The organism is Mycobacterium branderi (genome assembly GCF_010728725.1).
In the GTDB taxonomy this organism is placed as follows: domain Bacteria; phylum Actinomycetota; class Actinomycetes; order Mycobacteriales; family Mycobacteriaceae; genus Mycobacterium; species Mycobacterium branderi.
In genome coordinates, this window is the sequence record NZ_AP022606.1 from 4,357,028 (window position 1) to 5,115,366 (window position 758,339).

General features: G+C 67.2%; 763 protein-coding genes, 7 tRNA genes and 20 pseudogenes (1 of these 790 cut by a window edge). 265 read left to right on the forward strand and 525 right to left on the reverse strand.

Annotation, left to right across the window (positions count from 1 at the left end; genetic code table 11):
- Nucleotides 1-303: the 5' portion of a carboxymuconolactone decarboxylase family protein gene (locus G6N47_RS21015; protein ID WP_083132928.1), read on the reverse strand. Its footprint begins 261 nt before the window's first position; 303 of the gene's 564 nt are visible here — the first part of the coding sequence; its start codon is at nt 301-303; its stop codon lies beyond the left edge, outside the window.
- A pseudogene (locus tag G6N47_RS21020) lies at nt 300-1,401 on the reverse strand (zinc-dependent alcohol dehydrogenase). Before G6N47_RS21020 ends, G6N47_RS21015 begins: the two are co-directional and overlap by 4 nt.
- Before the next feature lie 197 nt (nt 1,402-1,598).
- Between G6N47_RS21020 and G6N47_RS21025 the strand changes: the two are divergent.
- Complete coding sequence (locus tag G6N47_RS21025) at nt 1,599-2,339, forward strand: hypothetical protein (protein WP_083132929.1); 741 nt, start codon at nt 1,599-1,601, stop codon at nt 2,337-2,339.
- A 10-nt stretch (nt 2,340-2,349) separates the two neighbouring features.
- On the opposite strand, the gene G6N47_RS21030 is transcribed toward G6N47_RS21025, so the two are convergent.
- Nucleotides 2,350-2,721 carry a hypothetical protein gene (locus G6N47_RS21030; RefSeq protein ID WP_139799604.1) on the reverse strand — a complete coding sequence of 124 codons (372 nt, stop codon included), beginning with the start codon at nt 2,719-2,721 and terminating at the stop codon, nt 2,350-2,352.
- Between the two features lie 211 nt (nt 2,722-2,932).
- Here G6N47_RS21030 and G6N47_RS21035 point away from each other — a divergent pair, with 211 nt between their 5' ends.
- Nucleotides 2,933-3,268: a hemophore-related protein gene (locus G6N47_RS21035; protein ID WP_083132931.1), complete on the forward strand. Its 336-nt coding sequence runs from the start codon at nt 2,933-2,935 to the stop codon at nt 3,266-3,268.
- Nucleotides 3,269-3,298: 30 nt separating this feature from the next.
- On the forward strand, nt 3,299-3,511 hold the full coding sequence (locus G6N47_RS21040) for a dodecin (protein WP_083132932.1): 213 nt from the start codon (nt 3,299-3,301) through the stop codon (nt 3,509-3,511).
- On the opposite strand, the gene lipL is transcribed toward G6N47_RS21040, so the two are convergent.
- Genes lipL through mutA form a run of 4 tightly spaced genes read right to left on the reverse strand, consistent with a single transcriptional unit; the run spans nt 3,508 to nt 9,904 of the window.
- A complete protein-coding gene (lipL, locus tag G6N47_RS21045; RefSeq protein WP_083132933.1) occupies nt 3,508-4,773 on the reverse strand; it encodes an esterase/beta-lactamase LipL in 1,266 nt (421 codons plus the stop codon). The genes G6N47_RS21040 and lipL overlap by 4 nt on opposite strands.
- Before the next feature lie 52 nt (nt 4,774-4,825).
- The gene (meaB, locus tag G6N47_RS21050; RefSeq protein WP_083132934.1) at nt 4,826-5,815 is read right to left on the reverse strand and encodes a methylmalonyl Co-A mutase-associated GTPase MeaB; all 990 of its coding nucleotides are present in this window, start codon (nt 5,813-5,815) and stop codon (nt 4,826-4,828) included.
- A 4-nt stretch (nt 5,816-5,819) separates the two neighbouring features.
- Complete coding sequence (scpA, locus tag G6N47_RS21055; protein WP_083132935.1) at nt 5,820-8,069, reverse strand: methylmalonyl-CoA mutase; 2,250 nt, start codon at nt 8,067-8,069, stop codon at nt 5,820-5,822.
- Between the two features lie 5 nt (nt 8,070-8,074).
- Complete coding sequence (gene mutA / locus G6N47_RS21060) at nt 8,075-9,904, reverse strand: methylmalonyl-CoA mutase small subunit (RefSeq protein WP_083132936.1); 1,830 nt, start codon at nt 9,902-9,904, stop codon at nt 8,075-8,077.
- Between the two features lie 157 nt (nt 9,905-10,061).
- Between mutA and G6N47_RS21065 the strand changes: the two genes are divergently transcribed.
- Nucleotides 10,062-10,823 carry a TVP38/TMEM64 family protein gene (locus G6N47_RS21065; protein WP_083132957.1) on the forward strand — a complete coding sequence of 254 codons (762 nt, stop codon included), beginning with the start codon at nt 10,062-10,064 and terminating at the stop codon, nt 10,821-10,823.
- Here G6N47_RS21065 and G6N47_RS21070 read toward each other — a convergent pair whose 3' ends face one another.
- Nucleotides 10,824-12,266 carry a sensor histidine kinase gene (locus tag G6N47_RS21070; RefSeq protein ID WP_163659710.1) on the reverse strand — a complete coding sequence of 481 codons (1,443 nt, stop codon included), beginning with the start codon at nt 12,264-12,266 and terminating at the stop codon, nt 10,824-10,826.
- Nucleotides 12,263-12,952: a response regulator transcription factor gene (locus G6N47_RS21075; protein ID WP_083134598.1), complete on the reverse strand. Its 690-nt coding sequence runs from the start codon at nt 12,950-12,952 to the stop codon at nt 12,263-12,265. The genes G6N47_RS21070 and G6N47_RS21075 overlap by 4 nt, the downstream gene beginning before the upstream one ends.
- Nucleotides 12,953-13,177: 225 nt before the next feature.
- Here G6N47_RS21075 and G6N47_RS21080 point away from each other — a divergent pair, with 225 nt between their 5' ends.
- The gene (locus tag G6N47_RS21080) at nt 13,178-13,513 is read left to right on the forward strand and encodes a hypothetical protein (RefSeq protein WP_232080262.1); all 336 of its coding nucleotides are present in this window, start codon (nt 13,178-13,180) and stop codon (nt 13,511-13,513) included.
- A 29-nt stretch (nt 13,514-13,542) separates the two neighbouring features.
- On the opposite strand, the gene G6N47_RS21085 is transcribed toward G6N47_RS21080, so the two are convergent.
- Both G6N47_RS21085 and G6N47_RS21090 read right to left on the reverse strand, forming a co-directional pair.
- Nucleotides 13,543-15,126 carry a DUF7159 family protein gene (locus G6N47_RS21085; RefSeq protein ID WP_163659713.1) on the reverse strand — a complete coding sequence of 528 codons (1,584 nt, stop codon included), beginning with the start codon at nt 15,124-15,126 and terminating at the stop codon, nt 13,543-13,545.
- A gap of 112 nt (nt 15,127-15,238) precedes the next feature.
- Nucleotides 15,239-15,625 (reverse strand): hypothetical protein, encoded by a 387-nt coding sequence (locus G6N47_RS21090; RefSeq protein WP_139799748.1) that lies wholly within the window; start codon nt 15,623-15,625, stop codon nt 15,239-15,241.
- A gap of 137 nt (nt 15,626-15,762) precedes the next feature.
- On the opposite strand from G6N47_RS21090, the gene G6N47_RS21095 reads away from it, so the two are divergent.
- The 5 genes from G6N47_RS21095 (at nt 15,763) to G6N47_RS21115 (ending at nt 18,570) form a co-directional block, all read left to right on the forward strand.
- Nucleotides 15,763-16,071: a helix-turn-helix transcriptional regulator gene (locus G6N47_RS21095; protein ID WP_083134596.1), complete on the forward strand. Its 309-nt coding sequence runs from the start codon at nt 15,763-15,765 to the stop codon at nt 16,069-16,071.
- Between the two features lie 24 nt (nt 16,072-16,095).
- Nucleotides 16,096-16,845 carry a hypothetical protein gene (locus G6N47_RS21100; protein ID WP_083134595.1) on the forward strand — a complete coding sequence of 250 codons (750 nt, stop codon included), beginning with the start codon at nt 16,096-16,098 and terminating at the stop codon, nt 16,843-16,845.
- A gap of 66 nt (nt 16,846-16,911) precedes the next feature.
- Nucleotides 16,912-17,523 carry a TetR/AcrR family transcriptional regulator gene (locus G6N47_RS21105; RefSeq protein WP_083134594.1) on the forward strand — a complete coding sequence of 204 codons (612 nt, stop codon included), beginning with the start codon at nt 16,912-16,914 and terminating at the stop codon, nt 17,521-17,523.
- A 25-nt stretch (nt 17,524-17,548) separates the two neighbouring features.
- Nucleotides 17,549-18,022 carry a nitroreductase family deazaflavin-dependent oxidoreductase gene (locus G6N47_RS21110; protein WP_083134593.1) on the forward strand — a complete coding sequence of 158 codons (474 nt, stop codon included), beginning with the start codon at nt 17,549-17,551 and terminating at the stop codon, nt 18,020-18,022.
- A complete protein-coding gene (locus tag G6N47_RS21115; RefSeq protein ID WP_083134592.1) occupies nt 18,019-18,570 on the forward strand; it encodes a hypothetical protein in 552 nt (183 codons plus the stop codon). Before G6N47_RS21110 ends, G6N47_RS21115 begins: the two co-directional genes overlap by 4 nt.
- On the opposite strand, the gene G6N47_RS21120 is transcribed toward G6N47_RS21115, so the two are convergent.
- The 3 genes from G6N47_RS21120 to G6N47_RS21130 are packed head-to-tail and all read right to left on the reverse strand — an operon-like array spanning nt 18,567 to nt 20,519.
- The gene (locus G6N47_RS21120) at nt 18,567-18,917 is read right to left on the reverse strand and encodes a DoxX family protein (RefSeq protein ID WP_083134591.1); all 351 of its coding nucleotides are present in this window, start codon (nt 18,915-18,917) and stop codon (nt 18,567-18,569) included. The two genes, G6N47_RS21115 and G6N47_RS21120, sit on opposite strands and share 4 nt — an antisense overlap.
- A gap of 9 nt (nt 18,918-18,926) precedes the next feature.
- Nucleotides 18,927-20,069, reverse strand: a complete 1,143-nt coding sequence (locus G6N47_RS21125) for an SPFH domain-containing protein (protein WP_083134610.1) — start codon at nt 20,067-20,069, stop codon at nt 18,927-18,929.
- A gap of 15 nt (nt 20,070-20,084) precedes the next feature.
- A complete protein-coding gene (locus G6N47_RS21130) occupies nt 20,085-20,519 on the reverse strand; it encodes an NfeD family protein (RefSeq protein WP_083134590.1) in 435 nt (144 codons plus the stop codon).
- A gap of 58 nt (nt 20,520-20,577) precedes the next feature.
- Between G6N47_RS21130 and G6N47_RS21135 the strand changes: the two genes are divergently transcribed.
- Nucleotides 20,578-21,432 carry a hypothetical protein gene (locus tag G6N47_RS21135; RefSeq protein WP_083134609.1) on the forward strand — a complete coding sequence of 285 codons (855 nt, stop codon included), beginning with the start codon at nt 20,578-20,580 and terminating at the stop codon, nt 21,430-21,432.
- On the opposite strand, the gene G6N47_RS21140 is transcribed toward G6N47_RS21135, so the two are convergent.
- From G6N47_RS21140 to G6N47_RS21180, 9 genes are all read right to left on the reverse strand, one after another.
- Nucleotides 21,398-22,444, reverse strand: coding sequence for a ferrochelatase (locus G6N47_RS21140; protein ID WP_083134589.1), 1,047 nt, complete (start codon nt 22,442-22,444; stop codon nt 21,398-21,400). The two genes, G6N47_RS21135 and G6N47_RS21140, sit on opposite strands and share 35 nt — an antisense overlap.
- On the reverse strand, nt 22,444-23,253 hold the full coding sequence (inhA, locus tag G6N47_RS21145) for an NADH-dependent enoyl-ACP reductase InhA (RefSeq protein ID WP_083134588.1): 810 nt from the start codon (nt 23,251-23,253) through the stop codon (nt 22,444-22,446). The genes G6N47_RS21140 and inhA overlap by 1 nt, the downstream gene beginning before the upstream one ends.
- 16 nt (nt 23,254-23,269) lie before the next feature.
- Nucleotides 23,270-24,022, reverse strand: a complete 753-nt coding sequence (fabG1, locus tag G6N47_RS21150; protein ID WP_083134587.1) for a 3-oxoacyl-ACP reductase FabG1 — start codon at nt 24,020-24,022, stop codon at nt 23,270-23,272.
- Between the two features lie 87 nt (nt 24,023-24,109).
- Nucleotides 24,110-25,117 (reverse strand): VWA domain-containing protein, encoded by a 1,008-nt coding sequence (locus tag G6N47_RS21155; protein ID WP_083134586.1) that lies wholly within the window; start codon nt 25,115-25,117, stop codon nt 24,110-24,112.
- A complete protein-coding gene (locus G6N47_RS21160) occupies nt 25,114-26,067 on the reverse strand; it encodes a DUF58 domain-containing protein (RefSeq protein WP_139799747.1) in 954 nt (317 codons plus the stop codon). Before G6N47_RS21160 ends, G6N47_RS21155 begins: the two co-directional genes overlap by 4 nt.
- Nucleotides 26,064-27,188 (reverse strand): chaperone MoxR1, encoded by a 1,125-nt coding sequence (gene moxR1, locus G6N47_RS21165; protein WP_083134585.1) that lies wholly within the window; start codon nt 27,186-27,188, stop codon nt 26,064-26,066. Before moxR1 ends, G6N47_RS21160 begins: the two co-directional genes overlap by 4 nt.
- A 102-nt stretch (nt 27,189-27,290) precedes the next feature.
- Nucleotides 27,291-27,989: an NlpC/P60 family peptidoglycan endopeptidase RipB gene (gene ripB, locus G6N47_RS21170; protein WP_083134584.1), complete on the reverse strand. Its 699-nt coding sequence runs from the start codon at nt 27,987-27,989 to the stop codon at nt 27,291-27,293.
- A 14-nt stretch (nt 27,990-28,003) separates the two neighbouring features.
- The gene (ripA, locus tag G6N47_RS21175) at nt 28,004-29,410 is read right to left on the reverse strand and encodes an NlpC/P60 family peptidoglycan endopeptidase RipA (protein ID WP_083134583.1); all 1,407 of its coding nucleotides are present in this window, start codon (nt 29,408-29,410) and stop codon (nt 28,004-28,006) included.
- Between the two features lie 225 nt (nt 29,411-29,635).
- Nucleotides 29,636-30,217 carry an Rv1476 family membrane protein gene (locus tag G6N47_RS21180; RefSeq protein ID WP_372517553.1) on the reverse strand — a complete coding sequence of 194 codons (582 nt, stop codon included), beginning with the start codon at nt 30,215-30,217 and terminating at the stop codon, nt 29,636-29,638.
- 176 nt (nt 30,218-30,393) lie between these two features.
- On the opposite strand from G6N47_RS21180, the gene G6N47_RS21185 reads away from it, so the two are divergent.
- Nucleotides 30,394-33,204: an aconitate hydratase gene (locus tag G6N47_RS21185; RefSeq protein ID WP_163659715.1), complete on the forward strand. Its 2,811-nt coding sequence runs from the start codon at nt 30,394-30,396 to the stop codon at nt 33,202-33,204.
- A gap of 7 nt (nt 33,205-33,211) precedes the next feature.
- Entirely contained in the window at nt 33,212-33,775 is a 564-nt protein-coding gene (locus G6N47_RS21190) for a TetR/AcrR family transcriptional regulator (RefSeq protein ID WP_083134582.1), read from the forward strand.
- Between the two features lie 76 nt (nt 33,776-33,851).
- On the opposite strand, the gene G6N47_RS21195 is transcribed toward G6N47_RS21190, so the two are convergent.
- The 5 genes from G6N47_RS21195 to G6N47_RS21215 all read right to left on the reverse strand — a co-directional run bounded on the left by G6N47_RS21195 (nt 33,852) and on the right by G6N47_RS21215 (nt 37,831).
- Nucleotides 33,852-34,046: a helix-turn-helix domain-containing protein gene (locus tag G6N47_RS21195; protein ID WP_083134581.1), complete on the reverse strand. Its 195-nt coding sequence runs from the start codon at nt 34,044-34,046 to the stop codon at nt 33,852-33,854.
- Between the two features lie 91 nt (nt 34,047-34,137).
- Nucleotides 34,138-35,766, reverse strand: a complete 1,629-nt coding sequence (locus G6N47_RS21200; RefSeq protein WP_083134605.1) for an ABC-F family ATP-binding cassette domain-containing protein — start codon at nt 35,764-35,766, stop codon at nt 34,138-34,140.
- Between the two features lie 18 nt (nt 35,767-35,784).
- Nucleotides 35,785-36,594: an enoyl-CoA hydratase gene (locus G6N47_RS21205; RefSeq protein WP_083134580.1), complete on the reverse strand. Its 810-nt coding sequence runs from the start codon at nt 36,592-36,594 to the stop codon at nt 35,785-35,787.
- Between the two features lie 17 nt (nt 36,595-36,611).
- Entirely contained in the window at nt 36,612-36,977 is a 366-nt protein-coding gene (gene trxA, locus G6N47_RS21210; RefSeq protein WP_083134579.1) for a thioredoxin, read from the reverse strand.
- Nucleotides 36,978-37,018: 41 nt separating this feature from the next.
- The gene (locus G6N47_RS21215) at nt 37,019-37,831 is read right to left on the reverse strand and encodes an MBL fold metallo-hydrolase (RefSeq protein ID WP_083134578.1); all 813 of its coding nucleotides are present in this window, start codon (nt 37,829-37,831) and stop codon (nt 37,019-37,021) included.
- A gap of 59 nt (nt 37,832-37,890) precedes the next feature.
- Here G6N47_RS21215 and G6N47_RS21220 point away from each other — a divergent pair, with 59 nt between their 5' ends.
- Nucleotides 37,891-38,643 (forward strand): hypothetical protein, encoded by a 753-nt coding sequence (locus G6N47_RS21220; protein WP_139799745.1) that lies wholly within the window; start codon nt 37,891-37,893, stop codon nt 38,641-38,643.
- Nucleotides 38,644-38,665: 22 nt separating this feature from the next.
- On the opposite strand, the gene G6N47_RS21225 is transcribed toward G6N47_RS21220, so the two are convergent.
- Nucleotides 38,666-39,811, reverse strand: a complete 1,146-nt coding sequence (locus G6N47_RS21225; protein ID WP_083134577.1) for an acyl-CoA dehydrogenase family protein — start codon at nt 39,809-39,811, stop codon at nt 38,666-38,668.
- Entirely contained in the window at nt 39,811-41,298 is a 1,488-nt protein-coding gene (locus G6N47_RS21230) for a carotenoid oxygenase family protein (protein ID WP_197945486.1), read from the reverse strand. Before G6N47_RS21230 ends, G6N47_RS21225 begins: the two co-directional genes overlap by 1 nt.
- A gap of 23 nt (nt 41,299-41,321) precedes the next feature.
- Between G6N47_RS21230 and G6N47_RS21235 the strand changes: the two genes are divergently transcribed.
- Nucleotides 41,322-42,059 carry a FadR/GntR family transcriptional regulator gene (locus G6N47_RS21235; RefSeq protein ID WP_083134576.1) on the forward strand — a complete coding sequence of 246 codons (738 nt, stop codon included), beginning with the start codon at nt 41,322-41,324 and terminating at the stop codon, nt 42,057-42,059.
- Nucleotides 42,060-42,238: 179 nt separating this feature from the next.
- A complete protein-coding gene (locus G6N47_RS21240; protein WP_232080376.1) occupies nt 42,239-44,137 on the forward strand; it encodes a glycoside hydrolase family 15 protein in 1,899 nt (632 codons plus the stop codon).
- A gap of 3 nt (nt 44,138-44,140) precedes the next feature.
- Here the strand turns inward: G6N47_RS21240 and zwf (G6N47_RS21245) are convergent, their stop codons facing one another.
- From zwf (G6N47_RS21245) to G6N47_RS21280, 8 genes are read right to left on the reverse strand one after another with little or no spacing between them, the layout of a single operon-like run.
- Nucleotides 44,141-45,610 (reverse strand): glucose-6-phosphate dehydrogenase, encoded by a 1,470-nt coding sequence (gene zwf, locus G6N47_RS21245; RefSeq protein WP_083134574.1) that lies wholly within the window; start codon nt 45,608-45,610, stop codon nt 44,141-44,143.
- 49 nt (nt 45,611-45,659) lie between these two features.
- Nucleotides 45,660-46,007, reverse strand: a complete 348-nt coding sequence (locus G6N47_RS21250; protein ID WP_139799744.1) for a metal-sulfur cluster assembly factor — start codon at nt 46,005-46,007, stop codon at nt 45,660-45,662.
- A complete protein-coding gene (gene sufU, locus G6N47_RS21255) occupies nt 45,982-46,437 on the reverse strand; it encodes a Fe-S cluster assembly sulfur transfer protein SufU (RefSeq protein ID WP_139799750.1) in 456 nt (151 codons plus the stop codon). Before sufU ends, G6N47_RS21250 begins: the two co-directional genes overlap by 26 nt.
- A gap of 18 nt (nt 46,438-46,455) precedes the next feature.
- Nucleotides 46,456-47,697 (reverse strand): cysteine desulfurase, encoded by a 1,242-nt coding sequence (locus G6N47_RS21260; RefSeq protein WP_083134571.1) that lies wholly within the window; start codon nt 47,695-47,697, stop codon nt 46,456-46,458.
- A gap of 3 nt (nt 47,698-47,700) precedes the next feature.
- Nucleotides 47,701-48,480, reverse strand: coding sequence for a Fe-S cluster assembly ATPase SufC (gene sufC / locus G6N47_RS21265; protein WP_083134570.1), 780 nt, complete (start codon nt 48,478-48,480; stop codon nt 47,701-47,703).
- Nucleotides 48,477-49,658: a Fe-S cluster assembly protein SufD gene (sufD, locus tag G6N47_RS21270; RefSeq protein ID WP_083134569.1), complete on the reverse strand. Its 1,182-nt coding sequence runs from the start codon at nt 49,656-49,658 to the stop codon at nt 48,477-48,479. Before sufD ends, sufC begins: the two co-directional genes overlap by 4 nt.
- Entirely contained in the window at nt 49,658-52,180 is a 2,523-nt protein-coding gene (gene sufB, locus G6N47_RS21275; protein ID WP_083134568.1) for an intein-containing Fe-S cluster assembly protein SufB, read from the reverse strand. The genes sufD and sufB overlap by 1 nt, the downstream gene beginning before the upstream one ends.
- Complete coding sequence (locus G6N47_RS21280) at nt 52,181-52,981, reverse strand: helix-turn-helix transcriptional regulator (RefSeq protein ID WP_083134567.1); 801 nt, start codon at nt 52,979-52,981, stop codon at nt 52,181-52,183.
- A gap of 34 nt (nt 52,982-53,015) precedes the next feature.
- Between G6N47_RS21280 and mptB the strand changes: the two genes are divergently transcribed.
- The 4 genes from mptB to G6N47_RS21300 are packed head-to-tail and all read left to right on the forward strand — an operon-like array spanning nt 53,016 to nt 57,434.
- Nucleotides 53,016-54,716 carry a polyprenol phosphomannose-dependent alpha 1,6 mannosyltransferase MptB gene (gene mptB / locus G6N47_RS21285; RefSeq protein WP_083134566.1) on the forward strand — a complete coding sequence of 567 codons (1,701 nt, stop codon included), beginning with the start codon at nt 53,016-53,018 and terminating at the stop codon, nt 54,714-54,716.
- Nucleotides 54,717-54,736: 20 nt separating this feature from the next.
- On the forward strand, nt 54,737-55,645 hold the full coding sequence (locus G6N47_RS21290) for an ABC transporter ATP-binding protein (protein WP_083134601.1): 909 nt from the start codon (nt 54,737-54,739) through the stop codon (nt 55,643-55,645).
- Complete coding sequence (locus tag G6N47_RS21295) at nt 55,642-56,418, forward strand: ABC transporter permease (RefSeq protein WP_083134565.1); 777 nt, start codon at nt 55,642-55,644, stop codon at nt 56,416-56,418. Before G6N47_RS21290 ends, G6N47_RS21295 begins: the two co-directional genes overlap by 4 nt.
- 59 nt (nt 56,419-56,477) lie before the next feature.
- Nucleotides 56,478-57,434, forward strand: coding sequence for a COX15/CtaA family protein (locus G6N47_RS21300; protein WP_083134564.1), 957 nt, complete (start codon nt 56,478-56,480; stop codon nt 57,432-57,434).
- On the opposite strand, the gene G6N47_RS21305 is transcribed toward G6N47_RS21300, so the two are convergent.
- On the reverse strand, nt 57,384-58,034 hold the full coding sequence (locus G6N47_RS21305; protein WP_083134563.1) for an ATP-grasp domain-containing protein: 651 nt from the start codon (nt 58,032-58,034) through the stop codon (nt 57,384-57,386). The genes G6N47_RS21300 and G6N47_RS21305 overlap by 51 nt on opposite strands.
- Nucleotides 58,035-58,065: 31 nt before the next feature.
- Between G6N47_RS21305 and G6N47_RS21310 the strand changes: the two genes are divergently transcribed.
- Nucleotides 58,066-59,043 (forward strand): quinone oxidoreductase family protein, encoded by a 978-nt coding sequence (locus G6N47_RS21310; protein WP_083134600.1) that lies wholly within the window; start codon nt 58,066-58,068, stop codon nt 59,041-59,043.
- Here G6N47_RS21310 and G6N47_RS21315 read toward each other — a convergent pair.
- From G6N47_RS21315 to G6N47_RS21345, 7 genes are all read right to left on the reverse strand, one after another.
- A complete protein-coding gene (locus tag G6N47_RS21315; protein WP_083134602.1) occupies nt 59,040-60,503 on the reverse strand; it encodes a PPE family protein in 1,464 nt (487 codons plus the stop codon). The two genes, G6N47_RS21310 and G6N47_RS21315, sit on opposite strands and share 4 nt — an antisense overlap.
- Before the next feature lie 179 nt (nt 60,504-60,682).
- Nucleotides 60,683-60,973, reverse strand: coding sequence for a WXG100 family type VII secretion target (locus tag G6N47_RS21320; protein WP_083134562.1), 291 nt, complete (start codon nt 60,971-60,973; stop codon nt 60,683-60,685).
- A complete protein-coding gene (gene esxG, locus G6N47_RS21325) occupies nt 60,973-61,269 on the reverse strand; it encodes a type VII secretion system protein EsxG (protein WP_083134599.1) in 297 nt (98 codons plus the stop codon). Before esxG ends, G6N47_RS21320 begins: the two co-directional genes overlap by 1 nt.
- Before the next feature lie 3 nt (nt 61,270-61,272).
- A complete protein-coding gene (locus G6N47_RS21330) occupies nt 61,273-62,835 on the reverse strand; it encodes a PPE family protein (RefSeq protein ID WP_179966408.1) in 1,563 nt (520 codons plus the stop codon).
- A gap of 2 nt (nt 62,836-62,837) precedes the next feature.
- Nucleotides 62,838-63,146, reverse strand: coding sequence for a PE family protein (locus G6N47_RS21335; protein ID WP_083134453.1), 309 nt, complete (start codon nt 63,144-63,146; stop codon nt 62,838-62,840).
- Between the two features lie 113 nt (nt 63,147-63,259).
- Nucleotides 63,260-64,735: a PPE family protein gene (locus G6N47_RS21340; protein WP_083134452.1), complete on the reverse strand. Its 1,476-nt coding sequence runs from the start codon at nt 64,733-64,735 to the stop codon at nt 63,260-63,262.
- Between the two features lie 45 nt (nt 64,736-64,780).
- Nucleotides 64,781-65,695: a heme o synthase gene (locus tag G6N47_RS21345; RefSeq protein ID WP_083134451.1), complete on the reverse strand. Its 915-nt coding sequence runs from the start codon at nt 65,693-65,695 to the stop codon at nt 64,781-64,783.
- 207 nt (nt 65,696-65,902) lie between these two features.
- On the opposite strand from G6N47_RS21345, the gene tkt reads away from it, so the two are divergent.
- From tkt to G6N47_RS21375, 6 genes are all read left to right on the forward strand, one after another.
- Nucleotides 65,903-67,990, forward strand: a complete 2,088-nt coding sequence (gene tkt, locus G6N47_RS21350; protein WP_083134450.1) for a transketolase — start codon at nt 65,903-65,905, stop codon at nt 67,988-67,990.
- Nucleotides 67,991-68,006: 16 nt separating this feature from the next.
- Nucleotides 68,007-69,125, forward strand: a complete 1,119-nt coding sequence (gene tal / locus G6N47_RS21355; RefSeq protein ID WP_083134449.1) for a transaldolase — start codon at nt 68,007-68,009, stop codon at nt 69,123-69,125.
- A 98-nt stretch (nt 69,126-69,223) separates the two neighbouring features.
- Complete coding sequence (gene zwf / locus G6N47_RS21360) at nt 69,224-70,729, forward strand: glucose-6-phosphate dehydrogenase (protein WP_083134456.1); 1,506 nt, start codon at nt 69,224-69,226, stop codon at nt 70,727-70,729.
- Entirely contained in the window at nt 70,726-71,637 is a 912-nt protein-coding gene (gene opcA / locus G6N47_RS21365) for a glucose-6-phosphate dehydrogenase assembly protein OpcA (RefSeq protein WP_139799722.1), read from the forward strand. Before zwf (G6N47_RS21360) ends, opcA begins: the two co-directional genes overlap by 4 nt.
- Nucleotides 71,634-72,380 (forward strand): 6-phosphogluconolactonase, encoded by a 747-nt coding sequence (pgl, locus tag G6N47_RS21370; protein WP_083134447.1) that lies wholly within the window; start codon nt 71,634-71,636, stop codon nt 72,378-72,380. The genes opcA and pgl overlap by 4 nt, the downstream gene beginning before the upstream one ends.
- 176 nt (nt 72,381-72,556) lie before the next feature.
- Nucleotides 72,557-72,949 carry an ATPase gene (locus G6N47_RS21375; RefSeq protein ID WP_083134446.1) on the forward strand — a complete coding sequence of 131 codons (393 nt, stop codon included), beginning with the start codon at nt 72,557-72,559 and terminating at the stop codon, nt 72,947-72,949.
- 2 nt (nt 72,950-72,951) lie between these two features.
- Here the strand turns inward: G6N47_RS21375 and secG are convergent, their stop codons facing one another.
- From secG to G6N47_RS21430, 12 genes and pseudogenes are all read right to left on the reverse strand, one after another.
- Nucleotides 72,952-73,185 carry a preprotein translocase subunit SecG gene (gene secG, locus G6N47_RS21380; RefSeq protein WP_045377679.1) on the reverse strand — a complete coding sequence of 78 codons (234 nt, stop codon included), beginning with the start codon at nt 73,183-73,185 and terminating at the stop codon, nt 72,952-72,954.
- 40 nt (nt 73,186-73,225) lie between these two features.
- Nucleotides 73,226-73,354 (reverse strand): annotated as a pseudogene (locus tag G6N47_RS30460) (questin oxidase family protein); the annotation flags it as partial.
- A gap of 510 nt (nt 73,355-73,864) precedes the next feature.
- Nucleotides 73,865-74,254: pseudogene (locus G6N47_RS30210) on the reverse strand (questin oxidase family protein); the annotation flags it as partial.
- A gap of 53 nt (nt 74,255-74,307) precedes the next feature.
- A complete protein-coding gene (gene tpiA / locus G6N47_RS21390; protein ID WP_083134444.1) occupies nt 74,308-75,093 on the reverse strand; it encodes a triose-phosphate isomerase in 786 nt (261 codons plus the stop codon).
- Complete coding sequence (locus G6N47_RS21395) at nt 75,090-76,295, reverse strand: phosphoglycerate kinase (protein WP_083134443.1); 1,206 nt, start codon at nt 76,293-76,295, stop codon at nt 75,090-75,092. Before G6N47_RS21395 ends, tpiA begins: the two co-directional genes overlap by 4 nt.
- A gap of 3 nt (nt 76,296-76,298) precedes the next feature.
- Complete coding sequence (gene gap, locus G6N47_RS21400; RefSeq protein WP_083134442.1) at nt 76,299-77,321, reverse strand: type I glyceraldehyde-3-phosphate dehydrogenase; 1,023 nt, start codon at nt 77,319-77,321, stop codon at nt 76,299-76,301.
- A 54-nt stretch (nt 77,322-77,375) separates the two neighbouring features.
- Entirely contained in the window at nt 77,376-78,809 is a 1,434-nt protein-coding gene (locus G6N47_RS21405) for a phytoene desaturase family protein (RefSeq protein ID WP_083134441.1), read from the reverse strand.
- Between the two features lie 106 nt (nt 78,810-78,915).
- Nucleotides 78,916-80,652 carry a DUF3556 domain-containing protein gene (locus tag G6N47_RS21410; RefSeq protein ID WP_083134440.1) on the reverse strand — a complete coding sequence of 579 codons (1,737 nt, stop codon included), beginning with the start codon at nt 80,650-80,652 and terminating at the stop codon, nt 78,916-78,918.
- Between the two features lie 17 nt (nt 80,653-80,669).
- Nucleotides 80,670-82,136, reverse strand: a complete 1,467-nt coding sequence (locus G6N47_RS21415) for a class I adenylate-forming enzyme family protein (RefSeq protein WP_083134439.1) — start codon at nt 82,134-82,136, stop codon at nt 80,670-80,672.
- Between the two features lie 121 nt (nt 82,137-82,257).
- Nucleotides 82,258-83,508, reverse strand: coding sequence for a PucR family transcriptional regulator (locus G6N47_RS21420; RefSeq protein ID WP_083134438.1), 1,251 nt, complete (start codon nt 83,506-83,508; stop codon nt 82,258-82,260).
- A 53-nt stretch (nt 83,509-83,561) separates the two neighbouring features.
- Nucleotides 83,562-85,067 (reverse strand): WS/DGAT/MGAT family O-acyltransferase, encoded by a 1,506-nt coding sequence (locus G6N47_RS21425; protein WP_083134437.1) that lies wholly within the window; start codon nt 85,065-85,067, stop codon nt 83,562-83,564.
- Between the two features lie 13 nt (nt 85,068-85,080).
- Nucleotides 85,081-86,607 (reverse strand): long-chain-fatty-acid--CoA ligase, encoded by a 1,527-nt coding sequence (locus G6N47_RS21430; RefSeq protein ID WP_083134436.1) that lies wholly within the window; start codon nt 86,605-86,607, stop codon nt 85,081-85,083.
- A 309-nt stretch (nt 86,608-86,916) separates the two neighbouring features.
- On the opposite strand from G6N47_RS21430, the gene G6N47_RS21435 reads away from it, so the two are divergent.
- The gene (locus G6N47_RS21435) at nt 86,917-87,399 is read left to right on the forward strand and encodes a QsdR family transcriptional regulator (protein WP_232080378.1); all 483 of its coding nucleotides are present in this window, start codon (nt 86,917-86,919) and stop codon (nt 87,397-87,399) included.
- Between the two features lie 122 nt (nt 87,400-87,521).
- Here G6N47_RS21435 and G6N47_RS21440 read toward each other — a convergent pair whose 3' ends face one another.
- From G6N47_RS21440 to G6N47_RS21480, 9 genes are all read right to left on the reverse strand, one after another.
- Nucleotides 87,522-87,887, reverse strand: a complete 366-nt coding sequence (locus G6N47_RS21440; RefSeq protein WP_139799721.1) for a hypothetical protein — start codon at nt 87,885-87,887, stop codon at nt 87,522-87,524.
- 50 nt (nt 87,888-87,937) lie between these two features.
- On the reverse strand, nt 87,938-88,915 hold the full coding sequence (gene whiA, locus G6N47_RS21445; RefSeq protein WP_139799724.1) for a DNA-binding protein WhiA: 978 nt from the start codon (nt 88,913-88,915) through the stop codon (nt 87,938-87,940).
- Entirely contained in the window at nt 88,912-89,967 is a 1,056-nt protein-coding gene (gene yvcK / locus G6N47_RS21450) for a uridine diphosphate-N-acetylglucosamine-binding protein YvcK (RefSeq protein ID WP_083134434.1), read from the reverse strand. Before yvcK ends, whiA begins: the two co-directional genes overlap by 4 nt.
- 48 nt (nt 89,968-90,015) lie before the next feature.
- Nucleotides 90,016-90,924, reverse strand: a complete 909-nt coding sequence (rapZ, locus tag G6N47_RS21455; RefSeq protein WP_083134433.1) for an RNase adapter RapZ — start codon at nt 90,922-90,924, stop codon at nt 90,016-90,018.
- Nucleotides 90,921-92,831 carry an excinuclease ABC subunit UvrC gene (gene uvrC, locus G6N47_RS21460; RefSeq protein ID WP_083134432.1) on the reverse strand — a complete coding sequence of 637 codons (1,911 nt, stop codon included), beginning with the start codon at nt 92,829-92,831 and terminating at the stop codon, nt 90,921-90,923. Before uvrC ends, rapZ begins: the two co-directional genes overlap by 4 nt.
- Before the next feature lie 69 nt (nt 92,832-92,900).
- Entirely contained in the window at nt 92,901-93,362 is a 462-nt protein-coding gene (locus G6N47_RS21465) for a PH domain-containing protein (protein WP_083134431.1), read from the reverse strand.
- The gene (gene ribH / locus G6N47_RS21470; RefSeq protein WP_083134430.1) at nt 93,359-93,841 is read right to left on the reverse strand and encodes a 6,7-dimethyl-8-ribityllumazine synthase; all 483 of its coding nucleotides are present in this window, start codon (nt 93,839-93,841) and stop codon (nt 93,359-93,361) included. Before ribH ends, G6N47_RS21465 begins: the two co-directional genes overlap by 4 nt.
- A 93-nt stretch (nt 93,842-93,934) precedes the next feature.
- Nucleotides 93,935-95,212 carry a bifunctional 3,4-dihydroxy-2-butanone-4-phosphate synthase/GTP cyclohydrolase II gene (locus G6N47_RS21475; RefSeq protein WP_083134429.1) on the reverse strand — a complete coding sequence of 426 codons (1,278 nt, stop codon included), beginning with the start codon at nt 95,210-95,212 and terminating at the stop codon, nt 93,935-93,937.
- 91 nt (nt 95,213-95,303) lie between these two features.
- On the reverse strand, nt 95,304-95,903 hold the full coding sequence (locus G6N47_RS21480; RefSeq protein ID WP_083134428.1) for a riboflavin synthase: 600 nt from the start codon (nt 95,901-95,903) through the stop codon (nt 95,304-95,306).
- 70 nt (nt 95,904-95,973) lie between these two features.
- Between G6N47_RS21480 and G6N47_RS21485 the strand changes: the two are divergent.
- Nucleotides 95,974-96,687 (forward strand): annotated as a pseudogene (locus tag G6N47_RS21485) (LppX_LprAFG lipoprotein).
- 4 nt (nt 96,688-96,691) lie between these two features.
- A complete protein-coding gene (locus G6N47_RS21490; RefSeq protein ID WP_083134427.1) occupies nt 96,692-98,224 on the forward strand; it encodes an MFS transporter in 1,533 nt (510 codons plus the stop codon).
- Nucleotides 98,225-98,227: 3 nt separating this feature from the next.
- Here the strand turns inward: G6N47_RS21490 and ribD are convergent, their stop codons facing one another.
- The 5 genes from ribD to G6N47_RS21515 form a co-directional block, all read right to left on the reverse strand.
- Nucleotides 98,228-99,247: a bifunctional diaminohydroxyphosphoribosylaminopyrimidine deaminase/5-amino-6-(5-phosphoribosylamino)uracil reductase RibD gene (ribD, locus tag G6N47_RS21495; protein ID WP_083134426.1), complete on the reverse strand. Its 1,020-nt coding sequence runs from the start codon at nt 99,245-99,247 to the stop codon at nt 98,228-98,230.
- Complete coding sequence (rpe, locus tag G6N47_RS21500; protein WP_083134425.1) at nt 99,244-99,924, reverse strand: ribulose-phosphate 3-epimerase; 681 nt, start codon at nt 99,922-99,924, stop codon at nt 99,244-99,246. The genes ribD and rpe overlap by 4 nt, the downstream gene beginning before the upstream one ends.
- Nucleotides 99,925-99,929: 5 nt before the next feature.
- Entirely contained in the window at nt 99,930-101,276 is a 1,347-nt protein-coding gene (locus G6N47_RS21505; protein WP_083134424.1) for an RsmB/NOP family class I SAM-dependent RNA methyltransferase, read from the reverse strand.
- On the reverse strand, nt 101,273-102,199 hold the full coding sequence (fmt, locus tag G6N47_RS21510) for a methionyl-tRNA formyltransferase (protein ID WP_083134423.1): 927 nt from the start codon (nt 102,197-102,199) through the stop codon (nt 101,273-101,275). The genes G6N47_RS21505 and fmt overlap by 4 nt, the downstream gene beginning before the upstream one ends.
- 80 nt (nt 102,200-102,279) lie before the next feature.
- On the reverse strand, nt 102,280-104,232 hold the full coding sequence (locus tag G6N47_RS21515; protein ID WP_083134422.1) for an aconitate hydratase: 1,953 nt from the start codon (nt 104,230-104,232) through the stop codon (nt 102,280-102,282).
- Nucleotides 104,233-104,317: 85 nt separating this feature from the next.
- On the opposite strand from G6N47_RS21515, the gene G6N47_RS21520 reads away from it, so the two are divergent.
- A complete protein-coding gene (locus tag G6N47_RS21520) occupies nt 104,318-104,554 on the forward strand; it encodes an antitoxin (protein ID WP_083134421.1) in 237 nt (78 codons plus the stop codon).
- Complete coding sequence (locus G6N47_RS21525) at nt 104,547-104,897, forward strand: type II toxin-antitoxin system PemK/MazF family toxin (RefSeq protein ID WP_083134420.1); 351 nt, start codon at nt 104,547-104,549, stop codon at nt 104,895-104,897. The genes G6N47_RS21520 and G6N47_RS21525 overlap by 8 nt, the downstream gene beginning before the upstream one ends.
- 69 nt (nt 104,898-104,966) lie before the next feature.
- Here G6N47_RS21525 and G6N47_RS21530 read toward each other — a convergent pair whose 3' ends face one another.
- From G6N47_RS21530 to G6N47_RS21540, 3 genes are all read right to left on the reverse strand, one after another.
- Complete coding sequence (locus G6N47_RS21530) at nt 104,967-106,385, reverse strand: cytochrome P450 (protein WP_083134419.1); 1,419 nt, start codon at nt 106,383-106,385, stop codon at nt 104,967-104,969.
- Nucleotides 106,386-106,501: 116 nt separating this feature from the next.
- The gene (locus G6N47_RS21535; protein WP_083134454.1) at nt 106,502-108,433 is read right to left on the reverse strand and encodes a primosomal protein N'; all 1,932 of its coding nucleotides are present in this window, start codon (nt 108,431-108,433) and stop codon (nt 106,502-106,504) included.
- Between the two features lie 50 nt (nt 108,434-108,483).
- Nucleotides 108,484-109,197, reverse strand: a complete 714-nt coding sequence (locus G6N47_RS21540) for a lysoplasmalogenase (protein WP_083134418.1) — start codon at nt 109,195-109,197, stop codon at nt 108,484-108,486.
- Here G6N47_RS21540 and G6N47_RS21545 point away from each other — a divergent pair.
- The 3 genes from G6N47_RS21545 to G6N47_RS21555 all read left to right on the forward strand — a co-directional run bounded on the left by G6N47_RS21545 (nt 109,196) and on the right by G6N47_RS21555 (nt 111,449).
- A complete protein-coding gene (locus G6N47_RS21545) occupies nt 109,196-110,134 on the forward strand; it encodes an alpha/beta hydrolase (RefSeq protein ID WP_083134417.1) in 939 nt (312 codons plus the stop codon). The two genes, G6N47_RS21540 and G6N47_RS21545, sit on opposite strands and share 2 nt — an antisense overlap.
- Complete coding sequence (locus G6N47_RS21550) at nt 110,131-111,066, forward strand: alpha/beta hydrolase (RefSeq protein WP_083134416.1); 936 nt, start codon at nt 110,131-110,133, stop codon at nt 111,064-111,066. Before G6N47_RS21545 ends, G6N47_RS21550 begins: the two co-directional genes overlap by 4 nt.
- Nucleotides 111,067-111,164: 98 nt before the next feature.
- The gene (locus tag G6N47_RS21555; protein ID WP_083134415.1) at nt 111,165-111,449 is read left to right on the forward strand and encodes a hypothetical protein; all 285 of its coding nucleotides are present in this window, start codon (nt 111,165-111,167) and stop codon (nt 111,447-111,449) included.
- Nucleotides 111,450-111,458: 9 nt separating this feature from the next.
- On the opposite strand, the gene G6N47_RS21560 is transcribed toward G6N47_RS21555, so the two are convergent.
- Nucleotides 111,459-112,484, reverse strand: coding sequence for an AraC family transcriptional regulator (locus G6N47_RS21560; RefSeq protein WP_179966409.1), 1,026 nt, complete (start codon nt 112,482-112,484; stop codon nt 111,459-111,461).
- Between the two features lie 76 nt (nt 112,485-112,560).
- On the opposite strand from G6N47_RS21560, the gene G6N47_RS21565 reads away from it, so the two are divergent.
- Both G6N47_RS21565 and G6N47_RS21570 read left to right on the forward strand, forming a co-directional pair.
- Complete coding sequence (locus G6N47_RS21565; RefSeq protein ID WP_083134413.1) at nt 112,561-113,928, forward strand: cytochrome P450; 1,368 nt, start codon at nt 112,561-112,563, stop codon at nt 113,926-113,928.
- Nucleotides 113,925-115,400: a flavin-containing monooxygenase gene (locus G6N47_RS21570; protein ID WP_083134412.1), complete on the forward strand. Its 1,476-nt coding sequence runs from the start codon at nt 113,925-113,927 to the stop codon at nt 115,398-115,400. The genes G6N47_RS21565 and G6N47_RS21570 overlap by 4 nt, the downstream gene beginning before the upstream one ends.
- A 39-nt stretch (nt 115,401-115,439) precedes the next feature.
- Here the strand turns inward: G6N47_RS21570 and metK are convergent, their stop codons facing one another.
- From metK to mihF, 5 genes are all read right to left on the reverse strand, one after another.
- Entirely contained in the window at nt 115,440-116,651 is a 1,212-nt protein-coding gene (gene metK / locus G6N47_RS21575) for a methionine adenosyltransferase (protein WP_083134411.1), read from the reverse strand.
- 90 nt (nt 116,652-116,741) lie between these two features.
- On the reverse strand, nt 116,742-117,998 hold the full coding sequence (gene coaBC, locus G6N47_RS21580) for a bifunctional phosphopantothenoylcysteine decarboxylase/phosphopantothenate--cysteine ligase CoaBC (protein ID WP_083134410.1): 1,257 nt from the start codon (nt 117,996-117,998) through the stop codon (nt 116,742-116,744).
- 19 nt (nt 117,999-118,017) lie between these two features.
- On the reverse strand, nt 118,018-118,341 hold the full coding sequence (gene rpoZ, locus G6N47_RS21585) for a DNA-directed RNA polymerase subunit omega (RefSeq protein ID WP_062538747.1): 324 nt from the start codon (nt 118,339-118,341) through the stop codon (nt 118,018-118,020).
- 67 nt (nt 118,342-118,408) lie between these two features.
- Nucleotides 118,409-119,020 carry a guanylate kinase gene (gene gmk / locus G6N47_RS21590; protein WP_139799720.1) on the reverse strand — a complete coding sequence of 204 codons (612 nt, stop codon included), beginning with the start codon at nt 119,018-119,020 and terminating at the stop codon, nt 118,409-118,411.
- 8 nt (nt 119,021-119,028) lie between these two features.
- Nucleotides 119,029-119,346: an integration host factor, actinobacterial type gene (gene mihF / locus G6N47_RS21595; protein ID WP_003932123.1), complete on the reverse strand. Its 318-nt coding sequence runs from the start codon at nt 119,344-119,346 to the stop codon at nt 119,029-119,031.
- A 497-nt stretch (nt 119,347-119,843) separates the two neighbouring features.
- Here mihF and G6N47_RS21600 point away from each other — a divergent pair, with 497 nt between their 5' ends.
- Nucleotides 119,844-120,263 carry a TOBE domain-containing protein gene (locus tag G6N47_RS21600; RefSeq protein ID WP_083133491.1) on the forward strand — a complete coding sequence of 140 codons (420 nt, stop codon included), beginning with the start codon at nt 119,844-119,846 and terminating at the stop codon, nt 120,261-120,263.
- A 155-nt stretch (nt 120,264-120,418) separates the two neighbouring features.
- Complete coding sequence (locus G6N47_RS21605) at nt 120,419-120,682, forward strand: hypothetical protein (protein ID WP_139799643.1); 264 nt, start codon at nt 120,419-120,421, stop codon at nt 120,680-120,682.
- Between the two features lie 7 nt (nt 120,683-120,689).
- On the opposite strand, the gene pyrF is transcribed toward G6N47_RS21605, so the two are convergent.
- Genes pyrF through pyrR form a run of 7 tightly spaced genes read right to left on the reverse strand, consistent with a single transcriptional unit; the run spans nt 120,690 to nt 129,287 of the window.
- The gene (gene pyrF / locus G6N47_RS21610; protein ID WP_083133489.1) at nt 120,690-121,517 is read right to left on the reverse strand and encodes an orotidine-5'-phosphate decarboxylase; all 828 of its coding nucleotides are present in this window, start codon (nt 121,515-121,517) and stop codon (nt 120,690-120,692) included.
- Between the two features lie 2 nt (nt 121,518-121,519).
- Nucleotides 121,520-124,867 (reverse strand): carbamoyl-phosphate synthase large subunit, encoded by a 3,348-nt coding sequence (gene carB, locus G6N47_RS21615; protein ID WP_083133488.1) that lies wholly within the window; start codon nt 124,865-124,867, stop codon nt 121,520-121,522.
- Nucleotides 124,867-125,994 (reverse strand): glutamine-hydrolyzing carbamoyl-phosphate synthase small subunit, encoded by a 1,128-nt coding sequence (gene carA, locus G6N47_RS21620; protein WP_083133487.1) that lies wholly within the window; start codon nt 125,992-125,994, stop codon nt 124,867-124,869. The genes carB and carA overlap by 1 nt, the downstream gene beginning before the upstream one ends.
- Complete coding sequence (locus tag G6N47_RS21625; protein ID WP_083133486.1) at nt 125,994-126,494, reverse strand: PH-like domain-containing protein; 501 nt, start codon at nt 126,492-126,494, stop codon at nt 125,994-125,996. Before G6N47_RS21625 ends, carA begins: the two co-directional genes overlap by 1 nt.
- Complete coding sequence (locus G6N47_RS21630) at nt 126,491-127,783, reverse strand: dihydroorotase (RefSeq protein WP_083133485.1); 1,293 nt, start codon at nt 127,781-127,783, stop codon at nt 126,491-126,493. The genes G6N47_RS21625 and G6N47_RS21630 overlap by 4 nt, the downstream gene beginning before the upstream one ends.
- Nucleotides 127,780-128,727 (reverse strand): aspartate carbamoyltransferase catalytic subunit, encoded by a 948-nt coding sequence (locus G6N47_RS21635; RefSeq protein WP_083133484.1) that lies wholly within the window; start codon nt 128,725-128,727, stop codon nt 127,780-127,782. The genes G6N47_RS21630 and G6N47_RS21635 overlap by 4 nt, the downstream gene beginning before the upstream one ends.
- Entirely contained in the window at nt 128,724-129,287 is a 564-nt protein-coding gene (gene pyrR, locus G6N47_RS21640) for a bifunctional pyr operon transcriptional regulator/uracil phosphoribosyltransferase PyrR (RefSeq protein WP_083133483.1), read from the reverse strand. Before pyrR ends, G6N47_RS21635 begins: the two co-directional genes overlap by 4 nt.
- 133 nt (nt 129,288-129,420) lie before the next feature.
- Between pyrR and G6N47_RS21645 the strand changes: the two genes are divergently transcribed.
- Together G6N47_RS21645 and G6N47_RS21650 are read left to right on the forward strand one after the other, a co-directional pair.
- Nucleotides 129,421-130,710, forward strand: a complete 1,290-nt coding sequence (locus G6N47_RS21645; protein WP_083133482.1) for an HNH endonuclease — start codon at nt 129,421-129,423, stop codon at nt 130,708-130,710.
- A 37-nt stretch (nt 130,711-130,747) separates the two neighbouring features.
- A complete protein-coding gene (locus G6N47_RS21650) occupies nt 130,748-131,953 on the forward strand; it encodes a serine hydrolase domain-containing protein (protein ID WP_179966410.1) in 1,206 nt (401 codons plus the stop codon).
- Nucleotides 131,954-131,955: 2 nt separating this feature from the next.
- Here the strand turns inward: G6N47_RS21650 and G6N47_RS21655 are convergent, their stop codons facing one another.
- From G6N47_RS21655 to G6N47_RS21740, 18 genes and pseudogenes are all read right to left on the reverse strand, one after another.
- A complete protein-coding gene (locus G6N47_RS21655) occupies nt 131,956-133,095 on the reverse strand; it encodes an acyl-CoA dehydrogenase family protein (protein ID WP_083133480.1) in 1,140 nt (379 codons plus the stop codon).
- 109 nt (nt 133,096-133,204) lie between these two features.
- Nucleotides 133,205-133,771 carry a TetR/AcrR family transcriptional regulator gene (locus tag G6N47_RS21660; RefSeq protein WP_372517481.1) on the reverse strand — a complete coding sequence of 189 codons (567 nt, stop codon included), beginning with the start codon at nt 133,769-133,771 and terminating at the stop codon, nt 133,205-133,207.
- A gap of 56 nt (nt 133,772-133,827) precedes the next feature.
- The gene (locus G6N47_RS21665; protein WP_083133479.1) at nt 133,828-136,515 is read right to left on the reverse strand and encodes a fumarate reductase/succinate dehydrogenase flavoprotein subunit; all 2,688 of its coding nucleotides are present in this window, start codon (nt 136,513-136,515) and stop codon (nt 133,828-133,830) included.
- A complete protein-coding gene (locus G6N47_RS21670) occupies nt 136,512-137,252 on the reverse strand; it encodes an ABC transporter ATP-binding protein (RefSeq protein WP_083133478.1) in 741 nt (246 codons plus the stop codon). The genes G6N47_RS21665 and G6N47_RS21670 overlap by 4 nt, the downstream gene beginning before the upstream one ends.
- Nucleotides 137,249-138,097 carry an ABC transporter permease gene (locus tag G6N47_RS21675; RefSeq protein ID WP_083133477.1) on the reverse strand — a complete coding sequence of 283 codons (849 nt, stop codon included), beginning with the start codon at nt 138,095-138,097 and terminating at the stop codon, nt 137,249-137,251. The genes G6N47_RS21670 and G6N47_RS21675 overlap by 4 nt, the downstream gene beginning before the upstream one ends.
- On the reverse strand, nt 138,094-139,437 hold the full coding sequence (locus G6N47_RS21680; protein WP_083133476.1) for an ABC transporter substrate-binding protein: 1,344 nt from the start codon (nt 139,435-139,437) through the stop codon (nt 138,094-138,096). Before G6N47_RS21680 ends, G6N47_RS21675 begins: the two co-directional genes overlap by 4 nt.
- A gap of 11 nt (nt 139,438-139,448) precedes the next feature.
- Nucleotides 139,449-139,676 (reverse strand): 4Fe-4S dicluster domain-containing protein, encoded by a 228-nt coding sequence (locus tag G6N47_RS21685; protein ID WP_083133475.1) that lies wholly within the window; start codon nt 139,674-139,676, stop codon nt 139,449-139,451.
- Nucleotides 139,673-140,416 (reverse strand): GntR family transcriptional regulator, encoded by a 744-nt coding sequence (locus G6N47_RS21690; protein WP_083133474.1) that lies wholly within the window; start codon nt 140,414-140,416, stop codon nt 139,673-139,675. Before G6N47_RS21690 ends, G6N47_RS21685 begins: the two co-directional genes overlap by 4 nt.
- 196 nt (nt 140,417-140,612) lie before the next feature.
- On the reverse strand, nt 140,613-141,050 hold the full coding sequence (locus tag G6N47_RS21695) for a GreA/GreB family elongation factor (protein WP_083133512.1): 438 nt from the start codon (nt 141,048-141,050) through the stop codon (nt 140,613-140,615).
- An 11-nt stretch (nt 141,051-141,061) separates the two neighbouring features.
- Nucleotides 141,062-141,304: pseudogene (locus G6N47_RS21700) on the reverse strand (GreA/GreB family elongation factor); the annotation flags it as partial.
- Nucleotides 141,305-141,441: 137 nt separating this feature from the next.
- Complete coding sequence (locus G6N47_RS21705) at nt 141,442-142,707, reverse strand: NAD(P)/FAD-dependent oxidoreductase (RefSeq protein WP_083133472.1); 1,266 nt, start codon at nt 142,705-142,707, stop codon at nt 141,442-141,444.
- A gap of 129 nt (nt 142,708-142,836) precedes the next feature.
- Nucleotides 142,837-143,469, reverse strand: a complete 633-nt coding sequence (locus tag G6N47_RS21710; protein ID WP_083133471.1) for an Rv1733c family protein — start codon at nt 143,467-143,469, stop codon at nt 142,837-142,839.
- A 91-nt stretch (nt 143,470-143,560) separates the two neighbouring features.
- Nucleotides 143,561-145,084, reverse strand: coding sequence for a PucR family transcriptional regulator (locus G6N47_RS21715; RefSeq protein WP_083133470.1), 1,524 nt, complete (start codon nt 145,082-145,084; stop codon nt 143,561-143,563).
- A 13-nt stretch (nt 145,085-145,097) separates the two neighbouring features.
- A complete protein-coding gene (locus G6N47_RS21720) occupies nt 145,098-147,890 on the reverse strand; it encodes an aminotransferase class I/II-fold pyridoxal phosphate-dependent enzyme (RefSeq protein ID WP_083133469.1) in 2,793 nt (930 codons plus the stop codon).
- Between the two features lie 27 nt (nt 147,891-147,917).
- Nucleotides 147,918-148,292, reverse strand: a complete 375-nt coding sequence (locus G6N47_RS21725; RefSeq protein WP_083133468.1) for an antitermination protein NusB — start codon at nt 148,290-148,292, stop codon at nt 147,918-147,920.
- On the reverse strand, nt 148,289-148,771 hold the full coding sequence (gene nusB, locus G6N47_RS21730) for a transcription antitermination factor NusB (protein WP_083133467.1): 483 nt from the start codon (nt 148,769-148,771) through the stop codon (nt 148,289-148,291). The genes G6N47_RS21725 and nusB overlap by 4 nt, the downstream gene beginning before the upstream one ends.
- On the reverse strand, nt 148,764-149,321 hold the full coding sequence (gene efp / locus G6N47_RS21735; protein ID WP_083133466.1) for an elongation factor P: 558 nt from the start codon (nt 149,319-149,321) through the stop codon (nt 148,764-148,766). The genes nusB and efp overlap by 8 nt, the downstream gene beginning before the upstream one ends.
- 15 nt (nt 149,322-149,336) lie before the next feature.
- The gene (locus G6N47_RS21740) at nt 149,337-150,419 is read right to left on the reverse strand and encodes a M24 family metallopeptidase (RefSeq protein WP_083133465.1); all 1,083 of its coding nucleotides are present in this window, start codon (nt 150,417-150,419) and stop codon (nt 149,337-149,339) included.
- Nucleotides 150,420-150,453: 34 nt separating this feature from the next.
- On the opposite strand from G6N47_RS21740, the gene G6N47_RS21745 reads away from it, so the two are divergent.
- The gene (locus G6N47_RS21745; protein WP_083133464.1) at nt 150,454-151,140 is read left to right on the forward strand and encodes a B-4DMT family transporter; all 687 of its coding nucleotides are present in this window, start codon (nt 150,454-150,456) and stop codon (nt 151,138-151,140) included.
- Between the two features lie 51 nt (nt 151,141-151,191).
- Here the strand turns inward: G6N47_RS21745 and aroQ are convergent, their stop codons facing one another.
- From aroQ to G6N47_RS21795, 10 genes are all read right to left on the reverse strand, one after another.
- Entirely contained in the window at nt 151,192-151,617 is a 426-nt protein-coding gene (aroQ, locus tag G6N47_RS21750) for a type II 3-dehydroquinate dehydratase (RefSeq protein ID WP_083133463.1), read from the reverse strand.
- A complete protein-coding gene (gene aroB, locus G6N47_RS21755; protein WP_083133462.1) occupies nt 151,614-152,699 on the reverse strand; it encodes a 3-dehydroquinate synthase in 1,086 nt (361 codons plus the stop codon). Before aroB ends, aroQ begins: the two co-directional genes overlap by 4 nt.
- Before the next feature lie 49 nt (nt 152,700-152,748).
- Nucleotides 152,749-153,366, reverse strand: a complete 618-nt coding sequence (locus G6N47_RS21760) for a shikimate kinase (protein WP_083133461.1) — start codon at nt 153,364-153,366, stop codon at nt 152,749-152,751.
- Nucleotides 153,366-154,571 (reverse strand): chorismate synthase, encoded by a 1,206-nt coding sequence (gene aroC / locus G6N47_RS21765; protein ID WP_163659819.1) that lies wholly within the window; start codon nt 154,569-154,571, stop codon nt 153,366-153,368. The genes G6N47_RS21760 and aroC overlap by 1 nt, the downstream gene beginning before the upstream one ends.
- A gap of 84 nt (nt 154,572-154,655) precedes the next feature.
- Nucleotides 154,656-155,063, reverse strand: a complete 408-nt coding sequence (locus G6N47_RS21770; RefSeq protein ID WP_083133459.1) for a prepilin peptidase — start codon at nt 155,061-155,063, stop codon at nt 154,656-154,658.
- Nucleotides 155,064-155,073: 10 nt separating this feature from the next.
- Nucleotides 155,074-155,853 (reverse strand): shikimate dehydrogenase, encoded by a 780-nt coding sequence (locus tag G6N47_RS21775; RefSeq protein WP_232080380.1) that lies wholly within the window; start codon nt 155,851-155,853, stop codon nt 155,074-155,076.
- A complete protein-coding gene (locus G6N47_RS29820) occupies nt 155,840-157,039 on the reverse strand; it encodes an endolytic transglycosylase MltG (RefSeq protein ID WP_232080381.1) in 1,200 nt (399 codons plus the stop codon). Before G6N47_RS29820 ends, G6N47_RS21775 begins: the two co-directional genes overlap by 14 nt.
- Before the next feature lie 82 nt (nt 157,040-157,121).
- Nucleotides 157,122-157,616, reverse strand: a complete 495-nt coding sequence (gene ruvX, locus G6N47_RS21785; RefSeq protein WP_083133457.1) for a Holliday junction resolvase RuvX — start codon at nt 157,614-157,616, stop codon at nt 157,122-157,124.
- Complete coding sequence (gene alaS, locus G6N47_RS21790) at nt 157,617-160,313, reverse strand: alanine--tRNA ligase (protein WP_083133456.1); 2,697 nt, start codon at nt 160,311-160,313, stop codon at nt 157,617-157,619.
- Between the two features lie 58 nt (nt 160,314-160,371).
- Nucleotides 160,372-160,761, reverse strand: coding sequence for a secondary thiamine-phosphate synthase enzyme YjbQ (locus G6N47_RS21795; RefSeq protein WP_179966465.1), 390 nt, complete (start codon nt 160,759-160,761; stop codon nt 160,372-160,374).
- A gap of 164 nt (nt 160,762-160,925) precedes the next feature.
- Here G6N47_RS21795 and G6N47_RS21800 point away from each other — a divergent pair, with 164 nt between their 5' ends.
- Together G6N47_RS21800 and G6N47_RS21805 are read left to right on the forward strand one after the other, a co-directional pair.
- Nucleotides 160,926-161,552, forward strand: a complete 627-nt coding sequence (locus G6N47_RS21800; protein WP_083133454.1) for an antibiotic biosynthesis monooxygenase — start codon at nt 160,926-160,928, stop codon at nt 161,550-161,552.
- Nucleotides 161,553-161,693: 141 nt separating this feature from the next.
- Entirely contained in the window at nt 161,694-162,317 is a 624-nt protein-coding gene (locus G6N47_RS21805; RefSeq protein ID WP_083133453.1) for a hypothetical protein, read from the forward strand.
- Here the strand turns inward: G6N47_RS21805 and G6N47_RS21810 are convergent, their stop codons facing one another.
- From G6N47_RS21810 to G6N47_RS21825, 4 genes are read right to left on the reverse strand one after another with little or no spacing between them, the layout of a single operon-like run.
- Entirely contained in the window at nt 162,318-162,653 is a 336-nt protein-coding gene (locus G6N47_RS21810) for a hypothetical protein (RefSeq protein WP_083133452.1), read from the reverse strand. It abuts the gene before it with no gap.
- Entirely contained in the window at nt 162,650-163,558 is a 909-nt protein-coding gene (locus G6N47_RS21815; protein ID WP_083133451.1) for an HpcH/HpaI aldolase/citrate lyase family protein, read from the reverse strand. Before G6N47_RS21815 ends, G6N47_RS21810 begins: the two co-directional genes overlap by 4 nt.
- An 18-nt stretch (nt 163,559-163,576) precedes the next feature.
- Nucleotides 163,577-164,761, reverse strand: coding sequence for a CaiB/BaiF CoA transferase family protein (locus G6N47_RS21820; RefSeq protein ID WP_083133510.1), 1,185 nt, complete (start codon nt 164,759-164,761; stop codon nt 163,577-163,579).
- Nucleotides 164,761-166,107 carry an LLM class flavin-dependent oxidoreductase gene (locus G6N47_RS21825; protein ID WP_083133450.1) on the reverse strand — a complete coding sequence of 449 codons (1,347 nt, stop codon included), beginning with the start codon at nt 166,105-166,107 and terminating at the stop codon, nt 164,761-164,763. Before G6N47_RS21825 ends, G6N47_RS21820 begins: the two co-directional genes overlap by 1 nt.
- Before the next feature lie 69 nt (nt 166,108-166,176).
- On the opposite strand from G6N47_RS21825, the gene G6N47_RS21830 reads away from it, so the two are divergent.
- On the forward strand, nt 166,177-166,818 hold the full coding sequence (locus G6N47_RS21830) for a GntR family transcriptional regulator (RefSeq protein ID WP_083133509.1): 642 nt from the start codon (nt 166,177-166,179) through the stop codon (nt 166,816-166,818).
- Here G6N47_RS21830 and G6N47_RS21835 read toward each other — a convergent pair.
- Nucleotides 166,815-168,155, reverse strand: coding sequence for a replication-associated recombination protein A (locus G6N47_RS21835; protein ID WP_139799640.1), 1,341 nt, complete (start codon nt 168,153-168,155; stop codon nt 166,815-166,817). The genes G6N47_RS21830 and G6N47_RS21835 overlap by 4 nt on opposite strands.
- 58 nt (nt 168,156-168,213) lie before the next feature.
- On the opposite strand from G6N47_RS21835, the gene G6N47_RS21840 reads away from it, so the two are divergent.
- Complete coding sequence (locus tag G6N47_RS21840; protein WP_083133449.1) at nt 168,214-168,624, forward strand: DoxX family protein; 411 nt, start codon at nt 168,214-168,216, stop codon at nt 168,622-168,624.
- A gap of 76 nt (nt 168,625-168,700) precedes the next feature.
- Complete coding sequence (locus G6N47_RS21845; RefSeq protein ID WP_083133448.1) at nt 168,701-169,669, forward strand: hypothetical protein; 969 nt, start codon at nt 168,701-168,703, stop codon at nt 169,667-169,669.
- Here the strand turns inward: G6N47_RS21845 and G6N47_RS21850 are convergent.
- Nucleotides 169,666-170,487, reverse strand: a complete 822-nt coding sequence (locus tag G6N47_RS21850) for a DUF3097 domain-containing protein (RefSeq protein ID WP_083133447.1) — start codon at nt 170,485-170,487, stop codon at nt 169,666-169,668. The two genes, G6N47_RS21845 and G6N47_RS21850, sit on opposite strands and share 4 nt — an antisense overlap.
- 229 nt (nt 170,488-170,716) lie before the next feature.
- Between G6N47_RS21850 and G6N47_RS21855 the strand changes: the two genes are divergently transcribed.
- The 5 genes from G6N47_RS21855 (at nt 170,717) to G6N47_RS21875 (ending at nt 173,143) form a co-directional block, all read left to right on the forward strand.
- Complete coding sequence (locus tag G6N47_RS21855; protein ID WP_083133507.1) at nt 170,717-171,205, forward strand: LGFP repeat-containing protein; 489 nt, start codon at nt 170,717-170,719, stop codon at nt 171,203-171,205.
- 63 nt (nt 171,206-171,268) lie between these two features.
- Complete coding sequence (locus G6N47_RS21860; protein WP_083133446.1) at nt 171,269-171,676, forward strand: ankyrin repeat domain-containing protein; 408 nt, start codon at nt 171,269-171,271, stop codon at nt 171,674-171,676.
- Nucleotides 171,669-171,896, forward strand: a complete 228-nt coding sequence (locus G6N47_RS21865) for a transcriptional repressor (protein WP_083133445.1) — start codon at nt 171,669-171,671, stop codon at nt 171,894-171,896. Before G6N47_RS21860 ends, G6N47_RS21865 begins: the two co-directional genes overlap by 8 nt.
- A 71-nt stretch (nt 171,897-171,967) precedes the next feature.
- Nucleotides 171,968-172,357, forward strand: coding sequence for an MmcQ/YjbR family DNA-binding protein (locus G6N47_RS21870; protein ID WP_083133444.1), 390 nt, complete (start codon nt 171,968-171,970; stop codon nt 172,355-172,357).
- Between the two features lie 342 nt (nt 172,358-172,699).
- Nucleotides 172,700-173,143, forward strand: coding sequence for a transglycosylase family protein (locus tag G6N47_RS21875; RefSeq protein ID WP_083133443.1), 444 nt, complete (start codon nt 172,700-172,702; stop codon nt 173,141-173,143).
- A gap of 67 nt (nt 173,144-173,210) precedes the next feature.
- On the opposite strand, the gene G6N47_RS21880 is transcribed toward G6N47_RS21875, so the two are convergent.
- A complete protein-coding gene (locus G6N47_RS21880; RefSeq protein WP_083133442.1) occupies nt 173,211-173,624 on the reverse strand; it encodes a PaaI family thioesterase in 414 nt (137 codons plus the stop codon).
- Nucleotides 173,611-175,461 (reverse strand): aspartate--tRNA ligase, encoded by a 1,851-nt coding sequence (gene aspS, locus G6N47_RS21885; RefSeq protein WP_139799639.1) that lies wholly within the window; start codon nt 175,459-175,461, stop codon nt 173,611-173,613. The genes G6N47_RS21880 and aspS overlap by 14 nt, the downstream gene beginning before the upstream one ends.
- Here aspS and G6N47_RS21890 point away from each other — a divergent pair.
- Genes G6N47_RS21890 through ypfJ form a run of 3 tightly spaced genes read left to right on the forward strand, consistent with a single transcriptional unit; the run spans nt 175,460 to nt 177,826 of the window.
- Complete coding sequence (locus tag G6N47_RS21890; RefSeq protein WP_083133440.1) at nt 175,460-176,341, forward strand: oxidoreductase; 882 nt, start codon at nt 175,460-175,462, stop codon at nt 176,339-176,341. The genes aspS and G6N47_RS21890 overlap by 2 nt on opposite strands.
- Nucleotides 176,342-176,388: 47 nt before the next feature.
- The gene (locus G6N47_RS21895) at nt 176,389-176,913 is read left to right on the forward strand and encodes an SRPBCC family protein (protein ID WP_083133506.1); all 525 of its coding nucleotides are present in this window, start codon (nt 176,389-176,391) and stop codon (nt 176,911-176,913) included.
- A gap of 34 nt (nt 176,914-176,947) precedes the next feature.
- Nucleotides 176,948-177,826, forward strand: coding sequence for a KPN_02809 family neutral zinc metallopeptidase (ypfJ, locus tag G6N47_RS21900; RefSeq protein WP_083133439.1), 879 nt, complete (start codon nt 176,948-176,950; stop codon nt 177,824-177,826).
- A gap of 6 nt (nt 177,827-177,832) precedes the next feature.
- On the opposite strand, the gene G6N47_RS21905 is transcribed toward ypfJ, so the two are convergent.
- Genes G6N47_RS21905 through G6N47_RS21915 form a run of 3 tightly spaced genes read right to left on the reverse strand, consistent with a single transcriptional unit; the run spans nt 177,833 to nt 180,545 of the window.
- Entirely contained in the window at nt 177,833-178,843 is a 1,011-nt protein-coding gene (locus G6N47_RS21905; RefSeq protein ID WP_083133438.1) for an Rv2578c family radical SAM protein, read from the reverse strand.
- A 30-nt stretch (nt 178,844-178,873) separates the two neighbouring features.
- Nucleotides 178,874-179,749 (reverse strand): dihydrodipicolinate synthase family protein, encoded by an 876-nt coding sequence (locus G6N47_RS21910; RefSeq protein ID WP_083133437.1) that lies wholly within the window; start codon nt 179,747-179,749, stop codon nt 178,874-178,876.
- A 10-nt stretch (nt 179,750-179,759) separates the two neighbouring features.
- Nucleotides 179,760-180,545, reverse strand: coding sequence for an aldolase (locus G6N47_RS21915; protein WP_083133436.1), 786 nt, complete (start codon nt 180,543-180,545; stop codon nt 179,760-179,762).
- 53 nt (nt 180,546-180,598) lie between these two features.
- Between G6N47_RS21915 and G6N47_RS21920 the strand changes: the two genes are divergently transcribed.
- On the forward strand, nt 180,599-182,149 hold the full coding sequence (locus tag G6N47_RS21920) for a purple acid phosphatase family protein (protein WP_083133435.1): 1,551 nt from the start codon (nt 180,599-180,601) through the stop codon (nt 182,147-182,149).
- A 57-nt stretch (nt 182,150-182,206) separates the two neighbouring features.
- Nucleotides 182,207-183,415, forward strand: coding sequence for an acyl-CoA dehydrogenase family protein (locus G6N47_RS21925; RefSeq protein ID WP_083133434.1), 1,209 nt, complete (start codon nt 182,207-182,209; stop codon nt 183,413-183,415).
- Nucleotides 183,416-183,454: 39 nt separating this feature from the next.
- Here G6N47_RS21925 and hisS read toward each other — a convergent pair whose 3' ends face one another.
- Nucleotides 183,455-184,717 carry a histidine--tRNA ligase gene (gene hisS / locus G6N47_RS21930; protein WP_083133433.1) on the reverse strand — a complete coding sequence of 421 codons (1,263 nt, stop codon included), beginning with the start codon at nt 184,715-184,717 and terminating at the stop codon, nt 183,455-183,457.
- Complete coding sequence (locus G6N47_RS21935) at nt 184,714-185,376, reverse strand: MBL fold metallo-hydrolase (RefSeq protein ID WP_083133432.1); 663 nt, start codon at nt 185,374-185,376, stop codon at nt 184,714-184,716. The genes hisS and G6N47_RS21935 overlap by 4 nt, the downstream gene beginning before the upstream one ends.
- 66 nt (nt 185,377-185,442) lie before the next feature.
- On the opposite strand from G6N47_RS21935, the gene G6N47_RS21940 reads away from it, so the two are divergent.
- Nucleotides 185,443-186,327: a peptidylprolyl isomerase gene (locus G6N47_RS21940; RefSeq protein WP_083133431.1), complete on the forward strand. Its 885-nt coding sequence runs from the start codon at nt 185,443-185,445 to the stop codon at nt 186,325-186,327.
- Nucleotides 186,328-186,345: 18 nt separating this feature from the next.
- Here G6N47_RS21940 and G6N47_RS21945 read toward each other — a convergent pair whose 3' ends face one another.
- The 9 genes from G6N47_RS21945 to G6N47_RS21985 all read right to left on the reverse strand — a co-directional run bounded on the left by G6N47_RS21945 (nt 186,346) and on the right by G6N47_RS21985 (nt 197,192).
- Nucleotides 186,346-187,086, reverse strand: a complete 741-nt coding sequence (locus G6N47_RS21945) for a hypothetical protein (protein WP_083133430.1) — start codon at nt 187,084-187,086, stop codon at nt 186,346-186,348.
- A 29-nt stretch (nt 187,087-187,115) separates the two neighbouring features.
- Nucleotides 187,116-187,424, reverse strand: coding sequence for a hypothetical protein (locus G6N47_RS21950; RefSeq protein WP_083133429.1), 309 nt, complete (start codon nt 187,422-187,424; stop codon nt 187,116-187,118).
- A gap of 419 nt (nt 187,425-187,843) precedes the next feature.
- Nucleotides 187,844-190,201, reverse strand: coding sequence for a RelA/SpoT family protein (locus G6N47_RS21955; RefSeq protein WP_083133505.1), 2,358 nt, complete (start codon nt 190,199-190,201; stop codon nt 187,844-187,846).
- A 93-nt stretch (nt 190,202-190,294) separates the two neighbouring features.
- Entirely contained in the window at nt 190,295-190,810 is a 516-nt protein-coding gene (locus tag G6N47_RS21960) for an adenine phosphoribosyltransferase (RefSeq protein ID WP_083133504.1), read from the reverse strand.
- The gene (locus G6N47_RS21965) at nt 190,810-192,453 is read right to left on the reverse strand and encodes an ABC transporter substrate-binding protein (protein ID WP_083133428.1); all 1,644 of its coding nucleotides are present in this window, start codon (nt 192,451-192,453) and stop codon (nt 190,810-190,812) included. Before G6N47_RS21965 ends, G6N47_RS21960 begins: the two co-directional genes overlap by 1 nt.
- Before the next feature lie 4 nt (nt 192,454-192,457).
- A complete protein-coding gene (secF, locus tag G6N47_RS21970; protein WP_083133427.1) occupies nt 192,458-193,669 on the reverse strand; it encodes a protein translocase subunit SecF in 1,212 nt (403 codons plus the stop codon).
- Nucleotides 193,666-195,372, reverse strand: coding sequence for a protein translocase subunit SecD (secD, locus tag G6N47_RS21975; protein WP_083133426.1), 1,707 nt, complete (start codon nt 195,370-195,372; stop codon nt 193,666-193,668). The genes secF and secD overlap by 4 nt, the downstream gene beginning before the upstream one ends.
- Nucleotides 195,373-195,437: 65 nt before the next feature.
- The gene (gene yajC, locus G6N47_RS21980) at nt 195,438-195,776 is read right to left on the reverse strand and encodes a preprotein translocase subunit YajC (protein ID WP_083133425.1); all 339 of its coding nucleotides are present in this window, start codon (nt 195,774-195,776) and stop codon (nt 195,438-195,440) included.
- 15 nt (nt 195,777-195,791) lie between these two features.
- Nucleotides 195,792-197,192 carry a serine/threonine-protein kinase gene (locus G6N47_RS21985; protein WP_083133424.1) on the reverse strand — a complete coding sequence of 467 codons (1,401 nt, stop codon included), beginning with the start codon at nt 197,190-197,192 and terminating at the stop codon, nt 195,792-195,794.
- Between the two features lie 62 nt (nt 197,193-197,254).
- Here G6N47_RS21985 and G6N47_RS21990 point away from each other — a divergent pair, with 62 nt between their 5' ends.
- The 5 genes from G6N47_RS21990 (at nt 197,255) to car (ending at nt 204,305) form a co-directional block, all read left to right on the forward strand.
- Complete coding sequence (locus G6N47_RS21990; protein ID WP_083133423.1) at nt 197,255-198,403, forward strand: amidohydrolase family protein; 1,149 nt, start codon at nt 197,255-197,257, stop codon at nt 198,401-198,403.
- A gap of 2 nt (nt 198,404-198,405) precedes the next feature.
- Nucleotides 198,406-199,077 carry a nitroreductase family protein gene (locus G6N47_RS21995; RefSeq protein WP_083133422.1) on the forward strand — a complete coding sequence of 224 codons (672 nt, stop codon included), beginning with the start codon at nt 198,406-198,408 and terminating at the stop codon, nt 199,075-199,077.
- Nucleotides 199,078-199,135: 58 nt separating this feature from the next.
- Nucleotides 199,136-199,375 carry a hypothetical protein gene (locus G6N47_RS22000; RefSeq protein WP_083133421.1) on the forward strand — a complete coding sequence of 80 codons (240 nt, stop codon included), beginning with the start codon at nt 199,136-199,138 and terminating at the stop codon, nt 199,373-199,375.
- 38 nt (nt 199,376-199,413) lie between these two features.
- The gene (gabT, locus tag G6N47_RS22005) at nt 199,414-200,733 is read left to right on the forward strand and encodes a 4-aminobutyrate--2-oxoglutarate transaminase (protein ID WP_083133420.1); all 1,320 of its coding nucleotides are present in this window, start codon (nt 199,414-199,416) and stop codon (nt 200,731-200,733) included.
- A 125-nt stretch (nt 200,734-200,858) separates the two neighbouring features.
- Nucleotides 200,859-204,305 (forward strand): carboxylic acid reductase, encoded by a 3,447-nt coding sequence (car, locus tag G6N47_RS22010; protein ID WP_083133419.1) that lies wholly within the window; start codon nt 200,859-200,861, stop codon nt 204,303-204,305.
- 60 nt (nt 204,306-204,365) lie between these two features.
- Here the strand turns inward: car and G6N47_RS22015 are convergent, their stop codons facing one another.
- From G6N47_RS22015 to thrS, 16 genes are all read right to left on the reverse strand, one after another.
- On the reverse strand, nt 204,366-204,983 hold the full coding sequence (locus G6N47_RS22015) for a hypothetical protein (RefSeq protein WP_083133503.1): 618 nt from the start codon (nt 204,981-204,983) through the stop codon (nt 204,366-204,368).
- 116 nt (nt 204,984-205,099) lie between these two features.
- Entirely contained in the window at nt 205,100-205,471 is a 372-nt protein-coding gene (locus tag G6N47_RS22020) for a DUF1304 domain-containing protein (RefSeq protein WP_372517505.1), read from the reverse strand.
- An 11-nt stretch (nt 205,472-205,482) separates the two neighbouring features.
- The gene (gene ruvB, locus G6N47_RS22025) at nt 205,483-206,529 is read right to left on the reverse strand and encodes a Holliday junction branch migration DNA helicase RuvB (protein ID WP_083133417.1); all 1,047 of its coding nucleotides are present in this window, start codon (nt 206,527-206,529) and stop codon (nt 205,483-205,485) included.
- Nucleotides 206,526-207,104, reverse strand: a complete 579-nt coding sequence (gene ruvA / locus G6N47_RS22030; RefSeq protein ID WP_083133416.1) for a Holliday junction branch migration protein RuvA — start codon at nt 207,102-207,104, stop codon at nt 206,526-206,528. The genes ruvB and ruvA overlap by 4 nt, the downstream gene beginning before the upstream one ends.
- Complete coding sequence (gene ruvC, locus G6N47_RS22035) at nt 207,101-207,655, reverse strand: crossover junction endodeoxyribonuclease RuvC (protein WP_083133415.1); 555 nt, start codon at nt 207,653-207,655, stop codon at nt 207,101-207,103. Before ruvC ends, ruvA begins: the two co-directional genes overlap by 4 nt.
- 90 nt (nt 207,656-207,745) lie before the next feature.
- Nucleotides 207,746-208,498: a YebC/PmpR family DNA-binding transcriptional regulator gene (locus G6N47_RS22040; RefSeq protein WP_083133414.1), complete on the reverse strand. Its 753-nt coding sequence runs from the start codon at nt 208,496-208,498 to the stop codon at nt 207,746-207,748.
- 46 nt (nt 208,499-208,544) lie between these two features.
- Nucleotides 208,545-209,894, reverse strand: coding sequence for an ABC1 kinase family protein (locus G6N47_RS22045; protein ID WP_083133502.1), 1,350 nt, complete (start codon nt 209,892-209,894; stop codon nt 208,545-208,547).
- 37 nt (nt 209,895-209,931) lie between these two features.
- Nucleotides 209,932-210,543, reverse strand: a complete 612-nt coding sequence (gene pdxT / locus G6N47_RS22050) for a pyridoxal 5'-phosphate synthase glutaminase subunit PdxT (RefSeq protein WP_083133501.1) — start codon at nt 210,541-210,543, stop codon at nt 209,932-209,934.
- A 34-nt stretch (nt 210,544-210,577) separates the two neighbouring features.
- On the reverse strand, nt 210,578-211,417 hold the full coding sequence (gene tesB / locus G6N47_RS22055; protein ID WP_083133413.1) for an acyl-CoA thioesterase II: 840 nt from the start codon (nt 211,415-211,417) through the stop codon (nt 210,578-210,580).
- Between the two features lie 9 nt (nt 211,418-211,426).
- Nucleotides 211,427-212,320, reverse strand: a complete 894-nt coding sequence (gene pdxS, locus G6N47_RS22060; RefSeq protein WP_264007056.1) for a pyridoxal 5'-phosphate synthase lyase subunit PdxS — start codon at nt 212,318-212,320, stop codon at nt 211,427-211,429.
- Between the two features lie 70 nt (nt 212,321-212,390).
- Nucleotides 212,391-213,404, reverse strand: a complete 1,014-nt coding sequence (locus tag G6N47_RS22065; RefSeq protein WP_083133412.1) for an NUDIX hydrolase — start codon at nt 213,402-213,404, stop codon at nt 212,391-212,393.
- Nucleotides 213,404-214,528, reverse strand: coding sequence for a glycosyltransferase family 4 protein (locus G6N47_RS22070; RefSeq protein WP_083133411.1), 1,125 nt, complete (start codon nt 214,526-214,528; stop codon nt 213,404-213,406). Before G6N47_RS22070 ends, G6N47_RS22065 begins: the two co-directional genes overlap by 1 nt.
- Nucleotides 214,528-215,478: a phosphatidylinositol mannoside acyltransferase gene (locus G6N47_RS22075; RefSeq protein WP_083133410.1), complete on the reverse strand. Its 951-nt coding sequence runs from the start codon at nt 215,476-215,478 to the stop codon at nt 214,528-214,530. Before G6N47_RS22075 ends, G6N47_RS22070 begins: the two co-directional genes overlap by 1 nt.
- A complete protein-coding gene (pgsA, locus tag G6N47_RS22080) occupies nt 215,475-216,122 on the reverse strand; it encodes a phosphatidylinositol phosphate synthase (RefSeq protein ID WP_083133499.1) in 648 nt (215 codons plus the stop codon). The genes G6N47_RS22075 and pgsA (G6N47_RS22080) overlap by 4 nt, the downstream gene beginning before the upstream one ends.
- On the reverse strand, nt 216,119-216,670 hold the full coding sequence (locus tag G6N47_RS22085; protein WP_083133409.1) for an HIT family protein: 552 nt from the start codon (nt 216,668-216,670) through the stop codon (nt 216,119-216,121). The genes pgsA (G6N47_RS22080) and G6N47_RS22085 overlap by 4 nt, the downstream gene beginning before the upstream one ends.
- A complete protein-coding gene (thrS, locus tag G6N47_RS22090) occupies nt 216,663-218,696 on the reverse strand; it encodes a threonine--tRNA ligase (RefSeq protein ID WP_083133408.1) in 2,034 nt (677 codons plus the stop codon). Before thrS ends, G6N47_RS22085 begins: the two co-directional genes overlap by 8 nt.
- Nucleotides 218,697-218,799: 103 nt before the next feature.
- On the opposite strand from thrS, the gene G6N47_RS22095 reads away from it, so the two are divergent.
- The gene (locus G6N47_RS22095) at nt 218,800-220,443 is read left to right on the forward strand and encodes a Na+/H+ antiporter (RefSeq protein WP_232080264.1); all 1,644 of its coding nucleotides are present in this window, start codon (nt 218,800-218,802) and stop codon (nt 220,441-220,443) included.
- Between the two features lie 5 nt (nt 220,444-220,448).
- Here G6N47_RS22095 and G6N47_RS22100 read toward each other — a convergent pair whose 3' ends face one another.
- Nucleotides 220,449-221,072: a PaaI family thioesterase gene (locus G6N47_RS22100; RefSeq protein ID WP_139799638.1), complete on the reverse strand. Its 624-nt coding sequence runs from the start codon at nt 221,070-221,072 to the stop codon at nt 220,449-220,451.
- 19 nt (nt 221,073-221,091) lie between these two features.
- Nucleotides 221,092-221,952 (reverse strand): aldo/keto reductase, encoded by an 861-nt coding sequence (locus G6N47_RS22105; protein WP_264007057.1) that lies wholly within the window; start codon nt 221,950-221,952, stop codon nt 221,092-221,094.
- A 33-nt stretch (nt 221,953-221,985) separates the two neighbouring features.
- On the opposite strand from G6N47_RS22105, the gene G6N47_RS22110 reads away from it, so the two are divergent.
- Nucleotides 221,986-222,483, forward strand: coding sequence for a DUF1990 family protein (locus tag G6N47_RS22110; RefSeq protein ID WP_083133496.1), 498 nt, complete (start codon nt 221,986-221,988; stop codon nt 222,481-222,483).
- Here the strand turns inward: G6N47_RS22110 and G6N47_RS22115 are convergent.
- The gene (locus tag G6N47_RS22115) at nt 222,465-222,893 is read right to left on the reverse strand and encodes an Rv2617c family stress response/phage resistance protein (protein WP_083133406.1); all 429 of its coding nucleotides are present in this window, start codon (nt 222,891-222,893) and stop codon (nt 222,465-222,467) included. The two genes, G6N47_RS22110 and G6N47_RS22115, sit on opposite strands and share 19 nt — an antisense overlap.
- Nucleotides 222,894-222,983: 90 nt before the next feature.
- On the opposite strand from G6N47_RS22115, the gene G6N47_RS22120 reads away from it, so the two are divergent.
- A complete protein-coding gene (locus G6N47_RS22120) occupies nt 222,984-223,673 on the forward strand; it encodes a helix-turn-helix transcriptional regulator (RefSeq protein ID WP_083133405.1) in 690 nt (229 codons plus the stop codon).
- 74 nt (nt 223,674-223,747) lie between these two features.
- On the opposite strand, the gene G6N47_RS22125 is transcribed toward G6N47_RS22120, so the two are convergent.
- From G6N47_RS22125 to fdxA, 5 genes are read right to left on the reverse strand one after another with little or no spacing between them, the layout of a single operon-like run.
- Nucleotides 223,748-224,689, reverse strand: a complete 942-nt coding sequence (locus tag G6N47_RS22125) for an NAD(P)H-dependent flavin oxidoreductase (protein WP_083133404.1) — start codon at nt 224,687-224,689, stop codon at nt 223,748-223,750.
- Between the two features lie 3 nt (nt 224,690-224,692).
- Nucleotides 224,693-225,025 (reverse strand): cupin domain-containing protein, encoded by a 333-nt coding sequence (locus G6N47_RS22130; protein WP_062539202.1) that lies wholly within the window; start codon nt 225,023-225,025, stop codon nt 224,693-224,695.
- Nucleotides 225,025-225,450, reverse strand: a complete 426-nt coding sequence (locus G6N47_RS22135; RefSeq protein ID WP_083133403.1) for a hypothetical protein — start codon at nt 225,448-225,450, stop codon at nt 225,025-225,027. The genes G6N47_RS22130 and G6N47_RS22135 overlap by 1 nt, the downstream gene beginning before the upstream one ends.
- Nucleotides 225,447-226,076, reverse strand: coding sequence for a helix-turn-helix transcriptional regulator (locus G6N47_RS22140; protein ID WP_083133402.1), 630 nt, complete (start codon nt 226,074-226,076; stop codon nt 225,447-225,449). Before G6N47_RS22140 ends, G6N47_RS22135 begins: the two co-directional genes overlap by 4 nt.
- Nucleotides 226,073-226,411 (reverse strand): ferredoxin, encoded by a 339-nt coding sequence (gene fdxA, locus G6N47_RS22145; RefSeq protein WP_083133401.1) that lies wholly within the window; start codon nt 226,409-226,411, stop codon nt 226,073-226,075. The genes G6N47_RS22140 and fdxA overlap by 4 nt, the downstream gene beginning before the upstream one ends.
- 54 nt (nt 226,412-226,465) lie before the next feature.
- On the opposite strand from fdxA, the gene G6N47_RS22150 reads away from it, so the two are divergent.
- Entirely contained in the window at nt 226,466-227,062 is a 597-nt protein-coding gene (locus tag G6N47_RS22150) for a DUF2249 domain-containing protein (RefSeq protein WP_083133400.1), read from the forward strand.
- Between the two features lie 3 nt (nt 227,063-227,065).
- On the opposite strand, the gene pcaC is transcribed toward G6N47_RS22150, so the two are convergent.
- Genes pcaC through pcaH form a run of 5 tightly spaced genes read right to left on the reverse strand, consistent with a single transcriptional unit; the run spans nt 227,066 to nt 230,707 of the window.
- Nucleotides 227,066-227,419 (reverse strand): 4-carboxymuconolactone decarboxylase, encoded by a 354-nt coding sequence (gene pcaC, locus G6N47_RS22155; protein WP_083133495.1) that lies wholly within the window; start codon nt 227,417-227,419, stop codon nt 227,066-227,068.
- 28 nt (nt 227,420-227,447) lie between these two features.
- Nucleotides 227,448-228,227, reverse strand: a complete 780-nt coding sequence (locus G6N47_RS22160) for an alpha/beta fold hydrolase (protein WP_083133399.1) — start codon at nt 228,225-228,227, stop codon at nt 227,448-227,450.
- The gene (locus tag G6N47_RS22165) at nt 228,224-229,444 is read right to left on the reverse strand and encodes a lyase family protein (RefSeq protein WP_083133398.1); all 1,221 of its coding nucleotides are present in this window, start codon (nt 229,442-229,444) and stop codon (nt 228,224-228,226) included. The genes G6N47_RS22160 and G6N47_RS22165 overlap by 4 nt, the downstream gene beginning before the upstream one ends.
- The gene (gene pcaG, locus G6N47_RS22170) at nt 229,441-229,974 is read right to left on the reverse strand and encodes a protocatechuate 3,4-dioxygenase subunit alpha (RefSeq protein WP_083133397.1); all 534 of its coding nucleotides are present in this window, start codon (nt 229,972-229,974) and stop codon (nt 229,441-229,443) included. The genes G6N47_RS22165 and pcaG overlap by 4 nt, the downstream gene beginning before the upstream one ends.
- A complete protein-coding gene (pcaH, locus tag G6N47_RS22175) occupies nt 229,967-230,707 on the reverse strand; it encodes a protocatechuate 3,4-dioxygenase subunit beta (protein ID WP_083133396.1) in 741 nt (246 codons plus the stop codon). The genes pcaG and pcaH overlap by 8 nt, the downstream gene beginning before the upstream one ends.
- Nucleotides 230,708-230,731: 24 nt before the next feature.
- Between pcaH and G6N47_RS22180 the strand changes: the two genes are divergently transcribed.
- On the forward strand, nt 230,732-231,493 hold the full coding sequence (locus tag G6N47_RS22180; RefSeq protein ID WP_083133395.1) for a class I SAM-dependent methyltransferase: 762 nt from the start codon (nt 230,732-230,734) through the stop codon (nt 231,491-231,493).
- 13 nt (nt 231,494-231,506) lie between these two features.
- Here G6N47_RS22180 and G6N47_RS22185 read toward each other — a convergent pair whose 3' ends face one another.
- On the reverse strand, nt 231,507-231,992 hold the full coding sequence (locus G6N47_RS22185) for a hemerythrin domain-containing protein (RefSeq protein WP_083133394.1): 486 nt from the start codon (nt 231,990-231,992) through the stop codon (nt 231,507-231,509).
- Entirely contained in the window at nt 231,989-232,924 is a 936-nt protein-coding gene (locus G6N47_RS22190) for a Rieske 2Fe-2S domain-containing protein (RefSeq protein ID WP_372517482.1), read from the reverse strand. The genes G6N47_RS22185 and G6N47_RS22190 overlap by 4 nt, the downstream gene beginning before the upstream one ends.
- A 307-nt stretch (nt 232,925-233,231) precedes the next feature.
- Between G6N47_RS22190 and G6N47_RS22195 the strand changes: the two genes are divergently transcribed.
- The 5 genes from G6N47_RS22195 to G6N47_RS22215 are packed head-to-tail and all read left to right on the forward strand — an operon-like array spanning nt 233,232 to nt 236,800.
- A complete protein-coding gene (locus G6N47_RS22195; RefSeq protein WP_083133393.1) occupies nt 233,232-234,560 on the forward strand; it encodes an aromatic ring-hydroxylating dioxygenase subunit alpha in 1,329 nt (442 codons plus the stop codon).
- The gene (locus tag G6N47_RS22200; protein ID WP_083133392.1) at nt 234,557-235,072 is read left to right on the forward strand and encodes a 3-phenylpropionate/cinnamic acid dioxygenase subunit beta; all 516 of its coding nucleotides are present in this window, start codon (nt 234,557-234,559) and stop codon (nt 235,070-235,072) included. Before G6N47_RS22195 ends, G6N47_RS22200 begins: the two co-directional genes overlap by 4 nt.
- Nucleotides 235,069-235,281, forward strand: coding sequence for a dihydrodiol dehydrogenase (locus G6N47_RS22205; RefSeq protein WP_139799637.1), 213 nt, complete (start codon nt 235,069-235,071; stop codon nt 235,279-235,281). Before G6N47_RS22200 ends, G6N47_RS22205 begins: the two co-directional genes overlap by 4 nt.
- Nucleotides 235,278-236,060, forward strand: a complete 783-nt coding sequence (gene hcaB, locus G6N47_RS22210) for a 3-(cis-5,6-dihydroxycyclohexa-1,3-dien-1-yl)propanoate dehydrogenase (RefSeq protein WP_083133391.1) — start codon at nt 235,278-235,280, stop codon at nt 236,058-236,060. Before G6N47_RS22205 ends, hcaB begins: the two co-directional genes overlap by 4 nt.
- Nucleotides 236,057-236,800: a class II aldolase/adducin family protein gene (locus G6N47_RS22215; protein WP_083133390.1), complete on the forward strand. Its 744-nt coding sequence runs from the start codon at nt 236,057-236,059 to the stop codon at nt 236,798-236,800. Before hcaB ends, G6N47_RS22215 begins: the two co-directional genes overlap by 4 nt.
- 72 nt (nt 236,801-236,872) lie before the next feature.
- Here G6N47_RS22215 and G6N47_RS22220 read toward each other — a convergent pair whose 3' ends face one another.
- Nucleotides 236,873-237,640 carry an IclR family transcriptional regulator gene (locus tag G6N47_RS22220; RefSeq protein ID WP_083133388.1) on the reverse strand — a complete coding sequence of 256 codons (768 nt, stop codon included), beginning with the start codon at nt 237,638-237,640 and terminating at the stop codon, nt 236,873-236,875.
- 32 nt (nt 237,641-237,672) lie between these two features.
- On the opposite strand from G6N47_RS22220, the gene G6N47_RS22225 reads away from it, so the two are divergent.
- The 3 genes from G6N47_RS22225 (at nt 237,673) to G6N47_RS22235 (ending at nt 239,609) form a co-directional block, all read left to right on the forward strand.
- Nucleotides 237,673-238,323 carry a hypothetical protein gene (locus G6N47_RS22225; RefSeq protein WP_083133387.1) on the forward strand — a complete coding sequence of 217 codons (651 nt, stop codon included), beginning with the start codon at nt 237,673-237,675 and terminating at the stop codon, nt 238,321-238,323.
- A 37-nt stretch (nt 238,324-238,360) separates the two neighbouring features.
- Complete coding sequence (locus G6N47_RS22230) at nt 238,361-239,017, forward strand: DedA family protein (protein ID WP_083133386.1); 657 nt, start codon at nt 238,361-238,363, stop codon at nt 239,015-239,017.
- Between the two features lie 157 nt (nt 239,018-239,174).
- Nucleotides 239,175-239,609, forward strand: coding sequence for an anti-sigma factor antagonist (locus G6N47_RS22235; protein ID WP_139799636.1), 435 nt, complete (start codon nt 239,175-239,177; stop codon nt 239,607-239,609).
- An 11-nt stretch (nt 239,610-239,620) separates the two neighbouring features.
- On the opposite strand, the gene G6N47_RS22240 is transcribed toward G6N47_RS22235, so the two are convergent.
- The 3 genes from G6N47_RS22240 to G6N47_RS22250 are packed head-to-tail and all read right to left on the reverse strand — an operon-like array spanning nt 239,621 to nt 241,036.
- Nucleotides 239,621-240,247, reverse strand: coding sequence for a maleylpyruvate isomerase family mycothiol-dependent enzyme (locus G6N47_RS22240; RefSeq protein WP_083133385.1), 627 nt, complete (start codon nt 240,245-240,247; stop codon nt 239,621-239,623).
- The gene (locus G6N47_RS22245; RefSeq protein WP_083133384.1) at nt 240,244-240,729 is read right to left on the reverse strand and encodes an SRPBCC family protein; all 486 of its coding nucleotides are present in this window, start codon (nt 240,727-240,729) and stop codon (nt 240,244-240,246) included. Before G6N47_RS22245 ends, G6N47_RS22240 begins: the two co-directional genes overlap by 4 nt.
- Nucleotides 240,719-241,036 carry an ArsR/SmtB family transcription factor gene (locus tag G6N47_RS22250; protein ID WP_083133383.1) on the reverse strand — a complete coding sequence of 106 codons (318 nt, stop codon included), beginning with the start codon at nt 241,034-241,036 and terminating at the stop codon, nt 240,719-240,721. Before G6N47_RS22250 ends, G6N47_RS22245 begins: the two co-directional genes overlap by 11 nt.
- Before the next feature lie 89 nt (nt 241,037-241,125).
- Between G6N47_RS22250 and G6N47_RS22255 the strand changes: the two genes are divergently transcribed.
- Nucleotides 241,126-242,136 carry an SDR family oxidoreductase gene (locus G6N47_RS22255; protein WP_083133382.1) on the forward strand — a complete coding sequence of 337 codons (1,011 nt, stop codon included), beginning with the start codon at nt 241,126-241,128 and terminating at the stop codon, nt 242,134-242,136.
- A gap of 88 nt (nt 242,137-242,224) precedes the next feature.
- A complete protein-coding gene (locus G6N47_RS22260; protein WP_163659719.1) occupies nt 242,225-243,595 on the forward strand; it encodes a 13E12 repeat family protein in 1,371 nt (456 codons plus the stop codon).
- Between the two features lie 18 nt (nt 243,596-243,613).
- Here G6N47_RS22260 and G6N47_RS22265 read toward each other — a convergent pair whose 3' ends face one another.
- From G6N47_RS22265 to G6N47_RS22275, 3 genes are read right to left on the reverse strand one after another with little or no spacing between them, the layout of a single operon-like run.
- Entirely contained in the window at nt 243,614-244,270 is a 657-nt protein-coding gene (locus tag G6N47_RS22265; RefSeq protein ID WP_083132484.1) for a UdgX family uracil-DNA binding protein, read from the reverse strand.
- A complete protein-coding gene (locus G6N47_RS22270; protein WP_083132483.1) occupies nt 244,270-245,226 on the reverse strand; it encodes a TIGR03557 family F420-dependent LLM class oxidoreductase in 957 nt (318 codons plus the stop codon). The genes G6N47_RS22265 and G6N47_RS22270 overlap by 1 nt, the downstream gene beginning before the upstream one ends.
- A gap of 3 nt (nt 245,227-245,229) precedes the next feature.
- On the reverse strand, nt 245,230-245,790 hold the full coding sequence (locus tag G6N47_RS22275) for a hemerythrin domain-containing protein (protein ID WP_083132482.1): 561 nt from the start codon (nt 245,788-245,790) through the stop codon (nt 245,230-245,232).
- A gap of 127 nt (nt 245,791-245,917) precedes the next feature.
- Here G6N47_RS22275 and G6N47_RS22280 point away from each other — a divergent pair, with 127 nt between their 5' ends.
- The gene (locus tag G6N47_RS22280; RefSeq protein WP_083132481.1) at nt 245,918-246,949 is read left to right on the forward strand and encodes a YncE family protein; all 1,032 of its coding nucleotides are present in this window, start codon (nt 245,918-245,920) and stop codon (nt 246,947-246,949) included.
- 7 nt (nt 246,950-246,956) lie between these two features.
- Nucleotides 246,957-247,349, forward strand: coding sequence for a hypothetical protein (locus G6N47_RS22285; RefSeq protein ID WP_083132480.1), 393 nt, complete (start codon nt 246,957-246,959; stop codon nt 247,347-247,349).
- On the opposite strand, the gene G6N47_RS22290 is transcribed toward G6N47_RS22285, so the two are convergent.
- Genes G6N47_RS22290 through G6N47_RS22300 form a run of 3 tightly spaced genes read right to left on the reverse strand, consistent with a single transcriptional unit; the run spans nt 247,261 to nt 249,538 of the window.
- Nucleotides 247,261-247,569: a hypothetical protein gene (locus tag G6N47_RS22290; protein WP_083132479.1), complete on the reverse strand. Its 309-nt coding sequence runs from the start codon at nt 247,567-247,569 to the stop codon at nt 247,261-247,263. The genes G6N47_RS22285 and G6N47_RS22290 overlap by 89 nt on opposite strands.
- Complete coding sequence (locus tag G6N47_RS22295; protein WP_083132504.1) at nt 247,566-249,056, reverse strand: molybdopterin-dependent oxidoreductase; 1,491 nt, start codon at nt 249,054-249,056, stop codon at nt 247,566-247,568. Before G6N47_RS22295 ends, G6N47_RS22290 begins: the two co-directional genes overlap by 4 nt.
- Entirely contained in the window at nt 249,053-249,538 is a 486-nt protein-coding gene (locus tag G6N47_RS22300; RefSeq protein WP_083132478.1) for an oxidoreductase, read from the reverse strand. Before G6N47_RS22300 ends, G6N47_RS22295 begins: the two co-directional genes overlap by 4 nt.
- A 113-nt stretch (nt 249,539-249,651) precedes the next feature.
- Here G6N47_RS22300 and G6N47_RS22305 point away from each other — a divergent pair, with 113 nt between their 5' ends.
- On the forward strand, nt 249,652-251,619 hold the full coding sequence (locus tag G6N47_RS22305; protein ID WP_163659721.1) for a SpoIIE family protein phosphatase: 1,968 nt from the start codon (nt 249,652-249,654) through the stop codon (nt 251,617-251,619).
- Nucleotides 251,620-251,629: 10 nt separating this feature from the next.
- Here G6N47_RS22305 and G6N47_RS22310 read toward each other — a convergent pair whose 3' ends face one another.
- Nucleotides 251,630-253,399, reverse strand: coding sequence for a glycoside hydrolase family 15 protein (locus tag G6N47_RS22310; RefSeq protein ID WP_083132476.1), 1,770 nt, complete (start codon nt 253,397-253,399; stop codon nt 251,630-251,632).
- A gap of 44 nt (nt 253,400-253,443) precedes the next feature.
- Here G6N47_RS22310 and G6N47_RS22315 point away from each other — a divergent pair, with 44 nt between their 5' ends.
- The 4 genes from G6N47_RS22315 to G6N47_RS22330 all read left to right on the forward strand — a co-directional run bounded on the left by G6N47_RS22315 (nt 253,444) and on the right by G6N47_RS22330 (nt 257,091).
- Entirely contained in the window at nt 253,444-254,550 is a 1,107-nt protein-coding gene (locus tag G6N47_RS22315; protein ID WP_083132475.1) for an enolase C-terminal domain-like protein, read from the forward strand.
- Between the two features lie 134 nt (nt 254,551-254,684).
- Nucleotides 254,685-256,403: a DUF7159 family protein gene (locus G6N47_RS22320; protein WP_083132474.1), complete on the forward strand. Its 1,719-nt coding sequence runs from the start codon at nt 254,685-254,687 to the stop codon at nt 256,401-256,403.
- Nucleotides 256,404-256,447: 44 nt separating this feature from the next.
- Nucleotides 256,448-256,705, forward strand: a complete 258-nt coding sequence (locus G6N47_RS22325) for a ribbon-helix-helix domain-containing protein (protein ID WP_083132473.1) — start codon at nt 256,448-256,450, stop codon at nt 256,703-256,705.
- On the forward strand, nt 256,702-257,091 hold the full coding sequence (locus G6N47_RS22330) for a type II toxin-antitoxin system VapC family toxin (RefSeq protein WP_083132503.1): 390 nt from the start codon (nt 256,702-256,704) through the stop codon (nt 257,089-257,091). The genes G6N47_RS22325 and G6N47_RS22330 overlap by 4 nt, the downstream gene beginning before the upstream one ends.
- Nucleotides 257,092-257,113: 22 nt before the next feature.
- Here G6N47_RS22330 and G6N47_RS22335 read toward each other — a convergent pair.
- A tRNA-Val gene (locus G6N47_RS22335) sits at nt 257,114-257,188 on the reverse strand.
- A gap of 169 nt (nt 257,189-257,357) precedes the next feature.
- Here G6N47_RS22335 and G6N47_RS22340 point away from each other — a divergent pair.
- The 3 genes from G6N47_RS22340 to G6N47_RS22350 all read left to right on the forward strand — a co-directional run bounded on the left by G6N47_RS22340 (nt 257,358) and on the right by G6N47_RS22350 (nt 257,623).
- Nucleotides 257,358-257,430, forward strand: a tRNA-Gly gene (locus tag G6N47_RS22340).
- Between the two features lie 29 nt (nt 257,431-257,459).
- Nucleotides 257,460-257,533: transfer RNA gene (locus tag G6N47_RS22345), tRNA-Cys, on the forward strand.
- A gap of 15 nt (nt 257,534-257,548) precedes the next feature.
- Nucleotides 257,549-257,623, forward strand: a tRNA-Val gene (locus tag G6N47_RS22350).
- A gap of 198 nt (nt 257,624-257,821) precedes the next feature.
- On the opposite strand, the gene G6N47_RS22355 is transcribed toward G6N47_RS22350, so the two are convergent.
- The 4 genes from G6N47_RS22355 to G6N47_RS30215 all read right to left on the reverse strand — a co-directional run bounded on the left by G6N47_RS22355 (nt 257,822) and on the right by G6N47_RS30215 (nt 262,758).
- Nucleotides 257,822-260,794, reverse strand: coding sequence for an Eco57I restriction-modification methylase domain-containing protein (locus tag G6N47_RS22355; RefSeq protein ID WP_083132472.1), 2,973 nt, complete (start codon nt 260,792-260,794; stop codon nt 257,822-257,824).
- A 537-nt stretch (nt 260,795-261,331) separates the two neighbouring features.
- Entirely contained in the window at nt 261,332-261,631 is a 300-nt protein-coding gene (locus G6N47_RS22360) for a hypothetical protein (RefSeq protein ID WP_083132471.1), read from the reverse strand.
- Nucleotides 261,632-261,670: 39 nt separating this feature from the next.
- Nucleotides 261,671-261,955, reverse strand: a complete 285-nt coding sequence (locus tag G6N47_RS22365; protein ID WP_083132470.1) for a hypothetical protein — start codon at nt 261,953-261,955, stop codon at nt 261,671-261,673.
- Nucleotides 261,952-262,758, reverse strand: a complete 807-nt coding sequence (locus tag G6N47_RS30215) for a WXG100 family type VII secretion target (protein WP_083132469.1) — start codon at nt 262,756-262,758, stop codon at nt 261,952-261,954. The genes G6N47_RS22365 and G6N47_RS30215 overlap by 4 nt, the downstream gene beginning before the upstream one ends.
- A gap of 745 nt (nt 262,759-263,503) precedes the next feature.
- On the opposite strand from G6N47_RS30215, the gene G6N47_RS22375 reads away from it, so the two are divergent.
- Nucleotides 263,504-264,265 (forward strand): hypothetical protein, encoded by a 762-nt coding sequence (locus G6N47_RS22375; RefSeq protein WP_139799555.1) that lies wholly within the window; start codon nt 263,504-263,506, stop codon nt 264,263-264,265.
- A 360-nt stretch (nt 264,266-264,625) separates the two neighbouring features.
- Here the strand turns inward: G6N47_RS22375 and G6N47_RS22380 are convergent, their stop codons facing one another.
- The 4 genes from G6N47_RS22380 to G6N47_RS29830 form a co-directional block, all read right to left on the reverse strand.
- A complete protein-coding gene (locus G6N47_RS22380; protein ID WP_232080265.1) occupies nt 264,626-265,342 on the reverse strand; it encodes a hypothetical protein in 717 nt (238 codons plus the stop codon).
- Between the two features lie 154 nt (nt 265,343-265,496).
- Nucleotides 265,497-265,808, reverse strand: coding sequence for a hypothetical protein (locus tag G6N47_RS22385; protein WP_083132465.1), 312 nt, complete (start codon nt 265,806-265,808; stop codon nt 265,497-265,499).
- A gap of 431 nt (nt 265,809-266,239) precedes the next feature.
- The gene (locus G6N47_RS22390; RefSeq protein ID WP_232080266.1) at nt 266,240-267,295 is read right to left on the reverse strand and encodes a GH25 family lysozyme; all 1,056 of its coding nucleotides are present in this window, start codon (nt 267,293-267,295) and stop codon (nt 266,240-266,242) included.
- 18 nt (nt 267,296-267,313) lie between these two features.
- Nucleotides 267,314-267,496, reverse strand: coding sequence for a hypothetical protein (locus G6N47_RS29830; protein WP_232080267.1), 183 nt, complete (start codon nt 267,494-267,496; stop codon nt 267,314-267,316).
- A gap of 83 nt (nt 267,497-267,579) precedes the next feature.
- On the opposite strand from G6N47_RS29830, the gene G6N47_RS22395 reads away from it, so the two are divergent.
- Nucleotides 267,580-267,969, forward strand: coding sequence for a DUF732 domain-containing protein (locus tag G6N47_RS22395; RefSeq protein WP_197945487.1), 390 nt, complete (start codon nt 267,580-267,582; stop codon nt 267,967-267,969).
- A 5-nt stretch (nt 267,970-267,974) separates the two neighbouring features.
- Here G6N47_RS22395 and G6N47_RS22400 read toward each other — a convergent pair whose 3' ends face one another.
- A complete protein-coding gene (locus G6N47_RS22400; protein WP_083132464.1) occupies nt 267,975-268,664 on the reverse strand; it encodes a cupin domain-containing protein in 690 nt (229 codons plus the stop codon).
- A 51-nt stretch (nt 268,665-268,715) separates the two neighbouring features.
- Nucleotides 268,716-269,129: a DUF732 domain-containing protein gene (locus G6N47_RS22405; RefSeq protein ID WP_372517483.1), complete on the reverse strand. Its 414-nt coding sequence runs from the start codon at nt 269,127-269,129 to the stop codon at nt 268,716-268,718.
- Nucleotides 269,130-269,151: 22 nt separating this feature from the next.
- Here G6N47_RS22405 and G6N47_RS22410 point away from each other — a divergent pair, with 22 nt between their 5' ends.
- Genes G6N47_RS22410 through G6N47_RS22420 form a run of 3 tightly spaced genes read left to right on the forward strand, consistent with a single transcriptional unit; the run spans nt 269,152 to nt 270,879 of the window.
- Complete coding sequence (locus G6N47_RS22410) at nt 269,152-269,865, forward strand: Clp protease N-terminal domain-containing protein (RefSeq protein WP_083132463.1); 714 nt, start codon at nt 269,152-269,154, stop codon at nt 269,863-269,865.
- A 46-nt stretch (nt 269,866-269,911) separates the two neighbouring features.
- On the forward strand, nt 269,912-270,418 hold the full coding sequence (locus G6N47_RS22415; RefSeq protein WP_083132462.1) for a hypothetical protein: 507 nt from the start codon (nt 269,912-269,914) through the stop codon (nt 270,416-270,418).
- Entirely contained in the window at nt 270,406-270,879 is a 474-nt protein-coding gene (locus G6N47_RS22420; protein ID WP_139799554.1) for a GNAT family N-acetyltransferase, read from the forward strand. Before G6N47_RS22415 ends, G6N47_RS22420 begins: the two co-directional genes overlap by 13 nt.
- Here the strand turns inward: G6N47_RS22420 and zapE are convergent.
- Complete coding sequence (gene zapE, locus G6N47_RS22425) at nt 270,860-271,915, reverse strand: cell division protein ZapE (protein WP_083132461.1); 1,056 nt, start codon at nt 271,913-271,915, stop codon at nt 270,860-270,862. The genes G6N47_RS22420 and zapE overlap by 20 nt on opposite strands.
- Between zapE and G6N47_RS22430 the strand changes: the two genes are divergently transcribed.
- From G6N47_RS22430 to msrB, 4 genes are all read left to right on the forward strand, one after another.
- Nucleotides 271,914-272,657: a pyrimidine reductase family protein gene (locus G6N47_RS22430; protein WP_083132460.1), complete on the forward strand. Its 744-nt coding sequence runs from the start codon at nt 271,914-271,916 to the stop codon at nt 272,655-272,657. The two genes, zapE and G6N47_RS22430, sit on opposite strands and share 2 nt — an antisense overlap.
- Before the next feature lie 72 nt (nt 272,658-272,729).
- The gene (locus G6N47_RS22435; protein WP_083132459.1) at nt 272,730-274,289 is read left to right on the forward strand and encodes an alpha/beta fold hydrolase; all 1,560 of its coding nucleotides are present in this window, start codon (nt 272,730-272,732) and stop codon (nt 274,287-274,289) included.
- Nucleotides 274,290-274,301: 12 nt separating this feature from the next.
- Nucleotides 274,302-275,540: an arabinofuranan 3-O-arabinosyltransferase gene (gene aftC / locus G6N47_RS22440; protein ID WP_083132458.1), complete on the forward strand. Its 1,239-nt coding sequence runs from the start codon at nt 274,302-274,304 to the stop codon at nt 275,538-275,540.
- Nucleotides 275,537-275,971 (forward strand): peptide-methionine (R)-S-oxide reductase MsrB, encoded by a 435-nt coding sequence (gene msrB / locus G6N47_RS22445; RefSeq protein WP_083132457.1) that lies wholly within the window; start codon nt 275,537-275,539, stop codon nt 275,969-275,971. The genes aftC and msrB overlap by 4 nt, the downstream gene beginning before the upstream one ends.
- A 30-nt stretch (nt 275,972-276,001) precedes the next feature.
- Here the strand turns inward: msrB and G6N47_RS22450 are convergent, their stop codons facing one another.
- The 4 genes from G6N47_RS22450 to hemE are packed head-to-tail and all read right to left on the reverse strand — an operon-like array spanning nt 276,002 to nt 279,834.
- Complete coding sequence (locus G6N47_RS22450) at nt 276,002-276,754, reverse strand: class I SAM-dependent methyltransferase (RefSeq protein ID WP_083132456.1); 753 nt, start codon at nt 276,752-276,754, stop codon at nt 276,002-276,004.
- The gene (gene hemQ / locus G6N47_RS22455; protein ID WP_083132455.1) at nt 276,751-277,446 is read right to left on the reverse strand and encodes a hydrogen peroxide-dependent heme synthase; all 696 of its coding nucleotides are present in this window, start codon (nt 277,444-277,446) and stop codon (nt 276,751-276,753) included. Before hemQ ends, G6N47_RS22450 begins: the two co-directional genes overlap by 4 nt.
- Nucleotides 277,447-277,450: 4 nt before the next feature.
- On the reverse strand, nt 277,451-278,791 hold the full coding sequence (locus G6N47_RS22460; protein WP_083132454.1) for a protoporphyrinogen oxidase: 1,341 nt from the start codon (nt 278,789-278,791) through the stop codon (nt 277,451-277,453).
- On the reverse strand, nt 278,785-279,834 hold the full coding sequence (gene hemE, locus G6N47_RS22465; protein WP_083132453.1) for a uroporphyrinogen decarboxylase: 1,050 nt from the start codon (nt 279,832-279,834) through the stop codon (nt 278,785-278,787). Before hemE ends, G6N47_RS22460 begins: the two co-directional genes overlap by 7 nt.
- A 77-nt stretch (nt 279,835-279,911) precedes the next feature.
- Here hemE and G6N47_RS22470 point away from each other — a divergent pair, with 77 nt between their 5' ends.
- The 6 genes and pseudogenes from G6N47_RS22470 to G6N47_RS22495 all read left to right on the forward strand — a co-directional run bounded on the left by G6N47_RS22470 (nt 279,912) and on the right by G6N47_RS22495 (nt 285,545).
- Complete coding sequence (locus G6N47_RS22470; RefSeq protein ID WP_083132452.1) at nt 279,912-280,370, forward strand: hypothetical protein; 459 nt, start codon at nt 279,912-279,914, stop codon at nt 280,368-280,370.
- Nucleotides 280,371-280,372: 2 nt separating this feature from the next.
- A complete protein-coding gene (locus G6N47_RS22475) occupies nt 280,373-281,110 on the forward strand; it encodes a gluconate 2-dehydrogenase subunit 3 family protein (RefSeq protein WP_083132451.1) in 738 nt (245 codons plus the stop codon).
- A complete protein-coding gene (locus tag G6N47_RS22480; RefSeq protein ID WP_083132450.1) occupies nt 281,103-282,785 on the forward strand; it encodes a GMC family oxidoreductase in 1,683 nt (560 codons plus the stop codon). The genes G6N47_RS22475 and G6N47_RS22480 overlap by 8 nt, the downstream gene beginning before the upstream one ends.
- Nucleotides 282,786-282,795: 10 nt before the next feature.
- Nucleotides 282,796-283,617: an enoyl-CoA hydratase/isomerase family protein gene (locus tag G6N47_RS22485; RefSeq protein ID WP_083132449.1), complete on the forward strand. Its 822-nt coding sequence runs from the start codon at nt 282,796-282,798 to the stop codon at nt 283,615-283,617.
- 62 nt (nt 283,618-283,679) lie between these two features.
- Nucleotides 283,680-284,308 (forward strand): annotated as a pseudogene (locus G6N47_RS22490) (DUF3000 domain-containing protein).
- 1 nt (nt 284,309) lies between these two features.
- Nucleotides 284,310-285,545 (forward strand): HRDC domain-containing protein, encoded by a 1,236-nt coding sequence (locus G6N47_RS22495; RefSeq protein WP_083132447.1) that lies wholly within the window; start codon nt 284,310-284,312, stop codon nt 285,543-285,545.
- Nucleotides 285,546-285,552: 7 nt separating this feature from the next.
- Here G6N47_RS22495 and dxs read toward each other — a convergent pair whose 3' ends face one another.
- The gene (dxs, locus tag G6N47_RS22500) at nt 285,553-287,466 is read right to left on the reverse strand and encodes a 1-deoxy-D-xylulose-5-phosphate synthase (protein WP_083132446.1); all 1,914 of its coding nucleotides are present in this window, start codon (nt 287,464-287,466) and stop codon (nt 285,553-285,555) included.
- Between the two features lie 164 nt (nt 287,467-287,630).
- Between dxs and G6N47_RS22505 the strand changes: the two genes are divergently transcribed.
- On the forward strand, nt 287,631-288,920 hold the full coding sequence (locus G6N47_RS22505; RefSeq protein WP_083132445.1) for an ArsB/NhaD family transporter: 1,290 nt from the start codon (nt 287,631-287,633) through the stop codon (nt 288,918-288,920).
- Nucleotides 288,921-288,968: 48 nt separating this feature from the next.
- Here G6N47_RS22505 and G6N47_RS22510 read toward each other — a convergent pair whose 3' ends face one another.
- Nucleotides 288,969-290,156 carry a class I SAM-dependent RNA methyltransferase gene (locus tag G6N47_RS22510; protein ID WP_083132444.1) on the reverse strand — a complete coding sequence of 396 codons (1,188 nt, stop codon included), beginning with the start codon at nt 290,154-290,156 and terminating at the stop codon, nt 288,969-288,971.
- Nucleotides 290,153-292,147, reverse strand: a complete 1,995-nt coding sequence (locus G6N47_RS22515; protein WP_083132443.1) for an APC family permease — start codon at nt 292,145-292,147, stop codon at nt 290,153-290,155. Before G6N47_RS22515 ends, G6N47_RS22510 begins: the two co-directional genes overlap by 4 nt.
- A 132-nt stretch (nt 292,148-292,279) precedes the next feature.
- Here G6N47_RS22515 and G6N47_RS22520 point away from each other — a divergent pair, with 132 nt between their 5' ends.
- Both G6N47_RS22520 and G6N47_RS22525 read left to right on the forward strand, forming a co-directional pair.
- Nucleotides 292,280-292,951, forward strand: a complete 672-nt coding sequence (locus G6N47_RS22520; protein WP_139799553.1) for a potassium channel family protein — start codon at nt 292,280-292,282, stop codon at nt 292,949-292,951.
- Entirely contained in the window at nt 292,948-293,610 is a 663-nt protein-coding gene (locus G6N47_RS22525; RefSeq protein ID WP_083132441.1) for a potassium channel family protein, read from the forward strand. The genes G6N47_RS22520 and G6N47_RS22525 overlap by 4 nt, the downstream gene beginning before the upstream one ends.
- Here the strand turns inward: G6N47_RS22525 and G6N47_RS22530 are convergent.
- Together G6N47_RS22530 and G6N47_RS29835 are read right to left on the reverse strand one after the other, a co-directional pair.
- A complete protein-coding gene (locus G6N47_RS22530; protein ID WP_139799552.1) occupies nt 293,561-294,211 on the reverse strand; it encodes a DUF3159 domain-containing protein in 651 nt (216 codons plus the stop codon). The two genes, G6N47_RS22525 and G6N47_RS22530, sit on opposite strands and share 50 nt — an antisense overlap.
- Nucleotides 294,208-294,579, reverse strand: a complete 372-nt coding sequence (locus tag G6N47_RS29835) for an OB-fold nucleic acid binding domain-containing protein (RefSeq protein ID WP_045382367.1) — start codon at nt 294,577-294,579, stop codon at nt 294,208-294,210. The genes G6N47_RS22530 and G6N47_RS29835 overlap by 4 nt, the downstream gene beginning before the upstream one ends.
- Before the next feature lie 138 nt (nt 294,580-294,717).
- Between G6N47_RS29835 and G6N47_RS22540 the strand changes: the two genes are divergently transcribed.
- Nucleotides 294,718-295,419: an alpha/beta fold hydrolase gene (locus G6N47_RS22540; protein WP_083132439.1), complete on the forward strand. Its 702-nt coding sequence runs from the start codon at nt 294,718-294,720 to the stop codon at nt 295,417-295,419.
- Here G6N47_RS22540 and G6N47_RS22545 read toward each other — a convergent pair.
- Together G6N47_RS22545 and dut are read right to left on the reverse strand one after the other, a co-directional pair.
- Entirely contained in the window at nt 295,416-296,144 is a 729-nt protein-coding gene (locus G6N47_RS22545) for a DUF3710 domain-containing protein (protein ID WP_083132499.1), read from the reverse strand. The genes G6N47_RS22540 and G6N47_RS22545 overlap by 4 nt on opposite strands.
- Nucleotides 296,144-296,608 carry a dUTP diphosphatase gene (gene dut, locus G6N47_RS22550; RefSeq protein ID WP_083132438.1) on the reverse strand — a complete coding sequence of 155 codons (465 nt, stop codon included), beginning with the start codon at nt 296,606-296,608 and terminating at the stop codon, nt 296,144-296,146. Before dut ends, G6N47_RS22545 begins: the two co-directional genes overlap by 1 nt.
- A gap of 25 nt (nt 296,609-296,633) precedes the next feature.
- Between dut and G6N47_RS22555 the strand changes: the two genes are divergently transcribed.
- Nucleotides 296,634-297,110, forward strand: coding sequence for a DUF3093 domain-containing protein (locus G6N47_RS22555; protein WP_083132437.1), 477 nt, complete (start codon nt 296,634-296,636; stop codon nt 297,108-297,110).
- Nucleotides 297,111-297,116: 6 nt separating this feature from the next.
- On the opposite strand, the gene G6N47_RS22560 is transcribed toward G6N47_RS22555, so the two are convergent.
- The gene (locus G6N47_RS22560) at nt 297,117-297,419 is read right to left on the reverse strand and encodes a DUF4193 domain-containing protein (protein ID WP_045382353.1); all 303 of its coding nucleotides are present in this window, start codon (nt 297,417-297,419) and stop codon (nt 297,117-297,119) included.
- Between the two features lie 230 nt (nt 297,420-297,649).
- Here G6N47_RS22560 and cei point away from each other — a divergent pair, with 230 nt between their 5' ends.
- The gene (gene cei / locus G6N47_RS22565; RefSeq protein WP_083132436.1) at nt 297,650-298,297 is read left to right on the forward strand and encodes an envelope integrity protein Cei; all 648 of its coding nucleotides are present in this window, start codon (nt 297,650-297,652) and stop codon (nt 298,295-298,297) included.
- Between the two features lie 2 nt (nt 298,298-298,299).
- Here cei and G6N47_RS22570 read toward each other — a convergent pair whose 3' ends face one another.
- Nucleotides 298,300-299,163 (reverse strand): inositol monophosphatase family protein, encoded by an 864-nt coding sequence (locus G6N47_RS22570; protein WP_083132435.1) that lies wholly within the window; start codon nt 299,161-299,163, stop codon nt 298,300-298,302.
- 91 nt (nt 299,164-299,254) lie between these two features.
- On the opposite strand from G6N47_RS22570, the gene ppgK reads away from it, so the two are divergent.
- From ppgK to G6N47_RS22585, 3 genes are all read left to right on the forward strand, one after another.
- Complete coding sequence (gene ppgK, locus G6N47_RS22575) at nt 299,255-300,025, forward strand: polyphosphate--glucose phosphotransferase (protein WP_083132434.1); 771 nt, start codon at nt 299,255-299,257, stop codon at nt 300,023-300,025.
- 188 nt (nt 300,026-300,213) lie between these two features.
- A complete protein-coding gene (locus tag G6N47_RS22580) occupies nt 300,214-301,773 on the forward strand; it encodes an RNA polymerase sigma factor (RefSeq protein WP_083132433.1) in 1,560 nt (519 codons plus the stop codon).
- Between the two features lie 34 nt (nt 301,774-301,807).
- A complete protein-coding gene (locus G6N47_RS22585) occupies nt 301,808-302,215 on the forward strand; it encodes a RidA family protein (RefSeq protein ID WP_083132432.1) in 408 nt (135 codons plus the stop codon).
- Here G6N47_RS22585 and G6N47_RS22590 read toward each other — a convergent pair.
- Complete coding sequence (locus G6N47_RS22590) at nt 302,164-302,505, reverse strand: DUF952 domain-containing protein (protein ID WP_083132498.1); 342 nt, start codon at nt 302,503-302,505, stop codon at nt 302,164-302,166. The two genes, G6N47_RS22585 and G6N47_RS22590, sit on opposite strands and share 52 nt — an antisense overlap.
- Nucleotides 302,506-302,652: 147 nt before the next feature.
- Between G6N47_RS22590 and G6N47_RS22595 the strand changes: the two genes are divergently transcribed.
- A complete protein-coding gene (locus tag G6N47_RS22595; RefSeq protein WP_083132431.1) occupies nt 302,653-302,847 on the forward strand; it encodes a DUF7455 domain-containing protein in 195 nt (64 codons plus the stop codon).
- A gap of 63 nt (nt 302,848-302,910) precedes the next feature.
- A complete protein-coding gene (locus G6N47_RS22600; protein WP_083132430.1) occupies nt 302,911-303,888 on the forward strand; it encodes a YihY/virulence factor BrkB family protein in 978 nt (325 codons plus the stop codon).
- Here the strand turns inward: G6N47_RS22600 and G6N47_RS22605 are convergent.
- The gene (locus G6N47_RS22605) at nt 303,875-304,114 is read right to left on the reverse strand and encodes a DUF3039 domain-containing protein (RefSeq protein ID WP_083132429.1); all 240 of its coding nucleotides are present in this window, start codon (nt 304,112-304,114) and stop codon (nt 303,875-303,877) included. The genes G6N47_RS22600 and G6N47_RS22605 overlap by 14 nt on opposite strands.
- 43 nt (nt 304,115-304,157) lie before the next feature.
- On the opposite strand from G6N47_RS22605, the gene G6N47_RS22610 reads away from it, so the two are divergent.
- The 3 genes from G6N47_RS22610 to G6N47_RS22620 all read left to right on the forward strand — a co-directional run bounded on the left by G6N47_RS22610 (nt 304,158) and on the right by G6N47_RS22620 (nt 306,493).
- Nucleotides 304,158-304,574, forward strand: a complete 417-nt coding sequence (locus G6N47_RS22610; protein WP_083132497.1) for a DUF3099 domain-containing protein — start codon at nt 304,158-304,160, stop codon at nt 304,572-304,574.
- 119 nt (nt 304,575-304,693) lie between these two features.
- Nucleotides 304,694-305,683, forward strand: a complete 990-nt coding sequence (gene sigB / locus G6N47_RS22615) for a sigma-70 family RNA polymerase sigma factor SigB (protein WP_081968238.1) — start codon at nt 304,694-304,696, stop codon at nt 305,681-305,683.
- 123 nt (nt 305,684-305,806) lie between these two features.
- Nucleotides 305,807-306,493, forward strand: a complete 687-nt coding sequence (locus tag G6N47_RS22620; protein WP_083132428.1) for a metal-dependent transcriptional regulator — start codon at nt 305,807-305,809, stop codon at nt 306,491-306,493.
- Nucleotides 306,494-306,498: 5 nt separating this feature from the next.
- Here G6N47_RS22620 and G6N47_RS22625 read toward each other — a convergent pair whose 3' ends face one another.
- Nucleotides 306,499-307,545 (reverse strand): DUF4192 domain-containing protein, encoded by a 1,047-nt coding sequence (locus tag G6N47_RS22625; RefSeq protein WP_083132427.1) that lies wholly within the window; start codon nt 307,543-307,545, stop codon nt 306,499-306,501.
- 146 nt (nt 307,546-307,691) lie between these two features.
- Between G6N47_RS22625 and sthA the strand changes: the two genes are divergently transcribed.
- Nucleotides 307,692-309,098 carry a Si-specific NAD(P)(+) transhydrogenase gene (gene sthA, locus G6N47_RS22630; RefSeq protein WP_139799550.1) on the forward strand — a complete coding sequence of 469 codons (1,407 nt, stop codon included), beginning with the start codon at nt 307,692-307,694 and terminating at the stop codon, nt 309,096-309,098.
- Here the strand turns inward: sthA and G6N47_RS22635 are convergent.
- Nucleotides 309,095-309,874, reverse strand: coding sequence for a trypsin-like serine peptidase (locus G6N47_RS22635; protein WP_083132425.1), 780 nt, complete (start codon nt 309,872-309,874; stop codon nt 309,095-309,097). The genes sthA and G6N47_RS22635 overlap by 4 nt on opposite strands.
- Nucleotides 309,875-310,012: 138 nt before the next feature.
- Between G6N47_RS22635 and G6N47_RS22640 the strand changes: the two genes are divergently transcribed.
- The 3 genes from G6N47_RS22640 to G6N47_RS22650 are packed head-to-tail and all read left to right on the forward strand — an operon-like array spanning nt 310,013 to nt 312,750.
- Nucleotides 310,013-310,990: a proteasome assembly chaperone family protein gene (locus tag G6N47_RS22640; RefSeq protein WP_083132424.1), complete on the forward strand. Its 978-nt coding sequence runs from the start codon at nt 310,013-310,015 to the stop codon at nt 310,988-310,990.
- A 36-nt stretch (nt 310,991-311,026) separates the two neighbouring features.
- A complete protein-coding gene (locus tag G6N47_RS22645) occupies nt 311,027-312,037 on the forward strand; it encodes an alpha/beta fold hydrolase (protein ID WP_083132496.1) in 1,011 nt (336 codons plus the stop codon).
- 26 nt (nt 312,038-312,063) lie between these two features.
- Nucleotides 312,064-312,750 (forward strand): PhzF family phenazine biosynthesis protein, encoded by a 687-nt coding sequence (locus tag G6N47_RS22650; protein ID WP_083132423.1) that lies wholly within the window; start codon nt 312,064-312,066, stop codon nt 312,748-312,750.
- Here G6N47_RS22650 and G6N47_RS22655 read toward each other — a convergent pair.
- The 3 genes from G6N47_RS22655 to G6N47_RS22665 form a co-directional block, all read right to left on the reverse strand.
- Nucleotides 312,747-313,232, reverse strand: coding sequence for a peroxynitrite isomerase (locus tag G6N47_RS22655; protein WP_083132422.1), 486 nt, complete (start codon nt 313,230-313,232; stop codon nt 312,747-312,749). The genes G6N47_RS22650 and G6N47_RS22655 overlap by 4 nt on opposite strands.
- A 33-nt stretch (nt 313,233-313,265) precedes the next feature.
- Nucleotides 313,266-313,730, reverse strand: coding sequence for a transcriptional regulator NrdR (nrdR, locus tag G6N47_RS22660; protein ID WP_045382293.1), 465 nt, complete (start codon nt 313,728-313,730; stop codon nt 313,266-313,268).
- 89 nt (nt 313,731-313,819) lie between these two features.
- A complete protein-coding gene (locus G6N47_RS22665) occupies nt 313,820-314,290 on the reverse strand; it encodes a LysM peptidoglycan-binding domain-containing protein (protein ID WP_083132421.1) in 471 nt (156 codons plus the stop codon).
- Nucleotides 314,291-314,489: 199 nt separating this feature from the next.
- Here G6N47_RS22665 and lexA point away from each other — a divergent pair, with 199 nt between their 5' ends.
- Nucleotides 314,490-315,176, forward strand: a complete 687-nt coding sequence (lexA, locus tag G6N47_RS22670; RefSeq protein ID WP_083132420.1) for a transcriptional repressor LexA — start codon at nt 314,490-314,492, stop codon at nt 315,174-315,176.
- 5 nt (nt 315,177-315,181) lie between these two features.
- On the opposite strand, the gene G6N47_RS22675 is transcribed toward lexA, so the two are convergent.
- A complete protein-coding gene (locus G6N47_RS22675; protein ID WP_083132419.1) occupies nt 315,182-317,131 on the reverse strand; it encodes a sunset domain-containing protein in 1,950 nt (649 codons plus the stop codon).
- A 210-nt stretch (nt 317,132-317,341) separates the two neighbouring features.
- On the opposite strand from G6N47_RS22675, the gene G6N47_RS22680 reads away from it, so the two are divergent.
- Complete coding sequence (locus tag G6N47_RS22680; protein WP_083132418.1) at nt 317,342-318,532, forward strand: TerC/Alx family metal homeostasis membrane protein; 1,191 nt, start codon at nt 317,342-317,344, stop codon at nt 318,530-318,532.
- Here the strand turns inward: G6N47_RS22680 and G6N47_RS22685 are convergent.
- From G6N47_RS22685 to G6N47_RS22720, 8 genes are all read right to left on the reverse strand, one after another.
- Complete coding sequence (locus G6N47_RS22685; RefSeq protein WP_083132417.1) at nt 318,529-319,689, reverse strand: acyl-CoA dehydrogenase family protein; 1,161 nt, start codon at nt 319,687-319,689, stop codon at nt 318,529-318,531. The two genes, G6N47_RS22680 and G6N47_RS22685, sit on opposite strands and share 4 nt — an antisense overlap.
- An 86-nt stretch (nt 319,690-319,775) precedes the next feature.
- The gene (locus G6N47_RS22690; protein ID WP_083132495.1) at nt 319,776-321,029 is read right to left on the reverse strand and encodes a DEAD/DEAH box helicase; all 1,254 of its coding nucleotides are present in this window, start codon (nt 321,027-321,029) and stop codon (nt 319,776-319,778) included.
- A 278-nt stretch (nt 321,030-321,307) separates the two neighbouring features.
- Nucleotides 321,308-322,729, reverse strand: a complete 1,422-nt coding sequence (hflX, locus tag G6N47_RS22695; protein ID WP_083132416.1) for a GTPase HflX — start codon at nt 322,727-322,729, stop codon at nt 321,308-321,310.
- Between the two features lie 45 nt (nt 322,730-322,774).
- Complete coding sequence (dapF, locus tag G6N47_RS22700) at nt 322,775-323,647, reverse strand: diaminopimelate epimerase (RefSeq protein WP_083132415.1); 873 nt, start codon at nt 323,645-323,647, stop codon at nt 322,775-322,777.
- A 4-nt stretch (nt 323,648-323,651) separates the two neighbouring features.
- Nucleotides 323,652-324,560 (reverse strand): tRNA (adenosine(37)-N6)-dimethylallyltransferase MiaA, encoded by a 909-nt coding sequence (gene miaA / locus G6N47_RS22705; RefSeq protein WP_083132414.1) that lies wholly within the window; start codon nt 324,558-324,560, stop codon nt 323,652-323,654.
- Nucleotides 324,557-325,243: a class III extradiol ring-cleavage dioxygenase family protein gene (locus G6N47_RS22710; RefSeq protein WP_083132413.1), complete on the reverse strand. Its 687-nt coding sequence runs from the start codon at nt 325,241-325,243 to the stop codon at nt 324,557-324,559. Before G6N47_RS22710 ends, miaA begins: the two co-directional genes overlap by 4 nt.
- Before the next feature lies 1 nt (nt 325,244).
- Nucleotides 325,245-326,162 carry a DMT family transporter gene (locus G6N47_RS22715; RefSeq protein WP_083132412.1) on the reverse strand — a complete coding sequence of 306 codons (918 nt, stop codon included), beginning with the start codon at nt 326,160-326,162 and terminating at the stop codon, nt 325,245-325,247.
- 10 nt (nt 326,163-326,172) lie between these two features.
- Nucleotides 326,173-327,120: a DMT family transporter gene (locus G6N47_RS22720; protein WP_083132494.1), complete on the reverse strand. Its 948-nt coding sequence runs from the start codon at nt 327,118-327,120 to the stop codon at nt 326,173-326,175.
- Nucleotides 327,121-327,490: 370 nt separating this feature from the next.
- Here G6N47_RS22720 and G6N47_RS22725 point away from each other — a divergent pair, with 370 nt between their 5' ends.
- On the forward strand, nt 327,491-328,807 hold the full coding sequence (locus G6N47_RS22725; protein ID WP_083132411.1) for a DUF349 domain-containing protein: 1,317 nt from the start codon (nt 327,491-327,493) through the stop codon (nt 328,805-328,807).
- Nucleotides 328,808-328,810: 3 nt separating this feature from the next.
- Here the strand turns inward: G6N47_RS22725 and G6N47_RS22730 are convergent, their stop codons facing one another.
- Nucleotides 328,811-329,389, reverse strand: coding sequence for an Rv2732c family membrane protein (locus tag G6N47_RS22730; protein WP_083132410.1), 579 nt, complete (start codon nt 329,387-329,389; stop codon nt 328,811-328,813).
- Nucleotides 329,386-330,837 carry a tRNA (N6-isopentenyl adenosine(37)-C2)-methylthiotransferase MiaB gene (gene miaB / locus G6N47_RS22735; protein WP_083132409.1) on the reverse strand — a complete coding sequence of 484 codons (1,452 nt, stop codon included), beginning with the start codon at nt 330,835-330,837 and terminating at the stop codon, nt 329,386-329,388. The genes G6N47_RS22730 and miaB overlap by 4 nt, the downstream gene beginning before the upstream one ends.
- 54 nt (nt 330,838-330,891) lie before the next feature.
- On the opposite strand from miaB, the gene G6N47_RS22740 reads away from it, so the two are divergent.
- The 4 genes from G6N47_RS22740 to G6N47_RS22755 are packed head-to-tail and all read left to right on the forward strand — an operon-like array spanning nt 330,892 to nt 333,979.
- Nucleotides 330,892-331,620: an amino acid ABC transporter ATP-binding protein gene (locus tag G6N47_RS22740; RefSeq protein WP_169717267.1), complete on the forward strand. Its 729-nt coding sequence runs from the start codon at nt 330,892-330,894 to the stop codon at nt 331,618-331,620.
- A 9-nt stretch (nt 331,621-331,629) separates the two neighbouring features.
- Entirely contained in the window at nt 331,630-332,418 is a 789-nt protein-coding gene (locus G6N47_RS22745; RefSeq protein WP_083132407.1) for a glutamate ABC transporter substrate-binding protein, read from the forward strand.
- Entirely contained in the window at nt 332,415-333,095 is a 681-nt protein-coding gene (locus G6N47_RS22750; RefSeq protein WP_083132406.1) for an amino acid ABC transporter permease, read from the forward strand. The genes G6N47_RS22745 and G6N47_RS22750 overlap by 4 nt, the downstream gene beginning before the upstream one ends.
- The gene (locus G6N47_RS22755; RefSeq protein ID WP_139799548.1) at nt 333,092-333,979 is read left to right on the forward strand and encodes an amino acid ABC transporter permease; all 888 of its coding nucleotides are present in this window, start codon (nt 333,092-333,094) and stop codon (nt 333,977-333,979) included. The genes G6N47_RS22750 and G6N47_RS22755 overlap by 4 nt, the downstream gene beginning before the upstream one ends.
- On the opposite strand, the gene recX is transcribed toward G6N47_RS22755, so the two are convergent.
- From recX to G6N47_RS22795, 9 genes and pseudogenes are all read right to left on the reverse strand, one after another.
- Complete coding sequence (gene recX / locus G6N47_RS22760) at nt 333,976-334,509, reverse strand: recombination regulator RecX (RefSeq protein ID WP_083132405.1); 534 nt, start codon at nt 334,507-334,509, stop codon at nt 333,976-333,978. The two genes, G6N47_RS22755 and recX, sit on opposite strands and share 4 nt — an antisense overlap.
- Nucleotides 334,475-336,607, reverse strand: a complete 2,133-nt coding sequence (gene recA / locus G6N47_RS22765; protein WP_083132404.1) for an intein-containing recombinase RecA — start codon at nt 336,605-336,607, stop codon at nt 334,475-334,477. The genes recX and recA overlap by 35 nt, the downstream gene beginning before the upstream one ends.
- Nucleotides 336,608-336,769: 162 nt before the next feature.
- A complete protein-coding gene (locus G6N47_RS30365; RefSeq protein ID WP_083132403.1) occupies nt 336,770-337,471 on the reverse strand; it encodes a Clp protease N-terminal domain-containing protein in 702 nt (233 codons plus the stop codon).
- Nucleotides 337,472-337,494: 23 nt separating this feature from the next.
- Complete coding sequence (locus tag G6N47_RS22775; protein ID WP_083132402.1) at nt 337,495-338,667, reverse strand: PPE family protein; 1,173 nt, start codon at nt 338,665-338,667, stop codon at nt 337,495-337,497.
- Between the two features lie 33 nt (nt 338,668-338,700).
- Nucleotides 338,701-339,219, reverse strand: coding sequence for a PE/PPE C-terminal domain-containing protein (locus G6N47_RS30220; RefSeq protein ID WP_308206240.1), 519 nt, complete (start codon nt 339,217-339,219; stop codon nt 338,701-338,703).
- A gap of 18 nt (nt 339,220-339,237) precedes the next feature.
- Nucleotides 339,238-339,534, reverse strand: a pseudogene (locus G6N47_RS29850) (PE family protein); the annotation flags it as partial.
- Nucleotides 339,522-339,812: a PE family protein gene (locus G6N47_RS22785; protein WP_083132400.1), complete on the reverse strand. Its 291-nt coding sequence runs from the start codon at nt 339,810-339,812 to the stop codon at nt 339,522-339,524. The gene G6N47_RS22785 and the pseudogene G6N47_RS29850, both read right to left, overlap by 13 nt.
- A gap of 158 nt (nt 339,813-339,970) precedes the next feature.
- Complete coding sequence (locus G6N47_RS22790) at nt 339,971-340,165, reverse strand: DUF3046 domain-containing protein (protein ID WP_083132399.1); 195 nt, start codon at nt 340,163-340,165, stop codon at nt 339,971-339,973.
- 10 nt (nt 340,166-340,175) lie between these two features.
- Nucleotides 340,176-341,342 carry a glycosyltransferase gene (locus tag G6N47_RS22795; protein WP_083132398.1) on the reverse strand — a complete coding sequence of 389 codons (1,167 nt, stop codon included), beginning with the start codon at nt 341,340-341,342 and terminating at the stop codon, nt 340,176-340,178.
- Nucleotides 341,343-341,439: 97 nt separating this feature from the next.
- Between G6N47_RS22795 and G6N47_RS22800 the strand changes: the two genes are divergently transcribed.
- Together G6N47_RS22800 and G6N47_RS22805 are read left to right on the forward strand one after the other, a co-directional pair.
- The gene (locus G6N47_RS22800) at nt 341,440-341,862 is read left to right on the forward strand and encodes a limonene-1,2-epoxide hydrolase (RefSeq protein ID WP_083132397.1); all 423 of its coding nucleotides are present in this window, start codon (nt 341,440-341,442) and stop codon (nt 341,860-341,862) included.
- 8 nt (nt 341,863-341,870) lie between these two features.
- A complete protein-coding gene (locus G6N47_RS22805) occupies nt 341,871-342,281 on the forward strand; it encodes a DUF5313 domain-containing protein (RefSeq protein ID WP_083132396.1) in 411 nt (136 codons plus the stop codon).
- On the opposite strand, the gene pspM is transcribed toward G6N47_RS22805, so the two are convergent.
- From pspM to pgsA (G6N47_RS22825), 4 genes are all read right to left on the reverse strand, one after another.
- The gene (gene pspM / locus G6N47_RS22810) at nt 342,278-343,108 is read right to left on the reverse strand and encodes a phage shock envelope stress response protein PspM (RefSeq protein WP_083132395.1); all 831 of its coding nucleotides are present in this window, start codon (nt 343,106-343,108) and stop codon (nt 342,278-342,280) included. The genes G6N47_RS22805 and pspM overlap by 4 nt on opposite strands.
- A gap of 2 nt (nt 343,109-343,110) precedes the next feature.
- Nucleotides 343,111-343,926: a phage shock protein PspA gene (gene pspA, locus G6N47_RS22815; RefSeq protein ID WP_083132394.1), complete on the reverse strand. Its 816-nt coding sequence runs from the start codon at nt 343,924-343,926 to the stop codon at nt 343,111-343,113.
- Nucleotides 343,927-344,011: 85 nt separating this feature from the next.
- Nucleotides 344,012-344,338, reverse strand: coding sequence for a transcriptional regulator ClgR (clgR, locus tag G6N47_RS22820; protein ID WP_083132393.1), 327 nt, complete (start codon nt 344,336-344,338; stop codon nt 344,012-344,014).
- 80 nt (nt 344,339-344,418) lie between these two features.
- Complete coding sequence (pgsA, locus tag G6N47_RS22825; RefSeq protein WP_197945488.1) at nt 344,419-345,015, reverse strand: CDP-diacylglycerol--glycerol-3-phosphate 3-phosphatidyltransferase; 597 nt, start codon at nt 345,013-345,015, stop codon at nt 344,419-344,421.
- A 47-nt stretch (nt 345,016-345,062) separates the two neighbouring features.
- On the opposite strand from pgsA (G6N47_RS22825), the gene G6N47_RS22830 reads away from it, so the two are divergent.
- Nucleotides 345,063-345,560 carry an amino-acid N-acetyltransferase gene (locus tag G6N47_RS22830; protein WP_083132391.1) on the forward strand — a complete coding sequence of 166 codons (498 nt, stop codon included), beginning with the start codon at nt 345,063-345,065 and terminating at the stop codon, nt 345,558-345,560.
- Nucleotides 345,561-345,580: 20 nt separating this feature from the next.
- Here the strand turns inward: G6N47_RS22830 and G6N47_RS22835 are convergent, their stop codons facing one another.
- Nucleotides 345,581-346,930, reverse strand: a complete 1,350-nt coding sequence (locus G6N47_RS22835) for a sugar porter family MFS transporter (protein WP_083132492.1) — start codon at nt 346,928-346,930, stop codon at nt 345,581-345,583.
- 393 nt (nt 346,931-347,323) lie between these two features.
- Nucleotides 347,324-349,783: an FtsK/SpoIIIE family DNA translocase gene (locus G6N47_RS22840; RefSeq protein ID WP_139799547.1), complete on the reverse strand. Its 2,460-nt coding sequence runs from the start codon at nt 349,781-349,783 to the stop codon at nt 347,324-347,326.
- Between the two features lie 236 nt (nt 349,784-350,019).
- Between G6N47_RS22840 and G6N47_RS22845 the strand changes: the two genes are divergently transcribed.
- Genes G6N47_RS22845 through G6N47_RS22855 form a run of 3 tightly spaced genes read left to right on the forward strand, consistent with a single transcriptional unit; the run spans nt 350,020 to nt 352,030 of the window.
- Nucleotides 350,020-350,334, forward strand: coding sequence for a putative quinol monooxygenase (locus G6N47_RS22845; RefSeq protein ID WP_083132389.1), 315 nt, complete (start codon nt 350,020-350,022; stop codon nt 350,332-350,334).
- Nucleotides 350,334-351,155 carry a mycofactocin-coupled SDR family oxidoreductase gene (locus G6N47_RS22850; RefSeq protein WP_083132388.1) on the forward strand — a complete coding sequence of 274 codons (822 nt, stop codon included), beginning with the start codon at nt 350,334-350,336 and terminating at the stop codon, nt 351,153-351,155. The genes G6N47_RS22845 and G6N47_RS22850 overlap by 1 nt, the downstream gene beginning before the upstream one ends.
- Before the next feature lie 2 nt (nt 351,156-351,157).
- Complete coding sequence (locus tag G6N47_RS22855) at nt 351,158-352,030, forward strand: SAM-dependent methyltransferase (protein ID WP_083132387.1); 873 nt, start codon at nt 351,158-351,160, stop codon at nt 352,028-352,030.
- A 15-nt stretch (nt 352,031-352,045) separates the two neighbouring features.
- On the opposite strand, the gene G6N47_RS22860 is transcribed toward G6N47_RS22855, so the two are convergent.
- The 3 genes from G6N47_RS22860 to thyX are packed head-to-tail and all read right to left on the reverse strand — an operon-like array spanning nt 352,046 to nt 355,420.
- Nucleotides 352,046-353,722, reverse strand: coding sequence for a ribonuclease J (locus G6N47_RS22860; RefSeq protein ID WP_083132386.1), 1,677 nt, complete (start codon nt 353,720-353,722; stop codon nt 352,046-352,048).
- 7 nt (nt 353,723-353,729) lie between these two features.
- On the reverse strand, nt 353,730-354,632 hold the full coding sequence (gene dapA / locus G6N47_RS22865) for a 4-hydroxy-tetrahydrodipicolinate synthase (RefSeq protein ID WP_083132385.1): 903 nt from the start codon (nt 354,630-354,632) through the stop codon (nt 353,730-353,732).
- A gap of 23 nt (nt 354,633-354,655) precedes the next feature.
- Complete coding sequence (thyX, locus tag G6N47_RS22870) at nt 354,656-355,420, reverse strand: FAD-dependent thymidylate synthase (RefSeq protein ID WP_083132491.1); 765 nt, start codon at nt 355,418-355,420, stop codon at nt 354,656-354,658.
- Between the two features lie 70 nt (nt 355,421-355,490).
- On the opposite strand from thyX, the gene G6N47_RS22875 reads away from it, so the two are divergent.
- Nucleotides 355,491-356,447 (forward strand): dipeptidase, encoded by a 957-nt coding sequence (locus G6N47_RS22875; RefSeq protein WP_083132384.1) that lies wholly within the window; start codon nt 355,491-355,493, stop codon nt 356,445-356,447.
- Nucleotides 356,448-356,484: 37 nt separating this feature from the next.
- Here the strand turns inward: G6N47_RS22875 and G6N47_RS22880 are convergent, their stop codons facing one another.
- The 4 genes from G6N47_RS22880 to G6N47_RS22895 form a co-directional block, all read right to left on the reverse strand.
- On the reverse strand, nt 356,485-357,345 hold the full coding sequence (locus G6N47_RS22880; RefSeq protein WP_163659723.1) for a cupin-like domain-containing protein: 861 nt from the start codon (nt 357,343-357,345) through the stop codon (nt 356,485-356,487).
- Between the two features lie 260 nt (nt 357,346-357,605).
- Complete coding sequence (locus tag G6N47_RS22885) at nt 357,606-358,340, reverse strand: DivIVA domain-containing protein (RefSeq protein WP_083132382.1); 735 nt, start codon at nt 358,338-358,340, stop codon at nt 357,606-357,608.
- 84 nt (nt 358,341-358,424) lie between these two features.
- Nucleotides 358,425-358,904: a dihydrofolate reductase gene (locus G6N47_RS22890; protein WP_083132381.1), complete on the reverse strand. Its 480-nt coding sequence runs from the start codon at nt 358,902-358,904 to the stop codon at nt 358,425-358,427.
- Complete coding sequence (locus tag G6N47_RS22895; RefSeq protein ID WP_083132380.1) at nt 358,901-359,701, reverse strand: thymidylate synthase; 801 nt, start codon at nt 359,699-359,701, stop codon at nt 358,901-358,903. Before G6N47_RS22895 ends, G6N47_RS22890 begins: the two co-directional genes overlap by 4 nt.
- A gap of 41 nt (nt 359,702-359,742) precedes the next feature.
- Between G6N47_RS22895 and G6N47_RS22900 the strand changes: the two genes are divergently transcribed.
- Together G6N47_RS22900 and G6N47_RS22905 are read left to right on the forward strand one after the other, a co-directional pair.
- Nucleotides 359,743-360,477 (forward strand): dienelactone hydrolase family protein, encoded by a 735-nt coding sequence (locus G6N47_RS22900; RefSeq protein ID WP_083132379.1) that lies wholly within the window; start codon nt 359,743-359,745, stop codon nt 360,475-360,477.
- A gap of 11 nt (nt 360,478-360,488) precedes the next feature.
- Nucleotides 360,489-361,502, forward strand: coding sequence for a TIGR03617 family F420-dependent LLM class oxidoreductase (locus G6N47_RS22905; protein ID WP_083132378.1), 1,014 nt, complete (start codon nt 360,489-360,491; stop codon nt 361,500-361,502).
- Nucleotides 361,503-361,511: 9 nt separating this feature from the next.
- Here G6N47_RS22905 and G6N47_RS22910 read toward each other — a convergent pair whose 3' ends face one another.
- From G6N47_RS22910 to dapB, 10 genes are read right to left on the reverse strand one after another with little or no spacing between them, the layout of a single operon-like run.
- On the reverse strand, nt 361,512-361,970 hold the full coding sequence (locus tag G6N47_RS22910) for a DUF3237 domain-containing protein (RefSeq protein WP_139799546.1): 459 nt from the start codon (nt 361,968-361,970) through the stop codon (nt 361,512-361,514).
- Between the two features lie 24 nt (nt 361,971-361,994).
- Nucleotides 361,995-362,759 (reverse strand): SDR family oxidoreductase, encoded by a 765-nt coding sequence (locus G6N47_RS22915; RefSeq protein ID WP_083132377.1) that lies wholly within the window; start codon nt 362,757-362,759, stop codon nt 361,995-361,997.
- Nucleotides 362,756-363,976 (reverse strand): acyl-CoA dehydrogenase family protein, encoded by a 1,221-nt coding sequence (locus G6N47_RS22920; RefSeq protein WP_083132376.1) that lies wholly within the window; start codon nt 363,974-363,976, stop codon nt 362,756-362,758. The genes G6N47_RS22915 and G6N47_RS22920 overlap by 4 nt, the downstream gene beginning before the upstream one ends.
- A gap of 11 nt (nt 363,977-363,987) precedes the next feature.
- Nucleotides 363,988-364,800 carry an SDR family oxidoreductase gene (locus G6N47_RS22925; protein WP_083132375.1) on the reverse strand — a complete coding sequence of 271 codons (813 nt, stop codon included), beginning with the start codon at nt 364,798-364,800 and terminating at the stop codon, nt 363,988-363,990.
- Between the two features lie 52 nt (nt 364,801-364,852).
- A complete protein-coding gene (locus G6N47_RS22930; RefSeq protein ID WP_179966411.1) occupies nt 364,853-365,524 on the reverse strand; it encodes a TetR/AcrR family transcriptional regulator in 672 nt (223 codons plus the stop codon).
- Nucleotides 365,525-365,549: 25 nt separating this feature from the next.
- Nucleotides 365,550-368,750 (reverse strand): acetyl-CoA carboxylase family protein, encoded by a 3,201-nt coding sequence (locus G6N47_RS22935; protein WP_163659725.1) that lies wholly within the window; start codon nt 368,748-368,750, stop codon nt 365,550-365,552.
- Nucleotides 368,747-370,264 (reverse strand): class I adenylate-forming enzyme family protein, encoded by a 1,518-nt coding sequence (locus tag G6N47_RS22940; RefSeq protein WP_083132489.1) that lies wholly within the window; start codon nt 370,262-370,264, stop codon nt 368,747-368,749. Before G6N47_RS22940 ends, G6N47_RS22935 begins: the two co-directional genes overlap by 4 nt.
- Before the next feature lie 12 nt (nt 370,265-370,276).
- Entirely contained in the window at nt 370,277-370,732 is a 456-nt protein-coding gene (locus G6N47_RS22945) for a flavodoxin family protein (protein ID WP_083132373.1), read from the reverse strand.
- Complete coding sequence (locus tag G6N47_RS22950) at nt 370,729-371,184, reverse strand: tetratricopeptide repeat protein (RefSeq protein ID WP_083132372.1); 456 nt, start codon at nt 371,182-371,184, stop codon at nt 370,729-370,731. The genes G6N47_RS22945 and G6N47_RS22950 overlap by 4 nt, the downstream gene beginning before the upstream one ends.
- A complete protein-coding gene (dapB, locus tag G6N47_RS22955; RefSeq protein ID WP_083132371.1) occupies nt 371,181-371,918 on the reverse strand; it encodes a 4-hydroxy-tetrahydrodipicolinate reductase in 738 nt (245 codons plus the stop codon). Before dapB ends, G6N47_RS22950 begins: the two co-directional genes overlap by 4 nt.
- A gap of 147 nt (nt 371,919-372,065) precedes the next feature.
- Here dapB and G6N47_RS22960 point away from each other — a divergent pair.
- A pseudogene (locus G6N47_RS22960) lies at nt 372,066-373,406 on the forward strand (HNH endonuclease signature motif containing protein); the annotation flags it as partial.
- Between the two features lie 252 nt (nt 373,407-373,658).
- Here G6N47_RS22960 and G6N47_RS22965 read toward each other — a convergent pair.
- The 4 genes from G6N47_RS22965 to G6N47_RS22980 are packed head-to-tail and all read right to left on the reverse strand — an operon-like array spanning nt 373,659 to nt 376,530.
- Complete coding sequence (locus G6N47_RS22965; RefSeq protein WP_083132369.1) at nt 373,659-373,877, reverse strand: hypothetical protein; 219 nt, start codon at nt 373,875-373,877, stop codon at nt 373,659-373,661.
- Nucleotides 373,878-373,917: 40 nt separating this feature from the next.
- Nucleotides 373,918-374,388, reverse strand: coding sequence for an SRPBCC family protein (locus G6N47_RS22970; RefSeq protein ID WP_083132368.1), 471 nt, complete (start codon nt 374,386-374,388; stop codon nt 373,918-373,920).
- Complete coding sequence (locus G6N47_RS22975; RefSeq protein WP_083132367.1) at nt 374,381-376,009, reverse strand: AMP-binding protein; 1,629 nt, start codon at nt 376,007-376,009, stop codon at nt 374,381-374,383. Before G6N47_RS22975 ends, G6N47_RS22970 begins: the two co-directional genes overlap by 8 nt.
- Nucleotides 376,010-376,014: 5 nt before the next feature.
- A complete protein-coding gene (locus tag G6N47_RS22980; RefSeq protein WP_083132366.1) occupies nt 376,015-376,530 on the reverse strand; it encodes an HTH-type transcriptional regulator AldR in 516 nt (171 codons plus the stop codon).
- Nucleotides 376,531-376,610: 80 nt separating this feature from the next.
- Between G6N47_RS22980 and ald the strand changes: the two genes are divergently transcribed.
- On the forward strand, nt 376,611-377,729 hold the full coding sequence (gene ald / locus G6N47_RS22985) for an alanine dehydrogenase (RefSeq protein WP_083132487.1): 1,119 nt from the start codon (nt 376,611-376,613) through the stop codon (nt 377,727-377,729).
- On the opposite strand, the gene G6N47_RS22990 is transcribed toward ald, so the two are convergent.
- The 6 genes from G6N47_RS22990 to G6N47_RS23015 form a co-directional block, all read right to left on the reverse strand.
- Nucleotides 377,718-378,734, reverse strand: coding sequence for a nitronate monooxygenase (locus G6N47_RS22990; protein WP_083132365.1), 1,017 nt, complete (start codon nt 378,732-378,734; stop codon nt 377,718-377,720). The two genes, ald and G6N47_RS22990, sit on opposite strands and share 12 nt — an antisense overlap.
- Before the next feature lie 4 nt (nt 378,735-378,738).
- Complete coding sequence (locus G6N47_RS22995; protein WP_083132364.1) at nt 378,739-380,085, reverse strand: M16 family metallopeptidase; 1,347 nt, start codon at nt 380,083-380,085, stop codon at nt 378,739-378,741.
- A complete protein-coding gene (locus G6N47_RS23000; RefSeq protein WP_083132363.1) occupies nt 380,063-382,339 on the reverse strand; it encodes a polyribonucleotide nucleotidyltransferase in 2,277 nt (758 codons plus the stop codon). The genes G6N47_RS22995 and G6N47_RS23000 overlap by 23 nt, the downstream gene beginning before the upstream one ends.
- A 359-nt stretch (nt 382,340-382,698) precedes the next feature.
- A complete protein-coding gene (gene lppU, locus G6N47_RS23005) occupies nt 382,699-383,205 on the reverse strand; it encodes an LppU family putative lipoprotein (protein ID WP_083132362.1) in 507 nt (168 codons plus the stop codon).
- Nucleotides 383,206-383,218: 13 nt separating this feature from the next.
- Nucleotides 383,219-383,488 (reverse strand): 30S ribosomal protein S15, encoded by a 270-nt coding sequence (rpsO, locus tag G6N47_RS23010; RefSeq protein WP_045383077.1) that lies wholly within the window; start codon nt 383,486-383,488, stop codon nt 383,219-383,221.
- A gap of 97 nt (nt 383,489-383,585) precedes the next feature.
- Nucleotides 383,586-384,560 (reverse strand): bifunctional riboflavin kinase/FAD synthetase, encoded by a 975-nt coding sequence (locus tag G6N47_RS23015; RefSeq protein ID WP_083132361.1) that lies wholly within the window; start codon nt 384,558-384,560, stop codon nt 383,586-383,588.
- A gap of 38 nt (nt 384,561-384,598) precedes the next feature.
- Here G6N47_RS23015 and mntR point away from each other — a divergent pair, with 38 nt between their 5' ends.
- A complete protein-coding gene (mntR, locus tag G6N47_RS23020) occupies nt 384,599-385,294 on the forward strand; it encodes a manganese-binding transcriptional regulator MntR (protein ID WP_083132360.1) in 696 nt (231 codons plus the stop codon).
- On the opposite strand, the gene G6N47_RS23025 is transcribed toward mntR, so the two are convergent.
- Genes G6N47_RS23025 through G6N47_RS23035 form a run of 3 tightly spaced genes read right to left on the reverse strand, consistent with a single transcriptional unit; the run spans nt 385,291 to nt 389,269 of the window.
- A complete protein-coding gene (locus G6N47_RS23025) occupies nt 385,291-386,598 on the reverse strand; it encodes an FAD-dependent oxidoreductase (protein WP_083132359.1) in 1,308 nt (435 codons plus the stop codon). The two genes, mntR and G6N47_RS23025, sit on opposite strands and share 4 nt — an antisense overlap.
- Entirely contained in the window at nt 386,595-388,385 is a 1,791-nt protein-coding gene (locus G6N47_RS23030; RefSeq protein WP_083132358.1) for an FAD-dependent oxidoreductase, read from the reverse strand. The genes G6N47_RS23025 and G6N47_RS23030 overlap by 4 nt, the downstream gene beginning before the upstream one ends.
- A complete protein-coding gene (locus G6N47_RS23035) occupies nt 388,382-389,269 on the reverse strand; it encodes an AurF N-oxygenase family protein (RefSeq protein WP_083132357.1) in 888 nt (295 codons plus the stop codon). The genes G6N47_RS23030 and G6N47_RS23035 overlap by 4 nt, the downstream gene beginning before the upstream one ends.
- Nucleotides 389,270-389,322: 53 nt before the next feature.
- On the opposite strand from G6N47_RS23035, the gene G6N47_RS23040 reads away from it, so the two are divergent.
- Nucleotides 389,323-389,937 carry a TetR/AcrR family transcriptional regulator gene (locus G6N47_RS23040; RefSeq protein ID WP_139799545.1) on the forward strand — a complete coding sequence of 205 codons (615 nt, stop codon included), beginning with the start codon at nt 389,323-389,325 and terminating at the stop codon, nt 389,935-389,937.
- A gap of 33 nt (nt 389,938-389,970) precedes the next feature.
- Here G6N47_RS23040 and G6N47_RS30370 read toward each other — a convergent pair whose 3' ends face one another.
- From G6N47_RS30370 to G6N47_RS23115, 16 genes and pseudogenes are all read right to left on the reverse strand, one after another.
- Entirely contained in the window at nt 389,971-391,425 is a 1,455-nt protein-coding gene (locus tag G6N47_RS30370; RefSeq protein ID WP_372517506.1) for a flavin-containing monooxygenase, read from the reverse strand.
- Between the two features lie 186 nt (nt 391,426-391,611).
- Nucleotides 391,612-392,325 (reverse strand): annotated as a pseudogene (locus G6N47_RS30375) (SDR family NAD(P)-dependent oxidoreductase); the annotation flags it as partial.
- 21 nt (nt 392,326-392,346) lie between these two features.
- Nucleotides 392,347-392,961 (reverse strand): TetR/AcrR family transcriptional regulator, encoded by a 615-nt coding sequence (locus tag G6N47_RS23050; protein ID WP_163659726.1) that lies wholly within the window; start codon nt 392,959-392,961, stop codon nt 392,347-392,349.
- A 19-nt stretch (nt 392,962-392,980) separates the two neighbouring features.
- Nucleotides 392,981-393,841 carry an SDR family oxidoreductase gene (locus G6N47_RS23055; RefSeq protein WP_083132353.1) on the reverse strand — a complete coding sequence of 287 codons (861 nt, stop codon included), beginning with the start codon at nt 393,839-393,841 and terminating at the stop codon, nt 392,981-392,983.
- Nucleotides 393,842-393,844: 3 nt separating this feature from the next.
- A complete protein-coding gene (locus tag G6N47_RS23060; RefSeq protein ID WP_083132352.1) occupies nt 393,845-395,644 on the reverse strand; it encodes an AMP-dependent synthetase/ligase in 1,800 nt (599 codons plus the stop codon).
- Nucleotides 395,645-395,666: 22 nt separating this feature from the next.
- Nucleotides 395,667-396,524, reverse strand: a complete 858-nt coding sequence (locus G6N47_RS23065) for an alpha/beta fold hydrolase (protein ID WP_083132351.1) — start codon at nt 396,522-396,524, stop codon at nt 395,667-395,669.
- Nucleotides 396,521-397,750, reverse strand: coding sequence for an acyl-CoA dehydrogenase family protein (locus tag G6N47_RS23070; RefSeq protein WP_083132350.1), 1,230 nt, complete (start codon nt 397,748-397,750; stop codon nt 396,521-396,523). Before G6N47_RS23070 ends, G6N47_RS23065 begins: the two co-directional genes overlap by 4 nt.
- 49 nt (nt 397,751-397,799) lie before the next feature.
- Entirely contained in the window at nt 397,800-398,666 is an 867-nt protein-coding gene (locus G6N47_RS23075; RefSeq protein ID WP_083132349.1) for an SDR family oxidoreductase, read from the reverse strand.
- On the reverse strand, nt 398,666-399,532 hold the full coding sequence (locus G6N47_RS23080) for a MaoC/PaaZ C-terminal domain-containing protein (RefSeq protein ID WP_083132348.1): 867 nt from the start codon (nt 399,530-399,532) through the stop codon (nt 398,666-398,668). The genes G6N47_RS23075 and G6N47_RS23080 overlap by 1 nt, the downstream gene beginning before the upstream one ends.
- Nucleotides 399,529-399,966, reverse strand: coding sequence for a type II toxin-antitoxin system Rv0910 family toxin (locus G6N47_RS23085; RefSeq protein WP_083132347.1), 438 nt, complete (start codon nt 399,964-399,966; stop codon nt 399,529-399,531). Before G6N47_RS23085 ends, G6N47_RS23080 begins: the two co-directional genes overlap by 4 nt.
- Before the next feature lie 2 nt (nt 399,967-399,968).
- Nucleotides 399,969-401,159 (reverse strand): lipid-transfer protein, encoded by a 1,191-nt coding sequence (locus G6N47_RS23090; RefSeq protein WP_083132346.1) that lies wholly within the window; start codon nt 401,157-401,159, stop codon nt 399,969-399,971.
- A gap of 89 nt (nt 401,160-401,248) precedes the next feature.
- Nucleotides 401,249-401,827 carry a TetR/AcrR family transcriptional regulator gene (locus G6N47_RS23095; protein WP_083132345.1) on the reverse strand — a complete coding sequence of 193 codons (579 nt, stop codon included), beginning with the start codon at nt 401,825-401,827 and terminating at the stop codon, nt 401,249-401,251.
- Between the two features lie 128 nt (nt 401,828-401,955).
- On the reverse strand, nt 401,956-403,146 hold the full coding sequence (locus tag G6N47_RS23100) for a lipid-transfer protein (RefSeq protein WP_083132486.1): 1,191 nt from the start codon (nt 403,144-403,146) through the stop codon (nt 401,956-401,958).
- 21 nt (nt 403,147-403,167) lie between these two features.
- Complete coding sequence (gene truB, locus G6N47_RS23105; RefSeq protein ID WP_083132344.1) at nt 403,168-404,046, reverse strand: tRNA pseudouridine(55) synthase TruB; 879 nt, start codon at nt 404,044-404,046, stop codon at nt 403,168-403,170.
- Nucleotides 404,043-404,720, reverse strand: coding sequence for a 4'-phosphopantetheinyl transferase PptT (gene pptT / locus G6N47_RS23110; protein ID WP_083132343.1), 678 nt, complete (start codon nt 404,718-404,720; stop codon nt 404,043-404,045). The genes truB and pptT overlap by 4 nt, the downstream gene beginning before the upstream one ends.
- Nucleotides 404,717-405,676: a metallophosphoesterase family protein gene (locus G6N47_RS23115; protein ID WP_083132342.1), complete on the reverse strand. Its 960-nt coding sequence runs from the start codon at nt 405,674-405,676 to the stop codon at nt 404,717-404,719. Before G6N47_RS23115 ends, pptT begins: the two co-directional genes overlap by 4 nt.
- 64 nt (nt 405,677-405,740) lie before the next feature.
- Here G6N47_RS23115 and G6N47_RS23120 point away from each other — a divergent pair, with 64 nt between their 5' ends.
- Both G6N47_RS23120 and G6N47_RS23125 read left to right on the forward strand, forming a co-directional pair.
- Nucleotides 405,741-406,334, forward strand: coding sequence for a DUF3558 domain-containing protein (locus G6N47_RS23120; RefSeq protein ID WP_083132341.1), 594 nt, complete (start codon nt 405,741-405,743; stop codon nt 406,332-406,334).
- 37 nt (nt 406,335-406,371) lie between these two features.
- Complete coding sequence (locus G6N47_RS23125) at nt 406,372-408,030, forward strand: CocE/NonD family hydrolase (RefSeq protein ID WP_083132340.1); 1,659 nt, start codon at nt 406,372-406,374, stop codon at nt 408,028-408,030.
- On the opposite strand, the gene G6N47_RS23130 is transcribed toward G6N47_RS23125, so the two are convergent.
- Nucleotides 407,989-408,534, reverse strand: coding sequence for a DUF1802 family protein (locus G6N47_RS23130; protein ID WP_083132339.1), 546 nt, complete (start codon nt 408,532-408,534; stop codon nt 407,989-407,991). The genes G6N47_RS23125 and G6N47_RS23130 overlap by 42 nt on opposite strands.
- Nucleotides 408,531-408,779, reverse strand: coding sequence for a DUF2277 family protein (locus G6N47_RS23135; protein ID WP_083132338.1), 249 nt, complete (start codon nt 408,777-408,779; stop codon nt 408,531-408,533). Before G6N47_RS23135 ends, G6N47_RS23130 begins: the two co-directional genes overlap by 4 nt.
- A 36-nt stretch (nt 408,780-408,815) precedes the next feature.
- Between G6N47_RS23135 and G6N47_RS23140 the strand changes: the two genes are divergently transcribed.
- Entirely contained in the window at nt 408,816-409,562 is a 747-nt protein-coding gene (locus G6N47_RS23140) for an enoyl-CoA hydratase (RefSeq protein WP_083132337.1), read from the forward strand.
- A 343-nt stretch (nt 409,563-409,905) separates the two neighbouring features.
- Here the strand turns inward: G6N47_RS23140 and G6N47_RS23145 are convergent, their stop codons facing one another.
- Together G6N47_RS23145 and G6N47_RS23150 are read right to left on the reverse strand one after the other, a co-directional pair.
- Nucleotides 409,906-410,637, reverse strand: coding sequence for a DUF5642 family protein (locus G6N47_RS23145; RefSeq protein WP_163659728.1), 732 nt, complete (start codon nt 410,635-410,637; stop codon nt 409,906-409,908).
- Between the two features lie 112 nt (nt 410,638-410,749).
- Nucleotides 410,750-410,983, reverse strand: a complete 234-nt coding sequence (locus G6N47_RS23150; RefSeq protein WP_083132336.1) for a hypothetical protein — start codon at nt 410,981-410,983, stop codon at nt 410,750-410,752.
- 420 nt (nt 410,984-411,403) lie between these two features.
- Here G6N47_RS23150 and G6N47_RS23155 point away from each other — a divergent pair, with 420 nt between their 5' ends.
- On the forward strand, nt 411,404-411,730 hold the full coding sequence (locus G6N47_RS23155; RefSeq protein WP_083132335.1) for a hypothetical protein: 327 nt from the start codon (nt 411,404-411,406) through the stop codon (nt 411,728-411,730).
- A 12-nt stretch (nt 411,731-411,742) separates the two neighbouring features.
- On the opposite strand, the gene G6N47_RS23160 is transcribed toward G6N47_RS23155, so the two are convergent.
- The 8 genes from G6N47_RS23160 to rimP all read right to left on the reverse strand — a co-directional run bounded on the left by G6N47_RS23160 (nt 411,743) and on the right by rimP (nt 419,856).
- Nucleotides 411,743-412,312, reverse strand: coding sequence for a sugar O-acetyltransferase (locus G6N47_RS23160; RefSeq protein WP_083132334.1), 570 nt, complete (start codon nt 412,310-412,312; stop codon nt 411,743-411,745).
- A gap of 6 nt (nt 412,313-412,318) precedes the next feature.
- Nucleotides 412,319-413,638: an MATE family efflux transporter gene (locus G6N47_RS23165; protein WP_083132333.1), complete on the reverse strand. Its 1,320-nt coding sequence runs from the start codon at nt 413,636-413,638 to the stop codon at nt 412,319-412,321.
- On the reverse strand, nt 413,635-414,630 hold the full coding sequence (locus G6N47_RS23170) for a DHH family phosphoesterase (protein ID WP_083132332.1): 996 nt from the start codon (nt 414,628-414,630) through the stop codon (nt 413,635-413,637). Before G6N47_RS23170 ends, G6N47_RS23165 begins: the two co-directional genes overlap by 4 nt.
- The gene (rbfA, locus tag G6N47_RS23175; protein WP_083132331.1) at nt 414,605-415,087 is read right to left on the reverse strand and encodes a 30S ribosome-binding factor RbfA; all 483 of its coding nucleotides are present in this window, start codon (nt 415,085-415,087) and stop codon (nt 414,605-414,607) included. The genes G6N47_RS23170 and rbfA overlap by 26 nt, the downstream gene beginning before the upstream one ends.
- A gap of 2 nt (nt 415,088-415,089) precedes the next feature.
- Complete coding sequence (infB, locus tag G6N47_RS23180) at nt 415,090-417,768, reverse strand: translation initiation factor IF-2 (protein WP_163659730.1); 2,679 nt, start codon at nt 417,766-417,768, stop codon at nt 415,090-415,092.
- Between the two features lie 66 nt (nt 417,769-417,834).
- Nucleotides 417,835-418,113: a YlxR family protein gene (locus G6N47_RS23185; protein ID WP_276036512.1), complete on the reverse strand. Its 279-nt coding sequence runs from the start codon at nt 418,111-418,113 to the stop codon at nt 417,835-417,837.
- A gap of 134 nt (nt 418,114-418,247) precedes the next feature.
- On the reverse strand, nt 418,248-419,291 hold the full coding sequence (gene nusA / locus G6N47_RS23190; RefSeq protein WP_083129383.1) for a transcription termination factor NusA: 1,044 nt from the start codon (nt 419,289-419,291) through the stop codon (nt 418,248-418,250).
- Between the two features lie 49 nt (nt 419,292-419,340).
- Nucleotides 419,341-419,856 carry a ribosome maturation factor RimP gene (gene rimP / locus G6N47_RS23195; RefSeq protein WP_083129384.1) on the reverse strand — a complete coding sequence of 172 codons (516 nt, stop codon included), beginning with the start codon at nt 419,854-419,856 and terminating at the stop codon, nt 419,341-419,343.
- Between the two features lie 161 nt (nt 419,857-420,017).
- Between rimP and G6N47_RS23200 the strand changes: the two genes are divergently transcribed.
- Nucleotides 420,018-420,515 (forward strand): hypothetical protein, encoded by a 498-nt coding sequence (locus G6N47_RS23200; protein WP_232080385.1) that lies wholly within the window; start codon nt 420,018-420,020, stop codon nt 420,513-420,515.
- Nucleotides 420,512-420,946 carry a ferritin-like domain-containing protein gene (locus G6N47_RS23205; RefSeq protein WP_083129386.1) on the forward strand — a complete coding sequence of 145 codons (435 nt, stop codon included), beginning with the start codon at nt 420,512-420,514 and terminating at the stop codon, nt 420,944-420,946. The genes G6N47_RS23200 and G6N47_RS23205 overlap by 4 nt, the downstream gene beginning before the upstream one ends.
- A 20-nt stretch (nt 420,947-420,966) precedes the next feature.
- Here the strand turns inward: G6N47_RS23205 and G6N47_RS23210 are convergent, their stop codons facing one another.
- The 8 genes from G6N47_RS23210 to mqo form a co-directional block, all read right to left on the reverse strand.
- Nucleotides 420,967-422,715, reverse strand: coding sequence for a proline--tRNA ligase (locus G6N47_RS23210; RefSeq protein WP_083129387.1), 1,749 nt, complete (start codon nt 422,713-422,715; stop codon nt 420,967-420,969).
- 101 nt (nt 422,716-422,816) lie between these two features.
- On the reverse strand, nt 422,817-424,421 hold the full coding sequence (locus G6N47_RS23215) for an MFS transporter (protein WP_083129388.1): 1,605 nt from the start codon (nt 424,419-424,421) through the stop codon (nt 422,817-422,819).
- A gap of 33 nt (nt 424,422-424,454) precedes the next feature.
- Nucleotides 424,455-425,651 (reverse strand): uroporphyrinogen-III C-methyltransferase, encoded by a 1,197-nt coding sequence (gene cobA, locus G6N47_RS23220; RefSeq protein ID WP_083129389.1) that lies wholly within the window; start codon nt 425,649-425,651, stop codon nt 424,455-424,457.
- The gene (locus G6N47_RS23225) at nt 425,648-427,006 is read right to left on the reverse strand and encodes a cobyrinate a,c-diamide synthase (protein WP_083129390.1); all 1,359 of its coding nucleotides are present in this window, start codon (nt 427,004-427,006) and stop codon (nt 425,648-425,650) included. Before G6N47_RS23225 ends, cobA begins: the two co-directional genes overlap by 4 nt.
- 31 nt (nt 427,007-427,037) lie before the next feature.
- On the reverse strand, nt 427,038-427,652 hold the full coding sequence (gene cobO, locus G6N47_RS23230; RefSeq protein ID WP_083129391.1) for a cob(I)yrinic acid a,c-diamide adenosyltransferase: 615 nt from the start codon (nt 427,650-427,652) through the stop codon (nt 427,038-427,040).
- 1 nt (nt 427,653) lies between these two features.
- Nucleotides 427,654-429,459, reverse strand: a complete 1,806-nt coding sequence (locus G6N47_RS23235) for a magnesium chelatase subunit D family protein (protein ID WP_083129392.1) — start codon at nt 429,457-429,459, stop codon at nt 427,654-427,656.
- Entirely contained in the window at nt 429,456-429,983 is a 528-nt protein-coding gene (locus G6N47_RS23240) for a GNAT family N-acetyltransferase (protein WP_083129393.1), read from the reverse strand. The genes G6N47_RS23235 and G6N47_RS23240 overlap by 4 nt, the downstream gene beginning before the upstream one ends.
- A complete protein-coding gene (gene mqo / locus G6N47_RS23245) occupies nt 429,980-431,437 on the reverse strand; it encodes a malate dehydrogenase (quinone) (RefSeq protein ID WP_083129394.1) in 1,458 nt (485 codons plus the stop codon). Before mqo ends, G6N47_RS23240 begins: the two co-directional genes overlap by 4 nt.
- 60 nt (nt 431,438-431,497) lie before the next feature.
- Here mqo and G6N47_RS23250 point away from each other — a divergent pair, with 60 nt between their 5' ends.
- Both G6N47_RS23250 and mtr read left to right on the forward strand, forming a co-directional pair.
- Nucleotides 431,498-432,493 carry an alpha/beta hydrolase gene (locus tag G6N47_RS23250; protein ID WP_083129395.1) on the forward strand — a complete coding sequence of 332 codons (996 nt, stop codon included), beginning with the start codon at nt 431,498-431,500 and terminating at the stop codon, nt 432,491-432,493.
- A gap of 12 nt (nt 432,494-432,505) precedes the next feature.
- Complete coding sequence (gene mtr / locus G6N47_RS23255; protein WP_083130413.1) at nt 432,506-433,885, forward strand: mycothione reductase; 1,380 nt, start codon at nt 432,506-432,508, stop codon at nt 433,883-433,885.
- On the opposite strand, the gene G6N47_RS23260 is transcribed toward mtr, so the two are convergent.
- Complete coding sequence (locus G6N47_RS23260) at nt 433,868-434,395, reverse strand: Fur family transcriptional regulator (protein ID WP_083129396.1); 528 nt, start codon at nt 434,393-434,395, stop codon at nt 433,868-433,870. The two genes, mtr and G6N47_RS23260, sit on opposite strands and share 18 nt — an antisense overlap.
- Between G6N47_RS23260 and G6N47_RS23265 the strand changes: the two genes are divergently transcribed.
- Nucleotides 434,394-435,515: an alkaline phosphatase family protein gene (locus G6N47_RS23265; RefSeq protein WP_083130414.1), complete on the forward strand. Its 1,122-nt coding sequence runs from the start codon at nt 434,394-434,396 to the stop codon at nt 435,513-435,515. The genes G6N47_RS23260 and G6N47_RS23265 overlap by 2 nt on opposite strands.
- A 215-nt stretch (nt 435,516-435,730) precedes the next feature.
- Here G6N47_RS23265 and G6N47_RS23270 read toward each other — a convergent pair whose 3' ends face one another.
- The 3 genes from G6N47_RS23270 to G6N47_RS23280 all read right to left on the reverse strand — a co-directional run bounded on the left by G6N47_RS23270 (nt 435,731) and on the right by G6N47_RS23280 (nt 437,433).
- Nucleotides 435,731-435,973, reverse strand: coding sequence for a DUF6400 family protein (locus tag G6N47_RS23270; protein WP_083129398.1), 243 nt, complete (start codon nt 435,971-435,973; stop codon nt 435,731-435,733).
- Between the two features lie 114 nt (nt 435,974-436,087).
- Nucleotides 436,088-437,185, reverse strand: a complete 1,098-nt coding sequence (locus G6N47_RS23275) for a hypothetical protein (RefSeq protein WP_083129399.1) — start codon at nt 437,183-437,185, stop codon at nt 436,088-436,090.
- Complete coding sequence (locus G6N47_RS23280) at nt 437,167-437,433, reverse strand: sortase family protein (RefSeq protein ID WP_139799266.1); 267 nt, start codon at nt 437,431-437,433, stop codon at nt 437,167-437,169. The genes G6N47_RS23275 and G6N47_RS23280 overlap by 19 nt, the downstream gene beginning before the upstream one ends.
- 88 nt (nt 437,434-437,521) lie before the next feature.
- Between G6N47_RS23280 and G6N47_RS23285 the strand changes: the two genes are divergently transcribed.
- The 22 genes from G6N47_RS23285 to G6N47_RS23385 all read left to right on the forward strand — a co-directional run bounded on the left by G6N47_RS23285 (nt 437,522) and on the right by G6N47_RS23385 (nt 457,585).
- A complete protein-coding gene (locus G6N47_RS23285; protein WP_083129401.1) occupies nt 437,522-437,857 on the forward strand; it encodes a hydrogenase maturation nickel metallochaperone HypA/HybF in 336 nt (111 codons plus the stop codon).
- Nucleotides 437,858-437,869: 12 nt separating this feature from the next.
- Nucleotides 437,870-438,631 (forward strand): hydrogenase nickel incorporation protein HypB, encoded by a 762-nt coding sequence (gene hypB / locus G6N47_RS23290; protein WP_083129402.1) that lies wholly within the window; start codon nt 437,870-437,872, stop codon nt 438,629-438,631.
- 289 nt (nt 438,632-438,920) lie between these two features.
- Complete coding sequence (locus G6N47_RS23295) at nt 438,921-439,976, forward strand: NADH-quinone oxidoreductase subunit B family protein (protein ID WP_083129403.1); 1,056 nt, start codon at nt 438,921-438,923, stop codon at nt 439,974-439,976.
- Between the two features lie 34 nt (nt 439,977-440,010).
- A complete protein-coding gene (locus G6N47_RS23300) occupies nt 440,011-441,810 on the forward strand; it encodes a nickel-dependent hydrogenase large subunit (RefSeq protein WP_083129404.1) in 1,800 nt (599 codons plus the stop codon).
- A gap of 3 nt (nt 441,811-441,813) precedes the next feature.
- On the forward strand, nt 441,814-442,698 hold the full coding sequence (locus tag G6N47_RS23305; RefSeq protein ID WP_083129405.1) for a NifU family protein: 885 nt from the start codon (nt 441,814-441,816) through the stop codon (nt 442,696-442,698).
- Complete coding sequence (locus tag G6N47_RS23310) at nt 442,695-443,321, forward strand: DUF5947 family protein (protein ID WP_083129406.1); 627 nt, start codon at nt 442,695-442,697, stop codon at nt 443,319-443,321. The genes G6N47_RS23305 and G6N47_RS23310 overlap by 4 nt, the downstream gene beginning before the upstream one ends.
- Nucleotides 443,318-443,974, forward strand: coding sequence for a DUF6084 family protein (locus G6N47_RS23315; RefSeq protein WP_083129407.1), 657 nt, complete (start codon nt 443,318-443,320; stop codon nt 443,972-443,974). The genes G6N47_RS23310 and G6N47_RS23315 overlap by 4 nt, the downstream gene beginning before the upstream one ends.
- Complete coding sequence (locus G6N47_RS23320) at nt 443,971-445,317, forward strand: hypothetical protein (protein WP_083129408.1); 1,347 nt, start codon at nt 443,971-443,973, stop codon at nt 445,315-445,317. Before G6N47_RS23315 ends, G6N47_RS23320 begins: the two co-directional genes overlap by 4 nt.
- The gene (locus G6N47_RS30380) at nt 445,305-445,424 is read left to right on the forward strand and encodes a DUF6893 family small protein (RefSeq protein ID WP_372517484.1); all 120 of its coding nucleotides are present in this window, start codon (nt 445,305-445,307) and stop codon (nt 445,422-445,424) included. The genes G6N47_RS23320 and G6N47_RS30380 overlap by 13 nt, the downstream gene beginning before the upstream one ends.
- Before the next feature lie 7 nt (nt 445,425-445,431).
- Nucleotides 445,432-445,914: a hydrogenase maturation protease gene (locus G6N47_RS23325; protein WP_083129409.1), complete on the forward strand. Its 483-nt coding sequence runs from the start codon at nt 445,432-445,434 to the stop codon at nt 445,912-445,914.
- Between the two features lie 3 nt (nt 445,915-445,917).
- Nucleotides 445,918-446,163, forward strand: coding sequence for a HypC/HybG/HupF family hydrogenase formation chaperone (locus tag G6N47_RS23330; RefSeq protein ID WP_083129410.1), 246 nt, complete (start codon nt 445,918-445,920; stop codon nt 446,161-446,163).
- Nucleotides 446,160-448,460, forward strand: coding sequence for a carbamoyltransferase HypF (gene hypF / locus G6N47_RS23335; protein ID WP_083129411.1), 2,301 nt, complete (start codon nt 446,160-446,162; stop codon nt 448,458-448,460). The genes G6N47_RS23330 and hypF overlap by 4 nt, the downstream gene beginning before the upstream one ends.
- Nucleotides 448,457-449,173, forward strand: coding sequence for a HypC/HybG/HupF family hydrogenase formation chaperone (locus G6N47_RS23340; RefSeq protein ID WP_083129412.1), 717 nt, complete (start codon nt 448,457-448,459; stop codon nt 449,171-449,173). The genes hypF and G6N47_RS23340 overlap by 4 nt, the downstream gene beginning before the upstream one ends.
- Entirely contained in the window at nt 449,173-449,835 is a 663-nt protein-coding gene (locus tag G6N47_RS23345; RefSeq protein WP_083129413.1) for a D-sedoheptulose-7-phosphate isomerase, read from the forward strand. Before G6N47_RS23340 ends, G6N47_RS23345 begins: the two co-directional genes overlap by 1 nt.
- On the forward strand, nt 449,835-450,947 hold the full coding sequence (hypE, locus tag G6N47_RS23350; protein WP_083129414.1) for a hydrogenase expression/formation protein HypE: 1,113 nt from the start codon (nt 449,835-449,837) through the stop codon (nt 450,945-450,947). The genes G6N47_RS23345 and hypE overlap by 1 nt, the downstream gene beginning before the upstream one ends.
- An 18-nt stretch (nt 450,948-450,965) precedes the next feature.
- Entirely contained in the window at nt 450,966-451,238 is a 273-nt protein-coding gene (locus tag G6N47_RS23355; protein WP_083129415.1) for a HypC/HybG/HupF family hydrogenase formation chaperone, read from the forward strand.
- Between the two features lie 8 nt (nt 451,239-451,246).
- Nucleotides 451,247-452,380, forward strand: a complete 1,134-nt coding sequence (hypD, locus tag G6N47_RS23360) for a hydrogenase formation protein HypD (RefSeq protein ID WP_083129416.1) — start codon at nt 451,247-451,249, stop codon at nt 452,378-452,380.
- Nucleotides 452,377-453,120 (forward strand): DUF6390 family protein, encoded by a 744-nt coding sequence (locus tag G6N47_RS23365; RefSeq protein WP_264007062.1) that lies wholly within the window; start codon nt 452,377-452,379, stop codon nt 453,118-453,120. The genes hypD and G6N47_RS23365 overlap by 4 nt, the downstream gene beginning before the upstream one ends.
- Nucleotides 453,121-453,230: 110 nt before the next feature.
- Entirely contained in the window at nt 453,231-454,508 is a 1,278-nt protein-coding gene (locus G6N47_RS23370) for an ATP-binding protein (protein ID WP_083129417.1), read from the forward strand.
- 122 nt (nt 454,509-454,630) lie between these two features.
- On the forward strand, nt 454,631-455,746 hold the full coding sequence (gene nicT, locus G6N47_RS23375) for a Nickel transporter NicT (protein ID WP_083129418.1): 1,116 nt from the start codon (nt 454,631-454,633) through the stop codon (nt 455,744-455,746).
- Between the two features lie 112 nt (nt 455,747-455,858).
- Complete coding sequence (locus tag G6N47_RS23380; protein WP_083129419.1) at nt 455,859-456,302, forward strand: hypothetical protein; 444 nt, start codon at nt 455,859-455,861, stop codon at nt 456,300-456,302.
- A 203-nt stretch (nt 456,303-456,505) separates the two neighbouring features.
- Nucleotides 456,506-457,585 carry a PPE family protein gene (locus G6N47_RS23385; protein WP_083129420.1) on the forward strand — a complete coding sequence of 360 codons (1,080 nt, stop codon included), beginning with the start codon at nt 456,506-456,508 and terminating at the stop codon, nt 457,583-457,585.
- A gap of 7 nt (nt 457,586-457,592) precedes the next feature.
- Here G6N47_RS23385 and G6N47_RS23390 read toward each other — a convergent pair whose 3' ends face one another.
- The 11 genes from G6N47_RS23390 to dxr form a co-directional block, all read right to left on the reverse strand.
- Nucleotides 457,593-458,366 (reverse strand): 3-oxoacyl-ACP reductase, encoded by a 774-nt coding sequence (locus G6N47_RS23390; RefSeq protein WP_083129421.1) that lies wholly within the window; start codon nt 458,364-458,366, stop codon nt 457,593-457,595.
- Nucleotides 458,363-459,076: a gamma-glutamyl-gamma-aminobutyrate hydrolase family protein gene (locus G6N47_RS23395; protein ID WP_232080386.1), complete on the reverse strand. Its 714-nt coding sequence runs from the start codon at nt 459,074-459,076 to the stop codon at nt 458,363-458,365. The genes G6N47_RS23390 and G6N47_RS23395 overlap by 4 nt, the downstream gene beginning before the upstream one ends.
- A 54-nt stretch (nt 459,077-459,130) precedes the next feature.
- Nucleotides 459,131-459,682, reverse strand: coding sequence for an alpha/beta fold hydrolase (locus G6N47_RS23400; protein ID WP_083130417.1), 552 nt, complete (start codon nt 459,680-459,682; stop codon nt 459,131-459,133).
- Between the two features lie 179 nt (nt 459,683-459,861).
- On the reverse strand, nt 459,862-461,364 hold the full coding sequence (locus G6N47_RS23405) for a cobyric acid synthase (protein ID WP_139799267.1): 1,503 nt from the start codon (nt 461,362-461,364) through the stop codon (nt 459,862-459,864).
- Between the two features lie 67 nt (nt 461,365-461,431).
- Nucleotides 461,432-462,289 carry a type I methionyl aminopeptidase gene (gene map / locus G6N47_RS23410; RefSeq protein WP_083129423.1) on the reverse strand — a complete coding sequence of 286 codons (858 nt, stop codon included), beginning with the start codon at nt 462,287-462,289 and terminating at the stop codon, nt 461,432-461,434.
- A 72-nt stretch (nt 462,290-462,361) separates the two neighbouring features.
- The gene (locus G6N47_RS23415) at nt 462,362-462,937 is read right to left on the reverse strand and encodes a DUF1707 SHOCT-like domain-containing protein (protein WP_083129424.1); all 576 of its coding nucleotides are present in this window, start codon (nt 462,935-462,937) and stop codon (nt 462,362-462,364) included.
- Between the two features lie 29 nt (nt 462,938-462,966).
- Nucleotides 462,967-464,778, reverse strand: a complete 1,812-nt coding sequence (locus G6N47_RS23420) for a penicillin-binding transpeptidase domain-containing protein (protein ID WP_083129425.1) — start codon at nt 464,776-464,778, stop codon at nt 462,967-462,969.
- A 126-nt stretch (nt 464,779-464,904) separates the two neighbouring features.
- Nucleotides 464,905-465,759, reverse strand: coding sequence for a GNAT family N-acetyltransferase (locus G6N47_RS23425; RefSeq protein ID WP_083129426.1), 855 nt, complete (start codon nt 465,757-465,759; stop codon nt 464,905-464,907).
- A 30-nt stretch (nt 465,760-465,789) separates the two neighbouring features.
- Nucleotides 465,790-466,935, reverse strand: a complete 1,146-nt coding sequence (ispG, locus tag G6N47_RS23430) for a flavodoxin-dependent (E)-4-hydroxy-3-methylbut-2-enyl-diphosphate synthase (RefSeq protein WP_083129427.1) — start codon at nt 466,933-466,935, stop codon at nt 465,790-465,792.
- Nucleotides 466,936-466,994: 59 nt separating this feature from the next.
- Nucleotides 466,995-468,203 carry a M50 family metallopeptidase gene (locus tag G6N47_RS23435; protein WP_083129428.1) on the reverse strand — a complete coding sequence of 403 codons (1,209 nt, stop codon included), beginning with the start codon at nt 468,201-468,203 and terminating at the stop codon, nt 466,995-466,997.
- A complete protein-coding gene (gene dxr / locus G6N47_RS23440; protein WP_232080387.1) occupies nt 468,200-469,360 on the reverse strand; it encodes a 1-deoxy-D-xylulose-5-phosphate reductoisomerase in 1,161 nt (386 codons plus the stop codon). Before dxr ends, G6N47_RS23435 begins: the two co-directional genes overlap by 4 nt.
- A 103-nt stretch (nt 469,361-469,463) precedes the next feature.
- Between dxr and G6N47_RS23445 the strand changes: the two genes are divergently transcribed.
- Nucleotides 469,464-469,718 (forward strand): DUF2631 domain-containing protein, encoded by a 255-nt coding sequence (locus tag G6N47_RS23445; protein WP_083129430.1) that lies wholly within the window; start codon nt 469,464-469,466, stop codon nt 469,716-469,718.
- Here the strand turns inward: G6N47_RS23445 and G6N47_RS23450 are convergent.
- The 9 genes from G6N47_RS23450 to G6N47_RS23490 all read right to left on the reverse strand — a co-directional run bounded on the left by G6N47_RS23450 (nt 469,711) and on the right by G6N47_RS23490 (nt 477,415).
- A complete protein-coding gene (locus G6N47_RS23450; RefSeq protein ID WP_083129431.1) occupies nt 469,711-470,460 on the reverse strand; it encodes a DUF4097 family beta strand repeat-containing protein in 750 nt (249 codons plus the stop codon). The genes G6N47_RS23445 and G6N47_RS23450 overlap by 8 nt on opposite strands.
- Before the next feature lie 20 nt (nt 470,461-470,480).
- Nucleotides 470,481-470,939 carry a toxin-antitoxin system HicB family antitoxin gene (locus G6N47_RS23455; protein WP_083129432.1) on the reverse strand — a complete coding sequence of 153 codons (459 nt, stop codon included), beginning with the start codon at nt 470,937-470,939 and terminating at the stop codon, nt 470,481-470,483.
- Nucleotides 470,940-470,970: 31 nt separating this feature from the next.
- Nucleotides 470,971-471,831 carry a cytochrome c biogenesis CcdA family protein gene (locus G6N47_RS23460; protein WP_083129433.1) on the reverse strand — a complete coding sequence of 287 codons (861 nt, stop codon included), beginning with the start codon at nt 471,829-471,831 and terminating at the stop codon, nt 470,971-470,973.
- A gap of 3 nt (nt 471,832-471,834) precedes the next feature.
- Entirely contained in the window at nt 471,835-472,329 is a 495-nt protein-coding gene (locus G6N47_RS23465; protein WP_083129434.1) for a protein disulfide oxidoreductase, read from the reverse strand.
- 71 nt (nt 472,330-472,400) lie between these two features.
- A complete protein-coding gene (gene rlmN / locus G6N47_RS23470) occupies nt 472,401-473,489 on the reverse strand; it encodes a 23S rRNA (adenine(2503)-C(2))-methyltransferase RlmN (protein ID WP_083129435.1) in 1,089 nt (362 codons plus the stop codon).
- Nucleotides 473,486-474,376 carry a phosphatidate cytidylyltransferase gene (locus G6N47_RS23475; protein WP_232080270.1) on the reverse strand — a complete coding sequence of 297 codons (891 nt, stop codon included), beginning with the start codon at nt 474,374-474,376 and terminating at the stop codon, nt 473,486-473,488. Before G6N47_RS23475 ends, rlmN begins: the two co-directional genes overlap by 4 nt.
- Nucleotides 474,377-474,398: 22 nt before the next feature.
- A complete protein-coding gene (frr, locus tag G6N47_RS23480; protein WP_083129437.1) occupies nt 474,399-474,956 on the reverse strand; it encodes a ribosome recycling factor in 558 nt (185 codons plus the stop codon).
- Nucleotides 474,957-475,021: 65 nt separating this feature from the next.
- Entirely contained in the window at nt 475,022-475,813 is a 792-nt protein-coding gene (gene pyrH, locus G6N47_RS23485) for a UMP kinase (RefSeq protein WP_083129438.1), read from the reverse strand.
- Nucleotides 475,814-475,927: 114 nt separating this feature from the next.
- On the reverse strand, nt 475,928-477,415 hold the full coding sequence (locus G6N47_RS23490; protein WP_372517507.1) for an FAD-dependent oxidoreductase: 1,488 nt from the start codon (nt 477,413-477,415) through the stop codon (nt 475,928-475,930).
- Between the two features lie 186 nt (nt 477,416-477,601).
- On the opposite strand from G6N47_RS23490, the gene mbp1 reads away from it, so the two are divergent.
- Together mbp1 and G6N47_RS23500 are read left to right on the forward strand one after the other, a co-directional pair.
- Nucleotides 477,602-477,844 (forward strand): microaggregate-binding protein 1, encoded by a 243-nt coding sequence (mbp1, locus tag G6N47_RS23495; protein ID WP_083129439.1) that lies wholly within the window; start codon nt 477,602-477,604, stop codon nt 477,842-477,844.
- Nucleotides 477,845-477,978: 134 nt separating this feature from the next.
- Nucleotides 477,979-478,692 carry a winged helix-turn-helix domain-containing protein gene (locus G6N47_RS23500; protein ID WP_179966468.1) on the forward strand — a complete coding sequence of 238 codons (714 nt, stop codon included), beginning with the start codon at nt 477,979-477,981 and terminating at the stop codon, nt 478,690-478,692.
- Here G6N47_RS23500 and G6N47_RS23505 read toward each other — a convergent pair whose 3' ends face one another.
- Together G6N47_RS23505 and G6N47_RS23510 are read right to left on the reverse strand one after the other, a co-directional pair.
- Complete coding sequence (locus tag G6N47_RS23505) at nt 478,693-479,628, reverse strand: lysophospholipid acyltransferase family protein (RefSeq protein ID WP_083129441.1); 936 nt, start codon at nt 479,626-479,628, stop codon at nt 478,693-478,695.
- Nucleotides 479,629-479,697: 69 nt separating this feature from the next.
- Nucleotides 479,698-480,195 carry an MPT63 family protein gene (locus G6N47_RS23510; protein WP_083129442.1) on the reverse strand — a complete coding sequence of 166 codons (498 nt, stop codon included), beginning with the start codon at nt 480,193-480,195 and terminating at the stop codon, nt 479,698-479,700.
- A gap of 221 nt (nt 480,196-480,416) precedes the next feature.
- On the opposite strand from G6N47_RS23510, the gene G6N47_RS23515 reads away from it, so the two are divergent.
- The 4 genes from G6N47_RS23515 (at nt 480,417) to G6N47_RS23525 (ending at nt 483,059) form a co-directional block, all read left to right on the forward strand.
- Complete coding sequence (locus tag G6N47_RS23515) at nt 480,417-480,758, forward strand: DUF3140 domain-containing protein (protein ID WP_083129443.1); 342 nt, start codon at nt 480,417-480,419, stop codon at nt 480,756-480,758.
- Nucleotides 480,758-480,931: a hypothetical protein gene (locus G6N47_RS29235; RefSeq protein ID WP_169717225.1), complete on the forward strand. Its 174-nt coding sequence runs from the start codon at nt 480,758-480,760 to the stop codon at nt 480,929-480,931. Before G6N47_RS23515 ends, G6N47_RS29235 begins: the two co-directional genes overlap by 1 nt.
- Before the next feature lie 9 nt (nt 480,932-480,940).
- On the forward strand, nt 480,941-481,780 hold the full coding sequence (locus G6N47_RS23520) for a glucose 1-dehydrogenase (RefSeq protein WP_083129444.1): 840 nt from the start codon (nt 480,941-480,943) through the stop codon (nt 481,778-481,780).
- Nucleotides 481,781-481,898: 118 nt separating this feature from the next.
- The gene (locus G6N47_RS23525; protein WP_083129445.1) at nt 481,899-483,059 is read left to right on the forward strand and encodes a glycoside hydrolase 5 family protein; all 1,161 of its coding nucleotides are present in this window, start codon (nt 481,899-481,901) and stop codon (nt 483,057-483,059) included.
- An 81-nt stretch (nt 483,060-483,140) separates the two neighbouring features.
- Here the strand turns inward: G6N47_RS23525 and G6N47_RS23530 are convergent, their stop codons facing one another.
- Entirely contained in the window at nt 483,141-484,319 is a 1,179-nt protein-coding gene (locus tag G6N47_RS23530) for an RNA-guided endonuclease InsQ/TnpB family protein (protein ID WP_232080271.1), read from the reverse strand.
- Complete coding sequence (locus tag G6N47_RS23535; protein ID WP_083129447.1) at nt 484,316-484,630, reverse strand: transposase; 315 nt, start codon at nt 484,628-484,630, stop codon at nt 484,316-484,318. The genes G6N47_RS23530 and G6N47_RS23535 overlap by 4 nt, the downstream gene beginning before the upstream one ends.
- A 512-nt stretch (nt 484,631-485,142) precedes the next feature.
- On the opposite strand from G6N47_RS23535, the gene G6N47_RS23540 reads away from it, so the two are divergent.
- Nucleotides 485,143-485,562, forward strand: a complete 420-nt coding sequence (locus G6N47_RS23540; protein ID WP_139799268.1) for an anti-sigma factor antagonist — start codon at nt 485,143-485,145, stop codon at nt 485,560-485,562.
- A gap of 2 nt (nt 485,563-485,564) precedes the next feature.
- On the opposite strand, the gene G6N47_RS23545 is transcribed toward G6N47_RS23540, so the two are convergent.
- Entirely contained in the window at nt 485,565-486,509 is a 945-nt protein-coding gene (locus G6N47_RS23545; RefSeq protein WP_083130420.1) for an esterase family protein, read from the reverse strand.
- A 371-nt stretch (nt 486,510-486,880) separates the two neighbouring features.
- Here G6N47_RS23545 and G6N47_RS23550 point away from each other — a divergent pair, with 371 nt between their 5' ends.
- The gene (locus G6N47_RS23550) at nt 486,881-487,636 is read left to right on the forward strand and encodes a cutinase family protein (protein WP_083129448.1); all 756 of its coding nucleotides are present in this window, start codon (nt 486,881-486,883) and stop codon (nt 487,634-487,636) included.
- Between the two features lie 304 nt (nt 487,637-487,940).
- On the opposite strand, the gene G6N47_RS23555 is transcribed toward G6N47_RS23550, so the two are convergent.
- On the reverse strand, nt 487,941-489,179 hold the full coding sequence (locus tag G6N47_RS23555) for a GNAT family N-acetyltransferase (RefSeq protein ID WP_083130421.1): 1,239 nt from the start codon (nt 489,177-489,179) through the stop codon (nt 487,941-487,943).
- 164 nt (nt 489,180-489,343) lie between these two features.
- On the opposite strand from G6N47_RS23555, the gene G6N47_RS23560 reads away from it, so the two are divergent.
- Nucleotides 489,344-491,662: an MMPL family transporter gene (locus G6N47_RS23560; protein ID WP_083129449.1), complete on the forward strand. Its 2,319-nt coding sequence runs from the start codon at nt 489,344-489,346 to the stop codon at nt 491,660-491,662.
- Here G6N47_RS23560 and G6N47_RS23565 read toward each other — a convergent pair.
- Nucleotides 491,642-492,553, reverse strand: a complete 912-nt coding sequence (locus G6N47_RS23565) for a DMT family transporter (RefSeq protein WP_083129450.1) — start codon at nt 492,551-492,553, stop codon at nt 491,642-491,644. The two genes, G6N47_RS23560 and G6N47_RS23565, sit on opposite strands and share 21 nt — an antisense overlap.
- Nucleotides 492,554-492,620: 67 nt before the next feature.
- Here G6N47_RS23565 and G6N47_RS23570 point away from each other — a divergent pair, with 67 nt between their 5' ends.
- Nucleotides 492,621-494,057: an RtcB family protein gene (locus tag G6N47_RS23570; protein ID WP_083129451.1), complete on the forward strand. Its 1,437-nt coding sequence runs from the start codon at nt 492,621-492,623 to the stop codon at nt 494,055-494,057.
- 2 nt (nt 494,058-494,059) lie between these two features.
- On the forward strand, nt 494,060-494,476 hold the full coding sequence (locus tag G6N47_RS23575) for an archease (RefSeq protein WP_139799269.1): 417 nt from the start codon (nt 494,060-494,062) through the stop codon (nt 494,474-494,476).
- 8 nt (nt 494,477-494,484) lie between these two features.
- Here the strand turns inward: G6N47_RS23575 and G6N47_RS23580 are convergent, their stop codons facing one another.
- The 4 genes from G6N47_RS23580 to G6N47_RS23595 form a co-directional block, all read right to left on the reverse strand.
- Complete coding sequence (locus tag G6N47_RS23580; protein ID WP_083129453.1) at nt 494,485-497,373, reverse strand: MMPL/RND family transporter; 2,889 nt, start codon at nt 497,371-497,373, stop codon at nt 494,485-494,487.
- The gene (locus G6N47_RS23585) at nt 497,370-497,792 is read right to left on the reverse strand and encodes an MmpS family transport accessory protein (protein WP_179966413.1); all 423 of its coding nucleotides are present in this window, start codon (nt 497,790-497,792) and stop codon (nt 497,370-497,372) included. Before G6N47_RS23585 ends, G6N47_RS23580 begins: the two co-directional genes overlap by 4 nt.
- A 191-nt stretch (nt 497,793-497,983) precedes the next feature.
- Complete coding sequence (locus G6N47_RS23590; protein ID WP_083129455.1) at nt 497,984-499,453, reverse strand: flavin-containing monooxygenase; 1,470 nt, start codon at nt 499,451-499,453, stop codon at nt 497,984-497,986.
- 157 nt (nt 499,454-499,610) lie between these two features.
- The gene (locus tag G6N47_RS23595) at nt 499,611-499,973 is read right to left on the reverse strand and encodes an ArsR/SmtB family transcription factor (RefSeq protein ID WP_083129456.1); all 363 of its coding nucleotides are present in this window, start codon (nt 499,971-499,973) and stop codon (nt 499,611-499,613) included.
- A gap of 94 nt (nt 499,974-500,067) precedes the next feature.
- Between G6N47_RS23595 and G6N47_RS23600 the strand changes: the two are divergent.
- The 3 genes and pseudogenes from G6N47_RS23600 to G6N47_RS23610 all read left to right on the forward strand — a co-directional run.
- Nucleotides 500,068-502,043: pseudogene (locus G6N47_RS23600) on the forward strand (heavy metal translocating P-type ATPase); the annotation flags it as partial.
- 195 nt (nt 502,044-502,238) lie between these two features.
- The gene (locus tag G6N47_RS23605) at nt 502,239-502,493 is read left to right on the forward strand and encodes a hypothetical protein (RefSeq protein ID WP_083129457.1); all 255 of its coding nucleotides are present in this window, start codon (nt 502,239-502,241) and stop codon (nt 502,491-502,493) included.
- Between the two features lie 2 nt (nt 502,494-502,495).
- Nucleotides 502,496-502,867 (forward strand): hypothetical protein, encoded by a 372-nt coding sequence (locus G6N47_RS23610; RefSeq protein ID WP_083129458.1) that lies wholly within the window; start codon nt 502,496-502,498, stop codon nt 502,865-502,867.
- A gap of 105 nt (nt 502,868-502,972) precedes the next feature.
- On the opposite strand, the gene G6N47_RS23615 is transcribed toward G6N47_RS23610, so the two are convergent.
- The 9 genes from G6N47_RS23615 to G6N47_RS23655 are packed head-to-tail and all read right to left on the reverse strand — an operon-like array spanning nt 502,973 to nt 508,078.
- On the reverse strand, nt 502,973-504,769 hold the full coding sequence (locus tag G6N47_RS23615) for a complex I subunit 5 family protein (protein ID WP_197945489.1): 1,797 nt from the start codon (nt 504,767-504,769) through the stop codon (nt 502,973-502,975).
- A gap of 7 nt (nt 504,770-504,776) precedes the next feature.
- Nucleotides 504,777-505,127 carry a sodium:proton antiporter gene (locus G6N47_RS23620; protein WP_083129459.1) on the reverse strand — a complete coding sequence of 117 codons (351 nt, stop codon included), beginning with the start codon at nt 505,125-505,127 and terminating at the stop codon, nt 504,777-504,779.
- On the reverse strand, nt 505,124-505,867 hold the full coding sequence (locus G6N47_RS23625; protein WP_083129460.1) for an MnhB domain-containing protein: 744 nt from the start codon (nt 505,865-505,867) through the stop codon (nt 505,124-505,126). Before G6N47_RS23625 ends, G6N47_RS23620 begins: the two co-directional genes overlap by 4 nt.
- Nucleotides 505,864-506,124 carry a Na(+)/H(+) antiporter subunit B gene (locus G6N47_RS23630; RefSeq protein ID WP_083129461.1) on the reverse strand — a complete coding sequence of 87 codons (261 nt, stop codon included), beginning with the start codon at nt 506,122-506,124 and terminating at the stop codon, nt 505,864-505,866. The genes G6N47_RS23625 and G6N47_RS23630 overlap by 4 nt, the downstream gene beginning before the upstream one ends.
- Complete coding sequence (locus G6N47_RS23635; RefSeq protein ID WP_083129462.1) at nt 506,121-506,414, reverse strand: monovalent cation/H(+) antiporter subunit G; 294 nt, start codon at nt 506,412-506,414, stop codon at nt 506,121-506,123. Before G6N47_RS23635 ends, G6N47_RS23630 begins: the two co-directional genes overlap by 4 nt.
- Nucleotides 506,411-506,665, reverse strand: a complete 255-nt coding sequence (locus G6N47_RS23640) for an MrpF/PhaF family protein (RefSeq protein ID WP_083129463.1) — start codon at nt 506,663-506,665, stop codon at nt 506,411-506,413. Before G6N47_RS23640 ends, G6N47_RS23635 begins: the two co-directional genes overlap by 4 nt.
- On the reverse strand, nt 506,662-507,132 hold the full coding sequence (locus G6N47_RS23645) for a hypothetical protein (protein WP_083129464.1): 471 nt from the start codon (nt 507,130-507,132) through the stop codon (nt 506,662-506,664). The genes G6N47_RS23640 and G6N47_RS23645 overlap by 4 nt, the downstream gene beginning before the upstream one ends.
- Nucleotides 507,116-507,529: a ChaB family protein gene (locus G6N47_RS23650; protein ID WP_083129465.1), complete on the reverse strand. Its 414-nt coding sequence runs from the start codon at nt 507,527-507,529 to the stop codon at nt 507,116-507,118. Before G6N47_RS23650 ends, G6N47_RS23645 begins: the two co-directional genes overlap by 17 nt.
- An 18-nt stretch (nt 507,530-507,547) precedes the next feature.
- Nucleotides 507,548-508,078 (reverse strand): DUF1360 domain-containing protein, encoded by a 531-nt coding sequence (locus G6N47_RS23655; RefSeq protein WP_372517485.1) that lies wholly within the window; start codon nt 508,076-508,078, stop codon nt 507,548-507,550.
- A 129-nt stretch (nt 508,079-508,207) separates the two neighbouring features.
- Here G6N47_RS23655 and G6N47_RS23660 point away from each other — a divergent pair, with 129 nt between their 5' ends.
- Nucleotides 508,208-508,891: an HAD family hydrolase gene (locus G6N47_RS23660; protein WP_083130424.1), complete on the forward strand. Its 684-nt coding sequence runs from the start codon at nt 508,208-508,210 to the stop codon at nt 508,889-508,891.
- Here G6N47_RS23660 and G6N47_RS23665 read toward each other — a convergent pair.
- On the reverse strand, nt 508,888-509,586 hold the full coding sequence (locus tag G6N47_RS23665) for a class I SAM-dependent methyltransferase (protein ID WP_083129466.1): 699 nt from the start codon (nt 509,584-509,586) through the stop codon (nt 508,888-508,890). The genes G6N47_RS23660 and G6N47_RS23665 overlap by 4 nt on opposite strands.
- A 46-nt stretch (nt 509,587-509,632) precedes the next feature.
- Here G6N47_RS23665 and G6N47_RS23670 point away from each other — a divergent pair, with 46 nt between their 5' ends.
- The gene (locus G6N47_RS23670) at nt 509,633-510,058 is read left to right on the forward strand and encodes a MarR family winged helix-turn-helix transcriptional regulator (protein ID WP_179966414.1); all 426 of its coding nucleotides are present in this window, start codon (nt 509,633-509,635) and stop codon (nt 510,056-510,058) included.
- Nucleotides 510,059-510,104: 46 nt separating this feature from the next.
- On the opposite strand, the gene G6N47_RS23675 is transcribed toward G6N47_RS23670, so the two are convergent.
- From G6N47_RS23675 to rpsB, 3 genes are read right to left on the reverse strand one after another with little or no spacing between them, the layout of a single operon-like run.
- Nucleotides 510,105-511,511, reverse strand: coding sequence for an amidase (locus G6N47_RS23675; RefSeq protein WP_083129468.1), 1,407 nt, complete (start codon nt 511,509-511,511; stop codon nt 510,105-510,107).
- Between the two features lie 10 nt (nt 511,512-511,521).
- Nucleotides 511,522-512,337: a translation elongation factor Ts gene (gene tsf, locus G6N47_RS23680; protein WP_083129469.1), complete on the reverse strand. Its 816-nt coding sequence runs from the start codon at nt 512,335-512,337 to the stop codon at nt 511,522-511,524.
- A gap of 3 nt (nt 512,338-512,340) precedes the next feature.
- The gene (rpsB, locus tag G6N47_RS23685) at nt 512,341-513,168 is read right to left on the reverse strand and encodes a 30S ribosomal protein S2 (RefSeq protein WP_083129470.1); all 828 of its coding nucleotides are present in this window, start codon (nt 513,166-513,168) and stop codon (nt 512,341-512,343) included.
- 268 nt (nt 513,169-513,436) lie between these two features.
- Between rpsB and G6N47_RS23690 the strand changes: the two are divergent.
- Nucleotides 513,437-513,880: pseudogene (locus tag G6N47_RS23690) on the forward strand (M23 family metallopeptidase); the annotation flags it as partial.
- A 71-nt stretch (nt 513,881-513,951) separates the two neighbouring features.
- Here the strand turns inward: G6N47_RS23690 and G6N47_RS23695 are convergent.
- The 8 genes and pseudogenes from G6N47_RS23695 to G6N47_RS23730 form a co-directional block, all read right to left on the reverse strand.
- On the reverse strand, nt 513,952-514,854 hold the full coding sequence (locus G6N47_RS23695; protein WP_083129472.1) for a tyrosine recombinase XerC: 903 nt from the start codon (nt 514,852-514,854) through the stop codon (nt 513,952-513,954).
- Between the two features lie 32 nt (nt 514,855-514,886).
- On the reverse strand, nt 514,887-516,047 hold the full coding sequence (locus G6N47_RS23700) for a lactate 2-monooxygenase (RefSeq protein ID WP_083129473.1): 1,161 nt from the start codon (nt 516,045-516,047) through the stop codon (nt 514,887-514,889).
- A gap of 23 nt (nt 516,048-516,070) precedes the next feature.
- Complete coding sequence (locus G6N47_RS23705; protein ID WP_083129474.1) at nt 516,071-516,916, reverse strand: siderophore-interacting protein; 846 nt, start codon at nt 516,914-516,916, stop codon at nt 516,071-516,073.
- An 8-nt stretch (nt 516,917-516,924) separates the two neighbouring features.
- Entirely contained in the window at nt 516,925-518,067 is a 1,143-nt protein-coding gene (gene dprA / locus G6N47_RS23710; protein ID WP_083129475.1) for a DNA-processing protein DprA, read from the reverse strand.
- A pseudogene (locus G6N47_RS23715) lies at nt 518,064-518,564 on the reverse strand (magnesium chelatase subunit ChlI family protein); the annotation flags it as partial. The pseudogene G6N47_RS23715 and the gene dprA, both read right to left, overlap by 4 nt.
- A gap of 121 nt (nt 518,565-518,685) precedes the next feature.
- Entirely contained in the window at nt 518,686-519,234 is a 549-nt protein-coding gene (locus G6N47_RS23720) for a hypothetical protein (RefSeq protein ID WP_083129476.1), read from the reverse strand.
- 55 nt (nt 519,235-519,289) lie between these two features.
- Nucleotides 519,290-519,928 carry a class I SAM-dependent methyltransferase gene (locus G6N47_RS23725; protein ID WP_083129477.1) on the reverse strand — a complete coding sequence of 213 codons (639 nt, stop codon included), beginning with the start codon at nt 519,926-519,928 and terminating at the stop codon, nt 519,290-519,292.
- Nucleotides 519,929-519,957: 29 nt separating this feature from the next.
- Complete coding sequence (locus G6N47_RS23730; RefSeq protein WP_083129478.1) at nt 519,958-520,560, reverse strand: methyltransferase family protein; 603 nt, start codon at nt 520,558-520,560, stop codon at nt 519,958-519,960.
- Nucleotides 520,561-520,675: 115 nt separating this feature from the next.
- On the opposite strand from G6N47_RS23730, the gene G6N47_RS23735 reads away from it, so the two are divergent.
- Together G6N47_RS23735 and G6N47_RS23740 are read left to right on the forward strand one after the other, a co-directional pair.
- Nucleotides 520,676-521,047, forward strand: coding sequence for an ArsR/SmtB family transcription factor (locus G6N47_RS23735; protein WP_083129479.1), 372 nt, complete (start codon nt 520,676-520,678; stop codon nt 521,045-521,047).
- Nucleotides 521,044-523,050 carry a heavy metal translocating P-type ATPase gene (locus G6N47_RS23740; protein ID WP_083129480.1) on the forward strand — a complete coding sequence of 669 codons (2,007 nt, stop codon included), beginning with the start codon at nt 521,044-521,046 and terminating at the stop codon, nt 523,048-523,050. Before G6N47_RS23735 ends, G6N47_RS23740 begins: the two co-directional genes overlap by 4 nt.
- A 133-nt stretch (nt 523,051-523,183) precedes the next feature.
- Here the strand turns inward: G6N47_RS23740 and G6N47_RS23745 are convergent, their stop codons facing one another.
- From G6N47_RS23745 to G6N47_RS23765, 5 genes and pseudogenes are all read right to left on the reverse strand, one after another.
- On the reverse strand, nt 523,184-523,603 hold the full coding sequence (locus G6N47_RS23745) for an arsenate-mycothiol transferase ArsC (protein ID WP_083129481.1): 420 nt from the start codon (nt 523,601-523,603) through the stop codon (nt 523,184-523,186).
- 25 nt (nt 523,604-523,628) lie between these two features.
- Nucleotides 523,629-524,102, reverse strand: a complete 474-nt coding sequence (locus G6N47_RS23750) for a GNAT family N-acetyltransferase (protein ID WP_139799270.1) — start codon at nt 524,100-524,102, stop codon at nt 523,629-523,631.
- 58 nt (nt 524,103-524,160) lie between these two features.
- On the reverse strand, nt 524,161-524,829 hold the full coding sequence (locus tag G6N47_RS23755) for an arsenate reductase ArsC (protein WP_083129483.1): 669 nt from the start codon (nt 524,827-524,829) through the stop codon (nt 524,161-524,163).
- Between the two features lie 41 nt (nt 524,830-524,870).
- A pseudogene (arsB, locus tag G6N47_RS23760) lies at nt 524,871-525,944 on the reverse strand (ACR3 family arsenite efflux transporter); the annotation flags it as partial.
- The gene (locus G6N47_RS23765; RefSeq protein ID WP_083129485.1) at nt 525,941-526,324 is read right to left on the reverse strand and encodes an ArsR/SmtB family transcription factor; all 384 of its coding nucleotides are present in this window, start codon (nt 526,322-526,324) and stop codon (nt 525,941-525,943) included. The gene G6N47_RS23765 and the pseudogene arsB, both read right to left, overlap by 4 nt.
- 168 nt (nt 526,325-526,492) lie before the next feature.
- On the opposite strand from G6N47_RS23765, the gene G6N47_RS23770 reads away from it, so the two are divergent.
- A complete protein-coding gene (locus G6N47_RS23770; protein WP_083129486.1) occupies nt 526,493-527,320 on the forward strand; it encodes a sulfite exporter TauE/SafE family protein in 828 nt (275 codons plus the stop codon).
- Between the two features lie 120 nt (nt 527,321-527,440).
- Here G6N47_RS23770 and G6N47_RS23775 read toward each other — a convergent pair whose 3' ends face one another.
- Complete coding sequence (locus G6N47_RS23775; protein ID WP_083129487.1) at nt 527,441-527,929, reverse strand: ArsI/CadI family heavy metal resistance metalloenzyme; 489 nt, start codon at nt 527,927-527,929, stop codon at nt 527,441-527,443.
- A gap of 100 nt (nt 527,930-528,029) precedes the next feature.
- On the opposite strand from G6N47_RS23775, the gene G6N47_RS23780 reads away from it, so the two are divergent.
- Entirely contained in the window at nt 528,030-528,389 is a 360-nt protein-coding gene (locus G6N47_RS23780; RefSeq protein WP_083129488.1) for an Rv2640c family ArsR-like transcriptional regulator, read from the forward strand.
- A gap of 30 nt (nt 528,390-528,419) precedes the next feature.
- Here G6N47_RS23780 and G6N47_RS23785 read toward each other — a convergent pair whose 3' ends face one another.
- The 12 genes and pseudogenes from G6N47_RS23785 to arsM form a co-directional block, all read right to left on the reverse strand.
- Nucleotides 528,420-528,830: a hypothetical protein gene (locus tag G6N47_RS23785; protein WP_083129489.1), complete on the reverse strand. Its 411-nt coding sequence runs from the start codon at nt 528,828-528,830 to the stop codon at nt 528,420-528,422.
- The gene (locus tag G6N47_RS23790; protein ID WP_083129490.1) at nt 528,827-529,357 is read right to left on the reverse strand and encodes a hypothetical protein; all 531 of its coding nucleotides are present in this window, start codon (nt 529,355-529,357) and stop codon (nt 528,827-528,829) included. Before G6N47_RS23790 ends, G6N47_RS23785 begins: the two co-directional genes overlap by 4 nt.
- An 8-nt stretch (nt 529,358-529,365) precedes the next feature.
- On the reverse strand, nt 529,366-530,895 hold the full coding sequence (locus G6N47_RS23795; protein WP_083129491.1) for a hypothetical protein: 1,530 nt from the start codon (nt 530,893-530,895) through the stop codon (nt 529,366-529,368).
- Nucleotides 530,892-532,613, reverse strand: a complete 1,722-nt coding sequence (locus tag G6N47_RS23800; protein WP_139799271.1) for a hypothetical protein — start codon at nt 532,611-532,613, stop codon at nt 530,892-530,894. Before G6N47_RS23800 ends, G6N47_RS23795 begins: the two co-directional genes overlap by 4 nt.
- 83 nt (nt 532,614-532,696) lie before the next feature.
- The gene (locus tag G6N47_RS23805) at nt 532,697-534,169 is read right to left on the reverse strand and encodes a tyrosine-type recombinase/integrase (RefSeq protein WP_083129493.1); all 1,473 of its coding nucleotides are present in this window, start codon (nt 534,167-534,169) and stop codon (nt 532,697-532,699) included.
- 76 nt (nt 534,170-534,245) lie between these two features.
- Nucleotides 534,246-535,280 (reverse strand): annotated as a pseudogene (locus tag G6N47_RS23810) (YifB family Mg chelatase-like AAA ATPase); the annotation flags it as partial.
- Nucleotides 535,280-535,507 (reverse strand): annotated as a pseudogene (locus tag G6N47_RS23815) (YraN family protein); the annotation flags it as partial. The pseudogenes G6N47_RS23810 and G6N47_RS23815, both read right to left, overlap by 1 nt.
- Nucleotides 535,508-535,840: 333 nt before the next feature.
- A complete protein-coding gene (locus tag G6N47_RS23820; protein ID WP_232080273.1) occupies nt 535,841-537,037 on the reverse strand; it encodes a hypothetical protein in 1,197 nt (398 codons plus the stop codon).
- Nucleotides 537,038-538,131: 1,094 nt separating this feature from the next.
- Complete coding sequence (locus G6N47_RS23825) at nt 538,132-538,461, reverse strand: helix-turn-helix domain-containing protein (RefSeq protein ID WP_003875083.1); 330 nt, start codon at nt 538,459-538,461, stop codon at nt 538,132-538,134.
- Nucleotides 538,458-539,543 (reverse strand): tyrosine-type recombinase/integrase, encoded by a 1,086-nt coding sequence (locus G6N47_RS23830; protein WP_083129496.1) that lies wholly within the window; start codon nt 539,541-539,543, stop codon nt 538,458-538,460. The genes G6N47_RS23825 and G6N47_RS23830 overlap by 4 nt, the downstream gene beginning before the upstream one ends.
- 195 nt (nt 539,544-539,738) lie before the next feature.
- Nucleotides 539,739-539,876 (reverse strand): annotated as a pseudogene (locus G6N47_RS29855) (YraN family protein); the annotation flags it as partial.
- A gap of 77 nt (nt 539,877-539,953) precedes the next feature.
- Nucleotides 539,954-540,727 carry an arsenite methyltransferase gene (gene arsM, locus G6N47_RS23840; RefSeq protein WP_083129498.1) on the reverse strand — a complete coding sequence of 258 codons (774 nt, stop codon included), beginning with the start codon at nt 540,725-540,727 and terminating at the stop codon, nt 539,954-539,956.
- 56 nt (nt 540,728-540,783) lie between these two features.
- On the opposite strand from arsM, the gene G6N47_RS23845 reads away from it, so the two are divergent.
- Both G6N47_RS23845 and G6N47_RS23850 read left to right on the forward strand, forming a co-directional pair.
- Nucleotides 540,784-541,140, forward strand: coding sequence for an ArsR/SmtB family transcription factor (locus tag G6N47_RS23845; protein WP_083129499.1), 357 nt, complete (start codon nt 540,784-540,786; stop codon nt 541,138-541,140).
- 85 nt (nt 541,141-541,225) lie between these two features.
- Entirely contained in the window at nt 541,226-541,993 is a 768-nt protein-coding gene (locus tag G6N47_RS23850) for a GAF and ANTAR domain-containing protein (RefSeq protein ID WP_083129500.1), read from the forward strand.
- 8 nt (nt 541,994-542,001) lie between these two features.
- Here the strand turns inward: G6N47_RS23850 and G6N47_RS23855 are convergent, their stop codons facing one another.
- The 4 genes from G6N47_RS23855 to rplS are packed head-to-tail and all read right to left on the reverse strand — an operon-like array spanning nt 542,002 to nt 544,293.
- Entirely contained in the window at nt 542,002-542,307 is a 306-nt protein-coding gene (locus G6N47_RS23855; protein WP_012393608.1) for a DUF2469 domain-containing protein, read from the reverse strand.
- Nucleotides 542,308-542,310: 3 nt separating this feature from the next.
- A complete protein-coding gene (locus G6N47_RS23860) occupies nt 542,311-543,051 on the reverse strand; it encodes a ribonuclease HII (RefSeq protein WP_083129501.1) in 741 nt (246 codons plus the stop codon).
- Nucleotides 543,052-543,053: 2 nt separating this feature from the next.
- Entirely contained in the window at nt 543,054-543,908 is an 855-nt protein-coding gene (gene lepB / locus G6N47_RS23865) for a signal peptidase I (RefSeq protein ID WP_083129502.1), read from the reverse strand.
- Nucleotides 543,909-543,951: 43 nt separating this feature from the next.
- The gene (rplS, locus tag G6N47_RS23870; RefSeq protein ID WP_083129503.1) at nt 543,952-544,293 is read right to left on the reverse strand and encodes a 50S ribosomal protein L19; all 342 of its coding nucleotides are present in this window, start codon (nt 544,291-544,293) and stop codon (nt 543,952-543,954) included.
- A 347-nt stretch (nt 544,294-544,640) separates the two neighbouring features.
- On the opposite strand from rplS, the gene G6N47_RS23875 reads away from it, so the two are divergent.
- Entirely contained in the window at nt 544,641-545,561 is a 921-nt protein-coding gene (locus G6N47_RS23875) for a serine hydrolase (protein WP_083129504.1), read from the forward strand.
- 9 nt (nt 545,562-545,570) lie between these two features.
- Here G6N47_RS23875 and trmD read toward each other — a convergent pair whose 3' ends face one another.
- The 5 genes from trmD to G6N47_RS23900 form a co-directional block, all read right to left on the reverse strand.
- Nucleotides 545,571-546,248: a tRNA (guanosine(37)-N1)-methyltransferase TrmD gene (trmD, locus tag G6N47_RS23880; RefSeq protein WP_083129505.1), complete on the reverse strand. Its 678-nt coding sequence runs from the start codon at nt 546,246-546,248 to the stop codon at nt 545,571-545,573.
- Nucleotides 546,248-546,769 carry a ribosome maturation factor RimM gene (gene rimM, locus G6N47_RS23885; RefSeq protein ID WP_083129506.1) on the reverse strand — a complete coding sequence of 174 codons (522 nt, stop codon included), beginning with the start codon at nt 546,767-546,769 and terminating at the stop codon, nt 546,248-546,250. Before rimM ends, trmD begins: the two co-directional genes overlap by 1 nt.
- A 13-nt stretch (nt 546,770-546,782) precedes the next feature.
- A complete protein-coding gene (locus G6N47_RS23890) occupies nt 546,783-547,025 on the reverse strand; it encodes an RNA-binding protein (protein WP_003878715.1) in 243 nt (80 codons plus the stop codon).
- A 7-nt stretch (nt 547,026-547,032) separates the two neighbouring features.
- Nucleotides 547,033-547,503, reverse strand: a complete 471-nt coding sequence (rpsP, locus tag G6N47_RS23895) for a 30S ribosomal protein S16 (protein WP_083129507.1) — start codon at nt 547,501-547,503, stop codon at nt 547,033-547,035.
- A 211-nt stretch (nt 547,504-547,714) separates the two neighbouring features.
- On the reverse strand, nt 547,715-548,131 hold the full coding sequence (locus G6N47_RS23900; RefSeq protein ID WP_083129508.1) for a nuclear transport factor 2 family protein: 417 nt from the start codon (nt 548,129-548,131) through the stop codon (nt 547,715-547,717).
- 20 nt (nt 548,132-548,151) lie between these two features.
- On the opposite strand from G6N47_RS23900, the gene G6N47_RS23905 reads away from it, so the two are divergent.
- Both G6N47_RS23905 and G6N47_RS23910 read left to right on the forward strand, forming a co-directional pair.
- Nucleotides 548,152-549,018: a D-alanyl-D-alanine carboxypeptidase family protein gene (locus G6N47_RS23905; RefSeq protein WP_083129509.1), complete on the forward strand. Its 867-nt coding sequence runs from the start codon at nt 548,152-548,154 to the stop codon at nt 549,016-549,018.
- A 179-nt stretch (nt 549,019-549,197) separates the two neighbouring features.
- Nucleotides 549,198-549,584 carry an STAS domain-containing protein gene (locus tag G6N47_RS23910; RefSeq protein WP_232080274.1) on the forward strand — a complete coding sequence of 129 codons (387 nt, stop codon included), beginning with the start codon at nt 549,198-549,200 and terminating at the stop codon, nt 549,582-549,584.
- A 21-nt stretch (nt 549,585-549,605) separates the two neighbouring features.
- On the opposite strand, the pseudogene G6N47_RS23915 reads toward G6N47_RS23910, so the two are convergent.
- The 6 genes and pseudogenes from G6N47_RS23915 to G6N47_RS23940 all read right to left on the reverse strand — a co-directional run.
- A pseudogene (locus tag G6N47_RS23915) lies at nt 549,606-550,178 on the reverse strand (TetR/AcrR family transcriptional regulator); the annotation flags it as partial.
- A 2-nt stretch (nt 550,179-550,180) separates the two neighbouring features.
- Nucleotides 550,181-551,956, reverse strand: a complete 1,776-nt coding sequence (locus tag G6N47_RS23920) for an N-acyl-D-amino-acid deacylase family protein (RefSeq protein WP_083129511.1) — start codon at nt 551,954-551,956, stop codon at nt 550,181-550,183.
- Nucleotides 551,957-552,009: 53 nt separating this feature from the next.
- Nucleotides 552,010-553,611, reverse strand: coding sequence for a serine/threonine-protein kinase (locus G6N47_RS23925; protein ID WP_083129512.1), 1,602 nt, complete (start codon nt 553,609-553,611; stop codon nt 552,010-552,012).
- 37 nt (nt 553,612-553,648) lie between these two features.
- Entirely contained in the window at nt 553,649-554,716 is a 1,068-nt protein-coding gene (locus G6N47_RS23930) for a metal-dependent hydrolase family protein (protein ID WP_083129513.1), read from the reverse strand.
- Nucleotides 554,717-554,720: 4 nt separating this feature from the next.
- On the reverse strand, nt 554,721-556,253 hold the full coding sequence (ffh, locus tag G6N47_RS23935) for a signal recognition particle protein (protein ID WP_083129514.1): 1,533 nt from the start codon (nt 556,251-556,253) through the stop codon (nt 554,721-554,723).
- 169 nt (nt 556,254-556,422) lie between these two features.
- A complete protein-coding gene (locus G6N47_RS23940) occupies nt 556,423-557,631 on the reverse strand; it encodes a class I SAM-dependent methyltransferase (RefSeq protein WP_083129515.1) in 1,209 nt (402 codons plus the stop codon).
- Nucleotides 557,632-558,066: 435 nt separating this feature from the next.
- Between G6N47_RS23940 and G6N47_RS23945 the strand changes: the two genes are divergently transcribed.
- Both G6N47_RS23945 and G6N47_RS23950 read left to right on the forward strand, forming a co-directional pair.
- Nucleotides 558,067-558,966, forward strand: a complete 900-nt coding sequence (locus tag G6N47_RS23945) for a PPE family protein, SVP subgroup (protein WP_083129516.1) — start codon at nt 558,067-558,069, stop codon at nt 558,964-558,966.
- 69 nt (nt 558,967-559,035) lie between these two features.
- Nucleotides 559,036-560,238: a PPE family protein gene (locus G6N47_RS23950; RefSeq protein WP_083129517.1), complete on the forward strand. Its 1,203-nt coding sequence runs from the start codon at nt 559,036-559,038 to the stop codon at nt 560,236-560,238.
- Between the two features lie 67 nt (nt 560,239-560,305).
- On the opposite strand, the gene G6N47_RS23955 is transcribed toward G6N47_RS23950, so the two are convergent.
- From G6N47_RS23955 to sepIVA, 12 genes are all read right to left on the reverse strand, one after another.
- Complete coding sequence (locus G6N47_RS23955) at nt 560,306-560,584, reverse strand: PE family protein (RefSeq protein ID WP_232080275.1); 279 nt, start codon at nt 560,582-560,584, stop codon at nt 560,306-560,308.
- A 277-nt stretch (nt 560,585-560,861) separates the two neighbouring features.
- A complete protein-coding gene (locus G6N47_RS23960) occupies nt 560,862-563,309 on the reverse strand; it encodes a [protein-PII] uridylyltransferase (protein ID WP_083129519.1) in 2,448 nt (815 codons plus the stop codon).
- A gap of 36 nt (nt 563,310-563,345) precedes the next feature.
- The gene (locus G6N47_RS23965; RefSeq protein WP_232080389.1) at nt 563,346-563,666 is read right to left on the reverse strand and encodes a P-II family nitrogen regulator; all 321 of its coding nucleotides are present in this window, start codon (nt 563,664-563,666) and stop codon (nt 563,346-563,348) included.
- On the reverse strand, nt 563,554-565,074 hold the full coding sequence (locus G6N47_RS23970) for an ammonium transporter (protein WP_179966416.1): 1,521 nt from the start codon (nt 565,072-565,074) through the stop codon (nt 563,554-563,556). The genes G6N47_RS23965 and G6N47_RS23970 overlap by 113 nt, the downstream gene beginning before the upstream one ends.
- Before the next feature lie 107 nt (nt 565,075-565,181).
- On the reverse strand, nt 565,182-566,411 hold the full coding sequence (gene ftsY, locus G6N47_RS23975; protein ID WP_083129521.1) for a signal recognition particle-docking protein FtsY: 1,230 nt from the start codon (nt 566,409-566,411) through the stop codon (nt 565,182-565,184).
- 115 nt (nt 566,412-566,526) lie between these two features.
- Nucleotides 566,527-570,114, reverse strand: a complete 3,588-nt coding sequence (gene smc, locus G6N47_RS23980) for a chromosome segregation protein SMC (protein ID WP_083129522.1) — start codon at nt 570,112-570,114, stop codon at nt 566,527-566,529.
- An 11-nt stretch (nt 570,115-570,125) separates the two neighbouring features.
- Nucleotides 570,126-570,401, reverse strand: a complete 276-nt coding sequence (locus G6N47_RS23985) for an acylphosphatase (RefSeq protein ID WP_083129523.1) — start codon at nt 570,399-570,401, stop codon at nt 570,126-570,128.
- Entirely contained in the window at nt 570,394-570,801 is a 408-nt protein-coding gene (locus G6N47_RS23990; protein ID WP_083129524.1) for an OsmC family protein, read from the reverse strand. The genes G6N47_RS23985 and G6N47_RS23990 overlap by 8 nt, the downstream gene beginning before the upstream one ends.
- 10 nt (nt 570,802-570,811) lie before the next feature.
- Nucleotides 570,812-571,663, reverse strand: a complete 852-nt coding sequence (gene mutM, locus G6N47_RS23995) for a DNA-formamidopyrimidine glycosylase (protein ID WP_083129525.1) — start codon at nt 571,661-571,663, stop codon at nt 570,812-570,814.
- Nucleotides 571,656-572,336: a ribonuclease III gene (gene rnc / locus G6N47_RS24000; protein WP_083129526.1), complete on the reverse strand. Its 681-nt coding sequence runs from the start codon at nt 572,334-572,336 to the stop codon at nt 571,656-571,658. The genes mutM and rnc overlap by 8 nt, the downstream gene beginning before the upstream one ends.
- A complete protein-coding gene (locus tag G6N47_RS24005; RefSeq protein WP_083129527.1) occupies nt 572,333-572,914 on the reverse strand; it encodes a YceD family protein in 582 nt (193 codons plus the stop codon). The genes rnc and G6N47_RS24005 overlap by 4 nt, the downstream gene beginning before the upstream one ends.
- 47 nt (nt 572,915-572,961) lie before the next feature.
- The gene (gene sepIVA, locus G6N47_RS24010; protein WP_083129528.1) at nt 572,962-573,699 is read right to left on the reverse strand and encodes a cell division protein SepIVA; all 738 of its coding nucleotides are present in this window, start codon (nt 573,697-573,699) and stop codon (nt 572,962-572,964) included.
- Between the two features lie 169 nt (nt 573,700-573,868).
- Here sepIVA and G6N47_RS24015 point away from each other — a divergent pair, with 169 nt between their 5' ends.
- Together G6N47_RS24015 and G6N47_RS24020 are read left to right on the forward strand one after the other, a co-directional pair.
- Entirely contained in the window at nt 573,869-575,026 is a 1,158-nt protein-coding gene (locus G6N47_RS24015) for a permease (RefSeq protein ID WP_083129529.1), read from the forward strand.
- A gap of 150 nt (nt 575,027-575,176) precedes the next feature.
- Complete coding sequence (locus G6N47_RS24020) at nt 575,177-576,538, forward strand: 13E12 repeat family protein (RefSeq protein WP_083129530.1); 1,362 nt, start codon at nt 575,177-575,179, stop codon at nt 576,536-576,538.
- Nucleotides 576,539-576,542: 4 nt separating this feature from the next.
- On the opposite strand, the gene coaD is transcribed toward G6N47_RS24020, so the two are convergent.
- From coaD to G6N47_RS24050, 6 genes are read right to left on the reverse strand one after another with little or no spacing between them, the layout of a single operon-like run.
- On the reverse strand, nt 576,543-577,025 hold the full coding sequence (gene coaD, locus G6N47_RS24025) for a pantetheine-phosphate adenylyltransferase (RefSeq protein WP_083129531.1): 483 nt from the start codon (nt 577,023-577,025) through the stop codon (nt 576,543-576,545).
- Between the two features lie 14 nt (nt 577,026-577,039).
- Nucleotides 577,040-577,603 (reverse strand): 16S rRNA (guanine(966)-N(2))-methyltransferase RsmD, encoded by a 564-nt coding sequence (gene rsmD, locus G6N47_RS24030; protein WP_083129532.1) that lies wholly within the window; start codon nt 577,601-577,603, stop codon nt 577,040-577,042.
- Nucleotides 577,600-580,983 (reverse strand): pyruvate carboxylase, encoded by a 3,384-nt coding sequence (locus G6N47_RS24035; protein WP_083129533.1) that lies wholly within the window; start codon nt 580,981-580,983, stop codon nt 577,600-577,602. The genes rsmD and G6N47_RS24035 overlap by 4 nt, the downstream gene beginning before the upstream one ends.
- A 12-nt stretch (nt 580,984-580,995) precedes the next feature.
- On the reverse strand, nt 580,996-581,583 hold the full coding sequence (locus tag G6N47_RS24040; protein WP_083130425.1) for a vitamin K epoxide reductase family protein: 588 nt from the start codon (nt 581,581-581,583) through the stop codon (nt 580,996-580,998).
- A 35-nt stretch (nt 581,584-581,618) separates the two neighbouring features.
- Nucleotides 581,619-582,371 carry a DsbA family protein gene (locus G6N47_RS24045; protein ID WP_083129534.1) on the reverse strand — a complete coding sequence of 251 codons (753 nt, stop codon included), beginning with the start codon at nt 582,369-582,371 and terminating at the stop codon, nt 581,619-581,621.
- 40 nt (nt 582,372-582,411) lie between these two features.
- Nucleotides 582,412-583,497, reverse strand: a complete 1,086-nt coding sequence (locus tag G6N47_RS24050; protein ID WP_083129535.1) for an alpha/beta hydrolase — start codon at nt 583,495-583,497, stop codon at nt 582,412-582,414.
- Between G6N47_RS24050 and G6N47_RS24055 the strand changes: the two genes are divergently transcribed.
- Both G6N47_RS24055 and G6N47_RS24060 read left to right on the forward strand, forming a co-directional pair.
- On the forward strand, nt 583,496-584,329 hold the full coding sequence (locus G6N47_RS24055) for an aldo/keto reductase (RefSeq protein ID WP_083129536.1): 834 nt from the start codon (nt 583,496-583,498) through the stop codon (nt 584,327-584,329). The genes G6N47_RS24050 and G6N47_RS24055 overlap by 2 nt on opposite strands.
- Entirely contained in the window at nt 584,330-585,169 is an 840-nt protein-coding gene (locus G6N47_RS24060; protein ID WP_083129537.1) for an aldo/keto reductase, read from the forward strand.
- An 11-nt stretch (nt 585,170-585,180) separates the two neighbouring features.
- Here G6N47_RS24060 and G6N47_RS24065 read toward each other — a convergent pair whose 3' ends face one another.
- Genes G6N47_RS24065 through G6N47_RS24075 form a run of 3 tightly spaced genes read right to left on the reverse strand, consistent with a single transcriptional unit; the run spans nt 585,181 to nt 589,756 of the window.
- Nucleotides 585,181-585,894, reverse strand: coding sequence for an HNH endonuclease family protein (locus G6N47_RS24065; RefSeq protein WP_083129538.1), 714 nt, complete (start codon nt 585,892-585,894; stop codon nt 585,181-585,183).
- The gene (gene recG, locus G6N47_RS24070; RefSeq protein ID WP_083129539.1) at nt 585,891-588,113 is read right to left on the reverse strand and encodes an ATP-dependent DNA helicase RecG; all 2,223 of its coding nucleotides are present in this window, start codon (nt 588,111-588,113) and stop codon (nt 585,891-585,893) included. Before recG ends, G6N47_RS24065 begins: the two co-directional genes overlap by 4 nt.
- Nucleotides 588,114-588,115: 2 nt before the next feature.
- Complete coding sequence (locus G6N47_RS24075) at nt 588,116-589,756, reverse strand: DAK2 domain-containing protein (RefSeq protein WP_276036619.1); 1,641 nt, start codon at nt 589,754-589,756, stop codon at nt 588,116-588,118.
- A gap of 218 nt (nt 589,757-589,974) precedes the next feature.
- Between G6N47_RS24075 and rpmB the strand changes: the two genes are divergently transcribed.
- Nucleotides 589,975-590,169 carry a 50S ribosomal protein L28 gene (gene rpmB, locus G6N47_RS24080; RefSeq protein ID WP_045380948.1) on the forward strand — a complete coding sequence of 65 codons (195 nt, stop codon included), beginning with the start codon at nt 589,975-589,977 and terminating at the stop codon, nt 590,167-590,169.
- Here the strand turns inward: rpmB and G6N47_RS24085 are convergent.
- The 3 genes from G6N47_RS24085 to G6N47_RS24095 are packed head-to-tail and all read right to left on the reverse strand — an operon-like array spanning nt 590,166 to nt 592,091.
- Nucleotides 590,166-590,849, reverse strand: a complete 684-nt coding sequence (locus G6N47_RS24085) for a uracil-DNA glycosylase (RefSeq protein WP_083129541.1) — start codon at nt 590,847-590,849, stop codon at nt 590,166-590,168. The two genes, rpmB and G6N47_RS24085, sit on opposite strands and share 4 nt — an antisense overlap.
- A complete protein-coding gene (locus tag G6N47_RS24090) occupies nt 590,846-591,136 on the reverse strand; it encodes a DUF1330 domain-containing protein (protein ID WP_083129542.1) in 291 nt (96 codons plus the stop codon). The genes G6N47_RS24085 and G6N47_RS24090 overlap by 4 nt, the downstream gene beginning before the upstream one ends.
- Before the next feature lie 4 nt (nt 591,137-591,140).
- Nucleotides 591,141-592,091 (reverse strand): thiamine-phosphate kinase, encoded by a 951-nt coding sequence (locus G6N47_RS24095; RefSeq protein ID WP_264007066.1) that lies wholly within the window; start codon nt 592,089-592,091, stop codon nt 591,141-591,143.
- Nucleotides 592,092-592,141: 50 nt separating this feature from the next.
- Between G6N47_RS24095 and G6N47_RS24100 the strand changes: the two genes are divergently transcribed.
- Nucleotides 592,142-592,666 (forward strand): DUF3515 domain-containing protein, encoded by a 525-nt coding sequence (locus G6N47_RS24100; protein WP_083129543.1) that lies wholly within the window; start codon nt 592,142-592,144, stop codon nt 592,664-592,666.
- A gap of 61 nt (nt 592,667-592,727) precedes the next feature.
- Here G6N47_RS24100 and G6N47_RS24105 read toward each other — a convergent pair whose 3' ends face one another.
- Both G6N47_RS24105 and G6N47_RS24110 read right to left on the reverse strand, forming a co-directional pair.
- Nucleotides 592,728-593,837: a D-alanine--D-alanine ligase family protein gene (locus G6N47_RS24105; protein WP_083129544.1), complete on the reverse strand. Its 1,110-nt coding sequence runs from the start codon at nt 593,835-593,837 to the stop codon at nt 592,728-592,730.
- Between the two features lie 44 nt (nt 593,838-593,881).
- Nucleotides 593,882-594,883: an NAD(P)H-dependent glycerol-3-phosphate dehydrogenase gene (locus tag G6N47_RS24110; RefSeq protein WP_083129545.1), complete on the reverse strand. Its 1,002-nt coding sequence runs from the start codon at nt 594,881-594,883 to the stop codon at nt 593,882-593,884.
- Nucleotides 594,884-594,925: 42 nt separating this feature from the next.
- Between G6N47_RS24110 and cofC the strand changes: the two genes are divergently transcribed.
- The 3 genes from cofC (at nt 594,926) to mutT1 (ending at nt 598,840) form a co-directional block, all read left to right on the forward strand.
- A complete protein-coding gene (cofC, locus tag G6N47_RS24115; RefSeq protein ID WP_083129546.1) occupies nt 594,926-595,570 on the forward strand; it encodes a 2-phospho-L-lactate guanylyltransferase in 645 nt (214 codons plus the stop codon).
- 66 nt (nt 595,571-595,636) lie between these two features.
- On the forward strand, nt 595,637-597,841 hold the full coding sequence (locus G6N47_RS24120; protein ID WP_179966417.1) for an RNA degradosome polyphosphate kinase: 2,205 nt from the start codon (nt 595,637-595,639) through the stop codon (nt 597,839-597,841).
- A 60-nt stretch (nt 597,842-597,901) separates the two neighbouring features.
- On the forward strand, nt 597,902-598,840 hold the full coding sequence (gene mutT1, locus G6N47_RS24125; RefSeq protein WP_372517486.1) for an 8-oxo-(d)GTP phosphatase MutT1: 939 nt from the start codon (nt 597,902-597,904) through the stop codon (nt 598,838-598,840).
- Nucleotides 598,841-598,905: 65 nt separating this feature from the next.
- Here the strand turns inward: mutT1 and G6N47_RS24130 are convergent, their stop codons facing one another.
- From G6N47_RS24130 to leuC, 3 genes are all read right to left on the reverse strand, one after another.
- Nucleotides 598,906-599,526, reverse strand: a complete 621-nt coding sequence (locus tag G6N47_RS24130) for an HU family DNA-binding protein (protein WP_083129549.1) — start codon at nt 599,524-599,526, stop codon at nt 598,906-598,908.
- Nucleotides 599,527-599,725: 199 nt separating this feature from the next.
- Nucleotides 599,726-600,322: a 3-isopropylmalate dehydratase small subunit gene (gene leuD, locus G6N47_RS24135; protein WP_083129550.1), complete on the reverse strand. Its 597-nt coding sequence runs from the start codon at nt 600,320-600,322 to the stop codon at nt 599,726-599,728.
- 16 nt (nt 600,323-600,338) lie between these two features.
- Entirely contained in the window at nt 600,339-601,751 is a 1,413-nt protein-coding gene (gene leuC / locus G6N47_RS24140) for a 3-isopropylmalate dehydratase large subunit (protein WP_232080276.1), read from the reverse strand.
- A 24-nt stretch (nt 601,752-601,775) separates the two neighbouring features.
- On the opposite strand from leuC, the gene G6N47_RS24145 reads away from it, so the two are divergent.
- The gene (locus G6N47_RS24145; RefSeq protein ID WP_083129552.1) at nt 601,776-602,477 is read left to right on the forward strand and encodes an IclR family transcriptional regulator; all 702 of its coding nucleotides are present in this window, start codon (nt 601,776-601,778) and stop codon (nt 602,475-602,477) included.
- An 82-nt stretch (nt 602,478-602,559) separates the two neighbouring features.
- Nucleotides 602,560-603,060: a PPOX class F420-dependent oxidoreductase gene (locus G6N47_RS24150; RefSeq protein WP_083129553.1), complete on the forward strand. Its 501-nt coding sequence runs from the start codon at nt 602,560-602,562 to the stop codon at nt 603,058-603,060.
- A 24-nt stretch (nt 603,061-603,084) separates the two neighbouring features.
- Here the strand turns inward: G6N47_RS24150 and G6N47_RS24155 are convergent.
- From G6N47_RS24155 to G6N47_RS24175, 5 genes are all read right to left on the reverse strand, one after another.
- A tRNA-Glu gene (locus G6N47_RS24155) sits at nt 603,085-603,157 on the reverse strand.
- A gap of 72 nt (nt 603,158-603,229) precedes the next feature.
- A tRNA-Gln gene (locus G6N47_RS24160) sits at nt 603,230-603,301 on the reverse strand.
- A gap of 91 nt (nt 603,302-603,392) precedes the next feature.
- Nucleotides 603,393-604,847, reverse strand: coding sequence for a glutamate--tRNA ligase (gene gltX / locus G6N47_RS24165; RefSeq protein WP_083129554.1), 1,455 nt, complete (start codon nt 604,845-604,847; stop codon nt 603,393-603,395).
- Nucleotides 604,844-605,638, reverse strand: coding sequence for a fumarylacetoacetate hydrolase family protein (locus G6N47_RS24170; RefSeq protein ID WP_083129555.1), 795 nt, complete (start codon nt 605,636-605,638; stop codon nt 604,844-604,846). Before G6N47_RS24170 ends, gltX begins: the two co-directional genes overlap by 4 nt.
- A gap of 10 nt (nt 605,639-605,648) precedes the next feature.
- Nucleotides 605,649-606,272: a TetR/AcrR family transcriptional regulator gene (locus G6N47_RS24175; RefSeq protein ID WP_083129556.1), complete on the reverse strand. Its 624-nt coding sequence runs from the start codon at nt 606,270-606,272 to the stop codon at nt 605,649-605,651.
- Nucleotides 606,273-606,360: 88 nt separating this feature from the next.
- On the opposite strand from G6N47_RS24175, the gene G6N47_RS24180 reads away from it, so the two are divergent.
- Both G6N47_RS24180 and G6N47_RS24185 read left to right on the forward strand, forming a co-directional pair.
- Nucleotides 606,361-607,572, forward strand: coding sequence for an oxygenase MpaB family protein (locus G6N47_RS24180; RefSeq protein WP_083129557.1), 1,212 nt, complete (start codon nt 606,361-606,363; stop codon nt 607,570-607,572).
- Nucleotides 607,573-607,664: 92 nt separating this feature from the next.
- Nucleotides 607,665-608,684 (forward strand): annotated as a pseudogene (locus G6N47_RS24185) (MFS transporter); the annotation flags it as partial.
- A 133-nt stretch (nt 608,685-608,817) separates the two neighbouring features.
- On the opposite strand, the gene G6N47_RS24190 reads toward G6N47_RS24185, so the two are convergent.
- Complete coding sequence (locus G6N47_RS24190; RefSeq protein WP_083129558.1) at nt 608,818-609,828, reverse strand: 3-isopropylmalate dehydrogenase; 1,011 nt, start codon at nt 609,826-609,828, stop codon at nt 608,818-608,820.
- 49 nt (nt 609,829-609,877) lie between these two features.
- Nucleotides 609,878-611,464 (reverse strand): phosphoglycerate dehydrogenase, encoded by a 1,587-nt coding sequence (gene serA / locus G6N47_RS24195; RefSeq protein WP_083129559.1) that lies wholly within the window; start codon nt 611,462-611,464, stop codon nt 609,878-609,880.
- Nucleotides 611,465-611,654: 190 nt separating this feature from the next.
- Between serA and G6N47_RS24200 the strand changes: the two genes are divergently transcribed.
- Entirely contained in the window at nt 611,655-612,113 is a 459-nt protein-coding gene (locus G6N47_RS24200; protein ID WP_308206241.1) for a DUF4262 domain-containing protein, read from the forward strand.
- 25 nt (nt 612,114-612,138) lie between these two features.
- Nucleotides 612,139-613,569, forward strand: coding sequence for a phytoene desaturase family protein (locus tag G6N47_RS24205; protein WP_083129561.1), 1,431 nt, complete (start codon nt 612,139-612,141; stop codon nt 613,567-613,569).
- A 73-nt stretch (nt 613,570-613,642) separates the two neighbouring features.
- Here G6N47_RS24205 and ilvC read toward each other — a convergent pair whose 3' ends face one another.
- The 3 genes from ilvC to G6N47_RS24220 are packed head-to-tail and all read right to left on the reverse strand — an operon-like array spanning nt 613,643 to nt 617,005.
- A complete protein-coding gene (gene ilvC / locus G6N47_RS24210; RefSeq protein ID WP_139799357.1) occupies nt 613,643-614,644 on the reverse strand; it encodes a ketol-acid reductoisomerase in 1,002 nt (333 codons plus the stop codon).
- A gap of 31 nt (nt 614,645-614,675) precedes the next feature.
- Nucleotides 614,676-615,182 carry an acetolactate synthase small subunit gene (gene ilvN, locus G6N47_RS24215; protein ID WP_083129563.1) on the reverse strand — a complete coding sequence of 169 codons (507 nt, stop codon included), beginning with the start codon at nt 615,180-615,182 and terminating at the stop codon, nt 614,676-614,678.
- Nucleotides 615,182-617,005, reverse strand: coding sequence for an acetolactate synthase large subunit (locus G6N47_RS24220; protein WP_083129564.1), 1,824 nt, complete (start codon nt 617,003-617,005; stop codon nt 615,182-615,184). Before G6N47_RS24220 ends, ilvN begins: the two co-directional genes overlap by 1 nt.
- A gap of 320 nt (nt 617,006-617,325) precedes the next feature.
- On the opposite strand from G6N47_RS24220, the gene G6N47_RS24225 reads away from it, so the two are divergent.
- Nucleotides 617,326-617,667 carry a PH domain-containing protein gene (locus tag G6N47_RS24225; RefSeq protein WP_083130427.1) on the forward strand — a complete coding sequence of 114 codons (342 nt, stop codon included), beginning with the start codon at nt 617,326-617,328 and terminating at the stop codon, nt 617,665-617,667.
- Here the strand turns inward: G6N47_RS24225 and G6N47_RS24230 are convergent.
- The gene (locus G6N47_RS24230; protein WP_083129565.1) at nt 617,664-618,506 is read right to left on the reverse strand and encodes a DoxX family protein; all 843 of its coding nucleotides are present in this window, start codon (nt 618,504-618,506) and stop codon (nt 617,664-617,666) included. The genes G6N47_RS24225 and G6N47_RS24230 overlap by 4 nt on opposite strands.
- An 80-nt stretch (nt 618,507-618,586) precedes the next feature.
- Nucleotides 618,587-619,420 (reverse strand): DoxX family membrane protein, encoded by an 834-nt coding sequence (locus G6N47_RS29860; protein ID WP_083129566.1) that lies wholly within the window; start codon nt 619,418-619,420, stop codon nt 618,587-618,589.
- A gap of 126 nt (nt 619,421-619,546) precedes the next feature.
- On the opposite strand from G6N47_RS29860, the gene G6N47_RS24240 reads away from it, so the two are divergent.
- Nucleotides 619,547-620,680, forward strand: coding sequence for a PQQ-dependent sugar dehydrogenase (locus tag G6N47_RS24240; protein WP_163659732.1), 1,134 nt, complete (start codon nt 619,547-619,549; stop codon nt 620,678-620,680).
- 75 nt (nt 620,681-620,755) lie between these two features.
- Here the strand turns inward: G6N47_RS24240 and G6N47_RS24245 are convergent, their stop codons facing one another.
- The 4 genes from G6N47_RS24245 to G6N47_RS24260 are packed head-to-tail and all read right to left on the reverse strand — an operon-like array spanning nt 620,756 to nt 623,391.
- Nucleotides 620,756-621,211: a flavin reductase family protein gene (locus G6N47_RS24245; protein ID WP_179966470.1), complete on the reverse strand. Its 456-nt coding sequence runs from the start codon at nt 621,209-621,211 to the stop codon at nt 620,756-620,758.
- A gap of 41 nt (nt 621,212-621,252) precedes the next feature.
- Entirely contained in the window at nt 621,253-622,179 is a 927-nt protein-coding gene (locus tag G6N47_RS24250; protein ID WP_083129569.1) for a S1C family serine protease, read from the reverse strand.
- Nucleotides 622,180-622,230: 51 nt separating this feature from the next.
- On the reverse strand, nt 622,231-622,941 hold the full coding sequence (locus G6N47_RS24255; RefSeq protein WP_083129570.1) for a TetR/AcrR family transcriptional regulator: 711 nt from the start codon (nt 622,939-622,941) through the stop codon (nt 622,231-622,233).
- A gap of 12 nt (nt 622,942-622,953) precedes the next feature.
- Nucleotides 622,954-623,391, reverse strand: a complete 438-nt coding sequence (locus G6N47_RS24260; protein WP_083129571.1) for a hypothetical protein — start codon at nt 623,389-623,391, stop codon at nt 622,954-622,956.
- Between the two features lie 172 nt (nt 623,392-623,563).
- On the opposite strand from G6N47_RS24260, the gene G6N47_RS24265 reads away from it, so the two are divergent.
- Nucleotides 623,564-624,724 (forward strand): NAD(P)/FAD-dependent oxidoreductase, encoded by a 1,161-nt coding sequence (locus tag G6N47_RS24265; protein ID WP_083129572.1) that lies wholly within the window; start codon nt 623,564-623,566, stop codon nt 624,722-624,724.
- Nucleotides 624,721-625,614, forward strand: coding sequence for an RNA polymerase sigma-70 factor (locus tag G6N47_RS24270; RefSeq protein WP_083129573.1), 894 nt, complete (start codon nt 624,721-624,723; stop codon nt 625,612-625,614). The genes G6N47_RS24265 and G6N47_RS24270 overlap by 4 nt, the downstream gene beginning before the upstream one ends.
- Here the strand turns inward: G6N47_RS24270 and gatB are convergent.
- The 6 genes from gatB to gatC form a co-directional block, all read right to left on the reverse strand.
- Complete coding sequence (gatB, locus tag G6N47_RS24275; RefSeq protein WP_083129574.1) at nt 625,611-627,119, reverse strand: Asp-tRNA(Asn)/Glu-tRNA(Gln) amidotransferase subunit GatB; 1,509 nt, start codon at nt 627,117-627,119, stop codon at nt 625,611-625,613. The genes G6N47_RS24270 and gatB overlap by 4 nt on opposite strands.
- 4 nt (nt 627,120-627,123) lie before the next feature.
- The gene (locus G6N47_RS24280) at nt 627,124-627,477 is read right to left on the reverse strand and encodes a hypothetical protein (RefSeq protein WP_139799274.1); all 354 of its coding nucleotides are present in this window, start codon (nt 627,475-627,477) and stop codon (nt 627,124-627,126) included.
- 33 nt (nt 627,478-627,510) lie between these two features.
- Entirely contained in the window at nt 627,511-628,518 is a 1,008-nt protein-coding gene (locus G6N47_RS24285) for a MinD/ParA family ATP-binding protein (RefSeq protein ID WP_139799275.1), read from the reverse strand.
- Nucleotides 628,519-628,617: 99 nt separating this feature from the next.
- Nucleotides 628,618-629,649 carry an ATP-dependent 6-phosphofructokinase gene (locus G6N47_RS24290; RefSeq protein WP_083129576.1) on the reverse strand — a complete coding sequence of 344 codons (1,032 nt, stop codon included), beginning with the start codon at nt 629,647-629,649 and terminating at the stop codon, nt 628,618-628,620.
- 42 nt (nt 629,650-629,691) lie between these two features.
- Nucleotides 629,692-631,164: an Asp-tRNA(Asn)/Glu-tRNA(Gln) amidotransferase subunit GatA gene (gene gatA / locus G6N47_RS24295; protein ID WP_083129577.1), complete on the reverse strand. Its 1,473-nt coding sequence runs from the start codon at nt 631,162-631,164 to the stop codon at nt 629,692-629,694.
- A complete protein-coding gene (gene gatC / locus G6N47_RS24300; RefSeq protein WP_083129578.1) occupies nt 631,161-631,460 on the reverse strand; it encodes an Asp-tRNA(Asn)/Glu-tRNA(Gln) amidotransferase subunit GatC in 300 nt (99 codons plus the stop codon). Before gatC ends, gatA begins: the two co-directional genes overlap by 4 nt.
- Nucleotides 631,461-631,581: 121 nt before the next feature.
- Between gatC and G6N47_RS24305 the strand changes: the two genes are divergently transcribed.
- Nucleotides 631,582-632,241 carry an ACT domain-containing protein gene (locus tag G6N47_RS24305; protein WP_139799276.1) on the forward strand — a complete coding sequence of 220 codons (660 nt, stop codon included), beginning with the start codon at nt 631,582-631,584 and terminating at the stop codon, nt 632,239-632,241.
- Nucleotide 632,242: 1 nt separating this feature from the next.
- On the opposite strand, the gene G6N47_RS24310 is transcribed toward G6N47_RS24305, so the two are convergent.
- The 11 genes from G6N47_RS24310 to G6N47_RS24360 all read right to left on the reverse strand — a co-directional run bounded on the left by G6N47_RS24310 (nt 632,243) and on the right by G6N47_RS24360 (nt 643,078).
- Nucleotides 632,243-633,301, reverse strand: coding sequence for a hypothetical protein (locus G6N47_RS24310; RefSeq protein ID WP_139799277.1), 1,059 nt, complete (start codon nt 633,299-633,301; stop codon nt 632,243-632,245).
- Nucleotides 633,298-634,362, reverse strand: a complete 1,065-nt coding sequence (locus G6N47_RS24315; protein ID WP_083129580.1) for a vWA domain-containing protein — start codon at nt 634,360-634,362, stop codon at nt 633,298-633,300. The genes G6N47_RS24310 and G6N47_RS24315 overlap by 4 nt, the downstream gene beginning before the upstream one ends.
- Nucleotides 634,359-635,450 (reverse strand): vWA domain-containing protein, encoded by a 1,092-nt coding sequence (locus tag G6N47_RS24320; protein ID WP_083129581.1) that lies wholly within the window; start codon nt 635,448-635,450, stop codon nt 634,359-634,361. Before G6N47_RS24320 ends, G6N47_RS24315 begins: the two co-directional genes overlap by 4 nt.
- Entirely contained in the window at nt 635,441-635,917 is a 477-nt protein-coding gene (locus tag G6N47_RS24325) for a hypothetical protein (protein ID WP_083129582.1), read from the reverse strand. Before G6N47_RS24325 ends, G6N47_RS24320 begins: the two co-directional genes overlap by 10 nt.
- Nucleotides 635,907-636,779, reverse strand: a complete 873-nt coding sequence (locus G6N47_RS24330; RefSeq protein ID WP_083129583.1) for a DUF58 domain-containing protein — start codon at nt 636,777-636,779, stop codon at nt 635,907-635,909. Before G6N47_RS24330 ends, G6N47_RS24325 begins: the two co-directional genes overlap by 11 nt.
- A gap of 5 nt (nt 636,780-636,784) precedes the next feature.
- Nucleotides 636,785-637,792, reverse strand: coding sequence for an AAA family ATPase (locus G6N47_RS24335; RefSeq protein WP_083129584.1), 1,008 nt, complete (start codon nt 637,790-637,792; stop codon nt 636,785-636,787).
- A 2-nt stretch (nt 637,793-637,794) separates the two neighbouring features.
- Nucleotides 637,795-638,976 (reverse strand): Rv0361 family membrane protein, encoded by a 1,182-nt coding sequence (locus G6N47_RS24340; RefSeq protein WP_083129585.1) that lies wholly within the window; start codon nt 638,974-638,976, stop codon nt 637,795-637,797.
- Nucleotides 638,977-639,099: 123 nt separating this feature from the next.
- Nucleotides 639,100-641,187 carry an NAD-dependent DNA ligase LigA gene (gene ligA, locus G6N47_RS24345; protein ID WP_083129586.1) on the reverse strand — a complete coding sequence of 696 codons (2,088 nt, stop codon included), beginning with the start codon at nt 641,185-641,187 and terminating at the stop codon, nt 639,100-639,102.
- Between the two features lie 19 nt (nt 641,188-641,206).
- Nucleotides 641,207-641,512: an ArsR/SmtB family transcription factor gene (locus G6N47_RS24350; protein ID WP_139799278.1), complete on the reverse strand. Its 306-nt coding sequence runs from the start codon at nt 641,510-641,512 to the stop codon at nt 641,207-641,209.
- On the reverse strand, nt 641,509-641,997 hold the full coding sequence (locus G6N47_RS24355) for an SRPBCC family protein (protein WP_083129587.1): 489 nt from the start codon (nt 641,995-641,997) through the stop codon (nt 641,509-641,511). Before G6N47_RS24355 ends, G6N47_RS24350 begins: the two co-directional genes overlap by 4 nt.
- A 67-nt stretch (nt 641,998-642,064) precedes the next feature.
- Entirely contained in the window at nt 642,065-643,078 is a 1,014-nt protein-coding gene (locus G6N47_RS24360) for a uroporphyrinogen decarboxylase/cobalamine-independent methonine synthase family protein (protein WP_083129588.1), read from the reverse strand.
- A gap of 36 nt (nt 643,079-643,114) precedes the next feature.
- On the opposite strand from G6N47_RS24360, the gene G6N47_RS24365 reads away from it, so the two are divergent.
- Nucleotides 643,115-643,738 (forward strand): sensor domain-containing protein, encoded by a 624-nt coding sequence (locus tag G6N47_RS24365; protein ID WP_139799279.1) that lies wholly within the window; start codon nt 643,115-643,117, stop codon nt 643,736-643,738.
- A 51-nt stretch (nt 643,739-643,789) separates the two neighbouring features.
- Here the strand turns inward: G6N47_RS24365 and mnmA are convergent, their stop codons facing one another.
- From mnmA to G6N47_RS24380, 3 genes are read right to left on the reverse strand one after another with little or no spacing between them, the layout of a single operon-like run.
- On the reverse strand, nt 643,790-644,869 hold the full coding sequence (mnmA, locus tag G6N47_RS24370) for a tRNA 2-thiouridine(34) synthase MnmA (protein ID WP_083129589.1): 1,080 nt from the start codon (nt 644,867-644,869) through the stop codon (nt 643,790-643,792).
- Nucleotides 644,866-646,044 carry a cysteine desulfurase family protein gene (locus G6N47_RS24375; RefSeq protein ID WP_083129590.1) on the reverse strand — a complete coding sequence of 393 codons (1,179 nt, stop codon included), beginning with the start codon at nt 646,042-646,044 and terminating at the stop codon, nt 644,866-644,868. Before G6N47_RS24375 ends, mnmA begins: the two co-directional genes overlap by 4 nt.
- Before the next feature lie 21 nt (nt 646,045-646,065).
- Nucleotides 646,066-646,704 carry a TetR/AcrR family transcriptional regulator gene (locus G6N47_RS24380; RefSeq protein WP_169717226.1) on the reverse strand — a complete coding sequence of 213 codons (639 nt, stop codon included), beginning with the start codon at nt 646,702-646,704 and terminating at the stop codon, nt 646,066-646,068.
- Between the two features lie 69 nt (nt 646,705-646,773).
- On the opposite strand from G6N47_RS24380, the gene G6N47_RS24385 reads away from it, so the two are divergent.
- A complete protein-coding gene (locus G6N47_RS24385) occupies nt 646,774-647,613 on the forward strand; it encodes a metal-dependent hydrolase (protein ID WP_083129591.1) in 840 nt (279 codons plus the stop codon).
- Here G6N47_RS24385 and G6N47_RS24390 read toward each other — a convergent pair.
- The 4 genes from G6N47_RS24390 to G6N47_RS24405 all read right to left on the reverse strand — a co-directional run bounded on the left by G6N47_RS24390 (nt 647,592) and on the right by G6N47_RS24405 (nt 651,208).
- Nucleotides 647,592-648,443: a lysophospholipid acyltransferase family protein gene (locus G6N47_RS24390; protein WP_083129592.1), complete on the reverse strand. Its 852-nt coding sequence runs from the start codon at nt 648,441-648,443 to the stop codon at nt 647,592-647,594. The two genes, G6N47_RS24385 and G6N47_RS24390, sit on opposite strands and share 22 nt — an antisense overlap.
- On the reverse strand, nt 648,443-649,264 hold the full coding sequence (locus tag G6N47_RS24395) for a GNAT family N-acetyltransferase (protein ID WP_083130432.1): 822 nt from the start codon (nt 649,262-649,264) through the stop codon (nt 648,443-648,445). Before G6N47_RS24395 ends, G6N47_RS24390 begins: the two co-directional genes overlap by 1 nt.
- Nucleotides 649,265-649,417: 153 nt before the next feature.
- Nucleotides 649,418-650,374, reverse strand: a complete 957-nt coding sequence (locus G6N47_RS24400) for an electron transfer flavoprotein subunit alpha/FixB family protein (protein ID WP_083129593.1) — start codon at nt 650,372-650,374, stop codon at nt 649,418-649,420.
- A gap of 33 nt (nt 650,375-650,407) precedes the next feature.
- A complete protein-coding gene (locus G6N47_RS24405) occupies nt 650,408-651,208 on the reverse strand; it encodes an electron transfer flavoprotein subunit beta/FixA family protein (RefSeq protein ID WP_083129594.1) in 801 nt (266 codons plus the stop codon).
- 206 nt (nt 651,209-651,414) lie between these two features.
- Between G6N47_RS24405 and G6N47_RS24410 the strand changes: the two genes are divergently transcribed.
- The 3 genes from G6N47_RS24410 to G6N47_RS24420 all read left to right on the forward strand — a co-directional run bounded on the left by G6N47_RS24410 (nt 651,415) and on the right by G6N47_RS24420 (nt 655,029).
- A complete protein-coding gene (locus tag G6N47_RS24410; RefSeq protein ID WP_083129595.1) occupies nt 651,415-652,191 on the forward strand; it encodes a class I SAM-dependent methyltransferase in 777 nt (258 codons plus the stop codon).
- 17 nt (nt 652,192-652,208) lie between these two features.
- Nucleotides 652,209-653,711 carry a 1,4-alpha-glucan branching protein domain-containing protein gene (locus G6N47_RS24415; RefSeq protein ID WP_083130433.1) on the forward strand — a complete coding sequence of 501 codons (1,503 nt, stop codon included), beginning with the start codon at nt 652,209-652,211 and terminating at the stop codon, nt 653,709-653,711.
- Between the two features lie 94 nt (nt 653,712-653,805).
- Nucleotides 653,806-655,029, forward strand: coding sequence for a glycosyltransferase family 4 protein (locus G6N47_RS24420; protein ID WP_083129596.1), 1,224 nt, complete (start codon nt 653,806-653,808; stop codon nt 655,027-655,029).
- 1 nt (nt 655,030) lies between these two features.
- On the opposite strand, the gene G6N47_RS24425 is transcribed toward G6N47_RS24420, so the two are convergent.
- Nucleotides 655,031-655,513, reverse strand: coding sequence for a MarR family winged helix-turn-helix transcriptional regulator (locus G6N47_RS24425; RefSeq protein WP_372517487.1), 483 nt, complete (start codon nt 655,511-655,513; stop codon nt 655,031-655,033).
- A 67-nt stretch (nt 655,514-655,580) separates the two neighbouring features.
- Between G6N47_RS24425 and G6N47_RS24430 the strand changes: the two genes are divergently transcribed.
- Genes G6N47_RS24430 through G6N47_RS24440 form a run of 3 tightly spaced genes read left to right on the forward strand, consistent with a single transcriptional unit; the run spans nt 655,581 to nt 659,463 of the window.
- The gene (locus G6N47_RS24430) at nt 655,581-657,626 is read left to right on the forward strand and encodes an MMPL family transporter (RefSeq protein ID WP_083130434.1); all 2,046 of its coding nucleotides are present in this window, start codon (nt 655,581-655,583) and stop codon (nt 657,624-657,626) included.
- 16 nt (nt 657,627-657,642) lie between these two features.
- The gene (locus tag G6N47_RS24435) at nt 657,643-658,122 is read left to right on the forward strand and encodes a TspO/MBR family protein (RefSeq protein ID WP_083129598.1); all 480 of its coding nucleotides are present in this window, start codon (nt 657,643-657,645) and stop codon (nt 658,120-658,122) included.
- A complete protein-coding gene (locus G6N47_RS24440) occupies nt 658,123-659,463 on the forward strand; it encodes a cryptochrome/photolyase family protein (protein ID WP_083129599.1) in 1,341 nt (446 codons plus the stop codon). It begins immediately after the preceding gene.
- Here G6N47_RS24440 and G6N47_RS24445 read toward each other — a convergent pair.
- Nucleotides 659,460-660,197, reverse strand: a complete 738-nt coding sequence (locus G6N47_RS24445; RefSeq protein WP_083129600.1) for an acyltransferase — start codon at nt 660,195-660,197, stop codon at nt 659,460-659,462. The genes G6N47_RS24440 and G6N47_RS24445 overlap by 4 nt on opposite strands.
- Nucleotides 660,198-660,351: 154 nt before the next feature.
- Between G6N47_RS24445 and G6N47_RS24450 the strand changes: the two genes are divergently transcribed.
- On the forward strand, nt 660,352-661,611 hold the full coding sequence (locus tag G6N47_RS24450; RefSeq protein ID WP_232080390.1) for a PQQ-binding-like beta-propeller repeat protein: 1,260 nt from the start codon (nt 660,352-660,354) through the stop codon (nt 661,609-661,611).
- On the opposite strand, the gene G6N47_RS24455 is transcribed toward G6N47_RS24450, so the two are convergent.
- The 8 genes from G6N47_RS24455 to ctaD form a co-directional block, all read right to left on the reverse strand.
- The gene (locus G6N47_RS24455) at nt 661,608-662,303 is read right to left on the reverse strand and encodes an esterase (protein WP_083129602.1); all 696 of its coding nucleotides are present in this window, start codon (nt 662,301-662,303) and stop codon (nt 661,608-661,610) included. The two genes, G6N47_RS24450 and G6N47_RS24455, sit on opposite strands and share 4 nt — an antisense overlap.
- Nucleotides 662,304-662,369: 66 nt before the next feature.
- A complete protein-coding gene (locus G6N47_RS24460; RefSeq protein WP_083130435.1) occupies nt 662,370-663,515 on the reverse strand; it encodes a class I SAM-dependent methyltransferase in 1,146 nt (381 codons plus the stop codon).
- Complete coding sequence (locus G6N47_RS24465; protein WP_083129603.1) at nt 663,512-664,480, reverse strand: class I SAM-dependent methyltransferase; 969 nt, start codon at nt 664,478-664,480, stop codon at nt 663,512-663,514. Before G6N47_RS24465 ends, G6N47_RS24460 begins: the two co-directional genes overlap by 4 nt.
- The gene (locus G6N47_RS24470; protein WP_139799281.1) at nt 664,467-665,222 is read right to left on the reverse strand and encodes an enoyl-CoA hydratase; all 756 of its coding nucleotides are present in this window, start codon (nt 665,220-665,222) and stop codon (nt 664,467-664,469) included. The genes G6N47_RS24465 and G6N47_RS24470 overlap by 14 nt, the downstream gene beginning before the upstream one ends.
- Complete coding sequence (locus tag G6N47_RS24475; protein WP_083129604.1) at nt 665,213-666,007, reverse strand: NUDIX hydrolase; 795 nt, start codon at nt 666,005-666,007, stop codon at nt 665,213-665,215. The genes G6N47_RS24470 and G6N47_RS24475 overlap by 10 nt, the downstream gene beginning before the upstream one ends.
- Nucleotides 666,004-666,846: an ABC transporter ATP-binding protein gene (locus G6N47_RS24480; RefSeq protein WP_083129605.1), complete on the reverse strand. Its 843-nt coding sequence runs from the start codon at nt 666,844-666,846 to the stop codon at nt 666,004-666,006. Before G6N47_RS24480 ends, G6N47_RS24475 begins: the two co-directional genes overlap by 4 nt.
- Nucleotides 666,847-666,876: 30 nt before the next feature.
- Nucleotides 666,877-668,103, reverse strand: coding sequence for a phosphoserine phosphatase SerB (serB, locus tag G6N47_RS24485; RefSeq protein WP_163659830.1), 1,227 nt, complete (start codon nt 668,101-668,103; stop codon nt 666,877-666,879).
- Between the two features lie 19 nt (nt 668,104-668,122).
- On the reverse strand, nt 668,123-669,868 hold the full coding sequence (gene ctaD, locus G6N47_RS24490; RefSeq protein WP_083130437.1) for an aa3-type cytochrome oxidase subunit I: 1,746 nt from the start codon (nt 669,866-669,868) through the stop codon (nt 668,123-668,125).
- 140 nt (nt 669,869-670,008) lie between these two features.
- On the opposite strand from ctaD, the gene G6N47_RS24495 reads away from it, so the two are divergent.
- Complete coding sequence (locus G6N47_RS24495) at nt 670,009-671,103, forward strand: iron-siderophore ABC transporter substrate-binding protein (protein ID WP_083129607.1); 1,095 nt, start codon at nt 670,009-670,011, stop codon at nt 671,101-671,103.
- Between the two features lie 111 nt (nt 671,104-671,214).
- A complete protein-coding gene (locus G6N47_RS24500; RefSeq protein ID WP_083129608.1) occupies nt 671,215-672,258 on the forward strand; it encodes an NAD(P)-dependent alcohol dehydrogenase in 1,044 nt (347 codons plus the stop codon).
- On the opposite strand, the gene G6N47_RS24505 is transcribed toward G6N47_RS24500, so the two are convergent.
- Entirely contained in the window at nt 672,247-672,591 is a 345-nt protein-coding gene (locus tag G6N47_RS24505) for a DUF3349 domain-containing protein (RefSeq protein ID WP_083129609.1), read from the reverse strand. The genes G6N47_RS24500 and G6N47_RS24505 overlap by 12 nt on opposite strands.
- 125 nt (nt 672,592-672,716) lie before the next feature.
- Between G6N47_RS24505 and G6N47_RS24510 the strand changes: the two genes are divergently transcribed.
- On the forward strand, nt 672,717-672,998 hold the full coding sequence (locus G6N47_RS24510) for a hypothetical protein (protein WP_232080277.1): 282 nt from the start codon (nt 672,717-672,719) through the stop codon (nt 672,996-672,998).
- A gap of 3 nt (nt 672,999-673,001) precedes the next feature.
- Here G6N47_RS24510 and nrdF read toward each other — a convergent pair whose 3' ends face one another.
- From nrdF to G6N47_RS24545, 7 genes are all read right to left on the reverse strand, one after another.
- Nucleotides 673,002-673,976 carry a class 1b ribonucleoside-diphosphate reductase subunit beta gene (gene nrdF, locus G6N47_RS24515; protein ID WP_099539517.1) on the reverse strand — a complete coding sequence of 325 codons (975 nt, stop codon included), beginning with the start codon at nt 673,974-673,976 and terminating at the stop codon, nt 673,002-673,004.
- A 111-nt stretch (nt 673,977-674,087) separates the two neighbouring features.
- Nucleotides 674,088-675,605, reverse strand: a complete 1,518-nt coding sequence (locus tag G6N47_RS24520) for a flavin-containing monooxygenase (protein ID WP_083129611.1) — start codon at nt 675,603-675,605, stop codon at nt 674,088-674,090.
- A gap of 43 nt (nt 675,606-675,648) precedes the next feature.
- Entirely contained in the window at nt 675,649-676,383 is a 735-nt protein-coding gene (locus G6N47_RS24525) for a TetR/AcrR family transcriptional regulator (RefSeq protein ID WP_083130438.1), read from the reverse strand.
- Between the two features lie 118 nt (nt 676,384-676,501).
- A complete protein-coding gene (gene nrdE / locus G6N47_RS24530; RefSeq protein WP_083129612.1) occupies nt 676,502-678,670 on the reverse strand; it encodes a class 1b ribonucleoside-diphosphate reductase subunit alpha in 2,169 nt (722 codons plus the stop codon).
- On the reverse strand, nt 678,637-679,086 hold the full coding sequence (gene nrdI / locus G6N47_RS24535) for a class Ib ribonucleoside-diphosphate reductase assembly flavoprotein NrdI (protein ID WP_083129613.1): 450 nt from the start codon (nt 679,084-679,086) through the stop codon (nt 678,637-678,639). Before nrdI ends, nrdE begins: the two co-directional genes overlap by 34 nt.
- Before the next feature lie 9 nt (nt 679,087-679,095).
- Nucleotides 679,096-679,335, reverse strand: coding sequence for a redoxin NrdH (locus tag G6N47_RS24540; RefSeq protein ID WP_083129614.1), 240 nt, complete (start codon nt 679,333-679,335; stop codon nt 679,096-679,098).
- A gap of 413 nt (nt 679,336-679,748) precedes the next feature.
- Nucleotides 679,749-680,276, reverse strand: coding sequence for an NAD(P)H-dependent oxidoreductase (locus G6N47_RS24545; RefSeq protein WP_083130440.1), 528 nt, complete (start codon nt 680,274-680,276; stop codon nt 679,749-679,751).
- Between the two features lie 108 nt (nt 680,277-680,384).
- On the opposite strand from G6N47_RS24545, the gene G6N47_RS24550 reads away from it, so the two are divergent.
- Nucleotides 680,385-680,984 (forward strand): TetR/AcrR family transcriptional regulator, encoded by a 600-nt coding sequence (locus G6N47_RS24550; protein ID WP_083130439.1) that lies wholly within the window; start codon nt 680,385-680,387, stop codon nt 680,982-680,984.
- Entirely contained in the window at nt 680,981-682,009 is a 1,029-nt protein-coding gene (locus G6N47_RS24555; RefSeq protein WP_083129615.1) for a DNA polymerase IV, read from the forward strand. The genes G6N47_RS24550 and G6N47_RS24555 overlap by 4 nt, the downstream gene beginning before the upstream one ends.
- A gap of 57 nt (nt 682,010-682,066) precedes the next feature.
- On the opposite strand, the gene G6N47_RS24560 is transcribed toward G6N47_RS24555, so the two are convergent.
- Both G6N47_RS24560 and G6N47_RS24565 read right to left on the reverse strand, forming a co-directional pair.
- Nucleotides 682,067-682,924 (reverse strand): SDR family oxidoreductase, encoded by an 858-nt coding sequence (locus G6N47_RS24560; protein ID WP_083129616.1) that lies wholly within the window; start codon nt 682,922-682,924, stop codon nt 682,067-682,069.
- A gap of 82 nt (nt 682,925-683,006) precedes the next feature.
- Nucleotides 683,007-683,666, reverse strand: a complete 660-nt coding sequence (locus tag G6N47_RS24565; RefSeq protein WP_232080278.1) for a TetR/AcrR family transcriptional regulator — start codon at nt 683,664-683,666, stop codon at nt 683,007-683,009.
- Nucleotides 683,667-683,772: 106 nt separating this feature from the next.
- Between G6N47_RS24565 and G6N47_RS24570 the strand changes: the two are divergent.
- Together G6N47_RS24570 and G6N47_RS24575 are read left to right on the forward strand one after the other, a co-directional pair.
- A pseudogene (locus G6N47_RS24570) lies at nt 683,773-685,250 on the forward strand (cytochrome P450).
- 75 nt (nt 685,251-685,325) lie between these two features.
- Nucleotides 685,326-686,801, forward strand: a complete 1,476-nt coding sequence (locus G6N47_RS24575) for a cytochrome P450 (protein WP_083129617.1) — start codon at nt 685,326-685,328, stop codon at nt 686,799-686,801.
- 3 nt (nt 686,802-686,804) lie between these two features.
- Here G6N47_RS24575 and G6N47_RS24580 read toward each other — a convergent pair whose 3' ends face one another.
- The 4 genes from G6N47_RS24580 to G6N47_RS24595 all read right to left on the reverse strand — a co-directional run bounded on the left by G6N47_RS24580 (nt 686,805) and on the right by G6N47_RS24595 (nt 690,443).
- Nucleotides 686,805-687,278, reverse strand: a complete 474-nt coding sequence (locus G6N47_RS24580) for a 2-isopropylmalate synthase (protein ID WP_083129618.1) — start codon at nt 687,276-687,278, stop codon at nt 686,805-686,807.
- Nucleotides 687,279-687,440: 162 nt separating this feature from the next.
- Nucleotides 687,441-687,839 (reverse strand): DUF302 domain-containing protein, encoded by a 399-nt coding sequence (locus tag G6N47_RS24585; RefSeq protein WP_083129619.1) that lies wholly within the window; start codon nt 687,837-687,839, stop codon nt 687,441-687,443.
- A gap of 56 nt (nt 687,840-687,895) precedes the next feature.
- Nucleotides 687,896-689,272: a FadR/GntR family transcriptional regulator gene (locus tag G6N47_RS24590; protein ID WP_083129620.1), complete on the reverse strand. Its 1,377-nt coding sequence runs from the start codon at nt 689,270-689,272 to the stop codon at nt 687,896-687,898.
- A 22-nt stretch (nt 689,273-689,294) separates the two neighbouring features.
- Nucleotides 689,295-690,443 carry a thiolase family protein gene (locus G6N47_RS24595; protein WP_083129621.1) on the reverse strand — a complete coding sequence of 383 codons (1,149 nt, stop codon included), beginning with the start codon at nt 690,441-690,443 and terminating at the stop codon, nt 689,295-689,297.
- Between the two features lie 23 nt (nt 690,444-690,466).
- Between G6N47_RS24595 and G6N47_RS24600 the strand changes: the two genes are divergently transcribed.
- On the forward strand, nt 690,467-690,790 hold the full coding sequence (locus tag G6N47_RS24600; protein ID WP_083129622.1) for a Zn-ribbon domain-containing OB-fold protein: 324 nt from the start codon (nt 690,467-690,469) through the stop codon (nt 690,788-690,790).
- Here the strand turns inward: G6N47_RS24600 and G6N47_RS24605 are convergent.
- Together G6N47_RS24605 and G6N47_RS24610 are read right to left on the reverse strand one after the other, a co-directional pair.
- Nucleotides 690,783-692,939, reverse strand: a complete 2,157-nt coding sequence (locus G6N47_RS24605) for an acyl-CoA dehydrogenase (protein WP_083129623.1) — start codon at nt 692,937-692,939, stop codon at nt 690,783-690,785. The two genes, G6N47_RS24600 and G6N47_RS24605, sit on opposite strands and share 8 nt — an antisense overlap.
- 126 nt (nt 692,940-693,065) lie before the next feature.
- The gene (locus tag G6N47_RS24610) at nt 693,066-693,830 is read right to left on the reverse strand and encodes an SDR family NAD(P)-dependent oxidoreductase (RefSeq protein ID WP_083129624.1); all 765 of its coding nucleotides are present in this window, start codon (nt 693,828-693,830) and stop codon (nt 693,066-693,068) included.
- Between the two features lie 85 nt (nt 693,831-693,915).
- Here G6N47_RS24610 and G6N47_RS24615 point away from each other — a divergent pair, with 85 nt between their 5' ends.
- From G6N47_RS24615 to G6N47_RS24625, 3 genes and pseudogenes are all read left to right on the forward strand, one after another.
- Nucleotides 693,916-695,451 (forward strand): ATP-dependent DNA ligase, encoded by a 1,536-nt coding sequence (locus tag G6N47_RS24615; protein WP_083129625.1) that lies wholly within the window; start codon nt 693,916-693,918, stop codon nt 695,449-695,451.
- A complete protein-coding gene (locus G6N47_RS24620; RefSeq protein WP_083129626.1) occupies nt 695,448-697,730 on the forward strand; it encodes a carbon starvation CstA family protein in 2,283 nt (760 codons plus the stop codon). The genes G6N47_RS24615 and G6N47_RS24620 overlap by 4 nt, the downstream gene beginning before the upstream one ends.
- Nucleotides 697,731-697,797: 67 nt before the next feature.
- Nucleotides 697,798-698,868 (forward strand): annotated as a pseudogene (locus G6N47_RS24625) (phosphatase PAP2 family protein); the annotation flags it as partial.
- Here the strand turns inward: G6N47_RS24625 and G6N47_RS24630 are convergent.
- From G6N47_RS24630 to G6N47_RS24645, 4 genes are read right to left on the reverse strand one after another with little or no spacing between them, the layout of a single operon-like run.
- Nucleotides 698,863-699,798, reverse strand: coding sequence for a D-2-hydroxyacid dehydrogenase family protein (locus G6N47_RS24630; RefSeq protein ID WP_197945490.1), 936 nt, complete (start codon nt 699,796-699,798; stop codon nt 698,863-698,865). The pseudogene G6N47_RS24625 and the gene G6N47_RS24630 sit on opposite strands and share 6 nt — an antisense overlap.
- Complete coding sequence (locus G6N47_RS24635; RefSeq protein ID WP_083129628.1) at nt 699,795-700,214, reverse strand: VOC family protein; 420 nt, start codon at nt 700,212-700,214, stop codon at nt 699,795-699,797. Before G6N47_RS24635 ends, G6N47_RS24630 begins: the two co-directional genes overlap by 4 nt.
- Before the next feature lie 46 nt (nt 700,215-700,260).
- Nucleotides 700,261-700,680, reverse strand: coding sequence for a VOC family protein (locus G6N47_RS24640; protein ID WP_083129629.1), 420 nt, complete (start codon nt 700,678-700,680; stop codon nt 700,261-700,263).
- A gap of 5 nt (nt 700,681-700,685) precedes the next feature.
- A complete protein-coding gene (locus tag G6N47_RS24645; RefSeq protein ID WP_232080279.1) occupies nt 700,686-701,135 on the reverse strand; it encodes a helix-turn-helix transcriptional regulator in 450 nt (149 codons plus the stop codon).
- Between the two features lie 63 nt (nt 701,136-701,198).
- On the opposite strand from G6N47_RS24645, the gene G6N47_RS24650 reads away from it, so the two are divergent.
- Nucleotides 701,199-702,083 (forward strand): NAD(P)-dependent oxidoreductase, encoded by an 885-nt coding sequence (locus G6N47_RS24650; RefSeq protein ID WP_083129630.1) that lies wholly within the window; start codon nt 701,199-701,201, stop codon nt 702,081-702,083.
- Nucleotides 702,084-702,158: 75 nt separating this feature from the next.
- Here G6N47_RS24650 and G6N47_RS24655 read toward each other — a convergent pair.
- From G6N47_RS24655 to pgm, 4 genes are all read right to left on the reverse strand, one after another.
- Nucleotides 702,159-702,231 (reverse strand) — tRNA-Ala (locus G6N47_RS24655).
- 62 nt (nt 702,232-702,293) lie between these two features.
- Nucleotides 702,294-703,535 carry an NAD(P)/FAD-dependent oxidoreductase gene (locus G6N47_RS24660; protein ID WP_232080280.1) on the reverse strand — a complete coding sequence of 414 codons (1,242 nt, stop codon included), beginning with the start codon at nt 703,533-703,535 and terminating at the stop codon, nt 702,294-702,296.
- 30 nt (nt 703,536-703,565) lie between these two features.
- Nucleotides 703,566-704,807 carry an MFS transporter gene (locus tag G6N47_RS24665; protein WP_443677616.1) on the reverse strand — a complete coding sequence of 414 codons (1,242 nt, stop codon included), beginning with the start codon at nt 704,805-704,807 and terminating at the stop codon, nt 703,566-703,568.
- Entirely contained in the window at nt 704,807-706,441 is a 1,635-nt protein-coding gene (gene pgm / locus G6N47_RS24670) for a phosphoglucomutase (alpha-D-glucose-1,6-bisphosphate-dependent) (RefSeq protein WP_083129632.1), read from the reverse strand. The genes G6N47_RS24665 and pgm overlap by 1 nt, the downstream gene beginning before the upstream one ends.
- 38 nt (nt 706,442-706,479) lie before the next feature.
- Between pgm and crcB (G6N47_RS24675) the strand changes: the two genes are divergently transcribed.
- The 3 genes from crcB (G6N47_RS24675) to G6N47_RS24685 are packed head-to-tail and all read left to right on the forward strand — an operon-like array spanning nt 706,480 to nt 708,307.
- Nucleotides 706,480-706,875 (forward strand): fluoride efflux transporter CrcB, encoded by a 396-nt coding sequence (gene crcB / locus G6N47_RS24675; RefSeq protein WP_083129633.1) that lies wholly within the window; start codon nt 706,480-706,482, stop codon nt 706,873-706,875.
- On the forward strand, nt 706,875-707,231 hold the full coding sequence (gene crcB / locus G6N47_RS24680; RefSeq protein WP_083129634.1) for a fluoride efflux transporter CrcB: 357 nt from the start codon (nt 706,875-706,877) through the stop codon (nt 707,229-707,231). The genes crcB (G6N47_RS24675) and crcB (G6N47_RS24680) overlap by 1 nt, the downstream gene beginning before the upstream one ends.
- The gene (locus G6N47_RS24685; RefSeq protein ID WP_083129635.1) at nt 707,228-708,307 is read left to right on the forward strand and encodes a DUF190 domain-containing protein; all 1,080 of its coding nucleotides are present in this window, start codon (nt 707,228-707,230) and stop codon (nt 708,305-708,307) included. The genes crcB (G6N47_RS24680) and G6N47_RS24685 overlap by 4 nt, the downstream gene beginning before the upstream one ends.
- A gap of 12 nt (nt 708,308-708,319) precedes the next feature.
- Here the strand turns inward: G6N47_RS24685 and G6N47_RS24690 are convergent, their stop codons facing one another.
- The gene (locus G6N47_RS24690) at nt 708,320-708,673 is read right to left on the reverse strand and encodes a DUF488 domain-containing protein (RefSeq protein ID WP_083129636.1); all 354 of its coding nucleotides are present in this window, start codon (nt 708,671-708,673) and stop codon (nt 708,320-708,322) included.
- A gap of 83 nt (nt 708,674-708,756) precedes the next feature.
- Between G6N47_RS24690 and G6N47_RS24695 the strand changes: the two genes are divergently transcribed.
- Nucleotides 708,757-709,011, forward strand: coding sequence for a HigA family addiction module antitoxin (locus G6N47_RS24695; protein WP_083130444.1), 255 nt, complete (start codon nt 708,757-708,759; stop codon nt 709,009-709,011).
- 115 nt (nt 709,012-709,126) lie between these two features.
- On the opposite strand, the gene G6N47_RS24700 is transcribed toward G6N47_RS24695, so the two are convergent.
- From G6N47_RS24700 to G6N47_RS24715, 4 genes are read right to left on the reverse strand one after another with little or no spacing between them, the layout of a single operon-like run.
- Complete coding sequence (locus G6N47_RS24700) at nt 709,127-710,689, reverse strand: adenylate/guanylate cyclase domain-containing protein (RefSeq protein ID WP_083129637.1); 1,563 nt, start codon at nt 710,687-710,689, stop codon at nt 709,127-709,129.
- A 31-nt stretch (nt 710,690-710,720) separates the two neighbouring features.
- Nucleotides 710,721-711,551, reverse strand: coding sequence for an LLM class F420-dependent oxidoreductase (locus tag G6N47_RS24705; protein ID WP_083129638.1), 831 nt, complete (start codon nt 711,549-711,551; stop codon nt 710,721-710,723).
- A 56-nt stretch (nt 711,552-711,607) separates the two neighbouring features.
- Nucleotides 711,608-711,997, reverse strand: a complete 390-nt coding sequence (locus G6N47_RS24710) for a DUF4267 domain-containing protein (RefSeq protein WP_083129639.1) — start codon at nt 711,995-711,997, stop codon at nt 711,608-711,610.
- Between the two features lie 5 nt (nt 711,998-712,002).
- The gene (locus G6N47_RS24715; protein ID WP_083129640.1) at nt 712,003-713,763 is read right to left on the reverse strand and encodes an N-acyl-D-amino-acid deacylase family protein; all 1,761 of its coding nucleotides are present in this window, start codon (nt 713,761-713,763) and stop codon (nt 712,003-712,005) included.
- A gap of 78 nt (nt 713,764-713,841) precedes the next feature.
- On the opposite strand from G6N47_RS24715, the gene G6N47_RS24720 reads away from it, so the two are divergent.
- The 5 genes from G6N47_RS24720 to G6N47_RS24740 all read left to right on the forward strand — a co-directional run bounded on the left by G6N47_RS24720 (nt 713,842) and on the right by G6N47_RS24740 (nt 729,393).
- Nucleotides 713,842-715,167: an aromatic ring-hydroxylating oxygenase subunit alpha gene (locus G6N47_RS24720; protein WP_083129641.1), complete on the forward strand. Its 1,326-nt coding sequence runs from the start codon at nt 713,842-713,844 to the stop codon at nt 715,165-715,167.
- Nucleotides 715,164-715,766: a TetR/AcrR family transcriptional regulator gene (locus tag G6N47_RS24725; protein ID WP_232080282.1), complete on the forward strand. Its 603-nt coding sequence runs from the start codon at nt 715,164-715,166 to the stop codon at nt 715,764-715,766. The genes G6N47_RS24720 and G6N47_RS24725 overlap by 4 nt, the downstream gene beginning before the upstream one ends.
- A 114-nt stretch (nt 715,767-715,880) precedes the next feature.
- Complete coding sequence (locus tag G6N47_RS24730; RefSeq protein ID WP_083130445.1) at nt 715,881-716,540, forward strand: DUF1906 domain-containing protein; 660 nt, start codon at nt 715,881-715,883, stop codon at nt 716,538-716,540.
- Nucleotides 716,541-716,556: 16 nt separating this feature from the next.
- The gene (locus tag G6N47_RS24735; protein ID WP_139799282.1) at nt 716,557-717,339 is read left to right on the forward strand and encodes an enoyl-CoA hydratase; all 783 of its coding nucleotides are present in this window, start codon (nt 716,557-716,559) and stop codon (nt 717,337-717,339) included.
- Between the two features lie 72 nt (nt 717,340-717,411).
- Nucleotides 717,412-729,393, forward strand: a complete 11,982-nt coding sequence (locus G6N47_RS24740; RefSeq protein WP_083129643.1) for a BTAD domain-containing putative transcriptional regulator — start codon at nt 717,412-717,414, stop codon at nt 729,391-729,393.
- A gap of 26 nt (nt 729,394-729,419) precedes the next feature.
- Here the strand turns inward: G6N47_RS24740 and G6N47_RS24745 are convergent, their stop codons facing one another.
- Both G6N47_RS24745 and G6N47_RS24750 read right to left on the reverse strand, forming a co-directional pair.
- Nucleotides 729,420-730,646 carry a type II toxin-antitoxin system HipA family toxin gene (locus G6N47_RS24745; protein WP_083129644.1) on the reverse strand — a complete coding sequence of 409 codons (1,227 nt, stop codon included), beginning with the start codon at nt 730,644-730,646 and terminating at the stop codon, nt 729,420-729,422.
- Nucleotides 730,646-730,852: a helix-turn-helix domain-containing protein gene (locus G6N47_RS24750; RefSeq protein WP_179966419.1), complete on the reverse strand. Its 207-nt coding sequence runs from the start codon at nt 730,850-730,852 to the stop codon at nt 730,646-730,648. Before G6N47_RS24750 ends, G6N47_RS24745 begins: the two co-directional genes overlap by 1 nt.
- 523 nt (nt 730,853-731,375) lie before the next feature.
- Here G6N47_RS24750 and G6N47_RS24755 point away from each other — a divergent pair.
- The 8 genes from G6N47_RS24755 to G6N47_RS24790 all read left to right on the forward strand — a co-directional run bounded on the left by G6N47_RS24755 (nt 731,376) and on the right by G6N47_RS24790 (nt 738,268).
- Nucleotides 731,376-732,287, forward strand: a complete 912-nt coding sequence (locus G6N47_RS24755) for a histidine phosphatase family protein (RefSeq protein WP_372517508.1) — start codon at nt 731,376-731,378, stop codon at nt 732,285-732,287.
- A 41-nt stretch (nt 732,288-732,328) separates the two neighbouring features.
- Nucleotides 732,329-733,471, forward strand: a complete 1,143-nt coding sequence (locus tag G6N47_RS24760) for an acyl-CoA dehydrogenase family protein (protein ID WP_083129647.1) — start codon at nt 732,329-732,331, stop codon at nt 733,469-733,471.
- Entirely contained in the window at nt 733,468-734,484 is a 1,017-nt protein-coding gene (locus G6N47_RS24765) for an acyl-CoA dehydrogenase family protein (protein ID WP_083129648.1), read from the forward strand. Before G6N47_RS24760 ends, G6N47_RS24765 begins: the two co-directional genes overlap by 4 nt.
- Complete coding sequence (locus tag G6N47_RS24770) at nt 734,481-735,245, forward strand: alpha/beta fold hydrolase (protein ID WP_083129649.1); 765 nt, start codon at nt 734,481-734,483, stop codon at nt 735,243-735,245. The genes G6N47_RS24765 and G6N47_RS24770 overlap by 4 nt, the downstream gene beginning before the upstream one ends.
- Complete coding sequence (locus tag G6N47_RS24775; RefSeq protein WP_083129650.1) at nt 735,242-736,003, forward strand: enoyl-CoA hydratase/isomerase family protein; 762 nt, start codon at nt 735,242-735,244, stop codon at nt 736,001-736,003. Before G6N47_RS24770 ends, G6N47_RS24775 begins: the two co-directional genes overlap by 4 nt.
- 77 nt (nt 736,004-736,080) lie before the next feature.
- Nucleotides 736,081-736,704 (forward strand): N-acetylmuramoyl-L-alanine amidase, encoded by a 624-nt coding sequence (locus G6N47_RS24780; protein ID WP_264007091.1) that lies wholly within the window; start codon nt 736,081-736,083, stop codon nt 736,702-736,704.
- 74 nt (nt 736,705-736,778) lie between these two features.
- Complete coding sequence (locus tag G6N47_RS24785) at nt 736,779-737,360, forward strand: dihydrofolate reductase family protein (protein WP_083129652.1); 582 nt, start codon at nt 736,779-736,781, stop codon at nt 737,358-737,360.
- A 383-nt stretch (nt 737,361-737,743) separates the two neighbouring features.
- Complete coding sequence (locus G6N47_RS24790) at nt 737,744-738,268, forward strand: hypothetical protein (protein WP_083129653.1); 525 nt, start codon at nt 737,744-737,746, stop codon at nt 738,266-738,268.
- A gap of 247 nt (nt 738,269-738,515) precedes the next feature.
- Here the strand turns inward: G6N47_RS24790 and G6N47_RS24795 are convergent, their stop codons facing one another.
- Complete coding sequence (locus G6N47_RS24795; RefSeq protein ID WP_139799283.1) at nt 738,516-738,752, reverse strand: hypothetical protein; 237 nt, start codon at nt 738,750-738,752, stop codon at nt 738,516-738,518.
- A gap of 623 nt (nt 738,753-739,375) precedes the next feature.
- Between G6N47_RS24795 and G6N47_RS24800 the strand changes: the two genes are divergently transcribed.
- Nucleotides 739,376-741,496, forward strand: coding sequence for an AAA family ATPase (locus G6N47_RS24800; protein ID WP_139799284.1), 2,121 nt, complete (start codon nt 739,376-739,378; stop codon nt 741,494-741,496).
- A 129-nt stretch (nt 741,497-741,625) separates the two neighbouring features.
- Complete coding sequence (locus G6N47_RS24805) at nt 741,626-742,261, forward strand: hypothetical protein (protein ID WP_083129656.1); 636 nt, start codon at nt 741,626-741,628, stop codon at nt 742,259-742,261.
- Between the two features lie 122 nt (nt 742,262-742,383).
- On the opposite strand, the gene G6N47_RS24810 is transcribed toward G6N47_RS24805, so the two are convergent.
- Both G6N47_RS24810 and G6N47_RS24815 read right to left on the reverse strand, forming a co-directional pair.
- The gene (locus G6N47_RS24810) at nt 742,384-743,031 is read right to left on the reverse strand and encodes a hypothetical protein (protein WP_083129657.1); all 648 of its coding nucleotides are present in this window, start codon (nt 743,029-743,031) and stop codon (nt 742,384-742,386) included.
- Nucleotides 743,032-743,210: 179 nt separating this feature from the next.
- Nucleotides 743,211-743,711 (reverse strand): DUF732 domain-containing protein, encoded by a 501-nt coding sequence (locus G6N47_RS24815; RefSeq protein ID WP_083129658.1) that lies wholly within the window; start codon nt 743,709-743,711, stop codon nt 743,211-743,213.
- 980 nt (nt 743,712-744,691) lie between these two features.
- On the opposite strand from G6N47_RS24815, the gene G6N47_RS30385 reads away from it, so the two are divergent.
- The 3 genes from G6N47_RS30385 (at nt 744,692) to G6N47_RS24830 (ending at nt 746,063) form a co-directional block, all read left to right on the forward strand.
- Nucleotides 744,692-744,898 (forward strand): DUF732 domain-containing protein, encoded by a 207-nt coding sequence (locus tag G6N47_RS30385; RefSeq protein WP_372517488.1) that lies wholly within the window; start codon nt 744,692-744,694, stop codon nt 744,896-744,898.
- Between the two features lie 131 nt (nt 744,899-745,029).
- Nucleotides 745,030-745,437: a hypothetical protein gene (locus G6N47_RS24825; protein ID WP_139799285.1), complete on the forward strand. Its 408-nt coding sequence runs from the start codon at nt 745,030-745,032 to the stop codon at nt 745,435-745,437.
- Nucleotides 745,434-746,063, forward strand: coding sequence for a hypothetical protein (locus G6N47_RS24830; protein WP_083129661.1), 630 nt, complete (start codon nt 745,434-745,436; stop codon nt 746,061-746,063). The genes G6N47_RS24825 and G6N47_RS24830 overlap by 4 nt, the downstream gene beginning before the upstream one ends.
- Nucleotides 746,064-746,258: 195 nt before the next feature.
- Here G6N47_RS24830 and G6N47_RS30090 read toward each other — a convergent pair whose 3' ends face one another.
- The 19 genes from G6N47_RS30090 to G6N47_RS24920 form a co-directional block, all read right to left on the reverse strand.
- On the reverse strand, nt 746,259-747,344 hold the full coding sequence (locus G6N47_RS30090; protein ID WP_163659736.1) for a PPE family protein: 1,086 nt from the start codon (nt 747,342-747,344) through the stop codon (nt 746,259-746,261).
- Nucleotides 747,272-747,514, reverse strand: coding sequence for a DUF7427 family protein (locus tag G6N47_RS24840; RefSeq protein ID WP_163659738.1), 243 nt, complete (start codon nt 747,512-747,514; stop codon nt 747,272-747,274). The genes G6N47_RS30090 and G6N47_RS24840 overlap by 73 nt, the downstream gene beginning before the upstream one ends.
- Before the next feature lie 55 nt (nt 747,515-747,569).
- A complete protein-coding gene (locus G6N47_RS24845) occupies nt 747,570-747,719 on the reverse strand; it encodes a hypothetical protein (RefSeq protein ID WP_163659477.1) in 150 nt (49 codons plus the stop codon).
- 9 nt (nt 747,720-747,728) lie between these two features.
- Nucleotides 747,729-748,064 carry a DUF2746 domain-containing protein gene (locus G6N47_RS24850; protein ID WP_083129664.1) on the reverse strand — a complete coding sequence of 112 codons (336 nt, stop codon included), beginning with the start codon at nt 748,062-748,064 and terminating at the stop codon, nt 747,729-747,731.
- Nucleotides 748,064-748,291: a hypothetical protein gene (locus G6N47_RS24855; RefSeq protein ID WP_083129665.1), complete on the reverse strand. Its 228-nt coding sequence runs from the start codon at nt 748,289-748,291 to the stop codon at nt 748,064-748,066. Before G6N47_RS24855 ends, G6N47_RS24850 begins: the two co-directional genes overlap by 1 nt.
- Nucleotides 748,269-749,309 carry a PE-PPE domain-containing protein gene (locus G6N47_RS24860; protein ID WP_163659740.1) on the reverse strand — a complete coding sequence of 347 codons (1,041 nt, stop codon included), beginning with the start codon at nt 749,307-749,309 and terminating at the stop codon, nt 748,269-748,271. Before G6N47_RS24860 ends, G6N47_RS24855 begins: the two co-directional genes overlap by 23 nt.
- Nucleotides 749,306-749,641, reverse strand: a complete 336-nt coding sequence (locus G6N47_RS24865; RefSeq protein WP_083129667.1) for a hypothetical protein — start codon at nt 749,639-749,641, stop codon at nt 749,306-749,308. The genes G6N47_RS24860 and G6N47_RS24865 overlap by 4 nt, the downstream gene beginning before the upstream one ends.
- Nucleotides 749,641-750,318 (reverse strand): glycoside hydrolase family 25 domain-containing protein, encoded by a 678-nt coding sequence (locus G6N47_RS29870; protein ID WP_232080284.1) that lies wholly within the window; start codon nt 750,316-750,318, stop codon nt 749,641-749,643. The genes G6N47_RS24865 and G6N47_RS29870 overlap by 1 nt, the downstream gene beginning before the upstream one ends.
- Entirely contained in the window at nt 750,209-750,856 is a 648-nt protein-coding gene (locus G6N47_RS30225) for a C40 family peptidase (RefSeq protein ID WP_163659742.1), read from the reverse strand. Before G6N47_RS30225 ends, G6N47_RS29870 begins: the two co-directional genes overlap by 110 nt.
- A 124-nt stretch (nt 750,857-750,980) precedes the next feature.
- Nucleotides 750,981-751,730, reverse strand: a complete 750-nt coding sequence (locus G6N47_RS24880; protein ID WP_232080285.1) for a hypothetical protein — start codon at nt 751,728-751,730, stop codon at nt 750,981-750,983.
- A 9-nt stretch (nt 751,731-751,739) separates the two neighbouring features.
- Complete coding sequence (locus tag G6N47_RS24885) at nt 751,740-751,997, reverse strand: hypothetical protein (protein WP_003921248.1); 258 nt, start codon at nt 751,995-751,997, stop codon at nt 751,740-751,742.
- Nucleotides 751,997-752,545 (reverse strand): phospholipase D-like domain-containing protein, encoded by a 549-nt coding sequence (locus G6N47_RS24890; RefSeq protein WP_083129670.1) that lies wholly within the window; start codon nt 752,543-752,545, stop codon nt 751,997-751,999. Before G6N47_RS24890 ends, G6N47_RS24885 begins: the two co-directional genes overlap by 1 nt.
- Nucleotides 752,546-752,662: 117 nt before the next feature.
- Nucleotides 752,663-753,091 carry a hypothetical protein gene (locus tag G6N47_RS24895; protein ID WP_083129671.1) on the reverse strand — a complete coding sequence of 143 codons (429 nt, stop codon included), beginning with the start codon at nt 753,089-753,091 and terminating at the stop codon, nt 752,663-752,665.
- A 71-nt stretch (nt 753,092-753,162) separates the two neighbouring features.
- Nucleotides 753,163-754,287: a glycine-rich domain-containing protein gene (locus G6N47_RS30095; RefSeq protein ID WP_163659482.1), complete on the reverse strand. Its 1,125-nt coding sequence runs from the start codon at nt 754,285-754,287 to the stop codon at nt 753,163-753,165.
- Nucleotides 754,284-755,954, reverse strand: coding sequence for a glycine-rich domain-containing protein (locus G6N47_RS24905; protein WP_456299304.1), 1,671 nt, complete (start codon nt 755,952-755,954; stop codon nt 754,284-754,286). The genes G6N47_RS30095 and G6N47_RS24905 overlap by 4 nt, the downstream gene beginning before the upstream one ends.
- Before the next feature lie 74 nt (nt 755,955-756,028).
- Nucleotides 756,029-756,646 carry a hypothetical protein gene (locus tag G6N47_RS30465; RefSeq protein ID WP_456299302.1) on the reverse strand — a complete coding sequence of 206 codons (618 nt, stop codon included), beginning with the start codon at nt 756,644-756,646 and terminating at the stop codon, nt 756,029-756,031.
- A complete protein-coding gene (locus G6N47_RS24910) occupies nt 756,643-757,083 on the reverse strand; it encodes a hypothetical protein (RefSeq protein ID WP_163659746.1) in 441 nt (146 codons plus the stop codon). Before G6N47_RS24910 ends, G6N47_RS30465 begins: the two co-directional genes overlap by 4 nt.
- Nucleotides 756,990-757,742, reverse strand: a complete 753-nt coding sequence (locus G6N47_RS24915) for a hypothetical protein (RefSeq protein ID WP_163659748.1) — start codon at nt 757,740-757,742, stop codon at nt 756,990-756,992. Before G6N47_RS24915 ends, G6N47_RS24910 begins: the two co-directional genes overlap by 94 nt.
- Before the next feature lie 14 nt (nt 757,743-757,756).
- Nucleotides 757,757-758,050: a hypothetical protein gene (locus tag G6N47_RS24920; RefSeq protein WP_163659750.1), complete on the reverse strand. Its 294-nt coding sequence runs from the start codon at nt 758,048-758,050 to the stop codon at nt 757,757-757,759.
- An 86-nt stretch (nt 758,051-758,136) separates the two neighbouring features.
- Here G6N47_RS24920 and G6N47_RS29895 point away from each other — a divergent pair.
- Nucleotides 758,137-758,339: hypothetical protein (locus G6N47_RS29895; protein WP_232080286.1), on the forward strand; the 203-nt coding region annotated here is incomplete at its 3' end.

Sequence of the window (758,339 nt, forward strand, 5' to 3'; positions counted from 1 at the left end):
CACACCCAGCAGATCGTCGGGAGACACCCCGAGGCCCTGCGCCACGCGCCAATGCTGCGTCCACTCGTATTCGCAGGCGGTGAGCCAGCCGATCCGCATGATCGCCAGCTCGCGCAGCCGCGAGTCGAGCGCGCCGTGCCACAGCATGGTCGCCAGCAGATCGTTGAGTCCACGCGCCAGGCCGGGGTGGTTGAGCAGCACCCGGAAGATGTTGAGCTCGGCCATGTAATTGGGCACGCCCGCTTCGTCGGCGGCGGCCATGGCCTCGTCGACGGGCAGCAGGGGGACGCGAGGTTTGGTCATGGGATCAGCACTCCGTGGACTGGCGGGACAGCGTCGCGCTCGCCTGCCATGGTGGCGAGCAGGTCTTCGGCATCGTCGAGGCCAACGCAGCGGCGTGGCAGAGTCGCGAACGGATAGCGGCCGGACGCCAGCAGATCAAGCGCCGCCCGGTAGGCGATGGCGTCGACGCCGAGGGCCCCCAGCACCCGTAACTCCTTGGCCACCAGCGTGTCAGGTGAAAAGCCCGGGGCGCCAACACCGAATCCGCGAGTGCCGGCGACGACGACGGTTCCGGCGGGACGGGCGAGCGCGATCGCCTGTGCGAATGCCGATGGCGCCCGGGCCGTGACGTCGACGACGACATCGGCCAGCGCGCCGGCGGCTTGCTTCAGCGCGCGCACCGGATCGTCGACTCCGACGTCGACGGCCAGGTCGGCGCCGAACTTCGGCGCCAGCGCCAACCTCCCCGCATCGCGCGAACCCCGGCCGGTCACCATCACAAAACCCGCGCCGGCCTCTTTGGCGGCCGCCGCCGCGCACAGCCCGCGGATGCCCGGGCCCAGCACCGCCACCACGTCGCCCGATCTCGTTCCCGGAACCGTTGTGGCCCAGCGTATTCCGGCACCCAGCGGGTTGAACAACGTGGCGACGACCGGGTCGAGGCCGGCCGGCACCGGCAGCACCATCGAGTCCGATGCCAGGTATTGGTATTCGGCATAGCCGCCCCACAGCCCGGGCTCGCGGTCGACCGGAATGAACCCGTACATGTCGGCCAGTCCATGCTTTTCGCAACGCCGGTACTCCCCCGCTCGGCACGCCGGACACGCACGGCAGGACTGGAATACCTCGACGGCCACCAGGTCACCGGCGGCCACCCCCCCAGCGTTGCGCCGCTCGTGGCCCGATCGCCTCGACGGTCCCGACAGTCTCGTGACCGGGAACGAATGCGAACCCGCCGAACAGCACCCCGGTGTACTGCTCGTGGTCGGTGCCGCACAGCCCGCAGGCGGCCACCCGAATCAGTGCGTCGTCGTCGCCAAGCGCCGGCACCGGAAGCTCCCGGCCGGTCAGGTGCCGCGGCGCTTCCAGCACCAACGCCCGCGCCACCGCTTGCGACATACCGGCACACTAAAGACTTGTTGACTGATGCGTCAATCAAACACCGCCTCGGCCGGATCTGTTGGTCATTGCCGAATTCGCGTGACGGGCCGGGCGTTACCATGACCTGGACGTCTGCACCGCGTGCTGCGCAACCGCGACGGCCACGAGGAGGGAATTCCCGACAATGCTGAACGAGACCGCGTAAAGCTCCTCCGATGACTCTCGGCATCCTCATCCTCGTCACACTGTGCTCCATCTCATGGAGCCTCTGGATCCGGCGAGTGACCTGGCACTGCCGGTGGGAGGTGGCCGCCACCCTCAACATTGCGTTGCAAGGATGCGCGGTGCTACTCATGTCACCGCCGGTATCGGCGACGCTCGGAATCGCCTTGCACGACCTCACCGGCAAATGGAACCTCGAGGACTACCTCGGGCACGACTGCTACATCGTCGCGGCATCGGCAATCGTCTACAACGCTCTGGGCCGGCTCGCCGACGACGACACCCTGCAGTCGTCGTTCAAGCAGTTCGTCGAACGACCGGCCACGTTGTGTATCCCGTTGCTGCTGGCCACCTTTTCGCTCGGCAACGGCAGCAAGGTCTACCGGCCGGACTTCTTCGCGGTGCCCACCGACTTCTGGCTGACCATGTACTGGCTGCTGTTGTGCGGGACGCTGGCGTACCTGCTCGGCTACGGCATGCGGGCACTGCTGGTGCTGCGCACAGACCCTCGATCCCGACGCATCGCCAATGTGTATCTGGTGGCTTCGGCCTGCGGGATCATGGCCTGCGTCGTGCGGATCGCTACCGCATTGGTGCCGTCGCTGCAAACCCCGTCGGGCGTGGGCCTGGTGTGGCTGTTTGCGTGTGCCTGCGGGGCGGTATTCGCGTTGGCCTCGGCACACGCCTGGCGAGAAAAGGCCAGGTGGTTTCAGCGCCCGGTGGCGCGCCGATAAGCTCGCTCTCTTACAGCGGAGGCGCGTCCGAGCGGGGCGTCATTTCGGAAACCTTTTTGCGCGTCTTGGGAGAACTCTTCACGTCGGTGGTCACCGACGCCGCGTGTACCCGGTGGTCTCCGCGAAGTTCCGCGGCCAGCGACAAGACTTCCTCGGGCTCGATCAATCTGTAGCGGGCCAGCAGCTCGGCCCGGTTGACGCCGAGGTTGCCCGCGGCCTTCCGCAGGTTGTCCGCGGTGATGAGGGTGCCCTTGTCCAGCTGGTCATAGTAGGTGGATCGGGGCAGCTCCATCGCCGTCCACAGCTCCTCCTTACTCAACGATCGGCCAGCCATGTACGAGAGCACTGTGGCCAGATCTTTACCCGTGTCGTCGGGGAGCATTGCCGGATCATATCCGATTCTGCGGATTTAAAAACCGCCGTGAACCACAGGCCGCTGCCGCAGTGGACGCGCGCGTTGGGAGTGGTTGTCCGACAACTCGACTCCGGGCCTGTAACGCACACACTGGTAGCCTCGATAAAAGACGTAACCGTTCGCTTGATGCCGTCACCGTCGAACCTCGACGGTGCACTACTGGGAAAGGTGCCCACACATGGTCACACTGTCGTTGAGCAGACTCGCCACCGTTGTCGGGGGCGTGGCGTTGTCTTTGGCCGCCGCGGCCGGTGTCGCATCCGCAGATCCGCTGGATCCGGCCGTGAACACCACCTGCACCTACCCGCAAGTGGTGTCGGCGCTCAATGCGCAAGACCCGGCAGCCGCGGCGCAGTTCAACTCGTCGCCGATCGCGCAGTCCGCGTTGCGGCGATTCCTCGCCTCGCCCCCGCCGCAGCGCCAGCAGATGATCCAGCAGTTGCAGGGCTCACCACAGGCTCAGCAATACCTGGGAACCATCGCGCAGGTCGCCACCACCTGTAACAACTACTGAGCCGGTCGACACGGCCTCAAAGGAGGCGCCGTGAGCAGCCACACCTACCGGGTGATCGAGATTGTCGGAACCTCGCCCGACAGTGTCGACGCGGCGATTCGCAATGGACTGGCGCGCGCAGCGGAGACCACCCGCAACCTTGACTGGTTCGAGGTGCAATCGGTGCGCGGTCACCTGGAAAAGGGCAGCGTCGCCCATTTCCAGGTGACGATGAAAGTCGGCTTCCGGCTGGAGGATGCCTAGCCCGCAACGGCTCCCGACTCGGGGAACGGCGCCCCGAAGGCGGCGACTCTTTCGAACCCGTCCTTGCGGGCCTGGGCCGCACCCCGCCGCAGCAAGGTGCCGGTAGCGACGAATCCGGCGTGGTCCACGAGCACAAACGGCGACAGCAAGCGGTTGTGCACGAATGCGAACGCCAATCCGCTTGCCGGATCGGCCCATCCGATCGAGCCGCCCAGCCCGGCATGGCCAAATCCGGGCATCAGGTTGAATGGCACGCTGTGGTAGCCCAGATGGAATGACAAGGGCATCCCGATATTGCGGTCCAACCGCAGGCTGTGCCGACCGGTCAACCCGGCGACCAATTCGCGGGACAGGAATCGAGTGTCGTCGATCTCGCCGCCGTTGGCGATCGCGCCGTACATCTTCGCCAGGGCCCGGGCCGTCACCACCCCGTTCACCGCGGGAAGCTCACCGTCGAGCAACGGAATATCGCCCTGCACAACGGCTCTCGCTCCGGGGAAATACATGGCGCCCATTCCGGCGGACAGCTCCAGCGCGGCGATCCTGGGAGCGACCGCGTTGAACAGCGGGTTGGGGATGGTGCTTTGCGGCATGATGATCTGTGCGGGCCGGGTCGGCGCGTCAGCCGGGGGCCGGCCCAGATGCAGACCGTCGGTGTCCAGTGGCTCCGCCAACTCCTCCCGGAACAGTTGGCGCATGCCCTTGCCGGTGACAGCGCGAGCCAGTCCCGACATCAGCCAGCCATAGGTCAGCGCGTGGTAGGCGGGTTTGCCGAGCAGCTTTCCGGGAGGTGCCGCCGCTAGCCGCGATTCCATCAGTTCGTGATCCAGCAAGTCTTCCTTGCTGGCGCCGTGCAACGCGGAGAGCCCGGCCCGGTGTCGCATCACTTGGCGCACCGTGATGTCCGATTTGCCGTTCGCGGCGAACTCCGGCCAGTACTCGGCAACCGGCGCCTCGTAGTCGATCAGGCCCCGGTCGGCGAGCCGGTGGATGACGGTGGATGCCATGCCCTTGGTCGCCGAGAACACCATCGGGGCGGTATCGGCCGACCATGGCACCTGGCCGCGCCGGTCAGCCCACCCGGTCCAGACGTCGACGACGGGCTCGCCGTCGAGATACACCGCCAGTGCACCGCCGCCGAATCGACGCCCGGGGAACATGCTGGCAAAGCTGCGGACAGCGCAGGCAAAGTGTGGATCCGCGGCGCCACGGACGCCGTCCGGTAGCATCGACCGCCGGTTGCCCACGACTTCGAGCCTCATATCACCGAATCTACCGACCTCGTCCGCAAACAATTGTGAAGTTATCCTTCCGTTAGCCTGATGCAACCTTAAGTATTTGCTGAGCGGCCATCGCCGGCGTCAATTCCCCCTCGATCACCTGCCGCTCCACCTCGGCGCGGATCTTGCGCACCGCCGGGTTGGACAACACCCGCTCGAGCACGGTGTCGCGAACCATCTGCCAGGTCCAGTCGACCTGTTGTGCGCGCCTACGCTTCTCGAATTCACCGGCATCGGTCAGCACCCGACGATGACGCTCGACGGTGTCCCACAGTTCGCCCAGACCCGTGCCCTCCAACGCGCTCATCGTGAGAACCGGTGGCCGCCAAAGCGTCTCGCGCGGGTAGATCAGCCTGATCGCGCCGGACAGCTCACGGGCTGCCGAGCGCGCCTCCGGCAGATGGTCGCCGTCGGCCTTGTTGACCACGACGACGTCGGCGAGCTCGAGTACGCCTTTTTTGATGCCCTGCAACTGATCTCCGGTGCGCGCCAGGGTCAGGAAGACAAAGGTGTCGACCATGTGGGCAACCGCGACCTCGGATTGGCCGACGCCGACGGTCTCGACGAGGATCACGTCGAATCCGGCGGCCTCTAGCAGCACAATGGTTTCCCTCGTCGCTTTGGCCACCCCACCCAAGGTTCCCGATGTCGGCGACGGGCGGATGTAGGCGTCGGGATGGGTTGCCAGCCGCGGCATCCGGGTCTTGTCGCCGAGGATCGAACCGCCGGTGCGAGTCGACGACGGGTCCACGGCAAGCACCGCCACCCGGTGGCCGCGCTCGATCAGATACATGCCGAGCGCCTCGATCGCGGTGGACTTGCCCACCCCGGGAACGCCGGTAATGCCGACATGATGGGCGTTTCCGGCGTCGGGCATCAACGCGAGCAGCAACTGCTGGGCTTGCTGTCGGTGATCGGCACGAGTGGATTCGACCAGTGTGATGGCTCGCGGCAGTGCGGCCCGATCGCCGCTGCGAACAGCAGCCGCGAGTTCGTCGACGCTGTCGCTGTTCTCGGTTGCCATGTAGCTAAAGGGTGTACCCCAACCGCTCGGCGAGCTTGTGCAGCAAGCCGATTGCGGCGTCGGCGATGACCGTTCCCGGCGGGAAGATCGCGGTGGCCCCGGCGGCATAAAGCTCGTCGAAGTCGCCGGGCGGGATGACCCCGCCGACCACGATCATGATGTCGGGCCGGCCCACCTCGGCCAGCGCATCCCGAAGCGCGGGCACGAGCGTCAGATGACCGGCGGCCAGCGAGGACACCCCGACCACGTGCACGTCGTTGTCGGCGGCCTGCCGCGCGACTTCTTCGGGGGTGGAGAACAGCGACCCGACGTCGACGTCGAATCCGATGTCCGCGAACGCCGTCGCGATCACCTTCTGCCCACGGTCGTGGCCGTCTTGCCCCATCTTGGCCACCAGGATGCGGGGCCGCCGGCCGTCGGCCTCGGCGAACTTCTCGACGAGTTCGGTGGCCTTGGATATGGTGCTCACCTTTCCGGCTTCTTCACGGTAAACCCCGGCGATAGTGCGGATCTCGGCTTGATGACGTCCGTACACCTTTTCCAGCGCGTCGGAGATTTCGCCGACGGTGGCCTTGGCCCGTGCCGCGTTGATGGCCAACGCCAACAGGTTGTTGCCCAGTCCGTCTTGGCCGGCGGTACCGTGCGCCGCGGCGGCGCGGGTCAGCTCGGCCAGCGCACGGTCGACGGCATCCTGGTCCCGATTTGCCCGCAGCTCTTGGAGTTTCGCGAGCTGCTCGGCTCGCACCCGGCTGTTCTCGACCTTGAGCACCTCGATCTCGTGGTCCTCGTCGACCTGGTACTTGTTGACGCCGATCACCGGCTGCCGCCCGGAGTCGATGCGGGCCTGGGTGCGCGCGGCCGCTTCCTCGATGCGCAGCTTGGGAATCCCGTCGTCGATCGCCTGGGCCATCCCGCCGTGCTCGCCGACCTCGGCGATGTGCTTTCGGGCTCGCTGGGCGAGCTGGTGGGTCAGCCACTCGACGTAATAGGAGCCGGCCCACGGGTCGATGGGCCTGGTGGTGCCCGACTCCTGCTGCAGCACCAACTGCGTGTTGCGGGCGATGCGCGCCGAGAAGTCGGTGGGCAGGGCCAGCGCCTCGTCGAGCGCGTTGGTGTGCAGCGACTGGGTGTGGCCCTGGGTGGCGGCCATCGCCTCGATGCAGGTGCGCGCCACGTTGTTGAAGACATCCTGTGCAGTCAACGACCACCCGGACGTCTGCGAATGTGTACGCAGGGAAAGCGATTTCGGGTTCTTGGGGTGGAACTGGCTGACCAGCTCGCTCCACAGCAGACGTCCGGCGCGCAGCTTGGCGACCTCCATGAAGAAGTTCATCCCGATGCCCCAGAAGAACGACAGCCGCGGTGCGAACTTGTCGATGTCCAGTCCGGCGTCCAGACCGGCCTTGATGTAGTCGACGCCGTCGGCCAGGGTGTAGGCCAACTCCAAATCGGCTGTGGCACCGGCCTCTTGGATGTGATAGCCGGAGATGGAGATCGAGTTGAACTTGGGCATCTTCGCACTGGTGTAGCCGAAGATGTCGGAGATGATCCGCATCGACGGCTTGGGCGGATAGATGTAGGTGTTGCGCACCATGAACTCTTTGAGGATGTCGTTCTGGATGGTGCCGGCCAGCTTCTCCGGCGGCACCCCCTGCTCCTCGGCGGCCACCACATACAGCGCCAGGATCGGCAGCACGGCACCGTTCATGGTCATCGACACGCTGACGCTGGACAGGTCGATACCGTCGAACAGCTGACGCATGTCCAGGATGGAATCGATTGCGACGCCGGCCATTCCGACGTCGCCCTGCACCCGGGGATGGTCGGAGTCGTACCCGCGGTGAGTGGCCAAATCGAAAGCCACCGACAAACCCTTCTGGCCGGCGGCGAGGTTGCGCCGGTAGAACGCGTTGGATTCGGCGGCCGTGGAGAATCCGGCGTATTGACGGATGGTCCACGGCTGGTTGACGTACATCGTCGGGTACGGCCCGCGGATGAACGGCGGCTCACCGGGGAAGCTGTCCAGCGGGTAGCCCTCGGCGACGACGGCGTCGCGGTCGGCGCCGATGTAGAGGGGTTTGACGACAATGCCTTCCGGCGTGTGCCAGTCGAGTTGGTCCGGGGTGTATCCGTGCGCGGACGCGGCGGCGGCGACGTGCTTGTCGACGGCGGCTTCGGTGGCAGGCTCGGCGGCGCGCTCGCCGTGCAGCGGGACATCGGCGAAACTGCCGACAGCGGACTTGGTTGAAGTCATGGTGGCTAGGCTCCCAACCGGGTCAGCAGAGTCGACAACGCTTCTACTGCATTGATTTTCGCGGTCAGATATTCATCGGGCCGGTGCGCCGCACCTTCCACGGCCTTCTCCGGCCCGGCCAGGTAGACCCGCTCCACCCCGGCGTTTCGGGCGGCCTCGACGACCTCCGCGGCTTCCGCGGCGTAGCGCTTGTCGGTCCCGCAGATGACCGCGATGCGCGGTGATCCGGCCTCCGAGACGGCTTGCGCGACGCTCGTGGCCTCGACCGGACCGGGTTTGACGGCCTCGATGCCGCCGGACGCCAGCAGGTTGGCGGCAAACGTCGCGCGGATGTTGTGCTCGGCCAACGGCCCCAGCGGTAGCAGCAGAACCTGCGGGCGCGCGCCGGTGCGCTCCAGGTAGGCATCCGAGCGATCCCGCAGCGCCTCGAAGCCTGCGGCGTAACGCTTGATCGTCGATGACGAATCCGCTTGCGGCAGCGGGGGTTCAGCGAGGTTGGGGTATTCGTTGACGCCGGTGACGGCGGTGCGGCGGTGCGCTATGTCGTCACTGCGGCGCGCGGCGACCTCGGCGACCTGCTCGGTGACGTAGTCGCGGGCGTCGACGAATCCGCCGCGGGACTCGATGGCCTGAAAATGCCGCCAGGCCTGCTGGGCCAGCGCTTCGGTGAGGTCTTCGACAAACCAGGATCCGCCCGCGGGATCGAGCACCCGCCCGATGTGCGACTCTTCCAGCAGCAACAGCTGCGTGTTGCGGGCGATGCGGCGCGAGAAGCTCATCGACATTCCCGGGAACCCGCCGGGGATCGCCACATCGAAGGGCAACACCAGTACGGTGTCGGCGCCACCCACTCCCGCGGCGAAGGCGGCGAGCGTGGTGCGCAGCATGTTCACCCATGGATCGCGCTGGGTCATCATCGGCAGCGAGGTCTCGGCGTGGATGGTGGCCGCACCTCCGGCTGGTTCGCCGACGACTTCGGCGACCCGCGCCCACAGTTGTCGCGCTGCCCGAAACTTGGCGATCGTCATGAACTGGTCGTCGTCGGCGGCGAACCGGAAACTGATCTGCCGCAACGCTTTTTCGATCGCCAGGCCCGACTCGTCGAGAACCCGCAGATACGCCACCGCCGCCGCGATGCTGCCGCCGAGCTCCCATGCTGCGTTGGCACCGAGGTTGTGAAAGGCGGGGCCGTCCACGGTGATCGCCCGAACACCTTGCCTACCGGCCACTTTGGCGGCGACTGCGGTCACGTCGTCGAGCGACGGGGCGTTGCCTCCGCGCAGCGGCGCGGTCAGCGGATCGGCGCCCAGGTCGACGGACAGCGTCGCACCGTTGTCCAGCTGGGTGAGCAGTTTGAGCAGGATGTCCGCAGCCGCGGCGTAGTCGGCGCCGGCGTCGACGATGATCGGCACGAGGTCGAGGTACACCCCGGCCAACAGCTGCTCGAGCCGCGCCGGCGATTGGCCGACCCGAAGCACCAGGGCGCTGACCCCATTGCTCAGCGCGCCCAGCACCGCCGCGTTGTCGTCGGCGCCGTTGCCGGGGAACGCCTCGGCGACCTTCCAGCCGGAGTTGACGTCGCGCAGCGCGTCGGCGCCGCGGACGAACGGCCACTCGCCGGGCAGCGGTGGCTCGGGCAGGGCGTCGAAGGCGGTGTAGAGCGCCCGGATGGCGAAGCCCTCGTAGGTGGGGGTGTCCAGCAGCCGCTCCGGTTCGGGACCGAGTTCGGCGGCGTCGCGTCGTGTGCTCTTGGCCAGCACGCCGGCCACCGCCTCGCGCCAGCGGGCCCGGCCCTGCCCCAGGTCGGCGGGCTCGGCGGACACATCAACAGACACCGGCGTCTCCTGTTGTCGCAGCAGGCGGCAGCCCCCAGGTCGGGACTCGCACTTGCTAACCAGGCTAATTGATGGGCCTGGGGACCCTGGAGGCGGTGGGGAAACGCCAAGTGCGCGCAACGGGTTGTTCACCGAAGGCCACGTAAGCTTGGATCTCGTGACGGCCTCCGCCACCAGGAAAATCGCCGATACGTTGCGCGGCCTGGCTTCCGCCGTCGTCGCGACCGCCCGGCAGGTTCCCAGGCGGCGGATCTTCGTGACGGCCGGGGCGGTGGCTGTGGTCGTGGCGGTCGCGCTGCTCGTCCCGCTGCCCACCGCGGTACAGCTGCGCGACTGGGCCACCTCGGTGGGGCCGTGGTTCCCGCTGGCGTTTTTGGCAACCCACATCGTCGTGACCGTGCTGCCTTTCCCGCGTACCGCGTTCACCCTGGCGGCCGGGCTGCTGTTCGGGCCGGTGCTGGGTGTGGCGCTGGCGGTCATCGCCAGCACAACGAGCGCGGTGATTGCGCTGGTGCTGGTCCGCGCGGCCGGCTGGCAGCTGAGTCGGCTGGTCCGCCACCAGGCCGTCGAGAGGTTGGATGCGCGGCTGCGTGACCGCGGGTGGCCGGCGGTCATGTCGCTGCGGTTGATTCCCGCTGTGCCGTTTTCGGTGCTGAACTACGCCGTCGGCGCGTCGGCCGTGCGGGTCCTGCCCTACACGCTGGCCACGCTCGCGGGGGTGTTTCCCGGGACGGCCGCGGTCGTGATCCTGGGTGATGCGTTGACCGGCGACGTCAGCCCCCTGCTGTTTCTGGTGTCGCTGTGTACGGGAATCGTGGGGCTGTCGCTGCTGGCCTACGAGATCCGTCATCACCGCCGGCACCACCGCGCACAGTTGGCGGAGGCCGAAGAGGCCGCAGAGCCCGCTGTGACCGGCTGACTACCGGGCAAGCGGCAGCGTCAGCCGGAATCGAGCGCCACCGTCGTGGGGCTCGCAGGTTAAGTCGCCGCCGTGAGCGCGAGCCAGTGCCCGCGCGATCGGCAGTCCCAGACCGGCGCCGCCGTGGTCGCGAGCGCGGGCGGTATCGAGGCGCACCAGCCGTTCGAAGATGCGCTCGCGTTCGTCGTCGGGAATCCCGGGGCCGGTGTCGGTGACGGTGACTTGGGCTGTCGTGTCGCGTGTTTGGACGTCGACGGTGATGCGGCCGCCGGGCGGGGTGTGCCGCCGGGCGTTGTCGAGGAGGTTGGACAGGATCTGCGCCACCCGCGTGGGATCGGCGCGAACGGACAGCCCGTCAACGCCGGTGCGGGTGATGGTCAGCTGCGGCGCCAGCATGGCGGCCCGATCGACTTCCGCGTCGACGACCGCGGGGAGGTCGGCGTCCTGCACGTTCAGCGGCAGGCCGGCGTCGATCCGGCTCAGGTCGAGCATGTCGGCGACCAGCCGACCCGCGCGCCGGGCGTCGGAGAGCAGCAGCGTCGCGCGGTGATATTGAGCCTCGGGATCGGCTTGCTCCTGGTTTGCGTTGCTCGCGAGCTGCTCGGCGGCCGCCTGGATCCCGGCGATCGGGGTGCGCAACTCGTGAGCGGCGTCGACGAGAAAGCGCCGGGTTGCCGTCTCGGCGCGCTGCGCGGCTTCCGCGGCCCGTTGGGCGCGCTGTTCGGAGGCTTCCAACGCATCCAGCATGCCGTCGAAAGCGCTTGCCGCCCGGCCTAATTCGGTGTCGACCCGATCCGGGTGAAGCCGTCGGCCACGATTGCCGGTGGTGATGTCTTTGGCCAGCCCGGTCAGCCGGTCCAGCGGCCGCAGCGCCGCCCGGCTGGCCGCCACCAGCAGCAGCGCCGCGACGAGCAGCGTGGCCATTCCGGCGCCGATCATCAGCTGCCGCAGTTGCCGCGTCACCTGGGTGGTCTGCGTGGTGTCGGCAACCAGGATCACCCGTCCGCCGGTCGGCAACGGATGCACGACCACGGTGGCGGTGGCATCCGGCGGTGGCGGCGGCGGAGGCGGAGGCGGGCCGCCGAACGGCGGCGGTGGCGGTGGCGGTGGGGGTAGGGGCGGCACTGTCGGGCCGGCGGCGGTATCCGGGCTGATCGCCGGGTCGCCGTAGGTGGCGCCGTCGGCGGTGACCAGCAGCGCCCGCACGCTGCCGCCGGTGAGCTCGGCGGCCAGCTGAGCCGGTGGCGTGTGTGCCGCGGCCAGCGCGTCGGCGCGGGCGGTGGCCGCGACCAGCCGGTCGTGCAGGTTGCGCCGCGCCTGAACGCCGACCGTCACGTCGATGGTGATGCCCAATATCAGCAGCAGCACGGCCAACAGCGCCAGCACGATGATCGTCACCCGGCGCTGCAGCGACGGCGTGGGCGTCGAGGCCTCGGCCGTCATGAGCGCTGCGGCTGCAGGCGGTAGCCGATGCCGCGGACGGTGTGCAGGATTCGCGGCCCGTGCGCCTCGAGCTTGCGGCGCAGCCCACTGATGTGCACCTGGACCAGGTTGGGGTCATAGGCGTCGTACCGCCACACCGCGTTGAGAATCTGCCCGGCGCTGACGATCCGGCCGCGCTGCTCGACGAGGTAGGCCAGCAGCCGCAGTTCGGTGGCGGTCAGGTCCAGCCGGTGACCATCGCGCGCGGCCACCCCGGCGTCGACGTCGAGCATCAGATCGCCGAGCTGCACCACCTGGGGCAGCCGGCCTCGGCGCCGCAGGACCGCACCGACCCGTGACACCAACTCGGCCAGCTCGAACGGCTTGACCACGTAGTCGTCGGCGCCGCCGTCGAGGCCGCGCAGCCGGTCCGGTAGCCCGTCGCGGGCGGTGATCAGCACGATGCCGGCCTTCCCCCACTGGAGAATGACGTCGATGAGCGCGAACCCGTCGCGGCCCGGCAGCATCACATCCAGCACCACGAGGTCGGGCCGAAACCCGTCGAGAACCTGCTCGAGATCGGTGCCGTCGGAGCGGGCTTCGGTGTGGTAGCCGGCGTCGGACAGGGCCTCGCTGACCATCTCACGGATGGTTTCGGAGTCTTCGACCACCAGCACACGCGGTATGCCGACACTGAACTCCGCCATGCTTCATTCTTAACGCGGCATATCTGAGATCAGGCTGAAGAAACGATGACCGAGGGCTTCTTCAGGTTCGCTTCAACTTCGCTGCCTAGCGTCACGGCCATGAACGCCGAAGAGAATCAGAACGCAACTCCCGAACCGGAAAGCTCGCCGCCGGCGGCCGAACCCGTTGCGGCCCAGCCTCGCCGACGATCGAGCGGGGTATCGGCGCAACGCCATACTGTCGTCGTGGCAGCGGTCGCAGGCGTGGCCGGGATCATCGTGGGGGCGCTGCTGACCGCCGCGGTCATCGCCATCACCTGGACTCCGATGCCTCCCCCGCCGGGTTGGCAGACCAGCGCCGACGCGCCACTGCGGCCACCGCCGCCGCCGTTCCCGCCGCACGCCGGGCCTCCTGGGCCTCCGCCCGCGGCGATACCGCCCGCGCCGCCACCGCCCCAAGCCCCGGGCGGGCCGCATCCGCGCCACGGCGAGCCGCCGCAGCACCCGCCTTTGCCGGGCGAGCCAGCACCTCCGCCGCCACCGCCGGGTGTGCCCGCCCCGCCGCCTCCACCTCCGGCGTAAGTCTCAGGGCGGCAAAGGTTTTCGGCGGGTCAGTGGCCGCGGCCGCCGAACCCGCCGTGGCCACCGCCGAACCCGCCGAATCCCCCGCCAATACCGCCGAAGCCGCCATGGTCGCCGCCGCCGCGACCACCGCCGTGATCACCGCCGCCGGGGAACCATCCGCCTCCGCCGCCGGGCTGCCAGCCTCCCCCGCCGCGGTTGCCGCCGCCGGGTTGCCAGCCGCCTCGGTCACGATCGCCGCCGCCCGGCTGCCAGCCACCCCGGTCACGGTCGCCGCCGCCCGGCTGCCACGGCGGGCTGTTACGGGGCGGAGTGAAGATCCCCGGCAGTTGCGGGATAACCGGCGCCACGGGCACCGGTACCGGCACAGGGACGGGCGCAGGAGCCGCGGGCGGCGGAGCCGGGGCCGCCGGCTCAGGTGCCGGTGCGGGTGGTGCCTGCGGCGCCGGCGCCGGGGCTTGCGGAGCTGGTGGCGCAGCCGCCGGGACTTGGACGGGCGCCGAAGCGACGGGTGCCGGTGCTGGCGCCGCGGGCGCCTCCGGAGCAGGCGCCTCGACAGGGGTCTGCTGCGCCTCGGGCGCCGGCTGCTCGACCTTGTTCGGCGGCGCCGCTGGAGGTGCCGGAACCTCGGCCTTGGGAGCCGGCGCCGGCATCTGCTCGGCCGGTACGACGAGGTTTCCCCCGGAGCCCGGCCGCTGACTGACGGCCGGGCGGACCGCGATTGCCAGCGAAATGACCAACGCCAACACCCCGACGAAGAAGACCATCATCACGCTGAGAGCCACCAGGAACGGCTTTCGCCCGTGTTCGGTCTCGCCGAAATGGGCGTAGGAGTCATCGAAGTCCGAAAGGTCTGCTGCGGCAAAGGGATCCACCACTCCGGCCGTCGTCCAGTCGGGAACCTGCGCATAGGCGACGGCTGCGGTCGACGAGGCGAACAGCGGCGCATTCGCCGCAGCCAGCGCCGCGCCGCGGGCCAACGCCGTCTCCGGCTCCTCGGGCGCGTTGACCGGAAGCGGCGTCGCGGTCTCCAGCTGGGGCTTGATCGCCGTGACGTCGACCCCGCAACCGACGACGAACACTCCGTCAGGGCGCGATTGCAGCGCCTCGAGGCCCGCCATCATGTCGGCCAACTCGGTCGGCGCATCGGCGCCAGCCAGCGGTTGGCGGCGCACCTCGGTGACCGAACCGTCGGCAGAGTCGACGATCGCCAGCGTCGCCGTATCCGGTTCGAGGAAAAGCAGCCCGGTGTGGGCGTATCCGACAGCGCTGCCGACCGACTGGGCCAGTGCCGCCGCCGCCAGGAAGGCCGAGACCAGCATGACGTTCTCGACCTTGTGCGTGGCCAGCGCGTCGCGCAAAGCGGCAGCTTCAGCGGGGTTGGTCCAGGTCACACCGGTCGACGCCAGGCGGTAATCGCCTTCCGCCGCGCTTTCGCGGGTACCCAGGATTGCGGCGATCACCTGATCGGCTACACCGGCATTTGCCGCGCGCGAATCGGCAGAGACCTCGAAGCCGTCTTCGTCGACGGTGACCCCGTCGGCGTTTTCCCCCTCGACCAGCACCATGCGGACCGTCGTCGGCGCCATCGACACACCGAGGACGATGTCCACTACGCCTCCTGCACGAGTTTGCTTGCCCCTCAGCCCCGGACGTCACGACCACGTCACAACATAGAGCCGCTAATTACCACCATAGCGACCGCGTCAGGGTTCGCCACTCGGCTCAGTCGTAGCGAATCAGCTCGGGGCCTTCCTCGAATTGCAGTGAGCGGCAGGCCGGACAACGCGCCGGCGCATCGAGCGTGATCTTGCCTCCGCACTCACACCACCCGGCGAGCGCTTCGACACCGGCCCAATAGTCCGTCGCCGAAATGGGCTCGACGTCAACGTATTCCCGGACGAGCTCGTCGTGCTTGGCGCTGGCCACGCAGTGCGGCGTCGTCGAGCCCTTGAGGTAACGCAGGTGAAGGTCGCCCAACTCGTCGAACCCGATGGCGCGTGTTCTCCCGCACTCTCCGCAGCGCAACAGGTGGAAGAAGAAACCGCCGCCGTGGCTGACGGTGAACGTCTTCCCGCATTCGAGGCACTGCGCTGCGTTAGCAGCTCCCATGTGAAGGAACCTCCAGGTGACCACGGATCTTGTCATGAACAAAAGTCCGTCAAAGTAGACCACAGGCGGCCGACATGGCATGTCGGCTTTGCGATGAGGCATATCGAGTTCATAGAAAAGGGCTAAAGTGCCAGGACATGGAAGACCGCGATAAAGACCCGGCGGTAGTACTGCCCTATCTGGTCGGCCGGCCACTCGCCGCGACCGAGGTCTACGAGGCTTTCGGTTACCGCAAGTCCGCGTACTACAAGGCCGCTCGCGAGGGCAGGCTGATCAGCGCCGACAACCTGATCAAGGTGGCCAACTACTTCGGCCTCAACCCAGTCGACCTCCAGGTTCGCTACGGCTTGATCAAGCCCGAAGCCGTCACCGAATACGTGCAGTCAGACCCCGGCCTGCCGAAGCTGCGCGATCTTCGCCCGGACCCCAACAAGCCGCCCGTCTAGTCGCCTTCCGGACGTATCGAGTCGATGCTGGCCGCCCTGATCAGCGCCACCCTCGTCGCCATCGTCTACAGCCTGTGGGTCCGTCGCCACACTTGGCAATCACGGTGGGAGGCGGGCGCCACCCTCAACATCGCGCTTCAAGGCTGCGCCGTGGTGTTCATGTCGCCTTGGGCATCGGCCACGTTCGGCCCGCCGCTGCACCTGATCTTCGGGCTGTGGAACGTCGAGGATCTCCTGGGCCACCTGTGCTTGATCGTCGCGGTGGCAGCCATCATCGACCACGCGCTGGCACGGCTCACCGACGAAGAAAAAGTTCAGGGATTGTTGCACCGGCACGTCGGAAGGCCAGTCCGCCTGGGCGTGCCGATGCTGATCGCGGTCTTCGTCGTCGCCGACGAGGCCTACCACCCTGACCTGTTCCCGGCCCACGTCAGTACCGTCTGGCTGGGCGCCTACTGGCTGGTGCTGGGCAGCCTGCTCATCTACCTGCTGAGCTACGCGGCCAGGTTGCTGCTCATTCTGCGGCACGATCCGCGCTCGAGGTCGACCGTGGATCTCTACTTGATCTCTGCCGGATTCGGCATGGCGGCCAACATGATTCAGATGGCAACAGCGTGGGCGGGCATCGACGTCACGCTGCCGGTCTGGCTATGCGGCTGCCTGGGCGTAATGGGTTTTGCGTACGCCTCGGCCCGGTCCTGGCGCAGCAAGGTCAACTGGTTCACGCCCGGCGATCGGTTACCGCCGCAACCACTTCCGCCTCAACCGTCGTGAGCCCCGCGGCTGCGCGTTGCGCGACGCCGCCTTGCGCGGACTAAACAAACGTTTACAATACTAAACGTGCATTCACCACTGCCGGATGACCGGACGGCGCGCGCCCGCATCCGCGACGAAGCACTGCGACTGTTCGCCGAACGCGGTCCCGACGCCGTCACGATGCGCGATATCGCGGCCGCCGCTCGAGTGTCACCGGCGTTGCTGATCCGGCACTACGGCTCCAAGGAGGGCTTGGTGGCGGCGGTGGACGATCACGTCGTCGCAAGCCTGGAGGCGGTGCTGGGCGAAATGGCCACGAGCACAGCCACTTCCGGATTGGACCCGGCATCGGTTCCCGGCATGCTCGACGGCCTGGCCAGGCACCTGCCGCCCGACTCGGCGATCCCGGCATACCTGAGCCGGATGCTGATCGGCGGCGGTGCGACCGGATCGGCGCTGTTCGAGCGGCTTCACCGCGTCAGCCGGGACACGCTCGACGCCATGGTCGCGGCCGACACCGCCAGCGCCGGCACAGATCCCGCTGTGCGCGCGGCCGTCTTGATGGTCAACGACCTGGCAGTGCTCACCCTGCGTCCGCGGCTGACCGAGCTGCTCGGCTTCGACCCGCTGTCGGCCGACGGCATTCAGCGCTGGGCCGCAGAGGTTTTCGCGATCTACCGCGACGGGCTCGCGTGATCCGCCACAACGAAACGGAGGCAACATGTCGATGGCAACCGGAGCCGCAGGATTGCTGCGATCGCGTCGGCTGGTACGCGCGCCCATCTGGATCTACAAGGCGCGCGCCGGGGCGGTGCTGGGGTCGCGGTTGCTGATGCTCGAACACATCGGCCGCAAATCCGGCGCCCGGCGCTACGTCGTGCTCGAGGTCCTCGATCACCCGGCGCCGGACCGCTACGTGGTGGCCGCCGGGTTCGGCGACAACGCGCAGTGGTTCCGCAATGTTCGGGCGAACCCGCGGGTGCGGGTCTACGCCGGAAGCCGCGCGCCCGCGGCGGCGACAGCGCGCGTGCTCACCCAGGATGAGGCCGATAAGACGCTCGCGGGCTACATCAACCGCCATCCCCGCGCGTGGGCCGGCTTCAAGGGCGTTCTCGAGAAAACGCTCGGACGTCCGATCACCGAGACCAATACACCGCTGCCGATGGTCGAGCTGCGGCTCGACTTCCCGTCATGACAAGCGTCGGCTTGGTGCGCACGTTCTTCGGACCGCCGCGCACCCGCAGCGAAAGCATCGTCGGCGTCGTGGTCGGCGCACTGCTCATCGCATTGCTGGCCGGCTATATCCGGCACGTGGGCGGCTGGCGCGGTTGGTCGGTGGCGCAGATCGTGGTCCTGGCCGTCATGGTTTTCGATCTGGTCGGCGGGATCATGACCACCTCGAGCGCGACCGCCAACCGGTGGTATCACCGCCCCGGTCTCGCCGCCCGGCGGTTCCGCGTCGCGTTCGTGATTGCCCACGCTCTGCTGTATCTGGCTCCCACCGCGCTACTTTTCGACACCGGCTGGGCATGGGCTGCCGTGAACGCCACGCTGCTGATAAGCATCGGCGCGGCAGTCGAATTCGCGCCCGCGGATCTCAAGCGGCTCGCTGCGCTGGGATTGACCCTGGCCGCAGTGCTGGTGAACCTGATCTGGCTGCCAGTGCAGCCCGCACTGGCCTGGATTCCGTTGTTCCTCTTCGTCAAGGTCCTGGCGTGTTTCCTGGTGCCGGCGCGCGACTAATCGGGGCCCTTCACCGTCAGCGCCGCGTATGTCACCAAAAACGACGCCGCCGGAACGGCATTCACTACTCGGTCCCGAACACGGATGTGCGCTCCGACGGCGAGAACGAAATACAGCGTCAGCATCGCGGTGGTAAGCCGGGCCAGCACGGGAAACCTGCTGACCGACAGCAAACCGATGACCGAGGCTGCCTTGGACACCGGAAGGATCCAGCGGATGTCCTGCGGAACACCCAGCGTGTCAAGGGATTTCGCGATGTACGGCACCGGAATCGCACACGCTACCGCATCACCGGCCTGGAAAGCGGCCAGCGCCGCATACGTTTTGGGAGAAGTCAGTGCGCTCATCACCACGCCTTATTGAGTCAGCTCGGAGGGCGCACCGAGCACTCCCTCGACCGGCTTGCGCGCGTCGGCTTCTGCCTTGGCCACCGCCTGCACGATCGCCGGGTCGGTTTCGGTGGAGAACCAATCCGCGACCTCGTCGCTGTCGTCCTCGGGCTTGGGCAGGTCTTCCTCGACCGGCGACGGCTGATACCGGAACACTCCGTCCTCGCCGGGCGCGCCCAGCAGTTTGGTGAAACCCTGTAGCGCCGAACCGAAGTCGCTGGGCACCACCCACACCTTGTTGGCTTCGCCCTGGGCCATCTTCGGCAGAACCTGCAGATACTGATAGGCCAGCAGCTCCGGAGTCGGCCGGCCCGCCTTGATGGCGGCGAACGTCTTCTCGATCGCCTTCGCCTGGCCCTGCGCCTGCAGATAGGCCGCCGCCCGTTCCCCTTGCGCACGCAGCATTCGCGACTGCCGGTCGGCCTCCGCAGCCAGAATCGCGGCTTGCTTGGCACCCTCGGCGGCAAGGATTTCGGCCTGCTTCTGACCTTCGGCCTGCTTGATCGCCGATTCCCGTTGGCCTTCCGCGGTCAGGATCATTGCCCGCTTCTCCCGGTCGGCCTTCATCTGCTTTTCCATCGATGCCTGGATCGACGGCGGCGGGTCGATGCTGCGCAACTCGACGCGAGCAACCCGCAGCCCCCAGCGACCTGTGGCCTCGTCCAGCACGCCGCGCAGCTGGCGGTTGATCACCTCGCGCGAAGTCAACGTCTGCTCCAGGGTCATGCCGCCGACCACGTTGCGCAGCGTGGTGGTCGTCAGCTGCTCGACACCGACGATGTAGTTGCTGATCTCGTAGACCGCGGCCTGCGGATTGGTGACCTGGAAGTAGACCACGGTGTCGATGTTGAGGGTCAGGTTGTCCTCGGTGATCACCGGCTGCGGCGGGAACGACACCACCCTTTCGCGCAGATCCACCCGGGCGCGGATGCGGTCGATGAACGGCACCAGGAGGGTCAGCTGCCCGCTGACCGTGCGGCTGTAGCGGCCCAGCCGTTCGATGACCGCGGCCTCGGCCTGCGGGATCAGCGCAATCGATTTGGCCACTACGATGGCGGCGAATATCACCAGGACGGCCAGGAAAACCAGACCGGCGGCGGCACCTTGCATCATGAACTCCTCTATTTAGACGTTCTTCCACACCACCGCGGTGGCACCGTCGATGTGCACGACGGTCACCAGCTCGCCGGGTTCGTACACGTCGACGTCGTTGAGCGGGCGGGCGGTCCAGATTTGGCCGTCCAACTTGACCTGACCCTCGTCGCGTGCGACCCGGTCGAGGACCAGCGCGTTCTTGCCTTCCAGCGCTTCCACGCCGGTCCGCGCACCCACCGCCGGCGTGAGCCGTCGCCGCAGCGCAGGCCGGACCAGCACCAAGAGCAGCACCGAGACCACGAGGAAAACCGCGCCGTCGGCCCAGATCGGCAAATTCAGCAGCCAGCTGCTGCCCGCCGCGGCAAGGGCGCCGCCCCCCAGCATCAGCAAGAACATATCGCCGGTCAGTGCCTCCGCACCGGCAAGACCCAGCGCGACGATCAGCCAGATCAGGGCGGCAGGCATGTCGCCAGAATATCGCGTGATCCGCCTCGATCGCGCCGAACAACTACACTGCGAGTTCATGTGGTGCCCCAGCGCAACGCTCTCGGTATGGGCCAACGCATGGCTGGCCGGCCAGGCAGCCCCCGACGACGTTCTCGACGCGTTAACCTGTTGGGCCCCAACGCAATCCGTCACTGCGTACGACGCGGTGGCGGCGGGTCACACCGGTCTGCCGTGGCCTGATGTCGACGACGCTGGTGTGGTGTCGCTGCTGCAGACTCTGCGCACCGCGGCAGGCAGGACGGGGATCCCGGCGCCCTCGGTGAGCCTGGTGTTGCCGGTGCCCGGCGACGTCCGCGGGCTGGCGGCGGGCACCCGGTTCGAGCAGGAGGCCCTGGCGGCGGGCGAGGCGGTGCTGGTCTTCGATCCCCACGATTCCGCCGTCGCCGTCGGACTGGTCCCCGAGTTCAGATACGACGACCACGACGACACGGCGGAACCGGAATTGACCGCGTTGTCGTGGACGGTTTACTCGCTGCCGGATGTGACCGCAGTCGACGAGCATCAGCTCGGTGAAGCCGAATACGAACTGCGGTCGGCGGTACGGTCGGCCGCAGAAATACTCAGCGCGGTCGGGCTCGGCTTGTCCGGCGCCGACGTCGACGATCCGCGCGGCCTCGTCGAGCAGCTGCTCGAATCCATGCGCCACCACCGGATTCCCGACCATGCGCCCAACCGCGCCGTGCGGGTGCTGGAAACCGCCGCACACGTCGACGCGATCATTACGGTCGGCGCAGGGCTGACACCCATTGCTACACAGTCGTCGTCGCAGACGCAGATCGCCAATGATGCGCTGCGGCCATTGGCCGCGGTGGTGCGCTCGGCCCGGATGGCCGCTGTCAGCGCGATTCTGCGGTCGGCCTGGCGGGGCTGAGCCCCGCAGGCGAAGACCATTCGGCCACGCAGTGCGGCGGCCCGCACGGCGCGCCGTTGACGCTGGCCCCACAGCCCGGCACCGGGTCCGGCCCGACCACCCGAGCGGGCTCGCGGCCCTCGCGCAGCTCGTCGATCAAATCGACTGCCAGCCGGGCGAATCGGCGGTCGGCGTTGGGCGTAGCGGCCCGCGCGAACGCGATCCCCGCCTTGTCGGCCTGTGAGCGCAGCTCGTGGTCGAGATCCCACACCACCTCGATGTGGTCGGCGACAAAGCCGATCGGACACACGATCACCGCACCGGTGAGCGTCGAAAGATGGTCGGCGACATCGGGTTCCAGCCACGGGATCTGCGGGGGTCCCGACCGTGACTGCCACACCAGGTCGTAATCCCGGTATCCGGCGGCCGTTGCCACCAGCCTTGCGGCGTATGCGACTTGGCTGCTGTACAGCCGGGGACCGCAGCGCTGATCGGCTGCCACCGGGATGGAGTGCGCGGTGAACACCAAACGGGCGCCCGCCGGCACCGTTTTTGCGGCGGCGGCGACGGCGTCGGCAAACATCTCGACGAACAGCGGATGATCGAAGTAGGGCCGCAGTTTCACCAATTCCGGTGCATCCTCGCCGGCATGGCGACGGGCCCGGGCGATGTCCTCGACGTATTGGGTACAGCTGGAATAGCCACTCCACGCCGATGTGCTGAACACCGCCGCACGCCGAATTCCGTTGTCGCGCATGGTCGCGACGACGTCTTCGACATACGGTTGCCAGTTCCGGTTACCGAAATACACCGGCAGGCTGCCGCCGAGTTCGGCGTGCAGTTCGGTGACCAGTGCGCGGTTGATGCCGTTGATCGGCGACACCCCGCCGAAGTGCAGGTAGTGCTCGGCGACCTCGTCGAGGCGTTCCGGCGGGACGCCCCGGCCGCGGGTCACGTTCTCCAGAAAGGGCCGCACCTGCTCGGGGCCTTCGGGCCCGCCGAAGGACAGCAGCAGGACCGCGTCGAAGTCCATCAGAGCAACTGGTTGTGCGCCCCGCCGTCGGCGAAGATGATGTCGCCGGTGGTGGCCGGCAGCCAGTCGGACAGCACCGCGCACACCGTCTTGGCGACCGGGGTGGCGTCCTTCATGTCCCAGCCGATCGGCGCCCGCTGGTCCCAGCCCTGCTCGAGCAGCTCCATCTGCTTGCCGGCTTCTTCACCGAGCGCGCCGCCGACGATCGCGCTCATCGCCAGCGTCCGAATCGGCCCGGCGGCAACAAGGTTGGAGCGCACACCGTACGGGCCGGCTTCGCGTGCCACGAACCGGTTCACCGACTCCAGCGCGCTCTTGGCCACCGTCATCCAGTTGTAGGCCGGCATCGCGCGGGTGGGGTCGAAATCCATCCCGACGATCGCGCCGCCGCGATTCATGATCGGCAACAACGCCTTGGCCAGCGACGCGTACGAATACGCCGAAATGTGAATACCTTTGGAGACATCCTCATACGGCGCCTCGAAGAACGGATTGATGCCCATCCCGCTGGGCGGCATGTAACCGATCGAATGCACCACGCCGTCAAGCTGATTGCCCTCGCCGATCACCTCGAGCACCCGCTCGGCCAGCGTGTCGAGGTGCTTCTCGTTTTGCACGTCCAGCTCGACCAGCGGCGGCTTTTCGGGCAGCCGGTCGAGGATCCGCTCGATCAGCCGCAGCCGGTCGAACCCGGTGCAGACCAGCTGCGCGCCCTGCTCCTGGGCGACCCGGGCGATGTGGAACGCGATCGACGCATCGGTGATGATCCCGGTGACCAGGATGCGTTTGCCTTCGAGAAGTCCTGCCATGTCCGTCCTTTGTGTCCTAGTGACCCATGCCCATGCCGCCGTCGACCGGGATCACCGCGCCTGAGATGTACGAGGCGTCCTCAGAGGCGAGAAAGCTGACCACGCCGGCAACCTCGGCGGCGGTGCCAACCCGCTTCGCCGGGATGAATTCCAGTGCCCCCGCCTGAATCCGCTCGTCCAGCGCGCGGGTCATATCGGTGTCGATGTAGCCCGGGGCCACCACATTCGCGGTCACGTTGGCCTTCGACAGCTCGCGAGCAATCGAGCGGGCCATACCGATCAGACCGGCCTTGGAGGCCGCGTAATTGGCCTGGTTGCCGATGCCCCACGTGCCGGAGACCGAACCGATGAAGATCATTCGGCCGAACCGCTTTCGCTGCATGCTGCGCGACGCCCGCTGGGCCACCCGGAACGCCCCGGTGAGGTTGGCGTCGATGACCTTCTGGAACTTCTCTTCGGTCATCCGCATGAGGAATGCATCCGCGGCCAGGCCGGCGTTGGACACCAGCACCTCGACCGGGCCCTGGTGTTCCTCGACCTCCTTGTAGGCGCGATCGACGGCGTCGTTGTCGGTGACGTCACACTCGACGCCGAACAATCCCTCGGGCGCCCCGGATCCGCGATGCGTGACAGCCACCTTGTGGCCGTCGGCAGCCAAACGCCGCGCGATCGCGAGCCCGATCCCGCGATTTCCTCCCGTGACCAGCACCGATCGCGATACGAAGGGCGGCTTGCCTGCGTGAGTGGTTTCTGTGGCTGTCTCAGTCACCCCGACAACCTATCGCATCGCCGAGTGGCCACTTATGACACGTCTTTTCGACGGAAGCGTGCATTAAGTGGCCACTCGGCGACCACACTAAGTAGGTAATCTGCGGTTGATCAGCACCGCGGCCAGAGCGGCCAACGCCAGGATCAGCGAACCGAGCCGCAGCCAGCCGACGCTGGCGTCACCGCGGATGGTCTCGTACCCGATCTGCTGCTGCAACGACGCGTAGACCTCTTTGAGCTGCTGCAGATTCGACGCGTTGTAGTGGTTGCCGCCGGAGAGTTCGGCGACCTTCTTCATCGTGGTGTCGTCGACGGGCACCGGTTGGCGCTGGCCGTTGATGTCGACGAACCCGTACGGGGTGCCGAACGAAATGGTCGAGATCGGCACGCCCTGGTCCTTGGCGGTGCGTGCGGCGGTGAACGCCCCCTTGGGATTGTCCGGGTTGGTCGGCACCGTCTCCTTGCCGTCGGAGAACAACACGATGCGCGCCGGCGGCGGGGTGTCGCCGCCGCCGATCACCGCGCCGACGGTGGCGATGGCCTGCAATGCGGTGAAGATGCCTTCGCCGGTGGCGGTTCGGTCGGCGAACTGCAGCTTGTCCAGCGCGGCCTTGGTGGCCTCCCGGTTGGTGGTCGGCTGCACAAGCACCGTCGCGGTGCCCGCGTAAGCGATCAGGCCCAAGTTGATGCCGGGCGTCAGCTCGCCGGCGAACTCCTTGGCAGCCACCTGTGCGGCCACCATCCGGTTGGGTTCAACGTCCGTCGCGCGCATCGACTGCGACACGTCGATCACCAGCATCACCACCGCGCGGTTGCGCGGGATCCGCACATCGTGCGTCGGCCCGGCCATCGCGATGGTCAGCAGTACCAACGACAGTGTCAACAGAATCGCCGCGAGATGCCGCCACCGGGTGGGCTGTTTGGGCGCAACGCTTTCCAGCAGTTCCATGTTGGCGAACCGCAGCATCCGCCGCTGCCGGGCCACCTGCGCGATGATGTAGAGCGCGACGATGCCGAGAACGACCAGGAAGAACAGAAACCACCACGCGTGAGCGAACCCGGTGAGCGTCATCGGGCCGAGCAACGGCAAATTCATTGGCGCCCCGCCAATGCGCCGCGTCGACGAGATTCCACGAAGCGGACGATGTCGCCGATCCAGTCGCGGTCGGTGCGCAACGACATCAGCGGCGCCCCGCAGCTGCGGAAGGTGCGCTTGACGTCTGCGCGATGGGCGGCCGCCGCTTTGCCGAAGTCGTCACGCAGCTGTTCGTCGATGGTGAACTCGCGGGTGACACCGGATTCGGCGTCCTGCAGGATGACGTCGCCCACGTCCGGCAGCTCGACATCGCGGGGGTCGAGCACCTCGATGCCCAGCACTTCGTGGCGGGCGGCGATCGCGCGCAGCGGCCGCTGCCAGTTGATCGGGCCGAGGAAATCGCTGATGATCACCGCCATCCCGCGACGGCGCTCGGGGCGGCGCAGCGCGTCGATCGATGCCGCCAGATCGCCGCGCACCCCGACCGGCGCCTTGGGCGCGGTGGCGATGGCGCGCAACAAGGTCTGCTCATGCTGGCGTCCGGACCGGGCTGGTACCCGGATCCGTTGTGCCCCATTGTCGATCAGCGCGCCGAGCCGGTTGCCGCCGCCGCTGTTGAGAAATGTGATCGCGGCCGCGGCGGCCACCGCCAGGTCGCGTTTTTCGCAGACGCTGGTGCCGAAGTCCAGGCTGGCCGACATGTCGACCACCAACCAGGTCTCGAGCTCCCGGTCGGCGATCATCTGCCGCACATGCGGGTGGGTGGTGCGCGCGGTGACTGCCCAGTCCATCCGGCGCACGTCGTCACCGGGCACATACTCGCGCGACTCCCCCGGCTCCGAGCCCGGACCCGGGATCAGGCCCAGGTGATCGCCGTGCAGGAGGCCGTCGAGCTTGCGTTTGATGGTGAGTTCGAGGGTGCGCAGCGCCGCCGACAGCTTCGGGTCGCCGATCTCCCCGCGCTGCATCGACGGCGGATGTACCACCGCCGGCGTTTTGGACTCCGTCACCGACCGCTAGCCGCGGCCGTGGCGCCTTGCATCACCGGTGGCACCGAATGTCCTTGCTGCGGAACGGCATTCACTTGCGGCATGGCGACCGTCTGCAGGACCCGGTTGATCACGATCTCCGGCGAGATCTCGTCGGCCAGCGCGTCGTAGGTGAGCACCAGCCGGTGCCGCAGCACGTCGGGAATGACCTCGATGACGTCCTGCGGAATCACGTAGTCGCGGCCACGCACCAGCGCCAGCGACCGAGCGGCGGCGATGATGCCCAGCGACGCACGCGGGGATGCGCCGAACGCGATCCAGCTCTTGACGTCGTTCATCCCGAGCTGCTCGGGGTGGCGGGTGGCGGTGACGACGCGAACCACGTAGTCGACCAGCGCGTGATGCACGAAGTTGTTGGCCGCGATTTCCTGCAGCCGCAGCAGGTCAGAAGTGTTGAGGATCTGCTTGGGCTCCGGCGGACGCACACCCATCCGGTAGATGATCTCGCGCTCTTCCTCGGGAGAGGGGTAGCCCACGTTGATCTTGAACAGGAAGCGGTCGCGCTGCGCCTCCGGCAGCGGGTAGACGCCCTCGTGCTCGATCGGGTTCTGGGTTGCCATCACCAGGAACGGGCTGGGCAGCGGGAAGGTCTTGCCGCCGATAGAAACGTGGCGTTCCTGCATGACCTCCAGCAGCGCCGACTGCACCTTGGCCGGCGCGCGGTTGATCTCGTCGGCCAGCAGGAAGTTGACCACCACCGGGCCCAGCTCGGTGTCGAACTCCTCCTTGCCCTGCCGGTAGATGCGCGTACCGATGATGTCTGTGGGCACCAGGTCGGGCGTGAACTGGATGCGAGCGAACGTCCCGCCGACCACCCGGGCGAACGTCTCCACGGCCAGGGTCTTGGCCACACCCGGCACGCCCTCGAGCAGTACGTGGCCCTTGGACAGCAGGCCGACCAGCATCCGCTCGACGAGCTGATCCTGGCCGACGATGATGCGCTTGACCTCGAAGATCGCCCGTTCCAGGGTGTGTACCTCGGCGGCCAGTCCGTTGCCACCGTCCGCCGACGACGCATGCGCCGGCGTCGTCGGCGGCCCGCTCGGGCCGGAGTACCCGCTGGCGCCACCTGCTGATGTCATCGATACAACCCTTCCACAGCTCTCCACACGGGGCAGCGGCGTGCCCTCGTCCAACTATTCCAGGCCGCCCGGATTCCGTCGACGCGGGCGGCGCCCGGCGAGTCAGTACTCGATGATCCGGGTGACAAACGGCGTCATGCCGGGCGTGCGCACCGGGCTGACCGTGACCTTGCCGGCGATGCTGGACGCCTCCAGCATCTGACCGTTGCCCAGATACATGGTGACGTGCTGGCCGCCGCCCGGGCCGTAGAAGATCAGGTCGCCGCGTTTGGCCTGCGACGGCGGGACGTGCCGGCCGGCGTTGTACTGGTCGCCGGAAAACCGCGGGATCAGTACGCCGACGCCGGCGAAGGCGTAGCGCATCAGGCCCGAACAGTCGAAGCCGACGGTGTCGGCGCCCGAGTCCACACCCTTGCTGGGCCCGTTGGGGGTGCCGCCACCCCACGAATACGGCACCCCCATCTGCGACGACGCCCGGCGGATCACATATTCGACGGCCTGGCGGCCATAGACCCGCGGAATCCGGCCCGGGGTGGTGTTGGTGTTGTTGCCACCCAGGTTGATCCCGAGCCCGCCGAGGAACTGCCGCCCCAGATCCATCGTGGTCTGGGTGGCCTGGGCGGTGGCGTTCAGCGAGGCATTGGCGATGGCGACCGGATCCCCCGGGGCGCCGGCGCTGATCACCGGCGGTAGCGTCGGGTCCCAGGCGCCGTCCTCGGCAACGGCCGGGCAGGCCAGGCCGAGCACCAGCCCGATCACCGCCAACGTCATCCCGATCAGACGCGAAATCGTCTGGCGCATAGGTCCTTTCACGGTCAGTACTCGATGTAGCGGACCACGTAGGGCGTCATGCCACTGGTGCGAACCGGCGCGACCCTGACCTTCAAACCGACATCCGGCGCCTCGAGCATCTGGCCGTCGCCGAGGTAGATCGTGACGTGCTGGCTGCCGCCCGGCCCGTAGAAGATGACGTCACCCCGGCGCATCTGCGACGACGGGATCTTGCGGCCGAGGTTGTACTGCGAACCTGAGTAGTGCGGCAGTTTGATGCCCACGCCGGCGAACGAATACAGCACCAGCCCCGAGCAGTCGAAACCGACGGTGTCCGACCCGGAGCCGATTCCGCGACTCGGCCCCGCCGCGTTACCCCCGCCCCAGGAGTACGGCACGCCCAACTGCGACAACCCGCGGCGAATCACATATTCGGAGGCCTGCCGTCCGTAGACGCGCGGGATCCGGCCGTTGGTGATGCCGGTGTCGTCGGGCTTGAGGATGCCCATCTGTTGGAGGAATTTCTTCCCCATGTTGGCGGTGACCTGCGATGAGGTCGCCGAAATGCCCAGGATCGTGTTGATGACGGCGATCGGGTCGCCGGGGACGTTGGCGCTGGGCACCATCGGCAGGGTCGGGTCCCACTCGCCGTCCCACTGCCCGGGGTTGTGAGCGCGCGGCGCTCCCGGGGCGCCGCCGGGATCCCACCGGTCTCCAGGGGAAGACGCCGCCCGCGGGCCGGTGCCGGTTCCGCCCCCCGGCGCCGACCAACTGCGGGCGGCGTCAAGCCTGGCCCGGGCCGCGTCGCGCTCGGCGCCCAGGCGGTTGACTTCTTGCTGCTGTTCGGCGAACGTGCGATGCGCGTTGGTCAGCGCCGCCACCGCCGCGTCCTGGCTGGCCCGCGCCTCCGCGGCAGCCTTGTCGGCTTTCTGCTTGGCCAACCGCGCCGCAGACTCCTTGTTCACCTGCTCGGTGCGGGCCCGCTGCAGGTTCTCCATCACTCGCTGGGAGCTGGCGGATAGGGTCCTGCCCGCGGTGGCGGTGGCAATGATGTCGTCCGGGCCGGCGGCGGTCAGATAACTGTCAGAGGGGCCGTTGATGTAGGTCGCCGCCGCGAACCTGTCGAAGCGCTGCTGCGCCGCAGCGATTGCCGCGTTGGCGTCCTTGACGCCCTGCTGGCTGACTTCGACGTCATGTTGGGCGGCGGCGACGTTGTCGCGCGCCGTTTCCACGTCGACCAGCGCCTTGTTGACGCTTTCCTGTTCGGTCTTGATTGCGGCGCTGAGGTCCTGCAGACGCTGGTTGGCCTTTGCGACGTCGGCGATCAGCCCGCCCAGCGTGTCCGGCCCCGCGCCCGGATCCGCCGTCGCGAGCCCCGGCGTGCACAACACCATGAGCACACAGAGGCTTGCGGCCAAGCGAGAAAGCGAGCCGCGGCGGAAGCGTCTCATTAGTCTCCTATGGCTCAACGCGGGACGGTCGGCGTCGGCCCCAGTGGCACTGGAAGCGCGATCAGAGCGGAAGCATCAATTGCACCGTAAGTCACAGGAGTCTCTATTGAAACTTTAGTAACAAATTACAGGTCTGTAATTGAAATGATTGTGACCCAATGGTGACCTGGGCAGTTTGCTACCAGGGGAATATGCAGCGCGATAGCCGCGCCGGCTTGTAGCGAGCTAGCTGCTCTGTTCGACGTCCTCAGCCGACGTCTCAGCGTCTTCGGCCGCGGTTGCTGAGCGCCTGGCCCGCAGTTGCAGGATCCGGGTGCCGACGGCAGCCGCCGCCACCACGATCAACAGCACGATGGTGAAGGCTGTCCAGGGAAACTGCGGGGTGTTGAGCTGGTGCAGGAAATTCTGCGCCGAGACCACGGGGTTGCCGGTCTTGGCGTTGTCCTCGCCGATCTCCAGCGTGGAGCGGGGGAAATGCGTGCTGTACGAGCCGACGTGCGAGGGGCTGAGCACCAGAACCGTGGCGTCGGGATGGTCGGACCCCACCACAGTGGCGACGTCGCGCAGCGGCGGGTCGTTGGGCGGGTTCTGGTCGAGCACGACGATCTTGAGGTCGATGCCGTCAGCGCGAGCCTGGTTGACCACCTGCCGCAGTCCCGGGGCGACGTCCGGCGGCGCGCTGACTCCTTCGAAGTCGACCTGCGCCCGGACCAACGCCAGACACTGATCGGGAGGGGTCGACGGGTCGAGGCCGACGGTGCCGCAGATCTCGCCCGGGATGTAGGACGGCGCTTGCGGGGTAGTCACGGATCAAGACCGTACCGCCTCTCCTGATCGCCTGACAGCACGGTGGCAACAGGACAAGACTGAGGCGCGTGGGCGGGCGCCAGAATGCAGGACAAGCGTACTGTTAAAGTGGCAACCGGCCGCCGGCACAGCCCGTCGGCGGGTCGCCGCCAAAGAACTACATCTCGGGAGTTGATGTGAGCAACAAGGATTCGGTGAATTCGTTCCAAGCCCGCAACACCTTGAAGGTCGGCGACAACAGTTATCAGATCTATCGCCTCGACGCAGTGCCCGGCACCGAGAAACTCCCCTACAGTCTCAAGGTCCTCGCCGAGAACCTGCTGCGCAACGAGGACGGCAGCAACATCACCAAGGACCACATCGGCGCCATCGCCAACTGGGATCCCAAGGCGGAGCCCAGCATCGAAATCCAGTACACCCCCGCCCGGGTGGTGATGCAGGACTTCACCGGTGTGCCGTGCATCGTCGACCTGGCCACCATGCGCGAGGCCGTCGCCGAGCTGGGCGGCAATCCCGAGAAGGTCAACCCGCTGGCCCCCGCCGATCTGGTGATCGACCACTCGGTGATCGCGGACCTGTTCGGCCGCGCCGACGCCTTCGAGCGCAACGTCGAGATCGAGTACCAGCGCAACGGCGAGCGCTACCAGTTCCTGCGGTGGGGGCAGGGCGCCTTCTCCGACTTCAAGGTGGTGCCGCCGGGAACCGGGATCGTGCACCAGGTCAACATCGAATACCTGGCCAGCGTGGTGATGGAACGCGACGGCGTGGCGTACCCGGACACCTGTGTGGGCACCGACTCGCACACCACGATGGTCAACGGCCTGGGCGTATTGGGTTGGGGCGTGGGCGGTATCGAGGCCGAGGCCGCAATGCTCGGGCAGCCGGTGTCGATGCTGATCCCGCGGGTGGTCGGTTTCAAGCTGACCGGTGAGATCCAGCCGGGTGTGACGGCCACCGACGTCGTTTTGACTGTCACCGAGATGCTGCGCAAGCACGGCGTCGTCGGCAAATTCGTCGAGTTCTACGGCGAGGGCGTGGCCGAGGTGCCACTGGCCAACCGCGCGACGCTGGGCAACATGAGTCCCGAATTCGGTTCTACCGCAGCTATTTTCCCGATCGACCAGGAGACCATCGATTACCTGCGGTTCACCGGTCGCAGCGACAAGCAGCTTGCTCTGGTCGAGGCCTACGCCAAGGAACAGGGCCTGTGGCACGACCCGGCGCACGAGCCGGCGTTCTCCGAGTACCTCGAGCTGAACCTGTCCGATGTGGTGCCCTCGATCGCCGGACCGAAGCGCCCGCAGGACCGCATCGCGCTCTCCGATGCGAAATCGGCGTTCCGCCAGACACTTCCGACCTACGTCGGCGACGACCCGCAGAAGACGGAGTACTCCAAGCTCGACGAGGTAGTCGACGAGACGTTCCCGGCCAGCGACCCGGGGCAGGTGTCGAACGGTCACGCTGACGACCATGTGCATTCCGCCGCCGCACACGCGAAGGGTCGCACCAGCAACCCGGTGACGGTCAAGTCCAAGGAACTCGGTGAGTTCGTGCTCGACCACGGCGCGGTGGTGATCGCGGCGGTCACGTCGTGCACCAACACCTCCAACCCCGAGGTGATGCTGGGCGCGGCGCTGCTGGCGCGCAACGCCGTCGAAAAGGGGCTGACCTCCAAGCCGTGGGTGAAGACCACGATGGCGCCCGGCTCGCAGGTGGTGCACGACTACTACGAAAAGGCCGGGCTGTGGCCGTATCTGGAGAAGCTCGGCTTCTACCTGGTCGGCTACGGCTGCACCACGTGCATCGGCAACTCGGGCCCGTTGCCCGAGGAGATCTCGAAAGTGATCAACGACAACGACCTTTCGGTCGCCGCCGTGCTGTCGGGCAACCGCAACTTCGAGGGCCGGATCAACCCGGACGTGAAGATGAACTACCTGGCATCGCCGCCGCTGGTGGTCGCCTACGCGCTGGCCGGCACCATGGACTTCGACTTCGACTCGCAGCCGTTGGGTACAGACAAAGACGGCAACGACGTGTTCCTGCGTGACATCTGGCCATCGCAGAAGGACGTGTCCGACACCATCGCGTCGGCGATCAACCAAGAGATGTTCACCAAGAACTACGCCGACGTGTTCAAGGGCGACGAGCGGTGGCGCAACCTGCCGACCCCGAGCGGCAACACCTTTGAGTGGGCCCCGGATTCGACCTATGTGCGCAAGCCGCCGTATTTCGAGGGGATGTCGGCCGAGCCGCAGCCGGTCAGCGACATCACCGGCGCGCGGGTGCTCGCCCTGCTCGGCGACTCGGTGACCACCGACCACATCTCGCCGGCCGGCAGCATCAAGCCGGGCACCCCGGCGGCGCAGTACCTCGACGAGCACGGCGTGGCGCGCAAGGACTACAACTCCTACGGCTCACGCCGCGGCAACCACGAGGTGATGATCCGCGGCACGTTCGCCAACATCCGGCTGCGCAATTTGTTGCTCGACGACGTGGCCGGGGGATACACCCGCGACTTCACCCAGGATGGCGGCCCGCAGGCGTTCATCTACGACGCCGCGCAAAACTATGCGGCGCAAAACATTCCGCTGGTGGTGCTGGGCGGCAAGGAATACGGCTCGGGCTCGTCGCGGGACTGGGCGGCCAAGGGCACGATGCTGCTGGGCGTGCGGGCGGTGATCGCCGAGTCGTTCGAGCGTATCCACCGCTCCAACCTGATCGGCATGGGCGTGATCCCGCTGCAGTTCCCCGAGGGCAAGTCGGTCGAGTCGCTGGGGCTCGACGGCACCGAGGTGTTCGACATCACCGGGATCGAGGCGCTCAACGACGGCAAGACGCCGAAGACCGTTCATGTCAAGGCGTCCAAAGACGGGAGTAAGCCGGTCGAGTTCGACGCAGTGGTGCGCATCGACACACCGGGCGAGGCGGACTACTACCGCAACGGCGGCATCCTGCAGTACGTGCTGCGCAACATGCTGAAGTCCTAGGGCGCGTGTGCCGAAGGTCAGCCAGGACCATCTGGCGGCCCGGCGCCGTCAAATCCTCGACGGCGCCCGCCGCTGCTTCGCCGAGTACGGCTATGACAAGGCGACGGTGCGGCGGCTCGAAAAGGCAATCGGGTTGTCACGCGGCGCGATCTTTCACCACTTTCGCGACAAGGACACGCTGTTCTTCGAGCTGGCCCGCGAGGATGCCGAGCGGATGGCGGCTGTCGCGTCGCGGGAGGGCCTGATCCAGGTGATGCGCGACTTGCTCGCCGCACCAGACCAATTCGATTGGCTCGTCACACGTTTGGAGATCGCCCGCAAGCTGCGCAACGATCCCGCGTTCAGCCGCGGGTGGACCGAGCGCTCGGCGGAGCTGGCGGCGGCGACGACGGATCGGCTACGCCGGCAGAAGCAGGCGGGGCGGCTGCGCGACGATGTGCCGAGTGACGTGCTGCAGTGCTACCTGGACCTGGTGCTGGACGGGCTGGTGGCCCGGCTGGCGTCCGGCGAAGACCCGCAACGCCTTACCGCCGTCTTGGATCTCGTCGAAGGTTCTGTGCGGCAGGGTTAGCCCTCGCCGACTGTGAATTTCACGACGCGACACGCCGGTGCCGCGTCGGCAGATTCACACTCGGCGGGGCAGCGGCTTACCGCGCGGTGCGGGTTCGGTGGTTGGGCCCGCCCCGGCTGCGCATCGACGTTCCCGATTCGCGAAGCATGCTGTGAATCGACCCGTACGATCTGCCGGTGGACGCCACCAGGTTACGGATGCTGGCTCCGCCCTCGTACGCATGGCGCAACTCGGCCAACAACTGTTCGCGCGGTTTCTTCGATTTCCTCATCGGCGCCTCCCCGCTTCACTAGGAACCGAACCCCTCCCGGCTAAGCGTAGGAAGCGACCGTCGGCGTCGGAGGAATTTCGCGAAATCGCTGTCAGGCCAACTCGATGAGATCCCGATACTCGTCGGACCAATGGTCTTCGGTGCCGTCCGGCAGCAGCACGACGCGTTGCGGGTCGAGCGCCTCGGCCGCTCCGGGATCATGCGTCACCAGTACCACCGCGCCGGTATAACTGCGCAGCGCGTCGAGCACTTGTTCGCGAGAAGCGGGGTCGAGATTGTTGGTGGGTTCGTCGAGCAGCAAGACATTCGCCGTCGACGCCACCAGACCGGCCAGCGCCAGCCGCGTCTTTTCGCCACCGGACAGCGTGCCGGCGAACTGGTCGAGTTGCGGGCCGCTGAACATGAATGCGCCGAGCAGCCCGCGCAAGTCCTGCTCACCGGAATCGGGTGCGGCGTGGCGGATGTTCTGCCACACCGTCGCGGCATCGTCGAGGGTGTCGTGTTCTTGTGCGAAATAGCCAAGTTTCACACCATGTCCGGGTACCAGCGCTCCGGCGTCGGGCTGTTCCACGCCGGCCAGCAGCCGCAGCAGCGTCGTCTTGCCCGCGCCGTTGAGTCCCAGCACCACCACCCGCGAGCCGCGGTCGATGGCCAAATCGACGCCGGTGAACACCTCCAGTGACCCGTAGGTCTTGGTCAATCCTTTGGCCACCAGCGGTGTGCGTCCGCACGCCGCGGGCGTCGGGAATTTGATCCGGGCCACCTTGTCGGCCACCCGTTCTTCCTCCAGGGCAGCCATCATCCGGTCGGCGCGGCGCAGCATGTTCTGCGCCGCAACGGCTTTGGTGGCCTTGGCGCCCAGCTTGGCAGCCTGGGTACGCAACGCGGCGGCCTTGCGCTCGGCGTTGGCACGTTCCCGCCGGCGGCGCTGCTCGTCGGTGGCGCGAGCATCGAGATACTTTTGCCAACCCATGTTGTAGACGTCGACCTCACCGCGCACGGCGTCGAGGAACCACACCCGGTTGACGACATCGGCCAGCAGATCGACGTTGTGGCTGATGACCACCAGCCCGCCGGCGTGGCCGCGCAGGAAATCCCGCAGCCAGCCCAGCGAATCGGCGTCGAGATGGTTGGTGGGCTCGTCGAGCAGCAGCGTGGTCGCCGAGCCGGCGCCGGTGTCGGACGCCGCGAACAGGATGCGCGCCAGCTCCACCCGGCGTCGCTGGCCGCCCGACAACGTGCGCAGCGGCTGGGTCAAGACCCGTTCGGGCAAACCGAGACTCGCGCAGATCCGGCCTGCTTCGCTTTCGGCGCCGTAGCCGCCGAGTGCGGCGAATCGCTCCTCGAGCTGGCCGTAGCGGCGCACCGCACGGTCACGCGCGTCGTCGTCGGCGACCTCGGCCATCAGCGCCTGCTGCTTTTCCAAATCGGTGAGCAACGTGTCCAACCCCCGCGCGGACAGCACCCGGTCGCGGGCCAGCACGTCGAGGTCGCCCTCTTTGGGATCCTGCGGCAGATAACCGATCTCGCCGGTGCGAGTCACCGACCCGGCATAGGGCTCGGCTTCGCCGGCCAGGATGCGCAGTGTCGTCGTCTTGCCGGCGCCGTTGCGGCCGACCAGCCCGATGCGATCGCCGGGCTGGATCCGCAGTGCCGCGCCGTCGACGGAGAGCAGCGTGCGCGCGCCAGCGCGGACCTCGAGGTCCGTTGCCGTGATCACGGTCACTCTCCTTGTGGGTTACTTGTCGTCGGTGAACACCGGCGGGCGTTTCTCTGCGCGCGCGGCGACCGCTTCCTCGAAGTTGGCGGTGAGCAGACGAACAAAGAGCTGTCCCAGGCCTTCGGCCTGCATGTGCCCTTCCAGGCTAGCGGCGTCCAGTCCAGTCCATAGTGTGCGTTTGGTCAACTCGATTCCAGGCCGGGAGAACGCGGCGATCCGCTCGGCCATCGCGTAACACGTGTCCAGCAGTTGGTCGTCTTGAACTTGGCGCGAAACCAAGCCGATCCGTTCGGCTTCCTCGGCGTCGACGTCGCGGCCGGTGAGCATGAGCTCGAAGGCCCGCGACGAACCGATGGCCCGCGGCAGCAGGTAGCTCAGCCCGAGTTCGCTGGCCGTCAACCCGTTGTTGATGCCTGCCGCGCGAAAGTAGGCGCCGGATGCGGCGATCCGGATGTCACAGGCCAGCGCCAGGCACAGCCCGCCGCCGATCGCGGCGCCGTTGACGGCGGCGATCACCGGTTGATGCAGCCGGCGCAGCGCCAGGATGACGTCGTCGAGAATCTCCATCGAGCGCAGCGCGTAAGTCGGCCGGGTCAGCCCCGCGACGTGCGGCACCTCCCCCGCCGACTTGTGGTCGGCGCCCGACGAGAAACCCCGGCCCGCGCCGGTCAGCACGACGACCCGCACCGAGTTGTCGTAGGTGATCTTTTCCAGCGCCGCCTTGAGCGGGACCATGACGTCGAATGCCATGGAGTTCATCCGCTCGGGCCGGTTGAGGGTGATCAGCGCGACAGATGGCCGCGGATGTTCAACGAGGACATAATTCACCCGTCGAAGGTAACGGGTCAGGACTGACCGTCGACCTCCTGCGCGGCGATCGCGGCGTCGATGTCGAAGTCCTTCACCTTTTGCACCAGTTCTTCCAGCGCGGCCGGCGGCAGCGCGCCAGGCTGGTTGAACACCAGCTTGCCCTTCTTGAACGCCATCAATGTGGGGATGGACCGGATGTCGGCAGCCGCGGCGAGCTGCTGCTCGGCCTCGGTGTCGACCTTGGCGAAGACGACGTCGGGGTGTTTGTCCGACGACGCCGCGAACGTCGGCGCAAACGCCCGGCACGGGCCGCACCAGGACGCCCAGAAGTCGACGAGAACGATGTCGTTGCCGTTGATGGTGTCGTTGAACTCTTCTGCAGTGAGGTCTCGAGTAGTCACCCTTTGCCCAACGTCGCGAGCCGCTTTGGTGTTCCGGGGGGTCAGGTCAGGTAGTCGTAGTCGCCGCGGACCCACGCGGCGTGCCGCGCCGCCGATCGCCGGACCGCGGCCTGGCCGTCGCTGTCGATCGCATTGGTGAACAGACCGTAGATGCGGTCGAACCGCAGCTCGGCCAGCGTGTCGGCCATCCGCAGCACCACCGCCGCCGACAGCGGCAGCCGGTTGGGGTAGCTGCGCAGGAAGCCGACCGTGCGCCGGTCAGGGTTGGGGAAGACGGTGTCGCCGACCAGCAGCACGCCGCGGCCGTCGGCGCCGTCGCTCCAGCAGGCGACCGCACTGCCGGGGAAATGACCGCCGACGCGGACCACCGACAGCGACGGCGTCAGCTCCAGCGTGTCCGACCAGTGCCGGATCACCGGATCGGGGCGCATCACCCACTCGGCGTCGGCGGCGTTGACGTACACCGGCACACCGCCGAGCCGGTGACTCCACTCCACTTGCGCGCCGTACATGTGCGGATGGCTGGCGACGATCCCGACGACCGGGCCGTGTTCTGTCACGGCGGCGATTGCGGCGTCGTCGACAAAACCCGACGGATCCCACAACACGTTGCCGCCCTTGGTGCACACCAGCTTTCCCACTTGGCCGATACCCAATGCCGGCGAGCTGCCGATACCCACCAAGCCGTCCTCGATCACGGTGACCTCGGAACGCATCCCCTCGGCGGCAAGCTCCTCCAGCGTCGCCCACTGCTGACCTTCGCGGGGCACCCACTGCCGCTCGTCGGCGCAGATCGCGCAGAGCTCCGATGCGGTCGCATGCTCCACACCGCAGGTCCGGCACAGCCAGAACATGGCACTACTCTATTCACGCGGATTCGACCCTCACAGCGGCTTCATAGCCGATTGCCAGCATGACGGGGTCCACTGGTGCAGTGGGGTTCACCGCCGTGCCCAAACATCGACTCACCCTCGCGCTTGTCGCGGTGGCCGGTGCCACGACTCTGGCCGTCGCCGCATGCGGCGGCTCCGAGAACGGAACCGCAGCCAAATCCAGCACCTCGTCGAGCGCGACGGCAAGCGCGACACCTTCGGCGTCCAAGCCCCCGCCTCCCATCGGTCACGATCACGTCGAAGGCATGGTTAAAGCGGTGTCTGGCGACACGATCGAGCTCACGCAGCGTGATCGGACCGCGGCGAGAGTCGACTTCACACCGACGACGACGATCACCGAGCTGGGTCCTGCGCAGCTGGCCGACGTCACCCCGGGCAGCTGTGTCGACGTCGAGCCCACTGCACAGGCCGCGCAGTCAGTGACCATCAGCCCATCGGAAGGCGGTAACTGCCCACCACCACCGCCCGGCGAGCCGGCCACCGGTATGTCCGGGACGGTCAAAACGGTTACGGGCAACACCATCGGCGTCGACAGCACCGACGCCGCGGGCAAGACCACGCACACCGACGTCAACGTCACCGACTCGACCACCTACCAAAAGCATGCGGTCACCGATGCGCAAGCGATCCAGAACGGTAAGTGTCTAGCAGCGCAAGGCACTAGGGACGGCGGCGTGTTGCACGCGGACAGCATCGACCTCGAACCGTGCCCGGCGATGGGTGGGCCCCACCACCACTTCCACATCCCCCGCCTGCCGCACCATCACCACTAGCGATTGACCGTCCGTTTCGCGGTCAATACGACTTCGGCAACCCGAGGCTGTGCTGGGCGATGTGGTTGAGGATCATCTCGCGGGTGATCGGCACGGTCTTGAACAGGCGGACGAACTCGTACATGTTGGACAACGCGACCTCGCGGGTGAACCCGCTGCCGCCGTGCACCTCGATGGCCGCGTCGACGCAGCGGATCGCCGCGTCGGCGGCCAGGAATTTGGCCATGTTGCTGGCCTCCCCAGCGTCGGTTCCGGCGTCGTAGCTCTCGGCGGCGTGCCGGGTCATCAGCCGGGCCGACTCCAGCGCAATCTTGGCTTCGGCCAACGGATGTGCCACGCCCTGATGCGCGCCGATCGGCACCTGCCACACCCGCCGCTCGCGGGCGTAGGTGACCGCCTTGTCCAGCGCGTAGCGGCTGACGCCGTTGCAGATCGCCGCGATGATCACCCGTTCGGGGTTCATGCCGTCGAACGCGACGCGCAGCCCGTTGCCTTCGCCGCCGACGAGCCGGTCCGCCGGGACCGCCACGTTGTCGAAGAACACCGTGAACGACTTGTCGGTGATCTCGAAAGTCATTGGGATGCGGTGCATGTCGATGCCGGGCGTATCGCGGTCGACCAGGAACAGCGACAGCTGCGCACGACCACGCGCATCGGTGCCGGTGCGGGTGACGACCAGCAGGGCGTCGGCCTGGTCGGCGGCGGTGATGAAGGTCTTCTGTCCGCTGATGTAGTACTTGTCGCCGTCGCGGCGCGCGGTGGTGGCGAGCTGATGCGAGTTGGAGCCCGCGTCGGGTTCGGTGATTGCGAACGCGATCTTCAGCGTTCCGGCGGCCATCGGCGCCAGCCACGCTCGCTTCTGCTCGTCGGTGGCGTGCCGCGCCAGGAGACTGCCGACGATGCCCGGCGAGATCATCAGCATGATCTGCGGACAGCCCGCGGCGGCAGCTTCCTCGGCGACCATGTTCATGGCGGACAGCCCCATTCCGCCGCCGCCGTATTCTTCGGGCAGGTTCACGCCGACGAATCCGCCGGCGGCCAGCGCGTCCCACAGCTCGGTGGGATGCTGCAGAGTCTCGCTGCAGTGGGTGAAGTAGTCGTTGCCGAAGCCGGCGACGATGCCGTGCACCGACGCGCGTAACTCGGCTTCTTCGAAGGCGTTGAGCATCAACGGAAGTCCATCCAGTGTCCGTGTGGGGTGAAGCCCAGCAAAAACGGGATCTCGATGCGGCACACGGGTCCGGCGGTGATGTCGTCGGTGTCGAAAATGACGTATTCGCCGAGGTTTTCGGTCCACCGCGACACCGGCACCATCAAATAGCCGTCGCCTTCCGGCGCGTCGGGTGTACGGGGCACAAAAGTAGGCTCCATCACGACCGCCGGGCGGTCGTGGCGCAGCCGGTACTCCTGCTCGTCGCCGGTGTGCAAGTCGCGCACCACCAGGCTGTGCATGCGCATGCCGTTGCCCTTGGCGTCGCCGCCGATCAGGTAACCCCAGCGGTGCCCGCGCCCGTAGAAGCGTTCGTCGACCTTGGGCAGCTCGCAGGGGCGGTCGTCGAGCAGCTCGGATTTCACGCTGCCGGTGGACAAGTCCACCGTCCAGCGGCCGAGCGTGCTGCGCGCCAGGTTGAAGAACAACGCGACGTCCTTGCCCTCGAAGCGGTCGATGTCGAGCGGAAACGGCGGCCGCTCGAAGATCGGTGCGTCCAGGGTCAGCGTGTTCTCGGTGACGTCCGCGGCCAGCGTGTGCATCATGTACTGCGGCTCGATTTCCGCTATGATCCAGTGGATTTCGCCGTACTCGACGTCGTCGCGGGGCACCAGCGCCAGGATGGTCGGCAGTTCCGGGTTCCACCCGTGGACCGGCAGACCACGCTCGATCCGGTCTGGGTCGAAGACGAATCCCTGGAACGGCAACACCATCCACTGCGGGGTGAGCCACATGTCGTGGACCTCCGAGGAATACGGCGCATCCCACAGTTCGCGTGAGGCGACCGCGCCGTCAGGGTGCACCACGTGCACGGTGACATACGGTTTGCGGTTGCTGTAGGCCCAGCCATACAAGGTGCCGTTGTCCCACTTCGGGTGTGCGGTGAACGCCGCATCGCCATAGCCGGCCGGGTCGAAGATGCCGCGGGACAACTGCGGCGACCACGGCACGATCCCCCGGGTTTCCAGCGAGATCGGGTCCAGCGCGACGGGCGGGCTGCCCTGCTCGCCCGACGCGAGGATTTCGCCGCCGAACGGAAAGCAGTTGATGTTGTTGGTGCCCTGAGGAATTCCGCGCGTATACTCGTTGGACACCGCCGCACCGAAGCCGATGTTGCGCCAGTCGGTCCACTCCCCGTCAGTCCAGCAGAACATTCCGCGCCCGTGCCGGTCTTCCAGCAGGTACTTGGGTGTGCGGATCCAGCGGTTGCGGAAGTCGGCGCGCCCGCCCTCGAACGTCAGGCCCTGCACCATGCCGTCCATTGCCAGCAGGCCATTGCCGCCCTGTTTGGTCGGCCGTTTGAACGTCGGGCCCACGCGGTAGAAGCCGCCGCACAATTCGGAGGGGATCTCGCCGAAGGTCACCACACAGTCTTCGACGGTCGCCTCGAACCGCATCGGCCGAAACGCGCCGCGCAACACCGCGACATCGGGCACCATGACCATGGCGACTTAGTATACTAAGTTGCGTGACCACAGCCAAGGCTTCCCGCGCGCCCGACCTGGTAGCCGCCACCCTGCGTCGCCGGATTCTGTCCGGCGAGCTGACCCCCGGCGACTGCCTGCCGCCGGAAGCCGAGCTGGTCAGCCAGCTGGGCGCCAGCCGCGAGACCGTCCGCATGGCTCTGCGGCTGCTCGACGCCGAGGGTCTCACCACGACCAGTCAGGGCCGCAGCGGAGTGCGTATCCGCCACCCCGAACCCGAGCGGGTCGCCCGTTCACTGGTGCAGCTGCTCACCCTCACCGGTGCGACGTGGGGTGACCTGCTGGCATTCCGCAAGATGCTCGAGCCGGCCGCCGCGGCACACGTCGCCGAGTACGCCTCCGCCGACGAACGAGGCGCGCTCGCCGCCGTCGCCGATCGCGGCATCGCCCGCGACGGCACCGGCTATCACGAATTTCACGAACTGCTGGTACAGGCAAGCGGAAATCCTTTGCTGACAACGGTTTTGGCGGCTGTCGAGCAGGCTGTCCGGTGGGCGGCCGCCGAGCAGGACATCACCCAATTCGACCGCGACGAAGCCGCCAAGTCGCATCGCGCGATCGCCAAAGCGATCAGCGACCACGACCCGCGTCGTGCCGAACACCGAATGCGCCGGCATCTCGACGCCGCTCTCAAGCACGTCGAGGCGTCCGGACTGCTTGGCGCGCCGATGATCCCGCCGTCGCGCTGGCGCGGCGAAAACAGCGACCTGCCCTGGCGTTAATAGACCTGTGCCCAACAGTCTGTGCTGGTCAGACGCACGAATCCGCAGACAGGCCAGGCTCGGCGGACGATGATGTGCAGATGGGCAGCACCACGAAGTCGGCGCCGAAGCACCCAAAGGCCGACAAGAAACACGTCCGCTTGCAACCGAACGACGAGCCGGGCGCACTCGACGTCGTCATGTCGACCCGCAGTCCGTTCCCGCCGATCGACGAGTACGCGTTCCTATCCGATTGCGAGAACACCTGTCTGATCGCCCCGAACGGCGCGGTGGAGTGGATGTGCCTGCCGCGCCCGGATTCACCGAGCGTCTTCGGCGCCATCCTCGACCGCAGTGCCGGGCATTTCCGCGTTGGCCCGTATGGCCAAAACGTCCCGTCGCTGCGGGTCTACCGGCCCGGCGGACTGATCGTCGAGACGACGTGGCAGACCGAGACCGGCTGGCTGACCGTCCACGACGCGCTGGTCATGGGCGCGTGGCACAACACCGACAAGCGCTCGAAGACGCATCGGCGCGCGCCGACCGACTGGGATGCCGAGCACATCCTGCTGCGGGTGATCAAGTGCGTAAGCGGCACGGTGGAAGTCGAGGTGAGTTGCGAACCGGCCTTCGGCTATCACCGCAACGAAGCCAAATGGGCCTACACCGGGCAGGTTTACGAGGAGGCGACGGCGACCTGCGCCGGCGGCGACGGCGATTCCTACCCGACGCTCAAACTGACCACGAACCTGCGACTGGGCATCGAAGGGCCGGAGGCCAATGCCCGTACCCGGATGGTCGAGGGCGACGAGGCTTTCGTCGCGCTGTCGTGGTCGCCGCTGCCGGCGCCGCGAACCCAGGAGGAAGCGGCCAAGAAGATGTGGCAGACCTCCGAATGCTGGCGGCAGTGGATCACCATCGGCAAGTTTCCCGATCACCCATGGCGCGGTTATCTGCAGCAGAGCGCGCTGGCGTTGAAGGGCCTGACCTATGCGCCCACCGGCGCGCTGATGGCGGCGTCAACCACGTCGCTGCCGGAAACGCCTGGAGGCGTACGGAATTGGGATTATCGCTACGCCTGGGTGCGCGATTCGACGTTTGCCTTGTGGGGTTTGCATTCGCTTGGCCTGGACCGGGAAGCCAACAACTTCTTCCATTTCCTGTCGGACGCCGCGGTCGACGAGGACGGCAACGCGCAGACGCTTCAGGTGATGTACGGAGTGGGCGGCGAGAAGACGCTCACGGAGGAGGAGCTGCCGCACCTGTCCGGATACGACGGCGCGCGACCGGTGCGGATCGGCAACGGCGCCTACAACCAGCGCCAGCACGACGTCTGGGGCACCATGCTCGACTCGGTGTATCTGCATGTGCGGCCCCGCGCACACGTGCCGGAACGGCTGTGGCCCATCCTGAAGCGACAGGTCGAAGAAGCGATTGAAAACTGGCGGCTGCCCGACCGCGGGATCTGGGAAGTGCGGGGCGAGCCGCAGCACTTCGTGTCCTCCAAGGTGTTCTGCTGGGCCGCACTCGACCGCGGCGCGAAATTGGCCGCGATGCACAACGAAAAGGAATATGCCACAAAGTGGAGCAGCATCGCCGACGAAATCAAGGCGGACGTGCTGGCCCACGGCGTCGACGAACGTGGAGTGTTCACGCAGCGCTACGGTGATCCCGCGCTCGACGCGTCGGCGTTGATGATTCCGCTGCTTCGTTTCTTGCCGCCGGAGGACCCGCGGGTGCGTGCGACCGTGCTCGCGATCGCCGACGAACTGACCGTCGACGGATTGGTATTGCGGTACAAGGTTGAGGAGACCGACGACGGGCTCGTGGGCGAAGAGGGGACGTTCACGATCTGCTCGTTCTGGCTGGTGTCGGCATTGGTGGAGATCGGCGAACTGACCCGGGCCAAGCAGCTATGCGAACGCCTGCTGGCATTCGCCAGTCCGCTCAAGCTCTACGCGGAGGAAATCGACACTCGCACCGGACGTCATCTGGGCAACTTCCCGCAGGCGTTCACCCATCTGGCGCTGATCAACGCCGTCGTGCACATCATCCGCGCCGAGCAGGACATGTTGTCCACTGGCGAGTTCGCTTACTAGCTTTCAGTCCTTGCCACGCCAGACGCGCTCGAAGGGCAGCCGCCACGCCCGCGGCGCGATCAGCTGGTGGATGGCGTTGGGTCCCCACGAGCCCGGGTCGTAACTGCGCACCGGCGGCGGGTCTTCCAGCAGCGGCTCGGATACTTCCCACAAGCGCTCGATGCCCTCTGCGGTGGTGTAGAGGGTCCGGTCGCCGTGCATGGCGTCGAGGATGAGTCGCTCGTAGGCTTCGAGCACCTCTTCGGCGTGACCGGTCTCCTGCATGGCGAACTGCAGGCTCAGCTTGTCCAGCTTCATTCCCGGACCGGGCCGCTTGCCGTAGAACGACAGCGACATCTTCGCCACGTCCGCCAGGTCGAACGTCAAATGATCCGGACCATGTTGTCCCACACCGGATCCCGGGGGGAACATGCTCTTCGGCGGCTCGTGGAACGCGATCGAGATGATTCGCTGTCCCTCCGCCATGGCCTTGCCGGTGCGCAGATAGAACGGCACCCCCGCCCAGCGCCAGTTGTCGATTTCGCATTTGAGCGCGATGAACGTCTCGGTGTCCGACTCCGGCGAAACGCCGGGTTCGTCCCGATAGCCTTTGTACTGTCCACGCACCACCTGGTCGGGATCCAGTGGGCGCATCGAGCGGAATACCTTGTTCTTCTCGTCGGTGATTGCAAGGGGCGCCAGCGCGGTAGGTGGCTCCATCGCGACGAACGCCAGAATCTGGAACAGGTGAGTGACCACCATGTCCCGGAAGGCGCCCGTCGATTCGTAAAACTTCGCGCGCCCCTCGAGGGTGAGTCTCTCCGGCACGTCGATTTGAATGTGGTCGATGAAATTCCGGTTCCAGATCGGTTCGAACAACCCGTTAGCGAAGCGGAATGCGAGGATGTTCTGCGCGGGCTCCTTGCCGAGGAAATGGTCGATCCGGAAGATGCGTTCTTCGTCGAATCGCTTGTGAATGGCCGCGTTCAGTTCTTGCGCGCTCTGCAAATCGGTGCCGAACGGCTTCTCCATGATCACCCGGGAGTGCTCTACCAGATCCGCCTGGTAGAGCGTTTCTAGTACGGCCATTGCCGCCGACGGCGGCACGCTCAAATAGTGCAGCAGCCGGGCGTTACCGCCGAGGGTCTCGAGCTGCTCGCGCACGGCTTTCGCGAGGCCTTCCGGGCCGGCGTCTTGGGGCACGTACACCAAGTTCTGGGTGAATTGCTCCAACTGGTCGTCGCTGGCTTTGCGTCTGGCGAACTCGCGGCAGGCCTTGTCGGCCAGGGTGCGAAAGCCGTCGTTGTCGAGATCGTCCAGCGACGTACCGACGATGCGGATTTCCGGAGCGAGGTTCGAACGGGACAGGTGGTAAAGGCCGGGCAGCAGCTTACGGCGCGCTAAATCGCCTGTGGCACCGAACAAGACGACGACATGAGGCTCTGCCCGTTTGCCCGTCTCCTTGGCCCCCCGGCCCTTTGCGGGATCGGTCACAGCCCGATCGTAGCCACCGCGGGGTGTGCGGCGAGGAGAAAACGGCGGTTCAGACCGTGAAGCCGAGCGCGCGCAGCTGGTCGCGGCCGTCGTCGGTGATCTTGTCCGGGCCCCACGGCGGGTTCCACACCCAGTTGATCCGCAGCTCGTCGACGAGACCGGCGCCGATCAGCGCGGTCCGCGACTGGTCTTCGATGACGTCGGTCAGCGGGCAGGCCGGCGACGTCAGCGTCATGTCGATCAGCGCGACGGTGCCCTCCTCCCCCTCTTCCAGGTTCAGGCCGTAGACCAGTCCCAGGTCGACGACGTTGATGCCCAGTTCGGGGTCGACGACGTCGCGCATCGCCTCCTCGATGTCGGCGAGCAGCTCGTTATCCGGTGCGGCGGTCATCTGCAACCTCCTCTGCACTGGCCTGAGCCAGTGCGTCTTTAAACGCCATCCAACCGAGCAGCGCGCATTTCACCCGGGCCGGGTACTTGGCGACCCCGGCGAACGCGACGCCGTCGCCCAGGATCTCCTCGTCACCTTCCACGTTGCCACGCGAGGACACCATCTCGGTGAACGCCGCGACGGTTTTGATCGCCTGGCCGACGCTTTGGCCGATCACCTGCTCGGTGAGCACCGACGTGGCGGCCTGGCTGATCGAGCAGCCCTGCCCGTCGTACGAGACGTCGGCGATGTGCTCACCGTCGTCGGACAGCGCCACTCGCAGCGTCACCTCGTCGCCGCAGACCGGGTTGACGTGGTGCACCTCGGCGCCGAACGGCTCGCGCAGCCCCCGGTGCTGCGGATGCTTGTAGTGATCCAGGATCACGTCCTGATACATCTGCTCGAGGCGCACTGCTCACTCTCCCCCGAAGAACTCCAGTGCCCGCCGCACACCGGCCACCAGCCGGTCCACCTCGTCGAGCGTGTTGTACACCCCGAACGACGCCCGCGCGGTGGCGGCCAGCCCGAAGCGGCGGTGCAGCGGCAGGGCGCAGTGGTGCCCGACCCGCACCGCGACACCCTCGTCGTCGAGCACCTGGCCCACGTCGTGCGCATGCACGCCGTCGACAACAAACGACACCGGTGATCCCCGATTCTCCATCGAGGTCGGCCCGATGATCCGCACGCCGTCGATGCCGGAGAGACCCTCGATCGCGGCAGCGGTCAACTGACGTTCGTGGATTTCCAGAGCGTCCATGCCGATGTCGCCGAGATAGCGTGCGGCCGCGGCCAATCCGACGACCTGCGAGGTCATCGGGGTGCCCGCCTCGAAGCGCTGAGGCGGTGGCGCGTAAGTGGACGCCTCCATCGCGACGTTCTCGATCATCGACCCGCCGGTCAGAAACGGCGGCATCGCGGCGAGCAGCTCGCGGCGACCGTAGAGCACACCGATCCCGTTGGGGCCCAGCATCTTATGGCCGGAAAACGCGGCGAAGTCGACGTCGAGCGCATGGAAGTCGACCGGTTCGTGCGGCACCGACTGGCAGGCGTCCAGCACGGTCAGCGCACCGACCGCTTTAGCCCGCTCGACCAGTTCGGCCACCGGCGCCCGCGCGCCGGTGACGTTCGAATGATGGCTGAAGGCCACCACTTTGACGTTTTGGTCCAGTTGCAGGGAGTCGAGATCGATACGGCCGTCGTCAGTCACGCCGTACCAGCGCAAGGTGGCGCCGGTGCGCCGGGCCAGTTCCTGCCACGGCACCAGGTTGGCGTGATGTTCGAGCTCGGTGGTGACGATGACGTCTCCCGGCCCGACGGCATGCTCGAAGCGGTTGTCGCCCAACGTATAAGACAACAGGTTGAGCGCCTCGGTGGCATTCTTGGTGAACACCAGCTCGTCGGGGTGCGCGCCGACGAATGCCGCGATGTCGGCGCGGCCCTGCTCGTAGGCGTCGGTGGCCTCTTCCATCAGCTGGTGGGCACCGCGATGCACCGCGCCGTTGGAGGTGACCAGGAACTCGCGTTCGGCGTCGAGAACCTGTACCGGGCGCTGCGAGGTGGCGCCGGAATCCAAGTAGGCCAACTGCTTTCCGCCCCGCATCACGCGCTTGAGGATCGGGAAGTCGGCGCGGATCGCAGCAACGTCGAGTGGGGCCACCTGTTATGCCCCCGTGGCCGCCGCTTGCGTCTGGGTGAAGCGCACGTATCCCTGCTCTTCAAGCTCGTCGGCCAGCTCCGGTCCGCCTGACTCGATGATCTTGCCGCCGACGAACACGTGCACGAATTGCGGATGGATGTAGCGCAGGATGCGGGTGTAGTGCGTGATCAACAGGATGCCGCCGTGGACTTCCTCGGCGTAGCGGTTGACGCCCTCGCTCACGACCCTTAAGGCATCGACGTCCAGGCCGGAGTCGGTCTCGTCAAGGATCGCGATCTTGGGCTTCAGCAGACCGAGCTGCAAGATCTCGTGACGCTTCTTCTCACCACCGGAAAAGCCTTCGTTGACACTGCGTTCGGCGAAGGCCTGGTCGATGTCGAGGGCCTCCATCGCGGCCTTGACCTCTTTGACCCAGTGCCGCAGCTTGGGTGCCTCGCCGCGTACCGCGGTGGCCGCGCTGCGCAGGAAGTTCGACATCGACACGCCCGGCACCTCGACGGGGTACTGCATCGCCAAAAACAGTCCGGCCCTGGCGCGTTCGTCGACGCTCATGTCCAGGACGCTTTCGCCGTCGAGGGTGATAGACCCGGACGTCACCGTGTACTTCGGGTGCCCGGCGATCGCGTACGACAGGGTGGATTTGCCGGATCCGTTGGGGCCCATCACTGCGTGGGTCTCACCGGAGCGCACGGTCAGGTTGACGCCGTTGAGAATGGGGATCTCTTGGCCGTCCGCCTGGTTTTCTACGCTGACGTGCAGGTCTTTGATTTCCAGAGTGGTCATGATGTCTTCGCTGTGTTTCTTTCTGAAATGGCCAGTTCGTGTTCGATGGCGTTGGTCAGGCGCTCGCGCACCTCGGGGACTGCGATCTTGGCGATGATCTCGTTGAAGAAACCACGAACCACCAAGCGGCGGGCCTGCTCTTCGGGGATGCCGCGGGAGCGTAGGTAGAACAGTTGCTCGTCGTCGAATCGTCCGGTGGCGCTGGCGTGTCCGGCGCCGACGATTTCGCCGGTCTCGATTTCGAGGTTGGGCACCGAGTCGGCGCGCGCGCCGTCGGTGAGCACCAGGTTGCGGTTCACCTCGAAGGTGTCGGTGCCGGTGGCTTCGGCGCGAATCAGCACGTCGCCCACCCAGACGGTGTGTGCGTCGGGCAGGTTCGAGTCCGGAACTCCTTGCAGCGCACCCTTGTACAGCGCGTTGGACTTGCAGTCCGGGTGAGCGTGGTCGACCAGCAGCCGGGACTCGAGGTGCTGGCCGTCGTCGGCGAAGTACAGGCCGAGAAGCTCGGCATCGCCACCCGGCGCGGCGAATCGGACATTGGCCGACATCCGCACCAGCTCACCGCCCAGGGTGACGGCGACGTGCCGCAGCACCGCGTCCTTGCCCAACGCGGCGTGGTGCATGCTGACGTGCACGGCGTCATCGGCCCAGTCGGCGATCCACACCACCGTGAGCCGGGCGGCGTCGCCGACGACGAATTCGACGTTGTCGGCGTAGGTTCCGCTGCCGCGGTGATCGACGACGACGACGGCTTCGGCGAGTTCTTCCACCCGGATCTGCAGGTGGCCGTAGGCGGTTGCGCCCTCACCGGGACCCTCGATCGCGATGTCCACTGGCTCGGCGGCGTTGACGGTAACCACAGTGGCCGAGTTGAACGACGAAAACGCCTGCGCGGCAACCCGGTCGGCGGGCGCTCCGGCTTGGCCGAGTCGTTGGTCGCCGCGCCGCACCGTTTCCACGGTTACCCCGGGACGTTCGGCGACGGTGACCTTGGCGATGCCGGTGGCCGGCGCCGACCCGTCGTGCAGACCGCGCAGGCGTCGCAGCGGGGTGAACCGCCAGATCTCATCGCGGCCGTGCGGCACCTCGAAGGCGTCGACGTCGAACGAGGTGAAGACCTCGCCCTTGTTGGCTGCGGTCAGGGCCGAACCCTCGACCGCTTCGGTCAGATTCGTCACTAGCCGACCGCGCCTTCCATCTGCAGCTCGATCAGCCGGTTGAGCTCCAGGGCGTATTCCATCGGCAGTTCCTTGGCGATCGGCTCCACGAAGCCGCGCACCACCATCGCCATCGCCTCGTCCTCGGTCAGGCCGCGGCTCATCAGGTAGAACAGCTGGTTCTCGCTGACCTTGGACACGGTGGCCTCGTGGCCCATCGTGACGTCGTCCTCGCGGATGTCGACATACGGGTAGGTGTCACTGCGGCTGACCGTATCGACCAGCAGCGCATCGCATTTCACGCTGGAGCGCGATCCGTGTGCGCCCTTGTTGACCTGGACCAGGCCGCGGTAGGACGCCCGGCCGCCGCCGCGGGCCACCGACTTGGACACGATGTTGCTCGACGTGTTCGGCGCCAGGTGCAGCATCTTCGCGCCGGTGTCCTGGTGCTGGCCCTCGCCGGCGAACGCGACTGAGAGCACCTCGCCCTTGGCGTGCTCGCCCGTCATCCAGACCGCCGGGTACTTCATCGTGACCTTGGAGCCGATGTTGCCGTCGATCCACTCCATCGTGGCGCCGGCTTCGGCGCGGGCACGCTTGGTGACCAGGTTGTAGACGTTGTTCGACCAGTTCTGGATCGTGGTGTAACGCACGCGAGCATGCGGTTTGACGATGATCTCCACCACCGCCGAGTGCAGCGAGTCCGACTTGTAGATCGGGGCCGTGCAGTTGTGCACCGCAAAGCCATACGCGAGATAGCTATCGGGCTTCTCGACGTCGAGGTTGTACACCGGCTCATGCGCCTCGCGCACCGACCGCCTCTTGATTGGCACGGCGAAGTAGTCGCCGCAATCGCGTGCTTGCTTCGGTCCATGGCCGCCCTCGGTCCACTGCACCTGATAGATGTCCTTGCGAGTAACGTTGCGGCCCATAATCACGCCGGGACCAGCGGGGCGACGCAGTTCGACGGTCGCGTAGTGACCCAACCGTGCCAGGATCGACTGCAGCTGGAACGCCCAGATACGCGACGTCGTATGTACGCGCTTCCACAGCGCACCACCACGCCGCGTGACGTTGCCATCGCCGTTGACATAGGCGTCGACAAGCTCGCGCAGAAACGTCTCGTCCTGGCGCATCAGGGTGTCGGACAGCTTCTTGTTCGCCGAACCGGACCCGACGTGCTGACGCATCGCCGCGTATCCAGCCTTGGTATAGACGAGGACCCGTGCGGAATGCTTGTGCTCTTCGATAAGCACGGAGCCCGTCGTTTCGTACAACGACTTGCACGCCTGCTGCACCTCTTCGACGTAGTCGAACTCGTTGCTGTTAAACGAGAAGACAAGCGATTCAGCATGATTGGTGAGACAAGCGTGACCCTCGGCCAGGTAGTAACCAGCCAGCCGTGCGAACTCAAGCGGCAGAACCGTCTTGTGCGGGATCGGCTTCGGCTTCGGGTAGACCAAGAAGTCGCCCTCGTTGACGTCTTTAGCCGCAATCCAGCGCGGTTCGGCACATTTCAGCTTCGCGCTGTTCACCTCGGGCTGCCAACCATTGCGGGGCTGACGTCGTACCAGGACTTCATCGCGCGGAATAACGAGCAGCGGATGCTCCGCCGTCACGCTGAACTTGTTGGCGGGCGACATCGGCGTGAAGCTGAACAGTTCGCCGTTAAGGTCGCGCATTTGCACAGCTGTCACCCGATGCGGCCGCCCATCGTGACCCTGGACGCAGTCGCCGACCCGGATCGACTCGATCGGTCGCAAGTCGCCGTCAGCGGTGGTAATCAGCTCACCGGCCGGCAGGCAGCCCTCGACGTAGTGCACATAGGCGCCCTCGTCGGCGATGATTAGGGTTCGCTCGAATTGGCCCATGTTCTCAGTGTTGATCCGGAAGTAGGCCTGCAGCGGAATGTCGACGTGCACACCCGGCGGCACGTAAATAAAGGAACCGCCACTCCATACTGCCGTATTCAATGCAGAAAACTTATTATCGCCCGCCGGAATTACAGTTCCAAAATATTCCTTGAAAATATCTGGGTACTCCCGCAAACCAGTATCAGTGTCTAAGAATATGACCCCTTGGGCCTCTAAATCCTCTCTGATCTGGTGGTAAACAACTTCTGACTCATACTGAGCCGCTACTCCAGCAACTAATCTTTGCTTTTCCGCTTCCGGAATTCCAAGTTTGTCGTAAGTATTCCTGATATCCTCTGGCAAATCATCCCAAGTTGCCGCCTGCTTTTCGGTGGAGCGCACGAAGTACTTGATGTTGTCGAAGTCGATGCCCTCGAGGTTGGAGCCCCACTTCGGCATCGGCTTGCGCTCGAAGATCCGCAGCGCCTTGAGCCGGTTCTGCAGCATCCATTCCGGCTCGTTCTTCTTGGCCGAAATGTCGCGCACCACAGCCTCGGACAGGCCACGCTGCGCGCTTGCGCCGGCGATGTCGGAGTCGGCCCAGCCGTAGCCGTACCGGCCCAGCGAAGCGATGGCCTCTTCCTGGGACAGGGGTTCACCTATCGGGCGAACCTCGGGGGTGGTCGTCATCTACGACGCTCCTTGCTTGCTCGTGGTGGCTTCGACGCGGGCTGTGCGCCGAAGGGTCGGTAGCTTCTCGGGGTTCAGCGGGACGTGCGTGGTGCAGGCGCAGTCGCCGTTGACGATCGTCGCCAGCCGTTGCACGTGGGTCCCAAGCACCTCGGCCATGGCCTGCTGCTCGGTTTCGCACAACTCCGGAAACTCCTCGGCCACATGCGACACCGGGCAGTGGTGCTGGCAGATCTGCACGCCGTGGATCGGTCCGTCGACCCGCGTGGTGGTGGCGACATACCCGGCTTTGGTCAGCGCGTCGGCAACCCGCTCGGCGGCAGCTTCCAGCTCGGTGTCCGTGTCAGACTTGGGCGCCTCGACACCGGACAAGATCGCGTCGATGCGCTGCCGGGCGAAGGTGCGGACCGCGTCCTCGCCGCCGATCTCGCGCAGCTGACGCATCGCCGCCGACGCCAGGTCGTCGTAGCTGTGGTCCAGCTTCGCGCGACCGGCCGCCGTCAGCCGGTACCGCTTCGCCGGACGGCCCCGCCCCACCTGCTGCCATGCCGCCGCGGGAACCGACTCGGCGTCACCGGCGTCGATGAGGGCGTCCAGGTGGCGTCGGACCCCGGCCGCGGACAGGCCGAGCCGGTCGCCGATCTGCCCTGCTGTGATGGTCCCGGACTCCAGCAGCAAGCGCACGACGGCGCTTCGGGTGTGGCCGTCGTGCGTCGAAGCAATGGCCGGCGCGTCCGCGCCGTCGACGTGGGCCGGGATTTTCACAACACCAGTGTGACGCAATTCCGGCGACCGGTCCAGCCGGCCACGCCCACCCGGCGGTTACGCTGCACTGATGGCTGCCCGCCACCACAACCTGAGTTCGTCGATTGCCCGCTGGCATGGCGACGAACAGACCGTCGGGCCGCCGCTCGACCCTAGCGAGCTGGTCGCGGTCCGACGCACCCGGCTGTTCGGCGGCGCCGGCACGGTGCTGATGGCGATCGGCGCGCTGGGGGCCGGGGCGCGGCCGGTGGTCCAGGACCCGTCGTTCGGGGTCCGGCTACTCAACCTGCCGTCGCGGATCCAGACGGTGTCGTTGACGATGACCACCACCGGCGCGGTGATGATGGCGCTGGCCTGGCTGATGCTGGGACGTTTCGCGCTCGGCGACCGGCGCATGTCGCGCGGCGAGCTGGACCGCACCCTGTTGCTGTGGGCGATCCCGCTGTTGGTGGCGCCGCCGATGTACAGCAAGGACGTCTATTCCTATCTGGCGCAAAGCCAGATTTGCCGCGAGGGGCTCGACCCTTATCGAGTGGGTCCGGCTCCCGGGCTGGGCCTGGGGCACGTGTTCACGCTGTCGGTGCCCAGCCTGTGGCGCGAAACACCCGCCCCGTACGGGCCCCTGTTCTTATGGGTGGGACGCGGGATTTCGGCGCTGACCGGGGAAAACCTCGTCGCGGCGGTGCTGTGTCACCGATTGGTCGTGCTGGCCGGCGTGGGCCTGATCGTGTGGGCAACGCCGCGGCTGGCCCGGCGCTGCGGCGTCGCCGAGGTCAGCGCGCTATGGCTGGGCGCCGCCAACCCGCTGCTGATCATGCATCTGGTCGCCGGCATCCACAACGAAGCGCTGATGCTCGGGCTGATGCTCACCGGCACCGAATTCGCACTGCGGGGCGTGGACTCCACGCGGCGGCTGATTCCCGAACATCGCAGCCGGTGGCGGGAGTGGGTGCCGCTGGCCGAACTGCTGGCCGGCGCGGTCCTGATCACGCTGTCCTCGCAAGTGAAGCTGCCGTCGCTCTTGGCGCTGGGGTTCGTCACCATGGCGTTGGCCTGCCGCTGGGGCAGCAGCCTGCGGGGCTTGCTGCTGGCGGGCGGGCTGATGGCGAGCTTGGCGCTGGCCGTGATGGCACTGGTCGGCTGGGCCAGCCGGCTGGGCTTCGGCTGGATCTTCACCCTCGGTACCGCCAACGTGGTCCGCAGCTGGATGTCGCCCCCGACGCTGCTCGCGCTGGGAACCGGCCAGGTGGGCATTCTGCTGGGCCTGGGTGATCACACCACTGCCGTGTTGTCGCTGACCCGCGGTATCGGCGTGCTGATCATCGCGGTGATGGTGTGCTGGCTGCTGTGGGCGGTGTTCCGCGGCCGACTGCATCCGGTCGGCGGGCTCGGCGTCGCGCTCGGCGTCACGGTGCTGCTGTTCCCGGTGGTGCAGCCGTGGTACTTGTTGTGGGCGATCATCCCGCTGGCAGCGTGGGCCACCCGGGCCGGCTTCCGGATCGCGGCCATCGGCGTCACGATCGTCGTCGGCGTCTTCGGGCCGACCGCCAACGGCGACCGCTTCGCGCTGTTCCAGATCATCGATGCCACCGTCGCCAGCACGATCATCGTTTTGCTGCTCATCGCCGCGACCTACACCCGCCTGCCGTGGCGCCAATTGCGCAGCGAGGGCGCCGAACTGCTTCACGACGCGCTGACGCCGGATGTGCTGAGCGACACGAAGACCCGGCAGCCTGCGCCGGTGCCCGGCGCTTACGCTGAGTCCCCGTGAACTCGGCCTCCAACGTCCCGGTGCGGTTGCGCGGGGTATCCAAGCAGTACGGGTCGACGACCGCCGTGGACGGCTTGGACCTCGAGGTACATGCCGCCGAGGTCTTTGCGCTGCTGGGCCCCAACGGGGCCGGCAAGACGACGACGGTCGAAATGTGCGAGGGCTTTGTCCGGCCCGATGCCGGCACTATCGAAGTGCTGGGCCTGGACCCGATCACCGACAACGCCCGACTGCGGGAACGCATCGGGGTGATGCTGCAGGGCGGCGGCGGCTACCCGGCCGCCCGTGCCGGCGAGATGCTCGAGCTGGTGGCCTCCTATGCCGCCGACCCGCTGGATCCGCAGTGGCTGCTGACCACGCTGGGCCTTACCGAGGCCGCCCGCACCACCTACCGGCGGCTGTCCGGCGGCCAGCAGCAGCGGCTGGCGCTGGCGTGCGCGCTGGTCGGCCGCCCCGAGCTGGTGTTCCTCGACGAACCAACCGCGGGCATGGACGCGCACGCCCGGTTGCTGGTGTGGGAGCTGATCGACGCGCTGCGCCGCGACGGCGTCACGGTGGTGCTGACCACGCACCAGCTCAAGGAGGCCGAGGAACTGGCGGACCGGCTCGTGATCATCGACCACGGGGCGGCCGTCGCCGCCGGAACGCCGACCGAGTTGATGCGCAGTGGCGCCAAGGACCAGCTGCGGTTCAGCGCGCCTCCCCGGCTCGACCTGTCGTTGCTGATCGCCGCCCTGCCGGAGAACTACCGAGCCAGCGAGCCGGCCCCCGGCGAGTACCTGGTCGAAGGACCCGTCGACCCGCAGGTGCTGGCCACGGTGACGGCGTGGTGCGCACAAATCGACGTGCTGGCCACCGACATGCGCGTCGAGCAACGCAGCCTGGAGGACGTGTTCTTGGATCTGACCGGCCGGGAGTTGCGATCATGAGCGAATCGCCTTTTCCCCCAGGAACTTTCACGCCCAACCCGCGACCCAGCGCGGTGCCGCGGATGCTCGCCGCGCAGTTCAGCCTCGAACTGAAGCTACTGCTGCGCAACGGCGAGCAGTTGCTGCTGACCATGTTCATCCCGATCACGCTGCTGGTCGGGCTGACGTTACTGCCGCTGGGCTCCTTCGGCGACAATCGCGCGGCCACCTTTGTGCCCGCGATCATGGCACTGGCGGTGATCTCCACCGCGTTCACCGGCCAGGCGATCGCGGTTGCGTTCGACCGCCGTTACGGCGCCCTCAAACGGCTCGGCGCCACCGCGCTGCCGATCTGGGGCATCATCGCGGGCAAATCGCTGGCCGTCGTCACCGTCGTGTTCCTGCAGGCAATCGTCTTGGGGGCCATCGGTTTTGGGTTGGGATGGCGCCCCGGGCTTGCCGGGCTGGCGCTGGGGGCGGTGATCATCGCACTGGGCACCGCCGGGTTCGCCGCGCTGGGCCTGCTGCTGGGCGGCACCTTGCGCGCCGAGATCGTGCTGGCGGTCGCCAATCTGCTGTGGTTCGTCTTCGCCGGGTTGGGCGCGTTGACCGTGGAGACCAGCCTGGTGCCGACCGCCGTCAAGTGGGCCGCGCGGCTCACCCCGTCCGGAGCGCTCACCGAGGCGCTGTCGCAGGCGATGAGCGTGTCGGTCGACTGGTTCGGCGTCGCCGTGCTGGCAGCGTGGGGCACGCTGGGCGCATTGGCCGCGCTGCGCTGGTTTCGCTTCACCTGACGACCTACTACGGCTTGTAGTTCTCGGTCGCTTACGATCGGGTCGTGACGACCACGACCATGCCCGTCGGCCGCTGGCTGCTGCGGCTGGTGGATCTGCTGCCGCTGCCCAGCGTGCGCGCGCAGCGGGCGATCGCGGCGCTGGTCATCCTGAGCCAGGGCGGCATCGCCGTCACCGGCGCCATCGTCCGCGTCACGGCGTCCGGACTGGGCTGTCCCACCTGGCCACAGTGCTTCCCGGGCAGCTTCACCCCGGTCGCCGTCGCCGAAGTGCCGCGAATCCACCAGGCGGTCGAGTTCGGCAACCGCATGGTGACCTTCGCCGTGGTGATCGCCGCGGCGCTGGCGGTGCTCGCGGTCACCCGGGCGCGCCGCCGCACAGAAGTCCAGGTCTATGCCTGGCTGATGCCCGCCTCGACTGTGGCGCAGGCGGTGATCGGCGGCATCACCGTGCTCACCGGCCTGCTGTGGTGGACGGTGGCCATCCATCTGCTGGCGTCGATGACGATGGTGTGGCTGGCCGTGCTGCTCTACGTCAAGATCGGCGAACCCGACAACGGCGTGGTCAGCCAGACCGTGGTCAGGCCGCTGCGCGGGCTGACCCTGCTCAGCGCGATCACGCTGGCCGCCGTGCTGGTAACCGGCACGCTGGTGACGGCGGCCGGCCCACACGCCGGCGACACCAGCCCGACGCGGATCGTGCCGCGGCTCAAGGTCGAGATCACCACGCTGGTGCACATGCATTCGTCGCTGCTGGTGGCCTACCTGGCGCTGTTGATCGGGCTGGGTTTCGGGCTACTGGCCGTACACGCTCCCAGGGCCGTGCTGCTGCGGCTGGGTGTGCTGGTGCTGCTGGTCTGCGGCCAGGGCCTGATCGGCACCGTGCAGTTCTTCACCGGCGTGCCGCCCGCGCTGGTGGCGGTGCACGTCGCAGGCGCCGCCTTGTGCACCGCGGCCACCGCCGCGCTATGGGCGTCGATGCGAGAGCGGACCCAACCCGAGCCGCTCCAGGGCTGACTCGACGCAGAGCGCGAACTGACGCTGCGCGTCCTGCCGCGTGGCGTCGTCCAGCAGCTCCCAGCCCAGCGACGGCGCGACCAGATCCAGGGTGGTCAACCGCCTGTCATCGGTGACGTCCGCGCGGGCGTACAGCAATTCGTCGGTGCCGATCCCCACGTGTTCGGCGGCGGCCCGCAGCGCCGCATGCCCGACGTCCCACAGCTCGAAGTCGGCGTCGACCGGTCCCCGCGGGCCGAATGCGTATGACTGCGTGCCGCCGAAAAAGACCAATGCGGCGGGGCTTTCGGCTTTCGGCTGCGTCGGCACCCCGGCGCGCTCGAGCGCGCGCAGGTACTTCCGATCGCTGTTCCAGGCGACGACGTCGGGGGCGTTGAGCAGGTTGGTCACCCGCCTGGTCCAGGCCAGAAACTCCTTACCCCGGTCGCCCGGAGCGTCCCGCAGGATGACCAGGTCGGCCCGCAGCGTGTCGGGGTCGTCCCAGGGGAGCGTCCGGGCGTGCAATCCGCGCGTGCGCAGGGCGGCGATCAGGCCGGCGTCGTCGCCCGATCCGGCCAGCACGATGCGGGGATGGCGAATATCGGGCCGGGCCAACTTCATGCGCGCTCCACAATTGCGGATCATAGTGGGCATGCACGCAATCGAAGTCGCCGAAACCGGCGGACCCGAAGTCCTGCGTTACGTCGACAAACCGCGGCCTTCTCCCGCGGCCGGTGAGGTGTTGATCAAGGCCGAAGCGATCGGCGTCAACTTCATCGACACCTATTTCCGGTCTGGGCAATACCCCCGCGAGTTGCCGTTCATCCTGGGCAGCGAGGTGGCCGGCAGGGTGGCCGCAGTGGGCGACGGCGTGGCGGCGCTCGCGGTCGACGACCGGGTGGTGACCGCCGCCGCGTCGGGTGCCTATGCCGAATTCTGCTCCGCGCCAGCCGATTTAGTTGCTCAGGTGCCTGCGGCGGTGGATTTCGACGTGGCAGCCTCAGCGCTGCTGAAGGGCATGACCGCGCACTACCTGCTCAAGTCGGTTTATCCGGTGCAGCCCGGGGACACCGTGCTGGTTCATGCCGGGGCAGGTGGCGTTGGTCTGATTCTGACGCAGTGGGCCACCAGTTTGGGGGTACGGGTGATCACGACGGTGTCTACGCCGGCCAAGGCCGAGTTGTCCCGGCAAGCCGGCGCCACCGACGTATTGGACTATCCTGGCGACGACGCCGACGAATTCGGCAGGCGGATACGGGAATTGACCGACGGCGCAGGTGTGGCCGCGGTGTACGACGGGGTCGGGGCCAGCACTTTCGATGCCAGCCTGGCCAGCCTCGCCGTGCGGGGAACGTTGGCGCTGTTCGGCGCGGCAAGCGGACCTGTTCCGCCGGTCGATCCGCAGCGGCTCAACGCCGCCGGCTCGGTGTATTTGACCCGGCCGATGCTGGCCCATTTCACCCGCACCGCTCAGGAATTCGCTTGGCGCTCAGAGGAGTTGTTCGACGCGATTGCCGCGGGCTCGATCAGCGTGACGGTCAGCGGCCGCTATCCGCTGGCCGACGCTGCTCAAGCACACCGAGACCTGCAGGGCCGCAAGACCGTCGGCTCGGTCGTGCTAGTGCCCTAGCGTGGTTCACTGTCGTGCTCCCAGCTCCCTGGCAGCATCGGAGTCCTTGGGCCGGCAGCCAACTCATCAATCTCCAGCGTCGTCAACCCCGCGGCCCGCTCGACGGCATCGCTACGCACCGTCCCGGCGAAACCCAACGGCCCGGCCCCCTGCTCGGAGGCCATCGTCGGGCCGTCCCAGTCCGGGTCGAGCTCGACGTTCATATCCATGTACTTGTCGCCGCTCTCCGACTGTCTCGTCCGCCGGCGACGACGCGCCCGCGCCTGCTCCCGCGCCGCCGACCCCGCGGCAGCCGCGGCCGAATCAGACTCCGGCGCCTTGCGTTTCGCACTGGAGCTCGCACCGGTACTCATCCCCGACCCGACACCGATACCGGGCGGACCCACCACATAAGGCGGGAAAAACCCAGCCGCACCCGCAGCCGGCGGAGCGGGCGGTGCCGCCGAACCAGCGGCCGTGCTCACCGTCGCAGTAGCCGCGGGCGCCGGCGCCGTCGCAAAGGTTCCTGCAGGAGCAGCCGCCGTCGGGGCTACCCCAATTGCCGCCAACACATTCGGGGCCACCGCAACCGGCGCCGGCACCGGCGCGACCGCGGGCTGAGCCGATGCGGCCAATCCCGCCAACCCCGCCAGGCCGGCGAACGGACCAAGGCCGGCAATGACCAGGCCAAGAGCCGGCCCCATCAGCACCGGGGCGAACTGGAGCACGGTGGAGAGCAGCTGGCTCGCGTGGAATGCCAGGTCGGCCAGCACCATCGGAAGATCGGTCAGCAGCGCAGCCGGGTTGGTGAGTAGATCGTTCAGCAGAAGCTGACCGTATCGAGCCATCTCGCCGCCTACATCGATCCACCACTCTGGATCGGTGGGGCTCAGCTCGCCGTCATGAATCCCATCATCGCCGTGGTCATGGCCGCTGTGGTCGTGATCGAGGATTTGCGGTGCGGTGGTGGTTTGTGGTGTCGACGCCACTGCGGTGTCCGAGACGGCCTGATAAGTGCTCATCGTGGTGGCGGCCTGAACCCACATCCGCGCGTAGTCGGCCTCGTTGAGCGCGATCGGAATCGTGTTGATACCAAAGAAATTCGTCGCCACCAACACCGTATGCACCGCATGATTAGCCGCCAACCCGCCCAGCGTCGGCATCGCCGCCAGCGCGGCGGTATACGCCCCCGCCACACTCTCATGCGCAGCAGCCGCCGCAGCACTGTCAGCACTGGCCTGACTCAGCCACGCCAGATACGGCGCATGCGCCCCCACATACGCCTCGGCGGTCGGACCCTCCCACGCCCCGCCATGCACCGACGCCAACAACGCGCTCAGTTCCTCTGCCACAGAAGCGTATTCAGAACTCAGCGACGACCACGTACCCGCCGCCGCCAACAACGGCCCCGGCCCCGGACCACTACTGAGCAACGCCGAATGCACCTCCGGCGGCGATGCCATCCACACCGGCGCCATCACGATCGGCCGCCGGCGATCGAGCACGACGACAGCGCAGCGGCCGCCCGTCGCGCGGCCAGGATTTCACGCACGACGCGCAGCGTCATGCCAGATACTCCTTTCATTGTCTTCATCCCCCGTCGATACTTGCCTCACGGGAGCCGCCAGCTACAGCCGAATCTTGGTCGCTGATAGGCTATTTAGCCGCCCCATTTGGCGGCTTCGGCTTGGTCGCGGGCCAGCATCGAGACGGTGTTGGTCTCGTGCGTGCCGGCCATCGCGTGATAGGCCCGCACCAGATCGGCCATCGCCTGATTCCACTGCACCTGCCACGCCTGATAGGTCATCCCGGTATCGCCCTGCCACGCCGCCGACAACGCCGCCTGCTCGGACGCGATATCCGCCCCCAACCCCTGCATCGTGGCCGCATAGGAGGCCATGTCCCCGGCATGCACCAGCATCGCCGGATAGTTGTACATAATCTGCGACATCAGAAACCTCCCGTGTACGTCGACGCGGCCGCGGCATCGGCGGCCACATAGGTACCCGCCGCATCACCCAAATTGGCCTGCGCGACATCCAGCAGCGCATTCACCTTCGCCGCCACCTCCACAAACCGGGCATGCGCGGCCTGAAACGCCGCCGCCGACTCCCCCACATGAAACGCCTGCGCCGACACCGCCTCCTGCTCGGCCTGACCGATCGTCGAGCGCATCAACCCCGCCTTAGCCGCAAACGCCGACTGCGACGCCACCAACTGCGGAATATGAGCATCCAACAAACTCATCACTTACTTCCTTTCCTCATCAACCACCCAACTACCCGGCACCATGGGAACCCTTGGGCCACCACCGAACTCATCACCACCCAACCTCGCCAACCCCCGCTCCACAGCATCACCACGCACCGTCCCGGCAAAACCCAACGGCCCCGCCCCCTGCTCCGAGGCCACCGTCGGCCCGTCCCAGTCCGGGTCGAGCTCGACGTTCATATCCATGTACTTGTCGCCGCTCTCCGACTGCTTCGCCCGCCGGCGACGACGCGCCCGCGCCTGCTCCCGCGACCCTGCCGCCGCGGCAGCCGCCGCCGAATCAGACTCCGGCGCCTTGCGTTTCGCACTGGAGCTGGCACTGGTAGGCATCCCCGACCCGACACCAATACCCGGCGGACCCACCACATAAGGGGGAAGAAAGCCCGTACCACCGGCGGGCGGCGGCGATCCCGGCAGCGGCGATGGACTGCCCGCCGTGCTCGCAGTGGCCGTGGGTGCGGGCGCCGGTGCGGTCGCAGGGGCCGCCGCGGCGGGCGCGGCCACCGTCGGAGCTATTGCGATGGCCGGCAGCGGGATGGGCATCGCGACCACCGGTGCGGGTGCCGGCGCAGGGGGCGCTGGCAGCCCGGCCAGGCCCGCCAACCCGGCGAAGCCACCTATTGCTCCGAAGGGCGCAATCGCGAAGATGGCGCCGGCCGCCAGCAACTCCGGCTGGGTTCCCAAAAACCCGGCTATCTGTGCGATATGGGTTGGCCAGTCGAACATCTCGAGCGCAACCAGATACTGAAAAGCCAACGCCGGATTTGTCTGGAGGTATACGAAAAACTGTTGAAAATCCTCAAACAGTTCGAGGGCACGAACCACCCAGTAGATCGGTTGCCCCGGGTTGGTGTAGGCGTCGTAGGGCAGGCCGTTCACGGTGCCCTGAGCGGGGTTCCAATTGATCCCGAAGTTCTTCAGGACGTTCGCAATGAGATCGTCTAGCGGGTTGTCCACCGTTGGGTCGGGGAAGGGGTTTCCGGAGTCTTGGGTTGAGGCGTCGGACTTCTGAATCTGCGGTGCGGTGGTGGTTTGTGGTGTCGACGCCACTGCGGTGTCCGAGACGGCCTGATAAGTGCTCATCGTGGTGGCGGCCTGAACCCACATCCGCGCGTAGTCGGCCTCGTTGAGCGCGATCGGAATCGTGTTGATACCAAAGAAATTCGTCGCCACCAACACCGTATGCACCGCATGATTAGCCGCCAACCCGCCCAGCGTCGGCATCGCCGCCAGCGCGGCGGTATACGCCCCCGCCACACTCTCATGCGCAGCAGCCGCCGCAGCACTGTCAGCACTGGCCTGACTCAGCCACGCCAGATACGGCGCATGCGCCCCCACATACGCCTCGGCGGTCGGACCCTCCCACGCCCCGCCATGCACCGACGCCAACAACGCGCCGAGTTCCTCTGCCACAGAAGCGTATTCAGAACTCAGCGACGACCACGTACCCGCCGCCGCCAACAACGGCCCCGGCCCCGGACCACTACTGAGCAACGCCGAATGCACCTCCGGCGGCGAAGCCATCCACACCGGCGCCATCACCGTCAGCCGCCGGCGATCCCATACGACGCCGCGGCGGCCGCGTCTTTGGCGGCGTAGCCGGCACCGGACTCGGCGACACCGACGCCGGCCCGACCCAATTCCTGCACACCGCTCGCCACCACCGCGGCATGTTCGCCGCCCCGCACGCTGAGTCCGGCGGCGCTCTGCAGCGACACCGGGTCAGCGGCGGGAGGCACCACCGCGGAGATCACCGGTGCCGCGCCGGCATGGGCGGCCGCCAACCGGGCGGTCAACGCTTCGACAGCCGCACTTGCCGCGGCCAGGCCTTCGGGCACCACACGCAACGTCATGCCGGCAACTCCTCGCACGCTCAACTAATGAACATGATTTTCATTATCTGGCATTGAATACGATGCGGCCCGGTATTTCAAGCCCGACGCACGGGCTGGCGATCGTTTCGGGCTTACCGGTGATCGGCCTGGTCGGGCGCCCAGCTGCCGGGCAGCATCGGCAGGGCCGGGCCGCTGCCGAACCCGTCGCCGGCCAAGGTGGTCAGCCCGGCCGCCGCGGCAGCCGTTTTGGTGCGTATCGCGCCCGCGAAACCGACCGGCCCGGCACCTTGATCCGAGGCAACCGTCGACGTGCCGGGCCCGGCCCAGTCCGGCTCGACCTCGACGTTCATCTCCATGAACTCGTCGCCGTGCCCGCGCAGCCCGGCTCGCCGGCGTCGCCTCGCCCGCTTGTGCTCCCGCGCGGCTGTCGCGGCCGCCGCGGCGGCGTCGGGCTCCGGGGCCTTCCTCCTGGCACCTGCACGGTCGCTGGCGCTCATGCCGGAGTCGAATCCGATGCCGGGAGGCCCGACGAGGTAGGGAGCAGCGAAACTTGCGGCGGCCGGGGCAGGCGGTGCCGCCGGTGCACTGGCGGCGGTGACCGAGCTGGGCGCCGGCGTCGATGCGGTGGTCGTCGCCGGGGCCGGCACCGTCGGCGCAACCGACGGCGACAGCCCGGCGGCCGGCAACGTCTTGGACGGAGCCGGCGCGGATACCGCGTGGGGTGCCGTCGCAGCGGCCGGTTGAGGCATGCCCGCCAAGCCGGCCAGCGCGGCGAAACCCCCTGCGAATCCGGCGTTGACGGCAGTGAGACCGACTGCGGCCGCGATCAGTTCCGGTTGGAACGCATTGATGAACTCGCCCAGGTGACCGATTTCGTCGGCGATGAGTGCCGGGATATCGCTTTCCAGCTGCGATAGCGCCGCGGCGGGATTGGACGGAAACTCCGCGAAGTCCCTGCCGAGGGTGTCGGTGATTTCCGTGACCCGATTGACGTACCAACTCGGGTCGTACGGGTTGCCGCCGTCGTTGTCGATGATGTCCTGGGTACCGCCGTTGTTGGTGCTGTCGGATTTCTGGATCTGCGGCGCCGGCGCGGTACTGGGTGTCGACGCCACCGCGCTACCTGCGACGGCCTGGTAGGTGGTCATCGTGACGGCCGCCTGCACCCACATCCGGGCATAGTCGGCCTCGTTGAGCGCAATCGGAATCGTGTTGACACCAAAGAAATTCGTCGCCAACAACACCGCATGCATTGCATGGTTGGCCGCCAACTCGGCCAGCGTCGGCATCGCGGCCAGCGCCGCGGTGTAGGCCGCAGCCGCAATCTCGTGCTGGGCCGCCGCTGCTGCGCTGTCGGCGCTGGCCTGCGTCAGCCACGCCACATACGGCACATGCGCCGCCACGTACGACTCCGCGCTGGGCCCCTGCCATGCCGCGCCCTGCACATTGGCGAGCAGCGCGGTGAGTTCGTCGGCAACCGAGGCGTACTCAGCGCTCAAAGACGACCACGCGGCGGCGGCAGCCAACAACGACCCCGGTCCGGGACCGCTGCTCAGCAACGCCGAATGCACCTCCGGCGGTGAAGCCATCCAGACCGGCGCCGTCATCTGCAGGTAGTCGCCCGGCGGCGGGAAAAAGTTCCGTCGGATTTTCTAGAGCAGGGTCGGCAACGCGATCGCGGAGTCGAGCGCCAGCGCACAGAACACCACGGCCAGGTAGTTGTTCGACTGCAGGAACAGCCGCAGCGGCTTGACCGGCTCGCCGCGGCACACGCCGGCGTAGAGCTGGTGCGCCATCGCCAGGAACCACACCCCCGCCACGACCGCCACTGCCGTGTACAGCCATCCGGCGGCCAGCGCCAGCACCAGCGTCGCCGCCACGGTCAGCCAGGTGTAGACCAGGATCTGCCTGGTGACGTGGCGCTCGGTCGCCACCGCGGGCAGCATCGGCACGCCGGCCGCCTGGTAGTCCTCCTTGTAGCGCATCGCCAGCGCCCAGGTGTGCGGCGGCGTCCAGAAGAAGATGATCGCGAACATCACCAGCGCGGGCCAACCGATCGTGCCGGTGACCGCCGACCAGCCGATCATCACCGGCATGCACCCGGCCGCCCCGCCCCACACCACGTTCTGCGACGTGCGGCGCTTCAGCAGCAGCGTGTAGACGAACACGTAGAACGCGATCGTGGCGACGGCCAGCAGTCCCGACAGCAGGTTCGTCGTCCACCACAGCCAGAAGAACGAGCCGACGCTGCACGCCAGACCGAACACCAGCGCGTGTCGGGTCGGCACGCTGGCCCGGGCCAGCGGCCGTCGTGCGGTGCGCTTCATCACCTTGTCGATGTCGGCGTCGGCGACACAGTTCAGGGTGTTGGCGCCACCGGCGGCCAGCATCCCGCCAATCAGCGTGTTGAGAATCGGCAACGGGTTCACCGTGCCGCGGTCGGCCAGCAGCATCGCCGGTATTGCGGTAACCAGCAACAGCTCGATGACCCGCGGCTTGGTCAGCGCCAGGTACGCCAAAACCGTGGTGCGTACCTTGCTCGGCGCGACGCGCCCGCGAACGCTCACGCAATAACTCCTCGGGTCGCAGCAGCGCGCAGCTTCTACTACAGACGATGGTAGACCGCGCCCCCGCGCCGCCCACACCGCAGGGTCGATTTGGCGCGCCGGTTTACCCGGCGAACGAAAGTGGTACGTCGAAATCTTCACCTGCCTCGACGCAGGATCCCGCACTAGGGTGGGAGTGGATTAGCTGCCGACCCGAGGAATTGAGTCGTGACCACACTGGAAGACATCTCTGCGCTCACCCGACCGCACCACCCCGATGACTGGACCGAGATCGACTCGGCTGCCGTCGACACCGTGCGGGTGCTGGCGGCCGACGCCGTCCAGAAGGTCGGCAACGGCCATCCCGGCACCGCGATGAGCCTGGCCCCGCTGGCATACACGCTGTTTCAGCGGACGATGCGCCACGACCCCAGTGACACCACCTGGCTGGGCCGCGACCGGTTTGTCCTGTCGGCCGGGCATTCCAGCCTGACTCTCTACATTCAGCTCTACCTCGGCGGGTTCGGCCTCGAGCTGTCCGACATCCAGTCTCTGCGCACCTGGGGCTCCAAGACACCCGGCCACCCCGAGTTCCGGCACACCAAGGGCGTGGAGATCACCACCGGGCCGCTGGGCCAGGGCCTGGCGTCGGCGGTCGGGATGGCGATGGCATCGCGCTACGAGCGCGGCCTGTTCGACCCGGACGCCGCCCCCGGAACCAGCCCCTTCGACCACTACATCTATGTGATCGCCTCCGACGGCGACATCGAGGAGGGCGTGACCTCGGAGGCGTCGTCGCTGGCCGCGGTCCAGCAACTCGGCAACCTGATCGTGTTCTACGACCACAACCAGATCTCCATCGAGGACGACACCAACATCGCGCTCTGCGAGGACACCGCGGCCCGGTACGAGGCTTACGGCTGGCACGTGCAGCGGGTCGAGGGCGGCGAGAACGTCGTCGGCATCGAGGAGGCCATCGCCAACGCCAAGGCCGTCACCGACCGGCCGTCGTTCATCGAACTGCGCACCATCATCGGCTATCCGGCGCCGAACGCGATGAACACCGGCAAGGCGCACGGCGCGGCGCTCGGCGAGGAGGAGGTCGCCGCGGTCAAGAAGGTCCTCGGCTTCGACCCGGACAAGACGTTCGAGGTGCGCGACGACGTTCTGGCTCACACCCGCAAGCTGGTGGACCGCGGCAGAGAGGCGCACGAGCGCTGGCAGCCGGAGTTCGACGCGTGGGCACAACGCGAACCGGAACGCAAGAAGCTGCTGGACCGGTTGACGGCCGAAGAACTGCCCGATGGCTGGGACGCCGACGTCCCGCACTGGGAGCCGGGATCCGCCGAGGTCGCCACCCGCAAGGCTTCCGGTGCGGTGCTGAACGCGGTAGCGCCCAAGCTGCCCGAGCTGTGGGGTGGTTCGGCCGACCTTGCCGAGAGCAACCTCACCACGATCAACAACGCGGATTCCTTTGGGCCGCCATCGATTTCGACCAAGGAGTTCACCGCGTCCTGGTACGGCCGGGTGCTGCATTTCGGGGTGCGCGAGCACGCGATGGGCGCCATCTTGTCGGGCATCGTGCTGCACGGCCCGACCCGGGCCTACGGCGGCACGTTCCTGCAGTTCTCCGATTACATGCGCCCGGCGGTGCGACTGGCGTCCCTGATGGACATCGACACCATCTACGTGTGGACGCACGACTCGATCGGCCTTGGTGAAGACGGGCCGACCCATCAGCCCATCGAGCACCTCTCGGCGTTGCGGGCGATTCCGAACCTGTCGGTGGTGCGCCCGGGCGACGCCAACGAGACCGCCTACGCCTGGCGGTCAATATTGGCGCGCGGCAACGGCAGTGGGCCGGTCGGGTTGTGTCTGACCCGCCAAGGCCTGCCGGTGCTGGAGGGCACCAGCTACGAGGGCGTCTCGAAAGGCGGCTACATCCTCGGCGACGACGGCGGGGAACCCGACGTCGTGCTGATCGCCACCGGCTCGGAGCTGCAGATCGCCGTTGCAGCCAAGAAAGCTTTGGCGGACAAGGGTATTGCGGCGCGCGTGGTGTCGATGCCGTGTCTGGAGTGGTTCGAGTCGCAACCCGAGGACTACCGCGACAGTGTGCTGCCGCCGAGCGTGTCGGCCAGGGTGGCCGTCGAGGCCGGCGTCGCGCAATGCTGGCACAAGCTCGTCGGCGACACGGGTCAGATCGTGTCGATCGAGCATTACGGCGAATCCGCGGACTACAAGACCCTGTTCCGCGAATTCGGGTTCACCCACGAAGCCGTCGTCGACGCCGCCGAACGGGCACTGGACAACTGAGAAGGAGGAAGTGCCAATGACTCAGAATCCGAACCTCGCCGCGCTGAGCGCGGCGGGGGTATCCGTGTGGCTGGATGATTTGTCGCGAGAGCGGTTGCGGTCCGGCAACTTACAGGAACTGATCGACACCAGGAGCGTCGTCGGCGTCACCACCAACCCGACGATCTTCCAGAAAGCTTTCGCGGAGAGCGACGTGTACGACGACCAGCTGGCCGAGCTGGCCTCACGCGGCGCCGACGTGGACGCGACGGTCCGTACCGTCACCACCGACGACGTGCGCGATGCCTGCGACGTGCTGAGGCGTGAGTGGGAGGCCTCCGACGGAGTCGACGGTCGGGTGTCGATCGAGGTCGACCCGCGGCTGGCGCACGATACCGACAAGACCATCGCCCAGGCCGTCGAGCTGTGGAAGATCGTCGACCGGCCCAACCTGTTCATCAAGATTCCGGCCACCGAGGCTGGGCTGCCGGCCATCAGCGCGACCCTGGCGGAAGGGATTTCGGTCAACGTGACGCTGATCTTCTCCGTGGAACGGCACCGCGCGGTGATGGACGCCTACCTCAAAGGCCTGGAGGCGGCCAAGAAGGCCGGTCACGACCTGTCCAAGATCCACTCGGTGGCATCGTTTTTCGTCTCCCGGGTGGACACCGAAGTCGACAAGCGGCTGGAGAAGATCGGCACCCCCGAGGCGCTGGCACTGCGCGGCCAGGCCGGGGTGGCCAATGCCCGGCTCGCCTACGCCGCATACCAAGAGGTGTTCGTCGGCGGGGATGCCTACGAGAAGCTCAAGGCCGACGGCGCACGGGTGCAGCGGCCGCTGTGGGCGTCGACCGGTGTGAAGAACCCCGACTATTCGGACACCCTCTACGTCACCGAGCTGGTCGCCCCCAATACGGTGAACACCATGCCCGAGAAGACGATTGAGGCCGTCGCCGATCACGGTGTCATCACCGGCGACACCGTTACCGGAACCTCAGCGGCGGCGCAGGAGGTGTTCGACAAGCTCGACGCGGTCGGTGTCGACCTGACCGACGTGTTCGTCGTGCTGGAGAACGAAGGCGTGCAGAAGTTCGAGGAATCCTGGAACGAGCTGCTGAAGGAAACCCAAGCCCAGCTCGACTCCACCAGCAAGTGAGCCCGGCCGGTGCCCGGCTCGGTGCGGGGCAGTGGCAAACGCCCCGTGGCGATCGCAAGCGCGGCGAAGCCGGGCGCAGCGGGTCGCCACCAAACCCATTGCGGGACAAGCGCGATAAGCGGCTGCCCCGGATCGCGCCGTCGTGCGGCTTGGTGATCTTCGGAGTCACCGGCGACCTGGCCCGCAAGAAGGTGATGCCGGCCGTCTACGACCTGGCCAACCGGGGCCTACTGCCGCCCACGTTTGCCTTGGTCGGCTTCGCCCGTCGCGAGTGGGAGGACGAGGATTTTGCCCAGGAGGTGTACGAGGCGGTCAAGGAGCACGCCCGCACACCGTTTCGCCAGGCGATCTGGGACCGGCTGGCCGAGGGAATCCGGTTCGTGCAAGGCACTTTCGATGACGATGCCGCTTTCGTCCGGCTGGCCGCGTGCCTGGAGAAGCTCGACGCCGAGCGAGGCACAGGCGGCAATCACGCTTTCTATTTGGCGATCCCGCCCAAGTCGTTCCCGACGGTCTGCGAGCAGCTGGACCGGTCGGGGCTGGCGCGTCCGCACGACGGCCAGTGGAGCCGGGTGGTGATCGAGAAGCCGTTCGGCCACGACCTCGACAGCGCCCGCGAACTCAACAAGGTGGTCAACAGCGTCTTCCCGGAGGAGTCGGTCTTTCGCATCGACCACTACCTGGGCAAGGAGACCGTGCAGAACATCTTGGCGTTGCGGTTCGCCAACCAGCTGTTCGACCCGATCTGGAACGCGCACTACGTCGACCATGTGCAGATCACCATGGCCGAAGACATCGGCCTGGGCGGGCGCGCCGGCTATTACGACGGGATCGGCGCCGCTCGCGACGTGATCCAAAACCATCTGATGCAGTTGTTGGCTCTGACCGCGATGGAGGAGCCGGTCAGCTTCCAGCCCACCGAACTGCAGACCGAGAAGATCAAGGTGCTCTCGGCCACCCAACTGGCGCAGCCGCTGGACGAGACCACCAGCCGCGGCCAGTACACCGCCGGCTGGCAGGGCGGCCAGAAAGTGGTCGGCCTGCTCGACGAGGAGGGGTTCTCGAAAGACTCGGTCACCGAGACGTTCGCGGCCATCACGCTGGAGGTCGACACCCGTCGCTGGGCGGGGGTGCCGTTCTACCTGCGCACGGGAAAACGGCTGGGCCGCAGGGTGACTGAGATCGCACTGGTGTTCAAGCGTGCACCGCATCTGCCGTTCGACGCCACCATGACCGACGAGTTGGGCACCAATGCGCTGGTGATCCGGGTGCAGCCGGACGAAGGGGTCACGTTGCGGTTCGGCTCCAAGGTACCCGGCACCGCGATGGAGGTCCGCGACGTCAACATGGACTTCTCCTACGGCTCGGCGTTCGCCGAGGATTCGCCGGAGGCTTACGAGCGGTTGATCCTCGACGTGTTGCTGGGTGAACCGTCGCTGTTTCCGGTCAACGAGGAAGTCGAATTGGCTTGGGAGATACTCGATCCGGTGCTGGACAATTGGGCCGCTCACGGGAAACCCGAGCCGTACGAGGCCGGCACCTGGGGTCCGGCGTCGTCGTTCGAGATGCTGCGCCGCACAGGCCGGGAATGGCGGCGGCCGTGATTATCGATATGCCGGACACCAGCACCACCGTCATCAACAAGAAGCTCGACGAGTTGCGGGAAAGGGTCGGCGCGGTAACGATGGGCCGAGTTTTGACGTTGGTCATCGCGCCGGACAGCGAAGCGGTACTGGAGGAGTCCATCGAGGCGGCCAACGCGGCCAGCCACGAGCATCCCAGCCGGGTGATCGTGGTGATGAACCGCGACGCCGACGCTCCCGTGGCACGGTTGGATGCCCAGCTGCGGGTCGGCGGTGACAGTGGCGCCGGCGAGGTGGTGGTGCTGTGGCTGTCGGGTCCGCTGGCCGGCCACTCCGCCAGCGTCGTCGTGCCGTTCCTGTTGCCCGACATCCCGGTGGTGGCGTGGTGGCCGGACATCGCGCCCGCGGTGCCGGCTCAGGATCCCTTGGGCAAGTTGGCGATTCGGCGCATCACCGACGCCACTAACGGCGTGGACCCGCTGTCGGCGATCAAAAGCCGACTGCCCGGATACACGCCCGGCGACACCGACCTGGCCTGGAGCCGCATCACCTATTGGCGGGCGCTCCTCGCCTCGGCGGTGGATCAACCGCCGCACGAGCCGATCACGTCGGCGCTGGTGTCCGGCCTGAAGACCGAGCCGGCATTGGATGTGCTGGCCGGCTGGCTGGCCAGCCGCATCGAGGGTCCGGTGCGGCGCGCGGTCGGCGAGCTCAAGGTCGAACTGGTGCGCACCACCGAGACCATCACATTGAGCCGCCCACAGGAAGGGGTGACGGCTACATTGAGTCGCACCGCCAAGCCGGACGCACTGGTTCCCTTGCCGCGCAGGGAAACCCGCGAGTGTCTGGCGGAGGACCTGCGGCGGCTGGATCCGGACGCCATCTACTGTTCCGCGCTGGAAGGAATCGATCGGGTGGAGTATCTATGAGCACCAATGTTGAGACGTTTCCCGACAGCGACGCCCTGGCCGCCGCGGCTGGCCAACGATTGATCGACGTGATCGGGGCAGCGATAGCCGCGCGAGGGCGGGCGCTGGTGGTGCTGACGGGGGGTGGCAACGGCAACCGGCTGCTGGGATACCTCAGAACGCAGCAACGGCGCATCGACTGGACACGAGTGCACCTGTTCTGGGGCGACGAGCGCTATGTGCCCGAGGACGACGACGAGCGCAACGAGAAACAAGCCCGGGCCGCGTTGCTGGATCACATCGACATCCCGGCCCGCAACGTGCATGCCATGCCGGCCAGCGACGGCGAATTCGACAGCGACCTGGCCGCCGCGGCGCTGGCGTATGAACAGGTCCTGGCCGCCAACGCCGAATCCGGCGAGCCCGCACCCGATTTCGACGTCCATTTGCTGGGCGTGGGACCCGAGGGCCACATCAATTCCCTGTTCCCCGACGCACCCGCCGTGCGCGAAACCGCCCGGCTGGTGGTCGCTGTCGACGATTCGCCGAAACCGCCGCCGGAACGCATCACGTTGACCCTGCCCGCGGTCCGGAGGGCCCGCGAAGTCTGGCTGATGGTGTCTGGCGCGGAGAAAGCCGAGGCCGTGGCCGCAGGCGTCGGCGGCGCCGACCCGGTCTCGTGCCCGGCCGCCGGCGCGGTGGGACGGGAGAACACGGTCTGGTTTCTGGACAGCGAAGCGGCCAGCAAGCTGCCCAGTAGCTAGCTCCGCTGCTCGGCCTGCCCGTCGGCGTAGCCCGCGGCATACTCCTCGAGCCGTCGAGCGGTGTCGCGTTGCGCGGCGCTGGGCGTCATGACGTGACGCCGATCCCGCTCACAGTGTCGCTGGTGCATACCCGATCAGATGCACTATCGGCGGCGGCGGTTCCGCGCGTGGTCATAATGATCGTCATGGCCGACAAATCCGAACGCGCGCCCCGGGAGCGAATCAAGACCCTCGCCCAGGCGGCGATGAACGCCGACATCACGGTGGCGCAACTCGAGTCGTTGCTGACAGGTCTCGGACCTACGCTGAACGATCTCAACGAGTCGCTGTCGGTCTTGAATGCCACCGTCGGACGCTTGGACGACGGCCTGGACCACTTCGAAGGCACGTTGACCGGCCTGGACGACCTGGCGCGCCGGCTGGTCGCGCTGATCGAGCCCGTGGAGGCCATCGTCGAACGGATCGACTACATCGTGAGCGTCGGTGAGACGGTGATGTCGCCGTTGTCGGTGACCGAGCACGCCGTGCGCGGCATGCTCAACGCGCTACGGAACCGGACCGTGCGCTGACGTCAGCGGAATTTGATCAGCAGGGCCATCGCCACGATCGACACCAGCCAGATACCGGTGACGAACAGCGTCAACCGGTCGAGGTTTTTCTCCACCACGGTCGACCCCGACAGGCTCGACTGCACGCCGCCACCGAACAGTGTCGACAGACCGCCGCCCTTGGCGCGGTGTAGCAGGACCAGGAGCACCACCAGCACGCTGGTGACCACCAGGATGATCTGCAGGGCCAATTGCATGGCCGCCACCTTACCGGCTGCTGGCCGGCCGGCTGAAATGGATACGGTCCAGCGCCGCCTGGACCGCCGCAGGGAAGCGCGGGTCGGGTTGCAGCGCGTTCTCCCGGGCACAGGCTTCGGTGAACTTGATCACGTGCTCGTCGCCGTTCTCGGCTGTCCGTCCGAACAGCTCCTGCCACGACGGCGACGCGCTGCGGGACGCGACCTCGAGACTCTGCTGCTCGGCGCCGACGTCCCGGGTGAACAGCGCCAACATCGCGAGGTGAACACGCCACATTGCGGCCACTGACGCTTCGTGGAGATCCTCAGGTAGCTGAGCCAGCGCGATCCGCATCGCGGCCGGCGCCGTCACGCCGTGAACCATCGGCACCGGCGGGTCGTCCGGGTGGGCGAGGTAGACACCGGCGAACGTGGTCGTCATCTCGCTCAGCCGCCGTCCCGCATCCAGCGGGCTCAGCGCGCTGAGCGCTTCGACGTAGCCGGGGCTGCCTTCCAACTCCGACAAGTCCGAGCGGCCGCGGCCCACCCGTGTGATCGCCTCGGCGATCGTCTGCTCGCCGGCGAAGGCCACTTCGCCCGGCAGCCGTGCGTGGCGCGCCGCCCAGTAGGCCAGCCCGCGTGCCAATTCGGTCAGCGCCGCGTCGTCGGGGTGGGCGGCGGCGGTCAGGCACCGCACCGCGTGCGCGGTGCGGATCAGCCCGTGAGTCAAGGCCGCCAGCAGGCCCGGCACCAGCCGGGGCCACCAGGTGGCCAGCACTTCACGCCACGGCCGCTCGGCGAGTTCGCGGCGAAACAATGCTTCCCAATCACCGGCCCGCTCGAAGCGTCCCAAAGCCTCGCGCCAGGACTGCTCGTCGGACGGGTCGATCCGGAATCGGGGCTCGGGCGGGTCATGGTGGTCCATCCGACGCTTGTAGTGTTCGACCCACGACGCCACCTCGTCACCAAAACCCAAGGTGCACAACGCTTCAGCCGCCATCGGGCCGTGGTTGGCGAAGTCATGCGGGCCGCGTTCATAGCCGAGCCCGTCGAGACGCTGGTACGCCTCGGCCATCGCGTCGGAATACATCACCCCACGCTACGACCTCAACAGCAGTTGAGGTCAACCCGCGAGTCCGACGCTTACGGGATCGGCCCGCCGGCGGCGATCGCGCACAGCGTGGCGAACTGCTCCCCGTCCAGCGAGGCCCCGCCGACCAGCCCACCGTCGACGTCGTCGCAAGCAATGAGGTCGCCGATGTTCTTCGCGGTCACCGAGCCGCCGTAGAGCACCCGCACCGTCTCGGCGACCTGCGGCGACGCCAGCGACCCCAGCTCCTTGCGGATCGCCGCGCACACCTCCTGCGCGTCGGTGGCACTGGCCACCCGCCCGGTGCCGATGGCCCACACCGGCTCGTAGGCGATGACGACACGGCCGATCTGCTCGGCGGACAGCCCGGCCAGCGAGCCGCGCAGCTGCTCGACGTTGTGGCTCACGTGGTCACCGGCTTCGCGGACCTCGAGGTGCTCGCCGATGCAGACGATCGGGGTCAGCTCGTGCTTGAGCGCGGCGGCGGCCTTGGCGGCCACGAGCGCGTCGTCCTCGTTGTGGTAGGTGCGCCGCTCGGAGTGCCCGACGACGACGTACGTGCAGCCCAGCTTGGCCAGGAACGCGCCGCTGATGTCGCCGGTGTAGGCACCGGAGTCGTGCGGCGAGAGATCCTGGGCGCCGTAGGTCAGCCGCAGCTTGTCGCCGTCGACCAGGGTTTGCACGCTGCGCAGGTCGGTGAACGGCGGGATGACCGCCACGTCGACCTTGTCGTAGTACTTGTCCGGCAGCGAGAAAGCGATCTTCTGCACCAGTGCGATCGCCTCGAAATGGTTGAGGTTCATCTTCCAGTTGCCGGCGATCAGCGGCTTGCGGCTCATGAGTCCAGCACCTCCAGGCCTGGCAACGATTTGCCCTCAAGGTATTCCAGTGACGCGCCGCCGCCGGTGGAAATGTGCGAGAAGCCGTCTTCGGGAAGGCCCAATGCGCGCACCGCGGCGGCGGAGTCGCCGCCGCCGACCACGCTGAACGCCCCCTTGGCTGTCGCCGCGGCGATCGCTTCGGCGACGCCCTTGGTGCCGGCGGCGAAGGCCGGGAACTCGAAGACACCCATCGGGCCGTTCCAGAAGATCGTCTGCGCGTTGGCGAGCAGCTTGGTGAACCGTTCCACCGACCCGGGCCCGATGTCGAGGCCCATCTTGCCGTCCGGAATCTCGTCGGCTGCAACGACCTCCGGCGGCGAGTCGGCGGCGAACTTCTCGGCAACCACGATGTCCCTGGGCAGCCGCAGCACGTCGGCGTAAGTGTCCAGCAGCCGCCGGCAGGTGTCGATCATCTCGGTCTCCAGCAGCGAAGTTCCCACCGAAAGGCCTTGCGCGGCAAAGAAGGTGAAGCACATGCCGCCGCCGATTACGATGCTGTCGGCCTTGGTCGCCAGCTTCTCGATCACTCCGAGCTTGTCGGAGACCTTCGAGCCGCCGAGCACGACGGCATAGGGCCGCTCCGTCGAACTGGTCAGCCGCTCAAGGACTTTCACCTCGTCTGTGACAAGCGTGCCGGCATAGGACGGCAGGAGGGTGGCGACGTCGTACACCGATGCCTGTTTGCGGTGCACCACCCCGAACCCGTCGGACACAAAAGCGCCGTCATCTCCGACCAATTCGACCAGTTGTTTTGCCAGCGCCAGACGCTCCGCGTCGTCCTTGCTGGTCTCGCGCGGCTCGAAGCGAATGTTCTCCAGCAGCAGGACATCTGAATCGGTGAGGCCCTCGGCGCGGGCCAGCGCATCGCTGCCGACGACATCGCCGGCCAGTTGCACGTGCTGCCCCAGTTGCTCGCCGAGCGCGGCCGCGACCGGCGCCAGCGACAGTTTCGGGTCGGGGCCGTCCTTGGGGCGGCCCAGATGCGCCGTCACCACCACCTTGGCGCCGGCGTCGACCAGCGCCCGCAGCGTCGGCGCCGATGCGGCGATGCGGCCGGGATCGGTGATGTTGCCGTCGTCGAGCGGAACGTTGAGGTCGGAGCGCACGAGCACGCCGCGCCCCGAAACCCCTTGTGCCAGAAGGTCTTCCAGCGTCTTCACGGCTTACAGGGACTTACCGACCAGGGCGACCAGGTCGACCAGGCGGTTGGAGTAGCCCCACTCGTTGTCGTACCAGGACACCACCTTGGCCTGGTTGTCGATCACCTTGGTCAGACCTGCGTCGAAGATCGAGCTGTGCGGGTCGGTGACGATGTCGCTGGAGACGATCGGGGCGTCGTAGTACTTGAGGATGCCCTTGAGCTTGCCCTCGGCGGCTGCCTTGAACGCCGCGTTGATCTCTTCTGCGGTGGCCGATTTGGCCAGGTCGGCGGTCAGGTCGGTGACCGAGCCGGTCGGGATCGGCACCCGAAGTGCGTACCCGTCGAGTTTGCCGTTGAGCTCCGGCATCACCAAGCCGATGGCCTTGGCGGCGCCGGTTGAGGTCGGGACGATGTTCAGCGCGGCGGCGCGGGCGCGGCGCAGATCCTTGTGCGGCCCGTCCTGCAGGTTCTGGTCCTGGGTGTAGGCGTGGATGGTGGTCATCAGGCCCTTGACGATGCCGAACTCGTCGTGGATCACCTTGGCCAGCGGCGCAAGGCAGTTCGTGGTGCACGACGCGTTGGAGATGATGTTCTGGCTGCCGTCGTACTTGTCGTCGTTGACGCCGAGCACGATCGTGATGTCGGGGTCGGTGGCCGGCGCGGAGATGACGACCTTCTTCGCACCCGCCTCCAGGTGGCCCTTGGCCTTGGCGGCGTTGGTGAAGATGCCGGTGGATTCGACGACGACGTCGGCGCCCAGGTCGCCCCACGGCAGGGCCGCGGGACCTTCTTTGACCTCCAGCGACTTGATCTTGGCGCTGCCGACGACGATGGTGTCGTCGCCCTCCAGGCTGACGTCCTGCGGCAGCCGACCCAGGATCGAGTCGAACTTGAGCAGGTGCGCCAGGGTCGCGTTGTCGGTGAGATCGTTGACCGCCACCACCTCGATGTCGGTGCTGGTGCCCTGGGCCTGCTGTGCCAGAAGGGCCCGGTAGAAGTTCCGCCCGATTCGACCGAAGCCGTTGATGCCTACCCGGACCGTCACGTCTCTCGTCTCCTTAATTGCTGGTTTGATCCACGGGCCAGCCTAATGGTGCAGCTACGGCGCCGCGAGGGCCGGTCCCGGCAGTCGCCGCAGTGCCGATGCGGCCGCGTGGTAGCCGCACAGTCCGTGGACGCCGGCCCCCGGCGGCGTGGATTGCGAACAGAGGTAGACGCCCGGCACGCCGGTGAAGTAGGGATCGATCGCCAGGCGCGGCCGGAAGAGGACCTGCAACCGGTCGTTGGCGCCGCCGATGATGTCGCCGCCGATGTAGTTGGCGTTGTAGTCCGCCAACTCCGCGGTGTTCTTGCTGACCATCGCCACGATCCGGTCGCGGAATCCGGGCGCGAACCGCTCGATCTGGTCGATAACGGCTGCGGTGGCGTCGCCGGTGTATCCGAACGGCACGTGCGCGTACGACCAGATCGGGTTGATAGCGCCCGCCGACCGCGACCGGTCAGCCAGGTATTGCTGCCCGACGAGGACGAATGGCCGCTGCGGCATCCGGCCCAGGGCGCGCTGGCGTTCCGTGTGGGCGATCTCGGCGAAGGTGCCGCCGAGATGGACGGTCCCGGCGCGACGGCACTCGGGGTTGGTCCACGGGACGTCACCGTCGATGGCGAAGTCGACCTTGAACGCCGATGAGCCTTCGCGGTAACGCCGATAGGAGCGTCTGATTCGGGCCGGCATCACGTCGCCGTAGATCTGCAACGCGGCGGCCGGGCTGAGGTCAAGCATGACGAGGTCGGCGTCAGGAATGTCGGCGCGGCCGCCGACCCTGACGCCGGTGGTGATCGTGCCCCCGTGGTCCTTCAACGCCGCGGCCAGCGCCGCGGTGATCGACCCCGATCCTCCTTCGGCGACCGGCCACCCGTAGCGGTGACCGCTCGCCAAGAACATCAACCCCAGCGACGCGGTCAGCGGCCGGTCCAGTCGGGTGAAAATGTGTGCCGCAGCCCCGCCGAAGAGCGCCCGGGCCTGCTCGGTGCGAAACCACCGCGCCAGCGCGGTCGCGGGTAGCAGCGCGCGCGGCCCAAAGGCGGCCAGCCGGATCGGGTGTTGCGGAATGTGCAGAACCGGGCGCAGCAAATCCTGGCCCAGGGCGTCGAACCCGGCCGCCAGGTCGCCCACGGCGAGCCGCCACCGGCGGCCGTCGGATCCCATTGCCGCCACGGTCTTTTCGATCCACTGATACAGCACGCCCGCGCTGCCATCGTCGAGCGGGTGCGCGCAATCGATCTCCGGCCATTTCCAGGTCAATCCGTAGCGAGGCAGGTCGATCTGTTTCCAGAACGGTGAGCCCACGCCCATCGGGTGTGCCGCCGAACAATGGTCGTGGATGACGCCGGGGACCGTCAGCTCGCCGGACCGCGCTCCCCCGCCGATGGTGTCCCGCGCCTCCAGCACTTGGACGTCAATCCCGCTGCGCGCCAGGTGAATCGCGGCCGCCAACCCGTTGGGCCCTGCGCCGACGACAACCGCGTTGGTCATGAGCGCCGCTCTCCCCCGCAAGCGGGAGGGGCCCCCACCTCATCGCTCCGTCCCCCTCGCCGCTGCGCGGCTGGGGGTGCCCCCGCTGCATCGTCGCCGGCGCGGGTCATCGGGCAGCGTCGGTCTGTCGCGTCGTGACGTGGACCGGGAACTCATCGCCGGGTTCGGGCCAGGGCTGGCGGGCCAGCATGTCCTTGACGGTGACGTAGCCTGCCTCGATCAGGCCGGTCTTGGCGTCGACGATGCGGTACCACTGCCGTTGGGTCTGGATCGGCTGGCCTTCTAAGATGATGACCCGAACGTCGCCCTCGTCGAAGTGGCAGCGCTTTTGCACCGCCTCGACCAATTGCTCGTTGTGCAGGTGGCCTTCGCCGAAGTTCCAGCCGATCAGCGGCCCGGCGACGATTTCACCCTCCCGGATCGCATAGTCGGTCTCGTTCGCGATCGCGCGGGGCAGCAGCCCGCCCAGTGCCCGGCCATGCAGGTGCATGGCCCGAAACGCCCCCGGCACCTTGTCGGCCATGACTTCGGCAGTGGCCGGCCCGTAGAGTTTCGCCAATTGGTTGATGACGAGCGCCGAGCTTTTGACGATGTTGGCCTCGATCTTGTCCTCGGCGCCCGGCCGGAAGCACCACAGGCTGGTGGCCCAGTTCCCGGCGTAGTAGCGCATCCCAGGCAGGAACGAAATCTGTTGGGGGAACATGTTTCCCGCGATCACAGCGGTAGCAATCACGATGACCAGGGCGACTGCCAGCAGCGGGGAGCTCAGGTCGAAGACCGTGATGGACCCGTAGTGGCCGAACAAGTAGAACAGCGAGAAGATGAAGAACACGTTCCACTCCAACGGAACTCCCATCGGGAGGTTGGAAATGATGTTGAAGTGGAAGATCACCATGAAGGCGATGAGGAACCACCGCCACGGCTGGCCGTCGGCGACGAAGACCAGCACCGTCGGCACGATGAATTCGGCTGTGGTGCCGCCAACGTGGGCCATGAGTTTCGGCAGCCGGGAGGGTCGCAGGTCGTTGACCGGGTCACGGTAGAGCTTGTGCTTGAACCACGTGAACATCTTGGGACGCAGCAGCGCGTTGTTGCTCGTCATCACGGCTACCACGTACGGGAAGTGGTGGTTGAGCTTGGAGGTCGCTGCGCCCCACCACAATCCGAGCATGATGATCTTGAACGCCGCGACCTGGTCGATGAACGGGAAGAAAAACACGAACAGCTTCAGCCAGTAGTGTTCGGCGCGGGCGGCCAGGAAGATGGTTTTGTCGCGCAGCCCGAGCACCGCCAGCGCGACGATGGTCGGCACCACCAGCACCGGGTTGATCAGCCCGGCATTGTCGCCTGGCGACAGCAGCGCCCACACCCCGGAGATCAGCACGACGGCGTACAGCGCGATGTCGACGACGTTGCGGGTGTCGCCGGCGGTGAACGGAACCTTGTCCGGCCAGGGAGGCAGCCGAATCGTGTTGGGCCGCAACCAGTACAGGAATCCGCCGATCTGCGGCCAGAACCTCCCGGTCAGCGGGCCGGATCCGCAGCCCAGACCCAGCACTTCGAACAGCAGGGTGAAGATGATGACCTTCTGGTACACGATCGGCTGGGTCCACCACTGCCCGATGTGGCCGAGGCCGCCCAGGCCCGGTGTCAGCGAGATGATCGCGGCGGGGGCGGCGATGTAGACGGCGATCTTGAACAGGTAAAGCAGGTAGACCGCGTACGGGGTGCCGAAACCGTGTTCGGCCCAGTGGCGGCTGCAGACCTGGACCCGGGTGCGCCACGGCAAGGTGCTCCAGGTGCCGGGGTCGACATCCGGAACCGATGGTGTGATGAATCCCATGGTGACCTCGTCTCGAATCAGTTGGCGGATAGGACGAATCGGCGCCGCAGTTCGGGTTTGTCGATCTTGCCGACCGGGTTCTTGGGCAGCTCGTCGACTATGACGATCTGCGCGGGCAGCTTGTATTTGGCCAAGGACTGGCGGATGTGCGCCAGCAGGCCGTCGGGAGTGACTTCGGCGCCGTCGCGCAGGGTCACGAACGCCACCGGCACTTCGCCGTAGACGGGATCGGGACGGCCGACGACGGCAGCCTCCCGCACGTCGGGGTGGGTGTAGATGACCGACTCGATCTCCTTGGGGTAGATGTTCTCCCCGCCGCGGATGATCATGTCCTTGGCCCGATCGACCAGGGTGAGGTAGCCGTCGGCGTCGAGAAAGCCGATATCACCGGTGTGCAGCCAGCCGTCGACGATCGTCTTCGCGGTGTCCTGCGGCCGGTTGAGATAGCCGCGCATGACCGTGGGCCCTTTGATGACGACCTCGCCGGGTGATCCGTCGGTGATCAGCTCGCCTCCCTCGTTCATGATCGCGACCGTGATGCCGGGAAGCGCTATTCCCGCGGTGCCGGGTTTGCGTTCACCGTCGAGCGGGTTGCTGGTGGAAGCGCAGGTTCCCTCCGACAGCCCGTAGCCCTCGACAATGGGTACGCCGTAGCGCTTTTCGAACCGATGAATCAGCTCGACCGGCATCGGGGCGGCCCCGCAGACGGCGTAGCGCACCGAACTCGTGTCCGGGGTGACCTCGGCCGGCAGCTCGGCCAGCATCCGGTAGATGGTCGGGACCGCCGAGAACGTCGTGGGCCGAACCCGTTCGACAATGTCGAAAAACGTTGCCGGGCTGAACCGTCCCGCCACTGTGGCCTGCCCGCCGGCCAGCAGCGGGGCCAACACGCTGACCACGATTCCGTTGACGTGGAACAGCGGCAGGATCAGCAGGCTGTGCGCGTCGGCACCCATCCCGGTGAAAGAGATCATCGATTGTGCCATCGCCATCATGTTGGCGTGGGTCAGCTCCACTCCCTTGGGTCGTCCGGTGCTGCCGCTGGTGTAAATGACCAGGGCCACAGTGTCTTCCGAGATGTCAGCAGTTGCGGCCGGTGTGTCGACCGGCTCGGACAGGTCGGCCAGCGTCAGCACCGTGTAGCCGGCGGCCGATGCAGAGTCGTCGTCGCACACCAGCACTCGCGCCTTGGAGTCGCCGAGCTGGTAGTCGGTCTCACTGGGCGTTAGCGCGGGATTGACCGGGGTGGCGGCGGCCCCCAGCCGCCACGCCGCGAACAACGCGATGATCAGCTCGACACGATTAGGCAGCGCCACCGCGACGACGTCTCCGGCGCCGACGCCCGCCTTCAACAGATGCGCGGCCGCGGTCTGCACCCGCTGCAGCAGCCGGGCGTTGGTCAGCTGGCCGTTGTGCTCATCGGCCAACGCCGGGCCATCGGGATGATGTGCGGCGCGCTCGTCGGGCAACAGGGCGAAATGCATTCGACACCTCTAAGCTGGTCGTTTCGTGCTAATGGCGGCAACCGTAACGCGCTGAATGTGGCCGGCACCATATGCGCGCATAACGAAGTGCACGATCACATTTGTGCTGTCCGCACGAACACTAGGTGGCCGGCCGCAGCACCGCCCGCGCCATCCACCGGCAGGCCTCCAACGCGATCTGCACTTTCAACACGGCATCCGGATCGTCGAAATCCTGTCCGCACAGCTCCATCGCCTGGGTCACCCGGTATTGAATAGTGTTGCGGTGCAATATCATTGCCTCAGCTGTCGCCACATAGCTACGGTTGCGCACCAGAAACTCGCGGAGCGTCTCACGCAGCCATCGGTTGCGGTCGTCGTCGAGACCGAGATCGCCCAGCGCATCAGCCACGAACCGGCGCAGCTCCTCCAAATCGCCGGCCATCAACGCGACCGGCGCGACCTCGGCGTAGAAGCTGACTCGAGATGGTGGAGAAGCGCCGCCACCGAGGACCACCGATTGGACCCGTTCGGCCTGTTTGAGTGACCTGCGAAAGCCATCCAGGCCCGCGTCGGTATCGCCGAAAGCCACATATGCGGCGATTCCCGACGAGTCGAACGCTGCGCGCACGCGCGACCGGTCCAGGACAACAGGCGCCGGCACCGACAGCCACACCCGCACCTCGCGCTCGTCGGTGTGAACCATCAATGGACGGCCGATGGCGCCGAGTTCGGCGGCCACCAGTCTCCCTACCCGATCCAACAACGTCGCCACGTCCCGGGTGGGCACCGCCACGTCGGCCCACGCGACAGCGGCGAGGTGCGTGCCGTCGAATCGGTACCGCAGCACCTCTTCGGCCCGCTGGATATCGACTGGCAGACCCGCGAGCAGCTGGCCGACCCACTGCTGTCGCAGGCCGCTGCGGCGACTCACCCAGCGATCGCGCTCCTGCTCGTAGGCCACTCCCACCTGATCGCATACCTGGTCGATGAAGCGGGCCGTGCGGTTCACCAGTTCGACGATCGTCGGCACCCGCGCGACGCCCTCCAGTGACGAGGCATATCGCATCGCGGCCTCCAAGAACCGCGCATGCCCGATCCGATACGCCCTGATCAATGCGGACAACGGAACATCGCGCTGGGCCAGCGCCCGCGCGTAGAACAAAGCGCCGGGCGGGGCCTGTACTCGCGATTGCGGCGCTTCGAGGTCTAGGTAGTGAATGCCGGCAACGACGACCTCGGTGATGCTCGCGGTCAGCAGGTCCGTCATCCGGGTGTCGTGATTCAGCGCCCGAATCTCGAGCTTCGTGACGTCAACCAGATCGGTGACGAACTCGTCGCGGTTGGTGTCCATATGTTGAGCCACCACCGACAGCGACTTGCCGACCTTCATCGGTCAAGTGTGCGCGCCACACCGCTCCGGCAAAACGTGGATCTCGACGCGCCTCACTTGATCGGGCCGCGGCGCGGGAACGCCGGTTGCGGGGGTTGAGCCCACTCGGCGCCGGTGGCCTCGAACAGCCGGCCGATCTCGGCGACGTGCATGTCGGCGAGGTCCCAGACATCGGGCACGAGTTCGCGGTCGGCGATGAAACCGAAGTCCAGCCGGTCCAGGTAGCTCACCACGGTGATGTTGAGGCCCTGCCCGTCGGTGACGATAGACACCGGGAACTGGTGACACAGCTTCGCCCTGGCGAAATACAACGGCTGGCGCGGACCGGGCACGTTGGAGATCACCACGTTGAACGGCAGTGTTACCCGGTCGGCCAACCGCAGCCGCGACGCCAGCCGCACGGCGGCGGTGGCCAGCACCGGCGTCGAATGCTGGGTGAGGTCGACCAGTTCGGCAGCGGGCACCAGGTCGTGCAGCCGCTTGGCCCGCTGCATCGCCGCACGGCAACGGGCGACCCGTTCGACGGGGTCGTCGCAGTCGGTGGGCAGTTCGGCGACGATGGCCGACACCCGGTTGGTCCATGGGTCCGCTTCGTCGCCGGTGCGGATCGACACCGGGACCATGGCCCGCAGCGGGCGGTCCGGCAGCGCGTCGTGGGCCAGCAGGTATTGCCGCAGCCCGCCGGCGCAAATCGCCATCACGACGTCGTTGACGGTGCCGCCGGTGGCGTGCTTGAGCCGCTTGACGTTCTCCAAAGAGGTTGTCCGCATGGCGAATCGGCGGTGCCCACTGATCGTCTTGTTCCACGGTGTGGGCGGCGCGGTGGTTTTGGGCAGCGAGATGTTCGGCCGGTTGCTCCCGCCGAACTGAGCGACCCACTTGACGGCCGCTCCGGCCCGGCCCGCGGCACTGCTCACGCCGTGGATTCCGGCGGCGTCGGCGAGCTGGCGCACGATCCGGGCCTGTACCCGCATCGCCTTGAATGGATTGGCGGTCAGGTGGATCAGTGTGCGGCGCAACAGTTCGGCGGTGCTGGGCAGCTGCTCGGGTTCCCACGACGGACCCTCCCCCGGCGCGGGAGCGCTGGGCTCGGTGTCGGTGACGATCTGCAACATCAGTTGCCCGGAGGCGCCGTCGATGGTGGCGTGGTGATATTTGGTCAGCAGCGCCCAGCGCCCATCCTGCAGCCCGTCGATGACGTAGACCTCCCACAGCGGCCGGGTGCGGTCCATCGGTCGCCCGACGATCCGGCACACCTGATCGGCCAGCTGGTCGACGAGACCCGGTCGGGCCAAGTGCGTTTCGCGGACATGGAACGCGAGATCGAAATTGGGGTCGGCCACCCAATAGGGATGGTCGAGCCCGAACGGCACCCCGACCAGGCGCCGCCGCAGTGGCTCGAGCTGGCCGACCAGCGAGGCGTACTTGGCGTACACCGCGGCGTATGGGTCGTAGTCGGGCGTGGGCCGCTCGAAGATCATCAGGCCCGTGACGTGGCCGAAGGTCGTCGGCGTCTCCATATACAGGAACGCGGCGTCCAGGCCGGTGAGTTGCTTCACGACGTTCTCTTTTCTACTCGGGCGCGTCGAATGAAAACTGCTCGCGCAGCTGGCGTTTCAGTGCTTTACCCGTCGGGGTGCGCGGGATGACGTCGGTGAACACCGCACGCTTGGGCAGCTTGAAGCGGGCGAGCTTGCCGCTGCAGTGCGCCAGCACCGCGGCCTCGTCAAGGTTGGGGTCGGCGAGTACGACTACCGCGAGTGGCGATTCGCCCCACTTGGCGGACGGCATCCCGATCACCGCAGCGTCGGCGATGCCGGGGTGGGACAGCAGGACGTCTTCGATCTCCGCCGGGTAGACGTTCTCTCCGCCGGAAATGATCATGTCTTTCAGCCGGTCCTGAATGTAGATGAAACCGTCGGCGTCGCGAACGGCGACATCGCCGGTATGCAACCAGCCATCGGTGATCGTCTCAGAGGTCGCATCCGGCCGGTTCCAGTAGCCCGCCATGATGTGTCGGCCACGCACCAACACCTCACCGGAAGCCTCGGGTCCGACGTCGGCACCTTGGTCGTCGACGACGCGAACATCGGTGTGAAAGAACGCCTTTCCCGTCGAGCCGATGTGCGACATCGCATCGTCGGGACTGATCACACAGGCCGGGCCGCACGTCTCGGTGAGTCCGTAGACCTGATGGACCTCGTAGCCGAGGTTGGCGTAGGACTCGATCAACGACACCGGCACCGGGCTGGCGCCACTCATGATCCAGCGAAGCGTCAGCGACTCACGCAGCCCCGGCCGATACGTCGGCAGCATGAAGTTCAGCATGGCGGGGACGGCCAGCGTGATCGTGACTTTCTCGTCGCGGAAGACGTCCCAGATCCGCTGGGCGTCGAAGTGGCGCAACATCACGATTGTTGCGCCCCGGTAGATGCAGCTCACCATCGGATTGAGCGCACCGACGTGAAACAGTGGAAGCGAGATCAGGTAGCGGTCGCGGAACCGGATGTCGACACTGGCCAGCACGGTGAGCACTGACCATTCCACGCTGTCGTGCGTGTGCACCGCGCCCTTGGGTAGTCCGGTGGTGCCCGAGGTGTACATGATGAACAGCGGGTCGTCACCGTCGCCGTCGACGACCACTGGGTCGTGCGGTGCCTGTTCCACCAAGGCTTCGAAATCCGCCGCCCAGCCGGGACCGTCGACCCCGACGCGCAACCAGTGCCGCACCGGTGTGCCGTGCTCGCGCAGGTCGGCGACGACGGCGTCGTACTCGGCGTCGAACACCAAAACCGTTGCACCGGAATCACGCAGCATGAATGCGAGCTCATTGGCTACCAGCCGCCAGTTCAACGGAACGACCGCCAGCCCGGATCGGGCGGCGCCGTAAAAGGTTTCGACGAAGTGGTGCCCGTTGGGCAGCAGCACGGCGACCCGGTCACCCTTGGCGAGCCCCAGCCTCGTCAGCGCGTGGGAGGTTCGGTCAGCGCGCTCGTTGAGTTCGGCGAAGCTGAACCGCAGGCCGGCGGCCTCGTCTACGAGCGCCTCCAGGCCCGGATTCAACTCGGCCCGCTTGCTCAGATGCGCTCCGACGTTCATGACGGCCTTTCGGGTTGCGGGTAGAGCGGTCGCAGCTGTGGCGGCGACCGGAATGGCGTCCGCCGACCGGGCTGGGCGGACAGGTTGCAGCATATCTATATATGTTGCATGACCGCAATAGTTTTAGTTCTGTTTCTTTTGATGCGACTTTGATAAAGTGTTGCGATCGCGAGACAGTATCCGGCCGCCGGGAGGTGCGACATCACCGAAACGCAGTTGTCCCGCCTGTTGGCGGCAGACCGTCGGCCGGACGCGTTGACCGCATTCCGCATCGCCCGCCGGTGGTTCATGACAGGCCGTCGGATCGAGATGCGGGAATTGGCCGCGGAGCTCGGCGTGAACCGCGCCACCCTGTTCCGCTGGGTCGGTAGCCGAGACGATCTGCTCGCCGAGATCCTCTGGTCGCTCGCCGAGCCGACGCTGGCGATGGCGGTCGACGGCGCACCGGGCCGCGGCGCTCAGCGCGTCGTGGCCATCATGGATCGATTCGCCACCATCCTCGACGAGGCCGACTACTTCCGGGAGTTTCTCCGCCGTGAGCCCGAGCGCGCGCTGAGAATCCTCACCACGCGGGCCAGCGCGGTGCAGCAGCGGTTGGTCACCGCGGTGGAATCCCTTCTGCGCGAAGAGATCACGCACGGGCAGTTGAAGCCGCCATTACCACCGCACGACCTCGCATACCTCATCGTGAGGATCGTCGAATCCTTCCTCTATGCCGACATCATCACCGGCGGACAACCCGAAATCGGCAAGGCGCAACAGGCGATCGCCGCCTTGCTCGGCCGCGACTAATTGACGGACACGACCCGGCCGAAAAGCTTCTGTCAGTCCACACGAACCCGAAGAACTACCGCCGGACTGGCAGCCGCTCCCACAAAAACCACTGCCCGAGGACCCACCCTTCTGAGGGGCGGCTATAAGCCGGGCAGGCAGGTGACGAACGGGATGAGCCCGGGACACTGCTCGAATACGTTGGGTGGATTCGCTGGCGGCGGAGGCGGCGGGATGGGAGTTGGAAACAGGTTGGGCCCCTCCCAATAGTGGGCTGGAGCCTTGGTCCGCACGTCGTAGTCGAAGTAGTAGGTGTGGCAGACATTCATATCCCACACGAGATCTGCATCCGAGCGCGGCGGATCGTTCGGCATGTCTTGTCCGGGGCACCACTGGAATGGGCCGTACGTATAGGCATGGGCGGTACCAGCTCCCAGCCCCAAACCGGCCAGGCCGAAACCGCTGGACAACAACATCGTCGTTGCTATCGCTGCGGCGCGTCGTCGCATAGACCGCAGGGTATTCCCGGCTGAGCGGGAAGGCTGCGGAATCGCAAACCCTACGCGTCTTCGAGCAGATCCGGGGTCACCGCCGATTCGGTGTCGGGGATGCCTTCCTGTTTGGCCTTGCGATCGGCCATCGACAGGAGCCGCCGAATACGGCCTGCCACAGCATCTTTCGTCATCGGCGGATCAGCCAGCCTGCCCAGTTCCTCCAACGACGCCTGCCGGTGCTCGACGCGCAGCTTGCCGGCCGCGGCCAGATGGTCGGGCACGGCATCGCCGAGGATTTCCAGCGCACGCTCCACCCGGGCGGCCGCCGCCACCGCGGCGCGCGCCGAGCGCCGCAGGTTGGCGTCGTCGAAGTTGGCCAGCCGGTTAGCCGTCGCCCGCACCTCGCGGCGCATGCGGCGCTCCTCCCAGATCAGCCGGGTGTCCTGGGCGCCCATCCGGGTCAGCAGCGCGCCGATGGCCTCGCCGTCGCGCACCACGACGCGGTCGGCACCGCGCACCTCACGCGCCTTGGCGCTGATCCCGAGCCGGCGCGCCGCGCCCACCAGCGCCAAGGCCGCCTCCGGGCCCGGGCAGCTGACCTCCAGGGACGACGAGCGCCCCGGCTCGGTCAGCGATCCGTGCGCCAGGAACGCGCCCCGCCAGGCGGCCTCGGCGTCGGCGACGCTGCCGCCGACGACCTGCGCCGGCAGCCCCCGCACCGGGCGGCCCCGCAGATCCAGCAAGCCGGTCTGACGGGCCAGCGCCTCGCCGTCGTTGGCGACTCGCAACACATACCGGGTCTGCTTGCGAATTCCGCTGGCGGACAAGACATGTACGACGGCGTTGTAACCGTACAGGTCGAAGATGTCCTTGCGCAGCCGTCGCGCGATGCTGCCCAGGTCCACCTCGGCTTCGACAACCACCCGGCCGCCGACGATGTGCAGCCCGCCAGCGAACCGCAGCAACGAGGTGACCTCGGCACGCCGCGCGCTCACCGAGTTCACCACCAGGCGGCTCAACTCGTCTTTGACTTCGGCCGTCATTGCCACGCGTCGTCACCTCTCGGTCCGTCTGCGCCGGGTTGCTGACGTTCACCTTCAATCGGCATCGGGGCTGTCACCGGGGACGCTGCCTGACCAGTGTCGCGCACACCCACCCCGTCCAGCGCCGCGGCCAGCTTGCCCGGGTCATGTAAAGGTGTACCAGGCCGCGACACGTCGGCGAACCGAACCTCGGCGTCCAGCAGCTTCGCGGTGCGCCTCAGCTGGTCGCGCTCGCGCTCACTGGGCACCCGCTCGGCGTCGATGATGACGTCGTGCACGGTGAAATCCGGTGCGTGCTGCGCGAGCACGTGCAGGTGACGTTCCACCGAGAACCCGGCCGTCTCCCCCGGCTCGGCGACCAGGTTGAGCACCAGCGCACGCCGGGCCGTGGTCGCCCGCAGCGCGGCGGCCAACCCCGGTACCAGCACATGCGGAATCACACTGGTGAACCAGGATCCGGGCCCCAACACCACCAGGTCGGCGGCCATGATCGCGTCGACGGCCTGCCGGGTGGCCGGCGGGTTGGCGGGCAGCAGCCGCACCCGGCGCACCTTGCCCGGCGTGGTCGCGATCGCCACTTGACCGCGGATGAGCCGGAACATCCGCGGGTCGACCTCCAGTCCGGAGACGTCGGCCTCGATCTGCAGCGCGATCGGGCACATCGGCAGCACCCGGCCTTTGACGCCGAGGATGCGGCCCAGCTCGTCGAGCGCGGCGACCGGGTCGGCCAGCATCTCGGACAGGCCGGCCAGCAGCAGGTTGCCGATCGGGTGCCCGGCCAGCGCCCCGCTGCCGCCGAACCGGTGCTGCAGGACGGTCGCCCACAGCCGCCCGTGCGGACTGTCGGAAGCCAACGCCGCCAACGCCATTCGCAGATCACCGGGCGGGACGACGTCGAGTTCGCTGCGCAGCCGGCCCGAGGAGCCGCCGTCGTCGGCGACGGTGACGACGGCGGTGACGTGCGGGGTCAGCCGCCGGGCTGCCGACAGCGTCGCGTACAGGCCGTGTCCACCGCCCAGAGCGACGATGCTGGGGCTTGTTCCGGGGGTCATGCGACGCTCCTCCTCATCGCTTCGCTCTGCATCGTCGCCGTCGCGGACTCATTCGCGGCCCAGATCCCGGTGCAGCACCCGCACCGACAGTTGCTTATCGGGCTCCAGCAAGCGCGCCAGCGCTTCGGCGATGGCCACACTGCGATGCTTGCCGCCGGTGCAACCGATGGCGACGGTCATATAGCGCTTCCCCTCCCTGCGATAGCCGTCGACAACCAGGGACAGCAATCGATGGTAGGTGTCGAGGAACTCTGCCGCGCCGCTCTGGCCGAGCACGTAGTCACGAACCAGCGGATGTTGGCCGGTATGCGGCCGCAGTTCGTCGACCCAGTGCGGGTTGGGCAGGAATCGCACGTCCATCACCATGTCGGCGTCCATCGGCAGGCCGTATTTGTAGCCGAACGATTCGACGGTGACGCTGGTATGCGCGACGGTCTCGCCGCCGAAGGCGCGTTCGATGCTCTCCCGCAGGCCCCGCACCGACAGCGTGGACGTGTCGATGATCAGGTCCGCCGTGGCGCGGACCGGCGCCAGCATCTCCCGTTCCGCGGCGATACCTTCGGCCAGTGTCTGCTCGCCCTGCAGCGGGTGGCTGCGGCGATTCTGCTCGTAGCGGCGCACCAGCATGTCGTCGGAGGCCTCCATGAACAGCACCCGGGGGGTGATGTTGCGAGTGGCCAAGTCGTTGCGGACCCAGTCCAAATCACCGGTGAACCCGCGCGAGCGCACGTCCATCACCACCGCCAGCTGGGTGATTCGCGAGCCCGCCGCCAGACCGAAGTCCACCATCCGGCTGATCAGCTGCGGCGGCAGGTTGTCGGCGACATACCAGCCGAGGTCCTCGAGCACCTTGGCCGCGGTACCGCGCCCAGCCCCGGACAACCCCGTCACCAGCACCACGTCTATGCCGGATTCGGTTGAGCTCGAAGAGTTTTCGGCTTGGCTGCGGCTGGTCATCGTAGGGCCTCGAGTACCGCCGTCGCCGTCGCCACGCCGATGCCGGGCACAGCGGTGATCTCCTCGACCGTGGCCTCCCGCAGCCGCGCCACCGACCCGAAATGAGTGACCAGCGCCTTGCGCCGGTGCTCACCGAGCCCCGGCACCGCGTCCAGCGCGGAAGCCGTCATCCGTTTGGACCGCTTGCTGCGGTGATAGCTGATGGCGAACCGGTGCGCCTCGTCCCGGATGCGCTGCAGCAGATAGAGGCCTTCGCTGTTGCGGGGCAGGATGATCGGGTCCGGCTCACTGGGCACCCACACCTCCTCCAGCCGCTTGGCCAGCCCGATCACCGCGACATCGGTGATGCCGAGCTCGTCGAGCACTTTACTGGCCGCGTTGACCTGCGGCGCACCGCCGTCGACGACGTACAGATTCGGCGGGTAGGCGAACTTACGTGACTTCCCTTCCGGCGCAAGGGTATTCGACTCCTGAAGGTGGCGGGCGAAGCGGCGACGCGTCACCTCGGCGATCGAGGCGACGTCGTCGGAGCGGCCCTGCCCTGCGGCTTCCCGGATCGCGAAATGACGATAGTCCGACTTGCGCGGCAGGCCGTCTTCGAATACCACCAGCGAACCCACCACGTCGGTGCCCTGCACGTGGCTGATGTCGACGCATTCTATGCGAAGCGGCGCCTCGGCCAAGCCGAGCGATTCCTGAATGTTCTGCAGCGCAGCAGATCTGGCGGTGAAGTCGCCCGCCCGCTTCAATTTATGTTGCTGCAGCGCTTCTTTGGCGTTGCGCTGCACAGTCTCGGCCAGCGCGCGCTTGTCGCCGCGCCGCGGGACCCGCAGCGCCACCCGCGAACCGCGCAACTCAGACAGCCAGCTGGCCAGCTCGTCGGAGTTCGGCGGCAGGCACGGCACCAGCACCTCTCGCGGCACCGGGTTGGTGGATTCGTCGGCAGCGCCGTCGAGTTCGGCCTGCTCCGCGTAGAACTGGGTCAGGAACTGCTCGACCAGCCGCGCCTCGCCGGAATCGCCGGGGTCACCGGGCTTTTCGACGATCCAGCCGCGCTGGCCGCGAACACGCCCGCCACGGACGTGGAACACCTGCACCGCCGCCTCCAGCTCGTCGTCGGCGAATGCCACCACGTCGGCGTCGGTGCCGTCGCCCAGCACAACGGCCTGCTTCTCCAGGGCGCGCTTCAACGCCGACAAGTCGTCGCGCAGCCGGGCGGCGCGTTCGAAGTCCAGATGCTCGGCGGCGGTGTTCATCTGCTGTTCCAGGCTGCGCGCGTACCGGTCGGTCTTGCCGGACAGGAAATCGCAGAAGTCCAGCACGATCTGGCGGTGCTGCTCGGCGCTGACCCGCCCGATGCACGGCGCCGAGCACTTGTCGATGTAGCCGAGCAGGCATGGCCGGTCGATTTGCTTGTGCCGCTTGAACACTCCGGCCGAGCAGGTGCGTGCCGGGAACACCCGGGTGAGCAGGTCCAGAGTTTCCCGGATGGCCCAGGCATGCGAATAGGGCCCGAAATAACGCACGCCCTTGCGCCGCGGGCCGCGATAGACCATCAGCCGCGGGAATTCCTCGTTGAGGGTGACGGCCAGCACCGGATAGGACTTGTCGTCGCGGTAGCGGACGTTGAACCGCGGGTCGAACTCCTTGATCCAGTTGTATTCCAGCTGCAGCGCCTCGACTTCGGTGTTGACCACCGTCCACTCGACTTTCGCGGCGGTGGTCACCATCTGGCGGGTGCGCGGGTGCAGGCTGGCGACGTCGGCGAAGTATGACGTCAGCCGGCTGCGCAGGCTCTTGGCTTTGCCGACGTAGATGACGCGGCCGTGCTGGTCCCGGAATCGGTAGACGCCCGGTTCGACCGGGATGGACCCGGGCGCGGGCCGATACGTGGCGGGGTCAGGCACGGTTTCTAGGCTAGTCTGCCGCCGCGACAAGACGCAGAATCGCATTGGCGCGGCGCCGCGGATGCGACTCTACGTCTGCTCGTGCGGGGATTGGTAGCGCGCCATCAGTGTCCGCACGGTTTCCATGGCGTCCACCGCGCGGTCCTTGTCGACGGCCTGGATCGCCATCAGCGGAATGTACTCGTCGTCGGGCAGGTCGATGCGCGCCCAGCGAGCACCGGCCGGAAACGACACGCCCACCACCTCCGACCACGGCACCATCCGGTAGCCGAGCAGGTTGCGCACCGACAGTCCGGCGGGCCCGACCCGCAGCCGCGGCCGGGCGAACAACAGCACTAAACCCGCAAGGACAAGGCCCAGCACCGCCATCGCGACCTGGTCGGCGGTCTGGAAGATCACCCCGCTGGAGCGGATCTTGAGCATCAGGCCCACCGCGATGTGCGCCGCGGCGATCACGAACGCCGCGGTGTAGGCGAAATACGGTGTCAGGTGCGGACGCACCTCGGCGTCCCAGTCCGGGTTGGCGGTCACGGCCTTGCGCGCAGATCGCGCAGGGTCAGCGCGGTGCTCAGCGCCGCCGCCGTCGCCTGAGCGCCCTTGTCCTCGGCTGATTCCGGCAGTCCGGCCCGGTCCAGTGCCTGCTGCTCGGTGTTGGTGGTCAGCACCCCGTTGGCGACCGGTGTGGACGCGTCCAGCGACACCCGGGTCAGGCCCTGAGTCACGGCGTCACAGACGTAGTCGAAATGCGGTGTCTGGCCGCGGATCACCACACCCAGTGCGACGACGGCGTCGTGCTCACGCGCCAATGCCTGTGCCACCACCGGGATCTCGATGGCGCCGAGCACCCGCACCACTGTCGGGTCGTCCACACCCCACTCGGCGGCCGTCTTGCGCGCGCCGCCTAACAGCGCGTCACAGATCGTGGTGTGCCACGTGCTGGCCACGATCGCCAGCTTCACTCCGGATGCGTCGAGTGCCGGCATGTCCGGCACACCGGCGGCTGGGCTCACTGGCGCCGCTCTCCCCCGCAAGCGGGAGGTGCCCCCACCTCATCGCTGCGTGCCAATTTGTCGCCGGCGCGACTCACAGAGCCCCGCCGCGGCTCATAGGGCCCCGCCGAATTCGCCTGGCAAGTGGGCGGATTCGTGATAGTCGTCCAGACCGATCAGGTCGTGGCCCATCCTGTCGCGCTTGGTCATCAGGTAGCGGATGTTCTCGGCGTTGGCCCGCACCGGCAACGGCACCCGCTCGATGATGTGCAGCCCATAACCGTCGAGCCCGACCCGCTTGGCCGGGTTGTTCGTCAGCAGCCGCATCGAGCGGACCCCGAGGTCGACGAGGATCTGCGCGCCAATGCCGTAATCGCGTGCGTCGGCGGGCAATCCGAGCTTGAGGTTGGCGTCGACGGTGTCGGCGCCGGCGTCTTGCAGCTGATAGGCCTGCAGTTTGTGCATCAGGCCTATGCCGCGGCCCTCATGTCCGCGCATGTACAGCACCACCCCGCGGCCCTCGCGGGCGACCATCGCCATCGCCGCATCGAGTTGCGGGCCGCAGTCGCAGCGGCGCGAACCGAACACGTCACCCGTCAAGCACTCCGAGTGCACGCGGACCAGCACGTCGTGGCCGTCGTAGTTGGGCCCGGCGATCTCACCGCGCACCAGCGCCACGTGTTCGACGTCTTCGTAGATGCTCGTATAGCCGACTGCGCGAAACTCCCCGTGCCGGGTCGGGATCCGGGCCTCGGCGACGCGCTCGATGTGCTTCTCGTGCTTGCGCCGGTACTCGATCAGGTCGGCGATCGCGATCATCGCCAGGTCGTGCTCGTCGGCGAAGACCCGCAGCTCGTCGGTCTGCGCCATCGCACCTTCGTCTTTTTGGCTGACGATCTCGCAGATCGCCCCCGCCGGCTGCAGGCCCGCCAGGCGCGCAAGGTCGACCGCAGCTTCGGTGTGGCCGGTGCGGCGCAACACGCCACCGTCCTTGGCGCGCAACGGGACAACGTGGCCCGGCCGGGTGAAATCGTCGGCAACGCTGGACGGGTCGGCCAGCAGCCGCATCGTGGTGGCGCGGTCGGAAGCAGAAATCCCGGTTCCCACACCGTTTTTCGCATCGACGGTGACCGTGTAGGCGGTGCCGTGCTTGTCCTGGTTGACCGCGTACATCGGCAACAGGCCCAGCCGGTCGCAGATGGCGCCGTCGAGCGGGACGCACAGGTACCCGGAGGTGTAGCGCACCATGAAGGCCACCAATTCGGGGGTCGCCATTTCGGCGGCGAAGATCAGGTCGCCCTCGTTCTCGCGGTTCTCATCGTCGATGACGACCACGGCCTTGCCCGCCGCGATGTCGGCAACCGCCCGCTCGACGGAGTCCAACCGCGTCATCTGTGCCACCTAGTCTCGGACGAGCCCCGTCGCAGGGCTCATGCGTTGCATTCAGTATGAACCACGAGGATGGCGCCGATATTGCGGTGGCCTAATCAGCGGGACGTAAAACCAGCCGTTCGACATACTTGGCGACGACGTCGACCTCGAGATTCACCGGTGTGCCCACTGGGGCACTGCCCAGCGTGGTCAGCTCCCGAGTGGTCGGGATCAGCGAGACCTCAAACCAGTCCTCCCCCAGCCCGGAGACGGTCAGCGAGATGCCATCGACGGTGATAGAGCCCTTTTCCACGACGTAGCGGGCCAGCGCGGCGGGCAGCGAGATCCGCACCACCTCCCAGTGTTCGGCCGGGGTGCGCGCCAGGATCTGCCCCGTGCCGTCGACGTGGCCCTGCACGATGTGTCCGCCCAGCCGGCTGCCCAGGGCCGCGGCGCGCTCCAGGTTGACCGGACTGCCGACCCTCAGCCGACCCAGGCTGGACCGGTCGAGTGTCTCGCCCATCACATCGGCGGTGAACTGGCCGCCGGGAAGCACCTCGACCACGGTCAGGCACACCCCGTTGACGGCGATCGAATCGCCGTGGCCGGCATCGGCGGTCACGACCGGGCCGCGGATGGTGAGCCGCGCGGAATCGCCCAGGTCATCCTTGTCGACGACTTCACCCAATTCTTCGACGATCCCGGTGAACACCGCCTCAGATTAGTGACTCACGCTTCCGCGCGCGACGCCGCCGCTGCGGGCACCCTCTACGATGCAACGTATGCAGACGCCGCGGAAAAGTAGCCGCCTCATCGCCGTCCTTGCCGCCCTCAGCTTCGCCACCGCCCTGGTCGCTGGCTGTTCGTCGGCGTCCAAAAAGAACAGCAGCCCGCTGCCGGATGCGGGCACGCTGGTCAAGCAGTCCAGCCAGACCACCAAGAACGTCCGCAGCGTGCATGTTGTGCTGTCGACGACCGGAAAGGTGAAGGGGCTGCCCATCAAAACGCTTACCGGTGATCTGACCACCGCACCCAGCACGGCCGCCAAGGGCAACGCCAAGGTCGTCGTGGGCGGGTCTGACATCGACGCCGACTTCGTGGTGTACGACTCGAACTTGTACGCGACGCTCACCCCGAACGTATGGACGGACCTCGGCCCGGCCGCCGACATCTACGACGTTTCCACCATCCTGAATCCCGACAATGGCCTGGGAAACGTGCTGGCCAATTTCACCGACGCCAAGGCCGAAGGCCGCGAGACCGTCGCCGGTCAAAACACCGTCCGCATCTCCGGAAAGGTCGCCCCCGACGCGCTGAACCGCCTTGCGCCGTCGGTGAATGCGACCCAACCTCTGCCGGCCACGGTCTGAATTCAGGAGAACGGCGATCACCAGCTGGTGCAGGCGAAAATGGAGCCGAGCTCGGGCAACACCATCCAGATGACGCTGTCCAACTGGGGTGAGCAAGTCCAGGTCACGAAACCGCAGGTGAGCTGAGTTCATGCAGGCTGGACGCAGAATTGCGATCAGCGCCGGCAGCCTCGCCGTGCTGCTCGGCGCGTTGGACACGTATGTCGTCGTCACGATCATGCGCGACATCATCAGCACGGTCGGCATCCCGGTTAACCAGCTGCAGCGGATCACCCCGATCATCACCTGGTACCTGCTCGGCTACATCGCCGCGATGCCGCTGCTGGGGCGCGCCTCGGACCGGTTCGGCCGCAAACTCATGCTGCAAGCCAGCCTGGCCGCGTTCGCGGTCGGCTCGGTGGTCACCGCACTGTCCGGCAATCTGCATATGTTGGTGGTCGGACGCACCATCCAGGGTCTGGCCGCGGGAGCGCTGCTGCCGATCACGCTGGCCCTCGGCGCCGACCTGTGGTCGCAGCGCAACCGGGCCGGGGTTCTCGGCGGTATCGGTGCATCCCAGGAACTCGGCAGCGTGCTGGGCCCGCTGTACGGGATCTTCATCGTCTGGCTGACCAGCCGCTGGCAGGACGTGTTCTGGATCAACGTGCCGCTGGCCGCGGTCGCGATGGTGATGATCCACTTCAGCCTGCCGTCGCGGAACCGCACCGCCGAGCCGGAGAAGATCGACCTGGTCGGTGGAGTGCTGCTGGCAATCACGTTGGGCCTGGCCGTGATTGGGCTCTACAACCCGAACCCCAACGGCCACGACGCGCTGCCCAGCTACGGCTGGCCGCTGGTGATCGGGGCAATCATCGCCGCGGCGGTGTTCGCGGTGTGGGAACGTTTCGCGCGCACCAGACTGATCGAGCCGGCCGGCGTGCACTTCCGGCCATTTCTAGCCGCGCTGGGCGCGTCGGGAGCGGCCGGCGCCGCGCTGATGGTGACGCTGGTCGACGTGGAGCTGTTCGCCCAGGGCGTGCTCGGCAAGGACCAGGACCAGGCGGCGATCATGCTGCTGTGGTTCTTCGCCGCATTGCCCATCGGCGCGGTGGTCGGTGGGTGGATCGCGACCAAGATCGGCGACCGGGCGATGACGTTCATCGGGCTACTCATCGCGGCCGGCGGTTATTTGCTGATCTCGCACTGGCGGCTCGACCTGCTGACCGACCGGCACAACATCTTCGGCTTGTTCTCGCTGCCGGCGCTGGACACCGATCTGGCGATCGCCGGGATCGGGCTGGGCCTGGTGATCGGACCGCTCTCATCGGCCAGCTTGCGGGTAGTCCCGTCGGCCCAGCACGGCATCGCGGCCGCCCTGGTGGTGGTGGCCCGGATGACCGGCATGCTGATCGGGGTGGCGGCGCTCAGCGCCTGGGGGTTCTACCGGTTCAACGAGATCGTCGCGACCAAGTCCGCGCAGGTCCCGGCCAACGCCAGCCTCGTGGAACGGATCGCGCGTCAGTCAGTGCTTTATCGGGAATCGTTCGCGGAGATGTACGGCGGGATCTTCACGGCCACCGCATTCGTGTGCGTGGTCGGTGCGCTGCTTGGGCTGTTGCTGTCCAGCCGCAGTGTTCACGCCGAGGAGCCCGAGCTGCCGGAGCACGAGGCCGTCGACGCGTAAGCGCTACCGGGGCACCAGGCTGAGCAGTAAATCCGGCCCGACGCGCTCGACCCCGTCGAAGCGCCACCGCAGCGCCCGCGCGATGCTGGGCACCCCGACGTCGTCGACCGCGGTGATCGGCCCGCCCAGCAGGATCGGCGCGACGTAGGCCAGGATGCGGTCGATGGCCCCGGCCCGCAGAAATGCCCCGGCCAACGTCGGGCCGCCCTCGAGCAGGACGTCCGTGCGATCCGACAGCGCCTTGAGCACTTCCGCCGGGTCGTGGGTGCGGATCACCATGGTGCGCGAGTCATCGTTGAGAACCTTTGCTTCCGAAGGGATTTCACGCTTTCCGACCACCACCCGCAGCGGCTGTCGATCTGCGAGCGTGCCGTCGGCCAGCCGCGCGGTCAAAGTCGGGTCGTCGGCGAGCACAGTGCCGGTGCCCACCACGATGGCGTCGGCGGCGGCGCGACGGCGGTGCAGGTCGGCCCGCGCCGCCTCGCTGGTGATCCACTGACTCGAGCCGTCGGCGGCCGCGCTGCGCCCGTCGATGCTGGTGGCGTACTTCCAGGTCACATGGGGCAGGCCGGTGCGCTGCTTGTGCAGCCACTCGCGCAGCGGTCCGGCGGCTACCAGTTCGGGCTCCACATCGCACACGACACGCACACCGGCCGCCGCCAGCCTGGCCGCACCGCCGGCGGCCAGCGGGTTGGGATCGGCGACGGCATAGACCACGGTCGCGATGCCGGCGTCGAGCAGGGCGTCGACGCACGGCGGGGTCTTGCCGTGATGGTTGCACGGCTCCAGGGTGACGACGGCGGTGCCACCGGCGGCCAGATTGCCCGCTCGACGCAGCGCCACTACTTCGGCGTGCGCGCTGCCGGCCGGTCCGGTACCGCCCACGCCGACGACCCGGCCGTCGCGATCCAAAATGACCGCTCCGACAGGCGGATTCGGGTACGTTGCGCCTTTGACTAAGTCGGCGTGCTCGACGGCGAGGCGCATGGCGGCGTCGTGGCTGATGGCCGCCTGGGCGCTCATCGGAGGCGCAGGTGCGGTGATGCCGCACTGGCCCGTCGCCGCAGCGCCTCGACGGCGGCTTCGGGGTCATCCGCGTTGTAGACGGCCGATCCGGCGACAAAGCAGTCGACACCGGCCTCGGCGGCCTGCTCGATGGTGTCGGCGTTGATGCCGCCGTCGATCTCGACCAGGATGGTCAGCTCGCCGGAGTCGACCATTTTGCGCACCGTGCGGACCTTGTTCAACACCTCGGGGATGAACTCCTGGCCGCCGAACCCGGGCTCGACCGACATGACCAGAAACGTGTCGAAGTCCTTGAGTATCTCCAGATACGGGTCTAGCGGAGTCCCGGGCTTGATCGACAGGCCGGCCTTGGCGCCGGCGGCCCGGATGTCGCGGGCCACGCCGACGGGGTTGTCGGTGGCCTCGGCGTGGAAGGTGACGTTGTAGGCGCCGGCCTCGGCGTACGGCGGGGCCCACCGGTCCGGGTCCTCGATCATCAGATGACAGTCCATCGGGATGTCGGTGTGCTTGAGCAGGCTTTCCACCACGGGCAGACCGATGGTCAGATTCGGCACGAAATGCGCGTCCATGACGTCGACGTGCAGCCAGTCGGCGCCGTCGACGGCGGCGGCCTCGTCGGCCAGCCGGGCGAAATCGGCGGCCAGGATCGACGGTGCGATCAGAGGTCGATTCATGGTGGTCAGCCTACTTGTAGCGCCGCGGCGAACATGGCGTCGGTGCCGTGCCGGTGGGGCCACAGCTGCACGTACGGACCGTCGCCGAGATCGCCGGCGGGCTCGAACAGCGGCCGGGTGTCCAAGGCGGATACCGGGTGGCGGCGCAGCGCGTCGGCGACGACGCCGACGGTCTCGGCCAGGTGCGGCGAGCAGGTGGCGTAAAGCACCACACCGCCGGGGCGGGTGAGGCTTATCGCCGCTCCGAGCAGTTCGCGCTGCAGCTTTGTGAGCACCGGGATGTCGGCGGGCTGACGCCGCCAGCGGGCTTCGGGGCGACGACGCAACGCGCCTAAACCGGTGCACGGCACGTCGACCAGTACCCGGTCGAAGCTGGGCTCCAGCCCCGTGTCGCGTCCGTCGGCGCGCAGCACCTCGACCGGCAGGCCGCGGGTGTTCTGCTCTACCAGGTCGGCACGGTGCGCGGCCGGTTCCACCGCGGTGACCGTGGCCCCGTTCCCCAACGCCGCCAGCAGCGCGGTCTTGCCGCCCGGGCCGGCGCACAGGTCCAGCCAGCGGCCGGTGTCGCCGTCGACCGGTGCCAGCGTCAGCGCGCGGGCGACCAGCTGGCTGCCTTCGTCCTGAACCAGGGCCCGGCCGTCACGCACTGCGGGCAACTCCCCCGGGTCACCGGCCGGCAGGTACACCGCGTACGGCGAATAGCGTCCGACCGTGCCGTGCACAGCCTCGGCCAAGTCCTCGGCGGTCAGCGCCCCCGGACGCGCGGCCAGGTGAACCTGCGGGCGTTCGTCGTCGCTGGCCAGCACGGCGTCCAGCTCGCCGGCAGCCGCCCCGAGCGCGTCGGCGAAGGCCTGGGCGATCCAGCGCGGATGGGCGTGCACGAATGCGGCGTGCCCGACCGGGTCGGCCGCCGGGTCTGGAGCCAGCTCGTCGACCCAGGCCTTTTCGTCGCGTCCGCTGATGGTGCGCAGCACGCCGTTGACGAAACCTGCACGCGCGGAATCGAATTCGATTCCGGCTTGCTCGACGGTGGTGGATACTGCGGCGTGTGTTTCGACGCGGGTGCGCAGTAGTTGGTAGGTGCCGAGTCGCAGCAAGTCGAGCAGCACCGGGTCGATGGCCTCCGGTTTTCGTCCGGCGGCCGCACCGATGACCGCGTCGAGCAGGCCGCGAGTACGGCATGTGCCGTAGGTGAGCTCGGTGGCGAAGGCGGCGTCGCGCCCGGTGATGTGGCGTTCGCGCAGCAGCGCGGGCAGCGCCAGGTTCGGGTAGGCGTCGCGTTCGCTGACGGCACGCAACACGTCGAAGGCGGCTTGGCGTGCCGGGTCCAAGGGCCGACGTATGCGTTTCATGTCGCCCGCACCCCGGCGGCCAGGCGGGCGCCGCGCGCCCAGTCGACGGCGTTCATGAATTTCTTTCCGGGCGGCTGGATTTCGCCGAGCTGAACCGGTTGTGAGCCGGTGCCGATCCGCACATTGTGACGATCGATCTGAATCTCGCCCGGCTGCAAGGAGTTTGACATGCCGATTTGTACCGGCCCGAGCTTGATTCGTAGGTCGCCGATCATCGTCCAGGCGCCGGGATGCGGGGTGACGGCACGGATGCGCCGCTCCACGACGTGGGCCGGCAGGTCCCAGCGCACCCGGGCGTCGTCGACGGTGACCTTGGGCGCGAAGCTGACCCCGTCGGCCGGCTGCGGCACCGGCGTCAGCGCGCCGTCGGCGATGCCGTCGAGCGTGGTCTCCAGAAGCGCCGCACCCGAAACCGCAAGGCGCTCAAGCAGATCGCCGGCGGTGTCGGTGGGCTGGATCGTTTCGGTGACGACGCCGTAGACGGGGCCGGAATCCAGGCTCGGCTCGATGCGGAAAGTGGTTGCGCCGGTGACCGTGTCGCCGGCGGCGATCGCGGCCTGCACGGGGGCGGCGCCGCGCCACGCGGGCAGCAGCGAGAAATGCAGGTTGATCCAGCCGTGCGGCGGCACGGCGAGCAGCTCGTCGCGCAGCAGCGCGCCGTAGGCCACCACGGGGCAGCAGTCGGGCGCCAGCGCCGACAGTTCGGCGACGAACTCGGCGGTGTTGGGCCGGGGCGGACGTAGCAGCGGGATGCCTTCGTCGAGCGCGAGGCGGGCCACCGGCGACGGCTGATGGTGGCCGCGCCGGCCGGAGGCGGCGTCGGGCCGGGTGAGCACCGCGACGACCTCGTGGCGCGGCGAGGCGATGAGCCGGCGCAGCGCGGGCAGCGCGGGTTCGGGGGTGCCGGCGAAGACGAGACGCACCGGGCCAGTGTATTAAGGCCGGTTCCGGCGCCGCGACACTTAAACGGTTGCGACGACACGCCGATCACGTTGGTAGTGATTTAAGTCTCGGCGGCCAGCCGTGCGATCAGTCCACCGGCTAGCACGTCCTTGACCTGCCGCGGCGAAAGGCGGTGCCGCACAGTGAAAGACGTGTCCTTGGTGAGGTTGTCGACTTTCAGGGTGTCCTCTTTTGCGAGAGCATCGCGCAGATTCTGCAGGCGCAGCACGTCCTCCTGGTCGATGCTGTCGTAGTCGTCGGGGTTGTCGAACTCGAGCGCCAGCACCCCGAAGTTCGCGAGGTTCTGCCAGTGGATGCGCGCGAACGACTTGGCGATCACCACTCTTAGCCCCAGGTACCGCGGCGCGATCGCCGCATGCTCGCGCGAGGAGCCCTGGCCGTAGTTCTCGCCGCCGACGATGATGTGACCGGCCTCGCCGGCCTGCTGCGCGCGTTCGGGGTACGACTCGTCGATCTGGGTGAAGCTGAACTCTGCCAGCTTCGGGATGTTGGAGCGCAACGGCAGCGCCCGCGCACCGGCGGGTGAGATCTCGTCGGTGGAGATGTTGTCCTCCACCTTGAGCAGGACCGGCGCCTCGATCTCGTCGGGCAGCGGATCGAGCTCCGGAAGGTCGGAAACGTTGGGGCCTTTGACGGGCTCGACCTTCTTCGCCTCCTTTTCCGGTAACGGCGGCACCAGCATTGCGGTGTTGACCGAACTCTTGTCGGGCAGCTTGAGTTTCGGATACTCCACGTTCTGCTCGCGTGCCCACTCGCAAGGATCGGTGATCACCCCCGTCAGCGCCGACGCGGCAGCGGTTTCCGGCGAGCACAACCACACCGAGTCCTCTTTGGTGCCCGACCGGCCGGGGAAGTTGCGCGGCATGGTGCGCAACGAATTGTGCCCGACGGCCGGGGCCTGACCCATCCCGATGCAGCCCATACATCCGCTCTGGTGGATCCGCGCGCCCGCCATGACAAGCTCGGTGGTCCCGCCCATCTTGGTCAGGTCGGCCAGGATCTGCCGCGAAGTGGGGTTGATGTCGAAGCTGACCTGCGGCGCGGTCTGCCGGCCTGCGACGATCGCGGCGGCGATCGCGAAGTCGCGCAATCCGGGATTGGCGCTGGATCCGATCACCACCTGGGCGACTTCCTCACCGGCGACCTCGCGGACCGGCACCACGTTGCCCGGCGACGACGGCTTGGCGATCAGCGGCTCGAGCTGCGACAGGTCGATGATGTCCTCGACGTCGTATTCGGCGCCGTCGTCGGCGAGCAGCTCTACCCAGTCGTCTTCGCGGTCCTCGGCCCGCAGAAAGTCGCGCACGGCGCCGTCGCTGGGGAAAACCGTTGTGGTGGCGCCTAGTTCGGCGCCCATGTTGGCGATCACATGCCGGTCCATCGCCGTCAGGGTTTGCAGCCCCGGCCCGTAATACTCGATGATGCGGTTCACTCCGCCCTTGACGTCGTGGCGGCGCAGCATCTCCAGAATCACGTCTTTGGCCGAGCACCATTGCGGCAGTTCGCCTTCCAGGCGCACACCCCACACCTCGGGCATGCGGATGTGCAGCGGACGGCCCGTGATGGCCAGCGCCACCTCCAGGCCGCCGACGCCGATCGCCAGCATGCCCAGCGAACCGGCGGCCGGCGTGTGTGAGTCCGACCCCACCATCGTCTTGCCGGGAATGCCGAACCGCTGCATGTGGGTGGGATGGGATACACCGTTGCCGGGCTTGGAGAACCACAGCCCGAATCGCTGTGCGGCGGTGCGCAGATACTCGTGGTCCTCGGCGTTCTTCTCGTCGGTCTGCAGCAGGTTGTGGTCGACGTACTGCACGCTGACTTCGGTGCGGGCGCGATCGAGTCCGAGCGCCTCGAGTTCCTGCATCACCAGCGTGCCCGTCGCGTCCTGCGTCAGCGTCTGGTCGATATGGATGGCGACCTCTTCGCCCGGCGTCATCTCACCGGATTCCAAATGCGACTCGATCAACTTTTGGGTGACGTTGAGGGGCATAGCCTCTGCTTACCCCGATAGGGCGGCAGCCACGCCCCGGCAGGTTCGTGACGCTAGATGAGGTCTACCAAGTAGACTACTGATCATGTCTACTCCAACGACTACTATCAGGGTTCCGGTCCAGACTCGTGACAAGCTAGCCGCCCAGGCCCGCGAGCGAGGTGTCTCTATCGCTGCGCTGCTAACGGAGCTGGCTGCCCGCGCCGAACGCGAGGCGATCTTCCGCGCCGAGCGGGATGCCACCCGCGCTGAGGCGGCGCTGCAAGCCGTACGCGATGAGAACCGCGATTGGGACACCACGGTGGGCGACGGCCTTGCCTGACCCGCAACGCGGCGACCTTTGGCTCGTCGCCCTGGGCGCCGCCCGCGCCGGCGAACCCGGCAAACACCGCCCCGCCGTCGTCGTCTCCGTTGACGACATACTCACCGGCATCGAAGACGAACTCATCGTCGTGGTACCGGTGTCGAGCTCAGTGACCCACAACCCGTTGCGGCCGCACATCTCACCCAGCGAAGGCGTGGACACTAAAAGCGTCGCCGTCTGCCGCGGCATCCGCGCCGTCGCTCGCACGCGCCTACTGGAGAGACTGGGCACCGTGGCGCCCGACACGATGGACCAGATCGAACGCGGCCTCGCATTGATTCTGGGCATCCAAATCGCCTAGAGGCCAACTCGGTTGATCCCCCAGTAGTTCAGCCACGCTTAACGCCGCGCTGTAAAGACCTTCCAAGGTCTAGGTTTGCGCGATACGTGAATCATGGCTCCGGAACCCGGCTGGAGTTGAGGCCCGCGCATGAACACGAGCAACGATCGGCTCGGCGGCGACGGTGAACGGTGTGGCCAACGGGAAGTCGTCCTTGAGCGACTCAATGCGGGCGGCGCGGACGATGGTGGCCAACGCGAGCGTGGCTTCCATCATCGCGAAGTGGTCGCCGATGCACGACCGGGGTCCGCCGCCGAACGGCAGATACTGCCAGCGGCTGCGACCCTTTGAGCGCTCCGGCAGGAACCGATCCGGGTCAAACCTCAACGGGTCGTCCCATAGTTTGGGGTCTCGGTGCATGGCGTAGAAGCTGACCACCGCCATGGTGCCGGCCTCCAAGCGGTAGCCGTCGACCACCAATTCCGTTTTGAGCAGGCGCGGCGTTCCGGCGCCGGGCGGGCATAGCCGCAAAGCTTCGTGCAGCACCCGCACGGTGTGGCCAAGGTGGGGCACGTCGTCGGGTGTCAGCCGCCGGTCGCCGAGTGCACTCACCTCGTCGAACACCCGCTGTTGGATGTTCGGATGGCGGCCGAGCGCCCACAGCGAGTACGTGAGCGTGGTCGACGTGGTGTCGTGACCGGCGAGCATGAACAGCACCAGCTCGTGGCAGATGTCGTCATCCGAGAGTGGTTGGCCCGTAAGCGGATCGGTTGCAGCGATCAATGCACGCACCAGCGGCGCGTCTAGCGCGGAGTCGGCTCGTACCGCGGCGAGGATGTCGGCGGCGAGCCGATGCAGAGCCGCGTTAGCGCTGCGGGCTCGCTGCTGGCCGCGGGTTGGCAGCCATTGCGGCAGATTCACCGGGCGGGTCGCACGGTCGGCGACCCACGTGAGCGCCGTGCGCAATGCCGGCCCGATGATGTCTGCCCTGGCATCGAGGTCCAGTCCGAGCACCGAATGCCCAAGCGCCCGCAGGGTAAGCGCGCGGCATTCGGTGTCCAGGTCTACGGTCGCGCCGTCGCGCCAGCCGTCGACCACCGTCTGCGCCGCCGCCGCCATGTGGCCGGCGTAGCGCGGGACGCGCTGTTTGGTGAACATCGGCTGCAGGGTGCGGCGCCGCGGTAACCATTGGCGGTGCGACAGATTCAGCAGGTTGCCGCCCATCAGCCGCTGCAACTGGAGCATGGTCGTCGTCCCGCCTCGGTCGGCGATTTCGTCGGTGCGACCCAGCACGTCGCGCGCGCCCTGCGGTGAGGCGATCAACACCGCCGTCGGAAAAAGCCATTTGGGTGCGAGCACGATACGAGTGACCGGACCGCCGGCATCGATGAGTTCCTGGAAACCGTCGACGAGAGACCGCACGGCCCCGAGCTGGCGCAGGTAAGGCAGTGGATTCTTCGGCGCCAGCGGCAATTTGGCAACGTCGGTCGATTCCAGCACATCAAGCATGGCAGCTCACCTCGAATCAACGTTGTCAGCGTCCCGCGCTGAGCACATGCGTAGTGGACTACCTGTTCGGCTGTTCGGGTAGCCGAGTGTGCATCCTGGGTTTCGCCGTAGCGGCCCTAGCCGATGTGCAGCGGGTCGATTTGCACGCGGACCGGCTCGTGATCCTGGTGGGCGCTGAGCACACCCGTGGCGCGGCGCAACGCCGCCGCCAGGGCCAGGCCCTGCTCGCGCGGCACCCGAACCAGCATCCGGATCACGTCGCCGCTGACACCGGCCGGCCGGCGCGCGCCCGCAGGCAGGTCCACCGGGCCGAGCAAGTCGGCGCCGTCGGGCAACTCGGCCTGCTCCAGCAACGCCGCCACCGCATCGGCGGGACCGTCGAGCGCGGCCATGTGCACACTGGGCGGCAGGCCGACCTCGGCGCGGGCCGTCAACTCGGCCTCCGCGTGCCCGACCGGATCCCAGCGGACCAGCGCTTGCACGGTCGGGATCGACGACTCGGCGACTACCGCCACTACCCCGCCGTCGCCGCGGGTCCGCACCAGCGCCGCGGCGGCCATCCAGCGTCGCAGCGTGTCCTCGGCGGCACGCAGATCCTGCCGGCCCAGCAGCGCCCAGCTGTCCAGCAGCAGTGCCGCCCCGTAGCCGCCGCAAGCCCGCGGTTCGGCGCCCGGGGTGGCCACCACCAACGCCGGACGATCGGCGACCTCGGCCACGACCGCATCGCCGCCGGACGTGATCACCGTGGTTCCCGGGAACGCGCGGCCAAGTTCCTCGGCGGTGCGCCGGGCGCCGACGACGACGGCGCGCACCGCGTCCGACCCGCAGCGCGGACAGCGCAGCGCCGCGTCGACCCGGCCGCACCAGCGACAGACGGCACCCGATGCGCCGTCGGGCAGCGACAGCGGCCCCGTGCAATGCCGGCACCGGGCGATCGCCCGGCAGCGGCCGCAGGCCAGCGACGGCACGTAGCCGCGGCGCGGCACCTGCACCAGCACCGGAGTGGCGGCATCCAGCGCGGAGCGAGCGGCCCGCAACGCCACCGACGGCAGCCGGGCGCTGCGGGCGGCGGGGTCGCGTTCGTCGACGCGCTCGTCGAGCGCAACGACCCGCGGGGTGCAGGTACGCACCACTTGACGCGCCGCGACGACGTCGTGGGCCCACCCGCTGCGCACCAGCGCCTGCGCCTCGGCGGTGCGGGCATACCCGCCGATCAAGGCGGCGCAGCGCATCTGGTGCGCGCGCAGCATCGCCACTTCCCGGGCGTGTGGGTACGGGGCCCGCGGCTCGGCGAGCGTGTCGTCGCCGTCGTCCCACACCATGACCAGCCCCAGGTCGGTCACCGGCGCGAACACTGCGCTGCGGGTGCCGATGACCAGCCGGGCGCTGCCGCGCAAGGCAGCGAGCCAGCGCCGATAACGCGCGGCCGGCCCCAGCCCCGCCGACAACGCCACCACCGCGGCCTCGCCGAACAGCGTTGCCGCGGCGTCTGATAGCGCGTCGACGTCGCGCTGGTCGGGCACGATCGCCAGCACACCGCGCCCGGTCAGCACGGTCTGCGCGGCGGCCTCGGCGAAGCGGTCTGCCCACGGGTCGCCGGGCAGCGCCTGCCAGACCGCGCGGGCCGCCCGCGACTCGGCCAACGCCGTCAGGAACTGACCGCCACGGCCGTAGGTCTCCCAACGGCTGCGGTCGACCGGTACGACGACGGGTTGGCTTGGCGCCGTTGAGGTTTCGCGTTCCACCCGGGCGTGCCGGGCGGGTATCGCCAGCCGCAGCACGTCGGCGCGGGTACCGGCGTAGCGCGCGGCCACCGCGTCCACCAGGCGGTGGATCTCGGGGGTGAGCACCGGCTCGGGTGACACCACCCGGTCGAGCCAGGCCAGCTTGCCGACGTGGTCGGTGTCGGTGCGGCGTTCCAGCACGAATCCGTCGACCAGCCGGCCGTGGAACCGGACCCGCACCCGCACCCCGGGATGGGCGTCGTCGGATTGTTCGGCGGCCACCAGGTAGTCGAATTCGCGGTCCAGGTGCGGCACCGACAACATCGGCAGCACCCGGGCTATCGGCTCATGCTCGGCGGGTTGCCGGGTGGTGCTCACTGTTCGTCGGCGGCGTCCGCGCGGCCGAAGAAGAAGCCGGCGGTGATCAAAATCTGGGCCGTCGCATAGGCCCACCAGATCGGCACCGCCAACGCCTCGTTGCCCAACACGAACCGGCCGATCCCGATCATCGCGTCGGAGACCGCAAAGCACACCGCGCCGACCGCGGTCCAGATCGTCGGCAGCCGCGCCAGCAGCGCCGCGCACACCATGGCGCCCAGTACCACCATGTACACCACGACCGGCACCGTCAGCCCGTCGCGGGCGAGGCCCGGCCAGAACCACACCAGCAGCGCCACACACGCCACCCAGACGACGGCGACGGCGACCAGCCGCCGCCCCGACCGGCGCGCGAGCGGGATCAGCGCGCCAAGAAAACACAGGTGCGCCAGCAAAAACGCGGACAGCCCGAGCACGAACGACGCCGTCCACCACGGAATCGCCAGCAGCACATCGCCGACCGCCGAGAACACCAACGCCAACATCAGCCAGCGCCGCTCGCGCACGATCGGGTGGGCCACCGCGGCGGCGGCGAGCAACAGCGCCATGGACGCCTTGAGCAGCGGCTGGGCCATGAAACGGCCCGTCAGCTCCTCACCCGGCGGCGACAGCAACACCGTCGCGGTCAAGAACAAGCCGTACGCGACGCCGGCCCAGCCGGCGGCCACCCAGCAACCGACCACCATCCGCGGTGCATAGGGTGTCTGCATGCCCGAGGACACCCGGCCCGCCATCGACCCCATTCTGCTGAAGGTACTGGATGCGGTGCCGTTCCAGATGTCCCTTGACGACGGCGTCGAGGCCGCGCGCCGGCGGCTGCGGGATCTGCCCCGCAGGCCGGTGCATCCGGAGGTCAGTGTCGAAGACCGCACCATCGACGGTCCGGCCGGCCCGCTCGCGATCCGAATCTATTGGCCGCCAAACACTTCGGTGCTGCCGGTGGTGGTGTTTTTCCACGGCGGCGGTTTTGTGGTGGGGGATCTCGACACCCACGACGGCACCTGCCGGCAGCACGCCGTCGGCGCCGGCGCGGTGGTGGTGTCGGTCGCCTACCGGCTGGCGCCCGAGCACCCCTACCCCGCCGCGGTCGACGACGCATGGGCTGCCACCCAATGGGTGGCCGCGCACGGCGAGCAGATCAGGGCCGACGCCGCGCGGCTGGCGGTGGCCGGGGACTCGGCGGGCGGCACCCTCGCCGCCGTCGTCGCGCAGCGCGCCCGCGACAACGGCGGACCGCCGATCGCCTTCCAGCTGCTGTGGTACCCCTCGACGCTGTGGGACTCGACGTTGCCGTCGTTCATCGCGAACGCAAACGCACCGATCCTGGGCCGCGACGCCGTCGCGGCGTTTTCCCGTTGGTACGCAGGCGAAGTCGACCTGTCCGATCCGCCGCCCGGCATGGCGCCGGGACGGGCGAAGAACCTGGCGGGCCTGCCGCCGGCCTACATCGCCGTCGCCGGGCACGACCCGCTGCGCGACGACGGCATCCGCTACGGTGAGCTGCTCGCGGCCGCCGGTGTCGGGGTCGACGTGGACAACGCCGAGAGCCTGGTGCACGGCTACCTCGGCTACGCCGGTGTGGTGCCCGCCGCCACCGAGGCCATGGACCGCGGATTGGCTGCCCTGCGAACAGGACTCAGCCGATGACCGCCCGCCCGGAGATCGACCCGCTGCTCAAGTCGCTGCTGGACGCGATACCGATGACGTTCAATGCGGCCGACGGCGTCGAGGTGGCGCGGGCGAGAATCCGCGCGCTGCAAGCCCCGCCGGAGATGCTGCCGCAGTTGCGGATTGAGGACCGCACGATCGCGTCCGGCATCCCGGCCCGCATCTACTGGCCGCCGGCGGACTCGGACGGCCTGCCGGTGGTGGTCTTCTACCACGGCGGCGGCTGGTCGATCGGCGATCTGAACACCCACGACGCAGTCGCCCGCGCCCACGCCGTGGGCGCGGAGGCCATCGTGGTCTCCGTCGACTACCGGCTGGCGCCGGAGCACCCGTTCCCCGCCGCGGTGGAGGACTGCTGGGCCGCGCTGCAGTGGGTCGGCGAGCACGCCGCCGAGTTGGGCGGCGATCCCGGGCGGATTGCGGTCGCGGGAGACTCCGCCGGCGGCAACCTGTCGGCGGTGATGGCGCGACTGGCCCGCGACAACAGCGGTCCGGACCTGGCGTTTCAGTTGCTGTGGTACCCGTCGACCACCGGCGACCTGTCGCTGCCGTCCTTCATCGAGAACGCCGACGCGCCGATCCTGGACCGCGAGGTCATCGACGCATTCCTGCAGTGGTACCTGCCCGGCGTCGACCTCAGCGATCCGTCCACGTTGCCAGTCACGCTGGCGCCGGCCAACGCGACCGACTTCTCCGGTCTGGCGCCGGCCTATATCGGCACCGCCGAGCACGACCCATTGCGCGACGACGGTGCCCGTTACGCCGAATTACTCAGCGCCGCAGGGGTTCCCGTCGAACTGAGCAACGAGCCGACGCTGGTGCACGGCTTCGTCAGCTTCGCGCTCCTGGTGCCTGCAGCGGCAGAGGCGACCAACCGCGGGCTGGCGGCGCTGAAAAACGCCCTGTATTAGCTCCGCGGCGGCGCGCTGGCCTGGACCGATGCGAGCGCGCCGATCCGCGGCTACAGTGGGCGGCTTCTGTGAACCGAACGTCGGACAGGAGCCGAGACATGCTAGTACTGACGCCCGCGGCCGTCGAAGCCGTCAAGGCCGTGACCACCGCCCCGGACATCCCGGAGAGCGCCGGACTGAGGATCGGGCCAACTTCGGATGGACAGGGCACGTTGCAACTCAGCGCGGCGGAACAGCCCAGCGAAGGCGACCAGGTCGTGGAGGGCGAGGGCGCCCGGGTGTTCCTCGAACCGAGGGTCGCCGAAATCCTGGACGACAAGACCTTGGACGTGCAGATGGACGCCCAGGGAGTCGCCCATTTCCTCTTGCTCGACCAGTCGTGAACTGACCGGTCACTGATCGACGTAGGCGCTGGGCGCGGTGCCGTGCCAGCGTTTGAACGCATGCGAGAAGGTCGACGGGTCGGTGTAACCCAGCCGCTTTGACACCTCGTCGACGGTGAGCCCGACGTTGCGGAGCAGGTCGACCGCCAGCGCCGAGCGTGCTTCGTTGAGCAACGCCCGAAACGACGTCCCCTCCTCGGCCAGCCTGCGCCGCAGCGTACGGGGATGCATGTCGAGTTCGGCGGCGACGTCCGGCAGCGTGGGGAACGCGCCGGAATCCCGAAACAGCTTGGTGCGCACCACGGCGGTGATACCGCGGCGTTGCTCGCTGCGCTGCATCAGCACGTCGCATTGCGCGATACAGATCTCCAGCGTGTGCGGATCCGCTTGGGGCAGCGGCTCGTCGAGCATGGCCCGTGGGAAATGCAATCGGTTGTGCGCCCGGCCGAACGCGGCATTCTCGAACGGGATCAGTTCGAGCAGCGGCCGCAGCACGTCTTCGTCGACCGCCACTTCTGCTGACGCTTGATCGGCGTATTTGGCGACTGCCGGCAGAGCGAATCCTGTTGTAGTAGTGATGATTCCGGCGAAGTCGCGTTCGATGAAAAACCGTCGGACGTCGGCGGGCAGATGGTCGGCGTTGAGCTCGAGCATGCAGTCGTCGGCGCCTTCGAACAACGCAACGTCGATCTGCAGCATGGTCAGCGCGAAATAGCGCATCGCGACCGTGAACAGTTCCCGTAGCGTCCCGCACGACATGACGGCGAACCCGAACAGCCCGAGGTGCGTCAGCGTGAACCGCCTGCCCACGTCGACGCCGACACCGGCGTCCTCGGGTAGCCGCTCGAGCAGTCGGCGTGCCAGGACGATCTCGTCCCATGCCGTGACCACCGCGTCCGGGTCGTCGAGATCGGCGGGCGCGATACCGGTGCCGGCCAGCAGGTCCGCCATCGCGATGCCGCGCTCCTCGGCCACCTCGCAGAGCAGCCGTGAGGCGAACATCCGATGCCGCAGGTCAGGTGACCACGTCGTCATGCCCGTGTCCTAAACTCCCAAGTCTTTGTCCCATCGTCGCATTACGACCGCCCGGACGGCTACCTACTGTGGGGGTATGGCCACGCTGACACCCGCGCGGCAGCTGAGCACCTGGACCATGACGCGGGAGGCAATCACCGTCGGCTTCGACGTCGGTGACCGTTTCCTCGGGCGGCTGCGCGGACGCGATATCACCCGATTCCGTTGTGGCGGACGACGTTTCGTCGCTCTGGAGCATCCCGACTACGTCGACCACGTGCTGCATCGGGCCCGCCTCAAATACGTCAAATCCCCGGAGTACGAGCCGGTCCGCGCGGGCGCCGGAATCAACCTGCTCACCGACGAGGGCGACTCCTGGGCCGCCCATCGCAGCGTGCTGAACCCGACGTTCGCGCGTCGCCATCTCAACGAGATCGTCGATCTGATGATCGAACCGATCAAGAATGTCGTCGCGGCACTGCCGGCCGGCGTCGAGTTCGACATGCACGAGGCGATGGTCGAAGCGACGCTGCGCGTAGTGGCCAACACGCTGTTCAGCCAGGACTTCGGGCCGTTGGTGCACAGCATGCACGATCTGGCTACGCGCGGTCTTCGGCACGCGGAGAAGATGGAGCGGCTCGGTCTGTGGGGGTTGTTGCCGACACCCGTGTACGACGGACTGATCTGGGCCGCCTATTCGAGGCTGCACTTGCCGCCGCCGCTGCGGGACATGCAGCGGATCATGAAGCAACTCGACGCCGCGGTCAACGCGATCATCGACGAGCGGTTGGCGCACCCGACCGACGCCGCGGATCTGCTCAACGTGTTGCTGCATGCCGAGAACGGGTCGTGGCCGCGCAAACGGGTCCGCGACGAGGCGCTGACGTTCATGCTCGCCGGACACGAGACGACCGCGAACTCGATGTCGTGGTTCTGGTACTTGATGGCGCTGAACACCGATGCGCGCGCCCGGATGCTCGACGAGGTCGACACCGTGCTCGATGGCCGTCGTCCGATCGCCGACGACCTGGTCAAGCTGACGTGGACCACGGCCTGCATCCAGGAAGCCCAACGCTATTTCTCCGCAGTGTGGATCCTGGCGCGGCGGGCGGTCGAGGACGACGTGATCGACGGCCACCACATTCGTGCTGGGACGACGGTGATCATCCCGATTCACCACATCCACCACGACCCGCGCTGGTGGCCCAACCCGGAGGACTTCGACCCGACGCGGTTCTTGAATGGTGGCGGCGCCAGGCCCCGTTCGGCGTATCTACCGTTCGGCGGCGGTCGGCGGATCTGCATTGGCCAAAGCTTTGCGCTGATGGAGATGGTCCTGATGGCCGCAATCATGAGCCAGCGGTTTACCTTTGACCTCGTGCCCGGACATCCGGTGGAACTGGAGGCGACTCTGACGCTGCGCCCCAAGCGCGGCGTGCACGTGATCGGACGGAAGCGAACATGACCGACTACCACACCGTCGTCGTCGGCGCCGGATTCTCCGGCATCGGCACCGCGATCAAGCTCGACCGGGCCGGCCTTCGCGACTATCTGATGATCGAGGCCGGTGACGGCGTCGGCGGCACCTGGCACTGGAACACGTATCCCGGGATCGCCGTTGATATTCCGTCGTTTTCCTACCAGTTCTCCTTCGAACAGCGGTCGGACTGGACGCGGACCTACGCGCCGGGAAACGAACTGAAGGCCTATGCCGGGCATTGCGTGGACAAATACGGCATCCGGCCGAAAATCCGGTTCAACACCAAGGTTCTGGCCGCCGAGTACGACGACGAGCGCGCGCAGTGGCGGGTGCAGACCGATCCCGGCGGCGTGGTCACCGCGCGCTTCCTGGTGAACGCCAGCGGGGTGCTGACCGTGCCGAAGCTGCCCGACATCGCCGGCGTCGACTCCTTCGACGGCATCACCATGCACACCGCGCGCTGGGACCACTCGCAGGACCTGACGGGTAAGCGGGTCGGCATCATCGGCACCGGCGCCTCGGCGGTTCAGGTGATTCCCGAGATCGCGCCGATTGTCAAGCAGCTCACGGTCTTTCAGCGCACACCGATCTGGTGCTTCCCGAAGCCCGACGTGCCACTGCCCAGGCTGGCGCGCTGGGCGATGCGGCTGCCGGGCGGGAAGAGCGTTCAGCGTTGGGCCAGCCAGGCCTTCGTCGAGGCGACGTTCCCGATTCCGGCGCAGTACTTCACGGTGTTTCCGATGGCCCGGTGGATGGAGCGGGCCGGGCGGGCGTATCTGCGCCAGCAGGTCGAAGATCCGGTGGTGCGGGAAAAGCTCACTCCCCGTTATGCGGTCGGCTGCAAGCGGCCCGGCTTTCACAACAGTTATCTGTCGACGTTCAACCGCGACAACGTGACGCTGGTGACCGAGCCGATCGACAAGATCACGCCGTCGGCGGTGGCCACCACCGACGGCGCCAGCCACGACATCGACGTACTGGTGCTGGCAACGGGTTTCAAGGTGATGGACACCGATGCCGTGCCGACGTTCGCGGTCACCGGCAGCGACGGAAAGTCGTTGAGCGCCTTCTGGGACGAGCATCGGCTGCAGGCCTACGAAGGGGTCAGCATTCCCGGCTTTCCCAATTTGTTTTCCGTGTTCGGCCCGTACGGCTACGTCGGGTCGTCGTATTTCGCGCTGATCGAGGCGCAGACCCACCACATCGTGCGCTGCCTGACAGCGGCCAGAGATCGCCAGGCGACGCGCGTGGAGGTCACCGAGGAAGCCAACGACCGGTACTTCACCGAGATGATGCGAAAGCGGCACCGCCAGGTGTTCTGGCAGGACAGCTGCCGGCAGGCCAACAGCTACTACTTCGACAAGAACGGCGACGTGCCGCTACGGCCCACCACCACCGTCGAGGCCTATTGGCGCAGTAGGCGTTTCGACCTCGACGACTACCGGTTCACCAGCTAGGCCGCCGAGCGTGAAGCTGCGTTCACGCTCGGCCGAGAACTACACCGCGCGCTTGAGGTCGTCGACCTTGTTGAGCTGCTCCCACGGCAGCTCGATGTCGGTGCGGCCGAAGTGCCCGTAGGCGGCCGTCTGCGCGTAGATGGGCCGCAGCAGGTCCAGGTCGCGGATGATCGCGCCGGGCCGCAGGTCGAACACCTCGCCGATGGCTTTTTCGATCTTGACCGGGTCGACGGTCTCGGTGCCGAACGTCTCCACGAACAACCCGACCGGGGCGGCCTTGCCGATCGCGTAGGCGACCTGGACCTCCACACGCTCGGCCAGCCCCGCGGCGACGACGTTCTTGGCCACCCAGCGCATCGCGTACGCGGCGGAACGGTCCACCTTGGACGGATCCTTGCCGGAGAAGGCGCCGCCGCCGTGGCGGGCCCAGCCGCCGTAGGTGTCGACGATGATCTTGCGACCGGTCAGGCCGGCGTCGCCCATCGGCCCGCCCAGCACGAACTTGCCGGTCGGGTTGACCAGCAGCCGCACGTCGGAAGCGTCCAGGGTGTCGTGCGCCAGGTCGTCGAGAACGGTGTTGAGCACCTTCTCTCGAATGTCGGGCGCGAGCATGCCCTCCAGGTCGACGTCGGGGGCGTGCTGGGTGGAGATGACGACGGTGTCCAGCCGCACCGGGGTGTTGCCCTCGTACGCGATGGTGACCTGGGTCTTGCCGTCGGGACGCAGGTAGGGCAGCACACCGCCCTTACGGACCTCGGTCAGCCGCCGAGACAGCCGATGGGCCAGCGCGATGGGCAGCGGCATCATCTCCGGGGTGTCGCTGATGGCGTAGCCGAACATCAGGCCCTGGTCGCCGGCGCCCTGGGCGTCCAGCGGGTCCGCGGCGCCCTCGACGCGGGCCTCGTGGGCGGTGTCGACGCCCTGCGCGATGTCGGGCGACTGCGCGCCGATCGCGATGTTGACCCCGCACGAGGCGCCGTCGAAGCCCTTGTCGGACGAGTCGTAGCCGATGTCGAGGATGCGGCTGCGGACCGTGTCGGTGATCTCGGCGAACGCTTCCTTGGCGTTGGTCGTCACCTCCCCGGCGACGTGCACCTGACCGGTGGTGACCATCGTCTCGACCGCGACGCGCGAACGCGGGTCGTCGGCCAGGAGCGCGTCGAGCACAGAGTCGCTGATGGCGTCACAGATCTTGTCGGGATGTCCCTCGGTCACCGACTCGCTGGTGAACAGCCGACCCTTTTCGCTCACACCCGGATCCTTCCCATCCTCGACAAAATGTTAGTTAGACGAATTATATCGTCATCTCGCCCGCAGCTCCGGGCGCCCCGAAATGTGGAGCTACCCACTGCCGCCGTGCAGAAAGGTGGCGATTGCGTCCACGATACGACTGGCCATCAGCGTCTTCGACCCGTGCTGCAGCGCGGACTCGGTGCCATCGGAGGCCAGCAGCCAGCCGTCGTTGCTATCCACCTCGAAGGCCTTGCCCTCCCCGACGGCGTTGACCACCAGCAGGTCGCAGCCCTTGCGGCGCAGCTTGGCCCGGGCATGGAAGAGCACGTCGCCGTTGGCGTCGCCGGTCTCGGCGGCGAACCCGACGATGGCGCTCATGTTCGGCAGCTGCCCGTCGGCGCGGGCGCGCACCGCGGCGGCCAGCACGTCGTCGTTGCGGACCAGCTCGATCGTCGGGGGCGCCTCGGCACCCTTTTTGATCTTGGCGGTCGCAACCTGGGCCGGCCGGAAGTCGGCGACGGCGGCCGCCATCGCCAGTACGTGGGCCTCGGGCGCGTGCTTGGACACCGCGTCGGCGAGCTGCTGGGCTGAGCTGACGTGCACGACGTCGACGCCGGCGGGGTCGATGAGGCCGGCAGTGTGCCCGGCGATCAGCGTCACCTCGGCGCCGCGCTGGGCGGCCACCCGCGCCAGCGCGTAACCCTGCTTGCCGGAACTGCGGTTGCCGATGAAGCGCACGGGGTCGATCGGCTCGCGGGTGCCGCCGGCGGTGACCAGCATCTTGCAGCCGGCCAGGTCATACGGCATGGCGTCGTGGCGCTCCAAGAGCAGCTGGGCGAAGGTGGTGATCTCCTCGGCCTCGGGTAGCCGACCGGCGCCGCTGTCCGCGCCAGTGAGCCGCCCAGACGCCGGTTCCAGCACCACCGCGCCGCGGCGGCGCAGCGTGGCGACGTTGTCCTGGGTGGCGGGGTGCAGCCACATCTCGGTGTGCATCGCGGGCGCGAACAGCACCGGACATCGCGCGGTGAGCAAGGTGGCGGTCAGCAGGTCGTCGGCCCGGCCGCTGACGGCCCGGGCCAGTAGGTCGGCGGTGGCGGGTGCGACGACGACCAGGTCGGCGCCCTGCCCGAGGGCGACGTGGGGCACCTCGGGGACGTCGTCGAAGACGCCGGTGTGGACGGGCTCGCCGGACAGCGCCTCGAACGTGGCGGCGCCGACGAAGCGCAGCGCCGATTCGGTGGGGATGACCCGGACCCGGTGGCCGGCCTCGGTGAGCTGGCGAACGACGGTCGCGGCCTTGTAGGCGGCGATGCCCCCGGAGACGCCGACGATGACTCTCTTCGCGATCCGATCGCGGGTGTCCACAGCGCGCCCGGCCTGCCCGCTACTCGCCTTCGGTGTGCTCGAGCAGGTCGGCGTGGATCTCGCGCAGCGCGATCGACAGCGGCTTTTCCTGCAGGCCCGGCTCGACCAGCGGGCCGACGTATTCGAGGATGCCCTCGCCGAGCTGGTTGTAGTAATCGTTGATCTGCCGCGCCCGCTTTGCCGCGTAGATCACCAGGGCGTACTTGCTCGACACGCGGTCCAGCAGCTCGTCGATGGGCGGATTGGTGATGCCCAGCGGCGTGTCGTAACCGACCGCGCCCGACGCCGGGTCAAATTGGTCGGGGACGGCGGCCAGTTGCGCGTCTGCTTGGGGAGTGCTCACGTAGGTCTTTCTCCTGGCGGCGTAGAGGGGCGAATCGCTTGGTGGTGAATCGGATGAAGATGGCGGGTCACGCCGTGCCGGGGGCGCTTCCCACCAGCAACGATACCAATTCCGAGCAGGCAGTTTCCAATCGACTGTTCACCACGACCAGGTCGAAGTCGTCCTGAGCTGCGAGTTCGGCGCGGGCGGTGTCCAGTCTGCGGCGGATCACATCGGGCGTCTCGGTGCCGCGGCCGACCAACCGGGACTCCAGGATCTCCCAGCTCGGCGGCGCCAGGAATACCGTGACCGCCTCCGGCATGGCCCGTTTGATCGCGCGGGCACCGGCCAGGTCCACCTCGATGAGCACCGGATGCCCGGAGGCGGTCGCTTCACGGACTGGCTGGGCCAGCGTGCCGGATCGGTGCAGGCCGCCGTGGATGTCTGCCCACTCCAGCAGGGCGCCCGATTCGATCAGCTCCTGGAACTGGGCGGGGGTCACGAAGTGGTAGTCGACGCCGTCGACCTCGCCGGGCCTGGGTGCCCGGGTGGTGGCCGACACGGAAAAGCGCAGGTCAGGGATTCGTTCACGCAGACACCGGACCAGCGTCGACTTTCCGACCGCGGAGGGACCGGACAACACGACCACACGTCCTCGACGCTGGTCAGGCGCGCCGTCCGGTCCTCCGTCGGCGCTCACCGACTCTCCTAGGAGAAGTCGAATTTTTCCAGCAGTGCCTTGCGCTGACGATCGCCGAGCCCACGCAGGCGGCGGGTCGGTGCGATTTCGAGCTCGGTCATGATTTCCTGCGCCTTGACCTTGCCAACCTTCGGCAGGGCCTCCAGCAGGGCAGAAACCTTCATCTTGCCCAAAACCTCGTCGGTCTCAGCGTCCTTGAGCACCTGCTTGAGGTTGGTGCCGCCACGCTTCAGCCGGTCTTTGAGTTCGGCGCGTGCTCGACGTGCGGCAGCAGCCTTCTCCAACGCGGCCGCGCGCTGCTCGTCGGTCAACTGGGGAAGGGCCACGATTCCTCCGTCTCATCGATCTTGATTTGTCTCAGCTGGGGTGGTCCCAGCCAGCGCAGACGACCGTACCCACGCTGTCTGACGAAATCTAACCCGCCCCCCTGCTTCTAGCCACAAAGCCGCAGCGTGCGGCGCTGTCAGACGGCACGGCGGCGTCGTCGAGCGCGCTCCGGCCCAGCGCTCTGTCACCGGGTGTCGTCGCCCGGCACCGGCCTGGAACATGCTGCCTACCAGGCCTTTTGGGGTCCGATCGGGAGGCGTGGCGTGGCTCGTCGCCGCTCGCGACGAGCCACGCTGAGGCTCCGACATGGCGAAATGAGGCCAATTGCGCATGTCACGGCGTGTCGGGCGTGTCGCGCCGGGCGTCGCTCATGGTGCGACATGTGTCGCCAACCGCCGGAACTGCTCAACGACGCTGCGTAGTAGCGGTTCGAGAGGGTCGAAAATCGCCGCCGAGGTGCCCATCCTCGGCTGCCGCGCCACCGTACGATCGGCTGATGGCCATGATGCGGATCCGCGAGGCGGCCGAGCTGCTCGGGGTCAGCGACGACACCGTGCGGCGGTGGATCGACCAGGGCGCCTTGCCGGTCAGCCAGGACAAGTCCGGCCGCAAGGTGATCGCCGGCGACGCCCTTGCCGAATTTGCTCGCACCAATGCGCCCTCGCTGCCGCCGAATCCGCTCGGCGTCGGCAGCTCGGCCCGCAACCGATTTGTCGGGCTGGTCACCAAGCTGGTCACCGACAAGGTGATGACCCAGGTAGAGATGCAATGCGGTCCGTTCACGGTGGTCTCACTGATGAGCACCGAGGCCGCGCGCGAACTCAAGCTCGAGCCCGGCAGCGTCGCCGTGGCGGTTGTGAAAGCCACGACGGTCATCGTCGAGACGCCCGAGGACGGCACCCGCAGCGCCGGATAACCGCGTTGGCAGCGAAATCACAACTAGCCCTACGCAATCCCCATAGTTGTTGCCAGGACGTTTACACCGTCGGCTCAGCCTTTCAGAGGCTTTGGCGCATAACGTCGTTCGCGTAGGACAAAGCGCCACAGAAATGAGAAAGGGGACTCGATCTTATGGACGCGAGACGCATGCTGTGCGCCACGTCGATTGCGGCGGGCATCGGACTGGCCGGGCTTTTCGGTAGCGGGATCGCGACGGCGAATGCCGCTCCGGCACCGGGTAATTCGCCGGTGCCCACCGCTAAGGGTGCACCTACGCCGGCGCCTGACCCCAGCATCAAGCTCGACCATCACGATCGCAAGAAGGTTCTCAAGCAGGACAAGAAGGAGCTCAAGCACCACCCGGCGCAGGTCACACCTACGTCAGGCCACAGCTGACAGCATTTCAGGAGCGGCGGGCCACCAAGGCGTGGCCCGCCGCCTCGCGCATTCGCTCCGCCGCGGCACGCAGCGCGGCGACGTCGGGTCCGGCCCGCAAGACCTCGCGTGAGACGGCGGGCAGCAGCTGGTGGGATTGCGCTCCCCCGAACCCCTTCAGCGCCGACATTCGGCCGCCCTGTGCGCCGATCCCGGGCACCAGCACCGGACCGTTCAGGCCGGAGAGATCGGGGACATGGGCCAACGTGGCACCGACGACGACGCCCACCGAGCCGGGTTGTCGCGTCCGGTTCCAGTCGGCGACGTCGTCGACCACGGCTTGGGCGACGCTGCGCCGGCCGCTGGTCGCGCCCTGTATGGCCACACCTTCGGGGTTGGAGGTCGCTGCCAGCACGAACACCCCTCGCCCCCGGGCAGCCGCGGTGTCGAGCAGGGGCTGCAGCGAGCCGAAGCCCAGATACGGTGAGGCCGTGACGGCGTCGGCGGCCAACGGCGAATCACCAACCCAGGCTTGGGCATAGGCCGCCATCGTCGAACCGATGTCGCCGCGCTTGGCATCGGCCAGCACCACCACACCGGCGTCGCGCAGGGCGGCGATGGTGCGCTCCAGTACCGCGAACCCGGCGGCGCCGTACGCCTCGAAGAACGCCACCTGCGGTTTGACGGCGGCGAAGCCGCTGTACGCCGCCACGCAGGTGTCACAAAATGCGGCCAGGCCGTCCGGACTTTCGGGTAAGTCCCACGCGCGCAACAACTCCGGGTGCGGGTCGATGCCCAGGCACAGTGGTCCCCGGTCCGACATCGCGTCGGCCAGCCGGGCGCCGAACCCCGGCATCACTAGTGGCCGCCGTTGCCCAGCGCGCTGTGCAGTTCCTGCAACGAGCGCACTCCGATGACACCCCGAATCCCGGCTTCGATGCCCTGCACAGCGGCCGAGGCGCCCTGGACAGTCGTCACGCAGGGAATGTTCATTGCGACTGCGGCCGAACGGATCTCGTAGCCGTCGATGCGCGGTCCGGAGTTGCCGTAGGGCGTGTTGATCACCATGTCGACCTCGCCGGCGCGGATCACATCCACTGCCGACATCTGCGGACGGCCCGGTCGGGGCTCTTCGAAATGTTTGCGGACCACGTCGCAGGGAATACCGTTGCGCCGCAGCATTTCCGCTGTCCCCTCGGTGGCCAGGACCCGAAACCCCAAGTCGGCCAGACGCTTGACCGGGAAAACCAGCGATCGCTTGTCCCGGTTGGCCACCGACACGAACACGGTGCCCTGTGCCGGCAGCGATCCGTATGCGGCGGTCTGGCTCTTGGCGAAAGCACTGCCGAAGTCACGGTCGATGCCCATCACCTCGCCGGTGGATTTCATCTCCGGGCCCAGTAGCGAGTCGATACCCGCGCCGTCGACGGTGCGGAACCGGTGGAACGGCAACACGGCTTCCTTGACCGCGATGGGCGCATCTGGTGCGGCGCTGGCGCCGTCGCCCGCCGCGGCCAATATCCCTTCCTCACGCAGCTGAGAGATGTTGGCGCCCAACATGATCCGGGCGCACGCCTTGGCCAGCGGTATCGCGGTGGCTTTGGAGACGAACGGCACGGTGCGGCTCGCGCGCGGGTTGGCCTCCAGCACGTAGAGCACGTCGTCTTTCAGCGCGAACTGCACGTTGAGCAGCCCCACCACCCCGATGCCGTGGGCAATGGCCTCGGTCGCGCGCCGCACATTGTCGATGTCGGTGCGGCCCAGCGTCACCGGCGGCAGCGCGCACGCCGAGTCGCCGGAGTGGATCCCGGCCTCCTCGATGTGCTCCATGATCCCGCCGATGTAGACCTCGGCGCCGTCGCAGAGTGCGTCGACGTCGATCTCGATGGCGTCCTCGAGGAAGCGGTCGACGAGCACGGGGTGCTCGGGCGACAGTTCGGTGGCGCGGGTGATGTAGCCGCGCAGCGTTTCCTCGTCGTAGACGATCTCCATGCCCCGGCCGCCCAGCACATAGGACGGCCGCACCAGAACCGGGTAGCCGATATCCGCGGCGATCCGCTGGGCCTGTTCGAACGTCGTCGCAGTGCCGTACTTTGGCGCCGGCAGGCCGGCGGCCGTCAGCACGTCGCCGAACGCGCCCCGGTCCTCGGCCAAATCGATGGCTTCCGGCGGCGTTCCGACGATCGGCACCCCGGCGTCGGCCAGCCGTTGCGCCAGACCGAGCGGGGTTTGCCCGCCCAACTGCACGATGACGCCGACGACGCCTGGTCCCCCGGCCCCCGACTGGGATTCGGCGTAGAACACCTCGAGGACATCCTCGAAGGTCAGCGGCTCGAAATACAGCCGGTCGGCAGTGTCGTAGTCGGTGGACACCGTCTCCGGGTTGCAGTTGACCATCACGGTCTCAAAGCCGGCCTGGCTCAACGTGGTTGCCGCATGCACGCAGCTGTAGTCGAATTCGATGCCCTGGCCGATCCGGTTGGGTCCGGAGCCGAGGATCAGCACCTTGGGTTTCTCGGGCTGCGGCGCCACCTCGGTCTCGGCGGCCGGGTCGAGCTCGTAGCTGCTGTAGTGGTACGGGGTCTTGGCCTCGAACTCGGCGGCGCAGGTGTCGACGGTCTTGTACACCGGGTGGATGCCGAGCCGTCCGCGCAGCGAGCGTACGCCGTTCTCGCCGGCCAGTTCTGGCCTCAATGCAGCGATCTGGCGGTCCGAGAGCCCGCTGTATTTGGCGCGCCGCAGCAGATCCGCATCGAGCACCGCGGCGTCGACCAGCTCGCGGCGCAGCGTGACCAGTTCGGCGATCTGCGCGACGAACCACGGGTCGACGCCGGAGGCCTCCGCGACCTGCTCGACCGTGGCGCCTTGGCGCAACGCCAATTCGATGTCGTAGAGCCGGCCTTCGGTCGGTGTGCGCAGGCGTTCCAGGGTGTCTTGAGGGCCGCCTTGTGGATCCGGTGCGGTCCAGAACCCGGCACGGCTGGTTTCCAGCGACCGCATCACCTTGCCGAGCGCCTCGACGAAGTTGCGGCCCAACGACATTGCCTCGCCGACGGATTTCATCGTGGTGGTCAGCGTCGGGTCGGCCCCGACGAATTTCTCGAACGCGAACCGTGGCGCCTTGACCACGACGTAGTCCAGGGTGGGTTCGAAGCAGGCCGGGGTTTCCTTGGTGATGTCGTTGAGAATCTCGTCGAGGGTGTAGCCGATGGCCAGCTTTGCGGCGATCTTGGCGATCGGGAAGCCGGTGGCCTTCGACGCCAGTGCGCTCGATCGTGACACCCGCGGGTTCATCTCGATGACGATCAGCCGGCCGTCGCGCGGGTTGACCGCGAATTGGATGTTGCAGCCGCCGGTGTCGACGCCGACTTCCCGCAAGATCGCGATGCCCAGGTCTCGCATCCGCTGGTATTCCCGGTCGGTCAGCGTCATGGCAGGTGCGACGGTCACCGAGTCGCCGGTATGCACGCCCATCGGGTCGACGTTCTCGATCGAGCACACCACGACGACGTTGTCGTGGCCGTCGCGCATCAGCTCGAGCTCGAATTCTTTCCAGCCGTAGATGGATTCCTCGATCAGAACGTTGGCGCTCGGCGAGGCGGCCAGCCCGGCGCCGGCCATCCGCTCCACCTCGTCGGCGCTGTGCGCCATGCCCGAGCCGAGACCGCCCATCGTGAAGCTCGGCCGCACCACGACGGGCAGACCGAGTTCGGCGACCGTTTCGCGGACCTCGTCCATCGTGAAACAGACTCGGCTGCGGGCGGATTCGCCGCCGACCTTGGCGACGATGTCCTTGAAGCGCTGGCGGTCCTCGCCGCGCTGGATGGCGTCGAAGTCGGCGCCGATCAGCTCGACGTCGTAGCGCTCCAGCACGCCGTTCTCATACAGCGCGACCGCGGTGTTCAGGGCTGTCTGCCCGCCCAGGGTGGCCAGCAGTGCGTCGATCTTGTTCCCGCGCTCGGCCTGTTGGGCGATCACCCGTTCGACGAAGGCCGGGGTGATCGGTTCGACGTAGGTGTGGTCGGCATACTCGGGGTCGGTCATGATCGTGGCCGGGTTGGAGTTGACCAGGCTGACCTGTAGGCCCTCGGCTTTGAGCACCCGGCAGGCCTGGGTGCCTGAGTAGTCGAATTCGCAGGCTTGCCCGATGACGATCGGCCCGGATCCGATCACCAGAACGTGGTTGATGTCTGTGCGCCGCGGCATCAGCGCCCCTCCCCTCGGGCGCCCATCAGGTCGACGAACTGGTCGAACAGGTACTCCGCGTCGTGCGGGCCGGCGGCGGCCTCCGGATGGTACTGCACCGAAAACGCTTGTCCGCTGACGAGTTTCACACCTTCGACGACGCCGTCGTTAGCGCAGGTGTGGCTGACCACCGCCGGGCCGAACGGCGTGTCGAACCGCTGCCCGGCTTCGCCTTCGAGCGCAAAGCCGTGGTTTTGCGCCGTGATGGCGACCCGCCCGGTGGCGTGGTCCATCACCGGGATGTTGATGCCGCGGTGGCCGAACACCATCTTGTAGGTCGACAAGCCCAGTGCCCGGCCCAGGATCTGGTTGCCGAAACAGATGCCGAACAACGGGATTTCGGCGTCTAGCACCTGGCGGGTCACGGCGACGATGTGGTCGGCGGTGGCGGGGTCGCCGGGGCCGTTGGACAAGAACACGCCGTGCGGCTTGAGCTCGGCGATCTGCTCGAAGGTTGCCGACGATGGCAGCACGTGGCTGCGGATTCCGCGGCGGGCGAAATTGCGCGGGGTGTTGGTCTTGATCCCGAGATCGAGTGCGGCGACGGTAAACCGATGCGGCCCTTCAGGTTCGACCACATAACTGCCCGGGGTGCTGACCTGGCCGGCCAGATCGGCGCCCAGCATCGGCTGTTGGGCCCGCACCCGCTCCAGTAGCTGCTCAGGCTCGGCCAGCGCTGCGCCGGAAAAGATTCCGGCCTTCATCGAGCCGAAGTTGCGGATGTGGCGGACCACCGCGCGGGTGTCGATGCCGGCGACTCCGACAACGTTCTGGCGGACCAGCTCGTCTTCCAGCGTCGTGGTAGCCCGCCAGTTCGACGGTCGCGGAGAGGGATCGCGGACGGCGTAGCCGGCCACCCAGATCTTGTCGCCGCGGCTCTCGCCGTCTTCGGTGTTCCAGCCGGTGTTGCCGATCTGCGGCGCGGTGGCGATCACGATCTGGCGGTGGTAGCTGGGATCGGTCAGCGTCTCCTGGTAGCCGGACATGCCGGTGGAAAACACCGCCTCGCCCAGCGTCTCACCGATCGCGCCGAACGGCTTGCCGGAAAACACCCGGCCGTCCTCGAGGACCAGTACGGCCTTGTCCATCAGCCGGCCTCCGACAGCCAGCGGGCATACTCGTCGCGGTTGTCGCCGCGGAAGCCCGTGTCGATCTCGGCCCCCGACGGCAACCGCCACCGGATCGCCAGAATGCCCGGGTGCGTCATGGCTTTACCCAGCATGCCGCGCTCGGTGCGGATGGCCGTGATCGACTCCTGCGGAATCCAGATCGGCCGGGCGCCGCTGCGCTGCACCATGATTCCCTCCGGATAGCGGGTCAGCACCGCCTTCGTGCGATAGCCCAAGTCGCCGACGGCAACCCGGTCGTGCCAGCTGGGCACCAGCGTGCAGCCGACATACATGCCGCGGGTGGGTGCGACGATCGGCGCGCCGACGGTGTCGGGCACCGCCGGCAGCGTGCCGACCAGCGAAGCCTGCCGCTCGGCGCGGTGCCGCCAGCCGCGCATCATCAGCTGGATCACGAACGCGATCACCACCGCCAACACCGCGGCGAAGATCAGCGACGCGACCAGCGTTCCGGAATTCATGCCGGACTCTTTCCGTCGCGCGCTGTGAGCTTGCCGCGCAACAGCGTTGCGGTCACGGTGGCCGGCAGCGTCATCGACTCGTAGGGCGTGTTAGCCGACCGGCTGGCCAGTTCCGCTCCGGCCACAGTCCAGGTGGCGTCGGGATCGACTACGGTCAGGTTGGCCGGCTCGCCGACCTCCAACGGCCGGCCCTGATCGGGCAGCCGCGCGATGCGGGCGGGGTTCTCGCTCATCACCCTGGCCACGTCCCGCCAGGTCAACAGACCCGGCTGCACCATCGCCTGCACCACCACCGACAGCGCGGTCTGCAACCCGAGCATCCCGGGCAGCGCCGCGGCGAACTCGACGCATTTCTCGTGCTCGGCGTGCGGAGCATGGTCGGTGGCCACACAGTCGATTACCCCGTCGGCAAGTGCTTGACGCAGCGCGACGGCGTCGGCGGATTCCCGCAGCGGCGGGTTGACCCGGTTGGTTCCGTCATAGCTGGCCAGCCTGCCGTCGTCGAGCAGCAGATGATGGGGGGTGACCTCAGCGGTGATCGAAATCCCTTGCTGTTTAGCCCATTTCAGGATCTCGACGGTGCCTGCGGTGGAGGCATGGCAGATGTGGACCCGGGCGCCGGCGTCGCGGGCCAGCAACGCGTCGCGGGCCACGATCGACTCCTCGGCCGCCCGCGGCCAGCCCCCCAGGCCAAGCCGCGCGGCGTTGGGCCCTTCGTGGGCGACCGCGCCGACGGTCAGCCGCGGCTCCTCGGCATGCTGGGCGATCAGCGCCCCCAGGCCGGTGGCGTATTCCAGCGCGCGGCGCATCACCAGCGGATCGTGCACACACTTGCCGTCGTCGGAGAACATCCGGACTTGCGCCGCTCCGGCGGCCATCATGCCCATCTCGGTGAGCTCGGTCCCGGCCAGCCCGACGGTGACGGCGCCGACCGGGTGCACGTCGACCAGGCCGACCTGCTGCCCGCGCTGCCACACGTGGTCGGTGACCACCGGGGAATCGGCGACAGGGTTGGTGTTGGCCATCGCGAACACGGCGGTGTAGCCGCCCAAAGCGGCTGCGGCCGAACCGGTTTCGATGTCTTCGGCGTATTCACGACCGGGTTCGCGCAGGTGGGTGTGCAGGTCGACCAGGCCGGGCAGCAGCACCTGCCCGGTGGCGTCGATGACGTCGGCGTCCTCGGGAATCGAAACCCTGGCGGCAATCTCGGTGATTTGCCCGTCGTCGACCAGCACGTCGACCCGGTCCCCCTCGCCGTACAGCCGCACCCCGCGGATCAACACCGTCATGCCACCGCCTCCTCCGCCCCGACCAGCAGGTGGAACAGCACGGCCATCCGCACGTGGACCCCGTTGGAAACCTGTTGCAGCACAGCTGATTGCGACGAGTCGGCCACCGAGAACGCGATCTCCATGCCGCGCAACATCGGGCCGGGGTGCAGCACCACGGCGTGGCCGGGCAGCATCGCCTGGCGGCGGTCGGAGAGCCCGTAGAGCACCGAGTACTCGCGCGCGGACGGGAAGAAGCCGCCGTTCATCCGCTCGGCCTGCACGCGCAGCATCAATACCGCGTCGGCGGCGGGCAATTCGGCGTCCAGGTCGTAGGAGACGGTGACCGGCCAGTCGGCGACGCCGACCGGGAGCAGCGTGGGCGGGGCCACCAACACCACTTCGGCGCCCAGGGTTGCCAGCAGCATGACGTTGGAGCGGGCGACCCGGCTGTGCAGGATGTCGCCGACGATCACCACCCGCCGGCCCTCGATGCCGCCGAGGCGCTGGCGAATGGTCAGGGCGTCCAGCAGCGCCTGCGTCGGGTGTTCGTGGGTGCCGTCGCCGGCGTTGATCACCGAGGGGCCACCGGTTTCCGTGGCGGTCCAGTCGGCCAGCAGATGCGCGGCGCCCGACGCGGGGTGGCGGATGATCAGCGCGTCGGCGCCGGCGGCCCGCAGCGTCAGCGCGGTGTCGCGCAGCGACTCCCCTTTGGCCACCGAGGATCCCGTCGAGCTGACGTTGATCACGTCGGCGCTCATCCATTTGCCGGCCACCTCGAACGACACCCGGGTGCGGGTGGAGTTCTCGTAGAACATCGTGATGATCGTGCGCCCGCGCAGCGTGGGTAGCTTGCGCACCTCGCGGCCGACCAGCGCCTCGGCGAACCGGTCGGCGTCGTCGAGAATCGCGGTGGCGTCGTCGCGGCTCAGGTCGCCGGCAGCCAGCAGGTGTCTGGGGCTCATCGCGAGATCACCACCCCGTCGCGGTCGTCGTGTTCGCGCAGCAGCACATGCACGCTCTCGCTGCGCGAGGTCGGCACGTTCTTGCCGACGTAGTCGGCGCGCAGCGGCAGTTCGCGATGGCCGCGGTCGACGAGCACCGCCAGCTGCACGGCCCGCGGCCGGCCGATGTCGCGCAGCGCGTCCAGCGCCGAGCGCACCGAGCGCCCGGAGTACAGCACGTCGTCGACCAGGATCACCAGGGCGTCGTCGATGCCGCCGGCCGGGATCGAGGTGGCTTCCAGCGGGCGCGGCGGCTTTTGCATCAGGTCGTCGCGGTAGAGCGTGATGTCCAGCGCGCCGTGGGCCACGTGCACGCCGCTGAATTCGGCGATGTGGGCGGCCAGTCGCTCGGCCAAGATCACGCCGCGGGTCGGGATCCCCAGCAACACCACGCGCGGCGCGTCGGGTCCGTCCAGAGCGGTCTTTTCGATGATCTGGTGCGCGATCCGGGAAATGGTGCGGCCCACGTCGGCCGCCGACATCAATTCGCGGCCGGTGCCGGTGTCACCCGCTGCACCCATGCGAGACCTTGACCTCCTTCTCCGCCTCACCGGACGGATCGTTAAAGGATGTCGACTGCCGGGCAGCCTAGCACTGCCTGGGAATCCGGTGACGATGCGGGCCGTGTCGGCGGGTCGGAGTAGTGTCGCAAGTATGTTCGATTTGAGTGGGCTCGCAGGTGTGGACGACCATGCCGACGAGGCGACGCTGATCGCGCGGGTTGCCGAGTTGGAGCGGGTGAAATCGGCTGCTGCTGCGGGCCAGGCGCGCGCGGCGGCGGCGCTGGATGCGTTGCGCCGCTCCGCTGAGGCGGATGCGGGCGTTCCGTTGGCTCAGCGCGGGCGGGGAGTCGCCAGTGAGGTCGCGCTTGCGCGACGGGATTCGCCGGCGCGGGGTGGACGGCACCTGGGATTCGCCAAGGCACTGGTGTACGAGATGCCGCACACGCTCGCGGCACTGGAGGTCGGCCAGTTGTCCGAGTGGCGGGCCACCCTGATCGTGCGCGAGTCGGCCTGTTTGGACGTCGAGGACCGCCGCACACTCGACGCCGAGATGTGCGCCGACCTGTCCGCATTAGACGGACTGGGTGATGCGCGGATCGCCGCTGCGGCAAAGGCCATCGCCTACCGGCTCAACGCACAGGCGGTGGTCGATCGGGCCGCGAAGGCCGCGTCCGAACGCACGGTGACGATTCGCCCGGCTCCCGACACTATGGCCTGGGTGACCGCGTTATTGCCGGTCGCACAAGGCGTTTCCGTGTATGCGGCGCTCAAGCGGGCGGCAGACACCACATTCGACGACCGGACCCGCGGTCAAGTAATGGCCGACACGTTGGTCGAACGCGTCACCGGACGACCCGCCGAGATCGCCGAACCCGTTGCGGTCAACCTGGTCATCTCCGACGAGGCGCTGCTCGGCGGGGACAACGCTCCCGCGGTGGTCGACGGCTACGGCCCCATCCCGGCGGCCGTGGCCCGCGGTTTGATAAGCCAGGCCGTCGCCGACGCGCGCTCGCGGGCCACGCTGCGCCGGCTCTACCGTCATCCCCGCTCCGGGGCCTTGGTAGCGATGGAGTCGCGGGCGCGCCGCTTCCCGAAGGGGCTCGCCACCTTTATCGGGTTACGCGACCAGCGATGCCGGACCCCATACTGTGACGCCCCGATCCGGCACCGCGACCACGCCCGCCCGCACCATCGCGACGGACCCACCACCGCCACGAACGGGCTGGGTTCCTGCGAGCGCTGCAACTATGTCAAGGAATCACCCGGCTGGCAGGTCAGCACCACGGTGGACGAAACGGGCCAGCACACAGCGGAATTCATTACGCCGACCGGTGCGCACTACCACTCGACGGCACCACCGCTGCCCGGGCCGCTCAGGGTGACCGTCAGCGAAATCGAGACCCGAATCGGCATTGCGCTGACCAGCCTCCATGCCGCCTAGCAGATGGACGGCCACGCCCAGCGGATACCCTGACGACGTGAATCTCGACGGTAACCAGGCCTCCATCCGCGCGGCCTGCGACGCCGGCCTGCTGGCCGGTGCGGTCACGGTGGTATGGCAGCACGGAAAAGTGTTGCAGGTCAACGAGATCGGTTATCGCGATATCGATGCCGCGCTACCGATGCAGCGCGACACGCTGTTTCGCATCGCGTCGATGACCAAGCCCGTCACCGTTGCCGCCGCGATGACTCTGGTGGACGAGGGCAAGCTGGCGCTGGCCGACCCGGTCGCGCGCTGGCTGCCCGAGCTCGCAGACATGCGGGTGCTCGACGATCCGAACGGCCCGCTGGACCAGACCCATCCGGCACAGCGGGCGATCCTGGTCGCGGACCTGCTCACCCACACCAGTGGGCTGGCGTACGGATTCTCCGTCGGCGGCCCGATCTCGCGCGCGTACGCTCGGCTGCCGTTCGGGCAGGGCCCCGACGTCTGGCTGGCGGCACTGGCCGAGTTGCCGCTGGTTCACCAGCCCGGCGAGCGGTTGACCTACAGCCATTCGATCGACGTCCTCGGGGTGCTCGTCTCCCGCATCGAAGACAAGCCATTCCACCAAGTGCTCGACGAGCGAATCCTGCAGCCGCTGGGCATGGTCGACACCGGCTTCTGCGTCACGGCCGAGGGCCGCCGCCGCGCCGCGACGATGTACCGGCTCGACGAGAACAATCGGCTTCGCCACGACGTGATGGGGCCGCCGCACCTGACTCCGCCGGCATTCCCCAATGCCGGCGGTGGCTTGTGGTCCACCGCAGACGACTACCTGCGGTTCGTCGAAATGCTGTTGGGTGGCGGAACTCTCGACGCCGTGCGGGTGCTGTCGGACGAGTCGGTGCAGGCGATGCGCAGCGACCGGCTCACCGACGAGCAGAAGCGACATCCTTTCCTGGGGGCGCCGTTCTGGATCGGCCGCGGGTTCGGGCTGAACCTGTCGGTGGTCACCGATCCGGCGAAGTCGACGCCGCTGTTCGGGCCCGGCGGGCTCGGAACGTTCAGCTGGCCCGGCGCATACGGCACGTGGTGGCAGGCCGATCCCGCCGCCGAGCTGATCCTGCTGTACTTCGTGCAGAACATGCCCACCATGTCGGCCGATGCCGCCGCAGCGGTCGCGGGCAACACCTCACAGGCGAGATTGCAAGCGGTGCAACCGAAATTCGTCCGCCGCACCTACCAGGCGCTGGGGCTCTAGACCTAGATCATCGCGATCGGCGAGACTTTCGCGCCGATCTCCAGCGCGCCGGCGAGTTCACGGCTGACGTCGTAGTCGAACACCACGTGCCCGGAGATGACGTCGACGTCCCGCTTGGCGCGCTGCAACGGGTTGTCCAGGAACTGCGCGCTAGCTCCAGACGCTTCCAGCAGGTCGGCGATGACCGATCGGGACTCGTGCACGATGTGCGCGGCCGCGGCCCGGGCGTCGGCGCGGGCCGCGCGGTTGACCCGCTGACCGGAGCGCACGGCGGACTGGATCCGGTTCGCGGTGTCGTCGAGCAGGGCGTGCAGGGCACGCAGCCGCACCCGCGCCTCGCCCAGCCGGATTTGCGCGGCGGGCTGATCCTTTTGCGCCACACCGGAATACGCCAACACCCGTTCGCCAAGCCGACGCGCATAGGTGTCGGCGACCAGTTCGGCCGAGCCCAGCGCCGGCATCGCCGCGGTCAACGCCAGTGCGGGCACCATCGGCCAGCGGTACACCGGCGCGTCGTGCAGCGCGGCGCCCGGCGTGGTGCCGCTGTAGATGTCGACCACCTTGACCAGCCGATGGCCGGGCACCCACACGTCGTCGATGACGACGTCGTTGGAGCCTGTGGCACACATCCCGGCGACGTGCCAGACGTCCTCGACGCGGACATCGGACGCCGGCAGCAGCGCCAGCGCCGGATACGGGCTGCCCTCGGGGTCGCAGATGGCGCCGACCAGCACCCAGTCGGCGTCCATCACGCCGGTGGCCCAGGACCACCGCCCGGAAAGCCGGATGCCGCCGTCGACCGGTACCCCTCGCCCGGTCGGAGCCAGCGGCGCCGGGCACAGCACCGGCCCGTCGGCGAACACCTCGTCCTGGGCCTGCTTGCTCAGCAGCGCGAGCATCCAGTTGTGCAAGGTGTAGAAACCCAGCGTCCAGGCACTGGACGCACAGCCGTGCGCCATTTGCCGTACCACATCGAAGATTTCGGGAAACTCTGCCTGTTGCCCGCCGTATCGCGCCGGCATCAGCAACCGCGCCAGCCCGGATCGGCGGTAGTCGTCGACAGTCTCACGCGGCAGCCGTCGCAGCTGTTCCGCGTCGCCCGCGCGTTCCGCCAGGCTGGTGACAAAGTCAGCAGTGACCATGGCGAGGACCGTACCATACCTTTTGGTATGGTCTTGCTGGACATCGAGACTGCGGTCACGGCGCAAAAGCGCGAAAAATTGTGCACTGTGCGCAGTTTCGAGTTCGCAGTCAGTGCCGCAGCATGACCTCGATGAAGTCCTCGCGGCGCCCGGCCGCCCGGGGGCTGGGCCGCGACCCCGACAGGTGCAGGAATCCGATACCGGCGGCGAACGTCGCGTTGGCGCGCATGTCGGCCTCTTCCGGGTCGAAGCCGTCGTCGAGAAACGCCTGCCGGACGGCGTCGACCACCCGCTGATCGGATGCCCGTACCGCCTTGGCGACTGTCTCCTCCGAGCGCGCCCACTCCCGCATCGCACGCTCCAGCATCCAATGCCGGGGGCCCACCAGCGCCGTCATCATCCGGGACAGCCGCTGCCGGGGCGGGTCGCCGGCCAGGTCGTCGAAATACCAGCGGTCCTCGTCGCGGACCGCGGCCCAGGTGTCGATCAGCGCTTTACGGTAGGCCTTCATGTCGCTGAAGTGCCAGTAGAAGCTGCCTTTGGTGACGCCGAGCCGTCGGCACAGCCGGTCGAGGGTCAGCCCCTTGAGGCCATCCTCCGCAAGCACCCGGAAGCCTTCCTGCACCCAGTCATCCACGGACAGCCGCGAATTGGACGAGCCAGCCGAAGTCACCACGTTGATCAAGCCTAGTGAGTTCTGCGGCCGCTGATTGCACTAATTTGACGCAAATGTCATATTGAGGCCGCTAGCGCCCGGCGGGCATAGGCGCGGACGTCAGCGTCGTCGTCTTTGAGCGCGATGCCCAGCGCATCCCGCGCGGCGACGTCCGACGCGGCCCACCGGGTCAGGCTCAGCACCGCCGCCTTGCGCACGTCGAGGTGCTCGTCGGCCAGCGTCTGGGCCAGGCGCGGAACGGCAACCTCGGCCGCGGCGCCCGACAGCGCTTTGGCGGCGCCTTCGCGCACCTGCCAGGCCGGTGCCCGCAGCGCCTGCTCCACGGCGGCCACATCGTCGGCGCCGCAACCCAGTTCGCCGAGCGCGGCCAGCGCGGCCGCGCTAACCAGCGGATCCGGGTCGGCGATCAACCCGCGGACGGTGGCCACCCCCGACCCCAGCGTGGCCAGGCCGTTGGCGGCCGCGATGCGAACCTCCCGGTTGTCGTCGCCGGCGGCGGCGGCCACACCGTCCGCGTCGTCGACGGATACCAGCGCCCGTACCGCCTCGATGCGCACCCGATGATCCGCGTCTGCGAGTGCCCGACGGTACTGTGCAGCCTCGCCGGCCCGGCGCGCGGCCAGCAAGTAGACGGCCACGGCGCGGACCACCGGGTCGGCCGACGTCAGATATGCGCGTCCGGCTTCGGGTTGCGGCAGCACTTCGACGAGTTCGCGCACGCCGTCGGCGGCCACCCGGCGCACGCCCGGGTCGGTGTCGTCGAGGGCTTCCAGCAGCGCCGCCGCGTAGCCGTCCGGTGTGTGTTCGGTCAGTGCGCTGACCGCCGTGCGTCGCACTCCGGCATCCGAATCGGCAAGAAACCCAGCCAGTTTCACGACGGTCGGTTCCTCGAGCGCCAGCACGGCGACGATCCGCGGCGACGGCGGCCCGGCCGCCGGTTCAGCGGTGATCCGCGACCGGATGCCGGCCGGGGCCTGACCGCCGACCAACTGTGGCTGCTCCACCGCGTGTGGGCTTTGGTCCGTCGGCGGCACCGTCTCGAGTTCGGGCACCGCGATGAAGTAGGGCGCGACCGGGCGCTTGATGAACTGCATCGATCCGTCCGAAGCTTTGCGCACGTTGAGGTGGTAGCCCCATTGCTGATCGTCGCGCGCGGGCAGGTCGGAGCGTTGGTGGTAGAGGCCCCAGCGCGACTCGGTGCGGGTCAGTGACGAGCGGGCGGCCAACTCCGCGCAGTCCCGGATGAACGACACCTCGACGGCGCGCATGAGCTCGTGCGGCGTGCGGGCACCCATCTCGGCGATCTCGTCGCGCATCCGCTCGAAGGTCCGCACCGCAATCGATAGTTTGGCTGCCGTCTTGGGCGGTGCCACATAGTCGTTGACGAACCGCCGCAGCTTGTATTCCACCTGGGGTTGCGGCGGGCCGTCCGGATGGCGCAGCGGCCGGTAGATCAGCGTGTGGGCCTCGCTTAACTGGTCTTCCGGGAGACGTTGCGGCGCACCTACTTCCGACAGCGTCGATGCCGCGTGCGCACCGGCCAGGTCACCGAAGACGAACGCGCCGATCATGTAGTTGTGCGGCACACACGCCAGATCGCCGGCCGCGTAGAGCCCGGGCACCGTGGTCCGCGCATGCTCGTCGACCCATACTCCTGACGCGGAATGCCCGCTGCACAGGCCGATCTCGGAGATGTGCATCTCGATGTCGTGGGTGCGGTAGTCGTGTCCGCGGTTGGCGTGGAACGTCCCGCGAGTCGGCCGTTCGGTGGTGTGCAGGATGTTCTCCAGCGCCGTCAGTGTCTCATCCGGTAGATGCGACACCTTCAGATAGATTGGCCCGCGGGCCGATTCGATCTCGCTGCGCACCTCGGCCATCATCTGGCCCGACCAGTAGTCGGAGTCGACGAACCGCTCCCCCAACGCGTTGACCTGGTACCCGCCGAACGGGTTGGCCACGTACGCGCAGGCCGGCCCGTTGTAGTCCTTGATCAGCGGGTTGACCTGAAAGCACTCGATGCCGGACAGCTCCGCGCCGGCGTGGTAGGCCATCGAGTACCCGTCGCCGGCGTTGGTCGGGTTCTCGTAGGTGCCGTACAGGTAGCCCGACGCCGGCAGACCCAGGCGGCCGCACGCCCCGGTCGCGAGTATTACCGCCTTGGCGCCGACGGCGACGAATTCGCCTGTGCGCGTGTGCAATGCGGCGGCACCGACCGCGCGGCCGTCCTGCACGAGCACCCGCACCGGCATCAGCCGGTTCTCGATGCGGATCTTCTCGCGCATCGAGCGTTGCCGCAGCACCCGATACAACGCCTTCTTGACGTCCTTGCCCTCGGGCATCGGCAGCACGTAGGAGCCGGAGCGGTGCACTCGGCGCACCGCGTATTCGCCGTGTTCGTCTTTTTCGAACTTGACGCCGTAGCGCTCAAGCCGCTGCACCATAGCGAACCCGCGCGTGGCGGTCTGGTAAATGGTGCGCTGGTTGACGATTCCATCGTTGGCGCGGGTGATTTCGGCGACGTAGTCCTCGGGTTGGGCCTTGCCGGGGATGACGGCGTTATTGACGCCGTCCATGCCCATCGCGAGGGCCCCGGAGTGGCGCACGTGCGCCTTCTCCAACAGCAGCACCTGGGCGCCGTGCTCGGCGGCGGTCAGCGCGGCCATGGTGCCGGCGGTGCCGCCGCCGATGACCAGCACGTCGCAGTCGAGCCTAGTTGGCGCCGCTGGGTCGGGGATCTCTATCATGCTGCCACCGAATACTCAAGTGCGGCAAGGATTTCCGTACGTAGCTGCGGCCGGTCCTGTGCAATGCGCGGCGCCGGCACGTCGACGAGCGCGCGCAGCGGCTGCCCGGCCCGGCCGAGCACCGCGACCCGGTCGCCCAGCGTCAGCGCTTCGTCGACGTCGTGGGTGACGAACACGATGGTCGTCGGGTGGGTGCGCCAGGTGTCGATGAGCAGCCGCTGCATGGCCGCGCGGGTCTGGGTGTCCAGCGCGCCGAACGGCTCGTCCATCATCACCGCTCGTGGCGCGCCGGCCAGGCCGCGGGCCAGCTGGACGCGTTGCCGCATGCCGCCGGAGAGGTTCTTGGGCAGGTAGTCGCCGAAGCCGGTCAGCCCGAGCTCGGCGATCCACCGGTCGGTCTGGGCGCGACGGGTGGCCCGCGGCGCGCCGCGCAGCCGCAGCGCAAGCTCGATGTTGGAGCGCACACTGCGCCACGGCAACAGCGCGTTGTCCTGGAACACCACGCCGCGGTCGCCGGAGGTGGTGGTGACTTGGGCGCCGTCGGCGAGCACTCGGCCGGCGTCGGGCCTCAGCAGCCCGGCCAGCGCACGCAGCACCGTCGTCTTACCGCAACCCGACGGCCCGGTCAGCACCAGGATCTCCCCTGGCCGCACGGTCAGGCTGAGATCCTCAATCACTGGAGACGCGTTGTAGGACAGGCGAATTCGATCCAGCTCAAGGCTCATGCCGGTCGTCATCGAGCGTTCTCCTCACCACGCGGCAGCCATCGCGTCACCCGGCGTCCCACCAGTTCCACCGCCGCCGAGGTGGCGAACCCGAGCACCCCGATCGTGATGATTCCGACAAACACGTCGGGATAGGCCAGCACGGTGTAGGCCTGCCAGGTGCGATACCCGACACCGAGGCGACCGGAGATCATTTCCGCGGAGATCACACAGATCCACGCCACGCCCATGCCCACCGACAGGCCGCCGAACACGCCGGGCAGGATGCCGGGCAGCACGACCCGGGTCAGCACGTCCCACCGGCCGCCGCCGAGGGTGCGCACCGAGTCCTCCCACAGCGTGGGCAGTGCCCGCACCGCATGCCGGGTGCTGACCATGATCGGGAAATACGCGGCCAGGAAGGTGATGAACACGATGCCGGCCTCGTCGGTGGGAAACAACAGAATCGCCACCGGCACCACCGCGATCGCCGGGATCGGTCGCGTCAACTCGGTCAGCGGGCCGAAAACATCGGCGAACAACCGGGAACGGCCCAGCAGGATGCCGGTGCCGACACCGACCACGGCAGCCAGCCCGAAGCCGGACAGGATGCGAATCAGCGACTGCGCCAAGTCAAGCCAGTATCCGTCGGTCGCAAGCCGACGGGCCAGTGCGCTCACGATCTCGGTGACCGTCGGCAGCGTGTCGAACCGCAGCCAGCACCGCACATTGCCCGCGGTGAGCAATTGCCACAACCCGATCGCGGCGGCCACCGACGCGACCCGCAGCACCCGCGACCGCCACGGCGAGCGGCCCCGGCGCGGCACGGCGATCACCGGCGTGATTGCCACCGGGGCGTCGATCTCGACGGCGGTCATGCCGCACCCGCCAGCGCTTGCTGGTAGTCGACAGCGACGCTGCCCGGGTGCGCGGCGACGTAGCGGTGCGCGCCCGCCGTGGTGTCGAACGGCAGGAAGTTCTGGCCGTCGCGGACCCACACCGATTTGTCGGCGAACCATCGGGTACCCAGTTCGGCGTCATGGACGTAGGCCGCGCGTACGCGCGCGCCGTGGGCGGCGGCGTCGCGCACGGCCCGCAGCAGTGCGGTGGGGTCGGCCACCGATTGGGTGGTGTCCGATCCGTCTAGCCACAGCTCGCCGCCAGTCAGCGACGGGTGGTCGATTTGGCCCACCGCCTTGTCGTAGTCGAGCTTTCGGGTGGCGAACGCGGCCCGCAGCGGCGCGTCCTGAACGAAGCCGGCGACGTCGAGGTCGGCGAAGTCGCCGATCGACTTCAGGTACGGCACATCACCTTTCAGCGCGTCGACCAGTGGCGCTTTGAGCGTGGTGTCGAACGCGGTGCCGCCTGGGCCGTTGTAGAGGTAGACGACTTCGGCCGGCAGCCCGCTGCCCTGGGCGACGATGCGCGCCGCCTCCAGCGGTTTGGTGTTGATGAAGTCGGTGGCATCGAGCTGCGCCTGCAGGAACGCGTCGAGCACCTCCGGGTGGGCGGCCGCGTAGGCGCGACGCGCCACGACGCCGTGCAGCGTCGGATAGTTCAGCTCGGCGCCGTCGTAGAGAAGTTTGGCCTTGCCCTGGTGGACCAGCAGACCAGGCCAGGCCACAAACTGTGAGAGTGCTTGCACCTGACCGGATTCCAGCGCCGAAGCGCCAACCTGCGGCTGCTGGTTGAATACCTCGACGCCGCTGATCCCGGCATTCGCCATGGCCCGCACCAGAGTGCCGTGGCCAGCCGAGCCGACGCTGGCGGAGACTTTCTTCCCGGCCAGGTCGGTGATTGCCCCCGCTGGCGACGCCGGCGTCACCACCACCATGTTCAGTGCTCCCTTGGGCTGGTAGCCGGTGACCGAGACGATTTCGGTGCGGGCGCGCTCGTTGGCCTGGGTTTTCGACCCGTTGATCAGCATCGGGTAGTCGCCCATCGAGCCGATGTCGATCTTTTCGGCGACCATCTGGGCGGTGATCGGCGCGCCGGTGTCGTAATCCTGCCACGTGACACGGTATTTCGTGCCGGTGCGCTTGGTGATGTCGTCGAGTCGGCGTTCCAGATAACCCTGGGCGCGAAGCAGCGTGCCGGCCGTCACTGTGTTGATGGTCTTGGACTGATAGCCGACGACGACGCCGACGGCATCGCTGGAGTCCAGCGCGCAACCGGAGGCGATCAGCGCCAGCGCCAGTAGTACGGCGGATCGTTTCATGAAATGTCCTGTCAGCGAAGCAGATACGGCATGTTGACGGTCACCGCGCCGGTCGGGCAGCGGGCCGCGCACGGGCCGCAGTACCAGCATTCGTCGACGTGCATGAAGGCCTTCCCGGTGTCGGGGTTGATGGCCAGCGAGTCCATTGGGCAGATGTCGACGCACAGCGTGCAGCCGTCGATGCACAGCGACTCGTCGATGGTTACCGGGACGTCGGCGCGCTGATTGACCAGTGTCACGTCGAACTCCTAACCAGGCTGCCGCGCATGGTGATTCGATCACCGCGCATCCGGATGTATTCAAGGTCGACGGGTCTGCCGTCATCGAGACTGGTGAGCCGCTCCAGCATCAGTAGCGCCGCACCGTCAGGTACCTGCAGCGCTGCCGCGGAATGCGGGTCGGCGGGAATGGCCTCCAGCGCCAACGTCGCCGAGCCCAGCCGACGCCCGCTGACTTCCTCGATGAGGGCGAACACGTCGTTGGTCTCCAGCGGCTGGGCCAGGATCTCGGCGCCGACGTCGGGAGCCAGATACGTCAGGTCCAGGCTCAACGGCAACCCACCGAGGTAACGCAGCCGTTCGACGAACACCACCTGCTGGCCCGGCGCCAGTTGCAGCCGCTGCGCCACCGAAGGCGGAGCGGCGACGGTCATTGCCGCTCGCACCTCGTTGCGGACGTCGCCGTAGCCTTTGAAGGTTTCTTTCAGACCCATGAGAGTGTCGAGCCCGTGGTCGTATTTGCGCTGTGCGACATGGGTTCCGACGCGCGGGCCGCGATCGATGAGCCCCTCGTTCTTCAGCACGGCAAGAGCGTCCCGAATTGTGTTGCGGGAGACGAAGAACTCTGCTGCCAGCTGCTGCTCCGTGGGCAGCCCGTCGTCGTAGGCGCCGCGGTGGATCGCCTGCCGCAGCACGTCGGCGACCTGGCGCGCACGGTCGGCGCGGGGCCGGCGGATCGGTATCGGTACGGCAAGGGCCACGCCGTCACGCTATCGGCGCCGGCGAGGCGCCCTGGCCAGCCGAAATGCCGGCGGCCAGGCAACCCGGCGCATTGCGCCGCCCGGCGCTCCCGCGTTACCAGCCGAAACCCGGGATCAGCCGACGATTGCGCCACCTTTGGTCAAACGCCGTCGGTTCCGATCCCGGTGAACAAAACCCGCGGTCTTCGCCCGGATGTCAGCTTTCGCCAGCGTTGTGAATGCCGTAGGGCACGGCGTTGACCAGGGTGACGCTGAGCGCGGTTCCGCTGGGCAGCCGATAAGTACGCTGTTCGCCGGGACGTGCGCCCATGATCGCGGCACCCAACGGGGACTGGCTGGAGTAGACCTCCATATCGGCGTATTCGGCGCCGCGCACACCCAGCAAGAAGGTTTCTACGTCACCGGTGTCGTCGTAACGGATGGTCAAAACCATTCCCGGTTCGGCAATCCCGTCGTCGGGTGGGTCCTCGCCGACCACGGCATTGGCCAGCAGATCATGGATCTGTTTTATCCGCACCCGCCGCTCGCAGTCAGCGGTTCCGTTGGCAGATAACTCGCGAAGAGTGGCCAGCTCCCTTTGCAGCCGCTCGTATGCCTGCGGAGAGATCCACGGATGTTGTTGTGTGCTGGTCATGTTCGTTCCTTTCACGCTGCACTGCGGTAGGGCACGGCACTGAGCAGCGTCACGGGCAGATGCGGCCCGTCGGGAATCGCGTAGTTGCACTGCTCGCCAGGACGTGCGCCGGCAATCGCGCGGCCCAATGGCGACGCCATCGAGTACACAGTGAGATCCGTGTCGTCGGGCGCGCCACGTCGGCCGAGAATGAACGTTTCGGTCTCGCCGGTGGCGTCGTAGCGGATCGTGAGTACCATGCCCGGTTTCGCGACGGGTCCGCGTCTGGCTCTGGTCATTTCGATGGTGTCCTTATCTTTCGTATCGAGGGTTGTCGCCAGGGGCGGGCCGAAACCGGCTGCCGCCCCTGACGACTCGGCTGCCCGGTGGGCAAGCTCGGTCTTGGTGTGTGTCAGTGGCCGCTTCTGCGGAGCGGATCGAATTCGGCGAAGGGTTCGGGTTGCTTGCCGGTGCTGATGTGTTCGGCCAAGAGCCGACCGGTGACCGGACCGTGTGCCAATCCCCACATGCCATGCCCGCCGGCCACATACACGCCCGCTGACACCTCTCCGATCAATGGGCGGCCGTCGGGCGTAAACGCGCATGCGCCCACCCACAGGTCGCTGCGCTCGGCCCAGCGCACGCCGTCAAGCAGGGGCGCGGCCGCGGTAACGACAGCCTCGACCCGCGCCGAAGCGAAGGGGTCACGCGGATGGTGGAATTGGGTGATACCCGAGACACGCATGGCGCCCCTGTGTGGAGTGCACATCACCCGGGCACCCGGCAGGTAGATGGGTCCGGTCAGCGGGCGGTCGACGGGAACCCGAAACGAGTAGCCGTGACCGGCCTGCACCGGGATCCGCAGCCAGCGGTTGGCCAGCTGCGCCAACCGTGCGCCGGTTGCGATCACCGCGACGTCGGCGGTCAGCGGCTTGCCCCGATGCGGATACACCGCAACGCCGGTGGCCGTACTGAGCACGTCGCGGATTTCCAGCCGCTGCATCACGGCGCCACGCGCCACCACGGCGCGGCCCAGCGCCTCGACAAACCGCCGCGGGTCGACGAAGCGCTGGGCATTGATGTTCAGCGCGGCGGTCACGGCCGGGGCCGCCAGCGGAACTTGTTCGCGCAACGCCTCGCCCGATAATGCCGTGACATACATTGTCTGGCCTGCCTTTTCGAGCTGGCGCTGCTGCCACAACATCTGCTGCGCTTCGTTGGCGGTGGGAAACACCGCGGTGATCGGCGCATCGGTCACCGGCGCGTCGACACCGTTGCCGATCAGCACGTCGAAGGCTTCGATGCATTCCTCGTTGAGCGCCACGTTGGCGCGCAGTGCCCGCTTCCACGACGACCGCCGGCAATGGGCGGCGAAGTGCGCCAAGAAGCTGCCGAACCCCGCATCGCCGGCCGACGGGATCTGCAGCGGGTTGACCGGGTCGCGCAGGGCGCGCAGTCCGTGGCGCAGCAGTCCCGGGGAGTTCAGCGGACAAATCAGCCCCGGGGCAACCCATCCGGCGTTGCCCCAGGAGGCGCCCGCGGCCACGCCGGTGCGGTCGGCCACGGTGACCTCGATTCCGCGGTCCTGCAAAAACCACGCCGTCGACAATCCGACGATGCCCGCACCGACGACGATCGCCGACCGCGGTCCCCCGTCGATTTGTTCGACGCCGGCCATCGCACACCTCCGGAAGCTGGGAATTCGGTTGGTAATTCCCATCGTGGTGCGGGTTGGAGGGCCTGTGCTTGCCGAGACCGGACAACGCCGCGGTGTGCGGTTGTCGCTTTCCGACAACGCCCGGCAGAGTCAATGCCGGCCAGCGTCACCGGCCATGCTGTCGAAATCACGCTGCCATTGCCGGTAGCGGACGAGGTCCAGGGCCGCCCGGGTGCTAATGAACAACGCCGCCGCGGCCAGGCCGACACATAACCACAGCGCGAGAGCCGCGGCCACCGCCTCGTCCACGGCGGTTCTGGTCGGCGCACCCGCCGGGGCGCCGTCCTCGTGCACCCAAATATCAATCGCGTCACCCGGTTTGACCGTATGCTGCGCAGCGACCACGCCGGTGTGTTCGGCGCCGTCGGCGACCCAGCGGGCCTTCACCGCGATGGTCTTGCCCGGCTTCCGCGGCGGCGTGGTGGCAATTCCGGTGTCGGTGACGACCGCGGTGACCAACCGCCGATCTTGTGCCTGCTCGGCGTAGACCTGCTGGCGAGCGTCATGGACGACGGTGCCGACGGCGGCGGCGACGGGGATCCCCAGTACCGCTATTGCGATGGCCAGCACCAAGACCAGCCCTTCGATCCGGTCGCTGCCCCGCAGCAGCGGGCTGCGGCCCAACAGCAGCAGGACGCGCCACCGCGGCAGCCGCACCGCAAAGGCGTCGTCGTCGTGCCGAAAGCCCGGCAGCCGCTGACGGTCGGGGTGCGGGGTGGTCATGTGCCCATCGTGGCGTGGATGACGGCCAGGCGGTTTGCCCCGGCCGGACAACTGCCCCGAGGCGCTTTGTCGCGTTTCGACAGAGGAACCGTCAGTCGGGCTCGCCGGCCGCGAGTTCGATCATCATGGCCAGCCGCTTTTTGGCGTCGTCGAGTGGCAGATTGGTGATCTCGGCCATCTTGCGCAGGCGGTAACGCACGGTGTTCTCGTGCACCCCCAACTGCTGGCCGGCCCCGGCCGGGTCGCCCTGCGCCTCCAGCCAGGCACGCAGCGTGGCCACGTAGTCGGTCGCATGGGCCTGGTCATGGCGGCGCAGCTCGGCCACCGGCCCACGGTCCGGCGACCGACCGGACCGCGCGGCGGTGCGCAGCCGCTGCAGCAGGATGTCGTCCCATGACTCGTCGTACGCCGGAGGCGCGTCGTGCGGCGTCGTCTCGTGCAGCGCCAGGCACTCGTCGGCCTCGCGGCGCGCGGCGGACAGATCCGCGACCTCGGCCGGCCCGCTGATGCCGGCCAACACCGCCACGCCCTCCGGAAGGGCGGCCCGCAAACCGGTGACCCAGCGCCGCGCCGCCGCCTGGTCGCCGGGAAGCAGGGTGTAGACGGTGTTGCCGGCCAGGGCGCTGCGGCCCGGCCGCGACCAGCCGAACCCGGTGGTGGCGCGCTCGAACGCCAGCAGCAGCGCGGCATCACGTTCTGCGTCGATGAACGCCTGCAGGGCGATCACCCGTAGTCGGCTGTGCGGCAACAGACCCAGCCTGCTGGCCGCGGTGGCGGCATCGGCTGCGCCCTCCAACAACCGAATCACCAGGTCGGATTCGACCTGGCGCTCCAAATCCGCGCTGGCACGCGATCGCAACAGGTGTAGAGCCACGGTGTGCGCGCCCTCGGCCAGTGCGGTGCGCGCAGCCGGGTCCAGCGGCGCCGCACACGCCACCCACACCGACCCGATGAGCTCCCCGCCCGAGCGCACCGCCACCGCCATGCGCCCGATCAGCCGGTGTTCAGCGTCCGCGGCGACGAACACCGGTTCGTCGGAAACCTCCAGGTGCGCGAACACCCCACGGGCAACGAATAATTCGCGCAGCTTCTCGGGTGTCTGGCGTTCCAGGATGGTCGACACCCGGGCCGCATCGGTGTGCTGCTGCCGCCGCGAATACGCCAGCACCTGCAAGAGCCGATCGTGGATGACCACCGCACCCCCGACCGCATCGGCGAGGCTATCCGCCAGCGCGAACAAATCGGTTGGGCCACGGCCGGATTCGGTCTCGCGACCCTCCAACACCAGTCCATAGACCACCGCGGCCAGCTCGCTCCACGACACTGTCTCGTCGACCACCATGACGGCGCCGGTCCCGGCGTCGTCGTCGAACGTGATCGGCTCGTCACCGCCACGTGTCAACACCACGACCGCTCGCGCCGCGGCGGCCCACCGCACCGCTTCCCGCAGCGACCCCGCACCGACCGCCAGCAACACGTCGCCCAAAATCGGGCGGTCGACGCCGGTTTCGTGGATCACCACGCTGCGCAGTTCGGTCGATCTCGGCACCGAAGACCACCGCAAGCGGACACCGTAACCACCGAGAACGTTGACCAAACGGTCCAAAGTGATCACTGAACGAGCACTCTCAGCCGAGGACGGCGCGGGTGGACGCGACCGCGACCTCCGAGGCGTTGCCGTTTCCGCTTGCTTGGGCCACGGCCCGCCTGGTGGAGGCCATGCGCTGCAGTGCCGCCTCGGTGAACACCGACAGTCCGAGCTCGGGGTTGTAGCCGTGGATCTCCTTCACGTCGAGCTCGGCGAGGAAATACAGGATCTCCTTGGAGATCACCTGACCCGGGACCAGCACCGGGAAGCCCGGCGGGTAGGGCACCACAAACGTGGTGGACACCAACGGTTTTCCCTCGGCGAGTCGGCGCCCGGCCGCACCGAGCTGAACGTGTTCGCGGTCGGAATCCTCGTATCCGGCGTAGAAGGCCGACCGCATGTCGCCGAACGAGCAAGAGCTGTCGGGACGGAATGCGTTGTCGAATTCGCTGAAATCGGGCAGCGCGGGCAGATCCTCGGTGATCTCCTCGACCCGGCGCTCGTGCAGCGTGCGGTCTTCCGTGCCGGCCGCGGCCAGGTTGCGCTCGAAATCGGCGGCCACCCGCCGCAGCGCGTCGAGCAGGTAGTGCACGCTCGACCAGGTGACGCCGATCGTGAAGATCAGCAGCACGCTGTTGATCGACGTCTTGTTAATCTGGATGCCGAATCGGTTCATCAGGATCTTCTCGCGAAACTCGTACCCGTTCATGCCGGTCTTCCCGATGAACAGGGTGACGCGCGTCGGGTCCAGCACGAACTGGTCCGAACGCCACGCCTCGTTCCACTCCGCCAGTGCGCCCTGACGCACCTGCCGGTACGAGCTGACCGTCGAGGCCCGAAACTCCTCAGGCACCAGGTCGGATTCGTCGAGGATGCGAAACCACTTGCCGATCAACCGGTCTTTGCGGACCCGGTGCCGAAACACCAGCGCCATGTCGTAGACGTAGCGGACCATCTCGAAGCCCTCGATGTCGACCTGCCGGCGCGCCAGGTCCAGCGACGCGAGCAGTTGCTGGTTGGGCGAGGTGGAGGTGTGAGTCAAAAACGCCTCACCGAAGGCGTCGCGGCTTTTGGCCTGGAAATCCTGGTCGCGGATGTGGATCATCGACGCCTGCCGCAACGCCGACAGCGACTTGTGCGTGGAATGTGTTGCGTAAACCCGGATTCGGGCGCGGCCGGGCTCCGGCAGCAGCCGATGGTTGACCCAGTCGGCGCGCTCGACCCCGTCCATCTCGACACGCCATTGGCGGTATTCCTCGGCATAGGCAGGCGAGGACAGCATCGCTTCCAGTTGCTGGGCGGCGATCATCGCGGTGCGCTGGCGCGCCCACGGCACCGCGGTCGCGAACGCGTACCACGCCTCGTCCCACAGAAAGCAGATGTCCGGCTTGATCGCCAGCACCTCCTCCATCACGCGGCGCGGGTTGTAGACGACGCCGTCGAACGTGCAGTTCGTCAGCAGCAGCATGCGCACCCGGTCCAACTGGCCGGCCGCCTCGAGGTCGAGCAGCGCCTGTTTGATGGTGGCCAGCGAGACCGCGCCGTAGACCGCGAAGGACGTGAGCGGATAGGCGTCCAGATACAGCGGGTAGGCCCCGGCCAACACCAGGCCGTAGTGATGCGACTTGTGGCAGTTGCGGTCGATGAGCACGATGTCGCCGGGCCGGGTGAGCGCCTGTACCACAATCTTGTTGGCAGTCGAGGTGCCGTTGGTGACGAAGTAGGTCGAATTGGCGTTCCATGTCACTGCGGCCTTGTCCATCGCCGCCCGGATCGCGCCGTGCGGATCCAGCAGCGAGTCGAGCCCGCCCGACGTCGACGACGTCTCGGCCATGAAGATGTTGCGACCGTAGAACTCACCCATGTCGTGCAGCGACTTGGAGTTGAAGATGCTGGCGCCGCGCGCGACGGGCAGGGCGTGGAACTGGCCGACCGGTGCGGCGGCGTAGGCGCGCAGCGCGTCGAAAAACGGTGTGGCGTAACGGTTCCGGATGCCGGCGAGCACCGTGCTGTAGAGGTCGGTGACGTCGTTGAGCCGGTAGAACGTGCGGTCGTAGACGTCGGGCTCGTCCTCGGTCTCCGCGGCAATCGACTCGTCGGTGAGCAGATACAGGTCGATGTGCGGGCGTAGTTCGCGGATCCACTCCCCGCATTCCACCCAGTCGTAGCTGGCCACGACTTTGTCGCTGGCGCCGAGCAACGTCGTCATCAACGGCACCCGGTCACGCGAACGCAGCGGTATGTCATGGCGGATGATTGCGGCCTGGATCTCGCCGTTGAGCGCGACGGCCGTGATCGCGTCCTCGACGCTCGGCACCACCAGCAGCTCGATCTGCACGTCATCGGCGGGGTCGCGCAGCGCGCGCAGGCATTCGACCAGGCTCTCCGGGGCCGTCGCCGGGGAGTCGTCGGCGAGCAGCACGGTGTAGAACTGTTGTTCCTTGGCCCGCGCCACCAGCTCCTGGTCGGCCAGCGACCCGGACGTGTCGAACAGCGCTGCGCGGTCGCCGTATTCGGAGAGCAGCCGCACCGCGAGCGACACCTCCTCGGCGAGCCGCACCGTGGCCATGTTGTCGAGGTACTCGCGGAAGGCCGCCAGATTCTCCGCGCCCGGGTACAGCCAGTACCGCTCGTAGGCCGCGAGCCGCTTGATCAGGCGTTTGGCCCGGGCCGCTTCGTGTGCGGTGTCCAGCCCGGCCCGGTTGAGGACGGCGAGCTGGTGGCAGGCGTCGTCGAGCAGATTCCACGTGTCCAGCCGGGAGTACGACGGATTGGCTACCGCCGCCAGCGCGGAAACACGAAGTCGTCGGGGGCGTTTGCCGTCGCGGTCCATATGGCCAGTGTGTCCCTTGGCAGTGCCTCAGTCCTCGAATTCGTCGTCGGGTCTACTGCGGTTGATCGCCATCCACCGTCGCACCGGCAGATCCCAGCGACGCGGCGCCACATCGGTGACGTCGGACAGCGACCGCACCACCGCCTGGGTCAGCCCCATGATCGCGGCCATCACCGGAAGCAGCGGCCGGAATGGCTGCGCGGCTGAGCGGACCGTGCTGATGCGCCGCGCCACCACGTAGCGCTCGACGCAGTGATAGAGCCATGCCCCCACACCCAGCGCGTAGATCGCCAACACCGCCGCAATCGTCGCCTGCCCGTACGCCGCGCACACCACCGCGCCCAGCACGACGGTCGCCGCCAGTATCGCGGCGATGACGACTCGCAACTCCAGGCGCGTCATGACTTACGGTCGCGTACCGCCGCAGCCGCGGCCCGGATCTGCGGCGTCACCAGCATCACCTGACCCAGCACCCCGTTGACGAAACCCGGCGAGTCGTCGGTGGACAGCTCCTTGGCCAGCTCCACCGCCTCGTCGACGGCGACCGGCTCCGGCACGTCGTCGGCGTGCAACAACTCCCACACCGCCACCCGCAGGATGGCCCGGTCCACTGCCGGGAGCCGTTCCAGTGTCCAGCCCTGCAGGTGCGACGAGATCAGGTCGTCGATATGCGCGGCGTGCTCGGTGACGCCGCGGGCCACCGTCTCGGTGTAGGGGTGCAGCGGCGCCACATCGGGTTTGGCTTCGGCGAGCGCGGCGCGCGCGTCGGCCGCCTGGGCCGGTGTCACGCCGCGGGCTTCGGCCTCGAAGAGCAGGTCGACGGCGCGTTTGCGGGCCTGGTGGCGTCCCTTGACCGGCCGGACCGGCTTAGGGTCAGGCACGGCCCAGGTAGCTGCCGTCGCGGGAGTCGACCTTGAGTTTGTCGCCGGTGTTGATGAACAGCGGGACGTTGATCTGCGCGCCGGTCTCCAGCGTTGCCGGTTTGGTGCCGGCGGACGACCGGTCGCCCTGCAGGCCGGGCTCGGTGTGGGTGACCTCCAACTCGACCGTCACCGGCAGCTCGATGTAGAGCGGCGAGCCGTTGTGGAAGGCCACCTGCACCGGCATGCCTTCGAGCAGAAACTTGGCGCCGTCGCCGACCAGCGACTCCGGCAGGTGATGCTGCTCGTAGTCTTCGCTGTCCATGAACACGAAGTCCGAGCCGTCGCGGTACAGATAGGTGGTGTCGCGGCGATCTACGGTGGCCGTTTCCACCTTCACCCCGGCGTTGTAGGTCTTGTCGACCACCTTGCCGGAGAGCACGTTCTTGAGCTTGGTGCGCACGAACGCGGGGCCCTTGCCGGGTTTGACGTGCTGAAACTCGACGATTTGCCAGAGCTGGCCGTCGATCACCAGCACCAGGCCGTTCTTGAAGTCGGCAGTCGTTGCCACGGTCTTCTACGTCTCCTAGAGAATCGCCAGTTCTTTGGGGAACCGGGTAAGCAATTCGGGGCCTTGCGTTCCCACGACCAACGTGTCCTCGATGCGGACGCCGCCACGGTCGGGCACATAGACACCGGGCTCCACCGTCACCACAGAGCCCGCACGTAGTGTACCGGCGGCGCTGGCGCTGATCCCCGGCGCTTCGTGGATCTGCAAGCCCACCCCGTGGCCCAGCCCGTGCCCGAAATGGTCGCCGTGGCCGGCGTCGACGATCACCTGACGGGCTGCGCCGTCCACCTCGGACAGGACCGCGCCGGGGTGCAGCGCGTCGCGCCCGGCCTGCTGTGCGGCGGCGACCAGTTGATAGATCTCTCGCTGCCAATCGGCGGCAGGGCCCAACACGAAAGTGCGAGTCATGTCGGAGTGATAGCCGGCGACCAACGCGCCGAAATCGATCTTGACGAAGTCGCCGGCGGCCAGCACCGCGTCGGTCGGGCGATGATGCGGGATCGCCGAATTGGCCCCGGCGGCAACAATTGTCTCGAACGACACCCCGTCTGCGCCGTGGTCGAGCATCAGGGCCTCCAACTCGCGGCCCATCTCGCGTTCGGTCCGGCCCGGCCGCAGCCCGCCGCGCTCGACAAGGTCGGCCAGCGCGGCGTCGGCGGCCTCGCACGCCAGTCGCAGCAACGCGACCTCGCCGGCGTCCTTGACCTCACGCAGCGCTTCCACCGTTCGCGGCGCGCGGACCAATTCAGCGCCGCCCGCCTCGTCGGCCAGGGCGTCGAAGCCGTCGACCGTGACCACGTGACTTTCGAAGCCCAGCCGCTGCACGCCCGCAGACGCCGCCCGACCGGCCAGGTGGCGGCCGCAAGCCCGCTCGATGACCACCTCCAGATCCGGTGCCTGTTCGGCGGCCTGGGTGCGGTAGCGCCCGTCGGTGGCCAGCACCGGCGGCCGGTCGTCGGCGAAAACCAGCAAGGCGGCGTTCGAGCCGGTAAAACCCGACAGGTAGCGGACGTTGACCAGGTCGCTCACCAGCATCGCGTCCAGCCCGGCGGCGCCGATCTGCGAACTCAGATTGTGTCGACGCTGGGAATGTGTCACGCCCGACGACGGTACTCGTCTACGCTGTGGCCCCATGAGTAACTGGATGCTGCGCGGTCTGGTCTACGCCGCCGCGATGGTCGTCGTCCGCCTGTTTCAGGGGGCGTTGATCAACGCTTTTCAAACCCAGGCCGCGTTGATCAGCATTGTGCTGCTCATCCTCTTCATCATCGGGGTCGTGGCGTGGGGCGTGATCGACGGCCGCGCCGACGCGCGGGTGCAGCCCGACCCGGACCGTCGCGCCGACCTGGCGATGGTGTGGCTGCTGGCCGGACTGGTGGCAGGCATCGTCAGTGGCGCGGTCGCCTGGCTGATCTCACTGCTCTACAAGGGCCTGTACGCCGGCGGGCTGATCAACGAGATCACCACGTTCGCCGCGTTCACGGCGCTGCTGGTGTTCCTCGGCGGAATCGGCGGGGCGACGCTGGGCCGCTGGCTCGTCGACCGCAAGGGTGAGTACGAGCCGCAGCCGCGCGGCGGCGCCGCGGAGGACCGCGTCGACACCGACGTGTTCGCGGCGGTCCGACCCGAGGACACCGCCACCCAGGGGGGCGCCATGCCGCAGGAGCAGACGTCGTCGGTGGCCACGGCCGAACGGGAAGCGACCACGGCGCCGCAGCCTACCTACAGCGAGTCACCGACCGAGGAAATCAAGCTGTCCGACGTACAGCGGCCCGCTGAAGAGGCGGAGCAGACCAAGCCCGACGAAGAACAGCGTTAGCGGCGATCGCAAGCGCGGCGAAGCCGGGCGCAGCGGGTCGACGCCAATTACCTAGCCGGCCAGGTACCGCAGCGCCAGCAGATAGCCCTGCACACCCAGGCCGACGATCACCCCGGTTGCTATCGGGCTCAGGTAGGAGTGTCGCCGAAACTCTTCGCGGGCATACACATTGGAGATGTGCACCTCGATCAGCGGCGCCCGCAGCTCGCTGCACGCGTCCCGCAGCGCCACCGACGTGTGCGTCAGCCCGCCGGCGTTGAGGATCACCGGCTCTTGCGCATCGGCCGCCGAATGGATCCACTCCAGCAATTGGGCTTCGCTATCGCTTTGCCGCACAACAGCTTTCAACCCGAGCTCGGTGGCCTCGCGTTCGATCAGCGCCACCAGGTCGTCGTGGCTGGTGTCGCCGTAGACGTCGGGTTCCCGTCGGCCCAGCCGGCCGAGGTTGGGTCCGTTGATGACGTTGACTTGAGTCATGCACCGATCTCCGCATAGGCAGCGGCCAGCAGCGCGGGGTCCGGCCCCTCCAGCCGACCAGGCTTGGCCAACCCGTCGAGAACGACGAATCGCAAGACTCCCGAACGGGTTTTCTTGTCACCGGCCATGTATTCCAGCAACTGCGGCAGCGCGTCGGCGTCGTAGCTGACCGGCAGCCCCAGCGAGGTCAGGATGGCCCGGTGCCGTTCGGCGGTGGCGTCGTCGAGCCGTCCCGCCAGCCGGCCCAGCTCGGCGGCGAACACCAGGCCCACCGACACCGCGGCCCCGTGGCGCCACTGGTAGCGTTCCCGCCGCTCGATGGCATGCCCCAAAGTGTGCCCGTAGTTGAGGATTTCGCGCAGCTGCGATTCCTTTTCGTCGGCCGCGACGACCTCCGCCTTGACCGCGACCGCCCGCCGGATCAGCTCCGGCAGCACGTCACCGGCCGGATCGAGGGCTGCCTGCGGGTCGGCTTCGATCAGATCGAGGATCACCGGATCGGCGATGAACCCGGCCTTCACCACTTCGGCCATCCCGGCGACGATCTCGTTGCGCGGCAACGTCTCCAGTGTCGCCAGGTCGACGAGCACGGCGGCCGGCTGGTGAAACGCGCCGACCAGGTTCTTGCCGGCATCGGTGTTGATCCCGGTCTTGCCGCCGATCGCGGCGTCGACCATGCCCAGCAACGTGGTGGGCACGTGCACGATGTCGACGCCGCGCAGCCAGGTGGCGGCGGCGAAGCCGGCGACATCGGTGGCAGCTCCCCCGCCCAGGCTGACCAGAGCGTCCTTACGGCCAATCCCGATGCGGCCCAACACTTCCCAGATGAATCCCACCACCGGCAGATCCTTGCCCGCCTCCGCGTCCGGGATTTCGATGCGATGCGCGTCAACACCCTTGTCCGCCAAGCGCTTTCGGATTACCTCAGCGGTCTCCGAAAGCACTGGCTGGTGCAGGACCGCGACCCGGTGCCGGCCGCCCAGCAGCTCTTCGAGCTCACCGAGCAGACCGGTGCCGATCACCACCGGGTAGGGCGGGTCGACGGCCACCTGCACGGTGACCGGTTCGCCGGCTTCGGTCATCGGCGCCGCTCCTCCTCATCGCTACGCTCTGCATCGTCGCCGGCGCGGCTCATTTGCCCGCCTCGGCGCGGCGCGCGGCGGCCAGGGTGGCCGGCGTGACCGGGGTGGGCGGCCCGGGTTCGACGTCGAGTCGGCGGCGCCCGCACCGTCGAGTCTTCTCGCGATTCTCCAGTCGCGACATGATGTAGCGCACGACCGCACCGGGATTGCGCCGGTTGGTGTTGACCCGGATGGTGGCGACTCGCCGGTACAGCGGAACCCGTTGCGACATCAGCGCCCGGAACTTCTCGGCGCGGTCCGGCCCGGCCAACAGCGGGCGCGCGGTATTGCCGCCGGTGCGCCGCACCCCTTCGGCGGCGGTGATCTCCAGAAAGACCACGGTGTGGCCGCTTAGCGCGGCGCGCACGCCGGGCGTGGTGACGGCGCCGCCGCCGAGCGACACCACACCGTCGTGCTCGGCCAGCGCCCGGCGCACCACCTGCTCCTCGATGCGACGGAACTCCTTCTCGCCGTCGGTGGCGAAGATGTCGGCGATGGTGCGCCCGGTCTCCGCCTCGATCGCCACGTCGGTGTCGAGCATCTCGACGCCGAGCGCCTTGGCCAGCCGACGGCCGATCGTGGACTTGCCCGACCCGGGCAAGCCCACCAGCACCGCCTTGGGTGCCATTACCCGGACGCCCGGACTTCGGTCGCAGGCTCGCGCTCGGCTACCGAACGCAAGTAGCCCTCGACGTTGCGGCGGGTTTCGGCCAGCGAATCGCCGCCGAACTTCTCCAGCACCGCGCGGGCCAGCACCAGGGCCACCATGGTTTCCACCACTACCCCGGCGGCGGGCACCGCGCACACGTCGGAGCGCTGGTGGATGGCGACGGCCTCGTCGCCGGTGGCCATGTCGACGGTCGCCAGCGCGCGCGGGACGGTGGAGATCGGCTTCATCGCGGCCCGCACCCGTAACGGTTGGCCGTTGGTCATGCCGCCCTCCAGCCCACCGGCCCGGTTGGTGGAGCGCACGACGCCGTCGGGCCCGGGGTACATCTCGTCGTGGGCGCGGCTGCCGCGGCGGCGCGCGGTCTCGAACCCGTCGCCGATTTCGACGCCCTTGATCGCCTGGATGCCCATCACCGCGCCCGCGAGCTGGCTGTCGAGCCGGTTGTCGCCGCTGGTGAACGACCCGATGCCGACGGGCAGGCCGTAGGCGACCACCTCGACGACACCGCCGAGCGTGTCGCCGTCTTTCTTGGCGGCCTCGATCTCGGTGATCATGGCTGCTTCGGCGGCTTTGTCATGCGCACGCACAGGGCTGGCGTCGATCGCGGGCAGGTCGTCGGGCTGCGGCGGCGGGCCGTCGTAGGGCTGTGATGCGCCGATGGAGACGACGTGGGAGAGCACGTCGACGCCGAGCGCTTGCTTGAGGAAGTGGCGGGCAACGGTGCCGGCCGCGACGCGGGCGGCGGTCTCGCGGGCGCTGGCCCGCTCCAGCACCGGCCGGGCGTCGTCGAAGCCGTACTTGAGCATGCCGGCGTAGTCGGCGTGGCCGGGCCGCGGCCGGGTCAGCGGGGCGTTGCGGGCCCCGTCTAGTGCGGCGGGGTCGACCGGGTCGGGGGCCATCACCTCTTCCCACTTGGGCCACTCAGTGTTGGCGATCTCGACGGCGATCGGCCCGCCCAGCGTGCTGCCATGCCGCACCCCGGCCAGGATGGTCACCTGGTCGCGCTCGAATTTCATCCGGGCGCCGCGGCCATAGCCGAGTCGGCGGCGCGCCAACTGGGCGGCGATGTCCTCGGAGGTGACGGCCACCCCGGCGACCATGCCCTCCAGCACGGCCACCAGCGCGCGGCCGTGGGATTCACCGGCAGTGGTCCAACGCAACACGCGTCCCATCTTCCCACGTTGCCCGTCGGCCTACGCCCAGCGTGTACTCAGGGCGAGAAATCGCCGCGGAATTCACCGCCGTGGCTACCAGAGAGCCAGGCCCACAGCCATCGCGCTCGCCAGGCACATCGACGGACCATGCGGCACGCTGCGGATGCCGACAAGCAGCGCCACCATGGCCGTGAGCAGCGGCGCGCCGAGCGCCGCCAGCAACCACACGTCGACACCGAACCAGCCGGTCAGCGCGCCCACCCCGAGCGCCAGCTTCACGTCGCCGGCACCCATCGCGGCCGGCGACACCCAATGCACGGCGAGGTATACCGCCGCCAATGCGAGCGCCCCGGCCAGCGCCGGCAGGCCGCGCCCAGCCAGCGTCGCAGCCAGCAGGATCGCGGCGGCCCCGGGCAGGGTGAGCCAGTTGGGCAGCCGTCGGCGCCGGACGTCGTAGCCGGTGAGCGCGGCCATCCAGCACAGCACCGCCCCCGCCAGCATGCGCGGCAGGCTAGCCGACGGCAGCCGCCATTGCCTCTCGCGGCGCGGGCCGGCCTGTGAATAGTTCGACCTGCGCGAACGCCTGATGCAGCAGCATCTGCAGGCCGCCGATGACCCGACCACCCGCCGCGGCCACCGCGTCGGCCAGCGGTGTCGGCCACGGGTCGTAGATCGCGTCCAGGAGCACCGGGACCCGGGCCAGTGTCTGCGCATACCGTGCCGCGACGTCGGCCGGCAGCGTGTTCACTAACAAACTCGGCTGGTCAAGTGGCGTGCCCAGGTCACAGAACCGGGTCGGCACGCCGACCTTCGCGCCCAGTTGCACCAGCCGGGCGGCCTTCTCTGGATTCCGCGCGACCACCGTGATGCCGCTGACCCCGAGCTCGGCCAGGGCCACCACCACCGCCGGCGCGGTGCCACCCGACCCCGCGACTACTGCCCGTCCCGACGCCGCGCCGAGAGCTCCCGTCACGCCGTCGACGTCGGTGTTGTCGGCGAGCCAGCCGCGCTGCGTACGCACGAGCGTGTTGGCCGAGCCGACCAATTCCGCGCGGGCGGTGTGCTCGTCGGCGAAGCGCAGCGCCGCGAACTTGCCCGGCATCGTCACCGACACACCGACCCACTCTGGGCCGAAGCCGGCGACCACGCCCGGCAGTTCGGCGGCGTCGCATTCGATGCGCTCGTAAGTCCAGTCCAGGCCCATCGCGCGATAAGCGGCCAGGTGCAGCTGCGGGGAGCGTGAATGCGCGATCGGCTTGCCGAGCACGCCCGCCCGTCTAGCGGGCGCTATCGAGGACACCGTTGTGTTGGGCCAGCTCGATGTTGGCCAGATGCTGCTGGTAGTCGCGGGTGAACAGCGTCGTGCCCTGCGCGTCGATCGTGACGAAGTACAGCCAGTCACCGGGTTCGGGATGCTCGGCGGCGGACAGCGCATCGGTGCCCGGCGAGCAGATCGGCGTTTCCGGCAGGCCTTCGGACAAGTAGGTGTTCCACGCCGTCGGCTGAGCCCGGTCGGCGTCGGTGGTGGCGACTTCGCGGCGATCCAGCGGATAGTTCACCGTCGAGTCGAACTCCAGCGTGCGGTGCTCGGCCAACCGGTTGTAGATGACCCGGGCGACCTTCGGGAAATCCTGCGGCTTGGCCTCGCGCTGCACCAGCGACGCCACCACCAGCACGTCGTATGACGACATGTTCATCGTCTTGGCGGTGTCGACCAGCCCCGACTTCACATAGTCCACCGCGCTGGAGCTGATCAGCGTCGAGAGGATCTTCTGCGGCGAGGCCGACGGGTTCACGTTGAACGTCCCCGGCGCGATCAGCCCCTCGATCCGGCGATGGTCGCTGCCCATCCGGTTCACCGGGTCGACGGCCCACCCCGGCACCTCCAGCAGGGCCGGCGGTGTGCTGGCCGCGGCAGCGCGCAGGTCGTTGACCGGAACGCAGTGCTTGTCGCCGTCGAGGTCCACACAGGTGGCCCGGGAGATCAGGGTGAAGATGCCGGGCGTGACGGCATTGGTCTTCACGTCGGTGGTGTCGTCGAGCTGGCGGCCCTCCGGGATCACCAGCCGGCCCACCCGGCTGTTGGGGTCGGCGAGCCGCTGGACAGCCGAGGACGCAGGGATTTCGGTGCGCATCCGGTAGTACCCGGGTTGGATCGACGAGATAGCGGCGTTGCCGTGCGCGGCGTCGACAAACGCCCTGACCGTGCGGACCACGCCCACGTCGTGAAGGGTTTCCCCGATCTCGGTGGTCGAGTCGCCGGCGTGGACCTGGATCACCACGTCCTGTTTGCCGCTGCCGCGGTAGTCGTTCTGCGAGCCGAACATGTGCCACAACTTGGAGCCGATGAAGACGGCCGCGACGACCACCACGACGAGCACGGCGGTGGCGAGCCCACTGACGAGGCGCCGACGGCGACGACCGCGCTCGGCACGCAGCCGTTCGGCGCGGCTACGCACGCGTCGGGGCGGCCCCACCGCCTCCGGTGCTGCTCGCGACCCGCTGCGCCCGGCTTCGCCGCGCTTGCGATCGCTCGGCGGTGCAGCCCGCTCGCGTTCCTCACGCACCGTTGACCTCCAGCACGGTACGGCGCTCGTCGAGCCAGCCCTGCAGGATCGCCACCGCCGCCGCCTGGTCGATGACGCCGCGCTGGCCCTTGGCCCGAACACCGGCCTCGCGCAGCGACCGCTGCGCGCTGACGGTCGTCAGCCGCTCGTCGGCCAGCCGCACCGGGATCGGCGCGATCCGGCGGGCCAGCAGCTCGGCCAGGTCGATCGCGTCGCGGGCCGACGGGCCGGTGCGGTCGGCCAGCGTGCGGGGCAGCCCGACGATCACCTCGACCGCGTCCAGCTCGGCGACCAGCTCCGCCAGCCGGCGCACATGCCGGCCGGACCTGTCCCGGCGGACCGTCTCGAGCGGGGTGGCCAGGATGCCGTCGGGGTCGCTGGCGGCCACACCGATGCGCACGCTGCCGACGTCGACGCCCAGCCGCCGTCCGCGTCCGGGATCGTCTCCGCCGGGCCGGTCCGGCCGGCGGTGTTGCGAAGATTCCACTCAGCTGACCCGCGCTATCTCTGCCCGTACCGCGTCGAGCGCCGCCTCGATGCCCGACGGGTCCCTCCCTGAGCCCTGCGCGAGGTCGGGCTTGCCGCCGCCGCGCCCATCCACCGCCCCGGCCAGCTGCTTGACCAGGTCATTAGCCCGAAGGCCCAGCTCCTGGGCCGCAGGGTTGGCGGCGACCGCATACGGCACGGTGTCGCCGTCCCCCTCGGCGATCAACGCGACCACCGCGGGGTCGCTGCCGAGCTTGCCGCGGATGTCGCCGACCAGTGAGCGCAGGTCGCCGGCAGTCATCCCCGCCGACATGCGCTGCGCCACCACACGCACGTTACCGATGCGCTGGGCGCCGGCCGCCGCATTCGTCGCAGCGGCGCGGGCATTGGCCAGCCGAGCGCGTTCGAGTTCCTTCTCGGCCGCCTTGAGCCGCTCGACCAGATTGGCCACCCGGGCGGGCACCTCTTCCGACGGCACCTTCAGCGACGACGCCAGCCCCGCCATCAGCGCGCGCTCCTTGGCCAGGTGCTTGAACGACTCCAGCCCGACGTAGGCCTCGACCCGGCGCACCCCCGAGCCGACCGACGATTCGCCCAGGATCGTCACCGGCCCGATCTGCGCCGAGTTGTGCACGTGGGTGCCGCCGCACAGCTCCAGCGAGAACGGCCCGCCGATCTCAACGACCCGTACCTCGTCTGGGTAGCTCTCGCCGAACAGCGCCAACGCGCCCATCGCCTTGGCCTTCTCGAGCTGCTCGGTGAAGGTGTGCACCTCGAAGTCGGCCTGCACGGCCTGGTTGGTCACCTCTTCTATCTGGGTGCGCTGCTCCTCGGTCAGCGGGCCCTGCCAGTTGAAGTCGAAACGCAGATACCCGGGGCGGTTCAGCGACCCGGCCTGAACGGCGTTGGGGCCCAGCACTTGTCGCAGCGCGGCGTGCACCATGTGGGTGCCCGAGTGGCCCTGGGTGGCGCCCTTGCGCCAGCCGGGGTCGACGGCCGCGACGACGGTGTCGCCCTCGACGAATTCGCCGGACTCCACGTTGACCCGGTGCACCCAGAGGGTTTTCGCGATCTTCTGCACATCGGTGACCGCCGCCCGGGCGCTTTCCCCGGCACCGGTGCCGCTGATCGTTCCCACGTCGGCGACCTGCCCGCCGGATTCGGCGTACAACGGGGTGCGGTCGAGCACCAGCTCGACACGGTCGGCGGCGACCGCGTCGTCGTGTGCCACCACCGGCACCCGCCGGCCGTCGACGAAGATGCCCAAAATCCTTGCTTCAGAGGTCAATTCGTCGAAGCCGGTGAACTCCGTCGGCCCGGCGTCGACCAGCTCGCGGTAGGCGGAGAGGTCGGCGTGCGCGTGCTTGCGCGCGGCGGCGTCAGCCTTGGCGCGGCGGCGCTGCTCGGCCATCAACTCCCGGAAGCCGGCCTCGTCGACCTTCAGCCCCGCTTCGCCGGCCATCTCGAGGGTCAGCTCGATCGGGAAGCCGTAGGTGTCGTGCAGCGTGAACGCATCCGACCCGGACAGCACTGTCGCGCCTTTGGCCTTGGTGGCGCCGGCCACCTCCTCGAACAGCTTCGAACCCGACGCCAGCGTGCGGTTGAACGCGGTCTCCTCGGCGACGGCGATCCGGTTGATCCGCTCGAAGTCCGTCACCAGTTCGGGATACGACGGGCCCATCGCGTCGCGCACCGTCGCCATCAGCTCGCCGACGATCGGGCCGTCGATGTCGAGCAGCTTGGCCGAGCGGATCACCCGGCGCAGCAGCCGGCGCAGCACATAGCCGCGCCCGTCGTTGCCGGGGCTCACCCCGTCGCCGATCAGGATCGCGGCGGTACGGCTGTGGTCGGCGATGATCCGGTAACGCACGTCGTCGTCGTGATTGCCGACGTCGTATCCGCGCGGCGCTTTGGCGGCCACGGTGTCGATGACGGGGCGCAGCAGGTCGGTTTCGTAGACGTTGTGGACGCCCTGCAACAGCACCGCGACCCGCTCCACACCCATCCCGGTGTCAATGTTCTTGCGCGGCAACGGCCCCAGAATCGGATAGTCGTCCTTGGTGGTGCCCTCGCCGCGCTCGTTCTCCATGAACACGAGATTCCAGATCTCGATGTAGCGCTCTTCGCTGGCCAGCGGGCCGCCTTCCGGCCCGTATTCCGGGCCCCGGTCGTAGTAGATCTCCGACGACGGCCCGCACGGCCCGGGGATGCCCATCGACCAGTAGTTGTCGGCCATGCCACGACGCTGGATCCGCTCGGGCGGCAGGCCCGCCACTTCCTGCCACAGCTCGGCGGCCTCGTCGTCGTCCAAATAGACTGTGGCCCAAAGCTTTTCGGGATCAAACCCGTAACCGCCGTCGTCGATGGAGTTGGTCAGCAGCGTCCAGGCCAAGTCGATCGCGCCGCGTTTGAAGTAGTCGCCGAACGAGAAGTTGCCGGCCATTTGGAAAAACGTGTTATGCCGGGTGGTGACCCCGACCTCGTCGATATCCGGAGTGCGGATGCATTTCTGGATGCTGGTGGCCGTCGGGTACGGCGGGGTGCGCTGGCCGAGAAAGAACGGCACGAACTGCACCATGCCCGCATTGACGAACAGCAGGTTGGGGTCGTCGAGGATCACCGAGGCACTCGGCACCTCCGTGTGACCCGCTTTCACGAAATGATCGAGGAACCGCTTCCTGATCTCGTGTGTCTGCACGTTGTCGTCGCTGTCCTTCTAGCCAAATTTGATCGCACTACCTTACCGGTCTGCAGGATCAGCCCTTGACGAAGCTCAGCCGCACCGACCGCCGCGGATTGTCGCGGTTGAGGTCGACGAGCACCACGCTCTGCCAGGTGCCCAGCAGCGGTTCGCCGCCGGCCACGGGCACCGTCACCGACGGCGACACGATGGCCGGCAACACATGGTCGGCGCCGTGACCAGGCGAGCCATGTGCGTGCCGGTAACGGTCGTCACGCGGCAGCAGCCGCTCCAGCGTGTCGACGAGGTCGTCGTCGGAACCGGCGCCGGTCTCGATGATCGCCACCCCGGCCGTCGCGTGCGGGACGAACACATTGCACAGGCCATCGCTTCGCGAAGCGCAGAACGACCGCACCTCGTCGGTCAAATCGACGATCCGGCGACGCGCGGTGTCCACATCCAGCACATCGGTATCCATGTCATCCAGCCTACGGCGGGGGCCATGCAACCTGCTAATTCGTTGCAGTCACATCGGTTGTGGCCATTGCCACGCTCGGTGCAACGGAGGAAGGTAGTGAATGCACCGGTGGCGCCGCCGGGGCGCTGCCCCGAGAAATGAGGGGGTGGATCGTGTACGCACGCTCTACCACTATTCAGGCGCAACCCTCCTCGATCGACGCGGGAATTGCGCACATTCGCGATCAGGTAATGCCCGCGCTCCGGGAAATAGACGGATGCATCGGTGTGTCGCTGTTGGTTGACCGCGAGTCCGGCCGCTGCATCGCCACCAGCGCGTGGGAGAACGACGAGGCGATGCGCGCCAGCGCTGAGCGGGTGCAGCCCATCCGGGACCTGGCGGCCGACATGTTCGGCGGCATCGGCAGCCCGATGGTCGACGAGTGGGACATCGCGGTGTTGCACCGGGACCACCGGTCGCAGGACGGCACCTGCGCGCGGGTGACCTGGGTTCGCGGCGACCCGTCGCGGATGGACCAAAACATCTTGTACTACAAGACGTCGGTGCTGCCCGAGATGGAATCCCTCGAGGGATTCTGCAGCGCCAGTCTTTTGGTGGACCGTGCCTCGGGACGCGCCGTCTCGTGCGCGACGTTCGACAGCCGCGAAGCGATGGAGCGCAACAGACAGCGGGCAAGCGGCTTGAAGAACGAGAAGATCCGCGAAGCGGGCGTCGAGGAACTCGACGAGCACGAGTTCGAGCTTGCGCTGGCGCATCTGCGGGTGCCCGAGCTGGTGTGACGGCAGGCGACGTATTCACGCAAACCCGTTGCGACGCTTACCCCGTAGGAGGAAGGTAGGAAAAGGAGATCGCTAGGACCGGTGGCGCCACCGGGGCGCTGCCCCCGAGCAGGCTCGACCTGAGAAAGAGGGGTTTGAATCGTGTACGCGCGCTCTACCACGATCCAGGCGCGACGGTCGTGCATCGACGCCGGCATTGCGCATGTTCGTGACGTGGTCATGCCCGCTCTGCAGGAGTTGGACGGGTGCATGGGTTTGTCGCTGCTCGTCGACCGCGAGTCCGGCCGATGCATCGCCACCAGCTCGTGGGACTCGGAGAAGACAATGCACGCCAGTGGCGAGCAGGTCCGGCCGCTTCAGCAGCGGGCGGCGGAAGTGTTCGGAGGCGGTACGCCCACCGTCGACCGGTGGGAAATTGCGGTGCTGCACCGCGACCACCGCTCCGGCCCGGGCGCCTGCGTGCGCGCCACCTGGCTCAAGATCCGCCCCGAGCAGTTCGACAACGCCATCGGGTTCTACCGGGAGTCGGTGCTTCCCGCGATCGAGGAACTCGACGGTTTCTGCAGCGCCAGCCTGATGCTGGACCGGACGTCCTGCCGTGCGGTGTCGTCGTCGACGTTCGACAGCATGGAGGCGATGCAGCGCAACGGCGACCGGGCCCGCTCACTGCGCACCGGCCTGCTGCGGGACCTCGGTGCCGACCAGGTCGACGTCGGCGAGTTCGAGCTGGCGATCGCCCAGCTGCGGGTGCCCGAGCTGGTCTAGTTAGGGCAGCGCGTCGCCGGGAAATCCCCGGCAGGGGTGCACCTCGAAGGTGAACACCCCGGCCTGCACGCCGGGGTCGTCGTTCATCACCGCGGTGGTCTCGTCGACGCTGCCGGTGAACACGCCGACGCCGCACACGTCCGAGCCGTCGGTGACCGGCAACACCACCGGCAGCACCCCTTCGTGGCGAAGCGCGAAGTTGCGCCGACCGTGCTCCCAGATGATCGCCGGGGTGTCGTCGCCGCCGAAGTTGGGTCCCCGCTTGAGGATGACGACGCTGTAGGTCTTGGCGGCCGGCAGCAGGGCGTTCATCTCGTCGTCGGTGAAGGTCTTCATCCGCTTCCCCTGTCGATCAGCGCGGCGCGTGCCAGCGTCGCCTGCGCCATCTTGACATGGGCGGCGTCGACGAGCACACCGTTCACTCCCACCGCGCCCAGCCCGTCGGCCTCGCCGTCGCGGTAGGCGGCGACATTGCGTTCGGCCAGCGCGATCTCCTCCGGGGTCGGCGAATACACCCGGTTGGCAACGGGCACCTGACTCGGGTGAATCGCCCATTTGCCGGTGTATCCGAGCAGCGCGGCGCGGCGGGCGTCGCGCTCGTAGCCCTCGAGGTCGCGGTAGTCCGGGTAGGGCGCGTCGATCGCCTCGATGCCGGCGATCCGTGCGGCGACGAGCACCTTGGTGCGCGCGTAGTGCCAGAAGTCGCCGGGGTAGTCGCCGAGCGGGACGAAGTTGGTGTCCACTCGCGCGCCCTGCGACAGCGAGTAGTCGCCGACGCCGAAGATCAGCGCGTCCAGCCGGGTGCTGGCGGTGGCGATCTGCTCGGCGTTGGCCAGCCCCTCGACCTCCTCGATCAGCACCTCCAGGGCGATCGGGCGGCGTAACTCGAGCTTGGCCTCCAACTGGGTCAGCAGCACGTCAACCCACCAGACCTCGCGGGCGGTGCGCACCTTGGGGACGATGATCGTGTCGAGGTGCTCGCGGGCCTCGGTGACGACGTCGATGATGTCGTCGTGGCACCAGCGGGTGTCTAGGCCGTTGATCCGGATCGCCCTGACGGTGCGTCCCCAGTCGAGTTCGTTCAGTGCCGCAATGGCTTTGGCGCGCGCGGTCTCCTTGTGTGCGGGTGCCACGGCGTCTTCCAGGTCGAGGAACACCAGGTCGGCCTGCGATGCGGCGGCGTGGGCGAACATGTGGTCGTTGCTGGCGGGCACGGCCAGCTCGGAGCGGCGTAACAACATCGGCGGGTCTCCTCGGGTTTACAGCACGCCGCGCGCGTGCAGGTCGTCGATTTCGATGCGTGTCAGGCCCAGCAGCTCGCCGTACACCTCGGTGTTGTGTTCGCCGAGGCGCGGACCGAGCTGCTCGACACGGCCCGGAGTGTCCGAGAGCCGCGGTACCGGGGCTTGCACGGTCATGGCGCCGAGTTCGTCGTCGCTGACTTTGACGAACACCTCGCGGTGCGCCAGCTGCTCGTCGGCGACCAGGTCGGCGATGTCGTAAACCGGTGCGGCGGCAACGTTTTCGGCGTCGAGAATGGCCATGGCCTCGGCGAGCGTCTTGGTGGCCACCCAGTGGGCGACCACCCGGTCGACCTCGCGGGCCCGGGCCAGCCGCCGCTGCGGATCGGCGAAGTCGGCGTCCTCGACGAGGTCGGCGCGCCCGATCGCCCGAAACACTCGCAGCGCCAACGCCGGTGAGCTGCCCGACATCGCCAGCCAACGGCCGTCGGCGGTGCGATACGTATTGCGCGGCGCGGAGATGTCCCAGCGGTTGCCCGCGCGAGTCGGCACCAGCCCGAGCTGGTCGTAGCCGAGCAGCGTCTGCTCCAAGAGCCGCGCCAGCGGGTCGATCAGGTTGACGTCGATCAGTTGGCCGGGCGCGCCGTGCACGTCGCGGTGATAGAGGGCCAGCATCACCGCGTACGCGGCGTTCAGCGACGCCACCCCGTCGGCGAGCATGAACGGCGGCAGGGTGGGCGGCCCGCCGGGCTGGCCGGTGATGTGCGCGAAGCCGCTCATCGCCTCGCCGAGGGTGCCGAAGCCGGGCCGGTCGCTTTTCGGCCCGGACAGACCGTAGCCGGTGATGTGCAGCATGACGATGCGGTCGTTGACCGCGCGCAGCGCGTCGTAGTCCAGTCCCCAGGACCGCAGCGTCGACGGCCGGGTGTTGGCGATCACGACGTCGGCATGTTCGGTAAGGCGACGAAACAGTGCCTGCCCTTCCGCGACGCGCAGGTCGAGGGTGATCGCACGCTTGTTGCGTGACACCGACTTCCACATCAGCCCGACGCCGTCGCGCTGGTGGCCCCAGCCGCGGATCGGGTCGCCGTTGCCCGGCTGCTCGACCTTGATGACGTCGGCGCCGAATTCACCAAGGTAGGTGGCGGCGAGCGGCGCCGCCGCCAGAGTCGCCATGTCGAGAACCCGGATGCCGTCGAGCATCATGCGCCGACGCAGGCCGGCCGCGGCAGCCCCAGGTGGTCGCGCAGCGTCGCGCCGTCGTAGCAGGTGCGAAAAAGACCGCGCCGCTGCAACTCCGGCACCACCATCCGCACCACGTCTTCGAATGCACCGGGCAAATGCGTTGCGGCCAAGACGAATCCGTCGCAGGCCCCGCCGTGGACCCACTCCTCCATCTGGTCGGCGACCTGCACCCCGGTGCCGACGAACCGCGGCCCCTGCAAAAGGGTGGCGCGGTGACCGGCCAGGTCGCGCAGCGTGACCATGTCACCGCCGATGTGGGCGCGCAGGTTCTGCACCAAGCCGCGAATGCCGGACACCGAGGCAATGAGCTCGTCGGTGATCGGGTCGTCCAGATTGTGTTGGGAGAAGTCGTAGTTCATCAGCTCCGAGAGCAGGGTCAGCGACGCCATCGGATGCACTAGCTCGTTGAGGAAGACCTGCTCGCGGTGCTTGGCGTGATCCTCGGACTCCCCCACCACGGCGTAGGCCATCGGGCACAGCTTGACGGTGTCGGGGTCGCGGCCGGCGGCGGCAATGCGTTCCTTCTGGTCGGCGTAATGGCTGCGCGCCACCTCGATGCCGGGGTCGCCGGTGAAGATCAAATCCGCCCAGCGCGAAGCGAATTCGCGCCCCCTCCCGGACGAGCCGGCCTGGATGATCACCGGCCGGCCCTGCGGGCCGCGCGGCACGGTCAGCGGGCCGCGCACCGAGAAATATTCGCCGACGTGGCCGAGTTCGTGCACCTTGGCCGGATCGGCGTAGCGTCCTCCCGCACGGTCGTGCAGCAGGGCGCCGTCTTCCCAGGTGTCCCACAGTCCGACGACGGCGTCGAGAAATTCGTCGGCGCGGTCGTAGCGGGCGTCGTGGCCCAAATGTGCGTCCACGCCGAAGTTTTGGGCTTCGCTGTCGTTGACCGAGGTGACCACGTTCCATGCCGCGCGACCACCCGACAGGTGATCGAGGGTGGCGAAGGTGCGCGCCACGTGGAACGGCGGGTAGTAGGTGGTCGAGCAGGTGGCGCCCAGACCGATGCGTGAGGTGGCTTGCGCCAGCACGCCCAGGACGATGGACAGGTCCAGCTTCACCGGCCGGGCTCCGTAGCGCACCGCGTCGGCGACCGAGCCGCCGTAGATGCCGGGCATCGCCAGCCGGTCGTCGAAGAACATCAGGTCAAAGCAGCCCTCTTCGAGTTGCCGGCCGATCTTGGCGTAGTAGGACGCATCCAAGTAGCCGTGCTCGGTGGCCGGGTGACGCCACGAGCCCGCGTAGACCGAGGTATTGCCCGCTTGCATGAAGGCGACGAGCGCCATCTGTCGTGTGACCATGCCTTGTGTCTAACATTTGATATATCAGATTTCAAGTGTTAGATGCCCGAATGGCTTAAGGTCGTGGTCATGCCCAGCATCGACATCGCCGGCACGGTGCGTGAGCGCGCCGCCCGGGAACTGCGCGACCGCATCCTCACCGGCGCGCTGCCCGCCGGCACCCGGCTCGACCTGGACGCCATCACCGCCGAGTTCGCCACCAGCCGCACACCGGTTCGGGAGGCGCTGCTCGAGTTGTCTTACGACGGGCTGGTGCGGGTGGCTCCCCGCAGCGGCATCACGGTGATCGGGATCAGCCCCGACGACGTGCTCGACAGCTTCACCATCCTCGGCGTCCTGACTGGGCAAGCCGCAGCGTGGGCCGCGCAGCGGGTTACGGCGGACGGCATCGAGCGGCTGCGCGCGCTGGCTACCGACGTGGAATCGCATTCGGGCGAAGGCCGCATTGTCGACGCGAATTGGCGCTTTCACCGGGAGATCCACCGGGCCGCTCACTCGCAGCGGCTGATGGCGCAAATCCGGCAGGCCGTGCGGGTAGTGCCGTCGAACTTTCTGGCGGCCTTCCCCGAGCACGAGCATCACGCGTTGGAGGACCACCAGGCGCTGGTCGACGCGCTCGCCGACCGCGACGCCGAGCGCGCCCGGGACATCGCCGAGCGTCATGTGCTCGATGCCGGCCGCTCACTGGCCGACGCGCTGCAAGGCCGCTAGCGGCGCTTGCCGCGGATGATCGCCCGCAGTTTCTCCAGCCGCCCTGCGATTTCGCGTTCTGCCCCATGACTGGTGGGCCGATAGTAGTCCGCCCCGACCAGCTCATTGGGCGGATATTGTTGCGGCACAACACCATCGGGGTGGTCATGCGAGTATTGGTAACCCTGCGCGTTGCCCAACGCCGCGGCACCGGAATAGTGGCCGTCGCGCAGGTGTGCCGGGACCAGTCCGGCCTTGCCCGCCTTGATGTCGGCCATCGCCGCGCCCAGCGCGGTGGTCACCGCGTTCGACTTGGGTGCGGTGGCCAGGTGCACGGTGGCGTGCGCGAGCGTGAGTTGCGCTTCGGGCATGCCGATCAGCTGCACGGTCTGCGCCGCGGCCACGGCGGTCTGCAGCGCGGTGGGATCGGCCATGCCGATGTCCTCGCTGGCCAGGATCATCAGCCGGCGGGCGATGAACCGCGGGTCCTCGCCGGCGACCAGCATTCGGGCCAGGTAATGCAGCGCGGCGTCGACGTCGGAGCCGCGCACCGACTTGATGAACGCGCTGACCACGTCGTAGTGCTGGTCGCCGTCGCGGTCGTAGCGGACCGCGGCCTTGTCCAGTGACCGCTCGATGGCCTCCACGGTCACCGGGTCGGCCGCCTCGGCCGCCACCTCCAGCGCGGTCAGCGCGCGGCGGGCGTCGCCGGCGGCCAGCTGCACCAGCAGGTCGACGGCGTCGGGGTCGACCTGCACCCGCCCGTTCAGTCCTCGCGGATCCTCGATGGCGCGCTGCACGACGGCGCGGATGTCGTCGGCGCTCAGCGGATGCAGCTGCAGGATCAGCGACCGCGACAGCAGCGGCGCCACCACCGAGAATGACGGGTTCTCCGTCGTCGCGGCCACCAGCAGCACCACCCGGTTCTCCACCGCGGACAGCAGTGCGTCCTGCTGGGTCTTGGAGAATCGGTGCACCTCGTCGATGAACAGCACGGTCTGCTCGCCGTAAGCGGCGCCGTGACGGGCCTTTTCTATGACGGCCCGGACCTCCTTGACGCCGGCCGACAGCGCCGACAACGCCTCGAACCGCCGCCCGGTGGCCTGTGAGATCAGCGCGGCCAGCGTCGTCTTGCCGCTGCCCGGCGGCCCGTAGAGGATGACCGACGCCACGCCGGAGCCCTCGACCAGGCGGCGCAGCGGCGAGCCGGGTTGCAGCAGGTGGTCCTGCCCGACCACCTCGTCGAGCGTGGCCGGGCGCATCCGTACCGCCAGCGGCGCAGGGGCCGACTCGCCGTGGCCCATCGCGGTGGGCGTGGCGGGGACGTCGAACAGACCGTCGGACACGGTTTCAGGCATACCACGGCGGTACCGATGAGAACTGCGCGCCGATCTGGTCTGCACATCGACACCCGTCATGAGGAGAGGAAGAACCGTGTCCAAATCAGCCAGCCGCGTGGCCGGCATCGTGATCACCGCATTGCTCGCGATATTTCTGGCGTTCGACTGCATCACCAAGATCGTCGGTGTCGAAGCCAGCCGCGAGGGAACCGCCGAGCTCGGGTTTCCGGTCGAACAGACCGCGGTGATCGGGTGGGTCCTGCTGGCCTGCCTGGTGGTGTTTCTCATTCCGCGTACGGCAGTGCTCGGCGCGATCGGCATCACCGCCTACCTCGGTGGCGCGGTGACGGCCAACATGCGCGCCGAAAAGCCCGTCGCCACCTTCGTGCTGTCGGCGGTCTACGTCGGCGTGCTGCTCTGGCTCGGACTGGTCCTGCGCCGGCCTGAGCTGTTGCGCATCCTCGGCCTGCGGGGACGAGCAGACTGACGGCGCGTTTCCGGCGGCGCTGCCGAATACTTGCTAAGTTCTGCGGACGCATACTCGACGCGAACGAGGTAGGGACATGAGCCAACCACCGGAGCAGTCCGGCAGCCCCACCGACCCGCAGCCGGGGGGCCCGGGCTTTCCGCCACCCGGCTACCAGCCACCGCCACCCGGTTACGGCCCGCCACCCGGGCCCCCGCCCGGTTACGGCGCACCTCCACCGCCGCCGGGTTACGGCCCGCCACCCGGCGCGCCACCCGGGCCGCCTCCCGGCTACGGCGCACCGCCGCCACCGCCGCCGGGTTACGGTCTACCGCCGGGATACGGCGGGCCGCCACCACCTCCCGGCTATCAGCCGGGCTATCCAACCCCCGGCTACTACCCCTCTAGCGAGTTCAGCGTCGGTGACGCGTTCACCTGGGCGTGGAACAAGTTCGGCAAAAACGCGGTCCCGCTGATCGTTTCGTTCGTGGTTTACGGTGTGATCGCTGTGCTTTTGCACGTCGTAGTGTTTGTCCTTCTGGGCAACACCTCTAGCAGCAGCGGATCGTTCGTCGCGAGCCTCGGAACAAGCGGCACAATCGTGTCGGAGATCGTGTCGTTCGTCTACGGCACCTTCGTTCAGGCGGCGGCGTTGTCCGGAACGCTGGATATTGCCGACGGCCGGCCGGTGAGCATTGGCTCGTTCTTCAAACCGCGCCACCTCGGCGGCGTGATCCTGGCGGCGCTGCTGGTCGGCGTGCTCACCGCAGTCGGGTACCTGCTGTTCATCATCCCGGGCCTCATCTTCAGCTTTTTCGCCATGTTCACGATCGCCTTCGCGACCGACCGCGGACTGCCGGCGTTCGAAGCGCTGAAGGCCAGCTTCACGACCGTCATGTCGAATATCGGTGGAGCGCTGCTGTCGTGGGTGGTGCAGTTCCTGGTGCTGCTGGCCGGCGCGCTGCTCTGCGGCATCGGGCTCATCGTCGCGGCCCCGGTTGCGCTGCTGATCCAGACCTACACCTACCGCCGTCTCTCCGGCGGGCAGGTGGTACCGACGAGCTAACCCGTCACGAAGTCGATCAGCTCCTCGACCCGGCCGATCAGGGCCGGGTCGAGGTCGTTCCAGTCCCGCACGCGGGCGCGGATGCGCCGCCACGCCGCCGCGGTGTCGGGCTGCCAACCCAGCGCTTCGCACACGCCGTGCTTCCAGTCCACCCCGCGCGGGATCACCGGCCAGGATTGCAGCCCAAGGCGATTCGGCTTGACCGCCTGCCAGATGTCGACGAACGGATGACCGACCACCAGCGTGTGCGCGCCGCCCGGCCCGCGGCGCACTGCCTCGGCCAGCCGCGCCTCCTTCGAGCCGGGCACCAAATGGTCGACCAGCACGCCGAGCCGCCGGCCCGGGCCCGGCCGGAACCGCTCGACCACGTCGACCAGGTCATCGACGCCGCCCAGGTGCTCGACCACCACCCCCTCGACGCGCAGATCGTCGCCCCACACCTGTTCGACGAGTTCGGCGTCGTGGCGGCCCTCGACATAGATCCGGCTGGCCAGCGCCACCCGGGCCCGCTCCCCCGCGACCGCCACCGATCCCGACGCGGTGCGCTTAGGCGTCTCGGGTAGCGGGCGGCGCGGCGCGGTCACAATCACAGGCCGGCCGTCGACGAGGTAGCCGGGTCCGATCGGGAAAGGTCTGGTGCGGCCGTGCCGGTCCTCGAGTTCCATGCGGCCGTACTCGATTCGCACCACCGCGCCGACGTAGCCGCTCTGCGCGTCTTCGAGGACCATCCCGAGTTCCACCGGCAGTTCCGTGGAGCGCATGCGTCGCGATTGGTGGGGGTCGTTGGCCAAAACGTCGGTTCCGTAGCGGTCGCTCACCCGAGCGATCCTAAGAACGGTCGTGGCCGAATCCTCGTCGCCACACCGTGTACCAGACACGTGTACATTTGCCGCATTTTCGTCCGGACCCTTGACAATTTGCCGAATTGTGTCCAAGGATTTCAAGGGTTGGCGGATCGCGGTCGCTACCAGGGGGTTGATTGCGATCCGTCAACTTCGGGTTCGCGGCCTCGAACTCGTGGGGAAGTCGTACGGAGGGGGCATCTCGATGAACCGCACCCGGCAGGCGGCTGCCCTTTTCACGGTGGCGACGGTCGGCGCGCTGACCGGATGCTCGGCCAAGGCGACCTCCGACGACGACGGCATCGACCCGGGCCAGCCGGCAGCCGCCGGCACCGAGAGCACGAAAATCGCCACGCCGAGCGGTGAATTCGTCGTGCGCGGCGCCATTCTGCAGAAGTACAACTCGGTCGGCGGGCCGAACGGTCCACTGGCACTGCCGACGGCCAGCGAGCAGTCCGGCCCCGCCGACGGCCACTACAACACGTTCGACGGCGGCGCCATCTACTGGTCGCCGACCACGGGCGCCCACGTCCTGTGGGGCGGGATCGGCAACACCTGGCGAAAACACGGTGGCGCGGGCGGTCAACTGGGCTACCCGACCAGCGACGAGCAACCGATTCCCGGTGGCTGGCAACAGCACTTTCAACACGGCACCATCACGTACACCGACGGCCCGCGCATCGAAATGAACTAACGACGTTGCGCTAAGCCGTTGACTGCCTTGACGTTCCGACGGCCAGATTATCTTGGGGGACAGATGACGCAAAGTTCGTCAATCAATGGGGCGGCGCTGATCAGCGCCGAGGAGCTCAAAGAACAGATCGACGACGGGCGCCTCGACATCGATGCGGTCGACGACGACGGCAGGACGCCGCTACACCGCGCAATCGACCTCGGCGCCGAGGATCTCGCCGTATTCCTGGTGAGCATCGGAGCGGACGTGAACCTGCGCGACCGATGGGGCAACACCCCGCTGTGGCGAGCTGTGTACCACGCGCCGGGGACTGACGCAATCGTCGAGCTGCTCCTCGAGCGCGGTGCGGACCCGGCGGCGAAGAACAACCACGACGTCAGCCCAATCGACTTGGCGCACAAGATGACCGACGACGACGAGACGGCCAAGCTGCTACCGAGGCTTCAAGCTGCACTGAGCACGGATGAATGACCGCGTCTGCCCCGAGCTGCTGCGCCAAACGCTGCTGAGCTACCTCACCCGCGCCAGAAGTTCATTGACCACGGCCCAACTCCGCGAACACACCGAAGAACACTTCCGGCAGCCGATCGTCATCGAGACCGTCTACCGCAGCCTCACCGTGCTCGAACGCCGCGGAGATGTCAAGCGCCGCAACATATCCGGGCGACACGTGCATTGGGTACGTAATTAGCAAGCCCGGCTCGGCCGGAAATAGCCCTGGCTGAGCTACCCTAACCCGCTCCACAGGAGCACAATCGCATTGTGGCCACGTGGGACGACGTTGCCGGCATCGTCGGCGAGCTGCCGCTCGTCGAAGAGCGCTCGCCACACGACTGGCGGATCGGCAAGAAGCTGATCGCCTGGGAACGCCCACTGCGCAAGTCCGATCGAGAAGCGTTGGCGGCGCGGGGAATTGAGCCTCCCGACGGTGACATCCTCGGGGTCAGGGTGGCCGACGAGGGCGTCAAGTTCGCGTTGATCGCCGAGGAGCCCGGGGTGTATTTCACCACGCCGCATTTCGACGGGTATCCGGCAGTATTGGTCAAACTGGGCCAAATCGACGAGCTCGGGCTTCGCGAAGTGATCACCGAGGCTTGGCTGACTCAGGCTCCGAAACGTCTGGTCGAGGAGTTCCTCGGCGAGGCGACCTGAGGACGGCTTCCAGGTCGTCCACGCACGTCGCTACGACGGCGGCAAGGACCACCGTCATGGTTGCGGGCCGCGTACCCGAGTCCCGAGCGCGCTGCTCGTGCAACCGGCCGACGACAGCTACGCCTCAGAGACATCATTGGTAACACAAACAACAGAAGTTAACTATTACCTCACTAAGCTTGCCTAACAACAACAATCACTTTTATAGCGGAAGTATCATCAGCATCAATAACACTTCTATTAACTCATGACTACTAGAAACGCCGGGACACCATCAATCTCGCTAAATAAAAATTGACTCACCTGTTGACAATTTTCACGATCATTTGTTACTGGTGTTAAATGGCACGATTTGGTGAAGCACTCAATGCGGAAACCTGGTGCAAGTCATTGGTGAAGGCGGCCATCGTCGTCGTCGCTATCTCCCTGGTCATCGATCCCACGACCGGCGTGGCATACGCCGACAGCGTCAACTGGGATGCCGTGGCCGAATGCGAGTCAGGCGGCAACTGGTCGGCCGACACCGGCAACGGGTTCTACGGCGGCCTGCAGTTCAAGCCGTCGACCTGGGCCGAAAACGGTGGCGTCGGCTCGCCGGCCGACGCCACCCGGGAGCAGCAGATTGCGGTCGCCGAACGCACGCTGGCCACCCAGGGGCCGGAGGCGTGGCCTAAGTGCGGACCCAACCAAACTCTGTTCCCGACCGAGGTGGTCAACATTCTGCGATCCGGGCATCCGGTGCGCACCACGCTGCACAAGCTGTGGTCGAAAGCGTTACCGCACTAGCCGCTAATTCACCGCCTGCAGCTCGAAAAGCGGGATGCCCTGATACTCCGCGGAAAGGCCAATGGCGTCAGTCGCGCCCGGCCGGATTCGGCACCGTCAGCACCGCCTGGGTCTGGGTCACCTGGGCGACGAGCTTGCCGCGGTCGTCGGTGAGGTTGGTCTGCGCGACGATCGTGCTGCGGCCTACGTGCAGCGGTTCGCTGGTGGCTGTGACAACACCCGAGCGCACGGCGCGGAAGAAGTTCGTCTTCGACTCGATCGTCGCGGTGCCGGCGCCCGGCGGCAGGTTGGCCACGGCACAGATTGCGCCGATGGTGTCCGCGAACGCCATCAGTGCTCCGCCGTGCAGTATCCCGCCCGTCGTGCAGAGTTCCTCGGCCCAATTCATCGTGGCCGTCACCCGCTGCGGCGTGACCTCGCTGACGTCGATGCCGAGGGTGGCCGCCAACGGGACGGCCGAAACGACGTCACTGGGATCCATGACTACCCCGGGGTGGCGGCACGACGTCGATGCCGGCCTCCTTGCGCTGCTGGGCGGTGATCGGCGCCGGCGCATCGGTCAGCGGGTCGACGCCGCCGCCGGACTTCGGGAACGCGATCACCTCGCGGATCGAGTCGACGCCGGCCAGCAGCGCAGTGGTTCGGTCCCAGCCGAACGCGATGCCGCCGTGCGGCGGCGCGCCAAACATGAACGCCTCCAACAGGAAACCGAACTTCTCTTCGGCCTGCGCCTTGTCGAGGCCCATCACCGCGAACACCTTCTCTTGAATGTCGCGCCGGTGGATACGGATTGAGCCGCCGCCGATTTCGTGCCCGTTGCACACGATGTCGTAGGCGTCGGCCAGTACGGCGCCCGGGTCGGTGTCGATGTGCTCGGCACACTCGGGCTTGGGCGCGGTGAACGCATGGTGCACCGCCGTCCACGCACCGCCGCCGACGGTGACTTCACCGGCGGCCGTCGCCTCGTCGGCCGGTTCGAACAACGGCGGGTCGACCACCCAGACGAATGCCCACGCGTCGGGGTCGATCATGCCCTGCCGCCTGGCGATCTCGTTGCGGGCCGCGCCGAGCAGGGCGCGCGACGGCTTCGGCGGCCCAGCCGAGAAGAACACGCAGTCACCGGGTTTGGCACCGACATGCGCGGCCAGTCCCGCGCGCTCAGCCTCGGACAGGTTCTTGGCGACGGGCCCGCCCAGCGTGCCGTCGTCGGCCACCAGCACGTAGGCCAGCCCCTTGTGGCCGCGCTGCTTGGCCCAGTCCTGCCAGCCGTCCAGTGTGCGCCGTGGTTGTGACGCGCCGCCCGGCATCACCACCGCGCCGACATACGGCGCCTGGAAGACCCGAAAAGGCGTGTCCGAGAAGAACTCCGTGCATTCCACCAGTTCCAGGCCGAAACGCATGTCGGGCTTGTCGGACCCGAACCGGCGCATGGCCTCGTCATACGTGATCCGCGGAATCGGCCTCGGCAGTTCGTATCCGATCAGCGCCCACAGCGCGGCGAGGATTTCCTCGGAGACTGCAATGACGTCGTCGGCGTCGACGAAGCTCATCTCCATGTCGAGCTGGGTGAATTCCGGCTGGCGGTCGGCGCGGAAATCCTCGTCGCGATAGCACCGGGCGATCTGGTAGTAACGCTCCATCCCGGCGACCATCAGCAGCTGCTTGAACAGCTGCGGGCTCTGCGGCAGAGCGTAGAACGATCCGGGTTGCAGCCGCGCGGGCACCAGGAAATCGCGGGCGCCCTCCGGGGTGGAGCGGGTCATCGTCGGCGTCTCGATCTCGACGAAGTCGTGTCGCGCCAACACTTCTCGTGCGGCGGCATTCACCTTGGACCGCAACCGAATTGCCGCACCCGGGCCGTCGCGGCGCAGGTCGAGGTAGCGGTACTTGAGCCGGACCTCCTCGCCGGCGGGCTCGTCGAGCTGGAACGGCAGCGGCGCGCACTCGCCGAGGACCGTCAACGATGTGGCGTTGAGTTCGATCTCGCCGGTGGCGATCTCGGGGTTGGCGTTGCCCTCCGGGCGGATCTCGACGACACCCTGGACGGCGATGCAGAACTCGGCGCGCAGCCGGTGCGCCTGCTCCAGGACGTCGGCGGCGCGGAACACCACCTGCGACACCCCTGACGCGTCGCGCAGGTCGATGAAGATCACCCCGCCGTGGTCGCGGCGGCGTGCCACCCAGCCGGCCAGCGTCACCGTTTGGCCCGCGTCGGCGGCGCGCAACGAACCTGCGGCGTGAGTGCGCAGCACGAATACTCCTCTGCATGTTGGTGGGCGACTGCCCAGTGTAGAGCGGGTAATTTCGACGATCGTCATGCATATTGCCGTGGTAGGTCCCGGGGCGGTCGGTGCGACGGTCGCTGCGCTGCTGCACGCCGCCGGTCACCGGGTATTGCTGTGCGGGCGCACGCCGCGCGACCGGATCGAACTGCGGCCCGACGGAGCCGATCCGATCGTGGTGCCCGGTCCGGTGTGCACCGACCCCGGCGAGATCGACGCGCGGGTCGACGTGGTGGTACTGGCCGTCAAGGCCACCCAGAACGACCAGGCAGGCGGCTGGCTCTCCCGGCTGTGCGACGAGCACACGGTCGTGGCCGTGCTGCAGAACGGAATCGAGCAGGTCGAACAGGTGCAGCCGCACTGCCCGACGTCGGCGGTGGTGCCCGGCATCGTCTGGTACAGCGCCGAGACCGAGCCGGACGCAGGGGTGCGGCTGCGCACCGAGGCGCGGCTGGTGCTGCCCACCGGACCGGCGGCGGAGACGGTCGCCGAGCTGCTGCGCGGCGCCGGCTGTGTGGTGGACTGCGACCCCGACTTCACCGCCGCACTGTGGCGCAAGCTGCTGGTCAACGCGCTGGCCGGGCTGATGGCGTTGACGGGACGGCGCTCGGGCATGTTCCGCCGCGACGATGTGGCCGCGCTGTCGCGCGCTTATCTGGCCGAGTGCCTGGCCGTGGCGCGCGCCGAGGGCGCGGGCCTGGGCGAGGATGTGGTCGACGAGATGGTCGAGATGTTCCGCCGCGCCCCCGCCGACATGGGCACCTCGATGCTCGCCGACCGCGAGGCCCGTCGCCCGCTGGAATGGGACGTGCGCAACGGTGTGATCATCCGCAGGGCGCGCCGTCACGGCATCCCCACACCGATCAGCGACATCCTGGTGCCGCTGCTGGCCGCCGCCAGCGACGGGCCGGGCTGACTTCGATCCCCTGCCCGATTTCACCCAAAGGAGTGCCAATGCCGAAAATGTTTCCCTGCGAACGCGTCGACGCCAGCTTCGCCGAGACAGCGCCCTATCGGTTCGCCAACAGCGTCGACCTGGCGATCACGCCCGAGCAGCTCTTCGAAGTCCTCGCCGACGCCGAATCCTGGCCACGCTGGGCATCGGTGATCACCAAGGTGACCTGGACCAGCCCGGAGCCGCGCGGCGTGGGCACCACCCGCATCGTGCACATGCGCGGCGGCATCGTCGGCGACGAGGAGTATCTGGTCTGGGAGCCCTTCACCCGCATGACTTTTCGGTTCAACGAGTGCTCGACGCGCACCCTTGGCGCCTTCGCCGAGGACTACCGCGTCGAACCCACGCACGTCGGCTGCCGGCTGACGTGGACCATGGCCATCAAGCCTCTCGGTATATCGCGGTTGGGTCTGTTCCTGGGTCGCCCGGTCATGAACTGGATGCTGCGGTCGTTCCTGGCCAACTTGCGCAGCTACACCGACGCTCGCTTCGCCGCAACCTTGGGCAGCCCGAACCGCGGTGTGGAAGGCTGATGCAAGCCCCCATTCACAGGCAACGGAGCGCGCGATGACCTTCAACGAGGGAATGCAGATCGACACCAGCACCACGTCGTCGTCGGGCGGCGGCGGTCGCGGGATTGCGATCGGCGGCGGCCTGGGCGGCCTGCTGATCGTGGTGGTGGCCATGTTGCTCGGCGTCGATCCCGGCAACGTGATCAGCCAGCAGACGGTCAACACTCGCGAGGACGTGGCACCCGGGTTCGACCTCAACAAGTGCCGAACCGGCGCCGACGCCAACAAATACGTGCAGTGCCGCGTGGTGGCCACCGGCAACTCCGTCGACGGAGTGTGGAAACAGCTGATGCGCGGATACACCCGCCCGCGGGTGCGGTTGTTCAGCGGGCAGGTCGGCACCGGGTGCGGGTCGGCCACCAGCGAGGTGGGGCCGTTCTACTGCCCGGTCGACCAGACCGCCTACTTCGACACCGACTTCTTCCAGGTGCTCGTCGACCAATTCGGTTCCAGCGGTGGGCCGTTGGCGCAGGAGTACGTGGTGGCACACGAGTTCGGCCACCATGTCCAGAATCTGCAGGGCAACCTCGGCCGCGCCCAGCAGGGCGCCCAGGGCGCCAGCGGCAATGGCGTCCGGACCGAACTGCAGGCCGACTGCTATGCCGGCGTGTGGGCGCACTACGCGTCGATCACCAAGCAGGAGAGCACCGGTGTTCCGTACCTGGAACCGTTGAGCGACAAGGATATTGCCGACGCGTTGTCGGCGGCGGCGTCGGTGGGCGACGACCGCATCCAGCGACGGGCCACCGGGCGCACCAACCCCGAGTCGTGGACACATGGGTCCTCCGAGCAGCGGCAGCACTGGTTCACCGTCGGCTACCAGACCGGCGACCCCAACCAGTGCGACACCTTCCGCGCCGCCCAGCTCGGGTAGCGCCCGCTAGAACAGCGTCGGCTGCAGCGGAGCGGCGGCGGGCGCCGGAGCCGGCTCGCTGAACCTCAGCCGATCACCGCCGAGCCGGTGCTTCGCCAGAAGCGGTGCCGCGCGGGCCTTGAGCTCGTCGCGGTAATGCGGCGGCAAATAGGCGCCGCGGCGATACAACTCGCGATACCGGGCGACCAGATCCGGGTGAGAGCGCGCCAGCCACGACATGAACCAGCCGCGCGTCGAACCGCGCAGATGCAGCCCCATCACCGTCGCCCCGGTGGCCCCGGCGGCGGCGATCTGACCCAGCAGGTCGTCGAGCTGCTCGACGGAATCGGTCAGGTGCGGCAGCACCGGCGCCACCATCACGTGACAATCCAGGCCGGCGTCGCGGATGGCCGTGATCAGTGCGAGCCGGGCTTGCGGGCTTGGGGTTCCGGGTTCGACGTCGCGGTGCAACTCGGGGTCGCCGACGGCCAGCGAGACGGCGACCCGGACGGGCACCCGCGCGGCGGCGTCGGCGATCAGCGGCAGGTCGCGGCGCAGCAGCGTGCCCTTGGTCAGGATCGACAGCGGTGTAGCCGAATCGGCCAGCGCCCCGACGATGCCGGGCATCAACGCATACCGCCCCTCGGCGCGTTGGTAGGGGTCGGTGTTGGTGCCCAGCGCGACGGTGTCGCGGCGCCACGATTTGCGGTGCAGCTCACGGCGCAGCACGTCGACGACGTTGGTCTTGACGACGATCTGGGTGTCGAAGTCGTTGCCGCAGTTGAGTTCCAGGTACTCGTGGCTGGGGCGAGCGAAGCAATACCGGCACGCGTGCGAGCAGCCCCGGTACGCGTTGACCGTGTAGTGAAACGGCAATGCCGAAGCGTCCGGGACCTTGTTCAGCGCCGACTTGCAGAGCACCTCATGGAACGTGATCCCGTCGAAGTGGGGTGTGCGCACGCTGCGGACAAACCCGATGCGCTCCAAGCCGGGCAGCGCACCGTCGTCGACGGCGATCCCCTGCTGGTCCCACCGCATACCCTATTCGAACTGATGTTCGGAAATTAGTCAAGCGTCGACGAGTAACTCCCGCAACCTGGCCCGGCCCTCGTCGTCGAGCGGCAGCAACGGCCGCCGAGGATCTCCCACCCCGACGCCCAGCAGTTCCAGGCCCGCCTTGACGGTGGTGGGCAGCCCGCCCGCAACGATGAACTCCAGCAGCGGCTTGAGCTCGTCGTAGACCTTCTGCGCCTTGTCCAGGTCGCCCGCGCGCACCGCGTCGTACAGGTCGATGCAGGGCTGCGGACGCAAACACGGTGCGGCCGTGCACCATCCGGCCGCGCCGGCCTTTAATGCCTCGAGCACCAACGGGTTGCTGCCGTTGTAGAACGGCAGCGCTCCCCCGCTGAGCTTGTCGATCCGTTGCATGCGCGACAGGTCGCCGGTGGATTCCTTGACCATGGTCAGGTTCTCGATCGTCTCGAACATCCGCACCAGCAGCTCGGGGCTCATGTCGATGCCGCTGGTGGCCGGGTTGTTGTAGGCCATGATCGGAATCCCGATCGCGTCGCCGATGCTGGTGTAGTGCTGGGCGATCTCGCGTTCGGTGAGCTTCCAGTAGGACACCGGCAGGATCATCACCGCGTCGGCGCCGGCCTTCTCGGCGTACTGCGCGCGCCGAATTGTCTTGGCGGTGGTCAGATCCGACGCACCGACCACGACGGGCACCCGGCCGTTGACGGCCGCGACCGTGGTGTCGACGACGGTGTCGAACTCGTTTTCGTCGAGGTAGGCCAGCTCCCCTGTGCTCCCGAGCGGAGCGATCGCGTGAACTCCCGAACCCACCAATCGATCGACCAGCGTGGCCAGCGCGGCGGTGTCGATGGCGTCGCTGGCATCGAACGGGGTCACCGGGTAGGCGATGATGCCGTGAATGTCGGGCACTGCGGACTCCTCAGCTGGTCAGGACGTCGGGGTGGCGGGCCAGCGCGCGGCGGGCATAGTAGGCGAAATTCGCCCGGCTGCGTTCGGGTCGGAGCGTCCAGTCGTGTGCCTCGCGGGCCAGCTTCTCCGGAAGCTCTTTGATGGTGCCGGCTGCCATGGCGGCCAGTTGCAGTTTGGCCGCCCGCTCGATGAGCACCGCCAGCGAGCATGCCTCCTCGATGCTGGCGCCGGCCACCACCTGACCGTGGTGTGCCAGCAGAATCGCCTTCTTGTCACCGAGGGCGGCGCTGATGATCTCGCCCTCCTCGTTGCCGACCGGAACGCCCGGCCAGTCGGCCAGGAACGCGCAGTCATCGTAGAGCGGAGTGGTGTCCATCTGCGACACCACCAGCGGCACCTCGAGCATCGCCAGCGCCGCGCAGTGGAAGGCGTGGGTGTGCACGATGCACGCAACGTCGGGCCGAGCCCGGTAGATCCAGCTGTGAAAACGGTTGGCGGGGTTGGCCATTCCGTCCCCGTCCAGCACGCAAAGGTCCTCGTCGACCAGCAGCAGGTTGGCGTCGGTGATCTCGTCGAACCCCAGGCCCAGGCGCTGGGTGTAATACGTCCCGGGCTCTTCGGCTCGCGCGGTGATCTGGCCGGCCAGGCCCGAATCGTGTCCGGCGTCGAACAGTGCCCGGCACGTCAATGCCAGCTTTTGGCGGGTGGTCAATTCCGACTCGCCGACGTTGGCCGCAAGAGCGTCCTGCGCGCGTCGCATCAAGTCGGCCTTGGAATCAGTGAACGTGGTGGCCATGTCTGCCAGGCTACTCAGGCCCACAGTCGGCGACGATCCGGTAAGAAACAGGAGTGAGCGAAGAACCCGGCGGCATCAGCCGGCGAGCGGTGTTGACGACGGGCACGGCGGCGATCCTCGGCGTGGGAGTGGGCGGCGCCGCGGCCACCCTGCTGCAGTCGCGGGGCCCCGCACTGTGGTCGCAACCGGATCGCAGCGGCGCGCCGCCGGTGGGCGGTTTGCACCTGCAATTCGGCAAGCATGCCGCCAGCGAGGTGGTGGTGTCGTGGCACACCACCGATCCGGTGCACAACCCGCGGGTGATGGTGGGCACTCCGACGTCGGGCTTCGGCCGCACCGTAGCAGCCGAGACCCGCACCTATCGGGATGCCAAGTCGGGCACCGAGATTCGCGTCAACCACGCGGTGCTGGACAACCTGGTACCCGACACCGACTACGTCTACGCGGCCGTGCACGACGGCACCAGTCCGGAGCTCGGAACGGTGCGCACGGCCCCGTCGGGACGTAAACCGTTGTCCTTCACCAGCTTCGGCGACCAGGCCACCCCGACGCTCGGCCGGCGGACGGGCAACACCTATACCAGCGACAACCTCGGCTCGCCGGCCGCCGGCGACACCACCGCCACGATCGAGCGCATCGGTCCGCTGTTCCACCTGGTCAACGGCGACCTGTGTTACGCCAACCTGGCCACCGACCGGGTCCGCACCTGGTCGGACTGGTTCGAGAACAACAGCCGCTCGGCGCGTTACCGGCCGTGGATGCCGGCGGTCGGCAACCACGAAAACGAGCTCGGCAACGGGCCGGTGGGCTTCGCGGCCTACCAGGCATTCTTCGGGTTGCCCGACTCCGGAGCGGACGCCGAGCTGCGCGGGCTGTGGTATTCGTTCACCGCCGGCTCCGTGCGGGTGATCAGCCTGTCCAACGACGACGTGTGCTTTCAGGACGGCGGCAACTTCTACGTACACGGCTATTCCGGTGGGGCGCAACGTCGTTGGCTGGAAAACGAACTCGCCGACGCGTGGCGCGATCCGGACGTCGACTGGGTGGTGGTATGCATGCACCAGACGGCGATCTCGACCGCCGACCGGACCAACGGCGCGGACCTCGGAATCCGCCAGCAATGGCTGCCCTTGTTCGATCGCTACGGCGTCGATTTGGTGGTGTGCGGTCACGAACACCACTACGAACGCTCGCATCCGGTGCGCGGCACCGTCGACAACGAGACTCGCACACCGATTCCCGTCGACACCCGCCCCGACGTGATCGACACCAGCAAAGGAACCGTGCACGTGGTCATCGGCGGCGGCGGCACGTCGGCGCCGTCGAACACGATGTTCTTCCCGCAACCGCGATGCCGGGTGCTGACCGGCGTCGGCGGATTCGACCCGGCCCGTGGCCGCAAGGCGCCGATCTATGTGACCGAAGACGCGCCGTGGTCGGCGTTTCGCGACCGCGACAACCCGTACGGCTTCGTGGCATTCGACGTCGATCCGGGGTCGCCGGGCGGGAACACCGCGATCACGGCGACGCACTACGCGGTGACCGGGCCATTGGGCGCGATGACCGTGGTCGAGAAGTTCGTCCTCACCAAGCCCCGTGCCTGACCAGCGGTGGTAATGTCATTTTCGCTTTAGACGAATGACACTCTCGAGAGGCGTCGCATGGCTGGAGAATCGGTGGCGCAGTTCGCCGGGCGCGCCCGCGCCTGGCTGGCCGACAACATGCCGCGCATCGACCCGGCCAATCCGCCGTTCGCCGACCGCGGCCAGGAAGCGTCGTGGCAGCGGGCCCGCGAACTGCAGCGCCGGCTCTACGACGGCGGGTTCGCCGGGATCTGCTTCCCGCGCGAATACGGCGGGCTGGGGCTGGACATCGCCTATCAGAAAGCGTTCGACGTCGAAAGCCTCGACTATGAAATGCCGCTGATCCTCAACACGCCGACCTTCACGATCTGCTGCGCGACCATTCTCGACACGGCCAGCGAAGAGCAGAAGCGCCAACACATTTCGGCGGCGCTGCGCGGCGACGAGGTGCTCGTGCAACTGCTCTCCGAGCCCAGCGGCGGGTCGGATCTGGCCGGGGTGATCACCCGTGCCGAGCGCCGCGACGGCAAGTGGGTGGTCAACGGCGCCAAGACCTGGAGCACCGGCGCGTTCGCCGCCGACTACGGGCTGCTGCTGGCGCGAACCAACTGGGAGGTGCCCAAACACGACGGGTTGACGATGTTTCTGGTCCGCATCGACAGCCCCGGGATCACGTTGCGCCGCATCACGCAGGTGAACGGGTCCACGGAGTTCTGCGAGGAGTTCTTCGACAACCTGGAACTCAGCGACGACGACGTGGTCGGCCAAGTGGACCGGGGCTGGGATGTGGCGTCACGCCAGCTCTACCACGAGCGGCGCGCAGTCGGCGGCGGCTCGGAGTTCGCCAGCGGGACCGGCAGCGAAAACGCCCAGGACCACCCACCCGACTACGTCGCGCTGGCGCGGGCGATCGGGCACGACTCCGACCGTGTCCGCGATGCGGCGGGCCGGGCGCTGGTTCACCGCGCGGTGCGCGATCAGCTGATCGACCACGTCTACCGCGGCGTGCTGGACGGTTCGCTGCCCGCGGCGGCCGGTTCGCTGATCCGGCTCTTCCACGCCGAGGCCATCGAACTCGAGGTCGACACCGCGCTGGAGATCGCCGGCACGGCCGGCGTCGTCGGGGACCTGCTCAGTGTGGGCCGGCGCTATCTGTCCCGGCAGACCGCGGCGCTGGGCGGCGGCAGTACGGAGATGGCCCGCAACGTGATCGGTGAACGGGTGCTGGGCTTTCCACGCGAATACGCCGCCGACCGCGGGGTGCCGTTCAACCAGGTCAAGCACTGATCCCTTCTTGGCGCGAGCGTGCGCAGTTGGACATACGCGCTATGAGGTCAGCCGCGAAAGCACTTCGGCGACAACGTCGTCTGCCGCCACGTCGACCTGCTCGCCCGACGTGAGGTCCTTCACCCCGACGGTGCCGGCCTCGATGTCGCGCTCCCCCGCGACCAGCGCGATGCGGGCGCCGGAACGATCCGCCGCCCGCATCGCGCCTTTCAAACCCCGGTCGCCGTAAGCCAAGTCGACGCGCACACCGGCGGCCCGCAGCCGACTAGCCAGCACCGCCAGCCGCAGCTTGGCCTGCTCCCCCAACGGCACCGCGAACACGTCGCAGCGCGCGGTGACACCGACGCTTTTGCCCTCGGCCTTCAGCGCCAAGAGGGTACGGTCCACACCCAGTCCAAACCCGATACCTGAAAGATCTTGTCCGCCAAGCTCTTTCATGAGTCCGTCGTAGCGACCGCCGCCGCCGATGCCGGACTGCGCGCCCAGGCCGTCGTGCACGAACTCGAACGTGGTCTTGGTGTAGTAGTCCAGCCCGCGCACCATCCGCGGGTTGATGACATACGGCACGCCGAGCGCGTCGAGATGGGCCAGCACCGTCTCGAAGTGCTGCTTGGCCACGTCGGAGAGGTGGTCGAGCATCACCGGGGCGTCGGCGGTCATCGCCTTGACGTCCGGGCGCTTGTCGTCGAGCACCCGCATCGGGTTGATCTCGGCGCGCCGACGAGTCTCCGGATCCAGGTCGAGTGCAAACAGGAACTCCTGCAACAGTTCGCGATACTGGGGCCGGCAGGAGTCGTCGCCCAGTGACGTGATCTCCAGCCGGAAGCCGTCGAGCCCCAGCGACCGAAAACCGGCGTCGGCTACCGCGATCACCTCGGCGTCCAGCGCGGGATCGTCGACGCCGATCGCCTCGACACCCACCTGCTGCAGCTGGCGATAGCGGCCGGCCTGCGGGCGTTCGTAGCGGAAGAACGGACCCGCGTAGCACAGCTTCACCGGCAGCGCGCCGCGGTCCAGCCCGTGCTCGATGACCGCGCGCACCACCCCGGCCGTACCCTCGGGCCGCAGCGTCACCGACCGGTCGCCGCGGTCGGCGAAGGTGTACATCTCCTTACTCACCACGTCGGTGGACTCGCCCACCCCGCGGGCGAACAGCGCGGTGTCCTCGAAGATCGGCAGCTCGATGTCGGCATAGCCGGCCCGGCGGGCGGCGTCGAGCAAGCCAGAGCGCACCGCGACAAACGCCGCCGACTCCGGCGGGACGTAGTCGGGTACGCCCTTGGGAGCAGAGAATTGGCTCACGCGGTCAGGCCTTCGAGGAACGGGTTGTGCCGGCGTTCGGCGCCGATCGTGGTCTTGGGGCCGTGACCCGGCAGCACCACGGTCTTGTCGTCGAGCACCAACAGTTTGTCGACGATCGACGTGATCAGGTCGCGGCCACTGCCGCCGAACAGGTCGGTGCGGCCCACCGAGCCCTGGAACAGGGTGTCTCCGGTAAAGACGATGTCGGTTTCATCGCTCACCTTGAACACCACCGAGCCGCGCGTGTGCCCCGGGGTGTGGTCGACGGTGACGGTGATGTCGGCCAGGTCGATCTTGTCGCCGTCGCGGTCGAGTTCGACGACCTGCTTGGGCTCGCGGAACATCGCGGCCATGAACAGCTGCCCGATCCGAGGGCCGAAGCCCTTGATCGGGTCGGTCAGCATGAACCGGTCCTCGGGATGGATGTAGGCAGGACAGCCGAACGTGTCGGACACCTTCTGCGCCGACCAGATGTGGTCGATGTGGCCGTGGGTGAGCAGAACCGCCGCCGGGGTCAGCCGATTTTCGTCGAGAATGCGCCGCAGCGGACCCATCGCACGCTGGCCGGGGTCGACGATGATGGCGTCCGAGCCGGGCCGTTGGGCCAGCACGTAGCAGTTGCAGGCCAGCAACCCGGCGGGAAATCCGGAGATCAACACGGTCCCCAGTTTCCCACGTCAGGGTGCGGGACAGTCATTCACCACGAACTGGCACACTGTAGTGCCGTGCCGACCAACGAACAGCGACGTGCCGCAGCCAAACGCAAACTCGAACGGCAGCTGGAGCGCCAGGCCGAACAAGCCCGCCGGCGTCGGCTTCTGGCGATCATCGGCTTGGCGGTTGCGGTGGTGGTCGTCATCGCAGCGGCGGTGACGACCGTGCTGCTCACCAACCGCGAGCACAAGCACAACACCGCGTCGCCCACCAGCAGCGCATCGCCGACGACGTCGGCTCCCGGCGCGGCGCCGGCAGTGCCGCCGTTGCCGTCGTTCAAGCCGCCGGCCGACCTGGGCGCCAACTGCCAGTACCCGCCGTCGCCGGAACCGGCCAGCAAGCCGGCCAAGCCGCCGCGGACCGGCAAGGTGCCCACCGACCCGGCCACCGTCAGCGCCAGCATGGTCACCGATCAGGGCAAGGTCGGGTTGATGTTGGACAACGGCAAATCGCCGTGCACCGTCAACAGTTTCGCCAGCCTGGCGCAGCAGGGCTTCTTCAACGACACCCAATGCCACCGGCTGACAACGTCGCCGACGCTGTCCGTCCTGCAGTGCGGCGACCCGAAGGGCGACGGCACCGGCGGGCCGGGTTACCAGTTCGCCAACGAATATCCGACCGACCAATACCCGCCGAACGACCCCGCCCTGCACCAGCCCGTCGTCTACCCGCGCGGCACGCTGGCGATGGCCAACGCCGGTCCGGGCACCAACAGCAGCCAGTTCTTCATGGTCTACAAGGACTCGCAATTGCCGCCCGAGTACACGGTGTTCGGCACTATCCAAGACGATGGACTGGCCACCCTGGACAAGATCGCCAAAGCCGGCGTCGCCGGCGGCGGCGAGGACGGCGCACCTGCCACCCCGGTGACGATCAAGTCGCTGATGCTCGACTAGCCAGGCTGGCAACCGCAATCAAGTCGCGGACCCGCCGTGGGGCAGGTTGTTGCCCGGGGTGAACCAGGCCACTTTGGCATTCCAGGAGCGCGCCGATCCGTACGCGAAACCGATGGCGCCCAGGCATGCGCACAACCACACGGGCAGCGTGATATCCGCCCCGAGCTCCGCCGTGACCACCTGGATGGCCGTCGCGGCCACACCGAAGCCGGCCGAGATCAGATACAGGTTGACCGTCGCCGTCGAGCGGGGATCCTTACGCAAGATGAGCAGGACCCTGCCCGCGTAGCCGAACAAGTAGATCAGCAAGGCGCCCAACACCAGCCAATAGGCACCGAACCAGACCGTGCTGACGTGCGCCGGGAACAAGTCAGGGTGATAGCCCTCGTCGGCGACGATGAACACCGCCACCAGTAGCGGAATGCCAAGCCGCAGCGGGGTTTCGATGTGGCGGCGAAACAGGATGCGCAGCGCCCGCGTGTCACCCAGGCGGGCCAGCCCGTGAAGAATGATGGCCGTCACCGCGGCGATCAGGCAGATGTGGCCCAGCAGATCCTCCACATTCCATCGGCCGGTGATGCGGTGCAGCGGCGGACCCAGCGTCGCCGACGCCCACGGCGACATCAGCAGCACCGCACAACCCTGCAGGGCGATATTGAGGCTCGCGCCAGCTTCCCAGCGGGACCGCCAGGTGTGGCGGCGGATCCACAGACTGCAGAAGATGGCGGCCAGCGTGGCGAGGATGAGTGCGGACATCATTGTCATCACCCAACTTACCCGCAATTCGGTCAGACCGGCGGGGTGCTGGAATCGGGTTGAAGGTCGCGCAATCTGGTGCGATGGGGCGCTGACTCCACGTATTCGATGACCGCCTCCGGCGGGATCAACCCGTAGCGCACCTGCAGGTCGACCGGATTGAGCCCGAAGTACTCGGCGGCTCTGATCAGGTTGTCGGCCGTGACGAGCCTGCCCTCGCGAGCCGCCTTGTAGTAGGCCGACTTTCGGTAACCGAACGCCTCGTATACCTCGGTGGCGGCAAGGGGCCTGCCGACCAGGTAGGGCAGCACCACCGCAGGGTCTTTATCGCGGTCGTCCATGGCCACAAATGATGCTCTCGATGGACAAGGGACCGATTACGTGGACGTAAAAACTGTATTAACTACCTAAGTTCACTTTTGCAGACTACTGTTCTTTTATATAGCCCAGGCGGGAGAACACCATGTCTGCATGCCAGCGCAGCAAGGCCCGGCGACTCGCGCAACGGGCAGTGGTCACCGCCGCCGGCGTGCTGGTGATGCTCAGCGGCGCTGGTGTCACCGGCCTACCCGGACAGGCCCGCGCGGATAATCCGCAGTGCGTCGCGGACCAGACGGATCCGTGTCCGGCACCGGTGGAGGGTTCGGCCGATACGGCAAGCCAATCCCGTATGCAGCCGACGAGTCGACCCCACATACGCAGGCTCTGCCAGCCCGCGAGGATTGGGGCGTTCTGCTACCAGATCCGAGTGCGCTGAGCGTTACGCCGCTGACGTCACCCGGTAGACGTCGTAGACGCCTTCGACGTTGCGGACGACGTCGAGCAGATGTCCCAGGTGCTTGGGGTCACCCATTTCGAAGGTGAACCTGCTGACCGCCACCCGGTCGTTCGACGTCGTCACCGAGGCCGACAGGATGTTCACCTTCTCGTCGGCCAGCACCCGGGTCACGTCGGAGAGCAGCCGATGCCGGTCGAGCGCCTCGACCTGGATCGCCACCAGGAACACCGACGACGGCGACGGCGCCCAGTGCACCTCGATGATGCGCTCCGACTGCTGTTGCAGCGACGCGGCATTGGTGCAGTCGGTGCGGTGCACGCTGACCCCGCCGCCCCGGGTGACGAACCCCATGATCGCGTCGCCCGGTACCGGCGTGCAGCATTTGGCCAGCTTGGTCAGCACCCCGGGGGCGCCCGGTACCGCGACGCCCGTGTCGTCGGTGCTGCGCGGGCGTCGCAGCATGGTCGCCGGGGTGGACCGCTCGGCGAGGTCCTCCTCGGCCTGGTCGATGCCGCCCAGTTCGGCCACCAGCCGCTGCACCACATGCTTGGCCGAGACGTGCCCTTCGCCGATCGCGGTGTAGAGGGCCGACACGTCGGCGTAGTGCAGCTCGTTGGCTACCGCGGCCATCGACCCGCCATTGACCAAGCGCTGCAACGGAAGTCCGCCACGGCGAACCTCGCGGGCCATCGCCTCCTTGCCGGCCTCCAGCGCTTCCTCGCGGCGTTCTTTGGCGAACCACTGGCGGATCTTGGTCTTGGCGCGCGGCGACACCACGAACTGCTGCCAGTCCCGCGACGGCCCGGCGTTGGGCGCCTTGGACGTGAAAACCTCGACGACTTCCCCGTTTTCGAGCTTGCGCTCCAGCGCTACCAGCCGGCCGTTGACGCGGGCGCCGATGCAGCGGTGGCCGACCTCGGTGTGCACGGCATAGGCGAAGTCCACCGGTGTTGACCCGGTGGGCAGCGTGATCACGTCGCCCTTCGGGGTGAACACGAAAATCTCTTGCACCGCAAGGTCGTAACGCAGCGATTCCAGGAATTCGCCTGGGTCGGCGGCCTCACGTTGCCAGTCGAGCAACTGCCGCATCCATGCCATGTCGTCGATCTCGGCGGCGGCGTGCGGGTGCGGAACACCGTTGCGGCCCTTGGCTTCCTTGTAGCGCCAGTGCGCGGCGATGCCGTATTCGGCGGTGCGGTGCATGTCGCGGGTGCGGATCTGCACCTCCAGCGGCTTGCCCTCCGGGCCGACGACGGTGGTGTGCAACGACTGGTACACCCCGTAGCGTGGCTGGGCGATGTAGTCCTTGAATCGGCCCGCCATCGGCTGCCACAGCGAATGCACCACGCCCACAGCGGCGTAACAGTCGCGGATCTCGTCGCAGAGGATCCGGATGCCGACCAGGTCGTGGATGTCGTCGAAGTCGCGGCCCTTGACGATCATCTTCTGATAGATCGACCAGTAGTGCTTGGGCCGGCCCTCGACCACCGCGTTGATCTTGGATGCGCTTAGCGTGGCGACGATCTCGTCGCGCACCTTGGCCAGGTAGGTGTCCCGCGACGGGGCCCGGTCGGCCACCAGTCGCACGATCTCCTCGTACTTCTTGGGGTGCAGGATCGCGAACGCCAGATCCTCCAGCTCCCACTTGACGGTCGCCATTCCCAGCCGATGTGCCAGCGGCGCAATGACTTCCAGCGTTTCACGGGCCTTGCGGGCCTGCTTCTCCGGCGGCAGGAACCGCATCGTGCGCATGTTGTGCAGCCGGTCGGCGACCTTGATCACCAGCACCCGCGGGTCGCGCGCCATCGCGGTGATCATCTTGCGGATGGTCTCGCCCTCGGCGGCGCTGCCCAACACCACCCGGTCCAGCTTGGTCACGCCGTCGACCAGATGGCCGACCTCTTCGCCGAATTCCTCGGACAGCTGCGCCAAGGTGTAGCCGGTGTCCTCGACGGTGTCGTGCAGCAGGGCGGCCACCAGCGTGGTGGTGTCCATCCCCAGCTCGGCCAGGATGTTGGCGACGGCCAGCGGGTGGGTGATGTACGGGTCGCCGGAATGGCGCATCTGGTCGGCGTGTCGCTGCTCGGCGACCTCGTAGGCGCGCTGCAGGATCGACAGGTCGGCCTTGGGGTGAATCTCGCGGTGCACCGCCACCAGCGGCTCGAGCACCGGGCTGACCGTGCTGCGCTGGGCGGTCATTCGCCGCGCCAACCGTGCCCGCACCCGTCGCGACGCGCTGGTGGAGGTCTTCAGCCCGATCCGGGGCTCCGCCGGCAGGGCATCGGGGACCTGCAGCGGCTCGGTGGGCGGCTGGGTAGCCGTGCGCTGGTCGTCCGCCACGTTTGTCACCTCCGGCCTCCCAGGATATCGCTCGGACGGAGTCGTCATCATTTGATGACGGCTGCGAAAGCGGTGGTCCGGGGGTTGGCCGGCTCAAACAGTGCGCAGGCTGTGGACCGGCAACGGTGCGACCAGCTCCCGACCGCCCAGCCCGGCCAGCTCCAGCACCACGGCGGCGAGCGTCACGTGCGCGCCGCTGTGTTCGAGCAGCCGGCGCGCCGCCGCCAGCGTCCCGCCGGTGGCCAGCACGTCGTCGACGATGACGACGCTGCGTCCGGCCAGCTCGATGCCGTCGGCCGGGATTTCCAGGGTGGCGGTGCCGTATTCGAGGTCGTAGTGCTCGGCACGCACCGGGGGCGGCAGCTTGCCGCCCTTGCGGATGGCCAGCATGCCGGTGCCCAGCCGGGCCGCGACGGCGCCGCCCACCACGAAACCGCGGGCGTCGATACCGGCGATCAGGTCGGCGCCGGCCGCCACGTCGGCCAACGCCCCGGTCACCGCGGTGAAGCCGCGACGGTCGGCGAACAGCGGGGTGAGGTCCTTGAATTGGATTCCGGCCGTGGGGAAGTCGGGAACCTCCCGGGTCAAGGATGCGATGAGCTCCGCTATCACCGGACCAGCACCCAGCGGTCCATGTTCCAGCCGGCGCCCCAGCGGGTCGGGTTGGCCGTGACGGCGTACATCTTCTTCGACGCCATCAGGGTGCGCTGCTGGCGATACAGCGGCAGTGTGGGCATGTCGGCCCACAGCACCGGCGCGCTTTCGGCCAGCAGCCGCACCAGCTCGGCCGGGTCGGCCGACACCGCCAGCGCGCTGATGATCCCGTCGATCTGGCCGTTGCTGTAGCCGGGCAGATTGTTGCCGTTGCCGGTGTGCAGCGTGTAGGCATCCATCGCCGGCGACCCGGTCGACCCGCTGCCGCTGGCGCCGCCGGTGCTGGCCAACAGCACGTCGATCTTTCCGTCCCGCAGGGTCTGCGGGCCGGTGGTGTCGGAGGTGACGTCGGAGACCGTGATACCCGCCGGTGCGCAGGCCTTGGCGATCGCGCCGACGGTGGCGGCCAGCCGCGCGTTGGGCGCCCGGTAGCCGATGCGCACGGTCAGCGGCGCCCCACCCAGTGCGCTGCGGGCCGCGTCGGGATTCGCCTTGACGAATTTCGCGGCCTCGGGGACGTTTTCGGCCTGGGCGATGGCGTCCTCGGCGGCGGTGTGCAGCCGAGAGTTGGCGATCGGCACCCCGGCGTCGCGCGCGATCACGTCCCGCGGTGTGCACGACGCGACGGCGCGACGCACCAGCGTGTCGGCGAACCGGCCGTTCGGCGCGAAGATCAGCTGCTGGATCCCGTCCGACGGCGCATCGGTGCGCTGGTAGTTGTCCGGGGTGATCACCGATCCCGACGAACCGGCCGCGACGTCGGCGACGTCGATGCTGCCGTTGTTGAGCCGGTCCTGGATGTCGGCCTTCTGCGGCCACACCGTGATCCGCTTGGTCATCGGCTTGGGGCCCCACCAGCGGTCGTTGGCGACCAGCACCACCCCGCCGTCGTTTAGCACCGATTCGATCTTGTACGGCCCCGACGACGGGAACCGCTTGATGTCCAGGCCCGGCTTGAGGTCCCAGATCGTGTTCCACCGCTGGGCGATGCGCTCGACGGCCTGCATGTTCTTGCCCAGCACCGACGCGGTGACGTCGACACCCAGGTCGTCGGCGATGACGTGGGACGGCATCAGCGACGTTGCGGTGAACAGCTCGTCGTAGTCGATGACGCTGCGGTCCGGCGCGAACGACACCCGCGCCTTCTTCTGCCCGGGCTGGCAGTCGATGCCGGCGATGTCGATATAGCCGGCCTGGGTGGCGGCGTCGAACCCCGGGAACTTCCCGGAATGAGCGGCCCACGTCAGCACCATGTCGTCGCAGGTGACCGGCTTGCCGTCGGAATAGACGGCATTGTCGGCGATCTGGTAGTCGAGCACCAGCGGCGCGCCGCCGACCACCGAGACGGTGCCGAAGTCATGGTCGGCCACCACTTGCCCGTCGGGTCCGTGGTAGCCGAACCCGGTCAGGGTGCGGGCGAATGCCTGCGCCCCGGCAGTGGCGGCGCCGGTGACGGTGTTGGTGTTGTAGGTGACCAGCGCGCCGTCGACGGCGTAGTCGATTTGACCGGCTGCGCTGCCCGAACACGCGGTCAGCGGCGAGGTGGCCACGAGCGTCGCCGCCGAGACGGCCGCAGCGCGCCGACGCCAGGCAGCCATCGGGTTACCGCTTGTTTCGCTTGCCGGTCGGCCGTACCGGCCGCGCGCCCGGCGCCGGCTTGCTCGGCGCTGGCTTCTTCGGGGCGGCCGCGGTGGGCTGCCGCTTCGGCTCGTCCTCGACCGATTCCACTGGCTCCGAAGGCTTTTCGGGAGCGCCGTTGCGGCGCCGCAGCACCCGGCGGGTGTGGCCGCGCACCAGCTCGGTGCGCTCGCGCAGGGTGACCAGCAGCGGAGTGGCGAAGAAGATCGACGAATACGTGCCGACGATGATGCCGACCAGCTGCACCAGCGCCAGGTCCTTGAGCGTGCCGACGCCCAGCAGCCACACGGCCACCACCAGCAGCGCGATCACCGGCAGCACCGAGATCAGGCTGGTGTTGATCGAGCGCATGAACGTTTGGTTGACCGCCAGGTTGGCCTGTTCGGCGAAGGTGCGCCGCGTGGTGTGCTGGAAGCCGTGGGTGTTCTCCTCGACCTTGTCGAACACGATCACGGTGTCGTAGATGGAGAACCCGAGGATGGTCAGCAGCCCGATGACGGTGGCCGGTGTGACCTCGAAGCCCACCAGTGAGTAGATCCCGGCGGTGACAGTCACGTCGAAGAACATTGCGGTCAGCGCGGAAATCGCCATGTAGCGCTCGTAGCGTACGGTGATGTAGAGGGCGACCAGCACCAGGAACACCACTAGCGCGATCACCGCCTTCTTGGTGATCTGACCGCCCCAGGTCGAGGACACCGCCGAGTCGCTGATGGCCTGCTTGCTGGGTTTGCCGTCGGCGCCTTTCGGCTTGAACCGGTCGAACAGCGCGGTTTTCAGCTTGTTGGTCTGGTCGTTGGACAGCGTCTCGGAGCGGATCTGCACGGTCGCCGACGCGCCTTTGCCGACGATCACCACCGACTCGGCGTCCTTGCCCAGCGCCTGGCGGAATACGTCTTCCACCTGGCTGACCTTTACTGTGCCCGTCGCACCCGCCACGGGCATCGACACCTTGGTGCCGCCCTGGAAATCAATGCCAAAAGTGAAGCCGCGCAACACAATGCTGGCGATCGCGATCGCCACGATAGTCCCGCTGATCGCGTACCACATCCGGCGGCGCCCGACCACCTCGAACGCGCCGGTACCGGTGTAGAGCCGGGACAGGAAACTGTGATGCGGCAGCTGCGCGCCGTTGACGTCGTCGACGATGGCGGCGTCGGACTCGGTGAGTTCGGTCATCTCGCTACCCCCGTATGCGCTGCGGCCCGGCGTTCGCGCGCAACCTGCTGAACCGCACCCAGGCCGTTGTAGGCCGGTTTGCCCAGCGTCGGCGACTTGGACGCGAGGTACACCAGCGGCCAGGTCACCAGGAACACCACGACGAGGTCGAGGATCGTGGTGAGGCCCAGGGTGAACGCGAAGCCCTTCACCTGTCCGATCGCGAGGAAGTACAGCACCGCGGCGGCCAGGAACGTCACCGCGTTACCGGACACAATGGTCTTGCGGGCCCGCGCCCAACCGCGAGGCACCGCCGAGCGGAACGAACGGCCTTCGCGGATCTCGTCTTTGATGCGTTCGAAGAACACCACGAACGAGTCGGCGGTGGTGCCGATCCCGATGATCAGACCGGCGATGCCGGCCAAGTCCAGTGTGTAGTTGATGTAGCGGCCCAACAGCACCAGGATCGCGAAAACCATTGCGCCGGAAGCCACTAGCGACAGCGCGGTGAGCAAGCCCAGTACCCGGTAGTACAGCAGCGAGTACACCAGCACCAGCGCCAGACCGATCGCACCGGCGATCAGGCCCGCCCGCAGCGACGTCAAACCCAATGTGGCCGAGACGGTTTCGGCCTCCGACGATTCGAACGACAGCGGCAGCGAGCCGTATTTGAGGACGTTGGCCAGCTGGCGTGCGGTGTTGGCGGTGAACGGCGGATCACCACCGGTGATCTGGGTTCGGCCGCCGGGGATCGCTTCGCGGATCTGCGGGGCGCTCACCACCTGCGAGTCCAGGGTGAAGGCGGTCTGGGTGCCGACGTGCGCGGCGGTGAAGTCGGCCCAGGTGTTGGCAGCGGCGCTCTTGAACTGCAGGTCGACCACGTAGCCGCCGCTGCGCTGGTCCAGGCCGGAGCTGGCGTTTTGGATCTGGTCGCCGCTGATGATCGACGGCCCCAGCAGATAGGCCATCTTGTGGTCTTTGTCGCAGGTGATCAACGGCAGCTTGGGGTCGTCGTTGCCGGCCAGGATGTCGTCTTTGCCGCACTGGGTGGCCTGGAATTGCAGGCCGTAGAACTGGATGGCCTTGTTGTCGCTCTGGCGCCACTTCTTCTCTTTGGCGATGCGCTCGGCGAGATCCTTGCGCGGGTCCGGCGGGCCGGGCTGCACGGGCGGCTCCTGCGGGTAGGGCCGCCGCTGCGCGGGCGGTGCCTGCCCGGGGGCGGGCTGACCGCCCGGCGACTCGCCTGGCCCGGGCGGCGCCTCCCCCGGCGCCGGGCCCGGCTCTCCGGCCGGGGGCGCCGGCTTGCCCGACGGCGCCGGCTGTTCCGGCGGCGGAGCCGTCTCCACCGGCAGCGCATTGATCACCGGGCGGATGTACAGCCGCGCGGTCTGGCCCAGGTTGCGGGCCTCGTTGCCGTCGTTGCCGGGGACCGTGATCACCAGGTTGTCACCGTCGACAACGACCTCGGAACCAGAGACGCCCAGCCCGTTGACCCGGGCGCTGATGATTTGCTGCGCCTGAGCGAGCGCGTCGCGCGTCGGCCTCGAGCCGTCCGGGGTGCGTGCGGTCAACGTGACCCGGGTGCCGCCCTGCAGGTCGATGCCCAGCTTCGGCTCGGCGCGCTTGTCCCCGGTCAGGAAGACCAACAGGTAGACGCCGATGAGCAGGGCCAAAAACACCGTCAGGTAGCGGGCAGGGTGCACCGGCGCCGAAGGCGATGCCACGTTGTTCTAGTCTCCTCGTTGATTTACGACTGCACCCGCAAAGGTTACGTGCCGCTCGGCCGACCTCAGTCTTTGGGCAGTCGGTCCGCGTCGGCGGTGAGCTCGACCGCGTCGGTCTCGTCGACCTCCACGGCCTCGGGCACCTCCGGCTCGATGCGGTCGCGGATCGCGAGCTTCATCCACGTGGTGACCACGCCCGGGGCGATCTCGAGATCCACGGTGTCGTCGGTGATGTCGGTGACGGTTCCCTGCAGTCCGGAGGTGGTGTGCACCCGGTCGCCGACCTGCAGCGACTCGTGCAGGTCGATCGTGGCCTGCATCGCGCGCCGCTGACGCCGCGACGCGAAGAACATGAACACCCCCAGGATGACCAGCAGCGGCAAGAAAACAACCAGTTGTTCCATGCCCGCCAGTGTGCCCTACCCGCCCGCATATTCGACCATCGGTTCGGTGTCGGCGACCTGTCCGTTCACCCTGATCGTCAACCCTTCGCGGCGCATCTCATACCGCGTGCCGTCGTCGGGGTTCACCGCGTCGAAGCCGTCGCCGGCCGGAGTCGCCCCGGGCAACTCGATGGCCGCCCCATCCGAGAGCCGCAAGCCGCGGTAGTAGTAGGTACCGGTGCCCGCCGACTTGCAGACGACCAGCGCGGACTTCGTGGTCCGTGCGGCCAGCGCCGCCACGTCGGCGCCGTGGCATCGCGCGTCGGGGTAGCCCAAAAAGCCGTGCGCGTCGGCGTCCGGCAGCGAGATCCCCGAGGTGGTCGGGGCCAGCGCGGACGCCGTGGTGGGCTTGGGCGTGGCCCGGGCCGGCTCGGTGCGCGACGACGAGGGGGGTGCGGCCGGCGACGACCGGTGCTCGGGCCGGACGAGGACGACGACGGCCGCGACAGCAGCTGCGACGACGACCGCGGCCGCGATCGCCCCGACCACAACCCGGCCCGACCGCTTGGCCGGCTGCTGGCGCAGGTGCGGTGTCAGCTGCGGGGCGGCGGCGTCGAGCGCCGCCCTGGCCAGCTCACCGGCCGAGGCGAACCGCTCGTCGGCGCGTTTGGCCATGCCCTTGGCGACCACCGCGTCGAACGCCGGGCTGAGGCCCGGGCGGACCTGGGAGGGTCGCGGCGGCGCCGAGAACAGGTGGGCGGCGATCAACTGGCTGATATCGGCGCCGTGAAACGGTGGGGTCCCGGTCAGGCATTGATACAGCAGGCAGGCCAGCGAATAGATGTCGGCGGCCGGCCCTAACGGCTCGCTTGTGAAGCGTTCCGGCGCCATGTACGACTTGGAGCCCACCAGGTGGCCGGCGGTGGTCAGCCCCGGATCCACGCCCGAATAGGCAATACCGAAGTCCACCAGATAGACGAAGCCGTCCGGTGTGATCAGCACGTTCTCTGGTTTGACGTCGCGGTGGACCAGCCCGTCGCGGTGGGCGGCGTCCAGCGCACTGGCCAGTTGGCTGATCACCGAGCCTGCGGCCTCCGGGCTGAGCGGGCCGTCCTCGGTCAGCACGGTTTTCAGGTTGCGGCCCTCGACCAACCGCATGTCGATGTAGAGCACGCCGTCGATTTCGCCCCAGTCGTGCACCGGAATGACGTGCGGTTCGGCCAGCCGCGCCGCCACCCGGGACTCGCGCTGGAATCGGCGACGGTAGTCCTCGTCGGCGGCCAGGTCGTCGAGCAGCAACTTCAGCGCGACCGTGCGGCCCTTGGCCGTGTCGTACGCGCGGTACACCTCACCCATGCCGCCGGCGCCCAGCAGCGCCTGCAACTCGTACGGCCCGAACATGCTGCCGACACGTGACCCCTGCCGCGGTGAGGGCATGACGGCATCCTCTCAGACATCGAGCCCTTGACGCGGCAAAGCGAGAGTGAGACAACGGGCTTGTGACCGGCTCCGCGACTGGCATCGTCGACTCCGACCAACACCTCTACGAAAGCCGGTCCATGTGGGCCGACCACATCGACCCGGCCGCCCGCGACGACGCGCTCAGCCTCGTCGACGACGGGCTGGGCTACACCTGGCTGAGCTGGCGCGGCGCTCGCCTTGCCCTGGCCGACGTCCACCTGCCGGGCGACACCGCGTCCTGCGGCGAGCACCGCAACCGGCAGCGGGCCGGCCAGCCGCCCTCCTACCGCTACGACGAAGCGCTGCCGGAGGCGTATTGGCAACCGGCGGCGCGCCTCGGCTGGCTCGACGAGGCCGGGCTGGGTCAGGCGGTGCTGTTTCCCAATTACGGTCTGCTGTGGGAGCGCCGGTTGTCGTCGTCGCTGCCCGCGCTGACCGCGAACATGACGGCCTGGAACCGCTGGTGCGCGGCGGTGCAAGACGAGGGCCGCGGACGGCTGCACCCGGTCGCGCATCTGACGCTGCGCGACCCGCGGTGGCTGCAGGCCGAGCTGAAAACCATTGCCGCGGCGGGCATCCGGCTGGCCATGATCGCCGCCGGGCCGGTCGACGGCCGGGCGCTATCGCATCCCGACCACGACCGGATCTGGTCCGCGTTCGTCGATCACGCCGTGACACCGGTGTTCCACGTCGCCGATCAGGTGCGGGTCTTCGACGACTGCTGGTATCCCGACGACTCCGAGGATCTGGTGCCGGCCACCGAAGCGGTGTTCCTGTGGGTGCCGCCGGCGCTGGCGCTGACCGACCTGATTTTGCACGGCGTGCTGGACCGCCATCCCGGCCTGCACTTCGGCGTCGTCGAGCTCAGCTCGGCGTGGGTGCCGCAGTTCCTGCTGATGCTCGACGGCGCATCGGACTTCACCGCGCGGCTCAACGGCAAGCCAGTGGCGCCACTGTCGCGCCGGCCCAGCGAGTACTTCCTGGAGGCTGTGCGGGTCTCGTCGTTCTCCTACGAGGACCCCAAAGCGCTGACCAAGAACAGCGGCGACGTGTTCATGTTCTGCAGCGACTACCCGCACTCGGAGGGCACCGCGACCCCGCTCGACGACTACCACCGGATGGACTGCCACGAGCACCAGATGCCCGGCCTGTTCCACGGCAACGTCGACGCGCTGCTTGGACGGTAGCCATGGAACTCACCGAGGCGCTGCGCACCACCGGCGCGGTCCGCGACTTCACCGATCAGCCGGTCGACGACGCCACCGTGGCCCGCATCCTCGACACCGCCCGGTTCGCGCCCAGCGGCGCCAACGCGCAAGCGTGGCGGGTGGTGGTGCACAAGGATTCCGAGCGGCGACGACGGCTGCGCGAGTCGTATCTGCAGGGTTCGCGCGACTACATGGCCCTGAGCGCCGCCGGCCTGCGGCCGTGGGCGCCGACCAACGACCGCGACGCCGAGGCCCGTGCCCTGGCTGCCGAAAACCCCGCCGCACCAGGCGGATTCGCCGAACGCTTCGACCAGGCCCCGGTCCTGCTGGCATTGTTCGCCAACCTGTCGCTGCTGGCCGCGGTGGACCGCGACGCCGACCGATACACGTTTGCCGGCGGCGCGTCGGTCTACCCGTTCGCGTGGAGCATCCTGCTGGCGGCCCGCGAGGAGGGGCTCGGCGGCGTCATCACCACGATCGCGATACGCGAAGAGCCGCAGGTGAAGTCGCTGCTCGGTGCACCCGACCACTTTGCGTTGGCTGCGGTGATCGCCTTGGGCCATCCGGTCCGGGCGGCCCGGCGGCTACGCCGCGCACCGGTCTCCTCGTTCGCCACCGTCGATTCGATCGACGGCCCCGCGTTCGGTGGATGACGGTGCCGTCAAATAGGCTTTGCACGACGTTCGCACGCGCTCTCCCGAAAGGTCTGCGATGAAAAATCTTGTCGGCCGGTTGGTAGCCACGACGATGCTGGCGGTAGGGGCGATGGCGGTGATCGCGGTGCCGGCCGTGAGTTCGGCGGATCCCCTGAACTGCCCAGAAGGCCAGTGGTGGGACCCGACGGCCAACGTGTGCCGGCCACTGGGCGAAGGGCCGCAGCCGCTCAACTGCCCGGAAGGCCAGTACTGGAAGCCGGGCGACAACGTGTGCAGGCCGCTCGGCCAACTCTGAACCAGCCGGGTAACGCGTCGCCCGGTTAGGCTGCTGAGGTGTCCACGCTCGAACAGAGTCGCCGCCTCGTCACCGAAATCCCCGGGCCCGCATCGCTGGAACTGACCAAGCGTCGCGCGGCGGCGGTCGCCCGCGGGGTGCGCAGCACCATGCCGGTGTACGCCGTGCGTGCCGGCGGCGGCATCGTCGAGGACGTCGACGGCAACCGGCTGATCGACCTGAGCTCGGGCATCGCGGTCACCACGATCGGCAACTCCTCTCCGCGGGTCGTGGACGCCGTGCGCGCTCAGGTCGCCGACTTCACCCACACCTGCTTCATGGTGACGCCGTATGAGAACTACATCGCCGTCGCCGAGCAGCTCAACCGCCTGACTCCGGGTTCCGGCGAGAAGCGGTCGGTGCTGTTCAACTCCGGGGCCGAGGCCGTGGAGAACGCCATCAAGATCGCGCGCGTCCACACGCGCAAACCCGCGGTGGTGGCGTTCGACCACGCATACCACGGCCGCACCAACCTCGCGATGGCCCTGACTGCACAGTCCATGCCCTACAAGAGCGGCTTCGGGCCGTTCGCGCCGGAGATCTACCGGGCGCCGCTCTCCTATCCGTACCGTGACGGGCTGGCCGGCGAACAGGCCGCCGAGCGCGCAATCCGCGCGATCCGCAGACTGGTGGGCGCGGACAACCTGGCCGCCTTGGTGATCGAGCCGATCCAGGGCGAGGGCGGCTTCATCGTCCCGGCCGACGGATTCCTGCCAACCCTGCTCGAGTGGTGCCGCCAGAACAACGTCGTGTTCATCGCTGACGAGGTGCAGACCGGCTTCGCACGCACCGGCGCGTTGTTCGCCTGCGAGCACGAGGGCATCGAACCGGACCTGATCTGCACGGCCAAGGGCATCGCCGGCGGGCTGCCGCTGTCGGCGGTCACCGGCCGCGCCGAGATCATGGACGCCTCTCACCCCGGCGGGCTCGGCGGCACATTCGGCGGCAACCCGATCGCGTGCGCGGCGGCGCTGGCCGCCATCACAACCATCGAGAGCGACGGGCTGGTCGAGCGCGCGCGCCAGATCGGGCAGTTGATGACCGACCGGCTGTCGCGGCTGCAGGCCGACGACGACCGGATCGGCGACGTCCGCGGCCGCGGGGCGATGATCGCGGCCGAGCTGGTGAAGTCCGGCAGTACCGACCCCGACCCGGAGCTCACCGGCAAGCTGGCGGCCGCCGCCCACGCCGCCGGCGTGATCGTCTTGACCGCAGGCACTTTCGGCAATGTGCTGCGGTTCCTGCCGCCGCTGACCATCAGCGACGACCTGCTCTCCGAAGCTCTCGAGGTGCTGGCCGGGCTGTTGGGCGAGCTCTAAACCAGGTGGCCGATCTCACTTTCCGGCCCGCTTCCGGAATAATATTAGCTTTGCTAACGTAGTTTTTTGTCGGGCGCAGCGTGGCGCCGGCCAAACTTCCCAGTGATTTGTCTTAGAGGTCCGTTATGTCGATTGAAACCAGTGAAGAGCGGCTGGAGCGCCGCATCGCCGACCTGACCGCCACCGACCCGCAGTTCGCCGCCGCCCGGCCGAGCGAGACCGTCGTGGCCGCCGTCGAGCAGCCCGGGCTCACGCTGCCGCAGGTCATCCAGACCATCCTCGAGGGCTACGCCGAGCGGCCGGCTCTCGGTCAGCGCGCCGTCGAATTCGTCAAAGACCCCGCGACCGGACGCACGTCGGCGCAACTGTTGCCCCGGTTCGACACCATCACCTACCGCGAGTTGGGCGAGCGCGTCGGCGCTCTCGCCGCCGCCTGGGCCGACGGCGTCGTCTCCCCCGGCGACCGCGTCGCCGTGTTGGGCTTCACCAGCCTCGACTACACGACTATCGACGTGGCGCTCGCACAGCTTGGCGCGGTGTCGGTTCCATTGCAGACCAGCGCCGCGCTCACCCAGCTGCAGCCGATCGTCGCCGAGACCGAGCCGGCAGTGCTCGCGGCGAGCGTCGACTACCTGTCCGATGCCGTCGAGCTGATCCGGGCCGGCCACCAACCGGCGCGGCTGGTGGTGTTCGACTACCACCCCGAGGTCGACGACCATCGCGAGGCCATCGAAAACGCGAAAGCCCGGCTGGACATCCCGGTCGAGGCGCTGGCCGACGTGCTGAACCGCGGCAAGTCACTGCCACCCGCGCCGGCGGTGGACGCCGAGCATGACGCGCTGGCGCTGCTCATCTACACCTCCGGGTCCACCGGTGCCCCCAAGGGCGCGATGTACCCGCAGCGCAACGTCGCCAAGATGTGGCGGCGGTCCGCCCGCAACTGGTTCGGGCCCAGCGCCGCCTCGATCACGCTGAACTTCATGCCGATGAGCCACGTCATGGGCCGCGGCATCCTCTACGGCACGCTCGGCAACGGCGGCACCGCCTATTTCGGCGCCAAGAGCGATCTGTCCACCCTGCTGGAGGACCTCGCGCTGGTGCGGCCCACGGAGCTGAACTTCGTGCCGCGCATCTGGGAGACCCTGTACCAGGAGTTCCAGCGCGAACTCGACCGCGGCCGCGGAGCAGCCGAGGTGCTGGCCGACATGCGGCAGAACCTCCTCGGGGGGCGGTTCATCTTCGCGATGACGGGCTCCGCGCCGATCTCCCCGGAGCTGAAGAGCTGGGTGGAGTCGCTGCTCGAGATGCACCTGATGGACGGCTACGGCTCCACCGAGGCCGGCATGGTCTTGTTCGACGGCCAGGTGCAACGGCCACCGGTGATCGACTACAAGCTGGCCGACGTCCCCGATCTGGGCTACTTCGCCACCGACAAGCCTTATCCCCGTGGGGAATTGCTACTCAAGACCGAGAACATGTTCCCCGGCTACTACAAGCGCCCGGAGATCACCGCCGACGTGTTGGACGCCGACGGCTACTACCACACCGGTGACGTCGTCGCCGAGATCGCGCCAGACCGGCTGGTGTACGTCGACCGGCGCAACAACGTCCTGAAACTCGCGCAGGGCGAGTTCGTCACCCTCGCCAAGCTGGAGGCGGTTTTCGGCACCAGTCCGCTGGTCCGCCAGATCTACATCTACGGCAACAGCGCGCATCCGTACCTGTTGGCGGTCGTGGTGCCGACGGACCCGAACGCGTCGAAGTCGGCGATCGCCGAGTCGCTGCAGGCCGTCGCCAGGGAAGCCGGGCTGCAATCCTACGAGGTTCCCCGCGACTTCCTCATCGAGACAACACCTTTCACGCTGGAGAACGGCCTGCTGACCGGTATCCGCAAGCTGGCGTGGCCCAAGCTCAAGCAGCACTACGGCGAGCGGCTCGAACAGCTTTACGCCGAGCTGGAAGAAAGCCAGGCCAACGAGCTTCGGATGTTGCGCCAGAACGGCGCCGACAAGCCGGTGCTCGAGACGGTGAGCCGGGCCGCGGCTGCGCTGCTGGGCGCATCGACCAGCGACGTCGCACCCGACGCGCATTTCACCGATCTGGGTGGAGACTCGTTGTCGGCGTTGACGTTCGGCAACCTGCTGCGCGAGATCTTCGATGTCGACGTGCCGGTGGGCGTGATCGTCAGCCCGGCCAGCGACCTGCAGTCCATCGCCGGCTACATCGAGAACGAGCGGAAGGGCAGCAAGCGGCCGACGTTCGCCGGCGTTCACGGTCGTGACGCCGTCGAGGTGCACGCCAAAGACCTGACACTGGACAAGTTCCTCGACGCCGCCACCCTGGCCGCGGCGCCGAGCCTGCCACGTGCCAACCACGAGGTGCGCACGGTATTGCTCACGGGCGCAACGGGATTCCTGGGCCGCTACCTGGCGCTGGAATGGCTGGAGCGGATGGACCTGGTCGACGGCAAGGTGATCGCCCTGGTGCGCGCGAAGGACGACGCGGCGGCGCGAGAGCGTCTGGACAACACGTTCGACAGCGGTGACCCCAAGCTGCTACAGCACTACCACGAGCTGGCCGCCGATCACCTGGAGGTTATCGCCGGAGATAAGGGCGAAGCGAATCTGGGCCTGCGCCAAGATGTTTGGCAGCGACTGGCCGACACCGTCGACCTGATCGTCGACCCGGCCGCGTTGGTCAACCACGTGCTGCCCTACAGCGAGCTGTTCGGCCCCAACGCGCTGGGCACCGCCGAGCTGATCCGGATCGCGCTGACCACCAAGATCAAGCCGTACACCTACGTGTCGACGATCGGCGTGGGCGACCAGATCCAGCCAGGCACGTTCACCGAGGACGCCGACGTCCGGGTGATGAGCCCGACCCGCGCCTGTGGCGACGGCTACGCCAACGGCTACGGCAACAGCAAGTGGGCCGGTGAGGTGCTGCTGCGCGAGGCCAACGACCTGGCCGGTCTGCCGGTCGCGGTGTTCCGCTGCGACATGATCCTCGCCGACACCACGTATGCGGGCCAGCTCAACCTGCCGGACATGTTCACGCGGATGATGCTGAGCCTGGTGGCCACGGGTATCGCGCCCCGCTCGTTCTACGAGCTGGACGCCGACGGCAACCGGCAGCGGGCCCACTACGACGGCCTGCCGGTCGAGTTCATCGCCGAGGCCATCTCGACTCTGGGGGCGCAGAACGTGGAGGGTTTCCAGACGTACCACGTGATGAACCCCTACGACGACGGCATCGGGATGGATGAGTACGTCGACTGGCTCATCGAGGCCGGTTATCCGATCCAGCGCATCGACGACTACCGCGAATGGGTGCAACGGTTCGAAACCAGTCTGCGGGCTCTGCCGGAGAGGCAGCGACAGGCCTCGCTACTGCCGCTGTTGCACAACTACCAGAAGCCGGAAACGCCGATCCGCGGGTCGATCGCGCCGACCGATCGATTCCGCGCCGCCGTGCAGGAGGCGAAAATCGGTCCGGACAAAGACATTCCACATGTCACGGCGCCGGTCATCGTCAAGTACATCACCGACCTGCAGCTGCTCGGCCTCCTCTGACGAGAAGACGCGGAATCGCACCCGGGCAAAGCCCGCGGTGCAATTCCGCGTCTCGTCGCGCTAGCGGTGCGCGCCGACGCGTCGCCGCCGGAAGAAGCTTCTCTTCGCCTCCGGCTCGACGACGGGGAACTGATCGGCGCGGGCCTGGGTGACCGCGTCCGGTGACACCTCGGGAGCGGGCGTGTACTCCGGCGCCGCCGGCACATCGGGGGCGGGAGCCACGGCCGCCGCCGCTTCCACATCACGCGCCGTGCGAACCGCCAAGCGCGCCAGAATCGCGCCGGCCAGGAACACGATCAAGGCGCCCAGCCCGGAGAAGTAGCTGATCTCCAGCAGGGCGCGTTTGGTGTCCGTCGACGCCACCGGCTGGCCCACGTCGCCGAGCCGCAGCGGCGAGGCAAACGAGCGGCCGACAACAAACCAGGCCCCGGCGAATGCCGCCAGCCAGCCGCCGAACATCGCGGTGGCGCGGTTACCCGAAACCAACAGCAGCAGGCCCCCCACCGCGGCCGCGGCCCCGGGGAACACCTCCAGCCAGCCTCGGGCCGCCGTCCACGTCCATTCCTTGTCCGGCGTGTAGGCCCAGTGGAAATACGGCCCGATAAACGGAATCACTGCGCCCCACGCGCCGAGGATGATCAGGAGCAATCCGCTGACTGCGCCACGGCTGCGTGGCATATGCAGAGCGCCTATCCGCGAGTCGTTCATTTCAGAATCTCCTCACACCACACCGACACCGGCGGTGCCGAATCCGTGATGAGTACCCCACCGGTTCACGGCGCTAAACCGGCGCCCTAGCCCGCCAGCGCGATCGCGAGCAAAACGATCGCCACCACGGGAAACGTGCCCTGGATGGCGGCGGCACGCACCTTGTCCGGCGCTGACGCCGCCAAAACAGCCGCCGCGGCCGCCATCGAGCCCACGCCGGCGAACATCAACGCCGAACCCGCCGCGGTACGGCCCAGCGCCAGCGCGACGATGCCGGCGCCCGTCACGACCGCGAGAAACAGGTTGTAGAAACCTTGGTTGAACGCAAGCAGCTTGGTGGTCTCGGCCTCTTCGGGTGTGGTTCCGAACACCGCACGCGTCCGCGGCGCGGTCCACCGCAGCGACTCCATGACAAAGATGTAGACGTGCAGCACCGCCGCCAGTGCGGCGAAAACCATTGCGGCAGCGATCAATCCATCTCCTCGTCGAACAACCCCGGCTGGCCCATCACCCCGACCGGCGGCGCCATACCCAGATGCGTCCAGGCCTGCGCGGTGGCCACTCGGCCACGCGGAGTGCGCGCAATCATGCCCGCGCGCACCAGAAACGGCTCGCAGACCTCCTCCACAGTGGCGGCCTCCTCCCCGACCGCCACCGCCAGCGTCGACACCCCGACCGGGCCGCCGCCGAAGCTGCGGGTCAGCGCGGAGAGCACCGCGCGGTCCAGCCGGTCCAGGCCGAGTTCGTCGACGTCGTAGACCTCCAACGCCTGCTTGGCGACGTCGCGGGTGATCACGCCGTCGGCGCGGACCTCCGCATAGTCGCGCACCCGCCGCAGCAGTCGGTTGGCGATCCGTGGCGTGCCCCGCGAGCGGCGCGCGATCTCCCCGGCCGCCTCCCCGCCCAGCTCGATGCCCAGGATTCCGGCCGACCGCGCCAGCACCCGCTCCAACTCGGCCGGCTCGTAGAAATCCATGTGCGCGGTGAACCCGAACCGGTCGCGCAGCGGGCCGGTCAGCGCACCCGATCGAGTAGTGGCGCCCACCAACGTGAACGGGGCCACCTCCAACGGGATCGACGTCGCCCCAGGGCCTTTCCCGACGACGACGTCGACGCGGAAGTCCTCCATCGCCAGATACAGCATCTCCTCGGCCGGCCGGGCGATGCGGTGGATCTCGTCGATGAACAACACGTCGTGTTCGACGAGGTTGGACAGCATCGCGGCCAGGTCGCCGGCGCGTTCCAGCGCCGGCCCGGACGTCACCCGCAGCGACGAGCCGAGCTCGGCGGCAATGATCATCGCCAGCGACGTCTTGCCCAGCCCCGGCGGGCCAGACAAAAGAATGTGATCCGGTGTGCCGCCGCGGTTCTTGGCGCCCTCGATCACCAGTTGCAACTGTTCGCGCACGCGCGGCTGGCCGATGAACTCCCGCAGCGAGCGCGGCCGCAGGCTGGCGTCGACGTCGCCCTCGCCGACCGTGAGCGCCGGCGACACCTCGCGGTCCTCGTCGCTCATTTCTTACCCAACATCGATAGTGCCGCCCGCAGCGCATTCGACGTGGTGGCCTCCGGTTCGCCCGCCAACACCTTGTCGGTGGCCTCTTCGGCCTGCTTTACGGCAAAGCCAAGTCCGACAAGGGCTTCCACCACCGGCCCGCGAACCGAATGACCGTTGACCGGAGCAGTCGGTATCGCACCCATCTTGTCGCGCAGCTCGAGCACCATCCGCTCGGCGCCGCGCTTACCGATGCCTGGCACCCGGGTCAGCGCCGTGACGTCGCCGTCGGCGAGAGCCTGCCGCAGCGCCGGCGCGTCGTAGACCGCGAGCGTGGCGAGCGCGATCTTGGGCCCCACGCCGGAGACCCCCAGCAACGTCAGGAACAGGTCGCGGGTGTCGGCGTCGGGAAAGCCGTAGAGCGTCATCGAGTCTTCGCGCACGATCATCGCGGTGATCAGCCGGGCCTCGCTGCCCACCCGCAGCGTCGCCAGCGTCGACGGCGCCGCCATCAGCTTGTAGCCGACGCCGGCGGCCTCGATGACGACGTGGTCCAGCGCCACGTCGACCACCTCGCCGCGCACCGAGGCGATCATGTCGCGGCCTTGACTTTCGCGGCGAATCTCTTGCGCTGCTCGGCCGCCTTGGCCTCGGCGGCGGCCATCCGGGCGATCATCGGCGCGCGCCAGCAGTGACAGATGGCCAGCGCCAGCGCATCGGCGGCATCGGCCGGTGTCGGTTTGGCTTGCAGCCCAAGGATTCTGGTGACCATCGCGGTGACTTGCGCCTTCCCTGCGCCGCCGTTGCCGGTGACGGCGGCCTTCACCTCGCTCGGAGTGTGGAAGTGCACGGCGATGCCGCGTTTGGCGGCGGCCAGCGCGATCACCCCGCCGGCCTGCGCGGTGCCCATCACCGTCGACACGTTCTGCTGGGAGAACACCCGCTCGACGGCGATCACGTCGGGATGATGGGTGTCCAGCCAGTGCTCGACGTGCTCGCTGATGGTCAGCAGCCGTTGCGGCAGCGACTGGTCGGCCGGTGTGCGCACGACGTCGACATCCAGGGCGGTGATCTGCGGGCCCCGCCCGCTTTCGACCACCGAGAGCCCGCAGCGGGTCAGTCCCGGGTCGACGCCCATCACGCGCACGCCACGCTCCCTCGATGCCGAACGGTTGTTCGATACCCTACTGGCCGGGGCCGACAGCGGCCGGTAGGACACGCGGGAAGAGCGCGCCCGTCATTCCTCGATCTGGGCCAGGATTTCGTCGGGGATGTCGGCGTTGGTGTAGACGTCCTGCACGTCGTCGCTTTCCTCGAGCGCGTCGACCAGTTTCATCACCTTGCGCGCGCCTTCGGCGTCGAGCGGGACGGTGACCGACGGCTGGAATCCCGCCTCGGCCGAGTCGTAGTCGATGCCGGCGTCCTGCAGTGCGGTCCGCACCGCGACCAGATCGCCCGGCTCGCTGATGATCTCGAAGCTGTCGCCGAGGTCGTTGACGTCCTCGGCCCCGGCGTCCAGCACCGCCGCCAGCACGTCGTCCTCGGTCAGCCCGTCCTTCTCCAGCGTGACCACGCCCTTGCGGGCGAACAGGTAGGACACCGAGCCGGGGTCGGCCATGTTGCCGCCGTTGCGGGTCATCGCCACGCGCACCTCGCTGGCGGCCCGGTTGCGGTTGTCGGTCAGGCACTCGATCAGCACCGCCACCCCGTTGGGCCCGTAGCCCTCGTAGGTGATGGTCTGGTAGTCGGCGCCACCGGCCTCCTCGCCGGCGCCGCGTTTGCGGGCCCGTTCGATGTTGTCGTTGGGCACCGAGTTCTTCTTCGCCTTCTGGATGGCGTCATACAGCGTCGGGTTGCCCGCCGGATCACCGCCGCCGACCCGGGCCGCGACCTCGATGTTTTTGATCAGCCGGGCGAAGTTCTTGCCGCGGCGCGCGTCGATGACGGCCTTCTTGTGCTTGGTGGTGGCCCATTTGGAATGGCCGCTCATCGATTACTACCTCTTGTCGTCGCTGGGCAAAGTTCGCCAGACGAGTCTACGTGGGGCGGCCTCCGGGCTCGAAGAATCCCGGTACCCACCGCTCGACCAGCGTGGCGTACGCCACGTGCGCGTCGAGCTGCACGGCCACCCCAAGCAGGCCCCCGAGCGTGCGGAGCAACATGACCCAGCCGGGTGGGATGGTCAGCTGGCGGGCGAGCTTGAACCGGTCGGCGAACCCTTCCCGCATGGGATCGGTCGTGACCAACGCCGTCTTCTGGAACCATTTCCGGGTGAAATGGAACTCGCCGGCACGCAGCGGGTCGATGTAGGCCCACAGCGGATCGATGTACTCCACCACCTGCTCGGCGGTCAGCTCGTAGTCCGCGGGCATGAACCCGAGCTTCTTGAGCAGCCGGATCACGTCGTCCCACTGTTCGTCGCGCGCCCAGCACAGCAGCTCGCCGAACTCCGGAGGCAGGCCGCCGGGATGTTCGGCGACGGCGCCGAAATCGATAACGCCGAGGCGGCCGTCCGCCAGCACCATGAAATTGCCCGGATGCGGGTCGGCGTGCACCAGCTCGACACGGGCGGGTGAGCTCAAGATGAATTCGAAAAGCAAGGCGCACACGGAGTCTCGTTCATCCCGAGTGCCCTCGGCGATGATCGTGGAAAGACGCCGGCCTTCCATCCACTCCGAGATGATGACTTTCGGCGCGCTGGCGACCACCGGCGGTACGAAGAACTTCTCGTCGCCCGCAAAGGCTTTCGCGAAGGCACGCTGATAGTTGGCTTCGAGCCGATAGTCCAGCTCTGCTTCGATGCGCTCGCTGACCTCTGCGACGATTCGGTCCACATCCGCGCGCGGGGCAATCTGCTTGACCACCCAGGAGAACCGCTTGATCAGCTTGAGGTCGGCGCGCAGCGCCTCGTCGGCGCCGGGGTACTGGACCTTGACGGCGACCTCGCGACCCTCCTTCCAGACGCCCTTGTGCACCTGCCCGATGCTCGCCGAGGCGACGGGCGTGTCGTCGAAGGATTGGAAGCGGTCGCGCCATTTGGTGCCGAGCTGGGCGTCGAGCACCCGGTGCACCTTGGCGGCCGGCAGCGGCGGGGCTTCGCTTTGCAGCTTGACCAACGCTTCGCGAAACGGGTCGGCGAATTGGGGAGGGATCGCGGCCTCCATCACCGACAGCGCCTGACCGACTTTCATGGCCCCGCCCTTGAGCTCGCCCAGCACCTGGAACAGCTCGTCGGCGGCCTTCTCCAGAAGTTCGGCGTTGACCTCGTCTCTGGACTTGCCGGTCATCCGCTTCCCGACGCCCAGTGCTGCGCGCCCAGCCGCCCCTGCCGGGAGGCTCGCCAGCTTTGCGACACGTCCAAATCGGCCCCGCACAATGTCGGCCATGACCACATCATGCCTTGGCGGGCACTGCGACGTGCGGCTACGCCGCGCCGGTGACGATGTCGACGAACAGCCGGTGGATGCGGCGATCACCGGTCATCTCCGGGTGAAACGCCGTCGCGAGCACCGGACCTTGGCGCACGGCGACGACATGCCCGGCCGCGCGGGCCAGCACCTGCACGTCGGATCCGCAGCGCTCCACCCATGGCGCGCGGATGAACACCGCATGCACCGGAGCGTCGAGACCCGCGAACTCCAGATCGCCTTCGAACGAATCGACTTGTCGCCCGAAAGCGTTGCGCCGCACCGTCATATCGATCCCGCCCAACGGCAGCGCCTCACGGCCGTTGGCCCCGGCGTCCAGGATCTCGCTGGCCAAAAGGATCATCCCGGCACACGCCCCGTAGGCCGGCAATCCGTCGGCCAGCCGCTTGCGCAGCGGTTCGAGCAGGTCGAGGTCGGCCAGCAGGTGGCTCATCGTGGTGGACTCCCCGCCCGGGATCACCAGTGCGTCGACGGCGTCGAGCTCGTCGCGGCGGCGCACCGGCACCGGAGACGCCCCGGCTTCGCGCAGCGCGGCAATGTGCTCGCGAGTGTCGCCCTGCAGCGCCAAGACGCCGACGCGGGGAGCTACTGCGCCGCTCCTCCTCATCGCTTCGCTCTGCATCGTCGCCGGCGCGGACTGCTCACGTGGGCCGGAAGTCGCGCTTGTAGCGGGTCAGACCCTCCTGCATCACCGCCGCGACCATCTCGCCGTACTGGTTGAAGATCTTGCCCTGAGTCAGCGACCGCCCGCCGCACGCCGACGGCGACGACTGGTCGTAGAGCAGCCACTCGTCGGCCCGGAACGGCCGCATGAACCACATCGCGTGGTCCAGCGAGGCGACCTGCAGGTGGTCGCGCTCGTCGAGGTGGATCACCTGCGCCGAGCCGAGCAGGGTCAGGTCGCTCATGTAGGCCAGCGCGCAGATGTGCAGCACATGGTCGTCGGGCAGCGGGTCGCGGTGGCGAAACCACACCTGCTGTTGCGACGCCAGTCCGGGCAGCCTCACCAGTTTCTCCTGCGGGACGATCCGCACGTCCCACTCCTCGAACTGGCGGAACCCGGCGTCGTCGAACACCCTCATCGACTGCAGCCCCGGCAGGTCGTCCGGCGGCGGCGCCGACGGCATTGCGTCCTGGTGTTCGATGCCGCTCTGGTCGGTCTGAAACGACGCCGACATGGCGAAAATGGTCTCGCCGTGCTGGATCGCGTTGACCCGCCTGGTGCAAAACGAGCCGCCGTCACGGATGCGTTCGACGATGAAAATGGTGGGCGCCTTGGCATCTCCCGGCCGCAGGAAGTACCCGTGCAGGGAGTGCACCAGAAAACGCGGGTCGACCGTGCGCACCGCCGACACCAGGGTCTGGCCGGCGACGTGACCGCCGAAGGTGCGCTGCCACGCGGCGGACTCAGCCGAAAACACGCTGCCGCGGTAGATGTTGACCTCGAGTTGCTCGAGATCGAGGATCTCTTCGATCGCCACGAACTGTTTTTACCAGCCGCGTTCGGCCAGCCGGTGCGGCTGCGCGATCTCTTCGACGTTGATGCCGACCATCGGCTCGCCGAGCCCCCGCGACACCTTGGCCAGCACGTCGGGGTCGTCGTAGAAGGTGGTGGCCTTGACAATCGCGGCGGCACGGGCCGCAGGGTCGCCGGACTTGAAGATGCCGGAGCCGACGAACACGCCCTCGGCGCCGAGCTGCATCATCATCGCGGCGTCGGCCGGGGTGGCGATCCCGCCGGCGGTGAACAGCGTGACCGGCAGCTTGCCGGCCCGTGCCACCTCGACCACCAGCTCATACGGTGCCTGCAATTCCTTTGCGGCAACGTACAATTCGTCGTCGGACAGCGACGTGAGCCGGCGGATCTCGCCGGTGATGGCCCGCATGTGGGTGGTGGCGTTGGACACGTCGCCGGTGCCTGCTTCGCCCTTGGAGCGGATCATCGCCGCACCCTCGTTGATGCGCCTCAGCGCCTCGCCGAGATTGGTGGCGCCGCACACGAACGGCACGGTGAACTTCCACTTGTCGATGTGGTGGGTGTAGTCGGCGGGGGTGAGTACCTCGGACTCGTCGACGTAGTCCACGCCCAGGGTCTGCAGGATCTGCGCCTCGACGAAATGCCCGATGCGCGCCTTGGCCATCACCGGGATGGTGACCGCGGAGATGATGCCCTCGATCATGTCGGGGTCACTCATCCGCGACACGCCGCCCTGTGCGCGGATGTCGGCGGGCACCCGTTCCAGCGCCATCACCGCGACGGCGCCGGCCCCCTCGGCGATGCGCGCCTGTTCGGGAGTGACGACGTCCATGATGACGCCGCCCTTGAGCATCTCGGCCATGCCGCGCTTGACCCGCGCGGTGCCGGTCTGCCCGTTAGAAGTCACGGCTACCAGTCTAAATGGTGGCTCCCAAAGCGCCGAACGTGAAGCTAGCCGCACGCTCGGCAAAAGCCACCTAGCGGATCGACTGCAGCTGGCGGGGGGCGCGGGTCTGTGCCAGCGCATTCGCGTCGGCCAGCAGCTCGGAGAGCTGCAGCGGGTAGACCGTCTCGCCGGCGGCCACCAGCTCGGCGATGTCGCCGGCGTCACACCAGCGGTGGCAGTGGATGTAGCGGCGTTCCAGCTCGGTCCGCCCGGCGATCGACGGCTCGAACCGGTGGGTGCGGTACACGAAGAAGTACTCCTCGCTGTCGAGCACCGAGCCGTTGAAGTCGAAGACCGCGTCGCGCCGCCAGATCGGTCCGATCATCTCGCCGGGGTTGACCCGCAGGCCGGTCTCCTCGGCCAGCTCGCGCGCGGCGGTCGCGGCCAGATCCTCGCCGTCGCGGGTCTGGCCGCCGACGGTGAACCACCATCGCGGCGCGCTTCCCGGAGGCAGCGCTGGGTCCGATCCGCACAGCAGCAGCACCGCGCCGGCGTCGTCGAGCAGGACCACTCGCGCCGACGTGCGCTTGCTCGACCTGTGCCCCGCCGAATGCGAGCGTTCGGCGATCTCGAAATAGCTTGGCAGCGCAGCGGTTCCACCGAGTCGCAGCAGCCGTACCAGTGGCCGCTCGCGCAGCGCCAGCGTGTCGCGGACCGCGTCGTTGTGGAAGCGACGGGCCAACAGCACGCGGGCTTCGGCGTCGGCCAGCTCGGCCACCAGCGCCGACGGCAGCGACGCCGGGTCGACCATCGCCAGCGCCGCGGACAACTCGTTCTCACACGCCTCGCGGGTTTGCCGGGGCGCGCGTTCGGCCGCGTCGGCCAGCGCCGCCAACCGCTTGCCCTCCGACGCGCCGTGGAAGGCGTCGACTGCCACCGCGCGGGCCACCACGGCGCGACGGGCCAGCGCCCCGTCCAGCGCCTGCCAGGACAGGTCGTAGCGCACGTGCAGCCGGTCCAGGCGGTTCGCGGTGTGATACACCCAGCTGCCGAACACCACCAGCAGCACGACCAGCACCGCGATGGCCACCACCAGCCACACCATCAGCTGGCCACCTGCACCTTGGTGCCGGAGCCGGCGACCGTCTCGTAGACCCGCATGATCTGGTTGGCCACCACCGACCAGTCATAGCGGCGCACCACCTCGGCGCCGGCCGCCACATACCTTTCCCGCAATACGTCGTTCTCCAGCACCGCGACCAGCGCCGCACCCAGCGCAGCGCCGTCTTCGACCGGCACCAGGCGCCCGGCCTGGCCGTCGCGCAGCACCCGCCGGAACGCGTGCAGATCGCTGGCCACCACCGCGGTCCCGGCGGCCATCGCCTCCACCAGCACGATGCCGAAACTCTCACCGCCGGTGTTGGGTGCGCAGTAGACGTCGGCGCTGCGCAGCGCCGACGCCTTGCCGGCGTCGTCCACCTGGCCCAGAAAACGCAAATGCTTCGCCAAAGACCCTGCGCTGCTTCGCAATTCGTCCTCGTCGCCTCGGCCGACGATCAGCAGCTGGACGTCGGGAAAGCGTTGCACCACATGTGGAAGCGCGTCCATCAGCACCGCCATGCCCTTGCGAGGCTCGTCGTAGCGGCCCAAGAACAACACCGTCTTGCCGGGCCGCGGGTATCCGGCCAACAGCGGCGCAGCGGAAAACGCCCCGACGTCAACACCGTTGGGGATCTCGACCGCGTCGGAGCCCAGCGCCTCCATCTGCCAGCGCCGGGCCAGGTCGGACACCGCGATGCGGCCTACGATCTTCTCATGCCAGGGCCGCAGCACGCCGGCGAACACCGACAGCGTCAGCGATTTGGTGGTCGACGTGTGAAAGGTCGCCACGATCGGCCCCTCGGCCACCCGCAACGCCCACATCGACAGGCTGGGCGCATTGGGCTCGTGCAGGTGCAGCACGTCGAAATCGCCCTCGGCCAGCCAGCGCCGCACCCGGCCGTGCACCGCCGGGCTGAACTGCAGCCGCGCCACCGAGCCGTTGTACGGGATCGGTACGGCCTTGCCGGCCGAGACGACGTAGTCGGGGAGCTTGACATGCGGTGACGAGGGGGCCAGCACGCTGACGCAGTGCCCGCGGGCACGCATCACCTCGGCGAGCTGGAGCACGTGCGACTGCACCCCGCCCGGCACGTCGAACGAGTACGGGCACACCATGCCGATGCGCATCAGCCGTCTCCCAATTTGGCCCGTCGCTCCTCGGACAGATCGGCCAGCCACTGCGGCTGCAGCATATGCCAGTCGGCGGGGTGCGCGGCGATGTTGAGGGCAAACTTCTCGGCCAGCGCCTGGGTGATCGCGACGACGTCGCCGCCGGTGCAGTCCAGTGCCGGGTAGATTTCGGCGCCCCAACCGTCATCTTCGAACCAGCAGTGCACCGGCAGCAGCGCCGCGCCGGTTTCGATCGCCAGCTTGGCCGGCCCGGCCGGCAGCCGGGTGGGTTCGGCGAAGAAGTCGACCTGTACCCCGGTGCGGGTGAGGTCGCGCTCGGCCATCAGGCACACGATCTTGTTGTCACGCAGCCGTTCGCAGAGCACGTCGAAGGGCGGGCGGTCGCCGCCGGACAGCGGAAGCACCTCGAAGCCAAGGCTTTCCCGGTAGGCGATGAATCGCCGATACAGCGACTCGGGTTTGAGCCGCTCGGCGACCGTGGTGAAAGTGCCGTGGGTCTGCGCCAGCCACACCCCGGCCATGTCCCAGTTGCCGCTGTGCGGCAACGCCAGCACCGCCCCGCGGCCGGCCGCCAGCGCGGAGTTCAGATGTTCTTGGCCCTGAATCGATTCGTGCAGCTGCCGGGCAAGCTCGGCGTGGTTCATCGTCGGCAGCCGGAACGCTTCGCGCCAGTAGCGGGCATAAGAGGCCAGCGAGGCCCGCATCAGCGAACCGGGCACCTGCGCCGGCGCTACGCCGATGACACGGGCCAGGTTCTTGCGCAGCTGGACAGGTCCGCCGCCCAGCGACGCATACAACGCGCCGGCGTCGAACACGTTGCGCGCGGCGAACTCCGGCATGGCCCGCACCATCATCCATCCGGCCGCATACCCCAGATCGCTCACCCGGCCACCCAGCGAGAAGCGACTGCCCCCCGGCACTTTCAGACCGGCCGGGACGCCGATCATGGCTCGCTCTTCCCCGGTGCGTGCATCGGCTCCGCCGCGCCGGGCGAGTGCCGCACGGTGTGCAGCCGCTGGGCGCAGGTGATCATGCTGGCCAGCGCCAGCAGCCACATCGCCACGTGCAGCGCCCACGGCAGCGGAAAGACCGGCAGGTCCGACAGTCCGGCGCCGACCAGGACGATAATCAAGCGCTCCGGGCGTTCGATGAATCCGCCGTCGCCGCGCAGCCCGCTGGCCTCGGCGCGGGCCTTGATGTAGGAGATCACCTGCGAAGTGACCAGGCAGATCAACGTCGCCACCACCAGCGACGGGCTGCGCAGGCCGAACGCCGCCCACCACAACAGCCCGCAGAACACCGCGCCGTCGCTGATCCGGTCGCAGGTGGCGTCCAGCACCGCGCCGAACCGGCTGCCGCCGCCGCTCTCCCGGGCCATCGCCCCGTCGACCATGTCGAACATCACGAAGAACCAGATGACGAATGTTCCGGCGAACAGCTGACCGGTCGGAAACAGCGTCAGCGAGGCCAGCACCGACGCCGCGGTGGCGATGATCGTGACGGCGTCGGCGGTCAGACCGAGCCGCAGCAAGGCCCTCGCCACCGGTGTGGTGACCCGTGCCACCCCTTCGCGGGACAGAAGTTTGCTCACGGCTGCTTCGCCCACTCGGTGGCCAGCAGTTGCCGGGTGTCGCGCAGCAACTGCGGGATGACCTTGGAGTCGCCGACGATCGTGATGAAGTTGGCGTCGCCGCCCCACCGCGGAACGACGTGCACGTGCAGGTGTTCGGCCAGCGAGCCGCCTGCCGACGTCCCCAGGTTCAGGCCGACGTTGAAGCCGTGCGGCCGGGACACCGCCTTGATTACGCGGATCGCCTTCTGGGTGAACGCCATCAACTCCGCACTCTCCTTGTCGGTGAGGTCCTCCAGTTCGGATACCCGCCGATAGGGCACCACCATCAGGTGGCCGGGGTTGTACGGATACAGGTTGAGCACGGCGTACACCAGTTCGCCGCGGGCGACCACCAGGCCGTCTTCGTCGGACAGCTGCGGGATGTCGGTGAACAGTTGCGCCGGATCGGAGTTCTCCCGCCGCAGCGGCGCCTCGGCCAGATAACTCATCCGGTAGGGCGTCCACAACCGCTGCAGGTGGTCGGCCTCACCCACGCCCCGGTCGACGATGGCGTCGTCGTCAGCCACGGCCGCTCACTTTCACCAATTCGGCAGTGGGCACGGCGTTTTCGCGGTCGGCAATCCATGCCACGATGGCGGCGACGGCGTCGTCGCGCGGCACCCCGTTGATCTGGGTGCGGTCACCGAAGCGGAAGCTCACCGCGTCGGCGGCGACGTCGCGGTCGCCGGCCAGCAGCATGAACGGCACCTTGTGGTTGGTGTGGTTGACGATTTTTTTGGCCATCCTGTCGTCGCTGGCGTCCACCTCGACCCGCACACCGTGTGACTTCAATTGCGCCGCAACGTCCTCCAGGTAGGACACGTGGTCGTCGGCAACCGGGATGCCGACCGCTTGCACCGGCGCGAGCCACGCCGGGAACGCGCCGGCGTAATGCTCGGTGAGGATGGCGAAAAACCGCTCGATCGAACCGAACAACGCGCGGTGGATCAGCACCGGGCGTTGCCGGCTGCCGTCGGCGGCGGTGTACTCGAGGTCGAACCGCTCGGGCATGTACAGGTCCAGCTGGATGGTCGACACCTGCCAGGTGCGGCCCAGCGCGTCACGGGTCTGCACCGAAATCTTCGGCCCGTAAAACGCCGCGCCGCCCGGATCGGGCCGAAGTTCCAGCCCGGATGCCTCGGCCACCTCGGCCAGCGTCGCGGTCGCCGCCTCCCAGACCTCTTCGGAGCCGACGAACTTGTCCTCGTCGCGAGTCGATAGCTCCAGATAGAAGTCAGTCAGACCGTAATCGCTGAGCAGATCGAGCACGAACCGCAGCAGCGATGCGAGCTCGTCGGCCAGCTGCTCGCGGGTGCAGTAGATATGCGAGTCGTCTTGGGTAAAGCCCCGCGCGCGGGTCAACCCGTGCACGACGCCAGATTTTTCGTAGCGGTAGACGGTACCGAACTCGAAGAGCCGCAACGGAAGTTCTCGATACGACCGGCCCCGTGACCGATAGATCAGGTGGTGCATCGGGCAGTTCATCGGCTTGAGGTAGTAGTCCTGCCCCGGCTTGCGCACCGCGCCGTCGTCGTCGTATTCGGCGTCCAGGTGCATCGACGGGTACATGTCATCGGCGTACCAGTCCAGGTGACCGGACGTGTGGAACAGCTCGGCCTTGGTGATGTGCGGGGTGGTGACGAACTCGTAGCCGGCCTCGATGTGCTTGCGCCGCGAGTACTCCTCCAGCTCGCGGCGCACGATGCCACCCTTCGGGTGGAAAACCGGTAGCCCCGAACCGATTTCGTCGGGGAAACTGAACAGGTCCAGCTCGGCGCCCAGCTTGCGGTGGTCGCGGCGCTGGGCTTCCTCCAGCAGCGTCAGGTGACGCTCCAAGGCCTCCTGCGACTCCCAGGCCGTGCCGTAGATGCGTTGCAGGCTGGCGTTGTTCTGGTCGCCGCGCCAGTACGCCGCCGAACTGCGGGTCAGCTTGAACGCCGGAATGTGGCGGGTCGTCGGAATGTGGGGGCCGCGGCACAGGTCGTACCAAACACGGTCTCGGGTACGGGGATTCAGGTTGTCGTAGGCGGTGAGCTCGTCGCCGCCCACCTCCATCACCGCCGGGTCGCCGGACTTGTCGTCGACCAGCTCCAGCTTGTAGGGCTCGCCGGCCAGCTCCGCACGGGCATGTTCCTTGGATTCGTAGACCCGCCGGGAGAACAGCTGGCCCTCCTTGACGATCTGGCGCATCCGCTTTTCCAGCGCCTCCAGATCCTCCGGCGTGAACGGCGCCGGCACGTCGAAGTCGTAGTAGAAGCCGTCGGTGATCGGCGGGCCGATGCCGAGCTTGGCATCCGGGAACAATTCCTGCACGGCCTGGGCCAGCACGTGGGCACACGAATGCCGGATCACGCTGCGACCGTCCTCGGTGTTGGCCGCCACCGGGACAACCTCGGCGTCGGCCTCCGGAACCCAGCTCAAGTCGCGCAGTTTGCCTTCGGCGTCGCGCACCACCACAACCGCGTCGGGCGCGCCGCGGCCGGGCAGTCCCGCCTCGCGTACCGCCGCCGCAGCGCTCGTTCCGGCTGGTACCCGGATCAGGGCTGCGGTCATCGGGGCGGTCTCCAAGGTTCGGTGGGTAGACGACCATGCTATCGGGGCGGCCCGCAGCCAAGCAGGGCCGCCGACAGGCCACCCGAAACGGCAGAATGAGGCCGTGTTGGTGCAGACGGGTTTGGGATTGCTGCTCGTCGCCGTCGCCGTCATCGTGGTGGTGAACTGGGTCAGTGACCGCACCGACCTGCCCAGCGCGGCGCTTCTCACCCTCGTCGGGATCGGCTATGCGCTGCTGCCCGGCCCGAACATCGGCCTCGATCCCGACGTCGTAATGACCGGGATATTGCCGCCATTGCTCTACAACGCGGCGCTGGAATCGTCGCTCGTCGGGATACGCCGCAACCTGCGCACGATCATCAGCCTGTCGGTGGTTCTGGTTCTGGTGACCGCGGCGTCGGTCGGTGTCGCGTTCGCGCTGCTGGTCGGCGGTGCAACGGTTACGGCGGGGATGGTGTTGGGGGCAGCGGTGGCACCCACAGATCCGGTGGCCGCGCTCGCCGTCGCGCGCAAGGTCGGTCTGCCGCTGGGCATTGTCACCCTGATCGAGGGCGAAGGGCTGCTCAACGACGCGACAGCGCTCACCACGCTGTCGGTGGCCATCGCAGCGGCGACCGGTGCGGGATTCTCGCTACCGTCGGCGATCGGGCGGTTCGTCCTCGCCGCGGTAGGTGGCCTGCTGGTGGGCGTGGCACTGGCCTACTGCCGACGGGCGCTGCGAGCGTGGACCCACGATGTGCTGACCGCCAACGCGATTTCGCTCGCCACACCGTTCGTGACCTACCTGGCCGCCGAGAAGGTCCACGCCTCCGGTGTGCTGGCGGTCGTGGTGTGCGGGCTGATCGTCGGGCACGACTCGCCCCGATCCGAAACGGGCGCAACCCGGTTGCAGACCCGAGCCGTCTGGCGACTGGTCAACTTTCTGCTCGAAGGTCTGGTCTTCTTGCTGATCGGTCAGCAGTTGCCGACCATCCTTGAGGGTCTGCGCGGCTACTCGACCTCAACGATCATCGTGGCGGTCAGCGTGACCGTCGCCGTGGTCCTGTTGATGCGGCCGCTGTGGTTGGTGCTCACCCAGACACTTCCGCGCCCGCTGCACACCCGGCTGGGCAACGCCGACTCCAGAGCCGAAAAGCTCAGTGGCCGTGAGATTTTGGTGTTGAGCTGGGCCGGCACCCGCGGTGTGGTGAGCCTCGCCGCGATTTTCGCGGTGCCGTTCGTGACGCAGCGCGGCTCAGCGTTTCCCGACCGAAACCTGTTGCTGTTCTGCACGTTTGTCGTGGTGCTGGTGACGCTGATCGGACAGGGCAGCACATTCGGCCGGGTGGTGCGGGCGTTGGGGCTGCACGCGGACGCCGTCGACGAGCTGCGGCTGCGCCATCGAGCGCGGACGGCGGCTATTCAGGCTGCCCTCGACAGGCTCGACGAGCTGGACCAGCAGGGCGACGACGAGCTCGACGCCCGGGCGCTGGCGAGCGTGCGCGAGCAGTTGACGGCCCGGCTCGAGCGGTATCGACGTCAACTCGATCTGCTGGAGTCGTCGGACCTCGGCGAGGCGCCCCTGTCCGGCTACGAAGCCGCCGCCGCGATACGCCGGGCGGCCATCGACGCCGAACGCGACGAGCTCGTGCGCTGGCGCGACGCCGGCATGCTGCCCGACAAGAGCCTTCGCGTGCTCCAACGCGAACTCGACCACGAGGAGGGCATGCTGCCGATCGGCACGCGGTCCCGCGGACGCAACCGCTGAATCGGCTACAGCTGGCCCGGTTTGAGCATCACGAACAGCGCTTGGCCTTCGGTCAGCAGGGTGCCGCCGTCGCTCAGCCGCCCCGAGACGAAGATCTTGCGGCCCTCGACCCTGCTGATTCCGGCCTCCACCTGCAGCTGTTTTTCGATCGGCACGATGTGCCGGTAGTCCAGATGCAGGTAGGCGGTGCGCTGGTAGGGGCCGCCGGTGAGCACCGCTGACGTCAGCCCCAGCACCGAATCGAAGAGCTGCGCCACCATGCCGCCGTGGACGGCGCCGTTGCGTCCCAGATGGAACCGGCGGAACCGGGCCCAGCCCCGGATCCTGCCGTCGTCGGTCTTGCTCATCTTCATCGGCACCGACGAGATGTTGCCGCGCATCGGCAGGTCCATCCGGCGGCCCGACGGGGAGCGCCATTCGCCGGTGTCGAACGGCGCCAACAGGTCAGACACCTTCTCCAGCAGGTCGGCCGCCTCGCTGATCACCTCGTCGGGGGCGTCGACGGCACGGGCATGGTCCTGCAGCACGCGTACCGCCTCGATGAACCTGCCGTAGTCGGGGCCGCCCTTGGTGGTCGGTTCGGGCGGGTTGAATCCGCCGCCGGGCTGTCGCGTGTTCTTCGGTGCCACCAGGACACCGTATTGGGTCCTACGAGGCGTTCTGTTCGCCGATGGCGCCCAGCAACTCGAATTCGTCGTCGGACAGCGTGATCTCCGCGGCGGCGACGTTCTCTTCGAGGTGCGCCACGCTGGAGGTCCCCGGGATCGGCAACATCACCGGCGAGCGTTTGAGCAGCCAAGCCAACGCCATTTGCGAGGGCGTGGCGTCATGCTCACCGGCCATCCGCTGCAGCGGGCCGTCGGGCGCGGCCAGGGGTCCGGCGGCCAGCGGAAACCACGGGATGAACCCGATGTCCTGTTTGGCGCACGCGTCCAGCAGCGGCTCGGCGGCCCGCGCGGTCAGGTTGTACATGTTCTGCACCGAGACGATCGGCGTGATCTGTTGGGCCGCCTTCAGCTGGTCGACGTCGACCTCGGACAGGCCGATGTGGCGGATCTTGCCCTCGTCTTTGAGCTTGGCGAGCTCGCCGACCTGGTCGGCCAGCGGGAAGTTGCGGTCGATGCGGTGCAGTTGGAACAGGTCGATCGTGTCGACTCCGAGCCGCCGCAGGCTCATCTCGCATTCCTGGCGCAGGTAACTCGGGTTGCCTAGCGGAATCCACACGTCGGGGCCGGTGCGCAGCAGGCCGGCCTTGGTCGCGATCACCAGGCCGTCGTAGGGATGCAGCGCCTCGCGGATGATTTCTTCGGAGATGTAGGGGCCGTACGAGTCGGCGGTGTCGATGAAGTTGACCCCGAGTTCCACCGCCCGACGCAGCACCCGCACGGCTTCCGCGCGGTCGGCGGGCGGGCCCCACACGCCCTTGCCGGTCAGGCGCATGGCGCCGAAACCGAGCCGGTTGACCGTCATGTCGCCGAGAGTGAACGTTCCAGAACTTTGTGCAGTCACGTTCACGACCGTACGCGTGGCAAGCTGAATCGCGTGGACTTGCACACGCTGACCGATCTGCCGCTGAGCTATCCGGAAGTGGGCGCCACCGCCGGTCCGCCGCCGCCGGGCTATCACCATCTCGGGTTTGCCACCCAAATCGGCGCGGGCCAAAAGCGTTTCGAGGACGCCGCCGACGCCGTCATGCACTGGGGCATGCAGCGCGGCGCCGGCTTGCGGGTCAAGGCCAGCAGCGAAGTGGTGGCGGTCGGCGCCGACGTGCTCGTCGGCCTCGGGTTCCTGTGGGCGCCGTGCCGGGTCGTGTACGTGGTCGACGAGCCGGAGGCCAAGGGATTTGCCTATGGCACGCTGCCCGGCCACCCGGAGTCCGGCGAGGAGCGGTTCGTGGTGCGCCACGACCCGGTGACCGCCGCCGTGTTCGCGGAGGTGTTTGCGTTCTCCCGGCCGGCAACGTGGTGGAGCAAGGCCGGCGGGCCGCTGCTAACGCTGGGCCAGCGGATCATCGCCAAGCGCTACGTGCGCGCGGTGTGATTGCGATCGCCGCGGGCTAACAGGCCCAGCGCGACCGCTCCGACCAGCAGACCGAAGTCGCGCAGCGCGATGTCGTAGTAGCCGGACAGTGTCAGCAGGTCGACGATGATGCCGGCCAGCCAGGCCGCGACCACCCACGCCCCGATGCGCGGCGCGACCGCCACCAGAACACCGGCGACGATCTCGATCACGCCCACCAGATACATGCACTGATCGGCGCTGCCGGGCACGATGTCGTCGATCCAGGGGGCCAGATACATGCTCCAGTGATGCGGGTGCGTGAGCAGGTTGAAGAACTTGTCCAGCCCGAACACCACAGGCGCGACGGTGAACACGACACGCAGGAGCAGGTAAGCCGAGTGCGTCGGATCCTTCAGCGTGCGCGCGGCTGTTACTTGATCGGTGGCCATGACTGCCTCCTAGTACTAACAGATAATAATTCGAACGTTAGAACTTGTACTATGTAACGTCAAGTGTTTTGTTAGTTAGAAGAGGGCTCGATGGACGACCTGCAGCGTGACGCCGCCGGGATCGGCGCCCTCGCCGATCCGGTACGCCGCCAGCTCTACCGATTCGTGTGCTCACAAGCCGAAGCGGTCAGCCGCGACCAAGCCGCCGAGGCCGTCGGCATCCCCCGCCATCAGGCGAAATTTCATCTGGACCGGCTGGCCGCCGAGGGCCTGCTGGACTGCGACTATGCCCGGCTGACCGGGCGCTCGGGCCCGGGCGCGGGCCGTCCCTCGAAGCTGTATCGCCGGGCCGGGCGCGACATCGCGGTCAGCCTGCCGCAGCGCGAGTACGAGCTGGCCGGCCGGCTGATGGCCGACGCCCTTGCGGAGTCCGCCGCGACAGGTGTGCCCGCCGTCGAAGTGCTGCACCGGATCGCCCGCGATTACGGCCGCGCTATCGCACAGGACGCCGAGCGGCGACCGCGCGATGCCGAGTCGGCGCTGCAGCTCGCGGCGGCTGTGCTGACCGAGCACGGCTACGAGCCCCGGCGCGTCGGCGCAGAGATCTGCCTGGCCAACTGCCCGTTCCACACGCTGGCCCGCCGGCAGACCGAATTGGCCTGCGGCATGAACCACGCGCTGATCGCGGGCGTGGCCGAGGCGCTGGCGCCGCACAGCCCGCACACCCGGCTCGATCCGCACCCGGACCGCTGTTGTGTGGTGCTGACCGCGGGGCCATGACGTCAACCGAATGGCCACTTATCGCACAAGATCCCGAAAAAACCGTGACATAACTTCCCACTCGGCAGAGTCGGCTACCAGCGAGCCAGCAACCGTTCCGCGCCCGCGCAAAGCCGCTCGATGACGTCGGCGACGGGCTCCACCCCGGTGATCATTGCCACGCCCTGCCCGGCGTCGACGGGAGCCACCCCGTAGTCCTCGGCGGCGATCGCCTCGGCAAGTTCGGCCCGCGCGCCGGCATCGCCGGCCAATTCTTCTTCGCGGCCGTCCCATCGCGCGACGAAGTCGTTGCGCAGTACCCGCGACGGAAACCGCTGCGGCCATGGGTAATCCCGGCCGACGTCGAACACCCGGGTCGCGGTGGTGTCGGTCTCGCGGGCGGCGATCAATGCCTTGCGGGCGGCATCGGTGGTCAGCGCCTCCGAACAGGCCGACAGGCAGGTGCCCAGCCAGGCGCCGGCGGCGCCGGCCGCCAGCACGGCGGCCAGGCTTCGCGGCGAGGCGATTCCGCCGGCGGCCAGCACCGGCACCGACACCGCGTTCAGAACCGCGTCGAGCAGCGGCAGCGTCGCGACCGTGGCCTCTCCGTGGCCGCCGCCTTCCCCGCCGCGCGCCACCAGCACGTCGATCCCGGCGTCGGCAGCCCGCCGGGCGCCGTCGGCGTCGTAAACCTGTGTGGCCGTGGCGATTCCAGCCTCATGAGCGAGCGCAACCCAGGACAGGTCGGTGCCGAAGCTGACCGACAACAAGGCGGGCCTCGCTTGCAAGGCGGTGTCCAGCAGCTCCGGCTCCTGGCGAATCACCCAGTCCACCAAGCCGATTCCGAATGTTCCGGCCACCTGCTGCAGCTCGGCGGCCAGCGACGACGCCGACCCGGCGCTGCCCATGCCGACCATGCCCAGCCCGCCCGCCGCGCTGACCGCCGCGGCCAGCTGCCCACCGGCCACCCCGCCCATCGGCGCGTTGACGATCGGGACCCGCAGCCCCGCACGGCGCGACCAGGGCGTCGACAGCAACGGCTAGAGGCTCTTGAACACGGTCAGCATGACCACCGAATCGTCGACCGCCTGCAGAGAGTGCCGTTGCGGCGGAATCACGACGTAGTCGCCGGCCTTGCCGTCCCACGAGTCGTCGCCGGCGCTGATCCGCACGTGTCCCTTCAGCACCTGCAGCGACGCCTGTCCCGGGCTGTCGTGTTCGGAAAGCTCACGTCCGGCCAGCAGCGCCATCACCGTCTGCCGCAATTCGTGGGTGTGCCCGCCGTGCAGGGTGTGGGCGGCCCGCCCGCTGCGCGTCTCGCGGGCCTCGGCCAGCTTTTCGTCGGCCAAGCTTGTCAACGAAATGGTTTCCATCAAAGGGATAGTAGAAGAATCCCGGCGCCGGCCAAGGCGATCACCTTGATCAGCTCCAAGCCGACATAGGCGTAATGGCCACGCGAGCGCGGCGCGTTGAGGCCGGCGAGCACCTTGTCCGAGCGGCGGTTCAACCACGGCCGCACCGCCACCAACTGCAGGGTCAGTGCGGCGAACGCGATCACGAAAGCCGCGATCACGGCAGGCGCGGGCGGCTCGGCGACAAGGACCGCCAAGACGACGAGCGCCAAGACGACCTCGACCGTGTTGAGCGCGCGAAAGACCAGCCGCCCGATGCCGAGCCCGATCTGCAGCGTGACATTCGGTGCGCGGAATTTCAGCGGTGCTTCCAGGAACGAGATCGCCAGCACCATGCCCAGCCACACGAATGTGACCGCGACGGCGATCGCCGGTGCGGCGTTCACCGGGCGACGCCCAGGTGCGCCATGCAGAGGTCGGGTTCGGCGAATGCATCCAGCCGTTTGACGGTCACAGGCGCCGACCAGTTTTCCAATGCGCCCTGCATGAGCCCCAAGTGAATGGGACAGACAACGCTTTCGCGCGCTTCGGCCAGTTCGAGGAACGGACAGTGCCGCAGCCCGATCTGCGTGCGCCCGCGCCGCTCGGGGGCAAACCCGAGCTCGTCGAGCACGTCGACGAGGTGGTCGACCGATTCCCGGGCACGCCCACGCGGTGCCAGTTGCTGCCCCCACGCGCGGCCGGCGGCCAGCGCCTTACCGGCCGCATCCCCGTCGGCGGTGAGCCCTATTGCCAGGATTTCGGCCAGCAGCCGGTAGCGCCGCGGCCCGCCGCGATCCATCTGACGGGTGGCGCGGAACATCAGCGCCGGGCGGCCCGGCCCCTTGCGCTCGGCCATCACCTGTTCCACCTGGCCGTCGCCGAGCAGCGAATCGAGATGGAACCGCACGGTATTGGGATGCACGTCCAGCTCGCCGGCAATGGCGACGATGCTCATCGGAGCCCCCGCCGCCTTCAACACTCGCAACACATCACGGCGGCGGCCACCGACCGGTTCCTTGATTGCGCTCATCCTTTCGGCAGGTTAGCCACCAGCGGCGTGTCGACCCCCAGCGGCCCGATCTTGGCCGCTCCGCCCGGCGAGCCCAACGGCTCGTCGCGGCCCGGTAGCGTCTGGCTGAAGAACGCGGCATTGTCGGCCAGATAAGGCTGCAGATCCTCGGGAAGGTCGTCTTCGTAGTAGATCGCCTCGACCGGGCAGACCGGCTCACAGGCGCCGCAATCCACGCATTCGTCGGGGTGGATGTAAAGGGCGCGTCCGCCCTCGTAGATGCAGTCGACCGGGCACTCGTCCACGCAGGCCCGGTCCATCACATCCACACATGGCTTCCCGATCACGTACGTCATGCGCTAGAGTTTACACAAACTACATTGTAAAAACTAGAGAGGGATTGAAAATCCATGGCCGAGAACGAACTTGACGTCCGAGAGTTGCCTAAGCCGCAGAAGCATCCGACGATCTTCGCCACCTACGGCGCACTGGCGGTCGGCGAATCGTTCGTGCTCGTCAACAACCACGACCCCAAGCATCTGCGCGACGAGTTCGAAACCGACTACCCCGGCAGCTACGGCTGGGAGTACGTGGAAAAGGGGCCGAAGGTCTGGCGGATCCGGATCACCAAACTCACCACCACCCCGCTCCCCCGAATCCTCGCCAACACTGCGGATGTCGCCGCCGAGCCGGACGTGACGGGCGCGGTTTGGAAGCTGGAAGTCCGCGAGCGCGACCTGGATTCCAACGTCATTGCTCTGGCGCCGGGCGGCGGGATCGACGCGCACGCCGGCGCCGACGTCGACGTGCTGATCCACGTGCTGTCCGGCAGCGGGCGGCTGGTCACCGAGCAGGGCGATGTCGAGTTGGTCCCGGGCGCGCTTCTGTGGCTGCCGAAGCGGTCACAACGCCAGTTCAGCGCCGGCCCCGACGGGTTGCGGTACCTGACCGTCCACCAGAAGCGCGAGATCCTGCCGCTGACTCCGACTGTGCGACAGGCAGTCTGACGTTCACGGCGAGTCGAGCTCGTCGAAGACGGCCTGCGCGATCCGGAACGCGCTGTTGGCGTCGGGCACGCTGCAGTAGATCGCCGTTTGCAGCAACACCTCTTTGATCTCGTCGCGGGACAGCCCGTTGCGCAGCGCGGCCCGGATATGCGCTGTCAGTTCGTCGTCGCGACCGCGGGCGATCAGCGCGGTCAGCGCGATCATCGAGCGGCTGCGCCGGTCGAGGCCGGGACGCGTCCAGATCGCGCCCCAGGCGTATTCGGTGATGAGAGTTTGGAAGTCGCGGGTGAACTCGGTGGTGCGGGCCTCGGCGCCCTCGACATGCCCGTCGCCGAGCACCTCGCGCCGCACGGCCATGCCGCGGTCGTACAAACTATCGGTCAATTCATCTCCACTTCTTCAGCGTGGCAAGCACATTGGCGATGCGATCGGGCTGCTCGGCGGGCGCCAGGTGCGCGGCGTTGGGCACCTGGACGAACCGGCCGCGGCTCACGTTGGTGGCAATGAACCGTACCGCGTCCGGCGGGGTCGCGATGTCGTGCGCTCCAGCGACGGCGACGATCGGCGTGTCGATCTCAGAAAGACGCTCGCGGGCATCGAATTCGGCCAGCGCCTCACACGTCCGGGCATAACCGTCGTCGTCCACCCTGCGCAACGCGTCCAGCAGCGCTCGCGCCGATTCCGGGTCGCGCTCGAAGAACCCTGGGGCGAACCATCGCTGGACAGACCGGGACACGACTTCCCCGGTACCGGCGCTGCGAACGACCTGCGCCCGCGAATGCCAGTCATCCGGATCGCCGATCCTGGCCGCGGTGCAGATCAGTGCCGCGGCCAGCACCCGCTCCGGGTGAGCCAGCAGCAGCTGAATTCCGACTGCACCGGCGACCGACACACCAGCGTAGGTGAACCGCCGGCTGCCCAGCGTGCGATCCACCAGTTTGACGACACCGGCGGCCAAATCCGCGATCGTGAAGGCGTCACGCGGCGGCGGGCTGGCGCCGTGACCGGGCAGGTCCCAGCCGACCACGTGATAGCTCTCGGCCAAACGCCGTGCCGCGGCGGACCATAACGTGCCGACCGGTGTACCCAGTGACGGGCCGACGACCAGCAGCGGCAGGTCCGGCGCGCCGGCCAGTTCTGCTCCGCGGATGGTGGGGACACTCATCGGCGTTCCTTCACGATCCGTTGCGCGCGATCGACGCTCTCGTCGATCAGCACGTCGACGGCACCGAAATACGTTGGCGACGGCTCATTCCCGACGAGTTCGGCGACCGCGCGCTGTTCGCCACCGACGTCGGCGCTGTGCAGGTTGGCCGCCATCCGTTCGGCGTGGATTTCCAGCCCGGCGAGCAGTTCGCTGCATTGCGATCCGGCAACGACGGTCCGGCGGGCCAGTGTGCGCAGCGTGTCCCACTCAGCGTGCCAGGCGCCGTCGGGGCGTTCGTCGTGGGCCAGCGCCGCGGCGGTGTGCAGCGTCCCGGCCAGCGGCGGCGCCGCCATCGCTGTGCGGCGAATCAGGATGGACAGCACCGGATTTCGCTTGCCCGGCATCGCCGACGAGCCGCCGCGGTTCCCGCCGGCCGGTTCGCTCAGCTCGCCGATCTCCGGATACGCCAGCGTGACGACGTCCGAGGCGATGCGGCCCCAAGCATCGGTGCAGCCGACCAGAGCGTCACCGATCGCGACGACCGGCGCCCGGGTGGTGTGCCAGGGCAACCGGTTGTCCAAACCCAACGCGGCCGCGGCAGTGTGCGCCATCTGGACGGCGACGCCTGCCGGACTGTCGCGACCGGCAAGCTTGGCCAATTCGGTGGTGGCAGCCAGTGTCCCACCGGCGCCGCCGAATTGGGCCGGAAAGCTCAGCGCCTCGAGTTGCCGGTAGGCGTCGACGACACCGTTCAGCCACGCTGCCGCCTTGGCGCCGAACGTGGTGGGCACCGCGTGCTGGGTCAGTGTCCTGGCCACCATCGGTGTCGCACGGTGGGTTGTCGCAAGAGCACAAAGCGTCGAAATCTGTTCGGCGAGTTGGTCTGCCAACGTGTCGGCGACAGAGCGGGTAGCCAGCATCAGCGCGGTGTCGAGGACGTCCTGGCTGGTGAGTCCACGGTGAATCCAGCGGCCGGCGGGCGCGCCGGCCCGTTCGCGCAACAGGGCCACCAGGCCGATGACCGGGTTGCCGCCATCCTCGGCGCCGAGCGCCAGTACTTCGCAGTCCTGCGGATCCACCAGCCCGCGAAGGTCCACCGCATCGACCGGCGCGAGGCCCGCGTCAACCAGCGTGCTCAGCCACGCCGATTCCACCGCGACCATCGCCGCGAGCAGCGCCTGGTCGGTCATCACGTCCCCGGCACGATGATCGCCGGGCCACAACAGGTTCGTCATCGCGGATCACCGTGATACATCAGGAAAACCGTCTCATGCTCGCCTTGCAGATGGATGTCGAAACGGTACCCGGTCGGCTCGGCGACACAGACCATGGTGTCTCGCCGCGCGGGGTCGATTCCGGACAGCAGGCGGTCCAGATCAGCGCCCGGCAGATAGGCGCGGGTGAACAACCGGTTCAGCAGTCCGCGGGCGAAGACCACGATCGCGAAAAACGAGGGCGGCCCGGGTGTCAGGGTGGTGAAGCGGTAGTCGCCCGCCGCGTCGGTCGCGCATCGGCCCCACCCGGTGAATCCGGCGCCGCGCCGTAACGAACCGGGGTGCGCGACGACGTCGCCGTCGGGATCGGCCTGCCAGAGTTCCACCAGCGCGTCCGGGATACCGTCGCCGGCGCCGTCGTACACCCTGCCGTACAACCGGATGGCATCGGGGTGATCGTCGCCGACCAATCGGTTGTCACCGGGATACGGTAACGCGCAGTGGAAGAATGGGCCGACGGTTTGCGCCGGAGTGCAAGCGAATTCACGCATGTGCGCCGTCCAGTACGACGTCCCACCGGTAGCCCGTCGCGTACTCGGGCTCGGTGAGGTCGTGGTCGTATCTGGCGATCAGCCGTTGGCGCGCAACGGGATCCACCACGGACTGGTAGATCGGGTCGAGCCCGAACAGCGGGTCGCCCGGAAAGTACATCTGGGTGACCAGGCGTTGGGTGAAAGCCGTTCCGAATACCGAGAAGTGGATGTGCGCGGGGCGCCACGCGTTGTGGTGGTTGCGCCACGGGTAGGGGCCCGGCTTGATGGTCAGGAAACAGTAGGTTCCGTCGGCCTGCGTCAGGCAGCGGCCGACGCCGGTGAAGTTCGGATCGAGGGGCGCAGGATGCTGGTCGCGCTGGTGGTGATAACGGCCCGCGGCGTTGGCCTGCCAGATCTCGATGAGCTGGCCGGCAATCGGCCGGCCCGCCGCGTCGAGCACCCGCCCGGCGACGATGATGCGCTCGCCGACTGGCTCACCGGCGTGGCCGGCGGTGAGGTCCGCGTCGCCCGGTTCGACGTCCTGGTCGCCGAAACACGGGCTGCAGCGCTCGAGTTCCTCGGGGTCGACGCGCACGAACGGCGATTGCGGATGGCGCAGCGCGCTGCTGCGGTAGGGCGGATAGTTCAGCCGCGGCTGCGTTTCGGCGTTGCCCTGGTACTGCGCTGCGATGCTCGCGATCTCCGCCGTGATGTCACGTTGGGACGCGACGCGCTCCGCTGCAGCCGCCATGACTGCTGACGGTACCGTTACCCCGTGGCGGGTGGCTATGTCTACGACCAGAGCTTCGCCGAAGAGCGGGCCCGGCTGGCCGGCATCGAAAGCCTGTGGGATCCGGGAAGTCAGGCCCTGCTCGACGACCTCGGCATCAGCGATGGCTGGCGATGCCTGGAGGTCGGCGCCGGCGCTGGCTCGCTGGTTGGCTGGATGGTGAGCCGCGGCGCCGCCGTGACGGCAATCGATATCGACACGCGATTCGTCGAGCCGCTGGCGGGCGACGCGGTCGAGGTGCGGCGCATGGACATCCGCACCGACGAGCTCCCACAAGGCGAATACGACCTCGTCCACGCGCGCCTCGTGCTCGAACACCTCGCCGAGCGCCGGGAGATCATCGACCGCCTGGCGGCGTCGCTGCGCCCCGCCGGCTGGCTGGTGATCGAGGATTACGACTGGACTTGCTTCGGATTCGAAGACGCCGATCCGGGCTTCGAGCGGGTGACCGAGTCGGTGATGGCGTTCATGCAAAAGGCCGGCTTCGACCCGCGCTACGGCCGGCGCGTGGTCGCCGACATGGCCGCCGCCGGGCTGGCCGACGTTCGCGGCGAGGGCCGCGCCCGCGTGATCGACTCCGACTCCCCCGGCTTCGACTTCTTCCGGCTGTCGTTCGAGAGTATCCGCGACGCCGTCGTCGACGCCGGTTTGCTCCCGGCCGCCGACGCGGACGCGGCCGCCGCCCGCTTCGGCGAGCACACACGCTTGCTGACGCCGATGATGGTCGCCGGAATCGGCCGCCGCTGAGCGGAATTCGGAACTACAGCGCCCGCAGCAGCGACTTGCGGCCCTTGACCCGCAGCCGGTGCGCGGTGGATTCGCGCAGCTCCTCGATACGGGCGGCCATCTTGTCTCCCAGCTCGACGAGTTCGGCGTCGCTGATCTTCACCGACGGCGGCACCGGGATCATGTCGCGCTCTTCCTCGTCGGCGTGCGCTTCCAAAACCGTTGCGAACGAATGCCATTCGTCTTCGTATGTCGGCGCGCTCGGCGGGGTGCGCAGCAGCACCGAGAGCTGGTCGATGACCTGCCGATGCTCGGCGTGCGCAATCGCGATCAACGTGCTGGCCGCGGCCAACGCCGGGTAGTAGATGTCGTCCTCGATGCGGAAGTGGATGTCGAGTTCCACGAGCAGATCGTCGAGATAGTCCTGGCGCTCCGGCGCGGTCGCCGGTGTCGAGTAGATCTTCTTGACCAGCCCCTTGAGCGTCTTGTGGTGGTCCTGCAACACGGTGTAGGCGTTCACTCGGCGACTCCGTTTCGCAACTCGATCATCCCGTCGTTGATTCGTGTCTGGTAGCGCGGCAACGGCGCCGCCGAGGGGCCTCGCAGCACCTCTCCGGAGCACACGTCGAACCGCGAGCCATGCCACGGGCACACCAGCCGGCCGCGGTCGACCCAGCCGTCGGCCATCGGGGCGGCAAGGTGCGGGCAGAACTCGCCGAACGCCGCGATGTCTCCGTTGCTGCCGGTCCGGCACAGCACCAGACCCACCCCGTCGACCTCGACGCGCTGCGGCTTGCCGTTCTTCAGCGACTCCACCGGCAACACCGGCGTCCAGTCCGCGGTGCGCAGCCGCCGGCCGGACTGGTCGATGCCGATCCCGGAGTCGAACACCAATGCGCCGCCCATGTAGCTGCTGCCGGCGGTGACGGCGTAACCGACCGCGCTGATCACGATGCCCCGCCCGTGCCGGCCGCGACGCCGCTGCAGCCACGACGCGATATACAGGCCCGTCGCCAGCAGGTTCAGCAGGCCGTGCACCGCGCCGATGCGCCGGTCCTCCTCGTGGGTGTGCTGCCAGTCCGCGACACCGGTGACCGCCGAACCCAGGTTGGCCAGAATCCCCAGCCCCAGCGCACGGGAGGCGAACCGGGACGCGTCGATGAGTTCCGATTTGGGTCGGCCCGGCAGCAGGCTGAGCGCGTCCAGCCCCACCGTCGTGCCGATCGCGCCGCTGGTCAGCGACGCCAGCGGCGGGTGAACCGGATGCCCGAGCCAAACGCCGTTCAGCGCGTTGGAAACTCGGTCGCGCGCCCCGCCCAGCGCGTTGAAGGCATAGCTGAGCAGGTGCTCGAACCGGTAGCTGGGCCGATCCAGCCACTCCTGACGCCCGATGAAGGACAGCAGCCGCGCCCCCCGCTTCTGCAACCGACTTTCGGGAGTGGTCTCGACCACGACATTCAGTCCTTCCTCAAGTGCGGAGACATACGGGCATAATGCACGCACGTTCTAACAAAACCCCAAGTAAACCGCTCACACCATACGCATATGCGGTGCAGCGCCGTGACCAAGGTACCGGAATCGGCCGGCGCAGCGCCATCGGGGTGACGGTTCCGCAGCGAACTCACAGGAGCTGTTAACTCGACGGAAGTCCTTGGGGCAGAAGGCATTTCATCAACGGTAACGCAACCGCCATACCGCTCGGAGCAGTTGTTCTGTATAGTGGAGTAGCTCTCTGCATAGCAGACCACGTGAGGATGCCATGACTCGACACCGCAGCATCTTCGACGACGTCCGGCGCGGGTTGATCCCCGCGCACATCTACAACGACAGAGCAATCTTCGAGCTCGAAAAGGAACGCCTGTTCAACAGGGCGTGGATGTTCGTGGCCCACGAGTCGGAGATCCCGCAGGACGGCGACTACGTGGTGCGCCGTGTACTGGCCGACTCGTTCATCATCACCCGTGATTCGCAGGGCGCCCTGCACGCTCTGTTCAATATGTGCCTGCACCGCGGCATGCAGGTGTGCCGCGCGGAAATGGGCAACGCGTCGAACTTTCGCTGCCCGTACCACGGCTGGACCTACCGCAACGACGGACGGCTCACCGGGCTGCCGTTCCACCGGGAAGCCTACGGCGGCGAGGACGGCTTCCGGAAAAACGGCCAAACACTCTTGCCCGCACCGAATCTGGCAACCTACAACGGCCTGATCTTCATCAGCATGGATCCTCACGCCGAGCCGCTCGAGGACTACCTTGGCGACTTCCGGTTCTACCTGGACTACTACACCAAGCAGAGCAAGCACGGCCTGGAAGTACGCGGGCCGCAACGCTGGCGGATCAAAGCCAACTGGAAGATCGGCGCGGAGAATTTCGCCGGCGACATGTACCACACCCCGCACACCCACACGTCGATCGTGGAGATCGGGCTCTTTCGCGAACCCAAGGCGCAAAAGCGCAAGGACGGCGCCACTTACTGGGCCGGCCGGGGCGGCGGCACCACCTACAAACTGCCGCCGGGTGGTTTCGACGACCGCATGCGCTACGTCGGCTACCCCGACGCCATGATCGAGCGGGTCAAGGAAGTCTGGTCACCGCGCCACCGTCAGGTCGTCGGCGAGGACGGCTTCATGATCTCGGCCGCGTCGTGCTTTCCCAACCTGAGCTTCGTGCACAACTGGCCGAAAGTGCAGGAAGGCCAAAACGTGTTGCCGTTCATCTCGATTCGGCTCTGGCAGCCGATCAGCGAAAACGAGACCGAGGTGTGCTCGTGGTTCGCGGTGGACTCCGCGGCGCCGCCCGAATACAAGGCGGACTCGTACAAGGCGTACCTGATGTGCTTCGGCTCGACAGGCATGTTCGAACAGGACGACGTGGAGAACTGGGTGTCGTTGACCACCACCGCCGGAGGCTCGATGGCCCGCCGGCTGCTACTCAACAGCCGGATGGGCCTGCTCGGCGACGACCGCCCCGTCGTCGATACCCTGCCCGTCGCGGCATTTCACGGACCCGGACGTGCCCAGGTGGGCTACAACGAAAACAACCAGCGCGAACTGCTCAAGCTGTGGGCCGATTATCTGGAGAGGGCATGAAACCCCTGCCGTTCAACGACAATCGGCACCTGGCGGCCCACCAGTTTCTGGTCGACGAGGCCTATCTGCTCGACGCCCAGCAGTACGAGGCGTGGCTGGACATCCTGACCGACGACATCCACTACCTGATGCCGGTACGCGTCACCACCGCACTGGGCGCCGGCTTCGACACCTCCCCGGGGATGGCGCACTTCGACGAGAACAAGTACTCGCTGTCGCGGCGGGTCGCCCGGTTCCGCACCGAGCATGCCTGGACCGAAGACCCGCCGTCGCGGCTGCGGCACTACATCACCAATGTGCGCACCTTCGCCTGCGAGGATGATGCCCATGTGGTGGTGGAATCCGCAGAGCTGCTCTTCCGCAGCCGCGGCGACGTCAACGAGCCCGCGCTGGTGTCGTGTGGTCGCCGCGACGTGCTGCGTAACGAAGGCGGCGAATGGAAACTCGCGCGCCGCACCATCACGCTCGACGAATCGGTGTTGCGGATGCAGAACCTGGCGGTGTTCCTGTGAACGATGAACCACTCACCATCGCCAACGAATTCACCGAAGTCCACGTGCGCCGAGTCGAGACCCGCAACGGGGCGCGGCTGCTGATCACCGCACCGAAATCGGGCCGGTCGATCAGCCTGGACGCCCTCGAGCTGGAGGCGCTGACCCGCCAGAACCCCCGCACACTGGAGGCAATGGTGGGCAATACCGACGGGCCGCTGCTCCCATGACTGGCTGGCTCGACGGAAAACGCGCGCTGGTGGTCGGCGCCGGGTCCGGGATCGGCCGGGCCGTCGTCGACGCCTTCCGCTCCGAGGGCGCCAAAGTCGCGGTACTGGAACGGGATCCCGGCAAGTGCGACGCGCTGCGCCAGCAGTGCCCCGACGTGCCGGTGGTCGACGGCGACGCGGTCGGCCGCGAGGCCAACGAGCGGGCGGTGGCCACTGCTGTGGAGTCGTTCGGCGGCCTGGACACACTGGTCAATTGCGTGGGAATCTTCGACTTCTACAAGGGAATCCGCGACATCGAGGCCGACGACGTCGAACCCGCATTCGACGAAATGTTCCGCACCAACGTGCTGAGCCATCTGCAATCGGTGAAGGCGGCGCTGCCGGCGCTGCAAGCCGGGGATGGCTCGTCGATCGTGCTGGCGGAATCGGCCTCCTCGTTCTATCCCGGCCGCGGCGGGGTGCTGTACGTGGCGTCGAAATTCGCGGTGCGCGGACTGGTGACCACGCTCGCACACGAGCTGGCGCCGCGGATCCGGGTCAACGGCGTGGCACCGGGCGGCACGTTGAACACCGATCTGCGCGGCCTGAAAAGCCTTGGTCTGCAAGATGTCCGCCTCGACGACACACCAGATCGCGAGCGTGACCTTGCCGCGCGCACGCCGTTGCACGTCGCGCTCACCGGTCACGACCATGCATGGAGCTTCGTGTTCCTCGCCTCCGACCGGTCGCGCGGGATCACCGGCGACACCGTCCATCCCGACGGCGGGTTCGGGCTATGAGCCTCGACGAACAGCGCGCCCTGGTGGCGTTGGCATGCCGGGTCGCCGCTGCGCGCAGACTTGTCGACGGCATCCTCGGTCACCTGTCCCTGCGAGTCGACGACGAACGGCTGCTGATCCGTTGCCGCAGCGACACCGACACCGGGGTAGCGTTCACCCGGCCCGCCGACATCCGGCTCATCCGCTTCGACGGAAGCGCCGGTGCCGCAGGCGAACTCGACGGCTACCGGGTTCCCAATGAACTGCCGATCCACGCCGAAACCCTGCTCGCCAACCCCGAATACCGGGCGGTCGCGCATCTGCACCCGCCCGCCGTCGTCGCCGCCGACCTGACCGGCATCACCATCCGGCCGATCTACGGCGCCTACGACATTCCCGGTGCCTGGCTGGCCCGCGGCGGCGTGCCGGTCTACGAACGTGCGGTGCTGATCCGAAACAGCCGACTGGGCAAGGAAATGGTGGCCGCCATGCGCGGCCGCCCCGTGGTGATCCTCCGTGGCCACGGGATCACCAGTGCCGCAGCCAGTGTGCAGCAGGCGGTGTTGCAGGCCATCAGCGTCGACGCGCTGGCCCGGATGGCTTTGACGATCGTTTCCGCCGACGGCGCCCTGCGCGACATCGCCGACCGGGACTGGGACGACCTCCCCGACTTGGGGTCCGGCTTCACAGAGGCCGCATGGCGCCATGAAGTTGCCCGCGTTCAACCGCCCGGCGACGATGCAGAGCGCGTAGCGCGATGAGGAGGAGCCGGGCAATTCAACCGCCCGGCGACGATGCAGAGCGCGTAGCGCGATGAGGAGAAGCCGGGCAATTCAACCGAGCCGATCGCCAATCTCCTTGGCGGCCTCCATAAGTGCGGCAGCCACCGACGAATACTGCGACTTGGGTAGCCGCTGCTGCGGTGCCGCGGCATTGAGCGCCAGCCGCAGTCCCGGCGCCCGGGCCGGTATCACCACCGCCACCGACGCGACGCCCTCCTCGCTTTCCTCGCGGTTGACGGCGTAACCCTGCTCGCGGACCCGGAACAGCTCGGCCTCCAACGCGGTGCGGGTCCCGATCGATCGCGGCGTGATGCGCTCCAGGTTCTCCTCGGGCAGCAGCTGGTGCAATTCCGGTTGCGGCAGCTGCGCCAGCATCACCTTGCCCGTCGACGTGCAATGCGCGGGCATGGTGCGACCCAACCGGGACGCCACCCGCACCGCAGTAGGACCCTCCACCGCGGCGATGAACCGGACGGCGGCACCGTCGAGCATCCCGACATGCACTGTCTCACGCAGCCGTTCGCTCAAGCCGCGCATGACCGGCGTCGCGGTACCGGCAATGTCGATGCGGCCGAAGATCGCGAACGCCACCCCCGTCAGCGCGGGCCCGGGCAGATACGCCTTCGACACCGGGTCTTGGCGCACAAACCCGCGGTAGGCCAACATCGCCAGCAGCCGGTGCGCGGTCGACGACGCCACTCCCAGATATCGGGTCGCCTCGCTCAACCGGATCGAGGGTTGTTCGCCCAACAGCAGCAACAGCTTCAGCGCCTTGTCGACCGACTCGATCGGGTACTGCGGCGCATCCGGTTTCTGCATGTCAGAGACGGTACCTGCCGTAGCTTACGAAGATGGCCGCGAAATTCTGGGCAGCCGGCGTCGCACTGTTACTAGCGGCCTGCACGACGTTGGTGCCCGGACATCCGACGACGGTGCCGGGTCCACCGCCCGCACCCCACAAGCCGATGCCGTCGGCGCGTGACCTGCTGTTGCACGACGGCGACCGCACGCCGATGGGTCCCGCGACGGCCGCGTCACGCGATGACGAGCTCTTCACCGGCGCGCGCCCGCCGGAATGCGCGGCGGCCTTGGCGTTCAAGGACTCTCCGCTGTTACCCGTCAACGCCTCCGATCACGCCGACTCGTCATACCGCGTCGGCAGCTCGGCGTTGTACGCCGAGTCGGTCGACGTGTACGGCAGACCGTTGGACCCGCATGACGTGGTGTGGAACAGCTTCAGTGCGGTGTCCGCCTGCAGCGGCGAAGCCGTCGGCGTGACAGCCGCCGGTGACTCCGCACCGATGCGCCTGCGCAGGTTCGCCGTGGCCGACGACGGCGTGCTGGTCTGGGCGATGAACGCGCCGGGACGCACCTGCGATTACGGCCTCGCGGTGGTGCCCCGGGCGGCTCTGCTGATGACGGCGTGCGACATCGAGAGCGGAATCGACATCGACGACTGGGCGTCCACGCGCCGCCAGCAGCTGTTGTCCCGGGTCGCCTGACTACCATCGGTCGGGTGGTAACCGAAGCGACGCGCATATGAGTGTCGACGCCCTGCTGCAGTCGATCCCGCCGCTGACGGTGTACCTGATCGTCGCCGGCGTGGTCGGGATTGAGAGCCTGGGGATCCCACTGCCCGGCGAAATCGTTCTGGTCACCGCGGCGCTGCTGTCGTCACGCCATGAGCTGGCGGTCAACCCGCTCGGCGTGGGCGCGGCCGGCGTGATCGGCGCAGCGGTCGGTGACTCGATCGGCTACACGATCGGCCGACGGTTCGGCATGCCCCTGTTTGATTGGCTGGGCCGCCGGTTTCCGCGGCACTTCGGTCCTGGGCACGTCGGTCTCGCCGAGCGGATATTCAACCGATGGGGCTCGCATGCCGTGTTTTTCGGCCGATTCATCGCGCTGTTGCGGATCTTCGCGGGGCCGCTGGCCGGCGCGCTGAAAATGCCGTACCCGCGGTTCCTGCTCGCCAACGTTTCCGGTGCGGTGTGCTGGGCGGGCGGCACCACGGCGGTGATCTACTACGCGGGTATCGCGGCCGAACGCTGGCTCGAGCGATTTTCCTGGGTTGCGCTGGTGGTCGCCCTGGTGGGCGGCACGACTGCCGCGATCCTGCTTCGAAAACGCACCGCCCGGGCGATCGCCGAATTCGAGGCCGAGCACAGTGAGGAATCGGACCCGACCTCCGCCTGAACAGCTGCCCGCTTAGCTCAATTCTTAAGAAACTGGCCATGGACAGGGCCATTGAACTGGTGTTATATAAATGTGATCCAAATAGTGCGACGTCTGTCTTCAGGCACGTAGGGCGGGCATCCTTCGCGGCGCGCAGCGCCGATCAAAGGAGTTCACCATGGGCTTTGCTACCGCCGAAGCATCATCGAGCCACATGATGTTGAGCAGTCGGTTGGTCTCCGAATTGGCCGATGCGCACAGCACACTGCGGACCACCGTCGAGCGCACCGGCCCGGCCGTCGTCGTCCACGCTGGAGGCGAAGTGGACGCGTCGAACGAGGCCACCTGGCGTCACCTGCTCAGCGAAGCCGCCGCCGCCGCGTTCCCGCCCGGCGCGCTGGTGATCGACACCAACGGCCTGGACTTCATGGGCTGCTGCGCGTTTGCGGTCCTGGCCGACGAAGCTGAGCGCTGCCGGAGGCGCGGCGTCGAACTGCGGCTGGTAAGCAGTCAGCCGGGCGTCGCCAGGTTTGTCGGTGCATGCGGGCTGAACGAACTATTGCCTGTCGACGACACCGTGGACGCGGCACTGTCGACATCGGCCGACTGGTAAAGCCTTTGCGCCTAACGGTTAATGCGTTGGGCGAGAATCTCTTTCCCTGCTCCGCTGAGCTGGTTGAGCGCGTCCGGCCGGGCTGCCATCGCCATCAGTAACGCCTCCCCCGGACCGCTGACTTCTTCTCCGCGGCCATGAGACCAATCCACGTCGGTGGCAACCAGACGCAAACCTCGGGCCCGCCACGCGCCCCGCACCGCGGGAGCTCGCAACGCGAAGTCCAACACCCGTTGCAGGCGCTTGGGCGGGATGGCGCGCGGGATACCCAGCGGTCGTCGGATGTCCTGCTGGTGGATCGTGCCGTCGACGAGTGCGGGCATGCCGCCGAATGCCGACATGAGGCCCCGGGGCGGGATGCAGGCACGCATCAGTTCGGTGAGTTGTTCGGGCGAACGAGCGGCGTACTCGGCGACTCCGATTGCGTTGATGCGGTCGGGCACCAGTCCGCCTTTGAGGAAGCGCCGCACCAGTTCCCAGCGGCTGAGCTCGTCGTAGCTGAGCACATGAGCGACGACGTCGCGCACTCGCCAGCGCTCGCAAAGACTGGGATGCTCCCATTGCGGCGGCGACAGGCCGGCGAGCAGGTTGGCGAAGTCCTCGCGTTCCGCGCAGGCAAGCCGCATCGTGTCGGTCATCGCACTGCGCCGGTGACGAGGTCGGCGAAATTCGCCAAAGTGCCGGCCCACCCGGCGGGATCGTCGAAGATCGCCCGCATCTGCTCGGTGTGCTCGCCGTAGCGTTGCAGGTTGCGGTGGCGCAGATCGAGTCGAGTGCGGTCCGCGCCTTCCGGGGTGAACGTCACCTCGACCTCGGTTTCGAAGTCGGGATCGAATTGCCAATCGGCACCAATTTGCCAGAGCAGCACGATTTTTCGGGGAGGCTCCCAGAAAGCGACACGGCCCCAACAGCATTCGCTGCCGTCGACTCCGCGCTCGAACCAGCGCCCACCGCTGTAGGGTTCGACGACCACTTCGGCGATCTCGGAGTTGCCGATCGAATGTTCCCTGGGCCAAAAGTCGGTCATTCGCGCGGTGAACAACTCGAACGCACGGGCCTGCGTCAGCGGCACACTCACCGATCGGACAACCTCGACGGCGGCGGTGGATTCAGCGCTCATGCTTGCTCCTTTCGGCCAGGATCGCGAAGTTGTCCAGTGTGGTTTCCCAGAACCGGTCGAAATAGTCACGCACCACCCGAAGCCCCGACTGGTTGATGCGGTACAACCGCCGGGTGCCCGCGACCGATTCGACCACGAGCTCAGCGCTTTTCAGTACTCGTAGGTGCTGCGATACCGCGGGGCGCGAAACCGGCAACTGGTCGGCCAGCACGCCGACGGAAATCGGGCCCGATGCCAGCGTTTCCAGGATTGCGCGACGGGTGCGATCCCCCAACGCATCCAGCACGGCATCTGCCGACGCGGCCATATCGGTAAGTGTGCACGAACGGTAAGTCGCTGTCAACGGTTCGTGGTGACTAACGTTTACTCGTTGCGGGATGGGGACACCGTAAAGCCATGGGAAATTCACAAGTCGTCGTCGTCACCGGCGCGAGCGCCGGGATCGGTCGCGCCACCGCGCAGCTGCTCGGTCGGCGGGGCGCCAGGGTCGGCTTGCTGGCGCGCGGCGAGACCGGCTTGGACGGGGCGGCCGCGGATGTGCGCGCGGCCGGCGGTGAGGCGCTGGCGATCGCCACCGACGTGTCGGACTACGACGCCGTAGAACGGGCCGCGCAGCGCGTCGAGGAGCGGTTCGGGCGTATCGACGCCTGGATCAATGTCGCGTTCAGCTCGGTGTTCGCGCCGTTCGCCGAAATCAAGCCGGAGGAATTCCGCCGGGTGACCGAGGTCAGCTACCTCGGCTTCGTGTACGGAACGATGGTTGCGCTCAAGCGGTTTCGGCAGCGGAACTCCGGAGTCATCGTGCAAGTCGGATCGGCGTTGGGCGAGCGATCGATTCCACTGCAGTCGGCGTACTGCGGCGCCAAGCACGCCATCAACGGCTTCACCGAGTCGCTGCGGACCGAGTTGATGCACGAGAAGAGCAAGGTGCGGGTCACCGTCGTGCAGATGCCGGCGGTCAACACACCGCAGTTCTCCTGGGTCCTTTCGCGTCTGGACAAGCACCCGCAGCCGGTGCCGCCGATCTATCAGCCGGAGCTCGCGGCGCGCGGGGTCCTGCATGCGCTTGACCATCCCCGGCGCAAGCAGTACTGGGTCGGGGCCAGCACTGTGGGCACGATCTTGGGACAGCGGGTGGCCCCGGCGCTGCTTGACCGATACCTCGCGCGAACCGGATACGACTCGCAGCAAACCGACCAGAAGGTCGAGCCGAATCGCGCGGGGAATCTGTGGGAGCCGCAAGACGGCCCGGGCGGACGCGACTACGGGCCCCACGGCGTGTTCGACGACCGATCACATCGCCACAGCGCGCAGTTCTGGCTGACGCGGCATCGGCGGTCGTTAGTCGGTGCCGGTCTTGTGGGCAGCATGTTTGCCGCGTCGAGTTGGGCCCAGCGCCGGCGGTAAGCAGCTGCTGTCCCAACAGCCTCCCTAATCACTTGCGCCACTGTGGAACTTAGTGGCGCTCGTCCGGCGGGCGTGATAGCATTCGAACATGCGTTCGAGTAGCCGTGAGGAGATCGTCGAAGCCTTCGACGCGCTCGAAGCCGACCTCAAGCGCGCCCTGGACCTGTCCTTCGAGGTGTTGACCACTCCGGAATGCCTGGCCATGCTGGAGCGCTGCGAAACCATCCGCCGGCGGTTGCCGGCGGTGGAGCATCCGCTGATCAACCAGCTGGCCGAACAGGCCAGCGACACCGAGTTGGGCGGCACGCTGCGCTTCGCGCTGGCCGAACGGCTACGCATCACCCCGGCCGAAGCCAGCCGGCGCATCCACGAGGCCGCCGATCTGGGCGACCGACAGGCGCTCACCGGCGAACCGTTGGCGCCGCGGTTGCCCGCCACCGCCGCCGCCCAGCGCGCCGGGCAGATCGGCACCGCTCATGTGGCGGTGATCCGTGGGTTCATGCACCGACTGCCCGGCTTCGTCGACGCCGAAACCCGCGCACACGCCGAGGCCCACCTGGCCGAGTTGGGGGCGCAGCATCGCCCCGACGACCTAGCCATGTTGGCCCAGCGGCTCACCGACTGCCTCAACCCCGACGGCGACTTTTCCGACGACGAGCGGGCGCGCCGACGCGGCCTGACCCTGGGCAAACAAGGCCCCGATCTCATGTCGCACCTAAGCGGCTGGATCACCCCGGAACTGCGCGCCACCCTCGAAGCCGTGTGGGCCAAACTCGCCGCCCCCGGCATGTGCAACCCCGACGACACGACACCCGTCGTCGACGGACCACCCCCCGAGGAGACAGCCCAACGCGACACCCGCAGCACCGCTCAACGCCAGCACGACGCCCTGCTGGCCGGACTGCGCGCACTGATCGCCTCCGGAAACCTCGGCCAGCACAACGGGCTACCGGCCAGCATCATCGTCACCACCAACCTGCAAGACCTCGAAGCCGGCACCGGACACGGCCTCACCGGCGGCGGAACACTACTGCCGATGTCCGATGTGATCCGGCTGGCCTCCCACGCCCACCACTACCTAGCCATCTTCGACAAAGGCAAAGCGCTAGCGCTGTATCACACCAAACGTTTAGCCTCCCCCGCGCAACGAATCGTGCTCTACGCCAAGGATCGCGGGTGCAGCTTCCCCAACTGCCCCGTACCCGGCTATCACTGCGAAGCCCACCACTGCACCCCCTACGCCCAATGCCACACCACCGACGTCAACGACCTCACCCTAGGCTGCGGCGGCCACCACCCCATCACCGAAGACGGCTGGACCACCCGCAAAAACACCCACGGCGACACCGAATGGATCCCACCCCCACACCTCGACCACGGCCAACCCCGCACCAACCGATACCACCACCCCGACAAACTGCTAAGGGATGAAGACGACGAAGGCGACGAAGATCCGTAGTGGCTCAACGTCTTTGCGTCAAGCAGCCGCTATACCACTGCGTGCGCTGCGCAGGTCGTCGACGAAGGACGCGTAGTTCTCCTTCCGGCGCTCACTGCGGTCACGCACGATCGCCGACGGGTGAACGGTCGCCACCACGCGCGGCTCCGGCTCCACGCGCATGTCGAGATCGGCGGGCAGGTGAAGCACTTCACCACGATGCGCGGTGAGCCGGAACGCGCTGCCCAGCAACGACTGTGCCGCGGTTGCGCCGAGGCACACGATCACTTCGGGTTGCACCGCCTCGATCTCGCAGAGAAGCCACGGCTGGCACGCGACGACTTCGGTGCGGCTGGGCTTTTGGTGAATCCGCCGCTTGCCTTGCTTCCTGGTGAACTTGAAGTGCTTGACGGCGTTGGTTTGATAGGTCAGCTCCGGATCGATGCCCGCGTCTTCGAGCGCACGCGCAAGCAGCCGCCCGGCCGGTCCGACGAACGGCAACCCCTCGACGTCCTCCCGGTCCCCCGGTTGCTCACCGACCAGCATGATCGGCGCGTCCGGTCGCCCGTGCCCGAAGACAGTCTGGGATGCGTTCTTGTACAGCGTGCAGCCGTGGCAACTGCTTGCCGCGGCTTCAAGCGAATCCAGGCTGCGGTCGTCGGGCAGATACCGTGCCGCCCCGGCTGCCGTAGCCATCAGGCCGCGAGTTCGGGCGCGATCTCCGACTCCCAGAAGTCGAAGAAGCGGTCTTGGTCGGGACCGATCTGCTGGACGTACACCTCGTCGAAGCCGGCGTCGGCGAATTCCCGGATCCGGTCGACGAAGGCCTTGGCGTCCGGCCCGCACGGCACGGCCTGCTCCACCGCAGACTCCGGCACCAGGCTGGCCGCCTGCTCGAAATCCCTTGGCGTCGGCAGGATCTGGCCTAGCTGTCCGGGCAGCTGCTCGTTGGCCCACAAGCTGTGCGCAGTGCGCAGACCGTCTTGTCTGGTCGACGCATGGCACACTTTGAACCCGGCCTGGGTCGGCTTGCCCGCGCCGCCCGCCTGCCGGAACTGCGAGACCAGCTCGGCCGACGGCATGGTGCACTGGAAGCCGTCGCCGATCCGCCCCGCCAGCCCCGCCGCACGTGCCCCATAACCGGAGATGTAGATCGGTGCCGGCTGCGACGGCAACGTGTACAGGCGGGCGTTCTCGACGGTGAAGTATCGCCCGTGGTGGCTGATCTCCTTGCCGGAGAACAACTTACGGATTACCGACACCGCCTCCTCGAGCATGTCCCGCCGGACGGCAGTGGTGGGCCAGCGCTGACCGGTGATGTGCTCGTTCAGCGCTTCGCCGGTCCCCACGCCGAGCACGAACCGGCCGTCGAGCTGAGCTGCAGCTGTCGCGGCCGCCTGGGCGATCACCGCCGGGTGGATCCGCATGATCGGACATGTGACGGCCATGGTCACCGGCAGCGAGCAGGCCTGCGACAGTGCGCCGATGACCGACCAGACGAACGGGCTGTGGCCTTGTTGCTCGCTCCACGGGTGGAAGTGATCGGAGATCCACAGCCTTTCGAAGCCGGCGGCCTCGGCGCGAACTGCCTGGCGTACCAACTCGTTTGGATGGAACTCCTCGCTGGTGAGGAGGTAACCGAGCGTCGTCATCGGCTAGCGCTTACCGGTGATGGCGTCGCGCGCCCGGTCCAGCATCGCGGCGAACGGCCCGGCCATCAGGTTGGCCACTTGCGATTCCACCCCTGCGTGCGGCCGCGTCGGCGCGATCGCCTGGGCCAGCTTCGCGGCGCGTCCCATTCTCTCGCGCTCCTCGCTGCTCAATTCCTTCTGGAGATTGGCGAATTCCTGTTTTTCTTCCTGCTCGGCGTGCTTGACGACGGCGTCGCGAAACTTGGCCAGCTCAGTGGCGAATTCCTGGGAGGCGACGTCGAGCTTCTCCAGCTTGGCGAGCACTTTCTTGGCGTCGTGCTCTTCTTCCAGTCGCGCCGCGACGACATCTCTGCCGTTGGACAGCTTGCGCTTGGCCCGCGGGTGCACGATTTCCTCTTCGGCGGTTTCGTGCACAGCCAGCAGTCGACGGAGCTTGACGAACGGCTCCTTGCGGTCCTTGCCGGTGGCGTTGAGCGTCTCGGAGAAGAGTTCCTTGATCTGCTCGTGTTGGCTGACGAGGAACTCGACGACATCGGTGGGTGTCTTGGCGGCAGGCGCTGCCATGATTTCCTCCTGGATTGTCTGGATTTGCGCGCCGGGCTGTTGTGCGCGCGACTACCGGCTACCCGACGGCCGGGCCCGCGAAACGCAGCAGGTGTAGCGGCGCGGTTGCTGGGGTACTGCATCGAACGTGGTCACCGGATTGCGGCGGTGGTGTGCGGCGACGGCTGCCGGCGCCGTCGTCGTGGCGGGCTGTTCGTCGCCCGGCCAACCGGAGAGCGCACCCGAGGTGACGGTGATTCCCGTCGGCGCGGCGCTGCGCAGTCCGGTGTGGTCGTACCGCGCGCACACTCTGCTCGGCCTCACCGACGACCACCGGCTGGCCAAGGTCAGCGGCGCCGAGAACCCGGGCACGGCCCATACCAGCTTGTCGGGACCGTTAGACGCCGGACGCAACCTGCAGATCAGCCAGCGCGACGATCGACACGTCTTCGTGCCCCAGCCCCGGCGCGGCAGCGTCGCCGTCGTCGACATCGCCACCCTGCGGCCCGTCGCCCAGTTCGACGCCGGCCCGGCTCCCGACTATCTCTCCGAAGACGCCGGCATGCGCATCCTGCTCGCGCTGTCGGCGGACGGATCCACGGTGACACCGGTCGAGCAGTACGGCTACCGCAAGTTGCCGGCCGCCAAGGTCGGGCACGCGGATTCGATCGACGGGTCCACCCGAGGACGGGAAATCGACTACCACGTGTACGGACCGTCGGGAATCCGCTACTACAAAGGACCCTCGTCGCCGCCCGAGGAGCGCGGCGCGCTGGCCATGGACGTCGCGGTGTCGGCGGGCAACAACACGAAGGTGACTCGCACGTATGTCGCCGACCACCAGCACAGCGTGCTCTACTCCGTCGACTCCCGGCGCGGCGGCAAGGGATTAGAAGTGGTGGGCCGCGCGCAACTGCCGTCGTCTCCGGTGCGCTATCTCGCAACCGACGACACCAGGATTTACGTAGCGACCGACCGGCACCTGGTGACGCTCGAGGCTGCCAGTTACGGTGGCTACCCGAACGACACCATGCACGTGATCCACATGGTCGACTACCGCGCGAATCTGCCTGCCGGCCAGGCGAAGTCGGCGCCGCTGTCCGGCATGGCGGTCGGACCACACCGGGTGTTCCTCACCCTGCGCAGCTCTGTAATCGGCGTCGCCAAACCACACCTGTGAGGGACTGATGACAACGGCCATCGGCATCGACGACGACTTCGAACTGCTCGACGAGCAGATCGAAGCGCTGAAGAAGCTGGGACAGAAGGAAAAACTCGCCGAGGGTGAGAGCTACGACTTTTCCATCAGGTGGGGCGCGGCGCTGGCCGGTCGGCTGCGACGGCTGGTGTACTACCGCGCGCAAGGCATCCTCAGCAAGACCGACGAACAACGATTTCAGGCATTGTGCGACGAGTTGCGCGAGCTATCGGAACTGATCGACCGCTTCGGCCTGGCACAGCCGGTGTTCACCGATACGTCACCTGCAAAAGCTAACCGGCGTCGGGGAGTTCGACGGTCCAGCTCGCGGCGCGGGCTGCGGTTGCGTCGCGGACGAGGAAATCGTTCTCCCGCAACTTGATTCCAGTTCGCGGCTTGGGGCAGTCCGGGTTGCGGCATGTCAACGCCACCATGTAGGCGTCGTCATCCTCGTCGAGGAACAGGAAACCGAGGTAGAGTGCGTCACCGACGTCGAATTCCGTTGCGCCGCAGGCCTCGCAGTGGCCGCCCTTGGCCGCGACATGCTCGAGCACACTTTCCCGCTCGGCCAGATTGAGGCTGACCAGCTCGGGGCGCCTCATATCTCCACATCCTTGTCGTAATGGATGTTGTCCTCGCGCCAGCCGCCCAATCCCATCCCGATTCCGTGGTAGTCGTCGACTAACTCGATCTGGTTGATCCACTTCGCCATCTTGAACCCGACCTGCGTCTCCACCCGCAGCCGCAGCGGCGCACCGTGTTTGATCGGCAACGGATGGCCGTTCATCTCGTAGGCCAGGATTGTCTGCGGCTTGTAAGCCAGTTCCAGATCCATCACTTCGTAGAAGTGGCCGAGCCCGTCGGAGCTGGGCTCGTCACGGCTGTTGTCCTGCATCGTCAGAAAACAGATGTAGCGCGCCTGCGGCAGCGGCTTGACCTCCGCCAGCAGCCGGCTCAAGTGAATGCCGCTCCATTGGCCGATGCTCGTCCAGCCCTGCACACAGTTGTGCAGCACGCGCTGCGTCTGCGGTTCGGCCAACGCGCGCAAGGCGTCCAGATCCAGGGTCACCGGTTTTTCGACCAGGCCGCCGACCCGTAGCCGCCAGTCGACGAAGTTGTGCACCGCCATCACCTTGTATTCGTCCGAGCACGGCGGTTTGCCGTTGACGCGGTGTTCCCTGGACAACCTGCTCACCGGATAGTTCTGCCGGGAGTCCAAGGGACGCAACAGCATCAACTTGGCGCGGGTGTTGATCGCCCCCAGAACCTTGTGCACCTGCACCGGCCGTTTCAGGCTCCACACCGTCGCGGCGACGTGGACGGCGACGATCGCGCCGATGATCACGAACGACAAGAACGTCGCCCAGTTGATGTTGCGTACCGCGCCGAAGATCATCGCGGCATTCAGCTGGCCCCAGCCCCAGAAGAAGACCATCGACAGATGGATCACGATGAAGACCAGGAAGGCGCACAGCCCGAAGAAATGCAGGCTGCGCGCCCATTGCCGGCCACCCCACATCCGGACATACCACGGGAAGCGCGCCTCGACGGCGGGCGATTGGGCGGCGCCGGTCAGGATCTGGAAGGGCGCGAGCAGGAAGATGACGGCGGCGTATGTCAGCTTCTGGATGGCATCGAGCGGCTCGCTGGGCAACAGCGACGGCAGATTGAACGTCATGTAGGCGACAACGTCATTCCATGCCTCGGGGAAGATCGACCACGAATAGGGCCAGTAGCGGTGCCACTGACCGGTCGCGAACAACAGGATGTAGTACGACAGCCCGACCAGAATCCACCCGATCACCGCGGTGAAGTGCCAGTGTCGGCCCATCCCCAGCTTCTTGTGGCCGGGCAGCGCGACGATCGAGCTGTAGTTCTCCTCCTCGTCGAGGGTGTCGTAGAGCTTGTCGGTCGGCATCTGTTTGGTGGTGAAGCGTGCCCACTCGGTACCGGGCTTGCTGTCGTCGTGCCAATACAGCTTGGGGTGAGTGCCCAGGATCTCGATCCCGCTGCGCAACAGCAACGTCAGGAACAGCACGTTGAGCCAGTGGTCGACCCGTAGCCACACGGGATAGTCAAACGTCATCAGTCGCGCCAATTCTGGCGTTGCGGGTACGCCACGTTGATGCCCAACAGCACCGAGAAGTGCACCGCGACAAAGCCCAGTGCGAACGCGGCCGCAAACGTTGCGGGCGCGACGTCCCAGCGGCCGGACAATGCCATCAACCCCGGCAGGCTTGTGGCCCGGCTGATCAGATACAGACCGAGGTAGACAACCGAAACCAAGTCGCCAAGCAGCCAGCCACCCTGCAGGACACGGGAATTCAGCGCAAGCCACATGACGCCGGCGGCCAGCAGGCAGCCCGCGATCAGCAGCGTGGCATAGACGACGAAGTAGATCGGCAAGCCAGTCTCCCGACTCAAGACGTAGACATGCGTCGCAACAATGCCCAGCAGCAGTGCTCCGCCCAGCGCGGTCACCGTGCGCGGCAGGTCGAAGGCGACCCAGCCGCCCAGTCGCAGTATCTGAAGCAGCCGGCTGCGTTCCCACAGGCGCGCAACAACACCCACGGCGGCTAGGTACCCCGCGCTACGTCGTGGCAAACCAGCGACCGGTTACCGCGCGGGTTGATAACCTCCCCTGTGCGGGGGCTAGCCGAAGGCTTCGGCAGGAGGGACAGCCAATGCCCGCCGAAATGGACTGGGACAACACCGTCGGCAACGCCGACGATGTTCGGCGCGTGTTCGATAGCGTCCCCACCGTCCTGGTCGGCTTCGAGGGTCCCGACCATCGCTACGTCGCGGTCAACGCGGCCTATCGCAACATGTTTCCGCGGGTCACCGCGGTCGGTAGGCCGCTGCTCGAGGTCGCCCCCGAACTCGAGGGCCAGCAGATCCACGAGATGCTCGACCGGGTGTATCGCACCGGCGAGCCGCAATCGGCGAGCGAGTGGCGCCTGCACCTCGACGTCGACGGCTCCGGCACGATGCAGGAGCGGTTCTTCGACTTCCTCGCCACCCCACGCCGCCGCGCCGACGGGTCGATCGAGGGCGTCCAGTTCGTCATCGACGACGTCACCGCCCGGGTGCGGGACCGGATCGCCGCCGAGGCGCGCGCCCAGGAGATGACCGACCGTTACCGTCATGTGCGCGATTCGGCCACCGTCATGCAGCAGGCGTTGCTGGCGCCGTCGGTGCCGGTGCTGCCCGGGGCCGACATCGCCGCGGAGTACCTGGTCGCCGCTGAAGACACCGCAGCCGGCGGCGACTGGTTCGACGCCATAGCGCTCGGCGACCAACTGGTGCTCATCGTCGGCGACGTCGTCGGCCATGGCGTGGAAGCCGCCGCGGTGATGTCGCAGTTGCGCACCGCGCTGCGGATGCAACTGCTCGACCGCCGCGACATCACCCAGGCGCTCGAGGCCGTCGACCGCTTCCGTGAGGAAGTGCCGGGCTCGAAGTCGTCCACCCTGTGCGTCGGCGCGCTCAGCCTGAGCACCGGTGCGTTCCGGTACTGCACCGCCGGGCACCCGCCGCCTCTGGTCGTGTCGACCGACGCGACACCGCGGTATCTGGAGCCGACGGGCGCGGGCCCGCTGGGCAGCGGGACGCTGGGCAGCGGGACCGGCTTTCCGGTGCGCAGCGAGACCCTCGATATCGGTGACGCCATCCTGATCTACAGCGACGGCCTGATCGAACGGCCCGGCCGACCCCTGGCGGCCAGCACCGCCGAATTCGCCGACCTGGCCGCCAATATCCTCGGCGGCGGCGGGCTTCCGCTCGACGAATCGGCCCGGCCCATCGACCGGCTCTGCTCGCAAACACTTGAACTGCTGCTACGCACCACCGGCTACAGCGACGACGTGACATTGCTTGCCGCACAACGGCGTACGCCACCGGCACCGCTGCGGATGACCGTGGACGCCAACCTCGAGGCCGCCCGTGCGGTGCGGGCGCGGCTGCGCGACTGGTTATCTGGAGTCGGGGCCGATTCCGGGGATGTCTCCGACGTGGTGCACGCAATCTCGGAGTTCGTCGAAAACGCCGCCCAACACGCCTATCCGGTCGAGACCGCCGGCGGCATCGTGGTGCAGGCGGCGCTGGACGGTCACGCCAATCTGCGGGCGTGGGTGACCGACCACGGGCAGTGGAAGCAACACGACGACTCGGCGCGCGACGGCGGACGCGGGCTGGCCGTGGCCCAGGCGCTGGTTTCGGAAATCCGTGTCACACATGGCAACAACGGCACGACGGCCGCGCTGACCCACCCGCTCACCCGGCCGGCCCGGATCGTCACCGACCCCCGAGTCAGTCAGGTCGCCGACGAGCGCGGCGTCGACTACGAATTCCGCACCATGATCGACGACGACGGACGCATCGTCGTCGTCGGTGATGTCGATTCGCTGACCGCGTCGAAGCTGGCGCTGCAGATCTCACTGCACAGCCGCGGCGGCACCAAACCGGTGACGGTCGACCTGAGTTCGGTCACCCACCTCGGGTCGGCCGGAGTCAGCACGCTGGCCGACGCTCAGCATCAAGCCCGCCGCAACACTGCCGAGTGTGTGCTGATCGCGCCGCCGGGCAGCCCGGCACACCATGTCTTGTCGCTGGTCCGGCTGCCGATCGCCGTCGGCGAATCCGTGCGCGGCTGAAAGCTGTTGGCTACCGGGGCTTTCCGGTGCCGGTGCCGACGTTCGGTCGACACGAATCGACGAGCCGATGCGCAGTCTCGAACAGCAACGCATGGACGAAAGCCTGCGGCAGGTTGCCGCGCAACTGCCGCTGCGTCACGTCGAATTCTTCGGTGAAGAGGCCGGGCGGGCCGCAGGCGGTGCGGTTGCGCTCGAACCAGCGGACCGCCGCCAGATCGTTGCCCTGCTGATGATCGGCCAGCGCCATCAGGAATCCGCACAGCAAGAAGGCGCCTTCGGCCTCACCCAGCAGCCGTTCGTCCGGCCGGAACCGATACACGAAGCCGTGCCGGCCCAGATCGGCGCGCACCGCCTCGACCGTGGCGATGGTCCGCGGATCGCTGGCCGGCAGTGCGCCGCGGATCGACGGCGTCAGCAGCGCCGCGTCGATTCGCGAATCATCAGGCGCGCGTTGCCATCTGCCACTTGGATGCAGGCAATCGGAGTCGGCGTCGGTGATCAGCTGGTCGGCCAGCCGCTGCCACCCCGCGCCCTGGCGGGTGGGCGCCACCTCGCCGATGCGCCGCAGCCCGGCCGCGCAAATCAGCCGCGAGTGCGCCCAGCGCCGGTCGTCGACTTCCCAGATCCCGGCGTCGGGCTCGCGCCAGCGCTTCTCGATAGCGTCGACCAGTGTTTCCGCCGCTCGCCAATGCTGGCCGTCGAGGCGATCCAAGCGGGCGGCCGCCGCAAGTAGCAGCAGCGCCTCACCGAACACGTCGAGCTGGAACTGATTGGTCACCCAGTTGCCGGTCTTCACGGCGCCGCCCGGATAGCCGGGCAAGTCGAGGTCGCGCTCGTCGGGCGGGGGATCACCGGTGACGCTGTAAGCCGGCCTCAGCTGCGGCCCGTCGGCAAGGACGCGTTCGCTGACGAATCGCACCGCGTCGTCGACCAACGGGTGGGCGCCCGCGGCGGCGACGGCCTGGCCGGCATAGCACTGGTCGCGAATCCAGCAATAGCGGTAGTCGTAGTTGCGGCCTTGTTCGGCCCGCTCCGGCAGCGACATCGTCGCCGCGGCTACCATTCCCCCGCCGCTGCTGGTCATGCCGCGCAGCACCGCGTAGGCGGTTGTTGCGTCGTCGTCGGCCAGGCTCCCGGAAACCACCGGAACCGCTTGCGCCCAAGCACTTTCGGTGCTGCGCCAGCCGTCGTTGGGGCGCACGATGTCGTTGGGCAACTCGCGGTCGGAAAGCTCCAGCACGAGGTCGTGGTCGCGTCCGGGAACGACGTGCACGATCGCCTGCAATGACCCGTCGTCGCTGCGCTGCGCGGCGGCGGCCCCGGCCCACCGGAATCGGTGCGGGCCGGAGCGCCCGGTCCAGACCCCGTCGTGCAGCGCGAGGTCATGCATGCGTTCGGCGCCGAATTCCGCTCGAATGTCGAGCGTGATCCGCATGCGCATCGGATTATCGAGCGCCCGGATGCGTCGCAGCACCACCGCGGTGTGCGGGTCGCCCGGGAAGGCCAGCGCCTCGCGGCATTCGACGATCCCATCGGTGGTCACCCACCGTGACCGCCAAATCAGCGACCCCTTCTCGTAATAGCCGCCCCAGACGTACCGCGGGTGATCCGGTGCGACGGCGTAGAGGCCGCCACCGCCCAGCAGCGAGGCGAACACTGCGGGACTGTCCCAGCGCGGCAAGCACATCCAGCAGCAGTCGCCGCGCGGTCCGACGACGATGCCGCGCTCGCCGTCGGCGAGCAATGCGTACTCGCGCAGCACATGCGGGGTCTCGTCCATCGGTTTGCGGCATACCCGGTTTGCGTTGCGGGTAGTCACCCGGCATGACCTTGCGTGCCGCCGCCGCGATCCCCGTCGAATCCGTCGACGTCTCGGCCTACTCCATTCCCACCGACGCGCCGGAAGCCGACGGGACGCTGGCGTGGGATTCGACCACGTTCGTGCTGGTAAGCGTGCGGGCGGGCGGCCAGGTAGGCACCGGCTACACCTACGGCGACACCGCCGTCGCGACCGTCGTGCAATCCAAGCTGGCCGACGTCGTCAACGGCGGCGACGCATTGCAGCCACCGGCCCGGTGGGCCGACATGCAGCACGCGGTGCGCAACCTCGGCAAGCCGGGTGTGGTGGCTTGCGCGATCTCGGCCGTCGACATTGCGCTGTGGGACTTGCGGGCACGGCTCTTGGACGAACCACTGGTCGTTGCCCTCGGCGCCGTGCAGGACGCCACCCCGATCTACGGCAGCGGCGGATTCACGTCCTACGACAACGACATGCTGCGCGCGCAGCTGTGCGGTTGGGTCGGCGCCGGGATCCCGCGGGTCAAGATGAAGGTGGGCAGTGATCCGGATGCCGACATGGGCCGGGTTCAGGCTGCCCGCTCGGCCATTGGCGACGACGTCGAGCTCTTCGTCGACGCCAACGGCGCCTATAACCGCAAGCAGGCGCTGCTATGGGCGCAGCGCTTTGCCGAGTGCGATGTGCGGTGGTTCGAAGAGCCGGTGAGCTCCGACGATCTCGACGGCCTGCGGCAGTTGTCCTCGCAGGGACCGCCCGGAATGGACATCGCCGCGGGCGAATATGGCTACCACCTCCCGTATTTCCACCAGATGATCGGGGCCGTCGACTGTTTACAGGCAGATGTCACCCGTGCGCTGGGTATCACCGGTGTGCTCAAGGTCGCCGCGCTGTGCGACGCGCGGGGTATGGATCTGTCGCTGCATTGCGCGCCGCAGATCAGCGGCCACGTGGGCACGGCCATCTGGCATCTGCGCCATCTCGAGTACTTCCACGACCACGTGCGGATCGAAGGGCTGGCGTTCGACGGCGTCATGGAGCCGGAGCCAGGCGGCTTGCTGCGCCCGGATCGAAGCGCACCCGGACACGGCCTGACCGTCAAACACGCTGACCTGGAACAGTTCCGGGTGGCCTGAAATTCACAGCTGGCACAAATGTTGGCGTTGTAACGTCGAATGCTGTTAGACCGACAAACTATGTAGATGGCGGCCGGCGCGGTGCACTCCTCCGCACAGACCGTGGCTCGATGGCAAGAGACCTTGGAGGAGAAGTGGACATCGTACTCGGGGTATCGATGGCTCCCAAGACGATTCGCATGGTGCTGGTCGAGGGCGAGAACGCCGACGGCGTGACGGTCGAGGAAGACAATTTCGACACTGCCCACAGCACTCCGGATCAGGTGATCGCGGCGATCCTGGGCACGCGTGAAGGCGCCACCGAAGGCGGCTACCAGCTGAGGTCGACCGGGGTGACGTGGACCGACCCCGCCGATGCCGCGGCGCTGCGTGATGCGCTGTCGGCCCGCAAGATCGAGAACGTCATGCTGGTCTCGGCGTTTTTGGCCGCGGCGGCGCTGGCCCAAACCGTCGGCCAGGCAATGGGTTACGAGCAGACGGCGATGTTGTTCGTCGAGCCCGAGACTGCGACGCTGGCCGTCGTCGACGCTTCGGACGGATCGGTCACCGACGTGCGTCGCCGCCCGCTGCGCAGCGACGACGTCGCGGGTGAGCTGGCGACAATGGTCGCCGGCCTGGACGGCGTGGAGGGCCTCTTCCTGGTGGGCTCGGGTGTCGATGTGGCACCGATCAAGCCGGCGCTGGAGACGACGACGTGGCTGCCGGTGAGTGCACCGGAGGAGCCGGAGACGGCGCTGGCTCGGGGTGCGGCGCTGGCGTCGGCGAACGCGCCGTTGTTCGCGTCGTCGACGGCGGCGTTGGCGTACGCGCAGGATCCCGGCACCGGTGTCATGAACCCGTACTACTTCGAAACGCTCTCGGATGGCGGTTCGGGCGAGGTGGCGTACAGCGCCGTCGTGGACGACGACGCCGACACCGCAGTGATCTCTGTCGACGAAGTCCGGCAGGGACGCAGGCCGGTGCTGCTGGTCGGCAGCATATTGGCCGTCGTCTTCGTAACCGCCGCGCTGGCGTTGGAGGTCGCGCTGGCGCTCGGGATTCGCCCGACCGTCGCGTTGCTGCCCACGCCGGTGCAAAGGCTGATCGAGCCAACTGAGCAGGCGCCCGCCCCGCCACCGGCAGCTTCGGTTTCCGAGCCGCAGCCACCCGCGGCCCATATGGCCGCCCCGGCCCCGCAGCCCGCGCAGGTCCATGCCGTCGCGCCGCCGGAGCCACTCGCGGTGCCCGCGCCGCCGGCCGCACCTGCACCAGCTCCTGTTCCTGCGGCGCCGGTGCCTGCCCCGGTCCCGGTGCCCGTGCCGATCCACATACCCGTTCCGGCGCCGGTCAATGTGCCGGCTCCCGCGCCGGTCCAGGCGCCGGTTCTCCAGCTGCCGATCAATCTGCCGGCGCCCCAGCCGCCGGTTCGCCAGCCGACGCCACCGGTGCATGTGCCGACCCCGCCCGTGCGGCAACCGACGCCGCCGGTGCAGCACCCGTCGCCGCCCGTGCACATTCCGACCCCGCCGGTGCAGCAGCCGTCGCCGCCAATACATCTGCCGGCGCCGCCGGCGCAGGACCCGACGCCGCCCTGGAAGCTGCCGAGCTCACCAATACACGTGCCCACGCCGCCGGTTCAGGACCCGACGCCGCCGATACACCTTCCGGAGCCTCAGCCGCCGGTGAACATGCCTGCCCCCGAACCGCCCCCGCGCCTGTCGCTTCCACAGCTACCCCAGATGCCTGCGCCGCAGGCGCCTTCCATGCCGGCGATGCCGGCACCGGCGATGCCGCGATTGCCTTCACTGCCACCGCCCGCGGCGCCCGCGATGCCGTCGATGCCGCACTTCAGCATTCCGTCATTCAAGTTCTGACCGAGCGCCAGTGGCCGCTATCAATGCGGTGTATGTTGTGATGTATGAAGCGCAGGAACATCTACCTTGATGAAGCGCAGACGGCAAGCCTCGACAAGCTCGCCGACCAGCAAGGGGTGTCGCGTGCCGAGCTCATCCGCCAACTACTGAACCGGGCCCTCAACAACGCCGACGACGATTTGGCGTCGGACCTCGCAGCAATCAACGATTCGTTCGGAGCGCTTCGGGACTTCGAGAAGCCGGCGCGCGGCCCCAGCGGCCGAGAGGAGCACCTCGACCGGGTGTGGCGCGGCGGATCGTGATCCTCGTCGATACCGACGTACTAGTCGCCCATTTGCGGGGAGTCGCAGCAGCCCACGACTGGCTGATCAAAAGCCGCAAGGATGGAACTCTCGCAATCAGCGTGGTGTCGATCGCCGAATTAATCGGTGGGATGAGAAGTGCCGAGCGCCGCGAAGTGTGGCGCCTGCTCGCGTCCTTTCACGTGGAACCCGCGACCGAAATCATCGCGCGCCGCGCAGGCGATCTGATGCGCCGATACCGCAGAAGCCACAACGCGATCGGACTCGGCGACTATCTGATTGCAGCAACCGCCGACGTGCAGGGCCTCCAGTTGGCGACACTCAACGTGCGGCATTTCCCGATGTTCGAACGCCTGCAGCCACCGTTTGCGCTACCACGTGGGTGAGATCCGGCTCGTGAAGACAGTTTGGTGGTCCCGACTGGGATCGAACCAGCGACCTTCCGCGTGTGAGGCGGACGCTCTCCCGCTGAGCTACAGGACCGGTGCCGAAAGGCGAACGAGGTCGAAGATTAGCACGCTGAGGCGTTTTCCGAGAACGCGCTGCTCCTGTGGACGGCGAGGCGCGCCGGGCTGTACCGAGAAATTTGTGCGGCCCGCTTAGGTGGACTATCGTCGTCCTTCGCGACGGGCGACGATCTCGTCCGTGGCTCGCGGATGTAGCGCAGTTGGTAGCGCATCACCTTGCCAAGGTGAGGGTCGCGGGTTCGAATCCCGTCATCCGCTCGGAAGGTGCAAGTGGCATCAACCCCAGCGGTGGAGTGGCCGAGTGGTGAGGCAACGGCCTGCAAAGCCGTGCACACGGGTTCGATTCCCGTCTCCACCTCCATTTCTTTTGACCCGGGCGCGGTTAGCTCAGCGGGAGAGCGCTTCCCTGACACGGAAGAGGTCGCTGGTTCAATCCCAGTACCGCGCACCACATTTACGCAGCTCATACGTCGTTTTATGGGTTGTGCGCGATGCCCGTGCACAATGCATCCCCTTCGGGGTCTCGCCACTGCGAGCGGTGCTGCCACCGACGCAACGCCTCAAGGGGTCGAACCGATCGCACTGTGGTTGTCGATGACAATAGGTTCGTCGGTCGTCTACACGCGCAGCCTGGCCCATGGCTTGAGGATCACGCGGCATCGTCATCGCCAGCCAACTGGGCAGCCAACGGCGCCTTCTGAAGCCTCCGCTCTATCAGGTCTCGCTGCGCCCTTGTGAGCCCGTAGAGCTCATACACAGCCCCGTCCAGCGCATCCCACGCTGACACCAGCATTCGAGCGATTCGCTGAGCGCCGCTAGACGTTTTCTCCGCTCGCTCTTGCGCCTTAAGAGCGGCGATCCGCTGACCGGCCCTGGCAACCCTTTCAAGCAAGCGGCGGTCCGTCGGCGAGGTTGGATCGTGGACCGCGATGGGAAGATCCAAAAGCTCATTGGTGCCTACGTTGTTGTTGCTACTAGTTAGCCGGAAACGCCACTGCATCAGGTCTGAATTCAAGAGAGCCACTAGATACTCGAGCGATAACGGGGCGTTGTCGACCCCGACTATTGAGTTCGTCGAATCCGCAAACCACATTTTGGCTGTCACGATTGCGCATACCAATCGCTGCCGTTCGTCAACGCCGGTGATCCGCTGGGTAGCTATCCGCGGTGCGATGGGGCCGCCCTTGCGGGGATAATCCTTCCGAATTGCCTTGGCGTCTAACATTTCCCGCTTGCCCTGACTTAGTGACTCCCTTAGCTCAAACGCCCCAACCTCCACGCCCTTGAGCAGGGGTTCGTACTCAGACTTTTCGTCCGCGTCGGCGATATACCCACCGTACGTAGTCTGGTTGATCTCACCTCGCGTCACGACGTAAGAGTCGCCAAGCTCGCTAAGCCGCCTAACGTGCGATTTGCTATGGATATCGCGGCATACCGCCCACTCGTCAGCCGCTACCAGAGGAACCGGGGCGTTCTCTGGGTTAAGAAGCTGCAGATCGCCGAGCGTGAGTACGTTATCAGTTGATATCTCAGTCATGTTATTACCAGGAAATATATGCGTGGTTATCTGGTTTTGCGCCGTGAGCTTCGTAGCGTTCTTCTTACCCACGATGACCATGGTCGACAGCTTCGCCGCCTTAAATATGCGGCGATGTGGATTATCTTTTTGAGGAAAGCAGTCAAGCGTTGTATCAGCGAGATACGTGAAGAGATGCTTCCGAGTGTTGCCGGTACTGATGTCCGCAGCCAAACCCATAGGAACGATCATCCCCAGGTAACCACCGGGACGAAGCAATGCACAAGACTGGACCAAAAAGAAACGGTACAGATTTAACTTCCCACCCAATGCCGCCGCGTAGTCCGTGCGACTCGGGATGTATTCGCGTAGCTTATCGTGCGGCCAGGACGCTTTACCACGATCTTTTTCGATGACATCATACGGCGGGTTTCCGATTACAGCATGGAAGCCTTTTGAGCTCATTATTTCCGGAAAGCCTACCGCCCAATCGAATGGATTCAGATCATACTCCTCCTCAGGCGTCAGCTCGACGACGGAGGTCACCATGCTGTCAACCAAGCTATTCCCGCATAAAATGTTCCTATCCAGGTCTGGCAGTGCCCTTTCGACATGGAACATCTTTAATTGGCTATCCATCGTCTCGCTTGTCTCGCCCTCCAGAACGCGAAGCATGAGGGAGAGTTTTGTAACCTCAACGGCCTGCCGGTCGATGTCTACGCCAAATATGCTCGAAGTAAGGATTCTTCTTCTCTCTGCGAGGGTGAGTTTCAGCTGGCCACTAGCATCTCGATATAGCGCCTGCTTGCTGGCTCCCGAGCCAGACTCCGCATGTGCGTTTGTGAACCAGCGGATCAGATAATCAAATGCGCCAAGCAGGAAAGACCCAGAACCGCAGGCCGGATCTGGAATGCGGAGATTACGTGCAGCTCGTATCGACTTGTCGGCCAATAGCGGACCGAGGGTTTTATCCACAATGTGCTCAACGATATTCGTAGGTGTGTAATAGACACCGCCAGCTCGGCGAACCTCTGGCTTGTCTTCGACTACAACCGAACGCCTGCCTGTCAGTTGAATGACCTTACCAAGGAACTGCTCGTATACCTGCCCTAGAATGTCGGCCGGCATCACCGAGAATTCATATGGGCTGGTTGGGTAGTACATCGATTCAACAATGTCCCGCAAGACTTTATCTTCGATAACCAGACCTGGGGTAAGCTTATCTGGCGGTGTTGATCTGCCTTTCTCAGCCTTGAAATGAAAAAGGCCAGAGTCATACCTCGTGTCTGCCGCGAGAAAGATATTTAGCAAGCGAGTGTAGACTCCGGACCCCTTTAGAGCGTCCTTTAATTCGCCGTAGGGTTCGATACCGCGGTCTTCAGCAATTCTGAGGAACACAATCCTGTCGAGCGTTTGCTGGACCGCTTCATTCAGCTCGTTCACCGACAGTTCTGGGTTCTTCTTCGCAATGCTTTGAGCTAGAGTTTTACGCCACTCTTCCATCTGAAGCAGGAAGAGGCCATCAACTTCCGAAGTCCCCCGTCGCCTACTCGCCTGGTCGAAATACCGTTGTAGCGAGCCCTGATAAACCGAATTTTTGCCCAACAGCTCCTCAACTTCAGCCCACCTGTCGACGAGGTCTTTCCAAGGCACGAGGAGGGTTCTTGCCGCATTCGCCCGATCGGTTTCTGACGGCTGGCGCGTGCAGTCGTAAACGGCAAGGTGTCTGAAGTTGGTAAGGACGCTAATCGGCAACTTAGCGGTCCATCCGTAACGGCGGAGCTGATACGCTGCTGGCGTATCCCTGGATATATCAATGCCGGGCCGCTTCGCCTCGACGAAAAAGACGCGATTGCCGCCTATCCGAAATGCGTAGTCCGGTGCTTTGTGGGATCCGCCGATCTTGAGGCTGTACTCATTGACCACATCTTTGTATGCCTCCGAAAACAAATTCTTGTTGACGACGTCCCAACCCAGGGCCGTGAAGAGCGGTTCAATGAATTCTTTCCGGGTGTCGGCCTCTCCGTATGCCGCCGATTCGAGCACCCTCCGCTCCCGCTCGTACCGCTTGACGAGCTCCTTGACCTCGGTAGGCGGCTCGGCCATGGCTGTTCCTCCGCTTCCATAACGAAACTGCTTGCGGTCCAGTAGAGAGTAAGGCGCCCTACTGACATGTGAGGGAAGTTCACGTGTGGGTGGCGTGGTCTCTTGCGGTGTCCTTGTAACCCGCCGGCAGTCGTCACGGTGTCGAATCAATCGTCGGGTGCGGCGCGATCCGGCCGCGGACGGCCTCGCATAAGCATCTTGTGGTCAACCTCGCCAGCTCAGTGCTTGTTCACCGATTGCCTGCCGAACTGAAGTAGCTCCGTGACATGAAATGGCTCATCCGCCATCGCGAGCGCCTCCTCGACTTCGCGCTGATCCTCACCCGTCGGCCATGGCGACTGCGCCGCCCAGGCCGTCGCCCATGACGCGCCGGAAACGGCTCTCTAGGCGGCGGTGCTCATATTCGAGCGTCGGCGACTTCCGATTCATCGGCGCCGGCGGGCAATTCGGCTAGCACGGTGGCCGCCCCTCCGCCCCTGTGTCGCCACTGCCTTCGAGCTCGGCGTGGAGCTTCGCCAGGGCGATCGCTGGTTTTCGCTAGCCGGTTCCATTTTGGCCGCCCCGCAGCGCGTCGTCGCGCTCCTCCTTACGCCAGCGGGCGTTGTTGTGCTTCCACGTGCTGACCAGCCAGTCATTGGACACGAGCCGATGTATCCGCGGATTCTTCGACAACGTTCCCAGCGCCATGAACACCGCCGCGGTAGCCGCTACGGCGAGGATGACGACCGTGCCCCATCTATGGCCGAGGGCGGCGTTGATCGCCCCTGCAGTGAAAGTCGTTGCGGCGACTAGCGATACGCCGAACCGGAGTTTGTCGGAGCGTGACAGTTGCTTCACCGCGTTAACTCCTACCCATTGCCGAAACGGGAAGTCGGTTTATGACATCGTGCGGCGGCGTCGAGCCCTGAACCAATCGAACGCCAAGGCGACTGGGATGAACGCCAGGATCGCGATGTTTAGGTACCGTGTCCCCGGGGTGGTGATGACGTCGAATATCAGGAATGCCGCGAGCACGGCCAGGATGACGTACTGGATGATGCGCTGCCGGCGCACCGCCTGTTCACGGGTCGCAGCTGTGCGGCGTCCGACGGCCATCGCGCCGGCGCCAATCGCCAGCCCAACCGCTACAGCGGCTAAACCGAGCCACCAGATCGTCGTCATTCGCACTGACTCAACTTTTTGACGGCATCCCCGAGTGCGCTCATGCCGCCGAGGACGATCGCTGTCGAGCCTGCCGCGGTTGGCACTTCGCCGGCGATGCCAGATGCGATACCCGCTGCGCCGCCGGCCGCTTCAGTGATGTCGATCGCGACGTCGTCTGGGCCGCAAGGATGCTTCGACGGGTCATGGTCCGTCGGGTTCATCGCTGTCGGTGGCGCGGTGTTCATCGTGGTCCGTGGCGGCAGCCGCACCGGGTTGCCGGTGACCGGCGGCGCGGGTGGCGGCGGGGGCGCGGGGCCCGGGCCATCTTGTTTCGCCTCAAAACCGGCGAGTTGCACCGGGTTCGGCGCGTCGTTGCCGTGTGTCCAAACGCCGGGAGTTGTCCCGCCATATTGGAATTGCCCGGTGTTTCCGACAGGGGTCGCCATGGCCGGATGAACCTGCCCATTGGGCTGGGCGGCCGGCGCAGATGCTGTACCAGCGGGCGCCCCAGCGGTCCCCATGGCCGGGGCCATCGCCCCGGCTATCGCACCGGCCCGCTCGTCATCCGTCCCCCTGTACTGCGCGCCTGCGGTGTGAATGTTCGTCGAAATTTCGTTGAGTTGCTGGACCTGCGCGCTGGCCGCCTCATGAAACCGCTGAATCGCCGACTGTGCGGCCTTGGCCGCTATGCCTTGCCAATGGCTGTCCATCTCGGTCGCGGTCGACTCGACGCGGGCTAGCACAGTCTTCAGTTCGTCGGCGATCCGCTCGAAATTCGCGGCCTCTTTGGCGAGGACGGGGACATCGGTCTGCAGTGCCATGCGGCGAGTCTACTGCCAGCGCACCTGGTCAGAAGCCGCAAATCGGTGGGTGGCCGCCTCACCGCACCGCAGCGGGACCAACCAACACTAGGCAGCCGTCGCCCAGCGGCGGCGCGTACACCGCATTCACACGTCCACGTCATGTGACCACCACAGCAACATGCCTGGTGACCGACCAGGCAGCGGTTGGGACCGAGGCGGTGCCCTTAGGGCAATGGGTAGGCGGGTGGACCATCCAACGACTGTCGGTGCAGCGGACCAAATCCCAGACTCGCAACATATGGCAAGCGTAGGGTCCAGACGCTATGGATGCCTTCATGATTTCAGCGGCAGGCTCATCGGCTTTGGTGCTGGCATGCGGGCTGCCGTTAGCGTCGGCAGAGTCCAACCACTCCGTCGAATTTGGTGCGACGCCTATGCCTGTGTCGGGTCCCTGCAATATGCCGCCTACCCGTGACCTGATCATCTGGATACGCGAGCCACGCCGCCCGGACAGTGCGCAGAAGGTAGGCGACGCCGACCTGGCGCAGTGCAAGCCCACCCTGGAGACGTGGCGGGACACTGAGCCCACCGGCCCTAACTACTGTTTCAAGATCGCTTGGGCTTCAGACAATCCCGGCTATGACGTCGACCCTCGACCCGCGGCGCCACTAAAGAAGGTCATCGACCAGACGGGCGGCTGCTAGGACCGTCGCGCGGCGGGCGAGCGGCCGAGCAGATCCGCAAACAGGTGGAGGATCAAGCGATGTCGAGCAAGGAGCAGGAAATCCGAGCGGTCGGCATTCCGTCGGCGGCGATGATGGGAGTCGCGAAAATCGGTGTCCGCGACTACTTCACGATGGAGCACCTGTGGAACGCCCGCCACAATGCCGAGCTTTGCGCGGAGCGGGAAGCCGCACTGGTCGCCGACGGCTTCCGTGGGATTGATAGAGCCGTCAGAGCGTTTGCGCTAGCCGGGATTTTAGAGTCCGTAGCCTTCCTTGAGGCCCTGGTCAACAGCGTGTGGCAAGACGCGGTGGACGACGACCCGGAATCTCCTAACCCAAACCCTCACCTCGAAGGATTGTCCGCCCAGTCCATCGCGAGACTACGAGAATTATGGAAAACCGAGCGAGTTGAACGGTCACTGTCGGTACTTGATAAGTACCAGGTGGCACTGACGTGCGCAGATCAGCGGCCGATCAACCTCGGCGAGGCACCTGGTCAGATTGTGGCTGCAATTATCCTGTTCCGTAACGATTTAATGCACTTCAAGCCGAAAGTGCAGTGGACCCATGAAGTCCATCGACTCGAAGATCGTTTGCGGCCGCGCCTCACCGACAACCCACTACTCAACCCGAATCCGTGGTTTCCTCATCACATGCTCTCCGCAAGCGGCGCAAAACTTGCTTACGAAACATCACGCGAGTTTGGAGAGCTTTGGTGGCAGCGGATGGGCTTCGTGTGGGATCACTTCAAGACATTCGACGAAATGACTGCCCAGGTTCCAAGCAACCGTAGTCCCTAATCAAGCGCCGCCGCCCGCTTACCGCCCACCGCCGACGCGGATGATCGGCGGCCGGTCACGCTGCGCGCCTCCAGCAGTGCCAGCCGGCGGTTTACATGTCGCATGCGCCTATCTAATTGGCCGACGCGGAGAATCAGCCGCGAGACCAATGACGGAAGTTTCTGGCGCATCACAGGTCCATGTATTCATCGAACAGGTCGCTGTCGTCGACCGCAGCGCGATCGGGGCGGCGCCCTGGCACACATCGCTGACGCTCGGAAACGAGTTCACCCGAGAGCCCCAGCGGGGACACGGACGATCACCGCTTCCTTACGCCGGGCGCCCAGACCGGCAGCCCGCGCGTCGAGCCGGATCGAGCGGCTACGCAAACATCGGAGCGACGACGTTGGTCAGGTAGTTGATCATCGGGGTGATGTCGTAATCGTAATGATCAGCCGCGGCGCCGGCCCCGAGGAAATTCAATCCGTTGGCGATGGCCTCGGCGTCGGCGATCGGCATGCCGACATCTTCGGCGACCTCTTCAACCGTGCCGAGGCTGGGGTCATACACGGCGTTGTAGACCGTGGTTTCGACGTAGCCGGGCGGGGCTTCCGCGGTCCACGGGTTCGGCCCGACAGGACAGCTGCTGTAAAGCTCTGTCGCCCCGCCATCGGAGCCCAGCCAGACGAAATCAAGCCAATTCGACGGGGTTTGGTCAGGTGTCAGGTCATCTGGTCCCGCGATACCGCCGGTCAGAACACCGTCGACCGGTGCCGGCATGCCCCAGCCGGCGTAGGCGTTGCCGTTCGCGAAACCAGGTGAGCGGCAAGGGTTTCCCCACATCAAGCCCGCAGGCACACGACTAGCCAGGTCGTTGGCCAGAATAAAGTCACGCCACCAGTGGCTGCCGCAAATCGCCCCCTCCGAGTAACCGAGCGGGATGATCAGATTGTCCGTCCACACCTGGGTCGCGAGCCGAACACCCTCGTTGAAGCCGTCATCGACCGACTGACCCAATGGCGGGTTCACTATCGACGCCGGGTAATTGCCGACCGGCTGCCAGTAAAAAACTTGCGGAAACGCTGTCGCTGCGGCCAACCCGACGGCCGCGGGCTGGGGCGGGGTCGTGTCCCACATGCTCACACCGGCGCCCGACCACGTCAGCAGAACGACCGGCAGGGTGCCCGAATATTGCGGCGGGTAATACAGCCCGTCTAGCTTGTCGGCAACGTCCGACCATGTTGTGGCCACGTCAGCCAGCGGCCTTCTTCTGCGCCAGCACCCACTCGAGGATCGTCATCAAAGCGTCGAACTCGTTGTAGGTGTTGCCGTCCGACGCCTGATAAGTGGCCGTGTGGATCTTGCCGAGCGTCGTTGTGATGTCGAGAACAGATGTGGTGGTTTGCTTCGGCGCTTCGGGATAGGGCGCGCTAGTGGCTAGCCCGAAGATCGCCATCGGGGCGAGTTGATCCACTTCGCGGTAGCTCAGCGGGCCTGATGGCCCGATGCCGTCGAGCTTGTCGGAGACGGATTGCGCGGTGGCACCTACGTTAGGGCTTGTCATGAGTTTTCATACCTCCCTGAGTTGGTGTTTTGATCTGAAGTACCAATGCTCAACCTCGGCAGCCGATGACCTGATGCAGTATGGAGGCGCTGTTGAGGATTCTTTCGCGTCGCACTTAAAACCTTACCCCCCTTTTACACTCAGCCTCCGGTTTAGCTTGCCAATGGCGTGTCCCGCGTGTGGGAGATCCGCCGTTGTGGGGGTGGGACTCACCCAACGGGGCGGGCGGCAAAGGACGCGGCTAGAAACCGAAAACACTTGTGGTGCAGCCACTTTCGCAAAACAGGTGTCGTCGACGCCAGCGGGCGGATCGTTCGTTGCATCACCACGGCGCACCGAAGTGACCCGAGGTTTCGGCGTTCCGGACGCCCATCCGTGCGCCTGAAACATGTTGGCTTCACGTGGCGTAACCGCACAACCCCCGTCGCCGGCTACGCGGTGTTGCCGGACTTCGGGATGTTGAGTGACGGCTGCGACTGGATCAGGCCCGACAGCAGGCCCAGAATCCCCGTCCCACCCGCGGCGGTGACTTCGCGCAGGATGCCGGTGGTGTCCGGGTTGGGCGCGCCGATCGCCTTCTGCAGCGCCGCGACGGTCGAGCCCAGCGAACTCTGGTTGCCCGTCTCGGTGACGCTCAGGGCGTCCACCTGAGTGAGGTTCTGGCCCTGGCTGTTCTGCCCGAGCTGCGCCCACCCGCTGCCCACCGACGTCGACGAGCCGGGCAGCAGCGGCATCGGCGGCTCCAGCAGACCGAGGAGCTGCTGCGCGCAGAGCACGACCAGGTTGTAGATGTCTTCCTGCTGTGCTTGGGTCAAACCGCTCAAGAAACCATCCTCCTCTGGTGATGGGGTGGGGGCGAGGCCGAACGCCGCCGCCAAGTCGGTGCCCTTGAAGGCGTTGCAGTCGATGCCGGTGAACGGCGGGATGTAGGCGCGGTCGGTGAACTGCCAGATCGTCGGGGTGGCATCCCCGTAGGAGTTCCAGCCCTCGCCCGAATCGCCGCCGGCGGCGGCGTAGACCACGCTGGCGTAACCCGACCCGTCCGGGTAGGCCGACGAAATCAGCGTCGGAATACCCGACAGGTCACCCCCTCCGACCTCCGACCAGTACCACTGCGGGCAATACCCGACATGCACGGTCACCCCGGCAGCCTCGAACGCAGCCACTACCGCCTGGTAATTCGAGAAATCGCCGCTGTTGGCTTCCCAGTCCGCCATAGCAACGGATCCGCCGTTGTTACCAAGCCATGTTTGCGCTTGGCTCGCCGGATCGTCTTCAGTCACGTAGTGGTATCCGAGGCAAACGACGTTGTTCTGCTGGCACCACTGCAGAACGACGGGCCAGTAAGGATCTTCGTAATAAGACCCTTCGGAAACTTTATGGACGACACCGGCGAAACCTTGTGGGACAAGTTGTTCCAGGAAGTTGATCGCGTCTTGGTCGCTGGACCAGTTGTTATTGCTGACATCTGGATAGAAGAGCGTCACGCCGCGAACCTCTCCACGTCAGCCATTCGCGGCTTTCCAGTGGCTGACCTGCGCCAGCTTGCGGGTGGTGCGTACCAGCCCATCGCTGTGCCGCGTCACCTCCCAGATCAGGTTGCCGTGCTCGCCGTGCACGGCGGTTGCGGTCGCGCCGGCCTGGTACCGGACTTCGCCGAGTCGTTCCGGTTCGCCGGTGTCCTTCATCTCGCCGCTCCTGCCGGCACGTGGGCGCGGATGCGTGCCTCGTTCGCCTCGACCGGAGGGTAGCGGAGGGTGGGCTCGCCATCGTGGAACTGCTCGGCCGCGTCGCTCGCCGAGCGACAATCACGCCGCGGTGCGACAATGAGCAACCGATGAGACGACTACTCACGCTGACCACTGTTGCCGCGGCGATCGGCCTGCCGCCACCCGCGCTCGCGGAGCCTTCCGGCGACGATGCGGGCTTCCTGGAAGCGCTCAAGAACGCCGGCATCACCTATCAGAGCCCAGACAGTGCCGTCGCGAACGCCAAAGCGGTGTGCGGAATGCTCGACGACGGCAAGGGCGCCCCGGAGATCGTTGCTCAGCTGCAGCAGGCTAACGCCGGTTTCGCGCAACGGGACGCGGCCAAGTTTGTGGCGCTCGCATCCGTCGCGTACTGCCCGAAATACATGCAGGGCGGCGGCGACAGCAAGTAGCCGCTCTACCCCGACTTCAGGATCGTGATCGACCTGTCGATCTTCTTGAACGAGTTGAAGGTTTCCGACGGAACGCCGAAGACCGCGGACAGCACCCGCGGCGGCAGCTTGCTGATCGACGCGCCAATTCCTATGTCGTCCTTGCCTTCTTGAGTACTGGCGTTGAACACGATGATCACATGGAGGTCGTCGTGGCCCTTGTTCTCGAAGTAGTGCAGTGACCCCTGCGGGGCGAAAACCACGTCGCCAGGGTGGGCATCGAACGTCTCGTCGTGCCCTTGCGGGTCAAGCAGCGTCCAGGTCGCAACGCCGCTGAGAACCACGCTGATCTCCCACGCGCTCGGATGCCAGTGCGGCTCACGAATACCGCCGGGCTGCAAGGTCACAAACACCACACTGGCCTGCTGTCCTTTGAGGATCGGGAAGTTGTCCTCGTGCGCTTGGCGCAGCGAGCCCCCTTCGAAATCCGTTGTGGGCAGCGCGCCGAGATGGAACAGATGCGATTGGTCGGTGATCAGTTCGGCAGGTATCCGGGGGTCACCGAAGCGTGCGGCGTCGTCGGTCATTGGCTCGTCCTTAACTGTCGGGTAGCCGGAAGGGCTGTTGGACAAAGCGCGGTCGACGCCGGCTCCACCCAACGCTGCGGCCCCGGCAAGGCCGGCTCCCCCGAGCACCTTGCGTCGATTGATAGCCATCCACGGATACTAGGCCCGATCCCGATCGGGCCGTAGGCGTTCTAGCCCAAGCTAACTGGCGTCGCCGCCGTTCGGGCTAGCGCCGCCGCCATTCACGTATTGCGGGCAGTACGCGCTCGCCGCGATCGCGGTGAACTTGGCGGCGCCGGAGATCGTGAATCCGGGATTGAGTTCAGTCACCCTCTTGACGACTTCCACGTCCGACTGACCTTGGTCCAGCATCTGACACGCCGTCTTGCCGGCCTCGACGGCCTGATCCCCGCTCGCATAAGTGATGCCTGCTTTGTTGAGCGCACTGAGAAAGTCCGCATCGACGCCGCCCGGGTCGGCGTGCGCCGGCACGGCCAGGCCGACCGTGGCGGCAACGCCCGTAAGCACCAGTAGAAGTCTCATCGCTCCATCATCGCCGACGCGGGCGCGGTTGTCCCGCGAGCGCATCGTCAACCGGCAGTTGACGAACACCATTCGTCAACCTAGAGTTGACGGCATGGCCGACTCCACACCTATCACCCATCCCGTCCGCCTCGACGAGCTGATCAACGCCATCAAGCAAGTGCATGCCGACGTACTCGACCAGCTCAGCGACGCCGTCCTGGCGGCCGAACACCTCGGCGAGGTCGCCGACCACTTGATCGGGCACTTCGTCGACCAGGCCCGCCGGTCGGGCGCCTCCTGGACCGACATCGGCAAGAGCATGGGCGTCACCAAGCAGGCCGCCCAAAAGCGTTTCGTGCCACGGACACTCGACCCCGACCAGGGTTTCGAGCGCTTCACACCCCGGGCCCGCAGCGCGGTCGTCGCCGCCCAAAACGCCGCGCACGAGGCCCGCAACGGCGAAATCACCCCCGATCACCTGGTGCTGGGCGTGCTCAGCGACCCCGACGCACTGGCCACCAAACTGCTGGCGGCGCAAAAGGTCGACGCCGAAGCTGTCCGTGCGGCCGTCACCTTGCCGCCGGCGGTCGAGCAGCCGCCGTCCCTGATTCCGTTCAACGGGCCGGCCCGAAAAGCGCTCGAGCTGACCTTCCGCGAAGCACTTCGCTTGGGCCACAACTACATCGGGACCGAACACCTCTTGCTGGCACTGCTCGAACTGGAGGACGGTGCCGGTCCCCTGCACCGCGCCGGCATCGACAAGGACCGGGCGGAGGCCGACCTCACCGCGGTGCTGGAATCCCTGGTGTCCGGGAAGACGGACTGAGCGCTTCGCCGATGTGCCATCATGCGAAGGTCGCCGAGGAGGGAACATGCACCGCTGGCTGGTTGCCTTGATCACCGTCGTTGTCGCAGGCCTTGTCGCCGCTCCCCGCGCGTCGGCCGGCGACGCGCCGATCGGCCACATCGGCGACACGCTGCGGGTGGACAACGGCAAGATCATCGCCGACGTCACCGTCAGCTTCGTCCAGCCGGTCGACCCGCCGCCCGGTTTCGGGTATCAGCGCAGCGGCGTGCCGGTTAAGAGCTTCCCCGACAGCACGGTCGATCGCGCCGACGTGGCGATCCACGCGATCAGGGTGCCCAACCCGTCCCAGATGGGAACCGACTTCAGCTTCGTTGGCGTGACACCGTTCGGCGACGCATACAAGCCCCGGCCCTCCGATGCTCCCGACGCACTCGACGTGGCGCTGGGCAATGCGCCGGCCGGTTCCGTGGTTCGCGGCGGAGTGTATTGGGACGCCTACCGCGATCCGGTCTCCAATGTCGTGCTGCTGGACAGGAAGACAGGCGTGCACCTCGCGCAGTGGAACCTGTAGCGCCCGCCGATTCCGCCGACGTCGACGAGCTCGCCGCCGTCGCCGCATCGACATTTCCGCTGGCGTGCCCGCCCTCGGTGACGGCGGAGAACATGGCGTCGTTCATCGAGGCGAACCTGTCGGCCGCGCGCTTCGCCGAGTACCTGGCCGACCCCAGGCGTGTGGTACTCGTCGCCCGGCACGACGAACGAATTGTGGGGTACGCCATGCTCGTTCGCGACGACGGCGTCGAACTGTCCAAGATGTACGTGCTGCCCGAACATCACGGCGCAGGCGTGTCGACAGCGCTGATGAATGCGGCGATCGAACTGAGCGACGGCCGCGTTTGGCTCGGCGTCAACCAGAAAAACCAACGTGCGCAATGCTTTTACGCCAAGCACGGCTTTAGGGTCAACGGCACCAGGATATTTCGGGTGGGTGCCGGCGTCGAGCACGACTACATCATGGTTCGCGAGCTGTAGCACTCAGCGCCAGCAGCCGCGACGTGGCCCGCAGGTACTTCTTGCGAAATCCGCCGGCAAGCATTTCGTCGCTGAAGATGCGGTCCAGCTTCTCCCCCGACGCCGTCACCGGGATGCCCGCGTCGTACAGCCGGTCGGTCAGGGCCACCAGTCGCAGCGCGACGTTCTGGTCGTCGATGCCGTGCACGCCGGTGAGGAAAACCTCTGTCACGCCCTCGATCAGCGCCAGGTAGCGCGACGGGTGCATGGTGGCCAGGTGCGCGCACAGCGCATCGAAGTCGTCGAGCGTGGCGCCGTCGACTCGCGCGGCCCACTCGGCAACCTCTTCGTCGGTCGGCGGTTCGGGCGCCGGCGGCAGATCGCGGTGCCGGTAGTCTGGGCCGTCGATCCGCACCACGGTGAAAATACTTGCCAACGTGTGGATTTCGCGCAGAAAATCCTGGGCGGCAAACCGGCCCTCGCCGAGCTGCTCGGGCAACGTGTTCGAGGTGGCGGCCAGCGACACACCACGCTCCACCAGTTGGGAAAGCATCCGCGAGATCAGCGTGGTGTTGCCAGGGTCGTCGAGTTCGAACTCGTCGATGCACACCAGCGTGTAATCGGCCAGCAGATCGATGCATTCGGCGAAACCGAACACGCCGGCCAGCTGGGTGAGCTCCATGAACGTCGCGAACACCTTGCGATGCCCGGTGAGCGCGCGGTACGCAGACGCCAGCAGATGTGTCTTGCCCACCCCGAAACCGCCGTCGAGATATAGCCCCACGCCGGGCAGCACCTCGCGCTTGCCGAACAGTTTGCGGCGGCCCGCCCGGCGCTCGACGGCCTGCTCGCAAAACCGTTGGCAGGCCTCGACGGCGGCGGCCTGGCTGGGCTCCGCCGGGTCGGGGTGGTACGACGCGAAGCTGACCTCGGCGAATGTCGGCGGCGGCGTCAGCTGGGCGATCAGTCGCTCCGGGGAGACGCTCGGGTGCCGATCCACCAGATGTCCCACCCGACGCATGCAGGCACTGTAGCGACGTGTTGCAATCAACCTCATGGGCCTCACCCTGCTCGGGTCAACGCGCCGAGTCGACGACGGCGAACTGTCCGAGCTCTACGCCTATCCCGGCGGGCGGACGTGGGTGCGGGCCAATTTCATCGCCAGCCTCGACGGCGGCGCCACCGTCGCCGGCACCACCGGCCAGCTCGGCGGTCCCACCGATCGGGCGTTGTTTCACCTGCTGCGCGAACTCGCCGACGTCATCCTGGTGGGCGCGGGAACGGTTCGCATCGAGAGCTACTCCGGCGCACGCCCGAGCGTCACCCAGCGGCAGCATCGGCAGGCCCGCGGCCAAAGCGAAGTCCCGCCGCTGGCGATCGTCACCAAATCGGGTCGCCTGGACCGCGAATTGCAGGTGTTCACCCGAACCGAGGTGCCCCCGCTGGTGCTGACCTGCACGGCGGCCGCCGCGGAGACACAGGGTCGGCTTGCCGGGCTTGCCGAGGTCGTCGACTGCTCGCGTGACGACCCGGGCCGCGTCGACGAGGGTGCCGTGCTGGCGGCGCTGACCGACCGCGGCCTGCATCGGGTGCTGACCGAGGGCGGCCCGATGTTGTTCAGCTCATTCGTCGAGCACGGCCTGCTCGACGAGCTGTGTCTGACGATCGCGCCGTGCGTGGTCGGCGGTCAGGCCCGCCGGATCGCGACCGGGCCGGGTCAGGTGCAGACGTCGATGCGCTGCGCGCACGTCCTGTCCGACGACGACGGGTACTTGTACACGCGCTATGTCAAGAGCTGAACGTTCGTGGTGATCGCAAGCGCGGCGAAGCCGGGCGCAGCGGGTCACCACCAGAGCACCTACTGTGGTCGCATGAGCCGGCACACCCTCCTCGCCGCGGCCCTGGTCGCGGCGACGACGTTGGTGTCCGGCTGCGTGCCGGGGCTGGCCGCCAACCCGCGCTTCGCCACCAACTCCGGCGCCCACCCGCAAGGCAAGGCGATGACGACACGTCCGTCCGGCGGCCCCCCGCCGATCGCCGCCCCCAAGAACGACTTGTCCTGGCATGACTGCACCTCGCGGGTGTTCGGCGACGCCGCGGTTCCGGCGGCGCCCGGCGTCAAACTCGACTGTGCGAATTACGACGCCGACCTGGACCCGGTCAACGGCTCGGCGGGAACGCTGACCATCGGCGTGGTTCGCGCGCGATCGGTGCAAACGCCGTCCGACGCCGGCCCGCTGGTGTTCACCACCGGCTCGGATCTGCCGTCGTCGGTGCAACTGCCGGTGTGGCTGGCGCGCGCCGGCGCCGACGTGCTGCGCAGCCACCCGATCGTCGCGGTCGACCGGCGCGGCATGGGCATGTCGAGCGCGGTGGACTGCCGCGACCAGTTCGATCGCCAGGAGATGCGCGACCAGGCGCAGTTCGAGGCCGGCGACGACCCGGTGGCCAACCTGGCCGACGTCACCCAGAACGCCACCACTAACTGCACCGACACCATCGCGCCCGGCGACTCCGCCTACGACAACACGCACGCGGCCACCGACATCGAGCGGCTGCGCAGCATCTGGGATGCGCCGTCGCTGGCGCTGCTCGGGATCGGCAACGGGGCGCAGGTGGCGCTGACCTACGCGGGGTCACACCCCGACAAGGTGTCCCGGCTGATCCTGGACTCCCCGATCCCATTGGGCGTGGGCGCCGAGGCCGCTGCCGAGCAGCGGGTCAAGGGCGAGCAGGACGCCCTCGATGCATTCGCCGCCCAATGCGCGGCGGTGAACTGCCCGCTGGGCCCCGATCCCAAGGGCGCGGTCAGCGCGCTGCTGGCCGACGCGCGCGCCGGCCACGGTCCGGCCGGTGCCTCGGTGGCGTCCGTCGCCAACGCCATCTCGACGGCGCTGGGCTTCCCCAGCGGCGACCGCGTCAGCACCACCAACGACCTGGCCACCGCACTGGCCAACGCCCGATCCGGTGACACGAACCTGCTGACAAGCCTGATCAACCGGGCCGAATCAATCCGCGGCACCGACGGACAGTTCATCAACGTCTGCAGCGACGCGCTCAACCGCCCGACACCGGACCGGGTGCGCCAGCTGGTGGTCGCCTGGGCCAAGCTCTACCCGCAGTTCGGCACCGTCGCCGCGCTCAACTTGGTCAAATGCGTGCACTGGCCGAGCAGCTCGCCGCCGCAGCCGCCGAAGAGCCTCAAGGTCAACGCGCTACTGCTGGGTGCCCAAAACGACCCGATCGTCGGCTCCGAAGGTGTCGCCGCAGCGGCCGCCACGATCATCAACGCGGGCGCGGCCAGCAAGCGAGTGATGTGGCAGGGCATCGGCCACGGCGCGGCCATCTATTCCTCCTGCGCGGTGCCGCCGCTGACTAGTTACTTGGAGAGCGGCAAGCTGCCCGACACCGACACCTACTGTCCCGCCTGATATTTTGCGCGGGTGACGGCGCTCGATTCCCTGTTTCGTCCGCGTACCAGCGCGCCCAGCGTCGGTACCGTACTGCGGTCGGTGCTGTGGCCCGCCGCGATTCTGGCGATCATCCACCGCAGCGTCGTGGTGACCACCAACGGCAACATCACCGACGACTTCAAGCCGGTCTACCGGGCGGTGCTGAACTTCCGCCACGGCTGGGACATCTACAACGAGCATTTCGACTACGTCGACCCGCATTACCTCTACCCGCCCGGCGGGACGCTGATCATGGCGCCGTTCGGGTATCTGCCGTTCACCGAGTCGCGGTATCTGTTCATCGCCGCCAACACAGTCGCCATCGTGCTAGCGGCATACCTATTGCTGCGAATGTTCAACTTCACCATCACCTCGGTGGCGGCTCCGGCGCTGCTGCTGGCGATGTTCTGCACCGAGTCGGTGACCAACACGCTGGTGTTCACCAACATCAACGGCTGCATCCTGCTGCTGGAGGTGCTGTTCTTCCGGTGGCTGCTGAACGGCCGTGAGTGGTGGGCCGGCATCGCGATCGGGTTGGCGTTGGTGGTCAAGCCGGTCCTGGCGCCGCTGCTGCTGTTGCCGCTGCTGAATCGCCAGTGGCGGGCGGTGGTCGCCGCGATCGTGGTGCCGGCGGTGTTCAACCTGGCCGCGCTGCCGCTGACCGTTCATCCGATGGACTTCTTCACCCGCACGGTGCCGTACATGCTGGGGGTTCGCGACTACTTCAACAGCTCCATCGAAGGCAACGGCGTGTACTTCGGGTTGCCGTTCTGGCTCATCTCGCTGCTGCGAATCCTGTTCACGCTGTTGGCCATTGGCAGCCTGTGGCTGCTGTACCGCTACTACCGGAGCCGCGATCCCCGGTTTTGGCTGTTGACATCGTCCGGCGTGCTCCTGCTGTGGTCGTGGCTGGTGCTGTCGCTGGCACAGGGCTACTACTCGATGATGCTGTTCCCGTTCCTGATGACGGTGGTCCTGCCGAACTCGGTGATCCGCAACTGGCCGGCGTGGCTGGGCATCTACGGCTTTTTGACGATGGACCGCTGGCTGCTGTTCAACTGGATGTACGTCGGCCGGCCGCTGGAATACCTGAAGATCACCTACGGCTGGTCGCTGCTGCTGATCGTGATCTTCTGCGTGCTGTACTTCCGCTATCTGGACGCCAAGGCCGAAAACCGGCTGGACGACGGGATTGATCCGGCGTGGATGCGCGCTAGCGTGGATGCATGAGCTCCCCCAAAGTGCAATTGACCGACGACGAATGGCGTCAGAAGCTGACTCCCGAGGAGTTCGCGGTGCTGCGTCAGGCCGGGACCGAGCCGCCGTTCACCGGTGAGTACACCGACACCAAGACCGAAGGCGTGTATGAATGCCGTGCCTGCGGCGCTGAATTGTTCCGCAGCAGCGAGAAGTTCGAATCGCATTGCGGCTGGCCGTCGTTCTTCGACCCGGCGAATTCCGACGCGGTGATCCTGCGGTCAGACGACTCGTTGGGGATGCGTCGCACCGAGGTGTTGTGTGCCAACTGCCACAGCCATTTGGGCCACGTCTTCGAGGGCGAGGGCTATCCCACGCCGACCGATCAGCGCTACTGCATCAACTCGATCTGTTTGCGGTTGGTGCCTCGCGAGAGTGCAACTACCGACGCGTCTCGCGAGTAAGACCGTCGCTGGTTGCACTTTCGCGGCGGATCAGTCCACCCGGGTGGCGTGGCATTCCCAAAACGGCGCATGCGCGCGGCCGTTGGTCAGCCAGGGCTCGATGATCCGAAACCGTTCTGCCATCGGCTTTATCTGCTCGGCCATATCGGGGTTGCGCGCGAGCATCAACTCGAAGGTCTCGCTGCTCATGTTGATTTGGTAGGTGGTGGGCCCGAGGTACGTGATTTCCCAGCCGCCGCTGGGCAATACCTGTCGAAAGTCGTCTTCCGACAGCGATCGCGGCATCTTGAAGCCGTTGACGTTGTGCTCACCGAACTCAAACATGTACAGCCGCGCCCCGGGCTTGGTGGCGCGGTGCAGTGCCTGCGCATAGGAGTGTTGGAGTTCCCGGTCGCTGCTGAAGGTGTGGTAGAACGCGCAGTCGACGACGGTGTCGAAACGGTTTTCAAATCCTTCGAGCTTGGTGGCGTCGGCCAGTTCGAAATTCACCGACACGCCCGCCTTGCGCGCGTTCTCCCGCGCACGTTCCAGGCCCGCCGGCGACGCGTCAATTCCGGTGGCGGAGTAGCCTTTTGACGCGTAGTAGATCGAATGGTGGCCGGGCCCCGTGCCCGGGTCGAGCACCTCGCCCTTGATCGCGCCGAGCGCCACGAGTTGCTGCACGACCGGTTGCGGGCCGCCGATGTCCCACGGCGTGGCCGTCGGCAGGCCATGCGACGTCCGCTCGTCGCGGTACATCTGCTCGAAACGGGCGGGATCGGTGGGGTCGACGGGGCCCGTCATGGCAGGGCGTTCACCAGCTGCTCGACGGGCACCCGCGGGCCGGTGAAAAACGGTGTCTCAGCACGGGTATGGCGGCGGGCGTCGGTGGCGCGCAGCTCGCGCATCAGGTCGACGATGCGGTGCAGTTCGGGCGCCTCGAACGCCAGGATCCACTCGTAGTCGCCGAGCGCGAACGCGGGCACCGTGTTGGCGCGGACGTCCTTGTACTCGCGGGCGGCCATCCCGTGTTCGGCGAGCATCCGGCGGCGCTCTTCGTCGGGCAGCAGATACCACTCGTAGGACCGCACAAAGGGATACACGCAGATGTAGGCGCCGGGTTCTTCGCCGGCCAGAAACGCCGGGATGTGGCTCTTGTTGAACTCGGCCGGGCGGTGCAGCGCCACGCTGCTCCACACCGGGGTCGACGCCCGGCCCAACGCCGTCGCGCGACGGAAATCCTCGTAGGTGGCCTGCAGCGCTTCGACGCGCTCGGCGTGCGTCCAGATCATGAAATCGGCGTCGGCCCGCATACCCGCGACGTCGTAGAGGCCGCGCACCACCACGCCGCGTTCTTCCTGTTGCTTGAGGAAGGTCGCGGTCTCGTCGACGATCCCGGCCCGCTCGTCACCGAGCACACCCGGTCGCACGGCGAACACCGAAAACATCAGGTAGCGAAGGGTGGAGTTGAGGGCGTCGTAGTCGAGGCGGGCCATGGGTCTATGGTGCCACGCCAGCTTTGAGCAGCTCGGAGACGGCTCGACCGGCCGCGGCGACGCACGCCGGCACACCGATACCGTCGAGGTAGCTGCCCGCCACCGCCAGGCCGGGCGGCAACCCGGCGCGGATCTCGGCGACCACGTCGGCGTGGCCCGGCCCGTACTGCGGCATCGCGTCGATCCAGCGCCGCACGCAGACCTCCACCGGCTCGACGGCCACACCGAACACCGCCTCGAGATCTTGCCGCGACCACGCCACCAGCTCGTCGTCGGAGGCACTCTCAGCCAGGTCGTCGCCGCACCGGCCGAACGACAGCCGCAGCAGTTCCGACTCGCCACGGCGCCCCCACTTGCGCGACGACAGCGTAATCGCCTTGGCGTGCAAGGGTTCTCCGGTGGCGACCACTACTCCGGAGTGTTCCGGAAACGCTGCGCGCACCGCGAGCGCCACCAGCGCCGACGAGGCGCTGAGGATCCGCTGGGCGGCGGCCGCGGTGCGCGGCGCGACGTTCCCGACGAGCTCCGCGAGCCGCGGCGCCGGGACGGCCAGAATCACAGCGTCGGCGCGCCACCGGGCGCCGGTGTCGTCGTGCAACACCCACCCCGGTTCGATCCGCTTCACGGCGGCGCGCACCCAATTCGGCCGAGAGCGCCGCGCCAGCTCGTCGACCAGCACCCAGTAGCCGCCGTCCACCGCACCGAACACCGGACCGTCCGTGGCTGCGGCCAGCGTGGTGCGCACGGCCTCGGTCAGGCTGGCGGCGCCCCGGTCGAGGGCAGCCGCCACCGCCGGGATCCCCGAGCGCAGGCCGATCGTGGCCGCCGAGCCCGCGTAGACACCGGCCAGCAGCGGATCTACCGACCGGGTCACCACCTGCTCGCCGAACCGCTCGCCCACCAGCTCGGCCACCGACGGGTCGCTGCCGGGCTGCCAGCTCAAAGGGCGCCGAGGCTCGGTTTCGATCCGCGTGACCGTCGCGTCATCGACGAGCCCAGCCACCGACTCCGGCGACGACGGGATGCCCGCGACAGTCCGCTCCGGCAACGGGTGCAGCCGGCCGCCGCTGTAGATCAGCGGCCGCGCGCCGGTGGTGGCCAGTTGGCGGTCGGCCAGACCGAGTTCGGCCAGCAGCGCCGGCACTTCGGGCCGCCGCACGACGAACGCCTCGGCGCCCACGTCCATCGGCTGTCCGGCCAGCGTCTCCGTGCGCAGCACGCCGCCGAGCCGATCGGCCGGATCGAGCAGCGTGATCGTCGCCTGGTCACCGACCGCCTGCCGCAGCCGGTAGGCGGCGGCCAAACCCGAAATCCCCCCGCCGACAACGCAATACGAGTTCACAATGTGTGCACCAGCGACACCAGCTCGGTCAGCACCCCCGGGTCGGTGTCCGGCAACACCCCGTGGCCCAGGTTGAAGATGTGCCCGGACGCGCCGGCGTCGACCGCGCGACGCCCGTCGTCGACCACCGCACGCGCCGCCCGCTGAACCACCGGCCAGCCGGCCAGCAGCACCGCGGGATCGAGGTTGCCCTGCAGCGCCGTACCGGGCTGAACCCGCGCGGCGGCGTCGGCCAGCGACGTGCGCCAGTCCACCCCCACGACCGTCGCACCGGCCGCCGACATCGCACCCAAGAGTTCGGCGGTGCCGACCCCGAAGTGGGTCATCGGCAGGGCGTCGCCAGCCAGCGCGGCGAAGACGCGAGCGCTGTGCGGCTGCACATACTGCCGGTAATCGGGAAGCGACAGCGCGCCCGCCCAGGAGTCGAACACCTGGATGGCGTCCACTCCGGCGTCGAGCTGCACCCGCAAAAAGTCGATGGTGAGGTCGGTCAGCTTTTCCATCAGCGCATGCCAGCTGTCCGGCTCGGCCAACATCATCGCCTTGGTGCGGGCGTGGTGGCGGCTGGGGCCGCCCTCGACCAGGTAGGACGCCAGCGTGAACGGCGCGCCCGCGAAGCCGATCAGCGGCACGTCGCCGAGCGCGGCCACCAGCAGGCCGACAGCGTCGGCTACCGGCTGAACACGTTGCCGCTCAAGGGGTTTCAATGCCGCGACGTCGGCGGCGGTGCGCACCGGCGCCGCGATCACCGGCCCGACGTCGGGCACGATGTCCAGCTCGACCCCGGCGCCCCGCAGCGGGACCACGATGTCGGAGAACAGGATCGCCGCGTCGACGTGGTGGCGGCGCACCGGCTGCAGGGTGATCTCGCAGATCAGGTCGGCGTCGAAACAGGCCGCCAGCATGCTGTGCTGCGCCCGCAACGCCCGGTATTCGGGCAGGGAACGGCCGGCCTGCCGCATGAACCACACCGGCACGCGGTGCGGTTTGCGGCCCGTGGCGGCGGCCAGATACGGCGACTCGGGAAGGTCGCGACGGTTGCTCATCGCGCTCAATGCTGCCACGGCAGGTGTGCGGATTGCGGATTCGGGGAATGTGCACGACGGGACGAAAGGAGCGGCTGATGAGCCAGGGGACGTTGGTCGAGGAGGCGGAGTACTTCGTCGACCGGGCATTGCGCAACATCGCCCACGGACGTTTCGAGCGGTCACTGTCGGGGCTGACCGCGTTCGCGGCGGTGGTGACGACCGCCGAGATCTACTTCGAGCACTACAAGGCCAGCTTCGGCAACAAGTGGATGTGGAGCCCGATCGTGGTGACGCCGCCGGTGGTGGTCGCCGGAGTCGCCGGGGTGTTCTCGAAGCGCTGGGCGAAGCGGTGGCTGCCGGTCACGGCCGGCGTCTACGCGGTCAACGGCCTGATGGGCCAGTACCTGCACGCACGTGGCGTGGCGCGCAGGCCGGGCGGCTGGCGCCTGGCCAACTACAACGTCCCGATGGGACCCCCGATCGCCGCGCCCGGGCTGATGAGCATCGTCGGGGCGATGGGCCTGCTGGCCGCGATCCTGCGCCGCGAGAAGTGAGCATGCGCGATATCGCCAGGGGCAAACACCTGCCCAATCTGCGGCCGGACGGCAAGCCGCTGCACCCGTCGTGGCTGCCGCGCCAGCGTCGCGGCAAGACGCCGCAGATGATCGGCCGCTACCCCGACTACGACGTGCTGTCCACGATCGAGAGCTGGGACGAGGCCACCCGCAAAGTGGTGCTGGCCCGGCTGGAGGAGCCCGGGCCGCTGCGGTTCTTCGACGCCGCGGCCGAGCCGACGCTGCGCGCGTTCTGCGACACCGTGCTCGCTCAGGACGGCGAGCCGCGGATACCGGTGGCAGAGTTCGTCGACGCCAAACTCGCCGACGGCCGACTGGACGGCTTCCAGTACGACGACATGCCCGACGACCGCGACACGTGGCGACTGGTGCTGGCCGCTTTAGACGAGACAGCCCGGGATGCGGGTGCGGAGTCGTTTGCGGCCGCCGACCCCGAGGACCGCGAGTCGATCGTCGGGCAGTTCGCCGACGGCACGCTGTCCGGCGGCAGTTGGGACAAGCTGAACGTCTCCCGCGCGTGGTCGGTGGTGATGCGGGGAGCGCTGTCCGCGTTCTACAGCCACCCGTGGGCGTGGAACGAGATCGGGTTCGGCGGGCCGGCGTATCCGCGCGGCTTCATGCGACTGGGCGGGGTCGGCATCCGCGAGCCGTTCGAAACGCCGGGGGCCACGTCCGAGGACCCGGTCGAGACCGTCGAACAGGAAGACATCGATGGGTGACTTCTGGCGGGGGATCCTGAAGGGCGCCGTCGGCCCGCGCGACAACGATTCGCGATTCTTGCTCGACGTGCATTCGCGCGACTTGCCCGGCGAGCGCACCATGCGTCGCTATGCCGACGACGAAGAGGTCGACATGGTGATCGTCGGCGCCGGGGCGGGCGGCTCGGTGCTGGCGCAGCGGCTGGCCCGCGCCGGGTGGCGGATCGTGATCCTGGAGGCTGGGCCGTTCTGGCATCCCGACGAGGACTGGGTGTCCGACGAGGCCGGGTCGCACCCGCTGTACTGGACGCAGAAGCGGATCATCGGCGGCTCGGACCCAATCGAGTTGGGCAAGAACAACTCCGGCCGCGGCGTGGGCGGGTCCATGGTGCACTACGCCGGCTACACACCGCGCTTCCACCCCAGTGATTTCGAGACGTTCACCCGCGACCGCGTCGGCGCCGACTGGCCCATCAGCTACGCCGACCTCAAGCCGCACTACGAACGGCTGGAGCTGGAATTGCCGGTCGCCGGACAGGATTGGCCGTGGGGCGACCCGCACCGCTATCCGCATGCGCCGCATCCTGTTTCGGCCGCGGCGATGAAGCTGTGGGAGGGCGCGCTGGCCCTCGGCATCGAGATGCGGGTGGGCCCGGTCGGAATCGTCAACGGTGTGTTCGGCAACCGTCCGCACTGCATCTACCGCGGCTACTGTCTGCAGGGCTGCAAGGTCAACGCCAAGGCCAGCCCGTTCGTCACGCACCTGCCCGACGCCCTGGCCCACGGAGTCGAGATCCGGGCCGACTGCATGGCGGCACGGGTGGAGCTCGACGAGGCCGGCAATGCCAGCGGCGTCACGTATTTCGCAGGAGATCAAGAGCGGTTCCAGCGCGCCAAAGTGGTTGCGGTTGCGGGTTATTCGATCGAGACACCGCGGCTGCTGCTGAATTCGCAAAGTCCCCGGTTCCCCAAGGGCTTGTGCAACAACGACGACCAGGTGGGCCGCTACGTCATGGTGCAGGGTGCCTCGCAGACCGCGGGCCGCTGGCCTGAGGAGCTGCGTATGTACAAGGCTCCGCCGCCCGAGATCTCCTCGGAAGAGTTCTACGAGACCGACCCGGACCGCGGCTTCGCGCGCGGGTTTTCCATCCAGACCGTGTCGCCGCTGCCGATCGGGTGGGCCGAACATGTGCTGGCGGACGGGCATTGGGGGGCGGCGCTGCGCGAGTACATGCGCGACTACAACCACTGGGCCACCATCGGCGTGCTCAACGAACTGCTGCCGCACGCGGACAACCGCGTCACGCTGGCCGACGAAGCCGATCAATACGGCATCCCGGTCGCCCGGTTCGACTACTCGCTGTCGGACAACGACAAGGCCAACATGGCGTACTCGACGAAGGTGATCACCAACATCCTGAAGGCGGCCAACGCCCAGGACATGCTGACCATCCAGCGCTTCGCGCACCTCATCGGTGGCGCGCGGATGGGCAGCGACCCCGAGACCAGCGTCGTCGACTCCGACCAGCGGACGTGGGCGGTGCCCAACCTGTTCGTCGCCGACGGGTCGGTGTGTCCCACCCAGGGCGCCGCCAACCCGGCGCTGACGATCATGGCGCTGGCGTCGCGGCTGGCGGAACGGATCGTCCGCGGCGACATCAAGGCCGATGCTTCTCACCGTTTGGCGCGTGCGTAACCTCGTCGGTATGCCAGTACAGCAGCCCCCAGTCAACTACGACGAGTTCCCAAGTCTGCGAATCGAATCCGGTGATGACGGTGTTCTGCAGGTCATCCTCGACGCGCCCGGGCTGAATTCCGTCGGGCCGCAGATGCACCGGGACCTCGCCGAGATCTGGCCGGCCATCGACCGCGACCCCGACGTGCGGGTGGTGCTGGTCCGCGGCGAGGGCAAGGCGTTCTCTTCCGGCGGCAGCTTCGACCTGATCGCCGAAACGATGGGCGAGTTCGGTGATCGGATGCGCATCATGCGCGAGGCCCGCGACCTGGTGCTCAACATGGTCAACTTCGACAAGCCGGTGGTGTCGGCGATCAACGGGGCCGCGGTCGGCGCGGGCCTGGTGGTCGCGCTATTGGCCGACGTGTCGGTGGCCGGGCGCACCGCGAAGATCATCGACGGGCACACCAAGCTCGGGGTGGCCGCCGGCGACCACGCGGCGATCTGCTGGCCGCTGCTGGTCGGCATGGCCAAGGCGAAGTACTACCTGCTGACCTGCGAGCCGCTGTCCGGCGAGGAAGCCGAACGGATCGGCCTGGTCTCGACCTGCGTCGACGACGACGACGTGCTGGCCACCGCCACCCGCATCGCTGGGGATCTCGCCCAGGGCGCCCAGACCGCGATCCGGTTCACCAAGCATGCCCTCAACCACTGGTACCGGATGTTCGCACCGGCCTTCGAAACGTCCCTTGGCCTGGAATTTCTGGCGTTCAGCGGACCCGACGTGGCGGAGGGGCTGGCGGCGCATCGAGAAAAGCGGCCGGCACGGTTCTCGGCCGATACCCGCCGGTAGCCGCAGGCCAAAGCGGCGCGCCTGTTCCCGCCTGTCCGGGGTTAGGTCTACCGTCAAATGTCGTGACCCGCGCTGGCGCAGAGCGAAGCTATGAGGAGGGGCGGCGCGCATGACTGCCGCCGAACCGGTCCCCTTCCGCGAGGCAGTGGCGGCGATGAACGCTGCGACCGTGCGGCCCGAAATCGAGCTGGGCCCCATCCGGCCACCGCAGCGCCTCGCGCCGTACAGCTATGCCCTGGGTGCCGAGGTGAAGCACCCCGACGCCGCGATCGTCCCGGAGCGCTCGGACGGGGATGCTTTCGGCCGGCTGATCCTGCTCTACGACCCCGACGGCGCCGACGCCTGGGACGGCACCATGCGGCTGGTCGCCTACATCCAGGCCGACCTGGACTCCAGCGAAGCCGTCGACCCGCTGCTGCCGGAGGTGGCGTGGAGCTGGCTGGTGGACGCGCTGGATGCGCGCGCCGAACACGTCACCGCGCTCGGCGGAACCGTCACCGCCACCACCTCGGTGCGCTACGGCGACATCTCCGGGCCGCCGCGTGCCCACCAGCTGGAACTGCGGGCGTCGTGGACCGCGACCACCCTCGACATCGGCACTCACGTCGAGGCTTTTTGCGAGGTGCTCGAGCATGCCGCGGGGCTGCCGCCGGTGGGGGTGACTGACCTCGGCTCGCGATCCCGCGCCTGACATGAGCGATCCTGAGCCCGATCAAGCCGAAAGCACGGAACCCGAACCCACACCGCTGCTTCGTCCCGCCGATGGAGTGCCCGACCTGTCGGTGTCCGCCACCGAGATCAAGGCGGCCGCCGAACGGCTGGCCGGCGGCCGCGGACCGTTCGCGGTCGACGCCGAGCGCGCGTCGGGTTTCCGTTACTCCAACCGCGCCTACCTGATTCAGATCCGGCGGGCCGGCGCCGGCACGGTGCTGATCGATCCGGTCAGTCACGGCGGCGACTCGCTGACCGTGCTGCGGCCCGTCGCCGAGGTGCTCGCCGACGGCGAATGGATCCTGCACGCCGCCGATCAGGACTTGCCGTGCCTGGCCGAAGTCGGCATTCGACCGACCGCGCTGTACGACACCGAATTGGCCGGCCGGCTGGCCGGATTCGACCGGGTCAACCTGGCGGCGATGGTGCAGCGGCTGCTGGGCCTGGGTTTGGTCAAGGGGCACGGCGCGGCCGACTGGTCCAAGCGTCCGCTGCCGGCGGCCTGGCTCAACTACGCCGCACTGGACGTCGAAGTCCTGATCGACCTCCGCGAGGCCATCGCAGCCGTGCTGGCCGACCAAGGCAAAACAGCTTGGGCCGCAGAGGAATTCGAGTACTTACGGAATTACGTCGCGCAACCCACTCGGCGTGACCGGTGGCGGCGCACGTCGGGCATCCACAAGGTGCGTGACCAACGTGGGCTGGCCGCGGTCCGCGAATTGTGGACGGCGCGTGACCGTATCGCCCAGCAACGCGACATCGCGCCCGGCCGGATCCTGCCCGATTCGGCGATCATCGACGCCGCCATCGCCGACCCCAAAACCGTCGACGATCTGATGGCCCTGCCGATATTCGGCGGACGCAAGCAGCGTCGCGGCGCCGCGACCTGGTTGGCGGCGCTGCAGGCGGCCCGGGAGAACCCAGGTCAGGTCGAGGACGACGAGCAGCCGAACGGGCCTCCGGTGCCGGCGCGCTGGTCCAAGCGCAGACCCGAAGCCGCGGCCCGGCTGGAGGCGGCCCGAGCAGCGCTCGCCGAGGTGGCGCAGCGGGTGGCGGTGCCGATGGAGAACGTGATCTCCCCCGACCTGGTGCGACGGCTGTGCTGGGACTGGGAAGGCGGCGGATCCCAGGCGGTCGACGAGTTTCTGCGCGCCGGAGGGGCTCGAGCCTGGCAGCGTGAGTTGGTCGTTCCGGTGCTGGCCGCGGCGTTGGGTTAGTGGCGGCCTAGTCCAGGTGCTCGCGGATCTCGGCTTCGCTGACCGGGCTGCCCAGGGCCGCAACCCATCCGGTGATCTGACGGGCCACGTCCTGCTCGGTCAGGCCGACTTCGGCGAGCACTTCGCCGCGCGAGGCATGCTCGAAGAACTGTTGGGGCAGACCGACGTCGCGGCACGGCACGTCGACCTCGCTGCGGCGCAACGCCGCTGACACCGCGGAGCCGATGCCGCCGGCAACGCCGTTGTCCTCCAGGGTGACAACCAGCTTGTGCGTCGCCGCCAGGTCGCGGACCGCATCCGCGACCGGCAGCACCCAGCGAGGGTCGATCACCGTCACGCCGATGCCCTGGTTGCGCAGCCTTTCGGCCACCGCCAGCGCCATCGTCGCGAACGCCCCGACCGCCACCAGCAGCACATCATGGTTCAGCCCGTCAGCCGGCAACGCAAGCACATCCACGCCGGAGCGTCGTTCGAGCGCCGGAATATCTTGGCCCACATCGCCTTTCGGGAAGCGGATGGCCGTCGGCCCGTCGTTGACGTCGAGCGCCTCGCCGAGCTCCTCGCGTAGCCGGGCGGCGTCGCGCGGCGCGGCCACCCGGATACCGGGGACGATGCCCAGCATCGACAGATCCCACATGCCGTTGTGGCTGGCGCCGTCGGGCCCGGTGATCCCGGCCCGGTCGAGCACCATCGTGACCGGCAGCTTGTGCAGCGCCACGTCCATCATGATCTGGTCGAACGCGCGGTTGAGGAACGTCGAATAGATCGCCACCACCGGGTGCAGCCCGCCCATTGCCAGCCCGGCCGCCGACGTCAGCGCGTGCTGCTCGGCGATGCCGACGTCGAACAACCGGTCGGGGAACCGCTGCCCGAACGCGCTCAGCCCGGTGGGGCCGGGCATGGCCGCGGTGATCGCCACGACGTCGCGGCGCTTGGCGCCGTACTCGATGAGCGCCTCGGAGAACGTCGCCGTCCAGCCCGGGCCGGGAACCGAGGTGGCCAGCCCGGTCGCGGGGTCGATCACCCCGCAGGAATGCATCTGTTCGGCCTCGTCGTTTTCGGCCGGGCCGTAGCCGTTGCCCTTGCGGGTGGCGACGTGCACGAGCACCGGGCCGCCGAAACCGCGGGCGCTGCGCAGCGCGGTCTCCACGGCGTGCTCGTCGTGGCCGTCGACCGGCCCGACGTACTTCAGCCCGAGGTCGGTGAACAGCAGCTGCGGGCTCAACGCATCCTTGACACCGGCCTTGACGCTGTGCATGAAGTGGTAGACCAGCTCGCCGACCAGCGGCATGCCACGTACCGCGGTACGGCCCCGCTCCAGCAGATGCTCGTAGCTGGGCTGCAGCCGCAGCATGGCCAAGTGGTTCGCGAAGCCGCCGAACGTCGGGGCGTAGCTGCGGCCGTTGTCGTTGACGACGATGATCACCGGGCGCCGCGCCGCGGCGATGTTGTTCAGCGCTTCCCAGCACATGCCGCCGGTGAGCGCGCCGTCGCCGACCACCGCGACCACGTGCCGGTTGCGGTGCCCGGTCAGCTCGAACGCCTTGGCCAGCCCGTCGGCGTACGACAGGGCCGCGCTGGCATGGCTGGACTCCACCCAGTCGTGCTCGCTTTCGGCGCGGGACGGATACCCCGACAGCCCGCCCTTTTTGCGCAGGGTCTCGAAGTCGGCGGCGCGGCCGGTGAGCATCTTGTGCACGTAGGCCTGATGACCCGTGTCGAAGATGATCGGGTCGTGCGGCGAGTCGAACACCCGGTGCAGCGCCAGCGTCAGCTCGACGACACCCAGGTTGGGTCCCAGATGCCCCCCGGTGGCGGCGACCTTGTGGATCAGAAACTCGCGAATTTCGCGAGCTAGAGCGCGCAGTTCCGCTTGCGAAAGGTGCTGCAGATCGGCGGGCCCGCGGATCTGTTCAAGCATCCCGCCAGTGTACGCAGGCTCGGCCGGGATGGCCCGGACTGCGATAGCTTGGTCCCCGGTGAGCCGGGAAGCCTGGTCGGCGGTGTTGTACTGCGTAGATCCACGACCTGGGAGCTCACGATGACCTCGCCACCGACCGTTGCATCGACACCGGCGGAGCGCCGATGAACGTCGTCGCGGTGACGGTGTTCGTGGTTGCCTACGCCCTGATCGCCTACGAGCGCATCGACAAGACCTTGGTGGCGCTGGCGGGCGCCGCGATCGTTATCTGCTTGCCCGTGATCAGGTCTAGCGACGTCTTTTTCTCCCACACCACCGGAATCGACTGGGACGTCATCTTTTTGCTGCTCGGCATGATGATCATTGTCAGCGTGCTGCGACAGACCGGTGTCTTCGAGTACGTCTCGATCTGGGCCACCAAGCGCGCCAAAGGCTCTCCGCTGCGGATCATGATCCTGCTGGTGCTGGTCACTGCGATCGGGTCGGCCCTGCTGGACAACGTCACCACCGTATTGTTGATCGCCCCGGTCACGCTGCTGGTATGCGACCGGCTGGCGATCAACGCGGCGCCGTTTCTGATGGCCGAAGCGTTCGCCTCCAACATCGGCGGCGCGGCGACGTTGGTCGGTGACCCGCCCAACATCATCATTGCGAGCCGAGCCGGCCTGACCTTCAACGACTTTCTGATCCACGTGACGCCGCTCGTGATCATCGTCATCGGCGTCTTGGTCGTACTTCTGCCGCGGTTGTTTCCGGGCGCCTTCGCCGTCGACGCCGAGCGGGTTGCCGGCGTCATGTCGCTGGAGGAGCGGGAGGCCATCCGCGATCCGGTGTTGCTGGTCAAGTGCGCAGTGGTCCTGGTCTTGGTGTTCGCAGCGTTCATCGCGCACTCGGCTTTGGGCATGGATCCTTCCGTGGTGGCGCTGCTGGGCGCCGGCGTACTGATCGTCACGTCCGGATTGGAGCGCTCCGCCTACCTGTCCAGCGTCGAATGGGACTCACTGCTGTTTTTCGCCGGGCTGTTCGTGATGGTCGGCGCCCTGGTCAAGACGGGCGTCGTCGACGAGCTGGCGCGCTCGGCCACGAAGGTGACCGGTGGCAATACGTTGTTGACGACAATGCTGATCCTCGCGGTGTCGTTCGTGTTCAGCGGCGTCATCAACAACGTGCCGTACGCCGCCACGATGGCACCGATCGTCACCGAGCTGGCCCCGTCGATGGTCGGCCACGTCCACTCGGACGTACTGTGGTGGGCCCTGGCCATCGGCACCGGCTTCGGCGGCAACCTCACCGCCGTCGGCGCGAGCGCCAATGTCGTCATCATCGGAATCGCCCGGCGCGCAGACAATCCCATCTCCTTTTGGGAATTCACCCGCAAGGGCGCGGTGGTCACCGCAGCGTCCCTCGTGCTCGCCGCGCTCTACTTGTGGGTGCGTTATTTCATTCCCTCTTGACCGCGAGCGTGCGTGTATGTACGCCGACAGGCCGCAAACCCTGTACAACTATGCACGCTCGCGGCAGAGTAGCGCCACGCACTCGACATGGTGAGTCAACGGGAACGAGTCGAACACCCGGATGTTCTCCACGACATAACCGTGGCTGCGGTACAAGCCGATGTCGCGAGCGAAAGATGCTGCCTCGCACCCGATATGCACAATCCTCGGCACCTCGGCGGCGGCCAGCAGATCGATGACCTCACGCCCGGCGCCTGAGCGCGGCGGATCCAGGACCGCCACGTCGGCGCGGACAGGCTCTGCGGTCAGGGCCCGGCGGACCGAATCGTTGACCACCGACACTTGGGGGAGATCCGACAGTGCGGCGCGCGCGGCCCGCGCCGCTGCCCGCGACGTGTCGACGCTCACCACCCGCCCGGTCTCGCCGACCGCGTCGCCCAGCACCGCGGCGAACACCCCGGCGCCGCCGTAGAGGTCCCAGGCCGTCATGCCGGAACCGGCCTGCGCCCATTCGGCGACCAATCTGCTGTAGCACCGCGCCGCGTCGCGGTGGGCCTGCCAGAACGCCGTCACCGGCACCCGCCAGCTGCGCCGGCCCACCCGCTGCACAGCCTGATAGCTGCCCTCGACAACGTCGGTCGACGTTCGGCGGCCCTGCCGCGCGCTGCATACCACGTGGCGCTGATCGTCGTCGTCGAGGGCGACATGCAGGTGTACGCCCGGCGGCCATTCGAGCGCATCCAGTCCGTCGGTCATCCCGGGGTGCAGTTGAGCGCAGTTCAGCTCGGTGACCAGTTCGTCGCTGTGGTAGCGGTGAAAGCCGGCGCGACCGTCGGCACCGACGTCCAGCCGCACCCGGGTGCGCCATCCGGTCGCACCGTTTGCAGACAGCGGTTCGGCGACGCCGTCCCAGCGGTGATCACCAAGGCGGGCAAGCTGATTCGTCACCACCTCGGCCTTGAACGCGCGTGCCGCCGTCGGCTCGGCGAACGCCAGGTCGCAACAGCCCGCGCCGTCCACCCCCGCGATCGGGCACAACGATTCGACGCGGTCGTCCGACGGCTCGATCACCTCGATTGTCTCGGCGTGCCAATAGGAATTCCGGTCTGCCGTGACCCGCGCGCGCACGCGTTCGCCGGGCAGCGCATAGCGGACGAACACCACCCGGCCGTCGTGGCGAGCCACGCAGCTGCCTCCGTTCGCCGGTGCGCCGACGGTCAGGGTCAGTTCGATCAATCGAAGATTCCCCGTCGGGCATCGCCCGGAGCCACATGCGGCTGCAGCGTCTTGAGCCGCTCCGACGACGTCAGCTGCCACGGAACCGACGTCACCATCACGCCGGGCATGAACAGCAGCCGTCCCTTGAGCCGCAACGCGCTCTGGTTGTGCAGCACCTGTTCCCACCAGTGCCCCACCACGTATTCCGGGATGAACACCGTCACCACGGTGCGCGGCGACTCTTTGCTGACCCGTTTGACGTACTCGAGCACCGGGCGGGTGACCTCACGGTATGGCGAGGCAATGACCTTGAGCGGCACCGAGATATCGCTGTCTTCCCACTTGCGCACCAACTCACGGGTTTCCGCGTCGTCGACGCTGACCGTGACAGCCTCCAGCACGTCGGGACGGGTTGCGCGCGCATAGGCCAGCGCCCGCAGCGTCGGCAGATGCAACTTGGACACCAACACCAGGGCATGGTTGCGGCTGGGCAACACCACGCCCTCGTTTTCAGCGGCCTGCTCCTGCAGTTCCCGGCTGACCGCATCGTAGTGCTTGCGGATCGCCTTCATCATGATGAACAGCGCCGTCATCGCCACCACCGCAATCCATGCTCCGGCAAGGAATTTGGTGACCAGCACGACAAGCAGCACCGTGCCGGTGGACACGAAGCCGACGGTGTTGACCACCCGTGAGCGCATCATCTTGCGGCGGGCACCCGGGTCGGTTTCGTTGCGCAGCAATCGGGTCCAGTGCTTGACCATCCCGATCTGGCTCAGCGTGAAGGAGATGAACACCCCCACGATGTAGAGCTGGATGAGCGCCGTGACTTGGGCACGGAAGGCGATGATCGCCGAAAGAGCTGCCACCGAAAGGAATACGATCCCGTTGGAGAATGCCAAGCGGTCGCCGCGAGTGTGCAGCTGGCGGGGCAGGTAGCTGTGTTGAGCGAGCACCGAGCCCAGCACCGGGAAGCCGTTGAACGCTGTGTTGGCCGCCAGCACCAGGATGAGAGCGGTCACCGCGGCGATCAGCAGGAAGCCGATGTGAAAGCTGCCGAACACGGCTTGCGCCAACTGCGCGACCAGAGTCTTCTGGTTGTAGTCGGGCGGCGCACCGGATAGCTGCCTGGCCGGGTCGTCGACGATCTGCACCCCGGTTTTCTCGGCCAGCACGATGATGCCCATCAGCAGGCTCACCGCGATGACGCCCAGCATCAACAGCGTGGTGGCGGCGTTGCGCGACTTGGGTTTACGAAATGCGGGCACCCCGTTGCTGATCGCTTCCACACCGGTCAGCGCCGCGCATCCGGACGAAAACGACCGGGCCACCAGGAATGCCAGCGCGACGCCGACGATCTTGCCTTGTTCGGCATGCATCTGGAAGCCGGCGGATTCGGCGCGCAGCGGGTCGCCGAGCACGTAGATCCGAAACAGCCCCCAGACCAGCATGGTGCCCACCCCGACGATGAACGCGTAGGTCGGGATGGCAAATGCCACACCGGATTCGCGGACCCCACGCAGGTTCATCGCCATCACCAGAAGGATCGCGCTGACCGAGAACAGCACCTTGTGGTCAGCCACGAAAGGGATGGCCGAGCCGATGTTCGACATCGCCGATGCTGTCGAAACAGCAACGGTCAGAACGTAATCCACCATCAGCGCACTGGCCACGGTCAGCCCTGCGTTGGCGCCGAGGTTGGTGGTGACCACCTCGTAGTCGCCGCCGCCCGACGGGTAGGCGTGCACGTTTTGGCGGTAGCTCGCCACCACGACCAGCATGACCGCGGCCACCGCCAGCCCGATCCACGGTGTCAGCGAGTAGGCGGCCAGCCCGGCCACCGACAGCATGAGGAAAACTTCCTCGGGCGCGTAAGCCACCGACGACAGCGCATCCGAGGCGAACACCGGCAGCGCGATCCGCTTGGGCAGCAGGGTATGACTCAGCCGATCGCTGCGAAACGGCCGACCCAACACCAACCGGCGCGCCGCCGTCGAAAGTTTGGACACGAGAGCCAAGAGTAAGCCCACCGGCCGCGGGCGGTAGCGTTCCCTAGACGAGAATGTTCCGGGCGCAAATCGGCTGGCCAACGCGGTTGGCGCCGCCGGCCCGACGAGTAGGGGACGCCGAAAGGACCTCAGGTGCGGGTAGTAGTGATGGGGTGCGGCCGGGTGGGGTCTTCGGTGGCCGACGGCCTGTCCCGGATCGGCCACGATGTCGCGGTCATCGACCGTGACGGCACTGCCTTCAACCGGCTGAGCCCGGATTTCGCCGGTGAGCGGGTGCTGGGCCTGGGCTTCGACCGCGACGTGTTGCTGCGGGCCGGGATCGAGGAGGCCGAGGCTTTTGCCGCGGTGTCGTCCGGCGATAACTCGAACATCATTTCGGCGCGGCTGGCCCGCGAGACCTTCGGTGTGCAGCGCGTGGTGGCACGCATCTACGACGCCAAACGCGCGGCGGTCTACGAGCGCCTCGGTATCCCCACCATCGCGACGGTGCCGTGGACCACCGACCGCCTGCTCAACGCCCTGCTGCGGGAAAGCGAAACCACCAAATGGCGTGACCCGACCGGCACCGTCGCCGTCGTCGAGGTGGTGCTGCACGAGGACTGGGTGGGGCATCGGCTCACCGCCCTGGAGACCGCCACCGGCGCACGCGTGGCGTTCCTGATCCGGTTCGGCAGCGGGCTACTGCCCGAACCGAAGACCGTCATTCAGGCCGGCGACCAGGTCTACATCGCCGCGATATCCGGCCGCGCCGCCGAGGCGATGGCCATTGCCGCCCTGCCGCCGAGCGAGGACTTGGAATCGTGAAGGTCGCAATCGCCGGAGCGGGCGCGGTCGGCCGCTCGATTGCCCGGGAGCTCCTCGAAAGCGGCCACGAGGTCAGCCTGATCGAGCGCAACCCCGAACATCTCGACGTCGACGCCATCCCGGCCGCGCACTGGCGGCTGGGCGACGCCTGCGAGCTCAGCTTGCTGGAGTCGGTGCACCTCGAGGAGTTCGACGTGGTGATCGCCGCCACCGGCGACGACAAGGCCAACGTGGTGCTGAGCCTGCTGGCCAAGACCGAGTTCGCGGTGCCGCGGGTGGTGGCGCGGGTCAACGATCCGCGCAACGAGTGGCTCTTCACCGACGCCTGGGGCGTCGACGTGGCGGTGTCGACGCCGCGAATGCTGGCGTCGCTGGTCGAAGAGGCGGTCGCGGTCGGAGATCTGGTGCGGCTGATGGAGTTTCGCAAGGGACAGGCCAACCTGGTCGAGATCACGCTGCCCGACGACACGCCGTGGGGTGGCAAGCCGGTGCGCAAACTGCAGCTGCCCCGCGACGCGGCGCTGGTAACGATCCTGCGGGGACCGCGAGTGATCGTTCCGCAGGCCGACGAACCGCTGGAAGGCGGCGACGAGCTGTTGTTCGTCGCGGTTACTGAGGTGGAGGCGGAGCTGCGCCAGCTGCTTCTGCCGGCGCACTAGCGCCAAGCGCGCGTTGCACTACCTTGACGGCCATGTAGGTCACCACGGCTGCGACGGCGGTCAACGGCCAGCCCATCGTGATCCGCGCCACTGCCAGCCAGCCCGTGTGATCGGCCTGGTAGAGCAACCGCTGCACCACGAAACGAGCCGCGAAAACCAGCACCCAGGTCAGCGTCGCGACATCGAAGGCATAGACCGCACCACGCACGTCGCGCCAGCCGCGGTCGTGCCCGCCGAGCCAGCTCCACAGGTAGCCGACGACGGGCCGGCGGATCAACACCGACACCGTGAAGACCACTGCCCACAGCAACGACGTCCAGATGCCCAGCAGGAAATAGCCTTTCGACTCTCCCACCGCGTAAGCGATCACCGCGCAGATGGCGACGCCGACGAAACCGGACACCGCGGGCTGGACGGAGTCGCGCCGAATCAGCCGCCACAGCAGGACAATTGCGGCCACCCCGACCGCCGCGCCAATCGCAGCTATCAGGCCGGCGGCGGCGGAGACGGCCACAAAGACGACCACCGGCAACGAGGAGTAGACGAGCCCGCTGACGCCGCCGAGCTGGGTCAGAATCGCCGGCTTAGGAGAAGCCGTCACCGCTGAATTTCGTAGTGCGGGTTGTAAATCGCTTTGGTGCCGTTGTCCAGCTTGCCCAGCCGGCCTCGCACCCGCAGCGTGCGACCGGAGTCGATTCCGGGGATCCGGCGTTGGCCCAGCCACACCAGCGCGACGGTGTCGGTGCCGTCGAACAACTCGGCGCGGACCCCGCCGGCGCATCCCTTGGCGTTGGCTTCCACGCTGCGCAGGGTTCCGACCATCGTGACCTCTTGCCCGCGCTGGCAGTCGATCGCCCGCTGCGCGCCGGTGTTGACCGCCTCGTCGGACAGCTCTTCGACGTCGCGCTGCTCGGGGTCCTCCGTCAGTCGACGGGTGAGCCGGCGCAGATAACCTTCGGCCGTCGCCATCACCTACTTTTCGAACAATTCGGCCGAGCCGAATCTCCGTTATGCCAACGGACACCGTAGACCCGTTAGTTCCCGGGCGCCATGCGGCCCCCTGGGCTGACGGTGGAGTACCCGTAAACGCCGGGCAGTATCAAGTCTGTGCCTGTCGACTTGCACGGTGTGACGACCGTCGTGCTGCCCGGAACTGGATCCGACGACGACTACATCGACCGTGCGTTCGGAGGACCGCTGCGCGATGCGGGTGCGCTGGTCGTGGCGCCGCCGCCGCAGCCGGGCCGCTTGATCGACGGATACCTGGCCGCCCTGGACGACGCTGCACGGCGCGGCCCGATCGCCGTCGGCGGTGTTTCGATCGGTGCCGCGGTGGCCGCCCGGTGGGCGCTGCGGCATCCTGACCGCGCGATCGCGGTGCTGGCGGCGCTGCCCGCCTGGACCGGCGCCCCCGACGGCGCTCCGGCGGCTCTGGCGGCCCGGCATTCGGCCCAGCAGCTGCGTCACCACGGGCTGGCCGCGACGACCGCCCAGATGCGGGCATCCAGCCCGCAATGGCTGGGCGACGAGCTGGCCCGGTCATGGCGGGGCCTGTGGCCGCACCTGCCCGACGCGATGGACGCGGCGGCGGCATACGTGGCACCGAGCCGCGCGGAGCTGGCGCGCCTGGCCGCGCCGCTGGGCGTCGCCGCCGCGACCGACGACCCGATCCACCCGCTGCACGTCGGAGTCGAATGGGCGGCCGCCGCGCCGCGGGCGGCGTTGCGGTCGGTGACGCTCGATGAGATCGGCGAGGACCCGGCCGCGCTGGGCACCGCGTGCCTGGCCGCACTGCGCGACGCCGCCTAGCCTCCGGTTGTGCTGCTGCGCAACTGCTGCATTGCCGACCCGGCGGCACTGCGGCGCTCGGCAGGCGCGGACGCGTCCTGCTGCGCGGCCGCCTGCTGGGCCGCGGCCTCCCGAAGTTGGGCTGCCATGGGCTCGGGCAGCTGCACCGCCAGCGGTGTCCGCACCGGCAGCGGCGTATCGCCGCGACGAACCACGGTGTCCGCCAAGGCTTCTCGTGCTTCCACGGTCAACGCGTCGATGGCCTCCGGCGCCCCGTTGACCACGCAGCGGATCATCCAGCGATACCCGTCGACCCCGATGAACCGCACCACTCCGGCCCCGGTGCCGACCACCTCCCGGCCCCACGGACCGTCCTGGATGCTCACCTGGGCCCCGTCCTTGCGCAGCGAGTCGGCGAGCTCGCCGGCCACCTCGCGCCACAGGCCGGCCGTTTTGGGCGCCGCATACGCGGCAATGGTGTAGCGGCCGTTCGGTGTCACGATCCACACCGCGCTGGGAATGCCCGTCTCGGTGAGCTCGACCTGCAGCTGGCCCTCCGCCGGCATCGGGATCAACACCGAGCCCAGGTCCAGCCGGGCCACTTCCGCGGCCGCGGGGTCGTCGAAATCCTCGATGTCGAAGGGGCCGTCGAGCTCCACCTCGGGTTCGGGCTCGGCCGACGGTTCCGGCTGTGCCGCCGCAACTTCCGGGTCGTCGTCTTTGGGTTTGCGCCTACCGAATGCCATCACAGACTCGCATGTCCACCGGAGGAGCCGTGGCCGCCGTCGCCCCGGGAGGTCTCGGCGAGCCCGGCCTCGTCGAACGACGCCACTTCGACCAGGTCGACCAACTCGACCCGTTGCACCAGCAGCTGCGCGATGCGGTCACCCCGGTGCACCGCGATCGGCGTCGCAGGGTCGAGGTTGATCAGTGCCACCTTGATCTCGCCGCGATAGCCGGCATCGATGGTGCCTGGACTATTGACGATCGAAAGCCCAACGCGCGCAGCCAATCCGGAGCGTGGATGGACCAAACCGACCATCCCGTACGGGATGGCCACCGCGACGCCGGTCCGCACCAGGGCGCGATGCCCGGGCGCGAGTTCGAGGTCTTCGGCACTGTAGAGATCGACGCCGGCGTCGCCGTCGTGGGCGCGGCTGGGCAGCGGGAGCCCGGGGTCGAGACGGACAACTGCCAGACTGGTCGACACGGGGGCACAGATTACCCTTGACCGCGTGTCGGGTACGCGTGTCGCGCCGCAAAGCGTGCGGTATCGCGAGCGTTTGTGGGTGCCATGGTGGTGGTGGCCGCCAGGTTTCGCGCTCGCGGCGATCGTCGCCCTGGAGGTCAACCAGGGGGTGCCCGCGCTGCCGAACTGGCTGCCGTTCGCGGTGCTGTTCGCTGTGGCTACCGGTGCGCTGCTGTGGTTGGGGCGAATGGAGATACGAGTCACCGTCGGCGACGAGGGGGTCGAACTATGGGCTGCCGACGCGCACCTGCCGGTCACCGTGATCGCCCGCTCCGCGGAAATCCCCCGCTCGGCCAAGTCGGCGGCGCTGGGGCGTCAGCTCGATCCCGCGGCCTTTGTGCTGCACCGAGCCTGGGTCGGTCCCATGGTGCTCGTCGTGCTCGACGACCCCGATGACCCGACGCCGTACTGGCTGGTGAGCTGCCGCCACCCGGAGCGGGTGCTATCGGCATTGCGCAGCTGATCCCGATCAGGCCGCGCAGTCGGTACAGATCATCACGCCGTTCTTCTCGCTGGCGAGCCGGCTGCGGTGTTGCACCAGAAAGCAACTGGAGCAGGTGAACTCGTCGGCCTGCTTGGGAACAACGCGGACGGACAACTCTTCGCCGGACAAGTCGGCGCCAGGCAGTTCGAATGATTCGGCGGACTCGGACTCGTCGACGTCGACCACGGCCGACGCCGCTTCGTTCCGCCGGGCTTTGAGCTCCTCCAGCGAATCCTCCGAAACGTCGTCGGTCTCGGTTCGCCGTGGGGCGTCATAGTCGGTAGCCATCGGCCTCTCCCCTCGCTCCCCCTTGAAAACTGTGCAAGCAACGCTTTGTACCAGCGTCGAACGCATCCACCAAACGATTCGTGCCCGTATCCCGCTGTCTTCAAGTGTGATTTACGTCACACAGATAATTTAACCGCGGTATCCCGCCCTAAACATCGCGCTGAACTCAATCGGCGGCGACCCGCCGCGCCCGGCTGCGCCGCGCTTGCGATCGCCTTTAGAGTGCTCGTGTGGTCGCGCTCATCACCGAAGGCACCGCCTTCGACAAACACGGTCGCCCTTTTCGGCGCCGCAACGCCCGGCCCGCCATTTGCCTGTTGATCGTCCTGCTGGTGGCGACCGCCGTGGTATGGACGATCGCACTGACCCGTCCGCCCGAGGTCCACGAGGCCGCGGTGTGCAATCCGCCGCCAGGCCAGTCGGATCCGGCAAAGCCACGGTTGGGTGAGCCGGTGTCCCGCAGCACGATGACGAACGTCGCACCGGCGAGACTGGCCGACACCAAGATCCGTGTCCTCAATGCCAGCGGGCGCGGCGGTCAGGCCGCCGACGTCGCCAATGCGCTGCACGACCTCGGCTTCGCGCAGCCGACAGCCGCCAACGATCCGATCTACGAGGGCACTCGGCTGACCTGCCAGGGACAGATCCGCTTCGGCGAGGCGGGCCAGGCCTCGGCCGCGGCGGTGTGGCTGGTGGCGCCGTGCACCGAGTTGTTCCGCGACGACCGCGCCGACGACTCCGTCGATCTCGCCCTGGGCACCGACTTCACCGCGCTGACGCACAGCGACGACATCGACGCGGTGCTCGCCGGATTGCGTCCGGGCGCCGAGCCCGCCGATCCGGCCCTGCTGTCGAAGGTGCACTCCAGCAGCTGCTGAGTTCAGCCGGGAATCGGGGCCAGGCCGTCGAATCGTTCGAGGGCGGCGAGCAATTCGTCGGCGATCCCGGGCGCCGCGGCGGCCACCAGGCCGGCGCTGCCGTCCGACTCCGCCGGCAACACCACCCGGGCCCCCGCCTCGGCGGCGATCAGTGCCCCGGCCGCGCAGTCCCACACGTGCAGGCCGTGCTCGTAGTAGGCATCCAGCCCCCCGGCCGCCACCATGCACAAATCCAGTGCGGCAGAACCGATGCGGCGCACGTCGCGGACCACCGGCAGCATCTTCGCCGCCAGCGCCGCCTGCGCGGTGCGCCGCCGCCGCGAGTACGCGAATCCGGTACCCAGCAGCGCCATCGACAAATCGTCGACCGCGCTGCACCGCAGCCGGCGGGCTCCGTTCGCGTCGGTGAGATGAGCGCCGAGTGCCGTCGCCGCCGAATACACCCGCCCCGCGACGACGTCGGCGACCGCACCCGCCACCGACACGCCGTCGATCTGTGCCGCCACCGACACCGCGTAGGCCGGGATCCCGTAGACGAAGTTCACCGTGCCGTCGATGGGGTCGAGCACCCAGGTGACCGCGCCGGCTGCGGCCGAATCGGCGGGCCCGCCGCCCTCCTCGCCGAGAATCGGGTCGCCGGATCGCAGTTGCGCCAACCGATCCCGCAACAGCCGCTCGGTTTCGGTGTCGACGACGGTGACCGGATCGGTCGGGGTGGTCTTGCTCTGCACCGCCCCACTCGCCGCGCCGTTGGCGTCGGCGCCGAACACCTCGGCGCGGCGGCGGCGCACGAAGTCGGCCGCCTCGCCGGCCAACGCTTCGGCGACCGCACGCAGGCGAGCGGGCTGGTTGTCAGGTGTGCTCACCGGTCTATCGCAGCACAGCGATCTGGCGGTGGGCCGCGCATGGACGCATTAGGGTGTGGTCCGACAGGCCCGTCTCGCCCGAGGAGTTCCGATGACCAGTAGCGACTCACCGCAGCGGCGGGGTTTCGGCGTCGACGTCGGCGGCAGCGGCATCAAGGGCGGGATCGTGGACTTGGACACCGGTCAGCTGGTCGGTGACCGGTTCAAGCTGCCGACACCACAGCCCGCCACGCCGCCGGCGGTGGCCAAGACGATTGCGGCGGTCGTCAACGAATTCGGCTGGTCCGGCCCGCTGGGGGTGACCTATCCCGGCGTCGTCACCCAGGGCGTCGTGCAGACGGCGGCCAACGTCGACAAGGCGTGGATCGGCACCAACGCGCGCGACATCATCAGCGCCGAACTGAATGGTCAAGAGATCGTCGTCCTCAACGACGCCGATGCCGCCGGGCTCGCCGAAGAACGCTATGGGGCGGGCAAGGACCAGACCGGGTTGGTAATCCTGCTCACGTTCGGTACCGGGATCGGCTCGGCGCTGATCCACAACGGGATACTGCTGCCCAACACCGAGTTGGGACACGTCGACGTCGACGGCAAAGAAGCCGAGCACCGCGCCGCGTCGTCGGTCCGGGACAACAAGGGCTGGAGCTACCAGAAGTGGGCCAAGCAGGTGACCAAGGTGCTGGTCGCCTTCGAGAACGCATTGTGGCCCGATCTGTTCATCGCCGGCGGCGGCATCAGCCGCAAGGCCGACAAATGGGTGCCGCTGCTGGAAAACCGGACACCGGTGGTGGCCGCCGCCCTGCAAAACACCGCGGGGATCGTCGGCGCGGCGATGGCGGCTACCAGCGACGTCACCCACTGAATTTGCGCGCTCGGGGCGGCAGTACCGGCCCGTGTCGTTACAATGGTCAGCGGCAGCCGCCCAACACTGGCGGCGAGCATCCAAGCTGATATCAAGGCCGACATCCGACATAGCCGACACTTTCGGTAGCGCACGCCAACCGCGCCGAAGGCTCGGCGCGACAACTTGAGGCGACCGAAGGGGTTTTCGTGGCAGCGACCAAAGCAAGCCCGGCAACCGATGAGCCGGTGAAGCGCACCGCTACCAAGTCCCCCGCCAAAGCCGGGGCGAAGCGATCCGCGGCCAAGTCCGCCAACGGCTCCGCCCCCGCCAAACGGGCTACCAAGACATCAACACGAGCCAGCAAGACACCCGCGAAAACCGCCAAGGCGGCCGCCGACACAGCGAAAAAGGGCCGCGCACCGGCAAAAAGCGCCGCCAAGTCGGCACCCGCGCGTGGACGGGCCAAGAAAGCCGCGTCCGCCAAGGACGCCACCAAAGGCGCCGAGGTTGTCGCCGATGCCCTCGAAGATGAAGTCGATGAGCTCGATGCGGAACCGGAACTCGACGGCGAGCCTGGCGAAGACCTCGAGTTGGACGCCGACCTCACCCTCGAGGACCTCGAGGAAGACGTAGCGTCCGAGGGCGACGACGACACCGACGTCGAGCCGGAGGACACCGACGAGGCGGAAGCGGATGCCGACCCGGCCGCAGCGAGCGCCGAGACGTCCGACGACGACGAGGAAATCGCCGAGCCAACCGAAAAGGACAAAGCCTCAGGCGATTTCGTATGGGACGAGGACGAGTCCGAGGCGTTGCGGCAGGCCCGCAAGGATGCCGAGCTCACCGCGTCGGCCGACTCGGTGCGCGCCTACCTCAAGCAGATCGGCAAGGTGGCCCTGCTCAACGCCGAAGAAGAGGTGGAGCTGGCCAAGCGAATCGAGGCGGGCTTGTACGCCACCCAGCTGATGGCCGAGATGGCCGAGCGCGGCGAAAAGCTGCCCGCCGCCCAGCGCCGCGACATGATGTGGATTTGTCGTGACGGCGACCGCGCGAAAAACCATCTGCTGGAAGCGAATCTGCGACTGGTGGTGTCGCTGGCCAAGCGTTACACCGGCCGCGGCATGGCGTTTCTCGACCTGATCCAGGAGGGCAACCTGGGCCTGATCCGCGCGGTCGAAAAGTTCGACTACACCAAGGGTTACAAGTTCTCCACCTACGCGACATGGTGGATCCGCCAGGCGATCACCCGCGCGATGGCCGATCAGGCCCGCACCATCCGCATCCCGGTGCACATGGTCGAGGTGATCAACAAGCTCGGCCGCATCCAGCGCGAGCTGCTGCAGGACCTTGGCCGCGAGCCCACTCCGGAGGAGCTCGCCAAGGAAATGGACATCACTCCGGAGAAGGTGCTGGAGATCCAGCAGTACGCCCGCGAGCCGATCTCACTGGACCAGACGATCGGCGACGAGGGTGACAGCCAACTCGGCGATTTCATCGAGGATTCCGAAGCGGTGGTCGCCGTCGACGCCGTCTCGTTCACCCTTCTGCAAGACCAGCTGCAGTCGGTGCTGGAGACGTTGTCCGAACGCGAGGCAGGCGTCGTTCGGCTGCGCTTCGGGCTCACCGACGGCCAGCCCCGCACCCTCGACGAGATCGGCCAGGTTTACGGCGTCACCCGCGAACGTATCCGCCAGATCGAGTCCAAGACGATGTCGAAGCTGCGCCACCCCAGTCGTTCGCAGGTCCTGCGCGACTACCTCGACTGAGCGCTCTTGCCGCGCAATGCAATAGCCTGACGGCATGTCATCGCGCCGCGTCCTCGTCTCGTCCGGATCAGATTACGAATCCGCCGTCGGCTATTCGCGGGCCGTGCGGATCGGCCCGCATGTGGCGGTATCGGGAACAACCGGGGCCGGCGACGACATCGCAACGCAGACCCGGGATTGCTTGCGCCGCATCGAGATTGCGCTGGGCGAAGCCGGCGCGGCTCTCGCCGATGTCGTCCGCACCCGCATCTACGTGACCGATATTTCGCGCTGGCGCGAGGTCGGCGAAGTACACGCCGACGTCTTCGGAAAGATCCGGCCCGCGGCCACTATGGTCGAGGTCTCGGCGCTCATCGCACCCGACTTGCTCGTGGAGATCGAGGCCGACGCCTATATAGATTCCGCTGCCGGCGGAAAGACGCCGTCAGGACCCGGCCGGTAGCTGGTGACACCGATCACAGCGCCGATTGGCAGTGGCCCGTACAGATGCGGGAACAGCATCGCCTGCGGATCCGTTGCTACACCGGGTTCCCAACGCACCGGCGAAGCCAACCGGGCCGGGTCGATGCGGAGCAGCACCAGGTCGGTGCGGCCACGGTAGAGCCGGTTGGCCGGCAGGTGCACTTGTTCGGGCGCCGACAGATGGACGAAGCCGGCGTCGGCCAGTGATTGCGGGCGAAGCTCACCGCAGGCCTGCGCGCGGGTCCACTCGTCTGTTGAACACAGGTGCATCAGCACCGCGGGTTGGGAGTTCACCGAACCAGCCTGCCCGACCGGCACCTGGACAGGCGTGAGAAACGACACACCGGGTAACCCTCGGGGAAGAAGGCCAAACGCCCCGACATTTGAGACAGTGGAGTTAGGCCAGAAGGAGTAGCCATGAACGCAACTTTGACCAGTCCGGAACTGACAAGGGCTGATCGATGCGACCGGTGTGGCGCCGCCGCACGGGTGCGTGCCAAGCTGCCCTCAGGTGCCGAACTTCTCTTCTGCCAGCATCACGCGAATGAACACGAGGCCAAGCTGATCGAGTTGGCTGCCGTGCTCGAAGTCAGCCCCCCGCTGGAGCCGTAGGCCACAACTCGCCCGTCGGCAATCCGCGCGGCGGCACGCCACGTCAGGAATCCTGGACTGATCATGAGCAGCCAGATCCCGAAGCCCTCACGCCACCACATCTGGCGCGTCACCCGCCGGACCTTGTCGAAAAGCTGGGACGACTCCATCTTTTCCGAGTCGGCGCAGGCGGCGTTCTGGTCGGCGCTGTCCTTGCCGCCGCTACTGCTGGGCATGCTCGGGAGCCTCGCCTACGTCGCACCGCTGTTCGGCCCGGACACCCTGCCTGCCATCGAGCACCGATTGGTGACCATGGCACACAGTTTCTTTTCCGACAACGTCGTCAACGAGATCATCAAGCCGACGATCAGCGACATCGACAAGGGCGCGCGCGGCGAGGTGGTGTCGCTGGGCTTCGTGATCTCGCTGTGGGCCGGCTCGTCGGCCGTGTCAGCGTTCGTGGATTCCGTGGTCGAGGCCCACGACCAAACGCCCCTGCGCCATCCGGTGCGTCAGCGGCTCTACGCGCTGGGGTTGTACGTCGCGATGCTGCTCTTCCTGATCGCCACCGCGCCGCTGATGGTGCAGGGCCCGCGGAAGGTGGAGCAATTCGTCCCTGACAGCTGGTTGAACATCGGCTATTACCCGGCACTGATCGTCGGGTTGATGGTCGCCGTGATGATCCTGTACCGGGTGGCGCTGCCCGAAGCGCTGCCGACACACCGGCTGGTCCTCGGCGCGATGTTGGCCACCGTCGTATTCCTCATCGCCACACTGGGTTTGCGTTTCTACCTGCGCTGGATCAACAGCACCGGCTACACCTACGGGGCGTTGGCCACCCCGATCGCCTTCTTGTTATTCGCCTTCTTCGGCGGGTTCGCGATCATGCTGGGCGCCGAGCTCAACGCCGCCATCCAGGAAGAGTGGCCGGCGCCGGCCACTCATACACACCGGCTGCGGCGCTGGCTGAAGGCACGCACGGGGATCGGCAACAGCGACGAGACCGGCACGGACGTCGAGTGTGCTCGCGACCTCGGCGCCGCGCGGGTCAGCTCTTCTTGAGCTGGTCGTAGATCCGCTTGCAATCCGGGCACACCGGCGACCCCGGCTTGGCCGACCGGGTCACCGGGAACACTTCGCCGCATAGCGCGACGACATGCGTGCCCATCACGGCGCTCTCGGCGATCTTGTCTTTCTTGACGTAGTGGAAGTATTTCGGAGTGTCGCTGCCCGTCCCGTCGTCGACGCGTTCGTCGGTATCGGTGCGCTCGATCGTCTGGGTCTGCATGCCTCATATTGTGCCGGAAACCGGTTACGACAGAGTCGACGGAGTGTGGGACAGTAAAGATATGAAGCACAGCCCCGAGCTGGGTTTCGACGACGACGGTCGGCCAGTGCTGATCACCGCGGCTGCCCCCTCCTATGAGGTGCAGCATCGCGAGCGAGTCCGCAAGTACCTGACGCTGATGGCATTCCGGATTCCCGCGCTGGTGTTGGCCGCACTGGCCTACGGCGCCTGGCACAACGGTCTGATCTCGCTGCTGATTCTGGTGGCGTCAATTCCGTTGCCGTGGATGGCCGTGCTGATTGCCAACGACCGGCCGCCGCGCCGCGCCGACGAGCCCCGGCGGTTCGATGCCACCCGTCGCCGTACCCCGATTTTTCCGACCGCCGAGCGGCCCGCGCTCGAGCCGCGCCGTGGACCGGCTCCGCAACCGGAACCGCCGGAGCGCCCGGGTTCCGCGTAATCGGCCACCGGCTGCAGTTTCTCAGCACTTTCACAGGTCGCGGCGACATTTGTGCACGTCAAAGCGTGTGAGATCGGCGCGTGGTGGGAACTCTTGGCTCAGGTTGGTCGTTGGACCACGTGACAGTTCAAGCCGATCGGGAGGCCGCTATGGCAAATGCCACCACAAGCCGGGTTGACAGCGATCTGGACGCTCAAAGCCCAGCCGCGGACTTGGTGCGCGTGTATCTGAACGGCATCGGCAAGACGGCGTTGCTGAACGCCGCTGACGAAGTCGAACTCGCCAAGCGCATCGAGGCCGGGCTTTACGCCCAGCATCTCCTGGAAACCCGTAAGCGGCTCGGCGAGAACCGCAAACGTGATCTGCAGGCCGTTGTTCGCGACGGCGAAGCGGCGCGCCGGCATCTGCTGGAAGCCAATCTGCGGCTGGTGGTGTCGCTGGCCAAGCGCTACACCGGTCGCGGCATGCCGCTGCTGGATCTCATCCAGGAAGGCAACCTCGGACTGATCCGCGCGATGGAAAAGTTCGACTACACAAAGGGATTCAAGTTCTCCACGTATGCAACCTGGTGGATCCGGCAGGCGATCACCCGTGGCATGGCCGACCAGAGCCGCACCATCCGGTTGCCGGTTCACCTCGTCGAGCAAGTCAACAAGCTGGCGCGCATCAAGCGGGAGATGCACCAGAACCTCGGTCGCGAGGCCACCGACGAGGAGCTCGCCGCCGAGTCGGGCATTCCGGTCGACAAGATCAACGACCTGCTCGAGCACAGCCGTGACCCGGTCAGCCTCGACATGCCGGTGGGCTCCGAAGAGGAAGCCCCGCTGGGCGACTTCATCGAAGACGCCGAGGCGATGTCCGCCGAGAACGCGGTGATCGCCGAGTTGCTGCACACCGACATCCGCAGCGTGCTGGCAACGCTCGACGAGCGCGAGCATCAGGTGATCCGGCTGCGCTTCGGCCTCGACGACGGGCAGCCGCGCACGCTGGACCAGATCGGCAAGCTGTTCGGGCTGTCCCGTGAACGGGTTCGCCAGATCGAGCGCGAGGTGATGGCCAAGCTGCGCAACGGCGAACGCGCCGACCGGCTGCGCTCTTACGCCAGCTGAAACCGAGCAGGAGTATGCCCGCCGCCACGCGGCGGGCATACTCCTGCCGTGGCGGTGCGAGTGTGTTAGCGAACCATTCACGCAGCTGGCCAAGTAGACTCGAGCTGCGACGGAGGGTGCGGAATGAACGACCTGGTTGATACCACCGAGATGTATCTGCGGACGATCTACGACCTCGAGGAAGAGGGCGTGACGCCGCTGCGCGCGCGTATCGCCGAGCGGCTCGACCAGAGCGGACCCACTGTCAGCCAGACCGTGTCCCGGATGGAGCGCGACGGGCTGGTGCACGTCGCCGGCGATCGGCACCTCGAGTTGACCGACAAGGGCCGGGCGCTGGCCATCGCCGTGATGCGCAAGCACCGGCTCGCCGAGCGGCTGCTGGTCGATGTCATCGGGCTGCCGTGGGAAGACGTGCATGCCGAGGCCTGCCGCTGGGAGCACGTCATGAGCGAGGACGTCGAGCGTCGCCTGGTGCAGGTGCTCAACAACCCGACCACCTCGCCGTTCGGCAACCCGATCCCCGGGCTGCTGGACCTCGGCGTGGAATCCGGCGCTGAGGACGCCAACCTGGTGCGGTTGACCGAGCTGCCGGCCGGCTCCCCGGTCGCGGTGGTGGTGCGCCAGCTCACCGAGCATGTCCAGGGCGACATCGACCTGATCACCCGCCTGAAGGACGCCGGCGTGGTGCCCAACGCGCGAGTCACTGTCGAGACCAACCCGGCCGGCGGTGTGACGATCGTGATACCGGGCCACGAGAACGTGAGCTTGCCGCACGAGATGGCCCACGCCGTCAAGGTCGAGAAGGTCTAGCGCGCTTAGCTTGCGCGGCCGAAGCTCCGCCGCGGCGGTAGCCGCACCCCGAGCCGGCGAGCCAGCCGATAGCCGGTGAGCGCGAGCTCCCGGATGTTCTCCGGCCGCAGCCCCGACTGCAACGCGGTGTCGAGCATGCCCGCCATCCGGTGGCCGGGCTCGCAGCGCAGCGCGGCCTCCAGCGACACCCCGGCCAGCGGCCCGTCGCCGCGGGCGTACGCGCTGAACGCCAGCAACACCAGCGCTTCGGTCCGCCACGGCGCGGGCAGGCGGCGCGACAGCAGCGCCCACAGCGACTCGGCGGCACCGGCGTTCTCGCCGACGGCAAGGGCGTAGAGCGTGTCGCGGACCTGCACGTCAACCAGCGCGCAGCCCAGCCGGGCCACCTCCGCATCGTCGAGCCCGTGTCCGTCAGCTACCCGCGCCGCGGCGGCCATCGCCGCTTCCACGTCGCGGCGGCCGCAGCCGACCGGATCCGCGCGGCACGCGGCGTCGCGGGCCGCGGCGCATTGCTCGACGAGCGCGGCCAGTTCGGCACTGTCGTCGGCGGCGATGACCGCCTGCAGGTCGGCACGTCGCGCGTACAGCCGCCGGCCGTCCAGCACCGCGGCCAGCGCCAGCGGCGACGCCGACGGGTCGTCGACCGGCCCGGCCGAACCGCAGCCGTCGACGCAGTGCCACCGCCCGCCGGGAGCCACCCGGTCCACTACATGCGCGGCCCACAACACGATGTCGCGTTGCGCCAACTCGTCGGTGAGGGTGGCGCACAGCTCCCGGTATTCCTCGTTGCAGACCGGACAGCCGGCGCCGTCGGCGTCGACCAGGACCGCGATGGCAGCCTCGGGATCCGCTGCGGCGGCGACGTCCGCAAGGTGCCCCAGCCGGCCGGGCAGCTTGTCGGACAGGTCGACGCGCATGACCGAGCCGAGCTCGCCGGCGTCGATCGACACCAGCACCAGTGATTTTTCCGGGACAAAACCCAAGACGGCCGGCAGCGCGGCGATCAATGCGCCGGGGCGGTTCAGTTCAAAGTCTGTTCGATGCGTTGTCATAGCGCGAACGCTGGCAACCGGCACCGTCACGGTGTGCACGGGCGGGCCCCGCGATCGGCCCGCTGGGGACGAACTCGCAACTGTGTATCGCGCCGTCGGCGTGCGAGATTTGACGAATCAGCGTAGATGTCTATCTCATGGGTTCGATGCGGGAGTACGACCTGGTTGTCATCGGTTCTGGTCCGGGCGGGCAGAAAGCGGCGATCGCCGCGGCCAAGCTTGGCAAGTCGGTCGCCGTCGTCGAGCGCGGCCGGATGCTGGGCGGGGTCTGCGTCAACACCGGAACTATCCCGTCGAAAACGTTGCGGGAAGCGGTGGTCTATCTCACCGGGATGAGCCAGCGCGAACTGTACGGCGCGAGTTATCGCGTCAAGGACAAGATCACCCCGGCCGACCTGTTGGCCCGCACCCAGCACGTGATCGGCAAGCAAGTCGACGTGGTGCGAAATCAGTTGATGCGCAACCGAATTGACCTGATCGTCGGACATGGTCGCTTCGTCGACCCACATACCATTCTGGTGGAGGACGCGTCGCGCGGCGAACGTGTCACCGTCTCCGGCGACTTCATCGTGATCGCCACCGGCACCAAGCCGGTGCGGCCCGGCGGGGTCGAGTTCGACGAGGAACGCGTGCTGGACTCCGACGGCATTCTCGATCTCAAGTCGCTGCCGTCGTCGATGGTGGTGGTTGGCGCCGGCGTGATCGGCATCGAATACGCGTCGATGTTCGCCGCGCTGGGCACCAAGGTGACGGTCGTGGAAAAGCGCGAGACGATGCTGGACTTCTGCGACCCGGAGATCGTCGAGGCGCTGAAATTCCATCTGCGGGACCTGGCCGTCACGTTCCGGTTCGGCGAGGAGGTCACCGCGGTGGACGTCGGCTCCGTCGGCACCGTCACCACGCTGGCCAGCGGCAAGCAGATCCCCGCCGAGACCGTGATGTACTCCGCGGGGCGCCAGGGCCAGACCGAGGATCTCGACCTGGACAAGGCCGGGTTGGAGACCGACCACCGCGGCCGGATTTTCGTCGACGACCAGTTCTGCACCAAGGTCGACCACATCTACGCCGTCGGCGACGTGATCGGCTTCCCCGCCCTGGCCGCCACCTCGATGGACCAGGGCCGGCTGGCCGCCTATCACGCGTTCGGCGAGCCCACCGACGGCATGACCGATCTGCAGCCGATCGGCATCTACTCGATCCCGGAGGTCTCCTACGTGGGCGCCACCGAGGTCGAGCTGACCAAGGACGCGATCCCCTACGAGGTGGGGGTGGCCCGCTACCGCGAGCTGGCCCGCGGCCAGATCGCCGGCGACTCCTACGGCATGCTCAAGCTGCTCGCGTCGACCGAGGACCGCACGCTGCTCGGCGTGCACATCTTCGGCACCAGCGCCACCGAGATGGTGCACATCGGGCAGGCCGTGATGGGCTGCGGCGGCACCGTCGACTACCTGGTCGACGCGGTGTTCAACTATCCGACGTTCTCGGAGGCCTACAAGGTGGCGGCACTCGACGTCACGAACAAGATGCGGGCGCTCAACCAGTTCCGCAGTTAGCAGGGGTCGTTAAAGGCTTGCGGGGCAACATCGCCCGGCCCGCCGGCCTCGGCACGGTCCAATAGCGCGGTGGTCTGCTCGTCGAATGGCGCCGAATACGAGACGTTTTCCTCGCAGCCGCCGCCGTCCAGCCCACCGATCACGCCCGTCACCGTCGACCCGCTGATCCACGGCGCGCCGCTGGTGCCGTCGACCAGCCCGGCACAGGGCAGCGTGGGGTAGGTCCCCTGCGTCAGCGCCGTTTCGGCCCGGCAGCCGATCGGCGCGCCACCGGCGCCGACCGGATAGCCGACGACGCTGACCCGGGTGCCCGGTCCGGGGGCGCTGCCCAGCGACAGCGCTGAGCCGGCCCTCGCCTCGACCGCGGCACCGTCGGGGCGGCTGACCCGCGCGATCGCATAGTCGGCGCGCGGGTCCTGGGTCGCCAGCCAGCGCGGATCGAGATACACGGTGTCGACCGTCCAGACCTCGGCCGGCGGGGCGGACCCCGAAAACCCAGGGACGAAGTTCGTCGGCAACCCCGCGGCCAGGCAGTGCGCCGCCGTGAGCACCAGGTCGCCGCCGGCGGAATGCAGCACCGAGCCGGTACAGGTGTGCAGGTCACCGCCGCCGAGAAAGATCGCGCCCACCCGCGGGTCGGGCGGCACCGGGCCCGCCGCAATGCCGTTGACCACGGCATGCTCGGACGTGGCGGTGATCGGCGCCGACGCCGCCCGCTGCCCGCACGCCGCCAGCAGCACGGCCAGCACCGACAGGCCCGCCACCACTCGTCGCATCACCGCCGATCATGCCCGATCATGCGGAATGCGGTCTTCCGGCACCGCGTTTGGACGTACGGGCGGGTGTTGCCCGCCGATCTGCGAGAGACTGTATGAGGCGGTGCGATACGCCGCGCCACGACGAGGAGGCAATCGATGGGCCACCACCAGCCCCCGGACCAGGGACAGAACTACCAGCCCGAACAGAACGGGATGTATGAGCTCGAGTTCCCCGCGCCGCAGTTGTCGTCGTCGGATGGGCGCGGACCGGTACTGGTGCATGCCTTGGAGGGCTTTTCCGACGCAGGTCACGCGATCCGGCTGGCCGCCACCCACCTCAAAGAGGCGCTGGACACCGAGCTGGTGGCGTCGTTTGCGATCGACGAGCTGCTGGACTACCGCTCGCGACGCCCGCTGATGACGTTCAAGACCGACCACTTCACCAGCTACGACGACCCCGAGCTGAGCCTGTACGCCCTGCACGACAGCGTCGGCACGCCGTTTCTGCTGCTAGCCGGCATGGAGCCTGACCTAAAGTGGGAGCGCTTCATCAGCGCGGTGCGACTGCTGGCCGAACGTCTCGGGGTCCGGCAGACCATCGGCCTGGGCACCATCCCGATGGCGGTCCCCCACACCCGGCCGGTGACCATGACGGCGCACTCCAACAACCGCGAGCTGATCGCCGATTTCACCCCATGGATCGCCGAGGTCCAGGTGCCCGGCAGCGCGTCGAACCTGCTCGAGTACCGAATGGCCCAGCACGGCCACGAGGTAGTCGGGTTCACCGTGCACGTCCCGCACTACCTGGCCCAGACCGACTATCCGGCCGCCGCGCAGGCGCTGCTGGAACAGGTCGCCAAAACCGGATCGCTGCAGCTGCCGTTGCAGGCCCTCGAAGAAGCGGCGGCCGACATCCAGGCCAAGATCGACGAGCAGGTCGAGGCCAGCCCGGAGGTGGCCCAAGTGGTAGCTGCGCTGGAGCGCCAGTACGATGCGTTTGTCGCCGCTCAGGAGAACAGGTCGCTGCTGACGCGCGACGAGGATCTGCCCAGTGGCGATGAGCTGGGCGCGGAGTTCGAGCGGTTTTTGGCCCAGCAGGCCGAAAAGAAGTTCGACGACGACGACCCGACCTGACCTTTGGCGATGCGGCCGGAGAGCGAGGTTGGCGGCATGACCAGACTCCGGCCGGTGCGTGAGGTGACGCCGTCACTGCAGTTCCGCACCATCCACGGTTACCGGCGCGCCTTCCGGATCGCGGGTTCCGGGCCGGTCATTTTGCTGATCCACGGGATCGGCGACAATTCCACCACCTGGGAACCGGTGCACGCCAAGCTGGCGCAGCGGTTCACCGTGATCGCGGTCGACCTGCTGGGCCACGGGCAGTCGGACAAGCCCCGCGCCGACTACTCGGCCGCGGCCTACGCCAACGGGATGCGTGATCTGCTGTCGGTGCTCGACATCGAGCGGGTCACCGTCGTCGGCCATTCGCTCGGTGGCGGCGTGGCGATGCAATTCGCTTACCAGTTCCCGCAATTGGTCGAGCGGCTGGTGCTGGTCGGCGCCGGCGGTATCACCAAGGACGTCAACCTGGTGCTGCGGCTGGCCTCGCTGCCGCTGGGCGGCGAGGCGCTGGCGCTGCTGCGGCTGCCGTTGGTGCTCCCGGCCGTGCAGATCGCCGGTCGTGCGGCGGGCTGGCTTCTGGGCTCCACCGCACTGGGCCGCGACCTGCCCGACGTGCTGCGGATACTGGCCGACCTGCCCGAGCCGACGGCATCGTCGGCCTTCACCCGCACCCTGCGTGCAGTGGTGGACTGGCGCGGTCAGATGGTCACCGTGCTGGACCGATGTTATTTGATGGAATCCCTTCCAGTGCAGATCATTTGGGGCACCGACGATGTCGTGGTGCCGGTCAGCCATGCGCGGATGGCGCACGCCGCGATGCCCGGGTCACGCCTCGAGATCTTCGAGCGCTCCGGGCATTTCCCGTTCCACGACGACCCCGACCGCTTCATCGAAGTCGTCGAGCAATTCATCGATACCACCAAACCCGCCGAGTACGACCACGCGGCGCGGCGCGAGTTGTTGCGCAACGGCGGGGGCGCGAGCACGGTCTCCGGCCCGCATGAAACCCGGGTTGCGGTGTTGAACGCCATGGGCTCCGACGAACGCAGCGCCACCTGAATGTCGCGTCGCCGTAGGGTCACCCCATGAGCATCGACGTCACGGTATTGCGCGTTTTCACCGACTCGGCCGGCAACTTCGGAAATCCACTCGGTGTCATCGACGCCAGCACTGTGGATGTCCGGGACCGGCAGCGCCTGTCACGCCAATTGGGCTACAGCGAAACGATATTCGTCGATCTGCCCGCGCCCGGGTCGACGACGGCGCATGCCCGCATCTACACACCGATGACCGAGCTGGCGTTCGCCGGGCACCCGGCCGTCGGAGTGTCGTGGTGGCTGCGCCAGCGGGGCACGCCGATCCGCACTCTGCAGCTGCCCGCCGGCATCGTGCAGGTCAGCTACGGCGACGATGTCACCGCCATCAACGCCCGCTCTGAGTGGGCGCCCGAGCTGGCGATCCATGACCTCGAATCGCTCGACGAGCTTGCTGCGGCCGACCCCGCCGACTTTCCCGACGACATCGGCCACTATTTATGGACCTGGACCGACCGGGAAGCGGGATCGTTGCGTGCCCGGATGTTCGCGCCGGGCCTGGGCGTCCCCGAGGACGAAGCCACCGGGTCGGCGGCGGTGCGCATCACCGACTACCTCAGCCGCGACCTGACCATCGTGCAGGGCAAGGGGTCGGTGATCCAGACCACCTGGAACCCCGAGGGATGGGTTCGCGTTGCCGGCCGGGTCGTCGACGACGGCGTGACCCGGTTCGTCTAGCCGGTACGGCGCAGCACCGCGCTGAGGTGGTTCTGCAACGGTTGGCCGACCGCGCCCATCTGCACCGAATACGACAGCTCGTCGCCGTCGATCCGGAACCGGCGGCCGAGCGCGGTCACCTCTTTGGCGGTCGGCGTCAAGCCGATCGTCGACGCGGTCAGCTCGATGTCGATGACGTCGCCGCTCCTCGTGTAGGTGCCGACCTCGATCTCGGTGATCCCGCTGGGATGGGCCAGCACCAGTTCGAGCTGACCGGGCTGCGGCACCCGCAGGTATCCCGTCTCGGCGTGCAGCGGCTTCCCGTCGGCGGCTGCCTTGGTCTTTTGGCCGTAGGCCAGAAACGGCTTGCCGACGTGGCCGAATACGACTTCCTCGAGATAGTCGAACGGCTCGATGGTCGGGTATTTCCCCGACCCGCGGCCCGTCCAGGTGCCCAGCAGCGGCGCGAGCTCTTTGAGGTCGGGGTGCAGGTCGGCGGGCATGCGGCCAGCCTAAAGCGCCGTGGTCGCGGACGGTTAACCGGGCGCTGACACCTTGCGGTGTGCGCGCAGCGCCTCGATCTCGCGCTCGAAATCGTCTGCGGAGGAAAAGGACCGGTACACCGAGGCGAATCGCAGGTACGCCACCTCGTCGAGTTCGCGCAGTGGACCCAGGATTGCCAGACCGACCTCGTGGCTGGGCACCTCCGGCGACCCCTTGGCGCGGACCGTGTCCTCGACCTGCTGGGCAAGCAGGTTCAGTGCGTCGTCGTCGACCTGGCGGCCCTGACACGCGCGTCGCACCCCGCTGATGACCTTTTCGCGGCTGAACGGCTCGGTGACCCCACTGCGCTTGACCACCGCCAACACCGCGGTTTCGACCGTGGTGAATCGCCGCCCGCACTCGGGACACGACCTGCGGCGCCGGATGGCCTGGCCCTCGTCGGTCTCCCGGGAGTCGACCACCCTGGAATCCGGGTGACGACAGAACGGACAGTGCATGGCCGCTCCTTCGCCGCGCTGATAGCCGGGTACCTCAGAACATTCCGAGCGTACCCGCGCGCGACCCGATAGGTACACGGGCGGAGCCGTCAGCCGACCGGCGCGATCAGGGTCTGCCCGGCGGCCAGTGCCGCCGTGTCGAGGCCGTTGAGTTGGCGGATGCGCTCGGCGACCTGTCCAGCCGGCGCGTCCGGTGCCACCCGCGCGGCCAGATGCGACAGCGTCTCCCCCGGTTCGACTCGCACCACGGCGAGCCGATCGGGCACCCGGCCCGCGGCGCCGCCCTGCACCGCCGCGCCGAACTGGGCAACCAGCCCGAGCCACACCGTGATGATCGCGGCGAGCAGGGCCAGCGCCACTGTGGCAGCCGGAGTGATCGGGCGCGGCCGGTGCGGCGCGGTCGACATCAACACCCCGGTGCCGCGATAGCGTGGCGGCGCGACGGCCGGCCCCGTCCGGCGCGGGCGATGAGCCCGCTGGTCACGCGGGCCGGCGGGGCCCACCCGCACCGGGCGAGCACGGCGACGCAGGTCCGGCCGAATCGTCTCGATGGCGGTCATCTGTGCCCCTCTCCTCGACGCTGAATCGATCGCCTGTTCGAACTATAATCGATAGTGCGTTCGAATTCCGAACGTGTGATCGAATCGTTGCATTGCGATTCGGACGGTAATCCGCCCCACCGACAAGCTCGCGGGTCACCGACGACACGCCTCGAACACATGTTTGATCTCCGGCGCGATTGGGTCTACATTCGTTCCTATGAGCGACCGCAGCGATACCCCGGGGACCAGCCGTCGATCCACGGATTCCGGGCTGACCGAGCGACAGCGCACAATTCTGGATGTCATCCGCGCGTCGGTCACCAGCCGCGGCTATCCGCCGAGCATCCGGGAAATCGGTGATGCGGTCGGCCTGACGTCGACCTCCTCGGTGGCGCATCAGCTGCGCACGCTGGAGCGCAAGGGCTATTTGCGCCGGGACCCGAACCGGCCGCGCGCGGTCGACGTCCGCGGCGCCGACGACGCCGGGCCCACGGTGCTCACCGACGTGTCAGGCTCGGATGCGTTGCCGGAGCCCACTTTTGTGCCGGTGCTGGGACGCATCGCGGCCGGCGGTCCGATCCTTGCCGAAGAGGCCGTCGAAGACGTCTTTCCGCTGCCGCGCGAGCTGGTCGGTGAGGGCGCGCTGTTTCTGCTGCGGGTGGTCGGCGACTCGATGGTCGACGCAGCGATCTGCGACGGCGACTGGGTGGTAGTGCGCCAGCAGAACGTCGCCGACAACGGTGACATCGTCGCGGCCATGATCGACGGCGAGGCCACCGTCAAGACGTTCAAGCGCAGCGGCGGTCAGATCTGGCTGATGCCCCACAACCCGGCGTTCGATCCCATCCCCGGAAACGACGCCGCCGTGCTCGGCAAGGTTGTCACCGTCATCCGCAAGATCTGACCCGGTTACTCTGCCCGGGTGAAGCCGTTGACCTGCGCGATTTCCTCACTGGCGAACCAGATTTCGGCGAACGCATCGTCGTAGAGCGCGCTGTCGGGCGTGTAGTACAGGCCGAAGCTGGCATTGCCCTTGACCGGGTAACCCTCCGGCGCCTCGTCCGGGTCGTCCAACGGAAGGTGGATCGCCGGGTGGGCCGGCCCGGCGGGTTCCTCGCTGTCCCCGTCGGCGGCCGCGTGGCGCCCGGAGCGAAGCTCACTCTCGGTGGGAATCCGTGTCGGCGCCGTGTCCACGGCGTCGGGGTCCTCCTCCGTCGCCACGTCCGCACTGAACTCGGAAGGCGTTGCGGCGCTGCGTGTTTCGTCAGACAGGCCGTCGTCTAGCCCCGTGCCGGATCGAGGCATCCAGCCCGCCTCCGGGCGGCTGGCCTCGGGCATCGGCGGGGGCTCCGTGGGTTCGGTGTAGGCGCGGGAGAACGGTGACGTGGCGGGCTCGCCCTCGGCGCCGGCGGCCCAGCGCCGATCCGGCTCCGGCGCGGTGTCATAGGCCGCGTCCGTTTCGGGTTCGGCTTCGAATGGCGCGACGCGCGGGGCGGCGCCTTTGGAGCGCCGCCGCCACAGCCGCGGAGCCAGCGCCACCAGCCCGAGCAGCAGCAGCACCGGAATGATGCCCAGCAACCACCACCAATGCCATGCATGCTTGGCGCCGACGCCGGTGCCGGCTGGCCGGGCCGGACCGGCCGGCGCGTTCTGGCCGGGGATCTGCAGCCCGGACAGCGACGACGCCAGGTTGCCCGGCTCGGTGCTGAAGGTGTTCTTCGCGCGGTCCCAGGCGACCTTGCCGCCGGTGAACTTCTGGCTGACCACGTCGCGGTCAACCGTCTGATCGCCGAGCGGCGCGCCTAGCTTGCCGGTTGCACCGCCGAGTTTGTCCCAGGCGGCCTTCATCGCGCCGCGCACCACAAACGCCCCGTGGTCGGGCGTCCAGAAGATCACCGGCTTGTCGCTGGCCGAAAACGTGCTGACCCGGCTGGCCGGCTTGATGCCGCCGTCGGCCTCGTTGGCCGTGGGGAAACCAAGCTCGCTGCCGGCCGGCCCGCCCAGCGACTCGTATTTGGCCAGGATGTCGCTCTCGACGGCGTTGGCGCCGGTAGCGGGGCTGAAGAACACCTTGCCACCGACGAAGTTCTGGGCCAGCCCGTCGTCGCCGATCGGGTATTGCCCACCCTGCTTGGCGCCCAGCGGACCGGACGCCCCGCCGGCCGCGCGCCAGGCCATGTTGATGGCCGCGGTCGGATCGATCGGCACCTGCAGGTCCGCGAGCTGCTGCGCCAACTCCGGCGGGGTGGTGGTGAACGTCTTGGTCAGCCGGTTCCAGGACACCTGGCCGCCGCTGAACGGCTGGGTGGCGACCTCGCCGTTGTAGGTTTCGTCGCCGACGGGCACACCGAGCACGCCGCCGGAGCTGCCCAGTTTGTCCCAGGCCGCGTTGATTGCGCCGCGTACGACGAAGGCGCCACGGTCGGGTGTCCAGAAGATCACCGGCTTGTCGCTGGCCGAGAACGTGCTGACCCGGCTGTCGGGTCCGGCCAGCCCGGGTACCTCGTTGATGGTCGGGAAGCCGAGGTCGCTATTTGCGGGGCCGCCCAGCGACTCGTACTTGTCGAGCACCGCGCCATACATCGAGTGGGCGCCGGTCTGCGGCGTGAAAAAGATCTTGCCGTGGGCGAAGTCCTGGGCGAACCCGGCGCCGACGGCGTAGACGTCGCCCTGCTTGGCCCCGAGGTCGGAGTTCTCGCCGCCCGCCGCGTCCCAGGCCGCGCTGATCGCGTCGTCGGCGTCGCTTTCCGGGGACGCCGCCGCCGTCGGCACAACCAACGCCTGCACGATTGCCAGGCCTCCCAGACCGACCGCCGCACGCCGCAGCGCTGCGCGTAATCGCCTCTGTTGCGTTCTCACGACACCTCCAAAGCCCGCAACCACTTTGCGTCAGCGCACGAGAATTGCGAAGTCATATCGCAGACATTACGGAAACAGATATGCGGCCGATGTCGAAATGATGCTCGGACGTGCCGATGTCGCGGTCGACCTGGCTGCAGGCGCACGGCGTGTGCGTTACCGTGCCGGAAGGGCCAAGCACGGAATGCCACGGGAGGAACTGCATCTGACATGGGTGTGTCCGCCTTGGTCTGGGCCCTGACCGTCGTCGTGCTCGTCGGGCTGACGGTGTTCGACTACTTCTTTCATGTCCGTAAATCGCACGTACCGACATTGCGTGAAGCCGCCGTCTGGTCGGCCTCCTATCTGGGAATAGCAATGCTATTCGGCGTTGGGCTGATCATCTTCGGTGACACCACGATGGGTGTCGAGTATTTCGCTTGCTACCTGAGTAATGAAGCCCTTTCCGTCGACAATCTGTTCGTCTTTCTGGTGATCATCGGCAGTTTCGCAGTGCCGCGGACCGCCCAGCAGAAAGTGCTGTTGTTCGGCATCGTGGTCGCGATGGTGGCGCGCACCGGTTTCATCTTCTTAGGCGCCGCGTTGATCACGATCTTCGGCTGGGCGTTCTACCTTTTCGGGCTTGTCCTGCTGATCACCGCGGGCAACCTTGCCAGGCCGACGACGTCGGAGGCACGTACCGCTGACACCGCGGTCATCCGCATCGCCACGCGGTTTCTGCGCACCTCCGATCGCTACGACGGCGACCGGCTGTTCATCGTCGAAAACGGCAAACGGGTGATGACACCGATGCTGCTGGTGATGATCGCGGTCGGCGGCAGCGATCTGCTGTTTGCGTTCGACTCGATCCCCGCGCTGTTCGGCCTGACCCAGAACGTCTATGTGATCTTCAGCGCTACGGCGTTCTCGCTGTTGGGTCTTCGGCAGTTGTACTTCCTGATCGACGGCCTGCTGGACCGGTTGATCTACCTGTCCTACGGCTTGGCGGGAATCCTCGGCTTCATCGGCGTCAAGCTGATGCTGCAGGCGCTGCACGAGAACAACGTCCCGTTCATCAACGGCGGCAAGCCGGTTCCCGTCGGCGAGGTGAGCACCACCTTGTCGCTGACTGTGATAGTCGTCATTCTGGTCATCACGACCGTGGCGTCGCTGCGCTCGGAGCGCGGAAGGGTACAGAACACCGTCGCCAACGCCCGCCGGCACGCAACGGAGTACCTGGACCGGCACTACGAGGTCGATCCGGTCGAGCGGGAGAAGATCTTCGCCCGGCTAGTAGGCGAAGAGGACCAAATCCGCGCGCTGCCAATGAAATACCGCGCGCTGATCCGGGAATCCGACGAGCTGATAGAGCTGCTCGAGCGGGCCCACCGCGCGCACGACGGGTACAACGACCAGAGCTAGACGCCGAGGCCGCGGCCGATGATCTCCTTCATGATCTCGGTGGTGCCGCCGTAGATCGTCTGCACCCGCGCGTCGAGATAGGCACGCGCGATTGGGTATTCGCGCATGTAGCCGTAACCGCCGTGCAGCTGCAGGCAGCGATCGATCAGGTGCACTTGCTTTTCCGTGGAGTACCACTTGGCCATCGCGGCCTGCTCGGCGGTGAGCTTTTCCTCCAGATGCAGCCGGATGAACTCGTCGACCATCATCCGCACCACGGTGGCCTCGGTGGCCAGCTCGGCCAGCAGGAACCGGCTGTTCTGGAAACTGCCGATCGGCCGGCCAAAAGCCTTGCGTTCCTTGGCATATTGCACCGTCTGCTCGAGAACGGTTTCCATCGCCGCGGCCGCCATGATCGCGATCGAGATGCGCTCCTGCGGCAGGTTCTGCATGAGGTAGATGAAGCCCATGCCTTCCTGCCCGAGCAGGTTTTCCGCGGGGACCTTGACGTCGGTGAACGACAACTCGGCGGTGTCCTGGGCGTCCAGGCCGATCTTGTCCAAGTGCCGGCCGCGTTCGAATCCCTCCATCCCGCGTTCGACCACCAGCAGCGAAAAGCCTTGCGCGCCTTTGTCCGGGTCGGTCTGCGCCACGACGATCACCAGATCGGAGTTGATGCCGTTGGTGATGAACGTCTTGGATCCGTTGAGCACGTAGTGGTCGCCCTCTTTGACCGCGCGGGTCTTGATGCCCTGCAAGTCGCTGCCGGTGCCCGGCTCGGTCATCGCGATTGCGGTGATCAGCTCCCCGGTGCAGAACTTGGGCAGCCACCGCTGCTTCTGCTCCTCGGTGGTCAGCCGCAGCAGATACGGCGCGACGACGTCGTTGTGCAGCCCGAAGCCGATGCCGCTGTAGCGGCCCTTGGTGGTCTCCTCGGTGATGATCGTGTTGTAGCGGAAGTCGGGGTTGCCCCCGCCGCCGTACTCCTCGGGCACGGCCATGCCCAGGAAGCCCTGCTTGCCGGCCTCCAGCCACACCCCGCGGTCGACGATCTTGGCCTTCTCCCACTCGTCGTGGTAGGGCGCGACGTGGCGATCGAGAAAGGCGCGGTAGGCCTCGCGGAACAGTTCATGCTCGGGCTCGAACAGCGTGCGCTCGTATTTGACGGGGCTACCCATGGATCACCTCCGGCGGCTGGGACATCTGCCGCCCAACATATACCAACCGGGCGGTTGGTTGGACGCGGCGGTCTTGACCTCCGGATTCAGCCGCTGACCCGTTGGGGACGACGGGCCCTGCGGCGGCTGCGCTGGCGGGAGCCCCGCGCCGGCTGAGCATGGCCCGTGGGACGCCGGGCCGGCGCGGCCTCGCCGGCAAGCGCCTGCACCGACGCGGAGTCGGGCCCCACCAGTTGCGGCGTCACGGTGATTCCGGCCTTGCGCAGCAGCCGCCGGGTGTCGTCGCGCTGCTCGGGCAACACGACGGTGACCACGTCGCCCGCGCTGCCGGCCCGTGCCGTGCGGCCGGATCGGTGCAGGTATGCCTTGTGCTCCGCGGGCGGGTCCACGTGCACCACCAGCTCGACGTCGTCGACGTGCACGCCGCGCGCGGCGATGTCGGTGGCAACCAGTACGCGTGCCCGCCCCGCGGCGAACGCGGCGAGGTTGCGGTCCCGTGCGGGCTGAGACAGGTTGCCGTGCAGGTCGACCGCGGGCACGCCGGAGTCGGTGAGCGTTCGGGCGAGCTTGCGGGCTTGGTGCTTGGTGCGCATGAACAGGATGCGCCGGCCCGCGCCGGACGCCAGCCGGTGCACGAGTTCCTTCTTGTCGCCGGCGCCGGCGACGTGGAACACGTGGTGGGTCATGGCTGCGGGCGGTGCGCTGACCTCGTCGACGCTGTGCGACACCGGGTTGCGCAGGAAACGCCGGACCAGCTTGTCCACACCGTTGTCCAGCGTCGCGGAGAACAGCAGGCGCTGGCCACCGGCCGGCGTCGCCGCCAGGATCCGGGTCACACCCGGCAGAAAGCCGAGGTCCGCCATGTGGTCGGCCTCGTCGAGCACGCTGATCTCGACCGCGTCGAGGCTGATCAGCCGCTGTTTCATCAGGTCCTCAAGGCGCCCGGGGCAGGCCACGACGATGTCGACGCCGCTCCCCAGTGCGGCCACCTGCCGGGACTGTGACACGCCCCCGAAGATCGTGGTGGCCTTCAATCCGTACGCCGCGGCCAGCGGTTCGAGTGCCTCGCAGATCTGGGTGGCCAGTTCGCGCGTCGGCGCCAGCACCAGGCCCGACGGGCGCGACGGGCCTCGCTTGCTTTCGGCCAACCGAGTCACCAGGGGAATCGAGAACGCCAATGTCTTTCCGCTGCCTGTTTTGCCGCGACCGAGCACGTCTCGGCCGGTGAGGGTGTCGGGAAGGGTGTTGGCCTGAATCGGAAACGGCGTCGTGACACCGCGGGCGGCGAGCACGCTGACAAGTGGTGTGGGCACGCCGAGATCGGCGAAGGATGTGGTCATCGAAAGTGCCTTTCGGGCATCGGTTGTGCTGCTGGCGCGACGAAACGTCAAGCGGCGCTAGCGCACAGGGGCGAGATTGCCGGTCGGCAAAATCGATCGCCGCGAGAAGAGCTTGTGCGGATGCACTGATCGCCGGAATCGGCGACGGGTGAAGCGTTCCACGACGTGTCGGCGTCATTCCTCGTGACGCCGGCGTTCGGCTCACAGCATACCGCATGCTTGGGATTCGTCCGCCTGCCCTACCCGCTGACGGCGAAAGCTGTTGAGCCTCAAGGCTTTTACTCTGAGCGATCGCCGTTCGCCGAGAATTCCCGCAGGCTGGCCGCCAACGCCACCGGAACCCTCGCCCTGATGCGAGTGCCATCGCTGTTGTGCTCGGTCTGCTGTACCCGCCCGTCGGCATGCACGCGCGAGACCAGATCACCGCGGTCGTACGGGATTACCACGTCGACCGCAGCGTCGACGGGCGCCACCAACTCGGCCATCCGCCGGCGCAACGCGTCGACTCCCTCACCTGTGCGGGCCGACACAAACATCGCCCCGGGCAGCGCGCGGCGCAGCTTGGCGAGCGCCAAATCGCTTGCGGCGTCGACCTTGTTGACCACGATCAGCTCCGGCGCGGGGTCGCCGTGGTGGTCGGCGATCACCTCGGAGATCACCTGACGCACGGCGTTGATCTGAGCAAGCGGGTTGACGTCGGAGCCGTCGACAACGTGCACCAGCAGGTCGGCGTCGACGACTTCTTCCAGAGTCGAACGGAACGCCTCGACCAACTGGGTGGGCAGATGCCGCACGAAGCCGACGGTGTCGCTGACCACGAACGGCCGTCCGTCGTCGAATTCGCCACGGCGGGTCGTGGGCTCCAGAGTGGCGAACAGCGCGTCCTGCACCAGCACCCCCGCCCCGGTCAGCGCGTTGAGCAGGCTCGACTTGCCGGCATTGGTGTAGCCGACGATCGCGATCGACGGCACATCGCTCGCCAGCCGGCGACTGCGCTGCGTGTCGCGGACCTGCTTCATCGCCTTGATGTCACGGCGCAGCTTCGACATTCGCTCACGGATGCGGCGCCGGTCGGTTTCGATCTTGGTCTCACCGGGACCACGCAGGCCCACCCCGCCGCCGCTGCCGCCGGCGCGGCCACCGGCCTGCCGGGACATCGACTCACCCCAGCCGCGCAGCCGGGGCAGCATGTACTCCATTTGCGCGAGCGAGACTTGCGCCTTACCTTCTCGGCTGGTGGCGTGCTGGGCGAAGATGTCGAGGATCAGCGCGGTACGGTCGATGACCTTCACCTTGACCGCTTTCTCCAGCGCGGTCAGCTGAGCCGGGGACAGCTCGCCGTCGCAGATCACGGTGTCGGCGCCGGTCGCCAGCACCACCTCGCGCAGCTCGGCCGCCTTGCCCGAGCCGATGTAGGTCGAGGCGTCGGGCTTGTCGCGGCGCTGGATCATGCCTTCGAGTACTTGGGAGCCGGCGGTTTCGGCCAGTGCGGCCAACTCGGCGAGGCTGGCCTCGGCGTCGGCGGCGCTGCCTTCGGTCCACACGCCGACGAGCACGACCCGCTCGAGGCGCAGCTGCCGGTACTCGACCTCGGAGATGTCGGCGAGTTCGGTGGACAGCCCGGCGACGCGGCGCAGCGCCGAGCGGTCGTCGAGCGCCAATTCGCCAGTGCTGGGCGTGAGTTCGGGAAATTCAGTCATAGGTAACAACGATGGTGCCCGCTGCGACGGCGGCACGCATCCTAATTAACGCTGCTCGGCACGCCACCATTCCTTGCTGAGTTCGCCGTGGGCCACCAGCACCGACGGCCCCCGCAGGTAGCTGGTGGCCTCGGTGACGGTGACGACGACTTCGCCGCCGGGTACCCGGACCGTGAGCGCGCCGGCGGCCGCGCCTCCCCACGCCAGCGCGGCGACGGCGGCGGCGACGGTTCCGGTGCCGCAGGACCGGGTTTCGCCGACACCGCGCTCATGCACGCGCATCGACACCGCACCGCCATGCGGCGCGGTGAGGATTTCCACGTTCACCCCTTCGGGGAACTGGTCACGGTCGAACGAGACGGGCGCGCCGACGTCGAGCGCGGCCAGCTCCTCGGCGGTCAGGTCGGCGTCCACGCAGGCCAGATGCGGGTTACCGACGTCGATCGCCAGCCCCGCGAACGGCCGGCCGCCCACGATCGCCTCCCCCACGCCGAGCTCGTTGGCTTTGCCCATGTCGACGGTGACGTCGGCGTGGGTGGCGTCGGCTTGGTGCAGGGTGACCGGTCGCGGGCCGGCCAACGATCCGATGACGAACTCGTCGCGGCGCTCCAGGCCGGCGGCGCGCAGGTAGTGGGCGAACACGCGTACGCCGTTGCCGCACATCTGCGCGACCGACCCGTCGGCGTTGCGGTAGTCCATATACCAGTCGGCTGCGCCGACGCCGTCGGGCAGGCGGCCCAGCACGCCGGCGGCGTGGGCGGCGCCCGCCGTCGTGACCCGCAGCACGCCGTCGGCGCCCAGCCCGCGGCGCCGGTCGCACAACGCGGCCACCGCCGCGGGTGTCAGCGAGAGCTTCGCGTCCAGGTCGCGCAGCAGCACGAAGTCGTTCTCCGTGCCGTGGCCTTTGGCGAAGATCACCAGTTCAGGATACGTGCCGCCAGGCCCGCACGGCGTCGTCGACGGTGCCGGTGCCGGCGGCCGCGTCGAGCCAGTGGATGCGGTGGTCGCGGCGAAACCACGACCGCTGCCGCCGTACGTAGCGGCGAGTGGCGACGAACGTGGGCTCGCGTGCGGCGTCGCCGGTGCCGCCCGCGTCGAGGTCCGCGATGACCTGCGCGTAGCCCAACGCCCGCGACGCCGTCACGCCGTCGCGCAGCCCGCGGCCCAGCAACCCGACGACTTCGCCGACCAGACCCTGCTCGAACATCGCGTCAGTGCGCCGCGCCAGCCGCTGATCGAGATGCTCTGTGTCGCAATCCAATCCGATGATCGCGGTGTCCCATCGAGGTGCACCGATGTCCGGCGCCGACGCGGCGAAGGGCTGTCCGGTCAGCTCCACCACCTCCAGCGCCCGCACGATGCGACGGCCGTCCGTGGGCAGGATCGACGCGGCGGCGGCCGGGTCGCGGCGGGCCAGCTCGGCGTGCAGGGCGCTGGTGCCGACCTCGGCCAGCCGCTGCTCCCATTTAGCCCGCACCGCGGGGTCGGTCGCCGGGAACGACCAGTCGTCGAGCAGCGACTGGACGTACAGCATCGACCCGCCGACGATGACCGGTAGGGCGCCGCGGGCCGCGATCGCCTCGACGTCGGCGGCGGCCGCCTGCTGGTAGCGGGCCACGGTCGCGGTTTCGGTGACATCGAGAACGTCCAGCTGATGGTGCGGGATGCCGCGGCGCTGTGCCACCGGCAGCTTCGCGGTGCCGATGTCCATTCCGCGGTAGAGCTGCATCGCGTCGGCGTTCACGATCTCACCGCCGAGTTGCTCGGCGACGTCGAGAGCCAACTGCGACTTGCCGGTGCCGGTCGGGCCGACGATCGCCAGCGGCCTCACGGCTGCCAGACGCCGGCGAAGTAGCCCACCCCGTAGGGCGCCCCGCGGTAGAGCTCCTTGGCCGATCGCGGCGCCGGCTCGGCGAGCCCCGCCAGCACCTGGAACGCCACCCGGCCGACGACCCGGTCCGGCAACGCGTTCAACGCGGCGACATCACCGGTGGCCAGCGCGTCGTCGAGCCCACGCTGAACGTCGACGTCGTCGGGGTGGTGGCCGCCAGGCGCGGCGGCGGTCAGGGTGTTGGCGCCGTCGGCGAGAACCAGCACGCCGACCGGCTCGGCGGCCTGCTCGAGCTCGGCGCGCAGTTGGCGTCCGCAGGCTCGTGCCGCGTCGGCGCCGAGACCGGCGGAATAGACACGCACCTGGGCCCGCGCGTTGGGCTGGGCCTGCCCGCGCACCCAGCCGGTGAACAATGCGCACAGCGGTAATTCGGTCGGCCCGCCGGCCGCATCGGGTGACAAGCGCACGAGCAAGTCGGCGCCGAAACCCGCAAAGGTCCCGACGCTCTCCGGTCCTAACACGGCGTCCGCCCCGCCTACGCCGATGCCAACCCACTGCGGGGGCAGCGCAGCGGCCGCGGCAATCACCGCTGCCCGAACGTCGGCTACCTCGGCGGCCGCGGCTCCGGCCAGCTGCGGAACCAGCACCGGCGCCGACGGAATGATCGCAATGGCGCCCAGCACGCTAGCGCCTCAGCGACGCCGTGGACTCGGGGATGCTCGGCACATCGCGGCCGGTGCCGGCGGCAATGGTGGCGGCCTCGCCGCGGGCCAGCGCCACCGTCGCGATGATCACCATCGCGACGGCCGCCGTCAGCACGAAGCCTTCGGCGCCGTCGATCCGCAGGGACTCGCCCAGCACGATGACACCCAGCGCCGAGGCCACCACGGGCTTGGCCACGGTGATCGTCGGCAACGAGGCGGTCAGCGCGCCGGCCCGAAACGCCGACTGCTGAAAGATCATCCCGGCCAGCGCAGACGGTATCCAGGCGTAGAACTCCGGTGCCCGCAACACCGCCCCGAAGCCGCCTTCGAGCACTTCGACGACACCTTTGGTCAGCACCGCGAACAGCGCCAGCGACGAACCCGCGACCACCGCAAGCAGCACCGCCGACGTGGGACCGCCGGACCAGATCCGCGCTCCCAGTACGCACAAGACCAGGGCCGGGCCCATCACCACGGCCACCACGATCCAGGTACCCAACGACGCTCGCGAATGACCGACGGTCGGGTCACCGACGATGACCACCACCGCCAGTGCCACCGCCAACAGCGCCGCCCACATCCACTCCCAACGGGTGACCCGGTGATGGGTGAAGCGCGCGTAGATCGGCAGGGCGAACAGCAGCGCCGTCACCTGCAGCGACGTCACCAACATCACCGAAGCTAACGCCAGCGCCGCGGCCTGCAGCGCGTAGTTGGCGACGGCACCCGCGCCGCCCAACCACCATCGGGGGTCGCGCAGCGACATGCCGAACAGCTCGAGGTGGCCGACCTGTTTGTCGGTGATCTCCTGCGCGGAGCGCTGACGAATCACATCCCCGAACGCGGACGCCAATGCGGCGCACAGTGCGATCAGCGCTGCAAGATCCGTCTTCCACATTGGTGCCACTCTATTGCGCCGGGCCGAGCGGGACGGCGCCCGTGCCCGCCGCGGCTGGCACGACATCGAGCTCCGCGGTTGGGATCGCCGCCTCGTCACCGCCCGCCATGGTCGCGGCCTCGCCGCGGGCCAGCGCGACCGTCGCGACGATCACCACGATCACCGACGCGGCCAGGGCAACGATCTCGGGGCCGTCGGCGTCCAGCGTCTCGCCGAGCAGCGTCACCCCCAGCACCGAGGCGACCACCGGCTCGGCCACCGTCATCGTCGGCAGCGAGGCAGTCAGGGCGCTGGCGCGGAACGACGACTGCTGAAACACCGTGCCGACCAGCGCGACCGCGACCCAGGCGTAGAGCTCCGGCGTGCGCAGCAGCGCCCCGAACCCGTTCGGCAAGACGTCGACGACGCCCTTGGTCAGCACCGCGAACAACGCCCACGACGACGCCGACACCACCGCCAGCAGCGCCGCGGCGACCGCTCCGGCGCAGATCCGCGCCGCAAGCACACACAACACCAGGGCCGGGCCAAGCACCGCGGACGCCACCGCCCAGCCGCCGAACGAGGCCCGCTGGTGGCCCGCTGCCGGATCGCCGACAGTGACGAAGACGGCGACCGCGCCGGCCAGCAGCACCGCCCACATCCACTCCCTCCGGGTCACCGGCTGTCCGGTCACCCGCGCGTTGATCGGAAGCGCGAACAGCAGCGCGGTCACCTGCAGCGCCTGGACCAGCACCACCGATCCCAGGGCTAGTGCCACGGCCTGCAGGCCGAAACTGGCGGCCGCCGCCACGCCGCCCACCCACCATCGGGTGTCGCGCAACGACATGCGGAACAGTTCGAGGTGGCCGACCGGTTCGTCGGTGATCTCCTGCGCGGAACGCTGACGGACCACGTCCCCGATCCCGGAGATCAGCGCTGCGACCAGCGCAAGCACCGCCGCGATATCGACGCACGTGATGGGTGAACCCCCTCGCAGTGTGCGGCTGGATGTTGTCTCCAGTGTCACAAAAGTCGCTGGCACCGGCCGGTATTCGCGGGCCCGGGCGTGTCGTGTGAATGAAATGTGTTGTGCGCCTTGACAACTGCGATGTAGGCGAGCACGCCGGTGGCCGCCGCCGTCGGCCCTACCGGTATCTGCTCGTCGATATCCGGCCCGCGTGCCGGGTACCCCCAGGGTTGGCGCTGAAAAGGTGGCCGCGCGCCGCCCGCCAAGCTGCTTCAATACTGGTGGGAAACCCTCGGGATGTCTCCGGAGGTTTGGCAGGCGGCGCCGCAATGCGCGGCAGGTGCGCGGGAGGAACCCGCGCGAAGGGTAGGTGACGGTAGAGATGGCTGACGAGCCCCGCAGCAACCAATCCAGGCCGGTGCCCCGGCCCGGGCCGCGTCCCGGTCCTCGACCCACCCCCAGACCGTCGCCTCACCCCGTGATTGCGCCGCTGGCCACCGATCCGCACCGGTTCGGCCGCGTCGACCCCGACGGCACAGTGTGGCTGATCAGCGCCTCCGGTGAGCGGGTGATCGGTTCCTGGCAGGCCGGCGACCCCGAGGCCGCGTTCGCCCACTTCGGCCGGCGATTCGACGATCTGAGCACCGAGGTCGCGCTGATGGAGGAGCGGCTTGCCTCGGGCACCGGCGATGCCCGCAAGATCAAGGCCAACGCCGCGGCGCTGGCCGAGACACTGCCGACGGCAAGCGTGCTCGGTGACGTCGACGCGCTGGCCGCCCGGCTGGCCGCCATCGCCGACCACGCCGACGCGGTGGCCGCCGAGGATCGAGCGCGACGGGAGGAGCACCGCGCCGCCCAGACCGCCCGCAAGGAGGCGCTGGCCGCCGAGGCCGAGGAGCTGGCCGCCAACTCGACGCAGTGGAAAGCCGCCGGCGATCGGCTGCGCGCGATTCTCGACGAGTGGAAGACGATCGGCGGCCTGGACCGCAAAACCGACGACGCGCTGTGGAAGCGCTATTCGGCGGCCCGGGAAACGTTCAACCGGCGGCGCGGATCGCATTTCGCCGAGCTCGACCGGGAGCGGGCCGGTGCCCGCGAGGTCAAAGAGCGACTCTGCCGGCGCGCGGAAGAGCTGGCCGAGTCCACCGACTGGAGCGCCACCAGCGCCGAGTTCCGCAAGCTGCTCACCGAGTGGAAGGGCGCGGGCAGGGCAGCCCGCGACGTCGACGACTCACTGTGGCACCGCTTCAAAGCCGCACAAGACACGTTCTTCAAGGCGCGCAACGCCGCGACGGCCGAACGAGACGCCGAGCTGCGGGCCAACGCCGCCGCCAAGGAGGCGTTGCTGGCCGAGGCGGAAAAGATCGACACCAGCAATCTCGAGGCCGCGCGGGCGGCGCTGCGGACGATCGCCGAGAAGTGGGACGCCATCGGCAAGGTGCCGCGGGAGCGGTCGGCCGAACTGGAGCGGCGACTGCGCGCCGTCGAGAAGAAGGTGCGCGAGGCCGGCGAGTCGGACTGGGCCGATCCGCAGGCGCAGGCCCGCGCCGAGCAGTTCAAGGCCCGCGCCGAGCAGTTCGAACGCCAGGCCGCCAAGGCCGAGGCCGCCGGGCGCGACAAGGAAGCCGAGGAAGCCAAGGCCAACGCGGAGCAGTGGCGGCAGTGGGCCGATGCGGCGGCCGAGGCGCTGAAGTCCTAAGCGCTACTCGGTCTCGTCGTCATCGAGGGTTTCCAGCAGCGTCCGCGACTGCTTTTGCGCGGCGGCGCGGCGACGCTGCTCTTCGGCGGCGAGTTGCACGATCGTGCGCGACCACACCACTCGTGTCCAGTGAAAAGTCAACGCCATCACGGTAATCCACGCCACGATGAGGCCGATGCCCGGACCGGGGTGCCCCGCCCCCACCGTCTGCCGTGACCATACGGCCAGCAGGCCCACACCGCTGGCCAGCGCGGAGCCGGCCAGCGCCACCCAGGCCAGCGCCCAGCGCCGGGTCAGCAGCGCCAGCATCGAAAAGCCGACACCGAATACCAGTGCGAGCCAGGTGAATACCCGCGACGGCAGCGCCACGGCGGCGTCGGCGGAGCCGTGACTGCCGAACAGCACATCCCAGCCGCGCACGTCGCCGGTGTGCGGCAGGATGAACGACGCCAGCAGCACGAACACCAGGATCGAAACCACCAAAGCCCTTGCGCCCGGCTCGATTTCGCGGGCAATGCGACGTTCGGCCGCCTCGATGTCGTCGCGGAAGGCGTCGAACTCGCCATCGTTCTTGGCGTTCACCGTCGCACCGCCGGCATCCCCAAACCCACTCCCCGCGGGGCGCTTTCGTGGGCGTCACCCGCGCGGGTGCGGCGGTGGGCAACAAGCTGTCCGTCGGCGATCAGGTGGTGCGGCGCGGCGTCGGTCACCACGGTGGTGACGACGTCGCCGGGACGCACCAGGTTGGCGCCCGGCGCGAAGTGCACCAGCCGGCCGTCGCGGGCGCGGCCGCTCATCCGCGCGGTGCGCTCGTCCTTGCGGCCCTTTCCGGTGGCGACCAGCAGCTCGACGGTGCGCCCGATCTGCGCGCGGTTCTCCTCGAGCGAGATCTGCTCCTGGAGCGCGACAAGCCGCTCGTAGCGCTCCTGCACCAGGGCCTTGGGCAGCTGCCCGTCAAGCTCGGCCGCCGGGGTGCCGGGACGCTTGGAGTACTGGAAGGTGAACGCGGCGGAGAACCGGGCCCGTCGCACTACGTCGAGCGTGGCCGCGAAGTCCTCCTCCGTTTCGCCGGGGAAGCCGACGATCAGGTCCGTGGTGATCGCGGCGTGCGGCATCGCCGCCCGGACCCGGTCAATGATGCCGAGGTAGCGCTCGGCGCGGTAGGAGCGCCGCATGGCCTTGAGCACCCGATCGGAGCCCGATTGCAGCGGCATGTGCAGGGCCGGGCAGACGTTCTGGGTTTGCGCCATTGCCTCGATGACGTCGTCGGTGAACTCGGCGGGATGCGGTGAGGTGAATCGCACCCGCTCCAGCCCGTCGACGCGTCCGCACTCGCGCAGCAGTTCGGCGAACGCGCCGCGGTTGCGTGGCAGGGCGGGGTCGGCGAACGAGACCCCGTACGCGTTGACGTTCTGGCCCAGCAGGGTGATCTCGAGCACGCCGTCGTCGACCAGGGATCGGATTTCGGCCAGGATGTCGGCCGGGCTGCGGTCCACCTCCTTGCCGCGCAGCGACGGGACGATGCAGAACGTGCAGCTGTTGTTGCAGCCGACCGAAATGGAAACCCAAGCAGCATAAGCGGATTCGCGGGCGGTGGGCAGGTTGGACGGGAACTCCTGCAGCGCCTCGGCGATCTCCACCTGCGCCGCCCGGTTGTGCCGGGCCCGGTCCAGCAGCGTGGGCAGCGACCCGATGTTGTGGGTGCCGAAGACGACGTCGACCCAGGGCGCCTTGCGCAGCACGCTATCGCGGTCCTTTTGCGCCAGGCAGCCGCCGACGGCGATCTGCATGTCCGGGTTGGTCCGCTTGCGCGGCGCCAGGTGGCTGAGGTTGCCGTAGAGCTTGTTGTCGGCGTTCTCGCGCACCGCGCAGGTGTTGAAGACGACCACGTCGGCGTCGGCGCCGTCGGGCGCTTTTCGGTAACCGGCCGCCTCCAGCAGCCCGGCCAGCCGCTCGGAGTCGTGGACGTTCATCTGGCAGCCGTAGGTGCGGACCTGGTAGGTCCGTCCTGCTAGCGCCGTCGAAGTCACGGGGCCATGGTACGGCGACCAGTAATGTCACAGCTCATGGAGGCCACCGGGCCGATGATCTCGTTGCGCGGGGTCAACAAGTATTTCGGCGGTCACCACGTGCTCAAACACATCGACCTGGACGTCGGCCGCGGCGAGGTGGTCGTGGTGCTGGGCCCCTCCGGATCGGGCAAGTCGACGCTGTGTCGGGTCATCAACCGGCTGGAGACCGTCGACTCCGGCACGATCGTGATCGACGGTGTCGAACTGCCCGCCGAAGGCCGCGCGTTGGCGCGGCTGCGCTCCGACGTCGGCATGGTGTTCCAGTCGTTCAACCTGTTCGCGCACAAGACGGTGCTGGCCAACGTGATGCTGGCCCCGATGAAGGTCCGCAGGATGCCCAAGGCCGAGGCACGCGACACCGCGATGGCCCTGCTGGAGCGCGTCGGCGTGGCCGACCAGGCCGGCAAGCATCCCGCGCAGCTCTCGGGCGGTCAGCAGCAGCGGGTGGCGATCGCGCGGTCGCTGGCGATGAGCCCCAAGGTGATGCTGTTCGACGAGCCGACCAGCGCGCTGGATCCCGAGATGATCTCCGAGGTGCTGGCGGTGATGACGTCGTTGGCCGGCGAGGGCATGACGATGCTGGTGGTCACCCACGAGATGGGCTTCGCGCGGCATGCCGCCGACCGGGTGGTGTTCATGGCGGACGGGGCGATCGTGGAGGACGCCGAACCGGCCGTCTTTTTCGAGCACCCGCAGACGGACCGTGCGAGAGACTTCCTCGGGAAGGTCCTCAACCACTAGAAGGTCACCATGCTGCGGCTCGTCGTGATTGCGCTGGCGGTCGTGGCGCTGGCCGCGGGGTGCGGGGGCGGACAGGGCGGCAAGCTCGTGGTCGGCGTGAAGTTCGACCAACCCGGGCTGGGACTGAAGAAACCCGACGGAACGATGAGCGGTTTCGACGTCGACGTGGCGCGCTACGTCGCCCGGCAGCTCGGCTACTCGGCCGACGACATCGTCTGGGTCGAAGCGCCGGCGGGTCAGCGCGAGATGCTGATCCGCAACGGGCAGGTCGACTACGTCGTTGCCAACTACTCGATCACCGATGCCCGCAAGAAAAAGGTCAGCTTCGCTGGGCCGTATCTGATCGCCGGGCAGAGCTTGTTGGTGCGCACCGGCGAAACCGGGATCACCGGCCCAGAGTCACTGCAACACAACAAGAAGCTGTGCTCGGTCGCGGGTTCCACAGCGGCGCAGCTGATCAAGGACCGCTATCCCGGCGTTCAGTTGCAGCGCTACGACACGTATTCGGCCTGCATCGAAGCGTTGAAGAATGGGGCGGTCGACGCGGTGAGCACTGACGACGTGATCCTTGCCGGCTTCGCCGCGCAGAGCCCCGGTGCCTTCAAGCTGGTCGGTAAGCCGTTTTCCACCGAGAAGTACGGAATCGGGTTGAAGAAGGACAACACGACGCTACGCAACAAGATCGACGACGCGATCGAGAAGATGGAGCTCGACGGGTCGTGGAAAGCCGCCTTCGAGAAGAACTTTGGAGAGTCCGGGCTTGCGGCGCCGAAGCCACCAACGGTCGATCGGTATTGACCATGTTCAACGAGTATCGCGAACAGATCTTTTCGGCGTTCTGGGTCACTGTGGAGTTGAGCGTGCTATCGGCTGTTGGCGCGCTGATTCTCGGCACTGGGCTGGCAGCGATGCGGCTGGCGCCGGTGCCGGCGCTGAACTGGATCGGCGCGGTCTACGTCAACCTGGTCCGCAACACGCCGCTGACGCTGATCATCCTGTTCTGCTCGTTTGGCTTGTCTCAGACACTGGGTGTGACGCTGGCCGATTCGGCGTCGCCGACATCGATCGACGACAGCGACTTCCGGCTGGCGGTGCTCGGATTCACCATCTACACCGCATCATTCGTGTGCGAGTCGGTGCGGTCCGGCGTCAACACCGTGCCGCTGGGACAGGCAGAAGCAGCGCGGTCGCTGGGGTTGACGTTCAGCCAGAACCTGCGACTCATCTTGCTGCCGCAGGCTTTTCGTGCGGTCATCGTGCCGCTGGGCTCGGTGCTGATCGCCTTGACGAAGAACACCACGATCGCTTCGGCGATCGGGGTGGGTGAGGCGGCGCTGCTGATGAAATCGATGATCGAGAACACCGCAGCGCTGATCGAGGTGGGCGTCATCTTCGCGATCGGATTTCTCGTCCTGACGCTGCCGCTGGGACTGCTGTTCGGTTGGTTGGGCCGGCGTTGGGCGGTGGCGCGGTGACTGGCGCGTCGGTGCTGTTCGACGCGCCGGGCCCGCGCGGACGGCTCCGCAACAGGATGCTCTCGGTGGCCACCATTGTGGCTGCGGCGCTGCTGGTTTGGGTGGTGTATCACCGACTGGACGCCAAGGGGCAGTTCGAATCCGCGAAGTGGACGCCGTTTCTGACGGTGAACCTCTGGAAAACGTATGTGCTGCCGGGGGTTCGGGGCACGCTGATGGCGGCGGCCTGGTCGATCGTACTGGCAGTGGGCCTCGGCGTCGTGCTGGGCGTGGGCAGGTTGTCGACGGTCGCTGCGATCCGATGGCCGTGCGTGGTCGTGGTGGAGTTCTTCCGCGCTATCCCGGTGCTGATCCTGATGATCTTCGCCTACTTTTGCTATGCGGCTTACGACGTCGTTCCGGGCCGGCAGCTGGCACTGGCCGGGGTGGTCACCGGGTTGACGCTGTACAACGGCGCGGTGATCGCCGAAATCGTGCGTGCCGGGGTGAATACGTTGCCGCGCGGCCAGTCTGAGGCGGCGGCGGCGCTCGGGTTGCGCTGGACCCAGACCATGCGCCTGGTGCTACTCCCCCAGGCCATCACCGCGATGCTACCGGTGCTGATGTCACAACTGGTGGTGGTGCTCAAGGACACCGCGATCGGGTACCAGATCACGTTTGTCGAGATGGTGCGCCAGGGCACGGTGGTCGGCTCGCAGTACGGCAATTTCCTTCCCGCGCTTGCTGTTATCGCTGCGTTGATGATCACGGTGAACATGGCGCTGTCGGGCGTCGCATTCACGATCGAACAACGACTGCGCCGCACACGCCGTCCGCCGCTGGAGGCCGCAACGATCGAGCCGGAGGGCGCGCCCGGCGCCCCAGTGGTACAGGCGGCAGGCTAGACGCGTCGACGCTCCCGTTCGGCGGCCAACTCTGTGCTGACCACGTCGTAGGCCATGCTCTGGCTGTATCCGCGACGCGCCAGCATCGCCACCAGCCTGCGGGTGGCCCGGGCATCGTCGTCCTCATTGTTCAGCGACTCCCGACGCAACCTGGCCCTTATCAGCTGCTCGGCCCGGTCCCGCTCGGCGGCGGGTTTGATGCCGTCGAGCACCGCGGTGATCACGTCATTGTCGACGCCCTTGGTTCGTAGCTCAGCGGCCAAGGCCCGCTTACCTTTCCCGGCGTTTGTCCGGCGGGAATGCACCCATTGTTCGGCGAAGTCGACGTCGTCGATCAGGCCGACGTCGGCCAGGCGGTCCAGCACGCGGGTACTGACGTCGTCGGGGTATCCCCGTTTGGCGAGCTGGCTTTCGAGCTCTGCGCGGGTGCGCGACCGGGCGGTGAGCAGGCGCAGGCATAGCGCCCGCGCCTGCTCCTCGCGAGCCGGCGCCCCGTCAGAAGTCGACGGGGGCGGGCAGGACTTCGTCATCGGTCACCACGGCGCCAATGCCGAGCTTTTCTTTGATCTTCTTCTCGATCTCAAGGGCCACTTCGGTGTTTTCCAGCAGGAAGTTCCGGGCGTTCTCCTTGCCCTGGCCGAGCTGCTCGCCCTCGTAGGTGAACCAGGAGCCGGACTTGCGGATGAAGCCCTGATCCACACCCATGTCGATCAGCGAACCTTCCCGGCTGATGCCCCTGCCGTAGAGGATGTCAAACTCCGCCTGCTTGAACGGCGGGCTGACCTTGTTCTTGACCACCTTGACCCGAGTGCGGTTACCGACCGCATCAGTGCCGTCCTTGAGCGTCTCAATTCGCCTGACGTCTAAGCGAACTGAGGCGTAGAACTTCAAAGCCTTTCCGCCCGTTGTCGTTTCAGGCGAGTTGTGCACCATGACACCGTCGACGAAGTAGTTGTGGTTGCCCTCGACCTCGATATCGAACCGATTCATCGATCGGGTGTGCGGCTTGACATGGACGTCGAGAACGCGTGCCGGGACTAGCCGCTGCGCCGGTTCCACAAACTGTGGCGTCACGGTGCTTTGACCACGGAACCGCGGCAGCAGCTTGTACTCCATGGACGGCGCCATGTAGGGCGCCACCAATTCCTGGAACTTCGCCGTCGCTGCAGTGGAGAACACCAGCACCGCCTTCCCGGCCGCGCCGGATGACCGCAACCGCACGTCTAGCCCGTGAGTGTCACGCAGATAGTCACGCAACCGTAAGCGCGTGCCTTCAGTCATGGCTTCGACGCAGATCTCGATACGGCCGCTGCCACCAGCGGTACGTTCTTGCAATCCCTTGGAACGCAAGGTGAACGCGCCGTCGTCCATGTACCAGATGGCCAGGGCCAGCGGAGTCAGCGCCTTGAGGTATTCCTCGGAGAAGAATTTCTTGCCGTCTCCCAGGTACACCGCGCGCTGCAACTCGGCGAGTTCAGCTAGCGGGGTGAAGTCGACGAAGCGTGCGCCCTTAGCGTTCTCGCGTATCGAGTGCCGGATGTTGCCCAGTAGACCGGCTTTCCACTGCAGGTACTCGGCCTGCTTGGCGCCGTGCCCCAATCGGAACCGGACGCCGTTGCGGTCGTGCCGGTTCGGCGACAGGTTTCCGTCGCCCATCAATGAGCCCAATACTACCTGGAATTGCTGATCGCTGAGTAGGTGCGGTTCGGTGGCCAGCACTCGATCACCGGTGTTGAGGTCACCGGCTTCGGTCCAACCGCTCGGCGTGCGAATGAGGTGATTGGGTGTCGCCGCGAACTGTGATTTGCCGTTGCCGCTTGACTTCTCGACGGTGAATTGCAGGAACTGCTCGGCAGGCCCGTTGTTGAACCAGTTCACCACCTTGCGCGGCACGACTTTGTCGGCCACCGGATCGTAAGACAGCACCTCGACGTCCATTTTGTTGTTGACGATCTTGCCGATCTTCTCGGTACTGCCGTCGGCTAGGGTCACACGGGTGGCATAGTTCATGCACCCGAACATCACACCGATTTTTTCCCGCAGCTGGTTGATGAAGATAGCAGTGGTACCCGAATTGTTCAGCGCGCCAGTCATTTTCCGCAATGCTTGACTCATCAGCCGGGCCTGCAGGCCGACATGGCTGTCGCCCATCTCGCCTTCGATCTCGGCACGTGGCACCAGTGCGGCCACCGAGTCGATGACCAGGATGTCCAGTGCGCCGGAGCGGACCAGCATGTCGGCGATCTCCAGCGCCTGTTCCCCGGTGTCGGGCTGGGACACCAGCAGCGAGTCGGTGTCCACGCCGAGCTTCTTGGCGTACTCGGGGTCCAGCGCGTGCTCGGCGTCGATGAACGCCGCGATCCCGCCGGCGGCCTGCGCATTGGCCACCGCGTGCAGGGCGACGGTGGTCTTACCCGAGGATTCCGGGCCGTAGATCTCGATGATCCGGCCGCGTGGCAGGCCGCCGATGCCCAGAGCAACGTCCAGTGCAATCGACCCGGTCGGGATGACCGAGATCGGCTGGCGCACCTCGTCGCCGAGGCGCATCACTGAACCTTTGCCGTAATTCTTATCGATCTGGGCTATCGCCAGTTCGAGAGCTTTCTCGCGGTCAGGGACCTGTGCCATGTGCTTCTCCTGTAGTCGGTGTTCGGTTGACCGGTATCGGTCAATTGCCCATGACGCTAGAGAAGGGCACCGACAAGACGGCCTGACCAGCGTCGCAGCGTTCGAACAAGCCCCACAGTAACGAACGTGTGTTCGATGGCAAGGAGGCGCGCCGTACGCGCCTCAAGCGTCGGACGGCGGCGCCGCTCGGCGCCGGATATCGCTGAGGCTGTCGCGCAGCGCCTGCCACACCATCACCAGGCTGAAAGCAGCCGGCAGGTCACCCGGAATCACACCCGGCTCGTCGAGCTGGTCGCCGAGCGCGGTGATCGCAGCCTGGGCCAGCTCGACCAGATTAGGGTCGGTCACCTCCAGCGTGAGCCGGTCGTCGGCGACGCGGACAGTCATGTCGCGACGCCCCTCCTCCGCGGGCCCGTGCTCGGCCGGCGGTCCGCCCCGCAGCACGTCGAGGACGGCCGTGCGAACCCTCGACAAGTCCCCCACCTGCTCGACGAGGACTTGCGCGCCAACCCCGTCGGGCTCGTCGAGCAAACCGAGCAGGAGATGCTCAGTGCCGATGTACGGGTGATTCAACGCGAGCGCCTCACGCAGCGAGTGTTCCAACGTGCCTTTGCCGCTTGGCGTGAACGGGATGTGCCCGCTGATCTGTTCCGTGCCGGCACCGACCCGGTCGATGACCGCTCGGCGAACCGAATCGGCCGAAACACCTAGCGACGCAAGCGCATGGGCGGCCACCGTGTCGGGACGGGCCAGCAACCCCAGCAGGAAGTGTTCGGTGCCGATGTGGTCGTGTTGCAGTTCGCGTGCCGCCTCCTGGGCTAGGACGACTGCGCGACGCGCCGCATCGGTGAATCGCTCGAACACTCACCCATCATGCCGTTACCGGATCAGCCCACAACCGATTTCGGCATGACTGTGGGCTTGAAGCCGTACCGCGGCGCGCCGAAGCCGAACCCGCCGCGCCCGGCCGAAGCCACCGCCGGCATCCCCGCCGGCACGGCGGCCACCGGTGCAGTTTCCTCGGCGGCCGCCGCCCAACCGGTGCCGGCCAGCGTCGCCGACCCGGTGCCCGCCGGGGTGGCCGCCGACCAACTGGCCGGCACCGACAACCCACCGACCGAGGACGCCTGACCCAAACCCGCCGACACCGGCGCCCCGGCGAGGCCGGCGGCGCCCACCGGCCCCACGCTCCCCATCAGGACCGTTCCTCCCGACGCCTCGCCGGCACCCACGGCCATGGCAGCAGGCAGCGCATTTTCGGCCTTCGCAGCCCCGATGCCGCCCATGATGCCGCCGAACATGTTCCACGCCGCGATGTTTCCCGCCGCCTGGCTGTAGGTCTGGATGGTGTTCCAAATCCCGATGTTCTGCGTCGAGTTGATGAAATCCGACAGGAAACCACCGGACCCACCGGATCCCGCCAGCGGTGAGGCCATCCCTTGCACCGCGCTGGGCAACGTCGAGACCAGTTGCGACAGCTGTGCCTGCGTGCCGGCGCCCGACACCGCGGCGGCCTGGCCCGCCAACCCGGCCGGGTTGGTGGTCGGCGCAGGAGCGGTCAACGGCTGCAGCACCCCGGCGCTCGCCGAGGAACCCGCGTAGCCATACATGGCGGCGGCGTCCTGGGCCCACATTTCGCCGTAGTGCGCCTCGGTTGCCGCGATTGCCGGGGTGTTCTGCCCGAGGAAGTTGGTGGCGACGAGTGCCGCCAGCTGCGCCCTGTTGGCGGCGATCACCGGTGGCGGCACCGTCATCGCGAACGCCGCCTCGAACGCTGCCGCCGACGCCGTGGCCTGCGCGGCCGCGTGCTCGGCGGCGGCAGCGGTGGTGTTCATCCATGCCACGTAAGGCGCGGCCGCAGCGGCCATTGCCGCCGACGACGGACCCAGCCACTCCTCGCCGGTCAGCGCCGAAATCACCGACTCGTAGGACGCTGCCGTCGTAGCGAGTTCGGCGCCCAGCGCATGCCACGCCGCAGCGACAGCCATCATCGGCCCCGCACCCGGGCCCGCATACATTCGCGCGGAGTTGACTTCCGGGGGTAAAGCTCCGAAATCCATTTCGTGAAACCTGCTCTCTGATAACCGATTTGCCTAAACAACCGCCGGCTTGGGCATCACCGTGGGCTTGACGCCGTAGCGCGGCGCGCCGAAGCCGACACCCGCGCGCCCCGCGGAGGCCACCGCCGGCATACCGGCCGGCATGGTTGTCACCGGCGTGCTTTGCGGAGCGGCGGCGGTCCAGCCCGCGCCCGTCAACGTCGCAGGAGCCGTACTCGACGCAGCGGCCGCGCCGACCCAACTGGGCGGTACCGACAACCGGCCGATTGAGGACGCCTGGCCGACACCCGCCGCCACCGGCGCCCCGCCCATGCCGGCGGAGCCCCCGGCCACCGTGAGCACCGCTCCGCTCGGCCCGCTCGAACCGACGGCCCCGACGGCGCCGACCTCAGGGGCAGCTTCGCCCGGAGCGGAAAGCCCGGCGCTTCCGAACTCGAACAGATCCGACGCGGCGGAGCCGAAGTTGCCCGCCTGCATGGCGCCGATGATGCCGAGGTTGCTCATCGCGCTGGGAACGAGCCCGTACGGTCCGGATGCGGCGCCGGTGAACATACCGAGAAGTCCGCCAGGCCCGGCACCGGCCGCGTTGGCGGCCTCGGTGGCGCCGTACGAACCCGCGCTGGCGCCCAAGGTGTTGACAAACATCTCGTGAATCGCCGTGGCCTGGGCGCTGACCTGTTGGTAGAGGTTGCCGTAGGCGGAAAACTGCGTCGCCTGCAGAGCCGACACCTCGTCGGCGGCCGCGGGAACCACAGCCGTGGTCGGAGCTGCCGCCGCCGCGTTCTGGGCGGCCATCGTGGAACCGATCCCATGCAGGCTAGTGGCTGCAGCCATCAACGCCTCGGGCTGTGTGGTCACGAAAGACATGACTTCTCCTGTCTCAAAAGCGAGCTGGCTCCGGCCGATACGATCGCGGTGAACATCTGATGGATCGCCGCGGCCTGGTCGCTGATCGCCTGGTAACTTGTGCCGTGCAGGCCGAATTGCGTTGCCGTGAGCGCAGACACCTCATCGGCCGCCGCGGGAATCAACCGGGTTGTCGGGATGGCCGCAGCGGCGTTTTCCGCAGCCATCGCCGAGCCGATTGCCTGTAAGGTGGCAGCTGCTGCTGCCAGTGTTTTCGGCTGAATTGTCGCCGAAGGCATAAAGCCCCCTCCTCAATGGTGTTGGGTACCAACCCAATTCAGAGGTTAGGCCGGAAAAGCAGGCTATTGTGACCGTCAAGTTAACCCATACGGGTTCTTGACGAGGGATATGTGGATCCTTACGGATTCTTAACGAGCGCGGTGCTACTCGGCTGGTCTCACCACTGCTCGCGGGGCACGTCGAAGTCGACGCAGAGTGCCCGCCACACGTCGCGCGGGTCGACGCCGTCCTCGATCGCCTGTGCCGCTGTGCGCCCGTCGAATCCGCTCAGCACATGATCGGTCAGTACCGACGCGCCGTAAGCGGCACCGAATCGCAAGGTCACCCGCTCGTGAAACTCCGTCAGCCGCACGCGCTACAACCTACCCAGCGAGCGCTTGGCGACACACCTGCACCGGGTCGGCGACCTCGGCAATGCCGGCCGCGGCCCGTCGGGCGGCCTCGCGGTAGCCCGGCGTCGACAACACCTCACCGACCGCCGCCACCAGCGCCTCGGCGGTCAACGGCCGGACCAGCTTCCCGCTGCCCTGCCTCGCCACCCGGTTGGCGATCTCCCACTGGTCACCGCCGCCGGGGACCACTACCAGCGGCACGCCCGCGAGCAGCGTCTTAGCCACCATCCCATGCCCGCCGCCGCACACCACCAGGTCGGCGTGCGCCAGCAACTCGTCCTGGCGCCCCAGCCCGACGACGGCCCAGTCCGGCACCGTCAAATCGGGCCCGTTCAGCCGCGACACCACCACCCGCGCGCCCGCCGGCAAGCCCGCTCCGGGTACCAGGCAGTCCAGTGCGGTCTGCGCCATCCCGCGCGCCCCGGTCAACGCCGTCGACGGCGCCACCACCACGACTGGCCCGGATCCGGGCGGGACCGGCAACACCTGATCGGTCGGTTCGAAGTGCAGCGGCCCGACGAGGACGGCTTCGGCCGGCCAGTCGGGGCGGGGTACCTCCAGCGCGGGCAAGGTGGCGATCAGCCGCCGCAGCGGCCCCGGATCGCGGGCGGGCAGGCCGATCTCGACGCGGACCGCCGCACGCTGCTTCAAACCCGCACGCCAGGACCGCGCCGTCAACGTCCGCATCACCGAGTCGCGGAGCCGGCCGCGGATTCCGGTGCCCGGCGCCAGGCCGCTGCCCAGCGGCGGCAGGCCCTTCGACGGCAGATACAGCGGATGCGGGTTGAGCTCGATCCACGGGATGGCCATCAGTTCGGCGGCCATCCCGCCGCAGGCCGTGATCACGTCGGACACCACCAGGTCCGGTGCCAGGTCGCGCAGCCGGTCGAGATTGAGCAGGGCCATCCGCGCGGCACGCTGGTGAATCTTGGCGCCGGCATCGCGGTCGTCGTCGGCGGCGGTGGGGTCGAGCCCGGCCAACTCGACGGCCTGCACGCCGGCGGCGCGGGCGGCATCGAGCCATTCGGTTCCGGTGAAGAGCACCGGCGCGTCGCCGGCGGCAATGAAGCGCTGGCACAACGCGATCGCGGGAAACGAATGCCCCGGATCCGGTCCTGCGACGACGGCGACGCGCATGCGCCCTACCCTGTCACAGCAGCGCGCCTGCTTCCCCGCGTGGCGACCCGCCGCGCCCGGCTGCGCCGCGCTTGCGATCGCCACTACGCTGGCGCCCATGACCGAGCAAACCCTTGAGAACACCCGCACGGTAGAGGTCTTCCTGAACGCGCTCGCCGACCAGGACTTCGACACCGCCAACGCCGCACTGGCCGACGACCTGGTGTATCAGAACGTCGGACTCCCGACGATTTACGGCCGGCACCGCGCGATGAAGCTGTTCCGGCAGATGGAGGGCCGTGCCGGCTTCGACGTGAAGGTTCATCGCATCGCCGCCGACGGCGCCGCGGTGCTGACCGAACGCACCGACGCGCTGACCTTCGGACCGCTGCGGCTGCAGTTCTGGGTCTGCGGCGTGTTCGAAGTACACGACGGCCGAATCACCCTGTGGCGCGACTACTTCGACTTCTTCGACATGTTCAAGGCGACGGTGCGTGGCCTGGCCGCGCTGGTGGTCCCGTCGCTGCGGGCATCGTTCTGAGCACGCCGATGAGCGACAACCGGCCGGGCGTCATCCAGTACATCCGGTACTGCTACGGGCATCCACTGCCCGACTCGATGCGGGACTGGGTACTTAACGACCTGACGGGTAAGGGTGCCACCGCCCGGATGATGATCCGGGTCGCGGTTCCGGCGGTCCTGGTGCTCGCCCCGTTCTGGCTGATCCCGACGACGCTGGACGTACATCTGGGGATGACGCTGCCGATTCTGATCCCGTTCGTGTACTTCTCGCATGCGCTGAACAAGGTGTGGCGCCGCCACATGCTGCGGATGCATAACCTCGACCCGGATCTGGTCGACCAACGCCGCCGGGAGCGCGACGCCGACATGCATCGGCGCTACGCGGAACGCTATGGCCCGCGCCCCGACTCAGCCGAGTACCGCAGCCACGACGTCTAAGCGCGCGGCAGCCCGCCGAGCTCGTCGAACGCCTGCGCCCAGCCGAGCAGCCGATCCGTCGCCCCCACCAACTCGTCGCGATAGCGTTGCTGTGATATCGGCGTCGTCGCCGCAGAGTCGCCGTTGGCCGCGGACACCAATTGTGCTGCGGCGGTGACCATTTCGTTGTACTGGCGCACACCCGTGCTCAGCTGTGCGGTGAAGGCGTTGATCGTTGGCACCAGATGCGATCGGGACTGCGGGGCGGACTGCACCGCCCGTTCCATCGACACCACCTCCGCCGCGGTGGCGGCCATGGCCGCGGCGGTCTGGTTGGCTGCGGCGGTGAGGTCGCGAATCTCGGCCGCGGGCAACATGTTTCCGCGTTCCATCACACCCAGCAGCGAGAAGAGGCCGCGTTCGGACGCGCCCAGCGCGAACATCGCGGGCCGCGCTGCCGAACCCGGTGGCGGCAGCCGACGGCTACTCGCCGGCCGCTGCGTCGGCAGCGGCACCGACCGCAGCCATCGGTAGCGAAGCAGCAACAACGTCGCCGGGATCGCCGCGGCCACCGCGACCGAGCCGGTGACGACCAGCAGCAGCGCGAACCAGCCCCAGGCCGCCAGCAACACCGTCACCACCGCCCAGAACACGCACGCGCCCGCGAATATCAGCCCCCAGCGCAATGCGCGACGACGTCGGCGCAGCAGCCGGGCTCGGGGGTCGGTGACGGCGCTGATCTTGCGCGCCACCAAGTCGGACACGTCGTTGGCGGCATCGAACCAGCGCTGCAGCAGCGCGCGCCATGATCCGTCCGCCATGGCTCTCTGCTGCGACTTCACCGCCATGGCTACTGCTGACCGATGGGCTTCTCGGCCGCGGCGCCGTCGGCGGCGGTCGCCGGAGTGCCCGGGGTAGCAGTGTTGCCGCCGGCAGGCAGCGCCTCGCCGCGCATCGACGCGCGGATCTGCTCCAGCCGCGAGTGCCCGGCCATCTGCACGCTGGCCTGCTCGACCTCGAGCATGCGGCCCTGGACCGAGTTCTGCGCAAGCTCGGCGGCGCCGAGTGCGTTGGCGTAGCGGCGTTCGATCTTGTCGCGCACCTCGTCGAGGCTGGGCGTGTTGCCCGGGGCGGCCAGCTCGCTCATCGACCGCAGCGACGCGCTGACCTGCTCCTGCATCTTGGCCTGCTCAAGCTGGCTGAGCAGCTTGGTGCGCTCGGCGATCTTTTGCTGCAGCACCATCGCGTTCTGCTCGACGGCCTTCTTGGCTTGCGCGGCGGCTTGCAGCGCCTGGTCGTGCAAACCCTTGAGGTCCTCCACGCTCTGCTCGGCAGTCACCAGTTGGGCCGCGAACGCCTCTGCGGCGTTGTTGTACTCGGTGGCCTTCGCGGTATCGCCGGCGGCGGTGGCCTGGTCGGCCAGTGTCAGCGCCTGGCGCACATTGACCTGAAGCTTTTCGATGTCGGCCAGCTGCCGGTTGAGGCGCATCTCGAGCTGACGCTGGTTGCCGATCACTTGCGCGGCCTGCTGGGTCAGCGCCTGATGGGTGCGCTGGGCTTCCTCGATGGCCTGTTGGATCTGCACCTTGGGGTCGGCGTGCTCATCGATCTTGGCGTTGAACAACGCCATGAGGTACTTCCACCCTTTGACAAACGGATTGGCCATAAGTGAGCTCCGCCTTCGGATTGATGGACTACTGCCGCCAATTTATCGGTTCTGCGCCGATCGCCGCACCCTTGTTGAGCGTGCGTCAGGCGATCGCGAGCGAGACCACGGGCGGGATAACGACCTTGGTGTCGGGATCGATGTGGGCCGCGGTGGGTGCCGTGGCGTTGGCGGGCTCGTGACGGGCCAGCTGCTCGCCGGCGTCGACCAGCAGCTCCGACAGCGGGACGTCCAGAGCGTCGCAGATCGCGTTCAGCAGCTCGCTGGACGCCTCTTTGCGGCCACGCTCGACCTCGGAGAGGTATCCGAGGCTGACGCGTGCCGCGTCGGAGACCTCACGCAGTGTGCGGCCTTGCGAAGTCCGGGCCCGGCGCAGCACATCGCCGATGACCTCTCGCAGCAATGACGGCATTGTGCTCCCCTCGGTCCGGTCGGGCAGATTGACAGTCGATCAACTAGGTCAACGCCACCGGCCGGCGGATTGGTTCCCCGTCAGGCAGCCGTGGATCGTCCGCGAACATCCCGCACGGCGGACGCTACGTAGTCCACACCGGTGACGACGGTCAGCACGATGGCCGCCGCCATCACCACCGACGCCGTCACATGCCACGACCCGGACAGCGGCAGCACGAACAGCCCGATCGCGATCGCCTGCACCAGGGTTTTGAGCTTGCCGCCCCGGCTCGCCGGAATCACGCCGCGGCGCAGCACGGCGAACCGCAGCGTGGTGATGCCGACCTCGCGGACCAGGATCAGCACGGTGACCCACCACGGAAGGTCGCCGAGCATCGACAGCCCGATCAGCGCCGCGCCGATCAGCGTCTTGTCCGCGATCGGATCGGCCAGCGCGCCGAATTCGGTGACCATTCCGTAGTTGCGGGCCAGCGCGCCGTCGAACCGATCGGTGACGACAGCCACCGCAAAAATAACGAAAGCCACTATGCGACTTGGGGTTTGGTGCCCGTCGCCCGCGAACAGCGCCAGCAGGAATATCGGGACCAGCACCAATCGCAAGAGCGTCAGCATGTTGGCGAGGTTGGTGACGCGGACACGCCGGACCAGTGGACCGGTTTGAGGCTGTCCCGACACGGCCATCAGAATATCGGTTGAGCATTCGATAGACCGAAACCGCTACTGTGCAACCCGTGCATGTTCGTCGCGCGCGAACCTCGGACGTCCCGGCGATCAAGCGGCTCGTGGACACCTATGCCGGCAAGATCCTGCTGGAAAAGAACCTGGTGACGCTCTATGAGTCCGTCCAGGAGTTCTGGGTGGCCGAACACGAGGGCGAGGTCGTCGGCTGCGGGGCGTTGCACGTCCTGTGGTCCGATCTCGGCGAGGTGCGCACCGTCGCCGTCGACCCCGCTATGACCGGCCGCGGCATCGGGCATGCCATCGTCGACCGACTGCTCGAGGTGGCCCGCGACCTCGAGCTGAAGCGGCTGTTCGTGTTGACCTTCGAAACGGAGTTCTTCGCCAAGCACGGCTTCACCGAAATCGAGGGCACCCCGGTGACCGCCGAGGTGTACGAGGAGATGTGCCGCTCCTACGACATCGGTGTCGCCGAGTTCCTGGACCTGAGCTACGTCAAGCCGAACATCCTGGGCAACTCGCGGATGCTGCTAGTGCTCTGATGCGCCGAACCTGCGACTAGTCAGCGCCTGAAGTCCGACGGTCGGAACTTTCCTTCGAACAGTTTGTTCTCGATCTCCTCCAGGCTCTTACCGGTGAGGTCAGGCATGCGGAAGTACACGAAGATCCATGCCGCCACGTTGAACAACGCGTAGAGCCACATCGCGTGCCCGGGACCGATCGCATTGATGAGCGACAGCATCGTCAGGGTGATGAGCAGGTTGGTCGCCCATAGCGTCGCCGACTGCACGGCGGTGGCGGCGGGTCGTACCGCCAGCGGATAGGTCTCCGAGCCGGTCAGCCAGCCCATCAGCTGCAGACCGCCGCCATTGAACAGCATGAAGGCGATCAGGCAGATCATGATGTACGGAATCACATCGTGACCGCTGTCGCTGGTGACGAAGAGCAGGCCGAGCGCAAACAGGCTCATTGCCGCACCCGGCACCATGATGAGGGTGAGCCGGCGTCGGCCCACCCGGTCGATGATGGCCAACCCGACCAGCTGGGCGATCAGGTACGCCGCACCCAAGCCCACCGACACCTGCAGAGCCACGTACCTGTACACGCCGTCGTTGGTCAAGATGGTCGGCGAATAGTAGATGATCATCTCGATGCCGCTGAGCTGGGTGAACACCGCGATGCCGCAACCCAGGACCAGGGCCGGGCGCACCCAGGCGTCGCGCAGTCCGCGCCACCCGCGGGTGCTGGCCGTGCGCTCGACGCGCGCGAGTTCGATCGCTTCGTCCAGCTCGACGTCCACGTCGTAGCCGTCGGGCCGGACACGCTCCAACACGGCTCGTGCCGCGTGTCGATGATCTTGCTTGACCAGCCAGCGCGGACTTTCCGGGAGGCGCAGCAACAGCCACAGCATGATCGCGGCGGGCACGCACGCAATTCCGATCGCCCCTCGCCAGGAGATCGAGTCGACGACCCCGCCGAGGGTAGCGATGAACAGGCCCACCCCGATGGCGATTTGGAAGCACAGCACCAACCGTCCCCGGTAGGCCGGCGGAGAGAGCTCGGCGACGTACATCGGCGCGGTCTGCGTCGCCCCGCCGACAGCAAAGCCCAGGACCAGCCGTCCCAGCGACAGCGCAACGGCATCGTACGCGTCGGCGCACCACAGCGAGCCGACGATGAACACCACCGCCAGCATCAACAATGTGCCGCGCCGGCCGCACCGATCGGAAAGCCAGCTGCACGTCAATGCCCCGACGACGGCACCGAGCAAGATGCTGGCGGCGACCATCTGCTTCAATCCCGCGGTGAGGCTGAATTCCTCGGTGAGCTGCAACAAAGCCCAGGAGATGACGCCGGTGTCGTAGCCGTAGAGCATGCCAGAGATCGCCGCGACGACCGCGACGACGACCACGGCGCCTGTCAGTTGCTTGCCCGCCTCCGCGTCGGCTGCGGTTCGCGACGCTTCCCTGCGCAGTCTGGCCAGCCGAGAGAGCCGACTCGACCGGGCCAGAGCCTCGTCGCGGGCCCCTGGCCACCATCCGCGGTCTGTCGAATCGTCCGCGACCACTAGCAGCGCTGGTGCCCGCTGAGGACGAGGTTCGGAGTGTCGTCGAGGCAGATCACGTGAGTGGGGTGTTTCCTGCGGATGGCCGACATGCCGTTTGACTTCCCTACCGGTCCGGCCAGAAGCCGGTCACGAATTGTGGGTGAGTCGGAGCTGCCATAGATTCCAGTTGCACTGTACTAAAACGCTATTCGGCGGCGATAACCCCCGTGGGGTGTGTTGGGCGCCACAGTCCGTTGGCTAGTCCTCGTCCGACTTGCCGGTTTCGCTGCCGATCCCCCGGATGGACGCCAGCGTGGCGGCCAGCTCGTCGGGTTTGACCAGCACCTCGCGCGCCTTGGACCCCTCTGAGGGCCCGACGATGCCGCGGGTCTCCATCAGGTCCATCAGCCGTCCGGCCTTGGCGAAGCCGACCCGCAGCTTGCGCTGCAGCATCGACGTCGAGCCGAACTGGCTGGACACCACCAGTTCGACAGCCTGCAGGAACACGTCCATGTCGTCGCCGATGTCGGGGTCGACGTCGCGGCGCTCGCCGGTGGTCTTGGCGGTCGTGACGCCCTCGGTGTATTCGGGTTCGGCCTGGTCCTTGCAGGCGGCGACGACGGCGTGGATCTCCTCGTCAGTGATGAACGCCCCCTGCAGGCGGATCGGCTTGCCGGCGCCCATCGGCAGGAACAGGCCGTCGCCCATGCCGATCAGCTTCTCCGCGCCGGCCTGGTCCAAGATCACCCGGGAATCGGTGAGCGACGACGTCGCGAACGCCAGCCGCGAGGGCACGTTGGTTTTGATCAGGCCGGTGACCACGTCGACCGACGGCCGCTGGGTGGCCAGCACCAGATGGATGCCGGCCGCGCGGGCCTTCTGGGTGATCCGCACGACGGCGTCCTCGACGTCGCGGGGCGCGGTCATCATCAGGTCGGCCAGCTCGTCGACGATCGCCACCACGTACGGGTAGGGCCGGTATTCGCGCTGGCTGCCCAGCGGCGTGGTGATCTCACCGGAGCGCACCTTGGCGTTGAAGTCGTCGATGTGGCGCACCCGCGAGGCCTGCATGTCCTGGTAGCGCTGTTCCATCTCCTCGACCAGCCAGGCCAGTGCAGCGGCGGCCTTCTTCGGCTGGGTGATGATCGGCGTGATCAGATGCGGAATGCCTTCGTACGGCGTCAGTTCCACCATCTTCGGGTCGATCAGGATCATCCTGACCTCCTCCGGGGTGGCCCGGGCCAAAAGCGAGATCAGCATCGAGTTGATAAAGCTGGACTTACCGGAGCCGGTGGAGCCGGCGACCAGCAGGTGCGGCATCTTGGCCAGGTTGGCCGAGATGAAGTCGCCCTCGATGTCTTTGCCCAACCCGATCACCAGCGGGTGGTGGTCGCGACGGGTCGTCGGTGCGGTGAGCACGTCGGCCAGCCGCACCATTTCCCGATCCGTGTTGGGCACCTCGATGCCGACGGCGGACTTACCAGGGATCGGCGCCAGCATCCGGACACTCTCGGTGGCCACCGCGTAGGCGATATTGCGTTGCAGCGCAGTGATTTTCTCCACCTTGACCCCCGGGCCCAGCTCCACCTCGTAGCGGGTGACGGTGGGCCCGCGGGTGCAGCCGGTGACCGCGGCGTCGACCTTGAACTGCTGCAGAACCGACGTGATGGCGTCGACCATCGCCTCGTTGGCGACGCTGCGCCGCTTGGGCGGATCTCCGGCGACCAGCAGCGAAAGCGACGGCAGTGTGTAGGGACCCTCGACGACCCGGTCGACAACCATGGTGTCCCGCTTGGCTTTACGACGGCTGCGCGAGACAGTGGGCTCGGGCACGGTCGGGGTTTCGTCGGGCGCGACGGGGTCGTTGCCGGACGGCCACGGCTGCGACTCGTCGCCATACTCGGCGGCGTCGTCGTAGTAGCCGTCGGAAAAGTCTTCGGCCGCAACGTCTTCCGATTCTGGCTCGGGTTCGTCGGAATAGCCTTCGTCGAACATCCGGGTGGCGAACATGGCGCGCACCGTATCCGGCACCTCGCGGATCGTGGTGCCGGTCAACAGCAACACCCCGAACAGCGAACCGATGAACAGCAGCGGCGCGGCGATCCACACACTCAGGCCCTCCGAGAGCGGGCCGCCGATCGCGAAACCGATGAAGCCCGCCGCGTGCGCCCGCCCCGCCGGGGTATCCGGCGAGCCGGCCCACAGATGCCACAGCCCCAGCACCGGCAGCGCCACCATCGCCGCGCCGAGCACCAGCCGCGGGCGCGCGTCGGGATCCGGCTCCGTGCGCATCAACAGCACCGCCACCGCGGCGGTGACCACCGGCAGCACGACGACGCCCGAGCCGATGAACATCCGCAGGACCGAGTCGATCCACGCCCCGACAGGGCGGGCGGCGTCGAACCAGCAACTGGCCGCAATGACCACCGCCAGCCCCAGCAACGCCAGGGCGATCCCGTCGCGACGGTGACCCGGGTCGATGTCGCGGGCCCGGCCGACGGAGCGCGCCGCGGTGCCGGTGCCCTTGGCCAGCATCAGCCACGTTGCGCGCACGCCGCGGCCGACGGTGGCGCCAACCCCGGCGACGTGCGACGGATGGCGTCGCTTCGCCGGCTTGCGCCGCGGCGGCGCCGGGCGGGCAGGCCGGGTTGCTGACCGCGAACCGGCCTTTGACCTGCTGGTTCGGGCACGCGATCGCGCGACGGTCTTACTAGCCATGAGCCCAAGCCTAGTCGCACTGGCCTCAGATTCACCATGTGCCACACGGGTCACAGAATTGTGTCAGTTCTGCCTGGTCGCGCCTTAGCCTCCGGCGACGACCGAAACAGCAGCTCCGCAGCCCACTCGGAAGGGCTCGCGGTATTCGCGATCGTGGTGGCTGCCCTGACCGGTTTGGGTGGACACGTGAGTAGGGTTGACGCCTGTCTGGTTTGTACTCAGTGAGGAGTCATCGCATGCCCGTCGTCGTCGTCGCCACTTTCACCGTCAAACCCGAATCGGTTGACACCGTCCGCGACATCCTCACGCGCGGCGTCAAAGACGTGCACGACGAGCCCGGTTGTCAGCTGTACTCGCTGCACGAATCCGATAACACCTTCGTCTTCGTCGAGCAGTGGGCCGACGCCGACGCGCTCAAAGCGCACAGCACCGCGCCCGCGATCGCGACGATGTTCTCCGAGGCCGGCGAGCACCTGGCGGGCGCGCCGGACATCAAGACGCTGTCGCCCGTCGTCGCCGGCGACCCGGCCAAGGGCCAGCTGCGCCCCTGATGGGCGGCCCGCTAGCAGGCAAAGTCGCACTGATCACCGGGGCGGCCCGCGGTCAGGGCCGCGCCCACGCGCTGCGATTGGCGTCCGACGGCGCCGACATCATCGCCGTCGACCTGTGCGCTCAGATCGCCAGCGTGCCCTACCCGCTGGCCACCGCCGACGACCTGGCCGCCACCGTGAAGCTCGTCGAGGACACCGGGGCCCGCATCGTGGCCCGCCAAGCCGATGTCCGCGACCGCGATTCGCTGTCCGCCGCGCTGCAGGCCGGCCTGGACGAATTGGGGCGGCTCGACATCGTGGTGGCCAACGCCGGCATCGCGCCGATGCAGGCCGGCCCCGACGGCTGGCGCGACGTGATCGACGTCAACCTGACCGGCGTGCACCACACGGTCGAGGTCGCGATACCGACGATGGTGACCCAGGGCGACGGCGGGTCGATCGTGCTGATCAGCTCGGCCGCCGGGCTGGCCGGTATCGGCAGCGCCGACGCCGGCTCGATCGGCTACGCGGCGGCCAAACACGGTCTGGTCGGGTTGATGCGGGTTTACGCTAATCACCTTGCGCCGCATAATATTCGGGTCAACTCGGTGCATCCGGCCGGTGTCGACACGCCGATGATCAACAACGAGCACACCCGACAGTGGCTAGCGGATTTGGTCGCCCAGACCGGCTCGCCACCGGACATGGGTAACGCACTGCCGGTGCAGGTGCTGCAGCCCGACGACGTTGCCAACGCGGTGGCGTGGCTGGTATCCGATCAAGCCCGCTACATCACCGGCATCACTCTGCCGGTCGACGCGGGCTTTTTGAACAAGAGGTAGCGATGGCCCGAAACGCGGCGGCGCAGACAGCTTTTGGACCGATGGTGCTCGCGGCCATCGAACAACACGAGCCGCCCGGGCAGCGGTTGGTGGACGACGACCTAGCCGCCAAGTTCCTGCCGGCTCGCATGCGGTGGCTGGTGGCCGCGACACAGCCCGCGTTTGTCCGTCGTATGCTCGTCGCCGGTATGGACCGCGGCGGCCCGGGTCTGTGGTCCAACCTCGCCTGCCGCAAGCGCTACATCGCCGACAAGCTCCGCGAAGCGCTCGACGGCATCGACGCGGTCGTGGTCCTCGGTGCCGGATTGGACACGCGCGCTTACCATTTAGCGCAGACGAGCCACATCCCGGTCTTCGAGGTCGACCAGCCGGTCAACATCACCCGTAAAGCGGCGACGGTGCGACGGGTGCTGGGCGCGCTGCCGCGCTCGGTCCGGTTGGTGTCGGTCGACTTCGAGCGCGACGACCTGCTCACCACGCTGGCCGAGTTGGGTTACCGCACCGACTACCGCACCTTCTTCATCTGGGAAGGCGTGACCCAATACCTGACCGCCGACGCGGTGCGCTCCACGCTGGACGGGCTGAGGCCGGTGGCGCCGGGCAGCAGGCTGGTGTTCACCTATGTCCGACGCGATTTCATCGACGGCGTCAACCTGTACGGCGCGCGTTCGCTCTACCGCAGAGTGCGCCAGCGGCAACAATTGTGGCACTTCGGAATACAGCCCGAGGAGATTCCGGGGTTTCTCGACGAGTTCGGTTGGCGGCTGGTGGAGCAGATCGGCCCTGACGAGATCGTCGAACGGTACGTCAAGCCGACCGGCCGCAACCTGTCCGCCTCGCAAGTCGAGTGGACGGCGTACGCCGAGAAGCGCTGAGCCCTCCGCGCGCTGCTAAATCTCCAACACGGTCGGCACGATCATCGGCTGGCGGCGATACGTCTCCCCCACCCACTTGCCGACCGTGCGGCGCACCGCCTGGGCGATCCGCACCGGATCCGTGACTTTTTCGGCCATCAGTCCTTCCAGCTCGGCCTCTACTTTGCGCACGGCCGGCTCCAGCGCCTTCGGGTCTTCGGAGAAACCGCGCGAATACAGGTGTGGCGGCGCCGCGGGCTGGCCGGTGCCACGCCGCACCACCACGGTTACCGCGACGAAACCCGATGACAGGATGAGCCGTTCGCCCAGCGTGATGTCGCCGACGTCGCCGGTGATCAGACCGTCGACGAACATCTTGCCCACGGGGACCGCGCCCGCGATGCTGGCCTGGCCGGCGACCAGATCGACGCTGACGCCGTTCTCCGCCAACAGGATCGACTCCTGTCGTACCCCGGTTCGGGCGGCCAGCTTGGCGTTGGCGCGCAGCATCCGCCAGGTGCCGTGCACCGGCATGACGTTGCGCGGCCGCACTCCGTTGTAGAGGAACAACAGCTCGCCCGCATAGGCGTGTCCGGAAACATGCACGCGCACTTGCTGATTGGTGACCACACGGGCGCCGATCTTGGACAGCGAGTCGATGACCCCGTAGACGGCTTCTTCGTTGCCCGGGATCAGCGACGACGACAGGATGACCAGGTCGTCGGCGGTCAGCGTGATGCTGCGATGCTCGCCGCGCGACATTCGCGACAACGCCGACATGGGCTCGCCCTGGGTGCCGGTGGTGATCAGCACTACCCGCTCGGGCGGCATCATCTCTGCGGCGCCGATGTCGAGCAGGTCGTTGTCGTCGACTCGCAGGAAGCCGAGCTCCCGGGCGATGCCCATGTTGCGCACCATCGACCGCCCGACGAACGACACCCGCCGGCCCAATGCCACTGCGGCGTCGCAGATCTGCTGCACCCTATCGACGTTGGAGGCGAAACACGCCACGATCACCCGGCCTTCCGCGCCGCGGATCAGCCGGTGCAGCGTCGGGCCGACCTCGCTTTCGCTCGGCCCGACACCGGGAATCTCGGCGTTGGTCGAGTCACACAGGAACAGGTCCACGCCGTCGTCGCCGAGCCGCGACATCCCGGGCAGGTCGGTGGGACGCCCGTCGAGCGGAAGCTGGTCGAGCTTGATGTCGCCGGTGTGCAAGACGGTTCCCGCGCCGGTGCGCACCGCGATCGCCAGCGCGTCGGGGATGGAGTGGTTGACCGCGAAGTACTCGCACTCGAATACCCCGTGGGTGCTGCGCTGACCCTCCGACACCTCGAAGAACACCGGCTTGAGTTGGTGCTCACGGCATTTCGCGGCCACCAGCGCCAGGGTGAACTTCGAGCCCACCACCGGAATGTCGGGGCGCAGCTTGAGCAAAAACGGAATCGCGCCGATGTGGTCCTCGTGCGCGTGGGTCAGCACCAGCGCCTCGACGTCGTCGAGCCGGTCTTCGATATGACGCAGATCGGGCAGGATCAGGTCGACGGCCGGCTCGTCGTGAGTCGGGAACATCACCCCGCAGTCGATGATCAGCAGCCGGCCGAGATGCTCGAAAACGGTCATGTTGCGGCCGATTTCGCTGATGCCGCCGAGCGCGGTAACCCGCAACCCGCCAGGAGTCAGGGGACCCGGCGGGGAGAGGTCTTGGTTCACCTCAGGTTCACCTGAGCACCGAGGCCGCACGCATGTCGGCCGCCAACGCGTCCACCTCCGCGCCGGTCGCGGGCATCTGCGGCAACCGCGGGTCGCCCACCTCGATGCCCTGCAAGCGCAGGCCGGCCTTCGCCATCGTCACCCCGCCCAGCCGGGTTTGCGCCGCGCCAAGCGGTGCCAAGGCGGCGTTGATCTTGCGAGCCATCGCAAGGTCGCCAGTAGTGAACGCCGACAACATTTCCCGCAGCGGGCCCGCGGCGACATGACTCCACACGCTGATGAAGCCGACCGCGCCCATCGCCAGCCAGGGCAGGTTCAGCGCGTCGTCGCCCGAGTAGTAGGCCAGTCCCGTTTCGGCGATCAGCTGCCCGCCGACGTCCAGGGCACCCTTGGCGTCTTTGACGCCGACGATGTTCGGGTGCGACGCCAGCGCCCGGATGGTGTCGGGGGCGATCGGCACCACTGTCCGGGGCGGGACGTCGTAGAGCAAGACCGGCAGCGCCGTGGCATCGGCCACCGCGGTGAAGTGCGCAATCAGCCCGCTCTGCGGCGGCTTGGAGTAGTACGGCGTGACGACCAGCAGTCCATGCGCGCCCTCGGCGGCGCAGGCCTTGGCCAGGTGCACGCTGTGCGCGGTGTCGTAGGTGCCGGCGCCGGCGACGACGCGGGCGCGGTCGCCGACCGCCTCCAGCACCGTCCCCAGTAGGGCGAGTTTCTCGGCGTCGGTCGTGGTCGGCGACTCGCCGGTGGTGCCGGAAACCACCAGCCCGTCGCAGCCCGCGTCGACGAGGTGGTTCGCCAGCCGCGCAGCGGCGGCCAGGTCGAGGGACCCGTCCGGCGCGAACGGCGTCACCATCGCGGTGAGCAGGGTGCCCAGGCGGGCGTGGACGTCGATTCCGCCGGTAGTCACGGTGCCAAGGTTACCTGGCCACCTCAAGCCTCCGTGGCAAGCGGACTGGTCGCCACTTCGGTGCCGTCGGCCAGCGTGGTGATCTGAAAATCGGCGAAGACGGCGGGTGCGACGTCGACGAGCTGGCGCAGGCACGCGATGGCCAGCCGCCGGATTTCCACGTCCGCGTGTTCGCTGGCCCGCATCGCGATGAAGTGCCGCCAGGCGCGGTAGTTGCCGGTGACGACGATGCGGGTTTCGGTGGCGTTGGGCAGCACGGCGCGGGCGGCCTGACGGGCCTGTTTGCGCCGCAGGACCCCCAGACTCCCGGCGGGCTCGCCCGCCATGAACTTGGCCTCGAGTTTGGCCAGCAGCTCGGCGTAGGTCGCGCGGCTGGCGTCGGCAGCGGCGGTCAGGATCTGCTGCAGTTCGGGGTCGTCTTCCATCCCCGGCGGCACCACGACCTGCGAATTCTTCTCTGGCACGTAGCGCTGCGACAGCTGCGAGTAGGAGAAGTGCCGGTGCCGGATCAGCTCGTGGGTACACGACCGGGAGATCCCGGTGATGTAGAACGACACGCTGGCATGCTCGAGCACCGAGAAATGCCCGACATCGATGATGTGCTTGATGTACGCGGCGTTGGTCGCGGTCTTCGGGTTGGGCTTGGACCAGCTCTGATAGCAGGCCCGGCCGGCGAACTCGAGCAGCGCCTGACCACCGTCGGCGTCGGTGCTCCACGGCACGTCGGGCGGCGCCAAGAACTCGGTCTTGGCGATCAATTGCACGCGCAGCGGCGCGGTCTGGGCCACGGCGCTCACCCTAATGGTCGGCGGGGACGGTGTTGATCGAGCGAGCCCTGAACGACCAGGATTGCCCTGCATGAGCCCCTTGCTGTGGGACCAACACGCGTGCCTGCCGCTGCAGCTCGACGCCGACGTTTCGGAGTTGACCCGCTATCAGCGGCCGAGCGGGGCATTCGTGTCCGTCAACGCCGGCTACGCGCCGCACTCGTTCCACGACGCGACAGCGTTGTTGAACCATTTCCGGCGGGCCATCGACGCCCACCCCCACCTCGAGTTGGCCCTCGCCGCAGAGGATGTCCCGACGATCGCCCGCTCGGGCCGCACCGCGGTGGCCTTCGACCTGGAAGACTCGCGGCCGCTGGACGGCGATCTCGACAACGTACGGGTGTTCGTCGACCTCGGCGTGCGCACGATGCTGCCCACCTACAACCACGCCAATGCCGCTGGCTCGGGATGCCTCGACGCCCGCGACGACGGGCTGACGGCCTGGGGTCGCTCGCTGGTCGCCGCGATGAACGCCGCGGGCATGGTGCCCGACGGCTCGCACTGCAGCGTACGCACCGGCCTGGATATGTGCGAAATCTCAAGCGGCCCAGTCGTTTACAGCCATTCCTGCATGCGGGCGGTGTGGGATCACCCGCGCAACATCACCGACGACCAGGCCCGCGCCTGCGCGGGCACGGGCGGCGTCGTCGGGATCACCGGCGTCGGGATCTTCCTCGGCCCCAATACCCCCACCCTGGAGGCGATGACCCGCCACCTCGAATACGCCGTCGAACTGGTCGGCATCGACCACGTCGGGATCAGCACCGACTTCTCCTTCGACCACGCTGACTTCGTCGCGGAACTGCGAGCCAACCCGCAACTTTTCGACGCCAGCTACACGCGGTGGGGGCCCATCGAGTGGATGCCGCCGGAAACATTCGTCACGATCGGCGAGCACCTGCGCGACCGCGGCTGGTCGGATGCCGACGTCACCGCGGTGCTGGGCGGGAACTTTCAGCTGGTCGCCCGCCAGGTGTGGTCTGGCTGAGCGCGCGCGGTTCGTCCGCCTGCGCCGCGGCTTGGAGTCAATTGCGGCGGGCGAGCTTCTGCACCATGTTCGCGGCGACGAGATGGCCCATGTGAGCCATGCTTCTCAAGCCACGAGCCGTCTGGCGGGGGTGCTGGAGCAAGTTGGCGGTGCGGGGCCACCACCAGTAGCTGATCGACATGTTCTGGTCGATGCCCCAGACGGCGTGCCACCAGTAGGTGGGGATGAAGAGCATGTCGCCAGGTTCGAGCTCGACGAGAGCTCGCTCTGCTTGAGCCCAGGCGGGGAATTGGGTCAGATCCGGGGAGGCGACGTTGACCTGGGAGATGTGGTTGGCGACGTATCTGAAGGGGAAGGGGTAGACGCGGGCGATCTCCCGAGGCGGGCAGAGTATCACCTGCTTTCGGCCGCGGATCTGCGTCAGGAGGTTGTTGGCGGCGTCGTAGTGCAGCGGGGTTAAGTTGTTGCCGGGGCCGAACCAGAGACTCACGACGCCGTATTTGCCCTGGTCGACGAAGGCGGGAAAGCGGATATCGGGCCAGAGCTCGGGCAGGGCGGTCTTGATGGGGAGTTGCGTGACGTAGAGCTGGCCGTCGGAGATGTCGCCGCCGGCGAGCAGATCGATGTACTCGGCGAGCTTCATCGGCGCCGATTCGTCGTTGATCTGCTTCTTCGGGTCGTAGAGGTGGACGCCCGCGTGGGCCTGGGACGGGCGGACGGTGCGGGCGCCGACTTTCTCCTTGAGGTAGTCGTTGGTCCACTGCTCCCGCGCGGGCCAGCCCTCCATAGCGCCGGAGACGATCACCGGGCGCTGCGGAACGAGGAAGCGCTCCTCGAACTCCCGGCGGCTCGGGCGCTCCACCCTCGGGACTTCGAACGTGCTTTTGACGTCGAACACACCTACCTCCTGCAACACGATGAGGTATCCGAACGGTAGCGCCTACGGCTCGCCGCCGCGGCAGATCCGGTTGAATTCGCCTGTCCGAGAAGAGCTCGTAGCGGCGCGCTCTGCTTCGATCGGCACGTCATGCGCTATTTGTGCTGGTAACCGGCTTTCTTTGGTCAGCAAACATTCGGCACACCCCGCGCACCACTACCCCCACCGAATCCAGTTGCAGCACTTGGATTCTGGGTATCAAGCGCCTAGCGTGTGCGACCTCAGCCGGTGCTTCTCTTCTGCTCGAAGGGCACCACGACGCCGGCCTCCGGCGGCTTGTCACGATCTTGGTACGCCGACTCCAGAGCGGCCGGAATCGTTTCAACCCCGCGGTAGACGTCCATCAGCTGCTCCAGGATCTTGATCCGCTGCTGATTGGCCTCGTCGACCACTCGGCGCGCCTCCTCGCGAAGGCGCTCAGCCTCCTGCCTGGCCTCGTCGAGCAGCTGGTCTCGATCCTGCTGAGCTTTTTGCATCAGCTCGTCGATCTCCGACTGCGTCTCTGCGCGCTTGCCGGCCAGTTCCGCTTCGAGTTGGCTCCTGGTTTCGGCACACTCGGCTTCCATGGCGCTGCGCTGTGCGGCCATGTCCGCCAACAGCTCCTCGTGCTTTCGGTGTGCGGTCTCGGCCTCGGACTCGATGGTGGAGACCAGTGCCTGCACCTCGGCCTTGGCCTCCGCCTGCATCTCGGACACCTCGTCGATCGCATGCCGCAGTAGCTTCGACATCCGCTGCGGTACTGCGTGCGGCGACGGTGAGGTGTCGTTGAGGAAAGCGACCTCTTTGCGAAGGGCCGCTACTTCATCGCACGATTCTTTCAGGCGGGCCCTTAGGGTTTCGATGTCGTCGAGTAGCAGCCGCTGCTTGGCGATCAACTCGTCGACGCAGTCATCGACCGCTACCGGATCGTAGCCAACCACAACGCGAGAGAACTTGGGTCGAGATTCAGTTGTCACTGAACAGTCTCCCTTCTGAAATGCTTGGCATACACGGCGAAAACGCCTCTAGCCGAGTATGTCACGCGTGAACCGCAGTTGCTATCAACGCCGATAACTGTGTAGCCGGTAACGCAATCCGGTGCTGCTGGTCAGCCACTCCCCCGTCGTACCGGTCCAGGTTTCGTCGAGAACCGGAGCCAGCACGTCGCCGTCGTCGCGGGGTAGGTCGATCTCGACCTCGGTGACTTCGCAGCGGGTGGCCCACGGCATCGCGAGCGCATAGACCTGCTCGCCGCCGATCACCCACGTCTCCGGCTCGGTGAGCGCTTGCTCGATGGCGCCGACGACCTGCGCGCCTTCGGCCGCATAACCGGGCTGGCGGGTCAGCACGACGTTTCTGCGGCCAGGCAGCGGGCGGAACCGGGCAGGCAGCGACTCCCAGGTCAGCCGGCCCATCACCACGGTGTGGCCCATGGTGAGTTCCTTGAAGCGGACCTGATCTTCGGGGAGCCGCCACGGAATGGCCCCGGCCCGGCCGATGATCCCCGACGTCGACTGGGCCCAGATCAGGTTCACCGTCATACGGCGACGGGGGCCTTGATCGCCGGGTGGGGGTCGTAGTTCACGATGGCGATGTCGTCGTAGGTGTAGTCGAATATCGAAGCCCTCGGCGCCAGAACAAGTTCCGGATACGGCCGCGGGTCGCGGCTCAATTGCTGCCTCACCTGCGCGACGTGGTTGTCGTAGATGTGGCAGTCCCCGCCGGTCCAGATGAACTCGCCCACCCCGAGGCCGGCCTGCGCGGCCATCATGTGGGTCAGCAGCGCATAGCTGGCGATGTTGAACGGCACCCCGAGGAAAAGGTCGGCGCTGCGCTGGTAGAGCTGGCAGCTCAGCTTTCCGTCGGCCACATAGAACTGGAAGAGCAAATGACATGGCGGCAGCGCCATCTGCGGGATGTCGCCGACGTTCCAGGCCGACACGATGATGCGCCGCGAGTCCGGATCGGTGCGCAGCAGCTCCAGCGCGGCAGCGATCTGGTCGACGTGCTCGCCCGACGGTGTCGGCCAAGATCGCCACTGCACACCGTAGATTGGGCCGAGATCGCCTGTGGCAGAAGCCCATTCGTCCCAGATCGTGACGCCGTGCTCGTGCAGCCAGCCGATGTTGGAGTCGCCGCGCAAAAACCACAGCAGTTCGTAGATCACCGATTTGTAGTGCACCTTTTTGGTGGTGATCAGCGGGAAGCCGGCCGAGAGGTCGTAACGCATCTGGTGGCCGAACAGGCTGCGGGTTCCGGTGCCGGTGCGGTCGGATTTGGGTGTTCCCCGCTCGAGTACCAGGCGCAGCAGATCCTCGTACGGTGTGGCGATCGGCACGCCCTTCAGCCTACCGAGGGCCGCGGAGTAAAACGGTAGCCATGCCGAACATCACCGACACCGTCACCACTGCCGACGGCGACTGCACGGTCCGCCTGTATACCCCCGACGGGGAGGGCCCCTGGCCGGGCGTCGTCATGTACCCCGACGCCGGCGGGGTGCGGGACACCTTCTACGAGATGGCCGCCAAGCTGGCCGGTTTCGGTTACGCCGTGCTGCTGCCCGACGTGTACTACCGCTCCGGAGACTGGCAGCCGTTCGACATGTCGACCGCGTTCAGCGACCCGAAGGAACGTCAGCGGCTGTTCTCGATGATCGGCACCGTCACGCCGCTCAAGATGGCGATCGACGCCGAGGCGTTCTTCGACTACCTGGCCGACCGGCCGGAGGTCAAGGGTGAGCGGTTCGGGGTGTGCGGCTACTGCATGGGCGGGCGGACCTCGGTGGTGGTCGCCGGTCGGCAGCCGGGGCGGGTCGCAGCGGCCGCGTCCTTCCACGGCGGCGGGCTGGTCACCGACAGCGCCGACAGCCCGCATCTGCTGGCCGACAAGATCCAGGCCGCCATCTACGTCGCCGGCGCGCAGAACGACGGCTCGTTCACCGCGGAGCACGCCGAGCAGCTCGACAAGGCGCTGACCGCGGCCGGAGTCGAGCACACCATCGAGACCTATCCCGCCGAGCATGGTTTCGCCGTGCCGGACAACCCGCCCTACGACGCCGACGCCGCCGAGCGGCACTGGACGGCGATGCGGGAGTTCTTCGGGGCCAAGCTCTAGTCGCCGCGGCCATGCACGTCGACGCGATGACGACGCCCGCGCCGCTGGGCCGGATCGGTGAGCTGGCCCGGCGCACCCAGTCCGCGGGGTTCTCCGGGCTGTTGTTCACCGAGACCGGTCGCACGGCCTACCTCAACGCGGCGGTGGCCTCGCAGGCCGCGCCCGGCCTCGAGTTGTCCACCGGTGTCGCGGTGGCGTTCCCGCGCAGCCCCTTCGTCACGGCCACCACGGCGTGGGAACTTCAGCAGGCCACCGGCGGGAAGTTCCGGCTGGGGCTCGGCACTCAGGTGCGCCGTCACATCGAGCGGCGCTACGGCGCGGCGTTCGAGCGGCCGGGCCCGCGGCTGCGCGACTACGTGCTGGCGGTGAAGGCGTGCTTCGCGGCGTTTCGCACCGGGCACCTTGCGCACCACGGCGAGTTCTACGACCTCGACTTCATCACTCCGCAATGGAGTCCGGGCCCCATCGACGCCCCCGACCCGAAAGTGGATATCGCGGCGGTGAATCCGTGGATGCTGCGGATGGCGGGCGAGGTGGCCGACGGCGTGCACATCCATCCGATCGCCGAGCCCGGTTATCTGACCCGGCACGCGCTGCCGAACATCGCCGAGGGGGCGGCGAAAGCCGGGCGCGACGTGTCCGACATCGCGGTGATCGTGCCGGAGATGACGATCGTCGGCGACAGCGACGAGGAGCGGGCCAAGGAAAGAGAAACCGTGCGAGCCGGCCTGGCTTTCTATGGGAGCACCCCCAATTACGCGTTCATCTGGGACGAGGCGGGGTTCGAGGGCACCACCGCGCGGATCCGGGAAAGGCAGAAGGCCGGCGACTTCGCCGGAATGGCGGCCCAGATCACCGACGAGCACCTCGCCGCCTTCGCCACCGAGTCGAGCTGGGATGGGCTGGCCGACGCGCTCACCAAGAAGTACGCCGGGATCGCCACCAGGCTGGTGCTGTACAACGCACTGGGCAATCAGGAGCGCATCGAGCGCTATGGCGAGGTGGCCCGCCGGCTGCAATGGTGACGGCGCCGCTCACAGCACGCGGTACACCTCGTATTCGACCTTCGGGCCGTCGAGCAAATGACCGCGGGCGACGAACAGACTCTGGTTGACCCACGCGTAGCGCTCGTCGCCGGTTTCCAGTCGCGGCGCCGTGCGGAAGTACTGGTCCTCGTAGGACGTGCCGCCGCCGCTGGCCATTACCTCGGCGACTTTTGCGTTGAGCTCGAGCAGCCCGAAGTACTGGACGTACACCAGCGCCCCGTCGTCGGTCTTGAGCTGCAGCCGCACGTCGAGGCGCGCGTAGTTGTCCGGCCCGACCAGAATCCAGTCGCCGCCGCCACCAAATGCGGTGGCGTTGAACCGTTTACCCGTGGCTGCGCCGTCCGTCACCTCGAAGTAGGTGCGACGGCCCAGCGGTCCGGCACCAAAGTCGACGGCCGGCTTGAGTGCCGCCCAGAACGAAAACTCATGCGCCAGTTGCAGAGTCATCGGGCCTCCTGTCGGGTGGCGGCGTCAGCCGCGGAACGGCTGCGCGTTGCCCAGCACCTGGCCGCCGTCGATCACCATGGCCTCGCCGGTGATCCAGCTCGCGTCATCCGACACCAGGAACGCCACCGCCCCGGCCACATCGGCCGGCTCGCCGATGCGGCCCAGCGGCGTCGTCGCCGCCAGCGGATCCTCGTTGTCTTTCCACAGCGCCTCGGCGAGCCGGGTGCGCACCACTCCCGGGCAGATCGCGTTGACCCGCACCCGCGGCGAAAGTTCCAGGGCCAGTTGCTTGGTGACGTGGATCAGCGCCGCTTTGGTCGCGTTGTACATGCCCATGTACGGCGAGAAATGCAGGCCGCCGATGGACGCGGTGTTGACCACCGCGCCGCCGTGCTCGCCCATCCACGCCTTGACAGCCAGCGACGTCCACAGCAGCGGCGCCCACAGGTTGACGTCGAAGACCTTGGCGAACCGGGCGTGGTCCTGCTCGATCAGCGGGCCGAATGCCGGGTTGGTTCCCGCGTTGTTGACCAGGATGTCGACGCTGCCGAAGCGCTCGAGGGTGAGGTCGACGCAGCGCTGGGCGGCGTCCTCGTCGACGGCGTGCGCGGCCACGCCGAGCGCGTTGCCGCTGACCTGGGCGGCGGCCGCGTCCGCGCTGTCCTGTTTGCGCGACGTGAGCACGACGTTCGCGCCGTCGTCGGCCAACCGCTGCGCTATCGCCAGCCCGATTCCTCGCGAGGCGCCGGTGACGATCGCGGTGCGGCCCTTCAAATCTGGTGACGTCATCGTTGGCTTGCCTCCTGGTACTTGCGAAGCTCGCGGCGGGCGATCGCCCGCTTGTGCACCTCGTCGGGTCCGTCGGCCAAACGTAGCGTGCGCAGGTGCGCCCACGCCATGGCCAGCGGAAAGTCGTCTGTGACACCGCCGCCGCCGTGCACCTGGATTGCGCGGTCGACGACCTTCAGCGCGACCTGCGGGGCGGCGACCTTGATGGCCGCGATCTCGGTTTGCGCCTGTTTGTTGCCGACGGTGTCCATCAGGTAGGCCGCTTTGAGGGTGAGCAGCCGGATCATCTCGATCTCGATGCGGGATTCGGCGATCCAGTCTTGAATGTTGGCGTTTTCGCTGATCGGTTTGCCGAAGGTGGCCCGGGATTGCGCACGCGTGCACAGCAATTCGAGCGCGCGCTCGGCCATGCCGATCGCGCGCATGCAATGGTGGATCCGGCCGGGGCCGAGGCGGGCCTGGCTGATCGCGAAGCCCTCGCCCTCACCCTTGAGCACGTCTTTGGCCGGCACCCGAACGTCTTTGAAGTCGATCTCGGCGTGGCCTTCGCGGTCCTGGTAGCCGAACACCGGCAGACCGCGCATCACGGTGACGCCGGGGGCGTCGATCGGCACCACCATCATCGACTGCTGCCGGTGCGGGGCGGCCGTCGGGTCGGTCTTGCCCATCACGATCATCACCTTGCAGTTTTTGTGTAAGGCGTTGGAGGCGAACCACTTCCGGCCGTTGAGGATGTAGTCGTCACCGTTGCGCACCATCGACAGCTGGACGTTGGTGGCATCGGAGCTGGCGACCTGCGGCTCGGTCATCGCGAACGCCGAGCGGATGGTGCCGTCGAGCAGCGGCTTGAGGTATTTCTCCTTGTGTTCGTCGCTGCCGAAGAGGGTGAGCACCTCCATGTTTCCGGTGTCGGGTGCGCTGCAGTTGCACGCCTCGGGAGCGAGGTGGCTGCGGCCCATGATCTCCGCGAGCGGCGCGTACTCGAGGTTGGTCAGCCCGGGTCCCCACTCGGGATGCGGGTGGAATAGGTTCCACAGTCCGCGTTTGCGGGCCTCGGCCTTGAGCTCTTCCATGATCGGCGGCTGGAAGTGCGGGTCGCCGGACGCCCGCATCTGTTCGTCGTAGACGGCTTCGGCCGGGTAGACATGGGAGTCCATGAAGTCCAGCAGATCGGCCTGGTATTTCTTTGCCCTGTCGGACATTTCGAACAGCGACATCGCGGCTCCTGTCAACTCAGCAGGCTGCGCTGGTAGCGGCGCATGCCGCGCAGCCAACGGTCGTAATCGGTTGCTTTGTGGCGGTACATCTCCAGCACTTCCGGGTGCGGAAGGATCAGGAACCGCTCGTCGTCGACGGCCTCCAGGACGATGCCGGCGACCGCGTCGGGTTCCAGCACTGCGCCGGCGGTGGTGACGGCGCGGGTGGCGAGGTCGCCCAGCGGGTCACCGGATTGTTCCCCGGAGTACAGCAGCTTGGTGTTGACTCCCATCGGGCACAGGCAGCTGACCCGCACGCCCTGGTCGCCGTAGGTGATGTTCAGCCATTCGGCGAAGCCGACGGCCGCATGCTTGGTGACGGAGTAGGTCGCCGAGCCGAGTTGGGTGAGCAGCCCGGCCGCCGACGCGGTGGACACGAAATAGCCTTCGCCGCGCTCGACCCAGCCGGGCACCAGCAATTGGGCGGCGCGGATGTGCGCGCGCAGGTTGACGTCGATCGAGCGTTCCCAGTCGGTCTCGCTGACGTCGAGCCCCGCGGCACCGGTAATGCCAGCGTTGGCGAAATACAGGTCCACAGGCCCGAATTCGCGCTCGGCAAGTTCGATCAGCTGCCGGATTTGCGCGGTGTCGGAAACGTCCGCGCCCGTGCTGACAGCTGTGCCGGGCCGCTGGGCGTTGATGGCGTTCGCCACCGCCTGGGCGGCGCCCGCGTCCAGGTCGGCGACCACGACCCGGGCGCCCTTGTCGGTGAGCTTGGCGGCCAGCGCGCTGCCGATGCCGCCGCCACCGCCGGTGACGACGGCAACCTTCTGAGCAACCTTCACAAGCGAATCCTCATCGTGATTGCCACCTTTATAGTTGAATCCGGCCTCAAGTTCAATTCTGGTTTTCGGGGAAGCGCAGGGCGTTGGCCCACAGCCGGGTCAGTGTGGACACCAGCGCCTCGAAGTCGGCCGGCTCGCCGTCGTCCTCACCCAGCGCGAAGACGCTGTAAGCAAGCCGGCTGACCATGCCCGACAGCGCCCGCGAGGCCAGCATCGGATCGACGTCCGGGTCGGCGAGCCCGCGCGCCTGCAGCTCGGCGATCCCGCGCGCGTTGCGCTCGATGAACGCGTCGGCGCGGCGCTTGCGGAATTTCCGGAACTCGGGGTCGACCTGCGCGACCTGTTCCAGCAGGCCCATCAACCTGGCATTGCGCCGGTAAGCCTCCAGGTAGGCCCGGTTGCTGGCCTCGAGCACCGCATATGGGTCGTCGGTGTCGGCGACGCGGCCCATGCCCGGGTGCATCATGTCGCGCTGCGCTTCCTCGAGGACGGCGGCGAAGATCTCCTCCTTGCCGGCGAAGTACGTGTAGAAGGAGCCGGTCGCGCACCCCGCCGCCTTGGTGATGTCGCTCAGCTTGGCGTCGAGGTAGCCGTCCCGCTCGAACACCTTGCGCGCGGCGGCGACGAGCGCTGCCCGGGTCCGCGCGCCGCGCACGGTTGCCGGCGCCCGGCGCAGCAAGGCGGGCGGCGCCAGCGACGGCGCGCTGTCGTGGGTGTCTGCCACGTCGCCAGTGTAGTTGAATCCGACCTCAAGTTCGATGAGTCAGCCGTCTGATCCAGGCTCTCGAGTCGGCGGGGTCGATCACATCGTCGAGCTCGAACGTGGTGGCCGAGGTCAGCGCCTTGCCGTGCTGGTACGCGGCCTCCACCAGCTTGTCGAACAGCTTCTGCCGCTCGACGGGATCCGTCTCCGCGGCCAGTTCCTTGGAAAACCCCAGCCGCACAGCACCTTCCAGGCCCATGCCGCCGATCTCACCCGTCGGCCAGGCCACGGTGAACTCCGGGGCATGGAAAGAGCCGCCGGCCATCGCCATTGCGCCCAGCCCATAACCCTTGCGCAGGATGATCATTCCGAACGGCACCGTCAGGCGTGCGCCGTGCACGAACAACCGGCTCATCCGCCGAACGGCACCATCGACTTCGGCGTCCGGCCCGACCATGAATCCCGGGGTGTCGCACAGCGAGATCATGGGCAGCCCAAAGGACTCGCACAAGATCAGAAAGTCGGCGATCTTGTCTGCCGCCTCGGCGTCGATCGCTCCGCCGAGATGATGGCTGCTGTTGGCCAGCAACCCGTACGGCCGCCCCTCGACGCGGACCAGCGCGGTGACCACGCCGACGCCGTAGTCGGGGCGCAGCTGAAGCACCGAGCCGACGTCGACAATCGCTTCGATGGCGCGGTGCACGTCGTAGGCCCGTAACCGGTTCTCCGGCACCACCTGCCGGGCCAGTCGCGGATCGGGCGCCTCCCAGTCGTCGATGTTGCCCTGGAAGTAGGACAGGTACTGCTTGGCCAGCGACACGGCGTGCGCCTCGTCGCGCGCGACCAGGCCGACCACCCCGTTGCGCCGCTGCACGTCGATCGGCCCGATGTCCTCGGGCCGGTAAACCCCGAGCCCGCCGCCCTCGATCATCGCCGGCCCACCCATGCCGATGTTGGCGTCCGGCGTCGCGATGATCACGTCGCACGTCCCGGCCAGCGCGGCGTTCCCGGCGAAACAACGCCCGGAGACGATCGACACCAGCGGCACCCGGCCGCTCAGCGCGCCCAGCGCGCGGAACGTCGGCACGTCCAGGCCGGCCATCCCGCCGACATCGGTGTCGCCGGGCCGTCCGCCGCCGCCCTCGGCGAACAGCACCAGCGGAATACGTTTGCGTGCGGCCAGATCGAAGACGCGGTCGGTTTTCGCGTGATTGCGCATGCCCTGCGTGCCGGCGAGCACCGTGTAGTCGTATGACACCACGACGGCATCGGCTCCGTTGATTCTCGCCAGCCCGGCGACCAGCCCGTCGGCCGGCGTGTTGGCGATCAGGTCCTCTTCGGAGCGCCGGCTGCGCTGCGCGGCGACGGCCAAAGCGCCGTACTCGACGAAACTACCGGGGTCTACCAGATCGGCGATGTTCTCCCGGGCGGTGCGGCGATTCTGCTTGTGCCGCTTGGCGACAGCGGCCGGCCGACCCTCGTCGAGGGTGAGTAAGCGGCGGTGACGGACCTCGTCGAGGTCGGCGCGGCTGCGGTCGAGATCGAGTTCGGCGGCGGCCTCGCCGGTGGCACCGGCGCTGGTGCGGGTGAACACCACCAGCGGGTCGCCAGTTCCGACGACCTGCCCCGGCGTCACCAGGTTTCGCACGGTGCGCAACGCATCCGGTGCCGCCAGGACATGCTGCATCTTCATGGCTTCGAGCACGACGACCTGCCGGCCCGCGTTGAGCTCGGCGCCCTCCGGCGCCGTCTCGACGACGGTGCCGGCAAGTTGCGCGCGCAGGACTTCCTCGCCCGGGTACAGCTCGAGCGGTGCGACCCTGACTTCGGACTGGTGCGACACCGCGGCGCCGACCAGGGCGGTCATGTTCTCGTCGACGAACCCCGTCGTCACCACGCCCGTCTCAACGTCGCTGTGCGACAACACCTCTCGCAGGAACCCGATGTTGGTGCGGATCCCCTCGATGCCGAACTCCTCCAGCGCCGTGCGCGCCTTGCGCACCGCCGCGGGAAACGACGACCCACGCACGTGGGTGATCACCTTCGCCAACAGCGAGTCGTAGCGCGTGCTTGGCGTCAACCCCGGTCGCCCGTACGTGTCGACGCGCACCCCGGGGCCGCTCGGCGGCGAGAACACCGTGAGGGTGCCCGCCGAGGGCACGACCGACCCGTCGACGGCGATGGTCTCCATGTTGACCCGGGTCTGGATCGCGATGCCGCGTACCGCCGCGGGCGCACCAGTGACCTCCGTGCCGTCGGCGACAATCCCCGCGGGCAGCCGAAGCTGGCGGAACGACGCGCCGCGAGCGATTCCCAGCTGCACGGCCACCAGGTCGATCCCGGTGACCTCCTCGGTCACGGTGTGCTCCACCTGGATTCGCGGATTCACCTCGAGGAAGGCGAATTGTTCATTGGCGACGAGAAATTCGACCGTGGCCAGCCCGCGGTAGCCGACCCGGGCACACAGGACCGCCGCAGCCCGGTGTAAGTCGCGGCGTAGCGCCGTTGAAATCCCTTGCGCCGGCGCTATTTCGACGAGCTTCTGGTAGCGCCGCTGGATGCTGCAGTCCCGGTCGCCGAGCGCGAGGGCACGTTCCGGTGTCGCGACGATCTGTACCTCGATGTGCCGGGCGTTGTCGAACAACGCCTCGGCGAACACCGCAGAGAACACCGCAGAGTCGCCGAAGCCGAGTTGGGCCTCGGCGGCGCATCGGCGGTATGCATCGTCGATCTGGCCGGCGTCGCGGACTGTACGCATGCCCCGCCCGCCGCCGCCGGCCAGCGCCTTGATCACGATGCCCTGCGGTTGTCCCGCCGCGAATTCCCGGATCTCCTCGACGCTGCTGGGGCCGTCGGTGGCCGCCAGCACCGGAATGCCAGCCTCGGCTGCGGCCCGGCGTGCGGCGGACTTGTTGCCGAACAGCTCCAGTGCGTCGGCGTCCGGCCCGACGAATGTATGCCCCGCCACGGCGCAGGCCCGCGCGAATTCGGCGTTCTCAGAAAGGAACCCGTAGCCGGGATGAATCAGCTCGGCGCCGGACTGCTTGGCCGCAGCCAGTATCGCGGCCTGATCCAGATAGGCGGCGGGGCCGGTGCCGGGCAAGCCGATCGCCTCATCGGCGGCATGCACATGCGGGCTGTCGGCGTCGTCTTCGGCGTACACCGCGACGGTGCCAATGTCCAATTCGGTTGCGGTGCGGATGATCCGCAGCGCGATCTCGCCGCGGTTGGCGACCAGCAGGGTCATCGCAGCGCCGGGCCCCACTGCACCTGTTCGCGCAGCTGGCCTTTGAGCAGTTTGCCGCCGGGGTTGCGTGGCAGCGGTTCGTCAACCACGGTGACGTATTGGGGAACCTTGAAGTCGGCCAGTTGTCCTCGGCAATGGTCGATCACCGTCTCGACATCCACGTGCTCGCCATAGAGCACGGCGCCGACCTTCTCGCCCATGACCTCGTCGGGCACCGCCAGCACGCACGCGTCGGCGACACCGGGCGCCGAGAGCAGCACGGCCTCGACCTCGACGCTGGAGACGTTTTCACCGCCGCGGTTGATGATGTCCTTGAGCCGGTCGACGATGTGCACCCGGCCGGCGTCGTCGACCCGAACCACGTCGCCGGTGTGCAGCCAGCCGTCGACGATGGTGGCGGCGGTGGCCTCCGGCCGATTCCAGTAGCCCGCTGTCACGTTGGCGCCACGAGTCACCAACTCCCCCACGGCCGGGTCCTCGCCGTACGGGACTACACCCAAATCCACCGAGGGCACAGCGTAACCGACCGAGTCGGCGTGCTCGACGGCGTCGTTATCGGGCAATGTCGTCATCAGCGAAGCGGTTTCGGTCATCCCGTAGCCGTTGAACACAGCGGCCCGCGGGAACGCGCTTTTCACAGCCTTGACCAACGACGGCGCGATCGGCGCGCCCCCATAGCCGACCCATCGGACGCCGGAGACATCGGCATCTTGGAAGTCGTTGTGCCGCAACAGCAAAGCGTAAACAGCCGGGACCGTCACCATGGAAGAGATCCGCTCGGCGGGCAATGTCTGTATCAGTCCGGGCAGGTCGAGTGCCGGCATGATCACCGACGCCCCGCCGACGTACGCGGCGGCGAGCAGTTGCGAGTTGCAGCCGGTCACGTGGAACAGCGGCACCGAGATCAGGGTGCGGAACTCTTCGCCCACGTCACGCTCGAGACCCACACAGCGCACCATGTTTTCGGCGTTGGTGAGAAACGCCTCGTGAGTGGTGGGCACGCCTTTGGGCCGGCCCGTGGTGCCCGAGGTGTAGAACAGCGCCGCCACGTCGGTGTGGTCGAGTCCCTGTGCCACAAAGGGTTCGCCGTCGGGCAGCGGCGTGTCCGCGGCGAGGTCGACCCGCGCGCCGGCGTCGGACAGGACGAACTCGACCTCCGGCCCAGCGGACCGGGTGTTCACCGGCACCGCCACCCCGCCGGCCATCACGGTGCCCCAGAACGCCAGCACCCAGTTGAGGCCGGCCGGGTATCGCAGCGCCACGCGGTCGCCCGGTTGTAGACCGTCGGCTTTCAACCCGCCGGCGACTCGGGCGGCCGTATCCCACAACTGGCGGTAGGTCAGCCGGCCTTTGCTCAGTTCGACGACGGCCTCGCTGTCCGGCCGGGTCTCGACGTGCTGGGCGAGCATGTCCAGCAGGTTGGCCGGCAATTCGTCGTAGTGCGGGACGCCGTCGCGGTCCCGGGACACCCCTGTCGTCGGGAACGGGTTGTGCCTGCGCGGAATCTCGATCACGGTCATGCCACATCACTCCATCAGCGTCGCAGCCAGCGTCCCACCCAGCTCGTAAGCGCGCTCGCGAATCGCGGCATCGATTCCGCCGACCACCTCGAGCACGTCGGCGGCTTTGACCAACGACAACCCCGTGGCCACCTTGTCCACCGCATTTGCCGCACCCACGGTGTCATTGTTGCCATGCACCCAAAGACCGTAGGGGCGGGCCGCCACGTGATCCAGAACCGGGTAGTAGACCGTGTCGAAGAAGTGCTTGAGCGCCCCGGACATGTAACCGAGGTTGGCCGTCGTGCCGAACAGGTAGCCGTCGGCCCCGAGCATGTCCGGGACGGTTCCGGCCAGCGCCGGTCGCGCCACGACGTCCACCCCGGTGATTTCCGGGTCGTTGGCCCCGGCAAGCACCGCCTCCAGCAGCTCACGAGTGGCGGGCGACGGGGTGTGGTGAATCACCAAGAGCTTCTTGGTCATTCGTGCGCCTGCAGCTCGACGGCTTTCTTCATGGCTTCCCGTGCGCGGCCGCGATCACCGGCATAGTCGTAGGCGCGGGCCAGCCGGTACCAGCGCCGCCAGTTGTCCGGATCGTCGTGCAATTCGTTGCGGACCGTGTCGAACAGCGCGTCGGCGGCGTCTTTGTCGATGCGTCCGGAGGGTCGCCGCGGCAGCGCGCTGACGTCGAGTTCCATTCCGTCGTCGGCGATCAGCCGGGCGAGCTTCTGGTGGGCGAAGCCGGCGCGCAGGGTCGCCACCATCGCCCACAACCCGATGACGGGCAGTATCAGCAGCGCAGCACCCAGGGTGATTCCGGCGGCACAGCCCGAGCCGATCAGTAGCACCGCGGTCCGGCCGAGCAGCACCAGGTACACCAGCAGCGCCACGCACATGAACGCAATCAGCAGCTGGAGACGTAGCACGCTGGTCATTGCAAGTCGAGCAGGGATTCGATTCCGACAGTCAGGCCCGGACGTTCGGCTACCCGGCGCACGGCCAGCAGCACACCGGGTACAAACGAAGTGCGGTCGATGCTGTCGTGGCGGATGGTCAGGGTTTCGCCGGCGGTGCCGAACAGCACTTCCTGATGGGCCACCAGGCCGGCCAGCCGCACCGAATGCACCGGCACGCCGTCCACGTCGGCGCCGCGGGCTCCGGGCAGGCTGGTGCTGGTGGCATCGGGGTTGGGCGGCAAGTCTTTTCGGGCCTCGGCGATCAGCTGCGCGGTGCGGGCCGCGGTTCCCGACGGCGCGTCGGCCTTGTGCGGGTGGTGCAGTTCGATCACTTCCACCGACTCGTAGAACGGTGCGGCCTGCTTGGCGAAGTGCATGCACAGGACCGCCCCGATGGCGAAGTTGGGCGCGATGATCGCCGCGGTGCCAGGTTTGGCGGCGAGCCACGACCGAACCTGTTGCAGCCGTTCGTCGGTGAAGCCGGTGGTGCCGACGACCGCGTGAATCCCGTTGTCGATCAAGAACTTCAGGTTGTCCATCACGACGTCGGGGTGGGTGAAGTCGATGACGATCTCGGTCTGGCTGTCGGTCAGCAGGCTCAGTGGATCGTCGACGTCCACCTCGGCGGACAGGGTCAGGTCGTCGGCGGCCTGCACCGCTTGCACCATGGTCGCCCCGACTTTGCCCTTTGCCCCCAGCACTCCAACCCGCATGGGTGCAGCCTAATGGTGGTCCCCTTCTCTACGAGCGTGCGTGTCTCCGCTCGTTCGCGGTGATCGAGTTGTCCACAGTTCGACTTTGATCCACAGGCCTACCTCCTTGGCCAGATTCTGTCGGTGGGCGTCGATAGTGTTTCGCACATGAGTTCGACATGCGTGGCCGATGCGGCGGAGCTGGTCGCCGCACTCGATGCGCTGGATGCGGCGGTGGCGCACATCCGCGAACTCAACTTCACCGGCTATGAGCCCGCGGCGCGGCTGCGCGCGCTGGAGCGGCTGGAAACCGCAGCGCGCCGCGAAGCCGTGGCCGGCCACGACATCATTACCAGCTTGACCCAGGAAGAGCCCGCCGACATCGGCGGCGCGGTACACAAAGTGGTCGCCGACTGGCTGCGGATCAGCCCCGCCGAAGCCCGCCGCCGGCTGCGCACCGCCGCACAACTGGCCCCGCGCACCTCGCTGACCGGCCAACCCCTGCCACCCGAACTGCCGGCCACTGCGGTGGTCTGGCGCGACGGGCACCTCGACACTCAACACCTGCGGGTGATTCAGAGCTTCATGCGCGACCTGCCCGCCGACACCCCGCCGCCCATCATCGAAGAGGCCGAAGTCTTCCTGGCCGACCAAGCCACCCAGCTGCGCCCCGACCAGCTGGCGAAAGTCGCCGACCGCTACGCCATCACCATCAACCCCGACGGCAAATTCTCCGACGAGGACCGCGCCCGCCAACGCGGCTTTAGCTGGAGCCCGCAACGCCGCGACGGCATGAGCATCGCCAAGCTGACCGCCACCCCCGAACTGCGCGCCAACCTCGAAGCCTGGTTCGCCCGCTTCGCCGCTCCGGGCATGTGCAACCCCGACGACCCTCAACCGTGCACCACTGGCGAGCCGCCCGAAGAACTGGCCCGCGCCGACGCTCGCGGGCATGCCCAACGCCAACACGACGCCCTCAACGCCCTGGTTCGCGGCCAACTGGGTGACCCCAAGCTCGGCGTGCACAAGGGCCTGCCCGTCACCGTGATCGTGTCCACCAGTTTGGCCGAGCTGTCCGCGGGCACCGGGCACGCCGTCACCGCCGGCGGCACGCTGCTACCGATGCGCGATCTGATCCGCATGGCCAGCCACGCCTACCACTACCTGGCCGTGTTCGATGAGCACCAAAACCGGCCGCTGTATCTGGGCCGCACCAAACGTATTGCGTCACCAGATCAGCGCATCGTGCTCTACGCGAAAGATCGCGGCTGCACCCGGCCGAACTGCGACGTGCCCGGCTACTGGACCCAGGTTCACCACAAGAAAAGCTGGGCCCGCGGCGGCACCACCGACATCACCAACCTCACCTTGGCCTGCAAACCCGACAACGATATCGCCGAAAACGACTGGCTCACAACACAATCAGCCAACGGCCAAACCCAATGGATCCCCCCGCCGCAGCTCGACCACGGCCAACCGCGCATCAACAACTACCACCACCCCGAACGCTACCTACCCCACAACATCAGCTCCCGCATGAGTGGGAGAACAACAGCGCCGGCCACGAGACAATGGACGCCATCAGCGTCAGCAACGCCTCGTTGCCCTGCTCGACCTGTACTTGATGCAGTTTCTCGCCGTATGCACCCGACACGACAGCGCCGACGAGCAGGTAGGGAATCGCGGTCAGCAGCGCAATTTCGACGAGTGCGCCGATGCTGACCGGAAAGTTCAACACCCGACGCAAGGCGGTGAGCAGCATCAGGCACACCCGGCCAATCCCAGCGCCGGCCACAGCAGGATGGAGAAAAGTAGCGACATCATCAGGTCCACGCCCTGCAGCTGATCGAGATGAGCGGCATGGTTGCTGGTCCAGACAATGCCCATCGCCAGGTAGGGAACGCCCAACACAACACCGATGCAAAGGATTTCGATGATGGTCAGTTGAAAGCTCAGTAACCGTTCGATCGCGGTGAGCACACCGGTATGTTAACGGCCATTCTTCGTAGTCGTCGTGGATTCAGGTCGACGAGTTGGCCTCGGCGCGTTCCTTCAACCGCTGCAAGGTGAGGCGGATGTGCTCGGCGTTGGCGGCGGTCCGGTCACGGACACCAGTAGTCAATGGCGTGACCCGGCGAATCCAGCGCCACCGGTGGTCCCAGGTGCTCTCGGTGACGCGGCATCCGCCGTCGGCAGGGACGAAGTCGTATTGCCAGCGTGCCACCGGGATCACGCCCGAGCGCACCTCGAAGGCGAATACCCGCCCCGGTTCGGCGTCGGTGACTGTGCACGTTGTGCTCCAGCGCTGGCTGCCGTTTCGGTTGGCGCCGGTGAACACCGCGCCAGGGCGGGCGACATCACCCTTGCGCCACCGCATGGCAACGGTCTCCTCGGCCACCGACGCGAGCGTTGGCAGGTCCGTGACCAGCTCGTACACCTCGTCGGGACTCGCGTTGATGTGCACTGTGGCCGTGGCGGAGGCATCAGTCATTGGCTGATGATAAGCGCAGCAATCGGATGCTCTCCTCGCGCATGTCGACCTTGCGAACCTTGCCGGTGACGGTCATCGGGAACTCATCGACGACGTGCACGTAGCGGGGGATCTTGTAGTGCGACAGCTTTCCTGTCGCGAAGGCACGCACCGCATCGGCGTCGAGCGGGCGGCGCCCCGGCTTCATCCGAATCCACGCGCAGATCTCTTCGCCGTAGCGCTCGTCGGGCACGCCAACCACTTGCGCCTCGTCGATATCGGGATGGGTAAGCAGAAATTCCTCGACCTCGCGCGGGTACACGTTCTCCCCGCCGCGGATCACCATGTCCTTGAGCCCCCCAACCACGTTGCAGTATCCGTCTTCTCGCATCACCGCAAGATCGCCGCTGTGCATCCATCCGTCGTCGTCGATCACCTCCCCCGTCTGAGCCTCGTTTCGCCAGTAGCCCAGCATCGCCGAGTAGCCGCGAGCGCAGAACTCCCCCGGCTGGCCACGCTCGACAACCTCGCCGGTATCCGGATCGACGACCTTGATCTCCACATGTGGGTGCGCCCGGCCGACCGTTGCCGTCCGGCGGTCGAGGTCGTCGTCAATGAGCGTCTGGCACGACACCGGCGACGTCTCCGTCATGCCGTAGGCGATGGCCACCTCCGTCATATTCATCTCGGCCACACAACGTTTCATCACCTCGACCGGGCATACCGACCCAGCCATGATCCCGGTGCGCAGCGAGGACAGGTCGAACGCGGCGAAATCGGGATGACCCAGCATCGCGATGAACATCGTCGGCACGCCGTAGACACCCGTGCAGCGTTCGGCCTCGATCGCGGCCAGAGTGGCCCCGGCCTCGAACACCGGCGCAGGGATCACCATGGTGGCGCCATGCGTGGTACAGCCCAGGTTGGCCAGCACCATTCCGAAGCAGTGGTAGAACGGCACCGGTATACACAGCCGATCGGCAGGCCCCAAGCCGATCAGCTCGGTGGTGAAAAAGCCGTTGTTGAGGATGTTGCGGTGCGACAGCGTCGCGCCCTTGGGAAATCCGGTGGTTCCCGACGTGTACTGGATGTTGATCGGGTCGCGGTTGCTCAAAGACGCGCCGCGGCTGCGCAGTTGGTCGACGGGGACGTTCGATCCGCGCTCGCGCAGGGCGTCCCAGTCGTCGGTGTCGAGAAAGACGACGTCGCTGACACTGCCGCACTCGTGCCGCACCTCGTCGACCATGCGCGCGTAATCCGACGACTTGAACGCGGTTGCCGAAATCAGCGTCCGGACACCGGATTGGTTGAGCGCGTACGCCAATTCGTGGGTACGGTACGCAGGATTGATGTTGACCAGGATGGCACCGATCTTCGCCGTCGCGTACTGCACGATCGTCCACTCGGCGCAGTTCGGCGCCCAAATGCCAACCCGGGCACCGCGTTGCACACCGAGCGCCATCAGCCCCCTGGCGATCAGATCGACCTCGGCATCGAGCTCGCCATAGGTCCAGCGGCGCTGTCGTGCAACGTCGATTAGCGCCCACGCGTCCGGGTTCGCCGCCACCACGCGCTCGAAATTCGCCCCGATGGTCTCCTCGAGGATCGGCATGTCCGTCGGGCCGGCGTCGTACGACTTCATCGGCGTCAGACCGGTGCCGCCCCGCGCAAATGCTCGAAGATCAACGACGTCTGCGTGCCGGCAACGTCGGCGTCGGCGTTGAGATTTTCGACGACGAACGCGCGCAGGTCCTCGGTGTCACGGGCGGCGACGTGCAGAAGGAAGTCGTCGGGCCCCGCCAGGAAGTAGACGTCCATCACCTGCGGCTTGCGGCGGATCTGCTGAATGAAGTCGCGAATCTTGCCGCGGGCGGTGGACTGCAGGCTGACCGAAATCATTGCCTGCAAAGGCAATCCAACGGCCACCGGGTCGACGTCGGTGTAGAAGCCGCGGATCACGCCCAACTCCAGCAACCGCCGCAGCCGACCGTGGCAGGTCGACGCAGCGAGACCGATCTTCTCCGCCAAGGCGCTGTTGGTCATGCGCGCGTCGGCGTGCAGCAGGCCCAAAATCTTGCGATCGACGTCGTCGAGATCGGCAGGTCGAACATCCTTCGGTGAGGTACCGGTCCCGCCCTTCGAATTCGTTGTCTGCACCGGCATACCCCGACTCTACAGAATTATCATCGTAGTGTTTGCCGGCCGACCGAACTTTCTTCACAATTGAAGAAGAAGGAGCCAGCATGCGAGTCGGCATTCCCACCGAGACCAAGAACAACGAGTTCCGTGTCGCGATCACCCCGGCTGGGGTCGCCGAGCTCACCGGCCGCGGCCACGATGTGCTTGTCCAGGCGGGCGCCGGCGAGGGTTCGGCGATCAGCGACGGCGACTTCAAGGCGGCGGGCGCCCAATTGATCAGCACCGCCGAGCAGGTCTGGGCCGAGGCCGACCTGCTGCTCAAGGTCAAGGAGCCCACCCCGGCCGAGTACCCCCTTCTGCGGCGCGGTCAGACGTTGTTCACGTTCCTGCACCTGGCGGCGTGCCGATCCTGCACCGACGCGCTGTTGGCCTCGGGGACAACGTCGATCGCCTACGAGACGGTCCAGACCGCCGACGGCGCCCTGCCGCTGCTGGCACCGATGAGCGAGGTCGCCGGGCGACTGTCCGCCCAAGTCGGCGCCTACCACTTGATGCGAACCCGAGGTGGCCGCGGCGTGCTGATGGGTGGCGTGCCCGGCGTCGAGCCGGCCAATGTCGTGGTGATCGGTGGCGGCACCGCCGGCCGTAACGCCGCCCGAGTCGCCAGCGGAATGGGCGCTAGCGTCACAGTGCTCGACGTCAACGTCGACAAGCTGCGCGTCCTGGACGCCGAATTCCTCGGCCGAGTGCACACCCGGTACTCGTCGGCCTACGAACTCGAGGATGCCGTCCGGCATGCCGACCTGGTGATCGGGGCGGTGCTGGTTCCGGGTGGCAAAGCGCCCACGGTTGTGCCCAATTCGCTTGTCGCGCATATGAAGCCGGGAGCAGTGCTGGTAGACATCGCGATCGATCAGGGCGGCTGTTTCGAGGATTCCCGGCCCACCACCCACGACGACCCGACTTTCGCCGTCCACGACACCGTGTTCTACTGCGTGACGAACATGCCCGCCTCGGTGCCCAAGACATCGACGTATGCGTTGACCAACGCCACCATGCCGTATGTGCTTGCGCTGGCCGACCGCGGCTGGCAAGCGGCCTGTCGATCGGATCCCGCACTGGCCAAAGGGCTTTCGACGTACGACGGGGCGCTGCTGTCCAAGCGGGTGGCCGCGGACCTGGGTTTGCCGTTCACCGACCCGGCCTGCGTGCTAAACGAGTGAGGCCACGATCTCCGCAGCGGGACCGCTTCGCGCGGAGGCGAATGCCGTTCCGGCCCAGAGGTTTGTGCCGTGCGGGTCGTCGGCCTCGACTGCAGCCTTGCGGATCGGCGACGTCATGTGGTTGACCTCGGGGTACCCCAGGGGTGCGATGTCGTCGAGCAGCCGGGTGAAGTCGTTCTCCAGACCGCGCGCATATCGTCCGGAGAACGCCCGGGTGACCGTCGTCTTGCCGAACTGCGGGTTCTGCAGGGCGGTTCGGTGCGCGAAGTTGGTCCCGGCCTCGTCGGACAGCAGCAGCGCCGTGCCGACCTGGGCGGCCACCGCGCCCCTGCGCAAAACGCGGTCGACGTCCTCGGCGGTGCCCAAGCCGCCCGCGGCGATCAGCGGAACATGATGCGCGGCGCCGATCCGATCCAGCAGGTCGACGAGCGACTCCTCACCAGGCGGCATGTCGGGTGCGAACGTGCCGCGATGTCCGCCGGCGCCCGGCCCCTGCACCACCAGCCCGTCGGCGCCCGCGGCCACCGCGATGCCCGCTTCGTAGGCAGACGTGACGGTAATCAGCAGCACGATCCCCAGTGCACCGAACCAGCGCAAGACGTCCGGCGGCGGGGCACCGAAGGTGAAAGACACCACCTCGGGCCGCACATCGGCGATGACCTCCAGCTTGCGCTGCCAATCGTCATCATCACCGAAACGGGGCCGGCCCACCTCGACCTCGTAGTGTTCGGCGAGCTCGTCGAGCGCCTCGGCGTAGTGATCCAACTGGACGTAGTCGGCGGCACTCGGTTGCGGCACAAACAGGTTCGCGCCGATCGGCCCGTTGGTGGCCGCCCGCGCGGCCTCGATGTCGTCAGCGAATTTCTCGGGGCTCACATAGCCGCCGGCGATGAAACCCATGCCGCCGGCATTCGATACCGCCGCGGCCAGCTCCGGCGTCCCGGGGCCGCCAGCCATCGGCGCCCCGACCACCGGCACCGCGAGATCCCAGAAACCCAAGACCATGGAGCTACTGTACTATCGCCCGAAGCCGTTGCGGCAGTGATCGTTTCGAGTGGTGCGGACCGACAACAGCCACACCGTAGGGCTTGGTCAGCAGTCGCCGGGCCACCGCGTTGACCTCGTCGACGCTCACCTGGTCGACCTCGCGCAGCGTCTGCTCGATGCTGCGGTGTTCGCCGTAATTCAGTTCGCTGCGGCCAATCCGGTTCATCCGTGAGCTGGAGTCCTCCAGCCCGAGCACCAGCCCGCCGCGCAACGACCCCTTGGCGATCCGGCACTCGGCCTCGGTGATGCCGTCGCGGGCCACCGACTCCAGCACATCGCACGTCACGCGCACCACCTCGTCGAACCGCTCGGGCAGGCAGGCGGCGTACACCGACAGCGCGCCGCTGTCGGCGAAGACGTCCAGCGACGAGTACACGGAGTAGGCCAGCCCGCGCGATTCGCGAACCTGTTGGAACAAGCGGGAACTCAAGCCGCCGCCCAGCGCGGTGTGCAGCACCGACAGCGCCCAGCGATGCTTCCAGTGCCGGCCGGGCGTGCGCACGCCCAGCGACAGGTGGGTCTGCTCGGCGTCCCGATTGGCCACCGCCAGCCGCGGCCGCCCGCTCACCCGTCCGGTGCCCTTGCGCGGCGCCACTGGCCGGCGCCCCCGCACCAACCGCGGCCCGAAGTGTTCGCGGACCAAAGCCACCACCTCGTCGTGGTCGACGTTGCCCGCCACAGCGACCACCATCCGCTCAGGGGTGTAGCGGCGCAGGTGAAACGAATGCAGCTGGGCGCGCGTCATCCCCGACACCGATGCGACGCTGCCGATCACCGGGCGGCCCACCGGATGGTCACCGAACAACGCCGCCAGGAACACGTCGGCCAGCGCGTCTTCGGGGTCGTCGTCGCGCATCGCGATCTCCTCGAGCACGACGTCGCGTTCCAGCTCCACGTCCTCGGCCGCGCAGCGCCCGTTGAGCACCACGTCGGCGACCAGGTCGACGGCCAGCTCCAGGTCGCTGTCGAGCACATGGGCGTAGTAGCAGGTGTGCTCTTTGGCGGTGAACGCGTTGAGCTCGCCGCCGACGGCGTCCACCGCCTGCGCGATGTCCACCGCCGTGCGCGTCGGAGTTGCCTTGAACAGCAAGTGCTCCAGGAAGTGCGCGGCGCCGGCCACGGTGGCGCCCTCGTCGCGCGAGCCGACGCCCACCCAGACACCCACCGACGCGGACCGCACCGCGGGCAGGTATTCGGTGACGACGCGCAGGCCGCCCGGCAAGGTGGTGCGACGCACCGCGGCCGACGGCTCGGCGCCGGTCCTGCCGCGGCGCAACGCGCCGGTCTTAGCTGCCGGTGGTCGCGGCATCGGCCGGCGCGGCCCCTGACTCGGCAGAGCCCTCGGAGGCGGCGTCGTCGGCGACCAAGATCAGCGAGATCTTGCCGCGCTTGTCGATGTCGGCGATCTCCACTCGCAGCTTGTCGCCGACGTTGACGACGTCCTCGACCTGGGCGATGCGCTTGCCCTTGCCAAGCTTGGAGATGTGCACCAGCCCGTCACGCCCTGGCAGCAGCGACACGAACGCGCCGAAATCGGTTGTCTTGACCACGGTTCCGAGGAACCGCTCGCCGACCTTGGGCAGCTGCGGGTTGGCGATCGCGTTGATCTTGTCGATCGCGGCCTGCGCCGACGGGCCGTCGGTGGCGCCGACGAACACGGTGCCGTCGTCCTCGATGGAGATCTGCGCGCCGGTCTCCTCGGTGATCGCGTTGATGATCTTGCCCTTGGGGCCGATGACCTCGCCGATCTTGTCGACCGGGACCTTGATCGTGGTAACCCGCGGCGCGTAGGGGCTCATCTCGTCGGGGCGGTCGATGGCCTCGGCCATCACCTCGAGGATGGTCAGCCGGGCGTCGCGCGCCTGCGACAGTGCACCGGCCAGCACCTGCGACGGAATCCCGTCGAGCTTGGTGTCCAGCTGCAGCGCGGTGACGAAGTCCTTGGTGCCGGCGACCTTGAAGTCCATGTCGCCGAAGGCATCCTCGGCGCCGAGGATGTCGGTCAGCGTGACGAACCGGCGCTCGGTGCCGCCACCGTCCACCTCGACATCGTCGGACACCAGGCCCATTGCGATGCCGGCCACCGGCGCCTTGAGCGGAACACCGGCGTTGAGCAGCGCCAGCGTCGACGCGCATACCGAGCCCATCGACGTGGAACCGTTGGAGCCCAACGCTTCCGAGACCTGACGGATCGCGTACGGGAATTCCTCGACGCTAGGCAGCACCGGCACCAGCGCCCGCTCGGCCAGCGCACCATGCCCGATCTCGCGCCGCTTGGGCGAGCCGACCCGTCCGGTCTCACCGGTCGAATACGGCGGGAAGTTGTAGTGGTGCATGTAGCGCTTGCTGGTTTCGGGCCCCAGCGAGTCGATCTGCTGGGCCATCTTCATCATGTCCAGCGTGGTGATGCCCAGGATCTGGGTCTCGCCCCGCTCGAACAGCGCACTGCCGTGTGCCCGCGGGACCACCGCGACTTCTGCTGAAAGCGCGCGGATGTCGGTGATGCCGCGGCCGTCGATGCGGAAGTGGTCGGTCAGAATGCGTTGGCGCACCAGCTTTTTGGTCAGCGCACGGAATGCCGCGGCGACCTCTTTCTCGCGGCCGGCGTAGGTGTCGGCGAGCCGCTCGAGCACCTCGGCCTTGATCTCCTCGGTGCGGTTGTTGCGTTCGGCCTTGCCGGAGATCGTGAGCGCCTTGGCCAGCTCGTCGGTGGCCACCGAGGACACCGAGTAGTACACGTCGTCGCCGTAGTCGGGGAACACCGGGTACTCGGCGGTCGGTTTGGCGGCCGCGTCGGCCAATTCCTGCTGCGCGGCGCACAATTTCGCGATGAACGGCTTGGCGGCCTCGAGGCCTTGCGCCACAACAGTTTCCGTAGGCGCCTGGGCGCCGCCGTCGATCAGCTCGACGACGTTCTCGGTGGCCTCGGCCTCGACCATCATGATCGCGACGTCTGGATTTTCGTCGGCGGAGCCGATTACCCGGCCGGCCACCACCATGTCGAACACCGCCCGCTCGGTCTGCTCGACCGTCGGGAACGCCACCCAGGTGCCGTCGATCAGCGCTACCCGCACCCCGCCGACGGGCCCCGAGAAGGGCAGGCCGGCCAGCTGAGTGGAGGCCGACGCGGCGTTGATCGCGAGCACGTCGTAGAGGTCGTTGGGGTCCAGGCTCAGGATGGTCACCACGATCTGGATCTCGTTGCGCAGGCCGTCGACGAAGGACGGGCGCAGCGGACGGTCGATGAGCCGGCAGGTCAGGATCGCGTCGGTGGACGGCCTGCCCTCGCGGCGGAAGAACGAGCCGGGGATGCGCCCGGCGGCGTACATGCGCTCCTCGACGTCGACCGTCAGCGGGAAGAAGTCGAAATGCTCCTTGGGGCTCTTGCTGGCGGTGGTCGCCGACAGCAGCATGTTCTCGTCGTCGAGGTAGGCGACGGCGGCACCGGCGGCTTGCTGGGCCAGCCGGCCGGTTTCGAAGCGGATGGTGCGGGTGCCGAAGCTCCCGTTGTCGATGATGGCGGTCGACTCGAACACGCCTTGTTCAATCTCAGCTACAGACATGGGTCTCTCTGGGTGTATTCAGCTGTTTCGCGTCATCACGAATAACCCGGAGCGGCCCGGCCCGAATGCGGCTACGGCCGTCGATCGAAGCAGCCGACCTGCCCCGATGCGGGGAGCCCGGCAGCCACTACCGAAGACCGCCCGATACAGACTGGCGCTCCTGTCATGACACGCTGGAGCGGTGCGCGCGGATTGCACGGACCGCACCTGCTCGGACCGATCTGGCCCAGAACGTCCTCACTCTACACGCCGACCTGGCGATACCCGATGTCCCGCCGAGACTTAAACCATTGCCAGCCGCGTCGGCGTGTCGTCGCAGCCAGTGAAGTGTCGCGGCGGCGGGAGCCACTGAAGCTGAATCAGGCCATGTCCTCGACGCACACCGCGAACCGCCGCTCGGAGTACGCGTAGCCCACGCCGCTTGCGCACTGGTCGACACCGACCGGCTCCCCCAGGTCGCGGAGGATCTGGGTGGCCCGCTGGCGGTGCGGCGCCGATGTGTCGTTGCAGTCGACGCGGACCGGGTCGGCGTTGTGCTGCGGGTCGACGCTCATGCAGCCGCCGACCACCCAGTCGATGTCCAGGCAGGCGGTGTTGTTGGAGTCGCTGAACGTGTTGCGCATCGAATACGACGAGTCCACGTCGGCGGGGCACTGTTCGCGGTCGGCGACCCTGGCCGCGACCTTGAAGTTCGACAGTCGGCTACCGCACGCCACCTTGGTTGCCTCCGGCCGGTCGGCGGTGCCGCCCAGCCGCAGGCAATCACCGACCTTGAGGTCCGCGGCGTTGGCCGCAGACGCCGTACAGCCCGTCAGCCCCCCGATGATGGCGAGTGCGGTGATGACTGCCGCGGGCCACGCGTGCATGGCGGCGGCTGAATCAGCGACGCAGACCCAGTCGCTCGATGAGCGAGCGGTAGCGCTCGACATCGATCTGGGCCACGTACTTGAGCAGGCGGCGGCGCCGGCCCACCAACAGCAGCAACCCCCGCCGCGAGTGGTGGTCATGCTTGTGCACCTTCAGGTGCTCGGTCAGGTCTGCGATCCGCCTGGTCAGCAGTGCGACCTGCGCCTCCGGAGATCCGGTGTCGGTCTCATGCAGGCCGTATTGGCCCAGGATTTCTTTTTTCTGCTCGGCTGTCAGCGCCACGAAATATCTCCATCAATCGGTCCGCGAGGTTCAGATATCGGCAGCGGCCACCGCGAACTGCAGCACGCGCCGTGTCGTGGGGCAGTTTAGCAGTGGCTCAACTGGCAGTGAGCAGCGCGCGCGCCCGTTCGGTGTCGGCTCCCATCGCGGCGATCAGGTCGTCGGCCGAGTCGAACTTCTCCTGGCCGCGGATGCGGGCGACGAAGTCCAGCGCCACATGCTGGCCGTACAGGTCGGCGGTGGTGTCGAGGACGAACGCCTCGACGGTGCGGGTGCGTCCGGAGAACGTCGGATTGGTGCCCACGGACACCGCGGCCTGGTAGCGCTCGCCGGGCACGACGGTGCCGGTCACCGGCCCGTGGCCCAGCACGGTGAACCAGGCGGCATATACCCCGTCGGCGGGGATGGCCGAATACATCGGCGGGGCCACGTTGGCGGTGGGAAAACCCAGCTGCATGCCCCGGCCTTCGCCGCGCACCACCACGCCCTCGACGCGGTGCGGGCGGCCTAGTGCCTCCGCGGCGGCCACCACGTCGCCGGCGTCGACGCAGGAGCGGATGTAGGTCGACGAGAACGTGACCGTCTCGCTGTCATGGTGCTCGGACACCAGCGACATCGACTCGACCGCGAACCCGAACCGCTCGCCGGCGCGGCGCAGCGTCTCGACGGTGCCGGCGGCTTTCTTGCCGAACGTGAAGTTCTCGCCGACCACCACCTCCACCACGTGCAAGTGCTCCACCAGGAGCTCATGGATGTAGCGCTCCGGCGTCAGCTTCATGAAATCGGTGGTGAACGGCATCACCAGGAACACGTCGATGCCGAACTCCTCGGCCAGCTCGGCACGCCGGGTCAGGGTGGTCAGCTGCGCCGGATGACTGCCGGGGAACACCACCTCCATCGGATGCGGGTCGAAGGTCATCAACACGGTTGGCACGCCGCGCGCCCTGCCCGATTTCACCGCATGGGCGATCAGCTCCGCGTGGCCCCGGTGCAGCCCGTCGAACACCCCGATGGTGAGCACGCATCTGCCCCAGTCCGTGGGTATCTCGTCCTGGCCCCGCCACCGTTGCACAACCGCAAGCCTACGGCGCGGGGCATAAACTGCGGTGTGTGCGCCCCGACGACGAGCCTGGCGAGCTCACCCCCGTTGCCCAGGACTACCTGAAGGTCATCTGGAACGCCCAGGAGTGGTCGCCGGACAAGGTCAGCACCAAGATGCTGGCCGAGAAGATCGGGGTGTCGGCCAGCACCGCGTCGGAGTCCATCCGCAAACTCGCCGAGCAGGGTTTGGTCGACCACGAGAAGTACGGCGCGGTGACGCTGACGGAGTCCGGGCGCCGCGCGGCGCTGGCTATGGTGCGCCGGCACCGGCTGTTGGAGACCTTCCTGGTCAACGAACTCGGCTACAGCTGGGACGAGGTGCACGACGAGGCCGAAGTGCTCGAGCATGCGGTGTCTGACCGGCTGATCGCCCGCATCGAGGCCAAGCTGGGATACCCGCAACGTGATCCGCACGGCGACCCGATTCCCGCTTCCGACGGTCAGGTGCCCACCCCGCCGGCGCATCAGTTGTGGGCGTGCCGCGACGGCGACGCGGCCACCGTGGCGCGGATCTCCGACGCCGATCCGGAGATGCTGCGCTACTTCGATTCCATCGGCATCAGCCTCGACTCACGGCTGCGGGTGCTCACCCGGCGCGAGTTCGCCGGGATGATGTCGGTGGCTGTCGAGTCGGACGATGGCGAATCCAGCAGGGTCGACTTGGGCAGCCCCGCCGCCTGCGCTATCTGGGTGGTGGATTCCTAGGTAGCTCCGACGAGTGATGGCACGGTCAGTATGCCGGCCAGATAGTCATCGAGCAGGTGGCCAACTGTTTCCTGCGCGCAGGTCCGGTTGGTGCCGATCACTCCCGTGGGCCCGCGCTTGATCCATCCCGCGGTGTATACCCGCGGCATCACGCGCCCCCCGACATGCGGAATCGTATGCTTCACTGGGTCGAACGGAACGCCGGGCATCGGCCGGCCCTCGAATCCGATGGCCCGTATGACGAGTCCCGCCTCTATGACCTCGCCGCCGGCGATGCGCACTCCTCGTACACGCTCATCACCGATGATCTCGGCTGGCGGGGCGTGAAACCGGAACGTGATCCGATTAACACCCGGAACTTGTTGCAGCCCAAGAAGTTCCGGCGCGGTGAAACTCGCGTCTTCACGTCCTCGCCGGCCCAGGATGATGACCTCGTCGACCTGGCTGGCCCGCAATGCCTCTACGGCATACTGCGCCGTATCGGTGCATGCGAGCTCGTCCGGGTCACTGACCAGGATGCGCGCGACATCCAATGCGACATTGCCGTTGCCGATCACCACGACGCGCCCGCTCGACAGATCCGGCTCCAACGCCCGGTGATCCGGGTGGCCGTTGTACCAGCCGACGAATTCGCCGGCGGACATCGAACCCGGCAGGTCTTCGCCGGGGATTCCCAGCCTCCGATTGTTGAAGGCGCCGTAGGCGTAGATGACGGCGTGGTGGTCGGCGAGCAGCTGGTCATGGCTGATGTCGACGCCGACTTCGGTATCCAGATGCAACCGGAAGCGGCGTTGTTTCTCTGCACTCCACCGGAATTGGTTCACCACCGCGCGCGTCGCAGCATGGTCCGGTGCGACACCGAATCGGATAAGCCCGAACGGCTCGGGCAACCGCTCGTACATGTCGATCTCGACGCCGGGCTCTACCAGCAGCTCCTTGGCGCAGTAATACCCCGCGGCACCAGAGCCGACGACGGCAACCCGTAGCGGCTGGCTCCTGCTGGTCACCAATCGGAACGGCTGTCGCCGTTGAAATGTCGGCGATGTCGGCCGATCCTGGTAGTAGGCGGCATTGATCTGCAAATACGGTCGAGTTGCCGGCGTCAGTGCGGTGTCGGGTCGAATGGCGTCGACCGGACACGCGTCCGCGCATGCGCCGCAGTCAATACAGGTCGCAGGGTCGATATGCAGCAGTTCCGCGGTGCCAAACCCCGGCTCGTCGGGTGTCGGGTGGATGCAGCCGACCGGGCACGCGGCAACGCATGACGCGTCGTTGCAACAGTTTTGGGTGATGACGTAAGTCACGAGCGCTCCAACAGAGCAAGCTCCGCTTCCAGCGGATATGGATACGGGCATTCTCCTTTGCCGCAGATGTGCGAGCCGCCCCACGGGTCGGCGTCGAGTAGCAGCGCGTCGACGGGCTGGCTGCCGTTGATCTGCAACCTAATTGGCTGATTGGTTCGTCGGTGCAGCGCACGCAGCTCCGCCGACGGCATGACGCGACCTGACCAACACACGGCATTGGCGAGGGGCTCGTATTGTGCCATCAAGCGGACCTGAACCGCGAGTTCGTCGCCCTCGTCGCCGACCAGCACGGCCGGACCGCTGTAGTCCGCGTCGGCCTCATCCTCGCCGATCCGCGAGTAGTCGAAGTCGGCTAAATCCGGGCGACGGGTGCGCCGCCAGTACGACATCGTGGTCGCCGGCCAAATCGCACGGTTGACGCCCTCTCCGTCGAGATACCAACTGTCGCAACCGCCGGCAGTCCACACGGTGCCGTCCGACCGGCGCTGCAGTTCCCGGTTGAACTGCGCCTGCACATGCGATTTGACCTCGACACGGGTGGATTCACGGTCGGCCAACGCGCGGATGCATGCGACGATGTAGCGCACTTGCGCTTCGATCATGAACACCACTGACTGGTTGCCCACCCCGGTGTTGGGGCCCATGATCATGAAATAGTTCGGGAATCCGTAAACAGCCATGCCCAGGTAGGCTTCTGGGCCCTCGGCCCACACTTGCTGGATGGTGCGGCCGTCACGACCCACGAGTGTCAAGTGTTCGGCTTTGTTAGTCACAGCGAATCCTGTTGCATACACGATGATATCGGCCTGATGTAGCGCTCCGTTGGCGGTGCGGATGCCAGATGGGGTGATCTCGACGATCGCATCGGTCACCAGCGACACATTTCGGCGTTGCAGCGCGGGATAGTAGTCGTTGGCGATGATCATGCGTTTGCAGCCGATTTCGTAATCCGGGGTCAAGACCGCTCGCAGCTGCGGGTCGCGGACCTGGCGACGCAGATGAGCCTTGGCCAGGGCACGGACCGCCGGCATGTAGCGCGGATTGAGAAACGCGCCCGTCAACGCTTCGTGGGAGAAGTAGATCCCGGCGCGCACCGCCTTGCGCAGCCCCGGAATGCGCCGGTAGGCGGCTCGTTCGGCAGCGGTGATCGGGCGATCCGGTCGCGGCAACACCCAGTGCGGCGTGCGCTGAAACACCGACAGCGTCGACGCGTGCTCGGCGATCGAGGGGATGATCTGCGCCGCACTTGCTCCCGTGCCGATTACCGCCACCGACTTGCCAATGATGTCGACACCGTGGTCCCACTGGGAGGAATGGAACTGGGTGCCCGAGAACGATTCGGCGCCGGCGATCTTCGGAATCTTGGGAATATGCAGCGGACCAGTCGCGTCAATGATGACCCGCGCGGTGTATTTCTTGGCGCTGCGGGCGGTCACCGTCCAGATGTCGCTGTCGTCGTCGAACACCGAGGAGGTCACCTCGACCCCGAACCTGATCAGACGCCGCAGGCCGTAACGGTCGGTGACGGCGCGCAGGTACGCCAGTATTTCGGGCTGGCAGGCATAGCCGCGCGTCCAATTCGGATTAGGCGCAAATGAATACGAGTACATCAGCGACATCACGTCGCAGGCCGCGCCCGGATAGGTATTCTCCCGCCAGGTGCCGCCAACGTCCGCTGCCTTCTCCAGCACAGTGATGTTGTTGATGCCGGCTTCGCGAAGCTTGATCGCCGCACCGAGACCCGCAAACCCAGCTCCGACGATGATGACGTCGAACTCCGGCGTCATCCAAGGAACCCGAATTTACGCCATAGCCAACGACTTACCGGATTGAGCAGTCCGTTCTCGTCGAGGAAGTCGTGCAGTCCTGCGAATGCCTCACGGTGCCGCGCGGCCACCAACTCGTTGTTGCGGGCTTGGCGCATCGCCTCCTTGACGTCGAGCCCGCACCTGGCATAGACGCGTTTGTCGTAGCACATCCGGCGCAGGACGAAGCCGGCACCACCGTTGAGCGTCGCCGCGACGGCGCGCTCCCAGCGGGGGGCGCGCTGGATCCGGCGGCGCACACCCTCGCGCGCATAACGGATGTGACGGGCTTCCTCGACCACATGGATCCGCATGACCTGCGCGATGATCGGCTGTAAGTCCGGGTGCCGTAAGTACTTTCGCTGCGCATCGTCGAGGAACTCCTCACCGCACAATGCCGCTACCCACAGCATCAGGCCCCGATACACCAGTGGGAACAACTGCACCGCCAGCGCCTCGGTCCAGGAGAGCCGATAGGGCTTGGCGCCGATCGCAGCTACTGCGCGTCCGAACATGACCATGTGCCGGGTCTCGTCGCCGAGTTCAGTGAGCGCGTAATGAACATGCCGCGATGTCGGGTCCTGGTGCAGCATCACCATCAACAGGCCCTGGTTGAGGGTGTTTTCGAACCACACCGCGCGGCTGAGCAAGTTCGCCACTTCCTGCCGAGACAGCTCCACCCGTTGCCGATGCGTCATCTGCTCCCACATCGGTGTGCCGTACAGCGAGATCATCTCCGGCGGCATGTAGAACAGGTCCGGATCCTGCGGCGCGTCCCAATCCACGTCGACCAGCGAATTGAACGAGCGACGCAGCGAACCCCCGATCAACCGTTCAGCCACCTCGTCGTGAGCATTGATCGTCATAGAGAGAACAATAGACAGTTTTAGTCTTTTCGTCTACCTTTATTGTTGTGCTTGTGAGTCGAGCGCGGACGGCTCGGGCCGACGAGCGGGCGACCGATACCCGCAGCCGCATCATGGATGCGCTGTTGCCGCTGGCGGCACTGACCGGGCTGCGCAAACTATCGATGGACGAGGTGGCGCGCTACGCCAAGGTCGGGCGCGCGACGCTGTACAAGTACTTCCCCGGTCGCGATGCACTCATCGCCGCTTTCGTCCAACAGGAACTGGCACGGTTTTTCGCCGATGTCGGGCACATTGTCGAGCGCTACGACGATCCCGACGAGCGGCTCATTCACAGCTTTGCGCATGCCTACCGCTACCTGCGCTATCACCCGGCACTGTCCACGATCCTGCGGGTGAACCCCCAGATTTTGTTGCCCTATGTTATTACCGAGGCCAGCGAGGCGTTAGACCTTGGCCGCCAGTTTGTCGAATCAACAGTGGGCGCCGACGAATTGCCCGATCCGGAGCGTGCGCAGTTCGGCGAACACGTCGCCCGGGCGATCCACACGCTGATCCTCATCCCGTCCAGCGTCATGGGCCTCGACGCACCCGACGGTCCGGAGAACTACGCGCGGCGGTTCCTCGTACCAGTCAAAAACAGCCTGGCGGCAACGCTTCCGGCCTAAGCGACTCTCGAAAGCGGTCATCGACACCTCGGCCTACACCGCTCCGATACGGGCAGTCCTCTCGTAGAAATCGGCCGGCCGCACCTCGGCGAGGTCACGGTTGAATCTGGCCATGGGCCACGGCCACAGCACGGGTTTGCCGTCAGGACCCAGATACCAACTGTCGCAACCGGTGGCCCACAACGTGTCCGGCAGTGCGTCGTCGACCTCGCGTAGAAACGCATCGGTGGCTTCGGCGCTCACCTCGACCTCGGCGAGGTTGCGGTCCCGCATCCGCCGCAGCCACGACACCACGTAGCGGGCCTGTGTCTCGGCGACCGGTACCAGCGATGAATTACCGACGGGGCTGTGCGGACCCAGCATCAGAAACATATTCGGCAATCCGGGCACCGCGGTGGTGAGGTAGGCGTGCGGGCCGTTCGCCCAGGCGTCGTCCATGGTGATGCCGTCGCGGCCGGTGAGTCGCATCGGCCGCATGTAGGCATGGGCGTCGAAACCGGTCGCCAGCACCAGCACGTCCAGCTGATGTACTTGCCCGTCGCTGGTTTGTACTCCATCGGGTCGGACATGATCGATCTTCTCGGTGGCGACATGCACGTTGTCTCGTTGCACGGCACGGTAGAAGCTGGGCGAGAAGATCAGCCGCTTGCAGCCCGGTTGGTAGTCGGGGGTCAGCGCGGCGCGAAGCTGGCGGTCGCCCACGGTCGCCAGGCTGCTACGGGACAGCCAGGCCATCGCGCGCCGCTGCCATCCGTTTTCGGTTGTCGCTTTGGCGAATTCGTCAAAGGCGTGCCGGATCGATTCGTAGAGCGCCGCATCCGTAAAGGGGACGTGACGTAGCAGGGCTTTGACCACGCGCGGGATCGCGGGGTTGGGCACTGTGGCGACCCAGTGCGGGGTGCGCTGGAACAGCGTGATGAAGCCCGCGGTTTCGGCAAGTGCCGCGGTGATCTGGACGCCGGTCGAACCGGTGCCGATGACGCCGATGCGTGCTCCGGCGACCGGAACATCATGGTCCCATCGGGCGGAATGAAAGCACGGGCCGGCGAAGTCGTCCAACCCGGCGATGGCGGGGATCTTCGGGTGGTGCAGCACGCCGGTGGCGCATACCAAGACGTCGGCGGTGTGGGTCTCACCGCTAGCCGTGCGCAGATGCCAACGGCTGTCTTTGAACTCGCCGTCGACGACCTCGGCGCCGAATCGGATGTGCGGGGTCAGGCGGCGCTCCTGCACGACCCGCTGCAGGTATGCGGAAATCTCCTCTGCGGGCGAAAAGAGGTGGCTCCAGTCGGGATTGGGCAGTTCGCGATACGTGTAGTAGTGCGACGGCACGTCACAGGTAAGGCCGGGATAGGTGTTCTCGCGCCAGGTGCCGCCGATACGATCGGCCTTTTCCAAAATCGTGAAGTTGGCCGCGCCGGCGTCCTGGAGGGCCAGCGCCATCGCGATGCCGGAGATACCGGCACCGACGATGGCGACGCTGGGCAGCGGGTCGGGTGTGGTCGGCGCGAACCCCCTGCTGCGCAGCACATCGAGTGCACGTGGCGCAAAAATGTCCAGGACTTTGCCGACGACGCCGACGGGGTGACTGACCCGTGCCGGAGCGCGCCGGATGGCGTCGAGCACCATCTCGGCGCCCTGCGCGGCGGTCATAGCCGGCGCACGACGGTAGCTGTCCGTCGGGGCGATCATGTCGGTGCGCACCAGCGGCATATGGACGGTCGTCCATTTCACGTTGTCGGCGCGAGTCTCGGCCGCAACCGACCTGGTGAAGCTGTCCATCGCACCCTTGGACCCCAGGTACGCCGAAAAACGCGGCTGCGCACCGAATTCGGTGCCGGTGGTGGAGATGTTGACGACATGCCCACCCCCGGTGCGGCGCATCCGCTCGACGAGCGGGACCGTCAGTCGCACCATACCCAGGTAGTTGAGCCGCATGACTCGCTCGAAATCGTGTAGCCGGTCGGCGCTTTCGGAGATTGTGCGGCGAATCGACCGGCCGGCGTTGTTGACAACTACATCCACCCCGCCGTGTTCGACGATGACGTCGCGGACCAACGTGGCCACCTGACCCTCGTCACTCAGGTCGGCCGGGTACGCGTAACCACGGCCACCGGCATTCTCGATCACGTCCACCAGGTCGTCGAGCAGATCGGCTCGCCGCGCGACCAACAGCACCTCCGCGCCGGCTTGTGCCACCCGCAGCGCGACTTCACGGCCGATGCCGGCTGACGCGCCCGTGATCAGCACTCGCCGACCGGCCACCGCGGCGCGCAGTTCGGCGTCGGCGCTGCGACGCGCTGCCAGGCGGCCCAACCTGCGCAGGTGCACGCTCGGGTCCAACTCAGCCAGCGCCGCCCAGGTCAGCTCACCAAGAGAAGTAGACATCGTGTATACTTAACTCGGTTCTCACCGAGAGGTCAAGCCCGCCAACCCGTTCCACATCACGTCGATGCTGATATCGACGAGCCGGTCGAGTTCCTCGGGCGTGGTGCTGGCCCAGTCCAGCCCTTCGGCGATCCGGGAACCGGCTCCGACGAGCCCGCGCGCGATCAGTTCGGTAAGCGCAGGGTCCGCTGCGGGCGCTGCGCGCATCAGAGCGCGTGCGGCCGCGCGCTCGAGATCGTCGCGGATCGCCTCGGCTTCGGCGCGGGCTTTGGAGCCGCTGAAGGTGTCGTCGGCCAGAAAGATCAGGAACAGCCGCGAATGCTCGCCGATGAAACCCACGATGCGCCGGGCCGCGATGTGTATGGCCTCGAGCGGCTCGGGCACGCCGGTGTCGTCGCGGACCATCTCCTGCAATCGCCGACGCGACGCGGCCAGGCACGCCGCTGCAAGCTCGTCCTTGGAGGCGTAGTGGCGGTAGAGGATTGCCCGAGTCACGCCGGCGCGGCGCGCGATTTCGTTCATCGACGCGCCGTGAAAGCCGACGTCGAGGAACGTCGCCTCGGCCACTCGGCGCAAATCGGCGGCCCGGTCTGCGGGCCGCATCCGTCGGCGGCCGGCCGGCGTCGCGGAGGTCACCGGCCACACGCTACCGCGCTCAGGTACCCAGCTCGTTGATCCGGCGGTGGTACACGTCGCGTGCGTGCGGATCGACGTTGGTGAACGCAGTGTCGAAATGGGCCGCATGCGAGATCCGGTTTCGGGTGCGCTCGGGAATCAACGACATGGTTTTGATCATGGCGCCCAACGCCTTTGGCACGGTAACCCTCGCCCGCCGAGCGCCGACCGCGGTCACGATGGCTGCAGCGACATCGCCGGGGTCCACTTCCCCGATGGGCCGCAACCATGCCGGTGCACTGTGCCCGGCCGACAGCTCGGTGCGCACGATGCCGGGCAGCACCGCCGTGACGGCGATACCGGCGTCGGCGAGTTCCAGATGCAATGTCTCAGAGAAGCCGACGACGGCGTGTTTGGTCGCGCAATACGTCGCCAACCCGGGGTGACCGCTCACCCCGGCCAGCGATGCGACGTTGATGATGTGACCGCCGCGTCCGGTCAGTCGTTGGACCGCGAGTTTGGATCCGTTCAGCACGCCACCCAAGTTGATGGCCACCATCCGGTCGGTCACCGCGTCGTCCTCGTCGGCGAACAACCCGGTGGGCATGATTCCGGCGTTGTTGACCAGCACATCCAATGGCCCCAGCCGTGATTCGGCGTCGTCGAGGAAGGCGGCGAACGACTTTCGGCTCCTGACGTCCAGGCCCAGGCCGCACACCTGCCCGCCAGTTGTCTCGGCCAGCTCGGCCGCAGTCTTTTCCACCAGCTCGGTGTCGATGTCACCGAGCGCCACGTGAGCCCCGGCCCTTAAAAAGGCCTCCCCGGTGGCCCGCCCGATTCCCCGGGCGCCACCGGTGACGACGACGACCTTGTCGCGAAGATGGTTGTGGTTGTTCGTCATTGGTCAGGCCTTTCGGATGTTGGCATAAAGCTGTTCGATCTCGGCGGCGTACTTGCCGGCGATGGGTTTGCGCTTGAGCTTGGCCGTCGGCGTCAGCTCGTCGCCGCCGGGCTGCCAAAACGTCGGTGCGATATGGAAGTACTTGATCTGCTCGACGCGCGAGAGCTTGGCGTTGGCGGAGTCGATCCCCGCTTGCACCGCGGCCCGCACGTCGGGGTGGATGGCCAACACGGCCGGCGATGCGTCGATGCCCAACTGCCGGGCGTACCTCGCGGCAGCGTCGGCGTCCAGGCTCACCAGCGCAACGATGCACGGCCGGTCGTCGCCGATGGCCACCACGGAACCGATCAGCGGACACGCCGCCCGGACATGGTTTTCGATATTGGACGGCGCGATGTTCTTGCCGCCCGAGTTGATGATCAACTCCTTCTTGCGGTCCACGATTCGCACATAGCCGTCCGCGTCGACGGTGCCGACATCGCCGGTGTGCATCCAGCCGTCGGCGTCGATGGCCTGCGCGGTCTTCTCTGGGTCGTTGCGATAGCCCTTCATCAGTCCGGGTCCGCGCACCAGCAGCTCACCGTCGTCGGCGACCCGAAGCTGCACGCCGGCAACGGGTTTGCCGACGGTACCGACCCGGATACCGTCCGGTGGGTTGAGGGTGGCCACCGCCGACAGCTCCGACATTCCCCAGGCTTCGCATACCGGTAGGCCGAGGCCGAGAACGAATTCCAGTGTCTCCGCGGCGATCGGCGCGGCGCCCGACACCGCGATGCGTACCTGGTCGAGTCCGACCCTTGCCCGCAGCCGACGCAACACCAACTGCTCGGCGGCCGCGGCTTGCATGGCGATCCATGCCGACGGCCGCTCATTGCGGGTTTGCACCAGCGCCTTCTGGGCGCCGGCGGCGACCGCCCAGCGCGCCAGCGCGCCCTTGATACCGCGTTGCTCGGCCAGCCCGGCTTGTAGCGCGGCCTGGATCTTGTACCAGAACAGCGGCACCGCAGCAAAGATCGTCGGCCGGGCATCCGGTAAGGCGCTGACCAACGCCTTGTGGTCGGCCACCGTGGTCACCGATGCGCCGCTCACCGCCGGCGCATAGTGGGCCAGATACCGATTCACGATGTGGGCATCCGGCAGATAGGACACCACCCGATCGTGCTCGTCGAAAACGACTAGATCCGCCAGCGCCGCGATATTCGTGAGCAGGTTACGGTGAGTGAGCTCAACGCCTTTGGGCGGGCCGGTGGTCCCCGAGGTGTAGATCAGGGTCAGCACGTCGTCGGGGCGCACCGCTAGCCAGGTGGCGTCGAAGTCGAACCCGGCGTCGCCGGCGGCCTCCAGCTCGTCTAACGTCAGCACGCCCGCCGGCTTGGCGTCCACGCATACGACGTGCTCGACCTTGGTGGCCGCCTTGGCTTCGGAAAGCACCGGCAAGAACTGCTGTTCGCAGACGACGACCCGGTTTTCGGCGTTGCCGAACAGGTAGTTGATCTGGTCGGCCGAACTGGTGTTGTACACCGAAAACGGAATCGCACCAAGGTGGTAGGCGGCCGCATCGATCAAGTTGAACTCGGGTCGATTGGTCAGCATCAGCGCCACAGTGTCGCCCCGACGCACGCCGAGCGCGGCCAGTCCGGCCGTGATGCTGCGCACCCGTGTGGCGTATTGCGCCCAGGTGAGCGAGCCGCCCCGGCCTACAGCGCGGAGCGCGACGCGCTGTGGGTGAGCGGCCGCGGTGTCTTGGAACAATTGACAGATGCTGGTGGCGGAGCGCAACTCGGCTGGTGTTCGTGCTGGCATACGATCGTGTCCTGTCTGTCGGTCATCCTGTGCTTGTGGCGTGATCGCCGCTGGTGTCCAGCAACGACGCGATCAGCCTGACCACCGAGGTGGGGTTGTCCAGTTGCGGGCAGTGCCCAGAGCGCGGGAGCACGACGAGTTCGCTGCCGGGAATCTGCTGGTGCAGCAGTCGGCTTGACTGCACGGGAATGATGCGGTCGCGGGCGCCGTGCACGATCACTGTCGGGCAACTGACACGCACGCCGCGGTGTCCGGCAGTGGTTTCGTAGGCGTATTGAAATGCGTAGCGTCCCAAAGTGGCAACGTCCGAAACACAGGAGATTGTCTGCGACCAATACCTGACGACCTCGGGGTCGGCGACGATTCCGGGCCCGTACAGGAACTTTGGGACGATGCGACGAGTCGCCCAGCTCAACGCGGTCGACGGCACGGGGGCATGGGCCACCCGTGACCAGAACGTGGCAGCTATCTCTCGTCGGCGAGCCACCCGGGCCAACCAGTGTCTGGCATTGAGCGGATCGTTCAGTGCGACAAGCGCTTTGACCGCCGCGGGGTTGTGGGCGGCGCCGCGGACCGCCGTCGCCGCGCCCAGCGAATTACCAACCAGCACTGCCGGTCCGGTTTCGGCGAGGATCGCGTCGAGGAACGCGTCGAACTGCGGCACCAGCGCTCCGGACCGGCGTGGGTCCGCCTGCCCGAAGCCGGGTAGGTCCACCGCAAACGCGCGTCGTCCCGCCGCCTCGAGCCGTGTCAGCACGCCCCGCCACGTATCGGCGCTGTCGGCATATCCGTGCAAAAGCACGATCGGCGTCCCGTTACCGACCACGGATAGCGCTCGGGTGCCCACGTCGTTGTAGGTCACCCGGCTCGCAGTGATCATGCGTTGAGCAGCCCCTTGGCGATGTGTGTCACCTGTACCTCATTGCTGCCGGCGTAGATCATCAGCGATTTGGCGTCGCGGGCCAGTTGTTCGACGCGGTACTCGGCCATGTAGCCGTTCCCGCCGAACAATTGGACTGCCTCCATCGCGATGTCGGTGGCGGCCTCCGACGAGTACAGCTTGATCGCCGACGCTTCGGCCAGCGAGGGCACCTTGCCGGCCTGCAGCTTCTCCAACGTCTGAAAGACCATGTTCTGCACGTTGATCCGGGCGACCTCCATCTTGGCCAGCTTGAGCTGGATCAGTTGGAACTGCCCGATGGTCTGGCCCCACAGGGTGCGGGTTTTCGCGTAATCGACGCAGAGCCGGTGGCATTCGTTGATGATGCCGAGCGCCATCAGCGCCACACCTAACCGTTCGGCTGCGAAATTGGCGCGGGCGCTTTCCCGACCGTCGCCTCCGGTGTGGTTTTCGGTCTCGCCCAGCAGCCGATCCGGTGTCAGGCGCACGTTGTCGAAGAACAACTCGCCGGTGGGCGACGACATCATGCCCATCTTCTTGAAGGGCTTGCCCTGCGTCAGTCCCGGCATTCCGGAGTCGAGGACGAAGGGCAGCACCGGCCGGTTGCGCCGATCGGGGTCACCATTGTCGAGCTTGGCGTAGACGATCAGGACATCGGCGTAGGGACCGTTGGTGATGAACGTCTTCTGCCCGTTGAGGATGTAGTCGGCGCCGTCGCGTTTGACGGTGGTCTTCATCCCGCCGAAGGCATCCGAGCCGGAGTCCGGCTCGGTGATGGCCCAGGCCGCGATCTTCTCGAGTGTCATCAGTTCGGGCAGCCAGCGTTCCTTCTGGGCGAGCGTGCCGCGGCTCATGATCGTGGCCGCGCCCAGACCCAGGCTGACGCCGATCGTGCTGAGCAATCCGATACTGACACCGGCAAGTTCGGACACCAGGATGGCGGCCATCGACGCCTGCGCGGCAAGGCCGCCCAGCCCGTTCGACGGCTGCCGCTCGGCTTCCGCGGCGCGTTCTTTGTCCAGCATCGACTTCACCGCCTCGGCGGCCAGCACGTCGAGACCGAACTCGCTGAACAGCTTGCGGGCGATCGGGTACGGCGACATCTCGCCGGTCTCCAGCGCATCCAGATGCGGCCGGATCTCCTTGTCGATGAATCCCCGGACCGTATCCCGCATGATCAGGTCGGTGTCGGACCACTCGATCATGTTTATTCCGCCTCCTCCTCGTCGCTACGCTCCGCATCGTCGGCGGTGGCTATGGCAGCCTCGCCGCGATGTCGTCGATGAGCCACGGGCCGTCGGTCTCGATGGTCTCGACATCCTGCCAGCCCGCGAGTCGCGAAATCGCCCCGCCCTGAACGGCATACACGCGGCCGGTGATCGGGCACTTTTCCGTCGCCAGATAGGCCACCAGCGGCGAGATGTTGGCTGGGCTGAACAAGTCCAGCTCGCCGTCGTCGGGTTCGTCCATGAGCGCGCCCATCCCGGGAGTGGCCAAGGTGAGCCGGGTCCGTGCGATCGGCGCGATCGCGTTGACCCGCACACCGTATCGGTCCAGCTCCTCGGCGGCGATCAACGTCAGCGCCGCGATGCCCGCTTTGGCCGCGCCGTAGTTGGCCTGGCCCGGATTAGGCAGCGTTACACCGGAACCCGACGCGGTGTTGATCACCGCGGCATTGGGCTGATCCCCCGCCTTCGACTGGGCCTTCCAGTAGGCGGCGGCATGCCGAAGCATCGCGAAGTGCCCTTTGAGATGCACGGCGATCACCGCGTCCCACTGGGCTTCGTCCATGCCGGCGATGAACGAGTCCCGCAAGATGCCGGCGTTGTTGACTAGCACATCGAGTCGCCCGAACTCGTCGATCGCCTGCCGCACAACGCTTTCCGCGCCATCCCAGGTGGCGATGTTCTCGGTGTTGGCGACGGCCGTGCCGCCGGCGGCGGTGATCTCGTCGACGACCTCGTGCGCCGGGCCGGCGTCGGCGCCTTCGCCGGTGTTGTCGCCTCCGAGGTCGTTGACGACGACCTTGGCGCCCTCCTTGGCGAACAGCAGCGCGTGTTCGCGCCCGATTCCCCGGCCGGCGCCGGTGATGACGGCTACCCGCCCTTCCAATGCACCCATCAGCGTGTCTCCCTGATCTCCGCCAGCCCGTCGGTGATGACGAAGTCGTCACCGCGTGCCGTCTCGAATGCGTAACTGGTGATTCCGTCCGCGTGGCCCTTCTCCCAGATCCGCGTCTCCAGGTCGTCGCCCGGCAGCACCGGCTTGGAGAACCGCACCGCGAACCGCTTGAGCCGGTTGACATCCGAGTCGGCCAGTTCGGTGAGCACCGCCCACGAGGTGAACGCCATGGTGCACAACCCGTGCGCGATGATGCCGGGCAGCCCGGCGTCCTTGGCCACCTCCTCGTCGAGGTGAATCGGCATCGGGTCGCCGGCTGCCGGGGCGTAACGGAACGTCTGGTCGGCGTCGATGTGCTGCACCACCTTGGCGGCGGGCGCCTTCGAGCGCAGCGCGTCGTCGAACTTGTGGTCGGGGCTCAAAACCCCAACGGCACGGCCCACGGTCAGTCCGCGCACGAACGTGGTGACGTACTGCTCGTTGACCAGTTCGCCGTCCTCGGTGCGGCATTCCAGCAGGATCGCCGCGCGGGTGCCTTTCTCCAGGCCCTGGTATCCGATCATCTTGGCACGGGATACCAGCTTGTCACCCGGGCGGATCGGCCGGTGGAAATGAAAATCCTGTTCCCCGTGCACGATTCGCGGGATCGCCTCGACGGGCATGACATCGACCGCCGGGGTCAGCAGCGCCTCGAACACAGGCACGATCGCGAACACCGGCGGCGCGACATCCCCTCTGCGGTGCGCCTCGATCGGATCGTTGGTCGCCGCCGCGTATTCCGCCAACCGCTCCCGGGTAACCTCGAATCGCTCGTCGTCGGTCCAGCGATCAAGGCCGGTGTCGTCGAACTCGAGTGTTTCCGTCATGAGGCCGTGGCCAAAACATCGAGCTGGTCGAGCGTCTTGTCGAGCTGCTTGGCGCCGTCCTTTTCCACGGCCTTGCCCAGCGCGCCCTTGATCATGGCACCCTCGAAATCACCGCGGACGGTGAATTTGGAGCCGGCTCCGTCTGGCTCGATGGTGAAGGTGAATTGCGCCTTGACACCGGCCATTCCGGTGCCGCTGAGCACCAGGCCGCGCGGCGGGTCGACCGATTCGACCGTCCACTCGATCTTGTTGGCCATCCCGAGCATGACGATTTTGGCGGTCAGCTTTGCGCCTTCGCTGAGCGTGGCAGGCGGTTCCTCCAGCCATTTCTCGTGCACGGTGAACCACTTGTCCCAGTTGGCCAGGTCGCTGACGGTTTCCCACAGCGCCTCGGGGCCGGCACTCAGTTCCCGGGTTGCCTCGATGTGTCCCATGATTAACGCTCCGCTCGTTGGTAGGCGGTGACGACGGCGGCGCCACCGAGTCCGATGTTGTGCTGCAGGGCCGCCGTGACCCCGTCGACCTGGCGCTTGTCCGCGAGACCCCGTAACTGCCAGGTCAGTTCGGCACACTGCGCCAAGCCTGTTGCGCCCAGCGGATGACCCTTGGAAATCAGGCCGCCGGACGGGTTGACCACCCAGCGCCCGCCGTAGGTGGTGTCGCCGTTGTCGATCAGCTTGGGCGCTTCGCCTGGGCCGCACAGGCCGAGGGCCTCATAGAGCAGCAGCTCGTTGGCGGAGAAGCAGTCGTGCAGCTCGATCACCTGGAAGTCCTCCGGGCCCAGGCCGGATTGGTCGTAGACGCGTTGCGCCGCTTGCACGTTCATGTGGTAGCCGACCAGCGCCTTGCAAGTGCCGTCGAACGTTGACTCGAAGTCGGTGGTCATTGCCTGCCCGACGATCTCCACGGCCTGGCCGGCCAGCCCGTGCTTGTCGACGAACTGTTCGCTGGCCAGGATCGCGGCTCCCGAGCCGTCGGAGGTGGGCGAACACTGCAGCTTGGTCAGCGGGTCGTAGATCATCCGCGAGCCCAGGATGTCCTCCAGGGTGTAGGAGTCCTGGAACTGCGCGAACGGGTTGTTGACCGAGTGCTTGTGGTTCTTGTAGCCGATCTTGGCGAAATGCTCTGCGGTGCTGCCGTACTGGCGCATGTGCTCGCGACCGGCGGCGCCGAACATCCACGGCGCCGGCGGAAACAAGACCTCGGAGATCTCGGCCATCGCGAGGATGTGCTTTTCCATCGGCTGCGCGCGGTCGTCGTAGCTGGCCTCTAGCGATCCGGGCTTCATTTTTTCAAACCCGAGTGCGATGGTGCAGTCGGCGAGCCCGCCTCGAATCGCCTGGGCGGCCAGGAAAAGCGCCGTCGAGCCGGTCGAGCAGTTGTTGTTGACGTTGACGACCGGAATCCCGGTCATGCCCAGCTCGTAAAGAGCACGCTGCCCCGACGTCGACTCGCCGTAGACGTAGCCGACGTAACCCTGCTCGACGTCGCTGTAGCTGATGCCGGCGTCCTGTAGCGCGTTGGTGCCGGATTCGCGCGCCATGTCCGGGTAGTCCCAGCCTTCCCGGCGCCCCGGTTTCTCGAACTTCGTCATCCCCACACCGACGACGTAGACCTTGTTTGCCATCGCCCTCCCATCGGACTGTTTTCCGAAACATACATTCCGGATGGCATCTTTACAAGTCAGCGCCAACGCAAACGGCTCGTTCGCAGTGCTTAAGCGCCCGGCTGAACTGAGAGCAGCTGGCTCAGCTCGTTGCGGAGATGAGCGCAGGCGCGATCCCATCGACGGCGCGCCCGGGCGATGTCCTGATCGACGAAGCTGGCCACCAGAATGCCGCGCAGAGCATCCATCGCCGTATAGATGAGGTAGCGCAGTTCCTTTTGCGCTGCTTGCTCTGGAAGGAACTGCGCAATCGCGGAGAACAGCGTGTCGTTGACCAGCGGTTCGACGCGCTGGATCTGCTGCGCGAGCACTCGGTCCGTTCGGGATGCCACCCAAAGTTCGAGCGTGGCAACAAAAAGCGGGCCCTGATGCGCGTCCCAAATGAAATCCAGCACCTTGGCGGGATCGGGCCTGCCCTTGACGCGGCTCAGCTCGCGAATGGCCGCGTGCGCCCGCTGCTGAGCCAGGTGCTCGATCGCGGCGACCACCAGATCTTGCTTCGACCGGAAGTGGTGGATCTGCGCGCCGCGGGTCACGCCGGCCAGCTCCGCGACGCGGTGCGTGGTCGTGCCGGCATACCCGTAGGTGACCAGGCATTCGACCGTCGCCTCGAGCAACCGCGACCGCATGGCAGCACTGCGCTCGGCCTGTGAGCGTCGCGCGCGCGATCCGTCCGTCCGCGTGGTCACGCCGACATCTTACCCATATACATGCCGATGAGAATGGAAGTGCTGGCGCCGTTGACGTTGCTGTCGCGTCACCGTTCGGCGCGCTGGTAGGCGGTGACGACGGCCGCTCCCCCGAGCCCGATGTTGTGCTGCAGCGCGGCGGTCACGTTGTCGACCTGACGCTTGTCGGCGGTACCGCGCAGCTGCCAGGTCAGCTCGGCGCACTGCGCCAAACCGGTTGCGCCCAGCGGGTGGCCCTTGGAGATCAGCCCGCCGGACGGGTTGACCACCCAGCGGCCGCCGTAGGTGGTGTCGCCGTTGTCGATCAGCTTGGGCGCCTCACCCTCGCCGCACAGCCCGAGAGCCTCATAGAGCAGCAGCTCGTTGGCGGAAAAGCAGTCGTGCAGCTCGATCACCTGAAAATCGGTCGGCCCGAGACCGGACTGCTCGTAAACGCGTTGCGCGGCTTGAACATTCATGTCGTAGCCGATGAGATTTTTCGCCGTGCCGTCGAAGGTCGACGCGAAGTCGGTGGTCATCGCCTGGCCGACAATCTCGGTCGCCTGGCCGGCCAGCCCGTGCTTGTCGACGAACTTCTCGCTGGCCAGGATCGCCGCGCCCGACCCGTCCGAGGTGGGCGAACACTGCAGTTTCGTCAGCGGATCGGAGATCATCCGCGCCGCCAGGATGTCGTCGAGCGTGTAGGGCTCCTGGAACTGCGCGAACGGGTTGTTGACCGAGTGCTTGTGGTTCTTGTAGCCGATCTTGGCGAAATGCTCTGCGGTGCTGCCGTATTGGCGCATGTGCTCGCGACCGGCGGCGCCGAACATCCACGGTGCGACGGGCATCGCGAACTCGTCGATCTCCGCCATCGCCTTCACGTGCCGCGCCATCGGCGATTCGCGGTCCTGCGCACCGCCGCCCAGCGAGCCGGGCTGCATCTTCTCGAAGCCCAGCGCGATCGTGCAGTCGGCGAGCCCGCCGCGGATGGCCTGCGCAGCCAGAAAAAGCGCCGTCGAGCCCGTCGAGCAGTTGTTGTTGACGTTGACAATCGGAATCCCGGTCATGCCCAGCTCGTAAAGCGCCCGCTGCCCGGACGTCGAATCGCCGGCGACATAGCCGACATAGCCCTGCTCAACTTCGCGGTAGTCGATGCCCGCGTCTTCGAGCGCCTTGGTGCCGGACTCCCGCGCCATGTCGGGATAGTCCCAGTTTTCCCGGCGGCCCGGCTTCTCGAACTTCGTCATGCCGACGCCGACGACGTAAACCTTGTTTGTCATCGGCATAGCGTACTGCTCGCGCTACAACGTGGCGGGGCGGATCACGACCACCGATTTGGTGCGCGGGCCGTCGTCGCGCAGCAGCGCGATCACCCGGTCGTCGGCGGCGCAGGCGGCGTAGACGCCGTCGATGCCGGCCGACGGCAGCGGCCGGCCGTGGGACACCGACACGGCTTCTTCAACAGTCAGCTCGCGGCGTGGAAAGAGCTGCAGGCACGCCTCGTCGAGATCCAGGCTCAGCCGCGGCTGCTCGGCCAGTTCGTCGAGCGTGCGCGCTTGATCCAGCCCGAAGCGCCCCACCCTGGTGCGCCGCAACGCCGTCAGATGTCCGCCGACACCGAGCGCGTCGCCCAGATCGCGGGCGAGCGCGCGGATGTAGGTTCCCGACGAGCAGTCGACCTCGACGTCGAGGTCGACGAGCCGATCGTGGCGCCTGCGGGCCACCAGCTCGAAGCGGTCGACGCGCACCGGCCGCGCGGCCAGTTCGACGGTCTGGCCCTCCCGGGCCAATCGATAAGCGCGCCGGCCGCCGATCTTGACCGCGCTGACCGCCGACGGCACCTGCATGATGTCGCCACGAAGGCCCGCGATGGCCGTCGTTACCGCATCGTCGGTCAGGTGCGCAGCGGAGACCTCTTGCAGCACTTCGCCTTCCGCGTCCTCGGTGGACGTCGACTGGCCCAGCCGAATGGTCGCCGCATACGACTTCGGCGCGCCGCTGATCAGCCCGAGGACCTTGGTCGCCCGCTCTACGCCGATCACCAGCACGCCGGTGGCCATCGGGTCCAGCGTCCCCGCGTGTCCCACGCGGCGGGTACCGAAGATCCGCCGGCATCGCCCCACCACGTCGTGGCTGGTCATCCCGGCGGGCTTGTCGACGATGACAAGGCCGGCGGTCATAGCACGATCGCCGTGAGCACCAAGTCGTTTCGCACCGACCACCGCCCGCGCAGCGCGGTCAACGGCGGGCCGGACAGCGCGGCGCCGTCGACCAGGATCTTGGAGACGAACACGCCCGTGGACCCGTTCGGATCCACGTCGAACACGATGTGAGCGTCCTCGAAACCCAGCCAGCGCCGCGTCAACGGAAACCACGCCTTGTAGGTTGCCTCCTTGGCGCAGAACAGGATTCGATCCCAGTGCAGGCTGTCGGGCAGCGCGGAGATTTCGTGGCGTTCCTCCGCCAGCGTGATCGCGTCAAGCACACCGTCCGGTAGCACGTCGTGCGGTTCGGCGTCGATGCCCACCGAGCGCACTGCACCGCTGCGGCCCACCAGGGCGCCGCGGTAGCCCGTGCAGTGCGTGAGGCTGCCCACCACGCCCTCGGGCCAGCACGGCTCGCCCTTGTCGCCCTTCAGAATTGGCAACGGCGGCAACCCCAGTTCGCCCAGCGCGATCCGGGCACAGTGCCGGACGGTGGTGAATTCGTTGCGCCGCTTGGCCACCGAGCGTGCGATCAACGGCTCTTCCTCGGGCAGCGGCGTCAGGCCGGGCGGGTCCGAATACAACTCGGCAAATGCCAGGTTGTCGGCATGCTCGGGCAGCACCGCCGACATCAACGTGCTGTCGGTCATCGTGATTGCCGCTGCCGCAACCGTTCCCGGAACTGTTCGGCCTGCTTGCGCATCTCGGGGGTGATCACGAAATGTCCGCCGAAATCGTTGAGGTACCCGGGCGCATACTGCGGGTCCGGCAGCACCTGGCGCAGCCAGCTGAACGGCTTGCGGCGCCGCCATTCCCGCGGGTAGCCCACCGACACCTCTTCGAAGCGCACCCCGTCGTACCACGTGGTGCGGGGAATGTGCAGGTGGCCGTAGACCGAGCAGGTCGCGTTGTAGCGGGTGTGCCAGTCGGCGGTCTCGGTGGTGCCGCACCACAGCGAGAACTCCGGGTAGAACAACGCATCACAGGGCTCGCGCACCAGCGGGAAATGGTTGACCAGCACGGTCGGCGTCATCCAGTCGAGCTCTTCCAGGCGCTTGCGGGTGGCCGCCAACCGATCCCGGCACCAGGCCTCGCGGGTGCCGTACGGCTCGGGCGACAACAGGAATTCGTCGGTGGCCACCACGTTGTGTTCCCGGGCGATCGCCAGGCCTTCGGCTTTGGTGGTCGCCCCTTCCGGCAGGAATGTGTAGTCGTAGAGCAGAAACATCGGCACGATCGTGGCCGGGCCGCCCCGCTCGGTCCACACCGGGAAGGGATGCTCCGGGGTGACGATGCCCAGTTCGTCGCACATGTGCACCAGGTAGTCGTAGCGCGCGCGGCCGAAGACCTGCATCGGGTCCTTGCCGGTGGTCCACAGCTCGTGGTTGCCGGGCACCCAGATGACCTTGGCGAACCGTCGTCGCAGCAGATCCAGCGACCAGCGGATGTCATCGGTGCGTTCGCCGACGTCACCGGCGACGATCAGCCAGTCGTCCGGCGACGACGGGTGCAGCGATTCGGTGACGGGCTTGTTGCCGAGGTGACCGGTGTGCAGGTCGGAGACCGCCCACAGCGTCGGCTCGTGCCGCGTGTTTTCTGCCGCCACGACTCCTCAGCGTAGCCAGCCAACCGGGTGCGGACAGGAACAGGTTCTAGTTAGACTGCCCGCCATGGCCGGAAAGTGGCTCGCGAAATTGCGTGTGATCACGGCACTGGGCGCGCTGCTGATGGCGGTTGTCGTGGTCTGGCAGAGTACCCCGCCGACCGGTAGCGGCGGCATGGCCGTGCAGTTGCGGTCCACCGGCGCACCGCTGGACCCGGCCACCACGATGAAAAGCCCGATCGTGGCCACCACCGATCCCCGGCCGTTCGACCCCTGCGAGGACATCCCATTCGACGTCGTCCAGCGGCTCGGCCTGTCGTACACCCCGCCCGAGCACGAGGAGGGGCTGCGCTGCCACTACGACGCGGGCAACTACCAGTTGGCCGTCGAGCCGATCGTCTGGCGCAGCTACGAGCAGACGTTGCCGGCCGACGCTCTCGAGACCACAGTGAACGGTCACCGGGCCGCGCAGTACTGGGTGCTCAAGCCGACCTACCACAACAGCTATTGGTACGTTTCCTGCATGGTGGCGTTCAAGACCAGCTACGGGCTGATCCAGCAGGCGCTGTTCTATTCGACGGTCTACTCCAATCCCGACGTCGACTGCCCGGCCACCAATTTGCAACGGGCCAACGAGCTTTCCCCCTACTACGTGTTCTGATGCGGTGACGACGGCATCCACCCGGTCCCCGGAGTCGATGCTGCGCACGCGCATTCGGCGTGCCGGCGGTCGCGTCCTGCGCCCACTGCTGCACCTGCCGGCGGAAACCACGCGTTACACGGTGAGCCGCGTCGCCGTCCCGATGCGCGACGGCGCCGAGCTCGCCGCCGACCACTACGCCCCAACCGGCACCGAGCCCGTCGGGACCCTGTTGGTCCGCGGGCCGTACGGCCGCGGGTTTCCGTTCTCGCTGATATACGGCGCGCTGTACGCCGCCCGCGGCTACCACGTGGTGCTGCAAAGCGTTCGGGGAACATTCGGGTCGGCGGGGGTCTTCGAACCAATGGTCCGTGAGGCCGACGACGGCGCCGACACCGTGGCATGGTTGCGTCAGCAGCCGTGGTTCACCGGCCGGTTCGGCACCGTCGGACTGTCGTATCTCGGCTTCACCCAGTGGGCGATCCTGGCTGACCCTCCACCGGAACTGGCCGCCGCCGTCATCACCGCAGGGCCCCACGACTTCTGCGCGTCGTCGTGGGGAACCGGCTCGTTCGGGCTCAACGACTTCCTGGGCTGGAGCGACCTGATCGCCCACCAGGAAGAACCCCGGATCCGGAGCGGCATTCGCCAGCTGCTCGCCCGCCGCCGGGTGGCCCGCGCGGCCGGCAAGTTGCCGCTCGGCGCGGGGGGCCGGGCGCTGCTCGGCGAGGGCGCGCCCTGGTACGAGTCCTGGCTGGAACACCAGGACCGCGACGACCCGTTCTGGGAGCCGATGCGTTTCACCGCCGCACTGGACAAGGCGCAGGTCCCCGTGCTTCTGTTCGGCGGCTGGCAGGACCTGTTCCTGCGGCAGACACTCGAGCAATACCGGCATCTGCGCGACCGGTCCGTCGACGTGGCGCTGACCGTCGGGCCGTGGACCCATACCCAGCTGCTCACCACCGGCTTGGGCGCCATCAGCCGCGAATCCCTGGCGTGGCTGGACACCCATCTGGGCGGTGCGGCGGGCAGGTCGCGGCCCAGCAGGGTGCGGGTCTTCGTCACCGGTGAAGGTTGGCGGGAGCTGGCGGATTGGCCGCCGGCGACGACCACCCGGCCGCTGTACCTGCAACCCGGCGGCGGGCTGGCCACCAAGCCGCCCTCCCCTGCCCCGGCAGCCACGTTCCGGTTCGACCCGGCCGACCCGACGCCCACGATCGGCGGCCCGCTGCTCTCGCCGAACAGCGGATACCGCAACGACAGCCGGCTCGCCCGCCGCGACGACGTGCTCGTGTTCACCGGCGACGCGCTCGCCGACGACCTCTGCGTGCACGGCAACCCGATCGTCGAGCTGGCACACACCACCGACAATCCCCACGTCGACGTGTTCGTCCGGGTCAGCGAGGTGGACGCGCGGGATCGCTCCCGCAACGTCAGCGACGGGTATCGGCGGCTGGCCGAGCCGCTGGACCCGCTGCGCATCGAACTCGACGCCGTGGCACACCGATTCCGCGCCGGCTCGCGCATCCGCGTGCTCATCGCCGGCGGCTGGCATCCGCGCTATGCACGCAACCTCGGCACCGGCGAGCCGGTGGTGAGCGGCAGCCGAATGACACCGACCACCCACAGCGTGCACTTCGGCACGTCGCGGTTGCTGCTCCCGGTCGACCAGACCTCAGCCGACGGCATTGCGGACCCGGGCGGCGATCCGCGCTAGCGCCGCCTCGTCGTACACGGGCGACGCCAGGCTCGGGGTGATCGGAACCTGCACCCAGCTGGTGCATCCCGCATAGTCCGCAGTCCGTGCCAGCGTCACCGGCTCGGCCAACGGGATGGCCTGCACCACCAGCACGGCCAGCCGATGCTTGGGCCGGAAGTCCAGCCGGTCCTTGCGGACCGATTCGGTGGTCCAGATATGCAGGTCCTCGATCGCCTCGAGGTGTTCGGGACGGTTAACCGCAAGCGCGGCAACAACTTTGGCCGCTGCGCGGACAATCAGCCGGTCGTCGGTGCTGTCGGCGGCCGCTGCGGTCAGCAGATCCCGGTGCTCGGGCCGGACCCGCTCGGCGTGGCTGTGCGCCACCGTCGGAAACAACACGAATTCGTCGGCGGCGACGTCGAAGCGCTTTTCGTGGATCCCGCCTTTGCGCAGCAGCACGGTCTGGCGACCGTCCAGCAGCGCATGCACGACCGCGCTCCACTCCTTGAGCGCAGCCGTCATCTCGTCGCGAGCCGGCGCAGCGGCGGCATGGTTTTGGGAGGCTGACGCCGCGCCGGCAGCGTGGCCAGCAACTGCGTCGTCGCTTCCGCGACTTGTGCGACCGCAGCCTCGAAGGCCTCGGCGTTGGCCGCCGACGGGCGCGTGACGCCGCTGACCTTGCGCACGTATTGGCGCGCCGCCGCCTCGATCTCGGCGGCCGTCGCCGGCGGCTCGAGTCCGCGCAGTTCGGTGATGTTCCGGCACATGCATCAACCATAGGTGGGCCTGGTTACGGTGATGCGATGAGCGACATTCTGCTGATCGACACCGACGAACGCGTCCGCACCCTGACCCTGAACCGCCCCGAGTCCCGCAATGCGCTGTCCGCGGCGCTGCGGGACCGGTTTTTCGCCGCGCTGGCGCAGGCCGAGGAGGACGACGCCGTCGACGTCGTGATCCTCACCGGCGCCGACCCGGTGTTCTGCGCGGGACTGGACCTCAAAGAGCTGGGCGGGCAGTCGGCGCTGCCGGACATCTCGCCGCGCTGGCCGGCCATGACCAAACCGGTGATCGGCGCCATCAACGGCGCCGCCGTCACCGGCGGGCTGGAGCTGGCGCTGTACTGCGACATCCTGATCGCCTCGGAGCAGGCCCGGTTCGCCGACACGCATGCGCGGGTGGGGCTGCTGCCGACGTGGGGGCTGAGCGTGCGGCTGCCGCAGAAGGTCGGAATCGGACTGGCCCGCCGGATGAGCCTCACCGGCGACTACCTGTCCGCGCAGGACGCACTGCGCGCCGGGCTGGTCACCGAGGTGGTGCCGCACGACGAGCTGCTGCCCGCCGCCCGCAAAGTGGCCGCCTCGATCGTCGGCAACAACCAAAACGCGGTGCGCGCACTGCTGGCGTCCTACCACCGCATCGACGAGTCGCAGACCAGCGCGGGGCTATGGCTGGAGGCAAGCGCGGCCAGGCAATACCGGACCACCGGCGAGGACATTGCCGCCAACCGGGACGCCGTGTTGCGCCGCGGCCGGGCGCAAGTGCGGTAGATCTGCGGGTGCGATCACCGTTACGTCCACCGACAAATAGTCGGCAAGGGCGTGCGCCTTCGGCCAATCGCCGGCACGTACCGCGCTTGCCAGATCTTCGACAAACGGTGTCGTAGCGCCCAACTCGGCCAGCCAGGCAGACAGCGTCGTCACGATGTCCTCGCCCGACACCAGCACTGTGCGCCTGTCATGCAGACGATCGGTCAATTGGTAGACGGCCGCATCGAGCTTGGCGCGGTGGAATCGATGCGATGACACTGGAGATCTCCTTCGTGGCTAGCACCACTTTGTCCCCACCACGAGGCATTGTCGCGAGTAGTCCGCTACTCCAATCGACTACGTCCTACTGGCCGCGGACCGCCGAGGTGGCCTTGACCAGTAGATCCGACAGCAGCTGTTGCGGATTGAGTTGCGTGTCCGTGCTGCCCATCACCACCACAGAGGTCTGGTCGTCGAGCGCCGCCGTGTAGATGTAGTCGGGGTCGTCCGAGGCGTCGGCGCTCAGCTTGACTCCGGTGGTGTTGAGGCCGTCGATGTGCGGGGCCGGGATGCGCTCCGCGGTTCCGGTCGCCTGCGGGTCGCCGGACAATGTGACCCGATCGCAGCCGGCCGCGGCTTGCCCGGCCGGCACCGGCTGGGGCAACCGGAGCGCGACGACGTAGATGTTGCCCTGGTCGCCCTCGCCGCGGACACCGGCCGCCTGGGCGCCGACCGACGGTTCGACGTTCGGTGGAATGACCATCGCGCGGCATTGCGGCGGATCGATCTGCGCTTTGGTGAACGCGGTGATCCCTGAGCTGTCGATATCGTGTTGCGCCAACGCCTTTGGTGGTTCGGCCTGCGGAGCAAAGCCGGCCGGAAAGTCGTCTTTGACGTTGTCGACGCGCCCGATGTCATAGGCCGCGGGAGCCGCAGCAGCCGGCACATTGGTTGCCGACGGCGGTTGCGACGACGCTGACGACGCGGCCGCCGGCGGCCTTTCGGCGGACTGGCCGCACGCCGAGATGGCCACGCTTGCGCCGAGTGCTGTGAGCAGGCAAGCGATTTGACGGATGGTGGGCGATTGGGAAGTCATTGCATGGTCCTTGAGGGTCGGTCCGTCTGGAAGGTCTTCGAAGCCGCTGCGCCCGACGGGCGAACACCCGGCCCCGCCGGGCCGGGTGTTCGCTTCGGCGACGCTTCGCGGGTCACCACCACCACCACCAGTGATGCCACCACCGGTGGTGATGCCACCAGTGTTCCGGCATGGGCGTGTCATGCCAACCCGCGGCCACAACGCTGTTCAGGTCGGACGGATTGCCCGAAGCCGCGGGGGTGGCGTGCGCCGACGGGAGGGCGCCCAAGAGCATCGCGCCACTGACAGCACCGGCGCCGATCGCACCCAGCACCGCCCGGCGCGCCGAACCCGCCCAACTCGACATAACAACCTCCTCGAAACAATTACTTGCTGGTTCGTCAACTAACTTAACCCAGCTAATTGGTCTTCAGCAACTTTTTTGGGCGCTTTTCAGCAACTTCACAATTAACGACGTATCGCAGATCTGAGGAAGGTGTTGCAGGACTTCAGTAGATACTTTCCAGTACTTACTATCGTATTATAGCTGGCTATCGCTCTACGATTACTTACTGATGCCGCGATCTTTGTATTTCCGTATCCGGTGAATCAGTAAATTATGATCCCTAATGCTGCGGTGACGCTTTCACACCGACAGCAACGGTAATAGCGTGCGTTTATTCGACGACACTTCGGGTCACTGACTTCTGCCACGGGGTCATACTGATATGCTGACTCGCCTACCCGGCTCACTAATGTCCCGTCCGCCGATGGAAGGTTCGCATCAATGAGCGCTGCCGCCGATCGTTTCGAGGCCGACGCCGAACGGTCCCGCACACCCGGCAGAGCCGCCCCACCCACGTTCCCGGGCTCCGCTGCGGCGACCGAACGCATCACCGTCGGCCAGACACGCGGCCGGAAAACGCGACGCACCGTCGATCTCACGCCGGCCCAGCACCGTGCCCTCGACATCTGGCAACGAGATGCCGCCGATCGCCTCGGTCTCGCCCGCGTGACCGGACAAGAGGTGCTGACCGCGCTGATCGACCAGCTGCTGACGGATCGCGAACTCTCCGCCCGGATCCAACGCGCCATCCAAGCGGGGCGGCGCTGAACCGACGCGCGACTAGCGCCGGCCGGTTAGCTCCCTGATCACTCGGCACGGGTTACCGGCCGCCAATACGCCCGCCGGCACATCCCTGGTGACGACACTGCCGGCGCCGACAACCGAGTTGTCGCCGATCGACACCCCGGGACAGACAATGACTCCGCCCCCGAGCCACACATTGTCGCCGATTGCTATGGGCGACGCGGATTCCCAGGCCTCCCTGCGGGTCTGGTAGTCGTCGACCGGGTGTTGCGCCGTGAGCAGCTGCACACGGGGACCAATCGACACGTCGTCGCCGATAGTGATCGGCGCGCAGTCCAGCAGGACTGCGTCGTAGTTGAGAAAACTGTTCGCGCCGACGCTGATGTAGGTCCCGTAATCGCATTGGAATCGCGGCAATATCACCGAACCCTCGCCCAGCGAGCCGAGCAGCTCGTGCAGCAGCTGCCTTCTGCGCTCGCCGTCGTCGGCCAGGGTCGCGTTGAACGCATCGAGCAGGCGCTGACATGCCCTCCTGCTCTCGACAAGGTCGGGGTCGCTCGCCTGGTAGAGCGCCCCACGCAGCATCCGCTCCCGCTGACTAACCATGGCTCCTCACGTTCCGGTCACCGCCCAGCGGCCCGAAATGGTTCGTGCACCGACGAATAACAGCCGTAGCACGATGAAGCTGGTCAGGCCGGACCAGATTCCCGCAAGTCCCCAACCGAACACCAGCGACAGCCACGTCAGCGGCAGGAACCCGGCCAGCGCGCTGACCACCGTCGCGCTGCGCATGAACGCGGCATCGCCGGCACCCAGCAGCACGCCGTCGAGCGCGAAAACTACTCCGGCAATGGGTAATTGGGCCACTAAAAACCACCACGGCACCCCGATCACGGTCAGCACCGAACGGTCGTCGGTGAACAACTCGGGAAGCACTGCGGCGCCGGCGGCGAACACCACGGCCAGCAGCGCCGCGGCCAGCGCCGAAAACACCGTGACCCGTCGCGCCACCGACTTGGCGTGTTCGACGCGGCCGGCCCCCAACGCAGCACCGACCAGCGCCTGCGCCGCGATGGCCAGCGAATCCAAAACCAGCGCGAGGAAAGTCCACAACTGCAGCACCACCTGGTGCGCGCCCAGGGCCGCGGCGCCGAACCGTGCCGCCACCGCCGCCGCCGACACGAAGCAGGCCTGGAACGCCAGCGTCCGCAGCATCAGGTCGCGACCCATCACCAGTTGCGCGCGCAACGCAGCCCGGTTGAGCCGCAGCGGCACCCGTTCGGCCAGCAGTGCGCGCCCGAACAGCAACGCGGCCAGCCACTGTCCTACCAAGTTGGCCACCGCCGAACCGGCCAGCTCCAGGCGCGGAAGCCCGAGCCAGCCGTACACCAGCAGCGGGCACAACAGTGCCGACAACCCGAAACCGGCTACCACGTAGCGCAGCGGCCGGACGGTGTCCTGCACGCCGCGCAGCCACCCGTTACCGGCAAGCGACACCAAAATGGCGGGGGCACCGAGGATCGCGACCCGTAACCACGGCAACGCCGCCCTGGCAATGTCGCCGCCGGATGCGATCACCGACACCAGCGGCACCGCTGCCGCCTGCACCACCACGACGACCAGTGCGCCCAGACCCAGCGCCAACCAGGTCGCCTGGACGCCCTCGGCGACCGCGGAAACCCGGTCGCCGGCACCGAAATGGCGGGCCGAGCGGGCCGTCGTGCCGTACGACAGAAACGTCAGATCGGACGCGACCAGCCCGAGAATCAGCGCGCCGACCGCCAGCCCGGCCAGGCTCAGCGCGCCGAGCCGGCCGACGACGGCGGTGTCGAACAGCAGATAGAGCGGCTCAGCCGCGAGCACGCCCAGCGCGGGCAACGCCAGACCGGCGATCTGGCGGCCGCCGGCGGCGGGTTGACCCGTCTCGGTCACCCGAGGGCGGCGCGGAGTCTCGTCACCACGTCGTCGACCGAGCCGGTGATCGAATACCCGGCGGCCAGCCGATGACCCCCGCCGCCGAACGTCGAGGCGACCGCGGCCAGATCCACCGCGGACTTCGCCCGCATCGATACCGTCCACTGTTGCGGCGCAACCTCTTTGAACACTGCAGCCACCTCGGCCTGGGCGGTGGTGCGGACAATGTCGACGATGCTTTCGACTTCCTCCGGCCGCGAGTTAATCCACTCCCCGTTGTCCACGACCGCGTACACCAGGCCGCGGCCGCCTACGGCGTCGGGCACCAGCTGCGCCGAGCCCAGCACCCGCGACAGCATCATCAGCCAGGCGAACGGGTGGGTGTCCAGCAGGGCCCGGCTGATCGCGGCGTTGTCCACACCGAGCTCGACCAGCCGCGCCGCCAACCTGTGCGCGCGTGCACTGGCCCAGCGGAACGACCCGGTATCGGTGGTCAGCCCCGCGTAGAGGCAGTGCGCGACTTCGATGTCGATCGGCTTGCCCCACGCGTCGAGCAGTTCGGCGACGAGCATCGTGGTGGAATCCGCCGACGGGTCGACGAAGTTGGCGGTACCGAACAGTTGATTGGACGCATGGTGGTCGATGACCAACAACTCCTGCCCACCAGCCGCCAGGTCCTGCAGCGCGCCCAGCCGGTTGACGCTCGGAATATCCACGGTCACAACGAGATCGACGTCGCGGCGGAAAGCATCCGGATCGACCAGCAACCGGCCGCCGGGCAGCGACTGCAACGACTCCGGAAGCGTCGCAGGCGCGGCGAAGCTGACTTGCACGTCCTTGCCGCCCTGGTCGAGCACCAGGCCCAGCGCCAGCCCGGCGCCGATGGTGTCCGCGTCGGGATACACGTGGCAGACCACGCCGACGGTGCCAGCCGCGGACAGCAACTCGGCGGCGCCGATCGCGTCGACGCGTTGCACGGCCGGCTCAGTCGTCGGATCGATCGTCGTCACCGGCGTCTCCCTCCCCGCCGGCGTCCGCCGGGCTCACGCGGTAGGGGTCGGCCTCGCCGGCCGGCTTGGCACCCGCGCGGACCCGGGCCAGGTCGGCGTCGGCGGCGCGGGCGCGGGCCAGCAGCTCCTCCATCCGGTGCGCGGCGTCGGGCACCGTGTCCCTGCTGAACGTCAGGGTGGGAGTGAACCGCACACCGGTGCCCGCCCCGACCTTGCTGCGCAACACACCCTTGGCGCTTTCCAGCGCCGCGGCCGCTCCGGCGTAATCCGGCTCGTCGTCGAGGGTGCGACCAATCACCGTGTAATACAAGGTCGCATCGTGCAGGTCGGCGGTCACCTTGGCGTCGGTGATCGTGACACCGGCCAGCCGCGGGTCTTTGATCTCGTACTCGATCGCCGACGCGACGATCGTCGAGATCCGCTTGGCGAGCCGGCGTGCGCGGGCCGGATCAGCCATGCCTAGTGACGCTCCTTTTCGACCAGCTCATAGGTCTCGATGACGTCGCCTTCCTTGATGTCGTTGTAGCCCAGCGTCAAACCGCACTCGTAGCCGTCGCGGACCTCGGTGACGTCGTCCTTTTCCCGTCGCAGCGATTGGACCGTGAGGTTCTCGGCGACCACGATGTTGTCGCGCAGCAGCCGCGCTTTGGCGTTGCGGCGCATCACACCCGAGGTGACCAGACATCCGGCGATGACACCGACCTTGCTGCTGCGGAACAGCGCGCGGATCTCGGCGCGGCCCAGCTGGTTTTCCTCGTAGACCGGCTTGAGCATGCCGCGCAGGGCCTTTTCGATCTCGTCGATGGCCTGGTAGATCACCGAGTAGTAGCGGATGTCCACGCCTTCGCGGTTCGCGAGCTCGGTGGCCTTGCCCTCGGCGCGCACGTTGAACCCGATGATCACCGCGTCGGACGCCGAGGCCAGGTTGACGTTGGTCTCGGTGATGCCACCGACACCGCGGTCGATGACGCGCAGCGCCACCTCGTCGTCGACCTGGATTCCCATCAGCGCCTCTTCCAGCGCCTCGACGGTACCGGCGTTGTCTCCCTTGAGGATCAGGTTCAGCTGGCTGGTTTCCTTCAGCGCCGAGTCCAGGTCCTCCAGGCTGATCCGCTTGCGCGACCGCGCCGCCAGCGCGTTGCGCTTGCGGGCGCTGCGCCGGTCGGCGATCTGGCGGGCGATGCGGTCCTCGTCGACGACGAGGAAGTTGTCACCGGCGCCGGGCACCGACGTGAAGCCGATGACCTGCACCGGCCGCGACGGCAGCGCCGCCTCGACGTCCTCGCCGTATTCGTCGACCATCCGGCGGACCCGGCCGTAGGCGTCGCCGGCCACCACCGAGTCGCCGACGTGCAGCGTGCCGCGCTGCACCAGCACGGTGGCCACCGGGCCGCGACCGCGGTCCAGGTGCGCCTCGATCGCCACACCCTGGGCTTCCATGTCGGGGTTGGCCCGCAGGTCCAGTGCCGCGTCGGCGGTCAGCAGCACCGCCTCCAGCAGCGCCTCGATGTTGGTGCCCTGCTTGGCGGAGATGTCGACGAACATCGTGTCGCCGCCGAATTCCTCTGGCACCAAACCGTATTCGGTGAGTTGCCCGCGAATCTTCTGCGGGTCTGCGCCCTCTTTGTCGATCTTGTTGACCGCCACCACGATCGGCACGTCGGCCGCCTGAGCGTGGTTGATGGCCTCTACCGTCTGCGGCATGACGCCGTCGTCGGCGGCGACCACCAGGATCGCGATGTCGGTGGCCTTCGCACCGCGGGCACGCATCGCGGTGAACGCCTCGTGACCTGGGGTGTCGATGAAGGTGATCAGCCGTTGGTCGCCGTCGAGGTCCACCGGTACCTGGTAGGCGCCGATGTGCTGGGTGATGCCGCCGGCCTCGGCCTCGCGGACGTTGGCCTGGCGGATGGTGTCCAGCAGGCGGGTCTTCCCGTGGTCGACGTGACCCATCACGGTCACCACCGGCGGGCGGGTCTGCAGATCCTCCTCGCTGCCTTCATCCTCGCCGTAGGTCAGGTCGAAGGATTCCAACAGCTCGCGGTCCTCGTCCTCGGGGGACACGACCTGCACGTTGTAGTTCATCTCGCTGCCCAGCAGCTCGAGGGTCTCGTCACCCACAGACTGGGTGGCGGTCACCATCTCGCCGAGGTTGAACAGCGCCTGCACCAGCGCGGCCGGGTTGGCGTCGATCTTCTCGGCGAAGTCGGACAGCGACGCCCCGCGCGCCAGCCGGATGGTCTCGCCGTTGCCGTGCGGCAACCGGACGCCGCCGACCACCGGCGCCTGCATCGAGTCGTATTCCTGGCGCTTCTGCCGCTTCGACTTGCGGCCCCGCTTCGGGGCGCCGCCGGGACGGCCGAACGCGCCGGCCGCACCACCGCGCTGGCCGGGACGACCACCGCCGCCACCCGGCCGGCCGCGGAAACCGCCGGCGGGCGGTGCCCCGACACCCCCGCCGCCGCCTCGGTAGCCGCCGCCACCGCCGCCCGGACGGCCGCCGGACGGCGCGCCGGGACGGCCACCGGGCCCGGGCCGCGGGGCACCGGGACGCGGCGGGCGGCCCTGACCTGCGGCTCCGCCGGGACGGGGCGGCATGCTGCCCGGCGACATGCCGGGCCGCGGCGCGCCGGGCCGGGGAGCGCCGGGACGCGGCGCAGGCGGCCGCGGGATGGGCCGCTCGACGGGCTGCGCCGACGAGAACGGGTTGTTGCCGACGCGCGGCGTGCGGGCGGCCGGCTTGGGTGCGGGGCTGGGGCCTGGAGCCGGCCGCTGCCCTGGCGTGGCGCCGGGGGTGGGCCCGGGGCGCGTCGGGGGCGGCGCGGCTTGGGGTTGCGCGGCTTGCGGCGGCGCGGCTTGCGGCTGCGCGGCCGGCGGCTCAGCAGCCGGCGCCTTGGCCTTCTGCGGCGCCGCCTCGGTCTTGGCGGCGGCCTTCGCGGGTGCGCCGTTGCCGGCAGTCTTCTCCGCGGCCGGCTTGCCACCGCCGAACGACTCGCGCAGTCGGCGCGCAACGGGCGCCTCAACCGTCGAGGATGCCGATTTGACGAATTCGCCCTGTTCGCTCAGCCGGGCGAGAACTTCCTTGCTGGTAACACCGAGTTCCTTGGCCAACTCGTGTACGCGGGCCTTGCCTGCCACTACTTCTCCTGTCCATGAGGCGACAGCGGTGGTGGGCCGCGCCTCGGGTTTAGCTATGACGCATGGTCATCGGGACTTCACGGTGTGCTCATGTTCTTTGCTACCTGTCCTGTTGCCGGGTGCACCGAGCGAATCGACATGCTCGGCCACCGCGGATGTGTCCGGTGAACCGGTGATGCGCAGCGCTCGGGTGAAAGCTCGTCGCCGGATCGCTTCGCGCGTGCACTGCGGTGAGGGATGCAGCCACGCACCCCGCCCCGGCAGGTTACCTGCTGTGTCAACGATTACGGCATATTTGCCGTTCCCGGTCGACACAGCCACCACGCGAAGCAGTTCGACGGCCAACTCTCGCTTCCGGCAGCCGACACATGTCCGCACCGGTCCTTCGGTGCGTCGATGCGCCGAGGCCGAAGTCTCGCGCTGGATCACGGCTCAGTTTACCTGCACCGGGCCGGCGCTCAGCACCGGCTGGCCTATTGCTACCGGTCGTGGGCCATGCCGTGGCTGGCCCCGTGTTCCGGCTGGCCAGCGGGGTGTTCCGGTGAATCGCCGCGGATGTCGATGCGCCAGCCCGTCAGCCGGGCAGCCAGCCGCGCATTCTGGCCCTCCTTGCCGATGGCCAGCGACAACTGGAAGTCGGGCACCACCACCCGCGCGGCCCGCGCCGACTGGTCGATGACCGTGACCGAAACCACCTTGGCCGGCGAGAGCGCGTTGGCGACAAAGCGGGCCGGATCCTCGTCGTAGTCGATGATGTCGATCTTTTCCCCGGACAACTCGCTCATCACGTTGCGCACCCGTTGGCCCATCGGACCGATGCAGGCGCCCTTGGCGTTCAATCCGGGAACGTTCGAGCGCACCGCGATCTTCGAGCGGTGCCCGGCTTCGCGCGCGACGGCGACGATCTCCACCGACCCGTCGGCGATCTCGGGCACCTCCAGCGAGAACAGCTTGCGCACCAGGTTGGGGTGGGTGCGCGACAGCGTGATCAGCGGCTCGCGTGCACCGCGGGTCACCCCGACCACGTAGCAGCGCAGCCGATCGCCGTGCTCGTAGGTCTCGCCGGGGACCTGCTCGGCCGCCGGGATGACGCCTTCGGAACCCTTTGTCTCGCTTCCCATCCGCACGACGACGAGCCCGCGCGCGTTGGCGCGGCTGTCACGCTGGATGACCCCGGCGACGATTTCGCCCTCCCGGGTGGAGAACTCGCCGTAGTTGCGCTCGTTCTCGGCGTCGCGAAGCCGCTGCAGGATCACCTGGCGCGCAGTGGTGGCGGCGATCCGACCGAAACCCTCAGGGGTGTCGTCCCATTCGGAGAGCACGTTGCCGTCCTCGTCGACCTCGCGGGCGATCACGCGCACGACGCCGGTCTTGCGGTCGATGTCGATATATGCGTCTTGCTGGTGTCCCTCGGTGTGCCGGTAGGCGGTGAGCAACGCCGATTTGATGGTCTCCACCACCACATCCACCGAGATGCCTTTGTCCGCTTCGATCGCGTGCAGCGCGGCCATGTCGATGTTCATCAGCGCCGCTCCTCCTCATCGCTCCGCTCTGCATCGTCGCCGGCGCGGTTCATGTTCCGGCCTCCGTTTCCGCCAGCTCGAGTTCCCGTCGAGCAGGTGCCGAAAACTCAACTTGCACAACGGCTTCCACGATGTCGTCGAGCGGGATACTACGCAGCGCCCAGTCGCGGCCGTCGCGGACGACCAGCGTCACCGTGTCGTCGCGGGTCTCGCCGAGCCTGCCGGTCAGTTGGGATCCGTCCGTCAACGCCATGTCGACCTTGCGGCCGCGGGCGCGGCGAAAATGCTTTTCGCTGGTCAGCGGACGCTCCACACCAGGCGAACTGACCTCGAGCACGTATTGGCCGTGAATGCTTTTGACGCCGTCGAGCACTCTGGACGCCGATCGCGACAACGCGGCTATGGTGTCCAGGTCCGGTGCGGTATCGCCGTCGGCGATCACCGTGATCCGGGGCGGACGGGTCCGGGTGTCGATGACGACGTCTTCGATCTCGTAGCCTGCGCGCGCGAACTCACCATCGAGTAGCTCGATCACCTGCGTCTGCGAAGGTAGCCCGGTGGCCACGGCGAGCTCCTCATCTTGAATTGTCCGGACATCGAAGTTCCTGGGAACAGCCACCAACGATACGCCAGGAATCCGCTATCAGCCGGGGACCGCGAGCGCCCGATCACCACGTCATGCTTGGCCTCCGCGCGCAATGGCAGGATGTTGCTGTGCCACCGACAATGCCGGTCGTGACCAGGCGACGCGTGCTAGCCGGCGGTGCCGCATTGGCCGCGTTGGGGCTCACCGCGTCGGCCTGCGGTTCGCAGCAGGAGCAGCCCCCCGCCGTCGACCCATTGAAAGCGCAATTGACGCTGGCCCGCCACGACAGCGAGCTGGCCGCGGCGGCGGCCACCACCGAGTCGCCCCGGGTGGCTGCCGCGCTCAAGCAGGTCGCCTCCGAGCGCGCCCAGCATGCGACCGCGCTGTCGGCCGAGATCGATCGGGTCGCCGGAATCACCTCCAGCACGCCCAGCTCGACGACGACCACCACCAGCGCCGCACCCGGACCGCCGCCGGCACTGTCCGACGTCGTCGGCGCGCTACGCACTTCTGCTGGGAGCGCAGGTCAGCTGGCCATCACCGAGTCGGGATACCGGGCGGGCCTGATGGGCTCGATCGCGGCGGCGTGCACCGCCGCCTACACCGTCGGGCTGGTATTCGGAGACTCCGCGTCATGACCGCCTACGACGACGCGTTGTGCGCGGCGCTGTCCACCGAACACGCCGTCATTTACGGCTACGGCATCGTGTCCGCCCGCTGCGCGCCGGCCGTGAACGACCTGGTGGCGTCCGCGATGACCCAGCACCGCGAACGTCGGGACCAGGTCATCGGAATGCTGGAGGCACGCAAGGTCACCGCACCCGTTGCCGCCGCCGGCTACCAGCTGCCCATGCGGGTGGACGACGAGGTTGATGCGGCCCGGCTTGCGGCGCGGATGGAGAAAGACACCGAAGTGGCCTGGCGTGCGGTGGTCGAGCAGGCCGAAGCCCCGCAGGACCGCCAGTTCGGCGTGACCGCGTTGATCCAGAGCGCCGTGGCGGCCGCGCGGTGGAACCGGGTCGTGGGCGACTGGCCGATCACCACGGCCTTCCCGGGCGGCAACGACTAGCGCAGCGGGTCGGCGCTGGTCTACCCGGAGACCGCCGTCGTGATGTCGGCGGCCAGCCCGGCGCCCACAGACAGTTCCCGGGTTTCGCCGCTGAATCGGTTGCGCAGCTCGACCACGCCGTCGGCCCAGCCGCGGCCCACCACGACGATCCAGGGCACCCCGAGCAGTTCGGCGTCCTTGAACTTCACGCCGGGTGAGGCCTGGCGGTCGTCGAGCAGCACCTCGATTCCCAGCCGGTCCAAATCGCGGGCCAGCGTGGTGGCTCCGGTGCGGGCGTCGGCGTCCTTGTTGGCGATCACCACGTGCACGTCGAACGGCGACACGCTCGACGGCCAGCGCAGACCCAGCTCGTCGTGGTGTTGTTCGGCGATCACGGCCACCAGTCGCGACACCCCGACACCGTAGGAGCCCATCGTGAGCCGGACGGGTTTGCCGTCCTCGCCGAGCACGTCGGCGGTGAACGCGTCGGTGTATTTGCGGCCGAGCTGGAAGATGTGAGCGATCTCGATGCCGCGGGCCGAGACCAGCGGCCCGGCGCCGTCCGGTGACGGGTCGCCGTCGCGCACCTCGGCGGCCTCGATGGTGCCGTCAGCGGTGAAGTCGCGACCAGCGACCAGCCCGACGACGTGCTTGCCGGGTTGGTCGGCCCCGGTGATCCAGCTGGTCCCGTCCACCACACGCGGGTCGACGAGATAGCGAATCTCATTGTCGCGCAGTGCTTTCGGGCCGATATACCCCTTGACCAGGAATGGGTACTTGGCGAAATCGCCGTCGTCGAGCATTTTGTACTCGGCCGGCTCCAGGGCGGCGGCCAGCCGCTTCTCGTCGACTTCGCGATCACCCGGCACCCCGATGCCCAGTAACTCCCGCTCGCCGCCGGGGTGGTGGACCTCGAGCATCACGTTTTTCAGGGTGTCGGCGGCGGTCACCGTGCGGCCCAGGTCAGCGCCGTTGGCCCACTCCACCAGGGTAGCGATCGTCGGGGTGTCGCCGGTGTCGTGGACGACGGCCTCCGGGAGCCCGTCGACGGGTCGGCTCTCCGGGCGCGCGGTGATGACCGCCTCGACGTTGGCCGCATACCCGGACTCCAGGCAGCGCACGAAAGTGTCCTCGCCGACCGGGCTTTCGGCCAAGAACTCCTCCGAGGCGCTGCCTCCCATGGCGCCGGATACCGCCGAGACGATGACATAGCGCACCTGCAGTCGGTCGAACATGCGCTGATACGCCTCGCGGTGCGCGTGGTAGGCGGCCTTTAGCCCGGCGTCGTCGACGTCGAAGGAGTAAGAGTCCTTCATCACGAATTCCCGCACGCGCAGGATTCCGGCCCGCGGCCGCGCCTCGTCGCGGTATTTGTTCTGGATTTGGTACAGCACCAGCGGAAAGTCCTTGTAGGAGCTGTACTCCCCCTTCACGGTCAGCGTGAACAACTCTTCGTGGGTGGGGGCCAGTAGATAGTCGTTGCCACGGCGGTCCTGCAGCCGAAAAATGGTGTCGCCGTACTCCGTCCACCGGTTAGTGGTCTCGTACGGGGCGCGCGGCAAGAGTGCGGGGAACAGGATCTCTTGGCCGCCAATCGCATTCATCTCCTCGCGGACCACGCGTTCGATCTTGCGCAGCACCCGCAGCCCGAGCGGCAGCCAGCTGTACAGGCCGGGCGCGATCGGCCGGACGTAGCCGGCCCGGATCAGCAGCTTGTGGCTGGGGACCTCCGCGTCGGCGGGATCGTCGCGCAGCGTGCGCAGGAACAACTCGGACATCCGGGTGATCACAGCGGGCAAGCCTAGCGGTCACTTCACCGAGATCGACGTGGGCGTGCTGCCCACTCGCGCTTTTCCGCGCTGGTGTCGATCTCGGCGCAAAAAAGGGCGAGTTACAGCTCGCCCGCGTCGAGGGCTTGCTGGACTTCCTGGGCGTGCGCCACCTGCTTGGCGCTGTAACCGATCAGCAGGGACACGCCGCCGACGAGGATGGCCACGCCGGCCACCCACAGCAGCCCGTAGGTGTAGCCGTGGTCCAGCGCGTGCCGCTGCGCGGCATTCATGTCCTTCACGGGGCCGTTGATGCCGCCCAGATACAGCGTGCGCGACGTGATGACGGCCTGGATGACGGCCAGCACCACCGGCCCTCCGAGGTTCTGCAGCATCAGCGCGATCGCGGAGGTGGGGCCGATGCGGTCGAACCCGACGCCCGCGATGGCCGACAGTGCCAGCGGGACGATGATCATGCCGATGCCGATGCCGCCGACCACGATCGGCATCACCAGGTTCGGGAAGTACGGGATGCTGGCGTTGAGCGTCGAGCCGTACAGCATTGCGCCCAGCACCAGGATGCCGCCGCTGATCACCACGACCCGCGGCGGGAACCACGACACCAGCTGCGAGGCGGCACCCAGGCCAATGCCCATCGCGATCGCGAACGGGATGAAGCCGACACCAGCGCGCAGTGCGCTGTAGCCCATGATGTCCTGCACGTACAGCCCGATCAGCACGGTCAGGGTGAACAGCACACCGCCGCCCAAGAACATTGCCGCGAAAGTGGCCAGCCGGTTGCGGTCGAAGAACAGGTCGAACGGGACGACGGGATTCTCGGCGGTGCGCTCCACGACGGCGAACGCCACGAACGCAGCCAGTGCCACCAGACCCGAACCGATCGTGGTGACCGAGATCCAGCCCTTCTCCGGCCCCATCGAGAAGGCGAACACCGCAGCCGTGCAGGCCAGCGTGGCCAGCACCGCGCCGGTGGCGTCGAGCTTCATCCGCTCCTTGACCGTTTCGCGCAGCGTGGTGCGGGCCAGGTAGATCATCACCAGCCCGATCGGCACGTTGACCAAAAACGCCAGCCGCCACGACACCTCGGTCAGCGCCCCCCCGACGACCAGGCCCATCACCGAGCCGACACCGGTCATCGCGCCGAACACCGCGGTGGCCGCATTGCGGGCCGGTCCCTTCGGGAACGTCGTCGCGACCAGCGCCAGCGCGGTCGGCGAGGCGATCGCCGCGCCGATACCCTGCAACAGCCGCGCGACGACCAGGGTGGCTTCGTCCCAGGCGATCCCGCACAGCGCGGAGGCGATCGTGAACAGCGCCACGCCGACGATGAAGGTGCGCTTACGGCCAATGGTGTCGCCGAGCCGGCCGCCAAGCAGCATCAACCCGCCGAACGTGAGCACGTAGGCGGTGATCACCCAGCTTCGCCCGGCGTCGGACAGGCTGAGCTCGTTTTGGATTTTCGGCAGCGCGACGATGGCGATGGTGCCGTCCATCGTGGCCATCAGTTGCATGCCGGCGATGGCGATCACCGCGGCAAAGAACCGGCGCGACGGGCGCCACTCCGGCAAATACTTGCTGAAACGACCTAACACCGTTTGCGGCGGTGTGGGCGTGGGCGTGGGCGTGGAAGACATCGGGACCGCTCGTTCGGGGCGTTCGGCCGTCCAGGTGTGGACAGCCTGCTCAGCGTCATTAAGAGCCGTCATAAGGGGCTACCCTACAGTAATCTTAATATTCGCTTAAGTGCCGAACGCGGCCACGGCGCCGATAACGATGATCGCCGGAGGTCGGATGCCTTCCGCCCGAATCTTTTGCGGCGCGTCGCCGAGCGTGGCCCGCAACGTGCGTTCGGCGGCTGTCGTGCCGTGCTCGACCACCAAGACCGGCGTATCCGCAGGTCGGCCGCCTTTCAGCAGGGCTTCGGTGAACAGTTCGATGCGCTCGACGGCCATCAGCAAAACGATCGTGCCGGATAACGCCGCCAATGCGTCCCAATTCACTAACGATTCGGGCTCCCCGGGAGCAATATGCCCGCTGACCACCACGAATTCGTGATTGACCGCGCGATGAGTGACCGGCACACCCACAGATGCGGGCACCGCTATGGCGCTTGTCACACCCGGCACGACGGTCACCGGAATGCCGGCGTCGGCGCAGGCCAGAACTTCCTCGTAGCCGCGGGCGAATACGAATGGGTCGCCTCCTTTGAGGCGCACCACGAACTGCCCGGCCTTCGCGCGCTCGATCATCACCGCGTTGATGGCGTCCTGGGCCATCGCCCGCCCGTACGGGATCTTCGCGGCGTCGATCACCTCGACGTGCGGGGGCAACTCGGCGAGCAGTTCCGGTGGCGCCAGCCGGTCGGCGACGACGACGTCGGCCTGGGCGAGCAACCGGCGGCCGCGCACGGTGATCAGTTCCGGATCGCCCGGGCCGCCGCCGACCAGCGCCACGCCGCCGTGGATCACGTCGTCGCTCTCGGCGGTGATGAGCCCACGTTGCAGCGCCTCGCGGATGGCCGAACGGATCGCCGCCGACCGGCGGTGCTCGCCGCCGGCCAGCACGCCCACCGATAGCCCGGCGTATTCGAAGGTCGCCGGGGTGACGGCGCTGCCCTCGACGGCGATGTCGGCGCGCACGCAGAAGATTCGCCGACGGTCAGCCTCGGCGACCACCGCGGCGTTCACCTGCGGGTCGTCGGTGGCCGCGATCGCATACCAGGCGCCGTCGAGGTCGCCGTCGCGATACTCGCGCAGCGACAACCGGATTCGGCTCATCGCTTCCACGGCGCGGGTGGCCGAGCGGGTGATGACGTGCACGTCGGCGCCGCTGGCGACCAGCAGCGGCAGCCGGCGTTGGGCGACGGTGCCGCCGCCCACCACGACGACCTTCTTGCCGGTCAGCCGTAACCCGGCCAGATAGGCGTTCTCGGTCACCGGCTAACTCTAGAGGCCGCGGCGCGGGCCACGAAGCGCGCCACCACAGCCGGCGCGGCTGCGGGATGGGTGTGCAGATAGGCGGCGTGCACGCCGTCGTGCACGGCGCCATCGCGGGCGGCGTTGTCTCGATAAACCCACGCCGGATCGTAGGTTCTGCTGAAAGCGACTGTGGTGCGGTGAAATTCGTGTCCCACGATGCGTTCGCCGACCCTGTACAGCGGCGAGTCGGCCACCGCGACCGCGTCCCGATACCCCAGGGTCAGGCGCTCGGTGAACCGCGCCGACCCGGCCAGCACGTCGCACATCGGATATCCGTCGAGTTCGGATGCCAAATACACCAGCCCCGCGCATTCGGCGTGCACCGGCGCACCGACGGCGGCCAGTGCCTTGATCTGCTGCCGGGCAACGTGGTTGCCGGACAGCTCCGCGGCGAACTGCTCGGGGAAACCGCCGGGCAGCACGACGGCGGCTGCTCCCTCGGGTAGCGGGTCGACGAGCGGGTCGAATTCGGCGACCTCCGCCCCAGCCGCCCGCAACAACTCCGCATGCTCGGCGTAGCCGAAAGTGAACGCCTTTCCACTGGCGAGCGCGACGGTGACGCCAGCGGCCTGATCGATTTCGGCCGCCGGATCCCAAGGCGGGTCGGTCACCCGGCTTTGTGCTGCGGCGACTACGGCTTCGATGTCGACGTGGCGGGCGATCAGCGCCGTCATCGCCTCGACAGCCTCTTGGGCCCGGCGGCCGTACTCGACCGCCGTTACCAAGCCCAGGTAGCGTGTCGGCACGTCGATTTCGTCGCTACGCGGAATGGCGCCGAGGACGGGGATGCCGGCGTGCTCGCAGGCCTGCCGCAATACCTGTTCGTGTCTGGGCGAACCGACCCGGTTGAGAATGACACCGGCGATGCGGGTCTGGCTGTCGAACGTCGAAAAGCCGTGCAGCAGTGCGGCAATGCTGTGGCTTTGCCCGCGGGCATCGACCACCAGAACGACCGGGGCGCCCAGCAGGGCGGCGACGTGAGCGGTGGATCCGGATGCCGGGATGGCCGCAGCGGTGTCGATGCGACCGTCGAAAAGCCCCATCACGCCTTCGATCACGGCGATGTCGGCGCCCGCGGCGCCGTGCCTGTACAGCGGGCCGACGAGACGCTCCCCCACCAGCACCGGGTCCAGGTTGCGGCCGGCGCGGCCGGCGGCCAGCGTGTGATAACCGGGGTCGATGAAGTCGGGTCCGACCTTGAACGGCGCGACGGTATGGCCGGCTTGCCGCAGTGCGCCGATCAAACCCGTTGCGACCGTGGTCTTTCCGCTGCCCGACGCGGGCGCGGCTACGACGACCGCGGGGGGGCTCACGGTGCCGCTCTCTGCCTCGAGCGGCAAAAGCTCACCACTCGATGCCTTTTTGGCCCTTGCGCCCGACGTCCATCGGGTGCTTGACCTTGGTCATCTCGGTGACCAGATCGGCGGCGTCGACCAGCCGCGGCGGTGCGTCGCGTCCGGTGATCACCACATGCTGGCTGCCCGGGCGGGCCAGCAACGTGTCCACCACCTCGTCGACGTCGACCCATCCCCACTTGAGCGGATAGGTGAACTCGTCGAGGACGTAGAAGTCGTGGCGCGCGTCGGCCAGGCGGCGCGCGATCTCGGCCCAGCCGTCGGCGGCCGCCGCCGCGTGGTCGTCGTCGCTGCCGGCCTTGCGCGACCACGACCAGCCGGCGCCCATCTTGTGCCATTCCACCTGCCCGCCGACGCCGTGCTCGTCGTGCAGGCGGCCGAGTTGCCGAAATGCCGCCTCCTCACCGACCTTCCACTTGGCGCTCTTGACGAACTGGAACACCGCGACGTCGAGCCCGGCGTTCCACGCCCGCAACGCCATACCGAAGGCGGCCGTCGACTTTCCCTTGCCCGGACCGGTGTGGACGGCCAGCACCGGCGTGTTGCGCCGGGCCCGGGTGGTCAGCCCGTCGTCGGGAACCTGCAGTGGTCGGCCTTGGGGCATCTCAGGCGGCCCCGCGCACGGCCTGGGTCAGGTAGTCGGCCCGCAGCTGCTCCAGCCGCACCGCCGGCGCCCCGAGCTGGCGGGCCAGCTGCTCGGCCAGGCCCAGCCGGACAAACGACGTCTCACAGTCGATCACCACCGAGGCGGCCCCTTCGGCGACGAGCAGAGCCGCCGCGGTCCGGCTGCGCCCCAACGGATCCGGCCCTGCGGTGGCCCGGCCGTCGGTCAGCACCACCACCAGCGGACGGCGCGAGGAGTCCCGGGCCTTCTCTCGGAGCACCAGTTCGCGGGCGGCCAGGAGGCCCTCTGCCAGAGGCGTTTTGCCCCCGGTGCCGAATCGGGACAATCGACGGCCCGCGATGTGCGCGGACGACGTCGGCGGCAGCAGTAGCCGCGCCCCGTCGTGGCGGAAGGTGATAACGGCGACCTTGTCGCGGCGCTGATAGGCGTCGCGCAGCAGCGAAAGCGTGGCACCGCTGACCGCGGCCATCCGGTCCCGCGCGGCCATCGACCCGGAGGCGTCGACGACGAAGATCACCAGGTTGCCTTCCCGGCCCTCGCGGATCGCACGGCGAATATCGCTGGACTGCAACCGAAGCCGGCCTGAGCCGTCGGCGTGTTCGGCAGCGGCCAGCACGCTGGCGAACAGGTGAAAACCATGACCGTCGGTGTCGCTGGCGGCCACCACCGCGCCGGTGGCGTTGCGGGCCCGCGACCGGCGGCCCGGCGCGCCTTCCCCGACGCCGGGGACGGTCAGTGCCCGGGTACGGAAGGTCGCCGACGGCGGCGCGCTCGGCTTGGGCGCTCGAGGTGCCGAATCCCTTTGCGGCGCAGCGTCTGCAACACCCTCGCCGCCGCCCGGGGGGTCGGGGTCAGGCTCCGGATCATCCTGAGCCGCTTGTTCCAGTGCCTCGTCGAGCTGGTTACGGTCGATGCCGGGCTCGTCGAACGGGTCGCGGCGGCGCCGGTGCGGCAACGCGAGCTCGGCGGCCACCCGGATATCGGACTCGTCGACGGTGTCGTTGCCGCGCCAGGCGGCGTGCGCGACCGCGGTGCGCGCTACCACCAAATCGGCGCGCATCCCGTCGACGTCGAATGCCGCGCACAACGCGGCGATGCGCCGTAACTCGTTGTCCGGCAACGTGATATCGTCAACAAGCGCGCGGGCTGAGGCGATGCGGCGGGCCAGTTCGGCATCGGCATCGGCGTAGCGCGCGGCGAATCCCTCCGGGTCGGCCTCGTAGGCCATCCGTTGGCGGATGACCTGTACCCGCACGTCGACGTCGCGCGACGCGTGCACGTCGACGGTGAGGCCGAAGCGGTCCAGCAGCTGGGGGCGCAGCTCGCCCTCCTCCGGGTTCATCGTGCCGATCAGCACGAAGCGGGCCTCGTGGGAATGCGAGATGCCGTCGCGTTCGATGTGCACCCGGCCCATCGCTGCCGCGTCGAGCAGCAAGTCGACCAGATGATCGTGCAGCAGGTTGACCTCGTCGACGTAGAGCACGCCGCCGTGCGCGCGCGCCAAAAGGCCCGGAGAGAAGGCGTGCTCGCCGTCGCGCAGCACCCGCTGCAAATCCAGCGAGCCGACCACCCGGTCTTCGGTGGCGCCGATCGGCAGCTCGACGAGCCGAGCGTCTTCGGAGGCGGCCGACAGCAGTGCGGCCAGGCCGCGCACCGCTGTCGACTTGGCGGTGCCTTTCTCGCCGCGGATCAACACCCCGCCGATCTCCGGGCGCACCGCACACAGGATCAGCGCCAACCGAAGCTGCTCGTGGCCGACGATCGCGCTGAACGGATAGGGCGTCACGGGTGGGCCTCCGCGCCGCTACCAGGCCCGCCCGCCGACGATGCAGGCCGTGAAACGGCCTGAGGAGGAGGCGGGCTACCCGGCCTGAGCATCGGCACGTGCGGGATGCCATCCTCGACGAAATCGTCGCCGTCGCGCACGAAGCCGTGCTGGGCGTACATGTCCGCCAGGTAGGTCTGCGCGTCGATGCGACACGGATAATCGCCCACCTCTGCCAACGCGGCGCGCAGCAGCCGGGTGGTGTGGCCCTGGCCGCGGGCGCGGCGCTTGGTGCACAGCCGCCCGAGGCGAAACGCCTTCTCGCCGCCGGCGTGTTCTTCCATCAGCCGCAGCGTGCAAATCACTTCTCCGTCGGGGGCTTCCAGCCAGAAATGCCGCGTCTCGGCGAGCAGATCGCGGCCGTCGAGCTCCGGGTACGGGCAGGCCTGCTCCACGACGAACACCTCCACCCGCAGTTTGAGCAGCTCGTAAAGAGTCCGCGCGTCAAGGTCTTTGGCCCACGCGCGGCGCAGCGAGACCGTCATAAGCCCAACACCTTGCTGCCCCACGACCACACCTCCTCGAACAGCGCCGGCTCGCGCGACAATGTGGCGCCCAGCGACGGCACCATCTCTTTCAGAGTCGGCAGCCACGACTGGTAGCGCTCGGAAAAGCAGCGCTCCAGCACCTCCAGCATTGCCGATACCGCAATCGACGCGCCCGGCGACGCCCCGAGCAGTCCCGCGATGCTGCCGTCGGCTCCAGCCAGAACCGTGGTGTCGAATTCGAGGGCCCCGCGCCGGATCACCTGCACCCGTTGGCCGGCCATCACCAGCTCCCAATCGGAATCTGTTGCGCTGGGCACGAATTCGCGCAATACGTCCATCCGGGCAGGCGTCGACAGGCGCAGCTGGCCGAGCAGGTAGTTCACCAGCCTGCGCTGGCGGACGCCGACCGCCAGCAGCGACAGAAGGTTGTCCGCTCGCACCGAGCGCGGAAGATCGGTGACTCGACCCTGCTTGAGAAACCTCGGCGACCAGCTGGCGAACGGCCCGAACAGCAACCAGGACTTGCCGTTGACGACCCGCGCATCCAGATGCGGGGCGGTCATTCCCGGCGCGCCGGGCGCGGGAAGGCCGTACACCTTGGCCCGGTGCGCACCGACAAGCGCGGGATTGCCGCTGCGCAAAAATTGTCCGCCGATCGGGAAACCGCCGAAACCCCTGACCTCTTTGATGCCGGCTCGCTGCAACAGCCGCAGCGCGTCGCCGCCGGCGCCGACGAACACGAATTTTGCGTTCAGCTTGCGGTTTTCGCCGGTGCGGCGGTTGCGGACCGTCAGCGCCCAGCTGCCGTCGCGCTGACGGTGAAGGTTGCGCACCTCGTGCCCGAACAGCGCGGTGGTGCCGTGGCGCACGCCGTAGCCGACGAGCTGGCGGGCCAGCACACCGAAGTCGACGTCGGTGCCGTCGGCGGCCCAGTTGAGCGCCACCGGCTCGGCGAAGTTGCGCCCGGCCGCCATGAGTGGTAGCCGGCGCGCGAACTCGTCGGCGCCGGTGACGAATTCGGTGTGAGCGAACAACGGGTTGCCGGCCAGGGCGTCGCGGCGCCGCCGTAGATAGTCCACCCGTTCGGCGCCCTGCACGAAGCTCACGTGCGGGATCGGGTTGAGGAAGCTCCGCGCGTCGGACAGCATCCCGCTTTCCACCGCATGCGCCCAGAATTGGCGGGTGACCTGGAACTGCTCGTTGACCCGCACCGCCTTGCCGACATCGACCGAGCCGTCGGGCCGTTCGGGTGTGTAGAACAGCTCGCACAATCCCGCGTGGCCGGTGCCGGCGTTGTTCCATGCGGCGCTGCTTTCGGCCGCGGCGCCGTCGAGCCGCTCTATCAGGGTGATCGACCAGTCCGGCTCCAGCCGCCGCAGCAGCGCGCCCAGCGTGGCGCTCATGATGCCCGCACCCACGAGCACGACATCGGTCTTTGCGGTCGTGGTCATTGGTCCTCAGGTTATCCCGACAGGATCGGGCGCGATCGGGCACGCTTTAAGCTGGCGAACGTGACTGGCTGGCAGCGCGATGTCCTGCCCGGTTACTGGCAGCACACCATCGACCTGGGGCCGGATCCCGACGGCGAGGGTGAGCTCGTCGCGACCCTGGTGCGCCGCGGCGACGCCGCGCCGGCGGCACACGCGGTGCTGGCCGTGCACGGCTACACAGACTACTTTTTCCACACCGCGCTGGCCGACCACTTCGCCGACCGCGGCTTCGCCTTCTATGCGCTGGACCTGCAGAAATGCGGCCGATCGCGACGGGCCGGCCAGACCCCGCACTTCACCACCGATCTGGCCCGCTACGACGCCGAATTCGACTACGCCCTGCGCGTCATCGGCGAGCAGACCCAATCGGCGCGGGTGCTGGCGTACGGCCATTCCACCGGCGGGCTGATCGTGTCCCTGTGGCTGGACCGGCTGCGACGCCGGGGCGTCATCGCGCGGGCAGGCGTCGGAGGCCTGGTGCTCAACAGTCCGCTGCTGGACCTGCCCGGGCCGGCGGTGCTGCGCTGGTCGCTGACCTCGGCGCTGATCGCCACCATTGCGCGGGTCGCCAAATGGCGGGTGGCCCGGGCGCCCGGCCCGGGCGGATACGGGGCCAGCCTGCACCGCGACTACCACGGCGAGTTCGACTACGACCTGGCATGGAAGCCGCTCGGCGGCTTCCCGATCACCTTCGGGTGGCTGCACGCCGTTCGGCGCGGCCAGGCGCAGCTGCACCGCGGACTCGACGTGGGTGTGCCCAACCTGATCCTGCGTTCGGATCACAGCGTGCCCGAGGACGCCGATTCGGTCGAACTGCAATACGGCGACGCCGTTCTCGACGTCGCCCAGATCGCCCGGTGGGCCGGCTGCATCGGAAACCGCACTACCGTCGTCCCGGTCAAAGACGCCAAACACGACGTGTTTCTGTCCATGCCAGAGCCCAGGCAGTCGGCTTACGACCAGCTGGACATCTGGCTGGACGACTACCTCGGTGCCACCCGACCCGTAGCGTCTTGAGAATGGATGAAGATGGAAACCTACGACCTCGCGATCATCGGAACCGGTTCGGGCAACAGCATTCTCGACGAACGCTACGCCGGTAAGCGAGTCGCGATCTGCGAGCAGGGTACGTTCGGCGGCACCTGCCTCAACGTGGGATGCATCCCCACCAAGATGTTCGTCTACGCCGCCGAGGTCGCCCAAACCATCCGTGGCGCTTCGCGTTACGGCGTCGACGCACACATCGACCGGGTGCGCTGGGACGACATCGTGTCGCGCATCTTCGGGCGCATCGATCCGATCGCCATCGGCGGCGAAGACTACCGGAGGTCCTCACCCAATGTCGACGTCTACGGCCAGCACACGAGGTTCGGGCCGGTGCAGCCCGACGGGCGCTACCTGCTGCGCACCGACGACGGCGACGAGTTCACCGCCGACCAGGTCGTGATCGCGGCCGGATCGCGGCCGGTCGCACCGCCAGCCTTCCTCGAGTGCGGCGTCGAATACCACACCAGCGACACGATCATGCGTATCGCGGAGCTGCCCGAACACTTGGTGATCATCGGCGGCGGCTTCGTGGCGGCCGAATTCGCGCACATCTTCTCCGCGCTGGGCGTACGGATCACGCTGGTGATCCGCGGCGGCACGCTGCTGCGGCATCTGGACGACACGCTGTCCCAACGGTTTACCCGCATCGCGTCGACGAAATGGGAGCTGCGCAGCCACCGCAACGTCGTCGGAGCGCATCACCGGGGCTCGCGGATCGTGCTGGAACTCGACGACGGGTCGACGCTGAGCGCCGACGCGGTGCTGGTGGCCACCGGCCGCAAACCCAACGGCGATCTGCTGGACGCCGAGCAGGCCGGAATCGAGATCGCCGGCAGCCGCGTCGTGGTCGACGAATACCAAAGAACCTCCGCGCGTGACGTTTTCGCGCTCGGTGACGTGTCGTCGCCGTACGAGCTCAAGCACGTCGCCAACCACGAGGCCCGTGTAGTGCAGCACAATCTGCTCTGCGACTGGGACGACACCGACGCGATGGTGGCCACCGACCATCGCTACGTCCCGTCGGCGGTGTTCACCGACCCGCAGATCGCCAGCGTCGGTTTGACCGAAAACCAGGCTGCTGCAAAGGGTTTCGATCTATCAGTCTACATTCAGGACTACGGCGACGTGGCCTACGGCTGGGCGATGGAGGACACAACCGGCATTGTCAAACTCGTCGCCGAATGCGGCACGGGCCGGCTGCTGGGCGCGCACGTCATGGGCCATCAGGCGTCGTCGATCATCCAGCCGCTGATTCAGGCGATGAGCTTCGGACTCACCGCAGCGCAGATGGCCCGCGGCCAGTACTGGATTCACCCGGCGCTGCCGGAGGTTGTCGAGAACGCGCTACTCGGATTGCGCTGAGTCGGCCTGACATTGCGGGCACAGGCCGTGCAGGGTCAGGCCCGCCCGCTCCGACAGCGTGAACGAACTGCCGGCCATCGCGTGTTCCAGCGCGGAAGTCAGCTGCTGCGCCGGCACTTCGATGATCGACCCGCAGTGCGTGCACACCGCGTGATGATGCGGATCTGCGGCCAAACCATAAGTGGTGACCCCACTTTCGAGGGTCAGTGCGTGAAGCACGCCTTGGTCGACCAGGGTGGTCACGGTGCGGTAGATCGTCGCCAGGTCCGGCGGCGGTTCGCCGGCGGGCAAGGATTCACGCAGCCGCTGGTCGATCTCGGCGACCGAGAGATGGCCATGGACTGGCTCGAGCACCGCCAGCACCGCGATCCGCGACGCCATCCGCCGCAGCCCATGTGCGCGCAACAATGCGCCGATCCGCTCGGTGACGGCCGGGTCCAGCGCCGATGGCCTGGTCACCCATCCAGTATCGCCCAGGATGCGCGGCGCGGCTGCCAGACTGACCGTCATGCCGAGTATGTCGATCTGCGACGTGCTTCCCGCCGCCGCTGCGCTGCTCGGCGCGCCGGACGCGGTCGACGCCCTCGAGCTGACGGAGCAGGTCGGCGACGTGCAGCGCGTCGCGGTGGTATTGGTCGACGGGATGGGCTGGCACCTGCTGCCGGAGTTGGCCGCCGATGCACCGCTGCTCGCGTCGGTGCTGGCCGGGGAGGTCGGCCGGCTTGCCGAACTGGCCTGCACGTTCCCGTCGACGACGCCGACCAGCCTGGTATCCCTGGGCACCGGGACGCCGCCCGGCGAGCACGGCATCCTTGGGTTCACGGTCAAGTTGCCCGACTCCCACCGGGTGCTCAACCACATCTTCTGGCGCGACGACCCCGCGCCTGGGGCATGGCAACCAGTGCCGACCTGGTTCGAGCGGCTGAACCGGGCCGGAATCCGCGCGCGGGCCGTGCTGCCGGCCCACTTCATCGGCAGCGGGCTCACCGAAGCGGCCTACCGGGGCGCACAGTTCCACGCGACGAACCCCCGCGACGACTACGCTGCGCATCTGGCTGAAGAGGTGGCCACCGCACCCGGTCTGGTCTATGGCTACACCGCCGAACTCGACACCGCGGCGCACGTGTTCGGCATCGGCTCCGGCGAATGGCACACCGCGGCGGCGAATGTCGACGCGCTGCTGACGCGGCTGGTCGAGGCGTTGCCGTCCGACGCGGCGCTGCTGGTCACCGCCGACCACGGCGGGCTGAACGTGCCGCCGACCTCCCGCGTCGACCTCGACGCCGACCCGCGGCTGGCCGCAGGTGTGCATACGGTGGCCGGCGATCCGCGGGTGCGCTACCTACATACCGCCGACGGCGCGACGCCCGACGTGGTCGCCGCCTGGAGCGAACTGCTGGCCGGGCGCGCCGAGGTGTACAGCCGCGACGACGCGGTAGCGGCCGGACTGTTCGGGCCGGTGCGCCCCGAACACCTGCCGCGCATCGGCGACGTCGTCGTGACCTGCACCGGCGACACTGCCGTACTGGCCACCGGTTATGAGCCGCCGGAAGTGGCGCGGCTGGTCGGCATGCATGGGGCCGCGACGGCTGCCGAGCTGGCGATTCCGCTGATCGCGTTCCGCGGTTGACGCCGGGTCAGGCGGCGCTGGTCGAGGACCGACTGTCGATCGACCACAGATGGCCACAGTCGGGGCATTGCAGATGCAGCAGCCACGCCTGGTTGCTCAACAGGTACTGCCAGTGGTCGCCGCAATTGCGGCTGCTTTGGCAGTCGGCGCACTCGGCGCCGTGATTGCACAGCGGGCAGTCGAACCAGGCGCGGCGACCCCGATCGGCGGTGGGGTCAATCGGGAACACGCCCGGCCCCCCGATCCGGAAGTATCCCGGCGGTCACCAGATCGTCGTAGATCCGCTGCTGTTCGTCATCCAGGTCCGAGTAGAGCATCGCGTAAGCGCGTTCCTCCTCGGCCAGCACCTCCAGCGGATCCCAGTCATCCCCGATCGCCTCCAGGACGGCCGCGCGCCGGCGCGCCTCGTCAAGGGTCAGGTCGTATGCAAACGCCACATGACTTGACTCAACAGCCACCGGTTCTCCCTGAGCAAAGAATGTCGATCGAGCCAGGGTGGGCGATCAGGGCTGCGGCCGGCAATGGCCTCCGTCACACTCGGCCATTGAGATTGGTCACATTTCGGTGCGGGCTCACCACGTGGGGGGCGCGGCTCCCCTGCCGAAACCCCACGTCGACTGACCCAGCCGTGGCTTGCGCCGCTCGTCCGTCGCGTGCCGCCGAAAGCGTTGCGCCAGTAGTGGTTCGGGGTCGATTCCCTCGGATTGGGCCAGACATGGACCGCTGAATTCACACGTCAGGCAGTGGGCCGCGAACGTCGGGTAGATCGCCGGGTCACTGGTCATGTCGACGGCCTCGGCACCGATCAACATGCCGACCGCGCCGATCTCGGCCCGGCTACGGCGGATATGGGTCCGCCGCAGGAGGCCCGCGGTGCATTGCCGGACGCGGTCGGTCTCGTCGGCTCGCGCGGCACGCGCCGACATCCGCCGGTGCTGCGGGATGGCACGACCGCCGCCGCTGGCCTCGCTTTGGCGAACCCGATTCGGCGCGCCACTGCGGTCGGCAGCCGGCGGGTCGAGCGCCCCGCTGACGCGCACCTCGTTGTGGATCGTGCCCACAATCTCCATCCCCAGGTATTCCCGCTCCCACGCCCAACAGCCGGCAACCGCCGCTTCGTCCCGGATCAGCGACTCCAGCTCCTGCCATTCCTCGACAATCTGGTGGCGCACTACCCAGTACTCGTCGGCGGCGTCGACCGCCAGTAAGTCGATGCGACACGTGTAGATCACCGGAGACCCGTCCGCTGTCACCAACCCGCGGTCCGGATCACGCGGATCGGGTACCAGACCTTGCACCTCATGGTCGATCTTGATGGGCGCGAAGTTGTCGACGGTGCGCGCCCACGCGTCGTAGGTGTCGAGCACCATCGTCGCGGTCGGCAGCTGCTCGGGCGCGCAGGCGTCCTCGAGTGCGCGCTTGGCGGCCTTGTGCACCAGCGATTGCTTCACTTCATGTGGCCAGTCCCAGGTGCCCGGGTAGTAATAGACAGCAAGCGCATCGGTCAGCGCGGCCGGCAGGGCGGCATCGACGACCCCGACCGGCTCAAGATCGCGGCGGTGCGGCGACGCGAAATCCCATTGTCGCCGACAGCGTTTGAACCGCGAGCGGTCGTCCTGGGTGATGCGGTAGTCCATGGCGGGCGAGCTGATCAGTGAGTATGCGGCCACGGCTCGTCGAGCGGCCAGCGACATCGATCGGTGCGGGCGGCCATCGTTTCCAGCTCGGCGAGCAGATCATCGAAGAACGAGGGCCGAAGATCGGTGACCACGCCGCCCGCGGGCACTACCCGCCACTCGTACTGCTCGCCGCGTCGTGCCAGATACACAACGTCATCGCGACCGGGGCGCGCCGCCTCGATCGAGGCGAACAACTCATCACGCTTCATGCTGCGCCCCGCCGGTTTTAATGCTGCCATCCCGCGAGACCGTGTGGTAAGCCGTTGCGGATAGTTGGCCTCCAGTGCCGGGCGCTCAGGTGTAGAACGGTGTTCATGGTGAGTCACGGTGCATGAGCTGTCGCTGTGCCAGGCCATCGCCGGGGTGGTCAAACCGTATGCTGACGGCCGCCATGTCGACGTCGTCCGCGTGCGGATCGGCGCCCTGCGTCAGGTGGTCCCCGAATCGCTGTCGTTCTGCTGGACGCTTGTCCGCGATTATGAGGACATGCCCGACGCCGAGTTGGAGCTGGAGCTTGTCACCGCAGAGGTGCGGTGCCGGTCATGCGGCCGGTGCTCGACGATTGCCTCGCAATGGTGTTTGTTGTGCCCGCACTGCGAGAGCGCCGACGTCGAGGTGATGCACGGCGACGAGTTCCTGGTGACCTCGCTGGAAGTTTCATGAAAGGTACTCATCATGGGTAGGTTTCATCGCCACGACGACGGAACCGTGCACACCCACGACCACGACGACGCATTGCACACCCACGGCGACCACAGCGGCTACGCCACCGGCACTCAGCGCATCGACGTGCTGGAGTCTATCTTCGCCGAAAACGACGTCCGCGCCGGCTACAACCGGGAGGCGTTCGAGCGCAACGGGATTCGAGCGCTCAACCTGATGAGCTCACCCGGTTCGGGCAAGACGACGATCCTGCAAGCCACTCTCGACGAACTCGCCGGCGAGTTCGCCGTCGGGGTCATCGAGGGCGACATCGCCACCGACCTCGACGCGGCCAAGCTCGGTGGCCGCGGCGCGCAGATATCGTTGCTGAACACCGGCAACGGATTCGGTGGCGAATGCCACCTCGACGCACCGATGGTCAACCGCGCGCTGCAGGGCCTGGATCTGGCCAAGCTGGATCTCGTCATCATCGAGAACGTGGGAAACCTGGTGTGCCCGGCGGAGTTTGATGTCGGCGAACACGCCAAGGCCATGGTCTACTCGGTCACCGAAGGTGACGACAAGCCACTGAAGTATCCGGTGATGTTCCGGGCCGTGGATGCGGTACTGCTCAACAAGATCGATCTTGTCCCGTACCTGGACGTCGATGTCGACGCCTACATCGCCCGCGTCCGCGAGGTCAACCCGACGGCGACGGTCTTGCCGGTCAGCGCCCGCACCGGTGCCGGCATGTCGGCCTGGTTCGGATGGCTGCGGCGATTCGTCGCGGGCTGAGTGCGGCGCAACGAAAACCGGCTCGACGCAGTTGCAATTGCTTTGCAGGAAAGCCGTTGCGAGTCATTTGCATGAGTCGCTGGACGCAATTGTGCACACGTGTCAGATGCGAACACCACGGCGAATTTCATAAGCCCATCAAAGGTTTTCGCGATTTGCCGAAGCCGTTGACAATGCAACTACACCGGAGTAGACCCAGAAAATAGCGCCGCGTAAGCGGGCCGACCGTCGACCCCGGCGGTGTCAGGGGCCATCAGCCCATAGCCCCCTGGCCCCGGAAAGCTGCGGTATGCCAACGGAAGCAGCAGTCAAAGCGGAAGAAACATTGATCCATGTGCTGTGGATCAACGCGGGTCTCAGTTGCGACGGCGATTCGGTGGCGTTGACTGCCGCCACCCAACCCAGTGTCGAGGAAATTGCGCTCGGCGCGCTTCCCGGACTTCCCAAGATCGCCGTGCACTGGCCGCTTATCGATTTCGAATGCGGACCCACCGGAGGAGCCGACGACTTCCTCGAGTGGTTCTTCAAGGCCGACCGCGGTGAGCTCGAACCGTTCGTGCTCGTCGTGGAGGGCTCGATACCCAACGAGAAAGTCAAGGACGAAGGCTACTGGTGCGGATTCGGCAACAACCCGGCCACCAATCAGCCGATGACCACCAGCGAATGGCTCGACCGGCTCACCCCGAAGGCGACGGCGGTCGTCGCCGTCGGCACCTGCGCCACCTACGGCGGCATCCACGCGATGGCGGGCAACCCCACCGGCGCGATGGGTGTACCCGACTATCTCGGCTGGGACTGGAAGAGCAAGGCCGGCATCCCGATCGTCTGCGTGCCGGGCTGCCCCATCCATCCGGACAACCTGTCGGAGACGTTGACCTATCTGCTGTACATGGCGACCGGGCAGGCTCCGATGATCCCGCTCGACGAAGCACTGCGGCCCAAGTGGCTGTTCGGCCACACCGTGCACGAGGGCTGTGACCGCGCCGGGTATTACGAGCAGGGCGACTTCGCCACCGAGTACGGGTCGGAGAAATGCATTGTCAAACTGGGCTGCTGGGGCCCGGTCGTGAAGTGCAACGTACCCAAGCGGGGGTGGATCAACGGTATCGGTGGTTGCCCCAACGTCGGCGGTATCTGCATCGGCTGCACCATGCCGGGCTTCCCGGACAAGTTCATGCCGTTCATGGACGAGCCGCCGGGCGGCAAGCTCTCGAGCGCCGCGTCGGGGCTCTATGGCTCGGTGATCCGCAACCTGCGCGGCATCACCAACCGCACGGTCGACAAGGAGCCGCGCTGGCGGAAGAAGGGCACAGAACTGACCACCGGCGCACGCCGCACCTGGTAGACGCCGACCGACTACCGATAGAGAGCACAGTCCGATGACACAGATCATCCCCAAGCCGAGCCACGAGAAGCGCGAACCCGGCCAGCTGGTCGAGATGGCGTGGGACCCGATCACCCGGATCGTGGGCAGCCTCGGCATCTACACCAAGATCGACTGGGACAACAAAGAAGTCGTCGAGTGTCACAGCACCTCGTCGATATTCCGCGGCTACTCGATCTTCATGAGAGGCAAGGATCCCCGCGACGCGCACTTCATCACCAGTCGCATCTGCGGGATCTGCGGCGACAACCACTGCACGTGTTCCTGCTATGCGCAGAACATGGCTTACGGGGTCAAGCCGCCGCACCTGGCCGAGTGGCTGATCAACCTCGGCGAGGCCGCCGAGTACATGTTCGACCACAACATCTTCCAGGAGAACCTGGTTGGCGTGGACTTCTGCGAGAAGATGGTCTCGGAAACCAATCCGGGCGTGTTGGCCCAAGCGGAGAAAACCGAGGCCCCGCACGCCGATATGCACGGGTACAAGACCATTGCCGACATCATGCGGTCGCTCAACCCGTTTTCCGGCGAGTTCTACCGCGAGGCATTGCAAGTCAGCCGTTACACGCGGGAGATGTTCTGCCTGATGGAAGGCAGGCACGTGCACCCATCGACGCTGTACCCCGGCGGGATCGGCACCACCGCGACGGTCCAGCTGATGACCGACTACATGACCAGGCTGATGCGCTACGTGGAGTTCATGAAGAAGGTCGTCCCCATGCACGACGACCTCTTCGACTTCTTCTACGAAGCGATACCTGGCTATGACCAGGTCGGCCTGCGCCGCACCCTGTTGGGTTGCTGGGGCTCCTTCCAGGATCCTGACGTGTGCAACTTCGACTACAAGGACATGGAGCGGTGGGGCAACGCCATGTTCGTCACGCCCGGAGTGGTGGTCGACGGCAAGCTGGTGACGCACTCGCTGGTGGACATCAACCTGGGTATCCGAATCCTTTTGGGCAGTTCGTATTACGACGACTGGACCGATCAGGAGATGTTCGTCAAGACCGACCCGCTGGGCAACGCGGTGGATCGGCGCCACCCCTGGAACCAGCACACCAACCCGCATCCCGCGAAGCGGGACATGGATGGCGGCAAGTACAGCTGGGTGATGTCGCCGCGTTGGTTCGATGGCAAGGACCACCTAGCGCTGGACACCGGTGGTGGCCCGTTGGCCCGGCTCTGGCCGACCGCGCTGGCCGGATTGGTCGACATCGGCTACGTCAAGTCCACTGGGCACAGCGTGCAGATCAACCTGCCCAAGACCACCCTAAAGGGACCGGTCCAGCTGGAATGGAAGATCCCGTCGCAGGGCAGCAACACGATCGAACGCGACCGGGCACGCACGTACTTCCAGGCCTACGCGGCGGCGTGCGCGCTGCACTTCGCCGAGAAGGCATTGGCGGAAATCCGCGCTGGGCGTACGAAGACGTGGGAGAAGTTCGACGTCCCCAAGGACGCCATCGGCTGCGGCTTCACCGAGGCGGTGCGCGGCGTGCTGAGCCACCACTTGGTGATCCGCGACGGCAAGATCGCGAACTACCACCCGTACCCGCCGACCCCGTGGAACGCCAGCCCTCGCGACAGCTTCGGCACGCCGGGGCCCTACGAGGACGCGGTCCAAGGTCAGCCGATCTTCGAGGAGAACGACCGGGAGAACTTCAAGGGCATCGACATCATGCGCACGGTGCGCAGCTTCGACCCGTGCCTGCCGTGTGGTGTGCACATGTACCTGGGCAACGGCAAGACGCTGGAGCGGCTGCACTCGCCGACGCAATCTGCAACCGGGGAGTGATGAATGACGGATCGCCCCAAGGAGATTCAGGGGGACGCGCAATGGCGCACGGCGGGCGATCGGATCCAGACTCTGCTGGACGCCACCGCGGCCGGCGGGGCCGCCGCACGTGAACGCGCCGAGCAGCTGGTCCGGGAGGTAGTCGAGCTCTACGGCGAGGGCCTGGCCCGGATCGTGGGCACGGTCGACGATCCGGCTGTCATGGAGCGCCTCGCGGGCGACGACTTGGTGGCCAGCCTGCTGCTGGTGCATGGTTTGCACCCGCACGATCTGTCCCGGCGGGTGTCGGACGCACTGGACCGGGTGCGTCCCTACCTCGGTTCGCATGGCGGTGACGTGCACCTGCTCGACGTCGATGGCGACACCGTGCGGCTGCAGTTCGCCGGTAGCTGCAGGAGCTGCCCGTCGTCGGCCGTCACGCTCGAGCTGGCGGTCCAGGACGCGATTCGTGCTGCGGCACCGGAGGTTTCGTCGATCGAGGTGGTGACCGCCGAAGCCGAATCGTCGGTGATTCCGGCCGACTCCCTGCTGGCGAAGGTCCGTTCCAACGGCGGATCCGCCTGGCATCAGGTGCCCGACATCGCGGACCTGACTTCCGGTGAAGTGGGCGGCTTCCTCGTCGAGGGCACCGTGGTGTTGGCCTGCCGCGTGGGTGAGGCGCTGTACGCCTACCGCGACCACTGCCCGGGTTGTGACGGGTCGCTTGCAGGTGCGGAACTGCGTGGTGCCGTGCTGCGCTGCCCGCGCTGTCACGCGCATTTCGACGTCGTCCATGCGGGCGGCGGGCTGGACGACGCGACCGCGCATCTGGATCCGATCCCGCTGCTGGAGCGCGACGGGGTGCTGTCTCTCGCGATGCCGGCCGAACCTTTGGGGGCGCCCGCATGACCACCCCCTACGACGTGCTGGCGCGCATCACCACCAACCGGCGAGCCCCTGAACCAGTCGGCGAGCGGTGCGAGATGTGCTCGGAACCGATCGCCGGCGAGCACCAGCACGTCGTGAATGTGTCTGCGCGAGCACTGATGTGCGTCTGCCGGGCCTGCTATCTGCTGTTCACCGACTCCCAGGCGGAGCTACGCTACCGCGCGGTGCCCGATCGGTATCTGGCGTTCCCGGATTTCGCATTGGACCGCCGTGCGTGGGAGGCGTTGCAGATCCCGGTCGGGGTGGCGTTCTTCTTCCGCAACTCGGCTCTCGGACGCACGGTGGCCTTCTATCCCGGCCCGGCCGGGGCATGCGAATCGGAACTGGATTTGGACGCCTGGACCGCGATCAGCGCCGCCGACTCTCGGGTTGCTCTGCTGGCCGACGACGTCGAGGCACTGCTGGTGCGAGTGCCGGACAATGGGCAACCCGAAAGCTATCTGGTCCCGATCGACGCCTGCTACGAATTCGTCGGACGGCTGCGCATGCTGTGGCGCGGCTTCGACGGCGGCCAGGACGCACGGGAGTTCATCGACGAATTCTTCGCGAACGTCGCGGCGCGCAGCAGAAAGACACCGCGATGACCGGCCAGCCAGACGTGACGTTCGCGGTGCTCGACATGACACCTGAGCCCTACGCGGCCACTCCGGTGCTCACCGCCCGCGTCGGGGTCGCTGCGAACGGCGAAGACCCGATCCACGCGATCGCGCTGCGCTGCCAGGTCCGTATCGAACCCCTGCGACGCGGCTACTCCGACGACGAAGTTCCCGGATTGCTGGACTTGTTCGGGCCTCGCGAACGCTGGGCGTCCACCCAGCGCACGTTCCTTTGGCAGCACTGCACCACGTTGGTGCCGGGGTTCACCGGAACCACCCAGGTGGACCTGCCACTTGCCGCCACCTACGATTTCGAGGTTGCCGCCGCCAAGTACCTGCACGCCCTTCGAGACGGCTCGGTCCCTCTCCAATTCCTGTTCAGCGGAACTATTTTCGCCAAGTCCGAGCGCGGGTTCTCGGTCCAGCAGGTGTCGTGGAACTGCGAGGATCGCTACAACATGCCCGTGACGGTCTGGCGTGACCTGATGGCCCAGCACTACCCGAATACCGGCTGGGTGCGGCTGAGCCACGACACCGTGGAGGCGCTGGCCGCATACAAGTCGGCCCATGGGCTGCTGGGCTTCGACGAGGCGATCACCACGCTGCTGACCGCTGCGTCCGAGCGCGAGGCGGCCCGATGACCGCGGGTTGGGATCGGGTCCGCGCCGTGGCCGACGCGGTGCTGTACGAGGGCTACCTGCTCTACCCCTACCGCGGAACGTCGAGCAGAAACCAATCCCGTTGGCAGTTCGGCGTTCTGGGGCCGACGGGCGCCGCGGATGCAGGCTACGGCGAAGAGGACAGCCTGGCCGCGCAGTTCGTGGTCGACGGAGCCCAAGCGATCAACCTGGTGGTGAGGTTCCTGCATTTGCAGCACCGCCGGGCCGAACGCGATCTCGGTGGGCGCTTCGAACCCGTCGACGAACTGACCACCGCGACCGGCTCGTGGCTGACCTGGGACGAAGCCGTGGAGTGCGAACGACAGTTCGGCCCTTTGACATTCGACGATCCGGCCCAACCGTGGACGTTGCCGGTCACCGCGCCCGCGGCCACCGACATCGAACCCGTCGAGGGCGGCCGGCTGGTCCGCTGCCGCCAGGAGCTACACGCCTCGGTGACCGTCGATATCGAACCCGACGGTGTGCTGGACCGCGTCTCGGTGCGCGTCCGCAACACCGGCGCGCCGGCGGTCGACAAAGACTCAGCCGTTGCTCGATCGCTGATCGGCACCCACGTCATTGCCGAAGCCGTTGGTGGCCAATTCGTCTCGCTGATCGATCCACCGCCCGCCGCGGCCGAAGCGGTGTCCCGGTGCCGCCAACATCGCTGCTTCCCGGTACTGGCCGGGCCACCCGGTGCCCACGATCTGCTGCTGATCTCGCCGATCATCCTCTACGACTACCCCGAGATCGCCGAGCAGAGCGCGACCGCGCTGTATGACTGCACGGAAATCGACGAACTGCTGACCCTGCGCGTGCTGACAATGACAGATGAGGAGAAGGCGCAAGCCCGGGCCACCGATCCGCGGGCCGCGCAGATCATCGACCGTTGCGACTCCATGTCACCGCAGGAGATGGCGCGCCTGCACGGAGTGCTGCGCGACCCCCACCGGGCCGCCGGCCTCATTCCGGAGATACCCGAGGGCACCGATTGGTGGGATCCGTTGGCCGACACCGCGGTCCGCCCCGGCGTCGATGCCGTCCTGGTGAACGGCGTTCGGGTCGCACGCGGCAGCCGGGTCCGGCTGCACCCGGGCCGCCGCGCCGACGCGCAAGACCTGTTTTTGGCCGGCAGGACCGCGCACGTCACATCGGTGCACGAGGACGTCGACGGCAACCGGCACGTCGGGGTTGTCGTCGACGACGACCCGGCTGCCGATCTGCACGACTCGTATGGCCGCTACCTGTACTTCGCGCCCGACGAGGTCGAGCCGCTGGAACCACAACAAACCGGCACCGAAAGGAGTTCGACATGGAGGTCTTAGGTTGGGTGTTCGTCGGCATCCTTGCGCTGGTCGTCCTGGTAGCACTCGTGATGGGTGTCGTGTCGCTTCCAGACGCCAAGCGCTACCTCAAGATCCGGCACATGTAGGCGGTCGATGACAACGCGCATCCTGGTAGCCGGCATCGGCAACATCTTCCTCGGCGACGACGGTTTCGGCCCCGAGGTGCTGCGCCACGTGCCGGACAGGCTCGCCGAGTGCGACGGCGTGCGCGTTGTCGACTACGGAATCGGCGGCATGCACCTGGCCTACGACCTGCTCGAGGACTGGGACGCGCTGATTCTCGTCGACGCCCTACCCGGGCGCGGTAGCCCGGGCGCATTGCACGTCTTCGAAGCGGACCATGAAACACATGGCACCCCATCCTGTTTCGACGGCCACAGCATGGATCCCACGGCGGTGTTCGCCAGCCTGCGCGCACTCGGCGGCAGCCCGCCCTACACGGTGGTCGTCGGGTGCGAAGCCGGCAATGTCGACGAGGGCATCGGGCTCAGCGAGCCCGTCGCGAACGCTGTCCCACGGGCCGTCCGGGCGGTCGAGAACGTAATCGGGGAGATCGCAATCCGGGAGGAGGGCTAAGTCATGTGTCTGGGGATACCGGGCCAGGTAATCCGGATGCTGGAGGGCTACGACGGACAGCTCGCCCTGGTCGACGTCGCCGGCGGGCAGCGCAAGGTCAACGTCGGCATGCTGCCGGAGGAAACGTTCGCCCCGGGCGACTGGGTCATCATCCACATGGGGTTCGTCGTCGAAAAGACCGACCGGGCCGGTGCCGAGCAAGCGATGGCCGGTCTCGAGCTGATGGGCCGCGGTGGCGAAGTGACATGACCGACATGTTGCTGAGCTCGGGCGATGTTCGGCAGCGGTTCACCGTGACCGGTGTCGTCCAAGGCGTGGGCTTTCGGCCGTTCGTGCACCGGATTGCCGGCGAATTGGGCCTGACCGGGTTTGTCGGCAACGATTCGGGCGCGGTGTTTCTCGAGGTGCAAGGGCCCGCCGCGCGCATCGACGAATTGGGCCGTCGGCTGCGCACTGAGGCGCCGCCGCTGGCCAGGATCACCGGGATCTCCGTTGTCGACGTCGAGACCACTTGCGACAACGGTTTCCGGATCGTCGAAAGCCAAACGGTTGCCGGGGCGACCACGCCGATTCCGCCCGATATCGCGGTCTGTGACGACTGCGTGCGCGAGCTGTTCGACCCGCATGATCGCCGTTACCGGCACCCGTTCGTGACTTGCACGAATTGCGGGCCGCGGTTCACGATCATCCGCGCGCTGCCCTATGACCGCCCAGCCACCACGATGGCAGCGTTCGAAATGTGTGCGCGCTGCGCCGCGGAGTACCACGATCCGGCGGATCGCCGCTTCCACGCGCAGCCGATCGCCTGCCCGCACTGCGGTCCGTCGCTGTGGTTCTGCTCGGACGCCGGCCGGGTCGACGGGTCGGATGCCGCGCTGGCCGCCGCGCAGCAGGCGCTGGCCGGCGGGGCCGTCGTGGCGATCAAGGGTATCGGCGGCTATCACCTGGCCTGCCTTGTTGACGACGAGGCGGCGGTGGGCGTGCTGCGGGCCCGAAAGATGCGCGGCGCCAAGCCGTTTGCGATGATGGTGCGCGACCTCGACGTGGCGCTCCGCTTCGCGTGGCTCGATGACACCGAAGCCGCGATCATGTCCAGCCCGGCCCGCCCCATCGTCTTGGTGCGACGGCGCCCCCACGCGCCGATCGCCGAATCCGTGGCGCCAGGCAACCCGCTGCTGGGGATCATGTTGCCGTACTCGCCCATCCATCACTTGCTGCTGGCGGGGGCCATCGATGCCTTGGTGCTGACCAGCGCCAATCGCTCCGACGAGCCGCTGTGCTTCACCGAAGACGATGCCGCGCACCGGCTTCCGCCGCTCTGCGATGCGGTGCTGGACCACAACCGGCCGATCCATGTGCCCTGCGACGACTCGGTGGTGCGCGTCCTTGACGGCCGGGAACTGCCGATCCGCCGCTCCCGGGGTTACGCGCCGCTGCCGGTCGATCTGGGCCGCGAGGGCCCGGCGGTGCTGGCGGTCGGCGGCGAGCTGAAGAACACGTTCTGCCTCACCGATGGCCCGCGAGCCTTCATGTCGGGCCACATCGGCGACATGGGCACGCTGGAGACGCTGCAGGCATTCGACCGCGCGGTGGGCCAGCTCAGCGAAATCCGTGGCCGCCCGGCGCGGTTGGCCGCCGACCTGCATCCCGGCTATCACACCCGCAGTTGGGCCGAACGCCATGCCGGTGACCGCCCGCTGGATCTCGTTCAGCACCACCACGCCCACGTCGTCTCGCTGCTGGCCGAGCACGGCCGCATCGGCGAACCCATGATCGGTGTCTCGTTTGACGGCACCGGGTATGGCTGCGACGGCACCATCTGGGGCGGGGAGATCCTGGCGGTCGGACGCGACAGCCACCGGTTCACCCGAGCCGGTTACCTGTTGCCGGTGCCCCTGCCGGGTGGGGATGCCGCGGTGCGCAATCCGTGGCGGGTGGCGTTGTCGCAATTGCGGATCGCCGGCGTCGAGTTGAGCCGGGATTTGGCTCCGGTCACGGCTGCGACGCCCGCCGAGCTGTCTGCCGTGCGCGCGCAGCTGGACAGCGGGGTTGGCTGTGTGCCGTGTTCGAGCATGGGCCGGCTGTTCGACGCGATGGCCTCGCTGCTTGGGATCCGGCACCGGATCGACTACGAGGCCCAGGCCGCCATCGAACTGGAGGTGCTGGCCGAAACCGCCAGCGACCGTGCGCGGTTGCGGCTGGAGGTGCGCGACGACGGCGTGATAGACCCGCGCGGGTTGGTGCGGGCAATGGTGTCGGCGCTGCGCGCGGGAGCCGAACCGGCGACGCTGGCGTCCGGCTTCCACGAGGCGGTCGCCATCGCCGTCGCCGAGGCGGTTGCTCTGGTCGCCGGACCGGTCCGCCTGGTGGGCCTGACCGGTGGGGTGTTCCAGAATGTACTGCTGCTGCGCGCATGCCGAGAACTGTTGCAACAGGCAGGCTTCGAGGTCCTGACTCATCACACGGTGCCGCCCAATGACGGTGGGCTCGCGCTGGGTCAGGCGGCGGTCTCGGTGCTGACTGCACTGGAGGAGGCTGATACATGACTACCACCGCGGTTGACCGCGGGCTCGGCGCCGACCTGACCGCCGATCTCGCCGCTACTGCGCTCACTTTGGCCAAGCGGTTCGCGGCCGGCGCCACCATGTGGTCCATTGCGCCCGGCTGGGAGCCGCACGCCCTGCACATCGCGGTCGAGTTCATCCATCCGGTGATCGTGGGCAAGCGCGCGTTGCCGGCGGTCGCGCTGACCGGACCCGACGTAGTGGATTTGGTCAGGGTGTCGGTGCGTCCCGGCGACATCGTGATCGGCGTCGGCGGTGCCGACAACGCCGAAGTGCGGTCGGTGATGCGTCGCTGCCCGGCCTGGGGCGCCACCACCGTGTGGATCGGCAGCGGTGAGCGACCGAAGGCCGGAATGGCGGATCACGTGCTGTGGCTCGACGATCCCGATCCCAGGGTGCCCGCGACTGGGGGTTTCGTGCTCTTTTACCACCTGTTGTGGGAACTGACCCATGTCTGTTTCGAGCATCCGGGGCTGCTGAAACCGGATGCCGCAGAAGAGGTCTGCGTCACCTGCAGCGACGAGGGCCGCCTCGGTGAGGTGACGACGGTGTCGGCCGACGGCACCGCCGAGGTGCGCACCGCCCGGGGGGTTGAGACGGTCGCGACCACGCTCGTCGAGCCGGTCGCGCCGGGCGATCTCGTGCTCGTGCATGCGAGGACGGCGATCGGCCGCGCCGACGAGGAGGACGTCTAATGACTGACGAACCCACCAACTTCCTGTACCCGTTCATCGATGCGCAGGAAGACGACGCCGCGTCGCTGCTGGCCGATCTCACCGCCTCGGCGCAGGCCAAGGCCGCCGAAAGCCTGGCCCTGCGCCGGTCCACGGTGGAAGCCAACGCGGAACTATTGGCCACCGCCGCCGGCGAGATGGCGCGCCGTTTCGCGGCCGGGGGACGCTTGTTCACCTTCGGCAACGGCGGCAGCTGCACCGATTCCACCACGCTCGCAAGGCTGTTCGCCCGACCGCCGCTCGGCAAGCCGCTGCCGTCCTGGTCGCTGACCGCCGATCAGGCGATCTTGACGGCGCTCGGCAACGACGTCGGGTACGAGCTGGTGTTCGCCCGGCAGTTGATCGCCCGCGCGAAGGCGGGCGACATCGCGATCGCGATGTCGACCAGCGGCAGCTCACCGAATCTGATGGCGGGCCTCAAGGAAGCGCGTAATCGCGGCTTGTACACCATTGGTTTCGCCGGATACGACGGCGGCGCGTTCGCCAAGAGCCCGGACGTCGACGCCTGTTTCGTCGTCCGTTCCCAAAGCGTGCACCGCATCCAGGAAGCCCAGGCGCTGCTGGGCTACGAGCTGTGGCTGGCCGTGCACGAACTGCTGCAGACACCGGGGATGGTGGCGTGATGAGCAGATCCGCACGCGAATACCTGGCGTCGGGCCCGAAATTCGCCGAAAGCGACGTGATCGAGCGGATCGAGTCGTTCCGCAGACGCCGGCCCCGGTTGCTCGACGACCACGTCACGCTGGCGCACGGAGCAGGCGGAAAAGCCTCGGCGGCTCTGGTGGACGCGGTGTTCGTGGAGGCGTTCGCCAACCCCCTGTTGGCATCGCTGGGCGACGGTGCGGTCATCGACTTGCCCAGCGGCGAGCGGCTGGTGCTGTCGACGGATTCGTTTGTGGTGCAGCCCAGGCGTTTTCCCGGAGGGTCGATCGGTGAACTCGCCGTGCACGGCACCGTCAACGACCTTGCCGTGGCCGGTGCTGTGCCGCAATGGGTTTCGGCGGCATTCGTGCTCGAAGAAGGCCTGCCGATCGCCGAGCTGAAGGAAATCGCGACCGACATGGCCGCGGCCGCGGCGGCGTGCGGCGTGCAAATCGTCACCGGTGACACCAAGGTGGTTCCAAACGGCGCCGCAGACGGCCTTTTTATCACCACCACCGGTGCCGGCATCATTCCGGCGGGACGGCGGCTCTCGGCGCAGTCGGTTCGCACCGGCGACAAGGTGCTGCTGTCCGGATCGATGGGCGACCACGGGATGGCGGTGATGCTGGCCCGCGGCGATTTGGCGATTGAGGCCGACATCCGCTCGGACACCGCCTCGGTGAGCCCGCTGGTGGAACTGCTGTTGGCGGCGGCGCCGTCCACCCGATGGCTGCGCGACGCCACCCGTGGCGGCGTGGGCACCGTCTGCAACGAACTGGCGCAGGCCTGCGGACTCGGGGTACTGCTCGAAGAAGACAAGCTCCCGGTGCACCCGATGGTCAGCGGTGCGTGCGAATTGCTGGGCATCGACCCGCTCTACGTCGCCAACGAAGGCAAGTTCGTCGCCGTCGTCGCGCCGCAGGAAGCCGACGCCGGGCTGGCCGCGCTGCGGTCACATCCTTTAGGAGCCGAGGCGGCCGAGGTCGGGGAGATCATCGCCGAACCGGAGCAGACGGTCGTGGTGCGCACCGGATTTGGGGGTACCCGAATCGTGGACATGCTCGTCGGGGACCCGCTGCCGCGGATCTGCTGAGAGAGAAAGTGACCTGATATGTGTCTTGGGATTCCCGGGAGGGTCGTCGAAATCACCGACGCGGAAAACTATTTGGCGAAGGTCGACGTCAGCGGGGTGCAACGCACGATCAGCGTGCGGCTGCTGGAAAAGGACATGCCCGAACCGGACGACTGGGTGCTGATCCACGTCGGCTTCGCGATGGCCAAGATCGACGAGACCGAAGCGCTGCTCACACTGGCCGCGGTCAAAAAGATGGGTGACGCCTACGCCACCGAAATGGAAGCCTTCGACTCCTCCGCGATCGTCTAGGAGTGACAATGAAATTCGTCGACGAATTCCGCGATCCGGCGGCGGCCCGCAAACTGCTGGTGGCAATCGAGCACCTGGCCGGCGACGCCGGCGAGCACTTCAAGTTCATGGAGGTCTGCGGCGGACACACCCACACGATCTATCGGCACGGCATCGAACACATGCTGCCGCAGAACGTGGAACTGGTCCACGGCCCCGGCTGCCCCGTCTGCGTGATCCCGATGGGCCGAGTCGACGACGCGATGTGGCTGGCCGCACAACCCGACGTGATCTTCACCTGTTTTGGCGACATGATGCGAGTCCCCGGCTCGAACGGCAGCCTGCTGGACGCCAAGGCCCGCGGCGCCGACGTGCGGTTCGTGTATTCACCGCTGGACGCCCTAAAGATCGCCGTCGACAACCCGCAGCGGCAGGTGGTGTTCTTCGCGATCGGTTTCGAGACCACTGCACCGTCGACCGCCGTGACGCTGGTTCGGGCGCGCGATCTGGGCCTGCGCAACTTCAGCGTGTTCTGCAACCACGTCACGATCGTCCCGCCGATCAAGGCCATCCTGGAATCACCTGATTTGCGGCTCTCCGGCTTCATCGGACCCGGGCACGTGTCGACGGTCGTCGGCAACCGGCCGTACCGGTTCGTGCCCGAAGTCTACGGAAAGCCGCTGGTGGTCTCGGGATTCGAGCCGCTGGACATCCTCGCGTCGGTCGCGATGCTGCTGACCCAGATCCGCGAGGGCCGCTGCGAGGTGGAAAACCAGTACAAGCGGGTAGTGCCCGAGAACGGCAACCCGGCCGCACTGGCATTGATGGGCAAGGTATTCGCGTTGCGCCCGCACTTCGAATGGCGCGGCCTGGGCTTCATCTCGCAGAGCGCGCTGCGGCTGCACGACGACTTCGCCGACTTCGACGCCGAGCTGCGCTACGACATGCCCGGCGTGCGGGTCGCCGACCCCAAGGCGTGCCAATGCGGTGAGGTGCTCAAGGGTGTGCTCAAGCCTTGGGAGTGCAAGGTTTTCGGCACCGCATGCACTCCGGAGACCCCGATCGGCACCTGCATGGTGTCCCCTGAGGGCGCCTGTGCCGCCTACTACAACTTCGGCCGCATGCACCGCGACGCGGTCAAGCTGGTGGGCGCCCGGACGTGACGGTGTCGGTTGATACGCGCGGGCCGGAGATGTTCGCCCGCTATGCGTACGCGCCCAACGCCCTCGGCTTTTGCGGCCCGCCGCTGGGGGCGACGCTGCGGGACGGGTCGGCAGACGAAGTGCGCACGGCGGCGACGAAGTTCTCCGGTGCCTGGCCGTATCTGCAGGTGCTGTCAAACATGACCGGTATCGCCGATCCGCTGGATCACCGGCTCGTCGAATCGTATTGGCACGGGGGCGGTGTCGGCGCGGACCTGGACCCGACGACATTTCTCGACGAGTTGCTGGCCATCATCGGCCCGCAGGCCGGCCGTTACTGGTCGCATCTCGGGCCGGATCTCGCAAGTGAGGCCGCCGCCAATCACAGCTTCCACGTGTTCGGGGTCTACCCGTGGTCGCGGTTACTGGGGCGCGGCATCGACGAGCATCCGCTGAGCGTCCTGGACAATTGCCGAATCACGTGGGGCGCAGTGCTTTCCCGCGACGGCGACAGTATCGAGGTGTCGTGTCGGCGGTTGCTCTGGGACGGTCATGCGCTCGAACTCTCCGAGCCGTCGCCGCGTCCACTCGATGTCTGGGTCGACGGGTACAGCGCGGTGCCCGACGTGGCGGCCGGCGACGACGTCGCGATCCACTGGGGCCGACTGTGCGGGCGGCTGCGACCTGAACAGATCGAGGCGCTCGCGGTCAGCACGGCCCGCCAGTTACGTGTGACGAATAAACGGCTGGCGCACGCCTAGCTCCCCCCGTCAAGCACCCGAAGGGGTGGTCCGTAGCGCGTGCGATTCCTGCAGAGTAGTGCCCTGCTTCTCACCGGCCTCACCCGCCGCAAGCCGAAGGGTATGACGAAATGCCTCCGTGGCGGCTGCGCGACTTCCACGATGACGACCTGGATCAGGCGATTTCGATCTGGGATCAGAGTCGCCGTCCGGGCGAGCCACAACCGGCCTTTCCGATCTCGGAGGTGGTGTCGGCGGCCAAGTCGGGGCAGCCCGCTGTCGTCGCCGTGGTCGGCGACGAGCTGGTGGGCATCGCCGGTGCGCAGTTCCAGGGCGAACGAGCGTGGATCTCACTCGTCGCGCTCAGCAGCCGCTGGCGCAACCGCGGTATCGGCAGCGCACTGCTCGGCGAGCTTGAGCTTCGCCTGCGTTCCCTTGGTGCCCGCCGGATCGGCGCACTGCTGCCACCCGAGGCGACGGGGACAACCGCGCTACGCAACTCGGGATATCAAGAGCGGACCGACCTGTCGTTCTTCGAGAAAACCGACCATGTCGGCGCCTCGGACGCGGGCCTGCTGGCCGAACTGGGCGCCCAGGTGATGCCTCGCGGGCTATGGCATGCGATGGCGGGCATGGAATCGGAAAAGCAGATCATCGAGCGCCGGATCGTGCTGCCCCTCACCGAGCCGGCAGTGGCCGAACAGTACGGCGTCTCGCCGCCGAAGGCGGTGATCCTCTTCGGACCGCCGGGAACCGGCAAAACCAGCTTCGCCAAGGCGGTCGCCGGCCGGCTCGGCTGGCCGTTCGTCGAGTTGTTCCCGTCGCGGCTGGCCGCTCCCGATATGGCGATGGCCACCGCGTTGCGAGAGGCCTTCATGACGTTGACAGAGCTGGAAGCCGCCGTGGTATTCATCGACGAAGTCGAGGAGATCGCCGGGGCGCGCTCGGGGCTGCCGTCCGACCCTGCTCACGGCGTCACCAACGAACTGCTCAAGTTGATCCCGGTGTTCCGCCAGCGTGACGAGCGGCTGCTTGTCTGCGCGACGAACTCGGTGCGGTCGCTGGATTCGGCGTTTTTACGGCCCGGCCGGTTCGACTACATCATCCCGGTGCGGCCCCCGGACGCGAAGGCACGAACGGCCATCTGGCGCAGGTACCTTGGGCCGGCCGCCGACTCTGTTGACGTCGGCGCCTTGGTCGATGCCAGCGAAATGTTCACCCCGGCTGACATCGAATTCGCCGCCCGCAAGGGTGCGCAATTTGGGTTCGAGCGCGAGGTCGAGTTCCGTGGCGGCGAACCGGCCCAGACACAGGACTACGTAACGGCGATCAACGAAACGCGCCCCTCGCTGACCGACACCATGATCGCGGAGTTCCTGGAGGACATCGAGAAATGCACGCGGCTATGAGCTGCCGGTGCCACCTACTTGCGAAAAGCCTGCAGGGTTCTTGCGAATCTTCTGCATGAAGCCGCAGCCGTGAGCTACCGTCGTCGCGGTCGGGGTTTTCTTCTCAGCGCAGGAGAAGCGACATGGCCGGTGATGCGCTCACCCGCCAGAAATCGTCGTGGTCTGGGCTGCGGGCTGCATTGACGCCCGACGAATGGTTACGGCTCGGTGCAATGTCCGCGGTGATCGTCGCGCTGCATGTCGTCGGCTGGTGCACCCTGGTGCTCATCGTGGAGCCCGCGCACTTTTCGGTCGGAGACAAGGCATTCGGCATCGGCATCGGCCTGACCGCCTACACGCTCGGGTTGCGCCATGCATTCGACGCCGACCACATCGCGGCCATCGACAACACCACCCGCAAGCTGATGAACGACGGGCAGCGTCCGCTGGCGGCCGGGTTCTTCTTCTCGCTGGGCCACTCGTCGGTGGTGTTCGGGCTGGCGCTACTGCTGGCGGTCGGCGTCAGAGCCATCGTCGGGCCGGTCAAACAGGACTCGTCGGCGCTGCATCACTACACCAGCCTGATCGGCACCAGCGTCTCGGGCGTTTTCCTTTACCTCATCGCCGTCATCAACGTGGTCATCCTGGCCGGGATCGTGCGCGTGTTCGCCCAAATGCGTCGAGGCGTCTATGACGAGAACGAGCTGGAAGAGCAGCTGAACAATCGCGGATTACTCAACCGGTTCCTGGGCCGCTCCACCAAATCGATCACCGCGTCGTGGCACATGTATCCGGTCGGCGTGCTGTTCGGACTAGGTTTCGACACCGCCACCGAGGTCGCGCTGCTGGTGCTGGCGGGCACCGGCGCCGCCGCCGGCCTGCCCTGGTATGCGATCTTGTGTCTGCCGGTGCTGTTCACCGCCGGAATGTGCTTGCTGGACACCATTGACGGCTCGTTCATGAACTTCGCCTACAGCTGGGCGTTTTCCAATCCGGTGCGCAAGGTCTACTACAACATCACCATCACCGGGCTGTCGGTCGCGGTCGCTCTGCTGATCGGCAGCATCGAACTGCTGGGCCTTCTCGCCGAGCAATTCGGCTGGAACGGTGCCTTTTGGGATTGGGTGGGCGGCATCAACCTCAACGCCATCGGCTTTGTCATCGTCGGGCTGTTTGCCCTGACCTGGGTTGTCGCGCTGGCAGTTTGGCGTTACGGACGCATCGAGGAGAAGTGGACGGTGCAGACCGAGCGCATCTAAGCCGTGGGCGGACTGAGCGGTCCGACATGGTAACCAACACTTGATAAGAAATAGCCATGTACGTTGCTGGCCGCTGCGGAGGACCGCTTTGCGCTGCTAATGTCGAGACACTGTGACAACGAGCAACGCCTACGCGCTGCGGCGGCCTCGACCGGTCGTCGCGCTCGTAGCCGCGTTGGGTTTGCTGGCCGCAGTCCTCGGATGTTGGCTGCTGAGGTTTGACCGCGCCGCGTCTGACACGCCGTCGCCCGCACCGACATCGGTGGCCGCCGCCCACCACACGAGTATCGACCGCGGTTCGTCGCCCACCTATCACGGCGCCGTCATGGACGACGACCATCCCATCGCGCCCAGCCAGACCAGCGTCAAATCCGCTGGGCTGCACCGCGATCGGCCACCCACCTCGCTGCGGGTCGTGCCCTCGTTGCAGGAGTCGCCGTCGGCCGTCCCTGTGGCATCGCCGGGCCGGGGATTCAGTGTCGGCTATATCCGCGCTCCCGGCGCTGTCCTTGCCGGACAAGAACGCCTGACGCAGTTCTGCATCGCGCGTCGCTGATCGGTCGACGTCTGTCCGTCGTGCGCTGAGCGGTTGACGCATCGGCTTGCGCCGAGTCGCGCGACGAACCTCTCCACACCGCTACCGCCACCGCGGCGGTCCATTTTGCGTTCATTCATGTCTTTTGAGGAGAAGCTCATGTCATTTGTCGTATCACCTTCGATCCCAAGCCAATTCATCGCGGTCAGGAAAGGGAATTAGCGATGGATTTCGGGATGTTGCCGCCGGAGATAAACTCCGCGCGAATGTATTCCGGGCCGGGGCCAGCCTCACTGCTGGCCGCGGCGGCAGCCTGGAACGAGTTAGCCGCCGAGCTGAGTTCAGCGGCGGTGTCCTACTCTTCCGTGATTTCCGGGCTGGCTGGCGGGTGGAAAGGCCCGTCGTCGGCGTCAATGGCTGCGGCAGCCGCGCCCTACGTGGGGTGGCTACAGACCACCGCGGCGCAAGCCGAGCAGACGGCCGCCCAGGCCAACGCCGCGGCGAGCGCGTATGAGACGGCGTTTGCAATGACGGTCCCGCCGCCCTTGATCGCCGCCAACCGCGCGCAGTTGATGGCGCTGATCGCGACCAACGTGCTGGGCCAAAACGCCCCGGCGATCGCGGCCACCGAGGCCCAGTACGGCGAGATGTGGGCCCAGGATGCCGCAGCAATGTATGGCTACGCCGGCTCTGCGGCGGCCGCGTCGACATTGACGTCGTTCACGCAGCCGCCGATGACCACCAGCCCGGCGGCGCTGCCGGGCCAGGGCGGCGGGGTCGCGCAGGCGGCCTCGTCGTCGACGACGTCACCCGTCTCGGTGGTGAACAGTCTGAATACGCTGGCGATGCCGCTGCGAAATGCCGCCTATCTGACCAGCATTCCGATCACGACGACGAACGCATTGAGCTCGCTTGTCAAGAATTTGGGGACGACGAGCGCTGCGGCGGCCTCGACGGTCAAGTCGGCGGGATCCGCTCTGGCAAGCGGGTTCGCTTCGGGCGCAGGCGTGCTGGGCTCGGCGCCGGCTCTGGGAGGCGGCGCGGCGGTATCGGCGGGCATCGGCAAAGCGGTTGCCCTCGGCCCACTGTCGGTGCCGCAAGCCTGGGCCGCGGTTCCCAGCGCGGCGGGCCACAGCATTGCCGCGTTCCCGGGAAGTGGCGTCAGCGCCGCCCCAGCCGGAGGCACAACAGGGGTACCGCCGATGATGCCCATCGCGAATATGGCCGCGCGCACCACCGGCGGGGCCACCCCGCAATACGACATGCGTCCCACCGTGATTCCGCGATCACCGTCCGCCGGGTAGCGGGAGGCTACAGCGGAGTGACGTAGGCGGCGCTGATGCCGCCGTCGACCAGGAACGTCGACGCGGTGATGAACGATGCGTCGTCGCTGGCGAGAAACGCCACAGCCGCGGCGATTTCGTGCGCCTCAGCGAAGCGGCCCATCGGCACATGCACCAGTCGGCGCGCCGCGCGCTCGGGGTCCTTGGCGAAAAGCTCGGCCAGCAGCGGGGTATTCACCGGGCCGGGGCACAGCGCGTTGACCCGGATGCCCTGGCGGGCGAACTGCACACCGAGCTCGCGAGACATCGCCACCACTCCGCCTTTGGACGCGGTATACGAGATCTGCGAGGTGGCCGAACCCATCATCGCGACAAAGGAGGCGACGTTGACAATGGCACCCGCGCCCGCCGGAACCATGTGCCGCAACGCCGCCCGACTGCACAAGTACACCGATTTGAGGTTGACGTCTTGCACCCGCTGCCACACCGCCGGCTCGGTGTTCTCGATCAGCTCGTCCTCCGGCGGCGAGATGCCGGCATTGTTGACCGCGATGTCGACGGCGCCGTGGGTTGCCGCCGCGGTGTCGAACAGCGCGTCGACCGCGGCTTCGTCCGAAACATCCACGGGCACAAACGAACCGCCCACTTCGTCGGCAGCCGCCGCGCCGGCCCGTTCGTCGATGTCGCCGACGACAATCGTGGCGCCTTCGGCGTGCAGCCGCCGCGCCGCGGCCAGACCGATGCCGCTTCCCGCGCCTGTGACGACGGCGACCTTGCCGGCCAGCCGCTGCGTCAGATTCATTTGGTCACGCTCGCATAGGCTCGCGCCGCATCCACGATCGCCGCGAACAACCGCAAATCCTCGAGGCTTTCCTCCGGATGCCACTGCACGGCGAGCACAAAGTCGTCGCCGGGCATTTCGAGGGCCTCGATCACGCCGTCGGCGTCCCACGCGCTGACCACCAGGCCCTCCCCGACGTCGGCGATGGCCTGGTGGTGATAGCAGCGCGCCTCAACCGACTCTCCCAACAGCTTGGCCAGCCGCGTGCCGGGCACTGTTCGCACGCCCAACGTAGTGAACACGGCGTTGCCGGCCCGATGGCCGCTGTGCCCGATGACGTCGGGCAGGTGCTGGTGCAGCGTTCCGCCGAGCGCGACGTTGAGCACCTGGGCGCCGCGGCAGATGCCCAGCACCGGCAGTTTCCGGGCGAGCGCCTCGCGCAGCAGCGCGAACTCCCAGGCGTCGCGCTCGGGGCCGGGTTCGTCGGTTTCCGGGTGCGGTTGCTGGCCGTAGGCGGCCGGGTCGACGTCCTTGCCGCCGGTGATCACCAGGCCGTCCAGGCCGTCGAGCACTCGCCCGGCGATGCCGGCGTCCACCGGCTGCGGCGGCAGCAGCACCGCCACACCGCCGGCCAGCGTGACGCCCTGGAAGTAGGCGGCCGGCAAAAAGCTGGCACGAACGTCCCAAATGCCGGTCTGGGCCTGATCCAGGTAGGTGGTCATGCCGATCAGCGGCGATCGCGAAGCTTCCACGTCACCACCGTAAGCGCGCTACGGCGCGGCTGGTTACCAGGTGCTGGTCCGCAGGACGATCTCGGCGGCCAGTTGTGCAGTGGACTCCTGCGCGTTGCGCCGGCCCAGCAGCTGCACGATGCGGTAATCGCCGTAGACCCAGCGTTGGCTTGCTCGTGCCACGGCCTGGGAGGCCGGGGTGCTGACCAATGCGGTGGTGTTGATCTCCACGGGTGGACAGTGTGGGTCGCGGATCACCCCGGTCAGATCGGCCACGCGGGGGTGCCCCCGGTCGATGGCGATCAGGCCGGTGAAGCGGTCCAGCCTTGTTGCCGCCAGCTCCCACGCCAGCTCGCCGCCGATGCGGTCGCCGACCAGCACACCCCAGTTGATGTCGAGGACGTCCATGATCCCGACCACCGATTTGGCGGTCAGTCGTTGGTCAGGGCCGATGACGATCGTGCGCAGCGACGCGGTGTGCAGGCGCTCGCACACCGGGTCATACGCGGCGAGCGCCCGCTGCGCCGCGCCCAACACCACCACGACCGAGCCCTTTTCGGGACCTGCCACATTGACCTCGAGGGGGAATCCGTCGACGGTGGTCATCATCGTCGAAGGCACCTGTGCAAGGTAGCGCCAATTGGCCGCTGCGCGGGCGGTTTCTGCACTGTCTCTCAGGCCACTATTAGGTGCGACTCCACACGTGACGTGCATGAGACGAGCGGGTGTGGCAGCTGAGGTAGCCGTAAACTGCTGGGACAGTTAGGGTTTGACGACGACTACGACTACGCGCGGCCGGCGAGGAGGGTCGGCCGCGGCGGCGGCCCGCCGTCGAGCAGGCCGGTGACGGCGGCGACGTCGAGATGCGTGTCCAATAGATCGGCCAGCAAGTCCAATTGGGCGTCGCGGCGCGCCGTCACATCGATGTCGTCGGCCACCACGAAACCATCCCGGCCCGCGGCGGCGGCCACCAAAGTCAACCATTGTCTGCGGAAGTCGTCATTGTCGAACACCCCGTGCCAATGGGTGCCGAACACGTGATCGCGGCGATAACCGTGTGGGGATTCGTCCGCGCCGAACCAGGCGGCCTCGTCGCACCGGGTCACCCGACCGTGGTGGATCTCGTAGCCGGCCAGTGGGCTCCGCCACCGCCGCAGCACCTTCTCGGCGCCGAACACCACGTCGGCGTCCAGCAGGCCCAAGCCCTCGACGCGGCCCGACCCGGATTCGACCGGGTCGTCGATCGAGCGGCACAGCATCTGGAAACCGCCGCAGATGCCCAGCACCGGCCGGCCCGACGCCGCGTGCGCCGCCACACCGTCGGCCAGCCCCTGCTCGCGCAGCCACCGCAGGTCAGCGACGGTGGCCTTGCTGCCCGGGAGCACGACCACGTCGGCGTCGGCCAGGTCGGCGGGCTCGGTGACCCAGCGCACCAGCACCCCGGGCTCGCAGCCCAGCGCCTCGACGTCGGTGGAGTTGGAGATCCGCGGCAGCCGGACAGCGGCGACTCGCAGCCATTGCCGGCCGCGCGGCGGCTGCGGCACGCCCAGGACCCGGTGGGCCAGCACCGAGACGGAGTCCTCGGCGTCCAGCCACAACTCGTCGGCGTACGGCAGCACGCCGTAGGTGGGCCGGCCGGTCAGTTCGGCCAGCTGGTGCAGCCCGGGCTCCAGCAGTGCGGGATCACCGCGGAATTTGTTGACGACGAACCCGGCGATCAGCGCCTGGTCTTGCGGGTCGAGTATCGCGACGGTGCCGTACAGGTGGGCCAGCAGCCCACCGCGGTCGATGTCACCGACCAGGATCACCGGCAGGTTCGCCGCCCGGGCCAGCCCCATGTTGGCCACATCGCTTGCCCGCAGGTTGATCTCGGCCGGCGACCCGGCGCCCTCGCAGATTACTGCATCGAATTCTGTTCGCAGGCTTGACAATTCGTCGACGACGATGTCCAACAGCTGCCCGCGGTGCGCCCAGTAGCTCGCCGCGGTGACTGTATCGGCCACCTGGCCGCGGACCACCAGTTGCGAGGTGGCATCGCTGCCGGGTTTGAGCAGGATCGGGTTGAACCTCACACTGGGCGCCAAGCCCGCCGCGCGGGCCTGCATCGCCTGCGCGCGGCCGATTTCGCCGCCTTCGACCGTGACCGCGGAGTTGTTCGACATGTTCTGCGCCTTGAACGGGGCGACCCGGATGCCCTTGCGGGCCAGCAGCCGGCACAGCCCGGCAACCACCATGGACTTGCCGGCGTCCGAGCTGGTGCCGGCAACCAGCAGAGCACCGCTCACTATGTCGCCGAGTGTGAATCTGGCGACGCGGGAACGGCGTGTCGCGTCGCCGAATTCACTGTCGGCGACGTCACGGCAGCGTCAGGATGTCCGCGCCGGTGTCGGTGACCAGCAGCGTGTGCTCGAACTGCGCGGTCCACTTGCGGTCCCTGGTGACCACCGTCCAGCCGTCGTCCCAGATCTCGTAGTCCAGCGCGCCGAGGTTGATCATCGGCTCGATGGTGAACGTCATCCCCGGCTCGAGGATCGTGGTAACCGACGGCTGGTCGTAGTGCAGCACCACCAGGCCGTTGTGGAACGTAGTGCCGATGCCGTGGCCGGTGAAATCGCGAACCACGTTGTAGCCGAACCGATTTGCGTACGACTCGATGACCCTGCCGACGACCGACAGCGAGCGGCCCGGCTTGACCGCCTTGATCGCGCGCATCGTCGCCTCGCGGGTGCGCTCGACGAGCAGCCGGTGCTCTTCGGAGACGTCGCCGGCCAGAAACGTCGCGTTGGTGTCACCGTGCACGCCGTCGATGTAGGCGGTGACGTCGATGTTGACGATGTCGCCGTCCTCGATCACCGTCGAGTCCGGGATGCCGTGGCAGATCACCTCGTTCAGCGAGGTGCAGCAGGACTTCGGAAAGCCCTTGTAGCCCAGCGTCGACGGGTAGGCGCCGTGGTCGACCATGTAGTCGTGGGCGATGCGGTCCAGCTCGTCGGTGGTCACACCGGGCGCGACGGCCTTGCCCGCTTCGGCCAGGGCGCCGGCGGCGATCTTCCCGGCGACGCGCATCTTCTCGATCACCTCGGGCGTTTGCACCCACGGCTCGCTGCCCTCGCGCGCGGTGGGCTTGCCGACGTATTCGGGGCGCGGGATCGACTTGGGCACCGGCCGTGTGGGAGACAGCACGCCGGGAGAAAGCGCGGTGCGAACAGGCATGTCGTCAGGGTAGCCGTATCAGCGTCGATCGCGAGCGCGGCGGAGCCGGGCGAAGCGGGTCGGCGCGACAATCTAGCGTCGACGCAGTAACGACCGGCGCGGCCCGCGGATGACCACCGAGCCGCACACCACGCGGCCGGTCAAGACCACGTGCGGCGTGCCCTCGGCGGGCGCGTTCTTGCGGCGGTCGCTGGCGCTGCCCGCGTAGACCTCGACGTCGTCGATCGAGGCGCTGGCGCCGTCCGGCAAGCGAATCTCGACGCCACCGAACTTCATGTCGAGCTCGATCACGACGACCGGCCCGGCGAAGCGGGCATGCACGAGGTCCAATTCGCACGACCCCACTCGGCGCACTAGCGCCAGCCGTGTCGGCACGATCCATTCGCCGTGCCGCTTGAGCGATCCGAGCCAGCCGCGCAGCTCGACCCGGTCGGCTGCCGAGGTGACGATGGCTCCTGGTCCGGGCAAGTCGCCGACGACGCTGTCCAGCTCGCTGCGGGTCCGGGCGTAGGACACCAGCGACGAGCGTTCCTCGAATTCGCCGATGTCGATCAGCCCGAGCGCGACGGCGTTGTGCAGCCGCCGCAGCGTGCCGTTGCGGTCGGCGTCCGACACCCGCAGTTCGGTCAGTTCGTCGGGGCGCGTCATAGCGGTACCAATCTACCGCCGCGGGACCGTCAGGCCAGATAGTCGGCGGGCAGCGTCTGGAACATCCGCTTGGTCATCCGCACCGCGTGTTCGGAGCTGCCGCCCCCGACGATCAGGGCCGCGAACGCCATGTCGCCGCGGTAGCCGGCGAACCAGGAATGCGAGCCGCCGGGAAACTCGGCCTCCCCGGTCTTCCCGAACACCGCGCCGCAGTCGGCGATGTCGGTGGCGGTGCCGTTGGTGACGACCAGCCGCATCATCGGTCGCAGACCGTCGAGCATCTTCGGGCTGATCGGCGTCGTATCACCTTTGACCGTCGTCGGCCGGCCCTCGATCAACCGTGGCACAGGGGTTTTCCCGGCGGCCACCGTCGCCGCCACCAGCGCCATGCCGAACGGGCTGGCCAGCACCTTGCCCTGGCCGAAGCCGTCTTCCGTACGCTCCGCCAGGTCAACGGTCGGCGGCACCGAGCCGGTGACCGTGGTGATGCCGTCGAGCTGGTAGTCCAGCCCGAGCCCGTACCGGATGGCCGCCTGGTTCAAACCGCGCGGCGGCATCCGGCTGGCCAGCTCGGCGAATGTGGTGTTGCAGGAGCTGGCGAACGCCCGCGACATCGGCACCACCCCGAGGTCGAATCCGCCGTAGTTGGGAATGGTGCGATGCCCGATGTCGATCTCGCCGGGGCAGCCCAGCAGCGTGTTGGGGGTGGCCATGTCGCGCTCGATGGCCGCGCCCGCGGTGACCATCTTGAACGTCGACCCCGGCGGGTAAAGGCCGGTGGTGGCGACCGGCCCGTCGGCGTCGGCGGCGCCGTTCTGCGCGACGGCCAACAGCTCGCCCGTCGACGGCTTGATCACCACGATCATGGCTTTGCCGGGCTGAGTGTCGACGGCGTGCTGGGCGGCGTCCTGCACGGCGCGGTCCAGGCTGATCGAGATCGACGGCGCCGGCGACGGCTCGACCTCGTGGAGCACAGCGACGTCGACGCCGTTCTGGTTGACGCTGACCACCCGCCAGCCGGCCTCGCCGTCGAGCTGGTCGACCACCGCCTTTTTCACCTCGTTGATCAGGGCCGGGGCGAAATGGTCGTCGGTGGGCAGCAGTTCGGCCCGCGGGGTGATGACCACGCCGGGCAGCTGGCCGATCGCGGGCGCGACGTTGTTGTTGTCGTCGACGCGCAGCGTGATCAGGTCCAGCGGTGTGGGCGACGAACTGGCCTGCTCGGCCAGTTGCTGCGGGTCGTTCAGCGCGTCGTCGAAGGGGTGCAGCGCGTCGACGACGGCGCGGGCCGTGGCGATCAGGTTCGGCCCGGCCCGGGTGGCGTCCAGCGTGTAGTGGTAGAGGTAGCCGGGCGCCAGCACGTCGGTGCCGCCGACTTCGTTGACCGAGGCCCGCCGCGGCGGGTCGGCCCGCAGCGCAAACGTCTGATGCTCGCCGAGCCGCGGGTGCAGGTCGGTGGTGCTCCAGCGAACCAGCCAGCGGCCCTCGTCGCGGGCCATCTTCAGCTGTCCCTCGTAGACCCAGGTACGGTTCTTGGGCAGATGCCAGGTGTAGCGGTAGGCGACGGTGCCGGTGTCCTCGGTGTAGCGCGAGCCGAGGATTTCGGCGTCGAGGTGGGTGGCCTGCAAGCCGGACCACGCGGCGTTGAGCGCTTCGCGGGCATCGCTCGGGTCGTCGCTGAGTTCCGCGGCGGCGGCGGTGTCGCCGGTGGACAGCGCGGCGAAGAACCGCTGCGCCGCCGGGGCAGGGCCGTCCGGCCGCGGCGTGCAGGCGGGCAAGGCGACGGCCGCGAGCAGCAGCAAGCATGCGGCCTGTGATGCCACAGTTGTTTTTGTTGCCATCGAGGCCAATGTTACGAATTGCTAACGCGTATCGGGCGAAGGCGCACCGAGCCTGTAGTTACGGTGCTGCTTCCTCGCACTTTTGCGCCCTAGTTACAGGCTGGGCGCAGCTGACTCCCCGGGACCTCAGTCGAGCAGCACCGTCGCGAAGCTGCCCACTTCGCTGAAGCCGACGCGCGAGTACGCGGCGCGGGCCACGGTATTGAAGCTGTTGACGTACAGGCTGGCGATTCGTCCGGTGCCGACGATCACCGCCGCCAGCGTCGCGGTGCCTGCGGTTCCCAGACCCTGGCCGCGACGATCCGGATGCACCCACACACCCTGGATCTGACCAACGGCCGGCGACTGCGACCCGACTTCGGCTTTGAAGACGACCTGACCGTGCTCGAAGCGGGCCCATGCCCGGCCCTGGGTGATCAGGTTGGCCACCCGGCGGCGGTAGCCGCGGCCGCCGTCGCCCAGCCGCGGATCCACCCCGACCTCGCCGATGAACATGTCGACGGCGGCCACCAGGTAGGCGTCGATTTCGGTGAGCTTGACCTGGCGCACCTCGGGGTCGATCGCGCAGTCAGGCATGCGGCCCAGCGCCATCAGCGGCTGATGCTCCCGTACGTCGCGGGCCGGGCCCCAGGCCGACTCCAGCCGCCGCCACATCGGCATCACCAGTTCGGCTCGGCCCACCAGCGACGAGCACCGCCGCGACCCGCTCATCGCCTCGTCCGCGAAGGCAATCAAGTCGTCCGGCCCGCCGCGCAGCGGAATCAGGTTTGGCCCTGCGTAGCAAAGGGATTCGTCGGCGCCACGCCGGGTCCACAGTTCGCCGCCGATCGCCGACGGCTCGATGCCGTGGTCGGCGACCCGGGCGGCGACCATGCACGACCCGACGGGGTCGTGGTCGAGTACGCGGCGCACCGCCGCGACGTCCCGCACCACCGACACCCGTCGCTGGTCGACCAAGCGATGGATGGGCGGAGCCGACATCGTGACTCTTTCTGCGAAAGCGGGCGTCCCTCAGCTTACGGTCACAACGGGCGAACCGCTCGCAGTACCTTGCTCACCGGCGAGCCGCATGGCCTCTTCGATCAGCGTCTCGACGATCTGCGCCTCGGGCACCGTCTTGATCACCTCGCCGCGCACGAAGATCTGGCCCTTGCCGTTGCCCGACGCCACCCCGAGGTCGGCTTCGCGGGCCTCCCCCGGGCCGTTGACGACGCAACCCATCACCGCCACCCGCAGCGGCACCTCCAGGCCGTCCAGACCGGCGCTGACCTCGTTGGCCAGGGTGTAGACGTCGACTTGAGCCCGACCGCAGGACGGGCAGGACACAATCTCCAGCGAGCGGGGCCGCAGGTTCAGCGATTCCAGGATCTGGTTGCCGACCTTGACCTCTTCGACCGGCGGCGCCGACAGCGACACCCGGATGGTGTCGCCGATGCCCTTTGACAACAACGCGCCGAACGCGACGGCCGACTTGATGGTGCCCTGAAACGCCGGCCCAGCCTCGGTGACCCCGAGGTGCAGGGGGTAGTCGCACTGCGCGGCCAGCTGCTCGTAGGCCGCGACCATGACGACGGGGTCGCTGTGCTTGACGCTGATCTTGATGTTGCCGAAGCCGTGCTCTTCGAACAGCGACGCCTCCCACAACGCGGACTCCACCAGCGCTTCGGGCGTGGCCTTGCCGTACTTGGCCATGAACCGCTTGTCCAGCGAGCCTGCGTTGACACCGATGCGGATCGGAATCCCCGCCGCCGCAGCGGCTTTGGCGACCTCGGCGACGCGGCCGTCGAATTCTTTGATGTTGCCGGGGTTTACCCGCACCGCGGCGCAGCCAGCGTCGATCGCGGCGAAGATGTACTTGGGCTGGAAGTGAATATCGGCGATCACCGGAATCTGGCTGTGCCGGGCGATTTCGGCCAGCGCGTCGGCGTCCTCCTGGCGCGGGCAGGCCACCCGGACGATGTCGCAGCCGGCGGCGGTCAGCTCGGCGATCTGCTGCAGCGTGGCGTTGACGTCGTGGGTTTTGGTGGTGGTCATCGACTGCACGGCGATCGGATGGTCGCTGCCGATGCCGACGTCGCCGACCATCAGCTGGCGGGTCTTGCGCCGTGGCGCCAAGGTGGGCGCCGGCGGTTCCGGCATGCCCAGACCGATAGTCATGCGCCGCTCCTCCTCATCGCTTCGCTCTGCATCGTCGTCGGCGCGCAGTCATGAATCTCCTACTGGAACAACCTGATCGGGTTGACCAGGTCGGCGGTCACGGTCAGCAGCATGTAGCCGACCACCACGACCAGGATGACGTAGGTGGCGGGCATCAGCTTGAGGTAGTTGACGGGCGCCGCGGCGACCATGCCGCGCGCCGACCGGATCATGTTGCGGATCTTCTCGTACACGGCGATCGCGATGTGCCCGCCGTCGAAGGGCAGCAGCGGGACCAGGTTGATGGCGCCCAGCACGAAGTTCAGCTGAGCCAAAAAGAACCAGAACGCCACCCACAGCCCGTGGTCGACCGTGTCGCCGCCGATGATGCTGGCGCCGACGACGCTGATCGGGGTTTCGGGGTCGCGTTCTCCGCCGCTGATCGAATGCACCAGCGCGCCGACTTTGGTGGGAATCTTGGCCAGCGACTTGCCCAGCTCCACAGACAGGTCGCCGGTGAACGTGAACGTGGCGGGCACCGCCGTAAGCACGTTGTAGCGCGTCGGCCCGGACAGCGCACTGCTGCTGATGCCGATGGCGCCGACGGTGGATGCGGCGTCGGCGTGCTGGGATGTGAACCGCTTTGTCTGCGTGACGTTCACGGTCAAGTCGAGCCGGCGCCCGTCGCGCTCCACCACCACCGGCGTGGGCCCGCTGCGCGGCTGCACGGCGGCCTGCACGTCCGCGAAGCTGCGCACGTCCTTGCCGGCCACCTTGACGATCACGTCGCCGGGCTTGATCCCGGCGATGGCCGCCGGCCCCGGACCGGTGCACTGGCCGAGCTCACCCTTGCTGACTTCCGGTGCCACACAAGCGGTTCCGCCTACGACGGCGCGGGTGTCGGGGTGTAGGTTCGGCAGCCCCCAGACGACGGCGATGGCGTAGATCAGCACCAGGCCGATCAAAAAGTTCATCCCCGGCCCGGCCAGCAGCACCGCGGTGCGCTTCCAGGTCTTCTGCTTGTACATCGCACGGTCACGTTCGTCGGGCCGCAGTTCCTCGACGGCCGTCATCCCGGCGATGTCGCAGAACCCGCCGGCGGGCACAGCCTTCAGGCCGTATTCGGTTTCGCCGCGCCGCGTCGACCACAGCGTCGGGCCGAAGCCGACGAAGTAGCGGCGCACCTTCATCCCGGTGGCGCGCGCGACCCACATGTGGCCGCACTCGTGCAGCGCCACCGAGATCAGGATGGCGAGCGCAAATGCCACGATGCCGACAACGAACATCATCGAGTGGGTATGACCTCCTGTGTGACCGCGCGCCGCGCCACCTGACGGGCCCAGCGCTGCGCGTCGAGTACGTCTTCCACGGTAGCGGGTAAAACCGACCATTGGTCGGCGGCGCTCAGCACCTCGGCGATCGTGCGCACGATCGCGGGGAACTTGATCCGTCCCGCCAGGAACGCCGCGGCCGCTTCTTCGTTGGCGGCGTTGTAGACGGCGGTCATGCAGCCGCCGGTCCGACCGGCCTGCCGGGCAAGCTCGACGGCCGGAAACACCGCGGTGTCCAGCGGCTCGAACTCCCAGCTCGACGCGGTGGTGAAGTCGCAGGCGGCCGCGGCGCCGGGCACCCGGTCCGGCCAGCCCAAGGCCAGCGCGATCGGCAGTTTCATGTCCGGCGGGCTGGCCTGGGCGATCGTCGAGCCGTCGGTGAAAGTGACCATCGAGTGCACGATCGACTGCGGGTGCACGACGACGTCGATGCGCTCATAACCGACGCCGAACAGCAGGTGGGTCTCGATGAGCTCGAGGCCCTTATTGACCAGCGACGCCGAGTTCAGCGTGTTCATCGGGCCCATCGACCAGGTCGGGTGGGCGCCGGCCTGTTCGGGGGTGACGTGTTCGAGCTGGGCTGCCGACCAGCCGCGGAACGGGCCGCCGGAGGCGGTGAGCACGATCTTGGCGACCTCGTGCGGGGCGCCGCTGCGCAGGCATTGCGCCATTGCGGAGTGCTCGGAGTCGACGGGCACGATCTGGCCGGGTTTGGCCGCCCGCAGCACCAGCGGCCCGCCGGCGACCAGCGACTCCTTGTTGGCCAGCGCCAGCCGGGCGCCGGTCGCCAGCGCGGCGAGCGTCGGCCGCAGACCCAGCGCCCCCACCAGCGCGTTGAGCACGACGTCGGCCTCGGTGTTCTCGATCAGCCGGGTGACGGCGTCGGGGCCGCGGTAGGTGACCTCGTCAATGGCCGCGGCGTCGTCGGCGACGGCCACGTTCGTCACCCCGGTCTCGGCGCGCTGCCGGGCAAGCAGGTCGGGGTTGGCCCCGCCGGCGGCCAGCCCGACCAGCTCAAAGCGGTCCGGGTTGGCGGCGATGACTTCCAGTGCCTGGGTCCCGATCGAGCCGGTGCTGCCCAGCACCAGGACGCGCAGCCGGTCGGTTGTCACCAGTTCATTGTGCCGCGCCGCAGCTAGCTCCGGCGCTTAGCGCCAGACCGCACGGCGTGTGCCAGAATGTCGGGGCATCAGCTAACCCAATCTGGAGGTAATCGCCGTGGTCGGTACTGAGGTCGAGCGCCACACCGGGGTCGATGTTGCCGACGTGCCGTCCGCCGAATGGGGCTGGAGCAAGATCAACCACCGCACCTGGCGCATCGTCGGGCTGTGCATCGCCGGGTTCTTGCTGCTGATGCTGCGCGGCAACCATGTCGGCCACATCGAGAACTGGTTTTTGATCAGCTTCGCCGCGCTGACGCTGTTCGTCGTGGTGCGCGACTGGTGGGGCCGCCGCCGCGGCTGGATCAGGTAAGCGTCGCGACGGCCCGGTGGATGTCGACGTCCCCGGAGCCGGTTCGCACCTTCACGATCAACGTCTCGTCGCCGTCTTCGGGGCCGCCCGAGGGCTCCAAGCGGTTGGTGATGAGACCGGAGCCGGTCATGATGTCGAGGCGGGCGGCGCTGCCCTCCGGGATGCCGATTTCGACGGCGCCGCTGCTGGTATAGGCGGCGACGGCGCCGCCGACAGCGGCCGCGATGCGAACCGAACCGGATGCCGTTTGCGACTTCACCCGGCCGCGCAGCCGATCGATCGACAACGAGCCGCTGGCAGCCTGGAACTTCACCTCACCGTCGAGCTCGCCGATGTCGGCCCCACCCGAGGAGGTGGCGGCCTTGAGTCGGCCGGTAACCGTTTGTGCGACAAGGCTTCCGCTGGCTGACATAAAGTCGAAGTCCGCGAATTCGCCGTCGGCGCGCACGTCTGCGGACGCCACGGCGGCGCGGATCCGGGACTGCGACGGCAGTTCGACGACGATGTCGACCGCGCCCATCCGGTGCCCGAGGAAGCCGAATTTCGCCGGCGCGACGGTCAGCTGACCGTTGGCGTAGGACACCCGCGCCTGCTCGGCGGCGCGGACGTCGGCCTGGCGGTTCGGGTCGCGTGGGCGGACCTCGACGACGGTGTGGGTCCGGTCGGTGGCGATCAGGCTAATCGAGCCCGCACCCGCGTCGACGCGGGCGGAGATGGGCTCGGGAGTGGCGAACGTGGGCATGGGACCTCCTTTATCGGTTCTCAGCGCACCCAACCGGTGACGTGATGGCGGGTGTCGGTTCGTGGCGGCGGTTCGATACGCGCCGCAGCGGCGCGGACCAACCAGGCGTTCAGGGAGATGCCGTCGCGGCGGGCGGCCGCCTCGATCCCGGCCCGCAGCGATTCCGGCAGCCGCAGAGTCACCCGCCAGGTGCCACCCTCGTCGTCGACCACTGGCGGCTGGGCGGGCGGCTCGTCGAGCGGTGGGCTGACAACGAACTCCGGGTCGCGGCCACGCAGCCGAACTTCGACCGAACGCGGCGCCAGTTCCCGCGTGATCTCCTCGGCGCCACTTGACAGCACCTCCAAGAGCGCCAATCGGATCGCCGACTCGAGTGGGGCGCTGAGCCTGTCGGCCAGGGCCTGCGCCTCGGCGCCGCCGGCCGCGGCAGCGACGTTCAGCTCGTGACGCACCGCGTCGACATACGGCTGCAAGTCCATGCTGTCATGATGACATCATGTTGGTGTCACATCAAGTGTCGTGATGACGTCGTCGGTAGTGGGCGGTTGCGAGCGCGGCCGCTACCAGCAGAACCAACGCCAGCAGCCACGGCCAGGCGCCGTGCTGGTGCACCCATCCGGCCAGTGCTCCCTGGACCCGCCCGGCCGCGGCGATCACCGCGTCCTGCGGGTGCCCGTGCAGGCGAAACAACCGCACCTCATAGAGGCCGTAGTAGCCGACGTACAGCCCGACGATGACCAGCAGCGCGCCGCCGGCGCGGTTCACGAACGGCAGGATTCGCCGCAGGCGATCGGCCAGCGCCGAGCTTGCACACGCTGCGGCGACCGCCAGCACGCCGACAACCAACGTCAGCCCCGCGACGTAGGCCAGGTAGATCGACACGCTCCCCAAGATCGATCCGCCGCGAAGACCGGCGGCGGTGACCGCCAAGAACGGGCCGACGGTGCACGACAGCGATGCGATCGCATAGCCCAGGCCGTAGCCGTACATCGATCCCAGCCGAACCGTCGGAGCTCGTTGCGCGCCAAGCTTTTTCGGTACCAGTAAGGTCAGCTCTCGACCGACTAGCAGCCAAATGCCAAGGGCGACAAGCAGTCCGCCGATCAGCACCGTCAGGTACGGCATGTAGCGCTGCACCGCGGTCGCCGCCGACACGGTGAGCGCCCCGAACACTGCGAATACCGTCAGGAAGCCGAGCGCCATCCCGACGGTGGCCGCCACTGCGCGGCCGACCGACGTCAACCCTGGCGAGTCGCCGTCTTCTCCGCGGACCACCAGGACGAGATAGCCGGGCAGCATGGCGAATCCGCACGGGTTGAGCGCCGCGACCAATCCGGCGGCGAACGCCAAACCAACCAGTCCCTGGTCCACCGATTACTTGAGCGCCGCCACCCGGTCGGACAGCTCTTGCGCAGGCATAGCTGCCGTCGGGTTGTTCACGAATGTCGATGTGCCGTCGGCGCGGTAGAACACATACGCGGGCTGCCAGGGAACGTTGTAGCGCGCCCAGATGGACCCGTCGGCGTCATTGAGGTTGGTGAAGTTCAGGTTGTATTTGGAGACGAAGTTCTGCATCGCCCCGACATCCGAGTGCGCCGCCACGCCCACGAAAGTCACCCCGGGGTTGGCGGCCGCAACCTGGCTGACCCCCGGCGCCTCGGCGTTGCAGTACGGGCACCACGGCGTCCAGAACCACAGCACGGCCGGTTTGCCCTGCAGACTGGCGCCGTTGAACGGGGCTCCGCCCAGAGTGGTTGCGGTGAAATTCAGCCGGTCGTCGGCCGCAAGCGCACTCGGTGCAATGCTGGTCGCGACGGCGATGACAACCAGGGCAATAAGTTTCGTCAGGATGGAACAGTGAACCCTCATGGCAGGCCTCCGATTTCGTATTTGCCTTAACCACGTAAAGCTGACCGGGTTTAGTTCAAAATACGCCGGATTCACGTCGCGTGTTCGGCGGCCAGCTGGCCGCACGCGGCGGCGATCTCCCGGCCGCGCGTGTCACGAACCGTGCACGAGACGCCCTGGGCCCGCACGCGCCGGACGAATTCGCGCTCCGCGGGTTTCGGGCTGGCGTCCCAGTCGCTGCCCGGTGTGGGGTTGAGCGGGATGACGTTGACGTGGGCCAGCGTTCCGAGAGCGCGATGCAACAGGGTGCCCAGCCGCTCGGCCCGCCACGGCTGGTCGTTGACGTCGCGGATCAGCGCGTATTCGATCGACACCCGCCGGCCGGTGACGTCGGCGTAGTAGCGGGCGGCGTCCAGTGCTTCGGCGATCTTCCACCGGTTGTTGACCGGCACCAGCGTGTCGCGCAGCTCGTCGTCGGGTGCGTGCAGCGACAGCGCCAGCGTCACCCCGAGTCGCTCGTCGGCAAGCTTGCGGATGGCCGGGGCCAGGCCGACCGTCGACACCGTCACCGAGCGCGCCGAGATGCCGAAACCGCCCGTGATGCCGCGGACTGCGGCGACCACCCGGGCGTAGTTTGCCAGCGGCTCCCCCATGCCCATGAACACCACGTTCGACAACCGGTCACCGAACTCGTCACGCAACTCCACCGCGGCGGCCCGCACCTGTTCGAGGATCTCCGCGGTGGACAGGTTTCGGGTGAGACCGCCCTGGCCCGTCGCGCAGAACGGGCAGGCCATACCGCAGCCGGCCTGCGACGAAATGCACACGGTGTTGCGCTGCGGGTAGCGCATCAGTACCGACTCGAAGCTGGTTCCGGCAGGGTCGTTGACGGCTCGCCACAGCGTCTTGCGGGTCTGGCCGGAATCGCAGGTGATCTCGCTGGCCGGCGCCAGCAGGTTCGGGAACAGCGACTCGGCGATTCGGTCGCGAACCGCGGCGGGCAGGTCGGTCATCTGGCGCGGGTCGGCGATCAGCCGGCCGTAGTACTGGTGGGCGAGCTGTTTGGCGCGATACGCCGGCAGCCCAAGCTCGGCGACGGCGGCCGCGCGGCCGGCCTCGTCGAGGTCGGCCCAGTGACGCGGCGGCAGGGCCCGCCGCGGCGCCTCGAACACCAGCTTCATGGCACCATCGTCAACACGACCCAGGCGGCCACCGCCGACGGCAAGAACCCGTCGAAGCGGTCCATCACCCCGCCGTGGCCCGGCAGCGATCTGCCCATGTCCTTGATGCCCAGGTCGCGTTTGACCTGCGATTCCACCAAGTCGCCCAGGGTGGCCGTGGCGACCAGCGTCAGACCCAGCAGAACGCCGATCCAGGGTGGCTTGCCGGCCAGATACGTCACGCTCAGCGTCGTCGCGGCGGTCCCCAGGATCAGCGAACCGACCAGGCCCTCCCAGGACTTCTTCGGGCTGATCGCCGGGACCATCGGATGTTTGCCGAACAACACCCCAGCGGCGTACCCGCCGACGTCGGAGGCCACCACCCCGACCGCCAAGGAGAACACCCGGCCCGGCCCGTCGTGCGGATAGACCAGCAATGCGGCAAACGACGCGAACAGCGGAACCCAGGCGGCCAGGAACACCGTCGCCGACACGTCGCGCAGGTAATTCGCCGGTGAGGCATCGGGAATCGGCGCCGCCCGGCGACCGTGGCGGCTCAGCAACCGCCAGACCATGCAGATCACCACGGTGGCGCCGAAGCCGGCCAGCGCGCCGCGCGTTCCGAACGGCCAGGTGAGCCACACGGTTGCCTGGCCGCCGAGCACCAGCGGGATCACCGGAATCACATAGCCGGCGCCGCGCAGCCGCCGGCCCACCTCGAGCGTGGCCAGCAGTACGCCCACGGCAAGGATGCCGACGAACGCATGCGGGGCGAACAGCAAGCTGGCGATGACGGCCCCGCCCAGTACGGCGCCGACGGTGATCGCGACGGGCAGGTTGCGTCCCGCCCGTGACTTCTGCACCGACCCCTCCGCCGGGGTGCCTGTGCCGGTATCAGTGTCTGCCACGGACATCGTTGCTGCGCGGCCGCTAGACCTCCAGCAGCTCGCCTTCCTTGTGCTTGACCAGCTCGTCGATCTGGGCGACGTACTGGTGCGTGGTCTTGTCCAGGTCCTTCTCCGCCCGGCCGACCTCGTCCTCGCCGGCCTCCCCGTCCTTGCGGATGCGGTGCAGCTCTTCCATCGCCTTGCGGCGGATGTTGCGCACCGAAACCCTGGCTTCCTCGCCCTTGTGCTTGGCCTGCTTGACCAGCTCGCGACGACGCTCTTCGGTCAGCTGAGGCACCGCCACCCGGATCAGGGTTCCGTCGTTGGTGGGGTTGACGCCCAGATCGGAGTTGCGGATCGCGGTCTCGATGGCGTGCAGCTGGTTGGCCTCGTACGGCTTGATGACGACCAGCCGCGCTTCGGGGACGTTGATGCTGGCCAGCTGGGTGATCGGGGTGGCGGCGCCGTAGTAGTCGATGACGATCTTGGAGAACATTCCCGGATTGGCCCGGCCGGTCCGGATGGTCGACAGATCATCGCGGGCCACCGACACCGCCTTTTCCATCTTCTCTTCGGCGTCGAAGAGAGTTTCGTCAATCATGTTGCGCCGCTCCTCCTCATCGCTGGGCGCTCTGCATCGTCGTCGGCGCGCATGCGCCGTTCCTCCTAGGTGGTGACCAGCGTCCCAATTTTCTCACCCGCAACCGCGCGGGCGATATTGCCGTCGGTCAGCAGGTTGAACACCAGGATCGGCATGCCATTGTCCATACACAGGCTGAACGCGGTGGCGTCGGCCACCCGAAGCCCGCGGTCGATGACTTCGCGGTGGCTGATCGCGGTGAGCAGCTCGGCTTCGGGGTTGACCCGCGGGTCGTCGGCGAACACCCCGTCGACCGCCTTGGCCATCAAGACCACCTCGGCGCCGATCTCCAGGGCCCGCTGCGCGGCGGTGGTGTCGGTGGAGAAGTACGGCAGTCCCATGCCGGCGCCGAAGATCACCACCCGGCCCTTCTCCAGGTGCCGACGGGCGCGCAGCGGAATGTAGGGCTCGGCTACTTGACCCATGGTGATCGCGGTCTGGACCCGGGTGGCTATGCCTTCCTTTTCCAGAAAGTCTTGCAGCGCAAGGCTGTTCATGACTGTCCCGAGCATGCCCATGTAGTCCGAGCGGCTACGCTCCATGCCGCGCTGCTGCAATTGCGCGCCGCGGAAGAAGTTGCCGCCGCCGATCACCACAGCCACCTGAACGCCGTCGCGGACCACCTCGGCGATCTGGCGGGCCACCTGGGCCACCACGTCGGGATCCAGGCCGACCTGGCCGCCGCCGAACATTTCGCCGCCGAGCTTGAGCAGTACCCGGGAATATTTGGGCCGGCGTGGCGGCTCTGCGCCGGGATAGCCGTTGTCCGGTGGAAATGCCTCGACGCCGTTGGTGCTCGTCGGCTCCTGCTCCGTCATCAGACTCCTCGCATGCGGGAGCGCCTTGCGGCCACCCCCAGGACAGCACCTTCTATCCTGCCTCATGGCAAGTCGCGGCGTTCGAGGTGGACCAGATTTTGCGGCGTGCCCGCCCTACGACGACGCGGTCAGGCCACGCGTGGCCGGCCCCTCCAGCAGTGTGCCGTCCGGCGCGAACCGCGATCCGTGCAGCGGGCATTCCCACGACTTGTCGGCGTCGTTCCAGTTGACGATGCCGCCCAAATGCGGACATACCGGCGAAACCCGGTGCGCCACACCGTCAATCGTGCACTGCGCTTCCATATGCCACGGCAATCCCTTGACCACGCCGCCGTCGGTCGACGCCTCGCGGCCTAACCGCGTCGCCGGCACCACCCATCCCTTGGCCATGTGCAAAGCGACCTCGAGATTCGCGCGCACGGCGCTCGTGACGCCGGCGATTTCATGCGGGCTCCACGCCGCGAACGCCTTCGACCAATCCATCCGCCCGCCCAGGATCCGGCCGCTGAGCACAAGCGCGGCCGCCACCCCGGCGGCGAGCCCCCACTTGTTGAAACCCGTTGCTATGAAAACCTTTTCGTCGCCTGGCAAGATCGACCCGACGTACGGCAGATGATCGACGGGCGTGTAGTCCTGCGCCGACCATTGGTGGGTCTGCGTGGCGCCGGGATAGTGTTCACGCGCCCACGACGACAACTCTTCCAGTTCAGCGGTGGGACTCTTGCGGCCCACGACATGGCTGGCACCGGCGACAATGAGCCGCTCGCCGTCGCCGGCCGGGGCGTATCGCACCGACCTGGTCGGCGCGCCGGCGGAGATGAACATCGGCCGGGTGATGGCCCCGGGAACCTCGAACGCCAAGCAGTAGGACCTGTTGGGCTTCAGCCGGGCGAAGTATCCGCCGCGGTCCAGAATCGGCATGCCGGTAGCGAGCACGCATTGCGCCGCGTCCACGTCGACCTTGGCGTCCCCCGTCCGCGCGGTCAGTCGCACGCGGCCCTTACGGTGCGAGAGCCCCTGCACCCGCACACCCTCGACCAGTCGGCCGCCGCGGGTAGTGAGCTCATCAATGAGACTGTCCAGCAAGGGCATTGGGTCAAATTGCGCCTGGTTGGCCAGCCGGACGCCGCCGTGGTAGGGAAAAGGTACCTCGGCGTCGTCGTCCCATTCGGCGTCAAGCCCCGCCAACCGGCACGCAGCCAGTTCCGCACGCGCCGCCTCCACCTCGCCCGCGGATTGCGCATAGGTGTAGGCATCCTCCCGTTGAACCGCAACGCCGTTCGCCTCGCAGTAGTGCAGCAGCCAATCCTGGCCTTCCCGATTGCCCTGCACGTAGTCCCGCGCGACATCAGCGCCATGGTGGGACACGATCTTCGAGAGCACGGTGCCCTGTAGCAGGCTGATCTTCCCGGTGGTGTTGCCGGTGGTGACCGCCCCCGGGCTGCGGGCCTCCAACACCAGCACGTCCTTACCCGCGCGGGCCAGCAGCACGGCGGTGGTCAGCCCCGTGATGCCGGCACCCACGACCACCACGTCGGCGAACGGTTGTCCCAGGTTGGTTTTCGCGTTCTGCCGGCTTCGCTCGGCCAGCCACAGCGACATCGTCATCGCCTCCACATACCCGGCCCGGCGTGGGCGAAACAATCGGAGGTTTGAGCGCGCAGTGCGGCGGGAATCCGCCGAGACGCGGCGAGAAGAGCGCGGAGATAACGAAGTCTTTGCGCCGCGCCGACAACCGGTCGAGACGATGGCCGGTCCACGAGCAAGAGAGCCGATGAGGAGGAATCCATGGCGGAGGAAAACAAGAGCGGACCCGCGGAAGGCGTAAAGGGCGTCGTCGAGGACGTCAAGGGCAAGGCCAAGGAAGCCGCCGGCAACGTGCTGGGCCAAGACGAGATGGTCCGTGAGGGCAAGGCGCAGCAGGACAAGGCGCAAGCCCAGCGCGACGCGGCGAAGAAGGAAGCCGAGGCCGACGCCGCCCGCGGCAGCGCCGCTGCCTCGGAGAAGCGCGAGCAGTCTCACCAGCAGTAGCTGGATACAAGGACGGGCCCGGTCTGCAGTGGCGGACCGGGCCTGTCGCATGTCTAATTACCCGGACGTAAATTCCGGTATATCGGAATAATCCTGTGCTGATCGGGGTAACCTGTGCTTGCTTACCAGGGGAGATACGGGTGGATGTCCTGCTGCTTACCGACGAAGCCGATTTCGCATCGGCGTTGCCGACGCTGGAGTTGTTCGCGGAGAAGGTCCGTCAGGCTCCCCTGAGCGACAGCACTGCGGGCCGGCACGAGCGCGCCGACATCGCGATCATCGATGCCCGGGCCAACCTGCCCGCGGCCCGCAAGGCATGCCAGCGGCTGACGGCCACGGCGCCCGCGGTCGCCGTGGTGGCCGTCGTGGATGCCGCCGACTTCGTAGCGGTCGACCTCGACTGGCATTTCGACGACGTGCTGTTGGCCAATGCCAGCGCCGCGGAGCTGTCGGCGCGGTTGCGGTTGGCGATCGCGCGTCGGCGCAGCACGCTGGAAGGCATCTGGGAGTTCGGCGACCTGGTGCTGCACCCGGCGAGCTACACCGCGATGCTGTCGGGCCGTCATCTCGACCTCACGCTCACCGAGTTCAAATTGCTCAATTACCTTGTGCAGCATGCCGGTCAGGCGTTCACCCGCACCCGGCTGATGCACGAAGTGTGGGGTTACGACTGCGATCACCGGGCCCGCACGGTCGACGTCCACGTGCAACGCCTGCGCGCCAAACTGGGGCCCGAGCACGAATCGATCATCGACACGGTGCGCGGGGTCGGCTATATGGCCGTCACCCCGCCGCAACCGCGCTGGATAGTCAGCGAGCGTGCTGTCAGCCCGGTGCGGGCGTCGTAGTCAACCGAACAGCGGCAACGCCCGTTTGCGGGTCAGCGCGTCCATTCCGCGCTGAATGCTGTCCTGCACCTCATGGTATTTGGCGTCCACGTACTCGTCGTCGTCGGCGCGGGCAGGATCGTGATCCAGCTCGACGGGCGGCATGAACCGGGTCCGGATCTTGGCCGGCAGCGGAAACTGCGGCAGCGCCGCAGGGGCAATGCCCCACGGCAGCGAGACCGCCAGCGGGAACACCTTGAGCCGCAACAGCTTATCCAATCGCAGGACACGGGAGAGCTTGTCGCCGCGAATCAGCACCGGCATGGCGTCGGCGCCGCCCACCGTGGCGATCGGGACGATCGGCACGCCGGCGCGAATTGCCATCTTGACAAAGCCTTTTCGGCCGGCGAGGTTGGCGCGGTCGCGCTCGCTCCACGGCCGAAGGGAATCCACCTCGCCGCCCGGCCACACCGCGACGTCACGCCCTTCGGCCAGCGCCGTGGCTATGGCGTCCGGCGCTGCCGGCAACACGCCCATCGAGCGGAAGAACCGGCCGAAGCCCGGGATGGCCATCAGCGCATCGTGCGCGGTGCCGTGCAGCGTGCGCTCCGAGCCGAACCGCCGCCACCATTGCAGCCCAACGGTCCAGGCGTCCCACACGAACGGCGCACCGGAATGGATGCCGACCAGCAGCACCGGCGGCTCGCCGACGTTCTCCCAGCCGTCGATTTCCATGCGGAACCAGTAGTCCACCAACAGATTCCAGAAGAACTTTTGGCGGTGCAAGCGAGATTCGTCCTGACGGGAAAGGTCCCAGCGCCCGGCGCGGCGGGCCACCCAGCCGCTCAGGCCGCCCTGCGCTCCGCTGCGCCGGTCCTCCATCGCGGCACGGGCCTGGTCGGCGTGTTGTTGTGCCTGCCGACGCACATCGGCGGGTCTGTGGTCGCTAGTCGTCATGACGGTTCGGGTACCCCATAACAGCCTCCCCGCGCCGAAAACTGACGCGGGGAGGTCGCCGATAACCGGTCAGGGATGGGTGGCGTTGGACGGTGTCGTCCAGATCAAGACGTCCTCTACGCCGTCGTTGTAGACCACGCCGTTCGGCGGCGCCCCGGTCACGTCGAAGTAGATCTTTCCGTTGGCCTGCTGACCCTGGCTCAGCGGTGCCGGCGGCACGCCGTTCGGGACCGCCACGGTGTCGATCACCCGGTAGGTTGTCCCGTCGGCCGCACGAGCGTTGAAGTCCGAGATCAGCGGTGTGACGGTTCCACCGTCCGACCGTACGGTGACGTCGGCCTGATAGAGCTTGCCCTGCGGGGTGTAGCCGGGAATCGCCGTATTGCTCGGCTGCAGGTTGTTCACCGTGTAGTTGGTGACCATCGGGCCGTCGAATAGCGATTCGCTGGTGCCCAAGGACTGGACGGTGGGGGGCGCGGCCGACGCCATGCCAGCGCCGAAAACACCGGCAGCCGCGAGCGCAGCGGCGCCGATCCCCGTTTTCACAGTTGTCGAGGTGAACTTCACGCTAACTCCTTTCGTTCGCGTCGTTCAGGATTCGTTTCTCGATGCGACGGCCACACTTCAGTGGTCGCCGCCCGCAATCGCCGCATACCCACCTGCACCGGCCTCAAACACAATGTGGACGCCCCGCCGGCAAACACGTCTTTTACTGCCGGATAGGCGCATGACTTCGGTGATTAGTCGTTTCTGGTCGCGGGTAGCCCACCGACGGGAGGTGAACAAGCGTGGCCCAACATGTGCGGATCGACCCGCAATTGTGGGACGAGTTCCACCGCGTGGTGAACATGTCGTCACGGGAGTTGTCCGATTGGTTGCGCACGCGCTCGGCCGGCGAACACGGCGAAGCGCTGCCCGACCGCGCGGGGACCGAGACGGGGCGCAAGGTCCTGCAGATCCTGCAGAAGCGGCGGGTCGACCTCGACGAGCAGGACGAGCAGACGATGCGCAAGGTGGTCGAGCGAGTGCACGCGCAGCGCAGCGAGGACCTGGAACCGAAAGCCGGCCAAGAGAATTGGCGATACCGGCTGATGACGATCGGTCACGACCCGTTGAAGGAGACGCGCTGATGGGACGCGAAAGCGCCAAACACAACCCACGTGAGGATGACGAGCTCAAACACGAGTTGCGCGGGACCTTGCAGGGAAACCGGTCCAGCCGGGCCGAAGAATGGCGCGACCCTGAACCACCGGCCGACGACGACCCGGATATCCCGACCGCCGGTCCGGCGGGCCAGCAATAGGCCACTGCGATGAGTTTTCCCGAGCAGCAGCAACCGGTGCCCGGCGTGCAGGCTCGGATGAACCCGGTCCCCGATTGCGGCGAAGAAAGCTACCGTGGCTCGGGAAAGCTCACCGGCAAACGCGCGATCATCACCGGCGGCGACAGCGGAATCGGGCGGGCCGTCGCGATCGCTTATGCCCGGGAAGGCGCCGACGTGCTGATCGCCTACCTCAACGAAGACGACGACGCGCACGACGTCGCTCGCTACGTCGAGGAGGCCGGCCGAAAATGCGTGCTGGTGCCCGGGGACCTCTCCGAACCGTCGCATTGCCGCGCAGTTGTCGACCGGGCGGTACGGGAATTCGGCGGCATCGATGTCCTGGTCAACAATGCCGGCTTCCAGATGACCCACCAAACGCTGGAAGAGATCAGCGACGACGAGTGGGATTACACCTTCAAACTCAATGTGGGGGCTTATTTCTACCTCACGAAGGCGGCTCTGCCGTTCATGGGTCCGGGCTCGTCGATCATCGGCAGCTCGTCGGTCAACTCCGACATGCCCAATCCCACCTTGGCGCCGTACGCCGCCACCAAGGCGGCGATGGCGAATCTCTCGGCTAGCCTCGCGCAGCTTCTGGGCGATAAAGGGATTCGCGTCAACAGCGTGGCGCCGGGTCCGATCTGGACGCCGCTGATCCCGTCGACGATGCCGGCGGAGAAGGTGAAATCGTTCGGGGAGAACGTGCCGCTGGGCCGCGCCGGTCAGCCGGCCGAGCTGGCATCCGTCTATGTGCTGCTGGCCTCCGACGACGCCAGCTATGTCTCTGGAGCGCGGGTGGCGGTCACTGGCGGCCGGCCGATCCTCTAACACCTCGCAATCCACCGCCAAGCCCCAACGCCGTTGGGGTGCACCGGAATTGGTGTAGACTGGTGACTGTGCGGGCGGAGTGATTCCACTCCCCTGACTCCCCGCAGTTAGGCAGCTCATGCATCGTCGGACGGTCCTGAAACTGCCGGTGATGCTTGTTGCAGGCGCAGCACTGGCCCAACTACCGCGCGCCAATGCGGAGGAACCGGGCCGCTGGCCGGCCGAGCGTGCACACCGGTGGTACCAAGCGCAAGGCTGGCTTGTCGGGGCGAACTACATCACCTCCAACGCGGTCAACCAGCTCGAGATGTTCCAGGCCCAAACCTACGACCCGGGCCGCATCGACATCGAGTTGGGCTGGGCGCGGTTGCTCGGTTTCAACTGTGTGCGCGTCTTTCTGCACGATCTGCTGTGGGCCCAGGATTATCGCGGTTTCCAACGACGTCTCGCGCAGTTCGTCGACATCGCGGCGCGCCACGGCATCAAACCGATGTTCGTGCTGTTCGACTCGTGCTGGGATCCGTTCCCCAAACCGGGTGAACAGCCCGCACCGAGGTCCGGGGTTCACAACTCCCGCTGGGTTCAGAGCCCGGGGGCCGACCACCTCGGTGACCGCGCATACATCCGCGTTCTCCAGGACTACGTTACCGGGGTGTTGGCCCAATTCCGCAGCGACGATCGCGTTTTGGGCTGGGACCTGTGGAACGAACCCGACAACCCCTCTCGCGTTTACCGCCAAGTCGAGCGAACAGACAAGCAAGAACTCGTCGCAGACCTGCTTCCCCAGGTGTTCCGGTGGGCGCGCAACGTCGATCCGGGTCAACCGCTGACGAGCGGGGTGTGGCGCGGCGTATGGGGAGATCCGTGGCGGCGCAGCGTGATTGTGGACATCCAACTCGCCAACTCGGACATCATCACGTTCCACAACTATGGCCAGCCGGCGGCGTTTGAGGCACGCATCGCCGAGCTGCTGCCGTTCGGGCGACCGATCATGTGTACCGAGTACATGGCCCGGCCCCTGGGCAGCACCATTGAGGGGATAGCGCCAATTGCAAAGCGGCACAACGTTGCCGCACTGAACTGGGGTCTGGTGGCCGGCAAGACCCAAACATATTTTCCGTGGGACTCATGGGATCACCCCTACCCATCGATTCCGGACGTGTGGTTCCACGATCTGTTACAACCGGACGGACGGCCCTATCGAGATTCGGAAATCACTGCGATTTCGCCCGTCGATCGCCTGGTGGTCCCGCCGGGCGCTCGAGAGCAAAGCCACTAATCGATTCGCGCCTGAGTCGGTAGAGTGCACTGAGAGGTACGGCGGTGACTTCTCCGGCCGCTGGATGCGACCGGCTTGTTTTCACGCGGCGTGCGCGTGACGGGCCAGTCCAGCCCGAAGGATGTTGCGTGCGGCATGTTCGTCTGCCTGTGCGCGATGACCGCAACATTGGCATTCGAATACCGCTTGGCTGACGCGATTCGCCCGGGCTGCATGTCCACAGTTCTCGCAGCCATCGGAGGTGTGGCGGGGGTCGACCTCAATCCAGATACGCCCAGCGTCTTCCGCTTTGGCGCGCAGTATCGAGACGAACCGTCCCCAGCCAGCGTCACTGATGCTTCGATTCAGCCCGGACTTCGCCCGGGCGCCATTGGCCAGATGTTGGCCAGGATTGTCGTCGTCGGGCACCGGTTTGGGCCGACGTACCATGTTGGCGATCTTGAGATCCTCCACCACCAACACGTCATAGGACTCCACGAGTTGGCGTGCTTGCTTGTGGTGAAAGTCTTTGCGCTGGTTGGCGATCTTGCGGTGCCGCGCTCCCACCGTTTCCCGTTTGGCCGCCCGGTTGTTCGATCCGCGCTTGGCGCGGGCAAGCCGCTGCTGCGCCGCCGCCAGTTTGTCCTGTGCAGCCCGGCCCCATCGCGGGTTCTCGACCTGGGTTCCGTCGCTAGTCGTGGCGAAACTCGCCACCCCGACATCGATCCCGGCCTGCCGGCCGGTCGCAGGCAGCGGGCTGGGGGGCACGTCGTCACAGGAAAGCACCAGTACCCAGCGGCGCCCCTGACGTTTGATCTGGATCGTCTTCACTCGCCCTTGAACCTGGCGGTGCACGTGAACCTTCACCTGGCCGACACCTTGTAAGTACACGCGTTTGTGTTCGGGCAGCCAACGGGCGCCGTCACCGTCTTTGGGCCACTCCACCGAATCGAAGCGGGCCTTACCCTTAAAGCGTGGATATCCGGGCGTCTGGCCGCGTTTGACCCGGCGGAAGAATCCGTCGAACGCCTTGGCCAAGCGGCGCAGCGTCGCCTGCTGGCTGGAGAACGACCACACCGCCTGATCCGCACGCACCGCGCGGATTTCGCTCAGCTGCGCCGACTGATCCCCGTAGAAGACGCGGGACTTGCTGTGTGACCACGCATCCCGGCGTTCCTGCAACGCAGCGTTGTACAACTCGCGATGCGCATCCAAGCACGCCGCCAACGCCTGGTGTTGGCGTGCGGTCGGGCGCAGCCTAAACACATACGCGCGCCTCACGCCGCCACCACACCCCACTGGTGCCCGATGCAGCGGCGTACCGCCGCCTCCGAGACGTATCCGACCGCGGCGGCAAAATACGACGGCGACCTCAGCAGCTCCACCAACCGCCGCAGATACGCGAACTCAGGCATCACTTCCTTGGCCACGACCTCCCACCCATGCCCGTCAGCGATCTGCTCGGCCAGCTCGCCGCAGCGGGCCAATACCCGGCCACCCAGAGCCCGGCGTCGATATTTCGGGCACCACACCAGGCGCAACCCCAATGAGCACACACCACCATGTGTGCGACGAAACCGGCGCTGCGACATACCGTGAACCCTACGAGACAGGACCGACAAAACCCCGAGCACAGACTGTTCACATGGCCGATTCCCCCGACCGCTCAAGCCGCCAGTCCCGTCGGGCTGCACTGATGGGAACATCTGCGGCACATGGTGGTTTACTGGTCTAATGGAGCCGGGGACTGCACCGGAATTACTCCGCTTGCTACACGTCGACCATGAGCCGGTCGCTAAACAGTGGCCGGCAATCACCGAGTGGTTGTCGGACCACAAAGCGACCATTTCGCTGAGGTGCAGCCTGCGCGCCAATGGCTACGGTTATCTACTGAGAAAGGCGCGCCAGGGCGCTCCCCCAATCGGCAGCATCACAGCACCCACCCACCATCCATAGTCTGTCGGCCGTTACAGTTCGGCAGTCAATTCCCCTAAAGCCTGGACATCGTGGGCCATCGGGGCTACTAATGAGTATTCCGCTGTCTTCAGAAACGTAGGGCCAGCATCCGTCGAATGCGCCCCTGGGCGCACAACTGGAGTGCGTTTTGGGCTCTGCAACAATCAAAGTTTCTCGCTCCCGGGCTAATTCGAGCCCACGGTCGAGTTCCGACCCTGGCGCGCTGAGCGTCACCACATCACAACGCGGCCGGGCACTGGTCATCTGCGTCGCGGGTGAAGTGGACGCGAGCAACGAACGCGACTGGAGATATCTGCTGGCCGAGATGGTCGCGATCGCCGCCGTGCCCGGTCGGGTCGTGGTCGATGTCCGCAACCTCGACTTCATGGGCTGCTGTGCCTACGCAGCGTTGGCCCGCGAGGCAGAACGGTGCCGGCGCCGCGGTGTGACCCTCTGCTTGGTCAGCCAGGACCCGATCGTCGCGCGAATTGTGGCGGCGTGCGGACTTCGCTGGCTACTGCCGATGTATCCGACGATCGACGCGGCGCTGGGCGTCAAAGAGGAGTAGCGTCAGGCCGCCCCAGCCCCGGCGCCCAGGGTGCTCTGCATGTCCGGCTTCATCGCCGCCAGCTGGGCACCCCAGTAGCCCCAACTGTGGACGCCGTTGCTGTCGAGGTTGAACGTGGCGTTGTGCCCGCCCGCGGCGTTGTAGGCGTCCTGGAACGCGACGTTGCTTTGCAGAATGATCTGCTCGATCACCTGGCCGGGCAGACTGCCCTGACCGATGGCTTCCGACGGTGTGCCGTTGCCGCTGTAGATCCACAGCCGGGTGTTGTTGCCGGCCAGCCGCCCGGCCTGCACGGTGGGATCGTTGCGCTGCCACCCGGGTCCGCCCGTTGGTCCCCACATGTCCTGCGGGTTGAAGCCGCCCTCGTCGTTCATCGCCATCCCGATCAGCGTGGGCCCATTCCCGCTGGAGGGGTTCAACAACGCCGACAACGAGCCGGCGTAGGCGAATTGCCCCGGATGGTAGGCCGCCAGGATCAACGCCGATGACCCGGACATAGATACCCCCACGACCGCGTTGCGGTTCGACCGGACTCCTTTGCCCGACAGGTAACCGGGCAGCTCACTGGTCAAAAAGGTTTCCCATTTGTAGGTCTGGCCATTGGCCGAGCCATACCAATCGGAATAGAAGCTCGAGCGCCCGCCCACTGGTGCCACCACCGATATGCCGGAACCGGCGTAGTCGTTGAATGCGTTGGTGTCGATATCCCAGCCGCTGCGGTCGTCCCGGGCCCGCAACCCGTCGAGAAGGTAGACCGCCGGCGCTCCGCCGCTTTGGAATTCGACGGTGATGTTGTGACCCATACTCGCCGAGGGCACCTGAAGAAATTCCGGCGCTGCCGCCCGCGCGTGCGGCGCGCTCCCAACACCGGCGAGCCCCGGCAGCGCAGCGACGGCGACGCCCGTAACCAGTAGTCGACGCATCCAGCGCTCTTTCTTCCCGTTCATCCCCGCTCCTTCCATTCAGGGGGATTCCCAATTGGGTTCTGCGCCGCCCCCAAGTCATCTCGATACCGGCGGTAGCGCGTCGATCGGCATCCCGCGCATGCGGACGCGCTGAGGCCGGCCATTCCACGAGGTGAAGCCCTGCCATCGCGCCATCCTTGTGACCGCCCGCCCTGGTTTTCAGCGGCCCAGAGGATCTGGGAGTACCCATGGCAGCGCGGTTTCTACCGCCGGATGAATTGCCGAAACATGTCGCGCACCGGGCCCCTCACAGTGGCGCGTGAATCGGGGCGTGCCCGGGCTGGATTCCAACCCTCAATAAATTGCCAAAAATTTCCAGTTTGGAGAAGCGCTTCCATGGGCACCTATGCGGCATGATCGCACATCACACCCTCATTCGTTACCTTGGTCCGGCCGCAATTGCCGCGGGCGGCCTCGGTGCCTGCTACCTCGCCGGCCTCGCTGCCGCCCCATCGGCTTCCGCCCAGCCGTGCCCCGACGTCCAGGTGGTGTTCGCCCGGGGCACGGGCGAAGAGCCCGGCGTGGGCCCCACCGGACAGGCATTCGTCGACGACCTCCACAACCGTGTTGGCCCAAGGTCGTTCGACGTCTATCCGGTCAACTACCCGGCCACCGAGCAATGGGAGACCGGCCTCGATGGCATTCGAGACGAAGGCGCTCACGTCGTTTCGATGGCGAGCAACTGCCCGAGTACCCAGATGGTGCTCGGCGGGTACTCCCAGGGCGCGGCCGTGACGGGCTTCGTCACGTCGGCCGCAGTGCCGGATGGCGTGGACCCGGCGACCGTCCCGAAACCGCTGGACCCCAAGATCGCTGACCATGTGGCGGCGGTCGTCCTCTTCGGGATGCCCAACGTCCGGGCCATGAACTTCCTCGGTGAGCCACCGGTCGTTATCGGCCCGGCGTATCAGAACAAGACCATCAAGATTTGCGCGCCCGAGGACCCGATCTGCTCTGACGGGATGAATTTCGCCGCGCACGACGCCTACGCCGACGACGGCGCAATCATCGACCAGGGAGCGGCATTTGCCGCCAGTCGCCTTGGCGCAAATTCCACCGGGCTGGCACCGGGCACCTCGACCGGAGGTACCGGGGGGTTCGGCGAGTGAGTTGACGGCTGCTCGCAGCCGGCTCACGCACCCGGGCGGTATGGCGCACCTCGCTGTGACGGTGCGCCATACCGGGCTCAATTAGCGCTTCCCATGCCGGCGAGCGGATGGAATCGGTTCTGTCCCAGTTCGATAACAAACCGCGGCGAGGAAGCCGGTTTCACTAGATGTCCCGCACCCCTCAGGCAGCGCCGCTAGCCGGCGAGCCGCGAACACCCGGGCACGCTCGCGGGACGAGTCGAAAACAACCAGCCCCCAAGCTGATTGGCGCTGCACGACCCATTACGGGTCAACTCTTGGCGCATCAGAAAAGGGTCCCGCAATAGGGTGCGCGTTCGGTACAAAACGCGGCATCAAGGTCGTGAAGCGAACCGGCATTCAGTTCGGTGACGCGCCCCGCTCGGTGAAGTTCCGAAGCGCGATGCGCGCCCATGTAAATCGTTCCCAATTCACCCAGCCCGATTCGGATGTCCGGTGAACCTTCGTCTGGCACGCATTTTCCGACGCCGTCGCGAGTCTGCAGCAAGAATTGTCCTCCGGCGACGCCAAGCGGATCGGTGACGTCGAGTACCACGTCGACATCGGCGGAGTACTCCCGTGCTCCGAGGGCTTCGGGCACATTCATGATCCGCAGCCACAGAAAATCGCCCAAGCATGTCGTTTGGGCAGCGGCCTGATCCTGGAATTTGAGCGGAAGCGGATCATCGACCGGCACCTCGATCTCAATACTGTCGAACATTTCCAAGCCAGATAACGTCGCCAACAGCTCGGTATGCGCTTCGTCCGTCACAGCGCAGAAGTCTTGAATAACCACCGAGCCGAACGGTGGCCGAAATGCATGCGCCGGCGCTCCGACCACCCGATACGTCAGAAACCCGTCTGGATGAATAACGAAATTCAGCGGCGATCCATCATCGCGTTGCGTCATTCGGTCTTCCAGAAAATCGGCCCACCACGCGCTGTCCCGGCTCAGCGCCCCGGGGGTGGTGGCACACCACCGATCGTAAATGCGGGGTAAGTGGCTTTTTGCCTCGGCCGCCACCACCTCCCGGGCCGGGTTTCGGCTGGGCGCAGCACGCAGCTTCGCGGAATGCGGATCAACGTGGAATGTCCGGGCATAGCTCGCCACGCCGGCACCCAAGATTTCGTAGACCGGCGGCCGGGTCGGGACACCACAGAGGATGGGGTAACCGCGGTCTTGGAGTATTCCGAAGCCCTGCAGGCTGATCTGCTGCCAAATCCCCCTTCTTTGATGTGTTGCCGCGACCGTGATCATGGCCAGCCAAGCGGCGTCGAGCGTTGCACCACCTGGCACGGTAAGCCGCAGCCGGTAGTAAAGGGACGTGGCGACTAGGAATGGGTTTTCCGGATCGGAGATATCCTCGGCGACCAGGATGTCTTCAGGATTGACTTTGCGTTTCCAGGCTTCGATATCGGCCGGCTCCACGGAATTCCCATATACCCGGGCCTGATTCTCGTAGACCGCCTGCAAGTCGTCGTCGGTTGCAAACCTTATCTTGATGGTGTCGTCCATATTGTTCATCGGCATCCGTTGAGTCGTATTTATGGAGACGTGTCAAGGGTGCAGCTTCGGTTTGCGTACCCACCAATCGGTGCGGCCAACCACGGCGACGGCCGCGTGGTCGGGCGACCCGGATCGGGTATAGCCCGTAGGGACCCGGAAATCGACTGCGGGAGGACGCCGAGATGCTGCATGCAATCACCCGACTCGCCATCGCGGCGCCCCGACGGATCATCGCAGTGGCAGTCCTGGTGGTGTTCGCGGCCGCTGTGTTCGCCATCCCGGTGGTCAACAGCTTGTCGGCCGGCGGTTTTCAGGACCCGACGTCCGAGTCGGCCCGGGCGACCGAGCTCCTCCGGGACAAATTCGACCAAACCGATCAGAAGATGATGATCGTGGTCACCTCCCCCGGCGGTGCCCGCAGCGCGCAGGCCCGCCGGGTCGGTACGGACATCGTCGACCACCTGCAACGGTCGCCGTGGGTGCTCAACGTGTCGTCGGCGTGGACGTCACCCCCGCAAACAGCCGCGCGCCTGCTCAGCCGGGACAACAAGTCCGGCCTGATCGTGGCCAACCTCAAGGGCGGAGAGAACGATGCGCAGAGGTACGCCAAAACGCTTTCCGCACAACTGGTGCACGACCACGGCGGGGTCACCGTGCGCGCCGGAGGCATGGCTGTGGCGTACGCCGAGGTGAATCAGCAAAACGAGCGCGACTTGCTGACGATGGAGGCGATCGCGATTCCTCTGAGCTTCGCGGTATTGGTCTGGGTGTTCGGCGGCCTGGTGGCGGCAGCGCTGCCGATTGCCTTGGGCGGACTGGCCATTCTCGGCACCATGTCGGTGTTGCGGCTCATCAGCTTCGCCACCGACGTGTCGACCTATGCGCTGGACCTGAGCATCGCAATGGGTCTGGCTCTGGCGATCGACTACACGCTGCTGATCATCAGCCGCTACCGCCAGGAACTGGCCCAGACCAGCGACCGCGACAAGGCGCTGTTTCGGACCATGGCCACCGCCGGGCGCACCGTGTTGTTCTCTGCGACCACCGTCGCGTTGTCGATGGCCGTGTTGATGGTGTTCCCGATGTACTTCTTGAGATCGGCCGGCTACACCATGGTCGCCACCGCGGTCATCGTTGCGATGGCCGCCGTCGTCGTGACCCCTGCGATCATCGCGGTGCTGGGCCCTCGGCTCGACGCACTGGACGTGCGCCCGCTGGCGCGACGACTTCTGCCCTCGCGCCCCGACTACGCGCGCAAGCCGGCAAATCCGATGTTTTGGTACCGCTCAACCAAATTCGTGTTGCGCCACGCCGTTCCGGTCGGCCTGAGCGTGGTCGCGCTGTTGCTGTTGCTCGGACTCCCGTTTTTGGGAGTGCGCTGGGGTTTTCCCGACGAACGCGTGCTGCCGCCGTCGGCGTCGTCGCGTCAAGTCGCCGACATGCTGGACCACGATTTCGCCGACGACCTGGGCACGTCGGTGTTCGTCGTCGTTCCCGACGCCCGCCGGGTGAGCCCGGTCGAGCTGGATCGCTACGGCGCCGAGCTGTCGCGGGTGCCGGACGTGTCGGCGGTGACCGCCCCAACCGGGACATTCGTGGCCGGACGCCGGGTGGGCCCGCCCGCCGCGCCGACCGGTATCGCCCACGGCAGCGCATTTTTGACCGTGGCCAGCGCCGCGCCGCTTTTCTCCCAAGCCTCCAACTCGCAGCTCGACCGGTTGCACCAGGTCGCCGGACCGTCAGGACGGTCGGTGCAGATAGCCGGGCTGGCACAGACCAACCGCGACAGCGTCGACGCACTCACCAAGCGGCTGCCGGCGGTGCTGTTGCTGATCGCCGTCATCACCTTCGCGCTGTTGTTCTTGCTCACCGGCAGCGTGGTGCTGCCGCTGGAGGCGTTGGCGTGCAACGTGTTGTCGCTGACGGCGGCATTCGGCGCAATGGTGTGGATTTTCCAGGACGGTCATCTGGGCGCACTGGGCACCACCCCCACCGGAACATTGAACGCCAACATCCCGGTGTTGTTGTTCTGCATAGCTTTTGGGCTGTCCATGGACTACGAGGTGTTTTTGGTGTCGCGCATCCGTGAGTACTGGCTGGCATCCGGCGCCGCCCAGGAGTTGCCACCGAGTTCGGCCGAGGCGCGCACCGCCAACGACGAGAGCACGGCGTTGGGCATATCCGGTATCGCGCGGGTGGTCACCGCGGCCGCGCTGGTGATGTCGATTTCGTTCGCCGCCCTGATTCCGGCACACGTGTCGTTCATCCGGATGCTCGGGCTGGGGTTGACACTCGCCGTGCTGGCCGACGCCACCCTGGTGCGAATGGTCCTGGTTCCGGCCTTCATGCACCTGTTCGGTCCGTGGAGCTGGTGGGCGCCAAAACCGTTGGCATGGCTGCACGAACGGTTCGCGCCTGGCGAAGCGGCGGCCACCGCGGTGGGGCGCCGGCACTGGGCGGCCGAGGCGTCGCAACCGCGGTTAGCGGGTCAACCGCGTTAGCGCACGGCGCCGTCGGGTTTTCTCCTCGGCGCCCAACCGCGCTGCGATAGCCTCCACGCGCGCGAGCTGGACAATGGCCGTCGCCATGACCAGCGCCGCGACTACCAGACCGACCGCCCCGAGCGGCCCGGTGTTCAGCGTCTCGCCGAGAACCACCACACCCAGCACCGCCGCTACGACCGGCTGCGACACCTGCAGGGTGGGCATCGAGGCGGTCAGCGGCCCGGCTCTGAAGGCCGACTGGCTCCAAACCAAACCACCCAGCACGGCCAGTAGACAGGCGTACAGCTCAGGTGTGCGGATCAGCGCCCACCCGCCATCGCCCAGGCGAGCGACAACCTCCTTGGCGAGCACCGCGAAAACCCCCCACAGCGAACCCGACACGAAGGCGAACAGAACTGCGGCCACGGCGCCGCCTTTGACGCCGCCGGCCACGGCGCATCCGACCAGTAGCGGCCCCAGCACCGCAACGACGGCGGCCCACGTGTGCAGCGACGCGCCGGAACGACCGGCCTGCGGGTGGCCGACCGTGACGATCACCGCCACCGCCACAGTCAACAGGCCGGCCCAGACCCATTCCTGGCCGGTCACCGCACGCTGCGACAATCGCGCGTTGATCGGCAGCGCGAACAGCAGCGAACACGTCAGCAACGGCTGTACCAGCAACACCGAACCCTCACCCAGCGCGGCCGCCTGCAACCCGATGCTGGTGATCAGCACCAGGGCGCCCAACCACCACCGCCCGTCGCGCAGCAATTTCGCCAGCAATTCGATGTGGCCCACCGGTCTGTCGCTGATCCGGTGCGCCGCGCGTTGCTGCACGACGTCGCCGATCGCCACGCACAGCGCAGAACTCAACGCGAGCACGGCCGCCAGGTGCGTCGGGGTCATGAGCGCTAGTTACCCCTTTTTCCGGGTGCGAAAGCCACCTCGCGCGTAACGAGCGCACGATGGTGATATGCGGATCTCATCGTCGGCGCTGATAGCGGAAACACCGTTTCGCTTCCGGATCGACCGATCCGGCGCCATGTTGGTGCCCGGGGTGATCTTCGCGTCGCGCTCGCTGCTTCCCGAGACCAACCTGGATCCGCTGCTGCAGCAAGTGGCGAACGTCGCGACCCTTCCCGGAATCGTCGAGGCCTCGTATGCGATGCCGGACATCCACCTGGGATACGGGTTTCCGATCGGTGGTGTGGCGGCCACCGATGTGCGCGACGGCGGCGTGATCTCGCCGGGCGGAGTGGGATTCGACATCTCGTGCGGTGTTCGGCTGCTGGCCGCGGACATCGACCGAGAGGACTTCGTCGCTGCCGCCGGCAAGGTGATGGACGGATTGAGCAGACGCATCCCGCGGGGTGCGGGCCCGGGAGCCGTGTGGTCGCAGGTGAGCGAGAGTGAGTTGGACGAGGTGCTGCGCGGCGGCGCGCGCTACGTGGTCGAGCATCGCGGGGGCTCTGCGCTGGACCTGGATCGCTGCGAAGACGGCGGCGCGTTCGACGACGCCGACCCCGACGCGGTGAGCGAGCAGGCACGTGCCCGGGGGATCCGTCAGCTCGGCAGCCTCGGTTCGGGCAACCACTTCCTGGAAGTCCAGGCCGTATCCGAGGTGTTCGACGAGCCGGTTGCCAAAACGTTCGGCCTGCGCGTCGGGCAGGTCTGCGTGATGATCCACTGCGGCTCGCGGGGCCTTGGACACCAGATCTGCACGGACGCGGTGCGCACCCTCGACCAGAGCATGCGGCGACACGGCGTGCAGGTCCCCGACCGGCAATTAGCCTGTGCACCAGTTGATTCCACCGAAGGCGGCCGCTACCTGGCGGCGATGTCGGCCGCAGCCAATTACGCTCGCGCCAACCGTCAGCTCCTCGGGTCGTCGGCAAGCGATGCATTCAAGGCCATCACCGGCAAGGGGCTGGAATTGGTGTACGACATCTCGCACAACCTTGCCCGGATCGAGCACCACGAGGTCGACGGCCAGACACTCGAGCTTTGCGTGCACCGCAAGGGCGCAACACGCGCGTTGCCACCCGGACATCCCGATCTGCCAACGGATTTGGCTGACGTGGGGCAACCAGTGCTGATTCCCGGCTCGATGGGGACGTCGTCGTACGTGCTCGCCGGCGTGCGAGGCGGCGGTGCGTTTCATTCGACGTGTCACGGCGCCGGCCGGCGGCTCAGTCGACACCAGGCGGCTCGCTCGGTGTCGCCGAAGGTCCTGCTGGACCAACTCGAGCGGCAGCAGGGCATCCATGTCAGGGGCGCCTCACGGCGCGGCCTGGTCGAGGAGGCGCCGGCGGCCTACAAGGATGTCGCCGAAGTCGTCGCCGTCGCGGAACAGGCCGGGCTGTGCCACACAGTCGCCCGACTGGTGCCCCTGGGCGTCGTGAAAGGCTGATCGTGGCCGGCAGCGGGCATCGAACTGTGCCGCATCCGGCCGATGTGACGATCGAGGCATGGGGACCCACCCGTGAGGCGTGTCTGGCCGAGGCGGTTGTCGGCTTGTCCGCCAGCTTCGTCGACCTCTCCCACGCGAAGCCCGTCGACACCGTCACCTTGGAATTGGCCGCCGCCGACGACGAGGATCGCCTGGTGGCGGCGCTGGACCAACTGATCTATCTGCTTGATACACAAGGAGTTATCCCGCTACGCGCCGACGTGGACATCGGAGCGCAAACATTCCGGCTGACCATGCAGGTGGCGTCGATAGACAAGGTCAGAACAATCGGCGCGTCGCCGAAGGCCGTTGCGCTTTCCGGACTGGAGTTCCGCCACACCGGCGACCAATGGCGCTGCAGCGCCACGATCGACGTGTGATCGCCGGGTCACGGCGTCGGGCGCTTGGACGCGCGCGAGGGTTCCGCCAGCAGTGCCCGCACCAACGGCCGGGGACCGACAGACCTCAGCATCTGGCTGGCCGGCCGGGTACGCACCTTCTTCGGCCACCAGAACCAGCGGCCCAGCAGGGTGGCGATCGACGGTGTGATGAGCGAGCGCACAACGAGCGTGTCGAACAGCAACCCGAGGCCGATCGTGGTGCCGAACTGACCGATTGAACGCAGGTCGCTGGTGATCATCGATCCCATCGTGAAGGCGAACACCAGGCCCGCCGCCGTCACCACCGGGCCGGTGCTGCCCATCCCCCGGATGATGCCGGTCTTCAACCCGGCGCCGATCTCTTCCTCGAAGCGTGACACGAGCATCAGGTTGTAATCGGACCCGACGGCCAACAGCACGATCAGGGCGAACTCCAATGCCACCCAGTGCATTTGGAAATGGACGATGTGCTGCCAGATGAGATTCGAGAAGCCGAACGCGGCGCCCAGCGACACGACGATGGTGCCGACGATCACGAACGCGGCTACCAGGGCTCGCTTAATGAGAACCATGATGATGAAGATCAGCATGATCGAGGCGACTGCTGCGATCATCAGGTCGAATTTGGCGCCGTCCCGAATGTCTTTGTAGGTGGCGGCGGTACCGCCGAGCTCGATGTTGGCGTTGGACAACGAGGTCAACTTCAACGCCTCCCGTGCCGCCTGACGCTCGGCGTCGACGGTCGAGATGCCTTCTGTGGTCGCGGGATCGACGGCGTGGGTGATGATAAGGCGGGCGGCCTTGCCGTCCGGCGACACCATCAGTTTCAAACCCAGCTGGAAGTCGGGGTTGTCGAACACCTCCGGCGGCAGGTAGAACGAATCGTCCACCTTTGAGTCGTCGAATGCCCGCCCCATCACGGCGCTGGTGTCGGTCAGGCGATCGAACTGGGTGATCAAGCTGTTGAACGTGCTGTACGAGGTCAACGTGATGTCGCGGATCGACTTCGACACCGCGATCATCGGGGGGATCTGCGCAAGCAGTTGCGGCTGCAGCCTGTCGATCCGCTGCGCGTCTTGAACAAGTGCCGCAGTCTGTTCGGCGAGCTGGTCGACCCCGTCGGTTGCGTCGTAGAGAGATCGAAACGCCCAACAGATCGGGATATCGAAGCAGTGCTTCTCCCAATAGAAATAGCTGCGGATCGGACGGAAGAAATCGTCGAAGTCGGCGACATTGTCTCTGATCTTGTCCGTGACCGCTTGCAGCTTCTGCAGATCGCCCGTCGTGTCGTGCGTGGCCTCCGTCAGCTGGCGCGTCAAGTCGTATGTGCGCTCCAGAATGGCGATCATCGTGTCGAGCTCACCGACTGTCTTCAACGTGTCGGCGACCCGATCTTTCAGATATTGCAGGTTGTCTCGGATCGGCGCGCTTTGCACGCTGAGCTGAAACGGTACCGACCCGTGTTCGATGGGCGGACCGAGCGGTCGGGTGATGCTCTGTACCCGTTCGATACCCGGTAACCGGAAGATGTTTTTGGCCACCCGGTCCAAGACCAGCAGATCGGTTGGATTACGCAAGTCGTGGTCGGTCTCGATCATCAGCAGGTCGGGATTCAGGCGGGCCTCCGAAAAATGCTGGCCCGCTGCATCGTACGCCTTCTTCGATGAGACGCGGCCGGGCAGGTAGTAGCGCTCGTTGTACAGCGGGTTGAACCCGGCCAACCCCAATGCACCGATCATGGCGACGACGAGTGCGGTGGTAAGAATCGGCGCCGGCCAGCGAACGATGGCGGTGGCCAGGCGGCGCCATCGCCGATAGTTGAACTCCCGCTTGGGATCGAGCAGACCGAAGTGGCTTGCCACGGTCATGACGGCAGGCCCCAGCGTGAGCCCGGCGGCGACCACCACGAACAGGCCGACCGAGCATGGAATACCCAGCGAATTGAAATAGGGCAGGCGGGTAAAACGCAGGCAGAACAACGCCGCAACGATGGTCAGGCCCGAACCCACGATGACTTTGGAGACGCCGGTGAACGTGTCGTGATAGGCGGCTTCGGAATCCATGCCGCCGCTGCGGCCCTCCTGGTAGCGCCCGAGCCGGAATACCGCGTAGTCGGTTCCCGCGGCGATCGCCAGCGCGGTGAGCAGGTTTACGGCGAACGTTGACAGGCCCAGCAGGCCGCTGTATGCCAGCAGCGCGACGACGCCCCGGGACGCGGCCAATTCGACGAAGACGACGAACAACAGAAGCAGCACGGTGGAAACCGAACGAAAAACGAAAAGCAGCATCATCGTGATGACGAGGACCGTGATCATCGTCATCTTCAGCATGCTTCTGTCGCCGGCCTCGATCGTGTCCGCGGTCAGCGCTCCTTGACCGGCCACGTAGGCCTTGACGCCTTTCGGCGGTGTCGAATGCTCCACGATCTTGCGGACCGCGTCGACCGATTTGTTGCCGCGGGCCCCGCCCTGATTGCCGACCAGGTTGACCTGAACGTAGGCGGCCTTGTGGTCATAGCTCTCCACGCCCGATGAGGTGAACCGGTGCCCCCAGAAGTCCAGGAGGTACTGGACGTCTTCGCTGTCTTGCCTCAGCCGACGTACCAGCTCGTCGTAGTACTTGTGGGCATCGTCGCCCAGCTCGTGGTCGCCGACGAGGGTCACCAGTACGAGGTTGTCGGAGTTGTATTCCTTGAACTTCTCGCCTATCCGCTTCATCCCCTTCACCGACGGCGCATCGGTGGGCGAGAGCGGAACAGACGTTTCTGCGGCAATCTTTTCCAGTTGCGGGATGAACACATTCAGGGCAACGGCGAACGCCACCCAGACAACAATGATGGGAACCGCCAGTAATCGGATCGTGCGCGCGATCGGGTGCGTTGTCTGGTTGTCGCTCATGCCGATTTGTCCAGACACGAGATCTGGGCGTTGCGCTGGTTGGCCGATTGCTCGTCGACGAGCTTGCCGTCGACGGTGATGCGGCAACCGATGTAGTCGCTATCGCCTTGGGCAACCACGTAGGCGAAGATTCCGGGTAGCCGCGCGGTGATGGTGTGTGTCCACGGCAATGTCGTGAAATTCGCCCGCTGTGGTTGGGCGTTTTCGTCCATCCAGTTGACGACGCCGACCGTCCCCGGCGGGCCGATGATCTCGTAAGTGGCGCTTTTCGGCGCGTACGGCGGGGTCTGGCTGCGCGGGTCGAGTTTCGACGAGGTGGTTATCGGAAAGATCCCGTGGAGACGTTCGACGGCGAATCCGCCCACTGCAAGCGCGACGGCGACAACCAGTGGTATCCATGCCCGCTTGAGGACGTTCACCACAGAATCCCCTAGCTCCGCCGGCGCGCGGGGCACACCCAGGGTTGTTCACGCTTGTGCCACAGCCCGTACGGTCGTCAATGTCCTATATGTATGTATGCCTCCACATTCCAAGGCCGAGCCGCGGTAGACGGCAAAGGCATCTTGAACTTACCGCTTCTTGACTGCAAGAGGGAGGCAACAGGAAACTTCTACGCCGCCAGCGAGACAGGCTTTGTGGTGAACCGCAGCCCCTCGTCGTCGACCTTGCCGCGCCTGATCATCTGCACGTCGAGCAGATAGTTCTGGTTCAGCCGCCACGGCTTGCGTGAACCCTGCTTGGGCAACTCGTCGAGTTTGCGCAGCACGTAGCCCGGTGTGAATTCCAGGAACGGCCGCTCCTCGACGTCGGGCGCCGGCCGCTCCGGCACCACGACGTCGTAGCCGTTGGCGTCCATGTAATTCAAGATGCGGCAAACGAATTCGGATACGAGGTCGGCTTTGAGGGTCCACCCGATATTGGTGTAGCCGACGGTGTAGGCCAGGTTGGGCAGGCCCGAGAGCATCATGCCCTTGTAGGCCATCGTCTGCGTCAGGTCCACCTCCTGCCCGTCGATGGTGCCCGTGGCGCCGCCGAAAAGCTGCAGGTCGAGACCCGTTGCGGTGACGATGATGTCGGCGGCCAAGTCGCGGCCCGAGCCGAGCTTGATGCCGGTCGGGGTGAACCGGTCGATGGTGTCGGTGACCACGTCGACCGTTCCGTGGCGGATGGCACGGAACAGGTCGCCGTTGGGCACGACACACAGCCGTTGGTCCCACGGGTTGTAGCGTGGGCTGAAGTGCTTTTCGACGTCGTAGCCCTCGGGTAGCTGGCGTTTGACAAGGCCCATCAGAATCTTCCGCATCCGCTGCGGGAAGCGGCGGCACAGCTGATACAGCGCCACCTGCAGGACCACGTTCTTCCACCGAACGATGGTGTAGGCCTTGCCGTTGGGCAGCACCCGGTTGAGCCCGGCGGCGACGGGATCACGCTCGGGCTGGGAGATGATGTAGCCCGGTGAGCGTTGCAGCATCGTGACGTGCTTGGCGCCCGAATTAGCAAGTGCGGGAACTAAAGTCACCGAGGTGGAACCGCTACCGATCACGATGATGTTCTTGCCGGTGTAGTCAAGATCTTCGGGCCAGTGCTGCGGATGGATGATCGGGCCGGTGAAGTCCTCGGAGCCGGGAAACGTTGGCGTGTAACCCTGCTCGTAGTTGTAATAGCCGCTGCACAAGAACAGGAACGAGCCGCTGATCGTACTTTCCTGCCCGTGCGTCTCGACGCGCACACTCCAGCGGCTCTCGGCGCTCGACCAGTCGACACCGACGACCTTGTGGTTGAACCGGATGTTCCTGTCGATGCCATAGGTGGCTGCGGTGTCCTTGATGTACTCCAGGATGGCCGAGCCGTCGGCGATGGACTGGCTGCCGCTCCAGGGGCGGAAGCGAAAGCCGAGCGTGTACATGTCGGAGTCGGAACGGATGCCCGGATACCGGAACAGGTTCCAGGTGCCGCCCATGTCCGGCCGCTTCTCCAGGATGACGTAACTCTTCGTGGGACAACGCTCCTGCAGATGCCAGGCGGCACTGATCCCCGAAATGCCGGCTCCCACGATGACGACGTCGAAGTGTTCGGCCATAGCCCACGGTAGCAACAGATTGAGTTGGGGTTTCGGTTATCGACGACGACTCCGCGAGCTCCCCCCGCGCCCGTCACAGGGCACTGGTGGAACCCGTTCCCGAGCCGCCCGACAGCCAACTGCTTGTCCCCGCCGATCCGAGGCCTGGCCAAGACGTTTAGCCGGTGGTCCGGGATCTGTCAGACAATCCCAGGCGCAGGTGTTCGCTGTGGTAGACGGCCTCATCGAGCAGTTGGGCGACGTGATCGTCGTAGAGGTGATAAACGATGCTGCGGCCGGTGCGCACCCCGACCACCAGCCCCAAGTTGCGCAGCAGCCGCAGCTGATGCGATACCGCCGACTGCTGCATCCCGATCGCCTCAGCCAACTCAGTCACCGGCCGCGGCCCCTGCCGCAGCTCGGTCAGCAGCATCAACCGACTCGGGGTGGCCAACGCCTGCAGCGTGGTAGCGACCTGCGCCGCGCCATCGGCGTCGAGCCGTGCGGCCGGTCGGTTACGGCCCTGGACCCCATGTCCCATACCCAGGCAGCTTATCCTATCCGACTATGCATGAAGACATGTTCATGTCTTCTGATACCGTGGTTGGCTTCGAAGGCGATGTGTTGGAGGTGACATGCCGGTGCCCACCCTGGCCCAACGGCGCCCGGCCCCGGCGCGACAGCTGGTGGCGGTGCGCCGGACCCGGCTATTCGCGCTGCCGGAGATGCGTTGGGCCGCAGCGGCATTGACCCTGTTCCTGGCTGCTCTACCCATCCAGCTCACCGGTGGGCCACAGTGGGTGTGGTGGGCGCTGTACCTGGCCTGCTACGCGGCCGGCGGCTGGGAACCCGCGCTGGCCGGGCTGCGCGCACTACAGAACAAGACCCTCGACGTGGATCTGCTGATGGTCGCCGCAGCGATCGGCGCCGCCGCAATCGGCCAAATCACCGACGGGGCGCTGCTGATTGTCATCTTCGCCACCTCCGGCGCCCTGGAAGCGCTGGCAACCGCCCGCACCGAGGATTCCGTGCGCGGACTGCTGGATCTAGCCCCCGACACCGCAACCCGAGTGCACGCCGATGGGAGCGAGGAAAAGGTCAAGGCCGCCGACTTGCAAGTCCGAGATGTGGTGGTCGTGCGTCCGGGTGAGCGAATCGCCGCGGACGCCACCGTAATTGCCGGGGGCAGCGAGGTGGATCAGGCCACCATCACCGGCGAACCGCTACCGGTCGACAAGAGCGTCGGCGATGAGGTTTTCGCCGGAACGGTCAACGGAACCGGGGCGCTGCGCATCCGAGTCGACCGCCGCACCCAAGACTCGGTGGTGGCCCGGATCGCCTCGCTGGTGGAGCAGGCCAGCCGAACCAAGGCCCGCACCCAGCTGTTCATCGAGACCGTCGAGCAGCGCTACTCGATCGGCATGGTGGCCGTCACCCTGGCGGTGTTCGCCATCCCGCTGCTGACCGGAGACGCACTGCAGCGCGCACTGCTTCGGGCGATGACGTTCATGATCGTGGCCTCGCCGTGCGCGGTGGTGCTGGCCACCATGCCGCCCCTGCTGGCCGCAATCGCCAACGCCGGCCGACACGGCGTGCTCGCCAAATCGGCCGTCGTGATGGAACAGCTGGGCGCCACCACCAAGATCGCGTTCGACAAGACCGGCACGCCCACCCGCGGCACCCCCGAACTAGCCGAAATCTGTTGTCTGGAGCCACAATTCGACAAAGGCGAGCTGCTGCGATTGGCGGCCGCGGCCGAACATCCCAGCGAACACCCCCTCGGGGGAGCGATCGTGCGCGCCGCGCACAACCGTGGCCTGAACCTGCCCCTGGTCGACGACTTCACCGCCCATCCCGGCCGCGGCGTCACCGCACGAATCGAGGGCCGACGCATCAGGGTCGGATCCCCGGCCGCGCTGTTGGCACGTAGCAACGCCCAACAGGCCGGCCCGCTCACCGCCGCCATCGATGCACAACAGGCCCGCGGCCACACCGCCGTCATCGTGACCTGCGACCACCACCCGGTCGGGGTGCTGGGTCTTCGCGATCAGCTGCGCCCCGAAGCCGCCACCACCCTCGCGGCCGCACGATGGCTCACTGGCACCACACCGACTTTGTTGACCGGTGATCACCCCGCCACCGCCGACCGACTCGCCACCGAAGTCGCAATCACCGATGTGCGCGCTTCACTGCTGCCCGACGACAAAGTCACCGCCGTCCACCAACTACAAACCGGCGGGCACAACGTGACCGTGGTCGGCGACGGCATCAACGACGCGCCTGCCCTCGCCGCCGCTGACACCGGAATAGCCATGGGCGGCGCCGGATCCGACCTGACCCTGCAAACCGCCGACGCCGTCATTGTCCGCGACGACCTCACCACCATCCCCACCGTGATCAACCTGTCCCGCCAAGCTCGCCGCGTGGTCGTCGCCACCCCATCATCGCCGCCACCTTCATCACCATGCTGGTCATCTGGGACCTCGCCGGGACCCTTCCGCTGCCGCTCGGCGTCGCCGGCCACGAAGGCTCCACCATCATCGTCGGACTCAACGGCCTACGCCTGCTACGCCAAAACGCCTGGCGCCGCTCAGCCCACTGGGAACACAGGCCAACTCGCACCGTTCTGGATGCGACTGGGGCCCAAGCCCGCTCACTGGGGCCCAAAACACTTGACGAAACTCAGACCCGCAAACGTGCCCGGGTGTTTTCGGTCCCACTCCCGCCGAAGTAATGGCGTTTGCCGCGCAGTGGACCGGGCAACCCGTCCCCAAAGGCTGGCGCGCTTTTCAAGGAGGTCACGCCGATGGCGATCTGCGACACCTGTGGCAACGACTATGACAAGGCCTTCACTGTGACGTGGGTGGATGGCCGAACCGCCACATTCGACAGCCTCGAGTGCGCGGCGGTCGAGTTGGCGCCGACCTGCGAACACTGCGACTGCCGGATCCTTGGCCATGGGATCGAGGCCAATCAGGGAATCTATTGCTGTGCGCACTGCGCCCGGGAGGCCGGCAACCCCGACGTCAACGACCGCTATCCCGTCCCGGACGGCGCCTAACCGTGAACACTCCCACCATGTCGTCGGGTGGCGACAGCCTCGAAGCCAGGCGGACGTTCGCGCGGGCTGTCCGGTTCACGGCGATCGACGTCGCCGCCGCTCTGGTCGTGTTGGGACTAGCGTTGTGGTCGGTTGCCGGCTGCAAATCCGGGCAGGGCATCGGCGTGCTGGACCGCTGCGGGGCGCTGCAGCGCAACTTCCTGGCGATCGGCGCGCCGCTGGTGTTGTTTCTCGGCGGCGTGTGGGCATTCGTCCGCACCATCCAGGACTGGCGGGCCCGCCGGCGCTGGTGGATCTGGCAAGGCGCGGGATGGTTCATGTTGGTGCTGATGGCCGTCGTCCTGGTGATGACTGCGCCGGCGGCCCTGCAATAGTTTCGGCGCCGTCGCGCCGGACAGCCCGTTGGTGGTGAGCTGCGCGGTTAGGTCGATGGCAGGAGCGGGTAGTCGAAAAGGCATGCCGAACCCTGGAAGTCACCGCTAGTGCAGCTGCAGGCTCAACACCGCCGCCAGCACGGTCAGCGCAGCGAACATCCATGCGACGTAGTCGCCGACGTGCCCGGAGTGCGCCCTGTGTAGCGCGGCGACAGCCGGCCGGTATACGCGCTGCAGCGCAGACTGGTTGTCCCGCAAGCCAATAGCAGCCACGCCGGCAGCGGCGGCGACTCCGATCACCGCGAGGACTATCCCCGGCGCAGACCAACCCGACGCCGGACCGGTCGACGCAGTTGGGGCGCTGTGCCCGAACATCGCGGCCAGGTAGCCCGCGGTGTCGACGAAATGCCGCCCGGCCGCGTCGGCGGCCTCGGACACCCACGGCAGCACCCCGGCGGCAAGGCAGCCGGCCAACAGCACGGCGATCGCCATGTACATGCTCGGCGGGGTGCGGCCCAGTACCGTGTCCGGTTCTTCCTCGCCTTTGGTCGCGCCCTCCGTGGGTTCCTCCACGCCACTGCCCCATCGGCTGAAGCAGCGCACGCCGGCACGCAACACCGCGCCGCCGGTCGCCGCCGACGTCACCAGGAACAGCGCAGCACCCCAGCCTGATCCAACTGCCTCCTCGCACAACGACTTTCCCAACGCCGTGCCGAACGGCGGCAACCCGGCCAGCGCTACCGCCGCCAACAGATAGAGCCCGCCCAACAGCCACTGGCCACGCCCGCGCCCGGACAGCTCGAACTCGTCGACGGTCTGATGGCGGTCGAGCAGCAACCCCACGATCAAGAACAGTGCCGACTTCGCCCCGGCATGGCCCACCACGTAGACGGCAGTCCCGCCGATCGCATCAGGGCGCAGCGACGCAGTGCTCACCAGAAACAACCCGATGTGACCGATCGTGGAATAGGCGAGCAGCCGCTTGAGATGCCGTTGCAGCAGGCACATTACGGCGCCGACCGCCGCGGTCAGCACCCCCACCACCACGAAGGTGTGTTCGACCGCGGAGCGTGGCAGCGCCCCGGCGAACGTCACCCAGTACACCCGCCACATTCCGTAGAGGCCGAGCTCTACCATCACGCCGGAGAACATCACGCACACACCGGCCGGCGCGACGGCGTGCGCGTCGGCCAGCCAAAAGTGCAGCGGCACAATGGCGCCCTTCACCAGCAGCCCGGCCAGGATCAGCACGAACGCGGCGACGGTGACCGCCTTGGGCCCGTCGCGCGCCAGCGACATCCCAGCCTGGGCCATGCCAAGCTGGCCCACCTGCGCATAGAGCATCGCGATGCCGACCAGTGACAGACAGGCCGAAAGCGACTGGATGATACCGAAATTGAGCGCTCCCTGGATCGCCGACTTGTCTTCGATCTTGATCCCGGTCAAGGCATATGCGACGGCGCCCATCAGCTCCAGGAACACGAAGAGGTTGAACACGTCACTCGCCAGCACAAAGCCGTTCATTGCCGCCAAAAACAGCAGCATCAGCGCATCGAAGCGGGAACCGGCCTCGTCGAGGCCCCGACGGCTGTAGAGCGCGGCGCAGGCCATCAACATGCTCACCAACGTCGCCAGGCCCGCGGCCAGCGGGTCCGCGGCGAGCGCGATCCCGACTGTTGCGTGCCGCAGCATGGACCAGCCGCCGATCCAGGTGACGAGCATGTGCTCGCGCGCGGCCACCGCAGCGAAACCGGCGACGCCGGCCGAGCCGACCGAGACGGCCACCGTCAGCCACGTTGCTGTCGTGCGCGAGATCCGTGCGCCGAGTGCGAGCAGCAGGCAGCCCGTCACGATGGGCACGGCGACCAGCAGCGGCAACAGCGCAGCCGCGGTGGTCTGCACGGCCGAGTCAGCCTTTCAGCGCCGACAGCTCGTCGGGATCCACAGTGCCGTGGCGTTTGTGGATCTGGATGACCAGCGCCAGCAACAGGGCAGTGACGGTGGCCTGGATGACGATGTCGGTCAAGGTCATCGCCTGCACCACGGGATCGACGACATTAGAAGGTGGCGGCGGGTTGGGCCCGGCGAAAACCGGTGGGGCGGCGCCGCGCTGAAATCCGATCGCCAGCAGGAGGAGATAGGTTCCGGACTGTGCCACCGACAGACACACCACCGCGTGGATCAGGTTGTGGCTGCGCGTGATTCCCCAGGCGCCGATCAGCACAAGCCAGCCGGCCACGCAGTACGGGTAGACGCTCATCGGCGATCACTCCGCTTGGCGACAGTGATTTCCTGGGCCAGGAATTGCCCCAGCAAAACCGTCATGCCGCAGGCGACCTCCACGCCGACGGCGATGTTGAGCAGCACCACGGAGCCCGACGAGAACAGGTTGCCCATGGTCCCGGTCGGCAGCAGGTTGGCGAAAAACACGCCGCCGACCACCATCCCGGCCAGGCCGATCGCCACGAACGCCGCTGCTCCCAGCGCCTCGCCGATGTCGAAGACATTGAGGGGCCGCAGGCGATCCAGTGCCCGGAAGCTGCCGGTGATGTACAGCAGGTGCAACCCGGCGGCCAGCACCACGCCGCCCTGAAATCCGCCGCCCGGCGTGAGATGGCCGTGCACGACGATGTCGATGCCCAGCGCGATGGTCACCGGCAACATGAGGTAGCCGACCAGGCGGGTCGCGTCCAGCGCTGCGCCGCGGCCCGGCGCGTTGTATTCACGCTCCTCGATGGCGGGGCGTAGCAACGCCATCACCCCAGTCACCGAACCCAGCAGGATCGTCTCCTCCCCCATGGTGTCCAGCGCGCGCTGGTCGAAGTTCACCGAGGCGACGACATTGGCGGTCGCCCGCGAAAACGCCGCCGGCACAGCCAAATTCCGGTACAGGTGACGGGCCTGCCCGAACGCCGGCAGTTGCGCGAAGCCCAACCAGAGCAGTGCTGCCAGCCCGCCGGCCCCGGCCAGGAAAAGCGCCGTTCGCGCACCGCGATTCATCGGCTGTCCTCTTCGGCTTCGGCGCTGTGGCGGCGCAGGGCACGCAACGTCAGCATGACCATCAACGGCACCACGACCCCGCCGATAACCAGCTGCGACAGCGCGACATCGGGGGCTTGGAGCACCACGAACAACATCGTCAGCGCCAGACCGAAGACGGACAGCGGTATCGCCTGCTGTTCGGGGCGGCCGGTCAGCGCGACCACCGTGCCGGTCACCCCGGTCAGCGTCACCACCGCAAGCAGCAGGGCCGTCACGACGGCGACTCTTCTTCGACCAGTCCCTCATGCTGTGCGGCCAGCCGGCCCGTCGCGGCCGAGATCACCGGGGAACCCAACGCCACCAACACGATCGTCACCGCGATCATCGCCGACGATTCGCTCCACCCCTGTGAAATCATGAGTCCCACACCGGTCAACGGCACACCGAGCGACGTCGTGACCGCCAGCAGATGCAGGCGGTCAAATACCCGCGGCAGCGTGGCTGCCCCCAGCGCGGACAGCACCATGACCACGACCCCCGCGAAAACCACATACCACGAGATCACGTCTTACCCGCCAGCAGCCGCGTGAACACCAAGGTGCCGGGCAGCGTCACCAACGCCAACACCAGCGCGACGATGAGAAATGAATTCCGTTGCCAGGCAACGGCAACCATGATGACCGTCATCACCGCAGCAACTCCGGCGAACTCCAACCCCACCAACCGGCGCCGCGGCTCACCACGGGATGCCATCCAGGCGCCGGGCACAAACACCCCGAGCAACAACGCCAGCGCCGCCAACTCCCCCGCATTCATCGCTGCACCGCCCTTGCCAGCCGACCAGTGCCCGGCCGGATACGGTGCAGCAGCACCTGTGAATTACAGTCCAGCACAACGGTTCCCGGCGTAGTAGCGAAGGCCAGCACGACCACCGCACGACGCGCGTCCGCAACCGGTTCCGGTTCGGCCGGCAGGCTCACCGCGCTGATCACTCCCCGCCGGCGTCGCATCAGCACATACATCCACGTCTGGAACGCTTGGAGCGGTACGTCACGCAAAATGGTTGCCGCCCAACGAAACCAGTCGACACGGAACCGCCAGTAGCCCCGATTAGCCCGTCGGGCGGACCGTGCCGCCACGGCGCAGGGCAACGTAGCACCCACTGCCACCGCAAGTTCGGCGGCGGTGAACGACGTCAGCGTCGCCAGCCACACCGCCGCTGTGAGCGCCCACCACAGCAGGATTTCGGTCAGTGCCGCGAACCGGTCACCGGGTCCGGGCACGACGATTGGCCTTTTTGATCGCGTCGACCAACTCGGCCTTGTTCATCGTGGAGCGTCGCGGAACGTCGAGCCGGCGCGCGACGTCCAGCAGATGCTTCTTGCTGGCGTTGGCGTCGACGCCCTCCGCCGACGGGGTCGGGTTGCGCAGGCCGCCGCGCTCGGCACGCTTGTCGGACGGGCCCTTCTTCTTTTTGGGCTCCCAGTGGTCGCCGACTTTTTCGAAGCTGTGCTTGAGCGCGGCATAGCCGACCCGGTGGGCCCTCTGCTCGCTGCCGTACTCCTCGGCGGCCGCGTCGTGTGCTTTGGCAAACGTGCGCTGGGCCTTGGCGCCGGAGCGCTGAAGCGTGCTGGGCAGCTCGCTCTTCTTGGCCTTGCCGCCCTTCGTCGTTTTGGGCATGACTCCTCCTTGTTCTCCTCAACCCTCGGCGGACTGCTGTGCCATCGCGTAGGCGAGCTGTAGGAAATCGGCGCCGGCCAGCGCGGTGAAACTGCCTGCCACCAGCCGAGTGAACCGCGGCGCGAAGATCAGGCCGATGACAAAGACGGTGGCCACCCACATGTCCAGGCAGAACGGGCATGTCAGCAACTCGCCCAGGCTGTGCCGCAGCTGGCTGTCGTGCCGGGTTTCCTCGTGCAGCTCGGCGGGGCCGCCGGTCCCGGCATAGTGGGCGAACGGTGCCCGCAGCGGGCTTGTCACCGCGTCTTTGGACAATGTGCGCGACAGCTTGTGCGTCCCGCACGTCACCATCAGAAGGTCTTGAGTCAGCCACCGTTCGGGCAGCCTGCGCGCGGTGAGGGAGGCAACGATCGCCGTCACGGCGATCACCGTGCCGTACACGAACAGCACTACCAGGTATCCGCCCAACGGACGCGGATTGTCGCCGCGGTAAGCCTCGGCCTCCTGACGCGCCCGTTTGCCGATTTCCCTAACGTCGCCCACAACCACTCCTCGAGGTCGGCTCCCGGACCCGGTTACCCGATGTCGACGCACGGCAATCACCGCAATTGGGTTGACTGGTTGCCGACGGGGTATTCACAAGCCGGCAAACCACCACAACGAAAGGATCGCGCGGTCATGGTCGAACCCAAACCGGCTGTGCTCTTCGATGTCGACGGAACGCTGGTCGATTCCAACTTCCATCACGTCGTGACGTGGCACCGAGCGTTTCTCGACGTCGGCAAGGAGGTTCCGTGCTGGCGCATCCACGGGTTGATCGGCCGGTCGGGCTCGGAACTGGTTCGTATCCTGCTCGGCGACGAGTTTGCCGAAGTGCACGGCCCCGACGTCGAAAAGCGCCATACCCGCTACTTTCTCGAGAGCGCGTCCACGCTTCGCCCGCTTCCGGGTGCGCGCGAACTGCTCGGCGCAATCGCCGAGCACGGCTGGCGGGCGGTGCTGGCGACGTCAGCCGGAGAGGACGAGTTGGCCCTACTGCGCGAGGTGCTCGACGCCGAAGATCTTGTAGCCGCGGTGACATCGGCAGCCGACGCAGAACGGGGTAAGCCGGATCCTGACATCGTCACCAGCGCACTGAAATGCATTGGCGCGCAGCCGGACCAGGCCATTTTTCTCGGCGAGACCGTGTGGGATGTCCAGGCGGGCCGCCGCGCCGGCGTTCCGACCGCCGCGGTGCTCAGCGGGGGTATCGCGCGGGAGGCGCTGGAGCACGCCGGCGCGGCGGCAATCTATGCCGGTCCCCTCGATGTGCGGGCGCATCTCGAGGAGTTCGGCCAACTCCTGCGGTTGCAGGCCACTTAGCCCAGGTGCGCGGACAGCAGCCAGGCGGGCACCGACTTGCGTCCGTTGCCCTCGTCGCGCAGATCCACCACGGGGAACTCCGGCGACCGGCCGTCGGGGAAGTTGGCGTGAATCCGGGCGGGCCGGATTTCGTCGATGACCCAGTACCTGGACACCACCTCGCGTAGCTCGTCTTCGGTGACCGGGTTGGGGCCACGGCTCTCCGGCATCCCGGCGCGGTCGAAGACCAGCACGAAATACGACGCACCGGGAGCGGCGGCGCGGACGATCGATTGCTGGTATCCGTCGCGCAGTTCGACGGGCATCGAATGGAACAGCGTGCTGTCGATGATCGTGTTGAACCGGCCTTCGGAACCGGTCGGCCACCCGTTGAAATCAGTGATGTCGGCCACCTCGAACGTGGCGTTGGTCAACCCGCGCCGGGCCGCCTCCGCGCGAGCCAACTCGATAGCGGTGGGCGACGCGTCGAGCCCGACGGTGTTGTGTCCCAACGCCGCCAGATGCAGCGACACCGCCGCCTCACCACAGCCGGCGTCGAGCACGTCGCCGTGGATCTTGCCCGCCTCGATCAGCGCGGCGATCTCCGGTTGCGGCTCACCGAGGCTCCATGGCGGGCGGACACCTTCGCCGAACTGGGGAGCCTCGCCGCGATAGGCCGGGTCGAAATCGAAATCGAACTTCTGCGTTTCGGTCATGTCTTCCTGTTTATCAATTAAGTTGATATATGTCAAGATGGTTGATGTGGGTCAGATAGACGATGCTCCGCTCGGTTATTTGCTGCACCGGGTTGGGGCCGCGCTGCGTCCGGAAGTGACGGCGGCGCTGCGGCCGCTGGGGCTGTCTCTCCCCGAATTCGTTTGCATGCGAATACTTTCCCTGTACCCGGGGATGTCCAGTGCGGAGCTGTCGCGGTATGGCAACGTGACGCCGCAGGCGATGAACACGGTGTTGCGCCGGCTCGAAGACCTCGGCGCGGTGTCTCGGCCGGCGTCGGTGCCGTCCGGGCGGGCGCTACCCGCCACTCTGACCAGCGCCGGCCGGACGCTGCTGAAACGCGCCGAGGCCGCCGTGCGGGAAGCCGATGCCCGGATCCTGGGCAAGCTGTCCGCGGCCGAGCAGCGGGAGTTCAAACGGATGCTGGACGCTTTGGGGTCGGACTGGGCTTAATGGTGGCGACCCGCCGCGCCCGGCTCCGCCGCGCTTGCGATCGCCACTAAACCTGGATGCGCGCCCACGGGCGCGCCTCCTCCAGCTCATAGCCCAGCTCCAGCAGCCGCGCCTCCTGCCCGAGGTCGGCCGAGAGCATCATGCCCACTGGCAGGCCGTCCGCCGATTGGGCCAGCGGCAGTGACATGGCGGGCTCGCCGGTGACGTTTTGCAACGGCGTGAAGGCGACCCAGTCGATCAATCGGTCCATGATCTGCTGATAGTCGGCGGTCGGGTCGAGGTGACCGATCAGCGGCGGCCGGTCGGCCAGGGTCGGCGTGAGAACCGCATCATAGGTCTCGAAAAACTGGGCAGTGCGCCGCCGCATTGCGCGCAGCCGCATGATCACCCGCGGCATCCGGTGCAGGTTGCGGCCGGCGTGTCGATACAGGCCCAGGGTCAGGTTGTCCAGCCGGGTGCGGTCAAAGCTCGCGCCGAAGAAATGCCGGCCGGTGCGCACCTGAAGCAGGGACAGCAGCGACCAGTACAATACGAAGTCGGCGATGAAAGTGCTTGGGACCGGCGGGTTTTCGACATGCTCGACCCGGTGGCCCAGCTCCTCGAGCAGTGCCGCGGACTTCAGTGTGAGGTCGCGGACCTCGGCGCTGCATTCGCGTTGCACCGAGCGCGTGATGACCGCGATCTTCAGCCGCTGACGTGCGGGATGCCGGACATCCCCGATCGGCGGCAGATGCCGATGCCGGCGGACGCGCTCGGCCTCGCGGTAGAAGGCCGCGGTGTCGCGCACCGAGCGGCTCACCACGCCGTTGGCGACGATGCCGACCGGCAGCCGGCGCAACTCGCCGTCGACCGGCAGCCGGCCCCGCGAGGGCTTCAACCCCACCAGCCCGTTGCAGGAGGCGGGGATGCGGATCGAGCCGCCGCCGTCGTTGGCGTGGGCGATCGGCACCACGCCGGCGGCGACGAACGCCCCGGATCCCGACGACGACGCCCCGGCGGTGTAGTCGGTGTTCCATGGGTTGCGCACCGGCCCCAGCCGGGGATGCTCGGCCGAGGCGCTGAAACCGAATTCCGACATCTGCGTCTTGCCCAGCGGCGCCAGGCCGGTGGCCAGATACAGCCGCGCGAAATCGCTGTCGGCGCGCGCCGGCGTGGGCAGCCACGCGTCGGTGCCGTGCATCGTCGGCATCCCGGCGACCTCGACGTTGTCTTTGACGAACGTCGGCACGCCGCTGAAGAAGCCGGGCTTGGGCGGCTGGGCCGCCTCGGCGCGCGCCCGGTCGAACGCCTGGTAGGCCAGGCCGTTCAGAGCTGGGTTGACGGCTTCGGTGCGAGCGATCGCGGCCTCGACGAGTTCGCCGGGCGAGACGCGGCCAGCCCGCAATTCCTCGACGAGTCCGACGGCATCCAAGTCGCCCAGGGCGTCGTCACCGAACGCGTGCACATGTCGCATCCGGCTGATGCTACTGCTGGCCCACCTCGAAACGGGCGAACCGCGTCACGGTGACGCCTGCCTCGTCGAGCAGCGCCTTGACGGTCTTCTTGTTGTCGGACACCGAAGGCTGCTCGAGCAGCACGACGTCCTTGAAGAACCCGTTCAGCCGGCCCTCGACGATCTTGGGCAGCGCCTGCTCGGGCTTGCCCTCGTTCTTGGCGGTTTCCTCGGCGATGCGCCGCTCGTTGGCGACGACGTCGGCCGGCACGTCGTCGCGGCTCAGGTAGCGGGCCTTGAGCGCGGCGATCTGCAGTGCGACCGCGTGCGCGGCATCTTTGTCCGAGCCCGTGTACTCGACCAGCACGCCGACGGCGGGCGGCAGGTCGGCGGCCCGCTTGTGCAGGTAGGTCTCCACGGTGCCGTCGAAGTGGGCTACCCGGCGCAACTCGAGCTTTTCGCCGATCTTCGCCGACAGCTCGGCAATCGCCTGCTCGACGGTCTTGTCGCCGATCGGGGCTGCCTTGAGCGTGTCGACGTCGGCGGCCTTCGCGGTCGCGGCGGCGCTCACGATGTCGTCGGCCAGCTTCTGGAACTCGGCGTTCTTGGCGACGAAGTCGGTCTCGGAGTTCAGCTCGATCAACGCGCCGGCCTTGGCGGCGACCAGGCCCTCGGCGGTGGCGCGCTCAGCGCGCTTGCCGACGTCCTTGGCGCCCTTGATGCGCAGCGCCTCGACGGCCTTGTCGAAGTCGCCGTCGGTCTCGGCCAGCGCGTTTTTGCAGTCGAGCATGCCGGCGCCGGTGAGCTCACGCAGCCGCTTGACGTCGGCAGCGGTGTAGTTCGCCAATCCTCAGCCCTCCGTGGTGGTGGTGGTGTCGGTGGTGGTCTCGGTGCCGGCCGCAGGGGTCGCCGAAGCCAGCAGTTCCTGCTCCCATTCGGCCAGCGGCTCGGCCGCCTCGGCCTCGGGCTTGCCGTCGCCGCGGCCCAGACCGGCGCGGGCCTGCAGGCCCTCGGCGACCGCGGAGGCGATCACCTTGGTCAGCAGGGCGGCCGAGCGGATGGCGTCGTCGTTGCCCGGGATCGGGTAGTCGACCAGGTCGGGGTCGCAGTTGGTGTCCAGGATCGCGATCACCGGGATGCCGAGCTTGCGGGCCTCGCCGACGGCGATGTGCTCCTTGTTGGTGTCGACGACCCAGACGGCCGAGGGCACCTTGTTCATGTCGCGGATACCGCCGAGGCTGCGCTCGAGCTTGTTCTTCTCGCGGGTCAGGCCCAGGATTTCCTTCTTGGTGCGGCCCTCGAAGCCACCGGTCTGCTCCATGGCCTCGAGCTCCTTGAGGCGTTGCAGCCGCTTGTGCACGGTGGAGAAGTTGGTGAGCATGCCGCCCAGCCAGCGCTGGTTCACGTAGGGCATGCCGACGCGGATGGCCTCGGCAGCGATCGACTCCTGCGCCTGCTTCTTGGTGCCGACGAACAGGATGGTGCCGCCGTGCGCGACGGTCTCCTTGACGAACTCGTACGCCTTGTCGATGAATGTCAGCGTCTGCTGCAGGTCGATGATGTAGATGCCGTTGCGGTCGGTGAAGATGAACCGCTTCATCTTGGGGTTCCAGCGACGGGTCTGGTGCCCGAAGTGGGTGCCGCTGTCAAGCAGCTGCTTCATGGTCACAACAGCCATGAGTCCATGGTTCCTTTTTGTCGGTTGTCGCCCGGCGACGGGTGAAGCCGGGCCCTGGTGTCTGCGGGATGCCCGACCCTTGCGGGGACCGAGCGGCATCCGGTCGGCTGCAGACACGCGAAGTCAGCCCGCTTGGCGCGAACTGCGGAGATGAGTTTACACGCTGGTAGAGGGTGCTTTGTCCACAGCCCGGCTGGCGGGGCGGCGTGCGACGCGCTGAACTGCCCGGGTGCGGTTCTGGGTGCTCGCGCTGGCGGCGGTGGTCTGCGCGGCCCCGGCTGTTGCCGACGACGTGCGGTTGGAGTGGCCGCTGCGACCGCGCCCGGCGGTGGTGCGGGCCTTCGATGCGCCGTCGCCGGATTGGAACCGGGGCCACCGCGGCGTCGACCTGGCCGGTGCGCCCGGCCAACGGGTGTACGCGGCCGGGCCCGCGACGGTGGTGTTCGCCGGTCTGCTGGCCGGTCGGCCGGTGGTGTCGCTGGCCCATCCGGGCGGTCTGCACACCAGCTACGAGCCGGTACGTGCCGCGGTCCGGGCCGGCCAGCGGGTGGACGCCGGCTCAGTGATCGGCGAGTTGGTGGCCGGCCATCCGGGATGCGGCGCCGCGGCGTGCCTGCACTGGGGCGCGATGTGGGGCCCGGCGTCGCGCGCCGACTACGTCGACCCGCTGGGGCTGCTGGCGTCGACGCCGATCCGCCTCAAGCCGCTGTCTTGATCGCCGAGTGTGGGGTTGATGCACGCATTCGACGAAAAAGCGTGACACAAGCCCACACTCGGCGAGCGCTAGGCGCGGGGGTGCGCCTGGTCGTGTACTGCCCGCAGCCGCGCGACGGTCACGTGGGTGTAGAGCTGGGTGGTGGCCAGGCTGGAGTGGCCGAGCAGCTCCTGGACGACGCGCAGGTCGGCTCCGCCTTCCAGCAGGTGGGTGGCGGCGCTGTGCCGCAGCCCGTGCGGGCCCATGTCGGGTGCGCCGTCGACCGCGGCGACGGTCTGGTGCACGACGGTGCGCGCCTGCCGCACGTCAAGCCGGCGGCCCCGCGCGCCCAGCAACAGCGCCGGCCCGGACTGCGCAGTGGCCAGCGCCGGACGGCCGTCGGACAACCAGGCACCAAGCGCCTCGGCCGCCGGCTCTCCGAATGGCGCAGTGCGCTGCTTGTCGCCCTTACCGAGTACGCGCACCAGCCGATGGCCGGTGTCGACGTCGTCGATGTCCAGGCCGCACAATTCGCTGACCCGGATGCCGGTGGCATAGAGCAGCTCGACGATCAACCGGTCTCGCAGCGCGAGCGGATCACGTTGCTGCGCACCGGATTTCGCTGCGGCCATGGCGGCCAGGGCGTGATCCTGACGCAGTACGGCCGGCAGCGTGCGATGCGCCTTGGGCATCTGCAGCCGGGTGGCCGGATCGGTGCTCAACAGGCCGCGGCGCGTCGCCCACGCGGTAAACGCCTTGACCGCCGAGGTGCGACGGGCCAGCGTCGTGCGGGCAGCACCCGATCCCGCTTGCACCGCGAGCCACGACCGCAGCGTCGGCAGGGTCAACCCGTCGAGACCCGAACCCAGGGCACGCTCTTCGATGAAGGCGAACAGCGACCGCAGGTCGCCGAGGTAGGCGCGCCGGGTGTGCGCCGACCGTCCGCACTGCAGGTCCAAATAGTTGTCGAACTCCTCGAGGATCGCCTCCACGCCCCTACGGTCACAGACCCCGGGCGTTGCGCTCAGGTGACGCGCCGCAGCGCGTCGCGATCGAGATCTTCCCGGGTCGCATACCCGTCCACGGCCATGATCAGGTCGGCTTCGGCCAACAGGGTGCGCAGCACGTGCACAATCCCCTCGACCCCGCCGAGCGCCAGCCCGTAGGCATACGGGCGGCCGACGCCGACCGCCGTCGCGCCGAGCGCCAGCGCCTTGACGACGTCGGCGCCGCTGCGGATCCCCGAGTCGAACAACACCGGCAGCCCGTCGGCAGCGTCGATTACCGCCGCCAGGCAGTCCAGCGCGGGCAGTCCGCCGTTGGCTTGCCGACCGCCGTGGTTGGAGCAGTAGATGCCGTCGACGCCGCCGTCCTTGGCACGACGGGCATCCTCGGGATGGCAGATGCCCTTGACGATCAGCGGCAGGCTGGTCAGCGACCGCAGCCAGGGCAGGTCGTCCCAGGTGAGCGGGTTGCCGAACAGCTGCGCCCAGCGCAGCACCACGGCCCGCGGGTCGGCTTCCGGCGGCTGTGCCAGGCCGGCCCGGAAGACGGGGTCACTGGTGTAGTTGGAGAGGCAGTGTCCGCGCAGCTGCGGGAAGTTGGCAGTGGTCAGGTCGCGCGGTCGCCAGCCCGGCACCCAGGTGTCGAGCGTGACGACGATGCCCCGGTACCCGGCGGCCTCCGCGCGGTGCACCAGACTGGCCGCCAGCTCGCGGTCCTTCGGGGTGTACAGCTGGAAAAAGCCTGGGGTGTCACCGAATTCGGCGGCGACGTCTTCCAGCGGGTCGGCGGTAAGCGTCGATACCACCATCGGCACACCGGTGCGGGCCGACGCGCGGGCGGTGGCCAAATCGCCGTGGCCGTCCTGGGCGCAGATGCCGATGACGCCAATGGGCGCCATGAACAGCGGCGACGACAGGGTCATCCCGAACAGCTCGACGGACAGGTCGCGTTGGTCGGCGCCGACGAACATCCGCGGGATCAGCCCCCAGCGGTCGAAGGCCTCGCAGTTGGCCCGCTGCGTGCGTTCGTCGCCGGCGCCGCCGGCCACGTACGACCACACCGACGGCGACATCGCAGCCTGCGCCTTGGCCTCCAATTCGGCGTACGCGATCGGCAGCGACGGCACCACTCCGGCCAGGCCCTGCAGGTAGATCTCGAACTGGTAATCGCCGAATGCCATGTGCTGAGAATGCCAGGCCGCGGTCAGTCGCCGGCCTCAGCCTCGGCCAGTTCCTTTTTCCACTGCCGAAATGTCTCCTCGGTGCGGCCGCGGCGCCAGTACCCCGAGATCGAGGCCCATTTGGCGTCGACTTCGCGGTCTTTGCGGATGTAGGGCCGAAGGTTGTGCATCACGGTCTGGGCTTCGCCGTGGACGAAGGCGTGCACCTGACCGGGCAGCCACTGCGTGGTCTTGACCGCCTCGATCAGCGGGGCATGGTCGCCGGCGCGATCCTCGGGAACCAGGTCGGCGCGCCCGCCGCGGTAGATCCAATTGATCTGCACACCTTCCGGGGCGGTCAACGGGATCTCGTCCTCGGGGTCGGCGACCTCGATGAACGCCTTGCCGATTGCGTTGGCGGGCAAGGCTTCCAGGGCCACGCTGATCGCCGGCAACGCGCTTTCGTCGCCGGCGAACAGATGCCAGTCGGCAGCCGGGTCCGGGGCGTAAGCGCCGCCGGGCCCCATCAGGTACGCCGGCTGGCCGGGCTCAGCCGCCACGGCCCACAGCCCGGCTACCCCGTGCTCGCCGTGCACCACGATGTCGATCGCGATCTGCCGGTTGGCCGGGTCGACGCGGCGCACGGTCATGGTGCGGATGACGGGCTGCCGTTCGGCGGGCAGCTCGGAAAAGCTGTCCAGTGTCAGCGGCTGCGGCAGGGCGGCCACGTCGACGTCCTCGGCGACGAACACCAGCTTGACGTAAGAGTCGGTGAACTCGCTGGGCCTGAAGGTGTCAAAGCCGCTGCCGCCGAGCACCACTCGGATCATGTGCGGTGTGAGCTCTTCGGTGCGTACTACTTCGAAGGTGTGTACTGGTCGACCGGCCACGTCGTCGACTATACGGCGGCCTCCTTTCGCCGCCGGATGATGCGCCAGCCGCCGTCGCGGCGCTCGGCCAGGCCGGCCATCTCCAACATCGCCAGCGGGCCGAGCACTCGCTCCGGGGCCAGGCCAGCGGCGACGGCGATCTGGTCGACGGTGGCGATTCCACGGCCCGGCAGCGCCTCGTACACCTGCCGCTCGCCGTCGCTGAGCCCGTCGAGCGCTGTCGCCGGCCGGGGTTGTTCGGTCGCCAGCTCGCCGATGCGGCCCACGAGTTCGACGACGTCGGCGGCGCGGGTGATGACCTCCGCCCCGTTTCGCAACAGGGCGTGGCAACCCGCCGACGCCGACGATGTCACCGGCCCGGGCACCGCGCCCACCACCCGGCCCAGGGCTCGGGCCCATGCGGCGGTGTTGGTCGCGCCGCTGCGCAGACCGGCCTCGACCACCACCGCCGCGCCGGCGAATGCGGCCACGAGGCGATTGCGGGTCAAGAACCGGTATCGGGCCGGCCGCACGCCCGGCGGGTATTCGGTGACCAGTAGCCCGTTTCCGGCGATGCGGTGCAGGAGTGCGGAATGCCCTGCGGGATACGGAACGTCGATACCACCGGCGAGAACCCCGATGGTGACGCCGTCCGCGGCGAGCGCGGCGCGGTGGGCCGCCCCGTCGATTCCGTAGGCCCCGCCGGAGACCACCGTCACGTCACGCTCGGCCAGCCCGGTCGCCAGGTCTGCCGTGACGAGCTCGCCGTAGGTGGTGGACGCGCGAGTCCCGACGAGGGCGGCCGCCCGCTGGGTGATCTCGTCGAGCCGTTCCGCGCCCAGCACCCATAGCACCATCGGCGGGCCGCTCCGCGGTCTGCTCGCCATCGCAGGGCCACCGAATGCGCTGAACGCCAGCACCGGCCACTCGTCGTCCTCCGGCGTGATCAGTCGCCCGCCACGACGGAAGAGCAATTCCAAATCCTCTGCGGCCCGGTTGATTTCGCGCCTCGCCGCGGTGTGCTGTGCCAAGGTGTCGTCGACCTGCTCGCGCCGGATCCGTTCGGCGGCGTCGACCGGACCGACAAGGTCCACCAGCGCGGCGAGTTCGGGGCACGGCGGTTCGGCCACCCGCGACAAATACGCCCATGCCCGCAGCGTCGGATCGCTCATCGCGACGCTCCGGCTTGGCGGAAGCTCAATGCGGCGGCAACCTCGTCGCGCCCAGGCGATGTGCGACCGGCCAGATCCCCCAATGTCCAAGCGACTCTTAATGTTCGGTCTACACCGCGGATGGACAGCAGTCCGCGGTCGAGCGCGGTGCGCAGCGGCTCCATGGCGGCGTGGCTGAGCCGGAACTTCCGCCGCAGCAGCGGGCCGTTGACTTCGGCGTTGGTGGAAAAGCCGTGTGCGCGCCAGCGTTCCGCGGCCGCCGCGCGGGCCGCGGCCACCCTGGCGCGCACCTGCGCCGTCGACTCGGCCGGCGTGGTTGCGAAGGCTTCCCTGCGCACTGAATGCATTTCGACGCGCAGGTCGACGCGGTCCAGCAGCGGGCCGGACAGCCGGCCGAGGTAACGGCGTTTGACCGCAGCCGCACAGATGCAGTCCTGCGGGTCCGTCGGCGCGCATGGACACGGGTTGGCGGCCAGCTTGTGGGGGTAGTACGCCACTGACCATTGACCGCATCTCTTTCAGGGCGTTTGCGTCGGAGTCATCTGTATTGGGTAAAAGGTTGCGGTAACGGTGTTTCCGGTTAGGGGTTGATTGGCGTGTGCTGGTCGATGCGACGTTTCAGGAGCCCATCATTCCGCGGCCGCCCATCATGGGGCCCATCATGGCGGGCATGCCGTCGGTGACGAAGCCGGTGACTTCTTGCGCGTGGGCGCGGATGGCGTTGGTGAGGTTGGGGTCGGTGGCGGTTTCGGTGGCGATTACACCGTTGGGAGTCAGCGTGATTCGGCGCTGGTAGTCAGGTGCGCGGCGAAACAGGGTGGGCAGGCTTTGGCTCATGCATGTCACTTCGGCGTCCTGGTCGAGATGTTGATACATCGACCCGACATGGGCGTGCAGTTGCGCGACGAGGTCGGGCGCGTCGGATTCGGTGGTGGTGCGCACGCCTCCGGGGATGTTTTCGACGGTGCGCCGCAGTTCGCCGTGGCGAGCGAACATGGTCATGTAACGGTCCATGTCGGTGCCTGAGACTCCACCCATCATGCCTGGCCCGTTGGCTCGACCGGCAGGCGTACGAATGGTGTTGGTGCGCAACAGGTATCCCACCACGCCGATGGCGCCGGCAGTGCCGATCACGGCTAGTGCGGTGCGTCTGGTGAATTCGGGCATGTGCGGCTGCTTTCGTGAGGGTGTCCTGCTCAGACCGCTTTGGCCACCGGGCAGATCAGGTCATGGCGGCGGTTTTGTGGGCGACGACGCGTTCGACGAGGCCGAGTGTGAATCGTTCGACGCGGTCGATGTCGAGGTCGTTAGCGGCGCGGAGGTGGTTGAGGGGTCGGCGTAGGAAGTGTTCGCCGCCGAGCGGAACGGTGAATAGTTCGAGGAAGCGCTGCACGGCTCTGACGGGGGCGGCGCTGCTGCGGATGTGGTCGACCAGGATGAGCCTTCCGCCTGGGCGGAGTACTCGGGTCATTTCACTGAGGGCCTGGGTGTGGTCGGGGATGGCGCACAGCCCGAAGGTGCAGACGACGGTGTCGAAGCTGGCGTCATCGAACGGCAGGTGGTGGGCGTCGGCTTGTTGCAGGGTGGCGGGGTGGCCGAGGTCAGCGGCGCGTTCACGGGCGAGGTCGAGCATCTGCTGGCTCCAGTCGATCCCGGTCAGCGTGACCTCTTTGGGGTAGAAGGGCAGGTTGAGGCCGGTGCCCACGGCGACTTCCAGTGTGGCGCCGGCGGCTTGGCTGCAGACCCACTGGCGGGAGTCGCCGAACAGGTGGCGGTCGAAGAAACCGATCTCCCGGTCGTAGGTGGCCGATTTCTTGTCCCAGTATCGGTTCCAGCGGGCGGCTCGATCATCCGTGGCCATAGTTCACCTCGCGGTCGGCGGTCAGATGGTCAGGCGTGTCTGATGTGGGGAACAAACCGGCCGACAGCTTCACAGTAGTCGCGGTAGGCCTGGCCGTGGACGGCGTTGAGGTAGGGCTCTTCGACCACGCGGACCTGCAGTTCGATCGTGACCAGCAGGACGAGGAATGCCACCAGGGCGAGCGGGTTGGGGGTCATGAGGGTGATGCCGGCGGCGAAGATCAACATGGCCGTGAAGATCGGGTTGCGTACCAGCCCGAAGACACCATTGCGCACCAATGTGGTGGTTTCACTGGGGTCCACGCCGATGCGCCAGGACTCGCCCATGTCGCGTTGGGCGTAGAGGGTCGCGGCGATCCCGGCGACGGCGAGCACGGTCCCGACCGTCTGGATCCACAACGCATTCAACGTGGCGACTGGGGTGAGGATGCCGAGCAGCTGCAGCAGCGGTGCGGCCGCCCCGGTCGGGATGGCGGCAACGAATCCGGCGCCGGCGAACCATTCCAGCGATCCGGGCCGCCCGTGGATGCCACGGAATCCGGTCGAGCCGGTGTGGCGATATTGGGTCCAGCTGCGCCAGCCAAACCCCAAGACGGCGAAGACCAGGTAGAGGATGAGCGCGGTGATGGGCATCGGGTGACGCTTCCTTCTGCTGTCGGGTCGGCCAACCGAGCGTGGCATCGTTTGTTGTCGATGTTGCCCGGTTTGACCGATCAGTAGTGATGAACGCTATCATCGTCGCGTGGCGATGAAAAGTGGTTCGGTCGATACCCCGGCGTGCGGGAGCCTGGATGCGGCGACGACGTTGTTTCACAGCCTCTCCGATGGCACCCGGTTGGCGATCCTGCGCCGCCTGGCGGGTGGTGAGGCTCGGGTGGTGGATCTGACCGGCGAGTTGGGGTTGGCGCAGTCGACGGTGTCGGCGCATCTGGCCTGCCTGCGGGACTGCGGGCTGGTGGATTTCCGGCCGCAGGGCCGTGCCTCGGTGTATCGGCTGGCCCGCCCGGAACTGCTGGAGATGTTTCGGGCCGCCGAGGCGGTCTTGGAGGCCACCGGCAACGCGGTGGCGTTGTGCCCCAACTACGGCCACCCCACGGCACGGAAGAAGGCGGCGCGATGAGTGAGGCGTGCGGCTGCGGTGGCGACGACCGCCCCAGCGAGGACGATCACGAACCCGAACGGCTCTGGGAGGTCAGCGAATTGCGCGCCGCCGCGGTGGCCGGTGTGGTGCTGCTGGCCGGGTATGTGGTCGGCTGGTCCGGCGGGCCCCGGCCGGTCGAACTCGGCCTGTATGCCGTGGCGCTACTGATCGGGGCTTACACGTTCGTGCCGTCGACGCTGCGCCGGTTGGCGCGGGGCAAGATCGGGGTGGGGACGCTGATGACGATCGCCGCGGTCGGCGCGGTGATCCTCGGCGAGGTCGGCGAGGCCGCCATGCTGGCGTTCCTGTTCTCGATCAGTGAGGGCCTCGAAGAATACTCACTGGCCCGCACCCGCCGCGGCCTGCGCGCGTTGTTGTCTCTGGTGCCCGATGAGGCCACGGTGCTGCGCGCCGGCACCGAAATCACCATCCCGGCAGGCGAGTTGGCGGTGGGTGACCGGATGCTGGTCAAGCCCGGTGAACGGGTCGCGACCGATGGCATCATCGTTTCGGGCCGCACTGCGCTGGATGTTTCGGCGATCACCGGCGAATCCGTGCCGGTGGAGGCCGAGCCCGGCGATGAGGTGTATGCCGGGTCGATCAACGGCACCGGAGTCCTCGAGGTCGAGGTCACCTCCACTGCCGCGGACAACTCGCTGGCCCGCATCGTGGCGATCGTGGAGGCCGAACAGTCCCGCAAAGGCGAAGCCCAGCGCCTGGCCGACCGCATCGCCCAACCCCTGGTCCCGGCGATCATGATCGTCGCGGCCCTCATCGCCGCCATCGGTTCCGTCGTTGGCGATCCTTTGGTGTGGATCGAACGGGCCCTGGTCGTGTTGGTGGCAGCTTCACCGTGTGCGCTGGCGATCTCAGTCCCGGTCACCGTGGTCGCTGCGATCGGCGCGGCCTCCAAGCTGGGCGTACTGGTCAAGGGCGGCGCTGCCCTGGAAGCTCTCGGTGCGGTCCGCACGATCGCGCTGGATAAGACCGGCACCCTGACCGCCAACACACCGACCGTCATCGACGTGGCCACCACAGAGGGAGCGACCCGCGAGCAGGTCTTGAATGTCGCGGCCGCGTTGGAAGCGCGCAGTGAACACCCTTTGGCCGCAGCGATTCTCGCCGCCGCAGACCCGGCCGTCCCGGCGCAGGACGTGGAGGCGGTGACCGGCGCCGGTCTGATCGGGTATCGCGATGGCGGCCGGTTGCGGCTCGGGCGGCCCGGCTGGCTCGATGCCGGCCCGCTGGCCGAACGGGTCGCCGCGATGCAGGCCGCCGGGGCCACCGCGGTCCTCGTCGAAGACCACGACACGCTGATCGGGGCGGTCGCGGTGCGTGACGAACTGCGTCCCGAAGCCGCCCACGTCGTCGCCCAGTTGCGTCGCGGCGGCTATCGGGTGGCGATGCTCACCGGTGACAACAACGCGACCGCCCATGCCCTGGCGAAGCAGGTGGGGATCGATACCGTGCATGCCGACCTGCGGCCCGAAGACAAAGCCACGCTGATCACTCAACTGCGCCAACACTCCTCGACGGCCATGGTCGGTGACGGCGTCAACGACGCCCCCGCCCTGGCCACCGCCGACCTGGGCATCGCGATGGGGGCGATGGGCACCGACGTGGCCATCGAAACCGCCGACGTCGCCTTGATGGGTGAAGACCTGCGCCACCTCACCCAAGCACTGGCCCACGCCCGGCGAGCGCGGCGGATCATGCTGCAAAACGTCGGCCTGTCCTTGGGTTTGATCACCGTGCTGATCCCGCTCGCCCTCACCGGCGTCCTCGGACTGGCCGCCGTGGTCGCAGTGCACGAACTCGCCGAAATCATCGTCATCGCCAACGGTGTCCGCGCCGGACGCACCAAACCCCTGGCAATCGCAGACCCGAACCGAGCGGCCGCCCCCCGACATTCTCAATCTGGGGACCGCACGTCACGGATCACCCCAGATTCAATGACAACGCGCATCCGCGGAACCAGATAGGCGGGTTCGGCGTCTAATCGGTTGTGGATGCTGAGGAACGTCAAGCGTTGGCCGATGAGGGTCTTGACCCCGACGACCCGCGGGTGCTGGAGGGGATTGATTTGGTGCGGTGGGAGTTGTCGCTTCTGCTCGATCAGGATGACTGATCGGCGAGTTCGGCGGCGAGGGCCTGAACGCGAGTGTTGATGTCGTCGCGGATGATTCGCATGCGTTCGATCCCGTCGATGCCGCGTAGGGAGGGTTCGTCGGTGTCCCAGCGCTGGATGGTGGTGCCGGGGTGGTCGAGTTCGGCTTGGGTGCCGACGATGACGACCAGGTCCGCGTCGTCGAGCATCTGGTCGGTGAGTTGAACCGGTCGATGGTCGCTGATGTCGACGCCGATTTCGGCCAGAGCTTGTGCTGAGAGATCGTTGACGGCGGTCTTGGCGCGGGTGCCCGCCGAGGTGACGTGGATGGTTGGTCCTGCGATGTGGCGCATGAGTCCTGCTGCCATCACTGACTTTCCGGCATTGCTGACGCAGATGAACAGGACGGTTGGGGGTGTGGTGGTCACCGGGTGTCTCCTTCGTGGTGGGCAGTCAGATGATGTGTGGGCTGCGCCGCTCCAGGAGGACGACGTCACGCCAGTGGCCGTGGAGTCGGCCGTGGCGCTCGCGCACCCCGACGACGCGGAATCCGGCCCGGTGGTGCAGGGCGAGCGTGGCGGTGTTCTCAGGAAACACCTGGCTTTGCAGTGTCCAGATTCCGGCGTTCTGGCTGGAGGTGATCACCGACTCCAGCAGCAGCGTCCCGATACCTTGGCCGCGCGCGTGCTCGGCGACATACACACTGAGCTCGATCACCCCGGCATGCACGCACCGTGAGGAGACAGGCGAAGCGGCAACCCATCCCATGACCTGTCCGCCAGGATCGGTGGCGACGAAGCGGTGATCCGGGAGGTGCTCGGCCTCGAAGGTTGCCCAGTCCGGAGCGTCGAGGTCGAAGGTGGCGTTTGCGGTGTTGATCCCGGCTTGGTAGATCGCCAGGACGGCATCGGCATGTTCGGCGGTCATCGGCGCCACCCGATGTTGACTGCGGATCATCGCGACGGGTGCTTGTGCGGTGTGCTGGTCAACGGGTGACGGCGACGTTGAGGTCAGCAAGTAGCCGGTGGACGCGTTCTTCGATGTCGTCGCGGATCGGGCGCACAGCGTCGAGGCCTTGGCCGGCCGGATCGGGAAGCTCCCAGTTCTCGTAGCGTTTTCCGGGGAAGATCGGGCAGGCGTCCCCGCAGCCCATGGTGATGACGACGTCGGCGGCAGCCACGATTTCGTCGGTCCAGGGTTTGGGATATTCGCCGGTGATGTCGATACCGACCTCGGCCATGGCGGCGATTGCAGCCGGGTTGATCTCGTTGCCGGGTTCCGATCCACCGGACCAGGCCACGGCGCGGTCACCCGCCATATGAGTGAAGTATCCGAGCGCCATCTGGGAGCGGCCGGCGTTGTGGGTGCACAGGAACAGCACGGTGGGTTTGCCGTCGCTGATCTTGCCCTCCACGCGGGCCAGGGCGTGCAGGCGTTGGCGGGCGAACCGTTCGGCCAGCAGCGGCAGGAAGTTGGGAATGGTGGCGCGGCCGGCGAATTGGTCATACGACGAGCAGAGGAACCGTTCGATGGTCTCGGTGCCGAACGTGCCGTCGAACTCGCCGTGCAGCCGGGTCGCCGCGGTCTTCAAGGCGAGCTGTTGGTCGATCGAGAGGTCGTCGCGCAGTTGGTGGGTGACGGGGCTGTCGGTCATGGGGTGGGTTCCGTTCTCGTCGTCGAGCCGTCGCTGGGCAGGTGTTGGGAGGTGTGGTGGTGAAACCGTTTACGCAGTGCCAGCGAGACGTAGACCAGCCCGACCAGGACCGGCACCTCGATCAGGGGGCCCACGACTCCGGCCAGGGCTTGACCGGAGGTGGCGCCGTAGGTGGCGATCGCCACCGCGATGGCCAGTTCGAAGTTGTTGCCGGCCGCGGTGAACGCCAGGGTGGTGGTCCGCTCGTAGCCGAGATCCAAGAAGGTGCCGAGCAGGTAGCCCCCACCCCACATGATCGCGAAATACGCCAGTAGCGGCAGGGCGATGCGGGCCACGTCCCAGGGCTGGTGGGTGATCTGATCTCCTTGCAGGGCAAAGAGAATCACGATGGTGAACAGCAACCCGTAGAGCGCCCACGGCCCAATCCGCGGCAAGAACTTCGACTCATACCAGTCGCGGCCCTTGGTGCGTTCCCCGATGCGCCGCGACAGGTAGCCGGCCAGCAGTGGAATGCCGAGGAAGATGAGCACGGATTTGGCGATCTGCCACGGCGAGGTGTCGATGGTGGTTTGTTCCAAGCCGAGCCAGCCGGGCAGCACCGACAGGTAGAACCAGCCCAACGCCGCGAACATGATCACCTGGAAGATCGAATTGAGGGCGACCAGGACGGCGGCGGCTTCGCGGTCACCGCAGGCCAGATCGTTCCAGATGATGACCATGGCAATACATCTGGCGAGGCCGACGATGATCAGCCCGGTGCGGTATTCGGGCAGATCCGGCAGCAGCAGCCAGGCCAGCGCGAACATCAACGCCGGGCCGAGCACCCAGTTCAACACCAGTGAGGACAGCAGGAGTTTGCGGTCTCCGGTGACGGTGTCGAGGCGGTCGTAACGGACCTTGGCCAGGACCGGATACATCATGATCAACAGACCGAGGGCGATCGGCAGTGAAATGCCGTCGATCTGAACGCGTTCCAGCGCGGTGTTCAGGCCGGGGATCCAGCGGCCCAGCAGCAGGCCGGCGACCATCGCTGCGCCGATCCAGAGCGGTAGGAACCGGTCGAGGGTGGAGAGCTTTCCGACCACCGGCGGTGCGGCAGTCGTGGTGTCGGTCATGCCGGCACTCCCGCCATGGTGTGAGCGGTGGTCGTTCCGAGGAGTACTGCCAGGCTGGCCAGCGTTTCGGGCACCACCGCGTAATACACCCAGGAGGCCCGGCGCTGCGAGGTCAGCAGGCCGGCGTCGCGCAAGACTTTGAGGTGGTGGCTGATGGTCGGTTGTGACACCTCGATGTCGGCGGAGATGTCGCAGACGCAGGCCTGGCCGCCAGCGTGGCTGGCGATCGCCGAAAACAGCTGCAGCCGCACCGGATCGGCCAGGGCTTTCAGTTTGACCGCCATATCGGCGGCGGCCGCGGCCGTGAGGGGTTCGTGCAGCAGCGCCCCGGGTGGGCAACACGCATCTTGGTCGGGCAGCAACTCCTGCGGTTTCGACATACATCGATATTGATGGATGTCGAATCAATCGTCAAGGTGGCCGACGGTGAACAACACCCCAACGAATCGTGGCCGCGGTGGTGTGGTTGCGCTGGCTGCGCGGATGTGCGAGGTTGCGCTGCGTGTTCTTGGATCAAGGGCGGGTCGGGTCGTCGCATCGGGTTAGTGATGGGTAGTACCGGTGCTCAGGATCGTCGCGCGGCGGTGTATCGGTGGTCGGGCTCGCCGGTGCTGGTGGTCGCGGCGGGAATGGCGATCGGCGTTCTGGGCGGTCTGATCGGGTTGGGTGGGGCCGAGTTTCGGCTTCCGTTGTTGATCGGGGTGTTCGGTTTCGCTGCCTTGGAGGCGGTCATCCTGAACAAGGCGATGAGCTTGATCGTCGTGGTGACCGCGTTGCCGGCCCGGCTGGTCGCCGTCTCATGGAGTGATGTGGCCGGGCACTGGCCGGTGGCGCTCAATCTGCTGGCCGGCAGCCTGATGGGGGCTTGGGTGGGGGCGTCGTGGGCGACCCGGATGCGTTCGGCGACCCTCTACCGGGTGTTGGCGATCCTGCTGGTACTGATCGCGACAGCGTTGATCATCACCCACCTGGGCCAGCTCCCCGCGGTGCAGTTGCCCTCGGCAGCGCGGATTGTGGTGGGCATCGTGGCCGGCGCGCTCATCGGTGTCGTGGCGTCCCTGATGGGGGTTGCCGGTGGCGAATTGATCATCCCGACGATCGTGTTGCTGTTCGCCCTCGACATCAAAATCGCGGGCACCCTATCGCTGGCGGTCTCACTGCCCACCATGCTCGTTGCGTTCACCCGCTACAGCCGCGACGCCAGTTTCAGCGTGCTGCATCACAACCGGCGATTCGTCATCCTCATGGCGGCCGGCTCGATCGCCGGGACCATGCTGGGCGGCCTGCTTCTCGGCGTCGTTTCCAGCACCGTCCTGATCCCGCTGTTGGCCGCTCTGCTGGTGCTGTCCTCGATCAAAGTCTGGAGACACCACTGACCGGCCCGATTGCGCTGAGGTGGCGGTACTGCGCCAGTCTCGGTCGGCGACAGCGCTCAATGTGCGCCGGGGTTGCCCATCATCACGGTGCGATGGGCAACCCCGAGCCCTAACGAGTACTCAGCAGCACGACGCGGCGCTGGCCGGCTGGCCCGCCTCGCTGGCCGCGGCGGCACCGCCGCAGCACACCCCGCCGGTGTCCTCGCCGGATTCGTCGAGGTGCTGGGGGCTGGTGCCGAAGGTGTCGGAGTCGGCCAGCACGGTGTAGACCTCCCATTTCTCCCCGGCCGGGCCGGTCACCCAGACCTTGTCCTGGGTGGCGAAGCAACAGGTGGTGCCGATTTCCTCGTCGGTGAACAGGCCCTCGCCGGTCAGGCGGGCGATCTCGGCGTGCACCTTGTCGCTGGACTCCACCTCCACGCCGAGGTGGTTGATGGTGCCACCCTTACCGGGGTTTTCCAGCAGCACCAGTTTCAGCGGCGGCTCGGCCACGGCGAAGTTGGCGTAGCCCGGCTTCACCTTCGCCGGATCGACGCCAAACAGTTTGGTGTAGAACGTGATCGCCTCATCGAGATCGTCGACGTTGAGGGCGAGTTGAACACGGGACATGATCCACCTCCACTGGTGATGAGACATATATCGAACTGACGCGTCGACCTCAGAATGCCACCTTTTCGATATATGTCAAGAGTTGTGGCAGGATGGGCGCATGCCCAAAGCGCTGCCCGTGATCGACATGTCTGCGCCGGTGTGCTGCGCCCCGGTGGCTGCCGGGCCGCTCAGCGATGCCGACGCGCTGCAGGTGGCGATGCGGCTCAAGGCGCTCGCCGACCCCATGCGGGTCAAGATCATGTCTCTGCTGTTCAGCTCGCGCCCCGGGGAGGAGACTAGCGGGGATCTCGCGGCTGTTCTCGACCTGAGCGAATCCACGGTCAGTCATCACCTGGGCCAGCTCCGCAAAGCCGGGCTGGTGATCTCCGACCGACGCGGCATGAACGTTTTTCACCGGGTGAAACCTGAAGCGCTGCAAGCACTCTGCGTGGTTTTGGACCCTAACTGCTGTACCTGATCATTGGGTTGCCTGCGGTTGCTCGATCTATCAGTTCGATGGCGGTCGGCTTGGTCGTCGCCGATCGATCGAGGTCGTATTGGTAAGCGCCTCGATTTCTTTGCGGAGGTCGTGGTTCTCCAGCGTTAGTCGTTGGATGTTGGCGATTGCGAGTTCGCAGTTGCTCTTCCAGTCGCGTAGTTCGCTGCGTAATCGGTCGTTCTCCTTTTTCAGTTGGTCGAATCTGGTCGGTTGCGTGTCAACATCCGGGCTGGTCTCCCGCTGGGGTTGCTTGAGTTCGGCGACGATGTCGGGGAAGTTCCGCCGGAACGTGGTGTTGGCGATTCCGAGCCGACGAGCGACGGCGAAGGCCGTCGCGGGGCGCCCGGTCGCATCGCTGACGGCAGTGATCGCTGTGTGCACCTCGTCGATCGTCGGCAGGTGTGTCTGACGAGGGCTCACGATGCTGGGCTTGTCCCTTCGAGGAATGCCTGGATACGGTCCCGTCGTCTGACGAGTCGCGCCCGCAGCAGTGGCGGTAAGTGGTCCGGGTGTTCGAGCTGGGTGTTGATCTTGTCGGCTTCACGGCCTAACGCGGCGGTGTTGTCTTGGGTGAGGGCCACGTTGGCGCAGTCCAGGGGTTGGCAATCGGCGAGGTTGGGCGTGTCAGCACGGGCACCTTTCTTCAAACACAATGCCTTGGACGGATCGAAGACGCAGTTCACGTATGTGCCGGGATAGATTTCGGGGTCATTGCGCTTCATCAGGCGTTTAAGTCGGTGGGAATCGGTGGTGGCGATGCCTTCAAATCGCGCTGTGCGGCCGAGTTCGTCGAGTCGTCGCGTGGCTTCCTCGGCGGCCGGGCCGACCAAGGGGTGCTGGTGGGCGTCGGTGAGCGGGAGCAATCGCTCACCGCGGGCCAGCGCCTGTTCAGACTCGACCTCGGCGCGGAAACCCGATGCCGACGTTCCTGCATAGCCCTCGAACATTTGGATGCTCAGGTGCCGGTACTGGATAGCCCCCGCGATCGATCCGCCTGGTTGGCGGGCGATGAACCATGCCAGTGTTCGACGGAACTGCCGGGTCGACAACGTCCAGGGCTTGCGTTGACCAGTGGGATGTCGTCCGGTCGGCCATGGGTGGCGCAGTAGTCGTTGATCCAGCTGACCAGCTCTTTGAACCGCTTGTTGGTGCACTTGGTGGTTTGTGCCCTGTTCGGTGAGTTCTTGGTCGGGCCAACGGCATTGCTGTGTTCCAGATGCGAGAACAGCAGCGGCCGGTCGGCGGAATGGAGACGTCCCAGGACTCGCGCTGCGCGGGCCGCTGGGTGACCGACAACCCATGTCGCCGCGGTGCCCGAGGGATCCTGCTGGGCTTTGAACGCCCGGCCTGCGATACGCCATCGATAGGGTTCGCCGTCAGCGGAGCGGAGTTCGGTCACGCATCCCCGTTGCAGGTGTTTCATTTCGCTGTCGCGCATCCCGGACAAGAAGGCGATGACGACGTAGCAGCTGGTTTGGAGCAGCCGGGCAAGTTGGCTTAGCGATTGGCTGGGGTGTTCCAAGGCTATGCCGTCAACCCAGGGCCGGTCATCGATGCGTCCCGTGATCGTGATGGGTAGCCATGTGTGGTCGGCGATTCCGAGTTGGTCGGCTGCCTCAGCGAGCTGCGGTGCGTAACGGTGCAGACTGCTGTAGTGGCAGCCGACCTCGGTGGAGATGAACTGCAGATTGAGCTCCCCGTTTCGCCCCGGCAAAGGCTCACCCCTGCCGATGGCGGTGGCGAGGTAGCGCTCAACGTCGGTGCCGATGCCGTCGTTGCGGCCGACACGGCCGTTGGCGACGCTCGATCGGTAGCGCCGCCACGATGCGTCTGCCGCGAGGATGTCTGCAGCGAAGTCGTCGACGAATCTCAATGCCCACGCCAGCAGCGGCCCGAGAACCGGCTCGGGGATGCGGTCTGTGGTGTTCTCGGCCGTCGTGCGTGAGCGCTGCGACCAGCCGTCGATCGTGCGTGGGTTGACCAATAGCGGGTCGCTCATCGCGGTGCGATATCGCCATAGCAGCTGCACGGCGCCGCGGGCGCCCGCCTGTCCGGCTGTCATCGTGGCGATGTGCCGGTTGTAGTCCTCGAGATGGCCTTCGTTGAGCTCTGCCAGCTTGTGCGGCTTGGGCCGGCGCGGACGGTCATCGGGTAGGTCGTCGACCCAATTGAGGAACTGGCACACGCATTTGAAGGCTGTGCGGATCGTCAGAACGGAGAGGCGACGCTCACCCGGGGGCAGTGTTCCCGACAGGATGGCCATGCATAGCTCTTTGGCCTGGTGTCGGAAGCGTGGGCGGACTGTATCGAAGTAGAGAGTCACAGTGGGCCAATGGTGTTGCAGCACTGCGGGAGCGAGATCCCACCGGTCATCGTCGAACACCGACGTGTCAGCCAGCTCGACCCCTGGTCTGAGCTGACGGTTGGCCAACACCCACCGCGGCTTCTCCTCGTGCGCCGATGCATCGGCCAACGGATGCGTCATGGCCGCTCCCAGGGACCTTCGGCGACCTCCAGCAGCTGGTGCTGGGCGGCCTGTTCGGCTGCAGCATCGACTTCTTCCGGAGTGAACTTCGGAAGTACGTCATACCGTATTGCCGCCCAGGCTGACCCGTAGCGTTGCCACCACTCGTCCTCGCCAAGGGTGGTTCGGCGCCGAGTAAACGTGTCCATGAGCGCCACCAGGGCGGGCAGGTGCGTGCGGGTGATCAACGCGTTGGCGCAGTGAAAGCAGTCAAGAAACGACACATCACGGCAGGGGCGCCCCGTCTCGGGCCGTTGCTCAGGGTCGGTGCATGCCGTCCAGGCCCCGTGTTGCAGATCCGTATCCTGCGCATCAGGCTCGACGACGAGTTCGGCAATGCGTTTCCGATGCGCGGCCAGAGCGGACTGCTCGGCATCGACAACGGCATCGCTGACGACGTCTTCGGCCCAGTCTTTCACCGTGGGATCGCCCTGTAGGTAATTGCTGAACAGCACGTTGGTGGTGTTGGACCGAATCGACGACGGCAGATGTCCACCGAGTCGTCGTGTTCGCCGGACCTCCACGGTGGTCCGGATACGCCCTATGTCGATCGCCAATGCCGGCGCTGGACCATCCGTTTCACTAGGCTCGGCCCGCAGGTCATGCGTTGCCGCCCACCGCCGAAACTCCAAGCCGGCGTCTAACCGGCGGGCGAACGGGTCGTGGTGTTCGCGCAGAGAACCGATCGGCGGATCGGTGCGGCCGTTGCGCCAGACCGACCACACCGACTGCGATCCCGTCAGGGCTCGCCCCCGAGCCATCAGCCGATGCATCAGCAGGTAAAGCCCACCCGGTGTGTGCAGCTCACGATGCGGCGGGCCGATCTCCCAGGTGACGGTGTCATGCCAGCGCTGCAGTCCACGACGCCGCTTCACGACCAACAGCTCGACAGCCAGACCATCGTCGAGAATCCGGTGCTCGACGGGCAATTCCTTGATCGTTTCGGCGTTGCGACCGCTGAGGGCTGCCATCAAGACGAGTAGGGGTTCCCGGTCCGAGCGTGTTACGAAAATCTGCTGGGCCAGCTGCGTTCTTCGGATCCGCTCCTGATCGTTCAGGGTGACCGGAATCCGAGGCACCAGACCGGTTTCAGCGATGCCGGCAAGCGTCCGCATCACCTCCGCCTGCTCTGGACTGAAAACCTCGGGTGTGGACTGCCACGTCGCCAACTGCGCCTCACCATGGTCGATACGGTCACGCAGGGCCGCGACATCACGACGTGCGGCGGCCGTTAGTGCGGCGAACTCGCCGTCGGAATAACCCGGCCGCGGCGGCAACGTCAAGTTGATCCTCTGGGCGGCAAGACTGTGCACCGCCGACGAGATCATCGAGGCCAGCGGCTCCTGACGAAACAGCAACCGCAGTTCCTCCAGCTCCTTCACGCCCCATCGGTCACGATCGGTGAGGAACTGCTTGACGTGCTCCTCGACAAGTTCACCAGGAGATGCCGGCGGAGAATCAGCCCGGGCCAGGAAGTGCACGAAACGCTGCACCGGGTACCACGCCGCCCTCGCCGAGGCCAGCGTCCGACGCCGACCAGAGGGTCCAACGAATGCTGCGAAAGCTGCCGCCACCGGCCGTCGCCACTGCGGTAGCGGCAGCTTGCTGACATCGAAAGTTCCTGTGCGCCCGTCATCCCCGGTGAACAACACCCGTAGTCCCCGGCCATCGTCGATCACCGTCGCAGCGTGCTCGTAACCTGGCGCAGGCAGCTGTGCAGCCCGACCAGCATGGGTTCCCCCACCACGTTTGCGGTCCGCCATCAGCGGGTGACCGCATGGCCGGAAGCAGGCGCGTGATCGACTTCGGCGGTCCGCCCCGGGTGCTCCCATGTCTCGGGCACCAGCGCCATCCGTGTATGCATCTCAAGTTCGGCCAAGGCGTGCAAGTACTTCTGCGTAGTCACCACCGAACGATGGCCTAGACGGCGTCGCACCCAATCAAGAGGGTCGCCGAAGATTCGGGTGTAGTGGCCACGCTGGTCAGGGTTGAGGTCGCCAAGCGCAGCGATACGGCCGCGTTGCAGCTGCTCCAGGGTAACGACCGCGAAGGTATGCCGAAGCATGTGGGCATGTGCCGCCAACGTGACCCCCGCACGCACGCACCGATCATTGGCGTCCGCGAACATCTTCTTCCATGAGTCGACCGATATCGGTGCACCGAACTCGCCGAGCCAAATCGCTGCTGGCTCAAGTCCTGACGGCCTTTCCACGAACAATCGACGGCGCTCGGCTAACCCAAGGTGCGCAACCTTCACTATGGACTTGGCGCCGCTGCCAAGCCCGACCGTCGCAACAGGCCGCGCTGGATTCTCGACCACATAGGGGCGCCGCACCCGCCGATACCTGCCATCACTCTGAGCGAACTCGATCACCGCCCTCCGGTCATCCCGCATGTACGCGGCCATTTCCCTTACCAGCGACGAAGGCACGTAAATCCAGCGCGCAGAGCGCCCCTTCGCAATGGCCGGAGGCAGCCAAAATCGTTGATAACCCTCACTCTCGACGATCGAGGGAACGTCAAACACAGTCAGTGCAGCCTGCTCGGAAATCCGCAGCCCCGTCCGGACCATGAAATCGCAGAACAATGCGTTGCGGTCAGCCCATCGACCTCGAAAGCCCGTTTGAGGCAGTCCTTTCGAGCTAAACCCACGCACACCGACATCTCGCCACCGCCGATAGTCCTCGGGAGGTAACCATTTCGTTCGATCGCGAACCACGTCCGACGCATAGGTGGCTGGGCGCAGCTCATCAAGCACACCGCGGTAACCTCGGCCCGCGCTAACAGGCACAGGTCGTCTCGATGCTTGCGGTATCGGACTTGCATGGACAAGTCCCTGTTTCAATGCCCAGCGAAAGAACTCATTGACCGCAGCGACTTCACGGTTCCACGTCGCACCCAACACATTCGGGCCTGAAGGATCACGCCGACGCCAGAAGTGGTACGCAATGTGATCAGCTTCGTCGAGATCTTTCCAGGATCGCCCGGACCGTCGCCGCTCAGCAAAAGTCAAGAAGGCAGCGAGATCGCGAGCGTAGCCCTCCTGAGTCTTGAGGGCACGACCAATCATCGCCCCGGATTGGAAGTACGCATTCAACTCGATGTCGTACTCCAGTCGCGGGGACAAGAGGAACGGCGTCCCCGGCACAATCGCAGCTCGCCGAAGCCACCCGTCCCAGTCACCGGGCAAGTCGGCCACGAACGGCAGTGGGGCGATCACCGCCTCCGGCTCCATAGGAGTGGACCTCACCAACCACCGGTCTGCAGCCACAGCCAGCATGTATACGGTCAATGACCGGTACTACACAAGTGAGCACCAGCTGAAACCGGGCCGGGTAGCAGGCCACCCCGTCGCGACGGGCGAGGCGAATCTGCCCGTCCTCCAACGGTGTTCGCAATGCCTCCAATGCGCTGACGCCGATCTCGGCGCACTCGTCGAGGAACAGCACGCCGCGATGCGCCCGGCTGACGGCGCCGGGCCGGGCGAGTCCCGACCCGCCGCCGACGAGCGCGGCGACGCTGGAGCTGTGATGCGGCGCCACGAACGGCGGCCTGGTGATCAGCGGCGTGGCATCCGACAGCAGACCGGCGACCGAGTGGATCGCGGTGACCTCCAGCGACTCGCTGTCCGACAGTGGCGGCAGCAGACCCGGAAGACGTTGGGCCAGCATCGTTTTGCCGACTCCCGGCGGGCCGGTCAGCATCAGGTGATGCGCGCCGGCGGCGGCCACCTCGACGGCGAAGCGCGCCTGCGCCTGTCCGACGACGTCGGCCAGATCCGCCGTGGGCTCCGGCGCGGTGATTGCCCCGGTGATGCGCTCGGCCAGTTTCGCCTTGCCGCCGAGCCAGGCCCGCAACTGGCCCAGCGTCTGCAAGCCCAAGACCTCGATGCCGTCGACCAGGCTTGCCTCGGCCAGGTTCTCGACCGGCACCACGACGGTGTGCCAGCCGTCATTCTTGGCCGCCAGCACCGCCGGCAGCACGCCGCGCACCGGCCGGACCCGGCCGTCCAGCGCCAATTCGCCCAGCAGCACCACGGACTCCAGCCGCCGCCACGGTTTTTTTCGCTGCGCGGACAGCACGGCCGCCGCCAAGGCGACGTCGTACACCGAGCCCATCTTCGGCAGGGTGGCCGGTGAGAGCGCCAGTGTGAGGCGGGCCTGCGGCCATTGGTTGCCACAGTTGGTGATCGCCGCCCGCACCCGGTCGCGGGATTCCTGCAGCGCGGCGTCCGGCAAGCCGACCAGGTGCACGCCAGGCAGTCCGGAGGTGATGTGGGCTTCGATCTCCACGATCTCGCCGTCCAACCCACGCACCGCCACCGAAAATGCGCGTCCCAGCGCCATCAGCCGACTCCCTGCAGATGAGTGATTTCGGGGGTGCGCCGGCGACCGATACGTACACCGACCACATCGATCCGGATCGCCGCCCACCGTCGGTCCTGACTGGCCAGCCACAGCCCGGCCAGCCGGCGCAGCCGTCGCAGCTTCTGCTCGGTGACCGCGTAGGCCAGTCCGCCGAAGCCGTCCCCGGTGCGGGTCTTGACCTCGACGAAAACCACCGTGCGCGTTGAGGGCACTGGTGGAAGGCACGTATTCGAAGTGTGCGCTATTCGTCGCGTCAACATCTGAGTCACCCACCACGTGTTATGTCGGGAAGTCGTATTCATAGCTGGCGATTCCGGTAACTTCGGCGCGGATCCCGCTGTCGACGCAGCTAATGGTGTGCGCGTGGCTGATTGCCGAAATCCGAAAGGTGTTCAGATTCGTTTCCGCGTCGTGGATCTGTCGATCAAGGAGTCGAGTTACGGTGGCCAGCGCCGATTGGAGTGCCGCAACTGCGTCGTGACCAGTCTTGACCGATACGGCGTGAAAGATGCCATGAGGCAATGTCGTTCTCCTGTTCGTCAGCTTGCTCCGGGTTGGGCCGTGGATTGGCATGCCTCGAGGTAGGCGGCCCAGCTGCTTTGGGCGTATTGCGCCCACTGGTAGGCCGTTGTCGGGTGTATGCCGAAGAGTTCTGCCACGACTGGTGGTGGAAGTGTGGCGGCGTTGGCGATCATGGCGGTGTTGCGTGCGTGGATGACCGGCAGTCCGTGTTTGGTCAGCCGTTGCTGCAGGGAGCGGGGATTTACGGGCCTGCTCGGCGGCCGGCCTGCCAGTAGGTAGGCGGGATTGTCTTCAGATACGTTGCGCAGCAGCGTGTTTACTGGACCTCGTGCGATGAGCTGTTCAATGAGGCGGGCCAGGGTTGGTGGTAGCAGGACCGGGTGGCGGCCGATCGTGAGATACGCGCCGTCATCGTCAGTGTGGTATCGGTCGGTGGTCAGTTCGGCGATGCGCACCAGGGGTGGGGCGTAGAGCCTGACCAGGGCTCCGACCACGCGAACATCGAGTGGCAGCGTGTCATCGGTGAGGCACCGCTTGAGTTGCTGCTCGAGCTCGTCGTCGGAGAGCAGGCGCGACGCGAGCTGGGATCCGCGTTGGGGAACGACGAGCTCTGCTTGTGTCAGGCGCTGCTTTTGCAGCCAGCCAATGAATGCGGCCAGGTATTTGTGTTTGGTGGGATGGGCGTCCAACCAGCGGTCCAGGTGAAGTTGGGTGACGGAGCCCAGCGGGACTTCCTGGTCATCAAGCCAGGTCAAAAATGCGATGGTGGTGCTGATCTTTTGGCGGTCGTTGGCTGCTGAGCCGATGGTGTAGCGGCGTCGTGTGGCGCGTTTTCTCGCGTCACGGATGACGCGCCATTCGGCAAACGGTCGGACGACACGGGATTGATGTGCTGGAAGGTCTTGGATTTTGCGGCTCGCCCAGATCTGCAGTTGGGCGAACTCTTCTTGGCGCGACGTCAGGATCCCGGTGGTGACCAACAGTTGGCGGATATAGCGGGTGACGTTGTCCTGGTCGAGTTCATCGAGAAGCTCATGGGAGATCGCGCGGCGCTCAGCGACGAGCTGCGCGAGCAGTCGAGCAGACGAACTTGCTCGCAGCCAGGTCTGCACCGATTCGGGATTGGCCGCCGAAAGAGCATCGGCCAACGGCTGCAGCTGCGGCACCACCGTAGCGTCGTCGAAGCTGAGTAGGTCGTTGACGCGGTCAGTCATCACGCAGCGCGTGCACTTCCCGTCGGCGTAGTTCAGGCCCTCGACCCCGCATGTCCTGCAGGAAAAGTCGAGGTCCACCCCACAGCACGCGGCGCAGATGTCCTGGGCATCGGCGTTGCGGCCAACCATCACCGCGGTGCGCTGACAGTTAGCGCACGGCTGCGGGTGCAGGCGTCGACGGTGATAGCAGTCCCGGCATACCATTCCTAATGGCCATGTGGCGCAAGCAATCCCTGGTTTATCGCAGCTGTCGCAGCGACGCGGGTGGTGCGGCCAGCAGGTAACGCAGTGAAACGGCCCTCCGCGATATTTACCGCCGGCGCGGGTTCGCCGGCAGACCACACACTCGCCGATGTTGCGGTAGCACCGCACACAGGTATCGGGGTGAGCGTCGGTGGCGCGAGCCTGGATTGGCGCGATCTGCCCGCATACACCACATTTCCGTGCCGGTGATCGGTAGCAGCTCCGACAGATCGGGCCGTCTGCGCTCTGGGCGTGGACCCGGCGCACATCGCCGCAGCGGCAACACGATTGTGGGGGCGGCAGACTGCACCCTTGGCAGAGCACAGTGCCGTCGTCGCGGCGAACATTGGGCGGGCGCTTCCGTCCGCAGCCGGCGCATACCTGAAGGAACTGGGGGTCTTTGTTGTAGCAGCGACGACAAACCGGGCCGTCTGCACGACGAGCGATGATGTATCCGTCTTCGCCGCAGCGCGCGCAGGGCCGCAGTTCGGTGCGGATCACACACCAGGGACAACAGCGCCCCTCGGGGCTATTTCGCCGCAGCGCCAGATCGGTGCGACCGCATTTTGCGCATCCCAGCAGCCTGACCGCATCCGCGTACCCGGCCGCGGCAAGCAAGGTCAACAGGCGGGGAAAGGCTGCCGGGCAGTCATGAGTGGGCGCGGTGAAGGCACCCGGATTCTCGCCGAGATATTCGTGAAGGCGCCGGGCGTTGGCCGTGGACCACCCTTTGGCCTCCACTAGCAGCTGCTGCGCTCGTTCCCGGGTCACCCCCGGACCGACAGCGCTGATCACAGACGACACCAAAGACTCGCGCACCTGCGCGATCGGCACCGTCGAGCATGCCCGTGTCATGACTTGCCAGGCCGTCGCACGACTGTTTTTCTGGGCGTGACCGCCGGCGCACCACTCCCCCCAGCGCCGGCGGTCTTACGGACGGGCTTGTTGACAACCTCGAGGACGATGAGGTCATTGGGTGTGCATCCGAGGATGTCGCACAACGCCACCAGCGTGTCCATGCTCAAGCGCTGAGGAGGCTGTGTCACCAATCGAAAAACCTGCTCGCGTGAGAGCGTGATCCCGCGCTCCACCAGGTGCGGAATCAGATCAGTGGTCTTAAACATCTGCTGATCGGCCATCAAGTCACGCAGCCGCCAGCGATAACCCATCTTCTTGATCATGCCGGTGCTCCATCCCAGTGCTCGCCGAGGCGGCCCATCAGCGAGGCCTTCAGCAGTTTGTTGCGGTACTCGTTGGAGACATGGGTGTAGATCGACGTCGTCGATGCATGCGCATGACCCACCTGTTCCTGAACAAACCTTGCGGGATAACCGAATTCGGTCCAGTGAGTTACTGCAGAGTGGCGAAGGCAATGCAGATTCAGTGAACGGTCCAGTCCCGCGTCGTCACGAGCGTCCACAAACGCTTCGTTGATCGATCGCGGAGATAGCCGGCCCCCGCGCTCGGTCACCCACAGCGCTGGATGGCGATCCGGCGGTGAAAACCGTGGACGGATCTCGGTGAGCCACTGATCCAATGTCTCGACCACCCAGTCCATCTCGGGGACGAGCAGCACAGTGCGCCGCTTAGGCGGTGCCCCCTTCGGGGCCTTCCCGTAGCGGACCATCACCACCCCGAAGCCACCGAACTGTGGTGCTTGGCTGTTACGGCGCAGATCGACCAAATCCAGCCGAGACGCCTCGGTTCGCCGAAGGCCAAAGGCGTAGATGGTTTTCAAAACCGCGGCATCCCGCGCGGCTCCCAACGCGCCCTTCACGCCGCGGCCCCGAATCGTGCCTGAGCGGGCATCGGCCGCGTCAAAGAGCGCTTGGATCTCGTCATAGCTAAGCGGGCGACGCCGCGGATCACCCTCGTAGTCCAGCTTGTGCTGAATCGAATTGCCCTCATGAAAGATCGCCTGCGGGACATCGCCGAACTGATCGGCACACACACCGGCCCACCCGTAGCGGGGATCCAGCAAGTACTCCATAAACAGGCTGATATCGATCTCGTAAGACCTCGCCGTCGACACCGCCTCCACCGTCGTCGACCGCAAGTGATCGATGAACGCCTCGCCGTCGGCCGGCGCCCACTGCCACGGATACAGTCCGCTGAATGCTTCCAGCCGGCGAATCAACCGCAGCCTGGCACCGATCGTGCCCGCCCGCAGGAAACGCGCTGATTGCTGGCGGCGCCAGCCCTCCAACATCGCCTCGAACACCGCCGCAGCAGGATCGAGGTGAACCACATTCTGCGCCAACACCAGATGCGCCGAACCAGGCGCCGATAACGTCACCGCTCTGTTGTATCAGATGCAATGACGATGCGTTGGAAGTGACATGGCTGATCACGGCCCCAACGCTCCGATCCCGGACTCCGCCGCCGGTCCCCACCACCTGGCACTAAGCTGATTCCGCAACCGTTCGAAATGTTGCATCCAATGCAATTCCGCGCATTTCTCGACGGCAATGACGTCGAGCTCGCCGTAACGGCAACGCCAGTTGCAGTCCAGCACCTGCAACCCCAGGCCCGTCAGGTGGTCGACGGCCAGCTGTTCACCAAGCGCTCCGAGTTGGGCCCGCGTCAACGTCGTCATGCGGACACACTGCGCGATGCCCCCGACACGACGGACCGGCCGCCATGCCGCAGCGGCGAGTTATCCCCAGTTGCAGGTCAATCCACAGGCTTGATCGCGCGGATGATTGCGGCGTGCATGCCGTCGGCGACTTGGTGAGTGAATTCGACCGCGGCATCGGTGAATCCGGCTGCGGTCAACCCGTCGAGATATTCCTGTCTGGACAGCGCCCCGGCGATGCAGCCGACGTAGGACCCGCGTTCGGCGCGGTCCGCCGGGCCCAGACGGTCTTCGGCGACCACATCGGAGACTCCGATCCTGCCGCCGGGAACCAGGACGCGGAACATCTCGGCAAGCACGGTGGGTTTGTCGACGGACAGGTTGATCACGCAGTTCGAGATGACGACGTCCACGGCGGCATCGGGCAACGGGATGTTCTCGATTGTGCCCTTGCGGAATTCGACGTTGGTGGCGCCTGCTTTGGCCTTGTTCGCCTCGGCAAGCGCGAGCATCTCGTCGGTCATGTCGACGCCGTAGGCGAACCCGCTCGGCCCGACCCGGCGCGCGGACAGCAGCACGTCGATGCCGCCGCCGGAACCCAAGTCCAGTACACGTTCGCCGGGATGCAGTTCGGCGACGGCTGTCGGGTTGCCGCAGCCGAAACTCGCCGCGACGGCCTCGGCAGGCAACTCGGAGTGCTCATCAACGCCGTACAGCCCGGCGCCGAAGCTCTCGTTGACGTCCGTCGGGCCACCCGATCCGCAGCAGCGCTCGGCGGTCACTGAACCGGTATCGCCGGCGGCAACCGCGCCGGCGGCCTGCGCATAGCGGACACGGACCTGCTCACGCAGCGCGGCGTCTCGGGCTGTCATAGAGCAACCCTGGGCTATGCATCGATAGTTGTCAATGTGTATGGCAGAATCGCGGTGTGGCGCGCGCGACCGGCTCCCTGCTTACTGCCGACTTGTCGGCGTGCTGCAGTCCGATCACCGGGACCGTGCTAGACATCGCCGCCGCAGAACGGCTTGCAGCAGTGCTCAAGGCGCTGGGCGAGCCGACGCGGCTTCGGCTTGTGTCGCTGATCGCCGCACATCACGGGGCCGAGGCATGCGTCTGCGAGCTGACCGAACCGGTCGGGCTATCCCAGCCGACCGTGTCGCACCACCTGAAGGTTCTCGTCGACGCTGGGCTGATCGAGCGAGAGCAGCGCGGCAAGTGGGCTTACTACCGCCTGGTCCCGGGAGTGCTCGATACATTGGCCAACATCCTGACTCGTCACGGCTGATCGCCGGTCCCCGGCCCGGCCGACCCGGTATAGCGTGGGACCAGGCGCACCCGGTTGGCGGGACGCCGTTGAGACGAGGAACACCGTGGCAGACGAAGCACAAACCGGCGCGGAGGGATCGGTCCGGCCGGTCAAGGCGGATCCTGCGACGGTGTTCGCGGCGCTGGCCGAGATCATCTATCAGGGTTCGGACCCCGGCGAGCTGTACGCGGCCATCTGCATCGCGGCGACCCTGGTGGTGCCCGGCTGCGACCACGCCAGCCTGTTGACGCGCCGCGGCGACCGCTACGTCACCGTCGGCGCCAGCGACAGCCTCGCCAAACGCATCGACGACATGGAGCGCGCCGTCGGCGACGGGCCGTGCCTGGACGCCATCGAGGAAGAAACCCCGCAGATCGAGACCGACCTGACCACGCCGTCGCAATGGCCCAAGCTGGCCGAACGGCTGCTCGCCGAGACCCCGGTACGCGGGGCCATGGGGTTCCGATTGCTGATCGACAGCCGCAAAGCCGGCGCGCTCAATTTGTTCAGCGACAGCCCGAATCGCTTCAACACGGAGTCGGCCAGTCAGGCCATCGTGCTGGCGGCGTTCGCCAGCGTGGCCATCAACGCCATTGCTCAAGGAGAAGACGCCGCCACCCTGCGTCACGGGTTGCTGTCCAACCGGGAGATCGGCAAGGCCGTCGGCATGCTGATGCTGCTGCACAACATTTCCGAAGAAGAGGCGTTCGACCTGCTGCGACGCAACTCCCAGGAGCTGAACATCAAGCTTGCCGACGTGGCACGGACGGTTATCGAAAACCGGGGCCAGCTGCAAATCGGCGACGACGAGCTCTCGCGCGATCGCCGGTAGCGCTAGCCCTATTCAGGCAGCCGCAATTCCGGCTTCTCCACCTCTTCGATGTTGACGTCTTTGAAGGTGACCACCCGGACCTGCTTGACGAACCGGGCCGGCCGGTACATGTCCCACACCCAGGCGTCGGCCAGCCTCAGCTCGAAATACACCTCGCCGTCGGCGTTGCGCGGCACCATCTCCACGCTGTTGGCCAGGTAGAACCGCCGCTCGGTTTCCACGACGTAGCTGAACTGGCCCACGATGTCCTTGTATTCGCGGTACAGCGAGAGCTCCATCTCGGTTTCATATTTCTCGAGATCTTCGGCACTCATCTGTCAGCCGTCCTTCTGCTCGCCGTTCTGGTCCCATCTTCCTCCATCGGGTGAGCCTCGTTTGAATTCGGCCACCACCCGGGTGCCCGATCGGGTTGCCACCCGGCGGACGTTGATGAACGAGTACCGGTGCTCGGCGCAAGGCCCCCGCTCGGCCAGCGCCGCCGAGTGAGCCGGAGTGCAGTACCCCTTGTGCTCGGCGAACCCGTAACCGGGATGATCGGCATCCATTGCCACCATCAACCGGTCGCGGCTGACCTTGGCCAGCACGCTGGCTGCCGCGATACAGGCCGCCGCGGCATCCCCGCCGACCACGGGCAGCGACGGCACCGGCAGCCCTGGCACCCGAAAGCCGTCGGACAGCACATAGCCCGGCCGCACCGAGAGCCCGGCCACCGCGCGCCGCATCCCCTCGATGTTGGCCACGTGCACACCGCGCCGGTCGACCTCGGTCGACGGGATGAACACCACGTGGTACGCCAGCGCGTAGCGGCGGATCAGCGGGTACAACTTCTCCCGCGTCTGCTCGGTGAGCTTCTTCGAATCGTCCAGGGCCGCAAGGCTTTCCAAGCGTCCCGGACCCAGCACGCAGGCCGCGACCACCAGCGGGCCGGCGCAGGCTCCCCGACCCACCTCGTCGACTCCGGCAACCGGCCCCAACCCGCTGCGATACAGCGCGGACTCCAGGGTGCGTAACCCCGACGACTTGCGGATCACCGTTCGCGGCGGCCAGGTGGTCGCCATGACTACCGATTCTGTTGAGGATTCACCGAACCGACACCGCCCCACCGCGACGGCGGCCACACGATGAACCTGGCTTTGCCGATCACGTTGCCCACCGGAACCGTCCCGGACATCGGGTCACCCGTACACAGCAGCCCCTTCATCGCGTCGGCCGGGACGCTGGTGCAGTGGGCGCGGGAATCCGCCGAGTGCGTGCGGTTGTCGCCCATCACCCACAACCGGTCCGGCGGAACAGTGACCGGGCCGAACTCGTTGCCCAGGCACGGGTAGACCGACGGGTCGGCCATCATCGTCGCCGGATCCAGATACGGCTCCTCCAGCCGCGTGCCGTCGACGGTCAGGCCGGTGTTGGCGCGGCACTGCACCGTCTGGCCTGCAACCGCGATAACCCGCTTGACCAGGTCGTTCTCATCGGGCGGGACGAAGCCGACGAACGACAGCGCGTTCTGCAGCCAGCGCACCACGGTGTTGTCCGACCGGATCGACTTGTAGCCGACGTTCCACGACGGCGGCCCCTTGAACACGATCACGTCGCCGGGGCGCGGCGAGCCGAACCGGTAGCTGACCTTGTCCACCATGATGCGGTCGCCCACACAGCCCGAGCACCCGTGCAGCGTCGGCTCCATCGACTCCGACGGGATCAGGTAGGGCCGGGCCACGAAGGTCAGCATCACGTAGTAGAGGACCACCGCGATCGCCGCCAGGATCGCGACTTCGCGCAGCGCGGCACGCTTCTTACCGTGCGACTCTTGGGTGGCTTCCGCCTCCGACGCCGCGGGATCGCGGGTGGCGACGTGTGGCTCGCCCGGACCGGAATCGGGTTGGCCCTCCGGCGACGAATCGGTGGTTTCGGTCACCAGATCAGCGTAGCCAGGGCGAGGTGCGGCAGCTGCGGCACACTCAGCGCTTCTCCTTGATCTTGGCCTTCTTGCCGCGCAGCTCGCGCAGGTAGTACAGCTTGGCGCGACGGACGTCGCCGCGGGTCACGACCTCGATGTGGTCGACGTTGGGTGAGTGCACCGGGAAGGTGCGCTCCACGCCCACGCCGTAGCTTTCCTTGCGCACGGTGAAGGTCTCGCGGATGCCGCCGCCCTGCCGGCGGATGACCACACCCTTGAACACCTGGATGCGCTGCTTGTTGCCCTCGATCACCTTGACGTGCACGTTGACCGTGTCGCCTGGGCCGAAAGCCGGGATGTCGTCGCGCAGCGACGCCTTGTCGACGAAGTCCAGCGTGTTCATGGCGAGACACTTCCTTGCGGTTCGCGGCTGCCGGTTCGACCAGGCATGGAGCGGTCGACCGAGCCGATGGGTTGGGCATCTGGGCGCATCTCGCAGCAGGCGGGGCGCAGCCGGCCGGCCGGCAACTGCTGGAGACAACTGGTCAATTGTGCCAGACGGCCGGCGCGGGAGCGAAATCACACAAAAACGCCGCTCAGCGTGGCCGTCCGGACTAGATGCGGATGGTACATATGAACGGGGTCGCACCACACGAACCGGAAAGTCTCACGTTAATCTGACGGGTCGGGCGGATGGCGGTTGTGGCGAGCCCGAGTCAGGTCATTCTCGGTAACCCGTTGAGGAGACGCATGCGAGCGCGGCCCCCCATGCTGCTGATCGCCACCGCGGTGGCGACGGTGCTGGTGGCGGCGGGGTGTGAAGCCAAGGTCTACGGCGCCTCCAACAACAGGCCCCCGGAACACCGGACGAGCCGCGTCGCGCCGCTGGTGCAGGCGATCATGCCGTCCGAAGTGCCGCTGGCAGAGCCGGCCGCTGCGCTGGGCGGCTTGCCGGCCCGCATCCAGCAGGCCACCGAGGAGGCCGCGGAGCAGGGCGCGACAATCTCGGTCGCGGTGTTCGACCGCGCCACCAAGCAGATGTTCTCCAACGGCAGGGACCAATTGGTCGGCATCGCGTCGGTGGCCAAGCTGTTCATCGCCGACGATCTGCTGCTGCAGGAATCCCAGGGCAAGACCCGCCTGTCGGCGGAAGACCGCCAGGCGCTCGACGGCATGCTGCGTTCCTCCGACGACGGCGCTGCGGAGAATTTCTGGGCGCAAGACGGCGGTGAGTCGATCATCACCGCGGTCGCGGGCCGCTACGGGTTGACCTCCACCACGCCACCCAGCAGCGGGCGCTGGTGGGACACCATGAGCTCGGCATCCGATCTGATCCGGTATTACGACATGCTGCTGGCCGGCTCCGGCGGCCTTCCGGCGGAGCGGGCCGACATCATCGTGAAGAACCTGGCGCAGTCCACCCCGACGGGCATCGACGGCTACCCGCAGCGGTTCGGCATCCCCGAGGGGCTGTCCGCCGAGCCGGTTGCGGTCAAGCAGGGCTGGATGTGCTGCATCGGCAGTGACTGGATGCACCTGTCGACCGGAATAGTCGGCGCCGACCGCCGCTACATCATGGTGATCGAGTCGCTGCAGCCCTCTGACGACGCGACCGCCCGGGCCACGATCACCCAGGCGGTCAAGACGATGTTTCCGCAGGGCCGGATTTAGCTGCTCGGACTAATCCAACAGGTCCGGGCGGCGTTCGCGGGTGCGTTGCTCGGCGGCTCGCCGTCGCCACTCGGCGATGCGGGCATGGTCACCGGACAGCAGCACCTCGGGCACGTCGAGTCCACGCCACGTCGGCGGCCTGGTATACGACGGGCCTTCCAGCAGGCCGTTGGAGTGCGAATCGTCTTGGTGTGACAGCGGATTGCCGATGACCTGAGGCAGCAACCGGACGATCGCCTCGATCATCACCAGCGCCGCCGATTCTCCTCCGGGCAGCACGTAGTCGCCGATCGAAACCTCCTCGACGCGCATCCGGCGAGCGGCGTCGTCGACGACTCGCTGGTCGATTCCCTCGTAGCGGCCGCACGCGAACACCAGATGCTTCTCGGCGCTCCACCGCTGCGCGGTCGCCTGGGTGAACAACCTGCCGGCCGGGGTGGGCACAACGAGAAGTGAAGTCTCCGAACAGATTTCGTCGAGCGCCTCACCCCACACCGGTGCCCGCATCACCATCCCTGGGCCGCCGCCGTAGGGCGTGTCGTCCACGGAGCGGTGCACGTCGTGAGTCCACCGGCGCAGGTCATGCACCCCGAACTCGACAACGCCCGATTCGATTGCCTTGCCCGGCAACGATTGTCGCAGCGGCTCCAAGTAATCCGGAAAGATCGTGATGACGTCGATGCGCACTACTGCCCCAGTTCCAACAGGCCCTCGGGCGGATCGATCTCGACAGTGCCGGCATCCAGCGACACCGTCGTCACTATCGCGCCGACGAACGGCACCAGCAGCTCACCGCCGTCGTCGCGGCGAACCGCCAACAGCTCACCGCCTGCGGTGTGCAGCACCTCGGCGATGGTGCCGATCTCGCGGCCGGTGGTCGTAAGCACCCGAAGGCCTTCCAGCTGGTGGTCGTAGTAGGTGTCCGGTTCGTCGATGGGCGGCAGGGCCTCGGAGTCGATGACCAGCAGGCTGCCCCGCAGCGCGTCGGCGGCATCGCGATCGCTCACCCCGGCGAACCGCACCAGCAGCCGCGCGCCGTGATCGCGGGCGGCCTCGACGGTGTAGCTGCGCTCGCGGCCGTCAGATCCCTTGGCCCGCAATATCGTTCCCGGGGCGAACCGGGTGTCGGGTTCGTCGGTGCGAACCTCGACGACGACCTCGCCGGTGATCCCGTGCGCTTTGGCCACGCGTCCGACCACCAGGTCCACGACCGGGACTCGCCTACTGGTCGGTGTCCACCACGTCGACGCGGATTCCGCGGCCCCCGATTCCGGCGACCAGGGTGCGCAGCGCGGTCGCGGTGCGCCCACCGCGGCCGATCACCTTGCCCAGGTCGTCGGGATGGACGTGCACCTCGACGGTACGGCCGCGACGGCTGGTGACCATGTCGACTCTGACATCGTCGGGGTTGTCGACGATCCCGCGGACCAGGTGCTCGACGGCGTCGACGACGACGGTACTCATCGCTCGGTCAGCTTTCGGTCGCCGGTGCGGCCTGCTCGGTTTCGGCGGCCGGCTCGTCGGCCTTCTCGGCCTTGGCGGCCTTCTTGGCCGGGGCTTTCTTCTTCTTCGGCGTCGCGGCCTCGGTGGTGGGGCCGCCATCGGCGGCGGCGAGCGCGGCGTTGAACAGCTCCAGCTTGCTCGGCTTGGGCTCGGCGAGCTTCAGCTTGCCCTCGGCGCCGGGCAGCCCCTTGAACTTCTGCCAGTCACCGGTGATCTTCAACAGCTTGAGGACGGGCTCGGTGGGCTGGGCCCCCACCGAAAGCCAGTACTGCGCGCGCTCGGAGTCGATCTCGATCAGGCTCGGCTCTTCCTTCGGGTGGTAGCGGCCGATGATCTCGATGGCGCGGCCGTCGCGCCGCGTGCGGGCGTCGGCGACGGCGATGCGGTACTGGGGATTGCGGATTTTGCCAAGCCGGGTCAGCTTGATCTTCACAGCCATGAATTGCTCCTGTGGTGTCACGCTGCAATTCAGCGATCCGGGCGGGATGCCGGGATCCGGGTTTTGCCTCGCGTGTGCAGCCGCCCATTGTGCCAGAGGCCGCTGGTCCGGTGGAAATCCGCCGGCCTCTCGCGCGACTGTGAATCTGGCGACGCGACACGCCGTCGCGGCGTCGAAGGGTTCACACTCGGCCGATGGGGACACGCCCCGGTCAGGGCCGACGGTCGAAGCACTTGGTCTCGACGCGCCGGCTCATCCGCCAGCCGTCCGGCGTGCGGACGAACTCGTCGTCGTACCACAGACCCAGCAGCATGGTGCTGGGCGCCTCGCCAAACACCATCGGGTTGAAGCAGAAAGTCCGGGCGGTGGCGGTGTCGCCGTTCAGCCGGATCGACGGCAGTCCCAGCATGTGGGCGTAGTTGGCGAAATTCGGCAACACCTCCGCCAGCCAGGCCTTGACCTCGGGATAACGCCCGACGATGCCGTCGAAGGCGCTGTAGTCGATATGAGCGTCCGGGGTGAACACCGCATCCAGGTCGTCGAACCGTCGGGTGTCGATCGCCGTCGAGTAATCGACCAACAGCTGTTGGATCTCCAACCTGTCGGAGATCTCGGCTTGGCTCAGCATGCCGGTTAGGCTAATCGCCCATGCGGAGGCTTCTCGCCGCGGTCGCGGCTTTTCTCGCGGTGATTGCATGTCCGACAGCGCGGGCCGACACCAGCGTGCAGCCGGTCGGCTCGGTGCCCATCCCCGACGGCCCGGCACAGACGTGGATCGTCGCCGATCTGGACAGCGGACAGGTGCTGGCCGCGCGCGACGAGAACGTCGGCCACCCGCCGGCCAGCACCATCAAGGTGCTGTTGGCGCTGGTTGCCCTCGACGAGCTGAGCCTGGACTCCACCGTGGTCGCCGACGAATCCGCCACCCACGTCGAGTGCAACTGCGTGGGCGTCAAACCCGGCCGCACCTACACGGCGCGCCAGCTGCTCGACGGCCTGCTGCTGGTGTCGGGCAACGACGCGGCCAACACGCTGGCGCAGATGCTGGGCGGCCAGCAAGCCGCAGTGGCCAAGATGAACGCCAAGGCGGCGTCCCTGGGCGCCGTGAACACCCACGCGGCGACCCCGTCGGGCCTCGACGGGCCCGGCGGCTCGGGCTCCTCGACCGCCCATGACCTGGCCGTCATCTTCCGGGCCGCCCTGGCCAACCCGGTGTTCGCCCAGATCACCTCCGAGCCGTCGGCGATGTTCCCCGGCGACGGCGGCGACCACCAGATCGTCAACCAGGACGAGTTGCTGTACCGGTATCCCGGCTCCATCGGCGGCAAGACCGGCTTCACCAACGCCGCCCGCAAGACGTTCGTCGGCGCCGCGGCCCGCGACGGCCGCCGGTTGGTGGTCGCCATGATGTATGGCCTGGTGCACGAGGGCGGGCCGACCTACTGGGACCAGGCGGCCACCCTGCTGGACTGGGGCTTCGCCCTCAACCCGCAGTCGGCCATCGGCACCCTTTAGGATCGGTGCGCTAATCTGCCACTGCCGTGGCATCCTGTTCTGCAGATGTCGAATATGGTTTCCGCGGCGCTGCGCCGACACCCGTCGGCGCTGTTGATTCGTGGGTTGAGCTCACAGCCCTTGCCAGCATGCCGATGTCGCGAACTGGCTGCACAGGTGCACACAAGCAATGAGGATCGATGATGGCCGAACACCACCACGCTCCAGCTCCTCCTCAACCCGACGACTTCAACGTCGACGAGAAGTGGGTCGATCAGCTCGTCGTGTTATCGGTGAGCGGCAGCGCGGACATGCTCAGTGCGCCGTGGCTGACCGACGCCATCGAATCCGCTCGCGCGAAGAACCCGGCCGGAATGGTCGTCGACTTGTCCCGGGTCGAGTTCTTGGGATCGGCCGGAATCAGCGTGCTGATCGCTGCTCACGAAAATATCGGTGACTCAGGCAAGTTCGCCGTGGTCGCCGACGGGCCGGTCACCCGCCGGCCACTCACCCTGTTGGGTCTGAACGAGATCATGTCGCTGTACCGCACCCTCGACGACGCGCTCAGCGCGCTCGGCGACGCCTGACCCCTCCGCATACATCCCGTTCAACAGCGATGCCAGCAGCCCGATACGCTGCGCCTCGATGTCGGGCTGCGGTAGCACGGCCCGAACCAGGGCGGCGCCGTCGAACGTGTTGGTCATCACCGCGACCAGAGCCGGGAACACATCCTCAGGGATGGCATCGGCGCCGGGCAGCGCACGCGCGGCGTCGTGGATCTTGGCCCCGTATTCCTCGAGAACGTTCTGCAAAGTGGCTTTGAGTTTTTCGTCGGTGCGCGCAGCGACCATGAGTTCATACATCACCGTGTTGGTGGAATTAGCGGTGAGGTCGCGCAGGATGGCCAGCGCCGCCTCCAAAACCGGCCTGTCGGAGGGTATTTCGGTGACCTTCTTGCTGAATTCGCCGAGCTGGCGGCGCATCACCTCGTAGGCGGTGGCGGCCATGAAGTCGCCCATCGTGTCGAAGTGCCGAAACAGCGCGCCCACGGAGACTCCTGCGCGCTTGGTGATTACCGCGGCCGATGCTCGGGCGTAGCCGACTTCGGCGATGGTCGCGATGCTGGCATCCAGCAGACGCGCGACTGTTTCCTCGCGGCGCTGCTGCTGCGTCCTGGCCATCGTCAGACCCGCTGCAGCTGCTGCGCGCCTGCCCGCACGAAACGCCCCGATTTGACCGTGCTGCCGTAGCCGTCGCGAAATCGCCCGTCGCGGAACACCACAACACCACCGACCCCGGTGGCGACGACGGCGGCGTCGTTGCGGTTCACCATGCGGCGCAGCCCACCGTAGAACGGCACCTCTTCCTCGTAGTAGCCGTCCACGGCTTCGTCGAGACCGGCCGGGTCGATCACCGCGAAATCCGCACGGTCGCCCTCGCGTAACGTGCCCGCGTCGAGGCCGAACCAGTCTGCCACCTCGGCGGTCAGCCGGTATACGGCGCGTTCCACGCTGAGGAAGGGCGCACCGGCGCGGCTGGCGTCCAGCGTGCGCTTGAGCAGCCGCACCGGGTAGTTGTAGAAGGCCATGTTGCGCAGATGGGCCCCAGCGTCCGAAAACCCCATGTGCACACTGGGTTCGGCGGCCAGCTTGTCGAGCTGCTTGGGGCGGTGGTTGGCCAGCACAGTGGTCCAGCGCACGTTGCGCTCGCCGTTGTCGATCAACACGTCGAGGAACGCGTCGAGCGGATGCAGCCCGCGCTCGTCGGCGATTGTCCCGAAGCTCTTGCCGATCAGTGACTCGTCCGGGCATTCGACGATCACGGCGTCGTGAAAGTCCCGGTGCCACAACGACGCTCCGAGCTTGCGGCGGTCGAACTCGCGGCGGAACTTGCGACGGTATTGGGTGTCGGCGAGCAGCTGGTTGCGCTCCAGTTGATCACGCAGATGCAGCGCCGCGGTGCCCGCGCCGAACTCCTCGAAGACCGGTAAGTCGATCCCGTCGGAGTACACCTCGAACGGCACCGGAAGGTGCTGGAACCGCACGCTGGAGCTCAGCACGGCGTTGAGCAGCCGGGTGAGCGGGCCGAAGATCGTTGCCGAGCCCGGCATCGACTTGGAATCCGCCGAGACGAGCAGGCTCATCCGAACACCCTTGCGCCTCCCGAACATTCGGCTGCTGGCCAAGAAGAACAGCACGCCCGACAGTATCTTGTCGACGTCCGGTGCACTCTGCAGAATCCGGCCGCGCCGGCGCAGCACGCCGATCAGCTTGCGCCGTTCTCGCCAGGTCGCAAACGTCGACGGCAGCGCCCGCGAGCGGTAGCGGTCGCCGTCGAGTTTGTCGATCGCCGCATCCATCCCGGACATGCCCAAAAGACCGGCGTCGAGCGCCTCGTCGAGCAGGGCCGCCATGCGGTCCAGCTCGGCGTCGCTCGGCCTGATGCGGTCGTCGGTGGCTCGGCCCAGCCCGAGCACCGCGGTGCGCAGATCCGAATGCCCAAGCAGCGAGCCGACATTGGGGCCCAGCGGTAGTTCGTCGAGTGCGCGGACGTACTCGGCCGGCCCCGACCACGTCTTCTTGGCTTGCAGCGCGCCGAGGACGAACTTCCGCGGCACCGCTTCCACCCGGCTGAACAGGTCGGCGGCGTCCTCGGAGCTGGCGTAGACCGTCGACAGCGAGCAGTTGCCCAACAGCACCGTGGTGACCCCGTGCCGCACCGATTCCCGCAGCCCGGGATCCAGCAGCACCTCCGCGTCGTAGTGGGTGTGCACGTCGATGAAGCCGGGGACCACCCACTTGCCGGCCGCGTCGATCACCTCGCCGCAGCCGGTCTCGTCGAGCTGCCCGGCGGACACCACGGATACGACGCCATCGCGAATCCCCAGATTGCGGACTTGGGGCGGGGCGCCGGTCCCGTCGAACCACAAACCGTCGCGGACGATCACGTCATAGGTCATGGCAGCAGACGCTAGCAGAGATAGTGAGTACTTACAATCTTTTTGTCGGCTGGTCAGCGGCCCGGCGTCGGCCCCGGCGCGGCGGGGCTTTCGGCCGACGGCGCGGCAGACGTGGTCGTGGACGGAGCCGGGTTGCCGGTGGCCGGCCCTGGGCCGGGGACGGTGACGTCGGGCGGCACCGCACTGACCCGTCCGGCCACCGCCGGAATCGTGATCCGACCGCCCTGCTGGCCGCACTCGTTGGTTTCGACGGTCACCGTCATCACGCCGCGCAGCGGCCCGTGAACCTGCGGCTGCAACGACAACACCTGCGTCGTGGTCTCGTTGTCCGCGGCTCCCTTCGGCCCGATACAGGGAAACCGCAGCGTTTCGGCTCGCGATTGCCAAGCGCCCTGGCGGAAGTCCAGCATGAGCGTGCCGCCGGGATTGCTCGCCGTGCGGTGGTCGTTGTCGTCGAGCTGTATGCCGGTGGCAATGCATCCGGCCGCGGTGCACCAGGAACGAAACGCCCACCATGTCGATACGTCGGGCGGTTGCGGGTCGGGGTTGTCGTTGAACGTCTGCTGTGAGCGGTTGATGTCCACCTGATAGGTGCCGTCGAGCAGCTGGTCCGGAGCAGGCATGGCGGAGGCGGTGGACGTGGTGGGGACCGCGGCCGGAACCCGCGCGGTGCTCGACGGGCCGGCCTCAGTGACGGTCGGGTTGTTCTTGCGGCCGATCAGGAAGCCGGCGAGCAGCCCCGTCAGCAACAACACCGCCGCAACGGCCGCCGCCCCCAGCAAAAGCCACGGCCGGCTCGGTCTGGCCGGCGCGACGTCTGTTTCGGGCTCGGCATCCTCGGGGTAGTCGACGACGGCCAGGGCGGCCTCGGGGCTGCGCTCACCGGTCCAGCCCCCGGCCCGCTCGATGAGCGCCGCGGCGAAGTCGCTGCACCGCCCGAATCGGTCCCGGGGGTTCTTGGCCAAAGCCCTGGCCAATACGTCGTCGAGCGGCGCAAGCTCGGGGCGCCGCGCGCCGAGCCGTGGCGACGCGCTCCCCTGGTCCGGCGGCGCACCGGTGAACAGGTGGTAGGCGGTGGCCGCCAACCCGTATTGATCGGCGCGGTCGTCGATGTCGGCGCTCATCAGTTGTTCCGGCGCCGAGTAACCCGGCTGACCGGTGTGTCGCGTTATCCCGAAGTCAGTCAACAGGATTCGCTGTCCACCAGCCAGCGGGTTGGTGAGCAGGATGTTGCTGGGTTTGACGGCGCGGTGCAGGAGTCCGCGCCGGTGGGCGTAGTCGAGCGCGCTCGCGACGGCCGCGACGATGGCGAGCACGTCACCGGCGGGCATGCCGGCAGGATGCCGCTCGGCGACCAGCTGAGCCGCGTTGATCCCGTCGACGTAATCCATCGCGATCCACAGCCGGCCGTCGAACTCGCCGCGCTCGTGCACGTCGACGATGTGCGGGTGGTACAACGTCGTCGCCGCCTCGGTCTCGCGGGTGAACCTCTCGCGGAATTCGGTGTCGGCGGTGAGTGCCGCGGGGAGGACCTTGAGAGCGTCGTAGCGGGTCAGTGTGGAGTGCTGCGCCAGATACACCTCGCCCAGCCCGCCGAAGCCCAGCATCCGAAGGATGGTGTAGCCAGCAAACGTCGTGCCGGCGGTCAACGACATCCTTCGATGCTAACGGCCGATTCCCGACCTTGCTCGGTCAGAACACCCGGCCGCGCAGGATGACCACGTCCGGCCGGTTGAGTACGGCCGCGCCATGACGCGGATCGTCGTTGTAGCACAACAGATCTGCCGAAGCGCCATGGTCCAGAGCCGGCCGGCCCAGCCAGCGCCGGGCGTCCCAGCACGCCGCTCCGAGCGCCTCCGTCGGGCTCATCCCGATGCCCTTGAGCGCGTCGACCTCGTCGGCGATGCGCCCGTGCGTGATGCCGCCGCCGGCGTCGGTGCCGGCGTAGATCGGCACGCCGGCGTCGCGTGCAGCGCCAACCCGCTGGCGGCCGCGGGCATACAGTTCGCGCATGTGGTCGGCGTAAACCGGGTAGCGCGAGGCCTTATCGGCGATGCCCGGAAAGTTCTCGATGTTGATCAGCGTGGGCACCAGGGCCGTGCCGTGCTCGACCATCAGCGCGATCGTGTCGTCGGTGAGCCCGTAGCCGTGCTCGATGCAGTCGATCCCGGCGGTGATCAACCCGGGCAGCGCGTCCTCACCGAAGACGTGCGCGGTGACGCGGGCGCCGTGAGCGTGCGCGGTGTCGATCGCGGTCTTGAGCACCTCGTCGGACCACAGCGGGGCCAGATCGCCTGCGTCCCGGTCGATCCAGTCGCCGACCAGCTTGACCCAGCCGTCGCCGCGGCGGGCCTGTTCGGCCACCGCGGCGGGCAGCTGCGACTCGTCGTCGAGGTCGATCGGCAACCCGGGGATATAGCGTTTCGGCTTCGCCAGATGCCGTCCGGCGCGGATGATCCGGGGCAGATCGTCACGATCGTCGAGGCTGCGCGTGTCGATCGGTGAACCGCAGTCGCGCAGCAGCAGCGCCGCGGCGTCGCGTTCGGTCTCGGCCTGCCGGATCGCCTCGTCGAGCTCGACGGCCCCGCCCGGTCCGACGCCGACGTGACAGTGCGCGTCGACGAGCCCGGGCAGGATCCAGCCTTTGTCGAAAACGGTTTCGGCGCCCGCGACCGGTTCGGCGCTGAGCGTGCCGTCGACGATCCACCACTGCACCGGTTCGTCGTCGGGCAGTCGATTGCCGCGGACATGAAGCCGCATGCGGCTATTTCTTGCCGGGGAAGTTCAGCTTGGACAGGTCGAGATCGGCGAGGCCGGGCGGCAACTCGTCGAGACCGGCCGGCATCTGTGACAGGTCGGGAAAGCCGGCCGGCAGATTGAGCGGGCTGCGCTTCGGCGGTGTCGGGCCGCGCTTCTTGCCCTTTTTACCCTTGCCACCCTTGGCTTTTCGCGTCGCAGATTTGCGGCCCAGCCCGGGTATGCCCATGCCGCCGACCATCGACGACATCATCTTGCGGGCCTCGAAGAAGCGGTCGACCAGCTGGTTGACCTCCGAAACGGTCACCCCGGAGCCGTTGGCGATCCGCAGCCGGCGCGAGGCGTTGATGATCTTCGGGTCCGCGCGTTCCTCTGGCGTCATTCCGCGGATGATCGCCTGCAGCCGGTCGAGTTGTTTGTCGTCGACGGCGGCCAGCGCCTCCTTCATCTGGCCCGCGCCGGGCAGCATGCCCAGCAGGTTGCCGATCGGGCCCATCTTGCGGATGGCCAGCATCTGCTCGAGGAAGTCCTCCAGCGTCAGCTCGCCGGTCCCGATCTTGACCGCGGCGGCCTCAGCCTGTTGCGCGTCGAAGACCTGCTCGGCCTGCTCGATCAGGCTCAGCACGTCGCCCATGCCCAGGATGCGGCTGGACATCCGGTCCGGGTGGAAGACGTCGAAGTCCTCGAGCTTCTCCCCAGTGGAGGCGAAAAGTATTGGGACACCGGTTACTTCGCGGACCGACAGCGCGGCGCCGCCGCGTGCGTCGCCGTCGAGCTTGGTCAGCACCACGCCGGTGAAGCCGACACCCTCACGGAACGCCTCGGCGGTGGTGACGGCGTCCTGACCGATCATCGCGTCGAGGACGAACAGCACCTCGTCGGGATCGATGGCCGAGCGGATGGCGGCGGCCTGGGCCATCATCTCCTCGTCGATACCCAGCCGCCCGGCGGTGTCGACGATGACGACGTCGAAGTGCTTGGCCCGTGCCTCGGCGAGGCCTTGGGCTGCCACCGCGACGGGGTCGCCGGGCCCGGCTTCCGGCGATGCGCCCGGGTGCGGCGCGAACACCGGAACCCCGGCCCGCTCACCGACGACTTGCAGCTGGTTCACGGCCGCCGGCCGCTGTAGGTCGCAGGCGACCAACAGCGGGGTGTGGCCTTGACCGCGCAGCCAGGTAGCCAGCTTGCCGGCCAGCGTGGTCTTACCGGAGCCCTGCAGACCCGCGAGCATGATGACGGTCGGCGGCGTCTTGGCGAACCTCAGCTGGCGGGTCTCGCCGCCCAGGATCCCGATGAGTTCTTCGTTGACGATCTTGACGACCTGCTGCGCAGGGTTGAGGGCACCGGACACCTCGGCGCCCTTGGCGCGTTCCTTGATCCGGCTGACGAAGGCCCGCACCACCGGCAGCGAGACGTCGGCTTCCAGCAGCGCCAACCGGATTTCGCGAGTGGTGGCGTCGATGTCGGCCTCGGTCAGCCGGCCCTTGCCGCGCAGCCCCTGCAGGGCGCCGGTCAGCCGGTCGGACAGCGATTCAAACACGCCGCCCAGCGTAGTGGTGGTCGCAAGCGCGGCGGAGCCGGGCGCGGCGGGCCGCCACCATCAGCACAGCCGGGCGAGGACGGCCATCAGCCGCGCCATCAGCCGTCGAACGTCGAGCTGTCGGGCCGAACCGCGGGCAAGAGGCACGACAAGTCGACGCTGGGAATGTCTAAGCAAGTGCCATGGCGACAAAATCGAGTCGCCACAGCGACTGGAATAACTTCCGGCCGAAGTTCTCGTGGTCGATGCCAGCGGCTTGGCCCAAATCACTCTTCGCCACGCATTCGGCAATTTCTCGAACCGTGCGACGCCCGTCGACGTACTGCACAAACGCCGACTGGATTGGATTCAGACGCATTCGGGCCCCGGGCCAAAAAATATCACTGCCGGAGAAGCCGCACCGAGTGCGAAGCAGCGGAATGTAATCGAGCGCCGCGGCAGTCCTGAAGTCGATGCAGTAACTTTCTTGCGGCCGGTCGGGCCTACAAGCGATGAAAAAATGGCAACCATTTGACGTCTGCAGGCGCTCCATGACCGACCAGATCCGATCCTCGGGCAACGCATCTACAATCGCGTGGAATCCGCTTCTTTCAACCAGCAAGTCGTGCGGGTAATACGGCGTCTTGTGGAACCAGCCCTGAAACTCCAGACCTGCTGACGCCACTAGGGCGATACATTCTTCGACGGTATAACTACGGGCTCTACCGTGCAGGAACGTGTCGACGAAGGCGGCGTCGGACTGCAGGTCTCGTGCTAGCTTGAGATAGCTTTGGGCGGGATGATCCGCTGGCAGCAATGAAAGCGTGTCCTTGACTATTTGGACTGACGCATCATCCTGAACCAGTCCCAAGTCCCGAAAGACCGATTCCAGCAAATCAATACCGAGCCTGCCGTACTTTGCATAGAGCATGACAGCCATAGCACCATCCCGGCGCAAGCAGGCGCCGATCGCCTTCATGCCGGTAAGCGGATCCGCCATGTGATGTAATACGCCGGTCGATACCACCAGATCGAAATCGCAGCCCAATGTCGGCAATTCTTCGATCGGCATCAGACGCAAATCCAGGTTTGACAGTCCGTGCTTGTCTTTCAGATATTGCTGGTGCTCCAGCGAGGACTCGCTGATGTCGACCGCCAGTACCTTCGCATGCGGATTGGTGTAGGCAAAAACCGCCGCCTGATTAGTGCCACAACCCGCGATCAAGATGTCGAGATCGGGTTTGTATTCACGGTCGGGCCATAACACGCGGTGAGCGTGCACCGGGTCGAACCACTCCCAGTGGCCGGCCGTCCACTCCGCGAGGTCCCGGATCGGAGGCGGGTAGCTCCACCGCTGGTATTGACGGCCGACCGCATCGGAGCGCGGGTCATCGTTCACGTCAGCGGTGACCCCCTGTCGGTGAAATCGGCGCCCGGCATACCCGGGTGGTCGAGCGGGTTGCGACGACCGTACCCGGCCCGGGGCGGGCGAGCGCCCGCCGTGCCGGACGCACGCTTGAGCGCGACAAGTTGGTAACGCGCTTTTAACGGTCCCGCCGCCGGCCCGCGCCGATTTCAATGGCCGGTGAGCGTTCGGAAACCTGACCAACTTCAGAAATGGTGAGGATTTATTAACAGCCCAGTTACGTACCCTCAGAATGGGTCCACAAACGAACTGTTAAAAGTTTACCCGTACACGTTAAAAAGTCATTAACCCGCTTTGCCGCGGACAGACGGTTACGCAAAATAGCAATGGATCCATTGCCAGACCGCCACACACTCAACTCGTACTCGGCTCCGGAAAGAGTCGATTTATTTTGCTCGGGAGAAATACATGGCCTTCGTGAAGACGGTGCCTGAAGCGATCGCCGCGGCCGCAGCCCAGCTCGAGGGCATCGGCAACTCGTTTTCCGCCGAGAGCGCGGCCGCAGCGCCTCCCACCACTGCCATCCTGCCGCCGGCCTCGGACGAGGTGTCGTTGCTGCAGGCGGGCGTGTTCTCCACCTACGGCCAGCTCTACCAGTCGGTCAGCGCGCAAGCGCAGGCTGTTCACCAGCAGTTCGTCAACCTGCTGGGAACCAGCGCCGGCTCGTACGGCGAAACCGAGGCGGCCAACCAGGTCGCGGCCGCCTCGACACCGCTGCAGGGACTGGGATCGCTGTTCGGAGCGTCGTCGGCGGCCCCGACCCAGTCGACCGGGCTCGGCGACATCTTCGAAAACCTCGCCAACATGCTTGGTTCGTCGTCGAACCCGTTCAACAGCAACATCGCCAACCTTGCCAACATCCAGGTCGGTAACTGGGCGTCGGCTGCGTCGGACCTGATCGGTATGGGCGGCGGCGGACTTCTCACCGCGCTACCCGAGGAAGCCGCCGCGGACATCGGCGGCGTGGCGGCCGGCCTGGACGGAGCCGTCACTCCGGTGGCCACCGGCGGAGTGGGTGGCCTCGCCGGTGCGCCGGCCGTGCTGGCCGGGGTCGGCCAGGCCTCGGCGGTCGGCGGTCTGTCCGTGCCGCCCAGCTGGGCAGCCGGAGTGCCGGGAGCGAGCACACCGGTGACATTTGCGGCTCAGAACTGGACCACGGCCGCGCCCCACGCGGGGACGGTGACCACCATGCCGGCCGGCATGCCGTCGGTCGCCTCGGCCGGTCGCGGCGGCTACGGCTTCGGGGCACCCCGCTACGGCGTCAAACCCAAGGTCATGCCGGCAATGCCCAAACCGACGGTGACGTAAACGATTTGCGATGGCCAATGGCGGCCGGATTTCACCAATTGAATCAACTGAGGGACGGGATTCGACGAGATGTTCTTTGATTTCGCAGCGCGACCGCCAGAGGTCAACTCCGCGCTCATGTACGCGGGGGCCGGGGCCGGCCCGCTGATGGCCGCCGCGTCAGCGTTCAGCAGCCTGAGCTCGGAATTGAGCTCGAACGCGGCGTCCTACGAAGCGGTGATCTCCCAGCTCGTCGGCTCGGAGTGGCTTGGACCGTCATCGGCGTCGATGGCCGCCGCGGCCCAGCCCTACATCGCCTGGCTGAACACCACCTCCGGGCAGCTGCAGGAAGCGGCCTCCAAGGCCATGGCGTCGGCGGCAGCCTACGAGACGGCGTTCATGGCCACCATTCCGCCACCCGTGATCGCCGCCAACAGGGCGCAGCTGGCGGCCCTCGTCGCGACGAACATCCTGGGCCAGAACACGCCGGCGATCATGGCGAACGAGGCGATGTACGCAGAGTTCTGGGCGCAAGACGCCGCCGCCCTGTACGGCTACGCGGCCACCTCAGCGGTGAATGCGCAGGTGTCTCCGCTGACACCGCCGGCCCAGAACACCAACCTGGCCGGAGGGAGTCTGCAGGGAGCCGCGGTGGCCAACGCCGTCAACAGCAACGCGACGTCGACCGGCCTGAGTGGGCTGCTCAGCAACCTCACCAACACCCAGGGGGCGCTCGCCAACCCGCTCAGTGCGGTGACGTCGAACGCGAGCTCCGGAACGTCGATTTGGCAGGGTCTCAACGACCTCCTCGGCGTCCCGATGGTGTCGAACTCCATCAACTCCGCAGATGTCACAGCGTCGTGGTGCGCGATGATGACCATCTCTGCCGCCGCGACCCTGGGCCACTTCGTGGCCAACGCGCCGGCGGGTGTCACGGTCGGCGAAGTCACGCCCGTCGGGGCCGGCGTGGGCATGGGCATGACGCTCGCAGGTTCGGCGGGTCCTGCTGCCGGCGGTTTCGGAGCGCCGACGGTGCTGGCGGGAATGGGCTCGGCGTCCTCGATCGGCAGCGGACTGTCGGTGCCGGCCAGCTGGTCCGCGGCAACCCCCGCCGGCACCGGCGCCACGCTGGCGGGCACAGGCTGGACGGCGGCCGCCGAAGAGGCGGGCGAGGTGACGGCTCTGCCGGCCGGCATGCCGTCGGTGGCCTCGGCCGGTCGCGGCGGCTACGGCTTCGGGGCACCGCGCTACGGTGTCAAGCCCACGGTGATGCCCAAGCAGGTGCTCGTCTGACGAGCACCACGGCAAAGGCTGCGGTCGCCGCGAATCCAGCGGCAACCGCAGCCTTTTAGCTGACCGCCTAGCTGTCGGCGACGTCAGGCGCTGGCTGCGTGGCAGCGCCGGCAGCCAGGATGCCCACAAACATCTCGTGCATCGCCCGGGCTTGGGCGCTGACCGCCCGATAGGCCTCGCCGTGCAGTGCGAACTGCGTCGCCATCAGCGCCGACACCTCGTCGGTGGACGCCGGGGAAAGCCCGGCCGGCGGGGCGGCGATGGCCGCCTCCAGAGCCTGCAGGGCCGCGCCCCTGCCTTGCAGTTTTGTCAGCGCCGCCGCCAACCGCTCCGGCTGTATGGCCATATCGAACGAACCTTTCTCGACAAATCCACCGGAAAATGGGCCGGCCTCTGCGGCGCCTGCCCATTCGCCGTTCATTAGTTTTCCCGACACATCGGCCGAAGAACAGGTTCACAACGGCTTTTTAACGGCCGAGTCCGAACCTTTAACACATTTCGTCCGAACATGACGACAACATGAAGAACTTAACAACGCCGAAACATTTGATATGGCCAGCCCAGGCGCCGAAAGTGGCGAATTCACATGCGCGGCGCTCTTTCGGAATCGGCGCCCGCATTTCCTAACCCGCGCGGTCGACGGGTCTGTCGGCTGCGCCGCGCAACTCGGCGAGCAGGTCCCGCTCGATCGCGGCTCGCAGCTCCGGGACGTCCTCGGCGTTCCCGTTGGGCAGCACGATGCAGAACACGTCGTCGACCATCGAGCCCCGAGTGGTCACTTTCGCCCAAACGATGTCCGCCCCGGCGCGCTCCAGCGTGCCGGTGAGCCGCGCGAGCAGGCCGGCGCTGTCGGTGGCGCGAACTTCGATCACCTGCCTGCCGGCCGTGCCGTCGAACCAGACGATGCGTGGCTCGGCGGTCGAATCGTGGACAGGGACACCGGTCGACACGTCGCGCACTGGGCCGCGGTGCGCATCGTTGTCGCGCTCCGCGAGCATGCCGAGCACGTCGAGGTCTCCGCCGAGCGCTCCGGCGAACTGCTGGCGCAGCAGCTCGGCCGAGGCTGGAGAGCCGAAGTGCGGCGATACCACGAATTCGTTGATCGCGGCGCCCTCGTGGATGTTCACCGATGCGGAATGCACCCGCAGCGAGTTCAGCGCCAACACGCCCGCGGCCTTGGACAACAGCCCGCGCTGGTCGGGGGCGATCATGGCCACGTGGTAGCTGCGCCGACTGCTGCCGGCCCGCAACTCCACGTGCACTCGGTGGTCCGCAGCCAGCGAAAGATATTCGGGGTCGATCGGATCGGCGTGCGGCAGCGACTCACCGGCCATCACCAGCCGGCAACGCCGCACCAGGTCGGCGACCAGCGACGCCTTCCAGTCGCTCCACACCGCGGGCCCGGTGGCCAGCGCGTCGGCTTCGGTCAGCGCATGCAACACGTCCAGTAGCACCGGATCACCGCCGAGGGCATCGGAGACGGCGGCGATGGTGTCCGGGTCGTTGAGGTCGTGGCGGGTGGCCGTCTTCGCCAGCAGCAGATGGTGCAACACCAGCGTCGAGAGCATCTCGACGTCGGATGGCCACATACCCAGCCTGGTGCCGATCTGCGTCGCCAGCTTGGCGCCGATGACGCTGTGGTCCGCGCCCCGGCCCTTACCGATGTCGTGCAGCAGCGCGGCAAGTACCAGCAGATCGGGGCGTGCCACCCGGGTCGTGAAAACCCTTGCGCGCACGGCTGTTTCGACTAGGTGCCGGTCCACTGTCCAAATATGGACGATGTCGTGAGGCGGCAGGTCGCGGACGGCCTCCCATTCCGGGAACACCCGGCCCCATAGCCCTGTGCGGTCGAGCGCCTCGATGGTTGCCACCATGGCAGGCCCGGCGGCCAGCAGGACCAACAGATTGTCCAGCGCCTCGCGCGGCCACGGTGTGCGCAGCTCGGGCGCGGTGTCGGCCAGCCAGCTCAGCGTGGACGCCGCGATCGGCAAGCCGGTGACGGCCGACGCGGCGGCCACCCGCAACACCAGGGCGGGATCGCGTTCCGGTCGCGCGTCGCGGGCCAGCACCACCTCCCCCGCATACTCGACCACGCCCTCGTCCAGCGGCCGGCGCAGCCGGGGCCGCATCGCCGACATCCCGCGCCGCGGCAGCGCGTTGGCGGCCGTGCGCAGGCCGGCGTCGACCCGATAGCTGATGGTCCGGGCCACGTCGGACAGTGCGCGGGCCAGGTCGTATCTGTCGCCGATCTGCAATGCCGCGCTGATCTCGTCCGCGTACTGAGCCAATAGCAGGTCATGGCCGCGCCCGGAGACGCGGTGCAGTTCGGTGCGGACGTCGAGCAGCGTCAGGTAGGCGGCGGCCAGCGAACCGCTATCGCGGTCGGCGAGCTGGGCCACGGCCAGCGCCTCGAGCAGTTGGACATCGCGCAGCCCGCCGCGACCGCATTTCAGGTCTGGCTCGGCGCGGTGCGCGATCTCGCCGCTGCGGCGCCACCTCGACTGGGTGGCTTCGACGAGTTCGCTGAAGCGCGAACGAATTTCAGCTCGCCACTGCTGGCGTACGCCGTCGACGAGTCGGGCCGAGAGCTGCTCATCGCCGGCGATGTGGCGCGCGTCCAGCATGGCAAGGCCGGCGGAAATGTCCTCGCCCGCAACCTGCAATGCCTCGGTAACCGTGCGTACGCTGTGGTCCAGACGAATGTTGCTGTCCCACAACGGATACCACAAGGCCTCCGCGACTCGGCCGACGGTGTCTGCGGCCACCTCGTCGTGGACCAGCAGCAGGTCCAGGTCGGAATGCGGCAACAGCTCGCGGCGGCCCAGCGAACCGGTAGCGACGACCGCAAAGCCACTGTCCACAGTGATCCCGATTTCGGTTGCCTTGGCGCACAGCCAGAATTCGTGCAACTCCCCCCACGCTCGACGCAGCGCCGCCGCATCCACTTGGCATGGTGAGCTGGCGAGCAGCTGGCTCCGGGCAGCAACTAAATCAGTTGCGGCACAGCGATTTACACCTGAGGCGAAATCCGACCGGAATGCCTCGGGTGAATCTGGGCCAGGTGGTGTCATTACTGCCCAGGTCGGATCAGCTGCTCACGATCAGTCTCAAATCGCATCGCCTCCACGCTCGCCGGTGCGAACCCGCACAACGGTTTCCACCGGGCTGACCCAAACTTTGCCGTCGCCGATCTTGCCGGTGCGAGCCGCCCGCACGATGCTGTCGACGACTTTGTCCGCGGCAAAGTCGTCGACCAGGACCTCGATCCGCACCTTCGGCACGAAATCCACCGAGTACTCAGCACCCCGGTAGACCTCAGTGTGACCCTTCTGTCGCCCGTACCCCTTGACTTCGCTGACCGTCATCCCGAGGAGCCCCAGCTCCTCCAGACTGTGCTTGATGTCTTCCAGCGTGAACGGCTTGACGATCGCGGTAATCAGCTTCATTTCCTTGTCCCTCTGCTCCCTCGATGCCGTGATGTGCAGGAACCGAACTGGCGACAACCGCGAAGTCGTAACCGCTCTCGGCGTGCTGAGCTTCGTCGATGCCCGAGGCTTCATCCTCCGCGTTGAGGCGCAGCCCGATGGTGAATTTCACGACCAGAGCCAAAATAGCCGTGCCCACAGCCGAATAGACAAGGACACTGCCGGCGCCGATGGCCTGCCGCGATAGCTGGCCAAAGCCGCCGCCATAGAGCAAGCCGGGCGAAACCCCCGAGACGCCGGCGATGGCAAGGGACTCCGGCGCCGCAAGCAGGCCCACCAGCAACGTGCCGACCAAGCCTCCGACCAGGTGCACCCCGACCACGTCGAGGGAGTCGTCGAAGCCGAATCGGTACTTCAGCCCGACAGCCAATGCGCAGGCGACACCGGCCGCAAAGCCGATCGCCAACGCACCCAAAACATTGACCGACGAGCACGACGGCGTAATGGCGACCAGGCCCGCCACGATGCCCGACGCTGCGCCCAGTGACGTCGCGCGGCCGTCGCGAATGCGCTCAGTGAGCAACCAGGCGAGCATGGCGGCAGCCGTCGCGATCGTGGTGGTGATGAACGTCGAACCGGCCCCGCCGTTGGCGCTGGTGGCCGAACCGGCGTTGAACCCGTACCAGCCGAACCAGAGCAGCCCGGCCCCCAGCATGACGAAGGGCAGGTTGTGTGGCCGCATCGGAGTTGCGGGCCAGCCTCGGCGCTTGCCGAGAATGATGGCCAGCACCAGGCCCGCCGTGCCGGCATTGATGTGGACGGCGGTGCCTCCGGCGAAGTCGATGGCGTGCAGCTTGTTGAGAATCCAACCGCCGTGGGCGGATGCGGCCTTGTCGGCGGCGAACACCCAGTGGGCGATCGGAAAGTAGACGACGCTCGCCCACAGTCCGGCGAACAGCATCCAGCTGCCGAACTTCAACCGGTCGGCCACCGCACCGGAGATCAACGCGACCGTGATGATCGCGAACATCAGTTGGAACGCCACGAAAACCGTTGCAGGCAAAGTGCCCACTAGTGGGATCTCGACCGCCGCGGTGTGGCTGGCCGGGTCGGCGGCGACGGCGTTGACCCCGATGAGGCCCTTCAGGCCCCAGTATTGGGTGGGGCTGCCCGCGATGTTGCCGACGTCGTTGCCGAAGGCGAGCGAATAGCCGTAGAGCACCCACAGCACCGTCACGACGCCCATCGCGCTGATGCTCATCATGATCATGTTGAGGACGCTCTTGGCGCGGACCATGCCGCCGTAGAAAAACGCCAGCCCCGGCGTCATCAACAGCACCAGCGCCGAGCTGGCCAGCATCCAGGCGGTGTCTCCGGTGTCCGGCACCCCCATCATCGGGAAATGGTCCACGCCCGCAACCTCCTGTCATTGACCTGGTCAAACAATGAGCAGTGGTTGTTTCGGGTCCGACGCGGCGCGGTTTCGCGGGAGTTACAGGGTGCTCACCGGAGGTGAGATCACCCCAGCAATGCGTCGACGAACGCGGCGGGCTCGAACGGCGCCAGGTCGTCGGGCCCCTCCCCGAGCCCGACCAACTTTACCGGCACGCCCAGTTCCTGCTGGACCCGAAAGACGATGCCGCCCTTGGCCGTGCCGTCCAGCTTGGTCAGCACGGCGCCGGTGATGTCGACGACGTCGGCGAACACCTTCGCCTGCGAGAGCCCGTTCTGGCCGATCGTGGCGTCGAGCACTAGCAGCACCTCGTCGACCGCCGCGCGCCGGCTCACCACCCGCTTGACCTTGCCAAGCTCGTCCATCAGCCCCGTCTTGGTGTGCAGCCGTCCAGCGGTGTCGATGACGACGACGTCGGCGCCGGACGCAATGCCCTTGTCCACCGTGTCGAACGCCACCGATGCGGGGTCGGCGCCCTCGGCTCCGCGCACCACCTCGGCGCCCACCCGGGCGGCCCAGGTCTGCAGCTGGTCGGCCGCGGCGGCCCTGAACGTGTCGGCCGCGCCCAGCACGACGCGGCGACCGTCCGCGACCAGGACCCGCGCCAGCTTGCCGACCGTCGTGGTCTTGCCGGTGCCGTTGACGCCGACGACCAGCAGCACCGACGGATGGTCGGCGTGCGGCAGCGCGCGGATGGAGCGGTCCAGGTCGGGGCGCAGCTCGCTGATCAGGACCTCGCGCAGCACCGCGCGGGCCTCGGCCTCGGTGCGGACGTTCTTGCTGGCCAGTTGGCTGCGCAGCTGCGTGACCACCGAGGCGGCGACCACCGGGCCGAGGTCGGAGATCAGCAGGGTGTCTTCGACTTCCTGCCAGGAGTCTTCGTCGAGGTCCCCGCCGCCGAGCAGGCCCAGCATGCTGCGGCCCAGCGCGTTCTGCGACCTGGCCAGCCGGCCGCGCAGCCGCTCCAACCGCCCTTCGGGCGGCGCGATCGCCTCGATGTCGGGAGCCACCACTTGGGGTTCCGGCAACTCGATGTCAGTGATCGTGCGTTTGGGCGCGTCGCGCGGAATGGCCGCGTCGTCGCCGACGCCGGGCAGGCCGGTGGTGTCGAGCCGCTCTGTCTGGCTGAACGTGATTCCGGACGACGCGGTGTAGCCGCCAGAACGGTCGACGGTCTGCTCGCGGGCCGACAGGCTGATCTGCCTCCGGCGGTAACGGACCAGGCCGAAGACCAGCGCGGCGATGACGACCAGTGCGGCGACGACCGCTATTGCGATCCAGAGGCTTTCAGACACCCCGCCATTGTTCCAGGGGTGACAGGCGGCGCCGCCGGCCCCTAGCGCTCGACTGTGAACCATACGACGGGTTTTCGGCGTGTCGCGTCGCCTCGTTCACACTCGCGGTGCGCGGCTATGCGGGGCTGCCGACCAGCTCCTGACCCCGCAGCCGCTGTGAGATGACCGCGGTGATGCCGTCGTCACGCATCGTGACGCCGTACAGGGCGTCAGCCACTTCCATCGTGGGCTTCTGGTGGGTGATCACGATCAGCTGCGACTGGGCGCGCAGCTGCTCGAACAGGTGCAGCAGCCGGTGCAGGTTGGTGTCGTCGAGCGCGGCCTCGACCTCGTCCATGATGTAGAACGGCGACGGGCGGGCCCGAAAGATCGCGACCAGCATCGCCACCGCCGTGAGCGCTTTCTCGCCGCCGGACAGCAGCGAGAGCCGCTTGATCTTCTTGCCCGGCGGGCGGGCCTCGACCTCGATTCCGGTGGTGAGCATGTCGTCGGGGTCGGTCAGCCGCAGCCGGCCCTCGCCGCCGGGGAACAACGTGGCGAATACCTGCTCGAACTCGCGTTCCACGTCGGCGTAGGCGTCGGTGAACACCTGCAGGATGCGGGCGTCGACGTCGGCGATGACGTCGAGCAGATCCTTGCGTGCCGCCTTGACGTCCTCCAACTGCGTGGACAGGAAGTTGTAGCGCTCCTCCAGCGCGGCGAACTCCTCTAGTGCCAGCGGGTTGACCCGGCCGAGCTCGGCCAGCTCGCGTTCGGCGCGCTTGGCGCGGCGTTCCTGAGTGGCCCGATCGTAGGGCATCGGCGCCGGCGCGGTGACCTGCTCGCCGCGCTCGCGGGCCTGTTCGTATTCAGCCATCTCCAGCTCTGACGGCGGCAGCGGGACGTCCGGGCCGTATTCGGCGACCAAGTCGTCGGGCGCCATGCCGAACTGCTCGAGCACCATCTGCTCGAGCTGCTCGATGCGCAGCGCCGCCTGCGCCTTGGCCACCTCGTCCCGGTGCATCGACTCGGTCAGCGCAGCGACCCGGTTGCCCAACGCGTTCACCTCGTCTCGCACCGACGCCATCGCCGTGGACCGCTGCTGGCGTTCGGCAGCCAGCGCGTCGCGGTTGCGCGACGCGGCGCGCACCACCTGGTCCAGTTTGTCGGCCAGCAGCCGTCCGGCGTCGGCCACCGCGGCGGCCACCGCGGCGGCATGCTCACGCGCGGCGCGGGCCTGCTGGGCGCGCACTCGGGCCTCACGTTCGGCAGCGGCGGCACGACGCAGCGAATCTGCCCGCCCCCGAACGGCATTCGCGCGTTCCTCGGCGGTGCGCACCGCCAACCGGGCTTCGACCTCGGCGGCCCGGGCGGCCTCGGCGGCGGCCGCGATCTGCTGGCGCTCGACGGGCTCGGTGGCGGTTTCCGGCTGGGTCTGCTCGGCGTTGCGCAACCGGGTCTCCAGCTCGCCAAGCTCCTCGAGGGCCTGGGCGCGTCCGGCCTCCAGCTCCTCGCGCTGGTGCAGCAGCCGGCGCCACTCCTCCTCCGCGGTGCGGGCGTCCTGGCCCAGCCGGCCCAGCTGCTCGTAGATCGCCGAGATCGCGGCGTCGGATTCGTTGAGCGCGGCCAGCGCCTGCTCGGCGGCGTCCTGGCGGGCGGCCTGTTCGCTCAACGCCCCCGACAGCGCCGCCGTCAGTTGGCTCGCCTGCGCCTCGGCGGCGGCGAGCTCGGCGCGCGCCTTGTCGATCTCGCTGGTGATCTCCAGCGTCGACGGTTTGCGGTCCGAACCGCCGCTCACCCACCCGGCGCCGACCAGATCGCCGTCGAGCGTGACTGCACGCAACTTCGGTTGTCCCGCAACAAGTTCCAGGGCGGCGGTGAGGTCGGCGACCACCGCGACGCCGGACAGCATCGCGGTCATCGCCCCGCGCAGCCGGGGCGGCGCGTCGACGAGGTCCAACGCCCAGCGGGCGCCGCCGGGCAAAGCGCCCTGTGGCGCAGGCTGTTCCGGCCAGTCCCCCAGCACGATCGCCGCGCGGCCTCCGTCGGCCTGCTTGAGCGCGGTCACCGCCGAGCGGGCCGCGCCGAAGCTGTCGGCCGCGACCGCATCCGCAGCCGCGCCGAGGACCGCCGCCAGCGCCGTCTCGTAGCCGGAGGCCACCTTGACCAGTTTGGCAAGAGTGCCGAAAATGCCTGCGCCACTGCGGTTTTCGGTCAGCCAGGCGGCACCGTCCTTACGTTCGAGGCCCACCGCCAGCGCGTCGATGCGCGCCCGCAGCGACGCGACCTGCCGTTCGGCGCCGCGCTCGGCGGCCTGCAGTTCTGCGACCCGCTCGTCGGCCAGCCGCAGCGCCGCGACCGTGCGGTCGTGGTGCTCGTCGAGACCGACCTCGCCCTGGTCGAGCTCACCGACCCGGCCCTGCACGGTTTCGAACTCGGCCTGGGCCTGCTGGGCGCGGGCGGCGGCTTGTTCGATGCGCTCCGAGAGCTTGGCCACCTGGGAGTCTGTCGACTCGACCCGCGCACGCATGGTTTCCACCTGGCCGGCCAGCCGGGCCAGGCCCTCGCGCCGGTCGGCTTCGGCGCGCACCGCCGCCAGGTGCGCCGCTTCGGCTTCGGCTGCGTGGCGTTCGCGGTGGGCCAGTTCCGCGCGGGCGGCCTCCAGCCGGCTGCGCGCGCCGGCCAGCTCGGCCAGCAGCTGTTGTTCTTGCGCCGCGACCTGTTCGGCTTCGGCCTCCAGCGCGTCGGGGTCGGGACCGCCGGTGGCGGCCGGCTCGACGTCGAGATGCTGGGCGCGTTCGGTGGCGATGCGCACGGTGGCGCTGACCCGTTCGGCCAACGCCGACAAGGCAAACCAGGTCTGCTGGGCCGTTTCGGCCTTGTTCGACAAGGCGGCCAGCGCGTGCTCGTGGGCAGCCAGTTCCTCCGAGGCCACCGACATCCGGGCCGCGGCCTCGTCGTGCTCGCGGCGCAGCGCCGCCTCAGCCTCGCCTGCGTCGTTGAGCTCGGCCTGCCGGGTGACGACGTCGTCGGCGGCCAGCCGCAGCCGGGCGTCACGCAGGTCGGCCTGGATGGTCGCCGCGCGACGGGCCACCTCGGCCTGGCGGCCCAACGGTTTGAGCTGGCGGCGCAGTTCGGTGGTCAGGTCGGTGAGCCGGGCGAGGTTCGCCGACATCGCCTCGAGCTTGCGGACCGCCTTTTCCTTGCGCTTGCGGTGCTTGAGCACGCCGGCGGCTTCCTCGATGAATGCGCGGCGGTCCTCCGGCCGCGACTCCAGGATTTCGTTCAGCTTGCCCTGCCCGACGATCACGTGCATCTCGCGGCCGATGCCGGAGTCGGAGAGCAGCTCCTGCACATCCATCAAACGGCAAGTGCTGCCGTTGATTTCGTATTCGCTGGCGCCGTCGCGGAACATCCGGCGGGTGATCGACACCTCGGAGTATTCGATCGGCAGCGCGTTGTCGGAATTGTCGATGGTGACGGTGACCTCGGCGCGGCCCAGCGGCGCCCGCGACGATGTGCCGGCAAAGATGACGTCTTCCATCTTGCCGCCGCGCAGCGTCTTGGCGCCCTGCTCGCCCATCACCCACGCCAGCGCGTCGACGACATTGGATTTGCCCGAGCCGTTGGGCCCGACCACGCAGGTGATGCCCGGCTCGAAGCGCAGAGTCGTCGGCGAAGCGAAGGACTTGAAGCCCTTGAGCGTCAGACTCTTGAGGTACACGACGTGTGAGACTACCTTTCGGTGAACCCGTTCATGGGTTCGCCGCGCTGCGACCAGTCGGCGACGACTTTGTCGACGTGGCCTGGTGTTTTGCCACCCTGCAGCAGACCCAGCAGTTTCTCGCACGCCTCGCGTGGGCCCTGCGCGACGACCTGCACCCGCCCGTCGGGCCTGTTGGCGGCGTAGCCGGTCAGCCCCAGCTCCAGCGCGCGGCTGCGCGTCCACCACCGGAAGCCGACGCCCTGCACCCGGCCGTGCACCCAGGCGGTGAGCCGGACATCAGGCATCGGCGATCTCGAAGGTGACTTTCGTGCCGGATTTCAGGGTGCGCCCGACAGTGCACACCTGGTCGACGGCGCGCTGCACGACGGTCAGCACGCGGGCCTTCTCGGCGTCGTCGAGGCCGGACAGGTCGAGCTCGAGGGTCTCCTCCAGCAGCGGGTAGCGCTCCTGCTCGCGGTCGGCCTGGCCCGAGACACGGACGACCGCCTGGTAGTCGTCGCCGAGACGGCGGGCCAGCGGCTGGTCGCTGGCCATCCCGCTGCAGGCGGCCAGCGCGATCTTGAGCAGCTCCCCCGGCGTGAACACGCCCTCGACGTCCTCGGAGCCGACGAGGACCTGGGCGCCTCGCGAGCTATGCCCGGTGTAGCGCCGTGTACCCGTACGTTCGACCCACAGTTGCGTCATGGCTTCTTTTCTACCGGCGTGGCCGCGGTTGACACCTCGGACAGTAGAACGACGAGCGGTTCATGAATTTCTCGCGGCGGATCACCGCGCCGCAGCGCCGGCATGGTTGGCCGTCGCGGCCGTAGGCGTCCAGCGACCGGTCGAAGTAGCCGGACTGGCCGTTGACATTGACATAGAGCGAATCGAATGAGGTGCCGCCGTGGGCCAGCGCATCGCGCATCACGTCGGCCGCCGCCTGCAGCACGGCGGTCAGTTTCGGCCTGGTCAGCGTGTCGGCCAGCCGCGTGCCGTTCACCTTGGCCCGCCACAGCGCCTCGTCGGCGTAGATGTTGCCGATCCCCGACACGACGGTTTGGTCCAGCAGTTGGCGTTTGATCTCGGAATGCTTGCGCCGCAACACATTAACGACCGCCTTGGCGTCGAAGCGCGGGTCGAGCGGGTCGCGGCCCAAGTGCGCCACCGGCGCGGGCACCACACTGCCGTCGACGGTCACCAGGTCGGCCAACAACCACCCACCGAAGGTCCGCTGGTCGACAAAGCTCAGCGCGGTCCCGTCGTCGAGCACCGCGGCAATCCGCAGGTGACCGGTGTTGGGGACGGTGCCGATCAGCATCTGCCCGCTCATTCCCAGATGCACGACGAGCGCGGTGTCGCCGTCGTCCAGCGTCAGCCACAGATATTTGCCGCGCCGGTCGGTACCGGTGATCCGCGCACCGAGCAGCCGCGCCGTCAAATCGGCCGGGCCGGCCTCGTGGCGGCGCACCGCCCGGGGGTGATGCACCCGGACCGCGGAGATGGTCTTGCCGACCACATGGTCAGCCAACCCGCGCCGCACCACCTCGACTTCGGGTAATTCAGGCACTGTCGAGAGCGGTCCACGCGGCCGCCGCGGCCTTTTGCTCGGCCTCCTTTTTGGTGCGGCCCACACCCGAGCCGTACTCGGTGTCCATCACGATCACGACGGCAGTGAACACCTTGTCGTGGTCCGGACCGGTAGAGGTCACCTGGTATGACGGCGCGCCCAGGCCGCGCGCGGCGGTCAGCTCCTGCAGGCTGGTCTTCCAGTCCAGGCCAGCGCCCAATGTGGGCGCCGCGTCCAGCAGCCCGCCGAACAACCGCAGGATCACCTCGCGGGCGGTGTCGATGCCGTGGTGCAGGTAGATCGCGCCCAGCAGCGATTCCATCCCGTCGGCCAGGATGCTGGATTTGTCCGCGCCGCCCGTGTTTGCCTCGCCGCGGCCCAGCAGCAGATGAGCGCCCAGCCCGTGGTCGGTCAGACCCCGCGCGACGTCGGCCAGCGCCTGGGTGTTGACCACGCTGGCCCGCAGCTTCGCCAAGTCCCCCTCGGAGCGGTCCGGGTGGCGGCGGAAGAGCTCGTCGGTGATGGTCAGGCCGAGGACCGCGTCGCCGAGAAACTCCAGGCGCTCGTTGGTGGGCAGGCCGCCATGCTCGTAGGCGTAGCTGCGGTGGGTCAGCGCCAGGGTCAGCAATTCGTCGGGCAGATCGACGCCCAGCGCGTCGAGCAGATCACTCACTGCCCCGCCTCGTCGTCCGGGGACAGCATCGCGGTCAGTTTCGCCCAGCGCGGGTCGATCTTCTCGTGGTGATGGCCGGGTTCGGCGGTGGCCAGCGGGACACCGCAGTCGGGGCACAGGCCGGGGCAATCTGCCCGGCACACCGGCGACAGCGGCAGTTCCAGTCCGACGGCGTCGATGACGGGCTGCTCGAGATCGACGATGTCGTCGACGACGCGGCCGACCTCGTCTTCCTCGGTGGTGGCGTCGGTGGCGCTGTCGGGGTAAGCGAACAGTTCGGTCAGCTCGACCTGCACGTGCCCGGCGACCGCCGTCAGGCATCGTGCGCACTCGCCGGCGGTGGGCGCGCCCAGCGTGCCGGTCACCAGCACGCCTTCCGACACCGACTCGACCCGCAGATCCAGCTGCAGCGGGGCGCCGCGCTCGATCGCGATCATGTCCAGCCCGATCCGGGACGGGCTCGCCACGGTGTCGTGCACCGAAAACATTGCTCCGGGGCGGCGTCCCAGTCGCGCAATGTTGATCGCCAGCGGCGAAATCGGATGCCGCTGGGCGGTGGAACTGTGCTGCCTGGGCATGCCCGTAATCCTACGGGCGCGGCGGGTCGCCGCCGATCAGCTAGTGCCTATCGCTGCGCGTAGTCGTGGATGCCGGCGGCGGTCCGCAGCTGGTGACGGCCGCGGTTGACCGAGCGCAGCGTGCCGTTGAGGAACTCCTCGAACTCGGCCAGCTTGGAATCGACATAAATGTCGCACTCGCCGCGCAGCCGGTCGGCTTCGGCGTGCGCAGCGTCGATAAGCCGGGTGGCCTCCGCGTTTGCCGAGGCCACTACTTCGGTCTGCGATACCAGGCGCTGCTGCTCTTTGATGCCCTCTTGCACGGCTTTCTCGTAGGAGATGTTGCCCTCCTCGACCAGCCGGTCGCATTCCGCCTTGGCGCGCCCGGTGGTGGCCTCGTACTCGCGCTTTGCCGCAGCGGCGATTCGAACCGCCTCGTCACGCGCCTCGGAAACCATCCGCTCGCTGTGCTGACGGGCCTCGGCGACCATCCGGTCGGCCTGCGCCTTGGCATCGGACAGGATCCGGTCCGCCTCCGAGCGGGCGTGGTTGAGCATCGACTCCGACTCGGTGGTTGCCGAGGACACCAGTGAGTCGGCGTGCGTCTTGGCGTCGTGCAGCAGCGAGTCCCGCGCGTCGAGCACGTCTTGGGCGTCGTCGAGTTCGCCGGGGATGGCGTCCTTGATGTCGTCGATCAGTTCCAGCACGTCGCCGCGCGGCACCACACAGCCCGCCGTCATCGGCACGCCACGGGCTTCTTCGACAATCGCGCCCAGCTCGTCGAGCGCTTCGAAAACTCGGTACACCGCAACACCCTCCCGGCATCGTTGTTGTTACCAGTGTGCCTGGTGTTGCGCCTGTGACTGCGTTGGCCGACCCGGTGTGTCGAATATTGACGGGCCGGAGCCGTGCCGCTCACCTGCACACTTGGCGTCATTATGTCGACCTGCACCTGCTGGTGCCAATGCGCCCACAATGAGACGGGTGGGCGCCGTACTTCACGCTCTCGGCCTGGCCGGCTCGATGGCGTGGGAAATTCTGTGGGCTTTGGTGTTGGGTTTCGCGCTGTCGGCGGTGGTGCAGTCACTGGTGCGACGCTCGACGATCGCCGGCCTGTTGGGTGACGATCGTTTCCGCACCCTGGCCGTAGCGGCGGGGCTGGGCACGGCGTCGTCGTCATGCTCCTACGCTGCGGTGGCGCTGGCCCGTTCACTTTTCCGCAAGGGCGCCAACTTCACCGCCGCCATGACCTTCGAAATCGCCTCGACGAATCTGGTGCTGGAGTTGGGCATCATCCTGGCGCTGATGATGGGTTGGCAGTTCACGGCGGCCGAGTTCGTCGGCGGTCCTGTGATGATTGTCGTTCTGGCGCTGTTGTTTCGGCTGTTCGTCCGCTCGCGGGTGGTCGACGCCGCCCGTAGACAGGCCGAACGCGGTATCGCCGGTTCGATGGAAGGCCATGCGGCCATGGACATGTCGGTGCAGGGCGAAGGCTCGTTTTGGCGACGACTGCTCTCCCCGCGGGGGTTTACCGCTGTGTCGCATGTATTCGTCATGGAATGGGCAGCGATCCTTCGTGACCTTGTCCTCGGCCTTTTGATCGCGGGCGCCATCGCCGCCTGGGTGCCCGAAACTTTTTGGCAGCACTTCTTTTTCACTCAAGATCCGGCGCTCGCCAAGCTATGGGGACCGATCGTGGGACCGTTGGTGGCGATCGCGTCGTTTGTCTGCTCGATCGGAAATGTGCCGTTGGCGGCAGTGCTGTGGAACGGGGGCATCAGCTTCGGCGGCGTCATCGCGTTCATCTTCGCCGACCTGCTGATCCTGCCGATCCTCAACATCTACCGGCGCTACTACGGCTTTCGGATGATGCTCACACTGCTGGCCACCTTCTACGCCGCGATGGTGGTGGCCGGGTATTTCGTCGAATTGCTTTTTGGCGCAACGGGTCTCATTCCTGGTGAGCGGGTTGCTACGGTGATGCACTCCGGTATCTCCTGGAACTACACCAGTTGGTTGAACATCGTGTTTTTGCTTTTGGCTTCAGGGCTGGTCGTTCGGTTCGCGACGACGGGCGGCATGCCGATGCTGCGGATGATGGGCGGCTCACCTGACGAGCACGGGCACTCTTAGTAGTTGCTGGCAACGACAAAACCCATATTCGGGCGGCCCAGGCCCGAGCTGGCGGCTGCCTCCCGAAATCACTTTAACCACTTGTGCCACTTTGGTTTTGTCAGTGGATTGTGGTTGGCGCCTGTCCGGCGCCCGTGATACCATTCGAACATGCGTTCGAGTAGCCGAGAGGAGATCGTCGAAGCCTTCGACGCACTCGAAGCCGACCTCAAACGCGCCCTGGATCTGTCCTTCGAGGTGTTGACCACCCCGGAATGCCTGGCCATGCTGGAGCGCTTCGAAACCATCCGCCGGCGGTTGCCGGCGGTGGAGCATCCGCTGATCAACCAGCTGGCCGAACAGGCCAGCGACACCGAGTTGGGCGGCACGCTGCGCTTCGCGCTGGCCGAGCGGCTGCGCATCACCCCGGCCGAAGCCAGCCGGCGCATCCACGACGCCAAAGACCTCGCACCGCGCCAGGCCATGACCGGCGAACCCCTCGACGCGCGGTTGCCCGCGACGGCCGCCGCGCAGCGCGCCGGGCAGATCGGCACCGCTCATGTGGCCGTGATCCGTGGTTTCATGCACCGGCTGCCCGGCTTCGTCGACGCCGAAACCCGCGAGCACGCCGAAGCCCACCTGGCCGAGTTGGCCGGGCAGCATCGCCCCGACGACCTAGCCATGTTGGCCCAGCGGCTCACCGACTGCCTCAACCCCGACGGCGACTTTTCCGACGACGAGCGGGCGCGCCGACGCGGCCTGACCCTGGGCAAACAAGGCCCCGATCTCATGTCGCAGCTAAGCGGCTGGATCACCCCGGAGCTGCGCGCCACCCTCGAAGCCGTGTGGGCCAAACTCGCCGCCCCCGGCATGTGCAACCCCGCCGACACGACACCCGTCGTCGACGGAACACCCCCCGAGGAGGCGGCCCAACGCGACACCCGCAGCACCGCCCAACGCCAGCACGATGGGCTGCTCGCGGGGCTACGCGCGCTGCTGGCCTCCGGAGAACTCGGTCAGCACAACGGGCTACCGGCCAGCATCATCGTCACCACCAACCTGCAAGACCTCGAAGCCGGCACCGGACACGGCCTCACCGGCGGCGGAACACTACTCCCGATGTCCGATGTGATCCGGCTGGCCTCCCACGCCCACCACTACCTAGCCATCTTCGACAAAGGCAAAGCCCTGGCGCTGTATCACACCAAACGCTTAGCCTCCCCCGCCCAACGAATCGTGCTCTACGCCAAAGACCGCGGGTGCAGCTTCCCCAACTGCCCCGTACCCGGCTATCACTGCGAGGCCCACCACTGCACCCCGTATGCCCAATGCCACACCACCGACGTCAACGACCTCACCCTAGGCTGCGGCGGGCACCACCCCATCGCCGAAGACGGCTGGACCACCCGCAAAAACACCCACGGCGACACCGAATGGATCCCACCCCCACACCTCGACCACGGCCAACCCCGCACCAACCGATACCACCACCCGGAGAAGCTCCTCCGCGAAGACGAAGACGACGACCCGTAGCGAATTACGCTCCGCGCGAAAGCTTTTCGGCCAGGCGGCGGTTCACCGGTTCTGGCAGCAGCTCAGAGACGTCGCCGCCCATCGAGGCGACCTCCTTGGCCAGTGACGACGACACGAACGAATACCGGGGCGTGGTCGCCACGAAAAACGTGTCCACGCCGGCTATGTGCTTGTTCATCTGCGCCATCTGCAACTCGTATTCGAAGTCGGTGCCGGTGCGCAGACCCTTGACGATGGCGGTCAGCCCGCGGGACCGGACAAAGTCCACCACCAACCCAGAACCGGACTCAACCCGCAGATTGGGCAGATGCGCGGTCGACTCCTCGATCATCGCGATGCGTTCTTCGACGCTGAACATGCCCTTCTTGTTCGGATTGACCAGCACGGCGGCCACCACTTCGTCGAACTGCGCAGCCGCCCGCTCGAGGATGTCGACGTGTCCCAGCGTCACCGGGTCGAATGATCCCGGGCATACCGCGCCGCTCATGGCTCACGACGGTATCAGCCCGCTCCGGACCGTTCGGCCAGCTCCAGCCGGGTGTCGCCGTAGCGGCGCTGCGGCAACATGACCCAGCCGTCGGGCCAGGCCAGCGGCGCACTGGCAATGGCGCGCTCGAACACCGCAAGAGTCCCGGAAACTGTCCAACCGCGCGCAGTCAATGCGCCCAGCACCGCGTGGATCTCGGCGGCGTCGACGTCGTAGGGCGGATCGGCCAGCACCAGGTCGACGGGTGCCGGAGCACCGCCGGCCAAGACCGCCGAAACGCTGCCCCGGCGAAGCGTCGCACCGGTCAGGCCCAGCGTCGCGATGTTGCGCTCGATCACCGCCGCAGCCCGCCGATCGGACTCGACGAACAACACCGACGCGGCCCCACGCGACAACGCCTCCAAGCCGAGCGCCCCCGAGCCAGCGTAGAGATCCAGCACCGAGATACCGCCGAGATCCAGCCGCGCGCTCAACACGTTGAACAGCGCTTCACGCACCCGATCGGTGGTCGGCCGGGTCCCGCGCGGCGGCACCGCGATCCGTCGCCCCCCGGCGACACCGGCGATGATGCGGGTCAGCGCAACACCACCAGCAGATCCCCGCCCTCGACCTGGGCGGTGGTGGAGACCGCCACCCGTTCGACGGTGGCATCAACCGGCGCGGTGATCGGGGCCTCCATCTTCATGGCCTCGATGGTGGCAATGGTCTGCCCGGCACTGACTCGATCGCCTTCGGCCACACCGATTGTCACGACACCGGCGAACGGTGCGGCGATATGGCCGGGGTTGGCGCGGTCCGCCTTTTCGGCGGCGGGAATGCTGCTGGCGATGTTGCGGTCTCGCACCTCCACCGGCCGCAGCTGACCGTTGATGATGCACATCACCGTGCGCATGCCGCGTTCGTCCGGTTCGGAGATCGCCTCCAGCCCGATCAGCAACTCGACGCCGGGTTCCAGCTGCACCCGGTGCTCTTCGCCTTGGCGCAGGCCGTAGAAGAACTGGTTGGCCGACAACTGCGAGGTGTCACCGTAGGCTTCCCGATGGGCCTCGAATTCCTTTGTCGGGCCGGGGAACAGCAGCCGGTTCAAGGTGGCCTGCCGCTTGGGGCCGGCCAACGCCAGCGTCGCCTCGTCCTCCGGGCTCAGCTCGGGAGCCGGTTTGGCCGGGGCACGACCGGCCAGCGCGTTGGTGCGCAGCGGCTCGGGCCACCCGCCCGGCGGATCACCCAGCTCTCCGCGCAGGAATCCCAGCACAGATTCAGGAATGTCGAATCGCGATGGATCCGAAGCGAATTCGTCGGCGGTGATCCCGGCACCCACCAACGCCAGCGCCAGATCGCCGACCACCTTCGACGTCGGAGTCACCTTGACCAGCCGGCCCAGCAGCCGGTCCGCGGCCGCGTAGTTCTCTTCGATCTCCTCGAAGCGGTCACCCAGGCCCAGCGCGATCGCCTGCTGGCGCAGATTCGACAGCTGCCCACCGGGAATCTCGTGGTCGTACACCCGGCCCGTCGGCGCCGGTAACCCGGATTCGAAGGGCGCGTACACCTTTCGCAGTGCCTCCCAGTACGGCTCCAGGTCGCAGACCGCCGACAGGGATAGCCCGGTGTCGTAGTCCGTGTGCGCGGCCGCAGCGACGATCGAGCTCAGCGCGGGCTGGCTGGTGGTGCCCGCCAGCGGCGCCGCGGCCCCGTCGACCGCGTCGGCCCCGGCATGCCACGCCGTCACATAGGTGCCCAGCTGCCCGCCCGGCGTGTCGTGGGTGTGCACATGGATCGGCAGGTCGAAACGACTGCGCAGCGCACTGATCAACCGCTGCGCGGCGCCGGCCCGCAACAGCCCGGCCATGTCCTTGATGCCCAGTACGTGCGCACCCGCGTCGACGATCTGCTCGGCGAGCTTGAGGTAGTAATCCAGCGTGTAGATGTTCTCGTCCGGATTGGCCAGGTCGCCGGTATAGCACATCGCGACTTCGGCTATGGCAGAACCTGTTTCACGCACCGCGTCGATCGCCGGTCGCATCGACTCGACATTGTTGAGCGCGTCGAAGATCCGGAAGATGTCGATCCCGGTCGCCGTGGCCTCCTCGACAAACGCCGATGTCACGATCTCCGGATACGGCGTGTAGCCAACGGTGTTGCGGCCCCGCAGCAGCATCTGCAGGCAGATATTGGGCATCGCCTCGCGCAGCGCGGCCAGCCGCTCCCACGGGTCTTCCTTCAGAAAACGCAGTGCCACATCGTAAGTCGCACCACCCCAGCATTCCATCGACAGCAGCTGCGGGGTGAGCCGAGCGATGTAGGGCGCCACCCTCAGCAGGCCGGCGGTCCGTATCCGGGTGGCAAGCAGCGACTGGTGCGCGTCGCGGAACGTGGTCTCGGTCACCAGAACCGCAGCGGATTCCCGCATCCAGCGGGCAAACCCCTCCGGGCCCAACTCGACCAGCCGTTGCTTGGAGCCGGGCGGCGGCGGCGCGTCCAGGTCGATGTCGGGCAGCTTGTCGTGCGGATATACCGCCGACGGGCGAGAGCCGTGCGGCTTGTTCACGGTGACATCGGCCAGATAATTGAGGATCTTGGTGCCGCGGTCGGCCGACGACCGTGCGGTCAGCAGTTGCGGCCGCTCGTCGATGAACGACGTGGTGATGCGGCCGGCCCGGAAATCAGGGTCGTCCAGAACCGCTTGCAGGAACGGGATATTCGTCGAGACCCCGCGGATCCGGAACTCGGCGATCGCGCGACGCGCCCGGGCCACGGCCGCCGGAAAATCACGGCCCCGGCAGGTCAACTTCACCAGCATCGAGTCGAAGTGCGCGCTGATCTCCGCGCCCAGATTGGTGCCGCCGTCCAGCCGGATGCCCGCCCCGCCGGGGCTGCGGTAGGCGCTGATCCGGCCGGTGTCGGGCCGGAACCCGTTCGCCGGGTCTTCGGTGGTGATCCGGCACTGCAGCGCGGCGCCGTGCGGGCGGATGGCCTCCTGCCGCAAGCCGAGGTCGTCGAGGCTCTCGCCGGCGGCGATGCGCAGCTGGCTGGACACCAGGTCGACGTCGGTGATCTCTTCGGTGACGGTGTGTTCGACCTGGATACGCGGATTCATCTCGATGAACACATGGTGGCCGCGCTCGTCGAGCAGGAATTCCACCGTGCCCGCGCAGCTGTATCCGATGTGGCGGGCGAACGCCACCGCGTCGGCGCAAATCCGTTCGCGCAACACAGGATCCAGGTTCGGGGCGGGTGCCAGTTCGATGACCTTCTGGTGGCGGCGCTGCACACTGCAGTCCCGCTCGTAGAGGTGGATCACGTTGCCGTGGGTGTCGGCCAGGATCTGCACCTCGATGTGGCGCGGGTTGATCACCGCCTGCTCGAGATACACCGTCGGGTCCCCGAACGCCGACTCGGCTTCGCGACTGGCGGATTCGATGGCCTCGGCCAGTAGGGCCGCGTCGTTGACGCGCCGCATACCGCGGCCGCCGCCGCCCGCAACCGCCTTGACGAACAACGGGAATTGCATCTTTTCCGCGAAGGCCACCAACTCGTCGACCGACGCGGACGGCGCGGAGGACATCAGCACCGGCAGGCCGGCTTCGCGGGCCGTGGCGATCGCGCGGGACTTGTTTCCGGTCAGCTCGAGCACCGCGGCACTGGGACCGACGAACGTGATGCCCGCCCGTGCGCAAGCATCCGCCAATTCCGGGTTCTCCGAAAGGAATCCGTATCCGGGGTATATCGCGTCGGCGCCTGCGCGGCGAGCGGTTTCGACGATCTCGTCCACCGACAGGTAGGCCCGCACCGGGTGGCCTTCCTCACCGATCTGGTACGACTCGTCGGCCTTGAGCCGGTGCACCGAATTGCGGTCTTCGTACGGGTAGACCGCGACGGTGCCGATGCCGAGCTCGTAGGCGGCGCGGAAGGCGCGGATCGCGATTTCGCCCCGATTGGCAACCAGCACTTTGGAGATCATCGCGCGCCCCTTTTACAGAAGTGTCGACCAGTAGTCCCAGAACCGCGCCAGGATCATCAAAATCACCGCGGTGAACCACAGCGCGGTAATCGACCACCGCCAATGGTAGAGCCCACGCAGCACCGCGTTTCCCTCGATGACCGGGTGCAGCGCGATCGAGGCGACCACCACCAGCAGCGGTATGGTGACCGCCCACACCACCATGCAATACGGGCACAGCGCCCCGATTCGATACAGGCTCTGGAAGATCAGCCAATGGACAAACGCCGCGCCGGCCAGTGTGCCGATCGCCAGTCCGGCCCAATACCACCGCGGCAGCGCAACTTTCGCGACGACGAGCACGCCGCTAACCACAACCACGGTGAACGCGGCAATACCGATGAGCGAATTCGGGAAACCCAGCGCCGAGGCCTGCGGCGTCGTCATCACCGAGCCGCACGACACCACCGGGTTGATGTTGCACGACGGCACGTACGACGGGTTGAGCAGGATGTTGATCTTCTCCACCGTCAACGTCACTGAGGCGACCAGGCCGACCACGCCGGCGATCAGCACCCACCACGCGCTGCCCGGACCGACCGGCGCCGCGGGCGAAACCATAAGTGGCTCACCCGGTTGCGCGGACACCGCGGTGGTCACGACGCCGGCGTCGCCGCCGTGTCGAGGCCCGGCACGTTCCCGACGATTTCTTTGATCTTGGCCACCAGCGCATCGGGGGTCGACGGGTCGTAGTCCTGGCCGTTGATGCGGATCGTCGGGGTGGCGTGAATATTGTTGGCCGCCGCCATGCCGTCGACAAGCGGAATGTACTTGCCGCTGTTGACGCAGTCGGGAACCTTGCCCACGACGCCGGCCTCGCGGGCGCGTTCGATCAGCTCGGCGTTGTCGGGAAACTTCGAACCGGTTTCGGAGGGCTGCAGGTTCTTGGTGAACAACGCGGTGTGGAACCGGCGGAACGCGTCGAGGTTTTCATCGGCCACGCAGTAGGCGGCGGCCCCGGCGCGGCTTGAATAGTCGTCGTTGTGCGGGCTGCTCAGGATGCCGACCATGTAGTAGTCGGCGGCGATCGCTCCCGAGTCGATCAGCCTGGACACCGTCGGCCCGAAGGTCCGCTCGAAATTCCCGCACGCCGGGCACAGGAAGTCTTCGTAGAACGACACGACCGCCTTGGGCTCTTTGGTGCCCTCGTTGGTGACCAGCTTGCTCGACGTCACCCGCACCGCGCGTCCCGCGTGGTCGGTCTTCTTGTCGTGCGAGATCACGATGTAGCCGATCACGACGACAGCGAAGATCACCACGACCGCGGTGATACCGATCCGGACCGCCAGATCGCGTCGGCGGCCCGCCAGCTTCGGGTCGTAGCCGGGGCGTTTCGATTTGTTGGCCACAGGTCCTCCGGTTGTCGATGGCGCTTCTAGCGTAGTGTGCTCACACCCGGCTGAGGTGGGCGCGCAGCGCCGAGACCAGCTCGGCAGTGGCGGTCGCGCTGCCGCCGCCCAGCGGGAACAGGTTGGCGAACCCATGCGTCAACGACCCCATGCAGCGCACGTCGACGGCGTTGCCGGCGGCCCGCAGCGCGGTGGCGTACCGCTCGCCCTCGTCGCGCAGCGGGTCGAAACCCGCGACCGTGATCAGCGCGGGCGGCAGCCCGGACAGCGTTTCGGCCAGCAGCGGCGACACCCGCGGATCTGCGGCGTCGACGCCGGACCCGCCCAAGTAGTTCGCCTCGAACCAGTCGATGTCGTGCTTGGTGAGCAGGAACCCACTTGCAAACAGCGACAGCGACCGGGTCTGCGCGGTGAAGTCCGTTCGCGGATAAATCAGCCACTGCAGCACCGGCGCGGGTCCGCCGTCGTTGCGGGCCAGCTGCGCCACGACGGCCGCCAGGTTCCCGCCGGCGCTGTCGCCGCCCACCGCCACGCGGCCGGGGATCGCGCCCAGGTCGCCTGCGTGCTCGTGCGCCCACCGGAACGCCGCGTAGGCGTCGTCGACCGCGGCGGGGGCGCGATGTTCGGGGGCCAGTCGGTAGTCGATCGACAGCACGTGGATGTCGGCGTCGCGGCAGACCAGCCGGCAGAGCTGGTCGTGGGTGTCCAGGTCACCGATACACCATCCGCCGCCGTGGTAGAAGACCAGCAGCGGCGCGGGCTCCGTGGAAGCCGGGCGGTAGTGGCGGGCACCGATGTCGCCGGCCGGCCCGGGTATGGACAGGTCGCTGACCGCGACGTGGATCTGCGGCCCGGGAAACGCAGCGGTGAGCTCGCGCATCTGGGTGCGCGACGCGGCCGGGTCGTCGTCGGTCACCAACCCGTCGATGCCCATGACCCGCAGACCGGAGAGCATCAGCTGCAGGGTGGGGTCCAGGGTGTTGCCGTCGATGGTGACCGAGCGACCGCCGGAGAGCAGGCGCTTGGCGCCGGTCGGGATGAACGGGATGGCCTTGATGCCGACATTGGCGGCGGTGTTCTGCAACCGGCTGGTCAGTCCGGGCACGCCTGGCAGACTTTTCGTCATGGCTGCTCCCCTCGTCACGCTCAACGACGGCAATTCCATCCCCGCTCTGGGATTCGGCGTATTCCAGATTCCACCTGCGGACACCGAGCAGGCGGTCGGGGCCGCGCTGCAAGCCGGTTACCGGCATATCGACACCGCGGCGGCCTACCGTAACGAACGCGAGACCGGGCGTGCGGTAGCCAGTTTCGGCGTGCCCAGAGACGAACTGTACTTGGTGACCAAGCTGTGGAACGCCGACCAGGGCTACGACAGCACGCTGACGGCGTTCGACGCCAGCATGGACAGGCTGGGCCTCGATTACCTCGACCTCTACCTGATCCATTGGCCACTGCCCCAGCAGGGCAAGTTCGTCGACACCTTCAAGGCCTTCGCCCACCTCCGCGACCAGGGCCGCATCCGGTCGATCGGGGTGAGCAATTTCGAGCCCGAGCACTTGCAGATGCTCATCGACGCCACCGGCATAGTGCCCGCGGTCAACCAGATCGAGCTGCACCCGCGGTTGCCGCAGACCGCGTTGCGCGAGGTCCACGCGCGCCTCGGGATCGCCACCGAGGCGTGGGGCCCGCTCGGCCAGGGTTCGCTGCTGGACCATCCGACGATCACCGCAATCGCCGACGCCCGCGGCCGGACACCTGCCCAGGTGTTGATCAGGTGGCATATTCAGCTAGGTAATATCGTGATCCCCAAGTCGGTGGACCCTGCGCGGATTGCGAGCAACTTCGAAGTGTTCGATTTCGAACTGAGCAACGACGAGATGGCATCGATCTCCTCGCTCGACGACGGAACACGACTTGGTCCGGATCCACGAACCTTCAATTTCACAGGCAGGTGAATGATGTCGGGCGCCACCGTCCCCGCTATTGCGCTCAATGACGAGAACACGATGCCGGTGCTCGGCCTCGGCGTCGCAGAGTTGTCCGACGACGAGACAGAACGCGCGGTATCGGCGGCGCTGGAGGCCGGCTGCCGGCTGATCGACACCGCCGCGGTCTACGGCAACGAAGCCGCCGTCGGCCGCGCGATCGCCGCGTCGGGAATCCCGCGGGCCGAGTTGTTCGTCACCACCAAGCTCGCCAACGCCGACCAGGGGTTCACTTCCGCGCAAGAGGCGTGCAAAGCCAGCTTGGAGCGGCTGGGCCTGGACTATGTCGACCTGTATTTGATTCACTGGCCCGCGCCACAACTGGGCGAGTATGTGAACAGCTTCGGCGGCTTGATCCAGTGCCGCGCACAGGAGTTGACCCGTTCGATCGGCGTGGCCAACTTCACCGAGGAGCACCTGTCGACGGTCATCGACTTGACCTTCGTCACGCCCGCCGTCAACCAGATCGAGCTGCATCCGCTGCTCAACCAGGCCGAACTGCGCAGCGCCAACGCCAGCCACAACGTCGTCACCCAGTCCTACAGCCCGCTGGCCGTCGGCCGGTTGCTGGACAACCCGACGGTGACATCGGTTGCCGCGGAATACAGCCGCACACCCGCGCAGGTGTTGCTGCGCTGGAACCTGCAACTGGGCAACGCGGTGGTGTTCCGGTCGGGTAAGCCCGAGCGCATTGCCGGCAACTTCGACGTCTTCGATTTCGAGTTGGCCGCCGAGCATATGGAGGCGCTCAACGGCCTGAACGACGGCACCCGGGTGCGCGAGGATCCGCTGACGTACACGGGTATCTAATTCCGCGCGAGCTACCCGGCCGGGCACGTGGCAGCCGCCTGGCGCAGCACGTCGGCCGACGCCTGGTCGACGGGTAGCGCGTAGCCACGCAGCACCGCGATGAACTGCATGCTGTACTGGCACCAGAACGCGGTGTTGGGCGGCATCCACAGCGCCGGTTGCGAATCGCCTTTGTCCTCGTTGGCTTTTCCGGCAACCGCCAGCAGGTTGGCGGGATCGTTGGCGAAGCGCACCCGCTCGGCAAACGGCCAGTTGTAGGCGCCCATATCCCAGGCCAGCGCCAGCGGGACGATGTGATCGATCTGCACGGACTCCCCCACCCGGGCGCCGCGCTGAAACGCCACAGTCGCATTGGTGTAGGGGTCGTGCAGCGTGCCGGTGGCCACGGCATCGGGACAGCGTTTGATCGACACGTACGTCTTGTCGACCAGATCGCGGTTGAGGATGTCGTTTCGGGTATCGCATCCGTTGTGCCCGCCCGGCGCGTCGTTGTCGTCGGTCCAGGCATCGCCGTATGCGGCGCGGCGATAGTCGTAGCGGTGAATCCTGGCCGGCACCACCGCAATTCCGGCCAGCACGTCGACGCCGGGTGCAACGGTCGGAACGTCGGCGCGCGCCGCGAACTCGTCGGCGCGGTCGCCCACCGACGCGGTCATCACCTGATAAGCGACAACGACGGCGAGCACCGCGATCGCCGACAACCACAGCAATGTCTTGCGGCTCACGACTTGTCCAGGTATTCGATGCGATCGCTGCCGGTGAACGGCGCGGCCAGCAGTGCCATTCCCGGGTGTGCCGGGTTTTCGTCGTACAACTTCTCACACAGGTCGTGGGCCGACTCGATGACCTGCCGGTGCTCGGCCAGCGACAGCAGCTTCAAGGTTATCGGGCGGCCACTTTGACTGCGGCCCAACACATCTCCCTCGCGCCGTTCGTCGAGGTCCAGGTCCGCCAGCGCGAACCCGTCGAGGGTTTCGGCAACGGCCTTGAGGCGCTGGGCGGATCGGGAATTCGGCGACACCCAGCTCGCCAACAGACACAGGCTTGCGTGCGCGCCGCGGCCGATGCGGCCGCGCAGCTGATGCAATTGGCTGATGCCGAACCGGTCGGCGTCCATCACCAGCATCACAGTCGCGTTCGGGACGTCGACGCCGACCTCGATCACGGTGGTGCACACCAGCACGTCGATCTCGCCGGCACGAAACGCCGCCATCACGGCGTCCTTCTCGTCGGCGGCAAGACGGCCGTGCATCAGCCCGAGCCGCAGACCGGCCAGCTCCCCCCGACGCAGCCGGGCGAACAGCTCTACCGCTGTCGCCGAGGGTCTTCCGCCCTCCTCGCACTGCGCGCTGTCGTCGTTCTCGTCGATCCGCGGCGCCACGACATAGGCCTGACGGCCCGCGGAGACCTCCTCGATGATGCGCCGCCACGCCCGGTCCAGCCACGTAGGTTTGTCCTTGACGAAGATCGTGTTGGTGGTGATCGGCTGGCGGCCGCGGGGAAGCTCGCGCAGCGTCGAGGTTTCCAGATCGCCGTAGACAGTCAGCGCCACCGTCCGCGGTATCGGCGTCGCCGTCATCACCAGAAGATGCGGCGTGACTCCGGCCGGGGCCTTTGCCCGCAACTGATCTCGCTGCTCGACACCGAACCTGTGCTGCTCGTCGACGACCACCATGCCCAGCCGGTGAAACTCGACGGCGTCCTGCAGCAGCGCGTGGGTTCCGACGACGATGCCGGCCTGCCCGCTGCCGATCTCGTCGCGGACCTGCTTCTTCTGCGTCCCCGACATCGAGCCGGTGAGCAACGCCACCCTGGTGGCGTTGTCGGCGCCGCCGAGCTGACCGCCCAGCGCCAGCGACCCCAGCACGTCGCGGATCGACCGGACATGTTGTGCGGCAAGCACTTCCGTCGGCGCCAAGAGCGCGCACTGGTAGCCGGCGTCGACCATTTGCAGCATTGCCAGCACCGCGAGGATCGTCTTGCCCGACCCGACCTCACCCTGCAACAGCCGGTTCATCGGACGGCTCGCGCTCAGTTCGGCGGACAACACGTCGAGCACCTCGCGCTGCCCGGAGGTCAGCTCAAACGGCAAGCGCCGCAACAGTTCTTGCTTCAGTCCGTCGGACCGCGGCGAGGCCGCCGGGCCTGATTGCGACAGCTCGCTGTGCCGGCGGGTCACCAGCGCCCACTGCAAACCGACGGCCTCGTCGAAAGTCAGCCGCTCTCGGGCGTGTCGCCGCTGGGCTTCGTCTTCGGAGACATGGATAGCGCGCAGCGCTTGGTCCTCGGAGATCAGGCCATGTTCGGCGAGCACCGGATCGGGCAGCGGGTCGTGCACCGGGTCGAGCACCGCGAGCACCTGACGCACGCACGAATAGATGGTCCAGCTTTGGACTTTCGCGCTGGCCGGGTAGATCGGGAAGAAGGCTCGTTCGAAGGCCGACTGCAACACTTCGCCGCTGACCGCCCGCGACGCGCCGGCGATCTCGCGCAACGACGTGCTGCCGTGGTCCTTGCCGTCCGGCGAGTTCAGGATCAGGAAATCGGGGTGGGTCAGTTGCATGACGCCCTTGTAGTAACCCACCTCTCCCGAGAGCATGACCCGGCTTCCTTTGGACAGCTGCCTTTCGAACCACTTCTTTGGGTGAAAGAACGTGGCGGTCACCTTGCTTCGGCCTGAGCCGATGGTGACCACCAGGAACTTCTCTCCTGGGCGTTTTTTCATCGGCTTCAGCTCCGCCCCGGTGATGGTGTCGACGAGCGTCACGTGCTCGCCGACCGGCGGTCGTTCGTCGCCGGCCCCGCGCACCGCCGCGCCCTCGACGTAGCTGCGCGGGTAGTGGCGCAGCAGGTCGTCGACGGTGCGGATGCCGAACGCCTCGTCGAGCGGTTTCGCGGATTTCGCGCCGACGACGTAATCCAGCCGGTCGCTCAGCCCAACCATCGCTACTCGACCCCGATCAACAGCGCGTCGCCACGATGTCCGGTGTGATAGGTCGCCAACTCGGTGCCCGGATGCTGGTCATGCACATGCTGCTGCAGCGCGTCCCCCAGGGCGGGGTCGACGCCGGCGCCCACCAGCACCGTCACCAACTCGCCGCCGGCTGCCAGCAGCAGGTCGATCAGGCCGATCGCCGCCGAGGCGATGTCTTTGGCCACAATCAGCACCTCGTCGCCGGCGATGCCCAGGCCGTCGCCGGGCTCGCAGGTACCGGCCCAGGTCAGCGCCCGCTCGGTCGCGACGCGCACCGAGCCGTGCCGCGCGGCGCCGACGGCGCGGGCCATCGTGTACCCGTCGTCGACGGCCTGCCGGTCCGGTTCATGCACAGCCAGCGCGGCCAGGCCCTGCACCATGGACCCGGTTGGCAGCGGTACCACGTCGATGCCCCAGCCGATGGCGGCGGTGCAGCCGGCGACAAGTTCCTCGGCCGCGACATAACCGTTGGGCAACACCATCACCTGCGCGGCGCCCGTGTCCACCACCGCCCGCAACAGCTGCTGGGCGCTGACCGCGGTGGCCGGGTCGGCCGCCCCGGAGTCGGGCCGCAGCACACAGGCGCCCTCCCCGGCGAACAACTCCGCGGCGCCGTCGCCGTCGACGACGGCCAGCACGGCCCGCTCGCGGGTCCAGCTGCCCGGCGGTAGGCCCGCAGGACCGCCGTTGAGCACCGAGATCTGGATCCGGCGCGGGCGGCCGAACGCCAAACCGGCCTCGACTGCCGCGCCAGCGTCGTCGGTGTGGACGTGAACCGAGTAGCCGGCCCCGGACGCGTCGGCCGCGGATGTGGCGATGGCCACCGAGTCGCCGAGTTGACCGAGGCGCTCCCGCAGTGCGTCCGCGCCGTCGGCGTCACACTCGCCGAGCAGGTACATCACCTCGAACTGGGGACCGGGCTGTTCCGGGGCGACGTCGGCCTGCGGCCGCCGCGGCGACGGCTCGTACACCGCGCGGGCGGGTGCCTGACCGGTGATCGTGGAGCGCAGCGCGTCGAGCAGCACCAGCAAACCGCGTCCCCCGGCGTCGACCACCCCGGCGTCGCCCAGCACGTCGAGCTGTTCGGGGGTCTTCTCCAACGCGATCACCGCTGCGTCGCCGGCCGCGGTGATCGCCTGGACCAGCCCCTCCCCGGCATGCTGCTGGGCCGCCGCGGCCGCGGCCTGCAGCACCGAGACGATCGTCCCGGCAACCTCCCGACCGCCCATCGAGGCGAGTGCCAGATCCACGCCGTGCCGCAATGCCGACCCGAGAACCGCGGCGTCGATGTCGCGCAGCTCACCGCCGGCTCGGGCGGCGGCGTCGGCGGTGACGTCGGCGATGCCCCGCAGGATTTGCGACAGGATCACCCCGGAGTTCCCGCGGGCGCCGTTCAGCGCACCGACCGACAGCGCGGCCGCCACCCGCGCGACGTCGCCCGACCGCGCTTCGGTGTTGGCCTCGGCCAGCGCCGAGCGCATGGTGAACAGCATGTTGGTGCCGGTGTCGGAATCGGCGACCGGGAACACGTTGAGGCGGTTGATCTCGTCGATGTGAGTGATCAGGTCACTGACGGCGGTGTGTGCCCAATCACGCAGCGCGGCCCCGTCCAGCAGGCGTTCCGGCGTGTCCACGTCAGACACCTGGCCCACCTCCTCGCGCCTCCTGCGGTGGGCGTCAGCCTAACCAGTGACGGCGACAGGACTGGTCATAAGGTATCCAGCGGTTGTTGACCGTTTTGGCACTTGCGCCCGGCTGCGGCTATCCTGACCAGGTTGTCGTGGTCACCCGAGCTCGGTTGTTGGCCCCAGAGATTTGAGGAGTTTCAGCTATGGCCGCCGTGTGCGACATTTGCGGGAAGAGCCCCGGCTTCGGCAAGTCGGTGTCGCACTCGCATCGCCGGACCAGCCGCCGCTGGGACCCCAACATCCAGACGGTGCACGCCGTGACCCGCCCCGGCGGTAACAAGCAGCGGCTCAACGTCTGCACGTCGTGCATCAAGGCCGGCAAGGTCGTCCGCGGCTAAGGCAGTCGCCAGTCGACGGGCTCGGCGCCCATCTTCTCCAGCAGCTCGTTGGCGCGGCTGAACGGCCGCGAACCGAAAAACCCCCGCGACGCCGACAACGGTGAGGGATGCGGCGATTCGATCGCCACACACTCCTCACCGGCCAGCATCGGCCGCAGCGTCGACGCGTCGCGCCCCCACAGGATCGCCACCAGCGGTTTGCGACGGTCCACCAAGGCGCGGATGGCGCACTCGGTGACCGCTTCCCACCCCTTGCCGCGGTGCGATGCCGGGTTGCCCGGCTGCACGGTCAGCACCCTGTTGAGCAGCATCACGCCGCGCTTCGCCCACGGCGACAGGTCACCGCACGACGGCGCCGGATAGCCCAGGTCGCTGCTGTATTCGGCGAAGATGTTCTCCAGGCTGCGCGGCAGCGGCCGCACCTCGGCCGCCACCGAGAAGCTCAGCCCCACGGCATGCCCCGGCGTGGGATACGGGTCTTGCCCGACGATCAAGACTCGCACCTCATCGAATGGAAAAGTAAAGGCGCGCAACACATTCTGGCCTGCCGGCAGATAGCCGCGGCCGGCGGCGAGTTCGGCCCGCAGGAATTGGCCCATCTCGGCGACGTTTTCGCCGACGGGTCCCAGCGCACGCGCCCAACCGTCCTCGACCAGTTCACGCAACGGACGCGCGGTCATGTCAACCCTTTCGCGAGCAATACCACGGTGTCGGCGCCGGCTCGGCGGTCCTTCGAGATCTCTTGGTACTCAGGCGATTCCGCCCACCTGCGGAATGCGGCCTCGTCCGGAAAGGACATCAGCACCACCTTCTCGCGGTCCCACTGGCCCTCGATCACCTGCGGCGACTCGTCGGCAGCCAGCAGCGTTCCCGGGTGGCGGCTGAAGACCTCCATGAACTTCGCCTGATACCGGTCGTAGGCGGCGCGGTCGGTGAACCGCAGCTGGGCAATCGCGTAGACGGTCACGGCGTCACCTTACTGAGCCGAACGATTCCCAGCCCGCGTATCCCTGCCACTCTCGCCCGTCGACGAGCACCCGCGCCGGCCCGTCGAGCACCCGCCCGACGACGCGCCAGCCGGCGGGAACGGCGCCGGCGAACACGGCGACCAGGGCGTGGTCTTCGCCGCCGCCGAGCACCCACGACCAAGGGTCGGCGTCGACGGTCTCGGCCGCGGCTGCCAGCGCCTGCCGGTCAGCGGCCAGCGCATCGGTGCTCAGGTCGACACCGACGCCCGACGCCTCGGCCAGGTGCCGAAGGTCGCCCACCAGACCGTCGGACACGTCGATCATCGCCTGCGCGCCGGCCTCGGCGGCGACGCGGCCCTGCCCGTAGGGCGGCTGCGGCACCAGGTGACGGCGCCGCAAGTCGTCGAAGCCGCTAATTCCGTTGCACCACAGGGCATACCCGGCCGCTGACTGCCCGAGTTCGCCGGTCACCGCAACCGCCGAACCGGGTCGCGCCCCCGAGCGCAGCACAGGAGCGCGGCCGGCCAGATCGCCCAGCACGCTCACCGATACCACCCACTGCGGGCTGCTTACCAGGTCGCCGCCGGCGATACCGGCGCCAACCCGCTCGGCCTCCTGCCACATGCCGTCGGCCAGCGCGTCGACCTCCGCGGCGGGCGTCTCGGCCGGTGCCCCGAAGCCGACGACGAACGCGGTGGGCCGCGCACCCATCGCCTCGATGTCGGCGGCGTTTTGCGCGATCGCCTTGCGGCCGACGTCGTGCGGCGTCGACCAGTCCAGCCGGAAGTGCCGACCCTCGACCAGCATGTCCGTCGACACCACGACGCGACCGTCGTTGGCCAGGACCACCGCCGCGTCGTCGCCGGGGCCCAGCGCTACGGCGGGCGGCTGGCCTCCGCGGCGCACCAGCCGGCCGATCATGCCGAACTCGCCGAGTTCACCCAGCGTGCTCACGTGGCCTCCCGTGCGGGTACGTTCACCAACGACTCCGGGAGTGTAAGCACGTGGACAACGACGAAGGCCCGCCGCGCGCCGTGCTGATCGCCGCGCTGGTGATCGCCGTCGGCGCGATCGGCGCAGTGCTGGCGATCGCGGCGACGCGCCACCCGGCGCAGCAACCGGTCGCCATCGCCGCAGTGCCGGCGCCGCAGGCGGGAAATCCGGCATGCGGGGCACTGCTCGAGGCGCTGCCGCAGCGACTCGGCGACTACCAGCGCGCCGCTGTCGTGCAGCCGGCGCCCGCCGGTACCGCCGCCTGGCGAGCACACGATGAGCCCATCGTGCTGCGGTGCGGACTCGACCGGCCCGTCGACTTCGTGGTGGGGTCGCCGATCCAGGCTGTCAACCGGGTGCAGTGGTTCGAGGTGCGTCAGGATGACCGATCGACGTGGTACACCGTCGACCGGCCGGTCTATGTGGCACTGACTTTGCCGCCGGGCTCGGGGCCGACGCCCATCCAGCAGCTCTCGGATGTCATCGACCACACGATGCCAGCCGTGCCGATCAGCCCCGCGCCACCGCCCGCCTAGCGCGAATGTGCAGTTGTGTCACGGCATTTCGCGTCCGGCGTACCTCAAGTCAACACTCGGGCTAGCGCAGGCCGGTGCCGCGCGCTAACGCCGTCTCGACCATCGTCGCCAGCAGGGTCGGATAGTCCACCCCGCTGGCCGCCCACATCCGCGGATACATCGAGATCGTGGTGAATCCGGGCATCGTGTTGACCTCGTTGATCAGCGGCCCGTCGTCGGTGAGGAAGAAGTCCACCCGGGCCAGGCCCTGACAGTCGATCGCACGAAACGCCCGAATGGCCAACTCGCGCACCACATCCGCTACCTCGTCGTCGATCTTGGCGGGTACGTCCAGTTCGGCGGCGTCATCGAGATACTTGGTCGCGAAGTCATAGAACTGGTCTTCGCGTCCACGTACGCCGGCCACCCGGATCTCCCCCACTGTGCTGGATTGCACTGTGCCGTCGGGAAATTCGAGTACGCCGCATTCCAATTCGCGCCCGGCGATCGCGGCCTCGACAATCACCTTGGGGTCGTGGCGGCGCGCTTGCTCGACGGCGTCGGGCAACTGGCCCCATTCCGTCACGCGGCTGACGCCGATCGACGAGCCGCCGCGTGCCGGTTTGACGAACACCGGCAGCCCGAGTCGTTCGCGTTCGGCGATGTCCAGCGTGGGCTGCGGCGCTCGCAGCACCGCGTGCGGGCCCACCGGAAGTCCCTCGGCCATCAGCAGTTTCTTGGTGAACTCTTTGTCCATGCCCGCCGCGCTGGCCAGCACCCCGGCCCCGACGTAAGGCACCCCGGCCATCTCCAGCAGTCCCTGGATAGTCCCGTCCTCGCCGTAGGGCCCGTGCAACACCGGGAACACCACGTCGACGGATGCCAGCACGTCGGGGTCGCCGGGCGACAGCGACACCAACTGGCCGGCTCGCTGCGGATCGGCGGGCAGCGCCAATTCGGCGCCCGATGCCGAGGTGATCGCGGGCAATTGCCGGTTGGTGATCGCCAGCGCATCGGGGTCGCCGTCAGTGAGCACCCACGAGCCGTCGGGGGTGATACCGACCGCGGTGACGTCGAATCGTTGCGGATCCAGGTTGCGCAGGATGCTGCCCGCCGACACGCAGGAAATCGCATGCTCGTTGCTGCGTCCGCCGAACACGACGGCGACGCGGATGCGGTCACGGGCACTCACAACCTAGAGAGGCTACCCGCCCGGCTACGCCGCGCTTGCGATCGTCACTCCGGCTTGGTGCTGCGGCCCAGCAGCAACAACACCGCCTCGCCGACCGAGAGCCCCTTGTGACAGACCCGGTGCACCGCATCGGTGAGCGGCATCTCGACGTCGTAACTCGAGGCCAGTGCCAGCACCGACTCGCACGACGTCACACCCTCGACGACGTGGCCGCCGGTGGCGTGCAGCGCCGATTCCATCGTCCCGCCGCGGCCAAGGCACTCGCCGAAGGACCGGTTGCGCGAATGCGGCGAGGTGCAGGTGGCCACCAGATCGCCCACCCCGGCCAGCCCGGCCAGCGTCGCACCTTTGGCGCCCACGGCGATGCCGAGCCGCATGATCTCGGCCAGGCCGCGGGTGATGATCGCCGCTGCGGTGTTCTCGCCCAGGCCGACACCCGCCGCCATCCCGCACGCCAGCGCGATCACGTTCTTGCAGGCACCGCCGATTTCGGTGCCGATCACGTCGCTGTTGGTGTACGGGCGGAAGTAGCCGGCGTTCAGCGCGCGCTGCAGTGCGACGGCGCGGCCGGAGTCTGTGCACGCGACGACGGTGGCGGCGGGCTGACCCTCGGCGATCTCGCTGGCCAGGTTGGGCCCGGAAACCACCGCCACCTGCGCGGGGTCGACGCCCGTCACCGCGACGATCACCTGGCTCATCCGCATCAGCGTGCCCAGCTCGATGCCCTTGGCCAGGCTGACCAGCGTCGCGTCGGCGCGGAACAGCCCCACCCACTGCTCGAGGTTGGATCGCATGGTCTGCGCTGGCACACCCAGCAGCACGGTGGATGCGCCGCCCAGCGCCTCGGCGGCGTCGTCGGTGGCGCGGATGCGCGACGGCAGTTGCAAACCGGGCAGGTAACCGGAGTTGCATCGGGTGGCGTTGATCTCGTCGGCGACGTCGGCGCGCCGCGCCCACAGGGTGACGTCGGTGCCGGTCTCGGCCAATACCTTGGCCAACGCGGTCCCCCACGCGCCGGCGCCCATCACCGTAACCGCGCTCACCATGCGGCAACCCTAACCTCCACGGCGCTTTGGCAGGATGAAGCAATGAGAGCCGACACCGCTGGTGATGTCGGTTTGATCATTGCCGTCAAGCGGCTGGCGGCCGCGAAGACCCGACTGGCGCCGGTGTTCTCGGCGCGGACCCGGGAAAGTGTGGTGCTGGCCATGCTGGTCGACACCCTCACCGCGGCCAAGCCTGTCACGTCGCTGCGCTCGATCACGGTCATCACACCCGACGACGCGGCGGCGGCAGCGGCAGCCGAGGCAGGCGCCGAGGTACTGTTCGATCCGACCCCGGACGGTCATGGTGACCCGCTGAACAACGCCATCGCCGCGGCCGAACGGGCGGTGGCCGCGGTGACACCGAATATCGTTGTGCTGCAAGGGGATTTACCGGCGCTGCAGACGCAGGAGCTCGCCGAGGCCATCGGCGCCGCACGCGGCTACCGACGCAGCTTCGTCGCCGACCGGCTCGGCACCGGAACCGCGGCACTGTGCGCGTTCGGCGCCCCGCTCGATCCGCAGTTCGGCCCGGATTCCGCGGCGCGCCATCGCCGTTCGGGCGCCATCGAACTGACGGGGGCGTGGCCGGGGCTGCGCTGCGATATTGACACGCCCGACGATCTGAAGGTCGCCCGGCAACTAGGGGTGGGCCCGACGACCGCCCGCGCGATCGGCGTACACCGATAACGCTGAGGTAAACAGCACACCAACTGGGCATCGATGTGGGCCGGCCGGTGGCAGCACCACCCGCCGATGAGTCATGATCGCAGGGTGACCGAAACAGAAGCCAGGGAAGCCACCGCCGCCGAGGCGCGGCCCGACGAAACGGTGTGGCATCCGGGTGACTCTGCGCCGGGGGCGCCTCCAGCCGCAACCGCGGCCTTGGGCGTGATCGAGGACCAGCTCCCCGAGAACCGCTACCTCAATCGGGAACTGAGCTGGCTGGATTTCAACGCGCGGGTGCTCGCACTGGCCGCCGACACGTCACTGCCACTGCTGGAGCGGGCCAAGTTTCTGGCGATCTTCGCCTCAAACCTCGACGAGTTCTACATGGTCCGCGTCGCCGGCCTCAAACGCCGCGACGAGATGGGGCTGTCGGTGCGCTCCGCGGATGGTTTGACCCCGCGCGAACAACTGCGACGCATCGGAGAGCAAACCCAGCAGATCGCCAGCCGGCACGCGCGTGTCTTCCTCGACTCTGTGCGCCCCGCACTCGCCGAAGAAGGCATCCACGTCGTCACGTGGGCCGATCTGACCGAAGCCGAACGCGACAAGTTGTCGAATTATTTTCACGAGCAGGTCTTCCCGGTCCTCACACCGCTGGCCGTCGATCCCGCGCACCCGTTCCCGTTCGTCAGCGGGCTGAGCCTGAACCTCGCTGTCACCGTGAAGCGGCCCGACGACGGCGGCACCCACTTCGCCCGGGTCAAGGTGCCCGACAACGTCGATCGCTTCGTCGAACTCGGCGGTCGGCGCGCCGACGGCACACCAGAAGTCCGGTTCCTGCCAATGGAAGAACTGATCGCGGCGTTCCTGCCGGTGCTCTTCCCCGGTCTGGAAATCGTCGAGCATCACGTGTTCCGCATTACCCGCAACGCCGACTTCGAAGTCGAAGAGGACCGCGACGAGGACCTCTTGCAAGCGCTCGAGCGGGAACTGGCGCGACGGCGGTTCGGCTCGCCGGTGCGGCTCGAAGTAGCCGACGACATGACCGAAAACATGTTGGAGTTGCTGCTGCGCGAACTCGACGTGCATCCCGGCGACGTCATCGACGTTCCGGGGCTGCTCGATCTCTCGTCGCTGTGGCAGATCTACGACCTCGAACGCCCCGCGCTGAAGGATCGGGCATTCGTCCCGGCCACTCATCCCGCGTTCGCCGACAGGGAAACGCCCAAGAGCATTTTCGCGACGCTGCGCGAGGGCGACGTGCTGGTGCACCACCCCTATGACTCGTTTTCCACCAGCGTGCAGCGGTTCATCGAGCAGGCGGCCGCCGATCCCAACGTTCTGGCGATCAAACAAACGCTGTATCGCACATCGGGTGATTCGCCGATCGTGCGGGCACTGATCGACGCCGCCGAAGCCGGCAAGCAGGTGGTGGCGCTGGTCGAGATCAAGGCAAGATTCGACGAGCAGGCCAACATCCGGTGGGCGCGTGCACTTGAGCAGGCCGGCGTGCACGTGGTGTACGGGTTGGTGGGCTTGAAAACGCACTGCAAGACGTGTCTGGTGGTCCGCCGCGAAGGATCGGCGATCCGGCGCTACTGCCATGTCGGAACGGGCAATTACAACAGCAAGACGGCGCGGCTCTACGAAGACATCGGCCTGTTGACCGTGGACCCGGATATCGGCGCCGACTTGACCGACTTGTTCAACTCGCTCACCGGCTACTCCCGCAAGCTGTCCTACCGCAATCTTCTGGTGGCACCGCACGGTATTCGCACCGGCATCATCGAGCGCGTCGAGCGCGAAGTCGCCGCCCACCGCGAAACCGGTGACGGCCGGATCCGGCTCAAAATGAACGCGCTAGTGGACGAGCAAGTCATCGACGCGCTCTACCGTGCGTCGCAGGCCGGTGTGCGCGTCGAAGTGGTGGTGCGCGGAATCTGCGCGCTGCGCCCCGGTATGGAGGGGTTCTCCGAAAACATCGTGGCGCGCTCGATTCTCGGTCGCTTCCTGGAACACTCGCGAATCCTGCATTTCCGCGCCATCGACGAGTTCTGGATCGGCAGTGCGGACATGATGCATCGCAATCTCGATCGCAGGGTCGAGGTGATGGTTCAGGTCAAAGACCCGCGGCTGACCGCGCAACTCGACGACATCATGGATTCGGCGCTGGATCCCGCTACCCGATGCTGGGAACTGGGGCCCGACGGCCAGTGGACCGCATCTCCGCAGGAGGGTCGCACGGTGCGCGACCACCAGGTATCGCTGATGGAGCGACACCGCAGCACGTGACCGAAATTCCGTCCCGACCTTCCGGCTGCTGCCCCGGTGGGCCCGAATTGACTTGCAGGAGTGAGGGTGTCGACACAAACCTCGCCGCGTCGCACGGCGAGCAAGACCGTATGCGCGGCAGGCGCCGTGCTGTGGCGGCCCGGCCACCGCGAGTCCGCGCCTGAGATTGCGCTGATTCATCGGCCCCGCTACGACGACTGGTCGCTGCCCAAAGGCAAAGTCGATCCCGGCGAAACCGAACCGGTGACCGCGGTGCGTGAGGTCTTCGAGGAAACCGGTCACCGGGCGCACCTTGGCCGGCGCATCACGACGGTGAGCTACCCGATCGAACAAGGCACCAAGAAAGTACGGTACTGGGCGGCATGCAGCCTCGGCGGCAGCTTTACCCCGAACGGCGAAGTCGACGACTTGGTCTGGTTGCCGGTTTCCGCCGCAGCCAAGAAGTTGAGCTATTCGCAGGATCGAAAGGTCTTGCGCCGGTTCGCCAAATTTCCGGCGGACACCCAGACGGTGCTGGTGGTCCGGCACGGCACCGCGGGCAGTAAATCTCGATTCAAAGGCGACGACACCAAGCGGCCGCTGGACAAGAAGGGCCGCGCGCAGGCCGAGGCACTGGTTGGTCAGCTATTGGCATTCGGCGCTACCGACGTGTACGCCGCCGACCGATTGCGTTGCCACCAAACCGTCGAACCGCTGGCCGAAGAGCTGGGCGTGGTCATCTGCAACGAACCCACGCTGACCGAGGAAGCCTATGCGGACAACCCGAAGCGCGCCCGGCGCAGGGTACTGCAGATCGCCGCGCTGAAACGCACACCGGTGATCTGCACGCAGGGCAAGGTCATTCCGGATCTGATCGCCTGGTGGTGTGATCGCGACGGCGTGCGGCCGGATAAGTCCCGCAACCGCAAGGGCAGCACCTGGGTGCTGTCGCTGTCGGACGGGCACCTGGTAGCCGCGGATCACATTGGCAGCGCACTGGCCACCAACGTCGTGACCTAGCACGCAGATTCGCCGCGGCCACCACCGAAGTGGGACCGCGACGAATCCGCGTGTATGTAGTTGTGTTACCGGCGGCCGCGCCGCGCAGTTGCCTTCTTGGCCGGCGACTTCTTGGCTGCAGTCTTACGGGCTGGAGCCTTGGTTGCCTTCCTGGCTGTCGACTTCGTTGCCTTCCTGGCTGTCGACTTGGTCGCCTTCTTGGCCGGCGCCCGCTTGGTGGCCTTCTTAGCAGCCGTCCGCTTGGTCGCGGCCTTCTTGGCCGGTGACTTCTTCGCGACGGCCTTGCGGGCCGGCGCCTTTTTCGCGGCCTTCTTAGCGGCCTTCTTAGCCGGCGACTTCTTCACCGCTTTCCTTGCGCCGCTGGCTGTCACACCACGTTTCACGGCAGGTCCTTCCGCTGGGAGGCGCTGTGCGCCAGAGACAACCGCTTTGAATTGAGCGCCTGGACGAAATGCCGGCACCGACGTCGGCTTCACCTTCACCGTCTCACCGGTGCGGGGATTGCGAGCCACGCGCGCTGCACGGCGGCGTTGTTCAAATACGCCGAAGCCGGTAATGGTGACGCTCTCACCCTTGTGCACCGCCCGCACAATGGTGTCGACGACGTTCTCGACGGCGGCGGTGGCCGATCTACGATCCGAGCCCAATTTCTCTGTGAGTACGTCGATGAGCTCCGCTTTGTTCATCCAATCCCTCCGAAACCAGTGGTCCTTGTTGGACCGACTAGTGGACACGGTAAACCCTGACACCACTGATTTCCAAGAGCCACGCGCAATTTCAATGGCTTCTGGCGAACTTTTTTGGAAACCGCTTGCCGCCCTTGGGCGGTGGCCAGGCCGTCAAATAGTCGCGGCGCGGGCCCGAAATTCGGCTCCGATCCAGCGTTCAGGAAGCCGGCACAGTGCGCGGTTTCCAGCTTTGGCGAGACGCCTCGAAAGACTCGATCTGATCGAGTTTTCGCAGCGTAAGGGCTATATCGTCGAGTCCTTCAGCCAGACGCCAGGCGGTGTAGTCGTCAATCTTGAACGGCACCACCACCGTTCCCGCGGTCACATTCCGATCTTGAAGATTGACAGTGATTTCCAGCCCCGGGCTGCCCTCGATGAGCTTCCAGAGCAGTTCCACGTCGTCTTGGGCTACTTCGGCCGCCAACAGCCCTGCCTTGCCCGCATTGCCCCGGAAAATGTCGGCGAAGCGGGATGAGATGACCACCCGGAATCCGTAGTCCATCAGGGCCCACACCGCATGCTCGCGCGAGGAGCCCGTGCCGAAATCTGGTCCGGCGACCAGTACTGAACCCCTGTCGAATGGGCTGAGATTCAGCACGAAAGACGGGTCGGTGCGCCAAGCCGCGAACAATCCGTCTTCGAAACCCGTTCGGGTTACGCGCTTCAAATAGACCGCAGGAATGATCTGATCGGTGTCCACATTCGACCGCCGCAATGGCACCCCAATGCCGGTGTGGGTACGAAACGCTTCCATGTCTGTCTCCTCTAAGTCAGTCCAGGTCGGCCGGCGCGGACAGTTTTCCGCGGACCGCGGTCGCCGCAGCGACTGCCGGCGACACCAAATGCGTACGGCCGCCCTTGCCCTGCCGCCCTTCGAAATTGCGGTTGGAGGTCGCTGCGCAGCGTTCTCCGGGCGCGAGCTGATCCGGATTCATCCCGAGACACATCGAGCAGCCGGCTTGCCGCCACTCGGCGCCGGCAGCCGTGAAGATCTCTGCCAGCCCTTCGGCTTCGGCCTGCGCACGAACGCGCATCGACCCGGGCACGACCAGCATCCGCACGCCGTCGGCCACCTTTCGGCCACGCAACACCTCGGCCACCGCGCGCAGGTCCTCGATGCGACCGTTGGTGCACGATCCGACGAACACTGCGTCCACCGCGATATCCCGCATCGGGGTACCCGGTCGAAGGTCCATGTACGCCAACGCCTTCTCGGCGGACTGACGCTCGGCCTCGTCGGTCATCAGCTCTGGGTCCGGGACCGCGGCCGCCAGCGGCACGCCCTGGCCCGGATTGGTTCCCCAGGTGACGAACGGACTCAGCGAGGCGGCATCAAGATAGACCTCGGTGTCGAATTCCGCGCCCTGGTCGGTGCGCAGCTGCTCCCAATACGCCAGTGCGGCATCCCAGTCGGCGCCGGCCGGGGCATGCGGCCGACCGCGCAAGAACTCGTACGTCGTCGCATCCGGTGCCACCATTCCGGCACGGGCACCGGCTTCGATGCTCATGTTGCAAATCGTCATCCGGGCCTCCATCGACAGCGATTCGATGGCGCTGCCGCGGTATTCGATGACATGGCCCTGACCGCCGCCCGTGCCGATCTTGGCGATCACCGCCAGGATGATGTCTTTGGCCGTCACACCGCGCGGCAACTCACCGTCGACGTTGACCGCCATTGTCTTGAACGGCCGCAACGGAAGCGTCTGGGTGGCCAGCACATGCTCGACCTCTGAAGTCCCGATTCCCATTGCCAACGCACCGAATGCGCCGTGAGTGGACGTGTGGCTGTCGCCGCAGACGACCGTCATACCCGGTTGAGTGAGTCCCAGTTGCGGTCCGACGACATGCACGATGCCCTGCTCGATGTTGCCCATCGGATAGAGCCGGATGCCGAATTCCTCGCAGTTGCGCCGCAGCGTCTCGACTTGGTTGCGCGACACCGGGTCGGCGATCGGCTTGTCGATGTCGATGGTCGGCACGTTGTGGTCTTCGGTGGCAAGCGTCAGATCCGGCCGCCGCACCGGACGGCCGGCCAATCGCAAGCCGTCGAATGCCTGTGGACTGGTGACCTCGTGCACCAGGTGCAGATCGATGTAGATCAGGTCCGGTTCGGTTCCGCCACCCGACACCACCACGTGGTCGTCCCAAACTTTCTCAGCCAGCGTGCGCGGCCTTGTTCTCACATTCTGAGACGATAGTATCTCCATATGAGACAGGATAGCGGTATCGGCGTCCTCGACAAAGCCGTGGGGGTGCTGCACGCGATTGCGGAATCGCCCTGCGGATTGGCCGAATTGTGCGATCGCACCCGCCTGCCCAGGGCCACTGCGCACCGACTGGCCGTCGGCTTGGAAGTCCATCGCCTACTCGCACGCGACGGCGAAGGCCGATGGCGGCTCGGGCCGGCGATCGGCGAGTTGGCCGCGCAGGCGACCGATCCATTGCTGACGGCCGGCGCGGCCGTGCTGCCGCGGCTTCGTGAGATCACCGGCGAGAGTGTGCAGCTGTACCGTCGCGACGGCAGCTGGCGAATCTGTGTGGCCGCACTGGAACCGCCTGCGGGACTTCGCGATACCGTTCCGGTTGGCGCACGGCTGCCGATGACCGCAGGGTCGGGAGCCAAGGTGCTGTTGGCCTACAGCGACGCCGCCACCCAGCAGGCCATCCTGCCGTCGGCGAAATTCGGCGAACGCGCGCTGGCCGAAGTGCGTCGACGCGGGTGGGCGCAGAGCGCCGCCGAACGTGAGCCGGGCGTTGCCAGTGTGTCGGCGCCCGTGCGTGACAGGCGCGGTGACGTGATCGCGGCCATTTCGGTGTCGGGGCCGATCGATCGGATGGGACGACGGCCGGGCGCGCGCTGGGCCGCCGACCTGCTGGCCGCCGCCGACGCCGTGACGCGCCGGCTGTAGTTCTTGCGCCGAGACTGTGCCCAGCGCAGATTCGACGCCGTCGTCGCAGAGCCGAATTGGCGACCTGACACACTTTCAAGCCATGGGAACCAACCAGCGCGCACAGATTGTCATGTCCGAGGCGGAGATCGCCGACTTCGTCGCCACCAGCCGCACGGGAACCTTGGCCACCATCGGGCCCGACGGGCAGCCGCACCTGACCGCGATGTGGTACGGCGTGGTGGACGGCGAAATCTGGCTCGAGACCAAAGCCAAGTCGCAGAAGGCAGTCAATCTCCGGCGCGATCCGCGGGTGAGTTTTCTGCTCGAGGGCGGCAACACCTATGACACGCTGCGCGGGGTGTCCTTCGAAGGTGTGGCCGAGATCGTCGAGGATCCCGACGCAATCTTTCGGGTGGGAGTCAGCGTGTGGGAGCGCTACACCGGCCCCTACACCGACGACATGAAGCCGATGGTGGACCAGATGATGAACAAGCGTGTCGCGGTGCGCATCGTGGTCCGCCGTACTCGGTCGTGGGATCACCGCAAGCTGGGACTGCCTGCGATGCCGGTGGGCGGTTCGACGGCGCCCGCCGCCGTCTAAGGCGAGCCAAAACCGGTGGAAAAGTAGCCCCGATGGGATTCGAACCCACGCTACCGCCGTGAGAGGGCGGCGTCCTAGGCCGCTAGACGACGGGGCCAGAACTGATCCGAGCTGTCAGCATAGCTCACAGCCGTATGCCCACCTAATTGCTTGTGGTGGACAGACTTTGCTGGGGTACCAGGACTCGAACCTAGAATGGCTGAACCAGAATCAGCTGTGTTGCCAATTACACCATACCCCATTGGCGCCCTAAAACCGCTGGTCAGGGTTCTGCACCGCCGCTACTGCCAACTGCCCAAGGGCCGACGTGCAGACTACCAAAAAATCCCGCCTCAATGCTCACGCGCTGCCCGCAGCCGCTGAAGGCTCCGGTCGCGCCCAAGCAGCTCCAGCGATTCGAACAGCGGTGGGCTGATCGACGCCCCGGTGGCCGCCACCCGGATCGGGCCGAAGGCCTTGCGCGGTTTGAGGCCGAGATCCTCCAGCAGCGCGCTCTTGAGTGCTGCCTCGATACCCGCCGCGGTCCAGTCCGTTACGGCGTCCAGGGACGTGGCGGCGGCGTCAAGCACCGGGCCCGCATCGGGGCCGAGCTCCTTGGCTGCGGCCTTCGGGTCGATCGCGTACTCGTCGTCGTTGAGGAATTTCAGCAGCGACCACGCGTCGCCGAGCACCACGATGCGGGTCTGCACGAGCCCCGCGGCCACCGCGAACCCCGCCGCATCCAGCCCGGTGTCATAACCATGCACGTCGAAGTAGGCCTGCAGTCTGGCGGTGAAGTCGTCGGGGTCGAGCAACCGGATGTGCTCGGCGTTGATCGCGTCGGCCTTCTTCTGGTCGAACCTGGCGGGGTTCGCGTTGACGTCGGCCACGTCGAAGGCGGCCACCATCTCCTGAATGCTGAACACGTCGCGGTCCCCGGCGATCGACCAGCCCAGCAACGCCAGATAATTCAGCAGGCCCTCGGGAATGAACCCGCGATCGCGGTGAGCGAATAAGTTCGACTGCGGATCACGCTTGGACAGCTTGCGGGTGCCTTCGCCCAATACCGTTGGCAGATGGGCGAACTCAGGTACACGATCGGCCACGCCGATGCGGATGAGCGCCTGGTACAGCGCGATCTGGCGGGGAGTCGACGGCAACAAATCTTCACCGCGCAGCACATGGGTGATTTTCATCAGCGCGTCGTCGACCGGGTTGACCAAGGTGTACAACGGATCCCCCGTTGCCCGGGTCAGCGCGAAGTCGGGTACGACGCCGGCCGCGAAAGTGGTCGGTCCGCGCACCAGATCGTCCCAGCCGATGTCCTCGTCGGGCATCCGTAACCGCACCACGGGTTTGCGACCTTCGGCCAGATAGGCCGCGCGCTGTTCGTCGGTCAAATCGCGGTCGAAGTTGTCGTAACCCAACTTCGGGCTGCGGCCCGCGGCGAGATGGCGCGCCTCGACCTCTTCCGCCGTCGAAAAGGCCTGGTATGCCTCGCCCGCGGCGAGCAGGCGATCCACCACATCGCGGTAGATGTCGCCGCGCTGCGACTGCCGGTACGGGCCATACGGCCCGCCCACCTCGGGGCCCTCGTCCCAGTTGAGCCCGAGCCAGCGCAACGCGTCCAGCAACGCCAGATAGCTTTCCTCGGTATCGCGTTGAGGATCGGTGTCTTCCACCCGGAACACGAACGTGCCGCCCGTGTGCCGTGCGTAGGCCCAGTTGAACAACGCGGTGCGGATCAGTCCGACGTGAGGGACGCCGGTGGGCGACGGGCAGAATCGGACCCGAACGCCGCCGCTCACGACTTTCCTTTGCGGACAACAGGATTGGTCAACGTGCCGATTCCCCCGACGGTGATGCTGACGGTGTCCCCGTCCTCGATCGGCCCGACGCCTTCGGGCGTACCGGTGAGAATGAGATCACCTGGCAGCAAGGTCATCACGGCCGAGACCCATTCCACGATCGCGCCGATGTCGTGAATCATCAACGAGGTACGGCTGCGTTGTTTGACCTGTCCATTGACCTCGGTGCACAGCTCGACATCGGACGGGTCGACGTCGGTGACAACCCACGGTCCGACCGGACAGAAGGTGTCGTGGCCCTTCGCCCGTGTCCACTGGCCGTCGGTCTGCTGTTGATCGCGGGCAGTCACGTCATTGGCGATCGTGTAGCCCAGGATGCTGTCGGCCGCCCGGTCGGCGCTGACGTCCTTGCAGGGCCGGCTGATGACGGCGGCCAGCTCGCCTTCGAAATGCACCGGTGATGCATTGGCGGGCAACCGAATCGGCACATTGGGCCCGATGATCGCGGTGTTGGGCTTCAAAAAGATCACCGGGTCGGCCGCATCCTGTCCGGAGCCGCCCATCTCGGCGACGTGCGCGGCGTAGTTCTTGCCGACGCAGATCACCTTGCTGGCCAGCATCGGGGCCAGCAGCCTCACGTCTGCCAACGGCCAGGAGCGACCGGTGAACGTCGGTGTGCCGAACGGATGTTCGGCGATTTCGCGGACAGTCATCCCAGCGGGGTCCTGCGGCTCGCCTTCGATGGTGACGAAGGCGACGCCGTCCGGGCTGGCGATTCGGCCAAGGCGCATTCGTGAGAGCTTAAAGCGTCTCGCTCCGGCGTTTCCCGGTGACCATCGCCACCAAGAAGTCCTCCAGGTGCTCACGGCTGACGTCGAGTTCGTCGCGCAACCACAGCGTCACCAGATCGAACCCGCCGGCGACAAGCGTGAACGCCGCCAGATCGAGGTCTGGGTCCAGCGACTCCTGCCCGTCGAGCAGAGCTCGCCCCTGATCGGCCATCACTTTGGCCAGCATCTTGACCAGCTCCAGCCGGCGCGCCCGCAATCCGTCGGTGGTTTGCGACTCGATCAGCAGCCGCCCGCGCCGCGGGTCGTCGGCCAGAAAATCCAGACCGCTGCCGATGGCGGCGCGGGCCCGAAGCACCGGATCGGGCGGGGTGGCCTCGATCGCGGGCAGCAGTGCGCTGAATGCCCTGCTGATCTGATCGTCGAGCATCGCCAGCACCAGCTCGTCGACGTTGCGGTAGCTCTCGTAGAAGTAGCGGTCGTTGAGCCGCGCCCGGGCGCAGACGCCGCGCACCGTCAGGCTGCCGACACCTCCGGCAGCGACCAGATCCAGCGCGGTCTCGAGCAGCGCGGTCTGCCGCCGCGAGCGCCGCTCGCTGTGGGTGGCACCGCCGTAGGTGCGCGCCGTGCCCGCCATGGGCTCGATTGTCGCATCCTTGACCGGCCCAGCTATCTGGTGAACACTGTCCCCAGATAGCCGATGTGCCGCTGGGGAAAGGCTCGCAATGACGCCGCGCGACGAGAAACTGCCGAATCCGCCGTTCCTGACCGCGTTCCCCTTCAACCTGTTCATGCGCCTGTTGGCGCCCGGCGACCTGCGGGCCACCGTCGCGCAGCGGGAATCGTTTCGTCGTTTCGCCACCATCGGTGACCCGCTTGCCGACGACATCGTGGCGATGATGCAGCGATTGCCGACCGGAGAAGGCCGGCGCATGTTCGACGTCGCCGTCGAACACGGCATCGATGCCGTCGACGACCCGCCCTCGGAGCTGGTGGCGTTTTTCGCCCAGGTGGACGACCGGCCGTACTGGCTGGATCAGGCCAAGCTCGACCTGGCAGTGCGAGTGACGATGCGCACGGGCCTGGTCGGCATCGGGCTGGCGCTGCCGGGCCTGGCGCTCACCGGCGGCTACCTGGCGTCGAAGGCCGACAAGCCGCTGGTGGGCACCGGCGATCTGCGCCGGATGGCGCCGCGACGACTCAACGAAACCGCGACCTGGTTCATCGACGTCACCTCCCCCGGCGGCCTACAGCGTTTCGCGCCGGGTTTCACCGGCACGCTGCGGGTCCGGCTGATGCATGCGATGGTGCGCGCGGCCATGAGCCGCCGCGACGACTGGGACTTCGACGCCTGGGATCACCCGCTCAACCAGGTGCAGCTGGCCGGCACGCTGATGCTGTTCTCGCTGGCGAACCTGGCCGGATGCCAGGCGATGGGAGTGAAGTTCTCGGCGCGCGAGCGCGAGGCGGTCTTTCACCTGTGGCGCTACGTGGGCCTGCTGATGGGGGTGCACCCCGAGTTGGTCCCGGCGACCGAGGACGACACCTGGCGACTGTTCTGGCTCGAGGCCGACACCGAGTTCCGGCCCGACGAAGACTCCTACCGGCTGGCGCAGGCGCTGCACGCAGGTCCGCCGGACGAGGACCCGCTGACCGCGCTGGCGCGCGGCTTCTTGTCCTCCTACAGCCGGCTGATGCTCGGCCGGTCGAACGCCGACCAGCTCGGCTTGCCCGACAACAAGCCGCTACAGGCAGCGGTGCTGGCGACGTCGGCGATCAACCGGGTATTCGAGTTCCGCCGGCTCCTCCCGGGCGCGACGCGGCTCAGCGAAGAATTCGGGCAGTGGTCGCGGCGGCGGTTCGTCGGCCGGGGCCTGCGCGAGACGGGCGGCGACCGCAGCTATCGCCGTCACGACGCCTTGGCCGCCACCGGCTGACAGCCGGAGTTTTGCCGGCATCTATCCCACATGCGTGTGGAACGATGTCTTGAATGGCGACGGAGTCGATCAGTGCCGGAGCCCGCTGGTCGATGGTGGCGATCTCGCTGGCCGTCACGGCGAGTGCCTTCATCTTCATCAACGGCGTCGCCTTCCTGATCCCCGCGCTGGAAGCCGAACGCGGTACCGCGCTGGCCGAGGCCGGTCTGTTGGCGGCCATGCCGAGCTTCGGAATGGTGGTCACGCTGATCGCCTGGGGCGCCCTGCTCGATCGGGTGGGCGAGCGGATCGTGCTGACGACGGGGTCGGCGCTGACGGCGGCCGCTGCCTACGCCGCGACGACGGTCCACTCCCTGATTGCCATCGGGGCGTTCCTGTTCGTCGGCGGCATGGCCGCGGCCAGTTGCAACACAGCCGGCGGTCGGCTGGTGTCCGGCTGGTTTCCGCCGCACCACCGCGGCCTGGCGATGGGAATCCGCCAGACTGCGCAACCGGTGGGAATTGCCTTGGGCGCCTTGGTGATTCCGGAGCTAGCCGAACGCGGCCCGGTTGCGGGGCTGATGTTTCCGGCGTTGATGTGCACGGTGTCGGCGGTGGCGAGCGCGATCGGCGTGATCGATCCGCCTCGCAAGCCGCGCGCTGCCGCCACCGAACAGGAGCTGGCCAACCCGTATCGCGGCCGCCCAAAGGTCCTGCGGCGCATCCACATAACGTCGTCGCTGTTGATGATGCCTCAGACGGTGACCGTGACGTTCATGCTGGTCTGGTTGATCAACGACCACAACTGGTCGATCGCCTCGGCCGGCGCGCTGGTCACCATCTCCCAATTGCTGGGCGCCGCCGGGCGCATCCTGGCCGGCCGATGGTCGGACCGGGTGGGCTCGCGAATGCGGCCGCTGCGGACGGTCGCGATCGCAGCCGCGCTGAGCATGTTCCTGTTGGGCCTGATCGACCGGGTGGGCTGGCGACTCGAGGTGGTGGTCATGGTCGCTGCAGCGGTGATCGCTGTGCTCGACAACGGGCTGGAGTCCACCGCCATCACCGAGTACGCCGGCCCCTACTGGAGCGGTCGCGCGCTCGGCATCCAGAACACCACCCAGCGACTCACCGCCGCGGCCGGGCCGCCGGTGTTCGGCGCCCTGATCACGGCGGCCGGCTATCCCACGGCGTGGCTGGTATGCGGGTTGTTCCCGCTGGCGGCAATCCCGTTCGTCCCGACTCGGGTGCTGCCGCCCGGCCTGGAGACTAGAGCGCGGACGCGATCCGTTCGCCGACTTCGGCGGTGGATAACCTTTCGGTCGGGCGACTGGCCAGATGGGACTCCACGGCCCGGTCCACTCGCGCGGCGGCAGCGTCTTCGCCGAGGTGGGACAGCAGCAGCGCCACCGACATGATCGCCGCCGTCGGGTCCGCGATTCCCTGCCCGGCGATGTCGGGCGCGCTCCCGTGCACCGGCTCGAACATCGACGGGTTGGTCCGGGTGGCGTCGATGTTGCCGCTGGCGGCCAGCCCGATCCCGCCGCACACCGCGGCAGCCAAGTCGGTGATGATGTCGCCGAACAGGTTGTCGGTGACGATCACGTCGAAGCGGCCCGGGTCCGTGACCAGGTGGATGGTCGCGGCGTCGACGTGCTGATAGGAAACCTCGACCTCCGGGTACTTCTCGCCGACCTCCTGCACGGTCCGCGACCACAGCGAGCCGGCGAACGTGAGCACGTTGGTCTTGTGCACCAAAGTCAGCCGCTTACGCCGCTGCTGGGCGCGTTCGAAGGCGTCCTGGACCACGCGGCGTACACCGAACGCGGTGTTGACGCTGACTTCGGTGGCCACTTCATGGGCGGTGCCCACGCGGATCGCGCCGCCGGTGCCGGTGTAGGGACCTTCGGTGCCCTCGCGGACCACCACGAAGTCGATGTCCGGGTGTCCGCGTAACGGGCTTTCCACGCCCGGGTAGAGCCGCGCCGGTCGCAGGTTGACGTGGTGGTCCAACTCGAAGCGCAGGCGCAGCAGCAGGCCGCGTTCGAGTACGCCGCTGGGCACCGACGGGTCGCCGATGGCGCCCAGCAGGATCGCGTCGTGCGCCCGCAGTTCGGTCAGCGCCGAGTCGGGCAGCACTTCCCCGGTGGCGTGAAAACGGCGCGCACCCAGGTCGTAGCTCGTCTTCTCCACGCCGGGCAGCACGGCGTCGAGAACCTTGACGGCTTCGGCCACCACCTCCGGGCCGATCCCGTCGCCAGGGATTACCGCCAATCTCATTGGCGCCGCTCCTCCTCATCGCTTCGCTCTGCATCGTCGCCGGCGCGCTTCACGAAAGATCAACCACCTCAAGCTTGTTGGCGTCGACAGCCACCGCGATCGCCGACCGCACGTCGTCCGGTACATCGCGGTCCAGCCGCAGCAGGATCGTCGCGCCCGGACCCTCGGTGTCCTCGGACAGCTGCGCGGCGTGGATGTTCACCCCGGCAGCACCGAGCAGGGTGCCGATCTTGCCCAGCGCGCCGGGCTGGTCGATGTAGTTGATCACCAGGTTGGTGCCCTGGGCGCGCAGATCGAAGTTGCGCCCGTTGATCTGGACGATCTTCTCCACCAGCTGCGGTCCGGTCAACGTCCCGGCCACGTTGACGACCGAGCCGTCGGAAGCCACTGCCCGCACGTCGACGACGCTGCGGTGGTTGGGGCTTTCGGTCGCGGTGCTGATGTCGGCGGCGACCCCGCGTTCTTCGGCGATCGCCGGCGCGTTGACGAACGTGACGGGATCCTCGATGACCGCCGAGAACAAGCCGCGCAGCGCCGAAAGCCGAAGCACCTCAACGTCTTCGGCGGCCAGCTCACCGCGAACCTGCACCGACAGCGATGCCGGCAGCTCGTCGGACAGAGCGCCTGCCAGCAGTCCGAGCTTGCGCACCAGATCCAGCCAGGGCGCCACCTCCTCGCTGACCACGCCGGCGCCGACGTTGACGGCGTCAGGCACGAATTCGCCTGCCAGCGCCAGCTTTACGCTTGCCGCCACGTCGGTGCCGGCGCGATCCTGGGCCTCGGCTGTCGAGGCCCCGAGGTGTGGGGTGACGACTACTTGCGGCAGTTCGAACAGCGGGCTGTCGGTGCAGGGCTCGCTGGCGAACACGTCGATGCCGGCGGCCCGGACGTGCCCGCGGGACACGGCTTCGGCCAGCGCTTCCTCGTCGACCAGCCCACCGCGCGCGGCGTTGACGATGATGACGCCGGGCCTGGTTTTGGCCAGCGCCTCCTTGTCGATCAGCCCGGCGGTCTCGGGCGTCTTGGGCAGATGCACGGAGATGAAGTCGGCCCGGCCCAGCAGCTCGTCGAGCGTCAGCAGCTCGATGCCCAGCTGTGCGGCGCGGGCCGGCGACACGTACGGGTCGTAGGCCACCAGGTGGGCGCCGAAGGCGGCCAGTCGCTGGGCGACCAGCTGGCCGATGCGGCCGAGCCCGACGACGCCGACGGTCTTGCCGAAGATCTCGGTGCCGGAGAACGACGAGCGCTTCCACTCGTGGGAGCGCAGCGAGGCGTCGGCCGCAGTGATCTGCCGGGCGGCGGCCAACAGCAGCGCGATCGCGTGCTCGGCGGCGCTGTGGATGTTCGATGTCGGCGCGTTGACCACGAGCACACCGCGGGCGGTGGCGGCGTCGACGTCGACGTTGTCGAGCCCGACGCCCGCGCGCGCGACGATCTTGAGCTTGGGTGCGGCGGAGAGCACCTCGGCGTCGACGGTGGTGGCCGAGCGCACCAGTAGCGCGTCGGCGTCGGGTACCGCGGCCAGCAGCTTCTGGCGGTCCGGGCCGTCGACCCAGCGCACTTCCACCTGGTCGCCGAGTGCGGCGACGGTCGATTCGGCAAGTTTGTCAGCGATCAAGACAACAGGCAGGCTCACCCGGCCAGCCTAAGCGGCGATCACAAGCGCGGCGGAGCCGGGCGTAGGCATCCTTTGGCGTTGACTCTGCGCGGACCAGGCGTGCTACTCGCACTTTTGCCTGGTAGCCGCAGAGTCAACGACGATGTCGGTGCACGGGTGCATGGTGACGGTAAGTTCGATAAGAGGAGGGACGGCACCCATGTGCTGGATGTGCGATCACCCCGGGAGCACCGTTGACGAATGGCTCGCGGAGATAGAGAAAACAAAGTCAAAACACGGCTGGGCGGTGCAATACGTCGAGAGTGACCGCGCGCCCTACGCCTACACGGTCGGCCTGCATGAACACGGCCTGCCCGAACTATTGGTCACCGGCCTGCCACCGGAGCCGACGGCCCGGCTGCTCAACACCGTCGCCGCGTATCTGATGGACGGCGGACGACCGGTGCCGGGCGAATGGATCTCGATAGCCGACGGGCCGATGCTCGCGGTCGTCCAGGTGGAGCATCCCGATGCGCATATGAACGTGGCGGTCGCGTTCTACGGCCGCGAGCTGCATGCTTTGCAACTGGTGTGGGCCGACGAGCGCGGCCACCGGCCGTGGTGCCCGGAATTCAGCAACGGCGGGGTGCGGCAGCCGGTCCTCGGGGTGCGTCCCGACATGACCTAACAGCAGCGGTCCCTACGATCACGGCATGGACGTCACCGTCGTCGGCAGTGGACCCAACGGACTGACGGCCGCCGTCATCTGTGCCCGCGCGGGCCTGTCGGTGCAGGTCGTCGAGGCGCAACCCACTTTCGGCGGCGGTTCGCGCACCATCCCCGACCCGGAGTTTCCCGGAGTGTCGCACGACATCTGCTCGGCGGTACACCCGTTGGCGCTGGCCTCGCCGTTCCTGGCGCAATTCGACCTGCCCGCTCGCGGAGTGAAGTTGGCGGTGCCGGAGTTGGCGTATGCCAATCCGCTGCCCGATCGTCCGGCGGCGATCGCCTACCACGACCTCCAGCGCACTTGCGACGAGCTGGAGCAGGGTGCGTCGTGGCGACGCCTGCTGGGACCGCTGGTCGAAAAGTCCGACGCGGTGGTGGGATTGCTGCTCGGCGACAAGCGCTCGGTGCCGCTTACACCGCTGCCCGCGCTGCGGCTGGGGTTGCGGATGATTACCCAGGCCACCCCGTTGTGGGGATCGCTGGCCGGCGAGGACGCCCGTGCGTTGTTCACCGGCGTTGCGGCCCATACGATTTCGCGGATGCCCTCGCTGGTTTCGGCGGGTGGGGGGCTGATGCTGGCGACGCTGGCGCATTCCGTCGGCTGGCCGATTCCAGTCGGTGGCAGCCAGTCGATCGCCAACGCGTTGATCGCAGATTTACGGGCCCACGGCGGCGAGCTGACCGCCGGCGTCGAGGTCACCGAACCGCCCAGCGGCGTGGTGCTGTACGACACGGCCCCCACCGCGCTGCTGCGCATTTACGGCGACGCGTTGCCGTCGCGATACACGAAAGCGTTGCACCGCTATCGGTTTGGGCCAGGTGTGGCCAAGGTCGACTTTGTGCTCAGCGACGACATCCCGTGGTCGGATGCCCGGCTGGCGCAGGTGCCGACCTTGCATCTCGGCGGCACCCGCGCGCAGATGGCACAGGCCGAAGCCGAAGTCGCGGCCGGCCGGCACGCCGAGTGGCCGATGGTGCTGGCCGCGACGCCGCACGTCTGCGATCCCGGCCGGATCGACGCCAACGGTCGTCGACCGCTGTGGACCTACGCCCACGTCCCGTCGGGCTCGCCGGCGGACCAAACCGACGCTGTGACAACGGTATTCGAGCGGTTCGCCCCCGGATTCCGCGACGTCGTCGTCGCGGCACGCAGCGTGCCGGCAGCACGACTGGCCGACCACAACGCCAACTATGTCGGCGGGGACATCGGGGTCGGCGGAAACTCCGCCTGGAAGGCCCTGGCCGGCCCGACGCCGCGGCTCAACCCGTGGAGCACGCCGATCCCCAAGGCGTACCTGTGTTCTGCGGCGACTCCGCCCGGCGGCGGCGTGCACGGCATGTGCGGCTACTACGCCGCGCGTACCGTGCTCAAGCGCGAATTCGGGATCAGAGAGTTGCCGAAACTGTCACCCTGACCCCGCCGAACGTGAAGCTGTTGCGAGATTTTCCAAGAAAAGTCGCAACAGTTTCACGCTCGATGCATGAGCCTCACGCGGTTTCCGTGATCGGGCGGTCGACCCAGCTCATCAGGTCGCGCAGTTTCTTGCCGGTGACCTCGATGGGATGCTCGGCGTTCTCCTTGCGCAGCCGCGCAAGCTCTTTGCCGCCGCTCTCGACGTCGGCGACGAGCTTCTTGACGAAGGTGCCGTCCTGAATGTCGCGCAGGATTGCGCGCATCCGCTCCTTGGTGTCGGCGTCGATGACCCGCGGGCCCGACAGGTAGCCGCCGAACTCCGCGGTGTCCGACACCGAGTAGTTCATCCGCGCGATGCCGCCCTCGTACATCAGGTCGACGATCAACTTGAGTTCGTGCAGCACCTCGAAGTAGGCCATCTCCGGCGCGTAGCCGGCCTCGACCATCACGTCGAATCCGGCCTTGACCAATTCCTCAGTGCCGCCGCACAACACGGCCTGCTCACCGAACAGGTCGGTCTCGGTCTCCTCTTTGAACGTGGTCTTGATGACGCCGGCCCGGGTGCCGCCGATGCCCTTGGCGTAGGACAGTGCCAGCGCCTCGCCCTCGCCGTTGGGGTCCTGGGCGACGGCGATCAGACACGGCACACCTTTGCCGTCGACGAACTGGCGACGCACCAGGTGCCCCGGGCCTTTCGGCGCCACCATTCCCACGGTGATGTCGGCGGCCGGCTTGATCAACTCGAAGTGGATGTTGAGCCCGTGACCGAAGAACAGCGCATTGCCGGCAACCAGATTGGGCTCGATCTCGTTTTTGAAGATGTCGGCCTGCGCGGTGTCGGGCGCCAGCAGCATGATCACGTCGGCCCACTTGGCCACCTCCGCAGGCGTGTCGACCTCGAGGCCCTGCTCGGCGACTTTCGCCCGCGATTTCGAACCCTCCTTCAGGCCCACCTTCACCTGCACGCCCGAGTCGCGCAGGCTCAGCGAATGCGCGTGCCCCTGGCTGCCGTATCCGATGACGCCGGCCTTGCGGCCCTGGATGATCGACAGGTCCGCGTCGTCGTCGTAGAACATCTGCACTGCCACTTTCGAATTACTCCTTAGGTTATTTCGCGGTGCCGATGCCGCGGGGACCGCGGGACAGCGACACCAATCCGGATTGGACGATTTCGCGCACACCGTAGGGTTCCAGGACACGCAGCAGCGCCTCGAACTTGGCCGGCGTACCGGTGGCTTCGATGATCAGCGACTCCGGGGAGACGTCAATCACCCTGGCGCGGAACAGGTTCGCCGCCTCGATGATCTGACCGCGAGTACTCGCGTCGGCCCGGACCTTGATCAACGCCAACTCCCGGGACACCGAATTGTCGTCATCCTGCTCGACGATCTTGATGACGTTGACCAGCTTGTTGAGCTGCTTGGTGATCTGCTCGAGCGGCGTGTCCTCGGCCGAGACGACGATCGTCATCCGCGACATGTCTTTCTGCTCGGTGGCACCGACCGCCAGCGACTCGATGTTGAAGCCGCGCCGGGAAAACAGTGCCGCAACCCGCGCGAGCACACCGGGTTTGTCCTCGACCAGAACCGAAAGCGTATGGCTGGTAGCGCTCATCAGGCGTGCCCCTCGTTGCCCTCGTCGTCGAATAGTGGGCGAATGCCACGGGCGGCCTGAATCTCGTCGTTGCTGGTGCCCGCGGCCACCATCGGCCACACCTGCGCGTCGGCGCCCACGATGAAGTCGATCACCACCGGCCGGTCGTTGATCGCGCGGGCCTGCGCGATGACGTCGGCCACGTCTTCCTCACGCTCGCAACGCAATCCGACACACCCCAGCGCCTCGGCCAGCTTGACGAAGTCGGGGATGCGGTGCGAGTGCGTAGCCAGGTCGGTCTGCGAATACCGCTCGGCGTAGAACAGCGACTGCCATTGCCGCACCATGCCCAAGTTGCCGTTGTTGATCAGCGCGACCTTGATCGGTGCGCCTTCGATGGCGCAGGTGGCCAGCTCTTGGTTGGTCATCTGGAAGCACCCATCGCCGTCGATCGCCCACACTTCGGCGTCCGGGCGGGCGATCTTGGCGCCCATGGCCGCCGGAATGGCGAAGCCCATGGTGCCCAGGCCGCCGGAATTGAGCCAGGTGCGGGGCTTTTCGTACGAAATGAACTGCGCGGCCCACATCTGATGCTGACCGACCCCGGCGACGTACACCGCGTCGGGCCCGGCCATTTTGCCCAACGTTTCGATCACATACTCCGGGCTCAGGCTGCCGTCGCTTTGCGGCCCGTAACTCAGTGGGTACGTGGCCTTGACGCCGCGCAGGTATTCCCACCACTCGTCGATCTGGACGCTGGCCGCGTCGCGGCGCAGCGCCGCGATCAGGTCGGTGATGACGGCCTTGACGTCGCCGACGATCGGCACGTCGGCGTGGCGGTTCTTGCCGATCTCGGCCGGGTCGATGTCGGCGTGGATGACCTTGGCCTCCGGCGCGAAGGAGTCGAGCTTCCCGGTCACCCGGTCGTCGAAGCGGGTGCCCAGCGCGATCAGCAGGTCGGCTTTCTGCAGCCCGGCCACCGCCGCGACCGTGCCGTGCATGCCGGGCATGCCCAGGTGCTGCGGGTGGCTGTCGGGAAAAGCGCCGCGCGCCATCAGCGTGGTGACGACCGGAATCCCGGTCAGCTCGGCCAGCTCGCGCAGCTGCTCGGTTGCGTCGCCGCGGATGACGCCGCCGCCGACGTAGAGCACCGGCTTGCGGGCGGCCGCGATCAGCTTGGCGGCCTCGCGGACCTGGCGGTTGTGCGGCTTGGTGTTCGGTTTGTAGCCAGGCAGGTCCATCCGCGGGGGCCAGGCGAACGTGCACTGGGCCTGCAGGACGTCTTTGGGGATATCAACGAGAACTGCTCCAGGCCGTCCGCTTGCCGCGATGTGGAACGCCTCGGCAAGCACACGGGGAATCTCGTCACCGCTGCGGACCAGGAAGTTGTGCTTGGTGATCGGCATCGTGATGCCGGAGATGTCGGCCTCCTGGAAGGCGTCGGTGCCGATCAGCGATCTGCCGACTTGGCCGGTAATTGCGACGACGGGCACCGAGTCCATCTGCGCGTCGGCGATCGGGGTCACCAGGTTGGTGGCGCCGGGGCCCGAGGTGGCCATGCAGACCCCGACTTTGCCCGTCGCGTGCGCGTAACCGCTGGCGGCGTGCCCGGCGCCCTGCTCGTGGCGGACCAGCACGTGGCGCAGCTTCTTCGAGTCGAACAGTGGGTCGTACACCGGCAGCACCGCGCCGCCGGGGATGCCGAAGATGACCTCGACGTCGAGTTCCTCCAACGATCGGATTACCGACTGCGCGCCGGTCATCTGTTGCGGCGCAAGATGTTTCGGTTGTGGTCTGGCGCCGTTAGCGGTTTGGGCCGCCGCCGGCGTGGTGGGTGCGCTCACTGGGTCCTCTTCGTGGTCTCTCGATGACAACAAAAAACCCCCGCCAGCTCAGCTGCTGCACGAGGGTTGCGCGTTGGTGCTCGAAATCTAGTCAGCCACCAACGCGCCGAGGAAGTACTACGAGCATTTCGCGGCTGTCCATAACGTTCGACGGTAGCCTCCGCACAGGTCAGCCGTCAAATCCGGTGCGGTGGACCCTCCCGCGTTGAGATTGCGCCCAGGGCCGTGATTTGCGTCGAGGCGCAGCCCTCAGTGCAATCTCAACGTGATGACATGATTCGGGGGTGGCCCCACAACCGGTCGTGATCAGGGTTTCGCCGATGGCGCATTTCGCGGTGGGCTTTCTGACACTGGGCCTGCTGGTGCCGGTGCTGACCTGGCCACTGACGGCACCACTGCTGGTGATACCAATTATGTTGTCGGCGTTGATCATTCGGCTGCGCACGGTTGCCGACGAAGACGGTGTAACCGTTCGGACGCTGCTCGGCAGCCGGTCGGTGCGCTGGGAGGAGATCGACGGGCTGCGGTTCGAGAAGAGCTCGTGGGGTCGTGCCCGGCTCAAGGCGGGCGGCGAGTTGCGGCTGCCCGCAGTCACCTTTGCCACGCTGCCCTTGCTGGCCGAGGCCAGCGGGGGCCGGGTGCCCAATCCGTACGCGAGTTAGCTGAGCGGATTGGCGCCGTTGAGCATCACCCACACCGCGATGCCGCCGCCGATGCCGGCCAGCAGCGCCGCGAACGAACCGATGAAGGGCCGGCGCGCCCACCCGCGACCGGCGTCGAACCCGTAACGGCCGGGGCCGATCAGGATGACGGCGGCCGCCACCATGATCAGCGTGATCTCGTACTCGTGACCGTCGGGCAAGAAGTAGGGAAACGACCGTGAATCCGACTGCCCGGATACCGCCGCGATCAGGCCGTTGATCAGGTACGCCAGCGCGCCCGCGGCGGCCAGCGGGGTGAACAGCCCCAGCACCAGCAGCACCCCGGCGACGATCTCGCCGCCCGCGGCGACGTAGGTGAGGACGTCGGCGTGCTGGTAGCCGACATCCGATAACGAGTTCTTGAATGCGGTCAGCCCGTGCCCGCCCCACCAGCCGAACAGCTTCTGCAGCCCATGCGCGATCAGCACCGAACCGAGACTGATCCGCAGGATCAGCAGCCCGAGATCCTGGGTGCCGCGACGGCCCGCCGCGCGGACCCGCTCGTCCTGCTCGGGGGTGTCGGTTTCCGGCGGGCCGAACACCGAGTGGCGGCCGCTGTCCGGCGGCTGGACGTAAGGCAATGGCTGCGACGCACCGATCAGGCCGTATCCGCTACTGGACACGCGCGCGTTGCTGGAGTCGTAGTGGGGAATTGTGGTCGTCTCGAAATCGCCTGCATAGGTGGCTGACGGCAGGTCGTCTTCCGGGTCGACCAGGCTTGCGGTGGCCGGCCGGCCCGGGGTTGGCGCCTCGGAGTCCTCCGGCCGCCGCCAAGGTGCGTCATGCGATTGACTGGTCACGCGTGTCAGGGTAAGGGCAGTTCGGTCGAGATTGGGGATTTGAGCGGCGCTTTTACCAGACTGATGCACGCGGCGGTGTTTCATGCCAGCGGATTGGCGCCGTTGAGCAACGCCCAGATGCCGACGCCTGCGCCGATACCCACCAGCAGCGCGACCGACGACCCGATGAACGGGCGTCGCGCCCAGCCGCGGCCTGCGTCCAATCCGTAGAGTCCGGGGCCGGCCAGCAGGATCGCGAGCACCGCGACGATGGCAATGACGTGGTACTCGTTGCCGTCGAGCAGAAACTTGGGGTGCCCATGCTGATGCTGGGCCGCCACATTGGCCAGCAGGCCGTTGACCAGGTAGGCCAGTGCGCCGGCGGCGGCCACCGGGGTGAACAGCCCCAGGATCAACAACGCGCCGGCCGCGATCTGGCCACCCGCGGCCACCCAAGCCAGGATGTCGGCGTGCCGGAAGCCGAGGCCGGTCAGGGAGCGAGTGAAGCCGTCGTGGCCCTGGCCGCCCCACCAGCCGAATACGTTTTGCAGGCCGTGGGCGCCCAGCACCGCGCCGACGCCGGCGCGCAGCACCATCAAGCCCAGATGCTGGGTGCCGCGTTGTTTGGCGATCTTCAGCCGGGGGTCGTCGACAAGCCGCGGCTGCACCGACGGCAGCGGATCGCGATCGGCGACGTCCTCGCTGACCTCGGCGGCCGGCTCGTCGCGCTCGACAGCCGTGGTCTCCGACTCGGCCTCGTCGCTGTCCGCCTCGGCCTCTTTTTCGACGGGTTCCTCCGGTTCGAGCAGCTTGTGCGGGGCCGACTCCCGCTGCGGTGGACGCGGCTCCTCCTGCGCCGGAGGGGTTTCCCGCTTGGGCGAGGAGCCGGCCTCCTCGAGTCGTTGCCAGCGGGTGAAGTCAAAGGAACCGGTCACCGTGCCAGCGTAAAGCCAAGCAACTTACGCCCGGGACACTTTGCCGGACGCCTTGATCTCCCCGTTACCCGTGCCTGGGCGGGTCGGCGTGGCGGGGACCGCCGCTGGGTCCGTAACCTTGCGGACATGCGGTTACGGCGGTCGGTTCGGCGCGGGTTCGCCGCGCTGTGTGCGGCGTTGCTCGTCGTGAGCGGTTGCGCCCGGTTCAACGACGCCCAGTCCGAGCCGTTCACCACCGAACCGAATCGTCGGCCCCCGCCGACGTCGACGCCTCCCCCGCCGCCGCCGCTGCCCGCCAAGCCGTTCCCCAAGCAGTGTCCGGCCCCGGGGGTCATGCAGGGCTGCCTGGAAAGCACCAGCGGGTTGATCATGCTGCCCGATAGCAAGTCGGCGTTGGTCGCCGAGCGCACCACCGGTGCGGTCAAAGAGGTGTCGGTCAGCGCCGAGCCGAAGGTGAAGACGGTGATCCCGGTCGACCCGTCCGGTGACGGCGGGCTGATGGACATCGTCTTGTCGCCGACCTACAAGCAGGACCGGCTGATGTACGCCTACGTCAGCACACCCAGCGACAACCGGGTCATCCGGATCGCCGACGGCGATATCCCCAAAGACATCCTGACCGGAATCCCGAAGGGCGCCACCGGCAACACCGGCGCGCTGATCTTCACCAGTCCGACCACGCTGGTGGTGCTCACCGGCGATGCGGGCAACGCGGCGATGGCCGCCGACCCGGGGTCGCCGGCGGGCAAGGTGCTGCGGATCGAGCAGCCGACCACGCTCAACCAGGCCCCGCCGACCACCGCGCTCTCCGGCATCGGCTCGGGCGGCGGGTTGTGCACCGACCCGGTCGACGGGTCTTTGTACGTGGTGGACCGCGCGCCCACCGCCGACCGGCTGCAGCGCATCACCAAGGACTCCAAGGTCTCCACCGTCTGGACCTGGCCAGACCGGCCCGGTGTCGCCGGTTGCGCGGCCCTGGACGGCACGGTGCTGGTGAACCTGATCAACACCAAACAGACCGTGGCCGTTCATCTCGCGCCGGCGACAGGCGCTGTCACCGGGGAGCCCGACGGGGAGCCCGACGTGGTGCGTCAGGACACGCACGCCCACGCGTGGGCATTGCGGATGTCACCGGACGGAAACGTCTGGGGCGCAACGGTGAACAAGACCGCAGGCGATGCGGAGAAGCTCGACGACGTGGTATTCCCGCTCTTCCCGCAGGGCGGCGGATTCCCGCGGGCCAACGAGGACAAGACGTAACTCATCCGCCGACTGCGAATCTCACGACGCTGCCGCGGCATGTCGCATCGCCAGGTTCACAGTCGGCGGCGACGTTCAGGCCCCGTGGCCCGGCTCGAGGTCGGTGACATCGGAGAAGCTGACGAGATCGTCGCCGCGCTCGGGCGCGTAGCCGGCAACCGGTTCCAGCAGGTAACCCACGTGGTCGCCGAGGTCGATTCGGTCCAGTGTCTTGCCCACAAACCACGCGACGGCATCGTTGAGAATCGGCATCGCCTCCGGACCGCTGTGCCATGAGCATTGCGCGAATTTGTCGACCTGGTCGCCGGTTTGGCCGCCGAACAGCCGCGCCAATCCAATGTTGTTGCGGGCCAACACATGTACGGCTAAATGCCCGGATTGGCTTGCGACGCCGAAGGTGTGGTTGCGCCTGGACATGCCGACCAGGAACCGTGGTGGCTTCAAACTGGTTTGGGTGGCGAACCCGACCAGGCAGCCCGACCGGTGACCATCGGCTTGGGTGGTCACCACGAACATCGTGTAGTCCAGCATCGCGACCAGCCGGTCGAAAGGTTCCACATGGCCATGATGGCTCAGCGTTCGGCGAGCTCGCGCGGTACCACGAACACGTCGACGAGCGCACCGTTGCGCCACACCGTCATCTCGATGCGGCGCGCAATCGCATCTTCGACCATGAGCTGCTGAATCGCGGTGGCGGTCACCACGTTCTTGCCGTCGACACTGACGACGATGTCGCCGCGGCGCAGACCTGCCTCAGCGGCCGGGCTGCCGGCGACCACGCTGGCGATCTGCAGGCCGTGTGTGGTGCCCAGTTTGGCGGCGACGGCCGGCGGCACCGGGATATGTGCGCCGGCGATGCCGAGCCATGCGCGGCGCACCCGCCCGGCGTGCATCAACGCCGCGATGATCTTGTGGGTCGACGCGTTGATCGGCACCGCCAAGCCCAGGCCGACTCCCGCGACCGCGGTGTTCACCCCGACCATCCGTCCGCGGCCGTCGGACAACACGCCGCCGCTGTTTCCCGGGTTCAGCGCGGCATCCGTCTGGATCACCTCGTCGACGACCCGGCCGGCGCGGGTGGGCAGCGAACGCCCGAGCCCAGAGACAATGCCAGCCGTGACGCTGCCGGCCAGACCCAGCGGATTGCCCACCGCCACAACCAATTGGCCGACGCGGAGGTCTTCTGCGCGTCCCATCGTGACCGGGGCGGGAACGGCACCACGCGCCTTGAGCACGGCCAAGTCGGAGAGTTCGTCGCGCCCGGCGATGTCGACGCCCACGGTGGTGCCGTCGGTGAATGTCGCCTGCGCAGTGCGTGCTCCGGCGACGACGTGCGCGCTGGTCAAAAGGTAGCCGTCGGGCGTGATGACGCTGGCGCTGCCCGCGCCGTTGCCGCGGCGGCTGCGCACCGCGAGGCTGGCGACGCTGGGCAGCACCGTCTGGGCCACGGCGGTGACCACCGCCGAGTAGGCGTCCAGCGCGTCGGAGTCGTCGGGCATAACCGCGTCAGCGTTGCAACGGGGTGGGGTATGCCCCTGTTCGCCGTGGGCTTAGCCCGCCGGGCGGGGCCGCAGGTGCGCCACCATCGCCTCGACCTGCTTGCGGTCGAGCACTGCCGTTGACCCGTCGGGTAAACCGAGGATCCGGTCCGTCGCAATGCCGTGCAGTTTGATGCGCTTCATGCAGTCATCGATGGCCTTGCGTCGGGATTTCGCGTCGCGCGCATTGAGTACCTGAACCAGGTTGGTCTGCAAGCTGGCGGCGAATCCCTGGATGATGTCACCGGCACCCTCAGGATCGGAGGTGTCGAAGAGACCCTCGCGTACCCCCTGCGTGATGACGTCGGTTAGTACCGGCCGGAACAGGTCCTCCCATATGGTCACGATCTTTGCGAACAGCGCCTGGTTGTTCGGCTCGAACAGGGACGTCATCGCCGCGATCTGTTCGGGAGCCCCCATCGCCATCTTGACCTGATAACTCGCCGCAAGTCCGGCGTTGAGGCGTTCCAGCGCGTTCTTGCCGGGCTGCTCGAAGACCGGACGCAAGGCTTCGAAGGCTTCCGCGGCGTTGCGTTCGGCGAGCGCGGTGATGAGCGCCTCCTTGGATGGGAAGTAGTGGTAGAAAGCGCCTTTCGACGTACCCGTCGCGGCGAGAAGGTCGTTGAGGCTGACATTCTCATAGCCACGTTCGAGAAAGAGCGCGAGCGCCTGGTCGAGCACTTCGGCCCTGCGGACGTCCTTGGGTTTGACGACGCGCGGCATGGCGGTGTCGAGTCAGTCGGACTTCTTCAGCCACCCCACATATGCCAGGTACAGACCGCACAGGGCGAGCAGCCCGAAACCGACACGCACCACGGCGATGGCTGGACTTGACGATTCGGTGGCGTTTTCGGCGCCCTTCTCGATTAGCTGTGGCGTGGCGAGCAATGCGAAGCCCCGCAGCAGCAGGAACCAGCCGAACAGCGAAATGATCACCGCGGCAACGCTGCGCCAATACTGGTGGAACGCAATGATGAACAGGCCGGAAAAGAACAGCAGCGCGCCCAGCACCCACGGCCACATCGGGTCCTCCGAAAAACTGGACAACTGGCGGCCGATGCTCGCAGCTCTGATAGCGACGATCGCGGGAACAACGGCGATGAACGGACCGAGCACACGTGCGAACGAGCGCGTGCGCTGCGATCGATCGGCCGCGGTAGCGGGTGTGCGCATGGCTACCAATCCTTTTCGACATGACGGCGGACCGTTTTAGACCACCGGTCTATAGATTAGACCACTGGTCTAACTTGTCCGCAACAGGTTGGGCCGTTGACGGCGTGTCACAAATCCGCGTGCGGGATCCGTCTGGTGTACATCAGCAGCTCACACACGAAAGGGCGGGACCATGAACGAGATCGTGATCATCGGCGGCGGGTACACCGGGATGGCTGCGGCCATCAGCCTGGCAGCCTGGGTGCGTCGCCGCGAGGACACCCACATCACGCTGGTCAACCCGCAGACCCGGTTCACCGAGAGGCTGCGGCTGCACCAGGTCGCGTCCGGCCAACAGCTGGCCGACTTGCGGATTCCCGATCTGCTCGAGGGCACCGCCGTCACGTTCGTCGAAGGCTGGGTGACCGCGATCGACGCCGATGCGCAGACTGTCCGCGTCGACGACTCGCGCACTCTGCGCTACGACACGTTGGTCTATGCGCTCGGCAGCGTTGCGGACACCACAGCGGTGCCGGGCGTCGACGAGTTCGCGTACACGCTCAACAGCGCACATGACGCGACATTGTTCGCCGACGAGCTGGATCGTCTCGGCGACGGCACCGTGGTGGTGGCAGGCGGCGGTCTGACCGGCGTCGAATCCGCTGCCGAGATCGCCGAGCAGCACCCCGAACTGGACGTCGTGCTGCTGAGCCGGACGGCGCCGGGGTCGATGATGGGCCCCAAGGCGCGAGCACGCTTACACGCGGGTTTGGCCCGGTTGGGCGTGCAGGTCCGGTCCGGCGCCGAGATCGTCAAGGTGATGGCCGACGGCGTTGCGCTGGCCGACGGCGACGTGGTTGGCGCACAGGCCGTGTTGTGGACCGCCGGGGTGCGGGTGTCACCGCTGGCGGCCGCCGCCGGTTTGAGGGTCGACGAGCGCGGCCGGATCGTCACCGACGAGTCGCTGCGCTCGGTGTCGCACCCCAACGTCTACGCCGTCGGCGACGCCGCCGCCGTCCGGCAGCGTTATGGCGTCATGCATGGCACCTGCCAAAGCGGAATCCCGACCGCGCTGCACGCCGCGGCGTCCATCGCCCGCGAACTGAAAGGCAAGCAGCCCAAGAAGTTTCGATTCGGCTACGTTCACCAGCCGGTGAGCCTGGGCCGTCGCGACGCGGTCATCCAATTCACCCGTCCCGACGACAGCCCCTCGCGGTTCTACTTGGCCGGCCGGTGGGCCGTCACGTACAAAGAGACGGTGAGCTCCAGCCCGTGGCCGACCTACCGCCTGCTCAAGTCGGTGCCGTCGGTGGGCAGCACGACCTGGCGTCGCGGCGGTCGGTTCACCCGATGAGCACCGATCAGCAGACGTTCGAGCACCACCGCAAACTGTTGTTCGCGATCGCCTATCGAATCCTGGGCAGCGCCGCCGACGCCGAGGACGTGGTCCAGGACGCGTGGTTCAAGTGGTCGGCGGCCGACCGCGGGCAGGTCGCCGATCCGAAGGCCTATCTGGCACGGATTGTCTCGAATCTGTCGATGGACCGGCTCCGGTCCAGCCAGCGGCAACGGGAAACCTATGTGGGGCCATGGCTTCCGGAGCCGATCCTTACCAGTGCGGACGCCGCCGACGACGTCGCCGCGGCCGAGTCGGTGTCAATGGCGATGCTGGTGGTGCTGGAAACGCTGAGTCCGTTGGAGCGCGCCGTTTTCGTCCTCAAGGAAGTATTCGACTTCAGCTATGCCGAAATCGCCGAAGCCCTCGAGCGTTCCGAGTCTGCGGTGCGCCAGGCCGGTCATCGTGCCCGCGAACACGTGCAGGCCCGGCGACCCCGATTCGAGACCGACCACGCCAAGAAGCGCGAGATCACCGAACGGTTCTTCGCCGCGGCCGCCGGCGGTGACATCAACAAGCTCATGGAACTGCTCGCCCCCGACGTCACGCTGTGGACCGACGGCGGCGGAAAGGTCCGCCAGGCGCTGCGGCCCATCCTGGGCAACGACAAGGTGGCCGCCTGGATAGCCGGCACGATCAAACGACCCTACGAGGGCGTCGAAATCGCCGACATGGCAGTCGAAGTCGTCGACATCAACGGCGGACCCGGCATCGTATTCACCGGTGCGGGACGCGTGATCGCAACGCTGACAGTCGATCTCGGTGCCGATGGACGCATCGTCACCATCCACAACGTCGCCAACCCGGACAAACTCGGTGCCGTGGCCGACGGTGTGGCCAGGATCTAGGCCTGTCCGCAGGCTTTCAGTACCAGCTCGCGCACCCGCGCGGCATCGGCCTGTCCCTTGGTCGCCTTCATCACTGCGCCCACGATCGCACCCGCCGCCTGGACCTTGCCGCCGCGAATCTTCTCCGCGATGTCGGCGTTGGCGGCCAGCGCCTCGTCGACCGCGGCCTGGATCAGCGAATCGTCGCGTACCACGGCCAGACCCCGGGCCGTCATCACCTGTTCGGGCTCGCCCTCGCCGGCCAGCACACCTTCGACGACTTGGCGGGCCAGCTTGTTGGACAACTTGCCGTCGTCGACCAGTGCAATGACCTCGGCGACCTGCTTGGGGGTGATCGGCAGCGCGTCGAGGTCGACGCCGGCCTCGTTGGCCTTCTGCATCAGAAAGCTCCCCCACCAGGCGCGCGCCTTGTCACTGGAGGCGCCGTGTTCGACGGTGGCGATCACCAGATCGACGGCGCCGGCGTTGACCAGATCGCGCATCACCTCGTCGGAGACACCCCACTCCTGCTGAATTTGCTTGCGGCGCAACCACGGTAGCTCGGGGATGGTCTGGCGCAGCCGGTCGACGAACTCGGTGCTGGGCGCCACCGGTTCCAGGTCGGGTTCGGGGAAATAGCGGTAGTCCTCCGCGGTTTCCTTGGTGCGGCCAGGGCTGGTGTAGCCGGACTCGTGGAAGTGCCGGGTCTCCTGGGTGACCCGCCCGCCGGAGGCCAGAACAGCGCCCTGCCGCTGCATCTCGTAGCGGACCGCGACCTCGACGCTTTTCAGCGAGTTGACGTTCTTGGTCTCGGTGCGGGTACCGAACTGCGCGGCGCCAACCGGCATCAGCGATACGTTCGCGTCGCAGCGCATCGAGCCCTGGTCCATCCGCACGTCGGATACGCCCAACGCGCGCAACAGGTCTCGCAGTGCCGTGACGTAGGCCCGGGCGATCTGCGGGGCCCGCTCGCCGGTTCCGACGATCGGCTTGGTGACAATCTCGATCAGCGGCACGCCGGCGCGGTTGTAGTCGATCAGCGACGTCGTCGCGCCGTGGATGCGGCCGGTCTCGCTGCCGATGTGGGTCAGCTTGCCGGTGTCCTCCTCCATGTGCGCGCGTTCGATGTCGACGCGCCAGGTGGTGCCGTCCTCGAGCGGCACGTCGAGGTGGCCGTTGACGGCGATCGGCTCGTCGTACTGCGAGATCTGATAGTTCTTCGGCATGTCCGGATAGAAGTAGTTCTTCCGGGCGAAGCGACACCACGGCACGATCTCGCAATTCAGGGCAAGCCCGATCCGGATCGCCGACTCGACCGCGGCCTGGTTGAGCACCGGCAGCGACCCCGGCAGGCCCAGGCACACCGGACACACCTGGGTGTTGGGTTCCGCGCCGAAGGCTGTGGCGCAGCTGCAGAACATCTTGGTCGCGGTGGACAGCTCGACGTGCACCTCCAGGCCGAGCACCGGCTCGTAGCGTGCGACGACGTCGTCGTAGTCGAGCAGCTCAGCCGCAGCAACAGTCATGCGGTTAATCGTAGTGAGCACGGCTTCCCGCGTCGTCTCGGCCCGACCGCGACGAGCGGACCAGCTCGGGGTAGCGCGCGGCGATCCGCTGGCGTGTGGCCGTTGCCCGCTGGACGGTGTCGCGGGCCGCACGCCGCAATTCGCGGGACCGGGCAAGCGCCTTGCGGGCACGCTGGATCGCGCCGCCGGTGTCGATCTCGACGGTCATGTGCGTGGGGCCTCCGGCCGATGCCGCGACGCGCTGCGCGTGACGGGCCCGGTGTGCCTTCTGCCGGCACGCCGGTGAGCAATACCGCGCGTCGGCCCGGGCCTGGAAGCTGGTGCCGCAAATGCTGCACGTCAACGTCGTCGCCACCACGAAGCGTTACGTTACAGCTATCCGTTACGGGGCTTAGTGACGAGTTCCGGGGAACAGGTCGGCGAGGGCGGCAGCCATCTCCAAATAGCGGCGCCTGCTGTCCTGGCTCAGCCGCGACGGGACGATCTCTTTGTCGTCATGCACGTGCCGGTCGAACGGCAGCTCCACGACGCGCTCGGACGCAAACCGATCCGACAACTCCCGCAGTTCCCTGCCGACCCAGGCTCGCGGCTTTCGTTGTTCGGTGTGGTTGATCACCAGTGTGGCCGACTCGGTCAGTTTCTGATATCCGTTGCTGCCCAACCAATCCAGCCTCGACCTGGTCTTTCTGATCGCGTCGATCGACGTGTTGGTCACCAGCACCAGAGCCTCAGACTCCAGCAAAACCGCTTCGGAAACATTGGATTTGAGTGTCTTGCCGCAGTCCACCAGCAGCACCGAGTAGCGTTTGCGCAGCATCGAGAAAGCCTTGACGACATCGTCGCGCTTGATCTGCCAGTCACTGTGCGCATAGTCCGCGTGCCCGAAAACCTCCAAACCAGAGCTGTTTCGGTGACCGAGGCGATGGGCAAGGTCTCCGGTGTCGACGTCGACCGCGATCACCCGGTCGTCGCGCGCCTCGGCGAAGATCGAGCCAAGCGCCTCGACGACGGCCGTTTTTCCGACGCCGCTCTTCGCGCTCACCACCGCAATCGGGAAGGCGCCGGCCACCGGCACGCGGATCCGCTCGCGCAGGGCGCGTTCCTGGGCCTGCTGTTTGCCTTGTCCAGGTTCGCTTCGCGTCAGTTGGGCGAACAGATTGCGCAAGCCAGGCTTGGCGGGGACCTGGACGTCTTGGTTCTCGACGGTGTCAAGCACGGCCTGTTCCGGCTCAGCCTGGACCGGCGCGTCCATGTTGGTCAGCGGAACCGTCGCGCGGATGTCCGCCGGCGACGGGGGCGAGTATGCGCGTGCCTCGTCGCGTCGTCGCGCTGACGGCCGCCGTCCGGCCAGCGGCTCCGTTCGTTGAAACATGCCGCGATCAGGGCCGCGGTAATTCATGTTCCCGACCGTAGCATCAGCCCGGAGGATCGGAAAACCTTGGCAATGGCCGGGATTCGGTGAAAGGTTGGTGGCCCGCGGGTGAACGCGGGGTGGACGTCAGCCGAAAAACGCAGCCGCGTCGTCGTAGCGCCTCTGCGGTACCAGCTTGAGCTGGCGGACCGCATCGGCCAGCGGCACCCGGCCGATGTCCTGGCCACGCAGCGACACCATCTGGCCGTATTCACCCGCGTGCGCGGCGTCGGCCGCGTTCACGCCGAACCGGGTGGCCAGCACCCGGTCGTAGGCCGTCGGTGTGCCGCCCCGCTGCACGTGGCCCAGCACCGTCACCCGCACGTCCTTGTTGATCCGCTTCTCCACCTCGGCCGCCAGTTGCGTCGCGACGCCGGTGAAGCGCTCGTGCCCGAATTCGTCGATGCCGCCCTCACGCAGCATCATCGAGCCGGGAATCGGTTTGGCGCCCTCGGCCACCACGCAGACGAAGTGGGAGTCGCCGCGCTGAAAGCGCCTCTTGACCAGCCGGCACACCTCTTCGACATCGAAGGGCTGCTCGGGGATCAGCGTCATATGGGCGCCGGAGGCCAGCCCGGCGTTCAACGCGATCCAGCCGGCATGCCGGCCCATCACCTCCACCAGCATCACCCGCTGGTGTGATTCGGCGGTGCTGTGCAACCGGTCGATCGCATCGGTCGCCACCGTCAGCGCGGTGTCGTGGCCGAAAGTCACGTCGGTGCAGTCGATGTCGTTGTCGATGGTCTTCGGCACGCCGACGACGGGCACGTTCTCCTCGGAGAGCCAGTGCGCGGCGGTCAGCGTGCCCTCGCCGCCAATCGGGATCAGCACGTCGATGCCGTTGTCGTCCAGCGTCTGCATGATCTGCGGCAGCCCGGCACGCAGCTTGTCGGGATGCACCCGCGCCGTGCCGAGCATCGTGCCGCCCTTGGACAGCAGCCGGTCGTTGCGGTCGTCGTTGTGCAGCTGGATGCGCCGGTTCTCCAGCAAGCCGCGCCAGCCGTCCTGAAACCCGACCACCGACGACCCGTACCGGGCGTCGCAGGTACGAACCACCGCCCGGATGACCGCGTTGAGTCCTGGACAGTCGCCGCCTCCGGTCAGAACCCCGATCCGCATAGCCCCATCTTGCCCGGTGGCCGAGGCAATGGCAGGCGGATCTCAGATAGCCGTCGGCAGCGGGCCGCGGGCGGCCTCGTAAGCGGCGCCCACCCGGTATAGCCGGTCGTCGGCCAGCGCCGGGGCCATGATCTGCAACCCGACCGGCAGCCCGTCGTCTTCCGACAGCCCTGACGGCACCGACATGCCGCAATGGCCCGCCAGGTTCAGCGGCAGCGTGCACAGGTCGAACAGATACATGGCCAGCGGGTCGTCGACCTTCTCCCCCAACCGGAATGCCGTCGTCGGGGTTGCGGGCGACACCAGCACGTCGACGGACGTGTATGCCGCGTCGAGGTCGCGGGCGATCAGCGTGCGCACCTTCTGGGCCTGGTTGTAGTAGGCGTCGTAGTAGCCGGCCGACAGCGCGTAGGTGCCGATCATGATGCGCCGCTTGACTTCCGGCCCGAACCCGGCGGCGCGGGTCATCGCCATCACATCTTCGGCGCTGTGCGTGCCGTCGTCGCCGACCCGCAAGCCGTAGCGCATCGCGTCGAACCGCGCCAGGTTCGAAGACACCTCCGAGGGCAGGATCAGGTAATAGGCGGCCAGCGCGTAATCGAAATGGGGACAATCGACTTCGCTCACTTCGGCGCCGAGCTTGGTCAGCTGCTCGACCGCGTCGTTGAACGACGCCAGCACGCCCTGCTGGTAGCCCTCGCCGCTGTGGAGCTGGCGGACCACGCCGACGCGCACACCGTGGAGGTCCCCTGCCGCGCCGGCTTTTGCGGCACCCACCACGTCGGGCACCTCAGCGTCCACGGATGTGGAGTCTTTGGCGTCGTGCCCGGCGATTACCCGGTGCAGCAGCGCGGCGTCGAGCACGGTGCGTGCGCACGGGCCACCTTGGTCCAGCGACGACGCACACGCCACCAGGCCGTAGCGCGACACCGTGCCGTAGGTGGGTTTGACGCCGACGGTCGCGGTCAGCGCGGCCGGCTGCCGGATGGAGCCGCCGGTGTCGGTGCCGATGGCCAGCGGCGCCTGAAACGCCGCCAGCGCCGCCGCGCTGCCCCCGCCGGAACCGCCGGGCACCCGCTCGGTGTCCCACGGGTTGCGGGTCGGGCCGTAGGCGGAGTTCTCCGTCGAGCTGCCCATCGCGAACTCGTCCATGTTGGTCTTGCCGAGGATCGGAATGCCCGCCGCCCGCAACCGTGCCGTGACGGTGGCGTCGTACGGGGAGCGCCAGCCCTCCAAGATCTTGGACCCGCAGGTGGTGGGCATGTCGACGGTGGTGAATACGTCCTTGAGCGCCAGCGGCACCCCGGCCAGCGCGGAGGGCAGCTGTTGCGCGTTGTCGACGGCAGCGGCGGCGGCCAGCGCCTTCTCGGCCGCGACGTGCAGGAAGGCGCCATAGCGCTCGTCGGTGGCTTCGATCTGGTCGAGGCAGGCCTGGGTGATTTCGACCGACGACACCTCTTTGGCCGCGATCTTGGCGGCCAGCGTCGCCGCGTCCAGGCGGATGAGGTCGCTCACTGCTCTTCCCCGAGGATTTGCGGGACGGCGAAGCGGCCGTCGACCGCGGCCGGAGCTTGGTTGAGCGCCTGCTCCTGCGTCAGGCAGGGCCCGATCTCGTCGGGGCGGGTGACGTTGACGTCCTTGAGCGGGTTGTCGGTCGCTTCGACGCCGGTGACGTCGACGGCCTGGATCACGCTGACATGGGTCAGGATGGCGTCGAGTTGGCCGGCGAAGCTGTCCAGTTCGGCGTCGGTCAACGCCAGCCGGGCCAGCCGGGCCAGGTGGGCCACGTCGTCACGGGAGATCTGGGACACGAGGCAAAAGCGTAGCGGTGCCCGCCGAAATGCCGCGAGCGCGTGCGGCGGCGATCGCAAGCGCGGCGAAGCCGGGCGCCGCCGGGTCGCCGCCCGACCGGCACTGTGCGACAGTGTGCGCGTGCCTTCCTATCTGCTGCGGGTTCAGCTGGCCGACCGACCGGGCAGCCTCGGCTCGCTGGCGGTCGCGCTCGGCTCGGTGGGCGCCGACATCCTCTCGCTCGACGTGGTCGAGCGCGGGTCCGGCTATGCGATCGACGATCTGGTGGTCGAGCTGCCGCCCGCGGCCATGCCCGACACGTTGATCACCGCGGCCGAGGCGCTCAACGGCGTTCGGGTGGACAGCCTCCGGCCGCACACCGGACTGCTGGAGGCCCACCGCGAACTCGAGCTCATCGACCACGTCGCGGCGGCGGGCGCGACGCCGGCGAAGCTGCGGGTGCTGGCCGACGAGGCGCCGCACGTGCTGCGGGTGGGCTGGTGTGCGGTGCTATGCAGTTCGCCGGCCGGTCTGCGGCTGGTCGTCGGCAGCTCCGGCGTCCCGGAAACCCAGCCGGATGCGGCGCCGTGGATGCCGATCGAGCGGGCGATCGCGCTGGACGGCGGCGCCGCCTGGGTGCCGCAGGTCTGGCGGGAGATGGACACCACTTTGGTCGCGGCGCCGCTGGGTGAGCCGAACACCGCGCTGCTGCTGGGCCGGCCCGGGGGTCCGGAGTTTCGGCCGTCAGAGGTGGCGCGGCTGGGTTATCTGGCCGGCATCGTTGCGACGCTGCTGCACTGAGCTATTCGCTGCTCTCGCCGTAGGCGTTCGAGCTGTCCAGCAAGGTTCGCAACCGGTCCAAGGGGTCGCCGCTGCCGGTGCCCAACCGCGGGGCGGCACTGGGACTGCCGACGCTGGGCAGTCGGTCGGGGCTGACCGGGTTGAGGGCATCGCCTTCGCCGGCCGGTCCCTCACCGCCCGGGGGCGCTTGACCGCCGGATCCTGCGGGAGGTGCACCCGAACCTCCTTGCGGCGGCGGCGATCCGGGGTCCTGGCCCGACGGCGGAGGCGGCGACCCCGGACCCTGGTCCGGAGGTGGCGGGTTGCCCTCGCCCGGCGGCGGTGGCGAACCCGAGCCGCCGCCAGACCCACCTCCGTCACCGCCCGAGCCACCACCCTGGCCGGCCGACGAATCCGACGGCGGTGACTCCGGCTGGCTAGACGACGGCGGTGGCTTGTGCAGTTTGTCCAGCTTCTGCTGCAGCCGCGGCAGCGCCTCGTGGCGAATGCGGCGACGATCCGCATCCGGGTCGCTGTTTCCCGCGAAACAGCCCTGCGGGGCCTCCTTGACCACGGTGATCGCGCTGTTGTACCGCTGCTCGGCCACCTGTACGTTGCCGGAGCGGGCGGCGAGATCGCCCAGTGTCTCGATGACCAGCTCGAGGTTGACCCGCGCCGGACAGGACTGCGTAAAACCGGTGTGCGCCAACGACTCCCGGAACGCAGCACTGGCGTCGTCGAGTCGGCCCTCCAGAACCGCCAGATCCCCATCGGCGAACGATGTCTTGGCCGGCTCGAAGATGTCGAAGGATTTCAGCGCGGAGACGTCGTCGCGCAGCGCGGAGACGTCGTCGCGCAGCGCGGCGATGTCGTGCGCGGCGAAATCGCTGATCGCCGAATCGCTCACCACCGCAACGCTGATCATCTTGGCCGCCGCCAGCAACAACACGACGACCACCGGCAGGGAGAACAGGAACAGCCGCCACCGCAACCGGATCCGCGACGGCCCCGAGCGCAACCGCGCCAATGCGCCTTGCACCCGAGAACGGATCGCGAAATTCGGTGCCTTGCGCAGCATCATCGCGACACGTCCTGACGCGCCATGCGATTGAGCCGGAACTCGCGGATGGTCAACACGATCTCGGCCAGCAGCAGCACCGTCGACAACGCGGTGAACACCCAGTACAGCTCGCGGCGCTCGATCAGCTTGGAGGCCCGCAGCGAGCCGGCATCCTCGGAGGACACCCCGGGCGGATCCACCGCTGGCAGCACGGCGGCGATGCCCTGGCCGCTATCGCGATGGAAATACGGCACTTTCAGCTCGCCGGCGACGTCCTTGAGTTTCTGCTCGTCCAGCGTCGAGGCCAGCTCGGTGCCGGTCGCCGGATCGGTTTGGTAGACCAACGTGGCGTTCACCCAGCCCTGCGGGATCGGGCCACCGGCGACGGTGCCATAGCCCAGCACCGCGCCGCCGGCGATCGCGTCGTGGGGCGGATCGAACGAGGCGCGTGAGACGCGCGAACCGCCGTCGCCCGCACCGAAATAGAACACCAGGCTCTTCGAGCCCGGAAACAGGTCAGCGGCGGACTCGAGTTGTTCGCTTAGGATGCTCCTGGCCGCAGCCGGGTCGGCCTGATACATCGCGTCGGGTGGAGCGACCGTGTACGACGACAGACCATGCACCATCGATCGCAGGCTCCAGGCGTCGTCGGAGAGCGGCCAATCCAGCGTCGCTTTCGATGCGAACGAGATGACCGCGAACCGTGCCCGGTGGTATTCGCCGATCAGCGCGTCGATGTCGGAACGGATTCCGCTCATTCGCGATTGGTGGTCGCCGTAATCCTCCACCCGCGAATTCACCGAACGATCCACCACGAAGTACACATTCAGATTCGGGTCGGCCGCGGCGGTGCGGTTGGGTTGGTCGGCCGAGCCGCCGGCCAGGTCGATGCCCGGCCGCGCCGCCGCGAACACCAACAGCAGCACGGCCAGCGTCAAACCGCACCAGCGCAACACGACCCGCCGGTAGCGGCCGCTGCCGGTGCGGACCAGCACCCGATACAGCGCCACCATCCGCACCGCGATCAGCGCGACTGCGATCACCACGAGAACCGCAGGCGCAAAGACCGGATTGAACGTCATCGCCGCAGCACCGCCAGTGACAGCCCCAGCAGGGCGGCGAACGCCAACGCGGCAATCAGCGCCAACCGCGGCGAGTCAAACGACTCGATCGAGACCACTTTGCCGTTGGGAAGCGTCGCCTGCGGCGGGTTGTCGCGAACCTGGTCGAGGATGCGGGTCAGCGTCGCGTCGGCCCCGGAATCGCTCGACGTGACCCCGGATGGGTTGTACAGGAAGAACTTTCCGCCGCTCGATTCGGCGATCGAACGCAAAGTGTCGTTGGCTTGCGGTGAGCTCTGCGCGACATCGGAACGTGAGATCGCGTTGATCTGCACACCGGCGTCCGCCGCCATCTTCGCCACCGCCTGCTGGGTGAACAGGGCGGGCCGCGTCTCGTTCGGCGGCCGCGGCGCGCTGTAGCCGATGTAGACCAGCGATCGCCGATGGGTGCTCTTGGTGTCGAACGACGGAAACCCGGTCAGGCACAAGGCAAGGTTGTCTTCGAGGCTGGTCGCATAGTCGATGTAGCTGACCCGCTGGCTGAATTCCTCGATCCCGGACTGTAGTGCGCGGCGGTCACCCTCGGGTACCGCTTTGTTGGCGGCCAGGTCTTGCTGGGTACGGGCGAGCTTGGCGAAGTGCTCGAACCGCTCGGCCGCATATCCGTGGTCGCGAGTCAACGGAACCACCCGCAGACTTGTCGACGTCAGCCCGATGCGTTGGGTGCCATAGGACTTGGCTTGCTGGGCGTAGTAGCCGAGGAAGTTGGCGGTGGTGGGGTCGGTGACGGGTTCTCCGACGCACAGCATGATGTCATCGGGATGCTGCACCTCGAATTCCTTTGTCACCGATGACATTCCCATGGGCCGGGCGCTGGCGACCAGGGCCGTGGCAAAGGTCGCCAGCAGTAGCGCGCCGGTGATCACCATGGACAGGAAATAGATCCGGTACACGCGCGCATACTCGGGCAGCCGGGTGAGGCGGTCGACATGCGCCAGCGGCCGCAGCTGACGGTGGACCTTGGGCATCGGCAGCAACGCCGCCGCGGCGATACAGCCCGCAAGGCAAGCAATGCCCACGGCGATCAGCGGCCACCACCTCAGCTCCATGACCGGATGAGCTCCTCGGTGGATCGGCCGACCGCACCGACGTCGACGCGGCTTTCGGCGTTGAACTGAATGTCGCCCAGCGCCTCGAACAGCGGGCCGGCCGAAGCCAGGTCACCGGACGCGATGTCGCCGACATGCAGGTACTGCGCCCGGGTTCCGGTCGCCAGGAACAGAAAGCTGCGCAACGTGCGGCTGATCGCGGCAGCGGCCTGCCGCGCGGAAATGGCGCCACTGCGGTGCTGGCCGCAGATCCTGGCCACCGAGCGCGCGAAACGCCATCGTAGTAGCCGCCCGTGCAGGCCGCCGATCACCGGCATGGCGCGCAGTCGGGCCGGCGGCATGGTCCACACGAAAACACCTGTAAGCCACGCTATTACGGCAACAATGAGACACACGGCGGCCCACAGCCACCACGGCGAGAACGGCAGCGGACCGCTCACGTATCGCAGCAGGTCGTCAGCCGGCATTGCGGTACGCCTCGGCCATCTCGACGATGCGCGGACGGATCTCGGCGCTGTCGCCGATCTTCGCGAAGCGGACGTGATGCGACGTGAGGAACTGGTCAAGCTGCACGGCACGCCGCTGCTCGGCGGCTTGGTAGGCGGCGACGACGCGGGGCCCCAGCGTAGCGCCATTGAGCACGAATTTGCCTGTGGACACGTCGAATCCGTCCTGCTCGCCCTCATCCGAGCCGACGGCCGGCAGATCGGTGATCATCAGCCAGATCAGCTCGTGGCGCCCGACGAGCTGGTTGAGCACCTCGTCGAGGCGTGCGCTCACATCTGGTTCGTCGGAGACGACGACCAGCAGCAGCCGCCGACGGTGGGCGCGGGTCACATATTCCAGCTGGCTGACGATATCGCTGGGCCCCGGATCTGTCGTGGCGCTGCTGTAGTAGAGCTCGAGCATGCTTTCGATGTGCGTCTCGCCGCGCCGGTTGCGGATGTTGGCGCAGCCGCGCGAGTCGCCGTACACCATGCCGATTTCGTCGCTGCGACCCATCGCGATCAGGCCGATCGCGCCCATCACGTTGGCGGCGATGTCGCGTTTGATTTCGCCGTTCGGTGCCAGCGCCGACATGTTCCGTCCGGCGTCGGCGACTAGCAGGATCTTGTGATGTCGCTCGGAGACATAGCGTTTGATCAACACCGTCCCGGCCCGCGCCGATGCTTTCCAGTCGATGTCGCGCACGTCGTCGCCGGCGACGTACGGCCGAAGGTCGTCGAGTTCGAGGCTGCGGGTGTGCAGAAGGGCGTACCGTCCGCCCTCGAGCAGGCCTCGGGTATCGGTGCCGAAATACAGGCGCGCCCGGTTGAGGTGCTTGCCCATCGGCGTCAGGGAACTCGAACCGAAGCCAGCACAGCGTCGATCACGATCTCCGGGGTGACCTTGGCCCGGACCGCTTCGAATCCCAGGATCAGCCGGTGGCGCAGCACCCGGTAGGCCAGCTTGTGGATGTCGTCGGGAATGACGTGGTTGCGACCGCTCAGCACCGCCAGTGCCCGCGCCGCACGGCAAAACGCAATGGTGGCACGGGGACTGGCGCCGTACTCCACCAGTTTGGCCAGATGCGGCGGCAGGAACTGCTCGGCGTTGCGAGTCGCGTGCACTAACTGGCTTGCGTAGTGCACCAGGACCTGGTCCATGTGCACGTTGCGCACCACCTGCTGCAGGCGCCGGATGTCGTCGAGACCGACCACCGGGCGCGGCTTTCGATCACGGTCGTACACACCGGCGTCGATGCGGAAGATGACCTCGGCTTCCTCCTGCGGCATCGGGTAGCGCAGCACCTCTTTGAGCATGAACCGGTCGGTCTGCGCCTCCGAGAGTGGATAGGTGCCTTCCTGGTCGACGGGGTTCTGGGTCGCGATCACCACGAACGGGTCCGGTATCGGGTAGAGCTGGCCGGCGATCGTGGTCTGGCGCTCCTCCATGGCTTCCAGCATCGCGCTTTGCGTCTTGGCACTGGAGCGGTTGATCTCGTCGAGCAACACGATGTTGGTGTGCACCGGCCCCAGTTGGGTGGTGAACGAATTGGTCGACGAGTCATAGATCTGCGTGCCGATGATGTCGCTGGGCAGCAGGTCCGGAGTGCACTGGATGCGCTGGAATCCACCGGAGATTGAATCGGCGACCACCCGGGCCGCCGTCGTCTTCGCCAGTCCCGGAACACTTTCCAGCAGGATGTGGCCTCCGGTCAGCAACCCGATCAGCAATGACTCGCGCAGATTCTCTTGTCCGACAACCTTGCTGGAGAACACTTGGGTGATCGCGTTGACAACGCGGTAGGCGTTGTCCATGTCCTGGCGGTTGGGCTGAAGTCGAATATGTTCGGTTGTCATGGTCAGTGCCAATTGATCGTCGGTGGACTTTGCGAAAGATCGGCCTCGCCGATGAGAATGGCGGGCGCGGTACCCGTCACGCTCGAGCCATCCCTTGTTTGAGCCGTAAACCCGAAGGTGGTCTGCATGGTGACGAGCGCCGTCATCTTCATCGGCACGAAACGGATTTCGGCGTTGTTGGCGTCGGGCGCTTGCCAGTTCACCGTTCCGTCGACGATGCCGGGCTGGAACATCTTCTGCGGGCATTGTTCGGGCATCAGGGATTTCGATTGCGCGCAGGTGTCGAGTCGCTGTTTGACTGCGGCGACGATATCCGCACGGCCCGCATCGCTGACCGAGAGCGTGGGAAGGATCGCGGCCGAGGCGGCGGACGCCAGCGATTCGAGCAACACCGGCTTGGCCTTCACGGCGATGTTCTTGTTGCTCGAACCCCAGTCGATCCAACCGGGAAATACGTAGGCCACCGATTTGCCGATCGGCTTACCGAACGCGGTGAGCGTCTCCATCGCCTGATTGGTGGCGGTGAAGCGGGTGAAGTCCAGCCGTACCGCACTGGCGTCGAGTTTCCAACCGCCGTCGGCCTTTTTGACCGCCAATGTGGCATCGGAGCTCTGGTCGCCGAAACTCACCGTCACGTGGACCTGGCCCGTGCCGGACGCGTCGCTGGCATTGTCGCCGAGGATGCGGACGTTGGAGATCGGCATCTTCTCGGTTTGCTTTTTGAGGATGTCGTCGCTCAGAAGCTCCTTGGAGGCGGGCTGGTCGGCACCCGCGGACAGCGCCGCCTCCGCGTCGCCGCGCGCCAGCGCTTCCAGGTAGCCCTTGACCGCCGCACTCGGACTGCCCGCGCCGCTTCCGCCGCCCCCGCCGAACAACGTGAATGCCCCGACGATGCCGATCACCACGATCACCGCCACCCCGGCGCCGACCGTCACCAGCAGCGCCTTGCGGTGACGACGCCCGGCGCGCGGTTGGACCGGGAACTGCGGACCCCATTCCGGCGCGCCGACAGGTCCCCAGCCGGGCGGTGGCGGCGGTGGCGGCTGCTGGGCCGGCGGTGCCTGCCACTGGCCCGGCGGCTGCGGCGGCGCGGGCGGCGTCCAGCCGGTGGGCGGGGCCGGTGCGGGTCCCCCGATCGGGTTGGGACCGCCGTAGTTGCGCCCCGCGCCCGACGAATTCGTCACTGCACTCCTCCCGCAGAAATAGGCGGCGAACACCGCTTGGCGGGCGGCGCCGGCACCGCAGAGCCGGTGAACCCCGAAAGTCTAACCAGACGCCGACGGGCCAGATGACGCGAATTCGGCAGGCTATTCGGCCGTGCCCGAAATCCCGGCGGGCCCGTTGTCCAGCAATCGGCGAAAACCGTCCTCGTCGAGGATCGGCACGCCGAGTTCGACGGCCTTGTCGTATTTGGATCCGGGCGAATCCCCGGCGACCACGTAGGCGGTTTTCTTCGACACCGAGCCGGCGGCCTTGCCGCCCCGCGCGACGATGGCCTCCTTGGCGTCGTCGCGGGAGAAGCCGACCAGCGACCCGGTCACCACGATCGACAGCCCCTCCAGCGTGCGGGGCACGCTGGTGTCGCGCTCGTCGGCCATCCGCACCCCGGCGGCACGCCACTTGTCGACGATCGCGCGATGCCAGTCGACGGTGAACCACTCTTTGACCGCGTCGGCGATGGTCGGCCCCACTCCCTCGACGGCGGCCAGCTGCCCGGTGGACGCCGACGTGATGGCGTCCAGGCTGCCGAATTCGGTGGCCAGGGCGCGGGCGGCCGTGGGCCCGACGTGCCGGATGGACAGTGCCACCAGCACCCGCCACAGCGGCTGCTGCTTGGCCTTGTCGAGGTTGGCCAGCAGCCGCTTGCCGTTGGCCGACAGCGTGCCGGCTTTGGTTTTGAATAGGTCCGTTTGGAGCAGATCGTCCTCCGTCAGCGTGAACAGATCACCTTCGTCGGCAATGACTTTCGCCTTCAGCAGCGCGATGCCCGCCTCGTAACCCAGCCCCTCGATGTCCAGCGCGCCGCGGCTCGCGACGTGAAACACCCGCTCCCGCAGCTGCGCCGGACACGACCGCGAGTTGGCGCAGCGGATGTCGGCGTCGCCCTCCTTGGCGGGCGCCAGCGTGGTGCCGCACTCGGGACACGTTGTGGGCATGACGAATTCGCGTTCCGACCCGTCGCGCAGGTCGACGACCGGCCCCAGCACTTCGGGAATCACGTCGCCGGCCTTGCGGATCACCACGGTGTCGCCGATGAGGACGCCCTTGCGTTTGACTTCCGAGGCGTTGTGCAGCGTCGCCAACCCGACCGTCGACCCGGCGACTTTCACCGGTGTCATGTAGGCGAACGGGGTGACCCGCCCGGTGCGCCCGACGTTCACCCGGATGTCGAGCAGCTTGGTCTGCGCCTCCTCAGGCGGGTACTTGTAGGCGATGGCCCAGCGCGGCGCCCGCGACGTCGAGCCGAGCCGGCGCTGCAATGACACTTCGTCGACTTTGACCACTACACCGTCGATTTCGTGGTCGACGTCGTGGCGGTGCTCGCCCCAGTAGGCGATGCGCTCGTGCACGCCGGCCGCTCCGTCCACCCGGGTGGTGTGCTCGGAAACCGGCAGGCCCCAGGCTTTCAGCGCGAGGTAGGCGTCGTGCAGGCTGGCCGGCCGGAAGCCTTCGGCGTGTCCCAGACCGTGGCAGATCATCCGCAGCTTGCGGCGGGCGGTCACCGCGGGGTCCTTCTGCCGCAGCGATCCCGCCGCGCTGTTGCGCGGGTTGGCGAACGGTGTCTTGCCGTCCTCGACCAGCGCGGCGTTGAGCGCCTCGAAGTCGGCCAGCCGGAAGAAGACCTCGCCGCGCACTTCGAGCACGGCGGGCACCGGGTAGTCATTGTTGGCTTTCAGGCGCTCGGGGACGTCGTCGATGGTGCGGGCGTTGAGTGTGACGTCCTCGCCGGTGCGGCCATCGCCCCGGGTGGCCGCCCGGGTCAGACGGCCATCGCGATATACCAGCGACAGTGCGACGCCGTCGATTTTCAGCTCGCACAGGTAGTGGGCGTCGTCGCCCACCTCGGCGCGCACCCGGGCCGCCCACGCGTCGAACTCTTCGGCGCTGAACACGTTGTCCAGCGACAGCATCCGCTCCAGGTGCTCGGCCGGCATGAAATCGGTGGCAAAGCCGGCGCCGCCGACCAGCTGGGTGGGTGAATCAGGCGTCCGCAGCTCCGGATGCTCGTCCTCGAGGGCTTCCAGGCGGCGCAACAGCTCGTCGAACTCGGCGTCGGAGATGATCGGCGCGTCGCGCACGTAGTAGCGGAACTGGTGCTCGCGCACCTCGTCGGCCAGCTCCCGCCATTGCCGGCGGACCTCCGGCGGGACCGAGTCAACCTCTGCTGCGCTCACACTCGCAGGCTATCGAAGCTCAGTCCTCGACATAGTTCCGTAACCGGTCGATCGCGGCATCCCAACGGCGCGACAGCTGCGCGAGGTAGTCGCTGGCCTGCGCCAGCGGCTGGGTCTGCAATGCCCAGATGCGCTCGCGGCCGCGACGACTGCTGGTGACCAACCCGGCCGCCTCCAGCTGTTCCAAGTGTTTGGTGGCAGCCTGACGGGTGACCGGAACTGCTTGCGTCACTTGGGAAGTCGAGCTGGGCCCGCCGTCACAGAGCTTGACGACGATGCGCAGCCGGTTCGGGTCGCCCAAGGCGCAAAAGAGCGGTGCCGTCACACGCGCTGCTCCAGCGCCAAATACTTGCGCACCAGCTCGACCTGGTGTGCCCAGCCCTTGGCGTTGGACTCGAACGCGGTCGAGCGCCGCGCGGCGGGCAGGGCGTCGAAGCCGGATTCGACGATGGTGAGCAGCACGCCGTCGGGCGTCTCGTCCAGGGTGAACTCGACTAGCGTGGTCGGCTCGTGGTCGGTGTCCGGTTCGCCGGCGCACGGATGCCAGCGGTAGGCGAACCTTTTCCGCGGTTCCACCGCGACGATCTGCCAGGTGCTTGTGTTCCCGGCGTGCGGCTGTTGAAGTTTGGCGACCTCGTCGTCGACGGTCGTCGGGGTGATCGTCCCGGTGACCGACGTGCCGGCGGCGAACGGCCCGTCGAAACCGACGCCGAACCATTGCCCGAATTCGTCCGCGTTGCTGATCGCCCGCCACACCCGGTCCAGCGGCGCGCGCAGCAGTACCTGCTTCTCGATTCGATCCGTACTCATATGCAACCTCCTGGTTGCGTTTCAGTAGACCATGGTCTTGGCTGATGCGCAACCTATTGGTTGCGCTTCAGATCGCGTCGGGATCGTCCGCGAGCGCCTCGGCGGCCTTGCGGGTCAGGTCGATGGCGGTGCGGGCCCATTCGGGTGTCGCCCCGGCCAGGCCGCACGCGGGGGTGATGCCGATCCGGTCGCGCAGCGCCGCGCGGGAAAACCCGAGCCGGTCGATCACCGCGACGGCAGCCTTGGCGACTTCCTCCGCCGACGGCCGGCGGGCCGGCGCGGTGGCGGCCACCGCGCCCAGCACGACGGTGCGGCCGGAGTCGACGAACTCCGCGACGCCGTCCAGATCGGCGGCCTGCAGTGCCGTCACGTCCACCGACACCGCGTGAATCTTGCTGCGCTGCAACACCTTCCACGGCAGGCCCGGCGCGCAACTGTGCACCAGGACGTCGGCGCCGGCGGCGGCCACACAGCCGTCGAGCAGCGTGATGGCCAGCGTCTCGTCGATCGGGTGCACCGGGGTCAGTGCCGTCACCCCGGTCAGCCGTCCGGCCAGCGCCGCCGGCATCGACGGTTCGTCGAACTGCACGACGACCGGTGTGTCGAGCCGCCGCGCGACCGTCGCCCGGTGGGCGGCCACCCCTTCGGCCAGCGACGCGGCCAGGTCGCGGATCGCGCCGGCGTCGGTGATGGCGCGGTGGCCGTTGCTCAGCTCCAGCTCGGCGGCCAGGGTCACGGGTCCGGGCGCTTGCACTTTGACGGGACGGCCGCTGCCCCGCAGGCCCGCCGTCTCCCAGGCCTCTTCCAGCGCGTCGACGTCCTCGTCGAGCAGGCTGACCGCTCGGCGCGTCACGGCGCCGGGACGCGCCGCGACGCGGTAACCGCGCGGCACGGTGTCGATCGCGACGTCGATCAGCAGTGCCCCGGCGCGCCCTATCGTGTCGGCGCCCACTCCCCTGCCGGGCAGCTCGACGATATGGGCCAGCGCGCCGGCCAATTCGCCGACCACGACCTCCGCGGCCTGCCGCGCCGTGGTGCCGGGCCACGATCCGATCCCGCTGGCCGTCGCGAAAGCAGTCACCGGCCAACCGTACGGGTCCGCGATTAGCCTCGAAGAATGCGGATGCCGCCGCTGCTGGTGTGGTGCTCGGTGTTGCTGAGTGTGGCCTGCACCCGGGTGGTCGGCGGCGTGGCGGTGCCGGCGTTTCCCGGGACGCTCAGCGCGTCGCCCGTCGACGTCGACCAGATCCTGCTCGATCAGGGCCGCATGCAGGCGATTACCGGCGGCGGCGAGCACCTGACGATCATCCCGTCGATGGACGGCAATGCGCCGGTAGACCTCGACGCGCTCGCTGCGACGGCGCCGCCGCAATGCCGGTTCATCTACGCCGACACCGCCACGTTCGGACCCGACGTCGAGGACTTCCACAAGACCACCTTCCAATACCCGCCGCAGGGCGGGCTGATCTCCGAGGGCGCGGCCGCCTATCGCGATACCGACGCCGCCAAACACGCCTTCGACGTCCTGGTGTCAACGGTCGAGAGCTGCGCGACCACATCGGACGGATTCGTCTACATCGGCGACTGGCATGCCGACGCCCAGTCGTTGCACACCCGCCCCGGAGGCTGCGGGCGCGATTACCGGCTCAAGTCGGTGGTGTTGCTGGAGGTCACGTTCTGCGGCTTCCCGGAGTCGGTGTCCGACATCGTGATCACGAACATCGCTGCGAACATCCCGTAGCCGCCGAACGTGAAATGGTTGCGAAAATCCGGCCGGAATTTCGCAATGGCTTCACGTTGGGCGAGATTGAGCGATCGTGGCGCTGGCGATCACCTCGTCGCCGTCGGCGTCGGGGCGATACAGCACCAGCGTCTGGCCGGGGGCCACGCCGCGCAGTGGAGTGCGCAACCGCACCAGCAGCTCGTCGCCAGCCAATTCGGCTACGGCATCGACGGTTTCGCCGTGGGCGCGCACCTGGACCGCGCACTCGACGGGCCCCGAGGGTGCACTGCCCGCGGTGAAGACGGGCTTCTGCCCGGTGAGCGTCCACACGTCCAGGTCGGCTGCGGCGCCGACTCGCACCGTGCCGCTGTCGGCGTCGATTGCGGTGACATAGCGCGGACGGCCGTCCGGGCCGGGACCGGCAATGCCCAGTCCCTTGCGCTGTCCGATCGTGAAACCGTGCACGCCGTCATGCTCCGCGAGCACCGTCCCGTGCGCGTCGACCACGGTGCCGCGACGGACCCCGATGCGGCTACCCAGAAAAGCGCGGGTGTCGCCGGACGGGATGAAGCAAATGTCGTGGCTGTCAGGCTTTTCCGCCACCGCCAGGCCGCGACGGGCGGCCTCGGCGCGGATCTGCGGCTTAGGGGTGTCGCCGATCGGGAAGGCGGCATGGCGCAGCTGCTCGGCGGTCAGCACCGCCAGCACATAGGACTGGTCCTTGTCGCGGTCGACGGCGCGGCGCAGCCGCCCGTCGGCCAGCCGGGCGTAATGCCCGGTGGCCACGGTGTCGAAGCCCAGGGCGAGCGCGCGGGCCGCCAACGCCGAGAACTTGATCCGCTCGTTGCAGCGCACGCACGGGTTGGGGGTTTCTCCCCGGGCGTAGGACGACACGAAGTCGTCGATCACGTCCTCTTTGAACCGCTCGGCGAAATCCCAGACGTAGAACGGGATTCCGAGCACGTCGGCGACCCGGCGAGCGTCGGCAGCGTCCTCCTTGGAACAGCAGCCCCGCGATCCCGTGCGCAGCGTGCCCGGCGCGCTCGACAGCGCCAGGTGCACACCGACCACGTCGTGCCCGGCGTCGACCATCCGGGCGGCAGCCACCGACGAGTCGACACCGCCGCTCATCGCGGCCAGCACCTTCATCGCGATACCCCCGCCGCAGCCAGCGCGGCCTGCCGGGCCCGGGCGACCGCGCCCGGCAGCACCCGCAGCGCCGCGTCGACGTCTTCGTCAATACTGGTGTGCCCCAACGACAATCGCAACGATCCGCGGGCACTGGCCGCATCGGCGCCCATCGCGAGAAGAACATGCGACGGCTGCGCTACCCCTGCCGTGCAGGCCGAACCGGTCGAGCATTCGATTCCGTTGGCGTCCAACAACATCAGCAGTGCGTCACCCTCGCAGCCGGCAAAGGTGAAGTGCGCGTTGCCCGGTAGCCTCGCCTCTCGAGGCCCATTGAGCCGCACGTCGTCGATCCCGGTCAGCACCCCGTCGATCAGCCGGTCGCGCAGGACCCGCAGCCGCGCGCTGTTGGCCTCCAGCCCGTCCACCGCGATCTGTGCGGCCGCAGCCATGCCGACCGCGCCTGCGACATCCGGTGTGCCGGAACGAATATCGCGTTCCTGCCCGCCGCCGTGCGACAGCGGCACGCAGCTGACGTCGCGGCGCAGCAGCAACGCCCCAACTGCCGGTGGGCCGCCGAACTTGTGCGCGGCCACGCTCATCGCGGACAGCCCGCTGGCCCCGAATCCGACCGGCAGCTGACCCACCGCCTGAACGGCATCGCTGTGCATCGGTACGTCGAATTCAGCTGCGATAGCGGCGAGTTCGCTGACCGGCATGATTGTGCCGACCTCGTTGTTGGCCCACATCACCGAGACCAGCGCGACGTCGTCGTGGTTCTCCAACACGTCGCGCAGGGCGGCCGGCGACACCGAGCCATCGGCGGCGGCCGGCAGCCAGGTCACCTCGGCGCCTTCGTGTTCGGCGAGCCAGTTGATCGCGTCCAGCACGGCGTGGTGTTCGACCGCGGTGCTCACGATGCGACGGTGGCGTGGCTCGGCGTCGCGGCGCGCCCAGTAGATGCCCTTGATCGCCAGGTTGTCGCTCTCGGTGCCGCCGGCGGTGAAGATGACTTCGGACGGGCGCGCGCCAAGCCGGTCGGCGATCAGCTCGCGAGACTCCTCCATCCGGCGCCGCGCGGCGCGGCCGGCGGTGTGCAGCGACGAGGCGTTACCCACGGTGGCCAGCACGGCCGTCATCGCCTCGATGGCAGCGGGATGCATCGGGGTGGTGGCGGCGTGGTCGAGGTACACCATGACCTGCCCAGGATACCGACGCTATTGGTCTCCGCCGTCTGCCAGGACGTAGGCGGCGAGGCTGCCCAGCAGCCCGGCGCAGTGCTCGACGAGTTGATCTGGGGTGTAGTCGAGTTCGCCGTCGGCCCAGCGGCGCAACACCTCGAACACGCCGCCGACGCCCACGATGGCGGCGAGTCGGCCGACCTTGGCCGCCGACTCGGAGATGTCCAGGTGCAGCCGGGCCTGCTGCCACACGAGGTCGGCGAAGCTGGCCATCAGCTCGCTGCGCAGTTGGCGCAAGGTGGGTTCGGTGCCGGATTCCACGAACAGAATCCGGCCCAGCCGGGGATCGTCGCCCATCATGGTCAGCAGCGCGCGAATCGGGGCTTGCGCCAACGCGTCTGGCGCGGAGCTGCTTTCGGGGATGGCCTTGAGGATGGCCTCTTGGATGGTGGTGCGGAGTTGCTCGGCGACGGCGCGCAGCAGCGCGTCGCGGTCCGCGAAGTGCTGGTAGAAGTAGCGCGACGTGACCCCCGAGGTGGCGCACACGGCGGTCACCGTGGTGTCGGCGGCGCCTCGGGTACCCATCAGCTCGATCGCCGTGTCGATCAGGCGCGCCCGGCGCCCGGCCTCGCGCTGTTCGGCTGTCAGGCCGCCGTAGATCCGCGCCGGGCTCACGGGCTATAGTCTGTCATTCCCATCTGACTAGGCGTAAAGTCACATGTGAGCTTGCCAACAGGAGGACCGATGCCCCAGCGTCCAGTATTGAAAGCCCGCCGCGTCCAGTTCACGCTGCCCACGGGCACCCGGAAGCATTTCGCCGGCGACGACCTGGTGATGAGCCACCTCGTCGCGATGCTGTCCGCGGTGTTTCCGGAGGGCGAAGACTTCTTCATCCGGTCCGTGCGCAACTATCGCGACCAGATCACCGACCCGGAATTGCAGCAGGCGGTCAAGGGATTCATCGCCCAGGAGGCCACCCACCGCCAGCAACACCGGATGCTCAACGAGCGACTTCAGGACATGGGTTATCCCACCGCGCGGTTCGACCGCCACGTCACGTGGTTGCTCGCCAAGCTGGAAAAGGTGTTCTCCACGGAGATGGCCCTGGCCGGCACCGCCGCGCTGGAGCACTACACGGCGACGTTGGCGGAGCTGCTGCTCACCGACGAGCAGATGCTCGACCTGCTCGGCCGATCGGACGTGCGCCCGATACTGCTGTGGCACGCCTTCGAAGAGTGCGAGCACAAAGCCGTGGCCTTCGACGTCTTCCAGGCCGTCGGCGGAACCGAGCGGACCCGGGTGCGGGCCATGCGGATCGCCACCGCGATCTTCCTGGCCGAGATGGTGATCCAGACGCTCCGGTCGATGGCCCGCGACCGTGCGTCCTACAACCCGCGACGGCTGCTGCGAAGCCTCAACGATTTCCGCAAGTCGCCGCTGGTGAGCGCCGAGACCCGTCGTCGCATCGCCTCCTACACCCGCCCGGGCTTCCACCCCGACGACTGGGACACCACCGAGCTCCTCGACCGCTGGTCGAAGGAACTCTTCGACGCGGACGGAAATCAGCTGGCGCAGGCGCGGTAGCTTCTGCCGACGAGACGCGCGCCCCACGCCTGATCGCCCACCGCGAGGTCGTCGCGCACCGCGGCCTGGCAGCGTCGGGCGAGCTCGCGCCGGTCGGTGCCCGGCAGCTGTAGGGATTCGACGCACACCCGCGCCACCGTGCAGCGCGCGGACAGCAGGCGTCGCATCGAGGTCAACAAGGTGTCGTCGCCGATGAAAGCCGGGGCGGTCGAGACTCGGCCGTCGCCGTGGTGGTATTTCAGCCGCAGCGGCTGGACCGGTCGGCCCGCGTCGATCGCGGCCTGGAACAGTGCCGGACAGAACGGCCCCGACGCGAGGCCACACCAGGTGGTGCCCTCCGGGAACGCCACGACCGTGTCACCGGCGCGTAGCCGATCAGCGACGGCGTCCACCACTGCGGGGAGCCGCCGCAGGCTGTCGCGCTCGATCGGAATGACCTTGAAGATGCGGGCGACCAGCCCGACGGCAGGCCAGGCGAGCAGATCGGCGCGCGCGACGAACGCGCCGGGAAGCACCGCGCCGATCGTGACGACATCCAGCCAGGACATGTGGTCGCTGACCACCAGGACGCCGGGCAGGTTACGAATCGGCCCACCCGTCACCGCGATGCGCACACCAAAACAGCGCAAGACCAGCCGGCAGTAGGCGCGCTGCGCCCACGACCGGCCGGGTAGCGGAACGGCGAGCAGTGGCAGCGCCGGCACCAACGACAGCACAAGCAACACCCGCAGCGCCACCATCGACCGTCGGGCTGCGTCACCGGCGCCCGCTTGCAGGCACGTGTCATCGCAGAATGCTCGCGGCCACCAGGCATGAGTGGGTGCGCTCATCAGGCCACCTTGCGTGTCGCCTCGGCGGCCGCCGACACCGATCGCAGGCGGCGCAGATAGCGCGTGTCGGCGCGGTTCTTGTCCAGCAGCGCCGGAAAGTCAGCCACGCCGAACGCGGCGTCGTAGGCCGGCTCACCACAAACCTGCGCGCCGAGCCGCAGGTAGCCGCGCAAGAGCGGCGGGATCGCCGGCCGCGCCGGCGCGGGGATTTCGTCGAGGGGGCGTCCGTCGATGATCACAGGCCGATACGGATGCACCCGGTACCGCGGCGGGGCGGCGTGGCGACGTAGGACGAAGTCGCGCACGCCGCGGATCTGGCTGCCCGGTTCTTGACCGTCCCCGCGGACCGGAACCGACACGCAGCCGGTGACGAAGTCGTAGCCGCGTCGGTCGAGGTAGGCGAGGATTCCGGCCCACATCAGCAGGACCACCGCGCCGTTGCGGTGATCCTTGCGGACCACCGCGCGTCCCATTTCGACCAGCGACGGCCGCAGCGGATCGAGTGCTGCCATGTCGAATTCGGTTGCGGTGTAAAGGCCGCCGGCCGCAATGGCGCCGGCCGGCGAGAGCATGCGGTAGCAGCCCACCAACTCGCCTGAGTTGTCTTCGCGGACAAGCAGATGGTCACAGTGCTCGTCGAACCGGTCGGCGTCGAGGCCCGCAGTCCCGGTCAGCGCGAAGCCCGGCTCGCTGCTGAACACCTCGTGGCGCAGCCGCTGTGCGGCCTCGATCAGGGTGGGGTCGGTGGACAGCAGCAGGGAATAGCGCGGGGTCTTGGTCGATGGTCGATCGGCGGCGAGGAGTACAGAAAAAGTGCTCACAGCCAGCACCGTTGCGCAGCCGTTCAGCTAACCGGCATCGTCGCCGTAACGTGTTCGTGCACGGTAGATGACTATGTTGCAGCGAACATCGGGCGAGACGTAAAAAGCCCCCGACACACCGGGTGCCGGGGGCTTTTACGTCTGGTGGCGATCTCAGCCCTTGCGGGCCTTCACCGCCTCGGTCAGCTGCGGCGCGACCTTGAACAGGTCGCCCACCACGCCGTAGTCGGCGATCTCGAAGATCGGCGCCTCTTCGTCCTTGTTGACCGCGATGATCGTCTTGGACGTCTGCATGCCGGCGCGGTGCTGGATGGCTCCGGAGATGCCCAGCGCGATGTAGAGCTGCGGCGACACCGTCTTACCGGTCTGACCCACCTGGAACTGGCCCGGGTAGTAGCCGGAGTCCACGGCGGCGCGCGACGCGCCGACCGCGCCGCCCAGCGAGTCGGCCAATTCCTCGACCACGGAGAAGTTCTCGGCGCTGCCCACGCCACGGCCACCGGAGACCACGATGCTGGCCTCGGTGAGCTCCGGGCGATCGCCCGCGACGGCGGGCTGCCGCGAGGTGACCTTGGCGGCGTTCTCGGCGGGTGCGGGCACCTCGACGGTGACCTGCTCGCCCGCACCGTCGGCCGGTTCGGCGTCAATGGCGCCGGCCCGCACGGTGATCACCGGGGTGTCGCCGTTGGCCTGCGCCTCGACGGTGAACGCGCCACCGAAGATGGAGTGCACGGCCTTGCCGCCCTCCTTGATGTCGACGACGTCGACCAGCAGGCCAGAGCCGATCCGGGCGGCCAGCCGGCCGGCGATCTCCTTGCCGTCGGCGCTGGCGGCCAGCAACACCGCCGCCGGCGACGACGATTCGGCCAGCGCGGCCAGCACGTCGACCTGCGGGGTGATCAGGTAGTTGTCGGCGACGTCGGATTCGGCGACATAGATCTTGGCGGCGCCGGCCGACTTCAGCCCGTCGACCAGCGGCTCGGCCGTCCCGGGTGTACCGACCACGACAGCGGCGGGCTCGCCCAGCCGACGGGCCGCGGTGATGAGTTCTGAGGTGACTTTCTTCAGCGCACCTTCGGCGTGCTCGACGAGCACCAGTACTTCAGCCATGAGTGTGTTCCGTGTCTTTCGGGTCTAGTGGTTTTAGATGATCTTTTGCGCAACCAGGTATTCGGCGATCTTGGTGCCGCCGTCGCCCTCGTCCGTGACCTTCTCACCGGCGGTCTTGGGTGGCTTGGGGCTCGCCGAAAGCACCGAGGATCCGGCGTTGGCCAGCCCGACTTCGTCGGCCTCGACGCCGATCTCCGCGAGCGTCAGGACGGTGACTTCCTTCTTCTTGGCGGCCATGATGCCCTTGAACGACGGGAAGCGCGGCTCGTTGATCTTCTCGTTGACGCTGACCACGGCAGGCAGCGACGCCTCCAGCGTGAACACGCCGTCGTCGGTCTCCCGCTCGCCGGTGATTTTGCCGCCCTCGACCGAGAGCTTGCGCACGTGGGTGAGCTGCGGCAGGCCGAGGTACTCGGCGATGATGGCCGGCACCGCGCCGCCAGTGCCGTCGGTGGACTCGTTGCCGGCGATCACCAGCTCGGTGCCCTCGATGGTGCCCAGGGCACGGGCCAGCGCCCACCCCGTCTGGATGACGTCCGAGCCGTGCATGCCGTCGTCCTTGAGATGCACGGCCTTGTCGGCGCCCATCGACAGCGCCTTGCGGATCGCCTCGGTGGCCCGCTCGGGGCCGGCGGTCAGCACGGTCACCGAGCCCTCGACGCCGTCGGCGGCCTCTTTCTCCCGGATCAGCAGCGCCTCTTCGACTGCGCGCTCGTTGATCTCGTCCAACACGGCGTCGGCGGCCTCGCGGTCCAGGGTGAAGTCGCCGTCGGTGAGCTTGCGCTCCGACCAAGTGTCTGGGACCTGCTTGATCAGGACCACGATGTTCGTCATGAGTGTGCTTCGTCCTCCTCGAAGGAGTCCTGTAGCCGGCGGCGACAGGAGCTCGGTCACGTGCTACTCGACCGCAAACGCATGTTACTAGCCGGTAACTTTGTGCGGTTCGCTCTCACACCATAGCGGGTCGTGGTAGGCCGATTGCCCGCCCGTCTGCGGTTGACCGTTCGCGGTTCGGATGCTGGGACTAGCCTGCCTATGCAATGAACGCATTCGTCCCCGACCTCCCCGATCCCGTGCTGACGCTGACCGGCGAACGCACGATCCCGGGCCTGGACGTGGAGAACTACTGGTTTCGCCGCCACGAGGTGGTGTACGAGCGGCTCGCGCCGCACTGCGCGGGCCGCGACGTGCTGGAAGCCGGCTGCGGCGAGGGCTACGGCGCCGATCTGATCGCCGGGGTGGCTCGCCGCGTGATCGCGGTTGACTACGACGAGCCCACGGTGGCCCACGTCCGCGCCCGCTACCCGCGGGTGAAGGTGGAGCACGGCAACCTCAGTCAGCTGCCGCTGCCCGATGCGTCGGTGGACGTCGTGGTCAACTTCCAGGTCATCGAGCATCTCTGGGACCAGGCGCAGTTCGTCGCCGAATGTGCGCGGGTGCTGCGGCCGTCCGGTTTGCTGATGGTGTCCACGCCCAACCGGATCACGTTTTCGCCGGGCCGCGATACCCCGATCAATCCGTTCCACACCCGCGAACTGAACGCCGACGAGCTGACCGGGCTTCTGGTCGACGCCGGATTCGGCTCGGTGTCGCTGAGCGGGGTTTTTCACGGCCCCCGACTGGCCGAGATGGACGCCCGGCACGGCGGCTCGATCATCGACGCGCAGGTGGCGCGGGCGGTGGCCGACGCACCCTGGCCGGCAGAGCTGCTGGCCGACGTCGCCGCGGTGACCACCGCGGACTTCGACCTCGTCGACGCCGCCGACCGCGACATCGATGACAGCCTCGATCTGGTCGCAATTGCGGTGCGCCCGTGACGAATCGGGTGCCGGGCATGTTCACGCTGGTGCTGCACACGCACCTGCCGTGGCTGGCCCACCACGGCCGCTGGCCGGTCGGCGAGGAATGGCTCTACCAGTCGTGGTCGGCCGCCTATCTGCCGCTGCTGCGGGTACTGCACACCCTGGCCGCCGAGGACCGGCGCGGCGTAATCACGCTGGGCATGACGCCGGTGGTGACGGCGCAGCTCGACGACCCGTACTGCCTCGACGGCATGTACCACTGGCTGGCCAACTGGCAACTGCGCGCCACCGAGGCCACGACGCTGCCGGAGCCGTTGCGCGCGTTCGGAATTCGCGAGCGCGCCGAAGCGGACCACGCTCTCGAGGATTTCGCCACGCTGTGGCACCACGGCGGCAGCCCGCTGCTGCGCGGCCTGATCGACGCCGGCACGGTGGAATTGCTCGGCGGCCCGCTGGCCCACCCGTTCCAGCCACTGCTGGCGCCGCGGCTGCGCGAATTCGCCCTGCGCGAAGGCCTGGCCGACGCCCGGCAACGCGTGGCCCACACCCCCACCGGGATCTGGGCGCCAGAGTGCGCCTATGCCCCGGGCATGGAAAACGACTATGCCGCAGCAGAAGTCGGCCATTTCATGGTCGACGGCCCGTCGTTGCACGGCGACACCGCGCTGGGCCGGCCGGTCGGCGCGACCGACGTGGTGGCGTTCGGCCGCGATCTGCAGGTGAGCTACCGGGTGTGGTCGCCGAAATCCGGCTACCCCGGCCATGCCGCCTACCGCGACTTCCACACCTACGACCACCGCACCGGCCTGAAGCCGGCCCGGGTCACCGGTCGCAACGTGCCGTCGGACGCCAAGGCGCCCTACGACCCCGAGCGGGCCGATCGCGCGGTCGACAGCCACGTCGCCGATTTCGTCGACGTGGTCCGCGCGCGGCTGACGAGTGAGTCCGAGCGGATCGGCCGACCGGCGCACGTTGTCGCCGCCTTCGACACCGAATTGTTCGGCCACTGGTGGTACGAGGGTCCGGTGTGGCTGCAGCGGGTGCTGCGCGCGCTGCCGGAGGCCGGGGTTCGGGTCGGCACTCTGAGCGACGCGATCGCCGGTGGCTTCGTCGGCGAGGCGGTCGAATTACCGCCCAGCTCTTGGGGTTCCGGCAAAGACTGGCAGGTGTGGGCCGGCGAGAAGGTGGCCGATCTGGTGCAGCTCAACACCGAAGTGGTCGACACCGCGCTCAGCACCGTAGACAAGGCGCTGACCCAGACGGCGTCGCTGGACGGCCCGATCCCCCGCGACCAGATTGCCGATCAGATCCTGCGCGAGACGCTGCTGACGGTGTCCAGCGACTGGCCGTTCATGGTCAGCAAGGACTCCGCGGCCGACTATGCCCGCTACCGGGCACACCTGCACGCGCACGCCACCCGGGAGATCGCCGATGCGCTGGCGTCGGGCCGCCGGGAGGTTGCGCAGCGGCTGGCCGACGGGTGGAACCGCGCCGACGGGCTGTTCGGCGCGCTGGACGCGCGGAGGCTGCCATGACATTTCTCCTTCTCCGCGAGCGTGCGTTTCTGCGCGCCGACACGCCCTCGCGGGCGGCATTCTGTGCACGCTCGCGCCAAAGGTGGCCCGCCGCATGAAAATCCTGATGGTCTCCTGGGAGTACCCGCCGGTGGTGATCGGCGGGCTGGGCCGCCACGTCCATCACCTGGCCACGGCGCTGGCCGCGGCCGGCCACGAGGTCGTCGTGCTGTCGCGTCGCCCGACGGGCACCGACCCGAGCACGCACCCGTCGTCGGATGAGATCAGCGAGGGCGTGCGGGTAGTCGCCGCAGCGCAGGACCCGCACGAGTTCACCTTTGCCAACGACATGATGGCCTGGACCCTGGCAATGGGCCACGCCATGATCCGGGCCGGCCTGGCGCTGGACTTCACCCCCGACGTGGTGCACGCGCACGACTGGCTAGTGGCGCATCCGGCGATTACGTTAGCCGAATACTTCGACGTGCCAATGGTTTCCACGATCCATGCCACCGAAGCCGGTCGACACTCCGGGTGGGTGTCCGGCCCGATCAGCAGGCAAGTCCACGCCGTCGAATCATGGCTGGTGCGCGAATCCGATTCGCTGATCACATGTTCGACGTCGATGAGCGACGAGATCACCGAGCTGTTCGGGCCGGGACTGGCCGAGATCACCGTGATCCGCAACGGAATCGACGCCGCCCGTTGGCCATTCGCGCCGCGGCGTAGCCGTACCGGCCCGCCGGAACTGCTGTATGTCGGTCGGCTGGAATACGAGAAGGGCGTGCACGACGCGATCGCCGCGCTGCCCCGCATTCGACGCACCCATCCCGGTACCACGCTGACCATCGCCGGTGAGGGCACCCAGCAAGAGTGGCTCGTCGAGCAGGCCCGTCAGCACCGGGTGCTCAGAGCCACCAGGTTCGCCGGGCGGCTCGACCACGACGACCTGCTGGCCGCGCTGCACCGCGCCGACGCCGCGGTGCTGCCCAGCCACTACGAGCCGTTCGGGCTCGCCGCCCTGGAAGCCGCCGCGGCCGGCACGCCGCTGGTGACAACGAACATCGGCGGCCTGGGCGAGGCAGTGATCAACGGGCAAACCGGGATGTCCTTCCCGCCGCGCGACGTGGCCCGGCTTGCCAGCGCGGTCCGCAAGGTGCTCGACGACCCCGCCGCCGCACAGCGTCGCGCGTACGCCGCGCGAGAACGGCTCACCGCCGACTTCGACTGGCACACCGTGGCCGGGGAAACCGCGCAGGTATACCTGGCGGCCAAGCGTCGCGAACGCCAGCCGCTGCCGAGGTTGCCGATCATCGAGCACGCGCTGCCGGACCGCTGAATCACGGCGCGCCCAGATCGGCCTGGAACGCGCGCATCGCCGCGATCAGCGCGTTGAAAACCCGGTGGGCGGCGGCCAACTCGGCGTCGGGCAACCCTGCGAGCGCCGCGTGGGTGTGTTGGCGCAGCGGGGTGAAAAACGAACGGGCGGTGGCGAGGCCGGCCGGGGCGTAGCGGAGCACGACTTTGCGCCGGTCGGCGGGATGGGACTCTCGGCGGATGTGCCCGGAGTCGATCAGTCGGTCCACCATGTACGTGATCGCGGCACCGGACAAGCCCATCCGGTCTCGAAGTTCTCCGGAAGTGATTGGCGCCCCGGCTGTTTCGGCAACCATGATGTGCAGCAGCGCGCGGAAATCGGCGATCCGGACGCCCTGCGACCGGGAAAACAACTGGCCGATCTGATCGGATTCGCTCGTCAGGGCCCGTAGGTCGGCCGAGATCAGCGATTCCAGTTCTTCGCGGCTGTCGAGTTGCTCATCCATGACCCTCCGCAGCATAACCCCATATCTTTCAGTTGCTTAACCATTAAGTTGCTGAAATTCTGGGGTGGTGACCTGGGACCGTCTCGCCGCCGCGGTGACCCGTCGCCGTTCCTGGCTGATCACCCTCGGAGCGGTCGTGCTCGGCGCCGGTTTCACGGCGATGGGCGGGGCGAACAGCGCGGCCGGACAGGCCCCTGTGTCGCTACCACCGGGCTCCGAATCCGCGCGTGCTGAGGCCCTGGCGGCCCAGTTCCCGGGTGGTGACCGCACGTCCGCGATCTTGGTGGTCACCCGCTCGGACGGCACCAGCCTGGGCGCGCCCGACGTGGCGGCCGCTGATCAGGCCCGCGCCCGGATGCAGGCGGTAATGGGCCCCGATCCCGGGCCGCCGATGACGGTGTCGGCCGACGGGAAGGCCGTCGTCGGAGTGGTGCCGCTCAGTGCCGAGTTGACCGGTCTGGCCCTCGACGACACGGTGGCGGCCCTGCGCAGCGCCGCGGCCACCGGCCTGCCGCCGGACCTCCGAGCCCACGTCACCGGCGGGCCGGCGTTCGGCGCCGACATCGCCAACGCGTTCGCCGGCGCCAACATCACGCTGTTGGCGGTCACGGCGTCGGTGGTGGCTCTGTTGCTCATCGCCACCTACCGTTCCCCCGTGCTGTGGCTGGTGCCGCTGGGGGTCATCGCATTCGCCGACCGCGTCGCGACGGCGGTCGGCACTGCAGTGGCCGGCCCGACCGGGCTGAGGTTCGACGGCTCCACCGCCGGGATCACGAGCGTGCTGGTGTTCGGCGCCGGCACCAACTATGCGCTGCTGCTGATTTCGCGTTACCGCGAAGAGCTTCGCCGCAACGCCGACCACCGCGCGGCCCTGCGCCGCGCGGTGCGCAGAGCCGCGCCCGCCATCGTCGCCAGCAACGCGACCGTGGTGCTGGGGCTGCTGACCCTGCTGCTCGCCGCGACGCCGAGTACCCGCAGTCTGGGAGTGCTGGCGGCGTGCGGCCTGGCGGTCGCGGCGGTGTCGGTGCTGCTGGTGTTGCCGCCGCTGCTGGCAATGTGTGGGCCCCGGCTGTTTTGGCCGCTGATCCCTCGCCCGGGCGACGACCGGGCGATCGGTTCCCGGCCCTGGCATCGGATGGCCGAGTCGGTTGCGCGACGTCCGGCACTGGTCGCCGTAGTCGCGATCGCGGCACTGGCCGTGATGGCCACCGGGCTGCTTGGCATACGGATCGGCCTGTCGCAGACGGAGCAATTCCGGGGCAAGGCCGACTCGGTGACCGGTTTTGACGTCCTCGCCCACCACTTTCCCGCCGGCCTGGCCAACCCAACCATGGTGATCGCCGCCACCGCCCACAAACCCCAAGTGCAGCAAGCGATCAACACAACAGCCGGGGTGGCGTCGGCAACCGCGTCGAATTCACCGACCGCGTTGACACAGTGGTCGCTGGTGATCAACGCGGCGCCGGCGTCTGATGACGCATTCAAAATTATTGCAGCGCTGCGTGATTCGGTGAAAAAAGCAGACCCTGATGCCGTGGTGGGCGGCGCCGACGCGCAGGCCCTCGACATTCGCGATGCGGCCGAGCGTGACCGGCTGGTGCTGATTCCGGCCATCCTGGCGGTCATCGTGATGGTGCTCTACGCCTTGCTGCGATCGGTGCTCGCGCCGCCGACTTTGCTCGCGGCCACAATTCTGGGTGCCCTCGCAGCGCTGGGATTGGGCGGTTGGGCCAGTCTGCGGGTGTTCAGCTTCCCGGCGCTGGATAACAGCACGCCGTTGTTCGCGTTCATGTTCCTGGCTGCTCTGGGGGTCGACTACACGATCTTCCTGGTCATCCGTGCCCGCGAGGAGGCCGCCGGCCACGGTGCCTGCGACGGCATGATCCGTGCGGTGTCGTCGACCGGCGGCGTGATCACCAGTGCAGGAATCGTTTTGGCGGCGGTGTTCTGCGTGCTCGGAGTGCTGCCGCTGATTGTGCTGACACAGCTGGGCATCATCGTCGGACTCGGGATCCTGCTCGACACGTTCGTCGTGCGCACTCTGGTGATCCCCGCCCTGTTCGCGTTGATCGGCGACCGCATCTGGTGGCCCACCGACCCCGCTCGCAACTAAACCGAAAGGGAGACAGATGAATAAGCCCACACTGGTTGCGACGTCGCTGGCCGTCGCCGCAGCCGCCGGTAGCGGAAGCCTCGCCAGCCGGTCCCGCGTCGCGGGGTGGTATGCGCGGCTGCGCAAGCCGGCCTATGTGCCGCCAAGCCCGGTCTTCCCGGCGGCCTGGAGCGCGCTGTACACCGACATCGCGGCCACCTCTGCGCTGGCCGTTGACCGCTTGCGTCGGGCCGGACGCCGCGACGATGCCCGCCGCTACGCGATCGCCTTGGGTCTCAATCTGTTTCTCAACGCGGGGTGGAGTTGGCTGTTCTTCCGTTTCGGGCGGCTCGGCGCCTCTGCCGTCGGCGCCGCCGCGCTGACAGCCAGCAGCGCCGACTTGGTGCGCAGGACCGCCCAAGCCGATCCGCGGGCCGCACTCGCCCTGTCGCCCTACCCACTCTGGTGTGCCTTCGCTACCGCCATGTCCACCGATATCTGGCGACTCAACCGCTAAATGCCCACGCTGCTGTGGTTTCGCCGCGATCTGCGGCTGCACGATCTGCCCCCGTTGTTGGAGGCGGCCGACGCTGGCGACGAGGTGCTGGCCTGCTTCGTTGTCGATCCGCGCCTGGAGGCCTCACCCGCCCGGCGCCGTTTGCAGTTCCTGTGCGACTCGCTTCGGCAGTTACGCGACGGCCTCGACGGCCGGCTGCTGGTGACCAGTGGCCGGCCAGAAGAGCGGATTCCCCTTATTGCCAAGGAAATTGCAGCGTCGTCGGTGCATGTGTCAGCGGACTTCACGCCGTTCGGGTGGCGCCGCGACGGGCGGGTGAGCGAGGCGCTGGGCAACGTTCCGTTGGTGGCCACAGCATCGCCGTACCTGGTGTCACCGGGACGAGTCACCAAAAACGACGGCACACCGTATCGGGTGTTCACGCCCTTCCTGCGGAACTGGCGCGAGGCGGGATGGCCGCCACCGGCGCGGTCTGGCGTCGAATCGGCACGCTGGCTCGATCCGGGCCAGGTGGCCATCGAACGCTGCGAGATCCCGGATCCCGGTGTGACGCTTGACCTCGCAGCCGGTGAAGCGGCTGCGCGACGGCAATGGGCGCGGTTTGTCCGTGACGGGATGGACCACTACGCGGAGGATCGCAACCGGCTCGACCGCCACGGCACCAGTCGCATGTCGGCCCATCTGAAATTCGGCACGATTCACCCGCGGACCATGGCGGCCGACCTTGATCTTCGTCGCAGCGGGCCGAAAGCCTATCTGCGCCAATTGGCTTTCCGCGACTTCTACGCTGCCGTGCTCCATCACTGGCCGGCCAGCGCCTGGCGTAACTGGAACCGCGGTTTCGACTCCATCCAAACCGACACCGGGACGGAGGCGGAACGCCGCTTCGATGCGTGGAAAGCCGGCCAGACCGGATTCCCGCTTGTCGACGCCGGCATGCGTCAGCTCCGCGACACCGGATTCATGCCGAACCGCATGCGGATGGTCGTCGCGTCGTTTCTGGTGAAGGACCTGCACCTGCCTTGGCAGTGGGGTGCCCGGTGGTTTCTCGAGCAGCTGGTCGACGGCGACATGGCCAACAACCAGCACGGCTGGCAGTGGTGTGCGGGAAGCGGCACCGACGCGGCACCGTACTTCCGGGTCTTCAATCCCGTCGCACAGGCCGAAAAGTTCGACCCCGCAGGCGATTACGTCCGACGCTGGGTCCCGGAGTTGGCCACTGCCCAGGACGCCCACCTACGGCGGGGCCAGCGCCCGCCCGGATACCCGCCGCCCATCGTCGACCACGGCGCCGAGCGCGTCGAAGCGCTGCGCCGCTATCGGCGCATCTCCGAGGGCTAGCGGCTCGCCTTTTTGCGTTCGATGTCGGCCAGCGCCGCAGCCAACTCGGCTCGCTGGGCGGCCGACGTCTCCCACGCCAACTGACGGTTCTTGACCACCTTGGCCGGCGCGCCGACCGCGATCGAGTAGTCCGGGATGTTGCCCTTGACCACCGCATGCGATCCGAGCACGCAACCACGGCCGATGGTGGTGTTGCGCAACACCGTCACCTTGGCGGCAATCCAGGTGTCCGGCCCGATGCGGACCGGGCCCTTGACGATGCCCTGGTCCTTGATCGGCATCGTGATGTCGTCCATCCGGTGGTCGAAATCGCAGATGTAGCACCAGTCGGCCATCAGCACCGAATCGCCGATCTCGATGTCGAGGTAGGTGTTGACGACGTTGTCGCGGCCCAGCACCACCTTGTCGCCGAACCGCAGCGAGCCCTCATGGGCGCGGATGGTGTTCTTGTCGCCGATGTGGACCCAGCGACCGATCTCGAGCTGGGCCAGTTCCGGGGTGCAGTGGATCTCCACGCCCTTTCCGAGGAACACCATGCCGCGGGTGATGATGTGCGGGTTGGCGAGCTTGAACTTCAGCAACCGCCAGTAGCGCACCAGGTACCACGGGGTCCACGCGCGGTTCGCCAGCACCCACTTCAGCGACGCCAGCGTCAGGAACTTCGCCTGGCGTGGGTCACGCAGCCTCGATCCCCGCCACCGGCGATGCAGCGGTGCGCCCCACATGGTCGTCATGGCCGCAGAGCTTAGTCCGGCGCCGATCCGGACCGCGGAGCGGTCTGAGGAGACGCCACCCGCTACTCTCGGCAGCGTGTTCTGGCGCACGCCCTTTCTGCCGAGTGGGCGGCTTGTGGACGTGAAAGACGCCAGCTTTCGCCGTAACCCTGCGGTGGTGGCCGCGGTGGTGATCTTGACGCTCGCCGGCTGCCGGAACACAGACTCCTGGGTAGAAGCCGCGCCCGCCCCGGGATGGCCCGCGCAATACGGCGACGCGTCCAACACCAGCTACACCCATACGACCGGTGCGACCACACTGAAACTGGGCTGGACGCGGTCGGTGAAGGGCAGCCTGGCCGCGGCACCGGCGCTGAGCGGCCGTGGCTGGATGGTGCTCAACGCGCAAACCCCGGCCGGGTGCTCGCTGATGGAGTGGGAGAACGACGACAACGGCCGGCAGCGCTGGTGCGTACGCCTGGTTCAGGGCGGCGGCTTTGCCGGCCCTCTGTTCGACGGCTTCGACAACGTCTACGTCGGCCAGCCCGGGGCGATGATGTCCTTTCCGCCCACCCAGTGGACGCGCTGGCGGGCACCGGTGATCGGAATGCCTTCCACCCCAAGGATTCTCAAAGATGGTCAGCTGCTGGTCGTCACCCACCTGGGCCAGGTGCTGGTGTTCGACGCGCACCGCGGCACCGTGGTCGGCAGCCCACTGGACCTGGTGGAAGGCGTCGATTCGACCGATCCCACCCGCGGGCTTTCCGATTGCGCACCGGCCCGACCGGGCTGTCCCGTCGCCGCGGCACCGGCTTTTGCCGCCACGACCGGCGCCGTGGTACTGGGCCTCTGGGAGCCCGGCGCCAACGCGGCGGTGCTGGTCGGCCTGAAATACCACCCGGGACAAAACCCGCTGCTGACCCGGGAGTGGACCAGTGACGCCGTGGCGACCGGTGTGCTTGCCAGCCCGGTGCTGTCCGCGGACGGCTCGACCGTCTACGTCAACGGACGCGACCAACAGCTGTGGGCGCTGCATGCCGCCGACGGGAAGCCGAAATGGTCAGCGCCGCTGAAGTTCCTGGCGCAGACGCCGCCCACCCTGACGCCAGGCGGGCTGATCGTGTCCGGCGGCGGTCCCGACACGCAGCTGGTCGCCTTCAAAGACGCCGGCGACCACGCCGAGTTGGTGTGGCGCCGCGACGACGTCACCCCGCTGTGTACGTCGAGCCTGGCCGGCAGCGGCGTCGGCTACACGGTGGCCAAAGCCGATCGCGGGATGTCGCTGCTGATCTTCGACCCGCGCGACGGCCACACCCATGGCAGCTATCCGCTGCCGGAGGCCACCGGCTACCCGGTCGGGGTGGCGGTCGGCCATGATCGCCGGGTGGTCGCCGCCACCAGCGACGGTCAGGTGTACAGCTTCGCCCCGGCCTAAGACACCGCCAACGGCGGGATCGCGTTACGCGGCACCTGCGCCTGGGCGGCGCCCGCGAAGGGCGGCAGCAACTCCCCCGGCGCGAAGTAGAAGATCAGCGAGTCGTCGGTGATAGCGAAGTTCTGGTAATGCGACGAGTCCAGGCCGGTGCCGGGCGGGATTGTGCCGCCCAGCCCCGTCTGCCGGCTCAGCTCTCGCTGCACGATCGGATAGATGGCGTCAAGCGGCTTGCTGCCCGGCGCGAACAGGTTGTCGAAGGTGATCGGCTGGCGTTTGTCGAGGTCGTAGTTGAAACCCTTGTAGAAGGTCGAGGGACGCGGCCCGCCCAAGTCTTCGAACACCTTGAGCACCACGCTCTGGGTGCCCTTCGGCGGTTTGCCCGAGCGGTACTGCTCGGACGTCACTTCCATCTGGTAGGGCTGGTCGCGGGGTCCCGACGTCTGCGCGACGTTGATGAACCCGTCCCGGTTCTGGGTGAGGTAGTCAGCCAGGGCCTGCTGGTCGGGATAGTCGACCGGAAACTTCATGTCGAGGGTGTAGGTGGAGTTCGCGGTGTGCACGTGACACGTCTGCCCGCCCTCGAGGCTGCCGCCCATGCTTGTGCATGACGGGTCGGCGATGGCCCGCGGCCCGCCCGGCCAGCCCACCAGGGCTCCGGCCGCCAGCAGCGCGGCCGCGATCACAGTGCGCATCGTCGATGTGTCCTCGCAAACTTAAAAGACGGCGCAGCCGCCGTCCCGGCCAGCCTACCTGGACCGTCATCGCGACGGACGACAAACGAACACCGCTCTGCCGGAGCCGATGCGGGTGATGACCACGGACAGGGCCTGCCGGCCGCGCAGTCGCAGTCGCTTGCGCAGCGCGTCGGGGTCCACGTCGACGCCGCGGACCAGAATCTCGAGGGCGCCGCAGTCCAACGCGGCCAGCGCCTGACGCAGCCGTCGCTCGTCGAACGCCACCTGCTCGAGAACCTCGAAGCCACGCACCCCGCGCGGCAACCGTTCGCCGGAGAGGTAGGCAATGTCGGGGTCCAGCTGCCACAGCCCGTGCCGCGCCGCGTAGTGGCGCACCAGACCGGCCCGCACAACCGCGCCGTCGGGGTCGACGATCCAGCGGCCCGCGGGCCGCACCGGGCAGTCGTCCGGCTCGGCGTCGGTGATCTGTTCGCCGCGATCCAGCACAGTGGCCCGCCGCCGCACTCCCGGCGAAGCCAATACACCCGACCACAGGCAGGCTTCCCGAACCGAGCCGCCGTACGAGGTGACCTCGATCTCGCCGGCGAAGCCGAGACGCCGCACTGCGTCGAAATCGATTCCGGGAGCGCACTTTACAACCAGCGAACGGCCGCGGTAGACGTCGAACAACGCGTCCAGCGCGGGCTGGTAGTCGCGCGGGTTGAAGCGGCGCCGCCCGCCACTGCGACGCGCTGGGTCGGCGACGACGACCGCGTCGCGGGTCACCGGGCGCAGTGCGTCGGCGCGGCACAGCGCGACATCTCCGACGTTGTGCCGCGCCATCGCCAGCCGCACCGGGTCAATGTCGCTGCCGACCGCCCGGGCCGCCACACCGCGCAGGGCCGCCAGCTCGGTGCCGACCGAGCAGGTCACGTCGTGCACCACCAAGCCGGCCAACCGCTGCGCGCGATGCTGGGCGACGGGGGCGGCGCTGGCCTGCTGCAGCGCCTCGTCGGTGAACAGCCAGTCGCTGGTGCCCGGCAGTTTGGCGGCCGCGCGGCGGCGCAACAACACCGTTTCGACCAGCACCGGTGTGCGGTCGCCGAACCGGGCCCGGATCGCGGCGATGTCCGCCACCAGGTCGGTCAGCTCGAAACCGGCCACCACGGCCAGCGCCGCGGAGCCCGCGTCCGATGCCAGGTAGGCAACGTCGTCGAGCCCGAACGTCAGGACGGTTTGACCCCGGTGATCATCACGTTGTAGAACCAGCCCTTCGGCACCACCCGGCGGCACAGGTTCTCGTCCACCCAGCTCAGCGTCTTCCAGCTGGTGAACGCGAATTTCGCCCAGCCCCAGCCCAGCCGCTCGGAGGGCACCGCGTACTCGAACGTGCGCAGCGGCCAGCCCAGCATGGCGGCGGTGAACTCCACGGTGGCGGTCTGCACGTCGGTGGCGCCGGCGGCCGCTGCCATCCGCTCGAGGTCGGCGGGGGCGAACGTGTGCAGGTCGACGACGGCCTCCAGCGCTGCGGCGCGCGAAGATTCGTCGAGTTCGGCCTGCGGACGCCGCCAGGCGCCCAGGCCGGGCAGCTTGGTGACGTTGGTGGTCACGCGCCAGGTCAGCGTGGACAGCGCCCGCGCGTAGCCGTCGCCGACGGTGGTCGGCTCGCCGGCGAACACGAACCGCCCGCCCGGCCGCAGCACGCGCAGCACCTCGCGCAGCGAGAGCTCGACGTCGGGAATGTGGTGCAGCACCGCGTGCCCGACCACCAGGTCGAAGGTGTCGTCGTCGTAGGGGATGCGCTCGGCGTCGGCGACCCGGCCGTCGATGTCCAGCCCCAGCGACTGCCCGTTGCGGGTGGCGACTTTGACCATGCCCGGCGACAAGTCGGTGACCGACCCGCGCCGCGCCACCCCGGACTGGATCAGGTTCAGCAGGAAAAACCCTGTGCCGCAGCCTAATTCGAGGGCGCGGTCGTACGGCAGCCGGTGGATTTCGTCGTCGGGAACAACGCCGTCGAAGCAGTCACGCGCGTAGTCGACGCAGCGCTGGTCATACGAGATCGACCACTTCTCGTCGTAGTTCTCGGCTTCCCAGTCGTGGTAGAGCACCTGGGCCAGCTTGCTGTCGTGCCGCGCCGCTTCCACCTGCTCGGCAGTGGCGTGTGGCTGCGGCGCCGGATCAGTACTGGTCATGGTGGCCCAGCTTAACGGCACGGGCGAACACGTCCAGATAGCGGCGGCGGTCGGCGGCGAGCCGCTCGGCCGGTGCCAGGTCGTAGACGCCGTCGATACCGGCCTTGGCCGCCGCCAGCGCGTACGACGGGCCGTCGACAAACCGGGCGGCCCAGGTCGCGGCGGAGTCGTACACATGGTCCGGGGCCACCATGTCGTCGACGAGGCCCAATGCCAGCGCCTCTTCGGCGTCGAAGAATCGCCCGCTGTACACCAGCTCCTTGGCCCGGCTGCCACCAACGGCGCGGGTCAGCCGAGCGAGCCCGTCGCCGTCGGGAATCAGGCCGGCCAGGATCTCCGTCGCACCCAACCGCACGTTGTCGCCTGCCACGCGCCAATCGGCGGCCAACGCCAGAGTCAGACCGGCGCCCAGCGCGTATCCGGTGACGGCCGCGACGGTCGGTTTCGGGATCGCCGCGACGGCCTCGACGGCCTCGCGGCGCACCCGGGCCCACGTCTCGGCCTCCGCCACGCTCAGCGCGCGCAGCGCCGGCATGTCGTCGCCGGCCGAGAAGATCTCGTGCCCACCGAACACGATCACCGCGGCGACGTCGTCGCGGCGGCCCAATTCCGCAGCGGCCCCGGCGATTTCGCGATACACCTGGCGGGTCATCGCGTTGGTCGGCGGCCGCGACAGCAACAGGGTGGCCACACCGGGCCGGTTGGCGTCGGTGTGGATGCTGACGAATTCGGTCACGGCCACCGCCGGCCCCGCGCCTGGTTGTAGCGCTCGGAGTCGAAGAACTCGAACTCCCAGTTGTCGCCCTTGACCGCCAGGTCCGGCTGCACTGCGACGATCTTGCGCTCCACCGCCAGCACGTCGGCGACGGTGTGACCGGCCAACGAGTCCAGCTGCGTCCAGGTCGGCGGCAGCAGGAAGGTGCGGCCGGCAGCGAAGTCCTCGATCGCGGCCTCCGGGGTGCTCCAGCCGGCGTGGTCGGATTCGGTGTTCTCGCCGTCGGCGCGCTGCCCCTCCGGTAACGCGCCGACGAAGAAGTAGGTGTCATAGCGGCGGGTGCGTTCGGCTTCGGGGGTGACCCAGTTGGCCCACGGCCGCAGCAAATCGGCGCGCAGCACCAGGTTCTCGGTGCGCAGGAAGTCGGCGAACGAGAGCTCCCCCGCCGCCAATGCCAGCCGCGATTCGCGGTAGACCGCGGCGTCCCCGACGATGCCGTGCGGGTCGTCAGCCGGCCCGGCGAACAGCACGCCGGACTCCTCGAAGGTTTCCCGGGCGGCCGCGCACACCAGCGCCTCGGCCAGGTCGGTGTCGACGCCGAACCGCTGCGCCCACCACGACGGCGCCGGCCCGGCCCAGGCGATGTCGGCATTGCGGTCGCGGTCGTCGACCCCGCCGCCCGGAAACACCATTACGCCCGCCGCGAAGTGCATTTTCGAGTGCCGTCGCATCAAGAACACGGCGATGCCGTCGTCAGTGTCGCGGACCAGCATCACGGTCGCGGCCGGCCGCGCCGGCAGCGGTTCGGTCATGCGCGCCTCCGATGCGCCGCGCGGGTGCGGGTGCGACGGGCGAAGTACCGCCCGTCGATGACGTCGACGGCGATCGACTGCCCGAATGCCGCAGACAGGTTTTCGGCGGTCAGCACGTCGGGCAGCAGGCCCGACGCGACGACCTGTCCCTCCGAGAGCAGCATGCAGTGCGAAAAGCCGGGCGGAATCTCCTCGACGTGGTGAGTGACCAGCACCAGCGCCGGCGCGTCGGGGTCGGCGGCCAGGTCGGTCAGCCGGGCCACCAGCTCTTCGCGGCCGCCGAGGTCCAGGCCGGCGGCAGGCTCGTCGAGCAGCAGCAGCTCGGGGTCGGTCATCAGCGCGCGGGCGATCAGCACCCGCTTGCGTTCCCCCTCCGAGAGGGTCTCGTAGGTGCGGTCGGCCAGGTGCTCGGCGCCCAGGCTTTCCAGCATGTCGATGGCCCGGTGGTAGTCGACGTCCTCGTAGCGCTCCTTCCACCGGCCCAGCACCGCATAGCCCGCCGAGACGACCAGGTCACGCACCACTTCGTGGCCGGGCACCCGCTGCGCCAGCACCGAGGAACTCAGGCCCACCCGGGCGCGCAGCTCGGACATGTCGACCCGGCCCAGCCGCTCACCGAGCACATACGCCACCCCCGACGAGGGGTGTTCGGCGGCGGCGGCGATGCGCAGCAGCGACGTCTTGCCGGCCCCGTTGGGCCCCAGGATCACCCAGCGTTCGTCGAGCTCGACCGACCAATCGACGGGCCCGACCAACACCCGCCCGTCGCGGCGCAGCGAAATGTCGTGAAAGTCGATCAGCAGGTCGGGGTCGGCTGCCTCACTTGCGGTTTCGGGCACCCGACCATCGTGCCGTACCGCGACACCGCGCTACTCCGGGGGTATTTCGACGCGACGCATCAGGCCGTCGACCGCGTCGGCGGCCTCGATCTCGCCGCGGGTCACCCCGAGGATGAACAGCACGGTGTCCAGGTACGGATAGCTCAGCGACGCGTCGGCCACCTCGCGCAGTGCCGGTTTGGCGTTGAACGCCACGCCCAGGCCGGCCGCGGCCAGCATGTCGATGTCGTTGGCGCCGTCACCGACCGCGACGGTCTGCTCCATCGGCACCCCGGCCTGGGCGGCGAAGTCCCGCAGCGCCTCGGCCTTGCCGGCCCGGTCGATGACGGGGCCGACGACCCGGCCGGTCAGTTTGCCGTCGACGATCTCCAGCTTGTTGGCGGCGACGAAGTCGAGCATCAGCTCCTCGGCCAGCGGCTCGATCACCTGGCGGAACCCGCCGGAGACCACGCCGACGTGAAAACCCAACCGCCGCAACGTCCGCAGCGTGGTGCGCGCGCCCGGCGTCAGCTCCAGCTGGGAGGCGACGTCCTCCACCACCTCGACGGGAAGCCCGGCCAGGGTGGCCACCCGCTGGTGCAGCGATGTGGTGAAGTCCAGCTCGCCGCGCATGGCGGCGTCGGTGATGGCGGCGACGGCGGCCTGCGCGCCGGCCCGGGCGGCCAGCATCTCGATGACCTCGCCCTGGATCAGCGTCGAGTCGACGTCGAACACGATGAGCCGCTTGGCGCGCCGCGACAGGCTGTAGTCCTCGACCGCCACGTCGACCCCGGCGTCGGCGGCCACCCGCGTCATCGCCGCCTGCAGCTGCCCGCCGATGCCCGGCGGCACCGAGACCCGCATCTCCAACCCGGTGACCGGATAGTCGGAGATGCCCCGGATGACGTCGATGTTGACGCCCAGTTTGGCCACCTCCTGGGCCACCGCGCCGAACGCCTCGGCGGTGATCGGACGGCCCAGCACGACGATGGTGTGCGTCGAGGGCTCGCGGATGATCGGCAGGTCGTCGCTGCGCTCGATCGTGACGTCCAGGCCCTTGGCGTGGATCGCCGCCGCGACGTCTTGGCGCAGCGCGTCTCCCTCGGCCACCTCGGGCGTGGTGGACACCAGCACGCCCAGCGTCAGCCGGCCGCGGATCACCACCTGTTCGACGTTAAGCAGCTCGACCTTGTGCGACGAGAGCACTTGGAAGAGCGCCGACGTCACACCAGGCTGGTCGACACCGGTGACGGTGATCAGCACCGACACCTTCGGCACGGTCACCTCGAGACGACGGTCAGCTGCGGACTTCGACGTCGTCGGCTTTGGTGACGTCGCCGCCGGAGGGATGCGGCCCGCGGCCCACGTGTGCTTCGGCGCGCATGCGTTCCACCATGTGCGGGTAGTGCAACTCGAAAGCCGGCCGCTCCGAACGGATTCGGGGCAGCTCGGTGAAGTTGTGCCGCGGCGGCGGGCAGCTGGTCGCCCACTCCAGCGAGTTGCCGTAGCCCCACGGGTCGTCGACGGTGACGACCTCGCCGTAGCGCCAGCTCTTGAAGACGTTCCAGACGAACGGCACCATCGACGCGCCCAGGATGAACGCCCCGATCGTGGAGACGATGTTGTACATCTGGAAGCCGTCGGTGGGCAGGTAGTCGGCGTAGCGGCGCGGCATACCGGCATCCCCCAGCCAGTGCTGGATCAAGAATGTGGTGTGAAACCCGATGAACGTCAACCAGAAATGCAGCTTGCCCAGCCGCTCATCGAGCAGCCGCCCGGTCATCTTCGGGAACCAGAAGTAGACCCCGGCGAAGGTGGAGAACACGATGGTGCCGAACAGCACGTAGTGGAAGTGTGCGACCACGAAGTAGCTGTCGGTGACGTGGAAGTCCAGCGGCGGGCTGGCCAGCAGCACACCGGTCAGACCACCGAGCAGGAAGGTCAGCGCAAAGCCGATCGAGAACAGCATCGGCGTCTCAAACGTCAACTGGCCCTTCCACATTGTGCCGATCCAGTTGAAGAACTTGATCCCGGTGGGCACCGCGATCAGATACGTCATGAACGAAAAGAACGGCAGCAGAACAGCTCCCGTCGCAAACATGTGGTGCGCCCACACCGCGACCGAGAGCACCGCGATCGACATCGTCGCGTACACCAGCGTGGTGTAGCCGAAGATCGGTTTGCGGGAAAACACCGGGAAGATCTCGCTGACGATGCCGAAGAACGGCAGCGCCACGATGTAGACCTCGGGGTGCCCGAAGAACCAGAACAAGTGCTGCCACAACAGAACTCCGCCATTGGCCGAGTCGTAGACGTGTGCGCCGAGATGCCGGTCGGCGGCCAGCCCGAACAGCGCCGCGGTCAGCAGCGGGAAGGCCAGCAGCACCAGAATCGACGTCACCAGGATGTTCCAGGTGAAGATCGGCATCCGGAACATCGTCATGCCGGGCGCGCGCATACAGACCACCGTGGTGATCATGTTGACCGCGCCCAGGATGGTGCCCAGACCGGCGACGATCAGTCCCATGATCCACAGGTCCGGCCCGGCGCCCGGTGAGTGGATGGCGTCGGTCAGCGGCGTGTAGGCGGTCCAGCCGAAGTCCGCCGCCCCGCCCGGAGTGATGAACCCTGCCATCGCGATCAGCGACCCGAACAAGAACAGCCAGTAGGAGAACGCGTTCAGCCGCGGGAACGCCACGTCGGGTGCGCCGATCTGCAGCGGCATCACCAGGTTGGCGAAGCCGAACACGATCGGGGTGGCATAGAACAGCAGCATGATCGTGCCGTGCATGGTGAACAGCTGGTTGAACTGTTCGTTGGACAAGAACTGCAACCCCGGCGAGGCCAGCTCGGTGCGCATCAGCAGCGCCAGCAGGCCGCCGATGAAGAAGAAGACGAAGCAGGTGACGACGTACATGATCCCGATCAGCTTGTGATCGGTGGTGGTCACCAGCTTGTAGATCAGGTTGCCCTTGGGGCCGGTGCGCGCCGGATAGGGCCGACTGGCCTCGAGTTCTCCCAGCGGGGGCGCTTCGGTTGTCAAGAGCTCCTCCAAGACGTGTGGCGGGCAACCGGGAACTTCTGTGAATCCTAACCTTTGAGGGGGGCCGTGCAGGCCCGGGTCCTACAAACCGTCGTAATGAGCTCCGAAGTGCTTCCGGACGCGGTGTTACGGTCGGACGCGTGTTGCCCCGCCGTCTGCGACCCGCCGTTCTGCTGGCCGCGGCGGCCGTGACGTTTACGGCCGTGGCCTGCACGTCCGGTTCTCCCGGCGGGAAGCCGGCGTCACGCTCGGTGATCACCAGCACCACACAGATCGCCGGTGCGGGGGTGCTGGGCAACCAGCGCCGGCCCGACGAGTCGTGCGCACCGCAGCCGGCTCCGCCGGCGCCGGGGCCGCCGATGCGCCAGGCCCGCAACGCGGCGGGCGTGCGACCCGACGTGGTCGACGTGCACGCCGACCCCCAGCGCATCGTGGCCTTGTCCGGCGACGCGCTCGACGCCCTGTGCGCGCTGGGACTGCAGTCCCGGGTCGTGGCCGCCGCACTGCCCGACGGCTCGTCGGGTCAGCCCTCCTATCTGGGCACGATCGTGAACCGGCTGCCGGGCGTGGGCAGCCGCAGCGCGCCGGACCTAGGCGGCATCGCGGCGGCCAAACCGGATCTGATCGTGGGCTCTGCGGGCTTGACGCCGCAGCTGTATCCGCGACTGGCCGAGATCGCCCCGACCGTGTTCACCGCGGCGCCGGGGGCCGCGTGGGAGGACAACCTGCGCGGTGTCGCGGCGGCCACCGGGCGCGCCGGCGCCGCCGACGCCCTGATCGACGACTTCACCGCCAAGGCCCGCGAAACCGGCGCCGCGCACGACGCCGCTCACTACCAGGCGTCGATCGTGCAGTTCACCGAGAACACCGTGCGGGTGTACGGCTCCGACAACTTCCCCGCCACGGTGTTGACCGCCGTCGGTCTCGACCGCCCGCCGTCGCAGCGCTTCACCGACAAGCCGTACATCGAGATGGGTGCGAGCGATGCCGACCTTGCCCGCGGGCCTGATTTCTCGGCGGCCGACGCCGACATCGTGTACGTGTCGTTCGCCTCGCCGGCCGCCAAGGACCGCGCGCCCGCCCTGCTGGACAGCGATCCCTGGCGCAAGCTGTCCGCCTACCGCGACAACCGGGTGTTCATCGTCAACAACGAGGTATGGCAGACCGGGCAGGGCCTGATCGCCGCCCGCGGCATCGTCGACGACCTGCACTGGATCAACGCGCCGATCAACTGACGCGGTGTTGTGACGTTGCCCTCAGCCACTAGGAATACATAGGTTACCTAGGTTATTCTTGGGGCATCCCCCAAAAAATCTGATAACACGCGCACGCTACGAGGTTTTCCGATGAGCACTGTTTCCGCGTATGCCGCCACTTCGGCGACAGCACCGCTGACCAAGACCACAATCACCCGCCGCGACCCGGGCCCGCATGACGTGGCCATCGAGATCAAGTTCGCCGGGATCTGCCACTCCGACATCCACACCGTGAAAGCCGAATGGGGCCAACCGAATTACCCGGTGGTTCCCGGTCACGAGATCGCCGGCGTGGTATCGGCGGTGGGCTCTGCGGTGACCACGTACAAGGTGGGCGACCACGTCGGAGTCGGCTGTTTCGTCGACTCCTGCCGCGAATGCGCCAACTGTCAAGCCGGCCTGCAGCAGTACTGCACCGGCGGCGGCATGATCGGCACCTACAACGCGGTCGGCCGCGACGGCCAGCCGACCTACGGCGGCTACAGCAGCGCGATCGTCGTCGACGAGAACTACGTGCTGCGCATCCCGGATTCGCTTCCGCTGGACGCCGCCGCGCCGCTGCTGTGCGCGGGCATCACGCTCTACTCGCCGCTGCGGCACTGGAACGCCGGCCCCGGCAAGCGGGTCGCGGTAATCGGGCTCGGCGGCCTGGGCCACATGGGCGTCAAGCTCGGCAAGGCGATGGGCGCCGAGATCGCGGTGCTAAGTCAGTCGCTGAAGAAGATGGAGGACGGCCTGCGGCTGGGGGCCAGCGAGTACTACGCCACCTCCGACCCGGACACCTTCAAGAAGCTGCGCGGCAGCTTCGACCTGATCCTCAACACGGTGTCGGCCAACCTGAATCTGGGCAGCTACCTCAACCTGCTCAAGGCGGACGGCACGCTCGTCGAGCTGGGCATGCCCGAACACGACATGGCGGTGCCGCCCTTCCCGTTGGCCAGCATGCGGCGCAGCCTGTCCGGGTCGATGATCGGCGGCATCCCGGAAACCCAGGAGATGCTTGACTTCTGCGCGGAGCACGGCGTCACACCCGAAATCGAGGTCATCGAGGCCGACTACGTCAACGAGGCCTACGAGCGGGTGCTGGCCAGCGACGTGCGCTACCGCTTCGTCATCGACGCCTCAACTTTGTGAGGTGTCGGGCTCGTCCTCGTCACTGACCCCGGCCAGCGGCCACCCGGCCGCGGCCAGCGTGGCCGCCACCCGCCTGATGTTTTCCGGGCCGGCGTCGTAATGGGTCATGTCGGAGATGAACTCGGCGATCTCGTCGTGGTCAATCTCGCCGTCCGCCAACGCCTTTGATCCGCGTTCGGTGATGTTGTGCACCACCTCGGCAACCTGGTCCTCGGTCAGCGGCGTGCTGCGCAGCAGCGCCAGCAGCGGTACTCGGTCGGGTCCGGGAACGCCGTCGGGATAGCCGGCCTGTAGCCAGCGCAGTACCGAACTCAGGAATGAAGTGGTGGCCACGCACTCTAGTGTTGTGCCGGCCGGCTATCGCCGCCACTCGGCGCCGCACAACTCCCAGAACTCATAAGCCGCTCACAGGCATAAGCTCAAGGTCGGGAATGAGTCGCGCTGGGGAGGCAACGACGATGAGGTTCGTTCTGGCTGGTGCGGCGGTTTTGGCTGCGATGGTCGCGACGCCGGGAGTCAGCTCAGCGCAATGCGACCCCAACATGTCGCACATCGTGGCAACCAACGAGTGCAAACCGCCACCGCCGCCGCCATCGTGGTACACACCGCCACCGCAGTATGCGCCGATGTATGCCCCGCCCGACGTGCCGCCGCCCCCGCAAACGCCGCCGCCGTCGCCATGGCCGGTCCACCCGGTATGGGATGGGGGTCGACAGCAGTGGGTCTGGATAGGAATCTGAGTGTTAGAAGTCCCAGTCCTCGTCCTCGGTGACGACGGCCTTGCCGATCACGTAGCTCGACCCCGAGCCGGAGAAGAAGTCGTGGTTCTCGTCGGCGTTGGGTGACAGGGCCGACAGGATCGCGGGGTTGACGTCGGTCTCGTCGCGCGGGAACAACGCCTCGTAGCCGAGGTTCATCAGCGCCTTGTTGGCGTTGTAGCGCAAGAACTTCTTGACGTCCTCGGTCAGCCCGACCTCGTCGTACAGGTCCTGGGTGTACTCCACCTCGTTGTCGTAGAGCTCGAAAAGCAGCTCGTAGGTGTAGTCCTTCAATTCGGCTTGCTTGGCAGCGTCTTCCAGAGCCAGGCCGCGCTGGAACTTGTAGCCGATGTAGTAGCCGTGCACGGCCTCGTCGCGGATGATCAGCCGGATCATGTCGGCGGTGTTGGTCAGCTTGGCCCGGCTGCTCCAGTACATCGGCAGGTAGAACCCGGAGTAGAACAGGAAGCTTTCCAGCAGCGTGGAGGCCACCTTGCGCTTGAGCGGCTCGTCGCCGCGGTAGTACTGCATGACGATCTCGGCCTTGCGCTGCAGGTTGGGGTTTTCCTCCGACCAGCGGAAGGCGTCGTCGATCTCGGCGGTCGAGCACAGCGTGGAGAAGATGTTGCTGTAGCTGCGCGCGTGCACCGATTCCATGAACGCGATGTTGGTGTAGACCGCTTCCTCGTGCGGGGTCAGCGCGTCGGGGATCAGGCTGACCGCGCCGACCGTGCCCTGGATGGTGTCCAGCAGCGTCAGGCCGGTGAACACCCGCATGGTCAGCTGCTTTTCGTGATCGGTCAGCGTGCCCCAGGACGGGATGTCGTTGGACACCGGCACCTTCTCAGGCAGCCAGAAGTTGCCGGTGAGCCGATCCCAGACCTCGGCGTCCTTCTCGTCTTGCAGACGGTTCCAGTTGATCGCCGAAACCCGGTCGATCAGCTTCAGTTTTTCGGTCACCAGAACCCCACTTCACCAGGACGTATGCTCGGCTGTGCTCCAGAACTCAAACACTACCCCTGGGGTCCGACAACGCACCGCAACACAACACCTAGTGTCTGGGCGTGTCTTCTACGCCGGCGAGCCCACCCCGAAGAACTGGTACTCGTCGGACCGCAGCGAGCGGGTGCCCATCCAGTACTGCCAGGTGTAGCCGCCCCACAGCACCCGGTTATTGCCGTGCTCGTCGAGGTACCAGCTGCTGCATCCGCCGGAGTTCCACACCGAGCGGCCGAGTTTGCGCTGCAGCTCCTCGTTGAAGCGGTCCTGGGCGGCGCGGGTCGGGGCCAGCGCCTGCGCGCCGAGCCGATCGCACGCCGCGATCGCATCCGCGACGTAGCGGATCTGCGATTCGATCATGAACACCACCGAGTTGTGTCCCAGCCCGGTGTTGGGTCCCAATAGGAAGAACAGGTTGGGCACGTCGGCGACGGTGATTCCGCGGTGTGCGCCAAGGCCTTCGCGGTTCCAGCGGTCGACCAGGTCCTCGCCGTGCATCCCCTTGATCTGGACGTAGGTGTAGGAGTCGGTGACGTGGAAGCCGGTGGCAAACACGATCACGTCGGCGCTGCGCTCTGTGCCGTCCGCGGTGACGATACCGTCGGGCGTGATCCGGCTGATGTGGTCGGTGACCAGTTCGGTCTTCGGGTCGGCGACGGCGCGATAGTAGGTGGAAGAGTTGAGGATTCGCTTGCAGCCGATCCGGTAGTTCGGGGTCAGTTTGCGGCGCAGTTCGCGGTCCTTGACCGCACGGCGAATGTTCCACTTGCCCAGCGCCTCGCCGACCTTGAGGAGGTAGGGCCGCTTGGTCATCCCAACGGCCACTGCCTCGTGGCCCCAATAGAGCGCGGTGCGCAGCGCCAACCGTAAACCTGGGATGCTCGCCAGGGCGCGACGCAACCCGGCAGGCAGTTCTTCGTTCGTACGAGGGATCACCCACGGCGGAGTGCGTTGGTAGAGCTGCAATTCGGCGACCTTGTCGACAATCTCGGGCACGATCTGGATAGCGCTGGCTCCCGTGCCGATTATCGCCACTCGCTTGCCGGTCAGGTCGACGTCGTGGTCCCACTGCGCGGAATGGAATGCGGCGCCGCGAAACTCGTCGCGGCCCTCGATGTCGGGGACCGACGGGATGTGCAGCGCGCCAGCGCCGGAGATCAGGAACTGGGCGACATACTCCCGCCCGTCGGCGGTGAACACATGCCAGCGGTGTTCCTCGTCGTCCCAATGTCCGCGCTCGACAAGCGAATTGAACTCGATGTAGCGGCGCAGCCCGTATTTGTCGGTGACGCCCTTGAGGTACTCCCAGATCTCGGGCTGGTAGGAGAACAGGTGTTTCCAGTCCGGCTTGGGCTCGAAGGAAAACGAGTACAGGTGCGACGGGATGTCGCATGCGCAGCCGGGGTAGCTGTTGTCGCGCCAGGTGCCACCGATGTCGTCGGCCTTCTCCAGGATCACGAAGTCCACACCCTGGCGCTGCAGGGCGATGGCCATGCCCAGACCGGAGAATCCCGTCCCGATGATGACTGCGCGGGTGTGCACCGGCGGTTTGTGTGCTGCCTCCTGCGGCGCCGACTCAGTAATGGTCACGCGGCGATCCTACCTGGGAACGCTGGTACCGGGTACTTCGGTGCTAGCTGGCTTCGCGCGGCGCCGCGCTGTGGATCGGCAAGTCGGGGTCCATCTCGATGCCGAGCAGCTCCGCGGTGCCGCCGATGACGCCCATCATGATGGTCGTCAGGTGTTCGACGAACTTGTCGTGCGGCATGCGGCGCGGGCTGTCCGGTTCGGGGCCGAGCCACCAGTCGGTGGCCGACTGAGCCGACCCGAACGCGGCGAACGCCGCCAGTTCGATCGCGGCGCGGTCGAGCTCCATTTCCCGCAGTTCGTTGTTGAACATCTCGGCCATCGCCAGGGTGATCTCGCGGCCCTCGTTGAGGGCCCGCATCGTGGACTCGGAGCGCTCCGGGAAGCGGCCCTGGATGAAGAACCGCAGCACGTTGGGATGTTGCTCGACGAGGTTGACGTACTCCTCGACACTGCGCCGGATGATGTCGCGGGCCGAGTTGGTGGCGAAGTCGACCGACGGGAAGACCGCTGCCCACAGCATGTCGCGCAGGCGTTCGCCGATCGCCTGGAAGAGATCGGATTTGTCGTGGAAATGCCGGTAGATCTTGGGTTTGGCGGTGCCGGCCTCTTCGGCGATCTCCCGCACGCTCAACTCTGGTCCTAGCCGGTCGATGGCGCGGAAGGCCGCCTCGACAATCTCGCCGCGGACCTTCTTGCGGTGTTCGCGCCAGCGTTCGCTGCGCGCGTCGACCTTGCCCCCGGGCCTGGGGCCCGGGTGGGGTCGAGGGATTCTCACCACGTCAAGCACTTTACCGCGTTGCGGTCGCTGACCTGGGAAGACCTACCTTTCGAGCGTGAATGCCACGACGCGACACGCGAAGAAGCCGTCGCCAGATTCACAGTCGGCAGAGAGCCTCCTACAGCATGCAGGACACGCAGCCTTCGACCTCGGTGCCTTCCAGCGCCATCTGCCGCAGCCGGATGTAGTACAGCGTCTTGATGCCTTTGCGCCAGGCGTAGATCTGCGCCTTGTTCACATCGCGGGTGGTGGCGGTGTCTTTGAAGAACAGCGTCAGGCTCAGCCCCTGGTCCACGTGCTGGGTGGCCGCGGCGTAGGTGTCGATGATCTTCTCGTAGCCGATTTCGTAGGCGTCCTGGTAGTACTCCAGGTTGTCGTTGGTCATGTACGGCGCCGGGTAGTAGACCCGGCCGATCTTGCCTTCCTTGCGAATCTCGATCTTCGACACGATCGGGTGGATCGAACTGGTCGAGTGGTTGATGTAGGAGATCGACCCGGTCGGCGGCACCGCCTGCAGGTTCTGGTTGTAGATGCCGTGCGCCTGCACCGACTCCTTCAGCCGCTTCCAGTCGTTCTGGTCAGGGATGCGAATGCCGGCGTCGGCGAAGAGCTGACGCACCTTGGGCGTCTTGGGCTCCCAGACCTGCTCGATGTACTTGTCGAAGAACTCCCCCGACGCATACTTGGACCGTTCAAAACCCTTGAAGTGCGTACCTCGTTCGATCGCAATGCGATTCGACGCCCGCAGCGCGTGATACAGCACGCAGTAGAAGTAGATGTTGGTGAAGTCGATGCCTTCTTCGGAGCCGTAGAAGATTCGCTCGCGAGCCAGATAACCGTGCAAGTTCATCTGGCCCAAGCCGATTGCGTGCGAGTCGTTGTTGCCCTGCTCGATCGAGGGCACCGAGTAGATGTGGGTTTGATCTGACACCGCTGTCAGCGCCCGGATCGCCACCTCGATGGTCTGCGCAAAATCGGGCGAGTCCATGGCCTTGGCGATATTCAACGACCCAAGGTTGCACGAAATGTCTTTGCCCACTTTGGCATACGAGAGATCCTCGTTGAACAACGACGGGGTGGACACCTGCAGGATCTCCGAGCACAGGTTGGAGTGGGTGATCTTGCCGTCGATCGGGTTGGCCCGGTTCACCGTGTCCTCGAACATGATGTACGGGTAGCCCGACTCGAACTGAAGCTCGGCCAACGTCTGAAAGAACTCCCGCGCTTTGATCTTGGTCTTGCGGATGCGCGCGTCGTCGACCATCTCGTAGTACTTCTCGGTGACCGAGATGTCGGCGAACGGCACGCCGTAGATGCGTTCGACGTCATATGGCGAGAACAGGTACATGTCCTCGTTCTTCTTGGCCAGCTCGAAGGTGATGTCGGGGATCACCACGCCCAGGCTCAGCGTCTTGATCCGGATCTTCTCGTCGGCGTTCTCCCGCTTGGTGTCTAGGAAGCGGTAGATGTCGGGGTGATGGGCGTGCAGATACACGGCGCCGGCACCCTGGCGCGCACCGAGCTGGTTGGCGTAGGAGAACGAGTCCTCCAGCAGCTTCATGATCGGGATGACGCCCGAGCTCTGGTTCTCGATGTTCTTGATCGGCGCGCCGTGCTCGCGAATGTTGCTCAGCAGCAGCGCAACTCCCCCACCGCGCTTGGAGAGCTGCAGAGCTGAATTAATCGCTCTCCCAATGGATTCCATGTTGTCCTCGACGCGAAGGAGGAAGCAGCTGACTGGCTCGCCGCGTTGCTTTTTGCCCGAGTTGAGGAACGTCGGGGTCGCCGGCTGGAACCGGCCGTCGATGATCTCGTCGACCAGTTTCTCGGCCAGCCCGGTGTCCCCGGCCGCCAAAGTCAACGCCACCATGACGACGCGGTCCTCGAAGCGCTCCAGATACCGCTTGCCGTCGAAGGTCTTCAGCGTGTAGGAGGTGTAGTACTTGAACGCGCCGAGGAACGTCGGGAAACGAAACTTCTTCGCGTAGGCCCGATCCAGCAGGCTCTTGACGAAGTTGCGCGAATACTGGTCGAGAACCTCACGCTCGTAATAGTTCTCGCGGATCAGGTAGTCGAGCTTCTCGTCCTGGTTGTGGAAGAAGACGGTGTTCTGGTTGACGTGCTGCAGAAAGTACTGGTGCGCGGCTTCCCGGTCCTTGTCGAACTGAATCTTGCCGTCGGCGTCGTACAGATTCAGCATCGCGTTCAGGGCGTGATAATCCGTCTCGCCCGGCAACGCGTGCCCGGCGGGCGTTACACGCTCTGCAGTTGCGGCGGTTGGTGGCACGGTTCGTCCTTCCAAAACTCAGCTAGACCCGCTCGGACGGCTTCCACGTCGTCCGGGGTCCCCATCAGTTCGAAGCGGTAGAGATAGGGAACGCGACACTTGCGCGACACCATGTCGCCCGCGTAGGCGAATTCGGCACCGAAGTTGTTGTTGCCGGCCGCGATCACCCCGCGCAGCAGCGCTCGGTTGCGTTCGTTGTTCAAAAAGGCAATGACCTGCTTGGGGACATAGCCGCCGTCGTTGATGTTCGGGGTGGCCCGGCCACCGCCGTAGGTCGGCAACACCAGGACATACGGCCGGTCCACCTCGATGCGGCCGTGCAGCGGTATCCGCGTGGCGGGAATGCCCAGCTTCTGCACGAAGCGATGGGTGTTCTCCGACACCGACGAGAAATACACCAGGCTGCACGACGGCACGGCAATCTCCTAAGCGGTCAGCGCGGCACCGGCGAGCGCCTTGATCCGGTCCGGCCTAAAGCCCGACCAGTGCTCGTTGCCGGCCACTACGACGGGAGCCTGCAGATAGCCCAGCGCCATCACGTAGTCGCGCGCCTCGCTGTCAACCGAGATGTCGACCTTCTCGTAAGGGATGCCCTCTTTGTCCAGCGCCTTGTAGGTGGCGTTGCACTGCACACATGCGGGCTTGGTGTAGACGGTGATGCTCATCGGCTCCTACAGCTCCTCTGCTGGGAAGGTGACGGGACTGGCAACTACTCGGTACTGCATGTGCGCTGTTGGTTCAGCAGACCGTCACGTCCCGGAATTCCCGTATTCGCCGACCGCGTCGGCGGGCGTCTCGATCCTGCCCTCGCGGCTCGGCTGACCGGGTGAACCCGGGGCCTGTCGGTGTGCCCAAACACTACACCTAGTGGCCGACAATAAGAAGGGATACAACATCTTCTGAACAACATTCATGAAATTCCCTGGTCGTAAGCCTCTGCACCCACCCTTTGTCGGCGTGTCGTAGATCACAATTTGGCCTCCCCGGCCATGTCCCGGCGCATACCACGAGATCTACCACCGGCCACCGACAAGAACGCCCGGCGGTTCACCGCCGGGCGTCCCACAGCAAACGAAATTCAGCTCACTTCGGCGGCCAGCTTGCCCACCACGTCGCGCACGTTGGCCCTCAATTCCGCGTGCTCGCCGGGGTGCTTGCCATCCAGCGACTTCAGCGGCACCGAGAGCTTGATCGCCTCGACCACGCGAGGACCGGCGATGCCGAACGACTTGCGGGTCTCGTCGTGCGCCCATACCCCGCCGTAGCGGCCCAGCGACCCGCCGATGACGGCCAGCGGCTTGCCTTTCAGCGCGCTGTTGCCGAAGGGCCGCGAGAGCCAGTCGATGGCGTTCTTGATCACGGCCGGAATGGTGCCGTTGTATTCCGGGGTGACCACCAGGGCGGCGTCGGCCTGGGCCGCCGCGGCACGCAGTGCGGTAGCCCCCGCCGGCACATCGGCCTCGTTGTCGATGTCCTCGTTGTAGAACGGCAGGTCGCCCAGCCCGTCGAAGACGCTCACCGTGACGCCGTCGGGGGCGACGTCCGCAGCCAGTTCGGCGATCTGTCGGTTGACCGACGCAGCACGCAGGCTGCCCACCAACGCCATGATCTTGATGTCAGACACTTCGCGATTCCCTTCGGTTGTTGGTCTACATCCTTGCACGACCAAACCGGACCGTAGTCCGGTTTATTCCGTCCGCGTTACAGTGCAGTGGTGAGCGTCGCCGATCGCTCGGGTGAGCTGCCCGTTTCCGCCCCGCATGAACGTGGCGACGCGGCCCGCAACCGCGAACTGCTGCTGCAGGCGGCCCGGCAGCTGATCGCGGAGCGGGGCGCCGACGCCGTCACGATGGACGACATCGCCGCCGCCGCGGGAGTGGGCAAGGGCACCGTTTTCCGGCGGTTCGGCAGCCGGGCCGGGCTGATGATGGTGCTGCTCGACGAGGACGAGCGCGCAATCCAGCAGGCCTTCCTGTTCGGCCCGCCGCCGCTGGGCCCGGACGCCCCGCCGCTGGATCGGCTGCTGGCGTTCGGCCGCGAGCGGCTGTGCTTCGTCCACACCCACCACGCGTTGCTCTCGGCGGCCAACCGCGATCCGCAGACGCGCCACAACGCGGCGGCCGCGGTCCTGCACACCCATGTGCGGCTGCTGCTGGAAACCGCCGGAACGACCGGAGACCTGGACGCTCAAACCGACGCCCTGCTCGCCCTGCTCGATGCCGACTATGTCGAGCACCAACTGAACCGCGGCCACACCTTGGACACCTTGGGCGACGCGTGGGAAAGCTTGGCGCGCAAGCTTTGCGGCGTATGACCTGGATCCTGCACGTCGACCTCGACCAGTTCCTCGCGTCGGTGGAACTGCGCCGCCACCCTGAATTGGCCGGGCTGCCGGTCATCGTCGGCGGCAGCGGCGACCCCACCGAACCGCGCAAGGTCGTCACCTGCGCCTCGTATGAGGCCCGCCAGTTCGGGGTGCACGCCGGCATGCCGCTCCGCACCGCCGCCCGCCACTGCCCCGACGCCACCTTCCTGCCGTCGGATCCCGCCGCCTACGACGCCGCCTCCGAGCAGGTGATGGGGCTGCTGCGCGATCTCGGCCACCCCGTGGAGGTGTGGGGCTGGGACGAGGCATTCATCGGCGCCGATGTCGACGATCCGGTGGCGCTCGCCGAGCAGATCCGCGCCGTCGTCGCAGCGGAAACCGGGCTGTCGTGCTCGGTGGGGATCAGCGACAACAAGCAACGCGCCAAGGTGGCCACCGGCTTCGCCAAACCAGCCGGCGTCTACCAGCTCACCGACGCCAACTGGATGTCGGTGATGGGTGACCGGCCGGTCGACGCGCTGTGGGGAGTCGGGCCGAAGGCCACGAAAAAGCTTGCCGCCCTTGACATTATCACGGTCTGCCAGCTCGCCCAGTCCGATGCCGAGCTGCTCACCGCCACATTCGGCCCGCGAACCGGACTGTGGCTGTTGCTGCTGGCCAACGGCGGCGGCGACGACGTCGTCAGCGCCGAGCCGTGGGTGCCGCGATCGCGCAGCCACGTGGTCACCTTCCCGCGCGACCTCACCGACCGAGGTGAAATGGCAGCGGCGGTAACCGAATTGGCGCGACGGACGTTGAGCGAGGTGGTCGCCGAGTCGCGAATCGTCACCCGGGTCGCCGTCACCGTGCGCACCGCGACGTTCTACACGCGCACCAAGATCCGCAAGCTGGAGGAGCCGACGGTGGACGCCGACGTCGTCGTCGCCGCCGCACTGCATGTGTTGAACCTGTTCGAGCTCGACCGCCCGGTGCGGCTACTCGGTGTGCGACTGGAACTGCAGATGCCGCAATAGCTTGTCGTGCGGCGACCCGCAGCGCCCGGCTTCGCCGAGCTTGCGATCGCCGCAAACCTAGCGCGGCAACGCGTCTGGCCGCAGCGCCCGTGTGAAGAACACGTTGACCTGACGCATCGCCACGCTATAGGGCCACCACGCCAGCCGCTTGAACGCATACAGCGCACGGATGTCCGCCGAGGTGTAGATCAGGTAGCGGTTCTTGGCGACGCCGGCCAGAATTTTCTCGGCCGCCTTCTCCGGTGTGACGGCATGGCCGCTGAAGCGGTTGATCCACCGCTGCACCCTGGGGTCCTCGCGGTCGACGCCGGCGATCTCGACCGTGTTGACCAACGGGGTGTTGACCGCGCCGGGCACCACCACCGACACCCCGATGCGGTGCCGTGCCAGGTCGAAACGAAGCACCTCCGAGACCCCGCGCAGGCCGTATTTGCTTGCGCTGTAAGCGGCATGCCACGGCAGCGCGACCAGGCCGGCCGCCGAGGACACGTTGACCAGGTGACCGCCACGGCCGGCCGCGACCATCGGCGGGACGAACGCCTCGATGACGTGGATCGGGCCCATCAGGTTGATCGCGACCATCTTGCTCCACTGTTCGTGGCTGAGCTGGTCGACGGTCCCCCACGCCGACACCCCGGCTATGTTCATCACCACGTCCATGCTCGAGTGACGGCTATGGATGTCGGCAGCGAGCGAGGCGACCTGCTCGTAGTCGGCGATGTCCAGGGCCCGGTGCTCGGGAACTTTCGCGCCCAGCGCGAGCGCGTCGGCCACGGTTTCGGCCAGCCCGTCGGCGTTGCGGTCGGTCAGATACAGCTCGGCGCCCTGGGCGGCGAGCCGCAAGGCAGTCGCGCGGCCGATGCCGCTGGCCGCACCCGTGAGAAAACACTTCTTACCCGCATACGTCTGCGCCATGGCGGAGACGATACCGCCGACCGAAATGACTGCCCCGCTCCTCTTCGGGCCGTGCCGGCCCGCATCGTCGCCGTGGCGGCCGCTAGGCGTCCGACGACCCGCCCCACAACGCATGCAGCCATAACTGCTCGAGCACGCGGATCCCGCGCTGCACGTCACCGTCGGGCCCGAGATAAGCGCTGTCGCCCGAGAGCATCTGTGCCGTGGTCACCGAGAGTGTGCGGACCAGCGCCGGGATGTCGTCGCTGATCGGATGTGCGGTACCGGCTTTCATCTCGTCCTCGACGACGCCGATGATCTGCTCGATCACGCCGTTGACCTGTTGATCGAGAATCTCGCGGATCTCGGCATCGGTGTTGCGGGCGACGTTGCACGCCGACATCACCGGATCGTTGTGCGCGTAGACCGCGGCGGCGCTGCCGACCATCCGCTTGGCGAACGCGGCCGGCGACTCGTCGGGGCCGCGCGGGGCGAAGTAGTGGGTGAGCTCTTCGAGCTCATGGGTCGCCTCGGCCAGAATCTGAGCCAGCACAGAGTATTTCGAGTCGAAGTAGAAGTAGAAGCCTGATCGGGCCACCCCGGCGCGGTCGCTGATGGTGCTGACCGACAATTCGGCGAACGGCTTCTCTTCCAGCAGCTCGCGTACGGCTTGCAAGATCGCCTGGCGCTGACGGTCCCCGCGCCTTGTCGGGCTAGCCGGAGCCGCATCGGCGCTTCGCCGGGCGTCCTGCTGAGTGCTCACAGTTCGACCTTGCACCACACAAGCACAAAACGAAACTTGACAGCCGTCAAGTGTGTCCTGAGGATGGGTTTTAGTGACGGCGGCCACAAATCGGTGAGGAGCGTCGATGGCGACCATCAGCACCCCGCACTACCTGCTCGACCAAGCGAAACGCCGGCTGACGCCATCGTTCAACAACTTTCCCGGCATGGCAGCCGTCGAGCGCAAGCTCCGCAACACCGAGTTCCCGCCGAAAAAGCTCGCGGATCCCCCGCCGGGCAGCGGACTCAAGCCGGTGATGGGCGATGCCGGATTGCCGATCCTCGGTCACATCATCGAGATGCTGCGAGGCGGACCGGACTATCTGATGTTCCTGTACCACACCAGAGGTCCGCTGATATTCGGGGATTCGCCGGTGCTGCCGGGGGTCGCGGCATTAGGCCCAGATGCAGTTCAGGTCATTTATTCCAACCGCAACAAGGACTACTCCCAGCAGGGCTGGGTTCCGGTGATCGGGCCGTTCTTTCACCGCGGCCTGATGCTGCTCGACTTCGAGGAGCACATGTTCCACCGGCGCATCCTTCAGGAAGCCTTCGTGCGGACACGGCTGGTCGGCTACGTCGAGCAGATGGATCAGGTTGTGTCCAAGTGATTTCGAATGACTGGGTGGCCAACGACGCGCGTTTCCTGCTCTACCCGGCCATGAAGGAGCTCACGCTCGACATCGCCTCGATGGTGTTCATGGGCCACGAACCGGGGACCGACCGCGAGCTGGTCACCAACGTCAACAAGGCCTTCACGATCACCACCCGCGCCGGCAACGCGATCATCCGCACTCCCGTGCCGCCATTCACCTGGTGGCGCGGCCTCAAAGCGCGGCAGCTGCTCGAAAACTACTTCGCCGCCCGGGTCAAGGAACGTCGCGGTAAGGACGGCAACGATTTGCTGACGGTGTTGTGCCAGACCGAGGACGAGGACGGCAACAGCTTCTCCGACACCGACATCGTCAACCACATGATCTTTTTGATGATGGCTGCCCACGACACCTCGACGTCGACCGCGACGACGATGGCCTACCACCTGGCCGCCCACCCCCAATGGCAGCAGCGCTGCCGCGACGAGTCGGACCGGCTCGGCGACGGCCCGCTCGACATCGAGGCACTCGAGAAGCTGGAGTCGCTCGACCTCGTGATGAACGAGTCGATTCGGTTGGTGACGCCCGTGCAGTGGGCCATGCGCCAAACCGTGCGCGACACCGACCTGCTGGGCTACTACCTACCCAAGGGCACCAACGTCATCGCCTACCCCGGCATGAACCATCGGCTGCCGGAGCTCTGGACGGATCCGATGAAGTTCGACCCCGAGCGATTCACTGAACCACGCTGTGAGCACAAGCGGCACCGCTATGCGTTCACCCCGTTCGGCGGCGGCGCGCACAAGTGCATCGGCATGGTGTTCGGGCAGTTGGAGATCAAGACGATCCTGCACCGGCTGCTGCGCCGTTACCGGCTGGAGCTGCCGCGGCCCGGATACCAGGCGCGCTGGGATTACGCCGGCATGCCGGTTCCGGTGGACGGCATGCCGATCATGCTGCGCCCGCTCTGACAAACTTGACAGCTGTCAAGTTCGGCCGTCAGGATGGGGCTCAGTGACGGCTGCCACAACCGATAAGGAGCCTCGATGGCGACCATCAGCACCCCGCACTACCTGCTCGACCAGGCCAAGCGCCGCCTGACGCCGACGGTGAACACCATCCCCGGCCTGGGGTTGATCGAAAAGCGGCTGCTGGAGGTCGACTGGAAGCCCAAGAAACTGGCCGAGCCGCCGCCCGGGAGCGGATTGAAGCCGGTGATGGGCGATTCCGGGCTGCCGATCCTGGGCCACATCATCGAGCTGTTCCGGGAAGGCCCCGATTTCCCGCTGCACCTCTATGAGACCCGCGGGCCGGTCTGCTTCGCCGACTCGCCGATCCTGCCGTCGATCGTCGCGCTGGGCCCCGACGCCACCCAGGCCATCTTCTCCAACCGCAACAAGGACTTCTCGCAGAAGGGCTGGCATCCGGTCATCGGCCCGTTCTTCAACCGGGGCCTGATGATGCTCGACTTCGACGAGCACCTCTACCACCGCCGCATCATGCAGGAGGCCTTTACCCGGCCGCGGCTGGCCGGTTACGTCGAGCACATCGACCGGGTGGCGAGCGCGGTGGTGGCCGGCTGGCCGACCAACGACGCACGCTTCCTGTTCCATCCGGCGATGAAGGAGCTCACCCTCGACATCGCCTCGATGGTGTTCATGGGTCACGAGCCGGGCACCGACCACGAGCTGGTCACCAAGGTGAACAAGGCGTTCACCACCACCACGCGTGCCGGCGGCGCGATCATCCGCACCAGCGTGCCGCCGTTCAAGTGGTGGCAGGGACTTCGGGCCCGCAAGGTGCTCGAGGACTACTTCACCGAGCGGGTCAAAGAACGCCGTAACGCCGAGGGCAACGACATGCTCACGGTGCTGTGCCACACCGAGGACGAGGACGGCAACAGCTTCACCGACATCGACATCGTCAACCACATGATCTTTTTGATGATGGCCGCCCACGACACCTCCACGTCGACGACCACGACGATGGCCTACAACCTCGCCGCCCACCCCGAGTGGCAAGAACGGTGCCGCGACGAGTCGGACCGGCTCGGCGACGGCCCGCTCGACATCGAGGCGCTCGAGAAGCTGGAGACGCTGGACCTGGTGATGGACGAGTCGCTGCGGCTGGTGACGCCACTGCCGTTCAACATGCGCCAGACCGTGCGTGACACCGACCTGCTCGGCTATTACGTGCCGGCCGGCACCAACGTGGTGACCTGGCCGGGGATGAACCACTGGCTGCCCGAGCTGTGGACCGAACCGCGCAAGTTCGACCCGGAGCGGTTCACCGAACCGCGCAGTGAGCACAAGAAGCATCGTTACGCGTTCGCGCCGTTCGGCGGCGGGGCGCACAAGTGCATCGGGATGGTGTTCGGCCGGCTGGAGGTCAAGACCGTCGTACACCGGCTGCTGCGCCGGTATCGGCTGGAATTGCCGCGGCCCGGATACCAGCCGCGCTGGGACTACGGCGGCATGCCGATCCCGATGGACGGCATGCCGATCGTGCTGCGCCCGCTCTAAGGCCTAGCCATACAGCCGGTTGGCGCAGGCGATCACCGCGCGCAACGCGGACTGCGTCGCGTCCTTTGAACAGCCCATCGCCCACTCAGCCCGCACGCCGTCGCTGCCCCGGATGAACGTGGCGATGCTGTCGTCGGAGCGCAGCTGGTGGAACCGCAACATTTCGACCGCGATGCCGTGCTGGTAGAGCATCTCGGTCAACGCGGCCACCGGACCGGTCGCGGTGGCGGTGACGGTCTCGATGCGGTCGCCGAAGCCGAGCGTGGCCCGAAAGGTGCGGGCCTGCGGTCCCAGCCGGGTGGCGGGCCGCTCGGCGTCGGCGCATTCCCACTGGCCGAGCCGCACCGGGCCCGCGCTGGGTGCGTAGGTGGCAGTGAAGGCGCTCCACGACATTGCGCCGAGAGCCTCCCGGAGCCCACCCGGTAGCGGAACGGGCCCAACGTCGGAGCTGTTCGGAATTAGCTTGGAGATTGCCATGTGCGGTCTTCTCTGGTCTTGAAGGGAGTGACCGACAGGTAGTAGCTTCCGACCCACAGCGGGGGGTCGGCCTTGGATCAGACCCCGCTGCGGGTGCTGGCTACTACGAGAAGATGCTGCACGATCGCCGAGACTAGCGGCTGGTGCGGGGCCTCTGCAAGTTCATTCGGACAGCTCTTGGAGAGCCTCCCGAAGTAATCCGCCCACGGTGTCGGCGATGTCGTCCAGCCCGGGCTCCTTGGTCACGTCAACCATCAGCCGTGGGTCCATCGCGTCGACGATGATCGTGTCCGGTTCGTCCGGATCGCGGCGCACCACCACATTGCACGGCAGGAGCACGCCGATCTGCCGGAATACGTTGACTGCCTGGTGGGCAAAGCGCGGGTTGCATGCGCCCAGAATCAGGTAGTCCTCCATGTCCTCGCCGAGCTTGGCTTTCAGTGTCGCCTTCACGTCGATTTCGCTGAGCACGCCAAACCCCTTCTGCGCGAGCGCTTCCCGGGTGCGGGCGACGGCGTCGTCGAATGTGGTGTGCAGGGTCGTCGACAGCGCGATGCTCATGGTCGACTCCTCTCTTCTCGGCCGAGACTACCCGGCTCGCCCGCGGTCATAAACCGCTAAAGCCACCACGACGCCGCGGCATCCAGGTGGCGTCGGGCGCGGTGGCGGGCCAGGCTGTCGTCGCCGTCGGCGATCGCCTCGATGATGCGCCGGTGCGCGTGTTGGACGTCGGCAAAATCGCTGCGGCTCGGGAGCTTCTGCTCGGTGGCGGCCCATTGGCGACGGAACAGCTCGACGAGGATCCGCAGGAACAAACCCAGCACGGCGTTGCCGGCCAGCTGCGCCATCCCGCTGTGAAACAGAAACTCTTCCATGCCGGCCTTGCGCGGATCGTCCCCGGTTTGCTCGATGACCTGCCGGTGCGTGCCGAGAAAGGCCCGCACCTCGGGAGCGTCGTGTCTGCTGACAACCTTTGCCACATTGTCGATTTCGATGGCGTCGCGCACCAGGCGCAGGTCGTCGCGGCTGGGTTGACGGTACTGCAGGTAGAGCGCGATGGTGTCAATGCTGGCCTGTGCCTGTGGTTTTCCCACCACCAGGCCGCCGCCGGGACCCCGTCGCATTCGGGCGACGCCATGGTATTCCAGGAGCCGCACCGCTTCGCGCAGCACCGAGCGGCTGACTCGATAGCGTTCCAGCAGCTGAGCCTCGGTGCCGAAAATGGAACCGACTTGCCAGCCGCTGGCGGCGATGTCGTCGCGGACCGCGGCCGCCAACGTTTCAGCGAGCTTGGCGGGCGTCGCCCCGGGATCCGACGTGCGCGGCCGACGCCGGCTGCGATGTCGTTGCAGCCACGCCGTCACGGCCTCGACGTGACGTTCGCTGAGCGTCTTGGCGCGCGCCGAGTCGCCGGCAGTGACGGCGGCGACGATCTCGGCGTGGTCGGCGCGTGTCGCCTCCAACGCCTCGGCGTCCGCGCGCGAACCCCGGGCGAATTGCGCGGTCAGGCGCATCAAGATGTCGATAAACAGCTGCAGCACCGGGTTTTTGGACTCCGCAGCGAGCGCCGTGTGGAATTCGTGCTGCGACGCCGTCTGCAGCATGGCGCGCAGCCGTTCGATGCCGGTCTCGTCGATGTGCTCGGCGGCGAGTACGGCCGCCAACGGCTCGAGCAGCAGGCGCGCGGCCAGCAGGTCGCCGATCGTGGTGCCCTGATGCTCCAGGTAGATGACGACGGCGTTGGTTGCCGCGGCGGCGTCGGGCTCGCAGACCAGCAATCCGCCGCCGGGCCCACGACGCATCCGCGCGACCTGATGGTGCTCGACAAGGCGCACGGCTTCCCGCAGCACCGAGCGGCTGACGTGGTAACGCTGTTGCAATAGGTGCTCTGATCCCAGCGATTCACCGACCGGCCAGCCGCGGCGAATGATGTCGGCCTCGATGCGGCGGGCGATCTGGGTAGCCCGCTTGTCGGGGCGTAATGGGGCGGTCAAGTGTGCACTGCCCCAACGGTATTCAGCATGTCAGCAGCATGCAGCCGGCAATCGGGCCGCCACCCGCAGCGACCACCGCGACCTGTGGGCGATGCGGCACCTGCCGCTCACCCGCTCCTCCGCGCAGCTGCAGGCAGGCTTCGTGCAGCACCCAGTAACCGTGCATGCGCCCGGCCGACAGTTGACCGCCGTAGGTGTTCAGCGGCAGGACGCCGTCGCGGGCGATGCGCTCCGCACCCTCGACGAAAGGCCCGGCCTCGCCGTCCCCGCAGAGGCCCAACGCTTCCAGCCACGCCAGAGTGAGAAACGTAAAGCCGTCGTACAACTCGGCGATCTCGATATCGGCCGGCGTCAGGTAGGTTCGCGACCACATCTGTGCCGCAGCGTCGGTAGCCGCCATCTTGGGGTAGTCGGGGCGGTGAAACCAGCCACCGGCGCCATCGGACCCGCCGATGGCCTCCACCGCGACCGGCGGTTGCGGGCAGTCGGCGGCATATTCAGCGGCCGAGACCACCACGGCGATCGAGCCGTCGACGGGGACGTCGCAATCCAGCAGTCCGAACGGCGAGGAGACCGGCCTTGCGGCCAGGTAGTCGGCCATTGTCAGCGGTTCGCGGTACACCGCAAGCGGATTCAACGCGGCGTTGCGCCGGCTGTTGATGGCCAACCAGCCCAGCTGCTCCTTCGTGGTGCCGTAGAGGTGCATGTGTCGCCGGCAGTGCAGCGCCAGCCAGTTGGCCGCCGAATAGGCATGCGCGGCAAGGAGTTCGGGGATGTCGTCCATTCCGCCGATGCTGGGCTGATCGCCGGTCATGTTGGCCGGCACCGAGCCGCCGATCATCTGGACCGTTCGATACACCAGCACATGGCGGGCCTGTTTGTCGGCGACCGCATGACACGCCGCCATTACCGGGGTCAGCAGGCCGGCCGTACCGAACCCGGATTTGTAGTCCGCCGCTTCGATACCCAGTGCGGCGGCGACTTCCGGCACCGGAGTGTCGCCGAGGCTGGCGACGCCGTCGATGTCGGCGACGGTCAGACCGGCGTCGGCGATGGCGGCGCGCACCGCCTCGCACGTGAGCTCCAGCCCGGGAATGCCGGTGCGACGGCCGATTCGCGAGATTCCGATTCCGGACAGGATCGCGTTCTTCTCGAAGTGTCGGCTTGGCACCAAAAGAGTGTACTGTATTGCGCGTGGCAGACCGGGGGTTTCTCGTCGAGCATTGCGATCCATGCACCCGCTGGGTGCACCCGCCGGCCGGCGTATGCCCGGACTGCGGCGGCCCGCTGACCGCCCGGCCGGTATCCGGGCGGGGCACGGTGTTCACCTACACGGTCAACTTCCACCCCTACAACCCCGATATACCGACGCCGTATGTGATTGCGATCGTCGAGCTGGACGAGGGACTTCGGGTGGCCGCCAATGTCGTTGACTGCGAACCCGACTCGGTGACATGCGGCATGCCGGTCGAGGTGCGACCCGACGAGACGAGGCTGGTCTTCGGACCTGCTACTTGATCAGCGGGTCACGCGGCATGCCCAGAATCCGCTCGGCGATCTGGTTGCGCGTGACCTCCGAGGTGCCGCCGGCGATGGCCATGCCACGCGCGCCCATCAGCATCCGGCTGACCAGTCCTGCGGGGCCGTCGGCCAGGGCGAGCTCGGGTCCCAGCAGCGCCGCGCCGATCGCGGCGCCCTCGATCATGTGCTCGGCGAGCGTGAGTTTGGTGATGTTGCCTTCCGGCCCCGGGCCCGCTCCCTCGATGCTGCGGGCGGCGCGGCGCAGGTTCAACAGCCGCAGAGCGTGTTCTCCGGCCAGGAAGGCGCCGACGCGAACCGTCGCTCCCGCCAAGTGATTTGCCCGCTGCTGGGGGAGTTGCACCAGCTGTGCGCCGACGCCTTGGTAGTACGACGTGCCGCCGCCGATGCTGACCCGCTCGTTGCCCAGCGTCGCGCGGGCCACCGTCCATCCGGTGTTGGGTTCGCCGACGACATCCTCGTCGGGAACGAAGACGTCGTTGAAGAACACCTCGTTGAAGTCGGAGCCACCGGTGATCTGGCGCAGCGGGCGCACTTCGACCCCGGGCGCCTTCATGTCGATGATCACCGTGGTGATGCCGGCGTGCTTGGGCGCGTCGGGATCGGTGCGCACGGTGGCCAGGCCGCGACGGCAGTAGTGGGCGCCGCTGGTCCACACCTTCTGCCCGTTGATCTTCCAGCCGCCGTCGACCCGGGTTGCCCGGGTCTTGATGCCCGCCGCGTCCGATCCGGCGTCGGGCTCGGAGAAGAGCTGACACCAGATCTCCTCTTGGCGCAGCGCCTTCTCGACGAATCTTTCGATCTGCGAAGGGGTTCCGTGCTGGATCAGCGTCAGAATGACCCATCCGGTGATCTGGTAGTCCGGCCGCTTGACACCCGCCGCGGTGAACTCCTGCTCGATCACCAGCTGCTCGACCGCGTCGGCGGCAAGGCCCCAGGGTTTGGGCCAGTGCGGCATCACGTAGCCGGTCGCGATCAGCCGGTCCAGCTGCCCCTTCTTGTCCAGTGCGGCGATTTCGGCGGCATCGGCGCGCACCCGGCCACGCAGTTCTTCGGCTTCGGGCGGCAGATCCAGGCTGTTGGCCCGGGTGACGCCGGCGGCGGTGCGATCGAACACGTCCTGCGGCGGCGCATCGCCACCGAATAGCGCCCGGTCGGTCAGGGCGCGACGCAGGTGCAGATGCGCGTCGTGCTCCCACGTGAATCCGATGCCGCCGTGTACTTGGATGTTCAGTTCGGCGTTGCGTGCGTATGCCGGGAACGCCAGCGTGGCGGCGACTGCGGCGGCCAGCCGGAACTGGTCTTCGTCTTCGCCGGCCGCCCTTGACGCATCCCACACCGCGGCGGTCGCGGACTCGGCGCCCACCAGCATGTTGGCGCAATGATGTTTCACCGCTTGGAAAGTGGCGATGGTGCGGCCGAATTGCTGGCGCACCTTGGCGTAGTCGACCGCGGCGTCGACGCAGTCCGACGCCCCGCCCACCGCCTCGGCGGCCAGCAGCGTGCGCGCCCGCGCCAGCGCGGATTGCCGAGCGCCCGGCAGGACCTCAACCGTGACGTTCTGCAAGGTGACCCGCCCCGAGCGACGGGTCGGATCGAGGTTTTTGGGCACGTCGACCGTCACGCCGTCGCGGCGCCGATCCAGCAGCAGCACGTCGTCGCCCGCCGCGATCAGCAGCAGCTCGGCGAGCCCGGCGCCCAACACGATTCCCGCGTCGCCGTTGGCGGCACCGCCGTCGATGCGGACGTCACCGCCCAGACCGATACCGGCGGTGACGGTGCCGTCGATCAGCCCCGGCAGCAGCCGCGCCTTCTGTTCGTCGGTGCCGTCCCTGGCGATGACGGCTGAGGCGATCACGGTCGGCACGAATGGTCCCGGCGCTACCGCGCGGCCGAGTTCTTCGATCACCACGACAAGTTCTGGCAGGCCGTAGCCCGAGCCGCCGTGTTCTTCGTCGATATGCAGGCCGAGCCAGCCGAGTTCGACGAGGTCTTGCCAGAACGGCGGGCGCGACTCGTCGGCCGAATCCAGCAGCGAGCGCGCCGCCCAGCGCGCCTTTTGCGAGGTCAAGAATGCTCGGGCCACCTCGGCGAGTTCGCGATGGTCGTCGGTCAATGCGATAGCCATCAGGGGGCCTCCTCGTCGATGTGCGCCGACTAAAGAGTGTACTTAATCGAGTCGGACCGCGAGACAGACGCCTGGGCTGTGTTCAGCCGGGGTAACGACCCTCGCGTCTGTCTCGCGGCCAGCCCGCTACTTGGGCGCGAACCGCTGCCCGGCGTCCAGGCGCAAGCACTGACCGTTGAGCATCGGGTTGTCCACGATGGCCGCGACCAGCTTGGCGTACTCCTCGGGGCGGCCAAGACGCTTGGGAAACGCGGCATCCTTGGTCAGCGCAATGGCGTACTCGTCGGGAATGCCCTTGGTGAGCCCGGTCGCGAACAGGCTGGGCGCGATCGCGAGCACGCGGATGCCCATCGAGCCGAGGTCACGCGCCATCGTCAGGCACATGCCGGCGATGCCTGCCTTGGCCGCGGTGTAGGCGACCTGCCCGATCTGACCCTCGAACGCCGCGATCGAGGCGGTGTTGATGATGACGCCGCGCTCCTCGTCCTCGGGTTCGTTCTTGGCCATGTGCGCAGCGGCCAGCCGGCTGATGTTGAACGTGGCGATGAGGTTGAGATCGATCACCGACTGGAAGGATTCGAGGTCGTGCGGACCGGACTTGGACAACGTCCGCTTGGCGATGCCGCCACCGGCCGTCGTCACCACCACGTGCAGCCCGCCGAGAGCGTCGACCGCGGCCTGCAGTGTCTCCTCGGTGCCGGCGAAGTCGGTGACGTCGACCGGATAGAACGTGCCGCCGCCTTTGAGGCCCGCGGCCACCTCCTTGCCGTCGGAGCCCTCACGGTCGAGCACCGCGACGCTCGCCCCGCGCTCGGCCAGCAGCTCGGCCGTCGCGCGGCCCATGCCCGACGCGCCGCCGATGACGACGACCTTCTTGCCGTTGATCTCCATTCAAACCTCCTCGTTTGACCCGTTGCCACAGCACGCTATCGCGGCGCCGCCCGCCGTTGTCGGCCAGCCGTGCCAAGGTGAACTGGTGCTGCTCGTCGACGTTGCGCTGACCTCCCGGGACGTGGGCGGCGCCGCCGCGCGGCGCGCCAAGATCGCGCGCATCGCCGAGCTGCTGCACCGGGCCGCCTCCCATCCCAACGTGGTCGCGATCATCGTCTCGTGGCTCTCCGGTGAACTGCCGCAGCGCCAAATCGGTGTCGGCTGGGCGGCTTTGCGGTCACTGCCGTCGCCGGCACCGCACCCGACGTTGACTGTCGCCGACGTCGACACCACCTTCACCGAAATCCGTACAGTATCAGGTACGGGATCACAGGCCCGCCGCGCCGCCCTCCTCGCCGGGCTGTTCGCCGCAGCCACCGAAGTCGAGCAAACGTTCCTGCGGAGGCTGCTGACCGGTGAACTGCGCCAGGGTGCGCTGGCCGGGATCATGGCCGACGCCGTCGCCCAAGCCGCACAACTGCCCGCCGCCGCGGTCCGCCGCGCCGCGATGCTGGGCGGGGACCTGCCGGCCGTCGCCGCGGCGGCCCTCACCGGCGGTGCGGCCGCGCTGGACAGCTTCACCCTTCAGGTGGGCCGACCGGTCGGCTCGATGCTGGCGCAGACCGCGGCCAACGTCACCGAGGCGCTCGAAAAGCTCGGCGGCTCAGGCGTTTTCGAGGCCAAACTGGACGGCGCGCGGGTACAGATCCACCGGTCGGGCGACCAGGTGACGGTCTACACCCGCAGCCTCGACGACGTCACCGCCCGGCTGCCGGAAGTGGTCGAGGCGACGCTGGCGCTCCCGGTCACCGACTTGATCGCCGACGGCGAGGCAATCGCGCTGCGGCCGGACAACCGGCCGCAGCCGTTTCAGGTCACCGGGTCGCGGTTCGGCCGTTCCGTCGACGTCGCGGCCGCACAAGCGGCCCAGCCGCTGTCCGTGTTTTTCTTCGACGTGTTGCACCGCGACGGCGTCGACCTTCTCGACGCGCCGACCACCGACCGCATCACGGTGCTCGACGAGATCGTGCCCGAACACAACCGGGTCGATCGGCTGGTCACCGCCGACCCGGACGCCGCGAGCGACTTTCTGGACGCCACCCTGGCCGCGGGCCACGAAGGGGTGATGGCGAAGTCCCCCACCGCGCCGTACGAGGCGGGCCGCCGCGGCGCGGCCTGGCTCAAGGTCAAGCCGGTCCACACCCTCGACCTGGTGGTGCTCGCCGTCGAATGGGGATCCGGGCGCCGCCGCGGCAAGCTCTCCAATATCCATCTCGGCGCACGCGATCCGGCTACCGGCGGCTTCGTCATGCTGGGCAAGACGTTCAAAGGCATGACCGACGCGATGCTCGACTGGCAGACAAAGCGATTCACCGAGCTCGCCGTCGGACCCACCGACGGCTACGTGGTGCAGCTGCGGCCCGAACAGGTCGTCGAGGTGGCGTTCGACGGCGTCCAGACCTCGTCGCGCTACCCCGGCGGGCTCGCGCTGCGGTTCGCGCGGGTGCTGCGCTATCGCGACGACAAAACCGCGGCTGAGGCCGACACCGTCGACAGCGTTCGCGCGCACTGCAGAAGCTGACCGGTCGCGGTAGGGTCCGTCGCGTGGAAGAGCGCGACGGGCACGTCAGCTACGTCCGCACCCACGCCGACCTGCCGCCCGTCGCGATCGTCGACCGCTCACCGATCCGCACGCGGCACAAGCTCGTGTTCGCCGTCATCGCCGTCGTCGGCGCGCTCGGTTGGGCGGTCGTCGCGTTCGCCCGCGGCGAGACGGTCAACGCCGTGTGGCTCGTGGTCGCGGCGACCTGCACCTACATCATCGGGTTTCGCTTCTATGCGCGGCTGATCGAGCTGAAGATCGTCCGCCCCCGCGACGACCACGCCACGCCGGCCGAAGTCTTCGAAAACGGCACCGACTACCTGCCCACCGACCGGCGGGTGCTGTTCGGTCACCACTTCGCCGCGATCGCCGGAGCCGGCCCGCTGGTGGGCCCGGTGCTGGCCACCCAGATGGGTTATCTGCCGAGCGCGATCTGGATCGTGCTCGGCGCGGTGCTCGGCGGCTGTGTCCAGGACTACCTGGTGTTATGGATTTCCACGCGACGGCGGGGCCGTTCGCTGGGCCAGATGGCCCGCGACGAACTCGGCCGCGTCGCCGGGACGGCCGCGCTGATCGGCGTGTTCATGATCATGGTGATCATCATCGCGGTGCTGGCGCTGGTGGTGGTGCGGGCGCTGGCGCAAAGCCCCTGGGGAGTGTTCTCGATCGCGATGACGATCCCGATCGCCGTCTTCATGGGGTGCTACCTGCGCTACCTGCGGCCCGGCCGGGTCTCCGAGGTGTCCCTGATCGGCTTCGCGATGCTGATCGCCGCGGTGGTGACCGGAAACTGGGTGGCTCAAACACCTTGGGGCACAAGGTTGTTCACACTGTCGCCGGTTGCGCTGTCGTGGTTTGTCATCGGCTACGGCCTGGCGGCGTCGGTGCTGCCGGTGTGGCTTCTGCTCGCACCGCGCGACTACCTGTCCACGTTCATGAAAGTCGGCACGATCGGCCTGCTCGCGCTCGGCGTCGTCATCGCGCGGCCGGTCCTCGCGGCGCCGGCGGTCTCGAGCTTCGCCGGACGCGGCGGCCCGGTGTTCGCCGGATCGTTGTTCCCGTTCCTGTTCATCACGATCGCCTGCGGTGCCCTGTCGGGATTCCACGCCTTGGTCTCCTCGGGGACGACGCCCAAGCTGCTGGAGAAGGAAAGCCAGATGCGGCTGATCGGCTACGGCGGCATGATCACCGAATCGTTCGTCGCGCTGATGGCGCTGATCACCGCGTCGATCCTCGACCAACACCTGTACTTCGCGCTCAACGCGCCCGCCGCGCAAACCGGCGGCACCGCGAGGACCGCCGCGGCGTACGTCAACAAACTCGGGTTGTCGGGCGCGCCGATCACCGCCGAGCAGATCAACCAGGCCGCCGCCGGCGTCGGTGAGCGCACGATCGTGTCCCGCACCGGCGGCGCGCCGACGTTGGCGTTCGGCATGTCGCAAGTGCTGCAGCAGGTGTTCGGCGGCGCCGCGTTGCGCGCGTACTGGTATCACTTCGCGATCATGTTCGAGGCGCTGTTCATCCTGACCACCGTCGACGCCGGCACCCGCGTCGCCCGCTTCATGCTCTCCGACGGGCTGGGCAACCTCGGCGGTCCGCTGGCCCGACTGCACAACCCGGGCTGGCGCGTCGGCGCCTGGGCCTGCAGCCTGGCCGTCGTCGCGGCATGGGGCAGCATCCTGCTGATCGGTGTCACCGATCCGCTCGGCGGCATCAACACGCTGTTTCCGCTCTTCGGCATCGCCAACCAACTGCTGGCGGGCATCGCGCTGACCGTGATCACGGTCGTCGTCGTCAAGAAGGGCCACCTGAAATGGGCGTGGATCCCGGGCATCCCGCTGCTGTGGGACCTGGCCGTCACGCTGACCGCGTCCTGGCAGAAGATCTTCTCCACCGACCCCGATGTGGGTTATTGGACGCAGTATTTCCGGTATGCCGCGGCCAGGCAGGCGGGAAAGACCGCGTTCGGCTCGGCCAAAACCGCCGACCAGCTGGGCGAGGTCGTCCTAAACACGTTCATCCAGGGCACGTTGTCGATCGTGTTTGCGTCCGTCGTGGTGATCGTGTTTGTCGCCGGGATCGTCACTGCGCTGAAGGCCGTTCGCGGCGACGGCAGCCCGCCGGCCGAAGAGCAACCCGTGCCGTCGCGGATTTTCGCGCCGTCGGGATTGATCGCCACCAACGGTGAACGCCGGCTGCAACGGCAATGGGCGTCGCACGCGACGACGGCCGGCCCCGCGCGTCGCGGCCCAGGTTGACCAGGGGCGAGGGAAGGTTACGGCAAGATGTACGGAAAGTGCCTTCCGTCGCAACTGGGGAGTGTGAGTGTCACCGACAACCGGTCGAGGTGCGCAGGCTTTAGCGCCTGAAGCATCCGTCGGATCGGCCGGTGACACCGGGGAACGACGCGAATATCGTCTGGCGCTGCTTCGCCGCGGCGCCGTGGCGGTGTGGCTGTTGGTGGTGGTCTACCGCAGCCTCACCGCGGGGCTGGCGTTCAACCGTGAACTGCTGCTGCTGTACATCGCGACCGGGCTGATCGCCGCCAGCATCGGCCGCGGCTGGAAAGTGCTGGCGGTCATCCGCGACTGGCTGCCGTTCGCACTGGTCCTGCTGCTCTACGACCTCAGCCGGGGCGCGGCGACCCTGGTCGGGGCGCCCACTTTGTGGCTGCTGCAGCCACAGGTGGACCGCTGGTTGTTCGTCGGGGTGGTGCCGACGGTGTGGCTGCAGGAGCACCTCAAGATGCCGCATCCGCCGTGGTGGGAAGTGGGCATCAGCGCGGTGTACATGTCGTTTTTCGTCCTGCCGTATGCGGTCGCCGGGTTCCTGTGGCTGCGCGACCGCGACGACTGGGCGGCGTTCGTCCGGCGATTCCTGGTGCTGTCGTTCACCGCGCTGATCGGCTACATCCTGCTGCCGGCCGCGCCGCCATGGGCGGCGGCGAAGTGCACGGCCGCCGACGTCGCGGGCGGCCCGTCGAACCCCAGGTGCATGTTCGGCAGCCCGGCGGGTGTTCCCGACGGCGGGCTGCTCGGAGCCATGCATCCCGGCCACGCCGGCGCCCACGACTTCGTGGAGCGGATCTCCACCCGCGGCTGGGGCACGCTGCATCTGCAGTCCGCGAGCGCGCTGGTCGACTCAGGGCAGGCCAGTGTGAACCTGGTGGCGGCTATCCCGTCACTGCATGCGGGCGTGTCCGCGATGGTCGCGGCGTTCCTGTGGCGGCGCGTCAGGCGTCGGTGGCGTCCGTTCTTGGTCGCGTACGTGCTGACGATGGCGTTCACGCTGGTGTATTCGGCCGAGCATTACGTCGTCGACATCCTGCTGGGCTGGCTGCTGGCCGCGCTGGTGATGCTGGTGGTCGGCCGTCTGGAGGCACGCTTTCGCTCACGAGCCCACGGCGTCGAGCCACTGCCCGATCGCGGCGGCAGCCTCGCCGTAGAAGACCCGATAGACCCGGTCGGCGACGTAGCCGATATGCGGGGTGGCGACGACATTGTCCAGGCGGCGCAGTGGGTGCCCCGCTGACAACGGTTCGACGTCGAAGACGTCGAGGCCGGCGCCGGCGATCCGCTGCGTGCGCAATGCCTCGACGAGGGCGGCCTCGTCCACGATGGGGCCGCGAGACGTATTGACTAGCAACGCCGTCGGCTTCATCAGTCCCAGCTCGGCGGCGCCCACCAGGCCGCGGGTGCGCTCGCTCAACACCAGGTGGATGGTCAGCACGTCGGCGCGGGCGAACAACTCCTCTCTGGAAACGTATGTGGCGCTGGCCTTTTCGGCGGCTTCGGGCGTCAAGTTGGTGCTCCACGCGATGACGTCCATGCCGAAGGCCGCACCGACCCGCGCCACCCGGCGGCCGATGCGACCCAGGCCCAGCACGCCGAGCACCGACCCGCCCAGTTGACGACCGACCGTCGTCTGCCAGCCGCCGGTGCGCACCGACAGCGTTTCGTCGACGAGTCGGCGTGCGGCGGCGAGGATCAGCGCCCAGGTCAGCTCGACGGTGGACTCGATGTAGCCGCCGGTGGTGCTGACGTGGATGCCGCGCTCCTTGGCGGCGGCGACGTCGACGGCAGCGTTGAACGGCCCGGTGGAGGCGATCATCTTCAGGCGGGGCAAGCGTTCGATGACGTTGCGCGGCAACGGTGTACGCTCGCGCATCACGCACACGACGTCGAACGGCGCTAAGCGTTCGACGACGGCGTCGGGCTCGGCGACGTGGTCGTTGAAGGTGGTGATCTCGGCGCGGGCCGCGACGGACGACCAGTCGGCCATGCTCAGTGCGACGTTCTGGTAGTCGTCGAGGATCGCAACCTTCATTGTGCGGTTTCCGGCTCGTTGACGCCAAACACAAACGGCGCGAACACAATCTCGCGGCCGTCGGGATCACGGTAGGTCACCGCGTTGTTCGCGGCCCAGTACGGATGCGACTCCACCGGCTGAATTCCTGCCTGCTGCAGCCGCTTTGTCGCAAGCTGCTGCGCGGCCGCGTCGGGAAAGTACAGGCACAGCTGCTCGTGGACGTCGACCGGAACGGGTTGCGTCGCCTCGACGATCTCGAAGGTCAGCTCTGATCCGGGCATCCCGAATATCGCACCGGTGCTGCCGTAGCTGTTTTCGAATGTCTCGCACAGCGGCAGTCCGACCAGATCGCGGTAAAATCGGACGGTCTGTTCGAAATTCGCTGAGCGACGGGCGAAGCGGACCCCGCCGATCGACGCCAAAAGGTTTGTCATGGCGTCGACCCTATGACCTCAACTGCACTTGAGGTCAAGAAGCGGCTCAGCGTAGCTGTTGAACGCGGATCATGTTGCCCGCCGGATCGCGCAGGGCGAAGTCGCGCACCCCGTAAGGCTGCTCGGTCGGCTCCTGCACGATCTCCACTTGGCCGTTTTGCGAGCGGGCTTGGAGTTGTTCGAAGGCGCCGTCGAGGTCCTTGGTGGCCAGCAGCAGCATGCCGTAGTTGCCCTTGGCCATCATCTCGGCGATGACTCGGCGCTCGTCGTCGGTGAGGCCCGGGGTGGCGGCCGGCGGGTACAAGACGATGGACGTGTCCTGACCCACCGGGCCGAGCGTGATCCATCGCATCGTGCCTGCGCCGACGTCGAGGCGGACTTCGAAGCCGAGCCCGTCGCGATAGAACGCCAGAGATTCTTCGGGGTCGTCGTGTGGAAGGAAGCTCGAGTGAATCGTGATGTCCATGGCGCTCACGCTAAGTGCATCGCGGCGGCCGGCGCTTCTCGATTCCTGATCGGCCTGGTCACCTGCTTCTCGACGCACGACGGCATGCCCTTGCTCACCCGGGCCGTCCGTTCCCGATAAATGCTGGGCGGCATGCCAACCAGTTCGGTGAAGCGAGTGCTGAACGTGCCCAGCGACGAGCAGCCGACCGCGAAACATACCTCGGTGACGGACAGATCACCGCGACGCAGAAGCGCCATCGCCCGCTCGATGCGCCGGGTCATCAGATAGGAGTAAGGCGACTCGCCGTAGGCGAGCTTGAATTGACGGCTGAGGTGCCCGGCCGACATGTTCACCCCGCGTGCGAGCGCCTCGATATTCAGCGGCTGGGCGTATTCGCGGTCGATTCGGTCGCGGACGCGGCGCAACAGCTTGAGGTCGCGCAGGCGCTGCGCCTGGGCGGGTGTGCTGGCCACACGCGGATGGTACGGCGGCTCGTACGATGCAAGCCACCAGACACAGAGGTTAGGGGTCGCGGAGTGGACATCGGGTTCATCGGGCTGGGCAACATGGGAGCTGCAGTAGCGAGCCGCCTCGTCGCCGCTGGCCATCACGTCGTCGTCTTCGACACCCGCAGCGCCGCGGTCGAATCCGTCGTGGCCGAGGGTGCCGATCGCGCGGCATCCGCCCGGGAGGTCGGCGACCGCGTCGCCACCGTGATGGCCAGCCTGCCGACGCCGCAGGTGTCGATGGACGTGGCTGCGACGGTTGCTAGCGGCAGCCGGATCCAGCGCTTCATCGACCTGTCCACTGTGGGAAGCCAAGCGGCGCAACGCAATCACGCGCTGCTCGCAGAACACGGAGTGACCTTGCTGGACAGCCCGGTCAGCGGCGGCGTGCAGGGCGCTCGGACGGGGACTCTTGCGGTGATGGTGTCAGGCCCGCGAGCTGAGTTCGACACCGTCGCACCGGTTTTCGACGACATCGGCCGAGCCATCTTCGTCGGCGAAAAACCCGGTGCGGCGCAAACGATGAAGCTGGTCAACAACTTGATGGCTGCCACGTCGTTGGCCGCGACGGCGGAAATCATGGTGATGGGAGTGAAGGCGGGCCTCGATGCCCAAGTGATGATCGACGTTCTCAACGCGGGGTCAGGTGCCACGCATGCAAGTCGGGAAAAGTTTCCGCGGGCGGTGCTTCCGCGCACCTTCGACTACGGGTTCGCGACGGGCCTGATGGTCAAGGACGTGCGGCTGTATCTCGACGAGGCGAAGGCGCTGGGCATACCCACACAGCTGGCCGAGGCCGTCGCGCAGCTTTGGGAGGCGACTCTGGATGCAGAGGGCCCGGAGTCTGATTTCACGTCGATCGTCAAGCCGCTCGAAGCCGCGGCCGGTGTTGTCGTGGAAGCGAAGACGCGTTGAGTCTGCGGTGACCAGGCAAGCTACTCGCACTTTTGCCTGGTAGCCGCAGAGTGAACGCAATCTGAGTACGTGAAGTGGAGCTAAGGGGACTCGAACCCCTGACCCCCACACTGCCAGTGTGGTGCGCTACCAGCTGCGCCATAGCCCCATGAAGTTGCCCATCGAAGCTACACCACCAGCAACTTGCGCTCAAAGTCGCTGATCAGCGCCTCACCGCGTGGGGTCGAATTCGCGCAGCGCGACGGGCTGCTTACCGGTGGTGATCTGCTCGGCCAGCAGTCGACCGGTCACCGGGCCGTGTGTCATGCCCCACATTCCGTGCCCGCCGGCGACGAAGACGCCCTGCGACACCTGCCCCACCAGCGGACGACCGTCGGGCGTCAGCGGGCGCGGCCCAACCCATTCCTCGCTGCGTTCCTCCCAGCGGACCCCGTCGAAGTACGGGCGGGCCGACTCGGCGATGGCGTCGACCCGCGCGGCGGACACCGGCGCGTCTGGGTCCCGCAACTCCATCGTCCCGGTGACCCGCAGCTTGCCGTTTAGCGGCGTGCACGCCACCCGCGCATCGGGGAGGTGGACGGGGCGAGGGACGGGTCGGTCCACCGGCACTGTGAACGAGTAGCCGCGTCCGGCCTGCACCGGCACCCGAACCCAGCGACCGACCAGCCGTGACAACCACGCCCCAGTCGCAATAACCGCCACGTCGGCGGTCAACCCCGAGCCGCTACGAGTCGGCAGGGTGACGCTGTTGCCGTCGGCCACCACATCGACGACTTCCTCCGGCAGCAGCGTGGCGCCGCGTTCGACGACCGAGCGGCCCAGCGCCTGGACGAAACGGCCCGGGTCCAGGAATCGCTGACCGTCGACGCGGATGCCGACAGCGGCCACATCGGATGCCAGCGGAACCTGTTCGCGCAGTGCCGCACCGGTCAATTCGGTAGTAGAGGCGTGTTGCCCGCCGGCATCCCGAAAGCGCTGCAGCTCCTCCAGTAGCTCTTCGGCGTCACGCGAAGCTCTAAACAGCGCGGTGACCGGCGCGTCGTTGAGTGGCGCGTCGACGCCGTTGGACACCAGCACGTCGTAGGCGTCGAGGCACTCTTCGCTCAGCGCCAGGTTGGCGCGTACCGCACGTGTCCATGACGAGCTGCGGCAGTTGGCCGCGAAGCGCATCAGAAACCGCCACAGCGAAGGGTCGGAGCTCAACGAAATACGCAGGGGCGCATCGCGTTTCGGCAGCGAACGCAGGCCGTAACGCAGAATCCGCGGCTCGTTGAGCGGAATCGTCAATCCGGGAGCGATATAGCCGGCGTTTCCCCACGAGGCGCCGGCAGCCACGCCGACGCGGTCGACCACCGTGACGTCCACGCCGCGCTCCTGCAAAAACCACGCCGCCGACAACCCCACGATGCCGGCACCCACCACAATCGCCGAGCGCGGCCGTCCGTCAGTCATCACAACGTCCATGGTGCCGCAACGGGCTTTTCAGGCGAGATCCTCCGTGGCACCCACCTCCCATTCGTCGGGCATCGCCAGTTGGTCCATGGCCCGGGTTTCCGGCGCAAGCATCCAGCCCACCGCCGCGGCCAGCAGGATGACGCCACTGATCGCAAAGCCCCAGCCGAAGCTCAGGTGTTCGGCGATCTGGCCGACCGCCATCGAGCCGACGATCGCGCCGAAGTCAGCCATCATCTGGAACGTCGCCACTGCGGTACCCGCGCGCGCCGTGCTGCCCAGGATGTCGGCGATCGCGGCCTGTTGCGGCGACGCGAAGATGCCCGACGCCGCGCCCGCCAGCCCTGCCACCACCAGGAAGACCGGCACTGACGTCGTCGCGCCCAGCCACACGGTCGTCGCACCGCAAGCGATGAGCCCGCCAATCAACAAGTGGCGCCGCCCGATCCGGTCGGACAGATGCCCACTGGGCAGCACGACCACCAGGTTGCCGAGCGCGAAGGTCGCCAGCGCCAAACCCGCCATCCGCGGGCCACGGCCCAACACATCGGAGATAAACAGCGGCACCAGCGCGATCCGCAGCCCGAACACCGACCAGCCGGTGGCGAAGTTCGACAGAAGCGCCGCGCGATACGAGCGGTGCCGAAGCGCCGTGCGCACCGTCACCGTCGAGCGAGACTGCTCCACCGGCGCGGCCAGCGTCGAGCGCCGCAAGCTGTAGGCCACCGCCAGCGCGGTGACCAGCACCGCCCCGCCGTAGATCAGAAACGGTGCGGACAGGCCGAGACCCGCGGTCAGACTGCCCACCACCGGCCCGCCGACCGAGCCGATCAGAAACGAGGTGGCGAACAGGCCGGCGACCCGGCCCCGCGCGTCGACCGGACTGATCCGGATCATCAGACCGAGCGCCGAGATGAAGAACATCGTCGACCCGATGCCGCCGATCGCCCGATACAGCAATAGCTGCCAATAGCTTTGGGCGAACGCGCACATGCCGGTGGCCACCGAGACGATCAGCAGCCCGGCCACGTACACCCGATGCTCGCCCAGCCGTTGCACCAGCAGCCCGCTGGGCGGCGCGAAGCACAGCCGCATTAGCGAAAACACGGTGATGGCAAAGGTCACCGCGCCGATGCTGACCCCGAAGGTGCGGGCGTAGGCGGGCAGCACCGGCGACACCACACCGTAGCCAAGGGCGGCCACCGCGTTCGCCGCGATCAGCGCCCAGGCCGCGCGCGGCAGCTTAGCCCGCTGGCGCTGGGCGACGAAGATCACCCGACGACTGTATCCACCACTTCCTGCGCGGCCCGCTGAACTTCGGCCAAATGCTTTGGCCCGCGGAACGACTCGGCGTAGATCTTGTAGACGTCCTCGGTGCCCGACGGCCGCGCAGCAAACCATGCGCTCTCGGTTGTCACCTTCAGACCGCCCAACGGCGCGCCGTTGCCGGGCGCTGTCGTCAGCTTTGCCGTGATCGGTTCGCCGGCCAGCTCGGTGGCAGTCACCTGCTCCGCCGTTAGCTTGGCTAACCGGGCCTTCTGGTCACGGTCGGCGGGTGCGTCGACGCGGGCATACGCGGGCTCCCCGTATTTGCCGGCCAACTCCCGATACCGCTGCGACGGCGTCGCCCCGGTAACCGCGAGGATTTCCGACGCCAGCAACGCGAGGATGATGCCGTCCTTGTCGGTGGTCCACACCGAGCCGTCGCGGCGCAGAAACGACGCGCCGGCCGACTCTTCGCCGCCGAAACCGATGGTTCCGCCGAGCAGCCCGTCGACGAACCACTTGAACCCAACCGGCACCTCGACCAGTTCGCGGCCGATGCCGTCGACTACCCGGTCGATGATCGACGAGCTGACCGCGGTCTTGCCGACGGCGAGGCTGGCGGGCCAGGCCGGCCGGTGCGTGTAGAGGTAGTCGATGGCCACCGCCAGGTAGTGGTTGGGGTTCAGCAGGCCCTGGTCGGGGGTCACGATGCCGTGCCGGTCGGCGTCGGCGTCGTTTCCGGTGGCGACGTCGTAGCGGTCCCGATGGGCGATCAGCGATGCCATCGCGTCCGGCGAGCTGCAGTCCATTCGGATCTTGCCGTCGGTGTCGAGTGTCATGAACCGCCACGTCGCGTCGACCAGCGGGTTGACCACGGTCAGATCCAGGCTGTGCCGCTCGGCGATCACACCCCAGTAGTCGACGCTGGCGCCGCCGAGCGGGTCCGCCCCGATTCGCACTCCTGCATCACGAATCGCATTGATATCGACGACGTTTCGTAGGTCGTCGACGTAAGCGTCGAGGTAGTCGTGACGAAACGTGGTCTGCAGTGCCCGCCCTAAAGGTATCCGTTTCACCGCCGAGAGCCCGTCGCGAAGAATCTCGTTGGCACGGTTGGCAATCGCGGTGGTGACGTCGGTGTCGGCCGGGCCGCCGTGCGGCGGGTTGTACTTGAAGCCGCCGTCGCGGGGCGGGTTGTGCGACGGGGTGACCACGATCCCGTCGGCCAGGCCATCGGCGCGACCGCGGTTGTAGTTGAGGATGGCGTGGCTGATCGCCGGTGTCGGCGTGTACCGGTCGGCCGCGTCGATCATGGCCACCACGTCGTTGGCCGCGAGCACCTCCACCGCGGACACCCACGCCGGCTCCGAAAGCGCATGCGTGTCACGGCCGATGAACAACGGTCCGGTGGTTCCGGCGGCGGCGCGGTATTCGACGATGGCCTGGGTGATCGCCAGAATGTGCGCTTCGTTGAACGCCCCGTCCAGCGCGGAGCCGCGGTGGCCGGACGTGCCGAACGCCACCTGCTGCGCGACGTCGTCGGGGTCCGGTTCCGTCGTGTAGTACGCGGTCACCAGGTGTGGCAGATCGACGAGGTCCTCGGGTTGGGCCGGCTTGCCGGCACGCGGGTTGGCCACCATGTCACCAATTCTGCCGACGCCGTGCATAGGCTGCTGGAATGCCTGGTCGCGACTACCGCGAGCTGGCCGCCGTCTTCGTCGGCGGCGCGCTGGGTGCCGCCGCCCGCGCGGGACTGAACAGCCTGGCCGAGCCGGATCCGACGCGCTGGCCGTGGCCGACGTTCACCGCCAACATCGTTGGCGCGTTCTTGGTGGGCTACTTCACCACTCGGCTGCTGGAGCGGCTGCCGCTGTCGAGCTATCGCCGGCCGCTGCTCGGCACCGGGCTGTGCGGCGGGCTGACCACGTTTTCCACCATGCAGGTCGAAACGCTGGACATGATCGAACACCAGCGATACGGCCTGGCGCTCGGCTACATCGCTGCCAGCATCGCGGCGGGATTGCTCGCGGTGTATCTGGCCACCGCAGCGGTGCGACGGGTGCGAGTGCGCTGATGGTCTGGATCGGCGTGCTGCTTGCGGGCGGCATCGGCTCGGTGCTGCGGTTTCTGGTCGACGGCGCGGTGGGTCGCCGGGCGGCGCGGTCGTTTCCGTTCGGGACCCTGACGGTCAACATCAGCGGCGCGACGCTGCTCGGGCTGGTCGGCGGTCTGGCGCTGAGCCGGCACGCCGCGCTGCTGGTCGACACCGCATTCATCGGCTCCTACACCACGTTTTCCACCTGGATGCTGGAAACCCAGCGCCTTGGTGAGGAACGTCAGATCTGGTTCGCCGTCGCGAATATCGTCGTGAGCATGGTGCTCGGCATGGCGGCGGCGCTGCTCGGCCAGTGGATCGCGGGCCTGCTATGAGCCAACCGTGTTTGAAGCTGACCACCTACTTCGGGGAGCGCCAACGTACTGTCAATGATGGTGCGCGACAAGGGTTTTTGGCTGACGCGATGCTGGACCTGTACGGCAGCCGCGACGTCGCGACCAGCGTGATGCTACGCGGGATCGCCAGTTTCGGGCTGCGCCATGTGCTGCGCACCGACGAATCGCTGAGCCTGTCCGAAGATCCGCCGGTGGCGATCGCAGCCGTCGACGTCGAGTCCAAGATTAGCGGGCTGGTCGACGACGTGGTGGCGATGACCGGTCGCGGACTGGTGACGCTGGAACGGGCGCGCCTCGTCGGCGGCGAGTTCACCACCGACGCACGCGACACCCTCAAACTCACCGTCTATGTCGGCCGCCAGGAACGCATCGGCGGGGCGCCGGCCTTCCGCGCGGTGTGCGATCTGCTGCATCGGCAGGGATTTGCCGGTGCCGGAGTGTATCTCGGTGTCGACGGCACCGTGCACGGTCAGCGTTACCGGGCCCGGTTCTTCAGCCGCAATGTCAACGTTCCGCTGATGATCATCTCGATCGGGACCGCGGCGCAGGTGTCGGCGGCGGTGGCCGAACTCAGCGCGGCGATGCGGAATCCATTGCTGACCGTGGAACGGGTGCGGCTGTGCAAACGCGACGGGCAGTTGTTGGCGCGGCCACATCGCCTGCCGGCAACCGACAAGCATGGCCGGCCCCTATGGCAGAAGATCATGGTGCACACCAGCGAGGCCACCGGACACGGCGGTGTGCCGATTCACCGTGCACTGGTCCGCCAGCTGCTCGAGTCGGGGCTGGCCCGCGGCGCCACGGTGCTGCGCGGCATCTGGGGTTTCCACGGTGACCATAAACCGCACGGGGACAAGCTGTTTCAGTTGGTGCGGCAGGTGCCCGTGGTCACGATCATCATCGACACGCCGGAGTGGATCGTGCGCAGTTTCGACATCGTCGACGAGCTGACGGCCGAGCATGGGATGGTCACCAGCGAGATGGTGCCGGCGGTGTTGTCGATCGACGGGTCGGGCCGCGACGGCGACGCCGATTTGGCGCAGTACGACTACTGACCTCAGCGCCCGTCAGCGGCGTTTGAGCAGCTTCGCCAGCACGGCCGCTTGGCTGCCGTCGACGTCGCGGGTGGCGGTCACCAGCGTCACGGGCCCGCTCTTTGTCAGCTTCCGGAGGTCCGCCAGCGCGTCGTTGCCCTGCAACTCTTTCTCATACCGCTTGGCGAACTCGTCGAAGCGCTCCGGCTTGTGGCCGTACCACTCGCGCAGTTCCTTCGACGGTGCGACGTCCTTACACCAGGTGCCGACGCGCGGGTCGTTCTTGCGGAATCCGCGCGGCCATACTCGGTCCACCAGGATGCGCTGACCGTCGTCGGGCCCAGGGTCGTCGTAGACCCGGGCGATCTGAATGCGGCTCTTGGCCATAGCGCCAGGGTAACGTCGGCCGGCTAATACCGCGTGCCTCGCGTAACGTTACGGGTTACACCAAAGGCCAACACAGCAGCCGGATCGCCGACCAGTACCTCGCGGAACTGGGCCTCTCACAGCGGAAACTGGCTGAGCTTCTTGACGTCCCGCCGCGGCGAATCAACCAAATCATCAAGGGCGAACGAGCTATCACCCCGGACACATCGCTCCGCCTCGGAAAGCTGTTCAGCCAGTCCGACACTTTCTGGCTGAACCTACAAAAGCACTACGAGATCGAGATTGCCCGGGAGACTTCCGATCTGAGCCGAGTGCAGGTCTTGAAGAACGTCGGATAGCCATCAAGATCGGACCGCGCTGCGGATCAATGCGATGTCACGTCCAGCTGTGTTGGGCCAATACCCTCGTCGGCAACGAACGTCGGACACCGGAACCCATTGCTTGCTCCTACGGTCATTGCGACGGCCGCGATGTGAGCCGACTGTTGGTTGGGGCGAGCCGGGCCATCCCACGCAGGATCCACGGTGTCCGTTTCGCCATCACCGCTACGGCGCGATCCGACCGGCGCATCACGGTCCGAGGTCCGGGGGTGGGCGTTGACGCCAGTTCCGCCTCGGCAGATCCGGGGCGAGCACCGTGGCGTTCCACGGCCAGAAGTTGCCAAGTGCCTGGAACGCCGCGTAATTCGACGCTGCCGCGGTCCTCGAAGCCCGTCCCCGACCCCACGACAAGATCGCGGACGGTACTTGAGACGAGGATTTCCCCAGCCCCCGCCTGACCGAGTATCCGCGCCGCGATATGTACTGCGATCCCGCCGATATCGTTGTCCAGCAGCTCGCACTCGCCGGTATGGATGCCGATGCGAATCTCGATGCCCAGTTTCTCGGCTTCGTCACGCAGGGCCTCCGCACAGCGGATGGCCTGCGTCGGGCCGTCGAACGTGACGAGGTGGCCATCGCCCGTGTTCTTCACCACGCTGCCGCCGAATCGTTCCGCGAGCTCGGCCGTAACCTCACCGAAGCGTTGCAACACCACACGCCATCGCTCGTCACCGGTCTCCGCGGCGCGCTGCGTCGACGCGACCATGTCGGTGAACAGCACAGTGCGCAGGGCGCGATGCGACTGTGACGGCGCCGCATGAGTTCCGGTCAGTAGTTTCTCGATCTCGGCCGTGATCTTGTCGGGCTCGGTGAACCACGGTGCGTGGTCTGTGCCGCCGACTTCGAGCATCCGCGCGCCGGGGATGTGATCGGCGAGGTACCGGCCCGCCTGCACTGGAACACAGGGGTCCTCGCTGGCGTGCACGACAAGGGTCGGCACCGTGATGGCCTGCAGGATCGGCCGGACATCGATACGGAACGCCGCTTCGATTGTCGCCCGCGCCATTCCCGGACTCGCGCTCATCCGCTCCAACATTCCAAGCAGGCGTGTCGACGAGACACCATGGATCACTGTCTTGAGTGCCGCGCCGCTGCCCCACGCCGAGCGGATCGCGCGGATGAATTCCAATCCGCCGGCAAGTTGCTCAGTTGACGGCGTATATTCCTCGCCCAATTCGGGAAAGACTCTCGCCCGAAGGTCGGCCGCGTCACGCTCGAGGATGTCCCAGTCGAAGCGGCCGGAATACGCCGATGCGCCGGTGAGGATCAATGCCCGCGTTCGCTCCGGTCGTGTTGCCGCGAAGACGACAGTGGCCGGCCCACCCTCGCTGACTCCCATCAGGGCGGCCTTTTCGAAGCCTGCTGCATCCATGACGGCCTCGATCTCAGCCGCTCGATCATCCAGCGTGCGTACCTTCGGGACCGGGTCCGACAGTCCGACTCCGGCCTTGTCGAACAGGACAACACGACAGAACGTGGAGAGTTGCTCCATGAAAGCCTGAAATTCCGGCATGCTCCAGAACAACTCGACGTGGCTGACGAACGACCCCGCGAAGACGAGTTCGACCGGCCCGTCGCCGAACAACTGATACGCCAGGCTGAGGTCGCCGCAGGGTGCATACGACGTTTCCGGCACGGGCTGAGCGTACCGACGCCGCGGTCAGGCTTTACCCCAGTTTGGCGAACTCGGTCTGCAACTCATCCAGGCGGCGAAGAGTCTCGTCGCGAGGCTCGGTCGGCAATTCGATCAATACGTGCTCGACGCCGAGATCCCGATATCCTTCAACGTCTTTGGCCTTCGGTTCTTCTCCCATATGGATGTTGATCACCGGCACGTCGTGGCCTGCAACAGCGCGCAGCTCTTCGAGCTCACCCGACAGAGCTTTCGCCGATGGACTCAAGGAGATCCAGCCGGCCTTCAGCCGGGCGATGCGCTTAAAGCTCGGGGCACCGCCACCCAGATACAGCGGCGGGTACGGCCGCGTCACCGGCTTCGGCCAGCTGTAGATTGCATCGAAATCCACGAATTCTCCGTGGAATTCCGCTTTCTCTTGAGTCCAGATCTCGATCATCGCGCGCAGCCGCTCTTCGGAGAGGCGCCCGCGAACCGCAGGGTCGACGCCATGGTTGGCAATTTCTTCGCGCAGCCAGCCCACGCCCACGCCGAAGCGAAATCGCCCCTGCGACACCAGATCTACGGATGCGACCTCTTTGGCCGTCAGGATCGGATCCCGCTGCGGCAGCAATGCAATGCCGGTGCCCACAACCAGTTTCTCGGTGGCGACCGCTGCGGCAGTCAGCGCCACAAACGGATCAAGTGTGCGGTAGTACTTCGGCGGAATCGGGCCGCCCATTGGATACGGGGTCTGCGCGTCGACGGGGATGTGCGTGTGTTCGGCGAGGAACAGCGACTCAAATCCGCGCTGCTCGAGGGCTGCGCCCAACTCGACTGGACTGATTCCCTCGTCCGTAACGAAGGTGAGGACACCGATGCCCATGCTTGCTCCCGTCGTCGACATGTGACGACCACACTGAACAGCAAGTCAGTGCGAGCTTATTCCGACGCCTCGCGTGACGTTGCGGTCCGTCGTGTCGCGCCCCAGAGCCCGACGGCGATGCCGATTACCGCGCCGCCCAGGCCGATGAGCTGTGAGCGTTTCATCTCACCATGAACACTCAGCCCGCCGAGCAGGTCGGCCGCGTCGGCACCGCCGGACGCCAGAAACCAGCCGCGAGTGTTGCGCCCGCGCAGTGCGGCCGTCGCGAGCATCGCGCCGATCAGCGCGTCGCGGTAACCCATCGACCGCAACAGCAATTGCGCCGTCGGCGTCGGCTCCTCCGGATCACCCCAGAGCCGGTTTGCGCGAAGCGGGTCGACGAGAAAATGCACGCCCGAAGCGAAACGGATACTGCCGGCAACGAGCGCGGCCCGATCGATCGTCATGCGACTCAGCGCGCGCCGCGCACCAACCGGCCGGGGCGCGCTCCGGTGTCGACGCCGTCGCGGCGCGTCACCACTCCGTTGACAATCGTCGCGCGGTAGCCGGAAGCACCCTGCATGAGCCGGTGTCCGCCGGCCGGTAGGTCGTAGGCCATCCGCGGCGCATGCAGCGTCAGCGCGTCCATGTCGATCACGTTGACGTCGGCCTTCTTTCCGATCTCGATAACCCCGCGATCCGACAGCCCGAACAGCTGTGCGGTGTCGTGAGATTGCTTGCGAATGACGTACTCCAGCGGCAGCTTCTCGCCCCGCCGACGATCCCGCGCCCAGTGCGTCAACAGGAAGGTCGGGTACGACGCGTCGCAGATCATGCTGCAGTGCGCGCCGCCGTCGGACAGCCCCAGCACACTCGCGGGGTGGGTCAGCATTTCGCGGATCGCATCGTGGTTGCCGTCGGCGTAGTTGAACAGCGGCAGCATCAGCATCGCCCCGGCATCGGCCTCCAGCATCAGGTCGTACATCGTCGCGAGTGGATCTTCGCCGCGTTCCCGGGCAATCGCGGCGACGGTGCGATCGGGCGTGGGCTCGTAGTCGGGCGGCTCGCCGAGCGGGTAGAGCCGGTCCACCGAGTGCTGTGCGAACGCAAACATGGCGTCGAACAACACATTTGGATCCGGCGGTATGTCGTCCTCGCTCAAGATGGCGGCCCGCACCGCGGGGTCGGCCAGCCGCGCGGCGAGCTCTTCGCGGCTGCACTCGGCCTTCAACCGCTGATACGTCGGGCGGTGGCTGAAGGCGTGGTGACCGGGAAACCCGAGCAGCATCCCGAACGGGCGCGCCGCGATCTGCGGGTGCAGGCGGCTGCCCTCCTCATGGGCGGCCGCCGAGATGTCGAGCTGTTCACGCCACAATCCCGGGTCGGCGTCGACCTGGATCAGCGCGAAACTCAGCGCCACGTCGATCTCTGCACCGAGCCGCCGCATCCACTCCATTTCCTTTTTCGGCGCCACGATGTCCTCCCCCGCCGCGCCCTGCGGAGCGAGCTCGAACACGGCCCCGCCGCCGGCCGCCATCGCACGGCCAAGCGCGAATAGTTCTTCTTCGGCCGCGAAGGTTCCGGGGACGGGTTCGCCGTCCATGGCGCGATGGGCCAGCGTGCGCGACGACGAGAACCCGAGTGCGCCCGCCTCCACCGCCTCCTGCACCAGCCGGCTCATCGCCGCGATGTCCTCCGGGGTGGCGGGTTCGTTGCGGGCGCCGCGCTCCCCCATCACATAGGCGCGGACGGTCCCGTGCGCGATCTGGCTGCCGACGTCGACGGCGAGCTCGCGCTTGCCGATCACGTCGAGATACTCCGCGTAGCTCTCCCAGCCCCACGTAATGCCTTCGGACAGCGCGGTTCCCGGAATGTCTTCGACGCCCTCCATCAGCTCGATGAGCCACTGCTCACGCCCCGGCCGCACCGGCGCGAAGCCGACACCGCAGTTGCCCATGACGACCGTCGTTACGCCGTGAGTGCTGGACGGCTCGAGAAGGTCGTCCCAGCTGACCTGACCGTCGTAGTGGGTGTGGATGTCGACGAATCCCGGTGCGACGATCTTGCCGGTGGCGTCGATGGTCTCGGCGGCCTCGCCCTCTAGTGGCGGGTCGCCCGGCCCGCGGCGACGAATCTCGACGATCTTGCCGTCCTTGACCGCCACGTCGGCGTCGAACCGCTCTGCGCCGCTGCCGTCCACGACGGTGCCACCAGTGATCTTGAGGTCGAACACGATTACTCCCTTGTCTGCCCCCGCCAGCCGCTACAGTGAGCAATGTAACACCGTTACAGACGTTGCGGGAGGGCTTCGATGACGACACACGCAACCCGCGCCCGGCGGGAGGACGCGATCGGCGCGCCGCCGCAACGCCCCACGCTGGTGCCCGCCGAGCGGTACTACTCCCCGGCCTTCGCAGCGCTCGAGGTGGAGCGGATGTGGCCGAAGGCGTGGCAAGTCGCCTGCACCATCGATCACGTCTTCGAACCCGGCGACTACTTCGAATACCGTTGCGGTCCTTACTCGGTACTCATCGTCCGTGGCGACGACGGGGAGCTGCGCGCGTTCCAGAACGTGTGTCGGCATCGTGGCAACTCGCTGTGCGCCGGCTCGGGTTCGGGCCTGCGGGAGCTGCGCTGCGGGTACCACGGCTGGACATGGGACCTGCGTGGCGCGCTCAAGCGAGTGCCCAATCGCAAGGGATTCGGCTCCCTGCAGGTGTCCGAGTTTCCACTGATCGCGGCGAGCGTCGATAACTGGGAGCGGCTCGTCTTCGTCAACCTCGACGTCAATGCGATGCCGCTGACCGACTACCTGGAGGCGGTGCCGGACGACATCGCGTGGTGCGGGCTCGGCGACTTCCGCTGCTACGCGACCATGACCATCGAGGTCGGCGCGAACTGGAAGACGATTGCCGACGGGTTCAGCGAGACCTACCACATCCAGACCCTGCATCCGGAGCTGCACCGGTGCGTCGACGACGTCTACGCGCCACAAGCGATCTGGGGACACACCGGCAAGTCCGACCAGCTCTACGGCGTGCCAAGCCCGCATCTCAAACAACCGCTCAGCGACGAGGAGGTGTGGGACGCCTACGTCGCAACCCAGGGAGCGTTGATGGGCGTCGCGGAGGGCACTCCGTTCCCGAGCGAAGAGCGTCAACCCGGCCAGTCAGTCACCGACGTGATCGCCGAGCGCACAAGGACTTTCGCTGCCGGGCGCGGCGTCAACCTGAGTTGGGCCACTACCGATCAGCTGATGCGGCTGCACCAGTACAACGTCTTTCCGAACATGACGCTGTTGACCAACGCCGATCATCTGACCGTCATTACCGCACTGCCGGGACCGGATCCCGACCACGGCGAGATGGTGATGATGCTGTGGACGCGGATGCCGCCCGGTGCGCCGCGCAGCAAGCCCGTCGACGTTCGGATGACGGCGGGCGAGGCCGACCCGGGCTTGGTTATGACCCAGGACATCGCGGTGTTGGCTGGGCTTCAGCGCGGCCTGCACCAGCCGGGGTTCACACACGTGGTGCTGTCCAACGAGGAACGGCGCGTGATCAACATGCACCGCAACCTCGAACGCTATCTCGACCTGCCGACATCGGATCGCATGACCGGAGGTGAGCCCGCTTGACTGCCATCACCGCCGAGCTGATCCTCGACACCGCTGCCCGTCTGATCGAACGGGACGGCGTCGAGGGATTCAGCATGCGCGGCCTCGCCCAAGAACTGGGGGTCGCGGTCACGTCGATCTACTGGCATGTGGGTGGCCGCGACAAGCTTTTCGACAGCCTGGTCGACCGCCTGTTGAGCCAGATGGCGCATCTGCCCATCGAGGGTGGTGATCCCGTCGAACGCATTGCGTCGCTTGCCCGTTCGCAGCGCAGGGTGTTGATCGAGCGACAGCACCTTTTACGCATTGCGCACGAACGCGACCGGACACCACAGCTGTTCCTGCCGATTCAACAAACACTGGCAGCGCTGCTGGCAGAGCTAGGTGTGACCGGCTCTGACGCTGCACTCATCCTGCGCGCGGTGCAGGTTCATGTCATTTCGTCGGCGCTGATGCAGTTTTCGGCCGTTCGTGGCCCGAAGCACGATGAGGAAGACCCGTCGCTGTGGGCCGACGCCTGGCCCGACCAAGCTCTGGTCCAGGCGCTGCAATCCCCCACCGACTACGACGCCGTTTTCGAGTACGGGCTCAATGCGTTACTGAGGCCATTGCAAAGCTGATTTTGTTACCATCGCGCGGTGGCTGTTTCGAGGCGCGACGTCCTCAAATGCGCTTGCGCCGCACCGGTTCTATTGAGCCTGCCGGTCAATGCGCCAACGGCGTCGGCCGCCACCATGCGGCTCATCGATTTTTCGGAGCACATCGTCGCGCCGGACCAGATCAAAGCGGCGGGTTTTGACGGGGCATTGGTCTATGTGGCCGAATCGCGCCCGGGCGCGGACTTCGATTTCAAACCCGTCACCCGCGAGTACGCGGATGGGCTACGCGCGGCGGGTCTTCACATCGTCAGCTGTTATCAGTACGGCAAGCCCGGTTGGCCTACCCCGTCGGATTACACCCGGGGGTACGACGGCGGCGTAGCCGATGCGCAGACAGCAGCACGGTTGCACGCCGCGGCCGGCGGGCCGGATACCGCGCCGATCTTCTTCAGCGTCGACGAGGATATCGACCTCGATACGTGGAATAGCGTTGCTGTTCAATGGTTTCGAGGCCTCAACTCGGTGCTGGGGGTGCAGCGCACCGGCATCTACGGGCATTCGCGGGCGTGCGGATGGGCGATCAAAGACAACGTCATAGGGCGCTCGACCACGGCGGGCCACCGGTGGGCGTGGCAGACCATCGGGTGGTCTGCCGGTCAGCGCGAGCCTGCCGCGGTGCTGTATCAGGTTGTGGTCAACACCGCGTCGAACCCCGGAGTGCTCGTGGGCGGTACACACGTGGACGTGGACGAGGTCCTCGCGGCCGATTTCGGGCAGTGGGATTTGCATCGTTAGTCGTATGCTCGCCTGCATGAGCAGGCTCACGACGCCCGTTCTGGTACACGTCGACGCGCCGGTGGCCCGCCTGACCCTCAACCGGCCAGAGAAACGCAACGCGCTGAGCCTCGAGCTGATGGAAGAGCTGATCGCCACGCTGCGCCAACTTGGCGCGGATCCCGACGTGCGGGTGATCGTCGTCGACGCGGTCGGCCCGGTGTTTTCCGCGGGTCATGACTTGAGCGAGATGATCGGTCGCGACGTCGCGTTCTACCAACGGCTGTTCGACGTGTGCACCGAGCTCATGGAAACCATTCACGGCCTCCCCCAGCCGGTAATCGCCAAGGTAAAAGGAATGGCGACCGCGGCGGGATGTCAGCTGGTTGCCGCTTGCGACCTCGCCGTGGCCTCGCAGGAAGCCCGGTTTGCCACCCCGGGGGTCAAGATCGGCCTGTTCTGCTCGACGCCGATGGTGCCGTTGTCGCGCGCGATCGGCCGCAAGCGTGCACTGGAGATGTTGCTTACCGGGCAGCCGATTACCGCTGAGACCGCCCTGGACTGGGGCCTGGTGAACCGCGTCGTCCCGGCCGAAGCCCTCGAAGACGAATTGGGCGCCATCGTCGATGCCATCGTGGCTTCCAGCCCACTGACCGTGGGGTTGGGCAAGGAAACGTTCTACGCCCAAGTCGAGCTCGACGAACACCGGGCCTACGACTTGACGAAGGCCGTGATGGCGTTGAACGCTCGCGCCGACGATGCCCAGGAGGGCATGTGCGCCTTCCTCGAGAAGCGACCGGCGATCTGGCGTCGGCGTTAGGCGCCTTTACTCGTTCTTGACCGGGTGTTGAATCGCCTAACTCAAGATCGCAATGTGAGTACGCTTCATGCGGTGGAGCTGGGGGTTTTGGGGCCTCTCCAGGTCCGGCGAGACGGCGCCCCGGTCACTATCCCGGGCGCCAAGCCGCGCGCCATCCTCACGATGCTCGGGCTGCACGGCGGTTCGGTGGTGTCGACCGAAACGCTGATCGAACTTCTATGGGGCGACGACCCACCGCGCACCGCCGCCAAGGCCCTCCAGACCCACATCTCTGCGCTGCGTCGCACGCTGGGCGATGGCTTCGTTTTGACGCAGGGAACGGGCTGGATCCTCAATGTGGCCGAGACCGATGCCTCGCGCTACAAACGGGTCACCAAGATGGCCCGAGACGCCGCGACTGCAGGCGACATCACCCAAGCGGCGGTCGCCTTCGAGGAGGCGCTGGCCCTCTGGCGCGGAACTCCCGAACTGCCCGATACCCGCCGCGGAATATCGGAGAAGACGCGCTGGATCGAGGGCCATGCCGCGCTGGTCGAGGATCGCGCCGATGCGCTGCTGGCGACGGGCCGGGCGGCGGAGATCGTCGGCGAGCTCGAGGCCGCGGTCGCCGATGCGCCGTTGCGCGAAAGGCGATGGGGCCAGCTGATGCTCGCGCTTTATCGCGCCGGCCGACAGGGCGAAGCCTTGGGCGCGTATCAGCGTGCGCGCTCGCTGCTGGCCGACGAACTGGGCGTCGATCCCGGGCCGGAGCTTCGGCGGCTCGAGGCCGCGATCGTTGCCCAGGATGCTGCGCTGGATATGCCTGTGGCACAGAATATTTCGTCGGTCACGCGCGCCGTGACATTTCTGCTCACCGACATCGAGGGTTCAACCGCGGCGTGGGAGGCCGACGCCGATGCGATGGCAGTGGCGCTCGCGCGCCACGACGAGCTCGTCGAACAGGTCGTCACGTCGCGCGGTGGAAGGCTGATCAAGACGCGCGGCGAGGGCGACGCCACGTTCTCGGTGTTCGAGCGGCCGTCGACAGCGGCCGCTGCGGCAATCGAGCTACAAGACGCAATCTCACACGAGCCGTGGGAATTGTCGGAGCCCATGCGAGTTCGTGTGGCATTGCATACCGGCGAGGCCGAGCTGCGCGACGGCGACTACTTCGGCCGTGCGGTCAACCGTGCCGCCCGCCTGCGGTCGCTGGCGACGGGCGGCCAGATTTTGTGTTCGGGTGCTACCGCAGAGCTCGTCATCGACTCGCTGCCCGACGATGTTCTGCTCGCGGACCTTGGGATGCGTCAGCTCAAGAACCTGGCACGTCCGGAGCATGTTTTCGAGCTGCGGCTGGAAACCGCGGAACGGCCTCAGGAGCCCAGCGATACGCCACTCGAGAGGCCCGACTTCCCCGCGGTCCTGACCGGCCCAGGCCCATTCGTCGGGCGCGGACGAGAACTCGAACGACTGGTGTCCACATGGCAGACGGTACTCGACGGCGGCATCCTCGCGGTGCTGGTCGCCGGCGAACCGGGCGTAGGCAAGACGCGCTTGGCCGGTGAATGGTCACGACAGGCGTACGAACAAGGTGCGGTTGTGCTGTACGGCCGTTGCGACGAGGATCTCGGCGCCCCGTATCAGCCGTTCGCCGAAGCACTCCGATCGCTCGTGCCGTGCCTCGGTGCCACTCGGCTGCGCGGATTGCGCGGTGTTGAAGCGCTGCTGGCGCTGGTTCCGGGGCTTACCGATGTGCTGCCCGACCTGGCCGCGCCGACCCGCGCAGATCCCGACACCGAACGCTATGCACTTTTCGACGCGGTCGTCGCGCTATTGGAAGTCGCGTCCGCGAGCGCGCCCGTCGTCCTAATCCTCGATGACCTCCACTGGGCGGCCAAGCCGACGCTGCTGTTGTTGCGCCATCTCCTGCGTTTCGGCGAGCACGCCCGCGTGCAGGTCGTCGGCACGTATCGCAGCACCGATCTCGACCGCTCTCATCCTTTAGCGGCGACGCTCGCCGACCTTCACCGTGACGGAACTGCCAACCGCATTCAGCTCAGCGGCCTCGACGAAGACGACGTCACCACGTACGTGGCCGAGGCGGGCTACGACGACGAAGACCTCGCCCGGGCATTGGCCTCGGTCACCGGCGGCAACCCGTTCTTCCTCATCGAGGCGTTACGACACGTGGACGAAAGTGGCGGGGTGTGGGATCCCAGCACCTTGCCCCAAGGCGTTCGGGAAGCCGTGAGCCGCCGCCTTTCCCGGCTTCCAGCGGAGACCAACAAGGCGCTCGCGGCGGCCGCGGTCGTCGGCAGCCGCTTCGCCCTCGACCTCGTCGAGCGGGTGGTCGACCAGGATCTCGTCGACGCCTTCGAGGAGGCGTGCAAGGCCGGCATCGTCATCGAAGAACCCGGCGGTCGATACCGGTTCAACCACGCGCTGGTGCGGCAGTCGCTGCTGGCGGAGCTCCCGTCCGTGCGCCGTATGCGACTGCACCAACGCATCGCGGCGACACTGGAAACCCAACCGGGAGCCGACGACACGCTGCTGGCCGAACTGGCATACCACTACTTCGAATGCGCGTGGGCGGGCAACGCCGCCAAGGCCGTCGAGTATTGCCGGCGCGCCGCAGACCAGGCGATGACCCGACTTGCCTACGAAGGCGCAGCCGACCTCTACGATCACGCCCTGCATGCGCTCGAGGAGATCGACGACGAGCTGCCTGACCGTAACGACCAAGCTGCCGAGCTGTTGATCGCGCGCTGCGAGGCGCTGCTGGCCGCGGGCGACGTGGCGTCGGCGGCTGGTGCAGTGTCGCAATTACGAGCCGCCACAGTCGATTCGGCACAGCTAGCGGCGTGGGCGACGTGCTTTGACGGACAGCTGACGATGCTGACCCACCCCGAGCGGCTGGACGAGGTCGAGGTCGCATTGGCCGCGGCCGCCGAAAAACTGGGCGAATTAGCCGATGCGGCAGGCGAAGCCAAGGCCCACACCGTGCGAGCGGGATGCCTCGCCCGACTCGGGCGAATCGGCGACTGTGAAATCGCTTTGGACAATGCTCTGACCGCGGCGCGGCGCGCGCAGGAACATCGTCGGGTGAACGCCGTGCTGGCGGGTGCGCCGCTTGCGGCGCTGTGGGGTCCCAATCCTGTTCCGCGCGCGGGCGGTCGGTGTCTGGACGTGGTGCGGCTGCTGCGAATCACGACGGACTCACCTGCGGTTGAGGCGACGTCGACGCGGTGTCAAGCCGCGTTGGAGGCCTTCCGCGGGCGTGCGGCGGCGGCACGACGGATGATCGACTCGGCGCGACGGACGGTCACGGAGCTCGGCTTGCGCCATGCGCTGCTGGAGGTGGAGCAGTTTGCAGGCATCGTGGAGCTGGTCGTCGACGATCCTGCTGCAGCGGAGCCGCATCTACGTAAGGCGTATAACGGTTTTCGCCGGATGGGCCTGGACGCGGACACGGCGGAGACAGCCGCGCTGCTGGGTCGAGCTTGCCTCGCGCTCGACCGGGACGCGGAAGCCGACGAATTGTGTTCGGAGAGTGAGCGGCTCGCGGGGCACGCGCTGAAGGCATCGATCGCGTGGCGCACACTTCGCGCGCGGTTGCTCTCACTCGCCAACCAACATGACGAGGCGCGGCGGGTCGCCGAGGCTGCTGTGCAGCTGGCGGCGCGGACGGACGCGCTCGTCGATCATGGTGACGCGTGTGCAACCCTGGCAACGGTTCTTGGCGCCGCTGGCGATGTTGCGGGGGCGCAAGCCGCCGCCGAGCGAGCGGTCGACCTGTACGAACGGAAAGGTGCTGCGGCACTTGCCGAGAGAGCACGCCTCCTTCTCGGGGCGGAACCGCCGCCTGCCCAGGCTCCACCGGAAGCGCCGAGCGTCGAGCTAGACACCGCGGCCGCCCGAACGAGCGAACGCGTGATGGCCGCGATTAACCGCGGAGATTGGGACGAGTTCGAGCGGCTGTTTGCACCCGAAGGCTCCGTCGAGAGTCGCCGGAAGGTCGTCGGCTTTAAGCAGACGGAGTTCTCGGCAGTCGACGTGATGCATCAGACGAGGCGCGATCTCGAGACGGGGGTTATGCGGGCCAGCCATGTCGTCGTCGCCGTGCGAGGCGAGCGCCTTGCGCTTGCTCGAGTAGGGCTAAGCACCGCCGACGTAAGTCCTGGGGCACCTCTGGACGAATTTCTGCAGCTATACGGACTCGATGATCAAGGTCGAATCGCGCTGCAGGTGTGGTTCGACCTCGAAGATATGGACGCCGCGCTGGCCGAACTAGACGCCCTACGTGCGCGATTCGAGGAAGTGCAGCCACAATCGCCGCCACAGGCCAAGCTCGACAACGCCTGCGTGCGAGCAGGTGAACGGGTGATCGCTGCCATTGATTGCCAAGCCTGGGACGAAATCGGGCAGTTGTACTCACCCAATGCACTCATTGAGAGCCGTCGAAAAATAGTCGGATTCAGGCAGATTGACTTGTCGTCGGACGACTGGGGACAAGCGAATAGGCCGATTCTGGAGAAGGGCGACTTGCGGCTCAGCCAGGTGGTTATCGCCGTGCGAGGCGAGCGCCTGGCGCTCGCTCGGGTAAGGGCGGACAGCGCCGACGCAAGCCCTGGAGCGCCATATGACGAATTCCTGAGTCTCTACGGCATCGACGAGCAGGGGCGAATTGCGCTGCAGGTGTGGTTCGACCTCGAAGACATCGATGCGGCGATGGCCGAACTCGAAGCCCTGCACGCCAGGTTGGAGGGGGAGCATCCGCGCGTGCAGCACCTTGAGAACGCGGCAAGCCGGCTCTACGAGCGATTCAAGGTGTGCTATGCGGCCCGCGACTGGCGTGCGATAGCCGAGATGGTAGCCGACGATTTTCGGAGCGATGACCGTCGCCGGGTAGTCAACTCCGGCCTCCGAGAGGGCCGAGACGCCATGATCGCCGAACTCTCGGGCATGGCCCAGGTCGGTATCGAGCTGACGTCAGACGTCATTGCGATCCGCGGCGAGCGCCTCGTGCTCAGCCGTATCAGAGCCTCGCATGATGCGTTCGACACCCTCGTACTGACCGTCTTCGAGCTCGACGCCGACGGAAGATGCCTGGCACGCATCGTTTTCGACCTCGACGACTTCGACGCTGCCATCGCCGAGCTCGACCGACGGTACCTCGCCGGAGAAGCGGCACCCTTTGCGGAGACATGGTCGGTCATTGCGGAGGGCTACGCCGCTTTCAACCGGCATGAGCCGCCCGCGACCACGCCGGATTGCGTCAGCATCGACCACAGGCGCGGAACTGCGTTCGCGCCGGGCGAGTTGTTCAGTTACATGGGTGCGGCATGGGACGACACGCCGGACATCACCAGCTACATCGACACCGTGCACCGGCTGAGCGACATGGGAGCGGTCGTCACACATGTCGCGCGTGGATCCTCTCCAGAAGGCGTCGACGCGGAGTGGCGGTACGACCACCTTCTGATGGTCGACGGCGAAAGCATCGAGCGCTCTGAGCTATTCGATGAGGCAGACCTGGACGCCGCACTCGCCAGGTTCGAGGAGCTCAGCCGGCCGGCACGGCGGCTTGAAAACGCGGCGACCCGAGTGACCGACCGGTACTTGGCGCGACTGCCGGCCCGCGACTTCGAGGTGATGGCCGAAATTCTGGCTGAAGATTTTCTGTACGACGATCGTCGTCGGACAGTGAACGCCGGCGTCCGACGCGGTCGGGATGCCGAAATCGCGAACGTGCGAGCCATCGCCGAGCTGGGGACCTTCGACATAACGTCGACTGCCATTGCGACTCGCGGGGAACGCCTCATCCTCAGTCGCGTCCGTGCCTCGGTACTCGACGAGCGGCCCGGAGCATTCCACAGCGACGAACTCGACATTGTCGAGCTTGACGCCGACGAGCGGATCGCGGCACATGTCACGTTTGACCCCGACGACTTCGAAGCTGCCATAGCGGAACTCGATGCTCGCTATCTCGCAGGCGAAGCGGCAGCCCATGCGCACACCTGGTCGGTGATCGCGGACGCGTATGCCGGGTTCAACCGACGCAAGCTCTTGGCGACGACGCCCGACTGGGTGAACATTGACCACCGTCGCGGAGCAGCTTTCGCCCCCGGCGACATGATCGCCTACCTCGAAGCCGCCTGGACCGACTCGCCTGACACCAAGATCTACATCGAGGCCGTGCATCGGCTCAGCAACATCGGGGCTGTCGTCACCCATGTGGCGCACGGGATCTCACAAGAGGGTTTCGACGCCGAGTGGAGGGACATCAACCTCCTGACGGTCGACGGCGATTCACTCAGCTGCTCCGAGCTTTTCGACGAAGCAGACATCGACGCCGCGGTCGCGAGATTCGACGAGCTCAGTCGCCCGGCGCGGCAGCTCGAACGCTCGGTAAGTCGAGTGGCAGAGCGCTTTTCGGCGTGCTTCGCTGCCCGCGACTGGGCCGCGATGGCGGACTTGTTTGCCGAAGACCTTTCGGTCGACGGTCGCCGCCGGACCGTGAACGCAGGGATACGCCACGGCCGAGATGCCACGATCGAAGACATGCGGGCGTCAGCCGAAGTCGGGTTCACGGAAATGACCTCCGTCGTTATCGCGACCCGCGGAGGGCACCTCGCCCTCGCTCGTTTCTACGTTCGCGGTCAGCGAGCAGAAGAAGTCGCAGCAGAGGCTCTTCATGTCTTCGAGATCGACGCCGACGAGAGGACCTCAGTGGTCGTCATTTTCGACGTCGACAACTTCGACGCTGCCATCGCGGAGCTCGATGCCCGGTACCTCGCCGGCGAAGCGGCACCTCATGCACATACGTGGTCGGTCATTGCGAATGGATACGCCGCGCTCAACCGTCACGAACTCCCCGCGACAACGCCGGATTTGGTGACTATCGACCACCGCCGCGGAACAGCGTTCGCGCCCGGTGAGCTGTTCGCCTTCATCCGTGCCGGGTGGGACGACGCGTCTGACAGCAGGATGTACATCGAGACTGTGCATCGTCTAAATAGCCTCGGCGCAGTCGTCACCGAGGCGGCATACGGAACTTCGCAGCAAGGGTTCGAGGCGGAGTGGCGGATGATCGTCACCTTGACCGTCGAGGGCGACGCGGTCAATCGCTGCGAGTTGTTCGACGAAGCCGACCTCGACGCTGCGATCGCGAGATTTGATGAACTGCAACCGCATTCGCATCGGCTGGAGAACCCGGCAAGCCAACTAGCCGAGCGCTTCTTCGAGTACTTCGCAGCGCGCGACTGGGACGCGATAGCGACAACACTGGCCGAGAACGTATCTCATGACGATCGCCGCCATGTGGTTAATGCCGGGGTCCTACACGGTCGAGACGCCCAGATCGCTAACCTGCGAGCCATCGCCGAGGTCGGTGTCGCGAACTTTTCGTCGACAGCCATTGCGATCCGCGGCGCGTGCCTCGCACTCGTTCGCACTCGGTCCTCAGGCCAAGAACAGGGACTTGCCGCGATTCTCACGGAGGAAATCGGCCTCGTCGAGATCAACCGCGACAACCGGATGACGGCCTACATCGCGTTCGACGCCAACGACATCGACGCCGCCTTCAAGGAACTCGACGCCCGCTACCTCGCCGGCGAAGCGGCGGCCCATGCGCACACGTGGTCGCCGCTGACGGCGGTCGACGCCGCGCTCAACCGGTACGAGATTCCCCCGCACACACAGGACTGGGTCACTGTCGACCACCGGCGGGCGACGGCGTTCGCGCCAGGTGACCTGACCGCATACATGCGTGCCGGTTGGGACCTCGCTCGCGACATCAAGAATCACATCCTCGCCGTGCATCGGATCACCGACTCAGGAGCAGTCGTCACCCACTTGGCACACGGCACATTGCGAAACGGATCCGACGTCGAGTGGCGGGAGGTCGCCCTTGTCACGTTCGAAGGCGACCTGATCAACCGCTGCGAGCTATTCGACGAAGCAGACATCGACGCCGCGCTCGCGAAGTTCGACGAACTGCATCCGCAGCCGCCGCGACTGGAGAACGCGGCTAGCCGAGCACATGACCGCTTCCTCGCGTACGTCGACGCACGCGATCGGGCAGCGATAGCCGAGATCCTGGCCGACGATGCTTGCACCGATGATCGACGGCGGGTAGTGAACACCGGCGTACGACACGGTAGGGATGCTGTGCTCGCCGAACTTTCGACACTCGCCGAAGTAGGCGGTAAGAACCTCACATCAGAAACGATCGCGATCCGGGGCGAGCGCCTCGTACTCCGACGTAGTGAATATTCGGTTGGCCACGAGCGAGAGACGTACCGCCTCGGCGGCGTGGAGATCCTGGAGCTCAACACCGACGAACTTCTGGTCGCAAGAGTCGCATTCGACGCCAACGACAATGACGCTGCCTTTCAGGAACTCGATACGCGGTACATGGCCGGCGAAGCAGCTCCTCACGCGCAGACTTGGTCCGTCATAGCGCAGGCCTACGCCGCGCTCAACCGGCAAGAGACGCCGCCGACGACGCCGGATTGGGTCAACATCGATCACCGACGAGTGCGAGCATTCGTGTCCGGTGAGCTGCCTGCATACATGCATGCCACTTGGAATCTGGTGCCCGACATCAGGATCCGCATCGAGGCTGTACATCAGCTGAACGACCTCGGAGCGGTCTTCACTCAGGTGGCAACGGGAACTTCGCAACAGGGTTTCGCGGCCGAGTGGCGAACGGTCATCGTGTCAACGGTCGAAGGCGACATGATCGACCGCCTGGAAATCTTCGACGAGGCAGACCTCGACGCCGCGCTCGCCCGCTTCGAGGAACTCCACCGGCAGGCACCGCGACTGGAAAATGCGGCAAGCCAAGTGGATGCGCGCCTCCATACCTACTTCGCAGCCCGCGACTGGGACGCGATGGCCGAGGCTATGGCACAAGACATTCTGTATGACGATCGTCGTCGCGTGGCGAATGCCGGACTCCGGCGCGGCCGAGACGCCGAGATGGTAAACATTCGGGCGCTTGTCGACCTCGGGGCAAATGTGACGTCGACCGTCATCGCGACCCGCGGGGAGCGCCTCGTGCTGACGAAGTCCCGCTTCACCGGCGCGGATCAACGGCCCGAGGCATTCCACAACGTGATGCTCTCTGTCCTGGAGATCGACGCCGACGAACGCGTCGTGGCACGCATCATCTTCGACGTCGATGACATGGACGCCGCCATCGCCGAACTCGACGCTCGGTACCTCGCAGGCGAAGCTGCGGCCCACGCACACACGTGGTCGGTGATCTCAAGGTCATATGCCGAGATGAGCCGCCATGAGCTTCCCCGGACGACGTACGATTACGCAAACATCGACCACCGACGATTCCCGATGGAGGCTGGCGCCTTTAACGCGTCGCTCCGGGCACAGTGGGAACTCCTGCCGGACTTCAGCTTGCGAATCGAGTCAGTGCATCGGCTGAGCGACCTCGGCGTGGTCTTCACCCAAGCGGCCAAGGGTACATCGCGAGAAGGTTTCGACGCCGAATGGCGATCCGTACTCGTTATGACCGTCGAAGGCGAATTGCTCAACCGCTGTGAAATCTTCGACGAGGCCGACCTCGACGCAGCCCTCGTCCGCTTCGAGGAACTACATCCGCAGGCACCTCGGTTGACAAACACCGCCAGCCAAGTGGTTGAGCGTGTCTTCAGGCACTTCGCGGCCCGCGACTGGGCAGCCATGGCGGAGCTAGTGGCCGACGACATTTGCTCAGACGATCGTCGTTCCGTGGTGAATGCCGGAATCCGTCACGGTCGGGATGCTGAAATTGCCGATATGCGGGCGATCGCCGGCGTCGGCGTCACGCAGGTAATACCGACCGTGATCGCAACGCGCGGTGAGCATCTGACCCTTTGTCATGTGCTCCTCCCGGTTGAAGATCACGGGCCGGGGACGTTCCGCAACGAGGCGCTCTGCCTGGCCGAGATCAACGTCGACAACCGGGTCGCGGCCCGCCTCTTGTTCGACTTGGACGACTTCGACGCGGCCATCAAAGAGCTCGACGCCCGGTACTCCGCCGACGAAGCAGCCACGTACTCACGCACATGGTCGATCATCACGCGGAGCTATTACGAGACCAATCGGCGCGAACTTCCCGGCATGACACCGGATTCGGTTTTCGTCGACCATCGGCCGACCGTAACGACTGAGTCGGAAGATCTGGCTGGGTATCTTCATAGCTTTTGGGACCTCATGCCGGACATGAGCGCCTACATCGAGTCGGTGCATCGGTTGAGCAATTTGGGGACCGTCGTCACCCAGGCTGCGCGTGGGACGTCGCGGAAGGGCTTTGAAGCCGAGTGGCGGGCGATCGTCACTAGCATATTCGAAGGCGACCTCTACAGCCGCGTCGAAGCCTTCGATGAGGCAGACCTCGACGCCGCGCTCGCCCGCTTCGACGAACTGCAAACACAGGCGCGCCATTTGGAGAATGCGGCAAGCCGGGCGAATGGTCGCCTGTTCGCCTACGGCGCAGCCCGCAATTGGGCGGCGATAGCCGGGATCTTGGCCGACGACAGTTTCGTCGACGATCGTCGTCGCGTGGTGAATGTCGGGTTCTGGAATGGCCGCGATGACATGATGGCAAACGTGCGAGCCCTCGCCGAGGGTCTCGCGAACGTAACCTTGACCGTCCTCGCGACCCGCGGGGAGCGCCTCGCCCTGACTCGCATCTGTTCCTGGAACGGCGGTCCGCGCGATAGGCAATTCGGCGTCGAGATGGTCGCCATCGTCGAGATCGACACCGACGACCGGATCGCGGGCTATGTCTTCTTCGACCCCGACGACATCGACGCCGCCTTCGAAGAACTCGACGCTCGGTACCTCGCCGGCGAAGCCGCCGCCTACTCACACACGTGGTCGGTCATCACACGGTCCTTTTCCGAGGCCAACCGGCACGAACTTCACGGCATGACAGCGGATGCGGTTTACGTCGACCATCGGCCGGGCGTAACGACCGAAGCGGAAGATCTGGCCGGATATCTTCGTGCCATCTGGGAGCTCACGCCGGAGACCCGCAGCTACATCGAGGCGGTGCATCGGCTGAGCGAACTCGGATCGGTCATCACCCATGCTGCCCGTGGAACATCGCAAGAGGGCTTTGACGCCGAGTGGCGAACAATCAACGTTGGCACAGTCGACGGTGACCTGATAAACCGTGTCGAGGTCTTCGATGAGACCGACCTCGACGCGGCGCTTGCCCGCTTCGACGAGCTGCATTCGCAACTGCGCCTACTGGAAAATGCTGCAAGCCGGGCAGATGACCGCTTGTTTGCATACTTCAGGGCCGGCGACTGGGGGTCGATAGCCGAAATCTTGACCGACGACAGTTACGTCGACGATCGCCGTCGCGTGGTGAACGCGGGGTTCTGGGACGGCCGCGACGTCGTGGTGGCGAACCTGCGGGCCCTGGCCGAAGGTGGGTCCATAACGTCGAAAGTCATTGCGACCCGTGGAGAACGGCTTTCACTCTCTCATATCTGTTCCGCACATGGTGAGACACGGCACGGGGAGTTTGACGTCGAAATGCTTGACATCGCCGAAATCGACACCGAGGGGCGGCTCGCGGCGCACATCCTGTTCGACCTCGACGACATCGACGCCGCGATCGACGAACTCGAGGCCCGGTACCTCGCCGGTGAAGCTGCCGCGCAGGCGCACGCGTGGTCCGTCATCGTGCAAGCTTTTGTCTCGCTTAATCGTCGACACGAGTTAGCTCCGACGACGGCAGACTGGGTGAACTTCGATCACCGTCGCGGGATAGGTTTTGCGCCCGGGCAAATGACCGCATACATCCTTGCCGGATGGGAACGTGAGTGGCAAAGCGTCACTACGCACATCGAGGCCATCTATCGGCTGACCGAGCTAGGGGCAGTTTTTGTGCAGGTGGTGAAGTCGACTTCGCAGGAAGGCTTTGACGCCGAGTGGCGGGTCGTCGAACTTATGACGGTCGAAGGTGACCTCATCAGTCGTGCCGAATTCTTCGACGAGACGGACCTCGACGCTGCGCTCGCCTGTTTCGATGAGCTTGACCGCCCACCGCTACCACAGTAAAAGCAGCTGCCAGCCTAGGCCTCGGCCTATTGAAGGCTGCTGATTCGCTTGCGCAGCATCTCCTTGAGAAGCTCGGTTTGCCGGTCGTCGAATCCGATGTCGCCGCACCGATCAGGCCAATCCTGCGCGGCGTCGACGATCGAATCGATCATCCGCGACGTGGCGCGTGGACGCACGCCGAGCCGTTCCCCAGCATCAACGAAGTGCGCACGGGTAAGCCGATTCGCACGACCGTACAAGCTCAGCGCCATCGGATCGCGCCACCGCATGTAGGGCTGAGTGCACAGCAAGTCGTAGGCGGGTGTCGGCTGCCACACGCCGTCGGGGTTGTAGATCGACAGATTCTTACCGTGCAAATCGCCGTTGCCGATAAGCCAGGAGAATACAACGGTTTTGAGCAATTCCAGGGCTGCGGCGGCTCTGGAGCCGCCACCGCGTGCGCAAGCGTCTGCAAGGGCTCCGATGGCGGTCTCGGCTTTGATGCGGTACTTGGAGGCCGGGTAGATATCGGCGACTTGGCAGGCGTCTTCCTGCGCGATACGCCTTAGCCCGTCGCGGTCGAATCGTTTCACCAACAATGCGCTCCGGCCGTCGGCGTCGTGGAGCAACGATGTTGCCGCGACTCGTAATCCACACGCTGCCGCCATCGACATAAAGAAGTGCTCGTTTTCGACCAACAGCGGGTACTCCACGGGATTGAGCTTGAGAATCGCCGGCCCCGAGCGAGTCTGCGCCGGCGCCGAAACCATTGCAGCACTCACTTTCGGTTGGATCCCCGCCAACCCGACCGGATCTGCATCAACCGAACCGACGAGTTTGTTGAACACGATCCGAAAGTCGGTGTCGCGCTCGGGGTCGAACATCGGCAGCGGCCGAGCACGATCAGTGCCGGAGGGCACTACCCCGACATTGCCGACTGTGTCCGCGCCGATCGCCAACAGCAATGTCAGGTGATCGTCGGCTGATGTCTTTGTCGATGAGGTCACCACACCCAGCCGGACGCCCTCGGGAAGGAGCCCGGCGAAGAACGCGGGAACCGCACCACCTGTGGTATTGACGGGATAGTGCTCTGTGCGAAGTAGGGACCAGGACACCGATTGGTCGCGCACGCTCCCACCCGCCGGATAGTCGGCAATGTAGTCGAAGCTGATCGTGTCGCGTTGTCCGCGCACCAGGCGGGCCACGAGATCGTCACCGAGATACACGTCGGCTTCGGCAAGCTCGCGTAGGTCAAGCGGTGCCGGCGTAGTCATTAGGACGCCACGCTGGTATGGATTTGCATCCCTAGCACTTCAGCGATTTCGATGACTGTGCCGAATTTGACCGAGCCGCTCCCCCGCTCCAATGCCTGGACGGTCGAACGGGACACGCCAGCGAGGTCCGCCAGCGTCTGCTGGGTGAGACGTAACGCGATCCTGCGATCGGCGAACGACTGTCCTATGCGTGTAATTTCAGGCATAGCTGGATCGGAACCTGGTCGTCTACGCCTCGGGCCAGCCATTTCAGCTCCTTATGGCTAAAATAACATGCATAAGCTAGTCTGCGAGGCGTTACCCGTTTCGTCAAGGGCTTATGCTTGCATTTCTATGCTCAAGCTTTGAAGTTTTTGCGACGGCCGAAGCCAGCAATTAACTCAACGAGCAAACGAGCTCCAGCCTGCGATTTCGTCTGCGAGCTCGACGGCCTCAACGCAGTTCTCGTCATAACGACACAGTCACGTCATGGTCTCGAACTGTGAAAGTTGTGGCGCGGCAACCGTGCGAGAACCAGATACTTTACTTCTGCCACACAAGTCTAATTCTGCCACAGGCGGTGATCGACCCACGCTCGGCCGAGATCGACCAACGGAATCCGAAGTGATTAGCGGAAAGGAGATCTGCCATCGCCCGACTGATCGCATTCTTGACCGCGCTAACCATGCTGCCGTTGTCGCCTGCCATCCCCACTGTGACGACGGCCGCCGACACCGATCCGAGCTTCCCTTGCTGACAAAGCAATTCCGCTCCGTTGCGGCGGCGCTGTTTTCGACGGCGCTGCTGTACGCCGGATCGGTACCAGCCTGGGCCGACGAGTCGATCGTCATTGACTTCGTGCGGCACGCGCAGTCGGTGGACAATGCGGCAGGCGTGATCGACACGGCGGTGCCCGGCACCGCACTCAGTCAGCTTGGTCAGCAGCAGGCGCAGGCAATCGCCAAAGTACTTGCACCACAAGGTCCTTTCGGCGGGCTCTTCGCATCGCAGTTGATCAGGACGCAGCAAACCGCTGCGCCGTTGGCCAACCTGCTTGGCATGAACGTGCAAGTCCTGCCTGGGCTCAACGAGATCAACGCCGGCTCTTACGATGGCTTACCGGAATTCAGTTTCCAAGGGCTTCTATATCTCCTAGGCCCGCTCGCGTGGGCGCTCGGAATACCCGCCGCTCCGATGCTGGCCCCGGGCTCCACGGACCCCAACGGGCTGGTGTTCGACAAGCGCTTTCGCGACGCGCTTCAAACGATTTACGGCAATGCCGTGACCAACCCGGTCCGTGCCGCGGACGGCAATATCACCGAAGTGGCATTTTCAAGCGAATTCGTCATCGAGGTCGGCACGATGATGAACGTCAAGAACCCCGATCCGCTGCTCATGGTTTTCGATCCGCTGCCCAACACCGGCATCGTTGTGATCCAGGGCAGTCCTCAGGACGGCTGGAAGCTGATCAGCTGGAACGGGAAACCTGTCTCGCCGCTTCGAAGGGACACAACGATGAGTCCTGAGGCGATGGGCTTGTGCATGCTGCTGAAGGTGCCGCCCAAGAACGGCCAATGCGAGGCCAACCCGCCTTTGGAGGCAAGCGCTACGGCGACGGGAAACCCGCTCATCGACCAGCTGCCCGTGGCGTCGTACGGATAAACCCGTTCGTCGGCACGAAGAATGTGGTTAGCCTGCCAAGCATGGCCACATCGCCTACTGCGCTCACCGCGTCAGAGCTGGAATTGCGGCAGCAGGTTCGCGCATTCCTGGCCGAGACGCTGCCCTGGGGCACCTTCGAGCCCGGCCTCGGGATGGGCGCCGAGGTTAGTCGGAACTTCTCCGCCGCGTTGGCGAAGCGTGGCTGGATCGGGATGGCGGTCCCGACTCGCTACGGCGGTCGCGACGCCACCGCCGTCGACCGCTTTGTCGTCGTCGAAGAACTACTGCGGTGGGGCGCCCCGGTGGGGCACCACTGGGTCGCCGACCGGCAGATCGCCCCGGTGCTATTACGTTACGGCACTGAGGAACAGAAACAGTGGCTGTTACCCCGAATCTGCCGGGGCGAGTTGTGTTTTTGCATCGGCATGAGCGAACCCGATGCCGGAAGCGACCTCGCGTCGGTGCGGACGCGCGGTGTGCGCGACACGGACGGCTGGCGAGTGTCGGGCGCCAAGGTATGGACCAGCAACGCCATGCACGCCGACTTCATGATCGCTCTGTGCCGAACCGGTGAGGGCGAACGCCATGCCGGACTAAGTAGATTCCTGATCGACATGCGCAGCCCCGGCGTGACGGTCAAGCCAATCCCCTTCCTGAACGGCAGCACAGAGCACTTCGCCGAGGTCATCCTTGACGACGTGGCCGTCTCGGACGAGATGGTGATCGGCGAAATCGGACAGGGTTGGGCGCAGAACGCCAGCGAGTTGGCCTTCGAGCGCAGCGGCCCGGACCGCTGGATCTCGACATTCCTACTCGTTCAGGAGTTCATCCGCGAATGCCCAGACCTGGCCGCCAGTCCCGCCGGGAGCCGGCTGATCGGTGAGCTCGCTGCCCAGTACTGGGTGCTGCGACGGCTGTCGCTGGCGGTAGCCAGGGCAATCGATGCCGGCGGCACGCCCGCGGCCGAAGCCGCGCTCATCAAAGAGATGGGCACCCGGTTCGAACAGGATGTGGTGAACGTGTTACGGGACGTGTTGGACCGTGAACTCGTGTACAGCCCAGAACCGGCGCCGTCCTTGTTCGAACGGTTGTTACGTCGCGCCGTGCTGGAATCGCCGTCGTTCACCATCCGAGGTGGCACCAACGAGATATTGCGCTCAGTCGCAGCCAAAGGTTTGTCATGAGCGACAACGAACTGTATAGCGCGGCCGCCAAACTCTTTGCCGCGCAAAGCTCGGACGACCAACAACTATGGAATGCCTTGCAACAGAGCGGCTTCAGCGATGCCCCTATCCCGGAAGAGCTCGGCGGAGCCGGAGGCACCGTTGCCGACGCCGTCCAACTGCTCCGTGCCGCCGGAGCACACGCGGCACCGGTACCCCTGGCTGAGGCCGGGCTGGTCGGCGGGTGGCTACTAGCGTCTGCAGGCCTCGCACTTCCGGAGGGTTTCCGTACGGCACTGCCGCCTGGTGCCTCGCTCCGTCTCGACGGTGATCGGTTGTTCGGTACGGCGCCCGCCGTGCCGTGGGGCCACTGCGCCGAGCATGTTATCGGCCTCGTCGACGGCGTCGTCGTGCTTGCGCCCGGACCAGCTGCACCATCAGGCGGCCCTGCGGTCATTCGCGGAGTCAATCTCGCCGAGGAGCCCCGAGACACACTGGTTTTCGACGGTGTGCAGGTAACTGCGCGCGCCGGTACGTCGATCACTGAGCAAACGCTCTGGGAGCGCACTGCGCTGGGCCGCGCCGCGCTGATGGCCGGCGCGATCAGTGCGGTCGCGACGATGACCTTGCGCTACAGCCGCGAACGTGAGCAGTTCGGGCGCCCGATCGGTCGTTTCCAGGCCGTGCAAGCCCACCTGGTCACCATCCACCAGCAGGCGGCCGTGGTCGCGTCGGCTGTTGACGGCGCGGTCGAAGCAGTCGAGCTCGGCCGAGGCGGCTTCGAAATCGCTTGCGCCAAAGTGCTTACCGACCGGGCCGCTCGGCTGGTGACTGCCGCCGCGCATCAGACGCACGGCGCTATCGGTATGACGAAGGAGTACCCCTTGCATTATCTGACCCGTCGACTCTGGGCCTGGCAAGACGAAGCCGGAGGACATCATCGCTGGGCGGATCGGCTCGGCGCGGCCCTGGTGGCCCGCGGACCCGATGCCCTGTATCCGGCCATCCAGTCCGGCTCCGAGGTCGTGCAATGAACCGACTGTTGCGCGACGACGGAGTCACGCTGACTTTCCAGGTGCACAATCCCCGGGCCTCGGGTGTGCCTGTATTGCTGACACACGGTTTCGGCGCGACCGCGGGCATGTGGGAGCCGAATATTGCTGCGTTGAGCGTCGATCGGCCGGTGATCGTGTGGGACCAGCGCGGCCACGGCAGCAGCGAAGCCCCAGAGGACATGGCCCGCTACAGCGAGCAGATCAGCGTCGCCGACATGGCGGCCATCCTCGACGCCGCGGGTGCCGATCGGGCCGTGCTCGGCGGAATGTCCTTGGGCGGCTATCTGTCTCTGGCCTTCCATCTCGTCCATCCGCAGCGGGTGGCCGCGCTGGTACTGGTCGACACGGGGCCGGGCTACCGCAACGACGACGCCCGCGCCAAGTGGAACGCGTGGGTGGAACGACGCGCCAGCCAACTCGAGCGGGGCGAAACACCGGCCGACCTGTCGGCGGAACTCAAGCAGGCGGTGCACGAGCATCCCGAGGGACTGCCCCGTTCCGCCCGCGGTGTCATGGCTCAAAAGGACGCTCGCGTTATCACCTCGCTTGAAACCATCGCGGTGCCAACGTTGGTGATCGTCGGCGCCGACGACACCGACTTCCTGGCCAGTGCCGACTACATGCACCGCCGCATCCCCAATTCCCGCAAGGTCGTCATCGACGACGCGGGTCATGCGGCGAATATGGACCAGCCCGACGCCTTCAATGCCGCCGTGCGTGAATTTCTGGAAGCGCTATGACCACCGCAGACGTCACTGTCGAATCCGCCGGCCACGTTGCCGTGGTGGAGATGCATCGACCCCCGAACAACTACTTTGACACCGCATTGATCAAGGGCATCGCCGATGCCTACGAGCGGCTGGACGACGATGTCGAATGCCGGGCAATTGTGTTGTGCGCAGACGGAAAACACTTCTGCGCCGGCGCCGACTTCTCGCGGCCCGCCGAGGATCGCTTGTCACCCGGTGAGCTGTACGCTCAGGCAATCCGGTTGTTCCGTACCGGTAAACCCGTTGTCGCAGCGGTACACGGCGCCGCGATCGGCGGCGGACTCGGGCTCGCGCTCAGCGCAGACTTCCGGGTGGCTGCACCCTCCTCGAAATTTGCGGCTAACTTCAGCAGGCTCGGGTTTCATCCCGGCTTCGGGATCACGGCCACGTTGCCACGTGTCGTCGGTCCGCAGAAAGCACTCGAGTGGATGCTCACCGGTGAACGTTTCGGCGGCGAAATCGCTCGCGCAGCAGGGCTGGTCGATGAATTGGCCGCCGACGATGACGTGCGCCCGGCGGCGATCCGGTTCGCCGAACGCATCGCCGCCTCGGCTCCGCTGGCGTTGGTGAGTATCCGTGCCACCATGCGCACCGGACTCGCCGAGGCTGTCGCGGAAGCCACCGCACATGAGCTTGAAGAACAAACCCGACTGCAGGCGACCGCCGACTTCAGCGAGGGTGTGGCAGCAGCAGCCGAGCGCCGACCTCCAAAGTTCACCGGTCACTGAAGGGTCGTCGCGCCATGAATATGCCCGTCAACCGTCGTCAAATGCTGCGGCTGGCAGGCGGCGTCGGCTTGGCGTCAATGGTGAGCGCTTGCTCGAGTGAAGCCCGAGCTGCCACTTCGGCGCCCCTGCTATGCCGGGACGCGTGGGGCGCGCGGCCTGCCCGCCCCGGCGGCAGGCGTCACACCATCACCCGGATGACCCTTCACCACGAGGCGGTCGTCCTCGGCGACAACCGCAATGCCCCAGGACGCCTCCGCCAGGACCAGCGATACCACCAAGACCAGCTGGGCTGGATCGACATCGCGTATCACATCGGCGTCGACCGCAACGGCAACATCTACGAACTGCGGAGCACCGAGATCGCAGGCGACACTGCTACGGACTACGACACCACAGGCCATTTCCTGGTCCTCTGCCTAGGAGACTTCGACCAAGAGGTGGTCTCGGAGGCCCAGCTTCACGGAGCCGCTCTCGCGTTCGCTTGGGCCGCACAGACTTTCGGCATCCCGACCAACACGTTGGCGGGCCATCGGGACTTTGCCCGAACTTCTTGCCCGGGCGCGAACCTCTATGCGCATCTCTCCTCAGGTGATCTCAAGCACCGCATTGACGATCTGCTTGCCGCCGGCAGAGTGGACCTGCCGCTCTCTTGCGGACCCAACGCTTCCGCGCGAGTCGCGGCTATCGAGGCTGGCAATTAACGCGGCGATGAGTTTCGCCACGGCTTCCAGTCTGTATCTCCAACACGCCATCGACCGCATTCGAGGAGACCATCATGACCGCTACCTACACTTTCGACGTCTTTTCCAGCCTCGACGGTTTCGGCGGCGTCAGCGGCGGCGATTGGGGCGGCTACTGGGGCAAGCAAGGTCCGGAACTTCTCGACCACCGCCTTGCTCTGTACGACGAGAAGCAGCGGATGGTATTTGGCGCCAACACATATCGGTTATTCACGCAAATGCTCGCCGAGAGCACCGAGGAGTCCGAGGTGCACGACGCGTGGGTCACCCGGATGAGGCACCTGCCGGCGACGGTGGTGTCGACCAGCCTGGAGGGACCTCTCGACTGGCCTGACGCAACTCTCGTGAGCGGCGACGCCGTCGACGTCGTCGCCCGGCTGAAGGAGGAGTCAGAGGTGCCGTTGCGCTCGCACGGCAGCCTGTCGATGAACCGAGCGTTGATGGCCGCCGGCCTGGTCGACCGCGTCCAGGTGACGCTCTTCCCTGTGATCACCGGTCAGACCGGTGACGACCCTATCTTCCAGGGCGCGGCTGACTTCGACCTCGAGCTGATCGAAAGCCGAACGCTCGACGGCAACATCCAAGAGCTCACCTACCGACCCACCCTGCATGTTTGAGTCCATCAATAGGACCGCAACCGCCCAGCACTGGTACGCAAGAACTCAAGCGGCTCAACAAATCTCGGTTCCCAAGTCCCGACGGCGTCGCGAAACATGCGACGGGGTAGGAAGCTTTTCCGGATACGACGTGCAGTCATTAACACGAGCAGATTTATCGCAAGCCTGCCCAGCGTCACCCGACTCGTTCGCTTCTTCCAAGTCGAGGGCGCCGACCCGGCGCGCCGGCCAAGGTAGTAGCCGATGCACAATGCTGTCACCAGCGCGGCGCTCACCACAAGCGGTGTCATGAAGAGAGCGTCCTTGATCGCTGTCGCGGGAAAGTCACACGCGAGACACACCTCGGTCTTAATTCATCGGCGAACGCGTTACGGTGGATCGCCATGCAGGTCTTGACCGCTCCCGGGAGTTTCGGTCACTCGGACTGCGAACGCGTCGTCGTTGGTGCCGCGCTGGCGCAGCCCGTCCTGGCCGTCACCAGCCTGGCGTACGTCGCCGCCGGGGTGGCCGTATTGGTCTGGGCGGCAAGGGTTAAGGCGCCGCTGGCTGCGGCCGCCGGTGCAGCGCTCGTAGCGGTCGGGTCCGGCAGCTTCGCATACCACGGGCCCCAACCTTCATGGGCGAAGTTCGCCCATGACTGGTCTATCGTGGCCGCGGGAGCGGTGTACACCGCTGGTCTGGCCAGGAGCGCGCGGCGGCAGCGATGGTCGACCTGGGCGGCACCGGCCGGCGTCCTCGCTGTGGGGCTGGCCGCCTACGCCGCGGGACGTTCCGGGTCGCCGCTGTGCCGTCCCGACAGTCTGTGGCAGTACCACGGCGCTTGGCACATCCTGTCTGCCGCTGCCGCCGGGTGGGCCGCCCCGGCCATGGCGCCGGGTGGCCGGGGAATGCAACGTGATCGAATGTAGTTGTGAGCACGGCGATTTCGGAGGGGTGGCATCATGGCGCACGCACTACGAACCGCACTCCGCCGATCTCGGCGACGGGACCGTCACCTATTGGGAGACCAGGCGAGCCGGGTGTCAGCCAGATTTCGGTAATGCCTTCGGCCCGGCCGCCGACCGCCGAGACGAACCTCAAAGATTGGCCAGCCTGGGCCAGCCGAACCAGGGCCAGCCCACCGTCGACCTCGGCGTCGACACCAAGAACATCGGCTCACCGCCGCGCCGCCGCGGCCGGTTCTGCTACCTCGACCGTTATGCCGACGATGCCGCCCGGCGGGTGATCGGGTGCCGTTGCGGTCCATGCCGGACCCGCCCAACGCCACGAACTCGCCGGCGACGCCCAGTCGAGGGACACGATCGCCCCGGGGATGTCTTTGGGGTGCAAATGGGTTCCCGCGATGTCGTCGAGGTCGATCTTCCAAACCACGCGTACCCCCAGATCAGTCACGCGCCGGCGGGCTTCTTCGAGCGATGGCATCTGGAATATGGCCATGTAGCCGCTGTCGGATCCGCGACGGGCGAGATAGCGCCCTGCAGTGGTGTCGGGTCGTACGGGAGAGACCACCTCCACGAATCTTTTCGCAGTCATGGGCGACCAGCGCCACCTGGCGTAGACGAGGACCGGGCAATGGGTCTGGCATCAGCACGCTCCCATGGCAGCGACGGTACCCGGGCTTGAATTGAGCGTGGACCACGTCCTGCGATCAAAGGCCAATGAAAAGAGCATCTCTGCGGCACTTAAGTGGATCTGCCGGGCATCGAAGCCGCATATAGTGCGCCTGAACTGGGGATTTCATTTAAGGGTCAGCACAGCGCGACATGGGAAAACATGACTCGAAACGAGGATGTGCTGACTGCCGTCAGCACGACGACGGAGGACACAAACCGCAGCGAATCTGTCGGGACGGATGGCGAACAGGCCGACTTCAACCGCCGTCGACAGTGCAGGACAGGGCAGCCGGCGCGCGACACCGAAGTGATGTACGCCTATCAGGAGGAACCCTATCTTAAGGTTGTTCTGCATCGGCAGTTGATCCATATGCAGATCTCAAGGAGCGGAGCTCGAACGACGTGCGGTTCACAAGTCTTTCAATCGAGAATTTCAAAGCGATTCAGAAATTCCAAGTTAGCGACCTCACGGATTTCATTCTGATCGCGGGACCAAACGGTTGTGGTAAATCCTGTGTATTTGACTCAATACGCTTGCTGAAATCTGTCTACGGCGGTTACGAACTGAACGAATGGACCAGATGGTTTGGCGAATTTCAAATCGATCTTAACAATCCTGATCAGATCATCCGACTATTCCGCGACCCCGGCATTCCCATTGAAATTTCCGCAGCTGTGCAGCTTAGCCCTTCAGAGATTGAATTTCTGGAATCTAACGCTGAAACTATAGTTGCCCCCCTAGCGTGGGCATCTGTTACAGGACAGCCGATCACCGCATCAAACTTTTCACAGCTCGCATTTGCGACACAATTTCGCCATTTTGGCAGTCAGGCCGAGCAAGAAATCGTCAACCTCGCGGCATCGCTGCGGGAAGGGCTTACCGCAGACACCCAGCAACTTGCATTGACAATTCAGCCTAATTTGGGCCTGTTTCCAGCGCCAAGCACTGTTATGGAAATCGTATTCCAAACATACATGCCAGACCGCCTAGGTGTTATCGAATATCACTCAGCGTCACGGACCTATCAACGAGAAAGTATTGGCGGTGTTAACTTAGATACACGCGAAGTAACGACACAACGTCGACAACATATGTTGTACGACTGGCAACAGAAGTATTCAAATATAAAGAACCAGTTGGCAGCCACTTTTGTTCGTGAAGCAATAGCGCGAACGGCTGGTGTGGAATCTAACGTTTCAGACCTAAATGAGACCCTGAAAGAACTATTTCAAACGTTCTTCCCGGACAAAGAGTACCTAGGGGTGCAACCCGATCCGAAAGGAACATTGAGTTTCCCCGTACGTACGAGGGGAGGGCAGGAACACGACATTAACGATCTTAGCTCGGGAGAGAAAGAGGTTCTATATGGCTACTTATCACTTCGAAACTCGACTCCCCTGCACTCCACGTTGTTGTTGGACGAACCAGAGCTGCACCTAAATCCTGGACTGTTGCGCGGCTTTCCAGACTTCTACCACAAGAATTTGGGCAAAGCGCGGGATAACCAATTGTGGCTAGTAACGCATTCAGATACATTGCTTCGACAGGCTGTTGGCAATTCTAATTACAGCGCGTTTCACATGACGAGCGCTGATCAACGGCCTATAACTGAGAACCAAGCAATCCAAGTCCTCGCTTATGACGAACTTGAGCGGGCGACAATTGACCTGGTAGGCGATCTCGCAATGTATCGACCTCAAGGAAAGGTAGTGCTTTTCGAGGGAGGAGGTGATACTGACACAGACGTTCGTATCACCGAGCGGTTATTCCCCGTATTCGCTAAGAGCGTTAACCTGGTAAGCGGCGGATCGAAACAAAGAGTTCGAGATCTCTACGAGGTGTTGTCGTCTACTGCTGAACAGGTCGGGATGGCGAGCCGCTTTTTTGCTATTACGGACAAGGATTCATCGCCATGGGAAACTCCACCAGCAGGAGCACGACAGTTAAATTGGGATGTCTACCATATCGAAAATTATCTGCTCGATCCCAAGTACGTGCGCGAAGCGGTCGCTGCGCTAGCGGACAATCCGCGGTTCGTTACTGACGATGAGGTCTTGGATGCGCTCCGCGAAGCTGCTCAGGAGGTCTTACCAGAACTGGTGACGGTCGAGCTTAGGAAGCGCGTAAACAACCAGATCGTCAGATCGATAAATTTGGGCGGAGATCCTCTCGCGGCCGACGCGGCAGCTGCGTTGATCGATTCGGTTACTGCAACTTTCGATAGGCTAACGGAACTCCAACAATCGGTCGACCTAGCATATCTCGAGGCGGAAGCTGCCGCTATTAACGACCGCTTGACAGAGGCGATGACGAACGGCGAATGGTTGAAGGAATTTCCGGGCCGGTCGATTCTGCAGCGCTTCGTCCACAAAGAACTCGCGGGCAAGGCCACGTATGAAGGATTTCGTAATCTCGTAGTTGACCAGATGGTGGACGATGGTTATGAACCCGCCGGTATGCGACAGGTCATAGATGTGATCATTGCGTCTGACCCAATCGCTCCTTTGCATTCTCGTATCTAAGGACCCGCGATGTCTCAGTGGTCGGGGTCGCCTAACGCTCACCGACAGTCATGTCATCCCGAGAATCTGCGGCTGTGCGACTACATTTGAGCGCAGTTCTGCCACCATCACCGTAGCTAAAGGGGGAAAATGTCGGCTGAGAATGAGGCGATCGCCGCGATCTACGCTGCCGATCGAGCTGACGGGTCAGCCATTTACGGCGTTTCTATCAACTTGATGGCGGTGATGGCGACCTATGGAGCACTTGTAGTCGCCGCCATTAGCACGGATTTCCTCGAGGACCAGTGGTATGGTCCCTGGCTCCATGCGGTCGTAGGTGCACCTCTTTGGGGTCTGCTGTGCTACCAGTACATATTGCTATCTCTAGTCGATGTGAGAGTCCGCTCCATTGCCACACTCGAGCGAAAGCTTCTCAACAACATAGGTTCTACCGTCCTATCGGATGCCGACAAGAGGAAGGTCGGCTCCGACGCTGGCGATTGGGTCTCGAACGTCGTCACCCAGCCTGGATGGTTAAAGCCCGCGAATATCGCCGCATTTGGCGGCCTTGCTGTCGCTGTCGTCGCCGTTGCAGTGATCTCACTTCTAACCGTGCCTACAACCAATCGCGCCCCGTTTGTACTCGGCGTCTGCGTGCATGGCGTCCTTGCCGCGTGTTTTCTGTCGGCCGCCTTCTACGTCTTGCTGATCGATGTCGTCTGGCAACGGGTTACGGGTCACCCGTACAAGAGCGCCAAGATTGAAAGTCGGCATTGGTCACCATAGGCACTGCCAGGTGGCCCTAGATGGACACAGCGGCGATTCGCGGCGTGACCTGACAGCTCGCCTCACTACTAAAGAATGGAGACTGACCTAGTGGGCGGCCGGGCTGAGTGAGTGCACCCGATTCATCGGCGCGAGGCGCGGTGGCCCAAATTTTTCTTTACCCAGGCCAAGTCCGCCCTCCAGTCCGCGACTGCTGTGGCGTGACTCTTGCGGGTCCGGAACCGACTGATATTGCTGCTGATGGTGTTAATCATCGCGTTCAGCCGTTGCCGGGTCGCGGGTCCACCCCAGCCGTCTAGGTAGGGAGCGATGTCCTCAGGGACTTGGTCTGGCGAGACCTCGTACGCTCGGCGCAGGATGTCGCGTCTATCGTCGATGGCCTTTCCTGACTTGCCTACGCGGTAGCCCAGCTTTGTGAGAGCCGTGTGGTCGGACCAGGAATCCGTGGTAAACGGTCTGTGGACCGCCGGGTTCTGGATCGGGGACGGGAATAGATTCGTCTTGCGGATTTGGGGCGTTGGTGGCGACCATTCCCATGGAATAAGCTGCCCGCGCTTGTCGAGCTCGTCCCGGGCAAACTGAATCAATGCGGGTAGCGCCGACCCTTTGCTCGGGTAGCCATTCCTCGCCAAGTCACCGGCGAGTCGCATGCGCTGCTCGCTGGTCAATGTTGTTTCCCAGTGCGCGTGCATAATCGCGGCCAGCGCCTTAGGGCCGATTTTCCCGCCGCGGGGGACGGCGTTCAGTGCAACCATCCGGGCCATCGCCACGAGTTCCTGGCTGGACTTCTGCTTTTGTCCAGTACGCGGTGATGGAGACCCTGGGCGTTTCTTAGCTGCTCGCGAGCTGTGCCGGCTACCCGGCGATGGCCCTTCAAGCAGCATTTGTAACTGTCGCAGCTCATCAGGTGTCAATTGACTCATGCCAGTTTGTCCCGAGAAGTAAGGAACTACTTCTCGAAATTGATGCAGCCTGGCTGCACCGCTAAGCCACCCGAGTAGGTGACAGGCCCGTACCAGTACGGTGCCTCCCCCATGGCACCGCCCATCTGCTTCATCAGCTTGCACTCAGCGTCAAGCCCCGCGTAGTAGCGGATAGCTATGATCACGACCTTCCCCGCTTCGTGAAAGTCCAGAGGATGGGCACCACGATTAAGAGACTGCTCCCCCACTACGCCCTGCAAGAGCTTGAACTGCTGATAAGTGGGTGCCCTGGCAAATGACTCCGCAACGAGCTTGCCGGTGTTTATCGCAAGTTCTGGCGATTCATACCACACGGGGACGTCCGGCTGATTTGGGCAACAGAGACCGCCGTGCCGCAGGGCGGCAAGGTACTGCTTGTCAGTGGCAGAAAATGGCTGGGCAGTAGCCACCGGTTGAGCCAGGGCGAGGCCAAATGCGGCACCCAATGCTGCCGCGGTGAGGGCAACCTGCGGCAGCTTTTGGATCATGGTGCTCCTTCTCCCATCTGGGCAACTCGCCGCCGGGTCAAGTCAGCGTGTACTGAAGTATGGCGGAATCTTCGCCGTTTTGATCGCCATATGTCTGTTTTTGTGTACTTTTACAGCTCCTAGGAGTGACCTGCCGCGGCGCGGTTCACGTAGGGAGGAGTCGGCCATGGCGGCCACTTATCTTGCAATCCGGCCGGTGCGCCAATGCCGATGGATCGCGCCGCGGCAGTCCTGGAACGGAGGGCGCTACGAAAAGCACCTTCGGCCGAAGGGCGATCATCGCTCGGTCCTGAACGCAGGTTTCCACTGCAGGGACGAAATCTCTAGGACACCGGAGCATAAAACCGGACCAATCGAGCCCGCGTTGCTGGACCGACGGTCGAGGCCGGAGATCGGCACGCGGGTACGGCCACCAACCCTAATGCCAGGCCGCCGTGGCCGTCGTGCTGCTGCTCGCGATGCTGACCGTGCAGGCTAATTAATTGGCCTTCGCGCCCAATTAGGATGCCTGCCTTCAAAATCAGGAGCCCAAGATGCATGTGGTTTCGAGAGCGGCCGTCGCTGCCGCAGCACTCACACTCGCAGGACCACTTCTGTGCGTCGCGGCGACCGGCCCGGCTCAGGCTGCGTGTTACAACCCCACTAGTGAATGGCCAGGTTGGACTGATGGCCCACCCCCTGGAATGCCGCCGTGCCAAATGGAAAAGGTTCTAGTCACCTGTGAGTGGGGACAAGCGTACGGCCCCATATGCCCCGGTGACTGTCGGCACGATCTTCAGGGCCGCGTACTCGATCCCCCCGATCCGGCGTGCAGAACAGAACAACGCTGGGTCTACATGTCGCCTGACGGCTCCTACATGGGACTCGTTCCGGGACAAAGCAATCTACCCCATGGCGACCTTCCCACATCGGCTCCCTCACCGCCTCAGGCTGCTGGCAGCACCAGAATCACGCCTGGGCAACGGCAGTTGGTCGACGATATGGCCAGCATCGGACTGCGGTGGGGCACCGATCAGCAGCTCATCAATGCTGGTGAGAGCACATGCGCCGAGATTCGTAATGGGCAGTCGCGTGCACGCAGCATACAAGTTGTATACAGGGCCCTAAAGAGGGTGACCCTGGATCAGGCCACGGCCGCAGTAGATTTCGCCATAAAAGACCTGTGCCCGGACGCGCCAGCGAGATGAAGTCATCTCCCTGAAACGCGCATGGGAGGCTGTGTCAATGGGGCCAAACTTCGACCCCCACAGGAGATTTGAACGTTTGTTGATGAAAGAAAAACTGGCCAAGCCTTGCGGTCCCGACCAGCACCTTCTTGGTGGAGCTGCCGGGAATCGAACCCGACGGGAATAGCCCCGAAACCGGCTCTGAGCTGCGGAAACACAATGATGTAAGGAGTGTGGACGGCATGCGGCGACCTGCGGAAACCCTCGAAGATGTGGACCGCGTCCACATCGACCTCCGGCGACCTAGAGACGCGTTAGATTCCCTCGCCGAGTTTGATTACGACGGATACGGCGAGGCGCTAAGAGCGCTCCACGACGCAGCCTACGAGTACGCCACCTGGGCGCTGTGGGATAGGCTGCCAGCAGGCGCACAGGGAGACATGAGCCAGAAGGCGAGGCAGGCACGTCGCGATATGGCACAGGCCGCAGCAGCGCGTTGGGTCGAGCTGTACCTACGGGTTCAGTCGATGAACGCACAGTACGAAGCGGGCGCGAAATGACCAGCCCAACCCAATCCGGCGCTTCCACGCCCGAGCCGGAAACCGCGGCCATCAGAACCACCGCGACTCCCGACCTTCCGCTGGCCTACAGCGACCTCGACGAGGACGATGAGGATCTGTGGAGCGACGCCGACGACCGGGCCTACGCGTGGGGAACCGTGAAGATCTTCGTGGGGCTGATGGCCGTCGCGGTTGCCGCAGCAGCGTGGATGGCAGGTGTCTGGTTGACGCGCCGCGACAACGCGCCGCGCTCGGCGCCCTCAACCCCGGCCGTTGCTGCTGCAGCTCCCTCGTATTCTCTCGCAGCTCCGGTGCCGACTTCCGCGCCCACACCAACTGTCGCGGCGCCCCCGCCTGTTGCCGAGCCGCCGCCGACGGTGACGGTCACCGAAACCCCAGCGGTGGCGCCCTCAGCTCCCACCCAACGGTTCGCGCCACCGCCGACCATCGGCAACGGCTGGACCGAAGGCCAACTCGCAACCTCAACATGCAACGTCCTCTGGGACGGCGGCACCAAAACCGACGCCATCCAATTCGTCCAACGCATCAGCGGATGGGGGCTCGACCAAGCCACCCGTTGGACGACTGAGGCGCTTGCCGCCCGCTGCCCGACCGCCGCCACGTGAAAAAAGAGGCCCGGTATGAAATTCGTTCTCGCTATCCTCGCCACGCTGACCCTGGTCTTCACCGCTCCGGCGCGGGCCGACGACCATCCCCCGATGGATTGCTCCCGCCGCGCCGGGCGGTAGTTTGCCGTCCAGGCCAACCACGTAAAAGCCTGGCCTCCATCGAGGAAGAATCCGTCGACCCATATGTCGCGGCTAGCCTCCTGCCGGGTGTCGCGGTGGCAGCACTTTTGACACGTGCCCGTACTCGGGGTCTTCGCGGACGCGCCGCTGTGCGCTTCTGCCGGCGCTGGTAACTGGGACGGCCGGCGGCACAGGGATTCCCGCCTGGTATCTCTGCGCGGCCGGTGTCGCTACCGACACGTTCGGCGCGCGTCCCTCGAGGTTCCAGGGCTGCGTCGTCCAGCTCGGCGACGAGAACCTGCCGAGCGTCGACGCGCCACCCATGTTGGCCGTTACTTGGGTCGACACGAACGGTGTCGCACTGCTGACGCTGACAGGCTGCGGTGTCGCGACAGCGGGCCTGGTCGTCGCGGAGCTGACGGCCGCCCCCATCGCCGTGTAGGCGATGAAGTTTCCGAAGAGCTGGGCGATGTTGATCGGGTAGCCGCCGCTCACGGACTGCTCGAGGTACTGGCCGAGGAGGGTGCTGCTGTCGAGCCCGAGGATCGGAACGCCGTTCGGGTTGAGGATGCCGTCGATCTGGCTGATGATCGACCCGACACCGCCATTGGTGGTCTGGTTGGGCTGCGGGTTGGCGGTTTGCGGTGCGGGCGTGAACGGCGTAATCGCCGACGTCGCAGCCGATGACGTCGCCTGGTACTGAACCATCGCGGCGGCGTCCTGCGCCCACATTTCGGCGTACTGCGCCTCGGTGGCCATGATCGCCGGGGTGTTCTGGCCGAGCAGGTTGGTCGCAACCAGTGCGGCGAGCTGTGCACGGTTCTCGGCGATCACGGGAGGCGGCACGGTCGCGGCGAACGCCGCCTCGTAGGCTTCCACAGCGGCAAGTGCCTGTGCGCCGATCTGCCGCGTCTGCTGCGCGGTCGCTTCCATCCATGCGATATATGGCTGTACCGCTGCGGCCATGTCCTGACTCGACGGGCCCAGCCACGCGCCGCTGACGAGTCCGGTGACGGCGGCGCGGTAACCGTTGGCCGCCGCTTCCAGCTCAGCACCCAGCGTCTCCCACGCCTGTGCCGCAGCGATTAGCGAGCCCGGGCCCGGGCCGGCGTACATGCGGGCCGAGTTGATCTCAGGTGGAAGCGCAGCGAAGTCCATCGAAACCCCTCCCCGACCAGATGTATCGGGTCGACGGCGTGGGGCAGCCGGCCGATCAGGTGCAGCACCACCGTGCCGATCACCCAATAGGTGAGCAGCGGATGCGTTTTGGCGTAGCGGCGGCTGGCGTCCGACAACATCTCATCGGGCGGGCACAGCGCATCCCACACCCGACAGCCGCCGCCAGCGCAGCACCCAGCACGATCCACGCCTTATCGGACGGTCTCACCTGAATCCTTGGCTGTAACGGTCGAGCAGCCTGTCAAGCATCGACTGCCATGTCCATTCGCGCTCGATCTCGCCTTGATCCCGCGCGGCGCGTAGTTGCGCCAGCGCGGTGGTGATCTGCTCAGTCAGCGGCGACCGCGCCTGCATGAGGTCACGTCACATCTGTTCGGGGTGGCGGCGTTTCGCCGTTTCGATGCGCCGCTCGAGGTCGAGCCGTGCTTCGCGCTCGTCACGCAGCTCGCCGCGGACACCGCCGATGTCCTGGCGGATGCCGCGCATATCGCGGCGCACGTCATCGAAACCGGCGCGGACCTCGGCCCGGAACTCGTCCAGATCTTCCCGCAGGTTCGAGTCGTGACCGTTGACGAGCTGGTCGCGGATGCCGCCGACTGCGCGTGCATGGTTGCGACTGTCGATCCATGCTTTTCCCCAGCCGCCGACCGTGATGACGACGAGCCCGGCCAGCCCGATCAGGGTGGTCGGCTCGCCCATCAGGAGGCGAACTGGTCGAGGTCGTCGATCAGCGGCTCTGCGGTCTTGATGAAGCCCGCCACAGCGGCAATCACCGCCAAGCCGCTGCTGATCGCGCCGGCCCACGTCTCGGGAAGGATGCCGGCGAACTCATGCAGCGCGTAGGTACCGACAGAGCCAGTGGCGGCCAGGACCGCGACCGCGGCCTGCGCTGCCTTGGACGGCTTAAACGGGAGTTTGATACTCATCTTCGATGACCTTTCGGGGTTTAGGCCGCCGCGCTGTGAGTGTTGCGATGTTGTGCAGGAAACCCACGGCGTTGGCGACAAGGTTTGAGTAGCCGCCGATCTCGCCGACGTAGCTGATGTGCGGTGCGGTTGGGCCGCCGGGCGCAGCCAGGAAGTCGATGCCCTGCAGCGCGGCCTCGACGGCGGCCTGGGTGCCGGTGGCGTTGGCCTGCGGCCCGCTGATCAACCCGATCAGCAGTCCCTCGAGCGCGCCCAGTCCGGCGGCCGCCAGCCCGGCGATGCCGCCGGTGAACGCCGGGATCAGACCGAGATCTTTGACGGCCATGACCAGTGCGTTGACAATGTCGGTGGTCAGTGCGCCGAGGTCGTTGAACTGCAGGCCGGTGGCCACGGTGTAGACGTCGGTCATGTCCTGCCCGACTTGGCCGTTGGGGACGCTCGCGTACATGTCGAGGCCGGCGTCGCCATTGGCCGGGCTATGCACGTAGTCGGCCCACACGACCTGCCCGTCGCGCATCGGCAGCTCGGTCATGTTCAGCGACGAGATGCCGTGCCCCCCTGGGTCGGCGATACCTGGGGCGTAGAAACCGGCTCCGCGGCACGGGTTTCCGAACGTGTAGCCGCCCACGAAATTCGGGGCGTACTGCGCGAGAGGGCCGTCCATGATGTCGATCGCGACGCGTGACACCACCTCGGCGCCTTGGCTGTAGCCTCCGAGGACGAACGTCTGCAACGGGTTGGCGGCGAGCCATTCCGCGATCCAGTTGTAGCCGTCAGCGACCGACTGCTGGTAGCTCGGCGACGAGGCCGAACCGCCCACCGGGCCGAACGACGCCGGGTAGGGCACCGCAACCTCGTAGCACAACCCGTCATCGACGTAGGTGTTTAGCCCGGCGACCACCATCGACGGGTACTGGGTGCCCGGCGCCGACTCCCACGTGCCGCCCACGGTGAGCACAGCGTGCCGGACCTTCACAACACCGGAGATGCCGGCCTGCAGGTCCGCCCACCCGGTCATTTCGCGCTCGTCGGAAGACCGTTGGCTTTGCGCCACTGGATCGCGAATTCCATCAACTCGATCAGCACGTCCCCGGAGTCGCGTTCGATGCCGTCGGAGAAGACGTGCGTCCACGCGATCTGCTCGGCGACGGTGACCTGCTGCTCGAACGCGTCATAGGTGCCCTGATAGCTCTGACCGTTGTGGGTAGAGTTCCAGGGGCCGCGCGCCGGGTCGTTGACGATATCGCCGATGTTGCGAGGATGCCGCGCCAGCACGTTGCGCCACGGCATCGGTGTCCCATCGACTTTCACCCCAGAGACGTCGGCCTGCAAGCTGTTGGCGTCACTCATCATTGCTTCCCTTCGATAGAGTTCTTGACCGACGCGAGCGCGTCGACCGGCGTGAGGTTTTGGCCTTGCGCGTTTTGGCCGAGCTGAGGCCAGCCTTGACCGTTGGGTCCGCGCAGCTGGTCCCAGATCTCGCGGGTTTTCTGTAGCAATTCGGTTTGTTCGTCGTCGGTTAGTGCCATGAACAGCCCTCCTCCTAGTAGTGTTTGCAGGTCGCTGATCGACCCTCGGAATGCGTTGGCGTCCACGGACATTCCCGCAACCAGCGCGGCGTCGGTGAATTGCCAAATGACGGGGGTGGCGCCGCCGTAGCCGGTCCAGCCTTGGCCGTTGTCGCCGCCCGCGTCGGCGTATTCGGTGCTGGCGTAGTTGCCCTCTTCGTAGTAGGCCGACGACACCAGCCCGACCACACCGGACAGGTCGGGGGAGCCGATCTGTTGCCAATACCAGTGCGGTATATAGGACAGCCGCATGTTGACACCCGCCGCGACGAACGCGTTCCACACGGCCCAAAAGTTGGTGATGTCACCGGAGTTGGCTTCGAAGTCGAGCATGCACGGCGCCGCCCCGTTACTCGGGTCGTTCGAGAGGTATTTCTGCGCCTGCTGGGCCGGGTCGTCGGTGGTGACGTAGTGGTAGGCGACGACGATGTTGCCGGTCTGCTGCGCCCACTGCCACACGGTGGGCCAGTAGGGTCCGCGTAGTAGTTGCCTTCGGAGCATTTGTGTTCGATCCACGAAAGCCCTCGGCGATGATCTCGTTGAGGGTCGGCACGATCGACGCGGGCGGCGCACCGCCCCAGTTGTTGTTGGACAGGTCAACACCGAACAGAGTCATGGTTTCCCTCGTCAGGTATCTGCGTGCGTTGTGGAATGGGCCGGCCTGCTCGAGCGGTACTTCTTGCACTGGCCTGCCGTAGGTGGATGCTTGGATGACGTTGCCGCCGCCGGTGTAGAGGGCGGCGTGGCTGGCGTCGGGGTAGAAGGTGACGACGTCGCCGGGCTGCAGATCGTTGCGGTCGACGGGCTGGCCGCCGATGGCTTGCTGCTGGCTGGTGCGCGGCACGGTGATGCCGATCTGGGCGTAGGCCCAGAAGATCAGCCCGGAGCAGTCGAACGCGTCTGGGCCGGCCGCGCCCCACGCATAGGGTTTTCCGAGCGCGGTGCGGGCGACGTCGACGACCTGGGTCGCTGCGTCAGCTGCGGCCGTCGGCGCCATCAGCAACAGGGATGCGGCGGCGATGAGCGTGGCAAGCCATCGGCTCACGCCGCCGGTTCGGGTGCCGGATCGTCGGCGTCCTTGCGGGAGCGCCGCCGCGGCGGTGTCAGCACGGGCCCGGTGTTCAGTTGCGCGAGATCGCGTGCGAGCTTGTTGAAGTCGACGCCCGCGGGCTCTTGCCGCCGGTGAACATTTCCTCGGTGAGCGCGACCACGGCAACCGTGTTGAGAGTGGAATAGAACGGGGACGTGATGCCGCCCTCGGCGCCCCATGTGGGCAGCTGCGCAGTGTGGCGGTCGGAGGCGCCCCAGATCGGAATGTAGTGGCCGCCTTCGATGCTGTGGCGCCCGGCGATCAGGTGCCACGGCAGCCCGGCCTCGAACTGCGCCTCGGCGTAGTCGGGAACCTGGACACCGATACCGACCATCTCGAACAGGCTCAAAGCGATCAGCATCTCGTCCCAATCACCCGGTGTCAGGCCGGCGTAGGCGACGATCTTGTGCCGGTTGCCGTCCGCGTCCACGATGCCAGTGTTCTGCCGGAACTCGTAGAGTTCGTGGACGTCGGTGCCTTGGTCGCTGCCGGGATCGGCGGGGCTGTATCCGGTGATCTCCGAGTAGTTCTGCACCGCGGTGTCGTCGGTGAAGTTGACGGTGACACCGCGCAGCGCGTTCGCCAGCCGGATCTCCTCGATGCTTCCTGCGATAGCGCAGTCGCCGAGCTGGTCGTTCATGAACATGTGCGGCTCAATCAAACCGGCGTGGCCGAGCGGGAACTTCAGCGAATCAACGCTTGGCAGGTCGCTGGTGTAGTAGTCGCACAGCCGGACTCGCGGATGGGTGTGGACGGGCTTCAATCCGAGCTTGTATTTCACGGCGGTCTCCTATGCTTGCTCGAGTGCTTCGCCGAGCTCGGCGAGCGCTTTGTTGTGGCGGTTGTGGGCCAGGACGTGCCCGGCGGCGACGATGGCGGCGATCGGCCACTCGATCAGCTCGAGCGCTGCCAGCGCAGCCACACCGCCGTAGTAGGCCAGCTGGTCGAGCTCCGGCACCGGCACCGTGCCGAACAGCGGAAGCGCAATAGTGGGGCGGTGTTTGGCGGCCACCTGTTTGACCGCGGTTGCTTTCTTGGGTGCGGGCATCAGTAACCTTTCTGTTTGCCGAGCATGTTGGCGTGGATGGCGTCGATGCGGCCCCGGGCCTCGGCGGCGACGTAGGGGTCGGCGGTGACGCTCATTTCGTTGTCCTGCAAGCGTTCGCCCGCGTCGCTCCAGTTGGTTGAGCCCTGAACCACCCAAAGGTTGTCGACCACAACCATTTTCATGTGCATGATGCGGCCGTGTTCGCTTCGTCCGATAGCGATCGACGACGCCGGATAGTCCTGCTCGGCGAGCAGCTGGCGTTCGTGGACGCCGCCGGCCTGCGAGCTGTCCAGGGTGAGCTGCACGTAGCAGTGCTCTTGAACGAGCTTGCTGCGCAGTATTTCTGCGAGCTGCGGGTCGTCAAATCCGTACATGGCGACAACCAGGGAGTGCTGGGCGCTGTTGAGCAGATAGCACAATGCGCCGTGCACGTCGTCGACCGGGGCGTAGAGGGTGCGCCGGTGCTCGGGATAGCCGGGCGGCAGCGGTTGGGTGCGGTATTTGTCGAGCACCGACAGGCTGTAGAGAGGGTGAGCGCGGGTGCTCATTTGTTGTCCTTGTGGCCGTGATGGATGGCGCGGCCGACGTATTCGAGGATGGCGCCGATGGCAGCTGAGGCGAGGCCGCCGGTCGCGAAGGCGGTCAGCCAGCCGGTTGCGCTCATGTCAGGCGGGTGTGATGACGCCGATGCCGGCTGCCGACCAGTTCACCGCGAACACGCCGTTGGACGGGGACTGCACCCCGCCGAAGTCGACCCAGCCGATCAGCGGATCGGTTGCGGCTGAGCCGGTTTGGGCGTCGTAGAGCACTGCCTTGTACGCGGAGAATGTGGCGTTGGACCATTGCGCGTTGGCGCCGGTGAAATCCCAACCTGCTGTGGTGATTGCGATCGACCCGATCACCACACCCCCGGCGGTGTAGCCGGGGCCGCTGATCTCATACGCCTGCGGCGTCGACCAGAACTGGTCGGCGGCTTGGTTGGGTGTGTAGCCGGAGCCGACGAGCGCCAGCTTGAGTGTGTCCGATGTCAGGTTGATCTTTCCCTGCGCCAGCGCAGTGAAGAAGCTGTTGTAGAAGTGAGCGGTTACGGCCATGCTGATGAAGCCGCCTTTCTGCGGACGTGTTGTGCGGGAGGGGTTTTCGTTTGAGAGCCGCTGTCAGCGGGCTAGTTCCATTCGATGAGCGTGTAGCCGCCGCCGCCGGAGCCACCGGCGTACCAATTGGCGCCGACGCCGCCACCGCCGCCGCCACCGCCGCCGCCGTACAGGCCGCCGTTACCGCCGGTGCCGTTGCAGCCGCCGCCGCCGCCTGCGCCTCCGTTACCGGCGGCCGCGTTGGCTGGTGTCGCGCCGCTGCTACTGCTGCCCGAACCGCCGGTCACGGTCTTCGAGCTGCCGCCATTGCCGCCAGAGCCGAAGGCGCCCTCGCCGCCACCGCCACCACCGCAGCCGACGTTGTTGGTGGTGTCGCTGGTTCCGGCGCCTCCGTAAGTGGTGCTGCCCGAGCCGCCGGCGGTTCCGGTGTGTGTGGTCGCAGAAACCCCGGTCGCCGACGATGTGCCGCCAGCGCCGGCAGTGCCGCCGGTTGAGCCGCCGTGGCCGCCCCCGGCCGACAGCGCGACGCCGCCCGAGGTGAACGTCGACGCGGTGCCGTTGCCACCTGACGACGCCCCTCCGGCACCCACTCCGACCGAGTACGTGGAGCCCAGGGCAGCGACAGGGATCCATACCCGATCGATACGGCCGCCGCCACCGCCGCCCCCGCCGCCGCCGGACAGGCCGCCGTTACCGCCTGCACCGCCGCCGCCGATCAGCGTCACGTAGCAGCCTTTGGTGCCGGCCGGGACGGGCTGGTTGGTGCGCGCAGTGTTGGTCTCGTTGAACGGCGTGAACGACGAGACGGTCGCGGTGGGCGCCGGCATGGAGGCGGCCGCGGCCATCGCTGGGGCGGCGAGGTTGACGCCGCTCGATACCGCCGGTGCGGGCATGGAGGCGGCCGCCGACATCGCGGGTGGTGTGATCGTGCCGCTCGTTGAGAGGGCCGGCGCAGGCATGGTTGCGGTGGCGGCCATCGCCGGGGCCGGCACGATGACCCCCACCGTGGGTGCGGGCATCGTTGCGACGGCCTGCATTCCGGGAACCACCATCATGATGGAGTCCTGAATGCTGGGCGCGGGCATCTTCGCGATCGCCGACATGGCCGGGACGGTGACTGCTGCGTCGATCACCGGCCACCAGCCCGTCGACGAGGGCGGTGCAGACCAAACACTGTCCCCGAACGGCAGCGTCATGACTGGTACGCCCTAATCCATGCTTGGCCATCAGCGCCCGCGCCGCCGAACGAATACGGCGCCGCACCGCCGCCACCACCCCGGCGCGCTGCCGGCGAAGCTTTCGTTCGCCGTGCCCCGCCGTAATAGATGACGCCGTTGTAGGTTTCGTTTCCGGGTGAGGCGCCGTATTGACTGGTTGGGATGCCCGATCCCCCTGCGCCGCCGGGACAGGTCAGTGTGTGCTGGGTGCCGCCAGGGTCGGTCCACTGGAATGTGGTCGCGGTGCCTGGAAGTCCGGCGGTGAAGTATTGAATCTGCTGCGGCCCACCGGCACCCACGGTGACGGTGATCGTGCCGCCGGGCGCAATATCGGTTCCGACAACCAGGGTTCCCACGTTCCAGCTGCCGGCCGAACCGCCCTGCCCTCCGCTGTAGCCTTGCTCGCCCTGGCCGGCGCCGCCGCCGCCGACGCCGGCAAGGTCGAGCTTGTTGCCCGCAACCATCCAAGGCGGCAGCGTGAAGGTGTATTGGCCGGCCGCGGTGTAGGTGCTCGTTACGGGTGGCTGGTAGTTCGGCGGTATGTTGCTCACCCCGAGCCCGACGTATGGGGTGTTGCCGGTGTAGGTGATGCCGCTCGATAGCGCGGTGGGCCCGCTGGATCCGGTGTTGCGGGTGAAGCCGGTCTGTTTCGTGTTCGCGCTCGGGTGGTTGGTTTGCCAAGATTGGCCCAGCCCGGCGATGTACACGGTGCCGGAGCCGACGACCTGGTATTCGACCAGGATGACATCGCCTGGGTTGACCGGGATTTCGTCTGCGTAGGGGAAGGTGTAGACGTTCCACTGCCCGGTCGTCGACAGGTTGGTGTGCAGGTCGCCGGAGCTGAACAGCGGCGTGATGTTGCCGGAGCTGTCCATCTTGGCGAAGTTCAGGTAGAACGCTGTGACGGTGCCGGAGTAGTAGCCCCACCACTGGTGAAAGCCGAGGGTTTTCGCCTGGCTGGCGCGCAGAAAGCCGCCGGCCGACGCGGATTGGGTCGCCGTCACCGTCGAGGGAGCCGAACCGGAGCCCAGCGATTGCAGGCTCATGTTGGACTCGACGGTTTCCTCAAGGCCGGCCGAGACCGCCCGGTTGTCCTGAATGCCGAGCGTGTTGGTGGCGTTCTGCGCCAACGTCATCGCGTTGACGGTGACGTGCGCGGTGCTCTGCACCGCCTGCGTCACCGTCGACAGCGGGTTGCCGCTGCTCGACACCCCCGACAGATTGAGCGCGTTCGCCAGTGTGGTGGCGAGGTTGTCCCACGTGTTTTGGATCGTCGAGCCGATGTCTTCGATGCCCTGAATCCCGTTGATGGCGGACGCGGGAACGCCGGACAGCAGATTCGAGGGGATCGTGTTGACCTTCTTCACCGAGCCGTCGTCGAACCACACCTGCCCCGCAGTCGCAATCGCGTCCACCAGGGGGCGCAGAAAGACCGTGTCAACGCTGCCGTCAATCGGGACGGTGAAGGTTTGCGAAAGCTGCTGCCACACCGACTGGCTCGCTGGCGGGTTGGTGAACTCGGCCAGCACGACCGATGACACGCGTTGCGGCACCTGCATACCGGCGAACTTGTACTGCAGCACCTCCAGCCGGATTGGGTTGGTTCCGGTGTAGACGAGACCGGCCCACTTCGCCCAGATCGACATGGCGAGCTGCTCGCCGGGCGTGACCGGGATCGGGTTGCCGACATCGGAGTAGAGGTATGCGCCGTCGGGTTGGATCAGCAGCGAACCGGGGTTGGTGCGCCCGGTGGTGCCGTCCCAGGTGATCTGCGGGGCGCGCGCCGACACCGACGCCGCGGTGTCGAAGCCGGGCGCCCACAGCAGTTCGGGGTTGATGTCGACGATGTGCGCGCCCGCGAGCACAACACCGGTTGCGGGCGCAGCTGGCCGGCGATGTTCAATCCGGGGATGGCCTGCAGCGCGTTAGCGAAGTCCCCGAACGGGTTTCCGGTCGACAAGCCTTGCAGCGAGTTGACCAGCTGGTTGATCGCGTCTTTGCCTTGCGACAGGATCTGCGACACCGGGTTGTTGGTGCCGGAGCCGCCGAACAACTGGACCACGTTGTCGATGGCCTGCTGCACATCGGTTGCGGCGCCGTTGATGTCGGACTGCAAGGTGTTCGACCACGACGACAGCTGCGCGAGCACACCGCTGAGGTTTTGGCCGGTGACCACGCCGATCAACGCTTGGACAACCCAGCGCAGGAATCCCAGGACGAGCTGTTGGCCGATGGCCTCGATCTGCTGCGGCGTGAACGCCGGTGTGTTGAGGCTCGAGCCGGGCGCGTAGTGGACGCTTGGGTTGGGTGTCGTCCATGAGGGGGCCGGGTTGGTCATGACGCGACGGGTATAGCCCAGACGGTGAAGCGGCAGCGGCCGGTCGAATACTCGTCGTTGGTCGACGCCTGATCCTCGGCGTTGAGGAAGATCGTCGCCTCAGTGTTGGCTGGCACCTTCCCGTAACCGCTGGCGAACAGGCCGGTGCCCTCGGGGCCGATCACCGGCGGCGGCGGCGTCGCGCCCAACGTGCCGAAGCCGCGGCCGATCTCGGTGCCCGTCTGGGTGTTGTTGCCCGTGGCGTTCAGCCGCGCAACCAAATCAACCTGCGTGTTAGCGGTGCCGGAGACTTCGCAGGACGCGAACACGATCGGCACATATGCGGTCGGGCGCCCCTGGATCGTCAGTGTCCCGAGCGTGCGGATCTCCCGGCGGACGGCCCGGTTGTCGGGATGCCGGTCACGTTGTACACGGCCGCGAAGGGGATCGGCTGCCATTGCGCCTTGGTGTTGGTGGCGTCGTAGCCGATCATGTAGCCCGCCAGCGGTGTGCCCTCAAGGTCGACGGGCTGCGGGTTGATCAGCGTGTTGGGCGGGCGCGCCCGGCTGGCCTGCGGGATACCGAAAGCCAGCGCGTAGTGCGACGATTGGCCCGGGCCACCAGGCGACAGCGGAGTAATCTCCACCGTCGCCGGGGAGCCGGGCGAGAGCGTGGCAGCCGACGCTGAATCGAACAGCGCGGGCTCGCCCGGGGGCCCGTCGAACACCGGCGGCACGTTCACCACAGCCCCGTTGGGCCCGAACACGCACACCGCGGTTTGTGTTTCACCGGGGTTGAGGCCGCCCGGGAACAGGGTTGGCCCGTTGTAGAGCGCCGCACCGGCCGGGTATCCCTCCGGGTTGAATGTCCACTCCCCCACCGGGTAGCTCACGCCGCTGGCGGTAATGTCATAGTCAACCAGCAGCACCGCGCCGCTCGCGGGCGCGTTGGTGAACGTCAGCGTCGACGCGGCCGACTCGGTGTAATCGACGCCGAGGTGCAGCCGCTCGCCGTTCTCGTAAACCCGCGTGCTGCCAGTCACATACGGCTGGCTTGTCGCGAACACCTTGTTGGTGCCATTCACCGCACCAGAGGGTGTCTCACCGTAGATGCTCAACGTATTTCAGCTCCTTAGCTGTTCGGGGGGGCCAGCAGCGCGAGCATGGCGTCTTCTTCGAGGCCGACGATCTTGCGCTGAATGATCGTCATCGGGGCCTCTTCACGCCTGCCGTCGCCGACCTGGACGTCGATGCGGCCGCGCACCTGCACGTTGTCGGTGACCTTGATCTCGTCGAGATAATCCGTGTAGAGGGTGTTGCGGCGGATGATCGACGCCAGCGTGGCCGGGAAAACGTCTTTCCTAAGCGCCAGGGCATTCCGTTGTAGAACGTGAACTGCGCGGCCGGGTAACCGGCCGTGTCCCACGACGCGGATATGGCGGCAAAGAGGGTGTCGATGTCGTAGGTCGACTGCGTCGGGAAGAACCGCTCCGGAAACCCATACGGACCGAGTTGCACACGGCGGTCGAAGAATTCGAACAGTTCGAACGCCAGGAAGGCGTTGTCCAGGATGCCATCCAGCAGCGTGTTCGAGATGCCGGTAATGCCGATCGTCATCATCAGCAGATCGACCAGCCACTCCAAGGTGGCGTTCATAGCGTCGTTGAGTCAGGTTTGCCCTCGGGCTTGTCCCCCTCGGTTTCCCAAGGGGACAA

Bases quoted from the DNA above. Each gene is read 5' to 3' on its own strand.
- G6N47_RS22840 (WP_139799547.1), bottom strand. From the start codon at position 349,783: ATGGCTAGTAAGACCGTCGCGCGATCGCGTGCCCGAACCAGCAGGTCA.
- G6N47_RS23770 (WP_083129486.1), top strand. From the start codon at position 526,493: ATGGGTAGTACCGGTGCTCAGGATCGTCGCGCGGCGGTGTATCGGTGG.
- recG (WP_083129539.1), bottom strand. From the start codon at position 588,113: ATGGTTGGGCTGAGCGACCGGCTGGATTACGTCGTCGGCGCGAAATCC.
- G6N47_RS22195 (WP_083133393.1), top strand. From the start codon at position 233,232: ATGACTCGACACCGCAGCATCTTCGACGACGTCCGGCGCGGGTTGATC.
- G6N47_RS23700 (WP_083129473.1), bottom strand. From the start codon at position 516,047: ATGGCATTCGGCGATTACCAGTTCGAGATCTACCTGCAGGGCCTGGCC.
- pspA (WP_083132394.1), bottom strand. From the start codon at position 343,926: ATGGCCAATCCGTTTGTCAAAGGGTGGAAGTACCTCATGGCGTTGTTC.
- G6N47_RS24785 (WP_083129652.1), top strand. From the start codon at position 736,779: ATGACCGCTACCTACACTTTCGACGTCTTTTCCAGCCTCGACGGTTTC.
- meaB (WP_083132934.1), bottom strand. From the start codon at position 5,815: ATGGCAACCGAGAACAGCGACAGCGTCGACGAACTCGCGGCTGCTGTT.
- G6N47_RS23135 (WP_083132338.1), bottom strand. From the start codon at position 408,779: ATGTGCCGGAACATCACCGAACTGCGCGGACTCGAGCCGCCGGCGACG.
- G6N47_RS23265 (WP_083130414.1), top strand. From the start codon at position 434,394: ATGCCGAGTATGTCGATCTGCGACGTGCTTCCCGCCGCCGCTGCGCTG.
- G6N47_RS23450 (WP_083129431.1), bottom strand. From the start codon at position 470,460: ATGCCCACGTTCGCCACTCCCGAGCCCATCTCCGCCCGCGTCGACGCG.
- G6N47_RS22045 (WP_083133502.1), bottom strand. From the start codon at position 209,894: ATGGCCGACATTGTGCGGGGCCGATTTGGACGTGTCGCAAAGCTGGCG.
- G6N47_RS21110 (WP_083134593.1), top strand. From the start codon at position 17,549: ATGTCGATGGCAACCGGAGCCGCAGGATTGCTGCGATCGCGTCGGCTG.
- G6N47_RS23055 (WP_083132353.1), bottom strand. From the start codon at position 393,841: ATGACGAACAACCACAACCATCTTCGCGACAAGGTCGTCGTCGTCACC.
- G6N47_RS21215 (WP_083134578.1), bottom strand. From the start codon at position 37,831: ATGTTCTGGCTGTGCCGGACCTGCGGTGTGGAGCATGCGACCGCATCG.
- G6N47_RS24050 (WP_083129535.1), bottom strand. From the start codon at position 583,497: ATGACGAAAAGTCTGCCAGGCGTGCCCGGACTGACCAGCCGGTTGCAG.
- G6N47_RS21880 (WP_083133442.1), bottom strand. From the start codon at position 173,624: ATGGATCCCAGTGACGTCGTTTCGGCCGTCCCGTTGGCGGCCACCCTC.
- G6N47_RS24400 (WP_083129593.1), bottom strand. From the start codon at position 650,374: ATGGCTGAAGTACTGGTGCTCGTCGAGCACGCCGAAGGTGCGCTGAAG.
- G6N47_RS24545 (WP_083130440.1), bottom strand. From the start codon at position 680,276: ATGGCGTTGGTGGGCAGCCTGCGTGCTGCGTCGGTCAACCGACAGATC.
- G6N47_RS23060 (WP_083132352.1), bottom strand. From the start codon at position 395,644: ATGCCAGCACGAACACCAGCCGAGTTGCGCTCCGCCACCAGCATCTGT.
- G6N47_RS23855 (WP_012393608.1), bottom strand. From the start codon at position 542,307: ATGAGTGCCGAAGATCTCGAGAAATATGAAACCGAGATGGAGCTCTCG.
- sufC (WP_083134570.1), bottom strand. From the start codon at position 48,480: ATGACCACTCTGGAAATCAAAGACCTGCACGTCAGCGTAGAAAACCAG.
- G6N47_RS24145 (WP_083129552.1), top strand. From the start codon at position 601,776: ATGAGACAGGATAGCGGTATCGGCGTCCTCGACAAAGCCGTGGGGGTG.
- G6N47_RS21710 (WP_083133471.1), bottom strand. From the start codon at position 143,469: ATGACCACCCCGCACCCCGACCGTCAGCGGCTGCCGGGCTTTCGGCAC.
- G6N47_RS22605 (WP_083132429.1), bottom strand. From the start codon at position 304,114: ATGCAGACCCAGACGATCGAGCGCACCGATACCGACGAACGCGTCGAC.
- G6N47_RS21965 (WP_083133428.1), bottom strand. From the start codon at position 192,453: ATGGCTGCCTGGCGTCGGCGCGCTGCGGCCGTCTCGGCGGCGACGCTC.
- G6N47_RS22235 (WP_139799636.1), top strand. From the start codon at position 239,175: ATGGGCTTTGCTACCGCCGAAGCATCATCGAGCCACATGATGTTGAGC.
- G6N47_RS23455 (WP_083129432.1), bottom strand. From the start codon at position 470,939: ATGGACTTGCAGCCGTATGTCGACGCGGTGCGTCACGAGCTGAACGTC.
- frr (WP_083129437.1), bottom strand. From the start codon at position 474,956: ATGATTGACGAAACTCTCTTCGACGCCGAAGAGAAGATGGAAAAGGCG.
- G6N47_RS22775 (WP_083132402.1), bottom strand. From the start codon at position 338,667: ATGGATTTCGGAGCTTTACCCCCGGAAGTCAACTCCGCGCGAATGTAT.
- G6N47_RS23415 (WP_083129424.1), bottom strand. From the start codon at position 462,937: ATGACGCGCCCCGACGAACTGACCGAACTGCGGGTGTCGGACGCCGAC.
- G6N47_RS21840 (WP_083133449.1), top strand. From the start codon at position 168,214: ATGAGGAGAGGAAGAACCGTGTCCAAATCAGCCAGCCGCGTGGCCGGC.
- G6N47_RS23205 (WP_083129386.1), top strand. From the start codon at position 420,512: ATGACCGCCTACGACGACGCGTTGTGCGCGGCGCTGTCCACCGAACAC.
- G6N47_RS30095 (WP_163659482.1), bottom strand. From the start codon at position 754,287: ATGACGCTGCCGTTCGGGGACAGTGTTTGGTCTGCACCGCCCTCGTCG.
- G6N47_RS24730 (WP_083130445.1), top strand. From the start codon at position 715,881: ATGCGGCTCATCGATTTTTCGGAGCACATCGTCGCGCCGGACCAGATC.
- G6N47_RS21555 (WP_083134415.1), top strand. From the start codon at position 111,165: ATGCTAGTACTGACGCCCGCGGCCGTCGAAGCCGTCAAGGCCGTGACC.
- G6N47_RS22250 (WP_083133383.1), bottom strand. From the start codon at position 241,036: ATGGCCGCGTCGGCAGATGCCGTGCTGGATGCGTTGGGGGATCGCACC.
- G6N47_RS24200 (WP_308206241.1), top strand. From the start codon at position 611,655: ATGTGCGATCACCCCGGGAGCACCGTTGACGAATGGCTCGCGGAGATA.
- G6N47_RS21725 (WP_083133468.1), bottom strand. From the start codon at position 148,292: ATGACGCGCCTGGAGTTGCGAGTCGTCATCGCCGCGATACTGGCGGCG.
- G6N47_RS23435 (WP_083129428.1), bottom strand. From the start codon at position 468,203: ATGATGTTCGTTGTCGGCATCGTGGCATTTGCGCTCGCCATCCTGATC.
- G6N47_RS21875 (WP_083133443.1), top strand. From the start codon at position 172,700: ATGGCACGATTTGGTGAAGCACTCAATGCGGAAACCTGGTGCAAGTCA.
- G6N47_RS21320 (WP_083134562.1), bottom strand. From the start codon at position 60,973: ATGTCGCAGATTATGTACAACTATCCGGCGATGCTGGTGCATGCCGGG.
- G6N47_RS21125 (WP_083134610.1), bottom strand. From the start codon at position 20,069: ATGCAAGGTGCCGCCGCCGGTCTGGTTTTCCTGGCCGTCCTGGTGATA.
- G6N47_RS22000 (WP_083133421.1), top strand. From the start codon at position 199,136: ATGAAAAATCTTGTCGGCCGGTTGGTAGCCACGACGATGCTGGCGGTA.
- G6N47_RS22745 (WP_083132407.1), top strand. From the start codon at position 331,630: ATGCTGCGGCTCGTCGTGATTGCGCTGGCGGTCGTGGCGCTGGCCGCG.
- G6N47_RS21310 (WP_083134600.1), top strand. From the start codon at position 58,066: ATGCACGCAATCGAAGTCGCCGAAACCGGCGGACCCGAAGTCCTGCGT.
- nicT (WP_083129418.1), top strand. From the start codon at position 454,631: ATGGCCGGTGATGCGCTCACCCGCCAGAAATCGTCGTGGTCTGGGCTG.
- G6N47_RS23130 (WP_083132339.1), bottom strand. From the start codon at position 408,534: ATGACGGCTGCGCTCAAGGAGTGGAGCGCGGTCGTGCATGCGCTGCTG.
- hypE (WP_083129414.1), top strand. From the start codon at position 449,835: ATGAGCAGATCCGCACGCGAATACCTGGCGTCGGGCCCGAAATTCGCC.
- G6N47_RS23150 (WP_083132336.1), bottom strand. From the start codon at position 410,983: ATGTCGAGTTGGGCGGGTTCGGCGCGCCGGGCGGTGCTGGGTGCGATC.
- G6N47_RS24265 (WP_083129572.1), top strand. From the start codon at position 623,564: ATGAACGAGATCGTGATCATCGGCGGCGGGTACACCGGGATGGCTGCG.
- ilvC (WP_139799357.1), bottom strand. From the start codon at position 614,644: ATGTTCTACGACGACGACGCGGACCTGTCGATCATCCAGGGCCGCAAG.
- G6N47_RS21675 (WP_083133477.1), bottom strand. From the start codon at position 138,097: ATGACCGCCGTCGAGATCGACGCCCCGGTGGCAATCACGCCGGTGATC.
- G6N47_RS24375 (WP_083129590.1), bottom strand. From the start codon at position 646,044: ATGGTGTACCTCGACCACGCCGCCACCACCCCGATGCATCCCGCTGCC.
- G6N47_RS23080 (WP_083132348.1), bottom strand. From the start codon at position 399,532: ATGACGGAAACACTCGAGTTCGACGACACCGGCCTTGATCGCTGGACC.
- G6N47_RS24240 (WP_163659732.1), top strand. From the start codon at position 619,547: ATGCGGTTACGGCGGTCGGTTCGGCGCGGGTTCGCCGCGCTGTGTGCG.
- mqo (WP_083129394.1), bottom strand. From the start codon at position 431,437: ATGACCACGACCGCAAAGACCGATGTCGTGCTCGTGGGTGCGGGCATC.
- G6N47_RS21825 (WP_083133450.1), bottom strand. From the start codon at position 166,107: ATGGTCACACGACAGATGGCGCTCGTCGCCTTCATGCAAGCGGGCAAT.
- tpiA (WP_083134444.1), bottom strand. From the start codon at position 75,093: ATGAGCCGCAAGCCGCTGATCGCCGGCAACTGGAAGATGAACCTCAAC.
- G6N47_RS23295 (WP_083129403.1), top strand. From the start codon at position 438,921: ATGCCAACGGAAGCAGCAGTCAAAGCGGAAGAAACATTGATCCATGTG.
- G6N47_RS23260 (WP_083129396.1), bottom strand. From the start codon at position 434,395: ATGACGGTCAGTCTGGCAGCCGCGCCGCGCATCCTGGGCGATACTGGA.
- G6N47_RS24290 (WP_083129576.1), bottom strand. From the start codon at position 629,649: ATGCGGATCGGGGTTCTGACCGGAGGCGGCGACTGTCCAGGACTCAAC.
- G6N47_RS23030 (WP_083132358.1), bottom strand. From the start codon at position 388,385: ATGACGCCGGAGTTCGACGTCATCATCGTCGGAGCTGGGTTTGCGGGT.
- G6N47_RS22470 (WP_083132452.1), top strand. From the start codon at position 279,912: ATGAGCCAGGGGACGTTGGTCGAGGAGGCGGAGTACTTCGTCGACCGG.
- G6N47_RS22715 (WP_083132412.1), bottom strand. From the start codon at position 326,162: ATGTGGAAGACGGATCTTGCAGCGCTGATCGCACTGTGCGCCGCATTG.
- G6N47_RS24060 (WP_083129537.1), top strand. From the start codon at position 584,330: ATGATGTCGGGCGCCACCGTCCCCGCTATTGCGCTCAATGACGAGAAC.
- G6N47_RS24110 (WP_083129545.1), bottom strand. From the start codon at position 594,883: ATGGTGAGCGCGGTTACGGTGATGGGCGCCGGCGCGTGGGGGACCGCG.
- G6N47_RS24260 (WP_083129571.1), bottom strand. From the start codon at position 623,391: ATGCGCACACCCGCTACCGCGGCCGATCGATCGCAGCGCACGCGCTCG.
- G6N47_RS21505 (WP_083134424.1), bottom strand. From the start codon at position 101,276: ATGAAACGCATACGTCGGCCCTTGGACCCGGCACGCCAAGCCGCCTTC.
- G6N47_RS21535 (WP_083134454.1), bottom strand. From the start codon at position 108,433: ATGTTGTCGGTGCCGCACCTGGACCGCGAATTCGACTACCTGGTGGCC.
- G6N47_RS24690 (WP_083129636.1), bottom strand. From the start codon at position 708,673: ATGGCCAAGAGCCGCATTCAGATCGCCCGGGTCTACGACGACCCTGGG.
- G6N47_RS24745 (WP_083129644.1), bottom strand. From the start codon at position 730,646: ATGACTACGCCGGCACCGCTTGACCTACGCGAGCTTGCCGAAGCCGAC.
- G6N47_RS23525 (WP_083129445.1), top strand. From the start codon at position 481,899: ATGCATCGTCGGACGGTCCTGAAACTGCCGGTGATGCTTGTTGCAGGC.
- esxG (WP_083134599.1), bottom strand. From the start codon at position 61,269: ATGAGTTTGTTGGATGCTCATATTCCGCAGTTGGTGGCGTCGCAGTCG.
- G6N47_RS24465 (WP_083129603.1), bottom strand. From the start codon at position 664,480: ATGACCAGTACTGATCCGGCGCCGCAGCCACACGCCACTGCCGAGCAG.
- G6N47_RS23720 (WP_083129476.1), bottom strand. From the start codon at position 519,234: ATGCCCGAATTCACCAGACGCACCGCACTAGCCGTGATCGGCACTGCC.
- G6N47_RS24310 (WP_139799277.1), bottom strand. From the start codon at position 633,301: ATGATGCTGCGCAAGGCACCGAATTTCGCGATCCGTTCTCGGGTGCAA.
- G6N47_RS21095 (WP_083134596.1), top strand. From the start codon at position 15,763: ATGGAAGACCGCGATAAAGACCCGGCGGTAGTACTGCCCTATCTGGTC.
- G6N47_RS24405 (WP_083129594.1), bottom strand. From the start codon at position 651,208: ATGACGAACATCGTGGTCCTGATCAAGCAGGTCCCAGACACTTGGTCG.
- G6N47_RS21745 (WP_083133464.1), top strand. From the start codon at position 150,454: ATGAGTAACTGGATGCTGCGCGGTCTGGTCTACGCCGCCGCGATGGTC.
- G6N47_RS21845 (WP_083133448.1), top strand. From the start codon at position 168,701: ATGAGCCAACCACCGGAGCAGTCCGGCAGCCCCACCGACCCGCAGCCG.
- sthA (WP_139799550.1), top strand. From the start codon at position 307,692: ATGCGGGAGTACGACCTGGTTGTCATCGGTTCTGGTCCGGGCGGGCAG.
- gatB (WP_083129574.1), bottom strand. From the start codon at position 627,119: ATGACTGTTGCTGCGGCTGAGCTGCTCGACTACGACGACGTCGTCGCA.
- G6N47_RS24225 (WP_083130427.1), top strand. From the start codon at position 617,326: ATGGCGCATTTCGCGGTGGGCTTTCTGACACTGGGCCTGCTGGTGCCG.
- G6N47_RS21560 (WP_179966409.1), bottom strand. From the start codon at position 112,484: ATGACGACGTGGTCACCTGACCTGCGGCATCGGATGTTCGCCTCACGG.
- G6N47_RS22635 (WP_083132425.1), bottom strand. From the start codon at position 309,874: ATGCGACGAGTGGTGGCGGGCCTGTCGGTGCTGGCCGTGCTGCTGGCG.
- G6N47_RS21430 (WP_083134436.1), bottom strand. From the start codon at position 86,607: ATGAACGTCGGAGCGCATCTGAGCAAGCGGGCCGAGTTGAATCCGGGC.
- pptT (WP_083132343.1), bottom strand. From the start codon at position 404,720: ATGACCGACAGCACGTTGATGTCGGCGGTGCTGCCCGAGCATGCCGAC.
- G6N47_RS22220 (WP_083133388.1), bottom strand. From the start codon at position 237,640: ATGCAGAAACCGGATGCGCCGCAGTACCCGATCGAGTCGGTCGACAAG.
- G6N47_RS24325 (WP_083129582.1), bottom strand. From the start codon at position 635,917: ATGCCGGCTGACGACCTGCTGCGATACGTGAGCGGTCCGCTGCCGTTC.
- G6N47_RS23065 (WP_083132351.1), bottom strand. From the start codon at position 396,524: ATGATCACTGCGAGCCGGGTGACCTACAACGACGTGGGCACCCGAGCG.
- G6N47_RS21225 (WP_083134577.1), bottom strand. From the start codon at position 39,811: ATGCTCAACGCCTTCGAAGAAGCCGAGTTACGCGCGTCGGTGCACGGC.
- G6N47_RS22685 (WP_083132417.1), bottom strand. From the start codon at position 319,689: ATGGGTAGCCCCGTCAAATACGAGCGCACGCTGTTCGAGCCCGAGCAT.
- G6N47_RS23325 (WP_083129409.1), top strand. From the start codon at position 445,432: ATGACAACGCGCATCCTGGTAGCCGGCATCGGCAACATCTTCCTCGGC.
- rlmN (WP_083129435.1), bottom strand. From the start codon at position 473,489: ATGAAGCTGGTGTTCGAGGCGCCGCGGCGGGCCCTGCCGCCGCGTCAC.
- G6N47_RS22625 (WP_083132427.1), bottom strand. From the start codon at position 307,545: ATGACAACGCATCGAACAGACTTTGAACTGAACCGCCCCGGCGCATTG.
- G6N47_RS21420 (WP_083134438.1), bottom strand. From the start codon at position 83,508: ATGAAGGTCGGCAAGTCGCTGTCGGTGGTGGCTCAACATATGGACACC.
- G6N47_RS21760 (WP_083133461.1), bottom strand. From the start codon at position 153,366: ATGGCACCCAAGGCGGTGCTGGTGGGCTTGCCCGGGTCGGGCAAGTCC.
- G6N47_RS23900 (WP_083129508.1), bottom strand. From the start codon at position 548,131: ATGCTGAGCCAAGCCGAGATCTCCGACAGGTTGGAGATCCAACAGCTG.
- G6N47_RS21950 (WP_083133429.1), bottom strand. From the start codon at position 187,424: ATGGACGACCGCGATAAAGACCCTGCGGTGGTGCTGCCCTACCTGGTC.
- G6N47_RS24805 (WP_083129656.1), top strand. From the start codon at position 741,626: ATGTCGGCTGAGAATGAGGCGATCGCCGCGATCTACGCTGCCGATCGA.
- G6N47_RS22430 (WP_083132460.1), top strand. From the start codon at position 271,914: ATGGGCCTCACCCTGCTCGGGTCAACGCGCCGAGTCGACGACGGCGAA.
- G6N47_RS23735 (WP_083129479.1), top strand. From the start codon at position 520,676: ATGAAAAGTGGTTCGGTCGATACCCCGGCGTGCGGGAGCCTGGATGCG.
- ppgK (WP_083132434.1), top strand. From the start codon at position 299,255: ATGACCAGTAGCGACTCACCGCAGCGGCGGGGTTTCGGCGTCGACGTC.
- G6N47_RS22065 (WP_083133412.1), bottom strand. From the start codon at position 213,404: ATGGTGTGGCTGGTGGTGGCCATCGCGGTGCTGGTCGTGCTGCTGGTG.
- G6N47_RS21435 (WP_232080378.1), top strand. From the start codon at position 86,917: ATGCGGGAATTGGCCGCGGAGCTCGGCGTGAACCGCGCCACCCTGTTC.
- G6N47_RS22265 (WP_083132484.1), bottom strand. From the start codon at position 244,270: ATGGCTACGGCAGCCGGGGCGGCACGGTATCTGCCCGACGACCGCAGC.
- G6N47_RS23160 (WP_083132334.1), bottom strand. From the start codon at position 412,312: ATGGTTAGTCAGCGGGAGCGGATGCTGCGTGGGGCGCTCTACCAGGCG.
- G6N47_RS24170 (WP_083129555.1), bottom strand. From the start codon at position 605,638: ATGCGCCTTGGCCGAATCGCCAGCCCGGACGGCGTCGCCTTCGTCACC.
- G6N47_RS23755 (WP_083129483.1), bottom strand. From the start codon at position 524,829: ATGACCGACAGCCCCGTCACCCACCAACTGCGCGACGACCTCTCGATC.
- G6N47_RS21220 (WP_139799745.1), top strand. From the start codon at position 37,891: ATGACGGGGTCCACTGGTGCAGTGGGGTTCACCGCCGTGCCCAAACAT.
- pyrR (WP_083133483.1), bottom strand. From the start codon at position 129,287: ATGGGTGCAGCGGGTGACACCGGCACCGGCCGCGAATTGATGTCGGCG.
- recX (WP_083132405.1), bottom strand. From the start codon at position 334,509: ATGACGAAGTCCTGCCCGCCCCCGTCGACTTCTGACGGGGCGCCGGCT.
- G6N47_RS22410 (WP_083132463.1), top strand. From the start codon at position 269,152: ATGGCCGACTCCACACCTATCACCCATCCCGTCCGCCTCGACGAGCTG.
- G6N47_RS29835 (WP_045382367.1), bottom strand. From the start codon at position 294,579: ATGGCGACGGCCGAAGGTTATCTGCGCCGGCTCACCCGTCGACTGACG.
- G6N47_RS22805 (WP_083132396.1), top strand. From the start codon at position 341,871: ATGAGCGACAACCGGCCGGGCGTCATCCAGTACATCCGGTACTGCTAC.
- G6N47_RS23740 (WP_083129480.1), top strand. From the start codon at position 521,044: ATGAGTGAGGCGTGCGGCTGCGGTGGCGACGACCGCCCCAGCGAGGAC.
- G6N47_RS24635 (WP_083129628.1), bottom strand. From the start codon at position 700,214: ATGACAAACCTTTTGGCGTCGATCGGCGGGGTCCGCTTCGCCCGTCGC.
- G6N47_RS21440 (WP_139799721.1), bottom strand. From the start codon at position 87,887: ATGCGACGACGCGCCGCAGCGATAGCAACGACGATGTTGTTGTCCAGC.
- G6N47_RS21545 (WP_083134417.1), top strand. From the start codon at position 109,196: ATGCCCGAGGACACCCGGCCCGCCATCGACCCCATTCTGCTGAAGGTA.
- G6N47_RS21600 (WP_083133491.1), top strand. From the start codon at position 119,844: ATGGCCATGATGCGGATCCGCGAGGCGGCCGAGCTGCTCGGGGTCAGC.
- G6N47_RS21025 (WP_083132929.1), top strand. From the start codon at position 1,599: ATGACTCTCGGCATCCTCATCCTCGTCACACTGTGCTCCATCTCATGG.
- clgR (WP_083132393.1), bottom strand. From the start codon at position 344,338: ATGCCGTCATTGCTGCGAGAGGTCATCGGCGATGTGCTGCGCCGGGCC.
- G6N47_RS21905 (WP_083133438.1), bottom strand. From the start codon at position 178,843: ATGCGGTGGGACCAGCAGGGGATCGCCGTCGACGACGGTGCGCTGCCC.
- G6N47_RS30380 (WP_372517484.1), top strand. From the start codon at position 445,305: ATGGAGGTCTTAGGTTGGGTGTTCGTCGGCATCCTTGCGCTGGTCGTC.
- G6N47_RS23125 (WP_083132340.1), top strand. From the start codon at position 406,372: ATGCTGCGCACGCGCATTCGGCGTGCCGGCGGTCGCGTCCTGCGCCCA.
- G6N47_RS24845 (WP_163659477.1), bottom strand. From the start codon at position 747,719: ATGCAGGCGCGGTCGCCGCTGACTGAGCAGATCACCACCGCGCTGGCG.
- G6N47_RS21570 (WP_083134412.1), top strand. From the start codon at position 113,925: ATGACCGACTACCACACCGTCGTCGTCGGCGCCGGATTCTCCGGCATC.
- G6N47_RS21415 (WP_083134439.1), bottom strand. From the start codon at position 82,136: ATGCATTTCGCCCTGTTGCCCGACGAGCGCGCCGCACATCATCCCGAT.
- G6N47_RS21195 (WP_083134581.1), bottom strand. From the start codon at position 34,046: ATGAGGAAATCGAAGAAACCGCGCGAACAGTTGTTGGCCGAGTTGCGC.
- G6N47_RS22115 (WP_083133406.1), bottom strand. From the start codon at position 222,893: ATGGCCACCGATCAAGTAACAGCCGCGCGCACGCTGAAGGATCCGACG.
- G6N47_RS22245 (WP_083133384.1), bottom strand. From the start codon at position 240,729: ATGAGCGCTGAATCCACCGCCGCCGTCGAGGTTGTCCGATCGGTGAGT.
- G6N47_RS22645 (WP_083132496.1), top strand. From the start codon at position 311,027: ATGACCAGACTCCGGCCGGTGCGTGAGGTGACGCCGTCACTGCAGTTC.
- G6N47_RS24750 (WP_179966419.1), bottom strand. From the start codon at position 730,852: ATGCCTGAAATTACACGCATAGGACAGTCGTTCGCCGATCGCAGGATC.
- G6N47_RS24385 (WP_083129591.1), top strand. From the start codon at position 646,774: ATGCCCCAGCGTCCAGTATTGAAAGCCCGCCGCGTCCAGTTCACGCTG.
- G6N47_RS21530 (WP_083134419.1), bottom strand. From the start codon at position 106,385: ATGCTTGATGTGCTGGAATCGACCGACGTTGCCAAATTGCCGCTGGCG.
- G6N47_RS22130 (WP_062539202.1), bottom strand. From the start codon at position 225,025: ATGGAAACCATTTCGTTGACAAGCTTGGCCGACGAAAAGCTGGCCGAG.
- G6N47_RS22725 (WP_083132411.1), top strand. From the start codon at position 327,491: ATGGCTGACGAGCCCCGCAGCAACCAATCCAGGCCGGTGCCCCGGCCC.
- G6N47_RS21820 (WP_083133510.1), bottom strand. From the start codon at position 164,761: ATGCTCGACGGCATCCGGGTTCTCGACATGGCGACTCTGGCGGCGGCG.
- G6N47_RS21645 (WP_083133482.1), top strand. From the start codon at position 129,421: ATGTTCGATTTGAGTGGGCTCGCAGGTGTGGACGACCATGCCGACGAG.
- ribD (WP_083134426.1), bottom strand. From the start codon at position 99,247: ATGAGCGCCCAGGCGGCCATCAGCCACGACGCCGCCATGCGCCTCGCC.
- G6N47_RS23805 (WP_083129493.1), bottom strand. From the start codon at position 534,169: ATGGAGCCGGAGGCGGTGATCGCCCCACTGCCGTTCGTGGCCGACTTG.
- G6N47_RS22975 (WP_083132367.1), bottom strand. From the start codon at position 376,009: ATGAAGTCGTACGACGCCGGCCCGACGGACATGCCGATCCTCGAGGAG.
- G6N47_RS24320 (WP_083129581.1), bottom strand. From the start codon at position 635,450: ATGGAGCTGAGGTGGTGGCCGCTGATCGCCGTGGGCATTGCTTGCCTT.
- dprA (WP_083129475.1), bottom strand. From the start codon at position 518,067: ATGAGCGATCCGACGCTGCGGGCATGGGCGTATTTGTCGCGGGTGGCC.
- G6N47_RS21665 (WP_083133479.1), bottom strand. From the start codon at position 136,515: ATGATAGAGATCCCCGACCCAGCGGCGCCAACTAGGCTCGACTGCGAC.
- G6N47_RS24770 (WP_083129649.1), top strand. From the start codon at position 734,481: ATGAACCGACTGTTGCGCGACGACGGAGTCACGCTGACTTTCCAGGTG.
- G6N47_RS21985 (WP_083133424.1), bottom strand. From the start codon at position 197,192: ATGCCCTCACCGCGGCAGGGGTCACGTGTCGGCAGCATGTTCGGGCCG.
- G6N47_RS21295 (WP_083134565.1), top strand. From the start codon at position 55,642: ATGAGCGAATCGCCTTTTCCCCCAGGAACTTTCACGCCCAACCCGCGA.
- G6N47_RS23095 (WP_083132345.1), bottom strand. From the start codon at position 401,827: ATGCGGTCGCGGTTGCTCGAGGCGACGGTCGAATGCCTGGTCACCTAC.
- G6N47_RS21520 (WP_083134421.1), top strand. From the start codon at position 104,318: ATGTCTACTCCAACGACTACTATCAGGGTTCCGGTCCAGACTCGTGAC.
- aspS (WP_139799639.1), bottom strand. From the start codon at position 175,461: ATGACGATCGTCGAAATTACCCGCTCTACACTGGGCAGTCGCCCACCA.
- G6N47_RS22475 (WP_083132451.1), top strand. From the start codon at position 280,373: ATGCGCGATATCGCCAGGGGCAAACACCTGCCCAATCTGCGGCCGGAC.
- G6N47_RS22375 (WP_139799555.1), top strand. From the start codon at position 263,504: ATGTCGAGCAAGGAGCAGGAAATCCGAGCGGTCGGCATTCCGTCGGCG.
- G6N47_RS22015 (WP_083133503.1), bottom strand. From the start codon at position 204,983: ATGCCACGCAGCCGTGGCGCAGTCAGCGGATTGCTCCTGATCATCCTC.
- G6N47_RS24150 (WP_083129553.1), top strand. From the start codon at position 602,560: ATGGGAACCAACCAGCGCGCACAGATTGTCATGTCCGAGGCGGAGATC.
- G6N47_RS24780 (WP_264007091.1), top strand. From the start codon at position 736,081: ATGGTGAGCGCTTGCTCGAGTGAAGCCCGAGCTGCCACTTCGGCGCCC.
- pcaH (WP_083133396.1), bottom strand. From the start codon at position 230,707: ATGGCGGCTGCAGCGGAGCGCGTCGCGTCCCAACGTGACATCACGGCG.
- G6N47_RS23240 (WP_083129393.1), bottom strand. From the start codon at position 429,983: ATGACGGTCTCGCTGCGCCGCGCGTGGGCCAAAGACCTTGACGCGCGG.
- G6N47_RS22945 (WP_083132373.1), bottom strand. From the start codon at position 370,732: ATGACCAAGAAGCTCTTGGTGATTCACCACACCCCGTCGCCCGCCACT.
- G6N47_RS24390 (WP_083129592.1), bottom strand. From the start codon at position 648,443: ATGAGCGCACCCACTCATGCCTGGTGGCCGCGAGCATTCTGCGATGAC.
- G6N47_RS24585 (WP_083129619.1), bottom strand. From the start codon at position 687,839: ATGAGCATCGCGCTGTCGACGACCCTGCACACCACATTCGACGACGCC.
- G6N47_RS23320 (WP_083129408.1), top strand. From the start codon at position 443,971: ATGACCGCGGGTTGGGATCGGGTCCGCGCCGTGGCCGACGCGGTGCTG.
- G6N47_RS22075 (WP_083133410.1), bottom strand. From the start codon at position 215,478: ATGATCGGCGTCCCGGCCGGTCTGAAAGTGCCGGGGGGCAGTCGCTTC.
- rbfA (WP_083132331.1), bottom strand. From the start codon at position 415,087: ATGGCTGATCCGGCCCGCGCACGCCGGCTCGCCAAGCGGATCTCGACG.
- hypD (WP_083129416.1), top strand. From the start codon at position 451,247: ATGAAATTCGTCGACGAATTCCGCGATCCGGCGGCGGCCCGCAAACTG.
- G6N47_RS21865 (WP_083133445.1), top strand. From the start codon at position 171,669: ATGAATGACCGCGTCTGCCCCGAGCTGCTGCGCCAAACGCTGCTGAGC.
- G6N47_RS22970 (WP_083132368.1), bottom strand. From the start codon at position 374,388: ATGACTGATGCCTCCGCCACGGCCACAGTGCACATCAACGCGAGTCCC.
- G6N47_RS23120 (WP_083132341.1), top strand. From the start codon at position 405,741: ATGGCCGGAAAGTGGCTCGCGAAATTGCGTGTGATCACGGCACTGGGC.
- G6N47_RS21240 (WP_232080376.1), top strand. From the start codon at position 42,239: ATGTCGACCCGCAGTCCGTTCCCGCCGATCGACGAGTACGCGTTCCTA.
- G6N47_RS23640 (WP_083129463.1), bottom strand. From the start codon at position 506,665: ATGAATGCGGGGGAGTTGGCGGCGCTGGCGTTGTTGCTCGGGGTGTTT.
- G6N47_RS23730 (WP_083129478.1), bottom strand. From the start codon at position 520,560: ATGCCCATCACCGCGCTCATCCTCTACCTGGTCTTCGCCGTCTTGGGG.
- G6N47_RS24035 (WP_083129533.1), bottom strand. From the start codon at position 580,983: ATGATCTCCAAAGTGCTGGTTGCCAATCGGGGCGAAATCGCGATCCGC.
- G6N47_RS21035 (WP_083132931.1), top strand. From the start codon at position 2,933: ATGGTCACACTGTCGTTGAGCAGACTCGCCACCGTTGTCGGGGGCGTG.
- G6N47_RS23795 (WP_083129491.1), bottom strand. From the start codon at position 530,895: ATGACGCATCCGTTGGCCGATGCATCGGCGCACGAGGAGAAGCCGCGG.
- G6N47_RS22290 (WP_083132479.1), bottom strand. From the start codon at position 247,569: ATGAGGCGCCCCGAGCTGGTCAGCCTCAATCTGGCCGAGCGGGAAAGT.
- G6N47_RS24445 (WP_083129600.1), bottom strand. From the start codon at position 660,197: ATGACGACCATGTGGGGCGCACCGCTGCATCGCCGGTGGCGGGGATCG.
- G6N47_RS23665 (WP_083129466.1), bottom strand. From the start codon at position 509,586: ATGACCGAAACGCAGAAGTTCGATTTCGATTTCGACCCGGCCTATCGC.
- G6N47_RS24245 (WP_179966470.1), bottom strand. From the start codon at position 621,211: ATGCTGGACTACACGATGTTCGTGGTGACCACCCAAGCCGATGGTCAC.
- G6N47_RS21075 (WP_083134598.1), bottom strand. From the start codon at position 12,952: ATGGCGGAGTTCAGTGTCGGCATACCGCGTGTGCTGGTGGTCGAAGAC.
- G6N47_RS23790 (WP_083129490.1), bottom strand. From the start codon at position 529,357: ATGTTCGAGGGCTATGCAGGAACGTCGGCATCGGGTTTCCGCGCCGAG.
- G6N47_RS23555 (WP_083130421.1), bottom strand. From the start codon at position 489,179: ATGAACAATATGGACGACACCATCAAGATAAGGTTTGCAACCGACGAC.
- G6N47_RS21815 (WP_083133451.1), bottom strand. From the start codon at position 163,558: ATGTTGTTACGCCGCTCCGAGCTGGCCGTGCCCGCCAGCAACGACCAC.
- G6N47_RS24910 (WP_163659746.1), bottom strand. From the start codon at position 757,083: ATGGCAGCCGATCCCCTTCGCGGCCGTGTACAACGTGACCGGCATCCC.
- G6N47_RS21630 (WP_083133485.1), bottom strand. From the start codon at position 127,783: ATGACGGTGTTGATCCGCGGGGTGCGGCTGTACGGCGAGGGGGACCGG.
- coaD (WP_083129531.1), bottom strand. From the start codon at position 577,025: ATGAGCGGCGCGGTATGCCCGGGATCATTCGACCCGGTGACGCTGGGA.
- G6N47_RS24765 (WP_083129648.1), top strand. From the start codon at position 733,468: ATGAGCGACAACGAACTGTATAGCGCGGCCGCCAAACTCTTTGCCGCG.
- G6N47_RS22915 (WP_083132377.1), bottom strand. From the start codon at position 362,759: ATGACGTCACCAGATTTGAAGGGCCGCACCGCGATCGTCACCGGCGCC.
- G6N47_RS21375 (WP_083134446.1), top strand. From the start codon at position 72,557: ATGATCGTCATGGCCGACAAATCCGAACGCGCGCCCCGGGAGCGAATC.
- G6N47_RS21490 (WP_083134427.1), top strand. From the start codon at position 96,692: ATGCAGGCTGGACGCAGAATTGCGATCAGCGCCGGCAGCCTCGCCGTG.
- G6N47_RS30220 (WP_308206240.1), bottom strand. From the start codon at position 339,219: ATGTTCACCGGCGCCGCATCCGGACCGTACGGGCTCGTTCCCAGCGCG.
- G6N47_RS23820 (WP_232080273.1), bottom strand. From the start codon at position 537,037: ATGACTGACCGCGTCAACGACCTACTCAGCTTCGACGACGCTACGGTG.
- G6N47_RS22325 (WP_083132473.1), top strand. From the start codon at position 256,448: ATGAAGCGCAGGAACATCTACCTTGATGAAGCGCAGACGGCAAGCCTC.
- G6N47_RS22275 (WP_083132482.1), bottom strand. From the start codon at position 245,790: ATGGCAGCGCCTGCCGCCAAGACACCCACCGATGTCGTCGAGTTCCTC.
- G6N47_RS23145 (WP_163659728.1), bottom strand. From the start codon at position 410,637: ATGACTTCCCAATCGCCCACCATCCGTCAAATCGCTTGCCTGCTCACA.
- G6N47_RS24040 (WP_083130425.1), bottom strand. From the start codon at position 581,583: ATGGTTTCGCCCGCGGCGCCGGTCGGTCCGGGCAGCGCGTGGTGGGTG.
- G6N47_RS24435 (WP_083129598.1), top strand. From the start codon at position 657,643: ATGAATAAGCCCACACTGGTTGCGACGTCGCTGGCCGTCGCCGCAGCC.
- G6N47_RS21810 (WP_083133452.1), bottom strand. From the start codon at position 162,653: ATGAAGACCTTCACCGACGACGAGATGAACGCCCTGCTGCCGGCCGCC.
- G6N47_RS22165 (WP_083133398.1), bottom strand. From the start codon at position 229,444: ATGACGAACCTGTTGTGGCCCGGCGATCATCGTGCCGGGGACGTGATG.
- G6N47_RS21305 (WP_083134563.1), bottom strand. From the start codon at position 58,034: ATGAAGTTGGCCCGGCCCGATATTCGCCATCCCCGCATCGTGCTGGCC.
- G6N47_RS24250 (WP_083129569.1), bottom strand. From the start codon at position 622,179: ATGCCCGACGACTCCGACGCGCTGGACGCCTACTCGGCGGTGGTCACC.
- G6N47_RS24130 (WP_083129549.1), bottom strand. From the start codon at position 599,526: ATGAACAAAGCGGAGCTCATCGACGTACTCACAGAGAAATTGGGCTCG.
- G6N47_RS22405 (WP_372517483.1), bottom strand. From the start codon at position 269,129: ATGGTGTTCGTCAACTGCCGGTTGACGATGCGCTCGCGGGACAACCGC.
- G6N47_RS22260 (WP_163659719.1), top strand. From the start codon at position 242,225: ATGCGTTCGAGTAGCCGTGAGGAGATCGTCGAAGCCTTCGACGCGCTC.
- G6N47_RS22365 (WP_083132470.1), bottom strand. From the start codon at position 261,955: ATGACGACGATCTGGTGGCTCGGTTTAGCCGCTGTAGCGGTTGGGCTG.
- carA (WP_083133487.1), bottom strand. From the start codon at position 125,994: ATGGACAAGGCCGTACTGGTCCTCGAGGACGGCCGGGTGTTTTCCGGC.
- G6N47_RS22160 (WP_083133399.1), bottom strand. From the start codon at position 228,227: ATGAGTGTCCCCACCATCCGCGGAGCAGAACTGGCCGGCGCGCCGGAC.
- G6N47_RS21855 (WP_083133507.1), top strand. From the start codon at position 170,717: ATGAACCGCACCCGGCAGGCGGCTGCCCTTTTCACGGTGGCGACGGTC.
- G6N47_RS23580 (WP_083129453.1), bottom strand. From the start codon at position 497,373: ATGAGCGACAACCAGACAACGCACCCGATCGCGCGCACGATCCGATTA.
- G6N47_RS24475 (WP_083129604.1), bottom strand. From the start codon at position 666,007: ATGACCGAACCGCTGCCGGCGCGGCCGGCCGCGACCGTGATGCTGGTC.
- G6N47_RS22150 (WP_083133400.1), top strand. From the start codon at position 226,466: ATGGCCGAGAACGAACTTGACGTCCGAGAGTTGCCTAAGCCGCAGAAG.
- G6N47_RS23370 (WP_083129417.1), top strand. From the start codon at position 453,231: ATGCCTCCGTGGCGGCTGCGCGACTTCCACGATGACGACCTGGATCAG.
- G6N47_RS21070 (WP_163659710.1), bottom strand. From the start codon at position 12,266: ATGACGGCCGAGGCCTCGACGCCCACGCCGTCGCTGCAGCGCCGGGTG.
- G6N47_RS23910 (WP_232080274.1), top strand. From the start codon at position 549,198: ATGATGGCCGAACACCACCACGCTCCAGCTCCTCCTCAACCCGACGAC.
- G6N47_RS23035 (WP_083132357.1), bottom strand. From the start codon at position 389,269: ATGACGATCAATGCTCACGACGAGGTGGCTGAACGGTTGATCGGGGGT.
- G6N47_RS22415 (WP_083132462.1), top strand. From the start codon at position 269,912: ATGCACCGCTGGCTGGTTGCCTTGATCACCGTCGTTGTCGCAGGCCTT.
- G6N47_RS22650 (WP_083132423.1), top strand. From the start codon at position 312,064: ATGAGCATCGACGTCACGGTATTGCGCGTTTTCACCGACTCGGCCGGC.
- hemQ (WP_083132455.1), bottom strand. From the start codon at position 277,446: ATGGCCCGCCTCGACTACGACGCCCTCAACTCCACCCTTCGCTACCTG.
- G6N47_RS22355 (WP_083132472.1), bottom strand. From the start codon at position 260,794: ATGGCCGAGCCGCCTACCGAGGTCAAGGAGCTCGTCAAGCGGTACGAG.
- G6N47_RS29235 (WP_169717225.1), top strand. From the start codon at position 480,758: ATGGGACGCGAAAGCGCCAAACACAACCCACGTGAGGATGACGAGCTC.
- cofC (WP_083129546.1), top strand. From the start codon at position 594,926: ATGAGAGCCGACACCGCTGGTGATGTCGGTTTGATCATTGCCGTCAAG.
- G6N47_RS23420 (WP_083129425.1), bottom strand. From the start codon at position 464,778: ATGGCAACAAAAACAACTGTGGCATCACAGGCCGCATGCTTGCTGCTG.
- carB (WP_083133488.1), bottom strand. From the start codon at position 124,867: ATGCCGCGGCGCACAGACATCAACCACGTTCTGGTGATCGGATCCGGG.
- G6N47_RS21860 (WP_083133446.1), top strand. From the start codon at position 171,269: ATGACGCAAAGTTCGTCAATCAATGGGGCGGCGCTGATCAGCGCCGAG.
- G6N47_RS23520 (WP_083129444.1), top strand. From the start codon at position 480,941: ATGAGTTTTCCCGAGCAGCAGCAACCGGTGCCCGGCGTGCAGGCTCGG.
- mptB (WP_083134566.1), top strand. From the start codon at position 53,016: ATGGCTGCCCGCCACCACAACCTGAGTTCGTCGATTGCCCGCTGGCAT.
- ald (WP_083132487.1), top strand. From the start codon at position 376,611: ATGCGAGTCGGCATTCCCACCGAGACCAAGAACAACGAGTTCCGTGTC.
- G6N47_RS22385 (WP_083132465.1), bottom strand. From the start codon at position 265,808: ATGACAAGCCCTAACGTAGGTGCCACCGCGCAATCCGTCTCCGACAAG.
- G6N47_RS24455 (WP_083129602.1), bottom strand. From the start codon at position 662,303: ATGCGCACTGTGATCGCGGCCGCGCTGCTGGCGGCCGGAGCCCTGGTG.
- G6N47_RS24705 (WP_083129638.1), bottom strand. From the start codon at position 711,551: ATGGGCATCGGTGTCCTCACCTTCGTTACGGACGAGGGAATCAGTCCA.
- G6N47_RS21100 (WP_083134595.1), top strand. From the start codon at position 16,096: ATGCTGGCCGCCCTGATCAGCGCCACCCTCGTCGCCATCGTCTACAGC.
- G6N47_RS23550 (WP_083129448.1), top strand. From the start codon at position 486,881: ATGATCGCACATCACACCCTCATTCGTTACCTTGGTCCGGCCGCAATT.
- G6N47_RS24500 (WP_083129608.1), top strand. From the start codon at position 671,215: ATGAGCACTGTTTCCGCGTATGCCGCCACTTCGGCGACAGCACCGCTG.
- G6N47_RS22850 (WP_083132388.1), top strand. From the start codon at position 350,334: ATGGGCGGCCCGCTAGCAGGCAAAGTCGCACTGATCACCGGGGCGGCC.
- pgm (WP_083129632.1), bottom strand. From the start codon at position 706,441: ATGGTGGCCAACCCGCGTGCCGGCAAGCCGGCCCAACCCGAGGACCTC.
- G6N47_RS30465 (WP_456299302.1), bottom strand. From the start codon at position 756,646: ATGACCAACCCGGCCCCCTCATGGACGACACCCAACCCAAGCGTCCAC.
- rpmB (WP_045380948.1), top strand. From the start codon at position 589,975: ATGGCCGCCGTGTGCGACATTTGCGGGAAGAGCCCCGGCTTCGGCAAG.
- G6N47_RS24775 (WP_083129650.1), top strand. From the start codon at position 735,242: ATGACCACCGCAGACGTCACTGTCGAATCCGCCGGCCACGTTGCCGTG.
- G6N47_RS22270 (WP_083132483.1), bottom strand. From the start codon at position 245,226: ATGACGACGCTCGGTTACCTCCTCACCAGCGAGGAGTTCCATCCAAAC.
- G6N47_RS23535 (WP_083129447.1), bottom strand. From the start codon at position 484,630: ATGTCGCAGCGCCGGTTTCGTCGCACACATGGTGGTGTGTGCTCATTG.
- lppU (WP_083132362.1), bottom strand. From the start codon at position 383,205: ATGCACGCGTGGCCCGCGGCAGTCATCACCGCACTCGCCATCATCGGG.
- G6N47_RS23310 (WP_083129406.1), top strand. From the start codon at position 442,695: ATGACCACCCCCTACGACGTGCTGGCGCGCATCACCACCAACCGGCGA.
- G6N47_RS22665 (WP_083132421.1), bottom strand. From the start codon at position 314,290: ATGACCGCCATCGAGACGATTCGGCCGGACCTGCGTCGCCGTGCTCGC.
- G6N47_RS24630 (WP_197945490.1), bottom strand. From the start codon at position 699,798: ATGAAGGTTGCGATCCTCGACGACTACCAGAACGTCGCACTGAGCATG.
- pdxT (WP_083133501.1), bottom strand. From the start codon at position 210,543: ATGAGGAGGAGCGGCGCAGTAGCTCCCCGCGTCGGCGTCTTGGCGCTG.
- G6N47_RS24355 (WP_083129587.1), bottom strand. From the start codon at position 641,997: ATGAGTACGGATCGAATCGAGAAGCAGGTACTGCTGCGCGCGCCGCTG.
- G6N47_RS23300 (WP_083129404.1), top strand. From the start codon at position 440,011: ATGACACAGATCATCCCCAAGCCGAGCCACGAGAAGCGCGAACCCGGC.
- G6N47_RS21300 (WP_083134564.1), top strand. From the start codon at position 56,478: ATGCCCGTCGGCCGCTGGCTGCTGCGGCTGGTGGATCTGCTGCCGCTG.
- G6N47_RS22120 (WP_083133405.1), top strand. From the start codon at position 222,984: ATGGACGACCTGCAGCGTGACGCCGCCGGGATCGGCGCCCTCGCCGAT.
- G6N47_RS23625 (WP_083129460.1), bottom strand. From the start codon at position 505,867: ATGAATCGCGGTGCGCGAACGGCGCTTTTCCTGGCCGGGGCCGGCGGG.
- G6N47_RS23945 (WP_083129516.1), top strand. From the start codon at position 558,067: ATGGCCTTCGTGAAGACGGTGCCTGAAGCGATCGCCGCGGCCGCAGCC.
- G6N47_RS21340 (WP_083134452.1), bottom strand. From the start codon at position 64,735: ATGACGGCGCCGGTCTGGATGGCTTCACCGCCGGAGGTGCATTCGGCG.
- moxR1 (WP_083134585.1), bottom strand. From the start codon at position 27,188: ATGACATCAGCAGGTGGCGCCAGCGGGTACTCCGGCCCGAGCGGGCCG.
- yajC (WP_083133425.1), bottom strand. From the start codon at position 195,776: ATGGAACAACTGGTTGTTTTCTTGCCGCTGCTGGTCATCCTGGGGGTG.
- G6N47_RS23215 (WP_083129388.1), bottom strand. From the start codon at position 424,421: ATGACGGCTCTTAATGACGCTGAGCAGGCTGTCCACACCTGGACGGCC.
- G6N47_RS24610 (WP_083129624.1), bottom strand. From the start codon at position 693,830: ATGGAGATCAACGGCAAGAAGGTCGTCGTCATCGGCGGCGCGTCGGGC.
- recA (WP_083132404.1), bottom strand. From the start codon at position 336,607: ATGGCACAGGTCCCTGACCGCGAGAAAGCTCTCGAACTGGCGATAGCC.
- G6N47_RS23675 (WP_083129468.1), bottom strand. From the start codon at position 511,511: ATGCGACATGTGCACGCGTTCGGTGACGACGCCCTGGGCGACTTGGAT.
- G6N47_RS24720 (WP_083129641.1), top strand. From the start codon at position 713,842: ATGACGACACACGCAACCCGCGCCCGGCGGGAGGACGCGATCGGCGCG.
- ripA (WP_083134583.1), bottom strand. From the start codon at position 29,410: ATGAGACGCTTCCGCCGCGGCTCGCTTTCTCGCTTGGCCGCAAGCCTC.
- G6N47_RS23355 (WP_083129415.1), top strand. From the start codon at position 450,966: ATGTGTCTTGGGATTCCCGGGAGGGTCGTCGAAATCACCGACGCGGAA.
- G6N47_RS23345 (WP_083129413.1), top strand. From the start codon at position 449,173: ATGACTGACGAACCCACCAACTTCCTGTACCCGTTCATCGATGCGCAG.
- G6N47_RS30385 (WP_372517488.1), top strand. From the start codon at position 744,692: ATGGCCAGCATCGGACTGCGGTGGGGCACCGATCAGCAGCTCATCAAT.
- G6N47_RS21335 (WP_083134453.1), bottom strand. From the start codon at position 63,146: ATGACGTTGCGTGTGGTGCCCGAAGGCCTGGCCGCGGCAAGTGCGGCT.
- G6N47_RS24640 (WP_083129629.1), bottom strand. From the start codon at position 700,680: ATGGACATCACGATTCACTCGAGCTTCCTTCCACACGACGACCCCGAA.
- G6N47_RS24330 (WP_083129583.1), bottom strand. From the start codon at position 636,779: ATGGGCAAGCACCTCAACCGGGCGCGCCTGTATTTCGGCACCGATACC.
- yvcK (WP_083134434.1), bottom strand. From the start codon at position 89,967: ATGACCCCCGGAACAAGCCCCAGCATCGTCGCTCTGGGCGGTGGACAC.
- G6N47_RS23780 (WP_083129488.1), top strand. From the start codon at position 528,030: ATGCCCAAAGCGCTGCCCGTGATCGACATGTCTGCGCCGGTGTGCTGC.
- thrS (WP_083133408.1), bottom strand. From the start codon at position 218,696: ATGACCGCAGCCCTGATCCGGGTACCAGCCGGAACGAGCGCTGCGGCG.
- hypF (WP_083129411.1), top strand. From the start codon at position 446,160: ATGACCGACATGTTGCTGAGCTCGGGCGATGTTCGGCAGCGGTTCACC.
- G6N47_RS21635 (WP_083133484.1), bottom strand. From the start codon at position 128,727: ATGAGCCCCAGACACCTGCTGGCTGCCGGCGACCTGAGCCGCGACGAC.
- whiA (WP_139799724.1), bottom strand. From the start codon at position 88,915: ATGACGGCCGAAGTCAAAGACGAGTTGAGCCGCCTGGTGGTGAACTCG.
- G6N47_RS22505 (WP_083132445.1), top strand. From the start codon at position 287,631: ATGAACGTCGTCGCGGTGACGGTGTTCGTGGTTGCCTACGCCCTGATC.
- G6N47_RS23960 (WP_083129519.1), bottom strand. From the start codon at position 563,309: ATGACACCACCTGGCCCAGATTCACCCGAGGCATTCCGGTCGGATTTC.
- G6N47_RS21230 (WP_197945486.1), bottom strand. From the start codon at position 41,298: ATGGTCATGGTGCCCGATGTCGCGGTGTTGCGCGGCGCGTTTCGGCCG.
- G6N47_RS23090 (WP_083132346.1), bottom strand. From the start codon at position 401,159: ATGGCAAACAAGGTCTACGTCGTCGGTGTGGGGATGACGAAGTTCGAG.
- rpsP (WP_083129507.1), bottom strand. From the start codon at position 547,503: ATGGCTGTGAAGATCAAGCTGACCCGGCTTGGCAAAATCCGCAATCCC.
- G6N47_RS24710 (WP_083129639.1), bottom strand. From the start codon at position 711,997: ATGACGATCGATCGGGCCGCGCTCGTTGCCGGCAGTATCCGTTTCGCT.
- G6N47_RS21670 (WP_083133478.1), bottom strand. From the start codon at position 137,252: ATGACGACCGGCATGAGCCTTGAGCTGGATCGAATTCGCCTGTCCTAC.
- G6N47_RS22900 (WP_083132379.1), top strand. From the start codon at position 359,743: ATGCCGAACATCACCGACACCGTCACCACTGCCGACGGCGACTGCACG.
- G6N47_RS23390 (WP_083129421.1), bottom strand. From the start codon at position 458,366: ATGAATCTGACGCAGCGGCTGGCCGGCAAGGTCGCCGTCGTCACAGGC.
- G6N47_RS22990 (WP_083132365.1), bottom strand. From the start codon at position 378,734: ATGGTCTTGGGTTTCTGGGATCTCGCGGTGCCGGTGGTCGGGGCGCCG.
- mnmA (WP_083129589.1), bottom strand. From the start codon at position 644,869: ATGAAGGTGCTGGCCGCGATGAGCGGCGGTGTCGACTCGTCGGTGGCT.
- G6N47_RS23775 (WP_083129487.1), bottom strand. From the start codon at position 527,929: ATGTCCCGTGTTCAACTCGCCCTCAACGTCGACGATCTCGATGAGGCG.
- nusA (WP_083129383.1), bottom strand. From the start codon at position 419,291: ATGAACATCGACATGGCCGCGCTGCACGCGATCGAAGCGGACAAAGGC.
- G6N47_RS24055 (WP_083129536.1), top strand. From the start codon at position 583,496: ATGGCTGCTCCCCTCGTCACGCTCAACGACGGCAATTCCATCCCCGCT.
- ripB (WP_083134584.1), bottom strand. From the start codon at position 27,989: ATGCGCCAGACGATTTCGCGTCTGATCGGGATGACGTTGGCGGTGATC.
- G6N47_RS23385 (WP_083129420.1), top strand. From the start codon at position 456,506: ATGGATTTCGGGATGTTGCCGCCGGAGATAAACTCCGCGCGAATGTAT.
- G6N47_RS23650 (WP_083129465.1), bottom strand. From the start codon at position 507,529: ATGCCCAAAACGACGAAGGGCGGCAAGGCCAAGAAGAGCGAGCTGCCC.
- G6N47_RS22230 (WP_083133386.1), top strand. From the start codon at position 238,361: ATGAGTGTCGACGCCCTGCTGCAGTCGATCCCGCCGCTGACGGTGTAC.
- G6N47_RS22255 (WP_083133382.1), top strand. From the start codon at position 241,126: ATGGGAAATTCACAAGTCGTCGTCGTCACCGGCGCGAGCGCCGGGATC.
- secF (WP_083133427.1), bottom strand. From the start codon at position 193,669: ATGACCGAACTCACCGAGTCCGACGCCGCCATCGTCGACGACGTCAAC.
- G6N47_RS24020 (WP_083129530.1), top strand. From the start codon at position 575,177: ATGCGTTCGAGTAGCCGAGAGGAGATCGTCGAAGCCTTCGACGCACTC.
- G6N47_RS24285 (WP_139799275.1), bottom strand. From the start codon at position 628,518: ATGAATTACCGCGGCCCTGATCGCGGCATGTTTCAACGAACGGAGCCG.
- dapB (WP_083132371.1), bottom strand. From the start codon at position 371,918: ATGCGGGTTGGAGTGCTGGGGGCAAAGGGCAAAGTCGGGGCGACCATG.
- G6N47_RS21540 (WP_083134418.1), bottom strand. From the start codon at position 109,197: ATGCAGACACCCTATGCACCGCGGATGGTGGTCGGTTGCTGGGTGGCC.
- G6N47_RS24605 (WP_083129623.1), bottom strand. From the start codon at position 692,939: ATGGCTATCGCATTGACCGACGACCATCGCGAACTCGCCGAGGTGGCC.
- pspM (WP_083132395.1), bottom strand. From the start codon at position 343,108: ATGGCGGTGAAGTCGCAGCAGAGAGCCATGGCGGACGGATCATGGCGC.
- G6N47_RS22070 (WP_083133411.1), bottom strand. From the start codon at position 214,528: ATGCGCATCGGCATGGTGTGCCCGTACTCGTTCGACGTGCCGGGCGGG.
- G6N47_RS23955 (WP_232080275.1), bottom strand. From the start codon at position 560,584: ATGGCCATACAGCCGGAGCGGTTGGCGGCGGCGCTGACAAAACTGCAA.
- G6N47_RS21995 (WP_083133422.1), top strand. From the start codon at position 198,406: ATGGAACTCACCGAGGCGCTGCGCACCACCGGCGCGGTCCGCGACTTC.
- G6N47_RS24510 (WP_232080277.1), top strand. From the start codon at position 672,717: ATGAGGTTCGTTCTGGCTGGTGCGGCGGTTTTGGCTGCGATGGTCGCG.
- sufU (WP_139799750.1), bottom strand. From the start codon at position 46,437: ATGTATCAGGACGTGATCCTGGATCACTACAAGCATCCGCAGCACCGG.
- lexA (WP_083132420.1), top strand. From the start codon at position 314,490: ATGAGCGACCGCAGCGATACCCCGGGGACCAGCCGTCGATCCACGGAT.
- G6N47_RS23465 (WP_083129434.1), bottom strand. From the start codon at position 472,329: ATGAGGGTTCACTGTTCCATCCTGACGAAACTTATTGCCCTGGTTGTC.
- G6N47_RS22315 (WP_083132475.1), top strand. From the start codon at position 253,444: ATGACCTTGCGTGCCGCCGCCGCGATCCCCGTCGAATCCGTCGACGTC.
- G6N47_RS24180 (WP_083129557.1), top strand. From the start codon at position 606,361: ATGACGCCGCGCGACGAGAAACTGCCGAATCCGCCGTTCCTGACCGCG.
- G6N47_RS24015 (WP_083129529.1), top strand. From the start codon at position 573,869: ATGAGACGGGTGGGCGCCGTACTTCACGCTCTCGGCCTGGCCGGCTCG.
- secG (WP_045377679.1), bottom strand. From the start codon at position 73,185: ATGCAATTGGCCCTGCAGATCATCCTGGTGGTCACCAGCGTGCTGGTG.
- G6N47_RS22980 (WP_083132366.1), bottom strand. From the start codon at position 376,530: ATGCCGGTGCAGACAACGAATTCGAAGGGCGGGACCGGTACCTCACCG.
- G6N47_RS22855 (WP_083132387.1), top strand. From the start codon at position 351,158: ATGGCCCGAAACGCGGCGGCGCAGACAGCTTTTGGACCGATGGTGCTC.
- G6N47_RS22680 (WP_083132418.1), top strand. From the start codon at position 317,342: ATGGGTGTGTCCGCCTTGGTCTGGGCCCTGACCGTCGTCGTGCTCGTC.
- G6N47_RS23280 (WP_139799266.1), bottom strand. From the start codon at position 437,433: ATGGCAGCATTAAAACCGGCGGGGCGCAGCATGAAGCGTGATGAGTTG.
- G6N47_RS21705 (WP_083133472.1), bottom strand. From the start codon at position 142,707: ATGGCCGGCGTCGAACAAATCGACGGGGGACCGCGGTCGGCGATCGTC.
- G6N47_RS21550 (WP_083134416.1), top strand. From the start codon at position 110,131: ATGACCGCCCGCCCGGAGATCGACCCGCTGCTCAAGTCGCTGCTGGAC.
- pgl (WP_083134447.1), top strand. From the start codon at position 71,634: ATGAGCACCAATGTTGAGACGTTTCCCGACAGCGACGCCCTGGCCGCC.
- G6N47_RS21925 (WP_083133434.1), top strand. From the start codon at position 182,207: ATGGCTGGAGAATCGGTGGCGCAGTTCGCCGGGCGCGCCCGCGCCTGG.
- G6N47_RS22585 (WP_083132432.1), top strand. From the start codon at position 301,808: ATGTCATCGCGCCGCGTCCTCGTCTCGTCCGGATCAGATTACGAATCC.
- G6N47_RS22485 (WP_083132449.1), top strand. From the start codon at position 282,796: ATGCCAGTACAGCAGCCCCCAGTCAACTACGACGAGTTCCCAAGTCTG.
- G6N47_RS21115 (WP_083134592.1), top strand. From the start codon at position 18,019: ATGACAAGCGTCGGCTTGGTGCGCACGTTCTTCGGACCGCCGCGCACC.
- G6N47_RS29830 (WP_232080267.1), bottom strand. From the start codon at position 267,496: ATGAAGGACACCGGCGAACCGGAACGACTCGGCGAAGTCCGGTACCAG.
- G6N47_RS22935 (WP_163659725.1), bottom strand. From the start codon at position 368,750: ATGACCCTGCTGGTCGCCAACCGCGGCGAGATCGCGCTGCGGATCATC.
- pcaG (WP_083133397.1), bottom strand. From the start codon at position 229,974: ATGCGTGAATTCGCTTGCACTCCGGCGCAAACCGTCGGCCCATTCTTC.
- G6N47_RS23140 (WP_083132337.1), top strand. From the start codon at position 408,816: ATGAGCGACATTCTGCTGATCGACACCGACGAACGCGTCCGCACCCTG.
- G6N47_RS24175 (WP_083129556.1), bottom strand. From the start codon at position 606,272: ATGGCGGGCACGGCGCGCACCTACGGCGGTGCCACCCACAGCGAGCGG.
- G6N47_RS23595 (WP_083129456.1), bottom strand. From the start codon at position 499,973: ATGGGACATGGGGTCCAGGGCCGTAACCGACCGGCCGCACGGCTCGAC.
- G6N47_RS23315 (WP_083129407.1), top strand. From the start codon at position 443,318: ATGACCGGCCAGCCAGACGTGACGTTCGCGGTGCTCGACATGACACCT.
- G6N47_RS21830 (WP_083133509.1), top strand. From the start codon at position 166,177: ATGCCCAGCATCGACATCGCCGGCACGGTGCGTGAGCGCGCCGCCCGG.
- G6N47_RS23985 (WP_083129523.1), bottom strand. From the start codon at position 570,401: ATGCCTGATGTCCGGCTCACCGCCTGGGTGCACGGCCGGGTGCAGGGC.
- G6N47_RS22020 (WP_372517505.1), bottom strand. From the start codon at position 205,471: ATGGTTTTCGCCGCACTGGCGGCGGTGCTGCACGTCTACATCTTTGTC.
- G6N47_RS30225 (WP_163659742.1), bottom strand. From the start codon at position 750,856: ATGGCGCCGACGGCCGCAGCTGACGCAGCGACCCAGGTCGTCGACGTC.
- G6N47_RS24205 (WP_083129561.1), top strand. From the start codon at position 612,139: ATGGACGTCACCGTCGTCGGCAGTGGACCCAACGGACTGACGGCCGCC.
- G6N47_RS21835 (WP_139799640.1), bottom strand. From the start codon at position 168,155: ATGCCTGAAACCGTGTCCGACGGTCTGTTCGACGTCCCCGCCACGCCC.
- G6N47_RS22655 (WP_083132422.1), bottom strand. From the start codon at position 313,232: ATGCCCGCCGACCTGCACCCCGACCTCAAAGAGCTCGCGCCGCTGCTG.
- G6N47_RS23075 (WP_083132349.1), bottom strand. From the start codon at position 398,666: ATGGGTGCATTGGAAGGGCGGGTAGCCGTCATCACCGGCGCCGGCCGG.
- G6N47_RS22595 (WP_083132431.1), top strand. From the start codon at position 302,653: ATGAACGCAACTTTGACCAGTCCGGAACTGACAAGGGCTGATCGATGC.
- cobO (WP_083129391.1), bottom strand. From the start codon at position 427,652: ATGCCCCAAGGCCGACCACTGCAGGTTCCCGACGACGGGCTGACCACC.
- G6N47_RS21890 (WP_083133440.1), top strand. From the start codon at position 175,460: ATGCATATTGCCGTGGTAGGTCCCGGGGCGGTCGGTGCGACGGTCGCT.
- G6N47_RS24890 (WP_083129670.1), bottom strand. From the start codon at position 752,545: ATGAGCACCCGCGCTCACCCTCTCTACAGCCTGTCGGTGCTCGACAAA.
- G6N47_RS22495 (WP_083132447.1), top strand. From the start codon at position 284,310: ATGAGCGATCCTGAGCCCGATCAAGCCGAAAGCACGGAACCCGAACCC.
- G6N47_RS23825 (WP_003875083.1), bottom strand. From the start codon at position 538,461: ATGATCAAGAAGATGGGTTATCGCTGGCGGCTGCGTGACTTGATGGCC.
- G6N47_RS23765 (WP_083129485.1), bottom strand. From the start codon at position 526,324: ATGTCGAAACCGCAGGAGTTGCTGCCCGACCAAGATGCGTGTTGCCCA.
- G6N47_RS23000 (WP_083132363.1), bottom strand. From the start codon at position 382,339: ATGTCTGTAGCTGAGATTGAACAAGGCGTGTTCGAGTCGACCGCCATC.
- G6N47_RS23605 (WP_083129457.1), top strand. From the start codon at position 502,239: ATGGCGATCTGCGACACCTGTGGCAACGACTATGACAAGGCCTTCACT.
- G6N47_RS23425 (WP_083129426.1), bottom strand. From the start codon at position 465,759: ATGTCGGCTCCGCCCATCCATCGCTTGGTCGACCAGCGACGGGTGTCG.
- rapZ (WP_083134433.1), bottom strand. From the start codon at position 90,924: ATGACCAGCCGCAGCCAAGCCGAAAACTCTTCGAGCTCAACCGAATCC.
- G6N47_RS22950 (WP_083132372.1), bottom strand. From the start codon at position 371,184: ATGACCAGCGTGCTACGTCTCCAGCTGCTGATTGCGTTCATGTGCGTG.
- hflX (WP_083132416.1), bottom strand. From the start codon at position 322,729: ATGACTGAATTTCCCGAACTCACGCCCAGCACTGGCGAATTGGCGCTC.
- G6N47_RS22905 (WP_083132378.1), top strand. From the start codon at position 360,489: ATGCACGTCGACGCGATGACGACGCCCGCGCCGCTGGGCCGGATCGGT.
- G6N47_RS21655 (WP_083133480.1), bottom strand. From the start codon at position 133,095: ATGGTCACTGCTGACTTTGTCACCAGCCTGGCGGAACGCGCGGGCGAC.
- G6N47_RS22785 (WP_083132400.1), bottom strand. From the start codon at position 339,812: ATGCCTTCGGCGACAATTCAGCCGAAAACACTGGCAGCAGCAGCTGCC.
- G6N47_RS23200 (WP_232080385.1), top strand. From the start codon at position 420,018: ATGCCGGTCGTGACCAGGCGACGCGTGCTAGCCGGCGGTGCCGCATTG.
- G6N47_RS21680 (WP_083133476.1), bottom strand. From the start codon at position 139,437: ATGAAACGATCCGCCGTACTACTGGCGCTGGCGCTGATCGCCTCCGGT.
- G6N47_RS24895 (WP_083129671.1), bottom strand. From the start codon at position 753,091: ATGGCCGTAACCGCTCACTTCTACAACAGCTTCTTCACTGCGCTGGCG.
- G6N47_RS24905 (WP_456299304.1), bottom strand. From the start codon at position 755,954: ATGTCGATCTGGGCGAAGTGGGCCGGTCTCGTCTACACCGGAACCAAC.
- G6N47_RS22795 (WP_083132398.1), bottom strand. From the start codon at position 341,342: ATGCGCGTCGCCGTCGTCGCAGGACCGGATCCGGGGCATTCGTTTCCC.
- G6N47_RS22040 (WP_083133414.1), bottom strand. From the start codon at position 208,498: ATGAGCGGCCATTCCAAATGGGCCACCACCAAGCACAAGAAGGCCGTC.
- G6N47_RS22480 (WP_083132450.1), top strand. From the start codon at position 281,103: ATGGGTGACTTCTGGCGGGGGATCCTGAAGGGCGCCGTCGGCCCGCGC.
- G6N47_RS23875 (WP_083129504.1), top strand. From the start codon at position 544,641: ATGCGAGCGCGGCCCCCCATGCTGCTGATCGCCACCGCGGTGGCGACG.
- G6N47_RS22400 (WP_083132464.1), bottom strand. From the start codon at position 268,664: ATGGCTATCAATCGACGCAAGGTGCTCGGGGGAGCCGGCCTTGCCGGG.
- G6N47_RS24410 (WP_083129595.1), top strand. From the start codon at position 651,415: ATGAACGCATTCGTCCCCGACCTCCCCGATCCCGTGCTGACGCTGACC.
- truB (WP_083132344.1), bottom strand. From the start codon at position 404,046: ATGACCGCCGGCCTTGTCATCGTCGACAAGCCCGCCGGGATGACCAGC.
- G6N47_RS22740 (WP_169717267.1), top strand. From the start codon at position 330,892: ATGATCTCGTTGCGCGGGGTCAACAAGTATTTCGGCGGTCACCACGTG.
- G6N47_RS24885 (WP_003921248.1), bottom strand. From the start codon at position 751,997: ATGCCCGCACCCAAGAAAGCAACCGCGGTCAAACAGGTGGCCGCCAAA.
- G6N47_RS21605 (WP_139799643.1), top strand. From the start codon at position 120,419: ATGGACGCGAGACGCATGCTGTGCGCCACGTCGATTGCGGCGGGCATC.
- tal (WP_083134449.1), top strand. From the start codon at position 68,007: ATGACTCAGAATCCGAACCTCGCCGCGCTGAGCGCGGCGGGGGTATCC.
- G6N47_RS21695 (WP_083133512.1), bottom strand. From the start codon at position 141,050: ATGACCAGCACACAACAACATCCGTGGATCTCTCCGCAGGCATACGAG.
- G6N47_RS30090 (WP_163659736.1), bottom strand. From the start codon at position 747,344: ATGGACTTCGCTGCGCTTCCACCTGAGATCAACTCGGCCCGCATGTAC.
- G6N47_RS24850 (WP_083129664.1), bottom strand. From the start codon at position 748,064: ATGGGCGAGCCGACCACCCTGATCGGGCTGGCCGGGCTCGTCGTCATC.
- G6N47_RS23660 (WP_083130424.1), top strand. From the start codon at position 508,208: ATGGTCGAACCCAAACCGGCTGTGCTCTTCGATGTCGACGGAACGCTG.
- G6N47_RS22590 (WP_083132498.1), bottom strand. From the start codon at position 302,505: ATGCACCTGTGTTCAACAGACGAGTGGACCCGCGCGCAGGCCTGCGGT.
- rpe (WP_083134425.1), bottom strand. From the start codon at position 99,924: ATGAATCGACCTCTGATCGCACCGTCGATCCTGGCCGCCGATTTCGCC.
- G6N47_RS24560 (WP_083129616.1), bottom strand. From the start codon at position 682,924: ATGGCGCAGACGTATGCGGGTAAGAAGTGTTTTCTCACGGGTGCGGCC.
- G6N47_RS21895 (WP_083133506.1), top strand. From the start codon at position 176,389: ATGTTTCCCTGCGAACGCGTCGACGCCAGCTTCGCCGAGACAGCGCCC.
- G6N47_RS21720 (WP_083133469.1), bottom strand. From the start codon at position 147,890: ATGGACCGCGACGGCAAACGCCCCCGACGACTTCGTGTTTCCGCGCTG.
- lipL (WP_083132933.1), bottom strand. From the start codon at position 4,773: ATGAGGCTCGAAGTCGTGGGCAACCGGCGGTCGATGCTACCGGACGGC.
- G6N47_RS22140 (WP_083133402.1), bottom strand. From the start codon at position 226,076: ATGAGCGCAATCAAGGAACCGGTCGGTGGCCGCCGCCGTGATGTGTTG.
- G6N47_RS21030 (WP_139799604.1), bottom strand. From the start codon at position 2,721: ATGCTCCCCGACGACACGGGTAAAGATCTGGCCACAGTGCTCTCGTAC.
- G6N47_RS23990 (WP_083129524.1), bottom strand. From the start codon at position 570,801: ATGACGCAACTGTGGGTCGAACGTACGGGTACACGGCGCTACACCGGG.
- G6N47_RS24830 (WP_083129661.1), top strand. From the start codon at position 745,434: ATGACCAGCCCAACCCAATCCGGCGCTTCCACGCCCGAGCCGGAAACC.
- inhA (WP_083134588.1), bottom strand. From the start codon at position 23,253: ATGGCAGGACTTCTCGAAGGCAAACGCATCCTGGTCACCGGGATCATC.
- G6N47_RS21565 (WP_083134413.1), top strand. From the start codon at position 112,561: ATGGCCACGCTGACACCCGCGCGGCAGCTGAGCACCTGGACCATGACG.
- hemE (WP_083132453.1), bottom strand. From the start codon at position 279,834: ATGAGCAACCGTCGCGACCTTCCCGAGTCGCCGTATCTGGCCGCCGCC.
- G6N47_RS21120 (WP_083134591.1), bottom strand. From the start codon at position 18,917: ATGAGCGCACTGACTTCTCCCAAAACGTATGCGGCGCTGGCCGCTTTC.
- map (WP_083129423.1), bottom strand. From the start codon at position 462,289: ATGCCTGTTCGCACCGCGCTTTCTCCCGGCGTGCTGTCTCCCACACGG.
- G6N47_RS22450 (WP_083132456.1), bottom strand. From the start codon at position 276,754: ATGACGGGCCCCGTCGACCCCACCGATCCCGCCCGTTTCGAGCAGATG.
- G6N47_RS21130 (WP_083134590.1), bottom strand. From the start codon at position 20,519: ATGCCTGCCGCCCTGATCTGGCTGATCGTCGCGCTGGGTCTTGCCGGT.
- G6N47_RS23925 (WP_083129512.1), bottom strand. From the start codon at position 553,611: ATGTCGTTGACCGCCGGCACGACGTTTGCTGGCTACACCATCCTTCGG.
- G6N47_RS24190 (WP_083129558.1), bottom strand. From the start codon at position 609,828: ATGAGATTGGCGGTAATCCCTGGCGACGGGATCGGCCCGGAGGTGGTG.
- G6N47_RS23545 (WP_083130420.1), bottom strand. From the start codon at position 486,509: ATGAACGGGAAGAAAGAGCGCTGGATGCGTCGACTACTGGTTACGGGC.
- G6N47_RS24790 (WP_083129653.1), top strand. From the start codon at position 737,744: ATGCAGGTCTTGACCGCTCCCGGGAGTTTCGGTCACTCGGACTGCGAA.
- mtr (WP_083130413.1), top strand. From the start codon at position 432,506: ATGGAAACCTACGACCTCGCGATCATCGGAACCGGTTCGGGCAACAGC.
- G6N47_RS24855 (WP_083129665.1), bottom strand. From the start codon at position 748,291: ATGAGTATCAAACTCCCGTTTAAGCCGTCCAAGGCAGCGCAGGCCGCG.
- G6N47_RS21090 (WP_139799748.1), bottom strand. From the start codon at position 15,625: ATGGGAGCTGCTAACGCAGCGCAGTGCCTCGAATGCGGGAAGACGTTC.
- zapE (WP_083132461.1), bottom strand. From the start codon at position 271,915: ATGAGGTTGATTGCAACACGTCGCTACAGTGCCTGCATGCGTCGGGTG.
- G6N47_RS23930 (WP_083129513.1), bottom strand. From the start codon at position 554,716: ATGCGGCTTCATGTCCGCGGCAATCGACTGCCCGACGACGAACCGGTG.
- G6N47_RS22995 (WP_083132364.1), bottom strand. From the start codon at position 380,085: ATGCCGCGACCACCGGCAGCTAAGACCGGCGCGTTGCGCCGCGGCAGG.
- G6N47_RS23590 (WP_083129455.1), bottom strand. From the start codon at position 499,453: ATGGCCGAACACTTCGACGTCGTCATCGTGGGAGCCGGCATTTCGGGG.
- G6N47_RS22305 (WP_163659721.1), top strand. From the start codon at position 249,652: ATGCCCGCCGAAATGGACTGGGACAACACCGTCGGCAACGCCGACGAT.
- G6N47_RS22800 (WP_083132397.1), top strand. From the start codon at position 341,440: ATGACCGAGCAAACCCTTGAGAACACCCGCACGGTAGAGGTCTTCCTG.
- ypfJ (WP_083133439.1), top strand. From the start codon at position 176,948: ATGACCTTCAACGAGGGAATGCAGATCGACACCAGCACCACGTCGTCG.
- G6N47_RS24335 (WP_083129584.1), bottom strand. From the start codon at position 637,792: ATGACAACCGAACATATTCGACTTCAGCCCAACCGCCAGGACATGGAC.
- G6N47_RS24580 (WP_083129618.1), bottom strand. From the start codon at position 687,278: ATGGCAATCTCCAAGCTAATTCCGAACAGCTCCGACGTTGGGCCCGTT.
- G6N47_RS24660 (WP_232080280.1), bottom strand. From the start codon at position 703,535: ATGACTGACGGACGGCCGCGCTCGGCGATTGTGGTGGGTGCCGGCATC.
- G6N47_RS23570 (WP_083129451.1), top strand. From the start codon at position 492,621: ATGCGGATCTCATCGTCGGCGCTGATAGCGGAAACACCGTTTCGCTTC.
- G6N47_RS21135 (WP_083134609.1), top strand. From the start codon at position 20,578: ATGTGGTGCCCCAGCGCAACGCTCTCGGTATGGGCCAACGCATGGCTG.
- G6N47_RS22240 (WP_083133385.1), bottom strand. From the start codon at position 240,247: ATGACCGACACGATGCGGCTTGCCTGCGCGGAACGCGAGGACTTCGCC.
- G6N47_RS21155 (WP_083134586.1), bottom strand. From the start codon at position 25,117: ATGAATTTGCCGTTGCTCGGCCCGATGACGCTCACCGGGTTCGCTCAC.
- G6N47_RS24685 (WP_083129635.1), top strand. From the start codon at position 707,228: ATGAGCCAACCGTGTTTGAAGCTGACCACCTACTTCGGGGAGCGCCAA.
- G6N47_RS22620 (WP_083132428.1), top strand. From the start codon at position 305,807: ATGAACGACCTGGTTGATACCACCGAGATGTATCTGCGGACGATCTAC.
- dxs (WP_083132446.1), bottom strand. From the start codon at position 287,466: ATGCTTGAACAGATCCGCGGGCCCGCCGATCTGCAGCACCTTTCGCAA.
- rplS (WP_083129503.1), bottom strand. From the start codon at position 544,293: ATGAACACGCTGGACTTCGTCGACAAGGCGTCGCTGCGCGACGACATC.
- G6N47_RS21625 (WP_083133486.1), bottom strand. From the start codon at position 126,494: ATGAATTCCGGAACGCTGGTCGCGTCGCTGATCTTCGCCGCGGTGTTG.
- G6N47_RS24555 (WP_083129615.1), top strand. From the start codon at position 680,981: ATGACCTGGATCCTGCACGTCGACCTCGACCAGTTCCTCGCGTCGGTG.
- G6N47_RS21915 (WP_083133436.1), bottom strand. From the start codon at position 180,545: ATGGCCACCACGTTCACTGATTCCAAGGCCGACTTGATGCGACGCGCG.
- G6N47_RS22910 (WP_139799546.1), bottom strand. From the start codon at position 361,970: ATGACTCTGCAACTGGCGCATGAGTTTTCGTTCTGGGCGGCACTCAAG.
- G6N47_RS22920 (WP_083132376.1), bottom strand. From the start codon at position 363,976: ATGTCGCTGTTCGAAATGTCCGACAGGGCAAAGAAATACCAGGCCGAT.
- G6N47_RS24860 (WP_163659740.1), bottom strand. From the start codon at position 749,309: ATGACCGGGTGGGCGGACCTGCAGGCCGGCATCTCCGGTGTTGTGAAG.
- G6N47_RS24315 (WP_083129580.1), bottom strand. From the start codon at position 634,362: ATGACGTTCAATCCGGTCTTTGCGCCTGCGGTTCTCGTGGTGATCGCA.
- G6N47_RS23305 (WP_083129405.1), top strand. From the start codon at position 441,814: ATGACGGATCGCCCCAAGGAGATTCAGGGGGACGCGCAATGGCGCACG.
- aroB (WP_083133462.1), bottom strand. From the start codon at position 152,699: ATGACCGAAGCCGGCGAACCGGTCACCGTGCAGGTGGCCGTCGACCCG.
- G6N47_RS23725 (WP_083129477.1), bottom strand. From the start codon at position 519,928: ATGGCCACGGATGATCGAGCCGCCCGCTGGAACCGATACTGGGACAAG.
- G6N47_RS22435 (WP_083132459.1), top strand. From the start codon at position 272,730: ATGAGCCGGCACACCCTCCTCGCCGCGGCCCTGGTCGCGGCGACGACG.
- G6N47_RS23950 (WP_083129517.1), top strand. From the start codon at position 559,036: ATGTTCTTTGATTTCGCAGCGCGACCGCCAGAGGTCAACTCCGCGCTC.
- G6N47_RS23620 (WP_083129459.1), bottom strand. From the start codon at position 505,127: ATGAGCGTCTACCCGTACTGCGTGGCCGGCTGGCTTGTGCTGATCGGC.
- G6N47_RS22545 (WP_083132499.1), bottom strand. From the start codon at position 296,144: ATGGCATTCGGTAGGCGCAAACCCAAAGACGACGACCCGGAAGTTGCG.
- G6N47_RS24815 (WP_083129658.1), bottom strand. From the start codon at position 743,711: ATGATCCAAAAGCTGCCGCAGGTTGCCCTCACCGCGGCAGCATTGGGT.
- G6N47_RS23505 (WP_083129441.1), bottom strand. From the start codon at position 479,628: ATGACGACTAGCGACCACAGACCCGCCGATGTGCGTCGGCAGGCACAA.
- fdxA (WP_083133401.1), bottom strand. From the start codon at position 226,411: ATGACGTACGTGATCGGGAAGCCATGTGTGGATGTGATGGACCGGGCC.
- G6N47_RS22890 (WP_083132381.1), bottom strand. From the start codon at position 358,904: ATGACGGTGAACCTGATCTGGGCCCAGTCGACGTCGGGGATCATCGGC.
- G6N47_RS24270 (WP_083129573.1), top strand. From the start codon at position 624,721: ATGAGCACCGATCAGCAGACGTTCGAGCACCACCGCAAACTGTTGTTC.
- ilvN (WP_083129563.1), bottom strand. From the start codon at position 615,182: ATGAGCGCTACCAGCCATACGCTTTCGGTTCTGGTCGAGGACAAACCC.
- G6N47_RS24005 (WP_083129527.1), bottom strand. From the start codon at position 572,914: ATGCCCAGGCAGCACAGTTCCACCGCCCAGCGGCATCCGATTTCGCCG.
- G6N47_RS24120 (WP_179966417.1), top strand. From the start codon at position 595,637: ATGAGTCATGATCGCAGGGTGACCGAAACAGAAGCCAGGGAAGCCACC.
- G6N47_RS23400 (WP_083130417.1), bottom strand. From the start codon at position 459,682: ATGACCACCGTCGACGGATTCCCCCTCGAGGTCAATGTGGCAGGTCCC.
- G6N47_RS24865 (WP_083129667.1), bottom strand. From the start codon at position 749,641: ATGAGTGACGCCAACAGCTTGCAGGCCGACGTCTCTGGGGTGAAAGTC.
- G6N47_RS22600 (WP_083132430.1), top strand. From the start codon at position 302,911: ATGAGCAGCCAGATCCCGAAGCCCTCACGCCACCACATCTGGCGCGTC.
- G6N47_RS22845 (WP_083132389.1), top strand. From the start codon at position 350,020: ATGCCCGTCGTCGTCGTCGCCACTTTCACCGTCAAACCCGAATCGGTT.
- crcB (WP_083129633.1), top strand. From the start codon at position 706,480: ATGCCTGGTCGCGACTACCGCGAGCTGGCCGCCGTCTTCGTCGGCGGC.
- G6N47_RS22285 (WP_083132480.1), top strand. From the start codon at position 246,957: ATGACAACGGCCATCGGCATCGACGACGACTTCGAACTGCTCGACGAG.
- arsM (WP_083129498.1), bottom strand. From the start codon at position 540,727: ATGACAGCCCGAGACGCCGCGCTGCGTGAGCAGGTCCGTGTCCGCTAT.
- G6N47_RS24425 (WP_372517487.1), bottom strand. From the start codon at position 655,513: ATGGATGAGCAACTCGACAGCCGCGAAGAACTGGAATCGCTGATCTCG.
- G6N47_RS23560 (WP_083129449.1), top strand. From the start codon at position 489,344: ATGCTGCATGCAATCACCCGACTCGCCATCGCGGCGCCCCGACGGATC.
- G6N47_RS24255 (WP_083129570.1), bottom strand. From the start codon at position 622,941: ATGCCGCGCGTCGTCAAACCCAAGGACGTCCGCAGGGCCGAAGTGCTC.
- G6N47_RS22310 (WP_083132476.1), bottom strand. From the start codon at position 253,399: ATGGACGAGACCCCGCATGTGCTGCGCGAGTACGCATTGCTCGCCGAC.
- mbp1 (WP_083129439.1), top strand. From the start codon at position 477,602: ATGGCGGAGGAAAACAAGAGCGGACCCGCGGAAGGCGTAAAGGGCGTC.
- nrdR (WP_045382293.1), bottom strand. From the start codon at position 313,730: ATGCACTGTCCGTTCTGTCGTCACCCGGATTCCAGGGTGGTCGACTCC.
- ruvA (WP_083133416.1), bottom strand. From the start codon at position 207,104: ATGATCGCCTCGGTGCGCGGCGAGGTGGTCGACGTGGCGCTGGACCAC.
- G6N47_RS23330 (WP_083129410.1), top strand. From the start codon at position 445,918: ATGTGTCTGGGGATACCGGGCCAGGTAATCCGGATGCTGGAGGGCTAC.
- G6N47_RS21405 (WP_083134441.1), bottom strand. From the start codon at position 78,809: ATGACCAACGCGGTTGTCGTCGGCGCAGGGCCCAACGGGTTGGCGGCC.
- hcaB (WP_083133391.1), top strand. From the start codon at position 235,278: ATGACTGGCTGGCTCGACGGAAAACGCGCGCTGGTGGTCGGCGCCGGG.
- leuD (WP_083129550.1), bottom strand. From the start codon at position 600,322: ATGGAAGCGTTTCGTACCCACACCGGCATTGGGGTGCCATTGCGGCGG.
- G6N47_RS24440 (WP_083129599.1), top strand. From the start codon at position 658,123: ATGCCCACGCTGCTGTGGTTTCGCCGCGATCTGCGGCTGCACGATCTG.
- G6N47_RS24760 (WP_083129647.1), top strand. From the start codon at position 732,329: ATGGCCACATCGCCTACTGCGCTCACCGCGTCAGAGCTGGAATTGCGG.
- aroQ (WP_083133463.1), bottom strand. From the start codon at position 151,617: ATGACTCAAGTCAACGTCATCAACGGACCCAACCTCGGCCGGCTGGGC.
- G6N47_RS21410 (WP_083134440.1), bottom strand. From the start codon at position 80,652: ATGGGATTCATCACACCATCGGTTCCGGATGTCGACCCCGGCACCTGG.
- G6N47_RS22225 (WP_083133387.1), top strand. From the start codon at position 237,673: ATGGCCGCGAAATTCTGGGCAGCCGGCGTCGCACTGTTACTAGCGGCC.
- G6N47_RS23565 (WP_083129450.1), bottom strand. From the start codon at position 492,553: ATGACCCCGACGCACCTGGCGGCCGTGCTCGCGTTGAGTTCTGCGCTG.
- G6N47_RS21140 (WP_083134589.1), bottom strand. From the start codon at position 22,444: ATGGACTTCGACGCGGTCCTGCTGCTGTCCTTCGGCGGGCCCGAAGGC.
- G6N47_RS22215 (WP_083133390.1), top strand. From the start codon at position 236,057: ATGAGCCTCGACGAACAGCGCGCCCTGGTGGCGTTGGCATGCCGGGTC.
- G6N47_RS23920 (WP_083129511.1), bottom strand. From the start codon at position 551,956: ATGACCTATGACGTGATCGTCCGCGACGGTTTGTGGTTCGACGGGACC.
- G6N47_RS22690 (WP_083132495.1), bottom strand. From the start codon at position 321,029: ATGACCACATCCTTCGCCGATCTCGGCGTGCCCACACCACTTGTCAGC.
- pyrH (WP_083129438.1), bottom strand. From the start codon at position 475,813: ATGACGGAGCAGGAGCCGACGAGCACCAACGGCGTCGAGGCATTTCCA.
- G6N47_RS24575 (WP_083129617.1), top strand. From the start codon at position 685,326: ATGGCGACCATCAGCACCCCGCACTACCTGCTCGACCAGGCCAAGCGC.
- G6N47_RS23905 (WP_083129509.1), top strand. From the start codon at position 548,152: ATGCGGAGGCTTCTCGCCGCGGTCGCGGCTTTTCTCGCGGTGATTGCA.
- G6N47_RS23490 (WP_372517507.1), bottom strand. From the start codon at position 477,415: ATGTCGCTGTGGCTGGCCGAGCGAAGCCGGCAGAACGCGAAAACCAAC.
- G6N47_RS24420 (WP_083129596.1), top strand. From the start codon at position 653,806: ATGAAAATCCTGATGGTCTCCTGGGAGTACCCGCCGGTGGTGATCGGC.
- crcB (WP_083129634.1), top strand. From the start codon at position 706,875: ATGGTCTGGATCGGCGTGCTGCTTGCGGGCGGCATCGGCTCGGTGCTG.
- G6N47_RS30215 (WP_083132469.1), bottom strand. From the start codon at position 262,758: ATGGCACTGCAGACCGATGTCCCCGTCCTCGCCAAAGAGGCCGCGAAT.
- G6N47_RS23860 (WP_083129501.1), bottom strand. From the start codon at position 543,051: ATGGCGACCACCTGGCCGCCGCGAACGGTGATCCGCAAGTCGTCGGGG.
- G6N47_RS21770 (WP_083133459.1), bottom strand. From the start codon at position 155,063: ATGCTGGCGGGGGCGGTGCTGTGCTGGATGGCCGCGCTCACCGGCTAC.
- ispG (WP_083129427.1), bottom strand. From the start codon at position 466,935: ATGACTATCGGTCTGGGCATGCCGGAACCGCCGGCGCCCACCTTGGCG.
- G6N47_RS23155 (WP_083132335.1), top strand. From the start codon at position 411,404: ATGAGCGCTGCCGCCGATCGTTTCGAGGCCGACGCCGAACGGTCCCGC.
- G6N47_RS22640 (WP_083132424.1), top strand. From the start codon at position 310,013: ATGGGCCACCACCAGCCCCCGGACCAGGGACAGAACTACCAGCCCGAA.
- pyrF (WP_083133489.1), bottom strand. From the start codon at position 121,517: ATGCCGGGGTTCGGCGCCCGGCTGGCCGACGCGATGTCGGACCGGGGA.
- car (WP_083133419.1), top strand. From the start codon at position 200,859: ATGTCGATTGAAACCAGTGAAGAGCGGCTGGAGCGCCGCATCGCCGAC.
- G6N47_RS23750 (WP_139799270.1), bottom strand. From the start codon at position 524,102: ATGACCGCCGAACATGCCGATGCCGTCCTGGCGATCTACCAAGCCGGG.
- G6N47_RS23070 (WP_083132350.1), bottom strand. From the start codon at position 397,750: ATGATCGAGTGGTCCGACACCGACCTGATCATGCGGGATACGGTCCGG.
- G6N47_RS22200 (WP_083133392.1), top strand. From the start codon at position 234,557: ATGAAACCCCTGCCGTTCAACGACAATCGGCACCTGGCGGCCCACCAG.
- G6N47_RS22875 (WP_083132384.1), top strand. From the start codon at position 355,491: ATGAGCCCCTTGCTGTGGGACCAACACGCGTGCCTGCCGCTGCAGCTC.
- G6N47_RS24085 (WP_083129541.1), bottom strand. From the start codon at position 590,849: ATGACCGCGCGTCCGTTGCGTGAACTGGTCGAGGACGGTTGGGCGCGT.
- G6N47_RS24365 (WP_139799279.1), top strand. From the start codon at position 643,115: ATGCGGATGCCGCCGCTGCTGGTGTGGTGCTCGGTGTTGCTGAGTGTG.
- G6N47_RS23085 (WP_083132347.1), bottom strand. From the start codon at position 399,966: ATGGGACACATCGAGGCAACCCGGGAACTGAGTGCCGGCCCCGAGGCG.
- ruvB (WP_083133417.1), bottom strand. From the start codon at position 206,529: ATGAGCGACGAGGACCGCGAGGTGTCGCCGGCGCTCACGGTCGGCGAG.
- G6N47_RS21475 (WP_083134429.1), bottom strand. From the start codon at position 95,212: ATGACGCGGTTGGACTCCGTCGAGCGGGCGGTTGCCGACATCGCGGCG.
- G6N47_RS21945 (WP_083133430.1), bottom strand. From the start codon at position 187,086: ATGATGTCCGCACTCATCCTCGCCACGCTGGCCGCCATCTTCTGCAGT.
- G6N47_RS23340 (WP_083129412.1), top strand. From the start codon at position 448,457: ATGACTACCACCGCGGTTGACCGCGGGCTCGGCGCCGACCTGACCGCC.
- G6N47_RS24415 (WP_083130433.1), top strand. From the start codon at position 652,209: ATGTTCACGCTGGTGCTGCACACGCACCTGCCGTGGCTGGCCCACCAC.
- rpsB (WP_083129470.1), bottom strand. From the start codon at position 513,168: ATGGCTGTTGTGACCATGAAGCAGCTGCTTGACAGCGGCACCCACTTC.
- G6N47_RS23100 (WP_083132486.1), bottom strand. From the start codon at position 403,146: ATGACAAACAAGGTTTACGTCGTCGGCGTCGGCATGACGAAGTTCGAG.
- hypB (WP_083129402.1), top strand. From the start codon at position 437,870: ATGGGTAGGTTTCATCGCCACGACGACGGAACCGTGCACACCCACGAC.
- pcaC (WP_083133495.1), bottom strand. From the start codon at position 227,419: ATGGCCGTGCGGCGCGAGGTGCTCGGCGACGGGCATGTCGAGGGCGCC.
- G6N47_RS24735 (WP_139799282.1), top strand. From the start codon at position 716,557: ATGAGCAGGCTCACGACGCCCGTTCTGGTACACGTCGACGCGCCGGTG.
- sufB (WP_083134568.1), bottom strand. From the start codon at position 52,180: ATGACGACCACCCCCGAGGTTCGCCCGATAGGTGAACCCCTGTCCCAG.
- G6N47_RS21515 (WP_083134422.1), bottom strand. From the start codon at position 104,232: ATGCCCCTCAACGTCACCCAAAAGTTGATCGAGTCGCATTTGGAATCC.
- G6N47_RS22560 (WP_045382353.1), bottom strand. From the start codon at position 297,419: ATGGCTACCGACTATGACGCCCCACGGCGAACCGAGACCGACGACGTT.
- G6N47_RS24540 (WP_083129614.1), bottom strand. From the start codon at position 679,335: ATGAGCATCACCGTCTACACCAAGCCCGCATGTGTGCAGTGCAACGCC.
- scpA (WP_083132935.1), bottom strand. From the start codon at position 8,069: ATGACTTCAACCAAGTCCGCTGTCGGCAGTTTCGCCGATGTCCCGCTG.
- G6N47_RS23890 (WP_003878715.1), bottom strand. From the start codon at position 547,025: ATGAGTACCGTCGTCGTCGACGCCGTCGAGCACCTGGTCCGCGGGATC.
- msrB (WP_083132457.1), top strand. From the start codon at position 275,537: ATGAGCTCCCCCAAAGTGCAATTGACCGACGACGAATGGCGTCAGAAG.